The sequence below is a fragment of the Frigidibacter sp. ROC022 genome (genome assembly GCF_024723735.1).
GTDB lineage: Bacteria > Pseudomonadota > Alphaproteobacteria > Rhodobacterales > Rhodobacteraceae > SLM-1.
The window spans coordinates 325,001-1,018,819 of record NZ_JANQDU010000002.1 but is presented as its reverse complement, the minus strand read 5'-3'; the positions used below and the strand labels follow the sequence as shown (position 1 = coordinate 1,018,819).

Genomic DNA, 693,819 nt, shown 5'->3' with positions numbered 1-693,819 from the left:
CCCCCCCCCCCCCCCCCCCCCCCCCCCCCCCCCCCCCCCCCGGTCGGATCGCGCAGCGATCCGAAACCGCCGCGCCCCTAGAACGGACAGGGCGAGGAGAATTTCATCACCGCGCCGCCTTCGGGGTGGCGCAGCTTCAGCCCCTCGGCATGCAGCATCAGCCGGGGAAAGTCGCGGGCCGGGCCGCTGGCATAGAAGGGGTCGCCGAGGATCGGATGCCCCAGTTCGCGCATGTGCAGGCGCAGCTGGTGGCTGCGGCCGGTCTTCGGGAACAGATGCACCCGGGTCTCGCCATCGGCGCGGCGCACCGCCTTCCAGTCGGTGACCGCCCTGCGGCCGGTCTCATGGTCGATCTTCTGCCGGGGCCGGTTCGGCCAGTCGACGATGATCGGCAGATCGACGGTGCCGGCGTCCTCGGCCATCTCGCCCCAGACCCGGGCGACATAGAATTTCGAGAGCTGGCGTTTCTCGAACTGCAGGCCGAGGTGGCGCTGCGCCCGGGCGGTGCGGGCGAAGATCATGATCCCCGAAGTGTCGCGGTCGAGCCGGTGGACCAGCAGCGCCTCGGGGAATTCGGCCTGGGCGCGGGCGAGCAGGCAATCGGCCAGATGCGGCCCCTTGCCCGGCACCGAGAGCAGGCCGGCGGGCTTGTTCAGCAGCAGGAGATGGTCGTCGCTGTGCAGCACCTCGAGCGGGGTCTGCGGCGGGTCGTAGCTATCGGCAGGCAGGCTCATCGGGTCGGGATAGGCGCTTTCGCGCGTCGGTGGAAGGGTGCCGGCGCGCCCCGGCCCCAGGCGGCCGGCGCGGGCGGCGGGGCCGGGCGCCTCCGGCGGGGATATTTGCAAGGTGAAGCCGGTCCGGCGCTCAGACGATCCGGTGCCCGGCGGCCCGCAGCTGCCGCGCCAGTTCGGCGATATGCGCCGGGCCGATCTCGCAGCAGCCGCCGACGATGCCGGCGCCCTGCTCGACCCAGCCGAGCACGCTGCGGGCATAGCCTTCGGGCGAGAGATCGGTGCGGGCGCCGAGGCTCGACACGGTCGGGGAATCCCTGAGGAAATCCTTGGTGATCTCGTGAAAGCCGTTGGCATAGGCGCCGAAGGGCAGGTCCGCCGCGGCGAGCGCCTCCAGCGCCGCCGGCATCGCCTCGGGGGCCGAGCAATTGGCCAGCACCGCCGCGGCGCCGTCGCGGGCCAGGGCGGCGAATTCCGAGACCGGCTCGCCCGAGCGCAGGCGGCGCCCGTCCTCGTCATCCACGGTGGCCGAGAGCCAGACCGGCAGGCCGGTGCTCAGGGCGCCTTCCAGCACCGCGCGGGCATGGGCCAGCGAGGCGACGGTTTCGCAGAGCAGCAGATCGACGCCGGGGGCCAGCAGGCGGGCGACCTCGGCATAGAGCGCGACGGCGCGGTCGTGCGGCGGATGCAGTTCGGGCCGGTAGGAGGCGGCCAGCGGGCCGAGAGAGCCGGCAATCCGGCCACTGCCATGCGCCGCCCTTGCCGCCCGCGCCTCGTCCAGCGCCCGGGCCAGCAGGCTTTCGAAAAGGTCCTCGACGCCATGGCCGACCAGCCGGTCGCGGTGGATCGCATAGGAATTCACCGTCGCCAGCGTCGCCCCGGCGGCGAAGTAATCGGCATGGATCGCCTGCACCATGCCCGGGTGGTCCAGCATCACCCGCGTCGCCCAGAGCGGGGTCGGCTCTTCGCCGGAGCGGTGGACGAGCTCCTGCCCCATGCCGCCGTCCAGAAGAATCACATCTGCCATAGCGCAACTCCAATGCCGAGGGGCCGCAGCCCGTTTCGGACGCCATCTACTCCCAGACCAGCCGCGCCGCCAGCAGGGCGAAGACCCCGGCGGCGAGGCGGTTCATCATCCGTCCGGCGCGGCGGATCGGGGCGCCGAGGGCCGAGGCGGCCAGCGCCCAGCCGATGTTCACCGGCACCGAGCCGAGCGCGAAGACCAGGCCGAAGAGCGCGATCTGGACCCAGAGCGGGCCGAGCGCCGGATCGGCGAACTGCGGCAGGAAGGCCAGCACGAAGACCGAGACCTTGGGGTTCAGGGCGCAGTTCGCCGCGCCGCGCCGGAACGCCCGCCAGGCCCGGCGGTTGCCGCCGGTGGTCCGACCCGGCGGCGGTGCGCGCCACAACCCCCAGGCCAGCCACAGCAGATAGGCCGCGCCGCCCCAGCGCAGGATCAGCCAGGCCGCCTGCGAGCTCTGGATCAGCGCCGCCACGCCCAGCACCGCCAGCGCCACATGCAGCAGGCTGCCGGCCGAGATGCCCAGCGCCGCCGCCACCCCGGCGCGCGGCCCGCCGGCGGCCGCCGAGGCCGAGATGAACATCACGTCCGACCCGGGCGTCAGGTTCAGCGCGATCGAGGCGGCGAGAAAGGTGAACCAGGTGGCGGCCGGGATCGCCGGCAGGAGCTCAAGCATCACCCGGCCCCTCGTGTTGCGGCAGCGCGTCGGAAATCCGGTAGTAGTCGCCCCTGGCCCCGGTCCAGATATGCGCCGCCAGCCGCAGCCCGGTCGGGCCTTCCACCGCGCCGGCCTCGACGCAGAAGCCGCCGTCCGCGGCACGGAACCAGAGGCTGGACCCGCAGCGCCGGCAGAAGCCCCGCGTCGCTCCGCCCGGGGTGGCATATTCGGCCAGGGTCTCGCGGCTGTCCCAGATCAGCGCCGCTTCCGGCAGGTCGAAGGAGGCGGAATAATGGCCCGAGGTCTTGCGGCACTGCCGGCAATGGCAGGCGGTCACCGGGCCATCGGGCTGCGGCAGGCGGAACCGGACGCCGCCGCAGAGGCAGGAGGCGCCCAGCATCGGCCCGGCGGCCGGAGCGCTCATGTCACACGCCCCTGCCAGGCCGAGCCGCCGAGCAGCAGCCCGTAGACGATGAAGCACAGCGCCATGGCGCCGCGGAACCAGCGGTTCAGCACCGCCCCCAGGGCGATCCGGCCCAGACCGGCGCCGAGCGCGGTATAGCTGACATAGCTGGTGGCGGTGATGGTCAGGGCGGTCGGCACGATGGCCCACATCTGCCGGCCGATCGGCACGTCGGGCTGGACGAACTGGGTGAAGGCGGCGAGGTAGCCGGCCAGGCTCTTGGCGTTCACCGTGGCGATCAGCAGCGCCCGCAGATAGATCGAGCGGCCCGAGCGCGGCACATCGCGGATCGGCCGGCGCACCGCCCAGAGCCCGCGCAGGCCGAGCCAGACCAGCACGCCGGCGCCCAGCATCTTGGCCCAGAAGAAGACCTGCGGCGAGGTGGCGATCAGCGCCGCGACGCCGAGCGCCGAGAGGCAGAGGAACAGGCTGGCCTGGGTCAGGATCGCCGCCACGCCCCAGAGCGACCGGCGCAGCCCGTAGGCCATGCCGTTCTGCATGCAATTGACCGCATTCGGTCCCGGCGTGGTGACGAAAACCACCCAGAACAGCGCGAAAACGCTCCAGCCATGCAGATCCATCGGTGTCCTTCGGGCGCGGGTCTGCGCCGGTCGCGGCCAGATTAGCGCGGCGGCGGAAGCGGGGTCCAGAGCCGGACAGGGCGGCAGGCGGGGCGGCACCGACATTTGTTCGGCGGAGGCGATGGCCCGACGGTCGGCGCGATGCCGCGTGGCATCCGGCACCCGACCACGGCCCTGTCGGTGCCTATGCGCGCGCGCCATTCCATCGCGGTCGCGCCGGGCGCGGCGGCGCGCCTCACCTCCGCGCGAACACCGCCGTCAGGATCTCCGTCAGCGCCCTTGCATCCTCGGCGTCGAAGGCGTCGGGCCGGTTGCTGTCGATGTCGAGCACCGCGAGCACCCGGCCCGCGGCATCCTTCACCGGCAGCACGATCTCGGACCGTGTCGAGCTGGCGCAGGCGATATGGCCGGGGAAGGCATCGACATCGGCGACCAGCTGCACCTCGCCGCTGCGCGCCGCGGCGCCGCAGACCCCGCGCGAGAAGGGGATCACCAGGCAGCCGTGCCCGCCCTGATAGGGGCCGATCTTGAGCAGGTCGGGCGCCACCACCCGGTAGAAGCCGGTCCAGTCGAAACGGTCGTCGGCATGGTGCAGCTCGCAGGCCAGGGTCGCCATCAGCGCGATCGTGTCCTCTTCGCCCTCGGTCAGGCTGGCGATGGTCTTCGAGAGGCTGGGGTAATCGGCCCGCATCGGCATGGTCTCCGGCCCCGGCGCGGGGTGACGGGATGTTAGGGATTGGGCGCTAGGCTGCAAGCCAAACCGGATGGAGTGTGGCGATGACCCTGGTGGCAGACCCTTTCGACGGCGGCCTTGCGGTGCGGTTCGAGGGCGCGCGGATCGACGCGGCGGGGGCGATCGACTTCAAGGACGGGATGAAGGCGCTGACCGGGTCCGAGAGCGGCCGGGTGGTGCTGGACCTCGGCCAGGTCGGTTTCATCGATTCGAGTGGTCTTGGCGCCATCGTGGCGGTGATGAAGCAGCTCGGCCCCGGGCGCCGGCTGGAACTGGCCGGGCTGACCCCCGCGGTGGCCAAGGTGTTTCGGCTGACCCGGATGGACGATGTCTTCCGCATCCATGATTCGGTCGCGGCGGCCTGCAGCGATGCCGCGCAGATGCCATGACGGCCGGGCGGCGGAACCGGGCGGAATGATCCAGCTGCCGGTCGAACCTGCGGAGCCGGACATGGTGGTCCGGCTTTCCTTCGGCGCCGATCCGCGGGCGGTGCGCCGGGCCCTGCGCCGGGTCCATGCGGTGCTGAGCGGTGCGCGGGTGCTGGAGGATGACCGCGCGATGGCCGAGCTGGTGCTGGCCGAGGTCCTGAACAATGTCGTCGAACATGCCTATGCCGGCCATGCGACGGGGATGATCGAGCTGGCGCTGTCGCTGGACGCCGAGGCGCTGACCTGCCAGGTGACCGACCATGGCCGGCCACTGCCGGAAGGCGAGCTGCCGGGGCCGTGCTCCGGCGGCCATGATCCGCAGGACCTGCCCGAGGGCGGTTTTGGCTGGCCGCTGATCCACCGGCTGACCCGCGATCTCGGCTATTGCCGGACGCCGGGCTGCAATCGGCTTCGGTTCCGGCTGACGGCCCGGCGGCGGGCCTGACTTCGGCTTGCCTCGCCCCCGATCCGGCCTAGGATGGGGCCGCACGATCAGGGGGATGACAGATGCGCGATTTCCAGCTTCCCGGCCGCTCGCCCGTGGTGGCCGCCAACGGCATGGTCGCGACCTCGCATGGCATCGCCGCCGAGGCCGCGCTGCAAATCCTGAAGGACGGCGGCAATGCCGTCGATGCCGCCATCGCCGGGGCGGTCCTGTTGGGGATTTGCGAGCCGGCCTCGACCGGTATCGGCGGCGACTGCTTCGTGCTGCTGAAGCCGCCGGGGGAAGAGCGGATCCTGGCGCTGAACGGCTCGGGCCGCGCCCCGGCCGGGCTGGATGCGGCGGCGCTGCGGGCCGAGGGGCTGACGACGGTGCCGCTGAACCGCCCCGAGGCGGTCACGGTTCCCGGGGCCATCGACGCCTTCTGCCGGCTGTCGGCGGACTGGGGCCGCAAGGGGCTGGCCGACTCGCTGGCGCCGGCGATCCACTATGCCGAGGAAGGCGTGCCGGTCGGCGCCCGGACCGGCTGGGACTGGGCCGGCCATCAGGCCACGCTGAGCGGGGCGGCGCGCGACTTCTATCTTCTGGACGGCCGGGTGCCGGTGATGGGCCAGACCTTCCGGGCGCCGATGCAGGCGGAAATCCTGCGCCGCGTCGCCCGCGACGGCCGCGCCGCCTTTTATGAGGGCGAGGTGGCCGAGGACATGGTCAGCTCGCTCCGCGCCTTGGGCGGCAGCCATACGCTGGAGGATTTCGCCGCCACCGCCTGCGACTGGGTCGATCCGATCGCGGGCCGCTACAAGGATGTCGAACTGGTCGAGCATCCGCCGAACGGCCAGGGCGCAACGGCGATCCTGATGCTGAAGATCCTGTCGCATTTCGACCTGGAAACACTCGATCCCTTCGGCGCCGAGCGGGCGCATCTGGAAGCCGAGGCGACCAAGCTGGCCTATGACGCGCGCAACCGCTTCATTGCCGATCCGGACCGGACGACGCGGCTGGAGCACATGATATCGGATCGCACGGCGGCGCGGCTGGCGGCGCTGATCGAGCCGGACCGGGCCATGGCTGCGCCGGAACCGCTGGCCGAGGCGGTGCATCGCGACACGGTCTATCTGACCGTGGTCGATCGCGACCGGATGGCGGTATCGCTGATATATTCGATCTATCACGCCTTCGGCTCGGGCCTGGCCAGCAGCAAGTTCGGCGTGCTGTTCCAGAACCGCGGCGCCGGCTTTACCCTGGCCGAGGGGCATCCGAACGAGGCGGCGGGCGGCAAGCGGCCGATGCACACGATCATTCCCGGGATGCTGAAGGAAGCCGGCCGGGTGGTGATGCCTTTCGGGGTCATGGGCGGTGCCTATCAGCCCTGCGGCCATGCCCGCGTGGTCAGCAACATCATCGACTATGGGCTGGACCCGCAGGAGGCGCTGGACGGCCCGCGCTGTTTTGCCGACGCCGGCACGCTTTCGGTCGAGCGCGGCTATGCCCCCGGGGTGCTCAAGACGCTGGCCGGGATGGGACACAGGATCGCCGAGGCGCCTTCGCCCATCGGTGGCGGTCAGGCGATCCGCATCGACCATGGCAACGGCGTGTTGGTCGGCGGCTCGGACCCGCGCAAGGATGGCTGCGCCATCGGATATTGACGACACCAGACATCGGAGAGCCCATGCCCATCACCCCCGTTCTCGACATGGTTGCCGCCGCCAAGGCGCGGATCGAGACCCTGTCGCTGGAAGAGGCCCGCCGCGGCGCCGAGGCCGGCGCCTATCTGCTGGTCGATATCCGCGACCCGCGCGAACTGGAACGCGACGGCCGGATTCCCGGCGCCTTCCGCGCCCCGCGCGGAATGCTGGAGTTCTGGGTCGATCCGGCCAGCCCCTATCACAAGCCGGCGCTGGCCGATGGCCGCAAGCTGGTGCTGTTCTGCGCCGGGGCGTTGCGTTCGGCCCTGTCGGCGGCGGCGCTGATGGACATGGGGGTGGAGAAGGTGGCCGAGATGGAAGGCGGCTTCGCGGCCTGGAAAGCCGCGGGTTTGCCGGTCGAGCAGGGCTGACCGGCGCAAATCCGCCTAGTTCATCTGGAAGTGCAGCGGATACTGGCCGTCTTCGAACTCGCCGAACAGATCCTCGAGATCGGGATGGTCCACGGGTTCGCCCGAATAGTCGGGGATCAGGTTCTGTTCCGAGACATAGGCGACGTAATGCGACTGCCCGTTCTCGGCCAGAAGGTGGTAGAACGGCTGATCCCGGGACGGGCGGCTTTCCTCGGGAATCGAGCGATACCATTCCTCGGTATTGGAGAATATCGCATCGACATCGAAGATCACTCCGCGAAACGGATGCTTTCGATGCCTGACAACCTGGCCCAGATGGTACTTCGCTCTGGTCTTGAGCATATGTGATCGTCCCCCGGGACAACTCCTAGCGTCGAACCGGTCGGAAAGTAAATCCGTCAGGAACCAGATCCGCAGAAACAGTCTGTGGAACACAGTCCGACAGTCGCGCCCGACGGCTGGCCGGAACGTGAGGCGGAAGCCGGGTTTTTCGCGTTCCCCCCCGGGCCGATTTCCGGTAATACTGGGGCCAAGAAGAAACGACAAACAAGAAGCGACACGAGGCATCGAGGGCAGATGAGCAGAACTCTGCGCGCCATGGCAATGTTGGTTCTGGTCGCAAGCTGCGGCAGCGGCAATTTCTCGGCTCCGCGCCAGTTGGACGATGCCTGCGCGATCGTTTCCGAGCGGCCGAAGTATCTGCGCGCCATGCGGGTGACCGAGCGCCGTTGGGGCGTGCCGGTCCATGTCCAGATGGCGACGATCTACCAAGAATCGAAATTCATCGGCAACGCCCGGACCCCGCATCAATATGTGCTGGGGGTGATCCCGATGGGCCGCCAGTCCTCGGCCTATGGCTACAGCCAGGCGCTGGACGCGACCTGGGAGGAATACAAGCGCGCCACCGGGCATCGCGGGGCGCGGCGCGACCGCATCTCGGACGCCACCGATTTCATGGGCTGGTACATGGACAAGTCCAGCCAGAAGCTGGGCATCGCAAAGACCGACGCACGGAACCAGTACCTGGCCTATCACGAGGGCCACACCGGCTATTCCCGCGGCTCCTACAAGGCGAAGTCATGGCTGGTCCGGGTCGCCGGCGAGGTGGGCGAGCGCGCCGAGATCTATGCCGCGCAACTGGCCAACTGCCGGAAGGCGCGGTAGCGCCCGGCCCGGGTTTCAGAGCCCGCGCTTCTGGCTCTCGACCGTCACGTTGAACAGCGACGGCGGAAAGTCTCCGCCCCTGGTCAGCGCGCCAAGAACCACGGTGGTCTGGGTGCCGGTGCCGTCGGTGATCACCCATTGCCGCAGCTCGACCGGATTGCCGGTGAAGACCAGCTGGATGGTTCCGTATTCCGGGTTTTCGGGGTCCTGCGCCGTCACCGTGGTGGTCTTGCCGTCCGAGCTATGGCCGACAACCATGTTGCGCCGGGCCAGATCGACATTGGCTTCCAGGATCAGGTTCAGCGGCGTGCGCTTCAGCGGATACTGCTCGGGCGGGGCATTCGACTTGGCGTCGAAGATCGCCACCTGGCCGCCGCCGGCCAGCACCAGCGCCTGCTCGGGCGGATCGTATTCGAAGCGCACCCGGCCAGGGCGCTTGATATAAATCGTGCCGGTCGAGATCGATCCGTCGTCGTTGAGCTGGGTGAAGCTTGCCTGGGCGGTCTTCAGGCCGTTCAGATAGGCCGAAATGGCATCCAGCGACAGTTTCTCGGCCGCGGCCGGGAATGCGAGGGTCAGCACCAGCAGGGGCGCGAGCAGAAGACGGGTCATCATCATGGGTCCAAAATAGCCCGGCGCATGCCGTCTTGCACCCGAATTCGCGTCACGAGCGCGTCAGTGCATCGTGACCCGCGAAAAGGCGCCGGCGGGGGCGGCAGGCCGGCCGCCTGCCCGCGCCTGCGGCCCGCCTCTCAGTGCTCCGGCACCAGGATTTCGCGCTTGCCGACATGGTTGGCCGCGGAGACCACGCCGTTCTCTTCCATCGTCTCGACCAGCCGCGCCGCCTTGTTGTAGCCGATTGCCAGCTTGCGCTGAATGTAGGAGGTCGAGCATTTGCGGTCCTTGGCGACGATGGCCACCGCCATGTCGTAGAGCGCGGCGTCGCCCTCGGCGCCCGTGCCCAGACCCAGCACCTCGTCGATCGAGGTCTCGCGGTCGTCGTCCGAGGGGCCTTCGATGACCCCCGCGAAATACTCCGGCGGGCCGAAGCTCTTCAGATGGTTGACGATTTCCTCGACTTCCTCGTCCGACACGAAGGGGCCGTGAACCCGGGTGATCTTGGCGCCGCCGGCCATGTAGAGCATGTCGCCCATGCCCAGCAGCTGTTCGGCGCCCATTTCCCCGAGGATCGTGCGGCTGTCGATCTTGGAGGTGACCTGGAAGGAAATCCGGGTCGGGAAGTTGGCCTTGATCGTGCCGGTGATGACATCGACCGAAGGCCGCTGCGTGGCCATGATCAGGTGAATGCCGCTGGCCCGCGCCATCTGCGCCAGACGCTGGATGCAGGCCTCGATCTCCTTGCCCGCGACCATCATCAGGTCGGCCATCTCGTCGACGATCACGACGATATAGGGGAGGGTCTCGGGGGTGAATTCATCGGTCTCGAACACCGGATCGCCGGTCTCGTCGTCGAAGCCGGTCTGCACCGTGCGCTTGAAGGTCTCGCCCTTGGCCAGCGCCTCGCGCACGCGGCCGTTGAAGCCCTCGATGTTCCGAACACCCATCTTGGACATCTTGCGGTAGCGTTCTTCCATCTCGCCGACGACCCATTTCAGGGCGACGACCGCCTTTTTCGGGTCGGTCACGACCGGCGAGAGCAGGTGCGGAATGCCGTCGTAGACGGAGAGTTCCAGCATCTTCGGGTCGATCATGATCAGCCGGCATTCCTCGGGCGTCAGCTTGTAGAGCAGCGACAGGATCATCGTGTTGATCGCCACCGACTTGCCCGAGCCGGTGGTCCCGGCGATCAGCAGGTGCGGCATCTTGGCCAGATTCGCGACGATCGGGTCGCCGCCGATATCCTTGCCCAGTGCCAGCGGCAGCCGCATGTTGGCATCGCCGAAGTCGCGGGCCGAGAGGATTTCCCGCAGCAGCACCTTTTCGCGCTGCGCATTCGGAAGCTCGATGCCGATCACCGAACGGCCCGGCACCGTCGAGACCCGGGCCGACAGGGCCGACATGCTGCGCGCGATGTCGTCGGCAAGGCCGATCACCCGGCTGGCCTTCAGGCCCGGCGCCGGTTCCAGTTCATACATGGTGACCACCGGACCGGGGCGCACGGCGACGATCTCGCCCTTCACGCCATAGTCGTCGAGCACCGCTTCCAGCATCCTTGCGTTTTCTTCCAGCGATTCCTCGGAGAGGTGGTGGCGCTGGATCACCTCGGGCGAGGCGAGCAGCGACAGGGGCGGCATCTCATAGTCCGAGGCCGAGTCGTCGAAGGCCAGCCGCGGTTGCGCCTCGGCCCGGGCCTGGCGCGAGGGCTTGACCGTCTTCTTCGGCGGGTGCTGCACGACCTTCTTGGCGTCCGGGATCGGCGCGCCGTAGGAGGGGCGATAGCCCTGCGGCTTTTCCTCGGTCTCGAACAGGGGTTCGGCGATCAGCGGCTCATGGCCCAGAGCGGCGGCCCCGGTGCCGGGCTGGACCGGATCGTCATAGACGAGGGTTTCGGGTTCGGCATGCATCGGCGGGGCCGGGGGAATGCGCCCCGAAGGCGGGCCGCCGTTGGGATATTTGGTCTTGTCGAACAGGATCGGCTGCGGCCCGCGCGGCCGTTGCACCGGCGGCTCGGCACGGCCCAGGGTCAGGGTCGGCTTGGCCCGGGCGCGGGCGTTGATGACACTGGCGATCTTGGCGCGGATCCGGTCGTCGCCCAGGGTCTCGTCCTGCGCGGCCTCGGCCAGCTGTTCGTCGTTCCAGTCCTCGACCTCGGCCTCGGCAGCCGCGTGGCGCTTGAGGAACGAGGGCACGCGGGACAGCAGCGAGGGTTTCGGTGACGGCTGGTGCAAGGGGGAGTCGCCCTCGCCGGCCGTCAGGGGCGACGGTTCGGCATAGCGCGACGGGGCCACCAGCGGGCGGCGGCCATGACCGGCTTCGGCGGCCGGATGCGGTGCGGCGGCAGCGCCATGCGTCTGGACATGGGACGGGTAGTGGATTTCGGCGCTGCGCCCTCGGGCCTGCGGCGCCGGCACGCTGGCTTCGGCTTCCGCTTCGGCGCGGGCCCGGGCGCGGGCCTCGGCCCGGTCTGCAAGCCGCTGCCGGGTCCAGTCGGCGGTGCGCCCGGCGACGGCGCGGCTTCCGGCCAGCGCGAGCGCTCCCGAGACCCGCAGCAGCCGCAGGATCGCGGCATAAGTCATGATGATCCCGACCATCAGGAAACGTCCGATCTGGCGCAGTTCCGGCGGCGTGAAGCCCAGCACGAAGAGGGCGAAGGCCAGCAGCCCGACCCCGATCAGCAGCGCCATCATCTTGAGCCCGAACCCGGCGCTGAAGGGCAGGATGTTCAGGATCGCGCCCAGCACCGTGTCTCCGAACAGCCCGCCCATGCCGAAGCTGTGGGTCCAGGCCGCGCTCGGCACATGGGTCGCGGAATAGACCGAGGCCAGCGCCACCAGCATCGGGGTGAAGATCGCCCGGCCCAGGGCCCGCTCCTCGCCCCTGTGCAGCACGAAGCGCAGCCCCCAGACCAGCGCCGCCAGCGGCAGCGCCCAGCCGCCCCAGCCGACGATGATGAAGGTCGGTTGCGCAAGAGAGGCGCCGAAGCGGCCCAGAAGATTGGCCGCGGGTTCATCGGTGGCCGACAGCCAGGAGGGATCATCCTGCGTGTAGGAGCCCAGGATCATCGCCGCCAGAACCGCCACGATCAGCAGGCCGACGCCCAGCAATTCCTTGCCACGACGCTCGATCACCGCTTGCGTGGTCCGATCGAACAGGGGATCGCGCTGCCGAACCTGATAAGCCATCTTCTACCTCACATCAGACAGTCGCGGAGCCGGGTCAGCCCGCGCTGCAGTTCGTCCTTGGGCGCCACCAGAGCGACGCGCACATAGCCCTTGCCGGGGTTGTGCCCCCCGGTCTCGCGGCTCAGATAGGCGCCGGGCAGAACCCGGACGCCGGTTTCCTTCCACAGCTTCAGCGCTGCGGCCTCTCCATCCTCCACGGGCAGCCAGAGGAAGAACCCTCCCTCGGGCACCTTGCAGCCCTGATGGCCGGCGAATATCTGCTCGACCATGTCGAATTTCTCGGCATAGAGCGCCCGGTTCGCCACCACATGGTCCTCATCGGACCAGAGCCGTTCCGAGACCCGTTGCAGTGGCAGCGGCAGCGGCGCCCCGAAATAGGCCCGCAAGCGGCGGATCTGCGCCATGCTCTGCGGGCCGGCGGCGACGAAGCCCGAACGCAGGCCGGGCATGTTCGAACGTTTCGACAGCGAGTTGAAGACCACCAGCCGCTCGGGGTCGGCGCCGATCTCGGCCGCCAGTTCCAGCCCGCCGAGCGGCGGCGCATCGCGGTAGATCTCGGAATAGCATTCGTCGAGAAAGATCTTGAAGTCGTAGGTCTCGGCCAGCGCCAGGAGGTCGCGCAGATAGTCCCGGCCGGCGACCGCGCCCTGCGGGTTGGCGGGCGAGCAGAGATAGGCGATGGCGGTCCGTTGCAGCACCGCTTTCGGCAGGCCGGCAAAATCGGGCAGAAAACCGTTTGCCGCGGTGGCGGCGACATAGCAGGGCTCGGCCGATACGGCCAGGGCCGCGACGGCATAGACCTGATAGAAGGGGTTCGGGATCAGCACGATCGGCCGGGCCCCGGCCTTTTCTTCCGGGCAGAGCGCCACCGCGGTGTCGAAGAGCCCTTCGCGCGACCCGTTCAGCGCCATCAGCCGGTCGGGTTCGACCACCGCGCCGTAGCGGCGCCCGATCCAGCCCGAGATCGCTTCGAGCAGTTCCGGCGTGCCGTTGCCGGGCGGGTAGACCGAGAACCCGTCGAGCGACTCGGCCAGCACCTGACCGACCCAGTCCGGGAACGGGTGGCGCGGCTCGCCGATGGTCATGTGAATGACCTCGCCGCCCGGCGCATGCGCGTCGAGCAGCTTCCGCAGACGCGGAAACGCGTAATCTGGCAGGTCCTGGAACCGCTTGGGAAAGGTCATCTGACCCTGCTACTGCCTCATATCATCCGGAGTCATGGCGCCCCGTTCGCCCCGACGATAGCCGGGGCGCCGGCCCAGGTCCAGAAAATCGCAGCGAATTTCGTCGGTTGCGCGGCAGTGCTGTGGCATTTGCGCCAGTGCCGGCCGATGTGCTGCCCAGGTCGCCGGTTTTTGGCCGAGACGGCCCGGCTCGGGCCGGTTTCAGCCCGCCGACAGCGCCCGTTCCGCCGCCTGGCCGAGTCGCAGGAGCGCGGATTCGGCGAAGGGCGGCGCAAAGAACATGATCCCGGCCGATGGCACGCCGGTCGGAAGGGTCAGGGCCGAGACGCCCATCATGTTGCCGAGCCGGGTGTTGCGCAGCGCCAGCAGGTTCTCGGTGGTGAAGAAGTCCGGATCGGCCAGGAGCCGGGCCGCATTCGGCGGCTGGATCGCGGAACAGGGCAGGATGACGGCATCATATCCGGCGACCGCGGCGGACCAGCGGGCGCGCAGCTGGTCCAGCTTCTGCCAGGCCTGCACGAAATCGGCGGCCGAAAACGCCGCGCCGCCCTGAAAGCGTTCGCGGATCGGTGGGAACATCTTGTCGGGCGCGGCCTCGATGGCAGCTTTCCAGGTGCCCCAGGCCTCACCCGCGAACAGGGGGCCGATGATCGGGAAGGTTTCCTCCAGCCAGGGCAGTTCCCGCCGCTCGACCAGCGCCCCCGCCGCCTGAAGCCGCTCCACCGCCTGGCCGAAACCGCGCCGGGGCGCCTCGCGCAGGTCATCCATCACGATGGTTTCCAGCAGCATCAGCCGCTTGCCCGCCAGGCTGGCGCCCTCGAGATCGGGCGCCGCGCCACCACCAAGGGCCGCGAGCATCAGCGCCGCATCCTCGACCGAGCGGCAGAGCGGCCCGACGGTGTCGAAACGCGCCGCCAGCGGCACCACGCCTTTCAGCGACAGAAGGCCCGCCGTGGTCTTCAGGCCGACGAGATCGTTCCATGCCGCCGGAATCCGCACCGAGCCGCCGGTGTCCGAGCCGACCGCCGCCGCCGCCAGCCCGAAGGCGACCGAGGTCGCGGCGCCCGAGGACGAGCCACCGGCCACGGATTCGGTGTCGTTCACGCAGGGCGGGCTTTCGGTCACCGGGTTCAGCCCCAGCCCCGAGAACGCCAGTTCGGTCTGATGGGTCTTGCCCAGGCAGACCAGCCCTTGCAGGGTCGCGTTCTTCAGCACTTCGGCATCGGCAAGGGGCACCCGGCCCGCCAGAAGGTCGGAGCCCGAGCAGGTCTCGACCCCGGCGGTGTCGTAGAGATCCTTCCAGCTGATCGGCACCCCGTCCAGCGGCCCCCGACGCAGGCCCTGCCGGGCCCGCTGGGCGGCGGCCTGCGCCTCGGCCCTTGCCCGGTCGGGGGTGGTGCGGGCGTAGATCCGGGGTCCGAAGGGATGCGCCGCGATGGCATCGAGATGCGCCTCGGTCAGCGCCACCGGGTCGATCCGCCCGGCGCCGATCTCGCGCCCCTGTTCGGCGGCGGTCATCTTCAGCCAATCCACGCTCATCGCAGCCTCTCCCTGTGGTCGGGCGCAGGCTAGCGGCGCCGGGCCGCATGGACAATCCCGCCCGCAGCGCCGTAAATCGGGCCATGGATACGGATGTTCTGATTGCGGGCGGCGGGCTGAACGGCACCGCCCTGGCGCTGGCCCTGGCGCAGGCCGGGCTGCGGGTGATCCTGGTCGATCCGCTGGCCGCCGCGACACGGGCCGATGCCGGGTTCGACGGGCGCGGCTATGCGCTGTCGATTTCCTCGCAGCGGCTGCTGGCGGCGATCGGAATCTGGGAGCGGGTGACGGCGCAGGTCCAGCCGATCCTGAACATCAAGGTCTCGGACGGGCGCGCCGGCGAAGGGCCCTCGCCGCTCGTGTTGGAATTCGACCATGCCGAGATCGAAGAAGGCCCGATGGGCTATATGCTGGAAGACCGGCATCTGCGGCCGGCGCTGATGGCGATGGTGGCCGAAACCGGGGCGATCCGGCAGATCGCGGGCGCCTCGGTCACCGGACATGCGGCCGGGCCGGGCGCGGTGACGGTCAGCCTCTCGGACGGCTCCGAACTGACGGCAGCGCTGCTGGTCGGCTGCGACGGCAAGCGTTCGGCCACCGCGCAGCGGGCCGGGATCAACCGTTGGGGCTGGGAATATGGCCAGTCGTCGCTGGTCTGTGCGGTCGAGCACGAATTGCCGCATCACGGCACTGCGCAACAATTCTTCATGCCGCCCGGCCCGCTGGCGATCCTGCCGCTGCCGGGCAATCGCTCGTCCATCGTCTGGACCGAGACCACCGCCGAGGCCGCGCGCATTTCGGCGCTGCCGGACGAAGCCTTTCTGGAAGAGCTGCGGCCCCGGTTCGGCTCGTATCTGGGCGAGATCGCGCTGGCCGGCGCCCGGTTCTGCTATCCGCTGAGCATGAGCGTCGCCCATGACTATGTCCGCGACCGCGTGGCATTGCTGGGCGATGCCGCCCATGCGGTGCATCCGGTGGCGGGACAGGGGCTGAACGCCGGGCTGAAGGATGTCGGCGCGCTGACCGAGGTTCTGGTCCGGGCCCGGCGCCGGGGCGAGGATATCGGACGCATCGACGTGCTGCGTCGCTACCAGTCCTGGCGGCGCTTCGACGTGGTGACGCTGGCACTGGCCATGGATGCGACCGTGCGACTGTTCTCGAACGATTCCAGCGTCTTGCGCGCAGGGCGTGATCTGGGCCTGGGGCTAGTGAACCGGCTGGCGCCGCTGCGCCGCAACCTGATCCGCGAGGCCGCGGGACTGACCGGAGAGGTGCCGCGGCTGAACCGCGGCCTGCCGATCTAGCCGACCTTCCCCGCGTTCTGCCTAGGGGTCGAGTCGGCGGGCCTCGTCCACCAGCATGATCGGAATCCCGCCGCGGACCGGATAGGCCAGCCCGGCGGCTTTCGAGATCAGTTCCTGCCGCTCGGCATCCCATGTCAACGGACCCTGGGTTTCGGGGCAGACCAGCGCCTCGAGCATCCGCCGGTCGAACAGGGCGCCGGTCGGGCCGGCTTCGGGCGCCTCGGGGGTGGTCGGGTCATCGCTCACTGGCGGGTCTCCTCGGAATGGCCATCGGAATGCAGCGCGAATTCGATCAGCGCCACCAGGGTCTCGCGCCGCGTGGTCAGGCTGGGCGCTTCCAGCAGCGCCTGCCGGTCCTCGACCTCGAACGGCGCCAGCATCGACAGCGAGTTGATCAGCAGCTCGTCATCCGCCTGCCGCAGCGAATCCCAGTCGGTGCCCAGCTCGTGCCGGGCGAAGAAGCGGCCCAGCAGCGACAGGAAGGCCTCGCGGTCGAAGCCCGGATCGGTCTCGGACTTGCCGCGGTCGCGTTCGAACCCGTCCCAGGAGACCTCGGCCCGCAGATAGGGAGTGAAGCCATCGACCAGCCCGCGAATCCGGAATCGCGACACGCCGGTGAGCGAGATCATGTAGCGGCCGTCCTCGGTCTCGGAAAACCCGGTCAGCCGCCCGGCGCAGCCGATGGATTGCAGACCGTTGCCGGGATCGGTGCCCGGCGCCGGCTGGCGCGGCTGCACCATGCCGATCAGACGGTCAGGCGTCTTGAGACAATCGTCCACCATCGCCAGGTAACGCGGCTCGAAGACATGCAGCGGCAGGCGCGCGCGCGGCAGCAGCAGAACCCCCGGCAGGGGAAACAGCGGGATGATCTCCGGCAGATCGGCGGGGCGCGACATGAGGCTGATCTAGCGCGGGCCGCGGATCAGGCAAATATCATCGACGACAACCGCCGCCGGCCGGCCAGGGCGATCGGGTCCTGCGGTTTCAGCGCCTCGAAAATGGTGAAGAGCTGCGCCTTGGCGGCACCGTCGTTCCACTCGCGGTCGCGGCGGAACAGTTCCAGCAGCTGGTCCACCGCCTCTTGCACCTTGCCCGAGGCATGCAGCGCCTTGGCCAGATCGAAACGCGCCTGATGGTTGTCCGGATCGGCCTCGACCGCGGCCAGAAGGTCGGTCACCGGGCCGGCATCCGCCGCCTGTTTCTTCAGTTCGAGCTGCGCGTGGGCGGCTTCCAGTTCCGGGGCGTGGGAAATCTCGGCCGGGGCGCCGTTCAGGATCGCCTCGGCATTCTCCAGGTCGTTCATCGCGATATGGGCGCGGACCATCCCGGCATAGGCCGCGGCGTTCTTCGGGTCTTCCTCCAGGATCGCCGCGAAGGTCTGCGCCGCATCGACGGCGGCGCCTTCGGCCAGCATCTGTTCGGCCGCCTCGACCGCCTCGCCCAGGCCGCCATCGCCCGCCAGGGCGGACAGCTTGGCGATGAACTCGTTGATCTGCGAGGCCGGGACCGCGCCCTGAAAGCCGTCAACCGGCTGGCCCTGCCAGAAGCCGTAGACGGTGGGGATCGACTGGATCCGCAGCTGGGCGGAAATCTGCGGTGCCTTATCGACGTCGATCTTGACCATCCGGACCTTGCCGTTGGCCGCCTTGACGGCGGCCTCGAGCGCCGGGCCGAGGGTCTTGCACGGGCCGCACCAGGGCGCCCAGAAATCGACGATCACAGGCACCGTCTTCGAGGTTTCGATGACGTCGGCCATGAATGTGGCTTCAGAGCCGTCCTTGATCAGGTCGGCGTCGGCGGGGGCTTTGGATTGGGTGCCAAGTTCCAGCATGATAGTCCTCCGGGGTCGGTCGTTAGATGGGGCAAACGGCCGCCTGTTGCAAGGTCGGCGCGGCGGCGGGTCGCATCGGACGGAGGTTTCAGCCGCCCCCGGCCCCGGCCGGCAGGGGCAGGCAGCCGGTCAGCCCGGCCGGCAGGACCAGCAGGGCGCCGGCGCCATAGAGCGCCCGGCCGAAGTCTTCCTGCGGGCTTTGCAGCGCGATCCAGAACCGGCCCCGGCCCAGCACCGCGGCGTCCGGCATCCGTTCCAGCAGATGCGGCGAAGGGAACAGGACCACCGCGCCGGGGGCGGCATCCGAGACCAGCATCACCCCGGCCATGACCCCGATCCAGCCCAGCAGGACCAGCGGCAGTGCCAGAAGCAGGCGGCGGATCATCGGCGCACCGGGGCGATGCGCGGCTCAATAGTCATAGACATGCTCCAGCCGCAGCGGGCCCGAAGCCAGGGTCCGGATCGCACCCGCCAGTTCGGGCACCGGCAGTTCCAGCAGTTGGCGGCTGTCGCCGAACCCCTGGCGCCGGGCACTGTGGATCAGCCGCCCGACAGGCGCCGCACCGCTGCCCAGCACCGTCACCATGATCTGGTCGTTGCCGGCGATCTCGACGAAGTCTCCGCCCGCATCGGCAATCCGGATCGCCAGCCTGTTGAACGCCTCGTAGCGCGGGGTCTCGATCTCGACCCCTTCGGGCCGCTCGGCGATCACCGCGACCTGCGGCAGGGCGGCCAGGGTCTCGGGCGGCAGTCCGGCGACGATCGAGCGCATCCGCAGCTGGTCGGCGCCGACCTCCTGCACGGCCCGCTCGATGAGCCCGGCATAGACCGCCTTGGCCCGGTATTCGAGCCCGAGGGCCAGGCGCCGCTCATGGTCGCGGAAGCCCCTGGCCGGCGTCGCCGTCAACTCCCTGGCCGAGTTCCGGAAATCCCATTTGTACCAGGGCACCTGATGCAGGAACCGACTGTAGAGACCCGCCTGACGCGCGGAAACATGGTCCAGCGCCGATCGCTCGGGCCCGCGAATCCAGGTCGCCCCCCGGCCCAAGGTTTCCTCATAGGCCGCCTTCATCAGCATCTCGAGCGTGAAGGACACGCCGATCGTGTAGATCGACTGTTTCGAGCGGGTGTCGAAGCCGCCATGCGCCGCCGCCGTCCGGGCCAGCGGGCAGGCCGCCGACCAGAAGCCGGTGATCGCCCGGAGATAGCCGAAATCCTGCGGGTCGCCGCGTTTCAGCACCTCGGCATAATCCTCGTAGGCATAGACGATGTGCCATTCCGGATAGGTGGTGTAGGTCCGGCTTTCGTTGCGCTGCCAGGCCGGGTCGGCGATCAGCGGCGCATAGCCGTCCTCGACCGGCGCGCCGCGGCAGGCCAGTTCGACATAGGCCACCGGCGACAGCAGGCCGAGGATCAGCAGCACCAGCGCCAGGGCCAGACGCCTGAGCCAGCGCCAGAGCCGCATCACCTGCGCTCCAGCAACAGGCCGGCGTGCAGGGCAACGCCTCCGAGAAGGACATGCGGCAGGCTGGAGAGCACCTTGAGCCGGGTCGAGATGTCGAGCACGCCGTTCTGGAAGATGCCGAAATCGAGATAGCCCGAGCCGGTGAAACAGCCCAGCACCCCGTCACCCAGATAGAGCGCACCGAACAGGATCAGGAAGGTCCGCGCCGCTTGCCGCGAGATCAGCGCCGCCGCCAGGGCCCAGAGCGCCGAGGCGAGATGCAGGGAATCGTCGAAGATATCCAGCGCGAAGATGCCGAAGGCGCGGCCCTGATCATCGGTCAGGCCGGGGATGTAGTTCAGCGCCGCGGCCCCCAGGAGCGCCACGAAATAGGCCAGAGTCAGCAGGCGCAGACGGCTCATGCCTCGACCCCCAGGTAGCTGTCCCACTGATTGTTGCGCAGCACCAGCTTCGGGTCCAGTGCCCGCTTGGCGGCGCTGAACTCGGCGGCGCGGGGATAGGCGGCATGCAGCTGCGCCACCGTCGCATGGGGCCGATAGGGCAGGTAGTAGCTGCCGCCGATGGAGATCGTGCCGTCGATCAGTGCCCGGGTCATCCGGGTCATGTCGGCCTCGGCCCGTGCGGTCATTTCCTGCGAAAACAGCATCACCGCCGCGATCCGTGGCCCGGTCGCATAGGCCAGGACGCTGTCCGGATCGGTCTCGACATGGCGCAGGGTGACATTCAGCATCTCCTGATAGCTCGACGGGATCACCGCGCGGCAAAGCTCCACGAATTCCGCAAAGCGTTCCGGCGCCACGAAATATTCGTGCAGTATGTCGGTCCGGGTCGGGTCGCGGTCGTCCAGCGTCGCCACCGGCTCGTTGATCAGCGAATTGCGGGTCGCGTCCCCGGCCAGCCGCGGCCCCAGCCAGGCCTCGGTCCACCAGCGCGCCGATTTCACCGGGTCGCTGCCCAGCTGGGCCCGGAAGATGTCGCGCGCCCGCCGCGCCATCCAGCCCGATCCCGCCGCCGGCGGCAGGTCGGACTGCTCGGCGGCGTCCCGATAGCTGACCAGCAGCGCCTCGCTGAAGAAATCGCCGCGTTCGACATTCAGCCGGCCATAGCACATCGAGACTTCGGGCTGACGAAGCTCGGCGACGAAACGGGCGGCGAACTCCGCCGCCGGCATCCGCGCGAAGCTTGGGGTCAGCATCCGGTTCGGCACCATCTCGACCACCAGATCGACGATCAGGCCGATCAACCCGTAGCCGCCCATTGCCAGCCGGAACAGATCGGCATTCTCGCTGCGCGAGGCGGTCACCAGATCTCCGTCCGGCAGCAGCATCCGGATCTCGCGCACCGTCGATCCCATCGGCCCCATCGCCACCGGCCAGCCATGCGCGTTGACGCTGAAGGTGGAAGCGACCCCGAAATCGTTGTTCGACTGCATGACCTTGGGCGAGAACCCGATCGGGTCCAGCGCCGCGATGACCTGGCTCCAGCGCGCGCCGGCATGGACCCGGTAGGTCCCGTTGGCGCGGTCCGGCTCGACCAGACCGTTGTCGAAGGTGATCGCATGGCCGTCGCGCGGGATCGCCTGGCCGCCCATCGAATGCCGGGCGGCGCCGATCGTCACCGGACGGCCCGCAGCGGCGGCCTCGCGCAGTTCCTTGCGAAGCGCCGCGACCAGGGCATCGCCGGGCGCCTCGGTCAGGGTAAGATGCCTGTGGATCGGGGTTTCCGAGAGCAGCGAGGCATCGTTCAGCACGCCGGCGCCGCCCTTCGGTTGCAGCAGTGCCGTTCCGGCCAGCGACGGGTTGCGGCCGCCGATCCAGCGCGTCGCGGCACCGCCGGCCAGGGCGCCGCCGCCCAGAAGCAGGGCTCTTCGTGTCAGTCCCATGCCTGCGCCCCTGCGTCCCGTCCCGGCATCCCGTCCTCGTCCCCTGACCTTCCGGCACGCAGCCAATCACGCAAGCACGCCGCACCGACAGTCAGGTATTCCATAACCGGAGCCGGGTGACGTTACGTCGCTTCCGGCGTCCGGACGGACAGGCCGCCGCCAGCTGTTGCCCCGGCGACTCACCGCCACCGTCTTTGGCTGGGAAATACTCCCGCCGGAGGCCGCCGCCGAAGGCGGCACGGGAAAGGCGTGCCGACGCAGTCGGCTCCGCCGGATCAGAGATCGAAGGTGGCGAAGACCGGGGCGTGGTCCGAGGGCTTTTCCCAGCCCCGCGCGGCGCGCAGGACCCGGCTGGAATGGGCCGCGCCCGAGATGTCCGGCGTCGCCCAGACATGGTCCAGCCGCCGGCCCTTGTCCGCCGCGTCCCAGTCGGCGGCGCGGTAGGACCACCAGGAATAGAGCTGCCCCTCGGGGATGTCCTGCCGGGTGATGTCGACCCAGTTCCCGGCCTCCTGCGCCGACAGCAGCAGCTCGGTCTCCACCGGGGTGTGACTGACGATCTTCAGAAGCTGCTTGTGGTTCCAGACATCGTCTTCCCGCGGCGCGATGTTCAGATCGCCGACCAGGATCGACTTCTTCGGCTGCTCCTCGCGGCCCCAGTCGCGCAGCTCGCTGACCCAGTCGAGCTTCTGGCCGAATTTCTCGTTCACCGCCCGGTCCGGCACATCGCCGCCCGCCGGCACATAGCAATTGTGGATCGTCACCCCGTTCGGCAGCCGCGCCGCGACATGGCGGGCATGCCCCATCTGCGCGAAATCCCGGTCGCCCATGTCCTCCAGCGGCAGTTTCGACAGGATCGCCACGCCGTTGTAGCCCTTCTGGCCACGGGCCACGATATGGCCATAGCCCAGGGACCGAAACTGCTCCAGCGGGATCAGCTCGACCGGCGACTTGCATTCCTGCAGGCAGATCACGTCCGGCGCCTCCTCCGTCATCAGCCTGGCCACAAGCCCTTCGCGCAGGCGGATCGAGTTGATGTTCCAGGTGGCAAGGGTGAAGGGCATCCGCGTCTCCTCAGGCTGCGATCCCGGCAGGGCTAAAGCCCGGCGACCGGCATGTCCAGCGCCGCCCGCCCCTGGCAGGGCCAGCGCTCCGAATGCGATGCCGGCGCGGATGCATGGACCGTCACGCCGCGAAAGCCTGCCCAGGCGGCCGGCGGTCCAAAAAAAGCCCGGGCACGAAGCCCGGGCCAGTCCAACAGGGAGGTACCGCATCATTACCCGGATGCAGCGGCGGGATGAAGACCAGCAGTGGGACAGCACTGCTGTTGGTCTGACAATAGCGCGAAAAACAACCGTTTGAAAGTCAGGGATACCCGACCTCGGGTCAACCGGCAGGCGAACCCGGGCCGTGGCCTGTTCCGGCGCTGTTGCGCGCCATCGCCGGTGGCAATCCGGGTCTCTGCCACGGGGCTCAAATCCTGGCCCGCAAAGGATTTTCGGCGTGGATGGCGGCCGTATCGCGCGATCTCTCCAGTGATGCGGGCCTGCCGGGGCGGCCCAGATCGCCCGACCCCGGCCGGATGCCGCCATGGCGCTGCGACGATGCGTCCCACCACGGGTTTGATGACCATCCTCCGGAAAAGAGACTCGGGGCAGGACTCGTGGTGCGATGGTGCCGGCATGGCGGCCGTCCCTGCGGGGGGCGCGGGGCCCGATGTGTCCGGGCCGGAAAAGAAGGGCCGGGCACAGGGCCCGGCCAAGTTGATCACGAGGCAAGCAGGTCGGGACGGGACATCGCGACCCCGCTTGCACAACCAACGCGCGACCTGCGGAATGGTTCCGGGCCGCGTGCGACTTTCCTGAAATCACTTCGGGGCGCCGATCGGCCCCTTGGCATCCCGGGCGGTGAAATTGGCAAAGCTGGCCTGCACGAGGCCCGCAACGGCGATCCCGAAGCCGCCCTGCCCCATGCCCTCGGACCCGAGCGCGCCGATCTCGGTGCCGTTCACGGTGAAGCTGACCTCGTCGCCCTGCTCGACGATCTGAAGCCGGTTCCACCCGCCCGGCTTCACCGCGTCACTGGTGGATTTCATCATCAGGCTCAGCCCGCCGCCGTCACGGTTGAAGACCAGCAGGCTGCCATCGGCGCCGAGCGCGAAGATGTGGTAGAAACGGGTATCGGGGTGGAAGCCGAAGATGATCCCGGCGAAGGCCTGCGGGTCCGGGTCAGGCCCCAGCACGACATCGACCCCCACCGTCGCATCGACCGGATCGCCGGGAACGACGTAATAGTAGCGTAGCGCCGAGGGCTCGGTCCGGTTGAGAAGCGTATAGGCGCCGCCGGACTCCGAGGCGACCCAGGCGCCATCCTGCGACTCCATCGGCAGCTGCGGGGCCAGCACGCCCATCGAGGTCTCGGCCGAGGCCGCCGCCCCCGTCAGGGCAAGGGTCAGGGCAGCGGATACCAGGGCATTTCGCATGATCACTCTCTCCAGCAGGAACTGCCGCGATGCTGTGGGCGCTTTGCCCCGGGGTCAAATGAATTCCGCGCGGCGGTGACCGGCCCGGGCTGCGGGCCGGTCTCCAGCGCTCTCAGGCCACCAGCCGGTAGCCGCCCGATTCGGTCACCAGCAGCCGGGCATTCGACGGATCGGGTTCGATCTTCTGCCGCAGCCGGTAGATATGGGTTTCAAGCGTATGTGTGGTAACGCCGGCGTTGTAGCCCCAGACCTCGTGCAGCAGCACATCCCGCGGCACCACGCCTTCGGTGGCCCGGTAGAGGAACTTGAGGATGTTGGTCTCTTTCTCGGTCAGCCGGATCTTCCGGTCGCGCTCGTCGATCAGCATCTTCATCGCGGGCTTGAAGGTGTAGGGTCCCAGGGTGAAGACGGCGTCCTCGGACTGTTCGTGCTGGCGCAGCTGGGCCCGAATCCGGGCCAGCAGGACCGGAAACTTGAACGGCTTGGTGATATAGTCGTTCGCCCCGGCGTCGAGTCCCAGGATCGTGTCGGCATCGCTGTCATGGCCGGTCAGCATCAGCACCGGGCATTTGACCCCGTGCTTGCGCAGCCGCTTGCAGAGTTCGCGCCCGTCGGTATCGGGCAGGCCGACATCGAGAATCACCAGGTCGTAGATCTGTTCCTTGACCCGCTCCAGCGTCTCGGCGCCGTTGGCGGCTTCGAACACGTCGAAGTCCTCGGTCAGCACCAGCTGTTCGCTGAGAGCCTCGCGCAGATCGTCATCGTCATCGACCAGCAGGATTTTCTTGAGATTGGCCATTCGGGTCCCTCCTTGCCTGTTCACCTACCCGTGACATGTGGCGCGACGGCAGTCTCGACAAGATTTGCTTCACTTTCGTCACGCGGACGTGTCACCGGGGCGGCAAATGTTTCACTTTCCTACAGATCGCGGCTAGATCAGGGCCCAAAGGACACCGATGAGCTTGCTGCCCACCCCCTTCGAACGGCTGGCCCGTGCCCGGGCCGATCTGCGGATCGGTCTGCCGGTCGAACTGCGCGGCGCCGGAACCCGGCTGCTGGCGGCCTCGGCCGAGAGCGTCTCGGCCGAAAGGCTTTCCGGGTTGATGGCTCTGGGGCCGGCGGTGGTGGCGGTGACGGCGCGGCGGGCGGAAACGCTGAAGGCGCGCGCCTATGACGGCGACCTGGCCCGGTTGCGGCTGCCTGCGGATGCCAGCGAGGCGCTGGTCGCGGCGCTGGCGGATCCGGCCCGCGATCTCAGCCACCCGATGAAAGGCCCGTTCAACGAAGAACGCGGCACCGACGCCAGCCTGCACCGCGCCGCGATTCGGCTGGCGAAATCGGCCCGGCTGCTGCCCGCCGTGGTCGCCGTCACGCCGCCCGCCGATGCCCGCTACCCCGAGCTTACATGGCTGGATGCCGCCGATGTCGCCGCAGAGGGCGATCTGGCGCCGGTGATGTCGGAACTGGCCTCGGCCCGGCTGCCGATGGCGGTCTCGCAGGCCGGGCGCCTGCATGTCTTCCGCCCCGCGGATGGCAGCGAGGAGCATTCGGCGGTGGAGATCGGTCGCCCCGACCGCGACGGCGCCCCGCTGGTGCGGCTGCATTCGGCCTGTTTCACCGGCGACGTGCTCGGCTCGCTGAAATGCGATTGCGGCCCGCAGCTGCACGCCGCGCTGGAGCGGATGGCGGCAGAAGGCGCCGGCGTGCTGCTCTATCTCAGCCAGGAGGGGCGCGGCATCGGTCTGACCAACAAGCTGCGCGCCTATTCGCTGCAGGATCAGGGCTTCGACACGGTCGAGGCCAACCACCGGCTGGGATTCGAGGATGACGAGCGCGACTTCCGGATCGGCGCCGAGCTGCTGCGCAAGCTGGGCTTCTCCCGCGTCCGGCTGCTGACCAACAACCCGGCCAAGGTGGCGATGCTGGAAGATTGCGGGATAGAGGTGGTCGAGAGGGTGCCGCTCAAGGCCGGGCACGGGCCGCTGAATCGCGCCTATCTGGCAACCAAGGCGAAGAAATCCGGGCACCTGCTGTGACCGCCCTGCCCTGCTTCATCTTGCAAATATCCCCGCCGGAGGCTCCTGCCCGATCCCTTTGCACAGCGGCGGCAGCGGCATGAGCTGGCGCGATCTTGTCCTGACCCCGACGGGGCTGCGCTTTGCCGGCCGGGTATTTCCCTGCAGCCTGGGCCGGAGCGGCGTCATTCGCCGCGAGGCCAAGCGCGAGGGCGACAATGCCACCCCATCGGGGCTGCATCACATCATCGGCTGCCTCTACCGGCCCGACCGAATCGCCCGGCCGGTGGCCTGGGCGGATGCGATCGGCCCCATGGACCTCTGGTCCGACGACCCGCGCGACCCGGAATACAACCATCTGGTCCGCGCCCCGCACCGCTTCTCGCATGAGGCGCTGCGCCGCGCCGATCCGATGTATGACCTGGTTCTGACGACCGACTGGAACTGGCCCGACGCCAGGGAGCGGCGCGGTTCGGCGATCTTCCTGCACCGCTGGCGCCGTCCCGGGGCGCCGACGGCCGGATGCGTGGCGATGAGCGCGGAGAACCTGCTGTGGATCAGCCGGCGAATCGGGCCCGGGACAAGGCTGATCGTGCCCGAGGCCCTGGCCCGCGGCTGAGCTAGGTCGGCACCCGTTCGCCGAAGATCGCCGAGCCGACCCGGATATGGGTGGCCCCGGCGGCGATGGCGGCCTCGAAATCGCCACTCATCCCCATCGACAGGCCCGACAGCCCGTTGCGTGCGGCGAGCGCGGCCAGCAGGCCGAAATGGGGTGCCGAATCCTCTCCCACCGGCGGGATGCACATCAGCCCGACCAGCGGCAGGCCCAGCTTGCGCACCCGTTCGACGAATCCGTCGACCTCCGAGGCGGCGATTCCCGCCTTCTGCGGCTCCTCCCCGGTGTTGACCTGGATGAAGAGTTCCGGGCAGGCGCCGGTCTCGTCGGCCAGCCTGGCGCAGGTGGTGGCCAGCTTGTCCCGGTCGAGCGAATGGATCGCCTGGAACAGGCCGAAGGCCTGCCGCGCCTTGTTCGTCTGCAAGGGGCCGATCAGGTGCAGTTCGATATCGCCGAATCTCTCGCGCAGGGCGGGCCATTTGCCGGCCGCCTCCTGCACCCGGTTTTCTCCGAACAGCCGGTGCCCGGCTTCCAGGACCGATTCCACCCGGTCCAGCGGCTGCACTTTCGACACCGCGATCAGCCGCACGTCCTCGCGCCGCCGCCCGGCCCTGGATGTCGCCGCCGCAACCCGCGATTCGATTTCTGCCAGTCCCATGGTGCCTCCGTCCTGCGTCGTGTCCCGGTTTGAGCACGGCCCGGCGCAAAGGAAAAGGGCGGACCGATTGGCCCGCCCTTCCCGATAATCTGCTGTTGGGCAGATCAGAACGTCATCGAGATACCGAAGTCCATGATCGGGTCGGCCATGTTGTCGCCCGAAACGACGCCACCGACGATCGAGGCACCACCGCCCAGATCATAGGACGCGCCGAGACCGTAGAAGTTGTCGTTCGCGGCGTTGTCGACGCCATGATAGAAGGCCGTCACAGTGGCCGCGCCGAAGACATAGTCCAGCGACAGGGCGTATTCGTCCATGTTCGCAAGATCATGCGACGAATAGACGGCCGAAATGGTCGCATCGCCGAAGGTCGCCGACCCGCCGACAACGATCTGGCTGTCGGTGGTGTTGTCTTCATAGCCCAACGACACCGAGTAGTTGCCCGGGGCATATTTGAAGGCGACGCCATAGGACTCGTTCGGGTTGCCGTCCGACAGCGAGGCGTAGACCGTGAAGTCACCGCTCGAGTAGGTGTACAGCAGAACCGGGTCGGAGTCCGAAGCACCGGCACCGAGGTAACCGATTTCGTTCATGTCGCCGAGACCGGTCAGGCCGACGCCCGAAACCTGGCCGATAGCCGCTTCGGCGGCCGAGTCGACGTCGCCCATCGACAGTTTGCCGAAGGCACCCGAGATGTAGACGCTGCCACCGGCACCGGCGACACCGCCCTTGGTGAGCGAACCACAGTCACCGGCCACGAAGTCGGTGCAGCCGGTAACACCGGCGTTGTCGGCACGAACCGAGCCACCGAAGGCCAGACCGCCATCGGTTTCACCGGTCGCGGTGAAGGTGATGCGGATACGGCTGGTGAAGTCCCAGTCGGTACCGTCGTAGATGATACCCATGCGGCCATCACCGCTGACGGCCACTTCGGCCATGGCAGCGCCAGTCAGCGAGACCAGAGCAGCAGAAGCCAGGAGAATCTTTTTCATTTCGTTTTCCCTCGTTGATCAAAGGTGCGCCTCAATTCAGGGGAATCCGAACTGAGTATGCCCCTATCTCTCTCCGCGCCTCGCCAAATGCAAGAAATCGCCTGACTGTCCGCACACCATGGCCACGATTGGTGCAGCTTTGCCACACCCTGTATCCGCGCTGCCGCCCGGACCGCTGTCCGGCCTGCTATATCAATGGTGGGGACCGGTGCCCGGGCCCGGGCGGGCGCCCCGATGCGACTCCCTTGGGCAGAGCCCGGGCAAAAACCCTTGTGAGGGTGAAATGCCTAAGCTAAACAGGCAAAAAAGCTGAGGGCGGGTGCATGGGCAACAAGCGATGGGTAGGCTGCGGGATCGCAGCTCTGGCGCTGGTAGGCCTTACGGCGTGTGGTGGAGGCAGCGGCAGCGGCCTGTTCAATGCCAAGGCCAAGCGCGCCTCGGAAGATCCCTATGCCACGGCGAACGAGATCGCGGCCGAAAGGAAGCGGACCTCCTCGCTGCTCGACCTCTTCACCAATGCCGATGACCCCAACACCACCGTCGAGGTCAATAAGTATATCTGGAGCGCCACGCTCGACATCCTGAACTTCCTGCCGATCGAATCGGTGGACCCGTTCTCGGGCGTCATCGTCACCGGCTACGGCACCCCGCCCGGCGGCGGCCGCGCCTACAAGGCGACGGTGCTGATCCAGGATCCGGCGCTGGACGCGCGGTCGCTGAAACTGGCGCTGATGACCCGTAGCGGCCCGGCCAGCCCCGAGACCGTGCGAGCCGTCGAGGACGCGATCCTGACCCGGGCCCGGCAACTGCGGATTCGCGACGGCAAGCTCTGATCCGCCGCATCGCGTGCCCCGCCGCTGGACCCCGCCCCCCGCGCGGGTGTAACCCTGCGCCGCAGCACTGAATATCCGGATACACCCTATGTCGCGTTACGACCCCGCCACGACCGAGCCGAAATGGCAGAAGGCCTGGGAAGAAGCCGGGCTCTTCAAGGCCCGGCACGACCCGTCGAAGCCGAAATACTATGTGCTCGAGATGTTTCCCTATCCCTCGGGACGGATTCACATCGGCCATGTGCGGAACTACACGATGGGCGACGTGGTGGCGCGCTACAAGCGCTCGACCGGCCATGCGGTCCTGCACCCGATGGGCTGGGACGCATTCGGACTGCCGGCCGAGAATGCCGCCATCGCCGGCGGCATCCATCCGAAAGACTGGACCTACGCCAACATCGCCGCGATGAAGGACCAGATGAAGCCGCTGGGCTTCTCGATCGACTGGAGCCGCGAATTCGCCACCTGCGATCCGGAGTATTACGGCCAGCAGCAGGCGCTGTTCCTCGACTTCCTCGAAAAGGGCCTGGTCTACCGCAAGAACGCGGTGGTGAACTGGGACCCGGTGGACCTGACGGTCCTGGCCAACGAGCAGGTGATCGACGGCAAGGGCTGGCGCTCGGGCGCGCCAGTCGAGCGGCGCGAGCTGACGCAATGGTTCTTCCGCATCTCGGCCCAGGCCGGCGACCTGCTGGACGCCATCGACGGGCTGGATCACTGGCCCGAGAAGGTCAAGCTGATGCAGCGCAACTGGATCGGCAAGTCGCGCGGGATCGAGATTCCCTTCGCCCTGTCGGCCCCCGCGCATGGCTTTGACGCGGTGGCCTGCTACTCGACCCGCCCCGACACGCTGCGCGGTGCCTCGTTCCTGGCGATCTCGCCGGATCACCCGCTGGCCAAGGCGCTGGAAAGCGACCCGGCGGTGGCCGAGTTCAATGCCGAATGCCGCAAGACCGGCACCTCGGAAGAGGCGCTGGAAAAGGCCGAGAAACGCGGCCTGGATACCGGGCTGAAGGTCCGGCACCCGGTCTGGCCGGACAAGCTTCTGCCGGTCTGGATCGGCAACTTTGTCCTGATGGATTACGGCACCGGCGCGGTCTTCGGCTGCCCGGCGCATGACCAGCGCGACCTTGATTTCGCACGGAAATATGGCCTGCCGGTCGAAAACGCCTTTTTCATGCCCGGACAGACCGAGCCGGTCGGGGACGAGGCCCTTGTGCCGCTGAAATCCGAGCCGGTGGACTACATAGACCATTTCGCCGGGCTGACCCGGGCGACCTCGGAAGAGGGCATCGAGAAGACCATCGACTGGATGGAGGCCAGGGGGCTGGGCACCGGCCAGGTCCGGTTCCGGCTGCGTGACTGGGGGCTGTCGCGGCAGCGCTTCTGGGGCGCGCCGATTCCGGTGGTGCATTGCCCGACCTGCGGGGTGGTCCCCGAGAAGAAAGAGAACCTGCCGATCCGCCTTCCCGATGACGTGACCTTCGACCGGCCCGGCAACCCGCTCGACTGGCACCCGACCTGGCGCGACGTGCCCTGCCCCAAATGCGGCGCCCCGGCGCAGCGCGAAACCGACACGATGGACACTTTCGTCGATTCGTCCTGGTATTTCGCCCGCTTCACCGCACCCCATGCCAAGGCCCCGACGGATCCCGAGGAAGCCGCCTACTGGATGAATGTCGATCAGTATATCGGCGGCATCGAGCATGCGATCCTGCACCTGCTCTATTCGCGCTTCTTCGCCCGCGCGATGCATCAATGCGGGCATCTGCCGGCCTCGGCCATCGAACCGTTCGATGCGCTGTTCACCCAGGGCATGGTGACGCACGAGATCTACCAGACCCGCGACGCCAGCGGCCGGCCGGTCTATCACCTGCCCGAAGACGTCGATCCGGTGGCGAAGATCGTCAAGGCGACCGGCGAGCCGATCGAGGTGATTCCCTCGGCCAAGATGTCGAAGTCGAAGAAGAACGTCGTCGATCCGGTCGAGATCGTCTCGGCCTACGGGGCCGATACCGCGCGCTGGTTCGTGATGTCCGACAGCCCGCCCGAGCGCGACGTGGAATGGACCGCCTCGGGCGCCGATGCCGCGAATCGGCACCTGGCGCGGGTCTGGCGCATGGCCTCCGAGATCAACAACGCTCCGGAACGTGGCAGCGGCGACGAAGAGCTGATGCGGGCGATGCACAAATGCATCCACGAGGTGACGCAGGGGATCGAGGGCTTTGCCTTCAATGTCTCGGTCGCCAAGCTCTATGCCTTCACCAATACCCTGGCCAAGTCCAAGGCCGGGCGCGGCGCCAAGCGCGAAGCGATGCAGACCCTGGCGCAGCTGATGTCGCCGATGGTGCCGCATCTGGCCGAAGAGGTCTGGGCGATGCTGGGCGGCAAGGGGCTGGTGGCCGAGGCCGAATGGCCCGAGGCCGATCCGGCGATGCTGGTCGAGGACAGCGTGACCCTGCCGATCCAGATCAACGGCAAGCGGCGCTCGGAAATCACCGTGCCCAAGGACATGTCCAAGGACCAGATCGAAGCGCTGGTCATGCAGGACGACTGGGTGAAACGCTCGCTGGAAGCCGGGCCGCTGAAGAAACTGATCGTGGTTCCGGGGAGGATCGTCAATGTCGTCATCTGAGTGGTCATTCGGCCGGCGTGCGCTTCTGCTGGGCATCGGCGCCCTTGCCGCCTGCGGCTACGAGCCAGTCAACAGCCCCGACGGTGCCGCCGCCGGGCTGAAATCGGGCGAGATCGCGGTGCGGGCGCCCGTCGAGGAGGACGAGTACACGCTCGTCGAGGCGCTGGAGCGGCGGCTGGGCCAGGCGAAACGCGCCGGCTACATGCTCGACTACACGTTGAAGGTCGACGAGGTGGCGGTGGGCATCACCCCGAATCAGGAAACCACCCGCTACAATGTCATCGGGCGGATCGACTGGACTCTGACCGACCTGGCCACCGGATCGGTGGCGACCTCGGGCGGGTTCGAGAGCTTTTCCTCCTATGCCGCCACCGGCTCGGCGGTTTCGAGTCTGACCGCGCAGGAGGACGCGCATCGCCGCCTGACCACGCTGATGGCCGACCAGATCGTCACCCGCCTGACCGCCACCGCCGCCGACTGGCGGCAGTGACCCCGGCCCCGGCATGACGAAGGGGCAGGAATGAAACTCAGCCCCCGAGAGGCGCCGGGCTATTTCGCCCGCCCCGATCCGAAACGCGCCGGACTGCTGATCTATGGCGGCGATGCGATGCGGGTGGCGCTGCGGCGGCAAGAGGTCGTGGCGGCGCTGATCGGCCCCGAGGGCGAGGCCGAGATGCGTCTGACCCGGATCGCCGGCGCCGATCTGCGCAAGGATGCGACCCTGCTGATCGACGCGGTGAAGGCGATTTCCTTCTTTCCCGGCAACCGGGTGGCGCTGGTCGAGGATGCGACGGAAACGGTGCGCGGCGCGGTCGGCGCGGCGCTGGAGGACTGGCAGCCGGGCGATGCCGTGGTGATCGTCACCGCCGGCGCCCTGGGCAAGTCCTCGGGCCTGCGCAAGCTGTTCGAGACCCATGTCAACGCCTATGCAATCGGGCTCTATGACGATCCGCCGTCGCGCGAAGAGGTCGAGGCGCTGCTGAAACAGGGCGGGCTGACGCAGGTGTCCGGCGACGGGCTGGCGGCGCTGATGGCGCTGTCGCGGGCGCTCGATCCCGGCGATTTCCGCCAGACCGTCGAGAAGCTGGCGCTTTACAAATGTTCCGACGACAGCCCGGTCGGCCCCGAGGATGTCGCGGCGGTCAGCCCGGCGACGATCGAGGCCGAGGTGGACGAGGTGATCCGGATCGTCGCCGAGGGCCGGGTCGCCGAGATCGGCCCTGTGATGCAGCGGATCACCGGCCAGGGCGTGAACCCGGTGAGCCTGTGCATGGCGGCAACCCGGCATTTCCGCACCCTGCTGGCGGTGGCCTCGGACCCCGGCGGCGCCGGGATCGGGCGGCTGCGGCCACCGGTCTACGGCCCCCGCCGCGACCGGCTGGAACGGCAGGCCGGTCGCTGGGCCCGGGCCGATCTGGAGGCCGCCCTGGGCCTGCTGACCGATACCGACCTGACCCTGCGCTCATCCTCCAAGGCGCCGCAGATGGCGATGCTGGAGCGGGCGCTGATCCGCCTGGCTATGCTGGCGCAGCGGCGGCGGTAGGCGCCAGATCGGGCCTTGCGCGGGTTGCGGGTCCGGGAGCCTCCGGCGGGAGTATTTGCGGACCCAAAGATGGAAAGGCCGCGGCGCCGATTCGGGCCGGGTCAGCCGAGGCGGGCGGCGGCGGCGCGGCCGGCCCAGAGGCCCGTGGCGAGACATCCGGTGATCAGATAACCGCCGGTCGGAGCCTCCCAGTCCAGCATTTCCCCGGCCGCGAAAGTGCCGGGCAGGGCCTTGAGTTCCAGCGCCCCGGTCATTCCCTCCCAGGCGATTCCGCCGGCGGTGGAGATCGCCTGATCCATCGGGCGCGGCCCCTGATGCGGCACCGGCAGCGCCTTCAGCAGGGCGGCCAGCACGGCGCCATCGGTCGGCAGCGGCCGGGCGAATTCCTGCGCCAGGGCGATCCGCAGAGGGTCCAGCCCGGCCTTGCGCAACCGGTTGGGCAGGCTGGTCTTTCCCGGTTGTCCCAGGCGTGCGGCGAGGGCCTCGGCGCGCAGGTCCGGCATCAGGTCCAGCGCCAGGGTGGCCCCGTCGCGGAGCTGCGGCGTCAGCGCATAGAGCGCCCCGCCTTCCAGCCCCGACGCCACCAGCACCAGCTCTCCGCGCAACCGCCTGTCGCCGCAGAGCAGGGCGATGTTCTTCAGCGCGGCGCCGTGGAACCGGTCCATATGCGGCGTCAGGTTCAGCGTCAGGCCGGCATTGGCGGGGCGGAACGGCGCCACCGGCACGCCGCGCGCCAGCAGCTGCGCCGCCCAGGCCCCGTCCGACCCGAGCCGCGCCCAGGAGGCGCCGCCGAGCGCCAGCACCGTGACCCGGGGCCGCAGGCTGCGCGCGCCCTCGGGCGTGTCGAAACGCCAGTCCCGCGCCGCGTCCCAGCCGGTCCAGCGCCAGCGGGTCCGAAACGCGACGCCCTGCGCCGCCAGCCGCGCCAGCCACGCCCGCAGCAGGGGCGAGGCCTTCATGGACCGGGGAAAGACCCGCCCGGTCGAGCCGGTGAACAGCTCCTGGCCCAGCCCGCGAGCCCAGTCCTGCGCCTCGGACGGCCCGAAGGCGGCCAGGATCGGCGCCATCGGCGCGGCCGGGGCGATCTGCGCGGCAAAGACATCGGCCGGTTCGTCCTTGGTCAGGTTCAGCCCCGACTTGCCCGCCATCAGGAACTTGCGCCCGACCGAGGGCTTGGCTTCGACCAGCGTCACGGCATGGCCCGCCGCGGACAGGGTTTCGGCCGCCATCAGCCCGGCAGGGCCGGCGCCGATGACCAGTGCGGGAAGAACCTCGGTGCTGTCCATCCCCGGCTCCTGTCAAAATCGGCTTCCCGGTGCAAGCGCCATGTCGCGGCGGGCAGCGTCAGTCGCGGATCATCGACCGGATCTCGGCGACCCGCGTCGCGCCGGCCTTCAGGGACGGGGCGCAGAGCGCGACGGCGGTCTCGTCCAGCGCCTCGGGTTCGACGATCCGGTCGATCAGCCCCCAGGCCAGCGCCTCGGCGGCCTCGACCCTCACCCCGGCCATCAGCAGCAGCGCCGCCCGCGACGGACCGACCAGCGCCGCCAGCCGGGCCGGGTCCGACGGCTGCGGCAGCACGCCCATCTTCATCACCGGGTAGAAGATCGCCGCGCCCGGCACCGCCAGGCGCAGATCGCAGGCCAGGATCATGCCCAGGGCACCACCGGCGGCGGTGCCGTTCAGCGCGGCCACCGAAAGGCCGGGAAAGGCCGCGATGGCACCCGACAGCCGCTCCCAACCCGGATGGGTCGCCAGGGTGCCGGCCTGCACCTCGTCCAGATCGGCACCTGCGGAAAATACCCGGCCCTCGCCCGAGAGCACCAGCGCCGAGCCGCTCCAGTCCTCGACCGACTGGGCCAGGCGGCCCAGCATGGTGCCGGTCAGGCTGTTGGCCTTGTCGGGACGTGCGATGGTGATCCTCCGCAGTGCCCCCTCATCCTCGATCCGAATCATTTGATCCCCTTGCGGTTTCTGGGCAGGATAGCGGCACATGGGGCTTCTGGCCCAGACATTGACCATCCCTTGACGCCCGCGTCCCCGCGCGGGATTGTTGTATTTGAAATTCAACTGAGGAAATCCATTATGTCCTACATGAAACGTGTTTTCGGGCCCTCCGCGCTGGCCCTTGCGGTCTCGGCGCCCGCGGCTTTTGCCGATGTCAGCGCGGCCGATGTCTGGGGACAATGGAAGACCCAGATGGAAAATTCCGGCCAGACCCTCACCGTAGGCTCGGAATCCATGGTCGGCGACACGCTGACGATCTCGGATCTGAAGACCCGGATGGAAACCCCGGAAGCCGGGTTCTCGGTCAGCATGTCCTCGCTGACCTTCAAGGAGAACGGTGACGGCACGGTCACGATCGGAATGCCCGACAGCTATCCGATGGTGCTGGATATCCACCCGCCGGGGGAAGACGCCGGCAAGGTCAATCTCTCGGTCCGGCAGACCGGAATGTCGATGACCGCCTCGGGCAATCCCGGCGAGATTTCCTATGCCTATGCCGGGCAGGAGATCGCCGTGATGCTGGACTCGATCGAGGTACCGGATGCCGAGGGCGTTGATTTTGCCGGCGGGCTGCGACTGGCCGGATTTGCCGGAACCTATACCTTCGGCGCCGGTGACGTTCAGCCCTTCTCCTCGACCTTCGAAGCCGCGTCGATGACCATCGACCTCGACATCCAGGCCCCGGAAGAGGACGGCGCGCTGACCTTCAACTTCAAGGCGTCCGACATCAAGGGCACCTCGGATGGCCAGATCCCGTCCGGCATCGACTACAACGACATGGCCGCGGCCATGGCCGCCGGTTTTGCCGTCTCGGGCGGGCTCGATTTCGGCGCCACGACCTATGACTTCGACTTCAAGGACGGCTACGAGGCCATGAAAGTCGCCGCCACCATGGCGTCGGGCGGGATCTCCTTCGACATGTCGCCGGAGGGGATGAGCTATAACACCAAGTCGGCGGGGCTGGACCTCACCCTGTCCGGATCCGAGATTCCGCTGCCGCAGATCAACCTGAAGATGGCGGAATCGGCCTTCGGCCTGACCATGCCGATCACCAAGAGCGATGCGCCGCAGAACGTCGGGCTGCTGCTGAAGGTGGTCGATCTGGCGGTGCCCGAGGACATCTGGGGCATGATCGATCCGGCCGGCGGCCTGCCGCACGACCCGGCGACGATCATCTTCGACGCGACGGGAACCGCCAACTGGCTGGTCGATATCATGGCGCCGGATGCCGAGCAGCAGATGATGTCGGGCGGAATGCCGGGCCAGCTGCACACGCTCGACCTGAACGAGCTGGAACTGTCGATCGCCGGCGCCTCGGTGACGGCCAACGGCGGCTTCACCTTCGACAACAACGACCTGATGACCTGGGGCGGAATGCCCGCGCCGGAGGGCGCGATCGACGTCTCGCTGATGGGCGTCAACGGCCTGATCGACAAGCTGGTCGGCATGGGCCTGCTGCCGCAGGACCAGGCGATGGGCGGCAAGATGATGATGGGCATGTTCGCCAAGCCGGGCGACGGGCCGGACACCATGACCTCGAAGATCGAGGTCAAGGCCGACGGATCGGTCTTTGCCAATGGTCAGCAGCTGAAATAGGCCGCGCCACCTGAACAGGAGCAGCGCCCGGGCAGGTCCCGGGCGTTCGCTTTTGCGGGCCGCCGGTATTCGGGGCGGCGGTCCGGACCCTTGCGGCCCGGCCAGTGGCGGACTACCTCGGGTTGGCGTGATCGCCATGGTCGCGCCCCTGACGCCCCGGCCGGGGCGATCCCGGCCAGAGAGACCTGCAATGACCCAGACCGAACTTCCCGACCTGACCCAAGCCCTTCTCGACGCCGCCCGCAAGGCCGGGGCCGAGTCCGCCGATGCGCTGGCCGTGGATGGGCTGTCCCTGTCGGTCGATGTGCGGCAGGGCAAGCTGGAACAGGCCGAACGGTCCGAGGGCACCGAGATCGGGCTCAGGGTGCTGATCGGGCAGCGCCAGGCCTGCGTTTCGGCTTCGGACACAAGACCCGAGACGATCCGCGACATGGCCGAACGCGCGGTGATCATGGCCCGGCTGGCGCCGGAAGACCGCTGGATCGGCCTGGCCGAGAGCAACGCGCTCAGCCCGACCCGCGATGCCGAGGGACTGGAGCTTTGCGATCCCGCGCCCGATCCGGCCGCCGCGACGCTGGAAGACCTCGCCCGCCGGGCCGAGGCGGCAGCGCTGGCGAAGGACGGCATCTCGATGGTTGACAGCGCCTCGGCAGGCTTTGGCCGGCAGCGTATCCACCTGGCCGCGTCGAACGGGTTTTCCGGCGGTTACGCGCGGTCGAGCCATTCGATCTCCTGCGTCGCGATCACCGGCAGCGGCACGACGATGGAGCGCGACTGGGCGCATGAAAGCCGGGTCTACGGCGCCGACATGCCCGACCCGGAAAGCATCGGCACCCGCGCCGCCGAGCGCACGCTGGCCCGCGCCGGCGCCCGCCAGGCCAGGACAGGCGCCTTTCCGGTGGTGTTCGACGAACGGATTTCCAGCTCGCTGATCGGGCATCTGCTGTCGGCGGCCAACGGTGCCGCGGTGGCGCGTGGCGCGACCTGGCTGCGCGATGCCCTGGGCGAGGCCGTTCTGCCCGAAGGTCTGTCGGTGATCGAAGACCCGCATCGGGTGCGGATCGGCGGCTCGCGCCCCTTCGATGCCGAGGGCCTGCCGACCCGGCAACGGGCGATCGTGGACAAGGGCGTGCTGACCGGCTGGACGCTGGACCTCGCCTCGGCCCGGAAACTGGGGATGCAGAGCACCGGCAGCGCACAGCGGGGGCCGTCGGCGCCGCCCTCGCCCGGCGTGTCGAACATCGCGCTGACCCAGGGAACGACCGACCGCGCCGGGCTGCTGGCCCAGATCGGCACCGGGTTTCTGGTGACCTCGATGATCGGCTCGTCGATCAACCCGACCACCGGGGACTATTCGCGCGGGGCGTCCGGATTCTGGGTCGAGAACGGCGAGATCACCTATCCGGTCTCGGGCGTCACCATCGCGGGCAACCTGCGGCAGATGCTCAAGACCCTGATCCCGGCCAATGACGCCAAGACCTTCCTCGGTCATGTCGTCCCCTCGTTGATCGTCGAAGGTCTGACCCTTGCCGGCGCCTGAGGACGATCTGGCCCTGCTGGTCGATGCGGCCCGTTCGGCGGGCAGCATCGCGATGGGCTATTTCCGCAACGCGCCCGAGAAATGGGACAAGCCGGACAACGCCGGCCCGGTCACCGCGGCGGATTATGCGGTCGACAGCATGCTGCGCGAGACCCTGACGGCGGCCCGGCCCGGCACCGGCTGGTTGTCGGAAGAGACCGAAGACGACCCGGCACGGCTGCAGGCCCGCGAGGTCTTCATCGTCGATCCGATCGACGGCACCCGGGCCTTCATTGCCGGCGAGACCTCCTGGGCGCATTCCCTGGCCCTGGCCCGCGACGGCAAGGTTGTGGCGGGCGTGGTCTATCTCCCCGCCGCCGATCTGCTCTATACCGCGACCGAGGCCGGCGCGGCGGTGCTGAACGGCAGCCCGATCCGGGTTTCGCCGGCCCGCGGCGTGTCCGGCGCCCGGACCCTGTCGGCCGCCCGGTTCCTGAAGCCCGATCTCTGGCCCGGCGGCGCGCCGCCGGTCGAGCGGCACTTCCGCCCCTCCCTGGCCTGGCGGCTGGCGCTGGTGGCCGAGGGCCGGTTCGACGCCATGCTGACGCTGGGCGACACCTGGGAATGGGACATCGCCGCGGGCTGCCTGATCGCCGAACGGGCGGGCGCCCGGATCACCGATCGCGACGGCACGGAACTGCGCTTCAACAACGCCCATCCGGTGACGCCGGGGGTGATCGCCGCCGGTCCCGACCTTCAGGCCCAATTGATGGCCTATCGGACATCCGCAGGACGTGCAGAGCCTGCCGGAAACGTGTAGCAAGACAAAAATAGCGGTGCCCCGCAGCGCCGCCCGAACCGGAGAAGACCGATGACCTACCGTCTTGAGGACAAGGACGACGACAACAAGAAATCCGACGAAGAAACCTCGCGCCCGGTGGCCGAGCTTTTCTTCAAGAGCCGCAATGTCATCATCACCGGCGGGATCGACGACAAGCTGGCCAACCGCGTGGTGACTCAGTTGCTGGCGCTGGCGCAGGACAATGACGATCCGATCAACCTGTTCATCTCGTCCCCCGGCGGCCATGTCGAAAGCGGCGACATGGTGCATGACATGATCAAGTTCATCAAACCCAAGGTCCGCACCATCGGCTCGGGCTGGGTGGCCAGCGCCGGAGCGCTGATCTTTGTCGGCGCCGACAAGGCCGATCGCTACTGCCTGCCCAACACCCGCTTCCTGCTGCACGAGCCTTCGGGCGGCGTCGGCGGCACGGCAAGCGACATCTGGATCCAGGCCGAACAGATCAGGATCATGCGCGAACGGTTCCACGCACTCTTCGCCGAGGCAACCGGCCAGACCCCCGCCAAGATCGCCGAGGACACCGCCCGCGACTTCTGGCTGAACACGACCGAGGCCAAGAAATACGGGCTGCTCGGCAAGGTCATCCATTCGATGGACGAGTTGAAGTGATCGCCCGCGCCGCATCCCTGGCCCTGATGCTGGGCGTCGCTGCGCCGGCCCTGGCCCAGGACGCGGCGCTGGCCTTTGTCGCCGGACCGGACGTGATCGAGGTTCCGCCCGGCGCCGTCGAGGCCATTGCCGGCGAGGATCCTCCGGGCCAGCATATCGTCACCCTGTCGCTCGATGCTGACCTGGCTGCCCGGTTCGCGGACCTCACGGCCCGCAACATCGGCGAGGTGGTCGAGGTTCGTATCTGTGGCGCCGTGGCCATTGCGCCCCGGGTGATGGAGCGGATCGAAGGCGGCACGATCCGGATTTCCGGCGCCTTCACGGCGCAGGAAGTGGCCGACCTCGCCCGCCGGATAAGCGACAGCGATTGCGAGGATTTCTCATCGCCCTTCAGCACTTGAGGCCCTCTACGGCCCGGAAAGGCAAAACCATGCAACGCACAACCCCCCTGTTGGCTGTTCTGATCGACGCAGACAACACATCGGCCCAATGGGCCAAGGCCATTTTCGAGGAAATCGCCGCCCTCGGCGAAGCCTCGGTCCGCCGCATCTACGGTGACTTCGCCTCGCCCCATCTCAAGGGTTGGCAGGCCAAGCTGGCACCGCTGGCGCTGGTCCCGCACCATTCGCCCGCCAATACGGTCGGCAAGAACTCGTCCGACATCTCGCTGGCCATCGACGCGATGGACATCCTGCACACGGGACGTTTCGACGGCTTTGTCATCGTCTCCTCCGACAGCGACTTCACCCGGCTCGCCAGCCGGATTCGCGAACAGGGGCTGGATGTCTACGGCATCGGCCAGAAGAAGACCCCCGAGAGCTTCCGCAACGCCTGCAAGCGGTTCATCTACATCGAAAACCTGATCGCCGGGGACGAGCCTGCAGGGCGCGGCACCGCGCGGCAGGACAGCAGCAACGGCTCGCAGTCCGAATCCCATCCCGACCCGACGCCGGTCCCGGAAACGGCGATCAAGAAGGAACCGGCCAAGAACGCGATCCCGATCATCGTCGCGGCGATGCGGGCCATCGGCGGCGACGAGGACTGGTACACGCTGCCGCAGATCGGCCAGTACATCACCCAGGCCAACCCGGACTTCGACACACGGACCTATGGTTCGGCCAAGCTGTCCGACCTGCTGAAGAAGACCGGCCGGTTCGAGGTCGTCCAGGGTTCGGGCAATCATCTGATGGTAAGGGACCTGGCATGAGCGAGACCGGGGAAGACAAGCCGAAACTCCTGTTCCTGGCCGGCTTCGGCGACGACAATTCGCAGTTCGCCGGGCTGCAGAACACCCGGTTGGCCGAGATCGTCGATCTGCAATTGCTGAACCTTCCCGGCTTCGGCGCCCCGCCCCTGGCCGGGCCGACCACGCTGGCATCGCTGGGCTTCTTCGTCGCCGGGGAAGCCCGGAAGATCGGCGTCGAATATGTCGTGGCGCACTCGCTGTCGTCGGTCATCGGTTCGATGGCCGTCGGATTTCCGGGCAGCCCGCTGAAGGCGATCGTCTCGCTGGAAGGCAACCTGACCGCCGCCGACGCCTATTACTCGGGCACCGCGGCCGACCACGCGACGCCGGAAGAGTTCCGCACGGCCTTCCTGGCCCGTCTCGACGCCCGCGCCGAGACCGATCCCCACGCCGCCCGCTACCGCGACGCGGTGGCCCGGGCCGATCCCAAGGCGCTGTGGGAACTCGGCTGCGACGCGAAGGCGTTTTCCGAGCAGACCGAGCCGGGGAACATCCTGCAGGCGATCGGCCATGTCCACTACCTCTACAACCCCGACAACCTGCCCGCCGAGAGCATTGCCTGGCTGGAGGCGCATCCGATTCCGCGCACCGTGGCGCCCGGCGCCTCGCATGCCATCGCGGTGGACCAGCCCGAAGTGCTGTCGGACTTCCTGCTGAACCTTTTCGGCGAATAGCCGCGCCGAAAGCGGAGCCGCCCCCTTGATCCCGCGCCCGGGCCGGGTAGTTTAGAATGATTCTAAGAAGGGGAAGCGGGCGATGATTCCGGGATTTGGCGGGCGACGGCGGTTCAAGGACCTGAGTGAGCAGGAAATTCTTGCGCTGGCGATTTCGTCGGAAGAAGACGACGCACGGATTTACCGTCAATATGCGCAGAAACTGCGCGCGGACTATCCGGACTCGGCCAAGGTCTTCGATGCCATGGCGGTCGAGGAAGACGATCATCGCCAACGCCTGATCGACCTGCACAAGGCCCGTTTCGGCGACGTGATCCCGCTGATCCGGCGCGAACATGTCTCGGGCTATTATGCCCGGCGCCCGGTCTGGCTGGTCGAAAACCTCTCGCTGGACACGATGCGCTCCGAGGCCGAGGCGATGGAGCGGCAGGCCGAGGCCTTCTACCGCGCCGCCGCCGCGCAGACCCCGGATGCCGATACCCGCAAGCTGCTGGGCGATCTGGCCGCCGCCGAGGCCGGACATTCGGAACAGGCGAACCGGCTGGAAGACAAGCTGGTCGGCGAGGACAAGCGCGACGAGGAAGACCGTGCCGCGCACCGGCAATTCGTGCTGACCTGGGTGCAGCCGGGACTGGCCGGGCTGATGGACGGATCGGTTTCGACACTGGCGCCGATCTTCGCCACCGCCTTCGCGACGCAGAACACCCATACGACCTTTCTGGTCGGCCTGGCCGCCAGCGTCGGGGCCGGAATTTCGATGGGGTTCACCGAAGCGGCCTCGGACGATGGCCAGCTGTCGGGGCGCGGCTCTCCCTACAAGCGCGGCCTGGCCGCCGGGGTGATGACGACGCTCGGCGGGCTGGGCCATGCCCTGCCCTATCTGATCCCGCATTTCTGGACCGCGACGATCACCGCGATGATCGTGGTCTTCATCGAACTCTGGGCCATTGCCTGGATCCAGAACCGCTTCATGGACACGCCCTTCCTGCGGGCCTCGTTCCAGGTCGTGCTGGGCGGTGCGCTGGTATTTGCGGCGGGGGTTCTGATCGGCGGCGGCTAGGGATTTTCCCGGTTGCGGGCTTCGGCTAGAACCGGGGCGAGGAGGCCCCATGGACAAACCCGCCTATCAGGCTCTGCCGTTGCCCGACCGCATCCGCCTGCCCGACGCCGAGGCGCTTGCCGCCGCCGAAACCTTCCGCGCCACCATGGCCCGGCGCCATTCGGTCCGCGACTTCCTGCCCGATCCGGTGCCGCAGGAAGTCATCGAGACCGCGATCTCGGCGGCCGGGCTGGCGCCTTCCGGGGCCAATCACCAGCCCTGGTATTTCGTCGCCATCGGCGATCCCGCGATGAAGGCGAAGATTCGCGCCGCGGCCGAGGAAGAGGAACGCGCCTTCTATGCCGGCGGCGGCGGCGACGAATGGCTGAAGGCGCTGGAGCCGATCGGCACCGACGAGAAGAAACCGCATCTGACAACCGCGCCCTGGCTGATCGTCGTGTTTCAGCAGCGCTACGGGCTGCGCCCGGACGGCACCCGGTTCAAAAACTACTATGTGCCCGAAAGCACCGGCATCGCCACGGGCTTTCTGATCACGGCGCTGCATCTTGCCGGGCTGACCACCCTGACCCATACGCCGAATCCGATGAAATTCCTCAACGGCCTCTGCGGGCGTCCCGAATCGGAAAAGCCGGTGATGATCCTCGTGGTCGGCCACCCGGCCCCGGATGCCACGGTTCCGGCGGTCGCCAAGAAGAAGAAGCCGCTGAACGAAATCCTGACATCCTTCCCCCCACAGGACTGACACCGACGCGGGACAGGGCGACGGGCGCCTTCCGGGACGGGAACGCGGTGTCGGGCAGCCCTTCCCGCCGCCCGCCAGCCCCTGCTTGACAGCACCCTGCCGCTTGGGGCTTGTTTGCGCCGCATAATCCCAACCCAGGATCGGGAGACACCCATGACTTCGACCCGCCGGCCGGCCCCCGCTGCCGCCACGACCGCATTGCGCCCGGTCTCCTGATGGCCAGGACCAGCCCGCAGAAGGCCGAGACGAAGTCGGTCCGCGACTATATCCGGACCATCGTCGATTTCCCGCACGAAGGCATCCTGTTCCGCGATGTCACCACGTTGTTCGCCGATCCGCGGGGATTCCGGATTTGCGTCGATCAGATGCTGGACCCCTATGCCGGGATGCAGATCGACAAGGTGGTGGGGCTGGAAGCGCGCGGCTTCATCCTGGGCGGCGCCATCGCGCATCAGCTCACGCTGGGCTTCGTGCCGATCCGCAAGAAGGGCAAGCTGCCCGGCGCGGTGATCAGCCAGGAATACACGCTGGAATACGGCGAGGCCGTGATGGAGGTGCATGACGACGCCATCCAGCCCGGCGAAAGGGTCCTGCTGGTCGATGACCTGCTGGCCACCGGCGGCACCGCCGAGGCCGGAATCAAGCTGATCGAACGGCTGGGCGGCGTCATCGTCGGCTGCGCCTTCATCGTCGATCTGCCCGAACTGGGCGGCCGGGCGCTCCTGGAGAAGCTGGGCTACGAGGTCCACGCGCTCTGCGCCTTCGAGGGGGCCTGACGCCGGGCCAGCGACCTTAACAATTCGTTAGCCGAATCAGGCGCAAGCTGGGCTGGCCCGGCGAAGCACGGGCGTTGCTTGCACCCCTTGTCACTGGCGCCACCCGTTGTCACCGGCGCAGGGTGATTGCCACAGGAAGGCACCTCGGCGGAACGATCCGGGGTGCCTTCTCTGTTGCGCCCCGCTGTCGTGGCCGCAGTTCAGTCGCCGGTGCAGCCTTGAATATCCACCGCCCGGCCGGCCCCGATCACGGTGAAGCGCAGCGACGACCGGTCGAGCGCGAAGGGTTGTGCCTCGGGCGGCACGAGGTCGGCCACGGCCTGCAGGACGCCGCCCTTGCGCAGGCTGGCGGCATCCGAAACCCAGACGCCGGGGGTCGGGGTCTCGACCACCACCACCTCGGACCCGCCCTGTTTCGGCAGGGTGATCCGGGCGGTCAGCCGCAGCCCGTCGCTGATCGGCTCGACCGCGCAGCTTGCGCCTTTCAGTCCGGCCTCGGCGGCCGTCTGGGCGCGATCGGCCAGGGCCGCGGCGATCCGCGGGTCATGTGTGCCCTGCGCCGGAATGTCGGCCGAAATCCGCACCTGCACCGGCACGCAGATATCCAGGCAGACACCCATGTCGAGTTCGCCGCGCAGGGCGATCGGTTGATCGGGTCTTGCCGCATCCAGATAGATCGGCAGGATCACCTCGCCCTTGTAGCCGATCGAGCGCATCCCGTTGACCGAGAAGACATGCGGCACCGGCCAGTGAAAGCGCAGGCCGGCCAGATTGCGGGAGCCCTTCCAGGAAAAGCTGGGCGGGATCCCCGCATCGCCCGGCGCCCGCCAATAGGTCTTCCAGCCCGGCGCCAGCCGAATCCGAAGTGCGGCGATATGCACCGCCCCCTCGCGCCAGCCGGGCAGAACCTCGACCTGCGCCACCTGCTCGGTGGGCGTGGTGCCATAGGTTCCGGCCCGTGCGGCGACGGGAAACAGCAGGGCCAACAGGGTCACGGCGGCGGACAGACGGGACAGCATCATGGGCGCGACGCTAGCGATTGACGCCACAATAGGAAATCACAAACAGGCGACACATCCGTGTGCGTTCCCTGCGACACTTGGCCGAGAACGGGCAGCACCCTTGCAAGCGCCGACACTCTGGCCGACGCTGCAACGGATATGGCCGATTTCGATTCCCCTGACCTCACCGGCAAGTTCCTGATCGCCATGCCCGGCATGGGCGATCCGCGTTTCGAACGCGCGGTGGTCTATGTCTGTGCCCATTCCGCCGAAGGCGCCATGGGCCTGATCATCAACAAGCCGGCGCGAGGCACCACCCTGACCGAGTTGCTGGAGCAGCTCTCCATCGCGCCGGTTCCCGAGCATCTTCACAAGGTCGTGCGCTATGGCGGCCCGGTCGAGCGGGGCCGGGGATTCGTCCTGCACAGCGCCGACTGGAGCGCCGAGGAAGGCACGCTGTCGGTCGATGACAGTATCTCGATGACCGGCACCCTGGACGTGCTGCGGGTCATGGCCGAAGGCGGCGGGCCGGGGCAGGCGATCCTGGCACTCGGTTATGCCGGCTGGGGGCCGGGACAGCTGGAAGCGGAGTTGAGCCAGAACGGCTGGCTGACCGCCGCCGCGCATCCGCGCATCGTCTTCGATCTGCCGGATATCGAGAAATGGGAAGCCGCGCTGGCGGTGCTGGGTATCGACCCGCTGTTTCTCTCGGCCGCCGCCGGACGGGCCTGAGCCGGACGCTCAGCGCGGGGCGGCAGCGCGGGCCAGCCGGTCGCGGATCGCCCTTCCCAGCCCGTGATCGGGGATCGGGGCCACCGCGATGCCCGCCGCGCCGCGCACATCCAGCGCCCGCAGCATGTGGAACAGATTGGCCGCCGCCTCGACCAGATCGCCGCTTTCGGACAGGCTGAGATCGCCGGGCACCGGGCCGAAGCCCAGCATCACCTCGCCCGGCCCGGGTGCCGTCACATCCAGCCGGACCGGCGCCGCCGGCGCGTAATGCGATGACAGCTGCCCCGGCGCATTCGGTTTCGCGCCCTGCGGCGCGGCGGCCAGCGGTCGGCCGAGCGCCCCTTCCAGCGCCTCGGCCGGCAACCCGCCGGGACGCAGCAGCTGCGGACCCTCGGGACCGAACCCCACGATCGTCGATTCGACGCCGACGACGCAGGGACCGCCATCCAGAACCGCTTCGATCCGGCCCGCCAGCCCGTCCAGCACATGTTCGGCACGGGTCGGGCTGATCCGGCCCGAGGGATTGGCCGAAGGCGCCGCCACCGGCCGCGCGACCCGGCGCAGCAGATCGCGCGCCAACGGCAGATCGGGCACCCGCAGCGCCACCGTCGGAAGACCGGCACGCAGCAGTGGCGACAGGCCGGCATCGCGCACCGGCAGCACCAGCGTCAGCGGCCCGGGCCAGAACGCCCCGGCCAGGCGCAGCGCGTCACCCTCCAGCCGCGCCACCGCCCCGGCCGAGTCGATATCGGGCAGATGCACGATCAGCGGGTTGAATTGTGGCCGCCCCTTGGCCTGATAAATCCGCGCCACCGCCCGGTCATCGGTGGCATCGGCGCCCAGACCATAGACCGTTTCGGTCGGAAACCCGACCAGGGCGCCCTGCCGCAACAGCGCCGCGGCGCGCGCGATTCCTTCGGGGTCAGTGGCAAGACGCTCGGTCATGCGGGTCTCTCTAGTGCAACCCCGCGGCTGCGGAAAGCCCGGGCCTCGGCGCCGCCGCAAGGTTTTGACGTCGCGTCCGGACCATCCCGGGCGCCTGCATCCTTGTGCCGGGCTTGCGATAGGTTTTCGCCACCTCTATGCCGGTGCACAGCACCCAAGATTGAAGGAAGCCCGATGCCATATCGTGCGCCGACCTCCGACTTCCGCTTCCTGCTCTCGCATGTCGTTGGCTTCCCCGAAGTTCAGCAGACCGAGCGCTTTGCCGAGGCCACCGACGATACCACCGACGCGATCCTGAACGAGGCCGCCAAGCTTTGCGACGAGGTGCTGGCCCCCCTGCAACGTGCCGGCGATCTGCATCCCGCCCGAATCGAGAACGGTGTCGTGCGCTGCTCGCCCGGGTTCGCCGAAGGCTATGCCGCGATCCGCGACGGCGGCTGGGTCGGCATTTCCGCACCGGCCGCCTTCGGCGGCCTGGCCCTGCCGCAGACTCTGGCGACCTGCGTCAACGAGATGATGTCGGGCGCCTGCCTGGCGCTGCAGCTCAACCCGCTGATGACCCAGGGCCAGATCGAGGCGCTGGAACATCATGCCGACGACGCACTCAAGGCGCTCTACCTGCCGAGGCTGATCTCGGGCGAATGGTCGGGCACGATGAACCTGACCGAGCCGCATGCCGGTTCGGATGTCGGCGCGCTGACCAGCAAGGCCAGCGACAACGGCGACGGCACCTATGCGGTGACCGGGCAGAAGATCTACATTTCCTGGGGCGACAACGACTTCACCCCGAATATCTGCCATCTGGTGCTGGCACGGCTGCCGGGCGGCGGACCGGGAACCAAGGGGATCAGCCTGTTCCTGGTGCCCAAGTTCCTGCCCGACGCGGCCGGAGAGCCCGGACAGCCCAACAGCCTTCAGGTCGTCTCGCTGGAACACAAGATGGGGCTGCATGGCTCGCCCACGGCGGTGATGCAGTATGACGGCGCCACCGGCTGGCTGGTCGGAGAACCGCATCAGGGCATGAAGGCGATGTTCACCATGATGAACAACGCCCGGCTGGGTGTCGGCGTGCAGGGCATCGGCCAGGCCGAGGCGGCCTGCCAGCTGGCGCTGGAACACGCCCTGACCCGCAAGCAGGGCAGGACCGCCAGCGGCGCAGAGACGATCATCGGCCACCCCGATGTGCGGCGGATGCTGGGCCAGATGCGGGCCGATACCTTTGCCGCCCGGGGCATCGCGCTGATGAATGCAGTGGCCACCGACATGGCGCACGCCACCGGCAGCGCCGACTGGCAGGCTCGCGCCGCCTTCCTGACCCCGATCACCAAGGCCTTCGGCACCGACACAGGGGTGCGCACTGCCGAGCTGGGGATGCAGGTCCACGGCGGCATGGGCTTCATCGAAGAGACCGGCGCGGCGCAGATCTATCGCGATGTGCGGGTGACGTCGATCTACGAAGGCACCAACGGCATTCAGGCGCTCGACCTCGTCGGGCGCAAGCTGGCCGATGGCGGCGAGGCCGCGCATCGCCTGCTGGACGAGATCGAGCAGGTCGCCGAAGCGGCGCGCGCGCAACTGCCGGTTCAGGCCAAGGCGGTCTGGAGCGGGTCGGAATCGCTGCGCGAGGTCACCGAATGGCTGGCGCAACAGCCGCTGGCCGACCGCGGTGCCGTCGCGACCGCCTATCTTCGCGCCTTCGCCCGGGTTCTGGGCGGCCATGTCCATCTCTGCGCCGCCAATGCCGAGTTCGCGGAAACCGGCCAGCCGGGGCCGCGCAACCGCCTGGCCTGTTTCTATGTCCAGCGCCTGCTCAGCGAGTTGGGCGGGCTGCTGGTGGAAGTCCGGTCCGGACCCGGCTGCGTCGATGCGCTCACGGCCGAGGATCTGGCCGGATGATGGACGGCTGCAAGGGCGAGATCCGCTATCCGGTCGAGGCCCCGCCGGGCCCCGGCGAGGCGCTGGAAATCGCCCCCGGCGTGCTCTGGATGCGGCTGCCGCTGCCGACCGCACTCGACCATGTGAATGTCTATGCGCTGGACGACGGCGCCGCAGGCTGGACGGTGATCGACACCGGCATGGACACGCCGAAGGCCCGCGAACTCTGGGAACAGCTGCTGGCCGGACCGCTGGGCGGCCGCCCGGTCCATCGGCAGATCGTCACCCACATGCATCCCGACCACATCGGCCTGACCGCCTGGATGGCCGGCAAGGGGGCGGAACTCTGGTGCACCCGCACCACCTGGCTCTCGGCGCGGATGCTGGTTCTGAATGTCGAGGAAAAGCACTCGGAGCACACGATCGATTTCTGGCGCGCTTCCGGAATGGCGCCCGAGATGCTGGCCAGAAAGGCCGCCGAACGGCCCTTCAACTTCATCGATGTGGTGGGGCTGCCGCCGCCGAGCTTTCGCCGGATTGCCGAAGGCGACTGGCTGACCGTCGGCGGGCGGCGCTGGCTGGTTCGCTGCGGCGACGGCCATGCGCCCGAACATGCGACGCTGTGGAGCGAGGACGGCACGCTGGTTCTGGGCGGCGACCAGCTCCTGCCCTCGATCTCGCCCAATCTCGGGGTCTATGCCTCGGAACCCCTGGCCGACCCGATCGCGGAATGGCTGGAAAGCTGCAACCGGCTGGCCGCCCATGCGACCGAAGCGCAACTGGTCCTGCCCGGGCACAAGCTGCCCTTCACCGGCCTGCCGCTGCGGCTGCGCCAGAAGGCCGAAAACCATCACCACGCGCTGGAACGGCTGCATGCGCATCTGGCCACGCCCAGGGTCGCGGTCGATTGCTTCGGCCCGCTGTTCAAGCGCGAGGTCACGCCCGAGGTCTTCGGCTTTGCCCTGGCCGAGACCATCGCCCATCTCAACCATCTCTATCTCACCGGCCGCGCCAGCCGCACCGCCCGCGCCGACGGCGCCTGGCTGTGGCGCGCCATCTGAGCCGCGCCGCGCGGGCATTGCCATCCTGCCAGCCTGCAGAGTTTCTGCCGCCCGCGGCGGTCGCGGGGCCGTGACAGGGCCGCAGGAATGGGCTAAGGCACATTCAATGCTGGAACTGCGAGGACTATGGAAATGGCCGACTCCGATCACCCCAAGCACGGCGACATGGACATCCATGTTCAGGAAAAGACCTTTGAAGGATTCGTGCATATCGCCGCCTGGTTCTCGGGCTGCGTCGTGGTCTTCCTGCTTCTCCTAGCCATGTACAACGGCTAGGCCGCTGGACATCCTGATGCGCAAATTCCTGATCGCCCTTGCGCTGCCGCTGCTGCTGGCGGCCTGTGGCGCCGAACCGGTCTGGGCACCGGATGACGTGGTGCAACGCGCCGTGGTGCCGAATACCGGGCCCACCCAGATCTCGCTGATGACGGTCGTCTCGACCCGCAGCGGTTCCGGCGCCCACAGCGGCCTGATCATCGACGCGTCGCAGAGGGTCATGTACGACCCCGCCGGGACGTTCAAACATCCCGCCATGCCGGAGCGGAACGACCTGCACTACGGCCTGACCGACACCAGGCTGGCGGTCTATATCGATTACCATGCCAGAGTGACCTATGACGTGGTGATCCAGACCGTGCAGGTCTCGCCCCAGATTGCCGAGCTGGTGTTTGAGCGCGCCAAGGCGGAAGGGGCCGCACCCAAGGCCTTCTGCGCCAATTCGGTGTCGCATATCCTGGCCGGCGTGCCGGGGTTCGAGTCGATCCGCTCGACCATGTCCCCGATCAAGCTGATGAAGGAATTCCGCAAGTTGCCCGGCGTGACCGAGCGGATCGTCCATGACGACGACGCCGACGACAACCGCTATGTGCTGTATGTGCAGCCGGAAGAGGCCAGCTAGGCGGGGCCTCCACCGCGGCGGCGCTATCGCAGGATCAGCGTCGCCAGCGCAAAGATGATCAGCCCGCCAAGGATCGCCAGCAGCGTGTTCTTCGTGGCCCAGCCCAGCAGCCCGCAACCGAGCGCCGCGATGATCCGTGCCGGATCGGCGCTGCCGCCCTCGGCCACCGGGCTCAGCACCATCGGCGCCACCATGGCCGGCAGCACCGCGTGCGGCGCATAGCGCAGATGCCGCAGCAGCCAATCGGGCATCCTGCGCCCGCCGATCAGCCCCAGGAACGAGAACCGGATTAGATAGGTGCCGACCGCCATCGCCAGGATGACGGTCCAGATCTCTGCCGCGGAATAGTTCATTGCGCGCCTCTCCTGCGTTCGACCTCGGCGCCCGCGGCCATCGCGGCCAGAGCCGCCACCAGCAGTTCCGTGTTGTAGGGCATCCAGGCCAGCAGCAACGCCACGACGACCGAAGTCATCACCGCCGTCAGATGCGCCAGTGTCCGCAGCATCGGCGCCAGCAGGGCGATGAAGGCGATCGGCACGATGAAGTCGAGCTGCCAGCTCTCGGGGATTGCCCGCCCGGCCATGGCACCGATCAGGGTCGACAGATACCAGGCGGTGCAGGCCGGCAGCGCGGTGCCGAAGAAATAGCGCATCCTGGCGCTGATCGGCGCATCGGGTCGCTTGGTATAGTCGGCGATGGCGGTGATATAGACGTTGTCGACCAGCATATAGGCCGCGAAGGCCCGTTTCCAGAACGGCGCCGGCCCCAGATGGGGCGCCAGCGCGGCCGAGTAGATCGCCATCCGCATGTTCACCAGCAGCCCCGCCGCGATCACCAGCACCAGCGGCGCTTGCTGCTGCATCTGGGCCAGGGCGGCGAATTGCGAGGCGCCGCCGATCACCAGAATGGTCATCGCCATGGTCTCGTACAGCTTCATCCCGGCCTCGGTCGCCACCAGCCCGAAGACCAGCCCGAAGGGCCCGGCCGCCAGAATGAAGGGCATCCCGTCCCGGAAGCCGCGCCAGAATGCCGTTTTGTCGGTGGAGCTTGTCACGTTGCTGCCCTAGGATCCCCCGGTTCCCGCGCTCGATACATGGCGGACAGCAGAGGTGCAAATGCGCTGTCGAGCCCCATCCCCTGCCACCTTGCCCGCCCGGGCCTCCGTGGTGGTTCCGCGATGAGACAGCCCTTCGGACTGATCCTGGCCGGGGGGCGCGGCAGCCGTATGGGGGGCGCCGACAAGGCGTTTCTGACCCTGGGCGGGAGCAGCCTTCTGGCCCGCGTCATCGACCGTTTCGCGCCGCAGGTCGACCGGCTGGCGCTGTCGGCGAATGGCGATCCGGCGCGGTTCTCGGGTTTCGGGCTGCCGGTCCTGCCCGACCCGGTCCCGGGCTTTCCCGGGCCGCTGGCGGGCCTCCTCGCCGGGCTCGATTGGGCGGCGGGCGCCGGGGCCGAGACCCTGGTCACCGTGGCGACCGACACGCCCTTCCTGCCGCCCGATCTGGTGCCGCGCCTGCTTCTGGCCGGGGATGGTGGCCCGGCGCTGGCCGCAACGCCGGGCGGGCTGCACCCGACCTTCGCCCTCTGGCCCGTCACCCTGGCCGGGGCGCTGCGCGACAGGCTCGCGGCGGGCCACCGCCGCCTGTCCGATTTCGCCGCCGCGCATGGCGCCGCCACCGCATCCTTCCCGGACCAGCCCTTCGACCCGTTCCTGAACATCAACACGGCCGAGGACCTGGCCCGGGCCGAAGCCATGCTGTGAACGCCGAGGGTCAGGGGCCGGAGGCCGGTGGACCGGGCTGTGCGGATGAAACCTCGGGCGTGGCGCGCGCCGGTCTCAGTCGAAGGTGCCCGTCACCCGGCCCAGCAACATGAAGGCGCGGGCCGTGCGGGTATCGGCCAGGGCGGCGATCTCGGCGTCGCTGGCATTCTTCTCGAAACCCGCCAGCATCTGGTCGAATTTCCGCAGAAAGTGATGCACTGCATCCCGGAAGATCGTGTCCGACCGCATCCGGCCCGAGGCCAGCGCCAAGCCGGACCGGTCGCGGATGCCGCCAAGGGCCGAGATCGTCCGCCCCCGCTCGCCCTGCGCGAATCGGCGCCAGACATCGGGCTTGGCCCGTTCGGGCTTGAGGTCGTCCATGTAGATGCCGTCCTGGCTGAGCAGCGTCAGCACATCCTGGCTGGCCTGGATCAGCTGCGCCGTCTGGCGGTCCTGCAGGGCCCGGCGCAGGGCGCGGAACCCGTCGGCATCCTCGGCATTCTCGGGGAAGTTCAGCGCCTGGATGAAATCCTCGGTGCTGGGCGGCTGCGAGGTCGGTTCGGACGGCCCGCCCAGTTCGAGGCTCTGCTGATCCGCCGGCGCTGCCGGGGGCGGCGGAAGCGAGACCGGCCGGCGCGATTCGTTCAGCCCCGGAGAGCGGATCGAGGCGAAGGTGGCAATCGCCGCTTCGGTCTTCTTCTGCGCCTGGGCAATCTCGTCCAGCTTGCGCTCGAATGTCGGACGCACGACCGGCCCGGCGCCCTGAACCTGGCTGAGATAGCTGTGCCGGATCGCGTCGATCGAGGCCTGAAGCCGTTGCGATTCTTCCCGCATCACCCGCGACGAGCGGGCGGCGGATGCGCCGACCCAGATCACCGCAACCGGCAGGAACACCGCCATCAGGGTCACGACGAATCGCAACGTGTCGATCTGCCCCAGCCCCTGATCGCTGCGCGAGAACACGATGACCAGCGTCACCCCGGCCATCCAGGCCAGCGACAGGACGGCGGCCAGGACTTCGGTAAAGGTGAATTGTGTCCGGTGCGCCGAACGGCCCGGCGGCGCCGCCCTCAGCAACAGATCGCTGCGATCAGCCGCCGATGTTGTCCGGACCGCAGGCGCCCCGACCTTGCCCGTTCCGTCAGACTGCGGACCGACCTGCGGTTCTTCAGACATATTCGACGCTCAGCACCTCGTAGCTCTTGCCGCCGCCCGGAGTACGCACTTCGATCGAATCGCCGGGTTCCTTTCCGATCAGCGCCCGCGCCAGCGGCGAGCGGATGTTCAGCAGGCCGCGCTCGAGATCGGCCTCGGGTTCGCCGACGATCTTGAAGACGCGCTCTTCCTCGGTGTCCTCATCGACGACCTTGACGGTGGCGCCGAACTTGATCGGGCCCGACAGGGTCGGGACGTCGATCACTTCGGCGCGCGCGATGATTCCCTCGAGTTCCTTGATCCGGCCCTCGATAAAGCTCTGCTTTTCGCGGGCCGAGTGATACTCGGCATTCTCCGACAGGTCGCCAAGCGCCCGCGCTTCGGCAATGGCCGCGATGATCGCCGGCCGTTCGACCGTCTTCAGATGCTTCAATTCGTCTTGCAGCGCGGTGAACCCCGCGCGCGTCAGAGGTATCTTTTCCATCAGTCCTTCCGGCGGCTTTTCCAGCCCGGGGGAACCTGGGCCGGTTGGCCCGTCCCCGCCCCGCGCAGGTTGCAATTCCGGCCTAGTGAACCAAGTGTGGTTCAGATTGCAAGAGGCAAACCCCCGGCAGACCCGGCGTCGCGGTTGACCCCCGCGCGGGCTTCACGCTAGGGAACCGGGCAAAATGGCGCGGCTTTGCCCCGGAAGCAGGCCGGGTTATCGCCAAACCGGAGCAGTGAAGGGAATGGATCAGGGCATGGACGGGATCACACGCGAAGCGATGGCCTATGACGTGGTAATCGTCGGGGCCGGGCCGGCCGGACTGTCGGCGGCGATCCGCCTGAAGCAGCTTGACCCCGAACGCTCGGTGGTGGTGCTCGAAAAGGGCTCCGAGGTCGGCGCCCATATCCTGTCCGGCGCGGTGATCGACCCTTCGGGGCTGACGGCGCTGATCCCCGACTGGAAGGAAAAGGGCGCACCGCTCAACGTGCCGGTGACGAAGGACCGTTTCCTTGTGCTGGGCGAAAGCGGGGCGTTGCGGATCCCGAATTTCCTGATGCCGCCGATGATGTCGAACCACGGCACCTATATCGCCTCGCTGGGAAATCTCTGCCGCTGGCTGGCCGAACAGGCCGAGGGGCTGGGTGTCGAGATCTTCCCCGGCATGTCCTGCTCGGAACTGGTCTTTGCCGAGGATGGCAGCGTCAAGGGCGTGGTCGCGGGCGAGTTCGGCAAGGCGGCCGATGGCACGCCGGGCCCGAATTACGAACCCGGCATGGAACTGCACGGCAAATACGTGCTGCTGGGCGAAGGCGTGCGCGGCTCGCTCTCGAAACAGGCCATCGAGAAATACGACCTGGCCCAGGGCCATCAGCCGCAGAAATACGGGCTGGGGATGAAGGAAATCTGGGAGGTCTCGCCCGACAAGCACCGCCCCGGCAGCGTCACCCATACGATGGGCTGGCCGCTGGGCAGCAATGCGGGGGGCGGCTCTTTCATCTACCACCTCGACAACAACCAGGTGGTGGTCGGCTTCGTCGTCCATCTGAACTACGAGAACCCCTATCTGTTCCCCTATATGGAGTTCCAGCGCTTCAAGCATCACCCGTTGGTGGCCGAACTGCTGGAAGGCGGCAAGCGGGTCGCCTATGGCGCCAGGGCGATCACCGAGGGCGGCTGGCAGTCGATCCCCGACACCGCCTTCCCCGGCGGGGCGCTGATCGGCTGTTCGGCGGGGCTGGTCAACGTGCCGCGGATCAAGGGCAGCCACAATGCGGTGCTTTCCGGCATCGCCGCCGCCGAGGCCGCCGACGCGGCGATCCGTGCCGGCCGCGCCGGCGACACGCTGACAGAGTATGACCGCGCCCTGCGCGAGGGGCCGGTGGGCAAGGACCTGAAACGGGTCCGCAACGTCAAACCGATGTGGAGCCGCTGGGGCCTGTTGGCCAGCCTGGCACTGGGCGGCTTCGACATGTGGACCAACAACCTGTTCGGCCTGTCGCTGTTCGGCACCCTGAAACACGGCAAGACCGATGCCGCCGCCACCGGCAAGGCCTCGGACTTCAAGCCGATCGACTATCCGAAGCCCGACGGCAAACTGTCCTTCGACCGGCTGACGAACGTGGCCTTCTCCTTCACCAACCACGCCGAGGGCCAGCCGCCGCATCTGAAGCTGAAGGACCCGACGGTTCCGATCGCAGTCAATCTGCCGAAATTCGCCGAACCGGCGCAGCGTTACTGCCCGGCGGGGGTCTACGAGGTGGTCGAAGAGGCCGGCAGCGAGCCGCGCTTCGTGATCAACTTCCAGAACTGCGTCCATTGCAAGACCTGCGATATCAAGGACCCCAGCCAGAACATCGTCTGGACGGTTCCGCAGGGCGGCGACGGACCGAACTACCCGAACATGTAGCCCGGGCCGCCCGACCTGTGCGGGCGGGTCTCCGCTGTCACAGCTCTGTCATCACCGCCTTCCGCGGGGCCGGATTCATTGCGCCTTTGCGCATTGATCGCTAACTTTGCCGCCAGACCCGATACGAGGCGGACCCCGGCCATGACGATTTCCCTGAAGAGCAGTCTTTTCGCCCTGTCGCTCGGCCTGGCCGGCCTGGGCAGCGGCCCGGGCGTTGCCGGAGTGGCGGCCGGCGCCTATCTGGCCGCGATGCATGCCGCATCGGAAAGCGACTTTGCCAAGGCTGCCGAGTATTTCACCCGCGCCCTCGTCGGCGACCCCGACAATACCGAGATGATGGAAGAGGCGGTTGCGGCCTATGTCGGGCTCGGGCGCTTCGACCTGGCCCTGCCGCTGGCCGAGCGGCTGGCCGCCACCGGAACCGACAGCCAGATCGGGGCCATCGTGCGGCTCGAACAGCTGGCCGCCGCCGAGGACTATCAGGGCGTTCTGGACCTGCTGGACAATGGCTCGGCCCATGTCGCGCCGCTGGTCGATGGTCTGATCCGGGCCTGGGCCGAACTGGGGGCCGGGCGCTCGACAGAGGCGCTGGCCGAGATGGATGCGGTGGCCGAAAAGGCCGCGACCCGGGCCTTCGGTCTGTATCACAAGGCATTGGCCCTGGCGCTGGTCGGCGACTACGAGGGCGCCGAGGCGATCCTTGCCGGCACCGGAAGCGACCGGCTGACCCTGACCCGGCGCGGAGTCATCGCCCGGGCCGAGATCCTCAGCCAGCTCGAACGCAATGCCGATGCGGCAAAGCTGCTGACCGATACCTTCGGCACCGATCTGGACCCGGCCCTGGCCGAGCTGAAAGCACGGCTCGATGCCGGTGAGCCGCTGCCGATGACGGTGATCACCGATCCCCGCGACGGGCTGGCCGAGGTCTTCTTCTCGGTCGCGACCGCGCTGAACGGCGACACGCCGGACGGCTTTGTCCTGGGCTTCACCCGGACCGCCGAAGCCCTGCAACCGAACCATGTCGATGCCATCCTGCTGTCGGCCAGCCTTCTGGAACGGCTGCACCGCTATGACCTGGCGATCGCCACCTATGACAGGATTCCGGCCTCCAGCCCCTATTTCCATGTTGCCGAGTTGGGCCGCGCCGATGCCCTGCGCCGCGACGGGCAGGTCGAGGAATCCATCGCGGTGCTGCAGCGCCTGTCCGAAACGCATGACTCGATCCCGGCGATCTTCGTGACCTTGGGCGATGCGCTGCGCAAGAGCGAGCGCTATGCCGAGGCCGCCACCGCCTATGACCGGGCCATCGCGCTCTACGGCCCGCCGCAGGAGTCGCATTGGGTGGTCTATTTCTCGCGCGGCATCGCCGAAGAGCGCGAGAAGAACTGGGATCGCGCCGAAGCCGACTTCCGTACCGCGCTGAAACTGCGCCCCGATCAGCCGCAGGTTCTGAACTATCTCGGCTATTCCTATGTCGAGATGCAGCGGAACATGGACGAGGCGCTGGACATGATCCAACGCGCCGTCGCCGCCCGCCCTGACGACGGCTACATCACCGACTCGCTGGGCTGGGTCTACTACCGCCTGGGCCGCTACGACGAAGCCGTCGTCCAGATGGAGAAGGCCGCCGAGCTGGTGCCGGTCGATCCGGTGATCAACGACCACCTGGGCGATGTCTACTGGGCCGTGGGCCGCAAGCGCGAGGCCGAGTTCCAGTGGTCGCGGGCCCTGTCCTTCGACCCCGAGGAAGCCGATGCCAAGCGGATCCGGCGCAAGCTCGAGGTCGGTCTGGACGAGGTGCTCAAGGAAGAAGGCGCGGCCCCGCTTGCCCTTGCCAAGGAAGGCTGAGGCGCCGGTCGGCGGCCCGGTCCGCGAAACCGCCCCCGCCAAGATCAATCTGGCGCTGCATGTCACCGGCCGCCGCGCCGACGGCTATCACCTGCTCGATTCCCTGGTCGCCTTCGCCGATGACGGGGACCGGCTGACGGTCGAACTCGGCCCGGCCTCGGTGCTGCATGTCGCGGGGCCGGAGGCGCAGGGCGTTCCCACCGATGACGCGAACTCGATCCTGCGCGCCGCGGCGCTGATGGGCGCGCAGGTCGTGGTCCATCTCGACAAGCAGCTGCCTTCGGCGGCGGGAATCGGCGGCGGCTCTTCGGACGCCGCGGCAGCGCTGCGGGCGATCCGGAAGCTGACCGGCACCGCCCTGCCGGACCGGCCCGAGCGGCTGGGCGCCGATGTCCCGGTCTGCCTGACCCCGAGCGCGGCGCGGATGCAGGGAATCGGAGAGGTGGTGACCCGTGTCGCGCTTGCGCCGCTGCCGGCGGTTCTGGTCAACCCGCGCCGGGCCGTCGCCACGCCCGCCGTCTTTGCAGCCCTCGCCCGCGCGGATATGCCGCCGATGCCCGACCCCCTGCCGCCGCTCCTGACCGCAGAAGACGCGATCCTGTTCCTGGCCGCGCAGCGCAACGATCTGGAACCGGCCGCGATCGGGCTGGAACCGGCGATCGACGCAGTGCTGGCGGCCCTGTCGCGGCAGCCCGAAGTGCGGCTGGCGCGCATGTCCGGCTCGGGCGCGACCTGCTTTGGGCTCTGCGAAACGCCCGAGGCAGCACATCGCACGGCGCTGGCACTGGCCGGGCTGCATCCCGGGTGGTGGGTGAAAGAGACAGTCTTGCGCTGAGGGGCGGCCTAGTTGATCCGGCTGACCACATAATCGGCGAGTTCCGACAAGACGGCTTTCAGCGGCACTTCGGGCAGGGGCGCCAGCGCCGCACGCGCCTTCGCCGCCCAGTCCCGCGCCGTGGCGGAGCTGCTCGCCAGCGCGCCGTGCCGCTGCATCAGCGCCAGGGCCTGTTCCAGATCGTCGTCGCGCTGGTCGCCCTTCTCGATGACCCGGACCCAGAAGTCGCGCTCTCCCGCCGCCGCCGCGCGGATCACCGGCAGCGTCACCTTGCGCTCGCGGAAATCGTCGCCGCGGTTCTTGCCCAGCGCGTCCGATCCGCCATAGTCGAGCAGATCGTCAGCCATCTGGAAGGCCACGCCCAGCGCATCACCATAAGAGCGCAGCGCCGTCACGACCTCGGGCGCCGCCCCGGCGATCACCCCGCCGACCTCGCAGGCCGCCGCAAACAGCGCCGCCGTCTTGCCGCGGATCACCTGAAGATAGACCGTCTCGTCGGTGCGCAGGCTTTGCGCCGCGGTCAGTTGCAGCACCTCGCCTTCGGCAATGGTCGCCGAGGCGTTGGCCAGGATGTCCAGCACCTGCAGGCTGCCGGTCTCGACCATCAGCTGGAACGAACGGGCAAACAGGTAGTCGCCGGTCAGGACCGAGGACTTGTTGTCCCAGAGCAGGTTCGCCGTCGGCCGCCCCCGCCTCTGGGCGCTTTCGTCGACCACGTCGTCATGCAGCAGGGTTGCGGTGTGGATGAACTCGACCGTCGCGGCCAGATGGACATGGAAGGGCCCGTCGTAGCCACAGAGCCGCGCCGCCGCCAGGGTCAGCATCGGCCGCAGCCGCTTGCCCCCGGCCTCGACCAGATGCGCCGTCACCTCGGGAATGCGCGGCGCGTGTTCCGACGCCATCCGGGTCCGGATCAGCGTGTTCACGGCGGCCATATCCTCGGCCAGGATCGCCGCCAGCGCGTCCTGCGGTTTGCGTGCTTGTTCGTCCAGCCCCATCACCCTGCCGTCCATGTCTCGACAATTGCCCGTCGGGCACTCACTCTCGGCGCCATGAAAGAACTTCTTCGGACCACCGACCCCACCGTCATCGCCTTCGCGACCGCCCTGTTGGACGGCGAAGGTATACGGGCCTTCGATCTCGACGTCCACATGAGCGTGCTCGACGGCTCGATGGGCATATTGCCACGCCGCCTGATGGTGCGCGACGAGGATCATGCCGCCGCGTCGCGGGTGATCCGCGACAACGGGATCGAGCCTGAGTGATGTTCGACCTCCCGGATCTGGACCGTTCGGCCTTTCTGGGCGGCAGGTTGGCGATCTGGCAGCCGCGGCAGGGCTATCGGGCCGGCATCGACCCGGTGCTGCTGGCCGCCGCGGTCCCGGCCAGCGCCGGGCAATCGGTGCTGGAACTCGGGCTGGGCGCCGGGGTCGCCAGCCTCTGCCTGGGGGCCAGGGTGCCGGGGCTGGCGCTGACCGGGGTCGAACTGCAACCCGCCTATGCCGAACTGGCGCGCCGCAATGCCGCCGAGAACCGGCTGCCGCTGCAGGTGGTCGAGGCCGACCTCACCCGCCTGCCGGCCGACCTGAAGGCGCGGAGCTTCGATCATGTGCTGGCCAACCCGCCCTATTACCCGGCCCGCAGCCGGGTGCCCGCCAACGATCCGGGGCGCGAGACCGCGATCGCCGAGGAACTGCCGCTGGCCGAATGGGTCAGCGCCGGGGTCAAGCGGCTGCGGCCGGGCGGCTGGCTGGTGATGATTCAGGCGGCGACCCGGCTTCCGGCCATCCTTCGGGCGCTGCCCGACACCGGCATCACCGTGATTCCGCTGCTTCCGCGCCCGGGTCGCACACCCGAACGGGTCCTGCTTCGGTATCGCAAGGGAAGCCGTGCCGAATTCCGACTCAGCTCTGGGTTGATTCTCCACGAAAACCCGGCGCATCCCGGCGACTGCGACGATTTCAGCCCCTGGGCGCGCGACTGTCTTCGCAACGCGGCGCCATTTCCGGCCGGTTTCTAGGGGTTTCGCGATATCTTGCGCGAAATCGGACCGATCGTCTCGGTTGCATTCTTGTTAATGACTCAACAGGGATTATGTGTTGGAGTGTGACTGCAACTGACGAAGGGAGACTGAATGATGAGCCTCAACGCACATCTGCTGGAACTTCGCAAAAAGCACCTTGCGCTCTCGGATGAGGTCGAAAAAGCGGTACGCAGCCCGGCATTTGACGACCTGGCAATCACCAATCTCAAGAAGCAGAAACTGAAGATCAAGGAAGAGATCGAGCGTCTCTCAAACTGACCCGTCTGATGCCTCGGCGGCGCTGGCGCGGATCGCGACCAGTGCCCCTCCGGTAATCAGCAGGACCGAGATCAGAATCCGCGGCGAAGCGGGCGTGAAACCCGTTGCCACAAGGATCAGCGTGCTCAACACGGGGGCGGCGTAGCTTGCCGTTCCAAGCAGTCTGATATCGCCGCGTTTCACGCCGAGGTCCCACAGGAAGAAGGCCAGGCCGACCGGCCCAAGGCCCAGCCCGGCGACACCCAGCCAGCCCGTCGCCATGGTCGGCCATGCGGTCTCTTCCATTGCCAGATGCAGCGGCACCGACAGGATTGCGGTGGCGATGCAGAACAGCGTCACCGCCTCGGTCGGCACCGCCCCCAGACGGCGCGACAGCACGGAATAGAGGCTCCAGGTCAGCGCGCAGAGGAAGGCCAGACCGTAGCCGGGCAGATGGGCGCTGGAAAACCCGACCCCGCCCGACATGACCAGCCCGGCCCCGGCGAGCCCCATGACGGCACCGACCAGATGTCCGAGGCGCAGCGGTTCCTTCAACAGCAGCCCCGAGAACAGAACGATGAACAGCGGCCAGAGATAGGCGATCAGACTGGCCTCGGCGGGCGGCGCCAGGCGCAGGGCCGAGAAATAGAGCGCGTGATAGGCAAACAACCCCAGCGTGCCGAAGCCCAGCACCCGCAGGGGCACCCGGCGCAGCACGCCCAGACGGCCACGCGCCCAGCACCAGACCAGACCGGCCAGACCGGCCACGGCAAAGCTCATCGCGTTCAGCTGGAATGGCGGCACCGGCCGCGTCGCCACCGTGAACAGTGCCAGCAATGCCCACAGCAGCACCGCGCCAAAGCCCAGATATGTGGCGGTTCTGCGGTTCATGAAAACGGGCGGCACATCATGCCGCCCGCTCTATCGCGCTGGTCCGGCCTTGAAAAGGCTAGACGAAATACTGCCCGCCATTGGCCGAGATCGTCGATCCGGTGATGAAACCGGCCTCGTCCGAAGCCAGGAATACAACGCAGCGGGCGATTTCCTCGGGCTCGCCCAGGCGGCCCACCGGGATCTGCGGAATGATTCGCTCGTTCAGCACCTTCTCGTCGATCGCCCGCACCATCTCGGTGCCGATGTAACCCGGGCAGATCGCGTTGACGGTGATCCCGGCCCGCGCGCCCTCTTGCGCCAGCGCCTTGGTCAGCCCCAGATCACCCGCCTTCGAGGCCGAGTAATTCGCCTGCCCGGCCTGGCCCTTCTGGCCGTTGATCGACGAGATCGTGATGACCCGGCCGAACTTGCGGTCACGCATCCCCGGCCAGATCGGATGGGTCATGTTGAACACGCCCGACAGATTCGTGTCGATCACCTCGCGCCATTGTTCGGGGCGCATCTTGTGGAACATCGCGTCGCGGGTGATCCCGGCGTTGTTCACCAGCACCTCGACCGGGCCCAGCTCGGCCTCGACCTTCGCGATTCCGGCGACGCAGGCATCATAATCCGCCACCGACCACTTGTAGCACTTGATCCCGGTCTCGGCGGTGAATTGGGCGGCGGCTTCATCATTGCCGGCGTAATTCGCTGCAACCTGATAGCCAGCGGCTTTCAGCGCAACGCTGATCGCCGCGCCGATTCCCCTGGTTCCCCCCGTCACGAGCGCAGTTCTTGCCATGTCGTCCTCCTGGTGCTTCGACACTATGTAACTTGATTACCTAATACAGAGCGAGTGCGCAATATTATTGCGCGCTCAGCCCAGGCTTTCCGATGTCAGCGCTCGACGCAGAGCGCCACGCCCATGCCACCGCCGATGCAGAGCGTCGCCAGGCCCTTCTTGGCGTCGCGGCGCTGCATTTCGAACAGCAGGGTGTTCAGAATCCGGGCGCCGCTGGCCCCGATCGGGTGGCCGATGGCGATTGCCCCGCCATTGACGTTGACGATCGCCGGGTCCCAACCCATGTCCTTGTTGACCGCGCAGGCCTGGGCGGCAAAGGCCTCGTTGGCTTCGATCAGATCGAGATCCTCCACCTTCCAGCCGGCCTTGGCCAGCGCCTTGCGGCTGGCATGGATCGGACCGACACCCATGATCGACGGATCGACGCCGGCGGTCGCATAGCCGGCGATCCGCGCTAGCGGCGTGATTCCCCGCTTCTCGGCTTCCTTGTCCGACATCAGGATCACGCCCGCCGCGCCGTCGTTGATGCCGCTGGCATTGCCGGCGGTGACGGTGCCGTCCTTGACGAAGGCCGGGCGCAGCTTCTGCATCGCCTCGATGGTGGCACCGTGGCGGATGTATTCGTCCTGATCGACGACGGTTTCACCCTTGCGGGTCTTGACCGTGAAGGCGACGATTTCGTCGGCGAACTTGCCGGCCTTCTGCGCCGCCTCGGCCTTGTTCTGGCTTTCCAGCGCAAACTGGTCCTGCTGCTCGCGGCTGATCTGCCATTTCTCGGCAACATTCTCGGCCGTCTGACCCATGTGATAGCCGTTGAACGCATCCCAAAGACCGTCCCGGATCATCGTGTCGATGAAGCTGAGGTCGCCCATCTTGTGGCCATTGCGCAGGTTCTGCGCGTGGACCGACATCGACATGTTCTCCTGACCGCCGGCGGCCACGATCTCGGCATCGCCCAGCATGATGTGCTGCGCGCCCAGGGCCACCGCCCGCAGGCCGGAACCGCAGACCTGGTTGATGGTCCAGGCGGCGCTTTCCTGCGGCAGACCGGCGTTGATATGCGCCTGGCGGGCCGGGTTCTGACCCTGCGCCGCGGTCAGAACCTGACCCAGGATGGTTTCCGAGACCTCACCCTTGTCGATGCCGGCGCGGGCAACGAGTTCCTGCAGCACCGCGGCGCCCAGGGCGTGGGCAGGGGTGGTGTTGAAGGCACCGCCGAACGAGCCGACAGCGGTGCGGGCGGCAGAGGCGATTACGACATTGGTCATGACAGTGCTCCAGTCATCAAAATGAACTGGGACCAGACTAGCGGCGCCAAGGACGCGGCGACAGCCCAATCCACTCGCGTGATGCGGCGGACCCTAGGGTGCCGGTCCAAGCGATGCAACGACCTCAAAGGTCGCAGGCTGCGGCGGGGTTGAACCGAACGGCAGAACGGCGCCGAAAGGCGCCGCCCGCATTGCCCCGAAGGCCAAATCTCCCGTCGGTGATAATCGTCTAGCCGGCGCGCCGCCGGGCACTTTCGCGCTGCTGATGCCACCAGGGACGCAGGGTCGGTGCTCCGAAGCAATAGCCCTGCATGCAATCGATTCCATTGGCGGTCAGCCATTCGCCGTCTTCCACGGTCTCGACGAACTCGGCCACCGTGAACATCTCGAAATGTTCGGCGATCGAGATCAGCGCCCGGACCAGCACCTGATCGTCGGGACTGTCGGCGACGCCCTGGATGAACTGGCCGTCGATCTTCAGGATGTCGAAATCGAAATCCCGGAAATAGCGAAAGGCCGTATAGCCGGCGCCGAAATCGTCCAGGGCAAAGCAGACCCCGCGCATGTGCAGATCGTCCATGAACACCCGCACGATGTCGGGCATCAGCATGGCCGAACATTCGGTGATCTCCAGAATCAGCCGCTCCGCCGCCGTCGGGTCCAGGGCCAGGCCGCGGTTCAGCACCGCCATCCAGCGCGGATAACCGATCGAGCGGGCCGACATGTTGATCGCAAGGCGCAGCGCGGGTTCCGAGGCCAGTTCGTTCAGGCCCATCTCCAGCGCCAGGCAATCCAGTTCGCGCCCCAGTTCATGGGTTTCCACGGCGGACATGAAATCCTTGGCGGGAATTGTCCGGCCGGTGCCGTCCTGCACCCGGATCAGCCCTTCCCAGAAGGCCGGCTTGTCGGCGCGCCGGGCCTGCATCACCGGCTGGAAGGCCAGCATGGCCCGCTTGTTGCGGACCGCCTCGGCCACCATCTTCAGCGTGGCGCCGTCGCGCTGGCTGACCGCGAAATTCAACGGGCTGGCCATGGATGGGTCGATCTCCGACCCGGATGCAGTCTGCGCAATCATTCGACACCACTCCCCTCGCAACTGCCGTCATGATAGCCCTCGAAAACCTAATGCGCGGTAAACCCCGGCCCGGAATTCCCGGCGCGGCGGGTCGGAAGACGGAGACCGGAATGAACGAGAGATGCGACTGGTGCGGCAACGATCCGATCTACGTGGCCTATCACGACGACGAATGGGGCGTGCCCGAATGGGACGGCCGGGCCCTGTGGGAAAAGCTGGTGCTCGATGGGTTCCAGGCCGGGCTGAGCTGGATCACCATACTGAAGAAGCGTGACAATTTCCGTGCCGCCTTCCAGGGGTTCGACCCCGCGGTGATCGCCGAATGGGGCGAGGATGACATCGCCCGGCTGATGAACGACCCGGGCATCGTCCGCTCCCGCGCCAAGATCGCCGCCACGATCGGCAATGCCCGGGCCTATCTGGAGATCGAGTCGCGGCAGGGCTTTGCGCCCTTCGTCTGGGATTTCGTCGATGGCGCACCACGTCAGAACCGCCCCGCCAACCGCCACGAGGTCCCCACCGAGTCGCCCGAATCGCGGGCCCTGTCCCGGGCGCTGAAGGCCGCGGGCTTCAAGTTCTGCGGACCGGTCATCACCTATGCCTTCATGCAGGCCACCGGGTTGATCAACGACCATTACCTGACCTGCCCGGCCCGGGCCCGGGTCGAGGCCCTGGCCCGGCCGCCGCAGCCCGGTTAAGCCTTTATTCCGGTTTTCCGTGCGACACCGTCGCTGCCGCAGCCGGAGACCCATGCATGATCCAGGCCGAACCCCTCGCGCATCCCGATCCCGGTGTTGACGAGGCAACGCTCCGCTTCGACGACCTGTTCTATACGCGGACCGACCGGCACGGCATGCTGCAGGCCGGGAACGAGGCCTTCGGTCGGGTGGTCGAATACGGCTGGGACAGGCTGCTGGGCGCGCCGCACCGGATTCTTCGCCATCCCGACATGCCCAGGGCGATGTTCTGGCTGCTGTGGGACCGGATCCGGCAGGGTCTGCCGACCGGCGTCTACATCAAGAACCGCACCCGGAACGGCCGGGTCTACTGGGTCTTTGCCCTGGTAGCGCCGGTCGGGAACAGCGAGGTTTCGGTCCGGATCAGGCCGGCATCCGGGGTTTTCGGGCGCTGCCGCGACATCTACCGGCAGGCCCTGGCACGCGAGACCGCCGGGCTCGACCCGCGGGCCTCGGCCGAGGCGATGCTCGGGGAGCTCTGCCGGGACGGTTTCGCCGGCTACGAGGAATTCATGGGCGTGGCGCTGTTCAGCGAGATCCGGGCCCGCTGCGCGGCGGTCGGCAAACGGCCCCCGGAACGCCTGACCCTGATTGCCGAGCTGCACGGCCTGCTGCGCGAGGCGCTGCACCGGAAGCAGGCGCTGCTCGGCGCCTTTGACGAAATCCGTTTGGTCCCGACCAACCTGCATATCGTCGCCTCGCGGCTCGAATCCTATGGCGGCCCGGTCTCGACCATCGCCGAGAACTACCGGCTGATGTCGTCCGAGGTGACCCGGCGGTTGGAAGAACTGACCGGACCGGACAGCCGCACCGCGCCCTGCGACCGGCTGCAGATGACCGTCGCCGAGGGGCTGTTTCTGACCGGCGCGACGCTGCTCTTCACCGAGGCCCGGGACAGCTGGCGGACCGATCCCGCGGCGCCCGGCATCGATTCAGCGACCGAGACCGCCCTGCTCGACGGGCTGGACCGGGCCTTCCGGGCCCGGGCGGTGACCTGTCTGGGCACCGTGGCACGCGCCGCGGTGCATCTGGCGGCCCGCTGCCAGGACCTCAAGCGCCAGATGCTGGGGCTCGATTCGATCCGGGTGCTGTGCCGGGTCGAGGCCGGGCGGCTGCCCGAGGACAGCGAGGGATTGCAGGCCATCATCGCCACGCTGGACCGGTTCCATTCCCGGGGCGCAGTCCAGCTGGACGGCATCCTGGCCCTGGCGCGGCAGATCGTGGCGTTGACCCAAACCGCGACCAAGGCCGATCCCTAGGCCGCCCTGCGGGCTAGTCGGCCAGCAGTTCCGCGACGATCGCCCGGGCGCTCTCGCCCGACCAGTCGGCATCGCCGATCAGCCGCGCCACCTCGCGCCCCTCGGGATCGACCAGCACGGTCAGCGGCAGCCCAAGAACCCCCATCTGCCGGGCCAGCGCCTGATTGGGGTCGAGCAGGATCGGCAGTTCGTCCGCCTCGACCTCTTTCATGAAGCGCTGCACCGCGGGCAGCGGATTGGGGCCGGTGGCGATGGTCAGCACCTGGAACCGGTCGCCGCCGAACTCGGCCTGCAGGGCATTCAGCCCCGGCATTTCCTTGCGGCAGGGCGCGCACCAGGTGGCCCAGAAGTTCACCAACAGCCATTTGCCCTGATAATCGGCCAGCCGATGCTCATCCCCGGCCGGGTCGGTAAAGGCGCCGTCCCCGACCGCCACCGGATCGGCGAACAGCAATCGCTTCAGCGAGCCGTCGCGCAACGCCTCTGCCGCGGCGACATCTGCGCGGGCCGGGTTTGCACCGGCAAGAAGGCCCGTGTAGAGCACGAGCAGCAGCATGAAAATACGAGGCATGGGCCCTCCGATGACCGACAAGACAAAGACCGCGCAGAACGCGATGTGGGGCGGACGCTTCGCCGCCGGGCCGGATGCGATCATGGAGGCGATCAACGCCTCGATCTCCTACGACCGGCGGCTCGCGGCGCAGGACATCGCGGGCTCGCGGGCCCATGCCGCCATGTTGGCGGCGCAGGGCATCCTCAGCACTAGCGATGCCGAGGCGATCCGGGAAGGCCTGCTCACGGTCTTGTCAGAGATAGAGGCCGGAACCTTCCGGTATTCGACCGCGCTGGAGGATATTCACATGAATATCGAGAGCCGGTTGAAGGAGCTGATCGGCGAACCCGCCGGCCGGCTGCACACCGGGCGCAGCCGAAACGACCAGGTGGCCACCGATTTCCGGCTCTGGGTCCGCGACCAGATCGACGCCGCCGATACCGGGCTGACCGCGCTGATCCGGGCGCTGCTGGCCCAGGCCGAGGCCGGGGCCGACTGGGTGATGCCCGGCTTCACCCATCTGCAGACCGCCCAGCCGGTGACCTGGGGCCATCACATGATGGCCTATGTCGAGATGTTCGCCCGCGACCAGGGCCGGCTGCGCGATGCACGGGCGCGGCTCAACGAAAGCCCGCTGGGCGCGGCCGCGCTGGCCGGAACCTCCTTCCCGCTGGATCGCGAGGCCACCGCCAGGGCGCTCGGCTTCGACCGCCCGATGGCCAATTCGCTGGACGCCGTCAGCGACCGCGACTTCGCGCTGGAATTCCTCTCGGCCGCGACGATCTGCGCGATGCATCTGTCGCGGATGGCGGAAGAGCTGGTGATCTGGTCCTCGGCCCAGTTCCGCTTCGTCACCCTCTCCGACCGTTTCTCGACCGGCTCCTCGATCATGCCGCAGAAGAAGAACCCCGATGCTGCAGAGCTGATCCGCGCCAAGATCGGCCGGATTCTCGGCTCCACCGTGGCGCTCTTCACCATCATGAAGGGCCTGCCCTTGGCCTATTCCAAGGACATGCAGGAAGACAAGGAACAGGTCTTCGACGCTGCCGACGCGCTGATGCTGGCGCTGGCGGCGATGACCGGCATGGTCAGCGACATGACCGCCAACCGCGACGCGCTGAAGGCCGCCGCCGGGGCCGGCTTCTCGACCGCCACCGACCTGGCCGACTGGCTGGTCCGGACCCTGAACCTGCCGTTCCGCGAGGCCCACCACGCCACCGGCGCGCTCGTGGCCCTGGCCGAGAAGAAGGGCTGCGACCTGGCCGATCTGAGCCTGGCCGAACTGCGGACCGGCCATCCCGACATCACCGAGGATGTCTATGCCGTGCTCGGCGTCGAGAATTCGGTCGCCTCGCGGACCTCCTACGGCGGCACCGCGCCGGCCCAGGTCCGCGCCCAGATCGCCCGCTGGAAGGAACGTCTCGGATGACCCGCATTCTCTCTGCCCTCGGCTGCCTGCTGATCCTCGCCGCCTGCGGCGCCGATGGCGAACCCGAGACCCCGACCCGGTCGGGGCTTTCGGTCAGCGGTACCGCCACGATCGGGATCGGCGGCCGGCTCTGACCCGCCGGCCCATCTTCGGGTCCGGAAATACTCCCGCCGGAGGCACCCCCGGCCGCGGCCCGCCGCCCCGGGGCCATGACGCCCGGCGTTCACCGCCCGGCCCGCCTCACCACATCGTCTTCGCCGCGCGCCCGGCCCATTCGGCGTCATAGCCGGCGCCGCCCTCGGCGCCGTCGCTGACCTCGGCCAGGATCTCGCCCGCCGTCGGCAATGCGTCCCCGAGATCGCCCGAACTCCAGAGCCCCGACCGCATGATCGCCCGCGAGCACTGGAAATAGACCTCGCCGATCTCGATCACGATCACGGTCCGGGGCTGCAGGCCCTTCTTCTCGAACCGCGCACGAAGCCCGGCATCGGCGGTCAGCCGCGCGGTACCGTTGACCCGCACCACATTCGTCGATCCCGGCACCATGAACATCAGGCTGACCCGGCCGTCGCGGACGATGTTGCGCAGGCTGTCGATCCGCTGGTTGCCGCGCCAGTCGGGCAGCGCCAGATGCCGGTCGTCCAGTTCCAGCACCACCGGCCCGTCATCGCCGCGCGGGCTGCCGTCGGTGCCTTCCGGCCCGACCGTCGTCAGCACCAGAAACCGCGCCGACGCGATCCAGCGCCGATAGGCCGGGGTGATCCGGTCGGCCACCTTCTGCAACGCGGTCGGCCCCGGCGTGCCATATTGCGCTTGCAGCGCCTCGACCGTCTCGATGAACTCCATCCCTGCCCCCTATGTTCCGGACTTCGGCATTCGCAAAGCCTCCCGACCGGCGCGGATCGTCGCCGCCGCCCCGGCCATCCGCTGCCGCAGGAAGTCAGCCCTCGCGGCTGCCGTTGCCATGGCCAGCCTCCGCCATCAGCCTGTCCGAATGGGTCTCGATCACCTCTTCCAGCCGCTTGGTGACCTCGGCGACGCTCAGCCCCGCCGGAATCCGCGGCAGGAACTCGACCACCGCGACGCCGGGCTTGCGGTAGATGCCGCGCTTCGGCCAGAACAGGCCGACATTGGCCGCCACCGGGACGCAGTCCTGGCCCAGCTGGTCATAGAGGATTCCGGCCCCGACCTTGTAGGGCGCCTTGACCCCCGGCGCGACCCTGGTGCCCTGCGGATAGATCACCAGCTGCCCCGGCTCGGCCTGTCCGGCCCTCACCGCCGCCTTCATCTTCGAGATCGCCTGCGCCCGCTTGCCACGGTTGACCGGCACGCAACCGATCCGCAGCGCGTAGAAGCCCAGTATCGGCGCCCAGCGAAGTTCGGATTTCATGATGAACTTGGGCTTCGGCAGCACGCTGAAGATCATCAGGATGTCGAAGAAGCTCTGGTGCTTGGCGGCGACCACGACCTCGTCCTGCGGCACCTCGCCCCGGATTTCCGAGCGCAGGCCGACCAGATGTGTCGCCAGCCAGCGGACATAGCGGGTATAGGCATGGGTCGCCTTGTAGGCATATCGGCGCGAGGCGATGGCAAAGGGCAGATAGGCCAGCCCCATGACCAGCATCCCCAGATACATCAGCACGATGAAGATCAGCGATCGCAACCATTGCAGCGCATGGGCCATCAGGTCAGCCTCCTCAGCATCCGGAACGCCGCCAGCCGGGTGGCCAGGAAAGCGGCCACGGCGGCCAGCGCCGGCACCGCCAGAGGCACCATCCAGCCCGCCCCTGTAAAGCCAAGCCCGGTCAGGAACCCGCCTTCGACCGAGCTGCGCGGCATCAGCGCCACGGCCAGCAGGCCGGCCCCGGTGCCCATCAGCGCGCCCCAGGCGGCGCGGACGGTGAAGCGGCGCACGAAGGCGCGGGCGATGAAGGCATCGGTGGCCCCGACCAGCCGCAGGGTGCGGATCACCTGGCCGTTCGCCGCAAGCGCCGCCTGTGCCGCCAGAGTCACCATCGCCGCCAGCGTGGCGCCGATCAGCAGCACCGAGATCAGCCCCAGCCATTGCAGCCGCGCCGCCGCCTCGACCAGGGGCCGGCGCCAGCGGGCGTGATCGTCGAGCACCGCACCGGGCGCCTCGGCGGCCAGCCGCAGACGCAGCCCTTCGCTGTCATAGCCGGGATCGGCCTCGGTCAGTTCCACCAGTTCGGGCAGGGGCAGCGCGTCCAGCGGCAGGTCCGGCCCCAGCCAGGGCGCCAGCAGCGCCGCCTGATCCTCGCGGCTCAGCCGTCGAAAGCTGGCCACACCCGGGGTTTCGGCCAGCACCTTCAGCACCGCCTCGGTCTGCGCCTCGACCTGTCCCTCGGGTGCCGAGATCCGCACCGTGGCCGAACGCGCCAGTGCCTGCGACCAGCGCTCGGCCAGCCGGTCGCTGGCCATCGAGAGGGCCAGGGCAAAGACCGCCAGAAAGGCCATCGCGGCGGCGGCAAAGACCGTTAGCCGGACGGTGAAGCCGGTCGGCGGCACCACCCGGTCGCGCGCAGCGATGCCGCGCGGCAGGCCCGCCACCCGGGACCTGCGCGGCGCGGCGCCTGTCGGAGCGGCGCTTCTCCCGCTCACAGATCGGCCCCCGCCGGTTGCACCTGGCGGTCCCGGATCCGCAACACCCGCGCCTGGGTCTGCTGCTTGGCCGCCCGGATCAGGTTCAGGTCATGGGTGGCGATCAGCACCGTCTTGCCCATCCGGTTCAACTCGGTCAGCAGACGCAGCAGGCGCAGCGACATCTCCCAGTCGAGATTGCCCGTCGGCTCGTCCGCGATCACCATGTCGGGCGCCATCACCACGGCCCGGGCCAGCGCCGCCCGCTGCCGCTCACCGCCCGACAGCTGCGGCGGCAGGGCATCGCGGTGGCCGCTCAACCCCACCCATTCCAGAAGCTCGTCAAGGTCGCGGGCCTCCTCCTCGGGATTGCCGCCGGCGACGGTGATCGGCAGCGCCACGTTCTCGCGCAGCGGCAGGTGGTCGAGAAACTGGCAATCCTGATGCACCACCCCGACCCGCCGGCGCAGATGCGCAATCGCATCGCGGCTCAGCCCCCGGACATCCTGGCCGAAGACATCGACCCGCCCCGAGGCCGCAATCAGATCGGCATAACAGAGCCGCAGGAATGTCGTCTTCCCGGCGCCCGATGGCCCGGTCAGGAAATGGAACGAACCCTGCGGAAGCTCCAAAGACACATTCGACAGCAAATTATCGCCGCCATAGCTGTAGGACACGTCCGAGAATGCGATCACCTTGTCCCCTTGGGTCCCCTTCGACCCTGTCGGGCATTCAGACCCTGTCATTCGCCACTGCCCGCGACAGTTTTGCCTCAGGCGCCGTCCCTATTCAATCGCCCCGGGGTGCAATGGCTTGGATATTCGCGGCAAAATTGCTAGTTCTGTGGAAATGCGCGAAACAAAGCGTGTGCCTGACGGCAGAGTGGTGGATACGAATGCGGCTGATTTGCCCCAATTGCGGAGCGCAATACGAGGTTGACGACAGCCTTGTGCCCGAGCTTGGGCGCGATGTGCAATGCTCGAACTGCGGACACGCCTGGTTTCAGCGGCCGGCGCATCTCGACCAGGAATTGGCCGATGAGCTGGGCACGGAACTGCCCGAAGCCCCCTCGCCCGAGCCCGCATCCGGCAGCGACCGCCTCGTCGAAGACCCCGAGGCCAGCGCCGCGCCGACCCAGGCCGACAGCCCGTCCGAAATGGCCCCGCCGCCGCCAGCCGGGGATGCCGGGACAGGGCCCGACGCGGGCCCCGAAAGCGAAGCCGTGGACGCCGGCGACGAAGACGGTGACGAGCCGGACGATACCACGCCCGCACCCGCCGCCCCGATCATGGACGACACGATCCGCGGCATCCTCGTCGAAGAGGCCGCCCGCGAGACCAAGGCCCGCCGCGCCGAGTCCGGCATCGAGACCCAGGGCGACCTCGGGCTGGAAGCCGCCGCGCAGGAGCAGTCCGGCGTGCGCGAGCGCATGGCCCGGCTGCGCGGGCTGGATGTGGACGACCGTGCCGAAAGCGCCGCCGCCGCGGTGGCCGCGGCCACCGGCGCCGGATCGCGCCGCGACCTGCTGCCGGATATCGAAGAGATCAACTCTTCGCTGCGCTCCGCCGAGGAACGCGACCAGGACGCCATCGAGATCGACGAGCCCGAGCGCAAGCGCAGTGGCTTCCGGCTCGGCTTCACGCTGGTGCTGCTGCTCGCCGCGATCGGCATAGCGGTCTATGTCTTTGCCGATTCGATTGCCCGCCTCGTGCCGGCCGCCGAACCGGCGCTGACCGCCTATGTCGATTGGGCCGACCGGATGCGCAGCTGGATCGACGGCGTGGCGCAGGACTGGGTCAAGCGGATCACCGCCTAGGCGCTCGAAACCCGGGGCAGACCGCCGGTCGGCTGACCGGCCCGGGCCCCTAGAACCGGTCCAGCAGTCTCTTCAGGTAATCGCGTTCGGCCTCGGGCCGTTCCTGATCGGCCGAACGCCTGCGCAGCTCGTCGAGAATCTCGCGGGCCCGCCGATAGACGTCCTCGCCCTGCAACAGCTGCTCGTCGGTGCCGACCCGTCCGTTGTTGCCGGGATCGCGGCCCAGCGGGTCGCGCAGCCCCGGCGGCTGACCGTTCTGGCCCAGGTTCTGCCCGTTGCCGTCCTGGCCGGGCTGCTGTTGCTGGGCCATCATCTCGCCGAGATTGCGCATCCCTTCGCGGAGCGCCTCCATCGCCTCGGCCTGACGGTCCAGCGCCCCGGCCAGATCGCCTTCGCGCAGCGCCTCCTCGGCCCGGTCCATCGCCTCGCCGGCGCGGTCCAGTGCCTCGCGCGCCGCATCGCCCTCGACCGTGCCGGCGCCCGGCATTCCGCGTTCCTGTTCCCGAAGCAGATCCCGCAGGGCGTCCTGGCGGTCGGCCAGCTGCTCGCCCGGGCTGCGCGTATCCGGCGTGCCGCCGCTGCCGCTGCCCTGGCCTGCGCCCGGCTCCTGGCCATCGCCCTGCCCCTGGCCCTGACCGTCGCCACCCTCGCCTTCGTCGGGTCCGACGCCCTGCCCCTGGCCGCGCTGCCCCGGGCGGACCCCGCGCCGCCCCTGGCCCTGGGCGCCATCCTGCCGGCCGTCGCGGCCCTCGGCGCCCGGCTGCTGCCCGGGTTGCTGGCCCTGACCGAACTGTTCCTGCAGATCGCCGAAAGTGTCGTCCGACAGTTCCTGCTGCTCGCGCAGGGTTTCGCTCAGCCCCTTCATCGCCTCCTGGCCCGGACCGCCCTGACCCGGCGCCCTGGTGACCTGCATGTTCTCCATCAGCTGGTTCAACTGCTCCAGAAGCGCCTGCGCCTCGGCGGTGCGGCCCTCTTCCATCAGTTGCTGCAACTGCTTCAGCATCTCGTCGAGCTGGTTGGCGGTCATCATGTTGCCCGGATCGTCGCCCGGATTCGGCTGATCGGTGCCCTGTTCCGGCGCCGCCTCGGCCAGCTTGGCGATATAGTCGTCCATCGCCTCGCGCAGCTCGTCCATCAGCTTGGCGATCTCGTCCTGGGTGGCGCCGTTGCGGATCGCCTCGGCCAGCCGCTCCTGCGCCTGGCGCAGCCGCTCGAGCGCATCGGCCAGGTTGCCGTCCTCGATCTCCAGCGCCAGCGACCACAGCACATCGGCAATCTCGTCGCGCACCTCGTCGCTCAGCGGCCCCTTCTCCAGCTCGGATTCCAGCCGCCGGATCACGGTGCGCAGCTTCAGGTAGACGCCCGGCTGCCGGAACGCATCGTCGGGATGCCAGGACACCGCCCGCAGCACCTGCGCGACGCGCGGCGCATTGGCCCGGTTCCACAGGATGTCGCGCCGGTTCTCGACCAGCGCCTTCGCCATGACGTCAAAGAACCGCCGCCCCGGCAGGATGATCTCGGCAGGGCCCGAGGCGCCCTCCTGGCCCGCCGCGTCCTCGGCATAGAGCGTGATCGTCACCGGCAACATCGCCCAGGGATGCTGGGTGAAGTCCTCGGTGATCGTCTCGGTGAAATCGCTGCGGTCGCCGGTCACCGGCAGCGGCAGGTCGATCTCGATCGGGTCACGCGGTTCCGGGTCGATCGCCAGCCCGTAGCGGCGGTCCAGCCGCGACATGTCGAGCCGGATCGTCGCATGGCCGGCCACCACGCCGTAGTCGTCGCTGGCGTGGAAATCCTGCCGCATCTCGCCCTTGACGGTGCGGGTCGCCTCGCCCACCGGCTCGATCGTCGGTGGCTTGTCATCCACGACCGAGATCGCCCATTCCCGGCCGCCGGGCCCGTCGATGGCCAGCTTGCCGTCCCGGACCACCTGGAAGCTCTGCGCCGGTTCCGAAGCGCCCTCGACCTCGCCGACCCGGCCCGAGACGGTCTCGTCCACGATCAGCTGACCGACCTCGCCGTAGAGCCGCAGCGTCAGCCGGCTGCCCTTCGGCACCGACAGCGGCCCGGCGGGAATGTCGGCCAGGTAGAGCGACGGCTTGCCGGTATAAGCCGGCGGCTCGACCCAGCCCTCCCAGGCCGCGGTCTCGGCCGCCGCGTCGACGCCCGGTCCCATCTGGCTGACCGAGGCCACCCGCAGGATCGAGCCGAAGAGCACCGCCATGACAAAGGCCACCAGCGCCACATACCGCAGGGCGAAGGGATCGCGCCGCGCGATCTTCAGGTCGGGCGCCCGGGCCCGCGCGGCCCCGGCCCGCTCGGCCATCCGCGCCACATGCGCCGCCCAGACCGCTTCCGAAGCCGCATCCCCGGCGCCAATCGCCTGCCGGTCGGTGATCGCCTGGATCGGCCGCCCCGGCAGCGTTGCGTCGAGCCGGCCCAGGGCCTCGGCCCGGCTCGGCCAGCGGAACCCGCGGACTCCACGCCAGAGCGTCCAGCCAAGGCCCAGCACCGCCAGCACCGACCCGGCCCAGAACGCCTCCAGCGGCAGCACGTCCTGCAAGCCGAACATCAGGCAGGCCAGCACCGCCATCACGATCGCCACCGCCGGCCAGAAACCGCGCACCAGCCGCTCCGAGACCATGCCCAGACGAGTCAGCAGCAGCGCCCGCCTCAGCGGTCGCGCAGCAGTCTCGGGCAGGTCGGGCAGTCCGGTCATCCGGTCCTTCCAGTTCGATTCGCGCAGTCCGCGACGGCAGGCGCCGTCACATCCATGGCGGCAGAGTATCGCGGTTCACCATCTCGTCATAGCTTGGTCTCGCCCGAATGACGGCGAATTGATGCCCATCGACCAGAACTTCCGGGATCAGCGGCCGCGCATTGTACTCCGACGCCATCACCGCGCCATAGGCCCCGGCCGAGCGGAAGGCGACCAGATCGCCCTCGGCCAGCGGCGGCATCGGGCGCTGCCGGGCAAAGGTATCGCCGGTCTCGCAGACCGGCCCGACCAGATCGGCGGGCAGCTGCTCCACCCCCGCCGCCGGTTCGATCACCGGCACCACGTCGTGATGCGCCGCATACATCGCCGGCCGGATCAGGTCGTTCATCGCCGCGTCGAGGATCAGGAACCGCCGGTCCTCGCCCTCCTTCACATAGATCACCCGGCTGACCAGCAGCCCGGCATTGCCGGCGATCAGCCGCCCCGGCTCGATCTCGATCTCGCAGCCCAGATGCCCGACGCTGCGGCGGATCACCTCGCCGTATTCGACCGGCTGCGGCGGGGCACTGTTCGAGCGTTCGTAGGGAATCCCCAGCCCGCCGCCAAGGTCCAGCCGCCGGATGTCATGGCCATCGGCGCGCAGAAGCCCGGTCAGTTCGGCCACCTTGGCATAGGCGGCCCCGAAAGGCGCCAGCTCGGTCAGCTGGCTGCCGATATGGACGTCGATCCCGACCACCTCCAGCCCCGGCAGCGCCGCCGCCTCGGCATAGACCTCCCGGGCCCGGCCGATCGGGATGCCGAACTTGTTCTCCTTCTTGCCGGTGGCGATCTTCTCATGCGTCCTGGCATCCACGTCCGGATTCACCCTTATGGTGATCGGCGCCACCCTGCCCATGGCGCTGGCGACCTCGCTCAGCGCCCGCATCTCGGGCTCGCTCTCGACATTGAACTGCCGGATGCCGCCTTCCAGCGCCACCCGCATCTCCTCGCGGGTCTTGCCGACGCCGGAAAACACGATCCGCTCGCCCGGCATCCCGGCCGCCCGGGCCTTCAGGTATTCGCCCATGCTCACCACATCGACCCCGGCGCCCAGCCGCGCCATCAGCGCCACCACCGCCAGGTTGCCGCAGGCCTTCATCGCGTAGCAGACCAGGTGATCCATCCCCGCCAGCGCCTCGTCGAACAGCCTGTAATGCCGGGTCAGGGTCGCCGTCGAATAGACATAGAAGGGCGTCCCGACCGCGGCGGCGATCTCGGCGATCGGCACCTCTTCGGCCTGCAACTGGCCCTGATGATACTGGAAATGGTCCATGGCGCGGCCCCGTCTGCGGCTGTTCCCGCCGTCAGTGCCGCGACCGCGAGCCAAGCGCAAGCCCCGCGGGGCTGCAAAGGCTTTACCTTGCAAATATCCTCGGTAGGTGAATTGGCCGTCAGGCCAAGAGGAGGGCAGACAGCCCTCCTTGCTACGTGTCTGCCTTGCGGCGCGGCCGCGCCATGCCCTCGCGGGTCAGGCCGCCAGCCCCTTGGTGCCCATGTCGAGGAATTTCTGCCGCCGGTCCCGGACCAGCGCCTCGGGCTTCTTCCTGGCCAGTTCCTTCAGCATCGCCTCGATCGCCTTGCCGACCGCCTCCACCGCCGCCTTGCCGTCACGCTGGGCGCCGCCGGTCGGCTCGCCGATGATCCGGTCGATCACCCCCAGCTTCAGCAGGTCCTGCGCCGTCAGCCGCAGCGCATCGGCGGCCTCGCGCATCTTCTCGGCATCCTTCCACAGGATCGAGGCGCAGCCTTCGGGCGAGATCACCGAATAGATCGAGTGTTCCAGCATCGCGACCCGGTTCGCGGTGGCAAAGGCCACCGCCCCGCCCGAGCCGCCCTCGCCGATGATGACCGAGACCACCGGCACCTTCAGCGCCAGGCTCTTCTCGGTGGTCCGGGCGATCGCCTCGGACTGGCCGCGCTCCTCGGCGCCCTTGCCGGGATAGGCGCCGGGCGTATCGACCAGGCTCACCACCGGCAGGCCGAAACGATCTGCCAGATCCATCAGCCGGATCGTCTTGCGATAGCCTTCGGGCCGCGCCATGCCGAAATTGCGCTCGATCCGGGTCTTGGTGTCATGGCCCTTCTCCTGCCCGATCACGATCACCGGCCGGTCGTTGAACCGCGCCAGCCCGCCCATGATCGCGTGATCGTCGGCAAAGTTCCGGTCCCCGGCCAGCGGCGTGTATTCGGTGAACAGCTGCTCGATGTAGTCCTTGCAATGCGGCCGGTCCGGATGCCGCGCCACCTGGCATTTCTGCCAGGCGCTCAACCCCTTGTAGAGATCCTTCAGCAGGGTCTCGGCCTTCTTGTCGAGCTGGCTGGCCTCTTTCTCGACATCCATTTCCTTGTTCGACCGCGCCAGGGCGCGCAGTTCCTCGGCCTTGCCTTCGATTTCGGCAAGCGGCTTCTCGAACTCGAGGTAATTGGTCATGCGTCGGGCTCCGTCAGACTCTGCCCTCTATATGGCGGCCCCGCAGGTCCGGCGCAACCGATGCCGCCGTCGCCTCCGCCGCGCCGCCGGGCTATGCCTGCGCACCCCTTTGCGGCAGCATGGCCGGCAAGCGCAGGTCAGCAAGACTTGTGACCCCGGCCTGGGGCATCAGGGGGCCGGAAGACGAGAAAGGGAGACGGATGCAGGGCCCCTACGAACAGCGCCTGTTGCGGGTGATCGCACATATCCATGACGACCCGTCACGCGACCTGTCGCTGGACGCCCTGGCCGAGGTGGCGGCGCTGAGCCGGTTCCATTTTCACCGGATATTCCACGCGATGACTGGCGAAACCGTGGCCGAGACCGTGCGGCGGATCCGGATGAACCGGGCCGCGCACTGGCTGGTGAACGAAGACTGGCCGATCGCCAGGATCGCCGCCCGCGTCGGCCATCCCAACACCCGCAGCTTCGCCCGGATCTTCGCCGAGGCCTTCGGCTGCACGCCCGCCGCCTTCCGCAGAAGGGGCGCGATGACCGCGCCCCTGGCCCCGAAAAGCAAAGGAAGATCACGGATGTTTGACGTCACGATCCAGACCGCCCCGCCCCGCCATGTCGTCGGCCTCGCCCATCGCGGCCCCTACATCACCGTCGGCAGCAGCTTCGAGACGCTGACCGGCATCCTCGCGGCGCGGGGGATGATGGGCCAGGTCCGCGAGATGATCGGCCTCTATCACGACGATCCTTCCGTGGTCGCGCCCGAGGAACTGCGCTCGCACGCCACCTTCGTCCTGGCCGACGGCGCCGCGCCGCCCGAAGGGCTGGAGCAGATCGACCTGCCCGGCGGCAGGTTCGCCGTGCTGCGGTTCAAGGGCCATTATTCGGGTCTGCACAAGGCTTACGAGTGTCTTTACGGCGACTGGCTGAACGGCTCGGGCGAAGAGCCGCGCGACGCCCCGGCGATGGAGATCTATGTGAACTCCCCGATGGACACGGCCCCCGACGACCTGCTGACCGACATATGCCTGCCGCTGAAATGACCCCGCCCGATCCGGTGCGGGCGGCGTTCGAGGCCGCCCCCGCTAGCGCCCGGCCCGGGCTGCGGACGCTGCGGGCGCTGATCCTCTCTGTCGCCGCCGAGACGCCCGGCGCAGAGCCGCTGACCGAGACCCTCCGCTGGGGCCAGCCGGCCTATCTGGCGCCGAAGGGCACCGCGCTTCGGCTCGGCACGCACAGGGCGGCCAGCTTCGCGCTGTTCGCCCATTGCCAGAGCCGGGTCATTCCGGCCTTCCGCGACGGCCCCGGCGCCGGGTTCCGGCTCGACGGCACCCGCGCGGTGCTGTTCGACCGGGTGGACGAAATCCGCCCCGGCCCGCTCTCGTCGCTGATCCGCCACGCCCTGACCTACCGGCTCTGGCCGGGCGGCGCGCAAAGCCGGGGGGCGATTTACAATGCCGCGGGGCGGTCCTAGCGTCCGCGGATGGACCATCCCCTTCATGACAGCCGCTATTCCTGGTTCCGGCTGGCCGCCTCGCTGCTGATCGGACTGATCGGCAATGTGGGGATGTGGTCGATCGTCCTGATCCTGCCCGACGTGCAGGCCGAGTTCGCCGTCGACCGCGGCACCGCCTCGCTGCCCTATACGCTGACCATGATCGGGTTCGCGCTCGGCAACCTGCTGATCGGGCGGGCGGTCGATCGCTGGGGCATGACCGCCTCGCTGATCGGCGCCGCGCTGATCCTGGGCGGGGGGTTCTCGCTGGCCGCGCTGGCGCCCTCGGTGGCGGTTCTGGCACTGGTCCAGCTGCTGATCGGTTTCGGCTCCGGCGCCGCCTTCGGACCGCTGATCGCCGATGTCTCGCACTGGTTCCTGAAGCGGCGCGGCATCGCGGTGGCGGTCGCCGCCTCGGGAAATTACCTGTCCGGAGCGCTCTGGCCGCTGATCCTGTCGCCGGTGCTGGCGGCCTGGGACTGGCGCCAGGCCTATCTGGGGCTGGCGGGCGTGGTGGTCGTGTCGCTGGTCCCGCTGTCCTTCCTGCTGACCCGCCGGATGACCGAGGAAGGCGCCGCCCATGCCGCCGCCAGCCGCCCGGCCATGGCCACCGGCCTGCCGACGCCGGTGCTGATCCTGCTTCTGTGCCTTGCCGGGATCGGCTGTTGCGTGGCGATGTCGATGCCGCAGGTCCATATCGTGGCGCTCTGCGTCGATCTCGGCTACGGCGCCGCCGCCGGGGCCAACATGCTGTCGCTGATGCTGTTCGGCGGCGTCGTCTCGCGGCTGGCCTCGGGCTTTCTGGCCGACCGGCTGGGCGGCATCCGCACCCTGCTGATCGGCTCCGGCCTGCAGGGCATGGCGCTGTTCCTCTACCTGCCCTTCGACGGGCTGGCGACGCTGAACGTCGTCTCGCTGGTCTTCGGCCTCAGCCAGGGCGGCATCGTGCCCAGCTATGCGGTCATCGTCCGCGAATACCTGCCCGCCCGCGAGGCCGGGAAACATGTCGGGCTGGTCATCTCGACGACGATCCTGGGCATGGCCCTGGGCGGCTGGATGTCGGGCTACATCTTCGACCTGACCGGCAGCTATCAGATGGCGGTGCTGAACGGCATCGGCTGGAACGTGCTGAACATCGGGATCATGCTGCTGATCCTGCAACGCTCGCGGCCACGCGGGGCGGTCGCGGCCTGACCGGCCAGCGCGCCGACAGTGACAAGGCCAGCGGCCGGCCGTGAAGGAACAGAAGGATCGGGACGAATAGCCCCGCGCCCCTATCCCCCGATCATCTCCGCCTGCCGCACGATCACCTCGGCCTGCCGGATCGAGGCCAGATCGACCAGCCGTCCCTTGTAGACCGTCGCGCCCGAACCATCCTTCTGCGCCTGCGCCATCGCCGCGAGAATCTCCCGTGCTTCTGTCACCTGCGCCTCCGAAGGCGAGAACACCGCATTGGCCAGCGCCACCTGTTTGGGGTGGATCGCCCATTTCCCGACCATGCCCAGCGTCGCCGAGCGCCGCGCCTGCGCCAGGAACCCCTCCTCGTCCGAGAAATCGCCGAAAGGCCCGTCCACCGGCAGGACACCATGGGTGCGGCAGGCGGCGACAATCGCGGTCTGCGCCCAGTGCCAGGGGTCCGACCAATAGCGGGCGCCCTCGCGCAGCATGTAGTAGTTCTCCTGCGTGCCGCCGATCCCGGTGGTCTGCATCCCCATGCTGGCGGCGAAATCGGCGGCCCCCAGGCTCATCGCCTGAAGCCGGGGGCTGGCCGCGGCGATCTCCTCGACATGGGAAATCCCGGCGGCGGTCTCGATGATGACTTCCAGCGCCAGCGGCGTGCTCCGCCCGGCCACTTTCTCGGCCGCCGTCACCACCGCATCCACGGCATAGACATCCGCCGCGCAGCCCACCTTGGGGATCATGATCTGGTTCAGCCGGGCACCGGCCTTCTCGACCAGATCGATCACGTCATGATGCCACCACGGCGTATCCAGCCCGTTGATCCGGACGCTCAGCCACTTGTCGCCCCAGTCGATGTCGCCCACCGCCTGAATGATATTGGCCCGCGCCTGGGCCTTGTCGTCCGGTGCCACCGAATCCTCGAGGTCGAGATTGATCACGTCGGCCGCGGAGGCCGCCATCTTCTCGAAGATCGCCGGCCGCGATCCGGGGCCGAACAACTGGCAGCGGTTGAGGCGGGACGGGACGGCAGGCTGGGGGCGGAAGCTCATGGCAGGCTCATTTTGTTGCGCAACTTTACTGCTGTTCGTTAGAATATTGCGCCGCCCTCCGCAAGCTCTCTTCGCGGCCGCAGAATCGCTCTGCAACGCGGCATAAATTGCGTCCCTATCCGACAGGTTGCACATTCCTTCTTCCATTTCGACGCATCGCGCAAAATTCTCCCGCATTTTCTGCCAGACGGGTCAAGAATTGTGACCCATTCCCGCCGCATCTGAATAGAGTTACGCTCGCCTGAAACGCCCCTCGGAGTGCCTGCGATGATCGAAACCCCTTACCTCCTGTTCCTCGGCGACGCGCCGGACCCGCTGGCCGCCAAGGTCGCGCAGGGCATCCGCGACTGGCGCCCCGAGAATGCCGTCGGTCAGTACCGGATGCCGGGCTGCAAGGCCGACATGAAGCTGCCCGACATGGACCTGGCCGAGGCCCATGCGGCCGGCGCCAAGACCCTGGTGATCGGCGTCGCCAACCGGGGCGGGGTGATCTCCGAGGCCTGGAAGGCGGTGCTGCACACGGCGCTGGAGCAGGGCTTCGACCTTGCCTCGGGCCTGCACAACCTGCTGCAGGACGAAGCCGACCTGGTCGCCACCGCGACACGGCATGGCCGGCAACTGCATGACGTCCGGGTGCCCGAGGTGAAATACCCGATCGCCAACGGGGTGAAGCGCAGCGGCAAGCGGCTGCTGGCGGTCGGCACCGATTGCTCGATCGGCAAGATGTATACCGCGCTCTGCATCGACCGCGAGATGCGCAACCGGGGCATGGATTGCAGCTTCCGCGCCACCGGCCAGACCGGAATCCTGATCACCGGCGACGGGGTGCCGCTGGATGCCGTGGTGGCCGACTTCATGGCGGGCTCCATCGAGTGGCTGACGCCCGACAACGACCCGGACCACTGGGACCTGATCGAGGGTCAGGGCAGCCTGTTCCATGTTTCCTATTCCGGCGTCACCATGGCGCTGATCCACGGCGGCCAGCCCGACGCGCTGATCCTCTGCCACGAGCCGACCCGCAGCCACATGCGCGGACTGCCCGGCTACAAGCTGCCGACGCTGGAACAGCTCCGCGACACCGCCCTGACGCTGGCCCGGGTCGCCAACCCGGCCTGCCAGGCGGTCGGCATCGCGATCAACACCCAGGCGATGAGCGATCAGGAGGCGCTGGACTACTGTGCCGAGACCGAGGCCCGGATGGGTCTGCCCACCGTCGATCCCTATCGTCACGGCGCCGGGCGGCTGGTCGATGCACTGGGAGCGATCTGATGCAGATCACCGTCACCCCCGACAGTTTCAAGCTGGCCGAGACCTTCACCATCTCGCGCGGCTCCCGGACCGAGGCGAAAGTGCTGACCGTCCGGGTCTCGGATGACCGCGGCGAGGGAATCGGCGAATGCGTGCCCTATGCGCGCTATGGCGAATCGCTCGACTCGGTGACCGGGGAAATCCTCTCGGTCCAGGGAGAGAGCGACCGGGCGGCGCTGCAATCGCGGCTGCCGGCCGGCGCGGCCCGCAACGCGCTGGACTGTGCCCTGTGGGACCACCAGGCGAAGGCCGAGAACCGCCGGGCCTGGGAACTGGCCGGGCTGTCGGCGCCGGTGCCGGTGGTGACCGCCTTCACCCTGTCGCTCGACACGCCCGAGAAGATGCAGGCGGCGGCGGCGCGGCATGCGGCGCGGCCGCTGCTGAAGATCAAGCTGGGCACGCCCGAGGACATGGCACGGCTGGAGGCGGTGCGCCGCGGTGCGCCGAACACCAGGATCATCATCGACGCCAACGAGGGCTGGACCGCCGAGGTCTATTCCGATCTCGCGCCGCATCTGGTCCGGCTGGGAGTCGAACTGGTCGAGCAGCCGCTGCCCGCCGGGCAGGACGACCTGCTGGCCGAGATCGAGCGGCCGCTGCCGGTCTGCGCCGACGAGAGCTGTCATGACCGGGCGACGCTGGCGGCGTTGAAGGGAAAATACGACGTCATCAACATCAAGCTGGACAAGACCGGCGGGCTGACCGAGGCGCTGGCGCTGCGGGACGAGGCCCGCAAGCAGGGCTACCGGATCATGGTCGGCTGCATGGTCGGGTCGAGCCTGGCGATGGCCCCGGCGATCCTGCTGGCCCAGGGCGCCGAATGGACCGATCTGGACGGACCGCTGCTGCTGGCCGAAGACCGGGCCACGCCGATCCGATATGACGATCAGGGCGCCCATCCGGCCGATCCCGACCTCTGGGGCTGAGCGTCCCCATGGGGACGGGGGGTCATACCCTTGATCTGAAAGGGTTTTCTCTGGGGACGGCTGTTATGGTTAATTCAGTCTTGACCGTTGGCGCGGCGGGCGGCCCCGCAGCCTGATCCCGGGCGGGTCGTGGTCGCGGCGAGACCGGCGGGCGACTGGCCGCCGGATGGCCGGCCTTCCGGGGCCCGGTCAGAAATCGACCGCGAGGCCCTTTTTCTCGTAATCGCCGTAGCGCACCGGCTCGGGTCCGTCGCGGCCGCCCAGCTCCACCGGCAGCGGCGGCGCGGCGTCGGCCTTCTTGCGGCGCTCGGCGGCTTCGGCCAGGGCGCGGCGGGCGGCGGGGGGCAGATCGGGGCGGTCTGTTGTCTCGTCAGCCATGGGCAGGGCTCCTTGTCTCTGACCCTTGGGCTGATATAGCCCGCGCAGGCAGTGGGCAAGGGCGACACATGGCGCGGGCATCGGCAGGAACGGGCGACAGGCCACGAGGCGGCGGCGATCCGCGTCGCCAGGCGGTCAAGCTGCTGACCCTGGTGACCGCCGGGCAGAAGATGCTTTCCGAGGCCCTGCCCGAAGTGACGAAAGACCTTTCCCCCGGCGATGCCGCCCGCACCGGACGGCTGGCGACCGAGACCCTGCGCCAGATCGGCCGCACCGACAAGCTGCTGGGGCCCTTCCTGCGGCAGCGGCCGCCGGAGCCGATCCTGAACCTGCTGCGGCTGGGAATCGTCGAACTGGCACAGGGCGGGGCGGCACATGGGGTTGTCCATGCCGCCGTGCAGCTGGCCAAGGAGGATGCCGAGACCGCCCGGCTTTCGGGTCTGGTCAATGCGGTGCTGCGCAAGATCGCCGTGCAGCCGCCCGATTTCGCAAGCATGACGCCACCGCAACTGCCCAAGCCGCTGCGCAAGCGGCTGGTCGCCGCCTGGGGCAAGGAAACCGTTGCGGCGATGGAAGCGGTCTTTGCCAGTGCCCCGCCGCTGGACCTGACGCCGCGCGACGGCAATGCCGCGGCGCTGGCCGAGGCCACCGGCGGCGCGGCCCTGCCGACCGGATCGGTGCGGATCATCGGCCCGGTGCAGGTCTCGACCCTGCCCGGCTATGGCACCGGCGGCTTCTGGGTGCAGGACGCCGCCGCGGCGCTGCCGGCGCGGGTGCTGGCGGCACGGCCGGGCGAGACGGTGCTGGACCTCTGCGCGGCGCCGGGCGGCAAGACCATGCAGCTGGCCGCCGCCGGGGCCGATGTCACGGCGCTGGATATCTCGGGGCCGCGGATGCAGCGGGTCGCCGAGAACCTGGCCCGCACCGGGCTGAGCGCGCGTTGCGTGACCGCCGATGCGCTGCATTTCGAGGGCGGGCCCTATGATGCGATCCTGCTGGACGCGCCCTGTTCGGCCACCGGCACGCTGCGCCGGCATCCCGACCTGCCGCGGGTCCGGCCCGAGATCGACCTGGCGCCGCTGACCGCGTTGCAGACGGCGCTGGCCGACCGGGCGGCGGCGCTGCTGCGGCCCGGCGGGCGGCTGGTGATCTGCACCTGCTCGCTTCTGCCCGAAGAGGGCGAGGCCCAGGCCGAGGCGCTGCCGGGCCGGCATCCCGACCTGCGGCCCGATCCGGCGGCGATTGCGGCGCTGGACCTTGCACCCGAATGGTCTCCGGCGCCCGGGCAGCTGCGGCTGCGGCCGGATTTCTGGGCCGAGCGGGGCGGCATGGACGGATTTCACATAGCGGCTTTCCGCAAGGCCGGGGCATGACCGGCCGAACGGACATGACTCCCGCGACTGCGGGCGGTAAACTGCCGCAAAACAACGGATGAGCAGGCTCGGGGTGGTCGAGACGGCAGGCGGACCTGCGCGGCGGGTCAGGGTGATGAACCGGCTGCATGCCAGGCTGGCGGGCTTTGCCCGGGCGGCCACCGGATTCGTGTCGCAGCCCGAGCCGCGCACGATCGGCAGTTTCGCCCGGGGCCGGCAGCTTCTGGCCGGAAACTACATGTTCGCGGGAATCCTGGTACAGGCCGAGCCGGGGACGCCGCTGTTCTCGCTGCCCGATCCCGATCCGACCTTTGCCGCCGAGGCGCAGGGCTTTGCCTGGCTCGACGACCTGGCGGCAGTGGGCGACACCGCGGCGCGCAAGCTGGCGCAGCGCTGGCTGGCCGAGTGGCTGGAGATCTGCGCCCGGGGCCATGGGCCGGGATGGACTCCGGACCTGACCGGGCGGCGGCTGATCCGCTGGATCAACCATGCGCTGTTCCTGATGATGGGCGCCGACAAGCCGTTGCAGGACGGCTTCTACCGCTCGCTGGCGCAGCAGACGCTGTTCCTGGGCCGGCGCTGGCAGGCGGCCTCGCCCGGGTTGCCGCGCTTCGAGGCGCTGACCGGGCTGATCGTCGCCGGGCTGTCGCTGGACGGGATGAGCCGTTTCGTGCAGCCGGCGTTGCGGTCGCTGGCCGCCGAATGCGAAAGGACGATCGACCTGGACGGCGGGATCCCGACCCGCAACCCGGAAGAGCTGCTGGATATCTTCACCCTGCTGAACTGGGCCTCGGCGGCGCTGTCCGAGGCCGGGATGATGGCCGGGCCGGCGCATCTGGCGGCGCTGGAGCGGATGGCGCCCAGCCTGCGGGCGCTGCGCCATTCCGACGGCGGGCTGGCGCGGTTCCACGGCGGCGGGCGCGGCCCGGACGGGCGGCTGGACACGGCGCTGGCGGCCTCGGGGGTGCGCAGCCTGCCGCTGCCCGGGCTGCACATGGGCTATGCCCGCGCCACCTATGGCCGGACCTCGCTGATCATGGATGCCGCCTCGCCGCCCAAGGGCGCCGCTTCGCGCAACGGCCATGCCTCGACGCTGGCGATCGAGGTCACCTCGGGGCGGCGGCCGCTGCTGGTCAATTGCGGCTCGGGCCGGTCCTTCGGGGCGGCCTGGCGGATGGCGGGGCGGGCAACGGCCTCGCATTCGACGCTGGAGATCGTCGGCTACAGCTCGTCGCGCTTCGGGCCGCTGCGCTTCGGCGCCGACCGGACCCGGGACTACCTGGTCGAGGTGCCCGAGGACGTGCGGGTGCAGCAGGCGACCGGCGAGGACGGGACCGAGATCATCGCCGCGCATGACGGCTATGTCCGGACCCACGGTCTGACCCATATGCGGCGGCTGGAATTCGCCCAGGACGGGCGCAGCCTGGGCGGCGAGGACACTCTGGCGGCGGTCAACGACGCGCATCGCGCCACGTTCGACCGGGCGCTGGACCGGGTGGCGCTGCAGGGAATCCGCTTTGCCCTGCGGTTTCATCTGCATCCCGAGGTCGATGCCGAGCTCGACATGGGCGGCACCGCGGTGTCGATGGTGCTGCGCTCGGGCGAGGTCTGGGTGTTCCGGCACGACGGGGTCGCCGATCTGTCGCTGGAACCCAGCGTCTACCTGGAGCGGGGACGGCTGCGACCGCGTGCGACGAAACAGGTGGTTCTCAGCGCCGCCGCGATAGATTATGCGAGCCGCGTCCGCTGGTCGCTGGCCAAGGCGCAGGAAGTGCCGCTGGCGATCCGCGACCTGGAACGCGACGATACGCCCTGGCTGGACTGAACGTCCGGCCGCCACCGACCTGAAAGGAACTCCATGTCCGACCTGCACCCCATCCGCCGCGCCCTGCTGTCGGTCAGCGACAAGACCGGGCTTCTGGACCTGGCAAAGGCTCTGGCCGGAATGGGGGTGGAACTGCTCTCGACCGGCGGCAGCGCGGCAATGCTGCGCGAGGCCGGGCTGACGGTGCGCGACGTGGCCGATGTGACCGGCTTTCCCGAGATGATGGATGGCCGGGTGAAGACCCTGCATCCGGCGGTGCATGGCGGGCTGCTGGCGCTGCGCGACAATCCCGAGCACCTGGCGGCGATGGAGGCGCATGGCATCGGGCCGATCGACCTGCTGGTGGTCAACCTCTATCCGTTCGAGGCAACCGTCGCCAAGGGCGCGGACTACGACACCTGCATCGAGAACATCGACATCGGCGGCCCGGCGATGATCCGGGCGGCGGCCAAGAACCATGGCTTCGTGAATGTCGTCGTCGATGTCGAGGATTACGGGCCCCTGCTGGACGAGATGGCGGCGCATGAAGGCGCGACGACGCGGGCATTCCGGCAGCGGCTGGCGCAGGTGGCCTATGCCCGGACCGCGGCCTATGATGCGGCGGTCTCGACCTGGATGGCGGCGGCGATCGACGTCAGGACCCCGAAGCGGCGCGCCTTTGCCGGCACCCTGGCGCAGACCCTGCGCTATGGCGAGAACCCGCATCAGGCAGCGGCCTTCTATACCGACGGTTCGGCCCGGCCCGGCGTCGCCACGGCGCGGCAGCTGCAGGGCAAGGAGCTGTCCTACAACAACATCAACGACACTGACGCGGCCTTCGAGCTGGTCGCCGAATTCGACCGCGAGACCCCGGCCTGCGCGATCATCAAGCACGCCAACCCCTGCGGCGTCGCCAGCGCCCCAACCCTGGCCGAAGCCTATGCCCGGGCCTATGACTGCGACCGCACCTCGGCCTTCGGCGGCATCGTGGCGCTGAACCGGACCCTGGATGCCGAGACCGCCGCGGCGATCTGCGAGATCTTCACCGAGGTGGTCATCGCCCCCGACGCCGCGCCCGAGGCGGTGGAGCTGTTCGCCAAGAAGAAGAACCTGCGGCTGCTGCTGACCGACTCGCTGCCCGACCCCTCGGCGCCCATGCTGACCTTCCGGCAGGTCGCGGGCGGGTTCCTGGTGCAGGACAAGGACAACGGCCGGCTGACCCGCGCCGATCTGAAGGTGGTGACCAGAAAGGCGCCGACCGAAGCCCAGATGGACGATCTGCTGTTCGCCTGGAAGGTGGCCAAGCATGTGAAGTCCAATGCCATCGTCTATGTGAAGGACGGCGCCACGGTGGGCGTCGGCGCCGGGCAGATGAGCCGGGTCGACAGCAGCCGAATCGCCGCCCGCAAATCGCAGGACATGGCCGAGGCCCTGGGGCTGGCGCAGCCGCCTGCGGTCGGCTCGGTCGTCGCTTCGGACGCGTTCTTCCCCTTCCCGGACGGGCTGCTGGCCGCGGCCGAGGCCGGGGCGACGGCGGTGATCCAGCCGGGCGGCTCAATGCGGGACGACGCGGTGATCGAGGCGGCGGACGAAGCCGGGCTGGCGATGGTGTTTACCGGCATGCGGCATTTCCGTCACTGATGGGCCGCCGGGCATCCCCCATCCTGCCTTCCCGGGCGCTGTGGCAGACGGCACTGGTCGTGATTGCGCTGGATCAGGCCAGCAAGGTGCTGGTGGTGCATCTTCTGGGCCTGCACCGGTCCGGGGTGATCGAGCTCTGGCCGCCCTATCTGACCTTCCGGATGGCCTGGAACGAGGGCGTGAACTTCGGGCTGCTGTCCAGCAACTCGGATCTGACGCGCTGGCTGCTGATCGGGGTAGCGCTGGCGATTTCGGCCTGGGTGCTGATCTGGGTGCGGCGCGAACCGGACAACCGGCGGGCCCAGATCGCCGCCGGGCTGCTGATCGGCGGGGCGCTCGGCAACGTGATCGACCGGCTGATCTATGGCGCGGTGGCCGATTTTCTGAACATGTCCTGTTGCGGGATCGACAATCCATATGCGTTCAATGTGGCCGATATCGCGATTTTTGCGGGTGCCGCGGGGCTGATCCTGTGGACCGACCGGGCAAAGACCCCGTGACGCGCCCCGAAAGCTAGGCTAAACACATGTCAAAGACGGGCTGAGGCACAGGCAGGAGCTATGGGAATGCGGGTTGAGGGCGGGCGAAGCTTGGCGCTGCTGCTGGCTGCGGTCCTGACCGTCAGCGCTTGTTCTGGCGACAAGGAGCCGCGGCTTCTCAACATCAAGTCAACCCAGGGGCCGGACGAGTTCTCGATCCTTCCCGGCAAGCCGCTGCAGGCGCCGCCCGATTTCGCCACCCTGCCCGAACCGACGCCGGGCGGCAGCAACCTGACCGACCCGACTCCGGATCAGGATGCGGTGGCTGCCCTGGGCGGCAATCCTTCGGTCCTGACCCGCTCCGGCATCCCGGCGGCGGACACCGGGCTGCTGAATCACGCCGGACGCTACGGCATCCAGGCCGGCATCCGCGACGAGCTGGCCGCCGCCGATCTGGAATACCGGCGCAAGAACGACGGCAGGCTGCTGGAGCGGCTGTTCAACGTGAACGTATATTTCAAGGCCTATCGGCCCTATGAGCTGGACCAGTATGCCGAGCTGGCGCGGCTGCGGCGGCTGGGGCTCAAGACCCCGGCGGCGCCGCCCGATCCGGCACGCTGAGGCGCGGGCCCGTCCGGACCCGGCCCCGACCACCGCACGGGCTCTCACTTCCCCGTCAACCCGGCTTGGCCCCGGGGTACCCGGTCGCTAGGGTGGCGCGACATTTGCGCGGCGGAGTGGTATGACTATGCGAAGAATTCTCGGGCTGGCGGCCCTGGCCCTGGCGCCCCTGACCGCGGTGCCCGCCCAGGCGGCCGATCCGACGAGCTACACGCTCGACAACGGATTGCAGGTGCTGGTGCTGGAAGATCACCGGGCGCCGGTCGTGGTCCAGATGGTCTATTACAAGATCGGCGCGGCGGATGAGCCTCCGGGCCATTCCGGCATCGCGCATTTCCTGGAGCACCTGCTGTTCCAGGGCACCGAGAACATGGCGGCGGGCGAGCTGTCGCAGACCGTCAGCCGCAACGGCGGCAGCGACAATGCCTTCACCAGCTGGGACCAGACCGCCTATTTCCAGCGCGTCGCGGCGGACCGGCTGGAGCTGATGATGCGGATGGAATCCGACCGGATGCGGAACCTGAAGCTGACCGAGGACGATGTGCGGACCGAGCGGCAGGTGATCCTGGAAGAGCGCAACCAGCGCATCGACAGCGATCCCGGCGCCCTGTTCAACGAGCAGATGCGGGCGGCGCTGTATCTGAACTCTCCCTACCAGATCCCGGTGATCGGCTGGCGCCACGAGATGGAGGCGCTGACCCGGCAGGATGCCTATGATTTCTACAAGAAATACTATGCGCCCAACAATGCGATCCTGATCGTCGCGGGCGACGTGCAGCCGGAAGAGGTGCTGAAGCTGGCCAAGACCTATTACGGCCCGCTGGAACCGACGCCGGGCCTGGGCGAACGGACCCGGCCGCAGGAACCGCCGCAGTTGGCCGAGCGGCGGCTGAAGATGGTCGATCCGCGGGTCGCGCAGCCCTATCTGGTCCGCAACTATGTGGTGCCGGAACGCGACCATGACGACCAGAGAACCGCCGCGGCGCTGACCATGCTGGCCGAGCTGCTGGGCGGCAATGCGGCGACCTCGGTGCTGGGGCAGAAGCTGCAGTTCGACAGCCATGTCGCGGTCTATGCCTCGGCCTATTACTCGGGCGTCAGCTATGACGACACGACCTTCGGCTATGTTGTCGTGCCTTCGGAGGGCGTCAGCCTGGCCGAGGCCGAGGCGGCGCTGGACAAGGCGGTGGACGAGTTCCTGGCGGAAGGCATCGACGATGCCCAGTGGGAGCGTATCCGGTTCCAGCTGCGGGCCTCGCAGGTCTATGCCGATGACGATATCGGCAGCCAGGCGCGGACCTATGGCTCGGCCCTGACCTCGGGGCTGACGATCGAGGATGTCCAGGCCTGGCCGGACATCCTGCAATCGGTCACCAAGGACGAGGTCATGGCCGCCGCGCGCGACCTGCTGGACCGGCGCCATTCGGTCACCGGCTGGCTATCTCCCACCGAACAGAAGGACGCGGTTCAATGATCGGCACCCTGGCCCGCGGGCTTTTTCTTGCACTCTGCACCCTTGTCGCGCTGCCGGCCCTTGCGGCGGTGGACATTCAGGAGGTGAAATCCGAAGGCGGGATCACCGCCTGGCTGGTCGAAGAGCATTCGATCCCCTTCGTGGCGCTGGAACTGCGGTTTCGCGGCGGCGCGGCGCTGGACGCGCCGGGCAAGCGCGGCGCGATCAACCTGATGACCGGGCTGATCGAGGAAGGCGCCGCCGACATGGATGCCCGGGCCTTTGCCGAGGCCCGCGAATCGCTGGCGGCGAGCTTCCGTTTCGACGTGCATGACGATTCGATGATGATCTCGGCCAAGTTCCTGACCGAGAACCGCGACGAGGCGGTGGAACTGCTGCGCAAGGCGCTGATCGAGCCGCGCTTCGACCCCGACGCGATCGAGCGGGTGCGGGCGCAGGTGCTGTCGATCATCAAGTCGAACGCCTCGGACCCCGGCAAGATCGCCAGCACGACCTTCAACCACCTGGCCTGGGGCGACCATCCCTATGGCACCGACCTGAACGGCACGCCCGAGAGCGTGGCAGCGCTGACCCGCGACGATCTCGTCGCCGCCAAGAACCGGGTGATGGCGCGCGACCGGCTCTATGTCGGGGTGGTCGGCGACATCACTGCCGAAGAGCTGGGGCCGCTGCTGGACCACCTGCTGGGCGCCCTGCCCGCCACCGGCGCGCCGATGCCGGAACGCGCGACCTATCAGCTGAAGCCCGGCGTCACCGTGGTGCCTTGGGACAGCCCGCAAAGCATCGCGATCTTCGGGCATGAGGGGATCAAGCTGGAAGACCCGGACTATTTCGCCGCCTATGTGCTGAACGAGGCGGTCGGCGGCGGCAATTTCTCGTCCCGGCTGATGGACGAGGTGCGCGAGAAGCGCGGCCTGACCTATGGCATCGGCAGCTATCTGGCGCCGATGGACCTGGGCGAGCTGATCGTCGGACAGTTCGCCAGCGCCAACGGCAAGATGGCCGAGGCGCTGGACGTGGTGCGCTCGGTCTGGACCAGGGTCGCCGAAGAGGGGCTGACCGAGACCGAGCTGGCCGATGCAAAGACCTATCTCACCGGCGCCTATCCGCTGCGCTTCGACGGCAACGGCACGATCGCCGGCATCATCGTCGGGATGCAGATGGCCGGCTTCCCGATCGATTATGCCGCGACCCGCAACGACAAGATCGAGGCGGTGACGATGGAGGATATCAAGCGGGTGGCGAAGCGGCTCTATCGGCCCGAGGACCTGGCCTTCGTGGTGGTCGGGAAGCCCGAGGGGGTGGAAAGCGACCATTAGGGGCGCGCCGCATCGGGGCCAGCCCCGGCCCGGTCTCAAGGCGCGGGGCGCCGCCGGGCAGCGCCCGACCGCCCGGCGGGCATCCCGGGTCGGCATGATCCGACCCCGCGCCCCGCTCTGCCACTGGCCGAATCGCCCGGCCACATGCTAGGTCTTGGGCCATGCCCGCAATCGACCCCAACATATCCACAGCCCTTGCCCCGTCACGCCCGGTGATCCGGCAGCTGGACGAGGCGGCGATCAACCGGATCGCGGCCGGCGAGGTGGTGGAGCGCCCGGCCTCGGCGGTCAAGGAACTGGTCGAGAACGCGCTGGACGCCGGGGCGAAACGGGTGGTGGTCGAGATCGCCAATGGCGGCAAGGTGCTGATCCGGGTCACCGATGACGGCTGCGGGATGAGCGCCGAGGAACTGCCGCTGGCGCTGGCCCGACATGCCACCTCGAAGATCGACGGCAGTGATCTGCTGGACATCCATTCCTTCGGCTTTCGCGGCGAGGCGCTGCCCTCGCTGGGCGCGGTGGGCCGGCTGACGCTGACCTCGCGCGCCGCCGGCCATGACGCCGCCAGGCTGAAGGTGGAAGGCGGACGGCCGACCCCGGTCGTGCCCGCGGCCCTGCGCGGCGGCACCGTCGTGGAATTGCGCGACCTGTTCTACGCGACCCCGGCGCGGCTGAAATTCCTGCGCAGCGACCGGGCCGAGACCCAGGCGGTGACCGAGGTGATCCGGCGGCTGGCGCTGGCCGAACCCTTCGTCAGCTTCGAGCTGCGCGATGTCTCGGGCGGCGAGGGGCGCGAGCTGTTCCGGGCCGAGGCCGGCAGCGGCGACCTGTTCGACGCGCTGCACGCGCGGCTGCGGGCGGTTCTGGGCCGCGACTTCATCGACAATGCGCTGAAGATCGAGGTGACGCGCGAGCCGCTGACCCTGACCGGCTTTGCCGCCCTTCCGACCTATTCGCGCGGCGCGACGGTGGCGCAGTTCCTCTATGTCAACGGCCGTCCGGTGCGCGACAAACTGCTGTTCGGGGCCCTGCAGGCAGCCTATTCCGACGTGCTGCCGCGCGGCCGCTACCCGGCGGCGGTGCTGTTCCTGGACTGCGATCCGCAGCTGGTTGACGTGAACGTGCATCCGGCCAAGGCCGAGGTCCGGTTCCGCGATCCGGCAGCGGCGCGGGGGCTGATCGTCTCGGCACTGCGGCAGGCGCTGGCCGGGGCCGGGCACCGCGCCTCGACCACCGTGGCCGACGCGACTCTGAACGCGCTGCGGCCCGAAACCGCGCCGCCGCGGGTCTACCAGATGGATTTCGCCTCGCGGCCCGCGCCGGTCGCGCTGTCGCGCGCGTATGAGGCGCAGGCGCCCGACCCGGGCATGGCGGGCCTTGCCGAGCCCGCGGCCGGGGTCTCGGCCCGGGTCGAGCCGAACAGTTCCCCCGACGCGGTGCATCTGCCGCTGGGCGCGGCGCGGGCGCAGGTGCACGAGAACTACATCATCGCCCAGACCGAGACCGGGCTGGTGATCGTCGATCAGCACGCGGCGCATGAACGGCTGGTCTACGAGCGGCTGAAGCGGCAGATGGCCGGGCACGGGATCGCGGCGCAGGCACTGCTGATCCCCGAGATCGTCGAGATCGGACCGCAGGCCGCCGCCCGGCTGCTGGCCGCCGCGCCCGAGCTAGAACGCTACGGGCTGAGCCTGGAGGCCTTCGGCGGCGGCGCGGTGGCGGTGCAGGCGACCCCGGCGATCCTGGGCCAGGTGGATTGCAAGGCGCTGCTCTCGGACATCCTGGACGAGCTGGAGGATCAGGGCGAAAGCGCGGCGCTGCAAAGCCGGATCGACGCGATCCTGTCGCGGATGGCCTGCCACGGCTCGATCCGTTCCGGCCGGCAGATGCGGGCCGACGAGATGAACGCGCTGCTGCGCGAGATGGAGGCGACGCCGCTTTCGGGTCAGTGCAACCACGGGCGGCCGACCTATGTGGAGCTGAAGCTCAGCGATATCGAGCGGCTGTTCGGGCGGACATGATCCAGATCGGCGACCAGAGCTATGGATTCGGCGACCCGCTGGTCGTCGCGGTGCTGGTCGGCGGCGCGGCGCTGTTGCTGCTGTTCGCGCTGCTGATCCTGGTGGTGCTGCGCTCCGGCCGCTCGGCGCGGGCCCTGGAACCGCTGGCCTATTCGCTGACCCAGCTGGGCCAGCGGGTGCAATATCTCTCGGACGGGCAGCAGCAGCTGACCGGCGGGCTGACCCATGTCTCAGAAGCGCAGGCCAAGGCGCAGGCGCAGATGCTGCAGCTGATGGAGACACGGCTGGCGAACGTCACCCAGGCGATGACCGAGAACCTGCAGGGCAGCGCCCAGCGGACGGCGAAATCCCTGGGCGAGTTGCAGGAACGCCTGCAGACCATCGACAAGGCGCAGGCCAATATCGAAAAGCTCTCGGGCGACGTGCTGAGCCTGCAGGACATCCTGTCGAACAAGCAGACCCGGGGGGCGTTCGGAGAGATCCAGCTGACCGATATCGTCAGCAAGGCGCTGCCCAGTGACAGTTTCACCCTGCAGGCGACGCTGAGCAACGGCAAGCGGGCCGATTGCCTGATCCATCTGCCGAACCCGCCGGGACCGATCGTCGTGGATGCCAAGTTCCCGCTGGAGGCATATGAAGCGCTGCGCCGGGCCGAGACCCAGCAGGCGCTGACCGAGGCGTCGCGGGCGCTGAAGGTCTCGGTCCGGGCGCATATCAAGGCGATTTCCGAGAAATACATCAACGAGGGCGAGACCGCCGACGGGGCGATCCTGTTTCTGCCCTCGGAAGCGGTCTATGCCGAGCTTCACGCCAATTTCCCGGAACTGGTGCGGGAAGGCTTTGCGGCACGGGTCTGGATCGTCTCGCCCACCACCTGCATGGCGACGCTGACGACGATGCGGGCGATCCTGAAGGATGCAAGGATGCGCGAGCAGGCCGGGGCGATCCGCACCACGCTGCGGCAATTGCACCGCGACGTCGAACTGGTGGTCGAGCGGGTCGGCAAGCTGAACACGCATTTCAACCAGGCGCGGGGCGATCTGGAAGGCATCTCGACCGCCGCCGAACGGGCCGGCAAGCGGGCGGCACGACTGGACAATTTCGACTTCGAGGAGATCACGCCCGAAGCCGCGACACCGACGCTGCCGATGGAACCGGCGGCCGAATAGCGCCGAAGCGGCTTGCCTCGGCTCCGAATATTTGAGACCTCAGCCAAAACGCGAGGTTCAGCATGACAATCCATTGGTGCGGCACCGGCCTGTCGGCAATCCCCGGCCTGCGGCGGCTGATCGAGTCGGGGCGCGAGGTGACGGTATGGAACCGGTCGCCCGACAAGGCACGGAAGGCGGTCGGCGATCTGACCGACCGGATCGAGACCTTCACCCCCGAGGCGCTGGCCGCCAGGGTCGCGCCCGGCGATATCGTGGTCTCGATGCTGCCCGGCGACATGCATGTGCCGCTGGCGCAGATGTGCCTGGAGAAGGACGCGCATTTCGTTTCGTCCTCCTATATCTCGCCCGAGATGCGGGCACTGAACGACGCGGCGCTCGACAAGGGGCTGCGCTTCGTCAACGAGGTCGGGCTCGACCCCGGAATCGACCACCTGATGGCGCATGCGCTGGTCGAGGATTACCGCCGTTCGCCGGCCTGCGACCCCGAGAATGCGCTGAGTTTCCTGAGCTATTGCGGTGGCGTGCCGAAGATTCCGAATGCCTTCCGCTACAAGTTCTCGTGGTCGCCGCTGGGCGTGCTGAAGGCGCTGCGCAGCCCGTCGCGGTCGATCCGGCACTGGTCGGTTCTGGACGTGGCGCGGCCCTGGGACGCGATCGGCAGCTATACGGCGCCCTTGCCGCAGCCCGAGGTCTTCGAGGTCTATCCGAACCGCGATTCGCTGCCTTTCATCCAGCAATACCGGTTCGACCCGTCCTGGAAGGTCAAGGATTTCGTCCGTGGCACCCTGCGGCTGAACGGCTGGGCCGAGGCCTGGGCGCCGGTCTTTGCCGAGGTCGAGGAGCTGACCGGTCCCGAGGGCGAGGCGCGGCTGCGCGAGATGTCGGATCAGTTCTGGCGCGACCATGCCTATGAGCCGGGAGAGCCGGACCGGGTGATCCTGGTGGTCGAGCTGAAGGCCGAGCGCGACGGCACCCCGGTCTGGCACCAGAGCTTCGTGCTGGACGCCAGCGGTGATGCGCGGGGCTCGGCCATGGCGCGGCTGGTCTCGACCCCGGTGGCGCTGGCGATCGAGGCGGTGTCGGCGAAACAGATCCCGGCCGGCGTCACCGCCGCGCCGCATGATCCGGCGCTGGTGGCGAAATGGCTGGCCGAGGTGGACAAGCTGTCGGAAGTCTATCTGCGGATCGACCACCTGAAGTGAGCATCGGGCGCCGGGGGCCGGTCAGCTGTCCCCGGCCCGCGCCGCCAGCTGGCTGAGCCGGACGTGGCGCAGCACCTCGACCAGCATCGCGGTCAGCAGCCCGATCGAGATCAGCCCGTTGGCCGCCGCCATCCCGCCCAAAAGCCGCCAGCCGATCGGCAACAGGATGTCGCCGAAGCCCAGCGTCGTGAAGGCCACAAGCGAGAAGTAGAGCGATGCCTCCAGCGTCGTGAAAAGGTCCAGAAGCCGCAGCACCACGGCCCAGATCCAGACCCCGATGGTCATCACCGCCAGCGACCAGAGCACCGTCATGGTCAGCACCGCGGCCAGCTTGGGCCGGTGCGGCGGCGCCAGAAGCCAGCGCTGACCCGAGGCCAGCAGGCTTTCCAGCGCCCAGGCCATCAGGCCGGCCAGCATCACGTTGGTGATGATCAGCCCCGAGCCCAGTGCGATCTGCACCAACATCTGCGCCTCCCGTCTTTCCCTGTGCCAGCAGATACCATGCTGCCGACGCGTGCAAATCCGCCATATTGCCACGCCGGAACTGGACAGCGGCGGCTGTCGCCCCTATCTCGGGCCGATCATGGCCAAGACACCGGTAGACAAGAATTACAAGGTCATCGCCGAGAACCGGCGGGCGCGCTACGATTACACGATCGAGAGCGATCTCGAATGCGGCATCGTGCTGACCGGGTCCGAGGTGAAGTCGCTGCGCCAGGGCAAGGGCTCGAACATCGCCGACAGCTATGCCAGCGTCGAGGGCGGCGAGCTCTGGCTGATCAACGGCTATATCGCGCCCTACCAGCAGGCGATGTTCCCGCATGAGGAACGACGGCGGCGCAAGCTGCTGGCTTCGAAGCGCGACATCGCCCGGATGCAGCAGGCGATCGCGCGCGAAGGCATGACGCTTGTGCCGCTGGTTCTGTATTTCAACCATCGCGGCATGGCCAAGATCAAGATCGCCATCGGCAAGGGCAAGAAGAACCAGGACAAGCGCGCCTCGGAGGCGAAACGCGACTGGAACCGGCAAAAGCAACGATTGCTAAAACAGAACTGACGGAAGGGAACTTGGCCGTTTGGCGCAAATCCGCTTGCCGCTGATTCGCGCATCGGTCAGGCTTTGCCCCGTCAGTGCGAGGGCCGGGGCCTGGCAGAACAATAACAATCGGCCCGCTTCAGGAAGGACTTCGACATGGATTGGATCGGAATGATCGTCCAGCTGGTCTCGGGCGCCGTCGGCGGAACCGTGGTCGGACGGACGAACATGGGCAAGGCGATCGACCCGGTGCTCAAGCTGGTGGTCGGCGCGATCGGCGGCATCGGCGGCGGGCAGCTCGCCGGGATGGTGGTCGGCGGCGGCGCGGCGGTGGCCGATGGTGCGGCGCCGGGCTTCGACTTTGCCAGCCTGATCACCAACGTGCTGGCTGGCGGCGTCGGTGGTGGCGTGCTGACCGGCATTCTGGGCATGCTCAAGGGCGGCTCGAAGGAATAGGGCAGGCCGGACGCCCGGCCCCCGTTGCCGGGCGTCCGCCACCCTTGCCAAGTCGGGCCGGGCTGGGTAGCAACGGGCGTCCCAGAAGGCGTTCCGATGACCGACGATCCCAAGACCCTGGTTTCCACCGACTGGCTGGCCCGACATCTGAAGGACCCGGACCTGCGAATCCTGGACGGGTCGTGGTATCTGCCGGACATGCAGCGCGACGCGAAGGCCGAATATGCCGCCGCGCATATTCCCGGTGCCCGCTTCTTCGACATCGACGACCTCAGCGACCATCGCTCGTCCCTGCCGCATATGGCGCCGCCGGTGGAGAAGTTCATGTCGCGGCTACGCGCCATGGGGGTCGGCGACGGGCATCAGGTGGTGGTCTATGACGGCGCCGGGCTGTTCTCGGCGGCGCGGGTCTGGTGGCTGTTCCGGCTGATGGGCAAGACGGATGTGGCGGTGCTGGACGGCGGGCTGCCGAAATGGCGGGCCGAGGGCCGGGCGCTGGACGACGCGCCGCCGGTGATCCGCGACCGGCACATGACGGTGCAGCGCCGTGCCGATCTGGTCCGCGACGTGACACAGGTGGCGGCGGCGGCCAAGCTGGGCGACCACGAGATTCTCGATGCCCGCTCGGCGCCGCGGTTCCGGGGCGAGGCGGCCGAGCCGCGACCGGGCCTGCGCAGCGGCCATATTCCGGGCTCGAAGAACCTGCCGTTCAGCCTGCTGATCGCGCCCGACGGCACGATGAAGACCCCGGAGGAACTGCGCGCCGTCTTTGCCGGCGCCGGCGTCGATCTGAACAAACCGGCGATCACCTCCTGCGGGTCCGGCGTCACCGCCGCGATCATCAGCCTGGCGCTGGAACGGGTCGGACATCGCAACCATGCGCTCTATGACGGTTCCTGGGCCGAATGGGGCATGTATGACGACCTGAAGGTCGAAACCGGCCCCTGAACCGACACCCTGAAGCCGAACCGCCAGAACGAGGACAAATGCGATGCTGGACAGACTGAAGCCGCAACCGGCCGACAAGATCCTGGCGCTGATGCAGCAATTCCGCGAGGACCCGCGCGAGGGCAAGATCGACCTCGGCGTCGGGGTCTACAAGGATGCTTCGGGGGTGACCCCGGTGATGCGCGCGGTGAAGAGTGCCGAGCAGAAGCTCTGGCAATCCGAAACCACCAAGACCTACACCGGCATCGCCGGCGATCCCGCCTACAACCAGGCGATGCGCAAGCTGATCCTGGCCGGCAGCGTCGCCGACGACCGGATCGCCTCGGTGGCGACGCCGGGCGGCACCGGCGCGATCCGGCAGGCGCTGGAACTGGTGAAGCGGGCCTCGCCCGAGGCGACCATCTGGCTCTCGGCGCCGACCTGGCCAAACCATCCGGCGATCGCCGGCTTCCTGGGGCTGGCGACGGCGGAATACCGTTACTTCGACCCGGCGACCTGCGGCGTCGATATCGAGGGGATGCTGGAAGACCTGGCCCGCGCCAAGCCCGGCGATCTGGTGCTGCTGCATGGCTGCTGCCACAACCCGACCGGCGCGAACCCGACCCAGACCGAATGGCAGCGGATCGTCGAGACGGTCGGCGCCAGCGGCGCGACGGTTCTGGTCGATCTGGCCTATCAGGGGTTCGGCGACGGGCTGGACGCTGATGCCTATGCCACCCGGCTGATCGCCCGAAGCCTGCCGGAAGTGCTGATCGCGGCCTCCTGCTCGAAGAACTTCGGCATCTACCGCGAGCGCACCGGCATCCTGATCGCGATCTCGGCCGAGGCCGGGGAAACCGCGGTGACGCAGCAGAACCTGGCCTCGCTGAACCGGCTGAACTTCTCGTTCCCGCCCGATCACGGCGCCCGGCTGGTGACGATGATCCTGGAAGACGAGGCCCTGCGTGACAGCTGGATGGAAGAGCTGGAAGCGACCCGCGAGGGGATGCTGGCGCTGCGGACCCAGCTGGCCGACGAGCTGCGGCGGCTGACCAATTCGGACCGCTTCGATTTCATCGCCCGGCACCGCGGGATGTTCAGCCGGCTCGGCGCGACGCCCGAGCAGGTGGCCGAGATCCGGGAGAAGTTCGGGATCTACATCGTCGGTGACAGCCGGATCAACATCGCCGGGCTGAACGCCCAGACGGTGCCGCTGCTGGCCAAGGCCATGGTCGCCGTCGGCGTCTGATCCGGCGGCACGGCCTGTGCGTGCAGGCGCGCACCCCAGGCCGGAGTCGCGGCGCGCAACACTGCCCATGCAACAAAAAACCCGGGCGCGAAGGCCCGGGGAGTTTGTCTCTGACTGACAGGAAGGACGCCAGTCCGAGGTCGTCTCGGGCGGCCACCCTGGGGGCGACCACCCGAAGCTGTCAGTAGTGGTAGGCGCTCTCTCCGTGCGAGGAGAGGTCCAGGCCCTGCCGCTCGTCTTCCGGCGTGACACGCAGGCCGGTGACCATCTTGGTGATCGAGAGCAGGATGAACGAGCCGATGCCGGACCACAGGATGGTGATGATCACCGCCTTGATCTGGATCCAGGTCTGCGCCGCCATCACGAAGTCTTCGCCACCGGCGCCACCCAGGCTCGGCGCGGTGAAGATGCCGGTGCCGACCGCACCGATGATCCCGCCGATGCCGTGGATGCCGAACACGTCCAGGCTATCGTCATAGCCGAACTTGTTCTTCACCACCGCCACGAAGAAGTAGCAGACCGCCGAGGCCAGGGCACCCAGAACGATGGCGCCGACCGGGCCGATCGAACCGCAGGCCGGGGTCACCGCGACCAGGCCGGCGATCATGCCCGAGGCTGCGCCCAGCATCGAGGCCTTGCCGCGGGTCAGCCCCTCGATCACGCTCCAGGCCACGATCGCGCCCGCCGTTGCGACGAAGGTGTTGATCATCGCCAGGCCGGCACCGCCGTTGGCTTCCAGGTTCGAGCCGACGTTGAAGCCGAACCAGCCGACCCAGAGCAGGGCCGCGCCGACCAGCGTCAGGGTCATCGAATGCGGGGCCATCATGTCCTTGCCCAGGCCGATCCGCGGACCGATCATCAGGCAGGCCACCAGGGCCGCGATCCCGGCGTTGATATGCACCACGGTGCCACCGGCAAAGTCCAGTGCGCCCATGTTGAAGATCAGGCCGGCGCCGTCCCAGACCATATGCGCCACCGGGAAGTAGACGAAGGTCACCCAGAGCACGGTGAACAGCAGAACGGCCGAGAATTTCATCCGCTCGGCGAAGGCACCGATGAACAGCGCCGGTGTCAGCGCCGCGAAGGTCATCTGGAACGAGATGAACACGAATTCGGGAATCACGAATTCGTCCGAGAAGGTCGCCGCCATGCTGTCGGCGCTCACGCCCGCCAGGAACAGCTTGCCGGTGCCGCCCCAGAAGGGAGAAGTGCCGCCACCGAAGGCGAAGGAGTAGCCGTAGACCACCCAGATCACCATCACCACGGCGCCGATCAGCGTGCACTGCATCAGCACCGAGAGCATGTTCTTGGTCCGCACCAGGCCGCCGTAGAACAGCGCCAGGCCCGGAATGAGCATCATCATGACCAGCACGGTCGAGGTCATCATCCAGGCGACATCGCCCTTGTCCATGACCGCGACCACGGCCTCTTCGGCCGCTTCGGCCACCGGTTCGGCAGCCTCTTGCGCCCAGGCGGCGACCGAGGTCAGCGCCGTCAGCGCGGCCGCGACACCGGATATTTTCGTCAGGTTCTTCATTGTATTGGTTTCCCTCAGCTCCGGCGCGGTCACAGCGCGTCTTCGTTCATTTCGCCGGTGCGGACCCGCACGGCGCTTTCGACGTCGAGCACGAAAATCTTGCCGTCGCCGATCTTGTCGGTCTTGGCCGTCTTGGTGATCGTCTCGACCACGCTGTCGGCCAGCGCGTCGGTCACGACGATCTCCAGCTTCATTTTCGGCACGAAATTCACGGCGTATTCGGCGCCACGATAGATTTCGGTATGGCCTGACTGAGAGCCGAAGCCCTTCACCTCGGCGACCATCATTCCCCGGACGCCGATCGCGGTCAGCGCTTCGCGCACTTCGTCAAGCTTGTAGGGCTTGATTGCTGCTATGATGAGTTTCACATCTGTCCCCTTCGAGTGGTGCAAACGGCCTTCGGGCAGTTCGGAACCGAACCTACGGGCCGGGGGCCGGATTCAAATCTTCGGGGGCCGGATTCGGGCGCTCATTCGGGAGAAGTTGCACATTTTTTGCACAAACAGGACTTTCCGCATACTTTTTAGGCACACATGAGACCTGTCGCGGGAATTTCTCGGTCTCCACAAGACGGGCATTTCCCCGTATGGTCGGCCGAAACAAAGAACGGCTGGGCCGTCGGGATCAGAGCAGATGAGCACGAATGGCAAGGGCCGCGGCCGGTTGGTGGCGGACAAGCGATACACGAAACCGGCTGCAGCCAAGAAGGCGCCGCCGAAGAAGGCCGCGCCCGCCCGGCGGCGGCGCAGGCCCGCCCCGCGCAAGCGGAGCGGCGGCATCCTGGGGCTGTTCGCGGCCCTGTTTCGCTGGGTGTTCGGGCTGATCTGGAAAATCGCCTGGCGCTCGACCGTCGTGGTGGCGATGATTGTCGGTCTGGCGGTGTTCTATTTCTATTCGACCCTGCCGCCGGCCTCCTCGCTGCTGGATGCGCGGGTGCGCGGCTCGGTCACGCTGCTGGACCGTGACGGCAAGGTCTTTGCCTGGCGCGGCGATCAGTATGGCGGCACGGTCAGCGCCGATTCGGTGTCGAAATACCTCAAGAACGCGGTGATCGCGACCGAGGACCGGCGCTTCTACAAGCATTTCGGCGTGTCCCCGCGCGGCATTGCCAGCGCGATCCGGATCAACCTGCGCGAAGGCCGCGGGCCGCTGTCGGGCAACGGCGGCTCGACCATCACCCAGCAGGTGGCGAAACTCCTGTGCATCGGCGTCGAATACGATCCGAAGAAATGGAAGAACGAAGCCGCCTACGAGGCCGACTGCCGCGAGAGCAGCCTGTGGCGGAAGATGAAGGAGGCCGTCTATGCCCTGGCGATGGAGGCGAAGTATTCCAAGGACGAGATCCTGACGATCTACCTGAACCGCGCCTATCTTGGCGCCGGGTCGCGGGGCTTCGAGGCGGCCTCGGAACGCTATTTCGGCAAGCCCGCCTCGCAGGTGAACCCGGCCGAGGCGGCAATGCTGGCCGGCCTGCTGACCGCGCCGTCACGCTTTGCCCCGACCAACAACCTGCAGCGCAGCCAGAACCGCGCCAAGGTGATTGTCGGGCTGATGGAAGAACAGGGCTATCTGACCAAGGCCGAGGCCGACGAGGCGCGCGCCCATCCGGCAGAGCTTTCGCCGGCCGCCGAGGCCCGCGCCGGGGGCTATTTCGCCGATTGGGTGATGGACACCGCCCCCTCGTTCCTGACCCGCGACACGACCGAGGATGTCGAACTCTACACGACCTTCGATCCGCGGATTCAGCAGGCCGCCGAAGAGGCGCTGACCTGGGTGTTCGACAACAAGGTCAAGAAGGGTTCGGAAGCGCAGGCCGCGATCGTGGTGATGTCGGCGGACGGCGCGGTGCGGGCGATGGTCGGCGGACGCAAGCTGAAGGGCGTGGCGGGCCAGTTCAACCGCGCCATCCAGGCCAAGCGGCAGACCGGGTCGAGCTTCAAGCCCTTCGTCTATGCGGCGGCGCTGGATCAGGGTTATTCGCCGAATGACATCGTGGTGGACGAACCGCTGACGATCGACATCAAGGGCTCGGGCCCCTGGTCGCCGCAGAACTACTGCCATTGCTTCAAGGGGCCGATGACCCTGACCGAGGCGCTGATGCATTCCGAGAACATCCCGGCGATCAAGATCGCGCGCGAGGTCGGGCTGGAGAATGTCCGCAAGATCGCGTCGGATTTCGGCATCCAAAGTGACCTGGCGTCGGGGCCGGCGCTGGCCCTGGGCGTGTCGGAGTCGACCTTGATCGAGATGACCGGGGCCTATGCCGGCATCCTCAACGGCGGGTCCAGCGTGAAGCCCTTCGGGCTGATCGAGCTGAAGATAAAGGGCGACGACGTGGCGCTGATGGGCCAGGAGGGCGGCTTGGGCGAACGGGTGATCACCGAGAAGGCCGCGCAGCAGCTGATCTACATGATGAACCAGGTGATCGAGCACGGCACCGGACGGCGCGCCAAGCTGGACGACCGGCAGGCGGCGGGCAAGACCGGGACCACCCAGGCGGCGCGCGATGCCTGGTTCATGGGTTTCACCGCCGATTACGTCGCCGGGGTCTGGATGGGATATGACGACAACCGGCCGCTGACCGGGGTCACCGGCTCGGGCCTGCCGGCGGAAATCTGGCGCGAGACCATGACCCGGGTGCACGAGGGCCTGCCGGCCCGGCCGCTGCCCATGCTGGTTCCCTCGCCCGCCGACGCGCCGCGCGAGACGCCCGACGATCAGATCGCACCGCCGCCGGTGGACGACGAGGCCGACCGGATCCTGCTGGACGTGATCGGCAATATCGTGAACGGGAACTAGAAGACAGCGGCGCGCGGAACCGGACGCCGCGGGCCGCAGCCGGGACGCCGGGGCGCCCCGACCTAGCCGGCCTTGGCGAGATCCTTGATCATCGCATCCAGATTGCCGCCGCGCCGGTCGATCATCGCGCCGATCTCGGTGCGCTCCGATCGCAGCAGCGAGACGCCTTCGATCAGCATGTCGTAGAACAGGTCCCTGCCGGACTTGTTCGAGACCAGGAAGATCACCTCGAACGGGGCCTCGCCCTTCAGGATCGCGGTCGTCTTGACCTCGAAATTCGACTTGATCGGTCGCGCCGATTTCACCACGACCTTGCCGCCGATGAACTCACGGAACCGCTTGCCGTATTTGCGGGAAATGTAGCCGATGAACGCCTTGGTAAAGGCCGATTTCTGCGCGGCGCTCGCGGTGCGGCCGGAAGCGCCCAGCACCGAACTGGCGATGATCGACACATCGGCGTATTTGTTGAATATCCGCGCGAAGTCGCCATACATCTGGCGCTCGGACTTGCCCGAGTTGATCACCGCATTGATGTCGGCGACCACGCGGCCGACCAGATCGGCGGCCCCCTGGGTGGTCAGCGCCATCGCCCGAAGCGGCACGGCGGCGACCAGAACGGCAGCGGAGGTTGCGGTCAGGAACTGGCGGCGGCTGGTCAGGGTCATCACTGGTCCTCGTATGGGTCGTAATAGTCGGGCTCACAGGCGTCGGGGTCGTCACGGCATTCCTTGCCGCTGGCGCCTTCGGTTCCGAACCGCAGCAAATCGTGGCGCCGGTTCTGCAGATAGAGTATCCGCGCCTGGGCGTAGCTGTCGGCGCTGTCGTACAAGATAGAGTCGACCGTCGAGCCATAGGTATAGCGATCACCAATCTTTGATAGGCCGCCCGACACGGTGGTAACGTATTTCTCGGGCGAGGGCAGCACATAACCGAGCGGGTTCAGGAAACTGTCCACCACCTTGCCGACGCTGTCGCGCTCGGTCGAGGGGCCCAGCACCGGCAGCTCGACATAGTTGCCCTCCTTCACGCCCCAGACATGCAGGGTCTCGCCGAAATCGGTGCTGCGCCGTTCCAGCCCGATGCTGGTCGCCGGATCGAACAGACCGGCCAGCCCGATGGTCGAGTTCAGGATGAAGCGGAAGGTGTTGTGGATCGCATCCTCGCCGCGGCCCTGCAGGATCGCGTTCACCACCATGCGCGGCGTATCGACGTTGTCGGCGAAATGGCTGATCCCCTGGCGCAGCGGCCGCGGGGTCGAGCCGCCATAGCCGCCCGAAAGCGGCTTTATTAGCACCTGGTCCAGCGAGGTGTTCTCGGCATGGACCCGCCGGTTCTGGGCCTCGTAGGGGTCCTGGATTCCATCCGGTATCGCCGCAGGCCCGCAGCCCGAGACGGCCAGCGTCAGGGCCAGTGCCATGCGTTGTACCCGTGGCAAAATGGACGAAGAACCAGCTTCAGACATAGAAATTCAGCACCTGCAATCGACAGATTTCCGAGAATGCTCATTGTTGCGTCAAGACAGTTGGGTGTAAAGCCGAGCTGACCCCTCGGCCCGGGACAGTTTGCCCCACGGCCGTGACGTTCGGGTGATATGGGACGGCGTGAACCCGCCGAAGGAAGCAAAGAGGTCATCCTATGACCCCAGCCGAGACAGGTCGGGCCGAACTTCGCGAAATCCGCAAGCAGAGCCGGGCGCTGTTCTGGACCGTCGGCCTGTTCAGCCTGTTCGTCAATCTGCTGATGCTGACCGGCCCGATCTTCATGCTGCAGGTCTATGACCGGGTACTGGGAAGCCGCTCGGAGGAGACGCTTCTGGCGCTGGTGATCCTGATGGGATTCCTGTTCACGATGATGGGGATCCTGGACTTTGCCCGGAACCGCATCATGGCCCGCGTCGGCGCCCGGTTTCAGGCACAGCTCGACCGGCGGGTGTTCTCGGCGGTGATGCGCCGCGCCGCGCTTGGCACAAGGCAGGGCGAGACGGTGAACAACCTGCGCGATCTCGAGGCGATCCAGCGGATGTTCTCGTCGCCGGTCTTCCTGGCGCTCTTCGACCTGCCCTTCGTGCCGCTGTTCCTGGCCGGCATCGCGATCTTCCATCCCTGGCTGGGGATACTGGCGCTGTGCGGCGGCGGCTTTCTGGTGCTGGTGGCGATCCTGAATCAGATGACCTCGGCCCCGGCGCTGAACAAGGCCAATGCAGCGATGATCCGGGCCGAGCGGATGGCGTCTCAGATCCAGGTCGAGGCCGAGATGGTGCGCTCTCTGGGGATGCTGGACAATGCCTACGACCGCTGGAACCAGGCCCGCGCCGAGAGCCTCGAAACCAGCATCCGGGCCGCCGATGTCGCGGCGGGCTACACCAGCCTGTCCAAGACCTTCAGGATGTTCCTGCAATCGGCGATGCTTGGCCTTGCGGCCCTGCTGGTGCTGCGGGTCGAGGTGACGGCGGGGGTGATGATCGCCGCGTCGATCCTGCTGGGCCGGGCGCTGGCGCCGGTGGATATGCTGGTCGGCCAGTGGCAGGTGGTGCAACGGGCCTGGAAGGGCTGGGGCACGCTGGCCACGACGCTGGGCGAAATGCCGGTGGACCCACCCCGCACCGCCCTGCCGCGGCCGAAGGCGCATCTGATCGTCCAGAACCTCACCGTGGTGCCGCCGGGCCAGCAGCAGGCCAGCCTGCGGATGATCAATGCCGAGGTGCGCCCCGGCGAGGCCCTGGGCATCATCGGGCCTTCGGGATCGGGAAAATCGACCCTGGCCCGGACCATCACCGGGGTCTGGCGCCCGGCGGGCGGGCTGATCCGGCTGGGCGGCGCGACGCTGGAACAATTCGACCCGGCGGTGCTGGGCCGCCATATCGGCTATCTGCCGCAGCGGGTGCAGCTGTTCGACGGCACGATCGCCGAGAACATCGCCGGGCTCAGCCTGACGCCGAATTCCGAAGCGGTTGTCGCGGCGGCGCAGAAATCCGGTGCGCATGACATCATCGTCGATCTGCCGGAGGGCTACGACACGAGGGTCAGCGCGGGGGGCGGCCGGCTGTCGGGCGGCCAGATGCAGCGCATCGGCCTGGCCCGCGCCATGTATGGCGATCCGGTTCTGCTGGTGCTGGACGAGCCGAACTCGAACCTCGACAACGAGGGCTCGCAGGCGCTGAACCTGGCGATCCGGCAGATGAAATCCGAAGGACGCTCGGTGATCATTATGGCGCACCGGCCGGCGGCGATCCAGGAATGCGACATGCTGCTGGTGCTGGAGAACGGAATGCGCAAGGCCTTCGGAAAAAGGGACGAGGTGTTGAGCGAGACGGTGCTGAACCACAAGCAGATCGCCCGCGGCACGACAGGGGGCATCCGTTGAGCAGGAAGACCCAGACCCGGCCCGGCGGCGCCCCGCCCGACCAAACGGCACGGCGCCGCTTCGGCGTCCGCGGCCCGGTGATGCTCGGGGTTCTGGCGCTGCTGACCCTGCTGGGCGGGTTCGGCTATTGGGCCGCGGTCTCGGAAATCTCCGGGGCGGTGGTCGCCGCAGGTCGGATCGAGGTCGAGCAGAACCGGCAGGTGGTGCAGCATCCGGACGGCGGCGTGGTGTCGGAGATCCTGGTGCATGAGGGCGACGTGGTCAGCCGCGACCAGCTTCTCCTGCAGCTTGACGGCACCCAGCTCAAATCCGAGCTATCGGTGGTCGAGGGGCAGCTCTATGAAATCCTGGCGCGCATCGGGCGGCTGGAGGCCGAACGCGACGGTGCCGCGACCATCACCTTCGATCCCGAGTTGATCGCCGCCAGCAAGACCAATCCGACCTATGCCAAGCTGATCGAAGGCCAGCAGCGGTTGTTCGCGGCCCGGACCAACTCGATGGCCCGCGAGGCCGATCAACTGGACCAGCAACGCGAACAGATCGCCAGCCAGGTCGATGGCATCGACGCCCAGATCGCGGCGCTTTCGACCCAGATCGACCTGATCGGGCAGGAACTGGCAAGCCAGGAGGAACTGCTGGCCAAGGGTCTGGCACAGGCCACCCGGGTTCTGGCGCTGCAGCGCGAGCAGGCCAGCCTGGAGGGCCGCAAGGGCGAGCTGGTCGCCAGCCGCGCCCAGGCCGGAGAGCGGATCACAGAAATCGAGATCCAGATCCAGAAGCTGCACACCAAGCGCCAGGAAGAGGCGATCACCACGCTACGCGACCTCGGCTATTCGCAGATCGAGCTGTCCGAGCGGCGCCGCGCCCTTGTCGATCAGATCGGACGGCTGGACATCCGGGCGCCGGTCTCGGGCGTGGTCTACGCGATGCAGGTCTTCACCCCGCGCTCGGTCATCAAGCCCGCCGAGCCGGTGATGTTCCTTGTGCCGCAGGACCGGCCGCTGGTCATTGCCCTGCAGGTTTCGACCCTGCACATCGACCTTCTGCATGTCGGCCAGAGCGTGATGCTGCGGTTCCCGGCCTTCGACAGCCGGACGACGCCGGAACTGGAAGGCGAGGTGATGCAGATCTCGGCCGACGCCTTCACCGACGAGCGCAGCGGCCAGTATTACCGCGCCAAGGTCCGGCTGAAGGACGGAGAGGCCTCGCGGCTGCCCAGCGGGCTTGTCCTGGTGCCTGGGATGCCGGCCGAGGCCTATATCCGCACCGGCAGCCGGACACCGCTGGAATATCTGGTCAAGCCGCTGGCCGACTACTTCAACCGCGCCTTCCGGGAAAGCTGACACCGGCTACGACGCGCGGTAGGAACAAGCCGAATTCAGGATGAACGAAGAGGAGAAGACGATGGCTGGACGGATCGAAGCACGACTGGCGGAGCTTGGGGTGAGCCTGCCCGACGCCGCCGCCCCGGTGGCGAATTACGTGCCGGCGGTCGAGGCGGGCGGCCTGCTCTACATCTCCGGGCAGGTGTCGCGGGGGCCCGAGGGGCCGATCACCGGGCGGCTCGGCGACCAGGTGAGCGTCGAGGCCGGCGCCGCAGCGGCAAAGACCTGCGCGGTCCAGTTGCTGGCCCAGGTCCGGGCCGCCTGCGGCGGCGATCTGGACCGGCTGAAGCGGGTGGTCAAGCTGACCGGCTTCGTCAATTCCAGCCCCGATTTCACCGACCAGCCCAAGGTCGTCAACGGCGCCTCGGATTTCATGGTCGAGGTGCTGGGCGATGCCGGGCGCCATGCCCGCTCGGCCGTCGGCGTGGCCGCCCTGCCGCTGGGCGTCGCGGTCGAGATCGAAGGGATCTTTGAAATCGAATGACACAGCTCGACCCTGCATTCCTGGGACCGCCGATCGCGCATCGGGCCTATCACGACCCCGAGGCCGGACGGCCCGAGAACTCCCTTGCTGCCGTGCGGGCCGCGATCGCGGCGGGCTATGGCATCGAAATCGACGTGCAACCCTCGTCGGACGGCGTGGCGATGGTCTTCCATGACAACGACCTGGAACGGCTGACCGGCCGCAAGGGCCCGGTGACCGGGCTGGACGCGGCGACCCTGGGCCAGCTGAAGATCCTCGGCTCCGAGGAACGGGTGCCGACCCTGGCACAGGTTCTGGACGAGGTCGCGGGCCGGGTGCCGCTGCTGATCGAGGTCAAGGACCAGAGCCATGCGCTGAAACCGGTGGATGGAAGGCTTGAGGAAACGGTGGCCGAGACCCTGGCAGGCTATTCCGGGCCGGTGGCGCTGATGTCCTTCAACCCCTATTCGGTGGCGCATCTGGCGCGGCTGGCGCCGGACATTCCGCGCGGCCTGACCACCTGCGGCTATGCCGAGAGCTGGTGGAACAGGATGCCCGAGGAAGAACGCCTGCGCCTGCGCGGCATCCCCGATTACGGCCCGACCGGCGCCAGCTTCATCAGCCACGAGGCCAGCGACCTGGCGCGGCCCCGGGTGGCCGAACTGAAGGCCGAGGGCGCGGCGGTGCTGTGCTGGACCATCCGTTCGCCCGTGGTCGAGGCGGAAGCGCGCAGGATTGCCGACAATGTGACCTTCGAAGGCTATGCAGCAGCGATCCCGGGGCAAGTCGTCCCTTGACCCCGGCGCCGCAGCGCCGAGGTTAGGGCCATGGCCAGCGAAACGCTTGAAGTGACCCTGCACGGCTCGATCGAGGCGATCGGCCGTGACGACTGGGACGCCTGCGCCTGCCCCGAGGCCGGGGACGGCGGGCGCCCCGACGACCCGTTCACCACCTACCGGTTCCTCGCGGCGCTGGAGGAAAGCCGCTCGGTCGGAGAGGGCACCGGCTGGATGCCGCGGCTGCTGACGGTCCGTGCCGGGGGCCAGGTGGTGGCGGTGGCGCCGAGCTATCTCAAATCGCACAGCCAGGGCGAGTACATCTTCGATTTCGCCTGGGCCAATGCGCTGGAGAATGCCGGCGGGCGCTATTACCCCAAGCTGCAACTGGCCGTGCCCTTCACACCGGCCACCGGGCGGCGGTTCCTGACCCGGCCGGGCTGGGAGGAGACCGGCCGCGCGGCGCTGGTCGAAGGCGCGGTGCGGATCGCCTCGGACAACGGCCTGTCCTCGGTTCACGCCACCTTCTGCACCGCCGAAGAGGCCGAAGCGGGCAAGGCCATGGGCCTGCTGCACCGGGTCTCTCAGCAATTCCACTGGGAGAACCGGGGCTATGCGGGCTTCGACGATTTCCTGGCCGCGCTGAGCAGCCGCAAGCGCAAGAACATCCGCAAGGAACGCGCCGAGGCGCAAGGATTCGGCGGCGAGATCAACAGCTATACCGGCGACCGGCTGCGGCCCGAGCACTGGGACGCCTTCTGGCGTTTCTATCAGGACACCGGCAGCCGCAAATGGGGCTCGCCCTATCTGACCCGGCCGTTCTTCGACCTGATCCAGCGCGACATGCGCGACGACGTGCTGCTGGTCCTGGCCGAGCGCGACGGCGAACCGGTCGCCGGGGCGCTGAACTTCATCGGCCGCAAGACCCTGTTCGGCCGCTACTGGGGCTGCACCGAACATCATCCGTTCCTGCATTTCGAACTCTGCTATTATCAGGCCATCGACTATGCCATCGCGCATGGTCTGAGGGTCGAGGCAGGGGCGCAGGGAGAGCACAAGCTGGCCCGCGGCTATCTGCCGGTCGAGACCCATTCGCTGCACTGGATTGCCGATCCGGGTTTCCGTCGCGCGGTCGCGGACTATCTGGAGGCGGAAGCACAGGCGGTGGACAACGAGATCGAGGTGCTGACCGCCTATGGTCCGTTCCGCCGCGACGAGAGGGAGGAAGCCGAATGACTGAGCTGCTGACGGGGGAAACCCGCGCCGCGGTGCTGGACCCGCTGCTGGCCGATGGCTGGATCGAGACCGAGGCCGGCACGGCCCTGACCAAGACCTTCACCTTTCACAATTTCTCCGAGGCCTTCAGCTGGATGACCCGGGTGGCGCTGCTGGCCGAGAAGATCGACCACCACCCCGAGTGGACGAATGTCTACAAAAGGGTCGAAGTGCGGCTGAGCACCCATTCGGCCGGCGGGCTGACGGCGCTGGATGTCGAGATGGCCACCGCCATGGATGCCTTTGCGACCCACTGATCACACGAGGAAACGGATATGGACTGGCTGAACGACGACAGGGTCACGGCAGTGATCGCCATCGGGCTGAACCTGCTTTACGCGGTCTTGATCCTGCTCGCGGCGCTCTATCTCTCGGGCTGGGTCAAGCGCCGGGTGCAGGGCATCGCGACGCGCTATCCCAAGGTCGATGTCACCCTGTTCTCGTTCCTGGGTTCGCTGGCGCAATATGCGGTGCTGGCCTTCGCCGGGGTGTTCATCCTGGGCCGGTTCGGGATCCAGACCACCTCGCTGGTGGCGCTGATCGGTGCCGCCGGGCTGGCGATCGGCCTGGCCCTGCAGGGCACCCTGTCGAATCTTGCCGCCGGGGTGATGCTGGTGATCTTCCGGCCGTTCCGGGTCGGCGACTATATCGAGGGCGCCGGAACGGCCGGCACGGTGAAGACGATCAACCTGTTCTTCACCGAACTGGCAACGCCGGCCAATGTGCAGATCATTGTGCCGAACGGCGACATCTGGGCCTCGGCGATCACCAATTACTCGGTCAACGAGACCCGCCGGATCGACCTGACGGTCGGCGTCGGCTATGGCGCGGATCTCAAGCAGGTGGATCGGGTGCTGGCCGCGATCGTGGCCGAGGAGCCGCGCGCCCTGGCCGATCCGGCGCCCTTCATCAAGGTCGCCAACCTGGGCGACAGCTCGGTCGATTTCGCGGTCCGGGTCTGGGTCCGGCGGGCCGACTGGTGGGACACGAAATGCGACCTGACCCGCGCCATCAAGGACCGGTTCGACGCCGAGGGAATCGACATTCCTTTCCCGACCCGCACCCTGGTCTGGCCGGACCGCCCGGAACCGCCCGAGGCCCGGGTGATGCCGGCCGAATAGGCCCCGCCGCCGCGCCGGCGGCGCCGTCAGACGCCTCCGGCGGGAGTATTTCGGACCCAAAGATGCGGGTGCCGGGCTCAGATCGCGGCCAGCAGCGCCTCGGCGCCCGAGACCTCGCAGCCGCGGCCGGTTTCCGGCGCGAAGACCTGAACCACGCCATCGACGACATACATCGCATAGCGTTTCGAGCGGCCATAGAGGCCCGCCGCCGGGGCGTCGAAGCTCATTCCCAGGGCCCTGGTGAAGCTGCCATCGGCATCGGCCAGCAGGGTGATCCCGGCCTCGGTGGCGCCGGTGACCTCGCCCCACATCCGCATCACATGGGCGTCGTTGACCGAGATGCAGACGATCTCGTCCACGCCCTTGGCATCGAAACCGGGCCTGGACCGGATGAAGCCGGGCAGATGCGCCGAATGGCAGGTCGGGGTGAAGGCGCCGGGCACCGCGAAGAGGGCGATCCTGCGGCCCCGGGTCAGCGCCGACAGCGCGACCTCTTCCGGTCCCTCGGGACCGATCCTGCGGAATGTGGCCTCGGGCAGCCGGTCTCCCTGGGCTATGGTCATTTTCGCGCGCTCCTGAATTGCGTTACATCGGCAGCTGGATATAGGGTCCGGCGCGGACAAGGCCAGAGGGGGCGCATGTGACGAAGCATTTCCTGATCGTGGGGGCGGGACAGGCCGGGCAGGCGCTGGCCGGAAAGCTGCGGGCGCTGGATGACGACTGCGCGATCACCCTGATCGGGGAAGAACCGGTGCCGCCCTATCAGCGCCCGCCGCTGTCGAAGAAATACCTGCTGGGCGAAATGGCGGTCGAACGGCTCTATCTGCGGCCGGAGAGCTGGTACGACGAGAACCGGATCGCGCTGCGGCTGGGTCGGCCGGTGCGGGCCCTGGACCGGGGCGCGAAGACGGTGACGCTGGGCGAGGACGTGCTGCCCTATGACGGTCTGGCGCTGGCCACCGGCGCGGTACCGCGGCGCCTGCCGGCGGCGATCGGCGGCGAGCTGGACGGCGTCTACACGGTGCGGAGCCTCGCCGATGTCGATGCGATGGCCCCGGAATTCGCGGCGGGACGGCGCCTGCTGGTGGTCGGCGGCGGCTATATCGGGCTGGAAGCGGCGGCGGTGGCGGCGCGGCGCGGCCTGCAGGTGACGGTGCTGGAAGCGGCGCCGCGGATATTGCAGCGGGTGGCGGCGCCCGAGACCAGCGACTATTTCCGCGCCGCCCATGCCGCCGAAGGGGTGGATATCCGCGAGAACTGCGGTCTCGAGGCGCTGCTGGGCGAAGGCCGGGTCGGCAGCGCCCGGTTGAGCGACGGCTCGACGCTGGAGGTCGATTTCGTGGTCGTCGGGGTGGGGATCACGCCCGATACCGCCCTGGCCGAAGCGGCTGGGCTGGAGATCGACAACGGGATCCGCACCGACAGCCACTGCCGGACCTCGGACCCGTCGATCTGGGCGGCCGGGGATTGCGCCTCGTTCCCCGGCCCGGCCGGGCGGCTTCGGCTGGAAAGCGTCGGCAATGCGATCGACATGGCCGAATGCGCCGCCGCCAACATGGCCGGACGGCCGCAGGACTATGTTCCGGCGCCCTGGTTCTGGTCGGATCAGTTCGACATCAAGTTGCAGATCGCCGGTCTCTCGACCGGCTATGACCGGATCGTGATCCGCGACACGCCGCCGGGCCGGTCGCACTGGTACTATGCCGGCGACCGGCTGATCGCGGTGGACGCGATGAACGACTCGCGCGCCTACATGATCGGCAAGCGGCTGATCGAGGCCGGGCGCTCGCCCGATCCGGCGGTGATTGCCGATCCGGAAGCCGATCTGAAACCGCTGCTGAAAGCCTAGGGTGAGAATCGTCGGCGGCAGGATGCGCGGCCTGAAACTGGCCGAACTCGGTGCCGGAGACCCTGCCGCGCATCTGCGCCCGACCCCGGACCGGGTCCGCGAGGCGATGTTCAACCTGCTGGTCAACGGCCGGATGGGCGATGTGGTGCAGGGCGCCCGGGTGCTGGATCTCTTCGCCGGCAGCGGAGCGCTGGCGCTGGAGGCGCTGTCGCGCGGCGCCGCGGAAGCGGTGCTGGTCGATGACGGGCGCGCGGCGGCGGCGCTGATCGGGCGCAACCTCTCCCTGGCCCGGGCCGGGGCCGAGGCCCGGCATCTGAAACGCGATGCCCGCCGGCTGGGCCCCTGCGACGGCGCCGGCTTCGATCTGGTGTTTCTCGACCCGCCCTATGGCGCCGGTCTGGGCGAGGCGGCACTGGAGTCGGCGCTGGCGGGCGGCTGGATCGCCCCCGGCGCGGTGGTGGTCTGGGAGGAAAGCCGGCCGCCCCTGCCGCCGCCCGGGCTGGTCCAGCGCGACCAACGCCGCTATGGCGAGACGCTGGTAACGATCTGCGAGGCGACATGACCCCGAACCCGCGCCCGAGGGCGGTGATCTTCGACTGTGACGGCGTGCTGGTGGACAGCGAACCGGTGGCGCATGAGCTTATCGCCGAGAGCCTGAGCCGCCATGGCCTGCCGATCAGCGTCGAGGAGGTGTCGAGCAGCTATATCGGCGGCACCATGGCCAATGTGGCCGCCCGCGCCCGCGACCAGGGCGCCACCCTGCCCGAGCACTGGGTCTCGGACATCTATGCCGAGCTCTATGCCCGGCTGGCCGAAGGCGTTGCGCTGATCGAGGGCATCCTGCCGGTGCTCGAAAGGCTGGACGCGGCGGCGATCCCCTATGCGGTCGGCTCGAACGGCACCCGGCAGAAGATGGCGATCACCCTTGGCCAGCATCCGGAGGTGATGCGGCGGGTCGAGGGGCGGCTGTGGTCGGCGCATGACCATGGCACGGCCAAGCCCGACCCGGGACTTTATCTGCTGGCAGCCGAGGGGCTGGGCGTGGCGCCGGGCGACTGCGTGGTGGTCGATGACAGCCCCTCGGGCTGCACCGCGGGGGTCCGGGCGGGAATGCGGACGCTGGGCTTCGCCGAACATGACGACGGCGCCCGGCTGCGCGAGATCGGGGCCGAGGTGTTCCACCGGATGAGCGACCTGCCCGGGCTGCTGGGGCTCTAGGGCGGGTCGCCCGGCGCAACGGGGATCGGGGCGGCCGGGTCAGCCCGGCGGGCCTTCAGCCCCAGGTCGGGTGGAACTTGCCGGCCGGCGACAGCGTGAAAATGTCGCAGCCATCGGAAGTGACACCCACCGAATGCTCGAACTGCGCCGACAGCGACTTGTCGCGGGTCACGGCGGTCCAGTCGTCGGCGAGGATCTTGGTCTCGGGGCGGCCCAGGTTCACCATCGGCTCGATGGTGAAGAACATGCCTTCCTCGAGCCGGGCGCCGGTGCCCGGACGGCCGTAATGCAGCACGTTCGGCGGGGCGTGGAACACCCGGCCCAGGCCATGGCCGCAGAAGTCGCGCACCACGCTCATCCGCTGCGCCTCGACATAGCTCTGGATCGCCGCGCCAATGTCGCCGAAGGTGTTGCCGGGCTTCACCGCCTCGATCCCCAGCATCAGCGCGTCATGGGTGGTCTGTATCAGCCGCTCGGCCTTGCGGTTCGGGCGGCCCGCCACATACATCCGGCTGGAATCGCCGAACCAACCGTCAACGATCACGGTGACGTCGATGTTCAGGATATCGCCTTCCTTCAGCACCTTGTCGCCGGGAATCCCGTGGCAGACGACATGGTTCACGCTGATGCAGGAGGCGTGCTTGTAGCCCTTGTAGCCGATGGTGGCCGAGGTGGCGCCGGAGTTCTCCACCGTCTCGGTGATCCAGGCGTCGATCGCGCCGGTGGTGGCGCCGGGCTGCACCAGGGCGGTGACGTCATCCAGTATCTGCGCCGCCAGCTTGCCGGCCTTGTGCATTCCGTCGAAATCGGCGGCTTCGTAGATCCGGATACCGTCCCTTGTCAGACGGCTGTGTGTGCGATCCTCCAACGGGCCGATCCTTCTGTGACTTTCGGCGCAAAGATAGGTCAAGCCTCATGGAATTGCCAGAGCGGCAGGGTTTGAAACATCGTCGCCCCCGGCTATAGCATGGGCAGAAACGGCAGCCGAGGCCCCCATGCCCAACCCAACCGCAGCAATGCTTGTGATCGGTGACGAGATCCTCTCGGGCCGCACCCGTGACGCCAACATGCACCATCTGGCCCAGGAGCTGGCCCGGGCCGGGATCGACCTGCGCGAGGTGCGGATCGTCGCCGATGACGAAGAGGCGATCGTCGCCGCGGTGAACGCCCTGCGCAGCCGCTGGCAGACGGTCTTCACCTCGGGCGGGATCGGTCCGACGCATGACGACATCACCGCCGATGCCATCGCCCGGGCCTTCGGGGTCGGGATCGGGGTCCGCGACGATGCCCGCGCCATCCTGGCGGCCCGCTACGAGAAGATGGGCACCGAGCTGAACGAGGCCCGGCTGCGGATGGCCCGGATTCCGGACGGCGCCACGCTGATCGAGAATCCGGTCTCCGGCGCGCCGGGCTTCACGCTCGGCAATGTCCATGTCATGGCCGGGGTGCCGGCGGTGTTCCAGGCCATGGTCGCCAGCGTCCTGCCGGGGCTGACCGGCGGCACGCCGCTGATCTCGCGCGGGCTCAGGGTCGAGCGGCCCGAGGGCGACATCGCCGGCCCGCTGGCCGAGATCGCCAGCGACTACCCGGCGCTGTCGATCGGCTCCTATCCCTTCATCCAGCAGGGCCGCTATGGCGCGAACATCGTCTTTCGCGGCACCGACGCGGCCGAGATCGAGGCCGCCATGGCACGGCTGGCCTCCGTGTTCCCCGGCGAGACCCGGTGAGCCGGGGCGCCCCGCCCGCTGCCGACGGCAGGCCCTCGGGGGCGCGGCTCTTTGCGGCGATGGAGGCGACCTGGCCCCCGGCGCGGCGCTGGCGGACGGGGCCCTTCACCCTGCGCGACGGTCAGGGCGGCGGCCAGCGCGTCAGTGCCGCCACGGTCGAGTCGGCGTTCACCCCGGCCGAGCTGGACAGCACCATTGCCGCGATGCCGGAGCCGATCTTCCAGATCGGAGCGGGCGCCGCGGCCCGGGCGCTGGACCAGGCGCTTGAGGCACGCGGCTGGCGGATCAACGATCCGGTGGTACTCTACCTCGCCCCGGTGCCGGTCCTGGCCGCCGAGCCCCCGCCCCGGGTCTCGGCCTTCGCGCTCTGGCCGCCGCTGGCGATCATGCGCGACCTCTGGGCCGAGGGCGGAATCGGCCCGGCGCGGCTGGCGGTGATGGAACGTGTCGGCGGCCCGAAGATGGCGCTGCTGGCGCGGGCCGGGGACCGGCCCGCCGGGGTCGGCTTTGTCGCTCTCGACGACGACATCGCCATGGTCCATGCGCTGCACATCCTGCCCGAAAGCCGCCGCCAGGGCGCCGCCCGCAACCTGATGCGCGCCGCGGCCGGCTGGGCCGACAGGCTGGGCGCCCGCTGGCTGGCGCTGGCCGTGACGCGACAGAATGCCGCCGCCAACGGGCTCTATGCTTCCCTCGGCATGGAGATCGTGGAAAAGTATCACTACCGCATCCCGCCCGATGCGGGACAAGGGGGATAGCACCAGACCGATGACCGAGAAACCCACCGCATTGGACCTGCCGCCGGTCGATCCCTTGCCGAAGGAAACCGCCGATTACTTCGCGCTCTGCGAGGAGAAGCTGGGCATCGTGCCGAATGTCCTGCGCGCCTATGCCTTCGATATCGACAAGCTGAACGCCTTCACGGCGATGTACAACGACCTGATGCTGGCGCCCTCGGGGCTGAGCAAGCTGGAGCGCGAGATGATCGCGGTGGTGGTCAGCTCCGAGAACCGCTGCTGGTATTGCCAGGTCGCGCATGGCGCCGCGGTGCGGGCGCTGTCGGGCGATCCGGCCCTGGGCGAGGCCATGGTGATGAACTACCGGGTCGCGCCGCTCAGCCCGCGGCAACGCGCGATGCTCGATTTCGCCGTGCTGCTGACCCGCGCCAGCGCCACCGTCACCGAATCCGACCGCCAGGTGCTGCGCGACGCGGGGTTCTCGGACCGCGACATCTTCGACATCGCCTCGGTCGCCGGGTTCTTCAACATGACGAACCGGGTCGCCTCGGCCAGCGGGATGGAGCCGAACCCCGAATACCACGCGCAGGCGCGATGATCCGCGCGGCTCTGGCGCTGTTGCTGTCGGCCACGCCGGCCCTGGCGGTGACGCTGGAGCTGCCCGGCGCCGCGAATGTCACCGCCGCGACGACCGAAACCGGGGGGCTGCGGCTGCCGGTCGGGGTCTTTGCAGAGGGCCAGGTGCCGACCCGGGAATTCGCCGGCCAGGTCTCGCGCCAGGCCTGGGAGGTGCCGGGCGATCTGACCAGCTATCAGCTGCTCGATCCGCTGCGCGCGCAGCTGATCGCCCAGGGGTTCACCCTGCTGGTCGATTGCGACACCATCACCTGCGGCGGCTTCGACTTCCGCTTTGCCATCGACGTGATGCCGGAACCGGCGATGCATGTCGATCTGGGCGATTTCCGCTATCTCGCCGCCGAAAAGCCCGGGGAAGACGGGACCGAGGCGATCAGCCTTCTGGTCAGTCGCAGCGCCACGGCGGCCTTTCTGCAGGTGCAGGTGGTCGAGACCGGCGCCGCCGCGCAGGGTGCCGACAACGGTCAGGCGATCACCATCACCCCGGGACAGGGCGACGGAAAGGGCCCGGTACCGGACGGCATCGACTATCAGCCCGGCAATCTGGCGAAGCTGCTGGAAGCCAACGGTTTCGTGGTTCTGGACGATCTGACATTCGGCACCGGATCGACCGAGCTCGGCCCCGGCCCCTATGCCTCGCTGGCCGAGCTGGCCGCCTATCTGAACGCCCATGCCGACCGCAAGGTGATCCTGGTCGGCCATACCGATTCCACCGGCGGGCTCGACATCAACATCGCCGTGTCGCGGCGCCGCGCCGCCTCGGTGGTGGAGCGGCTGGCCACGAGCTATGGCGTGCCGCGAAACCAGATCAGCGCCGAGGCCGTGGGCTATCTGGCGCCGCGCGCCTCGAACCTGACCGAGGCCGGACGCACCGCGAACCGCCGCGTCGAAGCGGTGCTGATCTCGACCGAGTGACCCCCGCGCCCGGCGTTTCGCCGAACGACAAAGGCCGCGCATCGCGCGGCCCTGTCCAGTCTGGTCCGGTCGCCGGGCTTACCAGTTGTCCGGCCCTTTCTCGGCGAAAGCGCCGACCAGGAAGTCGATGAAGGCCCGCACCTTGGGTTGCGTGAAGCGGCCCGGCGGATAGACCGCATAGATGCCCTGGGTGTCGATCGGCAGGTCCGGAATCGCCTCGATCACCTGCCCCGCCTTCATCGCCTCGGCATAGAGGAACGACGGCAGATAGGCGATGCCCAGCCCGGAGATCGCGGCATTCAGCAGCGACTGCCCGTCATTGACCGTCAGCCAGCCCGCCGTGCGCACCTGGCGCTTCTCGCCCGAGGGCGCCGTCAGCTTCCAGACATTGCCGGCCGAGTTGTTCGAGTAGTGCAGCAGCTTGTGCTCGTTCAGGTCGTCGATCTTGGCGGGGTGGCCGTATTTCGCGAAATAGCTCGGAGCGCCGACCATCCGCTGGGTGGTTTCGGTCAGCTTGCGGGCGCGCAGCGTGCTGTCTTCCAGCTCGCCGATCCGGATCGCCATGTCGAAGCCTTCCGAGATCAGCTCCACATAACGGTTGTTCAGCACCATGTTGACGGTGATGTCGGGAAATTCCTGCAGGAACTCGCCCAGAACCGGGCTCAGGTGATTGACGCCGAAATCGGTCGCCACCGAAATCCGCAGCAGGCCCGAGGGTGCCGATTGCATCGACGAGACCATCGCATCGGCCTCGCCGGCATCGGTCAGCACCCGCCGGGCGCGGTCGTAATAGGCCAGGCCGATTTCCGTCGGGCTGACCCGCCGCGTGGTCCGGTTCAGAAGCCGGGCCCCAAGGCGTGCCTCGAGGGCTGACACATGCTTTGAGACGGCGGACTTGGAAATCCCCATCTTGCGCGCCGCGTCGGTGAATCCGCCTTGATCCACCACGGTGGCAAACGCTTCCATTTCTGTCAGTCGGTCCATTAACCCGCAACCTATCTTCGCTGGCCCCTCGGCGACGGTTATCGCGTCCAAATCGGGCAGGAATGCGGAACAAGACCGACAATATCGCGGTTTACTGGGGCATCGTCGCGTCAGGGGAAACGTCAGGGCGCCGGGCCCCGTGACCCGAAATCATCGAATCCGGACCCGCCCCCGTCGCGACAGGATCAAAAAAACACTTCAAGGGCAACGGGTTGCCCTGCCCCGGCCAGGTCGGACCGGCAATATTCCGCCGATCGCGACAGATGCACCCTGGCCACAATCGTTGCCATTTTCGCCGATCGTCGCCGTCACAGCCGTGCCGCCAGCCGCACGCCCTGGTCGATCGCCCGCCGCGCATCCAGCTCTGCCGCCCTCTCGGCGCCGCCGATCAGGTGATGGCCGATCCCCGCGGCCTCGAGCGCCTCGGCCAGCCCGCGTTCCGGCTCCTGTCCGGCGCAGAGCACCACCGTATCGACCGCCAGCAGTTCCGTCGCATCCGGTTTGGTCCCGATGCCCAGATGCAGCCCCTCCGGCCCGATGCGGCGATAGGTCACGCCCCCCATCATCTTCACCCCTTTCGCGGCCAGCGTTGCGCGGTGGATCCAGCCGGTCGTCTTGCCCAGCCCGCGCCCCGGCTTGCCGGGTTTGCGCTGCAGGAGCGTCACCTGCCGGGCCGGGGCCGAGGGCCGCGGCCCCTCGGGCGCCAGACCGCCCGGCGCCTGTTCCGGATCGGCCACGCCCCATTCCGCCAGCCATGCAGCCAGATCCTCGGTCGGATGTCCGGTCTCGGTCAGGAACTCGGCCACGTCGAACCCGATCCCCCCGGCGCCGATCACCGCCACCCGCGGGCCGACCTCGGCGCCATGTTTCAGGACATCGACATAGCTCAGCACATTGCCGCCATCCTGCCCGGCGATCCCCGGATCGCGCGGCCGCACCCCGGTGGCCAGGACCACCTCGTCGAAACCGCCAAGCTCCTGCACCCCGGCCGCCCGGCCCAGTTGCTGCTCCACCCCGGTCTCGTCCAGCATGGTCCGGAACCAATCGACCAGCCCGTTGAACTCTTCCTTGCCGGGAATCACCCGCGCCATGTTCAACTGCCCGCCGATCTCGGACTCGCGCTCGAACAGCGTCACGCGATGCCCGCGTCGTGCCGCGGTGATTGCCGCCGAAAGCCCCGCCGGCCCGGCCCCGACCACTGCGATCCGGCGCGCCTGCGGGGCTGGTTCCAGCAGCAGCTCGGTCTCGAAACAGGCCTGCGGGTTGACCAGGCAGGTCGCGGTCCTGCCCTGAAAGGTGTGGTCCAGGCAGGCCTGGTTGCAGGCGATGCAGGGCGCGATCCGCGCGCGCTGCCCCGCCGCGGCCTTGGCGACGAAATCCGGGTCGGCCAGGAACGGCCGCGCCATGCTGACCATGTCGGCGCAGCCCTCGGCCAGCACCGCCTCGGCCACTTCGGGCGTGTTGATCCGGTTCGAGGTGACGATCGGGATCGACACCTCTCCCATCAGCTTCTTCGTCACCCAGGCAAAGGCGCGGCGCGGCACCGAGGTGGCGATGGTCGGCACCCTGGCCTCGTGCCAGCCGATCCCGGTGTTGAGGATGCTGGCCCCCGCGGCCTCGATCGCCCGGGCCAGTTGCAGCACCTCGGCCCAGCTCTGCCCCTCGGGCACCAGGTCGATCAGCGAAATCCGGTAGATCACGATGAAATCGGCCCCGACCGCCTGCCGCACCCGGCGCACTACCTCGACCGGCAGCCGCATCCGGTTCTCGTAGCTGCCGCCCCACTCGTCCTCGCGCTTGTTGACATGGGTGACCAGGAACTGGTTCAGGAAGTAGCCTTCAGACCCCATCACCTCGACGCCGTCATAGCCCGCCTCGCGGGCCCGGGCGGCGGCGGTGGCGATGTCGGCGATCTGCTTCTCGATCCCGGCCGCGTCCAGGGCGCGCGGCACGAAGGGGGAGATCGGCGATTTCACCGCCGAGGCCGAGACGCAGTCCTTGCCATAGGCATAGCGCCCGGCATGCAGGATCTGCATCGCGATCCGCCCGCCTTCGGCATGGATCCTTTCGGTGACGCTCCGGTGATTGGCGATATCGGCGGCACCGAACAGGCCCGAGGCGCCGGGGAAGACCCCGCCTTCGCGGTTCGGCGCCATGCCGCCGGTCACCATCAGCCCCACCCCGCCGGCCGCCCGCCGCGCATAGAAGGCCGCAACCCGGTCCCAGTCGCCGGTCTCTTCCAGATTGGTGTGCATCGAGCCCATCAGCACCCGGTTGGGCAGGGTGACATGGCCCAGGTCGAGCGGTTTCAGCAGATGCGGGTAGTCGGTCATGCAGGGTCCTCCGGCCGCCAGTTCAGCAAGAACCGGCGGACAAGTCACGCGGAACCCGGCGTCGCCGGGCCTGCTTCATCTTTCAAATATCCCCGCCGGAGGCTCCTGCCGCCGCAGCCCGCGCCGGCGGCGGCTATTTCGCCTCCAGCGCCGCCGACAGCGCGATCGGCTCGACCTTGCCATGCAGCCGGGCGCGGTAGACCGGGATCGATTCGGTGACCCGCATGACATAGTTGCGGGTCTCGTCGAAGGGGATCGACTCGATCCAGTCGATCGCATCGACCTCGGGCAGGCGCGGGTCGCCGTAGTCGACGATCCAGCGCCGCGGCCGGCTGGGCCCGGCATTGTAGGCAGCGGCGACCAGCATCCAGTTCGATCCGAATTCCTCGACCAGCTTGGCCAGATAGGCGCTGCCCAGGGTGGCGTTGTAATCGGGATCGGTGGTCAGCCGCTCCAGCTCGTAGTCCAGTCCCAGGGTGCCGGCCATCTCCTTGGCGGTGCCCGGCATCAACTGCATCAGCCCGCGCGCCCCGGCCGGGCTGACGACGGTGGGATTGAACTCGCTCTCGCGCCGGGCGATCGACAGCGCAAGTTCGGTCGGCACCGGCAGCTCGGCCTCGGCCAGATCGGACAGCGGATAATAGGGCCGGTTCAGCACGATGCCCCGAGCGGCGGCGAACTTGGCCAGGCTCAGCGCAATATGCGGCTCGTCCAGGTCCAGCGCCATGTCCGCCATCTGGCCGATCTCGGTCGCGTCGAGACTTTCGCAGAGATGCCGCATGAAGCGCTCGGCCAGATCCTGTTCGCCCGCCTTCAGCAGCAGCAGCGCCGCCTGCATGACCGAGGAGTCCAGGAAGTCCGCCTTGTGCCAGTCGGGATAGGTCTCGGTCCCCAGCAGCGCCGGGTCCATCGGCAGCCCGGCCTTCTCGGCCGCCAGCAGCCCGTAGAACGAGGTCTGGAACTCGGCCCCGAACTCGTAGGCCGCCTGGGCATCGACCGGGGCGCCCATCGCCTCCAGCGCCCGGCCCTCCCAATAGCCGGCCCGGCCCAGCGAGATCGGGGTATCGACCGCCATCCGGAACCGGGTGAAATGGTCCAGCGCCAGCGCCGGGTCCTTCAGGAACCGCAGCGCCAGATAGCCCGACAGCCATTCCAGATCGGGATAGTCCCGGTCATCCGGAAGCAGGAAATGCCGGCTCGCGACGCGATAGGCCTCGGCGCCCTTGCCAGCCCGCATCAGGTCGCGGGCGATCACCCTCCGGTCGCGGGACCAGCGCTCGGGATAGCCAAGCGCCCGGGCCGAGGTCGAACGTTCCTCCATCATCGCCAGCGCATCGGCGTCGCGGCCCTTGCGCTTGCGCCAGCGATAGCGCTCATAGGCCAGCCCGGCATCACCGGCGAGTTCCGCGGGCACCTTGGCGATCAGCGCATCGACCCCGTCGGCGCCGTCATGCAGGGCCATCCGCGCCGCCGCCAGCGCCTTCCAGCCGTCCGGGACCCGCGCCATCGCCCGTTCCGCTTCGGCCTTCCAGCCCTGCCACAGTACCATGTCCAGCCGGGCGACATGATGCGCCGCCAGCAGCCGGGGGAACTGGCGCAACAGCTCCGCTTCCTGATCCGCGTCCAGCGACATGCTGCGCCAGGCCAGCACCGCCAGCGCCTCGGCATCGCCGGTCTGGCCCAACGCCTGATAGGCCCGAATCGCGGCGATCACCCCCTTGCCGGTCTGCGGTGGCTCCAGCTCGTAATAGGCCACCACCGCCGCCGGATCGGCGCCCTCGGTGGTCTTTTCGCCAAACCTCATTAGATAGGGCAGGCCGGGCCAGTCGCCGCGCCGGGCCAGAAAGTCGCGATAGTCGGCAAAACTGCCCTTCCCGGCCCGCAGCCGGTGCCATTCGATGATGTCCCGCGCGACCGATCCCTCGGGCCCCGCCGTCTCCAGCGCCTCGTCGTAATCGCCCTGCCGCATGAGCTGCATTGCCTCTGCCAGCTGCTCGGGCGTATCGGCACGGGCCAGCCGCCCGAGTGCCAGCAGCATCAGGACAATGAAGAACAACCGGAACAGTTTCGGTGCGCGGAAGGATCTCATCCGGCTACCCTAGCGCGGCCCCTGTCGCCCGCAACTCACGAACTTGGCAATGCCGCGACGAAGGGCTAGGGTCCGCCGACTTTTGACGGGGGGCCGATCGGCCCCGAACAGCCAAGGAGAGCGTGTCATGTTGAGGGGATCAATGCCTGCCCTGGTCACGCCGTTCAAGGACGGCGCGGTGGATTTCGATGCGCTGAAACGGCTGGTCGACTGGCAGATTGCCGAAGGCTCCAGCGGGCTGGTGCCGGTCGGAACGACCGGGGAAAGCCCGACGCTCAGCCACGAGGAGCATGACGCGGTGGTCGCCGCGGTGGTCGAATACGCCGCGGGCCGGGTGCCGGTGGTGGCCGGGGCCGGCTCGAACAGCACGGCCGAATCGATCCGCCTGGCCCAGCATGCCGAAGCCTCGGGCGCCAATGCGGTGCTGGTGGTAACACCCTATTACAACAAGCCAACCCAGGCCGGGCTGATCGCCCATTTCACCGCAGTCCATGACGCCTGCGGCCTGCCGATCATCATCTACAACATCCCGCCGCGCTCGGTGATCGACATGACTCCGGCGACGATGGCCGAACTGGCGAAACTGCCGCGGATCGTCGGCGTCAAGGACGCCACCGCCAAGCTCGACCGGGTCAGCCAGCAGCGCGCCGCCTGCGGCCCCGATTTCATCCAGCTGTCGGGCGAGGATGCCACCGCGCTGGCCTTCAACGCCAATGGCGGGGTCGGCTGCATCTCGGTCACTGCCAATGTCGCGCCGCGGCTCTGCGCCGAGATGCAGGCCGCCACGCTGGCCGGCGATTTCAAGACCGCCCTGGGCATCCAGGACCGGCTGATGCCGCTGCACGAGGCGATCTTCCTGGAACCCGGCCTCTGCGGCGCCAAGGCCGGGCTGGCGATGCTGGGTCGCTGTTCGGACGAGGTGCGGTTGCCGCTTCTGGGCGTCAGCGACCAGACCCGGCAGGCCATCCGCGCCGCCATGGTCCACGCCGGGCTGCTGAACTGAGCCCGCGGCGGGCGGCGACCAGCGCCGCCGCCCCGCCCGATCAGAGATGCTTGCGAAACGTCGCCTCGGCACGGGTCCAGACGGTCTCGTCCGGCGCGTCCAGCACCAGCAGCGAAGGCAGCAGCTGGGCCGCGAAATCCTGCGAGCTTTCGGCCGGCAGCATCGACGGCAGATTGTCGATCGCCATCACGTCCAGCACCGGCGACTCGGCCACCCGCAGCACCGGTTCTTCCCAGGTGGTGGAGCGGTCATAGACCTTGACCGGCGAGAAATCGGACGTCGGATCGCAGGCAATATCGCCGATCACCCGAAGCGCGCGCGGCGCGTTCACCGCCTCGGCCGGAACGAAGACCGGGCAACCGGGCCGCGCCAGGATGCAGTTGAAGAACAGCTCGTGCTCCAGAACCTCGGGGAACGGCCCGCCGCCGGCGGTCTCGGCCATGTCCCAGCCGGTCACCGGCACCCCGACCCGGCCGCAGAAATCCGTTGCCCCGGTGCCGACCCGCCCCAGGGCGCCGATCACCAGCGCCCGCGGGTTCGGGGCGAGCCCCTCCATCTCCGCCTTGACCGCAGCCACCATCGCCTCGGCCGAGGCATAGGCGCCCACCGGGCCGCAGCGCCCACCCCGTGCCTGCGCCGCCCAGTCCAGCAGCGTCACCGCGGCGCCGGCAAACCCGGCCCAATAACCGAAGGCCGCCACCCGGCGACCGGTCTCGTCGACCAGATATTCGAGGTCCAGCAAGGTGCCGCCCCCGGCCCGGAACCGCTCCAGCAGCACCCGGCCCGCCGGCTGTCCCTTGAAGGCATGGCCGAACATGATGTGCCGGTGCCGCAAGGGGGAACCGTCCTCGGGCAGTTCCTTCAGCCCCAGCACAAAGGCCCCTGCCGGCGCTTCCGGCCAGCTGCCCTCGGGCGCCACGGCGCAACCCGCATCGCGATAGGCGGCCAGCGGCAGGGCGCGCTGGCGGCTCTCCTCGACCGTCACCGCGATCCCGGCGGCCAGCAGCTGCGCCGCCCCCTCCGGGGTCAGCGGCGCCCGCGCCTCGTTCTCGCGGCTCTCGGTGCGCATCCAGATATGGGTCATCGTCCGGCCTCCGTTTGCGCCGCTTTAGGTCGGAATGCGGGGCAATGGAAGACCCGCGCGGGCCAGGGCCGCAACCCTGTCGGCGCCGATCCCGACGAATGGAAACCGCGGCATGGAGGCGCTTTGTGGCAGTTTAGCGCAAACAGCTCCGCAGCCTGCCCCCGCGTTCGGGTAGCTTACTGTTTACAAACGAAAGCCAACCGGCAATGGTCATATTACCGAGGGCGCAGGCCCGAGGGGCCGGGATCCGTGCAAAGCGGGCGAAGGCCGCCGGATACTTCCGGCACATGGGAGGAGAACCGGATGATGGCGGAGCATGACCCGCAATCGATTCCGGCATTGCTGGAACGCAATGCCCGGCGCTATGGCGCCAATGCCGCCTATCGCGAAAAGGAGTTCGGCGTCTGGCAGACCTGGACCTGGCTGGCAACCGCCGAGGAAGTCCGAAGCCTGGCCCTGGGACTTCTGGCGCTCGGGATCAACCGCGGCGACTATGTCGCGATCATCGGCCGCAACCGCCCGGCGCTGTACTGGTCGATGGTCGCCACGCAGAAGGTCGGCGCGATTCCGGTGCCGCTCTACCAGGACGCCGTGGCCGACGAGATGGCCTATGTGCTGGACCACTGCGGCGCCCGTTTCGTCATCGCCGGCGATCAGGAGCAGGTCGACAAGGTGCTGGAAGTCGGCGACCGCGCCAAGTCGGTCGAGCATATCCTCTATCTCGACCCGCGCGGCCTGCGCAAATACGACCATTCCCACCTGCATGCCCTGGCCGATGTCGCCGCCGAGGGTCGCGCCGCGCATGAACGGCTGGAACCCGAGCTGAAGGCCCGCGAGGCCGAAGTCACCTACGATTCCACCTGCGTGATGCTCTATACCTCGGGCACCACCGGACGGCCGAAAGGCGTGGTGCTGTCGAACCGCAACATCATCGAGACCTCGAAGAACTCCAGCGAGTTCGATCGCCTGCGCGCCGGGGACGAGGTGCTGGCCTATCTGCCGATGGCCTGGGTCGGGGATTTCATCTTCTCGATCGGGCAGGCCTACTGGACCGGCTTCTGCGTCAATTGCCCGGAAAGCGAAAGCACCGTGCAGACCTGCCTGCGCGAGATCGGGCCGACCTATTACTTCGCCCCGCCGCGGGTCTTCGAACAGCTTCTGACCGACGTCACGATCCGGATGGAGGACGCCAGCCGGCTGAAGCGCTGGCTCTTCGCCCGGGCGATGAAACTGGCCCGCCGGGTCGGCCCGCGGCTGCTGGACGGGCAGAGCGTCGGCGCCTGGGACCGGTTCCGCTACTGGCTGAACGGGCGGCTGATCTACGGGCCGCTGAAGGACGCGCTCGGCCTTGGCCGAATCCGGGTCGGCTATACGGCGGGCGAGGCGATCGGGCCGGAGATATTCGAATTCTACCGCTCGCTGGGGATCAACCTCAAACAGCTCTACGGCCAGACCGAAGCCTCGGTCTTCATCACCCAGCAGCCGGACGGCCAGGTGCGCTCGGATACCGTCGGCATCGCCTCGCCGGGGGTGGAACTGAAAGTCGCCGAGTCGGGCGAGGTCTTCTATCGCTCGCCGGGAGTCTTCGTCGAATACTACAAGAACCCGGAAAGCACCGCCGGAACCAAGGATGACGAAGGCTGGGTCGCCACCGGCGATGCCGGTTTCATCGAGGAAGACACCGGCCATCTCAGGATCATCGACCGTGCCAAGGACGTGGGCAAGCTGGCCGATGGCCGCCTGTTCGCGCCGAAATACGTCGAGAACAAGCTGAAGTTCTATCCCAACATCCTGGAGGCCGTGGTCTTCGGCGCCGACCGGCCCGACTGCACCGCCTTCATCAACATCGACCTGCAGGCGGTCGGCAACTGGGCCGAACGCTCGAACCTGGCCTATGCCAGCTATCAGGAACTGGCCGGCAACCCCCGCGTCTATGCGATGATCTCCGAACATGTCGCCGAGGTGAACCGGACCCTGGCCGACGACCCGATCCTGTCGGGCTGCCAGGTGCATCGCTTCCTGATCCTGCACAAGGAGCTGGATGCCGACGATGGCGAACTGACCCGCACCCGCAAGGTCCGGCGAAGGATCATCGAGGAGAAATACGCCGACCTGCTGACCGCGCTCTATGACGGGTCCGAGAGCATCTATACCGAAACCGAAGTGACCTACGAGGACGGCCGCAAGGGCAAGATCAGCGCAACGCTGAAGATCGCCCGGGCCGAAGTCGCCGCGCCCACGGCACAGAAGGTGGCGGCGGAATGAATGACACTGCGGTGACGACCACGCCGGACGGCCGCACCATCGGTGGCGTGCTGATGGAGATGAAGCACATCACCCTGCGCTTCGGCGGGGTCGAGGCGATCAAGGACATCTCCTTCGACATCCGCGAGGGCGAAATCCGGGCGATCATCGGCCCGAACGGCGCCGGCAAGTCGTCGATGCTCAACATCATCTCGGGCTTCTATGTCCCGCAGGAAGGCGAGGTCTGGTTTCGCGGGGTCAAACGCCCGCCGATGAAGCCCTTCCAGGTCGCCAAGCTGGGCATCGCCCGGACCTTCCAGAACATCGCCCTGTTCGACGGCATGTCGGTGCTCGACAACGTGATGACCGGGCGGCTGACGCATATGTCCTCGGGCCTGTTCGGCCAAGCGCTCTGGTGGGGCCATGCCCAGGCCGAAGAGGTCGAGAACCGCGCCAAGGTCGAACGGATCATCGACTTTCTCGAAATCCAGAACATCCGCAAGACCCCGGTGGCGCGGCTGCCCTACGGGCTGAAGAAGCGCGTCGAACTGGCCCGCGCGCTGGCGGCGGAACCCAGCCTGCTGCTGCTCGACGAACCCATGGCCGGGATGAATGTCGAGGAGAAGGAGGACATGAGCCGCTTCATCCTCGACGTGAACGACGAATTCGGCACCACCATCGCGCTGATCGAGCACGACATGGGCGTGGTGATGGACATCTCGGACCGGGTGGTGGTGATGGACTACGGCAAGAAGATCGGCGACGGCACGCCGGACGAGGTGCGCGCCAACCAGGACGTGATCGACGCCTATCTGGGGGTGGCCCATGACTGAGCACCGCCAGGCCTTCCGTCCCGCCCCGCAGCCCGTCCGGAGGGACAACTGATGCCCGACACGCTTCTCTTCGCCATAGAAGTCACCCTGAACGGGCTGATGGCCGGGGTGCTCTATGCGCTGGTAGCGCTCGGTTTCGTGCTGATCTTCAAGGCGTCCGGGGTATTCAACTATGCCCAGGGGGTCATGGCGCTGTTCGCGGCGCTGACGCTGGTCGGGATCATGGAGGGCCAGGTTCCCTTCGGCCATCTGCTGAACGTCATCTTCGGCACCGAGCTGACGACCTTCGGCTGGACCCTGCCCTCGGTCGTCGGGATCCTGCTGACCATGGGCGTCATGGTGGTGCTGGCGATCCTGATCGAGAAGCTGATCCTCAAGCATCTGGTCAACCAGCCCGACATCATCCTGTTCATGGCGACCATCGGCCTGGCCTATTTCATGGAAGGCTTCGGCGACCTGATGTGGGGCTCGGACATCAAGAAGCTCGATGTCGGCCTGCCACAGGGGATCTCGGACGTGATCGACACGACGACCTTCGGCTGGTTCGGCTATGGGTTCTTCATCGACAAGCTCGACATCACCGCCACCGTCGTGGCGGCGCTGCTGGTCACCGTGCTGGTGCTGTTCTCGCAATACACCAAGCAGGGCCGGGCCATGCGGGCGGTGGCCGACGACCACCAGGCGGCGCTCTCGGTCGGCATCTCGCTGCGCTTCATCTGGGTGCTGGTCTGGTCGATCGCCGGTTTCGTGGCGCTGGTCGCGGGCATCATGTGGGGCGCCAAGTCCGGGGTCCAGTTCTCCCTGTCGCTGATCGCGCTGAAGGCGCTGCCGGTGCTGATGCTGGGCGGCTTCACCTCGATCCCCGGCGCCATCGTCGGCGGGCTGATCATCGGCGTCGGCGAGAAACTGTTCGAATTCTTCATCGGCCCGATGGTCGGCGGCGCAACCGAAAACTGGTTCGCCTATGTGCTGGCACTGCTGTTCCTGGTCTTCCGGCCGCAGGGCCTGTTCGGCGAACGGATCATCGAGAGAGTGTGACGACGAAAGGAACTAGAGATGCGCAAACTTGTCGCCCTGATCTGCGTGGTGGCCTGGGCCGGGTTCTGGGCCTTCGGCTATCTGGCGCTGTCCGCCGGGGTTTCCGACAACCGGCAGGCGGTCATTGCCGGGCTGCTGGCCGCGGCAGGCTTCATCAGCGGCAGCTTCGCCTACATGAAACTGGCCAGGGGCGACCTGTGATGTCCCGGCGCATGACCAGACCGCAGCGCCCCGGCCCCGCCACGGCATGCGGCATCGGAGACGGATCATGATCTTCATCGGACGCCTTCTGGGACTGGTGCTGTTCCTGGCCGGAATCGCGGTCATCGCCTGGCCCTTCGCCAATCTGGACCCGGCCAGCCCGGCCTTCCGGGACATGCTGGGCAGCGACGAGCTGCGCCAGGCGGTGGATTTCGTGTTGCTGCATGGCGAGACCATGCTGATCGCCGGCATCGCCCTGGGCGTCGGGGTCATGCTGCTGCTTCTGGCGCAGCTGGTGAAGGAAAACACCTGATGCTCTACCGCGAGGCCGGCGACTTCAAGACGACCTATGTCGAGGACGGCCAGACCTTCCCGCTGAAGCTGGACCGGATCGGCTACTGGGCGCTGCTGGTCGTGGCCTTCGGGGTGGTGCCCTTCATCGTCAACGACTACTGGGCCAATGCGGCGCTGGTGCCGTTCCTGATCTATGCCATCGCGGCCCTGGGTCTGAACATCCTGACCGGCTACTGCGGCCAGGTCAGCCTGGGCACCGGCGGCTTCATGGCCGTGGGCGCCTATGCCAGCTACAAGCTGCTGACCGCGATGCCCTGGCTGCCGTTGCCCATCGCGGTGATCCTGGCCGGGCTGGTGACGGCGGCGGTCGGCGTTCTCTTCGGCCTGCCCTCGCTGCGGATCAAGGGCTTCTACCTGGCGGTGGCGACCCTGGCGGCACAGTTCTTCCTGGTCTGGCTGTTCAACAAGATGCCCTGGTTCTACAACTATTCCGCCTCCGGTCAGATCACGGTTCCGGAACGCTCGGTCTTCGGCATCATCGTCTCGGGGCCCCTGACCTCGGCTCCGGCGAAATACCTCACCTGCCTGAGCTTCCTGCTGGTCCTGGGCTGGCTGGCCCGCAACCTGACGCGCGGCGCCTCGGGGCGCAAATGGATGGCGATCCGCGACATGGACATCGCCGCCGAGATCATCGGGGTGAACCCGCTGGCCGCAAAGCTGACCGCCTTTGCCGTCTCGTCCTTCTTCGTCGGGGTCGCCGGGGCGCTGTTCTTCTCGGTCTATCTCGGCGCGGTCGAGGTCGGCGAGGCCTTCGGCATCAACAAGAGCTTCCTGGTCCTCTTCATGATCATCATCGGTGGGCTCGGCTCGATCTTCGGCTCGCTGGCCGGCGCGGCCTTCATGGTCCTGCTGCCGGTGTTCCTGAAGAACGTGCTGGTGCTCCACCTCGGCTGGCCCACCGATGTCGCGACTCACCTGGAAGTCATGATCGTCGGGGCGATGATCATCATGTTCCTGATCCTGGAACCGCACGGAATTGCCGCCCTGTGGCGGGTCACGAAGGAGAAACTGAGACTCTGGCCGTTCCCGCACTAGACGGGCGGCCACCGACGACGACCACTTAGGGAGGAAAACAATGAAGAAGCTGAAACTTGCAACACTGGCGCTGGTCGGCGCCCTGGCTGCCGGACCGGCCCTGGCCGACCTGGTATTCCCGTCGCTCAGTTATCGCACCGGGCCCTATGCGCCGAACGGCATCCCCTTCGCAGATGGCTATGCCGACTATTTCACCCTCATCAACGAGCGGGACGGCGGCATCGGCGGAATCAAGATCGCGATGCCCGAATGCGAAACCGGCTACAACACCGAGAAGGGCGTCGAGTGCTATGAATCGACCAAGGATGTCGGAACCGGCGCGCTGCTCTATCAACCGCTGTCCACCGGCATCACCTATCAGTTGATCCCCAAGGCCAGCGCCGACGGCATCCCGGTCCACTCGATGGGCTACGGCCGCACCTCGGCCTCGAACGGCAAGGTCTTCGAATGGATCTTCAACTACCCGACCAACTACTGGAACGGGGCCTCGATCGCGATCAAGTACATTCTCGATCAGGAAGGCGGCGACATCAGCGACAAGAAGATCGCGCTGATCTATCACAACTCGGCCTATGGCAAGGAACCGATCCGCACGCTCGAGGAACTGTCCAAGAAACACGGCTTCGAGTTCCTGCAGATCCCGGTCGATCCGCCGGGCCAGGAGCAAAAGAGCCAGTGGCTGCAGATCCGCCAGCAGAAGCCCGACTATGTGCTGATGTGGGGCTGGGGCGTGCAGAACCAGGTCGCGATCCAGGAGGCCGCCAACATCCGCTTCCCGATGGATCATTTCATCGGCATCTGGTGGTCGGGGTCCGAGAACGACACCCTTCCGGTCGGTGACGGCGCCGATGGCTACAAGGCGCTGAACATGAACCTGCCGGGCAAGGACCTTCCGATCTACGACGACCTGAAGACCTATGTCTATGACAAGGGTCTGGCGGCCGGCGCCGGCGATCAGGGCGGTACGGTGCTCTACAACCGCGGCATGTATGCGGCGATCCTGGCGGTGGAAGCGGCCAAGAAGGCGCAGGAAATCCACGGCGTGGCGCAGATCACCGCGGCGATGATGCGCGACGGCATGGAGGCGCTGGAGATCACCGATGCCGACATGGAGGCGCTCGGGGTGCCGGGCTTCGGTCCCGAGTTCTCGGTCTCCTGCGCCAACCACGGCGGCGGCGGCCAGGCGATCGTCCAGCAATGGGACGCCGCCAGCAAGACCTGGAACGTCCTGACCGATTTCATCGCGCCGGACACCGAGGTGATCCAGCCGCTGATCGACGCCGACAGCGCGGCCTATGCCGCCGAGGCCGGCATCGAAGAGCGCTGCAACTGACCATGACAGGGCGGCCCCCGCGACGGGGCCGCCCGCATTCTGCCCGAAGGCGCCACGATGGCGCCGGACGAGCAAGGAGACCAGGGTGACCCAGAGCCAGACCGCCCCCGATCCCGCCACGACCGGCCCAGCCGGGGCCGAGACCCTGCTCGAGGTCCAGAATATCGAGGTGATCTACAACCACGTCATTCTGGTGCTCAAGGGCGTCAGCCTGAAAGTCGCCAGGGGCGGCATCACCGCGCTTCTGGGCGGCAACGGCGCCGGCAAGACGACGACGCTGAAGGCAATCTCGAACCTTCTGCGCTCGGAACGCGGCGAGGTCACCAAGGGCTCGATCCTCTATCGCGACCGCGAGGTGAAGGACCTGAACCCGACCGCGATGGTGAAGCTGGGCGTGATCCTGGTGATGGAGGGACGGCATTGCTTCGGCCATCTGACGGTCGAGGAAAACCTGCTGACCGGCGCCTATACGCGGCGCGACGGCAAGGCCGCCATCGCCGCCGATCTCGAGATGGTCTACAGTTATTTCCCGCGCCTGAAGCTGCGCCGCAAGAGCCAGGCCGGCTACACCTCGGGCGGCGAGCAGCAGATGGTGGCGATCGGCCGGGCGCTGATGTCCCGGCCCGAGACGATCCTGCTGGACGAGCCGTCGATGGGCCTCGCGCCGCAGCTGGTCGAAGAGATTTTCGGCATCGTGAAGGGGCTGAACGAGAACGAGGGCGTGTCCTTCCTTCTGGCCGAGCAGAACACCAACGTGGCGCTGCGCTTTGCCCATCACGGCTACATTCTTGAAAGCGGAAGGGTGGTGATGGACGGCCCCGCCGCCGCGCTGCGCGAGAATGCCGACGTGAAGGAATTCTACCTCGGCATGTCGGACGAGGGCCGCAAGTCGTTCCGCGACGTGCGCAGCTACCGGCGCCGCAAACGCTGGCTGGCCTAGGACGCCGCCCGGTGGCGCTGCGCGCCCCTGCTCCGCGCCGGGGTCCGCCGCCCCGCCCCTCGACCTCGACCCCCGCGCCGACTATCTCTGAACAAGCACACCGGGACAGGAGAGACCGCCATGGGCTTCGACAGCCTGGAAACCCGCAGCCCCGAGCAACGCGCCGAAGACCTCGCCCGCGCCCTGCCGGCGCAGATCGCCCGGGCCCGCGCCCTGCCCGGCTATGCCGAAAGCCTCGCCGGGATCGACCCCGCGGCCATCCGCTCTGCCGCCGATCTCGCGGCGCTGCCGGTGCTGCGCAAGAGCGACCTCGTCGCGGCCCAACGCCGCGCCCCGCCGCTCGGCGGCTATGCGCCCGCCGGCGCCGCACAGTATTTCCAGTCTCCCGGCCCGATCTACGAACCCGGCGGCACCGGCCCCGACTGGTGGCGCCTCGGCCGGTTCCTGCATGCCTGCGGCATCGGCCCCGACGACATCGTGCAGAACTGCTTTTCCTACCACCTGACCCCGGCCGGGATGATCTTCGAGAATGGCGCCCGGGCGGTCGGCGCCGCGGTCGTCCCCGCCGGCACCGGCCAGACCGAACTCCAGGCCCGCGCCGCGCATGACCTGGGCGTCACCGCCTATGCCGGAACCCCGGATTTCCTGAAGGTGATCCTCGACAAGGCCGACGAGCTGGGCCTGCCGCTGAAGATCACCCGCGCCGCGGTCGGCGGCGGCGCCCTGTTCCCGGCGATGCGGGCCGAATACGCGGATCGCGGCATCGCCTGCCTGCAATGCTATGCTACCGCCGACCTCGGCAACATCGCCTATGAAAGCCCGGCCATGGAGGGGATGATCGTCGATGAGGGCGTGATCGTCGAAATCGTCCGCCCCGGCACCGGCGACCCGCTGCCCGAGGGCGAGGTGGGCGAGGTCGTGGTGACGACGCTGAACCCGGACTACCCGCTGATCCGCTTCGCCACCGGCGACCTCTCGGCGGTGCTGCCGGGGATCAGCCCCTGCGGCCGGACCAACATGCGGATCAAGGGCTGGATGGGCCGCGCCGACCAGACCACCAAGATCAAGGGCATGTTCGTGCGCCCCGAACAGGTGGCGGATTTTCTCCGACGCCACCCCGAGCTGCGCCGTGCCCGGGTGATTGCGATGCGCGAAGGCGCTATGGATGTCATGCTGGTCCAGGTCGAAGCCGGCAGCGACGCGCAGGATCCGGCGGTCTATGCCGCCAGCGCCGCGGATGTGTTGAAACTGAAGGGTTCGGTCGAGATTGTCCCGGTGGGAACCCTGCCGAATGACGGCAAGGTGATCGAGGATCGCCGCAGCTACGAGACCTGACAGGGCCCTCGGGCAGACTGCGACCCAGAAAGGGAAGGATGGCGCCGATGCGTATGATTCTGAAGGTTCTCGTGCTGGCGGGGATGGGCCTGACCGGACTGGCGGCGCAGGCCGGGGACGTGGCGCTGATCCTGGCCAACGGCAAGTATCGCAACCTCGACCCGGTCAAGAGCGCCACCGATGCCGCGGATGCCGCCGCCACGCTGCGCGACGCCGGTTTCCAGGTGATCTCGGTGACCGATGCCGACTCGCAGGCCATGGCCGTTGCCGTCTCGCGTTTCGCGATCGCCGCGCGTGACGCCGACCGGCTGATCGTGGTGCTGAACGGCAGCTTCGTGCACAGCGGCTGGGACAGCTGGCTGCTGCCCACCGACACGCCCGAGGCGCTGGCGCTGACCGCCCTGCCGCGCAGCGCCCTGTCCCTGCGCACGCTCTATCCGATCCTTGCCGACCATCCCGGCCGGGTGGCGCTGGCGGTCGGCGACGACGGGCGCAGCGGCCCGGCCGCGCCCTTCCTGACCTATGGCGCCCGGCTCGGCGATCTGCCGCAGGGCGTCACCAGCTTCACCGGCACCGCCGCCGCGATCTCGTGGTTCGCCACCACGGCCCTGTCGCGCAAGGGCATCAACCTGACCGATGCCGCGGCAAGGCTGAAAGGCGTCGAGGCCGGCGGCTACCTGCCCGGCAACTTCGTGCTGCTCGGCGCCGCGACGCCCGGCCCGGTGACCGATCCGGTGCCGCTGCCCGATCCCGATCCGCAGACCGAGGCGGTGTTCTGGGACGCCACCCGTAATGCCGACACCCTGGCCGCCTACGAGGCCTATCTGCGCCGCTACCCGGCCGGCCCCCATGCCGCCGATGCCAAGCGGCTGGCAAACGAAATCCGCACCGAACCGAACCGCCCGGCGCGCCTGGCCGAAGAGGCCCTCGGGCTGAGCCGCGACCAGCGCCGCGAGATCCAGCGGGCGCTGTCGATCCTCGGCCATGACCCGCGCGGCATCGACGGCATCTTCGGCGGCGGCAGCCGCGCCGCGATCACCGAATGGCAGACCGTCAACGGCTTCGACCGCACCGGCTATCTGACCCGCGACCAGATCGCCACCCTGTCCCGCCAGGCCGAGGTCCGCGCAGCCGAACTCGAAGCCGAGGCCGAGAAACGGCGGCTGGAGCAGGAACGCCAGGACCGTGCCTACTGGGCCGCCACCGGCGAGGTCGGCGACGAGGCCGGGCTGCGCTCCTATCTCGACAAGTATCCCGACGGAATCTACGGCGCCCTGGCCCGCGAACGGCTGAAGGCCATCGAAGAGGCCAACCGGGCCCGCGCCGCCGCCCAGGAGCGCGGCGTGTGGGATCAGGCCCGCGCCGCCAACACGGTTCCGGCCTATCGCGATTATCTGGACCGCTATCCGCAGGGCAGCTTCGCCGAAGAGGCGCAGGCGCGGATTCGCGAACTGACCCAGGATGCCGAGGGCGAGGCCGACCGCGCCAGGGCCCAGGCCACCGAGGATGCGCTGAACCTGAACGCCGCCACCAGGCTGCTGATCGAGCGGCGCCTCGCCGAGCTCAAGCTCGACCCCGGCCGGATCGACGGCAATTTCGACGAGGACACCCGCCGCGCCCTGCGCCGCTATCAGGACGCCCGGGGCCTGCCGCCGACCGGCTACATGACCGAGGCCACCGTGGTCCGGCTTCTGGCCGACAGTTTCGGCGCCGTGATCGGACGCTGAGGCGGGCGGCCGGCGGCGAGCTCCGGGTCGGGGCGGCGCGTGCCCGCACGCACCATTCTTCCCCGAAACACCGGTAGGGTGCGTGCTCGCACGCACCATCTCCGCCCCCCAACGGCACGGGTGGCACGCCCCCGAACCCACCACCTGCGCCGCTACGACGCGGCTTGGGCCGGGTGCCCGCCTGCAAGCATCGTGGCCCTGACCTCCTCGGGCAAATGCGCCTCGATCACCGCGTCCAGCGGGGTCGCCTCGAAGCCCGGCACCAGCCGTTCGAAGCCCGATCCGTCGATCTCGTGATCCAGGTCGTGCAGATAGCGCATCTCGCATAGCTCCCGCGCCAGTTCCCAGACCGGTGACGCCAGCCGCATCAGCCACCAGGGGAACCGCCCGATCCGGATCCGACGTCCCAGCCGGGCCGACAGCATCGCGGCCAGTTCGGTGTAGGAGAACCGCGGCCCGGCCATGTTCAGCGCGGTGAAGGCCGGCAGGCTGTCGCGCCGCTCGGCCAGGGCCACGAAGGCCCGCGCCATGTCCGGCAGATAGGCATAGCTGCGCCGCGCCTCGGCCCGGCCCATCGCGGTGATCTTCCCGGCCTTCAGCTTCTTCAGCACCAGCATGTTCAGCAGGGTGTCAGGGTTCGCCGGGTCGATGAAATCGCCGCCGCGCAAGATGATCGTCCGAACCCCTTCGTCGGCCGCCGCCCGGTAGCTGCGTTCCATCTCGGCACGGATTTCGCCCTTGCGGCTGCACGGCCGGTGCGGCGTGTCGTCGGCCCATGGCCCGGGCTGGTCGCCATAGACATAGAGATTGCCCGGCATCAGGATCGTGGCGCCGCTGACCCTGGCGGCCGCGATGACCTGGCGGGTGATCGCCGGGATCAGCTCGCGCCAGTTGTGATACATGGGCGGGTTCATTCCGTTGAAGATCACGTCGGCGCCCCGGGCAAATTCGCCCAGGTCGGTGCCGCGCCTGTAGACCCGCACCTCCCATCCGGCGGCGCGGAACGCCTCGACCACGCGCCGCCCGGCGCCGCCCGAAGCCCCGGCAACCACGATGGTGCCGCGAGGATCGCTGTTCTGGATTTCCGTGCTCTTGGACATCTCGACTCTCCTTCTGATGCGGTGAAGATACCCATTCATCCCTGAATTAGGAATTGCCCAGTTGCGCAGATATGCTATTCACCTTTGAATGGATAAACGCTTCGACTGGAGCCTCGCGCAAAGCTTTCTGGCGGTGGCCGAGACCGGTTCGCTGTCGGCCGCGGCGCGTCGGCTGGGGCTCAGCCAGCCGACACTGGGCCGGCAGATCAGGGCGCTGGAAACGGCGCTGCGCAGCGATCTCTTCCGCCGGGTGCCGAAGGGGCTGGAACCGACCGAGGCCGGGCTGGCCCTGATCGCCCCGGCCCGCGCCATGGCCGAGGCGGCGGCGCGGCTCTCGCTCGCCGCCGCGGGCCAGGACAGCGGGCTGGCCGGCACGGTGCGGATCACCGCTTCGGTCGTGGTCTCGCATTTCCTGCTGCCGCCGGTCATTGCAGGGCTGCGCCGCGACGCGCCCGAGATCCAGATCGACCTGGTGGCTTCCGACAGCACCGAGAACCTGCTGTTCCGCGAGGCCGACATCGCCCTGCGGATGCACGCCCCGCAGCAGGAGGATCTGATCGCCCGCCGCCTGCCCGATCTGGCGCTCGGCCTCTGTGCCGCCCGCAGCTTTCTCGACCGGGTGGGCCGGCCCGCAGATTTCGACGAGGCGCTGCAGATCGGGCTGATCGGCTTCGACCGCTCGGAGCTGATGCTGCGCTCGATGCGCGCCATGGGCGTTGCGGCGACCCGCGACAGCTTTCCGCTGCGCACCGACGACCAGCCCCTGGGCTGGCACCTGATCCGCGCCGGCTGCGGCATCGGCGTGGCGCAGCTGAGGCTGATCGAAGCCGAGCCGGAGGTGGAACGGCTGCTGCCCGACCTGCCGCTGCCCGGCCTGCCGCTGTGGATCGTGGCGCCGCAGGCATTGCGCACGACGGCCCGGATTCGCCGGGTCTGGGACGCCCTGGTGGCCGCCTTCGACCGCCCGCCTGCTTGACCCTGTGACAGCGCCGCGCTACGCGGTGCCTCGTTCACGCCAAGGAGGCTCCTATGTCCAATCCGTCGCTTCTGATCCTTGCCGGAGACGGCATCGGCCCCGAGGTCATGGCCGAGGTGAAGCGGATCATCGACTGGTTCGGCGCCAGGCGCGACCTGACATTCGACGTCACCGAGGGACTCGTCGGCGGCTGCTCCTATGACGCCCACGGCACGCCGCTGACCGACGCGGTGATGGCCCAGGCACAAGAGGCCGACGCGGTGCTGCTCGGCGCCGTCGGCGGACCGAAATACGACAAGCTCGACTTCTCGGTGAAGCCCGAGCGCGGCCTGCTGCGGCTGCGCAAGGAAATGGATCTGTTCTCGAACCTGCGCCCGGCGCAATGCTTCGACGCGCTGGCGGATTTCTCGTCGATGAAACGCGACGTGGTCGCCGGTCTCGACATCATGATCGTCCGCGAACTGACCTCGGGCATCTATTTCGGCGAGCCGCGCGGCGTCTTCAAGGAAGGCAACGAACGGGTCGGCATCAACACCCAGCGTTACACCGAATCCGAGATCGCCCGCGTCGCCCGCTCGGCCTTCGAACTGGCCCGCAAGCGCGACAACCGGCTCTGCTCGATGGAGAAGGCCAACGTCATGGAATCGGGCATCCTCTGGCGCGATGTCGTACAAGAGGTCCATGACGCCGAATATCCGGATGTCGAGCTGTCGCACATGTATGCCGACGCCGGCGCCATGCAGCTGACCCGCTGGCCCAAGCAGTTCGACGTGATCGTGACCGACAACCTGTTCGGCGACATCCTGTCCGACCTCGCCGCGATGCTGACCGGCAGCCTCGGGATGCTGCCCTCGGCCAGCCTCGGCGCGCCGATGGCCAACGGCCGGCCCAAGGCGCTGTACGAGCCGGTCCACGGCTCGGCCCCCGACATCGCCGGCAAGGGCATCGCCAACCCGATCGCCTGCATCCTCAGCTTCGCGATGGCGCTGCGCTATTCCTTCGACAAGGGCGACGAGGCGACCCGGGTCGAGAAGGCGGTGGAAAAGGTTCTGGCCGACGGCGTGCGCACCGCCGACCTGATGCAGTCCGGGGACGGCACCCCTGCAACCACCAGCCAGGTCGGCGACGCGATTCTGGCGGCGCTCGACGCCAGCCTCTGAACGCGGCCGCGGCGCGGGGCCCCATGCCCCGCGCCGCCCGGCACCCTAGGGCTTGAATGCGGCGATCTGCTTGACCTGCGCCAGCGCCAGCTTCACGATCGCGGTGGATTTCTGGGCGAATTTCGGGTCCTTGGTCTCCAGCTTCAGCGTCCCCAGGTCGAAGCCCTTGAACTTCTCGAAATCCTTCCAGAACCTGGCATTGTAGTCGGTCAGCTCCTTGACCGAGTTCGACACGCTGCGGCCCTGCTGCTTGATGTTGGTGAGCCAGCTCTCCGGCGTCGGATCCTTCATGAAGGCCGCCGCGCCGGTGACGAATTTCTTCAGCGAGTCATTCAGGTATTTCGCGGCCAGCTTCTGCCGCCGCTCGATCCGCTCCAGCGCCTCGTTGACCGCCGCCTCCAGATCAAAGCTCTTCATCGTGACCTGAAGGGTCGAGGCGATCTTGGCGATGTCCTCCATCGCCTTCAGCGACTTCTTCGGCATTTTCGCATTTTGCTTGATCGCCTTCTTGGCGGTCTCCTCCACCGTCTTCAGACTGGCCGAGAACGGGACCACATACTTCTTGTAATAGGCTTCCGCCGCCTTCTTGCCCTTGGCCAGATCGGCCTTGTTCCTGGGGTTCTCGGCGGCGGGATCGAGCTTGGCAAAGTCGATCTTGCCATGCAGGGCCTGGGCCTTCTTCAAGGTCGCGCCGATGCCGGTCTTGGTCATCTTTCCGATCAGGCCCTTCTTCTTCTGCCAGTCCTTGTCGGTCAGCTCCACGGGATAATCGATGTATCCGATCTTGATGCCAGCCATGCCTTTTCACCTGTCTGCTGCGGGATGTTTCCACAGGATGAAACACCATGCCGCAACGTCAACGACAAAAGGCGCCGGAAGCGGTCCGGAATTCCCGACCCTGCCGGCCAGGGCGCCGCCGCCCGGCCCGGAGTTCAGGCACGGCTCGACTGGACGATGCGCGGTTTTCCGGTCATGAAGATCGAAACACCCTGATCGAAGGGCCGGCGCGCATGGCCGAAGGACAGAGCAAATCGAACCTGCAGGGCGCGCTTCTGGCGCTGGCGGCGATGGGCATCTACGCGACCCACGACGTGTTCATCAAGTTCCTCGGCGGCCATTACGCCCCGTTCCAGACCCTGTTCTTCGCGGTGCTGTTCTCGTTCCCGCTGGTCACCATCGTCATCCTGCATGACACCACCGTGGCCAACCTGCGCCCGACCCATCCCTGGTGGGTGCTGATCCGTACCATCTCCTCGACCATCGTCGGCTTCTGCGCCTTCTACGCCTTCTCGAACCTGCCGCTGGCCGAAACCTATTCGATCCTCTTCATCACGCCGCTGCTGATCACCGTGCTGTCGATCCCGCTGCTGGGCGAGACGGTGCGCCTGCGCCGCTGGGCGGCGGTGGTGGTCGGGCTGGCCGGGGTGATGATCGTGCTGCAGCCCGGCCATTCGCATCTCGGGCTCGGGCATCTGGCGGCCCTCGGCGCCGCGATGTTCTCGTCGCTCAGCAACGTGATCGTGCGCAAGATCGGCCAGGACGAACGCTCGGCGGTGCTGATGCTCTATCCGATGGTGTCGAACTTCCTCGTCATGGGCGCCCTGCTGGCCTTCGTCTACAAGCCGATGCCGGTCGAACATATCGGCAGCTTCGCCGCCATGGCGGTGCTGGGCACCTGCGCCGGGCTGCTGTTCATCGCCGCCTACAAGCGCGCCGAGGCGACGGTGGTGGCGCCGATGCAGTATTCGCAGATCCTCTGGGCCAGCTTCTACGGCTATGTCTTCTTCGGCGAGACGCTGAAGCCCAACGTGCTGATCGGCGCCGCGGTCATCATCGGCTCGGGGCTCTACATCCTGTTCCGCGAAGGCCGGGGCCGGGCCTCGGAACATACGCCGGTGCTCAGCTCGATGGACCTGGCCCGCGACAAGGGCACCCGGCCCTCGGCCAATATCTGGGCCCGGCTGCGCAGCGGCGGCAAGTAGCCGGCCCGCCGCGCCCCGGCCCGCGGCTCAGCCCGCCCCGGCCCGTCTGGCCAGTTCCAGGCAGACCCGCGTCGCGCTGGCCATGTCCTGCACCGAGACCCATTCCAGCGGCCCGTGGATTTCCTGCATCCCGGTGAAGACATTCGGTGTCGGCACCCCCATCTCGGTCAGCCGCGAGCCGTCGGTCCCGCCCCGGATCGGCTGCGAGCGCGGTTCCAGCCCGGTGGCCCGCATCGCCTCGCGCGCCAGCTCGACCGGGGTCATGTCCTCTTCCAGCCAATAGCGCATGTTGCGATACTGCGGCTTGATCTCGACCTCGATCCGCGCCCGCGGCTCGCCGGCCTGCACCGCCTCGCAGACCTGGCGCAGCAGCGCGCCCTTGGCGGCCAGCCCGTCACGCTCGAAATCGCGCAGGATCAGCCGGATCACCGCCTCGGAGGCGCCGCCCTCGATCTCGGTGACATGGATGAATCCCTCGCGGCCCTCGGTCAGTTCCGGCACCATGCTCTGCTGCGGCAGGGTCTGGACGATCTTGGCCACCAGATGCAGCGCATTGACCATCTTGCCCTTGGCGGTGCCCGGATGCGCCGAGACGCCGGTGACCGTAACCACCGCCCCGTCGGCCGAGAAGCTCTCGTATTCGATCTCGCCCGGCAGGGCGCCGTCGAACGTATAGGCGAAGGCGGCGCCCAGATCGGCAGGCAGCCGGGGATCGACGCCGCGGCCGATCTCCTCGTCGGGCGTGAAGGCGATGCGGATCCTGCCGTGCGGGATCGAGGGGTCGCCCAGCAGCCGCTCGGCCGCCGTCATGATGATCGCCACCCCCGCCTTGTCGTCGGCGCCCAGCAGGGTCGTTCCGCTGGCGGTCACGATGTCGTCGCCCTGCTTGTCGGCCAGCGCCGGAGAGACCTCGGGCGACAGCAGCAGCCCCGGCGCGTCGGGAAAGCTCAGCGTGCCGCCGTTATAGGCCCGCCGCACCAGCGGCTTGACCCCGGTCGCGTTGAACTGCGGCGCGGTATCGACATGCGCCATCCAGCCCATCACAGGCCCGTCCTCGCGGCCCTCGGTTGCCGGGATCGTGGCCAGCACCGCGCCATAGTCGGTCAGCGTCACCTCCTCGGCGCCGATCTCCTTCAGCTCCTCGACCAGCATGTTGAGCAGGTCGAGCTGGATCGCGGTGCTGGGCGCGCCCTCGGCCAGGGCGTCGCTCTGGGTATCGACGGCGGCATAGCGCACCAGCCGCGCCTCCAGCTTGGGATCGAGCACCGGGTCTCGGCGGGATTGGGTGGACATGGGCGAGCTCCTTCGAGGCTGAGTCAGGAGCAGGTTTGGCAGACGCGCGGGGTGGGGTCGAGGGGGGGAGCCCGGCGACGGCCAGGCTTCGCGCAATCTGCGACATGCAGGTTGGACAATGGCGTGGCATCCGGCACTGAGCGAACTTCCGTACATCACGCGGCGAACAGCAGGTTTGAGCCCACCTTACCGCAAATCGACTTGGCAAAACGCGATGGCGGTGCGGGCATCGATTGCCTGAGACTCGCCATGTGCCTTGTGGTAAACTCCAAGGATGGCCAGCTACATAAAAGACGTCATGCAAATCGAATGTCAGGCGGAAACCGCTTTCGATCTCATGGCCGATCCGCGCAACGAACTGGAGTGGAACAGCGGTGTTTCGGAGGCCGAACTTATGACGGAGGGGCCTATCGGAAAGGGGTCCAGATTTCGGATCAAAGACACGCGCGGCGAGCATGAGGTGGAGATTACGACCTATCACCGGCCCAAAAGACTGGGTTTTCTGGTCAAAGGCAAAGACATGGATGTCGACATAGATTTTGACATTGAGCACGACGGCAAGGCCACGACAATGGTTGGGAAGTTCAACGCAAATGGATCGGGCTGGTTGAGATTCATGCTCCCGGTTCTGAGTCCGCTCATAGGGCGACAGATAGCAAAGGAGCACAAGAACTTCATCGCTATGTGCGAAGCGCGTAGTCCGGCCGGGCCCGCATGACGCAAGAGCATCCGGTGAAACTTCGAAATCCATGATTTGTCGGAGCCGTCGCCACTATTGAATGTCCGCTTCGTCCCACATTGTAGACATCGATGTTCCGTGCAGCGAAAGTCCACTCCCCTCCCCTTGTATCAGCCGTCCCTGAAGGCGAACGGGCAGTTTCACCCCGACTTCCGCTAACCCCTGATTAACCATAACCACCGTCCCCACGGCTTTTGCCGCATTTTCAACAACTTGACCCCCCGTCCCCATGGGGACGCCTGTCGCTCCCCCGCTTCGGGCGGTCGCAAAGGCCCCTTGACCCGGCTCCGGCCCGGGCTCACACTCACCCGGCATGGTTCCCCGATTGAGGCTCAGCCTCAGGGGACGAACTGGGAATGCGGAACCGGGGATCCAATCAGGAACCGGAAGCCGCAGCCGCCCCCGCGACTGTAAGCGGCGAGCGTCCGTCCAATGACCACTGGAAACCATTCCGGGAAGGTGGACAGGCGCCGCGACCCGCGAGCCAGGAGACCAGCCATGCGTCGTGAAACCTCAACCGCCTGTCGGGTGTGACAGGCCAAGGAGACCGAAGATGCATATCGAACCCGGCGTCGTCACCGGCGCGAAACTTCTGCTCAGCTACGCCACCGCAGCGGGTGCCGGCGCCTATGCGCTGAAACTCGGCTGGTCGGCGGCGAAAGAGCGCGGCCTGCCGTCGCTCGTCGCGCGCAGCGCCATCGGCACCGCCGCCGTCTTCACCTTCTTCGAAGTGCTGCCGCATTACCCGGTCGGCGTGTCGGAAGTGCACCTGATCCTCGGCTCGACGCTGTTCCTGATCCTCGGCGCCGCCCCCGCCGCCTTCGCGCTGGCCTTCGGCCTGTTGTTGCAGGGGCTGTTGTTCGCGCCCTTCGACCTGCCGCAATACGGAATGAACATCACCACCCTGCTGGTGCCGCTCTTCGCATTGCAGGCCGTCGCAGGCCGGATCATCCCGCGCGACACCGCCTATGTCGATGTCGGTTACGGCCAGGCGCTTGCGCTTTCCACCGCATTCCAGGGCGGCGTCGTCGCCTGGGTCGCCTTCTGGGCGCTCTACGGTCACGGCTTCGCCCCGGCCAACCTCGCCGCGATCTCGACCTTCGGCGGCGCCTATATGCTTGTGGTCCTGCTCGAACCGCTGGTCGACCTTGCGATACTGGGCCTGGCCAAAGGCACCCGCGGCCTTGCGCAAAGCGGACTGGTGACACCGCGGCTCTACGCCGCTGACTGACCCGCCCCGAAGCTGCCTGACCACGGCCCCCCTCGCCGGGGGCCGTCTTTCCTTTTGCCCAGGGACCAGACCCCATGCCCGCAAAGACCCCCGCCACCATCGTCACCGGCTTTCTCGGCGCCGGAAAGACCACCCTGATCCGCCACCTCCTGGCCAATGCCGGGGGGCGCCGCATCGCCCTCATCATCAACGAATTCGGCGATCTCGGCGTCGATGGCGACATCCTGAAGGGCTGCGGCGACGAGACCTGCACCGACGAGGACGTCGTCGAGCTTTCGAACGGCTGCATCTGCTGCACCGTCGCCGATGACTTCATCCCGGCGCTGGAAAAGCTGCTGGCCCGGCCCGAACCGCCCGATCACATCCTGATCGAGACGTCCGGCCTGGCCCTGCCGCAGCCGCTGGTCCGGGCCTTCAACTGGCCCGGCATCTCGACCCGCGTCACGGTGGATGGCGTGGTGACGGTGGTGGATGGAAAAGCGGTCTCGGAAGGCCGCTTCGCCCATGACGAGGCCGCCGTCGATGCCGCCCGCGCCGAAGACGACAATCTCGATCACGAAACGCCGCTGTCGGAGCTGTTCGACGATCAGCTGGCCTGCGCCGACCTGGTGGTCGTCAACAAGGCCGACCTTCTGACCGAGGCCGAGACCGAAGCGCTGATCGCCCGGCTCAAGGCCGGGACCCGGCCCTCGGTGCAGGTCCTGCGCAGCACCATGGGCGCCCTGCCCTGCGAAGTGCTGCTGGGGCACAAGGCCGCCGCCGAATCCGATGACCGCAAGGCGCCGCATCACGATGCCGAGGGCGAGGATCACGACCACGACGAATTCGAGAGCTTCATCATCACCCGCCCCGAGATCACCGACCCCTCCGCCTTCGCGGCCCGGATCGCCGACACCATCCGCAGCCATGACATCCTGCGCCTGAAGGGCTTCGGATCGGTCGCGGGCAAGCCGATGCGGCTGACCATCCAGGCGGTCGGGCCCCGGGTCGAGACCTATTTCGACCGGCCGCTGGCCGCCTCGGAACCGCGCGAGACCCGGCTGGTGGTGATCGGCGAGACCGGTCTCGACCGGGCCGCGATCGAAGCGGCGTTGAGCCGCTAGGCCCGGGATGATCCGCAGGATGGTCTTTACCTCGGAAATATCCCGGGGGGGTGCGGGGGGGCAGCGCCCCCCCGCCTCGGTCGGCTTGCCGCAGGCAAGGCGAGGCTGATGCATCTGCTCGCCGCCACCCCCGGCGCCGCCGACGAGGGCGAGCCGGTCGATCCCGGCCAGACCCCGGGCGACCTTGTGGTGATCTCGGCCGCGGATACCGAACTCGCGGCGCTGGCCCAGGCCCGGGCCGAGATGGCCGGGGCGCCCGAGCTGCGGCTGGTCAACCTGGCCCATCTGCGGCACCCGATGTCGGTCGACCTGCATCTCGACGCCTGCGCCAGCCGCTCGCGGCTGGTGGTGGCGCGGCTGCTGGGCGGGGCGGGATACTGGCGCTACGGGGTCACGCAATATGCCGCGCGGCTGGCCGAGGCCGGGGTGCCGGTGGCCTTCCTGCCCGGCGACGACAAGCCGGACGAGGAACTGCGCCAGCTCTCGACCGTGGACGAGGCCGATTACGCCGCGCTCTGGGCCTTTCTGGTCGAGGGCGGGGTCGGCAACTGCACCGGCTTCCTGCGCCACGCGCGGGCCATGCTGGACGGGACCGAGCGGCCGCCGGCGGCGGCGCCGCTGCTGCGGGCCGGGCTCTACTGGCCGGGAGCCGAGGTCTCGGGGCTCGACCAGCTGCGCCGGCACTGGACCGAGGGCGCCCCGGTGGTGCCGATCCTGTTCTACCGCGCCCTGGTGCAGGGCGCCGGGCTGCATCCGATCAACCAGCTGACCAAGGCGCTGCTGCGCGAGGGGCTGAATCCGATGCCCTGCTTTGTCGCCTCGCTGAAGGACCCGGTCTCGGCGGCGACGCTGGACGGGCTGTTTGCCGAGGCGCCGCCCTCGGTGATCCTGAACGCCACCGCCTTTGCCACCGGCACGCCGGAGCGGCCCGGCGACAACCCGCTGACCGCGCCATCGGCCAATGCGGCGCCGGTGTTCCAGCTGGTGCTCTCGGGGCAGACCGAGGACGCGTGGCGCGAGGGTCTTGCGGGGCTCTCGGCGCGGGACATCGCGATGAACGTGGCACTGCCCGAGGTTGACGGCCGGATCCTGTCGCGGGCGATCTCCTTCAAGGGCGAGGCATTTTTCGACGCGGCCACGCAATGCCCGATCGCCACCTACCGGGCGCGCGGCGACCGGGTGGGTTTCGTGGCCCGGCTGGCGGCGAACTGGGCGCGGCTGCGTCGGACTCCGGCGGCGGATCGCAAGGTGGCGCTGGTGCTGGCGAACTATCCGAACCGTGACGGACGGCTGGCCAACGGGGTCGGGCTGGATACGCCGGCGGCCACGGTCCATGCGCTGACCCTGCTGAAGGCCGAGGGCTACCGGATCGAAGACGCGCCCGCCGACGCAGAGGCGCTGATGGCACGGCTGATGGCCGGGCCGACGAACTGGCTGCCCGACCGGGCGGTCCGCGAGGGTGGCGAACTGCTGCCGATCGAGACCTATCGCGCCGCCTATGGCACCCTGCCGCTGGAGCTCCGCCAGCAGGTCGAAGACCGTTGGGGGGCGCCCGAAACCGATCCGTTCCACGTCCCGGGCGAGGGCTTTCGCCTGTCGATCCACCGCTTCGGCAACGCCGTGGTCGGGCTGCAGCCGGCGCGGGGCTACAATATCGACCCGGTCGAGACCTATCATGCCCCCGACCTCGTGCCGCCGCACAATTACTTTGCCTTCTACATATGGCTGCGCGAGCACTGGGGCGCCGGCGCGGTGGCCCATATGGGCAAGCACGGCAATCTGGAATGGCTGCCGGGCAAGGCGGTGGCGCTGTCGGAAACCTGTTTCCCCGAGGCGGTGCTGGGGCCGCTGCCGCATGTCTATCCGTTCATCGTCAACGACCCCGGCGAGGGCACCCAGGCCAAGCGGCGCTCGCAGGCGGTGATCATCGATCACCTGACGCCCCCGCTGACAAGGGCCGAGACCTACGGCCCGCTGCGCGATCTCGAGGCCCTGGTCGATGAATATTACGAGGCGGCCGGGGTCGATCCGCGGCGGCTGGAACATCTGCGGCGGGAAATCCTGTCGCTGAGCCAGACCACGGGGCTGGCGGCGGATGTCGGCATGTCTGGCGAGGAGGCCGGCGACCTGGCCAAGCTCGACGCCTATCTCTGCGAGTTGAAGGAGGCGCAGATCCGCGACGGGCTGCATGTCTTCGGCCAGTCGCCCGAGGGGCGGCTGGAACGCGACCTGGCAATCGCGCTGCTGCGGGCGCCGAGAGGTGACGGCAAGGGGCCGAATGCCTCGCTGCTGCGGGCGCTGGCGCTGGATTGCGGCGTCAGCATCGACCCGCTCGACTGCGACCTGGGGCAGCCCTACGAGGGGCCCCGGCACAAGTTCCTGCATGCCATGGGCGAGGATGTCTGGCGCTCGAACGGCGACACGGTGGAGCGGCTGGAGAAGCTGGCGCAGATGGCGGTGGGCTGGCAAGAGACGCCCGAGCATTTCACCGCCACGGCGCCGGTGCTGGAAACCCTGCACGGCCAGATCCTGCCGGCGCTGCGGGCCTGCGGCCCGGCCGAGGGGGCGGCGCTGCTCACCGCGCTGAAGGGCGAATTCGTCGCTCCCGGTCCCTCGGGCGCGCCGACCCGGGGACGGCCCGACGTGCTGCCGACCGGGCGCAATTTCTATTCGGTGGACAGCCGGGCGGTGCCGACGCCGGCGGCCTGGGCCCTGGGCTGGAAATCCGCCAGCCTGCTGATCGAGGCGCATCTGCAGAAGGAGGGCGACTGGCCGCGCGCCCTGCTGCTGACCGCCTGGGGCACCGCCAACATGCGGACCGGCGGCGACGACATCGCGCAGGCGCTGGCGCTGATGGGGGTGAAGCCGACCTGGGACAGTCTCAACCGCCGGGTGACGGGATACGAGGTGCTGCCGCTGTCGGTCCTGGGCCGGCCCCGGGTGGACGTGACTCTGCGGGTCTCGGGGTTCTTCCGCGATGCCTTCCCCGAGCAGATGGCGCTGATCGACAGCGCCGCCCGCGCGGTGATGGCGCTGGACGAACCCGAGGCCGAAAACCCCGCCGCCGCCCGCGCCCGCGCCGAAGGACCCGAGGGGCAGTATCGGGTCTTCGGCTCGAAACCCGGGGCCTATGGCGCCGGGCTGCAGGCGATGATCGACGAGAAGCTGTGGTCGGACCGCGCCGCGCTGGCCGATGCCTATCTGCATTGGGGCGGCTACGCCTATGGCAAGGGGGCCGAGGGGGCGCCGGCAAGGGGGGCCTTCGAGACCCGGCTGGGGCAGGTCGAGGCGGTGGTGCAGAACCAGGACAACCGCGAGCATGATCTGCTCGATTCGGACGATTACTACCAGTTCGAAGGCGGCGCGGCGGCGGCGGTGGCGAGCCTGCAGGGCCGGGATCGGCCGATCTGGCACAATGACCATTCCCGGCCCGAGACGCCGCGCATCCGCACGCTGGACGACGAGATCGGGCGCGTGGTCCGCAGCCGGGTGGTCAATCCGAAATGGATCGCGGGCGTCAAGCGGCATGGCTACAAGGGCGCTTTCGAGATCGCCGCGACGGTGGATTACCTGTTCGCCTTCGCCGCCACGACCCGGGCGGTGAAGCCGCATCACTTCGATCTGGTTCATGCCGCCTTCCTGGAGGACACCGATACCCGGGAGTTCCTGGCCGAGGCCAATGCCCCGGCGCTGGCCGAGATCGCCGAACGGCTGGCGGAAGCCATCGACCGGGGGCTCTGGTCTCCGCGGTCGAACTCGGCGCGGGCGCTGATCGACGGGCTGCGCCGGTAGGCCCGGCGCAGGCGTCAGGTGGCCGAAGCCGGTGTTCCGACCAGAGTCTGATTGACGTCACGCTTTCGTGACGCGACCATTCGATGCGAATCGGGGGACGGTGATGGAGACAACGGGCCATTGCCTGGGCGGCTGTGGTGCGCTTGGCCGGGGACGGCGACGCGCAGTTGTCGGCATCATGCCATCGAAAGAGCGTTCCCCGGTGGCATCCCGACAATCCATCTTGATCCCGAGGAGCGTCTGACCTGGCCGACCACCGCCAATCATCTGCCGCGACGGATCCGGTGCGGCGCCTGATGCCCGGCGATCCCGATCTGGGGTCGGTGCTGGTGCTGATGCAGGGGGCCTTCGCCTATATGGACGGCCGGGTGGACCCGCCGTCGTCGATCCACCGGATGACCGCCGAGACATTGAGCCGCCATGCGGCGGAAGGCGAGATCTGGGCCATCGGGACGCCCCCGGTCGCGGCCTTCATCCTGACGCCGGGACCGGACAGCCTCTACATCGGCAAGCTAGCCGTGGCGACCTCGGCCCGTGGCAAGGGCCTGGCGCGGCGGCTGACCGACCTGGCCGAGGAACGGGCACGGGCACTGAACCTGCCCTGGCTGGAATTGCAGACCCGGATCGAGCTGATCGACAACCATGCCACATTCGTGGCCCTGGGGTTTTCGGTGATCGGCGAAACCGCCCATCCGGGCTATGCCCAGCCGACCAGCCTGACCTTCCGGCGGCCGGTCAGCCCGCCGCCGCGACAGCAGCAGGACAGACAAGCGCAGCGGTGACGATCGCCGCATCGCCGCCCAGCGAGCCCGGCCGGACCCTGCAGCCCGAGACCTGCTCGATCGCCACCACGGCATTGGCCATGACCTCGGACAGATGCGGATAGAGATGTTTCGAGGTCCGGTAGGCCTCGGCCCGGCGACCGTTCCAATGCACGCCGAAGGTCATGCCGCCGGCCCGGATCGTGGCGCGGTCCCAGCGAGCGACGGCGGGCGAGGGGCTGTCGCAGGCGTTCAGCAGCAGCGCGAGGGGCAGGAGGCGGATGAGTCGATGCATGGCGCAGCATCACTCCAGCAAGGTTAACGAGACCTTAATCGACGCGAGGTCTTGCAGTGCCTTGCTGCCGCTGTAGGGTCGGCGGCGGAGGCTGCATGATCCCGGATCGACGACCCTTCCGGCGTTCCCCTTGCCGGGAAAGGTGATTGCCCGCCACCAGAGCGTGCCCGGGCCGGTGGTCGGCCTGGCGCGGGCTCTTCGGGAACAAGAAACCGCCGGGGCCCTTGCGGGCATCGGCATGGGGCGGAACGCTCCGGCCACCGCCACTTTGGCGCCGCTGGCGATCCACTGGCAGATGTGAGGACAGGATGACCGACGATACCCGACATGCCGAGAAGATGGCCAAGAAGAAGGCCGCCCGCGACAAGATCATGGCCACCAAGACGGCCGAGAAGGGGCTGATCATCGTTCACACCGGCAAGGGCAAGGGCAAGTCCTCGGCCGCCTTCGGGATGATCTTCCGCACCATCGCGCACGGGATGCATTGCGCCGTGGTACAGTTCATCAAGGGCGGGATGGAGACCGGCGAGCGGACGCTGATCACCGAGAACTTCTCGGACCTCTGCGAGTTTCACACCATGGGCGAAGGCTTTACCTGGGAGACCCAGGACAAGGCCCGTGACATCGAGATGGCGGGCAAGGCCTGGGAAAAGGCCAAGGAACTGATCCGCGACCCGGCGAACCGCATGGTGCTGCTGGACGAGATCAACATCGCGATGCGTTATGACTACGTGTCGGTGGCGGATGTGGTCGCCTTCCTGCAGGCCGAGAAGCCGCCGACCACCCATGTGGTGCTGACCGGCCGCAATGCCGCCGAGGCGCTGATCGAGGCCGCCGACCTGGTGACCGAGATGGAGCTGATCAAGCATCCGTTCCGCTCGGGCGTGAAGGCGCAGGCCGGGGTGGAGTTCTGAACGCCAGGGGACGCGGGCAGAGGGGCTGCCGGTCCGCCGCTACCCCTTCACCTTCGGCTTCAACAGCACCGCGGGCCGCGCCTCTTCGGCCTTCTGGAACAGGCTGAAGGTCTGGTTCACATAGTTCACCGCGCCCGAGATATGGTCCATGTAGGCCAGCAGCTCGGGCGTCTTCTCGGCCTCGACCAGCGTGACCGGACGTTCGGGCCGGTCGCCTTCGAACTGGCAGTAGAACAGCGGTTCGCCCCGTTTCAGGACGATGTCCTTGTCGGGCTCGTGCCATTCGAAGGCCCACATCAGCGGCCGTGGCCAGAGGTTGATCGGGAAGCGGCCGCCAAAGATCGTGCCGGGCAGCGGGTCGGGGCGGTAATGCGCGAAGGCGCCGAGCTGAGTCACATAGACCGGCTCGTCGGCGATGAAGACATAGGGCAGCATCAGCTGGATCGTCGGCCGGTCGGGATAGCGCCACTCGGCCTCGGACACCAGCTTGAGCTTTTCGCCCAGTTTCGAGCCGCGAACCGACGACCGGATCCCGGCCCTGTTGATCAGCACCGGTTGGCCCTTGTCGTCGCGGGTGAAGCCCAGGTGGATGTCGAAGGGGCATTTGATGACGAAATAGCGGCTTTCCATCTGGATCACCGCCGGGCAGCGGCTGGCGCTCTTGGCATGGGCCTTGTTGGTCTGACGGAAGCTCAGGCGTTCGGGCGGGTCGTAGATCACCCCGCCCTTGTCGCTGTCGCGGAACCAGCCGATGGTGATCGGACCGCTTCCGGGGCCCTCTTCGGGCCGCTCGTATGTCATCGTGATTTCCATGCGTCGTCCCCGAACCTGCCCCCGATACAACCTTCCCGTGCGCGCCACGCACTGTCAATCGGCGCCGCCCGCAGCCCGTGATCCGTGGTCTTCCCGCAAGCGGGCCAGCGCGAATCCGACGAGCCGGGACCTTTGCACCCCGCCGGAATCCCTAGTAGCGTGCCGGGCGCAGAATCAAGGACATAGCCCATGAATTTCGACGAGATCATCGACCGCCGCGGAACCCATTCGGCGAAATGGGACAAGATGGAAGCGCTCTACGGCGTGTCGCCCGTCGATGGCATTCCGATGTGGGTCGCCGACATGGACTTCCGGCCGCCGGCCTGCGTTCAGAACGCGCTGAAGAAGATGCTCGATCATGGAATCTATGGCTATTACGGCGATGACTCGGACAATCGCGCCGCCATCGCCTGGTGGATGAAGACCCGTCACGGCTGGACCCTGGACACCGACGCGATCTTCACCACGCACGGGCTGGTCAACGGCACCGCGGTCTGTGTCGAGACCTGGAGCAAACCGGGCGACGGGGTGATCCTGATGACCCCGGTCTATCACGCCTTTTCGCGGATCATCCGCGGCTGTGGGCGCGAGGTGGTCGAATGCCAGCTCGCCCGCGAGGGCAACCGCTATGTCCCCGATTTCAGCGCCTGGGACGCTCAGATGAAGGGCCATGAGCGGATGTTCATCCTCTGCTCGCCGCACAACCCTGGCGGCAGGGTCTGGACGGCCGGGGAGTTGAAGGGCATCGCCGCCTTCTGCAAGCGGCACGACCTGATCCTGGTCTCGGACGAAATCCATCACGACCTGGTCTATCCGGGGCAGAAGCACATCCCGATGACCGTCGCCGCCCCCGAGGCGCTGGACCGGATCGTGATGATGAGCGCGACCACCAAGACCTTCAATATCGCCGGCAGCCATATCGGCAATGTCATCGTGCCGGACGAGACCCTGCGCGAGGCGTTCAGCGCCAGGCTGAATGCCCTGGGCATTTCGCCGAACTCCTTCGGAATGCACATGGCGACCGCCGCCTATTCGCCCGAGGGCGCGGCCTGGGTCGATGAACTGGTGACCTATCTCGACGGCAACCGGCGCATTATGGATGACGGGATCAACGCGATTCCCGGGCTGGCCTCGATGCCGCTGGAGGCCACCTACCTGTCCTGGGTCGATTACTCGGGCACCGGCATGTCGCGCGACGAGGTTCTGGCACGGGTCGAGAAGCAGGCAAGGATCGCCGTCAACTACGGCGAACCCTTCGGGGCCGGCGGCGAGACCTTCCTGCGCTTCAACTTCGCGACCCAGCGGTCGCGCGTGATCGAGGCTGTCGAGCGCCTGCAAAAGGCGTTTGCCGACCTGCAATGATCCTGATCCTGCTCCTCTGGCTGAGCTTCGGCAGCATCCCGCTTCCGCCGCAGCCGCCGATCGAGGGGCAGATCGACCGGATCGTGGTCGACAAGAGCGCGCGGCTGATGGTGCTCTATCAGAAGGGCCGGCCGGTGGCGGTCTGGCCCGTCGCCCTTGGCTTTGCGCCCGAGGGGAGCAAGGAACGCGAAGGCGACGGCAAGACGCCCGAGGGGCGATTCCGGATCGACCGGCGCAACCCGGGCTCGGCATTTCACCTGTCGCTGGGCATCGACTATCCCCGGCCCGAGGACCGCGCGGCGGCGCAGGCGGCCGGGGTCTCGCCCGGTGGCGACATCTTCTTTCATGGCCAGCCGAACGCGATGCCGCCGGGCTTCATGCTGCCGGGGGACTGGACAGCGGGTTGCATCGCGCTCACGAATGACAGGATCGAAACGCTGTGGCGCGTCACGCCCATCGGCACGACCGTGGAGATCAGACCATGACCGAACGTGTATTGGGGATCGGGGGTCTGTTCTTCCGCGCCCGCGACCCGAAGGCCCTGTCCGAATGGTACGAGGCCGTTCTGGGCATCAACCCGGTACCGTCCGACTATGACCAGCCCTGCTGGACGCAGGAGGCAGGCGAGACCGTCTATGCGCCCTTTGCGGCGGATACCGGGTATTTCGGCCGCCCCGAACAGCAATGGATGGTGAATCTCCGGGTCCGCGACCTGGCCGCCATGGTGGCGCAGGTCGAAGCGGCGGGAACCCGGGTGACGGATGAAGGGACACATCCGAACGGGACCTTCGCAAGGTTCGAGGACCCGGAGGGCAACCCGATCCAGATCTGGCAGGCGGTAGCGCCACCGGCCTGACGGGCAGCCACCGGCCCGGGGCCGGGCAAGAAGGATGAGACCGGTTGCTTCCGGTGCCGGGTCAGCGCCGTCCGATCAGTGCGACCGGTGCGTCTTCCTCGACATAGAAATCGCGCGGCGGCTTGTCCACCGCGGCGGTGTGGCGCTTGAACTCATAGATCATCTCGCCGGACGCCTCTTCCGAAGCAACGATCAGGCAGGTGTAGAGATGCCGCGATCCGTCATAGAGATCCACCAGCCCGCGCAGATAGGGGGCGCCATCAGCATCCAGCGAAAACCCGTCGTCCCAGAACCGGCGGACCGGATAGATCTGATCGTCCACCACCACCCGCAGGCGGCTCTTTCTGGCCAGATCACGCTTGCGCGCCATCTCCAGCCCCTCACGCACTTCTCTTGGCAAGAAGTCGGACATCGGCCCGCGTCCCCCTGAATTTCCGCCATTGCTCCCGGGGGACCAAGATGAAGCATGGCGCGCTTCCGTCAAGTGAAGATTCGGAAACAGTTTTCCGACGCACGGGCCATCTGTCCGCAAGCCCGGGGCCGGAGGCCGGTCGGAACCGGGCCGCGCAGCCGTCTCAGCCCTTGGCCACCTTGGGCCGCAGCACATGCGGGATGCTGGCGTCATAGAGCGCCGAATCGCGGAACTCCGTCACCTCGCCCAGGGCCGGGCCGACCAGGATCAGGGCGGTGCGGGTGATCTTCTCGGCCCGCGCCGCGGCCCGCATCTCGGTCAGATCGGTGCGAATCAGCTTCTGATCCGGCCAGCCGACCCGATAGGCGATCACCACCGGGCAGGTCGGGCCGTAGAAGGGCACCAGTTGCCGCTCGATCTCGAGCAGCGCCCGGACGCCAAGATGGATCGCCAGCGTGGCGCCGGTGCGGGCGAAATTCTCCAGCGTCTCGCCGGGCGGCATCGACGAGGATTTCATCGCCACCCGGGTCAGGACGATGCTCTGGGCGATCTCGGGGATCGTCAGCTCCTGCCCCAGGGCCGCCGCCGCTGCCGCATAGGCGGGCACGCCGGGCACGATCCGATAGTCGATGCCCTCGGCACGCAGCCGCCGGATCTGCTCGGCAATCGCGCCATAGAGCGAGGGATCGCCGGAATGCACCCGCGCCACGTCCTGCCCCCTGGCATGGGCGGCGACGATCTCGGCATGGGTCTGATCCAGCGTCATCGGCGCGGTGTCCAGCACCCTTGCGCCTTCGGGGGCGATGGCGACCACTTCCGGCGGCACCAGCGAGCCGGCATAGAGGCAGACCGGACAAGAACTGATGATCCGTTCCGCCTTGCGGGTCAGAAGCTCGGGGTCGCCCGGACCGGCGCCGACAAACCAGACGGTCATGTGCCTGCCTCCCCTGTCGCCAGCTTCTTCGCGTAGCCGCGCGGGGTATAGATACGGTCGCCATCCGGCAGCCGGATCAGGCGCGAGGCGCTGGAGCCGACCAGAACCACCGTCAGCATGTCCACGTCATCCACCTGCAACTCCTCGATCCGAAGGTATCGGACGGCCTCCTTCGGCCGTCCCAGGTTGCTCGCCAGCATCACCGGGGCGCCGGGTCGGGCCCCGGCCAGAATGTCGCGTGCCTCTGCCAGCAGGGTGCGGCGGGTCCTGGACACCGGATTGTAGAAGGCGATGACGAAATCGCCCTCGGCCGCCGCGCGGACCCGACGCAGGATGTCGTCACGCGGGGTCAGCAGGTCCGACAGCGAAATGGTGCAGAAGTCATGCCCCAACGGCGCCCCGGCCCGCGCCGCGGCGCCCTGCAGGGCCGATACGCCGGGCGAGCAGACGATCTCCACCGGCCGCGCGGCGCGGCTGACCCCGCCCTTGTCGGGGGCGCGGTCCAGCAGTTCGAAGACCAGCGCCGCCATGGCGTAGATGCCCGCGTCGCCCGAGCACACCAGCGCCACCTCGCGCCCCTCGGCGGCGCGTTCCAGCGCGTAACGGCAGCGATCCTCTTCGCCGCCCAGCGGAAAGTCCGCGCGGGGCTTGCCGGCGGCGAGGGGGCCCAGCAGGTCGAGATAGAGCGAGTAGCCGACCAGTTCCTCGGCCGCCGCAACCAGTTGCGAGACCTCCGGGGTGCGCCACGAGGCCTGCCCCGGTCCGATCCCGACGATCGAGAGCCGCCCGCGCGACCGGCCCCTGAGCTCGGTGATCGGCTGCGGCGCCATGGCCAGCGCCGCCGTGGCATGGGCCGTCTTGATCTTGGGATGGCCCAGGATCGCGTCCGGCCCTGCTCCGGCCAGAGCCGCCGCTTCGCTGACACCATGGCAACCGACCTCGGCAAAGACCACTTCGGACGGGGTTTCCAGCCGCGGGGTCTCGGCTTCGAGCTCATCGGCGGTGAACAGCCGCAGGGGTAGGTCCAGGTGCCGGGCCAGCGCCAGCATCGCCGGTTCGTCGCCCTTGAGATCAAGCGTGTAGATGCCCTTCAGGGCCTTGGGGGCCAGTTCGGCCTCGGCCAGCAGCCCATCGACCAGCGCAATCAACTCGTCGGCCGGGCAGTCGCGCGAACAGCCGACGCCAAGGGCAGCGCGTTGCGGGCGGAAGACCAGCGTGGTCGGCTTGCTGACCGACCAGGGTTCAGTGGTGCAGATCAGATCGACGCCTTCCACCGAGGGCAGATCGGCGAGCCATCCGGCCTTGGCCGCCTCGTCACCATCGACATGGGCGCCGCCACTCGCCAGCACCCCCGCCATCGCCGCCTTGGCATTGTCGGGGTTCTCCAGCACCCAGCCTTCGGGCGGTTCGTCCAGCGCCAGTCCGAGGCTGACCTCACCCGCCGTGGTCAGCGCCGCGGTGCCGCCCAGAGCCTCGGCGATTCGCGTCGCCAGCCGGTTGGCGCCGCGATGCCCGCCCAGCAGCGGCACCACCATGCGCCCGTCCTCCGAGACCGAGACCACGGGCGGTTCACTGCGCTTGTCCGAAAGCAGAGGCGCCACCGCACGGATCAGGATGCCCGAGGCGCAGACCCCCACCACCGGCACCCCGGCGGCGAAGAGATCGCGGATATGCGCCAGGGCATCCGGGAAGGTGTAGACCGATTGGTCTACCCTGCCTTCGCGGCCATGCACGATGCCGCCGATGGCCGTGGCGACGGCCTGCGCGGTGGCTTCTCTGCCTTGTGACAGCGCAATGACAACGGGGTTTACAGCCACGGATCGGTTACCTTGCAGATCAGGGCCAGCGAGAAGTAGGGCGCCCGATCCGGGGCCTGTCTCAGCGGGCAGAGATGTTCTTTCGGCAGCGTCGCGTGGCCGATATAGACCGATTGGTCCAGCCAGCCCCTGCGCGCCGCCAGATCGCGGACCCGGCCGGCATGGCGACCGAGCTTCAGCACCGCGACGGTTTCGGCCATGTCGATCCTGGCCTCCAGTTCGGCGTCCGGAAGCGGGCCGGGAAGCACCGTGACCACCTCGTTCCGCGCCGCCAGCGGCCGCCCGGCCCGCGTGGCGGCGGCGGTCAGCGAGGTGACGCCGGGCACCACCTCGACCCGGTAGCGGGGTGCAAGACGGGCGTAGAGATACATGAAGGAGCCATAGAAGAACGGGTCGCCTTCGCAGAGGCAGGTTACGTCCTGACCGGTGTCCAGCACCTGGGCGATGGCCTGAGCCCCGGCGTCATAGGCCGCCTGCGCCGGGCCGCGTTCGAGCCGCATCGGCACCGGCATCGCGATTTCCCGGGCATCGGGGGCGATCCGCCCCGCCGCGATCTGCCGGGCAAAGCTGGGCGTGCCCTCCAGCATCGGATAGGCGACGACCCGCGCCGTCTCGATCAGCCGGGCCGCCTTCAGCGTCATCAACTCGGGATCACCCGGGCCGAGGCCGACACCATAGAGCGTGCCGCTCATCGCTTTGTCAGGCTCCATTGCGTCACCGGCATCATCGGCCGCCAGCCTGTGAGGCTGCCGACCGGGGCGGCGCGGGTGATCGCGAGGCGGGTGAGGTCGCCGCCCAGCCGGGCCTGCAGGGCCAGCAGCAGGGATTCGCTTTCCAGCGTCACCGCATTGGCAACCAGGCGGCCATGCGGTCGCAGCGCGGCAAGGGCGGCTTCGGCGGTCTCGGTGCTCAGCCCGCCTCCGATGAAGACGGCATCCGGCGCGGGCAGGTTGGCCAGGCCCTCGGGCGCGGTGGCGTCGCGCAGGTCGAAGCGGGGCGTCCCCAGCTGCGCCGCATTCTGCGCCGCCAGAGCCCGGCGGCCCGGGTCCGGTTCCAGCCCGATGGCGCGGGCATCCGGGGCAGCACGCATCCACTCGACCCCGACCGAACCGCAGCCGGCGCCGATATCCCACAGCAATGCGCCGCGCATCGGCATCAGCCGCGCCAGGGTGATCGCGCGGACCTCCTGCTTGGTCATCTTGCCGTCATGGGCATAGGCCGCATCCGGCAGGCCGGGCACCCGCGAAAAGACCTGCGCCCCGGGACCGGCGATGCATTCGACCGCCAGCGTGTTGAAGGAAGAGACCTGCGCCTTCCAGTCCTTCGCCCGCGCCTCGGCCCGCGCCTCGTCCGGACCGCCCATCGCCGAGAACACCACCATGCGGCTGTCGCCATAGCCCCGCTCGGTCAGGAAACAGGCAATCTCGGCCGGGGTCTCGGCGCCGGTAGTCAGGATCAGCAGCCGGGCGTCGGGCTGGATATAGGGGATCATCTGCGCCACCGGCCGGCCATGCACGGTCAGGGTCTCGAGATCGGCCAGAGACCAGCCCATCCGCGCCGCCGCCAGCTGAAAGGCCGAAAGCTGCGGGTGGAAGGTGATGGCGTCCTCGCCCAGGGCCCGCACGATCTTCGCGCCGACCGAGAACCAGAGCGGATCGCCGGTGGCCAGCACCACCAGCCGCTTGCCGCGGTGCCGTTCCAACAGGTGGATCACCGCATCGAAGGGCGAGGGCCAGGCGATACGCTCGGCCCGGACGTTGTCGGACAGCCGATGATGCCGGTCGCCGCCGACGATCACCTCGGCGCTTTCGACCACGGCGCGGGCGGTCGGGGAAAGGCCGTCCATGCCGTCTTCGCCAATGCCGACGATATGCAGCCAGGGGGTGCTCATGCGTCTGTCCGATCCGTTTGGGAGGATTCGCCCGGCAGACCGGCGGCCAGGGCATTCACCGCCGCCGCCGCCAGGGCCGAGCCGCCGCGCCGCCCCTTCAGGGCGACATAGTTGCAGCCGCGCGGATTGGTGGCCAGTTCGGCCTTCGATTCCGCCGCCCCGACGAAGCCGACCGGGAATCCGAGGATCAGCGCCGGGCGGGGCCAGCCCTCGTCCAGCCGGCCGAGCAGATGGAACAGCGCCGTGGGGGCGTTGCCGATCGCCACGATGGCGCCCTCGATCCGGTCGCGCCACAGGTCCACCGCCGCCGCCGAGCGCGTCGTCCCGAGCTGCGCCGCAAGATCGGGCACCGCGGGATCGTTCAGCGTCACCAGCAGTTCATTTGCCGCGGGCAGGCTGCGCGCGATCACCCCGGCGGCAACCATCCGGCAATCGCAGAGCACCGGCGCCCCCGAGGCCAGCGCCGCCGCCCCGGCCTCGACCGCCCCTTCCGAGAAGGCCAGCCGGTCGGCGATGCCGACCTCGCCGCAGGCATGGATCAGCCGCACGGCCATGGCCTCCATCCGGCCCGGAAACCGATCGAGCCGCGCCTCGGCCCGCACCGTCGCGAAAGAGGCGGCATAGATCGCGGCCGGGTCCTTCAGATAGGGGCGCATGCGGCTACCCCCTTGCCGGGCGCGACCGATCGTCTTGCCCCCGCGCCCCTGCTCACGGCTTCGGCTTTCGCGCGGATTCCGGCCCCAACGGGTGTTTCGCATGCGGATAGCTGCCGTGCTGATGCCCGTGGCCATGCATATGTCCGTGCTGCGGCGCGTGGCCGGAAGCCTCGGCTGGCGGGTGCCAGTGCGCCTTGCCGTCGCCGTGATCGTGGAAGATCGACGGGCCGGCGTGGCTTGCATGGCCATGCGGCTCCTCCGGTTCCAGCCGGCATTCTCCGGTGCAGAAATCATCGCAAAGCCTGCAATCGGCCACGTTGGAACCGGGCGCACTGGCGCCCTGCCCCTCGACGTGGTGGTGATGGCTTTCCTGCGGCGTGCCGACCTCGGCCTCGAAGCCCAGCACCTGCACCCGGTATTTGCACATCGCACAGTTCGGCGGCGGCACCTCGCCCAGTTGCTCGGTCACCCTCTCGGCAAAGGTCTCCAGCACCTGCGGATGGTCGCCCAGATAGGGCGCCTTGAGGAACTGGATCTCGGGATGGGCTGCGGCCACCTGATCGGTGAAACCGTAGATCCGGTCGATCAGGATGCCGGAGAAGAGAAAATAGGGAAAGACCACGACCCGGCGATAACCCAGCCTGGTCACATGGGTCAGGCAGGGTTCGACCAGCGGGAAGGTGACGCCGGAATAGCCCACCTCGCACCAGCCGAAACCCAGGCCTTCCCAGAGCATCCGGGCAACTTTCGAGACATTGCCATTGGCGTCGGGGTCCGAGGCGCCACGGCCGATGACCACCAGGCAGGTTTCTTCCAGCGGCACCGGATCGGTCGCGTTGGCGGCCTCGACGGTCTCCATGATCCTTGACCCGGCGGCGGCGATCATCTTGGGATCGACGCCCAGTTCGCGGCCATAGCTGACCGTGATGCCCTTTTCGGCGGCATAGGCGTTCAGCACCGTCGGGATGTCGTTCTTGGCGTGCATCGCCGCGAAGAGCATCCCGGGCACGGCGACGATCCGGTCACAGCCCTTTTTGCGCAGCCGGTCGAGCCCGACCCGGATCACCGGATTGGCGAATTCCAGATAGCCGTAATCGGTTTCCCAATCGGGTGGCAGCCAGGCGGGCAGCGCCTGTGCCAGCGTGGCGAATTCGTCCACCGCCGACTGGCTGCGCGAGCCGTGGCCGCAGATCATGACCCCGACCTTCACCTCAGGCGCTTTCGGTTTCGGATTCGGTCTCGTCCGTTTCGGGCTCGGCCCCGGTTTCAGGTTTCCCCTTCCGGCCCGCAAGCACGGCCCAAGCCGTCACCGCGGCAGCGGCCGCAACGGCCCCGGCGGCCAGCCAATGATCATGCCCGGCGGCCTCGACGATATGGCCGGCGTGGGCATGGGCGGAGATCGGCAGCAGGGCCAGGGCAGAAGTCAGGGCGGAAAACAGGCGCATCGGTCAATCCTTCGGCATTCGGGCGCGGATCGGCCAGAGCCAAAGGGGCAACGCCCCCCGACGACGCGGCTTTCTCCCCCCGGTGCGGGTCGGGATATGGCCGCCAACCTTTCTGGCCCCGCGCGGGGCTTCGTCTGCTACCCGGTATGCCCGGCACCCGGCGCCGATGCAACGGCATTCGCGGCATCGCAGTGCGGAAACCGACAGAAGGCCGTTTGCGCGAAGGGTCCCTGCCTGAAGACCGGTTTGTCGGTTGGTCCAGATCATCAATTACCTTATATCATTTACCAGACATAATTGGTTCAGGAGCGATCAGGACAAATGGCAGCCGAGAAAATTCCGAAATCTTCCAGGAAGTTAGGTTCCCGCCGCCGGTTCGGCATGGCGCTCTGGCGGGCGCAACATGCACTGGAGCGGGCGATGACACAGGCCCTTGCACCGCTGGAGATGACGCCGACGCAGATGGCCGCGCTTGCTCTGATCGAGGCCGCGCCGGGGATGTCCGGGGCCGAACTGGCACGCCAGACCGGACTGACGCCGCAAAGCACCGGCGCCATGCTGAGCCTTTTCGAATCGCGCGGCTGGGTGGTGCGCAACGCGCATCCGATGCATCGCCGGGTGATCGAGACCCGGATCACCGATCAGGGCACCCTGGCCCTGGGCACCGCGCTTGGCATTGCCGCCAAGGTCGATGCCGAGGTCGGTGCCGATATCGGCAAGGCCGAGAGACGGTCGCTGATCAAGGCGCTCAACGGTTGCGCGACCCGCGCCGAGGCCCTGGCTGCGCGCTGACGCAAAGGTCTTGTGCCCGGCTGGGGAATGGCAGAGGCCCGCTGCCCGCCCTAACTGATCGGCCAGCGAACAGGAGTTGAACATGGGCCAGCTGATCGACGGTAAATGGAATGACGGCTGGTATGACACCGGGTCTACGGGCGGCGCTTTCAGGCGCAGCGCCGCGGCCTTCCGCAACTGGGTCACGGCGGACGGCAGCGCCGGGCCCAGCGGCAGGTCCGGGTTCAGGGCGGAACCGGGACGCTATCACCTCTATGTCTCCCTGGCCTGCCCCTGGGCGCACCGGACGCTGATCTTCCGCAAGATCAAGGGGCTGGAAGAGATGATCGGGGTCTCGGTCGTGCATCCCGACATGCTGGGCGACGGCTGGAGTTTCTCGACCGATTATCCCGGTGCCACCGGCGATCGGCTTTATGGCCTGCCCTTCCTGCGCGACCTCTATGTCAGGGCCGACCCGCATGCCACGACCCGGGTCACGGTGCCGGTGCTCTGGGACAGGGCCGGCGAAACCATCGTGTCGAACGAGAGCGCCGAAATCATCCGGATGTTCAACAGCGCCTTCGACGGACTGACCGGCAACCGCGACGATTACTGGCCCGAAGAACTGCGCGACGAGATCGCCGAGATCAACGGGCGCATCTATGACACGCTCAACAACGGTGTCTACAAATGTGGTTTCGCCACAACGCAGGCCGCCTATGACGCCGCGGTCGCGCCTCTCTTCGCGACGCTCGACTGGCTGGAAGCGCGCCTGACGGAACGGCGCTGGCTGCTGGGAGATCGGCTGACCGAGGCCGACTGGCGGCTGTTCACCACATTGGTGCGCTTCGATGCCGTCTATCACGGCCATTTCAAATGCAACCGGCGCCGGATCGTCGATTACCCGGCACTCTGGGACTATGCCCGGGCGCTCTATCAGCATCCGGGCGTGGCCGGGACGATCGATTTCGACCATATCACCCGGCACTATTACTACAGCCACGACACGATCAATCCGCACAGGATCGTGCCCACCGGCCCGGATATCGACTGGACGGCGCCGACCCGGCGAAGGTGACCGGCGCCGCTATTCGGCGGCCAGGCTTTCCGGCATCGCACGGCCCAGCGAGGCGATCTCGGCGATCACTTCCCGCAATGCCTTCTGGAATCCGTCAAAGGCGGAATTCGGGCGGATCAACTGTTCGTTCATGTAGAGCGAGCGGTCGATCTCGACCTGGATCACATGCTGCTTGCGCGACGGCCGGCCATAGTTCTGTGCCGTATAGGCGCCGGCGAAAGGCGCGTTGCGCGTCACCCGGAAGCCGACACGGCGGAAGGCAACCTCGATCCCTTCGACGATCGACGGCGCGGCCGATGCGCCGTAGCGGTCGCCCAGCACCACCTCGGGCCGCGGCAATCCGGCATTGGCGAAGTTGTCGATCGCCTCGTGCGGCATCGAATGGCAGTCGATCAGGATCGCCTGGCCGAACTTGGCATGGTTCTGCTCCAGCAGCGCGCCCAGTGCCTTGTGATAGGGATGCCAGACATCGGCCAGACGCTGATCGGCCTCGCGCCGGGTCAGCTTGCCGCTGTAGATCGCCCGCCCGTTCGAGACCACACGGGGAATCACCCCGAGCCCCGAGCCGATCCGCGGATTGTGGCCGGATCGGGTCACATCCTCGATCAGGGCCGGGTCAAGCTCATCCGGGGCGCGGTTGAGATCGACAAAGGCACGCGGCGAACGGGCCGCCAGCAGGGGCGCGCCGCAGACCGTCGCATGATCGAACAGATGATCGACAAAGGCGTCTTCCGAGGACCGGATCGACCGTTCGTCCAGAACGGTGCGGCGCAGGAACGACCACGCATAATCGCGCCCCGAATGCGGCGAGGCAAAGATCACACTGGTCGAACGCTCCGCTGGTTCACGAAGCTCATATGGTTTACGGCTCATATCGGACCCTTGAACGTCTTCGACTATGCCCGACAACGGGTCGTTCCAAAAGCCCTTGATCCCGCCTTCGACTCCTTTTATACGCTGCCGGACCGACGCGGGAGGCTCCCGCGTCTTGTTGTTTGGGCGCCGAATCAGGATCGTCCGGATTGCAGGACCAGGGCCAGTCGCATTCGGGCGCGTAGCTCAGCGGTAGAGCACTACGTTGACATCGTAGGGGTCACAGGTTCGATCCCTGTCGCGCCCACCATCCCCTCCGGGGGAACCATTGAGAGCCCCGGTTCGGGGCACCGAGTTGTGACGGCGCCTGGGCGTCGGGGATTTGAGGAGACGACCATGAAGGTCAGGAATTCGCTCCGCTCGCTGAAGAGCCGGCATCGCGATTGCCGTGTGGTGCGCCGCAAGGGCCGCGTCTACGTCATCAACAAGACCCAGCCGCGGTTCAAGGCCCGCCAGGGCTGAACGACCGGTCGGAAACTGCCGAACGGGCCGTCGGATCGCTTCCGGCGGCCCGTTGGCATGTCTGGGGCCCGGCCGGCGGGCGCTCATCCGTCATCCGGCCGACAGGGCGAGACACTCCCACGGGCGCCATAGTGATCGACCAGGGCCACCAGGTCCTCGGGCGGCGTGCCGCTGGGCAGGAAGGCCGCGGCATTCTGCAGATGCCGGAAAATCGATCCGTCCGAGAAGAAAGCGGTGTCGGTGACGAAGATCACCCTGGCCTCGGGCTGCCGGAAAGAGGCATAATCCGCCACCGCGAAGGCCGACCCCGTGCCCAGCACCAGGTCCAGCAACAAGACCCCGAAGCTGTCCTGCATCAGCGCCGCAATCGCTTCGTCCTGATCACAGGTCAGCAGCACCCGGTGGCCCCGCCGTTCCATATGCCGCGCCCAAAGGCTTCCCAGTTCGGCATCGCTCTCGACGATCAGGACCTGCATCACACACCGGGGCCCGAGGCGGGCCCATCCGTTCTTTACCGCTACGGATAATTAACACTGTCAAAGAGATTTGTCGTCCCAGGTTCCGAAACGAAGGTTAATGCCCGGCACGGAATTGCGCATTGCGGGGAATTGCGGTTCAAGGTGCCGCAGAAGCTGGCAGAGGCGCCATGACCACCTGGATCACGATCTGCGAGACCTGCAAACGCGAGGGATGGGAGGCCGGAGCGCCGACCGATGGCGCGCGGCTGGCCGGGCTGATCGAGGCGCTCGACCCCGGACCGCTGAAACTGCGCCGCCATTCCTGCCTGATGGGCTGCACCCACGGCTGCAATGTCACGGTGCAGGCGGCGGGCAAGCTCTGCTACACCATCGGCCGGTTCGAACCGACGCAGGAGGCTGCCGAGGCGATCCGTGACTGGGCCCTGCTGCATGCCGCAAGCGAGACCGGCCAGGTGCCCTATCGGCAGTGGCCGGAGGCGATCAAGGGCCATTTCGTCACCCGCCACCCGCCGCTGCCCGGGCCCGGGGCGGAATGAGTTCCGGCCGGGATCATGGGGGCGGGCTGGATGCCGCCGTCGCCAGGTTCGGCGGCCAGCGGGCCGACTGGCTCGACCTGTCCACGGGGATCAACCCGGTGCCCTATCCGCTGCCGGAACTGGCCGCAGAAACATGGACCGCACTGCCCGATCAGGGGGCCCGGCAGGCGCTGGAGGCCGCCGCGCGACGCTTCTGGCGAGTGCCCGATGGCGCCGCGGTTCTGGCGGCGCCCGGCGCCTCGGCCCTGATCGCGCGGCTGCCGCATCTGCTGCCGCGCGGCTCGGTCGCCATTCCCGGCCCGACCTACAACGAGCATGAGGCCGCGTTCCGGGCCGCCGGCTGGAGTTTCGAGGGCAGCGACGCCATGGTGGTGGTGCATCCGAACAATCCCGATGGCCGGCTGTGGCGCACGTCGGAATTGTCGCTGCCGCTGGTCGTGATCGACGAGAGTTTCTGCGACGTGATGCCGGAGCGCAGCCTGATCGCCGAGGCAACGCGGCCCGGGCGGCTGGTGCTGAAGAGTTTCGGCAAGTTCTGGGGTCTGGCCGGGCTGCGGCTGGGCTTTGCCATCGGCGATCCGGGCATCGTCGGCGCCCTGGCCGAGGCGCTTGGCCCCTGGCCGGTCTCGGGACCGGCATTGGCGATTGGTGCGGCGGCCTTGCAGGACGGCGCCTGGGCCGAGGCCACGCGGGACCGGCTGCGCGCCGATGCGGCGCGTCTGGACGGGTTGATGCTGGGCGCCGGGGCGGTTCTGGAAGGCGGCACGCCTCTGTTCCGGCTCTACCGGGTCGCGGATGCCGGCGCGATGCAGGAACGGCTGGCCCGCGGGCATGTCTGGTCGCGCGTCTTCCCCTGGTCCGACACGCTCTTGCGGCTGGGCCTGCCGGCGCCGGACGGCTGGGCGCAGCTCGAGGCGGCGCTGTGACAGCCCTGCTGCTGGCCGCCGCGCTGCTGCTGGACGCGGTGTTCGGCGAGCCGCGCTGGCTCTGGTCGCGACTGCCGCATCCGGCGGTGCTGGCCGGGCGGATCATCGACCTTGCGGACCGGCGCTTCAACCGTGGCGGCGGGCGCCGGGCCAAGGGGGCCGCCGTGGTCGCCGTGCTGGTGGTGGGTGCCGCAGCCCTGGGCCTCGGCATCCGGCAGCTGCCCCTGGCGCCGCTCTGGCAGGTGCTGATCGCGGCGATCCTGCTGGCGCAGCGCAGCCTTTGCGACCATGTCGCCAATGTCGCGGCGGCCCTGCGCCTGTCCACCGGCGAGGGGCGGCGGGCGGTGGCCCGGATCGTCGGGCGCGACACCTCGGCCCTGGACGATCCGGCGATTGCCCGCGCCGCCATCGAGAGCGCCGCCGAGAACCTGTCCGACGGGGTGATCGCCCCCGCCTTCTGGTTCCTGGTCGCCGGACTGCCGGGGATCCTGGTCTACAAGCTGATCAACACCGCCGATTCGATGATCGGCCACCGGACCGCGCGGCACGAGGCCTTCGGCTGGGCGGCGGCGCGGCTGGACGATCTGCTGAACCTGATCCCGGCCCGGCTGACGGCGCTGCTGCTGTGGCTCGCCCGCCCGGTTGCCGGGGCCTGGACGGTGATCCGGCGCGACGCGCCGCTGCACCGTTCGCCCAATGCCGGCTGGCCCGAGGCGGCGATGGCGGTGGCGCTGGACGTCGCGCTGTCCGGACCGCGCAGCTATGGCGGCCGGATGCGGGATTTTCCCCATGTCCATCCCGAAGGCGCCCGCGACCCGGGACCCGAGACCATCGACCGGGCGGTGTCCCTGCTCTGGCGGGCCTGGGCGCTGATGCTGGGGCTTGTGCTGCTGCTCGCACTTGCGACCCGGCTTTGCTAGGGTCGCGCCATGTTGAGATATCTGATCCTTGCCGCCCTCTTCGCCAGCCCTGCCGCCGCCGCCCCCTGCGGCGGATCGTTCCGGGGCTTTCTTGACCAGATGCAGGCCGAGGCCGTGGCCAACGGCGCCGACCCCGAGCGCGCCGCCGCCTTCTTCAAGGGCATAAGACAAGACCCGAAAGTCCTGCGGGCCGACAAGGCGCAGGGGGTCTTTCAGCTCGACTTCATCACCTTCTCGCGGCGGGTCATTTCGCGGAACCGGCTCGACAACGGGCGCCGGAACCTGAAGAAATACGCGGCGATCTTCGACAGGATCGAGTCCGAATTCGGCGTCTCGCGCGGGGTGCTGACCGCCTTCTGGGCGCTGGAAACCGACTACGGACAGGTGCGGGGCGATTTCAACACCGCCAACGCGCTGGCCACCCTGGCGCATGACTGCCGCCGGCCCGAGTTGTTCCAGCCCCAGCTTCTGGCCGCCGAAACCCTGTACGAACGCGGCGATTTCGATCCGGCGACGACCAAGGGCGCCTGGGCGGGCGAGGTCGGCATGGTGCAGATGCTGCCCGCCGACATCCTGCGCAACGGCATGGATGGCGACGGCGACGGTCATGTGCGCCTGAAGACCTCGGTTCCCGACGCGCTGATGTCGGGCGCCAGGATGCTGACCGACCTCGGCTGGCGGGCCGGGGAGCCCTGGTTGCAGGAAATCACCGTCCCGGCGGGGCTCGACTGGCGGCTGACCGGCACCGCGCACAGCCGGACCGTCGCCGAATGGCAGGCCATGGGGGTCCGGGCGCGGGCCGGGTCGCTGGGCGATCCCGGGCTTCCGGCCTCGGTTCTGCTGCCGATGGGCAAGGACGGCCCGGCCTTTCTGGCCTATCCGAATTTCAACGTGTTCTTCGAGTGGAACCAGAGCTTCACCTATGTCACCACCGCCGCCTATTTTGCGACCCGGCTGGAAGGCGCGCAGGTCTATGCGGCGGGCAATCCCGATCCGGGGCTGAACGGCACCCAAATGAAGCAGCTGCAGCGCCGGCTGGTGGCCCTGGGCCATGACGTGGGCGAGGTGGACGGCATCCTCGGGGCCCGCACCCGTGCCGCGGTCCAGGCCGAACAGGAACGGTTGGGCCTTCCGGCCGACGGCTGGCCGACGCGGACCCTGCTGGCCAAACTGGGCTGACCGCCCCCGGGCGCGAGGCCGACCGACCCGCGCGGGCCACCTGCTTTACCTTGCAAATATCCCGGGGAGCGCGAGGGGCAGAGCCCCTCGCCCGGTCGGCGCGCGCAGCGCGGCGAAACCGGCCCGCCGCGCCGGCTACAACCGCTTGCGCGCCCGCAGGGCCGCGGTGATGGTGCCGTCGTCCAGGTAATCCAGCTCGCCGCCGATCGGCACGCCCTGCGCCAGCGAAGTGACCGAGACCCGGCCATCCAGCCGGTCGGCGATGTAATGCGCCGTGGTCTGGCCGTCGACGGTGGCATTCAGGGCCAGGATGACCTCGGTGATCCCCTCGGCATCGACCCGCTCGATCAGCCTGGGGATTCTCAACTCGTCCGGCCCGACCGCGTCCAGCGCCGAAAGCGTGCCGCCCAGCACGTGATAGCGGCCCTTGAAGACCTGCGCCCGTTCCATTGCCCAGAGGTCCGAGACATCCTCGACCACGCAGATCTCTCCGTTGGCCCGCTTCGGAGAGGCGCAGATATCGCAGATATCCGAAGTGCCGATATTGCCGCAGGTGGCGCATTCGCGGGCGCTGCGCGCCACCTCGTCCATCATCCGGGCCAGCGGGGCAAGCTGGGTACTGCGTTTCTTGATCAGATGCAGCACCGCGCGCCGGGCCGAACGCGGCCCAAGCCCCGGCAGCTTGGCCATCATCGCGATCAGCGTTTCGATCGACTGGGTGGCGTCGCTCATCCGGGCAGCTTCAGAACGGCAGCTTCATGCCCGGCGGCAGGCCCAGACCTTCGGTGAGCTTGGCCATCTCGGCCTGGTGCCGCTCGGCGGCCTTGCTCTGCGCATCCTTGATCGCCGCCAGGATCAGGTCCTCGACGACTTCCTTTTCCGTCGGCTGAAAGATCGACGGGTCGATCTCCAGCCCGGTCAGCACGCCCTTGGCGGTGGCGGTGGCGCGGACCAGCCCGGCGCCGCTTTCGCCGGTGACGGTGATGGTTTCCAGCTCTTCCTGCAGCGCGGCCATCTTGCCCTGCATTTCCTGGGCCGCCTTCATCATCTTGGTCATGTCGCCCAGTTGGCCGAGTCCCTTCAGCATCTTTCTGTCGTCCTTTCAAAGCAGCGGGCTGTCCCGCGGATGTTCCGTTGCATGGCGCCTCGGCGCCGTTCAATCTTCCTCGAACGGGTCCCATTCGTCCTCGACCACCGGCAGCGCCGCCTCGGCGGCCTGGGCCTCGGGCGGCGGGGCCACCTTCACCGAAGCGCCGGGGAAGGCCTCGAGTACCGCCTGCACCAGAGGGTTGGCGCGGGCCTGTTTCTCGGCCTCCAGCCGTTCGGCGTCGCGGACTTCGGAAATCGTCGGCTCGGTGCAGCCCGAGACCACCGAGACGACCCAGCGAACCCCGGTCCAGGCCTGCAGGCGCTGGCCGAGCCGCGCCGCAAGGTCGCGCGGGGCATCCTCGGTCGGGGTGAATTCGATCCGGCCCGGCGCATAGCGGGCCAGGCGCAGGCCGTCCTCGATCTGCACCTTCAGGACCATGTCGCGATTGGCGGTGATCAGGTCCATCACCTGGGCGAAAGTGGAAAACCGGGCCAACGCCTGTTCCGGATCGAGCGCCAGCGCCGTCGCCTGGCCGCCGTTCGTCCCGGCCTGGGAAGTGACGCCCTGCGCCGCCCGGGCGACGGGCGCCGTGCTCCGGCCGCCGCCATTGCCTGACGGTCCGGCCGGCGCCGGGGCCGGCGCATCCTTCAGCTTGCGAACCAGGGATTCGGGCGTCGGAAGATCCGCCACATAGGTCAGCCGGATCACCGCCATCTCGGCCGCCATCATCGCATTCGGGGCGATCGCCACCTCTTCCAGCGCCTTCAGCAGCATCTGCCACATCCGGGTCAGCACCGGGATCGGCAGCGCCTCGGCCATGGCCTGGCCGCGGCTGCGTTCCTCGGGGGCGACGGTCGGGTCTTCCGCCGCCTCGGGGGTGATCTTCACCACCGAGACCCAATGCGTCAGCTCGGCCAGGTCGCGCAGCACCGCCATCGGATCGGCACCATCGGCATATTGGGCGCCAAGCTCGGCCAGCGCCGCCGCCGCGTCGCCCTTCAGGATCATGTCGAACAGGTCCATGACCCGGCCCCGGTCGGCCAGCCCCAGCATGGCGCGGACCTGATCGGCCGAGACCTCTCCGGCGCCATGGCTCAGCGCCTGATCCAGAAGCGAGGTCGCGTCGCGGGCCGAGCCTTCGGCGGCGCGGGTGATCAGCGCCAGCGCGGCGTCGGAGATCTGGCCCTTCTCGCTGTCGGCGATCTTGCGCAGCAGCGCCAGCATCACTTCGGGTTCGATCCGGCGCAGATCGAAGCGCTGGCAGCGCGACAGCACCGTGACCGGAACCTTGCGGATCTCGGTGGTGGCAAAGATGAACTTCACATGCGCCGGCGGCTCTTCCAGGGTCTTCAGCAGGGCGTTGAAGGCCCCGGTCGAGAGCATGTGCACCTCGTCGATGATATAGACCTTGTAGCGCGCCGAGGCGGCCCGATAGTGAACCGAGTCGATGATCTCGCGGATATTGGCAACGCCCGACTGCGAGGCGGCATCCATCTCCATCACATCGACATGGCGACCTTCCATGATCGCCTTGCAATGCTCGCATTGGCCGCAGGGTTCGGTCGTCGGGCCGCCGGTGCCGTCCGGGCCGACGCAGTTCATCCCCTTGGCGATGATCCGGGCGGTGGTGGTCTTTCCGGTGCCGCGGATGCCGGTCATGATGAAGGCCTGTGCGATCCTGTCGGCGGCAAAGGCATTCTTCAGGGTGCGCACCATCGCATCCTGCCCGACCAGGTCGGCAAAGGTCTCGGGCCGGTATTTGCGGGCCAGCACCTGATAGGGCTTGGCGTCTGGATCACTCATGCGGGCATCGGGTCCATCAAAGGGGGTCGCTTTCGGGATCGGCGGTGGCACGACTCGTCCGGCCAAAGGTAGGGATCGGCTTGCCCGGCGTCCACCCTGCCGGTGGCGTTACCTTGCCGGCCCGGGCATCTCAGAGATGGGCCGCGAACTCGGCCAGCACGGCCTCGTAGACGGCGCGCTTGAAGGGCACGATGGCGCCGGGCAGGTCGGCGGGGTCGAGCCAGCGCCATTCCGAGAACTCGGGATGCTCGGTGGCGATGTCGATCTGGTCGTCGCGGCCCAGGAAACGGACCAGCAACCATTTCTGTTTCTGGCCCCGATACTTGCCTTTCCAGACCTTGCCCAGAAGCTCGGCGGGCAGATCATAGGTCACCCAATCCGCCGTCTCGGCCTCGACCCGCACCAGGTCGGCCGTCACCCCGGTCTCTTCCCGCAGTTCGCGCAGCCCGGCGTCGCGCACCGTCTCGCCCTTGTCGATCCCGCCCTGCGGCATCTGCCAGGCGGGAACCTCGCTGTCCCTGCGCTGGCCGACAAAGACCAGACCGTCCGGGTTGACCATCATCACGCCGACGCAGGGCCGGTAGGGGAGTTTGCTCTCTGCCATCTGCTCCGGGCCGCCGCCCCGCCCAGCGGGGCGGCCTGCGTCCTCAGTCCTTCGGCGCCAGCACCGACAGCCCGCGCAGGATGTCGATCGCATAGGCCAGTTGATAGTCCTCGTCGCGCAGTTTCGAGGCTTCGTCCGCCGCCGCCTGCTCTTCGAGGATCTTCTTGCGCTCGTCCTCGGTCAGGCTGTCGTTGTCCAGGCTGCCCCGCAGATCGGCCTCGGTGCGCGGCGGGCGCGAATCTTCCTCGGCCGGTTCGGCGTTCGGGTCGATCTTCGGCTGATGCACGACGATGTCGGGCGACACGCCCAGGGCCTGGATCGAGCGGCCCGACGGCGTGTAGTAGCGGGCCGTGGTCAGGCGCATCGCGCCCTCGCCGCGCAGCGGCATCACGGTCTGGACCGAGCCCTTGCCGAAGCTCTTGGTGCCGATGACGACGGCCCGGTGATGGTCCTGCAGAGCGCCGGCGACGATTTCCGAGGCCGAGGCCGAGCCGCCGTTGATCAGCACCACCACCGGCTTGCCCTCGGCCAGGTCGCCCGGAACCATGCTTTCGGCATTGAACCTTTCGCCGTCCGAAGGCTCGCGGCCCCGGGTGGAAACGATCTCGCCTTTGCTGAGGAAGGCGTCCGAAACCTTGATCGCCTGGGTCAGCAGGCCGCCGGGGTTGTTGCGCAGATCGACGACGAAGCCGTTGACCTTGTCGATCCCGCCCAGCTCGGCGACGGCCTTCTTCAACCCGTCCGCAAGGTTCGGGAAGGTCTGTTCGTTGAAGGTGGAGATCCGCAGGATCACCGTATTGCCCTCGGTCCGGACCCGCACCGCGGTCATCTTGATCGTGTCGCGGACGATCTTCACGTCGAAGGGCTTCTCGACCCCTTCGCGCACCACGGTCAGCACCACTTCCGATCCGACCGGCCCGCGCATCAGGTCAAGCGAGGCGTTCATGGTCAGGCCCAGCAGGCTCTCGCCGTTCACATGGGTGATGAAATCGCCGGTCTGCATCCCGGCCTCGTCGGCGGGGGTGCCCTCCATCGGGGACACGACCTTGATGAAGCCTTCTTCCTGGGTGACCTCGATCCCGAGCCCGCCGAACTCGCCCTTGGTCTGCTCGCGCATCTCGGCGGCCTGTTCCGGCGGCATGTAGCTGGAATGCGGGTCGAGACTGGTCAGCATGCCGTTGATCGCGGCCTCGATCAGCTTCTTCTCGTCCACCGGTTCGACATATTGCGCGCGGATACGCTCGAAAATGTCGCCGAACAGGTCCAGCTGCTCGTAGACCGAAACATTCTTGGCAGCTTCCTGCGCCACCAGTGGCCCCGCGATCTGGGTCGTCACGATCGAACCGAGGATGGTGCCGCCCAATGCGGCCAGTACGAATTTTCTCATTCCGCTTCGTCCTTTGTGCCGGCAAACCAAACCGCGGGATCCACGGGGTCATTGCCCTGTCTCAATTCCAAGTAAAGCGTTTCCGACAGCCCGGTGCCACCGCCTTCGACACTTCGTGCCACGAACTCGGCGCCTGTGGGCGCCGTGCCACCCATCAGCCCGACCGGCGTGCCGACCGGGATGACCTGGCCGACGCTACCATAGACCCGGTCGAGCCCGGCAAGAACCAGCAACCTGCCCGGTTCGGGCTCGAGAATCATCACATTTCCGTAGTCGAGGAGCGGCCCGAGGTAACGGATCGTTGCGGCGACGGGGCTGGTGACCAGCGCCAGGGGCGCCGTGGCGATCAGCCAGCCGGGCCGTTCGATCCCGGCCGCGTCGGTCTCGCCATAGCGCCGGATCACCCGCCCGTTGACCGGCAGCGGCAGCGGCAGTTGCGGTATCCGCGCCGTTTCGTCCGGCGCCATGGCCTCGATCCCGACCAGCCCTTCGGCAAAGGCGGCCAGGGTGTCGGTATTTTCCAGAAGCCGGGCGATCGACTCCTTGTCATCGGTGAAGCGGCGCGGCAGGTCGGTGCGGTTCGAGATGGCCGCCGACAGTTCGGTCCGCGCCTCCTGCACGCCGCGCAGCCCGGCCTCCAGGCTTTCCAGCGCGCTTTCCTGCAGGGTCCGGATCAGCCGGATTTCATCCAGCCGGCTCCGCAATTCGGTCACCCGCGCCTGCACCGCCGGAGCCGCCTCGGACAGCAGCATGCCCGAACGCACCGCGCCCAGAGGGCCCATAGGATGTAGCAGCAACAGCGTTTCGGGCGTCGATTCGAGCGATTCCAGCGCCCCGAGCAGCCGCGCCACCTGGGCGCTCTCACGGTCCAGATAGCCGGTCAGCGCCGCCTCGCGGATCGCGGCCTGGCGCAGCCCCTCGCGCAGCGCCGCAAGCCCGGTCTCATAGGCGCCGATCACCCGGGTCAGCGCCGCCACCCGGTCATGCGCGCCCTCGGCCCGGGTCAGTTCCGCCGCCGCGCCTTCCAGTTCGGCCAGGGCTTCCTGCGCCACCTCCACCGCGCCCTGGGCCCGCGCCAGCGGCGCCAGGCCCAGCCCCAGGACAAGCGCCAGCACGAGCCGCCGACCGGTCTTCTTTGCCTTGAAAATACTCCGGGGGGTGAGGCCGCAGGCCGAGGGGGGGGCCCCCCTGCCCGATCCTGCCTCAGGCCCGCGTCGCATGATCATCGGCCCGGACGAGTCATCGCACGATCAGGCTCCGGCCGGTCATCTCGGGCGGCAGGTCCAGCCCCATCAGGTCCAGAAGCGTCGGCGCAAGATCGGCCAGGCGCCCGTTGCGCAGGCTGCAGCCAGGCGGTCCGCCCAGAACCGCCACCGGCACCGGATTGGTGGTGTGCGAGGTATGCGGCTTGCCGGTTTCGGGATCGACCATGGTTTCGCAATTGCCGTGATCGGCGGTCAGCACCAGCGCGCCGCCGGCCTTTTCCAGCGCGGCCACCGCCCGGCCCAGCCCCTTGTCCACCGCCTCGCAGGCGGCAATCGCGGCCTCGAGGTCGCCGGTGTGGCCGACCATGTCGGGGTTGGCGAAATTGACCACGATCAGGTCATAGCCGGCCTCGATCGCCTCGACAAAGCGGTCGCTGACCTCGGCGGCCGACATTTCCGGTTGCAGGTCGTAGGTCGCCACCTTGGGCGATTTCGGCATCGCCCGGTCCTCGCCCGGATAGGGCTCTTCCCGGCCGCCGTTGAGGAAGAAGGTGACATGGGGGTATTTCTCGGTCTCGGCCAGGCGGAACTGGCGCAGCCCCTTCCTGGACACCCATTCGCCGATCGTGTTGACCAGAACCTGCTTGGGATAGGCGACCTGCATATAGGCATTGTGGGCCTCGGAATAATCGACCATGCCCAGCAGCGCCGACCACTTCGGGCGCGTTCCGGTGTCGAATTCGGCAAAGCCGGGCTCGCCCACCGCACGCAGGATTTCCCGGGCCCGGTCGGCACGGAAGTTGAGACAGAACAGCCCGTCGCCATCCCGCGCCCCGGAATAGTCGCCGATCACCGTGGCGGCGATGAACTCGTCGGTTTCGCCACGCGCGGAGGCGGCCTCGATCGCCTCGACCGGTTGCTGCGCCCGGTGCGGGCTCTGGCCGCGGATCATCGCGTCATAGGCGGTCTGGACCCGCTCCCACCGGTTATCGCGGTCCATCGCATAGTAGCGCCCGGTGACGCTGCCGATCACCGCCCCCACCGGCAGTTCGAGCATCAGCCGCCGCATGAACCCGGTTGCCGTTCCCGGCGGCACGTCGCGGCCATCGGTGATCGCATGGACGACCAGCGGCACGCCCATCTCGGCAAGCAGCCGGGCGGCGGCGACGATATGGACGAAATGCCCGTGCACCCCGCCATCCGAGACCACCCCCATCAGATGCGCCCGCCCCCCGGCCGCCTTGACCTTGTCTCCGAAGGCGCGGATCGCCTCGTTGCGGTAGAAGCTGCCGTCCTCGATCGCCAGGTCGATCTGGCCGAGGTCCATCGCCACCACCCGCCCGGCGCCGATATTGGTGTGGCCGACCTCGGAATTGCCCATCTGCCCGGACGGCAGCCCGACATCGGGGCCATGGGTGATCAGCTGCGCATGCGGGCAGGTTGCCATGATTCGGTCGAAGGTCGGCGTATCGGCCAGCGCCGGCGCATTGGCGGTGCGGTCTTCGCGCAGCCCCCAACCATCGAGAATGCACAAGACAACGGGTTTCGGAGCGCTCATCGGGTCCTCCTGCCAGACCGCGCCCTTCTAGACCCATCTCGGCCGCGATGGAACCGGGTCCGGTGGATGCTATTGCCGCAGCAGTTCCAGCACCGCGACCGAGGCATAGCCGTCCGGCACCAGCCCCTTGGATTTCTGGAACAGGCGCACCGCCTGGATGGTGTTCGGCCCCATGATCCCGTCAACCCCCTGCGGATCGAAGCCCCGGGCCAGCAGCAGTGCCTGCAGCTCGCGCTTTTCCTCGAAGCTCAGCGCCCGGTCCTGACGCGGCCAGCCGTGCCGGATCGGGGGCCCCCCGCGCAGCCGGTCCGAGAGGCTGCCGACAGCGATCACATAGGCGTCGGCGGTGTTGTAGCGCTCGATCACGTGGAAATTGTCGAAGATCAGGAAGGCCGCGCCCTGCCAGCCCGCCGGCAGCAGGACCGAGGCCGGCGCATCGATCGGGATCTTCCGGCCATCGACATCCCGCACCCCCAGGGCCATCCATTCCGAGACCGGTTTCTTGATCCGCTCACCCGACTGCTCGTAGGGGAAATCCATGGGCAGAGTAACCTCGATTCCCCAAGGCAGACCCTTCTTCCAGCCATGTTTCGCCAGATAGGCGGCGGCCGAGGCCAGGGCGTCGGTCGGGTCGTCGGTCCAGATGTCGCGCTTGCCGTCGCCGCGCAGATCCTCGGCGAATTTCCAGAACGAGCTCGGCATGAACTGGGTATGGCCCATCGCCCCCGCCCAGGAGCCCTTGAAGTCCGCCAGCCGGACATGCCCGGCCTGAAGGATTTTCAGCGCCGCGATCAGTTCGGCCTCGAAGAACCCGGCCCGGCGCCCCTCATAGGCCAGCGAGCCCAGCGCCTCGATGATCGGGATGTTGCCGCGGAAGGTGCCATAGGCGCTTTCCAGCCCCCAGATCGCCGCGACGACCTCGGCCTCGACCCCGTAGCGGGCTTCGATCTCGTCCAGCAGCGCGCGCCGCCGTTCCATCGCCGCGCGCCCGTTCTGCACCCGCGCCTCGGACACCGCGGTGTCGAGATAGTCCCAGATCTGCTTGGTGAATTCGTTCTGGTTGCGGTCCTTGTCGATCACCGACAGGTTCAGCGAGACATCGGCGAAGGCGGCATCCAGCGTATCCTGCGAAATCCCGGCGGCCAGGGCGCGCGGTTCGAAGGCAGCAAGCCAGGCCCGGAACCCGGCCTCGGTCGGCTCTTCCACGCCGCTCACTTCCGGCCCCGCCGGGGGCAGGTTCTCGGCCCCGGCACCGCCGGCCAGACCCGCAAGAATCCCAAGATAGACACCGAATTTCGCGCCACGCATCACACCTGCCCGCCTGTCCTTCCGGCAGAGTACCGAAAAACCGATGCGCCCGAAAGAACCGCCCTCCGGCCCCCGGCAATCCTCCGCCCGGCTCTAGCGTTTGCGGGTCACCTTGCGCTTGGTCTTGGCGGCCTTGCCCCGCGCCACCGCCGCCTTGCGCCGAACGCTGCGCTTGCTGCTCTGCGGGCCGCGCGGCAGCGTCTTGCCGCCAACCTCGACAAGCTCCAGGATCAGCCCGCCTGTCACCGGCGAGGCTTCGACCAGCCGCACCGTCACCGGCTGACCAAGGCCAAGCGTCAGCCCGGTCTCGGACCCCATCAGGGTCTGACTGTCGGCATCGTAGTGAAAGAACTCGCGCCCGATCGAGCGCACCGGGATCAATCCGTCGGCGCCGCTCTCGTCCAGCCGCACGAAGGCGCCGAACCGCTGCACCCCGGACAGCCGCCCGGTCATCTCGGTGCCCACCCTCTCGGACAGATAGGCCGCCAGATAGCGATCGGTCGTGTCGCGCTCGGCCATCATGCTGCGCCGCTCGGTTTCCGAGATATGCTGCCCGATCTCGTCCAGCGTCGCCTCGTCGGCGGCGGTCAGGCCATCCTTGCCCCAGCCATGCCCGGCGATCAGCGCCCGATGCACGATCAGGTCGGAATAGCGGCGGATCGGCGAGGTGAAATGGGCATAGTTCTTCAGGGCCAGCCCGAAATGGCCGAAGTTCTGCGGCGCGTAATAGGCCTGCTGCATCGAACGCAGGGTGGAGATGTTGATCAGCTCGTCCTGGTCGGTGCCTTCGGCCTGGGCCAGCAACCGGTTCAGATGGCTGGTGTGCAGAACCTGGCCCTTGGCCAGCACCAGGCCGCTGGCATGGGCGACCTCGCGCAGCGCCTCGAGCTTCTCCGGCGAGGGTTCCTCGTGGACCCGGAACAGCAGCGGCTGCTTCAGTCGGACCAGCTCTTCGGCGGCGGCGACATTGGCCAGCACCATGAATTCCTCGATCAGCTTGTGGGCGTCGAGCCGATCCTTGAAATCGACCGAGGTCACGCGGCCGTCCTCGGACAGGACGATCCGCCGCTCGGGCAGGTCCAGTTCCAGCGGCTGGCGCACCGCCCGCGCCGCCGCCAGGGCGTTGTAGGCCTCGTAGAGCGGGTTGATGACCGTCTCCAGCAGGGGGCGGCACTTGTCGTTCGGGTTGCCGTCGCGGGCCTCCTGCACCTCGACATAGTTCAGCGAGGCCGCCGAGCGCATCAGGCCGCGCACGAACTTGTGGCTCAGCTTGCGGCCCTTGGAGTCGATCTGCATCCGCACCGCCAGCACCGCGCGCGGCACCGCTTCGTGCAGCGAGCAGAGATCGCCCGACAGCCGGTCCGGCAGCATCGGCACCACCCGGTCGGGGAAATACGTCGAGTTGCCGCGTTTGCGGGCCTCGCGGTCCAGCGCCGAACCGGGGGTGACGTAATGCGCCACATCGGCAATCGCGACCCAGATCACATGCCCGCCCTTGTTCTTCGGGTCGTCGTCGGGCTGCGCGAGCACCGCGTCGTCGCGGTCGCGGGCATCCGCGGGATCGATGGTGATCAGCGGCAGGTCGCGCAGGTCCTCGCGGCCCTTCAGCCCGGCAGGCTTGGCGGCATCGGCCTCGGCGATCACATCGTCGGGAAAGTCGTCGGGGATGCCATGCTGATGGATGGCGATCAGGCTGACGGCCTTGGGTGCCGAAGGGTCGCCGAGCCGTTCGGTGATCCGCGCCTGCGGCAGGCCCATGCGGCCCTTCGGGCCGGTCTGCTCGGCCTCGACCAGTTCGCCGTCCCTGGCTCCGTGCATGACCCCCGGCGGCACGGCCCATTCGCGGTCCGACTTCTTGTCGATCGGAACGATCCGCCCGCCCTCGGCGCCCTTGCGGAAAATCCCCACCACCTTGTGCGCGGCCACCCCGATGCGCCGGATCACCCGGCCCTCGTAGTGATGCGCCTCGCCCTTGACCTCGGCCAGCCGGGCCAGGACCCGGTCGCCCTCGCCGATCGCCGGATCGCTGGCGCGCAGGACCATCAGCACTTTCGGTTCCGGCCCCTCGCCCTGCCACTCCAGCGGCTTGGCGAAGATGTCGCCATCTCTGTCCGGCGCCTTGATCTGGAGAATCGACACCGGCGGCAGCTTGTCGGGGTCGCGGTAGCTGTGGCGCTTGCGCTCCAGCTGGCCCTCGCCTTCCAGCTCCTTGAGGAGGCGTTTCAGGTCGATCCGGGCCGCACCCTTGATCCCGAAGGCCTTGGCGATGTCGCGCTTGGCGGTCAGGCCGGGATGGTCGGCGATCCATTCAAGGATCTGGGCTTTGGTCGGAATGCTGTTCATGCCCTGATTTACCACGCCGCGCGCGACGGCGCCATGACACTTGGCCGGGTCCGACGCAGGGCCGGGCGGCGCCACGGTTCAGGCGAAATAGTCGCGCAAAACCCGTTCATAGACCCTTTTCAGAGCCGCGATCTGCGCAACCTCGACCCGCTCATCGACCTGATGCATGGTCTGGCCGACCAGCCCGAACTCGACCACCGGGCAGTGATCCTTGACGAAACGCGCGTCCGAGGTGCCGCCGGTCGTGGACAGCACCGGTGCGATGCCGGTCTCGGCCTGCACCGCCCGGCCGATCAGATCCGAAAGCTCGCCAGGCGGGGTCAGGAAGCTCTCGCCCGAAACCTGGACCCGGATCGCGAAGGCGACCCCGGTTTCGGCCTGCACCCGGTCGGCCTCGGCCTGCAACCAGCCGGACAGCCCGGCCGAGTCATGCGCATCGTTGAAACGGATGTTCACGCTGGCCCGGGCCAGCGCCGGAATCACGTTGGTCGCCGGATTGCCGACGTCGAAGGTCACCGGCGCCAGGGTCGAGGCATCGAAATGCTCGGTGCCCCGGTCCAGCTCATGGCTGGCCAGACGGTCGATCAGCCGCGCCAGGGCGCTGACCGGGTTCTTCGCGCGGTGCGGATAGGCGGAATGGCCCTGCACGCCGCGGGCCTCGATATGCGCGGTCATCGAGCCGCGACGGCCGATCTTCATCATCTCGCCGAAGGTCTCGGGACAGGTCGGCTCTCCCACCAGACAGACCGCCATCCGCTCCTGCCGTTCGCGCATCCAGTCCAGCAGGGCGACCGTGCCGTCGGTGCCGGGGCCTTCCTCGTCGCCGGTGATGGTCAGGATCACCGCGCCATCGGGTGGCGTGGCGGTGACGAAGTCCACCGCCGCCGCGACAAAGGCGGCCACGCCCGATTTCATGTCGGTCGCGCCCCGCCCCCAGAGCCAGCCGTCCAGAATCTCGCCGCCGAAGGGATCGTGGGTCCAGGCTGCGGCATCGCCGACCGGCACAACATCGGTATGGCCGTTGAAGCCGAAGGTCCGGGGATGCCCGGCCCGGCCCCAGCGGGCAAATAGGTTCGAGGTCTCGCCGCGATCGACCCGGTGGCACTCGAACCCGGCGGCGCCGAGAAGCTCTTGCAGAAGCACCAGGGCGCCGGCCTCGGCCGGGGTGACCGAGGGGCAGCGGATCAGGCGGGCGGTCAGGGAAATCGGGTCGGTCGGCATGGCATCCTCACTGCTGCGACCTGCCTATCGGTCGCGTCCCGGTGCTGCAACCGGCTGTGGCGAAAGGGGAACAACCCCGGCGCCCTTTTCGCCTGTTGCTACAGCGGCTTTGCCAAGTCGTTCGAATCCATGGCAAAATCAAGTCAAAACAAAGACCCGTGGCAGGGAAACCGGCGCAACAGCCGGGAAGCAGGATCAGGACCGTCGGTTTCGCCCCTTTCGCAAGGGGCGGGTGCTTGTCCCTGTGCCGGCCACGGCGCGCGGGGGGGGCAAGGGCAGACATGGTTTCAGCGACCGAACTACCGATCAACATCAACGCCTCCGCGATGAGCATGGCGAACACGATCTTCGGCGACGGCACCACCGTGACCGGGGCAAGCTACAACGGCGACTACCGCTCGTCGGGCATCTGGTCGGACGGCGACAGTGTCTCGGACGGGTTCACGCCGGGCGACACCGGGGTGATCCTGTCCACGGGTCGCGTCTATGACGTCACCAACTCCAGGGGCGACGCGAACCAGCACACCAACACCTCCACCAATACCTGGGGATCGAACAACATCGGGTCGTTCAACTCGGCCGCCGGCGCGAATACCTATGACTCCGCCTATCTGGATGTCGATTTCATCCCGACGCATGACACGCTGACGATCCGCTTCGTCTTCTCGTCCGAGGAATATCCGGAATACGCCAGTTCCATCTACAACGACTTCGTCGGGGTCTGGATCAACGGCAACTACGTCGATCCGGTGACCGAGGCCAGCGTCACCGGCGTCAATGCCACCGACAACTCGAACCTCTACGTCTCCAACACCCACGACGAATACAACACCGAGATGGACGGGTTCACCGTCACGATGACGCTGACCATCCCGGTCAACGCCGGCGAGACGAACTCGATCCGGATCGGCATCGCCGACGTGTCGGACTCGAACTACGATTCGAACCTGCTAATCGCCGGCGACTCGGTGCAATCGACGCTGGTGGCGATCCATGACGACGTGACCATGTATGTCGATGGCTCCACCACGATCGACCCGCTGGCCAACGACATCAACCACACCACCGGCACCCTTTCGATCACCCATATCAACGGCATTCCGGTCACCGCCGGATCGACCGTCACGCTGAATTCCGGCCAGACCGTCACGCTGAACGCCGACGGCACCTTCACGATCGATGCCGACAGCGATGCCGAGACGGTGAACTTCACCTACGAGATCGCCAGCACCACCGGCGATATCGACGTCGGCATCGTGACCCTGAACACGGTGCCCTGCTTTGTCGCCGGGACCATGATCCTGACCCCCGAAGGCGAGCGGCCGGTCGAGGGCCTGAGCACCGGGGACCTGGTGATGACGGTGGACGACGGGCCGCAGCCGGTCCGCTGGATCGGCCAGCGGCGGATGCGGGCCGAGGGTCGGTACGCCCCGATCGAGATCGCGCCCGGCACCTTCGGCGCGCATGGCCGGCTGCGGGTCTCTCCGCTGCACCGGGTGCTGATGCGCGACGGGCTGGCCGAGATGCTGTTCGGCAGTGCCGAAGTGCTGGTCGCGGCGCGCGACCTGGTCAACGGATCGACGATCCGGCAGATTTCCGGCGGCATGGTGGATTACGTCCACATCCTCTTCGACCGGCATCAGATCGTGATCTCGAACGGGGTCGAGACCGAGAGCTTCCTGCCCGGCCCGCAGACCTCGGACGCCTACGAGGCGGAAGTGCTGCGCGAGATATGCTCGATCTTCCCCGAGTTCGATCCGGTCACCGGCGATGGCTACCCGCCCGCCGCGCGGCTGTCACTGAAGGCCTATGAGGCACGGCTCTACTCGGCACGACGTTCGGCGGCCTGAACGGCACGGGCACGCCCTGCCCCCGGGGGCAATCGCGGGTCGAGAGGGCGGGAGCCTCCGGCGGGAGTATTTCATACCCAAAGATGGGCCGGGAACTCACCGGCACCGGGTGCGGGTCTAGCTGGTGAAGGGGGTCATCTGGGCGACGATGACGCTGTTTTCCCTGAGCGCCCGATCCATCAGCTCGCGCTCTTCGGGGCCGATTTCCTCGCCGCTTTCGAGCCGTTCCTGAAGCGTGCCGTAGCCGCTGACATCCAGCGGCGAAAGCTCGGCCTGTTTCAGGATCGCCACCGATTCCCGCACCGCCTCGGCCTCGTCCACGCCCGAGGCATAGATCAGCAGCGCCGCGCCGGTGCTGCCCTCGGGCAGGCCGTCGCCGGGGCTGCGCCCGACCTCGACCAGAAGGGTGTAGACCTGCTGCGGGCGCTTGGCCTTCGCGGGCCTGCCCGCCGGGGGATCGTCGCTGGGCGCTTCGGACATCGCCCTCAGTCCCGGAGCAGATCGTTGATCGAGGTCTTGGACCGGGTCTGGGCATCGACCCGCTTGACGATCACCGCGCAGTAGAGGCTGACCCCATTCTTCGACGGCAGGGTGCCCGAGACCACGACCGAACCGGCCGGCACTTCGCCATAGCTGACGGCGCCGGTCTCGCGATCGACGATCTTGGTCGATTGGCCAATATAGACACCCATTCCCAGCACCGAGCCTTCGCGGATGATGCAGCCTTCGACGACCTCCGACCGGGCCCCGATGAAGCAGTTGTCCTCGATGATCGTCGGGCCGGCCTGCATCGGTTCCAGCACGCCGCCGATCCCGACGCCGCCCGAGAGATGGACGTTCTTGCCGATCTGGGCGCAGGAGCCGACCGTGGCCCAGGTATCGACCATGGTGCCTTCATCGACATAGGCACCGAGATTGACGAAGGAGGGCATCAGCACCACGCCCCTGGCGATATGGGCCGAGCGGCGGACGATGCAGTTCGGCACCGCGCGGAAGCCCGCGTTGCGCCACTGACTGTCGCTCCAGCCGGCGAATTTCGAATCCACCTTGTCCCACCAGCCGCCGCCCTGCGGGCCGCCCGACTGCTGTTCCATGTCCTTGATCCGGAAGCCCAGCAGCACCGCCTTCTTGGCCCACTGGTTGACATGCCAGTCGGCGCCGCGTTTCTCGGCCACCCGCAGCGTCCCGCTGTCGAGCGCGTCCAGCGTCGCCTCGATGGCGTCGCGGGCTTCTCCGGTGGTGGCCGGGGTGATCTGGTCGCGGGTCTCCCATGCGGCTTCGATGGCAGTCTCTAGCGCGGCGTTCGACATCGTCTGTCCCCTGGCAATGGCGTTCTTCGGACTTGGGCTATAGTCTGCCGCCGCCAGGGAGGCAATCCGAGGGACCGGCCATGAAAGACGACGACTGCAATCCGTTCCGCCATTCGCACCAGGATGCGCGGGCCGCACAGGAGGTGCCCGACACGCCCCAGACCCGGGCCCCGGCCTATCGGCTGGCCTTCATGGACGACGAGTTCATGACCCGGGAAGAACTGCGCCCGGTCCGGCTGCAACTGGAACTGCTGAAGCCGCAGATGATCCTGGACGAGCGCGGCATCACCTCGACCGTGGTGGTCATGGGCTCGGCCAGGATTCCGGACCCCGAGGCGGGATCGGACCATGCGACGATCGAGACCGGCACCGGACCGCAGGAAGCCTGGGAGGTGCGGCCGGTCGATGCGCTGTCGGGCTGGTATGGGGTGGCCCGCGAATTCTCGCGGCTGATGACCGAGGAAAGCCTGAAGAGCTATGGCCGCGAAAACGTGGTGGTGACCGGCGGCGGGCCGGGAATCATGGAAGCCGGGAACCGCGGCGCCATGGATGCCGGCGGCCATTCGGTGGGGCTGAACATCGTGCTGCCGCACGAACAGGCCCCGAACCCCTATGTGACGCCGGACCTCTGCTTCAACTTCCACTATTTCGCGGTGCGCAAGATGCACTTCCTGATGCGCGCCAAGGCGATCTGCATCTTCCCCGGCGGCTTCGGCACCTTCGACGAGATGTTCGAGTCGCTGACCCTGATCCAGACCGGGCGGATGAAGCCGATCCCCTTCCTGCTGTTCGGGCGCGAATTCTGGGATTCGGTGATCGACTGGAAGGCGCTGGCCGCGGCGGGAACCATCTCGCCCGGCGACCTGGAGCTGTTCCGCTATGTCGATACGGCACAGGAGGCGGTGGAGATCATCCTGGACCAGCCTTCGGAGGGCTGAGGTCCGCCGCCACGGGTCCCTAGTCGCCGTCGGGCTTGTGCCCGTCCGGCAGGGCATGCCCCGATCCGCCGGGCGTCGCGGCGCCGTCCTCCGACGGTTTCGGCAGCTGCCCGACAAGGCGTCGCCGGCGGGCTTCGGCCTCGGCCTCTTCCTGCATGATCTGCCGCTCCAGCGGCCCCAGCACCGCGCCCGGCTCGACATGCGGCGACCAGCCGGTGATGGCGCGGCCGGCCGGCTCGGTCCCGCCGCAGCGCCCGGTGACGACCGAATGGAAGGTCACCAGATGCGGCACGAGGATATAGAACGTGTCCCGGGCCAGCAGGCCATAGGGCCTTGCCAGACACTGCAGATAGGTGATCCGCGCGAGGATGTCCAAGGAGTAGTCTGCCTTGTAGGGGTCCAGCAGGTCGGCATATTCGATCGGCACTTCCAGAGGCGGCAGGGCGCTGTTGAAGGCCCGCACCAGCGCCGGCATCCCGGACAGCCCGGCGGCCTGGATGATCTCGTTGGCATAATTCGCACTGGGCCCCGGATCGCCGATGCCGTCCTCGTCGGTGACGGTGATCAGCACCTCGGCTTCCAGCCGCAGCCGGGCGCCGGGAGGTGACGGGACACCGGACTGGCTGGTGCAGTTCCAGCGATAGACCCGACGCGCCAGATTGTGCCGGGCGATGAAGCGCGACAGTTCCGGGTTGTCATCGGTATGGTACAGCGCCAGCGCGCTGAGATTGACCCTGAGACTGCCGACGGTGATGTCCATGGCGCGGCTCCCGATGCAGGCGGCGGGGGCAGCGTAGCACGGAAACCGGAAAACGCCGAATCAGGCGGGGTCAGCCGCGGGTCTCGGCTTCGATAGCGGCACGGGACTTGCGGGCCCGCTCGGTCGCCGACTTGAGCTGACCGCAGGCGGCCATGATGTCCTCGCCGCGCGGCTTGCGGATCGGAGAGGCATAGCCGGCATTGTGGATGATCTCGGCAAAGGCCTTGATCCGGGCCCGGTCCGACCGCTGGTAGGGTGCGCCGGGCCATTCGTTGAACGGGATCAGGTTGATCTTGGCCGGGATCCCCGAGATCAGCTTGACCAGCCGCCTGGCGTCGGCGTCGCTGTCGTTCACATCCTTCAGCATCACGTATTCGAAGGTGATCCGTTCCGAGTTCGAGACCTTGGGGTAGTCGCGCAGGGCGCCCAGAAGCGTCTCGATGTTCCACTTCCTGTTGATCGGCACCAGCCGGTTGCGGACCTCGTCGGTGGTGGCGTGGAAGCTGACCGCCAGCAGGCAGCCGATCTCGGTCGCGGCGCGGGCGATCTCGGGCACCACGCCCGAGGTGGACAGGGTGATCCGCCGGCGGCTGAGCGCGATGCCTTCGGGGTCCATGGCGATCTTCATCGCGTCGCGGACATTGTCGAAGTTGTACAGCGGTTCGCCCATGCCCATCAGCACGACATTCGACAGCAGCCGGGCTTCGTCGGGGTTGCGGGTGCCCGGCCTGGGCCATTCGTCCAGATCGTCGCGGGCCAGCATGACCTGGCCGACGATCTCGCCGGCGGTCAGGTTGCGGACCATCTTCTGGGTGCCGGTATGGCAGAAGGAACAGGTCAGCGTGCAGCCGACCTGGGACGAGATGCAGAGCGTGCCGCGGTCGGACTCGGGGATATAGACCACCTCGACCTCGTGACCGCCGGCGATGCGGACCAGATATTTTCGGGTGCCGTCGTCGGAAATCTGCCGGGTCACCAGCTCGGGAAGAGCGATGACGAAATTCTCGGCCAGCAGGGCGCGATAATCCTTGGAAAGGTTGGTCATCGCGGCGAAATCGCGGACGCCCCAGTGATAGAGCCACTGCCAGAGCTGCCCGACCCGCATCCGGACCTGTTTCTCGGGCGTCCCGGCGGCCCGCAGGGCTTCGCCCAGATCGGCGCGGGTCATGCCGATCAGGTTCGGCTTGCCCTCGGGCAGCTTGCGCGGGATCGTCAGCAGATCCTGCGTGATCGGAGTTGCGGCATCGGTCATGGCGGGCGTCCAGTATCGGGAAGTCCGCCCATATATGGGAACACCGCGCAAAAGGAAACAGCCCGCGGTGATCCGGCAGCAGGGCGATTCCGGCCCGGATAGGTCGCCGGTGCGCTTGCACCTGCCTTTGCGGAAGGCGCATGTTCGGGCCAGGAGGACAAAGCCGAAATGGACGATGACGACTCGGGCGGAACCGCGCCCTGCTTTGCGCATGAACTGGTCGATGGCCAGCCTGTGGATGCCGCAACCGCCCGCGACGTGGCACGGTTTCGCAAGGCCGCGAGAGAGCGGCTGATCGCGTCGCGGCTGGCGCTTCCGATCGACACGAGGACCAGGATGGCGGCAGAGGTCGCGGCAACCCTGGACAGGCTGGTGCCCGAAGGCGCGATTGTGGGTCTGTATTGGCCTTTTCGCGGCGAACTGGACCTGCGGCCCTGGATGGCGGCGGCGGTGGAACGCGGTCTCTCGGTGGCGCTGCCGGTGGTGGTGGCCAAGGCGACACCGCTGGTCTTTCGCCGCTGGACACCCGGCTGCGCGATGACGCGCGGGGTCTGGAACATCCCGATCCCGGCCGAGGATCTGCGGGTCTCTCCGACCGTGGTGGTTTCGCCGGTCGTCGGAGTGGACCGGGAGAACTATCGGCTGGGCTATGGCGGCGGGTTCTATGACCGGACGCTCGCCGCGCTGGACCCGCGCCCGCTGGTCATCGGCATCGGGCCGGAACTGGCGGCGATTCCGACGATCTATCCGCAGGTCTGGGATGTGCCGATGGATCGGGTGGTCCTGGCCTGACCCGCCGGATGCGTGTCGTCCTGCAACACGCGACGGGTCGGAAAGATGCCTGCAAACACGCGCCCTGCGGCGTGGCGCCGCCTATTGGCAGCGCTTCTGCGCCTCTTCCAGAGCGGCGGTAAAGCCCAGCAGGCTGAAGGTGTCATGGGTATGGGTGCCACGCGACGAGCGAGCCTTGACCAGCGCCGTGGCGCCCGCCTTCATCGCCGCAATGATCTTGGCGTCGTCTTCTGAGGAGCCGGACCAGGCCCATTCGCCTTCGGGGAACAGTTCAAAGACCGTTCCGCCAATGTCCATCGTCACTTTCGACCCCTTTGCAAAGGGGTAACCGCCGGTAAAGGAAATCTCGCCCGGGCCGCCCTTGCCCTTGTGGAACGACACGAACAGCAGGATGTCACCGCGCCGCACCGCCTTGGGGCGACCTTCGGCATCGGTGTTCTTGGTCTCTTTCGGGCTGGAGACCCCCCAGCAATCCGCCGGGTCGCCATCGACAAAGACACTCCAGTCGGTGACCGACACTACCCGGTTCGTCGATTCCTGCGCCATGGCCGGAAGGCTCAGACCCGCCAATGCCAGGATCAGCCCGCCCAGCTTCATCGAAATCCGTGTCAAACTCTCTGCCTCTCGTCTGTCGGGCCGACTCTGGTCGATCTGACGCGACCCTTTCGCCTTGCCCGTTCCATTCCCGACCTGCTCAGTCTAACGTGAACGAGCAGGTTTTTGGAAGGGTCGGCGGCGGAAAATCGCGCAGCCGTGAAGCGGAGAGCGGAATGGCACAACCGGTAGCGATGGCCACCCTGTGGCGCGGCAAGATGCCGGAATCGCAGCACCTTGGGCATGCTGTCGTGGTGGGTGCCGATGGCGGGATCGTGCAGGCCTGGGGAGATCCGGGAGCGGTGATCTATCCGCGGTCTTCCTGCAAGATGGTGCAGGCGCTGCCGCTGGTGGAAAGCGGCGGCGCCGATGCCCTGGGGACCGAGCATCTGGCACTGGCCTGCGCCTCGCACCAGGGCGCCGCGATCCATACCGAGCGGGTGGCGCGCTGGCTGGCCGATCTGGGCCTGGGCGAATCCGACCTGCGCTGCGGCGCGCATCCACCCACCGACCTTCCCGCCCGCGACGCGCTGATCCGCAGCGATGCCGCGCCCTGCCAGCTGCACAACAACTGCTCGGGCAAGCACAGCGGCTTTCTGACCCTGAACAGGCATCTGGGCGGCGGTTCGGAATACATCGACATCGACCATCCGGTGCAGAAGACGGTCAAGGCGGCTTTCGAGGAAGTGACCGGCGAGACCTCTCCCGGCTACGGGATCGACGGCTGTTCGGCACCGAACCACGCCACCTCTCTGGCCGGGCTGGGCCGGGCGATGGCGGCCTTTGCCGCGGCCGGCGAAGGCTCGGTCCGCGGGCGGGCGATGTTGCGCCTGCGCGAGGCGATGCTGACCCATCCCGATCTGGTGGCCGGCGAAGGCCGGGCCTGCACCGAGTTGATGCGGGCCATGGACGGGGTGGTGGTCAAGACCGGCGCCGAAGGCGTCTTTGTCGCGATCCTGCCCGAACAGCGGCTGGGCGTGGCCCTGAAGATCGCCGATGGGGCGACGCGCGCCTCGGAATGTGCAATGGCGTCGATCCTGACCTCGCTGGGCGTGCTCGACCCGGCGCATCCGGCGGCGCTCAGGCGGATGGCGGCGCCGCAGGTGAATTGCCGGGGGATCGAGGCGGCGGTGGTGCGGCCCGCCGAGGGGTTTCCAGGCTGAAGGTTCCTAGCTGAAGATCGGCTGCGCCGCGCCGGTTTCGAACTCGTCGCGGTGATAGCCCTGCAAATACAGCAGCGCCGTCAGATCGGCGTGGTTAATCCGCAGCTCGCATTCCGCCGCCACAGCCGGCTTGGCGTGCAGCGCGACGCCGGCCCCGGCCTTGCGCAGCATCCCCAGATCGTTGGCCCCGTCGCCCACCGCCATGACCTGCGACAGTTCCAGCCCCATCATCGCGCTGATCTCGTCCAGCGCCTCGACCTTGGCCTCCCGGCCCAGGATCGGCCGCGCCACCGCGCCGGTCAGCTTGCCATCGGCTTCCAGCAACTCGTTGGCCCGGTTCTCGTCAAAGCCGAACCAGCCTGCCACCCGCCGGGTAAAGGCGGTGAATCCGCCCGAGACCAGGGCGCAATAGGCCCCGTGCGCCTTCATCGTGGCGACCAGCTCCCGGCCGCCCGGCGCCGGGGTGATCCGGCTGTCGAGCACCTGCTGGATCACCGAGACGTCCAGCCCCTTCAGGAGCCCGACCCTTTCGGTCAGCGCCGCTTCGAAATCCAGTTCGCCATTCATCGCCCGCGCGGTGATCCCCGCGACATGGGCGCCGACCCCGGCCGCATCGGCCAGTTCGTCGATGCATTCCTGGCCGATCATGGTCGAATCCATGTCCGCCAGAAGCATCCGCTTGCGCCGGCCCTCGGCGGGCTGGAGGTTCAGATCGACCTCCAGCGCCTGCAGGCCCTCCCAGACATCGCGGAACCGGTCCGGCGCGTGCCCCATGTCGAACTCGGCGGCCTCGGCCTCGGCCAGCCAGCGGATCTCTCCGCCGCCCCAGGCTTGGCGCACCGCTTCGACGCTGGCGGGTGACAGGTGATGCGGGCGGGCGATCAGGCTGACGACGAACATGGACCCTCGATAAGGCTGCTGCGGCTGGCAGTCGCATAAGCCATCTTGCGCCGCGCCGCCAGTTTCGCCGTCGGCGCGCAAGTTTCCGATCGGCTACAGGGTCCCGGCAGATTCCGACGATTTCCGGCGAGATGCGACATTATCCCGCTTGCCGACCCCCGCGGACACCCGTATTTCCGGCGGCGGGACACCCCTCCCCAACGAGGGGCGATTATCTGCAAGGATAGACATGACCGACCTCACGACCCCGGCCACGCGGCCGGCCAATCCGCGTTTCTCCTCGGGCCCCTGTGCGAAAGCGCCCGGCTACTCCCTCGACAAACTGTCCGATGCGCCGCTGGGCCGCTCGCACCGCGCCGCGGTCGGCAAGGCCAAGCTGAAGGCCGCCATCGACCGCACCGCCGCGATCCTGGGCGTGCCGGAAGACTACAGGATCGGGATCGTTCCGGCCTCGGACACCGGCGCGATGGAAATGGCGATGTGGTCGCTTCTCGGCGCCCGCAAGGTCGAGATGCTGGCCTGGGAGAGCTTTGGCGAAGGCTGGGTGACCGATGTCGCCAAGCAGTTGAAGCTCGACGCCACGATCCGCAAGGCGCCCTATGGCGAGATCGTCGATTTCGCGCAGGTCGATTTCGACAGCGATGTCGTATTCACCTGGAACGGCACCACCAGCGGCGTCCGGGTTCCGAACGGCGATGTCATTCCGGCGGACCGCAAGGGTCTGACGATCTGCGACGCCACCAGCGCCGCCTTCGCGATGGACCTGCCCTGGGACAAGCTCGACGTGGCGACCTATTCCTGGCAGAAGGTGCTGGGCGGCGAGGCGGCCCACGGGATGCTGATCCTCAGCCCGCGCGCCGTCGAACGGCTGGAAAGCTACACGCCCGCATGGCCGCTGCCGAAGATCTTCCGCCTGACCAAGGGCGGCAAGCTGATCGAGGGCATCTTCCGCGGCGAGACGATCAACACCCCGTCGATGCTGGCGGTCGAGGATTACCTTGTCGCCCTGGACTGGGCCGAAAGCGTCGGCGGGCTGAAAGGCCTGATCGCCCGCGCAGAGGCCAATGCCAGGGCCATCGCCGATTTCTGCGCCAGCCGCGACTGGATCGCCAACCTGGCCGTCGATCCGGCCACCGCCTCGACCACCTCGGTCTGCCTGAAGTTCACCGATCCCCGGATCACCGATGGCGCCGCCTTCGCCAAGGCCGTGGCCAAGCGGCTTGAAGCCGAAGGCGTCGGGCTGGACCTGGGCGCCTATCGCGATGCGCCTCCGGGCCTGCGAATCTGGTGCGGCTCGACCGTCGAGACCTCGGACGTCGAGGCGCTGCTGCCCTGGATCGACTGGGCCTTTGCCGCCGAGATCGCCGCGCTTCCCGCCGCCGCCTGAACAGATGGTGCGTGCAAGCACGCACCCTACCCCATCCCATCCCGCAGGGTGCGTGCCTGCACGCACTGCTCCGCATTCTCATGGAGAGCCACATGGCCCCGAAAGTTCTCGTATCCGACAAGCTCAGCGAAACCGCCGTCCAGGTCTTCCGCGACCGTGGCGTCGAGGTCGATTACATGCCGACACTTGGCAAGGACAAGGAAAAGCTGGCCGAGATCATCGACCAGTATGACGGTCTTGCGATCCGTTCGGCCACCAAGGTCACCGAAAAGCTTCTGGAAAAGGCGACCAGCCTGAAGGTCGTCGGCCGGGCCGGGATCGGTGTCGACAATGTCGATATCCCGGCCGCATCGAAGAAGGGCGTGATCGTGATGAACACGCCCTTCGGCAACTCGATCACCACCGCCGAACATGCCATCGCGATGATGTTCGCCGTTGCCCGGCAACTGCCCGAGGCCAGCGCCTCGACCCATGCCGGGAAATGGGAGAAGTCCAAGTTCATGGGGGTCGAACTGTTCAACAAGACCCTTGGCGTGATCGGCGCCGGGAACATCGGCGGGATCGTCTGCGACCGGGCCCTGGGCCTGCACATGAAGGTCGTGGCCTATGACCCGTTCCTGTCCGAGGAGCGCGCCGTGCAGCTGGGCGTCACCAAGGTCGAGCTGGACGAACTGCTGGCCCGTGCCGATTTCATCACCCTGCACGTGCCGCTGACCGACAAGACCCGCAACATCCTCGACGCCGAGGCTCTGGCCAAGACCAAGCCCGGCGTCCGGATCATCAACTGCGCCCGCGGCGGCCTGGTGGACGAGGCGGCGCTGGCCGAGATGCTGAAATCCGGCCATGTCGCCGGCGCCGCATTCGACGTCTTCGAGACCGAACCTGCCACCGACTCGCCGCTGTTCGGGCTGCCGAATGTGGTGGTCACGCCGCATCTGGGCGCCTCGACCAGCGAGGCACAGGAAAACGTCGCGGTGCAGGTCGCCGAACAGATGTCGGACTACCTGCTGACCGGCGCGGTCTCCAACGCGCTGAACATGCCCAACGTGACGGCGGAAGAGGCCGCCGTCATGGGGCCGTGGCTGAAACTGGCCCAGCATCTGGGCGCCTTTGTCGGGCAGATGACCGACGAGCCGATCGAAGCGATCAACATCCTCTACAACGGCCATGTCGCACAGATGAACACGGCGGCGCTGAACGCCGCGGCGGTGGCGGGGGTGATGATGGCCTCGAACCCGGATGTGAACATGATCTCGGCCCCGGTGATGGCCAAGGAACGCGGGGTGAAGATTTCGACCACCACGCAGGAGAAATCCGGTGTCTTCGACGCCTACATCAAGCTGACCGTGGTGACCGGAACCCGCGAACGCTCGATCGCCGGGACGGTGTTTTCGGACGGCAAGCCGCGCTTCATCCAGATCAAGGGCATCACCATCGACGCCGAGATCGGCGCGCATATGCTCTACACGACCAACAAGGACGTGCCGAACATCATCGGCACCCTGGGCCGGACGATGGGCGAGAACGGGGTGAACATCGCCAACTTCACGCTGGGCCGCTCGGCACGGAACGGCGATGCCATCGCGCTGCTCTATCTCGACGATCAGATACCCGAGCAGGTGGTCTCCCAGCTGCAGGAAACCGGCCTGTTCCAGCAGGTCAGGCCGCTGCGCTTCGACGTAGCCTAGGACAACCGGGACAGACCACATGAGAACCTATGCGATCGGCGACATTCACGGCCATCTCGACCCGCTGAAGGCAGCGCATGAGAGGGTTGCCGCCGATCGTCTGCGAACCGGCGACGACACGGCGCCGATCGTGCATCTGGGCGATCTCGTGGACCGCGGCCCGGACAGCGCCGGGGTGATCGGGCATCTGGCCGAAGGCCGCGCCCGGGGCGAACCCTGGGAGGTGCTGCTGGGCAACCATGACCGCTACTTCCGCCGCTTCCTGCAGACCGGCGAGTTGATCGACCCGCTGAAGCCCGATCTGCTGTGGTTCCGCCCGACGATGGGCGGAATCGAGACCCTGGCCAGCTATGGCATCGATGCGACGGACGATCCGGGCCGGGTGCATGCCCAAGCGCGGGCCAAGGTGCCCGAGGCGCATGTCGCACTGTTGAACGCGCAATCCACCCATCTGCGCCGCGGCGAGGCGCTGTTCGTTCATGCCGGGATTCGCCCCGGTGTGCCGCTGGAAGATCAGATCGAGGACGATCTGGTCTGGATTCGCGAACCGTTCCTGTCGGACCGCCGCGATCATGGCCCGCTGATCGTGCATGGCCATACCGCCCTGCCGACCGCCAGCCACCACGGCAACCGGGTCAATATCGATTCCTCGATGGCATTCGGCGGCCATCTGACCGTCATCGTCATCGAAGGCCGCGAGGTGTGGGAGCTGACCGACCAGGGCCGGCAGCCGCTGCGCCCCTAGCCGACCGTCTGGTCGATGGTTCCGAAGATCGCGCGGCCCCCGGCATCCTCCATCCAGATCGTCACCCGGTCGCCCGGCGCCATGAAGGGCGTCTCCGGGCGGCCCTTCTGGATGGTCTCGACCATGCGCAGTTCGGCGATGCAGGAATAGCCCAGCCCGCCGTCCGAAATCGGCCGGCCGGGCCCGTCGGCTTCCTTGTTAGACACTGTTCCCGAGCCGATGATGGTCCCGGCGGCCAGGGGCCGGGTCCTTGCCGCATGGGCGATCAGGGTCGGGAAGTCGAAGGTCATGTCGACCCCGGCATCGGCGCGGCCGAAGGGCCTGCCGTTCAGATCCACCTTCAGCGCACCATGCAGCTTGCCGTCGCGCCAGCCCGGCAGCTCGTCGGGCGTCACCGCGATGGGCGAAAGGGCCGAGGGCGGCTTGCCGTGGACGAAGCCGAAACCCTTGGCCAGTTCCGCCGGGATCAGGTTGCGCAGCGAGATGTCGTTGAGCAGCAACACCAGCCGGATCGCCGCCGCCGCCCGGGCCGGACTGGCGCCCTGGGGCACCGCACCGGTGATCACCGCCACCTCGGCTTCCATGTCGATGCCCCAGGCCGGATCGCCGGGGATCGGGTCGCGGGGTGCCAGAAAACTGTCGGAACTGCCCTGATACATCAGGGGATCGGTCCAGAAACTGTCGGGTAGCACCGCGCCGCGGGCTTTGCGCACCAGTTCGACATGGTTCACATAGGCCGAGCCGTCCAGGAACTGATAGGCCCGCGGCAGCGGCGACAGGCAGGCAGTCTCGTCAAAGGGCATCTCGGCCCCGCTGGCCGAGAAGTCGCCCGTATCCAGCGCCCTTTGCAGCGTCCCGGCCGTGCCGGGCCGGCAGCTCTTGCCATCCGCCGACAGGATCACCAGCCGCCCGTCCGCCGTGCCGTCGCGCAATGTCGCCAGTCTCATGTTCTCTCCCTCAATCCCCGTCGTCCGGATCGCCCCGAAGCGGATCGCCGGTCCGATGCAGCCAGAGCCCGTAGACGATCAGCCCGGCGACGGCGATGCCCAGGCAGACAACCTCCCACCATGTCGGGCCGTACAGGAACAATGCCCCCGTCACCGCGGCGACGGCGGCCCAGACCCACCAGCTCACTTCACCTCCGGTGAGCCATCGAACTTCTTGTCGATATCGGCCCAGCAGTCGATGTAGTCATCCTGAAGCGGCGCCTCTTTCGCGGCAAAGGCGGTCAGATGCTGCGGAAACCGGGTCTCGAACATGAAGCTCATCGTGTTGTCGAGCTTCTCGGGCTTCAGCGGCGCGTTCGACGCAGCTTCGAAGGGGGCCCGATCCGGCCCATGCGGCAGCATCATGTTGTGCAGCGACAGCCCGCCGGGGACGAACCCCTTTGGTTTGGCGTCATAGACACCGTAGATGTTGCCCATCAGCTCGGACATGATGTTCTTGTGATACCAGGGCGGGCGGAAACTGTGCTCGGCCACCATCCAGCGTTCGCGGAACAGGACGAAATCGATATTCGCGGTGCCGGGCTGGCCCGACGGCGCCGTCAGCACGGTGAAGATCGACGGGTCGGGATGGTCGAACAGGATCGCGCCCACCGGCGAATAGGTCCGCAGATCGTATTTGTAGGCACAGTAGTTGCCGTGCCAGGCAACCACGTCCAGCGGCGAATGGTCGATCCGGGTCTGGTGGAACCGGCCGCACCATTTGACGGTCACCGTGCTGTCGGCCTCGCGGTCCTCGAAAGCCGCCACCGGGCATTTGAAGTCGCGCGGGTTGGCCATGCAGTTGGCGCCGATCGGACCGCGGCCGGGAAGGTCGAATTTCTGGCCGTAGTTCTCGCAGACAAAGCCCCGCGCCGGGCCGTCCAGAAGCTCGACCCGATAGACCAGCCCGCGCGGAAGGATGGCGATTTCCCTGGGTTCCAGGTCGATGACGCCCAGTTCGGTGGCAAAGCGCAGGCGACCTTCCTGCGGCACCACCAGCAGCTCGCTGTCGGCGGAATAGAAGTATTCGTCCTGCATCGACTCGGTGACCAGGTAGACATGGCTGGCCATGCCGGTCTGGGTGTTCACGTCGCCCGCGGTGGTCATGGTGCGCATCCCGGTCAACCAGGTCAGCGGCGCATCACCATGCGGCACCGGGTCCCAGCGATACTGACCAAGCGAAATCACGTCATCCAGCACATGCGGCGCCGATTTCCAGTAGGGCAGATCGCGTTTCACGAACCGGCCGGTGTGCTTGACCGAGGGCCGGATCCGATAGCACCAGGTCCGCTCGTTCTGGCCGCGCGGGGCGGTGAAGGCAGTGCCCGACAGCTGTTCGGCATAGAGGCCATAGCTGCATTTCTGCGGGCTGTTCTGGCCCTGTGGCAACGCGCCCGGCAGCGCCTCGGTCTCGAAATCATTGCCGAACCCGGGCATGTAGCCCGGATGGCTGGGGTTCGTGAGCTGGCGTTTCGGCGTGTCGGAATTGAGGGTCATGGCAAGACCTCGCGTTATGCGTCTCCGGCCTATCGTTGCATATGCAACAATGTCAAGAAGCGCCGCGGGTCAGTCCTTCGACCAGCCGAAAACCGCGCCGAGCGCCGCCACCAGACGGTCGCAATCGGCCTGGGTCGTATAGCCCTGCACGGACAGCCGCACGAAACGCCGTCCGGCCCAGTCCACGACCGGAATCTCGATGCCGAACTCGTCCAGGAGCCGGTCATGCAGCGCGGCGGTGTCGCCCGGCGGCAATTCCAGCGTGACCATCTGCGGCGCCCGGAATTCGACCGAGGACAGCAGCGGGTAGCCCGACAGGGCCGCAATGCGCTCTGCGGTGCTTGTCACCAGCGCCGAACAGCCTGCAATCACCGCGTCCCAGTCATGCGCCTGGCGGAATTCGAGCGCCGCAGGCACGGCGAACCATGCGGCACGGTCGCGGGTGCCCTGAAACTCCAGCCGGTCGAGAAAGGCCGAATCGCCGAACGGGGCCGACCCGTCCTGCTCCCAGCCATGGCTGAAGACCCGAGGCAGAATTCCGGCCTGATGCTCGGGCCGGACATGCAGCAGCGCCGCGCCCTTGGGGGCCAGCAGCCATTTGTGGCAGTTCCCGGCATAGGCATCGGCACCGATGGTCCCCAGGTCCAGCGCGCCCTGCCCCGGCCCGTGGGCACCGTCGATGACGGTCAGGATGCCCCGTGCCCGCGCCTCGGCCACGGCGCGCTCCAGCGGCAGGCGCAATGCGGTGGGCGAGGTGATGTGGCTGAGGAACAGAACCCTCGTGCGCGGTGTGAACGCTCCGACAACAGTGTCTGTAAAGGCCGTTTCGCTTGCCAGCGGCAATGGCACCGTGACCTGCCGCACCCTGGCGCCGGTCCGGGCACAGAGCACCGCCAGCGTCTTGTCCATCGCCGCATATTCGTGGTCGGTGGTGACGATCTCGTCCCCCGGTTTCAGATCGAGCCCCAGCAGCACGATGTTCAGCGCCTCGGTCGCGTTGACCATGCCGACGAGATCCTCCGGCGCCACGCCCAGTTCCGCCGCCAACGCCTGCCGCACGCCCCGGTTCAGCGCCGCCAGATGCTTCGGCGCCATGAAGGCGACCGGCTGCCACTCGAGCTGCCGCTGCCAGTGCTGATAGGCGGCGAAGACCTCGGCCGGGCAGGCGCCGTAGCTGCCGTGGTTGAGAAAGCAGACCTCGGGGTCCAGCAGGAACAGGTCGCGCATCAGGTCCAGTCCAGCACGACCTTGCCGCTGGCTCCGCCGCGCATGGTCTCGAATCCGTCGCGGAAATCATCGACCTTGTAACGGTGGGTGATGACGTTGCCGATATCCAGCCCGTTCTCCAGCATCGCGATCATCTTGTACCAGGTCTCGAAGATCTCGCGGCCGTAGACGCCCTTGATGGTGATCGCCTTGAAGACGATGCGGCTCCAGTCCACCGGCGATTTTCCCGGCGGGATGCCCAGAAGCGCAATCCGCCCCCCCATCACCAGGCTTTCGACCATCTGATCCAGGGCCCGCTGGTTGCCCGACATTTCGAGCCCGACGTCGAAGCCTTCCTTCATCTTCAGCGAGTTCATCGTGTCGCGCAGCTCATGGGTGCCGACATTGACCGGCACCACATCGGCGACCTTCGCGGCCAGCGCCAGCCGGTCGGGGTTCACATCGGTGATGACCACATGCCGGGCGCCGACATGACGCGCCACCGCCGCCGCCATGATGCCGATCGGCCCGGCCCCGGTGACCAGCACATCCTCGCCCACCAGATCGAAGCTGAGCGCGGTATGCACCGCATTGCCCAGCGGATCGAGGATCGCCCCGATATCGTCGTCGATCGCATCCGGCAGCGGCACCACGTTGAAGGCCGGAAGCCGCAGATATTCGGCAAAGGCGCCCTGCTCGTTGACCCCGATCCCCCTTGTCGCCGGATCCAGGTGGAACTTTCCGGCCCGGCTCTGACGGCTGGTCTTGCCGATCAGATGCCCCTCGCCGCTGACCCGCTGGCCGATCGAGAGTCCTTCGACATCGCGGCCCATATCCACGATCTCGCCGGCGAACTCATGCCCGGTCACCAGCCCGACCGGCACGGTGCGCGCCGCCCAGTCGTCCCAGTTCCAGATATGGATATCGGTGCCGCAGATGCCGGTCTTCCTGATCCGGATCAACACGTCGTCAGGGCCGATCTCGGGCACCGGACGCCGCTCCATCCACAGCCCGATCTCGGGTTTCGCCTTTGTCAGAGCCTTCATCTCGTTGCTCATGCCCGTTCTCCCTTCTGACGATCGAACGCCAGCCAAGTCCGTGTGACCCCTGCGACCCGATCGGCTTCCTGCACCGAATCCGCCGCGACCCGTCCGGCCAGCGCCTCCCGGCTCAGCGCGCTCACGTCAGCACCCCGATTTCGCGCCCGGCCTGGCCGAAGGCTTCCAGCGCCCGGTCGAGGTCGGCCCGGGTCAGGGCCGCGTTCATCTGGGTCCGGATCCGTGCCTGGCCCTTGGGCACCACCGGAAAGAAGAACCCGGCGACATAGACGCCCAGATCATCCAGCCGCGCCGCCATCTCCTGCGCCAGCCGAGCATCTCCCAGCATCACCGGCACGATCGGATGTTCCCCGGGCAGCAGGCGGAAACCCAGCGACTCGAGCCCCTCGCGCCAGTAACCTGCGTTGTCGAACAGCTGCGCCCGCAGGTCGTCGCCGGCCTCGACGATCCGCAGCGCCTCCAGCCCCGCCGCCACCACCGCCGGCGGCAGCGCGTTGGAGAACAGATAGGGCCGGCCGCGCTGCCGCAGCAGATCGACCACCGGCTGCGGCCCGGCGACATAGCCGCCCAGGGCCCCGCCCAGGGCCTTGCCCAGCGTGCCGGTCAGGATGTCGATCTTCGCCCCGGCATGGGCCGGGGTGCCGCGCCCCTGCGGCCCCATGAAACCGGTGGCATGGCAATCGTCCACCATGGTCACGGCGTCGTATTTCGCCGCCAGCGCCTCGATCTCCTTCAGCTTCGCCAGGTAGCCGTCCATCGAGAAGACACCGTCTGTCGCCACCATGACATGCCGCGCCCCGTCGGCCCGCGCCTGTTTCAGCTGCCGCTCCAGGTCGTCCATGTCGGAATTGGCGTAGCGATAGCGTTTCGCCTTGCAGAGCCGGATCCCGTCGATGATAGAGGCATGGTTCAGCGCGTCGCTGATCACCGCGTCCTCGGGCCCCAGAAGCGGCTCGAACAAGGCGCCGTTGGCATCGAAACAGGCGGCAAAGGTGATCGCGTCATCGGTGCCGAGGAACCGGGCCAGCGCCTGCTCCAGGTCGCGATGCGCGGGCTTGGTGCCGCAGATGAACCGGACCGAGGCCATGCCCCAGCCTTCGGCATCGATCGCCGCCTTCGCCGCCGCGGCGAGCCGGGGGTCATCGGCGAGGCCAAGGTAGTTGTTGGCGCAGAGGTTCAGCATCTCGCGCTCGCCGACCCGGATATGCGCGCCTTGCGGCGAACCGATCAGCCGCTCGCGTTTCATCAGCCCGGCGGCGTCGATCTCGGCCAGGGTCTGGGTCAGATGGGTCAGGAATTCGGACATGTCGGGCCTCCTTGCGCCTGTCATAGACCGATTCCGGGCCCGGCGCACTTGGGCCTTGATCGACCGACATGAAGCGGGCAGCAAGGGGTGATGTCGGATTTTGTTCTGAGCGATCAGTTGCTCTATCAGGTGAACGTTCTGGCCGGACGCCTCAGCCGGGCCTTCGCGGCACGCTACAAGGCCGAGATCGGCTTGACGGTGCCGGAATGGCGGGTGCTGGCGCATCTCAGCCAGGCCAGTTCGGTCTCGATCCGGGAAATCGTCCAGAAGGTCGAGATGGAGAAATCCAGGGTCAGCCGCGCGGTGTCGCGGCTCGAGGCGGCAGGCTATGTGTCGAAGGCCGCCGATGAACGGGACAAGCGGCTGGTCGCCCTTGCGCTCACGCCCTCGGGGCGCGAGATGTTTCAGAGGCTGGTCCCGATGACCCAGGCATTCGAGGCCGAAATTACCGCGCAGCTGGGCGACCGGGCGGATGCGTTCCGGGACGGGCTGCGCGTGTTGTTGGACAAGGGAGACATCTGAAATGCAGGACGTGGTCATTCTGGACGGTGCCCGCACCGCGATCGGAACCTTCGGCGGGAGCCTGGCCGGAACGCCCCCCACCGAGCTGGGCGCGATCGTCGCCGCCGAGGCGATGCGCCGCTCGGGCGTCGAGCCGGGGCAGATCGGCCATGTCGTCTTCGGCCATGTCATCAACACCGAACCGAAGGACATGTACGTGTCGCGGGTCGCGGCGATGAAGGCCGGGGTGCCCGAGTCGGTGCCGGCGATGAACGTCAACCGGCTCTGCGGTTCCGGTGCGCAGGCGATCGTCTCGATCATGCAGGCGCTGAAAATGGGTGATGCCGAGTTCGGCCTGGCCGGCGGCGCCGAATGCATGAGCCGGGCGCCCCATATCCTTCCGGCGGCCCGCTGGGGCCAGAAGATGGGCGACGTGGCGGCGCTGGACATGATGCTGGGGGCGCTGAACTGCCCCTTCGGCACCGGGCACATGGGCGTGACGGCCGAAAATGTCGCCGCCGAACATCAGATCAGCCGGGAAGCGCAGGATGCCTTTGCGCTCGAAAGCCAGACCCGCACCGCGCGCGCGATTGCCGAGGGCCGGTTCGTCAGCCAGATCGTCCCGGTCGAGGTCAGGGTCAAGCGCGACACGATCAGCTTTGCCGTGGACGAGCATCCGAAACAGACCTCGGCCGAGGCGCTGGCGGGCCTGCGCCCGGCGTTCCAGAAGGACGGCACCGTGACGGCCGGCAATGCCTCGGGCATCAACGACGGCGCTGCGGCCCTGGTCCTGGCGACCGCCGCGGCGGCCTCTGCGGCGGGGCTGAAGCCGCGGGCCCGGATCCTCGGCTACGGCCATGCCGGCGTGCGCCCCGAGGTGATGGGGATCGGCCCGGTGCCGGCGGTGCGGCAGCTGTTGCAGCGCACCGGCCTGACGGTCGCGGATTTCGACGTGATCGAATCGAACGAGGCCTTTGCCGCTCAGGCGCTGGCGGTCTCGAAAGAACTGGGATTCGACCCTGAAAAGGTGAATCCGAACGGCGGCGCCATCGCCATGGGCCACCCGGTCGGCGCCACCGGGGCGATCATCACCGTCAAGGCGCTCTATGAACTGGAGCGGATCGGCGGCAAGCGGGCGCTGATCACCATGTGCATCGGCGGCGGTCAGGGCATTGCCCTGGCGATCGAGCGGCTCTGACCGCAGCGCAGAGGGTCAGGCCCTTGCGGCGTCCATCAGGCGCCGCATCTCGCGGATCGCCGGGTCGAGCCCGCGAAAGATCGCCTCGCCGATCAGGAAGTGGCCGATGTTCAGCTCGGCAACCTCGGGCAGCGCCGCGATCGGGCTGACCGTGTCATAGGTCAGGCCGTGGCCGGCATGGACCTCGAGCCCGAGACCCGCCGCGAAGGTCGCCATCTCGCGCAGCCGGGCCAGCTCGGCATCGCGCTCCTCGAACCGGCCCTCGGCGTGAAAGTCGCAATAGGCGCCGGTGTGCAGTTCCACCACCGCCGCGCCGATCCGTTTGGCGCTTTCGATCTGCGGCGCATCCGCCGCGATGAAGATCGAGACCCGGCAGCCCGCCGCGGCCAACGGCGCGATGAAATGCGCCAGCCGGTTCTCTTCGCGCGCCACGTCCAGCCCGCCTTCGGTGGTCCGCTCCTCGCGCTTTTCCGGCACCAGGCAGACCGCATGCGGCCGGTGCCTCAGCGCGATTTCCTGCATCTCGGCGGTCGCCGCCATCTCGAGGTTCAGCGGCAGGGTCAGCCCGCCCATCAGCGCCTCGATATCGGTATCCGAGATATGGCGCCGGTCCTCGCGCAGATGCGCGGTGATCCCGTCGGCCCCGGCCTTCTCGGCGATCAGCGCGGCCCGCAGCGGGTCGGGATAGGACGACCCGCGGGCATTCCGCACGGTGGCCACATGGTCGATATTGATTCCGAGGCGCAGCTTTCCGGTCATCCATGTTCTCCTGTCACTGCGGAGTCGGCCGCATCCGTCTTGCGTGATTCCGCCGCCGCGGCCGCCCGGCGCTTTTCGACCCGGGATTTCAGCTTTTTCTTCCGGCGCTTCTGGTAGGCCACCACGATTCGATGCGTCGCCATATAGCCAATAACCGCCGAAATGATGCCGGGCAGAAGCCCTCCGACCAGATAGGGCAGAAAGACCCGGCCGAACAGGTCGCCCAGCCGGTCCCAATGGGTCGGAGCCGCGGTGAATATCGCTGCCAGATTGGCCCAGAGCTGCAACGAGGCCGAGGAAAAGGCCCCGACGATCCGATGCAGCGGCATGCCGCCGGGCAGACCCAGCATCTTTGCGCCGAGTTCGACCGAGATCGTGGCGATGATCGGGAAGGTCAGCGGATTGCCGAAGAAGGTGGCCATCAGCGCCGCCAGGATATTGCCGCGCATGAGATAGGCCAGCAGCCCGGCCAGCAGGAAATGGAAGCCGTAGAACGGCGTGAAGCAGACGAATATCCCGGCGGCCACGCCGCGGGCGACGCGGTAGGGCGGGTCGGGCAGCCGCCGCAGCCGGTGGATCACATAGGAAATCGCCCGCCCCCAGCCACCGCGCGGATAGATGAAATCACGGACCCGTTGCCAGAACCCTCTTGGCGTGCGCCGCTTGAAAACCACGGTTCCTACCCCTGGCCCTGCGCCGGCTCAAGGCGCCCCGTTGCCGCCTCGGCCACGGGGGGGCCCCCGGCCTGCGGACGCAGCGACGGATCGCGGTGACGCTCGATGGCGGCGACATCGCTGTCGGCCTCGAGCGCCAGCAAGACGGCGTGCAGATGTTCGACATCGCGCAGATCGACATCGACCAGAAGCCGGTAGAAATCCGGTTTGCGGTCGATGAAGCGCAGGTCCGATATATTCGCCTTCTGCTCGGCGATCAGGGTGCAGATCCGGCCCAGCACCCCGGTATCGTTGGCGATCGTCAGGTCCAGCCCGACCGAGTGGATCGGCGGGTGCATGCCCTCGGCCCAGTGCAGATCGACCCAGCGGCCGGGCTGATCCTCGTATTCCGCCAGTGCCTCGCAATCGATGGCATGGGTGACGACACCCTGGCCGCGATAGGTAATGCCGACGATCCGTTCGCCGGGGACCGGCCGGCAGCAGCGTGCGCGGGTAAAACCCTGGTCGGCGGGCAGGCCGATGACCGAGCGGACCGGTTCAAGCCGATCCTCGGTGCGGGTCAGTTCCGGGTAGAGGCTGCGGATCACCTCTCCGGTGGTGGTCTCGGCGCTGCCGATCCTTGCCAGCAGCTCCTGCCCCGAGGCGAGGCCCATCTGCCGCGCGGCGGTGGCCAGTGCCTTGTCGGTCGCCTTCTTGCCGATCCGTTCGAAGGCCAGACGCGCCAGTTCGGCCCCCAGCTTGACGAAGCGCTCGCGGTTCTCCTCGCGCAGGCTGCGCCGGATCGCGGCCTTGGCCCGGCCGGTGACCACGATGTCGATCCAGCTGGCCTGCGGGGTCTGACCCTCGGCGGTGATGATCTCGACCGACTGGCCGTTCTTGAGCCTGGTCCAGAGCGGCACCCGGATGCCGTCCACCTTGGCACCGGCACAGCTGTGCCCGATCCTGGTGTGGATCGAATAGGCATAGTCCAGCGGCGTTGCCCCGCGCGGCAGCTTCACCACATCGCCTTTCGGCGTGAAGCAGAACACCTGGTCCTGATACATCTCCAGCTTGACCGCTTCGAGGAAGTCCTCGTGATCCTCGTCGGTCTCGAATCTCTCGGTCAGGCTCGCGATCCATTTCGCGGGATCGACGGCAAAGGGGTTCTCGCTGCGCACGCCGTCGCGATAGCTCCAGTGAGCCGCCACCCCGGCCTCGGCCACGTCATGCATCTGCCGGGTCCGGATCTGCACCTCGACCCGCTTGCCGTCGCGTCCCGAGACCGTGGTGTGGATCGACCGATAGCCGTTCGACTTGGCCTGCGAGATATAGTCCTTGAACCGGCCCGGCACCGCCGTCCAGCGCTCGTGTATCACCCCGAGAACGCGATAGCAGTCGGCCTGGTTGTGGGTGATGATCCGGAACCCGTAGATATCCGACAGGCGGGAAAAGCTCTGGCTCTTCTCCTGCATCTTGCGCCAGATCGAATAGGGTTTCTTGGCCCGGCCGAAGACATCGGCGTCGATCCCGGCCTTGTCGAGCTCGATGCGGATGTCGTTGGTGATCTTGTGGATCACGTCGCCGGTCTCGCGCTGCAGCAGGATGAAGCGCCGGATGATCGAGTTGCGGGCATCCGGGTTCAGCACGCGGAACGCCAGATCCTCCAGCTCTTCCCGCATCCACTGCATCCCCATCCGGCCGGCCAGCGGGGCGAAGATCTCCATCGTCTCCCGGGCCTTCTGGGCCTGCTTCTCGGGCGCCATCGCCCGGATCGTCCGCATGTTGTGCAGCCGGTCGGCCAGCTTGACCAGGATCACCCGCAGGTCCTTGGACATGGCCATGAACAGTTTGCGGAAGTTCTCGGCCTGCTTGGTCTCGGTCGAGTTCAGTTGCAGGTTGGTCAGCTTGGTGACGCCGTCCACCAGTTCCGCCACCTCGCGGCCGAACATGGCGGCGATCTCGGCATAGGTGGACTTGGTGTCCTCGATCACGTCGTGCAGCAGCGCGGTGATGATCGTGGCGTCGTCCAGCGCCTGTTCGGTCAGGATCGCGGCAACGGCCACCGGATGGGTGAAATAGGGCTCGCCTGATCGCCGGTTCTGACCCTGATGCATCCGCTCGCCATAGTCATAGGCGCGGCGGATCAGCCCGGCGTCACAACGCGGATTGTAGTTTCGGACCAGTGAGACAAGATCCTCAACGTCGATCATCCCGTCTCACCGTGGCTTCCTGTGCATCAGTCCTGCGACTGGGCTTCCATCAAGGCGCGCAGATAGCGCTCTTCCGACATGTCGTCCTGCGCCGGGCGGTCGGCCTCGGCCCCCATCAGAAGCGCCATGCGGTCTTCTTCCGGCTGATCGACCTCGATCTGGGTCTGCTGGCTTTCGATGAGCCGCTCGCGCAGCTCGGCGGCACTCTGGGTCTCGTCGGCAATCTCCCGCAGGCTGACGACCGGGTTCTTGTCGTTGTCGCGATCGATGGTGATCGGCGAACCGGATTGGATCTCGCGCGCCCGATGGGCGGCCAGCATCACCAGTTCGAACCGGTTCGGGACTTTATCAACGCAATCTTCTACCGTCACGCGGGCCATCAGGCTCTCCAATCGTCGAGGGGAGTGTGTGGAACGGCCTATTTAGGACGCAACCTTTCCCTTGACAAGCAGAGTCTGGTCGGCAAGCGCCGAATTCACAGGGGTTTCATCGCCGCCTTCGCATCGGATGGCAGGGCGGCGACCATTTGCCGGACGGTCAGACCCAGCAGCGGGTGGCGCCAGTCCGGGGCAATGTCCAGCAGCGGCAGCAGGACAAAGGCGCGGTCCTGAAGGCGCGGATGCGGCAACAGCAGGCGGTCGGGCGTCTCGCGCCGCTGCGCCTCGGGCGGCAGGTCGATCCAGCGCCGCAGCGTCGCGGGATCGGGCAGCACGGTCCCGCCTCGGGCCAGCAGGTCGAGATCCAGCACCCGCGGCCCCCAGCGTTGACGCCGGACTCGCCCGAACTGCGCCTCGATCCGATGCAGGGTTTCCAGCAACCGTTGCGGCGGCGGCGCATCGCCCAGACGGATCGCCGCATTCACAAAATCGGGACCGGCACCTGCCGGATAGGCCGGTGATTCGTAGAAACGGCTAATGGCGGCGATAGAAAAGTTGTTGTTTTTCAACTCGCGCAGGGCGGCATGGAGAGTTTCCGCCGGTGCACCGGCTGCCGACGTTGCGTTCGACCCCAGAGCGATTAAACTTGGGGTGACTGCATCCTCCCATTCTGGGGCTTGCGACACAGATGCCACTCCATTAGTTACCCTCGGGTTTCGCCATTGTATCCGTCCCTACCACTCACGGAAACGTCCGGCGGGCCATATATTTGGAAGGACCGGGATTATGTTCTATCGCGACGAACGGCTAGCGCTGTTCATCGACGGCTCAAATCTGTATGCCGCCGCCAAGTCCCTGGGATTTGACATAGACTACAAGCTACTGCGTCAGGAGTTCATGCGCCGGGGAAAGCTGCTTCGCGCTTTCTATTATACCGCGCTCCTGGAGAATGAAGACTATTCTCCCATTCGCCCGCTGGTGGACTGGCTCCATTACAACGGCTTTTCCATGGTGACGAAACCGGCCAAGGAATACACCGACAGCCAGGGTCGCCGGAAAGTCAAAGGCAACATGGATATCGAACTCGCCGTCGATGCCATGGAGCTTGCACCCCGGGTCGATCACATCGTGCTGTTCTCGGGTGATGGGGATTTCCGGCCGCTGGTCGAATCGCTGCAGCGCCAGGGCGTTCGGATTTCGGTCGTCTCGACGATCCGCTCGCAACCGCCGATGATCGCGGACGAGCTGCGCCGCCAGGCCGACAACTTCATCGAACTGGACGAGCTGAAGGACGTGATCGGCCGACCGCCCCGCGAACCGCGCGAGGTGATGAACGTCGATCACGAGGTCGAAACCTAGGCCGACAGGGAAGCGGCCCGTTTCAGGGCCGCCGGCGCAGGCTGATGCCCCGCACATCGTCCGGTTGGTGACGATGGACGGGCAAGACCCGCACATCGGCTACCGGCCCGGCACTGGACCTCGGCCCCGGTTTCCCCTACCCCGGCGCAGGAACCGGAGGCCTTGCGATGTCCGACCCTCTCACCCTCTACCTTGCCGCCCCGCGCGGGTTCTGCGCCGGCGTCGACCGGGCCATCAAGATCGTCGAGATGGCTCTGGAGAAATGGGGGGCGCCGGTCTATGTCCGGCACGAGATCGTGCACAACCGCTTCGTGGTCGACGGGCTTCGCGCCAAGGGTGCGGTCTTTGTCGAGGAACTGTCCGATTGCCCTTCGGACCGGCCGGTGATCTTTTCGGCGCATGGCGTTCCCAAGGCGGTCCCGGCCGAGGCCGAGTCCCGCCGGATGATCGCCGTCGATGCCACCTGCCCCCTGGTCACCAAGGTCCACATGGAAGCCGCGCGGCATTCCGAGAACGGCCTGCAGATGGTGATGATCGGCCATGCCGGCCACCCCGAGACCATCGGCACCATGGGCCAGCTGCCGCCGGGCGAGGTGCTGCTGGTCGAAACCGTCGAGGACGTGGCCCGGCTGCAGGTGCGCGACCCCGAGAAGCTGGCCTATATCACCCAGACCACCCTGTCGGTCGATGATACCGCCGGGATCGTCGCGGCGCTGCTGGCACGGTTCCCGGCGATCATCGGGCCGCATCGCGAGGATATCTGCTACGCCACCACCAACCGTCAGGCGGCGGTCAAGGAAATCGCGCCCAGGATCGACGCCCTGCTGGTGATCGGGGCGCCCAACTCGTCCAATTCGCAGCGGCTGGTCGAGGTCGGCCGGGCCTCGGGCTGCGCCTATTCGCAGCTGGTGCAGCGCGCGGCCGATATCGACTGGCGCTCGCTGGACGGCATTCGGTCGGTCGGCATCACCGCCGGCGCCTCGGCCCCCGAGACCCTGGTGGACGAGGTGCTGGACGCCTTCCGGGCCCGCTATGACGTGACGGTGGAGCGGGTCGAGACCGCGACCGAGAATGTCGAGTTCAAGGTGCCCCGCGTGCTGCGCGAACCGGCCTGAGCCGCGTTGACAGGAGCGGTGCTCCGGGCAACTGTCGGCGACCCGAACAGAAAAGGCAGCCCCGTGACCCCGGAATTCCTGTTGACCAGCTTCATCGTCTGCCTCGCCCCCGGGATCGGGGTCATCTACACCCTGTCCGTGACCCTGGGCGGCGGCCTGCGGGCCGGGCTGCCGGCGGTGCTTGGCTGCACCATCGCCACCATGCTGCATCTTGCCGCCGCGATGGCGGGCCTGGCGGCGCTGCTGCATGTCTCGGCCGTCCTGTTCCAGGCGGTGAAATGGGCCGGCGTAGCCTATCTTCTGTGGATGGCCTGGGGCGTCCTGCAGAGCCGGGGCGAGTTGAGCGTCGAGCCTGCCCGGCAACCGCGCCTGGGCCGGGTGATCTGGCGCGGTATCCTGCTGAACATCCTGAACCCGAAACTGCCGATCTTCTTTCTGGCCTTCCTGCCGCAGTTCATTCCGGCGGACGCCGGCAATCCGCAACCGCTGTTGTTCCAGCTTGGTCTCGGTTTCGTGGCCATGACCTTTGCGGTGTTCCTGCTCTATGCCCTGCTGGCCGGAACCATGCGGGCCCGGGTGCTGTCCTCGGCCCGTGCCATGACCTGGCTGCGCCGCGCCTTCGCCGCCTCTTTCGCGGCCCTCGGTCTGCGGCTGGCGCTGGAAAGGGCATGAACGCCGACCCCGAGACCGTGCGCGACCGGCTGGGCCGGGATGACGGCACTGCCGGGCCGGCGCGGCTTCAGCATCTCCGGGGTTTCGCATGGCGCGGGCAGGGGCTATGACGGCCGCCCGATCACGATCCTGAAACTTGAGGCGCTGCTGACCGATGCCTGACCTCTTCGCCTATACCGATGGCGCCTGTTCCGGCAATCCCGGCCCGGGCGGATGGGGCGTGCTGCTGCTGGCCCGCGAGGGCGACGAGATCGTGAAAGAGCGCGAACTGTCCGGCGGCGAGCCGCTGACCACCAACAACCGGATGGAGCTGATGGCGGCGATTGCGGCCCTGGAAAGCCTGTCGCGCGAGTCGGCGATCACCGTGGTGACCGACAGCGCCTATGTGAAGAACGGCGTGACCCAGTGGATTCACGGCTGGAAGCGCAACGGCTGGCGCACCGCGAGCCGCAAGGAGGTGAAGAACGCCGATCTCTGGCAAAGGCTCGACGCCGCCCGGCAGCGCCATGACGTCACCTGGGCCTGGATCAAGGGCCATGCCGGCCATGCCGAGAACGAACGCGCGGATGAACTGGCGCGGGCCGGTATGGCGCCGTTCAAATCCTAGCCAGAGCCTCGGGGCAGGCCCGCATCGCGCGGGAAATCACCCCGAAATTCCCTTGTGAGACACTGAAAAGGCCAAAGCGGCACGGGTAGCCACGGTTGTACCGGGCCGGGTGCGGCGCTGGCGCGAGCGATCCAGTGAATCGCGGCATGGCGGACCTCTTGCCGGGACCCTCCCGTCAGATGCCGTCAGCGGCGGCGCGGACCATAGGTGCGCCAGGCCCAGATCAGCAGCATCGCCCCCAGGACCGCCCCGACAAAGCCGGCCGCCCAGCCGGTGATCGTCAGCAGCACCCGCAGGACCAGCCCGCCGATCAGGGCCCCGAAGATGCCGATCGCGATGGTGGTGATCAGATCGCTTTGCAGGTTCATCAGCCGGGTTGCGATGAACCCGGCGGCGGCTCCGATGATGATGAGAGCGATGAGCGGCATGACATCCTTTCCGGTATTTCAACCAATATGGGGGCGCGCCGGGGCTTTGGGAAGCTTGCTGGCGCCGATGGCGCCTCTATGGTGGCGGCGATGGATGACCCCGCGCCCCTGAAACAGCGATTGCTGGCCCAGGCCAGGACCGAAGGCTTTGCCGCTGCGCGGGTGACCCGGCCCGACGCGATCCCCGAGGCCGCCGCGCGGCTGGCCGCCTATGTCGATGCCGGGCGGCACGGGCAGATGGGCTGGATGGCCGAGCGGATGCACTGGCGCGGCGCGCCCGACGCGCTCTGGCCCGAGGCCCGCTCGGTGGTGATGCTGGCAGAGCTCTACACGCCGCGGGAAGACCCTTTGCAGACACTGGACATGCCGGATCGGGCGACGATCTCGGTCTATGCAAGGCGCCGCGACTATCACGACGTCCTGAAGGCCAGGCTCAAGCGTCTGGGCCGCTGGCTGATCGAGCAGGCCGGCGGCGAGATCAAGGTCTTCGTCGATACCGCGCCGGTGATGGAAAAGCCGCTGGCGCAGGCGGCGGGGCTGGGCTGGCAGGGGAAGCACACCAATCTGCTGTCGCGCGAGCTGGGAAGCTGGTTCTTCCTCGGCGCGCTCTTCACCACCCACGAGCTGCCGCCCGACGCGCCCGAAAGCTCGCATTGCGGCAATTGCACCGCCTGTCTCGACATCTGCCCCACCGGCGCCTTTCCGGCGCCCTATCAACTCGACGCGCGGCGCTGCATCTCCTACCTGACCATCGAACATCGCGGGCAGGTGGCGCCGGAACTGCGGGCCAGAATGGGCAACCATATCTATGGCTGCGACGATTGCCTTGCCGTCTGCCCCTGGAACAAGTTCGCCCGGGCCGCCAGCGAGGCGAAATACGCCGCCCGCGACGATCTGGTGGCTCCCCGGCTGGACGAGCTGGCCGGCCTCGACGATGCCGCGTTCCGGCAGCATTTCTCGGGCTCGCCGATCAAGCGGATCGGTCGCGACCGTTTCGTGCGGAATGTTCTCTATGCCATCGGAAATTCGGGTCTGAAAAGGCTGAAACCGGCTGCCCAGGCGCTGCTGGACGACCCCGACCCGCCGGTCGCCGACGCAGCCCGATGGGCGGTGGATCGCCTCGCTTGACGCAAAAGTGTTGGAGAATGGCCACATCGGACCTATCTTGAGTTTCCCGGGGCCACGGCCCCGCAGAAAGGACGGAGGTATACCGATGTCGAAACATATCCTGGATCGCAGCCGCCCCGAGGACGGAAGCCGCGCCGAACGGTTCGCCGAGATCGAGCGGCTGAACGGCCCGGAAGGGTCGAGCAGGGCGGCGCGGCTGCTGCGCCAGCGCCCAAGGGACCGCAAGGACAGCGCCCGGGCCGCATATTTCGCCCGGATCGAGCGCAGCGCCGGCGGGCTCTGACAGCGCTGCCTAGCCTCACTGACTGACGCCCAGAGGCGTCGCCGGGCGCGGTTTGCCCTTGCTGCCCCTGTGCGGGCAGCTAGGGTCGCGCCCGATGCAACCTCTTCGCGCGATTTCCTACAAGGCCCTGTCGGTCACCTTTCTGGTGGTCATGGCCTCGCTGATCAAGGCCAGCGCCGCCTCGGTGCCGCCGGGCCAGATGGTGTTCTTCCGCTCCTTCTTCGCCATCCCGGTGATTCTCGTCTGGCTGGTCTATACCGGCCATCTGAACGACGGCCTGACCACGAAAGACCCGATGAAGCATGTCTGGCGCGGTCTGCTGGGCACCACCGGCATGGCGCTCAGCTTCACCGCCCTGGGCCTGCTGCCGCTGCCGGAAGTGACGGCCATCGGCTATGCCGCGCCCGTGCTGGTCGTCATCTTCGCGGCGATGTTCCTGGGCGAACGGGTCCGCATCTTCCGGCTCAGCGCGGTGGCCCTGGGGTTGCTCGGGGTGCTGATCGTGCTGTCGCCGCGAATCTCGACCCTGGGCGGCGAGCAGGACCTGCGCCAGACGCTCGGCGCGGTGGTGGCGCTGGCGGCGGCTTTCGTCTCGGCCCTGGCACAGGTCTTCGTGCGCAGCATGGTGCGGACCGAATCGACCACGGCCATCGTGTTCTATTTCTCGGTCACCTCCTCGGTCATGGCGCTGTTGACCCTGCCCTGGGGCTGGGTCTGGCCCGCGCCCGCGGTGACGCTGATGCTGGTCAGCGCCGGCATTCTGGGCGGCATCGGGCAGATCCTGCTGACCGCCTCGTACAAATACGCCGATGTCTCGGTCATCGCGCCCTTCGAATATACCTCGATGCTCCTGGCCCTGCTGATTGGTTATTTCGTGTTCTCCGAGATTCCGACCTGGACCACGATCGGCGGCGCGGCGCTGGTGATCCTGGCAGGCGTGCTGGTGATCCTGCGCGAACATCAGCTGGGCCTCGACCGGCGCAACCAGCGCGCGGCCCGCGGCCCCGAAGGCTAGGGCGTTCCCAGATAGGCACGCAGCGCGGCCGGCGGGTCGGCCAGCAGTGCCGCCGTGTCTTCGGGGGCCGCCGCCACCCCGTCCAGCACCGTGATCGTCTGCGGACAGATCGCGCGCGCGTCGGCCGGATCATGCGTCACCATCAGGAGGGTCGCTCGGGTGCGGTCGAGCACCTCTTCCAGAACCCCCAGCATCTCGGTCTTCAGCGCCGGGCCGAGGGCCGAGAAGGGCTCGTCCAGCAACAGCAACGGCCGCGCCCGCAACAGGGCCCGGGCCAGAGCGACGCGGCTCTGCTGCCCCCCCGACAGGTCGCGCGGCAGGCGTTGCCCCAGCCCGGCCAGGCCGACCTCGGCCAACGCCGCGCCGATCCGGCGCGATTGCTCGGCCGTGGGTCGCATCCGGGGCGAAATGCCAAGCGCGACGTTCTGGAACACGGTCAGATGCGGGAACAGGTTGATGTCCTGGAACAGCGTCGTCAGCGGCCGGTCGCCCGGCGGCAGGCCGGTGATGTCCTGCCCGTCCCAGAGAACCCGCCCCGAGTCCGGCGCCAGATAGCCGCCGATCGCCATCAACAGGGTCGATTTGCCGGCTCCGGACGGGCCCAGAACCGCCACCCGTGCCCCGGCCCCGACACCCAGATCGGCATCCAGGGTGAAATCACCCTGCCGCAGATGCAGCCGTTCAAGTGTCAGCATGGCGCCCGATCCTTTCGAAGACCCAGAACAGGCCGAAGGCCAGCGCCACCAGCAGCAGCGCGGCAGCCGCCGCCTCGTCGTTGCGATAGGCGCCCATCAGCCGGTACATCTCCATCGGCAGGGTGGCGCGGTTCGGATCGGCAAACAGCGCCACCACCCCGAGATCGCCCGCCGACAGCGCCGCCGTCAGCCCCAGGGCAAAGCCCAGCGGCGCGCGCAGCCGCGGCAGCAGGACATGGCGCAGCCGGGTGCCTGCGGGCAGGTTCAGGCTTTCCGACAGCCGGTCAAAGCGCCGCTGCGCCTCGGTCGCGGCCGGAACCAGCGCCCGCAGCGCGAAGGGCAGCGCCATCAGTGCATTGACCACGGCCGTCAGCGGCAGCGCCCAGGCCATCGGGTCCAGGAACGGGTTCAGGATCAGGAACAGGCCGGTGCCCAGCACCAGCGGCGAGGCCGCGATGCTCAGGGTGCCGAGGGCTTCGACCAGCCGGGCGCCGGGCCGGGCCGAGGCGGCACCGATCCGCAGGGCCAGCGGCAGGGCCAGCAGCAGCGTCAGAGCCGTCGCGCCCAGGGCCACGAGGACCGAGCGCAGCACCGCCGCCCAAAGGCCGACCGACAGCCCGGACAGCCCCGCCCAGCCGCGAATCGCGGTCATCGCCAGCGGCAGGCCGATGAACAGGGCGGTCAGCAGCAGCAGCAGCGCATCGGTGTAACGACGCCAGCCGCGCCCGTCCCATCGCAGCACCACCCGGTCGAGGCCCTGGCCGGCGGCCCGCTGCCCGACTGCCAGCGCCAGCAGCGCCGCGCCCAGCCCGATCCCGACCTGGATCAGCGCCAGCAGCGCGGCCCGCCCGAGGTCGAAATCGAACCGGAAGGCCTGGTAGATCGCCAGTTCGATCGTGGTGGCCCGCGGCCCGCCGCCCAGGGTCAGGACCACGGCAAAGCTGGTCAGGCAAAGCAGGAACACCACCACCAGGACCCCCGGCAGCGTCGCCCGCAGCATCGGCAGTTCGATCACCCGGAACTGCTGCCGGTCGTTCAGGGACAGCGAGGCGGCCAGCCGGAAGCTTTCCGCCGGAATCCGCTGCCAGCCCTGCAACAGCAGCCGCGTCGCCAGCGGCAGGTTGAAGAAGACATGTGCCAGCAGGACTCCCTGAATGCCGTAGAGATCGAAGAGCGGCAGTTGAAACACATGCCCGGCCAGCAGGATGCCCTGACGGCCCAGCTCGTCGACCACCGGAGTTCCCAGTGTTTCCAGCGCCAGGTTCAGCAAACCGTTGCGGCCGAACACCGCCAGCAGACCGAAGACCGCGACGATGACCGGCAGGATGAAGGGCGCGCCGAGGGCCAGGATCAGCGCCCGCCGCCCGAAGAACCGCCGCCGCGACAGGGCCCGGGCCACCGGCACCGCCAGCGCCGCGCTGATGAGCGCCGACAACGCCGCCTGAAACACCGTGAACCGGGCCGCGGCCCAATCGGCAGAGATCAGCCTTGCGCCGGATTCGGCCCGCAGAGCCACCGCCGCCAGCGTGCCGAAGACCAGCGCCACGACGGCCAGCGCCGCAGCACCGGCCGCCAACCGCAGGGCTATTGGCTGAGCGCGTTGCGCCATTCGTCCAGCGCCGCGTCGCGCTTGGCCGCCGCCTCTTCCGGGTCGAGCAGCAGCGCCTTGGAAGGCACCGTCAAGGTCTCGAACCCGTCCGGCAACCCGGCCTCGGGCGTGACGGCGGGATACATCCAGTTGGTGGTCGGGATCACTTCCTGAAAGGCATCACTGGACATGAAGTCCAGAAACCGGTCGGCCAGCTCCGGCTGATCGGTCGAGGCGACCTTCGCGGCCACTTCGACCTGCAGGTAATTGCCTTCGGCAAAGGCCACGGCGTCCTTGTCAGGGTCTGACTCCGCGATCAGGTGATAGGCGGGCGAGGTGGTGTAGCTCAGCACCATGTCGGCCTCGCCGTCGAGGAACAGGTTGTAGGCCTCGGTCCAGCCCTTGGTGACGGTGACGATGTTGTCGGCCAGCCCGGTCCAGATGTCGGCGGCCCGGTCGCCATAGGCCGCCTTGACCCACAAGAGCAGCCCCAGCCCCGGCGTGGACGAGCGCGGGTCCTGAATGACGATCCGCAGGTTCGACGCCGCCAGTGCCTCGAAATCCCCGGGCGGCGTGCTCAACCGGGTCTTGTCGTAGACAAAGGCGAAATAGCCCCAGTCATAGGGCAGGAAGGTATCGTCCTGCCATTCCACCGGCAGGTCATAGGCCACCGGTGCCCCCTCATGCGGCGCGAACAGCCCGGTCTCGCGCGCCGCATGGGTCAGCGAGGTGTCCAGCCCCAGCACCACGTCGGTCTCGGTCCGGCTGCCTTCCAGCCGCAACCGCGACAACAGCGCGGCACCGTCGCCCGCGGTCACGAAACGCAGGTCACAGCCGCATTCGGCCTCGAACCGGCTCTCGATCTGCGGTCCGGGGCCCCATTCGGCGGCGAAGCTGTCATAGGTCATCACGGTCAGGACGGGCTTGTCCTGCGCGATGGCGGGGGCGGTCCATGACGCAAGGGTCAGGGCTGCAAAGGTATAGGCAATCGGTTTGGCTTTCATCAGATCCTCCGTGGCAAAGGGGTAAAGGAGGCTGACGCTCACCTTCCCTCCGCCGGTGCTAGCCGGTTCAGGTTCGACGGGTTCGCTTGCGCATCTCAGCTCCGGAAGGAGCACCCCGAGGTAGGGCAAGAGTTAGGGCGAAGTCGCGACCTCGGCAAGAGGAAAGGCGTTGCGACAGGCCGCTTGCATGGCTATGCCCGCGCAGAAGGAGCCCGACATGAGCCTGAACAGCTTCGGACATCTGTTCCGCATGACCACCTGGGGTGAAAGCCATGGCCCGGCGCTTGGCGCCGTGGTGGACGGCTGCCCGCCCGGCGTGGCCCTGGACGAGACCATGCTGCAGCACTGGCTCGACCGCCGCAAACCCGGCCAGTCGAAATTCACCACCCAGCGGCGCGAGGCCGACGCGGTGCGGATTCTCTCGGGCGTGTTCGAGGGCGTGACCACCGGCACCCCGATCTCGCTGATGATCGAGAACACCGACCAGCGCTCCCGGGACTATGGCGAGATTGCCCGCAGCTTCCGCCCCGGTCATGCCGACATCACCTATTGGCAGAAATACGGCGTGCGGGACTATCGCGGCGGCGGCCGCTCCTCGGCCCGCGAGACGGCGGCCCGGGTGGCCGCGGGCGGCGTGGCGCGCGAGGTGCTCAAGGCGCTGGTGCCCGGCCTGAAGATCACCGGCTACATGGTGCAGATGGGCGACCGGCACATCGACCGCGCCCGCTTCGACCTGGCCGAGATCGAGCGCAACCCCTTCTGGGTGCCCGATGCGACGGCGGCCGAGGATTGGTCGGACTATCTGGACGGGCTGCGCAAGGACGGCAACTCGGTCGGCGCGGTGATCGAACTGGTGGCCTCGGGCGTGCCCGCCGGCCTCGGCGCGCCGATTTACGGCAAGTTGGACAGTGATCTGGCCTCGGCGATGATGTCGATCAACGCGGTCAAGGGTGTCGAGATCGGCGAAGGCATGGCGGCGGCGTCGCTGACCGGGGTCGCCAATGCCGACGAAATCTTCATGGGCAATGACGGGAAGCCGGTCTTCTCCTCGAACCATGCGGGCGGGATCCTGGGCGGCATTTCCTCGGGCCAGGACGTGGTCCTGCGTTTCGCGGTCAAGCCGACCTCGTCGATCCTGACCCCGCGCAAGACCATCGACGTGGACGGGGTCGAGCGCGAGATCGTCACCAAGGGCCGCCACGACCCCTGTGTCGGCATCCGCGCGGTGCCGGTGGGCGAGGCGATGATGGCGCTGGTGCTGGCCGACCACCTGCTTCTGCATCGCGGCCAGGTCGGAACCGGCGGCGGCCGGATCGGCTGACCTCCGGGCCCGGCCCCTATCCGCCCTGCAACTGCTCCAGGAACTCGCGCAGCAAGGGCACCCGTTTCGGACGGAAGCTCTCGTCGGTCTCGCGGACCTCGACGATTCGCTGCAACAGGAACTTGCGCAGCGCCTGCCGCAGGCAGCACCAGGCCAGCAGGGCCTGCGCGTTGTCGAGAAAGACCACCGACAGCGGCCAGACCCGCCGTTCGCTGCGGAACCCCTGCGCATCCTCATAGGTGATATCCAGCGCCCGCTCCTCCCAGCAGGCTTCCCGGATCGTCCCGATCGCGGCGGGCGGCGCCGGCGGGCGGTTCCATTTGTAGACCTGCAACACCGAATGCAGCGCCTGCCGCTGGACCCGGTCCGGCAGGGTGGCGACGATCTTGGCCAGCGCCGCCTCGGCCGCATCGACAAGCTCCCGGTCGCCGGCCTGCTGCACCTCGGCCAACCCCAGCACCAGCGCCTCGACTTCCAGCCGGGTGAACATCTGCGGCGGCAGGGCCGGGTCTTCGGTCAGCGTATAGCCATAGCCCGGAGCGCCGTCGATCAGCGCCCCGCCGGCGCGCAGGGTCTCGATATCGCGATAGAGCGTCCGCTCCGAAACCCCCGATTCCCCGGCCAGCCGCGCCGCCGTCACCGGGGCGGGCAAAGTTCGCAGCAGGTGCAGCAGGCGGAACAGGCGATCGGATTTCGACATTTCGGTCCTGACGGAAACTGACAGGAGCCTAGGCGTAAACCGGCCGCATTCACAACCGCTTCGGAAAGGCACAACCCCATGATCACCCTCTATCACGCACCGATGTCCCGCTCGACCCGACTGGTGCAACTGGTCCACGAACTCGGCGCCGAGGATGCCGTGACGATCCGGCAGGTACAGGTCGTCCGCCACGATGGTTCGGGCAGCGCCGACCCGGCCAATCCCCATCCCGAGGGCAAGGTGCCGATGCTGGTCCATGACGGCGTCGAGATCTGGGAGAGCACCGCGATTGCCCAGTATCTGGCCGAGTTGTTCCCCGAGTCCGGGCTGGGTGTGCCGCCCGGCGACCCGATGCGCGGGCGCTACCTGTCCTGGCTGGCCTGGTATGGCGATGTGCTGGAACCGCTGGTGGTCTTCAAGACGCTTGGGATCGAGCATCCCGGCCTGGCGCGCACCTTCCGCGGGATGGCCGAAGCCACCCGGCGCCTGCGGACAGCGCTGGAGACCGCGCCCTATCTCTGCGGCGAGCGCTATACCGTGGCCGACCTGATCGTCGCCTCGACCTTCAGCTGGCAGGCCGCGCTGACCCCGGAGGTGCCGGCGATCCAGGACTGGGTGGCTCGCTGCCGGGATCGCCCGGCGGCGAAACGGGCCTTTGCCGACGACTCCAAGGCGATTGCGGACTGAGAGGCCGCGCCAGGCGGCCGGACTTCACGGGGTCCGGCCCAGCCCCGCCGGCGACGCGCCCTCTCCTCCAGCCTCTCGCGCGGCCCGCCGCGCCGCCGCGCCCGGCCGGGCCGAAAGCTGCACCGCCAGAATCCCCAGCGTGACGATGACCACGCCGACAAGGTCCAGCAGGCTCATCCGCTCGCCCAGCAGAACCGCCGCGATGCCGACGCCGAAGACCGGGTTCAGGAAGTGGAAGGTGGCGGCGCGGGTGGCCCCGATCCGCGCCACCAGCCGAAACCAGATCCAGGTCGCCAGCAGGCCCGGCGCCAGGACCGTATAGGCGAACGCCACGATGAACGTGGTGCTGGGCGGGGTGGTCCAGCTTTCGGTCAGCGCGAATGGCGTCAGCGCCGCCGCGCCGATCAGCATCTGCAACCCGACCACCATCAGCACATTGCCGCCCGAGGACGCGCCCCGCATCGACAGCGTCGCCACCGCCAGCGCCAGCACCCCGATGACACAGAACACCAGGCCCAGCGGGTCGGCCCCGCCGTTCAGCCGCGATCCCATGATCAACGCGACCCCGGCAAAGCCTGCCACCAGCCCGGCCAGCCCCAGCGGCGGCACCTTCTCGCGATAGAGCCCCCAGCCCAGGGCAGCGACGATCAGCGGCATGGTCGCCGCCAGGATCGAGGCCAGCCCGGCCTCGACCCACTGCATCGCGACCCAGTAGAACCCAAGATAGAGTGCATTCTGGCACAGGCCGAAGACCACCGTCGCCCGCCACTGACCCCGGCTCAACCGCCAGCTCTGGCCCAGCATCCGCGCCAGCGCGATGCCGATCAGCCCGGAAACCGTGAATCTCAGCGCCAGGGACGAAAGCGGCGGCGCCTCGAGAACGATGTAGCGGGCCGAGGTGAAGGCCGAGGACCAGATGAAGGCGAAGCTCAGACCCATCAGCAGGGAACGAATATCCATGGTGCCCCTCCCCGGCGCCGGTCCGGCGAGCCTAGCGGATGCATCGGCGGGCACAAGCGCGGCACGCGCAGGGCTGCCATGCATCAGGCGCCGCGCCCCGGACGGGCAGCAAGGACCGCATGTCTGCCCGGTCAGGACCCCGATCGACCGGGACAGGGGCAGCATCGTCTTCACGATCGACGGCGCCAAGGTGACGGCCAAGGCCAAACTGGGGTAGACTTTGCCCATGCCGCCGTCCTTGCCTCCGCATCGCGCCCTGCTGCTTTCGGTCGAGACCGGGCAGAGCACGCTGGAACACGAGATGCGGGCCGAGCAGGCCAGCGCCCTGGGCCATGCCGGACGCCGGGTCGAAGCGGCGCTCGCCGCGCTGACGGATGGGGACGAGGCCCGCCTGGGCGACGCCGCCGAAGCGGTCTGGCGCTATTTCATCCAGCGCGAGGCCTGCGGACTGCGCGACCACCGCCCGGTGATCCGCGCCCTGGGCATTCCGGCGCGGGTGTTGGCCCGTCTCGGCGCCCGCTGATCCGCCACCCCGCAAAGAAAAAGGGCCGCCCGAAGGCGACCCTTTTCCGTCCAGCCCCGCGGGGCCGAAACATGTTCAGCCGTTGACGCTGTCTTTCAGGGCCTTGGCGATGGTCATCTTGACGACCTTGTCGGCCGGCTTCTTGACCTGCTCGCCGGTGGCCGGGTTGCGCACCATGCGCTCGGGCCGGGCGCGGCACAGGATCTTGCCGACGTTCGGAATGGTGACTGCGCCACCGGCCGAGACTTCGGCGGTGATGATCTCGCTGATCGCGTCCAGCGCAGCCGATGCGGATTTCTTGTCGGTCCCCATCTTCTCCGCCAGGGCGGTGACGAGCTGGGCCTTGGTCATCGGTTTCGTAGCCATTCTTGTTCTCCTCGTTCGCCCCTTCCTTGGGGACTTCCTGCGCGAAAATAGCTGAATATTGTGGGGATGCACAAGAAATTGTATGCGTGCAGGGGCGTTTTTCGCTTATTTTATTGGAAAATCCGGCTCTATCAGAGGAATGCGGTCTCTTCAAACGACCTCAGCTTGCGCGAATGGATGCGTTCCAAGGGCATTTCGCGCAGAATTTCCATCGCCCGGACCCCGATCAACAGGTGCCGCGCAACCTGGGTCTTGTAGAAATCCGAGGCCATTCCAGGTAGTTTCAACTCTCCGTGCAGCGGCTTGTCGGACACGCAGAGCAGCGTCCCGTAAGGCACCCGGAAGCGGAATCCGTTGGCCGCGATGGTGGCGCTTTCCATGTCCAGAGCGATGGCGCGCGACTGCGACAGCCGCTGCACCGGGCCGGACTGGTCGCGCAACTCCCAGTTGCGGTTGTCGATCGTCGCGACGGTGCCGGTCCGCATGATCCGCTTCAGCTCGAAGCCTTCCAGCGCGGTGACCGCCTCGACCGCATCCTCCAGGGCAATCTGGATCTCGGCCAGGGCCGGGATCGGCACCCAGACCGGCAGATCGTCGTCCAGAACGTGATCCTCGCGCAGATAGCCATGCGCCAGAACGAAATCGCCCAGCCGCTGGCTGTTCCGCAGCCCGGCACAATGGCCGACCATCAGCCAGGCATGCGGCCGCAGCACGGCGATATGGTCCGTGATGGTCTTGGCGTTGGACGGGCCGATGCCGATGTTGACCAAGGTGATTCCGGCCGAGCCCGGCCGTTGCAGGTGATAGGTCGGCATCTGCGGGGTCTTGTCATGCGGCGGCAGTACCCCGTCCGGATCGGTCAGCACCGAGTTTCCGGGCCCGACAAAGGCGGTATAGCCCGAATTCGGATCGGCCAGCATGGCCCGGGCATAGGCTTCGAACTCGTCCACGTAGAACTGGTAGTTGGTGAACAGGACGTGGTTCTGGAAATGCTCGGGCGCGGTCGCCGTGTAATGCGACAGCCGGGCCAGCGAATAGTCGATCCGCTGCGCGGTGAAGGGCGCCAGCGGGCCCGAACCATCGGCATTCATCACGCCGACGCCGTTGACGATGTCGTCATTGGTGGTGCTCAGATCGGGCACGTCGAAGACATCACGCAGCGGAAAGTCCAGCGCACCGTCCTGCGGGATCGTGGTGGCATGGTCGCCCGCCACCGCGAAATGCACCGGAATCGGGGTTTTCGAGATGCCGATGGTGACAAGCGAACGGTGGTTTTCGATCAGCAGGCCGATCTGTTGCAGCAGGTAGTTGCGGAACAGGTCGGGCCGGGTCACCGTGGTGGAATAGGTGCCCGGCACCGCGACATGGCCGAAGGACAGGCGGCTGTCGGTCTGGGCATAGCTGGTCGTGGTAAAGCGGATCTCCGGGTAGAAGGCGCGATAGCGGCTGGCCGGCACCTCGGCAGCCAGCACGCCGCGGAACTTCTCGACCAGGAATGCGGTCGCCTCGTCATACAGCTGCAACAGCCGGTCCACGGCATCCGCGGCATTGTCGAATGCCTGCGGCGGATGCGGATTTGGTGTCTGAATCGGCAAGTCAGGGTCTAATGTCATAGGGTCTTCTCGATCAATTCGGTGATCTCGAAGCGGGTCACATCGACCAGCCCCAGATCGGAAATGCGCAGCTCGGGGATCACCACGAGCGCCAGCAGCGAATGCTGCATATAGGCGTTGTTCAGGGTGCAGCCGACCTCGGCCATGGCGGCAACCATGCGCTCGGCCTTGGCGGCGACCTCGGACGCGGGGCTGTCGGACATCAGCCCGGCGATCGGCAGTTCGACAAGCGCGATCTCGGCCCCGTCCTTGAAGACGGTGATGCCACCGCCGACCTCGGCCAGACGGTTCGCCGCCAGGGCCATGTCCTCACGCGAGGTGCCGACCACGATCATGTGGTGGCTGTCATGCGCCACCGTGCTCGCCATCGCCATCCGGCCCTTGTAGCCGAAGCCCGAGACGAAACCGTTCACCACCCCGCCGGTGGCCCGGTGCCGCTCGACCAGCGCGATCTGGCAGACATCCTTGTCCGGGTCGCCCTGCACCGCGCCATCCGACACCGAAAGCTCGGCCGTCAGCGCCTTGGTCGGGGCCTGGTTCTCGACCACGCCGATCACCTTGGCGACCACCGCATTGGCCCCCGCAGGGGCCTTGATCACATAGTCCTCGGCGGTGATCGGGCGGCGCAGATGGACGGTCCGGCGGCTCTCCTCGGGCCAGTCCAGATGCGGGCAATCGACCAGGCCCTTGCCGTCCCGCGCCACCGTGACGCCGCGCGCGATCACCCGCTCGATCGGCAGCGTGGTCAGATCCGATGTCAGGATCAGGTCGGCCCGCCGCCCCGGCGCGATACTGCCAAGCTCACGCTCCAGCCCGAAATGGGTGGCGGTGTTGATCGTCGCCATCTGCAACGCCACCAGAGGCTCGCATCCGCAGGCAATCGCGTGTCTGACAACGCGGTTCATGTGGCCTTCGTTGACGATGGTGCCCGAATGGCTGTCGTCGGTGCAAAGGATGAAGTTGCGCGGGTCGAGCCCCTTTTCGGTGACCGCGGTGATCTGGCTTTCGACATCATACCAGGCCGAGCCCAGCCGCATCATCGAACGCATCCCCAGCCGGACGCGGGCAATGGCATCGGATTCGGCGGTTCCCTCGTGGTCGTCGGCCGGGCCACCTGCGGCATAGGCGGCAAAGGCATGGCCCTTGTCGGGGCTGGCGTAATGCCCGCCCACCACCTTGCCGGCCCGCATCGTCGCCGCCATCTCGGCCAGCATCTGCGGGTCGGCAGCTATGACGCCCGGAAAGTTCATCATCTCACCCAGCCCGATGATGCCCGGCCATTGCATCGCTTCCGCGACATCCTCGGCAGTGATCTCGAAGCCGGTGGTTTCCAGCCCGGGCGCCGAGGGGGCGCAGCTGGGCATCTGGGTCCAGATGTTGATCGGCTGCATCAGAGCCTCGTCATGCATCAGCCTGACCCCGGCCAGGCCCAGGACATTGGCGATTTCATGCGGGTCGGTGAAGATCGTGGTGGTGCCGTGCGGGATGATGGCGCGGGCGAATTCCGCCGGGGTGAGCATCCCGGATTCGATATGCATATGGCCGTCGATCAGGCCGGGGATCATGTAGGCGCCCTCTGCATCGATGACCTCGGTCTCGGGGCCGATGCAGGGGCCGGCGTCGGGGCCGCAATAGGCGAAGCGGCCCTCGGCGATCGCGATGTCGGACTGCGGCAACAGCTCGCGGCTCTGCACATTGACCCAGATGCCATTGCGGATCACCAGATCGGCCGGTGCACGGCCGGCAGCAACGGCGATCAGGCGGGGGGCGACATCGGCCCAGTTGTTCGGGGGGAGGGATCGTTGGGGTTCCATGAACCAATTGTCATAAGATACAGCTGCTCTGCAAGCCCCCCAACCCTGTCAGGGATCATCCGGATGTCCAACCTCCTGTCCATCGGTCACGGTTATTCGGCGCGGGTTCTGGGCCGGATGCTGGTTGCGCGGGGCTGGCAGGTGACCGGGACGAGTCGCGCGGCGGTCGGGTTTGGCGCGGACGCGACGCGGGGGCTGGTCTGGCCGGGAGATGACCTGGGCCTGGCGCTGGCCGAGGCGACGCATCTGCTGATCTCGGTGGCGCCGGATGCCGATGGCGATCCGGTGTTGCGGGCCCTGGGCGATGCGATCGGCGGCGCGGCGGGACATCTGCAATGGGTCGGCTATCTCTCGACCACCGGGGTCTATGGCGACCATGGCGGCGGCTGGGTGGACGAGACGACTCCTCTGACGCCCACGACCCGGCGCGGCAGGTGGCGGGTGGCGGCCGAGGCCGAGTGGCGGGCGCTGGCCGAGGCATCCGCCCTGCCGCTGCACGTGTTTCGGCTGGCGGGGATCTACGGGCCGGGACGGGGGCCTTTCGAGAAGGTCCGCAAGGGGACGGCGCGGCGGATCGTGAAGCCGGGGCAGGTCTTCAGCCGCATCCATGTCGAGGATATCGCGCAGGTCCTGGCGGCCTCGATGGCGCGGCCCGATCCGGGGGCGGTCTACAACCTCTGCGACGACGACCCGGCGCCGCCGGAAGCGGTGATCGAGGAAGCCGCCCGGCTGCTGGGCCTGCCGGTGCCGCCGGCCGAGGATTTCGAAAGCGCCGCGATGAGCGAGATGGCCCGCTCCTTCTATGCCGAATCGAAGCGGGTCCGGAACGACCGGATCAAGACCGGGCTCGGGATTCGGCTGAAATACCCGGACTACCGGACCGGATTGAGGGCGCTTCTGGAGGCGGACTCGGGGCGTCCCCATGGGGACGGGGGGTCAAGCCACTGATTTTCAAGGGAAAGCCGTGGGGACGGCCAGTATGGTTAATGGCCTGTCAACGACTGGGGGACGACTATTGGTCTCAGCGTCAATCCGAACGAAGGAACCCGCTATGATAGTCTCTAGTTCGTTTTCGGGCCCCCGGATTTCTTCAGAACAACGTGCCCTGTTCCGGGGGGTCTAGCTGCACCAGACCGTTAATTAGCCACGTTTCAGGATAGAGAGAATGGGTTCCCATGGCGAAATACAGACCGCGCTGAGGTAGACGCGACCCAAACTGATCCTCCATTCTTTCCAGTGCTCCTTTCTCCCCGTATCGGTTTCGCCAATGGAAAAAGGTGGCCTCGGTCTCCCAGTCCTGACATGTTCCCTCGCGAACTCCATCCTCTGTTCTATACCGATACTTGAACGCAAAAGGACAAGCTTTCACGGGAACTGCTGGGCGCGGTATGAACATGTCCTCCTGTGAGTGGAACAAGTCGATGGCCCGCTGCTGTTCAGCTAGCGTCTCGCTGGACTTCTTTACGATCTTGAAACCAATGATCTCTGGTTTGAGGAGAGCCAGAGAACGGCCAGCCTCCTGTTCCCGTCTAAGGCTGTACACGATCTGCTTGTTCAATAGGTTCGGACGCTCGGATTTTGGAACAGAACCAATAATTTCAAGCGTCTGGCTATTTACATGACGGCTTTCAATTCTTGGGTCGTTTGACGGCCTCCGCCATGCAAACTTCACCCTGTCCCATCGCCTGAAGCGTTTTCCTTCCTCAAGAACGCGAAACGAAACAGGATAGAGTCGAAGCCAGTTTCCGTAGAGGTCCAAGCCGGCGCAGCAAACCGTTTCACCGTGCTTTTGCCCAATTACAGGCGCAGCCTTAATAAGAATGACTGCCTCTGACCAGTTATTTCCGCCCTGCAATGCCTTGACTGACCCCGATATGCAACAGTTCTATCCTTGCCAGTTTACTTAACTCATTTGCAACGATATTGCGATGGCAGTATTCATGGTTTCGTTCGAAGCACAATAGACAAGCCCCCCCCATTGCGACAATTGGGAGAAGGCTTTTCAAGGCTTCACGAGACTCAGGGCTCTGAATATGCGCGTGAAAGATTCGCGAAAATGTTTCCATGTCGCCAGATCTGGCCGCGTCCCGACCGGGTTTTGGATCACCTAGCTGACGTTCATGCAGATACGCAATTCCAGCTTCTTCAACCGCATTTCGAAGCGCTGTCTTGGAGAACCCCTTCTTGCGAGAAAGCGGTAGCTCACGCACATCAATGAGAGACCGGACCCCGGAGAGTTTGAGTGTTTCGATAAAATCAGCGAGGACAGCTCCCTCATAGCCGATAGTCATCAGGTTGGTGCCTTGATCTGTGCTTCTTGTATCGAACATTCTCTTTCCGGTCCTGACAAAACGTAGCCGCAAACGGTTGCGCCCACCTTAACCCTAGAGCGTCGCGTCAGGACAGGCGGTAGCTTCGCGAAGGCTAAACATCGCTTAGAGCAGTGGCTGGCTAACACCACGGATTCCCGTGCGGACCCAATTCAGCACGAAGCCGCAAATTGCCCGCCACCCACTACTCCTGTTGCGTCACGAAGGCCATCGGGCAACCTTCCTTCCGGCCACAGTCGGGGGCGTCCCTCTCCTTGGTCTCGGCCACTTCGCGGGTGCAGGCGGCGATCACGGAAGCGCCCTCGCGATACCCCTCAACATCACACCGAGCGCCGCAGCTTCGCTCATCCGGAACACCGACCGCGGGACCCTGGTAGCGAAATCGCGCGGGGTGAACCCCCGTTGAATGGCATGAACTTGCAGAGCAGGAACCTCTTGGTCCGGGAGCCGGGCACGGGAAAGCCTTGGTCGCCCCCCCCGACGTTGACCAGCCCGGGGGCAGAGACTAGAGCAACGCCAGCCTATGCGGCCCCCGCGGAAGTTCCGCATCCGCGCCGCACGCACACAGGAAGGACCGTTGGCAGTGGATCATTCGGCGTCTGGAAGCTGTCTCTGCGGCACGGTCCGGTTTCGGATCGACGGCCCGTTCGAGAGCTTCTTCCTGTGCCACTGCGCACGTTGCCGCAAGGATACCGGGTCGGCGCATTCGGCGAATCTGTTTTCCGGCAGCGCCGGGATCACCTGGCTTTCGGGGCAGGAGTCGATCCGGACCTTCCGGCTCCCCGAGACCCGGCATGCCAAGAGCTTCTGCACGCATTGCGGCTCTGCCCTGCCGATGCTCCAGATGGATGGCGCCCTGCTGGTGGTACCGGCCGGGTCGCTGGACAGCCGGCTCGGGATGCGCCCCGACGCGCGCATCTGCCATGACGACCGGGCGGACTGGATCGACGAGATCGAAGCCTCGGAGAAGATCGGCGGTCTGCCCGGTTAGCCGGAGCGCGGTGCAGGCGGCGCTTGCGCCGCCCCGCTCACGCCCGGCGCGAGGCGATGCCGACGATGCCGAGCGTGTCGAGCACCTTGGTCTCGATCTGGGCGGCGTTCAGCCCGGCGGTGGCATACATGTCTTCGGGCGTGGCCTGGTCGATGAAGATGTCGGGCAGGACCATGGAGCGGAATTTCAAGCCGTTGTCGAAGATCCCCTCTTCGGCCAGGAGTTGCGCGACCTGGCTGCCGAAGCCGCCGATGGCGCCCTCTTCGATGGTGATCAGCACCTCATGCTCGGCGGCAAGCTGCAGGATCAGCGCGCGGTCCAGCGGCTTGGCAAAGCGGGCATCCGCGATGGTGGGCGAAATCCCCTTGTTAGAGAGGCTTTCGGCGGCCTTTTCGACCTCGGCCAGCCTGGTGCCGAAGGACAGGAGCGCGACCCGCCCGCCGGCGCGGACGATCCGGCCCTTGCCGATTTCCAGCGGCACGCCGACCTCGGGCATGTCCACCCCGACGCCTTCGCCGCGCGGGTAGCGGAAGGCGATCGGCCCCGAGTCGTGCTGCACCGCGGTGGCGACCATATGGACCAGCTCGGATTCATCCGCCGCCGCCATGACGACGAAACCGGGCAGGTTGGAGAGAAAGGCGATGTCATAGGCGCCGGCATGGGTCGCCCCGTCGGCGCCGACCAGACCGGCGCGGTCGATGGCGAAGCGGACCGGCAGGCGCTGGATCGCCACGTCGTGCACCACCTGGTCGTAGCCGCGTTGCAGGAAGGTCGAATAGAGCGCGCAGAAGGGCCGCATTCCCGCCGCCGCCAGTCCGGCCGAGAAGGTGACGGCGTGCTGCTCGGCAATGCCGACATCGAAGCAGCGGGTCGGGAAGCGGTCGTGGAACCGGTCGAGCCCGGTGCCGTCGGGCATGGCGGCGGTGATGGCGACGATGCGGGGGTCCGTCTCGGCCTGGGCGATCAGCGCATCCGAGAAGACGCGGGTATAGCTGGGCGCGTTCGACTGGGCCTTCTTCTGGGCGCCGGTGAGGACATCGAACTTGCCGGTGGCATGGCCCTTGTCCCGGGCGGCTTCGGCCGGGGCATAGCCCTTGCCCTTCCTGGTGATGACATGGATCAGCACCGGCCCGGTGGCCCGCGCCTTGACGGTGCGCAGGACCGGCAGCAGCTGGTCGAGGTCATGGCCGTCGATCGGGCCGATGTAGGAAAAGCCGAGGCTTTCGAAGAGGGTGCCGCCGACGGCGATGCCCTTGAGCACCTCCTTGGCGCGGCGGGCGCCTTCCTGGAAGGGTTCCGGCAGCAGCGAGACGGCGCCCTTGGCGGCGGCCTTCAGCTCCTGGAACGGGGCGCCGGAATAGAGCCGCGAGAGATGCGCCGAGAGAGCGCCGACCGGGGGCGCGATGGACATCTCGTTGTCGTTGAGCACGACGAAGAGCCGCTTGTCGAGATGGCCGGCGTTGTTCATCGCCTCGAAGGCCATGCCGGCCGACATCGCGCCGTCGCCGATCACCGCGATGGCATCGCCCAGGGCCGGATCGGGCGCGGCGCCGAGATCGCGGGCCACGGCAAAACCGAGGGCGGCCGAGATCGAGGTGGAGCTGTGGGCGGCGCCGAAGGGGTCGTAGGGTGACTCGGAACGCTTGGTGAAGCCCGAGAGACCGCCCTTCTGCCGCAGTGTGCGGATACGGTCGCGGCGGCCGGTGAGGATCTTGTGCGGGTAGCACTGATGCGAGACGTCCCAGATCAGCCGGTCGCGCGGGGTGTCGAAGACCGCGTGCAGGGCCACGGTCAGTTCGACGACGCCCAGGCCGGCGCCCAGATGGCCGCCGGTTTCCGATACCGCCGAGATCGTTTCGGCCCGCAGTTCGCCGGCCAGGCGGCGCAGTTCGGCATCCGACAGAACCTTCAGGTCGGACGGCGTGTGGATGCGGTCCAGAAGCGGGGTTGCGGGACGATTGGCTGGCTGGTCGGGCATGATGCGGGCGCCCTCCGGGGCTGGATCAGGTCTCGCGCGAGATAACGAAGCGGGCGGCCTGTCGCAAGGGTTCCGCCTTTTTGCCATAGGGCGCAAGGGCGGACTCGGCGGTCTGCACCAGAGTTTCGGCACGGGTCCGGGCACCGTCAAGGCCAAGCAGCGATACGAAGGTCGCCTTGCCCGCCGCCGCGTCCTTGCCGACCGCCTTGCCGGTCTTGGCGATGTCGCCGGTGGCGTCGAGCAGGTCGTCGGCGATCTGGAAGGCGAGGCCGAGCGCATCGGAATAGGCCGCCAGCGGACCCGGGTCGGCGCCGGCCATGACCGCCCCTGCGCAGGCCGACCAGCGGATCAGGGCGCCGGTCTTGTTGGCCTGCAACTCGGTGATCTCGGGCAGGGTCAGGGGCGTTGCGGCGGTTTCGGCGGCAATGTCCTGGGCCTGGCCACGGACCATGCCCGAGGCGCCGGAAGCCTTTGCCAGACCCTGAATCAGCGCCAGACGCACGGCGGGATCGGGATGGCAGGCGGGATCGGAAAGCAGTTCGTAGGACAGCGCCTGAAGGCCGTCGCCGGCCAGCACCGCCGTCGCCTCGTCCCATTTCACATGCACCGTGGGCTGACCCCGCCGCAGCGCGTCGTCATCCATGCAGGGCAGATCGTCATGCACCAGCGAATAGGCGTGCATCGCCTCGACCGCCGCCGCCGCCTGCATGGCCCGGTCCGGCGCGAGCCCGTGCAGCCGGGCGCTTTCCAGCACCAGGAAGGCGCGCATCCGCTTGCCGCCTGCGACCGCATAGCGCATCGCCTGCACGACCGGCAGATCGCCGAGCGGCAGCAAGACGGCTTCCAGACGCGCGCCGACCAGCGCCGCCGTCTCGTCCAGCCGGGTTTGGAACATTTACAGGCCTTCGACCGCTTTGGTGCCGGTCGGGTTGCCCTCGGCATCGGTCATCAGGGCCGCGACCTTTTCCTGGGCTGCTTCGAGCTTGGCTTCGCAATGCGCCTTCAGCTCGGCCCCGCGCTGGTAGAGCCGGATCGACTCTTCCAGCGGCACGTCGCCCTTGTCCAGCTGGCCGACAACCTTTTCCAGTTCGGCCATGGCCTGTTCAAAACTCATGTCTGCGGTTTCGGTCATGCGCCCCGCTCCTTCATCACGCCCACATGTGCCGCGACGCTGGCGGCGAGGGCAGGAAGATCATAGCCGCCCTCCAAAGTCGAGACCATGCGCCCGCCGCAGTGGATATCGGCAAGACCCGCCAGGGCCTCGGTGATCCAGGCGAAATCGTCCTCGATCCAGTCGAGATTCGCCAGCGGGTCGGCCTCATGTGCGTCGAAGCCGGCCGAGATCAGGATCAGCTCGGGCGCGAAACCGTCCACGGCAGGCAGAATCTCGCGTTCATAGACCTTCCGCATCGCCTCTCCGTCGCTGCCCGGAGACAGGGGCGCGTTGACGATCTGCCCGTGGGCGCCGGTTTCCGAGGCAGCGCCGGTGCCGGGAAACAGCGGCATCTGATGCGAGGAACAGAACAGGACGCGCGGTTCGTCCCAGAGCAACGCCTGGGTGCCGTTGCCGTGGTGGACGTCGAAATCGACAATCGCGACACGTTCGAGCCCGTGGTGATCCAGCGCGTATTTCGCCGCGATGGCGGCGGTGCCGAACAGGCAGAAGCCCATCGGGGTTTCGGCTTCGGCATGGTGGCCGGGGGGGCGACAGCCCGAGAAGGCATTGAGCGCCCGCCCCGACAGAACCGCATCCACGGCCGCATTGCAGCCGCCGATGGCGCGCAGGGCCGCGGTCAGCGATCCGGGCGAGAGGAAAGTGTCACCGTCGAGCGCGGCCAGACCCTGCTTCGGGATGCTGGCCCTGATCCGGTCGAGATAGCGTTGCGGGTGGCAGCGCAGGATTTCGGACTCGGCCGCCAGCGGGGCCGGGATGCGGGAAAGCTCCAGAGGCGCCAGCCCGGCGGTCACGGCCTCGAGCCGGGCCACGCGTTCGGGGTGGCCCTCGGGCATCAGGTGCTGGTGGCAATCCTCGTGGCTGTACCAGGTGGTGGTCATGCTGCCCTGCCCTGCCCGGCCGCGCCGGGTGCCGGGGTGCCGGCTGACAGGATGGGCATGTCGATGGCCTGCATCGCGGCGTCTCCCGTATGAGGATCCGACCGGTCGCGAGTCGGTGGAACTTGGGTAGCGGCTCCGGCGCGGCTTGCCAAGCGGGCCGCGAGCGGACAAGGCTGGGTGCAGCCAAGGGAGGCCACAATGTTCAAAGCACTCATCGCCGCGGGACTGCTGGCCGGTCCGGCCTGGGCCGGGCCGATCGGACCGATGGTGTCATCGGACCTGAACGGGGACGGGAAGGTGGAACGTTTCTCGCTGATCGACAGCGACGGGAGCGTCGATCTGGTGATCGAGAATACCGGCGGCGGGGTCGTCATAGCCGAGGACGTCGCCTGGATGGGCGGGATCGGGCAGCAGCCGGAACTGGATGTGGCGGCCAACGGCTCGGTGCGGCTGACCTCGATGAACGAGGCGATCGGGCGCAACCGCTGGCACCTGACCCTGACCATCGCCTATCGCAGGAACGCCTATATGGTCGCCGGGGTGACTTATGCCTGGTACGACACGCTGGATCTCGATGCCGGCGGGAGCTGCGACCTGAACCTTCTGACCGGCAAGGGAATTCTGGACGTGAAGAGCGGCCGGCGCGAGGTACGGACCAGCCTGGCGCCGATGCCGGTGACCGACTGGCACGATGATGTCGCGATGCCGCCGCCGGGCTGTGACTAGTCAGGCGCCAGCATGTAGCCGGCGCCACGCACGGTCTGCAGGTAGCGGGGCTGTTTCGGATCGGTCTCGATCTTGCGGCGCAGGCGGGTGATCTGCACGTCCACCGCGCGTTCCTGGGCCCCGCCCTCGGCACCGCCCCGACCGAGGTCATCAACCAGTTCCTGGCGCGAGACAGGCTGACCCGGGCGCGAGGAGAAGATTCGCATCAGCTGCGATTCGGTCGCGGTAAGACGGATCAGCGTCTCGCCGCGCCACATCTCTCCGCGGTCGAGATCATAGCGCACCGGGCCGAGGGTCAGCAGTTTCGGCGTTTCTTCGGAAGAGGCCGAGGGCGGCATCCTTCGCAGGATGGCGTTGATCCGCAGCAGCAGTTCCTTCGGCTCGAAGGGTTTCGGCAGATAGTCGTCGGCCCCGGCCTCGAACCCGGCGATCCGGTCGTCGGTCTCGCCACGGGCGGTGAGCATCAGGATGGGGGTATTGATCCGGGGCCGCAGGTCGCCGGCCAGCGAGATGCCATCCTCGCCCGGCATCATCACGTCGAGCACGATCAGATCGAACTCCAGCCCTGCCAGCAGACGCCGGGCCTGGGCGGCATCGCGGGCGACGGTGACGCAGAAGCCGTGGCGGATCAGGAATTTCTGCAGCAGCCCCCGGATCCGCGCGTCGTCATCGACGACCAGCAGGTGGGTATCAGGCTGGACCGTCACCCCGGCTGATCCTTGAGCAGGTTGAAGTGGCGGCGCTGATCCGGGTCCATCATCGCCTCGAGCACCTGGCGGAAGCCGGCCACAGCCTCGGGTCCGGCGGCGCGATAGGCGGCGCGCATCCGGGCGGTCTGGGCGTCGGAGAGCTTCTTCTCCAGTTCCAGCCCGCGCGGGGTCAGCGACAGATGCCGCTCGCGCTTGTCGTTGCGACCGACGCTGCTTTCGACCAGCCCGTCTTCGATCAGGCTGCGCAGGACCCGGTTCAGGGACTGTTTGGTGACGCCGAGGATCGCCAGCAGGTTGGTCACGGTGGTGCCGGGCGAGCGGTTGATGAAATGCAGCGCCCGGTGGTGGGCGCGGCCATAGGCATAGTCTTCCAGGATTCGGTCGGGGTCAGCGGTAAAGCCACGATAGGCGAAGAACATCGCCTCGATCCCCTTGCGAAGCTGTTCGTCCGTCAGGAACAGCAGGCTGTCGCCCGTGGTTCCGGTTCCTCCCGCGTCGGCCATGGCATTCCGATTCTGGTTGGTGGATCGTGATATTTCTTGTGCCTCATTTTAAGTCAGCCTTGTTGACTTTCCAAGCCCGAATCGGTAGTGATCCGCAGATTTGGCGCAATATTATGTCCGATGCGGACCTAGTTGGCGCAACTTATGCAAAGCGGCAATGGCCGGACGATGAAGGAGACAGCAATGACCGGGGCATATGATGATCGGGACGGCAAGATCTGGATGGACGGAAAACTGGTCGATTGGCGCGACGCCAATGTGCACCTGCTGACCCATGCGCTGCATTATGCCTCGTCCGTGTTCGAGGGCGAACGCTGTTACAACGGCAAGATCTTCCGGGGCCGCGAGCATTCGGAACGGCTGCGGAGTTCGGCCTCGATGCTGGATTTCGAGATCCCCTACACGGTGGACGAGATCGAGGCGGCCAAATACGAGATGCTGAAGGCGAACGGCTGGACCGATGCCTATGTGCGCGCGATCGCCTGGCGCGGTGCCGGGCCCGACATGGGCGTCTCGGCCAAGCGCAACCCGGTGCGGCTGGCGGTCGCCGGCTGGGAATGGGGCAACTACTACGGCGACGCCAAGTTCAAGGGCGCGAAGCTGGACATTTCCAAGTGGAAGCGCCCCTCGCCCGAGACCATCCCCTGCCATGCCAAGGCGGCCGGGCTCTACATGATCTGCACGATGTCCAAGCACGCGGCCGAGGCCAAGGGCTGTTCGGACGCGATGATGTTCGACTATCGCGGCTATGTCGCCGAGGCGACCGGGGCGAACATCTTCTTCGTCAAGGATGGCGAGGTGCATACGCCGCTGCCGGACTGCTTCCTGAACGGGCTGACCCGGCAGACGGTGCTGGAGATGCTGAGGGAACAGCAGGTCAAGGTCCACGAACGCCACATCTTGCCGGAAGAGCTGGAAGGCTTTCAGCAATGCTGGCTGACCGGGACGGCGGCGGAGGTGACTCCGGTCGGGCAGATCGGCGACTACAGCTTCGAGGTCGGCCAGATGGTCAAGGACATCTCGACGGCCTACGAGAAACTGGTCCGGGCCTGACCCCGGAGTCAGTTCCGGGCAGTGCCGCCCCGGGCTTCGCCGCCGGCTCCCGAGCCGAAGCGGTGCGGCCTTCGGGAGCGCGTGGCCGGGCTCTCGGGGCCCGGCCCTGCGGACAGGAAGGCAGGAGCGCCGCCGGGCGGTAACTGCGCCAGGGTGACGGCCATGGCGGGAATGGCGAGCAGGTTCGCCAGCAGCATGACATTCAACAGCCGGGCAAAGGGTTGCTTGCGGGTCTTGTGGCGGAACCTGTGCTGCGCAAGTTTCGCCGCCACGCCGCCACCCAGAAAAGCCAGCCAGAGCAAGGTGGACTCGCGAATCCGCCAATCCCCCGCGACGGCGCATCGCTTGTCGTGGTGGAAGGCGACATAGGCAGCGGCGTTGATCGCCAGCAGATAGATCAGGAACAAGAGCATCCGGGTCGGGAACATGGCCTGGCAGTTCGGCAAGACGGACCGATCCCTGGCGAGACATCCTGTCATCAGCAAGGCCAGCAACGAAAAACGCGCCCCAAGGGGCGCGTTCATCATCGTTCGTTGCGATCCTTGCCTGGGTCTCAGGCCTTCTTGGCGGTGATCTTGCGGCCCTTGTAGGGTGCCCAGATCCGCTTGTTGGTCAGGTAGAGCAGCGCCGAGAGGATGATCAGGAAGCCGACCCCGACAAAACCGACATGCTTGCGGGCCATCATCTTGGGCTCCGAGGCCCAGGTCAGGAAGGCGGCGACGTCCATCGCTTCGTGATGCAGGTCGTTCGCATGTTCGGGGTCGTAGGTCACGAGACCGTCTTCCAGCGGCGGCGGCATCGCGATCCAGCCGCCCGGGAAGGCCGAGTTCCCGTAAAGCGTGGTGCCCGCCTCTTCCTTCTCTTCGCCGGTATAGCTGGTCAGAATGGCGACGATGTATTCCGGCCCGCCGATCCCGCGCAGGAACTGGTTGATGCCCAGCCCGTAGGGGCCGGAGAAGCCCTTGCGCGCCTTGGCCATCAGGCTGAGGTCCGGGGCGTTGTCGAGCGCCGAGGTCGGGAAGTGGTCCGACGGGATGCCCGGGCGGGTGTCGTCCAGCTCGGGATCGTAGATGTCGAACTGCGCGGCATAGGCGCGAACCTGTTCCACCGGCAGGCCGACGCCGCCTTCGTCGCCCAGTTCCCGGAACGGCACGTAGCGCAGGCCGTGGCAGGCCGAGCAAACCTCGGTAAAGACCTGCAGGCCGCGTTGCAGCTGAAACTGGTCGAAGCTTCCGAACGGTCCTTCCCAGGGGAAGGCCACATCCTCGATATGCCCGGTCTCGGACGCCACCGAAGGCGTGGCGAGCATCAGGGCCGAGGCGAGTGTGATTGCGAATTTCCGCATCATGATACCTTTCTCACTCGGCCGGGGTTTCGCCGGCGCCGTAATGCGCGTTGAAGTCGTCCTCGATCGTCGCCGGCGGGGTCTGCGGTTTCTCGATCACGCCGAGGATCGGCAGGATGACCAGGAAATACGCGAACCAGTAGGCGGCCCCGATCAGGGAGATGGTCGAATAGGGCGGTTCGGCAGGCTGCGAGCCGCACCACATCAGCACCACGAAGTCGATCACCAGCAGGTAGAACCACCAGCGGAACATCGGCCGGTAGCGGCCCGAGCGGACCGAGGAGGTGTCGAGCCAGGGCACCAGCGCCATGACGAAGATCGAACCGAACATCGCCAGCACGCCGAAGAACTTGGCGTCGATGATGCCGCCGGTCAGGACGCCGGCGATCTGCACCACCCAGACATCCGAGGTGAAGGCCCGCAGGATCGCGTAGAACGGCAGGTAATACCATTCCGGCACGATATGCGTCGGGGTCTTCAGCGGGTTCGCCTCGATATAGTTGTCGGGCTCGCCGAAGTAGTTCGGCATGTAGGTGACGACGGCGAAGAAGACCGTCAGGACGATCGCCAGGCCGACGAGGTCCTTGATCACGAAATAGGGCCAGAAGGGCAGCGTGTCCTTCTCGGCCTCGGCCTTGGAGCCGCGCCGCACCTCGACACCCGTCGGGTTGTTGTTGCCGGTGGTGTGGAAGGCCCAGATATGGACCACGACCAGCGCCGCGATCACGAAGGGCAGCAGGTAGTGCAGCGAGAAGAAGCGGTTCAGCGTGGCGTTGTCCACCGCCGGGCCGCCGAGCAGCCAGGTCTGCAGGTCGGGCCCGATGAAGGGAATCGCGCCGAACAGGCCGGTGATGACGGTGGCACCCCAGAAGGACATCTGGCCCCAGGGCAGGACGTAGCCGAGGAAGCCGGTCGCCATCATCGCCAGGTAGATCAGCATGCCGACGATCCAGGTGACTTCACGCGGGCTCTTGTAGGAGCCGTAGAACAGGCCGCGGAAGATATGGATATAGACCGCCAGGAAGAACAGCGTGGCGCCGTTGGCATGCATGTAGCGCAGCATGTAGCCGCCGTTCACGTCGCGCATGATGTGCTCGACCGAGGCGAAGGCCAGATCGACATGCGGCGTGTAATGCATGGCCAGCACGATGCCGGTGGCGATCTGCAGCACCAGGCAGAAGGCCAGGACGATGCCCCAGATCCACCACCAGTTCAGGTTCCGGGGGGTCGGGATCATCAGCGTGTCATAGAGCAGCGACACTACCGGCAAGCGGTTGTGCAGCCATTTCTCGAAGCCAGACTTGGGCTCGTAGTGGTCGTGCGGGATACCAGCCATCTATGCCTCCGGTCAGCCGAGAACGATCGTGGTGTCGCCGTCGAAGGCAACGATGGGAATGTCGAGATTTCGCGGGGCCGGACCTTTGCGGATCCGTCCGGCAGTATCGTAGTGCGAGCCGTGGCAGGGGCAGAACCAGCCGCCGAAATCGCCCGAGGCGTTGCCGATCGGCACGCAGCCCAGGTGGGTGCAGACGCCGAGCATCACCAGCCATTCGCCGTCCTCGCTCAGGGCGCGGTTCTCGTCGGTGGCCTCGGCGCTGGCGGGCAGGTTCTCGTTCTCGGCGTTCTTGTCAACCAGGTCCTCCAGCGGGACGGCCCGGGCGGCGGCAATCTCTTCCTGGGTGCGGCGGCGGATGAAGACCGGCTTGCCGCGCCACTTGACGGTCAGCTGGGTGCCAACCTCGACCCCCGATATGTCAACCCGGATGGACGACAAGGCCTGCACGTCCGCCGAGGGGTTCATCTGGTTTATCAGCGGCCAGACCGCGGCCCCAGCCACCACAGCGCCGGCTCCACCGGTCGCGTAGTAGAGGAAATCGCGGCGTGTGCCTTCGGGATGGTCTGCGTTGGACACCGTTCATCTCCATCTTCCAGCCGGGGGGCCGGCCATGGTCGCGCGGCCACGCGGGGCGTAGCCGTCCGGGGGGCTTTTAACGACGCTGTGAAGGGCTTGTCCAGCGGACATTGCGCAGAACGGCGGACCTAATGTCGCGCCCGGGCCGAGTGCGGCCCCGGCGCCGCACCGCTGAAGGCCCGGCTGCGGCAACTCTGCCCATTGCTCTTGCGCCGCATTCCTTTAAGTCTCGCCGCAAGGATTTCGACAAGTCAAAGGTCTCCCGAGATGAAACGCCATACCGCCGCCGCGCTTGCCGCATTGATGCTGACCACCGCCAGCCCGGCGCTGGCCGAGGTCGAGCTGAGCTTCTATCTCGGCAGCCAGGAAGCCGCCCACAGCCGGGTGCGCGGCAACGACCCGGGCGGGCTGGGCGATTTCAACGAACTGATCGGCTGGCAGGGCAAGTCCTTCGCGATGCCGCCCTATTACGGGGTGCGGGCGACCTGGTGGAAATCGGACCGGCTGGGATTCGCGCTCGAATTCAACCACGCCAAGGTCTATGCGCCGGACAGCGAAAAGGCGGCGGCGGGGTTCACCACGCTGGAATTCACCGACGGGATCAACATCTTCACCGGCAACGTGATGTACCGGTTCCCGAACGACAGCGCCTGGACGCCCTATGTCGGCGCCGGCCTGGGCATCTCGGTCCCGCATGTCGAGGTGACGACCTCCGGCGGCAGGACCTTCAACTACCAGATCGGCGGCCCGGCGGCGACGCTGATCGGCGGCGTCTCCTATGCGTTCAACGACAAATGGGCGATGTTCGGCGAATACAAGATGACCTATTCGCGCAACGACGTGGACCTGGACAACGGCGGCTATCTGAAGACCAACATCGTCACCAATGCGTTGAACCTCGGCATCAGCTACAAATTCTAGCCGCCGGCGCCCGGAATCGGCCCCGCCCCCCGGGCGGCGGGGTCAGCCCTCGGGCATGGTCGCCTTGACCGAGGGTCTTTCGGCCATCTTTCCGGCCCAGGCCGCCAGCGAGGGCCGGCCGGCGCGCCAGTCGCGGGCCGCATGGCGCAGGTCGAGATAGCCGAGCGCCGCGACGACCGCGACCTGGCCGATGTCGAACGGCCCGTGCAGATGCGCCATCCAGCGGCTTTCCAGCGCGTCGAGGGCGCGGGCGATCTTGGCCCACTGGCCTTCGACCCAGGGATCGTGGCGCTTTTCCTCGGGCCGGGTCCGGCTTTCGTAGATCATCAGGATCGCGGCATCGGCAATGCCGTCGCCGGTGGCCTCCAGGGTCAGCGAATCCCACAGCGTCTCGCCCGCCGGATAAAGCGTGCCCCTGCCGGTGTCGTTGAAATAGCGGCAGATCACCCGACTGTCATAGAGCGCCGGCCCGGTCTCGCGTTCCAGCGCCGGGATCTTGCCCAGCGGGTTCAACGACAGCGGCATGGTGCCGGGATCGACCGGGTGGCCCCCGGCCGGGATCAGCTCGACCAGCGGCAGCTGCCGGGTCTCGTGCAGGGTGATCATCACCTTGCGGACATAGGGCGAGGCGGGGGAGTGGTAGAGTTTCAGTCCCATCGGGGCTTAGACCTTTCTGATGCGGAAGCGGCCCAGGGCGGCCAGATCGATTTCGAGTCCCGGTCCATCGGGCCTGCGGCGGAGCACCCGGCGCAGGCGCAGCGTGGCATTGCCCTGTTCGGGCTCGCGCCGGGCCGTCATGCCTTCCGGCATCCGGTCGAGCGCGTCCTCGGCCTTCTGGTCGCGGGTGCCGGTCCGGGCGGCGCGGGCGACGGCCCAGGTGGCCAGGGCGACAGAGCCGTAGCGCAGGCCGTAGCGCAGCGCGACAGGGGCAATGGCGGCAAGGGGAAGCGGCATGAGATGTCCTCCGGCGGCCGGGTGGCCAACGAACGGCAGGGTATGACGGCGCCCGGGGGCTGTCCATTCACGACTTCGGCGGTTCTTCCATCAGGGTGGAGAGCGCCGCCACCTCCTGCCCGAAACCACTCGCGGCCATGGCCCGGGCGGCGGCGATCCGCGCGTCGTCGGGCTTGTTCTGCGACAGTTTGTAGGTCGAGCGGATCTCTTCGACATGAAACCGGAAGGGCACGATCATGCGCAGCATCCGGGCCAGCGAATCGGGCTCCAGCTTGGTGGTTCGCCACAACGGCTTGGGCGCCAGCCGCGATTCGAAATGCTCCGAGAGCCGGTCGAGCAGGCCCGGCAGCTCGGCCTCGGGGCGTTTCTCCAGCCGTCCGACCAGATGCAGCGCGACATAGTTCCAGGTCGGCACCTGATCCGCGACCCCGTACCAGTCGGGCGAGACATAGCCGTCCGGCCCGGCCACCGCGATCAGCGCCGGGCATGGCGCGTCGAGCGTCCGGCCGAGCGGGTTCGAGCGAGTCAGGTGCAGATCGGCGGTTCCACCGTCGCCGGAGAGCAGGAACGGCACATGCGCGACCATCGGCACCGGATCGCCGTTGCGCATCAGCGTGCCGAAGCCGCGGGCCCGGGCATCTGCGAGAGCTTCGGCCCGGTCGGCCTGACGGAAGACGGGATTGGGATGCATCGGCCTCGCTCCGGGATCAGGGGGCGGGACCGGGGGTTTCACACCCCCGGACCCCCGTGGGATATTTCCAAGGTAAAGCGGTCAGGCGCGCAGGCGCTTGCCGTCGTGGGAGTCAAGACGGGCGGTAAGGATCGTGCCTTCGGGCTGGTCGCTGGCAAAGGCGACTTCGGCGAAGCTTTCGGTGCGGGCCAGACGCGGACCTTCGGTGAGCAGCCGCTGTTCGGTGCCGACAAGGCTGTCGAGGTGACGGCGGGCGGCGGCCTCGCCGGCGGCACGGAGCCGGGCGGCGCGGGACTTGATCGCCGGGCCGGGCACCGCCGGCATCCGGGCAGCGGGGGTGCCCGGACGGGCCGAATAGGGGAAGACATGCAGCCAGGTCAGGGCGCAATCCTCGACCAGCTTCAGCGAGTTCTCGAAATGCGCCTCGGTCTCGGTCGGGAAACCGGCGATGATGTCGGCGCCGAAGGTGATTCCGGGGCGCAGGCGGCGGGCCTCTTCGGTGAAGCGGATCGCGTCGTCGCGCAGGTGGCGGCGCTTCATCCGCTTCAGGATCAGGTCGTCGCCATGCTGCAGCGACAGGTGCAGATGCGGCATCAGCCGCGGCTCGGTGGCGATGGCCTGCATCAGCGCCTCGTCCACCTCGATCGAATCGATGGAGGAGATCCGCAGCCGCGGCAGATCCGGCACCAGCCTGAGGATCCGCAGCACCAGATCGCCCAGCCGGGGCCGGGCCGGAAGGTCGGCGCCCCAGGAGGTGAGATCGACCCCGGTCAGCACCACCTCGTTGAAGCCGCGGTCGCGCAGCCGCTTGATCTGCTCGACCACCACCCCGGCGGGGACCGAGCGGGAATTGCCGCGGCCATAGGGGATGATGCAGAAGGTGCAGCGGTGATCGCAGCCGTTCTGGACCTGGACATAGGCGCGGTGGCGGCCGAAGCCGTCGATCAGATGGCCGGCGGTCTCCCGCACCGACATGATGTCATCGACCTGCACCCTCTCGGTCCGGCCCACGAAATCCGGCGCCAGCGCCGCCCAGGTGGCGGGCTGCATCTTTTCGCTGTTGCCGATGACATGGGCGACCTCGGGCATCGCCGCGAAGGTCTGCGGCTCGGTCTGGGCGGCGCAGCCGGTGACGATGATCCTGGCGCGCGGGTTGTCGCGGGCGAGGCGGCGGATGTCCTGCCGGGCCTTGCGCACCGCCTCCGCCGTCACCGCGCAGGTATTGACGATCACCGCGTCGGAGAGCCCGGCGGCCTGGGCGAGCTCGCTCATCGCCTCGGATTCATAGGCGTTCAGGCGGCAGCCATGGGTGGCGAAGATCGGCGGCTTGGCGTCCATCAGACCGCCGCCAGGAATTCGGGGGTCAGAACCCCGGTCAGCACATGCGCGGTCGGGCCGGTCATCCAGACGCCGTCGGCGCGCCAGTCGAGCTCCAGCCAGCCGCCGTCGAGCTCGATGCGGACATGGGCGTCGGCCAGGCCGCGCCGATGCGCGGCGACCGCGGCGGCGCAGGCACCCGACCCGCAGGCCAGGGTGATCCCGGTGCCACGCTCCCAGACCCGCATCCGCAGCTCGCCGGGGCCGCGGACCTGGACATATTCGACATTGGTGGCCTGCGGGAACAGCGGGTGATGCTCCATCGCCGCACCGTCGCGGGCCAGGTCCACCGACTCGGCATCGGCGACGAAGAAGACGCAATGCGGATTGCCCATGCCGACCGCCGACGGGGCACCGTCGATCGGCAGGGTCAGGGTCTCCATCGCGCGGGCCAGCGGGATCGCGGCCCAGTCGAGCTGCGGCGGGCCCATGTTCACCGAGGTGAGGCCATCGCCGGCGTCGGCGGCCTGAAGCTGCCCCCGTTCGGTCAGCAGGGTCAGCGACGGGCGGCCGGATTCGGCCATCAGGTGGCGGGCCACGCAGCGGGTGGCGTTGCCGCAGGCGGCGGCGGTGCTGCCATCGCTGTTGTAGAAGGTCAGCCGCGCATCGGCCTCGGGCGTGGTCTCGATCACCGCCAGCTGGTCGAAGCCGACGCCGCGATGCCGGTCTCCCAGGGCGCGGGCCAGGGCCGGGGTGACCATGGCCTCGCCACCCCGCTGGTCGATGACCACGAAGTCGTTGCCCAGCCCGTGCATTTTCATGAACGGCAGGCCCTGAGGGGGCGGCGCGGCTTTCATGCGGGTCCCATACTCCGCAAGCCGGAGCTTTGCCAGATCCTGTGCCCGATTTCCGCTTGACGGGCCAAGGGGGCACCGATAGGGAAGCGCCCGGAAGTGGGCCGGTAGCTCAGTTGGTAGAGCAACTGACTTTTAATCAGTAGGTCTCGGGTTCGAGCCCCGACCGGCTCACCATTTCCCCTTTCAGGAACCGAGCCGAAGGCCCGGGCCGGATCCCGGCCCAGGCCCGGCGGGGCCGGGGCGTTCAGGCGGCGCGCATCTGCCGGCGTTTCAGGGCCCGGCCGATGCGCCAGGCCTCCAGCGCGGCCAGCGGCCCGAAATGCACCAGCGCCGCGCCGGTGCCGCCCCAGTCATGCAGTGCCGCCCAGTGGATCAGGGTCAGCACCGCGGCGCCGTAGACGAAGCGTTGCAGCGTCTTCCATCGCGGGCCGAGCCGGCGCATCCAGCCATCCGTGGAGGTCACCGCCAGCGGCACGAAGATCAGGAAGGCCAGCCAGCCGGTCCAGATGTAGAGCGTCGAGAGCTCTCCGGCCGTGAAGGCGACGGTGCCTGTATCGACCAGATAGAGCAGCGTGTGCAGCGCCGCATAGCCGAAGGCGGCGACACCCAGGTAGCGGCGCCGCTTCATCAGCCAGCGCGGGCCGCGCCAGCCCTTGAGCAGCATGGTCAGCGGCGTGATCATCATCGCGACGATCATGAAGCGCGCGGCAAATTCACCGGTCGGGTGCAGGAGGCCATGCAGGGCCTCGGGGTCGCCGGAGGTGAGCCCCATGAGCATCGGAATGGCCGGAAGCGCCAGCAGCAGCCAGAAGGCATAGGGGTGGTTCAGAACGGATTTCGGGGTGGTCACGATCGCACTCCATGAGGTCTCGGTGAATGACGGTTCCGGCGCCGTCAGGGCCGGGAAAGCGACCCAAACCAGGCGTCCCAGCTCTGGTGCTTGCGTCCGGCGGCGGTTTCGAAATCGCTGGGATTGTCGAGCGCGCCGTCGCGGATGCTCTGGTAGATGCCGGCGATGACCGCGCCGAGGAAGGCGCCCAGCTCGGCAGTCCGGTCGGCCCGGAACGACTCGACCGACATGGCGCGATAGCGCAGGTCGGTGCCGAAGGCGCGGTTCAGATAGCCGGCGAGTTCGGTCTGGGTCAGCGCGGTGCCGTGCAGGTTGTAGGTCCGGCCGTTGTGCGCGGTGCCGGTCAGCATGCCGGCATAGGCCTGCGCCAGTTCCGGGCGCGTGGTGTAGCCGCATCGGCCCTCGCCGGCACAATTGGCGATCTCGCCGGCCTTGCGGTAGCTGTCGATATATTCGATGTCCGGCTCGATATAGATGCCGTTGCGGCCGATTACCCAGTCCAGCCCGCTGGCGCGGATATCGGCCTCGGTCTGGCGGTTGCTCTGGATCACCGGCGAGAAGCTGGTGCCCTCTTCGGCGCCCTGCACGCTGGTGTAGACGATCTTCGTCACCCCGGCGGCCCTGGCGGCCGCGATGACATTGCGGTGCTGGACGATCCGCGCCTCGGGCGCGTCCATGCCGGAGACCAGCAGCAGGGTATCGGCGCCGGTGAGCGAGCGGCGCAGCTGATCGGGGTCATCGTAGTCGCCCGGGCGAATCTCGACCCCCAGACCCGCCGCCTTCTTCGGCGTGCGGGCCAGGCCGAAGACCGGGCCGGCCTCCGGCATGGCCACGAGCTTGCGGATGATCTCTGAGCCCAGCTTGCCCGAGGCGGCGGTCACGGCGATTGTCATGTGCGGGTTTCCTTTCGGCGGAATGTCTTGCGGATTGCGACGCTATTGCCCGGCACCCGAAGGCTGCCAGTCGAGCACGGGGGTTTCGCGGAAGGCGAAGCGGGCCAGGTGGTCGCCGATCACCTTTTGCAGCCGGTCGAGGTCGGTCTCGGCACCGCTGACCGTCAGGGTCAGGGTGCTGCCATCGGCGCGCAGCGTGCAGCCGCCGAACGGCAGGGTGATCTCGCCCGCTTCCGGGGTGAATTCGACCGGAACCTTGTGGCCGAAATGCTTGCAGAGCTGCTGAAGATAGCTGCTGGCGCGGTCGGATGTGAGGGTGGCGGTTCTGCTTGGCATCGGGGTCTCCTGTCTTTCCGACGCTTCAGATAGACCCGGTGGCACCTTTCGATTATCCCATGAATAACGGAAAGATATTTCCAGGAATTGGAAAGATGATCGAGGACTACCGCGGCCTTGCGATCTTTGTGGCCATCGCCGATGCCGGCAGTCTCAGCGCGGCGGGGCGGCGGCTGAAACTTTCGACCTCGGTGGTCAGCCACCATCTGTCGCGGCTCGAGGCGAAACTGGGCGTCACGTTGTTCTTTCGCTCGACGCGCTCGATGTCGCTGACCCCAGAGGGCCGCGCGGCCCTGGGCCCGGCGCGCCGGATGGTCGCCGCCGGAGAAGAGGCGCTGGACGCCGTCGGGGCGGGCAGCGACGAGCCGGTCGGGGCGCTGCGCGTCGCCATGCCGGCCTGGGGAGAGAACATGCGGATCATTCAGGCGCTGTGGGAATTTGCCCGGCGGCACCCGATGGTCGCGATCTCGCTGCACAGCAGTGACCGGCCCGCCGACCTGATCCGGGATGGGTTCGACCTGGCGATCCGGCTGGGGACCCTGGCCGACAGCAGCCTGAAGAGCCGGAGGATCGGTGATTTCTCCCGGCTGCTGGTCGCCGCGCCCGACTATCTTGCCGGCCGCCCGCCGGTCCGGACCCTGGAGGACCTGGCCGGCTGCGACTTCATCGCGGTCTCGATGATTCCCGATGCGATGACCCTGCATTGCGAGGGCGAGACCGCCGTGATCCAGCCCGAGAACGTGCGCCTGGAGGTGGATACGATCGTGGCGGCGAAATCGGCGGTTCTTGCCGGACTCGGCGTCAGGGTCCTGCCGCTGGGAGAGATCGAGGCCGAGCTTGCCTCGGGCCGGCTGGTCGAGGTTCTGCCGCAATGGCGGCTGTCCGAGCTGGGCATCTACGCCGTCTGGCCCGACAGCGGCCCGCAAAAGGCCCTAACCCGAAGGCTGATCGAGGTTCTGGCCGACAAGAGCATGGGTCGCGCGCCCTGATCCGCCGCCGGGAAGCCGCGATCCGGCAGGCGGCGACCCGGACCGGGCCGGGCCCCTAGTTCACCTGGATCTTCGACACCGCCGAGCGGCCCAGTGCGTCGATCACCGAGAGGGTGACGAAACCCTTGCCGGGCAGCGTCACGGCAACCTCGCGGTCGCGCTCTGCGGTGGCCAGCGGGCGGCCGTCGGCCAGCCAGGTGAAGGGCGCCCGGCCGTCGCGGACCTTCACCACCAGATGGCCCCCCTCGGCGCTCAACACCGCGCCATCGGGCGGGAAGGCGACGGCGGGCGCATCGGCATCGGGACGGAACAGCGCGTCGCGGGGGCGGAAGTTGCGCAGCGGCTGCGGCAGCCCGCCATTGCCGACGATCAGCGTGCCCGGCGGTGGCGGCGGCAGCGGGTCGAGCCCCGGCTTCAGGCGGCTGAACGCCTCGAACAGCACCGGCGCCGCCAGGCCGCCGCCGAACTGGCCGGGCACCGGGGTTCCGTCCGGGCGCCCCATCCAGACCCCGATCACATGCCGGCCGTCAAAGCCGATCGCCCAGGTGTCGCGGTGGCCGTAGGAGGTGCCGGTCTTGTAGGCGACCCGGTCCGGCGGCGCGCCGGCGGGGGGCGGCATCCCGGCCAGGATGTCGCTGACCTGCCAGGCGCTCTCGGCCCGCATCAGGCGCCGGCCGCACAGCGGGCAGGACTGCCCCAGCCGGTGATGCAGCCCGACGCCGCGCCCATCCTCGGCCAGCCCGGCATAGAGCTGCACCAGATCCTCCAGCGTCACCCCGACGCCGCCCAGGGCCACCGCCAGCCCGGGACGTCCGCCCGGCACCACCGGCCTTGTTCCGGCCGAGCGCATATAGGCCACAAGCCGGTCGGGAGAGATCGCGTCGGTCAGCATCACCGCCGGAATGTTGAGCGACATCTGCAGCGCGTCATGCACCGTCACCGTACCGCGGAACTGGCCGTCGAAATTCTGCGGCGCATAGGTGCCGAAGGCGGTCGGGCGGTCCTCGATCAGGGTCTGCGGATGCGCCAGCCCCATCTCGAAGGCCAGCCCGTAGATGAAGGGTTTCAGGGTCGAACCTGGGGAGCGAAGCGCCCGGGTCATGTCGACATAGCCGGCGCGGTCGTCGCGGTAGCCGGCCGAGCCAACCGAGGCCAGCACCTCGCCGGTCACATGATCCGCCGCGACAATGGCGATGGAAATCCGGTCTCCGGCCTCGCGCGTCACCCGTTCGGCGAGTCTTTCCAGCTTCTTCTGCACCTCGGCGTCGATCGTCAGCCGGTGGACCAGGGTCTGCGGCGCCTCGGCCAGCGCCCGGTCGGCCAGATGCGGCGCCAGGGCGGGGAAATCGCGGCGCCGGTCGGGTATTTTCTCGCGCAGAGCCGCGGCCAGGGTTTCGGCGTCGATCACCCCGGCGGCCTGCATCCGCATCAACACCCGGTCGCGCGCCGCCTTTGCGGCCTCGGGGAAACGGTCGGGGCGCCGCCGCTCGGGCGATTGCGGCAATGCCACCAGCAACGCCGCCTGGGCCGGGGTCAGCCGGCGCGGGTCCTTGGCGAAATAGGCGCGCGAGGCGGCCCGCAGCCCTTCCAGATTGCCGCCATAGGGGGCACGGTTGAGGTAGAGCGTCAGGATCTCGGCCTTGGTCAGGTGCCGTTCCAGCGCCAGCGCAAGCCGGGTCTGGCGCAGCTTGCCCGACCATTCGCCGGTGCTGCCATCCTCCAGCAGCCGCGCCACCTGCATGGTCAGGGTCGAGCCGCCCGAGACCAGATGCCCGGTCGAGATCAGCTGCCAGCCAGCCCGCGCCACGGCAAGGGGATCGACGCCGGAATGCCGGTAGAACCGCTTGTCCTCATAGGCCAGCAGCATGGCAAGGAAGAGCGGGTCGGTCTGGTCCAGCTCCAGCCGCAGCCGCCAACGTCCGTCCGACACCGTATAGGCCCGCAGCAGGCTGCCGTTCCGGTCCAGAACCTCGACCGAGGTTTCGGCGACCAGCGAGGGCAGTTCCGTCGCATCGACCCAGGCGTCGAACCGGTCACGCGCCGCCGCCCCGAGGAACAGGGCGACGGCGATGATGATCAGCGCGCGGCGGCCGGTCCAGCGCAGGAGCCTGCGCAGGCGGCTCATTCGGTGATGACCACCGTGCCGGCGTCGCTATGCGCGTTGAACTGCGGACGGTACATGTCCTGAACGCTGGCGGCCGGGTGGTGGAACGTCCCCGGCGAGATCGCCCGGACGATATAGGCCAGCCGGAACGGCTTGTCCGAGCGCCAGTCCACCGCCGAGATGAACCGGTCCTGGCGGAACTCGGTCTTGTTCGGCTCGGCCGAGAGGTCGAGCCAGTCCAGCGCCCCGATGTCCCCGGCCCGCAGCAGGTTCGGGTTGTCGATCTCGAACCCGGCCGGCAGCGGATCATCGACGATCAGCCGCGCCTCGCCCTTGCCGAAGGGATCGACGGTCAGCACCGTGACCAGGCGGGTGCCGGTCTTGACCTCATCGGGACTGACCGGCGTGCCGTCGAGGGTGAAGTAGGACCGATCCAGCGCATAGCCGTTGCCACCGGCCGGTTCCGGGACTTCCGGCACGCCATAGGTGGTCAGGGTCAGGATCGTGTCGCGGGCCGAGCCGTTGGCCACCGCCAGCGCCATGCCGCCATCGACCTGATCCTCGATCACCCGCACCATCGGCCCGTCAACCGGCTGGCCGTTGATGGTGATGCCCTCGGTCCTTGCGTCGCCCAGCAGCGCATGCGCGGCCAGCAGGGTCCAGACCGATTCCTGCGTCGAGAGCCGGCGATAGGCCTGCGGCGCTGCCACGCGGGCGGTCAGCAGATCACGGTCGATGACATTCGACCCGGCCTCGACCGCCAGCGTCAGCACCCCGGCCGCATCGCGCAGGTTGGTGCCGTAGTCGGCGCGCCAGAGCTGCCGGGTCTCGTCCCCGGTCTGCCCGGCAAGCCGCTTCTGCGCCCGCAGGAACATCGCGTCGGCCCGGGTCTGGTCGCCGTAGAGGGCCAGCGCCGCGCCCAGCTGCGCCTGCGCCAGCGCGGTGCCGAAGCTGTCGCCCTTCTGGTCGGCATAGTAGCGCAGATCGCCGATCGTCGCGGCGCCTTCACGGGCCAGCACCAGCAGCGCATAGGCCAGATCCTCGCCGCCGCTGTCGAAATCGGCGGCGTAGTTGACCTGGTTGCGGATGTTGTCGATCGCGCTGCGGAAGGCCAGGGCCGGAACCTCATATCCCTGTGCCCGGGCCCGGCTGAGGAAGTCGGTCACATAGACATCCAGCCAGAAGTCACCCGAATCGGCATACCAGAGACCGAAGGCGCCGCTGCTGTCCTGATTGGCCAGAACCGCGGTGATCGCCTGGTCGATGCGCTCGGAGATATTGTCTCGCTCATCCAGCCCCATCGCGACCGCCAGCTCGTCCAGATAGAGCAGCGGCAGCGCCTTGGAGGTGATCTGCTCGGTGCAGCCATAGGGATAGCGGTCCAGCGCCTCGAGCATCCCCGGCGCGTCGAGATAGGCGATCGGCCCGACCGCCAGCGTCGCCGTGCCCGATCCGGACACCAGCCCGGCGAAGACATTGTCATCCAGGGTGAAGGTCTGCCCCGCCGCCAGATCGAAGCGCGAGGTGCGCGAGATCTCGGGGTCGTTCTGCTGCACCGGCAGGTTCAGATGCTTGGTCAGCCGTTTGCCGCCGGGCGTGGTCAGGTTCACATCGATCCCGGCCAGCCCCTGCGCCCCCGCCACCAGCGGGATGGACAGCGTCACCTTGCCCTTCTCGGCGATGTCGAAGCCCGAGGGGATCGCGCCCTGATCCAGGGTCAGGCCGGTGCCGGTCACATCCAGCCCGACCCGGCCCGCCGGGCCGGTGGCATGGACGATCTCGAGCAGCAGGCGCGAGGTATCCCCCGGCGCCAGGAAGCGCGGGACCGAGGCGGTGACGACCACCGGGTCACGAACCAGAACCTCGTCATCGGCCTGGCCGACGCCGGTCTTCGACCAGGCGATCGCCATCAGCTTCACCGTGCCGTTGAAGGACGGAAGGTCGAAGACATGCCGCGCATAACCATCGGCGCCGACCTCGATCGGGCCCGAGAAATGGGCGACCAGTTCCTCGACCGGCGGCGGATTGGCCATGGCGGCCTCGGCCATCGCGTCGCCGCCCGAGCGCACCGCGCCCAGCCCTCCCTGGGTGCCGTCGATCAGCCGCCCGTAGACGTCGCGCAGTCCGACCCCCAGCTTGCGCTGGCCGAAATAGTGGTCCGAGGGATCCGGCGTCTTATATCCGGTCAGGTTGAGAATGCCGACATCCACCGCCGCCAGCGTCACATAGCCGGTCTCGCCCGGTTGCAGGCCCTCGACCTTGACCGCCACCGGCAGCGGGCCGCGCGGATCGACCTCTTCTGCCGCCTCGACCGCCACCGACAGCGCGTGTTCCATCGGATCGACCTTGGCATAGCTCAGCCCCAGCGACCGTTCCGGCATCTTCTGGGCCGCGGCATTCATGGGCCGGATCACCGAGGCGGTGACATAGGCCCCGGCGCCCCATTCCTCGGTCACGGTCAGCGGGATCAGGTTCTCACCCTCGACCACATCGGCAACCTGCATGTGGATCAGGTGATCCGACAGCACGGTGATCAGCGCCTTGCCGGCATAGCGCGGCACGATCCGCAGCCGCGCGGTGTCGCCGGGCCGGTATTGCGGCGCGTCCAGCGACAGTTCCAGCGTGTCGGGCGTCGCCGAGGCGTCGGCCGAGACATACCAGCCGGCATAGAAGCTGCTGGACGACGAGGCATATTCGCCATCCGTCCGCTCGACCCGGATCTCGTAGCGGCCCCAGGTGACGGGCGCCGAGATCTTCACCGGGCTGCCGTCCAGCGAGACCTCGCCGCTGGCGACAAGGGTGCGGCTGGTCACCGGCTCCCAGTTCCAGTCGCCATAAAGCTTGTACCACTGGTAATGGGTGCGGACCCGGCTGACGGTCCATTTGACCTTCATCGGCATCGGCTTCAGGTCGGTGTCCAGCGCGATCAGCTCGAACCCGGCATCGCTGTTTTCCGCGACTTCGCCGTCATCGAACAGGTTCTTGATCCCGATCACCGGGCCGGCCGGCGCCACCGCGCGTTCGACCCGGCGTTCCACCGGGCGACCCGATCCTTCCGAGACCCGCACCGCGATCTGCGCCTTCATCGGGCCGGTCACGTCCTTGAGCTCCGGCAGCTCGGCGCGCAGCACGGCCTTGCCGTCCTTGTCGGTGCGCCGGTCGTAGGGCAGGCTGTTGAAGCCGCTCGAGACCCGCTTGTCATAGCGCCCGAAACTGTAGCCGGGGTAGTCCTCCAGGCTCGACACCGCCGACAGGCGCACTTCGCCCTCGATCTTCAGATCGGCACCCGGCGCACCGAAGAGATAGCGCGCGTCGATGCCGATCTCGACCGGCTCGTCCGCCGGCAGGATGCCCTCGGCCACGTCGAGATCGAAGTCGATCCGCTCCGGCAGGAAATCCTCGACCAGAACCCGCTTGCTGGCCAGCGGCGGGGCCTTGGGATCGGAGAACACGTCCAGCCGCCAGGTGCCGCGCGGGGCGCTGCCCGCCACCGGCAGGTTGAACACATAGCCGCCGGCCTTTTCGTCTTCGCCCAGGACCCGCGAGTATTCCACCCCGTCGGGCCGGTAGAGCACCGCCGTCATCGGCAGGCCCGACAGCGCATCGACCTTGTTGTCGCGGGCCAGGACCGTGGCGTTGATGACCTCGCCGGCGCGATAGACGCCGCGATCCGTCGCGAGGAACACGTCGATCGGCGGCGCCGGGGGATTGCCCTCGACCCCGCGATCGGACAGGTCGAATTCTGGATCGGTCAGCGGCAGGAACGACAGGTCGTCGCCCAGCGTCGCCACCAGCATCGCCGGCGCCGAGCCGCCCTGGCCGCGCGTCAGGCCGGCGTCGAAGACGACATGCCCGTCGGCATCCGTCACCGCCTCGCCCAGCACCGCATTGGCCCGGTTCACCAGTTGGATCTTCACCCCCGGCATCACCTCGGCGCTGTTGATCGAGCGGGCAAAGACATGCAGCCCGTCATTGCCCGAGATCGACGCCAGGGCGATGTCCGAGATCACGAACCACTGCGTCGCGGCCGGATCGTCATAGGGGTCGGTGCCGGGAATCGAGGCCTGCAGCACATAGATGCCGGGCGTCAGCGAACGCACCACGTCGCCCAGCGGCAGCCGGGTGGTCACGTCGCGGTTCAACTCGGTGTTCAGGGTGCCGGTGCCGGTCCAGACCTCTTCCGCGACCTCTCTTTCGAAATACTGCGAGGCGTAATAGCCCAGCGGCTGACCGAAATAGTCGTTCTGGATCGACCGGATCAGGTTCCGGTCCGAGACCCGGGACAGCTTCAGATCGACCTCGGTGACGTTCACCCCGACGATCGGCAGCGCCGCATCGCCGACGGCGGGCAGGATATAGCCGCGACCGGGGAACCAGACCGCTTTCGAGCGATCCCGCACATAGAAGGTCAGCTCGGCCGGTTTCACCAGATCCTCGCCGCTGGCGGCCTTCAGCCCCGCACGGAAGGTGACCTTGTAGCGCTTGCCGTGCTCCAGCCCCTCGACGCAGATGTCGCGGCCTTCCGAGGTCACCACCGGCTCACCCTGATCCAGTGTGACATAGGAGGCGTAATCGGTGCCGCCGGACAGCACCGGCTCGCTGAATGTCGCGCAGATACGCGGGCTGGCCAGGTCGCTTTCGACCCGGTCCTCGACGATCCGGAACCCGTATTTGCCCAACGCCGAATCGAGTGCGGCCATCACGTCGTCACGCGGCTGGATCGATTCTGCCAGCCGCAGCACCGGGATCATGTCGCGGCCGCGCCCGTTCGCCTCGAGAGCCTCGGCCAGCACCATCAGCGCATTGATCCGCGCCGCGGGTGTGGTGGCCCGCAGATAGCCGCCGGTCGCCGCATCCAGCGCCACCGAGGAGGAATAGGTCGTGGCGTTCTGGCCGCCGATCTTCTTGATCAGCCGCAACCGTGCATACTCGATCCAGAGATCCGAGGTATCGGACAGCGTCAGCGCCGAGCCGACATAGAGGATCGCATCCTTGATGTTGCCCTGGCTGCGGGCCTCGGCCGCCGCCTGGTTCAACCGGGCGACATCCCAGCTGCCGGCGTTGAATTCCTGCGAGATCTTCATCGCCAGCTGGCGGGCCCGGTCGATCGTGTAATCGCCAAGGAACGCCAGCTCGGCGGCACGGGTGGCGCCGTTCAGGACCATCGCCGGGTCGGTGACCAGGACCCGCGCCGACATGGCGCCATTGTATTCGGCGCTGTCCTTGACACCGGACTTGAGGAAGCAGGCGTTCGACCGCTGGTTGAAGGTCAGCGCGCCGCATTTCGGATTGGCCAGGCAGGCCGCGGCGCAGGCGTCATAGGTGGTGTCGAAGTAAGACTGGATGTCGCCGCCGGGGTAGTCCGTGTTGCGATCCAGGATCAGACGCTTCGGGGGCACCGGCTCTTCTGCCTGTGCGACATTGGCCAGGCCAAGCGACAGGATCAGGGAAGCGGCAAGCGTAACAAGGCGCATGGAAAATCTCCGGTCGGTCAATATGGGCATAGTCTTGCATGGCGGATGCAGCCTGACAACGGGTCCCGCGATTTCGATCGGCCCGGATCACCGAACTTAACGCGGCCTTCACATTGTCGCGGGATGATCGCGCCGAGTGACGCCCCGAACGGGCGCGGCGAGACCGGAGAGTGGCATGGATCAGGCGCAGAGCCTGGCACAGGAACGGCGTGCCCGCCTGGCGGCGGAACGGCAGCTGGCGCAGACCCGGGACGAGCTTTCGGTCGCCAACCGGGAGTTGTCCAGACATGCCCGCAGCCTGTCCTTCGAGATCATCGAGAAACGCGAGGAGGTGGCCGAGGTCCGCAGCGAGAAGTCCCGCGTCCTGGTCGATCTCCAGGCCGCCGAAACCAAGGTCTCGGTGGCGCAGCGGCGGCTCTGGACCTCGCTGACCACGATCCAGGACGGCTTCGCGCTGTTCGGTGCGGACGACGTGCTGATCGCCGCCAACCCGGCCTGGCTGAAGCCCTTTGACGGGGTGGCGGCGGTGGCGCCGGGGGCGCGGTATTCGGACATCCTCACCATCGCGCTGGACGAGGGGATGATCGACATCGGGGGCGACGATCCGGCAGCCTGGCGGGCACGGATGCTGGCCCGCTGGCATGGCGACCGGATCGAGCCGGTGACGATTCGGCTCTGGAACGGCATCTATATCCGTCTGGTGGACCGACAGGGCGAGGGCGGCGACAAGGTCTCGCTGGCGCTCGACATCACCCGGCACATCCGGTTCGAGGCGCGGCTGCGTGACGCCCGCCGCCGGGCCGAGGCCGCCAGCCGGGCCAAGTCCGCCTTTCTCGCCAACATGAGCCACGAACTGCGAACCCCGATGAACGGCGTCGTCGGCATGGCCGACCTGCTGGCCGAAACCCCGCTGAACGAGGAGCAGCGCGGCTTTGTCGAGACGATCCGCAACTCGGGTGAAGCGCTTCTGGTCATCATCAACGACATTCTCGACCTGTCCAAGATCGACGCGCGGAAGATGGCGCTGCACCCGGCGCCCTTCGACCTGGAACAGGCTGTGCAGGAGGTCGTACAGCTGATGCAGCCGATGGTGCAGGGCAGGCCGGTGCAGTTGCAGATCGACTACGACCTGTTCCTGCCGACCCGGTTCCGGGGCGATGTCGGGCGGGTCCGGCAGATCCTCACCAATCTGGTCGGCAACGCGGTCAAGTTCACCGAGCAGGGTCAGATCACGGTCCGCGTCACCGGAGCCCCGGACGGGGCGGACGGCTGGCAGGTGCATGTCGCGGTGGAGGATACCGGGATCGGAATCGCGCCGGAAATGCTCCGCCATGTCTTTGGCGAGTTCAACCAGGTCGAGAACGCCCGCGACCGCCGGTACGAGGGCACCGGGCTGGGCCTTGCGATCAGCGAGCGGCTGGTGCGGCTGATGGGGGGCGAGATCTGGGCCAACAGCAGCCCCGGCAAGGGATCGTGCTTCGGGTTCCGGGTCCGATTGCCCGAGGCCGGTCCCGAAGGCGGGGTTCTGCCGGCCCCGCGCCACATCCTGCTGATCGATCCCGACGACGACTCGGCCAATCTGCTGCGCAGCCAGCTGATGGCGCTGCGGATGCAGGTCAGCCTGCGCGCCGATGCCGGCTCGGCCCTGGCCGATATGCCCGATGACGTCGGGCTGGTGCTGGCGGCGGCGCGGCTGCCGGACATGACGGTGGAGGCGCTGGCGCAGCGGCTGATCGGGGCCGGCCTGTCGGTGCCTTTCCTGGCCGTGACCGACAGCCGGAGCGGGGCGCTGCCGGGCTCGGGCCTGATGGGCAGGCTGGAGCGTCCGATCTCGCGCGGCAGCCTGATTGCCGCGCTGGCGCCGCTGCCGCTTCCGGTTGTTCCGGGCGCAGATGACCACGCGACATCAGACACTGAAAAGCCCTTGTCAGACACTGATTTAGCCCCGCGGCCGCCGACCGGCCGGCAGATGCGGGTGCTGGCGGCCGAGGACAACAGAACCAACCGGCTGGTGCTGGACAAGATGCTGGGCAAGCTCGACATCGATCTGCGATTCGCCGGCAATGGCGAAGAGGCCGTCGCCCTGCATGCCGGTTTCCGGCCCGACCTGATCTTCATGGATATCTCGATGCCGCTCATGGACGGCAAGGAGGCGACCCGCCGGATCCGCGCCGCCGAGTCGGAGAGCGGCGCGCATGTCCCCATCGTCGCCCTGACCGCCCATGCGCTGAATGGCGACGACCGGCAGATCCTGGCGGCGGGGCTGGATCACTACCTGACCAAACCGCTGAAGAAGGCCGCGATCCTCGAACGGCTTCTGGCCGCCTGTCCGGGGGAATGCCGGCCCGTCCTTCGGGATCAGGCCGCGCCCCCGCCACCCGCCGCGGCGGCCGAGTGACCACGCGGGTCAGCCCTCGCGCAGGATTTCCAGGAACCGCGGGCCGAAACGCTCCATCCGCCGCTCGTCCAGCAACCGCGGCATCTGTTCCGGCCCGGCCTCGGCCAGCCGCCGCAGCAACGAGCCGGGGCAGGACAGCGGCTTGTCCAACCCGTCCGGCCCGCGCATCAGCTCGACCTGGGCTTCCAGCAGCCGGTCGTATATCTGGCCCTCGGCCCGCCCGGCCAGCTTGCGCCGCGCCGGATGTTCCGCCGGCGGCGCCTCGCCCAGGATCACTTCCAGGAAGGCCCCGGCATAGCGTTCCAGCTTGGCCGCGCCGACGCCGGAGATGCCAGCCATCGCGTCCAGGCTGTCGGGCCGCTTCTGCGCCATCTCGATCAGGGTCCGGTCGGTGAAGACCACATAGGCCGGCACCCCCTGCGCCTCGGCCAGGGCCCGCCGCTTTGCCTTCAGCGCGGCCAGAAGCGGCGCGTCCTCGTCGTCGATCATGGCGCGAACCACCGGATCGGGTTTCTGCCGGCCCAGGGCATCCTTGCGGAAGGTCACGCTTTCCTCTCCGCGCAACACCGGCCGCGCGATTTCGGTCATCACCAGCGCGCCATGCCGTTCCGGATCGGGCCGCACCAGATCGCGGGCCATCATCTGCCGGAAGATCGCCTGCCATTCGCGGGTCGAGCGGGCCTTGCCCACACCGAAGGTCGGCAGCGCATCGTGGTTCCATTGCGTGACCTTCTCGGTCCGACGCCCGACCAGCACATCAACCAGATGCCCGACGCCGAAGCGTTCCTCGGTTCTCAAACAGGCCGACAGCGCCATTCGCACCGGTTCGGTGGCGTCGAACAGTTCCGGCGGCTTGGCGCAGAGATCGCAATTGCCGCAAGGTTCGGGGTTCTCGCCGAAATAGCCCAGCAACACCTGTCGCCGGCAGCCCAGAGCTTCGGCCAGGCCCAGCAGGGCGTTCAGCCGCGCGTGGTCTGCCCGCTTGCGGTCCAGCGGCGCCAGGCCTTCGTCGATCTGCTGGCGGCGAAAACGGATGTCATCGGGCCCGTAGAGCGTCAGCGTGTCGGCAGGCAGCCCGTCGCGGCCGGCGCGGCCGATCTCCTGGTAATAGGCTTCGATCGACTTGGGCAGATCGGCCTGCGCGACCCAGCGGATGTCGGGCTTGTCCACCCCCATGCCAAAGGCCACGGTCGCCACCACGATCAGCCCGTCTTCGGTCTGAAAGCGTCTCTCGACCTCGCGGCGGCGCTCGGCATCCAGTCCGGCATGATAGGCGGCGGCGGTCAGCCCGGCGCCCTCCAGCGCCGCGGCCAGGCTTTCGGTCTTGGCGCGGGTGCCGCAATAGACGATCCCCGACTGGCCCTTGCGGGCCAGGGCAAAGCTGAGGATCTGCTGGCGCGGCTGGTCCTTGACCTTGAAGGCCAGCGCCAGATTGGGCCGGTCGAAGCCCCGCAGGAAGACCTCGGGCGTCCTGCCGCCGAACAGGCGGGCGACGATCTCGTCGCGGGTCTCGGCATCGGCGGTGGCGGTAAAGGCGGCCACCGGCAGGTCGAGCGCGGCCCGGAGTTCGCCGATCTTCAGATAGTCGGGGCGGAAGTCATGCCCCCATTGGCTGACGCAATGCGCTTCGTCCACTGCGATCAGGCTGGTGCCGATCCGCCGCAGGAAGTTGAACGTGCCGGCCGAGGCCAGCCGTTCCGGCGCGATGTAGAGCAGCCGCAGCCTTCCTTCGTTGGCGGCGCGGTAGACCTCGTCGGTTTCCTCCTCGGTATTGCCCGAGGTCAGCGCCCCGGCCTCGACCCCCGCCGCCTTCAGCGCCCTGACCTGGTCGCGCATCAGCGCGATCAGCGGCGAGATGACCACCGTCACCCCCTCCCGCATCAGTGCAGGCATCTGGAAACAAAGGGACTTTCCGCCCCCGGTCGGCAGGATGGCCAGCACGTCGCGGCCCTGCGAGACGGCCTCGACAATCTCGGCCTGGCCGGGCCGGAAGGCATCGAAGCCGAATACGGATTTCAGTAGCTCGCCCGCGTCCTGCATGCCTGCCTGTCAGCCTCGCCCCGGTTTTTCGGCGAAAGTGACAGGTTCGGCAGAGGGCTTCAACCGCGGGATCGCGTGGTGGCCGTTGTTCCCCAAGGGCAGCGGCCGGCCCGACGGGAAGGCCGCGAACGGAGTGACGGCCGCGCCGGACCGGCTACAGGAAATACCCGGCGTTGCGCACCAGGATGATCCGCAGGGCGGCCAGCCCCAGCAGGACGATCAGCGGTGCCAGGTCCAGCCCGCCCATCGGCGGCAGGCGGCGGCGGATCGGGCCGTAGAGCGGCTCCAGCAGCCGGTTCAGCCCGTACCAGATCTGCGCGACCAGCGGCTGCCGCAGGTTCAGGACCTGAAAGGAGATCAGCCAGGACATGATGATGTGAACGATCAGGACCCACCAGACCACGTTGATCAGCATCATCAGAATGTAGAATAGCGATCCCATCGGACACCCCTGTTATTGAAGGGTCGAGATAGTCGCCCGAACGCCGCCGCGCAAGCAGACGTTGCCAATTGGTCGCATTCGGCGTTACCTCGCGGCGCGCGGCAGAGGGCGGGTCATGACGGAAATATCGCTGAAGAAGCGGGTCTGGGGCTGGTTCTTCTTCGACTGGGCCAGCCAGCCCTACAACACCCTGCTGCTGACCTTCATCTTCGCGCCCTACATCAAGGAGCTGCTGGGCGACGGCTCCCGGGCGCAGGCCGCCTGGGGCTATGGCGTCGGGCTTACCGGGCTCATCATCGCCCTGCTGGCGCCGTTGCTGGGCGCGGTGGCCGACCGGGCCGGGCGGCGGTTGCCCTTCATCCGGCTGTTCTCGGTCTTCTACGTCACCGGCGCGGCGCTGCTGTGGTTCTCGGCCCCGGGAGACTACAACCTGATCTTCCTGCTGGCGGCCTTCGGGCTCGGCCTGATCGGGATGGAATTCGCCACGATCTTCACCAATGCGATGCTTCCCGACCTGGGCCCGCGCGAGGTGATCGGCAAGATTTCCGGTTCGGGCTGGGCCTTCGGCTATATCGGCGGGATGGTCGCGCTGATCATCATGCTGGCGGTGTTCCAGATCGGGCCTTCGGGCAAGACCATGGCCGGGCTGCCGCCGCTGTTCGGGCTCGACCCCGCAACGAAGGAAGGAACCCGGATCGTCGGCCCGCTGACCGCTGCCTGGTATGCGGTGTTCATGGTGCCGTTCTTTCTCTGGGTCCGCGAGAAGCCGGCCCCCGGGGCGGTCTCGATCGGGACCGCGCTGCGCGGCGCCTTCCCCGAGTTGCGGGCCAGCCTCGGCCGGCTGACGGCTGACGGCGGATCGGCGCTGTCCTTTCTGGCGTCCTCGATGTTCTACCGCGACGCGCTGAACGGCATCTATGCCTTCGGCGGCATCTATGCGGTCGGGGTGCTCGACTGGTCGCTGACCCAGGTGGGCCTGTTCGGGATACTCGGCACGATCACCGGCGCCACCTTTGCCTGGATCGGCGGCCGGGCCGATGTCCGCTTCGGCCCGAAGGTGGTGATCGCCTTCACCGTCATCGTGCTGGCGCTGGTGACGCTGGGGATCATATTCGTCTCGCGCGGGTCTGTCTTCGGCATCGCGGTGGCGGCGGATTCGCGTTTGCCCGACATCGCCTTCTACGTCCTGGGCGGGATGATCGGCGCCGCGGGCGGGGCGCTGCAATCGGCCAGCCGCACGATGATGGTCCGCCAGGCCCATCCGGCGCATATGACAGAGGCCTTCGGCCTCTACGCCCTGACCGGCAAGGCCACCGCCTTCATCGCGCCGCTGACGATCGGGGTCGCCACCGACCTGACCGGCAATCAGCAGGCCGGGATCGCGCCGCTGATCGGGCTCTTTCTTCTGGGGCTTTTCCTGCTACTCTTGGTGAAACCGGACGGAGATCCTCGCCGATGAGCAGCCGACCCCTCGCCGCCCTCGCCCTTCTGGCCCTGGCCGCCTGTTCCGCGCCGCGCCTCGATGCCCCTGCGGCCAGGGTGCCTCTGGCCACCAGCAGCGGGGCCGACGTGTCGCGCAGCAACGAACCGGCCAAGCAGATTTTCGGCAGGATCGGCCTGCCCTCCCCGGGTCCGGCCGCCGCCTACGGCAGCTATGCCAAGGGCTGTCTCGCCGGCGCCGTGCAGCTGCCCGAAACCGGGCCCACCTGGCAGGCGATGCGGCTATCGCGCAACCGCAACTGGGGCTCGCCCGAACTGATCGCCTTCCTGAAGCGTTATTCGGCCAAGGTGGCGCGGATTCCGGGCTGGGAAGGTGTCTATATTGGCGATCTGTCGCAACCGCGCGGCGGTCCGATGCTGGGCGGCCACGCCAGCCACCAGACCGGGCTCGATGCCGATATCTGGCTGAACCCGGCCCGGACGCTCACCCTGTCGAAGGACGACCGCGAGAGGATCTCGGCCTCGAATTTCCAGCGCTCGGGCGGGGCCTATGTCAATTCCGACTGGACGCCGGGCCATATGGCGATGGTCAAGGCCGCCGCCGAGGACCCGGCGGTAGAGCGGATTTTCATCTTCGCCGGGGCCAAGGTGCAGATGTGCAAGGACGCCCGCGGCAACCGTGCATGGCTGCGCAAGGTCCGGCCCTGGTATGGGCATAACGACCATATCCACATCCGCCTGGCCTGTCCGAAGGGCATGCGCGGCTGCACCGCGCAGACCCCGCCGCCGCCCGGCGACGGTTGCGACGAGGCCGAAACCTGGGTGAACGGCATCCTGCACCCGCCGAAGCCCGATCCCAATGCGCCGAAACCGAAACCCCGGCGGCCGCTGACCTTGGCCGATCTGCCCGCACAATGCGCTGCCGTCGTCTCGGCCAACTAGCCCGCGCCCTTGCCCTGCTGACGCTTGCCGCTGCCCCGCTGAAGGCAGAGACGGGCGCGGCGGCGCAATATCTGGGCAGCTATGCCTGGGAGCGGCCGGACAAGGCCTTTGGCGGCTATTCGGGGCTGGAACTGGCTGCCGACGGGCTGGGCTTCACCGCGCTGTCCGATCACGCCACCGTCGTCACCGGACGGCTGATCCGCGAGAACGGCAGGATCATCGGGGTCGAGGCCGGGCCGGCGATACGGCTGAAGAGCAGCAAGGGACAGCCGCTGCAGCACGAGAATGCCGATTCCGAGGGCCTGGCCATTGCAGCGGACGGGGCGCTGTTCATCTCGTTCGAGGGCAATACCCGGGTCGCCCGGCATCCCGCGCCCGACGCCAGCGCCAGCCTGCTGCCGCGGCCGAAGGACTTCGGCCGGATGCAGAAGAACTCCGGACTCGAAGCCCTGGCCATCGACGCCCGGGGCACGCTCTACACGATGCCCGAACGTTCCGGGGCCTTTTCCACCCCGTTTCCGGTGTTCCGCTTCCGCGACGGCCGTTGGGACCAGCCCTTCAGCATCCCGCGGCGCGGCGCCTTTCTGGCGGTCGGGGCCGACATCGGCCCGGACGGGCGCTTCTACCTGCTGGAACGCGAGCTGAGCAGCATCTTCGGCTTCCGGGCGCGGGTCAGGCGTTTCGACATTGCCGAGACCGGGCTGACCGGCGAAACCACCTTGTTAGAGACCAGTGCCGGCACCCATGACAACCTGGAAGGGATTTCGGTCTGGCGCGACGGCAGCGGCGCGATCCGCCTGACGATGATCTCGGACGACAATTTCCGCAGCTTCCAGCGCACCGAATTCGTCGAATACCGGGTGAACTGACTTGCGGGACGGGCCACGGGGCGCTATGCCCCGCGCGCCCTGCCGATCCTGCGGCGAGGCCAAGTCTCCGCGACCTTGCCAAAACGGAATGATGCCATGACCCGCCTGCTTCCCGCCATCCTCGCGATGGCGGCCATCGTGACCGCCTCGAACATCCTGGTGCAGTTCCTGCTGGGCGACTGGCTGACCTGGGGCGCCTTCACCTATCCCTTCGCCTTTCTGGTCACCGATCTGACCAACCGCTTTCACGGTCCTGCCGCCGCCCGCCGGGTGGTGCTGGCCGGGTTCGCCACCGGGGTGGTCTGTTCCTTCATCGCGGCCGGGCTGGACAAGACCACCCTGCGCATCGCCACCGGGTCCGGAGTGGCCTTCCTGGCGGCACAGCTGACCGATGTGGCGGTGTTCCACTGGCTTCGGCGCGGTCGCTGGTGGCGCGCGCCGCTGGTCTCGACCCTGGTCGGATCGGCGCTCGACACGGCGCTGTTCTTCTCCATCGCCTTCTGGTCCGGGCTCACCCTCTTTGGCCCGGCCGAGACCGAAGCCGCCGCCTGGGCCTCGGATCCGACACCCTTCCTGAACCTCGGCCCGGTGCTGCCCTTCTGGGTTTCGCTGGCCTGCGCGGACTGGAGTGTCAAGCTTGCCCTGGCCTTGATCGCGCTGGTTCCCTTCCGCCTCATTCTTGGGCGCCTGGGCGCACGGGTTGCGTAAAACATTTTGACAAACACAAAATCTGTGCCAACACTTCCTTATCGGCAACATTTGAAAGGAGGTGGTCCAGTGTCTAGAGTGATAGTGGAGACAGGTGTCAGGACAGTCGGAGGGGCCGAAACCTGAGGGCAGACCCGAGGGTTGAACACTTCTGATTGGGCGACCTAACTGGCCCATCTTCTTAGATCTCGAAGGGCCGTCGGATCACTCCGGCGGCCCTTTCCTGTTGCGCTGTCCGGCTCAGTCCAGGCCCAGGCTGCGGCGCGCATCGGCCTCGGCGGCGTCGATCGCCGCCAGAAGATCAGCCTCGAACGCGCTGCGGGAAATCTCTTCCTCCAATTTCAGCGCCAGGAAATCGACCCCGACCATCACCCCGACCCCGCCGACGATGCCGCCGATCACCGCACCGGCACCGGTGCCCAGCCCCGGCACCACGCTGCCGCCCAGCCCCCCGGCGCCGCCGCCGGCCAGTATCCCGCCGCCGACCGTCAGTGCCTTGGTCCCGGCGACCTTGACCAGCGCCTTCGCACCCAGCTTGAAGGCCGAGGAGACCACCACCTTGCCCATCAGCTTGGTCCCGGCAAAGGCGGCGATGCCCGCAGCCCCGCCGATCAGTCCCGACGCCCCCAGCCGTGTCTCCAGCGCGATGGCGTCGCCCATCTCGGGCAGCACGGGAAGCTCGGCAATGCTGTCCGTCAGCACGACCGTTTCGGTGTCGCTGGGCAGGTTCGGGCCGCAGTCCGCCAATGCCCTGGCCCGCTCGATCAGGTAATCCTGCCGCGGGATCGTCTGAACCGTCTTGATCGCCTGATCCAGCGCTTCGAAAGCCACCCCGTTGGTCAGCCCCGCCTGCAACTGCTCGCGCAGGAACGCCTCGCCATTGCCGGCCACCAGATTCAGGGTGCGCAGATACTCAGCGCTGAGGCTGTAATAGCTGTCCAGCGTTGCCGGGACATTGGCCCGCATCTGATCGAAGACACCCTCCAGCTCGCGGTCGAGGGCGTCGTGGCCGGCACGGACCGCCGCGGCGAAACGGGCATCGTTCTCCCGCAACCGGGTCAGAACCTCGGCCGGGCAGACCCGATCACCCACCAGCACCGCTTCGACGACCCGCCGCAGGTCGCTGGGTCTGAGCGAGGGCGGCGGGGTCTTGGGAATGTCGCTGTCCGATGCCAGCGGAATGCCGTCCACGGCGTCCGGCGCCAGTCCCGGAGCCATTGTCTCGGGGGCGGCTTCGGCAACGACCGGTGCAAAGACCAGCCGCGCCTCCAGCGCCGCCGCCAGTTGCACCGAAATCAGCACCAGGATCACCGGAATCGCAGTTGCCAGGGCCAGCCGTCCCGCCGGGACCCGGGGCGGCACATCCTCGATGCTCGGCACCAGCACCCGCCGCCGCTCGGGCAGGGCCAGCAGGCCGGCCCCGGCCGCCGCCAGCGCCAGACCCCAGAAGGCCGCGGCGGCGCCAATGGCGACCAGTCCGAACCGCAGAACTCCGGGCAGCCATTGCAGCAGATAGTCCCCGGTCAGGCCATTGATCGCCACGAGGTCGGTCAATTCTCCCAGAAGCGCGCTGCTCCCAAGGTAGTCCGCCGCCGGCGTCACGGCACCCCCGGTCCCGATGCCGACACACCAGAGAACACCCATCAGCCCCGCCGTCACCCATGCGCTCAGCCGCAGGGCGAAGCCGAGCCGGGCAAAGGGCCGGATCGTGCTCTGCAGGCGTTTCTCGACCAGGGGCACCAGCCCCCAGAAGACCAGCGCGACCGCCCCGACCCAGACCATCGCCAACGGCCCCGAGGCGATGACCCAGGCCACCGTGGTCAGGCCCGCCCAGACACCCGCCAGAAGCGCCAGAAGCACCCGGCCGACATGGGCGTCCAGCAGGAACTGCCACCAGACCGGGCGGTTGAGGATCGCCAGCGCATGCGCCCGGCGCACCGACGACAGGTAGATCCCGCCGATCGCCGCCATCAGGGCCACCGCGTTGAAGATGATCAGCGCCCCGGGAAGACTCAGATGCGCACCGCCAAGCGATGCCAGCGCGATCACCGCCAGCCAGATCGCCACCGCAAAAGCCGGTCCTGCCATTCGGTCCTCCCTCGCCGATGAAGGTGCAATGCACCGGGCTGCCTTGCAAGCGGCGCTGTCAACGTGCAGGAAGCCCTTGACGGGAAGAGGTCCGATGCTGCGCGTCACCGACGATATCCAGATTGCCGACTGGGAACTGACCGAACAATTCGTGCGGTCGTCCGGTCCCGGCGGCCAGAACGTCAACAAGGTCTCGACCGCGGTCGAGCTGCGCTTTGCCGCCGGGTCCAGCCCGGCCCTGCCGCCGCCGGTCAAGGCGCGGTTGCGCCGGCTGGCGGGGCGGCGGATGACCGAGGACGGGGTGCTGGTGCTCCAGGTTGACGAGACCCGCAGCCAGGCCCGCAATCGCGAGATCGCACGCGAACGGCTGGTCGAGCTGATCCGGAAGGCGACCGCGGCTCCGAAGCGGCGGATCGCCACCAGACCGACCCTCGGGTCGAAGAAACGCCGGCTTCAGGCCAAGGCGGTGCGTGGTCAGGTCAAGGCCTTGCGGGGGCGTGTCGATGACGACTCCTGAGCGCCCCTCCGGGCTGACCCCCGATTGCGACAGCTGCGCGGCGCTCTGCTGCATCATTCTGGCCTTCGACAAGGGCGAAGCCTTCGCCATCGACAAGCCCGCCGGCCTGCCCTGCCCGCATCTCGATGGCCATGCCTGCTCCATCCATGCCAGTCTGACCGATGCCGGCTTCCCGGGCTGCGCCCGGTATGACTGCTTCGGCGCCGGGCAGATCGTCACGCGCGACATCTTCGCCGGGGCCTCCTGGCAGGATCAGCCCGATCTGGCCATGCCCATGGCCGAGGCGTTCCGCCTGCTGCGCGAGGTGCAGGACATGCGCGCCCAGCTGCAGATCGCCCTGGACCGTTTCGCGCCGGACGAGGCCCTGCGCGCCCGGATCGAGGCGCTCGACCGGCAGCTGGCCCCGGAGTGGTCGGCCGAGACCCTGGCCGCCTTTGATCCCGCCGCCGCCCGCGCCGCCTTTCAGGACATCCTGTCCGCCCTGCGCAATGCCAAGGGGGCCCCCGCATGAGCGAAGACCTTCTTGCCCGACGTCGCCGGCTGCTGGGTCCGAACGTGCCGACCTTCTATGACCAGCCGGTCGAGATCGTCCGGGGCGAGGGTGTCTGGCTCTGGGATGCCGAGGGCACCCGCTATCTGGATTGCTACAACAACGTGCCGCATGTCGGCCATTGCCACCCGAAGGTGGTCGAGGCCATCGCCACCCAGTCGGCGCTTCTCAATACCCATACCCGCTACCTGCACCGGGGCATCCTGGACTATGCCGAACGCCTCACCTCGCTGTTCGACCACGAGCTGAAGCAGCTTCTGGTCGCCTGCACCGGCTCCGAGGCCAATGACATCGCCCTGCGCATGGCACAGGCGGTGACCGGCAAGACCGGCATCATCGCCACCGACAACACCTATCACGGCAACACTTCGGCCGTCTCGGCCCTGTCCACCCGCCGGCCCCCGATCGGCGGCTATCCCGGCCATGTCCGGCTGATCCCGGCGCCGGATTCCGTGGCCCCGGTGGGCGGTTCGCTGGAAGCGCAGCCCCAGGCCTTTGCCCGCAACCTGCACCGCGCGATCGTCGATCTCGAAGATGCCGGGCACGGCTTTGCGGCGCTGATCCTCTGCCCGGCCTTCGCCAACGAAGGTCTGCCGGCGCTCTCGCCCGCCTTTCTGGAGCCCGCCGTCGGCCTCGTCCGCCGCGCCCGGGGCCTGATCATCGCGGATGAGGTGCAGCCCGGCTTCGGCCGCGTCGGCAGCCATTTCTGGGGCCATCAGGCCCTGGGATTCGCACCCGATATCGTCACCCTGGGCAAGCCGATGGGCAATGGCTACCCGGTGGCCGGCGTCGTGACCCGGCCCGAGATCATGGCAGAGTTCCGGGAAGCCTTCGGCTATTTCAACACCTTCGGCGGCAACCCCGTGGCGATGGCGGCGGCGACGGCGGTGCTGGACGTGCTGGAAGAGGAAGGCCTTGTCGAAAACGCCCGCAAGACCGGCGCCTACATGCAGAAGGCCCTGCGCGGGCTGTCGCATCCCGGCATCGTCGAGGTGCGCGGCAAGGGCCTGTTCTTCGGCATCGAATTTGCCCGCGACGGGGAACCGGACGGGGCGGCGGCGGCCTGGATGGTCGAGGCGATGAAGGCGCGCGGCGTGCTGTTGGGCCGGGTCGGGCGCAAGCAGCAGGTGCTGAAGCTGCGCCCGCCGATGCCCTTCCAGCGGGCGCAGGCCGACGAGGTGGTCGAAAAGCTTGCCGCCTGTCTGGCCGAATTGCCGCAATGACCGAGGCCCTGCAGGCCGAGGCGCTGTCGGTGCTGGCCCATTGGGGGCCGCTGGCCGAGGCACCGCGCCTGATCAAGCACCGCGAAAACGCCGTCTTCGAGGTGCATCTGGCCGATGGAGCCCATGCCGCCCTGCGGCTGCACCGCCCCGGCTATCAAAGCGATGCGGCGATCCGTTCCGAACTCTGGTGGTGCCAGGCGCTGGCCGCGGCGGGATTCCCGGCGGCCGAGCCGCTGCCGACCCGGGCCGGCGCCCTGCTGGTCCCCGGTCCGCGCCATGCCGCGAGCCTGATCCGCTGGTGCGACGGCCAACCCCTGGGCGCGGCCGGAGAGCCGCTGCCGCCGGAGGCCCCGGCGCTCTACCACCGTCTCGGCGCGCTGATCGCGGACCTGCATGACGCGACCGACCGGCTGACCCTGCCGCCCGGCTTCACGCGCCCGACCTGGGACGCCGAGGGATTCCTGGGCGAAGCACCGCTCTGGGGCCGGTTCTGGGACAGCCCGGCCCTGTCCGGGCCCGACCGGGCACTGCTGACCCGGGCCCGCGACGCGGCGCTTCGGGCGCTCGAAGCGCTGGAGTCTCCGGATTTCGGCCTGATCCATGCCGACGTCCTGCGCGAGAATGTGCTGGTTGCGGACGGGCGGCTGACCCTGATCGACTTTGACGACAGCGGCTTCGGATATCGGTTCTACGATCTGGCGACGGCCCTTTCGCAGGGCAGTGACGACCCCGGCCTCGCGCCGGTGGCGCGGGCGCTGCTGGACGGCTATGCCCGCCACCGCCCGCTGCCGCCCGAGGCGCCGCGCCTGCTGACCCTGTTCTGCCTGCTGCGCGCCATGGCCTCGGTCGGCTGGCTGGCCAGCCGCGCGGCCCCGGACGATCCGCGCCAGAAGGGCTACATCGCCCGCGCGACCCGGCTGGCCGAGCTGTGGCTGCAGGGCCAAACCCTTTCCTAGGGTCTTGATCCATGGCCGGGAACCGGGCCGGCGTTGACGACGCGCGCCCTGAATGCTAGTGAAACATGAATCAACGATCATGTTTTCTATGGCAATCGCGACGAAACCCAGAACCAAGCGAGGCGAGCAGCGCCGGGCCGAGATCCTGGCCGCGGCCGAACAGGTCTTCGGCACCAAGGGCTATTCCGATGCTTCGGTTGCCGAGATCACCACGGTGGCCCGAACCGCGCAGGGGACGCTCTACATCTATTTCTCGGGCAAGGACGAAATCTTCACCGAGCTGGTGCGCGAGATGGGCCGGATGACCCGCGCCAAGGTCGGCCGGGCCGTCGCGGGGGCCAGCGGGCGGCTGGATGCCGAGCGGCGCGGCCTGGCGGCCTTCCTGCGGATCGCCGCGGAACGCCCGGCGCTCTATCGCATCGTCGAGGAGGCGCGCTTCGTGGCGCCCGAAGCCTATCGGTCGTATTTCGAGGATTTCGCCCGCGCCTACCGGCTGCATCTGGACGAGGCGGTCGCCGAAGGCGGCATCCGCCCGGGCGACAACGAGGTGCGCGCCTGGGCACTGATGGGCATGGCCAAGACCCTGGGCGAGCGCTTCATCCTCTGGGGCCGGGAAACCGACATCGACCGGATCGTCGATCATGCCATCGACATGATCGACCATGGCCTGCGGGCGAAATGAGCCTTGTTAGTGTCGAATATGGGGGGAAGACGGCACGGATCACGCTGACCCGGGCCGAACGCAGCAACGCCCTGTCGCCCGGTCTCATCTACGGCCTGCTGCAGGCGGTCGAGGCCGCGGCGGCACGCCGGGTCTCGACCCTGGTGCTGGCGGCCGAGGGGCGTAATTTCTCGACCGGCGGCGATGTCGGGCTGTTCGCCGAAGCGGTGACGGACGGGCGCGGACGGGCCTATGCCCGAGAACTCGTGGGCGGTCTGCACCGGCTGATCATGGCGCTGCTGCGGCTGCCGGCGGTGGTGGTCACGGCGGCACAGGGCGCGATCACCGGCGGCTCGGCCGGGCTGATCCTTGCTTCCGACTATGTGCTGCTGGGCGAGGACGCCTTTCTGCAGCCCTGGTATTCGCGGGTCGGATTCTCTCCCGATGGCGGCTGGACGGCGCTCTTGCCGGATCGGATCGGGGCGCATCGGGCACTGGCGATGCAGATCGACAACCGGCGCCTCGGCGCCGCGCAGGCGGTCGAACTGGGATTGGCCGAACGCCTGGTTCCGGTGGCCGAACTTCCCGCCGCGGTCGAAACGGTGCTGACGGATCTGGCAGCCTCGCGCATCGACTCGATCCTCGCGGCCAAACGGCTGATCTGGGATCAGGCCCGGCTGGCAAGGGTCGGGGCGCGGCTGGATGCCGAAGCGGCGGCCTTCGAGGGCCTGATCGAGCAGCCCGGGACCGCCGCCGGGATGGCGGATTTCCTGGCAGGAGCGCGGGCCGATGCCTGAGATCCTTCCGGACATGAGTGCCAAGCAGGCGGAACTGGGTGGCACGGCCACCGCCTTTGTCGATGGCGAAACCCGTTACAGCTTTGCCCGGGTCGATGTCGAGGCCGCCGCTCTCGCGGGTGGGCTGCGGAACCTTGGGCTGAACCCGGGCGACCGGCTGGCGGCGCTCTGCCACAACCGCGTCGAATTCTTCCTGATCCTCTTCGCCTGCCAGAAAGCCGGGCTGACCCTTGTGCCGCTGAACTGGCGCCAGCCGGTGGCCGAGCTGCTGCCGGTGCTGGACGGTCTGTCCCCGGCGGCGATCCTGTTTGACCATGCCAACGCCGCGACCGGGCGGGCCCTGGCGCGGCGGCTGAAACTGCAGGCGCTGACAATGGACGCGCCCGACCCGGGCGAGACCGCGCTGGCCGAGTTGCTGGAAGCAGAGCCGCTGGCCTGCGACGGGGTTGACGCCGAAACGCCCTGGTATCTGCTGCTGACCTCGGGCACCACCGGCCAGCCCAAGGCGGTGATCCAGACCGCGCGGATGGCCTGGGCCAATGCCGTGAACGTCGCCCGCGCCGTCGATCTGACCTCGGCCGACCGCTCGATCAACTATCTGCCGCTGTTCCACACGGCGGGAATCAACCTCTACACCCTGCCGGTGTTCCTGTTCGGAGGAACCTCGACGCTGGTGCCGCGGTTCGAGCCCGACCGGATCCTCGACCTGATCCTGGCCGGCGGCATCACCTGCTTCTTCGGGGTTCCTGCGATCTACCAGGCCTTCAGCCTGCATCCGCGCGTGGACGAGGTGGACTGGTCTGGCCTGCGTATGGGCTGCGGCGGTGCACCGCTGCCCGAGCCGCTGATCCGCTTCTTCGCCGAACGCGGCGGCGTGATCTGCAACGGCATGGGCATGACCGAGACCGGGCCGACGGTGTTCCTGATGGACCCGGCCCACGCGCCCGGCAAGATCGGCTCGGTCGGCAAGCCGCAGGCGATGACCCAGGTGCGCCTGGCCGGGGTGGCGCAGGGAGAGCCCGGGCGCGGCGAGATCGAGCTGCGCGGCCCCAACATCACCCCGGGCTATTTCGGGAATCCCGAGGCCACCGTCGCCGCCTTCACGGCGGATGGCTGGCTGAAGACCGGCGATGTCGGGCAGCGCGACGCCGACGGCTATTACCGGATCGTCGACCGGATCAAGGACATGTACATCTCGGGCGGCGAGAACGTCTATCCGGCCGAAGTCGAGCGGGTGCTGAACGAACATCCCGAGGTGCTCGAAGCGGCGGTGATCGGCATGGCCGACGAACGTTGGGGCGAGGTCGGCGCCGCCTTCCTGTTGCCGCGGCCGGGTGCGGCGCCGGATCTCGACACGCTGGCGCCCTGGTGCCGCGAAAGGCTCGCCGCCTACAAGGTGCCGAAGCGGTTCCATCTGGTGGAGGACTTCCCGCGCACCGCCGCCGGCAAGATCATGAAGACCGAACTGAGGAAGCGCCTGTGAAACTCACCGCCGACTGGACCCCGACCCAGGCCGAGTTCGACGCCTTCGCGGCGGTCTCGGGCGACGACAATCCGATCCATGTCGATGCCGATTTCTCGGCCCGCACCCGCTTTGGCCGCACCGTGGCGCATGGGATGCTGATCTATTCCAGGCTCTGGAGCCTGCTGGGAAGCGCCTGCCCCGGGCTGCGCCAGTTGCGGCAGGAGCTGATGTTCCCCAACCCCTGCTATGCCGGCGACCCGGTGCAGTTGAGCGTCGAATCCCTGGCGCCGGGCCGCTATGCGATGCGGGCGGCGCGAAAATCCGACGGGGCCGAGCTGTTGCTGGGCGAAACCGAGGTGGCGCCGTGAAGCCGGGCGATGCCGTCGAGGTGAGCCGGCGCTACGGTGCCGAGGATCTGCAGCGTTTCGCGGTGCTGGCCGGTGCGGTGGAGGGTGCGGAGACCGTGCCCGAACCGCTGATCGGGGCGCTGTTTTCCTATCTGCTCGGGGTGCGGCTTCCGGGGCCGGGCACCAACTACCTGAAGCAGGAATTGCGGTTTCTGGCTTCGGCACCGCTCGATACCGAACTGACGGCGCGGGTCGAGATCACCCGGCTGCGGCCGGAAAAGCATCTGGTCGATCTGCGGACCACCTGCCGGCTGCCGGACGGCACCCTGATCTGCGACGGGCGGGCGCTGGTCCTGGCCCGGGACGTCGGCTGAGCGGCCCCGCGGGGCTCAATCCAGCCCTTCGGCAAAACCGGCCACCATGGCGGCAAAGGCCCCGGGTTCCTCCAGATGCGGCGAATGGCCGGAATTGGTAAAACCCTGCGCCGCGCCCTGCGGCGCGGTGGCGGCGATCCAGCTGGCGGCCTCTGACGGATAGACCCGGCTGCGGGCGCCATAGGCGGCCAGCACCGGGAACGGCAGCCGGCCGATGGTTTCGCGTTCGTCCATCGCCACCAGGCTTTCCCAGGCCGCCAGCATCGCCACCGGATCACAGGCCCGGATACGCTCGCAGGCGGCATCGAAGCCGAACCCCTCCGGGCCGGGCAGGGCCGCGAACATCCCCGCTGCGATCGCCCCGACGCTGCCTTGCCAGTCCCGCCGGAACCGCCCGGTCGAGGCGGCGATGCTGGCCGCGGTCTGGCCCTTCAGCCCCAGCGACCAGCCCGGCCCGTTGACGATCCGCGGGCTCATATCGACACTGACAAGGCCGGAAATGCCCCCGGTGCCATGGGTCCGCGCCAGCCGCCAGGCCACCGCCGCCCCCATCGACCAGCCCAGCAGAACCACGTCACGCAGCCCGCGCGCGGCGATGAGGCCATGGACCGCCCGCGCCGCGGCATCCAGGTCGGCCGGTCCTTCCGGGGCGTCGCCATGGCCCGGCAGGTCCGGCGCCAGGCAATGGAACCGGTCCGACAGCCGCGCGATCTGGTCGGCGAACAGTGCCCCGCGCATGGTCCAGCCATGCAGGAACAGGATCGGACGGCCGCGCCCGGCCTCGATCAGCCCTGCGCTCATCTGCGCCGCAGCCGGCCGACGATGCCGGTGGGGAAGAAATAGACCGAAAGGATGAACAGCACCCCCAGCCACAGCAGCCAGCGGTCCGGGTCGAGAAGCTGCGGCAGCAACGGCAGGCCCTGCAGCGCCCCCTCGGCCAGGCCCATCAGCCCCTGCAGGTAGTTCTGCGCCAGGATGAAGATCACCGCCCCGACCACGGCGCCATACATGGTTCCCATGCCTCCGATCACCACCATCAGCAGGATGTCGATCATGATCTCGAAGCTCAGCACCGTGCTGGGCCCGACATAGCGCAGCCAGATCGCATAGAGCGATCCGGCCAGGGCCGCCGCCACCGCCGACAGCACCGTCGCACCGGTGCGGAACCAGACCACCCGATAGCCGATCGCCTCGGCCCGGAACTCGTTTTCCCGGATTGCCAGCAGCACCCGGCCAAAGGGCGAATTGACGATCCGCAGCAGCACCAGGAACAGGACCGTCGCGCAGCTGAAGACCAGGTAGTAGTTCAGCAGCTTGCCGTTCAGGGTGACGCCGAACAGCTTGAAGTCCGCATATTTCTGCGCCGCCGTCAGGGCCCGCGGGATCTGGAAGTTCAGCCCGTCCTCGCCGCCGGTCAGGGCCGACATCTGGCTGACCAGAACCGCCACGGCCGAGGCGACAGCCAGGGTGATCATGGCAAAGAAGATCGCCCGCACCCGCAGCGAGAACAGGCCGATCGCCAACGCCAGCAGCGCCGCGGCCAGGGCGCCGGAAAGGGTGCCGATCCCCAGGGCGGCGAAGCTGCGGCCCATGTGCTCGGAAGTCAGCGCCACGCCATAGGCGCCGAAACCGAAGAACATCGTATGGGCAAAGCTGACGATGCCGGCATAGCCCAGCAGCAGGTCATAGCTTGCCACCAGCACCACGAAGACGCAGATCCGTGCCGCGGTATCCAGCGCCCTCGTCCCGGGAAACAGGAACGGCGCCAGCGCCAGCCCGATCAGCAGCAGCACCAGGATGGCCGAGATCAGCGGCCCGCCGGGCCGGTCCTGCGACAACAGCTTCATTTCGACTTCACCACCGCCATCATGCCTTCCGGCCGCCACATCAGCACCGCCACCAGCAGGGCGATGTTCGACACCATGGCCAGTTTCGGTTCCAGGAAAGCGGCATAGTTCTGCACCAGCCCGACCAGCAACGCGCCGAGAAAGCAGCCCTCGACCGAGCCGAGACCGCCGATGATGACCACGATGAACACCAGCACCATCAGTGAGGCGCCCATGTCGGCCGTGATGACCTCGTCATAGAGGCCCCACATGACCCCGCCCAGGCCGGCCAGGGCCGAACCGGCGACGAAGGTGCCGATGAAGACCAGCCGCAGACGATAGCCCAGGGCCTGCACCATCTCGCCGTTCTGCACCCCGGCGCGGACGATCAGGCCGATCCGGCTGTGGCGCAGCACCAGCCGCATCGCCAGGAACACGATCAGCCCCAGTGCCACCGCCACCAGCCGATATTTCTCGAGCGCGGCCCCGGCGAATGTGACCGCGCCCTTCAGCATCTCGGGCCGGGTGATGAATATCTGCGCCGGCCCCCAGATCACCAGGATCAGCTGTTCGGCCACGATCAGCCCGCCCATGGTCACCAGGATCTGTTTCAGATGCGCGCCATAGACCGGCCGCACGATGACCCTTTCGAACAGCCAGCCCATGGTCCCGGTCACCAGGACTGCCGCCACCAGCGCCAGCCCCAGAGCCGCCAGGTTCAGTGGCAGCGAGGCCGCCGCGGTCCAGGAGGCCAGCGCCAGCAGCACCGAGACGCCGACGAAGGCCCCCAGCGATATGAAGGCGCCATGGCCGAAGTTGATCACGTCCATCAGCCCGAAGACCAGGGTCAGCCCCGAAGCCATCAGGAAGATCATCATCCCCATGGCCAGGCCACTGACGGTGAGGGTCAGCCAGGACGAGGTCGAGGGGATCGCCAGCCAGCCGAAGACCATCAGCAGCGGCACCAGCAGCAGCGGCAGCCAGGGCGCCAGCCGGTCGGACAGGCCGGCCCGGGCGAATGTCGGGCGGTGGTCGGGGGCGGCGCTCATCGGGCAATACCATCGAAACAGGGTCTGTGAAGGGTCATGGCGCCTCCAGGCTCAGGCCCATCAGCCGTTCCTGAAGGGCGGTGTCGGCGGCCAGTTCGGCCATGGGGCCGGACCAGATCACCCGCCCGTCATCCATCACCGCGCAGCTGTCTCCCAGCAGGCGGGCGACTGCGAAGTTCTGCTCCACCAGCAGGATCGCCGCGCCTTCGGCCTTCAGGTCCCGCAAGGCGGCGGCCATGGTGGCGACAATGGCCGGCGCCAGCCCCTTGGTGGGTTCGTCGATCAGATAGAGCCGCCGCTCTTCCGCCATGGCGCGGGCAATCGACAGCATCTGTTTCTGGCCGCCCGAAAGATTGCCGGCAGCCGATTTCCAGAATGTCTTCAACGGCGGGAAGGCGGCGAATATCCGGTCGAGTCGGTCGGACGACAGCGGCCCCGAGGCGGCGGCAAGGATCAGGTTCTCCTCTACGGTCAGATCGGTGAAGATGCCCATGTCCTCGGGCACGAAGCCGATGCCGGCCCGGGCGATGGCGGCGGTGGGCAGTGCGGTGACGTCGCGGCCGTCAAAGGTGATCTGCCCGGCCCGCGCCCGCCACAGCCCCATCACGGTCCGCAGTGTCGTGGTCTTGCCGACGCCATTGCGCCCCAGCAACATGGTCACCCCGCCGCGCGGCACCTCCAGTTCGACGCCCTGAAGGATGTGATAGCGCCCGATATCGGTATGGACGCCCTTGAGTGTCAGGATCGGATCAGACATCGGCCAGCGCCTTGCCCATATAGGCCTCCTGCACCACCTCCGAGGCCATGACCTCGGCCGGCGGACCGTCGGCGGCAAGGGCCCCGTTGTGCAGAACGACGATCCGGTCGGCCAGGGTGCGGATCACGTCCATCTTGTGCTCGACCAGCAGGATGCATTTTCCGGTTTCCGCCTTCAGCCCGGCAATCAGGTCCAGCACCACCGGCGCCTCGTCCACCGACATGCCCGCCGTCGGCTCGTCGAACATGTAGACCAGCGGATCGAGCGCGACGAGCAACGCCACCTCCAGCTTGCGCTGGTTGCCGTGGCTCAGCTCGGTCACGGTCTGGTCGGCAATGGCGGTCAGCCGGACCCGCTCCAGCACCCTGTCCGCCGCCTCGGCCACCTCGGCATGGGCCGCGGCCACCGACCACAGATCGTGCCCCAGCCCGCGTTTCGACTGGATCACCAGCCGGATGTTCTCGCGCACCGTCAGGTTGGGGAACAGGTTCGTCAGCTGGAACGCCCGGCCGATGCCGGCATGGGTGCGCCGGGCCACCGACAGGCCGGTCAGGTCCCGGCCCTTCAGCATGACCCGCCCGGCACTGGCGCGGATCTGGCCCGAGATCAGGTTGAAATAGGTGGTCTTGCCGGCGCCGTTGGGCCCGACCAGCGCCGTCAGCTCACCCTGGCGAAAGCCGCAGGTCACCCGATCGACGGCGACATGGCCGCCGAAGCGCACGGTCAATCCTTCGGTGGCCAGAAGCACGTCGCTCATCACATCGCCTGCCGGGGTTGGGGGACAGGCCGGGGTAGAGCTCCCCGGCCATGCCGTCACTGGTTCTGGATCGGGATCGGCAGTTCGTCGATCGACAGCTTGCGCACCAGTTCGGGAATGCCGTAATCGACGCCGTCCTTCACCACGGTGCGGAAGTGATACATCGACTGCAACGCCTGGTGATCCTCGGGGCGGAAGCGCATCGTGCCCTTGGGCGTCTCGAACTCCATCCCTTCCATGGCCGAGATCAGCGCCTCGGTATCGGTCGAACCGGCCTTCTTGATCGCATCGACGATGGCGATGCCCGCCGCCATGCCGCCGGCGGTGAAGAAATCGGGCGGGGTGCCGAAGCGGGCTTCATGCTCCTTGACCAGCCAGTCGTTCACCGGGTTCTTCGGGATGCCGTAGTAGTAGTAGGTCGCACCTTCCATCCCGGGCACTTCCCGATAGGCCTTCAGCGCCGCCAGGATGTTGCCGCCGGTGGTGATCTCGATGCCGAAACGGCCCGGGTCCATGGCGTTGATCTTGCCGATCGGGGTTGCCCCGGCCCAGATGATGAACAGCTTCTTCTTGCCCGGCAGGTCCTTCATCGCGTTGAAGATGCGCTCGGCCGCGGCGGTGAAATCGGTCGCGTCGGTGGGCAGATATTCCTCGTCCACCAGCTTGGCGCCGGTGGTTTCCAGCGCCGCCTTGAAGGCCGCGACCCCGTCATGGCCGAAGGCATAGTCCTGCGCCAGCGTCGCCACCGAGACATCCGGCCCGCCGATGGCGATGGCATTGGCCACCGCGTCCTGGCTCGAGTTGCGGCCGGTGCGGAAGATGTAGCGGTTCCAGTCCTTGCCGGTGATCGAGTCGGCCACGGCCGGTTCGACCAGCAGGATCTTCTCGTATTCCTGGGCCACCGGCAGCATCGCCAGCGCCACGCCGGAACTGACCGGACCCACGGCGATGTCGGCTTCGTCGTCGCTGAAGGCCTCTTCCAGCGCCGCCTTGCCGATCTCGGGTTTCAGCTGGGTGTCCTTCTCGATCACGGTGATCTTCTCGCCGTTGATCTCCATGGTGCCGCCGGTGGCATATTCCAGCCCCAGCATCAGCCCGGTATGCGACTGGGCCGCATAGGCCTCCAGCGCACCCGTCTTGCCGTAGACATGCGCGATCACGATGTCGGCCCGGGCCGTTCCGGCCATGACCGAAGCTGCCGCCAGGGCGGTCAGAACTGTCTTTCTCATGAGTCCTCCCTCTCCATTGCCATGCATTTCATGACATATGAGTCATGGTTCATATTATGGAGGCAGAATGGCCCTGTCAATTTCCGTCACCGGGAAAAACGAAACTGCGCCACACCCGGCCGGGTGGTGGCGCATCGGTCCTGTCGGGGATGTGGTCGCAGGGCGATGGCCCGGCGGCGGCGTGCTGCTGTCAGGTCAGCGCCTTGGCGCTGACCTTTGGGCGGCAACGGCGCGAAGGCCGGTCAGGCGGCGCCGACCGTGGCTTCGGTTTGCCAGGCGCGGTTCCGGGCCGCCTCGAAATCTTCCGCATTGCGGACCGCGCCTTCCCGCGTGATGCGGGCGATGAGGTTGCCGGACCGGGTGGTTTCGAGCGTGAGAAGACCGGCGCTTTCCAGATCCTCTAGCCGGCGACAGATCGAATCTTCCGACTCCAGGGCGAAGAGCGGCGGAATCTGCCCCTTCCGCGCCAGTTTCCCGTGAAGGCTGGAGCAATTTGCCTCGCCTCCGAAGTCTTCGACGAGCACCTTGAGTATCTGCATGGCGTCCTGTTCCCCCTGGCCGTGTTGCGTCCTGTCCGATCCCTGGTCTCGACCACATGCGGGACTGAACGGCATCCCGGTCCTGTCCCGATCGGGGCATGACCCTTGGCTTCCGTTGGAAGCCCGCACCATGTCGAAGCCAATCCCCCGAAGGGGAATGAACTGGCACACGCCACGAGTCGAAAGCCCGCAGGCGCGCCGGTCCTTCCAGTAGCCCGGGGAATCTGGCGAAATTATGCCGACAAGATGGCCATGACCGCGCATTGCGGAATTTCGGGCGGCCGATCCGGCCGCAGGGGGCGGGGCTTTGCGGCTCAGTTCAGGCGGAAGGCGTCCGGCTCCAGGTGGATCTTGGCCTGCTCCAGCACGATCTCACCAAGCCGCGCCAGGATGTCCCCGGCCATCGAGTTGGTTTGCCAATGCAGAGAGACCTTCACCGCCTTGCCGGGGGTCAGTTCGACCAGCTCGCCGCGCTCGATATGCGGCTTCCCGGCGATGCTGGGGACGAGACCCCAGGCAGTGCCGTTCAGGCAACAGGCCAGATAGCCTTCGTAGGAAGGCACCAGATGCACCGAGATCGGGACGGCCTCGCCGAAGTTCAGCATCATCCACTGGTCCTGAATCGTGTCCTTTCGGTCGAAGGACAGGCAGACCGCCTTGCCGATGCTGCTCAGGTTGACCCCGTCGGCAAAGTGCTTTTCGGTGAATTCCGGCGAGGCGACCGCGATATAGTCCATCGATCCCAGCGACACGCGCCGGCAGCCCTGAACCGGCGCCTCGAGCGAGGTGACGACAGCCAGCGCATCGCCCGACTTCAGGCTGCGCTCGGTATGTTCCTGATCGTCGGGAAGGATGTCGAAGCGGATGTTCAGCTCTTCCGCCGCCTGCTTGATCACGTGCGGGAACCAGGACGCCAGGCTGTCGTTGTTGACGCCGATCCGGATCGTCGCCGCCGTCGCGCCGCCGCCGCCGCCCATCTCGCTCATCCGCTCGCTGAGCTCGTATTGCAGCAACGAGACCTGCTCGACATGCCGGCACAGCTGAAGCCCCGCCTCGGTCGCCACGCAGGGACGGCCCCGCACCACCAGCACCGAACCGACCTTTTCCTCGAGCTGCCTGATTCGCTGGCTGACCGCGGATTGGGTCACATTCATCGACTTCGCGGCGGCATCGAAGCTGCCCTCGCGCACAACCGCAGCTAGTACGGCCAGAGAATCGTAATCGAAGTGCAACACCGTCTGCTTCCGTCTATTAGGGACCCTAATGCCTCATATGATGTAATATGCAGCCATGCGCCCCTTGTAAAGTGATTTCGCTGAATATTCATTAGTTCTTCTAATGCAAAACCGCTTTACGGCGGATAATCCACAATCCCCATTACCCTATGTGCCGTTTTGCGGTACGCTTCAAGGACTTGACCCGGGGGGGCACATGTCAGGACTAACTCTACGCAGAGAATTCATGCGCCGATTCGTCGGCATGCAACGCTATTCGCGCTCGACCGCACGGATGGTGGTGGGCGTCTATCTGGCGACGATCTTCGCCTCTGTCGGCTTCGGCCACTATCTGTTGTCGCTACCGACCAGCTGGATGACTATCGTTCTGGTTGTATTCACCGCGATCTTCATCGGAACGCGGCACCGCGGCCTGAACAACATCATCCACGAGTGCAGCCATGCCTCATTCGCGGATGAGCGGCAGGACAACACGGTGATCGGAAGCCTCTGCGCCTCGCTCTTGTTGAAGAGCTTCACCAAGTATCGCGACGACCACCTCTCGCATCACGCCCATATCGGCGATTACGAGATGGACCACGAGTTTGCGCCGATCAAGAAGTTCCGGCTGCACGAGCCGCTGACCGCCAGGACCGTGCTCCGGCATATCGTGACGCCGCTGCTCGGCCGCCATCTCAGGATGTATACCGGCATCAACCTGTCGGACGAGGATGGCCGGGCCTATTACTGGCTCAAGATCGCGGTGGTCGCGGCCATCGTGCTGTTCACGATCCTGCAGCCGCTCACCTCGCTGATCTTCGTGATCATCCCGCTCTTCTATATATATCCGACGATCAACTTCTGGACCGACTGTCTGGACCACGCCGGTCTGGTCGGGGCCGAGGATGAGCTGGAGGCATCGAGAAACGTTCTGGCGCCGACGCCGGTCCGCCTGCTCTTCTTCCCGCGGAACGACTGCTACCATCTGGTGCACCACCTGTTCCCGCAGATTCCCGCCCGCCACCTGCACAAGGCCCATGCCGAGCTGTGCGAGAGCCCGGACTACTGCGGCCAGCCGGCGGCCGTCTGGCCGACCCACCGGTTCCTGACGCCGCCGCTGGTGTCCAAGACGGCGGCGCCGGCCTCGGACTGAGGCTCCGGGCGCCCTGCCCTTTGACTGACCCTGTCGGCTTCGGTTCGACCGAAGCCGATTTCTTCTTTCCCGGCCTGGTCCCGCGCGGCGTGACATCCGTAAGCTCCGGATGAGTCCCCTTGCGGCCCTGGGCCGGTCTTTCCCTGTCCGGATCGCGCGACTCGCCCTGCGACAGGGCGGCAACGGGGCCGATTCTCAGGGCCGGAGAATCGCCCTGGCAGGGAATCCGGGCAAAAAAGTGGGCCTTCACCCCAGTTCTCTGGTTCCGATCTGGAAATAACCGGCCCTCGATATGGAAACAATCGACGGTCAGGCCCCCTCCCGACCGGCCTTCCGGCGCCATGGGCATGGGGCAAATCAGGCGGAAAGCAACAATCGCGTTCCTGGATCCGGGATAATGGCCGGCAGCCCCCTGTGACTGTCCCGGGATCGGCCACATGCCAGTAGCCAGCCTAATGCATATTTAGATTGATTTATACTTTGGCTAATTCCGTGTGCCCAATTGTTGCCACAAACGTAAACAGAGATTGAGGGGACATTGGACGACAGACACGGACAACCTGGAAGATGAACATGCAAACGGATTACATCGCCAAGGCACGCAAAGGTCGGAAGCTTGCCCTCGAGAGTCTTCCCAGGCCCAGCGAGCGGCGGATCAACCTCTTTGGTCCGACATCGGCACCCAGTCTCGACCCGCAAGAGGTCGGCGCGGTGTTCGCAACCAGCCAGACCTACTTCAACGAGCGGCACGCCGCCGCCTGAACAAACCCACCCGGGCTTGCGCGTCCCTCCGTTGGCAAGCCCGGGCGAGCAGAACGGCCTCGGTCGGTCCCCCCGAATCCGACAGACCAGGTGCCGCAGAACCCCGCCCTGCCCGACACAGGGCGGGGTTCCTTTTTTGTTTACGCGAAGGGCCAGGTCTGGCCCCGATCGTTACCTGTCCGCGACCTGATGCCGGAAATCGGCGGCCGCGGGTCACATCAATGATTTACTTGAAAGTCTTTTTCCGCGCCGCGAATGTCACCGAGGTATTGTGCAGGCTCTGAACGCGGAGCCGCAGCAATTCCAGTTCGTCGTCGGTGAATTCACGGTCATCGCGGTAGAAAATCCCGTAGGACAGGAGCTTGCCGCTGGATTCGGTGCCATGGCTGACCACGGCGCCGTATTTCAGCCCGTGCCGTGCGGCGCGGGCCATGATGCCGGAATCGTCGTCTTCTTTGATCTGGCTCAACCTCGTGACGCCGGAATGGGCGTAGATCCAGAGCATGACCGGATCACGCAACATGAGAGCATCTTCGGTATATTCCGACACCCAGGCCTCGGGCAGGGTGCTGCGCGAGACGGCCGGCAGGCCGAAGCTGGCGCATGCGGCGATGTGGTATCCGGAAATGGCCAGTTCGCCGAAGTCGAAGGTGGTTCCGCCGGCGCGGGTCCACGGCAGACGATACTGGGCACCGTCTTCGGGAGTTTGAACCGGGAAAGAGGAAACATCGTCGAACATCTGCCTGGCCTTCTTCGCGCAGGTGGCCCCGGGGAACCGAGGCCACAAAAGGTTGGGTAAGCGACACACTGAAATCACTTATTAACTGACCTAATCCTGCATTAGGTGAACTTACTTGTCAACAGTTCAGTTGGCTGGATGTGCCGTTTCCGGTGAACACATTGTTTCCTGCACGCGCAAAGGTTGCGGGGCAGGGGGGGCGGCGCTTGCCGCGATCTTCCCCCTCGACACCGGTCCGGACCCGCGCTTAGGTAGAGGCCAGATGCCGCCCGGGGCGGCGCTGCCCGCAGGTCCATGAAGACAACCACAGACAAACGAACCGATGCCTGACTGGCGCCGATTCCTGGGCCTGGGTCCAAGGCGCCGGGCGCCGGAGCCGGTGATGCCGGTGCCTGCACCGCCGGCGCCCGAGGAGCCGATCGCGGTGATCGGCGATGTTCACGGCTGTGCCGCGCTGCTCGACCGGCTTCTGGAAAGGCTGGCGGAAGAGGCGCCCGCGGCGCGGAAGATCTTCGTCGGCGATCTCATCGACCGTGGCGACGACAGCGCCGGAACGCTGGCGCGGCTGCGGGAGCTTCCCGATGCAGTCTGCCTGCAGGGCAACCATGAGGAGATCTGTTTCGATTTCCTCCATGCCCCGGAAGATCAGGGGCCGCGCTGGCTGAAGGTGGGCGGGTTGCAGACTCTGGCAAGCTTCGGCATCGGCGGGCTGAGCATCTCGTCGCGCGGCGCCGCCCTGTCGAAGGCCCGCGACGATCTGGTTGCGGCAATGGGCGAGGCGACGCTGGACTGGCTGCGCGGCCTGCCCTCGTCCTGGCAGAGCGGCAATGTGCTGGTGACCCATGCCGGGGCCGACCCGGCGGTGCCGCCCGGGGCGCAGGCCGACGCGGTGCTGCACTGGGGGCATCGCGATTTCGGCCGGGTGCCGCGCCAGGACGGTGTCTGGGTGGTCCACGGCCATGTCATCGTCGACGAGGTGCGGATCAGGGACGGGCGGATCAGCGTCGACACAGGCGCCTATGCCCATGGCCGGCTGTCGGCGGTGGTGCTGGCGCCGGGCGAGGATGCCCGCGTGGTGACGACCTGACCGCGCGCATTGCCGGCCGGGAGCGGCGTTGCCGGAAAACATGCCCTGCGCCCAGGATCGGAAATTCGGAAAACCCGACACTGGATAGGTCGTGTTGACAAAAGGGAATCACATCGTGCTTTGAGCACGATTCAAGCTGGTATCTGCGATGGAGATCAGCTTGGCACGAGACTTGATGTCGGACAAGGAATGGGCGTTCTTTGTGCGGTTCATCCTGACAGCCCGCACCCCGAACGGACGCAAACCCGCCAACCACTGCCTTGTTCTTGATGGGGTTTTCTGGATTGCCCGGACCGGTGCCCCATGCCGTGATCTGCCGGAAGAGTTTGGCAAGTGGTTGAGTGTCTACCGCCAGTTCCGGTGCTGGATGCTGGCGGGGCTCCGGGAGGAGATCATGGACGCCCTGAACCAAAGCGGGGCCGTGCCACACGCCCTTCAAATGATCGACAGTTCCGTGATCCGGGCCCACTATCAGGCAGCGGGCGCTAAAGGGGGACTCCGCGACAGGGTTTTGGCCGCTCAAGAGGTGGCTTCACGACCAAGATCCACCTCCTCGTCAATGCGCACGGTCTGCCCATGAGGACAGAGATCACGCCGGGGCAGACATCCGACCATCTCGGCTTCGATCTGGTCATGGCCGACAACCTGCCCAGTCCCAGTGTGCAGCTGGCGGATCGCGGATATGACACCGATAGCATCAGGGCGAAAATGGAAAAGCGCGATGTTCTGCCGGTCATCCCGATGCGCAAATCCCGAAAGAAACGCATCGGCATGGACCGCTCGCTCTGTCGCCTGCGCAACCTGGTCGAGCGGCGCTTCAACAAACTCAAGAACGCCAGACGCGTCGCAACACGCTACCATAAGACGGCTGAGAGCTTCCTGGGGTTCGTCGACATCACGTCCATCCGCCTTTGGCGCTGCCACTTTTCAACATGACCCAGAAACCACGTCCATCAGTTTGCTTTGTTTAGGCCTATACAGATGCGAATGCGGGCGGCGAGTTTCTGGCGAACTGGACCGGGAACATGCCGCGCGGGACGAGGGTCGGGCGCGCCGCAGCATTGCCGATATGGGCACATCCAGCCGTCCACCCCGGCGTGACCCATGAGTGCGCGCACCACGGTGTTGGAGGCCGTCACACCACGCCGCCATCTGCGATCAGCACCGGTCATCAACCGCGCGCCGGAATCTGGATTTTCCCGGCTGTCTCACGAGGACGGGCCGGTGACGTCATCGGGACGATGCATGGCCATCGGAACGTTGTATCCGGTCGCGCTGTGCGGTCGACCCCCGTTTTCCCGGATCGCGCCACGGGACTGCCTGAAGGCACGCGTGGCGGGTGCGTTTCGTGCTCAGACGGCGAACTGCTGGATGCGTTCGCGGGGGACGCCGGAAAAGGCGACGATGGCCGAGACGAGCCCGTCGAGGGTATCGAAGCTGCGCACGCCGGGCGCCACCTCCCCGGCGATCAGCGAGAACTCGGTGCAGGCCACCATCTGGACCACCGCGCCCTGTTCCAGAAGATCCGCCGATGCCTGGCGCAGAAGCGCGCGGGCGGTGTCGTCGGCGCCGGACGCCTTGATCCGGCGGATCGCCGCGACCTGCGCCGCCTCGTCGGTGGGATAGACCGCCGTCAGCCCCTTCGCGGCCAGGGCTGATTGGAACAGCCCGACACGGCGCACAGCCGGCGATGCGAGGATGCCGACCCGGCGGCCCTCGGGCAACATGGCGGCGGCGCGGTCCGTCGACAGCGCGATCATGTCGAGAAACGGCAGCGCGCTGGCTTCGCGGACGCTCGAGGCAAAATGATGCGCGGTATTGCAGGGGATCGCCAATGCCCTGGCACCGGCGGCCTCCAACCGTCTTGCCATGGCCGCCAACACCGGGCCGGGGTCTTCGCCGTTGCCCTCCAGCAGATGCTTCAACCGCGACGGCACCTGCGGATTCTGATCGACGATCAGCGGAACATGGTCGGCATCGTCATCGGCCCGGACTGCGGCGATGACCTTCTGCATGAGAAGGACCGTGGCTTCGGGGCCCATTCCCCCCAGAATGCCCACCGGCTTCAGTCCCATGACGACCCCGCTTCGACCGGACCGGCCCATTCCCCGCCTGCCGGGCCCTGATTACGGCCATCCCGCCGCCCGCCGCATCGCGAAACCCCAATCGGGTCCATCGCCGGTCCGGGGGTCGAGACCTTCTGCGGGACATGCCCTGAAATGGGGAGACGGACCATCGCCGGTCACGCCGTCGTGACGCGCCGGGCGTCATCCGCGAAGGCAGAATCGTAACCGAACAGGCCGGCCGAACCGCCGGTATGCAGGAACACTACCCGCTCGCCCCTGGTGAACCGACCCTTGCGGCAATAGTCGATCAGTCCCGCCGCGCCCTTGCCGGAATAGACCGGGTCCAGCAGGATGCCTTCCAGTTCGGCGAACATCCGGATCGCCTCGATCGTGTCCTCGCCCGGGATGCCGTAACCGGCGCCGACATAATCGCTGTCGGCCACCACATCGGCCCGTGCCACGACTCCGGGGCAGCCGAGCTTCTCGGCGGTCTTCGCGGCCAGGTTGAAGACCGCCTCTTCCTGCTTCTGTTTCGGAGCCCGCACGCCGATGCCGGTCAGCGGGATTCCCGCGTTCAGCGCCTTCAGGCCGCAGACCAGCCCGGCCTGGGTGCCGGCGCTGCCCGTCGCCGTGACGATATGATCGATCACCAATGCCCGGTCATTGGCCTGCGACACCAGTTCGAAGGCACAATTGACATAGCCCAGAGCACCGGTCGGGTTGGATCCGCCGCCCGGGATGACATAGACGGTCTTTCCTTCCTTGCGCCGGGCCTCTGCCACCTCTTCCATTGCCAGGGCCATATCGGTCCCGCCTGCGCGTTTCTCGACCGAAGCGCCGTGCAGATGGTCCAGCAGCACGTTGCCGTTGTTGTTGTAGTTGGCGTCGTTCGACCCGGTCCTGTCTTCCAGCAAGAGATGGCAGGCCATCCCCAGCTTTGCCGCGGCCGCTGCCGTCTGCCGGGCGTGGTTCGACTGCGTGGCACCCTGGGTGATCACCAGGTCGGCGCCGATTTTCCGGGCCTCGGCCATCAGGAATTCCAGCTTGCGGGTCTTGTTCCCGCCTGAAGAAAGCCCGGTGCAGTCGTCGCGCTTTATCCAGATTTCCACGCCCCCCAGCTCATGGCTCAGCCGGTCGAGCCGCTCGAGCGGAGTCGGCAAATGGGCGAGAAAGACACGGGGAAAGCGGGCCAGATGCATGAGACGATCCTTCCAGGAATGGGCGCATGGCGACCATCTCCCCATCCCGCGCGGATTTCAAATTCGAAATTCTCGAAGTATCATGCAATTTTCGCAACTTGAGAGAAAGGCGCGGAGATGCGTCTCGAATGGCTTGAAGACATTCTGGCAGTGGCTGCGACCGGTTCGTTCAGCGAGGCGGCCGAACGCCGGAGACTGACGCAATCGGCATTTTCGCGGCGCATACGCTCCATCGAGGACTATGTCGGCGTCGAGCTGTTCGACCGCAGCCGCAAGCCCGTGCATCTCACTGCGACCACGCTTGCGCAGCGCGAGCAGATTGCCGCCCTGACAGGTATGCTGCGGCAACTGGTCGAGGATTTGCGGCACGGCGACAGGAAGTCCGGCAAGCGGATCGTGGTTGCAAGCCAGCATGCGTTGACGACCTCCCTGGCGCCGGCCCTGATCGGCTATCTCCGCGGCCGGGATGATGATGTCTTCGTGCGCCTGCGCTCGGCGAATCTCGACGAATGCTTTGCTCAGCTCCTGGCACGTCAGGCCGACCTGGCGATCGTCTATCGCCTGCCGGGGCACGAGCATCCGGTGCGCGGCGACCACATCCAGTCCCTGACCATCGGCACCGATCGCCTGATCCCGGTGATTTCGTCAGACGCGGCCGCAGAGGTGCTTGCCGGGCTCGACGCGGGCGTTCTGCGCCATATCGCCTATCCGACCGGGGTCTTCCTGGGTCAGGTCATGAACCGCCTGATCTGGCCGCGGCTGGAGGAACGGGTCCGCCCGCAGGCCTATGCCGAAACGGCCCTGACGCTGGCGGCGCTGGAAATGGCGATGGCCGGGACCGGTGTGGCATGGGTGCCGGAGTCCCTGATTGCCGCCCGATTGGCAGACGGGTCGATGCGCTCGCTCTGCGCCAACCTGCCGGACTGCACGCTCGACGTGACGGCGGTCCGGTTCGCATTCGGGACACCCGGCCCGACCGACCTGTGGGTCTGGGCGCAACTGGCCGAGATGGTCGATATGTCCCTTGGAAGTTTCCCGGGAAACCCGAACGGGTGAGTTGGGTGAGCCACTGGCGCGTGCGCCACGGGTGGCTGCGTGACGCGGGCTACCCTGCTCGACGAGGTCGGGCTCGCCCGCGCCCGGCGTGACTCGCCGACGTCCCCGGGTTCGCGGCGGCAGGCGAACCTATTCGCTGATCAAGGGCGAGTTGCCCTTGCCGCTGTCGCCTCACCCTCGAAGCGCATCTCCACGTTGTGGACCTTCAGCCGGATTGGCCTGGCAAGGACTGGTTTGCATCTGTCCTCCGAACGCCCTGCCGGCGACGGTAAGAATATTTCATTGACAGAATAGCAGGGAGTGAGAAATACTCAATTCATGCAGAACCGCGGCCTGCACCAGTTCCGGGGCCGCGGATCCGGATGCCAGGAGAAGGGTGGGGAGATGAGCGAAACGGACCAGCAGTCCAGCTGCGCCGGGCATGCAAGTCGTCGCGGTGCCGTTGAGATCCGCGGGCTCACCAAGAGCTTTGGCGCGGTTTCGGTCCTGAAGGGCGTCGATCTCCGGATTGCGCCCGGAGAGTTCGTCACGATCCTCGGCCCCTCGGGCTGTGGCAAGTCCACGCTCATGCGGATCGTCGCCGGATTGGAGCGGCAGGACGGCGGTGAAATCCTGATCGACGGGGGCTCGGTGGATGAAATGCGCCCGAGCGCCCGGGACATCGCGATGGTTTTTCAGTCCTATGCGCTCTATCCACATCTGACAGTACGCGAGAACATCGCGGTGCCGCTGCGGATGCGGGAGTTGTCGGCAGTTCAGCGGCTGCCGGGTGCGCGGCTTCTGAGCGCATCCGCGCGCCGGGCGGTGCGGGAGGCGGATCGCGCGGTGCGTGACGTCGCCGCGCTGCTGAAGATTGAACCCCTTCTGGACCGCAAGCCGGGGCAGCTTTCGGGCGGTCAAAAGCAACGGGTTGCGCTAGGCCGGGCGATGGTGCGCAAGCCCCGGGTGTTCCTGATGGACGAGCCGCTGTCAAATCTTGACGCGGAACTGCGGGTCCACATGCGGGCGGAGATCGCCCAGTTGCACCGAAGCCTGGGCGTGACCTTCATCTATGTCACCCACGATCAGGCCGAGGCGATGACCATGTCGGACCGGGTGGTGGTCATGATGAACGGCATGCCGCTGCAGATCGCGCCGCCCGAGGAGATCTACGATGACCCGGCCGATCTTGCCGTGGCGCGGTTTGTCGGCAGTCCGCGGATCAACGTTCTGGACGGCCGCGTGCAGGGCGGCGGCATCGCGGCGGCCGGGGTGGTGTTGCCGCTGGCGACCGGCTTGGCCGATGGCACGTCGGTTCAGGTGGCGATCCGTCCAAACCGTGCGACGCTTGATCCCGCCGTGGCTGCGCCCCGGGTGTCGGGACGGCTCGTGCATCGCGAGAATCTCGGTTCGGATCTGTTCCTCTATGTCGCTACCGAGGGTTCTGCCGAGCCGCTGATCGTCCGACAGGATCCCGGCATCGCCGGGCGGCTTGCGGTCGGGGAAGCGGCCGAGGTCGGCCTGCCGGTCGAACATGTCTATGTCTTCGACGCCGAGGGTCGGAGGATCGCGCTGCTGGCCAGTGACGCGCGGAGGCGGGCCCATGGCTGATCAGGCGTATTCCAGGCCGGCTGTCCGGGGCGGTGCCGGGAGGGGCGGATTGCGCTGGTTTGACCCGGTGGCCGCCGCGCTGGCCGGGCCGGCGTTGATCCTGATGCTGATCTTCCTGATCGGCCCGATGGTCGTCGTCATCCTGTTGTCGCTGACGGATTACCAACTCGGCGCTGCCAGCCTGAGCTTTGTCGGGCTGCACAACTATGCCGAGATGTTCGGCGATCGCACGTTCCAGAAATCGCTGGCGAACACGCTGATCTATGTCGGCGTGGTGGTCCCCTGTTCGGTCCTGCTGGGGCTTGGCGCGGCCTTGCTGATCGAGGCCGACCGGCGGATGCGCGGTTTCTACCGGGCGGTCTATTTCCTTCCCGTCATGGCCACCCTGATTGCGATGGCCATCGTCTGGGAATTCATGCTGCATCCGCAGTTCGGCGTGGTCAATCTGACATTGGAGGCCATTGGCATCCCCGGCCAGAGCTGGCTGCAGAATCCCTCGCTGGTGCTGTTCACGCTTTGCGGCATCGGAATCTGGCAGAGCATCGGCTTCAACATGGTGCTGTTCATGGCCGGGCTCACCGCGATCCCCTCCGATCTCTACGAGGCCGCCTCTGTCGATGGCGCCAACCGTGCGCTGGACCGGTTCCGGCTGGTCACCTGGCCGATGCTGGGGCCGGTGACACTGTTCGTGATCGTCATCACCTCGATCCGGTCGTTCCAGGTCTTCGACACGGTTCAGGTCATCACCAAGGGCGGCCCGAACAAGGCGTCCGAAGTGCTGCTTCACACGATGTACACCGAGGGTTTCTCGTTCTTCCGCACCGGCTATGCCGCGGCGCTGACGGTGATCTTCCTGCTCTTCGTTCTGGCGCTGTCGGCGTTGAAGGTCTTCGTTCTCGACAAAAGGACACATTACGCATGAACCAGGAACTCGGGCCCATTGCGTCGATCCTGCGCCATGTCGTGCTGCTCTTTGGCGCGCTGATCATGCTGTCGCCTTTCATCGTGATGATCGTCACTTCGCTGAAGCCGCAGAGCGAGATCCTGTCGGCGGATTTCACCCTCTGGCCCAAGACCTGGTACGCGGTCGAGAACTACCGCGCCGCGCTGACCAGCACACCCTTGCTTCTCTACATGCTGAACGGCGTGATCGTCACCGTGGCGATCTTCGTCCTGCAGGTTCTGGTGGCGCTGCCCGCCGCATATGCGCTGGCCAAGCTCCGGTTCCGGTTCCGCGGCCTGATGTTCGGCGCGGTCCTGCTGTGTCTGCTGATCCCGATGCACGCCACCGCGATCCCGGTCTATGTGCTGTTGTTCAAGCTGGGACTGCTGAACACCTATGCCTCGCTGATCCTGCCCTTCGCGATCTCGGTCTTCGGCATCTTCCTGATGCGGCAGTTCTTCCTGACCGTGCCCGACGACATCATCGACGCCGCCCGGATCGACGGGATGAGCGAGTTCGGCATCGTCTGGCGGGTCATGCTGCCAACGGCGGTTCCGGCGGTCATCGCCTTCGGCATCTTCTCGGTCGTGGCGCATTGGAACGATTACTTCTGGCCGCTGATCGCGGTCGGTGACCGCAACCTGTTCACCCCGCCCCTGGGCATTGCCTACTTCAAGCTGGACGAGGCCGGCACGAACTACGGCCCGCTGATGGCCGCGGCGACCATTGCCATCACGCCGCTGGTCATCGGCTTCCTGCTGGCACAGCGCCGCTTCATCGAAGGCATCACCTTCACCGGAATGAAAAGCTGACCAAGAACCGAAACCTGGGAGGAAAGAATGAGACAAGTAAGGACGACGATAGCCGCCGCGACGATGGCGCTTGTGCCGATGGCAGGGATGGCCGAGACCACCATCGAAGTGCAGTATCCCCTGGCCTTCATCTTCGATGACGTCTTTGCCGAGCTGAAGACCGCCTTCGAGGCGGAAAACCCGGACATCAAGGTGGTCTACCGCGCACCGTACAAGGAATATGAAGACGGGGCCCAGACCGCGCTGCGCCAGGCGGTGACGGATCAGCTGCCGGACGTGTCGATGCAGGCGATCAACCTGCAGCGGCTGTTCGTCGATCGCGGGCTGGCGGTCGATCTCAAGCCCTTCATCGCCAAGGAAGAGAACTGGGCAGAGCGCGGGTATTCGGACTCGATGATGGCGCTCGGCACCTTCGGTGAGGGCACCTATGGCATGGCCTTCGCGGTCTCGACGCCGATCATCTACTACAACACCGACCTGGTCGAACAGGCCGGGGGCGATCCCGACAATCTGCCGACCGACTGGGATGGCGTGCTGAAGCTGGCGCAGGACATCAACGCACTGGGCGACGACAAGGTCGGCATCTACCATTCCTGGGCGATCACCGGGAACTGGATGTGGCAGGCGCTGGTGTTCTCGCACGGCGGCTCGATGACCACCCCGGACGAGGCGGAAGTCGCATTCAACGACGAGAACGGCCAGCGGGCGATGGCCACCTTCGGGCGTATCCTGGACGAGGGCCAAATGCCGGATCTGTCGCAGGAGGCCGCGCGGCAGACCTTCTTCGCCGGCAACATGGGCATCTGGACCGAGTCGACCTCGCTGCTGCGGGTGGCCGACGAGAATGTCGGCGGCAAGTTCGCCTGGAAGACCGGGCCCTTCCCGCTTGCCGGACCGGACCCGCGTCTGCCGACCGGCGGCAATGCGGCGATGATGTTCGCTTCCGACCCCGAAAAGCAGGCGGCGGCCTGGGAGTTCATGAAGTTCATCACCGGACCGGTCGGTGCGACGATCATGGTCAAGGGCACCGGCTATGCGCCGCCGAACTCGGCCCCGGCCGAGGATCCGGACCTGCTCAAGTTCTTCTATGATGACCACCCAAATCACCTGACCGCGCTTCGGCAGGCCCCCTACATGACGCCGTGGTACGCCTTCCCGGGCGATAACAACCTGAAGATCATCGACGTCATCAAGGACCACCTGCAATCCGTTGCGAACCGTTCGGCCACGCCGGCCGAGGGGCTGGCCGCGATGGCGGACGACGTCCAGCGACTGATGCCCTGAGACGATCAAGAGGGCTCCAGCCCTGGCTGGGGCCCCACCAACCGACAGGCTTGCGGGAAGCGACCCGAGATGAAATTCCTTCAGATCACCGATCTTCACATGAATGCCGGCGGTCCGCTTTACGGGCTGGACCCTGCGGAACGGCTTGCCGCCTGCATCGCCGATATCAGGCGCACACACGCGGATGCCGACCGCGCCGTGATCACCGGCGACCTCGCCCATTCGGGTGATCCTGCGGCCTATCGCCGTCTGCGCGAGATGCTGCAGGGGCTGGAGATGCCGACCCATCTGCTGATCGGAAATCACGATAGCCGCAGCGAGTTCCGCAAGGCCTTTCCCGACCATCCCGTGGACAGTGACGGAAACGTTCAGTTCACGGTCGATACCGCCGCTGGTCGCTTCATTTGCCTGGACACAAACGTGCCGGGCGCCCATCACGGCGAGCTCGATGCGGCACGGCTGCGCTGGTTGACCGACGAGTTGGACCGGGCCGGAGAGAAGCCCGTCTACCTCTTCATGCACCATCCGCCATTCGATGTCGGGATCCGGCGGATGGATCGGATTTCGCTGCGCGACAAGGCTGCTTTCGCCGAGGTCGTCTCGGGCCGTCCGGGGATCCGGCAGCTGTTCTTCGGCCATCTTCATCGGCCGATCAGCGGCATGTGGAACGGAATACCCTTCGCCAATCTGCCGGGCATGAACCACCAGGTGGCGCTGGACTTCGAGATCGAGGACGAGGTTCCGGGAAGCCATGAACCCCCGTTCTACGCGGTGATCTTTGCCGATCCCGGTCAGACCATCGTGCATCTGAAGAACTTCCTGGACCAGACCAACACCTTCCATCTCTGACGTCCGCCCGGGCGGACACCGGACCGAAATACGAAAGACCAAAGGAGACCGGCTTGCATCCCCAACCGGCTGGCACGAATGCCGACACATCCGATCCGGACACCGCCGCAGCGCTTCTGAGAGAGGCCGAACTTGTGCTGATCGATCTCGACGGCTGTCTTGCGTTCGGCGAGGCACCCGCTCCCTCGGCGGCCGCGTTTCTCAGGATGGTCGAAGACCGGTTCGTGGTCCTGTCGAATAACTCCACCGACACGCCGGAGAGCCTATCGGATCGGCTCGGCCGCGCCGGGCTGACCGTCGAACCGAGGCGGATCATGCTGGCCGGTGCGCTGATGGTGGATGAACTCGCGGCGACGCATGGCGACGGCACGGTCGCGCTTTTTGCCGCGCCGCAACTCAAGGAATACGCCCGCGCATCGGGTGTGACCCTGGTCGAGGCCGCGGCCTCGACCGATACGGTCGCGGTGGCGCGGGACCTGTCTCTGACATTCGAAGATCTCAACACCATGCTGCGGCTTCTGCACGGCGGAGCCAATCTGATTGTCAGCAATCCCGACCTTACGCATCCCGGCAACAACCGGGTGCCAGTCGTGGAAACAGGCGCGCTCCTCGCCCTTCTGGAAGCCTGTCTTCCCGGTCTTCACCCCCGGATTGTGGGCAAGCCTGATCCGTTGATGTTCCTGCGGGCCTTGCAAAGGTTCGGGGCGACGCCGGCGCGGTCAGTCATGGTCGGGGACAACCCGGCGACCGACGGTCTTGGCGCGCGCTGCGCCGGAATGCCGGCGATCCTCGTCGGTCCGAACGGCAGCTACGCGGGCGTCGGCGATCTGGTCCGCTAGAAGCGCTTCTCGGAGAGGACATGGGCGCTCAGCTGCAGCTTTTCGATGGATTTCGCCGCGTTCGATAGCGCGTAGCAACTCACCAAGGCGTCGATGATGCCGAGTTGCGCCATCCGGCTGCTCATCGCCTCGGGCCGATAGCGCGTTTCATTGGCGACCGTGTTCAGAACCGTGTCGCAATATCGCGCCAGCGGCGTCTTGCCCAGCCGGGTGATGCCGATGATCTTTGCCCCGGCCTCGTGCGCCAGACGGGTCGAATAGACCGTCGCCGAGGTGCTTCCGGAATGCGAGACGGTGACGATCGCCACGTCCGGACCGGTCATCGAGGCACTGACTGCCTGGACATGGGAATCGGTCACCGGTTTGCAGTTCTTGCCGAGTTGCAGAAGGCGATAGGCAAGATCCTCTGCCACGGGGGCCGAACTGCCGACGCCGTAGACTTCCACCCGATCCGCCCGGCGCAGGAAATCGACCGCGAGCGTCAGGCTCTCCGGGGTCAGAAGAACCCGTGTATCATTCAGCGAATTGGCATGCGCGGCGAACACCCGGTCCCGGACCTTTGCGAAATCGTCGCGTTCGGTCAGATCCTCCTGGATGAACTGGATCGGCTCGACGATCTGGCCGGCCAGCTGAATCTTCAGGTCCTGGAAGCCCGAGGCCCCGACACGGCGGCACAGACCGACGACGCTGCCCTCGCTGGCGCCGGTCTGCTCGGCAAGTTCCGTGATCGACATGCGGATCACGTCATGGGGATGCTGCTCGATGAAGGCGGCAATCCGGCTGGCGGTCGGCGGCAGGCCCTGACGCGAATGGCGCAGCCTTGTCATGATTGTTGGTGCATTCATCGGGCGTCCGCCTAGGCTTCTGGATCGGGTTCACTTTATCCCTGCGAGGGGAGGATGAGCAAGAAATTGGTCAAGTCCGCCGCTGTCCCGGGAGCGTGGTTTGCGCAACGTCAACGGCAGAGCCAAGCCCGGCCACTTGCCGCCCGAGAAGGCGGGGACCGAAGCACAGGGAACGTGTCACGCCACTTCTAGCCGCCGGGATGGCCGTCTCGATCTCCCGCTCGATGCGCACACCATCCTCTGACCTGACTTGCAGTGCCGCAGCGGGCTTTCGGGGCCCCCTCTCTGCGCCATTCCGGATCGGCAAGCATGGTGCGCCCGATTCAATGTCATTGCGCCGCCCGGTGCCTTTACGCCGTGACGCAGGGTCATAGCTGACTGGTCATGGACAAAGTGCCCGCACTCTGCCATCAGGACCGTGCTACGTTATTTCAGTCGATCTCCTGCTTTCCCTTCCGGACCTCAGCGAACTCGTTACTGGCCGACTGCGCCACGCTGTTGCATTTCCGCGAACAGGTTGAAAACTAAAGGAGATCTCACGATGGCCAATGGCACCGTGAAATGGTTCAATTCTACTAAAGGCTTTGGCTTCATTGCCCCCGCGACCGGCGCGAAGGACGTATTCGTCCACATTTCCGCCCTTGAGCGCGCGGGTCTGACGTCGCTGGACGATGGTCAGGAAGTCACATTCGAAATCGAGTCCGGCCGTGACGGCCGCGAGTCGGCGGCAGATCTCAAGCTCGCCTGAACGAACGATCCGAATTCGGAAAAGGGCGCCCTCAGGGGTGCCCTTTTTCGTTGCGCCCTGGCGCCGTGGCCGGGTGTCGATCGCGGGTCAGCCTCGCCATCCCGACGGAGACCGGTCCACATGGGGCCTGACAGCTCCGAGGCAGTTCATGCCGGCAGAACCACGTCGCGGCCGGCAACCCGTTCCACCGCCAGCCTGGTTCCGAAGAGATCGCTCAGCATTGCGCCGGTCATGGCAAGCACCCGCGGGCCCGAGGTGACAAGCCGCCCGTCCTTCAGCGCCACGATCCGGTCGGCGTAGCGGGCCGCGACGCTGAGATCGTGCAGCACGATGACGACGCTGCGCTGGCCTGCTCCGGGGCGGGTCAGGGCGTGCAGGCGGTCCATGATGTCGCGGGCGTGGCGTGGATCGAGGGCCGACAGGGGCTCGTCCAGCAGCAGCCAGGATGTCTCTTGCGCCCAGGCCATGGCGACAAAGGCGCGTTGGCGCTGGCCGCCTGAAAGCGCGTCAAGCCGCCGATCGGCAAGACCGTCCAGGTCGAAGGTCCCGAGGGCCTCGGCAACCTTGACCCGGTCGATCTCGCGGGGGCGGCCGCGGTGGTGGGGCCAGCGGCCGAACTCCACCAGGTCGCGGACGGTGAGCCGCGCCGTCACGCTCTCGTTCTGTGCCAGCAGCGCGACGTGCCGGGCGCGTTGCTCCGGGCGGGCGCGGACCATGTCCAGCCCCTCGACCATGACCTGGCCCCGCACCGGGGAGGTCAGCCCGGCAATCGTGTGCAGCAGGGTCGATTTGCCGGCACCGTTCGGTCCGATCAGGGCGGTGATGCCCCCTTGCCCGAAACATAGCGACACGTCCGTCAGGATCGGGCTGCCGTTCTTTTCGACCGAGACGCTGTCGAGCTGGATCATGGACGGGGCCTCCGAAGCACGAGAAGGAGAAACAGCAATCCGCCGAGGAACTCCACGATCACGGTCAGCGTCGATTGCAGGCCCAGCAGGCGTTCGAAGACGAACTGGCCGGACACGAGGATCGTGGCGCCGATCAGCGCCGCCCCCGGCAGCAACCGGTCGTGACGCCAGGTCGGCAGGATCGCATGGGCAAGGCTGGCCGCCAGCAGACCGAGGAAGGTGATCGGGCCGACCAGCGCGGTCGAGACCGCCACGAGAAGCGCCACAAGGCCGAGGGTCACGAAGACGACGCGGTCGAAATCGAGGCCCAGCGGCAGCGCCGTGGCGCGGCCCAGTGCCGCCAGGTCGAGCAGCCGGGCAAGGCGCAGGGCGGCCGCGAAGCTCAGGATCAGGATCGGGCCGGCGATCGCAAGCTGGGTCCTGTCGACGGCCCCGAAGGTGGCGAAGCTGGCCTGCTGGACGATGGCGAATTCGGACGGATCGAGCAGCCGTTGCGCCAGCCCGGCAAGACCCCGCAGCAGCACGCCAAGGATCACGCCGGTCAGGATCATGCGCAGGATGTCGTCGGCGCCCCTGCGCAGCAACACGCCGAACAGGGCCATGGCGGCGGCCACCAGCGTGAGCGTCTCGACGCCAAACTGCGCCAGCGACGGCAGGGCGGCATAGCCCAGGCCGCCCAGGCCAAGGACGAGCATGGTCTGGATGAAGACGAAGAGCGCGTCGAAGCCGACGATCCCCGGGGTCAGCAGCCGGTTTGCCGCGATGGTCTGGAACAGCACCGTCGCGGTGCCGATGGCGGTGCCCACGGCGCAGAGCGCCGCCAGCTTGGTCAGGCGCAGGCCCAGGATGAAGCCGACCGGTGCGCGCAGGTTCCACAGCAGAAACAGCGCCGAGACGGCGGCCAGGACCAGACCGAGAATGAGCAGTCTGCGGTCAGCCATTGGCGCGCCTCGGAGCGGCGTGGAGCAGCCACAGGAACAGCCCGGCGCCGAGGACGGCAAAGACGGTGCCGGCCGGGATTTCGTAGGGGTATCGGATCAGCCGCCCGATGATGTCGCAGCCCAGAACCGTGCAGCCGCCAAGCCAGGCCACCAGCGGCAGGTTGCGGCGCAGGTTGTCGCCCCGCCAGCGCGAAACGATATTGGGCACCACGAGCCCGACGAAGGGGATCGATCCGACACTGACCACCACGACCGACACGATCACCGCGACGAGGATCAGCCCGATCAGCAGGGTCTGGCGGTAGTCGAGACCCAGGCTGCGGGCGGCGTCCTCGCCCAGACCCAGAAGCGTGATCCGGTCCGCCGCCAGCCACAGCAGCCCGGCGACCCCCGCGACGATCCACAGCAATTCGTAGCGGCCCTGCAGCACGCCCGAGAATTCGCCGCTTTGCCAGACGCCGACATATTGCACCAGGTCGGTGGTCCAGGCGAGCCACAGGACCGCGGCGCCGATGATGCCGCCATAGATCAGGCCGATCAGCGGCAGCAGCACCGGGTCGCGGCGCGGGACATGACGGGCAAGCCAGAGAAACCCCGATGTGCCGATCAACGCGGTGCCCGCCGCGACCGACATCTTGACGATCAGCGCCGCCCCGGGTGCGGCCAGGGTCACCAGCAGCAGGCCCAGCATCGCGGATTCGGGTGTGCCGACCAGCCCCGGTTCGACCAGCCGGTTCTGCACGCTCATCTGCACGACGACCCCGGCAAGGGCCAGTCCGGCCCCGGCCAGCAGGGCGGCAAAGGTCCTTGGCAGGCGGCTGACCGCCAGCACCATCAGCCCGTCAAGAGAAGTGCCGAACAGATCGACGACCCCGACAAGGCAACTCGCCCCCACGAGGAGGGCGAGGACCAGCAGGGCAATGGCCCAGGTCTTCACGTCGGGCCCGCCTCAGCCGGCGGCAGCGCTCATGGCGGCCGTGATCTCCTGTATGGTGCCCAGCATCGACTGGATGCCGCCGCCGGCCAGGTAGAGACGGGCCGGGTCGAGATAGACGATATGGCCGGCCTTGCCCGCCTTGGTTCCCGCGACCAGCGGATTGTCCAGCGTCACCGCCGCGGCCTCGCCTTCCTGGCCGATGGCGGCGCCCCGGTCGATGACGAAGATCCAGTCCGGATCGACATCCGCGATGAACTCGAACGAGACGGCCTCGCCATGGGTTTCGGCGGTCAGGTCGGGATAGGCTTCGGGCAGGCCGAGCGCGCTGTGCATCCAGCCGAACCGGGAGCCGTGGCCAAAGGCCGAAACCTTGCCGCCATTGGTCAGCAGGATCAGGGCATCGCCCTTGCCGGCCGCCGCTTCGCGGGCTCCGGCGATGGCCGCGTCCAGCCTGGCGATCAACGACTCCGCCTCGCTCTCATGTCCGAAGATCTTGCCATAGGCGGCAAGACGGGCCTTGCTCTCGGCCACGAGGTCTTCCCCGGAAATCGTCATGTCGATGGTCGGCGCCAGCTGCGACAGCGCGCCGACCTGCGATTGCGACCTTCCGCCGGCGATGACGAGATCGGGCGCCAGAACCGCGAGCGCCTCGAAATCCGGTTCGAACAGGGTGCCCACCGTCGGAATATCGCGAAGCGCATCGGCCAGGTAGGCCGGTGGCGTGACGTCGGGAACACCGGCCACCGGGACGCCAAGCGCCGCGAGATCGTCGATCGCCGCCAGGTCCAGCGCGACGACGGTTTCCGGGGCCGCGGGTACGCTGGCCGGACCGGCGGCGGTCTGCACCTCGACGGTCTGGGCAAGGGCGAGAGCCGGGGTTGCGACCAGGGCCAGCGCGGCAAGCATTGATCTCATGACAGGTCCTTTCTTTTCATATTCAGTCGGTTGCAGGGACTCGACAAAGGCGACTCATTTTGTCAGGCTAATATCCGACAAAATCAGTCAGGACAATCCTCCATGCCAGACAAGTTGATCGACGAAGGCCGTTTCGTGACCGGCAATGCCAGCCGCTACCTGCAACAGCTCTGCAAGCATTTCAGCCACAAGGTTCCGGTCCGCTTCGATGCTCGGTCGGGCGAGGCGGAGTTGCCCGCCGGCAAGGCGACGCTGGCGGCGACGGAGACCGAACTCACGGTGGTTCTCAGCGCGGACAGTGCCGAAGGGCTGGACAGGTCGCGCGGCGTGATCGACAGCCACCTGGAGCGCTTCGCGTTCCGCGAGGATTTCAAGACGATGAACTGGCTTCGCCGCGGGCCTTGATGGTCCGATGCACTCCGACCTCTTGACGGGGCAAGGAGTGCCAGGCCGGTCCGATGATTGTGCGTTCCCCTTTCATGGCGGTGGCCAGGGCTGCTCCATGGGTGAAGTCCACGAGTATCTCGACCCACAATCGCGTCTTGTGATCCGAGAGGCCGGCCTCCGCGAGCAAGGCCGAAATCGTCCTGGTTATCCTGAGTCACGCCAGAACCTGTCCATGAGATGGAAGTCGTTCAGATAGCCCAGATTTCCGGGCTTTTCAGGGAAGCCGGCCTTGTAGTCCAATCCTGTTGTCGTCAGTATTTTTCCGGCATCAGCATCTCGTTGGTCATCGGTGCAATCGGCAAGGCACCCAAGGTGCCAAGGGGTCCGGCACTGCGCGCTGAATCGACGCGTTCTCGGGAGGAGCGGATAATGTCTGAGAAAGCAGACCGAAGCCTGGAAGTGGGAATCATCGGCGCAGGTTGGTGGGCTGCGCAGACCTATATTCCGCTGTTGCGTGGCTATCCGGAAGTCGGCGAGATCGCGGTGTGCCGGCCCGACCCCGAGGGGCTGCAGATTCTTGCGGAGAAGTTGGGAACGAATCTCGGCTTTCGCGATGCGGCCGAGATGCTCGACACGCGCAGGCTGGACGGGGTGATCATATCGTCGCCGCATGTCCTGCACGCGGAACACGCGCTGATGTGTATCGACCGGGGCCTGCCGGTGATGATCGAGAAGCCGATGGCGACGAGTGCAGAGGACGCCCGGCGGATACTGACCGCAGCCGAACGCCAAGGCACGGATGTGATGACGGCCTATGGCTGGAACTTTCGACCACTTGCCGCCGCCGCGCACAAGCTGATGCAGGATGGCAGGATCGGGCGACTTCAGCATGCGGTCTGCCTGACCGCGAGCGGTACGGTCGAGCTGTTTTCCGGGGAGCTTCCCCCAAGAACGGCAGGCCACCTGTTCCGGCCGCCCGCGTCCACCTGGGCGGATCCCGCCCGTGCGGGAGGATATGCCTGGGGACAATTGACCCATGCACTCGGCCTGTTCTTTCTGGTCGTCGATGACGATCCGACGGGGGTCTTCGCCCGGATGCGGAATTCGGATGCCGGAGTCGATCTGTGCGATGCGGCTGTCGTGGAACTGGCCGGGGGCGCGACGGTTTCGGTGTCGGGAACCGGGGTGATCCCGAGGGAACGCAAGAAGCAGGTGGATATCCGGCTGTATGGCGACGAGGGCGTCTTGCTGCTTGATCTGGAGCGCGAGCGGCTGGAAGTGACCCGCTTCGACGGCTGGACCCATGTGGAACAGCCGGCGCCGGATGCCGGCGAATATGGTGTGACCGAGCTTGTGGCCCGTTTCGTCGATCTATGTGCCGGGCGAGAGGTCATCAACCTGGCGGATGCGAAGGTCGGCGCACGCGCAGTGATTGCCATCGACGCCATGCATCGCTCGGCGCGCTCCGGACAGTTCGAACCCGCCTAACCGAGTCGATAGAAGCTGTCGGCCGTGCCGCCGAACAGTCGGGCGCGGTCGGATCGGGAAAGATGTGCGGTCGCATCTGCGAAATGCTGCCACAGCTCGTCGTATGCCGTGCCCTGACCATCAATCGGGAAGTTCGAAGCAAGCATGGCCCGCTCGCTTCCGAAGAGGTCCAGGGCCGTGTCGATGAACGGCCGAATGGACTCTGCCGATGGCGCGGACTCGAACATTCCGAAGCCGCTGAGCTTGATTCTCATGTTCTCACAACCGGCGAGGCAGGCGATTTTCCTTCGCCACTCGTCGTGAGATTGCCCTCGTGCCCTGCCAAGATGGTTCAGGACGATCGGGACTTCCGGGTGGTCGATCGCAAGCCGGGCGGCGGCATCAATCTGCTCCGGGGCAATCTGCAGATCGAACGACAATCCATGCGCGCTCAGACATGAGAAGCCGCGGTGCCAAGCCGGATCGCCAAGCAGGTTCCGCTGCACCTGGCCCGGCCGATCCACCCAACGATCAAGGACCTGCCGGATACCGCGCACTTCGGGAATCGCCGCCAGGTCGGCCAGTGCACAATTGATGTCGGGACGTGACAGGTCGCAATAGGCCACAATGGCTTTCGGCTGTCCCTCCGCGCGCGCAAGCGCCGACTGGACGCGAGCCTCTGCCAGACCATCCAGCGGGAATGCTTCGACGTGAACCGCCCTCTCGACAACGACCCGGCCGGCGGCAAGTCTCAGGTCGGCGGGCAGCCAGTCGCCGGTCAGCGCCGTCTTGCCGGCGCCACGGGCGCTGCGACGCGGGTAGAGGCCGGTCGAGAGATCCCAGAAATGCAGATGCGGGTCGGTGACACGCAACTGCTCCCCGGCGGCCATCTCAGCCCGTCCACGCAACCGCCGTGGGAACCAGATAGGCCAGAAGCTCGTCGATCTCGCCCTGAGTTACCTTGTCCATCGGCTCGGTCGGGCTGCGGACATGCGCGGTCCGGATGATGCCCTGACGCACCAGAAACTGCTTGTGCAGGTGGTGCTGCGTGTCGGGCCCCTGTGCGGCCAGACGGTTCAGCCCCATGATCCTGCGGTCGAAGAGCTCACGCGCGCCGGCGGCGTCTCCGGCCCGGAACCTGTTCCAGACCTCGACGAAGCTGGCCGGCTCGCTGCAATAGGGCATGGTGCCCTGCGAGCCACGACGCATTTCCTCGATGAGATAGGCGCCGCCGGCCCCTCCCAGGATCGTGAGCCCGGGAATGTCCGCGCCGACCATGGCCTCGACCTTGGCGGTCAGCGGGAAGGTCTCCACCTTGATGTATTTTACCGTCGGGCAATCGGTCACGATCCTTCGGGCAAGCGTCGGCGGAATCGGCGCCATCGGCACGTCCTGCAACACGACGGGGATCGAGACGGAACGCGAGATGGCACGATAGTGATTGACGACGGCCTCCGGAGACACCGGCATGAAGTCCGGCGGCATCAGCATCACCGCATCTGCACCCGCGGCCTCGGCCGCCTGGCTGAACGCTATGGCCACCGCCGTCCCGGGCGCACCGGTGCTGATGACAACCGGCACCCGGCCCGCCACCGCCTTGACCACGAAGGCCACCAGTTCGTGGCGTTCGGCCTCGCTCAGCTTGAACAACTCGCTGCCGTTGGCCACGCCCAGACCGTGGACGCCTCCGGCGATGTTGAACTCGATCAGATTGGCGAGGCTGGGAAAGTCGATGTCCCCGTTCTGATCGAACGGGGTAACGAGGATCGGGATAATCCCGGTCAAGGCTTCACTTGACATCAGATGCCTTTCATTCAGTCGAGGTGGAACACCTCGGACAAGGTTTCGCGCCATGGGGCGCCGTTCGCGTCGGTCTCCATCAGCGGCGCCATTTCCTGCCACCAACGTCTGGTCAGGTCTGTCGGCTCCCCGGCGGGGCCGTCGTTTTCCTGATAGGCAAACAAGAGCAGGCCGTAGCGATAGATCGAGTAGTTTCGGGTCCCGCGGGCGCGCATCTGCTCCACCAACTCCGGCCAGATCGCATCGTGCTTGGCGGCATATTCCGCTTCGCAACCGGGCCGGAGCTTCATGACGAACGCGCGGCGTGCCATGAGCTCAGACCAGATTGTCTTCGATGTAGTCCCAGTTGATCTGGTAGCCGAGACCGGGCCCCTTCGGCAGGGTGATGTAGCCGTCGGGTTCGACCACATCGCAATTCACCTTCAGGTAGGGATGCGGAATGTCGTTGTCGACGCCCGGTGCCAGCAGGCCCTTTTCGTAGTATTCGCTGGTGTCCTCATGCGTGGCGCCCATGACATGCAGGTTGCCCCAGCCCGACATGTGCAGCTCGCACCTCTGGCCATAGGCTTCGGCCACAATGCAGGTCTTTCGTGCGCCGGTGATGCCGCCCCGATGGGTGTCGATCCGTGTCATGTCCGAGGCGCCGCGCAGGATCCAGTCTGCCCGGGTGAAGACGCCACCCGCGGCGATTTCCGGCGAGAGGATCGGAATCGTCAGCTCGCGACAGAGCCGGACGTACATTTCCGGCCGGGTCTCGGGCATCGGGTGTTCGTACCAGTAGAAGTTCAGACGTTCGAGTTCGCGACCGACAAGAAGGGCCTCCTCCATTGTCATGTAGGTGCCCCATGGATCAAACATCAGCACATAGTCCGGCCCCACGGCATCGCGTACCGCCCGGCAGGTCTCGATATCGGCGCGGATGTTGGACGGGCGCCCGGGCGTCGGTTGGCGCGTGTCCGGGTTCCAGAAGTAATGCGGGTGTATCTTGTAGGCGAGATAGCCCTTGTTCTTGCAGTCCAGGGCGTGTGCCGCATAGTCTTCGGGCTGGCCCATGTTCTTGTGGGACGAGGCATAGGCCTTCACCCGGTCGCGCGCGCCCCCCATGAGCTTGTAGACTGGCAGACCGGCGGCATTCCCGGCCAGGTCCCACAAGGCATTGTCGATGACACTTCCGATATTCTCGGGAATATTCGCCGCGACCCAGAACCACTTCCAGATCAGTTCGCGGTCCATCGGATCCTGACCGACGATCAGCGATTTGACCCGGCCCAGGATGACTTCCTGTTCGCTCGCCGACAGGCCGTAAAGATCGCCTCGCATCCCGCCGCCGAAGTAGTGCCCGCTGACCCCTTCATCGGTCTCGATGGTGGTCACGGTCTGGATGCTTTCCGCCTTTGGCAGCGGCACCCCATGATCGCGGTCCCAACTGTCGGCATAGGTCCGGAACGATCTTATTCGAATATCGGTGATCTTCATGCTGCGAATCCCGTTGATTACGCACGAACCCATGCAACCGGACCAAGGTCGCAGTGCCAAATCCGCGCCGTTCACAAATGCGAACTGCTGTTCATAGGTTATGGAGGCGCAATCGACCCGTCAAGCGGCTTCCTTGAGTTCAACCGATATCAGTCGAGGAAGCTCAGCTTGTAACTGCCGCTCTTGGTGATCTGGGAGATGCACCCATCTGCCCAGGCGCTGTCCCGAAGCGATTCAAGCTGGGGGTCGGAATACTTGCCGCCAAGCCGGCCCGCCAGGCTCAGGCTGCCGCTGGCCAGTTCCCCAAGAATTGTCACAAGTCCCTCGCGGGTGGCCCGTGATACAGGCACCGACACGCTAAGCGCGGTCGCAGGACGGCCCGTAGGTTCCGGAACGGGAACCGCGACGCAGAATATGCCTTGCGAGTATTCCTCGTTGTCGATCGCGAAGCCCCTCTGACGAATGGCGTGCAGCTCTTCGAGGAGCGAGGTTACCGTAACGATGGTGTTGTCCGTGAACCTCTGCAGCTGCTCATTTGGCAATCGGCTTCGCACCTCTTCATCGTCCAGCTGTGCCAGAAGTGCTTTGCCGATCCCGGTCGCATGTGCCGGAAGCCGGACGCCGACTTCGGACTGAAGCCGCAGCGGATGAGTGCTCTCAACCTTGGCAAGATAGACGTTCTCGGAGCCAACCAGTTTCGCGTATTGTGTCGTCTCGTTCACCTTGTCGACGATGGCCGTCATTGCTTCGACGGCAAGCTGGGCGGCGTTGTGGTGCCGATGATAGGCAAACCCCGTCTCCCAGACCCGGACGCCCAGGGTATAGAGCCGCGAATTCGGATCAAGTTCGATGTAGTCCCGGCTGCGAAGCACATCCAGCAGCGCGTGCAGGCTGCTCTTCGGGATGTTCAGCTTCTCCGAGAGCATGGTGAAGGTCAGGCCACTTGGCGACTTGCCGATGGTCTCGAGGAGGTCGAGCGCACGTTCGGCGGACTTGACGGATCGCTGTGTACTGGGGGTCGGGGGCAAGGATTCGATCTCTTTCGGTTTGCTTGCAACTTGACTGCTACGACATCTGCCGCATACAGTGATGAGAACTAGAGTTCTTGTATGCGAACAACTATTGAGTTCCGTACGCAGGTGCAAGTGGAGAATGCCGGACGTCTCGGGTGGTCTCTCGAGAAGTGGAAGTCGACGACCCGCAACAGACTCCCAGGGAGGGGGAATGCGAACATCGGTCTGGGACAAGCTGCGCGGAGATGAGTTTCGGAACCCGGTCGGGCCGACGAAAGCCATTCGCGACATGGCTGTCCCGGCTGACCACGCAGAAACCTGCGCGCCCGATTTTCGCTGGCCCCAAATCGCTGCAAACATGGACAAGGGGACGCAAGGGGCGATCGCTTCATCGTCATGGCGAATTGGCGCTGCTCCCCGGTCGGGCGCGAGCCACGGGTGCGGAAAGATGCCCGTCGTCCAGGGCGGTTACATTAAGATGTCCCTGCCGTGATGAACGCACCCTCGCAAGCATTGGCGCCCGACGCCGAGGTTCCGGAACCTCCGGTTCTGCTGGAAGTCAGCGCGCTTGAAACACATCACTTCGTCGAAGAAGGGATCGTCCGTTCGGTGGACGGCGTATCGTTCTCGGTGCGGGAGGGGCAGACCCTCGGAATAATCGGCGAAAGCGGCTGCGGGAAGAGCGTTACCGCCCTGTCGATCATGCGGCTTATCCAGCCGCCCGGTCGTATCGTGGGCGGCAGTATCTCCTTGTCCGGCGAGAATCTCCTGACCGCCACCGAGCGGCGGATGCGGGCAATTCGTGGCAACGAAATTGCGATGATCTTCCAGGAGCCTCTGGCGTCGCTCAATCCCGTGCTGACGATCGGGTTTCAAATCAGCGAAGCGATCAATCTTCATCAACCGATGCCCAAGCATCGGCGAAGGGCCAAGGCGATCGAGATGCTGCGCGAAGTCGGCATTCCGTCTCCGGAGCAGCGGGTCGATGACTATCCGCACCAGTTGTCGGGAGGAATGCGGCAGCGTGTGATGATTGCAATGGCCTTGTCCTGCAATCCCCGACTGCTGATCGCGGATGAGCCGACCACCGCCCTTGATGTCACGATCCAGGCCCAGATTCTGGATCTGATCCGGTCGTTGCAAGCCCGGCTGTCCACCTCGGTCCTCCTGATCACCCATGATCTGGGGGTTGTCGCGGAACTGGCGGATCATGTGGTGGTGATGTATCTCGGCCAGGTTGTCGAAAGAGCCCCGGTGACTGCGCTCTTCGACCTGCCTCTGCACCCCTACACGATCGGCCTCATGCGCTCGACACTCAGGCTCGACCGCGAGGATGACGATGCGCGGCTGGACGAGATCGCAGGATCGGTTCCCAACCCACTCCACACACCGACCGGCTGCCGTTTTCACCCGCGTTGCGAGCGCGCGACCGACATCTGTCGTCGCGAGGAACCTGTCGAGCGTGAATTCGGCCCCGACCATTTCGCCCGCTGCTGGCATGTGGAGTCGACATGATGGACACCGCTGTCGCTCCTGCAACCACCAAGGACGCCATTCTCGTCGCCTCGGGCCTGACCAAGCATTTCCCGATTGGCCGGGCAGGGTTTCGCGGACCGATGCGCGTCGTCCGGGCGGTCGATGACGTCAGTTTTTCGGTCTGGCGCGGTTCGACTCTTGGTCTTGTTGGCGAAAGCGGCTGCGGCAAGTCGACCCTTGCAAGGGTGCTGCTCCGCCTGACCGAGGCGACCGCCGGTTCGGTCATCTTCAACGGCGAGAACCTGTTCGATCTGAGCCGTGACGAAATGCGCCAGCGCCGACGGGACATGCAGATGATCTTTCAGGATCCGCTTTCGTCGCTGAATCCGCGCATGACGGTGGGAGAAATCCTGAAAGAACCTCTGCTGATCCACGGCGTCGCACGTGGCGAGGAAAAGCAGCGCGTTGCCGATTTGCTGGAAGAGGTTGGCCTGGGACCGCATCACTCGAACCGGCTTCCGCACGAGTTTTCCGGGGGGCAGAGGCAGCGCATCGGGATCGCCCGGGCGCTCGCTTTGCGGCCAAGCCTCGTAGTGTGTGATGAGGCGGTTTCGGCACTCGATGTCTCGATCCAGTCGCAGATTCTCAACCTGCTGCGCGATGTCCAACGTGAATACGGCCTGACCTATCTGTTCATTTCGCACAACCTCAGCGTCGTGAAGGCGGTCTGTGACACCGTCGGCGTGATGTACCTTGGCCGGATGGTCGAGTTCGCGGACAAGCGAAGCCTGTTCTCGACCCCGAACCATCCCTACACCCAGGCATTGTTGTCGGCGGTGCCGAAGTCGCACCCACGCGCAACCGGGGCCAGAATTGCGCTGCACGGGGATGTGCCCAACCCGATCAATCCGCCGACGGGATGCCGGTTTCACACGCGCTGCCCAGCGGCGATGCCGATCTGCCAGAAGATGGATCCGGTCCTGAAAGACATTGGAGCCGGGCATTTGTCTGCTTGCCATCTCAACGACTGACGCGCCGCAACACGAGCGCGTCGGGAACAACCAGGGAGGAAGTACCAATGACGAAATCAAGAACCGAACTGCCGAAGCGTGGCCCGAGCCGGCGCGATGCTCTCAAGGGCGGCGTATCGCTTGCTGCCTTCAGCGCGGCGTCGAGCCTCGTGGGTCTCGGCTATTCCACGGTTGCGCGGGCGGCGACACGCGGCAGCCCGATCGTGCTCGGCGTCTCGGCCGAGGCAAATGCCATCCACCAGGTCGCGGCTGCCGGCGCCAGCAACCAGATGCTGCCCTTCGTGCAGCGGGCGCTGCTGATGTATGACAACGTGAATGCCAGCTACAAGATCGTTCCGGGGCTTGCGGCCGAGATGCCCGAGATCCTGGATGACGGGCTTCGGTTCCGCTTCAGGATTCGCGACAACGCCTATTACCACGACGGCACCAAGGTGACGGCCGACGCGCTCGCGAACTGGATCATGATGCAGATCGACGAAAATCATCCGCATTACGACTTCCTGAACTGGACGACCAAGGGGAGGATGCGGACCGTCGCCAAAGCAGTGGCTGTCGATGAGCTGACGCTCGACGTCTACATGAGCGAATTCAACGCTGCGATGCTGGACTGGTTCACCGAACATCAATTCGAAGGTGTCCCGATCTCGGCCGTCGAAGCAGGAGCAGACCTCGCCAACGAGGACTATGCCGCCGGGCCGTACAAGGTCGCCAGGCGCGACAAGGGCAACTCGACCGTTCTCGAGCGGTTCGACGACTTCTACCTCGAAGAGGAAGGCGTGGCGCCGCGGGTCGGCTTCCGGATCATCCCCGAGATGAACTCGCGGGTCGCGGCCCTCGAGGCAGGCGAGGTCGATTGGATCGACTCGATCACCGCAGAGGTCGCACAGTCGCTGAAGGACAACCCGAACGTCACGGTGAAGGAACGCAAGACGCTGTATGTCTGGTTCGTGTCGATGGACATGCGCAAGAAACCGTTCGACGACCTGCGGGTCCGCCAGGCGATGAACTATGCGGTCGACAAGGAAGCACTGATCCGCGACGTGCTGGGCGGTGCGGCCCAGCGTTCGTACTCGCCGCTGTCTCCGCAGTTCGGGGACTACTACGCCGGCGATGTCGTCAAGAAATACGACTACGATCCCGACAAGGCGCGCGCCCTGCTTGCCGAGGCGGGGTATGCGGATGGCTTCAAGACGACGATCTATACCAACACCGGCCGTGCCGGGCAGCTCAAGCCGCTTGAGATGAGCCAGTTCCTGCAGGCCAACTGGCGCGATATCGGGGTCGATTGTGAAATCGAGGCCCTGGAATGGACCGCCTTCGAACAGCGCCGCACTGCCGGCGAGTTTGCCATTGCCACGCGCGGCTGGACACCTTCGACGGGCGACCCGGATGGCGTCTTGTTCCAGAATTTCCACAGTTCGATGGTCCCGCCGACACAGCGCAATGTCTGCTTCCTGCAAGATCCCGAGGTGGATCGCCTGCTGGAGCTCGGCTCTGGAACCCTGGACCCGGCGATCCGGCCGCAGGCTTTCGTCGATGCCCAGAAGCGGATCGTGGACCTCGCACCCTGGGTCTTCATCTGCCATGAGATTGCCTACGAGGCCCATAACGCGGCCCTGGAAGGCTATCCGGCGGCGCATCCTTCCGGCTGGGGCAATTCGCTCACCTACGCCTGGAAACCCTGATGAAGGGCGGTGGCCGGCTGTTCCCTGAGGCCGGCCGCCATTCTTCGCGGTCGAGGACGACGACATGACTCGCTTTATCATCGGACGGCTTATCTCGACGATCCCCGTGCTGCTGGGCGTCTCGCTGTTCGCGTTCTTCGTATTGCGGCTGGCGCCTGGCGATCCCGTGATGATGATGATGCCCGCGGACTCGACACAGGCCGAGATCGAAGAGCTGCGGCGTGAACTCGGCCTCGACCAACCCGTGCTGGTCCAGTATTTCGCCTGGCTGCGGCAAATCCTGGCCGGGAATTTCGGAACATCCCTATTCACGTCGCAGCCGGTTCTCAGCGAGATCATGAGCCGCTTTCCGAATACCCTGCTGCTTGCGGTGACCGCGATCATCCTTGCGATCGTTCTTGGAATGCCGCTTGGAATCATCGCGGCGACGCGGCGCGGAACCGCGGTCGATTCCGCCAGTATGGTGACCTCGGTCATTGGCTGGTCAATGCCGAACTTCTGGCTCGGGTTGATCCTGATCATGGTCTTTGGTGTCTGGCTGCGATGGCTGCCGACCGGCGGCATGTACGACATGATGGCGATTGACCGGACGGTCGGAGATGTCGCGCGGCACCTGATCCTGCCTGCGCTAACGCTTGCGACCGCTCACATGGCGTATATCGCTCGTTTCACCCGGTCATCTCTTCTTGAAGTGCTGGGCCAGGACTATGTTCGGACGGCAAGGGCAAAGGGTCTGTCCGAATGGCTTGTGGTCATGCGCCACGCGCTGCGGAATTCGCTGATCCCCATCATCAGTGTTCTTGGCGTCTCGTTGGGGCATCTGCTCGGCGGGGCGGTCATCGTCGAGGCGGTCTTCAGCTGGCCCGGCCTGGGGACATTGCTGGTGCAATCCATCAGCAACCGCGATTTCCCGATCGTGCAGGGCGGGATGCTCTTCGCGGCGATCGTCTTCATCTTCTCCAACCTGGTTGCAGACCTGCTCTATGCCGCCGTCGATCCGAGGATCCGATATGGTTGAGGCCGCAGATACCGCTGGTTCCGTCGCCGAGGTGCGGACCGTCCGGCCGGCCTGGTGGCGTTTTGCGCGCCACCGCCTGTCCGTGGTCGCCGCGATCCTGATCCTCGCCGTCTTCGGGTTGGCACTGCTTGCCCCGGTGCTGCCGATTCCCGATCCCGATGCGATCACCTCCGTTGACCGGCTGTTGCCGCCCGGAAGCTCCGGATACCTGCTGGGCACCGACGAGCTTGGTCGCGACGTGCTGAGCCGCCTGATCTGGGGTGCACGGATTTCGCTGCTGGCCGGCTTCGGCGCCGCATTCCTGTCGCTGCTGCTCGGCTGCGCCATGGGGCTGCTGGCCGGGTTCATGGGCCGCTGGATCGACAACGTGCTGATGCGCGTGACCGACGTGGTGCTGGCATTTCCGACCATCCTCTTGGCCATTGGCGTCCTTGCGGCGGTTGGACCCGGCCTGACGAACGCCATGCTTGCCGTCGCGATCTCGGGCCTGCCGCTCTACGCCCGTGTCGCGCGCGGCTCGGTCCTGAGTGTGCGGGAACTGGACTATGTCGAAGCAGCCCGTTCAATCGGCGCCTCGACGCAGCGGATCATGGTTCGGCATGTTCTTCCGAACATTCTCGCGCCACTGATCGTGGCTTTTACGCTGGATGTCGGTATGAAGATTGTCGTGACGTCCAGCCTCAGCTTCCTGGGCCTGGGGGCGCAGCCACCGACCGCCGATTGGGGCAGCATGATTGCGTCGGGGCGCAACTACATCCGCAACGCTCCGCACCTCATCATGATCCCCGGAGCGGCCATATTCTTCGTCGTTCTCTGCCTGAACATCATCGGGGATCGGTTGCGCGACATTCTTGACCCCAGGCTCAAGGACCTGTGACGGAGGAGCCTGCCATGCCCGACCTGCCCGTTCGGGATGGCCGCAATGCATTGCAGCAAGCGGGCCCGGCGTCCGCGGTGTCTGAACCACGGTCGCCTGAACGCATATGACCGGATTTGTCACTGCCGGTGTTTCCGCTGCCAAGCTCGAGGATCGGAAATGAGCGATATCGTCATTACGGAATTCATGGATGTGGCTGCCATCGAGACGTTGCGGCAACGATTTGATGTGGTTTCCGATCCAACGTTGGTGGACGACCCGGCCCGGTTGCGTGATCTGCTGGCGGATGCGCGGGCGTTGATCGTAAGGAACCGCACCAAGGTTTCGTCGAGCCTGCTCGAGGCGTCCCCGGGGCTTCTCTGCGTGGGGCGCCTGGGCGTCGGGCTGGACAATATCGATCTGGACGCCTGCAAGACGCGCGGTATTGCCGTGTTTCCCGCGACCGGCGCGAACTCGCGCAGCGTCGCCGAATATGTCGTGACGACGGCAGCCATCCTGTTGCGCGGCGCCTACCAGGCACGCGATGCGATGCTCAAGGGAGAGTGGCCGCGGCAAGCGTGTTCGGGCCGCGAGGCCGCCGGAATGACACTGGGGTTGGTGGGCTTTGGCGAGATCGCGCGCCAGACCGCGTCCCTTGCACAGGGGTTCGGAATGCGGGTTGCGGCATTCGACCCCTATCTGGCTGCCGACGATCCTGCCTGGCACGGCGACACCCGTCGCTGCGACAGTCTCGAGGCACTTCTGCGTTCGGCCGACGTCCTGAGCCTGCATGTGCCATTGGTTCCGGAAACGCGGCACCTGATCAACGCGGGGACATTGGCCATGATGCGACCGGGTGCGATCCTGATCAATGCGGCCCGGGGCGGCGTGGTCAATGATGCCGAAGCCGCCGAGTCGCTTCGCCGGGGGCATCTGGGCGGCCTGGCCCTTGACGTCTACGAGACCGAACCCTTGACCGAAGCGGCGGCAACAGTGTTCGCTGACCTGCCGAACGTCATACTGACGCCGCATGTGGCCGGTGTTACCGAGCAGTCCAATCAGAGAGTCAGCGCCCTGATTGCCAGCCGGGTCGCCGACCATCTGGTGCAACACGACGCCTCACGGGTCAATCCTTGACCTCGAAGACAGTGGCGCGAGTCCCTGCGGTTGAAACGGAAACGGCGGGCGCGCCCTGTTCGGTCAAGCAGGGGCACGGCCCGACCCCAGAAACGTCGCATTGGTCTTGAACCGGGCTGGCGCCATCGCGCCGGACTGTGCCGCGCCGACACCGACCTGCCTTGTCTGGAGACCGCGCCGGCCGGCGAACCGTGTCGGTGACGTCCAGGTCGGGCGGGCCTGCCGGCATATCGGATCCCCTTGTGCGGGGCAGTCAATTCAGTTAATCACATATTTTCGAAACACTAGAAATATTCGGCTATTTGATTTGACCAGATGCCTGACCCCCGACCGCAGTTCGCATCGCAGGCGCTTGTCCTCTGCGGCCGCCCCGCCACTCGTGCCTACGCCACAGCCCCCGAGATTCTTGCCCCAAGGAGAGCAATCTGATGCCCGACACCACCAGGGTCGCAGCGGACGCCCGGACAGGGCTCATCCATCCCGAGGCCGCAGCATTGCCTGACGATCTCGTCCAGCGCTTCATCGCGATCGTGGGCCAACGACATGCGATATGCCCGGGCGATGAGGCGTCGCCCTATCTCAGGGAACCCCGCGGGTTGTTCACCGGCGCCACGGCGCTGGTCTTGCGCCCCGGAACCGTCGCAGAAGTTAGCAAGATCATGCGCCTTGCCAACGAGACCGGCACAGCCATCGTGCCGCAAGGCGGCAATACGGGGCTGGTCGGGGGGCAGATTCCCGACAGCAGCGGCGCCTCGATAATCCTCAGCCTTTCCCGCCTCGATGCGCTGCGTGAAATCGATACGGTCAACAACACCGTCACGGTGGAGGCCGGAATGGTTCTGGAGCGGTTGCAGGACATCGCCAGGGAACACGACCGGCTTTTCCCCCTGTCGCTGGGCGCGCAGGGGAGTTGCCAGATCGGCGGGAATCTTGCCACCAATGCCGGCGGCACCGGCGTTTTGGCCTATGGCAATTCCCGCGACCTCTGTCTGGGTCTCGAGCTTGTCCTGCCGTCCGGAGAGGTTCTGGATGACCTGCGCAAGCTCAAGAAGGACAACACCGGCTACGACCTGAAGAACCTGGTTGTCGGGTCTGAAGGAACGCTTGGCGTCATCACCGCGGCGGTCCTGCGTCTGTATCCGAGGCCCAAGGGCGTCGAGGTTGCCTGGGTTGGGGTCCAAACGCCCGGTCAGGCACTCGACCTGTTCCAGCTCGCGGCGGACATGGCGGGAGGGGCGTTGACCGGGTTCGAACTGATGACCGAACTCGCGCTGGACATGACCATCGACCATGTGCCGGGCGCGCGCGCCCCCCTCAACGACGCCGCGCCCTGGCATGTTCTGATCGAGATATCATCGAGCCGGTCATCCGAAGACGCGAACGCGCTGATGCAGGGGATTCTCTCCGACGGATTCGAAGCCGGGATGATCGTCGATGCGGCCTTGGCCATGAACCTTGGGCAGGCGCAGGCGTTCTGGAACCTGCGCGAAGCCATGTCGGAGGCGCAGCGCCATGCCGGGGCTTCGATCAAGCATGACATCTCGGTGCCGGTCTCGGCCCTGCCCGAATTCCTCGCGCAGGCCGAACGGGTCGTGGACGGCGTCTGTCCGGGAGCGCGAGTTGCGTGCTTCGGCCACATGGGTGACGGGAACCTGCACTACAATATCGCGCAACCGCCGGATCATGACCCGGACCGGTTCCTGGCTCTCTATCCGCAGATGACCCAGGCGGTCCATGATCTGGTCCGCAGCTTCAACGGCTCGATCTCTGCCGAACATGGGATCGGGCAGATGAAGCGCCATGCCCTGGCTGAAAGCACACCGCCTGTCGCGCTTGATCTGATGCGGCGCGTCAAGGTTGCCTTCGATCCGAACGGGATCATGAACCCCGGCAAGATTCTGTGAATGCGGTTGCTTGGCCCGGGCCGAACCGGAGCCAAGCTAGTTTGAAGCCGCAAGGTCGCCGCCCGACAAGGGGCGGCGACCAAGGCCGTGGTGTGTGGCAGTTGTCGTCTACTTCGCGATGCCAATCGCTTCGGTCAGCGCCTTCATCTTCTTGAGATCGCTCTCAACGCGGGCACCCAGTTCCTTGCCCGTCCCGAGACTGACGGTTGCCGCCATGCTGGCCATCACGTTGGAGACGCCCTCGGTGTCCACGGCTTTGGCAAAGATCTCGTGCAGCTTCTCGACCACGTCGTCCGGGGTCCCCGCCGGCGCGAACACGCCAAACCAGAATTCCGCATTCACGTCCGGATGACCCAGTTCAGCCATCGTGGGCACGTCGGGAAGTTGCGGCAGCCGATCCGGCCCCGTGACGGCGATGGGCCGCAGTTCCCCGTCCTCGACAAACGATCGCGCCGGACCGAAACCGTTGAACATGAAGTCGGTCCGCCCGGTCGAGGTTTCAAGCAGCGCAGGGCCACCTCCCTGGAAGGGAATCGCGACCATGTTGGTTCCGGTCGAAATGCGCAGCTGTTCACCCAGCAACTGCCCCCCGGAACCGAGTCCCTGGGTCGCGAAGCTGAGACCGCCTTCCTTGGTCTTTGCCAATTCGATCAGCTGATCCAGCGTCTCGATGCCGCTGCTGGTCGGGACCAGAAGGACATGCGGGAAGGACATCAGATCCAGGACCGGAACGAAGTCCGCCACGGGATCGTAGGGGACCGACATGATGTAGGGGTTGATCGCATGCGTCGAAGCATTGCCGAAGAAGATCGTGTAGCCGTCCGGCTCTGCGTCCTTTGCATACATCGCGGCGATCGTGCCGCCGGCGCCGGGCCGGTTGTCCACGATCAGCGTCGGTCCGCCCATGTTCTGGATCTGCTTGGCGATCTCGCGGATGACCAGATCGGTGCCGCCGCCTGGCGGAAACGGCATCACGATGGTTATGTCACGCTCGGGGAATTCGGCCATCGCGGGCGAGGCCGCTGCAAACGCAGTTGCCGCAACCGCCAGACTGCGGGCGAGTTTCAAAAGTTTCATCGGTTCCTCCTCTTGGTATCTGCCGGCCATAGGCCGGTTTCTTGTTCGGCCGGTATGGCTCCGGCGCCTTTTCGTCCTTTGGCTCAGACCGTTCCCGTCACGGTGTCGAGCAGCTTGTCCGGCTCTTCGGGCAGGTTCTGCCCGCGCCAGGCCACGTGACCGTCCGGGCGCACCAGAACAAGCGGCGCCTCATAGAGAGCGACGATGTCGGGGTCGCTGAGATGCGCGGCCCTGTAGGGCACGTTGCGGCGACGGGCGGCCTTGGCGAGCGGTTCGTCGTCCGGCGGCGTTTCTCCCAGGCGCAGCAGGACAAAGCCGTGTCCGAACAGGTCCAGGGTCGACACACCGTCTCGTGGCGCGCCGCTGATCCAGGCATGCGGCGCACGATGCCCCGGCCGGGACGTCGGCTTGTACCACCGGAAATGGTCTTCATCCGGCTGGGTTCCATCCGGCACGATGATCGGGGAACCCTCGTAGCGGTATCCCAGATGAATGCCCTGCGTTTCCCACTCGGTCTCGGTTGCCGAGACAAACGCTTCGCCGACCCGCTTGCGCACGGCGTCGCCTTCCGGGGTCTCGTCGAAGATACCTGTGCAGTCGAGCACCGACTTCAGCTGATTGTAGTTGTGGGTCGATGCCCCGGAGTTGCGGATCGCAATCGGCCGCCGTTCGACAACATAGCTGTCAAGCAGGGCCGACCCGCCCCAGCCGCGCAGGGTCGCGGCCAGTTTCCAGCCGAGGTTGTCAACGTCACCCATCCCGGTGTTCATGCCGAGGCCGCCGGTCGGGGACATGGTATGCGCCGCGTCTCCCGCCAGAAGCACGCGGCCCCGGCCGTAGCTGTCGGCGGTCAGCTCGGTGCGCCGCCAGGGCAGCGACGAAATGATCTCGAATGGAAGATCGTCCGATCCCAGTGCCTTGCGCACCCAGGCGTCGGCATTGGCCACGATGTCGGCGACGGTCTCGCTGGTGCCCGGGACGGTCAGGCGCCACAGTTCGTAGCCATCCATCGCCGAGATGTTTCCCCACCAGCCGCTTTCATCGACGACGTAGTAGCGTTCGGCATCGCCCATCTTGTGATCCCGGGCGAGCGCCGCGGACTTGAAGAAGATGGCCACCGAATGGTCGATCTGCTCCTTCCCGGTCATGCCGATCTCCAGCTGGCGCCGGACATTGCTGCCCGCGCCGTCGCATCCGACCAGATACCGGGTGGTCAGCACCTCCTGTTCGCCGTCTTCGAGCGACACCGTGACATCGACATGCGACCCCAGATCCTGAAAGCTCTCGAGTTTGGTCAGATACCGAATGTCGATCAGCGGCTCTGCCTTTACGCGCTCTTCCAGCATGGGATTCAGGAAGATTTGGGAACAGCGCCACTTGGTCTCGGGGCTTTCCGGAACCGGCTTCTCATCCTGGAGCGACGGATAGGGAATACGGCCAAGGAAGTGTCCTGCGATGGTCGTGCAGTAGACCATGGACAGGCCGTAGTCGCGACGGAATGTCGTGTCCCGCACGTAACCAGAGATTCCCAGCCGGCGGAAAATCTCCATGGTTCGAATGCTGACCAGCCCCAGCTTGGGCGTTTCGATGCGGCCGTCGGTCTTTTCGAGGATCGTGCTCCGGACCCCCCGCGCCGCAAGGTCCAGGGCCAGAGTCATCCCGATAGGTCCGCCACCGCAAATAAGGACTTCAGTTTGCTCTGTTGCCGCCATGGGCCCCTCCTTCGTCACAGTTCATGGCGGACCCCTGTCCACCCTTCGCCCGTAGAGGGGAGCAACGATACGAGAATGTCAATAATTTTCTGATTTCCAAATATTATTGAATATACCAAACTTATTCGATATGGCAGGCAGGCAGGTACCGCCGTAGACATGAGGGGGGTACTGCCCAGATGGCGGGAGGTCACATCGAATGCGGAACTTTGTCAGACAGCACCCAAGCGTCCTTGCGGGACTGGCGGTCACCACGATCGGCGTCGTGGCACTGAATCAGGCTCTGTCGCTGGATTTCGGTGACTTGACGAGAGTGGGAGCCGGCGCCTTCCCGACGATCGTCTCGATCCTCGTGCTTCTCGGCGGTGTGACGATCATTTCGTTCGGCTTCCGGAAGGGCGAGATTGCCCTGACGGTGCCCCCCGGGCTGCTGCGGGCCGCGGCAGGAACGTTCGGGGGAATCATCGTTTTCGCCTTCACCATCGAACGGCTTGGCCTGATCCCGGCGGTGGCGCTGTGCGCCTTCGTCTCCTCGATCGCGGCCGCCCGGATAAACTGGCGCCACACCATCGCACTTGTCCTGCTTCTGCCGCTCATGACCTGGCTGATCTTCGCGGTCGGTCTGGGGCTGCGCGTCACCGCGTTCGGGTGAGAATCGACTATGTTTGAGAGCTTTCAACTCGGTCTTGAAGTCGCCCTGTCGTGGCAAGGTCTCCTGATGTGCGCGATCGGCGTCATGCTCGGGACCTTGATCGGCGTCCTTCCCGGGGTCGGTGTCCTGGCAGCGGTGTCCCTGCTCCTGCCGCTCACCTACGGCTATCCCCCGGCCATCGGGCTCATCATGCTGTCCGGCGTTTTCTACGGGGCGGCCTATGGCGGCTCGACCACCGCGATCCTGCTGAATCTGCCGGGGACGGCGAACACGGCGGTGACCTGTCTCGACGGCTATCCGATGTCGCAGAAGGGCCGCGGTGGCGTGGCACTGTTCATCTCGACAATCGCCTCCTTCCTGGGAAGCATCGCAGGGGCGATCGTCCTGGCCACGCTGTCGATACCACTGGCGGCCTTCGCCCGCAGCTTCGGAGCGCAGGAGTATTTCGCCGTCATTGTCATGGCGATCGTCGCGGCATCGGCATTTGCCAATCACGGGCTTGTCCGGGCCCTGACAATGACCGCCATCGGCCTGTTGATCGGCATGGTCGGAATCGATCTCAACAGCGGCGTCGAACGCTACACCTTCGGCGCGATGTCGCTCTATGACGGGATGCCCATCGTGGCGCTGGCCATCGGCCTGTTCGGTCTGCCCGAGGTCCTGAGCAACCTGGCCCTGCCCACGCCGCCCAAGGCTCCGAAGGTCAGGATACGGATGCGGGACTTCCTCCCGTCACGCGACGAGTGGCGCCGGTCGGTCCCCTCGATGGGGCGCGGCATGACGGTGGGCTCGGTGATGGGCATCATGCCCGGTGCCGGCAGTCTCATTGCCTCGTTCATCTCCTATTCGGTGGAGAGGAACAGCTCGAAGACGCCGGAAGAGTTCGGCGAGGGCGCGATCGAAGGCGTTGCCGGCCCCGAGACCGCGAACAATGCGGCGATTCAGACCGCGTTCATTCCGACACTCAGCCTTGGTGTTCCCGGCGATTCGACGATGGCGATCGTGCTGGCCGCCCTGATCTTTCATGGCATCAGTCCCGGGCCGAACTTTCCGATCGAACATCCCGACATCTTCTGGGGCCTCATCGTCAGCTTTCTGATCGGCAACCTGATGCTGCTGGTTCTGAACCTGCCGATGATCGGGCTCTGGGTCCGGGTGCTTTCGATTCCCTATACGGTCCTGGTTCCCTGCATTGTCGTGTTCAGCTGCATCGGCGTCTACAGCGTGCGCTACTCAACCGTGGACATCCTTCTGGTCGCCGGCTTTGGTCTCTTCGGCTATCTGGCGCGGCTGTTCCGGCTCGATGCGCCGCCCCTGCTGCTGGGCTTCGTTCTCGGCCCGATGATGGAAGAGAACTTCCGCAGGACTCTGCTGCTGTCCCGCGGTGATGTTTCGGCCTTCTTCAACACGCCGCTGGTACTGGGGATCTACGGCGCGACGATCCTCTTGCTGGTCTGGACCGGCAGACGGCGGCTTTTCTCGTTTGCCGGTTTCCTGCGGAAGCGGAGAAAATGACGGTTCGTTGTCCGCCCGGCGCCCTGCCCGACGGACGGTGTCCGGGACAGCACCGCAGCGAGGCCACCCTTTCCAGCCAAACCCACAAGTAGAAGGAAGTTCCATGCGCGTTGTTGCTTTCGGAATCGGAGCCATCGGTGGTTCCATCGCCGCCCGGCTGGCCCTGACCGGAACCGAGGTGATCGGGATCGCACGGGGTCGGATGCTGGACGCGGTCCGGCGGCAGGGCGGGCTTCGGGTCGTTTCACATCTCGGCGCCGAGCTGGCGCCTGTCCCGGTCGTGGCGAGTGCCGGAGAGGTCGATTGGCGCCCCGACGACATCATCCTTCTGACGATGAAGACCAACGACACTGCCGACGCGCTGCAAAGCCTCCTGGCGGCGGGGGTCTATCGCCAGCCCATCATCTGTGCCCAGAACGGCGTTGCCAACGAACCCATGGCGCTTCGGTTCTTTCCGAATGTCCATGGAATGGCGATGTTGATGCCCGCGCAATACACGGAGCCAGGCACGGTCGTCGCCTTCGGAAAGCCGAAGCTGGGCCTTCTGGACATCGGACGCTATCCCACCGGCTACGATGCGTCGGTCGAACCGTTGGCGACCGCGCTGGATGCCGCCGGCTTCCTCTGCACGCCGAAGCCGGATGTCATGCAGGTGAAATACGGCAAGCTGTTGCTCAACCTGTCCAACATCGTCGGGGCCGCACTCGGAGCAAAGGCACAGCACGGGCCGTGGTATGCCAAGCTGCGTGCCGAAGCCGAGGCCGCCTATGAGGCGGCCGGGATCACCATCGAGAATGTGGATGCCGACAGCCCCCGGCGCGCCCTCATGAAAGGCACGCCGATCCCCGGGATCGAAATGGTCGGCACATCGTCGGTCCAAAGCCTGACTCGCGGCACCGGCACGACCGAGACCGACTATTTCAACGGCGAGATCGTGCTGCTGGGGCGTCAGTTCGGTGTGCCGACCCCGCTGAACCTTGCCTTCACCCAGATCGCGCGGAAGATGGTTCTCGAGAACATCGCTCCCGGAAGCCTCACCGACGCTGACGTCGAGGCTTTCGTCGAAACCTACCGTGAATCCGCGCCCCGGTGATCCCGCGCTTCGCGTCGTCGCCCCGCCGCCGGCGCGGTTCGTCATCCGGAGGCTCCGCCCGCATGAGCCCTCCGGCCAGCCTCCGCCAGGCAGGGGCCCTTCATCGGGCCCCTGCGAATGGCTGTTGTCTGCGCGCCTTTCGGCCCGGTCCTAGAGAAGACCCGTCGAAAACGCCGTTGGCTGCATGAAGCTGGTGGCGATATTGGTCACGACCTCGCCGTAGGTCGCGACATGCTCGGCGCGGGCCTTGCACCACTCCTCGTCAGCCATGAACTGGCCCCATTTTTCCTCGCGCTCGGCGAGGCTGTCCCAGGCCAGAAAATAGGTCAGATCCGTATTTCTCGGGCCCACGGCCGTGGTCAGAAACCCCGCCGGACGGATGCCCAGTCGTTTCCAGATCCTCAATGTCGTGTCTTCAAATCTCTTCAGGAGCACCGGAAGCTGCCCCGGCGCACAGGTATAGACCCGCATTTCGTATATCATCTGCTTGTTCCCTTCCGGTTCTGGCCCATGGATTGGCCGTTTTGACAGTCGTATCGGTGCTCTTGCATGCGCTCGGGGGGATGTCCAAGCGGGTCACGAGACCGCCTTGCGGTGGACGTCACCCCCAGGGGCCGGGCGTCGCGCGAATGGTCCCGTCCGTGCCGTCTGCAGGCGGCGTTCCATGTTCGCGCGCAATGTCGGACCAGCCCGTCCGCGCGGGGCATAGGAGATGGCCGCGTCGAGATGGCAGACGATGGGCAGCCCGAAGAACGGGATGCCCACCGAAATCGGAAGCAGGGCACGCCAGGGCCTCCTGCCGGCAGTCTTGCGTTCCTGTCCCAGCTAGGCGCCTCCCGCCACCTCTGACGGTGGAACCACGCCGAGCCGGCCGGCGAGCGCGCCCAGGCGCTTGACGGTTCCGGCAGCCAGCGGGATGCCATCCCGCAGGCGCGCTTCGGACATCGCGAACCCGCGTTCGCCGGGCATCAGTATCTCTTCGACCCCTCGGGCCTTCGGCAGGCCTTTCAACGTCGCGACCAGCGCCGCGATGTCCCTGGCAAAACGCTGCGTGTCGCCGAAGGCGCGGAGGTCGATCGCCAGCGCGACCCCGTTCATCGACGCCGGGCGTCCCGAAAGCGCCTCCGAGATTACCGGATTGCCGACCAGGACACTTGCCAGCACCTCGATCATCAACGACAGGCCCGACCCCTTCGGACCACTCATCGGGGTGAGCGTTTCCACGTTGTTCGGATCGGTGGCGGCACCGCCGTCCTTGTCGATGGCCCAGCCTTCGGGAATGGCCTTGCCTGCATCGCGTGCATGCATGATCTTTCCAAGCGCCACGGTCGAGGTCGACATGTCCAGCAGGATCGGATGCGGGTCTGCGGGGACGGCGATGGAGATCGGATTGGTCGATAGTCCCGACACCCGCGCGCCGTGATAGGCCATCAGCGGCCCTGACGCAGTCATGATGATCCCGAGACAGCCCTGCCTGGCAGCTTCCAGGGCGTAATAGCCAACCGCCCCGGCATGGGTGATGTTGCGGGCGGAACACCAGCCGATGCCTTGGCGACCGGCCGATGCGATCGCTTCCGCCATCGCCGCGATCATCGCCGATGCACCGGGCGCACGGGCAGCTTCGAGGATGCTCACCGCACCCTCGCTCCGCTCTACCTCCGGCACGGCAACCGGGTCGATCTTGCCCTCGTCGATCATGTCGATGTAGCGCGGGATCCGCAGCACCCCGTGCGAGTCCGTCCCGCGCGCATTGGCCCAAACCAGCACCCGCGCCGTATTCTCGGCGTGCGCAGGAGCAAAGCCGCCCGCCGTGAGCAGCTCGCGTGCATAGCTTTCGAGCGTCTGAGCAGGCAGGACGGTCATGCTGCTGCCAGTTTCGGGCTGGGGAAGAACTTCTTCAACCAAGCCTCGACCAGGGCCTGGGTATGCGGCCGGTCCTGGTCCGAGACCGGGAAATGCGACACGCCGGTGGGGATCATCAGCTCGGCATTGGCGCCGGCCTTCTCGAAGAGACGGAGGGACTCTTCCATCGGGGTGATGACATCGTGCGCGGTGTGGAACAGAAGCAGCGGACGCGGCGCGATGGACCCGACGACGTCATCGGCACGGAAACTGTACATGCTGATTGCGGTTTCCACCGGAACCTCGAATTGCGCCTTCGGCGACAGGTTCCCCCGCAGTTCGGGCGGGATCGGCACGACGTCAAAGCGCGATACCCACAGGCTCTCGCCGGTTTCGGCCTTGTGCTTGCGGCCCTTCTCCAGAATGCCGGTGAATTTCTCCCAGGCTTCGGGTGTCGGGTGCTGGCGGCGGAACTTGCGTTCGCCGTCGCCCCAGCCGCAGAACGAGACGACACAGGCGATGCGTTCATCGACGCCGCCGGCAAAGATCGCCACCGCCGCCCCGAAGCTGTGCCCCGTGACGCCGATACGCGCCGGGTCCACCTCTTCACGTTCAGACAGGAAGGTAACGGCGTTCCGGGTATCGGCGACCTGGTCGAAGCAACGCACCTCGCCGCGTGCGCCCTCGCTTTCGCCGCAGCCGCGGAAGTCCATGCGAAAGACGCAATATCCCATATCCGCGATCATCCGCGAGATGATTTCGACATGCGATTTGTCCTTCGTGCCGACGAAGCCGTGCAGGACGATAAAGGTGGGCAAACGCTCTCCGGGCTTGCGGTCGTCGGGGACATGCAGGACGCCGGCCAGTTTCAGACCGTCCGACATGAAGGTAAGCGAATGTTCCATGTGTCAGTTCTCCGGGTAAGAAGTGCCGGCCCAGCGGCGGGCAAAGACGTCGAATGCGGCAAGATGCGCGCCAAGAAACTTGGCGGTTTCCTCGTGTGTGATCCGGCCGGATGCGGAATCGATCCTGGTCTTGGCAAGCGCGACCTGCACTTCGGGTTTGGCCATGACCTGCATCCCTTGTGACAGCAGGACATGCCGAAGCCCCTCGTGCACCCGTGCTCCGCCCAGCATTCCGGGCGATACCGACCAGATTGCCGCCGGCATACCCTCCAGCGGGTTGGGCTTGAGGCGCGATATCCAGTCGATCGCGTTCTTCAGGGTCCCCGGAATCGACCAGTTGTATTCCGGTGTCACGACCAGCAGCGCATCCACCTCGGCCAGGGCGGCGGCATAGTCCGCGACCGCATCGGGCAAGCCTCGATCCAGCACGTCCTGGTTGAAGTGCGGCAGCGTGTCCGTGGAAGGCAGCGTCACGACGGACATGCCTTCCGGTGCCAGCTGCGCCGCATTGCGCGCTATTGCCCTGGACAGGGAAGCCTTGCGCAGTGACCCTTCCAGTATTCCAATTCTGGGCATCTCGGTCCCTCGGCTCAGACCAGCTTTGCCCAGGGGAACTTGTGCTCGCGCCAGACCAGCGGCGCGGGTTCGCCCCATACATTCATGACGCGGACATTGTCCGGGCGCTTGAGGGCCGTGATCACGTTGGGTTCGTAGCGATCATCGTCAAGGATCATCGCCATACCACCCGAGCATTCGACCATCGCACCGCAGGAATTGATGAAATAGGCGTAGGTGTTGTCCCCCGGACGATGGCGGCCGGGACCCCAGATGAAGTTCTTTTCGATGGTATCCAGCCGGTCACCAAGGCGGCAGTAGTCGGCGAACTCGCCCATCTCGAACGAGTAGTGATGCAGGCCGACATCGCCCTTCACGATGCCCACGCAATGGTGCAGGCGATTTGCCCCCCGCATCCAGCTGAGGCTGTCGTCCACCATCCGCTCGGACAGGCGCAGGCCCATGATCCGCTCGAACTGGGTCCGCGTTTCGGCGGGGTCCGGCGACGTCAGGTTGACGTGATCGAGGCGCAGTGCGCCGACACCTGGCGAGGCGTGGCGCCGGCCATAGATGTCGTCCTCGATCGGAGAATGCACTTCGATCTGCAGGCCCTGCGGGGTGTGGAAGACGACGCCGGTTTCACAACAGGCGAGCGTGGGCTCGTTCGACACGATCCGGCACCCGGCGTCCTCAACACGGGATGCCGCCTCGGCTACTGCGGCTTTCGATACCGCGTCGAAACCGACAGATCGTACAGAGTTTTCATCCGATTCATGAAGCACCAGCTCGGCCTTCCGGCCGGAACACGACAACCAGACCTCCTTGTCGGTCTGATGCGTGACATGCAGCCCCAGAATCTCGGTGGACTCTTTGACCAGCGCATCAACGTCCACGACGTTCAGTTGGACATGCCCGATCGCGTTCACAAGATAATCCATCAGGATTCAGACCTCCACATTTCATGCCCCTTCACTAGCACGTCAATTTCGACCCTTCAAGGATATTCGAAACTTGGCAGTTAGTTGAAAAAGGCTGCATCTTCCTCTGCACGCACCTCGTTGCGCAGAACTCCGAGCCCGTCAATCTCGACCTCGACCACGTCTCCCGGCGCGAGAAATTCCTGCGGTCTGCGCGAGGATCCGAAGCCGGTGCAGGTACCGGTGACGATCACATCCCCCGGCACGAGGCGCGTGAAGGTCGAGATGTAGTTGATGAGATAGGGGATATCGAAAATCATCTGGGACGTGTCGGCACGCTGCTTCTCGACCCCGTTGACGCGGGTGACGAGCGTCAATGGCGCCGCAGGCATTTCATCAGGCGTGACCAGCCAGGGGCCAAACGCCCCGGTTCCGCTGAAGTTCTTGCCCGGCGTGAACTGGTGACTGTGCTTCTGCCAGTCCCGCACGCTGCCATCATTGTAGATCGCATAGCCGAAGACGTGATCCATCGCTTCTTCGCGCGTGATGTGCCGGCCGCCTTGTCCGATCACGACGGCCAGCTCGCCCTCGAAATCCAGTTTCGAGGAACACCGCGGCAGGACAAGCGGCGCTTCATGGCCGATTTGCGATTCCGCCAGGCGAAGGAACAGCACCGGATAGTCAGGCGCCTTTGTCCTGTCGTCGTCTGCTTTGAAGTAGTTGACCGCTGCCATGACGATCTTGGATGGATTCGGGATCACCGGCGACAACTCGACATCAGCGAGAAGGTGGTTCACCGGGCGTGCGGCAAGTTCGGCGGCGTTCGGACACCCTTCCGCAATGAAGGACCGCAGGTCGGGCATCACCGCGCCGAGATCAACGATGCCTTCGTCCCGCAACACTCCCCAGGATGCTTGGCCATCGACCGCAAAAGACACGTATCGCATGTAGAATATCCATGATGTTTCGAAAGTTATGGTATCTTTGTAAAAATACTTGTGCAACCGGCCATCTTCGGATTCAATGGCAAGCGGCAATTGTCGATGGTCCCCGATCGTTCAGATGGGGTGGATTTATTGAACACATGACCGGGACGGGGTACTGTCGCGCCGACCCGAACCCGCACGACCAGAAAGCAGAGCACACCCTGTCCATGTCATCCGAACACCCCACGAGATCGACCACCGATGATGCATCGGCGGGCCGTGCCCTTGTTGATCGGCTGCGGTCCGACATCACCAGCAGCGTTTTCGCGCCGATGGAGAAGCTGAAGTTTGCGGATCTGTCGAAGCGCTACGACGTGGGGATCGGGACGCTGCGCGAAGCGCTCACGCAACTGGCCTCGGAAGGGTTCGTGACCCTGGAAGCGGGCAAGGGGTTCAAGGTGTCTCCGGTCTCGCGGGAAGAGCTGCTGGAAATCACCGCGCATTTCATCGACCTCGAGAAACGTGCGCTCGCCGAGTCGATCCAGCATGGCGACGAGAACTGGGAAAGCAATCTGGTTGCGGCACACCATCGACTGACCCTCATCGAGCGGCTGTCCTGGGCTGAACGGATGGAGCGTCACTCGGAATGGGTGCAGCGGCACCGCGAGTTTCACAAAGCCCTCGTCATTGCCTGCCCCGGCAAATGGCTCGTCCGGCTTCGTTCCCTGATGTTTGACCAGCTCGACCGTTACCGTTTTCTTTCCAAGAGAGCGCCCGAGGGTCTGGGAGCAAGCAAGTTCGATGAGCACGGCCGGATCAAGGATGCCGCCCTTGACCACGACGTGGACAAGGCCGTCGCCTTGATCGAGCACCACATCCGGGATACTTCCGAGCGTATCGTTTCGCTGCTCTGATCGAATGCCGGAAAGCGTTTCGGCCGGTCCGGAGTCAGGGAAAATCCGGGCGGCCATGACACCCGAAACCGGGCGGGATGCTGACAGCGCCCGTGCCTCCTTGAAGGTCAAGGCATCCTGGCGGGCTCACCTGTCGTAGTAGTCCCGGAACCAGGCCACGAAGCTTGCGATGCCGTCCCTGAAATCGGTTTGCGGGCGATAGCCGGTCAGGCGCTGCAGGAGCTCTGCATTGGCCCAGGTCGCCGGCACGTCGCCCTTCTGCATCTCGATGTAGTTCCGGTTGGCCTTCTTGCCGAGGCTGTCCTCGATCGCGTCGATGAAATCGAGCAGCCGCACCTTTTCCGAATTGCCGATGTTGACGATCCGGAACGGCGCGACCGGCGACAGGCTGTCGCCCGGCAGGATGTCGGCCTTCGACGCCGGCCGCTCGGGCACCGCGTCGATCAGCCCGCGGATGCCGCGGACCAGATCCTCGACATAGGTGAAGTCGCGATACATCTCGCCGTGGTTGTAGATGTCGATCGGGCGGTCATCGAGGATCGCCTCGACGAATTTGAACAGCGCCATGTCGGGCCGCCCCCAGGGACCGTAGACGGTGAAGAAGCGGAACATCGTCGTGGGCAGGCCCCAGAGATGCGCATAGGCATGGGCCATGCTCTCGTTCGCCTTCTTGGTGGCGGCGTAGATGGTCAGCTGCGTATCGGCCTTCTCGGTCTCCACGAAGGGCATCTCGTCATTGGCGCCATAGACCGACGAGGTCGAGGCCATGAGGAGATGCCCGACCTCGAGCCGCCGTGCCGCCTCCATCACGTTGAAGGTCCCGATGACATTGGACTCGAGATAGGCGCGCGGATTTTCCAGGCTGTAGCGGACCCCGGCCTGCGCGGCGAGATGGACGATCACGTCGGGCCGGAACCTGTCGGCCAGCGCGTCGAGCCGGGCCTGGTCCTCGAGCATCCCCTCGGTGGCCGAGAAATGCTCATGCTGCAGGAGCATGGCATGGCGGCGCTGCTTCAGCCGGACATCGTAGTAATCCGTCATCCCGTCATAGCCATGCACCCGGAAGCCTTCCGAGAGCAGCAACCGGGCCAGATGGAAGCCGATGAAACCGGCCGTGCCTGTGACGAGAACCTTCTTCATGCCTGCCCCGGTTTCCCCTGCGTCCTGCCGACCGCCCGACCAATTACGTCGCGATACGCCGCGATGACAAGGGTCTGGTCGAAGCCCTGTTCCATGCGCCGCCGCCCAGCCCGGCCGAGCGTGGCCCCGCCATGGGGCAGGCCGTCAGACCACGCCGCCATCCACGATCAGCACCTGTCCGGTCATCATCCGTGCGCCGGAGGAGGCCAGCCAGAGGGCGCTTTGCGCGATGTCCTCGGGCAGGATCAGCTCGGGCAGGCATTGCAGGGCCCTGGTCTCGCGCTCCCATTCCGGCGTGACGACATGGGCGCGGACCCGTTCGGTCACCACCCGTCCCGGCGCGATGGCGTTCACGCGGATGCCCTGCGGCCCCAGTTCGCGGGCCAGCCCGCGGGTCAGGCCGACGATCCCCGCCTTGGCGGCGTGATAGCTGGTCAGGTTGGCGGCCAGCTTCATGAAGGCTGTCGAGGACAGGTTGACGATGGCCCCGCCACCGGCGTCGCGCATCTGCGGTGTCAGTCGCTGGCTCAGCACGAAATGCGGGTCGAGGTTGATCGCCAGGGTCCGGCGCCAGTCGGCCAGGGTCATCTGCTCGAAGCCGCGGCGGTCGTCGATCCCGGCGTTGTTGACCAGCACCCGGACCGGCCCCAGCCCCTCGAGCGCCCGGTCGAGCGCCGCCAGAAGCGCATCGGCATCGGCGACGTCGGCAACGGCCGTCGCAACCCGGCCTTCGGCCTCGGACACCAGGCTCTCGAGCCCCGCGGCGTCGCGGTCGAGTGCCGCCACCTGCGCCCCCTGGGCCGCGAAGGCCAGCGCGGTGGCCCGGCCGATCCCGGCGGCGGCCCCGGTGACGACGACGGTTCGGCCGTCGAATTCCGGATAGCAGATGGTCATGGCCGGAACTCCGTTGTCGGCTGCCCGGCGACCTCGACCGGCATCGCGAACAGGCCGCCCGACAGCGGTGCCTCTTCCAGATCCTGCCGCGACAACCGGACCCGGCCGCTGGTGATGTAGAGCGTCTTCAGGTCCGGGCCGCCGAAACAGCAGCTCGACGGGCGCGGCACCGGCATGTCGATCACCCGGTCCAGCTGGCCGTCGGGCGCATAGCGCGCCACCCGCCAGCCATCCCAGAGCGCGACCCAGAGGTAGCCCTGCGAATCCACCGACAATCCGTCCGGCCGCCCCTGATCGGGTGCGAATTGCAGGAAGACCCGCCGGTTCGAGATGCGGCCCTCGTCCAGGTCGAAATCATAGGCGAAGACCGTGTGCAGCCCGGTGTCGGCGAAGTAGTAGGTCTTGTCGTCCGGGCTCCAGCCCATGCCGTTCGAGACCTGGAACCCGCCGTCCAGGGCCACCGCGGCACTGGCGCTGTCGAAACGATAGAGCGAGCCGGTCGGCATCGAGGCGTCGAGGCTCATGCTGCCCGACCAGAGCCGCCCGCGCCGGTCGCATTTGGCGTCGTTGAAGCGGTTGCCGGGCAGATGTCTTTCGGGGTTCAGCAGGGGCGTGAAGCTGCCGCTGTCCAGATCGAAGGCCTCCAGCCCGTTCTGGGTCAACGCGACGCGGCCGTATGTCCGCGAGGGCAGCACCGCCGAGACCAGCCCCGGCGCCTTCACCTGGCGGTCCTCGCCGCTGGCCGGATCGAAGGCATGGATCGACGGCGCCAGCGCATCCACCCAGTCGAGCGTCCCGGTGCCGGCGTTCCAGACCGGCCCTTCCCCCAGCACCGCCCCGCAGGCGAGGATGCATTGCAGCCCCTCCTCGATATGCTGGCTGCGGCGCGGGTTCGGGGTGATGCTCAATGGCGCGGCTCCGATACTGCCGGTGACGCGGCGCGCGGCTTCCATCAGGTCGCGGCCGATGGTGTGCTGGCGCTCGGCCGGGGCGCGGTCGGTCAGCACCGAGACGACAAGCGCCGCGCTGGCCTCGTGGTCGCGGCCCGGGATCGGCGCCGAGATCACCGTCACCCCGGGCAGCGTATGCGAGAGGCCGATCGCATAGCCGCGCGAGCGGCTGATCGCGACCGTGGCCAGCAGGTCGGCCAGCTCGGACTCGGGCAGGCCCGAGAGCAGGCTGTTGACCCGGTGCGGCGGCAGGTTCGACAGGATCGCCTTGCCCGAGGCCGAGCGGGCCAGCGGCAGGGTGCGGCCGATGGAGATGCCGACCGACAGCGGATTGGCGCCACGGCGGCTGTCGATATACATGACGTTGGCGCCATCCAGCGCCACCAGCGAGACCGTCTCTTCCAACTCTTCCGCCAGCCGCGACACCTCATGCGCGGCGGCGCTGCGGACATCGAAGGCCGAGAGCGCGTGCTGGCCCAGTTCGATGCAGCGCGGGCCCAGCCGATAGGCCTTGTTGTCCTGCTGCAGGTAGCGGAACTCCACCAGCGCCCCGAGCAGCCGATAGAGCGTCGCCTTCGACAGGCCGGTCGCCCGCATCAGCTCGCTGTAACTCATCGGCCGGGCGGCGCGGGCCAGTTCCTCGATGATCTGGATGCCCTTCACCAGCGTCCCGGCACCGGGCCAGGTCTCGGCGATCTGCTCGAACCTCGGGTCGTTCACGTCAACCTACCGTCTGGTGACTACGCGGGTCGAAGACATGGATCTTGTCGGCCGGGAAACGCACCGGCAGCGACTCGCCGGCGCGGAAGCTGCGGTCGTCGATGACCCGGACCAGAAGCCCCTCGCGCTGCACATCGCCTTTCTCTCCGCCCAGATCGGTTCCCGCCAGAGACATCCGATAGGCGTCGGGCAGGGCCAGGTGCAAGACCTTTTCGGTCCCGAGGCTCTCCACCAGATCGACGGTCAGGGCCGGGCCGCCGGCGGCCTCGCCGATCACAACATGCTCGGGCCGGATGCCGAAGACCGCCTCGTCGCCCAGCCCCGACAGGTCGGCGGCGGGGTTCAGCGACATCCGGGCGCCGCAGAAGGTCAGGAAGACCTGTTCGCCGTCGCGTTCGATCGGAGCGCGGAAGAAGTTCATCCCGGGCGATCCGATGAAACCGGCGACGAACATGTTGGCGGGATGGTGAAACAGCTCGTCCGGGCTGCCGACCTGCTGGATCAGGCCCTTCCGCATCACCACGATCCGGTCCGCCATGGTCAGCGCCTCGGTCTGGTCATGGGTGACATAGATCGCCGTCACGCCGAGCCGCCTTTGCAGCATGACGATCTGGGACCGGGTCTGGACCCTCAGCTTGGCGTCGAGGTTGGACAGAGGCTCGTCCATCAGGAAGGCCTTCGGTTCGCGCACGATGGCCCGGCCGAGCGCGACCCGCTGCCGCTGCCCGCCCGACAGCGCCCGCGGTTTGCGGTCGAGATAGTCGGTCAGCTCCAGCAGCGCCGCCGCCTCCTCCACCTTGCGGGCCACCTCGGCCCGCGGCACGCCGTGCATCTTCAGCCCGAAGCCGATGTTCGAGCGCACCGACATGTGCGGATAGAGCGCGTAGTTCTGGAACACCATGGCGATGTCGCGCTTGCCGGGTCCATGGTCGGTGACATTCTCGCCGCCGATATGGATTTCTCCGCCGCTGGTTGCCTCCAGCCCAGCCAGGAGTTTCAGCGCCGTGGACTTGCCGCAGCCCGAGGGGCCGACAAAGACGCAGAACTCGCCATCGGCGACCGACAGGCTGAAATCGCTCAGCGCGACGGCCCCGCCGCCGTAGGTCTTGGACACATTGCGAAATTCGATGGTTGCCACGCGCGGCCCCTATTTCTCGGACCCCGAAGCGAGACCTGAAACCAGGAACCGCTCGAGGACAAGGTAGACGATGATGATCGGAATCGAAGCCAGCAGCGAGGCCGCCATGATCACGTTCCAATCGGTTTCATATTCGCCCTTCAGCGTCGCGATGCCCACATTCAGCGTCCAGGTCGATTGCGACGTGGCCAGGAAGGTGCGGGCAAACAGGAAATCCGACCACGACAGCACGAAGGCATAGAGCGCGGTCGCCGCCAGACCGGGCGCCGAGACCGGCAGGATGATCCGCCAGATCGTGCCGAACGGGCTGCAACCGTCAACCAGAGCGGCCTGTTCCAGCTCGGGCGAGATGGTGTCGAAATAGCCCTTGAGCATCCAGGTGGCGAAGGGCGCAATCAGGGTCGCCTGCGCGATCACCACCGACCACAGCGACCCGACCAGCCCCAGCTTGGTGAAGACCGCGAACAACGGGATCACCAGCAGCGTCGAAGGCAGCATCTTCGAGGTGAGGATGAACAGCCCCATCGAGGCGCCGGCACGCAGCCGGTAGCGCGACAGGGCATAGGCCGCCAGAACCGAGACCGACAGCGAGAGGATCATCGTGGCAAGCGCGACCAGCGTCGAGTTCCACATCCACAACCCGAAGGGCTGGCGGGCCAGCAGCTCGCGGAACACCCCCCATTGCGGGTCCGAGGGGAACAGTTCCGGCGGATACTGGCGCAGCTTGTTGACCGGCTGAAGCGCGGTGATCGCCATCCAGTAGACCGGAAACAGCAGGATGCCGCAGATCACCGTCAGGGTTGCGTAGATACCGAACCTGCCCAGAATGCTCTGTTTCATCATCGCCCCCTAATGCACGTTCTGGGCGAAACGTCCGACCAGCGCCCGGCTGATCAGCAGGCAGAGCACCATCGTGACGACGCCGACCGCCGCGCCGTGCCCCATGCGGAAGAAGGCGAAGGACTGCTCCCAGGTCAGGATCGAAAGGGTGCTGGTCGAGCCCAGCGGGCCGCCCTTGGTCAGCACGTAGATGATCGAGAAGTCGCGGAACACCCATAGGGTCGTCATCACCACGGTGACGCCGACCACCGGCGCGATGCCCGGCAGGGTGACATAGACGAAGCGCGCCCAGGTCGAGGCGCCATCGACCTTGGCCGCCTGGTATTGTTCCTCGGGGATGGATTGCAGGCCGGCCAGCAGCATGATCGACATGAAGGGATAGCCCTTCCAGATCATCGCCCCGCCGACGGCAAAAAAGGCGCTCGTCGGGTCCGCCAGGAATTCCACCGGGGACTTGACGACATGCAGCTGGAGCAGGAACCAGTTCAGGATGCCGAAGGACCCGTCATAGATCCAGGCCCAGATCACCGCGGCGACGACTTCCGGCACCGCCCAGGGCAATGCGACCAGCAACCGCGCAAGGGTCCGCCCCTTGAAGCGCTGGTTCACCAGCAACGCCGTCGAAAGCCCGATCGCCAGCGACACCGAGGCGACGAAGAGGACCAGCCAGAAGGTGACGCTGATCGCGTTCCAGAACTCGCCCGACTTGACCAGCCAGCGATAGTTCTTCCAGGTCCAGGGCTCCGATTTCGCGATATCCGCGATGCGCACGTCCTGCATGCTGATGTTGACCGACAGCAGGATCGGATAGACGACGATCACCGCCATCAGGATCGTCGCCGGTGCCAGCAACATGTAGCCGAACTTCGCTCGGTGTCGCGGACTGCTGAAGTCGATCATTGGAACTCCCGGTCGAAAAGGGGACCGCGGCCGGATCGCTCCGGCCGGGGTCGTCGTGACGCGCGGCTCAGCCGGCGACCAGTTCTTCGACGCGCTTCTGGATGGTCGCGGCCGTTGCGGCCGGATCGAGATCCTCGATCACCATCCGCTGGACTTCCTCGCCGACGATCTTGGCAACCTGGTTATACTCCAGTTCCAGACCTTTGGGCATCCGGTCGATCCCGGCATCCGCGGCCCGCTTGTTGGCTGCGGCATAGAGATCGAAATAGGGAACTGACTTCTCCTGCTCGGTGTAGTCGAGACCCGGGCGCGGCGCCGGGGACAGGCCCAGCGTGGCAAAGCGGTCCTGCATCTCGGCACTGCCGGCCAGCATGATGAAGTCCCAGACGAGTTCCTTCTTCTCGGGCGAGAGGCTCGACGGCATCCCGATCACGTTCGAGGTTCCGCCGACCGGCGGGTCCAGCGGCGACTGGGTGAGCTTCAGGTGGTCGATGACATCCGGCCCGGCCTTGCGCGTGGCGCTGTAGATCCAGGGTCCGTCGATGCGCATGGCGATCCGGCCCTCGCTCATCAGCTGGCGCAGGTCGCCCGAGCCGGTGTTGTTCGGCGTCAGCCCTTCGGACACCAGCGTCTTCCAGCGTTGCAGGCCCTCGATCACGCCGGGGCTGTCGAAGGTCGGTTGACCGTCCTTGGTCCAGCTGCCGCCGGCATCCAGCACGAAGTTCAGCAGGTCACCCATCATCGTGGTGCCGATGGTGGTATCCAGCGCGACGCCATAGACATCGGTCACGCCATCGCCGTCGGTGTCCCGCGTCGCCTTGCGGGCTGCATCCAGGAAGCTGTCCCAGTCGGTCGGCAGGGCGGCACCGCCATCGGCCAGAAGCTTGTCGTTATAGGCAAGGATGTACGAGGTGTAGAGCAGCATCAGGCAGTAGGTCTGCCCCTTCCATTCGCAGGTTCCCTGGCCGGCCCAGCCGGTCAGGTCGAAGTTGGCCTTCTCGAACCACGGCCCGAGATCCTCCATCCAGCCGGTATCAGCGAAGGGCTGATATTCGAAGGCGGCCAGATGGACGATGTCGGGCGGGTTGCCGCCGGCGAACATCGTGAACATCGTGTCGGCATATTCGGCGCGCGCCACCTTGGTCATCTCGATGGTGACGCCGGGATGGTCGGCCTCGAACTTGGCGATGACCTCGTTCCACCAGTCGCCATAGCCCTTCTCGTCCTTCATCCAGGACACGAAGGTCAGCGTTTCGGCGTTGACCGCGGTCGAGCCGAGCAAGGTGCTCAGCGCCATCGTCCCGGCGGTTGCAAGAGCCTTCAGATTCATGACTTTGTTCCTCCCTAGTGTATCAGTTCGAGAAAGCGGAATGCTTCCTCGTTCGGCGTGACTCCGTGTCCGGCGGCCTCGGGCATTGCGTATCGTCCCGTCGTGCAGGCGGCGGCGCCATCCAGCAGGGCCGCATTCCGGTCGTAGATCGAGTGCTGATATTCATGGGCTTCGGCGCCCAGGGCCGCCGCCGCGTTCAGGCTGGCCGACATGAAGATGCCGAGACCGACGGTGGCATGCGGTACGACCTGCATGCCCGCGCCCTTCGCCAGCCTGCCGATCCGCATGAACTGGGTGACGCCGGTATGGCCCATCTCGGGCTGCACGATCGAGCAGGCCCGACCCGTGATCCGGGGTCGGATGTCCCATTCGGTGCGCCATTCCTCGCCCAGGGCCAGGGGCACGCCGATCCCGGCGGCAACGGCGGACTGGCCGACGACATCCTCGGGCATGATCGGCGCTTCGGCAAACCACAGCCCGTGCCGGGAAAGCCCCTCGATCAAGGCAATGGCGGTGTCCACCTCGAAGGCCCAATGCATGTCCACCGCGATGCGGTGCTCCTCGCCCAGCAGCTGCCGCAGCCGCGCGACCTCGTCCACGATGCTGTCGGGGGCCACCGAGATCGGCAGCTTGAGACTGTCGAACCCCTGATCGCGGAAGCCCGTCGCCATCTCGTCGCGGGCCTCGGCCGTATCGCCGGGCAGGCCCGAGATATAGGCCGGAAGGCTGTCCAGCGGCCTGTCGGACAAAAGCGCGCGCAGGGTCCGGCCCTCGCGGCGGCCCTTGAGATCCCACAGCGCGGTATCGACGGCCGCCATCGCATCGGCATAGTAGCCGCCCCAATAACCCCGCACCCGCATCAGGTTGTAGAACCCGTCCCAGACCCGGGCCGGATCATCCACATCGACCTGCATCACATAGGGGGCGAAGATGTCGCGGATGATCTCGACCGTCGCCTTGGCCGCGACAAGCCCATAGGTCTCTCCCCAGCCTTCGCGGCCCTGACTGTCGCGCACCCGGACCACCACCGAACGGTCGTTGTGCGGATAGACGGTGCCGTTGAAGGCCCGGACGATGTAATGGTCGCCCAGCTTCAGATCGTCCGGCGCCAGGGCACCCAGATAGGGGGTGTCGCGCGGCCGCTCGAAGAAGAAGCAGTCCAGGGAGGTGATCCGGTCAGCCATGCGCCACCGTCCCTGCCGCCGCGGATAACTCGCGGGCCTCGGCCGGCAGCCTTTCGTAGAGCTCGATCACCAGCCGTTCGAGCCGGTCATCCATTTCCGGCAGCGGCTCGCGCACGCCGTCATGCGAGATCAGGCCGCGATGCTTCAGGATCAGCTTGGTCAGCCGCATCCGGTAGGGCGCCTGGATCAGCAGCAGCGGCACCGAACGCTCCCACAGGTCAAGCGCCCGGGCCCGATCCCCGGCCGCATGGGCCCGCATCAGGGCGACATGCAGGCGCAACAGCTCGATCGCCGGCATCGTGCCGATGACGCCGCGCTCAAGCTCTTCGAAGAGATAGCGCGCACCGCCGCCGCCGATCACCCCGTCCAGCGCACCGCTCGCCCCGGCCACCAGGCCCGAGACGCCGGGCCCCGAGGGCACGGTCTCTTCCTTGACATAGCGGATCGCCGGCACCGCCTTGGCCAGGTCGATCATCGCCTCGACGCTCAGCGCCGCGCCGCGTGGCCCGGCCATGTTCTGCAGGATGATCGGCAGACCGCCGGTCGCCGCGCCGATCCTGTTGAACCAGCCCGCGAAATCCGGCGCCATGCTCGGCACCGCCATGGCCATGATCCCGCCTGCGCCCAGGCCGGCGGCGGTTTCCGCCAGCTTCACCATCTCGGCCGGATCGGCACTGTTGACGCCCGCGATCAGGGGCACGGCACCTGCGGCGGCCTCGGCCACCAGGCGAATGCAGTCGGCCCGCTCCTCGGCGGTCAGATGCACGTCCTCGCTCGCCACCCCGGGGTAGACCAGCGCCGAAGTCCCGGCCGCAATCGCATCATCCACGATGGCCCGCAGACCGGCATGGTCGGGTTGGCCATCGCGCAGAAAAGGTGTCGGGACGATGGGCAGGACGCCAGCAAATGCCATCTGTTTTCCCTATATATGAGAACTGGTTTTCATACTTGAAGCGTATCTGCCGACTCGGTAGCCTGTCAATACGCTCGGCTGCGGGAGAGGCCGGGATCGGGAGGACAACATGACAGCGACAACCGTGATCGCGGGAAGCTGGGGCAAAGGCGGGCTGGACCTCGCCGCGATCGATGGCCGGACGGCCGAGGTGCAGGCCAGGCACCATTGCCCCACCGGCCTGGCCGAGGCCCGGGGGCGCCATGCAGATGTCCTGACCGAAGGCTGCGGCGCCTGGCTGGCGCGTTATCCGGATGCACCGGTGCTGCTGTCCGGCATGGTCGGCGGACGCGGCAACTGGGTCGAGACCGACTATGTGCCCTGCCCTTTCGAAATCGCCGATCTGGTGTCCAGGGCCGAACGGGTCGAAGCCGCCGGCCACAGCGTCACCATCGTGCCGGGCGGATCGGTCCGGCGTCAGGGGATCGACTGCGACGTGATGCGCGGCGAGGAAGTCCAGGTGCTGGGCGCACTGGCCGTGGCAGGGATCGACTCGGCGGCCTTCTGCATCCCGGGAACCAACGCCAAATGGGCCCGGGCCGAGCGGGGCCGGATGACAGGCTTTGCCACCTATGTGACCGGCGATCTCTACGACCACCTGCGCAACCGCAGCCTCGTCGGCGCCCTGGCCGAGGGCGAGGGTTTCGACGCGGCGGCCTTCACCGCGGGACTGGACCGGGTGGCCGGGCTCGGACTGTCGAACGCCGCTTTCACCGCCCGCGCCGCCGTGCTGCTGGAACGGCTGAAGCCCGAGGATGTGGGCGCCTATCTGTCCGGCGTCGTGATCGGGGCGGAAATCACGGATGCCGCGCGGTTCCGCGATCAGGACCGGGTGCTTCTGATTGCCGGCGGCGGAGCCGCCGAACGCTATGGTCTGGCGCTGCGACATCGCGGCATCGCGCATGAGGTGATCGACGCCTCGGCCGCCCGGCTGGCCGGGCTTGCCGCCCTCGCCCGTGCGATCCCGGGTTGAGGCATGACGGCTCTGCTTGCCCCCGGATCGGTCGCGCTGCGCCATGTCGCAGTTCCCTGCCGCGAGCTGGAACCCGCGATCCGGTTCTATGAACGGCTCGGCTTCCGTCGCGGGTTCGGAAAGCCCGACGATCGGGGGCGACCGGTGCTGCAGCAGATGGGGCTGGGAGACTTCTTCATCGAATTGATCCGCGGTGCCGACCCTGTCCCCGGCGGCGGCCATATCGGCCTTTCGGTCCCGGATGCCGACCGGACCCACGCGCAGCTCATTTCGATGGGCCTGGCGGCAGAGGCCCCGCAGACCGGGGCCAGCGGCGTGCGCTATTTCTTCATCTCCGATCCGGACGGAAACCGGATCGAGTTCACCAGCTGAAAGGACGGCAAGTTGGCAAGCAGGGAAATCGAGGCGGCTCTGGCGCAGAAACACGCGGAGTCCGAGAAGATCGCCAAACAGACCCAGTCTCTCGCCGAGATGCGCGCCAAGCTGGACGCGGGGGTGCGGGATCAGGTGCTGGACCCTTCGGTCGGGCTGGAAACGGTCGATGCGGGCGGCGTCCCTGCGGTCTGGCTGACCCCGCCCGAGGTGACGACCGACATCGTCTGGCTGTTCTTCCACGGCGGCGCCTATGTGAAGGGCAATGTCGCCGCCAGCCACGGAGCGCTGTCCGGGCTCTGCAGGGCCTCGGGAGCGCGGGCGCTGTCGGTCGATTACCGGGTGGCACCGGAACATCCCTATCCCGCGGCGCTGGACGATGCCCGCATGGCCTGGGCCTATCTGCTGCAACAGGGCCACCCGCCCGGGCGGATCGTGGTCAGCGGCAGTTCCGCCGGGGGCGGGCTGGCGCTGGCCCTTGCCATCGCCTGCCGCGATGCCGGCGGGCCGCAGCCCGGCGCGCTGGTACCGATCTCTCCCTGGGCCGACCTGACCCAATCGGGCGAGTCGATGCAGACACGGGCCGACCGCGATCCGGAACTGACCAAACCCTATCTCGACCGTTTCGCCGCCGACTATGCCGGCCGCACCGACCCGCGGCTGCCGACGATCTCGCCAGTCTTCGCGGACTGGCGCGGCGTGACATCCGCCATGCTGGTCCAGGTCGGCTCCGAGGAAATCCTGTTCGACGATGCGCGGCGCGTCGTCGAGGCGGCCACGAAAGCCGGCCTGACGGCGCAGCTCGACATCTATGACAAGGCCTGGCACGGCTGGCAGAACCTGGGCGCGGCGCTGCCGGAGGCCGTCGATGCCGCCCGCAATGCCGCCGCATTCCTGCGCCGGCATCTGGACGGAGAATGATCCCGATGCGTGCCGATCAGGCAGGACACCCCCCGGCGTGACCCCCGCAGCGCCCTCCCGCCACGGCATCCCGCTGGCGCTGACGGCGCTGCTGTCCGGGGTGCTGGCCAGCGTGTTCCTGAAGCTGGCCGAGGGGCTGGCCAGTGCCGAAGCCATCGCGATGCGCGCGATGGCGGTCATGGCGCTGCTGGCGCTGATCCTGGGCCTGCGCTACCGGCACGGCATCCGGGGGCCCCTGGGCCGGCACGGCGCAATGCGGGCCGGCGTCGATGCCCTGGCCGGGCTGACCTTTGCACTGGCGGTGTTTCGCCTGCCTCTGGCGACACTGGCCACGATCCACGCGACCCTGCCGCTTGTCACCACCGCCCTTTCGGCGCTGGTGCTGCGCGAACCGATGCGGCGCATCACCTGGGCGGCGCTGGCGACCGGCTTTGTCGGCGTGGCGCTGATCCTGCAGCCCGGCGGGGCGGTCTCGGCCCCGGGGCTGGTCCTGGCGGTGATCTCGACCCTGGCCTATGCGGCGCGTGACATCGTGACCCGCGCGATGCCGACCGCCGCCGATCCGCTGAAATCGGTCTTTCTGTCCTCGATGCTGATCGGCGTCATCGCGCTGGTGCTGGCCCGGAACACGGTCTGGAGCACCCCGGCCCCGCGTGACCTGGGCCTGATCGCGATCTCGACACTGGGCTTTCTGGGGGCCAATACCCTGATCCTCTTCGCCTTCCGCCGCGCCAGTGTCGCGACCATCGCGCCATTGCGCTATTCCAGCATCCTCTGGGCGCTGTTCTTCGATGCGGCAATCTGGGGCGTCTATCCGAACGCCGCCGGATGGGCAGGGATCGGCCTGATCGTCGCGGCGGGGCTGGCGCTGTTCCTGCCCGGCTCCCGCACCCTCGGCACACCCGGAGCCGCCACATGACCGATCTGGCCACCATCGCCGCCGCGACCGCGGACTGGCCGTTCCGCCAATGGAGCTTTGGCGAGGCGATCGCCCTCGACGCGCTGCTCGAAGCCGCCCGCCGCCTTGATGCGCCGCAATGGGAACAGCATGTCGCGGCCCTCTGCCTGTCTTCCATCGGCAACGGGCTCGGTTCCAGCCCTGAGCATCATCCGGCTCCGGGCCGGGCCCTGTTGGCGCTCTACCGGCGGCGGGGCGACCCGCGCTATCTGGCCGCCGCCGAAGCCCTGGCCGAGATGCACCTGCGGATGCCGCGCAATCCGGAGGGCGCGCTGCTGGTGCGGGCCCATCAGGCGGGGTGGAAGCATCAGATCTGGATCGACTCGGTCGATCTGATCGGGCCGCTGTTCGCGCATCTGGGCGCCGTGACCGGCGATCCCGACCGGCACCGGACCGCCGTCGCGCTGACCCTGGCGCATCTGCGTTGCCTGCAGGGTGAAGGCGGGCTGGCATCGCATGGCTACGACACCCACGCCGGCCGCAACGGACATCTGTGGTCGCGCGGCATGGGCTGGGCGCTGATGGGCATGGCCGATGTGCTGGCCCTGGCGCCACGTTCGACCGAGGGCTGGGCCGAGCTGCGCGACCGCTTCACCTCCATGGTCGCGGCCCTGCTGCCGCTGCAACGCGAGGACGGGCTCTGGCACATGGTGGTGGACCGGCCCGAGAGCCATGCCGAGCCGACCCTTGCGGCGATGTTCGTGATCGCGCTGCGCCACGCCCCGGATCCGGTGGCCGACGCCGCCCCGCTGGCCGCGGCGGTCCGGGGGGTTCGCGGCCTGACCGATGCGCGGGGCGTTCTCGGCCGGGTCAGCGAAGCGACACCCGTCGGACAATACTCCACCTATGCCACCCGGCCCTTCGGCCGATTTCCCTGGGGCCAGGGCCCCCTATTGATGATGGAATGCACAGAATGAAGATCGAGACCGTGGAAACCTTCGCGATCCGGGCCAAACCGATCGACACCAAGGAGTACTGGGGCGCCAGGGCCTGGAAGATGGCGCCGAAGACGATGACGATCTCGGCCGAATACCCGCCGAAGCAGCGCCGCACCTTCATCTATTCGGACCGGATCGAAACCGTCATCGTCCGCATCACCACCAACGATGGCCTGGTCGGCTGGGGCGAGGCCAAGGCCCCGGTGGCGGCGATCGCGACCAGGCAGATCATCGATTCCCTGCTGGCGCCGCTGTTGATCGGGGCCGACCCGCGCGACACCACGCTGCTGTGGGAAAAGATGTATGCCGGGATGCGGGTGCGCGGGCATCAGGCGGGGTTCTGGCTGGAAGCGATCGCCGGGGTGGACATCGCGCTGTGGGACATCCTGGGCAAGGCCACGGGGCAGCCGATCCACCAGCTTCTCGGCGGCGCCTTCCGCAACCCGGTCCGGGTCTATGCCAGCGGCCTGCCGGCGCTGGCCGGCGATGCGCCGGAAGAGGCCTATGCCGACCTGGCCGAACAGGCGCGCGAATTGCGGGCGCGGGGCTTCACCGCCATCAAGCTGGCCCTCGGCCGCGACATCCCGGGCGACATCCGCAGCGCCCGGACCCTGCGCGACACCCTGGGCGAAGGCTTCGACCTCTTTGCCGACGCCGCCGGCTGCTATGACGTGCCGCAGGCGCTGAAGATCGGCAAGGCGCTGGAGGAACTGGAGTTCGGTTTCCTCGAAATGCCGATCCCGCCCGAGGACAAGCAGGGCTATGCCCGGCTGGCCAGCCAGCTGTCGATCCCGATGGCGCTGGATTCGCTGATGACCCGCTGGGAAACCCTGGACTTCCTGCGCCGCGACGCCCTGCACCTGGTGCAGCCGGATGTCTGCCGCGCCGGCGGGATCACCGAATGCCGCCGGATCGCGGAACTGGCCGACAGCTTCGGCGTCGCCTTCGCCCCCCATGTCAGCATCGGATCGGCCATTGCCGTCGCCGCCTCGGCCCATCTGGGCGCGGCGATGCCGAACACGATGACCTGCGAATACTGGATCGGGATGAATCCGCTGGGCGACACGGTGCTGAAAACCCCGCTGGAGCTGCGCGACGGACGGCTGCGCGCCCCCGATGGCGACGGGCTGGGCATCGAGATCCTGCCCGAAGCACTGCTGGCCGAAGCCGTCTGACACCGCCGCACCCGCGCAGCCGTGCCGAATTCATAGTCGAGCTCCTGGCCGCCAAGGCTTGATTCCGGCCCCCTGCCGAACAGGGAGCCTTCCCCACGCGCCCCGGACATCCGGGGGCGAATGCTCTGCTCAGCCCGCGCCACCGGAGGGAACTACACCCCCCGGGTCACTGCCGCTCGTCCCACGGGGTGTTCCGTTCTCTGGCGTGACACATGCAATCCAAAGGCCGGGACACCCCCCCCGAAAAAATTCATGCCGGCATGGCTCCGCTGCTGGTGTTTTCATGGCCGTCCGGCTTCCGGATTCAGGCGGTCGGGTCGCGCGGGGCAATGCTGTTCGGCGCCGCGGGTTGAAACTTAAGTATTACTTATTGACAAGGCCGAGCGATGCATGCCTCATAGGGCATCGTCCTAGAATGGATTCACCAACGTGAGAGGAACGTGATGTCTTCGAGAAAGTCGTTCACGCTGGACCGCCGCTCGGTGCTTGCCGGGCTGGGTGCCGGTGCCGGGTCATTGGCCATGCCGCGCATGTCGTTTGCACAAGACGGCGAGCTGGATTTCTGGTGGTGGGGTGAGCAGGAGCTTCCCGGGCTCCAGTCCTTCGTCAAGAAGGCCGTTGCGTCCTTTGAAGGCGGAACCGTTACCCCGCTGCTGCAAGACACCAGTGCCGTGATCACGCAGTTCCAGACCGCGGCGGCGGCGAAAGAAGCGCCCGACGTCCAGTATTTCTGGAACGGCATCTATCATATGGAAAGCGTGTGGCTGGGGTATGTCCAACCGGTCTCGGGCCTGGTGTCTCAGGACGTCATCGATGCCTCGTCCCCCACGATCCTCTCGCGTTATGGCGGCGAGACCTACCGTGTCGGTTGGTACCCGATTCCGATGCTGTGGTATTACAACAAGGCGGTCTTCGAGGCGGCCGGGCTCGACCCCGAGAATCCCCCGACGACCTGGGACGCGTTCCTTGCCGCATGCGAAGCGATCCGTTCCATCGGCAAGGTCCCGTTCGGCGGCGGTATCCAGGACGGCTACTTCGGCGAATGGTACCTGGCCCATGCGCTGGTGCAGAACCTCGACAATGCCGGCCAGGCCCTGCAGCTCTTCACCGGAGGGCTCGATTTCCGCGAGCCCAGGTTCTACGAGCACTGGAGCCGCCTTGCCGAACTGCGGGACGCCGGTTTCATCAATCCGAGCATTTCGTCGATCGAGCTCTACCCGGGGATCGACCTGATCGTGGCCGGAGAGATCGCCATGGGCCCGTCGATCGGTACGCGGTTGCCGGCCGACAGCGCCGCGACATCCGGTCAGATCGGGGTCATGACGATGCCCGTCTACGGAACGGGCGCCATGGCCGGCAAACCGATCCTCGATGTTCAGGGGCTCGGTATCTCTGCCGGGACCGAGAACCCGGAACTTGCCGCCCGCTTCCTCGAGCACCTTCATGCCCCGGAACAGCTGGCGCTCTTCTGGGAGGAAACCGGCTGGCTTCCCTCGAACGCGAACTTCGACGCCTCGGTCATCGAAGACCCCGCCGTTGCCGATCTCTGGCAAAGGTGGGGGCTGTCGGAGAACATCCCGCATGTCGCCAACCTGACGCCGGGCCAGTTCTACGAACAGGCGATGGTGCCGGTGGCGCAGCGGATTCTCGCCAACGAGATCGGAGGCGAAGAGGCCGGTGAAATCGCCGCAGGTGTCGTCGAGGAATGGCGCGCCTTCAATCCGGACCTTCTCGAGTCCTACGAGAAATGGGCCGAAGACCTCACCTGAACCCGTCAAACCCTGACTTCGAGCCGGCGCAGGACTGCGCCGGCTCCTGGAAGTGAAATGCGCAAAAAGATCGAGCCATATCTCTATGTGGCGCCATTGATCCTCCTTCTCCTCTTCGTGTTCGGCTACCCCGTCGCGAAGATGGTCGAGTTCAGTTTCAAGATGGTACGCGGCATCGACGGGCCCTGGGTCGGTTGGCGGAATTACGAACTCGTCCTGGGGCAGGACTTGTTCTGGACCTCCGTCGGGCACAACATCCAGCTGCTTCTGGCCATTCCGGTTCTGCTGGTTCTCTCGATCTTTGCCGCCGCGCTGCTCAACGAGCAGCCTGCCGGATGGAAGACGATGCGATCGATTGTCTTCCTGCCCTACATCCTGGCGATTCCGGTCGTGGCGGTGATCGCCAAACAGATGCTTCAGCTTGACGGTCCCGTGAACGAAACGCTCCGGGGGGCCGGTCTCGATGGTCTGGCTCTGGACTGGCTGGGCTCGCCGGACGTCGCGCTCTTCACCCTGGCCGGGGTCATCATCTGGCGTGAGGCGGCGCTAGGAACGATCCTCATCCTGGCGCGCATGATGAGCATCGACGAAAGCCATACCGAGGCCGCGCGCCTGGAAGGGGCGAGCTGGTGGCAGCGATTGCGCCATGTCCAGCTGCCCCAGAGTGCCAGCGTGATCGAGTTCGTCGGCGTCCTCGGGATCATCACGATGGTCTCCGCGATCTTTGCCTATGTGTACATGATCGGCGGCGGACGCGGCGGACCGGGCACCTCGACCATGGTGGTCGAACTCTATGTGTTCAATGCGCTGACACGGATGAGCCTGCCCGGCATCGCCGCCACGGTATGTGTCATGCTGCTCGGGCTCTGCCTGCTCATCATGGTGCCGTATTTCATGCTTCGTCAGAGAGGAGATCGGTAATGCGACCGTCTTGGACACATGTTCCACTCTCGCTGATCGCCGTCGCCGCGCTGGCACCTTCCGTCTTCATGGTCGTGACCTCGTTCCGCAATCTCGAAGACTACGCCGCGGACAAGGTTGCCTGGCCCGAGTCGCCCGGGCTGTCGAACTATGTTTCGGCGCTTGTCGAACACCCCTTTGTCAAATGGGGTTTCAACAGCCTGCTGCTGACCGCCGGCTCGGTCCTGCTCAGCACGATCGTGGCGGTTCTGGCGGCCTATGCACTGGCGCGAATGCGTTTTGCGGGCCGCAGCGTCATCCTGGGCGTCAGCACATCGCTGATGGTGGTGCCCCCCGTGACGATGATCGTGCCCCTGTTCGTGCTCTATACCCAGCTCGGCCTCATCAACACCTTCGGCGGAACGATCCTCATCTATGCCGGGCTGATCACGCCCTTCGGCGTGTTCCTTCTGACGACGTTCTTCCGGACGCTGCCGGACGAGCTCTTCGAAGCTGCCAGGCTCGATGGAGCCGGCTCATTCCGGATCCTGACCAACGTGGTCCTGCCGCTGTCGCTTCCAGCCCTGCTTTCGCTGATCGTGGTGAACGCGCTCTATGTCTGGAACGACCTGCTGATCGCCATCATCTTCCTGCAGGACGATTCCCGGCGCACGCTGATGGCGGGGATCAGCGTCTTCCAGGGCCGCTACAACAACAATGTCCCGCTGACGATGGCAGGCCTCACCCTGGCCAGCGTTCCGATGCTGATCCTGTATGTCGCCTTTCAGCGATATTTCATCCGCGGACTCATGGCTGGCGCCGTCAAGTAGAAAGAAATTCCCATGCAAGGGCTCCATATCCAGTCGGTGTCAAAAAGCTTTGGCACAACGAATGTGATCAAGTCTGTCGATCTCGAGATCGAACCGGGCGAGTTCGTCGTATTCGTCGGCCCCTCCGGTTGCGGAAAGTCCACGCTCCTGCGGATGATTGCCGGACTCGAGACGATTTCATCGGGTCGGATCGACCTCAACGGCAGGAGAATCGACCTGCTCGAACCTGCCGACCGGCGTGTGAGCATGGTGTTCCAGACCTACGCGCTCTACCCGCACATGAATGTTCGCGAGAACATGGACTTCGGACTTCGCATCAATCGGGCGCCGAAGGAGAAGCGTGAACGGGAGGTCAAGGAAGCCGCGTCCATGCTGTCGCTGAGCGAGCTTCTGGAGCGCAAGCCCGGGGCGTTGTCTGGCGGACAGCGTCAGCGTGTGGCCATCGGCCGGTCGATCGTCCGGCATCCCGAGCTTTTCCTGTTCGACGAGCCCCTGTCCAACCTCGATGCGGCCCTGCGCGGCAAGATGCGGATCGAACTGGCCCGGCTGCAACGCGAGCTCGGCGCGACGATGATCTATGTTACCCATGATCAGGTCGAGGCGATGACGATGGCGGATCGTATCGTTGTCCTGAATGGCGGCCGCGTCGAGCAGGTCGGCGCGCCGCTGGATCTGTTTCACAGGCCGGCAAACCGTTTCGTCGCCGGTTTCCTGGGGGCGCCGACGATGAACTTCATTCCTGTCCGGATCGAGGATGGTGCGCTGTATATCGACGGACACAAGGCCGTTGACGTAAGCGCCTGGGACCAGCGGCAAGTCGGTCGGGCAAAATACATCGGCGTGCGGCCCGAGAACATTTCGATCGACTACGACGGCGACACCGGAATGCGGGCGAGCGTTTCGGCCGTCGAGCGGCTCGGCAGCCAGACGCATGTCCATCTTGAAAGCGCTGGTGGCCATTCGCTGGTCTCGGTTTCCCAGGGAACCGCCCGCGCCGAACCGGGCGATCTGGTCGGGCTGCAACTCGATTTCAGCGAGTCCCATCTCTTCGATGACCGGGACGTTGCGATTCCGCGCGTGGATGCCACGCCATGAACGACACCCTCCCGGAAAGCTTCGCCGGGCGCGCCGCCGTGGTGACCGGGGCGAGCCGCGGTATCGGATTCCTGCTTTCGGATGCGGCAAGCTATGTCACCGGCACGGTGCTGACGGTGGATGGCGGTCCTACCGTCACCTTCTGAAGCCGCGTCTTCGCGACCGGATTGCGTCGATTCAGCCCGGGCCGGCAGGCAGGGTTTCGGTCAACGGGCGTTGCGGCCACTCTCCTGCCCGATCTCGCTTTCCAGATCCTCCTTGCCGCTCAGGATGATCCGCCGGCATTCCCTGCGCGCGCCGTCTGCATCGCCGTTCTCGATGGCTTCGAGAAGTCTCTGGTGCATCTCGATTTCCTTGCGGATGGCGGCCCTGTCCACGCCGGCCTCCTGAAGACTGAAGGACGTGTCCAGATAGGTCTGCGCCGCGCGCCCCAGGCCGGCAAAGAACGGATTTCCGCTGGCATTCAGCAGGGCAAGGTGAAACTGCATGTCGCCCTCGTGAAACAGCACCAGATCGCCGTCCGAGGCAACGATCTTTGCCACGCTGTCACGCAGGGGCTGGAGCAGTTCCTTGGTGGACCGTTTGGCCGCCATCGACGCGGCTTCCGGTTCGACGAACAGCCGGAATTCAATGAAGGCCAGAAGGTATTCACCGGCCCTTCCTTCCGCCATCAGCCAGGCCAATACGTCCTCGTCGAAGATGTTCCAGCCCTGCCGGTTGGCGACGCGCGTGCCCATCTTGCGCCGACTGTAGACCAGACCCTTGGCCCCCAGGGTTCGGATCGCTTCGCGGACAATCACGCGAGAGGCTCCGAATTTCTCTCTCAGATCCTCGACACCAGGCAGAAGTGCTCCTTCCTCATAACATCCATTCACGATGTCCCGCCCGAGCTGTTCCGCGATGCGGGCATGAAGACTCGGAGTCCTCTGACCTAGTTGTCTCATTTGGATCCTAGATTGGTGGTGTCGAGTAGAGGATTTTGCCGTTCACTGAGATTTCCACCTGTTGAAGATACTTCTTCAACTTTGCGAGGTCCACGTCCACGCCGAGACCCGGTTTTTCCGAAGCAGAAATGAGTCCGTCGGCATCGCATTGCAGGGATGCCGAAATGTCACGGGCGAGTTGTTTGGGATTGGCTGGATATTCGCACAGGTCAAACGCCTCATATCCGGCGAACGGCTGAAGCGATGCGCTCAAGGCCAGATGCGAGGTGAATGTATGATTGACGAACTGGATGCCGCCTTGTCTTGCCATCTCCGCGACGGCCGACGCCGGGCCGATCCCGCCGATGCGCCCGGTGTCTATCTGGATGAAATCGACCCGGCCGAATTCCATTGCGTGCTCGGCCATTTCGACGGAGTGAGCCGCCTCGCCTCCTGCGATCGGCACGTTGGGGAAGCGGGCCTTCAACGCGGCATACTGCTTGTGGCATTCGCCCCCGAACGGCTCTTCGAACCACCCGGCCCGCACGTCCTCGAGTGCGGCCATGCGCTCTGCGGCAGCCTCGACATCGCGGTCGAATATCTGGCCGGCATCGACCAGCAGCATCGCCTCCGGCCCCAGGCCTTCCCGCGCGGCCAGCAGATGGTCGCGGTCCGCCTCGACACCAGCGGTCCCGAAGGGTCCCCATCCGAACTTCGCCGCGGTGAAGCCGGCGGCGACGGCCTGTCTGGCGTTCTGCAAGGTGTCTTGCGGGGAGGCGCCGAACAAGACGGATGCATAGGCGCGCTTGGGGAAGACCTTCCTGTGTCCGAGGAGAGACCACACCGGTGCGGAACGGGCCTTGCCGAGCAAGTCCCAAAGCGCGATCTCGATGCCGGACCAGGTGTGCGGCGCCTGCAGATGGTCCATGCAGATGCGGCGCTGGCGCCGGCTCAGGCGCAGGATGTCGTCCGGGTCATCGAGCGTTGCGCCGATCACGCCGTCCAGCACCGGCTTGCAGGCTTCGTGGGACATCGGTGCGTAGGCCGCCGCGATGGAGGTGACGGGGGCCGCCTCGCATTCGCCCCAGCCCTCCTGCCCGCCGCCGGAAACCCGCACGAGCAAGGCATCCTGGCTACCATCGCCGATATCCTCGACGACGGGCATTCTCAGGTACCAGAAATCGACCGCCTCGATCTTCATGCCCTTGACCCCGATGCGCGCAGAGGGTGTTTCTGCTGTTCCGGCCCATCAAATCCGGGTTGACCGACTCCGAGCCGGGACAGACACCGGCCGTCGATATCCGGCGTCGCGGACGGATGGCTCCGCAAGGACCCGTCGCCGGGCAAGACCGCCGGCGCTTCGCCTCTCCATGTGCCGATTCTGGAAAATTCCATGCGTTCCCCTTCCATTTCCGATCCGCATCCGTAATAGTATTACTTATTATTCGCCCCGATGTTCAAGGCGGAAATCGACTGGAGACGAGAATGAACACCTATGACATGAACGGTCAGGTTGCGGTTGTGACCGGGGGCGCTCAGGGCATTGGCTATGCGGTTGCCGAGCGGCTCAGGCAGAGCGGCGCGACGGTCTTCCTGTGGGACATGGACGCGGCGCTCGTTTCCGACGCCGCCGCCAGGCTGGGAGCAACCGGCATCGCACTTGACGTGACGGATCGCGCCGCGGTCGTCGAAGCGGCCCGCAAAGTTTGCGAAGACGGCGGCAGACTGGACGCGCTCGTGACCAGCGCGGGGCTTGCAGGCCCCAATGCGCCACTGCACGAATACCCGGTCTCCGACTGGCAGCGCATCATGGCCGTCAATGTCGATGGCACCCTGAACTGTTGCCAGGCCGTCCTGCCCCACATGCGGGCAAGGAACTATGGCCGCATCGTGACCATCGCCTCGGTCGCCGGCAAGGAAGGCAACCCGGGCGCGAGTGCCTATTCCGCCTCGAAGGCGGCCGTCATCGGGATGACCAAATCCATGGGCAAGGAAAACGCCGACCTCGATATCGCGATCAACACCGTCACGCCTGCGGCCGCACGAACAAGGATCTTCGAGCAGATGTCGCAGGAACATATCGATTTCATGCTCTCGAAAATCCCGAGGGGCCGGTTCCTCGAACTGGGTGAGGCCGCCTCGATGATTTGCTGGCTATGCACGTCGGAAAACTCTTTCACGACAGGCGCCGTCTTCGATCTTTCCGGAGGCCGGGCCACCTATTGACGGATCTGCATTCAGCGCCCCGCGGCCCCTGGCGCGGCGTCGCTTCCCGCCCAGGGGCTCGCGGATCACGCGCGCGCGGGAAAGGCAGGGTCGGGGCATCCATTGCGCTGTCTTACGGAGACCGGGTCTCGATGCGCCGCCCGAGCCCGTCGAACAGGTGCAGCGGCTCGGACCCGATGGTGACTCCGACGCTGTCGCCGGGCGTCGGGCAGTGGTTTCGCGGCCCTTGCGCGACGGCCTTCTGACCATCCGCCAGGGCCAGCTCCACCAGAATCTCGTTCCCGAGATGCTCGACCAGGGTCACGCGGGCCCGCGCGCCGCCCTCGCTTGTCAGGTGGAGATTCTCGGGACGGATGCCGATTGTCACATTCCCCTCCGGCAGGGGCCCGTCGGGGCGCGGAAGGGTGCCGAAGGAAGCGGTGACGATGCCCTCCGGGCCGGCTTCCCCGGCGAAGAGATTCATTCGCGGAGAACCGATGAACCCGGCAACGAACAGGTTGGCGGGCGTATCGTAGAGCTCCAGCGGCGTGCCGACCTGCTGCACGGCGCCATCGTTCAGCACCACGATCTTGTCCGCCAGGGTCATCGCCTCGACCTGGTCATGCGTGACATAGATCATCGTGGTGCCGAGTTTCTCGTGCAGGGCGGCAATCTCGCGGCGGGTCTCGACCCGCAGCGCCGCGTCGAGATTCGAGAGCGGTTCGTCGAACAGGAAGACCGTCGGGTCCCGAACGATCGCACGGCCGATGGCCACACGCTGACGTTGCCCGCCTGACAGCTGCGCCGGACGGCGGTCGAGAAGCGGTTCGATCTGCAGCATCTTCGCCGCCCGCGCAATTCGCGCGTCGATCTCGCGCCGGTCCATCCGCGACAGCTTCAGGCCGAACTCCATGTTGCCGCGCACGGTGCGGTGCGGATAGAGCGCATAGCTCTGAAAGACCATGGCGATGCCACGCTCTTTCGGGGACAGGCTGTTCACCCGACGGTCGCCGATCGAGAGATCACCCGAGGTGATCTCTTCCAGCCCCGCGATCATCCGCAACAGGGTGGATTTCCCGCAGCCCGAAGGACCGACGAAGACACAGAATTCGCCATCCTCGATGGAGAGGTCGATGTCCTTCAGAACCTCCACGGTTCCGTAGGTCTTGCAGATCTTGTCGAGCCGTACGTCAGTCATGTCCGTTCCTCTGGTCGGGATGTCGCCCCGGTCGGTTCCGGGGCGACGGTCGCAGAACCCCGCGCTCAGACCTTGCCGCTCATCCGGTCGGCAAAGAAGGAGAGATGCTTCTGCTGCGCCTCGATCAGCTTCTTCTTGTACTCGGCATAGGCTTCGTCGGTGTCATGCAGGGTGACGCCGGGAATCGTGGGCGAGGCGAACACCGGAAGCTCGATGCCCCGATCGGCCAGGTTCTGTGCGGTGCGTGCCGCCATTTCGTGCATCAGCATCATGGCAAGCACCGTCGAGCTGCCGCCGACCGGACGCGACCAGCCGTCGATCGGAACAACCGCATCCTCGACCGGCGAACAGGTGTCGATGGCGACATCGGCGCAATCGGCCAGGTTCTTTCCGGAGGAGTGCTTGGCCGGCTTGTTGCGGTTGGCGGCGGAATTGACGGCGATCACCTTGACCCCACGCTTCTTGCAGTAGAGCGCCGTGTCGATGCCCGAGGAATTGGTGCCGGAATGGCCGAAGACGACAAGCGTGTCGCCCGGGTTGATCGGCTGGTGGTCGAGGAACTTCTCGGCATAGCCTTCGGTGCGTTCGAGCCAGAGAAGCTCGCGCACACCGCCGGCGGCAAGGACCGAATGCCACATCAGGCGCGGGTCCGTCAGCGGGTGGAACGCGATGAAGGCGCCATAGCGCGGGAAGGTCTCCTGCGCCGGCAGAACGGAATGGCCCGAACCGTAGAGGTGGATCAGGCCACCGTTTGCGACGGTCTCGGCCATCATCCCGGCGGCTTCGGAGAGGGCCGCATCATTGATTTCGGCCGCCTTGGTGGCAAGCTCGGTGACGCGGCTGATGTACAGCGACATTGCAGTTCCTTTCGTGTTCGTTTGTGCGAGTTCAGTAAAAGAGTTTCGACCGGATCTCGTAGCGATCCGCCCGCATGGTGGACTGGACGTATTCGAAGGGGCCGAGGCTGTCCGAGGTGGTCCGATGCACCTCGAAGGCCGGGCTGCCCGCGGCGACGGCAATATCCGCGGCATCCTCGGGGGCGACGGTCCCGACACGGTAGAGCTCTTCGGCGGATTCCGGCGTGATCGACCATCTCTGCCGCAGCAGGTCGTAGAGCGATGCCAGCTCACCCGAGATCGGCAGGAAACCGGGCACGCGCTCGGACGGAAGATAGGCCGTCTGGACGCCGATGGGATTGCCGTTGGCCAGCCGGATGCGGCGCAGCTTGATGACCGGGGCCCCGGGCTCGATGTTCAGCGCCTCGGCGATATCGTCCTCGGCGGGCACCTCGACGGCACGGGTGCCGCTGGTCCCGACCTCCTCGCCGAGATAGGCCATTTCCTGCGTGAAGCTGGTCAGACCCCGAATGCCGGCCACGATGGTCGAGCGCCGCACGAATGTTCCGCGCCCGTGTTCGCGGCGCAGATGGCCGCTTTCCTCGAGCCGGCGCAGGGCATGGCGCAGGGTAATCCGGCTCACGCCCAGCATTTCGGTCAGCCGCGTCTCGTTGGGCAGCTTGTCCCCGTCCTGCCATTCGCCGCGCAGGATCATGTCGCGCAGGGCCTGCTCTGTCTGATGCCACAGCGGCTCCGGCCGGTTCCGATCGGGACGGCGCAGCTTTATGTTGGAACTCATCGGCTCTTGTCCTCCCAGACAGGATGGTCGGTGCAGGCGATTGCGGCCCCGGCAAGGCTGGCCGAGGCGCCGAACGCGGCAGCAACGATGGTCACACCGCGAAGGTGCGGCGGCAGATGCGCGCGCAGACGATCGAGAACGGGCGGACCGATCACGTCAAGCGCGCGGGCAACACCCCCGGAAACGATGACCCGTTCGGCCCCGGTCAGGGCGACCGCTCCGGCAAGTGTCGTGCCAAGCGCGTCCTGGGCCGGGGCAAGGGCCGCGCGGGCCGCCGCCTCGCCCTTGCGGGCGGCTTCGATCAATGCGGGGCCATCCGGCAGGCCGACGCCCTGCGCCGCGCGGTCGAGCGCCCGCCCGGCGGCCACGCTCTCAAGCCAGCCGTCCCTTTCCTGTCCCGGCGCCGTGACATCGGCACAGGCCCAGCCGAAGGATGTCGCGCCGTTTCGCGCGACGCGGCGATCCACCATCAGGGCCGAGCCGATGCCCGTCCCGACGGCAATGAGGATGGCGCTGTCCGGCTCCTGCGCGGCACCGGCAACGGCCTCGGCCAGCAGTGCCATATGGGCATCGTTGGCGACCCGGACCCGAAGCGCCGGGAACTGCGCGGCCAGGTCGGTTCCGTTCAGCCAGGGCAGGTTCGGCACCCACTGGCAGACCGTTCCCGTCGCCAGCCCGGGGATGGCAAGCCCGATGGCGTCCGGTCGATGTTCCTCGACCAGGGCATCGAGGATCTCGATGAAACGGGCATGGGTCGATGGCGCGGGGCCCTGCATCACCGGGTCGGGCAGCGCCCCGGGACGGAGATCCGACGCATCGGCCAGCATGGCGCGGAAATTGGTTCCGCCGAGATCGAGGGCCAGCACGCTCATCCCTTCACCGCCGCGCTGATCATGCTGTCCACGAAGAAACGCTGGAGGAACACGAAGAGGACAAGGGGCGGCAGGACGGCCATCGTCGCCCCGGCCATGACCAGTGGCGTGTTCATGGCGCCGCGGTTGTAGCTGAGCAGCCGCCCGAGGCTGAGGACGATCGGATATTCGTCGGTCGCGCCCTGAAGGACGGTGAGCGGCCAGAGATAGGTGTTCCAGTGATAGACGAAGGCGAACAGCGCCAGCGCCGCGATCGCGGGCACCACCGCGGGCGCGACCACCGAGAAGACCACCCGCAGCTCGGATGCGCCGTCAACGCGGGCGGCGTCGATCAGGTCATCGGGCACGCCGGCGATGAACTGGCGCATGAGGAATATCCCGAAGGCATTGGCGAGATTGGGAAGGATGACGCCGACGAGACTGCCCGACAGACCCATCTCGCTCACCATCCGATAGAGCGGGATCAGGGTCACGATCGGCGGCAGGAACATCGTCGCGATCATCACCGCGAACAGCGTGTTACGGCCCCGGAAACTGTATTTCGCAAAGGCGAAACCGGCCATCAGCGAGGTGACGAGAATCCCCGCGGTCGTGACCGAGGCGATGACCGCGGAATTCCAAAGCGAGCGGCCGGTCTGGATGACTTCCGACACCGAGGAATAGGCCGAGAGATCGAACGTGCCGGGGATCCAGACCGGCGGAGTCTGCATCGATTCCTCTGCGGTCTTGAAGCTCGACAGCACCATCCAGAGGAAGGGAAAGGCAGAGACGACCGCAAGCGCGACAATCAGCAGGACGATGAGCGATCGGCTGAACGCGGATACCCGGATCATTGCTTCTCGGCCCTCCGGTTCATCGCGAAGATCGCCATCACGGTGACGATCAGCGCCAGCATCAGCGTGACCGCCATGGCCGAGCTGAGCCCGCCCTGGGAACGGTCGATCCCGATGCGACGAATGTGGAATGTCAGAACGTTGGTCGAACCGGCCGGCCCCCCCTGCGTTATCAGCGCCACCGGTTCGAAGACCTGCACCGCATTGATGATGGCGATGACCGTCGAGAACAGAAGCGTCCGGCGCAGCAGCGGAAGGGTGACACCGAAGAAGGACTGAACGGGGTTGGCGCCGTCGATCCGCGCCGCTTCGTAGAGTGCGCCGGGAATCTGTGTCAGCCCGGCCACCGCCAGGACGGTGAAATAGCCGATCTGCTGCCAGACGTTCAGCAGAACGAGCGAGTAGAGCGCGGTCTGCGGCGCGGCGAGCCAGGTCTGCGGCCCGATCCCGACCCAGCCGAGAATCTGGTTCAGGGGGCCCTCGGTCGGTGCATAAAGCTTGGACCAGACCAGGGCGACGGCAATCATCGGCACCATGTAGCTTGCGAACAGGATCGTGCGCAGGAACTGCCCGCCCCGGACATTGCGCTGGTAGACAAGAAGCCCCAGCAGCACCGAAAGGGGCAGCAGAATGACCACCGAAAGCGCGGTGTAGATCGCCGTGTTGCGTAGCGCGGTCTTGAAGTCGCGCCCCACCGAGATGTTGCTGAAAATGTCCTCGTAATTTCTCAAACCCACCCATCTGGCGGTGTGGAAAGGGGTCTGGGTCGACCAGTCGTGGAATGAAAGCCAGACGGTAAGACCCATCGGCACCAGTATGAAGATGCCTATGAGACCCGCCGCGGGGGCGATCATCAGAACTGTTGACGGACGTGGGCGAGACATTGCGTAACCGGATCCGGTCTTTCGGGGATGACGATGCGCCCCGACCGGAGCGCACCGTGGTGTCGTGAAGAACCCTTGCCGGGTCAGCGCGCGGCGCGCTCGAGGATCGAGACCGCATCCGCCTGCGCGGCGGCCTGGGCCTCATCGGCACTGATCTGGCCGTATTCGAGCGATTCGAGCGTCTGTTGCAGGGCCTCGGTGAACTCCTGTCCGCCCAGGACGATCGGGAACGCCTTGGCATTTTCCAGCACGCTGACATAGCCCGCCAGGAAGTCACGCCCCAGAACGTCCTCGTTGGCCGCAACGTCCGAGCTGCGCGACGGCAGGATGCCCATCGACATCAGGATATCGGACATGGCCGAGCCGCCACCCTCGCCCGTGCCCTCGCCGTTCAGCCAGGCAAGGAAATCCCAGGCCGCGGCCTGCTCTTCCGGGCTGGCGGAAGCACTGACGACGGTTTGCCAGGTATAGGAAATGGAGCTCGAAACCTCGCCGGAGGGCCCGACCGGGATCGGCGCGGTGCCGACATTCTCGAAAGCGTCGCCCATGCCGGCCTTCAGGGCGCTTTCCCACCAGTTCGCCATGACGATCATGCCGGTCTTTCCGGACACGAAGTTGTCAAGGAACGGCCCGGTGGTATTCGCGTCCGCCGTCCCCATGGCGGGCACCGACCACCCGTTGGAAACCAGCTTTTCGTAGAGATCGAAGACCTCCCCGGCCTGCGGGCTGTCCAGTGCCGGGACCCCGTCGGAAATCAGCGTCCCGCCGTTCGAGGCGAGGAAGGAAGCGAAGGGATGAACGACCCCCGCGGACCACGAGTTGATGAGGCCGAAGCCCTGCTGCCCGGCGCCCTTGTCCGTCAGCGCCTCGGCGTCGGCAAGGAACTCCTCCCAGTTCGCGGGCGGGCCATCGATGCCAGCCTCGGCAAACAGCGCCTTGTTGTAGTTCAGCGCATAGACGTTCACTTCGTTGGGGATGCCGTAGAGCGTGCCGTCAACCTGCGCGGCGGCCGCGATCCCCGACGGCCAGCCGGCAAGGACATCCTCGGCGACGGCTTCGGGCGCCGGAGCCACCAGGCCGTCACGAACCAGTTCCGGCAGCCAGAGATCATAGATGCCGGCGATCGTGGGGGCCGAGGTGCCGGCCGAAGAGCGGATCGTGGTCAGCAGGTCGCCGAAAGGCACCGCCCGGACCGAGATGGTCACGTCCGGGTGTTCTTCCGAATATCTGGCAGCCGCCGACTCGAGCAGCGCCACGGTCTCGGGCGACCAGTGGGTCAGATAGCTGACTTCAACCGGCTCAGCATCGGCCGCGCCTGCGGCGAGGCCCAGAATGAGGGCTGGCAATACCTTCCATGTCTTCATTTTCTCGACTCCTGTTGAACAGCGACCCTGCTGCCGCTTGAAAAATAGGATATAACAACATATCCTTATGTCAAGAACGCGAAACTCGGGCGTGGAAATGCAGGAAATCAGTGGAATCGCAATGACGCCCCTGGGCCCCAAGGGCGTGCGCATTGCTCACGAAGGCGGTCGAATCTCGTCCGTCCAGGCCGACGATTCGATCGATGGCCCGATCATCTTGCCGGGGTTCATCGACCTTCATTGCCATGGCGGCGCCGGCGACGATGTGATGGATGGCGATGGTGCCGTCGGGCGGATCGCCGCCCTTCATGCCGGCAACGGAACCACCGCCATGCTGGCCACGACCATGACAGCCCCCGTGCAGCAGATACGCTCGGTGCTGGCCGATGTCGCACACGCCATGGCGCGGCCGGACCCGAACTCTGCCGAACTCCTGGGCGTGCATCTGGAAGGCCCGTTCATCAGTCCCGACTTGCTCGGCGCACAACCCGCCTATGCCCGTGAGATCGACATCGAACTGCTGGCAGAGCTGAATGCCATCGCGCCCATCCGGGTGCTGACCTATGCGCCGGAAGCCGACCCCGACGGAGATTTCCCGGCTTTTGCCCGCAGAAACGGAATTCTGGCCCAGCTGGGGCACAGCCCCTGCACCTACGAAATGGCGGAAAGGGCCTTCCGCGAAGGCGCCTCCGGCACGACCCACCTCTTCAACGCCATGTCGGGCCTGCATCATCGCAAACCCGGCCTGGTCGGGGCGGCACTGGCACATGCCGAACATGCAGAACTGATCCCGGACCTCCTGCATGTTCACCCCGGCGCCATCAAGGCGGCCCTTCGGGCGATCCCCGGTCTCTATGCCGTGACGGATGCCACCCGGGCCACCGGGATGCCCGACGGCGAATACCCTTTCGGGGATGTCACCGCCCGGAAATGCGGAAACGGGCTTCGGCTGGAAGACGGCACATTGGCCGGGTCCTGCCTGTCCATGCTCCAGGCCTTCCGCAATCTTGTCGAGATCGGTCTGCCCATGGCCGAGGCCGCCCGCCGCTGCGCCACGGTCCAGGCCGACTATCTCGGACTGCCCGACCGTGGGCGCATCGTGCCGGGCGCGGTGGCGGACCTTGTCATCCTTGCGCCCGATCTGTCGCTGACCGAGGTGCTGCTGCGGGGGCGGGCGCTGCATGGCTGACATTCTCACGACGCCACGGATCACGATCCTCGACGATCCCGCGCGCGCGGCCGCAGAGGAAATCTCGGCATTGCTCGACGAGACCCCCTCGGCGGTGCTGGGCCTGGCCACGGGCGGCACCATGATCCCGGTCTATCGCAGGATTGCCGAAGGCTGCGCGGCCTCGCGGATGAGCCTTGCCCGAACCACGACCTTCAACCTCGACGAATATGTCGGGCTCCCGCCCCGGCACAGGCAGAGCTACCATCACTTCATGACCGAACATCTGGTCAATCAGAGCGACATGAACCCGGCCAGGATGCACCTGCCCGATGGCGCCGCGCCTGACCCGGACGCCGAGGCGGCCCGTTACGAGGCGATGATCGCCCGTCAGGGACCGATCGACCTCCAACTGCTTGGCATCGGGGCAAACGGGCATATCGGCTTCAACGAACCGGGCAGCCCGGGAGACAGTCGAACACGCGTCGTGGAACTGACCGCCCGGACCCGCCGGGACAACGCCCGCTATTTCGCCCCGGGCGAGCCGGTCCCGACCCATGCCATAACCATGGGCATCGCAACGATCCTCGCGGCGCGGCGGATCGTGCTTCTGGCCACCGGGTCAGGCAAGGCGCAGGCAATCGCTTCCCTGCTCGAAGGCGTGCCCCGCAGCGACTGCCCCGCGTCCTTCCTGCTCCGGCACCGGCAGGTGCATCTTCTCCTCGACCCCGCCGCGGCGTCCCTGATCCGCCGCTGATCGCGCCGGGCCGTTGGAGGCCAGGTGGGTCTCCCCGCGCCGGGCGGCCGATCCCCGCCTAGTTCAGAAACGACGGCAGGAACAGCGACACCTGCGGCACATAGGTGACCAGAAGCAGCGCAACCAGGATCGCCAGGTAGAACGGCCAGATCGATCTCAGCGATTGCTCGATCTTGATCCTGCCGACCGCGCAGCCCACGAACAGGCAGGTTCCGACCGGCGGGGTGCAAAGCCCCAGCCCGAGGTTCACCAGCAACATGATTCCGAACTGCACCGGATCCATGCCCAGACCCTTGACGATCGGCAGGAAGATCGGCGTGCAGATCAGGATCAGCGCCGCCATGTCCATGATCATCCCGAGGATCAGCAGGATCACGTTGATCATCAGCAGGATGACAATCGGGTTGTCCGAAATCGACACCAGCAGGTCGCTGAGCTTGCCCGGCACCTGATAGAGCGCCAGCAGATAGGCAAAGGAACTGGCAAAGGCGATCAGCACCATGACCATCGAGGTGGTCCTGACGGCTCCGGCGACCGATGTCACGAAACCCTGCCAGCTGAGGCTGCGATAGTAGAAGGTGGTCAGGAGAAGCGCGTAGATCGCCCCGAACGCCCCCGATTCCGTGACCGTGAACACCCCCGACAGGGTGCCGCCGACGATGATGACGGCCGTGATCAGCCCCGGCACGGCATCCAGCGCGGTGCGCCCGACCGCGCGCCAGCCGGGAAAGGCCTCGGCCGGATAGTTGTGCTTGACGGCAATGACATAGGCCGCCACCGCCAGGCAGATGCACATCAGCATGCCCGGCACGACCCCGGCGAGGAACAGCTTCGAAACCGAGATGCCGCCGCCCGCCGCCACGGCGAAGATGATCATGTTGTGGCTGGGCGGGATGACGATGCCGGCCAGAGACGAGGTGACCGTCACGTTCACCGCATAGTCGGCGCGGTAGCCGCGTTCCTTCATGACCGGGATCAACAGCGAACCGAGCGCCGAGATATCGGCCACCGCCGACCCCGAGATGCCGCCGAACAGCATGCTTGCGAAGATGTTGACCAGCGCCAGCCCGCCCTTGAAATGGCCGACCAGGGCCGAGGCCAGCCCGACCAGCCGCCGCGCGATGCCTCCGTGCAGCATGACCTCGCCGGCGAAGACGAAGAACGGGATCGCCAGCAGCGAAAACACCGTGATCCCGGCCGTCGCGCGCTGAAAGGTCAGCAGCATCGGGAAGCCTTCGTACATGAAGGCACTGGCGGCGGCGATGCCCATCGCGAACGCCACCGGAAACCCGATGACGACGGCAATGCCGAAGACACCCAGCAGGATAGCCAAACCCATGATCAGCGACCTTCTTCGTTTGAGGTTTGCGCGGGCCGTCCGAAGGACAGCACCCGCAGCACGGCGCGACTTCCGGCGAAGAGCATCAGAAGCCCGCCGGACGAGGTGATGGCCAGGGTGCGCACGGCCTCGGAGACGTTCAGCATCGGCAGCATCGTGGTCCAGCCGAAGCGCATCAGCGTGATGCCGGCAACCAGCATCACCCCGCCGAAGACCGCCAGGACGATGTCGATCAGGATCACCAGCACCTTCTGCACGGTGACCGGCAACATGTCGCGGAACAGGGTGACGCCCAGGTGAGTGTCTTCAAAGACCCCCGCGGCGGCCCCCAGAAAGGTGATGTAGCAGATCAGCAGCAGCGCCAGCTGCTCCACCCAGGTGGGCGTCATGTTCAGGACATAGCGCCCGAACACCAGCCAGCCGAACGTCAGGATCAGGACGACCAGGGCGATCGACGCCAGAAGGATGCACAGTTTTGCGATTCTATGAAGAAACGCCTCGACCCGAGGGAAGGCGGTGGACAAGTCCGACATTTGTCACCTGCGCGGCAGATAGGATGCGGGGAAACGAGGGGGCCGGCCCCGCCGGATGGCGGAGCCGGCAAGCGCCGCTCAATCGGCGTTGCGGATCAGGTTGACCAGATCGGTCAGGTCCGGGTTGGCGGCAAGGAACTTGTCATAGACAGGCTTCATCGCCGCCTGGAACGCAGCCTTGTCGGCGACCTCGTTCACGATCACGCCGCCGGCCTTGACCTTGGCCATGCTCTCGGCCTCGCGCGCCTGCCACAGTTCACGCTGCAACAGGGCACTGTTGTGGCCCGCTTCCTTCACGATCGCCTGCTGCTCGGGCGTCAGCTTGTCCCAGGACGCCTTCGACACGCAAAGGCACTCGGGGATGATCAGATGCTCGGTCAGCGAATAGTATTTGGCGACCTCGTAGTGGTTGGTCGATTCATAGGACGGCGGGTTGTTCTCGGCCCCGTCCACGACCCCGGTCTTGATCGACTGGAAGACCTCGGCAAACGCCATCGGGGTGGCATTGCCGCCCATCGAGTTGACCATGTCCACGAACAGGTCGTTGCTCATCACCCGCATCTTCAGACCTTCGACGTCTGCCGGCGTGTTGATCGGGTGCTTGGTGTTGTAGAACGACCGCGCACCGGCATCATACCAGCCGACGGGCACCAGACCCTTGGCGATCATGCCCTTGCCGATCGCCTCGCCCGCGGCGCCGTCCATCAGCCGGTACATCTGCGGAACGCTCTTGAAGATGAAGGGCAGCGAGACGACGTTGGTCTCGGGGATCGCCTGACCCATCGGGCCAAGGCTGAATTCGCCGAAGTCGATGATGCCGAGCCGGGTCTGCTCGATCGCATCCGGCTGATCGCCCAGCACGCCGTTGTTGTAGACCTTGCCGGTCAGCTCGCCGCCGGTCTTTTCCGCAACCTCGTCCATGAAGGCCTTCATGGCGATCGAGACCGGATAGTCGTCGACATGGATATTCCAGCCGCGCCATTCGGTCGCCCCGGCCACCGTCGCACCCAGTGCCACGCAGCCGGCAACGGCAACCCCCAGAACCTTGGAGCCTGTGATTGAGAACATTTTCATGCGATCCTCCCTGATCGTCAGTTAGTGAAACGTGTGTCCCTTGGCGCCCTGGCGTCCGTCCCTCCTCGAAGACGGACCGCGCTGCGGCACGCGGGCAATCACCAGTCCCATGCGATGGTCCCGGCGCTGCAGCGCATCCTCGGGCATTGTGCCGGCCGGCAATGTCATCGCCCCGCAGCGCATGACGGCCAAAGCGCATCCCGGTCGCGGCACCATTGGGTCGACAGTCCCTGTCATGGACGAGCCCTCGTTAACCGGGGGGCATGTCAGGCAGCCCCCCACGGCCTGTAAAATACTAGTATTCCAGAATTGCGCTTCGGTCAACGGGAAACCGCTGATCCGGCCATCAGCTGAAGAGCATGCCGCCATTGATGTCGACATTCGCGCCGGTGATGAAGGCGGCGTCCTTGCTGGCCAGGAAGCAGACCAGCGCGGCGATATCCTCGGGCGTTCCCTCGCGCTTCAGCGGCGTGGCGGCCGCAACGTTCCGGCGCACCTCGTCCTTGGTGAAGATGTTGTGGAAGTCGGTGTCGATCATGCCGGGGCAGAGCGCGTTCACCCGGATGCCCGGGCCGAGCTCCTTGGCCAGGCCGCGGGTCAGGGTCATCACCGCCCCTTTCGAGGTGGCATAGGCAACCGCGCCGGGGCCGCCGCCATCCCGCCCGGCCTGGCTGGCAAGATTGATGATGGCGCCTTCGGTCATATGCGGCAGGCAGGCCTTGATCATCAGGAAGGTGCTGGTCAGGTTCACATCCATCACCGCCTGCCAATGTTCCAGCGACATCTCGGAAACGGTCTTGCGGGCCAGAAGCCCGCCGGCGTTGTTCACCAGGATATCGATGCCACCGAATGTCTCGACCGTCTGCGCGACCAGCGCCTGAACCTGGTCGGGGCGGCTGAGATCACCTTGCAGCGCGAAGGCATTGCCACCGGCGGCGACGATCTCCTCGACCGTGGCCGTGGCGCCGGCGCTGCTCGAGAAATAGTTGATCGCGACATTCGCCCCGGCCTGGGCAAGCCGCAAGGCACAGGCCCGCCCGATATCGCGGCCCCCGCCCGTCACGATGGCGGTTTTCCCCTTGAATTCCATGGTATTTCCTTCCGTTTCAATTGGCCGACCCGGCTCGGGCCGAGGCGCCCCATCGGGTCTGGGCTGCGTCACGCCCGGGTTCGGACCGTCAGGGCCGGCCAAGCCTGTCTTTGCCTGCCGCACGAGTCCGAACCATCGTTCCGGCGCGCCGGGGCCGATCCGTGATTCGTCTCGATACTTCATCTGGCATACTAGTAATCTTTCTGGCAGACTAGTCGAAACCGACCTATGCTGCACAGAGGATGAGTGGCGGCGGGACGGTCGAGCTCGGGATCGGGGACCTCGGGAATCCGACCCTGCCGGGTGCGCTCCCGACCGGAGCTACTGTTCACCCCGGCGCGTCGCGCCGGACGCCCATCCGGTGCATTCGGATTGAGATATTGGACCAAGACAAATAGGCGAGGATGCGATGATACAGGTACCCCAACCCAGCGAACGGCGGACCAGCGTCGATGACATCTTCGACTTTCTCCGCCAGGAGATCCTGTCCTTGCGGCTGCGCCCCGGCGACAAGATTTCCGAGGCCGAGATTGCCGCCCGCTTCGGCGTGTCGCGGCAACCGGTGCGCGATGCCTTCAGCCGACTTGCCAATCAGGACCTGCTGTTGATCCGGCCGCAGCGCGCGACCGAAGTAAAGCGTTTCTCGGCCCGCGAGATCGAGAAATCCCGTTTCGTGCGCGCCGCGGTGGAGCGCGAAGTCCTTCGGCGCGCGGCCCAGTATTGCGACGCCGAGGATGCAGCCAGCCTCGACGCGGCCCTTGCCGAGCAGGAAGTGGTGATCCGCGACCGCGACGTCGATGGCTTCGGGGCGCTGGACTACCAGTTCCACAAGACGCTCTGCGCGATCGCCCGGGCCGATTTCGCCTTCGACGTCATCATGGTCGAGAAATCCAAGGTGGACCGCCTGTGCCTGCTGAGCCTGTCGAAAGAGGACCGCATGCCGGAACTTCTGGACGACCACCGGGCGATTGCCGAGGCTGTCAAGGACCACGACCCGGACCGCGCCATCGCCATCGGAATGGTGCATCTGTCGCGTCTCGACGAAACGATCGAACGGATCTCGGCAACCAACGAGGACTACTTCGAACCCGAAGACGCCTGACCTCGGCGCGCCTGACCCATGCCTTCCCGGTCTCGGGCGCTCACCCGCGCCACCCGATTCAGGGAATGGAGCCTGCGGCAAAGGCGGCCATGGCCACAGGAAAGACAAAGTCCGCGTGCAATGTGGCGGACCTACGGGCAAGACGTGGAGAATCAGGGATGAGTTTTCCGATCCGGAAACAGACTGCAACGGTCAGGCGGGGCTGCCATCGCTGCCGGACCAGCGGGCGGATGCCCTGCATGGTCTGCGGAGGTCAGGGCCGCGTGGTCTCGGGCGTGGATCGCACCGGCGCAACCCAATACGTGACCTGCCGCGGCTGCTTCGGCCTCAAGTCGTCCCGTTGCTCGGCCTGCGGCGGCGAGGGGTTCCGCTAGGGTCCGGCGACGGGAACCGGCACCCACGCCTTCCATGGCCAACAGCCACCAGCCGCGCTCTGGTTGAGGAGGATCGGGACCGACCACGCCGCCGGTCGCGGCAGGTCCGGTCGCTGGCATCCCGCGCGCAAGTCAGGCTATTGTTTCACCATGGGGCTGGATCGAACCAGGGACAGGCCGCAGGGGGAGTGGGCAAAACCTGGGGGTCTTTGTCTATGATGGTGATTTCACCGCCGAGGAACTGCACATGAATGTGCGGATCATCGTCGAGGCGACATTTGAGAGCGGAACCACGAAAACGCTACGCTTGGGACGCTTCTCCCGCCCGTTACGGAGAACGCAGCCAGAGGGCCTCGGACTGCTGCTGGAAGATGCGAGATCGATGCTTTGGCAATTGTGCAGCAAGCAATCCTCCTTGACCAGGTCGAGGGGATCTCTGAAGCAAGCAGGGTTTGTCCCGACTGCAACCAAGTCAGAGCCATCCATGACTATCGATCCAGAGTTCTGGACACATTGCTTGGTCGGTTCCAGGTCAAGGCACCACGCATTCGCCGCGGCGCCTGCAGCGCCAAGTCCGATGTCGCCATCGGTGGCCATTCCCGCCGCTTGCCCGTTTCTTCCCGGACCGCTCGACACCAGAACTGCAGCGCCCTCAAGCCGAACCCGGGGCGCGACATTCATTCCGTGAAGCGGCCCCTACCATGGAAGCCTTCTTGCCATGCGCAAAGCAGATGAACACCCCGGTGCGTAGTCGCCTCATCAAGATTGCCAAGGAAATCAGCGACGGTCAGGGTTTCAGGCCGACTGTCTCGTCCGCGGACAAGAGCGCAGTTCCGGCGACGGTATTTCTGGATGGTACGCATGTTCGGTGCAGGCCGGACTACCAGAAGCGGCATCTCGATGCGGGTCAATCATGTAGAGAACGCGGTGACGGGGTTGTTGCAAACTACGAACTTCCCAGGCATCCCGGTGCTCTTCGGGCGCTCTGCAGCAAGGTTGCGATGGAATCGGCGGCGTGGAGAAATTCGAACCGCCGCGACTGACCTTCGATGGCTGATGACCGATTGCACACGTCTCAACAAAGATGAGACTGCGGTGCGTGACGCGGCCACACGTGTTCGAGCGTGTTGCCAGGAACCTTATGCCTATCTGACAAACAATACGGACAACCTGACAGACTATGGTCGGCGATACCGTAATGGTCTTCCGATCTCATCGTCCCGTGCGGAAGGCTGCGTGAATGACATTGGCGACACATGCATGCGAAAACGCCGGTGCATGAGATGGTCACCCAAAGGTGCCCACCAAGTTGCCGTCATACGGGCTGTCGTTCTCGATCGAAGGTTGACCAGCGCCTACCGCAGATCCGCTGCCTGACCCCAGGTCCTGTCCACTCCCATGAATGCCACCAATAGAGCCGTCGGATGCATTTGGTGTCACTGCGGCGCGGGTTCGATGACGACCACTTCGTGATCTGAAACCGCCGGGACCGTCACAACAATACGATCGTCTTCTTGCTCAACGGCAGGCTCTCCACCGGACACTCGCAGGGTGACCTTTCCGGGACCGGTCCAAGGAACACACAGGCGGGCCGGGCCAATCGGAACCAGGACCTCTTGTCGACCAGGCGTTGGCGAGGTCACAAGTCGGCTGTTCAGGTGGACTATTCGACGTTCGCCTTGAGCGTAACCTGCCACCGACAACAGCCCGCCGGCTCCTGATACCGTGATATGGGGGCGATCCCCAAGGCACCAAGTGACGGCATTCGATAGTATTTGAGCATGTTCGAAAGATTCCTCTCGGGCATAGCAGCGATCTAAATCGGCGAGCACGGCCACCAGGCGGGATGCCCCCTTCTCGCACACAGTCAGCGCCGGAATATCACTTCGAGGCTGGCGCATCCAGGAGGTCTCGGGTGGATAGATCGGAAATGCGGGCACCCAAGTTGCCAGCACCTCGGTCTCGGGAAGTGCGCGCATTCGCGGAAGGAAACCGCCAAAAGGGACTATATCGGTGCTGTCCAATCCATTCAGGACCGGGTGACGATACGCTCTGTCGGCCGTCGCGGTCTTGTCGACGGGTCCATAGAATGCCGCCCGGTTTTCGGGCGAAAGCCGAAGATAACTGTGACGCAGTGGCACCTCGATGTTTGGGTCCGGTACGCCGATATCACCAAGATCTCCCCCCGCCTGCGGCTCTAGTCCAAACATTCCCGCCAGCGCGGGACGGTCACGGCGTTGCCCCGCAGCATCGAAGCAGCCGGTTTCGCCAGTCATGACAAGCGAGCCGCCATGTTCGACAAATGTCCGGATCGCCGACACATCTTGGTCGGACAGAATTGCTATGTTTGGCAGAACGAGAACGTCGAAACGTTCCACGGCGGCGGCAATGTCCGAAACCTCCACCGGCAGCCAGTCCAGCCCGCCGCGCGCGAGAGCGCGCACTGTACCACGGTACGGGCCGAGGGTTATTTCGGCGCCACGGTCACGACCATGAAGGTCGTGGTTGGCTTGGCTCCAGACCACGCCGATCCGTGCAGTCGGGCGACGATTGAGCAGGATGTCCTCATTCGCCTTGTGCCAAGCAAAAATCGGCGCCGCAGTCTGATACTGGCGGCGATCCTCATGGCTGGCACTGATGTGGTGCCACCATGGCTGGATGCCGCCCGCAAACCCGGACGATGACCAGAGGCGAACCTCGGCAGCAGGCATCGAAGCCAAGCGGAAGGCGGGCCTTCCCAATTGGTACTGCGGCATCGACTCCGGGATGAGTTTTTCCCAGCCCAGCAACTCATGCAAACGTCGACCAGCCTCGGCATTCTGTTCAAACCCGTCTTCCGGCGAGCGGCGTTGATGATCGAGCATCACTATCTCTGACCGCTTCAAAATGGCGCGCAGGTCGATGAACCGGTTGCAGTTGTTCAACAGGTCGCCTGACAGCATTCCCATCCAGCGGCAGTGTTCGCCGCCAGCCGCCATCGTCACCGCATTGTTGGCGTCCCACAATTCCGTTCGCCGGCGATAATTCCAGGCAATCCAGGCACGATAGCTCGGATCGTCCCAGTCATGCGCTTTTGGAAGATCATTGCCGCTGGCCCCGAATTGCTCACGACAGTGGATGCAGTAGCATATCTTGTCGCGCGGAAGCCCAGCCCAGGAGTTGTCCGCGAAACCATCCGGCTGGTTCCGGTCAATGATCTCCCGCATGACGCCGGGAAGATACTCGGAATAATACGGCGAATTGATGCAGGTAATATACTTATCGGCCTGCATCCTGGGATCGCCATTTTCATCCCGGCAAACCCACTCCGGGTGCGCATGGAAGAAGTCTACTGCGACGCGGTTCGAGTCCATGCGTGCGATGATTGAGAGGCCTTCCTCACGTGCGACGGTGACGATTTCACCGAAGAGATCACGATCACCAAGTGTCTCGGCTCTGTGATGCAGCGGGTACTTGGACGGATAATAGGCAACAATGCCGCCGGCGTTTACAATAACACCCTGAATATTCGTTTTTTTCCAGTGCAATCGCCAGAACTCGTGGTCATAGCGTGTCGGATCGACCTCCGTCAGGTTGGTCTGCCCCCACCGGACAGTGGTTCGATACCAAGGCACTGCGCCCATGGCGTTCTTCCTTTCAACTCTTGTGCCACCGACGGCTGATCGGATCAGCCAATGGGAATCGGATTGGGTTTTGCGAAATGGCAGGCTGCAAACTGATTTGGTGCGACCTCATCGAGCGAGGGACGCTTAACCCGGCATACCTCCTGCGCGATGGGACACCGCGTATGAAACGTACAGCCGGTCGGCAGCGCCGATGGATTGGGGACGTCACCTTCAAGAATGATCCGACTCGAAACAGTATCGACTTCAGGTTCTGGCGCCGCAGAGAGCAGAGCCTGCGTATATGGATGCTGGGGAACGCTGTATATCTGACGCTTTGAACCAATTTCGACAATACGACCGAGATACATCACAGCCACCCGATCAGCGATATGGCGGACCACGGCGAGGTCGTGCGAAATAAACAAGTAGCTGAACCCTGCATCGCGCTGAAGGTCCTGCATGAGGTTGATGATCTGCGCCTGGATCGAGACATCAAGCGCCGACACCGGCTCATCAGCGACGATAAAAGCCGGGTTTAGTGCAATTGCCCTTGCGATACCAATACGCTGACGTTGGCCGCCCGAAAACTGGCGCGGCAGCCGATCCATGTAACCCGGAGGTAGACCTACCTTGGTCAGCAACTCGGCCACGCGCTCCCGCCTCGCCTTGCGGCCCTTGACGACATTAAAGACTTCCAGCGGTTCCGAAATGATCTGGTTTATTGTCCGGCGCGGACTGAGCGACCCGAACGGGTCTTGGAATATGATCTGTAGACGCTGCCGCATGCGGCGCATTTCGGAGGCCCCAAGTGAAGCAATGTCCCTGCCTTCAAACCAAACCGACCCTTCCGTCGGATCGATCAGACGCAATAGCAGCCTCCCGAGCGTGGACTTGCCACAACCAGACTCCCCGACCAGGGCCAGCGTCTCGCCCCTGGCCACTTCGAGGCTGACTCCATCGACAGCACGCACTGAATCGGATTTGCCCGAAAGCCATCCAGTTGTACCGCCGAATGTCTTGCCGAGCCCCTCGGCCCTAATCAACCCGCTCATTTCAAGTCCTCGATGACAGGGGCGTTGGATTGTTCGGCGGACACCCAACAGGCCGCCCTTTGATCTTCGGCAAAACGGAACATTGGCGGCATTTTAACGGCACACTTGTCGACGGCCACCGAACAGCGTGCGCGGAAGGGGCAGCCTTGTCGAACTGACCCCGCCATCGGAACAGACCCTGGGACCTGATACAGGCGCTCGCGTTCCTGCCCTTTGCGCGGAACGCTTTCCAACAGTCCCCGAGTATAGGGATGCGCAGGCCGCTGCAGGAGCGAACGAATGTCGGCCACTTCGACAACACGGCCCGAGTACATCACGACGACCCGATCGCAGATGTCGGCGATGACACCGAGATCATGCGAGATCATCAGGATTGCCGTTCCGGTATCGCTCCGGATTTTCTTCATCAGTTCAAGTACCTGCGCCTGGATTGTTACATCCAGGGCCGTCGTTGCCTCATCAGCGATCAAGAGCTTGGGCGAACAGGCCAGGGCCATCGCAATCATGACACGCTGACGCATCCCACCCGAGAACTGATGCGGATAGGCGCCCAGACGACCCTCGGGATCAGGGATTCCGACCAGACGCAGCATCTCGACAACTCGGGCATGACGTTTGGCCCGGTTCGGCCAACCGTGCAGAAACAAGGCTTCGCTGATCTGGCTCCCGATGGTCATCACCGGATTCAGCGACGACATCGGTTCCTGAAAGATCATGGCAATGTCGCGCCCACGAATCTCGGGCATTTTGTCGGCAGGTAGGTCCAGCAGATTTTGGCCTTCGAACTCGATGCGACCTCTCGTGGACCAACCGAGCCGCTCGGGAATGAGCCGCAGAACTGCCAGCGACGTGACGGACTTTCCCGATCCGCTTTCTCCGACCAAGCCAAGAGTTCCACCAACGTCGATGTCAAAGCTGACTCCATCGACGACGCGCAGCGCCTTTTCCCCGCGGCCGAAATTGACCGAAACACTACGGAGGCTAAGAAGTGCGCTCATTTCGACGTATCCGGATCAAGGGCATCGCGGAGAGCGTCACCGACAAGGTTGAAGGAAAGCACGATCAGGGTGATCAGCAACCCTGCCCCGACGATCGGCCAAGGCGAGCCGAAGAGATTGTTTAGTCCGTCACGGATGATGTTACCCCATGACGGGTTGGGGGCCTGCGTTCCCATTCCCAGAAATGACAACGAAGCTTCCAGGCGGATCGCCGAAGCGACCCATAGTGTGATCAGTACCACGATGGGAGCTGCGATATTCGGGATCACGTGGCGGAAAATGATCATCGGTGTGCGCAGCCCGACGGCGACGGCCGCTTCGACATAGGGTTCCTGCTTGACTGCCAAAGTCGTGGCGCGGGCGACGCGGGCGAAGCCAGGGATAAAGGCGACGGTCAGCACGGCAACGATGTTCCAGAAACCTCCTCCCAGGGCCGCGGCAATAAGGATCGCTAGAAGCAACTCCGGAAATGCCAGAAGAAGATCTATCACCCGAGAGATGAGCCGGTCCGGAATTCCGCCAAAGTAGCCGGCAGTAACTCCAAGGATCGTGCCGAAGAAGGCCGCAAGAACGGGTGAAACAAGCCCAAATATCAAAGAGTTGCGCGACCCATAGATCAAGCGGCTCAATACATCTCGGCCGAATTGGTCGGTTCCTACGAGGTGATCTGCCGTCGGCGACAAGTTCGTAGCGAGAATGCTCTGCTGCACCGGATCATAGGGCGCGATCCAGGGCGCAAAGACCGCCAGGAAAATGAAGGCAACGATAATCGCCACCGCGACAATGGTTGCCGGCCTGCTGAAGATTACATGAATGAGTGTCGAGACCACCGATACAGGCGGCGGCACTGGTTCCATGGTCTCGGTGGTTGCAGGATCAACAGGTTCGGTCATTTCACGCGAATCCTCGGATCAACAAGAACGTAAACGAGATCCATCAGCAGGTTGATGGCGACCACGAACATCGCGAACACCGTGACGCCGGCCTGGATCACTGCGTAGTCCCGTTCGGCAATCGCCGAGATCAGGAGTTTCCCGATGCCCGGACGGTTGAACACCATTTCCACGGCGACTGATCCGGACAACGCGGCAAGGGTAGAAAGCCCAAGGCCTGTCGTTATCGGCAAAAGCGCGTTCCGCAGACCGTGACGATAGACAACCCGTGGCTCACGAGCGCCTTTGGCCCGTGCGGTGCGGACATAATCCTTGCCCAATACTTCCAGCAAAGCCGTTCGTGTCAGGCGACCGAGAAACGCCGCTTTTATGAACGCCAGTGTCAAAGCCGGCAGGAATACATGGTACAGGCGATCGATTAGCCCCTCACCACCGCCGTTGATTGGAAACCAACCAAGGTTCAGTGAGAACGTGATCAGTAGCAATGCGCCCAGGTAGAAGTCAGGCACCGCGTAGCCGATTAACGAGAAACCACGCATGGCAGCGTCCGGTGTTCGGTTCGGATTCGTCGCGGCCCAGACACCGAAAGGTACTCCGACGAATATGCCCATAAAGACAGCCGCCAGTGTCAGTTCGATGGTGTAGGGCAGATTGAAAGCGATCAGGTCAACGACCTCGCGCCCGTTCATCAGGGACTTGCCGAAGTCCAGTGTCAGCATCTTGCCGAGGAACGAGAAATACTGCTGCCACAAAGGGTCGTTGAGCCCCATCTTGTCGCGGAACACTTGGAGCTGTTCGGCTGTCGCCATATCCCCAAGCGCTGAAATCGCCGGATCCCCGGGCAAAATGCGCATGGCGATAAAGACGAGGGTGAGCACCAACAACACTGTCGGAACGGCATCCAGTAGCCGGATTAGTAAGTAGCGTATCATCCAGTGCCCCTACTCTGGAATTGCTGACTAGATCCTTTGCACGTCACACCTGCAAGGCCAAGTAATAGGGCTGGTTGGACAAGGATTCGGCCAAGCCAGGCGCAAGCTTTGGAACTCCAGCCTCAGTCAGGGAAACAAAAAACTGGAGGTGGAACGGAGTTTCCAGATAGTCGCCCGGGATCGTAGCCGCAAAACCCTTATCCTGCGCCGTCATCGGCGCCTTGCACCAGCGCTGCGACTGATCGACGACGCGATAGTGTAGAACGGGGGCAGAGTCTGCTGAACCATTGTAGCGAACCGTAAAGTTCTTGCCGCGGGTGAAAGTTTCTGGCGCGTCGACGCAGTCCGTTCTCTGGACAGGAACCCGTGCCTTCAGCGCCGCCACGGCCGCCTCACCCTCAGTCGATAGCGCCAAGCTCTTTGTGAGGCGCATACCACGGCGGCCTTCGATATCCTGCAATTCAGCCCTCATCTCGGCTTGTCTCTGCTGCCAAGAACCGCGTAGCCAACTTTCAGGGCCATATGTCAGGTCATCGTGGTAGATATCGCGGCTGAGATCGGCGATCCTGTCCCAGGCCATCACTGACCGCTTGGCGTGATCGAGCAGCGGTTCAATCAGATGCGTGGCCTTGGTCGCGAGGAAGAGCTCCGCCCAGACTGCGGCGCGGTAGCGTTCGGCGAAGAAGCGCGCAATTCCGGAGCAGATCTCAACATCGATCAGGATACGGCGCGCCTCGGGGAGCAATTGGTCTGCGCAATTTCTCGACTGCATGACCGCCTTTTCACAGCCCTCGGACAGGTCGACGAGCCAGTCTGCAACATCAAGCGGCGTGTAGCGATGCTCGGCTTCGCCGGCCAGGAGTTTCTCGGCCCATTCTCTTGCTGTTGCGAACAGTTCACTGTCAAAGGTCGGTGCATTTCCGAACCGTACCGGGCCTTCCATGTCGCGACCCACGGCAAGTTCTCCGGCACCCCCAAGAAGTCCGATGTTAGAGTAGATCTCGGGCCAGTAATGGTTGTTCGAAGCCGACGGGGCATGTGTAAGCGTCACCAAAGGTAGGACGCGGCTGGCAAAGGCCAGGCCAGTTTCGCATACATCGGCGGCATCACCACAGGTGGCGTGCAGGTGCCGCATCCATCCATCGCGCGGCCCCTCAGGGTTATACAATCCGCGGCCCCACACCCGGTAAGTGTAGGCGTATTTTTCCCAGTCGCGTTTCGGAGCAAGCCCCTGCTCTTTGTAGTTGAAGCGTTGGCCGGGAACACCGGTGCCCATACGACCCTTAAAGCTGAGCGGTTCGCACCACTCTACCCCATCAGAACCTGCGAACATCGACAGCCGGCCATAGCCTCCTGCAAGTTCTGGGTCGCCCCAAACCAGCACCCGCTGTGTCCCGGCCCAGATCCGATAGAGGACGGAGTAATCCTTATCCTTGGTGAGAAGGTCGCCGTAGCTGTAGCGAAGGAACTTGCGCGAGCCCTCCGATAGTTTCTCCCACTCGGCCCGCGGCTTCTCGGGCGGGTATTCCTTGTTTCGGATCGAAGACTGGTGATAGGCCAGCCCCATATGCTCGGCGAGGTATTTCGGCGACACCGTGATTGGCATGCCGGTGTCGCGCGCCATGCCAATCAGCTTGTGGTCCAAACCCTTGCCATGCTGGTCTATTTCGACCGGGCGTCCAGCATCCGCAACACCCGCGAATGCCTCTTGCCAGAAATCATAGTCGCCTTCCGCAATACCGCCTTCGACGTGAACACGGAACGTCAGTCCGGTGATCTCAGGCACTTCAACCAGCAACTTGGTGATTGCGGCACGGCAATAGGCCGACAGGTTGTCGTTTCCGATGCCGTCGATGTGGTAATTCGCGTTCGCCACATCGTCAAAATCATAGTTCTGCGTCCAAAGCGCCAATTGGAAGTCGAGGCCTCGCCGCGCAGCCTCCCGGGCGATGAACTTCAGGGTCTCGTAATTTCGGTCCCGTTCTTCTATCGGCAACCCACGTACTTGGACGTTATGGCCCGGAACGTCAAACAAGAAGGGATAAGGAAAATAGAAGTAGACATCGCGGATCCAGGGATTGTGATAGGGGTAGTTGTAGCCCATCCCAAGAGTTAGAGCGAAACGGTTGAAGCGATTGGTCGCCAGCGTCGTCAGATAGTCACGCCAACCCTGGCGATCGTGGAACCACTCCATGTCCTCCTCCTCGGAGCAGAACAGTCGCGCAATCGAACGGATGCGAGCGCTTGGCTTTTCAGCCAAGGGCATGGGGCCGGCAAAAGGATCGGTGCCGATGCAATGGCGCGCGCGGTCGGCCAACTCGGTCAAGGCATATGCCAGCCCGCGCTCATCCTCGCCCCAGATGTTGATACCCGTGTCATCGCGCCAGATGGCAAATGCTTCTGCAACACGCGCCACCTCAACCGGCGCATTTTCCGGTTCGGATACAACATTGATCCTGGTCCCCGCCTTCAATCTGCGCGAGGATAGCGCTGTCATGATCTCCTCTTTGGCCCAAAGTGGAGCTCCGGTCGCGGTCAAGCCGGCGATATCATCAATGTGAAGCTCAGGATCGAAATTCATCGTTACATCCATACGTTACAGGCCGCGACGCGGGCCAGTTGTTGTCAAGAGGGAGAGATACGAGTGCGGCGTTGAGAGATTCGCCGCACTCGGTGCCAGAGGATCGGCCTCAGCCGATGATCCGGGCCTTGGTCAGAGGCCAGTTCACGTAACCGGAAACGACCTCGAACCCGAGATCGAGCTTCGGCGACCGAACCATCATCCAGCCGTTGTCCGAAATCGGCAGCAGTACGGCATCGCGAAGCATTTTCGCATCAATCTCCTGAACAAGCCTCAAACGCTCCGTCAGATCGGATTCATCCAGTGCCTTGTTCAGCAGGTCGTCGATTCCCGGCATCGCCACGCCATATCGGCTGAAGTTCTGTCCGCCGTTGCCGTCAGGTTTGACCACGGCCTCGGGTGTCAGGTACCGAATGAACGGTTGGGTCGGAACCGGCGGCAATGCAGAAGACATCTGCGACAGGGTATTCGTCGCCGCATTCTGACCAGCGTGGAATGCAGTATGGTCCTTGATGTTCAGTTCCATATTCACGCCAATTCGACGCAACTGATCCTGAATCATCAGCATGATGGACGAATAGTCCTCGCGCTGGGACGTGTCGTTTTGGAAAGTGAACCCGTCGGGATAGCCGGCCTCTGCAAGCAGTTCCTTGGCCTTGTCCGGATTATAGACATAGGCAACGTCCGCCGGGATGGTGTCCGCATTGAAGCCTCCCGGAAACGAGGGAGGGTTCAGGCCATATGTCCGCTTGCCAAACGGCGCCAAGGCCTGGGTAATCTCGTCTCGGTCAATACCGTAGAAGAAGGCCTGTCGGACACGGACATCATCGAAGGGCTTCACCGTCAGATTGAAGTGTACGGTGAAGAAGCTGCCGGGGCTCACCACGTCGAAGAGCAGGTCCGGGGCTTGCGACTTGATCGAATCGGCCCAACCGGGGGCCCGCACACCATCGATCATGTGAACGTCGCCGGACAGGATCGCCAACGTCCGCGCAGTCGTATCCGCGATGTACATGAACTGGATGCGCGGTGTTGCCGGAGCTTCGTCCCAGTAGTCGGGATTGGCAACGACGGTGATGCCTTGTCCGGGATCCGTGTGCACGGTTTCCAGCATGTATGGACCTGATCCGATTGGATCCATACCGATCGCCTCTTCGCCTTTGTCCTCGACTGCCTTGCGCGACATGATGGCCCCGTCGTAGTCGCTCAGGACGCCGAGCAGGAACAACGGGTCGGTCCGTTTCAGCTTGAAGGTCACGCTGTAGGGACCATCGACAGTCACTTCCTCGATGTTCTTGAACTTGGGCCGAACCCCGCCGACACGATCCGAGTCGCGAACCCGATCGAAGGTAAATTTGACATCGTCCGAAGTGAGTTCCCCGTAGCCCTTGTGAAACTTGACGCCCTTGCGCAACTGCAGCGTCCAACTCTTGGCATCCGGGGTTGAGGTCCAGCTAGTGGCAAGACGGGGCACCAGCTCTTCTATTGTTTTCGGGAAGTGCCAGTTCGGCAGATCAACGAGCTTGTCGTAGATGTGAATGATAGCATTATTGTCCACGCCCTGGATCGACTTTTGCGGATCGATCGTGCGCAATCCCCGCGCCGAGTAGGCAACCCTGAGTGTGTCGGTATCCTGGGCAAGAGCCGACTTGCCGATACCTGAAGCAAAGGTCGCCCCCGCAATCGCTGCGCCCGTACGCCCGACGAAACCGCGTCTGGTAAGTTTCATTGAATCCTCCCTAGCTGTGCGACAGTTCAGTAAGACGGAATGCTTGTCCTGCGATCTCAAGGTCCGTCCATATGGCTCACCCAGTCGATGACAGCGCTACCATGCAATATTGGTAGCGCTGTCATCCCGTCATAGTCAACAAACAATTGACGTGATAATGGGTGTTTTGTGACAACGTATTGAAAGGACGAACAAACCATATGGCCGCCAGAAAGTCAGATCGCGGGCCGACCTTGGCCGACGTAGCGCGAATCGCTGGCTGCAGTCCGATCAGTGCGTCGAGAGCATTGAACACGCCGGACATGGTCTCTCCTGACCTGCGCCAGCGCGTCGCCAAGGCGGTGGCAGAGATCGGCTATCGACCGAACCTCAATGCCAGAGCCCTGGCTTCGATCCGGACCAATGTGGTGGGTGTCCTTGTGCCCTCCTTGACCCAACACATCTTTACCGATGTGCTGCGCGGGATTTACGACGGTTTGCAGCCGACCAAGTTGAGAGTTCTACTGGGCAATACCCATTATGACGACGCTGAAGAAGAGCGTTTGGTCGGAGAGTTCCTAGGCCAGAAGCCGTCAGCCATGATTGTGTCGGGGATCGAGCAGAGACCTGCGACGCGGAAAATGCTGGAGCAATTTGACCAGCCCGTTATCCAGATAATGGATCTGACTGACGATCCCATTGACCGCATCGTGGGGTTTTCTCATTTCCAAGCTGGATACTTGGCGACCCGGCACCTGATCGAACAGGGCTACCGACATATTGGCTTCGGTGCTGGCTGGGTGAACCAACGCTCTAGCGGCCGGATGAAGGGCTGGCGTCGTGCCCTGGAAGAGGCCGGGATATTTAACCCCGATTTGGCGGCGGTGTCGATCGTACAGAGTACCCGCCCAGAAGATGTGCCTGTCGCTCCGACGAACAAGCATTTGGGCGAAAGCACAAGTGCCTTGAATGGCCGAAAATACCTTTGCGACCTGCTAGAACGGGAACCGAGGCTAGACGCGATGTTCTGCAACAATGACATTCTGGCGCTCGGCGTGCTGTTCGAAGCCCATGCACGTGGAATCGCGGTTCCCGAAGGACTTGGGATCGTGGGCTTCAACGACACAGAAGTAGTCAGCGCGTCTCACCCGAGCCTCACCAGTGTGCGCACACCGCGCTACGAAATCGGCCTTCGGGCAGTCCAGGAGATCATCAAGGTGCTTGAAGGACGGGACGGGGGCGAACGGGTCATGGACCTTGGCGTCCAAGTCATGGTTCGCGCGAGCACCATGAAGCTCGAAACACTTGCGGGACAGGAGATGTAGGGAGCCACGTCGGCTTTAAGGGATGCAGCTTGATGCAGGCCTTGCAAAGATCGGCGAGCTTCTCGGAGATGGACCCTGGCCAGCTACTGTGAAAGGCGGCGGGTTTCTCTGCGCGATCGAACGCGAGATTGTCCAAACCCGCCCGAACGAGGCGCCGTTCGATAACATCATGGGGTCGGACAAGCCTATGGTCTCGCCTTGGTCGGGATCGTCATCAGTCGTGCCAGTTATCCGCCACGGATATGCACGAAAAGAAAACACCGTCGCATGTTTGAGGAATCCCGAAACCCGGGCCTGTCCACCTGAACGGCCCGTTCCTTGGTCCGAGGTTGTCAGCGCCCTGCGGGAGGACGGCCGCCACTAGGCCGCGGACTCATAATACCGCATCCATATTCTGGACGATGCGATGAGGACGGCGGCAAGGTAGTTCCGTGCCGTTTTCTCGTATCTGGTCGCGATCTTGCGGAAGTGTTTGAGTTTGTTGAAGAACCGCTCTACCAGGTTCCGCTGGCGATACAGTGCGGGGTCCACCGAGCGCTGCACCTTGCGATCGCGCTGCGTAGGGATGTGGCCCCGTCCGCCATGGGTGGCGATCAGGTCGAGGATCGCGCGCGCGTCATAGCCACGGTCGGCCACCACGTCCCCGGGCGCGGGATGGGCCGCCAGCAGGTCGCCCACAGCCGCCTTGTCCGAGGCCTGCCCCGGCGAGAGCGCCAGCGCCACCGGCAGGCCGCGATGATCCACCATCGCGTTGATCTTGGTGCTCAGTCCTCCACGAGAGCGACCGATGGCGTGATCCTCGCCCGCTTTTTTTTCCCTCGCCGCATGCTGGTGAGCGTGGATGATCGTGCTGTCGATGAACTGCATGGAATCAGGAGATTTCTCGGCCAGTTCCTCGAAGACCCAGACACCGGCCTTGGCCCATCGGTTGAACCGGTTGTAGACGGTGGTGTGCGGGCCGTATCTCTCGGGCAGGTCGCGCCAGGGAGAGCCGGTCCGCAGCACCCAGAAGATCCCGTTGAGTACGCGCCGGTCGTCCACCCGAGGCACCCCGCGCGGCTTGTTCGGCAGCAGCGGCCGGATCAGCTCCCACTCGAAATCGGTCAGATCGAAACGCGCCATGTTCCACCTCCTTGTCGAAAGTGAATCAGAACAACGTCAGCATGGGAATCCCGCTTATGGGTTCAGAACCTAACCCCCGCCGGCCCCATTCTGAACTGGCTCTTCTCCGACCCGCCGCTGCCCGCCCCGTTTCGTTCCCGCGCTCTGCCGGCCGGCTGTCCCGCCAGGTCGCGCAAACGGGGCAGGGGGGGCGATCTGCCGAATCACGGGGGGTCATGCCGCCCGTGCGGGTCATTTGAGCTTTACTATTGGGCCATATGGTCTATATCAGGATCAGGAGGCCGCCATGCAACTTGCCGTCGAAACCCGGGACCCCGCCCGCACCGCCGCCGTCGCGCTGAAAGCCTATGCGCGTGTCGCCGCCGCCTGGTCGCTCAGCCAGAAGGAAGCGGCGGCCCTGGCCGACATGTCGGAAAGCACCTGGAAGCGGGCCCGGAAGCCCGGGTTCACCGGCGAGCTGACGAAGGATCAGCTGCTGCGGCTCAGCGCGGTGATCGGCATCTACAAGTCGCTGGAGCTCTATTTCTCGGAACCGCTGGCCCGGGTCTGGATGACCCGGCCCAACGGCGGCCCGCTGTTCGGCGGCGCCCGGCCGGTGGATGCGGCCATCGACGGCGGCCTGCCGCAAATCCTCGCGACGCGCGCCTATCTCGACGCGCTGCGGGGCGGGGCATGAGGCAGAGAGAGCTTTCGGACCGGGGGCTGGTCCGGCTGATCCCCGCCACCTATCACAAGCCGCCGGCGCTGCGGGGTCTGGTCGATTCCGAGGAAGAGCTTGCGATCCTGGCCGAGATCGAGGGGCTGACCAGCGGCCGGTTGCAGGCCGAACGCGGCCGCAACCCGCATCTGGACCCGCGCGAACTGGCCTGGCACCGGCGCAGCCGGGACCTGCGGGTCGATGGCGACAGCCATGTCAACGCCGCCTTCACCTATACACGGCGGGGCGGCAACCGGTTCAACACGGAAGAGCGGGGGGCCTGGTATTGCGCCTGGGAGGCGATGGTCTCGATCGCCGAGGTGGCCTGGCACCGGACCCGCGAGCTGGGCTTCACCGGCGCGTTCCACGACAGCGCCCGCTATGTCGAGCTGCTGGCCGATTTCATCGGCGTCTTCGACGACATCACCGATGAGCCGGAGCATCCGGCGCTGAACCCCGAGCCGGCGCTCGGCTATCCCGAGGGCCAGACCCTGGCCGACCGCTTGCGCCGGGAAGGGTCGCGGGGGCTGATCTACCCTTCGGTCCGGGCCCCGGTCGCGGGAAAGGACTGCCTGGTCTGTTTCGAGCCGAACGCGATCCAGAACGTCCGGCCGGGCGCGTCCTGGGATCTGGTCTGGGAAGGCACGCCGGATTACGCGATCCGGGCGGTGGCCTGAACCGTCTTCGTGAAAGGGCAGGGGGGAGAAAGCGCAGAACCCCGCCCTGCCCGACACAGGGCGGGGTTCCTTTTTTGTTTACGCGAAGGGCCAGGGCTGGCCCCGATCGTTACCTGTCCGCGACCTGATGCCGGAAATCGGCGGCCGCGGGTCACATCAATGATTTACTTGAAAGTCTTTTTCCGCGCCGCGAATGTCACCGAGGTATTGTGCAGGCTCTGAACGCGGAGCCGCAGCAATTCCAGTTCGTCGTCGGTGAATTCACGGTCATCGCGGTAGAAAATCCCGTAGGACAGGAGCTTGCCGCTGGATTCGGTGCCATGGCTGACCACGGCGCCGTATTTCAGCCCGTGCCGTGCGGCGCGGGCCATGATGCCGGAATCGTCGTCTTCTTTGATCTGGCTCAACCTCGTGACGCCGGAATGGGCGTAGATCCAGAGCATGACCGGATCACGCAACATGAGAGCATCTTCGGTATATTCCGACACCCAGGCCTCGGGCAGGGTGCTGCGCGAGACGGCCGGCAGGCCGAAGCTGGCGCATGCGGCGATGTGGTATCCGGAAATGGCCAGTTCGCCGAAGTCGAAGGTGGTTCCGCCGGCGCGGGTCCACGGCAGACGATACTGGGCACCGTCTTCGGGAGTTTGAACCGGGAAAGAGGAAACATCGTCGAACATCTGCCTGGCCTTCTTCGCGCAGGTGGCCCCGGGGAACCGAGGCCACGAAAGGTTGGGTAAGCGACACACCGAAATCACTTATTAACTGACCTAATCCTGCATTAGGCGAACTTACTTGTCAACAGTTCAGTTGGCTGGATGCGCCGTTTCCGGTGAACACATTGTTTCCTGCACGCGCAAAGGTTGCGGGTCCGGCCATGCCGCACCCGCCCGCACCCTGCACGGACGCCCCTTGACCTGATGAACAGAAGGTCGGGCGGTTTCGGCCGCCCCTAGACCTCGACCGCGATCGTTTCCTGGGCGCCGACGCCGAACACCCTCTTGTAACGCGCGATCTCCTCGGCCGGGCCCATCGCCTTGGCCGGATTGTCGCTGAGCTTGACCGTCGGGCGGCCATTGGCCGAGATCGCCTTGCAGACCAGCGAGAAGGGCGCCAGCGCGTCGTCCTTGACCAGGCCGCGGAAATCGTTGGTCAGCTTGGTGCCCCAGCCGAAGCTGATCTTGACCCGGCCCTGGAACCGCTTTTGCAGATCGATGATCTTGTCCACATCCAGCCCGTCGGAAAAGATCACCAGCTTTTCGCGCGGGTCCTCGCCCCGGCTCTTCCACCAGTTGATCGCGGTCTCGGCGCCGGCCGCCGGATCGCCCGAATCGATCCGAATCCCGGTCCAGCTCGCCAGCCAGTCCGGCGCATCGCGCAGGAAGCCTTCGGTTCCATAGGTATCGGGCAGGATGATCAGCAGGTTGCCCTCGTGCTCTTCCTGCCAGTCAGCCAGCACCTGATAGGGCGCACGATGCAGCTCCTCGTCGCTGTCGGCCAGCGCCGAATAGATCATCGGCAGCTCATGCGCATTGGTGCCGATCGCCTCGATGTCGCGGCGCATCGCGATCAGGCAGTTCGAGGTGCCGACGAACTTGTCGCCCAGCCCCTCCTGCATCGCCTGCACGCACCAGTCCTGCCACAGGAAGGAGTGCCGCCGCCGCGTGCCGAAATCCGCGATCCGCACGTCATAGGGGCGCAGCTTCTCGACCTTTTCCCAGAGCTTGGTCATCGCACGGGCATAGAGGACCTGAAGCTCGAACTTGCCCATGGTCGACTGGACCCGGCGCGAACGCAGCTCCATCAGCACCGCCAGCGCCGGAATCTCCCACAGCATCACCTCGGGCCAGTTGCCTTCGAAGGTCAGCTCGTATTGCCCGTCGCGCTTTTCCAGCTCGTAGGGCGGCAGGCGCATGCCCTCGAACCATTCCATGAAGTCGGGCCGGAACATCTGCCGCTTGCCATAGAAGGTGTTGCCGCGCAGCCAGGTGGATTCCCCCCGGCTCAGCGACAGCGAGCGGACATGGTCCAGCTGCTCGCGCAGCTCGCCCTCGTCGATCAGCTCGGCCAGCCGGATCTGCTTGCTGCGGTTGATCAGGCTGAAGGTCACCTGGGTGTCGCGATGATTGCGGAACACCGACTGGCACATCAGCAGCTTGTAGAAATCGGTGTCGACCAGAGACCGAACGATCGGGTCGATCTTCCAGCGGTGGTCATAGACCCGTGTGGCGATATCGACCATCTGGCGGCCTCCCTGTGAACCTGTGGTTAGAGCAAGCCCGCCCCGCAATGGCAAGAACCCCGCCGCAGGGCGGAGCCGCCATGCTAGACGAGCGTGACGCCCGCCGCCTGCATGTCGGCCCGCGCCCTGGCCAGCGACCCGTCCAGATCGATCGCCCGACAGGCGCTTTCGATCACCGTGACCCGAAGGCCCAGCTTCGCCGCGTCGAGCGCCGAATAAGCAACGCAAAAATCCAGCGCCAGGCCGACCAGCGTCACCTCGGCCGCCCCGCGTTCGCGCAGATAGCCCTGCAAGCCGGTCGCGGTATCGTGGTCGTTCTCGAAGAATGCCGAATAGCTGTCCACCGCACTGCGGAACCCCTTGCGGATCACCAGCTGGGCCGGATCGGTCGCCAGCCCGGCATGGAAGGCGGCGCCATCGCTGCCCTGCACGCAATGCGCCGGCCACAGCACCTGCGGCCCGTAGGGCATCTCGATCATCTCGAAAGGCGCATGACCGGGCTGGTTGACGGCAAAGCTGGAATGATCCGCCGGATGCCAGTCCTGGGTCAGCACCACACAGTCGAAATCGGGCATCATCGCATTGATCGGCGCCACCACCTCGTCGCCGCCGGCCACTGCCAGGGCACCGCCCGGGCAGAAGTCGTTCTGGACGTCGATCACGATCAGGGCGCGGTTGCTGGCGGACATCGGCAATCTCCTTTGCCCCGAAGCTAGACAAGCACCGCCGCCGCCGCAATGGCCCCGGCCGTCCCGCCGCCGGGCGGTTGCAGCCCGGGGCCCGGCACCGTATTCGATCGCCATGTCGTCCGCCGCCGAACTCCGCCCCGCTCGTGCTGCCTGAGCGGCTTGCCCGCCTGACCCGGCAGGCGCTGACCCTGCTGATCGGCCTGGCCTCGGCCTTTGCCGCCTACCGGCTGGGGATGCCGCTGCCCTGGATGCTGGGTGCGATGCTCGGCACCACCCTGGCGGCGATGTCCGGCCTGCCGGTCGACTCGCCCGCCAGCCTGCGCCCGGTGGTGATCCCGGTGATCGGGGTGCTGCTCGGCTCGTCGCTCTCGCTCGAGGTGCTGCGCGGTATGCTCGACTGGCTGCCGTCGATGCTGCTGCTGCCGGTCTTTCTGACCACCGCGGCCGCACTCTGCTATCTGATCTACCGCCGCATCGGCGCCTATGACCGGGTGACGGCCTATTTCTCGGCGGTGCCCGGCGGGCTGAACGAGATGATCCTGTTCGGCATCGCCTATGGCGGCGACGAACGTCGTATCGCGCTGGCCCATGGCGTCCGGGTGCTGCTCTCGGTCAGCTTCATCGGCCTTGTCTACGGCCTGGTGCTGGGGGTCAGCTCGACCGGCTCCGGCCGGCCCTGGACCGCGCTTTCGGCGCTGACATGGAACGATCTGGCCTGGCTGAGCGCCGCGGCGGCACTGGGGGGCTATGTCGGCCAGCGGTTCCGGGTCCCGGCCGGGCCGATCCTGGTGCCGATGCTGCTGTCCTCGATGGCCCATATCGGCGGGCTGGTCTCGGTTCCGCCGCCGACCGTCCTGGTGATCGCCGCGCAGGTGGTCATGGGCTCGACCGTCGGGGCCCGCTTTGCCGGGGTCAGGCTGGCCCATATCGGGCGCGACATCCTGCTGGGGGTGCTGACCACCGCGGTGATGATCAGCTGCGCCTTCGGCTTTTCCGAGCTGGTGCATCTGCTGGCCGGAACCGCGCACAGCCAGTCCTTCCTGGCCTATGCGCCGGGCGGGCTCAGCGAGATGAGTCTGATCGCGCTCGCCATGGGCCAGGACGTCGCCTATGTCTCTGTCACCCATATCGTGCGGATCGTGCTGGTCATCATCGCGGCGCCGCTGTCCTTCCGCCTGCTGCGCCGCGGGCGCGACTGACGCCGGCCCCCTTCACAGGCGGCGCGGCAGGAATATCGCCAGGACGCCCATCGCGGGCAGGAAGGCGCAATAGCGGAACACCGTCTCGATCCCCCAGTCATCGGCCAGCACCCCCAGCGCCGCGGCCGAGACCCCGCCGATGCCGAAGGCGAAGCCAAAGAACATCCCGGCCACGGCGCCGATCCGGTTCGGCAGCAGTTCCTGCGCAAAGACCACGATCGACGAGAAGGCCGAGGCGAGGACAACCCCGATCACCACGCTGAGCATCGCCGTCGCGACAAGCCCGGCATGGGGAAGCAACAGCGTGAACGGCAGGGTGCCGAGGATCGAGATCCAGATCACCGTCCGCCGCCCGATGCGGTCGCCAACCGGCCCGCCGATCACCGTGCCCAGCGCGACGGCGCCGAGGAACACGAAAAGCAGGATCTGCGCGCTGTCGGTCGAAACCCCGAAGCGTTCGATCAGGAAGAAGGTGTAGTAGCTCGTCATCGCCGCCAGATAGACGTATTTCGAGAACACGAGCAGAAGAAGGATGGTGATGGCCCGCGCGACCTTCCTGCGCGGCAGGCCATGCACCCTCGGCGCGGCACGGGGGCGGCGGGCGACATGGGCGCTCCAGCGGGCGACTCCGGTGAGGATCGCCATTGCCAGCAGCGCCAGGGCCATGAACCAGGCGATGCTCGGCCGACCGAGCGGCAGCACGATGAAGGCGGCAAGAAGCGGTCCCAGCGAACTGCCGAAATTCCCGCCGACCTGAAATACCGATTGCGCCAGGCCGAACCGTCCACCCGAAGCCGCCCGCGCCACACGCGAGCTTTCGGGGTGGAACACCGATGAACCGATCCCCACCAGCGCCGCCCCGGCCAGCAGGCCCGCATAGCTTGACGTCCAGGCCAGCAGCGCCAGCCCCGTGCCGGTCGAGGCCATCGCCATCGGCAGCGATGCCGGCATAGGCCGGCGGTCGTTCAGCAGGCCGACAACCGGCTGCAGCACCGCCGCCGTGGCCTGAAAGGCCGCCGTCATCAGGCCGACATGCCAGTAGTCGAGCTGGAACTCGGCCTTGAGCATCGGATAGGTGGCGGCGATCAGCGACTGCATCACGTCGTTCAGCATGTGGCAGAGGCTGATGGCGAGGAGGATGCGATAGGCGGTTTCGTTTCCCGCGGGCGATCCGTCCGGCGCGGCAGTGGTCATCGGTCAATCCTCCTGTCGCCCGCAATAGCCGAAGCCATGGGCAGGCAACAGGGGGCGGCGGCCCGCGCCGGGTGCCGATCCCCGGCGCGGCGCAGCCCTATTCGGCCGGAACCGCGCCCTTTTCCAGGCTCAGCGGATATTTCAGATGCACCAGCATCTCCTTCGGGCAGACCTGCACGAACTGGTGCCGGGCCTGCGCCCAGTCGGCCAGGATCTCGGTGGCGCGGCGGCTGTGGGTTTCCTCGGCATGGCGCTCGATCAACCCTTTCAGCTCGGCCTCCCATTCCGGCACCGTGACCGGGCAGGTCACCAGCGTCTCCATGTTCATCATCATTTCGGCGCTGCCTTCGGGATCGTAGACATAGGCCATCCCGCCGGTCATCCCGGCACCGAAGTTGGCGCCGATCCCGCCCAGGATCACCGCCACCCCGCCGGTCATGTATTCGCAACCGTTCGAGCCGCAGCCCTCGATCACCACCCTGGCGCCCGAGTTGCGCACCGCAAAGCGTTCCCCGGCCCGGCCGGCGGCGAAGAGATAGCCGTTGGTGGCGCCATAGAGCACGGTATTGCCGATGATCGTGTTGTCGCTGGCGGCCAGCGGCGAATGCAGCGGCGGGCGGACCACGATGGTGCCGCCGGACAGGCCCTTGCCGACATAGTCATTGGCGTCGCCCGACACTTCCAGCTTCAGCCCCGGCGCCGCGAAGGCCCCCAGGGACTGTCCGGCGGAACCGGTCAGCTTCACCGTCAGATGGTCCGGTTGCAGCGAATTCCGCATCCCGAACTTCTGCACGATATGGCTGCTGACCCGGGTGCCGATCGTCCGATGGGTGTTCCGGACCGCGTAGGAAAGCTGCATCTTCTCGCCGTCGTTCAGGAACCGCTGCGCGTCGTTGACGATTTCCGAATCCAGCGTGTCGGGCACCGCGTTGCGCGGGCGCGAGCGGTCATAGACGATCCGGTCGGCACCGTTGACGGTGATCAGCAGCGGGTTCAGGTCAAGATCGTCCAGATGCGCCGCGCCACGGCTGACCTGGGTCAGCAGATCGGCCCGGCCGATGATCTCGTCCAGACTCCGTGCCCCGATATGGGCCAGGATTTCCCGCACCTCCTGCGCATAGAAGGTGATCAGGTTGACGACCTTCTCGGCGCTGCCGGTGAACTTGGCGCGCAGCCTCTCGTCCTGGGTGCAGACCCCGACCGGGCAGGTGTTGGACTGGCACTGGCGCACCATGATGCAGCCCATGGCGATCAGCGCCGCGGTGCCGATGCCGAATTCTTCCGCGCCCATCATCGCCGCCATGACGATGTCGCGCCCGGTCCGCAGCCCGCCATCGGTGCGCAGCGTGACCCGGCCGCGCAGGTTGTTCATCGCCAGCACCTGATGCGCCTCGGTCAGGCCCATTTCCCAGGGCAGACCCGCGTATTTGACGCTGGTTGCCGGGCTGGCCCCGGTGCCGCCGTTGTGGCCCGAGATCAGGATCACGTCGGCCTTGGCCTTGGCCACCCCCGCCGCGATGGTGCCGACGCCGCTGGACGAGACCAGCTTGACCGTCACCTTGGCGCGCGGATTGATCTGCTTGAGGTCGTAGATCAGCTGCGCCAGATCCTCGATCGAGTAGATGTCGTGGTGCGGCGGCGGCGAGATCAGCGTGACCCCCTTGGTCGAAAGCCGCAGCCGGGCGATCAGCTCGGTCACCTTCATCCCGGGCAGCTGCCCACCCTCGCCGGGCTTGGCGCCCTGCGCGACCTTGATCTCCAGCTCCTCGCAGGCGTTCAGGTATTCCGCCGTGACGCCGAAACGCCCCGAGGCGACCTGCTTGATCTTGGCGCTCGGGTTGTCGCCATTCGCCTCGGGAATGAAATGCGCCGGGTCCTCGCCGCCCTCGCCGCTGTCCGACTTCGCCCCGATCCGGTTCATCGCGATGTTCAGGGTCTTGTGCGCCTCGGGCGACAACGCCCCCAGGCTCATCCCCGGCGTCACGAAGCGCTTGCGGATCGAGGTGATGCTCTCCACCTCCTCGATCGGCACCGGCTTGCCCATCGGCTTGATGTCCAGCAGGTCGCGCAGATGGATCGGCGGCATCGAGCGCATCTTCAGCGAATACTGCTTCCACATCTCGAAGGCGCCCTGGTCGCAGGCCGCCTGCAGCATGTGCATCGCCTGCGCCTCCCAGGCATGGGTCTCGCCCGTGGCCCGCGCCTTGTAGAACCCGCCGATCGGCAACACATCCTGCCGGCCCAGCCAGCCCTTGGCATGGATCTCCAGCGCCTTCTTCTGGATCCCGGCGATCCCGATCCCCGAGATCCGGCTGTGCATGCCGGGGAAATACTCGGCCACCAGCGCCCGGCCCAGCCCCACGGCCTCGAAGTTCAGACCGCCGCGATAGCTGGAAATCACCGAGATCCCCATCTTCGCCATGATCTTCAGCAGGCCCTGGTCGATCGCCTCGCGATAGCGCCGCATCGCATCGACCAGCGAACCCTCGATCAGCCCGCGCTCCATCCGGTCCACCACCGTGTCCTGCGCCAGATAGGCGTTCACCGTGGTCGCGCCGGAACCGATCAGCACCGCGAAGTAATGCGTGTCGATGCATTCCGCGGCCCGCACGTTCAGCGAGCAGAAGGTCCGCAGCCCCTTGCGGGTCAGCCAGCTGTGCACCGCGCTGGTCGCCAGGATCATCGGAATCGCGACCTTCTCGGGTCCCTGATGCTCGTCGGTCAGCACCAGATGCCCGGCGCCCGAGCGCACCGCCATCTCGGCCTCGCCGCGAATCCGCTCCAGCGCATGCAGCAGCGCGTCCGGCCCGCCGTCCCGCGGGAAGGTGCAATCGACAAAGCTCACATGGTCGCCGAACTGGCGCACCATCTCCTCGAACTCGCCATTGGCGATGAACGGGCTTTCCAGCACCAGAATCTCGGTCTGGCTGGAGTTCTCGTCCAGCACGTTCTTCAGGTTGCCGAACCGGGTCTTCAGGCTCATCACCCGGTTTTCCCGCAGGCTGTCGATCGGCGGGTTGGTGACCTGGCTGAAGTTCTGCCGGAAGAAATGGCTCAGCGGCCGGTAGCGTTCCGAAAGGATCGCGGCCGGGGTGTCGTCGCCCATCGAGGCCAGCGTCTCCTTCGCATCCTCGACCATCGGCGACAGGATGGTTTCGATCTCCTCGATCGTGAACCCGGCGGCAATCTGCCGCTGCCGCAGCTCCTCGCCCCTGTAGACGGGCTTCTCCGGCACGTCGCGCATGATCTGGTTGAGATCGACGACCTTCTCGATCCAGTCGCCGAAGGGCTGCGCCGAGGCGAATTTGTCCTTCAGCTCGGTGTCGTGATACAGCTTGCCGCCCTTCATATCGACGGCGATCATCTGCCCCGGCCCCAGGGCGCCCTTTTCGCGGACATTGGTTTCCGGGACCGGCACCATGCCGGTTTCCGACCCGGCGATCAGCAGCCCGTCGGCGGTAATGACATAGCGCATCGGCCGCAGCCCGTTGCGGTCCAGCCCGCCGCAGACCCAGCGCCCGTCGGTCATCGCCAGCGCCGCCGGCCCGTCCCAGGGCTCCATCACCGCGTTGCAGTAGTTGTACATGTCCTGCCAGGCTTGTGGCATTTCCACCGCCTGTTTCGACCAGGCCTCGGGCACCATCATGATCTTGGCCATCGGCGCGCTGCGCCCGGCCCGGACCAGCACTTCGAACACCGCGTCGAGAGAGGCGGAATCGGACGATCCCTTGGGGATGATCGGCTTGATGTCCTCGGCCATTTCGCCGAAGGCGGCGCTGGCCATGCGGATTTCATGGCTGCGCATCCAGTTGATGTTGCCGCGCAGCGTGTTGATCTCGCCGTTATGGGCCAGCATCCGGAACGGCTGCGCAAGCCACCACTGCGGGAAGGTGTTGGTGCTGTAGCGCTGGTGATAGATCGCGAAGGCGCTCTCGAAACGCTCGTCCAGCAGGTCCGGGTAGAACTCGGCCACCTGCTCGGCCAGCATCATGCCCTTGTAGATGATCGACCGGCAGGACAGCGAACAGATATAGACGCCGGGCACCTGCTGCGCGATGGCGGCCTTCTCGATCCGGCGGCGGATCACATAGAGCTCGCGCTCGAACGTGTCCTCATCCACGCCCTTCGAATTCGAGATCAGGATCTGCTCGATCTCGGGCCGGGTCGCATTGGCCTTTTCGCCCAGGACCGAGACATTCACCGGCACATGACGCCAGCCGTAGATGTAGTAGCCCATCCGCAGCACTTCGGCCTCGACGATGGTCCGGCAAGCCTCCTGTGCGCCGAAATCGGTGCGCGGCAGGAAGACCTGCCCGACCGCGATCATCTCGTCGACCTTCGGCTTGTGTCCGGTGCGCTCGATCTGGTCATGAAAGAAGGCATCGGGGATCTCGACATGGATGCCGGCCCCGTCGCCGGTCTTGCCATCGGCATCGACCGCGCCGCGGTGCCAGACCGCCTTCAGCGCCTCGATCCCGTGTTCCACCACCTGGCGGCTCGGCTTGCCGTCGATCGCCACCACCAGGCCGACGCCGCAGGAGGCATGTTCGTCCTCCTCGCGATAAAGGCCGTTCTCGGCCATCGCGGCGCGCTTGGCCTCTTCCGCTTTCACCCAGTCAGCATCGTACTTGGTCATGTCAGGCTCCTTCCGGGTTGCTGGCCTGGTTGCCGGCATAGAGTGCCGTCACTTCCGCCTCGGTCAGTCGCGGATGCTCGCCCGCCAGGGCATAGCTCTCCGGTTTCGTGTCGATGAATATCTCGCGCTGCAACGGCAGGCCGCTGGTGTCGTCCAGCAAGCCGATCGGCACCTCGTAGCTGCCGCCGCCGTCCTTCTTCGGGTCATAGCGATACCACAGCGGCGATCCGCAGGTGCCGCAATGGCTTCGGGTCGCCCAGCTGGAGGAAACATAGGTGACGACATTCTCCGCCCCATCGATCCGCATCGCCGCGGCCGGGACCGTGACCCCGAACAGGGCCGAGCCGGTCCAGCGCTGGCAGGTCCGGCAATGGCAGACCCCGAAGTTCCCGATCTCGGCGGCGCTGAAGCGCACTGCGCCGCACAGACATTGACCCGTTCGCGGCGCACTCATGCCGATCCCTCCACATGGTTGTGTCCGGCCTCATGCTCTGCCGCGGGCACGCGCGGGTGATCGCCGCGGAACGCCATGCAGGCAAAGGCCCTGTCGGTATAGATCTCGCGCAGCAGCGGCAGTTCGGCGGCGGCATCGAAGAGACCCGGCATCAGGTCATAGTCTCCGTCGTCGTCGCGGATCCACAGATGCGTTCCGCAGCGCCCGCAAAAGGCCCGCTCGGCGAAATGCGAGGAACGATAGACCTGCACCGGCCCGGTCGCGGTGACATCGGCGGCGGGGGCTTCGAGGCAGAGCGTCGCGCCGCCGGACCAGCGCCGGCACATCGCGCAGTGACAGGCCGAAACGCCCCCGGCATGGGAGGTCAGCCGAAGATCGACCGCCTTGCAGAGGCAATGCCCCGTCATCATCTCGTTCATGCCTCCCTGCCCGCCCCGGGCGTCGATGGGACCGGCGTCAGGGTTTTGTTAACCAAGACAGGCGTCCCCAAGGGTTCTTGTTTCAATTCAATTGCTTGACCCCGCGTCCCCATGGGGACGCGGGGAAAATCTCACTCGGCGGCCACCGAAGCCGCGCTTTCGATGTAATCCAGCACCGCCTCGGCCGCCTCGCGCCCGTCGCGGATCGCCCAGACCACCAGCGAGGCCCCGCGCTGGATGTCGCCGCAGGCATAGACACCGGGAATGCTGGTGGCATGACTGCGGAAATCGGCCTTCACCGTGCCCCAGCGCGTGACCTCCAGTTCCGGCACGCCCCAGAGTTCCGGCAGCGGCTCGGGCTCGAAGCCCAGCGCCTTGATCACCAGTTCCGCGGGCTCGACGTAATCGGCGCCCTCGATCACCTCCGGCATCTGTCGTCCGGAACTGTCCGGCGCGCCCAGCCGCATCTTCTGCACGATGACGCCTTCCACCGGATCGCCGCTGAATCCCTTCGGCGAGGCGAGCCAGACGAACTCGACCCCCTCCTCCTCGGCATTCGTCACCTCGCGCATGCTGCCCGGCATGTTCGCCCGGTCGCGGCGGTAGAGACATTTCACCGATGTCGCGCCCTGCCGCACCGCGGTCCGCACGCAGTCCATCGCCGTGTCGCCCCCGCCGATCACCACGACGCGCTTGCCCTCTGCGTTCAGCTCGCCCGAGTCAAAGGCCTCGACCTCGTCGCCAAAGCCCTTGCGGTTGCTGGCGGTCAGATAGTCGAGCGCCTTGACGATCCCCGTCGCCCCCGCGCCCGGCCCCATCAGATCGCGGCTCTTGTAGACGCCGGTGGCGATCAGCACCGCGTCATGGGTGCCGCGGATCGCGTCGAAGGACAGATCCTCGCCGACATTGCAGTTCATGACCAGGGTCACCCCGGCCTGTTCCAGCTGATCGACCCGGCGCAGGACCACGTCCTTCTCGAGCTTGAAGCTGGGGATGCCATAGGTCATCAGCCCGCCGGCGCGGTCATAGCGGTCGTAGACCGTGACCTGCAGACCGGCGCGGCGCAGCATGTCCGCCGCCGCCAGCCCGCCCGGACCGGCGCCGATGATGCCGACGCTTTCCGACCTCTCCACCGCCGGGCGCCGCGGCTGCACCCAGCCTTCGCCCCAGGCGGTGTCGGTGATGTATTTCTCCACCGCGCCGATGGTCACAGTGCCGTGCCCGGCCTGTTCGATCACGCAGTTGCCTTCACAGAGCCTGTCCTGCGGGCAGATGCGGCCGCAGATTTCGGGGAAGGTGTTGGTCTCCTGCGCCAGTTCCCAGGCCTCTTTCACCCGGCCTTCGGCGGTCAGCCGCAACCAGTCGGGGATGTTGTTGTGCAGCGGGCAATGCGACTGGCAATAGGGCACGCCGCACTGGCTGCAGCGGCTGGCCTGCTCGGCCGCCTTGGCGGCGGCGAACTCGGCATAGATCTCGTCGAAATCCTCACGGCGCTTGGTCGCATCGCGTTTCTCGGGCATGTCCCGGGAAACCGTCACGAACTTCAGCATGCGTTGTTGCGCCATGGGTCCTGCTCCTTGCGGTATGCGGGCCGAAGGTCAGATCCACGGGCCGCCTGCGCCTAATAGAAGAAGCCCGGAGAAAAATAAAGTAAGAACTGCTGTCCTAATATCGAATATCCGACGCGGGAAACCTTCGATTGCCGCCTCGGCGCGGCAAATATACGTCAGCGATACTTACTTATAGATAATTTTCCGTTAGAAACCAACGGCAAGCGCCGCCATGGCCGCGAGGCCGATCACGATCCGCCACCAGCCGAAAACCGCGTAGCCATTGCGCGACACGAACTCCAGAAGCCGCCGCACCACCAGAATCGCCGCGACAAAGGCCATGGCGAAGCCGATGACGATCAGCCAGATGTCCGAGAAATCCAGCACGTCCCGATTCTTGTAGAGATCATAGGCGAAGGCGCCGGCCATGGTCGGCATCGACAGGAAGAAGCTGAACTCGGCCGCGGCCCGCTTGGAAGCGCCCATCAGCAGCGAGCCGACGATCGTCGCACCGCTGCGCGACACGCCGGGGATCATCGCCAGACATTGCACGCAGCCGATCGCCAGCGACATGCCGAGCGGGAAGCCCATCGCGTCGTCATGGCGCACCGTCACCTTCAGCCGGTCGACGAACAGCAGAATCACCCCGCCCAGCACCAGCATCACCGCGATCAGCATCGGGGTCTCGAACAGCACGGTCTTGATGAAGTCATGCGCCAGCACGCCGATCACCACCGCCGGCAGGAAGGCGATCAGCACCGAGAGGATGAAACGCCGCGCCGCCGGATCATGAGGGGCGGCGGCAAAGACCGTCACCAGCCGGGTGAAATAGACCAGCACGATCGCCACGATGGCGCCCAGCTGGATCACCACCTCGAAGGTCTTGCCGGCGCTTTCGAAGCCCAGGAAATGGCCGGCCAGCAGCAGATGGCCGGTGGAAGACACCGGGATGAACTCGGTCAGCCCCTCGATCAACCCGAGGGCTGCCGCAACCAGTGTATCGTTCAACTCAGGTCTTCCTCAGCCGCTTGGCCGAGTCCTTGATCGCATCGAACTGACCGGAGGGCCGGTAGGGCCAGAGATAATCGGGCAGGACCGCGTCCATGTCGGTCGGGTGCAGGCCCAGCTCGGCAAAACCGCGGGCGTCCGGCGCGACGACATTGTCGCTGCGCAGCTGCCGGACCTGGTCGCGGGTCAGGATGGTGTTGCGGACCTGGCGCAGGGTCAGGGCCGATCCGAAGTCCAGCAGGCCGGCGACCAGCCCGCCCAGCCAGAACGGCAGATTGACGATCAGGCGCCGGCGATGGATCGTCGCCAGCATCCGCTGCATCAGCGCCCGCAGCGATTCGGCATCGGGACCACCAAGTTCGTAGATCCCCGGCGCGGCCTGACCATCGGCCGCCAGAACCGCCGCGGCAGCCACATCATCGACATAGACCGGCTGGAACAGGCTGTTGCCACCGACCAGGGCCAGCACCGGGCCGAATCGGGTCATCGTGGCGAAACGGTTGAAGAACCCGTCCTCGGGCCCGAACATCACCGAAGGCCGCAGGATCACCGCATCGGGCATCTGCGCCAGAACCGCCGCCTCTCCGGCCGCCTTGCTCTGGAAATACTGCGACTCGCTCTCGGCATCGGCGCCCAGAGCCGAGACATGCACCAGCCGCGCCACCCCGGACGCGGCGGCGAGTCGGGCGATCCGCTCGGCCCCTTCGTGCTGCACCGCGTCGAAATTGTTGGCGCCCTTCTGGTCGAAGGTTCCGACGCAGTTGATGACCACATCGGCGCCGGCCAGTGCGGCCTGCACCGAAGCATCATCGCGAATGTTGCAGAATACCGGCTCGACCTGCCCGGGCGTGCCATAGGGCCGAACGAATCCGGCCAGGTTCGGATGCCGCACGGCAACGCGAACCCGCCAGCCCTCCTTGGCCAGCCGCCGCGTGACATAGCGCCCGAGAAAGCCCGATCCGCCGTAAATCGTGGCGAGTTTCGACATCCGCGTCTCTCCATATGGTCTTGCCCTTCCCTGTAGCCCTCTCGCGCCGACACGACAAGTCGCAGGACAGGTGGATTCTCCCGTTGACACCCCAGAATCAGCCGGATATTCACCGCCTCCACGACACCTGCCCAGGTGGCGGAATTGGTAGACGCGCACGGTTCAGGTCCGTGTGCCGCAAGGCGTGGAGGTTCGAGTCCTCTCCTGGGCACCAGATTTCAGCGAAAAACCCCGTGATCCCGATGGATCGCGGGGTTTTTGGTTGATTCACCCCTCCTTCGCATCTCCCTTTCGGCGCACGGCCGGAAAAGCGAGCCGCCAAGGGTCCAGATCGGTGCCGGGCGAATGGCGCCGCGAGTGGCTTTGTCACGCGGATTCGGCGTGGTCTCTGGCAAGCCTCTCAATCGGCGACCGGTGGCACCCGGGTGTCGGCGAGGCGTTCCTTCCGTGGCTGCAGGGCAACCGGGATGCAGGTTGCCGACCCGGAGGACTTCCGTCACGGCCCGCGTTGACCTTGCGGCATCGAATCCGCTTGCAGAGATCGTCCCGGCGGGGGGAAGCTGTCCGCATCTCGGCAGGTCATGCCCTGAGCGCATGGCCTGGAGGCGACCGGATCCCTGGGGGCGTCTGCCTCGGGTCCGGTCCGGACAACCGGGGGCTGGAGCAGGATGAACGCACTTTCCGCCGCGCTTTCGGTGGTCACAACCTCGATCCTCAGCCTGGCGGTGCGCCTGATCTCGCTGGCGATCCTGGCGCGGCTGCTGGCGCCCGAGCAATTCGGGGTCGTGGCCATGGCGCTGACCATTCAGGCGCTGGTTTCACTGGTTGCTCAACTCGACATGCGCGATGCCTTGATCCAGTCCGAAACCGTATCGCGGGCGCAACTGCGGCTGGCATGGCGGGCGATGGGGGCGATGGCCCTGACCTCCTACCTGCTAACCGCTGCGCTGGCCGGGCGGATCGAGGCCTGGACGGGCGTCGCGGGGCTGGCGCCCGTCCTGCTCGTGACGGGGCTGAACCTGTTTCTCGACCTCTTCCTGGTGCCGGTCGAGGCGATGCTGATCCGGGCCGGCCGGGTCAGCGTCGTCGGGACGAGCAACATCATCGGCTACATGATCGGCTTCACCGGCTTCGGGGTGACCGCGACGCTTCTGCGGCCGGGCGCCTTCTCGCTTGCCTTTGCCTATGTGGCCCTGGCTGCGGTCAAGCTGTTCTATTCCGCCTTCCGGCTTGCCCGGTTGCCCGCCGACGCAAGGCGCGGTGCCCCGGTTCCGGCCGGCAGCAGGGCCGGGATGCTCCGCCATCTTCTGAGATTCGCGCTTTTCGGCACCGCGAACCGGTTCTTCACGACCTCGACGAAACAGGTCGACAACCTGGTCGTCGGCTCGGTTCTGGGAGGACACGCCCTGGGGTTCTATTCGCGGGCCTACGCCCTGTCGGCGACGCCGATGGACACATTGCTGGGCCTGACCATCCGCTCGGTGATCTTTCCCTCCCTAGCCCGCATGCGCGATGATCCGGCGCGGTTTCGGCAGGCCGTGCGGAACGCCAATGCCGCGGGGACATTGCTGTCCTTCCCGATCGGGCTTGTCTTCTGCGTGCTGGCGCCGGAACTGATCCGGGTGTTCCTCGGCCCGGGCTGGGAGGAGTCGATCATCCCGTTTCAGTGCCTGTCCCTGGCGCTTGGTCTGGGCTTCGGGCCGCGGCTGGCATCGGCGGTGGGCCGGGCGCTCGGCCGCCAGAAGCTGCTGTTCTGGATGAACCTCGTGATGACGATGGCACTGGTGCTCCTGGTCTGGCTCGGCGCGCGGTGGTCGGGGATCGTCGGGGCATCCATCGGGGTGCTGGCGGCCACTCTGCTGCAATGGCTGGCGGCGCTTGGGCTGATGGCATGGATGTCGGGGGGGCAGGTCCTGGCCCTGATCCTGGCCATGGCGCGGCCGGCGCTGTTGAGCCTGGGCATGGCCGCGGGGCTTTTCCTTGCCGCCAGCGCCCTGCGGGTGGATCCGGGGCTGCCCCTCGTCACCCTGATCTGTGGCGCGCTCGTGGCCGGGGCAATCGGGTTGGGAACCATGCTGGCCTTTCCCGGCCGGGTGCTGGGCGCCTGGGAGCGAGACATGGTCGCGCAAATCCTTGCCAGGCTCCTGCCCGGCAGCGGATTACGGCGCCGCATTCTTGGCCGGTTGCGGATGGATGGACCGTGAGCCGGACACCGGAAGGGCGGCCATGCCCGGCGCCGGCGGATCATATGGCGCCCGGCTGAAAATGCGTGACAGCAGGCGCGTGCCCCAGAGCAACAGCATCGTCCATGCCACCGGCCGCACCGCGAAGGCAAACCCGTAGCGGGGCAGTTCGGCAAAGACGGCCACACCGACAAGGAACAGGACGACCGAGTCGTGATCCTCTGGGAAACGCTCGGCGCGGTATCGCAGCCAGCCCCACAAGCGCCCGAGCAGGAAGGCGCCGAACAGGACGAACCAGATCCCGAGGTCGATGTAGAGATCGCTGACGATCGAAGTGCCGACACCATAGGACGCATTGGCCCCGAGCAGGGCGCGGGTGAGGATGGCGGAACTGCTGCTGCGCATCGGGTCGTCGCCGAATATCGGCCCCCGGATCTTCGGCACCACGCCGGCCAGCGCGATGGCGAAGAGGCGGCCGTCGGTGTGATCGACGACGGCCGGGACATAGCCGAATCCGGCGCGCACGACGGCCGTGGTGTTGCCGAGGCTGCTCCTTGCCAGCGACTCGTTGTTCGCGGGATCGACGATCGCGGCGACGACGGCGCCGAGCGAGCGCCCCTCGATCCGCCGGGCCTTTTCGAAACCGTCGTAGATGGTCAATGCCAGGAAGGTCAGCAAGGCCAGTGCCCCCAGCCTGACCCGTAGGAAGAACAGGCCGAGACCGGAGAAGATCACCGTCAGGATCAGGAACAGGGAGTTCCGGTCGCCGATCATCATCAGTGCCAGCGCCCAGACCGCGCCGGCCGCCATGCCGAGCCTGCTCGCCACAGGGACCCGCCCGCGGTGCAGCCCGAACAAGCCCGAGGCGAAGGCGGCCATCGACAGCAGCGTGGCCAACTGGAAGACGTGATTCAGCAGGCCGTCTTCCACCTGGGCCTGGCGGTTGTAGTTCGACTGCAGCCAGCCGGCTCCGCCCAGCGTAAAGAACCCTCCGATCGCGGCCACTTCCAGCAGCAACAGGACAACGGGGAACAGTCCGGGGATGTCGCGTGCCAGCTGGCCCATGGGCAGCCGCGACCGGAACCGGCTGACCGTCCCCATCGTGAAGCCGACCAGCAGCACCATGCTCGCGATCAGGGCCTTGTTGCTCATGTCCCTGTAATTGACGACGAACTTGGATTGCGTGTCGATCTCTACCGCACCGAGGATCACCAGCAGATAGGGATGCAGCAGCAGGAAGAAGCTGAAGACAAGAAACAGAACCTCGCCGTGGAATTGGGTCGGATGTCCGGCCTGCAGTGTCACCGGGTGCCGGACCGCGCGCAGGAACAGCAGGGCGAAGAGCAGGAGCGCGAGGATCGCCAGAGAGGGGCTGAACCCCTCGGGCACGGCCTGAAACCCCAAGGAAAGCGCAATGCCGAGCAAGAAGAGTGCAAACAGCCCGAATAAAGCCATTAGGACTTGTCCTATCTGGCGGAATTAAACCCTTTTCCAATTAGCGGATTGGAACCGGGTCCTGTCCACCCCCATTATCGTTGACCAATTGCGGTTCCGAATTGGAACGGGCGGGGCCTGCCGGGATGCCGGCGGAAGGGCCCCGCTTCTGCATGAAGACCATGAGCATGCTGCCAAGGGCCTGCGGCAGGAATTTCAGCGCCACGCTCGCCAATCGCCAGGCCAGCACCGAGCGGCCGAAATAGGCCGGTTCGGCATTCCAGACATAGCTGCCGTCGAGCCAGTCCCGGCGAGGGAAGTGGCTCCGCAGGGCCGATCTCGTGTTCAGCCGGTAGAGTGTCGGGAACACGTCCTCGGCCTTGCGGTCGGGTTGCGCCCTGCGCAGCACCCGGGAATGCAGCCTTTCGGGGATGATCCGGGAGCCAAGTGCGATATAGCCCCATTTGTTCGGCGTGCGGGCGCAGAACCAGCCGCCCGGCCTGAGCACGCGATGAACCTCGGACACGAAGGCACCCGGGTCGGCAACATGTTCCAGCACGAAGTCGCACAGGATCAGGTCGATGCTGGCTTCGTCGAGATCCAGGCGTCCGTCATCGCCCATCAGGAACGCCCGATCGAGCGAGGGATTTGTCAGCACCACCGGGTCCGGATCGCATCCGATCACCTCGGCACAATGCCCCCGCAGCTGCCGCAGGGCCTTGCGGAACGGCAGCTTGTCGCCGTGGAATGCCTGGCCACGACCGGCCCCGAGGTCCAGCACCGTGAAGCCGGGTTCCAGCAGCGCCCTGATCCGGGTGAAGAACTGGATCGTGCCATCGACCCTCGTGAATCCGCCGGCCAGTGTTTCCGGATAGACCGTGCTTTTCGGATCGGCCATCGGCATCACTCCGTCGCAATGCGTTCAGACAGGGAAGCCTGCGCGCGCTGGCCTAACCGCTCTTTCACCACCGCATGGTCACAGTGCGCCGGTTTCTTCAGAGGAGTGACCATGACTGACAGATTCAGGAACAGCTCGGTCGGCATCGATGGCCCGAGTATCGGAGGCTTCGAGATCATCCCCAACGATACCGTCGATCTTGCGGTGCCGGTCCGCGCCGTGACGATCGGGACCTCGGGCGGCGTGGTCCGATACACCCATGCGCGCACGGGGGAGGTCTGCACCACCGGGCCCTTGCCGGTCGGGCAGCATTCGATCTGGGCAATCCGGATCTGGGAGACCGGCACCACGGCAACCGGACTGACGGGGTGGCGATGATGCTGGGGATCGGCGGCGTCGGCCTGAGCGGGATGGGCGGCGTCGTGCCGCTCGCCCTCCTTGCGATCGACGGGCAGCTGCCGGCCGCCGTGCTCGATTTCGCGTCCGGCTTCCACACCATCCCCTGGGTGCTGACCAGGGCCAGTGCCGCCAGCTATGTCGATGCAGCCGACAACGTGCGGACGGTCGCCGCGAATGTGGCGCGCTACACGCAGACCGCCGCAGCGCGGGCGCTGTTGCTCGAGGACGGGGCGACGCGGCTCATCGGGGGCGCGGCCCCGGTCTCCGGGCAGTCGGTGACAGTGACCGCGCAGACCTACACGCTCAGCTTTCATGGCACGGGCACGGTGACACTCTCCGGGGCCTATTCCGCCTCGGTCGTCGGCACCGGCGCAACGCTGCGCAGGATCGTCAGTTTCACGCCGGCGACGGGGACACTGACGGCGACACCCGCCGGCGACGTCCGGATGATGCAGCTCGAGACCGGCGGCATGGCCACGTCCTACATCCCGGGTGACGACGGCGCCGCCAGTCGTGCCGCCGATCTCGTGGCACCGATCCCGGTCTCCGGACTCGGGATCGGAGCCGGCTATACCCTGGCGGTGCGCGGCCAGATCGATGTGGCGGCCGGCTATGATCGTCTCGTGCAGCTGGACGCGGACGCGGATGCCTCGCGGCAGAATGTCCGCTGGCATCCGGGGCACGGGATTGTCCAGGCCCAGATCTACGATGGCGGGGCATTGCAGGCCGAGTTCTCCGAATCCGGCGGGCCGGGGACCGGGGCGCCCTTCGCCCTTGCCATGAGCGTCGGACCGAACCACTTCCAGGCCGCGCGAAACGGGGTTTCCGGGGCGCTGGACAGCACCGTGTCCTTCCAGAGCCCGACGCGGCTGCGCCTGGCCGAGGGCTATTCGGGGAACAAGCCAAAGCGGCTGCTCCTGTCCAGCGTGCTGCTCTATCCGTCGCTGATGACCGCGGCGCAACTGGAGCGGCTGACGACCTGAGCACCCCGGACCGGCGCCGCGGCCCGCCGGCTCTTCGGGGCGGCTGGCAATGTCACGCATCGGTCAACACCTTCTCATAGGCGCGGGCCAGTTCCTCGGGACCATGCCGGGCGCGGACATGGGCAATCCGCAGCGCGGGGTCGCCCGGATCCTCCAGAACCCGGGCAATGGCCCGGGCCAGGGCCGGGGCGTCACCGACCGGCACCAGCGGACCGAGTTCCGGCGAGGCAAGCACCTCGCGCGGGCCGCTCGGGCAGTCGCAGGCAACGACCGGGGTTCCGGTGGCCATCGCTTCGATCAGCGCGTTCGGGCTGCCCTCCCATCGGGACGAGAGCACGAAGACATCGGCACGTGCCATGAAGCGATAGGGGTTCTCCTGAAACCCGGGCAAATCGAAATCCGCCCCAAGACCGGCCGCCGCCGCCCGGTCTCTCAACGCCTGTTCCAACGGACCCTGCCCGAGAATGACCAGCCGGACCGGCCCATGCGTCCGCAGTGCCGCGACCGCGTCGATCAGGGTCTCGAACCCCTTTTGCGGCACCAGCCGCCCGACTCCGAGGATCACCGGGCAGTGTCGGTCGCGGACGAACCATGGATGGTCGAGCGGCGCGCGGCCCCGGGATTCGACCAGCTGCTGATCGACCGCATTGGGGATCAGCGGCAGGCCTTTCGGATCGATCCCGAGCATCGTTGCCAGGTCATCGCGCGCGGCGGTGCTGAGCGTGACATAGCCCGAGGCGGCGCGGTAGAGCCAGGGCATGAACGCGGCCCAGAGGCGGCCCGAGCCGCGGGATTTCTCGGCAACGATCCGGTTCGGCTCCCGGATCACCAGGGGTTGACGGAACAGGCCGAGACGGCACGCCAGGCCCATGACCCGGCTCATCCGGGTCTGACCCGACAGGAATACCGCCGCGGGATGGCGAAGGGCATAGCGCCGGATCCCCAGCAACTGCCGCGGCAGTGTCCCTCCGATCACATGCAGGATGACCCCGGAAGGCACATCGTCGAGATAGGAGCCCGAGCTGCTGAAAACGAGCAGGTCGATGGTCCAGCCGCGCTTCACGAGAGACGACACCAGGGTCACCAGGGCGCGTTGCGCCCCGCCGTGGCCCAGGCTGGTGAGGCAGACGGCAAGGCGGCGCGGCGCCTGCGCGGGTCTCGGGGACGACCGGTTCATGGCCGGTGCCCCGCCGCGTCGATCGCAACCGACCGGCTGCGGAGCCGGGCATGGATGTCCCGGGCCCGGGCAAGGTCGTCGGCGTGTTGCGTCTCGAGTTTCGATTTCATCTCCTGGAGCGCCCGGGTCCGGGCGGCCCTGGCCGCGGCGCTCAGGTGCGGCCCGTAGTTGAGCAGTTTCGCGGTGCCGCGCCGTTCGGAGATGCGGGCGATTTCGGCAAAGGCCCGTTCCGCAATCGTGGCGTCGTCGAGACCGGCAGAGGAAAAGCTGCGGCCGCTGCGCGCCGAAAGCGCGGCCAGCACGGCGGTGAAATGCGATGTCGTCACCGGAAAATCGGAAATGACCAGCTGCTCGGCGATCGGCAAGCAGGCGCGGTTGAAATTGATCCACGACTTCAACTCGCGCCGCAACCCGGTGTCCCTGGGGCGGCGCAGCACGGCGGATGCCACCGCATCACATGGATCACGGATCAGGAGCAGCGCCGGAGTCCCGATGCGGACCGCATGGAGCAGTTGCGCCGCGACATGGCGGTGATGGGCGATCTCGATGTCGCCCTGGGTCAGCATCAGAGCCGCCTCGGCAAAGCTGTTGCCCGAACGCTGGTAGCCTTCGCAGACAACCACGGTGGACGCGCTGACCATGCCCTGGGTGGCGCCGCGCAACCGGCAGATCGCCCGCCACAGCCTCGGCCGGCCCGCCACCGCTTCGCGCAAGGCGGCGCGCAATGCGCCCCGGAAGGGATCGGCGGCAGTCATGCGCGACGGGTCCCGCTGCCGGCGGGTTTCGCGGACGGAACGCCTTGCGCCAGCCGCGCGGCCGGGTGGATGCCGGGCCGGCCCCGACAGTCGCGGTCATGATCGCCGGCGGCGCTTGCCGTCGTCCGGATCGCATCTTCGCAATACCCAAAACTCCGGGCCCAGCCGCGCAACCGACGGCGCAGCCGCTCATCCGCATCGCCGGGAAGGAAATCGGGCCAGCTGCGTTTCCCGCGCGAGGCATATTTGTCGCCGGCGGCATCGCGCGCCGTGGAGGGGACAAGCTTTTCCAACGCATAGGTGGACAGAACCGCGTTCAGGACCGGCTGGGGAACCGTCAGGCCGAGGCCGGTGAACAGGTCCTGCCAGACCCTGTCCCCGCAGGGCCCTGTCAGGGCCTCGAACCGGACGATCCTGACCCGGTCCGCGCGCCTTGCCCAACTGTCCAGGATGGGTCCGAACTCGGCGGCGAAGGCGTCCGCGCAATAGAGGAAAGCCTCGGCATCGCCCATCCCGGCCATGGCGGCGCGATGCCGGCAGACGCCGGGCGAAGCGGGATGGGTGAAGCGGGTGGAATGGTACCACGAGACCAGCATGGACCGGGGGTCGCGTACCACGAAGAAGGGTTCCAGCGGGTGCTCGGCCAGCGCGTCGATCTCTTCGGCCGTGCCATAGGCCGCGAGCACAACGGACCGATCTGCCTTTCTGTAGACCGCCGCGGCCCCGTCGTCCGCGCGAATCTGCGAGAACAGGAACGGCAGGCAGCCGGTATGGCGGTAGATGCGGGGGTCCGAGATGATCAGCCGGACCCATTGGCTGGCGGTCTTCCAGGCACAGGCATGCACGATCCGCTTCGGTGCGGACAGCTGCCCATGGGTGGGCAGCCATCGGAAGGCGAAGCGCCGGATGGCGTATTCGCTCTGCAGCGAGACATGCGGGCGGAGGATGTCACGGAGTCGTCGAATCGTGCTGGTCATGTTGCCGCGTTCCGAACCGGGTCCGTGGCAGAAAAGACCCGCAGAAACTCTTCGTAGTGTCTTCTGGCGCCAAGGATTTCCGCCCGCACCCGGCGCAGGCTGGCGGCGCGGCGGGCCGTCAGGGCCACGCGGTTGGCCGCCACGTCGCGCAGCGCCTCAAGCCAGGCCGACACATTCGCCTCGTCGTCGCGGGCCATGCAGGTGCCGCCCAGTCGCGCGAGATCCTCGCGGATGCAGCCGCGGTCGGGCGCGATCACATGGACCCCGGCGCAGATCGCCTCCAGCACCACGTTCGGCTGCGCCTCGTAGCGGTAGCGGGTCGGAAACACGAAGATGTCGATCTCGCGGAAAAAAGACAGCCTGTCCGGGCCATGCACCGGGCCGCGCCAGTCCAGCGAGATGCCCGGTTCGGCCAGCGCGGCGCGGATGATCGCTTCTTCGACGGGTCCGAAGGCCGGCCCGGCCAGCACGAAATCGAGTGCCAGCCCTTCGGATGCCGACCGGCGGGCGAGATCGAGAAACACGTCCAGCCCCTTGGTCAGCATCAGGTTCGACAACAGCCCGACGCGCAGCCGTGGCCCCGGACGCCGCCGCGGCATGGCGCGCAGGTCACGAAAGAAGGCAAGCGACTGCGCCAGGTTGTGGTTGATCTCGAAACGGCGGCGGGGCTGGTAGAGCGTGAAGAATTTCCGCGCCATGCCTTCGGAGAGGAAAACATGGCGTCCGCGCGGCCCAAGCGCCCGGTTGACGAAGACCATCAGCCGATTGCGGCGGTCAACATAGGCGAAAGTGCGATGCTGCAGCACCAGCTCGTAGCCCAGGGCGCGGCCCAGGGCGGTGCTGACGCAGGTAAAGATCAGCCCGCGCCAGCCATCGGCGACGAGATAGAGCGTGCGCGGCGACCGGCCGGCACAGGCGATCAGCCGCGCCCAGGCACGCAGGTGTTTGCAGGTCTTGCGCAGATGGCCCGGAAGCCCGCCTCGCAGACGCCCGCTCGAGATCGAGCAGACCACCAGCCGCACCCCCGGACAGGCGATGATGTCGGCAGTGATCGCGGCCAGGTTCTTTGACTGGCCATTGACCGGTGGGGGAAGCTCGCCGATCACCACGACGGTTCTGGTCGGCGCGGAGGACTCCCGTCCGGATTGTGCCCGGGCCGCCCGTGGCTGCACGGACTCCGGGCGACTGCCTGATCCGGCATCGCCACAGGACTCCGTCCGCATCGCTCCGGTTCCCATCTCCATTGCGCAGCCCCAACACTCCGGCCGGCATTGACGCCGGACCACAATTGGCCCGGTTCAACCCATAACACCGGGAATTGTTCTGTCCATGTTTTATCGAGGCAGGCGGAAATGCAATATCCCAAGTTTGTTAATCTTTATTAACAAAACCTCCGCCTTCAATTGTGCCAAGAGGCGGAGAAGCCGGCTTAATTCGACGGTCTCGTGTTAACTCGTCATTAAGCAAATCCATCTATTTCGGGAAAACAGAAACAATTTCTCGCGCCCGATGTCGATCTGCCACACATCCCAACCCACGCGTCTGCCTTCGGGGGCATCGGCCCGGGAGTTCCTGACCGGCGGATTGCCGGGATGCGGCCCAGCGGCTCCGGACAGTGGCGGCTGACGATGAAAGGGGGGCGCGACATTCCTGGTCCGGGGGCGATCCTTTGGATCGCGGGGCCGATCTGTGGCCGGGCCGTGCAGATCACCGCCGGCGACAGCACCACCGCCGCCGTACCAGTCCGCGCCCTGCCACCTTGCCGTCATCGCGGGGCAAGGCGGCCCGCGGGTGCCGCGACCCCGGCGACAGGGCATGCGACCTTACGTGGCGCTCCCGGAACGGGGGCGCAACGATGCGCCTGCTGATCCTCGGCATCAACTATGCGCCCGAGATCATCTCGACGGCAGTCTATACCACCGGTCTGGCCGAGGATATGGCGCGGCGTGGCGATGAAGTCGCCGTGGTCACGGCGGTGCCCTACTATCCGGCCTGGAAGGTCGCCAGCGGATGGCGCCAGCGGTGGCGGCGGGAACGGCGCGAAGGGGTGACCGTCACGCATTGTCCGCTCTATGTGCCGGCCCGGCCCACCGGCGCCCGGCGTATCCTGCACCATGCCAGCTTCGCCCTCACGGCGCTGCCGGTGATGCTCTGGTCCGCCTTGCGGCGGCGTCCGGACCTGGTTCTGGTCATCGCGCCCTCGCTGGTCGCCGCCCCGGTCGGCTGGCTCGCCGCGCGCCTGACCGGTGCGCGGGCATGGCTGCACATCCAGGATTTCGAGGTCGAGGCCGCCTTCGCCACCGGTCTGCTGGCGGAATCGAGCCGGGTCGGCCGCGCCGCCGTCGCCTTCGAGCGTTGGCTGCTGCGCCGTTTCGACCGGATCAGCACCATTTCCGGGCCCATGCTGAAGAAGCTGTGCCAGAAGCAGGTGCCCGAGGCGCGCGTCTTCGAACTGCGGAACTGGGCCAACCTTGCCGCCGTCCGGCCGCTCGACGGCCCCTCGCCGCTGCGGAAGGCCCTTGGCATCGACCGCCGCCATGTCGTGCTCTATTCCGGGAACCTCGCCAACAAGCAGGGGCTCGAGATCATTCCCGAGGTGGCGCGGCGGCTTGCCCATCGCGACGATCTGGCCATTGCGGTCTGCGGGGACGGGCCGATGTGCGAAAGGCTGCTCCGGTCAGCACGGGGCCTTCCGGCGCTCCGCTGCTTCCCGTTGCAGCCGCCGGAAAAGCTTTCGGATCTCCTCGGCATGGCCGATATCCACCTGCTTCCGCAGATCGGCGGCGCGGCCGATCTGGTGTTGCCCTCCAAGCTGACCAACATGCTGGCCTCGGGCCGGCCGGTGATTGCGACGGCGCGGCCCGATACCGCCCTGGGGCGCGAGGTCGAGGGCTGCGGATGCCTCACGCCGCCGGGGGATGCCGGCGCCTTGGCCGCGGCAATCGAGGCGCTGCTGGACGACCCTGCCGAGCGCGCGCGTCTGGGAGCCGCCGCCCGCGCCCGGGCCATCGAGCGCTGGAACGGAGAGGTCATCCTGGACCGCCTGCACCGAGAGTTCCTGCGGATGCTCGCGGTGCCCGATCCCTCGGGCCTGCCGCATGCGGTCGAACTGGCCGAGGAAGAGCATCGGTGAAACGGGCGACGGGCGGCACATCGGCCCTTTCTTCGGGGCCCGCCGATCAACGGCGCCCGGTTCCCGCCCCGCGCCACGGCCGCATCCGGAAAGGGCCTATCCGTCGCCGGGAATCAGCCGCCGGCCGCTGTCGGGGTCGAACAGATGCAGATGCGCGGGATCGGCGGACACGGTCAGCTGGTCGCCCGGAGACACCGCCACACGCTGGCGCAGCAGCAGGGTCACCTGCTGCCCGGCGATCCGGCCCAGCACCATGGTCTCGGACCCGGTGGGGTCGACGTTGTCGACATCCAGCGGCACGCCTTCGGGGTCCAGTACCAGATGCTCGGGGCGCACCCCCAACTGCACCGCCCGCCTGTCCGTCGGCGCGTCGCACCAGCGCCGGCCGGCAATATGCACCCCGCCGTCTGCCAGTTCCGCCGAAAGCAGGTTCATCGCGGGCGAGCCGACGAACCGGGCCACGAATGTGTCGGCGGGGGAATCGTAGATTTCCAGCGGCGGCCCCGCCTGGATCACATGGCCGTCCTTCATCACGACGATCTGGTCGGCCATTGTCATCGCCTCGATCTGGTCATGGGTGACATAGAGCGTCGTCACCTTCAGACGGGCGTGCAGCGCCTTCAGCTCGGCCCGCATCTGCACCCGCAACTGCGCGTCGAGGTTCGACAGTGGTTCGTCGAACAGGAACACCTGCGGTTGCCGCACGATGGCGCGGCCCATCGCCACCCGCTGCCGCTGCCCGCCCGACAACTGCTTGGGATAGCGGTCGAGATATTCGGTCAGGCCCAGAACCTCGGCCGCCTTTTCCACCGCTGCCCGCCGCTCGGCCTTGCTGTGGCCCAGCAGCCGCATCGAAAAGCCCATGTTCTCGGCCACGGTCATATGCGGGTAGAGCGCATAGTTCTGGAACACCATCGCGATGTCGCGGTGCTTGGGCTCGACCTCGTTGATCACCTTGCCGCCGATCGAGACGGTACCGCCGGAAATCTCCTCCAGCCCGGCGATCAACCGCAGGATGGTGGACTTGCCGCAACCCGAAGGACCGACCAGCGCCACGAAGGCGCCATCCGGCACGTCGATCGACACGCCATGGATGGTTTCGACCGGTCCGAAGGACTTTCTGAGATCGCGGATTTGCACGTTGGCCATGGGGGTTCCTCAGTCGGTTGGGCAGGCGACGGCCGCAGCCAGCAGTGACAGGCCGGTGTGATAGCCGGGGTCGAGATCGGGCGTGGCGGGGACGAAATCGACCGGACCTGCCTCGGTCAGTGTCTGGTAGGCATAGCCGGTGCCCGGCTGCCAGAAATTGTCGAAGAAGGCCTGCTCGGCCCTCTCGCCCCAGGTCGCCATCCGCTCATCGTCCCCCTGGCGCAGCGCAAGGGCGCAGGCACGGATCGCCTCGGGGAGTTTCCACCAGGGGTAGTATGGCAGCAACAGCTCCTTGGACTTCAGCGACAGCGACAGGGCGATGCCGGGGCCGCGCATCGCAAGCGCCAGCGATCTGTCGAGCACCGTCTTCAGCCGTCCGACCAGGTCGGGATCGGCGCCGCGCGGCAGATGATCGAAGGCAAAGCCGACGAATTCGATCCCGTGTCCGGCATTGAAGGCGTCGTCGCCGGGAATATTGCGCAAAACCCCCAATTCAGTGTCGAAATGATGGGTAAGCACATGGTCGATGAAACGGCTGGCCCAGGGCTCGGCCTCGGCGGACAACCCCGCGCGGGCCAGCATTCCGGCTGCGCCCAGGAGGATCATCCGGGGCCCGAAGTCGTCGGGTCCGGCCGCCGCGGCCGCCGGCGAGAGCGGCACCTTTTCGTCGATCTGGAACCGGCCCGATTCGATCGCCGCCACCACCCGGTGCAGATAGGCCAGATGTCCCGGCAATGCCGGCCGGTCGATCAGCGCCGCCGCCGCGACCAGCCCCTTGGCGACAAAGGCATCGGCGAAGGTGAAGACCTCCTCCGGCCGGGTCTGCGACACCACGCCGGTGCCTTCGGGACGGACCGGCTGCATGTACGCGTCGTAGAGGAAATAGGCGTGCCAGTCGGCCGAGATCTCGACCAGCCGGTGGTAGAGCGGCCGCATCCGCGCCAGCAGCCGCTCGGCAAAGGCCGGGTCGCTGTCCGCGTAGTGCCGGGCAAAGCTCGCCAGGGCTTCCAGCCCGCGGCCCTGAATCCAGCCATAGGTCCAGTCTGGGCCGCGCAGCCCGTCGGCGGCGCCGTAATCCGCCCCGGTGAGGGGATTGACCTTGGTGTCCAGGAAAGCCCCGGCCAGCGGCTGGCGGGCCAGAACCCAGTTCAGCGTCTCGCGGTTGGCCGCGTCAAAGCGGTCGGCGGAGTCGGCAGGCCAGCTCATTCCTTCATCCCCGTCGCGGCGACGCCCTGCACGAAGTTGCGCCGCAGAAGCACGAAGGCCAGGACCGAGGGCACCAGCACGCAGGCCGAGGCCGCGGACAATCGCCCCAGATCGACGGTATAGCCGGTCTGGAACAGGGCCAGCCCGACCTCGATCGTATAGGCCGAGCGCTTGGTTGCCACGATCATCGGCCAGGCAAAGGCGGTCCAGGCCTGAAAGAAGGCCAGCACCGCAAGCGCCGCAAGCGGCCCGCGCAGCAGCGGCAGGACGATATGCCAGAAGATCCACATCTCGCCGCCACCGTCGATCCGCGCCGCTTCGATCAGCTCGTCGGGGATCGAGGCCAGCACGTTCTGCCGGATCAGGAAGATCCCGAAGCTCATCACCAGATAGCCGACCAGCAGCCCGGGGACCGTGTTCAGCAGGCCCAGCTGCTTCACCTGGAAATACAGCGGGATCATGTAGACTTCGAAGGGCACGATGGCGGTGGCCAGGAACAGCGCGAAAACGATGTTGATGGTGCGGAACGGGAATTTGGCGACGATATAGCCGGCAATGCCCGAGGTCGCGACGATGGCCAGGGTGGACAGCAGCGCGAAGGCCAGCGAGTTGCCGATCCAGCTCAGCAGCGGCGTTTCGTTGAGCACCGAGGTCAGGTTGTCCAGGGTCGGATCGCGCGGGATCAGCGTCGGCGGCCAGCTGAGCATTTCCTCGGGGGTCTTGAAGGCATTGGCCACCAGCATGATCAGCGGGGTCAGCATCAGCAGGCCGAAGATGCCCAGCCCGAGGTCGATCAGCAGGTCGGTGCGGCGGCGGCGGTTCATCGGCCATTCCTCTCTCTGAGCAAGGCGAATTGCGCGCCGGTCAGGACCAGCACGATCACCAGCAGGATCACCGCCTCGGCCGCGGCATAGCCGACGCGGTAGTTGCGGAAGGAATTTTCGAGCATGTCGAGCACCAGCACCCGGACCAGCCGTCCCGGCGCGCCCTGCGCATCCGAGGCCAGGACGAAGGCCTGGGCATAGACGTTGAAGCCCGAGATCAGCGTGACGACCGAAACATAAAGCGTGATCGGCTTCAGCAGCGGCACCGAAAGGAAGCGGAAGCTCTGGATCCCGGAGGCGCCGTCCAGCCGCGCCGCCTCGTAGACCGAGGTCGGCAGGTTGCGGAACCCGACCAGGAAGATCAGCACCGCATAGCCGAGCGCCTGCCACGAGCACAGGATGATGACGCAGAGCACCGAGAGATAGGGATCGAACAGCCAGGATTGCGGCTCGCCGCCCAGCCGGGTGATCAGCGCATTCAGCGGCCCCAGCTTGGCGTCGAAAATCCATTTCCAGGCCATCGCGGCGGGCACCAGCGACACCACATGCGGAATGAAGACAGAGGTCTCGTAGAAGCCGGCAAAGCGCGAACGGGTGCGGTAGTGGATCAGCCCGGCCAGCACCATCGCGGAGGGAATGGTCAGCAACATCACCCCGAAGGCGATGATCGCGGTATTGCCAAGGGCCGTCAGGAACAGCCGGTCACCGAACAGTTCGATGAAATTGCTCAGCCCGACGAAGGGCTTGTTCTTCGACAGCAGGTTCCAGTCGTGCAGCGACAGATTCAGAGTCTGTACAATGGGATACAGCCGCACCCAGGCGAAGATCGCGAAGGTCGGCAGCAGCGCCATGACGGCGAAACGCCAGCGTCTGCGTCGCAGCATGAATGTCCTCCGGGTCGAAAGGGGGGCCGGCGGACCGGCCCCCGCGTTGCCTGTGGCCGGGGCCTATTCGCCCAGCAGCCCTTCACGTTCGAGGATCGCGTTGGTCTCGTCCTCGGCCCGTTGCAGCACCGCCATGATCTTGTCGTCATCGCCGGCAAGGGACGGATCGGCATAGGCCTCGCTCAGCGCGGCGGCCAGACGGGTCAGCACTTCCTCGATCGGACCGATCGACGGCAGGGTAAAGAACTTGTACCCTTCGGGATAGTCCACGAACGCCGCGAACTGCGGCACCGAGTCGGTGACCGACGAGTAATCCACACCGGACCGGTTCGGCAGCCAGCCGACATTGGCCAGCAGCCAGACCAGGTTGTCGGGCTCGTTGGTGGCCAGGACAAAGTCCCAGGCAGCGCGGATGTCGGCATCGTCGGCGTCACCGGCGACATAGAGGTTCCCCGGCAGGGCGATCGAGCCGACCGGCAGCGGCGCGGTGGCGTATTTGAGATCCGGCGCCTTGGCGGCGATATCGCCGATCACCCAGCTTTCACGGATGAACATCGCGGTCTGGCCACGCTCGAAGGCTTCCGCATCCGCCGGCATCTCGACGGTGACGGTCTTCTTGGTCTGCACCAGGTCGATATACTGGCGCAGCGCCTTCAGCCCGGCCTCGTTGGCATAGTCGGCCTTCCATTTGCCGTCCGCGGTCTGCTCCAGAACATTGCCGCCATACTGGAACATGTTGATCCAGAATTTCTCGGCGATGCCCTGACCGCCGCCCGACAGCCGCAGCGACCAGCCCGAGACGGTCGGATTGCCGTCGGCGTCGCGCTGCGTCAGCTTCTCGGCATATTCGGTGTATTCCTCCATGGTCTTCGGCGGCTCGGTCAGGCCGGCAGCCTCGAACATCTCGGTGTTGTAGAACAGTGCGCCCTGACCGCGGAACAGCGGCACGCCATAGACCTGGCCGTTGTTCGAGGCCGCATCGACGAAGAACGGACCGAAGTTGGCCGGGTCCTTGACGAAGTCCACCACATCCTGCGGCGGCACCGGCAGCAGGTCGTTTTCGACATAGCGGCTGGCGGTCGAGCCGGGCAGTTCGATGACCGTGGCGCCTTCCAGGCCCGAGGTGATGCCCAGGGCCACCCGCTTTTCATGTTCGCGCAGCGCGATCGGTTCGACATTGACCTTCAGATCGGGATATTTCGCGTTCATCCCTTCGGCCACATGCTCGTAGAACGGGCCCAGTTCGGGATAGCCGCTCCAGACCGTCACTTCCTGTGCGGCCGCCGGCAGCGCCAGCACCATCAGGCTCGCAGCGCCAAGAAGGCTGCCGCGGAGGTTTCTAGTGTAGTGCATCTTGATACTCCCCATTTCTTCTGGATTGGTCGAACGTCAGTTCTTCGGCAGCCCGTGCCACGGCCCGGGCCAGGGCCTCGGCGCTGCCCGGCGCGAAACCCGCCGGCAGCCCGTAGAAGCGATGTGCTTCCTCGACTTCGTAGCCGCCAAAGGCATATTCGGTGGCGGCCGGGATATAGCCGGGGTTGTCGTCGGCATATCCAAGGACAAACAGCGGCGCGGCGGTCTGGGTTCCGCGCAGATCCAGCGCCGTCCGGGCGAAGATCTCGCCCGGCATCGCCAGAAGCCGGGCACCGCCCCAGTCCAGCGCCGAGACCCGGGCGGGCAGCGGCGGCAAGGGCTCGGGCGGCAGGGCCCGGGCCCAGTCGGCCCAGATCCGCAGCAGATGGGCACGGACCGGATCGGCATCGGCTGCCTCGCGCTCCCATGCCGCCGCCAGTTCCAGGGGCGCGGTCTCCCGGCGCTCGAAATGCAATTCGGTCCGGGCTTCGGCGGCGGATACAGTGTCTGACAAGGGGTTCAGCGGGGCTTCCAGCGCCGCGGCGGCGATGGCTTTGCCGATCCGTTCCGCTTCGGCAAAGCTGCGGGCCGGGTTGGGACCGGGGCGCAGGGAGTCTGCCGCCGAATGGCCGGTGTTCACGTCGCCCGGACAGCCGGTGGCAAAGATCGCCACGGCGCCGGGCAGTGCGGTCTCGACCGCCTGGCGGACGAAATGCGGATAGTCCGCCGTCCACAGCAGGTTGTCGGCCCCCAGCACCACAGGGTGGCAGGCATAGCTGAGCAGCACCGCCAGGGGCGACCCGTCGGCACGGTCGAACCGCAACACCGGCACCCCGGTATCGACCGGCCCGTCCGGATGACGTCGGTTCCGCGCCACCCCGGGTTCGGCCCCGGTTCCGCCATTCAGCCGCACGGGCTGCCGGCTCTCTGCGGCGCGGGTGATGGCGGTGACAAGGCCCTCTTCCAGCCGGGCCAGGACCTCCGGCTCGGTGGGTAGCGAGAGCCGCCCCTCCATGCTTGCCGGGCCGCCGTGATTGTGCACCGCTGTGATTGTGACGTTTTCCGGACGCAGGCCGCATCGGGCGCGGACCCGGGCCGACAGTGCGGCATCGATGCCGATCACGTCCGCCACCGCCAGTGCCGTGTCACCAACCACCAGCGCCCGCACCGTCAGCGGATCATGGGTGCCCTTGGCTGGGTCTGTCCGGGCGCCGAAACCCGCCATCGCCAGGCCCGCCGGCGGCGTGACATCGACGCTGGCAACCCCGGCGGTGATCATGGCGCCACCCTTTCGCCTTCGATCACGACCTCGCGCAGGTCCAGCGTATCGTCGCCCGGCGACCAGTCGAAGCGGATCAGGTCTGCGCGCGCACCCGGTTGCAGGCAGGGCTCCAGCCAGGCCGCCGCCGCCGCATCGGCCGAGGCCATGGCCAGCGCCTGCGGCAGCGAGCAGCCGGCGCCGTTCACCGCCCGGGCCACACCGACCCGCAGCGAGTGGCCCGAACCGGCCAGGAAGTCGGTGCCGGCGAGGGAAACCTTGCCCTCTTCCGAGACATCCACCGCGCCGCCGACCGCGGTTTCGTAGCGCCCGGGAGGCATCCCGGCCAGCGCCACCGAATCCGAGATCAGCACCGCCCGGCCCGGCCCCTTGGCCCGGATCATGGCCCGGGCGGTGTCGAAGGGCAGGTGATGCCCGTCGCAGATCAGGCTGGCGGTCAGCCGATCCTCGGCCAGCTGGCTCCAGATCGGGTTCGGATGCCGCGGCAGGGTCGCGAAGATCCCGTTGCCCAGATGTGTGGACAGCGACGCCCCGGCCGCAACAGCCATTTCGATATCCGCCGGCGTCGCCGCCGAATGGCCGATCGCGACGCGAATCCCCATGGCCGTCGCGCCGCGGATCGCGGCTTCGGCCCCCGGCACTTCCGGCGCCAGGGTCACGATCCGCACCAATCCGCCGGCGGCTTCCTGCCAACGCCGGATTTCGGACAGATCGGCCGGGCGCACCTGGTCCACAGGATGTGCGCCGCGCGGCCCGTCCAGCGGGCTGAAGAACGGTCCTTCGACATGGATACCGGCAATCATCCGCCGCGCCAGCGGGTCTTCCGCCACCGCCCGGGCAATGGCGCCGATCCGTTGCAGCATCTCATCGGCCGAGGCGGTGATCACGGTAGGGAGGAACCGCGTCACCGCCTCGCCGGCCAAGCGGCGGCACAGGGCCACCACCGTCGCCACGGTCAGGACCCCGTCGTTGAGGTCCAGCCCGGCGTATCCATTGACCTGCAGATCGACCAGCCCGGCCGCCAGCCAGGGCAGATCGGGCGCCGGGTCGTAACTGGTCTCGACCCCGGCAATGCGCCCGTCGCGGACATGCACCACCAAGGTGCCGCCACTGACGGGATCGCGCCCGCGATATTCGACGTTCCGGCTCATAGGGCCCGCACCCGGTTGCGGAACCGGCCCAGGAAGCGGGCATTCGCCTCGTCCCCGCCCGGAGCATTGCCGCTGCGCCAGACCGGGGGCTCGATCCCCCGCGCCAGCAGTCCGGTCACGGTATGGATCACCAGCGAGTTCAGCGCGAAGGCATTGGCAAAGGTCGAGACCGCCGCGATGTCCTGGCTCATCCCCGGAAGGTCCAGCGCCGCGTCCCCGATCGGCACCTTGCTGTCGATCGCGACATCGACCAGATCGTGCAGGTTCTGCTTGCTCGGGTGCCGGGCCGGGTGGTCCGGGCTGGTGCCTTCGGCATGGGACCACGAGGACACCCCGATCAGGGCAACTCCGCGCGCCTTGGCCTCCAGCGCCGCGTCGATCAGCGCGGCATTGATGCCATAGGCGTTGACGAGGATCAGCAGGTCGTCCTTGCCCAGGTCCTGGTTGGCGATCACCACCTTGCCATAGGCCGGGGTGCGTTCGATCGCCATCGAGCGCAGCGCGCCGCTCGACAACAGCGTGCCCTCGTCGAGGATCGCCGCCATGTGCATCAGGCCGCCGGCGCGAAAGAACAGCTCCTGGCTGGCCAGATTGGAATGCCCGCCCGGGCCGTAGATATGAACCAGCCGGTCGGCGGCGATCTGATCGACCATCAACGCGGCGGCGCGGGCCAGATTCTCGGCTTCCTCGTCCTGAATCCGCTGCATCAGCGCGGTGCAGGTCGTCATGTAGTCGGCGGTCAGTTGAACGGGATCAAGCATCGGCGGCCTCGGCATCCAGATAGAGGGTTGCATTGGGGTGGCGTCGCAGGATCGTGGCCGGGCAGTCGCTGCCGACCGGACCCGAGAGCAGCCGTTTCACGGCGGCGGCCTTGGCCCTGCCCGGCACGGTGCAGACGATCTGCCGCGCTGCCATCAGGGCCGGTACGGTCAGGGTCACGGCGCGTCGCGGCACCTGGTCGAAGGAATCGAAGGCGCCATCGTCCACCTGTTGCTGGCGGCAGATGTCGTCCAGTTCGACCACCTTGACCCACGGCACGTCTTCGAAATCCGCAACCGGGGGATCGTTGAAGGCGATGTGCCCGTTCACCCCGATTCCCAGCAGCCCCAAGTCGATCGGCGCCTCGGTCAGCAGCGCCTGATACTCGGCACAGGCCCGCTCGGGTCCCAGATCGACCGGCATCCGGTGCACCGCGCCGAAGGGCAGCTTGCCGAACAGGTTGCGGTCGAGCCAGTTCGCAAAGCGCTGTGGCGCATCGGCGGGCAGGTCCAGATAGTCGTCGATGTGAAAGGCGGTGACCCGCGACCAGTCGATGCCGGATTCGGCGCGCAGGGCCTCCAGCATCTCGGCCTGGCTGGCGGCCGCGGCAAAACTGAGCCTTGCGCTGCCCTGGCGGGCCAGAATGTCCCGGATCGCACCGGCCGCCTTCGCCGCCGCGGCCCTGGCCATGCCGGAACGGTCCGGGTGGATTTCCACCGCCAGCTGTTCGGCGGTCAGATGGCGGACCCTGGGAGCCAAAGTTTCAGACATGATCTCATCCGCACAGTCTCGGTATGCGAATCATGCTGCCATGCAACCGGTTGCATGTCAATCGAGCGCGAAGGCTCAATTCGGCGGGGCGGTGGTGCGGCGCAGCACCAGGCTGGTGCCCAGTGATTGCCGTTCTGCGGGCTTCCCGGGTTCTTCCAGACGGTCGAGCAGCATCCGCATCGCCGCCTTTCCGGCCTCGGCGGCACGGTTCGAAATCGAGGTGAGCGCCGGATAGGTCACCGCCCCCAGCACGTCGTCGCAACCGATCAGAGAATAGTCCCGCGGCACTTCCCGATCATGCTCGGCCAGGCCCGAGAGAATCCCCTGCGCCAGAACATCGTCAAAGGCGATGGCGGCGGTGGTGCCCGAAGCGAGAATCGAATCGACCATCGCCAGACCGGCGTCAAAACTGGCATGTCCGGCCGACAGAAGGGTCAGATCGGCGCCCAGCTGTGCCGCGGCGGCCTCGGCGGCGCGGCGGCGCTGCTCGTTCGACCAGGACCGGGCCGATCCGCCGACATAGGCGATCCGCCGATGCCCGAGTTCGACCAGATGCGCCATCGCCTCGGCGACCCCGTCGGTGGCGTCGATCAGGATGCGCGGCACCCCGTCCAGATCGCGGTTGATCAGTACCAGCGGCGTCCTGGCGGCAAAGTCATGCACCTGTGCGTCATCGGCGCGCGACGACACGAGGATGGTCCCGGCCACCTGCGGAGCAAAGCGCAGCAGCATCTTGGATTCCTGGGCCGGGGATTCGTCGAAATTGCCTATGAAGACACAGAAGTCGGACAGATCGGCCTCGCGCTGGACCCCCAGGATCAGCGGCGGGATGAAGGGGTTGGTCAAGTCGGGGACCAGAAGCGCCACGTTGGCCGTGCGTCCGGTCGACAAGGCACGCGCGGTCTGGTTCGGCGTATAGCCCAGCTCTTCGGCGATCCGCAGGATGTGCCGGGTCGTCTCGGCCCGGATCTTGTCCGGTCGGGTAAAGGCCCGCGACACGGTCGAGCGATCGACCCCCGCCGCTTCAGCCACCTGGCTGATGGTTACCCGTCTGGACTTGCCATGCATCCGTCGGCCCCCCTTGGCCAATGCGACGCCATGTCACCTCAGCCGGCGCGTTAACGCAACCACCGATGCGGGGGGGAACTGCAATAGCCCCGGGCTGCCGCCGCCCGACGGGGCGAACGGGCCCGGAACAGATGTCATGGCAGAGCGGTCCCGAAGGCCGATTTCATCCGGCCTTTGCGGCCAGGACCTCGACCTCGACCTTGAACTCGGGGCGGGTGAAGCCCGAGACGATCATCAGGGTGGAGGCCGGTGCGGGCTGCGGAAACAGGCGGTCGCGGACCTCCATATAGGGCTGCATATGGGCCCGGTCGGTGACGAAGGCGTTGATGCGGACGACATTGCCAAGGTCCATCCCGGCGGCGGTCAGGATCGTGCGCACGTTCTCGAAACAGAGTTCGGCCTGTGCGGCGGCGTCCTCGGGCACATCGGCGTCGCGGCCGATGCCGAGCTGGCCGGAACAGAACACCATGTCCGATCCGGCGCGGACAACGACGCCGTGGCTGTAGGCCGCGAAGGGGGCCGGCATGGAGCCGGGCACCAGATGGGTCAGGGTCGGCGGCTGGTCGGTCATCTCGTTCACCTGTTGAATTCGGGGAGTTGGCGCCAGGCCGTCAGCCAGCCAAGGCCCTCGTCCGTACCTTGGCGCGGCTTGTATTCGGCGCCGAAGAAGCCGCCATAACCGGCCTCGGCCAGGGCGGGCAGCACCCGGGCATAGTCCACGTCGCCCTGATCGGGTTCGCCCCGGTCGGGCAGGGCGGCAAACTGGACATGGCCGATCATCTCGCGATGGGTGGCGAATTCGTCGAGGATCGACCTGCCGGAGCGCCCGACGTGGTAGCAGTCGAACATGATGCGGATATTGTCCTGGCCGGTTGCCTCGATGATGGCCGCGGCGGTTGCATTGTCGACCAGGAAATAGCCCGGAACGTCGTGGTGATTCAGCGGCTCCAGCAGGATCGTGATCGCCGCGTCCCGCGCCGCCTCGGCGGCATGGCGCAGATTGGCGATGAAAGTGTCGCGGGCAGCGGTGCCCTCGGCCTTGCCGGCCATGACGTGGAGACTGGATGCGCCGATCTCCCGCGCATAGGCCAGCGCCTGATCGATCGCCGCGCGGGCGGCCGCCTCCTGCCCCGGCAGGGCCGACAGACCGAACTGCCCACGCTCGACGTCGCCGCGAGAGGTGTTCAACCCGAGCACCGGCAACCCGCTGTCGTCCAGCGCCTGCCTGAGTTGCGCCGGCGCCACGGCATAGGGCCAGTGCAGCTCGACCGCGTCGAAACCGGCCCGGGCCGCGGCACGCACCGCCTCCGGCAGGGCAAGATCGGTCCAGAGGAAGCCGAGATTGGCCGAAAACGGTAGTGTCATGAGGTCTCGTCCCATTCGATGTTGAAGTGATCGACCAGGTCGCGGATCTGCCCGGGGTCGAGCATTCTTGGCCGCAGGCCGCGTGTGAGAAGGGCCAGCCGTGCGGTCTCTTCCAGCTCTTCCATCGCGTAGACCGCCGCCGAGAGGTCCCGGGCCGCGACGACCGGACCATGATTGGCGAGCAGCACGGCGCTGCGCTTGCCGGCCAGGCCGCGGATCGCCTGGCCGATCGCCGCGTCCCCGGGCCGGAAATAGGGCAACAGCTTCACCTTGCCGAGCCGCATGATCGAATAGGGCGTCAGCGGCGGCAGCACATTGTCGGGATCGGTTTCGGGCAGCATCGACAGCGCCACGGAATGTGTCGAATGCAGATGCACGACCGCCCCCGCGCTTTGGCCGCGGGTCTCGTAGAAGGCGGCATGGAGCGGCATTTCCTTGGTCGGCCTGTCGCCTTCGATCAGGCTGCCGTCGGTCCCGAGCAGCGCCAGCCGGGCCGGGTCGAGATGGCCGAAGGAACTGCCGGTCGGCGTCACCAGAAGCCGGCCGTCCGAGAGCCTGGCCGAGATGTTCCCCGAGGCGCCGCCGGTCAGGCCGCGATCGAATATCGACGCCGCCATGCGGCAGATCGACTCGCGCAGTTCGGTCTCTTCGCTCATGTTTCCCGCTCCCCCCGGCCCTGCGCCGTTCCCAGCATCCGCAACGCCTTGTCGAAGAAGTCCTCGGCACCGAAGTTCCCCGATTTCAGCGCCAGGCCGAGCTCCTGCCCGCCGACCCGCAGCATCGGCACGCCGGGGTCGATCTCGGGCCCGACCTCCAGCGCGCGGCAGGCCAGCCCCTGCACCACTGCGCCCGAGGTTTCGCCACCGGCCGAGACCAGACGCCGAACCCCGAGCCGCGGCGCCTCGGCCGCAACCCCGGCAAAGAAGGATTCGATCCGTTGCGCCAGCCGGTCCGGCCCGTGCTTTTCCTGGGCGCTTGCGACCACGGCCGGTTCCGCCGAGGAATAGATCAGCGGCGCCTCGTCCAGATGGTCGCGCAGCCAGTCGGCTGCCCTGGAAACGGTCATGTCCCCGTCCATCAGCGCATCCGCGGTGATCTCCAGCGCCGGATGGCTCTGACGGTAGAGCGCCACCTGGGCGCGGGTCGCGCGCGAGCACGAACCGGAAAGCACCACGCCCGGACCCCGCAGACCGTCCCATGTCACGCTGCGGTTGCCGATCAACCCCTTGCGGCGGAAGTTCTCCGGCAGGCCGAGCGCCACGCCGGAACCGCCGGTGATCAGCGGCAGATCGGCGGCGGCCGCGCCGATGGCGAGCAAGTCTTCGTCCTGGAGCGCATCGACGACCACCAGCCCATGCCCTTCGGCATGCTGCCGGTCCAGCGCTTCGGCGATGGCATCGGCGCCCTGCCGCACGGTGGGGAAGGAGACAAGGCCGACGGACAACCGCGTCTGATATTGCAGCCAGCGGCGGATGTCGGGATCGGTCATCGGGGTGAGCGGGTGGCGCTCCATCCCCGACTCGTTCAGCAGCCGGTCCCCGACGAAGAGATGCCCCTGATAGATCGTCCGCCCGACACCGGGAAAGGCCGGGCAGACGATCACCCGGCTGGCGTCCAATACCTTGGCCAGCGCCTCGGCGACCGGGCCGATATTGCCGGTCCGGGTCGAATCGAAGGTCGAGCAGTATTTGAAGAAGACCTGTTGGCAGCCCTGCCGTTGCAGCCAGTCCAGCGCCTGAAGCGATTGCGCGACCGCCTCCTCCACCGGCAGGCTGCGGGTCTTCAGGGCGACGACGCCGGCCTCGACATCGGGCTGCGCGTCCCGATCGGGAACCCCGCAATACTGGGTCGTCGCCATGCCGCCCTTGACCAGGGTATTGGCAAGATCGGAGGACCCGGTGAAATCGTCGCCGATACAGCCCAGAAGCATTGTCAGTCATCCTCGTAGCGTTTGGGGGGCAGGGTCAGGCCGGCGGCCTCGGCATAGAGCTTTATCACCGCCACGTCGCCCTCGCGGCCAAGACCCTTCGACGAAGCCTGCCTGAAACGGTCCTGCGCAGCCGCTGCGACCGGCAACTCCAATGCCGCGTTCCTGGCGGCATCGGTGACGATCCCCAGGTCCTTGACGAAGATGTCCACCGCGGAATGCGGCCGGTAGTCGCCGTCGGCGATATAGGGGCCGCGGTTCTCGAGCATCCAGGAGGTGCCGGCGCAATGCGGGATCACCTGCATGATCTGGTCGGCATCGATACCTTGCGACAGGCCGAAGGCAAAGGCTTCGGCGGTGGCGGCGATGTGGACACCGGCGAGAAGCTGGTTGATGCTTTTCATCGCCGATCCCGGCCCGGCCCGGTCGCCCAGCCGGAACACCGTCTCGGCCATCGCGCCCAGTGCCGCCTCGGCCCGCGCGAAGGCGTCCGGGTGGCCCGAGGCCATGACGCTGAGCTGACCCGAAGCGGCCCTCGCCGAGCCGCCGGAAATCGGGGCATCCAGATAGTGAATGCCCATGGCCACCAGACGGGACTCGAAGTTGATCGCCTGCTCCGCGTCGATCGTTGCGCAGCTGATGACGACCGATCCCGGCTTCAGCCGCGCCGCCAGTCCCTGATCGCCGAACAGCGCCTCTTCGGTCTGGGCGGCGTTCACCACCACCAGGATGACACCGTCGGCTTCGGCGCAGGCCTCGTCGAGGCTGCTTTCGCGCCCGGACTCGGCCCGGAACCGTTGCTGCGTTTCGGGATTGAGGTCAAAGCCATCGACCGCGAGGCCGGCCCGGAGCAGCGATTGCCCGATGCCGTAGCCCATGGCGCCAAGGCCGAGCAGCACGAAATGCCGTCCGGCTTCAGTGGGGGCGTTGCTCTGGAGGTCGGTGTTCATGCCGGGGTCTCCCTATCTGCTGCATGGTCTTCGATATGGGCCTCGATGATCGCGGCGAAGGACTTGTCGGCGGTGAAGCCGAGCTCTTCGGCGCGCCGCGCGTCAAAGGCTTTCGGCCAGGTCGAGATGATGGCGACGACGGCCGGGTCGATCTCGTGCCGGATCAACTCCACGGCCGAGTCGCCGGCGACGGCGCGCAGCGCCTCGATCTCGTCCGCGACGGTGGCCGAGACGCCCGGCATGGTCAGGTTGCGGCGTTCGTCCAGAAGCGCGCTGTCGACGGTCGCGGCATGGGCGATGAAGCCGACCGCGGCACGCGGACTGGCAAACCAGTGCCGCACCGAGGGGTCCACCGGCAGCACCGCCGGAAGTCCGGCCAAGGGCTCGCGCAGGATGCTGGAGAAGAACCCGGACGCCGCCGCATTGGGCTTGCCGGGGCGGATGCAGATGGTCGGCAGGCGGATTCCGATGCCGTCGAAATAGCCGCGCCGGCTGTAGTCGGCCAGCAGCAGCTCGCAGATTGCCTTCTGGGTTCCATAGCTCGAACGCGGGGTGAGGATGTGGTCGTCGTCGATGACATCGGGCAGCGGAGAACCGAAGACCGCCAGCGACGAGGTGAACACGATGCGCGGATGATAGCCGTCGCTCTCATGCGCCTTGCGGACGGCTTCGAACAGGTTTCGGGTGCCGTCGAGGTTGATCCGATAGCCTTTCTCGAAGTCACGTTCGGCCTCGCCCGAGACGATGGCCGCCAGGTGGAAGATCACGTCGGGCCGGGCGGCGACCAGGGCCTCGACCGTTTCGGGCCGCGCGATGTCGCCGGTCTTGACCCCAACCGATACGGCGCCGCCTTCGGGAATGGAGCCCGGCGCCACGACATCGAACAGTGTCAATCGGGAGACGGCCCGGTCGCCGAGCTTGCCGGTCCGGGCGAGCCGGGCCGCGAGCCCGGAGCCGAGCATGCCGGCGCCGCCGATGATGAGACAATGAACCATTTTCCTACCTGTTCAGAGAGCGTGTTTGAGGATGTTGCCGGACGACAAGAGCAGTCAGGCGGGGACCGGCGGGCTGCGCAGGGCCCCGGCCCCGGGCAGGTCCGGCAGCCGTGTCCGGGCACCTGTGGCACGAACCGGATCGCTCCCGCCACGCTTGAACCTATCGACAAGCATGGGCTTTCGCGTGTCCGTCCGGCAGGCGCAGACCCGGGTGCCATGGTGCGGCTCGCCGGCATGGCCCTCCTGGCGCAGTCTGAAAGGGGCCCGTGCGCCAGCCTGGTCCGCGCCAGCGATGATACATCTGTCGCTCATGTCTCCTCCAGCCTGCATGTTCTGTGCCGCCGTTCGGGTCCTGGCGGCCCGGAACTCCGCCTCCCAGAGCGATCCCGGCCGCCGCGACGGCCCCGTCGACTCGTGCGGCTCTGCCCCTATCGCATGCCCGAAAAGAAATTTGAACAATTAGTTTGACCGATTGGTTTGATTACATGATAGTGCGATCGAACACCGGGTCACACCGCGTGTTCGGGAGGAATTGCATCAGGATAGAGTTGCCACGTGGGTGCGCGAACGACCATGTGAGAGTGTGTGCGGCTGTCGAGGTCCATGTTCCGGTTCCGGGGCGTGACACGACGGCACTTCATTGAATTGTCAGTTGCCGTGCCGAGGCACAGCCCCGCGAGTGATCTCGTGCGGAGGCACGTCGCGGCCCGTGAATCGAGAGGGAGGGGCTGAGGCCTTGAAGAGATACTGGTCCGACTACACGAGCGAAGCGTTTTCCCGACTGGACCGCGAACAGATCGTCGCGGTTCTTCCCGTCGGCGCCACCGAGCAGCACGGGCCGCACCTGCCCCTGGCGGTCGATGCGGCGATCGTCAACGGCATGGTCGAAGCGGTCATCGCGAAGCTCCCGGCCTCGAGCAAGACCCTGTTCCTTCCGACCCAGGCCATCGGCAAGAGCAACGAGCACAGCCGCTATCCCGGGACGCTGACCTTCTCGGCGCAGACGCTGATCTCGATGTGGTGCGAGATCGGCGCCTGCGTCGCGGCCAGCGGCGTCAGAAAGCTTGTCCTGCTCAACAGCCACGGCGGCCAGATCAGCACCATGGACATCGTCGCCCGTGAACTGCGGGTCCGGCACAACATGATGGTGTTCTGCGTCAACTGGTTCGGCCTCGGCCTGCCGTCGGGTCTCTACAGCGATCACGAGATGCAGCACGGCATCCATGCCGGCGACATGGAGACCTCGGTGATGCTTCACCTGCATCCCGAACTGGTCGACATGGACAAGGCGCAGGACTTCGGCACCCTGACCGAGACCTTCGCGCGCGACTTCACCCATATCTCGCTGTCGGGCGCGAAACCCGGCTGGCAGATCCAGGACATGAACCCGCAGGGTGCGGCCGGAAATGCGGCGGCGGCGACGGCCGACAAGGGCCACCAGACCGTGGAATATGCCGCCGACCGGCTGGTCGAACTGCTGGCCGAGGTCGAACATGCGCCGCTCTCCTGGCTCGACAACCCGACGGCTTGGTGAGGTGACGGCATGAGCACTGCAACGGCACCGACGTTGATCAACATAGACAATGTCTCCAAGCAATACGGCTCCGGCCTGATCGCGGTTCGCGACATGTCGCTGAAGATCGAACAGGGCCAGTTCGTGAGCTTCCTCGGCCCCTCGGGCTGCGGCAAGAGCACGGCCCTGCGGATGATCGCCGGGCTGACCTCGGTCTCGACCGGCCAGATCCGGTTCGGTGGCGAGGACCACGGACCGCAGGACATCGGCTTTGTCTTTCAGGAGCCGACCCTGATGCCCTGGGCGACTGTCTTCAACAATGTCTACCTGCCGCTGCGCCTGGCCGGGGTTTCACGCAAGAAGGCGGAACCACGGGTCGAGGACGCGCTGGCCCAGGTCGGGCTGAGCAAGTTCGCCAAATCCTATCCGCGCGAGCTGTCCGGGGGCATGAAGATGCGGGTCTCCATTGCCCGGGCGCTGGTCACGCGGTCGCGTCTGCTGCTGATGGACGAGCCCTTTGCCGCCCTCGACGAAATGACCCGCTTCAAGCTCAACAACGACGTCCTGCGGTTGTGGCAGGAGTACAACCTGACGGTGATCTTCGTCACCCACAGCGTCTATGAATCCGTCTACCTGTCGAACCGGGTGGTGGTGATGGCGGCGCGGCCGGGACGGGTCGTCTCGGACATCGAGATTCAGGCGCCCTATCCGCGCGCCGAGAATTTCCGCAACACGCCCGAATACGCCAATTACTGCGCGGTGGTGTCCGATGCGCTCAACGAGACGCTCGACACCGGCGACATCAACCATTGAAGGCCAGATCCATGACCACGGAGACCCCGGTTCTGAATTCCGACCAGCAGCGGCACGCCCGCGTCGATCGTGCCATGCGAATCGTCCTTCCGGTCCTGACCATCGTCGTCGCGCTCGGGATCTGGGAGGGGCTGGTGCGCTATTATCAGGTTCCCAAATACCTGATCCCGGCCCCGTCGGTGATTGCCGAGACGCTTGTGAAGGACGGTCCCTCGCTGATGGGGTCGATGTGGTTCACCATCAAGCTGACGCTGCTGTCGCTGTTCTTCGCGACGGTGGGCGGCATCATTCTCGGCTCGATCTTCGCCCTGTCCCGCACCGTCGAGATGTGCTTCTTCCCCTTTGCGGTGATCCTGCAGGTGACCCCGGTCGTGGCCATCGCGCCGCTGATCCTGATCTATGTGCGCGACACGTTCTCGGCGCTGCTGATCTGTGCCTGGATCGTCGCCTTCTTCCCGATCCTGTCGAGCACCGTGATCGGGCTGCGCAGCGCCGACCACAACCTGCGCGACCTGTTCACGCTCTATCGAGCCACGCCGCTGCAACGCCTGCGCTACCTGCTGGCCCCCAGTGCGCTGCCGTATTTCATGGCCGCCCTGAAGATCGCCGGCGGGCTGGCCCTGATCGGTGCGGTGGTGGCCGAGTTCGTGGCCGGCACGGCGGGCCAGAGCACCGGCCTGGCCTCGCGGATCCTGGAATCGAGCTTCCGCAACGAGATCCCCCGGATGTTCGCCGCCCTGTTCCTGGTGTCGGTGGTGGGGATCGCCATCTTCCTGGCCACCAGCTGGCTGTCGCGTGCCGTTCTCGGAAACTGGCACGAGAGCGAAGTCCGTCGGGAGAACTGAGCATGTCGAGGGGACATGCACCGGCGCCCGGGCGGACCGCTGCCGGCGCCACCGGCACGCGACTGACCGGCGTGGCGATGCCGGGCCGGCCGGGGCATTTTGATCTTGTCGCCGAAGACGACAGGATCGTGAGCCTGACGCCGTCCACGGAGAGCCGGGGCGGCGTGGTGACGCCGCTGTTCACGGACGTGCATGTGCATCTGGACAAGACCTACACGATCTCGCGTATCGGCGGCGCCGGGCAAGCCCGGGTCGAAAGCCTGTTCGACGCGATCGCGCTGATGGAGCAGGACCGGCCACGCTGGACGGCCGCAGATATCAGGGCCCGCGCCAACCGCGCGCTCGAGAACGCCTATCGCCTGGGCGTCGGCGCGATGCGGACCCATGTCGACTGGATCGCCCCCGAGGTGCCCGAGGCCTGGCCGGTGCTGGTGGCGCTGCGCGAGGAATGGAAGGGCCGGGTCGAGCTTCAGATCGCGGCGCTGGTACGGGGCGACCTGGTGCCCTCGGCTGCCGGCGATATTGCCGCCAGGGTCCGGCAGGACGGCGGCGTCCTGGGCGCCTTCTTCTATCGCGACGAGGGGCTGGCAGAGAAGGTCGAGACGATGTTCGCGCTGGCGCGGCAGCACGATCTGGACCTCGATTTCCATGTCGATGAGGGTCTCGACCCCGAGGCGAACGGTTTCGAGCTGATCGTCGCGGCCACGGCCCGGCATGGCTATCGCGACCGGGTGCTGTGCGGCCATGCCTGTTCGCTGGCGGTCCGGACCGCGGAGGAACTCGACCGCATTCTCGCGGCGGCGGCAGAGGCGGGCGTGGCGCTGGTCGCTCTGCCGACCTCCAATCTCTACCTGCAGGACCGCGGCGAAGGTGTCTCTCCGCGCCGGCGCGGCATCGCCCCGATCAAGGAGGCGCGCCGGGCCGGGATCGCGACGATGCTGGGCAGCGACAATGTCGGAGACGCCTTCTATCCCTATGGTGACTACGACCCCCTGTCGATCCTGCGCCTGGCCGCGACGGCGTGCCAGATCGCGCCGGAGGACTGGATCGACAGCATCACCAGCCTGCCGGGCCGTCTTTGTTCCGGCAACCTTTCAGGACTGCTCGCCGAGGGCGGCCCCGCCGACTTCATCTGGCACGCCGCCGAGGATCTGGGCGAGTTGATCAGCCGCCCGAGGGCCGAGCGCATCGTCTACCGGGGCGGCCGGCCGCTGCCCGCAAATCACTTCGACTGGAGAAACGCATGAGCACGCTGACAAAGCCTGCGCACGACTACGACTGGACATCTTTCCGCGCCGCGATCGACGGCATCCAGATCTATGACGATCCGAAACAGGTCGCGCTGCGGTCGCGCGACTATTTCTGGTACAGCCCGATCCTGAACGAGGACATCGGGCACTATGTCGGGGATTTGGTGGTGGTCCCCAAGGATCAGGACGAGGTGCGCCGCATTGCCGCCGCCGCCGCCCGGTTGCGGATCCCGATCACCGTGCGTGGCGGGGGGACCGGGAACTATGGCCAATGCGTGCCGCTGGAAGGCGGCATCATGCTGGACATGACCAAGGTCAACCGGGTTCTCGAAATCGGACAGGGCCGGGTGCGGGTCGAGGCAGGCGCCAGGATCGCGAAACTTGACGATGCGGTGCGCGAGACAGGGCAGGAACTGCTGATGTACCCGTCGACGCGCCGGATCGCGACGATCGGCGGCTTCTTCACCGGCGGCTCGGGCGGTATCGGCTCGCTCCGGCACGGCATGCTGCGCGATGACGGCAACATCTATTCGGTCAAGGTGATGACCGTCGAGCGCGAACCCCGGATCATCGAGCTGCATGGCCCCGAGATTCAGAAGGTCCAGCACGCCTATGGGACCAACGGAATCGTCATGGAGCTGGAGATCGGGCTGACCAAGGCCACCGACTGGATTCACACCGCGGGTCTGTTCGAAAGCTACGATGCCACGCTGCGCTTCTGCCTGAAGGCGCTGGAAGACAAGCTGGACTGCTATCTTCTGACCACGGTCGATCGGCGCTTTGCGCGGTTCTACACCAAGTTCGGCGACCTGTTCCCCTCGGACCGGGACGCCGTCTTTGCCATGGTCGCGCCCGGGGATATGGACCGTTTCAAGGCGCTGGTCGCGGAATTCGGCGGCCGCGTCTCCTTTGCGATGACCAAGGAAGAGCTGCGCGAGAACGGCCTTCAGCCGGCCTATGAATGCGGCTGGAACCACACCACCCTTCAGGCACTGAAAGCCGAGAGCGGCTGGAGCTATCTTCAGGTGGCCTATCCACGGCCCTTCGATCCCGAGATCGTGCAGCGCCAGATGGAGCGCTATGGCGACGAGATGTACATGCACCACGAGATGGCGCAGCTCGAGGGAGAGGTTCAGATCTTCGGCCTGCCGCTGGTGCGTTATCGCGACCGCGACGAAACCTATCGAGTCATTCGCGAGATCGAGCAGCTTGACGGCTGCGCCATCTACGACCCGCACGCCTACACGATCGAGGACGGCGGGATGAAGCAGATCGACACCATGCAGATCGACTTCAAGAAGCAAGCGGATCCCTACGGTCTTCTCAATCCGGGGAAGACGCGGGGTTGGACGGCCGAGATGGTCGTCGAGGACGGAAGCCAGATTTAACGGGAGGACTTCACTCATGAAGAACGCGCTCAAGGCGGCAATCGCCGGCCTTTCACTCGCCTTGTCGGCCCAGTGCAGCTATGCGCTGGACAAGATCGTCGTCGGAACCAACTGGCTTGCCCAGGCGGGTCATGGCGGCTTCTACCAGGCCCTGGCCGATGGCACCTACGAGAAATACGGGCTCGACGTCACGATCGAGATGGGCGGCCCGCAGGTCAACAACCGGCCGATGCTGGCCGCCGGACGGCTCGACTTCCTGCTGACCGGGAACCTGCTGCTGTCGTTCCACAATGTCGCCAACGACATTCCCACGATCGTCGTTGCCGCCTTCTATCAGAAGGACCCGCAGGCGCTTATCGCGCACAAGGGCGTCTACAAGACATTCGAGGATCTGACCAAGGCGCCGTCGGTGCTGATCGCCAAGGACGCGCAATACAGTTTCTGGCCCTGGCTGGTCAACGAATTCGGTTTCCGGGACGAGCAGGTGCGCCCCTATGGCTATAACATGGCCCAGTTCCTGAACGACGAGAAAATGGTGCAGCAGGCCTATGCCACGGCCGAGCCGCTCTATGCCGAAAAGGAAGGCGTTGCCGTCGATACCTTCCTCCTGGCCGACCACGGTTACTCGACCTATGCCAATACCATCGAGGCCCGGCAGGAAATGGTGGAAAACGACCCCGAGCTGGTTCAGCGCTTCGTGGATGCCACGATCATCGGCTGGAACAATTTCCTCTATGGCGATCACAGCAAGGCCTATGAGATTATCCTGAAGGACAATCCGGACATGTCCAGGGAAACGCTGGATAATGAGCGGGCCAAGATCAAGGAATTGGGATTGGTCGATAGCGGCGATACCTTGGAAAAGGGAATTGGCGCGATTTCGATGGATCGGGTCAAGGAATTCTACAAGCTGGCCGTCGATTCGGGTGTGGTGGAAGACGACAGCCTGGACCTGTCGAAAGTCGCCACCGATGCCTTCGTCAACAAAGGCGTAGGTCTCGACGTCAAAAAGACCTATAACCCGTAAACCCGCGAACAAGTGAGGGGCGGCGCTGGCCGTCAACGAACGATCTATGAGTTCTGACAAGGCAGACATCCGGAACGATGGCAAATCGACGGCGCGCGGCAAGGTGCTCGAACGCCGTCGGCGCATCCTCGCAGCCATCCGGGATGCCGCGATTGACGAGTTTGCCAGCAAGGGTCTGGTCGGCGCCTCGACGCAAGCCATCGCGCAGCGCGCCGGCCTAACCAAGCCGCAACTTCACTATTACATCTCCAGCAAGGAGGAGCTGTACGAGGATATTCTCGTCTACATTCTGGACGAATGGAAAGAGATATTCATCAGCTCCTCCGCCGGGGATACGCCCGAGCAGATCATTCGCGCCTATATTCACAAAAAGCTGGAATATGGAAAAAGAAACCCGAAGGCATCGCGGCTGTTTACCGCCGAAATAACCAATGGCGCGCCATTTCTTTCCCGGCACCTGGCGCAATACCAGGCCTCGACGCAGGAAGCCGTCGCGCTGATTCGCTCCTGGGTGGATCAGGAATTGATCCGGCCCGTCGATCCCCTGTTGTTCCAGATGCATATCTGGGCGGTGACGCAGCATTACGCCGATTTCGAAGTTCAGATCAAAAGCTTCATGCAGATTGGCGAGAATGAGGAATTCGACATGGATCATGTCGAGGAAGAAGTCGTCACGCTGTTTCTCCGGGCCTGCGGACTGAAATAGGCCCTTTCCCAGAATTGCGCCGAACCCGGCCCCGGAAATCGCGCCGAGGCAGGCCCTCCCTGCGGCCGTGCCCCGCTGCCGACTCAATGACACTGAAACCGAAAGGTCCCCGAATGGCCCGTATCACCTTCATCACCAGCGACGAACGCCGCTTCGAGGTCGACGCCGAGAACGGCGCGAGCGTCATGGAGTCCGCCGTCCGCGCCGGTGTCCCCGGCATCGAAGCCGAATGCGGCGGCGCCTGCTCCTGCGCCACCTGCCATGTCTATGTCGAGCCGGAATTCGCCGAAGTGGTCGGGGAGGCCGGCCCGATGGAAGCGGACATGCTGGAATTCGCCTGGGAACCGGCACCGAACTCGCGCCTGTCGTGCCAGTTGACGGTCAGCGACTCGCTGGACGGTCTGGTCCTGCGGGTCCCCAGGGAGCAGGGTTGATCACCGGGCCGGCCCCTCCGAAGCGACGTCGGCCGGACGGTCCGCCACCGGACGACCTTCGGCGCGCCGGGCAACGATCAGCTCTCGACTATGGACGGTAAGACGGGCACCTTGATGCGGGTTGTTCATCCTTCGGGGTCCTCGGCTGTGGTTTGGCGATTGCAGCCTACCCCCGATCCGGGTGAACAACCTACTGAGAGTTCACACCTAGAGGGCATCCGGGGGCATCGCGATTCAGTCTCTCCGAAGACACCCCCAATCTGGGGGTATCGTACCGGATCAGGCTGCACAGCATCGGACAACCCGGCATCGCTGAAACCCTTATAACACAGGGCTTTCTGGATGTCTTAGGATATCTCTGGAGGGGAAAGTGGTGCCGCTGAAGTGCATTGTACTACGCTACATATGAGTTTCAATGCATGTCATCTAAAAGCAGACCAACACCCAAGCTATCGTTTTTGTTGCCTCAATGAGGATCAGCCGATATCAACAGATTGATATCTATCCCATATATAGAGGTGGATAGAGGGGTGGATTGAATTTCGGCAAGGAAAGGTGGACAGGCAATGAGGGCCATGCACAGACTAAGCGCGAAGGCTGTGGTGGCGCTGGCGCCTGGAAAATACGCGGATGGCGGCGGATTGTGGTTGGTCAAGCGGAAGGGTGGCGGCGCACAATGGGTGCAGCGGATCACGATCTACGGTCGACGCCGGGAGATGGGTCTGGGCGCGTATCCGGCGGTTTCCCTCGCCGAGGCCCGCCGCAAGGCCGAAGACGCCCGTGCAAAGGTACGAGACAACCTTGATCCTATCCGGGAACGCCAACGCGCGCGCCAGACGGCGGTCCGCAATCTGCATCTCCTGAAGGATGTGGCGCTGGATGCCTTCGAGAGCCGCAAGGCCGAGTTGAGGGGCGATGGAATTGCGGGACGGTGGTTCAGTCCGCTTGAACTTCACGTCTTGCCGAAACTGGGTAGCATTCCGGTGGCCGATATCGACCAGAAGGACATCCGGGGTTGCCTCGCGCCGATCTGGCATGACAAGGCCGAGACGGCCCGTAAGGCAATGAACCGCCTCGGCATCGTCTTCAAACACGCCGCTGCGCTTGGTCTGGACGTGGACATGCAGGCTCCAATGAAAGCCCGGGAGCTTCTCGGCAAGCAGCGGCACGAAACTACGCACATCCCTGCTCTGACATGGCAGGAGGTACCGGACTTCTACCAAAGCCTGGACGAGGGATCGATCACGCATCTGGCCCTGCGCCTCCTTATCCTGACCGGCGTTCGATCGAGGCCGCTCCGGTTTCTGCACGAGGGCCAGATCGATGGCAACGTGTGGACCATTCCCGGCGAGGCCATCAAGGGTCGCAAGGGAGCGACGGAGGACTTTCGGGTGCCGCTCTCGACCGAGGCCCTCGCTGTGATCCAGTCCGCGCGGCGGCATGCTCGGGATGGGTATCTGTTTCCAAGCGTGCGCAAGGGCGTGATCTCAGACGCCACGATGTCCCGCCTCATGGAGCGACGCGGGCTGGAGGCCCGACCACACGGCTTCCGCACGACCCTTCGCGTCTGGCTTGCCGAGGTGACAGATGCCCCGCATGAGGTCGCAGAAGCTTGCCTGGGGCACAAGACCGACAGCGGCGTGGTGCGCGCGTACAGGCGTACGGATTTTCTTGACCAAAGGCGTGCACTGCTCGCACGCTGGGGGGCACATTGCGATGGATCCACCGGCGCCCAACACCGTTCTGGAGGCTGAAAGTGACGCACAGATTTCTGCCACTCAAGAATGCAGACGGAAACTGGGTCGACCGACCAGACCTGTACCTGCTAGCACGGATGGCCCAACCGGACAAAGTCGACGAAAAAGTTGTGTTGCAGGCCTATCGGACTCTCTTGCGTTCGGACCTGAGTACATCCGGAATAAACCCCTTCGAGAAACTTTTGGCTCGAGCAGTCACAGGACATTTCAGGCATCGCATTTATGCTGGACAGGTCATGATAGAATTAGTGCGGATCGCTCAAGCAACCGGTAAGCCGCCGAGCACAGGAGCAGCCATTCGACTCGTGGCGTGGAACCAGTTTCAACATAGCGGAACATCCAGTATCGAAACTCTCGAACGGGAAGTCAGGGCAGGGTTTTCTGATTTCCGCAATACATCGCATTTGCAGGCATCTATCACGGTGTTCCAAGAAGAAGACAATTCCAGCTGGTTGGACGATACCAATGTGATGGAGCACCTCGGGTTCGCCCGGGCGCTCGAAGAGTTCTTTGACGCAAATGTGGTGACTGAGAAAGTGAAATGGAACCCATGGCGAGTGCCCGCTTCGGTTCCACCAATCTACACCATGAGTTTTCGTACCCTCAGCCCCGCTGAACTGGACACCGCCATCGGTTTACGCTGATCGCCGGAAGGGGGAGGGGAAAAAAAATCCCCTCTTCGCAGGAGGGTTCAAATGACGTGACCTCGTTGCACCAATTATCGAGGTCATCCATGCAGTCCGCACACAACAAAATCCATGACTCCCAAGCTGTAGAGCAAGCCGATCTCCTCCTCAAGGTTCGAGAAGCGGCCGGCCTGTTGTCCATTTCGGTGCCGACCTTCTGGCGCCGCGTTGCCGACGGCACCATCCCGAAGCCGATCAAGTTGGGCGGGCTTTCCCGGTGGACGAAGTCTGAGATTCTCGCCGTGATCGAGACGGCCAAGAAGAACCGCTACGATACAGAGTAAAACCGCCACCCAATCGACCGGGCGGCGGCATTATCATTTGGCGTGTGACAAGGCCGAAGATAGCGCAGCGACACCCGGCGCTCAAGCTCGAAAGGCCTGAACCGGTGTATAACTTCACCTTCTACAAGAGCATTCGACAGCGTCCATTCAGTCTGGCGGTCTCCTACGTTTGCCCTAAGTCCAGATCGCTTCCAGAGCCGAAACAGCGGACGACCGCTCCTCTGCACGAGGCGATGTCGCCCACATATGCTGCAATGGTGTCGAAATGAACGGATGGATCGCGCTTCCGCGAGACATCTTTGAAGAGTCCGCATTTACTTCGGCCCCCATGTCCGAGCGGGAAGCGTTCATTTGGATGGTGGCTCGTGCTGCATGGAAAGATACGCGTCACATGGTCTGCGGCAAGTTGATGCCGGTGCCCCGTGGGTCATTCTTCTGCACGATCCGCGAGCTTCAGAGCCATTTTGGATGGAAGTCCCACAAACGCGTGCAAGGGTTTCTCAAGAAGCTGCAAGCCGGACGACTGATAGACCATCAAACGGATACAGGGAAGTCGCTTGTAACTATATGTAACTACGACAAATTCCAGGGCTCTGGACACAAGACAGAGCCAAGCAGGAAACAAAATAGTCCAGATCGCGGACCCACTAAAGAAGAAGAGAAAAATAAAGAAGATTCTTTGGCTGGCGCCACAGAGGCGACAGCTCGCCTCGCCACCAATGGATCAATGCTCAAGAGGATCTTTGATCAGGGTGTTATCTTCCTTGTCGAACATGGGATCAAAGAGGCGCATGCGCGAGCCCTAATCGGCAAATGGCGCAAGAAGCACGACGACGCCTCCATCCTCACCGCTCTCACTGAAGCAGACAAGGCCGGAGTGGTCGATCCGGCAGACAAGGCCGGCGTGGTCGATCCGGTGGCTCGGATCGAAAATCGGCTTACCAGGATCAGCTGCCATTCGTGGGTCTACAGGCCTGATGAAGAGGAGTGCCTCCAATGATCAATCGTAAGCGAGAAATCGGCGCCGAACTCAAGGGGTTTCTGGATCGCTACACGCCGCCATTTCACTTGCGGCAGAATGAGAAAGCCCGCCAAGAGGAAGGTAGCGCCCTCCTCAAGGTCCTGATCGAATTGGCTCCCAAGGCAGGCTACATGCCCTGGGTGCGCCGGGCGCTCGAGATATGCTCTCGCCAAATGAAGACGCGCGCGTGGCCCACCGTGGGAGAGTTGTATGGGGTGTGCTCCAATCAAAGGGAAGAAGGTGCACTTCAGACGGGGCCAAGGAAGGAGGTCGTATTCGACGAACTGGCGATCAACGCCGCCCGCATTCGGGCAGGCGATAGCGTTGGAGATTACTGGATATTTGGCCGCGGGGCCGCAGAGCTCACCTCGAGAGGGTATATCACCGAGGAGCAGCGGCAGAGATATTCTAAGCATCATATCGACAATACCAGGACAGTAATGACGGAGGAAGAAGCCCGTAGTCTCGAGGCCCAACTGAACCGGAACTACGCCCGCGCGAAACAAGACTTCAAAGCTAAGTAAACGGCACCGCAGCCCGCGTCCATGCGGGCGTCCTCCTGAAGTTGAACAAGCCCGGCGAAAGGATAGAGACCATGTCCAAGACAAGAGACACTCCCCAAATTGTCCCTCTTGCGAATGTTGAAACCCAAGATCTCACGAAAGAAAGTCCGGATCGAAGCTTCAAAGATGTCGACCCGGATCGTGATCGCGATGTGCGGCCTACCACGGCACTGAACGGCCTGCCCACCACAGATTTGGCCGAGGCGACGCCCGACAACCATATCCTGAAGAAGATCTTCAACACGAAGACTGAAGTGGGGGCCCTTGGTCTCTTGATGACAACCTTGAATGGCCTGGGACTCAAGGGCGCATTGTTTCGCGACTTCGTGCTCGCCATGGGCGCCGAACTCGAGCCCAAGGACGCCATCGAGGCCATGCTTGTCACGCAGATGGGCGTGACCCATGCCAGTATGATGGAAGCTTCCAAAAAGGCCTGGGACGCGCCCGACGTGACCGCGCGCGAAGCCTATGATCGGATCATGAACCGCCTTGCGCGGACCTTCGGGATGCAGATGGAACAGCTTCGCCGGTACCGCTCCGGAAGTTCGCAGGTTGTTAGGGTCGAACATGTCACCGTCAACGCCGGGGGGCAGGCGATCGTGGGAAGCGTGCATTCGGAGGGGGGTGGACGTGAAAAAGGGCGGTAACCTCATGCAAAGGGCTCATGAGGCTCCCCGTTGCACGGCGACGGCTAAGTCGACGCAGGAACGATGCCGCGCACCCGCCGTTGCCGGCTGGTCTGTATGCCGTATGCATGGTGCGAGGGGCGGTGCAAAGCCTGGAAGCGCGCATCCGAACTACAGGCATGGACTTCGCTCCGCAGAGTATGGTGCGCTGCGTGGAATCGCCGGAAAGATCGCCAGGTTCATGCGCGAGATGACCTGAATAGCATAGCGCTCCCGGCCGCGCGGAGCCGGGCAAGCAGTTTTTTCGAACCGTTCGGTTCGAAACGGCAAAGGCGACGGCATGCCCTCGCTCCGCGTATCAGGCTCATGTAGCTGGCCGGCTTCGTCGTCTCGACCCGGGCGCGCGGCAGGTAAGGGTAGATATCGAGATCGAGCCGCGGTGGGCGACGTTCGACCCGGCACGGGACCAGGTACTTGACCGCGTCATAGCCGATTGCACCCAGATCGAGCGCATGCCTGACGGCGCCATGGACGTGATCCATTTCAAAAGTCTCAAGGAGCCGGAGCACCTGCACGTACTCTCGCTTTCCCTTCTTGCCCAGGGCCGATGACGGGGAAAGAGTAGCAAGGACGAGATACAGACGGGTCATGAAACGATATCCTGCAAGTGAGCAACGATTACTACATTGATACACTTGCACTTTTCGTCGGCGTAAGTTTTCGCTTCACTAAATTTGCAAAGATTCAGATCGGCTGAAGCTGACGTAGCCATCTTCCTCAGGATGATACGCTTATCCCACTGAAATTACAAATAGTTCTGAGTTCGCAGATGAAACGTTGCATGGCGCTTGAAACGATAGCCTCAGATCCGCCTAAAACGACACGCGACAACGGCTGACGCCAGGATCAAATCGGCGAACATGCAAAAATGCTCAGAGAAATTGCATGCGCTGTCATCGTTGACCTGGCCGGTCCAGTTACCGAATTCCAGAGCCTGTGTGGAATTTGAAGCCAAGCGGGCGAGCGATGCGCAACGCTTCCTCATCCGGGGGCCGGGTTTCGTCCCAACCGTCAGCTTCGATCGCATGGCCGTTGAACCCGTTCGACCGATCGGAGGCGAGCCAGACGATGGGGGCGGCCATCTTTCGGGGTGCCATCATGTGAAAATTCGGGTCGCGGCTGCGATTGGCCTTCTCGGCATCGGTCGCGAAGCCGGGCGTGTCGGCCGCGGCGCCCGGGCTGAGAAGATTGACCGTCACACCCGTCCCAGCCAGGTCCTTTACCCAGATCTCGGAGGCCATTTCGAGTGCCGCCTTGGACGGTCCGTAGGGCGAAGCCCCGGGATTGTGCATCGTGGTGAGGCGCGTTCCGACGTTGACGATCCTCCCCCAGCCCTTTTCGATCATTCGCGGCGCGCTCAGCCGAGCCATCCGGTCCGCGGCGAGGAAGTTCACATCCAGAACCGCCTCCACAACACTGTCGTCGAGTTCCCAGAAACGGTTGAACCTGCCGCCTTCGAGCAACCTTCCCGGATGCGCGAAGGAGGGCAGCAGAGCCGCGTTGTTCACAAGGATGTCGGGGCCGCCGGAAGCAAGGACTGCGGCGCGGCAGAAATCCCGGTCGCGCAGATCCCCAACCAGGCCGCGTACCGCGCTCGCAGGCTGCAACGCGGCGGCGGCGCGCTCCTGTTCGCGCACCGCCTGTTCATTGATGTCGGCGATCGTCACTTCCGCCCCTGCCCGGACGAGCGCGAGCGCCATTGCCGCGCCAAGCCCGCGCCCCGCGCCGGTCACCAGCGCGGTCCGGCCGTCCAGTCTGATGTCGCCGCTCATGCTTTGTCCTTTTTTTTGGATCGGGGACACGCGCACCTGCCGGCCTCAGCTGGCAGCTCGTTGCAACAGGATTCGGTTGTTCTCGGCCGTCACGCCCTGACGCAGTTCGGGGATGATCCAATCCGGCGCCATACCGTTCTGCACGCGCTCCGCGTTGAGAAATGCGTTGCGCAGGGCGGGTTCGAAGTAGTGGATGATGTGACCGGCCTGATGCGGCGTGAGAACCACGTTGTCCATCGAGAACAACGGGTTGTCCGGATTCGGCGGTTCCTCTTCGAGGACATCCAGACCGGCGCCAGCGATCTGGCCCTCCGACAGGGCCTGGCACAGGGCGGCCTCATCCACGACCGGGCCGCGGCTGGTGTTGATGAGGATGGCCCCGGGCTTCATAAGGGCGAACTCTGCGGCGCCGATCATCTTGCGCGTCGAGTGCAGCAACGGAACATGCAGGCTGACAACGTCCGACTCGCGCAAGGTTTCGTTCAGCAGCCGAAAGGAAACCCCTAGATTGTTCTCCTCGTCGGGAGGGAGCCGGACGAGGTCGGTGTAAACCACGCGCATGTCGAATGCACGGGCCAGACGGGCGAGCCGTTTGCCAATGGTGTTGAAACCGACGATCCCGAGAGTTGCGCCGTTCAAGTCAGTGATCGGCGGCATGTTTCCGAAACTCCACCAACGTCCTTCGACCACATCGCCGTGATACCGAAGCAGCCGCCGTTTCAGAGCCATCATAAGCATGAAGGCATGTTCGGCCACGCCGTTTGCATTTGCACCGCCGTTGCTGGCAATCAAGACGCCGGCACGGCGCGCCGCGTCGATATCGTACTTGTCGTAACCCGCGATCAAAAGCTGAACGAGCTTCAGCCGCGGGCAGGACTCGTAGAAGGCATCGTCCATTTCGAACGGTGGAACCGTGCCCACCATGACATCGGCTTGCGAAAGCGCCTCGCGCGCCGCCGGATCACCGCGCTTGGTGAAGACCTGGATGTCGACACCCGAAGGCGACATGGATCTGGCGGCCTCCGCCTGCCTTTCGTTGCTCATGAACACGACTATTTTCGTTTGCATGAATTCGTCTCCATATAGCAGCCGGCCGAGCGCCAACCGCCTAAAATCGGCCTCCGGGATCGTGCGGCACCCGGAGACCAGGGAGTTATCACTGGCGCGCCCCGATCAGGATGCGCGCCCAGTGGAGGACGTCAGGCGCGTCACTCGTCGATGCCGAAGACGGGGAACGTCGAATAGACCTCGCACCCGGTTTCGGTGATGACGACCTCGTCCTCGATATGGATACCGCCCACGCCGAGCTCGCCAAGGTGGGGTGTGTAGACCGAGAATGTCATTCCGGGCTGAAGCACATCGTCCCAGGTCGAATGCAGCATCGGCGGATCGAGCGGGCCCATACCGATCGAATGGCCCAGTGCCTTGCGTCCCAAGCTCTTGCAGACCTCGCCCACCGACAGCCCCGGCTTGATTGCGTTCAGACCCTCGACCTGCTTTTCGTAAGCCGTCTTGAACAGCTCGAGTTGGCGCGTCGAGGGTTTCATACCGCAGATGAACGGGCGGCAGAAATCGCTGAAATAGCCGTTCCAGCAGGCGCCGAGGTCGATGTTCACGATCTCGCCATACTGGATGATCCGGTCCGTGTGGAAACGGCGGTAGGGCTCGCTGCCGGGGCCGGAGTTGATCGCGTGGCTACACTGCGATGTCTCGGCGCCAAGCTGCCAGAACTTGTTGAAGGCGATGCCCACGAGTTCGCATTCGCGGATACCCGGGCGCAGTGCCTGAACCGCGTCATACATGCCGGCCTCGGCAATGGCATAGGCCATCTTCATGCAGGCGATCTCGTCCGGCGACTTAATCGCGCGGGCGTCGAGCATCGCGGTCTGACCATCGACGAACTTGGCGTTCGGGAATTCCTTCGGCAGCACCTCAAACATCGCGGGCGACCAGAGGTCCACGCCGATCGTCGCATTGTCGAGCGCGTTGCCGAACAGCTCACGCAGTTCCTTGGCATAGGCCACGACCTCGTGCGCGACCTCCATGCGGCGCGGCTCGCGGAAACGGTCGGCCGGAATCCAACTCAGCGCCTTCGACTGCATGTCGGTGTCGATCACGCCGATCGACATATGGCCTTCGCGCGGCAACATGATCACCGGACCGCCGGCCAGCGTGAGCGTCGGCCAATAAAGCCGCTTGCAGCCTGAGATGTAGCGGCCGTTCTCAAGCCGGATCGAGAGGAGGAAGTCGAGGTTGTGCTTTTCCATCGCGGCGCGGGTGCGGGCCAGCCGGTATTCACGCAGCGCGACGAAGTCGACGCGCGTTTCCCAGTCCACCTGTGCCGGGCCGAATTTGACGGCCTGCGCCCGCGTGGCGGTGAAGCTGGGATCGCCGGAATCGAGAATTCTCATTGTATGTCTCCTTATTGGGGAATTTCGGTTGGATTGATTGTTGCTCAGGCTGCGGTCAGGCCGCCGTCGAGTACGAGTATCTGGCCGGTGATGAACCCGGCATCCGGCCCGGCCAGATAGGCAACTGCGGCGCCCATCTCTTCGGGTTTTCCGAACCGGCCGATCGGGATTTTCGCCAGGAACTGATCCCGCCGTTCCGGATTGGACAGGTTCTTGCGTGTCGGCGTCAGGGTCGAAGCCGGGGCGATGCCATTCACCCGAATGCCGTTCTTGGCCCATTCGATGGCCAGCATCCGCGTAAGCTGAATCAACCCGGCCTTCGTCGAACCGTAGCCCGAGCTGTTGGGGCGGCCGACAAGGCCGCTGGTCGAGGTGACATTGACGATCGCCCCGGGCCGCCCGGTTTCGATCAGGTGGCGGGCGACCGCCTGCGACATGAAGAACGCCCCGGTGAGGTTCACAGCGACGACCCGGTCCCAGTCTTCCCGCGTGACGTCGAGCGCGGGCTTCATCAACTGCCCGCCGGCATTGTTCACCAGCACGTCGATATGGCCGAAGCGGTCAAGCACTGCGGCCGTCACGGCCTCGATGCTGGACTGGTCGGTAACGTCGAGCGCCAGTGGCAGCGCTCCGGCACCGAGTTCCTTGGCCTTCGCGGCCGTCGCCTCGACCGACGATAGCGCTCGGGCGGTTACCGCGACATCGTACCCCGCGCGAGCCAGAGCGAGCGCCGACGCCGCGCCGATACCGTAGGACGCGCCGGTAATCAGAGCGACCAGTCGTTCGGACATGACGCGATCAGGCATTTTCCGCCTCCACGATATTGCTGAGTGTGCCTATGCCATTGATCGTCACCTCGACTTTGTCGCCGGGTTGGAGGAAGATCGGCGGCTTGCGCATGGAACCGACGCCGGCCGGGGTCCCGGTGGCGATCAGATCGCCGGGGCCGAGCGGCATCCAGTTTGTGATGTATTCGATCATCTCGGCCACCGACCAGATCATGTCCCGGGTGTTGGCGGTCTGCCGGGGCTCACCGTTGACTGTCAGATCAATGTCCAGCACCTGCGGATCGGGGATCTCGTCCGCTGTCACGATCCAGGGACCGGTCGCCCCCGTGCCGACGAAATTCTTGCCCGCTGTGACCTGGCTCGAATGGCGCTGCCAGTCCCGCACGCTGCCCTCGTTCATGCAGCTGTAGCCGAAGACATATTTTAGCGCGTCCGCCGCCTTGACGTTTCGGCCGGTGTGGCTGCCGATCACCGTCAGCATCTCAGCCTCATAGTCCAGCATCTGCGAGATGCGTGGCTGGACGAGCGGTGCCTTGTGCGCAATCAGCGTGTCGGCCCAGCGAGCGAACAGCATTGGCTTGTCGTTGGGGTCTCGCGTGGTCTCAGCGGCGTGTGCCTTGTAGTTCAGGCCGATGCAAACGATCTTCGACGCATCCGGCACTACCGGAAGCAGCGTCACCTCGTCGTAGCGGTAATCCGGCTCGGCGCGTTCGACCGCACCTTTCACCTCCGTAAGATCGCCCTGGGAAATCAGCGATTTCATCGTGCCGAATTTTTCGCCGAGACGTCGGCCCAAATCGACGACACCCTCGCCGACCACGGCGCCGACGCCGGCCTCGCCCTTCATTGAATAGCTGATCAGTTTCATCCGCTTCGACGCTTGCGCGCCCTCCTTTCCTTTTGCCCCTATGGGGGCCGCTTTCCATCGGGCTGGCCTCAGAACAGCCGCTTGCGGCGCCGCCGCACGGGGCGGTCACCAGGGAACATCAGGCCGCTGGCGCTGAGGTTGAGGTCGATCATCATCTTGGCTACGGCGATCGCGCAACGGTAGCCATGCAGGACCGGCACTTCCCAGCCCATCTCATCCAGCCGCGCCTGCACGAAGGGTTGAAGCCAGAAGAGGCCTGAGCAGCTGAACATGATGACCTCGGCGCCGTCTTCTTCGATGGCGGCGACAGCCTCGGCCACCGCCTCCTCAATTGCGTCCGATCGCTCTCCGGCCCGCGCTTTTCGCTTTTCCTCGTGCAGTGGACGGCCGGGTTCCTCCCCGGGCCGGTCATGCGGGAAATCGATCATCCTGAGTGAAGCGCAGCGCTCGGTCATGCGGTGCTGCACGACGAGGTTGTAGTAATACATACTGTGGCTTTCGGCCAAGTCTATGATACTGAAGCGATTTCCCAGCATCGTCGCAATATGCATCTGCGAAAACGCGCAGGAGGCGACTGGAATGCCGTAGGGGCGGGCAATCTCTCGCGCTTCCTGCGCGCCGGGTTCTCCCCCACCGAGAAGCACGATGCCGTTGTATTTTCCACTTTCACAGGCTTCTTTCACGATCGGCAGCCGCGCGGCTCCCGAATGTATGAATTCCTGCCGGTTCTCGACGGCCCAGTTTCCGTACGTGGTCGGTGCACCGCCGTGAAGCTCCCAGTCGACGCCGTCAAGCAAGGGCGCCACGACCGGGTAGTCCATAAGAGTTTCTTCCTTCGGACCGGTCAGCTTGCGATGCAGATAGGGAGAATCTTCCGGCAACCGAAAGCCTTGGATCAGGATAAGGCGATACCTGTTCTCGCCCGACGCATCGTTCGCCAATTGAGAGTCCTCCCTTTGAGTGCATCTGCTCGCCAACGTACCCCGCAACCGTAGACATAGGGCGGCACCAGCATGCACGAGTTGTCGTTCGCTGTTTTCAAAATACGCACAAAAACAAATTTTATTTCGGAAAATATTTCACAAATGTCGTGCCTGTTTCGACACTTTCGGCGAACGCGGCCTTTGACTAGCGTTCTGGGGTAACAGGCATGAGGGAGGTCCACGGCATCGCCATTTTGGTGTCGCCGTGGAAGTTTGATACGGCAGGACAATCTGCCCTCGATGCCCTTGTGCCGCGTCAATCCCAAGGAAAGGCCAGCCAGGACATGAATATCTTCGGTACCGAATTCGACTACGAAAAACGACTGAACAAGCTACGCGGCATGATGGCGGAGAAAAACCTCGATTGCATGATCGTGCACAACTTCACCAACCAGCACTATTATGGTGGCCATTATCAGCACTGGCCCTGGTATCCGCTCTCTCACACCCACATCACGGAATCGCCCCTCTTGCTGTTCCGCGATCACGACCCGATCTTCATGGCGGCCTTCATCACCATGAATGCGGTGCGCGAGGGCACATGGATCAAAGACGTGCGCATTGTCGATCTAGGCGATTCACGCTCGGCCAACGTGGCAGTGGCGCGGGTGTTGAAAGAGCGTGGCTTGGAAAAGGGCCGGATCGGTTTCGAGGAAAAATGCTGCACCGCCTCGACCTACAAGAATTTGGCGACCGAGCTGCCCGATGCCGAACTGGTACCGGCAGGAGACATGCTGTTCATCGCGCGCATGGTCAAGGAACCGGCCGAGATCGAGCTGATCCGCAAATCGATCACCATCGCAGAATCCGCCATCGAAGCGGCGAAGGCAGCGGCGAAGCCTGGCGTCAGCGAGATGGACGTCCAGTTCGCGATGGAACTCGAAATGAAGCGCCTGGGTGCCATCCGCGAGATCGAGACGATGTGTCAGTCCGGCAAGCGGACGGCGAACTACCGCGCCTTCGCAGCCGAGTGGAAGAAGATCGAGGAGGGAGACCTGGTTACGATCGACCTTGGCTGCATCTATCTCGGCTACGGCTGCGACGTGGCGCGGACCTGGGTGGTCGGCGAGCCAAAACCGGAATACCGCAAGATCGCGGAAGATCTCTATGCCACCTATGACAAGTTCATGGACTATTGCCGGGCCGGCAAGCAGTTCGGCGACGTGTTCGATCATATCCGGGGCGAGATGGCGGCGAAGGGCTATCAACCCGACAAGTCGAAATTCCCTTGTCAGCAGTTCACCATCCACGGCATCGGCCTGGGGCCTTTCCACGATTTTCCCCACCCGACCCATCGCGACACGGTGTTCGAACCGGGGATGGTGTTGTCGTTCCAGCCGGCCATGCGGCACAACGATTTCTCGATCCGTTTCGAAGACAACATCCTCGTCACTGAGGACGGGCTAGAACTGCTCAGCACGAACCCGCACGACCTGATCTAGGACGAGATGCGCCCGGGGTAGACGGAACCAAAATAGGACGAAATCTCGATCGCTCCACCACCCGGAAGACGATGAAGGCGCCGGGCCCGTGGATTACCGCGGGCCCGGCTTTCGTCCCAGTTCAGGATGCCAGGACAACCTCCGGACGGCGCATCGTTCCATAGGTCGTATTCGCCGTCTCGTAGCGAAGGCATTCCAGGAACTGCTCGTGCCGCGTCGTGGACAGCCAGCCCAAGCGTGTCGTTACGCCCTTCGGCATGACGCCGCCCAAACCGGCGCAGGGAATCAATGTGAGCGTGCCGAGCATCGCATCGAGACGGACCTCGCTGCACGACATCACGGTCACCATGTCGCTTTCCAGAAGCAGCGTTCGCGTGCAATTGTACGAGTTCACTTCGATATTGCCGCGAGGTTGCCCCACTGTCGACGCGAATAGCGCTTCGATATTGCGCCGCCGCTGCGTCCGCTTGGCGGGAACGATCCAGTCGTAATCGACCAGAGCTTTCGCTGTGATTTCGCGAAGCCTCGTCAGCGGATGCCCCGGCCTGCAGACGACGCAATAGGAATCGGTGTATAGCAGTTCTTCTTCGATTTCAGGCTCCCAATCGGGGCTGTGCAGGAGGCCGAAGATCATGTCGATACGGCAGTTTTGAAGGTCGTCAAGCAACGCTCGATAGGTGCCTGACTGGATCGTAACGCGGGTCGAGGGGTGGGCCTTTGCAAAACGGCGAATTCCGCTGGCCAACTCGTACGTTCCTGCCATCGGCAAAATTCCGACGATGATCTCCAGATCCTCGTTGTCATGGTCGAGCGTGATCTCGGCCCTGCCGAATTCGATCTCGCGAGCAGCGCGCCTAACCTCTCGCGCGAGGAATTCACCGGCCGGATTGCAGACATTGCCGCGCGCCGCGCGTTCCAGAAGCGGGACGCCGAGCGATCGTTCCAATGCACGCGCCGAACGGTGAAGAGAGGCCACTGACATATTCATCGCGGCGGCCGCGACTTCGAGCGTCGCGGGTTCGGAAGCGACGACCAGCGCTTTCAACTGCGTGGTGGTGACGAACTGTTCTACACGAGGCAGATGCCTGTCCGGCTGTTCGCCGGGTATTTTCAGTATGCAATATATCGCTCCTTCGAGAATCTCGAAGAACCGGTCGACACGCAGAAGGAAACGTTTGCCGGTGTCGGTGACATAAGTACCCGTCGCCCGCCGGTAGAAAATCTCCGTGCCGAGCCGCTTCTCGAGATTGGCGATCGCCTGGGTTACGGCGGGTTGGGAGACATTCAGATGGCGTGACGCGCTGCTCACCCCTGCGAACCGTCCAATAGCCTGCGCCATGCGCAAATGCCGAATGTTAGGAATTTCCAAGTAGTCGGCCAATCGTCTTTCCCTCCCATAAGCCGCGCCTGAATCCCAGGCTGATGAAGGCGCCTCCTTGCACACATCACCGCCGCCGAAGCAGGCTATCGAGGCCAACAATATTACATTCTTGACGAATGCTGCGCCAATTCTTATGTGCCCCAAGCCATAAGTTTTCTGCCTCACGCTCTAGTGAAGCCGCACCTGCCTGAGCCGTCGCCTCCCGCATCCAGCCCAGGTTCAGCAGGGCATCACCCATTCCCGGAAGGGAAAACGGCCAACATTTCGGCCAACATTTCGTGACGGCCGATGAGGGGGCCCATTGGCTGGCCGGCACGCATTCCGGCACCGATGCGGGTTAGAGGAAAATCCGATCGGAGCCGCCGGAAAACCAATGAGCGCCCGAGCGCCAACTCACCCAGTATGATCCAAGGTATCGGGCGTTTGCTGCAACAAGGGAGACACACCCAAGTAACGTGCAGCGCCGGCATCGGATAGGTGCCGATCGCGTCGATCCGGCAATAGAAGATCGTTTGATCGAACCGGGAGAAAAAAATGAAATTTAAACTTGCTTCCACGATCCTGGGACTGGCCGCGGGCCTGTACGCCGCAACCGCGTCGGTGGTGTCCGCCCAATCACCGGAAGAGTTCTATGGAGCCAACGATATAACGCTTGTCGTTGGTGCGGCAGCCGGTGGCGGCGCCGATTTCTATGCGCGCCAGTTCGTGCCTTTCTGGGAAAAGCACATTCCGGGCAATCCAAAAATCATCGTCAAGAACCTTGGCGGGGCTGGAGGGATGAAGGCCGCGATCGAGATGGCCCATCTTGCGCCAAAGGACGGCACGCAAATTTCGATGCTGCTTCGCAACAACCTATATGATCCGCTGGTGTCCACGACGCCGCTCGATTTCGATCCGCGCGAGGCAAACTGGCTCGGCAGCCTCAACAAGGAAATCTACACGGTTGCGGTGATGACGCGCGCGAACATCAACAGCTTCGAGGACCTCCAAAACAACACGGTCTCGATCGGGGCCACCTCATATTCAAACGCGAACCGCGTCCTGCCGGCGATGATGAACGAGTATTTCGGAACGAAGTTCGACATCATCACAGGCTATAATGGCGCCGCCGCGATGGCGCTTGCATTGGAACAGGGTGAACTCGACGCCAGGATGTTGCCGGTCGACAACCTTACTGGCTACGGCAACGAGGCACCGCTTTTCGAGGCCGGCCTGATCAAGCCCGTCGTTCAGACGTCCGTAGAGTCGAGCGAGCTCTTCCCGGACGTTCCGAACCTTTTCGACTTCACCGACGACCCGGAAGTGACGGCCCTAGCCGAATTCATCCTCGGGCCGATGGAAGCCGGCCGACCGTTCGCAGCGCCTCCGGGAGTGCCGGAAGACCGGGTTGCGACCCTGCGCAAGGCCTTCATGGATGCGGCTGCCGACCCCGATTACATCAAGGCAATGACCGAGGTCGCCAATGCTCCGTCCCCTATCTCGGGCGAGGCTGTCCAGGAGATCGTCGAGCGGCTCTATGCCACGCCCGAGGCCGTCCTTGCGAAGGCGCGGCCCCTGATGAACCCTCCTTCGTGAATCGAGGCAAGGTTCTGCCTCTTATGCTCTGACAACCAATGCCCGCGCCCTCGCACGCGGGCATATTCTACAACTTCACAGCTGCATCTGCGGGCGTTGCGCCGGCGAACACGAATGGGAGACCGCAGGGGATGGACGTTCTGAACAATGCAGACCTATGGCAAGCCGCAAGCAACGCCTTGGTAATGCTTTTTGACCCGGGCCGACTGGTCTTTCTTGTGTTGGGCGTGGCCATAGGCCTCGTCATCGGCGTCATTCCCGGGATAGGCGGACTTACCGGTTTTGCCCTGCTTGTGCCCTTTACCTACACGATGGACCCGATCTCTGCTGTCGCGATGCTGATCGGCATGCAGGCAGTCACCACGACTTCGGACACGATCCCGGCTGTTCTCATTGGGGTACCCGGCACCGCGAGCGCACAGGCGCTCGTTCTCGACGGTCACCAGATGGCAAAACGCGGCGAGGCGGCGCGGGCGCTTGCCGCGGGTTATACTTCGTCGCTCATCGGGGGGATCATCGGCGCAGCCCTGCTGGCTGTCTCGATCCCGTTGATCCGCCCCTTTGTCCTTTCCATCGGAACGCCCGAGCTGTTCGCGATCACCACGATGGCGCTTGCGATGGTGTCGACGCTGTCGGGCAATGCGCCGATGCGCGGGCTGGCCATTGCCTGTTTCGGAATTCTGATCGCGATGATCGGCATCGATGCGCAGACGGCGCAGCATCGCTGGACCGGCAAGTTCCTCTACCTGTGGGATGGAGTACCGCTGGTTCCGGTCATGCTCGGCCTTTTTGCCCTGCCGGAACTTTGCGACCTGGCGATCTCGCGTAGCACGCTGGCCGAGGACGTGAAATTCGACCCGAAGAAAGGCCGCAAGCAGGGCATCTTTGACGCGCTTCGCAACTGGTTCCTCATCACCCGATCCAGTGTCATCGGCGTCTTGTGCGGAGCCATTCCCGGGTTTTCCGGCGCAGTCGTCGACTGGATCGCCTATGGTCACGCGGCCCGCACCGTCAAGGACGGTTTGAAGACCTTCAGCACCGGCGATGTGCGGGGGGTCATCGCGCCTGAAGCTGCTGCCAACGCCATCAATTCAGGCAGCCTCGGAACGACGCTGGTCTTTGGCGTACCGGGAAGTGCGGCGATGGCGATCCTGATCGGTGCCATGCTCGTTCATGGTATCGTGCCCGGGCCAAAGATGCTGACCGAACACCTGGACATGACCTATTCGATGGTCTGGAGCATGGTTCTGGCCAACGTCTTCGCGACCCTTGCCTGCATCGTCCTCACCGTCCAGTTCGCCAAGGTCGCGACTCTGCGGTACTCGCTGCTGCTGCCGGCGATCCTGGTTGTGATCTATATCGGCGCCTACCAGGCGTCGAACGACTGGTGGGATCTGGCCGTCCTTTTGCTCTTCGGCGTCATCGGCTGGCTGATGAAGCGTCTCGGCTGGCCGCGCCCCCCCCTTGTGCTCGGCTTCGTTCTGGGTGGTCTGCTCGAACTCTATCTCGGCGTGTCGATCAGCCGCTACGGGATAGACTGGCTTTTGCATCCGGCGGTTTTCATCATCCTGCTGTTCTCTGCCTCGATCCTGCTTCGCCCGCTCGTTTCCGAGATCCGTCATGTAGGGTTCCGGGGGCTGGTGCCCAACGGACGACCGAGGTTCGGATGGGGCGATCTTTTCTATGTTGTCTTGATCGTCGTGACCGTGGCAATGCTTGCTCAGGCCGTCAATTGGCCCTTCGCCGCCAGAGTCGGGCCGTTGACCGTCGGCATTGCACTGCTGATCGCCGCTATCGCCAGCCTTCTGCATGCGGTGACGAGCCGGGCAAACGTGGAGCAAAAGTTGCATAATACATCCAATCGCGGGATCTATATGGACCTCGTCTCCGAGCGGGGCGGGCTGCCGCTCCGCGTGGTTGCGGTCCGCGCGGGCGGGTTCTTTGCGTGGCTGATCGTGTTCATGGCCTCCATGTCGGTCATCGGGCTCATCCCGACGATCCCGGTCTTCGTCATCGCGTTCCTTCGACTTCAGGGAAAGGAGAGTTGGCGGCTTACACTGTACTATGCCCTGCTGACGACGCTGTTCGTGTACCTGTTGTTCGACCAGGCGATCCGCGTCTTCTGGCCAAGCTCGCTCGTGGGGCACTACCTGCCCGAACTAGCGCACTACATCCCCTCATTGTAGGGCAAGGGAGCCGTCATGGAGAGGCAATTTGACAATCCGGGTTTCTATTCCCGAAGGCTGGGTGACTTTTTTCTGACCGCACTCCACGACGGCCATGTCATTCGCGACCGGCCGGCCGGTTTCATCCGCGGGGTCGACGAAGCTGTGGTCGAGGCTGCGTTCACCGAGGTCGGAAATTCTCCCGGCAAGTTGGAAGTAAGTTTCAATCCGCTTCTCGTCGATACCGGAGCGCTTCGGGTCCTGATCGACACGGGACATGGCCCGAACGGTCCCCCGGGTACGGGACGGACCATTGCAAATCTGACCGCACGCGAATATTCGCCCAAGGAAATAGACGTCGTCCTGATCAGCCATTTTCACGGCGATCACATCAACGGGTTGCTCGATGCCGAGGAAAAACCGGCCTTCCCCAATGCTCGCATCATCATCCCGGCGCCGGAACGGGATTTCTGGCTGAGCGACCGCCACTCCGACGATGAATTTCCGGGGCGAATGAAGGTTAATCGTCAGGCTGCGCAGCGCATCTTCGCGGCATTGGGTGAGCGGGTTGAGACTGTCGACTGGTGCCAGGAGATCGTGCCGGGAATTACCGCCATCGAAAGTGCTGGCCATTCGCCCGGACACACCTCGTATCGGATCACCAGCGAGGGCGCGGCCCTACTGTTCGCCGGCGACGTAACAAACAACCCCGGAATTTTCGCAAGGTATCCCGACTGGATTGCTACCTTCGACAACTGGCCGCAGAAGACAGCGCAGACACGCCATCGGATTCTGCGCGAACTGGCCGAGACCGGAACGCCCGCATATTTTTTCCATGCGCCGTTTCCCTGTTTCGGGCGCATAACCGCCTCGGAGACCGGGTTCGATTTTCGTCACGAAATCTGGCGCCAGGATTGAACCGCCCAACTGCGGCGCGTCTGCCTACAGTTCGGTGATCTCGACCAGATAGTCGATGACCGCCCGCACGCGCGCAGGGACAAGGCGTCGGGAGGGGAAAATCACCGAGACCGGCGATCCTTCAATCGCGTATTCCGGCAGGATCTCCTCTAGGTTGCCCGCAAGCAGATCCTTGCGCACCGCCCACCAGGTGGAGTGCACGATCCCCAGCCCCCGCACCGCCGCCTCGCGCAGCACGTCGCCGTTGTAAACGGCCAGATTGCCAGATACATGAATGGTCTGGCGTCCGCTCGGCGGTTTGCGAAACAGCCATTTGCCGCCAAAGCGTCCATAGAGGCAGTTGTGGTTCAAGAGTTCGTCGGGGGTTTGGGGCCTGCCATGTGCGGCGAGGTAGGAGGGAGCTGCCGCCGTTACCAGCGGACCTTGGGTCAACTTCCGGCGGATGATGCTGGAATCGCTCAGATCGCCTGTATGAACCCCCAGATCGAACCCCGACTCGATTAGGTCGACAGGCCGATCGGAAAAGTGAACCTGCAATGTGACGTCCTTGTGGCGCCTGTAGAACTCGTCCAACGCCGGGATCAGATAAAGCCGTCCGAAAAGGTTTGGCACCACAAGCCGGACCGTCCCCCGCGTGCTGGCGCTGGTATTGCGAAGCAGGTTTTCGGCCTCATCGACCTCGTTCAGGATGTTCTTGGCGCGTTCCAGCAACACCTGCCCATGATCGGTCAGCGCCAACCGCCGCGTCGTACGGTTGAAAAGCCTGACACCGAGTTCGTCCTCAAGCCTCGAAACCGTTTTGGTCACCGTTGAGGCGGTGGTCCTCAGCTTGCGTGCCGCGCCTGAGAAACTGCCTTGTTCGGCAGCGGCGACGAAGGTCTGGAAGGCAGAGAATTTGTTCATGAGGTCGGACCATTCCGGACATTGTTGCACAAATGAATTTCTAACTATTGTGATTTCACTATGCAATCGCATGGACTAGCCTAATTGTGCATTGACTATTTGAAATCGCAACATTTCACCAACGCGTTGATAATTCACGACAACCGATGCCGTCCCGCGGATGTGCCGAGTCGTGACCATATCTCTCCGGGTCGAGACCGCGTGCACAGTAGGATGTGGCACACGTCCCCGGGACCGCGCGCAACGAACCAGAATGAGGTGGCACCTTGAGGCAAGCAAAGCAACGCGGACGCGGTGGGCCGCCGCTCCTGGACAGCGGGTTCTGGATATTGGTAGCCCTTGCGGCCACCAGCACGGTTGCCGCAGTTGCAATCAAGGGAACAGGAGGGCTGGCAGAGGGTGGACAGGTTATTCTTAGGGACCTGAAGGTCATCTTGCCACAGATCACATTGGGCATCACCGTCGGCGTACTGTTCTCCGTGCTCGTGCCAAGTTCGGTCATATCCAGGTATCTGGGCGAACAGTCCGGGGTCCGGGGCATCCTGCTCGCACAGGTTTTCGGCATGCTGATGCCGGGCGGACCGTTCACGTCGTTCCCTCTGGTCGCCGCGCTCGGGCGGTTGGGCGCCGGGATTGGGCCACTGATGTCCTTTCTCGTCGGATGGGAAGCCGTTGGTCTGCACCGGATGATGGTCTGGGAACTGCCGTTCATGGGCGGTGAGTTCGCGCTTCTGCGCCTGCTTTCGTGCCTGCCCCTGCCTTTCCTCGCAGGGTTCCTGGCGATGTGGCTTGCCCGAAAATTCCCCGGGATCAGACCGGAGTTTCATGGATGAATTTTGGTCTCGTCACGCTTTTCGTTCTTGCGATCGTGCTTTTTCCACTCGTCATGCACCGTCACCCGGAAGCGATCAGGCCTACCCTGATCACCATGCGCCAACAGTTCACCATGATTCTGCTGCGCATGCCCTTCGCGCTGATCGCCGCCGCCTATCTCGGGCTGATCATCCCTCCGGATGCCGTGGCGGCCGTGTTGGGCGAGGAAGGCGGCGCACGCGGCGTGCTGGCTGCCTTTCTGATCGGCGCCATCATTCCGGGCGGCCCGGTGATGATGTTTCCGCTCGCACTCATCCTGTGGCGCTCGGGCGCGGGCGAAGCGCAGATGGTTTCCTTCCTGACCAGTTGGACGGTCGTCGCCTTGCAGCGCTCGCTGACCTTCGAGATACCGCTCGTCGGGGTCAAGTTCGCGATCTTCCGCTTGGCATCGTCCTGGATGATGCCGCTTCTGGCCGGAGGCATCGCGATGGGCCTAGTGGCATGGACGGCCCTCTCACCCCCCTAGAACGGCAACCAATTGCCAAGCAGCGGGTGGGGCATCGGAACATGCATAATTTTGATCAGAAGTCCCTTGATGAAGAGAAACATTCCCGCTGCTCCAAGGGCCCCGATCCATATCGGTTCGCGCTTTATTGTCATGTAGGCGAATACGAACACTGGCACGGCGATCAGGTGTCCGATGATCAGCACGCCAGCGACGAGGATCACGACGGCAAGGACCGGCCACAGCACAGTGCGTAGCTGTTCGGGCGAGAAGGGCGACGGGGAGGCACCGACACCATTCTCCTCGCGTGCTTCTTCATCACCGTGGCCCGTTAAGATACGAACCCCGTAGATGAGAGAACAGACGATCATCAGCACCGCCGCGGTGACCGGGAAAAGCCGATCATCGAACGGGAACTGCGAAACGCCCCAATACGCGAGAATCCCAAGTAGGAAAAAGAAGATCGTTAAGGCGATGTCGATGACGCGCCCGATATTCATGCGTCGTCTCCCATTGATGCGACTTCAGGCCGGCGCCGCAGGTATTTCAGGATCGGCGGAAGGAAGACGCTGAAGAAGATGAAACCGGCGATCAACCAGACGAGCGGTCGCTCGGTGAGCCAGCCCCATCCGTGCAGGTTGTAGGACAGGAACAGATAGCGCTCGGCCAACCCGCCCATGATCAGACCCATGATCAGCGGCACGCGCGGCCAGTCGGTGTGTTTGAAGACATAGCCCAGCAACCCGGCAACAGCGAAAACGATGACATCGCCGAATGACCGGCTCTCCATCGTCGCGCCGACCAGCATCGTTCCGAGAATGATCGGCACGATGATGGTCGCACGAATGTAGCACAGCAGGATCAGCCAGCGTTGAAAAAGCAGCGCCAGGGCCGCGGCGGCGATATTCGCAACAATGATCATCCAGATCATGCCGAAGGTTATGTCGAGATCATCCGTGACCATCGACGGGCCGGGAACGAGGCCGAAAATCAGAAAAACCGACAACAGGATCGCCATCGATACATTTCCAGGAATGCCGAAAGCAAGAGTCGGAATCAGCGCTCCAGGCTTTTGTGCGGCGGTCCCGGCCTCCGGTGCGATAACGCCACGGACATTGCCCTTGCCGAAGCTTTCGGGGTCGGGATCGGAAGCGACGGCTGCGCCATAGGCCATCCATTCGGCCACCTGCCCGCCCAGGCCCGGGATGAAACCGGCTACGGCGCCAAGCGTCGACGCCTTTACGATCAGCCACCAGTTCCTCAGGTTGTCCACCAACCCTTGCCTGAAACCGGTCACCCTCGAGTCGTCGGCAGCTTCCGAGATCGAGGTTCCCCGGCGGGCGAGGTCGATGACTTCGGGAATGGCGAAGAGGCCAAGCACCAACGGGACCAGCGGAATGCCGTCCCACAGATAGATGATGTTGCCTGCATAGCGCGGCAGACCGATGGAGGTTTCCAGGGTCACCATCGCCAGCAGCAGGCCGAAGGCGGCCATGATCAACCCCCGGAGCAGTGAACGCCCGGAAAGCGATCCCGCGAGCAGCAATCCGAACATCACGAGCATGAAGAACTCAGGCTGGCCAAGCGCGAAGACGAGCGTGCGGAGCACCGGCAGCAGAATGACGAAAAGGACCGCTGCAACCATTGTGCCAAAGATCGACGCAAAATAGGACGCGCAAAGCGCGCGTCCGGCTTCGCCGCGCTTGGCCATGGGATAGCCGTCAAGCGCTGTCGCCATCGCGGCAGAGGTTCCCGGAACGCCCAGCAGGACCGCCGGGATCGTGTCGGTCTGTGTGGTTACCGCCGTCATCCCCAGCAAGACCGCCAGGCCAACGATAGGGTCGAGGCCGATAACGAAGGGGATCAACAGGGCGAGACCGATGAGCCCACCCAGGCCGGGGATCAGGCCGAGGACCATCCCAGCCACGACCCCGAACATCATGAACGGAAAGACCGGCCAGGAAAAAACGTGCTGCAGCCCCTCCCAGGATGCCGAAAGAATGAACAGCGCCTCCTGCATTGCTATTTTCTCCCTGATCTTCGCCTATCGCCGGCAAAACAGGCCGGCGCCACGCAGATGACGCCGGCATTGATGACCCCGATGGCCGCCGTCAGCCGCCCCAGATCATCTCGTAACCCGGCTGGCCCTCCTGGAAGAACGGGTCCGCAAGCGTTGCGAGTCCATCACTCAGAATTTCCGCCGCCTGCGGCCCGGGCACCAGCTCGAGTTCGTAACCTAGAAGTTTACTGTGCTCGGCGATGAACTCGGGATCGGCCGCGGCCTTTTCCATTGCCGCGCGCCAAGCCTCGACGATGTCGTCGGGGGTGTCGGCTCCAATGAAATAGCCCTTGCCGATATTGCTCAAGCCTGTTGCGACCTTCAGCGAGCGATAGGCCTGGCTGCTCTTGGCGTCCGGATTGACCTGCAACAGAAGCTCGGCCACCGTCGGGATTTCGGGCAGCAAGCCGTATCGAGCAATTTCGCCGCTGCCGTCGATGACACCCATTTGGGCGAGCGGTTGCAACCCTAGGTTACGATAGTTCTCCTCGTTGCGGACCCAGGCCGGGCCATAGATGTAGGACAGTTGCAACTCACCGCTGGCCAGGGCTTGGATGACTTCCTCGGTCGATCCGAAACCGGTTACTACCTTCAGCGGGTTGCCTGCTTCTTGGAACAGAACCTCGGCGGCCATCGTGTTGCCGTTCCGCGTTCGCGTGCCCAAAGTGTGCTGGCCGGAATTGGCGATGTCGAGCAGGTTCTCGCCGACCGTCGCGGAAGGACCGGCAACGAACATGAAGACCTGCGGCTCGGCACCGATCACCTTGTACTTGTCAAGGGCATAGTTCACGCCTTCGCGTTTCATGCCCCAGGCCATCGTGACGACGAAGTTGAACATCGTCGCGTCCAGCCCGTTCGGCTTGCTGATTGCCGCGAAGTAGTTGGCATTCACCAATCCGCCGCCGCCGAACTTCGAGACCACCGTGATCTTCGGATTTCCCGGCATGTATTTCGAGATGTAGTTCGAGAATGTCTGCAGCGAGAGCACGGAATCCGCCCCCCTGTGCGATGTCCAGAAGGTGATTTCCTTCCCGGAAAAATCCGCGGCCCCTGCCATTTGTGGTACGCTCAGGCCACCGGTCAGCGCCATTGCCGCCGACGCCTGAAGGATAAACCTGCGAGAAATTGTGTCGTTCATCTAAGTTCCTCCTAGAGAATGGTCGTTTCTCTCTTAGTTACATGTCTTGCAGTTCGGGCGGTCCCGTCCAGAGCGCGCCGAATCAGAACCGCCACGCACTGCGTTTCCTCCCTCTTCCTAGCCGGCGAGCGACGGGTAGAGATGCTGCGCGGTACCGACAAAGATCTGGTGCCTGACATCCTCCGGAAGAAAGGCGAGTTGCTGTCTTGCGGTATCCAGATTATCCTTCATCTCGCCTTCCGACGAGGGGAAATTGGATCCCCAAGCCAACCGCTCCGCGCCGAAGGTATCCACGATCTTGGTGAAAAGCGAGGTCGGATCGGCGTTGCCTAGGACGGCCAAATCCGTCGTCCGCGGCGTGATCTTCAGGAATATGTTCTCGAAGGCCGACATCGCCCAGAGCGAGACCGCCTTGTTGTAGGGCGCGCCGTCGTCGATCACCGGACGGGCGAGATGGTCGAGGATGATGTTCACCTTGGGAAACCGCTTGGCCAGTCCCGCGACCTGTGGTAGGGCCGCCGGACCGGTCTGGATGCAGATCGACAGCCCCTCCTCTCCGGCCATGTCCCAGGCGGGAAAGCTGTCGGGATGATCCAGGGCGGTGGTGTCGAACGCCTTCGTCGATCCGCCGGTGAACAGTCTCAGCCCTGTCAGGCCGCGCTTCATCCAGGCGCGGATCTGTTCCTTGGCGTCCGCTGCCAGCAGATCGACCGATCCGACTGCAGTTAGCTTGCCCGGATAGTCCTGCACCGCGTCGCAGACATAGGAATTGTCGTAGCCGTAGCAGGTCGAACTGTGCACGATGGCGGCTTTGTCTACCCCCGCCTTATCCATCGCCAGCAGCAGGTCTGGCACCTCAACCGGACGCTCTTTCGACCAGTCCGATTGCTTGCCGAACAGCGGCGACGGAGGATATTTCTCCAGGTTACTTGAAATGATGTGCGGATGGATGTCGATGACGGATGGGGCCATTGGCGCGTCTTTCTGCTTACTTTTGGATCAGGTTCACACGTTTTCGGGATCGACGAAGATCTCGTCGATATTCATGAGGTGGGGGCTGAAATCCTGCTTGAAGACAGTTGTACTCAGGACGTCGGAGGTCTTGATGTTGGGTGCGGCACCATAGGACGGCAGGTCGTTCCTGAGCGTGATCGTGCCATCAATCGGATACAGGCCAGTCGCATCGAGGGCGGTCCTGGTCCGCGTGGCGGCATCGGAAATCAGCCTCGGCCAGTCCGTCTTTGCAGCGATGGAATTCGACTCGACACCCTCGATCCCGGCCTCCCCTGAGATCCGCTTGCGCGTTTGCGGATAGGTCGCAATCGAGATGTCCAGCGTCTCTTTGTCCGGCACGGACCCTCCTTTCAGCGCTCATTCAACCTCGCGTGGCCCCACCGGTAGCGGGGTGCCTGTCGATGCGCTGACCCTCCCAAACAAATGGCGACAGACCAGCAATTTCTGCCAATCACAATTCATACGTCGGCCATTGAAATCCTGCGGAGGCGCCGGAGCGCGCGCTTTCACTCTCAGGTCGCGATTTCCCGCACTAGCGGGTGGAAAAGGTCATCCACCGGCCATTCGTCGACCCCGCCCTCTGGCCTGACCTCACGCCGACTTTCCACCAGCATCCGCCACACCTCGCGCACCACGTCCGGGCGCTGCTCGCAGAGTGCGTCAGGGACGATCACGTAGTGGTTTGACGGCACAAGCCCCTCGCGTGCGTACCATTGCAGAGCCGCGTGCTGAGGGTTCGGGATCAACGTCTTGACACGCGGGTCCTTCGGCATGGTAATATCCAGCATGGTGGCATCCAGCTCACCATCCAGCAACATGCCTACCGGATCCTTGCCCTCCTCACCCCAAGTCACGAAGTCCGGATTGGTGTCTTCCTGGAGATGCGGCCTGTCGAAGCAAAGCCACGAGACGCTGGCGGGGTCGACCCCGTAGTCGCTTTGCAGGATGGCGCGCACCCAGAGGCCAGTCGTCTGGGTGTAGGAGCGCACGCCTACCGTCTTGCCCGCCAGGTCGGCGGGTTCCAGATGCGGATACACATCAGTGTTGTAGCCGATGCACTGGTGCTAAAACCGCCCCAGCACGGCGAACGGAAGGATCGAGAAGGTTTTCTCGAATTCGCGCGCCTGCAAGAGGGTCGCGATAGCCATTTCCGAGATGTCGAACCTGTTTCGCCGCAGCATGTCCTTGAAGCCGGTATGCGCATTCTTCAGGCCGGCGAAGTCGAAGCTGACCAGATCTGAGTGGGCCCTGCCCTCCATTAGCGCGAGGGTCGGAGGAAACTCGGTGATATTCGCGAAAAGCGATACCGACCCGACCGTGGGATAGGACTTTTCGGGAAGGGTCATTGCGCTGCCTCCACCGCGGCCGCCCGGATCTGGCTGAGCGTCATTGCCGGGGTCAGCATCTCGGGGTCTATCATGATCTCCAGCACCGCCGGCCCCTCATGGGCATCCGCGCGGGCGAAGGCGGTGAAGTCGGGGTTGCCCTCAGCCAGAGGGGTGCCCGAGACACGACCCGGATAGTTGCGCTCCTTATGCATTCGGGTCGTGCCGAGCATGCCGTTGTTCAGGATCAGTACCCGGATATTTGGCCCGTGCGCAACGGCCGTCGCCAGCTCCGTACCGGTCATCTGGAAATCACCGTCGCCAGCGACACAGATCACCGTCGACTCTGGCCGTGCGAATTTCGCCGCCAGCGATGCCGGAATACCATACCCCATCGACTCGTAGGCCGGCGCGACCTGGGTTCCGCACCGCCTGTAACGGTGGAAGCGGTGCAGTCAGACGGAGAAATTGCCGGCAACGTTGGTGTACGGGCAGGTTCGCGTCGAGCCAGCCCATGATCTCAAACATCTGGATCGGGCCGGGGCCCTGGCGTGGCGCGGTCCAGACTTCAAAAGCGGCGCGCGCGGCCTTGCGCACTTCGTTCCACTGTCCACGGACCGGACCGTCAGCCACCAGCGCCTCGACGAAATCGGCCGGTGTGATGACCACACCGATGTCGGGCTGGTAGACACATGGCCAATCTCGTCGGCGCCGGGACAGACATGGATCAGCCGTTGCTTCGGACAATGCGCGTCCATAATCGTGTATCCGGCGGTACCGATCTCGCCCAGCCGCGCGCCGATCACCAGGACAAGGTCGGTAGCCTTGACGGATTCGACCAATCTGGGGTTCGCACCAAGCCCGATCTCGCCGACATAACTGGGGCTGGTATTGTCCAGCAGATCCTGCCGGCGAAAACTGGCACAGACCGGCACGTCGGAAGCTTCAGCGAATGCGCGGAAGGCCGCGACGGTCGCCGTGGTCCAGCCCGCGCCCCCAGCATGACGACCGGCCGCGTGGCTGAAGAAAGCGCCATGCGCACCGGGACCACAGCCTCTGGCATCGGACCGTTCGACGGTGCGACGGTACGGCGCCCGTCGGGGGCACTGGCGCGGTCGGTCAGCATATCCTCGGGCAGCGGGACAACCACGGGGCCGGGACGACCCGAAAGCGCAAGCTGAAATGCACGGATGACAAATTCCGTACCGCGCGCCACGTCGTCGAGTTGTAGGACCGCCTTTGCCTGGGTGCCGAACATGTGGCGATAGTCGACCTCCTGAAACCCTTCACGGTTCAGAACACCGCGCGGGTTCTGGCCAATGGACATGATCATGGGCGTCGAATCCTGCCAGGCCACGTGTAGACCGGACGAAGCATTGCACGCTCCCGGCCCGCGGGAGCAGAACAGGACGCCCGGCGCCCGGTCAGTTTGCCATAGGCTTCCGCCATCATCGCCGCTCCGCCCCCGTGACGGCAGGTAACGATCTCGATCGGGGCATCGTACAGCGCGTTGAGCACCGCCAGAAAGCTGTCACCAGGCACGCAGAAAACCCTGTCGACGCATTGAATCACCAGTTGGTCGACGATGATCTGCGCGGCAGTACCCTCTGCATTCACGTCATTTCCCCATGGCATTCAGGCGCGCATCGAGCCGCGGATAGACACGACGCGCATTGCCCTCGAACAGCGCGTGACGGTCGGCATCCGAGATGTCGAGCGCATCGATATAGCGCTTGGTGTCGTCGAAATAGTGCCCGGTCTCGGGATCTACCGATTTCACCGCTCCGACCATTTCCGACCCGAAGAGCACATTCTTGACCGGAATGACCTCGGTCAGAAGGTTGATGCCGGGCTGGTGATAGACGCAGGTGTCGAAGAAAACGTTGTCCATCAGCGCCTCGGCTAGCGGCGGACGCCCGTTGTCCTGCGCGAGCCCCCGGTAGCGCCCCCAGTGATAGGGCACCGCGCCACCGCCATGCGGAATGACGAAACGCAGCGTCGGAAAATCCCTGAAAAGATCCGAAAGCAGAAGTTGCATGAAAACCGTGGTATCGCCATTGATGTAATGTGCCCCGGTGCCATGGAAGTTGGGGTTGCACGATCCCGAGACATGGATCATCGCCGGAACGTCCAGCTCGACGAGCTTTTCATAAAGTGGATACCACCAGCGGTCGGTGATCGGCGGATCGGTCCAGTAGCCGTCGGACGGGTCGGGATTCAGGTTGCACGCGACAAAGCCCTGTTCCTTCACCCGAAACTCAAGCTCTTCAATGCAGTTCGCCGGGTTCACGCCGGGACTCTGCGGTAGCTGCGCGACGGGTACGAAGTTGTTCGGGAACGCGGTGCACACCCGGTGGATCAGGTCGTTGCAGGTTCGCGTCCAATGCCGGCTCATCGCCTCGTTTCCGAAATGATGCCCCATCAAGCCCGCGATCGGCGAGAACAGCGCAAGGTCGATCCCGCGTTCCGCCTGCAACTTCATCTGTTGGTTTTTCAGCTCGCCGAACAACTCGTCGTCGCTGAACTCGCGCAACTCGGCGAAGTTACTGGTCTGGCCAGCCTCGAAAGCGGCAATCTGGCCGGTGCGATACTCCCGGAGCTCTTTCGGCGCCGTCGTGAAATGGCCGTGGCAATCGATGATCATGTCGGGGGAATCCTTATTTCTTCGTGACGCCAGAATTGGACGTGGTCATCCGTCATTGATATCGGTAGCCGCTGCCGCAGGGCGCAGACCAATCGGATTTTGCCCATTGCATATACGAAACGCGCATTCCGGCTTATCCCGGATGCAGCAATCCTATGGCATTGTATGGAACTCCTATTGTTTGTCGGCGCCCCCGCCGGCTAGGAAGAGCGAACCTGCGGTAGGGAGAAACAGATGGAAAAGATCGGCCGCTTGAACGGCATCATCGCGGCGCTCGAAGAGGGTCGCAGGCCGACCATGGCCTTCGCCCGCGCCGAGCGCGAGGAAGCTATCCAATTGGGACTGTCCCAGCTTGATGGCGTCCTTTTCGAAATGGAACATACCCCCTATTCGCCGTCAGAGTTGCGCGACGCCCTCCAGTTCCTGATGAACCGCCGCCGGATCATCGAGGGCGGCAGCCTGCGGCCACCGGTGACACCTTTTGTACGGGTTCCGGCAAACGGTGCCGAGATGAACACATGGATGGCAAAGCAGGTACTGGATCAGGGCGTCTACGGAGTGGTGTTCCCGCATATCGCGACAGCCGAACAGGCGCGGAACGCGGTTGCCGCCTGCCGATACGGCCGCCCGGAGGACGCACCCAATTTCGAACCAAAGGGACTGCGCGGCGATGCGCCGAACGTGGCCTCGCGCTATTGGGGGCTGACAGTGCCCGAATACTATGCCCGCGCGGATGTCTGGCCGCTCGCGCCCGAGGGCGAGATCATGGTGATCCTGATGATCGAAAGCACCGAGGCGATGCACAACCTGACAGAAATCCTGTCCGTGCCCGGTGTAGGCGCGATCATGATCGGCGAGGGCGACCTCAGCCAGCAACTGGGATATCCTCGCCAATATGACGTACCGGCGGTGGCCGAGGCCAAGAAAACGATCCTCTCCGCCGCGAAGAAGGCCGGGGTACGCGTTGCGCATCCCCATGTCACCTCCGGAAATGTCGCCGATGTCATCGCCGAGGGTTACGATATTCTCTTTACAACGCCATCGCGGAATTACGCAGCGCTGGAGAAGGCCAGATCGCTCATGTAAACGTAGGGGGGAAACAGCCCGGCCCAAGCGGAATCCGGTCTTTCCATGTGCTCTCGACACCATCCCGGTCCGGGGCGCTGCCAGTTCTTTTTTGTATTCTGCCTCGGTGCGGTTTCGCGCAGACATTCAGGAACGCTGTCTGCGCGTCTACCGGCTGCCGGTCTGTGCATTCCGGCGGTGTAGCAAACGCATTCTTCAGGTTGTCGCAGACCCTGCGGTTTCAAAGAAAGGGGCCCAGACCATAGAATTTCCGCACACGATTATCGAAAGTCGCAAGAAATTTCGTTAATTTCCCAAGAAACTGAAGGTCAGCCTATAAATTTTCATTCTCCTCCGGCATTGCCAACCCTGGCGTTCGCGGGGCGGCGCATCAGATCGGAAGGAGGCCTGCATGAGTGTTGCGCGAACGATAGTTCGCCATGTCCGGTGCTCCATCGCGGGAGACAAGATCGCGACCGATGCACAGTCCCGCCGGCCAACACCACGCGCAGGGGCTGGCCGGCCTCCGGCGCTCGACTGTCCATGCGGCAGGACTCGGCCATGAAGAATCGGCATCTTTATCTTCCTGCACCGCTTCGGGTCCTGCTGGCTGGTCTGGGACTGGCCCCATACGGCGTTCTGGGTCGGGGTGCTCGCTGCGGCCGACCTCTTGCCGGTGCTGGCGGTGTTTCCTTTCGCTGGTGTCGCCGCGAACCGCTGGAACAGGCTCAGGTTGTTGCAGGCGTCCCAGGCACTGACCGCCCTGAACACGATTCTAATGGCGACGCTTCTGGCCAGCGATCGCCTGGGACTGACCGCGCTCATTGTGCTGATTGCCGTTCAGGGCACGCTGACCGCCGCGGTTCAGCCGTCTCGTTTTCGATGGAGCAACAGCTGGTGCCGCGCGACGATCTGAGCAAGGCCGTTGGCCTGAACTCGGTCAATGCCAATCTCGCTCGGCTGGTAGGGCCAGTTCTGGCCGGGGTGATCATCCTTCACTGGCCGATCATCTGGATCTTCGTACTGAATGGCGCCGTCACCATTCTGTTCGTCACACTCCTGCTGCGACTCAAGGTCTCCCCGCCGCCCGCGCCCGCCGCGCGGCAGGTCTTTCATGCCGAGGTGACGGAAGGTATCGGGCATGTCTGGTGCACCCCGGCGGTGCGGCTCATTCTCCTGTCAATGTTTTGCGGCGGAGCCCTGGTGTGCGCGGCGGTCGAGCTGATCCCTGCAATCGCGGCAAAGAGCTTTGGCGAAGACGTCGCCTTGCCGTGCTGACCGGATCGGCGGACGCCGGTGCGATCGGCTCAGGACTGACCGTCGGGCGCCACGATGCCTCGCGGCTGCTCTACGGTGTGCTTTTCTGGTGGGGACTAGGCGGATTGGCGGCGGTCGTGCTGACCCAGGCGCAGGGTGGGCTTCTCGCCATGGCTTCCGCAGCGGTTTTGGGGGGCACGATCACCCGTGGCCTGGTTTCGACGCGGGCATTCATCCAGCTTACGACCCCCGACGCGCTGAAAGGGCGCGCGCTCAGTGCACATGGCCTGATCGTGCGCGGCAGCCCGGCCCTGGCCGCACTGGCCATCGGCTACGCCACTGACCGTTTCGACCTCGAGCGCAGTGTCCTGTTCTCGCCGACTCTGCTTCTGCTGGCGCTGTTCACGCTCGCGTAGCCATTGCGCCAGGCCGCGCAGGATATGTCAGGGCCATTGGAAGCGCGCGGCTCCCGGTCATGAAGGCCTGCCAGCCAGAAAGGCCGACATCCGTCTCCCTATATGGTCAGTGTAGAAGCTCGGACCAATGCGGTCACTATTGCCAGCCAACCCCTTCGCGCCCAAGGTATTCAGTCCCGGCATTTGGTGGATCGGATTTAGGATGAATCGGTTTGGCTCCGAAGTCCAGATCCTGCAAATGTACTCCTAGGGCGTGAGGCCGCCGAGGGTCTTGAGTCTGCGGGCGAAGTTGTAGGCTGCCATGAAGTCGGCGAGGTGTGTCCGCAACCGGTGGTGGCTGTCGTAGTGGAAGCATTTGACCGTTGCCTCCTTGATCGTGTGGTTCATGCGCTCGCCCTGCCATTGGTCCACTTATGGTTTGGCTTGGTCAGTCGGTGCTCGATCCCATTCGCCTCGCAGATCATGTCGAACCGCATCTGCCGGGAATAGGGCGTCTTGCGGTTGCAGGGTTGCTCGGCGGACTGGGTGCCATTGTCGGTCAGGATCGTGTGGATGTGGTACGGGACCATTTTGAACAGATGTTCGAGAAACTCCCAAGCGGTCTTGCGATCCGCCATTTCCACGAGTTGGATGATCGCAAATCTGCTGGTCCGGTCAATGCAGACAAAGAGATGGAGCTTGCCCTGCACCGTCTGAACCTCGGCAATGTCGATGTGGAAGAAACCGATGCGGCGCCGGCCGGGTGAGATGCGGAATCGATGGCTGAAGAGCATAGAGGCAATCATCCAACGGCAGAAGCGTGTGCCGTCGCAACGCGACGATCATCGCTTCCTCCGCTTCTGTGAGAACGGTTGAGCGAGGCTCTTTCGGTACGGTCTTCAAGTCCTCCACCGTCGTACGCTTTCGCCACGCTGCGACGGTCTTGGGATTGATGTCCAACTCCTTGCTCAGTTGCGCGAGCGAAGCTTGCGATCGCTGTATTACAGCTCTGACGGCGTACGTGGTCGTGGCGCTCCCGTGACGAACTTGACCCGTAAGGCTTCCTTCCATTCCATAGAAAGGATCGCACCATCAAACCTTGGGATCAAAACACTAGTCGGCGGCCGTATTGCGGGCGCTTCGCCGCCTGCTGGCATAGCCGCTGAACAGACCCCAGAGAAAGACTAGCAAGGTCAACAAAAGGATCACAGCCGAGGTCGGCGTGCCGACCAGCACCCCGAAATCGCCTCGGCCGATCAGCATGGCCCGGCGGAAATGGTCCTCCAGCATCGGCCCGAGAACAAAGCCTAGGATCAGGGGCGCCGCGGGAAATACGAACAGACGTCCTGCATAGCCAACAAGGCCGAGCAGAGCGACAAGCCAAACATCCGTCACGCTGCCTCGGACGCTGAAAGCCCCGATGCAGATGAACACGAGGACCGCAGGCATCAGAACCGGCATTGGCACCATCAGCAGGCGTACCCAGACACCGACCAGCGGAATGCTCAGAACCAGCAATACGAGGCTGCCGATCCAGAAGCTCACAACCAGCCCCCAGAACAGTTCGGGTTCGTTGGTCATCAGATCTGGCCCGGGCGCGACACCGTTGATCAACAGTGCGCCGATCATTAGCGCCATGGTCGCGCTGCCTGGGATACCCAGGACAAGAGTCGGAATGAACGCTGTGATATCCGCGGCGTTGTTGGCCGATTCCGGGGCGGCAATACCTTCCAGGGCACCAGCACCGAACCTCTCCGGCTCCTTGCTCAGACGCATTTCGAGCGCATATGCGAGGTAGGCGGAGATCGCCGGTCCCGTCCCCGGCAGGGCGCCGAGAAACGACCCGACACCGCTCGCACGCAAGATCGGAGCGAGGATGCGCTTGACGTCGTCGCGAGCAGGCACCATCGCCCGGAACTTCACGGCATCGGCGCTGAGGGGTGCGCGGCGGTTTCCTTCCTGAAGGGACGAGATGATTTCGGACACGCCGAACGCGCCCATCGACAGCGAAACGAGCGTGACCCCACCGATCAGGTCGAGGCTGCCGAAGGTGAAGCGCTGATAACCCGAATAGAGATCGGTGCCGACCACGCCGAACATTATGCCGATTACGACCATGGCAAGGCCCTTGAACATCGACCCCGTGCTGATCGAGGAGGCGGCGACCAGCCCCAGAACAATCAGCGCGAAATACTCCACCGAGGAGAAGTTCAGCGCAACCCTGGCTATCGGCGCGATGAGCAGCGCAATGACGAGAATGCCGACGCTGCCTCCCAGGAACGAACTCGCGACGGCGATTACCAGAGCGAGGCTGCCTTTGCCCTGCTTGGTCAGGGGATGTCCGTCGATGCAGGTGACCGCATTCGCGGTAGTGCCGGGGATATTGAGCAGGATGGCGGTGATGCTGCCGCCGAAAGTGGCGCCGTACCAGATACCCGCCAGCAGGATCAGCGAAGCCGTCGCACCGAAATGATAAGTCAGCGGAAGAAGAAGAGCGATCGCCGTGATCGCGCCGATGCCAGGCAGAACGCCGACGAAGATGCCCGAAAGCACTCCCAGCGTGATCATCAGAAAGTTGTAGGGGCGTACGGCTGTGGCAAAGCCGATGCCGAGACTTGAGATCAAATCCGTGAGATATTCCATCAGAACGGCATTCGGATGACGGGAATGGGAAGGTCGAGCAACAGAACGAAGATGGTCCAGGTCAGGACCAGGAGCACAGCGCAAAGAAGGACGACCGTCTTGACACGCCTTCCAGGCGCCGCGAGCGAGGCACAGATTGTCGTTGCAGGCACCGCGGCGAGAAGCCCGGCCGAACGGATGAGAACGGCGAACCCCACAATCGACGCGATGATTGCAACAAACGCGCGGGGCCTGATTTCCGGCATCGAGGCGCCACGAAAAAGCGCGGGAACGGCAATGCAGATTCCGAATCCTGCAAGCAGGATACCCAACGCAACCGGGAACATGCCCGCACCCATCTGCCGGAAAGTGCCCAACGGCAAGGTTGTGGCTGCGTAAATCGCGTAACCGCTGCCCGCCACCAACAGCGCACTTCCTGCGACGAAATCACGATTCATGGCGCAATTCCCGACACCAGCGACACCTCCTCTACCCCTTCGACTCCATCTAAGCGGGCACGCAGCCTGATCGCTGCATACCCGCCCAAAGGGCCTATTGTTGAATCGGAAGACCCGCGTCGGTGATGACCTTGCGCCAGCGCTCGACATCCGAGGCGGCTCGATCGCTCACGGTCCTTGCATCCCCGACATAAGGCTCGACGCCGAATTCCAGCAATTTCGCCTTGACGTCCGGCAACTGGATGATCCTCTGGATCTCTGTGTTCAGTTTGTTCACTACATTCTTTGGAATGCCTTTCGGCGCCATGTAGGCATTCCAACTGGAAACATAATAGGGCTTCACGCCGCTTTCCTCCACGCTCGGAAGGTCGGGAAACGCGACAGAACGGCGGTTCAGCGTCGTCGCGATTGGAACGACCTGTCCGGCGTCTATTGCATTCTTGGCGCCCGCGGTGATCTCGAAGGCCACGTCGGCTTCGCCGCGCGCGACCGCCGCCATGGCCTCGGGCGAACTCTTGTAAGGCACGACCGTGGCATCAATGCCAGCGACAGCATTGAAGAGAAGCGCCGCAAGATGTTGTGTCGAACCGACCGCGACCGTGGCGACGGTAATGCGGTCGGGATTGGCCTTCGCCATGGCGACCAGATCCTGAACGCTGGCGATGTCGCTTCCGGCCTTGGCTACAATGACCAGCCCGAATTCGCCGACCGGGGCGACCGGGTCGAAATCGTCGATCTGAGACAGCGGCGCATTGGGCATCAAGGTCGCGCGGATGGTCGCCGAATGACCGGCGTTCATCAGGGTATAGCCTTCGTTGTCGCCGTCATACGCGGCCTGCGTGGCAACCATTCCGCCCGCGCCCGGCATGTTCTCAACAACAAATCGCTGGCCAAGAGACTCTTCCAGATGCGGCGCCAGCGTCCGCGCGATGATATCCGACACGCCGCCGGTACCGAAGGGCAGGATGATCGTGACGGGCCGGTTGGGATAGTCGTCCTGCGCATGTACGGAATTTGCCGCGCCTAACACGAGCGGCAGCGCCAGAACGGCCATCGCCGAACGACGCACGATCTGACGACCGATCCGGGCCATCCGTGCAGAAAAGTCCATTGTTTCTCCTCCTCTTGTCAATTGCAGCCCTGCGCGGTCACTCTTTTCCGACCTGGATCGATCCCGTCCAGGCTGGGCGTTGACCTTCCAGCATTTGCCTGATGGAAGCCGGCATCGGCATTCAGGACTGATCGCATTACTGTCCGACGGAATCCGGTACCCACCAAATCGGAAAGCTCCCGCAAGCGATAAGAAATGGCGGCGCACCCTCGTTCAGCCGGGGTGCGTTCCATCTGATTTCTCGCCAGACCCGCCCCACACTGTTATTCGGCCGGATCGACGAAGATCTCGTCGACACTCATGAGGCGCGGGGTAAGACCCTGCTTGAAGGCCGCGGTTCTCAACGCGTCGATAGTCTTGATGTTGGATGCGATGCCATAGGGCAACGGGTCACCGACAATCGTGGCCAACTTGCGGTATTTCTCGTCGTCCTTGGTATCGCCGATGCCCGTCTGCCAGTCGGTCATCCAATCGTCCCTGGCCTTCCGGAACGCCTCGTAAAGCGACCGCGCGACCCAGGGATGTTCGGCCAGCACTTCGTCCTTGACCACGATGGTGCCATGCATCGGATAGACGCCCGTCGCACCGTAGGCGGCCTTGTCACGCGCCGCTGCATCTGGGATCAGCTTCGGCCAGTCAGTCTTGACCGTCTTCCAGCCGCCGGTGGGCGAGCCCATGCGCCCGACCCCGGAATTGCCCGACGAGCCGGCAACGATCTCGCCGTCCCTCATCATCTCGTAGAGCGACCGCCCTTCGGGCGCGTGAACCACGTTCGGCGGCAGGCACAGCGCCTGGACATGCTCCTCGTCGTCGACCACCCAGGTAATCTTCGAGATGTCGACGCCGTATTCCTCGGTCAGAATCTGCCGGTTCCAGACACAGGTGGTCACCGAATAGGCACGGATGCCGACCTTCCTGCCCTCTAGGTCCTTCGGCTCCTCGATCCCGGCATCGGGCAGCTTGACCATCGTGCCGTGGTGGAAGGTGCGCATCACGAAGATCGGAAGCGCCTTGAACGGCGCTCCATAGGCACGTGCGATGATATAGGTCGTCGGTGCCAGTTCGCAGACGTCAAATTCCACATCCCGCACCATCCGGCGAAACGCCCCGATCTGCGGCTTGACCTCGATGAAATTCGCCTCGACACCCTCGATGCCGATCTCGCCCGAGATCAGCTTGCGCGTATGCGGATACGCCGCAATCGCGATGTCCAGCTTTACTTTGTCGACCATCGGTTTCTCCTCTTGCGTCGCGGCCCGGATCGCGTCGATCCGGCAGATGTGGCGCTCTTTTTAGTCTGTTCGGTGGGATGCCGCGATGCGGCAACAGGCGTCGGTCAGGTCAGGTCGATGGTGACGTCGTTGAAAAGATCCTCGGCCGCGACTTCCTTTTCGATCAGCCGCTGCTGGAGACAATATTTGATCACCAGTTCGAGCGAGGGCTTCAGTGCGTCGAAACCGAAGGGAAGGAAGTCGATATCACCCTCCTTCGGCGCCTTCGCCTTGCTCTCCTTGAGCATGCGGAACACCTCGCGCACAGCTTCAGGATGTTCCCGGGTCAGCCGCTCCCGCACCACGATCATGTGGTTCATCGAAACCGCCCCGGTCTGCGCATACCATTCCTGCGCCGCAGCCTCCGGGTCGGGGATCACGGTCTTTAGGCGCGGATCCTTCGGCATGTCGGCACCCAGCACCGCGGCGTCCAGTTCACCGGCGAGAAGCATTTCACCCAGTTTCTTGTCTTCGGAAGCGATCGACACGTTTGGCGGGTTCACATAGCTCGGCACATGAGCGTCCTCGAAGGTTAGCCACTCGACCTTGTCGAGATCGGCGCCAAACTGGTTTTGCAGGATACCACGGACCCACATGCCGGTGGTCTGAGTATAGGCCCTGACGCCGATTCTCCTGCCCGCCAGATCGCCCGGCTGCACCACGCCGCGTTCGGCGTTGTAGGCGATGCAGTGATGCTGGAAGCGTCCGAGGACCGTGGCCGGAAGCAACACCAGCGGCACTCCGGCTTCACGCGCCTGAACAAAGGTCACGATCGCCAGTTCGCCAAGATCGAAGGCCAGGTCTCGGACGAAGGGCTTGAACGCCTTGTTGGCCCGCGCGACCGGTGCGAAGTCAAATTCGACGATATCGGAAGCGATCTCGCCGGATTTCAGCGCCTTGGTAGCGGGGTATTCGGTAAGCAGGGTCTTGAGCATGATCTTCTGCGGCACGGCCAGTGTCCTTTGATGCGGCGGCTTTTTCCAGCCGCCAGATCGTCGCCCGAACATCCCCAATTCCGCCAATAGGAAGAACCGCGCCAGCGATAAGAACTGATGTCGGCGTTGTCACGTTAACTCATCAAATCCAAAGGACTGGTAGTGCTATGGAGGTCAATTTCTCGCGGCGGCTTTCCACGCGCCGAAGGCCTCCATTCTGTGATAGCGTGTTGCATTGGCGGAGCGACGGCGGGCGGAAATGGCATCTGAAGCCCGTCTTTGTGGTTGCTCGCCGCTATCACTGCGCGATTCGCGTAATCGCAGGCGGTGATTTTGCGGGATCATTGGCAGAACTGGTCGACGAACCGGGGATACTCCCGCAGCGTCATCAGGTCCTGGTTCATCCTCGCCAATGCGGGTGTCGCGTTGCCCTTAAATCTGAGACGCACTAGGCTCAGGACCCATTGATTTCAGCAGAAGGGCATATTTCACCGCGCGAAAACAGAGCGGTAGTCATGTCTGATCTCTTCTGGCTGAGTGATGCGCAGATGGCGCGTCTGGAGCCCTACTTTCCGAAGTCCCATGGTAGGCCGCGCGTCGATGATCGGCGTGTCCTGAGCGGGATTATCTTCATCAATCGTAATGGGTTGCGATGGCGTGACGCGCCTGCGGCATACGGCCCCCACAAAGCTCTCTATAACCGTTGGAAGCGTTGGAGCGACTAAGACATCTTCGCGAAGATGATGGTCGGACTGGCTGCCGAGCACGGCGAGAAGAAGAACGTGATGATCGACGCCACCTACCTGAAGGCCCACTGCACGGCGTCCAATCTGGGCGTCAAAAAGGGGGGGGCGCGGTCGCCTGATCGGACGGACCAAGGGTGGCATGAACACGAAACTGCATGCCATCTGCGACAGCCAGGGACGCCCTCTCAAGCTGTTCGTAACGGCAGGGCAGGTCAGCGACTACATCGGTGCGCGGGCGCTGACAGTCTGCCGGATGTCGACTGGCTGCTCGGGGATCGCGGCTACGACGCCGACTGGTTCCGCGAAACGTTGGAAGACAAAGGGATACGCGCTTGCATCCCAGGCCGGAAGCAGCGGAAGACACCGGTGAAGTATGACAAGCGCCGCTACAAACGCCGAAACCGGATCGAGATCATGTTCGGCAGACTCAAGGACTGGCGGCGGGTGGCCACGCGATACGACCGGTGCCCGAAGGTCTTTCTCTCCGCAATCGCTCTCGCCGCCACGGTCATATACTGGCTATGAGTCCTGAGCCTAGGTGTTTGATCCCACGGTTTGATGGTGCGATCCTTTCCCATGAATGGAAGGATGCCATATGGGACAAGTTCGTCACGGAAGCGCCACGACCACGCACGCTGTCAGAGCAGCAATACAGCGATCGCAGGCTTCTCTCGCGATGCTGAGCCGGGAGCTGGGGATCAATCCCAAGACGGTCGCAAAGTGGCGCAAAAGGCAGACTGTCGATGATCTCAAGACCGGCCCAAGGGAGCCACGCTCGACAGTCCTCACTGAGGCTGAGGAGGCGGCCATCGTCGCGTTTCGGCGCCACACGCTGCTGCCGCTTGACGACTGCCTCTATGCCCTCCAGCCATCCATCCCGCACCTGACACGCTCAGCACTGCACCGCTGTCTGCAGCGACATGGCATCTCGCGCCTGCCTGACGTCGAGGGCGACAAGCCGAAGAGGTCGAAGTTCAAACGCTGCCCCATAGGCTTTTTCCATATCGACATCGCCGAGGTTCAGACCGCCGAAGGAAAGCTCTTCCTGTTCGTCGGCATTGACCGTACGAGCAAGTTCGCCGTAACCCAACTGGTCGAGAAAGCAGACAGGAAGACGGCTTGGGAGTTCCTGCAGCACATGCTCGCGGCCGTGCCATATCAGGTCCACACCGTCCTCACCGACAACGGCATTCAGTTCGCCGAGCAGCCCCGGAACCGGAACACCGTTTATTCTCGGCCGATGCGCTTCGACATGATCTGCGAGGCCAATGGGATCGAACATCGCCTTACCAAGCCGAACCACCCGTGGACCAACGGCCAGGTCGAGCGAATGAACCGCACGATCAAGGAGGCGACCGTCAAACGATACCACTACGACAGCCATGACCAGCTACGGACACACCTTGCGGACTTCATGGCGTCCTACAACTTCGCCCGCAGGCTCAAGACACTCAGCGGGCTCACACCATACGAATACATCTGCAAGATATGGACAACCGAGCCGGACAGATTCATCCTGAACCCGATCCACCAAATGCCGGGACTGAACACCTAGCACTTGTGGAGCCCATGGAAGAATGTCGCTCTAGGTCTTTCAAGATCGAAGAGCTTTTCCAACCGCGTAGCGTTCTCCTCGACAAGACGTTTCGCGTGCTGCGGAAGTTCGGCACTCGCTCGCGTAAAGTCATCAAGTGCAATGGGTTCGAGCGTTGGAGCGGATGTCAGACGAAGCATGCGGTTTCGCCCGATCAATAGTCCTGCCTGTCCGAGGGCGTTCTGACTTTGCAGGTGCATCGCGCTTTCGACAATAGTTCTCCAGTGGAACATGCCGCCGCGCTTAATCTGACCATCAGTCATACGAAGGTCTTGATCGCCACAGCCAAGGCTCAGGATTTTGATTTTGTGTCTGTCGATGTTGAAACAGCTCATGGCATCCACCAGCGCCACCATGACGGGGTTGTTCGCCCAAACACCGCCATCCGCAAAGTGCCGGGTGCCGTTCCGGTAGGTCGCGAAGAAAGTCGGCGCGGCTGACGTTGCCAATGCCACCGTGACCAGTTCTTCCTGCCAGTCGAGGCGGAAGTCCGGGTGGTGCGGCGTTTTGAGGACATTGACCTCGTTGAACCCATCGAAGGCGGGGATGTTCAAACACACGTTGACCGAGCCCAGTGTCCTGTTGCCAAAGCGGTCTCGAAGCGCTCGTTCCAAGGGTTCACGGTTGTATCGATAGACGGCAAGATCGCGGGCAAACTGGTAAGCGGATCGCATCGCGCGACCAAGTCGAGTTGGCGGGGTCCAAGGCTGGGGAAATATTTTCGACCCGTGGCGCATATATATTTCCAGAACTTCCTCGGCGCGCATACCTGCTGCCATGCCAAGCGCGATTATTCCTCCGGTTGAAGTGCCGGCAATCATGTCGAAGTAGCTGGCTGCCGTACTGCCCTTCAAGAAACGACGCTCGCATTCTGCCAGCACCGCCGCAGGCAAAATGCCTCTTATGCCGCCGCCATCAATGGACAGTATGCGAAGATCATCTGCGGGCCATTCGAGTTGTTCTCGACGGTGAAAGATGGTGCCCTGTGAGCGGCGGGATTGAGGTTGTGCCATGAAGTCTCTCCACAAGTACCGCCAACCTGGATCGCCCGCCTGACTGACTTCTGATGTGTTTGCCGGTCCCAAACCATTTTCCCGAAGCGAGCCAGCTTTCGTAGCAGCTCAGCCAATTGGACACCCAGGGAATGGTCGTGTTGCTGATAAGGTCATCCGGCGACCACTGATCCGCTTCGTCGTCAAAGAGGCAGAGGAATGGGCCCGTACGCGGTGTTCGCGGATGTGACACGTAAACATGCGGTAGCGACCCTTCTTCGTTGCCGAAACGCCTTTGCAAGGTCGGTTCAAGAACCTCAACCAGTGGCTGCAGGTACAGGTTAGATCTGCCTTCGAGCAGAAGGGGTTCAGTATATTCTACCCGCAGCCGGTACGTCGTTCTGTGCGGCTGCAGATGCCCCTCCCAGACACAAGTTCGCTGGCTCAGCCGGTCGCATGACCAATCGGGATAGACATCCGCCATGTCCGCGATCTGATCACCAACAGTTATCATCAGGTACAGCGCCCCCCATGTTCGTATTCGCGCGTGCTGGCTTCACGAGGCCAGGTGCGGATGCGGCCCCAGCACCAAGAGCCGGAGCTGCTAGAGATGAAACTGGTGTCGCTGCTGTCAATTGCCCACTCGGTGTCATGCCAAGTGCGCCATGTTCGAGCTGGACAGCCTGCGCGCGATGATAGGCTTGCAACGCGGTCTCACCGGCCTTTTCGCCGAACAGATCGTCAAACGTCGATTGGATTACTGCCGGATCGAAGCCAACCCGCTTCAGGTTTTCGAGGCGCTCGATGAGGGTGAGCAGGTCGGCCGCCCAAAGCTGCTGATCGCTCCTTTGGGTCGGCCAACGATCGGTAAAGAGGTCCGGGTAATGTGCCGGATTGCGAACTTCAAGCAACCGCAGGTTCTGTTCGGCATTGCGAATCTGCCAGCGCATACGCTTGGCAATCGCTATCACCTCATCGACCAGGCTATCGTTTCCAGGGCCGGCATCAATTGCAATCGCTGCGATAATGACGGCCGGGGGCTTGCGTTTGCCACGGTGATCGTCATGCTTGCGATACCGTTTATCGCGGAACCTCTTGATCAGTTGCAGGGCAACCACGCGAGGAGATTTCTGGTCGAGGGGGACGTGCACCGGCATCGGTTGGGTGTCTGCCTTTTGCAACGCCAGACCAGATGTCTCACTTGGCAGCCGCGTGGCCAGTTCGGTGTAGGTTTCGCCATCGACAAGGTAACGACGCGCATCGAAGCGCTTCTGAAACGTCTCGCTGATCTCGACGTGAGCATTGAAGTGATTGGCAAACCCCTTCGGATTGATCTCCTTGTGGTACCGCTCGTCGGTCTCAGGCTTGTAGTGAAATAAGATCGCAACGCGTTCGGGGGTCCCGTCGATGCGAACGACCGGCATCAGATCGACCGTGACGCCGTCCGGGTAGGTAACCGTGACACAGCGACTGTTTTTCTCAATCAGGTAGTCGTAATACTTGCTGCCTTTTTCGCCCTTGATCGCTTTGTACAATTGCTCAAGCACCCATGCCGGGTTGGTGCCAGGGGCGATCGCGATCTCGAGCACAGCATCAACGTCGTGCTGGTCGGTCTTCAGGCGTGACCGAGTTGCCGCGTGAATTGCGAAACTGCCAGAAGGATAGACCTCAAGCACTAAGTCCTCGAGAGGGCTACCAGGGCGGTCGACATGCTGTGCGAGTCCACGAAAATGCCTGTCGGCGTCATCGTCCATGGAACGAGTGATCTGAATGGCGCGCGCAACGTCCATCATCGCAGCTTCGACGGGATCGATCTCCAGGCTGCGGGCAAAATCTTCCAAGTTCGTCCTGATATTCATGTTCTTCTGCCCCTTCAGGCTTGACGGATTCTCCGACCCGTCCTACAGTTTTTGACGCTTTCGTAGGATAGAAAGTGAAAAAAGAAGCCGCGAACAAGCGGCGTAAGTCCTACGATATCGTCATAGTAGCACAGTCGGAAGCGTCATGTCAAATTCTACGGATTCTAGCGGCGGGTTCGGTGACAGGTTACGTCAAGCCAGAGAGGCGCGAGGGATCAACCAAACGGAGCTTGCGGCGAAAACTGGGTTACAACCATCAGCAATCGGCCATTTCGAGAAGGAGCGGCGTAAACCTTCCTTCGCAAACATTAGGGCCCTCGCCAAAGCATTGAGCGTTACGTCAGACTACCTGCTCGGCAGGACCAACGAGATGGCCGGGGCAACAACGGCCTTTCGTGGTGAAGAGAACTTGTCGGATGACGACCGCGAGCACATCCAGATGATGATCGATCTCATGAACCAGAGAAAGTCGGGTCGTTGAGCAAATCTCGAATTCAAATGGCGCGGCGCCAGGGCGAGCTCAAAGCGAAAGAGAAGGGCTACGATGCTTTCCCCGTTGATCCTTTCGCGATTGCGGATAGCGAAGACATCGTGGTCGAGCCGAAGGATCCCGGCCAGATTGGCGTGAGCGGCGGGATCATCTTCCACGATGAGAGCGTTGGCATCTTCTACGCCACCAATATCAAGAGCGAGGGATTTCGCAGGTTCACCGTGGCTCACGAGCTTGGACACTATTTTCTCGAGGGGCATCCCGAAGAGATTCTGAAATCTGCGCCGATCCACATCTCCAGAGCTGGGTTTTCACAAGGAACCAGCTCCATAGAGCTTGAGGCGGATCATTTTGCGTCTGGGTTGCTAATGCCAACCAAGCTGGTTGGCGAGGCGATTGGGGGAAACCGTGTCGGTCTGGATGGGATCGTTGCTCTAAGCCAGCTGGCAGAGTGCTCCCTTACGGCCTCTGCTATCAGAGCCGCCGAATGTTGCGACTATCCGATAGCGGTCGTCGTCAGTTCCGGCGACAAGGTCGCATATGCGTTCTTGTCGGAAAGTTTCAAGAAACTCGATAGGCTCACGTTCCTCGAAAAGGGTACTCCGCTGCCGCGAACCCATACCCTACGGTTCAACGCTGATACACAAAACATCCGGTGCGCGCGCTCGATATGTGGACAAACCAGTCTTGCTGAATGGTTCTCATGCGGGCGACGGCTTGCGTTGGATGAAGAAGTCATCGGTCTCGGCGCGTACGGCTTCACCCTCACCGTCCTTTCCAGCGACGAGCTTGCCGACGACCCTGATGACGAGGCCTACGAAGAAGAACGATCGCTCCAACAGAGTTGGACGCCACGGTTTGCGTATGGCAGATAACAACCTGCGTCGCGGCTCTATGTCCCGGATGCATTCAAAATCATATGAGCATCTCGTTTTCTGAACCTACTTCCCGCGCGTCCTGACCACAATTTAGGTTGTTCGGGGCTACCTGATACTCTTTGTGCATGACGTGCCCCATATGTATTTTGCGCCAAGCCTTTTCCCCCGTTCTGCCATCCGTGTCACTTTTGCACTGGCCATCGTCGCTGCCGTCTGTATTGCAGCGGGACTCTGCATAACTCCTCGACCAATCACTTCTCCGGTGGTCAATGCTCCGATCCGTGAGCTCCCTTTGACGCCGGCCCTGTTGAAGATCCCTCGCACTACCCCGGTCAAGCCAGCGACAACCGCGGGTGCCGCCACCACCATGAGGTTCCCGGAGATGCGACGCACGATCAGGGGGTTGTCAATCCCGGAGCAAAATGGGTCAGTGAACCGGTGGAATAGTCCCCAACGGCTGGGGTCTGGCGGGCGCCTTCTCGCTTTCCCTTCTTGCCCATTCGCGCTTCCAGCAGCCGGCGCAGGGTGGCGAACTCTTCCGGCAGATCCCAGCGTTTGAGCGGTGCAGCCTGATCCAGAGCACCGACCTTCTGCTCCAGCAGCGGCAGGAAGTGCATCGGATCAAAGACCATGTCGGCCTTCTCGTAGGACCGGCAGTGCTGCGCGATCACCTCGGCACCACATCCGATGACCACCTCCTGGACACAGCCTCGTACCTGCACCTCGTGGTGAGCGTGGGCCACCGGGACCGAGTAGTCGTTGTTGCGATAGCGCACCATGAGATCGACGTCGCCCGGGTGCTGACCTTCTCGCACGCATCGTAGGGCACGGCCGGCAGCACCATCAACGCGTCCAGGTCCCGCATCAGGCGCTCGCCGGTGGCTTCGGTATGGCCACGAACGATGCCGTCCTGGCGCTCTAGGCAGCGTTCTTCCAGCCAGGCATTCAGATCATCGAAGCTGCCGAACCGGGGAGCGGGCACGAGGAAATTCCGCCGACCATAGCCGATCACACCCTCGACGTTACCTTTATCGTTTCCCTTGCCCGGCCGGCTGAACTTGTCATCGAACAGTTAATGCGACTGCAATTCGGCAAAGGCTCTGGTTCGTTCTCGTCTCCCATCACCGCAGATCTTCGCCACGGCTATGGTGGTGTTGTCATACAGGATCGACTGGGGCACGCCGCCGAAGAACGCGAAGGCGGCATTGTGCCCATCGCAATAGGCCTCCGTCGTCTCGGCCGGGTAGGCCTTGATAAAGAAGGCGTCCGAGTGCGGCAGAGCCATCGCGAAATAGTGCAGCTTGCATTCAACGCCGCCGATCACGCCAAGCGCTTCGCCGAAATCCACTTGGGCGTGACCCGGCGCATGCGACAGCGGCACGAACACCTCGCGGCTCCGGCGTTTCTTCTCCCGCACGTAATCGGTCACGATTGTGATGCCGCCAGTGAACCCGTGCTCGTCGCGCAGCCATTCGTGGATGCGCTTGGCCGTATGGCGTTGCTTCTTCAGCTTGCTCTTGTCGTCCTCCAGGAACTGGTCGATGACTGGAATGAAGGGATCGAGCTTCGGTCGGATCGGCGGTCTCATACGCCGATAGCCCGGTGGCACCGAGTGCTTCAGGATCTTCGCAACCGTCTTCCGGTCGATCCCGAACACCCGCGCCGCTTCGCTCTTGCTCATCCCATCGACATGGCACGCACGCCGGACCCGGTTATAATGCTCCACAGAATACATCTCCCGCCCTCAGCTCGTTCGCCTCGGGCCCAAGATGCGGACTCTTACTCCGCGACGGTCAGATCATCCAACCGTTTCCGCTGTCCATTTTGTCTCCGGGATTTACATACCCTCTTGCGGGATTGGATTTCATCAGAATCTCAAGAAAGCGCTTCAGCGTTCGGGTCACGAGGCGGCGACGCACATGCCGAAAGGTGGACACGAAGAGGGATTTCGACTTTGGGAATCCTTGCAACTTATTGGGTTTAAACAAATTTTCACTAAATTTTGGTGCCGCTGAAGGGACTCGAACCCCCGACCCCATCATTACGAATGACGTGCTCTACCAGCTGAGCTACAGCGGCCCTGGTGGCGGCGATCTATCAGGGTTCGTCGGCTTCGGGAACCCCCGATTTCTCTGCATCCACCACTGCGGAAACCGGTTCCTGCCCGGGGGCGCCGACAATCAGCGGCAGCATCTCGGCATTGCCGGGCATGGCCGAGGTCTGCGACGCCGGGCGCTGCCAGACCAGCGTGTCGAATCCGCCGCAGGACTGGCACACCGGGCGCCAACTGTCATGCACATGGCCGCAGGACTCGCAGACCCATTGCGGGCCGCGCGGCGCCACCAGCGCCCGGGTCAGCCAGCCGCGCACCACGGCGTCATCGGCGCCTTCGCCGCGCGCGATCGCGGCCATCAGCGCCAGGCCGCGGGCGGTCGGGTCATCCTCGACCAGGCCGGCGATCGCCCGGCGCGCCTCGGGGAAATCCCCCGCCGCGATGCAGAGTTCGGCACGCAGCAGCCGGGTCTCCGGATCGTCCGGATTCAGCCTGATCAGGGTCTCGAACCGTTTGAGCCGCTCTTCCGGACTCTCATCCGGAACGATTCTCGCGAAGGCCGCCGCCAGGTCGGGATGCGGGCGCGATTCCCAGGCTTTCTTCAGCACCCGGGTGGCATATTTCGGATTGTTGTCGGCGATATAGCCCTCTGCCGCCATCACCGCCGCCGGAATCAGGTCGGGCGACATCCGGTTGGCGGCAATCGCCGCCTCGCGGGCTTCGATCGGATGATCCTCGTCCAGGATTCCCTTGGCCTCGGAGAGCGCCAGCACCGCATCGCGCCGCCGCACCACGTCGCGCGGCAGGGCGCCCTGGCGGGCCTTTTCGGCCAACGTCTTGCGGGCCCCGGTCCAGTCCTCTTTCTGCGCCTGCAGGCTGAGCAGGGTGTCCTGCATCTCGACGCTCTGCGGCTTCAGGGCAAAGGCATGGCGGGCCAGGGCCAGCGCGGTATCGGTCTCGCCCGCCGCCAGTTTCTGCTTGAGCAGCCCCCGGACCCCGACGAACCGGGTCCGGTCATCGGTGAGCAGCCGCTTGTAGGCCGCCTCGGCCTTCTTCGGATCGCCCGAGAGTTCCGCCGCCTGGGCCAGCACCAGCGAAGTCAGCTCGGGCCGGTTCAGGAATTTCTCGGCCCGCGCCGCCTTGGACAGCGCCAGCCGCCCGTCGCCCGACGCGATCGCCATGATTCCATCGGTCAGCGCCGCAAAGCCCTTGCGTTCGCGGTTGCGGTCGAAATAGCGGCTGATCGCGGTCTCGTCGCCATTCAGGAAGCGGGCGACAGCGACGATCAGCGCGGTCAGCTTGAGGATCAGCCAGAGAGTCACCAGCAGCAGCACCGCGAACAGCACCGCCTGCAGCGGGCCGAGGTTGAATTCGACATTGGCCACGGCGATCCGGATGCCACCATCGGTTTCCAGCAGATAGCCGGCGCCCAGGGTCAGGCCGGTGATGATGCCGACGAACAGGATGAATTTCACAAGCGACCAGAGCATCAGTTCCGCACCTCGTCCGAGAGTTTCCCGAACGCGGCCAGCGCCGCCAGTCTTCGGTCGGCGCGGCTGCGCCAGGGGGCCAGGGCATCGGCCGCGGGGCCGGTCAGAGCCTCGGCTTCGGTCACGGCGCCGGCCAGGTCGCCGTTGCGCAGCTTGGCCTCGGCGCGGCTCAACACGGCATCGGCGCTGTCGCCGTCCTTGGGCGCCAGCGAGCGCATCCCGAGTTGCGCCTTGAGGAAGCCCGTCAGCCCGGCTTCGCCGTTGCCAGCGGCGATATCCGCGTCGATGGCGGCGCGGGCCGCGTCGGGAAAGTCCGCCTGCAGGCTCGACAGCGTGTCCACGCCCTCGGCAAAGTCCCGCATGGCGTCAACCGGGAGATCCGGATGCAGCGCGGCGAGCTGATCCAGCGCCTCGGCAAACGGGCTGCCGGAATCGAGCGCGGTTTCGACCGCCGACAGGGCGGCCAGTGTTTCAGCATCGGTGCTGGCCCTGGCGGCGGCGGCCTGGGCCTTGGAGGCCTCTTCGGCGGCGGCCTGAATCTTGGCCAGTTCGGCAGCGAACATCTCGCGCATTGCCGCCAGTTCCCGCTCATAGGCCGCAGTTGCGGCCGGATCGGTCTCGGCGGGCCGTTGTCGCAGGTCGTCCAGCTTGGCGGTCAGCGCGGCGATGGCGTCGGCGTTGCTCTTGCGCAGCGAGTCCAGATCGGCTTCGACCTGGTCCAGACGTGTGCCGAGCGCCTCGGTGGCGGCCAGCGGCGCCTTGCCGGAGAGATCGGCCGCGGCCTTGGTCTGTGCGGCCCTGGTTTCGGCCAGCTCGGTTTCCAGCGCGGTCAGCCGGGCCTCGGCCTCGGTCAGCCGGGCGCCACCCAGCGGGCCGCCGTCGCCCAGCAGATAATAGGCCGCGCCAAAGCCGATGGCGGTGGTGAGAACGCCCGCGAACAGCATCGGCCAGACCGAACGGCGTGCCGGAGCCGCAACCGTCGGGGCGGCAGCCGCACCGGAAGGCTGTGCCGGACGCTCCGGCGGCGTGGACGATTTCGCGGCCGGAGTCTGACTTGTCCCGGCCGGTTCGCTGCTGGTGGCCGGCTTCGGGGCGTCGGACGCCTTGGCATCCTTCCCGGCGGCCTTCGTTCCGGGGCTCTTCGCTGGCGCGGAGTCTTCGGATTTCGCCGGTTCTCCGGAGGTCTTCGATGCAGGTTTCGGCGTATTCTTCCCGGCATCCGCCGCGACGCCCGGCTGCCCCGGCTTGGGGGTCTCGGACGTTGCCGCTACGTCAGAATCAGCCTTGGCCTTCCCGACCTCGGGCCGAATCCCCTCGGCCGGCTTCGCTGCGGACTCCGTTTTGGCGGATTCAGGGTCTGTATTGGGCTTTTCACCGCTGGTCTTGGCTTTGCGGGCCATTTGCACTCCCTGCTGCGACGGCAGTCGCCATCGCTCTTGCTGCACCTGCTAACTTGGCAACCTCTTGAGGTCAGTGCAAGTTGCCCAGCCGCCCCAAAACCAAGTCTTGCATCGCTGCGGCGTCTGGTCGCGCAGCCGTCTCGGTTGGAAAACGGCCTTCGAAGTGTTGCGCCGCCGCCGGGCTGATCGCAACGATGTGAACCGGCGCCGAGATCGGAAGCTGCGCCAGGTTGCGGGCACTGCGCGGCGAGAAGACCGGCGCAACCACCGGACGATCCCCCTGCAGCAGGCGCAGCGCCTCCGGAGTCGGCGGGCAATCCTGCATCCGGTAGACCTCCCGCTCTTCCCCCTCTATCCCCTCGGCGCGCAGCCGCGGAATCAGATCGCCGCGCCCGTGCTGGGCCCGCAGGTGCACCAGCCGGCCGGGCCGGTCCCGCAGCAGAAGCGCCAGCAGATCCTCGACCGTGCCCCGCGCCGACAGCGTCCGGGCCCCCGCCTCGGCGGCCAGGGCAGCGGTGCGGTCGCCGACGCAATAGGCCAGCCGCCCCTCCAGCGCCCGGGGTCCGGCGCCCGCCGTCACCGCATCCACCGCCCGACCCGAGGTGAGGACCAGAACGGCATCCGCCGGAACGGCCACGCCGGTGGCTCTCGGCTCTGCCAAGGGCGACAGGACGGCGGGGAGCGGGCGACCCGCGGCCTCTTCGCAAGCGGCCAGAAAGGATCGGGACTGAGCAATGGGGCGGGTCAAGAGCAGCGTTGCCATCAGTTGTCGTCGCCTCCTGCGCCGTGATACCAGCCCCCCCATGGCAACTGCAACCGGCGGCGACCGGATCATCCTGGGTATCGAATCGAGTTGCGACGACACCGCCGCCGCCGTCGTGCAGCGCGTGGACGGACGCGCGCATGTGCTGTCCTCGGTGGTACTGGGGCAGACGGCGCTGCATGCCGATTTCGGCGGCGTGGTCCCCGAGATCGCGGCGCGGGCGCATTCCGAGCGTCTGGATGCCGCCATCGCCCAGGCCTTGGCCGAAGCCGCGCTTGGGTTCGACGATCTCGACGGCATCGCGGTGACCGCCGGTCCGGGGCTGATCGGCGGGCTGGTCTCGGCGGTGGTCGCGGCGCGGGCCATCGCGGCGGCGCGGGGCCTGCCGCTGGTCGGGGTGAACCACCTCGCCGGGCACGCGCTGTCGCCGCAGTTTTCCGCCGAACTGCCCTTTCCCTATCTGCTCTTGCTGGTCTCGGGCGGGCATTGCCAGTTCCTGCTTGTGCGCGGCCCCGATGGGTTCGAGCGGCTGGGCGGCACCATCGACGATGCCCCCGGCGAGGCTTTCGACAAGGTCGCCCGGCTGCTGGGTCTGCCGCAACCCGGCGGGCCGTCGGTGGAAGAGGAGGCAAGACGTGGCGATGCGGCGCGGTTCGCCTTTCCGCGCCCGCTGCTGGATCGGGCCGGAATGGACCTTTCCTTTTCGGGGCTCAAGACCGCCGTGCTGCGCGAGAGGGATCGGCTGGTGGCCGGGGCCGGCGGGCTGCGACGCCAGGATCGGGCCGATATCTGCGCCGGGTTCCAGGCCGCCGTGGCCGATGTGCTGGCCGAAAAGGCCGCCCGGGCAATCAGTGTCTATCTTGGGGAAAATCCGGCAAATCCGGCACTCTGCGTCGCCGGAGGGGTGGCCAGCAACGCCACTTTGCGCAGCGCCCTGCAGGCGGTGGCCAGCTCGACGGGCTGCCGTTTCGTGGCCCCGCCGCTGGCGCTCTGCACCGACAATGCGGCGATGATCGCCTGGGCCGGCCTGGCGCAGTTCGACGCCGGGAGCGGCGGTGATTTCGCGGCCCGGCCACGCTGGCCGCTGGATCAGGACGCCGCGCCGATGCTGGGCGCCGGAAAGAAGGGGGCAAAGGCATGAACGGGGTTGCGGTTCTCGGGGCCGGGGCGTTCGGAACCGCCCTGGCGCTGGTCCTGGCGCGGTCGGGGCGGGAGGTGACGCTCTGGGCGCGGGACGCCAGACCGATCGCGGAACGCCGCGAAAGCCCGAGGCTTCCGGGGGTGCCGCTGCCCGAGACCCTTGCCGTGACCGGCGACCTGAACGGAATCACGGCGCAGACCGTTCTGCTGGCGGTACCGATGCAGGCCCTGGCCGGATTTCTGGATCAACACGCAACGGTTCTGAACGGGCGGCAACTGGTGGGCTGCAGCAAGGGGATCGACCTGGCCACCGGGCTTGGTCCCTCGGCCCTGATCCGCGCCGCCTGCCCCGCCGCCTGCCCGGCCCTGATCTCGGGGCCCGGATTTGCTGCCGACCTGGCCGCCGGACTGCCCACCGCGTTGACACTGGCCTGCGATGCGCCCGAGGCGCCGGCGCTTCAGGACCGGCTGTCGGGCGATACACTGCGGCTCTACCTTTCGACCGACCTGACCGGGGTGGAACTGGGCGGCGCGGTCAAGAACGTCATCGCGATTGCCTGCGGCATCGTCATCGGCGCAGGGCTGGGCGAAAGCGCCCGGGCGGCGTTGTTGACCCGTGGCTATGCCGAGATGCTGCGCTACGCCGTGGCGCAGGGAGCGCAGGAGCGGACCCTTGCCGGGCTGTCCGGACTGGGCGACCTGGTGCTGACCAGCGTTTCCGAGAAATCGCGTAACTTCCGCCACGGGCTGGCGATCGGGCGCGGCACGGTGCCCGATGCCTCGGTGACGGTCGAAGGCGTGGCGACGGCACGGGCGCTGGATGCCAAGGCGCGGCAGCAAGGCATCGAGATGCCGGTGACATCGGTGCTGGCGGCGGTGCTGGAAGGACGTATGGATGTTGCGGGGGCGATGCGCGAGTTGCTGGCCCGGCCGCTGAAAGCAGAGTGAGGGACAGCATGGCCTACTGGCTGATGAAATCGGAACCGAACGTGTTCAGCTTCGACGACCTGGTGGCGCGCGGCGCCAAGGGCGAGGAGTGGGACGGGGTGCGCAACTACCAGTCGCGCAACAACATGCGGGCCATGGCCCTGGGCGACAAGGTCTTCTTCTACCACTCCAATGTCGGCAAGGAGGTGGTCGGCATCGCCGAGGTCTGCGCCCTGGCGCATCCCGACTCGACGACCGATGACCCCCGGTGGGAATGCGTCGACATCCGCGCGGTGCAGCCGCTGCCGAAACCGGTGACGCTGGATGACTGCAAGGCCGAGCCGCGCCTGTCCGGGATGGTTCTGGTGAACAACACCCGCCTTTCCGTACAGCCGGTGACCGAAGACGAATGGCAGGTGGTCTGCGAAATGGCGGGGCTCTGAAGCCTTCTCCGGTCGCTGGGCAAAGGGCCGATCGTCCTGCATAGTGTCTGAACAAGACACCTATGGGAGGCGCGAATGGAATATCTGAATGTCCTGGCGGCGGCGGTGGCCGGTTTCGCGATGGGCGCGCTCTGGTACATGACCCTGGCCAAGCCCTGGATGAAGGCGGCAGGGATTCAGGTCTCGGCGGATGGGAAGCCGCAGGTCAGCGGCAGCCCGCTGCCCTTTGTCGTCGCGGGGATCGCGATGCTGCTGGTGGCAGGGATGATGCGGCACGTCTTCCAGATGGCGCAGATGGACACGGTGCTGGAAGGGCTGATGGGCGGCTTCGGGATCGGGCTGTTCTTCATCGTCCCCTGGATGGCAATGAACTATGCCTATGCGATGCGGCCGACGATGCTGGCCGTGATCGACGGCGGCTATGCGGTGCTGGGCTGCACGGTGATCGGACTGGTTCTGGTGCTGTTCTAGACCGCCCTGAAAGGACTGCATCCGTGCCGATACCCCCCGATCTCCGCCTGACCCGGGCCGTGGAGCGCTGGCAGTTGCGGGGGCTGCGGCAGGTGGCCGAGACCCGGACCAGCCTGATCCTGCGGGCCTCGGCGGCCAGCGGCGACGTGGCGCTGAAGCTGCTGACCAACGACGACGCGGACGAGCAGCGCGGCGGCGATCTGATGCTCCATTACGACGGGATCGGCGCGGCGCGGGTGCGGGGGCAGGGAGAGGGGATACTGCTGCTCGACTGGCTGGACGGTCCCTCGCTGGGGGATCTGGCCCGCGAGGGCCGGGACGGACAGGCCACGCAGCTTCTGGCCGGGGTCGCGGCGCAACTGCACCGGCCACGCGACCACCCGGCGCCAGACCTGCCGCCGCTGGAGCATTGGTTGCAACCGCTGCTGCAAACGCGCCCGGCCAGCTGGCCGCAGGCATCTCAGCCCGATATCGCGGCCGCCGCCGATCTGGCGCGGCAGTTGCTGGACAGCGCCCCGCCGCCGGTGCCGCTGCATGGCGACCTGCATCACGACAACATCCTGTCGGATGGCGAAACCTGGCGGGCGATCGACCCCAAGGGCATTCTCGGAGACTCCGCCTTCGACCTGGCGAATGCGTTCCGCAATCCGGAAGGGCTGGAACGGCTCAGCCGCGAACCGGCGCGGATCGACGGCATGGCGCGGTGCTTTGCAGACCGCCTGGCGCTGGAGATACCGCGATTGCTGGGCTGGGCCTCGGTCCAGGCCGCGCTGTCCGCCAGCTGGAACCGGGACTCGGGGCGCGATCCGGGCGACGATCTCTTGCTGCTGCCCTGCCTGCTGGACGCCTGGCGGCGGAACGCCCGGGGCTGATCCGCCGCGCCGGAAACGAAAAAAGGCAGGGGCAACGCCCCCGCCCCCGCGGTTCACATCGTCATACGCTCAGGCGTAGACGCTTTCCTTTTTGAAATGCTTGGTCAGCATGTAGTAGACCACCGCGCGATACTTGTTGCGCTCGGACTTGCCGTAGGTGGTGAGGACGGCGTCGATGCCTTCCATCAGCGCCGGGCTGTCGGGCAGGCCCAGCTTCTTCATCAAGAAATTTTCCTTGATGGTCTCGAGCTCCGACTTCTGGCTGCCCGCGACGGTGGAGGCGTCGTCGTTGTAGATCGACGGGCCGCAGCCGATGGTCACCTTGGTAAGAAGCGCCATGTCCGGCGTCATGCCGCATTTTTCTTTCAGATCGCTCGCATACTTTGCGATCAACTCGTCTCTCTTTCCCATTTCTCAACTCCCACGTTGCTACGCCCGGAACCGACGCCTGGCCCTCATCTTCGGGGCCCCCGGGGAACCTAGCCACATATGCCGGAGGCGGCAAAAGAAATGTGGCCCCTATCCTGCGGCAGCGAAGGAATGCCGCAGGGTAATTCGGGCCACGCGCCGGTCAGTAGCGGTAGTGGTCGGCCTTGTAGGGACCATCCACGGCAACGCCGATGTAGTCGGCCTGGTCCTTGCGCAGCTTGGTCAGCTTGACGCCGATCCGGCCCAGGTGCAGCCGCGCGACCTTTTCATCCAGGTGTTTCGGCAGGATATAGACCTTGTTGTCATATTCCTCGCCGCGGGTCCAAAGCTCGATCTGGGCCAGCACCTGGTTGGTGAAGCTGGCCGACATGACAAAGGACGGGTGGCCGGTGGCATTGCCCAGGTTCAGCAGGCGGCCTTCGGACAGCAGGATGATCCGGTTGCCCGAGGGCATTTCGATCATGTCCACCTGGTCCTTGATGTTGGTCCATTTGTGGTTCCGCAGGCTGGCAACCTGAATCTCGTTGTCGAAATGGCCGATGTTGCCGACGATCGCCATGTTCTTCATCTCGCGCATGTGCTCGATGCGGATCACGTCCTTGTTGCCGGTGGTGGTGATGAAGATGTCGGCGCTGTCGACGACGTCTTCCAGAAGCACCACCTCGAACCCGTCCATCGCCGCCTGAAGCGCACAGATCGGATCGACTTCGGTAACCTTAACCCGCGCCCCGGCCCCGACCAGCGAGGCGGCGCAGCCCTTGCCGACATCGCCGTAGCCGCAGACCACGGCGACCTTGCCGGCCAGCATCACGTCGGTGGCGCGGCGAATGCCGTCGACCAGCGATTCCTTGCAGCCGTATTTGTTGTCGAATTTCGATTTGGTCACCGAGTCGTTCACGTTGATCGCCGGGAAGGGCAGCAGACCCTTCTTCTGAAGATCATACAGCCGGTGCACGCCGGTCGTGGTCTCTTCCGAAACGCCCTTGATCGCGTCGCGCTGCTTGGTGAACCAGCCCGGGCTGGCGGCGAGGCGGGACTTGATCTGCGCGAAGAGGCATTCCTCCTCCTCGCTCTGCGGCACTTCGATCAGGTCGGTCTCGCCGGCTTCGACCCGGGCCCCCATCAGGATGTACATCGTGGCGTCGCCGCCATCGTCGAGGATCAGGTTGCAGGTCCCGCCCTCGCCGCCGAACTGGAAGATCCGGTCGGTGTAGGACCAGTAGTCCTTCAGCGTCTCGCCCTTGATCGCAAAGACCGGGACCCCTCCGGCGGCGACGGCCGCGGCCGCGTGGTCCTGGGTCGAGAAGATGTTGCACGAGGCCCAGCGGACCTCGGCCCCCAGGGCGGTCAGGGTCTCGATCAGCGCCGCGGTCTGGATCGTCATGTGCAGCGACCCGGCGATCCGGGCGCCCTTCAGCGGCTTCGAGCCACCGAACTCCTCGCGCAGCGCCATCAGCCCGGGCATCTCGGTCTCGGCGATATCCAGCTCCTTGCGGCCATAGTCAGCCAGCGCGATATCCTTGACGATGTAATCCTTGGCCATGTCCGGCGTCTCCTGAACCTTATTTCCGGGCGCAGATAGCATTGGCCGGGGGGCGCGACAATGCTGCCGCCACGATTGCCGGTGACGGCGTAGAATTCTATGGCTCCGGCCGAACGGCGTGGCTAGGTTGGCACGACATCCAAGTGAAGGTTCAGAGACCCGGAATGAAGCCCCCCCGCGCATGGCAACGAATGCTGTCGGGCCGCAGGCTTGACCTGCTCGACCCGACTCCGGTGGATATCGAGATCGAGGACATCGCCCACGGCCTGGCCTTCGTGGCGCGCTGGAACGGCCAGACCCAGGGCGACTGGCCCTATTCGGTGGCCGAGCATTCGCTGCTGGTCGAGGAGCTCTATGGCCGGATGAACCCGAAGACTTCGGCCAAGTGGCGGATGGCGGCACTGCTGCATGACGCGCCGGAATATGTCATTGGCGACATGATCTCGCCGGTCAAGGCGTCGGTCGGGCCGGGCTACGGCGCGCTGGACGAGCGGCTGGCCGCCGCGGTGCATATCCGCTTCGGCCTTCCGGCGGCGATCCCGAAACTGGTGAAACGCGAAATCAAGAAGGCCGACACCGTCTCGGCCTGGCTGGAGGCGACGCAGCTCGCCGGATTCTCGCAAGCCGAAGCCAATCGCATCTTCGGCAAGCCGGCGCCGGCGCTGATCCGGGGACTGAAACTGATCCTGCGGCCGCCGGTCGAGGTGCGCCACGCCTTTCTGGCCCGTCATTCCGACCTCCTGTCGCAACTCTGAGGCCCTCGATGCCAACCACCCGACCCGCAACCCCCGCCGATGCCGCCGAAATGGCAGAGCTGCTGAACGAGATCATCGAGCTTGGCGGCAGCACCGCCTATGAAGAGCCTTTCGACATTTCGACGATGGATCACCACTATATCTTGGCACCCGGCCGAATTGCCTGCACGGTGGCCGAGGACAATGGCGAGATCGTCGGTTTTCAGGGCCTGTTCTGGCCCGGGAAAGGGGACGATCCGCTGCCGGAAGGCTGGGCCTACATCGCCACTTTCACCCGGATCGGCCGTACCGGCATCGGGGTCGGGCGGGCGCTGTTCGCCGCGACCCGGGCGGCGGCGCGGGCGGCGGGCGTCAAGACCATCGACGCAACGATCCGTGCCGACAACGGCTCGGGCCTGGCCTATTACGGCCGCATGGGCTTCGTGGATTACGACCGGATCGCGGCGGTGCCGTTGCAGGACGGAACACCGGTGGACCGGGTCCGCAAGCGGCTGGACCTTTAGGCAGCGCCGCCGTCGCAGCGCTCCGCCGGCGCTTCGGAGGACGGCGCCGTCCTTCGCGTCAAGGCGCTGCGCAGTCTGCGCCACAGGGAGCGCCAACGGGCCCGCCGCATCTCGCGATGCCGGGCGAGGATGCTCTGCCGGTGCAGCAGCGCCGGATCATCGGCACGGCTGCCCATCCTTGCTGCATGAGCCGCGACGACGGTTTCGGGGCTGATATACAACATCACTTTTGACTTTCTGCGCTTCGGTGTCGCAGAAACATGCCATGTTTCACTGGCGAAACCGGAATCAGCAATTTTGCGGAACCTGTAAGCAAGGCTAACAGATGACGGACCCGGACTGGCGCCACCTGCCCTCTCTCTCCTCGCTGCGCGCCTTCGAGGCGGCCGCCCGTCTGGGCGGCTTCTCCGCGGCGGCGCGGGCACTGAATGTCACCCATGCGGCGGTGGCCCAGCAGGTGCGCGGACTGGAGGCCGAGCTTGGCCTGACGCTGTTCCGCCGCGAGGGCCGCGGCCTGGCGCTGACCCCGGTTGGCGCGCGGCTGACACAGGCCCTGAGCGAAGGTTTCGGGGCCATCGCCCGGGGTGTCGAGGACGCGCGGCTGGCCGAACGCGAACGCGGCCTGCGCGTCACCTCGACCCCGGCCTTCGCGCAATCGGTCCTGCTGCCGCGTCTGGGCAACTTCTGGGCTGCCCACCCGGATGTCCCGATCACCCTGACGCCGGGCTTCGACCTCGTCGATCTGGCGCGGGACGGTTACGACGTGGCCATCCGCTCGGGTCAGGGCGACTGGCCGGGGCTGGTCGCCGAACCGCTGCTGCGGACCCGGGTGGTTCTGGTCGGAACCCCCGCGCTGGCAGGGCGTGATCCGGACATCTCCAGACTGCCCTGGATACTCTCGAGCAAGGACACGCTGGACGACCAGTGGCTCGCGACCGCCGGGCTGTATCGGAAGGACCTTGTTGTCCACGCGCTGGACGAGCCGATGCTGGCGGTGGCGGCCGGGCTGCAGGGATACGGGCTGTTCTTCGCCACCGACATCATCGTCGCCCAGGCGCTGGCCGAGGGACATCTGACCGAGCTGCCCTTTCCCGGCCTGCCCGATTTCAATTTCTGGATCGCCACGCTGCCCGGCACCCGCTCACCGGCGCTGGAGGCCTTCGTTGCCTGGCTGAAGGAAACCTTCGCAGATGCGCCTGCGGTCAAGCCGGGCGGCTGAACGCGGTGCTAGCGCGGGCTTTTCTTGGCGAGAATCCGTTGCAGGGTCCGGCGGTGCATGTTCAGCCGGCGCGCGGTTTCCGAGACATTGCGGTCGCATTGCTCATAGACACGCTGGATATGCTCCCACCGCACCCGATCGGCGGACATCGGGTTCTCGGGCGGCGGCGGCATGTCGCCGGGCTTGGCCAGAAGGGCCCGGGTGACATCGGCGGCATCGGCGGGCTTCGACAGATAATCGGTGGCGCCGATCTTGACCGCGGCCACGGCCGTGGCAATCGCGCCATAGCCGGTCAACACCACCACCCGGCAATCGGCCCGGTGGGAATGCAGGGCCTCGACGACGTCCAGCCCGTTGCCGTCTTCCAGCCGCAGGTCCACCACCGCATAGGCGGGCGGGCGCGCCGCCGCCAGCCGCCGGCCCTCGGCGACCGTGTTGGCCACCTCGACGGCAAAGCCACGCTTTTCCATCGCGCGGGCCAGGCGACGCAGGAACGGTTCATCATCATCGACCAACAACAGCGACGGGTCGGGTCCAAGGTCCAGAACCTTGTCCGACTTGGCCGGATCGGGCTGTCCTGAGGTGTCGGTCATGCAAAATCCCCTGTTCGGCCCGCCAAGGCTAAGCAGAGTGCCCGCGCCGGTCAATGTCTGCGCTGTCTAACTGGCGTCAATAAAGCAGCCGATTCGGTCCGCCATCTCTTCCGGCGTGTCGTCGCGGTTGAAGAATTCGACGAAACCGACCTCGGGCAGGACCAGGTAGGTAAAGGTCGAATGGCTCACCAGATAGTCCGCCGGATCGCCATCCTGCTTCTGATAGAGCACCCGATAGGCCTTGGCCGCCGCCGCCACCTGTTCCGGGGTTCCGGTCAGCCCCAGGTAGTCGCCGGGGAAATAGCTGGTGAAGTCCGCCATCACTTCGGGCGTGTCCCGTTCCGGGTCGATGGAGATCATCACGTTGCCGACGTCTCGGCCTCTCTCGGTCAGGATTTCAACGGCCTCGGCATTGCGGGCAGAGTCCAGCGGGCAGACGTCGGGGCAGAAGGTGTAGCCGAAGTAGAGCAGGGTAGGCCGCGTGATGACATCCTTGTCGGTCACGGTCTTGCCGGTCTCGTCGACCAGGGTGAAGGGACCGCCGAGCGTGCCGGGACCGCCGGCCACCGAGGCTTCACGGCATTCGGAGAAGGGATCATCGACCCAGGGGCGCAGCACCAGCACGGACGCCGCCACCAACGTCACCAGGGCCGCACCGCCCACCCAAGCAACCGTCCGATCAATCGCCATAGTCACCTCCATCAGCCATTGCTGTCGCTCTGTGGGCCAAACTACAGTCGGATTCAATGCGACCTCATGTATCGGAGACCAGATGAAGCGGTTCAGCCCCGAAGCCATTCGCGCGGATCGGCGCGGCGACTGGGTCCGGCTGAGGACCCTGATCGTGGTGCGCTGGATCGCGATCGGCGGCCAGCTCACGGCCCTGCTGATCGCCCAGACCCGGCTCGGGATCGACGTCGAGATGGGCGCCTGCGTGGCCCTGATCGCCCTGTCGGCGCTGGTCAACATGGCGCTGACCCTGGTCTTTCCGGTCGGAATGCGGATGACCGAGCCGCAGGTGACCACGATGCTGCTGTTCGACATGACGCAGCTCATGGCGCTGGTGGCGCTGAACGGCGGGCTGGACAATCCTTTTGCGCTTCTGGTGCTGGCGCCGGTGACGATTTCGGCCACCGCCCTGCCGTTGCGGCAGACGCTGATCGTCGCCGGGGCCGCCGTCGCGCTGACCACGCTGGCCGTCAATTTCAACCTGCCGCTGCGCACCATGGATGGCGTCGAACTGCACCAGAATCCGCTGCTGACGGTCGGCTTCTGGATCGCCATCCTGGTCGGCATCGGCTTCGTGTCGCTTTATGCCCGCCGGGTTTCGGTCGAGATACATCTGATGTCCGATGCCCTTCTGGCGACGCAGATGGCATTGGCGCGCGAGCAGAAGCTGACCGATCTGGGCGGCGTGGTCGCCGCAACGGCGCACGAGCTGGGAACCCCGCTGGCGACGATCAAGCTGGCCAGCGCCGAAATGATCGACGAGCTGGCCGACCGCCCCGAACTGGCCGAGGACGCGCGCTTGATCCGCGATCAGGCGGATCGGTGCCGCGACATTCTCCGCTCCATGGGGCGGGCCGGGAAGCGCGACAACTACCTGGCCCGGGCACCGCTGATCGAGGTTCTGCGCGAGGCGGGTGAACCGCATCTGTCCCGCGGCAAGACGGTGGAATTCTCGGTCGCCGAAGGGCTGGACCCGGCCGACCAGCCGCTGATCGAACGGCGCCCCGAGCTGATCCACGGCGTGCGGAACCTGATCCAGAACGCCGTCGATTTCGCGAACAGCGCGGTTTGTGTCCAGTCCGACTGGTCCCGTGGCGCGCTGCGCCTGCGGATCTGCGATGACGGCCCGGGCTATCCGGCGCATCTGATCGGCCATCTGGGCGAACCGTCGCTGCGGCGCCGGGAACGTGCCGAGGAGCAGCGGCCCGAATACGAAGGCATGGGTCTGGGTCTCTTCATAGCCAAGACCCTGCTGGAAAGGACCGGCGCCGATGTCACCTTCATGAACGACCCGGGCACGACCGAGGGCGGCCTCGGCGGCGCGCTCGTCAGTGTCGAATGGCCCGCCAATGCCGGCCTGATCCACGATCCGGGCCTGCGCCCGCAGGTTGAAACCAATCCGCATATTTCAAGCTGACCGGTCCCGGCGTTAACCTCTTGTTAACTGTCAGCCCGGACTGTTGATCCATCGGGACCTCGGGAAGGGTGCGGATAACATGACGGGCATCGATTGGGTGCTCCTGTGCGTGACGCTCGGCGTCGCGACAGGGATGGCGATGGCCACGCTTTACGGTCTGGCCCTGGTGACGGAACGGCGGCAGGGCCTGGAGCCGTCGATCTTCGCGGCCGAGCAGGTTCCGGCGGTGTTCCTGTTCGACGACGAAACCCTCGTCGACGCAACGCCCGGGGCCAGTCAGCTCTTGTCGCTGACCGGGCGGGGCGGCACGGCCTGGTCACGCCTGCAGCAGGCCCTGTTGCCGAGGTTTCCGAACCTGGGCGAGCAGATGTCGCAGCTGGTGGACCGGGGCGCGTTGTCGATTGAATCGGTCGATGGCCGGTCCCGGATCGAGGCCGAATGGCGGCGCGGGCTGGCCCGGCTGACTCTGGTGGACGTGGTCCGGCAGGAAGCGACGGTTCCGGTTGACCGGATGACGCTCGAGTCGATCGAGGCGGAATTGGCCACCCTGCGCGGCATCGCCCGCGACGTCCCCTACCTGACCTGGAAGGAAGCGCCCGACGGCCAGATCGTCTGGGCCAATGCGGCCTATCTCGAGGCGTCGGACCGCGTGGCCCCGGACCAGGCCCTGCCGCTCTGGCCGCCGCATCCGGTCTTTCCGGCCCGTCACGACGGGGCCGGGGCGTCCTGCCGCAAGTCGATCACCTTTCCGGATGACTCACGGCCGCATTGGTACGATCTCAGCGACAGCCCGATGCCGGACGGCGTGCTGCGGGTCGCGATGCCGGTGGATGCCATCGTCGAGGCCGAGAACAGCCGCGCCGAATTCGTCCAGACCCTGACCAAGACCTTCGCCACCCTGACCGTCGGCCTGGCGATCTTTGACCGCAACCGGCGGCTGGCGCTGTTCAACCCGGCTTTGACAGACCTGACCGGCCTCGGCGCCGGGTTCCTGAGCCGGCGGCCCAGCCTGTCGGACTTCATCGACCGGCTGCGGGAACAGCGCGTCCTGCCGGAACCGAAGAATTATGAGTCCTGGCGGCAACGGCTCTCGTCGCTGGAAGCGGAAGCCGAGCAGGGGACCTTCGCCGAGACCTGGACCCTCGCGGACGGCCAGGTCTTCGAGGTGTCGGGCCGCCCGCATCCGGACGGGGCGATTGCCTTTCTGATCCAGGATGTCAGCGCCGAGGTCCGGCTGACCCGCCAGTTCCGCAGCGAGTTGCAGATCAAGCAGGCGGTGCTGGACACGCTCGACCATGCGGTTGCGGTCTTCGGTGACGAGGGTGAACTGGTCTTTTCCAACCAGGCCTATGACCGGATGTGGGGCAGCGCCTCGCGACTGGCCGGCAATGACATGTCGTTGCCGGCGGCGCTGCGCCTGTGGCGGACCAATTGCCCGGCGGCCCCGGCCTGGCGCAGCCTGGCCGACCCGAACCACCGAGAGGCACTGGCGCAGACAGTGGAGTTTCAGGCCGAACGCCTGACCGGGCAGCAACTCGAATGCCGGTTCCAGCCTCTGCCGGGCGGTGCGCTGATGGCCAGTTTCACCGAAACCGGAGAGGCGCGGCAGCTGTCCTTTCGCCATCACGCCCAGAGCGCCGTCAGCCGGATGTGACGCTCCTGCGCCGGGCGGGCGGGACCGGCGGCCGAAGGGCTTTTCTCGGCGGAATCGCGGGGCTATGAAGTCGCATGACTTCGGCCCGTTCCAGCAGCCTTGACCTTCCCGACGCCGAAGCCACGACCCGGCTCGGCAGGGCGCTGGCCGTGGAACTGCGGCCCGGCGACACGGTATTGCTGGCCGGAGAGGTCGGGGCCGGCAAGACCCATCTGGCCCGCGCGGCGATCCAGGCGATGCTGGCGGTGGATGGCCGGTCGGAAGACGTGCCTTCGCCGACCTTCACGCTGGTGCAGCGCTACGACTGTGCCGCCGGGGCGATCCTGCATGCCGATCTCTACCGGCTCGGCGACCTGCGCGACCTCGACGACATCGGGCTGACCGACGCCATGGGGCAGGACATCTGCCTGATCGAATGGCCCGAACTGCTGGGGCAGGCGGCGCTGGACGACGCCTTGCTTGTCTCGCTTGAGCCCGATGCTTCCGGCACGGGCCGGACGGCCCGGCTCTCGGCCTCGGCGCCCCGTTGGCAGCCGGTGCTGGATCGCCTGATGGCCGGGGGCCGGAGCGCATGACCGACCGTGCGGCCCTGATCGACGCTTTCCTCGCGGCCGGCGACTGGCGCCGGGCCCGGCGCGAGAAGCTGGCCGGCGACGCCTCGAACCGGCGCTACGAACGGCTGCTGGACGGGCCCGGCGGGGTGACGACGGTTCTGATGGACGCGGCCCCCGAACGTGGCGAGGATGTGCGCCCCTTCATCGCCATGGCCGAACATCTTGTCGGGCTGGGATATTCCGCGCCGCGCATCCTCGACCGGGATGTCGAGGCCGGTCTGCTGATCCTGGAAGACCTTGGCGACGATCTCTTCGCCCGGGTTCTGCGGCGGGAGCCGGGGCGGGAGGTCGAGCTTTTCGGCCCGGCCGTCGATCTGATTGGCGATCTCATGCAGGCCCCGCTGCCCGGGTTCATCGAGCCCTACGGCCCCGAACTCGTGCCCCTGGCGCAATTGAGCTTCGACTGGTACCTGCGCGGCGCCACCGGCGATCCGGCCCCTGCGGCGCGGGCGGAATTCGGCGATCTGTTCTCGGCGGCGCTGGCCCGGATGGCGCCCCGGTCCGTGACGGTGATCCTGCGCGACTATCACGCCGAGAACCTGATCTGGCTGCCGCAGCGCCAGGGCCTCGCCCGGGTCGGATTGCTGGACTTCCAGGACGCCCGCAGCGGCCATCCGGTCTATGATCTGGTCTCGCTGCTGGAAGACGTGCGCCGCGATGTCTCGCCCGAGGTGGATGCCCGGATGCGGCAGCATTTCATCCGGCGCACCGGACTTGCGGAAGACGAGGTCGGGCTGGCGGCGGCGCTCTGCGCGACCCAACGCAATCTGCGCATCCTGGGCGTCTTCTCCCGGCTGTCGCTGCACTACGGCAAGCCGCAGTATATCGACCTGATCCCCCGGCTGTGGCGCCATCTGCAATCCGACCTGGACCACCCGGCCCTGGCAGAGGTCGCGGCGCTGCTGCGCCGGGTCCTGCCCGAGCCGACGCCCGAAATCCTCAACCGACTGAAGGCCCAATGCGGAACGGTTCCCCAGCCCTGATGCTGTTCGCTGCCGGTCTGGGCCGCCGCATGGCGCCCCTCACCGACACGCGGCCAAAGCCCTTGATCCCGGTCGCGGGACGGCCGCTGATCGACCATGCGCTGGCCCTGGCGCGGGACGTCGGGATCGGGCGGGTGGTGGTCAACACCCATTACCTGGCCGAGATGCTGGCCGCGCATCTGGCCGACAGCGGCGCGACCCTGATCCACGAGCCCGTCCTGCTGGAAACCGGCGGCGGCCTGCGCAATGCCGTGCCGCTGCTGGGCGACGGGCCGGTGCTGACCCTGAACAGCGATGCGCTCTGGCAGGGGAAAAACCCCTTGCAGAGCCTGATTTCGGCCTGGGAGCCGGCGCGGATGGAAGCCCTGCTGCTGCTCTGCCCGAAGGATCGGGCGGTCGGCCATCCGGGCAAGGGCGATTTCTCGATCGACGCCGAGGGACGGCTGAGCCGGGGCGGCGACCTGATCTATACCGGTGCGCAAATGACCCGCACCGACAGGCTTTCGTCGGTGCCGGATGCGGCATTCTCGCTGAACCGGGTCTGGGACATGATGATGGAATCGGGCAGTCTTTACGGCACGCTGCACCCCGGCCGCTGGTCCGATGTCGGCCGGCCCGAGGGGATCGCATTGGCCGAAGCGATGCTGGAGGCCGCGGATGTTTGAACCGCAGGGTCAGCCGCGGGTCTTTGCGGTGCCGCCCGGCGCCGATTTCTCGCTGACCTTCGTCACCGGCCTGATCGACCGGATGCGGGACCGTGATCCGATCGAGATGGCCCGGTTGCTGGTACTGGTCAACACCAGGCGCACCGGCCAGCGCATGGCCGAGCTCTTGCAAGCCGAAGGCGCCCGGCTGTTGCCGCAGATCCTGCCGGTGACGGAACTCGCGCAGGCGATCCCGGGCATTGCCCCGGCCCTGCCGGCGCCGGCCTTGCGGCGGCGGCTGGAATTGAGCCGGATCGTCTTTGCGCTGCTGGACAAGACCCCGGATGTGGCGCCGCGTTCGGCGGCTTTCGATCTGGCCGACGCGCTGGCGCAGCTGATCGACGAGATGCACGAAGAGGGTGTCGCGCCCGAGGCACTGACCGGGCTCGACCTTGGCGACCTGTCTCAACACTGGACCCAGAGCCTGAAGGTGCTGTCGATCGTCACCCAGTTCTTCGGCCCCGAAAGCGCGGCGCAGATGACTCCGGCGGCGCGGCTGTCGGATCTGGTGGACCGGCTGGCGGCGCGCTGGCAGGAGGATCCGCCGCAGACGCCGATCCTGGTGGCCGGATCGACCGGATCGCGGGGCACGACCTTCCGCCTGATGCAGGCGGTGGCGCGGCTGCCGCAGGGTGCCCTGGTGCTGCCCGGCTACGATTTCGCGCAGCCGGACTCGGTCTGGGACAACCTGCTGCGGACCCGCGCCGAGGATCACCCGCAGTACCGCTTCGCCCGGCTGCGGCAGGCGCTCGACCTGGACAGCGAAGGGGTGCGGCTCTGGCACGGCCCGGCCCAGGGCTCGCCGCATCATCCGCTGATCTCGCTGGCGCTGCGTCCGGCGCCGGTCTCGGACCAATGGGTGGTCGAGGGACCGAAGCTGGGCGATCTGGTCGGCGCGACCGAGGGGCTGAGCCTTATCGAGGCGCCGACGGCGCGGGACGAGGCCCTGGCGGTGGCGGTGGCGGTGCGGGCAGCGGTGGCCGAAGGGCAGGTGGCGGCGGTGGTGACCCCCGACCGGACCCTGACCCGGGCGATTGCCGCCGAGCTGGACCGCTGGGGAATCCGCGCCGACGACAGCGCCGGCGAGCCCCTCGCCCAGACCGCGGAAGGCCGGTTGCTGCGCCATGCAGCCGAGGCCCTGGCCGCGCCGGTGCCGGTCGAATCGGCGCTGGTGATCCTGAAGCATCCGCTGGTCCATGCCGCCGAGGGCCGCGGCCGGCACCTGGACTGGACCCGGCAGCTGGAACTCCGGCTGCGGCGCGAAGGGCGCCCCTATCCCGGGCCGGACGACCTTGCTCGGCTGATCGCGGCGGACGGCACCGGGCGCGAGGCCTGGGCCGACTGGATCGCCCGGGCGCTGTTGCGGATCGACCGGCCCGCCCGCCGCAGCTTTGCCGAGCATCTGCGCCACCATCTGGCAATGGTCGAGCTTCTGTCCTGCGGCCCGGGGGACATGCCCGAAGAGCTGCCGATCTGGTCCGGGCCGGCGGGGGCAAAGGCCCGGCAGGTGATGGCCGAAATGGAGCGGGAGGCCGATGTCCTGGGCGACCTGACCGGCGCCGAATATCGCGATTTCCTGACTGCGGTGCTGAGTCAGGCCGAGGTGCGGGCGACGGTGGAAGCACATCCGTCGGTGCGGTTCTGGGGCACGATCGAGGCACGGATTCAGGGCGCCGATCTGGTGATCCTGGCCGGTCTCAACGAAGGCGTCTGGCCATCGCAGCCGCGGGCCGATTTCTGGATGAACCGGCGGATGCGGCAGGAGGTGGGCCTGACCCTGCCCGAACGCCGGATCGGCCTTTCGGCGCATGACTTCCAGCAGGCGGCCTCGGCGCCGCGGGTCATCCTCAGCCGGTCGGTGCGGGACGCCGAGGCCCAGACCGTGCCATCGCGCTGGCTGTCCCGGTTGAGCAACCTGCTCGACGGGCTTCCCGAGACCGGCAGACCGGCGCTGGCGGCAATGCGGGCCCGCGGGCAGCACTGGGCCGGTCTTGCAGCGGCCATCGAACGGCCCGAACCGGACCAGATCCGCAACCCGGCGACCCGGCCGGCACCACGCCCGCCGGTCAGCGCCCGGCCGGACCGGCTCAGCGTCACCGAAATCCAGAAGCTGATCCGTGACCCCTATGCGATCTATGCCCGCCATGTCCTGCGGCTGAAGGCGCTCGACCCGTTGCGGCCCGAACCCGACGCCCTGGTGCAGGGTGAGGTGTTTCACGGCATTCTCGAACGCTTCGTGCTGGCAACGCTTCAGCTGCCCGAGCTGCTGACCGTCGAGGCCCTGATGGACGAGGCCGACGCGACCCTCGCGGTCAAGGCGCATTGGCCCGGCATCCGGCAGGTCTGGCGGGGCCGGATCGAGGCCTTTGCCGACTGGTTCGTCCAGACCGAGATCGAACGGCGGCGGCACGGCACCCCGATGACGGTCGAGGCCCGGCGCGAGCTGACCCTGTCCGACCCGCCCTTCACGCTGGTCGGCAAACCCGACCGGATCGACCTGCTGGCCGACGGCTCGGCCGAGATCATCGACTACAAGACAGGCGCCATACCCCAACGCAAGGACATCCAGCACTTCGACCGCCAGCTGATGCTGCTGGCCCTGATGGCCGAAATGGGGGTGTTCGGCGGGCCGGAGGGGCTGAAGGTCTCGCGGGTGACGCATATCGGCCTCGGCGCGACGCCCGAGGCAAAGAGCACCGATCTGGAACCGGGCGCCAGCGATGAAACCGCGCATCAGCTGGGGCAATTGCTGCGGGCCTACCTCGACCCTGACAAGGGCTATCCGTCGCGGCGCGCGATGGAAGGCCAGCGCTGGAGCGGTGATTACGACCACCTTGCACGCTTCGGGGAATGGTCGGCCAGCCAGGACGCCATCGCGGAGGATGTCGGATGAACCCCGCGCCGCATCCCGCCAGCGAGCGGCAGAATCGCGCCGCCGATCCCGGACGCTCGACCTGGCTTTCGGCCAATGCCGGATCGGGCAAGACCCGGGTGTTGACCGACCGCGTGGCCCGGCTGCTGCTCAATGGCGTGCCGCCGCAGAACATCCTTTGCCTGACCTATACCAAGGCGGCGGCGGGCGAGATGCAGAACCGCCTGTTCAAGCGCCTCGGTGCCTGGGCGATGCTGGACAATGCCAGCCTCGTGGCCGAGCTGACGGCGATCGGGGTCCGGAACGCACCCGACCGCGACAGCCTGGCCAGGGCGCGGCGCCTGTTCGCCAGCGCGGTGGAGACCCCAGGCGGGCTGAAGATCCAGACGATCCACTCCTTCTGCGCCGCGATTCTGCGCCAGTTCCCGCTCGAAGCCGGGGTCAGCCCGCGGTTCCGCGAGATCGACGAACGCGAATCCACCCTGATCCTGCGCGAGCTGTTCGACAGCATCGCCGAGGGTCCGCAGGCAGGGGTTCTGGCCGAATTCGCCCGCTACTGCTCGCCCTCGGGCCTGCAAGGTCTTCTGAAAGAGATCGCCGGTCACGCGGCGGCCTTCGAAACCCCGCTGGACCCGGCCGAAGTGCCGCTCTGGTATGGGCTGACCGGGAAGGAGACCCCGGAATCGGTGCTGAACGAGGCCCTGGGGCAGGGCCTGGACGCGCTGGTTCCGGTGCTGATCGCGGCCATGCGGAAGGGCGCCAAGACCACGAATGCCAAGGCCGCGGAACTCTCGGACCTTGCCGGGCTGGCCGAAGATCGCGCCCGGTTCGACCTGCTGACGCGGGTGCTGCTGACCCAGAAGGGCACGCCGAACACGATCGTGGCGAAGCAGTTTGCCAAGGTGCTGGACCCGGACCAGCTTGAGGCGGCACAGGCGCTGACCGAGCGGATCGTGGAAGCGCGCCGGACCCTCGGTTGCCTGGAGGAAGCCCGCCGGACCCAGGCGCTGCACCGCTTTGCCCGGGTCTACATCGGCGCCTACCGGCAGAGAAAGGCGGCGCTCGGACTTCTGGACTTCGACGACCTGATCCGCCGGGCCCTGGCCCTGCTGTCCGACGCCTCGGTCGCGCAATGGGTGCTCTACCGGCTCGATGGCGGCATCGACCATATCCTTGTCGACGAGGCGCAGGACACCAGCCCGACACAATGGAAGATCGTCGAGCGCCTGACGCAGGAGCTGGCCTCGGGCGACGGCTCGCGGGACGGAACGGTGCGGACGGTCTTTGCCGTCGGCGACGAGAAACAGTCGATCTATTCCTTCCAGGGCGCCGACCCGGCCGAGTTCGACCGGATGAAGCGTCATTTCCAGGCCCAGCTCGAGAACGCGCCGCACCCGTTGCAGGATCTTGCCCTGCAGCATTCCTTCCGGTCCTCGCCGCTGCTGCTGAACCTCGTGGACCGGGTCTTCACGGGCGAGGCGACTTCGGGTGTTGCCGAACCGACGACCCATGCCGCCTTTCACGACTCGCTGCCGGGGCGGGTCGATCTCTGGCCGCTGCTGGGCAGCGAAGAGGCCGACCCGCTGCCGGAATGGCATGATGCCAGCGACCGGACCCTGCCGCACGACGCGACCCAGGTGCTGGCCGAGAAGATTGCCCGCGAGGTCGCAAGGATGGTGGCGACCGAGCATGTGCCCGATGAGACCGGCCAAATGCGGCGAATGGTGGCGGGGGATGTGCTGATCCTGGTCCGGCGGCGCAATTTCATCACAGATCCCCTGATCCTTGCTTTGAAGAAGGCGGGGCTGGAGGTCGCCGGGGCCGATCAGATCGTGCTCACCTCGGATCTGGCGGTCATGGATATCGTGGCGACGCTGAAAGTGCTGGTGACGCCGGCGGATTCGCTGTCCCTGGCGGCGGCGCTGCGCTCGCCGCTGTTCGGGCTGAGCGAGGATGACCTGTTCCGGCTGGCGCATTCCCGGCCCAGGGGCGCGACCCTGTGGGAAGCGCTGGAGGCGCAGCGTGACCGGTTCGAGGATGCCTGCACCATTCTGGAAGACCTGCGGCGGCAGGCGGACTTCCTGCGGCCCCATGATCTCATCGCGCGGTTGCTGGTGCGCCATGACGGTCGGCGCCGGCTGATCGGGCGGATGGGCGAAGAGATCGTCGAAGCGGTCGATGTGCTGCTGCAACAGGCGCTGGCCTACGAAAGCTCGGACGTGCCCAGCCTGACCGGCTTTCTGACCTGGCACGAGGCCGAGGGGATCAAGATCAAGCGGCAGTCGGAAACCGCCGGCGACAAGGTCCGGGTGATGACGGTGCATGGCGCCAAGGGGCTGGAATCCGAGGTGGTGATCCTGCCCGATACCGCCGATTACACGCCGCCGAGGAAGGACCGTCTGATCGCGCTCGACTCCGGTCAGCCGGTGTTCCGGACCGCGGGCGACCGGGTTCCGGATGCGCAAACCAGTGTCTATGCAGAGGAAAAACGCAAGGAAGACGAGGAAAGCAACCGGCTGCTCTATGTCGGGCTGACCCGCGCCAAACACTGGCTGATCGTCTGCGGCGCCGGAAAGGATACCGCATCGGGCGACAAGCTGCCTTGCTGGCACCGGCTGGTCGGCAACGCGGTGGCCGGGATGAATCCGCAGACGGTCGAGATTGACGGGCTGGTGGCGCAACGGCTGGAGTTCGGCAACTGGCCGGCCCCGGCGGCCGGGGCGCAGCCATCGGACGGCGCAAAGACCCTGCCGCCCGATCTGCCCGTGTGGACCCGGACCCCCGCCGGCCCCGGCGCCCCGCGCCCGGTGCTTCTTGCGCCATCGGACCTCGGGCCGATGGCCCATGCCGCCCCAGGCGCGCCCGTCCTGGCCGAAAGCGAGGATGCCCTATTGCGGGGAACCCATCTGCATCTGCTGCTGGAACATCTCCCGCACCATCCGCCCGAGAGCTGGGCCGAGGTCGGCGCAGCGCTGCTGCGGGCCGAGGACGAGGCACCGCCGGACGACAGGATTCCCGAGCTTCTGGCAGAAGCGCGCGGCGTGCTGGAGAGTGACGAGCTGGCCTGGCTCTTCGCCCCCGGCACCCTGGCCGAAGTCGATGTCACCGCCGAACTGCCGGATCTGGGCGGGCGCCGCATCCTGGGCCGGATCGACCGGCTGATCCGCGAGCCGGGCCGGGTCCTGGCGGTGGATTTCAAATCGAACCGCGTGGTTCCCGAGCGGGTCGAGGATGTGCCGGAGGGAATCCTGATCCAGCTGGGCGCCTATGCCGCAGCCCTGCGGCAGATCTTTCCCGGTGACGTGGTCGAGGTTGCCGTGCTCTGGACCCAGGGGCCAAGGCTCATGCGGTTACCCCACGAGATCGTGACCGGCGCCTTGCAGAGCGCCCCCATATCTTGACGTTGCAGCTGCGGCTCCCTACCTTTTGCGGCAAGTCATCAGGAGAAGTTTCATGGCCACCGTTCCCGTAACCGACGCCACGTTTGACGCCGAAGTCCGGCAGTCCGATATCCCCGTCGTGGTGGATTTCTGGGCCGAATGGTGCGGACCCTGCAAGCAGATCGGCCCGGCTCTGGAAGAGCTTTCGGACGAGATGGCCGGCAAGGTCAAATTCGTCAAGGTGAACGTGGACGAGAACCCGAATTCGCCGGCCCAGATGGGCGTGCGCGGAATTCCGGCGCTGTTCATGTTCAAGGGTGGCGAAGTGGTGTCGAACAAGATCGGCGCGGCCCCCAAGGCAGCGCTGCAAAACTGGATCGCCTCGGAAGTCTGAATCCGGACAACCGGGGCCTGACCGCCAAAACCGATGCAGGGCGCCCTCGCGGGCGCCCTTTTCATATCCGGGCGACGGGTTGTCCCGCGCCCGGCACGCCGCCATATAGGGCCGGATGACAGGAGAGACTTCGATGGCAAGCGACTTCCCCGGCTGGCACGGCACCACGATCATCGGCGTTCGCAAGGGCGGCAAGGTGGTCATCGCCGGAGACGGCCAGGTCAGCATGGGTCAGACCGTGATGAAGGGCACCGCCCGAAAGGTGCGGCGGCTGTCGCCCGGCGGGCACGAGATCGTCGCCGGTTTCGCCGGATCCACGGCGGATGCCTTCGCGCTGCTGGAGCGGCTCGAAACGAAGCTGGAAGCGGCAGCGGGCAAGCTGGACCGGGCCTGTGTCGAACTGGCCAAGGACTGGCGCACCGACAAGTATCTGCAAAAGCTGGAAGCGATGCTGATCGTCACCGACGGGCAAGACCTTCTGGTCGTCACCGGCGCCGGCGACGTCCTGGAACCGGAACATGACATCGCCGCCATCGGCTCGGGCGGGAACTATGCCCTGGCGGCGGGACGGGCGATGATCGACCTGGACATGGACGCCGAGACCGTGGCCCGCAAGGCCATGGCGATTGCGGCGGATATCTGCGTCTACACCAACACCAACCTGACGGTGGAGGCGATCGGTGGCTGACCCACGGACCGCCTTCATCAGCCCGGACGATCTGCGGGCGGCGGTCGGTGCCGGAGTGTTGAAGGAAGGCCAGGCCGCGGCACTGACGGCGCTGGCGCACAGCCGGCGCGGCGCACGCGAGGATCTGTCCGCGGGCGACGAGCCGTTCGAGCTGTTCCGCGGCTTCAACGAGATCTTCATCATGGTCGGCCTCTGCATCCTCGGCGCCGGCTGGATCGGGCTGGCATTCTGGGTGCTCTATGCCAACCCCGAGACATGGCGGCTGACCCTGAGCACCTACATGGTCGTCACCGTGGCGATGATCTGGCTGATGTCGGAATACTTCATCCGCTACCGCCGCATGGTCGGGCCGGCGATCCTGCTGTCGATCATGTTCGCGGCAACCGCCGCCTTCGGCCTGTCGCAATGGCGGGCGCAGGTGTTCATGCTGGCGCGCGAGGATTTCAGCAGCCTGATCCTGCCCGGCCTTCTGACGGTCGTGGCGGTCTTCATCTACTGGCTGCGCTTCAAGGTGCCGTTCGCCATGGCGCTGATGGCCCTGGGCCTGTTCGGAACCGCGCTGTTGCTGACCGCGACCCGGAACGGCTCTCCCCGCTCGATTTCCGAGCTGTTCGTGCTCTCGGGCGGTGGCGGGTTCGGGCTGATTACCCTGGCGCTCGGGCTTGCCACATTCGCGGTCGCGATGATCTTCGACGGCAGCGATCCGCATCGCGTCACGCGCCGTTCGGCGCAGGGTTTCTGGCTGCATCTCGTGGCGGCGCCGATGATCATCAACACCGTCGCCCTGACGCTGCTGGCCCGCGAAAGCCACGCTGCCAACCTGACTATCCTGGGCTTGATGGCCCTGTTTGCGGTGATCGCGGTGGTGATCGACCGGCGGTCGTTCCTGCTGGCCGCGATCGGCTATACCGTCTCGGTCATCCTGACCCTGAACCCCATCACCGAGAACCAGAGCTTTGCCGGGCTGATCCTGGCACTGGGCCTGTTCCTGGTCCTTCTCGGCGCGTTCTGGGCCCCGATCCGGGCCGCGCTGCTGCGGGTGATCCCGCTGGGCCGCCTGCGCCGCTTTCTTCCTCCTGCTCACCCGATAGGCTGATCCATGACCAATCTGACCCCGCGCGAGATCGTTTCCGAGCTCGACCGCCACATCATCGGCCAGAACGACGCCAAGCGCGCCGTCGCGGTCGCGCTGCGCAACCGCTGGCGGCGCAAGCAGCTGGGCGACGATCTGCGCGACGAGGTCTATCCGAAGAACATCCTGATGATCGGCCCGACCGGTGTCGGCAAGACCGAGATTTCGCGGCGCCTGGCCAAGCTGGCGCGGGCACCGTTCCTGAAGGTCGAAGCGACCAAGTTCACCGAGGTCGGCTATGTCGGCCGCGACGTCGACCAGATCGTCCGCGATCTGGTCGATGCGGCGATCGTGATGACCCGCGAACACATGCGCGAAGAGGTGCGTGCCCGCGCCCATGCCGCCGCCGAGGAACGGGTGATCGAGGCGCTGGCCGGCAAGGATGCCCGCGAACAGACCCGCGAGATGTTCCGCAACAAGCTGAAACGCGGTGAGCTGGACGACACGGTGATCGAGCTGGAGCTGGCCGAGCCGTCCCCCTCGATTCCGATGTTCGGCATGGGCGGGATGCCGGGGATGGAAAGCCAGATGGGCGACCTGCAGAAGATGCTGGGTCAGGCCTTCGGCGGCCGCACCACCAAGCGCAGGATGACGGTTGCCGAAAGCCATGACCTGCTGGTTCAGGAAGAGGCCGACAAGCTGCTCGACGACGAGGCCGTGCAACGCTCGGCGATTTCCTCGGTCGAGGAAGACGGGATCGTGTTCCTGGACGAGATCGACAAGGTCTGCGCCCGATCCGACGCGCGCGGCGCCGATGTCAGCCGCGAAGGCGTGCAGCGCGATCTGCTGCCGCTGATCGAGGGCACGACGGTGTCCACAAAATACGGCCCGGTCAAGACCGACCATGTGCTGTTCATCGCATCCGGCGCCTTCCATGTCGCCAAGCCCTCGGACCTGCTGCCGGAACTTCAGGGCCGATTGCCGATCCGGGTCGAGCTGAAGGCGCTGAGCAAGGACGACTTCGTGCGGATCCTGTCGGAAACCGAGAATGCCCTGACGTTGCAATATACCGCGCTGATGGAGACCGAAGGCGTGAAGGTGCGCTTCACCGAGGACGGGATCGCCGAGGTCGCCGGCATCGCGGCCGAGGTCAATCAGGCGGTGGAGAACATCGGCGCGCGACGGCTCTACACCATTGTCGAACGGGTCTTCGAGGACCTGTCCTTCAGCGCCCCGGACCGGGAAGGCGACGAGGTGGTCGTCGATGCCGCCTATGTCGTGGAACATCTCGGCGACCTGCGCCGCTCGGTGGATGTCAGCCGCCATATGCTCTAGGCTTCGGGACGGCGGGGCCGGACCCCGCGCCGATCGGACGGGGAGTCGTGGTGGCCGCGCGGTTGTTCATACTGGTGCTGCTGGTATCGGCCTGCGTGCCGCGGGCGGATGCGATCGTCCGACACGTTCCGGGCGTCACCGAAACCGAGACCGTCTTCATCGCCACCACCCGCAAGGAGACGGCCGACGGCCAGTTCTCGTCGGAACGGTCGGAAACGCCCAGTTTCCTGCAGATGACCATCTCGATCCCGCCCGAGCGTGAACCCGGAGAGCTGGACTTCCCGACCGGTCGCCATGTCGATCCAAAGACCGAGTTCTTCGTGTCCGATCGTATCGACTATGACGGCCAGCCGGCCTTCCAGCAGGCTCTGGCCCGCGAATTCGCCCGGCGGCCCGCCGACAATCGCGAGGCCGTGGTCTATGTCCACGGGTTCAACAACACCTTCGGCGACGGCGTCCTGCGGATCGCGCAGCTGGCGCATGACTTCCGGATCAACGGGGTCGCGGTGCATTACGCCTGGCCCTCCGCCGCCTCGACGCTGGGCTACGAATACGACCGCGACAGCCAGCTGATCGCCCGCGACGCGCTGGAGCAGCTGATCCACACCATCCATGCCGCCGGCGCCCGGCGGATTCTGATCGTCGGCCATTCGATGGGCGCCATGCTGACGCTCGAAGTCCTGCGCCAGACCGAGATCGGCGATCCGGGATCGGTCTCGCGACTGATCAAGGGGGTGGTGCTGATCTCGCCCGATATCGACGTCGATCTGTTCCGCAGCCAGGCCAGGCGGATCGGCAAGCTGCCGCAACCCTTTGCCATCTTCGTGTCGCGCAAGGACAGGGCGCTGTTCCTGTCGTCGCTGATCTCGGGCCGCGACCGGCGGCTGGGCAACATCCTTTCGGCCGAGGCCGTGTCCGACCTCGATGTCACGGTGATCGACGTGACGTCGTTTTCCTCCGGGATCGGGCATTTCACGCCCGGAACCTCTCCGGTGCTGATCCGGCTGCTCACCGGTGCGGCGGCGCTCGACCAGGCATTCCGGGGCGGCGCGGCGCATAACATCGGCCTGCTGCCGGGGGTTCTGGTCTCGGTGCGGAACGCGACCGAGCTGGTGCTGTCGCCGCTGGCACCCGGAACGAACTAGGCCGGACGGGCCTTGGCCTCAGCCCTCGCGTTTGCGGCGCAGGTAGACATAGATCGCACCCGAACCGCCATGGCTCCGATGCGCTTCCGACAGTTGCAGGACCAGTTCCCGCATTGGCGGCAGCGACAGCCAGTGCGGCACCTGATGCCGCAGGACACCGCCCATCGCCGGGCCCGGACCCTTTCCGGTGATGACCAGGACCAGCCGGTGCCCGGTGGAATACGATCTCATCAGAAAGCCGGTCAGCGCCGAATGCGCCTGGGCCTGGGTCATGCCATGCAGGTCGATCCGGGCATCGGGCGCCAGCTTGCCGCGCTTCATCTTGCCGAATTTCTTGCGGTCCATCTCGATCCGCTGCGATGCCAGCCGCTCCGAGACCGTGGGACGCAGATCCAGAGAGACCCCGGCGGTCGAAGGTCGCTGATGTCTGCTCAACGGTGGCAGGCCGAAATCGTCGGGCAGGGGAGGCTGGCGTTCCGGGATCTGCGGCTTGGCAGGCGCCGGGCGATGGAAGGCAGCCGTGTCCGGGTGCAGGGGCTTGGCGGCTTCGATCACCTTGGCCCAGAGCTCGGATTCATCCTTCCGCAGCTTGCGACGCCTCATCGGACCGGCGCCCAGTCTTCGGCCAGGGCATAGGCGCGCTGGATCGGCAGCAACACGACCAACCGGCCCGGATCGCGGACCCTGCCGGCCTTGCGGCCCGCCTCGGCGCCTGTGCCGAAGAAGATGTCGGCCCGCTGCGCGCCCTTGATCGCCGATCCGGTATCCTGCGCCACCATCAGCCGCCGCATCGGCACCTCTCCGCCCTTGTCGATCCAGACCGGCGCCCCGAGCGGCACGAAGGCCGGATCGACCGCGATCGACCGCATCGCGGTGATCGAGCGGTTCATCGCCCCGAGCGGACCCTTTTCGGGCGGCACTTCATCGACCTTTCGGAAAAAGACGAAGGACGGGTTGTGATGCAGTAGCTCCAGCCCTTCCTCGCCGTTTCGCCGCACCCAGTTCCGGATGACGCTGGCCGAAACCTGATGCGCCTTGTAGACCCCGCGCCGGACCAGTTCCTGGCCGATAGACCGGTAGGGCTGGCCGTTCTTGCCGGCATAGCCGACCCGGATCACCTTGCCGTCCGGAAGCACGATCCGGCCCGACCCCTGAACCTGCAGAAAGAACGCATCGACCGCGTCATCGACCCAGGCGATTTCCAGACCCTTGCCCTCGAGCAGCTTCTCGCGCTCGATCTCGTCGCGGGTCGGATAGGGTTCGCCGGGGGTGAAGTCGGGCGGCAGGCTGTAGATCGGAAAACGATAGGTATCGTCGGGGGTCAGGGCCCCGTGCAGCTCGGGCTCGTAATAGCCCGTGAACAACGCGGGATCGCCGTCCTCGATCAGCACCGGCCGGAACAGCAGCTCGAAGAAGTCGCGCGGATCGGGATTGCTGCGCGCCAGGTTGCAGACCGACCGCCAATCGGGGCCGCTCAGCCCGTCGCAGGTCTCGGCAAAGACCGTCAGGGCCCGGTCGAGCCGGTCCTCGGGCCAGCCGGGAAGTGCGTCGAAATCCAGGATCGTGATCTGGGGGTCGGCTGCCGCAGGCATCGGCACCAGCATCAGTGCCGCAAGGAGAAGCGCGGCACCCCCGGCCCTCATTCGCCCGTGGCGGTGAGGGTCCAGTTCGGGTTGCCGGAGCCCATCACGCGCGAGAAGGTCCAGACATCCCGCTGACGCCGGATCTCTTCCTTGTTGCCGTCGATGATCTCGCCCTTCGCATCCCGGACGACCGAGGACAGCTCGCCGACGAAGCGGACCGTCACTTCGGCCATGCGCGTGGCCGGATCGTATTCGGCATCGGTCACTTCCATTTCCCGCAGGCCGTGGAAGCTGGCTTCGATGGTCAGGCCCTTGGCCTTGCGATCCTCGACCGCAGCGGTGAAGGTCGCATCGACTTCCGGCGCCAGAAAGGGGCGGATGCTCTCCATGTCGCCGCGCTCGAAGGCCATGACGATCATCTCATAGGCACCCTTGGCGCCGCTCAGGAACTCGACCACGGTAAAGGACGGTTCCGCAGCCTTCATCCGGGCCAGCGCATCGGCGGCGGGGCTGCCTGCCTTGACGTGATCGACGATGTCGCGGTCCAGCCCGCCCTCGACAACCGACAGGTCGGCGCCGCGGCGTTCGGCCCGGGCGGCAGGCGGATCATCGCGCAGCGCCGGTTTCTCGAATCCGTCACGGGTCCCCAAAACGTTTTTCAGCTTGAGAATCAAAAAGATGGCGACCGCCGCCAGTACCAGAAGCTGAACTACGCCAGAATTCATCCTGCCCTCATCCGAGTTTACGGGGGTGCAACACGCCCGATCGGGACATATGTAGGCACTGCCCCGCACGGAGTCCACATGGCGGGGCATGAGAAAGGATCAACGGATGTGGTTATTCCTGGCACTGGTGCTGGTGCCGGTCATCGAAATCGCCCTGTTTATTCAGGTGGGCGGGGCAATCGGGCTGTGGCCGACGCTTCTCATCGTCGTCCTGACGGCTCTGCTGGGATCGCAGTTGATCCGACGTCAAGGCGTCGGGGCCTTTCTGGCCTTGCGCTCTTCGGTCTCCGAATTGCGGGATCCGACGGGCGCCCTGTTCGACGGCGCAATGATCCTGTTTTCCGGCGCCCTCCTGCTGACTCCGGGCTTTCTGACCGATGCGACCGGTTTGATCCTGCTGATCCCGCCGGTCCGGGCCGCGATCTATGCGGCAATCAGGAAACGGATCGAGGTGGTGGCCTTCCGCAGCGGTCCCGCGGGTCCGCGACCGGATGGCCCCGGCGACGTGATCGACGCCGAGTTCGAACGCCTCGACGATGATCCGACGCCCGGGACCGACCCGCGCCATTGAGGCAGCCGCGCGACCCTGCTAGAAGGCCGCGACACAATTCGCAGGAACCAATCCATGGCCGAGACACCGACACCGCAGGACACCGCCCCGACGACACCGCAACAACCGAAGATGCAGGTTCTGGGTCAGTTCATCCGCGATCTGTCTTTCGAGAATGTCGTCTCGCAGAAGCCGATCAACGGCGAAGTGACGCCGGACATCCAGGTGCAGGTCAGCCTCGACGCCCGCAAGCGGACCCAGGACCATCAGTTCGAAGTGGTCGTCAAGCTGAAGATCACCTCGAAGAACCGCGGCACCGAGTCGGTCCTGTTCCTGCTGGAACTGGAATACTGCGGCATTTTCCACATCGAGAATGTCCCCGACGAGCAGATGCATCCCTATCTGATGATCGAATGCCCGCGGATGCTGTTCCCGTTCCTGCGCAGGATCGTTTCGGACATCACCCGCGACGGGGGCTTCCCGCCGCTGAACCTCGACAACATCGACTTCGTCGCACTCTATCGCCAGGAACTGGCGCGCCGGGCCGAAGCCAACAAGCTTCAGTCCTGATAGCGTTTCCACAAGGCGTCGTCGCCCAGGCTGTCCACGAAGGCGGCATGGGCGGCGGCTTCCTCGGCACTCAACCGTGACGGCAGCGGCTTCGGGCGCGGACCCGGCGTCCAGTCGCTGATTTCTTCGGTGCCGACCCGGGTTTCGGTCACGGTGGTCAGCACCAGGCCGGGCTGACGTCCCCCGATCAATTCCAGATAGACCTCGGCCAGCAGTTCGGAATCGAGCAGCGCACCGTGTTTTTCACGGGACGAATTGTCGATCCCGAAGCGCCGGCACAGGGCATCCAGCGAGGCGGGCGAGCCGGGAAATTTCTGCCGGGCGATGGCAACCGTGTCTATGGACTGTTCCATGGGCAGCGGCGCGAACCCGGCCTGGCGCAGCTCATGCGCCAGGAATTTCATGTCGAATGCGGCGTTGTGGATCACCAGCTTGGCGTCACCGACGAAATCGAGAAATGCCTGGGCGATGGCCTTGAATACCGGCTTGTCGCGCAGGAAATCGCCGCCCAGCCCGTGCACTTCGAAGGCGCTCTGCGGCATCGAGCGTTCCGGGTTGATGTATTGGTGATAGGTGCGCCCGGTGGGCATGTGGTTCATCAGCTCGATGGCACCGATCTCGACGATCCGATCACCGGTTTCGGGATCGAATCCGGTGGTTTCAGTGTCCAGAACCACTTCGCGCATGTTTTCCCGCCCTGATATCCTGCATCAGGTTGACCACGGATCGACGGGCGGATTCAAGCGTCTCGGTCCCGATCACCACATCGGCCCGGGCGCGTTTTTCGGCGTCGGGCATCTGCCGGGACAGGATCAGGTCGAGCTTTTCCGGCGTCATCCCGGGCCGCGCCAGAACCCGTTCGCGTTGCAGCTCGGCCGGGGCGGAAACCACGACCGCCAGATCCATCTGGTCGGCATGGCCGCCCTCGAACAGCAGCGGGATGTCCAGCACGACGACATCGGCGGAAGTCCCGGCCAGAAAGGCTTCGCGATCGGCGGCAACCAGCGGGTGGACCACGTTTTCGAGCCGCGACAGGTTGTCCGGGTCAGCTTGCACCCAACGCGACAGCTCTGCGCGATCGATGCCACCGTCCTTCAAGGCCGCGGGACACAGGTCGGACACCGGGCCAACGGCAGCGCCGTCTCTTGAATACAGCCGGTGAACCGCAGAGTCGGCGTCCCAGACGGCGGCGCCCTGTTCGGCAAACATCGCCGCCGTCGTCGATTTTCCCATCCCGATAGAGCCGGTCAGTCCGATCAGGAAAGCCATCAGTATCCCAGAACCGCGCGGCGCAACGACTCGTCCACCTCCGGACGGATGCCGAACCAGCGCTCGAAGGCCGGTACCGCCTGATGCAGCAGCATCCCCAGCCCGTCCACCGCGACGCAGCCGTTCTGCCGGGCAAAGGCCAGGAACGGGGTTTCCAGCGGTGTGTAGACCAGGTCGGTGACAACGGCCTTCGGCGACAATGCATCCAGCGGCACCCGGAATTCGGCCTTGCCTTCCATCCCGAGACTGGTGGTGTTGACCACCGTCGTCGCACCATCCAGCATGTTGCCCGCCTGGACCCAATCGTAGACATGGATCTTGCCGCCGAACTCCTCATGCAGGACTTCGGCGCGGGTCTTGGTGCGATTGGCGAGCCGGATTTCCGGAACCCCGACCTCGATCAGACTGGCGACCACGGCCCGCGCCGCGCCACCGGCGCCGAAGACGGCCGCCGGCCCGGCCTTGGGCTGCCAACCCGGTGCATTGGCCTTGAGATTCTCGATGAACCCGTAACCATCCGTGTTGTCGGCATGAATCTTGCCGTCCTTGCGGAAAATCAGGGTATTGGCCGCGCCGATCAGCGCCGCGCGGTCGGTCACCAGATCGGCAATCGCCAGCACCTTTTCCTTGTGCGGAATGGTGACATTGACGCCGACGAAGCCCATTTTCGGCAGCGCCCGGATCGTCTGCTCCAGATCGGCCTGGGCGATTTCCAGCGGCACATAGTATCCCCGGATGCCGAGCGTCCGCAGCCAATGACCATGCAGCGCCGGCGAGCGGCTGTGCCCCACGGGCGCCCCGATCACCCCTGCCAGTGGTATGCTCATGCTTCGATCTCTCCCCTCAATACCATCCAGTTCAGCAGCGGGACCATCGGCAGGCCCAATATGGCATGATAATCGGTACCAATGGATGTGAACAATCGGATGCCTTCGCCTTCGATCTGATAACCGCCGGCCGAATGGCGGATATCTTCCCAGTTCCGTTCGACATAGCCCCGGATGTAACCTTCGGACAGAACCCGCATCTGCATCCGCGCCTGGCCGACATGGCGCCAGATCACCGCGCCGTCCTGCCACACCGCCGCCGCGGAATAAAGGACATGCGGCTTGCCCGACATCCGTGTCAGCGTTTCGACAGCTTCCTCGGGTGTTTCGGGCTTGCCGTGGCACCGACCCTGGAAGTCCAGCACCTGATCGGCGCCCAGCGTCAGCGCCTGCGGGTCGCGCTGCCCGGCCTTCTGCGCCTTGAGCGCCGCCAGAGCATCCGCGATGTCGCGGGGCCGGGCGCCCTCGGCCTGCATCGAGGCGCGCATCGCATCTTCATCGACGCGGGCCGGATGCACCGAAACCTTCAGGCCGGCGGCTTCCAGCATCGCGCGACGAGTGGCCGAAGCAGAGGCCAGACGCAGAGTGTTCACTGTATGATCCAAAGATAACCCTGTGGCCAAGCCGGTGGGAAAACTGGGGGAAAGTCCCGGCCGGACTTTGGCACGGGGACGTGTCCGGGAAAAAGCCCGGGTTTTGCGAAATCCATCCTCTTGTGCACGGCCACCACAGCACCTGTGGACAGCCATGGTTGGACGCCACGTTATCCCACCCCACGCAGCATTCATCCACCGCCGCCATAGACGGTATCCTATTGATGTAATTGTTGTTTTACTGGTTTACTGACGCCTTGGGACAGCTTGTCAACAGGCCCTGGGCCACCCTGGCGCGTCGTGGACGGATGCCGGATATCCACTTGTTCCACAGCCCTACTACTACATCTATTCCTTATAGATATTCTTTTAAGTAGAAGGGGCGCGTCCCGTGATGGAGCGCCCATGTCCGAATTTCTCAGCCTGGCCTATCCCTGGATCAAGACGTTGCATGTCATCTCGGTCGTCGCCTGGATGGCCGGGATGTTCTATCTGCCGAGGCTCTACGTCTATCACACAGAAAGCGTGGAACAGGGCAGCGAAACCGATCTGCTGTTCCAGACGATGGAGCGGCGGCTTTTGCGGGCGATCATCAATCCGGCGATGATCTCGACCTGGGTCTTCGGTCTCTGCCTCGTCTTCACGCCGGGGATCGTCGATTGGTCATCGGTCTGGCCCTGGACCAAGACCCTGGGGATTTTCGTCCTCAGCTGGCATCACGGCTGGCTGTCGGCGCGGCGCCGGGATTTCGTGGCCGGGCGGAATACCCGCAGCGGGCGAACCTATCGGATGATGAACGAGGTGCCGACCCTGTGCCTGATCGTCATCGTCGGCTCGGTGATCGGGTTGAAACTCTCGGGCTGGTAGCCGGATCTGTTGACAGGATGGCCGGAATTGACCATATGGCGTCGAGGCGCCCGTCCGGGAGGCCGTTTTCCGATTCCTTGATGACAGGGCCGCGATGCGCGGCCGCAGGATATTCCCATGGCACTTGATGATGATTTCGAACGGCTGAGCCTGGCCGAACTGAAGGCGAAAAGCCCGAAGGATCTGCTGGCGATGGCGGAGGAGCTCGATATCGAGAACGCCTCGACCATGCGCAAGGGCGAGATGATGTTCTCGATCCTGAAGGAATATGCCGAGGAAGGCGCCGAGATCGGCGGCGACGGGGTGCTGGAAGTGCTGCAGGACGGGTTCGGCTTCCTGCGCTCGCCCGAGGCGAACTATCTGCCCGGCCCGGATGACATCTACGTCTCGCCCGAGATGATCCGCCAATATGCGCTGCGCACCGGCGATACCGTCGTCGGGGTGATGGTCGCGCCGCGTGAGAACGAGCGCTATTTCGCGATCACCAAGGTCACCCAGATCAATTTCGAGGATCCCGAGAAGGCCCGCCACAAGATCGCCTTCGACAACCTGACGCCGCTCTATCCCGACGAGCGGTTGAAGATGGAGGTCGAGAACGACGTGACGACCAAGGACCGGTCGGCCCGGATCATCGATCTGGTGGCGCCGATCGGCAAGGGCCAGCGCGGGTTGATCGTGGCGCCGCCCCGCACCGGTAAGACGGTGCTGCTGCAGAACATCGCCCATTCGATCGCGATGAACCACCCCGAGTGCTACCTGATCGTGCTGCTGATCGACGAGCGGCCCGAGGAAGTCACGGACATGCAGCGTAGTGTGAAGGGCGAGGTCGTGTCCTCGACCTTCGACGAGCCGGCAACGCGCCACGTGGCCGTGGCCGAGATGGTCATCGAAAAGGCCAAGCGTCTGGTCGAGCACAAGCGCGACGTGGTGATCCTGCTCGATTCGATCACTCGCCTGGGCCGCGCCTTCAACACCACGGTGCCGTCTTCGGGCAAGGTGCTGACCGGCGGTGTGGATGCCAACGCCCTGCAGCGGCCGAAGCGGTTCTTCGGCGCGGCGCGGAACATCGAAGAGGGCGGCAGCCTGACGATCATCGCCACCGCGCTGATCGACACCGGCAGCCGGATGGACGAAGTGATCTTCGAAGAGTTCAAGGGCACTGGCAACTCCGAGATCGTGCTGGACCGCAAGGTTGCCGACAAGCGGGTGTTCCCGGCGATGGACATCCTCAAGTCCGGCACCCGGAAGGAAGACCTGCTGGTCGACAAGGCCAATCTGCAGAAGACCTATGTGCTGCGCCGGATCCTGAACCCGATGGGCACCACGGACGCGATCGAATTCCTGATCTCGAAGCTCAAGCAGACCAAGACCAATTCCGAGTTCTTCGAGTCGATGAACGGATAATCCTTGTTGTAAGACAAGGGGTTACAGATGGATACTATCTTCGCTCTGGCCAGTGGCAAGGGCCGGGCCGGGGTCGCCGTGATCCGGGTTTCCGGGCCTTTGGCCTTTGAGGCCGTGCAGGCCCTGGCCGACCGTCTGCCGGTGCCGCGGCAGGCGCAACTCTCGAAACTGCAGGGGACGGCGGGGCTGATCGACACCGGTCTGGTGCTGTGCTTTCCCGGTCCCGGCAGTTTTACCGGCGAGGATGTGGCCGAGTTCCAGGTGCACGGGTCTCCCGCCGTCGTGGCAACGATCTTGGCCGAGCTGGGCGGTCGCCAGGGGTTCCGCGCCGCCGAGGCCGGTGAGTTCACCCGGCGCGCGCTGGAGAACGGCCGGCTGGACCTGACCGAGGTCGAAGCCCTGGGCGATCTGATCGAGGCCGAGACCGAGGCGCAGCGGCGTGCCGCGGTGGCCCAGATGGCCGGCGGGCTGCGGAGCCTGGCCGAGGGCTGGCGGGTCAAGCTGATCCGCGCGGCGGCGCTGATCGAAGCCACGATCGATTTCGCGGATGAGGATGTGCCCGTCGATGTGACGCCCGAGGTGTTGTCGCTGATCGATTCGGTATTGCCGGAGCTTCGGCACGAAGTCAGCGGTTTCGGCGTGTCCGAGCGGCTGCGCGACGGGTTCGAGGTCGCCATCGTCGGGCGTCCGAATGCCGGCAAATCGACCTTGCTCAATGCGCTGGCGGGGCGGGAGGCGGCGATCACTTCGACGGTTGCCGGAACGACGCGGGATGTGATCGAGGTCCGCATGGATCTCGACGGCTTGCCGGTGACGGTTCTGGACACCGCCGGTTTGCGCGATGCAGGCGACGAGGTGGAACGGATCGGGGTGGCGCGGGGCGTCGAACGGGCGCGGGCGGCGGACCTCCGGGTGTTCCTTCTCGACGAGACCCGGGCGGTGCCGCTGTTGATGCCGGGGACCGACGATATCGTGGTGCAGGGCAAGGGCGATCTGGCGGCGGTGGAGGGGCCCAGCGTCTCGGGCGTGACAGGCGAAGGGTTGAGCTGGCTGGTATCCGAAATCGGGCAGAAGCTGGAACGCCGGATGACAGGCGCGGCGCAGATCAACCGCACCCGGCATCTGCTGGCCGTCACCCGGGCGATCGGGGCTATGGAATCGGCGCGGGATGAGGTATGTGCGGGTTCGGATCGGGCAGAGCACGCGGCCGAAGCCTTGCGCCAGGCGTTGCGGGCTCTGGACGGTCTGATCGGGCGGGTGGATGTCGAGAACCTGCTCGACGAGATTTTCGCCAGCTTCTGCATCGGCAAATAGGATCGTTTCACGTGAAACAGTTTGATGTCATTGTCGTCGGCGGAGGCCACGCCGGAACCGACGCCGCCCATGCCGCGACCCGGCTGGGTGCGCGTGTGGGCCTTGTGACGTTGAGTTTCGACGGCATCGGCGCGATGAGCTGCAATCCCGCGATCGGCGGCCTTGGCAAGGGCCATCTGGTCCGCGAAGTGGATGCCCTGGGCGGGGTGATGGGCCAGGCAGCGGATCAGGCCGGCATCCAGTTCCGGCTGCTGAACCGTCGCAAGGGGCCGGCGGTGCAGGGGCCGCGGGCGCAGGCGGACCGGGCGCTTTACAAGAGCGCGGCCCAGGCGGCGGTGCGCGACAGCGGCATCGAGGTGATCGAGGGCGAGGTGGTCGATCTGCTGATGCAGGGCGAGACGGTCGCCGGCGTCGTTCTGGAGGATGGCAGCGAGATCCCGGCGGGCGCCGTGGTCCTGACCACGGGGACGTTCCTGCGCGGGGTGATCCATATCGGCGACAGCTCCCGGCCCGGCGGCCGGGTAGGGGAGCGGCCGGCCCTGCGTCTGGCAGATCGGCTGAAGGATTACGGCCTGCCGCTCGGGCGTCTGAAAACCGGGACGCCGCCGCGGCTGGATGGTCGGACGATTGCCTGGGACAAGCTCGACATGCAGCCCGGTGACGATGAGCCGGTGATGTTTTCCTTCCTCTCCAGCGCCCCGGTCGCCCGGCAGATTTCCTGCGGGATCACCCATACCAACGCGGAAACGCATGAGATCATCCGCGCCAACCTGGCACGATCCGCGATGTATGGCGGGCATATCGAAGGGATCGGGCCGCGCTATTGCCCTTCGATCGAGGACAAGGTGGTCCGCTTTGCCGACAAGGACTCGCATCAGGTGTTCCTGGAGCCCGAGGGGCTGAGCACCGACACCGTCTACCCCAACGGCATTTCCACCTCGCTTCCGGCGGATGTGCAGGCGGATTACGTGCATTCGATGCATGGGCTTGAAAATACGGCGATTCTACAGCCGGGCTATGCGATCGAATATGATTATGTCGATCCGCGCAGCCTGCGTCCGACGCTGGAACTGAAACAGGCGCCGGGCCTCTATCTGGCGGGCCAGATCAACGGCACGACAGGTTATGAGGAAGCCGCCGCGCAGGGATTGGTCGCGGGGCTGAATGCGGCCCTGGGCGCCCTTGGCCGCGCGCCGGTCGAATTCTCGCGCTCCGAAAGCTACATCGGCGTGATGATCGACGATCTGGTCAGCCGCGGCGTGACCGAGCCCTATCGCATGTTCACTTCACGGGCCGAATTCCGCCTGACGTTGCGGGCGGACAATGCCGACCAGCGGCTTACGCCGATGGGGATCGCCCTGGGCTGCGTCTCCGAATCGCGGAAGCGCGCCTTTGAAGCCAAGGCCGAGGCGATGGCCCGCGGCAAGGAGATGCTCAGCGCGCATGGCTTTTCCTCGACCGAACTGGCGCGGGCCGGGCTGAAGGTTCGGAATGACGGGGTTCGGCGCACGGTCTACGAGATCATGAGTTTCCCCGATGTGGGAGAGGCAGATGTTGTGGCACTGGTGCCGGGATTCGCCGATCTGCCGGCGGATGTGCGGGCCCAGCTTGGCCGTGACGCGCTCTACGCCAACTACCTCGAACGTCAGGACCGGGACGCCGAGGCATTGCGGCGGGACGAGGCCGTGGCGATCCCGGAAGATTTCTCCTATGCCGGGCTCAGCGGGCTGTCGAACGAGTTGAAGGCCAAGCTGGAGCGGTTGCGCCCGGCCAGCCTGGCGCATGCGGCGCGGATCGAGGGCATGACCCCGGCGGCGCTGACGCTGATCCTCGCCCATCTGCGGCGTGACGCCCGCCGTTCGGCCTGACGTTTCACGTGAAACAGCCCACCGCCATGCCAGAGGTTTCACGTGAAACAACCGAGCGTCTTGCCGCTTTCGAAGCGCTGGTGCGCAAGTGGAACCCGGCCGTCAACCTGGTCAGCCGGGCGAGCCTGGCCGATCTGCGCCAACGCCATATCGAGGATTCGGTTCAGCTCCTGGGATTTTCCGGCCTGACCGCCGGCCATTGGGTGGATCTCGGGACCGGCGGCGGCTTCCCGGGGCTGGTGATCGCCATTCTTGCGATGGACCTGCCGAATCTGCGAGTCACCTGCATCGAATCGGACAACCGGAAAGCCGCCTTCCTGGCGACGGTGGTGCGCGAATTGGGGCTGCCGGCAACGATCCTGGCGGAGCGGATCGAAGCGGCGCCGCCGCAGCAGGGCGATGTCGTTTCTGCCCGCGCTCTGGCGCCGCTGGGCGAGTTGCTGCCATTGGCGTTGCGGCATTTGCAGCCGGGGGGCATGGCGATCTTCCCGAAAGGCGCCCGCTACGCTACAGAAGTGGCGGCGGCACGAGAGGCCTGGCGCTTTGATCTGACCGAGGCGCCAAGCCGGACCGATCTCGACGCAAGACTGCTGAAACTGGAAGGACTTACACGTGCCTGACGACCTGATTCCGCGTATGACCCGGATTATCGCGGTGGCCAACCAGAAGGGCGGCGTCGGCAAGACAACCACGGCCATCAACCTGGCCGCGGCGATGGTGGAGCTGGGCAAGCGGGTGCTGGTGGTGGACATCGATCCGCAGGGCAACGCCTCGACCGGCCTGGGGATCACGGCCAAGGCCCGCAACCTGACCACCTACGATCTGCTGATCGAAGGTGAACCGCTGAACGAGGTTGCGCTTGAAACCACGACTCCGGGCCTGTTCGTCGCGCCGGCAACGACCGATCTCAGCTCGGCCGATCTGGAAATGGTGTCCAACGAACGGCGCAGCTACCTGCTGCACGACGCGCTGCGCGGACCGGAAGCGGCGGCGCTGCAACTGGATTACATCCTGATCGACTGTCCGCCCAGCCTCAGCCTGCTGACCGTCAATGCACTGGTGGCGGCGGATGCGGTGCTGATCCCGTTGCAGGCCGAATTCTTTGCCCTGGAGGGCCTGTCGCAACTGATTCTGACGATCCGCGAAGTGCGCGAGACCGCGAATCCCAAGCTGCGGATCGAAGGCGTGGTTCTGACCATGTATGACAAGCGCAACAACCTGGCGCAGCAGGTGCAGGCCGATGCGCGCGAGACGCTGGGCGAGGTCGTGTTCAACACCGTGGTGCCGCGCAATGTGCGGGTCAGCGAGGCGCCCAGTTTCGCGGTGCCGGTGCTGAGCTATGATCCGCAGTCGAAAGGGGCCATTGCCTATCGGGCGCTGGCACAAGAGATTGTAGAAAGATAAGACCACACCACAACAAGGGGGTGTCTGATGGCAAGTGGCAGAAAGGGATTGGGGCGCGGTCTGTCGGCCCTCATGGCCGATGTGCGGACCGAGGAAGCAGCCCCTCAGGGCAGCACGCGGCGAACCGGTGCCGAACGCATGGTGCCGATCGAGAAGATCCACCCCAACCCGGCGCAGCCCCGGCGGCATTTCGACGAGGTGGAGCTGGAAGAGCTGGCCACCTCGATTCGCGAGTTCGGCATCATCCAGCCGCTGGTGGTCCGTGCGGTCGATGACGTCTTCGAGCTGGTGGCGGGCGAACGGCGCTGGCGTGCGGCGCAGCTGGCCGAGCGTCACGAAGTGCCGGTGGTCGTGCGCGATTATGACGAGCTGGAAGTGCTGCAGATCGGCATTGTCGAAAACGTCCAGCGCGCCGACCTGAACCCGATTGATGAGGCTTCTGCCTACCACACCTTGATCGAACGCTATGGTCACTCACAAGATCAGGTAGCCGATGCGGTCGGCAAGAGCCGTAGCCATGTCGCCAATCTGGTGCGTCTGCTGGCCCTGCCGGACCCGGTCCGCGAAATGCTGGTCGATGGGCGGCTCAGCACCGGCCACGCCCGTGCCCTGATCGGTTTGCCGAATGCCGTCGAACTCGCCGAGCGGGCGGTGAAGAAGGGGCTTTCGGTGCGCGAGGTCGAACGTCTGGCGACGGCGGCAAAGCCCGCATCCTCGCGCAAACCGCGCGCTGCCCCGGCCAAGGATGCCGACACGCTGGCGCTGGAAGGCGATCTCTCGGCGACGCTGAAGATGCCGGTGCAGATCAACCATCGCGCCGGCAGCGAGGGCGGGGTGCTGTCGATCAGCTATGCTTCGCTCGACGACCTCGACCGGCTGTGCCAGGCCCTGTCCGGGGTGAAGGGCAACATCTTCTCGGATTAGGCCAGCAACGCCCGCAGCACCGAGTTCAGCAGCAACCGCCCGCTGGCGGTGGCAAACAGGCGCTCGCCGTCGCGGCGCAGGAACCCGTCGGCAACCAGATCGGCCATTCGCGCCTCGATCGGCTCGCCGCCCAGGGCGCGAAAGCGGGACAGATCGCTGCCTTCGGTCAGCCGCAGCGACATCATCAGGTATTCAGCGGCGCGGCCGTCCGGGGTCAGCGCCTCGATCTGTTGCGAGCGGGAGTCGGCCACCGCCGCCAGCCAGTCCTTCGGGGCGCGCGGCGTCTCGGTTGCCAGGCGTTCGTCCAGCGTCAGCCGCCCATGCGCGCCCGGACCGATACCGGCCCAGTCGCCGCCGCGCCAATAGATCAGGTTGTGGCGGCATTCCTGCCCCGGCCGGGCGTGGTTCGAGACCTCATAGGCCGGCAGCCCGGCCGCGGCGGTCATCGTCTGGGTGATTTCGAACAGTGCCACCGAACGATCCTCATCCGGCAATCCGCGCAGCAGTCCGCGACGATGCCGGTCGCCAAAGGCGGTGCCGTCCTCGATGGTCAGCTGGTAGAGCGACAGGTGATCGGTGCCGAGCGCCAGCGCACGGGTCAGTTCGGCCTCCCAGGCTTCCGGGGTCTGGCCCTGCCGCGCATAGATCAGGTCGCAACTGACACGATCGAAACGGGCCTGCGCGATCTCCAGCGCCCGCAGCGCCTCATCCACCGAATGCAGACGCCCCAGGGCCCGCAGGTCGTCGTCGTTCAGGGCCTGAAGCCCGACCGAGATACGATTGACCCCGGCCAAGCGGAACCCGTCGAAGGCGGCCGCCTCGACCGAGGTCGGGTTGGCCTCCAGGGTGATCTCGATGTCATTGGCGAAGGACCACGCTTCCCGCGCTGCCGCCAGCACCGCTTCGACGGTTGCCGGGGCCATCAGGCTGGGCGTGCCGCCGCCGAAAAAGATGGAGTCGAGCCGGCGTGGGCCGGTCAGCCGGGCGACCGATTCGATTTCGGCTTGGTAGGCTTGGACGAAGGCTTGCTGGTCGATCTGCGCCGCGACATGCGAGTTGAAGTCGCAATAGGGACATTTCGAAAGGCAATAGGGCCAGTGAACATAAAGCCCGAACCCCGCTTCGACCCTGTCAGCGGGCAAAGCTGCCGGCCATCAGCTTGGCGAAGGCCACGGCGCGGTGGCTGATCCGGTGCTTTTCCTCGGGGCCCATCTCTCCGAAGGTAACATGATACCCCTCGGGCACGAAGATCGGATCGAAGCCAAAGCCGAACTCGCCGCTCGGCGGCCATTTCAACGTGCCCGGCACCTCGCCGGTGAAAATCTCGTCATGCCCGTCGGGCCAGGCCAGGCAGAGCGTCGCGCAGAACTTTGCGCGGCGCGGGAAGGGGGCGGCCTTTTCCTCCAACAGGTCCCAGACCCTGGTCATCGCCATCAGGTAGTCGCGGCCATTCGGCGTTTCGGCCCAATCGGCGGTATAGACCCCCGGCGCCCCGTCCAGGGCTTCGACCATGATGCCGCTGTCGTCGGACAGGGCAGGGAGACCCGAGGCGCCGGCGGCGGCATGGGCCTTGATCCGGGCATTGCCGACAAAGGTGGATTCGGTTTCCTCGGGCTCGGGCAGGCCGAGCTCGCCCACCGAAACCACCGAAATGCCCAGGGGCCGGACCAGGGCGCCGATCTCGCGCACCTTGCCGGCGTTATGGGTCGCCAGAACCAGCCGGTCGCCGTCGAAGCGCCGCATCAGGCGACGGCGGCGTTCTGGGCCGCGACCAGATCGGCGACGCCGGATTCCGCCAGGCGCATCAGGGCGTCCATCTGCTCTCTCGAAAAGGTCGATCCCTCGGCCGACATCTGCACCTCGACGAGACGGCCATCACCGGTCATCACGAAATTGCCATCGACCCCGGCTTCGCTGTCCTCGAGATAGTCAAGATCCAGCACTGGCTGCCCGGCATAGATGCCGCAGGAGACGGCGGCGATGTTGCTTGTCAGCGGATCGGTCTTGATGTCGCCGGCCTTCATCAGCCGGTTGACCGCCAACCGCAGCGCCACCCAGCCGCCGGTGATCGAGGCACAGCGGGTGCCGCCATCGGCCTGGATCACGTCGCAGTCGATCGTGATCTGCCGCTCGCCCATGGCGACCCGGTCCACGCCGGTGCGCAAAGAGCGTCCGATAAGCCGTTGAATTTCTTGGGTTCTTCCGGTCTGCTTGCCACGGGCAGCCTCGCGCGAGTTGCGGGTTGTCGTGGCGCGGGGCAGCATCCCGTATTCCGCCGTCACCCAGCCCAGGCCCGAGTTGCGCAGAAATGGCGGCACCCGCTCTTCCAGCGAGGCTGTGCACAGCACATGGGTATCGCCGCAGCGGATCAGGCAGGAGCCCTCCGCGTGCTTGGTGACATCGATCTCGATCGAGACGGGGCGCAGGGTATCAGTGGTCCGGCCAGAGGGGCGCATGGGGTCATCCTTCAGTTTCGCGTCGTCTTAGAACGGGCAAGGATCGAGGCCAACCTTTATTGACGTGGCCGGTCGCAGCCCCTTAGTTTCTACAGTCCCGGAGTCGACAGTCAGATGAGCAATTCTAACCTTTTAGACGAGATGAACGACCGCAGCCGCGAGGTGTTCCGCCGCGTGGTCGAAGCCTATCTGTCGAACGGCGATCCGGTCGGCTCGCGCACCCTGACGCGAACCATGTCGGAAAAGGTCAGCGCCGCGACGATTCGAAATGTCATGCAGGACCTGGAGTTTCTCGGCCTGCTCGGCTCGCCCCACATATCCGCCGGGCGGGTGCCGACCCAGGCCGGGCTGCGCATGTTCGTGGACAGCCTGCTCGAGGTCAGCGATCTGTCGGAAAAGGATCGCGAGAAACTGGACGAGACGCTGGGCGAGAACGGCCCCGATGTCGGCTCGATGCTGGATCGGGTCGGCACCGCCCTGTCCGGCCTCACCCAGGGCGCCAGCCTGGTGCTGACGCCGAAACACGAGGCGCCGATCCGCCATATCGAGTTCGTCAGCCTGGCACCGGACCGGGCATTGGCGATCCTGGTGTTCCAGGACGGCCATGTCGAAAACCGGGTCTTCACGCCGCCGCCGGGCCAAACCGCCTCGGCGCTGCGCGAGGCGTCGAATTTCCTGAACTCGATCGCCGAGGGGGCCTCGATCTCGACCCTGCGGCGGAAGCTGGAGCAGCAGATCGCGCTGCACCGGCAGGAACTCGATTCGCTGACCTCCGAACTGGTCACGGCGGGGGTCGCGGTCTGGGACGAGACCGACGACACCGACGCGCGACTAATTGTCCGGGGTCAGGCCAACCTGCTCGACGCCGGAGTGGATGCCGAGGACATGGAGCGGATCCGCACCCTGTTCGACGATCTCGAGCGCAAGAAGGACATTGCCGAGTTCCTGGAACTCACCGAGACCGGCGACGGTGTGCGGATATTTATCGGCTCGGAGAACAAACTCTTCTCACTTTCGGGTTCCTCTCTGGTTGTCTCTCCCTATATGAACGCTGACCGGAAGATCGTCGGGGCCATCGGGGTCATCGGACCCACGCGGCTGAACTATGGACGGATCGTTCCGATTGTGGATTACACGGCGCAACTCGTCGGACGGCTGCTGTCCGACAGGGGCTAGGGGAAGAATATGGCTGAGGCACAAAACGAACAGGACAAGAATGTCCCGGAAGATCAGACGGCCGAGCAGGCGACAGAGCCGATGTCGGATGTAGAGGCCGAGATCATCGCGCTGAAAGTCGAACGCGACGATCTGAAGGATCGGTTCATGCGGGTGCTGGCGGATGCCGAGAATGCGCGCAAGCGCAGCGAGCGGGACCGCCGCGAGGCCGAACAATACGGCGGCAGCAAGCTGGCGCGCGACCTGTTGCCGGTCTTCGATTCGCTCAAGCGGGCGATCCAGTCGATCGCGCCGGAGCAGCGCGAGTCGAATGCCGCGCTGATCGAAGGCATCGAACTGACGCAGCGCGAGCTGATCAACGTCTTCAAGAAGCACGGGATCGAGCCGATCACGCCGGAACCCGGCGATGCCTTCGATCCGCAGTTGCACCAGGCGATGTTCGAAGCGCCGGTGGCCGGCACCGAGGCGGGCGACATCATCCAGGTGATGGCGGACGGGTTCATGCTGCATGACCGGCTGCTGCGGCCGGCGCAGGTCGGCGTCTCCTCGACCCCCAAAAACTGAGTGTCCCCATGGGGACACTCTGAATTCATTGGGAAAATTCCGGTTAAATTCAGGTAAACCGACGGTCCTGCGCCTCTAGCAGCGCTTTCAGGTCGTAGAGCAGCTCCAGGGCCTGCCGGGCCGTCATCTCGTCCGGGTGAATCTCCTTCAGCCGGGCCTCGATCTCGGAGTCCTTCGCGGCCGGGCGCGGCGCGGGGGCCTGGGCCGCGGTGGCGGCGAAGAGCGGCAGATCGTCGATCAGTGCCTTCTTGCTGGCGCCGCCCTCACGTTCGCCTTTCTCCAGCGCGTCGAGCACGACCCGGGCCCGTTCGACCACCGCCGCGGGCAGGCCGGCAAGCCGGGCGACCTGAACCCCGTAGCTGCGATCGGCAGCGCCCTTGCGCACTTCGTGCAGGAAGATCACGTCGCCGTCCCATTCCTTCACCGCCACGGTGGCATTCGACAGGCCGGGCAGGCGGTCGGCGAGCGCCGTCAGCTCGTGGTAATGGGTGGCGAAGAGGGCGCGGCAGCGGTTCACGTCATGCAGATGTTCCAGCGTCGCCCAGGCGATGGACAGCCCGTCATAGGTCGCCGTTCCGCGCCCGATCTCGTCGAGGATGACCAGCGCCCGGTCGTCGGCCTGATTGAGGATTGCCGCGGTCTCGACCATCTCGACCATGAAGGTCGAGCGGCCCCGCGCCAGATCGTCCGAGGCCCCGACGCGCGAGAAGAGCTGGCTGACAAGCCCGATCCGCGCCCGTTCGGCGGGAACGTAGAACCCGGCCTGGGCCAGCAGCACGATCAACGCATTCTGGCGCAGGAAGGTGGATTTACCGGCCATGTTCGGCCCGGTCAGGCACCAGATCGCCGCGGCATCGTCCCGGGCGCTGAGGTCGCAGTCATTGGGAATGAAGGTGCCGGACTGCTGCCGCTTCAGCGCCTGTTCCACCACCGGATGCCGTCCGGCGTCGATCAGGAAGTCCCGGTCTTCGGTGATCTCGGGCCGGGTCCAGTCCTCGCGCGTGGCCAGATCGGCGGCGGCGGCGGCGAGATCGACGGCGGCGAGACGACGCGACAGGATCGACAGCCCGGCGCTATGGTCCAGCACCTCGGCGGCGAGCTGGTCGAACAGCTGCCGCTCGATCGCATCGGCATGCGTGGCGGAATTGAGGATCCGGGTTTCGAGTTCCGACAGTTCCAGCGTGGTGAAGCGCACCGCGTTGGCATTGGTCTGGCGGTGGATGAAGGTTTCCGACAGCGGCGGCGAGAGCATCTTCTCGGCGTGGCTGGCCGGGGTTTCCACGTAGTAGCCGAGCACGTTGTTGTGCCGGATCTTCAGCGAGGCAATGCCGGTGGCCCCGGAATATTCGGCCTGCAATCCGGCGATGACGCCGCGGCCTTCGTCGCGCAGCTTGCGGGTGCGGTCGAGTTCTTCGTGATAGCCCTCGGCAATGAAGCCGCCGTCCTTGGTGGCGAAGGGCGGTTCGGCCACCAGGGCCGACGAGAGAAGCGCCCCCAGGCTTTCGAAGCCCTTGAGGTCGGCCGGGTCCAGCTGACCCTCGCAGCCGTCGAGCAGCCGGGCAATGCGGGTGGCGCCCTCGATCCCGGCGCGGATCGCGGCGAGATCGCGGGGCCCGCTGCGGCCAAGGGCCAGCCGCGACAGGGCCCGGTCGATATCGGGAACGCTGCGGAGTTCGGCCCGCAGATCGTCACGCAGAACGGGGTCTTCGACCAGCCTGGAGACCGACTCCAGACGTTCGGTGATGGTGGCGCGGTCGCAGCTCGGCCCGGCGATGCGGCGCTCCAGCAGCCTTGCGCCGCCCGGCGTCACGGTGCGGTCGATCGCGGCCAGCAGAGACCCGTCGCGCGTGCCGGTCAGCGAGCGGGTCAACTCCAGATTGCGGCGGGTCGCGGCGTCGATCTGAAGGGTGCCGCCCGGGATGTCGCGCTGCGGCGGGCGCAGATGCGGCAGGCGGCCCTTCTGGGTGATGTCGATGTAATCGACCAGGGCGCCCAGTGCCGAGAGTTCGGCCCGGGAAAACCCGCCGAAGGCATCCAGCGTCGCGGTCTGGAACAGCGCCGTCAGCCGTGTCTCGGCCGAGGTGGAATCGAAGGAGGCGGCCGACAGCGGGGTGACGGCGGGGCCTTCGATCCTTGGCTCCAGCTCGGCCAGGCGGCTTTCCGGCACCAGCAGTTCGCGGGGGTTCAGCCGCGCCAGTTCCGGCGCCAGGCGCACCGGCGGACAGGGGGTGACATGCAGCTCTCCGGTCGAGATATCGGTCCAGGCCAGGGCAGAATCGTCACGCACCTCGGTATAGGCGGCAAGGAAGTTCGATGCGCGGGCTTCGAGCAGGCTGTCCTCGGTCAGGGTGCCGGGCGTCACCAGCCGCACGACCTCGCGTTTCACGACCGACTTGGACCCGCGTTTCCTTGCCTCGGCCGGATCCTCCATCTGATCGCAGACCGCGACCCGGAAGCCCTTGCGGATCAGGCTGAGCAGATAGCCCTCGGCGGAATGGGCCGGGACGCCGCACATCTGGATGTCCTCGCCCAGATGCTTGCCGCGCTTGGTCAGGGCGATGTCCAGCGCCTCGGCGGCGGCGACCGCATCGTCGAAGAACATCTCGTAGAAATCGCCCATGCGGTAGAACAGCAAGGCATCCGGGTGCCCGGCCTTGATTTCGAGATACTGCGCCATCATCGGTGTGACGGTGTCGTCGGCCATGCCCTTCTTCCCCCGGTAACACACCGTCTATAGCCACAGCGGTGCAGCGCGACCAGAGAGGCCGGGGCCGGGATTCGGCCCCCGCGCCAAGAAGCGCAGTTGAGCCGTGCGATGCGGAGCGTTATGACGGACTTCGGCCGTGGGAGGAGCAGAGATGAGCAAGACAAAATACACCCGGGAAGAGGCGCTGGCCTTTCACCTGCATCCGCGGCCCGGGAAATTCGACATCGTCGCCTCGGTCCCGATGGCGACCCAGCGCGACCTGTCGCTGGCCTACAGCCCCGGCGTCGCGATGCCGGTGGAGGAGCTCGCCCGCGATCCGGCGACCGCCTATGACTACACCAACAAGGGCAATCTGGTCGGGGTCATCACCAACGGCACGGCGATCCTGGGGATGGGAAACCTGGGGGCGCTGGCCTCGAAGCCGGTGATGGAAGGCAAGTCGGTGCTGTTCAAGCGCTTTGCCGACGTGAACTCGATCGACATCGAGCTGGCCACCGAAGACCCGGATGCCTTCATCGCGGCGGTGCGGCTGATGGAGCCGACCTTCGGCGGCATCAACCTGGAAGACATCAAGGCGCCGGAATGCTTCATCATCGAGCAGCAGCTCAAGGAAACGATGAGCATTCCGGTGTTTCACGACGATCAGCACGGCACCGCGGTGATCTGCGCGGCGGGGCTGCTGAACGCGCTGCACATCACCGGCAAGAAGCTGGAAGAATGCCGGATCGTCCTGAACGGCGCCGGGGCGGCGGGGATCGCCTGCCTGGAACTGCTCAAGGCGATGGGGGCGCGGCATGACAACTGCATCATGTGCGACACCAAGGGGGTGATCTATCAGGGTCGGACCGAGGGCATGAACCAGTGGAAATCGGCCCATGCGGCGCAGACCGACTGCCGCAGCCTGGCCGAGGCGATCAAGGGCGCGGACGTGTTCCTGGGGGTCTCGGCCAAGGGGGCCGTGACCGCCGAGATGGTTGCCAGCATGGCGCCCGATCCGGTGATCTTCGCGATGGCCAACCCCGACCCCGAGATCACGCCGGAGGAGGCGCATGGCATCCGCAAGGACGCGATCGTGGCGACCGGGCGGTCGGACTACCCGAACCAGGTCAACAACGTTCTGGGCTTTCCCTATCTGTTCCGCGGCGCGCTGGACATCCATGCCCGGGCGATCAACGACGAGATGAAGATCGCCTGTGCCGAGGCGCTGGCGGCGCTGGCGCGCGAGGATGTGCCGGACGAGGTGGCGCTGGCCTATGGCAAGAAGCTGACCTTCGGGCGGGAATACATCATCCCGACGCCCTTCGATCCGCGGCTGATCCATGTGGTGCCGCCGGCGGTGGCCGAGGCCGGGATGAAGACCGGCGTGGCGCGTCGGCCGATCCTGGACATGGAGGGCTATCAGCAGTCGCTGAAGGCGCGGATGGACCCGACCGCCTCGATCCTGCAGGGCATAGGGGTGCGGGCGCGGGCCGCGCAGGCGCGGATGATCTTTGCCGAGGGCGACGATCCGCGGGTGCTGAAGGCGGCCGTCGCCTATCAGCGCGGCGGCTACGGCAAGTCGATCGTTGTCGGGCGCGAAGCCGACGTGAAGGAGAAGCTGACCGCCGAGGGGCTGGGCGATGCCTATTCGGAACTGGACATCGTCAATGCCGCCAACACCGAGCACCTGGATGAATACAAGGCGTTTCTCTACGAGCGGCTGCAACGCCGCGGGGCGGACCGGCAGGACGTGCACCGGCTGGCGGCGCGGGACCGGCATGTCTTTGCGGCGCTGATGCTGGCGCATGACCACGGCGACGGGCTGGTCACCGGGGCGACGCGCAAATCGGCGCATGTGCTGTCGCTGATCAACCATGTCTTCGACGCCAATGCCGAATCCGGCAGCGTCGGGGTGACGGCGGTGCTGCACCAGGGGCGAATCGTGCTGATTGCCGATACGCTGGTGCAGGAATGGCCGGACGAGGAAGATCTGGCCGATATCGCCACCGCCGCCGCCCATGCGGCGCGCGGGCTGGGACTGGAGCCGCGGGTGGCCTTCCTCTCCTTCTCGACCTTCGGCTATCCGGTCAGCGAGCGGGCGACCAAGATGTACGAGGCGGCCAAGGTCCTGGACCGGCGCGGCGCCGATTTCGAATACGAAGGCGAGATGACCGTCGATGTGGCGCTGAACATGGAGGCGATGGCCGCCTATCCGTTCTGCCGCCTGACCGCTCCGGCCAATGTGCTGGTGGTTCCGGCCCGGCATTCGGCCTCGATCTCGGTGAAGCTGATGCAGGAGATGGCCGGCGCCACGGTGATCGGGCCGATCCTGACCGGGGTGCCGAAGCCGATCCAGATCTGCTCGACCGGATCGAAGGTCAACGACGTGCTGAACATGGCGCTGATCTCGGCCTGCCGGATGGGGCAGGACCAGAGATGAACATCGCCTGCTGGTCGGGGCCGCGCAACCTGTCCACCGCGATGATGTATTCCTTCGCGGCGCGCGGGGACTGTGCCGTGGTGGACGAGCCCTTCTATGCCGCCTATCTGGCCGCGACCGGGCTGGATCATCCGATGCGGGAGGCGATCCTGGCCAGCCAGGAAACAGACCCTGAAAAGGTGATTTCGGCCTGTCTGGCGCCGGATGCGACGCGACCGCTGCGCTATCAGAAGCACATGACCCAGCACATGCTGCCCGGCATCCGCCGCGACTGGCTGGAGCGGATGTCGAATGTCTTCCTGATCCGGCACCCGGCGCGGGTCGTGGCCAGCTACAGCGCCAAGCGCGAAGACCCGACGCTGGACGACATCGGCTTTCGCCAGCAGGCCGAGCTGTTCGATCTCTGCACCTCGCTGGGTCAGAGCCCGGTGGTGCTGGATTCCGACGATATCCGCCGCGATCCGGCCGCGATGCTGCGCAGGCTTTGCGAGAGGCTGGATATCGCCTGGACCGAGCGGATGCTTTCCTGGCCCGCCGGAGGGCACCCGGCCGACGGAGTCTGGGCGGCGCATTGGTATGGCGCGGTGCATCGTTCGACCGGATTCGCGGCGGCGGAAGGGCCGCTGCCAAGGCTGTCGGGGCCGGCCGGGGACCTTGCCGAGGCCGCGCTGCCGCATTACGAGCGCCTGGCGGCCGTGAAGATCTGAGAACCAGGCCGAAATGCCACGGCAATAATCCTCTTGCACAGCCGCAGGTTGAATCGTTGCTTGCCAGCCCGGCCCGGATGCCTCAAAATCCTTTGAAATCCGGCAGTAGGTCGGCGAGAGCAGGTCACAAGACCACCGAGAGTGGACAAACAAGACGGGCGGCCCCGGTGGCGCATGCCCGCAACAGAGGTCGCCATGGGCTATAATATCTCGGATGTCAGCGGCAATGGCACGGGCACGACCAGTAGCGGGCTGGATGGCTGGGAGTTCACCGGCGACCTTTCGGCCAATCCCGGGCTGACCACGATCAGCGGTGACTTCGATGTGGTCAGCGACGGCGTCAGCGAGGGCGAGGCCAGCAGCTATACCTTCAGCGCGCTTTCGACGACCCAGTTCGGCACGCTGAGCACCAATAGTTCGGACGGGACATTCACCTTCACGATCGACAAGTCCGCGCTTTATGCCTCGGGCTCGGATCAGGTCGTCACCTTCACGGTGACCGGCGGTGACGGGATCAGCAGCGACACCGATTCGGTGTCGATCCGGTTGCTGATCTGCCTGGCGCGGGGCACCCTGATCGAGACGCCGCAGGGGCCGGTTCGGGTCGAGGACCTGGAAGTCGGCGACCTGGTGCGCACCGCGGATGGCCGGGCCGAACCCTTGCGCTGGGTCGGTTCGCGCAGGGTCAGCAGTGCCGAGCTGGACCAGCATCTGCATCTGCGCCCGGTCCGCATTCAGGCCGGGGCGCTGGGGGCCGGGGTGCCGGCCCGCGATCTGATCGTCTCGCCGCAGCACCGGGTGCTGATTCGGGGCTGGCGGGCCGAGCTCTATTTTGGCGAGGCCGAGGTATTGGTGCCGGCCAAGGCGCTGATCAACGACCATTCCATCCGCGTCGATCACCCGGCGGACGGGGTGGAGTATTTCCACCTGCTGTTCGACCGGCACGAGATGATCGTGACCGAAGGCGCCACCACCGAGAGCTTCCATCCCGGCCAGTATTCGGTTTCGGCGCTTGGCGCCGCGGTGCAGACCGAGCTTTGGCAGCTGTTCGGCGGCCGGCCCGCCTATGCCGCGGCGCGGCCGGTTCTGACGGTGCGGGAAGCCGCGGTTCTCGGGGTGCCGGCGGCATGAGTCGGGAAGAACCCAGACCCACCAATTCCGTCGAGTTCCCTTCGGCCGAGAAGCTTCGGATCTATGGCGACATGGCCTTTCTGGCCTTTCGCAGCCAGCGCCATGCCGAGATGCCGCTGGGCCTGTTGCGGGAATCGATCGAACCGCCCGTGGAGCTGGGCCAGTTCAGGATTTTCCGCTTCGACGAGATTCCGCGCGGGGTCTTCACCTGGGCCAGGCTGAGCGCCGAGGCCGAGCAGGCCTATGTGACCACCGGCAGACTGGACCCGAATGACTGGAATTCGGGCGACCGGCTGTGGATCATCGACCTGATCGCGCCCTATCGCGGGCTGGCCCGGGGCATGGTGCGCTGGATCACCCAGCCGGGCAATTTCACCGACAAGGATTTCCGCTTTCGCCGGGTGCTGGGCAAGAGCCAGACCCGCCGCATCGTCCATATCGACTTCCACCGGCCCGAGGGTCTGAGCAGGGTCTATGACGATGCGAAGGCCTATCTCGACGCGGTGGCCTGAGCCTCAGTCGCGCAGCCGCTTGCTGCGGGTGCCCAGCAGTTTCAGGCGCAGCGCGTTGAGCCGGATGAACCCGGCCGCGTCCTTCTGGTCATAGGCGCCGGCGTCGTCCTCGAAGGTCACATGCGCCTCGGAATAGAGCGAGTGATCCGACCAGCGCCCGACCGTCCGGGCCAGACCCTTGTAGAGCTTCAGCCGCACCGTGCCGGTGACATGTTCCTGGCTCTTGTCGATCAGCGCCTGCATCATCTCGCGCTCGGGCGAGAACCAGAAGCCGTTGTAGATCGTCTCGGCATAGCGGGGCATGATCGAATCCTTCAGATGCCCGGCCCCGGAATCGAGCGTGATCTCCTCGATCCCGCGATGCGCTTCCAGCAGGACCGTGCCGCCGGGGGTTTCGTAGATGCCGCGCGACTTCATCCCGACGAAGCGGTTTTCCACCATGTCGAGACGGCCGATGCCGTGCTTGCCGCCCAGTTCGTTCAGTCGGGTCAGGATGGTGGCGGGCGACAGCGCCTCGCCGTTGATCGACACCGCATCGCCGCGTTCGAAACCGATCTCGATATATTCCGGCGTGTCGGGGGCCTTCTCGGGATCGACGGTGCGCTGATAGACATAGTCCGGCGCATCGACCGCCGGGTCTTCCAGCACCCGGCCCTCGGACGAGGTGTGCAGCAGGTTGGCATCGACCGAGAAGGGCGCTTCGCCGCGCTTGTTCTTGGCGATCGGGATCTGATGCTCTTCCGCGAATTGCAAGAGCTTGGTGCGGCTTTGCAGATCCCAGAGCCGCCAGGGGGCGATGACCTTGATATCGGGGTTCAGCGCATAGGCCGAGAGTTCGAAGCGGACCTGGTCGTTGCCCTTGCCGGTGGCGCCATGCGAGATGGCGTCGGCGCCGGTGGCCTCGGCGATCTCGACCAGCCGCTTGGAGATCAGCGGCCGGGCGATCGAGGTGCCCAGCAGATAGAGCCCTTCGTAGAGTGCATTGGCGCGGAACATCGGGAAGACGAAGTCGCGGACGAATTCCTCGCGCAGATCCTCGATGAAGATGTTCTCGGGCTTGATCCCCAGAAGCTCGGCCTTGGCGCGGGCCGGCTCCAGCTCTTCGCCCTGTCCGAGGTCGGCGGTGAAGGTGACCACCTCGCAGCCGTATTCGGTCTGCAACCATTTCAGGATGATCGAGGTATCGAGTCCGCCGGAATAGGCAAGGACGACTTTCTTCGGTGCGGACATCTTTCTGGCTCCCCGGCTCTGGCCTCAGCGGTGCGGGGATAGTTGCTTTTCGGGCCGCCTTCAAGCAGTGCCCACGGTCAGGCCCAGCCGGGCGGCAAACTCGGCCTTCGAGGCGGCATAGATCGACAGCAGCCGGGGAATGTCGATCGCGCCGAAGCGGGCGGCACGGGCATCGCGTTCGCCCTGCTGGCAGATCTCGCCCAGGGCGCGGAAGCCCAGGGTCAGCGCGCTGCCCTTGACGAAATGCAGGTCGTCTTCAAGCGTCTCGGGCGCGGGCCGCGCCTTGAGCCGCGCCAGAACCGCCTCCACCTCGTCCAGGAACAGTTGCACGACCTCGGGAAATTCCTCTTCCCCGACATCATCGCGCAGCTCGTCCACGCGGTTCCATTCGATCACCGTCACCTCCTGCGGGCCGCATCCCCGGGGCAGCCATAGCGGGCCGGGGTTAAGATTCCGTCCCGGGAATGCGGCGAATTGTCGGAACGGCTTAAGGCGGCCTTAGGGGAAACCGCCGAGACTGGCCGTCAGCCCGAACCGGAGGAGCCCGTTTGCCGAACCTTGCCCTGACAACCCTGCCTCCGGTCCCGCCGCTGCGGGGGCGGGCGGGCCGATCGGTCCGCCGGGTGCTGATCGTCGATGACAGCAAGTTGCAGCGCCGGATCCTGGCTGCCTGCCTGCGGCGGCTGGGGTTCCAGACGGTCGAGGCCGGATCGGGCCGCGAGGCGCTGGACCACCACCTGCTGGAGGATGTCGATCTGGTGCTGTCGGACTGGATGATGCCGGACATGGACGGGCTGGAACTGTGCCGCGAGGTGCGTCGACGGCAGGGCGACCGCTATGTCTATTTCATCCTGCTGACCTCGAAGAGCGGGAAGGACGAGATCGCGCAGGGGCTGGATGTCGGGGCCGACGACTTCCTGGCCAAGCCGGTGGGTGTGCAGGAACTGCGGGCGCGAATCTCGGCCGGGGCGCGGATCCTGGCGATGGAACGGGCCCTGACCGAGCGGAACCGGGTGGCCAATGCCGCGCTGAGCAAGTTGCGGCTGCTCTACGATGCCATCGACCGCGACCTGATCGAGGCCCGGAAACTGCAGCAATCGCTGGTCCGGGAGCGGCGGCGCTGCTTTGCCGAGGGCGAGGTCAACCTGATGCTGCACCCCTCGGGCCACGTCGGCGGCGATCTGGTCGGCTTCTACCGGATCGGTCATGCCGGGGTCGGGCTCTACGGGATCGACGTTTCGGGCCACGGCATCGCCTCGGCGCTGCTGACCGCCCGGCTGGCCGGTTATCTGAGCGGTGGAGTCCCGGGGCAGAACATCGCGCTGCGTCACGATACCGGGGGTCGAATCGTGGCCCGCCCGCCGGCAGAGGTGGCGGCGGACCTGAACCGGCTGATGCTGGAAGAGGTCGAGACCGAGCACTATTTCACCATGGCGCTGGCGGTGCTGGATTTCGCCTCGGGCGCGGTGAGCCTGGTGCAGGCGGGGCATCCGATGCCGCTGGTGCAGGCGCCGGACGGCGCGGTGCGGACGGTGGGCGACGGCGGGCTGCCGATCGGCCTCTTGCCGGAGGCCCGCTACGAGGCCGCCCATTTCACCCTGCGACCGGGGGAGCGGCTGCTGATCTGTTCCGACGGGTTCACCGAATGCCCCGATGCCGAGGGGCGGATGCTGGACGACGCCGGGCTGATCGACATGGTCCGGGGGGCCGGCGACCTGCGCGGATCGGCGTTTCTCGATACGCTACTCTGGACCCTGTCGGCCCATGTCGGAGACCGGGACTTTCCCGATGACCTCTCGGCGCTGTTGTTTGAATATTCCGGCCCGGAAAGGCTCTAACTAAGCAGATTCGCCAGAAAATCGGCTTCGGCCCGATGGGTCAGCATCTCCAGCGCAAGCCCGGCGGGCAGGAACAGCGCGGTGTGGCCCGGCTCTGTCGGCGGGCCGAGGCGGCGGATCGGGCGGGCCAGCCAGACATGGCAGATCTTCTCGGCCCAGCGGTCGTATTCCGGCATGTAGGTGAACCGCCGCCAGGCGCCGAGGTGGCGCGGCGGCCCGATCGTCCAGCCGGTTTCCTCGTAGACCTCGCGATGCAGGGCGGCGATGGGCTGTTCCCCGGGGTCGATGCCGCCGCCGGGAAGCTGATATTCCGGGTCGGGCTCGGCCTGGAAGGTCAGCAGAACCCTGTCGCCCCGCAGCAGCACCGCATAGGCGCCGGGCCTGGGGTGATAGACCTGCCCGCGCCGGGGTGTTTCGCCGTATCTCCGCATCGCCAGCCTTCCGATCCTTGTCGCCTTGGGCCATAGAGCTTACTTCGGTGCCGAACCTCAAGCCGGACGTGACATGACACTGACCAAACAGATCGCCTGGGACGACACGATTCTGCCGTTCCAACTGGACGCCGCCGACGTGCGGGGTCGCGTCGCCCGTCTGGACGGGGTGCTGGACCGTATCCTGGCCCAGCACAACTATCCGCCGCAGGTCGAGGATCTGGTGGCCGAAGCGGTGCTGCTGACCGCGATGATCGGCCAGACCATCAAGCTGCGCTGGAAACTGTCGCTGCAGATCCACGGCACCGGGCCGGTGCGGATGATCGCGACCGACTATTACGCCCCGCAGGCCGAGGGCGAAGTCGGCCGGCTGCGGGCCTGGGCCTCGTATGACGAGGCGGCGCTGAAACCCGGCGCGGCCTTCGCGCAGCTGGGCGAGGGCTATTTCACCGTGCTTCTGGATCAGGGCGACGGCGGCCAGCCCTATCAGGGCATCACGCCGCTGACCGGTGGCGCGCTGGCTTCCTGCGCCGAGACCTATTTCGCGCAGTCCGAGCAGTTGCCGACCCAGTTCGCCCTGGCCTACGGCCGCTCGCAGCTGCCGGGCCAGCCCGAGCACTGGCGGGCCGGCGGGGTGATGCTGCAGCACATGCCCAAGGCCTCGCCCTATGCCGTCGATCCGCAAGAGGCGGTGCCTTCGGGGATGCCGAAGCTGCTGGAGGCGACCGACCTGCTGAGCGACGGCGATTCCGAGAACTGGAACCGGGTGTCGCTGCATCTGGAAACGGTCGAGGATCTGGAGCTGGTCGGCCCGCAGGTGCAGCCGACCGAGCTGCTGGTACGGCTGTTTCACGAAGAGGCGCCGCGGGTCTTCGATTCGCAGCCGGTGCAGTTCGGGTGTTCCTGCTCGGCGCAGAAGGTGCGGGACAGCCTGTCGATCTATCCGCCGGAAGAGATCGCGACGATGACCACCGAGAAGGGCACCCTGACCGCCGATTGCCAGTTCTGCGGTGCGCATTACGAGTTCGATCCGGCGACGCTGGGGATCGGCGCGGATGGACCGGCCCGTGCCGCCGACAAGCGCTGAACGGCTACGGGCGGCGCTGGCCGCCGGTCCCGGTGGGGGCGGGTCTTCGGATTTCGACCTGAATCCGGGGAGTGCACCGGCCGGGGCCGTGCTGCGTCCGGCCGGGGTGCTGGTGGCGGTGACGCCGGACAGCGAGCTTCTGCTGACCAAGCGCTCGTCGCAACTGCGTCACCACCCCGGGCAGATCGCCTTTCCGGGCGGCAAGGTCGATCCCGGCGACGATGGCGTGATCGGGGCGGCGCTGCGCGAGGCCGAGGAGGAGATCGGCCTGCCGCGGGATGCGGTCGAGGTGCTGGGCACCCTGCCGCCGCACCGGACGGTGACCGGATTCGCGGTGACGCCGGTGGTGGCGCTGGTGACCCGCGCCTTTGATCCGGTGGCCGAACCGGGCGAGGTGGACGAGGTGTTCGCGGTGCCGCTGGAGCATGTGCTGAACCCCGAGAACTACTCGGTTCAGGGCCGCATCTGGCGCGGGGCCGAGCGGCACTATTACGCGGTTCCCTGGGGGCCCTATTACATCTGGGGGGCCACGGCGCGGATGCTGCGGGTGCTGGCAGAGAGGATGGCGCGGTGAGGATCGATGCCGACTGGCTGCACCGGGCAGGAACCCAGGCGGTGCTGGGAATGCTGGGTCGGGCCGGGCACCGGGCGCTGGTCGTCGGCGGCTGCGTGCGCAACGCGGTCATGGGGCTGCCGGGCGGCGATGTGGACATCGCCACCGACGCGCGGCCCGAAACGGTGATGCGCCTGGCCGAGGCGGCCGGGTTCCGGGCGGTACCGACCGGGATCGAGCATGGCACCGTGACGGTGGTGGTCGAGGGTGCGCCCTATGAGGTGACGACCTTCCGCCGCGATGTCGAGACCGACGGGCGCCGGGCCGTGGTCGCCTTTTCCGACCGGATCGAGGATGACGCGCGGCGCCGGGATTTCACCATGAATGCGCTCTATGTGGCGGCGGATGGCGCCTTGGTAGACCCGCTTTCGGGGGTCGGGGATGCCCGCGCCCGCCGGGTGCGCTTCATCGAGGATCCGGCGCAGCGGATTGCCGAGGATCACCTGCGGATCCTGCGCTTCTTCCGCTTCCTGGCCTGGTATGGCGATCCGGCGCAGGGGCCCGACCCGGAGGGGCTGGCGGCCTGTGCCGAGGGGATCGAAGGGCTGGACCGGCTGTCACGCGAACGGGTCGGCGCCGAGCTGAAGAAGCTGCTGGCCGCGCCCGATCCGGCGCCCGCGGTTGCCTCTCTGGCGGCAATCGGCGGGCTGGCGCGGGTGCTGCCGGGCGCCGATGCCCGGGCGCTGGCGCCGCTGGTGCATCTGGAACGGCTGCACGGGGTCGCGCCCGATCCGCTGCGGCGGCTGGCGGTGCTGGGCGGCGAGAGCGCCGATCTGCGGCTGTCGAAGGCCGAAACGCGGCGGTTGAAGGACATTCGCGCGGCCCTGGCGGCGGGGGAAGGGGCGGCGGCGCTCGGCTATCGCCATGGCGCCGAGACCGCGGTGGACGCGCTGCTGATCGGCGCCGCGAGCCTGGGCCAGCCGCTGGACCCCGCCAGCCTGGACGCGGCGCGGGAGGGTGCCCGGCAACGCTTCCCGGTGTCGGCGGCGGACCTGCCGCATCTTGCCGGGCCGGAGCTGGGCCGGAAGCTGCGCGAACTGGAGACCCGATGGGTGGACTCGGGCTTCACGCTTGGCCGCGATCAGCTGATCGGCTAGCGTCGGGTTTTCCCCGCCCCGAGGCCCGGCCATATCCGGCGGGCAACAGGATCATCCGATGTTCCGCTACTTCGAGACCTTCGTGGACCCCTACACGGGTTACACACCGACCGACGCCCCGCCCCGCAGGCTGTGGGCGTTCCTCTGGGACTATGCGCAGCCGTTCAAGCGGCTCTTCGCGATCACCGCGGCGATGTCGATCCTGGTGGCGGCGGTCGAGGTCTGGCTGATCTATTACCTGGGCCGGCTGGTGGATATTCTGGCGCAGACCGGTCCGGCGGATCTCTGGGCCGAACATGGCGTGGAACTCGGGTTGGTGGCGCTGTTCGTGCTGGTGCTGCGGCCGTTGTCGCACGGGTTGCATGTGCTGCTTCTCAACAACGGCGTGGTGCCGAACTTCGGCACGCTGATCCGCTGGCGCAGCCATGCCCAGGTGCTCCGGCAGTCGGTCGGCTGGTTCGAGAACGATTTTGCCGGGCGGGTCGCCAACCGGATCATGCAGACGCCGATGGCTGCCGGCGATGCGGCGTTCCAGGTCTTCGACGCGATCGCCTTTGCCATCGCCTATGTCGTCGGCGCCGCATTTCTTCTGGCCGATGCCGATCTGCGGCTGCTGGTGCCGATGCTGGGCTGGCTGGTGCTTTATGCACTTCTGGTGCGCTGGACGGTGAAACGGGTCGGCCCGGCCTCGCAGGCCAGTTCCGATGCGCGGTCCGAAGTGACCGGCCGGGTGGTGGACAGCTATTCCAACATCCATTCGGTGAAGCTCTTTGCCGGGCAGGAGACCGAGCTGGCCTTTGCCAAGACGGCGATCGACCAGACCCGCCGCACGGTCGAGCGCGAGATGCGGATCTTCACCACGATGGACATCAGCCTGTTCGTCCTGAACGGGGTCTTCATCGTCTCGGTCGTCGGCTGGGCATTGCTGATCTGGACCCAGGGCGGCGCCAGCGCCGGAATCGTCGCGGCGGCAACGGCGCTGGCGCTGCGGCTGAACGCCATGACCGGCTGGATCATGTGGGCGCTGACCAATTTCTTCCGCTCGCTCGGCATCGTGGCCGAGGGGATGGAAACCATCACCCAGCCGATCACCCTGACCGACCGGCCCGGCGCGCCGGCGCTGAAGGTCAGCAAGGGCGCGATCCGCTTTGAAGAGGTCAGCCATCACTACGGGCGCGGATCGGACGGGCTGGACAGGCTGTCCATCGAGGTGGCGCCGGGCGAGAAGATCGGGCTGGTGGGCCGCTCCGGCGCCGGCAAGACCACGCTGGTCAAGCTGCTGCTGCGGTTCTACGACCCCGAGGGCGGGCGGATCCTGATCGACGGGCAGGACGTGACGCAGGTGACGCAGGACAGCCTGCGCCGCGCCATCGGCATGGTGCAGCAGGATACCTCGCTGCTGCACCGCTCGGTCCGGGACAACATCCTCTACGGCCGCCGCGACGCCAGCGAGGCCGAGATTCGCGCCGCCGCCGACCGGGCCGAGGCCAGCGACTTCATCGCCACGCTGCAGGACCCCAAGGGCCGGACCGGCTATGACGCCCATGTCGGCGAGCGCGGGGTGAAACTGTCGGGCGGACAGCGGCAGCGGATCGCGCTGGCGCGGGTGATCCTGAAGGACGCGCCGATCCTGGTGCTGGACGAGGCGACATCGGCGCTGGATTCCGAGGTCGAGGCGGCGATTCAGGACACGCTCTACGGGATGATGGAGGGCAAGACGGTGATCGCGATCGCGCACCGGCTGTCCACCATCGCGCATCTGGACCGGATCCTGGTGATCGACAAGGGCCGGATCGTCGAATCCGGCACCCACCGGGAGTTGCTGGCGCAGGAAGGTCTCTATGCAGGGTTCTGGGCGCGGCAATCGGGCGGCTTCCTGGGAACGGAACCGGAGCCGGAGGCGGCGGAATGACCCGGCGGCGGCCCGAATTCGGCAGCGCCGGGACGGAGGCCGGGCGATGATTGCGCCGGTGCGATTCCTTGTCGGGATGGTTGACAGTTTCCGCCCCGCCGAAGGCGCGCCGCCGGGCCGTCTCTGGCCGTTCATGCGTTGGGCCCTGGAGGGCGCGGGCTGGGCGCTGGCGCTGACCTTCCTGACCTCGATCCTGGCCGGAACGATGGAAATGCTCGCCGCGGTGCTGACCGGCTGGGTCATCGACTATGCCGTTGCGCAGGGGCCGGGAGATTTCCTGGCGCTCTACTGGCCCTCGCTGCTGGTGATGGCCGTGTTCTTCCTGCTGCTGCGCCCGCTGGTCTTTGCCGCCGACTCGGCCACTTCCTCGATCCTGATCGGCCCGCATCTGTTCCCGCTGATCCTGGCCCGGCTGAACCGCTATACGCTGGGCCATTCGATGCGGTTCTTCGACAACGACTTCGCCGGGCGGATCAGCCAGAAGGCGATGCAGACCTCGCGGGCGCTGACCGACATCATCCTCGAATTCTCGGATGCCTTCGTCTACGGCCTGGCGATCTTCATCGGCACGATGATCCTGCTGTCGGCCATCGACATCTGGTTGCTGCTGGGATTCACGGTCTGGGGCGTGTTCTACATCGCGGCGCTGCTGTGGTTCATCCCGAGGATCCAGCGCCGGGCGGCCAGCCGGGCCGGGGCGCGGGCCGCGGTGACGGGGCAGGTGGTGGACACGCTGTCGAACATCACCACGGTGAAGCTCTTCGGCCATGACGACTACGAGGATGCCGCCACCCGCAATGCCTTGCAGCGGTTTCTCGACCGGTCGCTGGAGTTCGGGATGCTCTCGGCGCTCTACCGGCTGGTGTTGCTGGTGCTCGGCGGGACATTGCCGCTGATGGCGCTGGCCGGGTCGTTGTGGCTCTGGTCCCGGGGCGCCGCGACGGCGGGGGACATCGCCATGGCCTCGATGGCGGCGACGCGGCTGTCGATGATCACCGGGCGGATGGGCCGCGCCGCGGTGTCGATCTTCACCAATCTCGGCGAGGTGCAGGACGGTATCGCCACCCTGACGCCGAAGCACGAGATCACCGACCAGCCCGGTGCTGCAGAGGGCGCCGATCTGGGCGACGGCATCCGTTTCGAGCATCTGACCTACGGCTATGGCCATCCGGGGCGGCTGGCGCTGGATGACTTCGACCTGCACATCGCGCCGGGCGAGAAGATCGCGCTGGTCGGCGCCTCGGGGGCCGGGAAATCGACGGTCGTGTCGCTGCTGCTGCGGCTCTACGATGTGGAAAAGGGCCGGATCCTGCTGGGCGGCACCGATCTGCGACAGATCACCCAGGCGGCGCTGCGGCAGCAGATTTCCGTGGTCCGGCAGGAAACCGCGATGTTCAACCGCTCGGCGCTGGACAACATCCGCTATGGCCGTCCCGAGGCCACCGAGGCCGAGGTGCATCGGGCCGCCCGCATGGCCTCGGCGCATGAATTCATCCTCGAACTTCACGATTTCCGGGGCCGCACCGGCTATGACGCCCATCTGGGGGAACGCGGGGTGAAGCTGTCGGGCGGGCAGCGGCAGCGGATCGCGCTGGCCCGGGCGATCCTGAAGGATGCACCGATCCTGGTGCTGGACGAGGCGACATCGGCGCTGGACAGCGAGGTGGAGGCCGAGATCCAGGAGGCGCTGGAACAGGTCATGCAGGGCAAGACGGTGCTGGCCATCGCGCACCGGCTGAGCACGCTGGCGCGGATGGACCGGATCGTGGTTCTGGATGCCGGGCGCATCGTGGAAGAGGGCCGCCATGCCGATCTGCTGGCCCGAAACGGGCTCTATGCGCGCTACTGGAACCGGCAGTCGGGCGGCTTCCTGATCACCGAAGACGACAGCGCAGAGCCTTCGGGCGCCGCGGCCGAGTGATCTTCCGCGGCTGTCCCCGATCGGCTAAGCCTGCGCCATGACAGAGATTCTGGTTCACGAGATCGACCACAAGGGGTTCGGTATCGGCGCGACGCAATCGCCGCCATTGCCGACGGTACTGCCGGGTGAGCTTGTCGAGATCGAGACCGAAGCGGGGAGGCTGATCCGTCAGCGGATCGTCCGGCCCTCGCCGGACCGGGTCAAGCCGCCCTGCCGGCACTTCAAGAGCTGCGGCGGCTGCATGATGCAGCACGCCTCCGACGATTTCGTCGCCCGGTGGAAGACCGGCATCATCCGCAACGGGCTGGCGGCGCGTGGGTTGAGCACGGAGATCCGGCCGATCGTCACCTCGCCGCCGAACAGCCGCCGCCGGGCGACGCTGCACGGGCGCCGGACCAAGTCCGGAGCGCTGGTCGGGCTGCATGCCCGGGCCTCGGAGCTGATGCTGGCGATCCCCGACTGCAAGCTGCTGGACCCGGCGCTGCTTGCGGTGCTGCCGATGCTGGAACGGATCGTGACGCTGGGCGGCTCGCGCAAGGGCGAGCTGGACCTGGCGGTGACGGTCACGGATTCGGGGCTGGACCTGGCGGTTTCGGGCGCGAAACAGCTGGAGCCGGGACAGATCGAGGCGGTGACGGCGCTGGCGGCCGAGACCTTTGCCCGGCTGACCTGGAACGGCGAGCTGTTGTCGCAGAGCCATCCGCCGCTGCTGCGGTTCGGAACCGCCACGGTGCCGCTGCCGCCCGGCGCCTTTCTGCAAGCGACCCGGGAAGGCGAGGCATCGCTGTTGCAGGCGGTGCGGGAGATCACCGACGGGGCCGGCCGGATTGCCGACATCTTCGCCGGCATCGGCACCTTCGCGCTGCCCCTGGCGGCCCGGGCCGAGGTTCACGCGGTCGAGGGCGATGCGGCCATGGTGCAGGCGCTGGATCAGGGCTGGCGCAGTGCCACCGGCCTGCATCGCGTCACCACCGAGACCCGCGACCTGTTCCGGCGCCCGCTGCTGCCCGACGAGCTGGAGCGTTTCGACGCCGTGGTGATCGACCCGCCGCGGGCCGGGTCCGAGGCGCAGGTCCGCGAACTGGCGCAATCCGGGGTGCCGGTGATCGCCGCGGTCTCCTGCAACCCGGTCAGCTTCGCCCGCGACATGCAGATATTGGTGCAGGGCGGCTACAGGCTGGACTGGGTTCAGCCGGTCGACCAGTTCCGCTGGTCACCGCATGTCGAGCTTGCCGCTAGGTTAACAAGGCCATAGGACTTGCCCACCATGACTCATTTCCGCGCCCAGATTGCCGAATTCATGAATCGCCCGATCGTCATCAACGGGATTCTGGCGGTGATCATCTTCAATGCCGTGATCCTCGGGTTGCAGACCTGGGGATCGCTGATGGCGCGGGCCGGGGGGCTGATCGACCTTCTCGATCAGGCCTGTCTGGCGGTCTTCGTCGCCGAGATGATCGCCAAGATGATCGGTCAGGGGCTGATCGGCTATTTCAAGCGCGGCTGGAACATCTTCGACTTCCTGGTCGTCGGCATCTCGCTGGTGCCGGGGGCGCAGGGCTTCTCGGTGCTGCGGGCCCTGCGGGTTCTGCGGGTTCTGCGGGTTCTGTCCATCGCACCTTCGCTGCGCCGGGTTGTCGAAGGATTCGTCACCGCGCTGCCGGGCATGGCCTCGGTCTTCGTGCTGATGTCGATCATCTTCTACATCGGCTCGGTCATGGCGACCAAGCTGTTCGGCGCCGATTTCCCCGAGTGGTTCGGCACCCTTGGCGCCAGCGCCTATTCCCTGTTCCAGATCATGACGCTGGAAAGCTGGTCGATGGGCATCGTGCGCCCGGTGATGGCCGTGCATCCGCACGCCTGGGCCTTCTTCGTGCCCTTCATCATGACCACAACCTTCGCCGTGGTGAACCTGCTGGTCGGCCTGATCGTGAACTCGATGCAGGAAGCGAATTCCGAGGAATCGGACAAGGAAACCGACGTGTTCCGGGACACCGTGCTGGAACGGCTTGCGGCGATCGAGAAACACCTCGCGGAGAAATGATGCCGCGGCGGCCCGCGCAGCCTTGGTGGCGCCCTCCGAGTCTCCTATAGACTGTCAAAAAAGAAACCTGAATCCCGGGGACAGGGGCAATTTCATGCGAATTCGTGCGGTCTGGGCGGTCATCGCTGTGGCGCTGGCCTTTGGCCTGGCCTCTTGCAGCGGCAACAAGTTCAAGCGCTACAACGGCCCGGAGGTCACCCGCATCGTCGTCTTCAAGGGCGACCGGAAGATGTATCTGCTGCATGACCGGAAGGTGCTGAAAGTCTATGACATCGACCTTGGCTTCGCCCCCGTAGGGCACAAGCAGTTCGAAGGCGACGGCAAGACCCCGGAAGGCAGCTATGTGATCGACCGGCACAACCCGAACTCGGCCTTTCACTTGTCGCTGGGCATCTCCTATCCCAATGCCGAGGACATCGCGGCGGCCCGGGCGGTGGGGAAATCGCCGGGCGGCGACATCATGATCCACGGCGGGCCGCGACCGACGGACCGCAAGGGCAAGGACTGGACCTGGGGCTGCATCTCGGTTTCGGACAAGGAGATCGAGACGATCTACGCCATGGTCCGCGACGGCACCCCGATCGACATCTACAAATAGGCTGCGGGGTCCGGCTCAGCCGCCGGTCAGCAACGTCCACCAGATCTTGCCGCTGGGTTCCTGATACCAGGCAAAGCCCAGGTCACGGGCGCTCGGGTCCATGATGACGGCGCGGGTATCGGTCTGCGCCATCCAGGCCGAGAGGGTCTCGACCTCGTTCTCGAAGGTCTCCGAGATGTTCTCGCCCTTCATCTGTCCGGGATAACCGACCCGACGCACCCGATCGAGCGGCGAGGATCCGTCCGAGCCGAAATGCCAGGGCCGGTTCTGCACCGACATGTCGCGCGAATGGGTGGCGGCGGCGGCGTTCAGCAGCGGGCTCAGCGTCAGTGGCGGGATGCCGGCCACCGCGCGCAGGCGGTTGACCGAATCCAGCATCCGGTACTGGATCGCGGCGGTGTCGGCCGGGTCGATGCGATAGAGCTTCGGCAACGGCTTGCCGTCGGTGCCCAGATGCAGCGGCTGCGGCGGTTCGCAGGCGGCCAGGGCCAGGACAGAGGCAAGGGACAGAAGGAAGGCGCGGCGCATATCGGACCAGCGGTTGGGGGCGGACGGCGCTCCTGTTACCTCAGCACCCGGCCTGTTGAAACCCATCTTTGCGTGAGCGGCAGGTTAACGCCCGTTTGATTTGCAAGCATGCCGAAGCGGGACTATGCACGCGGCGAGGATGCCCGTCAGAAGGAGCCCAACCGATGAGCGACCCCAAATCTCCCGCACAGAGCCGTCGCCGTTTTCTTGCCGGCGCTGCCGCGCTCGGCATCGCTGCGCCGGGCCTTGCCCGCGCCCAGGGACAGACCGCCAATTCGACCGAGCCCGACAGGAAACTTTCCAAGACCATCCGCCGCAACATCTCCAGCTTCCGTTCGCTGGACTGGCGGCCCTATTTCTCGAATACCAAGAAGGGCGCGATCCTGGTCGATACGACATCGCGCGCGCTGCATTTCTGGAATGACGATCAGTCGATCTACAAGCTGTACCCGACCTCGGTGCCGCTGACCAAGGACCTCACCCGGCTGGGCCGGACCGAGGTGGTCCGCAAGGTGGTCGGCCCGGAATGGCGCCCGACGCCCGAGATGAAGAAGCGCAACCCGGAATGGCCGGACTATATCGGCCCGGGGCCGGACAACCCGCTGGGCACCCATGCGCTGTATCTCAGCTGGCAGTATTACCGGATCCACGGCACCCACGACACCCGCAAGATCGGGCGCCGCTCGTCGAACGGCTGCATCGGTCTCTACAACGAACATATCGCCGAACTGTTCGGCTTCTGCGAGATCGGCACCCAGGTTCTGCTGGTCTGACGTTCAGGACACCCAGCCCGCAAGATTGTCCCGGATCGCCGCCATCAGCGCGGCGATATGGGCATCGTCGTCGTTCAGGCAGGGGATGTAGGTAAAGCTCTCGCCCCCGGCGTGCATGAAGCTTTCGCGGATTTCGCCGTTGATCTCTTCCAGCGTCTCGATGCAATCCGCCGCGAAGGCCGGCGCCACCACGGCGATCCGCCGCACCCCGGTCTCGGCCAGCCGGGCGACCTCCTTGACCGTGTAGGGCTTCAGCCATTCCTCGGGCCCGAACCGGGACTGGAAGGTGGTCGCCACCCGTTCCTTCTCCCAACCCAGCCGCTCGCGCAGCAGCCGCGTGGTTTTCTGGCACTGGCAATGATAGGGGTCGCCCTGGGCCAGATAGCGTTCGGGCAGGCCGTGATACGAGCAGATCAGCAGCTCCGGCGGCTGCTCCATCGCGCTCACCGCGCGATCGACCGAGGCGGCCAGCGCGTCGATATAGAGCGGACTGTCGAAATAGGGCGGCACGGTGCGGCTGGCGGGTTGCCAGGTCTCTTCCATCAGGGCCTTGAAGAAGGCGTCGTTGGCGGTGGCGACGGTGGCGCCCGCGTATTGCGGATAGAGCGGAAAGAACAGGATCCGGTCGCAACCCGCGGCGACCATCGCCTTGACCTTCGAGGCGGTCGAGGGATTGCCGTAGCGCATGGCATAATCGACCATGATCTCGGCGCCCCATTCCGCCTCGGCCGCCGCCGCCAGCTTGGCGGCCTGGGCCTTGGTGATGGTCATCAGCGGGCTCTCGCCGGCCTCGTGGTTCCAGATCATCTTGTAGTTCCTGCCCGACCGGAACGGCCGCGAGGTCAGGATCACGGCCTGCAACAGCGGCTGCCAGAGCCAGGGCGAATAGTCGATCACCCGGCGATCCGACAGGAATTCGGACAGATAGCGCCGCATCGACCAGTAGTCATAGCCATCGGGGGTGCCGAGATTGGCGATCAGGATTCCGATCCTGCGCGGCGGCAAGGCGGGATGATCCTTCGGCGCATGGGCCGGGCGCCGGTCGGTCGTGGGTCGGGGGGCTGGGTCGGTCATGCTGCCTCGCGTCCTGTTCAGCGGGATGTAGCGGTTTATCCGTCTACGCGAAACCGGCGCGATGCGTTCAATCGTCGCCGGCCTTCCGTTCCGTCACGCCAAGCGCATCGGCCAGCCGGGTCGTGGCGGAACCGGGCCGCAGCGGTTTCGGCTGGTCCGGTGCCGGGGCCCAGCCGGTCAGGAACACCAGTTCGAAGGTCGCGGTCAGCCGGTCCCCGTCGCCGTGATGTTCCGCATAGAGCTCTGCCGCCCGTGCCATGACCGAGGGCCGGGTCGGGTGGCGCAGGCGGTCCGCCAGCGCATTGCCTTCGCCCATCGCCCGCAGGTCGTGCAAGAGTGGCAGAAATCCCTTGTAAGACACTGTTTTCGGCAAGGTGTCGGCCACCGGAAGGGCCAGCCCGGCGCGTTGCAGCAGGCTGCCCAGGTCGCGCAGTTCGGCCATCGGGGCGACACGGGGCGACAGGCCGCCGGTGATCTCGGCCTCGGCCTGGGCCAGGCAGGCCCGCAGCTCGGCCAGGGTGCGGCCGCCAAAGCCGACCACCAGCAACAGCCCGTCGGGTTTCAGCGCGCGGCGGCACTGGACCAGCTGGCCGATCGGATCGTCGGCCCAGTGCAGCGCCATCGCATGGATCACCAGATCGTGCGCCGTTTCCCCGAGGTCGAGCCGCTCGGCATCCGGGACGATCCTGGTGAAGGGCAGCATGTCGCCCCAGACTTCCGGGAAACCGCTGATCAGGGCGGGCGACGTAAACCGCCTGTTAACCTCGTCCAGTCTCTCCTTGATCTCGTCCCGGGCAAGGACATGCAGGAAATCGGCCAGACCCCGGGCCCTGGCGCGGGCGCGGTTGCGCTCCAGGGCGGCGCGGTCGGTCAGGGTCGGCACGGTCATGGGTGCGTCGGGCGGATAGGTCACGTCGGGGCCTCGGGCATGGGTCCGGCTTCTGCGGCAAGGGGGATATAGATGGCTGGCAGGGTGATGCAAAGCGTGGTCGGGCTGCTCTATCCGGCACAATGCGTCAGTTGCGACGCGCGGATCGACGGCGACCACGCCCTTTGCGGGCCCTGCTGGCGCGAGACCCCCTTTATCACCGGGCTGGTCTGCGACCTCTGCGGCGTGCCCCTGCCGGGCGAGGATCTGGGCACGATCGAGCATTGCGACGACTGTCTGGCGATCGCCCGGCCCTGGTCGCGCGGCCGGGCGGCGATGCTCTATCGCGACAACGGGCGCAGGCTGGTTCTGGCGCTGAAGCATGGCGACCGGCCCGATCTGGCACGGCCCGCGGCGCGCTGGATGGCGGCGGCCGCTGCGCCGCTGATGCAGCCCGGAACGCTGGTGGTGCCGGTGCCGGTCCACTGGTCGCGACTGCTCAAGCGGCGCTACAGCCAGTCGGCGTTGCTGGCGCGGGAACTGGCGCGGATCACCGGGCATGACTGGTTGCCGGACGGGCTGTTGCGGGCGCGGAAGACGCCGATGCTGGACGGGTTGAACCGGGACCAGCGATTCGCGACGCTGGATGAAGCGGTGCGGCCGCATCCGAAACGGGGCGTGCGGCTGTCCGGCCGTCCGGTGCTGGTGGTCGATGACGTGATGACCTCGGGCGCCACGCTTTCGACCACTGCCGATGCCGCGCGGGCGGCAGGGGCGACATCCGTCAGAGTCATGGCACTGGCGCGCGTTGCGAAGGATACCTAAATCCCTATAGTTCCCGTCAAACTTGGGGTTTTGAATGCAAACCGTTGAAATCTACACCTCGCCGGGCTGCGGCTATTGCCATGCGGCCAAGCGGCTGCTGACCCAGAAGGGTGTCAGCTATTCCGAAACCGATGTCTCACGCGATCCGCAGTTGCGGCAGGCGATGATCCAGCGCTCCAATGGCGGCCGCACGGTGCCGCAGATCTTCGTCGGCGGCACCCATGTCGGGGGCTGTGACGAGCTTTATGCCCTGGAGCGGGCGGGCAAGCTGGACCCGATGCTGGCCGGGTCGTGACTGTCGCGGTGCTGCATTCCGGGCCGCCGGGGGTGGCCAGATGACACGGGAGCGGACTCCGATCGCGGCGGCGCTGTTCAGCGAGATCTTCATGGCGGATCAGCTGGCGCGGAGCCGGTTGGCCAAGGCGCTGCCGAAAGGCATGGAGCTGAGCCATTTCTCGGTGCTGAACCATCTGGCGCGGCTGGGCGAGGAGCGCTCTCCGGCGCAGCTGGCCAAGTCGTTCCACGTCACCCGCGGGGCGATGACCAACACGATCAACCGGCTCGACTGGGCCGGGCATGTGCATATCCGGCCCGACTGGGAGGATGCCCGCAAGAAGCTGGTGTCGATCTCGCCGGCGGGCCGGGTTGCCTGCGATGCGGCGATCGCGGCGCTGGCACCGATGCTGGCCGAGGTCGTCGATGCGGTGGGCGAGGATCGGGTGCGGGCGGCGCTGCCGGTGCTGCGCGAGATCAGGGCGCGGCTGGCCGAGGACTAGTGTCCCCACGCGGGACCGTTGATTTCATTGACAAATTAGTGACAACGATTCGCAACTGGTGCCTCAGTCGCGGCGGATCGAGGCGGTCACATAGTTGACCGACAGGTCGCGCGGCGACAGCGACCAGCTCCAGCCCAGCGGGTTGAAGACCATTCCCTGACGGTCCACCGGGTCGAGACCGGCGCGACGGAGCAGGTCGAACAGCTCGTCCGGGGTGATGAACTTGGCCCAGTCATGCGTTCCCTTGGGCAGCCAGCGCATCACCCATTCGGCGCCGACAATGGCCATCATGAAGCTCTTGGAATTGCGGTTGATGGTCGAGCAGATCATCAGCCCGCCGGGCTTCAGCAGATCGTGGCAGGCGGTCAGATAGCCCAGCGGGTCGGCCACATGCTCGACCACTTCCATGTTCAGCACCACGTCGAACCGCTCGCCCTCGGCGGCCAGCGCCTCGGCGGTGGTGTGGCGGTAGTCGATGGTCAGGCCGGATTGCTCGGCATGCAGCTGCGCCACCGGAATGTTGCGCTCGGCCGCATCGGCGCCGACGACCTCGGCGCCCAGCCGGGCCATCGGTTCGGAGAGCAGCCCGCCGCCGCAGCCGATGTCGAGCAGGCGCAGCCCGGCAAAGGGTTCCGGCCCGGTCAGGTCACGGTCGAACTCGGCGGCGATCTGGGTACAGATATAGTCCAGCCGGGTCGGATTCAGCATGTGCAGCGGCTTGAACTTGCCCTCGGCATCCCACCACTCGGAGGCCATGGCTTGGAACTTGGCCACTTCGGCGGGGTCGATGGTCTGGGTCTCGGTCATCGCAGGCTCCTGTCCGGGAAGTTGTTTATCCCGGTTCCGGTTGCGCTATAAGGAGGACATGGACCGCAGTGCAGGCCAAGGCAATATCTCTCCCGGCTTATTTCCGGGCACCGAGCCATTCGACCAGCGTTTGCTGGACGTCGGCGACGGCCATCGAATCTATGTCGAGCAATGCGGAAACCCGCAGGGCAAGCCGGCCATCGTGCTGCATGGCGGGCCGGGGGGCGGCTGTTCGCCGGCGATGCGGCGCTATTTCAATCCCGAGGTCTACCGAATCGTCCTGTTCGACCAGCGCGGCTGTGGCCGGTCGCGGCCGCATGCCAGCATCGAGGCCAACACGACATGGCATCTGGTCCGCGATATCGAGACGATCCGCGAGACGCTGGCGATCAAGGATTTCCTTGTCTTCGGCGGCAGCTGGGGTGCCACGCTGGCATTGATCTATGCCGAGGAGCATCCCGACAGGGTGCGGGCGCTGGTGCTGCGCGGCGTGTTCCTGATGACCCGGGGCGAGCTGGACTGGTTCTACGGCGGCGGCGCGGCGCGGTTCTGGCCGGAAACCTGGGCACAGTTCATCCGGCTGATCCCGGAAGAGGAACATGACGATCTGATCGCTGCCTATCACAAGCGGCTGTTCTCGGGCGATGTGGCCTCGCAGGTGCGCCACGCCCGGGCCTGGGCGGCCTGGGAAAACGCGCTGGCCTCGATCGATTCGGACGGGCGTGCCGGGGACCCGCCGGCAGATTACGCGCGGGCCTTCGCGCGGCTGGAGAATCACTATTTCATCCACCGCGGATTCCTGGAGGAAGATGGCCAGATCCTGACCCGCGCCGGGCGGCTGACCGGGATTCCGGGCGTGATCGTGCAGGGCCGCTACGACATGATCTGCCCGCCGGCCTCGGCCGTCGCGCTGCACCGCCGCTGGCCCGAGTCGGAATTGCGGATGGTCGGCAAGGCCGGCCACGCGCTGTCCGAGCCGGGCATCACCGCCGAACTGGTGCGCGCAGTGGCGGAGTTACAGGGGATTTGATCTGAAAATCGCGTAATGCCGATTCTTTTCAAACCCTTGCAGAAGTCTTTGGTTAATAAATTGGATTCCTTGAACAAATCTTCAATCTATACTATATTTCTAGCGTCCGAGGGACGCGGTGACATACCTGCTTACCGCAACACCGGGGAGACCCGGGCGTGATTGGGGGTGGCTAGCAGGCCCCTTCTCGGATGGCCCCCTTATGGGGGCCTCTTACTTTGTGGATCTTCTCAACAGTCGCATATAGCCGGCGTTGTTCATCCGATAGAGGCTGAGCAACATGATGCGGTGGTTTGTCTTTACGACTTTCAATGTGGCGTGCCAGCGGGGGCCTGGCCGGTTTGAAGCTTCGAAAATGTGGAAGCAGTTATCCTTTCGATCCGGGACAAGTTCGCCTGGTCTGAGAAACCACTCAAGGTCCTCATATTGGTCAAGCGATACCTCTGGGTGGTGCAGAAGTTGCTTGGTCAGCGTTGCTCGTGACAGCCACACATGGGTCCCGTCTGCTTCATAGGATCGGGATACAGCTTGCGAAACGCGACCGACAATGATGGGACCATGGATCGTGCCGTGTGCAAGGAGGGCTGGGAGCGGGCTCACCATATCTGCGTCAAACCGACTAAAATCTGACGCAAGCTAAGATAGCCGTCGGATTGGAGTCCACCTTCTGGCGGTCGAAGCCGACCCGGGGCACCGCCTTCATTCCATTACAGCACTTGCAGATTCGGGCCCGCCACCGTATATGCCCCTCAACAGCGGTGCTGCCGGGGTCCAAACCCGGATGGCCCACCGGGAGAGATCAACGGGCCGCTACGGCCCGTTTTGCGTTTCTGGACCCTATCGAACATGACCGACCTGATTGCCAAAGCTGCCATCGACCGGCGTCTCGCCGAGATCATCGCCCCGACCGTCGAAGGTCTGGGGTTCGAGGTCGTGCGGGTGCGGTTGCTGGGCGGCAAGAAGAAGACCGTGCAGATCATGGCCGAACGCCCGAACGGCGGTATCGAGGTGGACGATTGCGCGAGGATCTCGACGGCGATCTCGGCGGCGCTGGATGTCGAGGACCCGCTGGACGAGACCTATACGCTGGAAGTCTCCAGCCCCGGCATCGACCGGCCGCTGACCCGGCTCAAGGATTTCGAGACCTGGGAAGGCTATGAGGCGCGGGTCGAGACCACCGAGCTGATCGACGGACGGCGCCGGTTTCGCGGGATGCTGGACGGGGTCGAGGGCGACGAGGTGCTGATCCGGCTGCCCGAGAATGGTGAAGAGGTCACCATCGGGCTGAAATTCGACTGGCTGAGCGATGCCAAGCTGATCCTGACGGATGAGCTGATCCGCGAGGCCCTGCGGCAGAAAAAGGACTCTGGCCAGTTTGACGAGGGCCAGTTCGACGATATCGAAACGACCGATGACGGTTCCGAGGAGGACTGAATAATGGCCATCACTTCCGCCAACCAGCTTGAACTGCTGCAAACCGCCGAGGCGGTCGCGCGGGAAAAGATGATCGACCCCGGCCTGGTGGTCGAGGCGATGGAGGAGAGTCTCGCCCGGGCCGCGAAGAGCCGCTACGGCTCGGAAATGGATATCCGGGTGAAGATCGACCGCAAGACCGGTCGGGCCACCTTCACGCGGGTCCGCACCGTGGTCGAGGACGATCTGCTGGAGAACTACCAGGCCGAGCTGACCGTCGAGCAGGCCAAGCAGTTTCTGGCCGATCCGAAGGTCGGTGACGAGATCGTCGACGAGGTGCCGCCGGTCGAAATGGGCCGGATCGCGGCGCAGTCGGCCAAGCAGGTGATCCTGCAGAAGGTCCGCGAGGCCGAGCGGGACCGGCAGTACGAGGAATTCAAGGACCGCGCCGGGACGATCATCAACGGCCAGGTCAAGCGCGAGGAATACGGCAACGTCATCGTCGATATCGGCCGGGGCGAGGGCATCCTGCGCCGCAACGAGAAGATCGGCCGCGAGAGCTATCGCCCGAACGACCGCATCCGCTGCTACATCAAGGACGTGCGCCGCGAGGCGCGGGGGCCGCAGGTGTTCCTGTCGCGCACCGATCCGCAGTTCATGGCCGAGCTGTTCAAGATGGAAGTGCCGGAAATCTACGACGGCATCATCGAGATCAAGGCCGTGGCCCGTGATCCGGGCAGCCGCGCCAAGATCGCGGTGATCTCCTATGACAACTCGATCGACCCGGTCGGCGCCTGCGTCGGGATGCGGGGATCGCGGGTGCAGGCGGTGGTCAACGAGCTGCAGGGCGAGAAGATCGACATCATTCCCTGGAACCAGGATCAGGCGACCTTCCTGGTCAACGCGCTCCAGCCCGCCGAGGTCTCGAAGGTGGTGATCGACGAGGAGGCCGGCAAGATCGAGGTCGTGGTGCCGGACGAGCAGCTGAGCCTTGCCATCGGGCGGCGCGGCCAGAACGTGCGGCTGGCCAGCCAGCTGACCGGGCTCGACATCGACATCATGACCGAGGCCGACGAATCCGAGCGTCGGCAGGCCGAATTCGCCGCGCGCACCAAGCTGTTCATGGAAACGCTGGATGTGGACGAGTTCTTCGCCCAGCTCCTGGTTTCGGAAGGCTTCACCTCGCTGGAAGAGGTGGCCTATGTCGATGTCGAGGAACTTCTGGTCATCGAAGGCGTTGACGAGAGTACGGCGAGCGAGTTGCAGGCCCGGGCGCGCGACAATATCGAAGCGGCCAACAAGGCGGCCCTGGACCATGCCCGCGAACTGGGTGTCGAGGACAGCCTGGTTGAATTCGACGGCCTGACACCCCAGATGATCGAGGCGCTGGCCGAAGACGGCATCAAGACGCTGGAAGACTTTGCAACCTGTGCGGACTGGGAGCTGGCCGGCGGCTGGACCACGGTCGATGGCGAGCGGGTCAAGGACGAGGGCCTGCTCGAAAAATTCGACGTCAGCCTGGAAGAAGCGCAGAACATGGTCATGACCGCCCGAATCATGCTGGGATGGGTCGATCCGGCCGAGCTGGAGGCCGAGGCAGAAGCCCAGGCGGAAGGCGAGGAAGCGGAAACCGAACAGGAGGCCGAAGCCTGATCGCGGGCTTCGGAGGAACATGACCCGGGGCGGGCGCAGGAAAGAGACCGACGAGGCCGAGCGCCGCTGCATCGTCAGCGGGGATTCGGGGCCCAAGGCCGGTTTGATCCGGTTCGTCATCGGCCCGGAAGGTCAGGTTGTCCCGGATATACTGGGCAAGCTGCCGGGTCGTGGTATCTATGTCGGCGCGGATCGCGCCAGCCTGACCAAGGCGGCCGAAGGCGGGCTTTTTGCCCGGGCCGCCAAGGCCCCGGTCGTGGTGCCCGATGGGCTGGTGGACGCGGTCGAGCGCCAGTTGACGCGACGTCTGGTCGAGCTGGTCTCGATGGCGCGCAAGGCGGGCCTGGCCGTGGCCGGGTTCGAGAAGGTCAAGGATTGGCTCGCCAAAGGCCGGGCCAAAGTGTTGTTGCAGGCCTCGGACGGGTCCGAGCGGGGCAAGTCGAAACTCTGGACGCCGGAAGGCGGACGGTTCTTCGGATGCCTGACGAGTGATGAATTGGGTTTGGCTTTTGGCCGAGAAAGTGTGATACATGCCGCGCTTGCGGCTGGCGGACTCACACGACGGGTGATAGAGGACGCCGCGCGGCTCGCTGGTGTCCGTTCGGATATCGGTGCGGCACGCGCCGGAAAGGATAAGACGACCACATGAGCGATACCGACGGCAAAAAGACGCTTGGGCTGCGGAGCGGCTCTCAGCCCGGCCATGTTAAGCAGAGCTTCAGCCACGGTCGGACAAAGAGCGTTGTTGTCGAGACCAAGCGTAAGCGCGTCGTGGTTCCGAAACCCGGCGAAGGCAAGGGCGGTTCCGGCTCTGGCCGCGTGACGGGCGACCCGTCGCGGCGTCCGGCGGGGATTTCCGACGCCGAGCTCGAGCGTCGGATCCAGGCGCTGCAGATCGCCAAGGCGCGGGAAGCCGAGGACGCGGCGCGGCGCAAGGCCGAAGAGGAGGCGCGCGCCAAGGAGCGCGAGCGCCGTCGGGCCGAGCTCGAAGCCAAGGAACGCGAAGAACGCGAACACCAGGAAGCGCTGAAGGCGAAGGCCGAGGAAGAGGCCCGGCGGGCCCGCGAAGCCGAAGAGGCCGCGCGCAAGAGCGCGGCTGCCGCCGACCCGACCAATGCCGCCGCCGCGCAGCCGCTGGCCGAGGACGGCCGGGGCGGATCGAAGCCGGGGTCCGGCTCGCGTCGTGCCGACCGCGAGGCCGAAGAGCGCCGCAATGCCGACAACAAGGGCTCCAAGGGCGCCCGCGAGGCATCGGGCCGCCGCTCGGGCAAGCTGACCCTGAGCCAGGCGCTGAACGGCGAAGGCGGGCGTCAGCGCTCGATGGCGCAGATGAAGCGCAAGCAGGAACGCCAGCGCCAGAAGATGATGGGCAAGCAGGACCGCGAAAAGCAGGTCCGCGAAGTGCAGCTTCCCGAAACCATCGTGGTGCAGGAACTGGCGAACCGGATGGCCGAACGTGTCGGCGCGGTGGTCAAGTCGCTGATGAACATGGGCATGATGGTGACCCAGAACGAAGCGATCGATGCCGATACCGCCGAACTGATCATCGAGGAATTCGGTCACAAGACCGTCCGCGTCTCGGATGCGGATGTGGAACAGGTGATCGACACCGTCGAGGACAAGCCCGAAGACATGGAGCCGCGGCCCCCGGTCATCACGATCATGGGCCATGTCGATCACGGCAAGACCTCGCTGCTGGATGCGATCCGCAATACCTCGGTCGTGTCGGGCGAAGCCGGCGGGATCACCCAGCATATCGGCGCCTATCAGGTGACGACGGATTCGGGGTCGGTGCTCACCTTCCTCGACACTCCCGGCCACGCGGCCTTTACCTCGATGCGGGCCCGTGGCGCGCAGGTGACGGATATCGTGGTGCTGGTGGTGGCCGCGGATGATTCGGTGATGCCGCAGACCGTCGAGGCGATCAACCATGCCAAGGCGGCGAATGTGCCGATGATCGTGGCGATCAACAAGTGCGACAAGCCCGGCGCGAACCCGGACAAGGTTCGCACCAGCCTGTTGCAGCACGAGATCGTGGTCGAGAAACTGTCCGGCGACGTGCAGGATGTCGAAGTCTCGGCGATCACCGGCAAGGGGCTGGATCAGCTGCTCGAGGCGATTGCCCTGCAGGCCGAAATCCTGGAACTCAAGGCGAACCCGAACCGCGCCGCCGAGGGTGCGGTGATCGAGGCCCAGCTTGACGTCGGCCGCGGTCCCGTGGCCACGGTGCTGGTCCAGAAGGGCACGCTGCACCAGGGCGACATCTTCGTCGTCGGCGAGCAGTGGGGCAAGGTCCGGGCCATGGAGAACGACCGTGGCGAGCGGGTCAAGGAAGCCGGGCCGTCGGTTCCGGTCGAGGTTCTGGGCCTGAACGGCACGCCGGAAGCCGGTGACGTGCTGAACGTGGTCGAGACCGAGGCCCAGGCCCGCGAGATCGCCAGCTATCGCGAGCAGGCGGCCAAGGACAAGCGTGCGGCCGCCGGTGCGGCGACCACGCTGGAACAGTTGATGGCCAAGGCCAAGGCCGACAAGTCGGTCAGCGAACTGCCGATCGTCGTCAAGGCGGATGTGCAGGGCTCGGCGGAAGCGATCGTCCAGTCGATGGAGAAGATCGGCAACGACGAGGTCCGGGTGCGGGTTCTGCATTACGGCGTCGGCGCGATCACCGAATCGGACATCGGCCTGGCCGAGGCCAGCGGTGCGCCGGTCATCGGCTTCAACGTCCGGGCCAATGCCAGTGCCCGGAACGCGGCGAACCAGAAGGGCGTCGAGATCCGGTACTACTCGGTGATCTACGATCTGGTGGATGACGTGAAGGCGGCGGCCTCGGGCCTGCTGTCGAACGAAATTCGCGAGAACTTCATCGGCTACGCGGAAATCCGCGAGGTCTTCAAGGTCACCGGGGTCGGCAAGGTTGCCGGCTGCCTGATCACCGAAGGCGTTGCGCGGCGCTCGGCCGGTGTGCGCCTGCTGCGCGACAACGTGGTGATCCACGAGGGCACGCTGAAGACGTTGAAGCGGTTCAAGGACGAGGTTGCGGAAGTGCCTTCGGGCCAGGAATGCGGCATGGCCTTCGAGAATTACGAAGATATCCGCGCCGGCGACGTGATCGAACTCTTCACCCGCGAGGAAGTCGTGCGCGAGCTCAACTAGGCGCGTCGGGACGATTCGTTCCGGTCAGAGAATTGCAGACCGCCGTGCCTTCGGGTGCGGCGGTTTCGCGTTCCGGGGCTGAGGTCTTGCGGTTTCGGCTGTCAGGCGGCGACCTGGCCGGTCACCGGAAAGCCCGAGAACACCGTCTTTCCCACCCGCACCGAGATCCGGCCGTCGGAAAGTTTGCGCACGAAGGTGCCCTGAACAAGCACGCAGCTGCCAAGTGTGATTGTTCGAAGCATCGCCTCCCCCGCCGATACGCTCGTTAATTCCAATTAACGCATGACCGGAGCGGATCGTCAATCTTTGGACATAATTCGGCCATTATTGCGACCAATTCGCTTCACAGCCAATCCCGCAGAATGGGAATCAGGGGCAGATCGGCCGGCGGCATCGGGTAGGAACGCATTTCGGCGGGCCGGACCCAGGCGAATGTCTGGTTTTCGCGGGCGGTGACCTGACCCTGCCAGCGGCGGCAGGCGAAGAGCGGCATCAGCAGGTGGAACGAGTCATAGGCGTGGCTGGCAAAGGTCAGCGGCGCAAGGCAGGAGGACCAGGTCTCGATCCCCAGCTCTTCGTGCAGTTCCCGGATCAGCGCGGCCTCGGGGCTTTCCCCGGTTTCGACCTTGCCGCCGGGAAACTCCCACAGGCCCGCCATCGACTTGCCCGGCGGGCGGCGGGCCAGCAGCACCCGTCCATCCGGGTCGATCAGCGCGACCGCCGAGACCAGAACAATGGGCAGGCTCACGATCGGTAGTCGGCGTTGATCTCGATGTAGCGATGGGTCAGGTCGCAGGTCCAGACGGTATCCCTGGCGCGGCCGACGCCCATCGAGACGGTGATCTCGATCTCGTCGCGCTTCATGTAGGCGGCGCCCGCCTCTTCGGTGTAACCGGGCGAGACCCAGCCGTTCTCGGCAACGAGGATATCGCCGAAGCGGATATTCAGCTTGTCGCGATTGGCCCGGGCGCCGGATTTGCCGACCGCCATGACGACACGGCCCCAATTCGGGTCTTCTCCGGCGATCGCGGTCTTGACCAGCGGCGAATTGGCAATCGCCATCGCCACCTTGCGGGCATCGTCGCCGTTGGCAGCGCCTTCGACATGGACGGTCACGAATTTGGTGGCGCCCTCGCCGTCGCGCACGACCTGCTGGGCGAGGTCCAGCATGACGCCATGCAGCGCCTCCTGGAACGCCTTGCCGGCGGGACTGCCAAGGGCGGTGATCGGCGCGGCCTCGGACTGTCCGGTGGCCGCCAAGAGCACCGTGTCCGAGGTCGAGGTGTCGCTGTCCACGGTGATCGCGTTGAAGGTCTTGCGGGTCAGATTGCCGAGGCAGCGTTGCAGCAGCGCCCGGGATATCTTCGCGTCGGTGAAGATATAGACCAGCATCGTCGCCATGTCCGGTGCGATCATGCCCGAGCCCTTGGCGATCCCGGCGATGGTGATCGTCCCGCCGTCCCCGGCCGCCTGGGCCGTGGCAACCTTCGGGAAGGTGTCGGTGGTCATGATCGCCCGCGCAGCGTCCTCCATGCCCTTGGGCGAGAGGCTGGCGGCCAGTTCGTCCAGCTTGGCGGTGATCCGGTCATGCGGCAGCGGCTCTCCGATGACGCCGGTGGAGGACGAGAACACCCGTTCCTCGTCGATGCCGAGAGCCTTGGCGGTGGCCGAGGTGACGGCGCGGGTCGCCTTGACGCCAGTCCGGCCGGTAAAGGCGTTCGCGTTTCCGGCATTGACGATGATCGCCGCCGGTCCGGTGCTCTTGCCGCCGATCTTGGCCTGGCAGTCCAGCACCGGGGCCGAGCGGGTTTCGGACCTGGTGAAGACACCGGCGATGACCGTGCCGGCGTCCAGCGCCACCAGCATCACGTCGCGGCGGCCCTTGTACTTGACCCCGGCCTCGGCGCTGGCAAAGCGCACCCCGGCGATCCGGGGCAGCTTGGGCAGGGTCCTGGGCGCCAGTGGAGAGACCACCGCCGCCCTGGTCTTTGACGGAGCCGCAGACTTGGATTTGGCCTTGGTCTTGGCCTTTTTCTTCGACCCGGACTTCTTCGATGCCTTGGAGTCCTTCTTCGAGGCCATGTCGCGTGCTCCTGATTCCCGTGTCTATTTCAGCAGATCGGTCTGGCTGATGACAGAGGGGTCGATCTCGATGTCGGAGCGGACGACCTCGGCCTTGTCGGTGGCTTCGGCAATGGCCTTCTGCACCGCCTCGTCACGGATCTGGGCGGTCAGCTCGTCGCGCACCTCGTCAAGCGTCGGCGCTTCCTTCACCCGGGTATCGTTGACCTTGATGACATGCCAGCCGAACTGGGTCTTGACCGGGTCCGAGATTGCCCCGATTTCCAGGCCGGTCACGGCGTTCTCGAATTCCGGGACCATCATGCCCTTGCCGAACCAGCCCAGCTCGCCGCCATTGGCGCCCGAACCCGGGTCCAGCGATTTTTCCTTGGCGATGGCGGCAAAGTCGGCGCCGTTGCGCAGCTCTTCGACGATCGCCTTGGCCTCGTCCTCGGTCTTCACGAGGATGTGCGAGGCGTTGTATTCGGTTTCGGGCTCCTGCCCGGCGTAGGTCTTGTCATAGGCAGCCTGAAGATCCTCTTCGGAGACATCGACCTTCAGCAGGCGCTGGATCACCAGACCGGCGTTCAGGGCCCGGGTCTGGTTCTCGATGGTGAGCTGCTCGGCCCGGGTCGGCTCGGTCATCATGTCGCTGAGCGCGGTCTGCTGGATCACCTGGTCGAGAATGCCCTGGAACAGCACCTCGTCGGGCAGGGTCTGGTATTGCTCGGGCAGATCGGCACGCAGCGCCAGCATATGGCCCAGTGTGATGTCATGTCCGTTCACCGTTGCGACAACCGTATCAGCGGTCAGTGCGTCATCGGCCAGGACCGGAGCGGCGAGGCCCAGGGCCAATGCGACCACGGCTGTTGTGCGGGTAATGAGAGACATTGACACATCCTTGATTGTTGCCGGACCCTGCCAGCGTTGACACTTAGAGGTCAGGCCCTTACATCGCCCAAGTCGTGAGCCGGGGTCTGACCGCTTTTCAGCCTAATAGGGTCGGTAGGGTCCGCGGGCAAGCCAAACCCCGCACACGATGCTGTCAGGCGGTCGAAAGTCGAAGGGTAAAGATGCTGGGTATCGGAACACTGGCCAAAAAGGTCTTCGGCACGCCAAATGACCGAAAGATCAAGGCCATACGGCCGCTGGTCGCGAAAATCAACGCGCTGGAAGACGAATTCTCGAAGCTCACGGACGAGGGGATCAAGGGCCGCACCGAAATCCTGGCAAAGCGGGCGCAGGAGGGTGAAAGCCTGGATGCGCTGCTGCCGGAAGCCTTTGCCAACTGCCGCGAGGCGGCGCGCCGCGCCCTGGGCCTGCGGGCCTTTGACGTGCAGCTGATGGGCGGCATCTTCCTGCACCAGGGCAATATCGCCGAGATGAAGACCGGCGAAGGCAAGACCCTGATGGCCACCTTCCCGGCCTATCTGAACGCGCTGACGGGCAAGGGCGTGCATATCGTCACCGTCAACGACTACCTGGTTCGCCGCGATGCCGAGTGGATGAGCAAGGTCTACGGCGCCCTGGGCCTGACCACCGGCGCGGTCTATCCGCAGCAGCCCGAGGCCGAGAAACGCGCCGCCTACAAGGCCGACGTGACCTATGCCACCAACAACGAGCTGGGTTTCGACTATCTCCGCGACAACATGAAATCCGAGCTGAAGGACATGAACCAGCGCGGTCATGCCTTTGCCATCGTGGACGAGGTCGACTCGATCCTGATCGACGAGGCCCGGACGCCGCTGATCATCTCGGGCCCCAGCCAGGACCGGTCGGACCTCTACCGCACCATCGACGAGGTGATCCCGCTGCTGACCGACGAGCATTACAAGCTCGACGAAAAGACCCGCAACGTCACCTATACCGAAGAGGGCAACGAGTTTCTCGAGACCCAGCTGCACGAGCGCGGCATCCTGCCGCCGGAGCAGACGCTCTATGACCCGGAATCGACCACCGTCGTCCACCACGTGAACCAGGCGCTTCGGGCGCACAAGCTGTTCACCCGGGACAAGGACTATATCGTTCGCAACGGCGAGGTGATGCTGATCGACGAATTCACCGGCCGGATGATGCAGGGCCGCCGCCTGTCGGACGGGCTGCACCAGGCGATCGAGGCCAAGGAAGACGTCGAGATCCAGCCCGAGAACGTGACCCTGGCCAGCGTGACCTTCCAGAACTATTTTCGGCTCTACGACAAGCTGGCCGGGATGACCGGCACCGCGCTGACCGAGGCCGAGGAATTCCAGGAGATCTACAAGCTGGGCGTCGTGGAGGTTCCGACCAACCGCCCGATCGCCCGGGTGGACGAGCATGACCGCGTCTATCGCACCGCGCGCGAGAAATACGACGCGATCGTCGAAGAGGTGAAGAAGTGCCACGCCAAGGGCCAGCCGATTCTGGTCGGCACCACCTCGATCGAGAAATCCGAGTTCCTGTCCGGCCTGCTCGACAAGGCCGGGATCAAGCACAACGTGCTGAACGCCCGCCAGCATGAGAAGGAAGCCCAGATCATTGCCGAGGCCGGAACCTATGGCGCGGTGACGATTGCCACCAACATGGCCGGGCGCGGCACGGACATCCAGCTGGGCGGCAATGTCGACATGCGGGTGCTGGAGGCGCTGGCCGCCGACCCCGAGGCCAACCCCGACGAGCTGCGCGCCAAGATCGAGGCCCAGCACGCCGAAGAGAAGGCCAAGGTGATCGCCGCCGGCGGTCTCTTCGTTCTGGCCACCGAGCGCCATGAAAGCCGCCGCATCGACAACCAGCTGCGCGGCCGGTCGGGCCGTCAGGGCGATCCCGGCAAATCCTCGTTCTACCTGTCGCTGGAAGACGACCTGATGCGGATCTTCGGCTCGGAACGGCTGGACAAGATCCTGTCGTCGCTGGGCATGAAGGAAGGCGAGGCGATCGTGCACCCCTGGGTGAACAAGTCGCTGGAGCGCGCCCAGGCCAAGGTCGAGGGCCGCAACTTCGACATGCGCAAGCAGGTGCTGAAGTTCGACGACGTGATGAACGATCAGCGCAAGGTGATCTTCGCCCAGCGGCGCGAGATCATGGAAGACGCCGATCTTTCGGATATCGTGGCCGACATGCGGCACCAGGTGATCGACGATCTCGTCGATGAATTCCTGCCGCCCAAGACCTATGCCGACCAGTGGAATGCCGAAGGGCTCTATGCCGCGGCCATCGAGAAGATCGGTATCGATGTGCCGGTCATCGCCTGGGCCGAAGAGGATGGCGTCGATCAGGACGTGATGCGCGAGCGCCTGTACAAGGCCTCGGACGAGTTCATGGCCAAGAAGACCGCCGATTTCGGCGCCGAGACCATGCGGCAGATCGAGAAGCAGGTTCTGCTTCAGACCGTAGATGCGAAATGGCGCGAGCATCTGCTGACGCTGGAGCATCTGCGTTCGGTCATCCATTTTCGTGGTTATGCCCAGCGTGATCCGCTGAACGAATACAAGACCGAGAGCTTCGAACTGTTCGAGTCGATGCTGAACAGCCTGCGCGAGACGGTGACCGCGCGGCTGGCGGTGGTGCGGCCGATCTCGAAGGAAGAGCAAGAGGCGATGATGCGCCAGCTGATCCAGCAGCAGGCCGCTCAGCGCCAGGCCGCAGAGGCCGCCGCAGCGGGCGCGGCGGGTGCAGTGACCAACCCGGCGCCGGGTGCCGCGCAGCCGGCGATGGTGGGCGCCGCCGCAACCGCCGAGGCAGAGGCCACGTCGCCGCGGCCCGGTTTCGACGAGAACGATCCCAAGACCTGGGGCGAGCCGGGGCGCAACGACCCCTGCCCCTGCGGATCGGGCAAGAAGTTCAAGCATTGCCACGGTCGTTTCTGATCCGACAACGATGAACCCGGCAACAATTGTGCCGGGTTTGCGACCCTGATCCCGACATCTGGATTGCAGATATCCCCGAACCCCATTCCCTAGGGGTGCGACGCAAATCCCTTTCGCCAAATCTCCACCCTTGCGGCGCAGGAATGCCCGAATCCACGGCCAGATTGTTCACAACCCTGTCGGGGAACGGAGGCCGAGATGAGGATTTCACCCAGATACATTCGTGTTGCCACGGTGCTGACCATCGCTGCGGCAACCGGTCATGTCATGCAGAACAGCGACGCCATTGCGGCCCGGATGGGCATGGGGGATGCCGGCGCGGATGCCGTGGCAGCGGTTGCGATGCCCGCAGACACGCCCGGCCCGCTGACCGCGCCGGGGGAGCCGCCGATCCCGCGGATCGAAGTGGAGGCCGGCCTGTCCTTCATTCCCGGCGTCTCGGAGCTGCGGCCGGACCTCCCGGCACCGGACCGGCTGGAGCCGCCCGAGGAGCATCGCGTCGCGGCGCTGGAAACCGCGTCGGATGCGTCACCGCTGACGCCCGAGATCAGGTCCGACATTGCGCCGGCCCAGCCGATGACCGCCGCCGACTGCAGCCCGAAGCTGACCGCCACGCCCGCGGCGGCCGCCATGGTGCAACTCACCCTGACCGCGCCCTGCAATCCATTTGTCGAGGCCCGGATTACGCATGGCGGGGTATCGTTCAAGGCCCTGACCGATGCCGATGGCGCCATCTCCGTGGCGGTGCCGGCGCTGGAAAGCCCGGCGCGATTCACCGCGACCCTGCCCGGCTCCGCAGAGATGCAGACCCGGATCGAGGTCCCGGAACTGGCCGGCTATGACCGTATTGCCGTGACCTGGTCCGGACAGGCGGCGCTGGAACTGCATGCCTTCGAATTCGGCGCCGACTACGATCAGGCCGGGCATGTCTGGCGCGGCAATCCGGGATCGGTCGATCTGGCCGCTGCCGGGCGCGGCGGGTTCCTGACCCTTCTCGGCAATGCGGATGTGGCGGCGCCGGTGATGGCCGAGATCTACACCTTCCCGGCAGGTCTGGCGACCCGGTCCGGCGTGGTGCGGCTGAGCCTGGAGGCCGAGGTGACGGCCGGCAGCTGCGGCAGGGAAATCGCCGGTCATACCGTGACGATCATGGGCGGAGAAACGCCGAAACCTGTGGATGTCACCCTGTCGGTGCCGGATTGCGATGCGATCGGGGACTTCCTGGTCTTGAACAATCTGTTCGACACTCTGAAGATCGCGGCGAAATAGGCCGCAACCTTCCCGGAGATCACATGCGTAGGACGGGCGCGGCGCTGATCGGCGCCGCGTTGTCGTTCTGGACTGCCGCCGCCGCAGCGCAAGACATTACCCTGAGTGCCCGCGACGGCGCCCTGCGGCTTCAGGGCCGCCTGTTGGGCTATGACGGCAGCTTCTACAGGCTGGACACGGAGCATGGCGAGCTGACGCTGGATGGCGCCAGGGTCGATTGCCTGGGGGCCGCCTGCCCCGACCCGCAGCATTTCGTGCCCGGCGCCCGGATTTCCGGGGCGCCCGAGATCGGCCGGGTCCTGCTGCCGGCCCTGGTCGAGGCCTTCGCCGCGCGCAGGGGCCTGACCGCCCGGCGCGAGGATGGCGAGGATGGCCGCTTTTCCTATCTGTTGAGCAAGGGACCGGACGGGCCCGGCTGGCTGCGGCTCGACTTTGCGCTGACCTCCTCGGAAGAGGGCTTTGCCGACCTGCTGGTCAGCGCCGCCGATATCGCCATGTCGATCCGGCCGCCCACCGCCGAGGAGGTCGCGCGGGGTCGCGAGGCCGGGGTCGGGGATCTCTCGGCCCCGGATCAGGGCCAGGTGCTGGCGCTGGATGCCATGGTGCCGCTTGTCGCCCCCGGGAACCCGCTGACCGCCCTGCCCTATGCCGGGCTGGTCGCGGCGCTCTCCGGCGAGCTTGATGACTGGGAGGCGCTCGGCGGCAAGCCGGGGCCGATCCATCTGATCCGCTCCGGCTCCGGCCCGACCCCGGCCATGGTCCGGTTGCCGGTCCTGGTGCCGGCCGTGGCGCCCGAGGTGCTGGCCGCGGCGGTGGCGGCCGACCCGCAGGGCCTGGCACTGGGCTCCTATGCCCGGCTGGGCAATGCGAAACCCGCGGCGCTGCAGGGCAGCTGCGGGCTGCGCAGCACCGCGAAGGTCGCCACCCTGAAGACCGGCGACTATCCCCTGACCGCGCCGCTGATGCTCTATCGCCCGAAACGGCACCGGCCGGCGGCGCTGAACGAGTTCCTGGACTTCCTTCTGTCGCCGGCCGCGCAACCGGTGATCCGCCGCGCCGGTTTCGTCGATCAGGGCATTCTCGAGGTGCCGCTGGACGCCCAGGGTCGGCGGCTGGCGCAGGCGATCAGCCAGGCCGGCCCAGAGGTGCAGCTCTCGACCCTGCAGATCCTGGTCGATCACCTGGCCCCCGGCGCCCGGCTGACGCCGACCTTCCGGTTTCTCGACGGCACGGCCGAGATGGATGTGCCGTCGCGCTCGGCGGTGTCGGTGCTGGCGCAGGCGCTGGAGAGCGGCGCCTATGACGGCTCGCGGATCGAGTTCCTGGGCTTCGCCGACGGCAATGGCGATGCCGCCGGCAATGCCCGGCTGGCCAAGCAGCGCGCCGAGCTGGTGCTGGAGATGGTCCGCCGCGCCGCACCGGACCTGGCCCCGGGCGCGGTGCAGTTCGGCACCGCCAGCTATGGCGAGGCGCTGCCGATCCTCTGCGACGGCGACGACTGGGGCGCCCGGATCAATCGCCGGGTCGAGGTCTGGCGGTTCCCGCAGCGGCCGCCGTCAGATGTAGCCGGCGGAGCGGAATGACAGTTCGGTCGATTTGCCGATGATCAGGTGATCGTGCAGCGACAGGCCGACCGCCCGGGCGGCAGACTCGATCTGCGCCGTCATCGCCACGTCGCTGTCCGAGGGGGTCGGGTCGCCCGAGGGGTGGTTGTGCACCAGGATCAGCGCCGAGGCGTTCAGGATCAGCGCCCGCTTCACCACCTCGCGCGGATAGACGGGAACATGGTCCACGGTGCCGCAGGACTGTTCCTCGTCGGCGATCAGCACATTCTTGCGGTCGAGATAGAGAACCCGAAAGGATTCGGTTTCCCGATGCGCCATGGCGGTGTGGCAATAGTCCAGCACCGCGTCCCAACTGGAAATCACCGGCCGCCGCATCACCCGGGCCCGGGCCATCCGATGCGCGGCGGCCTCGACGATCTTCAGCTCCTGCACCACGGCGGGCCCGGCACCTTCGATGCCGGCGATCCGGTCGGCGGGGGCCGAGAGCACCCGGTTGAAATCGCCGAAAGCGTCCAGCAACCGCCGCGCCAGGGGTTTCACGTCCTGCCGGGGGATCGCCCGGAACAGCACCAGTTCCAGCAGTTCGTAATCCGGCATCGCCCCGGCGCCGCCTTCGACGAAGCGCTGGCGCAGGCGTTTGCGATGGTCGGCGATATAGGAGGGCAGGCGCTGCGGCAGGGGCGTGGCAGGCGCCTCGTCTGCATCCCCGAAGAGCGGCAGCGGCATTTCGGCAAAGGCGGGCGGGCGGGACATGGCCCGAGTCTGCGCAAGAGCGGTTAACGAACTGCTAACGTGGCTTCGCCGGCATCTTTGGGTCGCAAATACTCCCGCGGGAGGCGCCGGCGCCCGCTGCCGGCAGCGGGCGCAACACGATGGTCTTGCGGCGCAGCCGCTCGACCGGATCGGGGAGGATCGGAGCTTCGCAGGCCGGTGCTTCGGGCGTTGGCCGGGTCACGGGCCCCAGGGGCCCCGACCGATCCGGTTCAGCCCTTCATCCCGTCCCAGAAGCTCTTCACCTTGGCGAAGAATCCGGCGCTTTCGGGCGAGTTGTCCGAGGCTTCGCCGGCAAATTCGCGCAGCAGTTCCTTCTGGCGCGAGGTCAGGTTGACCGGGGTTTCCACCGCCAGCTCGATGAACATGTCGCCATGTGCCCCGCCGCGCAGCGCCGGCATGCCCTTGGAGCGCAGCCGCATCTGGGTGCCCGACTGGCTGCCGGCGGGGATCTTCACCCGGCTGCGGCCGCCGTCGATGGTCGGCACTTCGATGTCGCCGCCGAGCGCCGCCGAGGTCATGCTGACCGGCACCCGGCAATAGAGGTTGGTCGCCTCGCGCTGGAAGATCGGATGGGCATCGACTTCGATGAAGATGTAGAGATCACCCGAAGGTCCGCCGCGCATTCCGGCCTCGCCCTCGCCGGCCAGGCGAATGCGGGTGCCGGTCTCGACACCGGCCGGGATGTTGACGGACAGGGCCCGTTCCTTCTCGATCCGGCCCGTGCCGTGGCAGCTCTTGCAGGGGTTCTTGATGATCTGGCCGGCGCCCGAGCAGGTCGGGCAGGTGCGTTCGACGGTGAAGAAACCGTTCTGCGCCCGGACCTTGCCCATGCCGGAACAGGTCGGGCAGGTCTGCGGCTCCGAACCGCCTTCGGCGCCGGTGCCATTGCAGGCCTGACAGGAAACCGAGGTCGGGACCTGGATGGTCCGGGTCATGCCCCTGTAGGCATCCTCCAGCTTGATCCGCAGGTTGTAGCGCAGGTCCGAGCCGCGTGTCGCGCGCTGACGGCCGCCGCCGCCCCGGCCGCCGCCCATGATATCGCCGAAGAGATCATCGAAGACATCCGAGAAGGCGCTGGCAAAATCGCCTTGCTGGAAGCCGCCGCCCTGGCCGCGCCCGCCTTCGAAGGCTGCATGGCCGTAGCGGTCATAGGCTGCCTTCTTGTCGGGGTCCTTCAGCGTGTCATAGGCCTCGTTCACTTCCTTGAACTGCGATTCAGCCTTCGGGTTGTCCGAGTTGCGGTCCGGGTGGAATTCCTTGGCCTTGGTGCGATAAGCCTTCTTCAGCTCTTCGGCCGAGGCGCCCCTCCGGACCCCCAGAACTTCGTAGAAGTCACGCTTTGCCATGCAGTGATCCCTTTTGAACGCCGAAGGCCGGCCCGCGCAAGGCGGACCGACCCCCGGACATTTCAGCCGCGTTTACGAGCGTTTCCGGTCGTCGTCGATATCTTCATAGTCGGCATCGACGATGTCGTCATCCACGCCGGGCATCTCTTCGTCGGCAGGCTCTTCGCCGGCCTCCTGCTGGGACGCCTTGTAGATCGCTTCGCCAAGCTTCATCGAGGACTCGGTCACGTTCTGGATGCCGCTGCGGATCTTGCCCGCGTCGTCGCCTTCCAGCGTTTCCTCCAGCGCCCCGATCGCCAGCTCGATGGCTTCGATCGTGGCCGGATCGACCTTGTCCGAATGCTCTTCCATCGACTTGCGGGTCGAGTGGATCAGGCTTTCGGCCTGGTTCTTGGCTTCGACCAGATCGCGGCGGGCCTTGTCGCCTTCGGCATTCGCCTCGGCGTCCTTGACCATCTTCTCGATGTCCTCCTCGGAGAGACCGCCGGAAGCCTGGATCGTGATCGCCTGCTCCTTGCCGGTGCCCTTGTCCTTGGCCTTCACCGTGACGATGCCGTTTGCGTCGATGTCGAAGGTGACCTCGATCTGCGGCATGCCGCGCGGCGCCGGGGGGATGTTCTCGAGGTTGAACTGGCCCAGCAGCTTGTTGTCCGCGGCCATCTCGCGTTCACCCTGGAACACACGCAGCGTCACGGCGTTCTGGTTGTCCTCGGCGGTGGAGAAGATCTGGCTCTTCTTGGTCGGGATCGTGGTGTTGCGGTCGATCAGCCGGGTGAAGACGCCACCCAGGGTCTCGATGCCGAGGCTCAGCGGGGTCACGTCGAGCAGGACCACGTCCTTGACGTCGCCTTGCAGAACGCCCGCCTGAATGGCGGCGCCCAGGGCCACGACCTCGTCCGGGTTCACGCCCTTGTGGGGTTCCTTGCCGAAGAACTTGGTCACTTCCTCGACCACTTTCGGCATCCGGGTCATCCCGCCGACCAGCACGATTTCGTCAACATCGCCCTTGGACAGGCCGGCATCCTTCAGCGCGGCGGCACAGGGCTTCATCGACTTGGTGATCAGGTCGCCGACCAGCTGCTCGAGCTTTGCGCGGGTCAGCTTGATCACCATGTGCAGCGGCGTGCCGGTGTCCTTGTCCATCGAGATGAACGGCTGGTTGATCTCGGTCTGCTGGCTGGACGAAAGCTCGATCTTGGCCTTTTCGGCGGCTTCCTTCAGGCGTTGCAGCGCCATCTTGTCCTTGGTCAGATCGACGCCGTGTTCCTTCTTGAACTCGTCGGCCAGGTAATTGACGATCCGCATGTCGAAGTCTTCACCGCCGAGGAACGTGTCCCCGTTGGTCGATTTCACTTCGAACAGGCCGTCGTCGATCTCGAGAATGGTGATGTCGAAGGTACCGCCACCAAGGTCATAGACCGCGATGGTCTGCGCCTCTTTCTTGTCGAGACCATAGGCAAGGGCGGCAGCCGTCGGCTCGTTGATGATCCGCAGCACTTCCAGGCCGGCGATCTTGCCGGCGTCCTTGGTGGCCTGACGCTGGGCGTCGTTGAAATAGGCCGGCACGGTGATGACCGCCTGGGTCACATCCTCGCCGAGATAGGATTCGGCGGTTTCCTTCATCTTCTGCAGGATGAAGGCGCTGATCTGCGACGGCGAATATTTCTCGTCCCGGACCGAAACCCAGGCGTCGCCATTGCCACCGTCCACGATCTTGTACGGAAGGTTCTTCTTGTCCTTCGCGACTTCCGGGTCATCCTCGCGGCGGCCGATCAGGCGCTTGACGGCGAAGATGGTGTTGTCGGGGTTGGTGACGGCCTGCCGCTTGGCGGGCTGTCCGACCAGGCGCTCACTGTCGGTGAAGGCGACGATCGAGGGGGTTGTGCGGGCCCCTTCCGCGTTCTCGATGACCCGAGGTTGCGACCCATCCATGATGGCGACGCAGCTGTTCGTGGTCCCGAGGTCGATGCCGATGACTTTGGCCATGTGCTCTGTATCCTCTTCTTAGGCGATGTTTTGGGTCTGGGCCCGTTCAGGCACCCTGACCCGATCCCGTTAATGCGCCGAAACGGGAGCATCCGTTCCAGCTTCCGGGGGGTATATAAGGACCGGGTTTTGGGCCTGCAAGGCGGGCCGGGTGACTGGCGGTGCTAAAATGCGTGGCAAGCCGGAAATGTGGCGGAAAGGTCGGAAAATGGCGAAAGAAACCGGGTTTTCGGTGCGGGGCGTGCAGGTTTTTCCCGGGTTTCTGGATGTTCCCGAGCAGGTCGCGCTGCTGGCCGAGCTGCGCCGGGTGGTGGCCGCGGCACCGCTGTTCAGCCCGCAGACCCGGATGGGCGGAAAGATGTCGGTGCGGATGACCTCGGCCGGGGAATACGGTTGGTACTCGGACCGGCGCGGCTATCGTTATGTGACCGAGCATCCGCTGACCGGCGCGCCCTGGCCGCCGATCCCGCCTGCCGCGCTGGCCGTCTGGCGGGCGGTGGCAGGGGTGGCGCGGCTGCCCGAATGCTGTCTGGTGAATTTCTACCAGGGCGCCGCAAGGATGGGTCTGCATCAGGACCGGGACGAGGCGGATTTCACCATGCCGGTGGTCTCGATCTCGCTGGGTGACGAGGCGCGGTTCCGGATCGGTTCGGTCGAGCGGGGCGGCAAGACCGAGTCGGTCTGGCTCCGCTCGGGCGATGTGGCGGTGCTGGCCGGCCCGGCGCGGCTGGTGCATCATGGCGTGGACAAGGTGGCCGAGGGCAGCTCCACCCTGCTGCCGCGGGGCGGGCGGATCAACCTGACCATGCGGGTGGTGACCTGAGCGCGGGCGCCGGGATCAGCGCTGAAGCGAGCAGCACCCCGACAGGCTGCGGCCGCCGGTGAACCAGACCAGACCGATCGACAGCGCATAGTTCCGATCGCTCATCCCGTCGGAACAGGCTTCGGCGCGGATGAAACCGACCGCCCCGTCGAACTGCAGGCCCAGGAAGGCCGGGCGGCTGGCCGAGGCGCCGCGACCCAGGATCGGCATCAGCGGCGCGGTCCCGTCGGGGCTGGTGAGCTGCGCCATGTCGCCGTCGATCCGCAGCGACCAGAACGGCTCGGTCCCGAAACAGGTCAGCGCGGTTTCGGGGGACCGCCAGCTCCATTGTCGCGCCGGAACGAGAAAGCGTGCCGAGACCCAGCCGGAACGCTCCGCCGTGTTGACCTGCGCCCAGCCACCGCCGGAGAAGGCCACGACCTCGACCGCGCGTTCGGTCGGGCCGAGGCTGCCGATGATCTCGCTCGACGCGCTCGGCCCGGTGCGGATGTTCAGCACATCGTCCAGCGCGACGCCGATCACATCGTAGAAGGCCGGCAGGTCCTGCGCCCGGGCGGCGCCGAGCCCCGGGAGGGTCAGCACCAGCAGCAGGAGAAGCTGCCTAGCGACGCGCATACCAGCTCGCCGAGGCATGCTTGCGGGTGAAGAATTCGCCCATCAGCCCGATGGCCAGAAGGCTGCAGCTGAGCACCACCGGATAGGTGATGTTGGAATGATGCGGGAAGTAGTTCTGGAACACGAAGCCGCGGGCCTGGTCGATGCAGTGGAACAGCGGGTTCCAGGTGAAATAGATCAGGATCGAATAGGGCGTGTTGTTGGCGACCAGCATCTTGCCCGAAGCGATCATGTTGGCGCGGGTGTAGAGCGAGGAGGCAATGCTGATCGGGTCCGGCGCCCAGGGCTTCATCGCCAGGAAGACCATGCCGATCGAGACGCCCGAGAACCAGGCCAGCAGGAACATCGCGACGGTGCCGACCGGATCGTTGATCACCACCGGACCCCAGCCCAGATGGTAGACGCCCAGGATCACGACCGCCGAGAGAACCTGCGTGTAGAGCGCCGCCAGGGCCGAGGAGGTGATCGAGATCGCGGTGGTCATCGGCGCATGTTTCATCATCGTCGATGCCGGCCCCTCGGAGCCGACGACGGCGCCCATGCCCTTGATATGGGTCATGTAGAGGAAGACGCCCGACATGATGTAGAGCAGGAAGTCGCCGCGAATCTGGCTGCGCTTCATCCCGAGGATCGAGAACATCAGGTAGAAGACCAGAACGAAGGTCAGCGACTGGGTAATCGCCATGAACAGCCCCCAAAGCGCATTGCCATGTGCCTTGCGGATGTTCCGGACGGTCGAGACGTAGATGAGTTCCAGGATGTTGGCGGCCGAACCGACCCCGCGCCTGGCAACTGTTGGTTCAAGCATGTCTGCGTCCGATCACCCGGTGCCCCCGGTGTGCTGCCCGTGAAAATCTTGCCGTTTCCTTGAGGAAGCACCATAAGGCCGCAATGGTGAATTTTCAACAAAGCTCGGACAGGTAGGCCCGCTATGAAGCACCCGGATCACGCCCCGATGATCGAAGTGTTCCGTCGCCTGGCGATTCAGGCGGGGCAGGCGATCCTCGATATCTACGGAACCGAGGATTTCGCGGTCAGGACCAAGGCCGACGAAAGCCCGGTGACCGCGGCCGACGAGGCGGCGGATGCGCTGATCTCGGCCGGTCTGCGGGAAGCCTTTCCCGACCTGAAACTGGTCACCGAGGAACAGGTCGAGAGTCACGGCGTCACCGGCGACACCTTCCTGATCGTCGATCCGCTCGACGGCACCAAGGAATTCGTCCAGCGGCGCGGGGATTTCACCGTCAACATCGCCTATGTCAAAGACGGGGTTCCGGTCGTCGGCGTGGTCTATGCGCCGGCCAGGGGACGGCTGTTCTATACGGCGCCGGGAGGTGGTGCGGTCGAGGAAACCGGGGGGTTCGATCCGGCGGTGCCGGGCCCGACACGCTCGATCGGGGTGTCGACTCCGGACAACACGGCGCTGATGGTGGTGGCGTCCAAGTCGCATCGCGATGCCGAGACCGATGCCTATATCTCGCGCTACGCGGTGCGCGACATGACCAGCGCCGGCTCGTCGCTGAAGTTCTGCCTGGTCGCCACCGGGGAAGCCGATCTCTACCCGCGGCTGGGACGGACCATGGAATGGGATACCGCAGCCGGCCAGGCGGTGCTGATGGCGGCGGGCGGCGAGGTGGTGCGGTTCGACGACCACAAGCCGCTGCTCTACGGCAAGCCGGGTTTCGAGAACCCCTTCTTCATCGCCTATGCCCCGGGCGTTCTGCTGGCGCAGGGCTGAATGTCGGTCCTGATCGTCATCCCGGCCCGCTATGCCTCGTCGCGCTATCCCGGCAAGCCGCTGGTGAGCCTGACCGGCGCCAGCGGCCAGGGCCGTTCGCTGGTCGAGCGCAGCTGGCGGGTCGCGGGCGAGGTCGCGGGGGTGGACCGCGTCGTCGTGGCAACCGATGACGACCGGATCCGCGATGCGGCCGAGGCCTTCGGCGCCGAGGTGGTGATGACTTCGGACCAATGCCGCAACGGCACCGAGCGCTGTGCGGAAGCCCATGCGGTGCTGGGCGGCGGATATGACATCGTGGTGAACCTTCAGGGCGATGCGCCGCTGACCCCGGCCTGGTTCATCGAGGATCTGATCGCCGGGCTGCGGTCGGCGCCCGAGGCCGACATCGCCACCCCGGTGCTGCGTTGCAACGGCGCGATGCTGGCGGGGCTGCTGGAAGACCGGCGTGCCGGCCGGGTCGGCGGCACAACGGCGGTCTTCGGCGCCGGGGGACGCGGGTTGTATTTCTCGAAAGAGGTGATCCCCCATACCGGTCAGGCCTATGCGCCCGAGGCGCCGACGCCGGTGTTCCACCATGTCGGTGTCTATGCCTACCGTCCCGCGGCGCTGGCTGCCTATGGCGGCTGGCCGGAGGGGCCCCTGGAACAGCTGGAGAAGCTGGAGCAGCTGCGGTTTCTGGAACAGGGCCGGAACGTGCTTTGCGTCGAGGTCGAGTCCAGGGGCCGGCAGTTCTGGGAGGTCAACAATCCCGAAGACGTGCCGAAGGTTGAAGCCATGCTGCGGCAGATGGGTGCAGACTAGCGGCCATGTCGTTTCCGCCTCATCCGAAATCTGCCGGAGAGCCGTGATTGTTTCCGGATCGACACCAACTGCGACGCCCGGGCAACTCCGGGCCCGGAGAGGGTTGCGGTTCCTTCCGCCGGTCTTTCAATCTTGGGTTCCAGCACCTATCACTAGGGGTGCAGCCCGCCACAGCCAAGGTATCTTGTTGCGGTTGAGTCAGGGCGGCGGGCGACTGGCAGGCGACCGGCATATTGGGACGGTGACACTCTGAAGTCGTCCAAGGGTTTCAAGGGTTTGAAGTGAAAGGATTTGCTGGATGCGACGCAAGGTAACCAAGGCGATTTTTCCGGTGGCAGGGATGGGGACACGGTTCCTCCCGGCAACCAAGTCAATCCCCAAGGAAATCATGACGCTCGTTGACCGGCCCCTGATCCAGTATGCGATCGACGAGGCGCGTGCCGCCGGAATCAAGGAATTCATATTCGTCACCTCGCGCGGCAAGGGCGCGCTGGAGGACTATTTCGACCTGGCGCCCGAGCTGGAGAACGCGCTGCGCAAGAGCGGCAAGGATGCGTTGCTGGAGACATTGCGGGCGACGAACATGGATTCGGGTGCGATCGCCTATGTCCGGCAGCATCGCGCCCTGGGGCTCGGCCACGCGGTCTGGTGTGCCAAGCGGCTGATTTCGAACGAGCCCTTTGCCGTGATTCTGCCCGATGACGTGATTGCGGCGGAACAGCCCTGCCTGGCGCAGATGGTCGAGGCCTATGAACAGACCGGCGGCTGCATGGTTGCCGCGATGGAGGTTCCGCCGGCCAAGGCCGGGGCCTATGGCGTGCTGGACGTGGCCGAGGACATGGGCAGTCTGGTCAAGGTCCGCGGCATGGTCGAGAAACCGCCGCTTGGCGAGGCGCCGTCCAATCTGGCCGTGATCGGGCGCTATATCCTGACGCCGAAGGTCCTGCAGACCCTGAACAGGATGAAGAGCGGCGCCGGGGGCGAAATTCAGCTGACCGACGCGATTGCCGAGGAGATCCGGCAGGGCCGCGAGGTCTATGGCCATCGGTTCCGGGGCCAGCGGTTCGACTGCGGCTCGAAGGCCGGGTTCCTGCAGGCGACGGTTGCCTTCGGCCTGGCCCGCGAGGATTTGCGCGACGAGTTCCAGACCTATCTGGGTGAGTTGATGCAAGCCCAGCAGGCCGCAGAGTAGGCGGGATGGGCAGCACCGTCCTGGTTACCGGCGGCGCGGGATACATCGGATCCCATGCCTGCAAGGTGCTGGCCCGCAACGGCTATACGCCCGTCACCTATGACAACCTGTCCACCGGCTGGTCCGCCGCGGTCAAGTTCGGCCCGTTCGAGCAGGGCGACCTTCTGGACCGGGAACGGCTGGACGACGTCTTCGCGCGCTATCAGCCGCAGGCGGTGATGCATTTCGCCGCGCTCAGCCAGGTCGGTGAATCGATGCGCCAGCCGGGCATGTACTGGCACAACAACGTCTGCGGTTCGCTGAACCTGATCGAGGCGGCGGTGGCCGCGGGCTGCCTCGATTTCGTGTTCTCCTCGACCTGCGCGACCTATGGCGATCAGGACAACGTGCTGCTGGACGAAAGCTGCGACCAGCGGCCGATCAACGCCTATGCGGCTTCGAAGCGGGCGATCGAGGACATTCTGGACAACTTCGGCGAAGCCTATGGCCTGCGCTCGGTGATCTTTCGCTATTTCAACGTGGCCGGGGCCGATCCGGAAGGCGAGGTGGGCGAGTTCCACCAGCCCGAGACCCATCTGATCCCGCTGATCCTGGACGCCATCGACGGCAGGCGGGCGGCGCTGACGATCTATGGCGAGGACTACGACACCCCCGACGGCACCTGCATCCGCGACTATGTCCATGTGCTGGACCTGGTCGAGGCGCATCTGCTGGGGCTGCGCTGGCTGGAAGATGGCAAGGGCAGCCGGGTGTTCAACCTTGGCACCGGCAAGGGCTTTTCGGTGCGCGAAGTGCTGGACCGCAGCCGCGCCGTGACCAACCGCGACATCCCGGTGATCGCCGGACAGCGACGCGCCGGCGATGCGACCAGGCTGGTCTCGGGCTCGGCCCGGGCCGAACAGGAGCTGGGCTGGACGCCGGGGCGTTCGACGCTGGACGAGATGATCCGCGATGCCTGGAACTGGCACCAGCACGGCGGCTATGACCTCTGAAACGCCTCCGGCCGCAGCTTCGGCTGCCGCCGACGGTCTGTCCGATGCCGTGCCGATTCCGCCCGCCGAGCCGGATCTCTGGCAACGACTGCGCAGCGCCTACCGGCTGCGCTGGAAACGTCGGCGGCTGCTGTGGCGGGCGCTTCGCAAGCGGCGGCAACTGCGGCCCGTGGCCGACCGGACCGGCGACATCCGGCCCGACACGATCCTGGCCATGGCGACCCTGCGCAACGAGATGCTGCGGCTGCCGCATTTCCTTGACCACTATCGCCGGCTGGGGGTCGGCCACTTCCTGTTCATCGACAATGCCAGCACCGACGGCACCGGCGACTATCTGGCGGCGCAGCCCGATGTCTCGCTCTGGCACACCGATGCCAGCTATCGCCTGTCGCGCTTCGGGGTCGATTGGCTGACATGGCTGGCGATGCGTCATGCGCATGGGCACTGGCTGCTGACGCTGGATGCCGACGAGATCCTGATCTACCCGCATTGGCAGACCCGGCCGCTGGCGGCCCTGACCGAATGGCTGGACGACCGCGGGATCCGGTCCTTCGGGGCGATGATGCTGGACATGTATCCCAGGGGCCGGCTCGATGCGCAGCCCTACCGGCCCGGCGACGATCCCTTCGAGACCCTGAACTGGTTCGACAGCGGCAACTACATGATCCGGCGGCAGGAGCCGATGGGAAACCTCTGGATTCAGGGTGGCGCGCGGGCACGGGTCTTTTTCGCCGCGCAACCGCGCCGGGCCCCGACGTTGAACAAGGTGCCGCTGGTGCGCTGGAACCGTCGCTATGCCTATGTCAACTCGACCCATGCACTCCTGCCGAAAGCCCTTAACAGGGTCTATGATCAAGGTGGAGGAGAGGCGCTTTCGGGTCTGCTGCTGCACAGCAAGTTCCTGAATGTCGTGGTCGAGAAATCGCGCGAGGAAAAGGCCCGCAAGCAGCATTTCAACAACTCGGCCCTCTACGACGCCTATTACGACCGGCTGATCGAGAACCCGGACCTGTGGTGCGCGACCTCGACCCGCTATCGCGGCTGGCGCCATCTCGAAGCGGTCGGGCTGATGTCGCGGGGCTTGTGGTCTTGATCCGGATTCGGCCCCCGACTCCCATGAACAGGGACTGTTCAGGCCCGTTTACCTTCGGCGGAATCGTGCCTATTGTGGTGGCGAGCAGATCCGAGGCCCGCCAGAACCGAAACCCCAGGGCAGAAGACCGCCAAGGCTTCCTTAAGCCCGATCGGGTAGGGGTCGGAATGGCGCGCATAGAACGGTGGTCCAGAGCTTGAGGTGGGTGCAATCATACGGTTTGCGGCTGCGGCGGAAGCGCTGGCAACTGCGCGCCTTTCGCAAGCGGCGGGAGCTGACGCCGGTTGTCGATCGCACCGACCAGATACGCCCCGGCGACATCCTGGCATTCACGACGCTGCGCAACGAACATGTGCGCTTGCCCTATTTCCTGAAATACTACCGCGAGATGGGGGTGCAGCACTTCATCGTCGTCGACAACGGCAGCGACGACGGCGGGCGTGAGTATCTGGCCGAACAGTCCGATGTCTCGATCTGGACCACCGAGGCCAGCTACAAGGGCGCGCGCTTCGGAGTCGACTGGCTGAACTGGCTGCAACGGCGCCACGCCCACAACCACTGGTCGCTTGTGGTCGATGTGGACGAGTTCTTCGTCTACCCCTTCTGCGACACAAGACCGATCCGGGCGCTGACCGACTGGCTGGATTCGACCGGCATCCGCAGTTTTGCGGCGATGCTTCTGGACATGTATCCCAAGGGGCCGTTCGACCAGCAGCCCTATCGCGCGGGACAGGACCCGCTGGAGATCGCCAGCTGGTTCGACAGCGGCAACTACACGATCTCCAAGAACGACTGGATGGGCAACCTGTGGATTCAGGGCGGCCCGCGGGCCCGGACCTTCTTTGCGGACAACCCCAAGGGCGCCCCGGCGCTGAACAAGATCCCGCTGGTCAAATGGAACCGCGACTATGTCTATGAAAGCTCGACCCACGCACTGCTGCCGCGCGGTCTGAACCGGGTCTATGACGAGACCGGGGGCGAGAAGGCCTCGGGGATCCTGCTGCACGCCAAGTTCCTCGACACCTTCCGCAAGAAGTCGGAAGAGGAGATGACCCGCAAGCAGCACTATGCCAACAGCCACGAATACAAGGCCTATTCGCAGGGATTGTCGAACAGCCCCGATCTCTGGTGCAAGTGGAGCGAGAAGTTCATCAACTGGCGGCAGCTTGAAATCCTCGGGCTGATGTCGAAGGGGAACTGGGCGTGACGGTCGGCATCGTCATGCTGGTGCACGAGGCGCTGGACCGGGCCGAGCAGGTGGCGCGGCACTGGGCCGGGCATGGCTGCCCGGTGGTGATCCACGTCGACAAGCGGGTCAAACGCGGTCCCTACGCGGGTTTCGTGCGGGCGCTGGCCGATCTGGACAACGTGATCTTCTCCAGCCGCCATCGCTGCGAATGGGGAACATGGTCGCTGGTCCAGGCTTCGCAATCGGCCTCGACGCTGATGCTGGCGAGCTTTCCGCAGGTGCGGCATGTCTACCTGGCCTCCGGCTCGTGCCTACCGCTGCGCCCGGTGCCCGAGCTGATCCGCTATCTGGACGAACGCCCGATGACCAATTTCATCGAGAGCGTCACCACCCAGGACGTGCCCTGGACCGTGGGCGGGCTGGACAGCGAGCGGTTCACCCTGCGGTTTCCGTTCAGCTGGAAGCGGCACCGCTGGCTGTTCGACCGATATGTGAAGCTGCAGCGCCGGCTGGGCGTGAAGCGCAAGATCCCCGACGGGATCGTGCCGCACATGGGCAGCCAATGGTGGTGCCTGACCCGCCAGACCCTTTCGGCGATCCTCGAAGACCCCGACCGCCCGATCTATGACCGCTACTTCTCGCGGGTCTGGATCCCCGACGAAAGCTATTACCAGACCCTTGTCAGGCTCTATTCCAACAATATCGAAAGCCGCTCCCTGACGCTGTCCAAGTTCGATTTTCAGGGCAAGCCGCATATCTTCTATGACGATCACCTGCAGCTTCTGCGCCGTTCGGATTGCTTCGTGGCGCGGAAGATCTGGCCGCGGGCGGAGCGTCTGTATCGCTCGTTCCTGACCGAGGGCGGGCAGATCATGACAGGGGCAGAGCCGAACCCGGGCAAGATCGACCGCATCTTCGCCAAGGCGGTCGAGCGGCGGACCCGCGGGCGGCCGGGGCTCTACATGCAAAGCCGGTTTCCGCACGAAGGCTGGGAGAACGGCAAGACCTGCGCGCCCTATTCCGTGTTCGAGGGATTTGCCGAGCTGTTCGACGGGTTCGAGGGATGGTTGGCCAGGGTCGGCGGGGCGCGTGTGCATGGCCATCTCTTCGCACCGGACAAGGCGCATTTCGCCGGCAACCAGTCGGTCTATGCCGGGGCGCTGTCGGATTCGGCCAAGCTGCGCGACTACAATCCCAAGGCCTTCCTGACCAACCTGATCTGGAACACCCGGGGCGAGCAGCAGTGCTTCCAGTTCGGCCCGCGCGACAGGCAGGACATCTCCTGGTTCATGGCGACCGATCCGAATGCGCAGATCTCGGTGGTGACCGGCGCCTGGGCGGTGCCGCTCTATCGTTCGAACCGCAATTTCAGCGACATCCGCAAGGAAGCCGCGCAGTTGCAGAAGATCGAGAGCGCGCATCTCGACATCCTGCGGTCGGGCTGGTCGAAGGCGCGGATCCGTATCTGGAGCATGGCCGATTTCGTCGAGGCGCCGATGGAGCCGTTGCAGGCCCTGGTCGATGATCTCGGCATCCGGCAGAAGCCGCGCCTGACCGAGGCGCCGAAGCTTGTCGATCTGTCCGGTTTCGGGCAGTTTCTGCAGAACCTTCGCAACCAGGGGATGCATCCCCATCTAATGGGTGACTTCCCGGTGAACAACGACCCCGTGCGAGAGACCGACCCCCCGCGCCCGCGGCCCTATGTGGTGCGCTGACGGATGCGCTTTGATTATTTCGTGATCCTCGCCGGAATGCGGACCGGCTCGAACTTTCTGGAAGCCAATCTGAACGAGTATCCGGGGCTGATGTGCCACGGAGAGCTGTTCAATCCGCATTTCATCGGCCATGCCAAGCGCGACAGCCTGTTCGGGGTGACGCTGGACGCGCGCGAGGCCGATCCGATGGCGCTGATCCGCCGGGTGCGGGAAAAGACCGACGGGCTGGCCGGGTTCCGGCTGTTCCACGACCACGATCCGCGGGTGCTCGAAGCGGCCCTGGCCGACCCGCGCGCCGCCAAGATCGTTCTCAGCCGGAATCCGCTGGACAGTTTCATCTCGCTGAAGATTGCCGGACAGACCGGGCAGTGGCGGCTGGGCGATCTGCGACATGCGAAGAGCGCCAGGGTGGCCTTCGACCGGCAGGAGTTCTCGTCCTATCTGGACCGGTCGCGCGCCTACCAGGATCGTCTGGTCCGGCAGTTGCAGCGGTCCGGCCAGACGGCGTTCTTCCTGACCTATGAGGATGTCGGCGACGTCGAGGTGATGAACGGCCTCGCGGCCTGGCTGGGCGTCACCGCAGCGCGGAAGGCGACCTCTTCCAGGACCAAGAAGCAGAACCCCGAGACGCTGGACGAGAAGGTCACCAATTACCCCGAGATGATCGCGGCGCTGGCAGAGGTCGATCACTTCGATCTGGGCCGCTATCCGGTGTTCGAGCCGCGCCGGGGGCCGGCGGTGCCGCAGCATGTCGCGGCGGCGAGGGCGCCCCTGCTGTTCATGCCGATCCGCAGCGGCCCGGTGGCGGCGGTCTCGGGCTGGCTGGCGGCGCTGGACGGGGTCGAGGACAGCGGGCTGCAACGCGGCTTCACTCAGAAGACGCTGCGGAAATGGATGCGCGAGAATACCGGGCACCGGTCCTTTACCGTGCTGCGGCACCCGGTCCGGCGCCTGCATGACGCCTTTTGCCGCCATATCCTGTCGGACGGGCCCGAGACCTTTCGCGAGATTCGCCAGACGCTGAAGCAGACCTACAGGCTTCCCTTGCCCGACAAGGCCCGGGATGCCGCCTATACGGTGGCCGATCATCGGCGCGCCTTTGCCGAGTTCGCGCGGTTCATCCAGGGCAATCTGGCGGGCCAGAGCTCGATCCGCGTCGATGCCGCATGGGCGAGCCAGGTGGCGGTGGTTCAGGGCATGGCACAGTTTTCGCCGCCCGATCACATCCTGCGCGAGGATGCGCTGGCCGAGGCCCTGCCGCGGCTGGCGGCCGAGATCGGGCGGGAGGCGCCGGAATGGCGCCCGCTGGCCGATCCGGCACCATATGCGCTGGAGGAGATCTACGATCGCGAGATCGAATCCCTGGTCGCGAACGCCTATCAGCGCGACTACATGATGTTCGGCTTCGGCCCCCTGCAGCCCGGCTGACCGGACGCGGCAACCAGGCGGTCAGGCCGCCTTGGTCGCGGTGCTTTCCGTCAACAAAGCATGCAATGCCAGCGGGTCCTCGTTCGACCGCAGTTTCTGGCAGATCGCCGGGTCGCGCAGGGTACGCGACACCGTTGCCAGCGCCTTGAGGTGATCGACGCCGCTGTCCTGCGGCGCGAAGAGGCCGAAGATCAGATCGACCGGCAGCCGATCGACCGAATCGAAGTCCACCGGCTTTTCCAGCCGCAGGAAGACGCCGACGACACGGTCGAGGTCCGGCACCCGCGCGTGCGGCAGCGCGACCCCGTGGCCGACACCGGTCGGGCCAAGGGATTCGCGTTCCTGCAAACCGTCGAAGGCGACAGCCACCGGCAGGCCATAGGCCTGATTGGCGATGTCGGCGAGATCCTGAAACAGGCGCTTCTTGCTGGACGCACCTCCGGTAAACCGCACTGCGGCGGGCACCAGAATGCTGGAAATCTGCATATTACCGTCGTCTTTGTCCGGGGCAGCCGGGCTGCCGTTTATTTGCTCGCGCCGGGGTCAATCCAGCCGATATTGCCGTCCTCGCGGCGATAGACAACGTTGACCCTGTCGCGTCCCTCATTTCGGAACACCAGCACCGGCGCTCCTGCAAGTTCCATCTGCATCACCGCCTCGCCGACCGAGATCGACGGGATGCGGGTCTCCATTTCGGCGATGATCATCGGTTGAAGCGTTTCAGGCTCATCCGTTTCAGCAGCGCCATCGGTTGCGGCGAGGATATACGAGGAAGCTTCGGTCAACTCAACCGGCTCGGTGCGTGCTTTGTGATGATCCTTCAGCCGGCGCTTGTAGCGGCGCAGCTGCTTGTCCATCTTCTCGGCGCATTGGTCGAATGCGGCATAGATCTCGTTGGCTCGCGCACTGGCCTGGCTGGTCAGGCCGGTCGACAGATGCACCACGGCTTCGCAGGCATACTGATGCGCGTTCTTCGAAAACACGACCATGGCATCGGTCGGACGACCGGCATATTTTTCCAGCACGCTGCCGAGCTCGGTCTTGACGTGGGTCTGAAGAGCCTCGCCGACATCGATTTGCTTGCCGCTGATCTGATAACGCATGATCTGTTCCTGGTATTCAGGCCGGACCGGCCGCGGCGACGGCCGCGGTGGTTTCCGGTCGGTGGTCAAAAAGGGGGGCAAGGCAACCGCAACCCGGTGCGGGCCGGTCTGTCCGGGTGTCGGGTCCGGTCTCGGACCGCGCACGAACGATGGATCGCGGTTCATGCATTACCCCATTTGGAGCCGCTTCGCCGTCAGCTGTCAACTGCGGTCCAGCGCCCGGTTTCAGGTGATGCGGAAGGAGTGGCCAAGGTAGACCCGGCGAACATTCTCGTCCCGGATCACCTCATCCGCCGTGCCCGACATCAACACTTTGCCATCATGCAAGATATATGCGCGATCAACGATTTCCAGAGTTTCACGGACGTTGTGATCGGTAATCAGGACCCCCAGCCCGCGGGTCTTGAGGTCGGTCACCAACCCGCGAATCTCGGCCACCGAGATCGGGTCCACCCCGGCGAAGGGTTCGTCCAGCAGGACATATTTCGGATTGGCGGCCAGGCAGCGGGCAATCTCGACCCGGCGCCGCTCACCGCCCGACAGCGACAGGGCCGAGGCGCGCCGGAGATGGGTGATCGAGAACTCGCTCAGCAGCTCCTCCAGGGATTCGCGGCGCCGCGTGCGATCGGATTCGGCAATCTCCAGGATCGCCAGGATGTTGTCTTCGACCGAGAGGCCGCGAAAGATCGACATTTCCTGCGGAAGATAGCCGATCCCCAGCCGGGCGCGACGATACATCGGCAGCAGGGTGACATCCTTGCCGTCGATCACGACCTGCCCGCCCTCGGGCGTCAGCAGGCCGGCGATGGCGTAGAAACAGGTGGTCTTGCCCGAGCCGTTGGGCCCCAGCACCGCGACCACCTCGCCGCGCTGCAGATCCAGCGTGACATCGCGGATCACGGTCTTCTTGCGGTAGCTCTTGCGCAGGTTGAGCACATGCAGGCCCGGCTGGCCGGCCTTGACGGTCAGATCGGGTGTCGGCGCCATCTCAGTTGTCGCCGGGCTGCAGAACGGTGCGGACCCGACCTTCCATGGTTCCGGTGCCAGAGCCGAGATCGACCCGCAGCTTCTCGCCCGAGATGACGTTGCGTCCCTGGGTCAGCAGCACCTTGCCGGTCATCGTCACGATGCCGGTATCGACGGCATAGACCGCTTCGCTGGCCTCGGCGGCTTCGGTGCCGCTGACCAGCGTGACCCCGCCCGAGGCGAAGAGGGTCTTGATATCTCCCTGCTTGCCGTCGGTGCCGGCGCTGTATTCGACCCGGACCGCGCCGGCCGAAAGCCGCAGATCCCCCTGCGCGACCAGGACATTGCCCTGAAAGGTCGCGGTGCCGTCGGTCTGGCTGATCGAGAGGCTGTCCGCCTCGATCTCGACCGGGGCCGAGGAATCGCCGGCCAGCCCGTCGCCGAACGGAAAGCTGGCGCCCTGCGCCAGGGCACCGCCACAGATGGACAGGGCCATCACTACCACTCCGGCACGGGCCGAATTCAAGAACCGCATCGCATCCCCCTTCAGGTGCCGGGACGGTATATCAGTTTTACGCCGTCCTCAAAACGAAGAAGGTAACCGCCGTCGGGATTTTGGGTCAGCACCAGCCTGCCCGCCGAGATCTCGCCGAACGGGGCGGTGCCGCTGACCGGCCCCGCCGTTTCCATCCCGGTCCGGTCGAGCTGGGCGACGATGCTGTCGGTCTCGATCCGGTAGCCGTCGGACGAGGTGATCATCGCGGCACCAGTCAGCCCGGCTTCGCCGGCGTCGCGATCGATCCGGCCGCTTTCTGCATGAATCTCGATGATCCTTCCGCCCGGCAACTCGATCCGCGCCGAGGGCGCCGTCGCGATCAGCCGCTGGCCGCCGGCCTCGGGCCGGGCGCTGTCGGCGGCGATCCGGATCGCCGATCCGTCCTCGGTCATGCCGGTATAGGTCGGGGCGCCGATCTGCTGGTCGCGGGCCAGACCTTCGACATCGACATCGGCATAGGGAATGGTCTGGCTGGGGTCGATGCTGCGCGAGACGAAGAACAGGGTCGACAGGATCGCCAGCGCGATCAGCGGCAGCACGATCTTGAGCCAGGCCACCAACCTGGAATGGCCGTCGCCGACATGGGCCATGTCAGACGATGCCGGCGCGCAGGCAGTCGTGGATATGGATCAGCCCGACCGCCGCGCCGTTCTTGTCGGGATCGACGACGAACAGGCTGGTGATCTTCCTTTCGGTCATCCGCAGAACCGCCTCCTCTGCAAGCACGCCGGGCGCGATGGTCAGCGGCTTCCTGGTCATCACTTCGCCCGCCGTGCGATCGAGCAATCCGGCCATGTGCCGTCTCAGGTCGCCATCGGTGATGATGCCTTCAAGGTAGTCTCTTGCATCGGTCACGCCAACCACCCCGAAGCCCTTTGCAGACATGGTCAGCAAGGCTTCGCTCATCGGCGCGTCGGTGCCGACCAGCGGCAGGTCGGCATGCATCAGGTCGGCGACACGCGCCAGCCTCGCGCCCAGCCGGCCGCCGGGATGGAAGGTGCGGAAATGTTCCGGGGTAAAGTCGCGGTGCTCCATCAGCGCCAGGGCCAGGGCGTCGCCCAGGGCCAGCATCATCGTCGTCGATGTGGTGGGGACATAGCCGGTGCGGCAGGCTTCGGGCATCTGCGGCAGGGTCAGCAGCACGTCGGACTGCTGCGCCAGCGAGCTTTCGGCCCGCGCCGTCATCGCGATCAGCGGTATCCCGAAGCGGCGGGTATAGGCGATGAGATCGGCCAGTTCCGGCGTCTCGCCCGAATTCGACAGCGCCAGCACCGCGTCGCCCTGTGCCATCATCCCCAGGTCGCCATGGCTGGCCTCGGCGGGGTGGACGAAATGCGCCGGCGTCCCGGTCGAGGCCAGGGTGGCCGTGATCTTGCGCGCCACATGGCCCGACTTGCCCATGCCCGAGACCACGACCCGCCCCGGCGCCGCCAGCATCAGCGCGCAGGCATCGGCGAAACCATCCGGCAGCGCCTCGCCCAGCTGCGCCAGCGCCTCGGCCTCGGCGCCGATGACCCGGCGGGCCGTCGCGATGAGCGCCGCGCGGTCCATTCAGTGCGCGAAGATGTCGAAGAGATCGCCGGCCAGCAGGTCCAGCCTGGCGCGGGTCGGCAGATAGGCAAAGCTCGCCTCGGCGATTTCCAGCCGGTCCTCGCGCCGCAGCCGCGGCTCCAGCGCCGCCTTCAGGCGGTGCAGGTAGAGCACGTCCGAGGCCGCGTATTCCAGCTGCGCCTCGGTCAGTGTCTCGGCGCCCCAGTCCGAGCTTTGCTGGAGCTTCGAGATATCGACCTTCAGCAGTTCGTCGAGCAGGTTCTTCAACCCGTGCCGGTCGGTATAGGTGCGGGTCAGCTTGCTGGCGATCTTCGTGCACCAGACCGGCGCCGCCAGGGCGCCGAAGGCATGATACATCACCGCGATGTCGAAGCGGCCGAAATGGAACAGCTTCAGCACATCCGGGTCCTTCAGCAGCCGCTCGAGGTTCGGCGCGCTGGTCTGGCCCGGGGCGATCTGCACCAGATGGGCGTTGCCGTCACCGCTGGAGAGCTGCACAAGGCAAAGCCGGTCGCGATGCGGCAGCAGACCCATCGTCTCGCAGTCGATGGCGACCTCGGGGCCAAGGTCCAGATCGTCCGGCAAGTCGCCGTGGTAAAGGGTATTGGTCATTCGGTCCGCCGCTTTCTATGCTGCGCCGAGCGATAGACCCGCCGGTGCAAGTGGTCAACCGGGGCGGACGCCGCCCCTTGCGCGACCCGGTGCCGGGAAGGGGTGGCGCGGGTCGCAGGCCGGTCGTCAGGATCATTGCCCCGCCTTGTCGCCTCAACCCTCCAGCGCCCGGCGCAGATTGCCCGAGGCGCGGTCCAGAAGCGCCTGGGCATCGTTCAGCGACAAGCCGCGCAACAGCATGATCGCCGCCAGCTTGATGCTGCCGCCGGCGGCATCCAGCGCCTCGGTCGCGGTCCATTCCGGCTTGCCGGTCAGATCGGCGACGATCCGCACCGCGCGGGCCTTCAGCTTGGCATTGGTCGGCTTCATTTCGACCATCAGCCCTTTGTAGACATGGCCAAGCCGGATCATCACCGCCGTCGAAAAGGCGTTCAGCGCCACTTTCTGCGCCGTTCCCGCCTTCATCCGGGTCGAGCCCGCGACCGGCTCGGCCCCGGTGTCCATCTCGATGCAGAGCGTCGCCGCCTCGCGCATCGGAGAGCCGAGATTGTTCGAGAACCCGATCGCCAGCGCGCCCCGGTTCCGGGCATGGCGCAGACCCGCCAGGGTGTAGGGCGTGGTGCCGCTGGCGGCCAGGCCCAGCACCACGTCATGTTCCCCGACGCCGGCCGCATCCAGCGCCGCGACGGCTTCGGCCTCGCTGTCCTCGGCGCCTTCGCGGGCCTTGGTAAAGGCCGCCTCGCCGCCCGCCATCAGCACGACCGAGCGCGACTCGGGCCAGGAGAAGGTCGGCCGCAGTTCCACCGCGTCCTGTGTCGCGATCCGCCCCGAGGTTCCGGCGCCCATGTAGATCAGCCGGCCGCCGCGGGCCAGGCGCAGGGTGGCGCGGTCGATGGCCTCGCCCATCACCGCCTGCGTCGCCTGCACCGCCGCGATCGCCGCATACTGGCTGTCGATCAGGGCGCCGACCAGATCGCCGGTCGGCCAGTCCTCGATGGCGGCGTAGCGGGACGAGGCGGTTTCGGTTTCACGCGGGTCGCGGGTCATCCTTGTTCCTCGGGCAGGGCGAGCCGGCCGCCCGTCAGCGGGCGCGGGGCGCCGGTGGTGGAGGGGAAAGAGATCGGCAGGCCACGTTGCACGCGCCGTGCCAGAAAGGCGAAACATTCGGCCTCGATCGCATCGCCACGCCAGCCGACCGCTTCGGCGGCGACGGCGGTGACTCCGGCGCGGGTCGGCAGCATCGCCATGATCGCCGGGTTGTGCCGGCCGCCGCCGCAGACGATCAGCCGTTCGGGCCTTTGCGGCAACAGGTCCAGCGCCCGGCCCACCGCGGCGCAGGTGAAGGCGGTGAGCGTGGCGGCGCCATCCGCATCGCTCAGCCCCTCGCCCAGACCGGCGCCGAAATCGAACCGGTCCAGCGATTTCGGATAGGGCCGGGCCAGATAGGGATGCTCCAGAGCCTTTTTCAGAGCCTGTTCATCCACCGTTCCCGCCATTGCCAGCGCCCCGTCGCGGTCCATCTCGCCCAGGCCGCGGGAGCGGACGAAATCGTTGATCGGCGCATTGGCCGGGCCGGTGTCGAAGGAGATCACGCTGTCGCCACGCGCCCAGGTCACATTGGCCACGCCGCCGAGATTCAGCACCGCGGTGCCGCCCGTGTCGCCCAGCCGCTCCAGCAGCGCCCGGTGATAGCTGCCGGCCAGCGGCGCGCCCTGCCCGCCCGCCGCGACATCGGCCGAGCGGAAATCATAGGCGACCGGCACGCCCAGCAACCGGGCCATCAGCGCGCCGTCGCCCAGCTGCCGCGTCGCGCCGATCCGGTCCGGGGTGCGGCCCCGGTGCAGGACCGTCTGGCCGTGAAAGCCGACGACCCCCAGCCCGGCCAGCCCGGGCCCTTCGCTTTCGACGAGATCGCGCACAGCCTGCGCCTGGGCGCGGGTCAGCCGCTCTTCGGCCTCGGCAAAGATCGCCGGCTCCGGGTCCTCGAAATTCCATTGCCGCGCCGCGTCGAGCGTGGCGAACAGCAGATCGCTCAGCCCCGCCGGATAGGGCGCCAGCCGGTAGGCGCCGAATTCGGCAATCGCCTCGCCATCGGTCCTCAGCAAAGCCACGTCGATATTGCCGTCGAGAACCGTCCCGGTCATCAGCCCGACCGCCCAGTGCATTCCGTCATCCGTCATGGTGCTGCCTCGCTGACCAGATCGCCCACGCTGCGGCGCAGTTCGGCGATGCCGCTGTCGAAATGCCGCGTCGGATGGATCCGGTTGGTGAGAAGGGTCCAGGCATGGCCGCGGGCAAAGTCGATCCAGAGCCCGGTGCCGGTAAAGCCGGTGTGACCGATGCAGTCCGCGCTGGCCGCATCGCCGCCCGGCCAACCGGTCCAGCGTCTCTCCCAACCATGGGCGCGGCGCTCGGACAGCGGCTGGCGCATCTGCCGGGCCACCGGGCCTTGGTCGTTCAGCAGGGCAAGACCAGTGTCTAACAAGGCGGAAACAGTGCCGAACAACCCGGCATGGCCGGCGCCCTGCAGGGCGGAGCAGTTGTCGTCATGGACCTCGCCCGACAACACCCGATGCCGCCATGTGCAATCCTCGGTCGCGGCCGCGTTCCCGGGCGGCGCCGACCAGGCATAGCCCGCGCCGGGGTCGAGATCGCGCAGGGTGCAGCCGTGCAGCCGTTCCAGGGCAAGGCCCAGCAGGATGAAGTTGATGTCGGAATAGACCGGTGCGCCGCGCCGCCATTCGCGTTGCAGGATGAAGGCGCGCAGCAGCTCGGGGTCGCGGCCATAGGTATAGATCGGCTCGACCGCAGGGAAAGGCGTCAGATGGCCGAGGCACTGGCGAAAGGTCACCTTCCGCTCCCAGGCCTCGGCATCGTATTGCCGCAGGTCGGGCAGCGCGGTGGTCAGCGGCGCGTCGAGGTCGATCCGCCCCGCTTCGGCCAGGGCCAAGATTCGCGGCGTGGTGAACAGCACCTTGGTCAGCGAGGCGAGGTCGAACCAGGTCTCGGGCGTCATCGGTCGCTCGACGGGGACGATCTGCGCCCGACCCTCGGCCAGCACCGCCCGCTCGCCCCCGGCGGTGACGAGGCCCAGCACCGCCCCCGGAATCCGGCCCGCCACAATGGCGGCGCGGACCGGGGCAAAGGCGGCTTCGGCGCGGGCAGTCAGGGATAGAGGTGACATGCCACCTCCCTGCCTGTGTCGCCCTGCGTCCGCAAGTCGGGGCGTGTCTCGGCGCAGACCGGCATCGCCCTGGGGCAGCGGCCGTGAAAGGCGCAGCCGGGCGGAGGGGCGGAGGGGTCGGGCACCTCTCCGGCCAGCGGTGCCCGCTCGGGGCGCGGCACGCCGGGACGCGGAATTGCCGAGAGCAGCGCCTGCGCATAGGGATGCAGCGGTTCCTGCATCAGCGCCTCGGTCGGGCCGGTCTCGACGATCCGGCCCAGATACATCACCGCCACCCGGTCCGATACATGGCGGATCACGCTCAGGTCATGGCTGATGAAGATCAGCGACAGGCCCAGCCGTCGCCGCAGGTCGGCGATCAGGTTGATGATCTGGCTCTGGACCGAGACATCCAGCGCCGAGACCGCCTCGTCCGCCACGATCAGCTTCGGGTTCAGCACGATGGCCCGGGCGATGGCGATCCGCTGCCTCTGCCCGCCCGAGAATTCATGGGGAAACTTGTCGGCGGCCTCGGGGTCGAGCCCGACGAGGCTCAGGGTCTCGGCCACCCGCGCCCGGCGCTCGGCGCGGCTCATCCGGTGCTGGACCAGAAGCGGCTCTCCGACGATCCGGCCGACCGAATGGCGCGGATTGAGGGCGCCGAACGGGTCCTGAAAGACGATCTGCATCTCGCGCCGGGCCAGCCGCATTTCGGACCGTGACAGCGCGGTCAGATCGCGGCCGCGGAACAGGACCTGGCCGGACGAGGGCTCGATCAACCGCAGCAAAGCCCTTCCCAGTGTCGATTTTCCGCAGCCGGATTCGCCGACGACTCCCAGAACCTCGCCCTCGGAGAGGCGCAGCGAGACCTCGCTGACCGCGTGCAACCGGCGACCGTCCGGGCCGGGGTAGGTCTTGGAGAGCGACTTGATCTCGAGCAGGCTCATGCCGGGTTCCAGCAGCGGGTCAGATGGGTGTCGCCGGTCAGGGCGGGCAGGTCGTGCGCACATGCGGCGACGGTGGCGGTGCAGCGCGGGTGAAAGCTGCAGCCCGGAGGGCGGCGCCCGGGCGGCGGCACGGTGCCCGAGATCGCCGGCAGGGCGCTGCCGGGCGGGTTCGAAGCCGGAATGGTCCGCAGAAGCGCCCGGGTGTAGCGGTGCCGCGGATGGGCGAACAGGTCCGCCGCCGGGGCTTGTTCGACGATCCGCCCGCCATACATCACCGCCACCCGGTCGCAATATTGCGAGACCACGCCAAGGTCATGGGTGATCAGCAGAACCGCCATCCCGGTGTCGCGGCGCAGCCGGTCCAGCAGGTCGAGGATCTGTGCCTGAACGGTGACATCCAGGGCGGTCGTCGGCTCGTCCGCGACCAGCAGCTTCGGGCCGCAGGCCAGCGCCATGGCGATCATCACCCGCTGCCGCTGGCCGCCGGACATCTGATGAGGATAGCGGTTCAGGGCCTCTGCCGGGGCCGGGATGCCGACCGTGGCAAAGAGTTCCGCGGCACGGTCCAGACAGGCGCGCGGCGGCAGGTCGCTGTGCAGGTGCAGGACCTCGGCCACCTGATCGCCGACGGTGAAGACCGGGTTCAGGCTGGTCATCGGCTCCTGGAAGATCATCGCCATGTCGCGCCCGCGAATGGCCTGCATCTCGATATCCGACAGCCCCGCCAGATCACGGCCCATGAAGCGGATCGCCCCGCCCGAGACCCGCATCGGCGGCTCGGCCAGCAGCCGCATCGCGGCCAGGGCGGTCACCGACTTGCCGCAGCCGGATTCCCCGACGACGCCCAGCATCTCGCCCGGGGCGATCGACAGGCTGACGCCTTCGATCACCGGCGTTCCGGCGACATCGACATGCAGGTTCTCGATCGACAGCAAGGCGGCAGCGGGCATGGGTGTTCCGGCGATCCTTCCGATCCGGCCGCCCCGCAATGCCACCCCCGGCACCCGGCTCCGCGACCCCTCTTGTCAGGATATTTGTAATACCATAGGCTCGATCCTGTCCAGACTGGTCTGCAACTGGACTTATAGCAAATGACCGCGCCGGGGCCGCTGCCGCCAGCCTGCCCGATCTGCCAATTGGCGCCCAACAGGGGGAACTTCATGACCAAGCATCGCTTTGCCGCCCTTCTCGCCTCGACCTTCCTGGCCTCTGCCGCCACTGCCGCGACCCTGGACATCGCGGTCGATACGGCGCCGGCCGGGCTGGACCCGCATCTGATCACCGCCTTCAACTCGGTGCTGATCGTGCAGGGCAACATCTACCAGGGCCTGACCGACATCGATCCGGGCCTCGCCGTGCAGCCGGGCCTGGCGACGAGCTGGGACATTTCCGAGGACGGGCTGACCTATACCTTCCACCTGGCCTCGGGGGTCACATTCCACGACGGTTCGACCTTCGACGCCGAGGATGCCGCCGCCAGCCTGCGCCGGGTGCAATCGCCCGAGACCGCCTCGCCGCTGGCCTCGCGGATTTCGCCGGTGGTCGGGATCGAGGTCGTCGATCCGTTGACCCTGAAACTGACGCTGGACGCGCCCTTCGCACCGCTTCTGTCCTCGCTGGCGGGGATCGCCATGGTTCCGGCCGAGATGGAGACCGACAAGGAGGCGTTGCAGATGGCGCCCGACGGGACCGGGCCCTTCAAGTTCGCCGACTGGACCCCGAACGGCTATATCGCGCTGGAGGCCTTTGACGGCTATCGGGACGGCAAGCCGCAGATCGACGAGGTGAAGTTCCACTTCGTCCCCGAGGCCGCGACCCGGCAGATCGGCCTGGTCTCGGGCGAATACGACATGCTTCCGGCGGTCGATCCGGCCACCGCGCTGCAGCTTCAGGGTCAGCCGGGCGTGACGCTGGAGCAGACCCGCGACCTGGCCTATACGCTGATCGGAATGAACGTGACCGACCCGGCGCTGGCCGATCCGAAGGTGCGCGAGGCGGTCAACCTGCTGCTGAACCGCGACGAGATCATCGCCGGCGCCCTGTTCGGTGCCGGGGTTCCGGCCGGGCCGCTTTCGCCGGCGCTGACCGAATGGGCGCTGCCGACCAGCGATTTCTCCTGCTACACGCCGGATGTCGACAAGGCCAAGGCGCTGATCGCCGAGTCAGGCGTCGCGCTGCCGATCAAGCTGCGGATGGTCGTCCTGCCGCGTCAGGATGCCAAGGACATCGCCCAGATCGCCCAGCAGCAGCTGGCGGCAGGCGGGATCGAGGTGGAGCTGATCAATCAGGAGATCGGCGATTTTGTGCAGTCCTGGAAGAACTCGGACTTCGGCATGTTCGTCTCGGCCAACGGCGGCAACCCGGATCCGGACCAGTATTTCTACCGGACCTTCTACACCGGGGGCTCGACCAACGTGTTCAAGTATTCCGACGCGCGGGTGGACGATTTGCTGGACACCGGACGCAACAAGACCGACATGGCCGAACGCAAGGCGGCCTATGACGAATTGCAGGTCAAGCTGGCCTGCGAGGGCCCGATCGCCCATATCGCCTATGCCAATCTGACCACGGCGGTCGGGCCGAAGCTGCACGGCTTCGTCATTCACCCGATGGGGCGGCTGAGCAGTCTCAAAGATGCAGTTCTCGACGACTAGGGACCACGGCCCCGGCATTTCGCGCCGGGGCCAATTCCGATGACCCCGAAGTTCCTCCTTGGACGATTGATCGACCTGGCCTTCGTGATGTTCGGCGTGTCGATCCTGGTGTTCCTGATGATCCGCCTGATCCCCGGGGACGCGGTGATGATCATGCTGGGCGCCAATACCGAGATCACCCCGGACCGGGTGGCCGAGCTGGAGCATCGCCTGGGGCTCGATCTGCCAATGCCGGTGCAATATGCGCATTGGATCGGCGGTGCGCTGCGCGGTGATTTCGGCACTTCGATCTGGACCGGACGGCCGGTGACGGAGGAGATCGCCTCGGCCATCGGGCCGACCTTCGAACTGACGTTTCTGGCGGTGCTGGTCGGGGCCGGGCTGTCGATTCCGATCGGCGCCTTCATGGCGCAGGCGCGGGGCCGGGGCGCCGAGGTGGCGGTGCGCGTCGGGGCCATCGCCGGGCTGACGATCCCGAGCTTCTGGCTGGGCATCGTCTCGATCCTCTTCGTGTCCAAACTGATGCCCGGGGTGTCGATGCTGGGCTATGTTCCCTTCAGCGAGGACCCCCTGGGCAATCTGCAACGAATGGTTCTGCCGGTCTTCGCGCTCTGCCTGCCGATGCTGGCCAACCTGTCGCGGCTGGTGCGCTCGGCGATGCTGGATGCGCTGGGGCAGGACTATATCCGCACCGCCAAGGCCAAGGGCGCCGGGAGGCGGCGGGTGGTCTATCGCCATGCCCTGCGCAATGCGCTGATCCCCTTCGTCACCTCGGTCGGGGTCTCGGTCGGCTATCTTCTGGGCGGGGCCATCGTGGTGGAGCAGGTCTTTGCCATCCCCGGGCTGGGCAGGCTGGTGCTGGGCGCGATTTCCGAACGCAACTATCCGCTGGTGCAGGCGACGATCCTGACCGTCACCTTCGCCTTCGTGCTGGTGAACTTCATCGTCGATCTGCTCTACGCAACCATAGACCCGCGGGTGACGCGATGAGGGAGTTTATGCGCCGGAACCGGCTGTTGAGCTTTGCCATCGGGCTTGTGGCCCTGCAGGTGCTTGTCGCGCTGCTGGCACCCTGGCTGGGGTTTCAGGATCCGTTCCGGCAAGTCATGGTGCAGCGGATCAAGCCGCCGAATGCGTTGAACCTGCTGGGGACCGACCAGCTGGGCCGCGACGTCCTGGCGCGGATCGTCTACGGCTACCGGACCTCGCTGATGACCTGCACCGCCTCGGTGGCGCTGGCGCTGGTACTGGGCGGCAGCATCGGCATGATCGCCGCCTATACGCGCGGCTGGTTCGACCGGATCGTGATGCGGCTGATGGATGTGCTCTTCGCCTTTCCGATCCTGCTTCTGGCGATCGGCGTGATCGCCATCATCGGCCCCAACCTGTGGAGCGCGGCGCTGGCCATCGCGGTGGTCTATACCCCGATCTTCGCACGTCTCCTGCGCGGCCCGGCGCTGGTGATCTGCGAAAGCGAATATGTCCTGGGCGCCAAGGCGGTCGGGGCCTCGGATGCGCGGATCATCCTGACCCATATCCTGCCCAATCTGGTCTCGGTCATCCTGGTCCAGACCTCGCTCCTGCTGTCGGCGGCGATCCTGGTGGAGGCTTCGCTGAGTTTTCTGGGTCTCGGGGCGCAGCCGCCGGTGCCGTCGCTGGGGCTGATGCTGTCCGAAGGCCGCAACTTCCTGTTGCTGGCCCCCTGGCCGGCGATCTTCTCGGGTCTGGCGATCCTGTTCCTCTCCTTCGGCTTCAACCTGCTGGGCGATGCGCTGCGAGACACGCTCGACCCCCGGATGCGGTCGGTTGCGGGAGTCCGGGCATGAGCATCGGGGCCGATCCGGAACCCGGGCTTCTGTCGCGGATCGTCTCCGACATGCAGGCAGCCGGCGGCGACCCGCTGTATCTGAAGATGGCGCAGACGATCGGCGCGCTGATCGAGGCGGGCGAGCTGCGCGGCGGGGCGGCGCTGCCCTCGGAACGCGATCTGGCCAAGGCGGCGGGCTGTTCGCGGGTCACGGTGCGCAAGGCGATCGATGAATTGTGCCGCAAGGGCATCGTGTCGCGGCGCCACGGGGCCGGAAGCTTTGTGGCCAAGCAAATCGATCAGCCGCTGTCCGTGCTGGTCGGTTTCACCGAGGACATGAAACGGCGCGGCGCGGTGGCGACTTCGCGGGTGCTGGAGCGGGAGGTGGCGCTGGCCGACCCGTCCGACATCCTGAAGCTGGGCCTGTCGCCGACCGAGACCGTGTTGCGCCTGACCCGGGTGCGGTTGTCGGATGGAGAGCCGCTGGCGATCGAAAGCGCGGTGGTTCCGGCCTCGGCCATCGACATCCCCAGCATGGGGGAATCGCTTTACGATGCCTTGCGGGCCTCGGGCAACATGCCGGTGCGGGCGCTGCAGAGAATCCATGCCGGGATCGCCACGGCGGAAGATGCGGGGCTGCTGGGCACCGCGCCGGGCAGCCCGGTGCTGCGGATCGAGCGGCGCAGCTTCCTGTCGAACGGTCGGGCCATCGAGGTCACAACCTCGTCTTATCGCGGCGACCGTTATGACTTCATCGCAGAACTGACACTCGACCCCTGAGGAGACAAGATGTCTGGATCCCAATCCCTGATGCTGAGCGAAGCGGGAGAATCGCCGCAGGTGATCGCCCGGCTTCTGGAACGTGCCGGGCCGCAATGGGCGCAACTGGCCGAAGCGATCAGGACGCGCGGCATCTCGCTGATCTCGACCGCGGCGCGGGGCTCGTCAGACCATGCGGCGACGGTGTTCAAGTATCTGATGGAGATAGAGACGGGCCTGCCGGTCGTTTCGATCGGCCCGTCGATCGCCTCGGTCTACAAGCGGCCGCTGAAGCTGGGCAATGCGATGCACATCACCGTCTCGCAATCCGGTGCCAGCCCGGACATCCTGGCCATGCAGGCCGCCGCCAAGGCCGGCGGGGCGCTGACCGTGGCGGTGGTGAATGTCGAGGACTCCCCGGTCGCGCAGGCGGCCGACGTGGTGCTGGCCCTGGGCGCAGGGCCGGAACGCAGCGTGGCGGCGACGAAGAGCTTCATCGCCTCGGTGGTGGCCCTGGCCGGAATCGCAGCCGCCGCGTCGGGGGATGACCAGTTGATGCAGGGTCTGAAAAGGCTTCCCGAAGCATTGTCGGCCACCGAAGGGCTGGATTTCCAGCCGGCCCTGCGGCTTCTGGCCGAGACCCGCTCGTTCTATATCGGGGCCCGGGGGCCGGGCTATGGAATTGCGCTGGAAGCGGCGCTGAAGGGCAAGGAAGTGGCCGGGTTGCATGCCGAGGCCTTTTCGCTGGCCGAGCTGATCCATGGCCCGCTGCAACTGGTTGGCGCCGGCTTCCCGGTGCTGGCCTTCCTGCCCGACGATCCCGGCCTGTCCGGCAATCTGGCGACGCTGAAGCGGGTGCAGGCGCTTGGCGCGCAGACCATCGCGCTGTCGTCGGTCGAGGTGCCCGGCCTGGCGATGCGGCTGCCGGGCACCGGCTGCGGCCTGATCGACCCGCTGGTCGGGCTGCTGGTCTATTACCGGCTGATCGAGGGAGTCGCCCGGGCCAAGGGGCTGGACCCGGACCACCCGGAGAAACTGTCAAAGGTGACGGAGACCCTGTGATGGCCCTGACCGCCCTGCGTCCCCGGCAGATCTTCGACGGCACGCAGATCCGCGATGGCGTGCTGTTGCTGCTCGATGGCGGGCGGATTGCCGGAATCGTCGGTCCGGGCGACCTGCCGGCGGGCACGTTGGTAGAGGAACTGGACGGCTTGCTGGCGCCGGGCTTTGTCGACGCGCAGGTGAACGGCGGCGGCGGGGCGATGCTGAACGATGACCCCTCGGCCACGACCATGCAGCGGATCGCGGCGGCGCATCGGCGCTATGGCACCACCAGCCTGTTGCCGACTCTGATCACCGACCAGCCCGAAGCGATGCAGCGGCTGCTGTCGGCGCCGATCGGTGCGGGCGTCGCGGGTCTGCATCTGGAAGGGCCGCACCTGGCCCCCGCCCGCAAGGGCGCCCATCTGGCCGAGCTGATGCGGCCGCTGACCGAGGCTGACATCAGTGTCTATATTGGGGCTGCGACGCGGTTTCCGGCCCTGGTGCTGACCCTCGCGGCCGAGCAGGCCAGCCCCGAACAGGTCGCGCGGCTGGTGCGCGGCGGGGTCACTGTCAGCCTGGGTCACACCGATTGCGACCATGCCACCGCCCTGCGGTTCTTCGAGGCCGGAGCCCGGGGCGCCACGCATCTGTTCAACGCCATGGCGCCGCTGGGCCACCGGGCGCCCGGGCTGCCGGGCGCGGTGCTCGACCATCCGGGGGCCTGGGCCGGGATCATCGCCGATGGCCACCATGTCGATCCGGCCATGCTGCGGATCGCACTGCGGGCCAAGCGCGGGCCGGGGCGGCTGTTCCTTGTCACCGATGCCATGGCCCTGGTCGGCAGCGAGTCCGACAGCTTCATGCTGAACGGCCGGACCGTTTCCCGGACGGATGATGCCGGAGTTTCGCGTCTCACGCTCGAGGACGGGACGCTGGCCGGTTCCGATCTCGACATGGCGACCGCGCTGCGCTTTGCGGTTCGGCAGCTGGAGCTGCCGCTGGAGACTGCCCTGGCCATGGCCGCGACCTGGCCCGCCGACTATCTCGGGTTGAGCGACCGCGGGCGCCTGCAGGCCGGGCAGCGCGCCGACCTGGTGCTGCTGGATGCGGATCTGAAGCCGAGCCGCACCTGGGTCGAAGGTGTGGAATCGCCAAAGCAGTGACCTCGGCCGGCAACCCGCCGGCTCAGCCGATGCCCATCGCCATGACCTGATGCGAGCCTTCCAGGATCATCTTCACCGCGACATAGAAGACGATCAGCAGCCCGGCATAGGCGATCCACTTGTGCCGTTGCAGCAGCCGGGCGATCAGCATTGCGGCAAAGCCCATCATGGCGATCGACAGGCCGAGGCCGAAGATCAGCGCATAGGGATGTTCCCGCGCCGCGCCGGCCACCGCCAGGACGTTGTCCAGCGACATCGAGACATCGGCGATGACGATCTGCAGAACCGCCTGTTTCAGCGTCTTGGGCTGGGCCGCCGTCTCGTCCACGGAAATCGGCAGTTCCTCGGGCTGCTCCGGGGCATGGCGTCTTTCGCGCCAGGCGGCAAAGGCGGCCCGGACGCCATCGGGATGCAGCTCGGCCCACATCTTCCAGCAGACCCAGAGAAGCAGGATGCCGCCCGCCAGAACCAGGCCGACGATGTTCAGGATCTGCACGGTCACCGTGGCGAAGGCGATCCGCAGGATGGTCGCGGCACCGATGCCCCAGGCCACCGCGACGCGCCGTTGCTTGGGCGGCAGGCCGCTGGCCGCAAGCGCGATTACCACAGCGTTGTCGGCTGCCAGGGCTATGTCGATGAGGATCACCTGACCAAAGGCTACCAAGGCTTCCGCAGTCAGGAATTCCGGCACGAGTCATCCCCCGAAGGTTTATCGTTGCATGGCGCCAGGCCGAGGCGCAGAGGACTCGCGGCCCTTGCGATTAATGGGCAGCGGCGCGGATGTTCAAGGCTGGAACCTGAAAAACCACGATATTTTGCCGGGTCCGTGTCCGCCGGGATTCGCTGCGCCCGCCGCCACGGGGGCCGGAGCTAGCCCTCGAGCAGCCGGGTGATCTGGGCGGTCATCTCGTCCAGCAGGGCCGGGTCGCCCCGGGTTTCGACATTCAGCCGCACCAGGGGTTCGGTATTCGAGCGACGCAGGTTGAACCGTCCGCCCGGAAACTCCAGCGACAGACCGTCCGAGTCGTCGCGGGCGGTCGCACGGTCGATCATCGCGGCCTCGACCCGGGCAATCGCGGCCGCGGGATCGTCGATCTGAAAGTTGATCTCTCCCGACGAGGGGAAGCGGCGCATCTGCTCATCGACCAGGCCGGCCAGCGACTCGCCGGTGCGGCCCAGAAGCTCGGCCACCAGCAGCCAGGGGATCATGCCGCTGTCGCAGCAGTAGAAATCGCGGAAATAGTGATGCGCCGACATCTCGCCGCCATAGACCGCGCCGGCAGAGCGCAGCGCCGCCTTCAGATTGACATGGCCGGTGTTGGCCTGAACCGCACGGCCCCCGGCCCGGGCGATGATGTCGCGGGTCGAAAGCACCACCCGCGGGTCATAGGCGATGGCGGCGCCCGGTGCGCGGGTCAGGAAGGCCCGGGCCAGAAGCCCGACGATATGTTCACCGGGGATGAACCGCCCAGTGGCGTCGAAGAAGAAGCAGCGGTCGAAGTCGCCGTCCCATGCGATGCCCATGTCGGCGCCGGCCTGCCGCACGGCCTCGGCGGTTGCCGGCTGATTGGCGGTGAGCAGCGGGTTGGGGATGCCGTTCGGAAAGCTGCCATCCGGCGCATGGTGCATCCGGGTGAAGCGCAGCGGCGCCCCGGCGGCCTCCAGCGCGGTGGCGAGTGCGTCGAAGGTCGGCCCGGCGGCGCCGTTTCCGGCGTTGACCAGGATATGCAGGGGCCGCAGCGCTGCGACATCGACAAAGGACAGCACCCGCTCGACATAGGCGGCGCGGGTGCCGCTGCGGTCATGGATCGCGCCGCCGGCACGGTCGGGCGCGAAGGCCGCGCTTTCCGCCAGAGCCTTGATCGGCTTCAGATCCTGCACCGGGTCGAGCGGCGCCGCGCCGGCCTTGACCAGTTTCATGCCGTTGTAGTCGATCGGGTTGTGCGAGGCGGTGACCATGATCCCGCCATTCGCCTCCAAGGCGCCGGTGGCGAAGTAGACCTCTTCGGTTCCGCATATCCCGAGATCGAGCACCTGGACCCCGGTCGCCGTCAGGCCCGCCGCCACTGCCGCGGCGAGTTCGGGCGAGGAGTTCCGGATATCGCGCCCCAGCACCACCTGGCGGGCATCCAGAACCTCGGCAAAGGCGCGACCGATCCGCCGGGCGATATCGGCGTCGAGATCGACACCGATCCGGCCGCGGATGTCATAGGATTTGAAGCAGGTCAGCGACATGGGGCCGGGCTCCAGCAGGTGGGGATCAGGGCGGGCGGTTCATGGCCGTCCTAGCATATCCATTCCGGCCCGACAGTCCCCTGGCCATCCTCCTCGGGATCGTGCCCGGGCCCCGAAGCGGCCGGTCCATCGAAGGCGCAGGGTATCGCCGGGCCGGAATGCCGGGTGCTACTTCGGTTCCCGGGGTGGCCGGCGCGGCGGGAATCCGCATCTGCCGAGGGGGCCAAGAACAGGGGCATGCCTAGCGGACGCCGAGAACGGAACTCAACTCAAGGCACTGAAAGGTATTGATAATCCAGGTCTTTCGGCTTCTCGCGGCGCGAAGATCATGCGCGCCGCGAAAGAAATTTTCTCACCGGCAGCGCCCTAGAAATCCAGGTTCTCGACGTTCAGCGCGTTCTGCTGGATGAACTCGCGCCGGGGTTCGACCACATCACCCATCAGCTTGGTGAACAGGTCGTCCGCCTCGGCCAGATCCGAGACCCGGACCTGCAACAAGGTGCGCGCTTCGGGGTCCAGGGTGGTTTCCCAGAGCTGTTCCGGGTTCATTTCGCCCAGACCCTTGTAGCGTTGCAGCGTCAGGCCCTTTTCGCCCTCGGTCAGGATCGCCTTCAGCAGGTCCACCGGACCGTGGATCAGCACTTCCCGGTCCTTTCGAACCAGTCGGGAGGGTTCGGCATAGGTGTCGCGGGTGCTGCGGGACACTTCCGAGAGGCGCCGCGCCTCGCCCGAGCGCAGGACCGCGCCGTCCAGGGTGCGCACCTCTTCCACGCCGCGCAGAACCCGGGCCAGCCGGATCCCGTGATCCTGGGTAATCCGTCCGATCCAGCCGCGTTCGTATTCGACCGAAACCATGTCCAGCCGTTCGGTCAGCTTGTCGGCCACCGCCTGCAGGTCGGTGTCGGCCCGGCCCGGATCGAAAGCGCCGGCCAGGGCTGCGTGTTCCAGGATATGGCGCGGATAATGGGTCGGGAAGGCGTCCAGCACCTTGCGGAACGCCCGCGCGCCTTCGATCACCCTCAGAAGGTCGGCCCCGGCGATCTCTTCGCCCGAGGTCAGCCGCAGAACCGCGCCGTCGGTCCCGGCCTCGATCAGATAGTCGTCCAGCGCCTGTTCGTCCTTCAGATAGACTTCCGACTTGCCGCGCGCGACCTTGTAGAGCGGCGGCTGAGCGATGAAGAGATATCCGTCCTCGATGATTTCCGGCATCTGGCGGAAGAAGAAGGTCAGCAGCAGGGTCCGGATATGGGCGCCATCCACATCGGCATCGGTCATGATGATGATCTTGTGGTAGCGCAGCTTGCTGATGTCGAACTCGTCGCGGCCGATGCCGGTGCCCAGGGCGGTGATCAGCGTGCCGACGGTCTCGGACGACAGCATCCGGTCGAACCGCGCCCGCTCCACGTTCAGGATCTTGCCCCGCAGAGGCAGAACCGCCTGATTGCTTCGTGCCCGGCCCTGCTTGGCCGAGCCGCCGGCCGAATCCCCCTCGACGATGAACAGTTCGCGCTTGGCCGGGTCGCGTTCCTGGCAGTCGGCCAGCTTGCCGGGCAGCGAGGCGACATCCAGCGAGGACTTCTTGCGCGTCATTTCGCGCGCCTTGCGGGCGGCTTCGCGGGCCAGCGCCGCCTCGACGATCTTGCTGACGATCTGCCGCGCTTCCTGCGGGTTCTCCTCGAACCATTCCGCAAGTTTCTCGTTCATCAGGTTCTCGACCGCGGGCCGCACTTCGGACGAGACCAGCTTGTCCTTGGTCTGACTGGAGAACTTGGGGTCGGGCACCTTGACCGAGAGCACCGCGGTCAGGCCCTCACGGGCGTCATCGCCGGTGAAGTTGACCTTTTCCTTCTTCAGGATGCCGGACGAGTTGGCATAGAGGTTGATCGTCCGGGTCAGCGCCCCGCGGAAGCCCGCCAGATGGGTGCCGCCGTCGCGCTGCGGGATGTTGTTGGTGAAGGGCAGCACCATCTCGTTGTAGCTGTCGTTCCACCACATCGCGACCTCGACGGTGATCCCGTCACGCTCACCGATGACATAGATCGGATCGGGCAGCATCGCCTGCTTGTGGCGGTCGACATAGCGGACGAATTCCTTGACCCCGCCTTCATAGAACAGCTCGGTGCGCAGGGGTTCGGCCGGGCGGTGATCCTCCAGCAGGATCTTCACGCCCGAATTCAGGAAGGCCAGCTCGCGCAGCCGGTTTTCGAGCGTCTTGAACTGATAGTCGAGATTGGAAAAGGTCGTGGTCGAGGCCAGAAAGCGCACTTCGGTGCCCTTCCGGCCGCCGGCATCGCCCACCACCTTCAGCGGCTCGGTCGTCACGCCGCGTTCGAACCGCGCCACATGTTCCTTGCCGTTCCGCCAGATCCGCAGTTCCAGCCAGTCCGACAGCGCATTGACGACGGAAATCCCGACGCCGTGCAGGCCGCCCGAGACCTTGTAGGAGTTCTGGTCGAACTTCCCGCCGGCGTGCAGCTGGGTCATGATGACCTCGGCCGCCGAAACGCCCTCTTCCTCGTGCAGGTCCACGGGGATGCCGCGGCCGTTGTCGATCACCGAGACCGAGTTGTCGGCGTGGAGAATCACCGAAACCTCGGTGGCATGGCCGGCCAGGGCCTCGTCAATTCCGTTGTCCACGGCCTCGTAGACCATGTGATGCAGGCCCGAGCCGTCATCGGTGTCACCGATATACATGCCCGGCCGCTTGCGTACGGCGTCCAAGCCTTTGAGAACCTTGATTGAATTCGCGCCGTATTCTTCCGGATCGCGGGAGTCATCGGCCATGCGGCTGCGTCCTTGGTTGTGACGCTGGTTTTTACGAAGTTTTGTGGGGAATGTCACGCTTGCACCACAAGATTTGGTGTCAAAGCAGGGGAATCACAAGGCCCACGCAGATCAGCATGAGTCCGGCCCCGATATTCAGCCTGCGCAGCGCCCCGGGCGTCGTCAAGAGGCTCCGGATTCGGTGCACCGAAAGCGCCATGATGAAGTTTCCGGTCAGCGGCACGGCAAAGGAGGCCAGGCAGATCACCGCGATGTCGGGCCAGGTCAGGCTGCCGATATCGAAGAAGCCCGGCAGCACGCCCATGTAGAACAGGATCGCCTTGGGATTGCCCAGGATCACCGCCATCCCGGCCAGGAATCCGGCCAGCCGGCCGGGTCGGGTCAGGCGGCTGTCGCTGCCGATCCTGTGACCGGCGTTGCGCAGCAGCAACAGCCCCATGCCCAGGAACATCAGGCAGGCGACCCAACGCAGGACCAGCATGAAGTCGGCAAACTGGCTGACGATCCAGGTGACGCCCAGAATCGCGGTCAGCGGCCAGACGACATCACCGATCGCCACGCCCAGGGCCACCGGGAAGGCCGCCGAGAAGCCACCCGACAGGCCGCGCGCGATCATCGCCATCCAGACCGGGCCGGGGGTGACGAAGAGCACCACTAGGGCGCCTGTATAGAACAGCATCTGCGACAGGGTGACGGTCATGGACGGACTCTTGCGCCAGGTTGCGCAGCTGCCAAAGCGGATGGCGGGGCGGCTGGCAAGCGAAATCCGACTCAGTCCGGCCGGACCGCCGAGGCGCCGTCCTGCTCGACCACTTCCAGCCGCTGCGCCCGGTCGCCGAGATCGGCGAACAGCTCGGCCCCGGTGCCGGTCATGAAGGCCTGTGCGCCCAATGCGCAGATCTCGTCATAGAGCGCGCTGCGGCGGCTGGCGTCGAGATGCGCCGCCACCTCGTCCAGCAGCAGGATCGGCGCGGCGCCGGTGTCTTCGGCCAGGGCACGGGCATTGGCGAGGATCAGCGAGATCAGCAGCGCCTTCTGCTCGCCGGTCGAACATTGCGCGGCGGGGATGTCCTTGGCGGCCCAGACCGCGCCCAGATCGGCGCGATGCGGCCCGATCAGCGTGCGCCCCGCCGCCATGTCGCGGCGCCGGTTGTCGGCCAGGACCGGCGCCAGGTCTTCATGCGTCTCGGGATGCTCGTCGTTGGAGAGCAGCGCCAGCCGGGCCGCCGGAAAGGCGGTCTCGGCACCCTCGGTCGCGGCGGCGATCCGTGCCAGTGCGGCGGTCCGGTTCCGCGTGATCGCGGCCCCGGCCTCGGCCATCTTCGCCTCCAGCGCCAGGTACCAATGCGCATCGGTCACCATGTCCTTGAGCAGTCGATTCCTTTCCCGCATCGCTTTGTCATAGGCCAGCGAGGCCTCGGCATGGGCCGGTTCGAAACTCAGCGCGATCCGGTCGAGGAACCGCCGCCGCCCGTCCGCGCCTTCGATCCAGAGCCGGTCCATCGAGGGCACAAGCCAGAGCATCCGCAGCAGCCGGCCCAATGCCACCTGCGGCGCGGCCTTGGTGTCGATGCTCACCTGACGCGCCGCGCCCGGTTCGGCCCAGGTCTTCAATTCATGGGTCTGTGAAGGGGTTTCGAGCATCGCGGCGATCATCCACCCGGGCCCGTCGGGCCGCCGCACCATCTCGTCCGCCGCTGCCCGCCGCAGACCGCGGCCGGGCGACAGCAGCGACAGGGCCTCCAGAATGTTGGTCTTGCCGGCCCCGTTCGGGCCCCAGATCGCCACCGGCCGTCCATCGAAGCGCAACCGCGCCAGGGCATGGCTGCGGAAATGCGACAGGGTCAGCGAGGTCAGGGCGAGGCGGGACATTGCTGGCGCCTTTCAGCCACCGGGCGGGCCGCCCTCGGCCTGGGTCGGGATAGGGTCAGACCCGCATCGGCATGACGACATAGACCGCCGAGCCGTCGCCGCCTTCCTGCATCAGGGTCGGATCGCCCGAGGAGTTGAACCGGAACACCGCGTTCTCGCGGTCCACCTGGCCGGCGATTTCCAGCAGATACTTGGCGTTGAAGCCGATCTCGAGCTTTTCGTCGTCATAGGCGACGCCCAGCTCTTCCTCGGCCGCGCCGCTGTCCGGTGCATTGACCGAGAGCACCAGACGGTCCTGGTCCAGCGACAGTTTCACTGCCCGCGAGCGTTCCGAGGACACGGTGGACACCCGGTCGACGGCGGCGGCGAAATCCGAGGCATCGACCTCCATCACCTTGGTGTTGCCGGTCGGGATGACCCGCGAATAATCCGGGAAGGTGCCGTCGATGACCTTCGAGGTCAGGGTGATCTCGGGCGTCGCGAAGCGGACCTTGGTTTCCGATACCGAGACGGCGATCTTGGTTTCGTCATCGTCGAGAAGCTTGCGCAGCTCTCCCACCGTCTTGCGCGGCACGATGACGCCCGGCATCGTTTCGGCACCCTCGGGCAGGTCGGCGTCGATCCGGGCCAGACGGTGGCCATCGGTGGCGACGCAGCGCAGCTTGCGCCCGCCGTCGCCGTCGGCGACATGCATATAGACGCCGTTCAGGTAATAACGCGTCTCTTCCGTCGAGATCGCGAATTTCGACTTGTCGAACAGACGCCGCAGAACCGGCGCGTCGGCGGTGAAATTCACCTCGTAATCCGAGGTCGCCATCACCGGGAAGTCTTCCTTGGGCAGGGTGGTGAGCTGGAACGAAGACCGCCCGGCATCGACCATCAGTCGGCCCGAAGCGCCGTCATCGGTGAGCGAGACCATGGCCCCGTCCGGCAGCTTGCGCACGATCTCGTGCAGCGTCACCGCCGAAACAGTCGTCGCGCCGGCGCGTTCGACCATGGCGGGAGCGCGGTCCACGACCTCGATATCCAGGTCGGTCGCGCGGAACTGGACGGTATCGCCCTCGGCTTCGATCAGCACATTGGCAAGGATCGGAATCGTGTTCCGCCGCTCGACCACGGACTGGGCCTGACTGACCGCCTTCAAAAGCGCGGCGCGTTCGATGCTGATCTTCATGTCCCACTCCAACTTCCCGGGACTGGCGAGGTTACCCAAGCCCGGGCCGGGTTCAACGGTTTTCCAATTGTCTAGCGGGTTTTTCTGCGGAGCACAGGGGTTTTTCGCCACTTGCGGGGCGGAATGGCCCTTCGGTGCGTCGTTTCGCGTCAGGCTTCCAGCGAGCGGCGAAGCATCTCCACATCGTCAGCCAGCTGGCTGTCGGTCAGCATCAGCTCGTCGATCCGCTTGATCGCATGCATCACCGTGGTGTGGTCGCGGCCGCCGAACCGTCGCCCGATGTCGGGCAGGCTGCGGGTGGTCAGCTTCTTGCACAGATACATCGCGGTCTGCCGGGGCCGCGCCACCGGGCGGATTCGCTTGGGCCCGATCAGGTCCGACAGGCGGATGTGATAATGCTCGGCCACCCGGCGCTGGATTTCCTCGACGGTGATCTTGCGCTCGGAAATCTTCAGCACATCGGCCAGGCAGTTGTGCACCAGCTCCAGATCGATTTCACGGCCGACCAGCGAGGCAAAGGCATAGAGCCGCAGCAGCGCCCCTTCCAGCACCCGCACATTGGTCGAAATCCGGTGCGCCAGGAATTCCAGCACCCCCGGCGCGATGTCGAGCCCGGGATAGCGTTCGCGGTAGAAATGCGCCTTCTGCTCCAGGATGCCCAGCCGCAGTTCATAGGTGGTCGGGTGCAGGTCGACCACGAGACCCGAGGCCATGCGGGTGGAAATCCGTTCTTCCAGATCCTTGATCGCTCCCGGCGCCTTGTCCGCCGAAAGGATGATCTGCTTGTTCTCTTCGACCAGGGCATTGAACGTGTGAAAGAACTCTTCCTGCGTCGAATCCTTGCCGGCGAAGAACTGGATGTCGTCCACCATCAGCACGTCGACATTGCGGTAGATCTGCTTGAACCCCATCATGTCCTGCTGCTTCAGCGCCTGGATGAAGCGGTACATGAACTTGTCGGCCGAGGTGTAGAGGATGTTCAGCTCGGGATCCCGGGCCTTCAGCTCCCAGGCGATGGCATGCATCAGGTGGGTCTTGCCCAGCCCGACGCCGCCATAGAGGAACAGCGGCGAATAGGCGACCGGCCCGCCTTCGGCGACGCGCCGGGCCGCGGCATGGGCCATTTCGTTGGGTTTCCCGACGACGAAGCTTTCAAAGCGGAACCGCGGGTCGAGCGGGGCGCTGACGTCGTCCTCGCCGCGTTGCGCCGTCTGAGTGGTCCGACCGGCCGGGGCAGCGTTTGCCAGGGGCGCGACCGCCGTTTCGGTCTCGGGGCTCGGGGTCTGGCATGCGTCGGTGTCGATCACGAAATCGAGTCCCGAGACCTCGATGCCATTGGCGCGCAGGCTGGAAAGAATCTTGTCGCCGAAGTGCCGTTCAACCCAGGTTCCGTTGAATGCCGAGGACACGCCAAGCACGGCAAGCGATCCGCTGATTTCGCGCAGGGTCAGGGGAGCGATCCAGTGACTGAAATTGTGTTGCCCGATGGAATTGCGAAGTTCTTTCCTTACCCGTTCCCAGGTTTCCTGCAGCATCTTGTCCTGTCCCATCACGCGAGCTTGTTGTTGCCCGAACCTTGGCCGCCCATTCAGCCGTCCGGTCCGGTTCTGGTCGTGTGACCCCCGGTCGCTCGTCGGGTTGGCAACAGGCATACCTTCCCGCCGCAGATGGCGGGGTCGGTCGGCCAGCGCTGGCGCCTGCGGATAGACCCCCGGTGACGCCGGCGTGACAGCCGGGACCAAAGGCGCGTGATCCGCGCAGTCCCATGGACAGGGTGCCGACAGACTGCGGCAATGCCGCCGTTGTCTAAACACCGATCACACAGGCCAACCGGCACCCCCGTGCCGGAAACCCCATGGATCCGAATGCCGGGCATCTGGCAGTCTTTTTTTGCCGTGCACCCCCCGAATTGATCGGGTGGCAACGGTTGATGCCCGGGGAATTCGCTTGCCCCCCAAGAGCGATGAGAATCGCAAGAACCAAGCTAGCAAGGGCTCCGGGAAGGCTGCAACGCAAACAACTGGCTTGACGAAGCAATTGTGGCAACGAATCTCTCAAGCCGCTGACGTGACGCGAGGCTCGGCGCAAAAACGTCACACTGAAAAGAAAAGCGCGCCCGGGTCGGGGCGCGCTGTTCGATCGACAGGATGATGATTCCCGCGTGGGTCGGGCTCAGCCGAGCACCTTGATCCGCGAGGCCAGGCGCGAGACTTTCCGCGCAGCGGTGTTCTTGTGGATGACACCCTTGGTCACACCGCGCATCAGCTCGGGCTGGGCGGCACGCAGGGCGGCCTGAGCGGCGTCCTTGTTGCCCGAGGCAATCGCCTCTTCGACTTTGCGGAGCTGGGTACGGATACGCGAGCGGCGCGCCTTGTTGATCGCGAAACGGGTTACGTTCTGGCGGGCGCGTTTCTTGGATTGCGGCGAGTTGGCCATGCAGGGGTCCCCTTTGTCGGGCAAATTGAAATTCGATAGCGCAATCGGCCCGACCGGGTTTGAATACCGGTGATTCTGGCCAGAGCGGGCCTCACGCGCATGTAGCGGCGGCATATAGGCGGTGTGGGCCCAAAAGGAAAGGCATTATTTCCCGGGGTTCGGTCTCTAGACGCGCTGTGTGGCGGCGCCCTGCAGCAGGGTCAGCGCGATCTGGCCGCGGCTGGTCTGGGCGCCGGCCTGCGCCTGCGAGCGGATCAGGAACAGGCGGATCAGTCTTTCCCGGGTGTCGGGTGCGTCGAACTGGGCAACGTCAGAGTGGCCGAACACCCGCTCTGCCGCGGCCCGGAAGCCCTTGAGTTGTTGGTCGAGGTCCAGTTGCGCGAAGCTGGCGGGCAGACCCAGGGCGGATCGAATCACCTTGCTGACCGGGCTGTTGCCCATCACCCCGTACCAGCGCCCGTTCTCGGTCGACTGCCGTTTCAGGATTGCCGACAGGTCGCGGCCAAAGCCCAGGGCCAGACGCATCTCTTCCGATTGCGCGCCCACGGCGACCTCGAACTGGCGCGACTTGTAGGCGGCCGTGATCCTGTCGCCGAATCCGGGCTGGGTGGTCCCGGGCACCGCGGCATCGCCAAGACCGAAGGCCCTGGTCATCTCCAGATAGCGCTTGTCCGCGAGCCGGTTGGCGAGGTCGGAACCGTCCTGGCTGCCGTCGGCCAGGACCTTCCTGACGAAGAAGGTCGAATCGATGTCGGCATCCAGCCCGTAGGCGCCCAGGGCCACCTGCAGCAGGCGCCGATCCGAGACCAGATCTTCCGCCGTCTCGACCGCGCCGATTCTCTCCCTGAAATAGGTGGTCTCGCGCTGAATCCGGGCGCTGTCGTCGAAGGCCGCCTGCTGTGCATCGCGGGTGCGCTGCAGAAAGGCCCATCCGGCCACCCCCGAAAAGGGCAGGACCGGTTGAAAGCTCATTGCGCGGCCATTCCCTGCCGGCGGTGGTCCTGCCGGGCACCGGAGCGCCCGGTCGGGTTGGCTCCCAGAAGTCGTTCCTCGCGCGGCAGCAGGCCACGCAGGCCCTTCATCGCCTGATAGAACTGGCCGTCGCGCACCGCCAGCGTGGCGTCATTCAGAATCGCCCGGCTGTCGGCATCGGTCAGCACCTGGCTGAGCTGTTCGATGCCGCGGAACAGCTGGTGCCTGGCCTCGTCCGGATCGGCATCGCCCGAGAGAACGAGCTGCGCGATGTAGCAGACCCGGCGCACCGGGGTGTTGACCTCGTCCGGGTGGATCGCGTCGCGCAGGCGCAGGATGTTGGCGTTCGGGGTCAGGATCGACAGGCGCGAGCGCTTGTCGCCATTCTCGATGACCGCCCCGTTGATCAGCACCCTTTCGCGGGGGCCAAGCTTGAGGACCAGGCCGCTCATGCCGCGGCTCTTTCGCTGCGCAGGCCACCCATGATGGCGGCGTTGATCTCGATCAGCGGTTCGGCGCTGGCCTTGCCGGCCAGGATCTTCGAGGTGTGCTGGCTGGTGAATTCGGCCAGGTAGAAGATCCGTGCCCGCAACTCGGCACTCAGCCCGTTGTCGGGCTCGGCCACGTCCGAGGCGAGGAGGGTCCAGAGCCGGCGGTTGTCATGCAGGGCCTCGGCCAGCGCGGCAAAGCCGCCGCGGCCTGCCGTGACGCCGGCCCGAAGCCGGGCGGTGATCCGGGCGAAGGCCTCGTATTCGATGCTGCGGGGGGTGCGGATCGGCTGTGCGGCGGCGGAATAGCCGCTGCGGGCCATGTCGGTTCTGGCGCCGGGGTTGTGGGCCATGTCGATGGATGTCACGTCGTTTCCTTCCGGAATAGGGGTCAGTCTGGCCGTTCAGGCCTGCGAAACGTGAGTCGTGATGGAAAGGGGCGGCCCCGAAGGACCGCCCCGACCGGGATTACCGGAACAGCGACAGGATCGACTGCGGCGCCTGGTTGGCGATCGACAGCGACTGCACGCCCAGCTGTTGCTGAACCTGAAGCGCCTGAAGCTTGGCCGAGGCCTCTTCCATGTCGGCATCGACCATCGAGCCGATGCCGGTCTTCAGCGCGTCGGTCAGGTTGCTGATGAAAGTCGACTGGGTCTCGATCCGGCCCTGGACCGAGCCGAACTGCGCCGCGGCGTCGATCGAGGTCTGGATCATCGTCTCGATGTTATCCAGCGCCGCCGCCGCACCTTCGTTGGTGGTGACGTCGATGTTGTCGAGCCCGAACAACCCGCCCGAGGCCGTGCCGCCCGCGGATACCGCCAGCGAGAAGGTCGTGCTGGTGCCGTCGCCATTGGCATCGTCTACCGCCAGCTTCCACTGGCCGGTGGTCGCATCCTGCTGCACCCTGGTGGTGATCCCGTCCGGCTGGTTGGAATCGATGGCGGTCTTCAGGCCCTTGGCCACGTCCTCCATCGTCTCGCCCCGGCCGGCGATGTAGTTGAAGGACGAACCGCCGGCGGTAACCTTGAAGCTGTCGCCTTCGTTGACCCCCGCCGTGGTCGAGAAGTCGATGGTCGATGCGCGCTGTTCGATGGTGCCGACATCGCCGTCGGTCGGTGCGCCGCCACCGTTCAGATCGGTGATCTCGAGATTGGCGTCCGAGGTGGAGTTCAGCGTCACGGCAACGGTTTCGTAGCCCTTGGTGTTGACCAGGTTGATGACGCCCGCGCCTTCGTCGGTGGCCGAGATGCCCTCCAGCCCGAGCGCGTTGATCTGGCCGACGAAATGGCTGGCCAGGTCGGCGGCCGTTTCGGTGCCCGCAGCGGTGTAGCTGAGCGTGGTGCCGTCGATACTGACTTCGTAGGTGTCATTCGCGGCCAGCGAGGCGACACCGAAGGTGATCTCGGCCACCTTGCCGGCTGCGTCCGAGGTGAAGTCCGAGGCCGTGGCGCCGTTCACCGTGCCATAGGCCGCCGCGGTCAGGCCGGTGGAGCCGAAGGTGCCCGCGCCCGAGGTCAGGTCCTGCCGGCTGACCGTGATATGCGAGGCCGAAACCGAACCGTCGTTCTTGCGGTCCAGCGACGACAGGACGTTCACGTCATCGGTGCCCTCGATCAGGTTCAGGCCGTTGAACTGGGCGGCCCCGACCACCGAGGTGATCTGGTCGCGCAGCGCGTTGATGTCGGTCTGGATCTTGTCGCGATCGACGTTGGATTCCTGCGCCGCGACGATCTTGCCTTTGATGTCGGTCAGCAGGTCGGTCACGGTTTCCGAGGCCTGACGGCCGACCGAGACGGTCGATTCGCCCAGGCTGAGACTGTTCGAGATCGCCTTGAAGCCGTTCACGTCGGCCTCCATGACCTTCGAGATCGCCCAGACGGCCGAGTTGTCCTTGGCCGTGGCCACCGATTTGCCGGTGGAAATCTCGTTCTGGGTCGAGCTCAGGCTGGCGTTGATTCCCTTGAGCGTCTGCAGCGCGACCATCGCGCTGGTGTTGGTCAGAATGCTAGACATCTGGTCTTTCCTTGCGTCCTGCGGTGCTTTGCACCGCGTTTCCTGATCCGCCCGTAAGCGGCTGAGCGAGCGTCATTCTGACCTCTGCGGTGCCGGTCCGGCCGGGCATCGCGCCACCCCCCCACCGGGATGCCCGCCGAACCTGACGCGCAAGACCTAAGGAGTTCCTAAGCGCCGACAGGGCGATGGATCGGATTTGAGACAAAGGCATCGCTACAGCCGCCGGATGGTCGCGGAGCCCTTGCCGCCCAGCTGGTGGCGCTGGCCGTTCATGTCATAGGTGTTGAGCGGCGGAGGCCCTTCGATCAGGCTGCGGACCCGGGCGCTGGCGCTCCGCACCCCCTGCGCCGCCGCTGCCAGAAGCCCGGCATTGCGCGCCGCCGAGCTGCGCAGTCGCTCCAGCACCGGCCGGCCGATCCGCAGCGACGGCACCCGGGCCAGCAGGGATTCGCGCCGATCGGCCAGGCGCACCACGGCCTCGAGATCGCCCTCGAGCAGGCCGCGCCGTTCGCGCGCGAAGAGATCTTCCAGCGCCTCGACAATGGCCAGGTCTTCAAGCTCCTGCTCAGTCATCGGTCTTTGCCTTCATGGCCTGGTAGATGGTCTCGCTCAGCCCGATGCCGCCGGCCCGGACCATGGCGCGGGCCTGTTCCTGCCGCAGGAACGAGGCGAACTGATCCTCTCCCGCGCCGCCGCCGAAACCTTCGGGCGGTTTGCCCAGCCCGGCGCCTTTCAGCATCTCGGCCAGGAAGGCGGCCTCGAAGGCGTCGGCGGCTTCGCGCATGGCCCTGTCGTCGGCGGCCTGCGGCGGTTGCGGCGTGGCGGGTCCGGCGCGCGGCGGGGCAGGAGCGGGGACAATATCCATTCTGGACTCCTTCCAATCTGGGCGATTTTCCAAAGCCTGCCCGCAAACCGGTAAAGGATTGGTAAGGACCTGCTGCGAAAAAGGCGGAACCGAAGGGAGAATCCCGGGCCGCCATGATGATGTCAGACCGCGCCACCGGGGCCTGTGCCCCCCAAGCTGCCGCTGGTCCCGCGCCCAGCCGGGCCGAGGCCAGCCTGTCCCGGGGCGCGGAGTCCTTTGATCGCCTGGTGGCCTGCCTGTCCGGGGGCGAGCCCGAACCGGATGCTGCCGGGCGTGTCGGCGAGCCGTCCCTGCAAGGGTCGGGCCGTCGGGACGTCCCGGCCGGCCGATACCCGGTGTTGGCCGGAGCGGGTTCGCCCGGCGACTCGGTGCCCGGTGACTCGGGGCCGCAGGCTCCGCGCGGCGGCAGGAGGCCGGATCAGGATCGGGGCCCGGACGCTGACCCGGTCGCGGACCCGACCCCGCAGGTGATCGTCGCGGTTCACCCGCCGCAAGGCGCCTTGCTCGCCGCGAGTCCGCTGGTCAGCCGCGAACCAAATTCGGATAGGGCGACCGATCTCGGTCTCGCCGGCCCGGGTGCGCCGGCCCGGTTCACCCCGGATGCGTCTCCGGACCGGCCTGCAAACCGGGCAGATGTCTTGCCGCTGATCAGCCCGCCGGGCCGATCCGGGGAAACCCCGGACCTGCCGCCGGCAAACGCCACCCCGCCGGCATCCCTGCGTGCGCCTTCGGCGGCAGGCAGCGACACGGCATCGCATGGTCGAACCATCGTTGCGGGGGGATCAGGCCCGGCGACCGCCGCGGCAAACCCCGGCCATCCGGACAAGTCCCTGTCGGAAGCTCCGGCTCCCGAACAGCGGGCCCCGACCCCGCGCGGCACAGCCTCGTTGCCGGAGGTGACGATGAACATCCGTGTTTCTTCCCGCGCCGCAAAGAGGCATCCGCTCGATGCTCGCGCAAACACCGATGGACATGGCACGCCGCAGCCCTCGCCGGCCGTGACCGGCGGGATCAAGTTGCCCTTCGTCCCCCCTTCCCGGGAGCAAGTGCCTGCGGACAGCCCGGGCCGCGGGGCCGAGGACCCGCGGGGCAAGGCACGCCCTGCCCCTGCGCCACCCCTGGCCATGGCACCGGATGGCACGGCGCCGGTTCGATCGGGCCCGCCACCGATGGGATCCGTTCCCGGATCTTCCCCTGTCAGCGGCGATCCGGTGCGGGAGGGAACCAAACTAGAGGCGGCCAGCGCCGAGCCGAAGATCGACCCGTTCCGGCGGGAACCGGAGCCGGCAAAGCTGCCCGCGCCCGGGCCACACCCGAGTCTGGACCCGATCCTTTCGGCGGTGCAACCGGCCTCCTTGCAGGCAACTGCCTCGGGACCCGAAAACGCGGCCCTCTCCGATTCGCCGGCGCCGGTCCGGCCCAAGCCGTCGAGCCTTCCCGCAGCGCAGGCGGCCGCTTTCGCGCCCGTGCATCGGCAACTGGCCGAAGCGGTTCACGCCGGGCATCGCAGGGATGCAATCGACATCAGCCTGTCCCCGGAGGAGCTGGGCAGGGTCCGGCTCTCGCTGCATCACGATCCCCAGGGCCTGCGGGTCGAGGTTTCGGCCGAACGGGCGGAGACGGCCGATCTCATCCGCCGTCATATGGGGGATCTGGACCGTGACCTGCGCGGGCTGGGCCATGGCTCGGTGAGTTTCTCCTTTGGCGGGTCGCCGTCGCAATCGCAGCGCGACCGCCCTGTTTCGTCACCGCAGGGCATCGGCGAGGGGCGGGAGACCCTGCCCGGAACGCCGGACCCGCCCGCCCCGCCGTCCCGGACCAATCCCGGTCCGGGGCTCGACATCCGGCTTTGACCCCCGTTCGGAAGGACCCCGCCATGGACATCATCCAGACCGCCCCGCAATCCCGGCTGACCACCCAACAGGCCCGCGACCCGGCCGATACATTGTCGTCCGATTTCAACACCTTCCTGCGGATGATGACCACGCAGATGCAGAACCAGGATCCGCTGAACCCGCTCGACTCGAGCGATTTTGCCGTGCAGCTGGCAACCTTTTCGGGGGTCGAGCAGCAGGTCCGCACCAATGACCTGCTGGCCGCCCAGGTGGAGCTGATGGGCATGTCGCAGCTGGCCGGATGGGTCGGGATGGAGGCGCGGACGACGGCGCCGGTCGCCTTCTCCGGCAGCCCGGTCGAACTGGCGCCGACCCCGAGGCCCGAGGCCGACTCGGCACAGCTCGTCGTCCGCGATTCCGGGGGCGAGGAGGTGCAGCGCCTGGCGATTCCCGTCACCGCCGATGCCGTGACCTGGGCCGGCACCGACGCCGGGGGCACGCCGCTGGGCAACGGGGTCTACAGCTTCTCGGTCGAGAGCTTCACCGATGGCAAGCTGTCCGGCACCGACCCGGTGGCAAGCTATGCCCGGGTGACCGAGGCGCGGACCGAGGCCGGCGAGCTCGTGTTGATCCTGGATTCGGGCGCCAGGGTCGCCGCCAGCACCGTGCTGGGCCTGCGCAGCCCGTCCTGATCGCCGCCATCTTCGCGGCGCCGGGTCAGAGGAAATCCAGCCCCAGCAGGACAACCGCCACCAGAAGGCCCGAGATCAGTGACACGGCCAGCACCGACCAACCGGACCAGCCCGCGGGCGCAGGAGGTGGCGGTGGCGGGCGCAGCAGGCGTTCCTCGACCAGTTGCGGCAGCCTGGGCCCGAAGCGCGACAGCACCCGCACGGTGCGCGCGACATCTGCCATCACCGCCAAGGGGCCGACATTCTTGCGAATATACCCCTCGACCACCGGTCTGGCCGCCTGCCAGATGTTGATATGCGGGTCCAGCGACCGCGCCACGCCTTCGACCACCACCATGGTCCGTTGCAGCAGGATCAACTCGGTTCGCGTTTCCATGCCGAAACGCTCGGTCACCTCGAACAGGTAGGTCAGCAGCCGGCCCATCGAGATATGGGTCGCATCCATGCCGAAGATCGGCTCTCCCACGGCGCGCAGGGCGCGGGCGAAGTCGTCCACGTCGCGGTCGGCAGGGACATATCCGGCTTCGAAATGCACTTCTGCGATGCGGCGGTAATCGCGGCGCATGAAGCCGAAGAGGATCTCGGCATAGGTGCGCCGCGTGTAATCGTCGATCCGGCCCATGATCCCGAAATCGAGCGCGATGATCCTGCCATCCGGGGCAACCTTCAGATTGCCCTGATGCATGTCGGCATGAAAGTAGCCGTCGCGCAGCGCATGGCTGAGGAACAGTTGCAGCACTTCTTCGGCGAGTTTCACCCGGTCGTGCCCGGCGGCATCAAGTGCATCGAGATCCGAGATCGGAATCCCCTCGGCCCAGTCCAGGGTCATCACCCGACGCCCCGACATGTGCCAGCGCACTTCCGGCACGATCAGCCCGGCATCGGCGGCGGTATTGGCGGCGAATTCGCTGGCGGCCGAGGCCTCCAGGCGCAGGTCCAGCTCGCCCCGGACAATGCCCTCGAAATGCTCGACCACGTCATGCGGATGCAGGCGGCGCGAGGCGGGCGAAAGAAACTCGATTACCGAAGCGGCGAAATAGAAGGCGTCCAGGTCGCGGCGGAAGGCCCGCTCGATCTTCGGGCGCAACACCTTGACCGCCACCTCGTCGCCGCTCTCGGCCAGTCTCGCGCGGTGCACCTGCGCGATCGACGCGGCGGCGATCGGGGCGGAAAACTCGGAAAACAGGGTCTCCACAGGGCTTCCGAGCTCTTCCTCCACCGTGGCCTTGGCGGTTTCGATGTCGAAAGGTGCCAGGCGGTCCTGCAGAACCATCAACTGTCCGGCCAGTTCGGCGCCGACCAGGTCGGGCCGGGTCGAGAGGATCTGGCCGAACTTGATATAGGCCGGCCCCAGGGCGGTCAGGGCCCGGGGCGCCGGGGGCAGGGCGGGATCACCCTTTTCGCCCAGCCAGGCGAAGGGCCAGCCCAGGATGCGGGCGAAGATGCGCAGCGGCGCCGGCGCCTCCATCGCATCCAGAACCACCTTCATGGCGCCGGTGCGCTCCAGGGTCGCGCCGGTGACGATCAGCCGCCAGATGTTGTGCGGACCGCGCATCTCAGATCTTCCAGCCCGAATGCAGCGCGGCGACGCCCATCGTCAGGTTGCGGTAGGATACCTGTTCGAAGCCGGCGGCGCGGATCATCGCGGCAAAGCTCTCCTGATCCGGGAACTTGCGGATCGATTCGACCAGATACTGATAGCTGTCGCGGTCGCCGGTCACCACTTTGCCCATCGTCGGGATGACATTGTAGCTGTAGCGGTCATAGAGCCACTGCATCCCCGGCACCGGAAGCTGGCTGAACTCCAGCACCATCAGCCGCCCGCCGGGGCGCAGCACCCGGAAGGCTTCGGAAAGCGCGTCGGCGATTCTGGTGACGTTCCGGATGCCGAAGCTGATCGTGTAGACGTCGAAGGAGCGGTCCGGGAAGGGCAGGGACATCGCGTCGCCCACCACCCAGTCGAGGCTGTCGGCCAGCCGCGCCGCCTCGGCCCGCTTGCGGCCTTCCACCAGCATCGCCTCGGTCATGTCGCAGACCACGGCGCTGCCGCCCCTGGCCCGCTTGAGAAACCGGAAGGCGATGTCCCCGGTGCCGCCCGCCACGTCCAGCAATCTCTGGCTGGGCCGGGGCGCCAGCCAGTCCATCATCGCGTCCTTCCACAGCCGGTGGATGCCGCCCGACATCAGGTCGTTCATCAGATCATAGCGCCCGGCGACCGAGGAGAACACGCCATGCACCAGCCCGGCCTTTTCGGACTCGGGCACTTCGCGGTTGCCGAAATGGGTGGTCTTGTCGCTGGGGTCGGTCATGGCGGGTCCGTCGGATTTACGCACCAACCCGATATAGGCTTGTGTCGCCAGTGACAAACCGGGAATTGCCGCGGTGCCCCGGCAGCCCTTGCGCCAGAGGCCCCGGCTCGGGCATCTGGGACGGGTCGCCAAGACCGGAGCCAGAACGAACATGCCGGAACTGCCCGAGGTCGAAACCGTACGCCGTGGCCTGATCCCGGCGATGGAAGGCGCGGTCATCGCGCGTGCCGGGGTGAACCGCCCCGATCTGCGCTGGCCGCTGCCCGAGCGGATGGCCGAAAGGCTGACCGGGCGCCGGGTGCTGCGGCTGGGACGGCGGTCGAAATACCTGCTGCTGGAGCTCGATTCGGCCGAGACCCTGCTGATTCACCTCGGCATGTCGGGGCGGATGCTGGTTTCGGGGATGCGGATCGGGGCATTCCACCATGCCCATCCGGCGCCGGGGAAGCATGACCATGTGGTGTTCGACATGGACAACGGCGCCCGGGTCACCTTCAACGATGCCCGCCGCTTCGGTGCCATGGACCTGATGCCGACCGAGACCGCCGAATCGCACTGGCTGCTGAAGGATCTGGGCCCCGAACCGCTGGGCAACGGTTTTCACGAGGCCTATCTGGTCGCACGGCTGAAGGGCCGCAGGATGCCGGTCAAGTCGGCGCTGCTGGATCAGCGAATCGTCGCGGGGCTTGGGAACATCTATGTCTCGGAAGTGCTGCACCGCACCGGCATTTCGCCCACCCGGCTGGCCGGACGTATTGCCGCAGCACGGGTCGCCCGCCTGGTTCCGGCGATTCGCGAGGTGCTGGGCGAGGCCATAGAGGCCGGCGGGTCCAGCCTGCGTGACCACCGCCAGACCAGCGGCGAACTGGGCTATTTCCAGCATGCCTTCCGGGTCTACGACCGTGCCGGCGCGCCCTGCCCGACCCCGGGCTGCGCGGGGGTGATCCGGCGGATCGTGCAATCGGGGCGGGCCTCGTTCTATTGTGCCGATTGCCAAAGATAGTTTGCCCCCCGGATCGTTGGTGCTAAGTCTCGGCCCCAGTTGAAGCCTGCCAAGCACCCACAGGACGGACTCATGGCCTACAAGACTCTGATCGTCGAAACTCAGGGATCGGTCTGCCTGATCCGGCTCAATCGCCCGGATGCGCTGAATGCGCTGAACTCGGAATTGCTGGGCGAACTGGCCGAGGCGCTGGCCGAGGCCGATCGGAACGACAAGCTGCGTGCCATGGTCATCACCGGATCGGACAAGGCCTTCGCCGCCGGGGCCGACATCCGCGAGATGGCCGGCAAGGGTTTTGTCGACATGTTCGGCGAGGATCACTTCGGCGCCCCGGCCGAGGCGTTCCAGCGGATCCGCAAGCCGATCATCGCGGCCGTCTCCGGCTATGCCCTGGGCGGTGGCTGCGAACTGGCGATGATGTGCGATTTCATCGTCTGCTCCGACACCGCCAAGTTCGGCCAGCCCGAGATCAATCTGGGAGTCATCGCCGGGATGGGCGGCAGCCAGCGCCTGACCCGCTTCGTCGGCAAGTCCAAATCGATGGACATGCATCTGACCGGGCGGATGATGGATGCGGCCGAGGCGGAACGCTCCGGTCTCGTCAGCCGGGTGTTCCCGGCCAAGGATCTGGTCAAGGAAGCGGTCGGCATCGCCGAGAAGATCGCCGAGAAGTCGATGCTGACCGTGAAGGCGGTGAAGGAGGCGGTGAACCGCAGCTACGAGACGACGCTGCGCGAAGGGATTCTCTTCGAGCGGCGTCTGTTCCACTCGCTGTTTGCCACCGAGGATCAGGCCGAGGGCATGAACGCGTTCCTGGACAAGCGCGAGCCGCAGTTCCGCGACAAATAGGCCCGGTTCCGGGCCGCAGGGAACGCATCCCGCATCTTTGGGTCGCAAATACTCCGGGGGTTCGGGGGCAGGGCCCCCGACGGATCGGATCGCGCAGCGATCCGAGGCCCGGTCGGACGGGGAAACCCCGATTGCTCAGGTGATCGCCCCGGCCAGACGCAGGATTTCGGCCAGCCGGGCAAAACTGTCCGGCGCGCTGCCGGGTTCGGATTCGGCCAGGAAGGCGTCGAGCAGCGGCCAGAGCCTGATGGCAATGTCCAGTTCCGGGTCGGACCCGGCGGTGTAGAGACCGGCCTGCACCATCAGCTCGGCCTTTTCGTAATGGCCCAGCAACGCCCGCGCCCGGGCCAGCAGCGCGTTTTCCTCTTCCGATGCGGCATCCGGCAGCGCCCGCGAGACCGATCGCAGCAGATCGACCGCCGGAAATCGGCCCCGCTCGGCGATTCGCCGGTCCAGCACGACATGCCCGTCGAGCACGCCGCGCACCATGTCGGCCACGGGTTCGTCCATATCCGATCCGGCGACCAGCACGGTGAAGATCGCGGTGATGTCGCCGTGGAATCTCTCGCCCGGCCCGGCCCGCTCGCAGAGCCCGGCAATCATCGCGGCGGTCGATGGCGGATAGCCGCGCAGGCTTGCCGTCTCGCCCGCGGCCAGGGCGATTTCCCGATGCGCCTCGGCAAAGCGGGTCAGCGAATCGGCAAGAAGAAGCACCTGTCTGCCCTGATCCCGGAAATACTCGGCCACTGCCGCCGCGGTCCAGCCGCAGCGCCGCCGCACCAGGGCCGGCTGGTCCGAAGTCGCGGCGACGACAACCGTCCGTTCCATGCCGGCAGGGCCGAGAATCCGGTCGATGAACTCGCGCAGTTCCCGGCCCCGTTCCCCGATCAGCGAGATCACCACCACATCGGCCTCGATCCCGCGGGTCAGCCGTCCCAGCAGGGTCGATTTCCCTACTCCTGCACCGGCGAACAGCCCGATCCGCTGCCCGCGCGCGATCGGCAGGAAGCTGTTGAATACCGCCAGGCCGGTTTCCAGCCGTTGTCCCATCGCGCGGCGGTCATGCGCATTGGGCGGCGGTCGCCGCACCGGCAGCGGCTCCAGGCCCCGCAACAGCGGCCGGCCGTCCAGCGGCTCACCGAAGGGATCGATCACCCGGCCGATCCAGGATGAGTCCGGCGCAACCTCTCCGCCGCCGCGATGGACCACGGGTTGGCCCAGTGTCAGCCCATCGCCGCCGACATCGGTCATCACCGCGATTTCGGCGGCATCGACACCCAGCACCTCCCCCAGCAGCGCGGACCCGCGCGGCCCCAGTTCGACGAGATCGCCGGGCGAGGCAATGTCGGAAAGTCCGTTTACAGACACGAGTCCGCGGTCCAGCCGGACGATCCGGCCAATCCGGGAGATGCGCGGGATCGCGTCGATTTCCGCCTTCAGGTGGTCCAGTCCGTTCATTCCGCCCCGCCTGGCTTCTGCGAACCCTTTGGTAACGAATCACGGTTAAGCCTTGGTTTCGATAGGTCGAGGGAGAAGCCCCGATGTTTGAAACTCTTGGTGTCCTGCGTCTGGCCGGTGATCTGGCCCGCTATGCCGGCGACCGGCAGGCGCAACTGGCCCGGAACGTGGCCAATGCCGATACTCCGGGCTACCGGGCCCGCGACCTGGCGCCCTTTGCGGAAAGCCTTGGCGCTGCGTCGGCCCCGGCGATGCGGGCGACCCGCCCGCAGCATATCGTCTCCACCGGCGGTTTTCTGGACTGGCAAACGGTCGATGCGCCCGACGCGGTCTCGCCGAACGGCAATACCGTGTCGCTGGAAGATCAGATGCTGAAATCCGCCGAGGTTCGCCAGAGCCACGATCTTGCCCTGGCTGTCTATGGCCAGGCGCTGTCGATCCTGCGCACCAGTATCGGGGGCGGCAGATGAGCAGTCTTCTGAACGGCGCCGCCGAGGCGGCCAGCGGGCTGAAGGCGCAATCCCTGCGCCTGCGGCTGGTGGCCGAGAACATCGCCAATGCCGATACCCCCGGCTATCACCGCAAGCTCACAAGTTTCGAGCAGGTGGTGAAAGACGGCCGCCCGGCCGGCGAGGTCGCAACCGGCAGGGTCCGGCTTGACCCGCGACCGGCCGAACGAATCTACGACCCCGGAAATCCTCTGGCCGGCGAAGACGGCACCTATGAGGGATCGAATGTCGATCTGGTGGTCGAGATCGCTGACGCGCGCGAAGCGCAGCGCAGCTACGAAGCGAACCTTCGAATGTTCGACCAGACCCGGCAAATGTCGCGCAGCCTGCTCGAACTCCTGCGGAAATAGGAGACCCCAGAATGGACATCCGTTCCTCGTTTGCGGCGCAAGGCTACGCCGCCACCCGCCCGGCCACAGCGCCGAAGCCTGCACCGGGCGGGACCGGCGGCACCGAAACCGCCGGGCAGGCCTTTGCCCGGGTGGCCGAGGATTTCGCCGCCACCATGGAAAACGGCGACAAGACAGCCCGGGCGGCGCTGACCGGACGCGCCGACAGCCATTCGCTGGTCCAGGCGTTGGCGCAGACCGAATTGGCGATCGAGACCGCGGTGGCGGTCCGCAACAAGGTTGTCGAAGCCTATCAGGAAATCCTGCGGATGCCGGTCTGAGGGGGCCCGACCATGGACGAAAACCTCATTTTCGACACCCTGCGCGAGGCTCTCTGGGTCGCCGTGAAGGTCTCGTCCCCGATCCTGACCGTTGCCCTGGTCATGGGGGTGGTGGTCGGCCTGTTCCAGGCGCTGACCTCGATCCAGGAGATGACGCTGACCTTCGTGCCCAAGATGGCGGCGATTCTGGTCGCGTTCTGGATCTCGATGGGCTTCATCTCGGCCACGATGAGCGATTTCTTCCGGCATCGCATCGTGCCCCTGATCGCGGGGTTTTAGGGCCATGGACAACATCGGCTATACCACCCTGTCGCGCCAGTCGGGCCTGCTGAAGGAACTGGAGGTGGTGGCGAACAACATCGCCAATGCCTCGACCACCGGCTTCCGGCGCGAGGATGTGACCTTCGCGGAATTCATCGACAGGCTGGGGAAGGGGGATGACTCGCTGTCGATGACCGCGGCGCTGGTGCGGCGGATCGACAGCAGCCAGGGGACCCTGAACCCGACCGGCGGCCCCTTCGACCTGGCGATCCAGGGCGAGGGATATTTCCTGATCGGCACCCCGCAGGGCCCGATGCTGACCCGCGCCGGGGATTTCACCACCAACGAGTCCGGCGAGTTGGTGACGCCCGAGGGGCATCATCTGCTCGATCTGGGCGGGGCGCCGATCTTCGTGCCGCCGGATGCCGGCGACTTCGCCATCGGCACCGACGGAACGGTGCAAGCTAACGGCTTGCCGCTGGCGCAGATCGGCCTCGTCGCCCCCGATGACCCGACCGATCTGCAGCGGCGCGGCAACGGGCTGTTCGAAAGCCCCGGCGGGTTCAGCCCCGTGGCGGATGCGGTGATCCTGCAGGGCTTCACCGAAGCCGCCAATGTCAATCCGATTGCCGAGATCAGCCGATTGATCGAGGTGCAGCGGTCCTATGAGCAGGGCCAGAAATTCATGGATCAGGAGGACGAGCGAATCCGCAACGTCATCCAGACCATCGGCCGATAGGAGAACCAGATGCGTGCCCTGAGTATTGCCGCCACCGGGATGAGCGCCCAGCAGATGCGGGTGGAGGTCATCTCGAACAACCTCGCCAACATGTCCACCACCGGCTACAACGCCCGCCGCGCCGAATTCGCCGACCTGACCTATGAGCAGCTGTCCCGCCCGGGCACGATCAGCGCCACCGACGGCACGATCCTGCCCACCGGGGTGCAGCTGGGTCTCGGGTCGCGACCGGCCTCGGTTTCGGTGCAGATCGGCCAGGGGACGCTGGCGCTGACCGGCGGCGATCTGGATCTGGCGATCGACGGCAAGGGCTTCATCGAGGTCACGCTGCCCTCGGGCATCGCCGCCTATACCCGCGACGGGGCGCTGAAACGTTCGCCCGACGGGCTGATCCAGACATCGGACGGCTATCCGGTGGCACCGGGAATCACGATTCCGGACGATGCCCGATCGGTGTCCGTCAATGCCGATGGCGAGGTCTACGCCTATTTCAACGATCGGGTCGAACCCGAGCTTCTGGGCCAGTTCACCCTGGCCGGTTTCACCAACGAAAAGGGCCTGGAAGCGATCGGCGGCAATCTGTTCCTGGAAACCGGCGCGTCGGGCCCTTCCATCGTCTCGGTGCCCGGCGTCGACGGGCTCGGCACCCTGCGGCAGGGCTATCTCGAGGAAAGCTCGGTCGATCCGGTCCGCGAGATCACCGAATTGATCGAGGCACAGCGCGGCTACGAGCTGAACGCCAAGGTCATCACCGCCGCTGACCAGATGCTGGCGGCAACCACGCAGGTGCGGTGATGCGCGCCTGGGAAATCCTGCTCTGGACCCTGGTCCTGACCCTGGCCGCGCTGTCCACCGCCGGGGCCGACACGGTGGTCAGCGCCCGCCCGGTGCGGGCCATGTCGGTGATCGGGCCGGACGATCTGACAATGATCGCGGGCGACACGCCCGGCGCGGCGGCGCATCTGTCCGAGGTGCTGGGCAAGGAGGCGCGGGTGATGCTCTATCCCGGCCGGCCGATCCGGCTTGACCAGATCGGCCCGCCGGCGCTGATCGAACGCAACCAGATCGTCACCCTGATCTATTCCGCCGGCGGCCTCACCATCGCCACCGAGGCGCGGTCGCTGGGCCGGGCCGGGCTGGGCGATGTGGTGCGGGTGATGAACCTGGCCTCGCGCAAGACGGTCAGCGGCAAGGTTCAACCCGACGGCAGCGTCGCCGTCGGTTTCTAGAAAGGATGTGCCCTGACATGCGGGAGTATCTCGGACTCATCGCCACGATGGCCCTGGGGGCCTGCGGCGGTCTCGACCAGGTCGGCAAGGCGCCGGACTTCAGCCAGTCCGTCGGCAGCGACGAATATTATGCCATGATGTCCCCGCCGTTGCCGGAGAGGCTGGACACGCCGACACCGGGGGACCGCGCCTCGCTCTGGGAGGCCGGGCAACGCTCGCTTCTGGGCGACCGGCGGGCCGCGAAGAAGGGCGACATCCTGACCGTGGTGATCTCGATCAACGACAGCGCCGCGATCTCGGACACGTCGCAGCGCGCAAGGTCCGGGTCCGGCCAGATGAGCATCGACGCGCTCTTCGGTCTGCCGGAACGGGTGGCCGAGAACGGCGGGCCCTCCCTCAGCCCCGGCGTCAAGACCGGATCGGCCAGCACCAGCCAGGGATCGGGCTCGGTCAAGCGCAGCGAGAAGCTGACCCTGCGGATCGCTGCGACGGTGGTGCAGACATTGCCGAACGGCATCCTGGCGATCTCCGGGACCCAGGAGGTGCGGGTGAACTTCGAACTGCGCGAGCTGCGGATCACCGGCTATGTCCGGCCCGAGGACATCTCGCGGCAGAACGAGATCACCTATGACAAGATTGCCTCGGCGCGGATTTCCTATGGCGGCCGGGGCCAGATCACCGACGTTCAGCAGCCGCGCTATGGCCAGCAGATCGCCGACAAGCTGCTGCCGTTCTGAGGTCCGGCGGTGAAGCTGCTCTTGCCGCTTGTCCTGGCCCTGGCCGGGCTGGGCGCCGGGCTGGGGGCCGGCATCGCGCTGAAGCCGGCGCCGCAGGTTGCGGCCGATCCCTGCGGCGAACCGCAGCCCGGGACCCGGCCCCCCGAACCCGTTGAGCTGGAGCATGACTATGTGAAGCTGAACAACCAGTTCATCGTCCCGGTGCTGAAGGAGGGGCGGATCGAGTCGCTGGTGGTGCTGACCCTGTCGCTGGAAGTGGTCAAGGGCGGGCAGGAGCAGATCTATGCCCGCGAACCCAAGCTGCGCGATGCCTTCCTGCGGGTGCTCATCGACCACGCCAATTCGGGCGGTTTCGACGGCACCTTCACCTCGAACGGGAACATGACCCATCTGCGCGAGGCGCTGAACAATGCCGCCCAGATGGTGGTGAAGGATGTGGTGACCGAGGTTCTGATCGTGGATATCGTGCGGCAGGATCAATAGGGTCGGGCGCCTGCGGTCCCAGCCGATCCAGTGTCTGACAAGGGCTTTCGGGCTATTCCCGTGCCAAGCTGTCCAGCACCTCGGCCCGCCCGAGAGAGCGCGCCGCCGCCGCCCGTGCCGCTTCGCGGTGTGCCAGGGCCTCGGCCAGTTCGGCCTTCAGGGCGGCCCGGCGCCGCGCCACAAGCTCCAGCCATTTCGCATCCGCCCCCGCCGCCAGCGCGGCATCGTCCGCGGGCAGGTCTTCCAGCGCGGCGCGCCGGGCGGAAATCTCGGCCGTCAGGTCATCGAGCCGTGCCGACAGGTCGGCGGCCCTGCGCGCCGCTTCGGCCAATGCCGCCAGGTCGCGGTCACGCAGGATCCCGGCCAGGGCACCCAATCGGGCCAGTTCTCCCCGCGTCGTCATCGCGGCAGCCCCGAAGCCCGGGCCTTGGCCCGCAGGCTTTCGGCAAAACGGATCGCCGCCGCGACGGTGCGGTAATGGTCGGGGTGAATCTCGCGCCCGATCTCGATGGTCGCATAGAGCGCGCGCGCCGTCGGCGGATCGTGGCGGATCGGCACCCCGGCCTCCATCGCCGCCGCTCGAATCCGCGCGGCCACTTCATCCACGCCCTTGGCGGTGCAGATCGGCGCATGGCCCGGCTTGCGCTCCCATTTCAGGGCGACCGCGAAATGCGTCGGGTTGACGATCACCACATCCGCCTTCGGCACCTCGGTCAGCATCCGGTTGGTGGCGATGTCATATCCCTTCTGCCGCCGCTGCTGCTTGACATGCGGGTCGCCTTCGCTGGACTTGTGCTCGTCCCGCATCTCCTTGCGGCTCATCCGCAGTTTCCGGTTGTGGCTGTGCCGCTGCCACAAGAGGTCGATGCCGCCGATGGCCCCGGCGATCAGCACCGACAGGGTCAGGAAGCCGAGCAGGGTCGATACCAGCACCGCCATGCCCAGCCGGTCGGGCTGTTGCGCGGTGCGGATCAGATCGGCCAGCCGACCCGAGAGGAAGAGCCCGAGCACAAGCGCGATGACCAGCAGTTTTACCGCGCTCTTTGCGAATTCGAATAGCCCGTTGGCGCCGAATTTCTGCGCGGCGTTCCGGAGCGGATTGATCCGGTCGAGCTTCGGCAGCAGCTTGTCGCCCGAGACGGCAAAGCCGCGCTGCGCCGCCAGCGCCGCGATTGCGCAGAGCGCCGGAATGGCGAACCAGGGCAGCACGGGCCCTATGACGGCGATCAGGGTGGCGCCGGCAAAAGCCTGCGTTCCGCCGTCGAATATCCGGTCGGACAGCCGGGCTGCATCGCTCAGCATCTGCGCCAGCGCCGCGCCAAGCCGTTCGACCGAGGCGGCGCCGATGGCGGTCAGCGCCAGCAGGAACCCGCCCTGCGCGGCCGCCGAGGTCAGGTCGGCGCTCTTCGGGACATCGCCGCTTTTCCGGGCCTCGTCCAGTTTGCGCTGGCTCGGGTCGAATTCCTTTGTTTCGTCGCTGTTCTGTTCCGCCATTGCCGGGCCTCAGAACGGCGCGGCGAGCGTATCGCCCAGGGCCCGTATCCAGACGGACAGGATCGCCGGCATCACCAGCACCAGCAGCACCAGCCCGCCGAGGGTAAGCGCCGGGGCGCCGACAAAGGCCACCATGAGCTGCGGCATCGCCTTGTTGATGACGCCCAGGGCCACATTGTAGATCAGCGCCGCGATGACGAAAGGCATCGCCAGGCTGAAGCCCAGCGAGAAGCTGGCCGATATCCGGCCCAGTCCCCAGGCAAGCAACTCATCCGCCCGGGGCCATGTGCCGGGCGGAAAGACCCGGTAGGTCTGAACCAGGGCCTCGGCGGTGCGCAGATGCAGGCCGAGGGTGACCGCCAGCGCCAGCCCGCCGAGTACCAGGATCTGCCCGACGACCGGGCTCGGCTCGGCGCCGGCGGTGGCGAAGGCCTGGCTCAGCGAGGTGGACTGCGCCGCGATGGTGCCGGCAATCTGCAGGGCGATGACCAGAAGCCGCAGGCTGATGCCGAAGGCCAGGCCGATCAGCGGTTCGGAGAGCCAGAGCAAGGGGTGGCTGCCGGGGCTGGCCAGCACCGGTGCCAGGGCCGGCGCCACCGCCGGGGCCACGATCAGCGTGAAGGCCAGCCCCAGCCCCAGCCGGACCCGGATCGGCACCGATTGCTCACCGAAAGCCGGCAGCAGGGCCATCGCGGCGCCGACCCGCAGAAAGACCGCGAAGCCGAGGAACAGCGCCTCGCGCCCCAGCCCCAGCAAGACGGCCAGATCGTTCATGCCGGGACCATCCCGACCAGGGCCGGATGCGCCTCGGTTCCGATCTCGTCGAAGGACAGCACCGGGTTCTTGATGCCCTTGGCCGAAAGCACGGTGCGCAGGAACCGCCGCCGCCTTGTCGAGGTGACCACCGCCGGATAGGCCCCGGCCTCACCGGCCCGGGCGATGCGTTCCGCCACCGAACCGGCCAGGCGGTTGAATTGTTCGGGCGGCAGGGCGACATCCTGCATCCCGCCGGGACCGTCGAGCTGATGGCTCTGAAAGGTCTCTTCCCATTCCGGCGCCAGCTGAACCAGCGGTATGGTCCCGTCATCCCGCTTCAGATCGGCCACCAGCTGGAAGCCGAGCCGCTGGCGGACGTGTTCGCAGATCATCTCGGGCTGCTGCATGAAGGGCCGAACCTCGGCGATGGCTTCCAGGATCAACGGCCAGTTCCGGATCGAGACACGTTCCTCCAGCAGCAATCGCATCACGCTCAACAGCAGGTCGAGCGGCACCTTGTCGGGCACCATTTCGGCCAGAAGCCGCTTGTTGGCCTCGGCGCGATCCGGATCGGAGAGGTTGGTGACCTCATCCAGCAGGCGCCGAAGCGCCTTCAATGTCAGGAGCCTTCCAAAGTTGCGCTTCATGACTTCGAGCAGATGCGTTGCCAGCACCTCGGTCGGCGTCACCACGGTCATCCCGGCGACGGCGGCCGCGTCCTGGGCTTCCGGCGCAATCCAGCGGGCCGGGGCGCCGTAGACCGGTTCCTTGACCTCGGTGCCCTCGGGCAGCTCCTCCCCGGTTCCGGGATCAATGGCCAGAACCCGGTCGGGGCGCAGACGGTCGCGGGCCTGTTCGACGCCCTGAACCCGGATCACGTAGCTGCCCGGCGGCAGCGCAGCATCGTCGGTCAGCCGGATTTCGGGGAGGACCAGGCCGAAGGCGCCCGCGACATGGCGGCGCATGTTGCCGATGCGTGCGTCCAGCCCGATGCCGGGATCGGTGACCATCGCCACCAGGTCCGGGGCAAATTCGACATGCACGTCATCGAGATCCAGCACGTCGCCGATCGGCTTGGGCGGCGCCACGGCCGGCAGCCCCGGTTCGGGCCTTTCCGCCTCCTCGGCTGCCGCCAGGGCGCGCCGCCGCACCAGTTCGGCAAAGCCGCCCAGAACCAGCGCGCCGGCCAGGAAGGGCAGGAAGGGCAGGCCCGGCACGAAGGCGAACAGCGCCATCAGAACCGCCACCGTTGCCAGCGCCGGCGGGTAGCGGCCCAGCTGGGCAAGGACGGTCGTATCGGTCGAGCCTTCTTCCGACCCCCGCGCCAGCAGCAGAGCCGAGGCGATCGAGATGATCACCGCCGGAATCTGCGTCACCAGACCGTCGCCGACCGTGAGGATCGCATATGTCTCGAACGCGTGGCCGATCGGCAGGCCGTGAACCGAGACGCCGATTATCAGGCCCATGACAAGATTAAGCAGGGTGATAAGCAGCCCCGCCACCGCGTCGCCCTTGACGAATTTCGATGCGCCGTCGAGCGAGCCGAAGAACCCGGCCTCGGCCTGGTCCCGCTCTCGCCTGGCCCTGGCCTCGGCGTGGTCGATGGCACCCGCCGCCATGTCGGCGTCGATGGCCAGCTGCTTCCCCGGCATCCCGTCGAGCGCGAACCGCGCTCCGACCTCGGCCATCCGCCCGGCACCCTTGGTGATGACGATGAAGTTGACGATCATCAGCACCCCGAAGACGACGAGCCCCAGGAACAGGCTGCCCCCCATGACGAACATGGCGAAACCCTGGATGACCTCGCCCGCCGCGCCGGTGCCGGTATGGCCCTCGCCGATGATCAGCTTGGTGGACGAGACATTCAGGCTGAGCCGCAGCATCAGCGATGCCAGCAGCAGTGTGGGGAAGGACGAGAAGTCGAGCGGCCGTTCGATGAACAGGGTGATGGTGAAGATCAGGATCGCCAGGCCGAAGGAGGCGGCCAGACCGGTGTCCAGCACCCAGGCGGGCATCGGCAGGATCATCATCACGATGATCGCCATCAGCGCCAGGGCCAGCAGGATCGTGGGGCGGAAGATGGTGCCCATCATGGTCGCAGGCCGTTGCGATGGAACAGGGCGGGGCTTCGGGCCGGGCCGGGCATTTCGGGCACTCCTTCTGAAGGCTCCGAACCGGTTCTAGGACCGCATGGTTAGCAAAGCGTTAGGGGCGTGGGATCATTGTCCGTGCAGCAGCGCTTCCAGCGCGGCGCGGGCGCGGGCGCTGGCCTCGATCATCCGGGCCGCCGCGTCATAGGGTTCGTCGCCGGCGGCTTCCGGCGCGACCGGCCGGACGAACCGCTCTGCCAGCCCGCGCAACGCCGGGTCCGCCGCGGCGAGCAGAGCGCTCCAGTCACGCTCCAGCACCGCCATCCGCTCGGCGTCCGCCTGCCGCCCGGCGCGCTGGTAGAGCCTCCGCGCCTCATCGAGATTCCCGAGCTGTTCCTGCGCTTCCGCCATCACCCCTGCCGCTTCCGGGCCGTCCAGCGCTGCAAGCGCCGCCACGGCCAGCCCGGCATCGCCCTGGGCCAGAAGCGCCCGCGCTGCCAGCAGCCGGGTGGCATGATCTTCGCCGGCCGCCGCGCCGGGGCCGAGCAGTGCCAGCGTGTCGTCCGGAAAGCCCAGCGTCAGCAATCGTTCCGCCACCGCCAGTCGCGCCGCGCGGTCGGCGCCTCCGCCCCCCAGCTCCGGCCCGTGCGGCAGGACCAGCCGAAGAAAGCTGTCGGCATCGGCGGATTCGGCCGCATCCTGGTAGACCTTCCGCAGAAGCGAGCGGGCCCTGGCATCCTCGGGGGGCAGCCGGGTCAGGATCAGGTCCCGCGCCTCGGCATGGGCGCCGCGGGCCAGCGCCGCCCGGGCAAGGGCATAGGACAGCCGTTCCGCCAGTTCGGTGCCGCGCTGTTCATAGGCAATCGCTTCCAGCGCCTCGATCATTTCGGGGGCCAGTGTCCGACCCATGCCGAGTTTCTGTTCGGCCAGGGCCAGCAGCGCCTCGGGCGAATCGGGATCGGTCTCGGCCAGGGCGCTGTCCAACCGCTCCTCGGCTTTTTCCGGTTCACCCAGGGCGGCATCCAGCCGGGCCCCGGCAACGGCGGCGTCCATGGTCCGTTCGCTGGCGCCGAGGTCCAGGGCGTTGCGCAACAGCGCCGCGGCTTCCAGCCGATGGGCGGTGGTGAAGGCGGCGATCAGCCTTGGCCCCAACAGGGTCTTGGCATGGGCCGGAAGGCCGTCGAAGGCCCGAATGACCGCGTTTTCGTTGACCTCCTGATCGGGGCGCAGCGGGCTTCCGGCCAGAACCGCCCAGAGCGCCGCTTCCGAATTGCAGGTCTCGTAGCCGTCCAGTGCCCGGCCCACGGGGGCGGACCCTTCGTGGTCCAGGATCTCTGCCATCGCGTCGACCAGGTCCCAGTCGGGATCCGAGCGGGGCACGAAGCCGAGCATCTGCCGCGCCTCGGCGCCGAAGGTCAGGAAGGCATAGTAGCGGGCCAGAGCCATTGCCCGCGCGGGATCGACCTCGTCGAATTCTCCGGTCAGGCCGGCGCGATAGGCGTCGATCGCCGCGGTGCCCTGGCGCAGATAGCCCCATCCGGACAGGTCCAGCCGGCCCGGCGCCGGGCAGACTTGACCCGCCGCCGTGAGATCATCGGCTTCGCGGTCAGGCGAGGGATTGTCGCGGTCCACCGCGGTCTCGATCCGGACATGGTCGCCCGGAGACGGCACTTTCGGATCGGCCTCGGCGACCTTCGGCCCGCCCGGAGCGCCTGCCCCGGTGTCGGGAGACCGATCAGAGCCGAGCCTGGCCGGAACGATCAGCCCCTGGCTTGCGGCGCGGGCCAGTTGGTCGAGCACCATTCGCTGGAACTCCTGGTTGCGGCCGACGCGGCCGAAATCGGCACCCGGTTCGGGGCCTGCCTCAAAGGGCACGGGGCTGTCGGCGTTGCGCAGAGGCGTGGCGGCCTGTCCCAGGGCCGCGGCGCGCAGGGCCTCGGCAAAACCGGCGGGAAGGGCAACGGGCGCAGCCTCGGTCGCGTCGCTGCCGGAGGGTCCGTCCAGCCGGGCTTCGAACGGGTTGCCCTCGGGCGCCGGGCCGTCCTTGACGTCGATCACGACCCGGCCGCGCCGCAGTTCGAACCCGTCGGCGTGGCAGGCACAGGGCACCTGTATCCGCAGCACTCCCGGCGCCGGGGACTCGATGTCCGCGATCCGGTTGCGCGGGATCCGGTCGAACACCTGCGACAGGTCGAAGGTGATATCGTCGCGGGCGGCGCGAAACTCCCATCCGCCGTCGATCCGGCCAAGCTGCCAGCCGGCCGAGGCATCGAACCCCAGAACCAGCCGGGTGAAGTCCTGGTGATCGCCGGAGCGCACCGTGACCGGCTCGGCCCCGGCCATCGGCGCCACGGCCAAGAACAGGACAAGGCCCAGGGCGATGCGCCACATCACGCCGCGTCCTTGGCGATTCGCAGCGCTGCCTCCAGTTCCGAGAACGAGGGCCGGATATGGCTGGGCGTGTTCTGGCGCCCGACCTCGATGCAGATATTGGTGGCATGGGCATAGAGATTGGCGACCAGGACCTCGCGGATCAGTTTGTAGAAATGTGCGTCCTCCTCGATCACCGTTGCCAATTTGGCCGCGAAGGGGCCGACCAGACCATAGGCCAGGAACACGCCCATGAAAGTGCCGACCAGGGCGCCGCCGATCAGGGCGCCCAGGATTTCCGGCGGCTGGTCGATCGCGCCCATGGTCTTGATCACGCCCAGAACCGCCGCGACGATCCCCAGGGCCGGCAGCCCGTCTGCGACGTTCTGCAGGGCATGGGTCGAATGCATGGCATGGTGGAGATTGGTCTCCATCCGCTTTTCCAGGACTTCCTCGACCTGATGCGGGTCGTCATAGTTCATCGCCGCCGAGCGCATCGTGTCGCAGATCAGTTCGACCGCCTCGCGGTCGGTGAGGATCTTCGGGTAGCGCAGGAACACCGACGAGCTTTGCGGATCCTCGATATGCTCTTCCAGCGCGACGGCGTTCTGCCGGGCGATGCGGATCAGTTCGAACAGCAGGCACAGCAGGTCGCGGTAGTCGTCGGGCTTCCAGCGCGGCCCCTTGAAGACCTTGCCGATATCCGCCAGCGTCCGCTTGATCCCCGGCATGTCATTGGCGATCACGAAGGCCCCGACAGCGGCGCCGCCGATGATCAGCATCTCGTGCGGCAGGGCGTGCAGGATGATCTCCATCTTGCCGCCGGCGAACAGGTAGCCGCCGAAGACGAAGGCGAAGATCAGGGCAATTCCGACGATCCCGATCATGCGGTGGCCTTTCGCGGCAGATCATGGGCCGGCCTGCGCCTCATTCGCCCGCCTCCGCAGGAACGGCGGCGACGTCCGGCGGCACCGGAACGCTGGCATTGCGCCCGGCAAGGATCACGCTGACCGCATAGGCCCTGTCCGGCGCCATGCCGGCCATGATCGCCCCTGCCGCGTCTGTCCGCATCCGGCCCAGAAACCCGGCGGCGAAGTCCGGTGCCATGGCTTCGAACAGCGGCACCGCATCCTTCGGCTTCATGGCTTCATAGACCGCCGTCAGCTTCGACAGGTCGTCTTCGGCGGCAACCGAGGCGCGGGCCATGGTGCGGGACAGTTCTTCTTCGGCGGCTTTCAGATCGGCGAGCCGTCGGGTGATCCGGGCCTCGGCCACGGCCAGGGTCTGCTGCCGTTCCGCCAGGGCCTGCTCTCCGGCGGTGAGTCGCGCCTCGCGGGCTGCCAGCCGGTCGAGGATCGGGGTGAGGTCGGGGTCGGCCGGGCAGGCCGGGGCCGGGTTCGCGGCGGCATCCCCGCCGCCGGCGGACTGCATCCCGTGCGCCATGGCCGGGATCAGCCGTTCGACCCCCGACGCAAGCGCCGCGCCGGTGCTCCCGGCCAGCCGAATTCCGATCGAGCCGACAAAGCACAACATGACGGCCGGCAAGAGCAAGGCGCCACGGCGTCGGCCACGCGACAGCCGGGGCCGCGCCCGGCGCGGGGCCGCCCCGGTCCCCGGCGCCGTGTCGGCTCCGGCCGGTCTGGCTTGCAGAACGCTCATTCCGCACCCCCCGCAACGCGATGCCGCTGGCTCAGGAACAGGGCACCGTCGCCGGACCAGTCTTCTGCCGGCTCGGGCCCTGGCGGTTGCGGCTCTGCCGCCTCGGGCAGGTCGTGCAGCGAGGCCATCAGCACCTCGAGCCGGCGCGACGCCGATTCGGCCCGCTCGGTCAGCCCGTCGAGCGAGACCGCCGAACTCTGTGCGATCTTCCGCGCCGCCTGCAGCGACTTCGTCATGTCGTCCACCTGCGCCGAGAGCACCGCAATCGCGCCGCCAACCCCTTGTTCCAGATCGGTGAAGCGCCGCAATCGCCGCGACAGGACGATGCAATAGAGCATGGCCCCGAGGGCCCCCAGCAACAGAAGTATGTCGGCGGCGAATTGCATGGCGATCCTCAGTTCACGACAAATTCGGTGATCAGCAGGTCGCGCACCCGCCCGGTTCCGGCGACCAGTTGCACCCGGCGCAGCATCTGCGCCCGCAGCCGGACGAGGGCCGAGCGGTCTTCGAGATCGCGGAGATCGACGGCGCGCAGATAGCCGTTCAGCACATCGACGATCCGGGGCAGCAGCCGGGTGACATCCTCGGCATAGCTGCCATTGACTTCGATCTCGGCCCGGAACCGCAGAAGCCGGGCGTCGGCGGCGCTGCCGAGATTGATGATCAGCGGCGTGATCTTCACATAGGAGATGTCGGGCATCGCCGGAACTCCGGCTTCGGCCAGGGCGCCGGCCGGCACCTCGGGGCCGATGCCGGGAATCAGACCCTTTTGCACCGCCAGGAAGCCGCCGGCCCCAAGAACGACGAAGAGCACGAGCCCCAGAATCACCGGCAATTTCGACGCTGGCTTCGGCTTTTCTGCGGGTTCGGCGCCCTTGTCTTCCGTCTCGGCCATTCTTGCACCCGGTCAATCGTTTCGAGACCGTGTTTAGCGCGTTCGCATTAACCGATTCCTAAATGCCATCCGTCAGAAGGGAGGCACCGCGAAGAATTGCGGGACGGGAGAATCGAGTTGAACCAGTTGCTCGCCGCTTGGAACGCGCTGACGATGCGCCGCCGTGCCGTCGTCGGTCTGGCCACCGCCGCCATGGTCGCCGCCATCCTGGGAATGGCCCGCCTGTCCGGGCAGTCCAGCCTGGCACTTCTCTATTCCGGGCTCGATCCCGTCGCGTCCGGGGAGGTGATCCAGGCGCTGGATGCCCAGGGAGCGCTGTATGAAGTGCGCGGAACCGCGATCTATGTCGACAGTGCCAAGCGCGACCTGTTGCGGATGAGCCTGGCCGCGGACGGGCTGCCGACATCCAGCGCGGGCGGCTACGAACTGCTCGATTCGCTGTCCGGCTTCGGCACCACATCGCAGATGTTCGATGCTGCCTACTGGCGGGCCAAGGAGGGCGAACTGGCCCGGACCATCCTGGCCAATCCCGACATAAGGGCGGCGCGGGTGCATATCTCGGCCCTCTCCGGCCGCCCGTTCGAACGTGGCTTTCAGCCTTCGGCCTCGGTCGCGGTGACGACCTCGGGCGGGGCGGTGAGGGAAGACGAGGCCAAGGCGCTGCGCTATCTGGTGGCCGCGGCGGTGGCCGGGCTGACGCCCGACCGGGTGGCGGTGATCGACAGCCGCAGCGGCCGGGTGCTGGATCCCGACAGCGCCACGGGCGCCGATGCCAGGGGCAAGGCCGAAGAGCTTCGAGCCAATGTCCAGCGCCTGCTGGAGGCGCGGGTTGGGCCGGGCAAGGCGATCGTCGAAGTGGCGGTCGAACTGGTGCAGGACACCGAATCCATCGTCGAGCGGCAGATCGACCCGGCTTCGCGGGTCCAGATCTCGACCGAGACCGAGGAACGGACCAACAGCGCGACCGATACCGGCACCGGCGGCACGGTCACCGTGGCCTCGAACCTGCCGGCGGGGGCCGGGGCCGCGGGTGGCCAGTCGAACCGCCAGGACAGCGAAACGCGCGAGCGGGTGAATTTCGACGTGTCGGAAACCAAGCGGGAACTTCTGAAGGCCCCCGGCGGCATTCAGCGGATCAGCGTGGCGGTGCTGGTCGATGGTCTCCGGACCACCGACGCTGCCGGGGTGGAAACATGGACGCCGCGTTCGGATGCCGAACTGGCGGCGCTGCGCGATCTTGTGGCCTCGGCGGTCGGTTTCTCCGAAGCGCGGAACGATTCGATCACCATCAAGTCGATGGAATTCCAGCCGCCGGCCGAACAGGGCACCCTGGCAACGGCGCCTGCCGGCGGGGTGCCGGTGAACCTGACCGCGATGATCGAGATTGCCGCCTTTTCGGTCGTGGCGCTGATCCTGGGCCTGTTCGTTCTGCGTCCGATGCTGACCGCCAGGCCGCAGGCCCGGGCGCCGGGCCTGCCCGCCCCCCCGCCAACCAGCGGCGCCGAACCCGGGCCGGCCACGGACGGCAGCGAAGACATGCCCGCCCTGACCGGCACGATCGAGGATGATCCGCCGCCCGATTTCGCCGCGCCGATGCCGGGCGGTCTCGACATCGGCTTCCCGCCGATGGAGGGCGCGGATGCCGATCCGGTGGCCCGTCTGCGGCGGTTGATCGCGGACCGCCGTGACGAGACCGTGGAAACCCTGCGCAACTGGATGGAAGAGACGGAGGATGCCGGATGAGCCGGGCCCTGATCCTGGAGGAATTCGCCGGTGACGCCGCGCAGGGGGACGATGCTGCGCCCGTCGCGGACCCGCCGGCAGCGCCCGAGCCGGACGCCCCGAAGGAAGACCCCGTAGAGGCCTACGAGCGGGGATATCGCGCCGGATGGGACGACAGCGAAGCAAAGACGCAGGCCGCGCGCGATGCCGTCGGCGCCGAACTGGCGCGCAACATTCAGGAACTTGGCTTCACCTATCACGAGGCCCGCGCCCATGTGATGAGCGGTATCGAACCGCTGCTCGAGGCGCTGCTGGGCAAGGTGCTGCCGCAGCTGGTGGCCGAGACCCTGGGTCCGGCGATCCTGGAAGAGCTGCGCGCGGTTGCCGAAACCGCCGCCGACCGGCCGGTGACCATCCTGGTCTCGCCCGCCAGCCATGACACGGTGGCCGGTTTCCTGGCCGAGGCCACGGCGCTGCCCTTCGAACTGGTGTCCGAACCGACGCTGGGCGAATGGCAGGTCTGCTTCCGGCTCGGCGATCACGAACGCCAGCTCGATCTCGGCGAAGTGCTGGACCGGATCATGGCCCGGTTCAGGGCGTTCTCGGATCAGAACCAGAGGGTGTTGAACCATGGATGACTCATTGCCGCCCGGCCCTCCGGTCGCCGAATCGCCCTTCGGCAAGGTTCCGGTCGAGATCACCGTCGCGGTCGGCCGGGCCCGGCCCCGGGTGCGCGAGCTGCTGGCGCTCAAGGGCGATTCGGTGCTGCCGCTGGACCGGCGGATCGACGACCCGGTGGAGCTGTTCATCGGCGGCGAACTGATCGGCACCGGCGAGTTGATCGAGTTGGAAGGCGAGCAGGCCGGGCAACTGGCGGTGCGGCTGGTCGAGGTGCGCAAGCCCGGCGGCGGCGCGTGATGCGGCGGGGTCGGGTCGGGGCGACGCTTCTGGCGCTGGTCCTGGGCGTTGGCCTCTGCGATGCGGCCATGGCACAGGATGTCACCCTGTCGCTGGGCGGCGAGGGCGGGCAGCTGTCATCCACCGCGATCGGACTGTTCGCGCTTCTGACCGTGTTGTCGGTGGTGCCGGGCCTGGCGATCATGGTGACCTGTTTTCCGATGATCGTCACCGTGCTGTCGATCCTGCGGCAGGCGATCGGCCTGCAACAGGCACCGCCCAACATGCTGATCGTCAGCCTTGCGATGTTCCTGAGCTACTTCGTCATGGAGCCGGTTTTCCAGGACGCCTATGCCCAGGGCGTCGCGCCCTATCTGGCGGGCGAGGCCGGGCTGTCCGAGTCCTTCGCGCCGACCTATGCGCCGTTCCGCCGCTTCATGGCGGCCCGGGTCGATGGCGATGTGCTGGCCCGGATGGAGCATTTGCGGGGCGAGACCGGCGCTGCGGCCGAGGTCTCGCCCGGCGTGCTGATCCCCTCGTTCCTGCTGTCCGAAATCCAGCGCGCCTTCCAGATCGGGTTTCTGGTCTTCCTGCCCTTCATGATCATCGACCTGATCGTCGCGGCAGTGCTGATGTCGATGGGGATGATGATGGTGCCGCCGGCGATCGTCTCGTTGCCGTTCAAGCTGGCTTTCTTCGTGATCGCCGACGGCTGGAGCCTGATCGCCGAGGCACTGGTGAAGGGCTACCTGTAGCGGCCCCTGCGGGGTGGCGTTGGCGGGCGTCCGGTCCCGGTCACGAAGGGGAGTGCGTGCATGCAGGCACCACCCCGCACCGCGCCGAACCGACGACACCTCCGGGCACTGTTTCAGGGTCTAGAAAAGGGAAACACCGGAAATTCCGGGCGCCGGAAATGACCACGCCCGCTGCCGGTTCCGCTCAACGCACCACGAATTTGGCGTGCAGCGCCCCGGCGGCCTTGATCGTCTTGAGGATGTCGATCATGTCGCGCGGCGCCACGCCCAGGGCGTTCAGCCCCGAGATCACTTCCGCCAGCGAGGTGCCGCCCTGCACGACCGCCAGGCCGCCCTGACCTTCGTCGATCCCGACCTTGCTGCGCGGGACCACCACGGTCTCGCCCCGGGCAAAGGGGTTTGGTTCCGCCACGAGCGGTGCCTCCTCGTCCCGCAGCGTCAGATTGCCCTGTGCCACCGCGACCCGGCTGACCCGCACGTCATCGCCCAGCACGATAGTGCCCGAACGTTGGTCGATGACGACGCGGGCAAGCCGTTCGGGCTCGACCGCGATATTCTCGATCATCCCGATGGCATGGGCCGCCGAGGGGGCGCCGGTGCGGGCGATGTCCAGCTCCACCGTGCCCGAATCCAGCATCACCGCGACATGCTTGCGGAATGCCCGGTTCAACGCCTTCTCGATCCGCAGAGCGGTGGTGAAATCGGGATCGCGCAGCGCCAGCCGCACCGATTTCAGGCTGGCATATTCAAAGTCGATCTCGCGCTCGACCCGGCCGCCGGAAGGGATCGAACCCGAGGTCGGGACCCCTTCGGTCACCGAGGCCGCCGCGCCCGAGGCCGAGACGCCGCCGGCGATGATCGTCCCCTGCGCCACGACATAGATCTCGCCATCGGCGGCGTTCAGCGGTGTCATCACCAGGGTGCCGCCCAGCAGGCTCGATGCATCGCCGATGGCCGAGACGGTGACGTCGATGGTCGATCCGGCCCGCGCGAAGGCCGGCAGGGTGGCGGTGACGATGACCGCCGCGACATTCCTGGGCCGGAACTGCTCGCCGGTCACGTTGACGCCAAGCCGTTCCAGGATCGAGGTCATGATCTCTTCGGTGAAAGGGGCGTTGCGCAGCCCGTCGCCGGTGCCGTTCAGCCCGACGACAAGGCCATAGCCGACCAGATCATTGCCGCGCACACCGTCGAAGGACACGAGATCCTTCAGGCGGATCTGCTCGGCAGCGGCGGGGAACGCCAGGAACAGGCACAGGATCAGGGCCAGGATTCTCACCGCAGATACTCCGCAAGGTTGAGCCGCGACAGCCGCGCGGTGACGGCATAGAGCGTTTCGAGCTGGGTCGAGACCTCTTGCAGGGCGCTGGCGGTTTCATAGGGGTCGGCACTGGTGAACTTCGCCTCGGCCAGTTGCAGGGCGGTCCGTTCGGCCGATTGCCGGGTGGTCAGCGCGTCGATCCGCGCTTCGGTGTCGCCGAGAGTGGCGCGGATCCGGGTCAGCCCGGTCTCGGCCCCCGCCAGAACCTCGCCGGCGCGTTGCATCAGCGCGACCTGCTCGGCCACATTTCCCGCCAGAGCCGGACTGCTGACCAGGGCGGCCAGCGCATGGCCCTTGAGGATCTCGCGGACGGCGGGATCGGCGGCATTCACCGAGGTCGAGACATCCTCTCCCTCGGCCACGCGAAAGCTCGGCGCACCGCCGCCGCCCTTGTAGCCCAGGGTCTCGAAGCCGCCGCCGGCGGTCATGAACCAGTCGTCCACGATCGATTCGATTCCCGAGGCGGTGGTCTCGCCCGCGATGGCGGCGGTGAGCTGAGCCAGCATCGCTTCCGACCCGGCCAGCGGCTGGCGGTCGGTGGCGGTTCCGGCAAACAGCGCGCGGCCGCCGCTCTGGCCGTTGAGAAGCGCGACGACAGAGCCGAACTGCCCCCGGGCATCGGCCGATTTCGAAGCGATCTGCGACGGGTTGGCCGAGTTGGCCGTCGAGATCAGCTCCGGCGCCAGGGCCGACAGGCCGGTCTGGACCGACTCCAGCGCGGTCTGGGTGGCCGCCGCAAAGGCCCCGGCCTCGGCGGTGGCGGTGCGAAAGCCGGCCAGGGCCGTCAATCCGCGCTCGATCGTCAGCAGATGGGCGGTGTCGCCGGTGGTGGCGGTGGCCGGGCGGCTGCGCCGGCCGCTGGCCAGTTCCTGGCTCAGCCGGGTCAGGTCGGTCTTCAACCGCAGGGTCTGGGTTCGGGTCAGATAGAGCTGACTCTGGTCGCCGATCGAGGTCATCGCCATGTCACAGCCCCAGCAAGGTTTGAATCATGTCGTCGATGGTCGAGACGACCCGCGCATTGGCGCCATAGGCCTGTTCGAGCGACAGCAGTTCCTGCATCTCGTGGTCGGTATCGACCCCGTCCTGCAGATGCAGGTTGCGCAGCGTCTCGGCGCGGCTGTTGGCATAGGCCATGCTTTTTTCCAGCGACAGGGTGGTGCCGGACCAGAGCGCCGAGGCTTCTCCGGCCAGCCCGCCCGCCGACCGGGCCGTCGCGCCGAACGGGCCCGAGGCCGGGCTGCGGGCGGCGTTCAGCGCGTCGGCCATGCCGGTCAGCAGGCTTCCGTCGCCGACATCGCCGGGGGCCGTGGCCTGAAGGCCGTCGCGCAGGCGCCAGACCGCGCCGCCCTGGCCCGGATCAACGGCGGCATTCACTTGCAGCCGCCCGGCGAGGCCGACTTCGTCCGTGGCCACGAAACCGCCGCCGCCGTCGGTGAACAGGCCGGGTTCCCCGGCGTTGAGCGTCGCATCGAGCGCCGGATCGGCAAATCGCTCGTAGAGGTCGCGTGCCATGGCATCGACCATGGTCTGGGCCTCCACCGCCATCCCGTCGCGCAGGTCGAAGAGTGCCCCCAGCCGGCCGCCGCCCAGGGGACCGGTGCCGCCGGTGACCGACACCGGCTGATCGTTCAACGTCAGCCCCGACAGGGCGCCGGAGCCGATGCTCATGTCGGGGGTGATGATGCCGACCGGATCGAACCTCACCGTCGCGGCGCTGCTGTCGAGAAGGATCGCCCCGCCCGTCGAGACCAGTGCCACCATCCCGTCTTCGCGCGGCAGTTCCCGCACCGGCACAAGGGTGGCGATGCCGTCGATCAGGGTCTGTCGCTGGTCCACCAGCCCGGCATAGTCGCGTCCGGATGTGCTCAGGCCCCGGATCGCCACGTTCAGGTCGCGCACATGCGCCAGATCGGCGTTCAGCCGGGTCACGGCGGCGGCGATGTCGTGGTCGGCCTCCATTCTTGCGGCCTGAATATCATCCGAGGTTGCCTTGAGCCGCTCCGCGACCTCCTCCGCCGCCGCGGCCACGGCCGTCAACCGCGCGCTGCTGTCGGGGCGGTTCGAGGCTTCCACCAGGGTTGCCTGCATCACCGCGATCCGGTCGGAGAGCGAACCGGACTCGCCGGGCATGCCGATGAGGCCGCCGATGCGGTTCTGGAAGGCCAGCCGGGTGTCGTCGGCGGCGACGGCCGAGTCCGCCAGCCGCAGGTCGGCCAGCACGCCCTGATCGACGACCCGGCGGACTCCGCTCACCTGCACCCCGGACCCGGCGCCGGCCAGCACCTGGCCCGACAGCGACAGCTCGCGCCGGGCATAGCCCGGCGTGCGGGCATTGGCGACATTCGAGGAGACGACCTCGATTCCGCGCGACGCTGCGGTCAGCCCGGAAAGGGCGTTGTACATGGCGCTTGTGATGCTCATTCCGCAGCCCTCCTGCCCGGTCCTTCCTCAACGCGTCCGGGGTCAGCGCTTGATGTTCGTGGTTTCCTGCAGCATCTCGTCCACCGTCTGGATCACCTTGGCGTTCGAGGAATAGGCCCGCTGGGTCTGGATCAGCTGCGTCAGCTCGGCCGCCACATCGGTGGTGGAGCCTTCGCGGGCATAGCCCACCACCGCCCCCGTCGGGCCGTCGCCGGCATCCCAGAGGAAGAACGAGCCGCTGTCGGGCGAGACCTGATAGACCTGGTTCGACAGCGCGGTCAGCCCGTTCATGTTCGGTACGTCAACCAGCGGCACCTGATAGATGCGGCGGGTGAAGCCGGTGTCATAGGTGGCGGTGACATAGCCGTTCTCGTCCACCTCCACCGCCGTCAGGTTGCCGACCGGCGAACCGTCCTTGGTGATCGCGGTGGGCGCGAAACTGTCCGAAAGCTGGGTCAACCCGTTCGGGTCGCCCAGCTTGCCGATCGTCACCGTCATCGGCCCGCCCGCGACAGTCAGGTCGAGCGTGCCGTCGGCTGCGTTGTAGGTGCCGCCCGAAACCACGCTGACCGAGGCCAGCGTGCCACCGTCGCCACGGGTATCGTCAAAGGTCAGGGTGTATTCTCCGATCACCGCATTGCCCTGGGCGCTGTCGGTCACCACCATGGTCCAGGTGTTGGACGAGCCCGACGCCGGGACCGTGGGCGTGAAGCTGACGCCCAGGGTCTCGGAAGTGCCGAGATTGCCGAAATACTCGATCTGGAGGTTCAGCGGGTCGCCCGCCGCCCCGGCCTCGGTCGCCGTTGCCGGCAGGTTGACGCCCATGTTCATCCGGGTGGTCGGATCCCCGGCCGTCTGGTTGGCGTTGATGACCACCGGTTCCAGCCCGACCATCGTGTCGCGCGGATAGGTCGGGATCGTGCCGTCGGCATTCGCCGGCCAGCCCAGCAGGACCAGCCCCGAATCGGTGCGCAGCACCCCGTTGTCATCGGTCCGGAACGATCCCGTCGTGGTCATCATCATCGGCTGGTCGCCGGTGCTTGCCCCGAGCGAGACCGAGGGCGTGACCGGCAGCATCCCGCGCCCCGAGACCGCGATATCGGTGGCATTCGAGGTCGAGACCAGTGCCCCGTGTTCGTCGATCAGCCGGGCCGTTCCGGCGCGCACTCCGCCCGCCGAATAGGTCCCGGCGCCGCGTGAGCTGTTGATCACGAAGGAATTGAAATCGGCCGTGGCCCGCTTGTAGCCGAAGGTGCCCGAGTTGGCGATATTGTCCGAGATGGTGGCCAGCCGTGTCGCATTGGCAAAGAGCCCTGCGACGCCCGCGGCGAGCGAAGAGGAAATGGTCATGGGTGCGCCTTTCTGATGCAACGACCTGTCCTGCCATTCCTAGGTGAGAACCCTTAAGCTCTGCCTAACGCCGCATGGCCGCGTGGCGGGCCGTCTGCCGGTTCAGGACAGCTCGGCCCTCAGCAGGATCACCTCCAGCCGGTTGTTGCGCACCGAAGCCGGGTTGACGGCCACCGGATCGCGGTCTGCAAATCCGGCGACCCGGGTGAAGCGGCGGTCATCCAGCCCCGCCTCGACGATCAACGCGCGCAGCGCGCCGGCGCGTTCCCAGCTGAGCGGCCAGACCGGGTCCCGGGCCAGGACGACCGGGTAGGAGCGCACATGGCCATTGACCGCCACCGGGTTGCCGACCAGATCGAAGACCCGCGCCAGCACATCCGCGAGATCGACCAGCAGCGGCGTCGGCGTGATGCCGTCGGCCTCGAACAACGGGTCGCCCTCCAGATCGAACAGCTCGATGATCAGGCCTTCGTCGGTCACCCGTGTGACGATGTGGCGCAGGGTCCGGTCGGCGGCCATGCTTTCTCCCGACTGGGCGCTGAGCGCCCTTTCGATCGCGCCGAACGCCCTGGCCTCGTCACCGGCCGCCCCCGTGCCCGCGCCACTCTGGCCGGTCGGCGGCGCGTCGCCCGGCGGCTCGGCTCCGGCTTCGGCGTTCTCGGCCAGGTTGTCCTCGGAAAACACGGATTCGCCGCCGAAGACGCCATCCCCGCCGCCCGAGACACGGTTGATCGGGATCGTCGGATTGAAGTAATCCGCAATGCCCTTGCGCTGTTTCTCCGTCGTCGCGTTCAACAGCCACATCAAGAGGAAGAAGGCCATCAAGGCCGTCACGAAGTCGGCATAGGCGACCTTCCAGGCACCGCCATGGTGCCCGCCGGCCTGAACGATCTTCTTCCGCTTGATGATGACGGGCGCGTTGTGTTTCGCGCTCATCCCACCACCTCATGTTCACCCTTGGGGACGTGCTAGCAGGGCGACGTGAACATCGGGTCAAGAAAACATCTCGGGTTTTATCCGGGTCGATGAAACCTGCCCCGTGCCAGTCAGGCACGGCCCGCAGAGGCGGCCAGGATCATCGCCGCCGCCTTTTCCGCGATCATCATCGTCGGGGCGTTGGTGTTGCCGCTGGTGATCGTCGGCATGACGCTGGCATCGGCCACGCGAAGCCCCGCGACCCCGCGCAGCCGCAACTCGGCATCCAGGGGCGCCTCGACATCGGCGCCCATGCGAACGGTTCCGACCGGGTGAAAGATGGTGGTGCCGATCTCGCCCGCCGCGCGGGCCAGCGCGGCATCGTCATCGCCGACCTCCGGGCCGGGGCGGAATTCCTGTGGATCATGCCGGGCCAGCGGCTCCTGTTCGACGATCCGGCGGGTCAGCCGGATCGCATCCGCCGCCACCTGCCGGTCGGCCTCGGCCGACAGGTAGTTCGGCCGGATTTCCGGGTGCCGTGTCGGATCCGGCCCCGCCAGCCGCACCGTGCCGCGACTCTGCGGCCGCAGGTTGCAGACGCTGGCGGTGAAGGCGTCGAAATCGTGCAGCGGCTCGCCGAAGGCATCCAGGGACAGGGGCTGGACATGAAACTCCAGGTCCGCCGTCGCCACCTCGGGGCGCGACCGTGCGAAGACACCCAGCTGCGACGGCGCCATCGACATCGGCCCGGTCCGGCGCAGGGCGTATTCCGCCGCGATCTTCGCCTTCCCGAACAGGCTGGCCGACATGGTGTTGAGGGTCTTCGCCCCGGTGATCCTGTAGGCGCAGCGCAGTTGCAGATGGTCCTGCAGATTGCTGCCTATGCCGGGCATGTCGCGCCGCACCTCGATCCCCATCGAGCGCAGATGCTCCGCCGGGCCGATCCCCGACAGCATCAGAAGCTGTGGCGAGCCGATCGCCCCGGCGCTCAGCACCACCTCGGCCCCGGCCCGCGCCTCTTCGACCAGCCCGCCGCGGCGCCAGCGGACTCCGGTGACACGGCCATCGTCGAAGATCAGGCTCTCGGCCTGGGCATGGGTCACGATCTTCAGATTGCCGCGCTTCAGGGCCGGGCGCAGAAAGGCCCGCGCCGTGTTCAGCCGCCAGCCGTTCTTCTGGTTCACCCGGAAATAGGCGACGCCTTCGTTGTCGCCGCGGTTGAAATCGCTGATCGCCGGGATGCCCGCCGCCACCGCGGCCTCGTGGAACCGGTCGAGTATCTCCCACCGTAACCGCTGTGCATCGACCCGCCATTCGCCGCCCTGGCCATGCATCTCGTCCGGCGGGCCGGCGTTGTCCTCGGCTTTCAGGAAATGCGGCAGCACATCGTCCCAACCCCAGCCGGTCAGCCCCGACTGGCGCCAGCCGTCGTAATCCGCCGCCTGCCCACGCAGATAGAGCATCCCGTTGATCGAGGAGCAGCCGCCCAGAACCCGGCCGCGCGGGTAGAGCAGGCTGCGCCCGCCCAGCTGCGGCTCGGCCATGGTGCGAAAGCCCCAGTCGGTGCGGGGATTGCCGATGCAATAGAGATAGCCGACCGGTATGTGAATCCAGGGATAGGTGTCGCGCCCGCCGGCCTCGAGCAGCAGAACCCGATGCTTCTCGCTCAGCCGGTTGGCCAGAAGCGATCCCGCGCTGCCGGCGCCGACGATGATGTAGTCGAACGCATCCATCCTGCCGGCCAGCATGACGCGCCGGCCGGCGTGCCGCAAGCCGGACGGCTACTGTGCGGTATAGCCGCCATCCACCAGGTGGTAGCTGCCGTTGATGAAGCTGGCCCGGTCCGACAGCAGGAAGCAGGTCAGCGCCGCCACCTCGGCCGGTTTGCCGATCCGGCCGACCGGGTGCATTCCGGCCAGCGCCGCCATCGTCGCCTCGTCCAGATTCGCGCTGAGCAGCGGCGTGTCGATGAAGCCCGGTCCGACGGCATTCACCCGGATGTTCTGCTTGGCATGGTCCAGCGCCGCGGTCTTGGTCAGACCGAGCAGCGCGTGTTTCGCCGCCACATAGGCAGAAGAGCCGGCAAAACCGACCGATCCCAGGATCGAGGCCATGTTGACCACCGCACCGCCCTTGCCCTTGGCCATGGCCGCCAGTTCGTAGCGCAGACAGTAGAAAACTCCGTTCAGGTTCACGTCGATGACCTGCTTCCAGCTGTCCAGCGGATAGTCCCCGACCGGGGCCGAGGCACCGCCGATCCCGGCGTTGTTCACCGCCAGATCGAGCCCGCCCCACAGCTCCACCGCCCGCGCGACCATCGCCTCGGCCCGCGCCGGGTCGGCGACATCGACCTGAAAGGCCTCGGCGGTCCCGCCGGCCGATGCGATCTCGTCCGCGACCTTTCCGGCGACGTCCGGGGACAGATCGGCGATCAGAACCTTCGCGCCCCCGGCCGCAAGCTCACGCGCGATCTCGGCGCCGATGCCGGAGCCTGCCCCGGTCACGATGGCCGACTTGCCGTCAAAATCCATGCTCATGGTCGCTCTCCCATCGGTTCCTCGTAGGCGGCCGGCTGCCGATGTTCCGAACAGATCAGAGCCCGGCCGGGCCACCGCCCGAAGCCTGCCCGATCCCGGCCCGGCCCGCGTTGAGCCAGGTCAAACCGCAGCGGCTTTCGGCTCCGGCACCGGCTTCAGCGGCGCACCGCAGACACCGCGAAGGGTGCGCCAGGCATCGTATTGCGACAGGAACATCTGGCCCGAGAGATGTTGCAGGAACCGGGTCCGCGAGAGCTTGTCGGTGACCGGCCCCTTGACCTCGGACAGGTGCAGCTTGGCGCCCATGTCCACCAGTCGCCGGTCGATCGCTTCGAGGCTTTCCAGCGCGCTCAGGTCGATGTCATTGACCGCCGAGCACATGAGCACCACGTGTTTCAGCCCCTTGGACTCCGCGGTCCGGTCCAGGATGTAGTCCTCGAGATAGCGGGAATTGGCGAAGGACAGGCTTTCATCGACCCGGATCATCAGGATCTCGGGATGGGTCACCACCTGATGCCGGTTGATGTTGCGAAAATGCTCGGTGCCCTCGATGCAGCCGATCTCGGCGATATGCGGGCGCGAGGTGCGCCAGAGCAGCAGCAGCACCGACAGGCCGACCCCGGCGGAAACCCCCGCTTCGACCCCGATCAGGAGGGTCAGCAGGATCGTCGCCGCGACGGCGGCGAAATCGGCATGGGAATAGCGCCAGGCGCGGCTCAGGATCGACAGATCGACCAGCGACATGACCGCCGCGATGATCGTCGCCGCCAGCACCGCCTTGGGCAGGAAGAACAGCAGCGGGGTCAGCGCCAGCGTCGCCAGCGCGATGCCGACGGCGGTAAAGGCGCCCGCCGCCGGTGTCTCGGCCCCGGCATCGAAATTGACGACCGAGCGGGCAAAGCCCCCGGTCACCGGGTAGCCGCCCGAAATCGCCGCACCGATATTGGCCGCGCCCAGACCGATCAGCTCCTGGTCCGGCACGATCCGCTGCCGCCGCTTGGCCGCCAGCGTCTGCGCGACCGAGACCGATTCGACAAAGCCGATGATCGAGATCAGCACCGCCGGCACGATCAGCGAGGACCAGAGCCCCAGGTCGAAGACCGGCAGCCGCAGCGGTGGCAGCCCCTGCGGCACTGTGCCGACAATGGCAACGCCGTGATTGGCCAGATCGAGGCCCCAGACCACCAATGTAGAGACTATGATGGCCAGCACCGGCCCGGTCCTGGCGCCGATATCCGCCGCCCGGCCGCGCAGCCCCCAGCGGATCAGCAGCGGCTTCAGCCCCTTGCGGACCCAGAACAGGAAGACCAGCGCCGGCAGCCCGATGGCCAGCGTCGGCAGGTTGGTCCGGTCCAGGTCGGACCACAGGTTCTCCAGCATCTCGAGCAGGTTCTCGCCGCCGCCGGGCAGGCCCAGGATATGCCGTGCCTGGCTGGTGGCGATCAGGATGCCCGAGGCGGTGATGAAGCCCGCCACCACCGGATGCGACAGGAAATTGGCCAGAAACCCCAGCCGGAACAGCCCCATCGCAAGCAGCACAAGCCCGGACAGGAAGGCCAGCACCATCGCCGCCGCCATCGCTGCCGCCGGATCGTCCAGGCCCAGACGGGCAATCGCCGCGGCGGTCATCAGCGAGACCACCGCGACCGGCCCGACCGCCAGCGCCCGCGAGGTGCCGAAGACCGCATAGGCCAGCAGCGGCACGATCGAGGCATAGAGCCCGACCTGCGCCGGCAGTCCGGCCAGCAGCGCATAGGCCAGCGACTGCGGGATCAGCATCACGGTGACGATCACCGCCGCCACAAGATCGCTGGTGGCCTGATCGCGGTTGTAGTGGCGGCCCCATTCGAGGATCGGGAAATAGCGTTTCATGACGCAATCCATTCGTGGCCCCGATATCCGGCACGATGTCCGGACATCCTGGGCGCGGTCTGCAGAGGGTGGGCGATGCCGGACGGCACGGAACGGGGCGCCATGATCCTAGAGGCTGTTCAGCGGCACCTTCAGGAAACGCTTGCCGCTCTCGTCGGGCTCGGGCAACTCGCCGCCGCGCATGTTGACCTGCAGCGACGGAATGATCAGCTTCGGCATGTCCAGGCTGGCGTCCCGCTCGGTCCGCAGCTTGATGAAAGCCTCGCGCGTGGTGCCGTTGCCGACATGGATGTTGTGCTTCTTTTCCTCTCCGACCGAGGTTTCCCACTGGATGTCGCGCCCGTTCGGGCCGTAGTCGTGGCACATGAACAGCCGCATCTCGTCCGGCAGGGCAAGCACCTTCTGGATCGAATCGTAAAGCTCGCCGGCATCGCCACCCGGGAAATCGGCCCGGGCCGAACCGCCGTCGGGCATGAACAGGGTGTCTCCGACAAAGGCCGCGTCGCCGACCACATGCGTCATGCAGGCCGGGGTATGGCCCGGCGTATGCATGGCAAAGGCGGTCATGCCGCCGATCTTGTAGGTGTCGCCATCATCAAACAGCCGGTCGAACTGGCTGCCGTCGCGGCGGAATTCGGTGCCCTCGTTGAAGACCTTGCCAAAGACGTCCTGGACCACGGTGATGTTGCGCCCGATTCCCAGCTTGCCACCCAGACGGTCCTGGATATAGGGCGCCGCCGAAAGGTGGTCGGCATGGACATGGGTTTCGATCAGCCATTCCAGCTTCAGGCCCTTCTTCGAGATGAAGGAGATGATCTGATCGGCGTGCTCATAGGCGATCCGTCCCGCGGCATAGTCGATATCCATGACCGAATCGACCACCGCGCATGAGGCGGAGTCGGGATCCTTGACCACATAGCTGATCGTATTGGTGGCGGGGTCGAAGAATGCGGTGACTTCGGGCTTCACTGACATATCAACGGGATAAGACATTTCATGCTCCTTCGTCTTGACGTTGGACCGGCAGGCACGGGTGCTGACCCGTCCGGGCGGCCGATCTCGGCTATCCTCTTGTCGCACAGCACTCCCATCGGGCACGGTGACTATGTTACCGAGACTGTCCGACCGGCAAGCCGGTCGCTCAGGAGCGTGCCAGCCGGTCCAGCGCAGCCGGGGCGGTCAGGGTGATCTCGCCCCTTGCCTGCTCGATCCAGCCGCGGCGGTGGAAATCCTGCAGGATGCGCGAAATCACTTCACGGGCCGACCCCAGCTCGTTGGCCAGAACCTGATGTGTCGCCGTCACCCGTCCGTTCTCGGCCAGCGCCAGCAGCCGTGCCGCCAGCCGCACGTCGACCCGGCGCGAAACGATGTCGTCGACCAGCTTGAACAGGTCGGCGATCCGCCGCGAATAGGTGTTGAAGACGAACTGGCGGAAGGCCGGAGCCTCGCCCAGCAGGTCGTCGAACAGCTTGCGCGGGATCGCCACGGCGCGGCAATCGGTCTCGGCGATGCCCTCGGCGGAGTATTCCTCCATCGTCATCATGCAGGAGGTGGTCATCACGCAGCTTTCCCCGGCCTTGATCCGGTAGAGGAAAACCTCGCGCCCGGTCTCCGAGCGTTGCTGAACCCGGACCGAGCCGTCCAGCAGCATCAGCAGGTGGTCGGGCTTCTGGCCGGGGCCGAAGATCTGGGTGCCCGCCGCCACGGTGACGATGCGGGAACCTTCGCGCAGGGCCTGGCGCACCTCGGCAGGCAGGGCGGCGAGCCCGGGGAACTGCTGCGTCCAGTCGGCGGTGGTGCTGTCGGTCATGGCATCCTCTGCTGGCCAGATTGGCTCACATCCATGGGTATCGTTCCCGGATGCCGCGGGCAAACCGTAATCTCGGTGTCAGGGCCGGGCGGGCCCGAGCCGCTCGGCGGCCAGCACCGCCGCCAACGCCGGAAGGGCCAGGCATTGCCGGGCGCGCAGCGCGGTGCCGGGATCATAACGCCCGGCGGCGTCCAGCAGGTTCACCGTCGCCGCCAGACGCGCCGCGACCATCACCGGCAGGTTGATGACGGCGCCGCAGCCCAGGGACTCGATCGCCGCCAGATCGGGGAAATCCGCCCGCATCTCCCGCGGCGAATTGGCGTGATACATGCGCCCCGCCCGGACCGTGGCCAGAAAGCCGTTTTCGACCAGCGGCTTGGTTCCCGACAGCGGATAGGCCGCCGAATCGCTTGTATAGACCCTTCTGGCCAGCCCGGCCGCCGTATCGATCAGAGTGACCGAGAACAGCCGCACCCCGATCTCGGCCGCGGCCAGCCGGTGCAGGGCGCCGAACACTTCGGCCGCCCCGGTCGCTTCGCCCAGCGTGGCGGTGAACTGGTCGCGAGCGCTCTGCGGCATGTCGGCCCCTCCGGTTGACCGGGCCAGCATTCCCGCAGCCGACGCATGGCTGCAACCCCTCGCGGCCGGTTCGGGCCGGTCGGCGTTTTTCGGATGATCCGGGACCGGCCTGCGGCTAATGCTGGCGATCATGGCAAGGACCGAAGAGCCCCCTCTGCGCGCCGGCAAGAAAAAGGCCGGCCGGAAGAAAAGGCGCCAGCCGCGACGGTTCCGTCCCCTGCGCTGGCTGTGGCGCTGGACGTTCCGGCTGGCGCTGGCCGGCATGGTGGTGATCGTGCTGGCGGTGCTGCTCTACCGCTTCATAAACCCGCCGACCACGCCCTACATCTTCGCCGAGAGTCGCCGTCTCGGCGGGGTCGAGATGCGTTGGGTGGCGGCCGATGACATCGCACAGGTCATGCTCCGCTCGGCCGTTGCCGCGGAAGACGCCAATTTCTGCGAACATTGGGGCTTCGACATGGATGCGATCCGCGATGCGATCAACGGCGGCGGCAATCGTGGCGCTTCGACGATCAGCCAGCAGGTCGCCAAGAATGCCTGGCTCTGGCACGGCCGCAGCTGGACCCGCAAGGCGCTGGAGGCGATGATCACCCCGGTGATGGAGACATTCTGGTCCAAGCGCCGGATTCTCGAGGTTTATCTGAACATTGCCGAGTTCGGCGAGGGCGTATTCGGCATCGGCGCCGCCGCGCAGCATGCCTTCGGCGTGACGCCGAAGAACCTCACCGCGGACCAGGCGGCGCGTCTTGCGGCGGTGCTGCCGAATCCCAAGCACCGATCCGCCGCGAAACCGAGCGCCAAACTGCGCAAGCGGGCGGCATCGATCCGCGATGGTGCCGAAACCATCAGGATTGACGGGCGCGCCGATTGCTTCGGCGGTTGAAACCCGACGCGGACCGGGGCAAACAGGATCCAATCCGAGGGCCAAGATGATCCGCCTTTTCCACGTCCCGTTGTCACCCTTCTGCCGCAAGGTCCGGCTTTCGCTCGCCGAGAAGAAGATCGAGGTCGAGCTGGTCGAAGAACGCTATTGGGAGCAGGATCCCGATTTCCTGCGCCGCAACCCGGCCGGCAAGGTGCCAATCCTCCGGATGGATGGCCGGATGATGGCCGAGAGCACGCCGATCTGCGAGTATATCGAGGAAAAGCAACCCGAGCCGCCACTGATGCCCCGCGGCGCCGGCGAGCGCTACGAGGTGCGGCGGCTGGTGAACTGGTTCGACGACAAGTTCCACCACGAGGTGACGTCGAAGCTGCTCTATGAACGGGTCAACAAGAAGGTGATGGGCCAGGGCTACCCGGATTCGGGCAACGTCAAGGCCGGCGCCAAGGCGATCAAGTTCCATATCGACTACATGGGCTGGCTTCTGGATCAGCGGCGCTGGCTGGCGGGCGATACGATGACGCTGGCCGATTTTGCCGCCGCCGCGCATATGTCGGCGCTGGATTACATTTCCGACGTGGACTGGAACCGCAACGCCAACGTCAAGGACTGGTACGCCAAGATCAAGTCGCGCCCGGCCTTCCGGTCGCTGCTGGCGGATCAGGTTCCCGGTTTCCCGCCACCGCCGCATTACGCCGACCTGGATTTCTAGGCCAAGGCCGGCGGCTCAGAGCCCCAGACGCTCGAACAGGCTGTCGATCGGCGCCCAATCCACCGGTTCCAGCCGCACCGGCAGGATCAGCATCCGGCCCCGCCACTCGGGCGGCAGGCGTACTGCATCCTTCTCGGTGGTGACGAGTTCGGCCCCGAGGGCCCCGGCCTCGGTCGCGATCCGTTTCAGCAGGGCGTCCCCGATCGGCTGATGGTCATCCAGGGCCACGGTGCCGCGCAGATCGGCGCCCAGGCGGCGCAGCGTGTCAAAGAACTTGCCCGGGCGGCCGATCCCGGCAAAGGCAAAGACCGCCAGCCCCTGCCAGTCCATTCCGGTCTGCAAGGGCTTCGCCTCCGCCGCCAGCCGCGGCAGCGGCGCCACCGACCAGAGGGCATCGAACCGCGCCTGCGCCTCGGCATCGCCCAGGGTCAGCACCAGATCGGCGCGGCGCAGTGCCGTTGCCACCGGCTCGCGCAATGGCCCGGCGGGCGCCACCCGGCCATTGCCGAAGCCCTCTCTGGCATCGACGGTCAGGATCGCCGCGTCCTGGATCACCGAGGGGTTCTGGAACCCGTCATCCAGCAGCACCGCCCCGGCTCCCGCCGCAACCGCCGCCCGGACCCCGGCGGCCCGGTCGCGCGCCACCCAGACCGGGGCGAAAGCGGCCAGCATCAGCGGCTCGTCTCCCACCCGCGCGGCGTCGTGCCGGCCCGGATCGACCCTCAGGACCGCCTTTTCAGACCCTCCATAACCGCGCGAGACGACATGCACCTTCACCCCGCGCGCCAGCAGCCGTTCGACCAGGGCCATCACCGCCGGGGTCTTGCCGGTACCGCCCAGATGCACATTGCCGACACAGATCACCGGGACCGGCGCCCGGTATCCGTCCGCCCGGCGTGCAACCCGCCGGGCGGTCACCGCAGCGGTCAGCGCCGCCAGGGGCGCCAGGGCCCGGGCCTTCCAGCCGGGTGCGTCGGGTGGATTCTGCCAGAATCGCGGCGGTTGCATCAGGTCTCTCCCCCGGCAGGGCGTGCGCCGTCCAGCGCCCGGGTGAGATGTTCCAGCAACCGCCCCGCAGCCTCGTCCCCCGCCGAGGACACCTCCCAGGCCGCATGGGCAAGGGTTGCGGCCTGATCGGGGGCCAGAAGCGTTTCGATTTCGGTTGCCAGCTCGACCGGGCCGACGACCTGCCGCGCCGCGCCCGCCGCCGTCAGCCGGGCATGGTCAGTGGCATGGCCGGCGGTTTCCGGACCATGCAGGATGGCCGAGCCCAGTGCCGCCAGTTCCAGCGGGGACCGCGATTCGGCCCCGGCGGTCCATGTGCCGCCGACAAAGGCCAGCGGCGCCAGGCGCAGCCACAGCCCCCACTCGCCGCCCAGATCGGCCACATAGGCCGAGAGAACCTCGTTCGGCTCGTCCCCTGCCGACCTCAGGCCGCAGGCAAGCCCGGCCCGTTCCAGATAGGCCTGCATCTTCGGCCCGTCCAGAGGATCGGCGGGCACGATCACCAGCAGCAGCCGGTGCGACCGGCCGAGCGCCAGCGCCTGCGTCTCGGCAATCGCCTCGACCTCTGCCAGCGGCAAGCCATAGGCGCACCATACCGGGCGCGAGGACAGCAGTTCCGACAGGGAAACCCGCTCGGCCTCATTGGCACTCGGCACCGGCAGCTCGGCCCGCAGAGCGCCCCCGACCTCGGCTTTCCCGCGCGGTGCGCCCAGGCTCCGCAACCGGGCGAGATTGGCGGCGTCCTCGGCCAGAAGATGGTCGAAACAGGCCAGGTGGCGCCGGGTCAGGGGCCGATACGGCCAGCGTTCCATCCAGCTGGCCCCCGACAGGCGAATATCGCAGCCCAGCACCGGCAGACCGCGTCGGTGCAGCGCCTGGACCGTTGCGGGCAACAGCACGTCGCCCAGCAGGACCGCCGCCGCCGGCTGCCAGCGGTCGAGAAAGCCGGACAGGGCGACAGGGTCCTCGGGCGGGCAGGGGGTCAGTTCGACATCCATCGCGGCGATTGCGGCGCTGTCGTCGGGCGAGGGATCGCGGGGCAGGGTGACCAGGGGCCACAGCCCCGGCATCTCGGCATCCAGGCGTTGCGCCAGCCCGCTCAGGCCACGCACCGAACCGGCATCGTCGCAGCGAAACCAGACCGGCGTGCCGGGGCGCCGGGCCGGCTCGCCATCTGCCGCGGCCGGCAGGGCGGTACGGCCCTGCAGTGCCGGCACCGGCGGCTCGCGCCGCGCCAGCAGCCGATCAAGATATTGGCTGATCCAGCCTGAAATCGCCATTACCGCGGGTCATCGGGCCTAGTTGCCCAGTTCCTCGGTTGGGCTGGCGGCGGTCTCTTCGTCGCGCAGCCGGTGCAGGTGGGCGATGAAGTAGCGCATATGGGCATTGTCCACGGTGCGATGCGATTCGGCCTTCCAGGCGTTGTAGGCGCTGGCATAGTCCGGGAAGATCCCGACCACATGGATCTGGGACACGTCGCGGAACACATTGGTGGAAGGATCGGCAAGCTCGCCACCAAAGACAAGGTGCAGGCGCTGGGTCATGGGGGTCTCCGAAGGTATCTGGCTGAACAGTCGAGCGGCTGTGAACAGGGTCCGGCGGCGGTGTCTGGGCCACGGCTTCATACCGGACGCCCGGTTGGGCGGCGCCAACCTAGGGCAATGCGTGGCAGGGTCAAGGGCAGCGCCGTTGACATGAAATCGGCTATACCGCATTCGGAGGGCCGGACAGCCCGCGAAAGGAATGGTTGATGAAGATTGCGATGATCGGCACCGGTTATGTCGGCCTGGTTTCGGGGGTCTGTTTCTCGAATTTCGGACATGAGGTGGTCTGTGTCGACAAGGACCCGCGCAAGCTGGAGGCGCTGAACGCCGGGCAGGTGCCGATCTACGAACCGGGCCTTGACGAGCTGATGGCCAGAAATGTCGAGGCCGGCCGCCTGACCTTCACCGGCGATCTGAAGGAAGCGGTCGCCGGGGCCGATGCCGTGTTCATCGCGGTGGGCACCCCGACCCGGCGCGGCGACGGCCATGCCGATCTCACCTATGTCTACGCCGCGGCCGAAGAGATTGCCGGTGCGCTTACCGGCTATGCGGTGGTGGTCACGAAATCGACCGTTCCGGTGGGGACCAACCGGCAGGTCAAGCAGATCATCCGCAAGGCGGCGCCCGAAGCCGAGTTCGATGTCGCCTCGAACCCCGAGTTCCTGCGCGAAGGGGCCGCGATCGACGATTTCATGAAGCCCGACCGGGTGGTCGTCGGCTGCCAGTCGGACCGCGCCCGCGAGGTGATGGGCGCGATCTACCGGCCCCTGTTCCTGCGCGAATTCCCGATCGTCTACACCGATCTCGAATCCGCCGAGATGATCAAATATGCCGCCAATGCCTTTCTGGCGACCAAGATCACCTTCATCAACGAGATCGCGGCGCTCTGCGAAAAGGTCGGTGCGGACATCAAGGATGTGTCGAAGGGCATGGGCCTGGACGGACGGATCGGCAACAAGTTCCTGCATGCCGGGCCTGGCTATGGCGGATCCTGTTTCCCCAAGGATACCAAGGCATTGGCGCGGATCGGCCAGGACAACGCGGTGCCGATGCAGATCACCGAGTCGGTGATCGAGGTCAATGACCGGATCAAGCGGCGGATGATCGACAAGATCCTCGACCTTTGCGGCGGTTCGGTCAACGGCAAGACCATCGCGGTTCTGGGCGTGACCTTCAAACCCGATACCGACGACATGCGCGACGCGCCTTCGCTCACCATCGTTCCGGCACTGATCGGCGGCGGCGCCAAGGTGCGGGCCTGTGATCCGCAGGGCGAGCGCGAGGGCGCCGAGCTGCTGCCCGGGGTCCACTGGGTGGCCGATGCCTACAAGGCGGCACAGGGCAGCGACTGCATCGTGATCCTGACCGAGTGGAACGAGTTCCGGGCGCTCGACCTGAAGAAACTGGCCCGCAAGGCCGCCGCCCCGCGGATGGCCGACCTGCGCAACATCTATGCGCCCCGGGATGCCAAGCGGGCCGGATTCCTGGCCTATGCGTCGATCGGGCGGTCGGACTATCTGGCCGAGCCCGCGGCGGAGACAAAGCCGGGCTGAAACGGCGGGGCTAGTCTTCCAGCCCCAGCCGCTTGCGGATCTCCGGCCCGTGTTCGTCCGGCTTGGGCGAGGGCCGGCCGGTGGCCAGTTCCGCCTCGGAGAACCGGAACGGCGGCCGGACCGAGGGCACCCCGTCCAGCGACATCTGCATGCCGCGCGCCTGGACCTGCGGGTCGGCAAAGACCTCGGCCATGTCGTTGATCGGCCCCGCCGGGATGCCCTGGGCCTCGCAGGCGTCCAGCAGCTCTTTCTTCGCCATCCGGGCGGTGGCCTCGGCCAGAAGCTTCGTCATCTCGTCACGGTGCTTGATCCGGTCCGAGTTGGTCAGGAACTCCGGAGCCTCGGCCATCCAGTCCAGCCCGAGTATCCCGCAGAGCCGGCGATACTGTCCGTCGTTGCCGGTGGCGATGATGATGTGCCCGTCCGAGCAGGCAAAGACCTGGTAGGGCGTCAGGTTCGGATGCCAGTTGCCGGTCCGCACCGGAGGCTTTCCGGAAACAAGGTAGTTCATCGCCTGGTTGGCGGTGATCGCGACCCCGGAATCCAGCAGCCCCATGTCGATCCACTGGCCGCGCCCGGTGGTGGTCCGCTGATGCAGCGCCGCCAGGATCGCCGTCGAGGCATACATCCCGGTCGCCAGATCGGTGACCGCCACGCCAAAGCGCTGCGGCTGCCCGTCCGGGTCGCCGGTGATCGACATCAGCCCCGACATGCCCTGGATGATGTAATCGTAGCCCGCCCGGTGTGCATAGGGACCGTCCTGCCCGAAGCCGGTGATCGAGCAATAGATCAGCCGCGGATTGACCTTTTGCAGGCTCTCGTAGTCCAGCCCGTATTTCTTCAGCCCGCCGAGCTTGAAATTCTCGATCAGCACATCGGCTTCGGCGGCCAGGGCCCGCACCAGCGCCTGCCCGGCCTCGGTGCGGAAATCCGCCGCGACCGATTTCTTGCCGCGATTGGCGCCGTGGAAATAGGCCGCCGAGCGGTCGCCCTCACGCTCGACAAAGGGCGGGCCCCAGCGGCGCGTGTCATCGCCCTGCGGCGACTCGACCTTGATGACCTCGGCGCCCAGATCGGCCAGCATCTGGCCACACCAGGGCCCGGCCAGAATCCGCGCCAGTTCGACGACCTTCAGTCCTTCCAGAGTTGTAGCCATGCCTGACGTCAGCTCTTGGCCAGTTCGGCGTCGATCAGCTTGGAGAACTCGTCATAGGCCATGTTCGAGTATTTCTTGCCGTTGATCAGGAAGCTCGGGGTCGAGTCGATCCCGTCCGCCGCCGCGTTCTTCTGGTAGAGCGCCACCAGCGCCCGGGCGCCGTCGGCATCGTTCATGCAGGTGTCGATCTCCTCGGACGTCATCCCGGCCTGAAGCCCGATCTTCTTCAGATTGGCCGCGATCTTTGCCGGATCGCCGCCGGCCAGCCACTCGGTCTGGGTGTCGTAAAGGATATCGGCAATCCCGAAATACCGCAGCCCGCCGCCGCATCGCGCGAGCATCGCGCCCCAGAGGCCGAAGCGGTCGAAATACACCTCGCGGTAGATGAAGTGGATCTTGCCGGTGTCGATGTAGTTCTTGCGCAGTTTCTTGAACACCAGGTCATGGAAGTCGCGGCAATGCGGGCAGGTGAAGCTGGCATATTCGGTGACCGTGACCTTGGCGTCGGGATTGCCCAGCGTCATTTCCGGGATCATCGAGGTGTCGATGTCCGCCGCATCCTCGGCCGAGGCCGACAGATCGAAATTGGTCTGTCCCGGCTTGGCGCGGCTGAAATACCAGCCGCCGCCGGCAATTGCGGCGACGCCAACGGCGCCAAGAAGAGCTCTGCGATTCATCGGGTCGGTCCTTTCGGTTTCGGCCGGGATAATATGGTTCGGCCCATGTCTTCAAGCGCTGCACGCAGGGCTTCGTCCCGGATCGGGGCAGAGGCCTCGCGCGCCAGCGCCTCGGTCTCGGGGTCGGGTGTGTTGCGTTGCGCGGTCGAGGCGGGGCGCCCCTGGAACAGGGCCTGCGCCTCGGCAAAGCCCTGCGGCGCGGTCTGGGTCAGGGCGATCCTGGCCACCGCGTTGTAGCCATAGCAGGCGTTGACCCGCTGGCGCAGCGTCTCTTTCTGCATCTCGATCATCGGCGCATTGGCGCCCGAGCACAGAACCGTCAGCGTCGCCCCCAGCCCGTGGCTGGCATAGCCGATCTTCACCGGACGGGTCAGTGCCGCCATCTCGGGCCCGGCGATCTCGTCCCAATGGGTCAGGACCTTCGACACCGCGAAGCCCCGGCTTTCTCCGGCGGCGCTGATCCGCTTCTGCAGCAGCCCCGCGGCCCGCTCGAATCCCTTCATCCGGCGGCCCTGGCCGAAATTCCTGCGCGGTGGTTGGGACGGGGTCCGGGGTGTCATCGCTGGCCTTTGCCTGTTCGCCGCCTATTCTAGGCGCGCGGCGTGGCTGCACCATAGGCAAGGCTGGGTGGGGAATAAAGATTGCGTGACCTGGAGATCGGCGCGGCGCTGCTGGAGTGGTACGATGCGCATGCCCGCAGGCTGCCCTGGCGGGTCGGTCCCGCCGAGCGCGGGGCGGGGCAAAGACCCGATCCCTACCGGGTCTGGCTGTCCGAGATCATGCTGCAACAGACCACGGTGGCGGCGGTCGGGAAGTATTTCCGGCGCTTCACCAGCCTGTGGCCGACGGTGCAGGCGCTTGCAGCGGCGGAAGATGCCGAGGTGATGGCCGAATGGGCCGGTCTCGGCTACTACGCCCGCGCCCGAAACCTGCTGAAATGTGCCCGGGCCGTGGCCGCGATGGGCGCATTTCCAGACACTATGAAGGGACTTCAGGCGCTTCCGGGGATCGGTCCCTACACGGCCGCGGCGGTCTCGGCGATTGCTTTCGACCGGCCCGAGACGGTGCTCGACGGCAATGTCGAACGGGTGGTGGCGCGGCTCTTCGCGGTGCAGACCCCGCTGCCGACCGCCAAGCCCGAGCTGCACGCGCTGGCCACCCGCCTGACTCCGCAACGCCGGCCCGGAGACCACGCCCAGGCGATGATGGACCTCGGCGCCACGATCTGCACCCCGCGTAATCCGGCCTGCGGCCTGTGCCCGTTGAGCGCCGCCTGCATGGCCCGTGCCCGGGGCATCGCCGCCGATCTGCCTCGCAAGCTGCCGAAGCGGCCCAGGCCGGTGCGGATGGGCTATGTCTACCTGGCCCGCCGCAGCGATGGCGCATGGCTGCTGGAAACCCGGCCCGACAAGGGGCTTCTGGGCGGAATGCTGGCCTGGCCCTCGTCGGACTGGACCGAGACCTTGCCGCCGGAATCCCCGCCGCTGGCCGCAAGCTGGCGGGACCCGGGACTCGAGGTGCGCCATACCTTCACCCATTTCCATCTGCGTCTGGCCCTGCGCCTGGCCGATGCCCCGGTGGGTGTGGAACCGAGCCGGGGCCGCTTTGTGCGGCATCAGGACTTCCGCCCGGCGGCGCTGCCAACACTGATGCGCAAGGCCTATGACCTGGCGACGGCACATCAGCCCGATTGAGACCGGGCCCGGATCGGCTATAGTTGGATCTCGGGGGCGACGAGGAAAACCATGGGCCGGATCATATCCAGCGCAGAGATCGCGCTGCCCCGCAACGCCCTGCCGTTCTGGCTGTCGCTGGCGATGGTGCCGCTGGTGCTGCTGGCCGCCGCCTTTGGCGGCTGGGCGCTGCTGCTGCCGCCGCTGGGCGCCTGGTCGCTGTTCTCGGTGCTCGATGCGATCCTGGGCCAGAACCATGACAACCCCGACATCGCCACCGACGAGTCGGACCTGTTCCTCTATCGCCTGATCACCCTGATCTGGTTCCCGGTCCAGTTCGTCACCGTCTTCGGCCTGATCTACTGGGTGGCGCATTCGACCCATCTGGCCGGATGGGAGAAGCTGGCCCTCTTCGCCGGGGTCGGGGTGATCTCGGGCACTATCGGCATCGTCTATGCGCATGAGCTGCTGCACCAGCCGACCCGGCTGGAACGCTGGCTGGGGGAGCTGCTGCTGGCCTCGGTGCTCTATTCGCATTTCCGCTCGGAACATCTGCTGGTCCATCATCGCTATGTCGGCACCCCGCGCGACCCGGTGACCGCCCTGTACAACGAAGGCTTCCACCGCTTCTTCTTCCGCGTGCTGCGGCAGTGCCCGGCTTCGGCCTGGCGGGCCGAGGCGGCGATGCTGGCCCGGCGCGGGCGACCGGCCTGGCACCCGGCGAATCCGTTCTGGCGCTATGCGGTTCTGCAACTGGCAATGCTGGCGCTGGCCCTGACGCTGGGCGGCTGGATCGGCCTGGGCCTGTTCCTGGTGCAGGCCTTCTCGGCGGTGTGGCAGCTGGAGCTGACCAATTACATCGAGCATTACGGCCTGACGCGGAAGCATCTGGGCGAGGGCAGATACGACCACGTCCTGCCGCGCCATTCGTGGAATGCCGATCACAAGGCTTCGAACTGGTTGCTGATCAACCTGCAACGCCATTCCGACCATCACTTCCGCCCCGACCGGCGTTTTCCGCTGTTGCAGACCTATGCCGCAGAGGAGGCGCCGCAGCTGCCCTTCGGCTATCCGGTGATGACCATGGCCGCCCTTGTGCCGCCGCTCTGGCGCCGGGTGATGAACCCCAGGGTGCGGGCCTGGCGCAGGCAGTTCTATCCCGAGATCGAGGACTGGACGCCCTACAAGACGGGCACCAACCCGCTGCCGCGCTAATCGCGCCGGGCCGGCCAGCGGGCCTGCGGCCGGTCGAGGTCAAAGCCCATCTGGCGACAGCGTGCCACCAGCGGGAACATCCAGCCCAGCCGCGCGGCATCGGCATCCGGCACCAGCTGCGGCAGCGCCGTGCCGATCCATTCCGCCGCGACCCGCAGTCTCTGCGCCGCCCCGCGGCTGGTTCCGGCGATATGGATGGCGCCGTCCACCGGCACCATCCCGCTGCCTTCGCCAGCGCCGACGGTCAGCGCTCCCGGCGCCAGGATCAGCGTTCCCGGCCGGGCCAGGCGCGCCACCCGCGCTTCCAGCCGTCGCATCAGTGCTTCGTCGCGGATCGGCTGGAAATAGTGGATCACGTCGAACCTGTCATAGCCCTCGAAGGCGAGCGCATCGCCCTGCAGCAGCCGTGCGGCAGGCTCCCCGGCCAGCAGGCTCCGCGCCGCCCGCAGGCTGGCCGCACCCAGTTCCAGCCCGGTGACCGAGTGAAACAGCGGCAGCGCCGCCAACATGACGGTGCCCAGGCCCGAACCGACATCCAGAAAGGACAGCGGCCCGGCACGGCCCTGCGCCAGTGTGATCCGCCGGGCCGCCTGCAACAGGGGAAGCAGCGCCGACAGCGGCAGCGGGATGTCCGGATGATAGCCGAGTTTGGCAAGGCCGCGCGGGTCCGGGGGCCGCATATGCCTGTGCAGACCCTCATAGAGCGTTTCCATCAGGCGTTCCCGCACCGCCAGGGGATGGTCCGGGGCCAGGCGCTGAAACAGCGATTGGCGGGGCTTTCGGCGCTTGCCGCCGACGTGATCCACCAGCCGCCGGAGCCGGGGCCAGAGCCGCCGGCGTTCCTCGCCGCTGCGCCAGACCAGCAGCCCGTCGCGGTGATCGGGGGCGGCATGGGCACCGTGCAGCGCGGCGCCCAGATGCCGCAGTGCAAGGTCAAGCTGCGCCACCTGCCCGCCCAGTTGCGACAGGGCGAGGCTGACGCCGGCCCGCTCCACCGGCGGCGCCCGGCGATGCAGGTGTTCCGCCAGGGCGGCGCTCTGCGCCTGCAGGGCGGTCTCGACCCCGATCACTTCGGCCCGGGTCCGGCCTATGTCTTGAACCTGTCCGGCCATCCTGGCAGCCTAACGGCAGGCGGCCCCAATTGCCCTAGTCCCGAATACCGGACCCTGGCCACCCGGACGAAAAAGGCCCCACCGTGCGGACACGGCGGGGCAAGGCTGTGCCGGTGGAGTCAGACCACTGGCACTGGCGGTAACTGTGTTCGGAAAATCGGGGCGGTCAGGCCGGGGCTCAGTTCATCTCCGAGCGGACCTGCTGGCGCAGGAGGTCGATCGGCACCGTCACCCCTTCGCGGCGATAGCTCCAATAGGTCCAGCCGTTGCAGGAAGGTGCGCCTTCCAGCGCCGCGCCGACCTGGTGGATCGAGCCGCGCGCCTCGCCCGAGATCAATGTCCCGTCGGCCCGGACCTTGGCAGCCACGCCGCGCGGCGAGACCAGCGTCTCGCCCGGGCGCAGCATCCCGCGCTCGACCAGGGTGCCGAAGGGCACCCGCGGCTCGGCGCGTTTCGAGGTGGTCACCGCAAGCGCATCGCTGTCGAACTTGCGCACCCGTGCCAGCCGCTTCTCGGCGGCCTTGCGATAGGAGGCTTCGCGTTCGATCCCGATGAAATTGCGGCCCAGCATCTTGGCCACCGCGCCGGTGGTGCCGGTGCCGAAGAACGGGTCCAGCACCACGTCGCCGGGGTTGGTCGTGCCGACCAGAACCCGGTGCAGCAGGGCTTCGGGCTTCTGGGTCGGATGCGCCTTGGCGCCGCTCTCGTCCTTCAGCCGCTCATGCCCGGTGCAGAGCGGAATCACCCAGTCCGAGCGCATCTGAACATCTTCGTTCAGCGCCTTCAGCGCCTCGTAGTTGAAGGTATATTTGCTGTCTTCCGACTTCGAGGCCCAGATCAGCGTCTCATGCGCATTGGTGAAGCGCTTGCCACGGAAATTCGGCATCGGGTTCGACTTGCGCCAGACCACGTCGTTCAGCACCCAGAACCCCTGATCCTGAAGCGCCGCGCCGACCCGGAAGATGTTGTGATAGCTGCCGATCACCCAAAGCGCGCCATCCGGCTTCAGCAGCCGTCGCGCGGCCTTCAGCCAGGCCCGGGTGAACTTGTCGTAGAGCGCGAAGGAACCGAACTGGTCCCAGTCATCGTCCACCGCATCCACCCGGCTGTTGTCGGGCCGGTGCAGGTCGCCGCGCAACTGCAGGTTATAGGGCGGATCGGCAAAGATCAGGTCGACGCTGCCTTCGGGCAACGCATTCATTGCCTCGACGCAATCGCCGGACAGGATGGTATTCAGTGGCAAGGCCGGAGCGGCCTTGGCTTTCGGTCGTGTCGTCATGCTGCCTCTGTCCCCGCGCCACTTTGGTGGGCGCTTGTTGGGACAGAGGATGAGTCACAACCGATTCGGGGTCAATTTCTTTTTTGAATCAGCGTGTTACGGATTTTTCTTGATACAAGATGTTGTGCACGGGTCGAAAGGAACGACGATGATGTGGGGTTACGCCTAGGCTTTGCAGCGCCGATAGATGCAGCCGTGCACCATAGCCCTTGTTCTTCTCCCAGCCATAGCCCGGATGCTGTTGCGCCAAATCCACCATGATCCGGTCGCGTGTCACCTTGGCCACCACCGAGGCCGCGGCGATGCTGAGCGACCGCGCATCGCCCTTCACCACGGGTTCGGCCGGCAGGGTCAGCCCGCGTGGCAGGAGGTTGCCGTCGATCAGGCAGTGCTCCGGCGGTTCGGGCAGCGCCTCGATCGCCCGGCACATCGCGAGATGCGAGGCGCGCAGGATGTTCAGCCGGTCGATTTCCTCGACCGAGGCCTGCCCGATGCCGACACGGGCGCAGGCCATGATCTCGGGCAGCAGGGCCTCGCGCCGCTTCTCGGTCAGTTTCTTTGAATCGTCGAGCCCCGGCGGAATCCGGCGCGGGTCCAGGATCACCGCCGCCGCCAGCACCGGCCCGGCCAGCGGGCCGCGCCCGACCTCGTCGACCCCGGCAATCCGGGTCATCCCCTGCGCCAGCAGGGCGGTTTCGCGCGTGAAGTCGGGGCCAGGGGGGACGGGGTCTTGCATCGGTGCAACCAAGCCCAGTGCGGGGCAGGGTGCAAGCCCCTGCGGCAAAACGGGACGGGTCGGAAGCAAAGGCTTCCGGCCCGGATGGCGCCGCCTCGGGGCAACGGCGCCCCTGCTCGGCCGCGCTCTCAGCGGCGCGCCTCGATCCGGTAGCCGTTCATCTCCAGGCACTGCGACCCATAGACATCGCGGACCCCGTTGCGGGTGCGGACCGGGAATTCGCAGCTTCTCGGCAACTTGCGGGCATTGTCATAGCGCTTCTGCAGACAGGCCTTGCCCAGCACGACCGAGCGGCCGTCGCGGGTGCGGATGTCAAAGGCGCAGGCAGCGGGCAGGGAACGGCGGTCGTTGTGCTTGCGGTCGTCCCATTTGTCGTGATGGCCCTTGTTCCGGTCCCGGCCCGAATCGTAGGCCGGCGGCGGATTGCGGGTGACGACGACATTGCCTTTCTTCTTGCTGCTGCTGTTGGCGAGAGCGCCGGCGATGATGGCCAGGGCGGCTATGCCGACGATCGCACGCTGGGTTTCGGCACGGTCGGCCATGGCCGGGGTCGAGATCGAGCTCAGCGCCAGCGAGGCGGCGAGGACGGTGGCGATCAGGGGCTTTTTCATCGGTTGGTCCTTTCGGGTCGGGGTGAAGTGTCATGGTTGCGACCGGGTCGCGATTGGTGATGCCCAACACTCGCCCCGGCCGTTCAAGCCAAGCAATATCGCCGCGCCGCTATCCGATAACAGCGCCGCAAACCCCGCCGGATATTGAATAACCGCGCGGTTCTGCGCAGGATCGGATGCATCATGAACACGCACCCCCGCCTCTTCCGTTCCCTCGCGCCGCTGGCCCTGCTGGCCCTGCTGGCCGCCCCGGCCCGGGCCGACTGCTATGCCGACTACAAGGCCAAGCAGGACGATCCGCTGCGCCTGCAATACGGAGTCATCCAGCTCCCCGATTCGGCCTGCGGCAGCATCCGGCAGGCCAGTGCCGAGGTTTCGGCGCGAATTTCGCGCGACGGCTGGCAATTGCTGAACGTTCTGTCCATCTTCGGTCCCGAAGGTCTGGACCAGAGGAGAGAGAGTGCCGGGGCCTATTACCTCCGCTACTGAAGCGCTGAAGTCCGGCAACCGGATCGTTGTCTGGGGCATCGTCGCCGTGGTCGGCATCCTGCTTGTGGGCGGGCTGCTGCTGTTCCTGTCGCTGCCCGATGCCAATGCCTTCAATGCGCGGGTCGAACGGATCTTCGTCGAGAACGACGCGCTGACCACGACCGAGCAGCTCAAGCTGCTGGAAATCCTTGCCCAGTCCGGCACCACCTTTGCCGAGGTCCTGACCAGCTACCGGATGGTGATCTTCGTGCTGATGGTCTTTGCCACCGGGCTGATGATCGCCTCGCTGGTGTTCCTGGTCACGATCATCGCGCTGAACCGGCAGATGGGCGAGATCGAGAAGCAGGGCATCCAGGTCAATTCGCTGCTGATCAGCCGCGACCAGAACACGGTCTATATCAACAACATGGAATTCAGCCTGACCCCGGCGGCGATCGAGACGCTGGCGGTCCTGGCCGAGGCGCGGATGGACGAGGATGTCCTGTCCGGCGCCGAGATCGAGGGCGTCATCTCGGGCCGGCCTTCCGCCGATTGCGACGAGGCGGCCGGGGCGACCCGGATCAAGCGGCTGCGCGATTCCCTGGGCAACCAGCTGGTCAGCGAGCTTCTGGTCAAGAACATCGCCCGCAAGGGCTACATGCTGGCCATCGACAAGTCGGTGATCCGGATGATCTAGGGGCCATCTCCGGCCGATCCGGGCCGCGCGCCCGGGTTCGCTGGCAGCCCCGGCAGGATTCGAACCTGCGACCTACCGCTTAGGAGGCGGTCGCTCTATCCCCTGAGCTACGGAGCTGCAGCAGCGTCTCGATAGAGAACCCTGCCGCTGCTGGCAAGCGTTGCGACGCTGCGCCGATGCGGAGTTAGACGACGGGCAATGCTTGGCGCTGGCTGGTATAAGCAGTAACAGTCACACGACAGCCAGCCTTCTTGACCCGCCGGGGGACCGCAAGTGCCGCAAGACCAGATCCGCAAGCCGAAGCGTCCTCTGACGCTCCGCGACGTGTCCGAGGCCTCGGGGGTCAGCGAAATGACTGTCAGCCGGGTGCTCCGCAACCGCGGCGATGTCTCGGAAGCGACCAAGGCGCGGGTTCTGGAGGCCGCCAAGCGGCTGGGCTATGTGCCCAACAAGATCGCCGGGGCCCTGGCGTCGAGCCGGGTCAATCTGGTGGCGGTCATCATCCCGTCGCTGTCGAACATGGTGTTCCCCGAGGTGATGACCGGGATTTCGCAGATCCTGGAACAGACGCCTTTGCAGCCGGTGGTGGGCGTGACCAACTACAAACCCGAGCGGGAAGAGAAGGTGCTCTACGAGATGCTGTCCTGGCGGCCCTCGGGGGTCATCATCGCCGGTGTCGAGCATTCCGACGCAAGCCGCGCCATGCTGGAAGCGGCGCAGATCCCGATTGTCGAGATCATGGATGTCGATGGCGAGGCGGTCGATTCGGTGGTCGGCATCTCGCATCGCCGGGCTGGGCAGAAGATGGCCCAGGCGATCGTCGAACAGGGCTACCGGCGGATCGGCTTTCTAGGCACCAAGATGCCGCTCGACCACCGGGCGAGGAAACGATTCGAGGGATTCACCGAGGCGCTGGCCAAGGCCGGTCTCGAAGTGGCGGATCAGGAATTCTACGAAGGCGGCTCGGCCCTGGCCAAGGGGCGCGAGATGACCGAGGCCATCCTGACCCGGACCCCGGATCTCGACTTTCTGTATTACTCCAACGACATGATCGGCGCCGGCGGGCTTCTCTACTGCCTCGACAAGGGGATCGACGTGCCGGGCCAGCTGGGGCTGGCCGGGTTCAACGGCGTGGAACTGCTGGAAGGCCTGCCGCGGGCGCTGGCCACGATGGACGCCTGCCGGCTGGAGATCGGCCGCCGTGCCGCCGAGATCATTGCCGCGCATGTCGGTCAGAACGATTCGGGCGGCGAACGTGTGGTGATGACGCCCAACCTCGACGTCGGTGACACGCTGCGGCGGCGGTAACGGCAGGCCGCCGCGCCGTGGACTTCGCCGGGGCGAGCGTGTTTAACGCGGGAACCGGGCCGGGCGCCCTATTCAGAGTAGGCATATGACCGCGCTGTCGATTGTGATCCCGATGAAGAACGAGGCGGGGAATGTCGAGACCCTGCTGAAGGAGATCGTCACGGCCTGTGCCGCCGAGGCGCCCGAGATCATCGTGGTTGACGACGGCTCGACCGACGGCACCGGCGACGTGGCGCGGGCGACCGGGCTGCCGGGCCTGCGGGTGCTGCGGCATCCGCATTCGGGCGGGCAGTCGGCGGCGGTGCATTCCGGCGTGCTGGCGGCGCGGGGCAGGGTGATCTGCACCCTCGACGGCGACGGGCAGAACCCGCCCTCGGAATTGCCCAAGCTCTATGCGCCGCTGTTCGCCGATACCACCGGCAGGCTGGGCCTGGTGGCCGGGCAGAGGGTGGCAAGGCGGGACACGCTGTCGAAACGCCTGGCCTCGCGCTTTGCCAACGGGCTGCGGGCCTGGGCGCTGAAGGACGGTACCCGCGACACCGGCTGCGGGCTCAAGGGGTTCCGCCGCGATGCCTTTCTGGCGCTGCCCTATTTCGATCACATGCACCGCTATCTGCCGGCGCTGATGAAGCGCGACGGCTGGGAGGTGGCGCTGGTCGATGTATCGCATCGCGAGCGGCAGGCCGGGCGTTCGAACTATTCCAACCTGCAACGCGCGCTGGTCGGCATCTTCGACCTGATGGGAGTCGCCTGGCTGATCCGCCGCCGCAAGAAGGCGCGGCCCGAGGCCGAGCAATGAGCAGCACCCTGTTCCAATGGCTGCATGTCGACAGCTGGGTCGAGTTCTGGTGGGTCTGCCTGGGGCTCTTCGGCCAGCTGCTGTTCATGGGGCGGTTCCTGGTCCAGTGGATCGCAAGCGAACGGGCGCGCAAATCGGTCGTGCCGGTGCTGTTCTGGTATTTCTCGATCGGCGGCGGCGTGATCCTGTTTGCCTATGCGCTCTATCGCCGGGATCCGGTGTTCATCTTGGGCCAGTCGATGGGGCTGTTCATCTATGCCAGGAACCTCTGGCTGATCCGGGCCGAGCGTCGTGCGGCCTGATCGCGGCTGGCTGGCGCCGGCGCTGCTGCTGACGCTGCTTGTGACCGGGCTCAGGGTGCTGGGCCTGGCCTTCAACCGCACCGATCTCTTCGTCGACGAGGCGCAGTACTGGCTCTGGGCGCAGGAGCCCGCCCTTGGCTACTATTCCAAGCCGCCGATGATCGCCTGGGTGATCGGCGGCTTTACCGCGGTCTGCGGCGACAGCCCGTTTTGCATCCGGCTGCCGGCGCCGATCTTCCATGGCGCAACGGCGCTGATCCTGGGCGCGGTGGCGGCGCAACTCTCGGGGCGGCGCGCGGCGCTGCTGGTGGTCGCCGCCTGGCTGACCCTGCCGATGGTGGCTCTGGCCAGCCTGCTGATCTCGACCGACACGATCCTGTTTCCCTTCATGGCGCTGGCGCTCTGGGCCTATCTGGCCTGCCTGCGCGGCGCCGGGCCGGGTGTGGCCTTGCTGGGCGGGCTGGCCCTGGGGCTGGGGTTCCTGTCGAAATACGCTGCCGTCTACTACCTGCTCTGCGCCCTGCTGGCCCTTGGGCTCCGGCCGCGGCTCGACCTGCGGCAGGCGGCCGGCTTTCTGCTGGGCTTCGTGCTGGCTGCCTCGCCCAACATCCTCTGGAACCTCGGCAACGGGCTGACCACGGTGCAGCATACGCTCGACAATGCCGACTGGGTCCGCGATCCGGGGGCCAAGGCGTCGCTGAACCTGGCCGGGTTGTCCGAGTTCTTCTTCTCGCAATTCGCGGTCTTCGGCCCGGTGCTGTTCGGCACGCTGCTCTGGCTGGGGGCCGGCTGGCGCAATCGTCCGGCCGAGCTGCGGCGCCTGCTCTGGTTCGCCCTGCCCATCGTCGCGCTGGTCTGCGGCCAGGCGCTGCTGAGCCGCGCCTATGCCAACTGGGCCGCCACCGCCTATCTGGCCGGGACGCTGGCGGTGATCCCCTGGCTGGCCCGCAACGCCCGGGCATGGCTGAGGGTCAGCTTCGCTGTCAACATGGTCTTCTGCCTGGCGTTCCCGCTGGCCACGGTCTTTGCCGACCGTCTGGTGGTGAACGGTCAGCCCCTGCTCAACCGCTATCTGGGCCGGGCCGAGATCAGCCGCCAGATCATCGCAGAGGCGCGGAAACAGGGTCTGACAACGGTCGTGGCCGAGGATCGGGATATCCTGGCGGACCTGTTCTACACCGGCCGGGATTCGGGCCTCGATTTCCGCGCCGTGCCCTCCCGCGGTCGCGCGCCGCATCACTATGCGCTGCGCTATCCGCTGGACCCGGCGGGAACGGAGACGGTGCTCTGGGTCGCCCCGGCGGATGCGGTGCCGCGCTGCGACAGCTCCATTCCTGTCGGCCGGCTCGCGCCCGAAACCGGAGCCTACCGAAACAAGCCGATGCAGCTCTACGTCACCACGCCCGATTGCCTTTGCTCCCCGGTGCCCGCGCCGGGCTGATGCATCGCGCCGCGATGGAAAACCGCGCCGGCAGGGCCTAGACTGTCACCGGAAAGGCAGGGGGATGACCGACCCGATCCGGAACCGCAAGATCTATGTCACGGGCGCAGGGGGCGCCATCGGCGGAGTCATGGCCGAGGTGCTCTCGGCCCGGCATCGGGTCGTGGCCGTCGATCGCGCGAAGGGTGAACTGCCCTCGGCCGACTGGTACGACACCGCCGACAGCGATGCCGTGGTGCTGCACGCCGCCGGCCCGTCCCTGGCCACGCCCGATGACGACCCGCAGGCGCTCGCCGATCTGCACCTTGGTCTCTTCACCCGGCTGGCCGAGCGCGGCTGGCGCGGCCGGTTGCTGCTGTTCTCCTCGGCCGCGGTCTATGGCGATCCCGAGTCGCTGCCGGTCCCCGAAACCGCGCGACTGGCCCCGGTGAACATCTACGGGCGCTACAAGCTGCTGGTCGAGCAGAAGCTGTCCGACCTGGCCAGCCAGGCCGGCTTCGGGCTGACCGTCCTGCGGCTGGCCAATGTCTATGGCACCCGACTCGATCTCAGCCGCAGCCGGGTCATCGCGCTTCTGATCGACGCGGCGCGGCGCGGCACGCCCTTCATCACCCATGGCGACGGCAAGGGGCTGCGCGACTATCTGCATGTCAGCGATCTCGGCCGGGCCATCGGACCGGCCATGGCGGCAGAGCCGGCGGTGCTGAACCTCGGTAGCGGGATCGGCACCTCGCTGAACGATCTGCGTGCGGCGATCGAATCGGTGCTCGAGGTGCGGATGAACCAGCTGCACGGCTCGCCGCGCCCCGAGGCCGCCTCGAACGTGCTCGACATCACCCGCGCGCAGGAGCTTCTCGGCTGGCGGCCCCGGGTCTCGCTGGACACCGGCCTCCGCCGACTGGCGGCGGGCGATTTCCGCACCACGGTGTTGTGAGACCGCCCGCCGATTCGGGCAGACACCGCTTGTTGGACCCTGAATCGGCGCGGGTCCGGAGCAGGCACTTGGGAAATCGCTACGGTTGCAGGGACGGGCTGGCCTGCCCCATGCCCGAGCGCGCGATCTCGGCCTTCAGCCAGCGGCGAAAGGCGCGCTGCGGTTCGGACAGGCTGCGGTCGCGGGCCGAAACCAGCCAGTAGCTCAGCCCGCTCGGGTGCTGGCGCGGGAAGGGGGCGATGATCTGACCCCGGTCCAGGGCCTCGCGGCACAGCGTCTCGAAGGACAGGAACACCCCGGCCCCGGTCATCGCTGCGTCAAAGCAGAGCGAGGCATCGGGGTAGTCGGGGCCGGCCCCCAGGATCGAGGGGCTGAGTCCTTCGGGCCCCAGCCAGACCTCCCAGCCGAATTGCGGCCGCGGTTCGCGGATGATCGGGACATGCGCCAGGTCGGCGGGCACCTTCAGCCTCTCGGCCACCGAGGCGGCGCAGACCGGGATCACATATTGGGTCAGCAGATGTTCGACCGTCGCGCCGGGATAGACGCCGCGCCCGATCCGGATCGCGAAATCCACATCCGAGTTGTTGGGATCGACAAGTGCCAGCTGATTGTCGAGCCGGACCCGGATGTCGGGATGCTGGCGGTTGAACGCCGGCAACCGCCAGATCAGCCAGCGCGCCGCAAAGATCGGTGCGACCGAGATCGTCAGCACCCGGTCGTGGCTGTCGCGGGCGCGGGTGACCGCGGTGGCGATCTGGTCGAAGCCGCTGGCCAGAAGCTTGCAGACCTCGGCCCCCATCGGCGTCGGCACCATCCCGTCCGGGCGCCGGTCGAACAGGCGCAGCGCCAGGGACGCCTCGGCCCGGGCCACCTGCTGGCTGACCGCGCCGGGGGTCACGTTCAGGGCTCGCGCCGCGCCGGACAACGAGCCTTCACGGGCGACGGCGGCGACCGCGCGCAGCGCGTTCAGGGGCAGGCTGTTCAGGCTCTCCATTCAGATATTCTAAACTCTGATGGCTCAAGTCTCCATAGGATACTGGCGATCGGGTTCCTATATGCTTCAGGAAACCAGAAAGACAAATTGATGAGACTGTTCCACCTTTTCCGTTCCCCTACCCCGACCGAGGTCGATTACCTCGACCAACCCGAATTTCGCGGCATGTCCAAGCGCGACCTGGCCGACCTGCCGATGCCGCGCCCCTTCCCGGCATCGATCCCGGCGCGGGACTGACGGTTTACCGCAAGGCCCGCCCGGCGTAAGAGGCCGGAACCCCAGGGGCTTCAGCGCGGCGACATGATCCTAGGCATCGGCACCGACCTTGCGAATATCGAGCGGATCGAGCGCACGCTGGACCGCTTCGGCGATCGTTTCCGCAACCGCGTGTTCACCGAGCACGAGCAGACCAGGGCCGAGCGCCGCAAGGACAGCGCCGGCACCTATGCCAAGCGTTGGGCGGCCAAGGAGGCCTGTTCCAAGGCTTTGGGCACCGGGCTCAGGATGGGGATCGCATGGAAGGACATGGCGGTGACCAACCTGCGGACCGGTCAGCCGGTGATGCAGGTGACCGGCTGGGCCGCCGAGCGCCTCGCTGCGATGACCCCGCCGGGGCATCGTGCGGTGATCCATGTCAGCCTGACCGACGACCATCCCTGGGCGCAGGCCTTCGTGGTGATCGAAGCGGTGCCCGATCCCGGCTGATACGACGGGGCTTCGGTGCCCTTCGGCTGGCCTTTCCGGGCTTCGGGCGTCCCGCCGCGAACACAATCCGGCGATCAGCCCGGCACGGCCCTGCGCCGGATCGCCCGGATCGGGCAAGAAATACGGTCCGCAAGCCCGGGGATTTCGGGCGGTGCCGACCCCACGCAAACCCCGCAGTTGCTTGACTACCGGACCCGAGGCGCTCATGTAGCGCGGGCCGAAAAACACGAGGGTCGATGATGGCGCAGCCGAAGAAAGAGGAGGGCCTCCTCGAGATGGTCAAGACCGTGGTCTATGCACTCTTGATCGCTGGCGTGTTCCGGACCCTGTTCTTCCAGCCGTTCTGGATTCCCTCGTCATCGATGAAGGACACCCTGCTGGTCGGCGACTTCCTGTTCGTCAACAAGATGGCCTATGGCTATTCCAAGGTGTCCTGCCCGTTCTCGATGTGCCCGATCTCGGGCCGCCTGTTCGGCTCGGAGCCGAAGCTGGGCGACGTGGTGGTGTTCCGCCACCCGGTCAAGAACGAGGATTACATCAAGCGGCTGATCGGCCTGCCGGGCGACAAGATCCAGGTCAAGGACGGCGTGCTGTTCATCAATGGCGTCGAAGCCAAGCAGGAACCCGCGGGCGAATTCGTCGAACCCTATGCCCGGCAAGGCCCGATCGGCGGCTTCCCGGCCTGCAAGAACACCGCCGGCACCGGCAGCGACTGCGTGAAGGACCGCTATATCGAGACGCTGCCGAACGGCGTCGTCCATGATGTGCTGAACATCCGCAACACCAAGGGCGTGCCGGACAACACCCCGGTCTATACCGTGCCCGAGGGGCATTACTTCTTCATGGGCGACAACCGCGACAACTCGACCGACTCGCGCTATGCGCAGTCGGCCGGCGGGGTCGGTTTTGTCCCTGCCGAGAACCTGATCGGCCGCGCCGACCGGATCATCTTCTCCTCTGCCGGACGCCGGATGCTCTATTTCTGGACCTGGCGGTCGGATCGCTACCTGAAGAGGATCGATTGAAGCTCTCGGCCGAGCTGACCGCTTTCGCGCGCCGTCTTGGCCACGACTTCGCGCGCCCGGAATTGTTGGTCCGGGCGCTGACCCATGCATCGATCGCCTCTTCGACCCGGCCCGACAACCAGCGGCTGGAGTTCCTGGGCGACCGGGTGCTGGGGCTGGTGATGGCCTCGGCCCTGATGCGGGCGGATCGGGCGGCCTCGGAAGGGCAGCTGGCGCCGCGGTTCAATGCCCTGGTCCGCAAGGAGACCTGCGCCCAGGTGGCCCGCGACATCGATCTCGGCGCGGTGCTGAAGCTGGGCCGGTCGGAAACCATGTCGGGCGGGCGCCGCAAGGAGGCCCTGCTGGGCGACGCGATGGAGGCGGTTCTGGCGGCGGTCTATCTCGACGCCGGTTTCGAGGCCGCCGAGGCGCTTGTCCTGCGGCTCTGGGGCGAGCGGATCGGCACCGTTGCCGAGGATGCCCGCGATGCCAAGACCGCCCTGCAGGAATGGGCGCAGGCGCGTGGCCTGCCGCCGCCGGAATATGTAGAATTGCACCGGGAAGGCCCGGACCATGCGCCGGTGTTCACGGTCGAGGCGCGGTTGGCCTCGGGCGCTTCGGAACGGGCGCAGGCAAATGCCAAGCGGCAGGCAGAGCAGGCTGCGGCCAAGGCGCTGCTGGCGCGGATGGAGACGGGCGATGAGTGACAGCGACCAACCGACCCCGGATGCCACGCCCGAGGCGGCGGCCACGGATGACGGCCCGATGCGTGCCGGCTTCGTCGCCCTGATCGGAGAGCCGAATGCCGGGAAATCGACCCTGCTGAACCGGATGGTCGGGGCCAAGGTCAGCATCGTGACCCACAAGGTCCAGACCACCCGGGCCCGGATTCGCGGCGTCACCATGGCGGGCCGGTCGCAGATCGTCTTTGTCGATACGCCGGGCCTGTTCCGGCCGCGCCGGCGGCTGGACCGTGCGATGGTCGCTGCGGCATGGGGCGGGGCGGCGGATGCCGATATCGTGGTGCTGCTGATCGAGGCGCAGCGGGGCATGACCGACGGGGTCCGGACCATCGTCGAGGTGCTCAAGGAAAAGATCGGAGACCGCCCGGTGGCGCTGGCGATCAACAAGATCGACCGGGTCGAGGCGCCGCAGCTTCTGGCCCTGACCGAAGAGATGAACAAGGCCTTCCCCTTCACCCGGACCTTCATGATTTCCGCCGAGCGGGGCCACGGGATCGAGGCGCTGCGCGACTGGCTGGCGGGCGAGCTGCCCGAGGGCCACTGGCTCTATCCCGAAGACCAGATCGCCGATCTGCCGGTCAAGATGATCGCCGCCGAGATGACCCGCGAAAAGCTGACCCTCCGGCTGCATCAGGAACTGCCCTACGAACTGACGGTCGAGACCGAGTCCTGGGAGGAGAAGCCCGACGGCTCGGCCCGGATCGCGCAGATCGTCTATGTCGCACGCGATGGCCACAAGGGCATCGTCCTGGGCAGGAAGGGCGAGACCATCAAGGCCGTGGGCCAGGCGGCGCGGCTCGAGATCGAGGAATTTCTCGGCCGCAAGGTGCATCTGTTCCTGACCGTCAAGGTCCGGCCGAACTGGCTGGACGAGGCCGAGCGGTTCTCGGAAATGGGGCTCGACTTCAAGGACGGGAACTAGGGGCCGGCGGATTGCGCCGGCCAAGCGCGGTCCGGGCCAGCCACCAGATGGCCAGGGTCAGGATCACCGCATTGGCGACCAGTTGCAGCCAGAGCCGCTCGACGCTGTCCGGCAGCAGGTCGGTCACGGCCGCGAGATTGACCAGAACCCCGAGCCCGATCACCATGCGGGCCCAAAGAGGAAAACGGAACGGTTGTGCCATGCTGGACTCCATCTGTCTGCCGGTCAGGATAGCCGGGGCCCTGCGCCGGTCCAGTGACAAATCCCGTCACGGTGCCCCATGCGGCTGACCGCGGATTTCTGGGTCCGGGCCTATCTCAAGCGTCTGCAGCTGGCCGACATCCCGGCCTATGTCACCGCGCATGGCGACGACAGCGGCGGCGCGGTGGTGGTCAAGCTGGCAACGCTCGACGGCCAGGCGCGGGCCTTTCAGCGCAGCTTCGATCCGGCCAGCGGCAACCGGATCTGGATGGTGCTGGCGGAAGGGCCCGAAGCCGAGGTGGATGCGGTTCTGGCCAGGCAGCGCCGGAACGATCCCGACCTCTGGATCATCGAGGTGGAAAGCCGCGACGGCCGGCATCTGCTGGACGAGGTGGGGTTGAACGATTGAGGCGGGGCCGGGGGCTCCGGTACTGAAATCTGCGCGGAACTCCCTATGCAGGGTCTGATTCCAGACCCCGAAGCCAGTCCCAGACCGCCGGAACGCCCGGCAACCGGAACGCGGCCCGCGAAGGGCCGGGGCCGACCTTCACCGCCAGCCCGCCATGCTCCTGCACGGCGGCGAAGCCATCCTCGTCGGTCACGTCATCGCCCAGCATCACCGGGCGGCGCCCGGCAAAGGGCGGCTTCAGCATCAGCCGGTGCAGGGCCCGCCCCTTGTCCCGGCCCTCGGGCTTGATCTCCCAGACCATCTTGCCGCCATGCAGCCGATAGCCATGCAGCGCCGAAATGGCCTGTTTCAGGCCGCCGGCCAGGGCCGGACCCGAGTCGGGATCGGCGCGGTAGTGGACCGCCACCACCGGCCCCTTGGTCTCGATCCGGGCGGCAGGGAACCCGGCGACCACCGGAGCCACCGCCGCCAGAAGGTCGGGCGGGGTTTCCACCCGTTCGGCGGCGCTCTGGCCCGGTGCGGCCAGGTCGATCCCGTGGCCCCCGGCACGCCAAAGCCCGACCGGGCTGCGGCTTGCCAGATCGTCCAGGGCCCGGCCCGAGATCAGGCAGAGCGCACCCGACAGCCGGCCGGCAAGCCGTTCCAGCAGGGCCGATTGCTCGGGGAGCAGCCGGGCCGAGTCCGGATCGGCCACCAGCGGCGCCAGGGTGCCGTCGAAATCCAGAAACAGCGCGTCCGAAACGGTCAGCGCCGGCGGCGTCGGGTCAGGCGAGGGCAAGGTTCAACCCGCCTTCGCCGCCACGGCGCGCAAGGCCGCCTTGGCCGGCGTCTTGGCCACGGCCCGCAGATCGTCCAGAAACGCCTCGCGCCACCAGGTCAGGTCGGTCGCCTCGATCACCTCGCGCGCCGCCTTCCAGCGCTTCTGCCGTTCGTCCAGCGGCATGATCAGCGCCTGGTGAATCGCTTCGGCCATCTGCTGCGTGTCATGCGGATTGACCAGCAGCGCCGAGGGCAGCTGTTCCGCCGCCCCGGCGAATTCCGACAGGATCAGCACGCCCGGGTCTTCGGGGCGCTGCGCGGTGACGAATTCCTTGGCGACCAGGTTCATCCCGTCGCGCAGCGGCGTCACCAGCCCGACCCTTGCGATGCGATACAGCCCGGCCAGCTCGTCCCGGCTGTAGGGCCGCGCCAGATAGCGCAGCGGAATCCAGTCGAGATCCGAGTAGTCGGCATTGATCCGGCCCGCCAGTTCGTCGAGCTGCTGGCGCAGGTCCTGATATTCCTCGACCTTCGAGCGTGACGGCGGCGCGATCTGGGTGACGCTGACCTTGCCGGCAAACTCGGGATGGGCGTCGAAGAACTGGCCGACGGCGGCGAAACGCTCCGGCAGGCCCTTGGTGTAATCCATCCGGTCGACGCCAAGCACCAGGTCGCGCCCGCCCAGAAACCGGCCCAGCCGGGTCGCGGCCTCGGTCGCCTCGGGGCTGTTCGCGGCCTCTTCGAAGGCGGCCGGGTCGATGCCGATCGGGTAGGCCTTGACCCGGATCAGATTGCCGAAGACCTCGATCCGGCCGTCGGCGGTCTCGACCCCGCCACAGACCTCGGTCAGATAGCGGGTCAGATTGACCCGGTCATGTTCGGATTGAAGCCCGATCACGTCATAGGCCGACAGGGCGCGGGCGATCCAGTCGTGCTGCGGCAGCGCCTGGAAGATCTCCGGCGCCGGAAACGGGATATGCAGGAAGAACCCGATCGGCCCGCCGACCCCGGCCCGGCGCAGGCAGTCGGCCATCAACAGGAAGTGGTAGTCATGCACCCAGACCAGATCGTCCGGCTGGGCCTTGCTGGCCACCATGTTGGCGATGCGCTGGTTGACGGCGGCGTAGGCGTCGAAATAGGCGCTGTCGAAATGCGCAAGGTCGATGCGATAGTGGAATACCGGCCAGATCGTGCGATTCGCATAGCCGATGTAATAGGCGTCGTATTCGGCGCGGGTCAGGTCGGTCAGCAGGAATTCGACACCTTCGTCCTGCGACCATTGTGCCGATCTCGGTGGCTCGTCCACCAGGTTCCCGGTCCAGCCGACCCATAGCCCGCCCGAAGCGCGAAGCGCGTCCCAGAGTGCGACGGCCAAGCCTCCGGCGCGGGCCGAGGGATCGGCGGCGGTGCGGTTGGAAATGGCGATGACTCGGGGCATTGAGTGGAAGTCCTTGTCGGTTCGAGGTTCTGTCGTCCGGGCCCAGACCAACAGGTCAACCCGAAGCGCACGGCATGGTTCCAACAACAGGGTCGCACGCTGCACTGCGGCATGTCAAATTTTGCTGGTGCAGCAAACCCGCGCAGGCGGGGTCCGGCCTTGTGAAGGCGCGCGCTTCGTGAAGAATGCCACCATGGAATGGAGCGATCAAGGGACCGTGCTGACCGCGCGCCCGCATGGCGAAACCTCGGCGATCATCGAGGTTTTCACCGCCGCGCATGGTCGCCATGCCGGGGTGGTGCGGGGTGGTGTGAGCCGCAAGATGACCCCGCATCTGCAACCGGGCAACGACCTGCGGGTTGTCTGGCAGGCGCGGCTGGAAGAGCATATCGGCAGCTATGCGGTCGAGCCTCTGCGCTCCCGGGCGGCGGTCTTTTCGGACCGCACGGCGCTGGCCGGGCTGAACGCGGTCACGGCGCTGCTGGCCTTCTGCCTGCCGGAACGGGAACCGCATCCCCAGCTCTACACCCAATCGGTGCGCCTGCTGGATGCGCTTGGCGGCCGGGGCTGGGACGAGGCCTATCTGCTCTGGGAACTGGCGCTGCTGGAAGAGATGGGCTTCGGGCTGGACCTGAGCGAATGCGCGGTGACCGGGGCACGCGAGGGGCTGGTGCATGTCTCGCCGCGCAGCGGGCGTGCGGTCAGTGCGGCGGGGGCGGGGGTCTGGGCCGACCGGTTGCTGCCGTTGCCCGGGTTGCTGCTGGGTCGGCCGGCAGAGCCGGGCGACCTGGCCCGGGGGCTGCGCACCACGGGCTATTTCCTGGAACGGCACCTGGCCGCGGCTCTGGGCGACCGGCCGCTGCCCGAGGCCCGCGCCCGGCTGGTCGCGTTGCTGGAGCGTCAGTCCGCGGCGGGGTGAAAGACCATGCTCTGCCCCGAATCATCCGAGAGGGTCAGCGCGTCCTCCGTCACCTCGACCCGCATCATCTCGTCGAGCGTGGCGAAGAACAGGATTTCTAGACCCAGGTCCGGGCAGGCCATCCGGGTGGTGGCGGCGACTCCGGCCTCGAAGTCGGGATAGCTGGCGACCAGCGGCATGGTGAAGCTGTTGCAGGGCGCCTTGCCGGAAATGCCGTCCTCGGTCGAGATACGCATCCTGGCCTGGCCGGCATAGGCTTCGCCGTTGATCTCGGCCAGCTGCCACAGGATGTCGGGATCGCCCCAGCCCTTCGGCGGGTCATCGGCCCGGGCCGGTCCGACGATGAGCGGAAGGGTGCAAAGCAATGCGGTGGCGCAGAGTGTCCGGAGCTGTTTCATCGCCGCAGGCTGAGGCTGCGCAGGCGGCGGGTCAAGCCGAAAGGCGGGCAATCCTGCCGCCGCAACGCATGGGCGGACGAATTCGACATGGCATGTCGCAAAGTGCGGCGACCTGGGCGGCCTTCCCGGGCCATGTCACGGTCGGGGAAGTCCGATGTTCAACCGCCGCACGCCACTTCTGCTCAAGCACGGGAATACCCCGGGCGCCCGCCATTTCGCGCTTCTCGCCGGACTCGACGCGGCGGTGCGGGGCATGCTGGTCTCGGTCATGCCGCTGACCGTCTATCGCGCCATGGGTAGTGCCGACGGGTCCAGCCATGTCTATCTGGCCGTCGGCCTTGTGGCGCTGGTCTGGGGCCTGATGGTGCCCTGGGCGACATCGCGGATTCCGCGCCGCTGGATGTATACGCTCGGGTGTTGCAGCTACCTGATCGGCATGGTTCTGGCGCTGATCGGCGGGCCGCTGGCGGTGGCCCTGGCGCTCGGTTTCAATTCCCTGGCCACGGTGACGCTCTTCGTCTGCCTGAACGCCTATGTGCTGGACTATGTGGCCCGCAACGATCTGGGTCAGGCCGAGTCGCTGAAGATGTTCTTTGCCGCCGCGCCCTGGGCGATCGGGCCGGTGGCCGGGGTCTGGCTGCTGAACTGGTGGGCGCCGGCGCCGTTTCTGGCCTCGGGGCTGGCGGCCTCGGTGATGCTGATGGTGTTCTGGGCGCTGCGGCTGGGCAACGGAAAGGCAATCGCCAGGGCGCGCGGCCCGGCGGTCAATCCGCTGGCCTATCTGCGCCGGTTCTTCGCCCAGCCAAGGCTGATCGCCGGCTGGGTCTTTGCGGTGACGCGGTCCTGCGGCTGGTGGGTCTATGTGGTCTATCTGCCGATCTTCTGCCTGCAATCCGGGCTGGGCGACAAGGTTGCCGGGGTGGCGCTGAGCTGCACGAACATGATGCTGTTCGGCACCCCGCTGATCCGGCGGATCGTGCAGCGGAACTCGGTCCGCCGGGTGATCCGCTTTGCCTTTGCCGCGGTCGGGGTCCTGATGATCGCCGCCACCGCCTTGTCGGGCCAGCCCTGGGTGGCGGTGCTGCTGCTGTTCACCGCATCGACCTTCCTGATCACGCTGGATGTCTGCGGCGGCCTGCCGTTCCTGATGGCGGTGAAGCCGAGCGAGCGGACCGAGATGGCCGCGGTCTATTCCAGCTTCCGCGATGTCTCGGGGATCGTGACGCCCGGCGTCGCGGCGCTGGTGCTGCTGGTGGCGCCGGTCGGCGGGCTCTTTGCCTCCTGCGGTCTCGGGATGTTCGGCGCCTGGGCGCTGGCCGGGACGCTGCATCCGCGGCTGGGTCATGCGCGGGCGGTGGCGCCGGCCTGAGCGGGACGCTCTCCGCCTGGCGAGCAAGCCGCTGACGCCGGTCGGCCGCAGGGGGCCGGGCATCGGCCCCCTCCGTTCTCCGACAGGAAATCAGCCTGGCGGCGGATGCCATGCCCGTGGCGCAGATCAGTTCGCGGTATCGAGCAGCCGCCGCGCGATGACCTGCGCCTGAATCTCGGCGGCACCTTCGAAGATGTTCAGGATTCGCGCATCGCAGAGCAGGCGGCTGATCTGATACTCCAGCGCGAACCCGTTGCCGCCGTGGATCTGCAGCGCATTGTCCGCCGCCGCCCAGGCGACACGGGCGCCCAGCAGCTTGGCCATCCCGGCCTCCAGATCGCAGCGCTTGCCGTGGTCCTTCTGCCAGGCCGAATGATAGGTCAGTTGCCGGGCGATCATGATCTCGACCGCCATCATCGCCAGCTTCCCGGCAACCCGCGGGAAGGCGATCAGCGGCTTGCCGAACTGCTTGCGGTCGGTGGCATATTGCAACCCGACCTCCATCGCCGCCTGCGCCACGCCGATCGCCCTTGCGGCGGTCTGGATCCGGGCGCTTTCGAAGGTCTGCATCAGCTGCTTGAAACCCTGGCCCTCGACCCCGCCCAGCAGGTTCTCCGCCTTCACCTCGAACCCGTCGAAACCCAGTTCGTATTCCTTCATGCCGCGATAGCCCAGCACCGCGATCTCGCTTCCGCTCATCCCCGGGGTCGGGAACGGATCGTCATCGGTGCCGGGGGTCTTCTCGGCCAGGAACATCGACAGGCCGCGCCAGTCGGTGCTGTCGGGGTCGGTGCGGGCCAGCAGGGTCATCACATGGGCCCGTGCGGCATGGGTGATCCAGGTCTTGTTGCCGGTGATGCGGTAGCCTCCGCCCTCCTTCACCGCGCGGGTCCGCAGCGCGCCCAGGTCCGAGCCTGTATTGGGCTCGGTAAAGACCGCGGTGGGCAGGATCTCGGCGCTGGCGATCTTCGGCAGCCATTCGGATTTCTGCGCATCGGTGCCGCCGACCAGGATCAGCTCGGCGGCGATTTCCGAACGGGTGCCAAGACTGCCGACACCGATGTAACCGCGCGACAACTCCTCCGAGACCACGACCATCGAGGCTTTCGACAGGCCGAATCCGCCGAACTCTTCGGGGATGGTCAGGCCGAAGACACCCATTCCGGCGAGGTCCGAGATCACCTCCAGCGGGATCAGCTCGTCGTTCAGATGCCAGTCATGCGCATGCGGCCGGACCTTCTCGTCGGCATAGCGGCGGAACTGGTCGCGGATCATCTCCAGCTCGTCGTCGAGACCCGAGGCCCCCACCGTCGCGGCAGCGTCCTGCATCAGCGCCGCCAGCCGGGCGCGGGCGGCCGGGGTGTTGCCGTCGATCCGCGGAATTTCCATTCCTGCGGCCGGGCGGGCCATTTCGCCCTGGCTCATCGGGATGCCGCCGGCGATCTGGGCCAGGTATTCCGAGAAACCGATCTGCAGGATCAGCGCCTCGACTTCGCCGAACTTGCCCTGCTCCTCCAGCCGACCGGCCCAGGCGGACAGCTGGCGCAGCGCCTCGGCATAGGTGGCCAGCCAGGCCAGGCCATGCGCCTCGTCCTGAAACGACTCGAGCAACGCGGCTTCGACCCGGCCCGAGGGCGCCACCCTGCTGCGCAGCGCTGCGGTGGCCGAGGCCAGGGCGGCATCGACAGCGGGCAGGGCGGCGCTGGTGGCGGCCAGAAGTTCGGCGGTCGGCAGCAGCCCGTTGGTTTCGGTGTCTGTCGGCATCGGGTTGCTCCTTTTTTCGGCTCGATGCCGGGATAATCACTTCGCAGGTGCAGCGCAACAAGATTTCGCCCTGACGCACCTTGTCGCACGAATATGACGCAGCTGATTGGGGATGCAATGCTCTCCGGCCTGGAGTAATTGCCTTGCATGTTCGGACTGGACCCAACCCTGCTGGCCGCGACACTGGCCTTGACGATGTTCGGCGGCTTCGTGAAGGGCGCCGTGGGCTTTGGGCAGCCGATGATCATGATTTCCGGTTTCGCGACGATCCTGCCGCCGGATGTGGCCCTGGCCGCGCTGATCGTGCCGATGGTGACGTCGAACGCCTGGCAGGGGCTGCGCGGAGGTTTTCGGGCCGCCTGGGCCTCGGTGCTGCGGTTCCGGCTCTATCTGGCCATCGTGATGGTCTTCATTGCCGGCGCGGCGCAGCTGGTGCGGATTCTGCCCAATTGGATGATGCTGCTGATCCTCGGGGTGCCGATCACCTTGTTCTCCCTGTCGCAGCTTGCCGGCTGGGGGTTTCGGATCGCGCCGGAGCGCCGGCGGCTGGCCGAAGTGTTGATCGGCAGTTTTGCCGGCTTTGTCGGCGGCATGTCCGGGGTCTGGGGGCCGCCGACGGTGCTCTACCTGACCGCCATCGACACCCCGAAGGTCGAACAGATACGGGTGCAGGGCGTGATCTACGGGCTCGGCGCGGTGGTGCTGTTGCTGGCGCATCTCAAGTCCGGGGTGCTGAATGCCGAGACCGCGCCCCTCTCCATGGCGCTGGTGGTGCCGGGTGCGATCGGCATGGCCTTGGGATTTGCGGTGCAGGACCGGCTGGATCAGCGCCGGTTCCGGCAGGCGACGCTGGCGGTGCTGGTGGTGGTCGGGCTGAACCTGATCCGGCGAGGGCTGGCGGGCTAGGGTTTGCAACCGCAGCTGACCGGGGCGGGTTCTGCCGGTTGGGCATATTATGTACAGACATAATCTGTCGAAACGGCACTGGCGCTGTCCGTGCCGCCGGCGGCTGTCCGCTCCGCAAAGGCGGCGCTACAGCGGCGCGAAGAGATCGACCAGATAGCCGTCAGGGTCCTGAACGATGGCGTAGCGCTGGCCCCAGAACGCATCCCACGGCGGCTTTGTCACGGTGAAGCCGGCTTCCGCCACGGCGCCGGCAAGGGCATCGACCTGGCCCGGGCTGTCGCAGAGCAGGGAAAAGGCGGAATGGCTGGCGGGCCGCGGCCGGGCGTTCGAGATCGATTCCAGCAGCCTGGCCGAATCGATCATCAGCCGGGCCGAGCCCGGGACCGGTTTCGGCTCGACATGATCCTGGGACGGGTCCGCCCCGGTGAAGTCGAAGCCGAGCGCCGAGTAGAAGGCGATCGAACGGGCCATGTCGGTGGTCGAGACGGCGACGGCGTCTATGCTGGGCATGGTCGGGCCTTTCGCTGGGTGATCCGGGCAGCGTGAACAAAAGGTAAACACAAATCAAGCCCGTTCGACCCGGCCGCGCAGTTTCACCGCGGCGGCGACGGAACCGGGCCGGTGCATGGCCCGGCCGGCCTGCCCGCGGGCGATGCGCGGAAATTCGTTGGCCTTGCGGCATTTTGTGCCCTGTCATGGGACTTGCGACGGCCTGGTTCCGCCCCCAGATAGGGAACAAGGCCCGCGAAGGGATGTGCCTGTTTCAGGGCATCCGATGGCGGGCGCTGAAAAGGAGTATGAGATGAATTTGGAAAAGTTCACTGAACGGTCGCGCGGCTTCCTCCAGGCTGCCCAGACCATTGCGATGCGGGAAAGCCACCAGCGTCTGGGGCCGGAGCACCTTCTGAAAGCTCTTATGGATGACGAGCAGGGCCTTGCGTCGAACCTGATCACGCGGGCGGGCGGTGAACCCGCGCGGGTGGTCGAGGCGCTCGACGCGGCGCTTGCCAAGGTGCCGAAGGTCAGTGGCGACACGGGCCAGGTCTATATGGACGGCCAGACCGTGAAGGTGCTGGACGAGGCCGAGAAACTGGCGACCAAGGCCAAGGACAGCTTTGTCCCGGTGGAGCGGCTTCTGACCGCGCTTGCGATCGTCAAGTCACCGGCCAAAGAGGCGTTGGCGGCCGGGAACGTGACGGCGCAGAACCTCAACACCGCGATCAACGACATCCGCAAGGGCCGGACCGCCGACAGCGCCAATGCCGAGGAAGGCTATGACGCGCTGAAGAAGTACACCCGCGACCTGACCGAGCTTGCGGAAGAGGGCAAGATCGACCCGATCATCGGCCGCGACGAAGAGATCCGCCGCGCCATGCAGGTGCTGAGCCGCCGGACCAAGAACAACCCGGTGCTGATCGGCGAGCCGGGCGTCGGCAAGACCGCCATTGCCGAGGGCCTTGCCCTGCGGATCGTCAATGGCGACGTGCCGGAAAGCCTGCGCAACAAGAAGCTGATGTCGCTCGACATGGGCGCGCTGATCGCCGGCTCGAAATACCGCGGCGAGTTCGAGGAACGCCTGAAGGCGATCCTCAAGGAAATCGAGGCCGCGGCGGGCGAGATCATCCTGTTCATCGACGAGCTGCACACGCTGGTCGGCGCCGGCAAGACCGATGGCGCGATGGATGCGGCGAACCTGATCAAGCCCTCGCTGGCGCGGGGCGAACTGCACTGCGTCGGTGCCACCACGCTGGACGAATACCGCAAGTATATCGAGAAGGACGCGGCCCTGGCGCGGCGTTTCCAGCCTTTGATGGTGGAAGAGCCGACGGTCGAGGACACGATCTCGATCCTGCGTGGCATCAAGGAGAAATACGAACTCCACCACGGGGTGCGGATCAGCGACTCGGCGCTGGTCGCGGCGGCGACGCTGAGCCATCGCTACATCACCGACCGGTTCCTGCCCGACAAGGCGATCGACCTGATGGACGAGGCCGCCAGCCGTCTGCGGATGGAAGTGGATTCGAAGCCGGAAGAGCTGGATGCGCTGGACCGGCAGATCCTGCAGATGCAGATCGAGGCCGAGGCGCTGAAGAAAGAGGACGATCAGGCATCGAAGGACCGGCTGGCGAAGCTCGAGAAGGAACTTGCCGACCTGAACGAGAAGGCCGAGGCGATGTCGGCGGCCTGGCAGGCCGAACGCGACCGGCGCGAAGGGGCCAATACGGTCAAGGAGCAGCTGGACGCGGCGCGGGCCGAGCTCGAGAAGGCCAAGCGGGAAGGCAACCTGGCCCGGGCCGGGGAACTGTCCTATGGCATCATCCCGGGTCTGGAGAAGAAGCTGGCCGAGGCCGACAGTGCCGGTGGCGCCGACGGGGCGCTGATGGTCGAGGAAGCGGTGCGGCCCGAGCAGATCGCCGAAGTGGTCGAACGCTGGACCGGCATTCCGACCAGCCGGATGCTGGAAGGCGAGCGCGAAAAGCTGCTGCGAATGGAAGAGGGCCTGCACAAGCGGGTCATCGGCCAGGAGTCCGCGGTGCGCGCGGTGTCGAACGCGGTCCGGCGGGCCCGGGCGGGCCTGAACGACGAGGGGCGGCCCCTGGGCAGCTTCCTGTTCCTCGGCCCCACCGGCGTCGGCAAGACCGAGCTGACCAAGGCCCTGGCCGAGTTCCTGTTCGACGACGAGAACGCCATGACCCGGATCGACATGTCCGAGTTCATGGAGAAGCACGCGGTCAGCCGTCTGATCGGCGCGCCGCCGGGCTATGTCGGCTATGACGAAGGCGGCGTCCTGACCGAGGCGGTGCGGCGCCGGCCCTATCAGGTGCTGCTGTTCGACGAGGTCGAGAAGGCCCACCCGGATGTCTTCAACGTGCTGTTGCAGGTTCTCGACGACGGGGTGCTGACCGATGGCCAGGGCCGCAGGGTCGATTTCAAGCAGACCCTGATCGTCCTGACCTCGAACCTCGGGGCCCAGGCGCTGAGCGAGCTGCCCGACGGGTCCGACGCCTCGGATGCCAAGGCCGAGGTGATGGCTGCGGTGCGGGCGCATTTCCGGCCCGAGTTCCTGAACCGGCTGGATGAGACGATCATCTTCGACCGGTTGAGCCGGGCCGATATGGACGGCATCGTGTCGATCCAGATCGGTCGCTTGGAGAAACGGCTGGCGGCGCGGAAGATCAAGCTCGACCTGGATGGCGACGCGCTGGTCTGGCTGGCGGACGAGGGTTACGACCCGGTGTTCGGTGCCCGGCCTCTGAAGCGGGTGATCCAGCGCGCGCTGCAGGACCAACTGGCCGAGATGCTGCTGGCCGGCGATGTGAAGGACGGCGAGACCGTCAAGATCACGGCCGGTCCGGACGGGCTGCTGGTCGGCGGCCGGGTCACGGCTTCGAACCGGCCACCGCCGGAACACGCGGTGATCCAGTAAGCTCATGCCAGGCGGCCCGCCCCTTTCCGGGGCGGGCCGCAACCGTCTGGAGGGTGCGGCCGTGACCCTGCCGGAGGGGGAACCGGCATCGGAAGATCAGGGCAGGGTGCCCGCTGGGTCGTTCACCCTACCAGCGGTGGCGGCGCCGTGGCTCGAACCCGCGCGAGCGGCGCTGCGACGGCCCGATCCAGAAGCTGACGGCCAGCGCGGCCACCAGGGTGGCGCCACCGATCACCAATGCGCTGCTCAGATCGGCATCACGCCAGGCAACGAAGGCCAGCAGTGATCCGAAACCGAGAATGGCGATCAAGACGCCGCGCTTGATGACATAGCGCATCGAGAACTCCTTCTGCCTGGGGCGACTCGCTGTGGGGTGTTCTCCCTTGCTACGCCCGGATGCGATCCGGGTCATCCGACCTTTGGGGGATGGTGCCGAAACCGGCGAAGCTTTGCCGTGTCGCGGCGGGATTCTGCCCAGCGACGGGCATGGCCCCGGCAGGGACTACCGGCGCAGCGCGGGCAGGCCGATCCCGGTGGCCTCGAACCCGCCGTCGGCCGCCAGCACCTGGCCGGTGATGTAGCTGGCCTTCTCCGAGCAGAGGAAGGCGATGGCCTGCGCGATCTCGTCTTCCGAGCCGTAGCGGTTCAGCGGGATCGCATCGTGATAGGCGGCGATGATGTCGGGCGAATGCACCGCCATTGCCAGCTTGGTGCGCACCGGACCGGGACAGACCGCATTGGCCCGGATGCCGAATTCCCCCAGCTCGGCGGCCTGTTGCAGGGTCAGCTGGATCACCGCCGCCTTCGAGGTGCCATAGGCGACCCGCAGGGTCGATGCGCGAAGCCCCGAGATCGAGGCGATGTTGACGATCGCGCCCCGGCCGGCCTTCAACGCCGGCAGCGCTGCCTGGCTGACAAGGAAGGTGCCGTCGAGATTGGTTTCCATGACGGTGCGCCATCGTTCGAATGTGGTTTCGGCGATCGGGCCGAAATCGGCGACCCCGGCATTGTTGACCAGCGCATGCAGATGCCCCCCGGGCGCCGCCTGCGGCAGCATCGCGGCCACCTGCTCGGGCCGGGAGATGTCGCAGAGAACCGGGCGCGCGCCGGAAAGGTCCCGGGCGGCCTCTTCCAGCGCCTCGGCGTCGCGGTCGATCATCGCCACGTCCCAGCCCTCGGCCAGGAAGAGCTTGGTGGTTGCAAGGCCGATGCCGCGCGCGGCGCCGGTCACGAGGGCGGTTCTGGTCATGGTCGATGCCTCCGGTTGTCGGGTCAGGAGGGTGGAGGCTTCGCGGCGGAAAGGGAAGAGCGGTCCCGGGGCTTGCCCGCATCGCCCTGCCATGGGCAGTCTGGCGGCAAGGATTTCACAAGGGGACGGCTATGGGCTTCATGGATGCGGCAATGGGGGCGATGCGATATCTGGCGCTCGGTTTCATCTTCCTGATCGGCATGGCGGTGCTGGCCGGGCTGGTGCTCTTCGTCATCGACCGGACCCAGACCGGCGACGCGATCCGCCGCAATTATCCGGTGATCGGCCGGTTCCGCCTGCTGTTCACCAAGCTTGGCGAGTTCTTCCGGCAGTATTTCTTTGCCATGGACCGCGAGGAGATGCCCTTCAACCGGGCGCAGCGCGACTGGGTGAACCGGGCCAGCGACGGGCATGACAACACCATCGCCTTCGGCTCGACCCGCTCGCTGTCCGAGCCGGGCACCGCGATCTTCACCAATGCCGCCTTTCCGCCGCTGGAAGGCAGCGCGACGCAGCCCATGGTGATCGGCGCCGGTGCGCGCCATCCCTATGCGGCGCCGAGCTTCTTCAACATCTCGGGGATGAGCTTCGGCGCCCTGTCCTCGCCGGCCGTCACGGCGCTCAGCCGCGGCGCCAAGGCGGCGGGGATCTGGATGAACACCGGCGAGGGCGGACTGTCGCCCTATCACCTGTCGGGCGGGGCCGACATCGTCATGCAGATCGGCACCGCCAAATACGGTGTCCGCGACGAGCACGGCAGGCTGGACGATTCCCGGCTAAAGGACATCGCGGCGCTGCCGCAGGTGAAGATGTTCGAGATCAAGCTGGCCCAGGGCGCCAAGCCCGGCAAGGGCGGCATCCTGCCCGGCGCCAAGGTGACGCCCGAAATCGCCGCGATCCGGGGGATTCCGGTGGGCGAGGATTCGATCTCTCCGAACCGGCATGTCGAGGTCGATGACTTCGGCGACCTGCTGGACCTGATCTGTCATGTCCGCGAGGTGACGGGCAAGCCGGTGGGGATCAAGACGGTGTTCGGGGCGCCGGAACCCTTCGAGGAGCTGTTCACGCTGATCCGCAAGCGCGGCGCCGAATGTGCGCCCGACTTCATCACCCTGGACGGCGGCGAGGGCGGCACCGGCGCCTCGCCGATGCCGTTGATGGATCTGGTCGGGGTCTCGATCCGCGAATCGCTGCCGATCGTCGTCGATCTGCGCGACGAGGCCGGGCTGAAGGACCGGATTCCGATCATCGCCAGCGGCAAGCTGGTGAATCCCTCGGATGTCGGCTGGGCGATCTGCGCCGGTGCCGATTTCATCACCTCGGCGCGCGGATTCATGTTCGCGCTCGGCTGCATCCAGAGTCTCAAGTGCAACAAGAACACCTGCCCGACCGGCATCACCACGCATGACCCGCGATTCCAGAAGGGTCTGGTTCCGGAAGAGAAATGGGCCAGGGTCGCAGCCTATGCGAAGGGCATCATCCATGATGTCGAGACCATCGCCCATTCGGTCGGTGTCGCGGAACCGCGGCAGATGAGCCGCCGCCACGTGCGGATCGTGCAGGACAACGGGCTGTCCCTGCCGATGACCCAGATCGTCAAACGTTACAGCGCTTCCACGACAACGTGACCGGCGAAGTCCCGGTTTTGTGTAACGATTCGGACAGGACCGACGAACAGCAGGGAAATGGAGAAGCGCGCATGAGACAGCCCTGGAAGAACGACATGAACTGGTCGGACGTGACCCCGAAGGCCGCCTGGCTGAATCGGCGTCAGCTGATCGCGGGCGGCGCGGCCGCGGTTGCGGCGGGCCCGGCCTGGGCGAAGCTGGACTACAAGACCAGCGCCCTGTCCACCGACGAGACCCCGAACACGCTGGAAGAGATCACCACCTACAACAACTACTACGAGTTCGGCACCCGCAAGTCCGACCCCGCGGCCAATGCCCATACGCTGAAGACCGATCCCTGGTCAGTCGAGATCGCCGGCCTGGTGGACAAGCCCGGCACCTATGACCTGGCCGAGCTGATGACCGGCCTGCCGCTGGAGGAACGGATCTACCGGTTCCGCTGTGTCGAGGCCTGGTCGATGGTGATCCCCTGGATCGGCTTCGAGCTGGGCAAGCTGCTGGAGAAGGT

The 693,819-nt window shown here is 66.4% G+C and carries 685 protein-coding genes, 5 tRNA genes, 6 pseudogenes and 2 riboswitches (1 of these 698 running past the window's edge); of the genes and pseudogenes, 337 read left to right on the top strand and 359 right to left on the bottom strand.

Annotated elements, in window-relative coordinates:
• Window positions 1–77: 77 nt before the first annotated feature.
• The 6 genes from NUW50_RS11760 to NUW50_RS11735 all read right to left on the bottom strand — a co-directional run bounded on the left by NUW50_RS11760 (window position 78) and on the right by NUW50_RS11735 (window position 4,145).
• Complete coding sequence (locus NUW50_RS11760; RefSeq protein ID WP_258289330.1) at window positions 78–734, bottom strand: pseudouridine synthase; 657 nt, start codon at window positions 732–734, stop codon at window positions 78–80.
• 130 nt (window positions 735–864) lie between these two features.
• Entirely contained in the window at window positions 865–1,758 is an 894-nt protein-coding gene (locus NUW50_RS11755) for a homocysteine S-methyltransferase family protein (protein WP_258289296.1), read from the bottom strand.
• 46 nt (window positions 1,759–1,804) lie between these two features.
• Entirely contained in the window at window positions 1,805–2,428 is a 624-nt protein-coding gene (locus NUW50_RS11750) for a LysE family translocator (protein ID WP_258289295.1), read from the bottom strand.
• A complete protein-coding gene (locus tag NUW50_RS11745; RefSeq protein ID WP_258289294.1) occupies window positions 2,421–2,834 on the bottom strand; it encodes a GFA family protein in 414 nt (137 codons plus the stop codon). Before NUW50_RS11745 ends, NUW50_RS11750 begins: the two co-directional genes overlap by 8 nt.
• A complete protein-coding gene (locus NUW50_RS11740) occupies window positions 2,831–3,454 on the bottom strand; it encodes a LysE family translocator (protein ID WP_258289293.1) in 624 nt (207 codons plus the stop codon). Before NUW50_RS11740 ends, NUW50_RS11745 begins: the two co-directional genes overlap by 4 nt.
• 235 nt (window positions 3,455–3,689) lie before the next feature.
• Complete coding sequence (locus NUW50_RS11735) at window positions 3,690–4,145, bottom strand: GAF domain-containing protein (RefSeq protein WP_258289292.1); 456 nt, start codon at window positions 4,143–4,145, stop codon at window positions 3,690–3,692.
• Between the two features lie 86 nt (window positions 4,146–4,231).
• Here NUW50_RS11735 and NUW50_RS11730 point away from each other — a divergent pair, with 86 nt between their 5' ends.
• The 4 genes from NUW50_RS11730 to NUW50_RS11715 all read left to right on the top strand — a co-directional run bounded on the left by NUW50_RS11730 (window position 4,232) and on the right by NUW50_RS11715 (window position 7,113).
• Window positions 4,232–4,576, top strand: a complete 345-nt coding sequence (locus NUW50_RS11730; protein ID WP_258289291.1) for an STAS domain-containing protein — start codon at window positions 4,232–4,234, stop codon at window positions 4,574–4,576.
• Between the two features lie 25 nt (window positions 4,577–4,601).
• Complete coding sequence (locus NUW50_RS11725) at window positions 4,602–5,060, top strand: ATP-binding protein (RefSeq protein WP_258289290.1); 459 nt, start codon at window positions 4,602–4,604, stop codon at window positions 5,058–5,060.
• A 62-nt stretch (window positions 5,061–5,122) separates the two neighbouring features.
• The gene (locus NUW50_RS11720; RefSeq protein WP_258289289.1) at window positions 5,123–6,703 is read left to right on the top strand and encodes a gamma-glutamyltransferase family protein; all 1,581 of its coding nucleotides are present in this window, start codon (window positions 5,123–5,125) and stop codon (window positions 6,701–6,703) included.
• A gap of 23 nt (window positions 6,704–6,726) precedes the next feature.
• Window positions 6,727–7,113: a rhodanese-like domain-containing protein gene (locus NUW50_RS11715; RefSeq protein WP_258289288.1), complete on the top strand. Its 387-nt coding sequence runs from the start codon at window positions 6,727–6,729 to the stop codon at window positions 7,111–7,113.
• A 15-nt stretch (window positions 7,114–7,128) separates the two neighbouring features.
• On the opposite strand, the gene hspQ is transcribed toward NUW50_RS11715, so the two are convergent.
• Complete coding sequence (gene hspQ / locus NUW50_RS11710) at window positions 7,129–7,455, bottom strand: heat shock protein HspQ (protein WP_258289287.1); 327 nt, start codon at window positions 7,453–7,455, stop codon at window positions 7,129–7,131.
• A 234-nt stretch (window positions 7,456–7,689) separates the two neighbouring features.
• Between hspQ and NUW50_RS11705 the strand changes: the two genes are divergently transcribed.
• Window positions 7,690–8,277 carry a transglycosylase SLT domain-containing protein gene (locus NUW50_RS11705; protein ID WP_258289286.1) on the top strand — a complete coding sequence of 196 codons (588 nt, stop codon included), beginning with the start codon at window positions 7,690–7,692 and terminating at the stop codon, window positions 8,275–8,277.
• Window positions 8,278–8,292: 15 nt separating this feature from the next.
• Here NUW50_RS11705 and NUW50_RS11700 read toward each other — a convergent pair whose 3' ends face one another.
• The 4 genes from NUW50_RS11700 to NUW50_RS11685 form a co-directional block, all read right to left on the bottom strand.
• On the bottom strand, window positions 8,293–8,895 hold the full coding sequence (locus NUW50_RS11700) for a LolA family protein (RefSeq protein WP_258289285.1): 603 nt from the start codon (window positions 8,893–8,895) through the stop codon (window positions 8,293–8,295).
• Between the two features lie 134 nt (window positions 8,896–9,029).
• Entirely contained in the window at window positions 9,030–12,080 is a 3,051-nt protein-coding gene (locus NUW50_RS11695; RefSeq protein WP_258289284.1) for a DNA translocase FtsK, read from the bottom strand.
• An 8-nt stretch (window positions 12,081–12,088) separates the two neighbouring features.
• On the bottom strand, window positions 12,089–13,264 hold the full coding sequence (locus NUW50_RS11690; RefSeq protein WP_258289283.1) for an aminotransferase class I/II-fold pyridoxal phosphate-dependent enzyme: 1,176 nt from the start codon (window positions 13,262–13,264) through the stop codon (window positions 12,089–12,091).
• Between the two features lie 201 nt (window positions 13,265–13,465).
• Window positions 13,466–14,797, bottom strand: coding sequence for an amidase (locus NUW50_RS11685; RefSeq protein WP_443135109.1), 1,332 nt, complete (start codon window positions 14,795–14,797; stop codon window positions 13,466–13,468).
• A 53-nt stretch (window positions 14,798–14,850) separates the two neighbouring features.
• Between NUW50_RS11685 and NUW50_RS11680 the strand changes: the two genes are divergently transcribed.
• A complete protein-coding gene (locus NUW50_RS11680; RefSeq protein ID WP_258289281.1) occupies window positions 14,851–16,107 on the top strand; it encodes an FAD-dependent monooxygenase in 1,257 nt (418 codons plus the stop codon).
• A gap of 21 nt (window positions 16,108–16,128) precedes the next feature.
• Here NUW50_RS11680 and NUW50_RS11675 read toward each other — a convergent pair whose 3' ends face one another.
• The 10 genes from NUW50_RS11675 to NUW50_RS11630 all read right to left on the bottom strand — a co-directional run bounded on the left by NUW50_RS11675 (window position 16,129) and on the right by NUW50_RS11630 (window position 24,566).
• Window positions 16,129–16,284 (bottom strand): Trm112 family protein, encoded by a 156-nt coding sequence (locus tag NUW50_RS11675; protein ID WP_258289329.1) that lies wholly within the window; start codon window positions 16,282–16,284, stop codon window positions 16,129–16,131.
• Window positions 16,285–16,349: 65 nt separating this feature from the next.
• Window positions 16,350–17,003 (bottom strand): LON peptidase substrate-binding domain-containing protein, encoded by a 654-nt coding sequence (locus NUW50_RS11670; protein WP_258289280.1) that lies wholly within the window; start codon window positions 17,001–17,003, stop codon window positions 16,350–16,352.
• Between the two features lie 26 nt (window positions 17,004–17,029).
• Window positions 17,030–17,938 (bottom strand): thioredoxin family protein, encoded by a 909-nt coding sequence (locus NUW50_RS11665; protein ID WP_258289279.1) that lies wholly within the window; start codon window positions 17,936–17,938, stop codon window positions 17,030–17,032.
• Between the two features lie 88 nt (window positions 17,939–18,026).
• Window positions 18,027–18,323 carry a hypothetical protein gene (locus NUW50_RS11660; RefSeq protein ID WP_258289278.1) on the bottom strand — a complete coding sequence of 99 codons (297 nt, stop codon included), beginning with the start codon at window positions 18,321–18,323 and terminating at the stop codon, window positions 18,027–18,029.
• A 24-nt stretch (window positions 18,324–18,347) separates the two neighbouring features.
• The gene (locus NUW50_RS11655; protein ID WP_275982040.1) at window positions 18,348–19,403 is read right to left on the bottom strand and encodes a hypothetical protein; all 1,056 of its coding nucleotides are present in this window, start codon (window positions 19,401–19,403) and stop codon (window positions 18,348–18,350) included.
• Window positions 19,403–19,804, bottom strand: coding sequence for a DUF4383 domain-containing protein (locus NUW50_RS11650; protein WP_258289276.1), 402 nt, complete (start codon window positions 19,802–19,804; stop codon window positions 19,403–19,405). Before NUW50_RS11650 ends, NUW50_RS11655 begins: the two co-directional genes overlap by 1 nt.
• Window positions 19,801–21,285, bottom strand: a complete 1,485-nt coding sequence (locus NUW50_RS11645) for an FAD-binding protein (protein WP_258289275.1) — start codon at window positions 21,283–21,285, stop codon at window positions 19,801–19,803. Before NUW50_RS11645 ends, NUW50_RS11650 begins: the two co-directional genes overlap by 4 nt.
• Window positions 21,286–21,560: 275 nt before the next feature.
• Complete coding sequence (locus NUW50_RS11640; protein ID WP_258289274.1) at window positions 21,561–22,349, bottom strand: exodeoxyribonuclease III; 789 nt, start codon at window positions 22,347–22,349, stop codon at window positions 21,561–21,563.
• Window positions 22,350–23,152: 803 nt separating this feature from the next.
• A complete protein-coding gene (locus NUW50_RS11635) occupies window positions 23,153–23,767 on the bottom strand; it encodes a hypothetical protein (protein WP_258289273.1) in 615 nt (204 codons plus the stop codon).
• Window positions 23,768–23,879: 112 nt separating this feature from the next.
• Complete coding sequence (locus tag NUW50_RS11630) at window positions 23,880–24,566, bottom strand: response regulator transcription factor (protein WP_258289272.1); 687 nt, start codon at window positions 24,564–24,566, stop codon at window positions 23,880–23,882.
• Window positions 24,567–24,723: 157 nt separating this feature from the next.
• Between NUW50_RS11630 and ribA the strand changes: the two genes are divergently transcribed.
• Complete coding sequence (ribA, locus tag NUW50_RS11625; RefSeq protein ID WP_258289271.1) at window positions 24,724–25,803, top strand: GTP cyclohydrolase II; 1,080 nt, start codon at window positions 24,724–24,726, stop codon at window positions 25,801–25,803.
• Between the two features lie 79 nt (window positions 25,804–25,882).
• Window positions 25,883–26,401 carry a L,D-transpeptidase family protein gene (locus NUW50_RS11620; protein ID WP_258289270.1) on the top strand — a complete coding sequence of 173 codons (519 nt, stop codon included), beginning with the start codon at window positions 25,883–25,885 and terminating at the stop codon, window positions 26,399–26,401.
• Window position 26,402: 1 nt separating this feature from the next.
• Here NUW50_RS11620 and NUW50_RS11615 read toward each other — a convergent pair whose 3' ends face one another.
• Entirely contained in the window at window positions 26,403–27,056 is a 654-nt protein-coding gene (locus NUW50_RS11615) for a YggS family pyridoxal phosphate-dependent enzyme (protein ID WP_258289269.1), read from the bottom strand.
• 104 nt (window positions 27,057–27,160) lie between these two features.
• Window positions 27,161–28,048 (bottom strand): porin, encoded by an 888-nt coding sequence (locus NUW50_RS11610; protein WP_258289268.1) that lies wholly within the window; start codon window positions 28,046–28,048, stop codon window positions 27,161–27,163.
• A 323-nt stretch (window positions 28,049–28,371) separates the two neighbouring features.
• On the opposite strand from NUW50_RS11610, the gene NUW50_RS11605 reads away from it, so the two are divergent.
• From NUW50_RS11605 to holA, 4 genes are all read left to right on the top strand, one after another.
• The gene (locus NUW50_RS11605; RefSeq protein ID WP_258289267.1) at window positions 28,372–28,881 is read left to right on the top strand and encodes a DUF3576 domain-containing protein; all 510 of its coding nucleotides are present in this window, start codon (window positions 28,372–28,374) and stop codon (window positions 28,879–28,881) included.
• Between the two features lie 88 nt (window positions 28,882–28,969).
• On the top strand, window positions 28,970–31,516 hold the full coding sequence (leuS, locus tag NUW50_RS11600) for a leucine--tRNA ligase (protein WP_258289266.1): 2,547 nt from the start codon (window positions 28,970–28,972) through the stop codon (window positions 31,514–31,516).
• Entirely contained in the window at window positions 31,503–32,006 is a 504-nt protein-coding gene (lptE, locus tag NUW50_RS11595; protein WP_258289265.1) for an LPS assembly lipoprotein LptE, read from the top strand. Before leuS ends, lptE begins: the two co-directional genes overlap by 14 nt.
• A 30-nt stretch (window positions 32,007–32,036) precedes the next feature.
• Window positions 32,037–33,059 carry a DNA polymerase III subunit delta gene (holA, locus tag NUW50_RS11590; RefSeq protein ID WP_258289264.1) on the top strand — a complete coding sequence of 341 codons (1,023 nt, stop codon included), beginning with the start codon at window positions 32,037–32,039 and terminating at the stop codon, window positions 33,057–33,059.
• A gap of 101 nt (window positions 33,060–33,160) precedes the next feature.
• On the opposite strand, the gene NUW50_RS11585 is transcribed toward holA, so the two are convergent.
• Both NUW50_RS11585 and NUW50_RS11580 read right to left on the bottom strand, forming a co-directional pair.
• Window positions 33,161–34,345, bottom strand: a complete 1,185-nt coding sequence (locus NUW50_RS11585) for a TIGR03862 family flavoprotein (RefSeq protein WP_258289263.1) — start codon at window positions 34,343–34,345, stop codon at window positions 33,161–33,163.
• 58 nt (window positions 34,346–34,403) lie between these two features.
• Complete coding sequence (locus NUW50_RS11580) at window positions 34,404–35,015, bottom strand: enoyl-CoA hydratase/isomerase family protein (protein WP_258289262.1); 612 nt, start codon at window positions 35,013–35,015, stop codon at window positions 34,404–34,406.
• A 129-nt stretch (window positions 35,016–35,144) separates the two neighbouring features.
• On the opposite strand from NUW50_RS11580, the gene NUW50_RS11575 reads away from it, so the two are divergent.
• The 10 genes from NUW50_RS11575 (at window position 35,145) to NUW50_RS11530 (ending at window position 44,150) form a co-directional block, all read left to right on the top strand.
• Window positions 35,145–36,662 carry a DUF2125 domain-containing protein gene (locus NUW50_RS11575; protein ID WP_258289261.1) on the top strand — a complete coding sequence of 506 codons (1,518 nt, stop codon included), beginning with the start codon at window positions 35,145–35,147 and terminating at the stop codon, window positions 36,660–36,662.
• A 190-nt stretch (window positions 36,663–36,852) separates the two neighbouring features.
• Complete coding sequence (locus NUW50_RS11570) at window positions 36,853–38,202, top strand: TldD/PmbA family protein (protein ID WP_258289260.1); 1,350 nt, start codon at window positions 36,853–36,855, stop codon at window positions 38,200–38,202.
• On the top strand, window positions 38,189–39,001 hold the full coding sequence (locus NUW50_RS11565; protein ID WP_258289259.1) for a 3'(2'),5'-bisphosphate nucleotidase CysQ: 813 nt from the start codon (window positions 38,189–38,191) through the stop codon (window positions 38,999–39,001). The genes NUW50_RS11570 and NUW50_RS11565 overlap by 14 nt, the downstream gene beginning before the upstream one ends.
• Window positions 39,002–39,052: 51 nt before the next feature.
• On the top strand, window positions 39,053–39,652 hold the full coding sequence (locus NUW50_RS11560; RefSeq protein WP_258289258.1) for an ATP-dependent Clp protease proteolytic subunit: 600 nt from the start codon (window positions 39,053–39,055) through the stop codon (window positions 39,650–39,652).
• Window positions 39,649–40,053, top strand: coding sequence for a SecDF P1 head subdomain-containing protein (locus NUW50_RS11555; RefSeq protein ID WP_258289257.1), 405 nt, complete (start codon window positions 39,649–39,651; stop codon window positions 40,051–40,053). Before NUW50_RS11560 ends, NUW50_RS11555 begins: the two co-directional genes overlap by 4 nt.
• Before the next feature lie 29 nt (window positions 40,054–40,082).
• A complete protein-coding gene (locus NUW50_RS11550) occupies window positions 40,083–40,859 on the top strand; it encodes an NYN domain-containing protein (protein WP_258289256.1) in 777 nt (258 codons plus the stop codon).
• The gene (locus tag NUW50_RS11545) at window positions 40,856–41,572 is read left to right on the top strand and encodes an alpha/beta fold hydrolase (protein WP_258289255.1); all 717 of its coding nucleotides are present in this window, start codon (window positions 40,856–40,858) and stop codon (window positions 41,570–41,572) included. Before NUW50_RS11550 ends, NUW50_RS11545 begins: the two co-directional genes overlap by 4 nt.
• 82 nt (window positions 41,573–41,654) lie before the next feature.
• Window positions 41,655–42,632, top strand: a complete 978-nt coding sequence (gene mbfA / locus NUW50_RS11540) for an iron exporter MbfA (protein ID WP_258289254.1) — start codon at window positions 41,655–41,657, stop codon at window positions 42,630–42,632.
• A 49-nt stretch (window positions 42,633–42,681) separates the two neighbouring features.
• Complete coding sequence (locus NUW50_RS11535; protein ID WP_258289253.1) at window positions 42,682–43,374, top strand: nitroreductase family protein; 693 nt, start codon at window positions 42,682–42,684, stop codon at window positions 43,372–43,374.
• Window positions 43,375–43,589: 215 nt separating this feature from the next.
• Window positions 43,590–44,150 (top strand): adenine phosphoribosyltransferase, encoded by a 561-nt coding sequence (locus NUW50_RS11530; RefSeq protein ID WP_258289252.1) that lies wholly within the window; start codon window positions 43,590–43,592, stop codon window positions 44,148–44,150.
• Between the two features lie 200 nt (window positions 44,151–44,350).
• On the opposite strand, the gene NUW50_RS11525 is transcribed toward NUW50_RS11530, so the two are convergent.
• On the bottom strand, window positions 44,351–45,172 hold the full coding sequence (locus NUW50_RS11525; protein ID WP_258289251.1) for a protein-disulfide reductase DsbD domain-containing protein: 822 nt from the start codon (window positions 45,170–45,172) through the stop codon (window positions 44,351–44,353).
• Window positions 45,173–45,310: 138 nt separating this feature from the next.
• Between NUW50_RS11525 and NUW50_RS11520 the strand changes: the two genes are divergently transcribed.
• On the top strand, window positions 45,311–45,883 hold the full coding sequence (locus NUW50_RS11520) for a YqgE/AlgH family protein (protein ID WP_258289250.1): 573 nt from the start codon (window positions 45,311–45,313) through the stop codon (window positions 45,881–45,883).
• Window positions 45,884–45,892: 9 nt separating this feature from the next.
• Here NUW50_RS11520 and NUW50_RS11515 read toward each other — a convergent pair whose 3' ends face one another.
• Complete coding sequence (locus tag NUW50_RS11515) at window positions 45,893–46,828, bottom strand: L-threonylcarbamoyladenylate synthase (protein WP_258289249.1); 936 nt, start codon at window positions 46,826–46,828, stop codon at window positions 45,893–45,895.
• Window positions 46,829–47,002: 174 nt separating this feature from the next.
• On the opposite strand from NUW50_RS11515, the gene NUW50_RS11510 reads away from it, so the two are divergent.
• The 4 genes from NUW50_RS11510 (at window position 47,003) to NUW50_RS11495 (ending at window position 50,662) form a co-directional block, all read left to right on the top strand.
• The gene (locus NUW50_RS11510) at window positions 47,003–48,724 is read left to right on the top strand and encodes an acyl-CoA dehydrogenase (RefSeq protein ID WP_258289248.1); all 1,722 of its coding nucleotides are present in this window, start codon (window positions 47,003–47,005) and stop codon (window positions 48,722–48,724) included.
• Window positions 48,721–49,764 (top strand): MBL fold metallo-hydrolase, encoded by a 1,044-nt coding sequence (locus NUW50_RS11505; RefSeq protein ID WP_443135103.1) that lies wholly within the window; start codon window positions 48,721–48,723, stop codon window positions 49,762–49,764. The genes NUW50_RS11510 and NUW50_RS11505 overlap by 4 nt, the downstream gene beginning before the upstream one ends.
• 132 nt (window positions 49,765–49,896) lie before the next feature.
• On the top strand, window positions 49,897–50,040 hold the full coding sequence (locus tag NUW50_RS11500; RefSeq protein ID WP_258289247.1) for an aa3-type cytochrome c oxidase subunit IV: 144 nt from the start codon (window positions 49,897–49,899) through the stop codon (window positions 50,038–50,040).
• 16 nt (window positions 50,041–50,056) lie between these two features.
• Window positions 50,057–50,662 carry a hypothetical protein gene (locus NUW50_RS11495; RefSeq protein WP_258289246.1) on the top strand — a complete coding sequence of 202 codons (606 nt, stop codon included), beginning with the start codon at window positions 50,057–50,059 and terminating at the stop codon, window positions 50,660–50,662.
• A gap of 23 nt (window positions 50,663–50,685) precedes the next feature.
• On the opposite strand, the gene NUW50_RS11490 is transcribed toward NUW50_RS11495, so the two are convergent.
• Both NUW50_RS11490 and NUW50_RS11485 read right to left on the bottom strand, forming a co-directional pair.
• The gene (locus NUW50_RS11490) at window positions 50,686–51,015 is read right to left on the bottom strand and encodes an AzlD domain-containing protein (protein WP_258289245.1); all 330 of its coding nucleotides are present in this window, start codon (window positions 51,013–51,015) and stop codon (window positions 50,686–50,688) included.
• Complete coding sequence (locus NUW50_RS11485) at window positions 51,012–51,716, bottom strand: AzlC family ABC transporter permease (protein ID WP_258289244.1); 705 nt, start codon at window positions 51,714–51,716, stop codon at window positions 51,012–51,014. Before NUW50_RS11485 ends, NUW50_RS11490 begins: the two co-directional genes overlap by 4 nt.
• A 123-nt stretch (window positions 51,717–51,839) precedes the next feature.
• Between NUW50_RS11485 and mobA the strand changes: the two genes are divergently transcribed.
• On the top strand, window positions 51,840–52,424 hold the full coding sequence (gene mobA, locus NUW50_RS11480) for a molybdenum cofactor guanylyltransferase MobA (protein WP_258289243.1): 585 nt from the start codon (window positions 51,840–51,842) through the stop codon (window positions 52,422–52,424).
• Window positions 52,425–52,499: 75 nt separating this feature from the next.
• Here the strand turns inward: mobA and NUW50_RS11475 are convergent, their stop codons facing one another.
• Window positions 52,500–53,501: a hypothetical protein gene (locus NUW50_RS11475; RefSeq protein ID WP_258289242.1), complete on the bottom strand. Its 1,002-nt coding sequence runs from the start codon at window positions 53,499–53,501 to the stop codon at window positions 52,500–52,502.
• A 91-nt stretch (window positions 53,502–53,592) separates the two neighbouring features.
• Window positions 53,593–54,063 carry a transcription elongation factor GreA gene (gene greA, locus NUW50_RS11470; protein ID WP_258289241.1) on the bottom strand — a complete coding sequence of 157 codons (471 nt, stop codon included), beginning with the start codon at window positions 54,061–54,063 and terminating at the stop codon, window positions 53,593–53,595.
• A 256-nt stretch (window positions 54,064–54,319) separates the two neighbouring features.
• On the opposite strand from greA, the gene NUW50_RS11465 reads away from it, so the two are divergent.
• The 3 genes from NUW50_RS11465 (at window position 54,320) to NUW50_RS11455 (ending at window position 58,655) form a co-directional block, all read left to right on the top strand.
• Window positions 54,320–55,972, top strand: coding sequence for an electron transfer flavoprotein-ubiquinone oxidoreductase (locus tag NUW50_RS11465; protein WP_258289240.1), 1,653 nt, complete (start codon window positions 54,320–54,322; stop codon window positions 55,970–55,972).
• 141 nt (window positions 55,973–56,113) lie between these two features.
• The gene (locus tag NUW50_RS11460) at window positions 56,114–57,820 is read left to right on the top strand and encodes a tetratricopeptide repeat protein (RefSeq protein WP_258289239.1); all 1,707 of its coding nucleotides are present in this window, start codon (window positions 56,114–56,116) and stop codon (window positions 57,818–57,820) included.
• On the top strand, window positions 57,798–58,655 hold the full coding sequence (locus NUW50_RS11455) for a 4-(cytidine 5'-diphospho)-2-C-methyl-D-erythritol kinase (RefSeq protein WP_443135102.1): 858 nt from the start codon (window positions 57,798–57,800) through the stop codon (window positions 58,653–58,655). The genes NUW50_RS11460 and NUW50_RS11455 overlap by 23 nt, the downstream gene beginning before the upstream one ends.
• 8 nt (window positions 58,656–58,663) lie before the next feature.
• Here the strand turns inward: NUW50_RS11455 and NUW50_RS11450 are convergent, their stop codons facing one another.
• Window positions 58,664–59,653 carry a polyprenyl synthetase family protein gene (locus NUW50_RS11450; RefSeq protein ID WP_258289326.1) on the bottom strand — a complete coding sequence of 330 codons (990 nt, stop codon included), beginning with the start codon at window positions 59,651–59,653 and terminating at the stop codon, window positions 58,664–58,666.
• A 54-nt stretch (window positions 59,654–59,707) separates the two neighbouring features.
• Between NUW50_RS11450 and NUW50_RS11445 the strand changes: the two genes are divergently transcribed.
• The 3 genes from NUW50_RS11445 (at window position 59,708) to NUW50_RS11435 (ending at window position 60,957) form a co-directional block, all read left to right on the top strand.
• Window positions 59,708–59,920: a putative signal transducing protein gene (locus tag NUW50_RS11445; RefSeq protein ID WP_258289238.1), complete on the top strand. Its 213-nt coding sequence runs from the start codon at window positions 59,708–59,710 to the stop codon at window positions 59,918–59,920.
• Window positions 59,920–60,675 (top strand): tRNA1(Val) (adenine(37)-N6)-methyltransferase, encoded by a 756-nt coding sequence (locus NUW50_RS11440; RefSeq protein ID WP_258289237.1) that lies wholly within the window; start codon window positions 59,920–59,922, stop codon window positions 60,673–60,675. The genes NUW50_RS11445 and NUW50_RS11440 overlap by 1 nt, the downstream gene beginning before the upstream one ends.
• Window positions 60,676–60,792: 117 nt before the next feature.
• Window positions 60,793–60,957: a YdcH family protein gene (locus tag NUW50_RS11435; protein ID WP_258289325.1), complete on the top strand. Its 165-nt coding sequence runs from the start codon at window positions 60,793–60,795 to the stop codon at window positions 60,955–60,957.
• Here NUW50_RS11435 and yddG read toward each other — a convergent pair.
• The 4 genes from yddG to NUW50_RS11415 all read right to left on the bottom strand — a co-directional run bounded on the left by yddG (window position 60,949) and on the right by NUW50_RS11415 (window position 64,954).
• Window positions 60,949–61,827: an aromatic amino acid exporter YddG gene (yddG, locus tag NUW50_RS11430; RefSeq protein WP_258289236.1), complete on the bottom strand. Its 879-nt coding sequence runs from the start codon at window positions 61,825–61,827 to the stop codon at window positions 60,949–60,951. The genes NUW50_RS11435 and yddG overlap by 9 nt on opposite strands.
• Window positions 61,828–61,885: 58 nt before the next feature.
• Entirely contained in the window at window positions 61,886–62,611 is a 726-nt protein-coding gene (gene phbB, locus NUW50_RS11425) for an acetoacetyl-CoA reductase (protein WP_258289235.1), read from the bottom strand.
• Window positions 62,612–62,706: 95 nt separating this feature from the next.
• Window positions 62,707–63,879, bottom strand: a complete 1,173-nt coding sequence (locus NUW50_RS11420; RefSeq protein ID WP_258289234.1) for an acetyl-CoA C-acetyltransferase — start codon at window positions 63,877–63,879, stop codon at window positions 62,707–62,709.
• Between the two features lie 229 nt (window positions 63,880–64,108).
• The gene (locus NUW50_RS11415; RefSeq protein WP_258289233.1) at window positions 64,109–64,954 is read right to left on the bottom strand and encodes an EAL domain-containing protein; all 846 of its coding nucleotides are present in this window, start codon (window positions 64,952–64,954) and stop codon (window positions 64,109–64,111) included.
• Window positions 64,955–65,064: 110 nt separating this feature from the next.
• Between NUW50_RS11415 and NUW50_RS11410 the strand changes: the two genes are divergently transcribed.
• The gene (locus tag NUW50_RS11410) at window positions 65,065–65,652 is read left to right on the top strand and encodes a DNA-3-methyladenine glycosylase I (protein WP_258289232.1); all 588 of its coding nucleotides are present in this window, start codon (window positions 65,065–65,067) and stop codon (window positions 65,650–65,652) included.
• A gap of 56 nt (window positions 65,653–65,708) precedes the next feature.
• Window positions 65,709–66,950 (top strand): PAS domain-containing protein, encoded by a 1,242-nt coding sequence (locus NUW50_RS11405; RefSeq protein WP_258289231.1) that lies wholly within the window; start codon window positions 65,709–65,711, stop codon window positions 66,948–66,950.
• Between the two features lie 13 nt (window positions 66,951–66,963).
• Here NUW50_RS11405 and NUW50_RS11400 read toward each other — a convergent pair whose 3' ends face one another.
• Entirely contained in the window at window positions 66,964–67,521 is a 558-nt protein-coding gene (locus NUW50_RS11400; RefSeq protein ID WP_258289230.1) for a TlpA family protein disulfide reductase, read from the bottom strand.
• A 10-nt stretch (window positions 67,522–67,531) separates the two neighbouring features.
• Between NUW50_RS11400 and argH the strand changes: the two genes are divergently transcribed.
• Together argH and NUW50_RS11390 are read left to right on the top strand one after the other, a co-directional pair.
• A complete protein-coding gene (argH, locus tag NUW50_RS11395; protein WP_258289229.1) occupies window positions 67,532–68,932 on the top strand; it encodes an argininosuccinate lyase in 1,401 nt (466 codons plus the stop codon).
• Window positions 68,929–69,066: a hypothetical protein gene (locus NUW50_RS11390; RefSeq protein ID WP_258289228.1), complete on the top strand. Its 138-nt coding sequence runs from the start codon at window positions 68,929–68,931 to the stop codon at window positions 69,064–69,066. Before argH ends, NUW50_RS11390 begins: the two co-directional genes overlap by 4 nt.
• Window positions 69,067–69,172: 106 nt before the next feature.
• Here the strand turns inward: NUW50_RS11390 and NUW50_RS11385 are convergent, their stop codons facing one another.
• The 4 genes from NUW50_RS11385 to NUW50_RS11370 form a co-directional block, all read right to left on the bottom strand.
• Complete coding sequence (locus NUW50_RS11385) at window positions 69,173–69,778, bottom strand: pyridoxamine 5'-phosphate oxidase family protein (protein WP_258289227.1); 606 nt, start codon at window positions 69,776–69,778, stop codon at window positions 69,173–69,175.
• 94 nt (window positions 69,779–69,872) lie between these two features.
• A complete protein-coding gene (locus tag NUW50_RS11380; protein WP_258289225.1) occupies window positions 69,873–70,616 on the bottom strand; it encodes a lysophospholipid acyltransferase family protein in 744 nt (247 codons plus the stop codon).
• Window positions 70,616–71,500: a cell division protein FtsX gene (locus NUW50_RS11375; protein WP_258289324.1), complete on the bottom strand. Its 885-nt coding sequence runs from the start codon at window positions 71,498–71,500 to the stop codon at window positions 70,616–70,618. Before NUW50_RS11375 ends, NUW50_RS11380 begins: the two co-directional genes overlap by 1 nt.
• Window positions 71,501–71,547: 47 nt before the next feature.
• Window positions 71,548–72,225 (bottom strand): cell division ATP-binding protein FtsE, encoded by a 678-nt coding sequence (locus NUW50_RS11370; RefSeq protein ID WP_258289224.1) that lies wholly within the window; start codon window positions 72,223–72,225, stop codon window positions 71,548–71,550.
• Between the two features lie 200 nt (window positions 72,226–72,425).
• Between NUW50_RS11370 and NUW50_RS11365 the strand changes: the two genes are divergently transcribed.
• Entirely contained in the window at window positions 72,426–73,346 is a 921-nt protein-coding gene (locus NUW50_RS11365) for a zinc-ribbon domain-containing protein (protein WP_258289223.1), read from the top strand.
• Window positions 73,347–73,395: 49 nt separating this feature from the next.
• On the opposite strand, the gene NUW50_RS11360 is transcribed toward NUW50_RS11365, so the two are convergent.
• From NUW50_RS11360 to NUW50_RS11350, 3 genes are all read right to left on the bottom strand, one after another.
• Complete coding sequence (locus NUW50_RS11360; protein ID WP_258289222.1) at window positions 73,396–76,065, bottom strand: DUF4175 domain-containing protein; 2,670 nt, start codon at window positions 76,063–76,065, stop codon at window positions 73,396–73,398.
• 46 nt (window positions 76,066–76,111) lie between these two features.
• Window positions 76,112–77,377: a diaminopimelate decarboxylase gene (gene lysA, locus NUW50_RS11355; RefSeq protein ID WP_258289221.1), complete on the bottom strand. Its 1,266-nt coding sequence runs from the start codon at window positions 77,375–77,377 to the stop codon at window positions 76,112–76,114.
• Window positions 77,378–77,572: 195 nt separating this feature from the next.
• Complete coding sequence (locus NUW50_RS11350; protein WP_258289220.1) at window positions 77,573–78,535, bottom strand: acetyl-CoA carboxylase carboxyltransferase subunit alpha; 963 nt, start codon at window positions 78,533–78,535, stop codon at window positions 77,573–77,575.
• 200 nt (window positions 78,536–78,735) lie between these two features.
• Between NUW50_RS11350 and NUW50_RS11345 the strand changes: the two genes are divergently transcribed.
• The 3 genes from NUW50_RS11345 to NUW50_RS11335 are packed head-to-tail and all read left to right on the top strand — an operon-like array spanning window position 78,736 to window position 81,218.
• A complete protein-coding gene (locus NUW50_RS11345; RefSeq protein ID WP_258289219.1) occupies window positions 78,736–79,572 on the top strand; it encodes an AraC family transcriptional regulator in 837 nt (278 codons plus the stop codon).
• Window positions 79,554–80,003, top strand: a complete 450-nt coding sequence (locus NUW50_RS11340) for a DUF1801 domain-containing protein (RefSeq protein WP_258289218.1) — start codon at window positions 79,554–79,556, stop codon at window positions 80,001–80,003. Before NUW50_RS11345 ends, NUW50_RS11340 begins: the two co-directional genes overlap by 19 nt.
• 9 nt (window positions 80,004–80,012) lie before the next feature.
• Entirely contained in the window at window positions 80,013–81,218 is a 1,206-nt protein-coding gene (locus NUW50_RS11335) for an MFS transporter (protein WP_258289217.1), read from the top strand.
• 80 nt (window positions 81,219–81,298) lie between these two features.
• On the opposite strand, the gene NUW50_RS11330 is transcribed toward NUW50_RS11335, so the two are convergent.
• Entirely contained in the window at window positions 81,299–82,255 is a 957-nt protein-coding gene (locus NUW50_RS11330; protein WP_258289216.1) for an L-malyl-CoA/beta-methylmalyl-CoA lyase, read from the bottom strand.
• 267 nt (window positions 82,256–82,522) lie between these two features.
• On the opposite strand from NUW50_RS11330, the gene dgcN reads away from it, so the two are divergent.
• Both dgcN and dgcA read left to right on the top strand, forming a co-directional pair.
• Window positions 82,523–83,524: an N-acetyltransferase DgcN gene (gene dgcN, locus NUW50_RS11325; RefSeq protein ID WP_258289215.1), complete on the top strand. Its 1,002-nt coding sequence runs from the start codon at window positions 82,523–82,525 to the stop codon at window positions 83,522–83,524.
• Window positions 83,524–84,489 (top strand): N-acetyl-D-Glu racemase DgcA, encoded by a 966-nt coding sequence (dgcA, locus tag NUW50_RS11320; RefSeq protein WP_258289214.1) that lies wholly within the window; start codon window positions 83,524–83,526, stop codon window positions 84,487–84,489. The genes dgcN and dgcA overlap by 1 nt, the downstream gene beginning before the upstream one ends.
• A 189-nt stretch (window positions 84,490–84,678) precedes the next feature.
• On the opposite strand, the gene NUW50_RS11315 is transcribed toward dgcA, so the two are convergent.
• On the bottom strand, window positions 84,679–84,867 hold the full coding sequence (locus tag NUW50_RS11315) for a DUF1674 domain-containing protein (RefSeq protein ID WP_258289213.1): 189 nt from the start codon (window positions 84,865–84,867) through the stop codon (window positions 84,679–84,681).
• Window positions 84,868–84,935: 68 nt separating this feature from the next.
• On the opposite strand from NUW50_RS11315, the gene NUW50_RS11310 reads away from it, so the two are divergent.
• The 10 genes from NUW50_RS11310 to NUW50_RS11265 all read left to right on the top strand — a co-directional run bounded on the left by NUW50_RS11310 (window position 84,936) and on the right by NUW50_RS11265 (window position 97,973).
• Window positions 84,936–86,240, top strand: coding sequence for an RsmB/NOP family class I SAM-dependent RNA methyltransferase (locus NUW50_RS11310; RefSeq protein WP_258289212.1), 1,305 nt, complete (start codon window positions 84,936–84,938; stop codon window positions 86,238–86,240).
• Between the two features lie 58 nt (window positions 86,241–86,298).
• Window positions 86,299–88,065 carry a heparinase II/III family protein gene (locus NUW50_RS11305; protein WP_258289211.1) on the top strand — a complete coding sequence of 589 codons (1,767 nt, stop codon included), beginning with the start codon at window positions 86,299–86,301 and terminating at the stop codon, window positions 88,063–88,065.
• A gap of 33 nt (window positions 88,066–88,098) precedes the next feature.
• Entirely contained in the window at window positions 88,099–89,685 is a 1,587-nt protein-coding gene (gene purH, locus NUW50_RS11300) for a bifunctional phosphoribosylaminoimidazolecarboxamide formyltransferase/IMP cyclohydrolase (protein ID WP_258289210.1), read from the top strand.
• On the top strand, window positions 89,685–90,185 hold the full coding sequence (gene lspA / locus NUW50_RS11295) for a signal peptidase II (RefSeq protein ID WP_258289209.1): 501 nt from the start codon (window positions 89,685–89,687) through the stop codon (window positions 90,183–90,185). The genes purH and lspA overlap by 1 nt, the downstream gene beginning before the upstream one ends.
• A gap of 66 nt (window positions 90,186–90,251) precedes the next feature.
• On the top strand, window positions 90,252–90,785 hold the full coding sequence (locus tag NUW50_RS11290) for a DUF3035 domain-containing protein (protein ID WP_258289208.1): 534 nt from the start codon (window positions 90,252–90,254) through the stop codon (window positions 90,783–90,785).
• 121 nt (window positions 90,786–90,906) lie between these two features.
• Window positions 90,907–92,259 (top strand): M16 family metallopeptidase, encoded by a 1,353-nt coding sequence (locus NUW50_RS11285; RefSeq protein WP_258289207.1) that lies wholly within the window; start codon window positions 90,907–90,909, stop codon window positions 92,257–92,259.
• Window positions 92,256–93,578, top strand: a complete 1,323-nt coding sequence (locus NUW50_RS11280) for a M16 family metallopeptidase (RefSeq protein ID WP_258289206.1) — start codon at window positions 92,256–92,258, stop codon at window positions 93,576–93,578. Before NUW50_RS11285 ends, NUW50_RS11280 begins: the two co-directional genes overlap by 4 nt.
• A 161-nt stretch (window positions 93,579–93,739) precedes the next feature.
• Window positions 93,740–95,599 carry a DNA mismatch repair endonuclease MutL gene (mutL, locus tag NUW50_RS11275; protein ID WP_258289205.1) on the top strand — a complete coding sequence of 620 codons (1,860 nt, stop codon included), beginning with the start codon at window positions 93,740–93,742 and terminating at the stop codon, window positions 95,597–95,599.
• Window positions 95,596–96,768 (top strand): DNA recombination protein RmuC, encoded by a 1,173-nt coding sequence (locus NUW50_RS11270; RefSeq protein WP_258289204.1) that lies wholly within the window; start codon window positions 95,596–95,598, stop codon window positions 96,766–96,768. The genes mutL and NUW50_RS11270 overlap by 4 nt, the downstream gene beginning before the upstream one ends.
• A gap of 62 nt (window positions 96,769–96,830) precedes the next feature.
• Window positions 96,831–97,973, top strand: a complete 1,143-nt coding sequence (locus tag NUW50_RS11265) for a saccharopine dehydrogenase family protein (RefSeq protein ID WP_258289203.1) — start codon at window positions 96,831–96,833, stop codon at window positions 97,971–97,973.
• A 21-nt stretch (window positions 97,974–97,994) separates the two neighbouring features.
• Here the strand turns inward: NUW50_RS11265 and NUW50_RS11260 are convergent, their stop codons facing one another.
• Complete coding sequence (locus NUW50_RS11260) at window positions 97,995–98,438, bottom strand: potassium channel family protein (protein WP_258289202.1); 444 nt, start codon at window positions 98,436–98,438, stop codon at window positions 97,995–97,997.
• A 118-nt stretch (window positions 98,439–98,556) separates the two neighbouring features.
• Here NUW50_RS11260 and smpB point away from each other — a divergent pair, with 118 nt between their 5' ends.
• The 4 genes from smpB (at window position 98,557) to NUW50_RS11240 (ending at window position 101,641) form a co-directional block, all read left to right on the top strand.
• The gene (smpB, locus tag NUW50_RS11255; protein ID WP_258289323.1) at window positions 98,557–99,030 is read left to right on the top strand and encodes an SsrA-binding protein SmpB; all 474 of its coding nucleotides are present in this window, start codon (window positions 98,557–98,559) and stop codon (window positions 99,028–99,030) included.
• 135 nt (window positions 99,031–99,165) lie between these two features.
• Entirely contained in the window at window positions 99,166–99,465 is a 300-nt protein-coding gene (locus NUW50_RS11250) for a hypothetical protein (protein ID WP_258289201.1), read from the top strand.
• A 96-nt stretch (window positions 99,466–99,561) separates the two neighbouring features.
• The gene (gene sseA / locus NUW50_RS11245; protein WP_258289200.1) at window positions 99,562–100,413 is read left to right on the top strand and encodes a 3-mercaptopyruvate sulfurtransferase; all 852 of its coding nucleotides are present in this window, start codon (window positions 99,562–99,564) and stop codon (window positions 100,411–100,413) included.
• Between the two features lie 43 nt (window positions 100,414–100,456).
• On the top strand, window positions 100,457–101,641 hold the full coding sequence (locus NUW50_RS11240; protein WP_258289199.1) for an amino acid aminotransferase: 1,185 nt from the start codon (window positions 100,457–100,459) through the stop codon (window positions 101,639–101,641).
• Window positions 101,642–101,822: 181 nt separating this feature from the next.
• Here the strand turns inward: NUW50_RS11240 and NUW50_RS11235 are convergent, their stop codons facing one another.
• Both NUW50_RS11235 and NUW50_RS11230 read right to left on the bottom strand, forming a co-directional pair.
• Window positions 101,823–103,178, bottom strand: a complete 1,356-nt coding sequence (locus NUW50_RS11235) for an ammonium transporter (RefSeq protein ID WP_258289198.1) — start codon at window positions 103,176–103,178, stop codon at window positions 101,823–101,825.
• Window positions 103,179–103,207: 29 nt separating this feature from the next.
• Window positions 103,208–103,546: a P-II family nitrogen regulator gene (locus NUW50_RS11230; protein ID WP_258289197.1), complete on the bottom strand. Its 339-nt coding sequence runs from the start codon at window positions 103,544–103,546 to the stop codon at window positions 103,208–103,210.
• Window positions 103,547–103,811: 265 nt separating this feature from the next.
• Here NUW50_RS11230 and NUW50_RS11225 point away from each other — a divergent pair, with 265 nt between their 5' ends.
• Complete coding sequence (locus NUW50_RS11225) at window positions 103,812–105,977, top strand: transglycosylase domain-containing protein (RefSeq protein ID WP_258289196.1); 2,166 nt, start codon at window positions 103,812–103,814, stop codon at window positions 105,975–105,977.
• A gap of 62 nt (window positions 105,978–106,039) precedes the next feature.
• Here the strand turns inward: NUW50_RS11225 and NUW50_RS11220 are convergent, their stop codons facing one another.
• Both NUW50_RS11220 and NUW50_RS11215 read right to left on the bottom strand, forming a co-directional pair.
• Window positions 106,040–106,642, bottom strand: a complete 603-nt coding sequence (locus tag NUW50_RS11220; protein ID WP_258289195.1) for an MlaC/ttg2D family ABC transporter substrate-binding protein — start codon at window positions 106,640–106,642, stop codon at window positions 106,040–106,042.
• Complete coding sequence (locus NUW50_RS11215; RefSeq protein WP_258289194.1) at window positions 106,642–107,394, bottom strand: MlaA family lipoprotein; 753 nt, start codon at window positions 107,392–107,394, stop codon at window positions 106,642–106,644. Before NUW50_RS11215 ends, NUW50_RS11220 begins: the two co-directional genes overlap by 1 nt.
• Window positions 107,395–107,612: 218 nt before the next feature.
• Here NUW50_RS11215 and NUW50_RS11210 point away from each other — a divergent pair, with 218 nt between their 5' ends.
• The 7 genes from NUW50_RS11210 (at window position 107,613) to NUW50_RS11180 (ending at window position 114,360) form a co-directional block, all read left to right on the top strand.
• Window positions 107,613–109,340: a type I secretion system permease/ATPase gene (locus NUW50_RS11210; protein WP_258289193.1), complete on the top strand. Its 1,728-nt coding sequence runs from the start codon at window positions 107,613–107,615 to the stop codon at window positions 109,338–109,340.
• Window positions 109,341–109,420: 80 nt separating this feature from the next.
• Window positions 109,421–110,683 carry an HlyD family type I secretion periplasmic adaptor subunit gene (locus tag NUW50_RS11205; RefSeq protein WP_258289322.1) on the top strand — a complete coding sequence of 421 codons (1,263 nt, stop codon included), beginning with the start codon at window positions 109,421–109,423 and terminating at the stop codon, window positions 110,681–110,683.
• A 61-nt stretch (window positions 110,684–110,744) separates the two neighbouring features.
• Window positions 110,745–111,209, top strand: a complete 465-nt coding sequence (locus NUW50_RS11200) for a RidA family protein (RefSeq protein ID WP_258289192.1) — start codon at window positions 110,745–110,747, stop codon at window positions 111,207–111,209.
• Window positions 111,206–111,985 (top strand): glycerophosphodiester phosphodiesterase family protein, encoded by a 780-nt coding sequence (locus NUW50_RS11195; protein WP_258289191.1) that lies wholly within the window; start codon window positions 111,206–111,208, stop codon window positions 111,983–111,985. The genes NUW50_RS11200 and NUW50_RS11195 overlap by 4 nt, the downstream gene beginning before the upstream one ends.
• Window positions 111,986–112,015: 30 nt before the next feature.
• Window positions 112,016–113,200 carry a GNAT family N-acetyltransferase gene (locus NUW50_RS11190; RefSeq protein ID WP_258289190.1) on the top strand — a complete coding sequence of 395 codons (1,185 nt, stop codon included), beginning with the start codon at window positions 112,016–112,018 and terminating at the stop codon, window positions 113,198–113,200.
• Window positions 113,197–113,496: a 4a-hydroxytetrahydrobiopterin dehydratase gene (locus NUW50_RS11185; RefSeq protein ID WP_258289189.1), complete on the top strand. Its 300-nt coding sequence runs from the start codon at window positions 113,197–113,199 to the stop codon at window positions 113,494–113,496. The genes NUW50_RS11190 and NUW50_RS11185 overlap by 4 nt, the downstream gene beginning before the upstream one ends.
• Before the next feature lie 18 nt (window positions 113,497–113,514).
• Window positions 113,515–114,360, top strand: a complete 846-nt coding sequence (locus NUW50_RS11180; RefSeq protein ID WP_258289188.1) for a mechanosensitive ion channel family protein — start codon at window positions 113,515–113,517, stop codon at window positions 114,358–114,360.
• 77 nt (window positions 114,361–114,437) lie between these two features.
• Here NUW50_RS11180 and NUW50_RS11175 read toward each other — a convergent pair whose 3' ends face one another.
• Window positions 114,438–114,923 carry a peroxiredoxin gene (locus NUW50_RS11175; protein ID WP_258289187.1) on the bottom strand — a complete coding sequence of 162 codons (486 nt, stop codon included), beginning with the start codon at window positions 114,921–114,923 and terminating at the stop codon, window positions 114,438–114,440.
• Between the two features lie 77 nt (window positions 114,924–115,000).
• Between NUW50_RS11175 and NUW50_RS11170 the strand changes: the two genes are divergently transcribed.
• The 3 genes from NUW50_RS11170 to NUW50_RS11160 are packed head-to-tail and all read left to right on the top strand — an operon-like array spanning window position 115,001 to window position 117,427.
• Window positions 115,001–116,209 carry an NAD(P)/FAD-dependent oxidoreductase gene (locus tag NUW50_RS11170; protein ID WP_258289186.1) on the top strand — a complete coding sequence of 403 codons (1,209 nt, stop codon included), beginning with the start codon at window positions 115,001–115,003 and terminating at the stop codon, window positions 116,207–116,209.
• A 1-nt stretch (window position 116,210) separates the two neighbouring features.
• Entirely contained in the window at window positions 116,211–116,771 is a 561-nt protein-coding gene (rsmD, locus tag NUW50_RS11165) for a 16S rRNA (guanine(966)-N(2))-methyltransferase RsmD (protein WP_258289185.1), read from the top strand.
• Window positions 116,768–117,427, top strand: coding sequence for an HAD family hydrolase (locus tag NUW50_RS11160; RefSeq protein ID WP_258289184.1), 660 nt, complete (start codon window positions 116,768–116,770; stop codon window positions 117,425–117,427). Before rsmD ends, NUW50_RS11160 begins: the two co-directional genes overlap by 4 nt.
• Window positions 117,428–117,482: 55 nt before the next feature.
• Here the strand turns inward: NUW50_RS11160 and map are convergent, their stop codons facing one another.
• Complete coding sequence (map, locus tag NUW50_RS11155; RefSeq protein ID WP_258289183.1) at window positions 117,483–118,295, bottom strand: type I methionyl aminopeptidase; 813 nt, start codon at window positions 118,293–118,295, stop codon at window positions 117,483–117,485.
• Window positions 118,296–118,422: 127 nt separating this feature from the next.
• On the opposite strand from map, the gene NUW50_RS11150 reads away from it, so the two are divergent.
• From NUW50_RS11150 to NUW50_RS11135, 4 genes are read left to right on the top strand one after another with little or no spacing between them, the layout of a single operon-like run.
• A complete protein-coding gene (locus NUW50_RS11150; protein WP_258289182.1) occupies window positions 118,423–119,154 on the top strand; it encodes a competence/damage-inducible protein A in 732 nt (243 codons plus the stop codon).
• A gap of 59 nt (window positions 119,155–119,213) precedes the next feature.
• Window positions 119,214–119,912 (top strand): GNAT family N-acetyltransferase, encoded by a 699-nt coding sequence (locus NUW50_RS11145; protein ID WP_258289321.1) that lies wholly within the window; start codon window positions 119,214–119,216, stop codon window positions 119,910–119,912.
• A gap of 10 nt (window positions 119,913–119,922) precedes the next feature.
• Entirely contained in the window at window positions 119,923–120,489 is a 567-nt protein-coding gene (locus NUW50_RS11140) for a peroxidase-related enzyme (protein WP_258289181.1), read from the top strand.
• Window positions 120,486–121,442, top strand: a complete 957-nt coding sequence (locus NUW50_RS11135) for an OmpA family protein (RefSeq protein ID WP_258289180.1) — start codon at window positions 120,486–120,488, stop codon at window positions 121,440–121,442. The genes NUW50_RS11140 and NUW50_RS11135 overlap by 4 nt, the downstream gene beginning before the upstream one ends.
• 78 nt (window positions 121,443–121,520) lie before the next feature.
• Here NUW50_RS11135 and NUW50_RS11130 read toward each other — a convergent pair whose 3' ends face one another.
• From NUW50_RS11130 to NUW50_RS11120, 3 genes are all read right to left on the bottom strand, one after another.
• Window positions 121,521–122,426, bottom strand: coding sequence for a LysR family transcriptional regulator (locus NUW50_RS11130; RefSeq protein ID WP_258289179.1), 906 nt, complete (start codon window positions 122,424–122,426; stop codon window positions 121,521–121,523).
• Window positions 122,427–122,734: 308 nt separating this feature from the next.
• Window positions 122,735–124,759: an NADPH-dependent 2,4-dienoyl-CoA reductase gene (locus tag NUW50_RS11125; RefSeq protein ID WP_258289178.1), complete on the bottom strand. Its 2,025-nt coding sequence runs from the start codon at window positions 124,757–124,759 to the stop codon at window positions 122,735–122,737.
• A gap of 133 nt (window positions 124,760–124,892) precedes the next feature.
• A complete protein-coding gene (locus tag NUW50_RS11120; protein WP_258289177.1) occupies window positions 124,893–126,848 on the bottom strand; it encodes a lytic transglycosylase domain-containing protein in 1,956 nt (651 codons plus the stop codon).
• Window positions 126,849–126,975: 127 nt separating this feature from the next.
• Between NUW50_RS11120 and dapA the strand changes: the two genes are divergently transcribed.
• Window positions 126,976–127,851, top strand: coding sequence for a 4-hydroxy-tetrahydrodipicolinate synthase (gene dapA / locus NUW50_RS11115; RefSeq protein ID WP_258289176.1), 876 nt, complete (start codon window positions 126,976–126,978; stop codon window positions 127,849–127,851).
• Between the two features lie 40 nt (window positions 127,852–127,891).
• Here dapA and NUW50_RS11110 read toward each other — a convergent pair whose 3' ends face one another.
• Window positions 127,892–128,935 carry a saccharopine dehydrogenase gene (locus NUW50_RS11110; RefSeq protein WP_258289175.1) on the bottom strand — a complete coding sequence of 348 codons (1,044 nt, stop codon included), beginning with the start codon at window positions 128,933–128,935 and terminating at the stop codon, window positions 127,892–127,894.
• 306 nt (window positions 128,936–129,241) lie between these two features.
• Here NUW50_RS11110 and NUW50_RS11105 point away from each other — a divergent pair, with 306 nt between their 5' ends.
• The 10 genes from NUW50_RS11105 (at window position 129,242) to NUW50_RS11060 (ending at window position 139,975) form a co-directional block, all read left to right on the top strand.
• Window positions 129,242–131,200: an AMP-binding protein gene (locus NUW50_RS11105; RefSeq protein WP_258289174.1), complete on the top strand. Its 1,959-nt coding sequence runs from the start codon at window positions 129,242–129,244 to the stop codon at window positions 131,198–131,200.
• Window positions 131,197–132,012, top strand: a complete 816-nt coding sequence (locus NUW50_RS11100; protein WP_258289173.1) for an ABC transporter ATP-binding protein — start codon at window positions 131,197–131,199, stop codon at window positions 132,010–132,012. Before NUW50_RS11105 ends, NUW50_RS11100 begins: the two co-directional genes overlap by 4 nt.
• A gap of 51 nt (window positions 132,013–132,063) precedes the next feature.
• On the top strand, window positions 132,064–133,050 hold the full coding sequence (locus NUW50_RS11095) for a branched-chain amino acid ABC transporter permease (protein ID WP_258289172.1): 987 nt from the start codon (window positions 132,064–132,066) through the stop codon (window positions 133,048–133,050).
• 18 nt (window positions 133,051–133,068) lie between these two features.
• Window positions 133,069–133,251, top strand: coding sequence for a hypothetical protein (locus NUW50_RS11090; protein WP_258289171.1), 183 nt, complete (start codon window positions 133,069–133,071; stop codon window positions 133,249–133,251).
• Window positions 133,252–133,318: 67 nt separating this feature from the next.
• Window positions 133,319–133,564 carry a hypothetical protein gene (locus tag NUW50_RS11085; RefSeq protein ID WP_258289170.1) on the top strand — a complete coding sequence of 82 codons (246 nt, stop codon included), beginning with the start codon at window positions 133,319–133,321 and terminating at the stop codon, window positions 133,562–133,564.
• Window positions 133,564–134,640, top strand: coding sequence for a branched-chain amino acid ABC transporter permease (locus tag NUW50_RS11080; protein ID WP_258289169.1), 1,077 nt, complete (start codon window positions 133,564–133,566; stop codon window positions 134,638–134,640). The genes NUW50_RS11085 and NUW50_RS11080 overlap by 1 nt, the downstream gene beginning before the upstream one ends.
• A gap of 40 nt (window positions 134,641–134,680) precedes the next feature.
• On the top strand, window positions 134,681–135,973 hold the full coding sequence (locus NUW50_RS11075) for an ABC transporter substrate-binding protein (RefSeq protein ID WP_258289168.1): 1,293 nt from the start codon (window positions 134,681–134,683) through the stop codon (window positions 135,971–135,973).
• Between the two features lie 85 nt (window positions 135,974–136,058).
• A complete protein-coding gene (locus NUW50_RS11070) occupies window positions 136,059–136,913 on the top strand; it encodes an ABC transporter ATP-binding protein (RefSeq protein ID WP_258289167.1) in 855 nt (284 codons plus the stop codon).
• 120 nt (window positions 136,914–137,033) lie between these two features.
• A complete protein-coding gene (locus NUW50_RS11065) occupies window positions 137,034–138,248 on the top strand; it encodes a phenylacetate--CoA ligase family protein (protein WP_258289166.1) in 1,215 nt (404 codons plus the stop codon).
• Window positions 138,249–138,295: 47 nt separating this feature from the next.
• Window positions 138,296–139,975 carry a peptidoglycan-binding protein gene (locus NUW50_RS11060; protein WP_258289165.1) on the top strand — a complete coding sequence of 560 codons (1,680 nt, stop codon included), beginning with the start codon at window positions 138,296–138,298 and terminating at the stop codon, window positions 139,973–139,975.
• 152 nt (window positions 139,976–140,127) lie between these two features.
• On the opposite strand, the gene NUW50_RS11055 is transcribed toward NUW50_RS11060, so the two are convergent.
• Window positions 140,128–141,075 (bottom strand): NAD-dependent epimerase/dehydratase family protein, encoded by a 948-nt coding sequence (locus tag NUW50_RS11055; RefSeq protein ID WP_258289164.1) that lies wholly within the window; start codon window positions 141,073–141,075, stop codon window positions 140,128–140,130.
• A gap of 88 nt (window positions 141,076–141,163) precedes the next feature.
• Between NUW50_RS11055 and NUW50_RS11050 the strand changes: the two genes are divergently transcribed.
• Both NUW50_RS11050 and leuB read left to right on the top strand, forming a co-directional pair.
• The gene (locus NUW50_RS11050) at window positions 141,164–142,051 is read left to right on the top strand and encodes a LysR family transcriptional regulator (RefSeq protein ID WP_258289163.1); all 888 of its coding nucleotides are present in this window, start codon (window positions 141,164–141,166) and stop codon (window positions 142,049–142,051) included.
• 53 nt (window positions 142,052–142,104) lie between these two features.
• Window positions 142,105–143,211 (top strand): 3-isopropylmalate dehydrogenase, encoded by a 1,107-nt coding sequence (leuB, locus tag NUW50_RS11045; protein WP_258289162.1) that lies wholly within the window; start codon window positions 142,105–142,107, stop codon window positions 143,209–143,211.
• 45 nt (window positions 143,212–143,256) lie between these two features.
• Here the strand turns inward: leuB and NUW50_RS11040 are convergent, their stop codons facing one another.
• Window positions 143,257–144,009: a hypothetical protein gene (locus NUW50_RS11040; protein WP_258289161.1), complete on the bottom strand. Its 753-nt coding sequence runs from the start codon at window positions 144,007–144,009 to the stop codon at window positions 143,257–143,259.
• A 212-nt stretch (window positions 144,010–144,221) separates the two neighbouring features.
• On the opposite strand from NUW50_RS11040, the gene NUW50_RS11035 reads away from it, so the two are divergent.
• Complete coding sequence (locus tag NUW50_RS11035; protein ID WP_258289160.1) at window positions 144,222–145,193, top strand: DMT family transporter; 972 nt, start codon at window positions 144,222–144,224, stop codon at window positions 145,191–145,193.
• 27 nt (window positions 145,194–145,220) lie between these two features.
• Here the strand turns inward: NUW50_RS11035 and pepT are convergent, their stop codons facing one another.
• The gene (gene pepT / locus NUW50_RS11030) at window positions 145,221–146,486 is read right to left on the bottom strand and encodes a peptidase T (RefSeq protein ID WP_258289159.1); all 1,266 of its coding nucleotides are present in this window, start codon (window positions 146,484–146,486) and stop codon (window positions 145,221–145,223) included.
• 274 nt (window positions 146,487–146,760) lie between these two features.
• Between pepT and NUW50_RS11025 the strand changes: the two genes are divergently transcribed.
• From NUW50_RS11025 to NUW50_RS11005, 5 genes are all read left to right on the top strand, one after another.
• A complete protein-coding gene (locus tag NUW50_RS11025) occupies window positions 146,761–147,204 on the top strand; it encodes an SRPBCC family protein (RefSeq protein WP_258289158.1) in 444 nt (147 codons plus the stop codon).
• Window positions 147,205–147,522: 318 nt separating this feature from the next.
• Window positions 147,523–147,740, top strand: a riboswitch (cobalamin riboswitch).
• 38 nt (window positions 147,741–147,778) lie between these two features.
• Entirely contained in the window at window positions 147,779–148,456 is a 678-nt protein-coding gene (locus tag NUW50_RS11020; RefSeq protein ID WP_258289157.1) for an energy-coupling factor ABC transporter permease, read from the top strand.
• A gap of 74 nt (window positions 148,457–148,530) precedes the next feature.
• On the top strand, window positions 148,531–149,559 hold the full coding sequence (gene cobW, locus NUW50_RS11015) for a cobalamin biosynthesis protein CobW (RefSeq protein WP_258289156.1): 1,029 nt from the start codon (window positions 148,531–148,533) through the stop codon (window positions 149,557–149,559).
• A 108-nt stretch (window positions 149,560–149,667) separates the two neighbouring features.
• Entirely contained in the window at window positions 149,668–153,351 is a 3,684-nt protein-coding gene (gene cobN / locus NUW50_RS11010; protein WP_258289155.1) for a cobaltochelatase subunit CobN, read from the top strand.
• 296 nt (window positions 153,352–153,647) lie between these two features.
• Window positions 153,648–154,133 (top strand): GNAT family N-acetyltransferase, encoded by a 486-nt coding sequence (locus NUW50_RS11005; RefSeq protein WP_258289154.1) that lies wholly within the window; start codon window positions 153,648–153,650, stop codon window positions 154,131–154,133.
• Here NUW50_RS11005 and NUW50_RS11000 read toward each other — a convergent pair.
• Entirely contained in the window at window positions 154,087–154,407 is a 321-nt protein-coding gene (locus tag NUW50_RS11000) for a hypothetical protein (protein ID WP_258289153.1), read from the bottom strand. The two genes, NUW50_RS11005 and NUW50_RS11000, sit on opposite strands and share 47 nt — an antisense overlap.
• A 130-nt stretch (window positions 154,408–154,537) precedes the next feature.
• Between NUW50_RS11000 and NUW50_RS10995 the strand changes: the two genes are divergently transcribed.
• The gene (locus tag NUW50_RS10995) at window positions 154,538–154,708 is read left to right on the top strand and encodes a hypothetical protein (RefSeq protein WP_338001353.1); all 171 of its coding nucleotides are present in this window, start codon (window positions 154,538–154,540) and stop codon (window positions 154,706–154,708) included.
• Window positions 154,709–154,715: 7 nt separating this feature from the next.
• Window positions 154,716–155,321 (top strand): cob(I)yrinic acid a,c-diamide adenosyltransferase, encoded by a 606-nt coding sequence (cobO, locus tag NUW50_RS10990; RefSeq protein WP_258289152.1) that lies wholly within the window; start codon window positions 154,716–154,718, stop codon window positions 155,319–155,321.
• Window positions 155,322–155,360: 39 nt separating this feature from the next.
• On the opposite strand, the gene NUW50_RS10985 is transcribed toward cobO, so the two are convergent.
• A complete protein-coding gene (locus NUW50_RS10985) occupies window positions 155,361–156,122 on the bottom strand; it encodes a hypothetical protein (protein ID WP_443135101.1) in 762 nt (253 codons plus the stop codon).
• A 201-nt stretch (window positions 156,123–156,323) separates the two neighbouring features.
• Between NUW50_RS10985 and NUW50_RS10980 the strand changes: the two genes are divergently transcribed.
• From NUW50_RS10980 to NUW50_RS10970, 3 genes are read left to right on the top strand one after another with little or no spacing between them, the layout of a single operon-like run.
• Window positions 156,324–157,496 (top strand): MalY/PatB family protein, encoded by a 1,173-nt coding sequence (locus NUW50_RS10980; RefSeq protein WP_258289150.1) that lies wholly within the window; start codon window positions 156,324–156,326, stop codon window positions 157,494–157,496.
• Window positions 157,493–157,981 (top strand): L,D-transpeptidase family protein, encoded by a 489-nt coding sequence (locus NUW50_RS10975; RefSeq protein WP_258289149.1) that lies wholly within the window; start codon window positions 157,493–157,495, stop codon window positions 157,979–157,981. The genes NUW50_RS10980 and NUW50_RS10975 overlap by 4 nt, the downstream gene beginning before the upstream one ends.
• Window positions 157,978–158,352 (top strand): VOC family protein, encoded by a 375-nt coding sequence (locus tag NUW50_RS10970; protein WP_258289148.1) that lies wholly within the window; start codon window positions 157,978–157,980, stop codon window positions 158,350–158,352. The genes NUW50_RS10975 and NUW50_RS10970 overlap by 4 nt, the downstream gene beginning before the upstream one ends.
• Before the next feature lie 61 nt (window positions 158,353–158,413).
• On the opposite strand, the gene NUW50_RS10965 is transcribed toward NUW50_RS10970, so the two are convergent.
• From NUW50_RS10965 to NUW50_RS10930, 8 genes are all read right to left on the bottom strand, one after another.
• Entirely contained in the window at window positions 158,414–158,764 is a 351-nt protein-coding gene (locus tag NUW50_RS10965; protein ID WP_258289147.1) for a hypothetical protein, read from the bottom strand.
• Between the two features lie 163 nt (window positions 158,765–158,927).
• Window positions 158,928–159,698, bottom strand: a complete 771-nt coding sequence (gene cobM, locus NUW50_RS10960; protein ID WP_258289146.1) for a precorrin-4 C(11)-methyltransferase — start codon at window positions 159,696–159,698, stop codon at window positions 158,928–158,930.
• On the bottom strand, window positions 159,695–161,515 hold the full coding sequence (gene cobJ, locus NUW50_RS10955) for a precorrin-3B C(17)-methyltransferase (RefSeq protein ID WP_258289145.1): 1,821 nt from the start codon (window positions 161,513–161,515) through the stop codon (window positions 159,695–159,697). Before cobJ ends, cobM begins: the two co-directional genes overlap by 4 nt.
• Entirely contained in the window at window positions 161,506–162,207 is a 702-nt protein-coding gene (gene cobI, locus NUW50_RS10950; RefSeq protein ID WP_258289320.1) for a precorrin-2 C(20)-methyltransferase, read from the bottom strand. Before cobI ends, cobJ begins: the two co-directional genes overlap by 10 nt.
• Window positions 162,204–163,406, bottom strand: coding sequence for a precorrin-6y C5,15-methyltransferase (decarboxylating) subunit CbiE (gene cbiE, locus NUW50_RS10945; RefSeq protein WP_258289144.1), 1,203 nt, complete (start codon window positions 163,404–163,406; stop codon window positions 162,204–162,206). The genes cobI and cbiE overlap by 4 nt, the downstream gene beginning before the upstream one ends.
• Window positions 163,403–164,062 (bottom strand): precorrin-8X methylmutase, encoded by a 660-nt coding sequence (locus NUW50_RS10940; RefSeq protein WP_258289143.1) that lies wholly within the window; start codon window positions 164,060–164,062, stop codon window positions 163,403–163,405. Before NUW50_RS10940 ends, cbiE begins: the two co-directional genes overlap by 4 nt.
• A gap of 52 nt (window positions 164,063–164,114) precedes the next feature.
• A complete protein-coding gene (locus tag NUW50_RS10935) occupies window positions 164,115–165,257 on the bottom strand; it encodes a sirohydrochlorin chelatase (RefSeq protein WP_258289319.1) in 1,143 nt (380 codons plus the stop codon).
• Between the two features lie 16 nt (window positions 165,258–165,273).
• Complete coding sequence (locus NUW50_RS10930) at window positions 165,274–165,507, bottom strand: DUF6732 family protein (RefSeq protein WP_258289142.1); 234 nt, start codon at window positions 165,505–165,507, stop codon at window positions 165,274–165,276.
• Between the two features lie 420 nt (window positions 165,508–165,927).
• Here NUW50_RS10930 and NUW50_RS10925 point away from each other — a divergent pair, with 420 nt between their 5' ends.
• Together NUW50_RS10925 and NUW50_RS10920 are read left to right on the top strand one after the other, a co-directional pair.
• Window positions 165,928–166,299 (top strand): MarR family winged helix-turn-helix transcriptional regulator, encoded by a 372-nt coding sequence (locus NUW50_RS10925; RefSeq protein ID WP_258289141.1) that lies wholly within the window; start codon window positions 165,928–165,930, stop codon window positions 166,297–166,299.
• Window positions 166,300–166,381: 82 nt separating this feature from the next.
• Window positions 166,382–167,356 (top strand): glutathione S-transferase family protein, encoded by a 975-nt coding sequence (locus NUW50_RS10920; protein WP_258289140.1) that lies wholly within the window; start codon window positions 166,382–166,384, stop codon window positions 167,354–167,356.
• A 9-nt stretch (window positions 167,357–167,365) separates the two neighbouring features.
• Here NUW50_RS10920 and NUW50_RS10915 read toward each other — a convergent pair whose 3' ends face one another.
• A complete protein-coding gene (locus NUW50_RS10915) occupies window positions 167,366–168,229 on the bottom strand; it encodes an N-formylglutamate amidohydrolase (protein WP_258289139.1) in 864 nt (287 codons plus the stop codon).
• Between the two features lie 175 nt (window positions 168,230–168,404).
• Here NUW50_RS10915 and NUW50_RS10910 point away from each other — a divergent pair.
• Together NUW50_RS10910 and ykgO are read left to right on the top strand one after the other, a co-directional pair.
• Window positions 168,405–168,479, top strand: a tRNA-Val gene (locus tag NUW50_RS10910).
• Between the two features lie 86 nt (window positions 168,480–168,565).
• Window positions 168,566–168,691, top strand: a complete 126-nt coding sequence (gene ykgO, locus NUW50_RS10905; protein WP_258289138.1) for a type B 50S ribosomal protein L36 — start codon at window positions 168,566–168,568, stop codon at window positions 168,689–168,691.
• A gap of 83 nt (window positions 168,692–168,774) precedes the next feature.
• Here ykgO and NUW50_RS10900 read toward each other — a convergent pair whose 3' ends face one another.
• On the bottom strand, window positions 168,775–169,167 hold the full coding sequence (locus tag NUW50_RS10900) for a hypothetical protein (RefSeq protein WP_258289137.1): 393 nt from the start codon (window positions 169,165–169,167) through the stop codon (window positions 168,775–168,777).
• Window positions 169,168–169,337: 170 nt separating this feature from the next.
• Between NUW50_RS10900 and NUW50_RS10895 the strand changes: the two genes are divergently transcribed.
• Genes NUW50_RS10895 through NUW50_RS10880 form a run of 4 tightly spaced genes read left to right on the top strand, consistent with a single transcriptional unit; the run spans window position 169,338 to window position 172,731 of the window.
• Window positions 169,338–169,706 carry a DUF1636 domain-containing protein gene (locus tag NUW50_RS10895; RefSeq protein WP_258289136.1) on the top strand — a complete coding sequence of 123 codons (369 nt, stop codon included), beginning with the start codon at window positions 169,338–169,340 and terminating at the stop codon, window positions 169,704–169,706.
• Window positions 169,703–170,632: a threonine-phosphate decarboxylase gene (locus NUW50_RS10890; protein ID WP_258289135.1), complete on the top strand. Its 930-nt coding sequence runs from the start codon at window positions 169,703–169,705 to the stop codon at window positions 170,630–170,632. The genes NUW50_RS10895 and NUW50_RS10890 overlap by 4 nt, the downstream gene beginning before the upstream one ends.
• A 5-nt stretch (window positions 170,633–170,637) precedes the next feature.
• On the top strand, window positions 170,638–171,552 hold the full coding sequence (gene cbiB / locus NUW50_RS10885) for an adenosylcobinamide-phosphate synthase CbiB (protein WP_275982091.1): 915 nt from the start codon (window positions 170,638–170,640) through the stop codon (window positions 171,550–171,552).
• A 9-nt stretch (window positions 171,553–171,561) separates the two neighbouring features.
• Window positions 171,562–172,731 (top strand): lytic murein transglycosylase, encoded by a 1,170-nt coding sequence (locus NUW50_RS10880; RefSeq protein ID WP_258289133.1) that lies wholly within the window; start codon window positions 171,562–171,564, stop codon window positions 172,729–172,731.
• Between the two features lie 135 nt (window positions 172,732–172,866).
• On the opposite strand, the gene recR is transcribed toward NUW50_RS10880, so the two are convergent.
• From recR to dapE, 10 genes are all read right to left on the bottom strand, one after another.
• Window positions 172,867–173,463 carry a recombination mediator RecR gene (gene recR, locus NUW50_RS10875; protein WP_258289132.1) on the bottom strand — a complete coding sequence of 199 codons (597 nt, stop codon included), beginning with the start codon at window positions 173,461–173,463 and terminating at the stop codon, window positions 172,867–172,869.
• Between the two features lie 10 nt (window positions 173,464–173,473).
• Window positions 173,474–173,818 carry a YbaB/EbfC family nucleoid-associated protein gene (locus NUW50_RS10870; RefSeq protein WP_258289131.1) on the bottom strand — a complete coding sequence of 115 codons (345 nt, stop codon included), beginning with the start codon at window positions 173,816–173,818 and terminating at the stop codon, window positions 173,474–173,476.
• 69 nt (window positions 173,819–173,887) lie between these two features.
• Window positions 173,888–175,624, bottom strand: a complete 1,737-nt coding sequence (locus tag NUW50_RS10865; protein WP_258289129.1) for a DNA polymerase III subunit gamma/tau — start codon at window positions 175,622–175,624, stop codon at window positions 173,888–173,890.
• A gap of 130 nt (window positions 175,625–175,754) precedes the next feature.
• The gene (locus tag NUW50_RS10860) at window positions 175,755–176,228 is read right to left on the bottom strand and encodes an RNA pyrophosphohydrolase (RefSeq protein WP_258289128.1); all 474 of its coding nucleotides are present in this window, start codon (window positions 176,226–176,228) and stop codon (window positions 175,755–175,757) included.
• A gap of 43 nt (window positions 176,229–176,271) precedes the next feature.
• Entirely contained in the window at window positions 176,272–177,615 is a 1,344-nt protein-coding gene (locus NUW50_RS10855; RefSeq protein WP_258289127.1) for a S41 family peptidase, read from the bottom strand.
• On the bottom strand, window positions 177,612–178,730 hold the full coding sequence (locus NUW50_RS10850; protein WP_258289126.1) for a murein hydrolase activator EnvC family protein: 1,119 nt from the start codon (window positions 178,728–178,730) through the stop codon (window positions 177,612–177,614). The genes NUW50_RS10855 and NUW50_RS10850 overlap by 4 nt, the downstream gene beginning before the upstream one ends.
• Window positions 178,731–178,854: 124 nt before the next feature.
• Window positions 178,855–180,378 (bottom strand): 2,3-bisphosphoglycerate-independent phosphoglycerate mutase, encoded by a 1,524-nt coding sequence (gene gpmI, locus NUW50_RS10845; protein WP_258289125.1) that lies wholly within the window; start codon window positions 180,376–180,378, stop codon window positions 178,855–178,857.
• Window positions 180,379–180,447: 69 nt separating this feature from the next.
• Window positions 180,448–181,686 carry a lytic murein transglycosylase gene (locus NUW50_RS10840; protein WP_258289124.1) on the bottom strand — a complete coding sequence of 413 codons (1,239 nt, stop codon included), beginning with the start codon at window positions 181,684–181,686 and terminating at the stop codon, window positions 180,448–180,450.
• A gap of 93 nt (window positions 181,687–181,779) precedes the next feature.
• Window positions 181,780–184,029, bottom strand: a complete 2,250-nt coding sequence (gene rnr / locus NUW50_RS10835) for a ribonuclease R (protein WP_258289123.1) — start codon at window positions 184,027–184,029, stop codon at window positions 181,780–181,782.
• 78 nt (window positions 184,030–184,107) lie between these two features.
• Window positions 184,108–185,250 (bottom strand): succinyl-diaminopimelate desuccinylase, encoded by a 1,143-nt coding sequence (gene dapE, locus NUW50_RS10830; RefSeq protein WP_258289122.1) that lies wholly within the window; start codon window positions 185,248–185,250, stop codon window positions 184,108–184,110.
• 281 nt (window positions 185,251–185,531) lie between these two features.
• Between dapE and NUW50_RS10825 the strand changes: the two genes are divergently transcribed.
• Complete coding sequence (locus NUW50_RS10825; RefSeq protein WP_258289120.1) at window positions 185,532–187,100, top strand: Hint domain-containing protein; 1,569 nt, start codon at window positions 185,532–185,534, stop codon at window positions 187,098–187,100.
• 117 nt (window positions 187,101–187,217) lie between these two features.
• Here the strand turns inward: NUW50_RS10825 and NUW50_RS10820 are convergent, their stop codons facing one another.
• Together NUW50_RS10820 and dapD are read right to left on the bottom strand one after the other, a co-directional pair.
• Window positions 187,218–187,580, bottom strand: a complete 363-nt coding sequence (locus tag NUW50_RS10820) for a hypothetical protein (protein WP_258289119.1) — start codon at window positions 187,578–187,580, stop codon at window positions 187,218–187,220.
• Window positions 187,581–187,585: 5 nt separating this feature from the next.
• Window positions 187,586–188,410, bottom strand: a complete 825-nt coding sequence (gene dapD, locus NUW50_RS10815) for a 2,3,4,5-tetrahydropyridine-2,6-dicarboxylate N-succinyltransferase (RefSeq protein WP_258289118.1) — start codon at window positions 188,408–188,410, stop codon at window positions 187,586–187,588.
• A gap of 80 nt (window positions 188,411–188,490) precedes the next feature.
• On the opposite strand from dapD, the gene NUW50_RS10810 reads away from it, so the two are divergent.
• Window positions 188,491–189,348 carry a TIGR00730 family Rossman fold protein gene (locus NUW50_RS10810; protein ID WP_258289117.1) on the top strand — a complete coding sequence of 286 codons (858 nt, stop codon included), beginning with the start codon at window positions 188,491–188,493 and terminating at the stop codon, window positions 189,346–189,348.
• 19 nt (window positions 189,349–189,367) lie between these two features.
• Here NUW50_RS10810 and NUW50_RS10805 read toward each other — a convergent pair whose 3' ends face one another.
• Together NUW50_RS10805 and rlmN are read right to left on the bottom strand one after the other, a co-directional pair.
• On the bottom strand, window positions 189,368–190,108 hold the full coding sequence (locus NUW50_RS10805; RefSeq protein WP_258289116.1) for a hypothetical protein: 741 nt from the start codon (window positions 190,106–190,108) through the stop codon (window positions 189,368–189,370).
• A gap of 70 nt (window positions 190,109–190,178) precedes the next feature.
• Window positions 190,179–191,360 (bottom strand): 23S rRNA (adenine(2503)-C(2))-methyltransferase RlmN, encoded by a 1,182-nt coding sequence (gene rlmN, locus NUW50_RS10800; RefSeq protein ID WP_258289115.1) that lies wholly within the window; start codon window positions 191,358–191,360, stop codon window positions 190,179–190,181.
• Between the two features lie 168 nt (window positions 191,361–191,528).
• On the opposite strand from rlmN, the gene NUW50_RS10795 reads away from it, so the two are divergent.
• Complete coding sequence (locus NUW50_RS10795) at window positions 191,529–192,152, top strand: 5-formyltetrahydrofolate cyclo-ligase (RefSeq protein ID WP_258289114.1); 624 nt, start codon at window positions 191,529–191,531, stop codon at window positions 192,150–192,152.
• Between the two features lie 81 nt (window positions 192,153–192,233).
• Here the strand turns inward: NUW50_RS10795 and NUW50_RS10790 are convergent, their stop codons facing one another.
• Entirely contained in the window at window positions 192,234–192,749 is a 516-nt protein-coding gene (locus tag NUW50_RS10790) for an invasion associated locus B family protein (RefSeq protein ID WP_258289318.1), read from the bottom strand.
• A gap of 173 nt (window positions 192,750–192,922) precedes the next feature.
• On the opposite strand from NUW50_RS10790, the gene NUW50_RS10785 reads away from it, so the two are divergent.
• Entirely contained in the window at window positions 192,923–193,909 is a 987-nt protein-coding gene (locus tag NUW50_RS10785; protein WP_258289113.1) for an asparaginase, read from the top strand.
• 6 nt (window positions 193,910–193,915) lie between these two features.
• Here NUW50_RS10785 and serB read toward each other — a convergent pair whose 3' ends face one another.
• The gene (serB, locus tag NUW50_RS10780) at window positions 193,916–194,809 is read right to left on the bottom strand and encodes a phosphoserine phosphatase SerB (protein WP_258289112.1); all 894 of its coding nucleotides are present in this window, start codon (window positions 194,807–194,809) and stop codon (window positions 193,916–193,918) included.
• A gap of 229 nt (window positions 194,810–195,038) precedes the next feature.
• On the opposite strand from serB, the gene NUW50_RS10775 reads away from it, so the two are divergent.
• From NUW50_RS10775 to NUW50_RS10765, 3 genes are all read left to right on the top strand, one after another.
• A complete protein-coding gene (locus NUW50_RS10775) occupies window positions 195,039–196,196 on the top strand; it encodes a phosphoserine transaminase (protein ID WP_258289111.1) in 1,158 nt (385 codons plus the stop codon).
• 92 nt (window positions 196,197–196,288) lie between these two features.
• Entirely contained in the window at window positions 196,289–197,884 is a 1,596-nt protein-coding gene (gene serA / locus NUW50_RS10770) for a phosphoglycerate dehydrogenase (RefSeq protein ID WP_258289110.1), read from the top strand.
• 19 nt (window positions 197,885–197,903) lie between these two features.
• Entirely contained in the window at window positions 197,904–198,629 is a 726-nt protein-coding gene (locus tag NUW50_RS10765) for a metallophosphoesterase (protein WP_258289109.1), read from the top strand.
• Here the strand turns inward: NUW50_RS10765 and NUW50_RS10760 are convergent.
• From NUW50_RS10760 to NUW50_RS10735, 6 genes are all read right to left on the bottom strand, one after another.
• The gene (locus NUW50_RS10760; protein WP_258289108.1) at window positions 198,626–199,576 is read right to left on the bottom strand and encodes a fumarylacetoacetate hydrolase family protein; all 951 of its coding nucleotides are present in this window, start codon (window positions 199,574–199,576) and stop codon (window positions 198,626–198,628) included. The genes NUW50_RS10765 and NUW50_RS10760 overlap by 4 nt on opposite strands.
• 10 nt (window positions 199,577–199,586) lie before the next feature.
• Window positions 199,587–199,763: a hypothetical protein gene (locus tag NUW50_RS10755; protein WP_258289107.1), complete on the bottom strand. Its 177-nt coding sequence runs from the start codon at window positions 199,761–199,763 to the stop codon at window positions 199,587–199,589.
• Window positions 199,760–201,112 (bottom strand): homogentisate 1,2-dioxygenase, encoded by a 1,353-nt coding sequence (gene hmgA, locus NUW50_RS10750; RefSeq protein ID WP_258289106.1) that lies wholly within the window; start codon window positions 201,110–201,112, stop codon window positions 199,760–199,762. The genes NUW50_RS10755 and hmgA overlap by 4 nt, the downstream gene beginning before the upstream one ends.
• Before the next feature lie 69 nt (window positions 201,113–201,181).
• A complete protein-coding gene (locus NUW50_RS10745) occupies window positions 201,182–202,339 on the bottom strand; it encodes an aminotransferase class V-fold PLP-dependent enzyme (protein ID WP_258289105.1) in 1,158 nt (385 codons plus the stop codon).
• Window positions 202,339–203,376, bottom strand: coding sequence for an L-threonine 3-dehydrogenase (tdh, locus tag NUW50_RS10740; protein ID WP_258289104.1), 1,038 nt, complete (start codon window positions 203,374–203,376; stop codon window positions 202,339–202,341). Before tdh ends, NUW50_RS10745 begins: the two co-directional genes overlap by 1 nt.
• Window positions 203,377–203,497: 121 nt before the next feature.
• A complete protein-coding gene (locus NUW50_RS10735; RefSeq protein ID WP_258289103.1) occupies window positions 203,498–204,682 on the bottom strand; it encodes a glycine C-acetyltransferase in 1,185 nt (394 codons plus the stop codon).
• Between the two features lie 90 nt (window positions 204,683–204,772).
• Here NUW50_RS10735 and NUW50_RS10730 point away from each other — a divergent pair, with 90 nt between their 5' ends.
• The gene (locus NUW50_RS10730) at window positions 204,773–205,204 is read left to right on the top strand and encodes a MarR family winged helix-turn-helix transcriptional regulator (RefSeq protein ID WP_258289102.1); all 432 of its coding nucleotides are present in this window, start codon (window positions 204,773–204,775) and stop codon (window positions 205,202–205,204) included.
• 1 nt (window position 205,205) lies between these two features.
• Window positions 205,206–206,381: an acetyl-CoA C-acyltransferase family protein gene (locus tag NUW50_RS10725; RefSeq protein WP_258289101.1), complete on the top strand. Its 1,176-nt coding sequence runs from the start codon at window positions 205,206–205,208 to the stop codon at window positions 206,379–206,381.
• Between the two features lie 15 nt (window positions 206,382–206,396).
• On the opposite strand, the gene NUW50_RS10720 is transcribed toward NUW50_RS10725, so the two are convergent.
• From NUW50_RS10720 to folK, 5 genes are all read right to left on the bottom strand, one after another.
• A complete protein-coding gene (locus NUW50_RS10720) occupies window positions 206,397–207,140 on the bottom strand; it encodes a pyridoxine 5'-phosphate synthase (RefSeq protein WP_258289100.1) in 744 nt (247 codons plus the stop codon).
• Window positions 207,137–207,814 carry a DUF2062 domain-containing protein gene (locus tag NUW50_RS10715; RefSeq protein ID WP_258289099.1) on the bottom strand — a complete coding sequence of 226 codons (678 nt, stop codon included), beginning with the start codon at window positions 207,812–207,814 and terminating at the stop codon, window positions 207,137–207,139. The genes NUW50_RS10720 and NUW50_RS10715 overlap by 4 nt, the downstream gene beginning before the upstream one ends.
• 5 nt (window positions 207,815–207,819) lie before the next feature.
• Window positions 207,820–210,003, bottom strand: coding sequence for a RelA/SpoT family protein (locus tag NUW50_RS10710; protein WP_258289098.1), 2,184 nt, complete (start codon window positions 210,001–210,003; stop codon window positions 207,820–207,822).
• Between the two features lie 26 nt (window positions 210,004–210,029).
• Window positions 210,030–210,383 carry a DNA-directed RNA polymerase subunit omega gene (gene rpoZ, locus NUW50_RS10705; protein WP_258289097.1) on the bottom strand — a complete coding sequence of 118 codons (354 nt, stop codon included), beginning with the start codon at window positions 210,381–210,383 and terminating at the stop codon, window positions 210,030–210,032.
• 95 nt (window positions 210,384–210,478) lie between these two features.
• On the bottom strand, window positions 210,479–211,066 hold the full coding sequence (gene folK / locus NUW50_RS10700) for a 2-amino-4-hydroxy-6-hydroxymethyldihydropteridine diphosphokinase (RefSeq protein ID WP_258289096.1): 588 nt from the start codon (window positions 211,064–211,066) through the stop codon (window positions 210,479–210,481).
• 100 nt (window positions 211,067–211,166) lie between these two features.
• On the opposite strand from folK, the gene NUW50_RS10695 reads away from it, so the two are divergent.
• From NUW50_RS10695 to rnhA, 5 genes are all read left to right on the top strand, one after another.
• Complete coding sequence (locus NUW50_RS10695) at window positions 211,167–211,739, top strand: LabA-like NYN domain-containing protein (protein ID WP_258289095.1); 573 nt, start codon at window positions 211,167–211,169, stop codon at window positions 211,737–211,739.
• Window positions 211,740–211,906: 167 nt separating this feature from the next.
• The gene (ispH, locus tag NUW50_RS10690) at window positions 211,907–212,854 is read left to right on the top strand and encodes a 4-hydroxy-3-methylbut-2-enyl diphosphate reductase (RefSeq protein WP_258289094.1); all 948 of its coding nucleotides are present in this window, start codon (window positions 211,907–211,909) and stop codon (window positions 212,852–212,854) included.
• Between the two features lie 63 nt (window positions 212,855–212,917).
• Complete coding sequence (locus NUW50_RS10685; RefSeq protein ID WP_258289093.1) at window positions 212,918–213,526, top strand: LysE family translocator; 609 nt, start codon at window positions 212,918–212,920, stop codon at window positions 213,524–213,526.
• 39 nt (window positions 213,527–213,565) lie between these two features.
• Window positions 213,566–213,688: a hypothetical protein gene (locus tag NUW50_RS10680; RefSeq protein ID WP_258289092.1), complete on the top strand. Its 123-nt coding sequence runs from the start codon at window positions 213,566–213,568 to the stop codon at window positions 213,686–213,688.
• The gene (gene rnhA / locus NUW50_RS10675; protein ID WP_258289091.1) at window positions 213,681–214,133 is read left to right on the top strand and encodes a ribonuclease HI; all 453 of its coding nucleotides are present in this window, start codon (window positions 213,681–213,683) and stop codon (window positions 214,131–214,133) included. The genes NUW50_RS10680 and rnhA overlap by 8 nt, the downstream gene beginning before the upstream one ends.
• 185 nt (window positions 214,134–214,318) lie before the next feature.
• On the opposite strand, the gene NUW50_RS10670 is transcribed toward rnhA, so the two are convergent.
• Window positions 214,319–214,561, bottom strand: a complete 243-nt coding sequence (locus NUW50_RS10670) for a GlsB/YeaQ/YmgE family stress response membrane protein (RefSeq protein ID WP_258289090.1) — start codon at window positions 214,559–214,561, stop codon at window positions 214,319–214,321.
• A 90-nt stretch (window positions 214,562–214,651) separates the two neighbouring features.
• On the opposite strand from NUW50_RS10670, the gene queG reads away from it, so the two are divergent.
• The 3 genes from queG (at window position 214,652) to NUW50_RS10655 (ending at window position 216,987) form a co-directional block, all read left to right on the top strand.
• The gene (gene queG / locus NUW50_RS10665; RefSeq protein WP_258289089.1) at window positions 214,652–215,689 is read left to right on the top strand and encodes a tRNA epoxyqueuosine(34) reductase QueG; all 1,038 of its coding nucleotides are present in this window, start codon (window positions 214,652–214,654) and stop codon (window positions 215,687–215,689) included.
• Window positions 215,690–215,774: 85 nt separating this feature from the next.
• Window positions 215,775–215,972, top strand: coding sequence for a hypothetical protein (locus tag NUW50_RS10660; RefSeq protein ID WP_258289088.1), 198 nt, complete (start codon window positions 215,775–215,777; stop codon window positions 215,970–215,972).
• 94 nt (window positions 215,973–216,066) lie between these two features.
• Window positions 216,067–216,987 carry a DMT family transporter gene (locus NUW50_RS10655; protein ID WP_258289087.1) on the top strand — a complete coding sequence of 307 codons (921 nt, stop codon included), beginning with the start codon at window positions 216,067–216,069 and terminating at the stop codon, window positions 216,985–216,987.
• On the opposite strand, the gene NUW50_RS10650 is transcribed toward NUW50_RS10655, so the two are convergent.
• From NUW50_RS10650 to thiB, 3 genes are read right to left on the bottom strand one after another with little or no spacing between them, the layout of a single operon-like run.
• The gene (locus NUW50_RS10650; RefSeq protein ID WP_258289086.1) at window positions 216,984–217,682 is read right to left on the bottom strand and encodes a thiamine ABC transporter ATP-binding protein; all 699 of its coding nucleotides are present in this window, start codon (window positions 217,680–217,682) and stop codon (window positions 216,984–216,986) included. The two genes, NUW50_RS10655 and NUW50_RS10650, sit on opposite strands and share 4 nt — an antisense overlap.
• Window positions 217,669–219,291, bottom strand: coding sequence for a thiamine/thiamine pyrophosphate ABC transporter permease ThiP (locus tag NUW50_RS10645; RefSeq protein WP_258289085.1), 1,623 nt, complete (start codon window positions 219,289–219,291; stop codon window positions 217,669–217,671). Before NUW50_RS10645 ends, NUW50_RS10650 begins: the two co-directional genes overlap by 14 nt.
• A complete protein-coding gene (thiB, locus tag NUW50_RS10640) occupies window positions 219,267–220,274 on the bottom strand; it encodes a thiamine ABC transporter substrate binding subunit (RefSeq protein ID WP_258289084.1) in 1,008 nt (335 codons plus the stop codon). The genes NUW50_RS10645 and thiB overlap by 25 nt, the downstream gene beginning before the upstream one ends.
• 27 nt (window positions 220,275–220,301) lie before the next feature.
• A riboswitch (TPP riboswitch) is annotated at window positions 220,302–220,402 on the bottom strand.
• 89 nt (window positions 220,403–220,491) lie between these two features.
• Here thiB and aroC point away from each other — a divergent pair.
• Window positions 220,492–221,595, top strand: coding sequence for a chorismate synthase (aroC, locus tag NUW50_RS10635; protein WP_258289083.1), 1,104 nt, complete (start codon window positions 220,492–220,494; stop codon window positions 221,593–221,595).
• A gap of 16 nt (window positions 221,596–221,611) precedes the next feature.
• Here aroC and NUW50_RS10630 read toward each other — a convergent pair whose 3' ends face one another.
• Window positions 221,612–222,295, bottom strand: coding sequence for a helix-turn-helix transcriptional regulator (locus NUW50_RS10630; RefSeq protein ID WP_258289082.1), 684 nt, complete (start codon window positions 222,293–222,295; stop codon window positions 221,612–221,614).
• 78 nt (window positions 222,296–222,373) lie between these two features.
• Here NUW50_RS10630 and NUW50_RS10625 point away from each other — a divergent pair, with 78 nt between their 5' ends.
• Window positions 222,374–222,982, top strand: coding sequence for a glutathione S-transferase family protein (locus NUW50_RS10625; RefSeq protein WP_258289081.1), 609 nt, complete (start codon window positions 222,374–222,376; stop codon window positions 222,980–222,982).
• A gap of 24 nt (window positions 222,983–223,006) precedes the next feature.
• On the opposite strand, the gene NUW50_RS10620 is transcribed toward NUW50_RS10625, so the two are convergent.
• Window positions 223,007–223,942, bottom strand: a complete 936-nt coding sequence (locus NUW50_RS10620) for a DMT family transporter (protein ID WP_258289080.1) — start codon at window positions 223,940–223,942, stop codon at window positions 223,007–223,009.
• Window positions 223,943–224,168: 226 nt separating this feature from the next.
• Between NUW50_RS10620 and NUW50_RS10615 the strand changes: the two genes are divergently transcribed.
• Window positions 224,169–224,465, top strand: coding sequence for a DUF6665 family protein (locus NUW50_RS10615; protein ID WP_258289079.1), 297 nt, complete (start codon window positions 224,169–224,171; stop codon window positions 224,463–224,465).
• 75 nt (window positions 224,466–224,540) lie between these two features.
• On the opposite strand, the gene NUW50_RS10610 is transcribed toward NUW50_RS10615, so the two are convergent.
• From NUW50_RS10610 to ade, 3 genes are all read right to left on the bottom strand, one after another.
• A complete protein-coding gene (locus NUW50_RS10610) occupies window positions 224,541–224,831 on the bottom strand; it encodes an HU family DNA-binding protein (protein ID WP_258289078.1) in 291 nt (96 codons plus the stop codon).
• 131 nt (window positions 224,832–224,962) lie between these two features.
• Window positions 224,963–226,444 carry an AMP nucleosidase gene (locus NUW50_RS10605; RefSeq protein WP_258289077.1) on the bottom strand — a complete coding sequence of 494 codons (1,482 nt, stop codon included), beginning with the start codon at window positions 226,442–226,444 and terminating at the stop codon, window positions 224,963–224,965.
• Window positions 226,441–228,258 (bottom strand): adenine deaminase, encoded by a 1,818-nt coding sequence (gene ade, locus NUW50_RS10600; protein ID WP_258289076.1) that lies wholly within the window; start codon window positions 228,256–228,258, stop codon window positions 226,441–226,443. Before ade ends, NUW50_RS10605 begins: the two co-directional genes overlap by 4 nt.
• A 63-nt stretch (window positions 228,259–228,321) precedes the next feature.
• Between ade and NUW50_RS10595 the strand changes: the two genes are divergently transcribed.
• Window positions 228,322–229,206, top strand: coding sequence for an SDR family oxidoreductase (locus NUW50_RS10595; protein ID WP_258289075.1), 885 nt, complete (start codon window positions 228,322–228,324; stop codon window positions 229,204–229,206).
• Window positions 229,207–229,348: 142 nt separating this feature from the next.
• Here the strand turns inward: NUW50_RS10595 and NUW50_RS10590 are convergent, their stop codons facing one another.
• On the bottom strand, window positions 229,349–230,017 hold the full coding sequence (locus tag NUW50_RS10590) for a hypothetical protein (RefSeq protein WP_258289074.1): 669 nt from the start codon (window positions 230,015–230,017) through the stop codon (window positions 229,349–229,351).
• Window positions 230,018–230,096: 79 nt separating this feature from the next.
• Complete coding sequence (locus NUW50_RS10585; protein WP_258289073.1) at window positions 230,097–230,588, bottom strand: DUF488 domain-containing protein; 492 nt, start codon at window positions 230,586–230,588, stop codon at window positions 230,097–230,099.
• A 583-nt stretch (window positions 230,589–231,171) separates the two neighbouring features.
• On the opposite strand from NUW50_RS10585, the gene NUW50_RS10580 reads away from it, so the two are divergent.
• Complete coding sequence (locus NUW50_RS10580; protein ID WP_258289072.1) at window positions 231,172–231,579, top strand: GFA family protein; 408 nt, start codon at window positions 231,172–231,174, stop codon at window positions 231,577–231,579.
• 37 nt (window positions 231,580–231,616) lie between these two features.
• Here NUW50_RS10580 and dxs read toward each other — a convergent pair whose 3' ends face one another.
• The 4 genes from dxs to NUW50_RS10560 are packed head-to-tail and all read right to left on the bottom strand — an operon-like array spanning window position 231,617 to window position 235,612.
• Entirely contained in the window at window positions 231,617–233,557 is a 1,941-nt protein-coding gene (gene dxs / locus NUW50_RS10575; RefSeq protein ID WP_258289071.1) for a 1-deoxy-D-xylulose-5-phosphate synthase, read from the bottom strand.
• Window positions 233,558–233,582: 25 nt separating this feature from the next.
• On the bottom strand, window positions 233,583–234,452 hold the full coding sequence (locus NUW50_RS10570) for a polyprenyl synthetase family protein (protein WP_258289070.1): 870 nt from the start codon (window positions 234,450–234,452) through the stop codon (window positions 233,583–233,585).
• Window positions 234,453–234,689: an exodeoxyribonuclease VII small subunit gene (locus NUW50_RS10565; protein ID WP_258289069.1), complete on the bottom strand. Its 237-nt coding sequence runs from the start codon at window positions 234,687–234,689 to the stop codon at window positions 234,453–234,455. It lies immediately after the preceding gene.
• Window positions 234,686–235,612 carry a histone deacetylase family protein gene (locus NUW50_RS10560; RefSeq protein WP_258289068.1) on the bottom strand — a complete coding sequence of 309 codons (927 nt, stop codon included), beginning with the start codon at window positions 235,610–235,612 and terminating at the stop codon, window positions 234,686–234,688. Before NUW50_RS10560 ends, NUW50_RS10565 begins: the two co-directional genes overlap by 4 nt.
• A 198-nt stretch (window positions 235,613–235,810) precedes the next feature.
• Here NUW50_RS10560 and NUW50_RS10555 point away from each other — a divergent pair, with 198 nt between their 5' ends.
• On the top strand, window positions 235,811–236,338 hold the full coding sequence (locus tag NUW50_RS10555) for a hypothetical protein (RefSeq protein ID WP_258289067.1): 528 nt from the start codon (window positions 235,811–235,813) through the stop codon (window positions 236,336–236,338).
• Here NUW50_RS10555 and NUW50_RS10550 read toward each other — a convergent pair.
• Both NUW50_RS10550 and NUW50_RS10545 read right to left on the bottom strand, forming a co-directional pair.
• Window positions 236,335–237,045: a response regulator gene (locus NUW50_RS10550; protein WP_258289066.1), complete on the bottom strand. Its 711-nt coding sequence runs from the start codon at window positions 237,043–237,045 to the stop codon at window positions 236,335–236,337. The genes NUW50_RS10555 and NUW50_RS10550 overlap by 4 nt on opposite strands.
• Complete coding sequence (locus tag NUW50_RS10545) at window positions 237,042–237,551, bottom strand: MarR family winged helix-turn-helix transcriptional regulator (RefSeq protein WP_258289065.1); 510 nt, start codon at window positions 237,549–237,551, stop codon at window positions 237,042–237,044. The genes NUW50_RS10550 and NUW50_RS10545 overlap by 4 nt, the downstream gene beginning before the upstream one ends.
• 183 nt (window positions 237,552–237,734) lie before the next feature.
• On the opposite strand from NUW50_RS10545, the gene NUW50_RS10540 reads away from it, so the two are divergent.
• Window positions 237,735–238,604: a branched-chain amino acid aminotransferase gene (locus tag NUW50_RS10540; protein WP_258289064.1), complete on the top strand. Its 870-nt coding sequence runs from the start codon at window positions 237,735–237,737 to the stop codon at window positions 238,602–238,604.
• 8 nt (window positions 238,605–238,612) lie between these two features.
• On the opposite strand, the gene NUW50_RS10535 is transcribed toward NUW50_RS10540, so the two are convergent.
• The 4 genes from NUW50_RS10535 to petA all read right to left on the bottom strand — a co-directional run bounded on the left by NUW50_RS10535 (window position 238,613) and on the right by petA (window position 241,861).
• Window positions 238,613–239,050, bottom strand: coding sequence for a DUF1294 domain-containing protein (locus tag NUW50_RS10535; protein WP_258289063.1), 438 nt, complete (start codon window positions 239,048–239,050; stop codon window positions 238,613–238,615).
• Between the two features lie 107 nt (window positions 239,051–239,157).
• Complete coding sequence (locus tag NUW50_RS10530) at window positions 239,158–239,952, bottom strand: cytochrome c1 (protein WP_258289062.1); 795 nt, start codon at window positions 239,950–239,952, stop codon at window positions 239,158–239,160.
• Between the two features lie 10 nt (window positions 239,953–239,962).
• The gene (gene petB, locus NUW50_RS10525; RefSeq protein ID WP_258289061.1) at window positions 239,963–241,285 is read right to left on the bottom strand and encodes a cytochrome b; all 1,323 of its coding nucleotides are present in this window, start codon (window positions 241,283–241,285) and stop codon (window positions 239,963–239,965) included.
• A 12-nt stretch (window positions 241,286–241,297) separates the two neighbouring features.
• Window positions 241,298–241,861, bottom strand: coding sequence for a ubiquinol-cytochrome c reductase iron-sulfur subunit (petA, locus tag NUW50_RS10520; RefSeq protein ID WP_258289059.1), 564 nt, complete (start codon window positions 241,859–241,861; stop codon window positions 241,298–241,300).
• Between the two features lie 267 nt (window positions 241,862–242,128).
• On the opposite strand from petA, the gene NUW50_RS10515 reads away from it, so the two are divergent.
• A complete protein-coding gene (locus tag NUW50_RS10515) occupies window positions 242,129–242,782 on the top strand; it encodes an outer membrane protein (protein ID WP_258289058.1) in 654 nt (217 codons plus the stop codon).
• Window positions 242,783–242,824: 42 nt separating this feature from the next.
• On the opposite strand, the gene NUW50_RS10510 is transcribed toward NUW50_RS10515, so the two are convergent.
• The 5 genes from NUW50_RS10510 to dapF all read right to left on the bottom strand — a co-directional run bounded on the left by NUW50_RS10510 (window position 242,825) and on the right by dapF (window position 246,565).
• On the bottom strand, window positions 242,825–243,433 hold the full coding sequence (locus NUW50_RS10510) for a glutathione S-transferase (RefSeq protein ID WP_258289317.1): 609 nt from the start codon (window positions 243,431–243,433) through the stop codon (window positions 242,825–242,827).
• Between the two features lie 12 nt (window positions 243,434–243,445).
• Window positions 243,446–243,736: a hypothetical protein gene (locus NUW50_RS10505; RefSeq protein ID WP_258289057.1), complete on the bottom strand. Its 291-nt coding sequence runs from the start codon at window positions 243,734–243,736 to the stop codon at window positions 243,446–243,448.
• Between the two features lie 67 nt (window positions 243,737–243,803).
• A complete protein-coding gene (locus NUW50_RS10500; protein ID WP_258289056.1) occupies window positions 243,804–244,427 on the bottom strand; it encodes an FMN-binding negative transcriptional regulator in 624 nt (207 codons plus the stop codon).
• An 81-nt stretch (window positions 244,428–244,508) separates the two neighbouring features.
• Window positions 244,509–245,765, bottom strand: a complete 1,257-nt coding sequence (gene mtaB / locus NUW50_RS10495) for a tRNA (N(6)-L-threonylcarbamoyladenosine(37)-C(2))-methylthiotransferase MtaB (protein WP_258289055.1) — start codon at window positions 245,763–245,765, stop codon at window positions 244,509–244,511.
• Entirely contained in the window at window positions 245,765–246,565 is an 801-nt protein-coding gene (dapF, locus tag NUW50_RS10490) for a diaminopimelate epimerase (protein ID WP_338001352.1), read from the bottom strand. The genes mtaB and dapF overlap by 1 nt, the downstream gene beginning before the upstream one ends.
• A gap of 134 nt (window positions 246,566–246,699) precedes the next feature.
• Between dapF and NUW50_RS10485 the strand changes: the two genes are divergently transcribed.
• Window positions 246,700–246,775: transfer RNA gene (locus NUW50_RS10485), tRNA-Lys, on the top strand.
• Between the two features lie 70 nt (window positions 246,776–246,845).
• Here the strand turns inward: NUW50_RS10485 and NUW50_RS10480 are convergent.
• The 3 genes from NUW50_RS10480 to NUW50_RS10470 are packed head-to-tail and all read right to left on the bottom strand — an operon-like array spanning window position 246,846 to window position 248,680.
• Complete coding sequence (locus NUW50_RS10480) at window positions 246,846–247,451, bottom strand: sulfite oxidase heme-binding subunit YedZ (protein ID WP_258289053.1); 606 nt, start codon at window positions 247,449–247,451, stop codon at window positions 246,846–246,848.
• Between the two features lie 44 nt (window positions 247,452–247,495).
• The gene (locus NUW50_RS10475; protein ID WP_258289052.1) at window positions 247,496–248,344 is read right to left on the bottom strand and encodes an SDR family oxidoreductase; all 849 of its coding nucleotides are present in this window, start codon (window positions 248,342–248,344) and stop codon (window positions 247,496–247,498) included.
• 42 nt (window positions 248,345–248,386) lie between these two features.
• On the bottom strand, window positions 248,387–248,680 hold the full coding sequence (locus NUW50_RS10470) for a DUF2218 domain-containing protein (RefSeq protein WP_258289051.1): 294 nt from the start codon (window positions 248,678–248,680) through the stop codon (window positions 248,387–248,389).
• Between the two features lie 95 nt (window positions 248,681–248,775).
• On the opposite strand from NUW50_RS10470, the gene NUW50_RS10465 reads away from it, so the two are divergent.
• Window positions 248,776–249,669: a LysR family transcriptional regulator gene (locus tag NUW50_RS10465; protein ID WP_258289050.1), complete on the top strand. Its 894-nt coding sequence runs from the start codon at window positions 248,776–248,778 to the stop codon at window positions 249,667–249,669.
• Between the two features lie 55 nt (window positions 249,670–249,724).
• Here NUW50_RS10465 and pbpC read toward each other — a convergent pair whose 3' ends face one another.
• Window positions 249,725–251,794: a penicillin-binding protein 1C gene (pbpC, locus tag NUW50_RS10460; protein WP_258289048.1), complete on the bottom strand. Its 2,070-nt coding sequence runs from the start codon at window positions 251,792–251,794 to the stop codon at window positions 249,725–249,727.
• On the bottom strand, window positions 251,791–257,247 hold the full coding sequence (locus tag NUW50_RS10455; RefSeq protein ID WP_258289047.1) for an alpha-2-macroglobulin family protein: 5,457 nt from the start codon (window positions 257,245–257,247) through the stop codon (window positions 251,791–251,793). The genes pbpC and NUW50_RS10455 overlap by 4 nt, the downstream gene beginning before the upstream one ends.
• Before the next feature lie 175 nt (window positions 257,248–257,422).
• Here NUW50_RS10455 and NUW50_RS10450 point away from each other — a divergent pair, with 175 nt between their 5' ends.
• Window positions 257,423–259,645 carry an ATP-binding protein gene (locus tag NUW50_RS10450; protein WP_258289046.1) on the top strand — a complete coding sequence of 741 codons (2,223 nt, stop codon included), beginning with the start codon at window positions 257,423–257,425 and terminating at the stop codon, window positions 259,643–259,645.
• A 9-nt stretch (window positions 259,646–259,654) separates the two neighbouring features.
• Here the strand turns inward: NUW50_RS10450 and recQ are convergent, their stop codons facing one another.
• Together recQ and NUW50_RS10440 are read right to left on the bottom strand one after the other, a co-directional pair.
• The gene (gene recQ, locus NUW50_RS10445; protein WP_258289045.1) at window positions 259,655–261,685 is read right to left on the bottom strand and encodes a DNA helicase RecQ; all 2,031 of its coding nucleotides are present in this window, start codon (window positions 261,683–261,685) and stop codon (window positions 259,655–259,657) included.
• A 154-nt stretch (window positions 261,686–261,839) separates the two neighbouring features.
• Window positions 261,840–262,127, bottom strand: a complete 288-nt coding sequence (locus NUW50_RS10440) for a YggT family protein (RefSeq protein WP_258289044.1) — start codon at window positions 262,125–262,127, stop codon at window positions 261,840–261,842.
• Between the two features lie 28 nt (window positions 262,128–262,155).
• Between NUW50_RS10440 and NUW50_RS10435 the strand changes: the two genes are divergently transcribed.
• From NUW50_RS10435 to NUW50_RS10420, 4 genes are all read left to right on the top strand, one after another.
• Entirely contained in the window at window positions 262,156–263,586 is a 1,431-nt protein-coding gene (locus tag NUW50_RS10435; RefSeq protein WP_338001355.1) for an MFS transporter, read from the top strand.
• Window positions 263,583–264,509, top strand: coding sequence for a penicillin-insensitive murein endopeptidase (gene mepA, locus NUW50_RS10430; protein WP_258289042.1), 927 nt, complete (start codon window positions 263,583–263,585; stop codon window positions 264,507–264,509). Before NUW50_RS10435 ends, mepA begins: the two co-directional genes overlap by 4 nt.
• A complete protein-coding gene (locus NUW50_RS10425; RefSeq protein ID WP_258289041.1) occupies window positions 264,482–265,378 on the top strand; it encodes an esterase-like activity of phytase family protein in 897 nt (298 codons plus the stop codon). The genes mepA and NUW50_RS10425 overlap by 28 nt, the downstream gene beginning before the upstream one ends.
• A 96-nt stretch (window positions 265,379–265,474) precedes the next feature.
• The gene (locus NUW50_RS10420) at window positions 265,475–266,086 is read left to right on the top strand and encodes a VUT family protein (RefSeq protein WP_258289040.1); all 612 of its coding nucleotides are present in this window, start codon (window positions 265,475–265,477) and stop codon (window positions 266,084–266,086) included.
• Window positions 266,087–266,326: 240 nt separating this feature from the next.
• Here NUW50_RS10420 and NUW50_RS10415 read toward each other — a convergent pair whose 3' ends face one another.
• Window positions 266,327–268,174: a hypothetical protein gene (locus tag NUW50_RS10415; protein ID WP_258289038.1), complete on the bottom strand. Its 1,848-nt coding sequence runs from the start codon at window positions 268,172–268,174 to the stop codon at window positions 266,327–266,329.
• A gap of 94 nt (window positions 268,175–268,268) precedes the next feature.
• Here NUW50_RS10415 and arfB point away from each other — a divergent pair, with 94 nt between their 5' ends.
• The 9 genes from arfB (at window position 268,269) to NUW50_RS10370 (ending at window position 275,064) form a co-directional block, all read left to right on the top strand.
• A complete protein-coding gene (gene arfB / locus NUW50_RS10410) occupies window positions 268,269–268,691 on the top strand; it encodes an alternative ribosome rescue aminoacyl-tRNA hydrolase ArfB (protein WP_258289037.1) in 423 nt (140 codons plus the stop codon).
• On the top strand, window positions 268,678–269,202 hold the full coding sequence (locus tag NUW50_RS10405; protein ID WP_258289036.1) for a hypothetical protein: 525 nt from the start codon (window positions 268,678–268,680) through the stop codon (window positions 269,200–269,202). The genes arfB and NUW50_RS10405 overlap by 14 nt, the downstream gene beginning before the upstream one ends.
• On the top strand, window positions 269,199–270,464 hold the full coding sequence (locus NUW50_RS10400) for an aspartate aminotransferase family protein (protein WP_258289035.1): 1,266 nt from the start codon (window positions 269,199–269,201) through the stop codon (window positions 270,462–270,464). Before NUW50_RS10405 ends, NUW50_RS10400 begins: the two co-directional genes overlap by 4 nt.
• On the top strand, window positions 270,461–271,420 hold the full coding sequence (locus NUW50_RS10395; RefSeq protein WP_258289034.1) for a phosphotransferase enzyme family protein: 960 nt from the start codon (window positions 270,461–270,463) through the stop codon (window positions 271,418–271,420). The genes NUW50_RS10400 and NUW50_RS10395 overlap by 4 nt, the downstream gene beginning before the upstream one ends.
• A gap of 79 nt (window positions 271,421–271,499) precedes the next feature.
• Entirely contained in the window at window positions 271,500–272,102 is a 603-nt protein-coding gene (locus NUW50_RS10390) for a TetR/AcrR family transcriptional regulator (RefSeq protein ID WP_258289033.1), read from the top strand.
• On the top strand, window positions 272,099–272,878 hold the full coding sequence (locus NUW50_RS10385) for an enoyl-CoA hydratase/isomerase family protein (RefSeq protein ID WP_258289032.1): 780 nt from the start codon (window positions 272,099–272,101) through the stop codon (window positions 272,876–272,878). Before NUW50_RS10390 ends, NUW50_RS10385 begins: the two co-directional genes overlap by 4 nt.
• Window positions 272,871–274,361 (top strand): class I adenylate-forming enzyme family protein, encoded by a 1,491-nt coding sequence (locus NUW50_RS10380; protein WP_258289031.1) that lies wholly within the window; start codon window positions 272,871–272,873, stop codon window positions 274,359–274,361. The genes NUW50_RS10385 and NUW50_RS10380 overlap by 8 nt, the downstream gene beginning before the upstream one ends.
• On the top strand, window positions 274,358–274,711 hold the full coding sequence (locus tag NUW50_RS10375; protein ID WP_258289030.1) for a MaoC family dehydratase: 354 nt from the start codon (window positions 274,358–274,360) through the stop codon (window positions 274,709–274,711). Before NUW50_RS10380 ends, NUW50_RS10375 begins: the two co-directional genes overlap by 4 nt.
• Complete coding sequence (locus NUW50_RS10370) at window positions 274,708–275,064, top strand: phosphate acetyltransferase (RefSeq protein WP_258289029.1); 357 nt, start codon at window positions 274,708–274,710, stop codon at window positions 275,062–275,064. The genes NUW50_RS10375 and NUW50_RS10370 overlap by 4 nt, the downstream gene beginning before the upstream one ends.
• A gap of 15 nt (window positions 275,065–275,079) precedes the next feature.
• Here NUW50_RS10370 and NUW50_RS10365 read toward each other — a convergent pair whose 3' ends face one another.
• The 8 genes from NUW50_RS10365 to NUW50_RS10330 all read right to left on the bottom strand — a co-directional run bounded on the left by NUW50_RS10365 (window position 275,080) and on the right by NUW50_RS10330 (window position 282,456).
• Window positions 275,080–275,865, bottom strand: coding sequence for an alpha/beta fold hydrolase (locus NUW50_RS10365; protein ID WP_258289028.1), 786 nt, complete (start codon window positions 275,863–275,865; stop codon window positions 275,080–275,082).
• Complete coding sequence (locus tag NUW50_RS10360; RefSeq protein WP_258289027.1) at window positions 275,862–276,911, bottom strand: branched-chain amino acid ABC transporter permease; 1,050 nt, start codon at window positions 276,909–276,911, stop codon at window positions 275,862–275,864. The genes NUW50_RS10365 and NUW50_RS10360 overlap by 4 nt, the downstream gene beginning before the upstream one ends.
• Window positions 276,908–277,939, bottom strand: coding sequence for a branched-chain amino acid ABC transporter permease (locus tag NUW50_RS10355; RefSeq protein WP_258289026.1), 1,032 nt, complete (start codon window positions 277,937–277,939; stop codon window positions 276,908–276,910). The genes NUW50_RS10360 and NUW50_RS10355 overlap by 4 nt, the downstream gene beginning before the upstream one ends.
• A gap of 34 nt (window positions 277,940–277,973) precedes the next feature.
• Window positions 277,974–278,696 carry an ABC transporter ATP-binding protein gene (locus tag NUW50_RS10350; RefSeq protein WP_258289025.1) on the bottom strand — a complete coding sequence of 241 codons (723 nt, stop codon included), beginning with the start codon at window positions 278,694–278,696 and terminating at the stop codon, window positions 277,974–277,976.
• Window positions 278,689–279,453, bottom strand: coding sequence for an ABC transporter ATP-binding protein (locus tag NUW50_RS10345; protein WP_258289024.1), 765 nt, complete (start codon window positions 279,451–279,453; stop codon window positions 278,689–278,691). Before NUW50_RS10345 ends, NUW50_RS10350 begins: the two co-directional genes overlap by 8 nt.
• Before the next feature lie 56 nt (window positions 279,454–279,509).
• Window positions 279,510–280,682, bottom strand: coding sequence for a substrate-binding domain-containing protein (locus tag NUW50_RS10340; RefSeq protein ID WP_258289023.1), 1,173 nt, complete (start codon window positions 280,680–280,682; stop codon window positions 279,510–279,512).
• Between the two features lie 242 nt (window positions 280,683–280,924).
• Window positions 280,925–281,221 carry a hypothetical protein gene (locus NUW50_RS10335; protein WP_258289022.1) on the bottom strand — a complete coding sequence of 99 codons (297 nt, stop codon included), beginning with the start codon at window positions 281,219–281,221 and terminating at the stop codon, window positions 280,925–280,927.
• 314 nt (window positions 281,222–281,535) lie between these two features.
• On the bottom strand, window positions 281,536–282,456 hold the full coding sequence (locus NUW50_RS10330) for a LysR family transcriptional regulator ArgP (protein WP_258289021.1): 921 nt from the start codon (window positions 282,454–282,456) through the stop codon (window positions 281,536–281,538).
• Between the two features lie 226 nt (window positions 282,457–282,682).
• Here NUW50_RS10330 and NUW50_RS10325 point away from each other — a divergent pair, with 226 nt between their 5' ends.
• Window positions 282,683–283,588, top strand: a complete 906-nt coding sequence (locus tag NUW50_RS10325) for a fatty acid desaturase family protein (RefSeq protein WP_258289020.1) — start codon at window positions 282,683–282,685, stop codon at window positions 283,586–283,588.
• A gap of 573 nt (window positions 283,589–284,161) precedes the next feature.
• Window positions 284,162–284,350 (top strand): hypothetical protein, encoded by a 189-nt coding sequence (locus NUW50_RS10320; protein ID WP_258289019.1) that lies wholly within the window; start codon window positions 284,162–284,164, stop codon window positions 284,348–284,350.
• Between the two features lie 226 nt (window positions 284,351–284,576).
• On the opposite strand, the gene NUW50_RS10315 is transcribed toward NUW50_RS10320, so the two are convergent.
• Entirely contained in the window at window positions 284,577–285,089 is a 513-nt protein-coding gene (locus NUW50_RS10315; protein WP_258288928.1) for an autoinducer binding domain-containing protein, read from the bottom strand.
• Between the two features lie 382 nt (window positions 285,090–285,471).
• Between NUW50_RS10315 and NUW50_RS10310 the strand changes: the two genes are divergently transcribed.
• Both NUW50_RS10310 and NUW50_RS10305 read left to right on the top strand, forming a co-directional pair.
• The gene (locus NUW50_RS10310; protein WP_258289018.1) at window positions 285,472–286,176 is read left to right on the top strand and encodes a metallophosphoesterase; all 705 of its coding nucleotides are present in this window, start codon (window positions 285,472–285,474) and stop codon (window positions 286,174–286,176) included.
• A 148-nt stretch (window positions 286,177–286,324) separates the two neighbouring features.
• Window positions 286,325–287,112, top strand: a protein-coding gene (locus tag NUW50_RS10305; RefSeq protein ID WP_258289017.1) for an IS5 family transposase whose coding sequence is annotated in 2 segments (ribosomal slippage) — window positions 286,325–286,664 and window positions 286,664–287,112 — 789 coding nt in all. Because the reading frame shifts where the segments join, the coding sequence is not laid out codon by codon here.
• A 416-nt stretch (window positions 287,113–287,528) separates the two neighbouring features.
• Here the strand turns inward: NUW50_RS10305 and NUW50_RS10300 are convergent.
• Window positions 287,529–288,251, bottom strand: coding sequence for an aspartate/glutamate racemase family protein (locus NUW50_RS10300; RefSeq protein ID WP_258289016.1), 723 nt, complete (start codon window positions 288,249–288,251; stop codon window positions 287,529–287,531).
• Between the two features lie 167 nt (window positions 288,252–288,418).
• On the bottom strand, window positions 288,419–289,441 hold the full coding sequence (locus NUW50_RS10295; protein ID WP_258289015.1) for a D-cysteine desulfhydrase: 1,023 nt from the start codon (window positions 289,439–289,441) through the stop codon (window positions 288,419–288,421).
• 117 nt (window positions 289,442–289,558) lie between these two features.
• On the opposite strand from NUW50_RS10295, the gene NUW50_RS10290 reads away from it, so the two are divergent.
• From NUW50_RS10290 to NUW50_RS10260, 7 genes are all read left to right on the top strand, one after another.
• Window positions 289,559–290,497: a LysR family transcriptional regulator gene (locus NUW50_RS10290; RefSeq protein WP_258289014.1), complete on the top strand. Its 939-nt coding sequence runs from the start codon at window positions 289,559–289,561 to the stop codon at window positions 290,495–290,497.
• Between the two features lie 384 nt (window positions 290,498–290,881).
• A complete protein-coding gene (locus NUW50_RS10285; protein ID WP_258289013.1) occupies window positions 290,882–292,087 on the top strand; it encodes an ABC transporter ATP-binding protein in 1,206 nt (401 codons plus the stop codon).
• A 49-nt stretch (window positions 292,088–292,136) separates the two neighbouring features.
• A complete protein-coding gene (locus NUW50_RS10280) occupies window positions 292,137–293,009 on the top strand; it encodes a carbohydrate ABC transporter permease (protein WP_258289012.1) in 873 nt (290 codons plus the stop codon).
• The gene (locus tag NUW50_RS10275) at window positions 293,006–293,842 is read left to right on the top strand and encodes a carbohydrate ABC transporter permease (protein ID WP_258289011.1); all 837 of its coding nucleotides are present in this window, start codon (window positions 293,006–293,008) and stop codon (window positions 293,840–293,842) included. Before NUW50_RS10280 ends, NUW50_RS10275 begins: the two co-directional genes overlap by 4 nt.
• A gap of 27 nt (window positions 293,843–293,869) precedes the next feature.
• The gene (locus NUW50_RS10270; protein ID WP_258289010.1) at window positions 293,870–295,126 is read left to right on the top strand and encodes an ABC transporter substrate-binding protein; all 1,257 of its coding nucleotides are present in this window, start codon (window positions 293,870–293,872) and stop codon (window positions 295,124–295,126) included.
• Between the two features lie 69 nt (window positions 295,127–295,195).
• Window positions 295,196–295,975, top strand: coding sequence for a phosphodiesterase (locus NUW50_RS10265; RefSeq protein WP_258289009.1), 780 nt, complete (start codon window positions 295,196–295,198; stop codon window positions 295,973–295,975).
• Between the two features lie 53 nt (window positions 295,976–296,028).
• Window positions 296,029–296,814: an HAD-IIA family hydrolase gene (locus tag NUW50_RS10260; protein WP_258289008.1), complete on the top strand. Its 786-nt coding sequence runs from the start codon at window positions 296,029–296,031 to the stop codon at window positions 296,812–296,814.
• On the opposite strand, the gene NUW50_RS10255 is transcribed toward NUW50_RS10260, so the two are convergent.
• Window positions 296,811–297,659 (bottom strand): MurR/RpiR family transcriptional regulator, encoded by an 849-nt coding sequence (locus NUW50_RS10255; protein WP_258289007.1) that lies wholly within the window; start codon window positions 297,657–297,659, stop codon window positions 296,811–296,813. The genes NUW50_RS10260 and NUW50_RS10255 overlap by 4 nt on opposite strands.
• Window positions 297,660–298,200: 541 nt before the next feature.
• Here NUW50_RS10255 and NUW50_RS10250 point away from each other — a divergent pair.
• A complete protein-coding gene (locus NUW50_RS10250; RefSeq protein ID WP_258289006.1) occupies window positions 298,201–298,407 on the top strand; it encodes a cold-shock protein in 207 nt (68 codons plus the stop codon).
• 146 nt (window positions 298,408–298,553) lie between these two features.
• Here the strand turns inward: NUW50_RS10250 and NUW50_RS10245 are convergent, their stop codons facing one another.
• From NUW50_RS10245 to NUW50_RS10230, 4 genes are read right to left on the bottom strand one after another with little or no spacing between them, the layout of a single operon-like run.
• The gene (locus tag NUW50_RS10245) at window positions 298,554–299,315 is read right to left on the bottom strand and encodes an ATP-binding cassette domain-containing protein (protein WP_258289005.1); all 762 of its coding nucleotides are present in this window, start codon (window positions 299,313–299,315) and stop codon (window positions 298,554–298,556) included.
• Window positions 299,312–300,256 (bottom strand): iron chelate uptake ABC transporter family permease subunit, encoded by a 945-nt coding sequence (locus NUW50_RS10240; RefSeq protein WP_258289004.1) that lies wholly within the window; start codon window positions 300,254–300,256, stop codon window positions 299,312–299,314. The genes NUW50_RS10245 and NUW50_RS10240 overlap by 4 nt, the downstream gene beginning before the upstream one ends.
• Window positions 300,249–301,193 carry an iron chelate uptake ABC transporter family permease subunit gene (locus NUW50_RS10235; protein ID WP_258289003.1) on the bottom strand — a complete coding sequence of 315 codons (945 nt, stop codon included), beginning with the start codon at window positions 301,191–301,193 and terminating at the stop codon, window positions 300,249–300,251. Before NUW50_RS10235 ends, NUW50_RS10240 begins: the two co-directional genes overlap by 8 nt.
• Before the next feature lie 12 nt (window positions 301,194–301,205).
• Entirely contained in the window at window positions 301,206–302,108 is a 903-nt protein-coding gene (locus NUW50_RS10230) for a siderophore ABC transporter substrate-binding protein (RefSeq protein ID WP_258289002.1), read from the bottom strand.
• Window positions 302,109–302,210: 102 nt separating this feature from the next.
• Here NUW50_RS10230 and NUW50_RS10225 point away from each other — a divergent pair, with 102 nt between their 5' ends.
• Together NUW50_RS10225 and NUW50_RS10220 are read left to right on the top strand one after the other, a co-directional pair.
• On the top strand, window positions 302,211–302,513 hold the full coding sequence (locus NUW50_RS10225) for a DUF2218 domain-containing protein (protein ID WP_258289001.1): 303 nt from the start codon (window positions 302,211–302,213) through the stop codon (window positions 302,511–302,513).
• 219 nt (window positions 302,514–302,732) lie between these two features.
• On the top strand, window positions 302,733–303,983 hold the full coding sequence (locus tag NUW50_RS10220) for a Gfo/Idh/MocA family protein (protein WP_258289000.1): 1,251 nt from the start codon (window positions 302,733–302,735) through the stop codon (window positions 303,981–303,983).
• On the opposite strand, the gene NUW50_RS10215 is transcribed toward NUW50_RS10220, so the two are convergent.
• From NUW50_RS10215 to NUW50_RS10195, 5 genes are all read right to left on the bottom strand, one after another.
• Window positions 303,980–304,852: an amidohydrolase family protein gene (locus NUW50_RS10215; RefSeq protein ID WP_258288999.1), complete on the bottom strand. Its 873-nt coding sequence runs from the start codon at window positions 304,850–304,852 to the stop codon at window positions 303,980–303,982. The genes NUW50_RS10220 and NUW50_RS10215 overlap by 4 nt on opposite strands.
• A 1-nt stretch (window position 304,853) precedes the next feature.
• Entirely contained in the window at window positions 304,854–305,747 is an 894-nt protein-coding gene (locus NUW50_RS10210; RefSeq protein ID WP_258288998.1) for a dihydrodipicolinate synthase family protein, read from the bottom strand.
• Between the two features lie 29 nt (window positions 305,748–305,776).
• Complete coding sequence (locus NUW50_RS10205; RefSeq protein WP_258288997.1) at window positions 305,777–306,073, bottom strand: L-rhamnose mutarotase; 297 nt, start codon at window positions 306,071–306,073, stop codon at window positions 305,777–305,779.
• Between the two features lie 4 nt (window positions 306,074–306,077).
• Window positions 306,078–307,238: an enolase C-terminal domain-like protein gene (locus NUW50_RS10200; RefSeq protein ID WP_258288996.1), complete on the bottom strand. Its 1,161-nt coding sequence runs from the start codon at window positions 307,236–307,238 to the stop codon at window positions 306,078–306,080.
• Window positions 307,239–307,387: 149 nt separating this feature from the next.
• The gene (locus NUW50_RS10195; RefSeq protein WP_258288995.1) at window positions 307,388–308,266 is read right to left on the bottom strand and encodes an IclR family transcriptional regulator; all 879 of its coding nucleotides are present in this window, start codon (window positions 308,264–308,266) and stop codon (window positions 307,388–307,390) included.
• A 477-nt stretch (window positions 308,267–308,743) separates the two neighbouring features.
• On the opposite strand from NUW50_RS10195, the gene NUW50_RS10190 reads away from it, so the two are divergent.
• The 7 genes from NUW50_RS10190 to NUW50_RS10160 all read left to right on the top strand — a co-directional run bounded on the left by NUW50_RS10190 (window position 308,744) and on the right by NUW50_RS10160 (window position 317,358).
• Window positions 308,744–309,766: an ABC transporter ATP-binding protein gene (locus NUW50_RS10190; RefSeq protein WP_258288994.1), complete on the top strand. Its 1,023-nt coding sequence runs from the start codon at window positions 308,744–308,746 to the stop codon at window positions 309,764–309,766.
• Window positions 309,763–310,758 carry an ABC transporter ATP-binding protein gene (locus NUW50_RS10185; protein ID WP_275982025.1) on the top strand — a complete coding sequence of 332 codons (996 nt, stop codon included), beginning with the start codon at window positions 309,763–309,765 and terminating at the stop codon, window positions 310,756–310,758. The genes NUW50_RS10190 and NUW50_RS10185 overlap by 4 nt, the downstream gene beginning before the upstream one ends.
• A 47-nt stretch (window positions 310,759–310,805) precedes the next feature.
• Window positions 310,806–312,443: an ABC transporter substrate-binding protein gene (locus NUW50_RS10180; protein ID WP_258288993.1), complete on the top strand. Its 1,638-nt coding sequence runs from the start codon at window positions 310,806–310,808 to the stop codon at window positions 312,441–312,443.
• A 64-nt stretch (window positions 312,444–312,507) separates the two neighbouring features.
• Window positions 312,508–313,461 (top strand): nickel ABC transporter permease, encoded by a 954-nt coding sequence (gene nikB / locus NUW50_RS10175; RefSeq protein WP_258288992.1) that lies wholly within the window; start codon window positions 312,508–312,510, stop codon window positions 313,459–313,461.
• On the top strand, window positions 313,454–314,338 hold the full coding sequence (locus tag NUW50_RS10170) for an ABC transporter permease (protein WP_258288991.1): 885 nt from the start codon (window positions 313,454–313,456) through the stop codon (window positions 314,336–314,338). Before nikB ends, NUW50_RS10170 begins: the two co-directional genes overlap by 8 nt.
• A gap of 159 nt (window positions 314,339–314,497) precedes the next feature.
• A complete protein-coding gene (locus NUW50_RS10165) occupies window positions 314,498–315,454 on the top strand; it encodes a hydroxyacid dehydrogenase (protein WP_258288990.1) in 957 nt (318 codons plus the stop codon).
• 428 nt (window positions 315,455–315,882) lie between these two features.
• Window positions 315,883–317,358, top strand: coding sequence for an FAD-binding oxidoreductase (locus NUW50_RS10160; RefSeq protein WP_258288989.1), 1,476 nt, complete (start codon window positions 315,883–315,885; stop codon window positions 317,356–317,358).
• A gap of 108 nt (window positions 317,359–317,466) precedes the next feature.
• Here the strand turns inward: NUW50_RS10160 and NUW50_RS10155 are convergent, their stop codons facing one another.
• Both NUW50_RS10155 and NUW50_RS10150 read right to left on the bottom strand, forming a co-directional pair.
• Window positions 317,467–318,435, bottom strand: coding sequence for a Bug family tripartite tricarboxylate transporter substrate binding protein (locus tag NUW50_RS10155; RefSeq protein WP_258288988.1), 969 nt, complete (start codon window positions 318,433–318,435; stop codon window positions 317,467–317,469).
• Between the two features lie 83 nt (window positions 318,436–318,518).
• Window positions 318,519–320,147, bottom strand: a complete 1,629-nt coding sequence (locus NUW50_RS10150; RefSeq protein WP_258289315.1) for an FAD-dependent monooxygenase — start codon at window positions 320,145–320,147, stop codon at window positions 318,519–318,521.
• Window positions 320,148–320,346: 199 nt separating this feature from the next.
• Between NUW50_RS10150 and NUW50_RS10145 the strand changes: the two genes are divergently transcribed.
• The 3 genes from NUW50_RS10145 (at window position 320,347) to NUW50_RS10135 (ending at window position 323,407) form a co-directional block, all read left to right on the top strand.
• Complete coding sequence (locus tag NUW50_RS10145) at window positions 320,347–320,799, top strand: tripartite tricarboxylate transporter TctB family protein (RefSeq protein ID WP_258288987.1); 453 nt, start codon at window positions 320,347–320,349, stop codon at window positions 320,797–320,799.
• 9 nt (window positions 320,800–320,808) lie between these two features.
• Entirely contained in the window at window positions 320,809–322,314 is a 1,506-nt protein-coding gene (locus tag NUW50_RS10140; protein WP_258288986.1) for a tripartite tricarboxylate transporter permease, read from the top strand.
• A gap of 103 nt (window positions 322,315–322,417) precedes the next feature.
• Entirely contained in the window at window positions 322,418–323,407 is a 990-nt protein-coding gene (locus NUW50_RS10135; protein ID WP_258288985.1) for a ketopantoate reductase family protein, read from the top strand.
• A 150-nt stretch (window positions 323,408–323,557) separates the two neighbouring features.
• On the opposite strand, the gene NUW50_RS10130 is transcribed toward NUW50_RS10135, so the two are convergent.
• The 6 genes from NUW50_RS10130 to NUW50_RS10105 all read right to left on the bottom strand — a co-directional run bounded on the left by NUW50_RS10130 (window position 323,558) and on the right by NUW50_RS10105 (window position 328,573).
• Entirely contained in the window at window positions 323,558–323,890 is a 333-nt protein-coding gene (locus tag NUW50_RS10130; RefSeq protein WP_258288984.1) for an NIPSNAP family protein, read from the bottom strand.
• Between the two features lie 342 nt (window positions 323,891–324,232).
• Window positions 324,233–325,270 (bottom strand): Ldh family oxidoreductase, encoded by a 1,038-nt coding sequence (locus tag NUW50_RS10125; protein ID WP_258288983.1) that lies wholly within the window; start codon window positions 325,268–325,270, stop codon window positions 324,233–324,235.
• Window positions 325,267–326,154, bottom strand: coding sequence for an alpha/beta hydrolase (locus tag NUW50_RS10120; RefSeq protein WP_258288982.1), 888 nt, complete (start codon window positions 326,152–326,154; stop codon window positions 325,267–325,269). The genes NUW50_RS10125 and NUW50_RS10120 overlap by 4 nt, the downstream gene beginning before the upstream one ends.
• A 3-nt stretch (window positions 326,155–326,157) precedes the next feature.
• Entirely contained in the window at window positions 326,158–326,730 is a 573-nt protein-coding gene (locus NUW50_RS10115; protein WP_258288981.1) for an NADPH-dependent FMN reductase, read from the bottom strand.
• 14 nt (window positions 326,731–326,744) lie between these two features.
• Window positions 326,745–327,647 carry a VOC family protein gene (locus tag NUW50_RS10110; RefSeq protein ID WP_258288980.1) on the bottom strand — a complete coding sequence of 301 codons (903 nt, stop codon included), beginning with the start codon at window positions 327,645–327,647 and terminating at the stop codon, window positions 326,745–326,747.
• Between the two features lie 80 nt (window positions 327,648–327,727).
• Complete coding sequence (locus NUW50_RS10105) at window positions 327,728–328,573, bottom strand: fumarylacetoacetate hydrolase family protein (RefSeq protein ID WP_258288979.1); 846 nt, start codon at window positions 328,571–328,573, stop codon at window positions 327,728–327,730.
• Window positions 328,574–328,710: 137 nt separating this feature from the next.
• Between NUW50_RS10105 and NUW50_RS10100 the strand changes: the two genes are divergently transcribed.
• On the top strand, window positions 328,711–329,466 hold the full coding sequence (locus NUW50_RS10100) for an FCD domain-containing protein (RefSeq protein WP_258288978.1): 756 nt from the start codon (window positions 328,711–328,713) through the stop codon (window positions 329,464–329,466).
• A 126-nt stretch (window positions 329,467–329,592) separates the two neighbouring features.
• Here the strand turns inward: NUW50_RS10100 and NUW50_RS10095 are convergent, their stop codons facing one another.
• The 9 genes from NUW50_RS10095 to NUW50_RS10055 all read right to left on the bottom strand — a co-directional run bounded on the left by NUW50_RS10095 (window position 329,593) and on the right by NUW50_RS10055 (window position 339,475).
• Window positions 329,593–330,606, bottom strand: coding sequence for an NAD-dependent epimerase/dehydratase family protein (locus NUW50_RS10095; protein ID WP_258288977.1), 1,014 nt, complete (start codon window positions 330,604–330,606; stop codon window positions 329,593–329,595).
• A 144-nt stretch (window positions 330,607–330,750) separates the two neighbouring features.
• Entirely contained in the window at window positions 330,751–331,500 is a 750-nt protein-coding gene (locus NUW50_RS10090; protein ID WP_258288976.1) for an SDR family NAD(P)-dependent oxidoreductase, read from the bottom strand.
• Window positions 331,497–333,170, bottom strand: coding sequence for an SMP-30/gluconolactonase/LRE family protein (locus NUW50_RS10085; RefSeq protein WP_258288975.1), 1,674 nt, complete (start codon window positions 333,168–333,170; stop codon window positions 331,497–331,499). Before NUW50_RS10085 ends, NUW50_RS10090 begins: the two co-directional genes overlap by 4 nt.
• A gap of 1 nt (window position 333,171) precedes the next feature.
• A complete protein-coding gene (locus NUW50_RS10080; protein ID WP_258288974.1) occupies window positions 333,172–334,308 on the bottom strand; it encodes an ABC transporter ATP-binding protein in 1,137 nt (378 codons plus the stop codon).
• Between the two features lie 9 nt (window positions 334,309–334,317).
• Window positions 334,318–335,148, bottom strand: coding sequence for a carbohydrate ABC transporter permease (locus NUW50_RS10075; protein ID WP_258288973.1), 831 nt, complete (start codon window positions 335,146–335,148; stop codon window positions 334,318–334,320).
• Window positions 335,149–335,157: 9 nt separating this feature from the next.
• Window positions 335,158–336,048 (bottom strand): carbohydrate ABC transporter permease, encoded by an 891-nt coding sequence (locus NUW50_RS10070; RefSeq protein WP_258288972.1) that lies wholly within the window; start codon window positions 336,046–336,048, stop codon window positions 335,158–335,160.
• Between the two features lie 67 nt (window positions 336,049–336,115).
• Window positions 336,116–337,378 (bottom strand): ABC transporter substrate-binding protein, encoded by a 1,263-nt coding sequence (locus tag NUW50_RS10065; protein ID WP_258288971.1) that lies wholly within the window; start codon window positions 337,376–337,378, stop codon window positions 336,116–336,118.
• Between the two features lie 14 nt (window positions 337,379–337,392).
• Window positions 337,393–338,562 carry a mandelate racemase/muconate lactonizing enzyme family protein gene (locus NUW50_RS10060; RefSeq protein WP_258288970.1) on the bottom strand — a complete coding sequence of 390 codons (1,170 nt, stop codon included), beginning with the start codon at window positions 338,560–338,562 and terminating at the stop codon, window positions 337,393–337,395.
• Window positions 338,555–339,475 carry a dihydrodipicolinate synthase family protein gene (locus tag NUW50_RS10055; RefSeq protein ID WP_258288969.1) on the bottom strand — a complete coding sequence of 307 codons (921 nt, stop codon included), beginning with the start codon at window positions 339,473–339,475 and terminating at the stop codon, window positions 338,555–338,557. Before NUW50_RS10055 ends, NUW50_RS10060 begins: the two co-directional genes overlap by 8 nt.
• 109 nt (window positions 339,476–339,584) lie before the next feature.
• Between NUW50_RS10055 and NUW50_RS10050 the strand changes: the two genes are divergently transcribed.
• The 11 genes from NUW50_RS10050 (at window position 339,585) to NUW50_RS10000 (ending at window position 349,591) form a co-directional block, all read left to right on the top strand.
• Window positions 339,585–340,487: a 2-dehydro-3-deoxygalactonokinase gene (locus NUW50_RS10050; protein WP_258288968.1), complete on the top strand. Its 903-nt coding sequence runs from the start codon at window positions 339,585–339,587 to the stop codon at window positions 340,485–340,487.
• A 3-nt stretch (window positions 340,488–340,490) separates the two neighbouring features.
• Window positions 340,491–340,859, top strand: coding sequence for a VOC family protein (locus NUW50_RS10045; protein ID WP_258288967.1), 369 nt, complete (start codon window positions 340,491–340,493; stop codon window positions 340,857–340,859).
• A 12-nt stretch (window positions 340,860–340,871) separates the two neighbouring features.
• Window positions 340,872–341,780 carry an alpha/beta hydrolase gene (locus NUW50_RS10040; RefSeq protein WP_258288966.1) on the top strand — a complete coding sequence of 303 codons (909 nt, stop codon included), beginning with the start codon at window positions 340,872–340,874 and terminating at the stop codon, window positions 341,778–341,780.
• 37 nt (window positions 341,781–341,817) lie between these two features.
• Complete coding sequence (locus tag NUW50_RS21445; protein WP_258288965.1) at window positions 341,818–342,699, top strand: DMT family transporter; 882 nt, start codon at window positions 341,818–341,820, stop codon at window positions 342,697–342,699.
• A complete protein-coding gene (locus tag NUW50_RS10030; protein WP_258288964.1) occupies window positions 342,696–343,655 on the top strand; it encodes a glycoside hydrolase family 88 protein in 960 nt (319 codons plus the stop codon). The genes NUW50_RS21445 and NUW50_RS10030 overlap by 4 nt, the downstream gene beginning before the upstream one ends.
• Entirely contained in the window at window positions 343,652–344,851 is a 1,200-nt protein-coding gene (locus NUW50_RS10025) for a mandelate racemase/muconate lactonizing enzyme family protein (RefSeq protein WP_258288962.1), read from the top strand. The genes NUW50_RS10030 and NUW50_RS10025 overlap by 4 nt, the downstream gene beginning before the upstream one ends.
• Window positions 344,852–345,294: 443 nt before the next feature.
• On the top strand, window positions 345,295–346,620 hold the full coding sequence (locus tag NUW50_RS10020) for an ABC transporter substrate-binding protein (protein ID WP_258288961.1): 1,326 nt from the start codon (window positions 345,295–345,297) through the stop codon (window positions 346,618–346,620).
• Between the two features lie 57 nt (window positions 346,621–346,677).
• Window positions 346,678–347,541 carry a carbohydrate ABC transporter permease gene (locus tag NUW50_RS10015; RefSeq protein ID WP_258288960.1) on the top strand — a complete coding sequence of 288 codons (864 nt, stop codon included), beginning with the start codon at window positions 346,678–346,680 and terminating at the stop codon, window positions 347,539–347,541.
• A complete protein-coding gene (locus tag NUW50_RS10010; RefSeq protein WP_258288959.1) occupies window positions 347,541–348,350 on the top strand; it encodes a carbohydrate ABC transporter permease in 810 nt (269 codons plus the stop codon). The genes NUW50_RS10015 and NUW50_RS10010 overlap by 1 nt, the downstream gene beginning before the upstream one ends.
• Before the next feature lie 12 nt (window positions 348,351–348,362).
• Window positions 348,363–349,445, top strand: a complete 1,083-nt coding sequence (locus tag NUW50_RS10005; protein WP_258288958.1) for an ABC transporter ATP-binding protein — start codon at window positions 348,363–348,365, stop codon at window positions 349,443–349,445.
• Window positions 349,442–349,591 (top strand): SDR family oxidoreductase, encoded by a 150-nt coding sequence (locus NUW50_RS10000; RefSeq protein WP_258288957.1) that lies wholly within the window; start codon window positions 349,442–349,444, stop codon window positions 349,589–349,591. Before NUW50_RS10005 ends, NUW50_RS10000 begins: the two co-directional genes overlap by 4 nt.
• Window positions 349,592–349,651: 60 nt before the next feature.
• On the opposite strand, the gene NUW50_RS09995 is transcribed toward NUW50_RS10000, so the two are convergent.
• Entirely contained in the window at window positions 349,652–350,389 is a 738-nt protein-coding gene (locus NUW50_RS09995; RefSeq protein ID WP_258288956.1) for a FadR/GntR family transcriptional regulator, read from the bottom strand.
• Window positions 350,390–350,396: 7 nt separating this feature from the next.
• Window positions 350,397–351,569, bottom strand: a complete 1,173-nt coding sequence (locus NUW50_RS09990) for a mandelate racemase/muconate lactonizing enzyme family protein (protein WP_258288955.1) — start codon at window positions 351,567–351,569, stop codon at window positions 350,397–350,399.
• A 284-nt stretch (window positions 351,570–351,853) separates the two neighbouring features.
• Between NUW50_RS09990 and NUW50_RS09985 the strand changes: the two genes are divergently transcribed.
• The gene (locus tag NUW50_RS09985; protein ID WP_258288954.1) at window positions 351,854–352,594 is read left to right on the top strand and encodes an SDR family NAD(P)-dependent oxidoreductase; all 741 of its coding nucleotides are present in this window, start codon (window positions 351,854–351,856) and stop codon (window positions 352,592–352,594) included.
• A gap of 112 nt (window positions 352,595–352,706) precedes the next feature.
• On the opposite strand, the gene NUW50_RS09980 is transcribed toward NUW50_RS09985, so the two are convergent.
• The 7 genes from NUW50_RS09980 to NUW50_RS09950 form a co-directional block, all read right to left on the bottom strand.
• Window positions 352,707–353,771: an ABC transporter ATP-binding protein gene (locus tag NUW50_RS09980; protein ID WP_258288953.1), complete on the bottom strand. Its 1,065-nt coding sequence runs from the start codon at window positions 353,769–353,771 to the stop codon at window positions 352,707–352,709.
• 65 nt (window positions 353,772–353,836) lie between these two features.
• Entirely contained in the window at window positions 353,837–354,628 is a 792-nt protein-coding gene (locus NUW50_RS09975) for an SIS domain-containing protein (RefSeq protein ID WP_258288952.1), read from the bottom strand.
• 31 nt (window positions 354,629–354,659) lie between these two features.
• Entirely contained in the window at window positions 354,660–355,406 is a 747-nt protein-coding gene (locus NUW50_RS09970) for a GntR family transcriptional regulator (protein WP_258288951.1), read from the bottom strand.
• A complete protein-coding gene (locus NUW50_RS09965; RefSeq protein ID WP_258288950.1) occupies window positions 355,403–356,278 on the bottom strand; it encodes an ROK family protein in 876 nt (291 codons plus the stop codon). The genes NUW50_RS09970 and NUW50_RS09965 overlap by 4 nt, the downstream gene beginning before the upstream one ends.
• Window positions 356,275–357,111: a carbohydrate ABC transporter permease gene (locus tag NUW50_RS09960; RefSeq protein WP_258288949.1), complete on the bottom strand. Its 837-nt coding sequence runs from the start codon at window positions 357,109–357,111 to the stop codon at window positions 356,275–356,277. Before NUW50_RS09960 ends, NUW50_RS09965 begins: the two co-directional genes overlap by 4 nt.
• Complete coding sequence (locus tag NUW50_RS09955; protein ID WP_258288948.1) at window positions 357,108–357,965, bottom strand: carbohydrate ABC transporter permease; 858 nt, start codon at window positions 357,963–357,965, stop codon at window positions 357,108–357,110. The genes NUW50_RS09960 and NUW50_RS09955 overlap by 4 nt, the downstream gene beginning before the upstream one ends.
• 113 nt (window positions 357,966–358,078) lie before the next feature.
• Window positions 358,079–359,359, bottom strand: a complete 1,281-nt coding sequence (locus NUW50_RS09950; protein ID WP_258288947.1) for an ABC transporter substrate-binding protein — start codon at window positions 359,357–359,359, stop codon at window positions 358,079–358,081.
• 121 nt (window positions 359,360–359,480) lie between these two features.
• Here NUW50_RS09950 and nagA (NUW50_RS09945) point away from each other — a divergent pair, with 121 nt between their 5' ends.
• Both nagA (NUW50_RS09945) and NUW50_RS09940 read left to right on the top strand, forming a co-directional pair.
• Window positions 359,481–360,548 carry an N-acetylglucosamine-6-phosphate deacetylase gene (nagA, locus tag NUW50_RS09945; RefSeq protein ID WP_258288946.1) on the top strand — a complete coding sequence of 356 codons (1,068 nt, stop codon included), beginning with the start codon at window positions 359,481–359,483 and terminating at the stop codon, window positions 360,546–360,548.
• Window positions 360,541–361,284 (top strand): glucosamine-6-phosphate deaminase, encoded by a 744-nt coding sequence (locus NUW50_RS09940; RefSeq protein WP_258288945.1) that lies wholly within the window; start codon window positions 360,541–360,543, stop codon window positions 361,282–361,284. Before nagA (NUW50_RS09945) ends, NUW50_RS09940 begins: the two co-directional genes overlap by 8 nt.
• Before the next feature lie 58 nt (window positions 361,285–361,342).
• Here NUW50_RS09940 and NUW50_RS09935 read toward each other — a convergent pair whose 3' ends face one another.
• The 4 genes from NUW50_RS09935 to NUW50_RS09920 all read right to left on the bottom strand — a co-directional run bounded on the left by NUW50_RS09935 (window position 361,343) and on the right by NUW50_RS09920 (window position 365,320).
• The gene (locus NUW50_RS09935; protein ID WP_258288944.1) at window positions 361,343–362,623 is read right to left on the bottom strand and encodes a TRAP transporter large permease; all 1,281 of its coding nucleotides are present in this window, start codon (window positions 362,621–362,623) and stop codon (window positions 361,343–361,345) included.
• A 2-nt stretch (window positions 362,624–362,625) separates the two neighbouring features.
• The gene (locus tag NUW50_RS09930; protein ID WP_258288943.1) at window positions 362,626–363,156 is read right to left on the bottom strand and encodes a TRAP transporter small permease; all 531 of its coding nucleotides are present in this window, start codon (window positions 363,154–363,156) and stop codon (window positions 362,626–362,628) included.
• A 78-nt stretch (window positions 363,157–363,234) separates the two neighbouring features.
• Entirely contained in the window at window positions 363,235–364,230 is a 996-nt protein-coding gene (locus tag NUW50_RS09925) for a TRAP transporter substrate-binding protein (RefSeq protein WP_258288942.1), read from the bottom strand.
• Between the two features lie 346 nt (window positions 364,231–364,576).
• Window positions 364,577–365,320 carry an SDR family NAD(P)-dependent oxidoreductase gene (locus tag NUW50_RS09920; RefSeq protein ID WP_258288941.1) on the bottom strand — a complete coding sequence of 248 codons (744 nt, stop codon included), beginning with the start codon at window positions 365,318–365,320 and terminating at the stop codon, window positions 364,577–364,579.
• A 409-nt stretch (window positions 365,321–365,729) separates the two neighbouring features.
• On the opposite strand from NUW50_RS09920, the gene NUW50_RS09915 reads away from it, so the two are divergent.
• Both NUW50_RS09915 and NUW50_RS09910 read left to right on the top strand, forming a co-directional pair.
• Window positions 365,730–366,422, top strand: a complete 693-nt coding sequence (locus NUW50_RS09915; protein ID WP_258288940.1) for a GntR family transcriptional regulator — start codon at window positions 365,730–365,732, stop codon at window positions 366,420–366,422.
• Window positions 366,423–367,043: 621 nt separating this feature from the next.
• Window positions 367,044–368,173 (top strand): annotated as a pseudogene (locus tag NUW50_RS09910) (ISKra4 family transposase).
• 59 nt (window positions 368,174–368,232) lie between these two features.
• Here NUW50_RS09910 and NUW50_RS09905 read toward each other — a convergent pair.
• The 7 genes from NUW50_RS09905 to NUW50_RS09875 all read right to left on the bottom strand — a co-directional run bounded on the left by NUW50_RS09905 (window position 368,233) and on the right by NUW50_RS09875 (window position 378,586).
• Window positions 368,233–370,419: a beta-galactosidase trimerization domain-containing protein gene (locus tag NUW50_RS09905; protein ID WP_258288939.1), complete on the bottom strand. Its 2,187-nt coding sequence runs from the start codon at window positions 370,417–370,419 to the stop codon at window positions 368,233–368,235.
• Window positions 370,420–370,463: 44 nt separating this feature from the next.
• On the bottom strand, window positions 370,464–371,453 hold the full coding sequence (locus NUW50_RS09900) for an ABC transporter ATP-binding protein (protein WP_258288938.1): 990 nt from the start codon (window positions 371,451–371,453) through the stop codon (window positions 370,464–370,466).
• Window positions 371,450–372,451, bottom strand: coding sequence for an ABC transporter ATP-binding protein (locus NUW50_RS09895; RefSeq protein ID WP_258288937.1), 1,002 nt, complete (start codon window positions 372,449–372,451; stop codon window positions 371,450–371,452). The genes NUW50_RS09900 and NUW50_RS09895 overlap by 4 nt, the downstream gene beginning before the upstream one ends.
• On the bottom strand, window positions 372,448–373,344 hold the full coding sequence (locus tag NUW50_RS09890; RefSeq protein ID WP_258288936.1) for an ABC transporter permease: 897 nt from the start codon (window positions 373,342–373,344) through the stop codon (window positions 372,448–372,450). The genes NUW50_RS09895 and NUW50_RS09890 overlap by 4 nt, the downstream gene beginning before the upstream one ends.
• Complete coding sequence (locus tag NUW50_RS09885; protein WP_258288935.1) at window positions 373,341–374,276, bottom strand: ABC transporter permease; 936 nt, start codon at window positions 374,274–374,276, stop codon at window positions 373,341–373,343. Before NUW50_RS09885 ends, NUW50_RS09890 begins: the two co-directional genes overlap by 4 nt.
• A gap of 43 nt (window positions 374,277–374,319) precedes the next feature.
• A complete protein-coding gene (locus NUW50_RS09880; RefSeq protein ID WP_258288934.1) occupies window positions 374,320–376,857 on the bottom strand; it encodes a hypothetical protein in 2,538 nt (845 codons plus the stop codon).
• Window positions 376,858–376,966: 109 nt separating this feature from the next.
• Entirely contained in the window at window positions 376,967–378,586 is a 1,620-nt protein-coding gene (locus tag NUW50_RS09875) for an ABC transporter substrate-binding protein (RefSeq protein ID WP_258288933.1), read from the bottom strand.
• Window positions 378,587–378,786: 200 nt separating this feature from the next.
• On the opposite strand from NUW50_RS09875, the gene NUW50_RS09870 reads away from it, so the two are divergent.
• Window positions 378,787–379,890, top strand: coding sequence for a LacI family DNA-binding transcriptional regulator (locus NUW50_RS09870; RefSeq protein WP_258288932.1), 1,104 nt, complete (start codon window positions 378,787–378,789; stop codon window positions 379,888–379,890).
• A gap of 360 nt (window positions 379,891–380,250) precedes the next feature.
• Here NUW50_RS09870 and NUW50_RS09865 read toward each other — a convergent pair whose 3' ends face one another.
• On the bottom strand, window positions 380,251–381,012 hold the full coding sequence (locus NUW50_RS09865; RefSeq protein WP_258288931.1) for an IS5 family transposase: 762 nt from the start codon (window positions 381,010–381,012) through the stop codon (window positions 380,251–380,253).
• A 286-nt stretch (window positions 381,013–381,298) separates the two neighbouring features.
• Between NUW50_RS09865 and NUW50_RS09860 the strand changes: the two genes are divergently transcribed.
• Together NUW50_RS09860 and NUW50_RS09855 are read left to right on the top strand one after the other, a co-directional pair.
• The gene (locus NUW50_RS09860; RefSeq protein WP_258288930.1) at window positions 381,299–381,688 is read left to right on the top strand and encodes an MbcA/ParS/Xre antitoxin family protein; all 390 of its coding nucleotides are present in this window, start codon (window positions 381,299–381,301) and stop codon (window positions 381,686–381,688) included.
• Window positions 381,685–382,386, top strand: a complete 702-nt coding sequence (locus NUW50_RS09855; RefSeq protein WP_258288929.1) for an RES family NAD+ phosphorylase — start codon at window positions 381,685–381,687, stop codon at window positions 382,384–382,386. The genes NUW50_RS09860 and NUW50_RS09855 overlap by 4 nt, the downstream gene beginning before the upstream one ends.
• A 164-nt stretch (window positions 382,387–382,550) precedes the next feature.
• On the opposite strand, the gene NUW50_RS09850 is transcribed toward NUW50_RS09855, so the two are convergent.
• The 3 genes from NUW50_RS09850 to pncA form a co-directional block, all read right to left on the bottom strand.
• Window positions 382,551–383,063, bottom strand: coding sequence for an autoinducer binding domain-containing protein (locus tag NUW50_RS09850; RefSeq protein ID WP_258288928.1), 513 nt, complete (start codon window positions 383,061–383,063; stop codon window positions 382,551–382,553).
• A 272-nt stretch (window positions 383,064–383,335) separates the two neighbouring features.
• On the bottom strand, window positions 383,336–384,625 hold the full coding sequence (gene pncB / locus NUW50_RS09845) for a nicotinate phosphoribosyltransferase (RefSeq protein ID WP_258288927.1): 1,290 nt from the start codon (window positions 384,623–384,625) through the stop codon (window positions 383,336–383,338).
• A gap of 83 nt (window positions 384,626–384,708) precedes the next feature.
• Complete coding sequence (pncA, locus tag NUW50_RS09840; protein WP_258288926.1) at window positions 384,709–385,314, bottom strand: bifunctional nicotinamidase/pyrazinamidase; 606 nt, start codon at window positions 385,312–385,314, stop codon at window positions 384,709–384,711.
• A gap of 143 nt (window positions 385,315–385,457) precedes the next feature.
• Here pncA and NUW50_RS09835 point away from each other — a divergent pair, with 143 nt between their 5' ends.
• Window positions 385,458–386,513: an AbrB family transcriptional regulator gene (locus NUW50_RS09835; RefSeq protein ID WP_258288925.1), complete on the top strand. Its 1,056-nt coding sequence runs from the start codon at window positions 385,458–385,460 to the stop codon at window positions 386,511–386,513.
• 12 nt (window positions 386,514–386,525) lie between these two features.
• On the opposite strand, the gene NUW50_RS09830 is transcribed toward NUW50_RS09835, so the two are convergent.
• The 7 genes from NUW50_RS09830 to NUW50_RS09800 all read right to left on the bottom strand — a co-directional run bounded on the left by NUW50_RS09830 (window position 386,526) and on the right by NUW50_RS09800 (window position 396,762).
• Complete coding sequence (locus NUW50_RS09830) at window positions 386,526–387,707, bottom strand: MFS transporter (protein ID WP_258288924.1); 1,182 nt, start codon at window positions 387,705–387,707, stop codon at window positions 386,526–386,528.
• Window positions 387,708–387,804: 97 nt separating this feature from the next.
• Window positions 387,805–392,343, bottom strand: coding sequence for a glutamate synthase large subunit (gltB, locus tag NUW50_RS09825; protein ID WP_258288923.1), 4,539 nt, complete (start codon window positions 392,341–392,343; stop codon window positions 387,805–387,807).
• A 1-nt stretch (window position 392,344) separates the two neighbouring features.
• Entirely contained in the window at window positions 392,345–392,797 is a 453-nt protein-coding gene (locus NUW50_RS09820) for a GFA family protein (protein ID WP_258288922.1), read from the bottom strand.
• A complete protein-coding gene (locus NUW50_RS09815; protein ID WP_258288921.1) occupies window positions 392,794–393,216 on the bottom strand; it encodes a GFA family protein in 423 nt (140 codons plus the stop codon). The genes NUW50_RS09820 and NUW50_RS09815 overlap by 4 nt, the downstream gene beginning before the upstream one ends.
• A 131-nt stretch (window positions 393,217–393,347) precedes the next feature.
• Window positions 393,348–394,781, bottom strand: coding sequence for an NAD(P)-dependent oxidoreductase (locus NUW50_RS09810; protein ID WP_258288920.1), 1,434 nt, complete (start codon window positions 394,779–394,781; stop codon window positions 393,348–393,350).
• 192 nt (window positions 394,782–394,973) lie between these two features.
• On the bottom strand, window positions 394,974–395,774 hold the full coding sequence (locus NUW50_RS09805) for an undecaprenyl-diphosphate phosphatase (protein WP_258288919.1): 801 nt from the start codon (window positions 395,772–395,774) through the stop codon (window positions 394,974–394,976).
• Between the two features lies 1 nt (window position 395,775).
• Window positions 395,776–396,762, bottom strand: coding sequence for a complex I NDUFA9 subunit family protein (locus tag NUW50_RS09800; RefSeq protein WP_258288918.1), 987 nt, complete (start codon window positions 396,760–396,762; stop codon window positions 395,776–395,778).
• Between the two features lie 129 nt (window positions 396,763–396,891).
• Between NUW50_RS09800 and NUW50_RS09795 the strand changes: the two genes are divergently transcribed.
• A tRNA-Leu gene (locus NUW50_RS09795) sits at window positions 396,892–396,976 on the top strand.
• Window positions 396,977–397,430: 454 nt separating this feature from the next.
• Window positions 397,431–398,966, top strand: a complete 1,536-nt coding sequence (locus tag NUW50_RS09790; RefSeq protein ID WP_258288917.1) for an oligosaccharide flippase family protein — start codon at window positions 397,431–397,433, stop codon at window positions 398,964–398,966.
• On the opposite strand, the gene NUW50_RS09785 is transcribed toward NUW50_RS09790, so the two are convergent.
• Together NUW50_RS09785 and NUW50_RS09780 are read right to left on the bottom strand one after the other, a co-directional pair.
• Window positions 398,922–400,400 (bottom strand): hypothetical protein, encoded by a 1,479-nt coding sequence (locus NUW50_RS09785; RefSeq protein ID WP_258288916.1) that lies wholly within the window; start codon window positions 400,398–400,400, stop codon window positions 398,922–398,924. The genes NUW50_RS09790 and NUW50_RS09785 overlap by 45 nt on opposite strands.
• Before the next feature lie 40 nt (window positions 400,401–400,440).
• The gene (locus NUW50_RS09780; protein ID WP_258288915.1) at window positions 400,441–401,277 is read right to left on the bottom strand and encodes a class I SAM-dependent methyltransferase; all 837 of its coding nucleotides are present in this window, start codon (window positions 401,275–401,277) and stop codon (window positions 400,441–400,443) included.
• Window positions 401,278–401,388: 111 nt separating this feature from the next.
• Here NUW50_RS09780 and NUW50_RS09775 point away from each other — a divergent pair, with 111 nt between their 5' ends.
• Both NUW50_RS09775 and NUW50_RS09770 read left to right on the top strand, forming a co-directional pair.
• On the top strand, window positions 401,389–401,655 hold the full coding sequence (locus NUW50_RS09775; protein WP_258288914.1) for a spike base protein, RCAP_Rcc01079 family: 267 nt from the start codon (window positions 401,389–401,391) through the stop codon (window positions 401,653–401,655).
• The gene (locus tag NUW50_RS09770) at window positions 401,646–402,659 is read left to right on the top strand and encodes a hypothetical protein (protein ID WP_258288913.1); all 1,014 of its coding nucleotides are present in this window, start codon (window positions 401,646–401,648) and stop codon (window positions 402,657–402,659) included. Before NUW50_RS09775 ends, NUW50_RS09770 begins: the two co-directional genes overlap by 10 nt.
• A 52-nt stretch (window positions 402,660–402,711) precedes the next feature.
• Here NUW50_RS09770 and NUW50_RS09765 read toward each other — a convergent pair whose 3' ends face one another.
• The 4 genes from NUW50_RS09765 to NUW50_RS21440 are packed head-to-tail and all read right to left on the bottom strand — an operon-like array spanning window position 402,712 to window position 406,674.
• Window positions 402,712–403,836 (bottom strand): glycosyltransferase, encoded by a 1,125-nt coding sequence (locus NUW50_RS09765; RefSeq protein ID WP_258288912.1) that lies wholly within the window; start codon window positions 403,834–403,836, stop codon window positions 402,712–402,714.
• On the bottom strand, window positions 403,833–404,591 hold the full coding sequence (locus tag NUW50_RS09760) for a hypothetical protein (protein WP_258288911.1): 759 nt from the start codon (window positions 404,589–404,591) through the stop codon (window positions 403,833–403,835). Before NUW50_RS09760 ends, NUW50_RS09765 begins: the two co-directional genes overlap by 4 nt.
• Window positions 404,588–405,568, bottom strand: coding sequence for a hypothetical protein (locus tag NUW50_RS09755; protein WP_258288910.1), 981 nt, complete (start codon window positions 405,566–405,568; stop codon window positions 404,588–404,590). The genes NUW50_RS09760 and NUW50_RS09755 overlap by 4 nt, the downstream gene beginning before the upstream one ends.
• Entirely contained in the window at window positions 405,565–406,674 is a 1,110-nt protein-coding gene (locus NUW50_RS21440) for a glycosyltransferase family 4 protein (RefSeq protein WP_258288909.1), read from the bottom strand. The genes NUW50_RS09755 and NUW50_RS21440 overlap by 4 nt, the downstream gene beginning before the upstream one ends.
• 749 nt (window positions 406,675–407,423) lie before the next feature.
• Here NUW50_RS21440 and NUW50_RS09745 point away from each other — a divergent pair.
• Window positions 407,424–408,701 carry a WcaI family glycosyltransferase gene (locus NUW50_RS09745; RefSeq protein WP_258288908.1) on the top strand — a complete coding sequence of 426 codons (1,278 nt, stop codon included), beginning with the start codon at window positions 407,424–407,426 and terminating at the stop codon, window positions 408,699–408,701.
• Window positions 408,702–408,797: 96 nt separating this feature from the next.
• On the opposite strand, the gene NUW50_RS09740 is transcribed toward NUW50_RS09745, so the two are convergent.
• The 16 genes from NUW50_RS09740 to denD all read right to left on the bottom strand — a co-directional run bounded on the left by NUW50_RS09740 (window position 408,798) and on the right by denD (window position 424,382).
• Window positions 408,798–409,850: an ABC transporter ATP-binding protein gene (locus NUW50_RS09740; RefSeq protein WP_258288907.1), complete on the bottom strand. Its 1,053-nt coding sequence runs from the start codon at window positions 409,848–409,850 to the stop codon at window positions 408,798–408,800.
• Window positions 409,851–409,859: 9 nt separating this feature from the next.
• Window positions 409,860–411,056: a hypothetical protein gene (locus NUW50_RS09735; protein ID WP_258288906.1), complete on the bottom strand. Its 1,197-nt coding sequence runs from the start codon at window positions 411,054–411,056 to the stop codon at window positions 409,860–409,862.
• The gene (locus tag NUW50_RS09730) at window positions 411,053–411,880 is read right to left on the bottom strand and encodes a carbohydrate ABC transporter permease (RefSeq protein ID WP_258288905.1); all 828 of its coding nucleotides are present in this window, start codon (window positions 411,878–411,880) and stop codon (window positions 411,053–411,055) included. Before NUW50_RS09730 ends, NUW50_RS09735 begins: the two co-directional genes overlap by 4 nt.
• Complete coding sequence (locus NUW50_RS09725) at window positions 411,877–412,764, bottom strand: carbohydrate ABC transporter permease (protein ID WP_258288904.1); 888 nt, start codon at window positions 412,762–412,764, stop codon at window positions 411,877–411,879. The genes NUW50_RS09730 and NUW50_RS09725 overlap by 4 nt, the downstream gene beginning before the upstream one ends.
• A 63-nt stretch (window positions 412,765–412,827) precedes the next feature.
• A complete protein-coding gene (locus NUW50_RS09720; RefSeq protein WP_258288903.1) occupies window positions 412,828–414,117 on the bottom strand; it encodes an ABC transporter substrate-binding protein in 1,290 nt (429 codons plus the stop codon).
• Window positions 414,104–415,396, bottom strand: a complete 1,293-nt coding sequence (locus NUW50_RS09715; protein WP_258288902.1) for a neutral/alkaline non-lysosomal ceramidase N-terminal domain-containing protein — start codon at window positions 415,394–415,396, stop codon at window positions 414,104–414,106. Before NUW50_RS09715 ends, NUW50_RS09720 begins: the two co-directional genes overlap by 14 nt.
• Window positions 415,393–416,547, bottom strand: coding sequence for an N-acetylglucosamine-6-phosphate deacetylase (locus NUW50_RS09710; protein WP_258288901.1), 1,155 nt, complete (start codon window positions 416,545–416,547; stop codon window positions 415,393–415,395). Before NUW50_RS09710 ends, NUW50_RS09715 begins: the two co-directional genes overlap by 4 nt.
• Window positions 416,544–417,308, bottom strand: coding sequence for a sugar isomerase domain-containing protein (locus NUW50_RS09705; protein WP_258288900.1), 765 nt, complete (start codon window positions 417,306–417,308; stop codon window positions 416,544–416,546). The genes NUW50_RS09710 and NUW50_RS09705 overlap by 4 nt, the downstream gene beginning before the upstream one ends.
• Window positions 417,301–418,077 carry a glucosamine-6-phosphate deaminase gene (locus NUW50_RS09700; protein ID WP_258288899.1) on the bottom strand — a complete coding sequence of 259 codons (777 nt, stop codon included), beginning with the start codon at window positions 418,075–418,077 and terminating at the stop codon, window positions 417,301–417,303. The genes NUW50_RS09705 and NUW50_RS09700 overlap by 8 nt, the downstream gene beginning before the upstream one ends.
• A gap of 75 nt (window positions 418,078–418,152) precedes the next feature.
• Complete coding sequence (locus tag NUW50_RS09695; RefSeq protein WP_258288898.1) at window positions 418,153–419,145, bottom strand: LacI family DNA-binding transcriptional regulator; 993 nt, start codon at window positions 419,143–419,145, stop codon at window positions 418,153–418,155.
• Window positions 419,146–419,308: 163 nt separating this feature from the next.
• A complete protein-coding gene (locus tag NUW50_RS09690) occupies window positions 419,309–419,716 on the bottom strand; it encodes a RidA family protein (RefSeq protein ID WP_258288897.1) in 408 nt (135 codons plus the stop codon).
• A gap of 5 nt (window positions 419,717–419,721) precedes the next feature.
• Window positions 419,722–420,510, bottom strand: a complete 789-nt coding sequence (locus NUW50_RS09685) for a hydroxypyruvate isomerase family protein (protein ID WP_258288896.1) — start codon at window positions 420,508–420,510, stop codon at window positions 419,722–419,724.
• Window positions 420,507–421,166, bottom strand: coding sequence for a 3-oxo-tetronate 4-phosphate decarboxylase (gene otnC / locus NUW50_RS09680; RefSeq protein WP_258288895.1), 660 nt, complete (start codon window positions 421,164–421,166; stop codon window positions 420,507–420,509). Before otnC ends, NUW50_RS09685 begins: the two co-directional genes overlap by 4 nt.
• Complete coding sequence (gene otnK / locus NUW50_RS09675) at window positions 421,163–422,440, bottom strand: 3-oxo-tetronate kinase (protein WP_258288894.1); 1,278 nt, start codon at window positions 422,438–422,440, stop codon at window positions 421,163–421,165. Before otnK ends, otnC begins: the two co-directional genes overlap by 4 nt.
• Before the next feature lie 2 nt (window positions 422,441–422,442).
• A complete protein-coding gene (ltnD, locus tag NUW50_RS09670) occupies window positions 422,443–423,387 on the bottom strand; it encodes an L-threonate dehydrogenase (protein ID WP_258288893.1) in 945 nt (314 codons plus the stop codon).
• The gene (gene denD, locus NUW50_RS09665; protein ID WP_258288892.1) at window positions 423,384–424,382 is read right to left on the bottom strand and encodes a D-erythronate dehydrogenase; all 999 of its coding nucleotides are present in this window, start codon (window positions 424,380–424,382) and stop codon (window positions 423,384–423,386) included. The genes ltnD and denD overlap by 4 nt, the downstream gene beginning before the upstream one ends.
• A gap of 736 nt (window positions 424,383–425,118) precedes the next feature.
• Here denD and NUW50_RS09660 point away from each other — a divergent pair.
• The 14 genes from NUW50_RS09660 (at window position 425,119) to NUW50_RS09595 (ending at window position 437,316) form a co-directional block, all read left to right on the top strand.
• Entirely contained in the window at window positions 425,119–425,916 is a 798-nt protein-coding gene (locus tag NUW50_RS09660) for a creatininase family protein (protein WP_258288891.1), read from the top strand.
• Window positions 425,917–425,925: 9 nt separating this feature from the next.
• Entirely contained in the window at window positions 425,926–426,708 is a 783-nt protein-coding gene (locus tag NUW50_RS09655) for an ABC transporter ATP-binding protein (RefSeq protein ID WP_258288890.1), read from the top strand.
• A gap of 11 nt (window positions 426,709–426,719) precedes the next feature.
• Window positions 426,720–427,553 (top strand): ABC transporter permease, encoded by an 834-nt coding sequence (locus NUW50_RS09650; RefSeq protein WP_258288889.1) that lies wholly within the window; start codon window positions 426,720–426,722, stop codon window positions 427,551–427,553.
• A gap of 2 nt (window positions 427,554–427,555) precedes the next feature.
• Window positions 427,556–428,800, top strand: a complete 1,245-nt coding sequence (locus NUW50_RS09645; RefSeq protein WP_258288888.1) for an amidohydrolase family protein — start codon at window positions 427,556–427,558, stop codon at window positions 428,798–428,800.
• Complete coding sequence (locus NUW50_RS09640) at window positions 428,797–430,191, top strand: FAD-binding oxidoreductase (protein WP_258288887.1); 1,395 nt, start codon at window positions 428,797–428,799, stop codon at window positions 430,189–430,191. The genes NUW50_RS09645 and NUW50_RS09640 overlap by 4 nt, the downstream gene beginning before the upstream one ends.
• Before the next feature lie 16 nt (window positions 430,192–430,207).
• Window positions 430,208–431,218 carry an ABC transporter substrate-binding protein gene (locus NUW50_RS09635; protein WP_258288886.1) on the top strand — a complete coding sequence of 337 codons (1,011 nt, stop codon included), beginning with the start codon at window positions 430,208–430,210 and terminating at the stop codon, window positions 431,216–431,218.
• A 46-nt stretch (window positions 431,219–431,264) separates the two neighbouring features.
• Window positions 431,265–431,924 carry a TetR family transcriptional regulator C-terminal domain-containing protein gene (locus NUW50_RS09630; RefSeq protein WP_258288885.1) on the top strand — a complete coding sequence of 220 codons (660 nt, stop codon included), beginning with the start codon at window positions 431,265–431,267 and terminating at the stop codon, window positions 431,922–431,924.
• Window positions 431,925–432,037: 113 nt separating this feature from the next.
• The gene (locus NUW50_RS09625; RefSeq protein ID WP_258288884.1) at window positions 432,038–432,358 is read left to right on the top strand and encodes a (2Fe-2S)-binding protein; all 321 of its coding nucleotides are present in this window, start codon (window positions 432,038–432,040) and stop codon (window positions 432,356–432,358) included.
• Window positions 432,359–432,924: 566 nt separating this feature from the next.
• Complete coding sequence (locus NUW50_RS09620; protein ID WP_258288883.1) at window positions 432,925–434,112, top strand: tyrosine-type recombinase/integrase; 1,188 nt, start codon at window positions 432,925–432,927, stop codon at window positions 434,110–434,112.
• 80 nt (window positions 434,113–434,192) lie between these two features.
• The gene (locus NUW50_RS09615; RefSeq protein WP_258288882.1) at window positions 434,193–434,759 is read left to right on the top strand and encodes a hypothetical protein; all 567 of its coding nucleotides are present in this window, start codon (window positions 434,193–434,195) and stop codon (window positions 434,757–434,759) included.
• A gap of 89 nt (window positions 434,760–434,848) precedes the next feature.
• Entirely contained in the window at window positions 434,849–435,085 is a 237-nt protein-coding gene (locus NUW50_RS09610) for a helix-turn-helix transcriptional regulator (protein ID WP_258288881.1), read from the top strand.
• A 265-nt stretch (window positions 435,086–435,350) separates the two neighbouring features.
• Window positions 435,351–436,085, top strand: a complete 735-nt coding sequence (locus NUW50_RS09605) for a hypothetical protein (RefSeq protein ID WP_258288880.1) — start codon at window positions 435,351–435,353, stop codon at window positions 436,083–436,085.
• Entirely contained in the window at window positions 436,082–436,630 is a 549-nt protein-coding gene (locus NUW50_RS09600) for a hypothetical protein (RefSeq protein WP_258288879.1), read from the top strand. The genes NUW50_RS09605 and NUW50_RS09600 overlap by 4 nt, the downstream gene beginning before the upstream one ends.
• Window positions 436,631–436,701: 71 nt before the next feature.
• Window positions 436,702–437,316: a hypothetical protein gene (locus NUW50_RS09595; RefSeq protein WP_258288878.1), complete on the top strand. Its 615-nt coding sequence runs from the start codon at window positions 436,702–436,704 to the stop codon at window positions 437,314–437,316.
• Window positions 437,317–437,651: 335 nt separating this feature from the next.
• Here NUW50_RS09595 and NUW50_RS09590 read toward each other — a convergent pair.
• From NUW50_RS09590 to NUW50_RS09560, 7 genes and pseudogenes are all read right to left on the bottom strand, one after another.
• Window positions 437,652–437,891: pseudogene (locus NUW50_RS09590) on the bottom strand (IS21 family transposase); the annotation flags it as partial.
• A gap of 381 nt (window positions 437,892–438,272) precedes the next feature.
• Entirely contained in the window at window positions 438,273–439,127 is an 855-nt protein-coding gene (locus NUW50_RS09585) for an SDR family oxidoreductase (RefSeq protein WP_258288877.1), read from the bottom strand.
• Window positions 439,128–439,172: 45 nt separating this feature from the next.
• Window positions 439,173–440,195 carry a 2-hydroxyacid dehydrogenase gene (locus NUW50_RS09580; protein ID WP_258288876.1) on the bottom strand — a complete coding sequence of 341 codons (1,023 nt, stop codon included), beginning with the start codon at window positions 440,193–440,195 and terminating at the stop codon, window positions 439,173–439,175.
• A gap of 140 nt (window positions 440,196–440,335) precedes the next feature.
• Entirely contained in the window at window positions 440,336–441,538 is a 1,203-nt protein-coding gene (locus NUW50_RS09575) for a M24 family metallopeptidase (protein WP_258288875.1), read from the bottom strand.
• A 44-nt stretch (window positions 441,539–441,582) separates the two neighbouring features.
• Window positions 441,583–442,344, bottom strand: a complete 762-nt coding sequence (locus NUW50_RS09570) for an SDR family NAD(P)-dependent oxidoreductase (RefSeq protein ID WP_258288874.1) — start codon at window positions 442,342–442,344, stop codon at window positions 441,583–441,585.
• Window positions 442,337–443,194 (bottom strand): fumarylacetoacetate hydrolase family protein, encoded by an 858-nt coding sequence (locus tag NUW50_RS09565; RefSeq protein WP_258288873.1) that lies wholly within the window; start codon window positions 443,192–443,194, stop codon window positions 442,337–442,339. Before NUW50_RS09565 ends, NUW50_RS09570 begins: the two co-directional genes overlap by 8 nt.
• Window positions 443,195–443,262: 68 nt before the next feature.
• On the bottom strand, window positions 443,263–444,135 hold the full coding sequence (locus NUW50_RS09560; RefSeq protein WP_258288872.1) for an aspartate/glutamate racemase family protein: 873 nt from the start codon (window positions 444,133–444,135) through the stop codon (window positions 443,263–443,265).
• 209 nt (window positions 444,136–444,344) lie between these two features.
• Between NUW50_RS09560 and NUW50_RS09555 the strand changes: the two genes are divergently transcribed.
• Window positions 444,345–445,619: a M24 family metallopeptidase gene (locus NUW50_RS09555; protein WP_258288871.1), complete on the top strand. Its 1,275-nt coding sequence runs from the start codon at window positions 444,345–444,347 to the stop codon at window positions 445,617–445,619.
• A 121-nt stretch (window positions 445,620–445,740) separates the two neighbouring features.
• On the opposite strand, the gene NUW50_RS09550 is transcribed toward NUW50_RS09555, so the two are convergent.
• Window positions 445,741–447,000 carry a LysR family transcriptional regulator gene (locus NUW50_RS09550; RefSeq protein ID WP_258288870.1) on the bottom strand — a complete coding sequence of 420 codons (1,260 nt, stop codon included), beginning with the start codon at window positions 446,998–447,000 and terminating at the stop codon, window positions 445,741–445,743.
• 534 nt (window positions 447,001–447,534) lie between these two features.
• On the opposite strand from NUW50_RS09550, the gene NUW50_RS09545 reads away from it, so the two are divergent.
• The 3 genes from NUW50_RS09545 (at window position 447,535) to NUW50_RS09535 (ending at window position 451,658) form a co-directional block, all read left to right on the top strand.
• Window positions 447,535–448,575 (top strand): Bug family tripartite tricarboxylate transporter substrate binding protein, encoded by a 1,041-nt coding sequence (locus NUW50_RS09545; protein ID WP_258288869.1) that lies wholly within the window; start codon window positions 447,535–447,537, stop codon window positions 448,573–448,575.
• A gap of 131 nt (window positions 448,576–448,706) precedes the next feature.
• Window positions 448,707–450,761 (top strand): tripartite tricarboxylate transporter permease, encoded by a 2,055-nt coding sequence (locus NUW50_RS09540; protein ID WP_258288868.1) that lies wholly within the window; start codon window positions 448,707–448,709, stop codon window positions 450,759–450,761.
• Window positions 450,762–450,776: 15 nt separating this feature from the next.
• A complete protein-coding gene (locus NUW50_RS09535; RefSeq protein ID WP_258288867.1) occupies window positions 450,777–451,658 on the top strand; it encodes an MBL fold metallo-hydrolase in 882 nt (293 codons plus the stop codon).
• Between the two features lie 24 nt (window positions 451,659–451,682).
• Here the strand turns inward: NUW50_RS09535 and NUW50_RS09530 are convergent, their stop codons facing one another.
• A complete protein-coding gene (locus NUW50_RS09530; RefSeq protein ID WP_258288866.1) occupies window positions 451,683–452,561 on the bottom strand; it encodes a LysR family transcriptional regulator in 879 nt (292 codons plus the stop codon).
• A gap of 266 nt (window positions 452,562–452,827) precedes the next feature.
• On the opposite strand from NUW50_RS09530, the gene NUW50_RS09525 reads away from it, so the two are divergent.
• A complete protein-coding gene (locus NUW50_RS09525) occupies window positions 452,828–453,394 on the top strand; it encodes a permease (protein WP_258288865.1) in 567 nt (188 codons plus the stop codon).
• Window positions 453,391–453,900, top strand: coding sequence for a hypothetical protein (locus tag NUW50_RS09520; protein ID WP_258288864.1), 510 nt, complete (start codon window positions 453,391–453,393; stop codon window positions 453,898–453,900). The genes NUW50_RS09525 and NUW50_RS09520 overlap by 4 nt, the downstream gene beginning before the upstream one ends.
• On the opposite strand, the gene NUW50_RS09515 is transcribed toward NUW50_RS09520, so the two are convergent.
• From NUW50_RS09515 to NUW50_RS09475, 12 genes and pseudogenes are all read right to left on the bottom strand, one after another.
• A complete protein-coding gene (locus NUW50_RS09515; protein WP_258288863.1) occupies window positions 453,897–454,379 on the bottom strand; it encodes a tripartite tricarboxylate transporter TctB family protein in 483 nt (160 codons plus the stop codon). The two genes, NUW50_RS09520 and NUW50_RS09515, sit on opposite strands and share 4 nt — an antisense overlap.
• The gene (locus NUW50_RS09510) at window positions 454,376–455,899 is read right to left on the bottom strand and encodes a tripartite tricarboxylate transporter permease (protein ID WP_258288862.1); all 1,524 of its coding nucleotides are present in this window, start codon (window positions 455,897–455,899) and stop codon (window positions 454,376–454,378) included. The genes NUW50_RS09515 and NUW50_RS09510 overlap by 4 nt, the downstream gene beginning before the upstream one ends.
• Before the next feature lie 91 nt (window positions 455,900–455,990).
• Entirely contained in the window at window positions 455,991–457,076 is a 1,086-nt protein-coding gene (locus NUW50_RS09505) for a hypothetical protein (protein ID WP_258288861.1), read from the bottom strand.
• A 117-nt stretch (window positions 457,077–457,193) separates the two neighbouring features.
• Window positions 457,194–458,048 carry an amidohydrolase family protein gene (locus NUW50_RS09500; protein ID WP_258288860.1) on the bottom strand — a complete coding sequence of 285 codons (855 nt, stop codon included), beginning with the start codon at window positions 458,046–458,048 and terminating at the stop codon, window positions 457,194–457,196.
• Between the two features lie 33 nt (window positions 458,049–458,081).
• Window positions 458,082–458,429, bottom strand: coding sequence for a hypothetical protein (locus NUW50_RS09495; RefSeq protein WP_258288859.1), 348 nt, complete (start codon window positions 458,427–458,429; stop codon window positions 458,082–458,084).
• A gap of 173 nt (window positions 458,430–458,602) precedes the next feature.
• Window positions 458,603–459,079, bottom strand: coding sequence for a hypothetical protein (locus tag NUW50_RS09490; protein ID WP_258288858.1), 477 nt, complete (start codon window positions 459,077–459,079; stop codon window positions 458,603–458,605).
• A gap of 75 nt (window positions 459,080–459,154) precedes the next feature.
• Window positions 459,155–459,436 (bottom strand): hypothetical protein, encoded by a 282-nt coding sequence (locus NUW50_RS09485; RefSeq protein ID WP_258288857.1) that lies wholly within the window; start codon window positions 459,434–459,436, stop codon window positions 459,155–459,157.
• On the bottom strand, window positions 459,433–459,810 hold the full coding sequence (locus NUW50_RS21435) for a thiamine pyrophosphate-dependent enzyme (RefSeq protein ID WP_338001351.1): 378 nt from the start codon (window positions 459,808–459,810) through the stop codon (window positions 459,433–459,435). The genes NUW50_RS09485 and NUW50_RS21435 overlap by 4 nt, the downstream gene beginning before the upstream one ends.
• Window positions 459,728–460,084, bottom strand: a complete 357-nt coding sequence (locus NUW50_RS21430; RefSeq protein WP_338001356.1) for a hypothetical protein — start codon at window positions 460,082–460,084, stop codon at window positions 459,728–459,730. Before NUW50_RS21430 ends, NUW50_RS21435 begins: the two co-directional genes overlap by 83 nt.
• 74 nt (window positions 460,085–460,158) lie before the next feature.
• Window positions 460,159–460,599 (bottom strand): annotated as a pseudogene (locus NUW50_RS21425) (hypothetical protein); the annotation flags it as partial.
• Window positions 460,600–460,733: 134 nt separating this feature from the next.
• A pseudogene (locus NUW50_RS21420) lies at window positions 460,734–461,050 on the bottom strand (thiamine pyrophosphate-binding protein); the annotation flags it as partial.
• The gene (locus NUW50_RS09475) at window positions 461,034–462,059 is read right to left on the bottom strand and encodes an amidohydrolase family protein (RefSeq protein ID WP_258288856.1); all 1,026 of its coding nucleotides are present in this window, start codon (window positions 462,057–462,059) and stop codon (window positions 461,034–461,036) included. The gene NUW50_RS09475 and the pseudogene NUW50_RS21420, both read right to left, overlap by 17 nt.
• Before the next feature lie 234 nt (window positions 462,060–462,293).
• Between NUW50_RS09475 and NUW50_RS09470 the strand changes: the two genes are divergently transcribed.
• From NUW50_RS09470 to NUW50_RS09455, 4 genes are all read left to right on the top strand, one after another.
• The gene (locus NUW50_RS09470) at window positions 462,294–463,145 is read left to right on the top strand and encodes an HpcH/HpaI aldolase family protein (RefSeq protein WP_258288855.1); all 852 of its coding nucleotides are present in this window, start codon (window positions 462,294–462,296) and stop codon (window positions 463,143–463,145) included.
• 649 nt (window positions 463,146–463,794) lie between these two features.
• On the top strand, window positions 463,795–464,040 hold the full coding sequence (locus NUW50_RS09465) for a hypothetical protein (protein ID WP_258288854.1): 246 nt from the start codon (window positions 463,795–463,797) through the stop codon (window positions 464,038–464,040).
• Window positions 464,022–464,402 carry an MFS transporter gene (locus NUW50_RS09460; protein ID WP_258288853.1) on the top strand — a complete coding sequence of 127 codons (381 nt, stop codon included), beginning with the start codon at window positions 464,022–464,024 and terminating at the stop codon, window positions 464,400–464,402. The genes NUW50_RS09465 and NUW50_RS09460 overlap by 19 nt, the downstream gene beginning before the upstream one ends.
• Window positions 464,396–464,797, top strand: a complete 402-nt coding sequence (locus NUW50_RS09455; RefSeq protein ID WP_258288852.1) for a hypothetical protein — start codon at window positions 464,396–464,398, stop codon at window positions 464,795–464,797. The genes NUW50_RS09460 and NUW50_RS09455 overlap by 7 nt, the downstream gene beginning before the upstream one ends.
• 165 nt (window positions 464,798–464,962) lie before the next feature.
• On the opposite strand, the pseudogene NUW50_RS09450 reads toward NUW50_RS09455, so the two are convergent.
• The 6 genes and pseudogenes from NUW50_RS09450 to NUW50_RS09425 all read right to left on the bottom strand — a co-directional run.
• Window positions 464,963–465,847: pseudogene (locus NUW50_RS09450) on the bottom strand (DDE-type integrase/transposase/recombinase); the annotation flags it as partial.
• Window positions 465,848–465,889: 42 nt separating this feature from the next.
• Window positions 465,890–467,419, bottom strand: a complete 1,530-nt coding sequence (locus tag NUW50_RS09445) for a tripartite tricarboxylate transporter permease (protein WP_258288851.1) — start codon at window positions 467,417–467,419, stop codon at window positions 465,890–465,892.
• Window positions 467,419–467,856, bottom strand: coding sequence for a tripartite tricarboxylate transporter TctB family protein (locus tag NUW50_RS09440; RefSeq protein WP_258288850.1), 438 nt, complete (start codon window positions 467,854–467,856; stop codon window positions 467,419–467,421). The genes NUW50_RS09445 and NUW50_RS09440 overlap by 1 nt, the downstream gene beginning before the upstream one ends.
• Window positions 467,857–467,950: 94 nt before the next feature.
• The gene (locus NUW50_RS09435) at window positions 467,951–468,967 is read right to left on the bottom strand and encodes a Bug family tripartite tricarboxylate transporter substrate binding protein (RefSeq protein WP_258288849.1); all 1,017 of its coding nucleotides are present in this window, start codon (window positions 468,965–468,967) and stop codon (window positions 467,951–467,953) included.
• Between the two features lie 263 nt (window positions 468,968–469,230).
• Complete coding sequence (locus tag NUW50_RS09430; RefSeq protein WP_258288848.1) at window positions 469,231–470,199, bottom strand: ABC transporter substrate-binding protein; 969 nt, start codon at window positions 470,197–470,199, stop codon at window positions 469,231–469,233.
• Window positions 470,200–470,303: 104 nt separating this feature from the next.
• Window positions 470,304–471,188: a hypothetical protein gene (locus tag NUW50_RS09425; RefSeq protein WP_258288847.1), complete on the bottom strand. Its 885-nt coding sequence runs from the start codon at window positions 471,186–471,188 to the stop codon at window positions 470,304–470,306.
• Between the two features lie 500 nt (window positions 471,189–471,688).
• Between NUW50_RS09425 and NUW50_RS09420 the strand changes: the two genes are divergently transcribed.
• From NUW50_RS09420 to NUW50_RS09410, 3 genes are all read left to right on the top strand, one after another.
• Window positions 471,689–471,898, top strand: coding sequence for a transposase (locus NUW50_RS09420; protein WP_258288846.1), 210 nt, complete (start codon window positions 471,689–471,691; stop codon window positions 471,896–471,898).
• 15 nt (window positions 471,899–471,913) lie between these two features.
• Window positions 471,914–472,444: an IS5 family transposase gene (locus NUW50_RS09415; protein WP_258288845.1), complete on the top strand. Its 531-nt coding sequence runs from the start codon at window positions 471,914–471,916 to the stop codon at window positions 472,442–472,444.
• Between the two features lie 70 nt (window positions 472,445–472,514).
• Entirely contained in the window at window positions 472,515–473,474 is a 960-nt protein-coding gene (locus tag NUW50_RS09410; protein ID WP_258288844.1) for an IS481 family transposase, read from the top strand.
• Here the strand turns inward: NUW50_RS09410 and NUW50_RS09405 are convergent.
• Entirely contained in the window at window positions 473,471–474,526 is a 1,056-nt protein-coding gene (locus NUW50_RS09405; protein ID WP_258288843.1) for a CBASS cGAMP-activated phospholipase, read from the bottom strand. The genes NUW50_RS09410 and NUW50_RS09405 overlap by 4 nt on opposite strands.
• A gap of 476 nt (window positions 474,527–475,002) precedes the next feature.
• On the bottom strand, window positions 475,003–476,364 hold the full coding sequence (locus NUW50_RS09400; RefSeq protein ID WP_258288842.1) for a nucleotidyltransferase domain-containing protein: 1,362 nt from the start codon (window positions 476,362–476,364) through the stop codon (window positions 475,003–475,005).
• A 145-nt stretch (window positions 476,365–476,509) separates the two neighbouring features.
• Between NUW50_RS09400 and NUW50_RS09395 the strand changes: the two genes are divergently transcribed.
• Entirely contained in the window at window positions 476,510–476,845 is a 336-nt protein-coding gene (locus tag NUW50_RS09395; RefSeq protein WP_088726619.1) for a helix-turn-helix domain-containing protein, read from the top strand.
• On the top strand, window positions 476,842–477,729 hold the full coding sequence (locus tag NUW50_RS09390; RefSeq protein ID WP_258288841.1) for an ImmA/IrrE family metallo-endopeptidase: 888 nt from the start codon (window positions 476,842–476,844) through the stop codon (window positions 477,727–477,729). Before NUW50_RS09395 ends, NUW50_RS09390 begins: the two co-directional genes overlap by 4 nt.
• A gap of 479 nt (window positions 477,730–478,208) precedes the next feature.
• On the opposite strand, the pseudogene istA reads toward NUW50_RS09390, so the two are convergent.
• The 5 genes and pseudogenes from istA to NUW50_RS09365 all read right to left on the bottom strand — a co-directional run.
• A pseudogene (gene istA / locus NUW50_RS09385) lies at window positions 478,209–479,467 on the bottom strand (IS21 family transposase); the annotation flags it as partial.
• A gap of 268 nt (window positions 479,468–479,735) precedes the next feature.
• Window positions 479,736–479,811, bottom strand: a tRNA-Thr gene (locus tag NUW50_RS09380).
• A gap of 18 nt (window positions 479,812–479,829) precedes the next feature.
• The gene (locus NUW50_RS09375) at window positions 479,830–481,275 is read right to left on the bottom strand and encodes a heme biosynthesis protein HemY (RefSeq protein ID WP_258288840.1); all 1,446 of its coding nucleotides are present in this window, start codon (window positions 481,273–481,275) and stop codon (window positions 479,830–479,832) included.
• Window positions 481,275–482,219 carry a COG4223 family protein gene (locus NUW50_RS09370; RefSeq protein WP_258288839.1) on the bottom strand — a complete coding sequence of 315 codons (945 nt, stop codon included), beginning with the start codon at window positions 482,217–482,219 and terminating at the stop codon, window positions 481,275–481,277. The genes NUW50_RS09375 and NUW50_RS09370 overlap by 1 nt, the downstream gene beginning before the upstream one ends.
• Window positions 482,220–482,745: 526 nt before the next feature.
• On the bottom strand, window positions 482,746–483,312 hold the full coding sequence (locus NUW50_RS09365; RefSeq protein ID WP_258288838.1) for a uroporphyrinogen-III synthase: 567 nt from the start codon (window positions 483,310–483,312) through the stop codon (window positions 482,746–482,748).
• A gap of 166 nt (window positions 483,313–483,478) precedes the next feature.
• Here NUW50_RS09365 and tsaD point away from each other — a divergent pair, with 166 nt between their 5' ends.
• The 5 genes from tsaD to NUW50_RS09340 all read left to right on the top strand — a co-directional run bounded on the left by tsaD (window position 483,479) and on the right by NUW50_RS09340 (window position 487,291).
• Complete coding sequence (tsaD, locus tag NUW50_RS09360; protein WP_258288837.1) at window positions 483,479–484,579, top strand: tRNA (adenosine(37)-N6)-threonylcarbamoyltransferase complex transferase subunit TsaD; 1,101 nt, start codon at window positions 483,479–483,481, stop codon at window positions 484,577–484,579.
• Window positions 484,576–485,526, top strand: coding sequence for an NAD(P)H-dependent glycerol-3-phosphate dehydrogenase (locus tag NUW50_RS09355; protein WP_258288836.1), 951 nt, complete (start codon window positions 484,576–484,578; stop codon window positions 485,524–485,526). The genes tsaD and NUW50_RS09355 overlap by 4 nt, the downstream gene beginning before the upstream one ends.
• A gap of 8 nt (window positions 485,527–485,534) precedes the next feature.
• Window positions 485,535–485,948, top strand: a complete 414-nt coding sequence (locus tag NUW50_RS09350; RefSeq protein ID WP_258288835.1) for an EVE domain-containing protein — start codon at window positions 485,535–485,537, stop codon at window positions 485,946–485,948.
• Between the two features lie 75 nt (window positions 485,949–486,023).
• Window positions 486,024–486,419 (top strand): DUF1761 domain-containing protein, encoded by a 396-nt coding sequence (locus tag NUW50_RS09345; protein WP_258288834.1) that lies wholly within the window; start codon window positions 486,024–486,026, stop codon window positions 486,417–486,419.
• 23 nt (window positions 486,420–486,442) lie between these two features.
• Complete coding sequence (locus tag NUW50_RS09340) at window positions 486,443–487,291, top strand: aminoglycoside phosphotransferase family protein (protein WP_258288833.1); 849 nt, start codon at window positions 486,443–486,445, stop codon at window positions 487,289–487,291.
• 69 nt (window positions 487,292–487,360) lie between these two features.
• On the opposite strand, the gene NUW50_RS09335 is transcribed toward NUW50_RS09340, so the two are convergent.
• Window positions 487,361–487,702 (bottom strand): DUF2853 family protein, encoded by a 342-nt coding sequence (locus NUW50_RS09335; RefSeq protein ID WP_258288832.1) that lies wholly within the window; start codon window positions 487,700–487,702, stop codon window positions 487,361–487,363.
• Window positions 487,703–487,862: 160 nt separating this feature from the next.
• Window positions 487,863–489,263, bottom strand: coding sequence for an adenosylhomocysteinase (gene ahcY, locus NUW50_RS09330; RefSeq protein ID WP_258288831.1), 1,401 nt, complete (start codon window positions 489,261–489,263; stop codon window positions 487,863–487,865).
• Between the two features lie 164 nt (window positions 489,264–489,427).
• On the opposite strand from ahcY, the gene NUW50_RS09325 reads away from it, so the two are divergent.
• A complete protein-coding gene (locus tag NUW50_RS09325) occupies window positions 489,428–490,018 on the top strand; it encodes an HD family hydrolase (RefSeq protein WP_258288830.1) in 591 nt (196 codons plus the stop codon).
• Window positions 490,019–490,026: 8 nt separating this feature from the next.
• Window positions 490,027–490,521 carry a GNAT family N-acetyltransferase gene (locus NUW50_RS09320; protein ID WP_258288829.1) on the top strand — a complete coding sequence of 165 codons (495 nt, stop codon included), beginning with the start codon at window positions 490,027–490,029 and terminating at the stop codon, window positions 490,519–490,521.
• On the opposite strand, the gene NUW50_RS09315 is transcribed toward NUW50_RS09320, so the two are convergent.
• Window positions 490,518–490,745, bottom strand: a complete 228-nt coding sequence (locus NUW50_RS09315) for a hypothetical protein (RefSeq protein WP_258288828.1) — start codon at window positions 490,743–490,745, stop codon at window positions 490,518–490,520. The two genes, NUW50_RS09320 and NUW50_RS09315, sit on opposite strands and share 4 nt — an antisense overlap.
• Before the next feature lie 101 nt (window positions 490,746–490,846).
• Here NUW50_RS09315 and NUW50_RS09310 point away from each other — a divergent pair, with 101 nt between their 5' ends.
• Complete coding sequence (locus NUW50_RS09310; protein WP_258288827.1) at window positions 490,847–491,740, top strand: LysR substrate-binding domain-containing protein; 894 nt, start codon at window positions 490,847–490,849, stop codon at window positions 491,738–491,740.
• 8 nt (window positions 491,741–491,748) lie between these two features.
• Here the strand turns inward: NUW50_RS09310 and NUW50_RS09305 are convergent, their stop codons facing one another.
• Together NUW50_RS09305 and NUW50_RS09300 are read right to left on the bottom strand one after the other, a co-directional pair.
• A complete protein-coding gene (locus tag NUW50_RS09305) occupies window positions 491,749–492,333 on the bottom strand; it encodes an ActR/PrrA/RegA family redox response regulator transcription factor (protein WP_258288826.1) in 585 nt (194 codons plus the stop codon).
• Between the two features lie 66 nt (window positions 492,334–492,399).
• Window positions 492,400–493,023: an SCO family protein gene (locus NUW50_RS09300; protein ID WP_258288825.1), complete on the bottom strand. Its 624-nt coding sequence runs from the start codon at window positions 493,021–493,023 to the stop codon at window positions 492,400–492,402.
• Between the two features lie 82 nt (window positions 493,024–493,105).
• Between NUW50_RS09300 and regB the strand changes: the two genes are divergently transcribed.
• The 12 genes from regB to NUW50_RS09240 all read left to right on the top strand — a co-directional run bounded on the left by regB (window position 493,106) and on the right by NUW50_RS09240 (window position 509,320).
• On the top strand, window positions 493,106–494,479 hold the full coding sequence (gene regB, locus NUW50_RS09295; protein ID WP_258288824.1) for a sensor histidine kinase RegB: 1,374 nt from the start codon (window positions 493,106–493,108) through the stop codon (window positions 494,477–494,479).
• Between the two features lie 79 nt (window positions 494,480–494,558).
• Window positions 494,559–496,133 carry a PAS-domain containing protein gene (locus NUW50_RS09290; RefSeq protein ID WP_258288823.1) on the top strand — a complete coding sequence of 525 codons (1,575 nt, stop codon included), beginning with the start codon at window positions 494,559–494,561 and terminating at the stop codon, window positions 496,131–496,133.
• Window positions 496,134–496,207: 74 nt separating this feature from the next.
• The gene (gene tsaE / locus NUW50_RS09285; RefSeq protein WP_258288822.1) at window positions 496,208–496,708 is read left to right on the top strand and encodes a tRNA (adenosine(37)-N6)-threonylcarbamoyltransferase complex ATPase subunit type 1 TsaE; all 501 of its coding nucleotides are present in this window, start codon (window positions 496,208–496,210) and stop codon (window positions 496,706–496,708) included.
• Window positions 496,705–497,730 (top strand): aminoglycoside phosphotransferase family protein, encoded by a 1,026-nt coding sequence (locus NUW50_RS09280; RefSeq protein ID WP_258288821.1) that lies wholly within the window; start codon window positions 496,705–496,707, stop codon window positions 497,728–497,730. The genes tsaE and NUW50_RS09280 overlap by 4 nt, the downstream gene beginning before the upstream one ends.
• Window positions 497,706–498,395, top strand: a complete 690-nt coding sequence (locus NUW50_RS09275; protein ID WP_258288820.1) for a nucleotidyltransferase family protein — start codon at window positions 497,706–497,708, stop codon at window positions 498,393–498,395. The genes NUW50_RS09280 and NUW50_RS09275 overlap by 25 nt, the downstream gene beginning before the upstream one ends.
• Complete coding sequence (gene addB, locus NUW50_RS09270; protein ID WP_258288819.1) at window positions 498,388–501,327, top strand: double-strand break repair protein AddB; 2,940 nt, start codon at window positions 498,388–498,390, stop codon at window positions 501,325–501,327. Before NUW50_RS09275 ends, addB begins: the two co-directional genes overlap by 8 nt.
• On the top strand, window positions 501,324–504,707 hold the full coding sequence (addA, locus tag NUW50_RS09265) for a double-strand break repair helicase AddA (protein ID WP_258288818.1): 3,384 nt from the start codon (window positions 501,324–501,326) through the stop codon (window positions 504,705–504,707). The genes addB and addA overlap by 4 nt, the downstream gene beginning before the upstream one ends.
• A 52-nt stretch (window positions 504,708–504,759) precedes the next feature.
• Window positions 504,760–505,080, top strand: a complete 321-nt coding sequence (gene trxA / locus NUW50_RS09260) for a thioredoxin (protein WP_258288817.1) — start codon at window positions 504,760–504,762, stop codon at window positions 505,078–505,080.
• A gap of 133 nt (window positions 505,081–505,213) precedes the next feature.
• On the top strand, window positions 505,214–505,768 hold the full coding sequence (gene hslV / locus NUW50_RS09255) for an ATP-dependent protease subunit HslV (RefSeq protein WP_258288816.1): 555 nt from the start codon (window positions 505,214–505,216) through the stop codon (window positions 505,766–505,768).
• On the top strand, window positions 505,761–506,864 hold the full coding sequence (locus tag NUW50_RS09250; RefSeq protein ID WP_258288815.1) for a hypothetical protein: 1,104 nt from the start codon (window positions 505,761–505,763) through the stop codon (window positions 506,862–506,864). Before hslV ends, NUW50_RS09250 begins: the two co-directional genes overlap by 8 nt.
• A gap of 3 nt (window positions 506,865–506,867) precedes the next feature.
• Window positions 506,868–508,175, top strand: coding sequence for an ATP-dependent protease ATPase subunit HslU (gene hslU, locus NUW50_RS09245; RefSeq protein ID WP_258288814.1), 1,308 nt, complete (start codon window positions 506,868–506,870; stop codon window positions 508,173–508,175).
• A 50-nt stretch (window positions 508,176–508,225) separates the two neighbouring features.
• Window positions 508,226–509,320 (top strand): alpha/beta hydrolase, encoded by a 1,095-nt coding sequence (locus NUW50_RS09240; RefSeq protein ID WP_258288813.1) that lies wholly within the window; start codon window positions 508,226–508,228, stop codon window positions 509,318–509,320.
• An 18-nt stretch (window positions 509,321–509,338) separates the two neighbouring features.
• Here the strand turns inward: NUW50_RS09240 and NUW50_RS09235 are convergent, their stop codons facing one another.
• The 3 genes from NUW50_RS09235 to NUW50_RS09225 are packed head-to-tail and all read right to left on the bottom strand — an operon-like array spanning window position 509,339 to window position 511,628.
• The gene (locus tag NUW50_RS09235) at window positions 509,339–509,923 is read right to left on the bottom strand and encodes a Smr/MutS family protein (protein ID WP_258288812.1); all 585 of its coding nucleotides are present in this window, start codon (window positions 509,921–509,923) and stop codon (window positions 509,339–509,341) included.
• A complete protein-coding gene (gene mltA / locus NUW50_RS09230) occupies window positions 509,920–510,963 on the bottom strand; it encodes a murein transglycosylase A (protein ID WP_258288811.1) in 1,044 nt (347 codons plus the stop codon). The genes NUW50_RS09235 and mltA overlap by 4 nt, the downstream gene beginning before the upstream one ends.
• Window positions 510,960–511,628 (bottom strand): Tim44/TimA family putative adaptor protein, encoded by a 669-nt coding sequence (locus tag NUW50_RS09225; RefSeq protein ID WP_258288810.1) that lies wholly within the window; start codon window positions 511,626–511,628, stop codon window positions 510,960–510,962. The genes mltA and NUW50_RS09225 overlap by 4 nt, the downstream gene beginning before the upstream one ends.
• Before the next feature lie 106 nt (window positions 511,629–511,734).
• Between NUW50_RS09225 and NUW50_RS09220 the strand changes: the two genes are divergently transcribed.
• A complete protein-coding gene (locus NUW50_RS09220; RefSeq protein WP_258288809.1) occupies window positions 511,735–512,199 on the top strand; it encodes an FxsA family protein in 465 nt (154 codons plus the stop codon).
• Window positions 512,200–512,253: 54 nt separating this feature from the next.
• The gene (gene secB / locus NUW50_RS09215; RefSeq protein ID WP_258288808.1) at window positions 512,254–512,748 is read left to right on the top strand and encodes a protein-export chaperone SecB; all 495 of its coding nucleotides are present in this window, start codon (window positions 512,254–512,256) and stop codon (window positions 512,746–512,748) included.
• Here secB and dnaQ read toward each other — a convergent pair.
• The 4 genes from dnaQ to NUW50_RS09195 are packed head-to-tail and all read right to left on the bottom strand — an operon-like array spanning window position 512,739 to window position 515,437.
• Window positions 512,739–513,434, bottom strand: coding sequence for a DNA polymerase III subunit epsilon (dnaQ, locus tag NUW50_RS09210; RefSeq protein WP_258288807.1), 696 nt, complete (start codon window positions 513,432–513,434; stop codon window positions 512,739–512,741). The two genes, secB and dnaQ, sit on opposite strands and share 10 nt — an antisense overlap.
• Window positions 513,409–514,017 carry a dephospho-CoA kinase gene (gene coaE / locus NUW50_RS09205; protein WP_258288806.1) on the bottom strand — a complete coding sequence of 203 codons (609 nt, stop codon included), beginning with the start codon at window positions 514,015–514,017 and terminating at the stop codon, window positions 513,409–513,411. The genes dnaQ and coaE overlap by 26 nt, the downstream gene beginning before the upstream one ends.
• On the bottom strand, window positions 514,017–514,844 hold the full coding sequence (locus NUW50_RS09200) for a shikimate dehydrogenase (protein ID WP_258288805.1): 828 nt from the start codon (window positions 514,842–514,844) through the stop codon (window positions 514,017–514,019). Before NUW50_RS09200 ends, coaE begins: the two co-directional genes overlap by 1 nt.
• Window positions 514,841–515,437 (bottom strand): Maf family protein, encoded by a 597-nt coding sequence (locus NUW50_RS09195; RefSeq protein ID WP_258288804.1) that lies wholly within the window; start codon window positions 515,435–515,437, stop codon window positions 514,841–514,843. Before NUW50_RS09195 ends, NUW50_RS09200 begins: the two co-directional genes overlap by 4 nt.
• Before the next feature lie 405 nt (window positions 515,438–515,842).
• Between NUW50_RS09195 and hemJ the strand changes: the two genes are divergently transcribed.
• From hemJ to NUW50_RS09160, 7 genes are all read left to right on the top strand, one after another.
• Window positions 515,843–516,304 (top strand): protoporphyrinogen oxidase HemJ, encoded by a 462-nt coding sequence (gene hemJ, locus NUW50_RS09190; RefSeq protein WP_258288803.1) that lies wholly within the window; start codon window positions 515,843–515,845, stop codon window positions 516,302–516,304.
• 117 nt (window positions 516,305–516,421) lie between these two features.
• Window positions 516,422–517,708 (top strand): transcription termination factor Rho, encoded by a 1,287-nt coding sequence (rho, locus tag NUW50_RS09185; protein WP_258288802.1) that lies wholly within the window; start codon window positions 516,422–516,424, stop codon window positions 517,706–517,708.
• 27 nt (window positions 517,709–517,735) lie between these two features.
• Entirely contained in the window at window positions 517,736–519,022 is a 1,287-nt protein-coding gene (gene mnmE / locus NUW50_RS09180; protein ID WP_258288801.1) for a tRNA uridine-5-carboxymethylaminomethyl(34) synthesis GTPase MnmE, read from the top strand.
• An 11-nt stretch (window positions 519,023–519,033) separates the two neighbouring features.
• Entirely contained in the window at window positions 519,034–520,890 is a 1,857-nt protein-coding gene (gene mnmG / locus NUW50_RS09175) for a tRNA uridine-5-carboxymethylaminomethyl(34) synthesis enzyme MnmG (protein WP_258288800.1), read from the top strand.
• A 26-nt stretch (window positions 520,891–520,916) separates the two neighbouring features.
• Complete coding sequence (rsmG, locus tag NUW50_RS09170; RefSeq protein ID WP_258288799.1) at window positions 520,917–521,510, top strand: 16S rRNA (guanine(527)-N(7))-methyltransferase RsmG; 594 nt, start codon at window positions 520,917–520,919, stop codon at window positions 521,508–521,510.
• Window positions 521,511–521,526: 16 nt separating this feature from the next.
• Window positions 521,527–522,294 carry a ParA family protein gene (locus tag NUW50_RS09165; RefSeq protein ID WP_258289314.1) on the top strand — a complete coding sequence of 256 codons (768 nt, stop codon included), beginning with the start codon at window positions 521,527–521,529 and terminating at the stop codon, window positions 522,292–522,294.
• A 27-nt stretch (window positions 522,295–522,321) separates the two neighbouring features.
• A complete protein-coding gene (locus tag NUW50_RS09160; RefSeq protein ID WP_258288798.1) occupies window positions 522,322–523,218 on the top strand; it encodes a ParB/RepB/Spo0J family partition protein in 897 nt (298 codons plus the stop codon).
• On the opposite strand, the gene hemW is transcribed toward NUW50_RS09160, so the two are convergent.
• Genes hemW through rph form a run of 3 tightly spaced genes read right to left on the bottom strand, consistent with a single transcriptional unit; the run spans window position 523,215 to window position 525,674 of the window.
• On the bottom strand, window positions 523,215–524,360 hold the full coding sequence (hemW, locus tag NUW50_RS09155) for a radical SAM family heme chaperone HemW (protein ID WP_258288797.1): 1,146 nt from the start codon (window positions 524,358–524,360) through the stop codon (window positions 523,215–523,217). The two genes, NUW50_RS09160 and hemW, sit on opposite strands and share 4 nt — an antisense overlap.
• A complete protein-coding gene (gene rdgB / locus NUW50_RS09150) occupies window positions 524,350–524,964 on the bottom strand; it encodes an RdgB/HAM1 family non-canonical purine NTP pyrophosphatase (protein WP_258289313.1) in 615 nt (204 codons plus the stop codon). Before rdgB ends, hemW begins: the two co-directional genes overlap by 11 nt.
• On the bottom strand, window positions 524,961–525,674 hold the full coding sequence (rph, locus tag NUW50_RS09145; protein ID WP_258288796.1) for a ribonuclease PH: 714 nt from the start codon (window positions 525,672–525,674) through the stop codon (window positions 524,961–524,963). Before rph ends, rdgB begins: the two co-directional genes overlap by 4 nt.
• Before the next feature lie 114 nt (window positions 525,675–525,788).
• On the opposite strand from rph, the gene hrcA reads away from it, so the two are divergent.
• The gene (hrcA, locus tag NUW50_RS09140; protein WP_258288795.1) at window positions 525,789–526,850 is read left to right on the top strand and encodes a heat-inducible transcriptional repressor HrcA; all 1,062 of its coding nucleotides are present in this window, start codon (window positions 525,789–525,791) and stop codon (window positions 526,848–526,850) included.
• 9 nt (window positions 526,851–526,859) lie between these two features.
• Window positions 526,860–527,414 (top strand): nucleotide exchange factor GrpE, encoded by a 555-nt coding sequence (locus NUW50_RS09135; RefSeq protein WP_258288794.1) that lies wholly within the window; start codon window positions 526,860–526,862, stop codon window positions 527,412–527,414.
• A 49-nt stretch (window positions 527,415–527,463) separates the two neighbouring features.
• Here the strand turns inward: NUW50_RS09135 and mutS are convergent, their stop codons facing one another.
• Window positions 527,464–530,118 carry a DNA mismatch repair protein MutS gene (gene mutS / locus NUW50_RS09130; RefSeq protein WP_258288793.1) on the bottom strand — a complete coding sequence of 885 codons (2,655 nt, stop codon included), beginning with the start codon at window positions 530,116–530,118 and terminating at the stop codon, window positions 527,464–527,466.
• 154 nt (window positions 530,119–530,272) lie between these two features.
• Here mutS and NUW50_RS09125 point away from each other — a divergent pair, with 154 nt between their 5' ends.
• The 4 genes from NUW50_RS09125 (at window position 530,273) to NUW50_RS09110 (ending at window position 534,890) form a co-directional block, all read left to right on the top strand.
• Window positions 530,273–532,540 carry an NADP-dependent malic enzyme gene (locus NUW50_RS09125; protein WP_258288792.1) on the top strand — a complete coding sequence of 756 codons (2,268 nt, stop codon included), beginning with the start codon at window positions 530,273–530,275 and terminating at the stop codon, window positions 532,538–532,540.
• The gene (locus NUW50_RS09120) at window positions 532,537–533,247 is read left to right on the top strand and encodes a sulfotransferase (protein ID WP_258288791.1); all 711 of its coding nucleotides are present in this window, start codon (window positions 532,537–532,539) and stop codon (window positions 533,245–533,247) included. Before NUW50_RS09125 ends, NUW50_RS09120 begins: the two co-directional genes overlap by 4 nt.
• 195 nt (window positions 533,248–533,442) lie before the next feature.
• Entirely contained in the window at window positions 533,443–534,378 is a 936-nt protein-coding gene (locus tag NUW50_RS09115; protein WP_258288790.1) for a Hint domain-containing protein, read from the top strand.
• Entirely contained in the window at window positions 534,375–534,890 is a 516-nt protein-coding gene (locus NUW50_RS09110) for a toxin-activating lysine-acyltransferase (protein WP_258288789.1), read from the top strand. The genes NUW50_RS09115 and NUW50_RS09110 overlap by 4 nt, the downstream gene beginning before the upstream one ends.
• Window positions 534,891–534,893: 3 nt before the next feature.
• On the opposite strand, the gene NUW50_RS09105 is transcribed toward NUW50_RS09110, so the two are convergent.
• Window positions 534,894–536,120 (bottom strand): argininosuccinate synthase, encoded by a 1,227-nt coding sequence (locus NUW50_RS09105; protein WP_258288788.1) that lies wholly within the window; start codon window positions 536,118–536,120, stop codon window positions 534,894–534,896.
• A 60-nt stretch (window positions 536,121–536,180) separates the two neighbouring features.
• On the bottom strand, window positions 536,181–536,516 hold the full coding sequence (locus tag NUW50_RS09100; RefSeq protein ID WP_258288787.1) for an Hpt domain-containing protein: 336 nt from the start codon (window positions 536,514–536,516) through the stop codon (window positions 536,181–536,183).
• Window positions 536,517–536,668: 152 nt separating this feature from the next.
• Between NUW50_RS09100 and NUW50_RS09095 the strand changes: the two genes are divergently transcribed.
• Window positions 536,669–537,958 carry a PP2C family protein-serine/threonine phosphatase gene (locus NUW50_RS09095; RefSeq protein WP_258288786.1) on the top strand — a complete coding sequence of 430 codons (1,290 nt, stop codon included), beginning with the start codon at window positions 536,669–536,671 and terminating at the stop codon, window positions 537,956–537,958.
• Here the strand turns inward: NUW50_RS09095 and NUW50_RS09090 are convergent.
• Window positions 537,955–538,389, bottom strand: coding sequence for an NUDIX hydrolase (locus NUW50_RS09090; protein WP_258288785.1), 435 nt, complete (start codon window positions 538,387–538,389; stop codon window positions 537,955–537,957). The two genes, NUW50_RS09095 and NUW50_RS09090, sit on opposite strands and share 4 nt — an antisense overlap.
• 73 nt (window positions 538,390–538,462) lie before the next feature.
• Here NUW50_RS09090 and hslO point away from each other — a divergent pair, with 73 nt between their 5' ends.
• From hslO to NUW50_RS09050, 8 genes are all read left to right on the top strand, one after another.
• Window positions 538,463–539,476, top strand: a complete 1,014-nt coding sequence (hslO, locus tag NUW50_RS09085; protein ID WP_258288784.1) for an Hsp33 family molecular chaperone HslO — start codon at window positions 538,463–538,465, stop codon at window positions 539,474–539,476.
• Window positions 539,457–540,050 carry a CoA pyrophosphatase gene (locus tag NUW50_RS09080; RefSeq protein ID WP_258288783.1) on the top strand — a complete coding sequence of 198 codons (594 nt, stop codon included), beginning with the start codon at window positions 539,457–539,459 and terminating at the stop codon, window positions 540,048–540,050. The genes hslO and NUW50_RS09080 overlap by 20 nt, the downstream gene beginning before the upstream one ends.
• Entirely contained in the window at window positions 540,047–541,186 is a 1,140-nt protein-coding gene (locus NUW50_RS09075; protein ID WP_258288782.1) for a CCA tRNA nucleotidyltransferase, read from the top strand. Before NUW50_RS09080 ends, NUW50_RS09075 begins: the two co-directional genes overlap by 4 nt.
• 58 nt (window positions 541,187–541,244) lie before the next feature.
• Window positions 541,245–543,098 carry an ABC transporter ATP-binding protein gene (locus tag NUW50_RS09070; protein WP_258288781.1) on the top strand — a complete coding sequence of 618 codons (1,854 nt, stop codon included), beginning with the start codon at window positions 541,245–541,247 and terminating at the stop codon, window positions 543,096–543,098.
• Between the two features lie 46 nt (window positions 543,099–543,144).
• Window positions 543,145–545,019: an ABC transporter ATP-binding protein gene (locus tag NUW50_RS09065; protein ID WP_258288780.1), complete on the top strand. Its 1,875-nt coding sequence runs from the start codon at window positions 543,145–543,147 to the stop codon at window positions 545,017–545,019.
• A gap of 37 nt (window positions 545,020–545,056) precedes the next feature.
• Complete coding sequence (locus NUW50_RS09060) at window positions 545,057–546,274, top strand: class I SAM-dependent RNA methyltransferase (RefSeq protein ID WP_258288779.1); 1,218 nt, start codon at window positions 545,057–545,059, stop codon at window positions 546,272–546,274.
• 12 nt (window positions 546,275–546,286) lie between these two features.
• Window positions 546,287–547,063: an ion transporter gene (locus NUW50_RS09055; protein WP_258288778.1), complete on the top strand. Its 777-nt coding sequence runs from the start codon at window positions 546,287–546,289 to the stop codon at window positions 547,061–547,063.
• Between the two features lie 94 nt (window positions 547,064–547,157).
• Window positions 547,158–547,661 (top strand): L,D-transpeptidase family protein, encoded by a 504-nt coding sequence (locus NUW50_RS09050; RefSeq protein ID WP_258288777.1) that lies wholly within the window; start codon window positions 547,158–547,160, stop codon window positions 547,659–547,661.
• Between the two features lie 15 nt (window positions 547,662–547,676).
• On the opposite strand, the gene NUW50_RS09045 is transcribed toward NUW50_RS09050, so the two are convergent.
• Window positions 547,677–548,189: a CAP domain-containing protein gene (locus NUW50_RS09045; RefSeq protein ID WP_258288776.1), complete on the bottom strand. Its 513-nt coding sequence runs from the start codon at window positions 548,187–548,189 to the stop codon at window positions 547,677–547,679.
• A 164-nt stretch (window positions 548,190–548,353) separates the two neighbouring features.
• Here NUW50_RS09045 and NUW50_RS09040 point away from each other — a divergent pair, with 164 nt between their 5' ends.
• Window positions 548,354–548,962, top strand: a complete 609-nt coding sequence (locus tag NUW50_RS09040; protein WP_258288775.1) for a L,D-transpeptidase — start codon at window positions 548,354–548,356, stop codon at window positions 548,960–548,962.
• A 3-nt stretch (window positions 548,963–548,965) separates the two neighbouring features.
• Here NUW50_RS09040 and hemH read toward each other — a convergent pair whose 3' ends face one another.
• Both hemH and NUW50_RS09030 read right to left on the bottom strand, forming a co-directional pair.
• Entirely contained in the window at window positions 548,966–550,036 is a 1,071-nt protein-coding gene (hemH, locus tag NUW50_RS09035) for a ferrochelatase (protein WP_258288774.1), read from the bottom strand.
• A gap of 67 nt (window positions 550,037–550,103) precedes the next feature.
• Window positions 550,104–550,925 carry a methyltransferase domain-containing protein gene (locus NUW50_RS09030; protein WP_258288773.1) on the bottom strand — a complete coding sequence of 274 codons (822 nt, stop codon included), beginning with the start codon at window positions 550,923–550,925 and terminating at the stop codon, window positions 550,104–550,106.
• 72 nt (window positions 550,926–550,997) lie between these two features.
• Here NUW50_RS09030 and NUW50_RS09025 point away from each other — a divergent pair, with 72 nt between their 5' ends.
• Genes NUW50_RS09025 through NUW50_RS09015 form a run of 3 tightly spaced genes read left to right on the top strand, consistent with a single transcriptional unit; the run spans window position 550,998 to window position 552,505 of the window.
• Complete coding sequence (locus NUW50_RS09025) at window positions 550,998–551,729, top strand: double zinc ribbon domain-containing protein (RefSeq protein WP_258288772.1); 732 nt, start codon at window positions 550,998–551,000, stop codon at window positions 551,727–551,729.
• 34 nt (window positions 551,730–551,763) lie between these two features.
• Window positions 551,764–552,024: a glutaredoxin 3 gene (grxC, locus tag NUW50_RS09020; RefSeq protein WP_258288771.1), complete on the top strand. Its 261-nt coding sequence runs from the start codon at window positions 551,764–551,766 to the stop codon at window positions 552,022–552,024.
• A gap of 40 nt (window positions 552,025–552,064) precedes the next feature.
• Window positions 552,065–552,505, top strand: a complete 441-nt coding sequence (locus NUW50_RS09015) for a MarR family winged helix-turn-helix transcriptional regulator (protein ID WP_258288770.1) — start codon at window positions 552,065–552,067, stop codon at window positions 552,503–552,505.
• 63 nt (window positions 552,506–552,568) lie between these two features.
• Here NUW50_RS09015 and ubiG read toward each other — a convergent pair whose 3' ends face one another.
• The gene (gene ubiG / locus NUW50_RS09010) at window positions 552,569–553,312 is read right to left on the bottom strand and encodes a bifunctional 2-polyprenyl-6-hydroxyphenol methylase/3-demethylubiquinol 3-O-methyltransferase UbiG (RefSeq protein WP_258288769.1); all 744 of its coding nucleotides are present in this window, start codon (window positions 553,310–553,312) and stop codon (window positions 552,569–552,571) included.
• A 58-nt stretch (window positions 553,313–553,370) separates the two neighbouring features.
• Between ubiG and pip the strand changes: the two genes are divergently transcribed.
• The 5 genes from pip to infB all read left to right on the top strand — a co-directional run bounded on the left by pip (window position 553,371) and on the right by infB (window position 560,561).
• Complete coding sequence (gene pip, locus NUW50_RS09005; protein WP_258288768.1) at window positions 553,371–554,342, top strand: prolyl aminopeptidase; 972 nt, start codon at window positions 553,371–553,373, stop codon at window positions 554,340–554,342.
• An 846-nt stretch (window positions 554,343–555,188) separates the two neighbouring features.
• Window positions 555,189–555,776, top strand: a complete 588-nt coding sequence (gene rimP, locus NUW50_RS09000; protein ID WP_258288767.1) for a ribosome maturation factor RimP — start codon at window positions 555,189–555,191, stop codon at window positions 555,774–555,776.
• Between the two features lie 3 nt (window positions 555,777–555,779).
• Window positions 555,780–557,408 carry a transcription termination factor NusA gene (gene nusA, locus NUW50_RS08995; RefSeq protein WP_258288766.1) on the top strand — a complete coding sequence of 543 codons (1,629 nt, stop codon included), beginning with the start codon at window positions 555,780–555,782 and terminating at the stop codon, window positions 557,406–557,408.
• A gap of 19 nt (window positions 557,409–557,427) precedes the next feature.
• Window positions 557,428–558,057, top strand: a complete 630-nt coding sequence (locus NUW50_RS08990) for an RNA-binding protein (RefSeq protein ID WP_258288765.1) — start codon at window positions 557,428–557,430, stop codon at window positions 558,055–558,057.
• The gene (gene infB, locus NUW50_RS08985) at window positions 558,054–560,561 is read left to right on the top strand and encodes a translation initiation factor IF-2 (RefSeq protein ID WP_258288763.1); all 2,508 of its coding nucleotides are present in this window, start codon (window positions 558,054–558,056) and stop codon (window positions 560,559–560,561) included. The genes NUW50_RS08990 and infB overlap by 4 nt, the downstream gene beginning before the upstream one ends.
• A gap of 101 nt (window positions 560,562–560,662) precedes the next feature.
• Here infB and NUW50_RS08980 read toward each other — a convergent pair whose 3' ends face one another.
• The 4 genes from NUW50_RS08980 to NUW50_RS08965 form a co-directional block, all read right to left on the bottom strand.
• Window positions 560,663–560,803, bottom strand: coding sequence for a hypothetical protein (locus NUW50_RS08980; protein WP_258288762.1), 141 nt, complete (start codon window positions 560,801–560,803; stop codon window positions 560,663–560,665).
• 101 nt (window positions 560,804–560,904) lie between these two features.
• A complete protein-coding gene (locus tag NUW50_RS08975) occupies window positions 560,905–561,303 on the bottom strand; it encodes a (deoxy)nucleoside triphosphate pyrophosphohydrolase (RefSeq protein WP_258289312.1) in 399 nt (132 codons plus the stop codon).
• 2 nt (window positions 561,304–561,305) lie between these two features.
• The gene (argJ, locus tag NUW50_RS08970) at window positions 561,306–562,643 is read right to left on the bottom strand and encodes a bifunctional glutamate N-acetyltransferase/amino-acid acetyltransferase ArgJ (protein WP_258288761.1); all 1,338 of its coding nucleotides are present in this window, start codon (window positions 562,641–562,643) and stop codon (window positions 561,306–561,308) included.
• A 24-nt stretch (window positions 562,644–562,667) separates the two neighbouring features.
• On the bottom strand, window positions 562,668–563,513 hold the full coding sequence (locus NUW50_RS08965) for a peptidylprolyl isomerase (RefSeq protein ID WP_258288760.1): 846 nt from the start codon (window positions 563,511–563,513) through the stop codon (window positions 562,668–562,670).
• Window positions 563,514–563,695: 182 nt separating this feature from the next.
• On the opposite strand from NUW50_RS08965, the gene secA reads away from it, so the two are divergent.
• The 3 genes from secA to NUW50_RS08950 all read left to right on the top strand — a co-directional run bounded on the left by secA (window position 563,696) and on the right by NUW50_RS08950 (window position 569,316).
• Window positions 563,696–566,464, top strand: a complete 2,769-nt coding sequence (gene secA / locus NUW50_RS08960; protein WP_258288759.1) for a preprotein translocase subunit SecA — start codon at window positions 563,696–563,698, stop codon at window positions 566,462–566,464.
• A gap of 198 nt (window positions 566,465–566,662) precedes the next feature.
• Window positions 566,663–567,733 (top strand): hypothetical protein, encoded by a 1,071-nt coding sequence (locus NUW50_RS08955; RefSeq protein ID WP_258288758.1) that lies wholly within the window; start codon window positions 566,663–566,665, stop codon window positions 567,731–567,733.
• Between the two features lie 23 nt (window positions 567,734–567,756).
• The gene (locus NUW50_RS08950) at window positions 567,757–569,316 is read left to right on the top strand and encodes a cell envelope biogenesis protein OmpA (RefSeq protein WP_258288757.1); all 1,560 of its coding nucleotides are present in this window, start codon (window positions 567,757–567,759) and stop codon (window positions 569,314–569,316) included.
• On the opposite strand, the gene radC is transcribed toward NUW50_RS08950, so the two are convergent.
• The 3 genes from radC to dnaK all read right to left on the bottom strand — a co-directional run bounded on the left by radC (window position 569,290) and on the right by dnaK (window position 573,404).
• Entirely contained in the window at window positions 569,290–570,051 is a 762-nt protein-coding gene (radC, locus tag NUW50_RS08945) for a RadC family protein (protein ID WP_258288756.1), read from the bottom strand. The genes NUW50_RS08950 and radC overlap by 27 nt on opposite strands.
• A 230-nt stretch (window positions 570,052–570,281) precedes the next feature.
• A complete protein-coding gene (gene dnaJ, locus NUW50_RS08940; RefSeq protein ID WP_258288755.1) occupies window positions 570,282–571,418 on the bottom strand; it encodes a molecular chaperone DnaJ in 1,137 nt (378 codons plus the stop codon).
• Between the two features lie 72 nt (window positions 571,419–571,490).
• On the bottom strand, window positions 571,491–573,404 hold the full coding sequence (dnaK, locus tag NUW50_RS08935; RefSeq protein ID WP_258288754.1) for a molecular chaperone DnaK: 1,914 nt from the start codon (window positions 573,402–573,404) through the stop codon (window positions 571,491–571,493).
• A 208-nt stretch (window positions 573,405–573,612) separates the two neighbouring features.
• On the opposite strand from dnaK, the gene NUW50_RS08930 reads away from it, so the two are divergent.
• Window positions 573,613–574,227, top strand: coding sequence for an alpha-ketoglutarate-dependent dioxygenase AlkB family protein (locus NUW50_RS08930; RefSeq protein ID WP_258288753.1), 615 nt, complete (start codon window positions 573,613–573,615; stop codon window positions 574,225–574,227).
• A gap of 15 nt (window positions 574,228–574,242) precedes the next feature.
• Here NUW50_RS08930 and NUW50_RS08925 read toward each other — a convergent pair whose 3' ends face one another.
• Together NUW50_RS08925 and NUW50_RS08920 are read right to left on the bottom strand one after the other, a co-directional pair.
• Window positions 574,243–574,842, bottom strand: a complete 600-nt coding sequence (locus tag NUW50_RS08925; protein ID WP_258288752.1) for a COG3650 family protein — start codon at window positions 574,840–574,842, stop codon at window positions 574,243–574,245.
• On the bottom strand, window positions 574,829–575,650 hold the full coding sequence (locus tag NUW50_RS08920; protein ID WP_258288751.1) for an ABC transporter permease: 822 nt from the start codon (window positions 575,648–575,650) through the stop codon (window positions 574,829–574,831). The genes NUW50_RS08925 and NUW50_RS08920 overlap by 14 nt, the downstream gene beginning before the upstream one ends.
• 147 nt (window positions 575,651–575,797) lie before the next feature.
• Between NUW50_RS08920 and cysQ the strand changes: the two genes are divergently transcribed.
• The 8 genes from cysQ (at window position 575,798) to NUW50_RS08880 (ending at window position 584,990) form a co-directional block, all read left to right on the top strand.
• On the top strand, window positions 575,798–576,580 hold the full coding sequence (gene cysQ / locus NUW50_RS08915; RefSeq protein WP_258288750.1) for a 3'(2'),5'-bisphosphate nucleotidase CysQ: 783 nt from the start codon (window positions 575,798–575,800) through the stop codon (window positions 576,578–576,580).
• Window positions 576,581–577,381 carry a 3-deoxy-manno-octulosonate cytidylyltransferase gene (locus tag NUW50_RS08910; RefSeq protein ID WP_258288749.1) on the top strand — a complete coding sequence of 267 codons (801 nt, stop codon included), beginning with the start codon at window positions 576,581–576,583 and terminating at the stop codon, window positions 577,379–577,381.
• 298 nt (window positions 577,382–577,679) lie between these two features.
• Window positions 577,680–578,573, top strand: coding sequence for a UTP--glucose-1-phosphate uridylyltransferase GalU (gene galU / locus NUW50_RS08905; RefSeq protein ID WP_258288748.1), 894 nt, complete (start codon window positions 577,680–577,682; stop codon window positions 578,571–578,573).
• 5 nt (window positions 578,574–578,578) lie between these two features.
• Complete coding sequence (gene galE / locus NUW50_RS08900; protein ID WP_258288747.1) at window positions 578,579–579,565, top strand: UDP-glucose 4-epimerase GalE; 987 nt, start codon at window positions 578,579–578,581, stop codon at window positions 579,563–579,565.
• Window positions 579,555–580,658 (top strand): glycosyltransferase family 2 protein, encoded by a 1,104-nt coding sequence (locus NUW50_RS08895; protein ID WP_258288746.1) that lies wholly within the window; start codon window positions 579,555–579,557, stop codon window positions 580,656–580,658. Before galE ends, NUW50_RS08895 begins: the two co-directional genes overlap by 11 nt.
• A 220-nt stretch (window positions 580,659–580,878) precedes the next feature.
• A complete protein-coding gene (locus tag NUW50_RS08890; protein ID WP_443135108.1) occupies window positions 580,879–581,865 on the top strand; it encodes a glycosyltransferase family 2 protein in 987 nt (328 codons plus the stop codon).
• On the top strand, window positions 581,862–583,562 hold the full coding sequence (locus tag NUW50_RS08885; protein ID WP_258288744.1) for a beta-1,6-N-acetylglucosaminyltransferase: 1,701 nt from the start codon (window positions 581,862–581,864) through the stop codon (window positions 583,560–583,562). The genes NUW50_RS08890 and NUW50_RS08885 overlap by 4 nt, the downstream gene beginning before the upstream one ends.
• 3 nt (window positions 583,563–583,565) lie before the next feature.
• Complete coding sequence (locus NUW50_RS08880; protein ID WP_258288743.1) at window positions 583,566–584,990, top strand: nodulation protein NodH; 1,425 nt, start codon at window positions 583,566–583,568, stop codon at window positions 584,988–584,990.
• Between the two features lie 21 nt (window positions 584,991–585,011).
• On the opposite strand, the gene NUW50_RS08875 is transcribed toward NUW50_RS08880, so the two are convergent.
• The 12 genes from NUW50_RS08875 to NUW50_RS08820 all read right to left on the bottom strand — a co-directional run bounded on the left by NUW50_RS08875 (window position 585,012) and on the right by NUW50_RS08820 (window position 594,838).
• Window positions 585,012–585,476, bottom strand: a complete 465-nt coding sequence (locus NUW50_RS08875) for a PTS sugar transporter subunit IIA (RefSeq protein WP_258288742.1) — start codon at window positions 585,474–585,476, stop codon at window positions 585,012–585,014.
• Between the two features lie 38 nt (window positions 585,477–585,514).
• On the bottom strand, window positions 585,515–586,093 hold the full coding sequence (gene hpf, locus NUW50_RS08870) for a ribosome hibernation-promoting factor, HPF/YfiA family (protein WP_258288741.1): 579 nt from the start codon (window positions 586,091–586,093) through the stop codon (window positions 585,515–585,517).
• Window positions 586,094–586,318: 225 nt separating this feature from the next.
• Window positions 586,319–587,080, bottom strand: coding sequence for an LPS export ABC transporter ATP-binding protein (gene lptB, locus NUW50_RS08865; protein WP_258288740.1), 762 nt, complete (start codon window positions 587,078–587,080; stop codon window positions 586,319–586,321).
• 1 nt (window position 587,081) lies between these two features.
• Window positions 587,082–587,555, bottom strand: a complete 474-nt coding sequence (locus NUW50_RS08860) for an LptA/OstA family protein (protein WP_258288739.1) — start codon at window positions 587,553–587,555, stop codon at window positions 587,082–587,084.
• A 50-nt stretch (window positions 587,556–587,605) separates the two neighbouring features.
• Window positions 587,606–588,205 carry an LPS export ABC transporter periplasmic protein LptC gene (gene lptC / locus NUW50_RS08855; protein ID WP_258288738.1) on the bottom strand — a complete coding sequence of 200 codons (600 nt, stop codon included), beginning with the start codon at window positions 588,203–588,205 and terminating at the stop codon, window positions 587,606–587,608.
• Between the two features lies 1 nt (window position 588,206).
• On the bottom strand, window positions 588,207–589,166 hold the full coding sequence (locus tag NUW50_RS08850; protein WP_258288737.1) for a KpsF/GutQ family sugar-phosphate isomerase: 960 nt from the start codon (window positions 589,164–589,166) through the stop codon (window positions 588,207–588,209).
• Window positions 589,167–589,778: a ribonuclease D gene (locus NUW50_RS08845; protein WP_258288736.1), complete on the bottom strand. Its 612-nt coding sequence runs from the start codon at window positions 589,776–589,778 to the stop codon at window positions 589,167–589,169.
• Window positions 589,779–589,931: 153 nt separating this feature from the next.
• The gene (locus NUW50_RS08840; RefSeq protein WP_258288735.1) at window positions 589,932–590,825 is read right to left on the bottom strand and encodes an N-acetylmuramic acid 6-phosphate etherase; all 894 of its coding nucleotides are present in this window, start codon (window positions 590,823–590,825) and stop codon (window positions 589,932–589,934) included.
• Complete coding sequence (locus NUW50_RS08835; protein WP_258288734.1) at window positions 590,822–591,958, bottom strand: anhydro-N-acetylmuramic acid kinase; 1,137 nt, start codon at window positions 591,956–591,958, stop codon at window positions 590,822–590,824. The genes NUW50_RS08840 and NUW50_RS08835 overlap by 4 nt, the downstream gene beginning before the upstream one ends.
• The gene (locus NUW50_RS08830; RefSeq protein ID WP_258288733.1) at window positions 591,955–592,962 is read right to left on the bottom strand and encodes a serine hydrolase domain-containing protein; all 1,008 of its coding nucleotides are present in this window, start codon (window positions 592,960–592,962) and stop codon (window positions 591,955–591,957) included. Before NUW50_RS08830 ends, NUW50_RS08835 begins: the two co-directional genes overlap by 4 nt.
• The gene (locus NUW50_RS08825) at window positions 592,944–593,888 is read right to left on the bottom strand and encodes an ABC transporter ATP-binding protein (protein ID WP_258288732.1); all 945 of its coding nucleotides are present in this window, start codon (window positions 593,886–593,888) and stop codon (window positions 592,944–592,946) included. Before NUW50_RS08825 ends, NUW50_RS08830 begins: the two co-directional genes overlap by 19 nt.
• Window positions 593,885–594,838: an ABC transporter ATP-binding protein gene (locus NUW50_RS08820; RefSeq protein WP_258288731.1), complete on the bottom strand. Its 954-nt coding sequence runs from the start codon at window positions 594,836–594,838 to the stop codon at window positions 593,885–593,887. The genes NUW50_RS08825 and NUW50_RS08820 overlap by 4 nt, the downstream gene beginning before the upstream one ends.
• Before the next feature lie 210 nt (window positions 594,839–595,048).
• On the opposite strand from NUW50_RS08820, the gene NUW50_RS08815 reads away from it, so the two are divergent.
• Genes NUW50_RS08815 through nagA (NUW50_RS08790) form a run of 6 tightly spaced genes read left to right on the top strand, consistent with a single transcriptional unit; the run spans window position 595,049 to window position 601,315 of the window.
• Window positions 595,049–596,542, top strand: coding sequence for an ABC transporter substrate-binding protein (locus NUW50_RS08815; protein ID WP_258288730.1), 1,494 nt, complete (start codon window positions 595,049–595,051; stop codon window positions 596,540–596,542).
• Between the two features lie 39 nt (window positions 596,543–596,581).
• Entirely contained in the window at window positions 596,582–597,532 is a 951-nt protein-coding gene (locus tag NUW50_RS08810; RefSeq protein ID WP_258288729.1) for an ABC transporter permease, read from the top strand.
• Window positions 597,529–598,368: an ABC transporter permease gene (locus NUW50_RS08805; protein ID WP_258288728.1), complete on the top strand. Its 840-nt coding sequence runs from the start codon at window positions 597,529–597,531 to the stop codon at window positions 598,366–598,368. The genes NUW50_RS08810 and NUW50_RS08805 overlap by 4 nt, the downstream gene beginning before the upstream one ends.
• Entirely contained in the window at window positions 598,365–599,129 is a 765-nt protein-coding gene (locus NUW50_RS08800) for a GntR family transcriptional regulator (RefSeq protein ID WP_258288727.1), read from the top strand. The genes NUW50_RS08805 and NUW50_RS08800 overlap by 4 nt, the downstream gene beginning before the upstream one ends.
• 9 nt (window positions 599,130–599,138) lie before the next feature.
• Entirely contained in the window at window positions 599,139–600,170 is a 1,032-nt protein-coding gene (locus NUW50_RS08795; protein WP_258288726.1) for an SIS domain-containing protein, read from the top strand.
• Window positions 600,170–601,315 carry an N-acetylglucosamine-6-phosphate deacetylase gene (nagA, locus tag NUW50_RS08790; RefSeq protein ID WP_258288725.1) on the top strand — a complete coding sequence of 382 codons (1,146 nt, stop codon included), beginning with the start codon at window positions 600,170–600,172 and terminating at the stop codon, window positions 601,313–601,315. The genes NUW50_RS08795 and nagA (NUW50_RS08790) overlap by 1 nt, the downstream gene beginning before the upstream one ends.
• Window positions 601,316–601,337: 22 nt before the next feature.
• Here the strand turns inward: nagA (NUW50_RS08790) and NUW50_RS08785 are convergent, their stop codons facing one another.
• The 14 genes from NUW50_RS08785 to NUW50_RS08720 all read right to left on the bottom strand — a co-directional run bounded on the left by NUW50_RS08785 (window position 601,338) and on the right by NUW50_RS08720 (window position 616,154).
• On the bottom strand, window positions 601,338–602,006 hold the full coding sequence (locus tag NUW50_RS08785; protein WP_258288724.1) for a TerC family protein: 669 nt from the start codon (window positions 602,004–602,006) through the stop codon (window positions 601,338–601,340).
• Window positions 602,007–602,185: 179 nt separating this feature from the next.
• Complete coding sequence (locus NUW50_RS08780) at window positions 602,186–603,550, bottom strand: phosphomannomutase (protein WP_258288723.1); 1,365 nt, start codon at window positions 603,548–603,550, stop codon at window positions 602,186–602,188.
• 366 nt (window positions 603,551–603,916) lie between these two features.
• Complete coding sequence (gyrB, locus tag NUW50_RS08775) at window positions 603,917–606,334, bottom strand: DNA topoisomerase (ATP-hydrolyzing) subunit B (protein WP_258288722.1); 2,418 nt, start codon at window positions 606,332–606,334, stop codon at window positions 603,917–603,919.
• Between the two features lie 79 nt (window positions 606,335–606,413).
• Complete coding sequence (locus NUW50_RS08770; RefSeq protein WP_258288721.1) at window positions 606,414–607,034, bottom strand: LysE family translocator; 621 nt, start codon at window positions 607,032–607,034, stop codon at window positions 606,414–606,416.
• Window positions 607,035–607,105: 71 nt separating this feature from the next.
• The gene (gene recF / locus NUW50_RS08765) at window positions 607,106–608,206 is read right to left on the bottom strand and encodes a DNA replication/repair protein RecF (protein ID WP_258288720.1); all 1,101 of its coding nucleotides are present in this window, start codon (window positions 608,204–608,206) and stop codon (window positions 607,106–607,108) included.
• A gap of 55 nt (window positions 608,207–608,261) precedes the next feature.
• Entirely contained in the window at window positions 608,262–609,380 is a 1,119-nt protein-coding gene (gene dnaN / locus NUW50_RS08760) for a DNA polymerase III subunit beta (RefSeq protein ID WP_258288719.1), read from the bottom strand.
• Between the two features lie 149 nt (window positions 609,381–609,529).
• Window positions 609,530–610,915, bottom strand: coding sequence for a chromosomal replication initiator protein DnaA (gene dnaA, locus NUW50_RS08755; RefSeq protein WP_258289311.1), 1,386 nt, complete (start codon window positions 610,913–610,915; stop codon window positions 609,530–609,532).
• 637 nt (window positions 610,916–611,552) lie between these two features.
• Complete coding sequence (rpsT, locus tag NUW50_RS08750; RefSeq protein ID WP_258288718.1) at window positions 611,553–611,816, bottom strand: 30S ribosomal protein S20; 264 nt, start codon at window positions 611,814–611,816, stop codon at window positions 611,553–611,555.
• A 165-nt stretch (window positions 611,817–611,981) separates the two neighbouring features.
• Complete coding sequence (locus tag NUW50_RS08745; RefSeq protein ID WP_258288717.1) at window positions 611,982–612,788, bottom strand: DUF1217 domain-containing protein; 807 nt, start codon at window positions 612,786–612,788, stop codon at window positions 611,982–611,984.
• A complete protein-coding gene (gene flbT, locus NUW50_RS08740; RefSeq protein ID WP_258288716.1) occupies window positions 612,785–613,240 on the bottom strand; it encodes a flagellar biosynthesis repressor FlbT in 456 nt (151 codons plus the stop codon). The genes NUW50_RS08745 and flbT overlap by 4 nt, the downstream gene beginning before the upstream one ends.
• Window positions 613,237–613,644: a flagellar biosynthesis regulator FlaF gene (flaF, locus tag NUW50_RS08735; RefSeq protein WP_338001350.1), complete on the bottom strand. Its 408-nt coding sequence runs from the start codon at window positions 613,642–613,644 to the stop codon at window positions 613,237–613,239. The genes flbT and flaF overlap by 4 nt, the downstream gene beginning before the upstream one ends.
• Before the next feature lie 100 nt (window positions 613,645–613,744).
• Complete coding sequence (locus tag NUW50_RS08730) at window positions 613,745–615,289, bottom strand: flagellin N-terminal helical domain-containing protein (RefSeq protein WP_258288715.1); 1,545 nt, start codon at window positions 615,287–615,289, stop codon at window positions 613,745–613,747.
• Between the two features lie 213 nt (window positions 615,290–615,502).
• The gene (locus NUW50_RS08725) at window positions 615,503–615,862 is read right to left on the bottom strand and encodes a hypothetical protein (protein ID WP_258288714.1); all 360 of its coding nucleotides are present in this window, start codon (window positions 615,860–615,862) and stop codon (window positions 615,503–615,505) included.
• Entirely contained in the window at window positions 615,855–616,154 is a 300-nt protein-coding gene (locus NUW50_RS08720; RefSeq protein WP_258288713.1) for a rod-binding protein, read from the bottom strand. The genes NUW50_RS08725 and NUW50_RS08720 overlap by 8 nt, the downstream gene beginning before the upstream one ends.
• A 902-nt stretch (window positions 616,155–617,056) precedes the next feature.
• Between NUW50_RS08720 and fliK the strand changes: the two genes are divergently transcribed.
• On the top strand, window positions 617,057–618,007 hold the full coding sequence (gene fliK, locus NUW50_RS08715) for a flagellar hook-length control protein FliK (protein ID WP_258288712.1): 951 nt from the start codon (window positions 617,057–617,059) through the stop codon (window positions 618,005–618,007).
• 23 nt (window positions 618,008–618,030) lie between these two features.
• Window positions 618,031–618,681: a flagellar hook capping FlgD N-terminal domain-containing protein gene (locus NUW50_RS08710; RefSeq protein WP_258288711.1), complete on the top strand. Its 651-nt coding sequence runs from the start codon at window positions 618,031–618,033 to the stop codon at window positions 618,679–618,681.
• 25 nt (window positions 618,682–618,706) lie between these two features.
• Here the strand turns inward: NUW50_RS08710 and ubiB are convergent, their stop codons facing one another.
• Both ubiB and ubiE read right to left on the bottom strand, forming a co-directional pair.
• Window positions 618,707–620,236 carry a 2-polyprenylphenol 6-hydroxylase gene (gene ubiB / locus NUW50_RS08705; RefSeq protein WP_258288710.1) on the bottom strand — a complete coding sequence of 510 codons (1,530 nt, stop codon included), beginning with the start codon at window positions 620,234–620,236 and terminating at the stop codon, window positions 618,707–618,709.
• A gap of 1 nt (window position 620,237) precedes the next feature.
• Entirely contained in the window at window positions 620,238–620,990 is a 753-nt protein-coding gene (gene ubiE / locus NUW50_RS08700; RefSeq protein WP_258288709.1) for a bifunctional demethylmenaquinone methyltransferase/2-methoxy-6-polyprenyl-1,4-benzoquinol methylase UbiE, read from the bottom strand.
• 151 nt (window positions 620,991–621,141) lie between these two features.
• On the opposite strand from ubiE, the gene mutM reads away from it, so the two are divergent.
• Complete coding sequence (gene mutM / locus NUW50_RS08695) at window positions 621,142–621,993, top strand: bifunctional DNA-formamidopyrimidine glycosylase/DNA-(apurinic or apyrimidinic site) lyase (protein WP_258288708.1); 852 nt, start codon at window positions 621,142–621,144, stop codon at window positions 621,991–621,993.
• A 72-nt stretch (window positions 621,994–622,065) separates the two neighbouring features.
• Window positions 622,066–622,842, top strand: a complete 777-nt coding sequence (locus NUW50_RS08690; RefSeq protein WP_258288707.1) for an enoyl-CoA hydratase — start codon at window positions 622,066–622,068, stop codon at window positions 622,840–622,842.
• A 135-nt stretch (window positions 622,843–622,977) separates the two neighbouring features.
• On the opposite strand, the gene NUW50_RS08685 is transcribed toward NUW50_RS08690, so the two are convergent.
• On the bottom strand, window positions 622,978–624,300 hold the full coding sequence (locus NUW50_RS08685) for a FliI/YscN family ATPase (protein WP_258288706.1): 1,323 nt from the start codon (window positions 624,298–624,300) through the stop codon (window positions 622,978–622,980).
• An 83-nt stretch (window positions 624,301–624,383) separates the two neighbouring features.
• On the opposite strand from NUW50_RS08685, the gene NUW50_RS08680 reads away from it, so the two are divergent.
• The 9 genes from NUW50_RS08680 to NUW50_RS08640 are packed head-to-tail and all read left to right on the top strand — an operon-like array spanning window position 624,384 to window position 628,928.
• A complete protein-coding gene (locus tag NUW50_RS08680) occupies window positions 624,384–624,770 on the top strand; it encodes a FlgB family protein (RefSeq protein ID WP_258288705.1) in 387 nt (128 codons plus the stop codon).
• Window positions 624,767–625,159, top strand: coding sequence for a flagellar basal body rod protein FlgC (gene flgC, locus NUW50_RS08675; protein ID WP_258288704.1), 393 nt, complete (start codon window positions 624,767–624,769; stop codon window positions 625,157–625,159). Before NUW50_RS08680 ends, flgC begins: the two co-directional genes overlap by 4 nt.
• An 11-nt stretch (window positions 625,160–625,170) precedes the next feature.
• The gene (gene fliE / locus NUW50_RS08670) at window positions 625,171–625,479 is read left to right on the top strand and encodes a flagellar hook-basal body complex protein FliE (RefSeq protein WP_258288703.1); all 309 of its coding nucleotides are present in this window, start codon (window positions 625,171–625,173) and stop codon (window positions 625,477–625,479) included.
• A 12-nt stretch (window positions 625,480–625,491) separates the two neighbouring features.
• Window positions 625,492–625,758, top strand: a complete 267-nt coding sequence (gene fliQ, locus NUW50_RS08665) for a flagellar biosynthesis protein FliQ (RefSeq protein WP_258288702.1) — start codon at window positions 625,492–625,494, stop codon at window positions 625,756–625,758.
• Between the two features lie 4 nt (window positions 625,759–625,762).
• Window positions 625,763–626,479 carry a flagellar hook-basal body complex protein gene (locus NUW50_RS08660; RefSeq protein ID WP_258288701.1) on the top strand — a complete coding sequence of 239 codons (717 nt, stop codon included), beginning with the start codon at window positions 625,763–625,765 and terminating at the stop codon, window positions 626,477–626,479.
• Window positions 626,480–626,488: 9 nt separating this feature from the next.
• Complete coding sequence (gene flgG / locus NUW50_RS08655; protein WP_258288700.1) at window positions 626,489–627,274, top strand: flagellar basal-body rod protein FlgG; 786 nt, start codon at window positions 626,489–626,491, stop codon at window positions 627,272–627,274.
• Complete coding sequence (gene flgA / locus NUW50_RS08650; protein WP_258288699.1) at window positions 627,274–627,708, top strand: flagellar basal body P-ring formation chaperone FlgA; 435 nt, start codon at window positions 627,274–627,276, stop codon at window positions 627,706–627,708. The genes flgG and flgA overlap by 1 nt, the downstream gene beginning before the upstream one ends.
• Before the next feature lie 17 nt (window positions 627,709–627,725).
• Window positions 627,726–628,445 (top strand): flagellar basal body L-ring protein FlgH, encoded by a 720-nt coding sequence (gene flgH / locus NUW50_RS08645; protein WP_258288698.1) that lies wholly within the window; start codon window positions 627,726–627,728, stop codon window positions 628,443–628,445.
• Window positions 628,446–628,454: 9 nt separating this feature from the next.
• A complete protein-coding gene (locus NUW50_RS08640; protein ID WP_258288697.1) occupies window positions 628,455–628,928 on the top strand; it encodes a flagellar basal body-associated FliL family protein in 474 nt (157 codons plus the stop codon).
• A gap of 52 nt (window positions 628,929–628,980) precedes the next feature.
• On the opposite strand, the gene NUW50_RS08635 is transcribed toward NUW50_RS08640, so the two are convergent.
• The 9 genes from NUW50_RS08635 to NUW50_RS08595 form a co-directional block, all read right to left on the bottom strand.
• Complete coding sequence (locus NUW50_RS08635) at window positions 628,981–629,331, bottom strand: hypothetical protein (protein ID WP_258288696.1); 351 nt, start codon at window positions 629,329–629,331, stop codon at window positions 628,981–628,983.
• Window positions 629,328–630,422 (bottom strand): EscU/YscU/HrcU family type III secretion system export apparatus switch protein, encoded by a 1,095-nt coding sequence (locus tag NUW50_RS08630; RefSeq protein WP_258288695.1) that lies wholly within the window; start codon window positions 630,420–630,422, stop codon window positions 629,328–629,330. Before NUW50_RS08630 ends, NUW50_RS08635 begins: the two co-directional genes overlap by 4 nt.
• A gap of 9 nt (window positions 630,423–630,431) precedes the next feature.
• Window positions 630,432–631,196, bottom strand: coding sequence for a flagellar biosynthetic protein FliR (locus NUW50_RS08625; RefSeq protein WP_258288694.1), 765 nt, complete (start codon window positions 631,194–631,196; stop codon window positions 630,432–630,434).
• Window positions 631,193–633,271, bottom strand: a complete 2,079-nt coding sequence (flhA, locus tag NUW50_RS08620; RefSeq protein ID WP_258288693.1) for a flagellar biosynthesis protein FlhA — start codon at window positions 633,269–633,271, stop codon at window positions 631,193–631,195. Before flhA ends, NUW50_RS08625 begins: the two co-directional genes overlap by 4 nt.
• 126 nt (window positions 633,272–633,397) lie before the next feature.
• On the bottom strand, window positions 633,398–635,659 hold the full coding sequence (locus NUW50_RS08615; RefSeq protein WP_258288692.1) for a hypothetical protein: 2,262 nt from the start codon (window positions 635,657–635,659) through the stop codon (window positions 633,398–633,400).
• Window positions 635,659–636,525, bottom strand: coding sequence for a flagellar motor stator protein MotA (gene motA / locus NUW50_RS08610; protein WP_258288691.1), 867 nt, complete (start codon window positions 636,523–636,525; stop codon window positions 635,659–635,661). The genes NUW50_RS08615 and motA overlap by 1 nt, the downstream gene beginning before the upstream one ends.
• 40 nt (window positions 636,526–636,565) lie before the next feature.
• Window positions 636,566–637,297, bottom strand: coding sequence for a MotE family protein (locus NUW50_RS08605; RefSeq protein ID WP_258288690.1), 732 nt, complete (start codon window positions 637,295–637,297; stop codon window positions 636,566–636,568).
• Complete coding sequence (locus NUW50_RS08600; RefSeq protein WP_258288689.1) at window positions 637,294–637,683, bottom strand: hypothetical protein; 390 nt, start codon at window positions 637,681–637,683, stop codon at window positions 637,294–637,296. The genes NUW50_RS08605 and NUW50_RS08600 overlap by 4 nt, the downstream gene beginning before the upstream one ends.
• 8 nt (window positions 637,684–637,691) lie before the next feature.
• Entirely contained in the window at window positions 637,692–638,192 is a 501-nt protein-coding gene (locus NUW50_RS08595) for a flagellar basal body-associated FliL family protein (RefSeq protein ID WP_258288688.1), read from the bottom strand.
• A 117-nt stretch (window positions 638,193–638,309) separates the two neighbouring features.
• On the opposite strand from NUW50_RS08595, the gene fliF reads away from it, so the two are divergent.
• From fliF to fliP, 4 genes are read left to right on the top strand one after another with little or no spacing between them, the layout of a single operon-like run.
• Window positions 638,310–639,935: a flagellar basal-body MS-ring/collar protein FliF gene (gene fliF, locus NUW50_RS08590; protein WP_258288687.1), complete on the top strand. Its 1,626-nt coding sequence runs from the start codon at window positions 638,310–638,312 to the stop codon at window positions 639,933–639,935.
• A complete protein-coding gene (locus NUW50_RS08585) occupies window positions 639,932–640,552 on the top strand; it encodes a flagellar biosynthesis protein (RefSeq protein ID WP_258288686.1) in 621 nt (206 codons plus the stop codon). The genes fliF and NUW50_RS08585 overlap by 4 nt, the downstream gene beginning before the upstream one ends.
• Window positions 640,545–640,832 carry a FliM/FliN family flagellar motor C-terminal domain-containing protein gene (locus NUW50_RS08580; RefSeq protein WP_258288685.1) on the top strand — a complete coding sequence of 96 codons (288 nt, stop codon included), beginning with the start codon at window positions 640,545–640,547 and terminating at the stop codon, window positions 640,830–640,832. Before NUW50_RS08585 ends, NUW50_RS08580 begins: the two co-directional genes overlap by 8 nt.
• Window positions 640,832–641,566: a flagellar type III secretion system pore protein FliP gene (gene fliP / locus NUW50_RS08575; protein ID WP_258288684.1), complete on the top strand. Its 735-nt coding sequence runs from the start codon at window positions 640,832–640,834 to the stop codon at window positions 641,564–641,566. Before NUW50_RS08580 ends, fliP begins: the two co-directional genes overlap by 1 nt.
• A gap of 184 nt (window positions 641,567–641,750) precedes the next feature.
• Here fliP and NUW50_RS08570 read toward each other — a convergent pair whose 3' ends face one another.
• The 11 genes from NUW50_RS08570 to NUW50_RS08520 all read right to left on the bottom strand — a co-directional run bounded on the left by NUW50_RS08570 (window position 641,751) and on the right by NUW50_RS08520 (window position 654,371).
• Window positions 641,751–642,845, bottom strand: a complete 1,095-nt coding sequence (locus NUW50_RS08570; protein ID WP_258288683.1) for a flagellar basal body P-ring protein FlgI — start codon at window positions 642,843–642,845, stop codon at window positions 641,751–641,753.
• Window positions 642,842–643,849, bottom strand: coding sequence for a flagellin (locus tag NUW50_RS08565; protein WP_258288681.1), 1,008 nt, complete (start codon window positions 643,847–643,849; stop codon window positions 642,842–642,844). Before NUW50_RS08565 ends, NUW50_RS08570 begins: the two co-directional genes overlap by 4 nt.
• Before the next feature lies 1 nt (window position 643,850).
• On the bottom strand, window positions 643,851–645,308 hold the full coding sequence (flgK, locus tag NUW50_RS08560; protein WP_258288679.1) for a flagellar hook-associated protein FlgK: 1,458 nt from the start codon (window positions 645,306–645,308) through the stop codon (window positions 643,851–643,853).
• Window positions 645,309–645,350: 42 nt separating this feature from the next.
• The gene (locus NUW50_RS08555; protein WP_258288678.1) at window positions 645,351–646,658 is read right to left on the bottom strand and encodes a flagellar hook protein FlgE; all 1,308 of its coding nucleotides are present in this window, start codon (window positions 646,656–646,658) and stop codon (window positions 645,351–645,353) included.
• Between the two features lie 102 nt (window positions 646,659–646,760).
• Entirely contained in the window at window positions 646,761–647,594 is an 834-nt protein-coding gene (locus tag NUW50_RS08550) for a flagellar motor protein MotB (protein ID WP_258288677.1), read from the bottom strand.
• A 110-nt stretch (window positions 647,595–647,704) separates the two neighbouring features.
• A complete protein-coding gene (locus tag NUW50_RS08545) occupies window positions 647,705–649,321 on the bottom strand; it encodes a GMC family oxidoreductase (protein ID WP_258288676.1) in 1,617 nt (538 codons plus the stop codon).
• Between the two features lie 33 nt (window positions 649,322–649,354).
• Window positions 649,355–650,110 carry an SDR family NAD(P)-dependent oxidoreductase gene (locus NUW50_RS08540; RefSeq protein WP_258288675.1) on the bottom strand — a complete coding sequence of 252 codons (756 nt, stop codon included), beginning with the start codon at window positions 650,108–650,110 and terminating at the stop codon, window positions 649,355–649,357.
• 120 nt (window positions 650,111–650,230) lie between these two features.
• A complete protein-coding gene (locus NUW50_RS08535) occupies window positions 650,231–651,982 on the bottom strand; it encodes a SulP family inorganic anion transporter (RefSeq protein WP_258288674.1) in 1,752 nt (583 codons plus the stop codon).
• Between the two features lie 108 nt (window positions 651,983–652,090).
• On the bottom strand, window positions 652,091–652,975 hold the full coding sequence (locus NUW50_RS08530; RefSeq protein WP_258288673.1) for an MBL fold metallo-hydrolase: 885 nt from the start codon (window positions 652,973–652,975) through the stop codon (window positions 652,091–652,093).
• Between the two features lie 148 nt (window positions 652,976–653,123).
• Window positions 653,124–653,792 carry a Crp/Fnr family transcriptional regulator gene (locus NUW50_RS08525; RefSeq protein WP_258288672.1) on the bottom strand — a complete coding sequence of 223 codons (669 nt, stop codon included), beginning with the start codon at window positions 653,790–653,792 and terminating at the stop codon, window positions 653,124–653,126.
• Between the two features lie 78 nt (window positions 653,793–653,870).
• The gene (locus tag NUW50_RS08520; protein WP_258288671.1) at window positions 653,871–654,371 is read right to left on the bottom strand and encodes a GAF domain-containing protein; all 501 of its coding nucleotides are present in this window, start codon (window positions 654,369–654,371) and stop codon (window positions 653,871–653,873) included.
• 130 nt (window positions 654,372–654,501) lie between these two features.
• Between NUW50_RS08520 and mtgA the strand changes: the two genes are divergently transcribed.
• Complete coding sequence (gene mtgA, locus NUW50_RS08515) at window positions 654,502–655,254, top strand: monofunctional biosynthetic peptidoglycan transglycosylase (RefSeq protein ID WP_258288670.1); 753 nt, start codon at window positions 654,502–654,504, stop codon at window positions 655,252–655,254.
• Window positions 655,255–655,300: 46 nt separating this feature from the next.
• On the top strand, window positions 655,301–655,966 hold the full coding sequence (fzlA, locus tag NUW50_RS08510; RefSeq protein WP_258288669.1) for an FtsZ-binding protein FzlA: 666 nt from the start codon (window positions 655,301–655,303) through the stop codon (window positions 655,964–655,966).
• A gap of 15 nt (window positions 655,967–655,981) precedes the next feature.
• Here fzlA and lpxK read toward each other — a convergent pair whose 3' ends face one another.
• The 3 genes from lpxK to NUW50_RS08495 are packed head-to-tail and all read right to left on the bottom strand — an operon-like array spanning window position 655,982 to window position 658,515.
• Window positions 655,982–656,974, bottom strand: a complete 993-nt coding sequence (gene lpxK / locus NUW50_RS08505; protein WP_258288668.1) for a tetraacyldisaccharide 4'-kinase — start codon at window positions 656,972–656,974, stop codon at window positions 655,982–655,984.
• Window positions 656,974–658,251: a 3-deoxy-D-manno-octulosonic acid transferase gene (locus tag NUW50_RS08500; protein ID WP_258288667.1), complete on the bottom strand. Its 1,278-nt coding sequence runs from the start codon at window positions 658,249–658,251 to the stop codon at window positions 656,974–656,976. Before NUW50_RS08500 ends, lpxK begins: the two co-directional genes overlap by 1 nt.
• Before the next feature lie 18 nt (window positions 658,252–658,269).
• Window positions 658,270–658,515 (bottom strand): DUF4170 domain-containing protein, encoded by a 246-nt coding sequence (locus NUW50_RS08495; protein ID WP_258288666.1) that lies wholly within the window; start codon window positions 658,513–658,515, stop codon window positions 658,270–658,272.
• A gap of 206 nt (window positions 658,516–658,721) precedes the next feature.
• Here NUW50_RS08495 and NUW50_RS08490 point away from each other — a divergent pair, with 206 nt between their 5' ends.
• A complete protein-coding gene (locus NUW50_RS08490) occupies window positions 658,722–660,068 on the top strand; it encodes a UDP-glucose dehydrogenase family protein (protein WP_258288665.1) in 1,347 nt (448 codons plus the stop codon).
• A 10-nt stretch (window positions 660,069–660,078) separates the two neighbouring features.
• Here NUW50_RS08490 and NUW50_RS08485 read toward each other — a convergent pair whose 3' ends face one another.
• Genes NUW50_RS08485 through NUW50_RS08475 form a run of 3 tightly spaced genes read right to left on the bottom strand, consistent with a single transcriptional unit; the run spans window position 660,079 to window position 662,404 of the window.
• Entirely contained in the window at window positions 660,079–661,224 is a 1,146-nt protein-coding gene (locus NUW50_RS08485) for a CaiB/BaiF CoA transferase family protein (protein ID WP_258288664.1), read from the bottom strand.
• Window positions 661,225–661,232: 8 nt separating this feature from the next.
• Window positions 661,233–661,901, bottom strand: a complete 669-nt coding sequence (locus NUW50_RS08480; RefSeq protein ID WP_258288663.1) for a DsbA family protein — start codon at window positions 661,899–661,901, stop codon at window positions 661,233–661,235.
• The gene (locus tag NUW50_RS08475; RefSeq protein ID WP_443135100.1) at window positions 661,898–662,404 is read right to left on the bottom strand and encodes a DUF721 domain-containing protein; all 507 of its coding nucleotides are present in this window, start codon (window positions 662,402–662,404) and stop codon (window positions 661,898–661,900) included. Before NUW50_RS08475 ends, NUW50_RS08480 begins: the two co-directional genes overlap by 4 nt.
• A gap of 138 nt (window positions 662,405–662,542) precedes the next feature.
• On the opposite strand from NUW50_RS08475, the gene mutY reads away from it, so the two are divergent.
• Both mutY and NUW50_RS08465 read left to right on the top strand, forming a co-directional pair.
• Window positions 662,543–663,595, top strand: coding sequence for an A/G-specific adenine glycosylase (gene mutY / locus NUW50_RS08470; RefSeq protein WP_258288661.1), 1,053 nt, complete (start codon window positions 662,543–662,545; stop codon window positions 663,593–663,595).
• Window positions 663,596–663,646: 51 nt separating this feature from the next.
• Window positions 663,647–664,789, top strand: a complete 1,143-nt coding sequence (locus NUW50_RS08465; protein ID WP_258288660.1) for an alkane 1-monooxygenase — start codon at window positions 663,647–663,649, stop codon at window positions 664,787–664,789.
• On the opposite strand, the gene NUW50_RS08460 is transcribed toward NUW50_RS08465, so the two are convergent.
• From NUW50_RS08460 to NUW50_RS08445, 4 genes are all read right to left on the bottom strand, one after another.
• Window positions 664,786–665,901, bottom strand: coding sequence for a class I SAM-dependent methyltransferase (locus tag NUW50_RS08460; protein ID WP_258288659.1), 1,116 nt, complete (start codon window positions 665,899–665,901; stop codon window positions 664,786–664,788). The genes NUW50_RS08465 and NUW50_RS08460 overlap by 4 nt on opposite strands.
• 178 nt (window positions 665,902–666,079) lie before the next feature.
• Window positions 666,080–667,180: a site-specific DNA-methyltransferase gene (locus NUW50_RS08455; RefSeq protein WP_258288658.1), complete on the bottom strand. Its 1,101-nt coding sequence runs from the start codon at window positions 667,178–667,180 to the stop codon at window positions 666,080–666,082.
• 88 nt (window positions 667,181–667,268) lie between these two features.
• Window positions 667,269–667,916, bottom strand: a complete 648-nt coding sequence (locus NUW50_RS08450) for a ribonuclease HII (protein ID WP_258288657.1) — start codon at window positions 667,914–667,916, stop codon at window positions 667,269–667,271.
• Window positions 667,917–668,044: 128 nt separating this feature from the next.
• Entirely contained in the window at window positions 668,045–668,527 is a 483-nt protein-coding gene (locus NUW50_RS08445) for a hypothetical protein (RefSeq protein WP_258288656.1), read from the bottom strand.
• Between the two features lie 183 nt (window positions 668,528–668,710).
• On the opposite strand from NUW50_RS08445, the gene NUW50_RS08440 reads away from it, so the two are divergent.
• Complete coding sequence (locus tag NUW50_RS08440; protein ID WP_258288655.1) at window positions 668,711–669,016, top strand: hypothetical protein; 306 nt, start codon at window positions 668,711–668,713, stop codon at window positions 669,014–669,016.
• Window positions 668,988–669,692 (top strand): winged helix-turn-helix domain-containing protein, encoded by a 705-nt coding sequence (locus NUW50_RS08435; protein ID WP_258288654.1) that lies wholly within the window; start codon window positions 668,988–668,990, stop codon window positions 669,690–669,692. The genes NUW50_RS08440 and NUW50_RS08435 overlap by 29 nt, the downstream gene beginning before the upstream one ends.
• A gap of 41 nt (window positions 669,693–669,733) precedes the next feature.
• Here the strand turns inward: NUW50_RS08435 and NUW50_RS08430 are convergent.
• Window positions 669,734–669,809: transfer RNA gene (locus NUW50_RS08430), tRNA-Arg, on the bottom strand.
• A gap of 156 nt (window positions 669,810–669,965) precedes the next feature.
• On the opposite strand from NUW50_RS08430, the gene NUW50_RS08425 reads away from it, so the two are divergent.
• From NUW50_RS08425 to NUW50_RS08405, 5 genes are all read left to right on the top strand, one after another.
• Window positions 669,966–671,000, top strand: a complete 1,035-nt coding sequence (locus NUW50_RS08425; protein WP_258288653.1) for a LacI family DNA-binding transcriptional regulator — start codon at window positions 669,966–669,968, stop codon at window positions 670,998–671,000.
• An 85-nt stretch (window positions 671,001–671,085) separates the two neighbouring features.
• Complete coding sequence (locus tag NUW50_RS08420) at window positions 671,086–671,799, top strand: glycosyltransferase family 2 protein (protein ID WP_258288652.1); 714 nt, start codon at window positions 671,086–671,088, stop codon at window positions 671,797–671,799.
• On the top strand, window positions 671,796–672,101 hold the full coding sequence (locus NUW50_RS08415; protein ID WP_258288651.1) for a lipid-A-disaccharide synthase N-terminal domain-containing protein: 306 nt from the start codon (window positions 671,796–671,798) through the stop codon (window positions 672,099–672,101). The genes NUW50_RS08420 and NUW50_RS08415 overlap by 4 nt, the downstream gene beginning before the upstream one ends.
• Window positions 672,091–673,542 (top strand): ArnT family glycosyltransferase, encoded by a 1,452-nt coding sequence (locus NUW50_RS08410; protein WP_258288650.1) that lies wholly within the window; start codon window positions 672,091–672,093, stop codon window positions 673,540–673,542. The genes NUW50_RS08415 and NUW50_RS08410 overlap by 11 nt, the downstream gene beginning before the upstream one ends.
• Before the next feature lie 64 nt (window positions 673,543–673,606).
• A complete protein-coding gene (locus NUW50_RS08405; protein ID WP_258288649.1) occupies window positions 673,607–674,476 on the top strand; it encodes an NAD-dependent epimerase/dehydratase family protein in 870 nt (289 codons plus the stop codon).
• 79 nt (window positions 674,477–674,555) lie between these two features.
• Here the strand turns inward: NUW50_RS08405 and NUW50_RS08400 are convergent, their stop codons facing one another.
• The gene (locus NUW50_RS08400; protein ID WP_258288648.1) at window positions 674,556–675,470 is read right to left on the bottom strand and encodes a LysR substrate-binding domain-containing protein; all 915 of its coding nucleotides are present in this window, start codon (window positions 675,468–675,470) and stop codon (window positions 674,556–674,558) included.
• A 90-nt stretch (window positions 675,471–675,560) separates the two neighbouring features.
• Between NUW50_RS08400 and NUW50_RS08395 the strand changes: the two genes are divergently transcribed.
• The 5 genes from NUW50_RS08395 to era all read left to right on the top strand — a co-directional run bounded on the left by NUW50_RS08395 (window position 675,561) and on the right by era (window position 678,844).
• Window positions 675,561–675,707, top strand: a complete 147-nt coding sequence (locus NUW50_RS08395; RefSeq protein WP_258288647.1) for a hypothetical protein — start codon at window positions 675,561–675,563, stop codon at window positions 675,705–675,707.
• A 63-nt stretch (window positions 675,708–675,770) separates the two neighbouring features.
• On the top strand, window positions 675,771–676,175 hold the full coding sequence (gene acpS / locus NUW50_RS08390; protein WP_258288646.1) for a holo-ACP synthase: 405 nt from the start codon (window positions 675,771–675,773) through the stop codon (window positions 676,173–676,175).
• 239 nt (window positions 676,176–676,414) lie between these two features.
• Window positions 676,415–677,200, top strand: a complete 786-nt coding sequence (lepB, locus tag NUW50_RS08385) for a signal peptidase I (protein ID WP_443135107.1) — start codon at window positions 676,415–676,417, stop codon at window positions 677,198–677,200.
• Complete coding sequence (rnc, locus tag NUW50_RS08380; protein WP_258288644.1) at window positions 677,197–677,886, top strand: ribonuclease III; 690 nt, start codon at window positions 677,197–677,199, stop codon at window positions 677,884–677,886. The genes lepB and rnc overlap by 4 nt, the downstream gene beginning before the upstream one ends.
• A gap of 58 nt (window positions 677,887–677,944) precedes the next feature.
• Complete coding sequence (gene era, locus NUW50_RS08375; RefSeq protein ID WP_258289309.1) at window positions 677,945–678,844, top strand: GTPase Era; 900 nt, start codon at window positions 677,945–677,947, stop codon at window positions 678,842–678,844.
• Here the strand turns inward: era and NUW50_RS08370 are convergent.
• Entirely contained in the window at window positions 678,828–679,046 is a 219-nt protein-coding gene (locus NUW50_RS08370; protein WP_258288643.1) for a hypothetical protein, read from the bottom strand. The genes era and NUW50_RS08370 overlap by 17 nt on opposite strands.
• Before the next feature lie 78 nt (window positions 679,047–679,124).
• Here NUW50_RS08370 and NUW50_RS08365 point away from each other — a divergent pair, with 78 nt between their 5' ends.
• The gene (locus NUW50_RS08365; RefSeq protein WP_258288642.1) at window positions 679,125–679,454 is read left to right on the top strand and encodes a DUF1491 family protein; all 330 of its coding nucleotides are present in this window, start codon (window positions 679,125–679,127) and stop codon (window positions 679,452–679,454) included.
• Window positions 679,455–679,497: 43 nt separating this feature from the next.
• On the opposite strand, the gene otsB is transcribed toward NUW50_RS08365, so the two are convergent.
• Both otsB and NUW50_RS08355 read right to left on the bottom strand, forming a co-directional pair.
• The gene (otsB, locus tag NUW50_RS08360) at window positions 679,498–680,232 is read right to left on the bottom strand and encodes a trehalose-phosphatase (RefSeq protein ID WP_258288641.1); all 735 of its coding nucleotides are present in this window, start codon (window positions 680,230–680,232) and stop codon (window positions 679,498–679,500) included.
• Window positions 680,233–680,235: 3 nt separating this feature from the next.
• A complete protein-coding gene (locus NUW50_RS08355) occupies window positions 680,236–681,651 on the bottom strand; it encodes an alpha,alpha-trehalose-phosphate synthase (UDP-forming) (RefSeq protein ID WP_258288640.1) in 1,416 nt (471 codons plus the stop codon).
• 193 nt (window positions 681,652–681,844) lie between these two features.
• Here NUW50_RS08355 and recO point away from each other — a divergent pair, with 193 nt between their 5' ends.
• Window positions 681,845–682,570 carry a DNA repair protein RecO gene (gene recO, locus NUW50_RS08350; protein WP_258289308.1) on the top strand — a complete coding sequence of 242 codons (726 nt, stop codon included), beginning with the start codon at window positions 681,845–681,847 and terminating at the stop codon, window positions 682,568–682,570.
• Here recO and NUW50_RS08345 read toward each other — a convergent pair.
• Window positions 682,552–682,968: an META domain-containing protein gene (locus NUW50_RS08345; RefSeq protein WP_258288639.1), complete on the bottom strand. Its 417-nt coding sequence runs from the start codon at window positions 682,966–682,968 to the stop codon at window positions 682,552–682,554. The genes recO and NUW50_RS08345 overlap by 19 nt on opposite strands.
• A 154-nt stretch (window positions 682,969–683,122) precedes the next feature.
• Here NUW50_RS08345 and NUW50_RS08340 point away from each other — a divergent pair, with 154 nt between their 5' ends.
• Complete coding sequence (locus NUW50_RS08340) at window positions 683,123–684,337, top strand: MFS transporter (RefSeq protein WP_258288638.1); 1,215 nt, start codon at window positions 683,123–683,125, stop codon at window positions 684,335–684,337.
• A 126-nt stretch (window positions 684,338–684,463) separates the two neighbouring features.
• Here NUW50_RS08340 and NUW50_RS08335 read toward each other — a convergent pair whose 3' ends face one another.
• A complete protein-coding gene (locus NUW50_RS08335) occupies window positions 684,464–686,101 on the bottom strand; it encodes an acyl-CoA dehydrogenase family protein (protein WP_258288637.1) in 1,638 nt (545 codons plus the stop codon).
• A 147-nt stretch (window positions 686,102–686,248) separates the two neighbouring features.
• Between NUW50_RS08335 and NUW50_RS08330 the strand changes: the two genes are divergently transcribed.
• Window positions 686,249–687,007 carry a sulfite exporter TauE/SafE family protein gene (locus NUW50_RS08330; RefSeq protein ID WP_258288636.1) on the top strand — a complete coding sequence of 253 codons (759 nt, stop codon included), beginning with the start codon at window positions 686,249–686,251 and terminating at the stop codon, window positions 687,005–687,007.
• 126 nt (window positions 687,008–687,133) lie between these two features.
• Here the strand turns inward: NUW50_RS08330 and NUW50_RS08325 are convergent, their stop codons facing one another.
• Entirely contained in the window at window positions 687,134–687,517 is a 384-nt protein-coding gene (locus tag NUW50_RS08325) for a VOC family protein (RefSeq protein WP_258288635.1), read from the bottom strand.
• 292 nt (window positions 687,518–687,809) lie between these two features.
• Between NUW50_RS08325 and clpB the strand changes: the two genes are divergently transcribed.
• Window positions 687,810–690,434, top strand: a complete 2,625-nt coding sequence (gene clpB / locus NUW50_RS08320) for an ATP-dependent chaperone ClpB (RefSeq protein ID WP_258288634.1) — start codon at window positions 687,810–687,812, stop codon at window positions 690,432–690,434.
• A 127-nt stretch (window positions 690,435–690,561) separates the two neighbouring features.
• Here the strand turns inward: clpB and NUW50_RS08315 are convergent, their stop codons facing one another.
• Window positions 690,562–690,771, bottom strand: a complete 210-nt coding sequence (locus NUW50_RS08315; RefSeq protein WP_258288633.1) for a hypothetical protein — start codon at window positions 690,769–690,771, stop codon at window positions 690,562–690,564.
• Between the two features lie 165 nt (window positions 690,772–690,936).
• Window positions 690,937–691,683, bottom strand: coding sequence for an SDR family NAD(P)-dependent oxidoreductase (locus tag NUW50_RS08310; RefSeq protein ID WP_258288632.1), 747 nt, complete (start codon window positions 691,681–691,683; stop codon window positions 690,937–690,939).
• Between the two features lie 140 nt (window positions 691,684–691,823).
• On the opposite strand from NUW50_RS08310, the gene NUW50_RS08305 reads away from it, so the two are divergent.
• Window positions 691,824–693,311, top strand: a complete 1,488-nt coding sequence (locus NUW50_RS08305) for an FMN-binding glutamate synthase family protein (RefSeq protein WP_443135106.1) — start codon at window positions 691,824–691,826, stop codon at window positions 693,309–693,311.
• Between the two features lie 71 nt (window positions 693,312–693,382).
• Window positions 693,383–693,819, top strand: partial view of a protein-methionine-sulfoxide reductase catalytic subunit MsrP gene (gene msrP / locus NUW50_RS08300; RefSeq protein ID WP_258288630.1) — the beginning only. It continues 484 nt past the right edge of the window; the window shows 437 of its 921 coding nt (coding positions 1–437); its start codon is at window positions 693,383–693,385; the stop codon falls past the right edge of the window.

Bases quoted from the DNA above. Each gene is read 5' to 3' on its own strand.
- NUW50_RS11760 (WP_258289330.1), bottom strand. From the start codon at position 734: ATGAGCCTGCCTGCCGATAGCTACGACCCGCCGCAGACCCCGCTCGAG.
- NUW50_RS11755 (WP_258289296.1), bottom strand. From the start codon at position 1,758: ATGGCAGATGTGATTCTTCTGGACGGCGGCATGGGGCAGGAGCTCGTC.
- NUW50_RS11750 (WP_258289295.1), bottom strand. From the start codon at position 2,428: ATGCTTGAGCTCCTGCCGGCGATCCCGGCCGCCACCTGGTTCACCTTT.
- NUW50_RS11745 (WP_258289294.1), bottom strand. From the start codon at position 2,834: ATGAGCGCTCCGGCCGCCGGGCCGATGCTGGGCGCCTCCTGCCTCTGC.
- NUW50_RS11740 (WP_258289293.1), bottom strand. From the start codon at position 3,454: ATGGATCTGCATGGCTGGAGCGTTTTCGCGCTGTTCTGGGTGGTTTTC.
- NUW50_RS11735 (WP_258289292.1), bottom strand. From the start codon at position 4,145: ATGCGGGCCGATTACCCCAGCCTCTCGAAGACCATCGCCAGCCTGACC.
- NUW50_RS11730 (WP_258289291.1), top strand. From the start codon at position 4,232: ATGACCCTGGTGGCAGACCCTTTCGACGGCGGCCTTGCGGTGCGGTTC.
- NUW50_RS11725 (WP_258289290.1), top strand. From the start codon at position 4,602: ATGATCCAGCTGCCGGTCGAACCTGCGGAGCCGGACATGGTGGTCCGG.
- NUW50_RS11720 (WP_258289289.1), top strand. From the start codon at position 5,123: ATGCGCGATTTCCAGCTTCCCGGCCGCTCGCCCGTGGTGGCCGCCAAC.
- NUW50_RS11715 (WP_258289288.1), top strand. From the start codon at position 6,727: ATGCCCATCACCCCCGTTCTCGACATGGTTGCCGCCGCCAAGGCGCGG.
- hspQ (WP_258289287.1), bottom strand. From the start codon at position 7,455: ATGCTCAAGACCAGAGCGAAGTACCATCTGGGCCAGGTTGTCAGGCAT.
- NUW50_RS11705 (WP_258289286.1), top strand. From the start codon at position 7,690: ATGAGCAGAACTCTGCGCGCCATGGCAATGTTGGTTCTGGTCGCAAGC.
- NUW50_RS11700 (WP_258289285.1), bottom strand. From the start codon at position 8,895: ATGATGATGACCCGTCTTCTGCTCGCGCCCCTGCTGGTGCTGACCCTC.
- NUW50_RS11695 (WP_258289284.1), bottom strand. From the start codon at position 12,080: ATGGCTTATCAGGTTCGGCAGCGCGATCCCCTGTTCGATCGGACCACG.
- NUW50_RS11690 (WP_258289283.1), bottom strand. From the start codon at position 13,264: ATGACCTTTCCCAAGCGGTTCCAGGACCTGCCAGATTACGCGTTTCCG.
- NUW50_RS11680 (WP_258289281.1), top strand. From the start codon at position 14,851: ATGGACAATCCCGCCCGCAGCGCCGTAAATCGGGCCATGGATACGGAT.
- NUW50_RS11675 (WP_258289329.1), bottom strand. From the start codon at position 16,284: ATGCTCGAGGCGCTGGTCTGCCCCGAAACCCAGGGTCCGTTGACATGG.
- NUW50_RS11670 (WP_258289280.1), bottom strand. From the start codon at position 17,003: ATGTCGCGCCCCGCCGATCTGCCGGAGATCATCCCGCTGTTTCCCCTG.
- NUW50_RS11665 (WP_258289279.1), bottom strand. From the start codon at position 17,938: ATGCTGGAACTTGGCACCCAATCCAAAGCCCCCGCCGACGCCGACCTG.
- NUW50_RS11660 (WP_258289278.1), bottom strand. From the start codon at position 18,323: ATGATCCGCCGCCTGCTTCTGGCACTGCCGCTGGTCCTGCTGGGCTGG.
- NUW50_RS11655 (WP_275982040.1), bottom strand. From the start codon at position 19,403: ATGCGGCTCTGGCGCTGGCTCAGGCGTCTGGCCCTGGCGCTGGTGCTG.
- NUW50_RS11650 (WP_258289276.1), bottom strand. From the start codon at position 19,804: ATGAGCCGTCTGCGCCTGCTGACTCTGGCCTATTTCGTGGCGCTCCTG.
- NUW50_RS11645 (WP_258289275.1), bottom strand. From the start codon at position 21,285: ATGGGACTGACACGAAGAGCCCTGCTTCTGGGCGGCGGCGCCCTGGCC.
- NUW50_RS11640 (WP_258289274.1), bottom strand. From the start codon at position 22,349: ATGCCCTTCACCCTTGCCACCTGGAACATCAACTCGATCCGCCTGCGC.
- NUW50_RS11635 (WP_258289273.1), bottom strand. From the start codon at position 23,767: ATGCGAAATGCCCTGGTATCCGCTGCCCTGACCCTTGCCCTGACGGGG.
- NUW50_RS11630 (WP_258289272.1), bottom strand. From the start codon at position 24,566: ATGGCCAATCTCAAGAAAATCCTGCTGGTCGATGACGATGACGATCTG.
- ribA (WP_258289271.1), top strand. From the start codon at position 24,724: ATGAGCTTGCTGCCCACCCCCTTCGAACGGCTGGCCCGTGCCCGGGCC.
- NUW50_RS11620 (WP_258289270.1), top strand. From the start codon at position 25,883: ATGAGCTGGCGCGATCTTGTCCTGACCCCGACGGGGCTGCGCTTTGCC.
- NUW50_RS11615 (WP_258289269.1), bottom strand. From the start codon at position 27,056: ATGGGACTGGCAGAAATCGAATCGCGGGTTGCGGCGGCGACATCCAGG.
- NUW50_RS11610 (WP_258289268.1), bottom strand. From the start codon at position 28,048: ATGAAAAAGATTCTCCTGGCTTCTGCTGCTCTGGTCTCGCTGACTGGC.
- NUW50_RS11605 (WP_258289267.1), top strand. From the start codon at position 28,372: ATGGGCAACAAGCGATGGGTAGGCTGCGGGATCGCAGCTCTGGCGCTG.
- leuS (WP_258289266.1), top strand. From the start codon at position 28,970: ATGTCGCGTTACGACCCCGCCACGACCGAGCCGAAATGGCAGAAGGCC.
- lptE (WP_258289265.1), top strand. From the start codon at position 31,503: ATGTCGTCATCTGAGTGGTCATTCGGCCGGCGTGCGCTTCTGCTGGGC.
- holA (WP_258289264.1), top strand. From the start codon at position 32,037: ATGAAACTCAGCCCCCGAGAGGCGCCGGGCTATTTCGCCCGCCCCGAT.
- NUW50_RS11585 (WP_258289263.1), bottom strand. From the start codon at position 34,345: ATGGACAGCACCGAGGTTCTTCCCGCACTGGTCATCGGCGCCGGCCCT.
- NUW50_RS11580 (WP_258289262.1), bottom strand. From the start codon at position 35,015: ATGATTCGGATCGAGGATGAGGGGGCACTGCGGAGGATCACCATCGCA.
- NUW50_RS11575 (WP_258289261.1), top strand. From the start codon at position 35,145: ATGTCCTACATGAAACGTGTTTTCGGGCCCTCCGCGCTGGCCCTTGCG.
- NUW50_RS11570 (WP_258289260.1), top strand. From the start codon at position 36,853: ATGACCCAGACCGAACTTCCCGACCTGACCCAAGCCCTTCTCGACGCC.
- NUW50_RS11560 (WP_258289258.1), top strand. From the start codon at position 39,053: ATGACCTACCGTCTTGAGGACAAGGACGACGACAACAAGAAATCCGAC.
- NUW50_RS11550 (WP_258289256.1), top strand. From the start codon at position 40,083: ATGCAACGCACAACCCCCCTGTTGGCTGTTCTGATCGACGCAGACAAC.
- NUW50_RS11545 (WP_258289255.1), top strand. From the start codon at position 40,856: ATGAGCGAGACCGGGGAAGACAAGCCGAAACTCCTGTTCCTGGCCGGC.
- mbfA (WP_258289254.1), top strand. From the start codon at position 41,655: ATGATTCCGGGATTTGGCGGGCGACGGCGGTTCAAGGACCTGAGTGAG.
- NUW50_RS11535 (WP_258289253.1), top strand. From the start codon at position 42,682: ATGGACAAACCCGCCTATCAGGCTCTGCCGTTGCCCGACCGCATCCGC.
- NUW50_RS11530 (WP_258289252.1), top strand. From the start codon at position 43,590: ATGGCCAGGACCAGCCCGCAGAAGGCCGAGACGAAGTCGGTCCGCGAC.
- NUW50_RS11525 (WP_258289251.1), bottom strand. From the start codon at position 45,172: ATGATGCTGTCCCGTCTGTCCGCCGCCGTGACCCTGTTGGCCCTGCTG.
- NUW50_RS11520 (WP_258289250.1), top strand. From the start codon at position 45,311: ATGGCCGATTTCGATTCCCCTGACCTCACCGGCAAGTTCCTGATCGCC.
- NUW50_RS11515 (WP_258289249.1), bottom strand. From the start codon at position 46,828: ATGACCGAGCGTCTTGCCACTGACCCCGAAGGAATCGCGCGCGCCGCG.
- NUW50_RS11510 (WP_258289248.1), top strand. From the start codon at position 47,003: ATGCCATATCGTGCGCCGACCTCCGACTTCCGCTTCCTGCTCTCGCAT.
- NUW50_RS11505 (WP_443135103.1), top strand. From the start codon at position 48,721: ATGATGGACGGCTGCAAGGGCGAGATCCGCTATCCGGTCGAGGCCCCG.
- NUW50_RS11500 (WP_258289247.1), top strand. From the start codon at position 49,897: ATGGCCGACTCCGATCACCCCAAGCACGGCGACATGGACATCCATGTT.
- NUW50_RS11495 (WP_258289246.1), top strand. From the start codon at position 50,057: ATGCGCAAATTCCTGATCGCCCTTGCGCTGCCGCTGCTGCTGGCGGCC.
- NUW50_RS11490 (WP_258289245.1), bottom strand. From the start codon at position 51,015: ATGAACTATTCCGCGGCAGAGATCTGGACCGTCATCCTGGCGATGGCG.
- mobA (WP_258289243.1), top strand. From the start codon at position 51,840: ATGAGACAGCCCTTCGGACTGATCCTGGCCGGGGGGCGCGGCAGCCGT.
- greA (WP_258289241.1), bottom strand. From the start codon at position 54,063: ATGGAAAAGATACCTCTGACGCGCGCGGGGTTCACCGCGCTGCAAGAC.
- NUW50_RS11465 (WP_258289240.1), top strand. From the start codon at position 54,320: ATGGACGGGATCACACGCGAAGCGATGGCCTATGACGTGGTAATCGTC.
- NUW50_RS11460 (WP_258289239.1), top strand. From the start codon at position 56,114: ATGACGATTTCCCTGAAGAGCAGTCTTTTCGCCCTGTCGCTCGGCCTG.
- NUW50_RS11450 (WP_258289326.1), bottom strand. From the start codon at position 59,653: ATGGGGCTGGACGAACAAGCACGCAAACCGCAGGACGCGCTGGCGGCG.
- NUW50_RS11445 (WP_258289238.1), top strand. From the start codon at position 59,708: ATGAAAGAACTTCTTCGGACCACCGACCCCACCGTCATCGCCTTCGCG.
- NUW50_RS11440 (WP_258289237.1), top strand. From the start codon at position 59,920: ATGTTCGACCTCCCGGATCTGGACCGTTCGGCCTTTCTGGGCGGCAGG.
- NUW50_RS11435 (WP_258289325.1), top strand. From the start codon at position 60,793: ATGAGCCTCAACGCACATCTGCTGGAACTTCGCAAAAAGCACCTTGCG.
- yddG (WP_258289236.1), bottom strand. From the start codon at position 61,827: ATGAACCGCAGAACCGCCACATATCTGGGCTTTGGCGCGGTGCTGCTG.
- phbB (WP_258289235.1), bottom strand. From the start codon at position 62,611: ATGGCAAGAACTGCGCTCGTGACGGGGGGAACCAGGGGAATCGGCGCG.
- NUW50_RS11420 (WP_258289234.1), bottom strand. From the start codon at position 63,879: ATGACCAATGTCGTAATCGCCTCTGCCGCCCGCACCGCTGTCGGCTCG.
- NUW50_RS11415 (WP_258289233.1), bottom strand. From the start codon at position 64,954: ATGATTGCGCAGACTGCATCCGGGTCGGAGATCGACCCATCCATGGCC.
- NUW50_RS11410 (WP_258289232.1), top strand. From the start codon at position 65,065: ATGAACGAGAGATGCGACTGGTGCGGCAACGATCCGATCTACGTGGCC.
- NUW50_RS11405 (WP_258289231.1), top strand. From the start codon at position 65,709: ATGATCCAGGCCGAACCCCTCGCGCATCCCGATCCCGGTGTTGACGAG.
- NUW50_RS11400 (WP_258289230.1), bottom strand. From the start codon at position 67,521: ATGCCTCGTATTTTCATGCTGCTGCTCGTGCTCTACACGGGCCTTCTT.
- argH (WP_258289229.1), top strand. From the start codon at position 67,532: ATGACCGACAAGACAAAGACCGCGCAGAACGCGATGTGGGGCGGACGC.
- NUW50_RS11390 (WP_258289228.1), top strand. From the start codon at position 68,929: ATGACCCGCATTCTCTCTGCCCTCGGCTGCCTGCTGATCCTCGCCGCC.
- NUW50_RS11385 (WP_258289227.1), bottom strand. From the start codon at position 69,778: ATGGAGTTCATCGAGACGGTCGAGGCGCTGCAAGCGCAATATGGCACG.
- NUW50_RS11380 (WP_258289225.1), bottom strand. From the start codon at position 70,616: ATGGCCCATGCGCTGCAATGGTTGCGATCGCTGATCTTCATCGTGCTG.
- NUW50_RS11365 (WP_258289223.1), top strand. From the start codon at position 72,426: ATGCGGCTGATTTGCCCCAATTGCGGAGCGCAATACGAGGTTGACGAC.
- NUW50_RS11360 (WP_258289222.1), bottom strand. From the start codon at position 76,065: ATGACCGGACTGCCCGACCTGCCCGAGACTGCTGCGCGACCGCTGAGG.
- lysA (WP_258289221.1), bottom strand. From the start codon at position 77,377: ATGGACCATTTCCAGTATCATCAGGGCCAGTTGCAGGCCGAAGAGGTG.
- NUW50_RS11350 (WP_258289220.1), bottom strand. From the start codon at position 78,535: ATGACCAATTACCTCGAGTTCGAGAAGCCGCTTGCCGAAATCGAAGGC.
- NUW50_RS11345 (WP_258289219.1), top strand. From the start codon at position 78,736: ATGCAGGGCCCCTACGAACAGCGCCTGTTGCGGGTGATCGCACATATC.
- NUW50_RS11340 (WP_258289218.1), top strand. From the start codon at position 79,554: ATGCCTGCCGCTGAAATGACCCCGCCCGATCCGGTGCGGGCGGCGTTC.
- NUW50_RS11335 (WP_258289217.1), top strand. From the start codon at position 80,013: ATGGACCATCCCCTTCATGACAGCCGCTATTCCTGGTTCCGGCTGGCC.
- NUW50_RS11330 (WP_258289216.1), bottom strand. From the start codon at position 82,255: ATGAGCTTCCGCCCCCAGCCTGCCGTCCCGTCCCGCCTCAACCGCTGC.
- dgcN (WP_258289215.1), top strand. From the start codon at position 82,523: ATGATCGAAACCCCTTACCTCCTGTTCCTCGGCGACGCGCCGGACCCG.
- dgcA (WP_258289214.1), top strand. From the start codon at position 83,524: ATGCAGATCACCGTCACCCCCGACAGTTTCAAGCTGGCCGAGACCTTC.
- NUW50_RS11315 (WP_258289213.1), bottom strand. From the start codon at position 84,867: ATGGCTGACGAGACAACAGACCGCCCCGATCTGCCCCCCGCCGCCCGC.
- NUW50_RS11310 (WP_258289212.1), top strand. From the start codon at position 84,936: ATGGCGCGGGCATCGGCAGGAACGGGCGACAGGCCACGAGGCGGCGGC.
- NUW50_RS11305 (WP_258289211.1), top strand. From the start codon at position 86,299: ATGAGCAGGCTCGGGGTGGTCGAGACGGCAGGCGGACCTGCGCGGCGG.
- purH (WP_258289210.1), top strand. From the start codon at position 88,099: ATGTCCGACCTGCACCCCATCCGCCGCGCCCTGCTGTCGGTCAGCGAC.
- lspA (WP_258289209.1), top strand. From the start codon at position 89,685: ATGGGCCGCCGGGCATCCCCCATCCTGCCTTCCCGGGCGCTGTGGCAG.
- NUW50_RS11290 (WP_258289208.1), top strand. From the start codon at position 90,252: ATGCGGGTTGAGGGCGGGCGAAGCTTGGCGCTGCTGCTGGCTGCGGTC.
- NUW50_RS11285 (WP_258289207.1), top strand. From the start codon at position 90,907: ATGACTATGCGAAGAATTCTCGGGCTGGCGGCCCTGGCCCTGGCGCCC.
- NUW50_RS11280 (WP_258289206.1), top strand. From the start codon at position 92,256: ATGATCGGCACCCTGGCCCGCGGGCTTTTTCTTGCACTCTGCACCCTT.
- mutL (WP_258289205.1), top strand. From the start codon at position 93,740: ATGCCCGCAATCGACCCCAACATATCCACAGCCCTTGCCCCGTCACGC.
- NUW50_RS11270 (WP_258289204.1), top strand. From the start codon at position 95,596: ATGATCCAGATCGGCGACCAGAGCTATGGATTCGGCGACCCGCTGGTC.
- NUW50_RS11265 (WP_258289203.1), top strand. From the start codon at position 96,831: ATGACAATCCATTGGTGCGGCACCGGCCTGTCGGCAATCCCCGGCCTG.
- NUW50_RS11260 (WP_258289202.1), bottom strand. From the start codon at position 98,438: ATGTTGGTGCAGATCGCACTGGGCTCGGGGCTGATCATCACCAACGTG.
- smpB (WP_258289323.1), top strand. From the start codon at position 98,557: ATGGCCAAGACACCGGTAGACAAGAATTACAAGGTCATCGCCGAGAAC.
- NUW50_RS11250 (WP_258289201.1), top strand. From the start codon at position 99,166: ATGGATTGGATCGGAATGATCGTCCAGCTGGTCTCGGGCGCCGTCGGC.
- sseA (WP_258289200.1), top strand. From the start codon at position 99,562: ATGACCGACGATCCCAAGACCCTGGTTTCCACCGACTGGCTGGCCCGA.
- NUW50_RS11240 (WP_258289199.1), top strand. From the start codon at position 100,457: ATGCTGGACAGACTGAAGCCGCAACCGGCCGACAAGATCCTGGCGCTG.
- NUW50_RS11235 (WP_258289198.1), bottom strand. From the start codon at position 103,178: ATGAAGAACCTGACGAAAATATCCGGTGTCGCGGCCGCGCTGACGGCG.
- NUW50_RS11225 (WP_258289196.1), top strand. From the start codon at position 103,812: ATGAGCACGAATGGCAAGGGCCGCGGCCGGTTGGTGGCGGACAAGCGA.
- NUW50_RS11220 (WP_258289195.1), bottom strand. From the start codon at position 106,642: ATGACCCTGACCAGCCGCCGCCAGTTCCTGACCGCAACCTCCGCTGCC.
- NUW50_RS11215 (WP_258289194.1), bottom strand. From the start codon at position 107,394: ATGGCACTGGCCCTGACGCTGGCCGTCTCGGGCTGCGGGCCTGCGGCG.
- NUW50_RS11210 (WP_258289193.1), top strand. From the start codon at position 107,613: ATGACCCCAGCCGAGACAGGTCGGGCCGAACTTCGCGAAATCCGCAAG.
- NUW50_RS11205 (WP_258289322.1), top strand. From the start codon at position 109,421: ATGCTCGGGGTTCTGGCGCTGCTGACCCTGCTGGGCGGGTTCGGCTAT.
- NUW50_RS11200 (WP_258289192.1), top strand. From the start codon at position 110,745: ATGGCTGGACGGATCGAAGCACGACTGGCGGAGCTTGGGGTGAGCCTG.
- NUW50_RS11195 (WP_258289191.1), top strand. From the start codon at position 111,206: ATGACACAGCTCGACCCTGCATTCCTGGGACCGCCGATCGCGCATCGG.
- NUW50_RS11190 (WP_258289190.1), top strand. From the start codon at position 112,016: ATGGCCAGCGAAACGCTTGAAGTGACCCTGCACGGCTCGATCGAGGCG.
- NUW50_RS11185 (WP_258289189.1), top strand. From the start codon at position 113,197: ATGACTGAGCTGCTGACGGGGGAAACCCGCGCCGCGGTGCTGGACCCG.
- NUW50_RS11180 (WP_258289188.1), top strand. From the start codon at position 113,515: ATGGACTGGCTGAACGACGACAGGGTCACGGCAGTGATCGCCATCGGG.
- NUW50_RS11175 (WP_258289187.1), bottom strand. From the start codon at position 114,923: ATGACCATAGCCCAGGGAGACCGGCTGCCCGAGGCCACATTCCGCAGG.
- NUW50_RS11160 (WP_258289184.1), top strand. From the start codon at position 116,768: ATGACCCCGAACCCGCGCCCGAGGGCGGTGATCTTCGACTGTGACGGC.
- NUW50_RS11150 (WP_258289182.1), top strand. From the start codon at position 118,423: ATGCCCAACCCAACCGCAGCAATGCTTGTGATCGGTGACGAGATCCTC.
- NUW50_RS11145 (WP_258289321.1), top strand. From the start codon at position 119,214: ATGGAGGCGACCTGGCCCCCGGCGCGGCGCTGGCGGACGGGGCCCTTC.
- NUW50_RS11140 (WP_258289181.1), top strand. From the start codon at position 119,923: ATGACCGAGAAACCCACCGCATTGGACCTGCCGCCGGTCGATCCCTTG.
- NUW50_RS11135 (WP_258289180.1), top strand. From the start codon at position 120,486: ATGATCCGCGCGGCTCTGGCGCTGTTGCTGTCGGCCACGCCGGCCCTG.
- NUW50_RS11130 (WP_258289179.1), bottom strand. From the start codon at position 122,426: ATGGACCGACTGACAGAAATGGAAGCGTTTGCCACCGTGGTGGATCAA.
- NUW50_RS11125 (WP_258289178.1), bottom strand. From the start codon at position 124,759: ATGACCGACTACCCGCATCTGCTGAAACCGCTCGACCTGGGCCATGTC.
- NUW50_RS11120 (WP_258289177.1), bottom strand. From the start codon at position 126,848: ATGAGATCCTTCCGCGCACCGAAACTGTTCCGGTTGTTCTTCATTGTC.
- dapA (WP_258289176.1), top strand. From the start codon at position 126,976: ATGTTGAGGGGATCAATGCCTGCCCTGGTCACGCCGTTCAAGGACGGC.
- NUW50_RS11110 (WP_258289175.1), bottom strand. From the start codon at position 128,935: ATGACCCATATCTGGATGCGCACCGAGAGCCGCGAGAACGAGGCGCGG.
- NUW50_RS11105 (WP_258289174.1), top strand. From the start codon at position 129,242: ATGGCGGAGCATGACCCGCAATCGATTCCGGCATTGCTGGAACGCAAT.
- NUW50_RS11100 (WP_258289173.1), top strand. From the start codon at position 131,197: ATGAATGACACTGCGGTGACGACCACGCCGGACGGCCGCACCATCGGT.
- NUW50_RS11095 (WP_258289172.1), top strand. From the start codon at position 132,064: ATGCCCGACACGCTTCTCTTCGCCATAGAAGTCACCCTGAACGGGCTG.
- NUW50_RS11090 (WP_258289171.1), top strand. From the start codon at position 133,069: ATGCGCAAACTTGTCGCCCTGATCTGCGTGGTGGCCTGGGCCGGGTTC.
- NUW50_RS11085 (WP_258289170.1), top strand. From the start codon at position 133,319: ATGATCTTCATCGGACGCCTTCTGGGACTGGTGCTGTTCCTGGCCGGA.
- NUW50_RS11080 (WP_258289169.1), top strand. From the start codon at position 133,564: ATGCTCTACCGCGAGGCCGGCGACTTCAAGACGACCTATGTCGAGGAC.
- NUW50_RS11075 (WP_258289168.1), top strand. From the start codon at position 134,681: ATGAAGAAGCTGAAACTTGCAACACTGGCGCTGGTCGGCGCCCTGGCT.
- NUW50_RS11065 (WP_258289166.1), top strand. From the start codon at position 137,034: ATGGGCTTCGACAGCCTGGAAACCCGCAGCCCCGAGCAACGCGCCGAA.
- NUW50_RS11060 (WP_258289165.1), top strand. From the start codon at position 138,296: ATGCGTATGATTCTGAAGGTTCTCGTGCTGGCGGGGATGGGCCTGACC.
- NUW50_RS11055 (WP_258289164.1), bottom strand. From the start codon at position 141,075: ATGTCCAAGAGCACGGAAATCCAGAACAGCGATCCTCGCGGCACCATC.
- NUW50_RS11050 (WP_258289163.1), top strand. From the start codon at position 141,164: ATGGATAAACGCTTCGACTGGAGCCTCGCGCAAAGCTTTCTGGCGGTG.
- leuB (WP_258289162.1), top strand. From the start codon at position 142,105: ATGTCCAATCCGTCGCTTCTGATCCTTGCCGGAGACGGCATCGGCCCC.
- NUW50_RS11040 (WP_258289161.1), bottom strand. From the start codon at position 144,009: ATGGCTGGCATCAAGATCGGATACATCGATTATCCCGTGGAGCTGACC.
- NUW50_RS11035 (WP_258289160.1), top strand. From the start codon at position 144,222: ATGGCCGAAGGACAGAGCAAATCGAACCTGCAGGGCGCGCTTCTGGCG.
- pepT (WP_258289159.1), bottom strand. From the start codon at position 146,486: ATGTCCACCCAATCCCGCCGAGACCCGGTGCTCGATCCCAAGCTGGAG.
- NUW50_RS11025 (WP_258289158.1), top strand. From the start codon at position 146,761: ATGGCCAGCTACATAAAAGACGTCATGCAAATCGAATGTCAGGCGGAA.
- NUW50_RS11020 (WP_258289157.1), top strand. From the start codon at position 147,779: ATGCATATCGAACCCGGCGTCGTCACCGGCGCGAAACTTCTGCTCAGC.
- cobW (WP_258289156.1), top strand. From the start codon at position 148,531: ATGCCCGCAAAGACCCCCGCCACCATCGTCACCGGCTTTCTCGGCGCC.
- cobN (WP_258289155.1), top strand. From the start codon at position 149,668: ATGCATCTGCTCGCCGCCACCCCCGGCGCCGCCGACGAGGGCGAGCCG.
- NUW50_RS11005 (WP_258289154.1), top strand. From the start codon at position 153,648: ATGCCCGGCGATCCCGATCTGGGGTCGGTGCTGGTGCTGATGCAGGGG.
- NUW50_RS11000 (WP_258289153.1), bottom strand. From the start codon at position 154,407: ATGCATCGACTCATCCGCCTCCTGCCCCTCGCGCTGCTGCTGAACGCC.
- cobO (WP_258289152.1), top strand. From the start codon at position 154,716: ATGACCGACGATACCCGACATGCCGAGAAGATGGCCAAGAAGAAGGCC.
- NUW50_RS10985 (WP_443135101.1), bottom strand. From the start codon at position 156,122: ATGACATACGAGCGGCCCGAAGAGGGCCCCGGAAGCGGTCCGATCACC.
- NUW50_RS10980 (WP_258289150.1), top strand. From the start codon at position 156,324: ATGAATTTCGACGAGATCATCGACCGCCGCGGAACCCATTCGGCGAAA.
- NUW50_RS10975 (WP_258289149.1), top strand. From the start codon at position 157,493: ATGATCCTGATCCTGCTCCTCTGGCTGAGCTTCGGCAGCATCCCGCTT.
- NUW50_RS10970 (WP_258289148.1), top strand. From the start codon at position 157,978: ATGACCGAACGTGTATTGGGGATCGGGGGTCTGTTCTTCCGCGCCCGC.
- NUW50_RS10965 (WP_258289147.1), bottom strand. From the start codon at position 158,764: ATGTCCGACTTCTTGCCAAGAGAAGTGCGTGAGGGGCTGGAGATGGCG.
- cobM (WP_258289146.1), bottom strand. From the start codon at position 159,698: ATGACCGTCTGGTTTGTCGGCGCCGGTCCGGGCGACCCCGAGCTTCTG.
- cobI (WP_258289320.1), bottom strand. From the start codon at position 162,207: ATGAGCGGCACGCTCTATGGTGTCGGCCTCGGCCCGGGTGATCCCGAG.
- cbiE (WP_258289144.1), bottom strand. From the start codon at position 163,406: ATGAGCACCCCCTGGCTGCATATCGTCGGCATTGGCGAAGACGGCATG.
- NUW50_RS10940 (WP_258289143.1), bottom strand. From the start codon at position 164,062: ATGCGCCCCTATCTGAAGGACCCGGCCGCGATCTATGCCGCCTCTTTC.
- NUW50_RS10935 (WP_258289319.1), bottom strand. From the start codon at position 165,257: ATGATCTGCGGCCACGGCTCGCGCAGCCAGTCGGCGGTGGACGAATTC.
- NUW50_RS10930 (WP_258289142.1), bottom strand. From the start codon at position 165,507: ATGCGCCTGTTTTCCGCCCTGACTTCTGCCCTGGCCCTGCTGCCGATC.
- NUW50_RS10925 (WP_258289141.1), top strand. From the start codon at position 165,928: ATGACACAGGCCCTTGCACCGCTGGAGATGACGCCGACGCAGATGGCC.
- NUW50_RS10920 (WP_258289140.1), top strand. From the start codon at position 166,382: ATGGGCCAGCTGATCGACGGTAAATGGAATGACGGCTGGTATGACACC.
- NUW50_RS10915 (WP_258289139.1), bottom strand. From the start codon at position 168,229: ATGAGCCGTAAACCATATGAGCTTCGTGAACCAGCGGAGCGTTCGACC.
- ykgO (WP_258289138.1), top strand. From the start codon at position 168,566: ATGAAGGTCAGGAATTCGCTCCGCTCGCTGAAGAGCCGGCATCGCGAT.
- NUW50_RS10900 (WP_258289137.1), bottom strand. From the start codon at position 169,167: ATGCAGGTCCTGATCGTCGAGAGCGATGCCGAACTGGGAAGCCTTTGG.
- NUW50_RS10895 (WP_258289136.1), top strand. From the start codon at position 169,338: ATGACCACCTGGATCACGATCTGCGAGACCTGCAAACGCGAGGGATGG.
- NUW50_RS10890 (WP_258289135.1), top strand. From the start codon at position 169,703: ATGAGTTCCGGCCGGGATCATGGGGGCGGGCTGGATGCCGCCGTCGCC.
- NUW50_RS10880 (WP_258289133.1), top strand. From the start codon at position 171,562: ATGTTGAGATATCTGATCCTTGCCGCCCTCTTCGCCAGCCCTGCCGCC.
- recR (WP_258289132.1), bottom strand. From the start codon at position 173,463: ATGAGCGACGCCACCCAGTCGATCGAAACGCTGATCGCGATGATGGCC.
- NUW50_RS10870 (WP_258289131.1), bottom strand. From the start codon at position 173,818: ATGCTGAAGGGACTCGGCCAACTGGGCGACATGACCAAGATGATGAAG.
- NUW50_RS10865 (WP_258289129.1), bottom strand. From the start codon at position 175,624: ATGAGTGATCCAGACGCCAAGCCCTATCAGGTGCTGGCCCGCAAATAC.
- NUW50_RS10860 (WP_258289128.1), bottom strand. From the start codon at position 176,228: ATGGCAGAGAGCAAACTCCCCTACCGGCCCTGCGTCGGCGTGATGATG.
- NUW50_RS10855 (WP_258289127.1), bottom strand. From the start codon at position 177,615: ATGAGAAAATTCGTACTGGCCGCATTGGGCGGCACCATCCTCGGTTCG.
- gpmI (WP_258289125.1), bottom strand. From the start codon at position 180,378: ATGAGCGCTCCGAAACCCGTTGTCTTGTGCATTCTCGATGGTTGGGGG.
- NUW50_RS10840 (WP_258289124.1), bottom strand. From the start codon at position 181,686: ATGCGTGGCGCGAAATTCGGTGTCTATCTTGGGATTCTTGCGGGTCTG.
- rnr (WP_258289123.1), bottom strand. From the start codon at position 184,029: ATGAACAGCATTCCGACCAAAGCCCAGATCCTTGAATGGATCGCCGAC.
- dapE (WP_258289122.1), bottom strand. From the start codon at position 185,250: ATGCCGACCGACCCGATTTCCCTGACCGCCCGCCTGATCCGCTGCCCC.
- NUW50_RS10825 (WP_258289120.1), top strand. From the start codon at position 185,532: ATGGTTTCAGCGACCGAACTACCGATCAACATCAACGCCTCCGCGATG.
- NUW50_RS10820 (WP_258289119.1), bottom strand. From the start codon at position 187,580: ATGTCCGAAGCGCCCAGCGACGATCCCCCGGCGGGCAGGCCCGCGAAG.
- dapD (WP_258289118.1), bottom strand. From the start codon at position 188,410: ATGTCGAACGCCGCGCTAGAGACTGCCATCGAAGCCGCATGGGAGACC.
- NUW50_RS10810 (WP_258289117.1), top strand. From the start codon at position 188,491: ATGAAAGACGACGACTGCAATCCGTTCCGCCATTCGCACCAGGATGCG.
- NUW50_RS10805 (WP_258289116.1), bottom strand. From the start codon at position 190,108: ATGGACATCACCGTCGGCAGTCTCAGGGTCAATCTCAGCGCGCTGGCG.
- rlmN (WP_258289115.1), bottom strand. From the start codon at position 191,360: ATGACCGATGCCGCAACTCCGATCACGCAGGATCTGCTGACGATCCCG.
- NUW50_RS10795 (WP_258289114.1), top strand. From the start codon at position 191,529: ATGGACGATGACGACTCGGGCGGAACCGCGCCCTGCTTTGCGCATGAA.
- NUW50_RS10790 (WP_258289318.1), bottom strand. From the start codon at position 192,749: ATGAAGCTGGGCGGGCTGATCCTGGCATTGGCGGGTCTGAGCCTTCCG.
- NUW50_RS10785 (WP_258289113.1), top strand. From the start codon at position 192,923: ATGGCACAACCGGTAGCGATGGCCACCCTGTGGCGCGGCAAGATGCCG.
- serB (WP_258289112.1), bottom strand. From the start codon at position 194,809: ATGTTCGTCGTCAGCCTGATCGCCCGCCCGCATCACCTGTCACCCGCC.
- NUW50_RS10775 (WP_258289111.1), top strand. From the start codon at position 195,039: ATGACCGACCTCACGACCCCGGCCACGCGGCCGGCCAATCCGCGTTTC.
- serA (WP_258289110.1), top strand. From the start codon at position 196,289: ATGGCCCCGAAAGTTCTCGTATCCGACAAGCTCAGCGAAACCGCCGTC.
- NUW50_RS10765 (WP_258289109.1), top strand. From the start codon at position 197,904: ATGAGAACCTATGCGATCGGCGACATTCACGGCCATCTCGACCCGCTG.
- NUW50_RS10760 (WP_258289108.1), bottom strand. From the start codon at position 199,576: ATGAGACTGGCGACATTGCGCGACGGCACGGCGGACGGGCGGCTGGTG.
- hmgA (WP_258289106.1), bottom strand. From the start codon at position 201,112: ATGACCCTCAATTCCGACACGCCGAAACGCCAGCTCACGAACCCCAGC.
- NUW50_RS10745 (WP_258289105.1), bottom strand. From the start codon at position 202,339: ATGCGCGACCTGTTCCTGCTGGACCCCGAGGTCTGCTTTCTCAACCAC.
- tdh (WP_258289104.1), bottom strand. From the start codon at position 203,376: ATGAGCAACGAGATGAAGGCTCTGACAAAGGCGAAACCCGAGATCGGG.
- NUW50_RS10735 (WP_258289103.1), bottom strand. From the start codon at position 204,682: ATGTCCGAATTCCTGACCCATCTGACCCAGACCCTGGCCGAGATCGAC.
- NUW50_RS10730 (WP_258289102.1), top strand. From the start codon at position 204,773: ATGTCGGATTTTGTTCTGAGCGATCAGTTGCTCTATCAGGTGAACGTT.
- NUW50_RS10725 (WP_258289101.1), top strand. From the start codon at position 205,206: ATGCAGGACGTGGTCATTCTGGACGGTGCCCGCACCGCGATCGGAACC.
- NUW50_RS10720 (WP_258289100.1), bottom strand. From the start codon at position 207,140: ATGACCGGAAAGCTGCGCCTCGGAATCAATATCGACCATGTGGCCACC.
- NUW50_RS10710 (WP_258289098.1), bottom strand. From the start codon at position 210,003: ATGATCGACGTTGAGGATCTTGTCTCACTGGTCCGAAACTACAATCCG.
- rpoZ (WP_258289097.1), bottom strand. From the start codon at position 210,383: ATGGCCCGCGTGACGGTAGAAGATTGCGTTGATAAAGTCCCGAACCGG.
- NUW50_RS10695 (WP_258289095.1), top strand. From the start codon at position 211,167: ATGTTCTATCGCGACGAACGGCTAGCGCTGTTCATCGACGGCTCAAAT.
- ispH (WP_258289094.1), top strand. From the start codon at position 211,907: ATGTCCGACCCTCTCACCCTCTACCTTGCCGCCCCGCGCGGGTTCTGC.
- NUW50_RS10680 (WP_258289092.1), top strand. From the start codon at position 213,566: ATGACGGCACTGCCGGGCCGGCGCGGCTTCAGCATCTCCGGGGTTTCG.
- rnhA (WP_258289091.1), top strand. From the start codon at position 213,681: ATGCCTGACCTCTTCGCCTATACCGATGGCGCCTGTTCCGGCAATCCC.
- NUW50_RS10670 (WP_258289090.1), bottom strand. From the start codon at position 214,561: ATGCCGCTCATCGCTCTCATCATCATCGGAGCCGCCGCCGGGTTCATC.
- queG (WP_258289089.1), top strand. From the start codon at position 214,652: ATGGATGACCCCGCGCCCCTGAAACAGCGATTGCTGGCCCAGGCCAGG.
- NUW50_RS10660 (WP_258289088.1), top strand. From the start codon at position 215,775: ATGTCGAAACATATCCTGGATCGCAGCCGCCCCGAGGACGGAAGCCGC.
- NUW50_RS10655 (WP_258289087.1), top strand. From the start codon at position 216,067: ATGCAACCTCTTCGCGCGATTTCCTACAAGGCCCTGTCGGTCACCTTT.
- NUW50_RS10650 (WP_258289086.1), bottom strand. From the start codon at position 217,682: ATGCTGACACTTGAACGGCTGCATCTGCGGCAGGGTGATTTCACCCTG.
- NUW50_RS10645 (WP_258289085.1), bottom strand. From the start codon at position 219,291: ATGGCGCAACGCGCTCAGCCAATAGCCCTGCGGTTGGCGGCCGGTGCT.
- thiB (WP_258289084.1), bottom strand. From the start codon at position 220,274: ATGAAAGCCAAACCGATTGCCTATACCTTTGCAGCCCTGACCCTTGCG.
- aroC (WP_258289083.1), top strand. From the start codon at position 220,492: ATGAGCCTGAACAGCTTCGGACATCTGTTCCGCATGACCACCTGGGGT.
- NUW50_RS10630 (WP_258289082.1), bottom strand. From the start codon at position 222,295: ATGTCGAAATCCGATCGCCTGTTCCGCCTGCTGCACCTGCTGCGAACT.
- NUW50_RS10625 (WP_258289081.1), top strand. From the start codon at position 222,374: ATGATCACCCTCTATCACGCACCGATGTCCCGCTCGACCCGACTGGTG.
- NUW50_RS10620 (WP_258289080.1), bottom strand. From the start codon at position 223,942: ATGGATATTCGTTCCCTGCTGATGGGTCTGAGCTTCGCCTTCATCTGG.
- NUW50_RS10615 (WP_258289079.1), top strand. From the start codon at position 224,169: ATGCCGCCGTCCTTGCCTCCGCATCGCGCCCTGCTGCTTTCGGTCGAG.
- NUW50_RS10610 (WP_258289078.1), bottom strand. From the start codon at position 224,831: ATGGCTACGAAACCGATGACCAAGGCCCAGCTCGTCACCGCCCTGGCG.
- NUW50_RS10605 (WP_258289077.1), bottom strand. From the start codon at position 226,444: ATGACATTAGACCCTGACTTGCCGATTCAGACACCAAATCCGCATCCG.
- ade (WP_258289076.1), bottom strand. From the start codon at position 228,258: ATGGAACCCCAACGATCCCTCCCCCCGAACAACTGGGCCGATGTCGCC.
- NUW50_RS10595 (WP_258289075.1), top strand. From the start codon at position 228,322: ATGTCCAACCTCCTGTCCATCGGTCACGGTTATTCGGCGCGGGTTCTG.
- NUW50_RS10585 (WP_258289073.1), bottom strand. From the start codon at position 230,588: ATGTTCGATACAAGAAGCACAGATCAAGGCACCAACCTGATGACTATC.
- dxs (WP_258289071.1), bottom strand. From the start codon at position 233,557: ATGCCCGACCAGCCAGCCAATCGTCCCGCAACCCCGCTTCTGGACCGC.
- NUW50_RS10570 (WP_258289070.1), bottom strand. From the start codon at position 234,452: ATGTTCCAAACCCGGCTGGACGAGACGGCGGCGCTGGTCGGCGCGCGT.
- NUW50_RS10565 (WP_258289069.1), bottom strand. From the start codon at position 234,689: ATGACCGAAACCGCAGACATGAGTTTTGAACAGGCCATGGCCGAACTG.
- NUW50_RS10560 (WP_258289068.1), bottom strand. From the start codon at position 235,612: ATGACCACCACCTGGTACAGCCACGAGGATTGCCACCAGCACCTGATG.
- NUW50_RS10555 (WP_258289067.1), top strand. From the start codon at position 235,811: ATGTTCAAAGCACTCATCGCCGCGGGACTGCTGGCCGGTCCGGCCTGG.
- NUW50_RS10545 (WP_258289065.1), bottom strand. From the start codon at position 237,551: ATGGCCGACGCGGGAGGAACCGGAACCACGGGCGACAGCCTGCTGTTC.
- NUW50_RS10540 (WP_258289064.1), top strand. From the start codon at position 237,735: ATGACCGGGGCATATGATGATCGGGACGGCAAGATCTGGATGGACGGA.
- NUW50_RS10530 (WP_258289062.1), bottom strand. From the start codon at position 239,952: ATGATGCGGAAATTCGCAATCACACTCGCCTCGGCCCTGATGCTCGCC.
- petB (WP_258289061.1), bottom strand. From the start codon at position 241,285: ATGGCTGGTATCCCGCACGACCACTACGAGCCCAAGTCTGGCTTCGAG.
- NUW50_RS10515 (WP_258289058.1), top strand. From the start codon at position 242,129: ATGAAACGCCATACCGCCGCCGCGCTTGCCGCATTGATGCTGACCACC.
- NUW50_RS10505 (WP_258289057.1), bottom strand. From the start codon at position 243,736: ATGCCGCTTCCCCTTGCCGCCATTGCCCCTGTCGCGCTGCGCTACGGC.
- NUW50_RS10500 (WP_258289056.1), bottom strand. From the start codon at position 244,427: ATGCATCCCAATCCCGTCTTCCGTCAGGCCGACCGGGCCGAAGCTCTC.
- mtaB (WP_258289055.1), bottom strand. From the start codon at position 245,765: ATGGACGCCAAGCCGCCGATCTTCGCCACCCATGGCTGCCGCCTGAAC.
- dapF (WP_338001352.1), bottom strand. From the start codon at position 246,565: ATGAAAATGCACGGGCTGGGCAACGACTTCGTGGTCATCGACCAGCGG.
- NUW50_RS10475 (WP_258289052.1), bottom strand. From the start codon at position 248,344: ATGACAATCGCCGTGACCGCCGCCTCGGGCAAGCTGGGCTCAGAGATC.
- NUW50_RS10470 (WP_258289051.1), bottom strand. From the start codon at position 248,680: ATGCCAAGCAGAACCGCCACCCTCACATCCGACCGCGCCAGCAGCTAT.
- NUW50_RS10465 (WP_258289050.1), top strand. From the start codon at position 248,776: ATGATCGAGGACTACCGCGGCCTTGCGATCTTTGTGGCCATCGCCGAT.
- pbpC (WP_258289048.1), bottom strand. From the start codon at position 251,794: ATGAGCCGCCTGCGCAGGCTCCTGCGCTGGACCGGCCGCCGCGCGCTG.
- NUW50_RS10455 (WP_258289047.1), bottom strand. From the start codon at position 257,247: ATGCGCCTTGTTACGCTTGCCGCTTCCCTGATCCTGTCGCTTGGCCTG.
- NUW50_RS10450 (WP_258289046.1), top strand. From the start codon at position 257,423: ATGGATCAGGCGCAGAGCCTGGCACAGGAACGGCGTGCCCGCCTGGCG.
- recQ (WP_258289045.1), bottom strand. From the start codon at position 261,685: ATGCAGGACGCGGGCGAGCTACTGAAATCCGTATTCGGCTTCGATGCC.
- NUW50_RS10440 (WP_258289044.1), bottom strand. From the start codon at position 262,127: ATGGGATCGCTATTCTACATTCTGATGATGCTGATCAACGTGGTCTGG.
- mepA (WP_258289042.1), top strand. From the start codon at position 263,583: ATGAGCAGCCGACCCCTCGCCGCCCTCGCCCTTCTGGCCCTGGCCGCC.
- NUW50_RS10425 (WP_258289041.1), top strand. From the start codon at position 264,482: ATGCGCTGCCGTCGTCTCGGCCAACTAGCCCGCGCCCTTGCCCTGCTG.
- NUW50_RS10420 (WP_258289040.1), top strand. From the start codon at position 265,475: ATGACCCGCCTGCTTCCCGCCATCCTCGCGATGGCGGCCATCGTGACC.
- NUW50_RS10415 (WP_258289038.1), bottom strand. From the start codon at position 268,174: ATGGCAGGACCGGCTTTTGCGGTGGCGATCTGGCTGGCGGTGATCGCG.
- arfB (WP_258289037.1), top strand. From the start codon at position 268,269: ATGCTGCGCGTCACCGACGATATCCAGATTGCCGACTGGGAACTGACC.
- NUW50_RS10405 (WP_258289036.1), top strand. From the start codon at position 268,678: ATGACGACTCCTGAGCGCCCCTCCGGGCTGACCCCCGATTGCGACAGC.
- NUW50_RS10400 (WP_258289035.1), top strand. From the start codon at position 269,199: ATGAGCGAAGACCTTCTTGCCCGACGTCGCCGGCTGCTGGGTCCGAAC.
- NUW50_RS10395 (WP_258289034.1), top strand. From the start codon at position 270,461: ATGACCGAGGCCCTGCAGGCCGAGGCGCTGTCGGTGCTGGCCCATTGG.
- NUW50_RS10390 (WP_258289033.1), top strand. From the start codon at position 271,500: ATGTTTTCTATGGCAATCGCGACGAAACCCAGAACCAAGCGAGGCGAG.
- NUW50_RS10385 (WP_258289032.1), top strand. From the start codon at position 272,099: ATGAGCCTTGTTAGTGTCGAATATGGGGGGAAGACGGCACGGATCACG.
- NUW50_RS10380 (WP_258289031.1), top strand. From the start codon at position 272,871: ATGCCTGAGATCCTTCCGGACATGAGTGCCAAGCAGGCGGAACTGGGT.
- NUW50_RS10365 (WP_258289028.1), bottom strand. From the start codon at position 275,865: ATGAGCGCAGGGCTGATCGAGGCCGGGCGCGGCCGTCCGATCCTGTTC.
- NUW50_RS10360 (WP_258289027.1), bottom strand. From the start codon at position 276,911: ATGAAGCTGTTGTCGCAGGACCGGCCCGGCGGGCCGCTGATCTCGGCC.
- NUW50_RS10355 (WP_258289026.1), bottom strand. From the start codon at position 277,939: ATGAGCGCCGCCCCCGACCACCGCCCGACATTCGCCCGGGCCGGCCTG.
- NUW50_RS10350 (WP_258289025.1), bottom strand. From the start codon at position 278,696: ATGTCTGATCCGATCCTGACACTCAAGGGCGTCCATACCGATATCGGG.
- NUW50_RS10345 (WP_258289024.1), bottom strand. From the start codon at position 279,453: ATGAGCGACGTGCTTCTGGCCACCGAAGGATTGACCGTGCGCTTCGGC.
- NUW50_RS10340 (WP_258289023.1), bottom strand. From the start codon at position 280,682: ATGAGAAAGACAGTTCTGACCGCCCTGGCGGCAGCTTCGGTCATGGCC.
- NUW50_RS10335 (WP_258289022.1), bottom strand. From the start codon at position 281,221: ATGCAGATACTCAAGGTGCTCGTCGAAGACTTCGGAGGCGAGGCAAAT.
- NUW50_RS10325 (WP_258289020.1), top strand. From the start codon at position 282,683: ATGCGCCGATTCGTCGGCATGCAACGCTATTCGCGCTCGACCGCACGG.
- NUW50_RS10320 (WP_258289019.1), top strand. From the start codon at position 284,162: ATGCAAACGGATTACATCGCCAAGGCACGCAAAGGTCGGAAGCTTGCC.
- NUW50_RS10315 (WP_258288928.1), bottom strand. From the start codon at position 285,089: ATGTTCGACGATGTTTCCTCTTTCCCGGTTCAAACTCCCGAAGACGGT.
- NUW50_RS10310 (WP_258289018.1), top strand. From the start codon at position 285,472: ATGCCGGTGCCTGCACCGCCGGCGCCCGAGGAGCCGATCGCGGTGATC.
- NUW50_RS10300 (WP_258289016.1), bottom strand. From the start codon at position 288,251: ATGGGACTGAAGCCGGTGGGCATTCTGGGGGGAATGGGCCCCGAAGCC.
- NUW50_RS10295 (WP_258289015.1), bottom strand. From the start codon at position 289,441: ATGCATCTGGCCCGCTTTCCCCGTGTCTTTCTCGCCCATTTGCCGACT.
- NUW50_RS10290 (WP_258289014.1), top strand. From the start codon at position 289,559: ATGCGTCTCGAATGGCTTGAAGACATTCTGGCAGTGGCTGCGACCGGT.
- NUW50_RS10285 (WP_258289013.1), top strand. From the start codon at position 290,882: ATGAGCGAAACGGACCAGCAGTCCAGCTGCGCCGGGCATGCAAGTCGT.
- NUW50_RS10275 (WP_258289011.1), top strand. From the start codon at position 293,006: ATGAACCAGGAACTCGGGCCCATTGCGTCGATCCTGCGCCATGTCGTG.
- NUW50_RS10270 (WP_258289010.1), top strand. From the start codon at position 293,870: ATGAGACAAGTAAGGACGACGATAGCCGCCGCGACGATGGCGCTTGTG.
- NUW50_RS10265 (WP_258289009.1), top strand. From the start codon at position 295,196: ATGAAATTCCTTCAGATCACCGATCTTCACATGAATGCCGGCGGTCCG.
- NUW50_RS10255 (WP_258289007.1), bottom strand. From the start codon at position 297,659: ATGAATGCACCAACAATCATGACAAGGCTGCGCCATTCGCGTCAGGGC.
- NUW50_RS10250 (WP_258289006.1), top strand. From the start codon at position 298,201: ATGGCCAATGGCACCGTGAAATGGTTCAATTCTACTAAAGGCTTTGGC.
- NUW50_RS10245 (WP_258289005.1), bottom strand. From the start codon at position 299,315: ATGATCCAGCTCGACAGCGTCTCGGTCGAAAAGAACGGCAGCCCGATC.
- NUW50_RS10240 (WP_258289004.1), bottom strand. From the start codon at position 300,256: ATGGCTGACCGCAGACTGCTCATTCTCGGTCTGGTCCTGGCCGCCGTC.
- NUW50_RS10230 (WP_258289002.1), bottom strand. From the start codon at position 302,108: ATGAGATCAATGCTTGCCGCGCTGGCCCTGGTCGCAACCCCGGCTCTC.
- NUW50_RS10225 (WP_258289001.1), top strand. From the start codon at position 302,211: ATGCCAGACAAGTTGATCGACGAAGGCCGTTTCGTGACCGGCAATGCC.
- NUW50_RS10220 (WP_258289000.1), top strand. From the start codon at position 302,733: ATGGAAGTCGTTCAGATAGCCCAGATTTCCGGGCTTTTCAGGGAAGCC.
- NUW50_RS10215 (WP_258288999.1), bottom strand. From the start codon at position 304,852: ATGGCCGCCGGGGAGCAGTTGCGTGTCACCGACCCGCATCTGCATTTC.
- NUW50_RS10205 (WP_258288997.1), bottom strand. From the start codon at position 306,073: ATGGCACGCCGCGCGTTCGTCATGAAGCTCCGGCCCGGTTGCGAAGCG.
- NUW50_RS10200 (WP_258288996.1), bottom strand. From the start codon at position 307,238: ATGAAGATCACCGATATTCGAATAAGATCGTTCCGGACCTATGCCGAC.
- NUW50_RS10190 (WP_258288994.1), top strand. From the start codon at position 308,744: ATGAACGCACCCTCGCAAGCATTGGCGCCCGACGCCGAGGTTCCGGAA.
- NUW50_RS10185 (WP_275982025.1), top strand. From the start codon at position 309,763: ATGATGGACACCGCTGTCGCTCCTGCAACCACCAAGGACGCCATTCTC.
- NUW50_RS10180 (WP_258288993.1), top strand. From the start codon at position 310,806: ATGACGAAATCAAGAACCGAACTGCCGAAGCGTGGCCCGAGCCGGCGC.
- nikB (WP_258288992.1), top strand. From the start codon at position 312,508: ATGACTCGCTTTATCATCGGACGGCTTATCTCGACGATCCCCGTGCTG.
- NUW50_RS10170 (WP_258288991.1), top strand. From the start codon at position 313,454: ATGGTTGAGGCCGCAGATACCGCTGGTTCCGTCGCCGAGGTGCGGACC.
- NUW50_RS10165 (WP_258288990.1), top strand. From the start codon at position 314,498: ATGAGCGATATCGTCATTACGGAATTCATGGATGTGGCTGCCATCGAG.
- NUW50_RS10160 (WP_258288989.1), top strand. From the start codon at position 315,883: ATGCCCGACACCACCAGGGTCGCAGCGGACGCCCGGACAGGGCTCATC.
- NUW50_RS10155 (WP_258288988.1), bottom strand. From the start codon at position 318,435: ATGAAACTTTTGAAACTCGCCCGCAGTCTGGCGGTTGCGGCAACTGCG.
- NUW50_RS10150 (WP_258289315.1), bottom strand. From the start codon at position 320,147: ATGGCGGCAACAGAGCAAACTGAAGTCCTTATTTGCGGTGGCGGACCT.
- NUW50_RS10145 (WP_258288987.1), top strand. From the start codon at position 320,347: ATGCGGAACTTTGTCAGACAGCACCCAAGCGTCCTTGCGGGACTGGCG.
- NUW50_RS10140 (WP_258288986.1), top strand. From the start codon at position 320,809: ATGTTTGAGAGCTTTCAACTCGGTCTTGAAGTCGCCCTGTCGTGGCAA.
- NUW50_RS10135 (WP_258288985.1), top strand. From the start codon at position 322,418: ATGCGCGTTGTTGCTTTCGGAATCGGAGCCATCGGTGGTTCCATCGCC.
- NUW50_RS10130 (WP_258288984.1), bottom strand. From the start codon at position 323,890: ATGATATACGAAATGCGGGTCTATACCTGTGCGCCGGGGCAGCTTCCG.
- NUW50_RS10125 (WP_258288983.1), bottom strand. From the start codon at position 325,270: ATGACCGTCCTGCCTGCTCAGACGCTCGAAAGCTATGCACGCGAGCTG.
- NUW50_RS10120 (WP_258288982.1), bottom strand. From the start codon at position 326,154: ATGGAACATTCGCTTACCTTCATGTCGGACGGTCTGAAACTGGCCGGC.
- NUW50_RS10115 (WP_258288981.1), bottom strand. From the start codon at position 326,730: ATGCCCAGAATTGGAATACTGGAAGGGTCACTGCGCAAGGCTTCCCTG.
- NUW50_RS10110 (WP_258288980.1), bottom strand. From the start codon at position 327,647: ATGGATTATCTTGTGAACGCGATCGGGCATGTCCAACTGAACGTCGTG.
- NUW50_RS10105 (WP_258288979.1), bottom strand. From the start codon at position 328,573: ATGCGATACGTGTCTTTTGCGGTCGATGGCCAAGCATCCTGGGGAGTG.
- NUW50_RS10100 (WP_258288978.1), top strand. From the start codon at position 328,711: ATGACCGGGACGGGGTACTGTCGCGCCGACCCGAACCCGCACGACCAG.
- NUW50_RS10095 (WP_258288977.1), bottom strand. From the start codon at position 330,606: ATGAAGAAGGTTCTCGTCACAGGCACGGCCGGTTTCATCGGCTTCCAT.
- NUW50_RS10090 (WP_258288976.1), bottom strand. From the start codon at position 331,500: ATGACCATCTGCTATCCGGAATTCGACGGCCGAACCGTCGTCGTCACC.
- NUW50_RS10075 (WP_258288973.1), bottom strand. From the start codon at position 335,148: ATGAAACAGAGCATTCTGGGCAGGTTCGGTATCTACGCAACCCTGACG.
- NUW50_RS10070 (WP_258288972.1), bottom strand. From the start codon at position 336,048: ATGATCGACTTCAGCAGTCCGCGACACCGAGCGAAGTTCGGCTACATG.
- NUW50_RS10065 (WP_258288971.1), bottom strand. From the start codon at position 337,378: ATGAATCTGAAGGCTCTTGCAACCGCCGGGACGATGGCGCTGAGCACC.
- NUW50_RS10060 (WP_258288970.1), bottom strand. From the start codon at position 338,562: ATGGCTGACCGGATCACCTCCCTGGACTGCTTCTTCTTCGAGCGGCCG.
- NUW50_RS10055 (WP_258288969.1), bottom strand. From the start codon at position 339,475: ATGGCATTTGCTGGCGTCCTGCCCATCGTCCCGACACCTTTTCTGCGC.
- NUW50_RS10050 (WP_258288968.1), top strand. From the start codon at position 339,585: ATGACAGCGACAACCGTGATCGCGGGAAGCTGGGGCAAAGGCGGGCTG.
- NUW50_RS10045 (WP_258288967.1), top strand. From the start codon at position 340,491: ATGACGGCTCTGCTTGCCCCCGGATCGGTCGCGCTGCGCCATGTCGCA.
- NUW50_RS10030 (WP_258288964.1), top strand. From the start codon at position 342,696: ATGACCGATCTGGCCACCATCGCCGCCGCGACCGCGGACTGGCCGTTC.
- NUW50_RS10025 (WP_258288962.1), top strand. From the start codon at position 343,652: ATGAAGATCGAGACCGTGGAAACCTTCGCGATCCGGGCCAAACCGATC.
- NUW50_RS10020 (WP_258288961.1), top strand. From the start codon at position 345,295: ATGTCTTCGAGAAAGTCGTTCACGCTGGACCGCCGCTCGGTGCTTGCC.
- NUW50_RS10015 (WP_258288960.1), top strand. From the start codon at position 346,678: ATGCGCAAAAAGATCGAGCCATATCTCTATGTGGCGCCATTGATCCTC.
- NUW50_RS10010 (WP_258288959.1), top strand. From the start codon at position 347,541: ATGCGACCGTCTTGGACACATGTTCCACTCTCGCTGATCGCCGTCGCC.
- NUW50_RS10005 (WP_258288958.1), top strand. From the start codon at position 348,363: ATGCAAGGGCTCCATATCCAGTCGGTGTCAAAAAGCTTTGGCACAACG.
- NUW50_RS10000 (WP_258288957.1), top strand. From the start codon at position 349,442: ATGAACGACACCCTCCCGGAAAGCTTCGCCGGGCGCGCCGCCGTGGTG.
- NUW50_RS09995 (WP_258288956.1), bottom strand. From the start codon at position 350,389: ATGAGACAACTAGGTCAGAGGACTCCGAGTCTTCATGCCCGCATCGCG.
- NUW50_RS09990 (WP_258288955.1), bottom strand. From the start codon at position 351,569: ATGAAGATCGAGGCGGTCGATTTCTGGTACCTGAGAATGCCCGTCGTC.
- NUW50_RS09985 (WP_258288954.1), top strand. From the start codon at position 351,854: ATGAACACCTATGACATGAACGGTCAGGTTGCGGTTGTGACCGGGGGC.
- NUW50_RS09980 (WP_258288953.1), bottom strand. From the start codon at position 353,771: ATGACTGACGTACGGCTCGACAAGATCTGCAAGACCTACGGAACCGTG.
- NUW50_RS09975 (WP_258288952.1), bottom strand. From the start codon at position 354,628: ATGTCGCTGTACATCAGCCGCGTCACCGAGCTTGCCACCAAGGCGGCC.
- NUW50_RS09970 (WP_258288951.1), bottom strand. From the start codon at position 355,406: ATGAGTTCCAACATAAAGCTGCGCCGTCCCGATCGGAACCGGCCGGAG.
- NUW50_RS09965 (WP_258288950.1), bottom strand. From the start codon at position 356,278: ATGAGCGTGCTGGCCCTCGATCTCGGCGGAACCAATTTCCGCGCCATG.
- NUW50_RS09960 (WP_258288949.1), bottom strand. From the start codon at position 357,111: ATGATCCGGGTATCCGCGTTCAGCCGATCGCTCATCGTCCTGCTGATT.
- NUW50_RS09955 (WP_258288948.1), bottom strand. From the start codon at position 357,965: ATGATCGCCCCCGCGGCGGGTCTCATAGGCATCTTCATACTGGTGCCG.
- NUW50_RS09950 (WP_258288947.1), bottom strand. From the start codon at position 359,359: ATGAAGACATGGAAGGTATTGCCAGCCCTCATTCTGGGCCTCGCCGCA.
- nagA (WP_258288946.1), top strand. From the start codon at position 359,481: ATGACGCCCCTGGGCCCCAAGGGCGTGCGCATTGCTCACGAAGGCGGT.
- NUW50_RS09940 (WP_258288945.1), top strand. From the start codon at position 360,541: ATGGCTGACATTCTCACGACGCCACGGATCACGATCCTCGACGATCCC.
- NUW50_RS09935 (WP_258288944.1), bottom strand. From the start codon at position 362,623: ATGGGTTTGGCTATCCTGCTGGGTGTCTTCGGCATTGCCGTCGTCATC.
- NUW50_RS09930 (WP_258288943.1), bottom strand. From the start codon at position 363,156: ATGTCGGACTTGTCCACCGCCTTCCCTCGGGTCGAGGCGTTTCTTCAT.
- NUW50_RS09925 (WP_258288942.1), bottom strand. From the start codon at position 364,230: ATGAAAATGTTCTCAATCACAGGCTCCAAGGTTCTGGGGGTTGCCGTT.
- NUW50_RS09920 (WP_258288941.1), bottom strand. From the start codon at position 365,320: ATGGAATTCAAGGGGAAAACCGCCATCGTGACGGGCGGGGGCCGCGAT.
- NUW50_RS09915 (WP_258288940.1), top strand. From the start codon at position 365,730: ATGATACAGGTACCCCAACCCAGCGAACGGCGGACCAGCGTCGATGAC.
- NUW50_RS09905 (WP_258288939.1), bottom strand. From the start codon at position 370,419: ATGGGCGCAGTGCCTTGGTATCGAACCACTGTCCGGTGGGGGCAGACC.
- NUW50_RS09900 (WP_258288938.1), bottom strand. From the start codon at position 371,453: ATGAGCGGGTTGATTAGGGCCGAGGGGCTCGGCAAGACATTCGGCGGT.
- NUW50_RS09895 (WP_258288937.1), bottom strand. From the start codon at position 372,451: ATGAGCGCACTTCTTAGCCTCCGTAGTGTTTCGGTCAATTTCGGCCGC.
- NUW50_RS09890 (WP_258288936.1), bottom strand. From the start codon at position 373,344: ATGACCGAACCTGTTGATCCTGCAACCACCGAGACCATGGAACCAGTG.
- NUW50_RS09885 (WP_258288935.1), bottom strand. From the start codon at position 374,276: ATGATACGCTACTTACTAATCCGGCTACTGGATGCCGTTCCGACAGTG.
- NUW50_RS09880 (WP_258288934.1), bottom strand. From the start codon at position 376,857: ATGAATTTCGATCCTGAGCTTCACATTGATGATATCGCCGGCTTGACC.
- NUW50_RS09875 (WP_258288933.1), bottom strand. From the start codon at position 378,586: ATGAAACTTACCAGACGCGGTTTCGTCGGGCGTACGGGCGCAGCGATT.
- NUW50_RS09870 (WP_258288932.1), top strand. From the start codon at position 378,787: ATGGCCGCCAGAAAGTCAGATCGCGGGCCGACCTTGGCCGACGTAGCG.
- NUW50_RS09865 (WP_258288931.1), bottom strand. From the start codon at position 381,012: ATGGCGCGTTTCGATCTGACCGATTTCGAGTGGGAGCTGATCCGGCCG.
- NUW50_RS09860 (WP_258288930.1), top strand. From the start codon at position 381,299: ATGCAACTTGCCGTCGAAACCCGGGACCCCGCCCGCACCGCCGCCGTC.
- NUW50_RS09855 (WP_258288929.1), top strand. From the start codon at position 381,685: ATGAGGCAGAGAGAGCTTTCGGACCGGGGGCTGGTCCGGCTGATCCCC.
- NUW50_RS09850 (WP_258288928.1), bottom strand. From the start codon at position 383,063: ATGTTCGACGATGTTTCCTCTTTCCCGGTTCAAACTCCCGAAGACGGT.
- pncB (WP_258288927.1), bottom strand. From the start codon at position 384,625: ATGGTCGATATCGCCACACGGGTCTATGACCACCGCTGGAAGATCGAC.
- pncA (WP_258288926.1), bottom strand. From the start codon at position 385,314: ATGTCCGCCAGCAACCGCGCCCTGATCGTGATCGACGTCCAGAACGAC.
- NUW50_RS09830 (WP_258288924.1), bottom strand. From the start codon at position 387,707: ATGACCACTGCCGCGCCGGACGGATCGCCCGCGGGAAACGAAACCGCC.
- gltB (WP_258288923.1), bottom strand. From the start codon at position 392,343: ATGACCAAGTACGATGCTGACTGGGTGAAAGCGGAAGAGGCCAAGCGC.
- NUW50_RS09820 (WP_258288922.1), bottom strand. From the start codon at position 392,797: ATGAGTGCGCCGCGAACGGGTCAATGTCTGTGCGGCGCAGTGCGCTTC.
- NUW50_RS09815 (WP_258288921.1), bottom strand. From the start codon at position 393,216: ATGAACGAGATGATGACGGGGCATTGCCTCTGCAAGGCGGTCGATCTT.
- NUW50_RS09810 (WP_258288920.1), bottom strand. From the start codon at position 394,781: ATGGCGCAACAACGCATGCTGAAGTTCGTGACGGTTTCCCGGGACATG.
- NUW50_RS09800 (WP_258288918.1), bottom strand. From the start codon at position 396,762: ATGTCGAAACTCGCCACGATTTACGGCGGATCGGGCTTTCTCGGGCGC.
- NUW50_RS09790 (WP_258288917.1), top strand. From the start codon at position 397,431: ATGAACGCACTTTCCGCCGCGCTTTCGGTGGTCACAACCTCGATCCTC.
- NUW50_RS09785 (WP_258288916.1), bottom strand. From the start codon at position 400,400: ATGGCTTTATTCGGGCTGTTTGCACTCTTCTTGCTCGGCATTGCGCTT.
- NUW50_RS09780 (WP_258288915.1), bottom strand. From the start codon at position 401,277: ATGGCCGATCCGAAAAGCACGGTCTATCCGGAAACACTGGCCGGCGGA.
- NUW50_RS09775 (WP_258288914.1), top strand. From the start codon at position 401,389: ATGACTGACAGATTCAGGAACAGCTCGGTCGGCATCGATGGCCCGAGT.
- NUW50_RS09765 (WP_258288912.1), bottom strand. From the start codon at position 403,836: ATGAACCGGTCGTCCCCGAGACCCGCGCAGGCGCCGCGCCGCCTTGCC.
- NUW50_RS09760 (WP_258288911.1), bottom strand. From the start codon at position 404,591: ATGACTGCCGCCGATCCCTTCCGGGGCGCATTGCGCGCCGCCTTGCGC.
- NUW50_RS09755 (WP_258288910.1), bottom strand. From the start codon at position 405,568: ATGACCAGCACGATTCGACGACTCCGTGACATCCTCCGCCCGCATGTC.
- NUW50_RS09745 (WP_258288908.1), top strand. From the start codon at position 407,424: ATGCGCCTGCTGATCCTCGGCATCAACTATGCGCCCGAGATCATCTCG.
- NUW50_RS09740 (WP_258288907.1), bottom strand. From the start codon at position 409,850: ATGGCCAACGTGCAAATCCGCGATCTCAGAAAGTCCTTCGGACCGGTC.
- NUW50_RS09735 (WP_258288906.1), bottom strand. From the start codon at position 411,056: ATGAGCTGGCCTGCCGACTCCGCCGACCGCTTTGACGCGGCCAACCGC.
- NUW50_RS09730 (WP_258288905.1), bottom strand. From the start codon at position 411,880: ATGAACCGCCGCCGCCGCACCGACCTGCTGATCGACCTCGGGCTGGGC.
- NUW50_RS09725 (WP_258288904.1), bottom strand. From the start codon at position 412,764: ATGCTGCGACGCAGACGCTGGCGTTTCGCCGTCATGGCGCTGCTGCCG.
- NUW50_RS09720 (WP_258288903.1), bottom strand. From the start codon at position 414,117: ATGCACTACACTAGAAACCTCCGCGGCAGCCTTCTTGGCGCTGCGAGC.
- NUW50_RS09715 (WP_258288902.1), bottom strand. From the start codon at position 415,396: ATGATCACCGCCGGGGTTGCCAGCGTCGATGTCACGCCGCCGGCGGGC.
- NUW50_RS09710 (WP_258288901.1), bottom strand. From the start codon at position 416,547: ATGAGCCGGAACGTCGAATATCGCGGGCGCGATCCCGTCAGTGGCGGC.
- NUW50_RS09705 (WP_258288900.1), bottom strand. From the start codon at position 417,308: ATGCTTGATCCCGTTCAACTGACCGCCGACTACATGACGACCTGCACC.
- NUW50_RS09700 (WP_258288899.1), bottom strand. From the start codon at position 418,077: ATGTCTGAAACTTTGGCTCCCAGGGTCCGCCATCTGACCGCCGAACAG.
- NUW50_RS09695 (WP_258288898.1), bottom strand. From the start codon at position 419,145: ATGCATGGCAAGTCCAGACGGGTAACCATCAGCCAGGTGGCTGAAGCG.
- NUW50_RS09690 (WP_258288897.1), bottom strand. From the start codon at position 419,716: ATGACCGACCAGCCGCCGACCCTGACCCATCTGGTGCCCGGCTCCATG.
- NUW50_RS09685 (WP_258288896.1), bottom strand. From the start codon at position 420,510: ATGACACTACCGTTTTCGGCCAATCTCGGCTTCCTCTGGACCGATCTT.
- otnC (WP_258288895.1), bottom strand. From the start codon at position 421,166: ATGAGCGAAGAGACCGAACTGCGCGAGTCGATCTGCCGCATGGCGGCG.
- otnK (WP_258288894.1), bottom strand. From the start codon at position 422,440: ATGCTTCTGGGCTGTATCGGCGACGATTTCACCGGGTCCTCCGATCTT.
- ltnD (WP_258288893.1), bottom strand. From the start codon at position 423,387: ATGAACACCGACCTCCAGAGCAACGCCCCCACTGAAGCCGGACGGCAT.
- denD (WP_258288892.1), bottom strand. From the start codon at position 424,382: ATGGTTCATTGTCTCATCATCGGCGGCGCCGGCATGCTCGGCTCCGGG.
- NUW50_RS09655 (WP_258288890.1), top strand. From the start codon at position 425,926: ATGAGCACTGCAACGGCACCGACGTTGATCAACATAGACAATGTCTCC.
- NUW50_RS09650 (WP_258288889.1), top strand. From the start codon at position 426,720: ATGACCACGGAGACCCCGGTTCTGAATTCCGACCAGCAGCGGCACGCC.
- NUW50_RS09645 (WP_258288888.1), top strand. From the start codon at position 427,556: ATGTCGAGGGGACATGCACCGGCGCCCGGGCGGACCGCTGCCGGCGCC.
- NUW50_RS09640 (WP_258288887.1), top strand. From the start codon at position 428,797: ATGAGCACGCTGACAAAGCCTGCGCACGACTACGACTGGACATCTTTC.
- NUW50_RS09635 (WP_258288886.1), top strand. From the start codon at position 430,208: ATGAAGAACGCGCTCAAGGCGGCAATCGCCGGCCTTTCACTCGCCTTG.
- NUW50_RS09630 (WP_258288885.1), top strand. From the start codon at position 431,265: ATGAGTTCTGACAAGGCAGACATCCGGAACGATGGCAAATCGACGGCG.
- NUW50_RS09625 (WP_258288884.1), top strand. From the start codon at position 432,038: ATGGCCCGTATCACCTTCATCACCAGCGACGAACGCCGCTTCGAGGTC.
- NUW50_RS09620 (WP_258288883.1), top strand. From the start codon at position 432,925: ATGAGGGCCATGCACAGACTAAGCGCGAAGGCTGTGGTGGCGCTGGCG.
- NUW50_RS09615 (WP_258288882.1), top strand. From the start codon at position 434,193: ATGGCCCAACCGGACAAAGTCGACGAAAAAGTTGTGTTGCAGGCCTAT.
- NUW50_RS09610 (WP_258288881.1), top strand. From the start codon at position 434,849: ATGCAGTCCGCACACAACAAAATCCATGACTCCCAAGCTGTAGAGCAA.
- NUW50_RS09605 (WP_258288880.1), top strand. From the start codon at position 435,351: ATGAACGGATGGATCGCGCTTCCGCGAGACATCTTTGAAGAGTCCGCA.
- NUW50_RS09600 (WP_258288879.1), top strand. From the start codon at position 436,082: ATGATCAATCGTAAGCGAGAAATCGGCGCCGAACTCAAGGGGTTTCTG.
- NUW50_RS09595 (WP_258288878.1), top strand. From the start codon at position 436,702: ATGTCCAAGACAAGAGACACTCCCCAAATTGTCCCTCTTGCGAATGTT.
- NUW50_RS09585 (WP_258288877.1), bottom strand. From the start codon at position 439,127: ATGAGCGGCGACATCAGACTGGACGGCCGGACCGCGCTGGTGACCGGC.
- NUW50_RS09580 (WP_258288876.1), bottom strand. From the start codon at position 440,195: ATGCAAACGAAAATAGTCGTGTTCATGAGCAACGAAAGGCAGGCGGAG.
- NUW50_RS09575 (WP_258288875.1), bottom strand. From the start codon at position 441,538: ATGAGAATTCTCGATTCCGGCGATCCCAGCTTCACCGCCACGCGGGCG.
- NUW50_RS09570 (WP_258288874.1), bottom strand. From the start codon at position 442,344: ATGCCTGATCGCGTCATGTCCGAACGACTGGTCGCTCTGATTACCGGC.
- NUW50_RS09565 (WP_258288873.1), bottom strand. From the start codon at position 443,194: ATGAAACTGATCAGCTATTCAATGAAGGGCGAGGCCGGCGTCGGCGCC.
- NUW50_RS09555 (WP_258288871.1), top strand. From the start codon at position 444,345: ATGAGGGAGGTCCACGGCATCGCCATTTTGGTGTCGCCGTGGAAGTTT.
- NUW50_RS09545 (WP_258288869.1), top strand. From the start codon at position 447,535: ATGAAATTTAAACTTGCTTCCACGATCCTGGGACTGGCCGCGGGCCTG.
- NUW50_RS09540 (WP_258288868.1), top strand. From the start codon at position 448,707: ATGGACGTTCTGAACAATGCAGACCTATGGCAAGCCGCAAGCAACGCC.
- NUW50_RS09535 (WP_258288867.1), top strand. From the start codon at position 450,777: ATGGAGAGGCAATTTGACAATCCGGGTTTCTATTCCCGAAGGCTGGGT.
- NUW50_RS09530 (WP_258288866.1), bottom strand. From the start codon at position 452,561: ATGAACAAATTCTCTGCCTTCCAGACCTTCGTCGCCGCTGCCGAACAA.
- NUW50_RS09520 (WP_258288864.1), top strand. From the start codon at position 453,391: ATGAATTTTGGTCTCGTCACGCTTTTCGTTCTTGCGATCGTGCTTTTT.
- NUW50_RS09515 (WP_258288863.1), bottom strand. From the start codon at position 454,379: ATGAATATCGGGCGCGTCATCGACATCGCCTTAACGATCTTCTTTTTC.
- NUW50_RS09510 (WP_258288862.1), bottom strand. From the start codon at position 455,899: ATGCAGGAGGCGCTGTTCATTCTTTCGGCATCCTGGGAGGGGCTGCAG.
- NUW50_RS09505 (WP_258288861.1), bottom strand. From the start codon at position 457,076: ATGAACGACACAATTTCTCGCAGGTTTATCCTTCAGGCGTCGGCGGCA.
- NUW50_RS09500 (WP_258288860.1), bottom strand. From the start codon at position 458,048: ATGGCCCCATCCGTCATCGACATCCATCCGCACATCATTTCAAGTAAC.
- NUW50_RS09485 (WP_258288857.1), bottom strand. From the start codon at position 459,436: ATGACCCTTCCCGAAAAGTCCTATCCCACGGTCGGGTCGGTATCGCTT.
- NUW50_RS21435 (WP_338001351.1), bottom strand. From the start codon at position 459,810: ATGGGGTATGGTATTCCGGCATCGCTGGCGGCGAAATTCGCACGGCCA.
- NUW50_RS09475 (WP_258288856.1), bottom strand. From the start codon at position 462,059: ATGATCATCGATTGCCACGGCCATTTCACGACGGCGCCGAAAGAGCTC.
- NUW50_RS09470 (WP_258288855.1), top strand. From the start codon at position 462,294: ATGGAAAAGATCGGCCGCTTGAACGGCATCATCGCGGCGCTCGAAGAG.
- NUW50_RS09445 (WP_258288851.1), bottom strand. From the start codon at position 467,419: ATGGAATATCTCACGGATTTGATCTCAAGTCTCGGCATCGGCTTTGCC.
- NUW50_RS09440 (WP_258288850.1), bottom strand. From the start codon at position 467,856: ATGAATCGTGATTTCGTCGCAGGAAGTGCGCTGTTGGTGGCGGGCAGC.
- NUW50_RS09435 (WP_258288849.1), bottom strand. From the start codon at position 468,967: ATGGACTTTTCTGCACGGATGGCCCGGATCGGTCGTCAGATCGTGCGT.
- NUW50_RS09430 (WP_258288848.1), bottom strand. From the start codon at position 470,199: ATGGTCGACAAAGTAAAGCTGGACATCGCGATTGCGGCGTATCCGCAT.
- NUW50_RS09420 (WP_258288846.1), top strand. From the start codon at position 471,689: ATGTCTGATCTCTTCTGGCTGAGTGATGCGCAGATGGCGCGTCTGGAG.
- NUW50_RS09415 (WP_258288845.1), top strand. From the start codon at position 471,914: ATGATGGTCGGACTGGCTGCCGAGCACGGCGAGAAGAAGAACGTGATG.
- NUW50_RS09410 (WP_258288844.1), top strand. From the start codon at position 472,515: ATGGGACAAGTTCGTCACGGAAGCGCCACGACCACGCACGCTGTCAGA.
- NUW50_RS09405 (WP_258288843.1), bottom strand. From the start codon at position 474,526: ATGGCACAACCTCAATCCCGCCGCTCACAGGGCACCATCTTTCACCGT.
- NUW50_RS09400 (WP_258288842.1), bottom strand. From the start codon at position 476,364: ATGAATATCAGGACGAACTTGGAAGATTTTGCCCGCAGCCTGGAGATC.
- NUW50_RS09395 (WP_088726619.1), top strand. From the start codon at position 476,510: ATGTCAAATTCTACGGATTCTAGCGGCGGGTTCGGTGACAGGTTACGT.
- NUW50_RS09375 (WP_258288840.1), bottom strand. From the start codon at position 481,275: ATGCTCTGGTCGCTTGTGAAATTCATCCTGTTCGTCGGCATCATCACC.
- NUW50_RS09370 (WP_258288839.1), bottom strand. From the start codon at position 482,219: ATGCTGTTCGCGGGCGTTCTCACCACCGCCATCGGCTTTGGCGCGGCC.
- tsaD (WP_258288837.1), top strand. From the start codon at position 483,479: ATGGCAACTGCAACCGGCGGCGACCGGATCATCCTGGGTATCGAATCG.
- NUW50_RS09355 (WP_258288836.1), top strand. From the start codon at position 484,576: ATGAACGGGGTTGCGGTTCTCGGGGCCGGGGCGTTCGGAACCGCCCTG.
- NUW50_RS09350 (WP_258288835.1), top strand. From the start codon at position 485,535: ATGGCCTACTGGCTGATGAAATCGGAACCGAACGTGTTCAGCTTCGAC.
- NUW50_RS09345 (WP_258288834.1), top strand. From the start codon at position 486,024: ATGGAATATCTGAATGTCCTGGCGGCGGCGGTGGCCGGTTTCGCGATG.
- NUW50_RS09335 (WP_258288832.1), bottom strand. From the start codon at position 487,702: ATGGGAAAGAGAGACGAGTTGATCGCAAAGTATGCGAGCGATCTGAAA.
- ahcY (WP_258288831.1), bottom strand. From the start codon at position 489,263: ATGGCCAAGGATTACATCGTCAAGGATATCGCGCTGGCTGACTATGGC.
- NUW50_RS09325 (WP_258288830.1), top strand. From the start codon at position 489,428: ATGAAGCCCCCCCGCGCATGGCAACGAATGCTGTCGGGCCGCAGGCTT.
- NUW50_RS09320 (WP_258288829.1), top strand. From the start codon at position 490,027: ATGCCAACCACCCGACCCGCAACCCCCGCCGATGCCGCCGAAATGGCA.
- NUW50_RS09315 (WP_258288828.1), bottom strand. From the start codon at position 490,745: ATGTTGTATATCAGCCCCGAAACCGTCGTCGCGGCTCATGCAGCAAGG.
- NUW50_RS09310 (WP_258288827.1), top strand. From the start codon at position 490,847: ATGACGGACCCGGACTGGCGCCACCTGCCCTCTCTCTCCTCGCTGCGC.
- NUW50_RS09305 (WP_258288826.1), bottom strand. From the start codon at position 492,333: ATGACCGACACCTCAGGACAGCCCGATCCGGCCAAGTCGGACAAGGTT.
- NUW50_RS09300 (WP_258288825.1), bottom strand. From the start codon at position 493,023: ATGGCGATTGATCGGACGGTTGCTTGGGTGGGCGGTGCGGCCCTGGTG.
- regB (WP_258288824.1), top strand. From the start codon at position 493,106: ATGAAGCGGTTCAGCCCCGAAGCCATTCGCGCGGATCGGCGCGGCGAC.
- NUW50_RS09290 (WP_258288823.1), top strand. From the start codon at position 494,559: ATGACGGGCATCGATTGGGTGCTCCTGTGCGTGACGCTCGGCGTCGCG.
- tsaE (WP_258288822.1), top strand. From the start codon at position 496,208: ATGACTTCGGCCCGTTCCAGCAGCCTTGACCTTCCCGACGCCGAAGCC.
- NUW50_RS09280 (WP_258288821.1), top strand. From the start codon at position 496,705: ATGACCGACCGTGCGGCCCTGATCGACGCTTTCCTCGCGGCCGGCGAC.
- NUW50_RS09275 (WP_258288820.1), top strand. From the start codon at position 497,706: ATGCGGAACGGTTCCCCAGCCCTGATGCTGTTCGCTGCCGGTCTGGGC.
- addB (WP_258288819.1), top strand. From the start codon at position 498,388: ATGTTTGAACCGCAGGGTCAGCCGCGGGTCTTTGCGGTGCCGCCCGGC.
- addA (WP_258288818.1), top strand. From the start codon at position 501,324: ATGAACCCCGCGCCGCATCCCGCCAGCGAGCGGCAGAATCGCGCCGCC.
- trxA (WP_258288817.1), top strand. From the start codon at position 504,760: ATGGCCACCGTTCCCGTAACCGACGCCACGTTTGACGCCGAAGTCCGG.
- hslV (WP_258288816.1), top strand. From the start codon at position 505,214: ATGGCAAGCGACTTCCCCGGCTGGCACGGCACCACGATCATCGGCGTT.
- hslU (WP_258288814.1), top strand. From the start codon at position 506,868: ATGACCAATCTGACCCCGCGCGAGATCGTTTCCGAGCTCGACCGCCAC.
- NUW50_RS09235 (WP_258288812.1), bottom strand. From the start codon at position 509,923: ATGAGGCGTCGCAAGCTGCGGAAGGATGAATCCGAGCTCTGGGCCAAG.
- mltA (WP_258288811.1), bottom strand. From the start codon at position 510,963: ATGAGGGCCGGGGGTGCCGCGCTTCTCCTTGCGGCACTGATGCTGGTG.
- NUW50_RS09225 (WP_258288810.1), bottom strand. From the start codon at position 511,628: ATGAATTCTGGCGTAGTTCAGCTTCTGGTACTGGCGGCGGTCGCCATC.
- NUW50_RS09220 (WP_258288809.1), top strand. From the start codon at position 511,735: ATGTGGTTATTCCTGGCACTGGTGCTGGTGCCGGTCATCGAAATCGCC.
- secB (WP_258288808.1), top strand. From the start codon at position 512,254: ATGGCCGAGACACCGACACCGCAGGACACCGCCCCGACGACACCGCAA.
- dnaQ (WP_258288807.1), bottom strand. From the start codon at position 513,434: ATGCGCGAAGTGGTTCTGGACACTGAAACCACCGGATTCGATCCCGAA.
- coaE (WP_258288806.1), bottom strand. From the start codon at position 514,017: ATGGCTTTCCTGATCGGACTGACCGGCTCTATCGGGATGGGAAAATCG.
- NUW50_RS09200 (WP_258288805.1), bottom strand. From the start codon at position 514,844: ATGAGCATACCACTGGCAGGGGTGATCGGGGCGCCCGTGGGGCACAGC.
- hemJ (WP_258288803.1), top strand. From the start codon at position 515,843: ATGTCCGAATTTCTCAGCCTGGCCTATCCCTGGATCAAGACGTTGCAT.
- rho (WP_258288802.1), top strand. From the start codon at position 516,422: ATGGCACTTGATGATGATTTCGAACGGCTGAGCCTGGCCGAACTGAAG.
- mnmE (WP_258288801.1), top strand. From the start codon at position 517,736: ATGGATACTATCTTCGCTCTGGCCAGTGGCAAGGGCCGGGCCGGGGTC.
- rsmG (WP_258288799.1), top strand. From the start codon at position 520,917: ATGCCAGAGGTTTCACGTGAAACAACCGAGCGTCTTGCCGCTTTCGAA.
- NUW50_RS09165 (WP_258289314.1), top strand. From the start codon at position 521,527: ATGACCCGGATTATCGCGGTGGCCAACCAGAAGGGCGGCGTCGGCAAG.
- NUW50_RS09160 (WP_258288798.1), top strand. From the start codon at position 522,322: ATGGCAAGTGGCAGAAAGGGATTGGGGCGCGGTCTGTCGGCCCTCATG.
- rph (WP_258288796.1), bottom strand. From the start codon at position 525,674: ATGCGCCCCTCTGGCCGGACCACTGATACCCTGCGCCCCGTCTCGATC.
- hrcA (WP_258288795.1), top strand. From the start codon at position 525,789: ATGAGCAATTCTAACCTTTTAGACGAGATGAACGACCGCAGCCGCGAG.
- NUW50_RS09135 (WP_258288794.1), top strand. From the start codon at position 526,860: ATGGCTGAGGCACAAAACGAACAGGACAAGAATGTCCCGGAAGATCAG.
- mutS (WP_258288793.1), bottom strand. From the start codon at position 530,118: ATGGCCGACGACACCGTCACACCGATGATGGCGCAGTATCTCGAAATC.
- NUW50_RS09125 (WP_258288792.1), top strand. From the start codon at position 530,273: ATGAGCAAGACAAAATACACCCGGGAAGAGGCGCTGGCCTTTCACCTG.
- NUW50_RS09120 (WP_258288791.1), top strand. From the start codon at position 532,537: ATGAACATCGCCTGCTGGTCGGGGCCGCGCAACCTGTCCACCGCGATG.
- NUW50_RS09115 (WP_258288790.1), top strand. From the start codon at position 533,443: ATGGGCTATAATATCTCGGATGTCAGCGGCAATGGCACGGGCACGACC.
- NUW50_RS09110 (WP_258288789.1), top strand. From the start codon at position 534,375: ATGAGTCGGGAAGAACCCAGACCCACCAATTCCGTCGAGTTCCCTTCG.
- NUW50_RS09105 (WP_258288788.1), bottom strand. From the start codon at position 536,120: ATGTCCGCACCGAAGAAAGTCGTCCTTGCCTATTCCGGCGGACTCGAT.
- NUW50_RS09090 (WP_258288785.1), bottom strand. From the start codon at position 538,389: ATGCGGAGATACGGCGAAACACCCCGGCGCGGGCAGGTCTATCACCCC.
- hslO (WP_258288784.1), top strand. From the start codon at position 538,463: ATGACACTGACCAAACAGATCGCCTGGGACGACACGATTCTGCCGTTC.
- NUW50_RS09070 (WP_258288781.1), top strand. From the start codon at position 541,245: ATGTTCCGCTACTTCGAGACCTTCGTGGACCCCTACACGGGTTACACA.
- NUW50_RS09065 (WP_258288780.1), top strand. From the start codon at position 543,145: ATGATTGCGCCGGTGCGATTCCTTGTCGGGATGGTTGACAGTTTCCGC.
- NUW50_RS09060 (WP_258288779.1), top strand. From the start codon at position 545,057: ATGACAGAGATTCTGGTTCACGAGATCGACCACAAGGGGTTCGGTATC.
- NUW50_RS09055 (WP_258288778.1), top strand. From the start codon at position 546,287: ATGACTCATTTCCGCGCCCAGATTGCCGAATTCATGAATCGCCCGATC.
- NUW50_RS09050 (WP_258288777.1), top strand. From the start codon at position 547,158: ATGCGAATTCGTGCGGTCTGGGCGGTCATCGCTGTGGCGCTGGCCTTT.
- NUW50_RS09045 (WP_258288776.1), bottom strand. From the start codon at position 548,189: ATGCGCCGCGCCTTCCTTCTGTCCCTTGCCTCTGTCCTGGCCCTGGCC.
- NUW50_RS09040 (WP_258288775.1), top strand. From the start codon at position 548,354: ATGAGCGACCCCAAATCTCCCGCACAGAGCCGTCGCCGTTTTCTTGCC.
- hemH (WP_258288774.1), bottom strand. From the start codon at position 550,036: ATGACCGACCCAGCCCCCCGACCCACGACCGACCGGCGCCCGGCCCAT.
- NUW50_RS09030 (WP_258288773.1), bottom strand. From the start codon at position 550,925: ATGACCGTGCCGACCCTGACCGACCGCGCCGCCCTGGAGCGCAACCGC.
- NUW50_RS09025 (WP_258288772.1), top strand. From the start codon at position 550,998: ATGGCTGGCAGGGTGATGCAAAGCGTGGTCGGGCTGCTCTATCCGGCA.
- grxC (WP_258288771.1), top strand. From the start codon at position 551,764: ATGCAAACCGTTGAAATCTACACCTCGCCGGGCTGCGGCTATTGCCAT.
- NUW50_RS09015 (WP_258288770.1), top strand. From the start codon at position 552,065: ATGACACGGGAGCGGACTCCGATCGCGGCGGCGCTGTTCAGCGAGATC.
- ubiG (WP_258288769.1), bottom strand. From the start codon at position 553,312: ATGACCGAGACCCAGACCATCGACCCCGCCGAAGTGGCCAAGTTCCAA.
- pip (WP_258288768.1), top strand. From the start codon at position 553,371: ATGGACCGCAGTGCAGGCCAAGGCAATATCTCTCCCGGCTTATTTCCG.
- rimP (WP_258288767.1), top strand. From the start codon at position 555,189: ATGACCGACCTGATTGCCAAAGCTGCCATCGACCGGCGTCTCGCCGAG.
- nusA (WP_258288766.1), top strand. From the start codon at position 555,780: ATGGCCATCACTTCCGCCAACCAGCTTGAACTGCTGCAAACCGCCGAG.
- NUW50_RS08990 (WP_258288765.1), top strand. From the start codon at position 557,428: ATGACCCGGGGCGGGCGCAGGAAAGAGACCGACGAGGCCGAGCGCCGC.
- infB (WP_258288763.1), top strand. From the start codon at position 558,054: ATGAGCGATACCGACGGCAAAAAGACGCTTGGGCTGCGGAGCGGCTCT.
- NUW50_RS08980 (WP_258288762.1), bottom strand. From the start codon at position 560,803: ATGCTTCGAACAATCACACTTGGCAGCTGCGTGCTTGTTCAGGGCACC.
- argJ (WP_258288761.1), bottom strand. From the start codon at position 562,643: ATGGCCTCGAAGAAGGACTCCAAGGCATCGAAGAAGTCCGGGTCGAAG.
- NUW50_RS08965 (WP_258288760.1), bottom strand. From the start codon at position 563,513: ATGTCTCTCATTACCCGCACAACAGCCGTGGTCGCATTGGCCCTGGGC.
- secA (WP_258288759.1), top strand. From the start codon at position 563,696: ATGCTGGGTATCGGAACACTGGCCAAAAAGGTCTTCGGCACGCCAAAT.
- NUW50_RS08955 (WP_258288758.1), top strand. From the start codon at position 566,663: ATGAGGATTTCACCCAGATACATTCGTGTTGCCACGGTGCTGACCATC.
- NUW50_RS08950 (WP_258288757.1), top strand. From the start codon at position 567,757: ATGCGTAGGACGGGCGCGGCGCTGATCGGCGCCGCGTTGTCGTTCTGG.
- radC (WP_258288756.1), bottom strand. From the start codon at position 570,051: ATGTCCCGCCCGCCCGCCTTTGCCGAAATGCCGCTGCCGCTCTTCGGG.
- dnaJ (WP_258288755.1), bottom strand. From the start codon at position 571,418: ATGGCAAAGCGTGACTTCTACGAAGTTCTGGGGGTCCGGAGGGGCGCC.
- dnaK (WP_258288754.1), bottom strand. From the start codon at position 573,404: ATGGCCAAAGTCATCGGCATCGACCTCGGGACCACGAACAGCTGCGTC.
- NUW50_RS08930 (WP_258288753.1), top strand. From the start codon at position 573,613: ATGGCGAAAGAAACCGGGTTTTCGGTGCGGGGCGTGCAGGTTTTTCCC.
- NUW50_RS08925 (WP_258288752.1), bottom strand. From the start codon at position 574,842: ATGCGCGTCGCTAGGCAGCTTCTCCTGCTGCTGGTGCTGACCCTCCCG.
- NUW50_RS08920 (WP_258288751.1), bottom strand. From the start codon at position 575,650: ATGCTTGAACCAACAGTTGCCAGGCGCGGGGTCGGTTCGGCCGCCAAC.
- cysQ (WP_258288750.1), top strand. From the start codon at position 575,798: ATGATCGAAGTGTTCCGTCGCCTGGCGATTCAGGCGGGGCAGGCGATC.
- NUW50_RS08910 (WP_258288749.1), top strand. From the start codon at position 576,581: ATGTCGGTCCTGATCGTCATCCCGGCCCGCTATGCCTCGTCGCGCTAT.
- galU (WP_258288748.1), top strand. From the start codon at position 577,680: ATGCGACGCAAGGTAACCAAGGCGATTTTTCCGGTGGCAGGGATGGGG.
- galE (WP_258288747.1), top strand. From the start codon at position 578,579: ATGGGCAGCACCGTCCTGGTTACCGGCGGCGCGGGATACATCGGATCC.
- NUW50_RS08895 (WP_258288746.1), top strand. From the start codon at position 579,555: ATGACCTCTGAAACGCCTCCGGCCGCAGCTTCGGCTGCCGCCGACGGT.
- NUW50_RS08880 (WP_258288743.1), top strand. From the start codon at position 583,566: ATGCGCTTTGATTATTTCGTGATCCTCGCCGGAATGCGGACCGGCTCG.
- NUW50_RS08875 (WP_258288742.1), bottom strand. From the start codon at position 585,476: ATGCAGATTTCCAGCATTCTGGTGCCCGCCGCAGTGCGGTTTACCGGA.
- hpf (WP_258288741.1), bottom strand. From the start codon at position 586,093: ATGCGTTATCAGATCAGCGGCAAGCAAATCGATGTCGGCGAGGCTCTT.
- lptB (WP_258288740.1), bottom strand. From the start codon at position 587,080: ATGGCGCCGACACCCGATCTGACCGTCAAGGCCGGCCAGCCGGGCCTG.
- NUW50_RS08860 (WP_258288739.1), bottom strand. From the start codon at position 587,555: ATGGCCCTGTCCATCTGTGGCGGTGCCCTGGCGCAGGGCGCCAGCTTT.
- lptC (WP_258288738.1), bottom strand. From the start codon at position 588,205: ATGGCCCATGTCGGCGACGGCCATTCCAGGTTGGTGGCCTGGCTCAAG.
- NUW50_RS08850 (WP_258288737.1), bottom strand. From the start codon at position 589,166: ATGGACCGCGCGGCGCTCATCGCGACGGCCCGCCGGGTCATCGGCGCC.
- NUW50_RS08845 (WP_258288736.1), bottom strand. From the start codon at position 589,778: ATGACCAATACCCTTTACCACGGCGACTTGCCGGACGATCTGGACCTT.
- NUW50_RS08840 (WP_258288735.1), bottom strand. From the start codon at position 590,825: ATGACCCGCGACCCGCGTGAAACCGAAACCGCCTCGTCCCGCTACGCC.
- NUW50_RS08835 (WP_258288734.1), bottom strand. From the start codon at position 591,958: ATGACGGATGACGGAATGCACTGGGCGGTCGGGCTGATGACCGGGACG.
- NUW50_RS08830 (WP_258288733.1), bottom strand. From the start codon at position 592,962: ATGTCACCTCTATCCCTGACTGCCCGCGCCGAAGCCGCCTTTGCCCCG.
- NUW50_RS08825 (WP_258288732.1), bottom strand. From the start codon at position 593,888: ATGAGCCTGCTCGAGATCAAGTCGCTCTCCAAGACCTACCCCGGCCCG.
- NUW50_RS08820 (WP_258288731.1), bottom strand. From the start codon at position 594,838: ATGCCCGCTGCCGCCTTGCTGTCGATCGAGAACCTGCATGTCGATGTC.
- NUW50_RS08815 (WP_258288730.1), top strand. From the start codon at position 595,049: ATGACCAAGCATCGCTTTGCCGCCCTTCTCGCCTCGACCTTCCTGGCC.
- NUW50_RS08810 (WP_258288729.1), top strand. From the start codon at position 596,582: ATGACCCCGAAGTTCCTCCTTGGACGATTGATCGACCTGGCCTTCGTG.
- NUW50_RS08805 (WP_258288728.1), top strand. From the start codon at position 597,529: ATGAGGGAGTTTATGCGCCGGAACCGGCTGTTGAGCTTTGCCATCGGG.
- NUW50_RS08800 (WP_258288727.1), top strand. From the start codon at position 598,365: ATGAGCATCGGGGCCGATCCGGAACCCGGGCTTCTGTCGCGGATCGTC.
- NUW50_RS08795 (WP_258288726.1), top strand. From the start codon at position 599,139: ATGTCTGGATCCCAATCCCTGATGCTGAGCGAAGCGGGAGAATCGCCG.
- nagA (WP_258288725.1), top strand. From the start codon at position 600,170: ATGGCCCTGACCGCCCTGCGTCCCCGGCAGATCTTCGACGGCACGCAG.
- NUW50_RS08780 (WP_258288723.1), bottom strand. From the start codon at position 603,550: ATGTCGCTGACCTGCTTCAAATCCTATGACATCCGCGGCCGGATCGGT.
- gyrB (WP_258288722.1), bottom strand. From the start codon at position 606,334: ATGGCCGATGACTCCCGCGATCCGGAAGAATACGGCGCGAATTCAATC.
- NUW50_RS08770 (WP_258288721.1), bottom strand. From the start codon at position 607,034: ATGACCGTCACCCTGTCGCAGATGCTGTTCTATACAGGCGCCCTAGTG.
- recF (WP_258288720.1), bottom strand. From the start codon at position 608,206: ATGTCCCGCCTCGCCCTGACCTCGCTGACCCTGTCGCATTTCCGCAGC.
- dnaN (WP_258288719.1), bottom strand. From the start codon at position 609,380: ATGAAGATCAGCATCGAACGCGCCGCGCTTTTGAAGGCGGTCAGTCAG.
- dnaA (WP_258289311.1), bottom strand. From the start codon at position 610,915: ATGCTGCAGGAAACCTGGGAACGGGTAAGGAAAGAACTTCGCAATTCC.
- rpsT (WP_258288718.1), bottom strand. From the start codon at position 611,816: ATGGCCAACTCGCCGCAATCCAAGAAACGCGCCCGCCAGAACGTAACC.
- NUW50_RS08745 (WP_258288717.1), bottom strand. From the start codon at position 612,788: ATGAGCTTTCAACCGGTCCTGCCCTTTTCGGGGGTGGCCGGATGGGCC.
- flbT (WP_258288716.1), bottom strand. From the start codon at position 613,240: ATGAGCGGCCTGGTCCTCAAGCTTGGCCCCCGCGAAAGGGTGCTGATC.
- NUW50_RS08730 (WP_258288715.1), bottom strand. From the start codon at position 615,289: ATGTCTAGCATTCTGACCAACACCAGCGCGATGGTCGCGCTGCAGACG.
- NUW50_RS08725 (WP_258288714.1), bottom strand. From the start codon at position 615,862: ATGACTGAGCAGGAGCTTGAAGACCTGGCCATTGTCGAGGCGCTGGAA.
- NUW50_RS08720 (WP_258288713.1), bottom strand. From the start codon at position 616,154: ATGGATATTGTCCCCGCTCCTGCCCCGCCGCGCGCCGGACCCGCCACG.
- fliK (WP_258288712.1), top strand. From the start codon at position 617,057: ATGAACATCCGTGTTTCTTCCCGCGCCGCAAAGAGGCATCCGCTCGAT.
- NUW50_RS08710 (WP_258288711.1), top strand. From the start codon at position 618,031: ATGGACATCATCCAGACCGCCCCGCAATCCCGGCTGACCACCCAACAG.
- ubiB (WP_258288710.1), bottom strand. From the start codon at position 620,236: ATGCGCGGTCCGCACAACATCTGGCGGCTGATCGTCACCGGCGCGACC.
- ubiE (WP_258288709.1), bottom strand. From the start codon at position 620,990: ATGACCGACCCCAGCGACAAGACCACCCATTTCGGCAACCGCGAAGTG.
- mutM (WP_258288708.1), top strand. From the start codon at position 621,142: ATGCCGGAACTGCCCGAGGTCGAAACCGTACGCCGTGGCCTGATCCCG.
- NUW50_RS08690 (WP_258288707.1), top strand. From the start codon at position 622,066: ATGGCCTACAAGACTCTGATCGTCGAAACTCAGGGATCGGTCTGCCTG.
- NUW50_RS08685 (WP_258288706.1), bottom strand. From the start codon at position 624,300: ATGAACGGACTGGACCACCTGAAGGCGGAAATCGACGCGATCCCGCGC.
- NUW50_RS08680 (WP_258288705.1), top strand. From the start codon at position 624,384: ATGTTTGAAACTCTTGGTGTCCTGCGTCTGGCCGGTGATCTGGCCCGC.
- flgC (WP_258288704.1), top strand. From the start codon at position 624,767: ATGAGCAGTCTTCTGAACGGCGCCGCCGAGGCGGCCAGCGGGCTGAAG.
- fliE (WP_258288703.1), top strand. From the start codon at position 625,171: ATGGACATCCGTTCCTCGTTTGCGGCGCAAGGCTACGCCGCCACCCGC.
- fliQ (WP_258288702.1), top strand. From the start codon at position 625,492: ATGGACGAAAACCTCATTTTCGACACCCTGCGCGAGGCTCTCTGGGTC.
- NUW50_RS08660 (WP_258288701.1), top strand. From the start codon at position 625,763: ATGGACAACATCGGCTATACCACCCTGTCGCGCCAGTCGGGCCTGCTG.
- flgG (WP_258288700.1), top strand. From the start codon at position 626,489: ATGCGTGCCCTGAGTATTGCCGCCACCGGGATGAGCGCCCAGCAGATG.
- flgA (WP_258288699.1), top strand. From the start codon at position 627,274: ATGCGCGCCTGGGAAATCCTGCTCTGGACCCTGGTCCTGACCCTGGCC.
- flgH (WP_258288698.1), top strand. From the start codon at position 627,726: ATGCGGGAGTATCTCGGACTCATCGCCACGATGGCCCTGGGGGCCTGC.
- NUW50_RS08635 (WP_258288696.1), bottom strand. From the start codon at position 629,331: ATGACGACGCGGGGAGAACTGGCCCGATTGGGTGCCCTGGCCGGGATC.
- NUW50_RS08630 (WP_258288695.1), bottom strand. From the start codon at position 630,422: ATGGCGGAACAGAACAGCGACGAAACAAAGGAATTCGACCCGAGCCAG.
- NUW50_RS08625 (WP_258288694.1), bottom strand. From the start codon at position 631,196: ATGAACGATCTGGCCGTCTTGCTGGGGCTGGGGCGCGAGGCGCTGTTC.
- flhA (WP_258288693.1), bottom strand. From the start codon at position 633,271: ATGATGGGCACCATCTTCCGCCCCACGATCCTGCTGGCCCTGGCGCTG.
- NUW50_RS08615 (WP_258288692.1), bottom strand. From the start codon at position 635,659: ATGTGGCGCATCGCCCTGGGCCTTGTCCTGTTCTTGGCCGTGGCGCCG.
- motA (WP_258288691.1), bottom strand. From the start codon at position 636,525: ATGATCGGGATCGTCGGAATTGCCCTGATCTTCGCCTTCGTCTTCGGC.
- NUW50_RS08605 (WP_258288690.1), bottom strand. From the start codon at position 637,297: ATGAGCGTTCTGCAAGCCAGACCGGCCGGAGCCGACACGGCGCCGGGG.
- NUW50_RS08600 (WP_258288689.1), bottom strand. From the start codon at position 637,683: ATGCAATTCGCCGCCGACATACTTCTGTTGCTGGGGGCCCTCGGGGCC.
- NUW50_RS08595 (WP_258288688.1), bottom strand. From the start codon at position 638,192: ATGGCCGAGACGGAAGACAAGGGCGCCGAACCCGCAGAAAAGCCGAAG.
- NUW50_RS08585 (WP_258288686.1), top strand. From the start codon at position 639,932: ATGAGCCGGGCCCTGATCCTGGAGGAATTCGCCGGTGACGCCGCGCAG.
- NUW50_RS08580 (WP_258288685.1), top strand. From the start codon at position 640,545: ATGGATGACTCATTGCCGCCCGGCCCTCCGGTCGCCGAATCGCCCTTC.
- fliP (WP_258288684.1), top strand. From the start codon at position 640,832: ATGCGGCGGGGTCGGGTCGGGGCGACGCTTCTGGCGCTGGTCCTGGGC.
- NUW50_RS08565 (WP_258288681.1), bottom strand. From the start codon at position 643,849: ATGGCGATGACCTCGATCGGCGACCAGAGTCAGCTCTATCTGACCCGA.
- flgK (WP_258288679.1), bottom strand. From the start codon at position 645,308: ATGAGCATCACAAGCGCCATGTACAACGCCCTTTCCGGGCTGACCGCA.
- NUW50_RS08555 (WP_258288678.1), bottom strand. From the start codon at position 646,658: ATGACCATTTCCTCTTCGCTCGCCGCGGGCGTCGCAGGGCTCTTTGCC.
- NUW50_RS08550 (WP_258288677.1), bottom strand. From the start codon at position 647,594: ATGAGCGCGAAACACAACGCGCCCGTCATCATCAAGCGGAAGAAGATC.
- NUW50_RS08545 (WP_258288676.1), bottom strand. From the start codon at position 649,321: ATGCTGGCCGGCAGGATGGATGCGTTCGACTACATCATCGTCGGCGCC.
- NUW50_RS08540 (WP_258288675.1), bottom strand. From the start codon at position 650,110: ATGAGCATGGATTTTGACGGCAAGTCGGCCATCGTGACCGGGGCAGGC.
- NUW50_RS08535 (WP_258288674.1), bottom strand. From the start codon at position 651,982: ATGAAACGCTATTTCCCGATCCTCGAATGGGGCCGCCACTACAACCGC.
- NUW50_RS08530 (WP_258288673.1), bottom strand. From the start codon at position 652,975: ATGTCTTATCCCGTTGATATGTCAGTGAAGCCCGAAGTCACCGCATTC.
- NUW50_RS08525 (WP_258288672.1), bottom strand. From the start codon at position 653,792: ATGACCGACAGCACCACCGCCGACTGGACGCAGCAGTTCCCCGGGCTC.
- NUW50_RS08520 (WP_258288671.1), bottom strand. From the start codon at position 654,371: ATGCCGCAGAGCGCTCGCGACCAGTTCACCGCCACGCTGGGCGAAGCG.
- mtgA (WP_258288670.1), top strand. From the start codon at position 654,502: ATGGCAAGGACCGAAGAGCCCCCTCTGCGCGCCGGCAAGAAAAAGGCC.
- fzlA (WP_258288669.1), top strand. From the start codon at position 655,301: ATGATCCGCCTTTTCCACGTCCCGTTGTCACCCTTCTGCCGCAAGGTC.
- lpxK (WP_258288668.1), bottom strand. From the start codon at position 656,974: ATGCAACCGCCGCGATTCTGGCAGAATCCACCCGACGCACCCGGCTGG.
- NUW50_RS08500 (WP_258288667.1), bottom strand. From the start codon at position 658,251: ATGGCGATTTCAGGCTGGATCAGCCAATATCTTGATCGGCTGCTGGCG.
- NUW50_RS08495 (WP_258288666.1), bottom strand. From the start codon at position 658,515: ATGACCCAGCGCCTGCACCTTGTCTTTGGTGGCGAGCTTGCCGATCCT.
- NUW50_RS08490 (WP_258288665.1), top strand. From the start codon at position 658,722: ATGAAGATTGCGATGATCGGCACCGGTTATGTCGGCCTGGTTTCGGGG.
- NUW50_RS08485 (WP_258288664.1), bottom strand. From the start codon at position 661,224: ATGGCTACAACTCTGGAAGGACTGAAGGTCGTCGAACTGGCGCGGATT.
- NUW50_RS08480 (WP_258288663.1), bottom strand. From the start codon at position 661,901: ATGAATCGCAGAGCTCTTCTTGGCGCCGTTGGCGTCGCCGCAATTGCC.
- NUW50_RS08475 (WP_443135100.1), bottom strand. From the start codon at position 662,404: ATGAAGGGATTCGAGCGGGCCGCGGGGCTGCTGCAGAAGCGGATCAGC.
- NUW50_RS08465 (WP_258288660.1), top strand. From the start codon at position 663,647: ATGGGCCGGATCATATCCAGCGCAGAGATCGCGCTGCCCCGCAACGCC.
- NUW50_RS08460 (WP_258288659.1), bottom strand. From the start codon at position 665,901: ATGGCCGGACAGGTTCAAGACATAGGCCGGACCCGGGCCGAAGTGATC.
- NUW50_RS08455 (WP_258288658.1), bottom strand. From the start codon at position 667,180: ATGACGACACGACCGAAAGCCAAGGCCGCTCCGGCCTTGCCACTGAAT.
- NUW50_RS08450 (WP_258288657.1), bottom strand. From the start codon at position 667,916: ATGCAAGACCCCGTCCCCCCTGGCCCCGACTTCACGCGCGAAACCGCC.
- NUW50_RS08445 (WP_258288656.1), bottom strand. From the start codon at position 668,527: ATGAAAAAGCCCCTGATCGCCACCGTCCTCGCCGCCTCGCTGGCGCTG.
- NUW50_RS08440 (WP_258288655.1), top strand. From the start codon at position 668,711: ATGAACACGCACCCCCGCCTCTTCCGTTCCCTCGCGCCGCTGGCCCTG.
- NUW50_RS08420 (WP_258288652.1), top strand. From the start codon at position 671,086: ATGACCGCGCTGTCGATTGTGATCCCGATGAAGAACGAGGCGGGGAAT.
- NUW50_RS08415 (WP_258288651.1), top strand. From the start codon at position 671,796: ATGAGCAGCACCCTGTTCCAATGGCTGCATGTCGACAGCTGGGTCGAG.
- NUW50_RS08405 (WP_258288649.1), top strand. From the start codon at position 673,607: ATGACCGACCCGATCCGGAACCGCAAGATCTATGTCACGGGCGCAGGG.
- NUW50_RS08400 (WP_258288648.1), bottom strand. From the start codon at position 675,470: ATGGAGAGCCTGAACAGCCTGCCCCTGAACGCGCTGCGCGCGGTCGCC.
- NUW50_RS08395 (WP_258288647.1), top strand. From the start codon at position 675,561: ATGAGACTGTTCCACCTTTTCCGTTCCCCTACCCCGACCGAGGTCGAT.
- acpS (WP_258288646.1), top strand. From the start codon at position 675,771: ATGATCCTAGGCATCGGCACCGACCTTGCGAATATCGAGCGGATCGAG.
- lepB (WP_443135107.1), top strand. From the start codon at position 676,415: ATGGCGCAGCCGAAGAAAGAGGAGGGCCTCCTCGAGATGGTCAAGACC.
- era (WP_258289309.1), top strand. From the start codon at position 677,945: ATGCGTGCCGGCTTCGTCGCCCTGATCGGAGAGCCGAATGCCGGGAAA.
- NUW50_RS08370 (WP_258288643.1), bottom strand. From the start codon at position 679,046: ATGGCACAACCGTTCCGTTTTCCTCTTTGGGCCCGCATGGTGATCGGG.
- NUW50_RS08365 (WP_258288642.1), top strand. From the start codon at position 679,125: ATGCGGCTGACCGCGGATTTCTGGGTCCGGGCCTATCTCAAGCGTCTG.
- NUW50_RS08355 (WP_258288640.1), bottom strand. From the start codon at position 681,651: ATGCCCCGAGTCATCGCCATTTCCAACCGCACCGCCGCCGATCCCTCG.
- recO (WP_258289308.1), top strand. From the start codon at position 681,845: ATGGAATGGAGCGATCAAGGGACCGTGCTGACCGCGCGCCCGCATGGC.
- NUW50_RS08345 (WP_258288639.1), bottom strand. From the start codon at position 682,968: ATGAAACAGCTCCGGACACTCTGCGCCACCGCATTGCTTTGCACCCTT.
- NUW50_RS08340 (WP_258288638.1), top strand. From the start codon at position 683,123: ATGTTCAACCGCCGCACGCCACTTCTGCTCAAGCACGGGAATACCCCG.
- NUW50_RS08335 (WP_258288637.1), bottom strand. From the start codon at position 686,101: ATGCCGACAGACACCGAAACCAACGGGCTGCTGCCGACCGCCGAACTT.
- NUW50_RS08330 (WP_258288636.1), top strand. From the start codon at position 686,249: ATGTTCGGACTGGACCCAACCCTGCTGGCCGCGACACTGGCCTTGACG.
- NUW50_RS08325 (WP_258288635.1), bottom strand. From the start codon at position 687,517: ATGCCCAGCATAGACGCCGTCGCCGTCTCGACCACCGACATGGCCCGT.
- clpB (WP_258288634.1), top strand. From the start codon at position 687,810: ATGAATTTGGAAAAGTTCACTGAACGGTCGCGCGGCTTCCTCCAGGCT.
- NUW50_RS08315 (WP_258288633.1), bottom strand. From the start codon at position 690,771: ATGCGCTATGTCATCAAGCGCGGCGTCTTGATCGCCATTCTCGGTTTC.
- NUW50_RS08310 (WP_258288632.1), bottom strand. From the start codon at position 691,683: ATGACCAGAACCGCCCTCGTGACCGGCGCCGCGCGCGGCATCGGCCTT.
- NUW50_RS08305 (WP_443135106.1), top strand. From the start codon at position 691,824: ATGGATGCGGCAATGGGGGCGATGCGATATCTGGCGCTCGGTTTCATC.